General features: G+C 70.5%; 737 protein-coding genes, 5 tRNA genes, 1 other RNA gene, 5 pseudogenes and 1 riboswitch (2 of these 749 only partly in view). Of the genes and pseudogenes, 342 read left to right on the top strand and 406 right to left on the bottom strand.

The genetic code is table 11. The features are described 5' to 3' along the window. Positions 1-605, top strand: the 3' end of a protein-coding gene (locus TBR22_RS06635; RefSeq protein WP_239492175.1) for a serine hydrolase. 772 nt of this gene lie to the left of the window's left edge; 605 of the gene's 1,377 nt are visible here — the last part of the coding sequence; its start codon lies beyond the left edge, outside the window; the stop codon is at positions 603-605. A 158-nt stretch (positions 606-763) separates the two neighbouring features. Here the strand turns inward: TBR22_RS06635 and TBR22_RS06630 are convergent, their stop codons facing one another. The 5 genes from TBR22_RS06630 to TBR22_RS06610 all read right to left on the bottom strand — a co-directional run bounded on the left by TBR22_RS06630 (position 764) and on the right by TBR22_RS06610 (position 9,428). Continuing rightward, positions 764-3,505 carry a protein kinase gene (locus tag TBR22_RS06630; RefSeq protein ID WP_239492174.1) on the bottom strand — a complete coding sequence of 914 codons (2,742 nt, stop codon included), beginning with the start codon at positions 3,503-3,505 and terminating at the stop codon, positions 764-766. A 14-nt stretch (positions 3,506-3,519) separates the two neighbouring features. Further along, the gene (locus tag TBR22_RS06625; protein ID WP_239492173.1) at positions 3,520-6,177 is read right to left on the bottom strand and encodes a protein kinase; all 2,658 of its coding nucleotides are present in this window, start codon (positions 6,175-6,177) and stop codon (positions 3,520-3,522) included. A gap of 73 nt (positions 6,178-6,250) precedes the next feature. Next, entirely contained in the window at positions 6,251-7,036 is a 786-nt protein-coding gene (locus TBR22_RS06620) for an SDR family NAD(P)-dependent oxidoreductase (protein ID WP_239492172.1), read from the bottom strand. Next, a complete protein-coding gene (locus TBR22_RS06615; protein WP_239492171.1) occupies positions 7,033-8,106 on the bottom strand; it encodes a sugar phosphate isomerase/epimerase in 1,074 nt (357 codons plus the stop codon). The genes TBR22_RS06620 and TBR22_RS06615 overlap by 4 nt, the downstream gene beginning before the upstream one ends. Beyond that, positions 8,106-9,428, bottom strand: a complete 1,323-nt coding sequence (locus tag TBR22_RS06610) for a Gfo/Idh/MocA family protein (protein ID WP_239492170.1) — start codon at positions 9,426-9,428, stop codon at positions 8,106-8,108. Before TBR22_RS06610 ends, TBR22_RS06615 begins: the two co-directional genes overlap by 1 nt. 217 nt (positions 9,429-9,645) lie before the next feature. Between TBR22_RS06610 and TBR22_RS06605 the strand changes: the two genes are divergently transcribed. After that, positions 9,646-11,211: a family 43 glycosylhydrolase gene (locus tag TBR22_RS06605; protein WP_239492169.1), complete on the top strand. Its 1,566-nt coding sequence runs from the start codon at positions 9,646-9,648 to the stop codon at positions 11,209-11,211. 133 nt (positions 11,212-11,344) lie between these two features. Here the strand turns inward: TBR22_RS06605 and TBR22_RS06600 are convergent, their stop codons facing one another. The 6 genes from TBR22_RS06600 to TBR22_RS06575 all read right to left on the bottom strand — a co-directional run bounded on the left by TBR22_RS06600 (position 11,345) and on the right by TBR22_RS06575 (position 20,258). Continuing rightward, positions 11,345-13,447, bottom strand: coding sequence for a tetratricopeptide repeat protein (locus TBR22_RS06600; protein ID WP_239492168.1), 2,103 nt, complete (start codon positions 13,445-13,447; stop codon positions 11,345-11,347). 9 nt (positions 13,448-13,456) lie between these two features. Next, positions 13,457-14,119 carry a hypothetical protein gene (locus TBR22_RS06595; protein ID WP_239492167.1) on the bottom strand — a complete coding sequence of 221 codons (663 nt, stop codon included), beginning with the start codon at positions 14,117-14,119 and terminating at the stop codon, positions 13,457-13,459. 226 nt (positions 14,120-14,345) lie between these two features. Then, positions 14,346-16,463 carry a tetratricopeptide repeat protein gene (locus TBR22_RS06590; protein WP_239492166.1) on the bottom strand — a complete coding sequence of 706 codons (2,118 nt, stop codon included), beginning with the start codon at positions 16,461-16,463 and terminating at the stop codon, positions 14,346-14,348. Positions 16,464-16,498: 35 nt separating this feature from the next. Beyond that, the gene (locus TBR22_RS06585) at positions 16,499-17,188 is read right to left on the bottom strand and encodes a hypothetical protein (RefSeq protein WP_239492165.1); all 690 of its coding nucleotides are present in this window, start codon (positions 17,186-17,188) and stop codon (positions 16,499-16,501) included. Positions 17,189-17,601: 413 nt separating this feature from the next. Continuing rightward, on the bottom strand, positions 17,602-18,297 hold the full coding sequence (locus TBR22_RS06580; protein WP_239493479.1) for a response regulator transcription factor: 696 nt from the start codon (positions 18,295-18,297) through the stop codon (positions 17,602-17,604). Between the two features lie 2 nt (positions 18,298-18,299). Continuing rightward, positions 18,300-20,258, bottom strand: a complete 1,959-nt coding sequence (locus TBR22_RS06575) for a cell wall metabolism sensor histidine kinase WalK (RefSeq protein WP_239492164.1) — start codon at positions 20,256-20,258, stop codon at positions 18,300-18,302. 105 nt (positions 20,259-20,363) lie between these two features. On the opposite strand from TBR22_RS06575, the gene TBR22_RS06570 reads away from it, so the two are divergent. Next, positions 20,364-21,422: an NAD(P)-dependent alcohol dehydrogenase gene (locus tag TBR22_RS06570; RefSeq protein ID WP_239492163.1), complete on the top strand. Its 1,059-nt coding sequence runs from the start codon at positions 20,364-20,366 to the stop codon at positions 21,420-21,422. Between the two features lie 166 nt (positions 21,423-21,588). On the opposite strand, the gene TBR22_RS06565 is transcribed toward TBR22_RS06570, so the two are convergent. Together TBR22_RS06565 and TBR22_RS06560 are read right to left on the bottom strand one after the other, a co-directional pair. Then, a complete protein-coding gene (locus TBR22_RS06565; RefSeq protein WP_239492162.1) occupies positions 21,589-24,861 on the bottom strand; it encodes a TonB-dependent receptor in 3,273 nt (1,090 codons plus the stop codon). Positions 24,862-25,125: 264 nt separating this feature from the next. Further along, on the bottom strand, positions 25,126-25,962 hold the full coding sequence (locus tag TBR22_RS06560; protein WP_239492161.1) for a phosphatidylinositol 4-kinase: 837 nt from the start codon (positions 25,960-25,962) through the stop codon (positions 25,126-25,128). A 121-nt stretch (positions 25,963-26,083) separates the two neighbouring features. On the opposite strand from TBR22_RS06560, the gene TBR22_RS06555 reads away from it, so the two are divergent. Next, positions 26,084-27,592 carry an ATP-binding protein gene (locus TBR22_RS06555; protein ID WP_239492160.1) on the top strand — a complete coding sequence of 503 codons (1,509 nt, stop codon included), beginning with the start codon at positions 26,084-26,086 and terminating at the stop codon, positions 27,590-27,592. 42 nt (positions 27,593-27,634) lie between these two features. On the opposite strand, the gene TBR22_RS06550 is transcribed toward TBR22_RS06555, so the two are convergent. Continuing rightward, positions 27,635-30,199, bottom strand: a complete 2,565-nt coding sequence (locus tag TBR22_RS06550) for a glycoside hydrolase N-terminal domain-containing protein (protein WP_239492159.1) — start codon at positions 30,197-30,199, stop codon at positions 27,635-27,637. Positions 30,200-30,333: 134 nt separating this feature from the next. On the opposite strand from TBR22_RS06550, the gene TBR22_RS06545 reads away from it, so the two are divergent. From TBR22_RS06545 to TBR22_RS06520, 6 genes are all read left to right on the top strand, one after another. Further along, positions 30,334-30,750, top strand: coding sequence for a hypothetical protein (locus TBR22_RS06545; protein ID WP_239492158.1), 417 nt, complete (start codon positions 30,334-30,336; stop codon positions 30,748-30,750). Positions 30,751-30,764: 14 nt separating this feature from the next. After that, on the top strand, positions 30,765-31,157 hold the full coding sequence (locus TBR22_RS06540; RefSeq protein WP_239492157.1) for a VOC family protein: 393 nt from the start codon (positions 30,765-30,767) through the stop codon (positions 31,155-31,157). Positions 31,158-31,198: 41 nt separating this feature from the next. Beyond that, the gene (gene rhaM / locus TBR22_RS06535; protein WP_239492156.1) at positions 31,199-31,519 is read left to right on the top strand and encodes an L-rhamnose mutarotase; all 321 of its coding nucleotides are present in this window, start codon (positions 31,199-31,201) and stop codon (positions 31,517-31,519) included. Between the two features lie 103 nt (positions 31,520-31,622). Beyond that, entirely contained in the window at positions 31,623-32,375 is a 753-nt protein-coding gene (locus TBR22_RS06530; RefSeq protein WP_239492155.1) for a hypothetical protein, read from the top strand. A gap of 14 nt (positions 32,376-32,389) precedes the next feature. Further along, complete coding sequence (locus tag TBR22_RS06525) at positions 32,390-32,968, top strand: RNA polymerase sigma factor (RefSeq protein ID WP_239492154.1); 579 nt, start codon at positions 32,390-32,392, stop codon at positions 32,966-32,968. Beyond that, complete coding sequence (locus TBR22_RS06520) at positions 32,965-33,534, top strand: zf-HC2 domain-containing protein (protein WP_239492153.1); 570 nt, start codon at positions 32,965-32,967, stop codon at positions 33,532-33,534. The genes TBR22_RS06525 and TBR22_RS06520 overlap by 4 nt, the downstream gene beginning before the upstream one ends. 14 nt (positions 33,535-33,548) lie before the next feature. Here TBR22_RS06520 and TBR22_RS06515 read toward each other — a convergent pair whose 3' ends face one another. Next, positions 33,549-34,391 carry a cytochrome c gene (locus TBR22_RS06515; RefSeq protein WP_239492152.1) on the bottom strand — a complete coding sequence of 281 codons (843 nt, stop codon included), beginning with the start codon at positions 34,389-34,391 and terminating at the stop codon, positions 33,549-33,551. A gap of 60 nt (positions 34,392-34,451) precedes the next feature. Between TBR22_RS06515 and TBR22_RS06510 the strand changes: the two genes are divergently transcribed. Further along, the gene (locus TBR22_RS06510; protein WP_239492151.1) at positions 34,452-35,459 is read left to right on the top strand and encodes an SMP-30/gluconolactonase/LRE family protein; all 1,008 of its coding nucleotides are present in this window, start codon (positions 34,452-34,454) and stop codon (positions 35,457-35,459) included. Between the two features lie 61 nt (positions 35,460-35,520). Here TBR22_RS06510 and TBR22_RS06505 read toward each other — a convergent pair whose 3' ends face one another. From TBR22_RS06505 to TBR22_RS06495, 3 genes are all read right to left on the bottom strand, one after another. Next, positions 35,521-36,159 (bottom strand): DUF2911 domain-containing protein, encoded by a 639-nt coding sequence (locus TBR22_RS06505; protein WP_239492150.1) that lies wholly within the window; start codon positions 36,157-36,159, stop codon positions 35,521-35,523. A gap of 84 nt (positions 36,160-36,243) precedes the next feature. Continuing rightward, positions 36,244-38,034, bottom strand: coding sequence for an ankyrin repeat domain-containing protein (locus TBR22_RS06500; RefSeq protein WP_239492149.1), 1,791 nt, complete (start codon positions 38,032-38,034; stop codon positions 36,244-36,246). Between the two features lie 51 nt (positions 38,035-38,085). After that, a complete protein-coding gene (locus TBR22_RS06495; protein WP_239492148.1) occupies positions 38,086-39,438 on the bottom strand; it encodes a Gfo/Idh/MocA family protein in 1,353 nt (450 codons plus the stop codon). Positions 39,439-39,577: 139 nt separating this feature from the next. On the opposite strand from TBR22_RS06495, the gene TBR22_RS06490 reads away from it, so the two are divergent. Both TBR22_RS06490 and TBR22_RS06485 read left to right on the top strand, forming a co-directional pair. After that, a complete protein-coding gene (locus tag TBR22_RS06490) occupies positions 39,578-40,429 on the top strand; it encodes a DMT family transporter (protein WP_239492147.1) in 852 nt (283 codons plus the stop codon). A gap of 126 nt (positions 40,430-40,555) precedes the next feature. Continuing rightward, positions 40,556-42,829, top strand: coding sequence for an ATP-binding protein (locus TBR22_RS06485; RefSeq protein ID WP_239492146.1), 2,274 nt, complete (start codon positions 40,556-40,558; stop codon positions 42,827-42,829). 13 nt (positions 42,830-42,842) lie between these two features. On the opposite strand, the gene TBR22_RS06480 is transcribed toward TBR22_RS06485, so the two are convergent. Beyond that, positions 42,843-43,421: a cyclopropane-fatty-acyl-phospholipid synthase family protein gene (locus TBR22_RS06480; RefSeq protein WP_239492145.1), complete on the bottom strand. Its 579-nt coding sequence runs from the start codon at positions 43,419-43,421 to the stop codon at positions 42,843-42,845. A gap of 129 nt (positions 43,422-43,550) precedes the next feature. On the opposite strand from TBR22_RS06480, the gene TBR22_RS06475 reads away from it, so the two are divergent. After that, the gene (locus TBR22_RS06475; RefSeq protein ID WP_239492144.1) at positions 43,551-44,072 is read left to right on the top strand and encodes a DinB family protein; all 522 of its coding nucleotides are present in this window, start codon (positions 43,551-43,553) and stop codon (positions 44,070-44,072) included. Here the strand turns inward: TBR22_RS06475 and TBR22_RS06470 are convergent. Next, the gene (locus tag TBR22_RS06470; protein WP_255665378.1) at positions 44,069-44,938 is read right to left on the bottom strand and encodes a small ribosomal subunit Rsm22 family protein; all 870 of its coding nucleotides are present in this window, start codon (positions 44,936-44,938) and stop codon (positions 44,069-44,071) included. The two genes, TBR22_RS06475 and TBR22_RS06470, sit on opposite strands and share 4 nt — an antisense overlap. Before the next feature lie 125 nt (positions 44,939-45,063). Continuing rightward, positions 45,064-46,683, bottom strand: a complete 1,620-nt coding sequence (locus TBR22_RS06465) for an amidohydrolase family protein (protein ID WP_239492142.1) — start codon at positions 46,681-46,683, stop codon at positions 45,064-45,066. A gap of 115 nt (positions 46,684-46,798) precedes the next feature. On the opposite strand from TBR22_RS06465, the gene TBR22_RS06460 reads away from it, so the two are divergent. The 8 genes from TBR22_RS06460 to TBR22_RS06425 all read left to right on the top strand — a co-directional run bounded on the left by TBR22_RS06460 (position 46,799) and on the right by TBR22_RS06425 (position 55,363). Further along, the gene (locus TBR22_RS06460; RefSeq protein WP_239492141.1) at positions 46,799-47,191 is read left to right on the top strand and encodes a hypothetical protein; all 393 of its coding nucleotides are present in this window, start codon (positions 46,799-46,801) and stop codon (positions 47,189-47,191) included. A 160-nt stretch (positions 47,192-47,351) separates the two neighbouring features. Further along, positions 47,352-49,448 (top strand): histidine kinase dimerization/phosphoacceptor domain -containing protein, encoded by a 2,097-nt coding sequence (locus tag TBR22_RS06455; protein WP_239492140.1) that lies wholly within the window; start codon positions 47,352-47,354, stop codon positions 49,446-49,448. Next, the gene (locus TBR22_RS06450) at positions 49,449-51,443 is read left to right on the top strand and encodes a hybrid sensor histidine kinase/response regulator (protein WP_239492139.1); all 1,995 of its coding nucleotides are present in this window, start codon (positions 49,449-49,451) and stop codon (positions 51,441-51,443) included. 99 nt (positions 51,444-51,542) lie between these two features. Then, a complete protein-coding gene (locus TBR22_RS06445) occupies positions 51,543-52,163 on the top strand; it encodes an ACP phosphodiesterase (RefSeq protein ID WP_239492138.1) in 621 nt (206 codons plus the stop codon). A 33-nt stretch (positions 52,164-52,196) separates the two neighbouring features. Continuing rightward, positions 52,197-53,138 carry a VOC family protein gene (locus tag TBR22_RS06440; protein WP_239492137.1) on the top strand — a complete coding sequence of 314 codons (942 nt, stop codon included), beginning with the start codon at positions 52,197-52,199 and terminating at the stop codon, positions 53,136-53,138. After that, positions 53,135-54,325, top strand: coding sequence for a DUF2252 domain-containing protein (locus TBR22_RS06435; protein WP_239492136.1), 1,191 nt, complete (start codon positions 53,135-53,137; stop codon positions 54,323-54,325). The genes TBR22_RS06440 and TBR22_RS06435 overlap by 4 nt, the downstream gene beginning before the upstream one ends. Before the next feature lie 55 nt (positions 54,326-54,380). Next, the gene (locus TBR22_RS06430) at positions 54,381-55,163 is read left to right on the top strand and encodes an SDR family NAD(P)-dependent oxidoreductase (RefSeq protein WP_239492135.1); all 783 of its coding nucleotides are present in this window, start codon (positions 54,381-54,383) and stop codon (positions 55,161-55,163) included. A gap of 123 nt (positions 55,164-55,286) precedes the next feature. Next, positions 55,287-55,363: transfer RNA gene (locus tag TBR22_RS06425), tRNA-Arg, on the top strand. Positions 55,364-55,676: 313 nt separating this feature from the next. On the opposite strand, the gene TBR22_RS06420 is transcribed toward TBR22_RS06425, so the two are convergent. The 3 genes from TBR22_RS06420 to TBR22_RS06410 all read right to left on the bottom strand — a co-directional run bounded on the left by TBR22_RS06420 (position 55,677) and on the right by TBR22_RS06410 (position 57,164). Beyond that, a complete protein-coding gene (locus tag TBR22_RS06420) occupies positions 55,677-56,438 on the bottom strand; it encodes a hypothetical protein (RefSeq protein ID WP_239492134.1) in 762 nt (253 codons plus the stop codon). Between the two features lie 125 nt (positions 56,439-56,563). Continuing rightward, the gene (locus tag TBR22_RS06415) at positions 56,564-56,884 is read right to left on the bottom strand and encodes a HigA family addiction module antitoxin (protein ID WP_239492133.1); all 321 of its coding nucleotides are present in this window, start codon (positions 56,882-56,884) and stop codon (positions 56,564-56,566) included. Continuing rightward, positions 56,874-57,164, bottom strand: coding sequence for a type II toxin-antitoxin system RelE/ParE family toxin (locus tag TBR22_RS06410; protein WP_239492132.1), 291 nt, complete (start codon positions 57,162-57,164; stop codon positions 56,874-56,876). The genes TBR22_RS06415 and TBR22_RS06410 overlap by 11 nt, the downstream gene beginning before the upstream one ends. Before the next feature lie 1,107 nt (positions 57,165-58,271). On the opposite strand from TBR22_RS06410, the gene TBR22_RS06405 reads away from it, so the two are divergent. Then, complete coding sequence (locus TBR22_RS06405) at positions 58,272-59,318, top strand: VWA domain-containing protein (protein ID WP_239492131.1); 1,047 nt, start codon at positions 58,272-58,274, stop codon at positions 59,316-59,318. A gap of 48 nt (positions 59,319-59,366) precedes the next feature. Here TBR22_RS06405 and TBR22_RS06400 read toward each other — a convergent pair whose 3' ends face one another. Beyond that, positions 59,367-59,675, bottom strand: coding sequence for a hypothetical protein (locus TBR22_RS06400; protein ID WP_239492130.1), 309 nt, complete (start codon positions 59,673-59,675; stop codon positions 59,367-59,369). A gap of 162 nt (positions 59,676-59,837) precedes the next feature. Here TBR22_RS06400 and TBR22_RS06395 point away from each other — a divergent pair, with 162 nt between their 5' ends. The 3 genes from TBR22_RS06395 to istB all read left to right on the top strand — a co-directional run bounded on the left by TBR22_RS06395 (position 59,838) and on the right by istB (position 62,655). Beyond that, entirely contained in the window at positions 59,838-60,038 is a 201-nt protein-coding gene (locus TBR22_RS06395; RefSeq protein WP_239492129.1) for a hypothetical protein, read from the top strand. Positions 60,039-60,346: 308 nt separating this feature from the next. Further along, positions 60,347-61,897, top strand: a complete 1,551-nt coding sequence (istA, locus tag TBR22_RS06390) for an IS21 family transposase (protein ID WP_239489239.1) — start codon at positions 60,347-60,349, stop codon at positions 61,895-61,897. Continuing rightward, on the top strand, positions 61,894-62,655 hold the full coding sequence (gene istB, locus TBR22_RS06385) for an IS21-like element helper ATPase IstB (RefSeq protein WP_239489238.1): 762 nt from the start codon (positions 61,894-61,896) through the stop codon (positions 62,653-62,655). The genes istA and istB overlap by 4 nt, the downstream gene beginning before the upstream one ends. An 88-nt stretch (positions 62,656-62,743) precedes the next feature. On the opposite strand, the pseudogene TBR22_RS26900 reads toward istB, so the two are convergent. Beyond that, positions 62,744-62,860, bottom strand: a pseudogene (locus TBR22_RS26900) (type II toxin-antitoxin system HicB family antitoxin); the annotation flags it as partial. A gap of 73 nt (positions 62,861-62,933) precedes the next feature. Between TBR22_RS26900 and TBR22_RS06380 the strand changes: the two are divergent. The 3 genes from TBR22_RS06380 (at position 62,934) to brnA (TBR22_RS06370) (ending at position 63,919) form a co-directional block, all read left to right on the top strand. Further along, a complete protein-coding gene (locus TBR22_RS06380) occupies positions 62,934-63,227 on the top strand; it encodes a nucleotidyltransferase family protein (RefSeq protein ID WP_239492128.1) in 294 nt (97 codons plus the stop codon). Positions 63,228-63,423: 196 nt separating this feature from the next. Beyond that, a complete protein-coding gene (locus TBR22_RS06375) occupies positions 63,424-63,687 on the top strand; it encodes a BrnT family toxin (protein ID WP_239492127.1) in 264 nt (87 codons plus the stop codon). Then, positions 63,656-63,919, top strand: coding sequence for a type II toxin-antitoxin system BrnA family antitoxin (gene brnA / locus TBR22_RS06370; RefSeq protein ID WP_239492126.1), 264 nt, complete (start codon positions 63,656-63,658; stop codon positions 63,917-63,919). The genes TBR22_RS06375 and brnA (TBR22_RS06370) overlap by 32 nt, the downstream gene beginning before the upstream one ends. 765 nt (positions 63,920-64,684) lie before the next feature. Here the strand turns inward: brnA (TBR22_RS06370) and TBR22_RS06365 are convergent. Further along, on the bottom strand, positions 64,685-65,386 hold the full coding sequence (locus TBR22_RS06365; protein WP_239492125.1) for a hypothetical protein: 702 nt from the start codon (positions 65,384-65,386) through the stop codon (positions 64,685-64,687). A gap of 402 nt (positions 65,387-65,788) precedes the next feature. Then, positions 65,789-66,010 (bottom strand): type II toxin-antitoxin system HicB family antitoxin, encoded by a 222-nt coding sequence (locus TBR22_RS06360; RefSeq protein WP_239492124.1) that lies wholly within the window; start codon positions 66,008-66,010, stop codon positions 65,789-65,791. Positions 66,011-66,085: 75 nt separating this feature from the next. Between TBR22_RS06360 and TBR22_RS06355 the strand changes: the two genes are divergently transcribed. Next, positions 66,086-66,379 (top strand): nucleotidyltransferase family protein, encoded by a 294-nt coding sequence (locus tag TBR22_RS06355; protein ID WP_239492123.1) that lies wholly within the window; start codon positions 66,086-66,088, stop codon positions 66,377-66,379. A gap of 95 nt (positions 66,380-66,474) precedes the next feature. Next, positions 66,475-66,708 carry a DUF86 domain-containing protein gene (locus tag TBR22_RS06350; protein ID WP_239492122.1) on the top strand — a complete coding sequence of 78 codons (234 nt, stop codon included), beginning with the start codon at positions 66,475-66,477 and terminating at the stop codon, positions 66,706-66,708. Positions 66,709-67,186: 478 nt separating this feature from the next. Here TBR22_RS06350 and TBR22_RS06345 read toward each other — a convergent pair whose 3' ends face one another. The 3 genes from TBR22_RS06345 to TBR22_RS06335 form a co-directional block, all read right to left on the bottom strand. Beyond that, complete coding sequence (locus TBR22_RS06345) at positions 67,187-67,507, bottom strand: HigA family addiction module antitoxin (protein ID WP_239492121.1); 321 nt, start codon at positions 67,505-67,507, stop codon at positions 67,187-67,189. Then, a complete protein-coding gene (locus TBR22_RS06340) occupies positions 67,497-67,691 on the bottom strand; it encodes a type II toxin-antitoxin system RelE/ParE family toxin (RefSeq protein ID WP_239492120.1) in 195 nt (64 codons plus the stop codon). Before TBR22_RS06340 ends, TBR22_RS06345 begins: the two co-directional genes overlap by 11 nt. Before the next feature lie 112 nt (positions 67,692-67,803). Beyond that, entirely contained in the window at positions 67,804-68,100 is a 297-nt protein-coding gene (locus TBR22_RS06335) for a YheU family protein (RefSeq protein ID WP_239492119.1), read from the bottom strand. 64 nt (positions 68,101-68,164) lie between these two features. On the opposite strand from TBR22_RS06335, the gene TBR22_RS06330 reads away from it, so the two are divergent. The 4 genes from TBR22_RS06330 to TBR22_RS06315 all read left to right on the top strand — a co-directional run bounded on the left by TBR22_RS06330 (position 68,165) and on the right by TBR22_RS06315 (position 73,561). Continuing rightward, the gene (locus TBR22_RS06330; protein ID WP_239492118.1) at positions 68,165-68,692 is read left to right on the top strand and encodes an RNA polymerase sigma factor; all 528 of its coding nucleotides are present in this window, start codon (positions 68,165-68,167) and stop codon (positions 68,690-68,692) included. Beyond that, entirely contained in the window at positions 68,679-69,029 is a 351-nt protein-coding gene (locus TBR22_RS06325; RefSeq protein ID WP_239492117.1) for a hypothetical protein, read from the top strand. Before TBR22_RS06330 ends, TBR22_RS06325 begins: the two co-directional genes overlap by 14 nt. Before the next feature lie 10 nt (positions 69,030-69,039). Further along, positions 69,040-70,032 carry a hypothetical protein gene (locus TBR22_RS06320; protein ID WP_239492116.1) on the top strand — a complete coding sequence of 331 codons (993 nt, stop codon included), beginning with the start codon at positions 69,040-69,042 and terminating at the stop codon, positions 70,030-70,032. A 118-nt stretch (positions 70,033-70,150) separates the two neighbouring features. Next, positions 70,151-73,561, top strand: coding sequence for a TonB-dependent receptor (locus tag TBR22_RS06315; protein WP_239492115.1), 3,411 nt, complete (start codon positions 70,151-70,153; stop codon positions 73,559-73,561). A 39-nt stretch (positions 73,562-73,600) separates the two neighbouring features. On the opposite strand, the gene TBR22_RS06310 is transcribed toward TBR22_RS06315, so the two are convergent. Together TBR22_RS06310 and TBR22_RS06305 are read right to left on the bottom strand one after the other, a co-directional pair. Beyond that, a complete protein-coding gene (locus TBR22_RS06310; RefSeq protein WP_239492114.1) occupies positions 73,601-74,131 on the bottom strand; it encodes a hypothetical protein in 531 nt (176 codons plus the stop codon). A gap of 150 nt (positions 74,132-74,281) precedes the next feature. Beyond that, on the bottom strand, positions 74,282-75,088 hold the full coding sequence (locus TBR22_RS06305) for a hypothetical protein (protein ID WP_239492113.1): 807 nt from the start codon (positions 75,086-75,088) through the stop codon (positions 74,282-74,284). 160 nt (positions 75,089-75,248) lie between these two features. On the opposite strand from TBR22_RS06305, the gene TBR22_RS06300 reads away from it, so the two are divergent. Beyond that, positions 75,249-76,184: a DUF1259 domain-containing protein gene (locus TBR22_RS06300; RefSeq protein ID WP_239492112.1), complete on the top strand. Its 936-nt coding sequence runs from the start codon at positions 75,249-75,251 to the stop codon at positions 76,182-76,184. Positions 76,185-76,224: 40 nt separating this feature from the next. On the opposite strand, the gene TBR22_RS06295 is transcribed toward TBR22_RS06300, so the two are convergent. From TBR22_RS06295 to TBR22_RS06270, 6 genes are all read right to left on the bottom strand, one after another. Further along, the gene (locus TBR22_RS06295; RefSeq protein ID WP_239492111.1) at positions 76,225-76,758 is read right to left on the bottom strand and encodes a hypothetical protein; all 534 of its coding nucleotides are present in this window, start codon (positions 76,756-76,758) and stop codon (positions 76,225-76,227) included. Between the two features lie 93 nt (positions 76,759-76,851). Continuing rightward, the gene (locus TBR22_RS06290) at positions 76,852-78,327 is read right to left on the bottom strand and encodes a winged helix-turn-helix domain-containing protein (protein WP_239492110.1); all 1,476 of its coding nucleotides are present in this window, start codon (positions 78,325-78,327) and stop codon (positions 76,852-76,854) included. Positions 78,328-78,337: 10 nt separating this feature from the next. Beyond that, complete coding sequence (locus TBR22_RS06285) at positions 78,338-79,381, bottom strand: Gfo/Idh/MocA family protein (RefSeq protein ID WP_239492109.1); 1,044 nt, start codon at positions 79,379-79,381, stop codon at positions 78,338-78,340. A gap of 1 nt (position 79,382) precedes the next feature. Beyond that, entirely contained in the window at positions 79,383-81,326 is a 1,944-nt protein-coding gene (locus tag TBR22_RS06280) for a DUF5060 domain-containing protein (protein WP_239492108.1), read from the bottom strand. 149 nt (positions 81,327-81,475) lie between these two features. Then, positions 81,476-81,937, bottom strand: coding sequence for a Smr/MutS family protein (locus TBR22_RS06275; protein WP_239492107.1), 462 nt, complete (start codon positions 81,935-81,937; stop codon positions 81,476-81,478). A 59-nt stretch (positions 81,938-81,996) separates the two neighbouring features. Further along, positions 81,997-82,599: a hypothetical protein gene (locus tag TBR22_RS06270; RefSeq protein ID WP_239492106.1), complete on the bottom strand. Its 603-nt coding sequence runs from the start codon at positions 82,597-82,599 to the stop codon at positions 81,997-81,999. A gap of 110 nt (positions 82,600-82,709) precedes the next feature. Between TBR22_RS06270 and TBR22_RS06265 the strand changes: the two genes are divergently transcribed. The 14 genes from TBR22_RS06265 (at position 82,710) to TBR22_RS06200 (ending at position 99,421) form a co-directional block, all read left to right on the top strand. Continuing rightward, positions 82,710-83,651 carry a hypothetical protein gene (locus TBR22_RS06265; RefSeq protein ID WP_239492105.1) on the top strand — a complete coding sequence of 314 codons (942 nt, stop codon included), beginning with the start codon at positions 82,710-82,712 and terminating at the stop codon, positions 83,649-83,651. Then, on the top strand, positions 83,648-84,526 hold the full coding sequence (gene ligD / locus TBR22_RS06260; protein ID WP_239492104.1) for a non-homologous end-joining DNA ligase: 879 nt from the start codon (positions 83,648-83,650) through the stop codon (positions 84,524-84,526). The genes TBR22_RS06265 and ligD (TBR22_RS06260) overlap by 4 nt, the downstream gene beginning before the upstream one ends. Positions 84,527-84,833: 307 nt before the next feature. Further along, positions 84,834-85,853 carry a helix-turn-helix domain-containing protein gene (locus TBR22_RS06255; RefSeq protein ID WP_239492103.1) on the top strand — a complete coding sequence of 340 codons (1,020 nt, stop codon included), beginning with the start codon at positions 84,834-84,836 and terminating at the stop codon, positions 85,851-85,853. 284 nt (positions 85,854-86,137) lie between these two features. Continuing rightward, entirely contained in the window at positions 86,138-88,627 is a 2,490-nt protein-coding gene (locus tag TBR22_RS06250) for a pyruvate formate lyase family protein (protein WP_239492102.1), read from the top strand. Positions 88,628-88,764: 137 nt separating this feature from the next. Next, on the top strand, positions 88,765-89,199 hold the full coding sequence (locus TBR22_RS06245) for an aconitase X swivel domain-containing protein (protein ID WP_239492101.1): 435 nt from the start codon (positions 88,765-88,767) through the stop codon (positions 89,197-89,199). Positions 89,200-89,263: 64 nt separating this feature from the next. Continuing rightward, positions 89,264-90,742 carry an aconitase X gene (locus TBR22_RS06240; protein WP_239492100.1) on the top strand — a complete coding sequence of 493 codons (1,479 nt, stop codon included), beginning with the start codon at positions 89,264-89,266 and terminating at the stop codon, positions 90,740-90,742. Positions 90,743-90,827: 85 nt separating this feature from the next. Further along, positions 90,828-91,991: a hypothetical protein gene (locus tag TBR22_RS06235; protein WP_239492099.1), complete on the top strand. Its 1,164-nt coding sequence runs from the start codon at positions 90,828-90,830 to the stop codon at positions 91,989-91,991. Between the two features lie 29 nt (positions 91,992-92,020). Beyond that, on the top strand, positions 92,021-92,596 hold the full coding sequence (locus tag TBR22_RS06230; RefSeq protein WP_239492098.1) for a NifU family protein: 576 nt from the start codon (positions 92,021-92,023) through the stop codon (positions 92,594-92,596). 103 nt (positions 92,597-92,699) lie between these two features. After that, entirely contained in the window at positions 92,700-93,881 is a 1,182-nt protein-coding gene (gene metK, locus TBR22_RS06225; protein ID WP_239492097.1) for a methionine adenosyltransferase, read from the top strand. A gap of 58 nt (positions 93,882-93,939) precedes the next feature. Then, positions 93,940-94,809 (top strand): bile acid:sodium symporter family protein, encoded by an 870-nt coding sequence (locus tag TBR22_RS06220; RefSeq protein ID WP_239492096.1) that lies wholly within the window; start codon positions 93,940-93,942, stop codon positions 94,807-94,809. Between the two features lie 32 nt (positions 94,810-94,841). Continuing rightward, entirely contained in the window at positions 94,842-96,014 is a 1,173-nt protein-coding gene (locus tag TBR22_RS06215; protein WP_239492095.1) for a 6-phosphofructokinase, read from the top strand. Then, positions 96,014-96,961 (top strand): glycyl-radical enzyme activating protein, encoded by a 948-nt coding sequence (locus tag TBR22_RS06210; RefSeq protein ID WP_239492094.1) that lies wholly within the window; start codon positions 96,014-96,016, stop codon positions 96,959-96,961. The genes TBR22_RS06215 and TBR22_RS06210 overlap by 1 nt, the downstream gene beginning before the upstream one ends. Positions 96,962-97,000: 39 nt before the next feature. After that, complete coding sequence (locus tag TBR22_RS06205) at positions 97,001-97,651, top strand: carbonic anhydrase (RefSeq protein ID WP_239492093.1); 651 nt, start codon at positions 97,001-97,003, stop codon at positions 97,649-97,651. A 168-nt stretch (positions 97,652-97,819) separates the two neighbouring features. Beyond that, on the top strand, positions 97,820-99,421 hold the full coding sequence (locus TBR22_RS06200) for an aspartate:alanine exchanger family transporter (RefSeq protein WP_239492092.1): 1,602 nt from the start codon (positions 97,820-97,822) through the stop codon (positions 99,419-99,421). Positions 99,422-99,503: 82 nt separating this feature from the next. Here TBR22_RS06200 and TBR22_RS06195 read toward each other — a convergent pair whose 3' ends face one another. Then, positions 99,504-101,438 (bottom strand): hybrid sensor histidine kinase/response regulator, encoded by a 1,935-nt coding sequence (locus TBR22_RS06195; RefSeq protein WP_239492091.1) that lies wholly within the window; start codon positions 101,436-101,438, stop codon positions 99,504-99,506. A gap of 194 nt (positions 101,439-101,632) precedes the next feature. On the opposite strand from TBR22_RS06195, the gene TBR22_RS06190 reads away from it, so the two are divergent. The 4 genes from TBR22_RS06190 (at position 101,633) to TBR22_RS06175 (ending at position 108,113) form a co-directional block, all read left to right on the top strand. Then, entirely contained in the window at positions 101,633-103,756 is a 2,124-nt protein-coding gene (locus tag TBR22_RS06190) for a pyrroloquinoline quinone-dependent dehydrogenase (RefSeq protein ID WP_239492090.1), read from the top strand. A gap of 98 nt (positions 103,757-103,854) precedes the next feature. Beyond that, complete coding sequence (locus TBR22_RS06185; RefSeq protein ID WP_239492089.1) at positions 103,855-104,733, top strand: PIG-L deacetylase family protein; 879 nt, start codon at positions 103,855-103,857, stop codon at positions 104,731-104,733. A 123-nt stretch (positions 104,734-104,856) separates the two neighbouring features. After that, complete coding sequence (gene pgm, locus TBR22_RS06180; protein ID WP_239492088.1) at positions 104,857-106,488, top strand: phosphoglucomutase (alpha-D-glucose-1,6-bisphosphate-dependent); 1,632 nt, start codon at positions 104,857-104,859, stop codon at positions 106,486-106,488. 95 nt (positions 106,489-106,583) lie between these two features. Then, a complete protein-coding gene (locus TBR22_RS06175; RefSeq protein ID WP_239492087.1) occupies positions 106,584-108,113 on the top strand; it encodes an ATP-binding protein in 1,530 nt (509 codons plus the stop codon). Positions 108,114-108,150: 37 nt separating this feature from the next. Here TBR22_RS06175 and TBR22_RS06170 read toward each other — a convergent pair whose 3' ends face one another. Further along, positions 108,151-108,711: a DinB family protein gene (locus TBR22_RS06170; protein WP_239492086.1), complete on the bottom strand. Its 561-nt coding sequence runs from the start codon at positions 108,709-108,711 to the stop codon at positions 108,151-108,153. Positions 108,712-108,838: 127 nt separating this feature from the next. Next, on the bottom strand, positions 108,839-110,029 hold the full coding sequence (locus TBR22_RS06165; protein WP_239492085.1) for a P1 family peptidase: 1,191 nt from the start codon (positions 110,027-110,029) through the stop codon (positions 108,839-108,841). Positions 110,030-110,194: 165 nt separating this feature from the next. Between TBR22_RS06165 and TBR22_RS06160 the strand changes: the two genes are divergently transcribed. Together TBR22_RS06160 and TBR22_RS06155 are read left to right on the top strand one after the other, a co-directional pair. Beyond that, the gene (locus tag TBR22_RS06160) at positions 110,195-110,398 is read left to right on the top strand and encodes a hypothetical protein (protein WP_239492084.1); all 204 of its coding nucleotides are present in this window, start codon (positions 110,195-110,197) and stop codon (positions 110,396-110,398) included. Next, complete coding sequence (locus TBR22_RS06155) at positions 110,395-111,930, top strand: radical SAM protein (RefSeq protein ID WP_239492083.1); 1,536 nt, start codon at positions 110,395-110,397, stop codon at positions 111,928-111,930. Before TBR22_RS06160 ends, TBR22_RS06155 begins: the two co-directional genes overlap by 4 nt. A gap of 27 nt (positions 111,931-111,957) precedes the next feature. On the opposite strand, the gene TBR22_RS06150 is transcribed toward TBR22_RS06155, so the two are convergent. Together TBR22_RS06150 and TBR22_RS06145 are read right to left on the bottom strand one after the other, a co-directional pair. Then, positions 111,958-113,499, bottom strand: coding sequence for a hypothetical protein (locus tag TBR22_RS06150; protein ID WP_239492082.1), 1,542 nt, complete (start codon positions 113,497-113,499; stop codon positions 111,958-111,960). 140 nt (positions 113,500-113,639) lie between these two features. Next, positions 113,640-114,386: an SDR family oxidoreductase gene (locus TBR22_RS06145; protein WP_305068770.1), complete on the bottom strand. Its 747-nt coding sequence runs from the start codon at positions 114,384-114,386 to the stop codon at positions 113,640-113,642. A 65-nt stretch (positions 114,387-114,451) separates the two neighbouring features. Between TBR22_RS06145 and TBR22_RS06140 the strand changes: the two genes are divergently transcribed. The 3 genes from TBR22_RS06140 (at position 114,452) to TBR22_RS06130 (ending at position 119,747) form a co-directional block, all read left to right on the top strand. Further along, positions 114,452-115,492, top strand: a complete 1,041-nt coding sequence (locus tag TBR22_RS06140; protein WP_239492081.1) for a YCF48-related protein — start codon at positions 114,452-114,454, stop codon at positions 115,490-115,492. Between the two features lie 257 nt (positions 115,493-115,749). Then, the gene (locus TBR22_RS06135) at positions 115,750-118,233 is read left to right on the top strand and encodes a DUF1549 domain-containing protein (RefSeq protein WP_239492080.1); all 2,484 of its coding nucleotides are present in this window, start codon (positions 115,750-115,752) and stop codon (positions 118,231-118,233) included. Positions 118,234-118,241: 8 nt separating this feature from the next. Continuing rightward, complete coding sequence (locus TBR22_RS06130) at positions 118,242-119,747, top strand: DUF1501 domain-containing protein (protein ID WP_239492079.1); 1,506 nt, start codon at positions 118,242-118,244, stop codon at positions 119,745-119,747. Between the two features lie 37 nt (positions 119,748-119,784). On the opposite strand, the gene TBR22_RS06125 is transcribed toward TBR22_RS06130, so the two are convergent. Beyond that, the gene (locus tag TBR22_RS06125; RefSeq protein ID WP_239492078.1) at positions 119,785-120,594 is read right to left on the bottom strand and encodes a DUF1003 domain-containing protein; all 810 of its coding nucleotides are present in this window, start codon (positions 120,592-120,594) and stop codon (positions 119,785-119,787) included. A gap of 134 nt (positions 120,595-120,728) precedes the next feature. Here TBR22_RS06125 and TBR22_RS06120 point away from each other — a divergent pair, with 134 nt between their 5' ends. Then, a complete protein-coding gene (locus TBR22_RS06120) occupies positions 120,729-122,063 on the top strand; it encodes an aminotransferase (protein ID WP_239492077.1) in 1,335 nt (444 codons plus the stop codon). 24 nt (positions 122,064-122,087) lie between these two features. Here TBR22_RS06120 and TBR22_RS06115 read toward each other — a convergent pair whose 3' ends face one another. Both TBR22_RS06115 and TBR22_RS06110 read right to left on the bottom strand, forming a co-directional pair. Beyond that, a complete protein-coding gene (locus TBR22_RS06115) occupies positions 122,088-122,594 on the bottom strand; it encodes a hypothetical protein (protein ID WP_239492076.1) in 507 nt (168 codons plus the stop codon). Between the two features lie 146 nt (positions 122,595-122,740). After that, on the bottom strand, positions 122,741-123,520 hold the full coding sequence (locus TBR22_RS06110; RefSeq protein WP_239492075.1) for a dimethylarginine dimethylaminohydrolase family protein: 780 nt from the start codon (positions 123,518-123,520) through the stop codon (positions 122,741-122,743). Positions 123,521-123,578: 58 nt separating this feature from the next. Here TBR22_RS06110 and TBR22_RS06105 point away from each other — a divergent pair, with 58 nt between their 5' ends. The 4 genes from TBR22_RS06105 to TBR22_RS06090 all read left to right on the top strand — a co-directional run bounded on the left by TBR22_RS06105 (position 123,579) and on the right by TBR22_RS06090 (position 132,340). Further along, a complete protein-coding gene (locus tag TBR22_RS06105; protein ID WP_239492074.1) occupies positions 123,579-124,703 on the top strand; it encodes a S9 family peptidase in 1,125 nt (374 codons plus the stop codon). A 142-nt stretch (positions 124,704-124,845) separates the two neighbouring features. Further along, on the top strand, positions 124,846-126,126 hold the full coding sequence (locus tag TBR22_RS06100) for an MdtA/MuxA family multidrug efflux RND transporter periplasmic adaptor subunit (RefSeq protein ID WP_239492073.1): 1,281 nt from the start codon (positions 124,846-124,848) through the stop codon (positions 126,124-126,126). After that, the gene (locus TBR22_RS06095; RefSeq protein WP_239492072.1) at positions 126,123-129,227 is read left to right on the top strand and encodes an MdtB/MuxB family multidrug efflux RND transporter permease subunit; all 3,105 of its coding nucleotides are present in this window, start codon (positions 126,123-126,125) and stop codon (positions 129,225-129,227) included. Before TBR22_RS06100 ends, TBR22_RS06095 begins: the two co-directional genes overlap by 4 nt. Then, entirely contained in the window at positions 129,224-132,340 is a 3,117-nt protein-coding gene (locus TBR22_RS06090) for an efflux RND transporter permease subunit (protein WP_239492071.1), read from the top strand. The genes TBR22_RS06095 and TBR22_RS06090 overlap by 4 nt, the downstream gene beginning before the upstream one ends. A 36-nt stretch (positions 132,341-132,376) precedes the next feature. Here the strand turns inward: TBR22_RS06090 and TBR22_RS06085 are convergent, their stop codons facing one another. Next, entirely contained in the window at positions 132,377-134,752 is a 2,376-nt protein-coding gene (locus tag TBR22_RS06085; protein WP_239492070.1) for a DUF2235 domain-containing protein, read from the bottom strand. 399 nt (positions 134,753-135,151) lie between these two features. Between TBR22_RS06085 and TBR22_RS06080 the strand changes: the two genes are divergently transcribed. Genes TBR22_RS06080 through TBR22_RS06070 form a run of 3 tightly spaced genes read left to right on the top strand, consistent with a single transcriptional unit; the run spans position 135,152 to position 141,362 of the window. Then, the gene (locus TBR22_RS06080) at positions 135,152-136,792 is read left to right on the top strand and encodes an NAD(P)-binding protein (protein ID WP_239492069.1); all 1,641 of its coding nucleotides are present in this window, start codon (positions 135,152-135,154) and stop codon (positions 136,790-136,792) included. Positions 136,793-136,800: 8 nt separating this feature from the next. Further along, positions 136,801-140,364 (top strand): pyruvate:ferredoxin (flavodoxin) oxidoreductase, encoded by a 3,564-nt coding sequence (gene nifJ / locus TBR22_RS06075; protein ID WP_239492068.1) that lies wholly within the window; start codon positions 136,801-136,803, stop codon positions 140,362-140,364. A gap of 2 nt (positions 140,365-140,366) precedes the next feature. After that, entirely contained in the window at positions 140,367-141,362 is a 996-nt protein-coding gene (locus TBR22_RS06070; RefSeq protein ID WP_239492067.1) for a dihydroorotate dehydrogenase-like protein, read from the top strand. 18 nt (positions 141,363-141,380) lie between these two features. Here the strand turns inward: TBR22_RS06070 and TBR22_RS26895 are convergent, their stop codons facing one another. The 5 genes and pseudogenes from TBR22_RS26895 to TBR22_RS06050 all read right to left on the bottom strand — a co-directional run bounded on the left by TBR22_RS26895 (position 141,381) and on the right by TBR22_RS06050 (position 148,613). Further along, a complete protein-coding gene (locus tag TBR22_RS26895; RefSeq protein WP_370651491.1) occupies positions 141,381-141,731 on the bottom strand; it encodes a response regulator in 351 nt (116 codons plus the stop codon). A 934-nt stretch (positions 141,732-142,665) separates the two neighbouring features. Next, positions 142,666-143,085, bottom strand: a pseudogene (locus TBR22_RS26890) (carboxypeptidase regulatory-like domain-containing protein); the annotation flags it as partial. A 1,225-nt stretch (positions 143,086-144,310) separates the two neighbouring features. After that, positions 144,311-145,069 carry a hypothetical protein gene (locus TBR22_RS06060; RefSeq protein WP_239492065.1) on the bottom strand — a complete coding sequence of 253 codons (759 nt, stop codon included), beginning with the start codon at positions 145,067-145,069 and terminating at the stop codon, positions 144,311-144,313. A gap of 417 nt (positions 145,070-145,486) precedes the next feature. Beyond that, a complete protein-coding gene (locus tag TBR22_RS06055; RefSeq protein WP_239492064.1) occupies positions 145,487-146,062 on the bottom strand; it encodes an ECF-type sigma factor in 576 nt (191 codons plus the stop codon). A 1-nt stretch (position 146,063) separates the two neighbouring features. After that, positions 146,064-148,613 (bottom strand): serine/threonine-protein kinase, encoded by a 2,550-nt coding sequence (locus tag TBR22_RS06050; protein ID WP_239492063.1) that lies wholly within the window; start codon positions 148,611-148,613, stop codon positions 146,064-146,066. Between the two features lie 114 nt (positions 148,614-148,727). On the opposite strand from TBR22_RS06050, the gene TBR22_RS06045 reads away from it, so the two are divergent. Beyond that, positions 148,728-149,936, top strand: coding sequence for an amidohydrolase family protein (locus tag TBR22_RS06045; RefSeq protein WP_239492062.1), 1,209 nt, complete (start codon positions 148,728-148,730; stop codon positions 149,934-149,936). 133 nt (positions 149,937-150,069) lie between these two features. On the opposite strand, the gene TBR22_RS06040 is transcribed toward TBR22_RS06045, so the two are convergent. From TBR22_RS06040 to TBR22_RS06020, 5 genes are all read right to left on the bottom strand, one after another. After that, a complete protein-coding gene (locus tag TBR22_RS06040; protein ID WP_239492061.1) occupies positions 150,070-150,780 on the bottom strand; it encodes a PEP-CTERM sorting domain-containing protein in 711 nt (236 codons plus the stop codon). Between the two features lie 240 nt (positions 150,781-151,020). Next, entirely contained in the window at positions 151,021-152,637 is a 1,617-nt protein-coding gene (locus TBR22_RS06035; RefSeq protein WP_239492060.1) for an FAD-binding oxidoreductase, read from the bottom strand. An 8-nt stretch (positions 152,638-152,645) separates the two neighbouring features. Next, entirely contained in the window at positions 152,646-153,521 is an 876-nt protein-coding gene (locus tag TBR22_RS06030; RefSeq protein WP_239492059.1) for a hypothetical protein, read from the bottom strand. 476 nt (positions 153,522-153,997) lie between these two features. Then, the gene (arfB, locus tag TBR22_RS06025; RefSeq protein ID WP_239492058.1) at positions 153,998-154,411 is read right to left on the bottom strand and encodes an alternative ribosome rescue aminoacyl-tRNA hydrolase ArfB; all 414 of its coding nucleotides are present in this window, start codon (positions 154,409-154,411) and stop codon (positions 153,998-154,000) included. Then, a complete protein-coding gene (locus tag TBR22_RS06020; protein WP_239492057.1) occupies positions 154,408-156,096 on the bottom strand; it encodes an alkaline phosphatase family protein in 1,689 nt (562 codons plus the stop codon). Before TBR22_RS06020 ends, arfB begins: the two co-directional genes overlap by 4 nt. 75 nt (positions 156,097-156,171) lie before the next feature. On the opposite strand from TBR22_RS06020, the gene TBR22_RS06015 reads away from it, so the two are divergent. Beyond that, the gene (locus TBR22_RS06015; RefSeq protein WP_239492056.1) at positions 156,172-157,455 is read left to right on the top strand and encodes an MFS transporter; all 1,284 of its coding nucleotides are present in this window, start codon (positions 156,172-156,174) and stop codon (positions 157,453-157,455) included. A gap of 59 nt (positions 157,456-157,514) precedes the next feature. Next, positions 157,515-158,873 carry an amidohydrolase family protein gene (locus TBR22_RS06010; protein WP_239492055.1) on the top strand — a complete coding sequence of 453 codons (1,359 nt, stop codon included), beginning with the start codon at positions 157,515-157,517 and terminating at the stop codon, positions 158,871-158,873. Positions 158,874-158,879: 6 nt separating this feature from the next. Here TBR22_RS06010 and TBR22_RS06005 read toward each other — a convergent pair whose 3' ends face one another. Then, entirely contained in the window at positions 158,880-159,155 is a 276-nt protein-coding gene (locus TBR22_RS06005; RefSeq protein ID WP_239492054.1) for a DUF4242 domain-containing protein, read from the bottom strand. A 79-nt stretch (positions 159,156-159,234) separates the two neighbouring features. On the opposite strand from TBR22_RS06005, the gene TBR22_RS06000 reads away from it, so the two are divergent. After that, positions 159,235-160,392 carry a M20 family metallopeptidase gene (locus TBR22_RS06000; RefSeq protein ID WP_239492053.1) on the top strand — a complete coding sequence of 386 codons (1,158 nt, stop codon included), beginning with the start codon at positions 159,235-159,237 and terminating at the stop codon, positions 160,390-160,392. Positions 160,393-160,587: 195 nt separating this feature from the next. On the opposite strand, the gene menC is transcribed toward TBR22_RS06000, so the two are convergent. Continuing rightward, positions 160,588-161,742, bottom strand: a complete 1,155-nt coding sequence (gene menC / locus TBR22_RS05995) for an o-succinylbenzoate synthase (RefSeq protein WP_239492052.1) — start codon at positions 161,740-161,742, stop codon at positions 160,588-160,590. 114 nt (positions 161,743-161,856) lie between these two features. On the opposite strand from menC, the gene TBR22_RS05990 reads away from it, so the two are divergent. Next, complete coding sequence (locus TBR22_RS05990) at positions 161,857-162,705, top strand: GNAT family N-acetyltransferase (RefSeq protein ID WP_239492051.1); 849 nt, start codon at positions 161,857-161,859, stop codon at positions 162,703-162,705. Positions 162,706-162,724: 19 nt separating this feature from the next. Here the strand turns inward: TBR22_RS05990 and TBR22_RS05985 are convergent, their stop codons facing one another. The 6 genes from TBR22_RS05985 to TBR22_RS05960 form a co-directional block, all read right to left on the bottom strand. Then, entirely contained in the window at positions 162,725-163,645 is a 921-nt protein-coding gene (locus TBR22_RS05985) for a glycerophosphodiester phosphodiesterase family protein (RefSeq protein WP_239492050.1), read from the bottom strand. A 213-nt stretch (positions 163,646-163,858) separates the two neighbouring features. Next, positions 163,859-166,018, bottom strand: coding sequence for an MtrB/PioB family decaheme-associated outer membrane protein (locus TBR22_RS05980; protein ID WP_239492049.1), 2,160 nt, complete (start codon positions 166,016-166,018; stop codon positions 163,859-163,861). Positions 166,019-166,031: 13 nt separating this feature from the next. After that, a complete protein-coding gene (locus tag TBR22_RS05975; protein WP_239492048.1) occupies positions 166,032-167,084 on the bottom strand; it encodes a DmsE family decaheme c-type cytochrome in 1,053 nt (350 codons plus the stop codon). Between the two features lie 62 nt (positions 167,085-167,146). After that, positions 167,147-168,544, bottom strand: a complete 1,398-nt coding sequence (locus TBR22_RS05970; protein ID WP_239492047.1) for a NapC/NirT family cytochrome c — start codon at positions 168,542-168,544, stop codon at positions 167,147-167,149. Between the two features lie 9 nt (positions 168,545-168,553). Then, positions 168,554-168,880, bottom strand: coding sequence for a c-type cytochrome (locus TBR22_RS05965; RefSeq protein WP_239492046.1), 327 nt, complete (start codon positions 168,878-168,880; stop codon positions 168,554-168,556). A 558-nt stretch (positions 168,881-169,438) separates the two neighbouring features. Further along, positions 169,439-170,959 (bottom strand): DEAD/DEAH box helicase, encoded by a 1,521-nt coding sequence (locus tag TBR22_RS05960; protein WP_239492045.1) that lies wholly within the window; start codon positions 170,957-170,959, stop codon positions 169,439-169,441. A gap of 207 nt (positions 170,960-171,166) precedes the next feature. On the opposite strand from TBR22_RS05960, the gene TBR22_RS05955 reads away from it, so the two are divergent. From TBR22_RS05955 to gvpJ (TBR22_RS05910), 10 genes and pseudogenes are all read left to right on the top strand, one after another. After that, positions 171,167-171,769 (top strand): DUF2585 domain-containing protein, encoded by a 603-nt coding sequence (locus TBR22_RS05955; protein ID WP_239492044.1) that lies wholly within the window; start codon positions 171,167-171,169, stop codon positions 171,767-171,769. Between the two features lie 334 nt (positions 171,770-172,103). Continuing rightward, positions 172,104-173,567: a Gfo/Idh/MocA family protein gene (locus tag TBR22_RS05950; protein WP_239492043.1), complete on the top strand. Its 1,464-nt coding sequence runs from the start codon at positions 172,104-172,106 to the stop codon at positions 173,565-173,567. A 298-nt stretch (positions 173,568-173,865) separates the two neighbouring features. Beyond that, positions 173,866-174,285 carry a response regulator gene (locus TBR22_RS05945; RefSeq protein ID WP_370651399.1) on the top strand — a complete coding sequence of 140 codons (420 nt, stop codon included), beginning with the start codon at positions 173,866-173,868 and terminating at the stop codon, positions 174,283-174,285. A gap of 4 nt (positions 174,286-174,289) precedes the next feature. After that, positions 174,290-174,667, top strand: coding sequence for a gas vesicle protein GvpJ (locus tag TBR22_RS05940; protein WP_239492041.1), 378 nt, complete (start codon positions 174,290-174,292; stop codon positions 174,665-174,667). 6 nt (positions 174,668-174,673) lie between these two features. Continuing rightward, a pseudogene (gene gvpJ, locus TBR22_RS05935) lies at positions 174,674-174,886 on the top strand (gas vesicle protein GvpJ); the annotation flags it as partial. 163 nt (positions 174,887-175,049) lie between these two features. Next, positions 175,050-177,224: an ATP-binding protein gene (locus tag TBR22_RS05930; protein ID WP_239492039.1), complete on the top strand. Its 2,175-nt coding sequence runs from the start codon at positions 175,050-175,052 to the stop codon at positions 177,222-177,224. Continuing rightward, positions 177,221-178,105: a GvpL/GvpF family gas vesicle protein gene (locus TBR22_RS05925; protein ID WP_239492038.1), complete on the top strand. Its 885-nt coding sequence runs from the start codon at positions 177,221-177,223 to the stop codon at positions 178,103-178,105. The genes TBR22_RS05930 and TBR22_RS05925 overlap by 4 nt, the downstream gene beginning before the upstream one ends. A gap of 3 nt (positions 178,106-178,108) precedes the next feature. Beyond that, on the top strand, positions 178,109-178,411 hold the full coding sequence (locus tag TBR22_RS05920) for a gas vesicle protein GvpG (protein WP_239492037.1): 303 nt from the start codon (positions 178,109-178,111) through the stop codon (positions 178,409-178,411). Further along, positions 178,401-179,207 (top strand): GvpL/GvpF family gas vesicle protein, encoded by an 807-nt coding sequence (locus TBR22_RS05915; RefSeq protein WP_239492036.1) that lies wholly within the window; start codon positions 178,401-178,403, stop codon positions 179,205-179,207. Before TBR22_RS05920 ends, TBR22_RS05915 begins: the two co-directional genes overlap by 11 nt. Continuing rightward, positions 179,200-179,883: a gas vesicle protein GvpJ gene (gvpJ, locus tag TBR22_RS05910; RefSeq protein WP_239492035.1), complete on the top strand. Its 684-nt coding sequence runs from the start codon at positions 179,200-179,202 to the stop codon at positions 179,881-179,883. Before TBR22_RS05915 ends, gvpJ (TBR22_RS05910) begins: the two co-directional genes overlap by 8 nt. A gap of 72 nt (positions 179,884-179,955) precedes the next feature. On the opposite strand, the gene TBR22_RS05905 is transcribed toward gvpJ (TBR22_RS05910), so the two are convergent. From TBR22_RS05905 to TBR22_RS05890, 4 genes are all read right to left on the bottom strand, one after another. Beyond that, entirely contained in the window at positions 179,956-181,626 is a 1,671-nt protein-coding gene (locus tag TBR22_RS05905) for a hypothetical protein (protein ID WP_239492034.1), read from the bottom strand. Between the two features lie 162 nt (positions 181,627-181,788). Next, positions 181,789-182,547 carry a DUF4142 domain-containing protein gene (locus tag TBR22_RS05900; protein ID WP_239492033.1) on the bottom strand — a complete coding sequence of 253 codons (759 nt, stop codon included), beginning with the start codon at positions 182,545-182,547 and terminating at the stop codon, positions 181,789-181,791. A 63-nt stretch (positions 182,548-182,610) separates the two neighbouring features. Beyond that, positions 182,611-184,959 carry a TonB-dependent receptor gene (locus tag TBR22_RS05895; RefSeq protein WP_239493478.1) on the bottom strand — a complete coding sequence of 783 codons (2,349 nt, stop codon included), beginning with the start codon at positions 184,957-184,959 and terminating at the stop codon, positions 182,611-182,613. A gap of 166 nt (positions 184,960-185,125) precedes the next feature. After that, a complete protein-coding gene (locus TBR22_RS05890) occupies positions 185,126-185,617 on the bottom strand; it encodes a pyridoxamine 5'-phosphate oxidase family protein (protein ID WP_255665321.1) in 492 nt (163 codons plus the stop codon). Here TBR22_RS05890 and TBR22_RS05885 point away from each other — a divergent pair. After that, positions 185,616-186,425, top strand: a complete 810-nt coding sequence (locus tag TBR22_RS05885; protein ID WP_239492031.1) for a trans-aconitate 2-methyltransferase — start codon at positions 185,616-185,618, stop codon at positions 186,423-186,425. The genes TBR22_RS05890 and TBR22_RS05885 overlap by 2 nt on opposite strands. 45 nt (positions 186,426-186,470) lie before the next feature. Here TBR22_RS05885 and TBR22_RS05880 read toward each other — a convergent pair whose 3' ends face one another. After that, positions 186,471-187,190, bottom strand: a complete 720-nt coding sequence (locus TBR22_RS05880) for a metallophosphoesterase (protein ID WP_239492030.1) — start codon at positions 187,188-187,190, stop codon at positions 186,471-186,473. Here TBR22_RS05880 and TBR22_RS05875 point away from each other — a divergent pair. Beyond that, positions 187,177-188,016: a nucleotidyltransferase gene (locus TBR22_RS05875; RefSeq protein ID WP_239492029.1), complete on the top strand. Its 840-nt coding sequence runs from the start codon at positions 187,177-187,179 to the stop codon at positions 188,014-188,016. The genes TBR22_RS05880 and TBR22_RS05875 overlap by 14 nt on opposite strands. A 229-nt stretch (positions 188,017-188,245) precedes the next feature. On the opposite strand, the pseudogene TBR22_RS05870 reads toward TBR22_RS05875, so the two are convergent. The 8 genes and pseudogenes from TBR22_RS05870 to TBR22_RS05835 form a co-directional block, all read right to left on the bottom strand. Continuing rightward, positions 188,246-189,126 (bottom strand): annotated as a pseudogene (locus TBR22_RS05870) (DNA topoisomerase IB); the annotation flags it as partial. Between the two features lie 75 nt (positions 189,127-189,201). Further along, positions 189,202-190,722, bottom strand: coding sequence for a class I adenylate-forming enzyme family protein (locus TBR22_RS05865; RefSeq protein ID WP_239492027.1), 1,521 nt, complete (start codon positions 190,720-190,722; stop codon positions 189,202-189,204). Further along, the gene (locus TBR22_RS05860) at positions 190,719-191,654 is read right to left on the bottom strand and encodes a sulfotransferase (protein WP_239492026.1); all 936 of its coding nucleotides are present in this window, start codon (positions 191,652-191,654) and stop codon (positions 190,719-190,721) included. The genes TBR22_RS05865 and TBR22_RS05860 overlap by 4 nt, the downstream gene beginning before the upstream one ends. After that, positions 191,651-192,928, bottom strand: a complete 1,278-nt coding sequence (locus TBR22_RS05855) for a hypothetical protein (RefSeq protein ID WP_239492025.1) — start codon at positions 192,926-192,928, stop codon at positions 191,651-191,653. Before TBR22_RS05855 ends, TBR22_RS05860 begins: the two co-directional genes overlap by 4 nt. After that, on the bottom strand, positions 192,925-193,176 hold the full coding sequence (locus tag TBR22_RS05850; RefSeq protein WP_239492024.1) for an acyl carrier protein: 252 nt from the start codon (positions 193,174-193,176) through the stop codon (positions 192,925-192,927). The genes TBR22_RS05855 and TBR22_RS05850 overlap by 4 nt, the downstream gene beginning before the upstream one ends. A 19-nt stretch (positions 193,177-193,195) precedes the next feature. Then, the gene (locus TBR22_RS05845; protein WP_239492023.1) at positions 193,196-194,383 is read right to left on the bottom strand and encodes an MBOAT family O-acyltransferase; all 1,188 of its coding nucleotides are present in this window, start codon (positions 194,381-194,383) and stop codon (positions 193,196-193,198) included. A 54-nt stretch (positions 194,384-194,437) separates the two neighbouring features. Continuing rightward, positions 194,438-194,581: a hypothetical protein gene (locus TBR22_RS05840; RefSeq protein WP_239492022.1), complete on the bottom strand. Its 144-nt coding sequence runs from the start codon at positions 194,579-194,581 to the stop codon at positions 194,438-194,440. Then, on the bottom strand, positions 194,578-195,927 hold the full coding sequence (locus tag TBR22_RS05835) for a hypothetical protein (protein ID WP_239492021.1): 1,350 nt from the start codon (positions 195,925-195,927) through the stop codon (positions 194,578-194,580). The genes TBR22_RS05840 and TBR22_RS05835 overlap by 4 nt, the downstream gene beginning before the upstream one ends. Positions 195,928-196,067: 140 nt before the next feature. Here TBR22_RS05835 and TBR22_RS05830 point away from each other — a divergent pair, with 140 nt between their 5' ends. Further along, the gene (locus tag TBR22_RS05830; protein ID WP_239493477.1) at positions 196,068-196,514 is read left to right on the top strand and encodes a MarR family winged helix-turn-helix transcriptional regulator; all 447 of its coding nucleotides are present in this window, start codon (positions 196,068-196,070) and stop codon (positions 196,512-196,514) included. Between the two features lie 85 nt (positions 196,515-196,599). Next, the gene (locus TBR22_RS05825) at positions 196,600-197,733 is read left to right on the top strand and encodes an alkene reductase (protein ID WP_239492020.1); all 1,134 of its coding nucleotides are present in this window, start codon (positions 196,600-196,602) and stop codon (positions 197,731-197,733) included. 69 nt (positions 197,734-197,802) lie between these two features. Here the strand turns inward: TBR22_RS05825 and cls are convergent, their stop codons facing one another. Continuing rightward, a complete protein-coding gene (cls, locus tag TBR22_RS05820; protein WP_239492019.1) occupies positions 197,803-199,242 on the bottom strand; it encodes a cardiolipin synthase in 1,440 nt (479 codons plus the stop codon). On the opposite strand from cls, the gene TBR22_RS05815 reads away from it, so the two are divergent. Continuing rightward, on the top strand, positions 199,241-200,623 hold the full coding sequence (locus tag TBR22_RS05815) for an alkaline phosphatase D family protein (protein ID WP_239492018.1): 1,383 nt from the start codon (positions 199,241-199,243) through the stop codon (positions 200,621-200,623). The genes cls and TBR22_RS05815 overlap by 2 nt on opposite strands. An 85-nt stretch (positions 200,624-200,708) precedes the next feature. Here the strand turns inward: TBR22_RS05815 and TBR22_RS05810 are convergent, their stop codons facing one another. Beyond that, positions 200,709-203,204, bottom strand: a complete 2,496-nt coding sequence (locus TBR22_RS05810) for a serine/threonine-protein kinase (RefSeq protein WP_239492017.1) — start codon at positions 203,202-203,204, stop codon at positions 200,709-200,711. Beyond that, positions 203,179-203,766, bottom strand: a complete 588-nt coding sequence (locus tag TBR22_RS05805) for an ECF-type sigma factor (RefSeq protein WP_239492016.1) — start codon at positions 203,764-203,766, stop codon at positions 203,179-203,181. The genes TBR22_RS05810 and TBR22_RS05805 overlap by 26 nt, the downstream gene beginning before the upstream one ends. A gap of 151 nt (positions 203,767-203,917) precedes the next feature. Here TBR22_RS05805 and mddA point away from each other — a divergent pair, with 151 nt between their 5' ends. Continuing rightward, positions 203,918-204,760: a methanethiol S-methyltransferase gene (gene mddA / locus TBR22_RS05800; protein ID WP_239492015.1), complete on the top strand. Its 843-nt coding sequence runs from the start codon at positions 203,918-203,920 to the stop codon at positions 204,758-204,760. Between the two features lie 35 nt (positions 204,761-204,795). Here the strand turns inward: mddA and TBR22_RS05795 are convergent, their stop codons facing one another. Both TBR22_RS05795 and TBR22_RS05790 read right to left on the bottom strand, forming a co-directional pair. Further along, on the bottom strand, positions 204,796-206,145 hold the full coding sequence (locus TBR22_RS05795) for a TldD/PmbA family protein (RefSeq protein ID WP_239492014.1): 1,350 nt from the start codon (positions 206,143-206,145) through the stop codon (positions 204,796-204,798). Further along, positions 206,142-207,683: a TldD/PmbA family protein gene (locus TBR22_RS05790; protein ID WP_370651490.1), complete on the bottom strand. Its 1,542-nt coding sequence runs from the start codon at positions 207,681-207,683 to the stop codon at positions 206,142-206,144. The genes TBR22_RS05795 and TBR22_RS05790 overlap by 4 nt, the downstream gene beginning before the upstream one ends. 110 nt (positions 207,684-207,793) lie before the next feature. Here TBR22_RS05790 and TBR22_RS05785 point away from each other — a divergent pair, with 110 nt between their 5' ends. The 5 genes from TBR22_RS05785 (at position 207,794) to TBR22_RS05765 (ending at position 214,298) form a co-directional block, all read left to right on the top strand. Continuing rightward, positions 207,794-209,095 carry a phosphatidylserine/phosphatidylglycerophosphate/cardiolipin synthase family protein gene (locus TBR22_RS05785; protein ID WP_239492012.1) on the top strand — a complete coding sequence of 434 codons (1,302 nt, stop codon included), beginning with the start codon at positions 207,794-207,796 and terminating at the stop codon, positions 209,093-209,095. Positions 209,096-209,232: 137 nt separating this feature from the next. Further along, positions 209,233-209,877, top strand: coding sequence for a BON domain-containing protein (locus tag TBR22_RS05780; protein ID WP_239492011.1), 645 nt, complete (start codon positions 209,233-209,235; stop codon positions 209,875-209,877). A 57-nt stretch (positions 209,878-209,934) separates the two neighbouring features. Next, positions 209,935-211,338 carry an NTP/NDP exchange transporter gene (locus TBR22_RS05775; protein WP_239492010.1) on the top strand — a complete coding sequence of 468 codons (1,404 nt, stop codon included), beginning with the start codon at positions 209,935-209,937 and terminating at the stop codon, positions 211,336-211,338. 154 nt (positions 211,339-211,492) lie between these two features. Then, on the top strand, positions 211,493-214,051 hold the full coding sequence (locus tag TBR22_RS05770) for a multicopper oxidase domain-containing protein (protein ID WP_239492009.1): 2,559 nt from the start codon (positions 211,493-211,495) through the stop codon (positions 214,049-214,051). 88 nt (positions 214,052-214,139) lie between these two features. Beyond that, positions 214,140-214,298, top strand: coding sequence for a hypothetical protein (locus TBR22_RS05765; RefSeq protein ID WP_239492008.1), 159 nt, complete (start codon positions 214,140-214,142; stop codon positions 214,296-214,298). Between the two features lie 177 nt (positions 214,299-214,475). Here the strand turns inward: TBR22_RS05765 and TBR22_RS05760 are convergent, their stop codons facing one another. The 5 genes from TBR22_RS05760 to TBR22_RS05740 all read right to left on the bottom strand — a co-directional run bounded on the left by TBR22_RS05760 (position 214,476) and on the right by TBR22_RS05740 (position 220,268). Further along, a complete protein-coding gene (locus TBR22_RS05760) occupies positions 214,476-214,928 on the bottom strand; it encodes a Crp/Fnr family transcriptional regulator (RefSeq protein WP_239492007.1) in 453 nt (150 codons plus the stop codon). Next, complete coding sequence (locus tag TBR22_RS05755) at positions 214,925-217,279, bottom strand: hypothetical protein (RefSeq protein ID WP_239492006.1); 2,355 nt, start codon at positions 217,277-217,279, stop codon at positions 214,925-214,927. Before TBR22_RS05755 ends, TBR22_RS05760 begins: the two co-directional genes overlap by 4 nt. A 71-nt stretch (positions 217,280-217,350) precedes the next feature. After that, positions 217,351-217,632 (bottom strand): metal-sensitive transcriptional regulator, encoded by a 282-nt coding sequence (locus TBR22_RS05750; RefSeq protein WP_239492005.1) that lies wholly within the window; start codon positions 217,630-217,632, stop codon positions 217,351-217,353. 7 nt (positions 217,633-217,639) lie between these two features. Further along, positions 217,640-220,030, bottom strand: coding sequence for a heavy metal translocating P-type ATPase (locus tag TBR22_RS05745; protein ID WP_239492004.1), 2,391 nt, complete (start codon positions 220,028-220,030; stop codon positions 217,640-217,642). A gap of 22 nt (positions 220,031-220,052) precedes the next feature. After that, positions 220,053-220,268 (bottom strand): heavy-metal-associated domain-containing protein, encoded by a 216-nt coding sequence (locus TBR22_RS05740; RefSeq protein ID WP_239492003.1) that lies wholly within the window; start codon positions 220,266-220,268, stop codon positions 220,053-220,055. Positions 220,269-220,391: 123 nt separating this feature from the next. Between TBR22_RS05740 and TBR22_RS05735 the strand changes: the two genes are divergently transcribed. Continuing rightward, on the top strand, positions 220,392-221,405 hold the full coding sequence (locus TBR22_RS05735) for a phosphotransferase family protein (RefSeq protein WP_239492002.1): 1,014 nt from the start codon (positions 220,392-220,394) through the stop codon (positions 221,403-221,405). Continuing rightward, positions 221,402-222,364, top strand: a complete 963-nt coding sequence (locus tag TBR22_RS05730) for a nucleoside hydrolase (RefSeq protein ID WP_239492001.1) — start codon at positions 221,402-221,404, stop codon at positions 222,362-222,364. Before TBR22_RS05735 ends, TBR22_RS05730 begins: the two co-directional genes overlap by 4 nt. A 43-nt stretch (positions 222,365-222,407) precedes the next feature. Here TBR22_RS05730 and TBR22_RS05725 read toward each other — a convergent pair whose 3' ends face one another. Continuing rightward, entirely contained in the window at positions 222,408-223,709 is a 1,302-nt protein-coding gene (locus TBR22_RS05725; protein ID WP_239492000.1) for a S41 family peptidase, read from the bottom strand. Positions 223,710-223,787: 78 nt separating this feature from the next. Between TBR22_RS05725 and crcB the strand changes: the two genes are divergently transcribed. Next, entirely contained in the window at positions 223,788-224,162 is a 375-nt protein-coding gene (crcB, locus tag TBR22_RS05720; RefSeq protein WP_239491999.1) for a fluoride efflux transporter CrcB, read from the top strand. 101 nt (positions 224,163-224,263) lie between these two features. On the opposite strand, the gene TBR22_RS05715 is transcribed toward crcB, so the two are convergent. Genes TBR22_RS05715 through TBR22_RS05705 form a run of 3 tightly spaced genes read right to left on the bottom strand, consistent with a single transcriptional unit; the run spans position 224,264 to position 228,094 of the window. Continuing rightward, positions 224,264-225,529 carry a GtrA family protein gene (locus TBR22_RS05715; RefSeq protein ID WP_239491998.1) on the bottom strand — a complete coding sequence of 422 codons (1,266 nt, stop codon included), beginning with the start codon at positions 225,527-225,529 and terminating at the stop codon, positions 224,264-224,266. Then, positions 225,526-226,254: a CDP-alcohol phosphatidyltransferase family protein gene (locus TBR22_RS05710; protein WP_239491997.1), complete on the bottom strand. Its 729-nt coding sequence runs from the start codon at positions 226,252-226,254 to the stop codon at positions 225,526-225,528. The genes TBR22_RS05715 and TBR22_RS05710 overlap by 4 nt, the downstream gene beginning before the upstream one ends. A gap of 43 nt (positions 226,255-226,297) precedes the next feature. Beyond that, on the bottom strand, positions 226,298-228,094 hold the full coding sequence (locus TBR22_RS05705; protein WP_239491996.1) for a carboxypeptidase-like regulatory domain-containing protein: 1,797 nt from the start codon (positions 228,092-228,094) through the stop codon (positions 226,298-226,300). 250 nt (positions 228,095-228,344) lie between these two features. Between TBR22_RS05705 and TBR22_RS05700 the strand changes: the two genes are divergently transcribed. Beyond that, positions 228,345-230,906 carry a CHAT domain-containing tetratricopeptide repeat protein gene (locus tag TBR22_RS05700; protein WP_239491995.1) on the top strand — a complete coding sequence of 854 codons (2,562 nt, stop codon included), beginning with the start codon at positions 228,345-228,347 and terminating at the stop codon, positions 230,904-230,906. 7 nt (positions 230,907-230,913) lie between these two features. Here the strand turns inward: TBR22_RS05700 and TBR22_RS05695 are convergent, their stop codons facing one another. Both TBR22_RS05695 and TBR22_RS05690 read right to left on the bottom strand, forming a co-directional pair. Beyond that, entirely contained in the window at positions 230,914-231,726 is an 813-nt protein-coding gene (locus TBR22_RS05695; RefSeq protein WP_239491994.1) for a hypothetical protein, read from the bottom strand. Between the two features lie 19 nt (positions 231,727-231,745). After that, on the bottom strand, positions 231,746-232,363 hold the full coding sequence (locus tag TBR22_RS05690; RefSeq protein ID WP_239491993.1) for an RNA polymerase sigma factor: 618 nt from the start codon (positions 232,361-232,363) through the stop codon (positions 231,746-231,748). Positions 232,364-232,615: 252 nt separating this feature from the next. Between TBR22_RS05690 and TBR22_RS05685 the strand changes: the two genes are divergently transcribed. Further along, positions 232,616-233,827, top strand: coding sequence for a glycoside hydrolase family 172 protein (locus tag TBR22_RS05685; RefSeq protein ID WP_239491992.1), 1,212 nt, complete (start codon positions 232,616-232,618; stop codon positions 233,825-233,827). 127 nt (positions 233,828-233,954) lie between these two features. Here TBR22_RS05685 and TBR22_RS05680 read toward each other — a convergent pair whose 3' ends face one another. Beyond that, positions 233,955-235,535, bottom strand: a complete 1,581-nt coding sequence (locus TBR22_RS05680; protein ID WP_239491991.1) for an AbgT family transporter — start codon at positions 235,533-235,535, stop codon at positions 233,955-233,957. A gap of 184 nt (positions 235,536-235,719) precedes the next feature. Then, positions 235,720-236,772, bottom strand: a complete 1,053-nt coding sequence (locus TBR22_RS05675; protein WP_239491990.1) for an aldose epimerase family protein — start codon at positions 236,770-236,772, stop codon at positions 235,720-235,722. A 281-nt stretch (positions 236,773-237,053) separates the two neighbouring features. Here TBR22_RS05675 and TBR22_RS05670 point away from each other — a divergent pair, with 281 nt between their 5' ends. The 6 genes from TBR22_RS05670 (at position 237,054) to TBR22_RS05645 (ending at position 249,223) form a co-directional block, all read left to right on the top strand. Beyond that, complete coding sequence (locus TBR22_RS05670; RefSeq protein ID WP_239491989.1) at positions 237,054-240,209, top strand: PSD1 and planctomycete cytochrome C domain-containing protein; 3,156 nt, start codon at positions 237,054-237,056, stop codon at positions 240,207-240,209. Between the two features lie 101 nt (positions 240,210-240,310). Further along, complete coding sequence (locus tag TBR22_RS05665) at positions 240,311-243,463, top strand: PSD1 and planctomycete cytochrome C domain-containing protein (RefSeq protein ID WP_239491988.1); 3,153 nt, start codon at positions 240,311-240,313, stop codon at positions 243,461-243,463. Positions 243,464-243,585: 122 nt separating this feature from the next. Further along, positions 243,586-245,007, top strand: coding sequence for a DUF1501 domain-containing protein (locus tag TBR22_RS05660; protein WP_239491987.1), 1,422 nt, complete (start codon positions 243,586-243,588; stop codon positions 245,005-245,007). Between the two features lie 190 nt (positions 245,008-245,197). After that, positions 245,198-246,124 (top strand): phytanoyl-CoA dioxygenase family protein, encoded by a 927-nt coding sequence (locus tag TBR22_RS05655; RefSeq protein ID WP_370651489.1) that lies wholly within the window; start codon positions 245,198-245,200, stop codon positions 246,122-246,124. A gap of 163 nt (positions 246,125-246,287) precedes the next feature. Beyond that, on the top strand, positions 246,288-247,988 hold the full coding sequence (locus TBR22_RS05650; RefSeq protein ID WP_239491985.1) for a bifunctional UDP-sugar hydrolase/5'-nucleotidase: 1,701 nt from the start codon (positions 246,288-246,290) through the stop codon (positions 247,986-247,988). A gap of 116 nt (positions 247,989-248,104) precedes the next feature. Continuing rightward, positions 248,105-249,223 carry a PHP domain-containing protein gene (locus TBR22_RS05645; RefSeq protein WP_239491984.1) on the top strand — a complete coding sequence of 373 codons (1,119 nt, stop codon included), beginning with the start codon at positions 248,105-248,107 and terminating at the stop codon, positions 249,221-249,223. Here TBR22_RS05645 and TBR22_RS05640 read toward each other — a convergent pair. From TBR22_RS05640 to TBR22_RS05605, 8 genes are all read right to left on the bottom strand, one after another. Further along, entirely contained in the window at positions 249,215-249,397 is a 183-nt protein-coding gene (locus tag TBR22_RS05640; protein WP_239491983.1) for a DUF2256 domain-containing protein, read from the bottom strand. The two genes, TBR22_RS05645 and TBR22_RS05640, sit on opposite strands and share 9 nt — an antisense overlap. Positions 249,398-249,658: 261 nt before the next feature. Then, positions 249,659-251,566 (bottom strand): heavy metal translocating P-type ATPase, encoded by a 1,908-nt coding sequence (locus TBR22_RS05635; RefSeq protein ID WP_239491982.1) that lies wholly within the window; start codon positions 251,564-251,566, stop codon positions 249,659-249,661. A 1-nt stretch (position 251,567) separates the two neighbouring features. Next, on the bottom strand, positions 251,568-252,140 hold the full coding sequence (locus tag TBR22_RS05630) for an NADPH-dependent FMN reductase (protein ID WP_239491981.1): 573 nt from the start codon (positions 252,138-252,140) through the stop codon (positions 251,568-251,570). Positions 252,141-252,360: 220 nt separating this feature from the next. Then, positions 252,361-254,781, bottom strand: a complete 2,421-nt coding sequence (locus TBR22_RS05625) for a hypothetical protein (RefSeq protein WP_239491980.1) — start codon at positions 254,779-254,781, stop codon at positions 252,361-252,363. Positions 254,782-254,795: 14 nt separating this feature from the next. Beyond that, positions 254,796-256,331, bottom strand: a complete 1,536-nt coding sequence (locus TBR22_RS05620; RefSeq protein ID WP_239491979.1) for an ABC transporter permease/substrate-binding protein — start codon at positions 256,329-256,331, stop codon at positions 254,796-254,798. 4 nt (positions 256,332-256,335) lie between these two features. Then, on the bottom strand, positions 256,336-257,082 hold the full coding sequence (locus TBR22_RS05615) for an ATP-binding cassette domain-containing protein (RefSeq protein ID WP_239491978.1): 747 nt from the start codon (positions 257,080-257,082) through the stop codon (positions 256,336-256,338). A 16-nt stretch (positions 257,083-257,098) separates the two neighbouring features. Further along, positions 257,099-258,469 (bottom strand): DegT/DnrJ/EryC1/StrS aminotransferase family protein, encoded by a 1,371-nt coding sequence (locus TBR22_RS05610; protein ID WP_239491977.1) that lies wholly within the window; start codon positions 258,467-258,469, stop codon positions 257,099-257,101. Further along, on the bottom strand, positions 258,466-259,797 hold the full coding sequence (locus TBR22_RS05605) for a neutral/alkaline non-lysosomal ceramidase N-terminal domain-containing protein (protein ID WP_239491976.1): 1,332 nt from the start codon (positions 259,795-259,797) through the stop codon (positions 258,466-258,468). The genes TBR22_RS05610 and TBR22_RS05605 overlap by 4 nt, the downstream gene beginning before the upstream one ends. Before the next feature lie 214 nt (positions 259,798-260,011). Between TBR22_RS05605 and TBR22_RS05600 the strand changes: the two genes are divergently transcribed. Continuing rightward, positions 260,012-260,899, top strand: a complete 888-nt coding sequence (locus tag TBR22_RS05600; RefSeq protein ID WP_239491975.1) for an alpha/beta hydrolase — start codon at positions 260,012-260,014, stop codon at positions 260,897-260,899. A gap of 115 nt (positions 260,900-261,014) precedes the next feature. Here the strand turns inward: TBR22_RS05600 and TBR22_RS05595 are convergent, their stop codons facing one another. The 7 genes from TBR22_RS05595 to TBR22_RS05565 form a co-directional block, all read right to left on the bottom strand. Continuing rightward, the gene (locus TBR22_RS05595; RefSeq protein ID WP_239491974.1) at positions 261,015-261,341 is read right to left on the bottom strand and encodes a cupin domain-containing protein; all 327 of its coding nucleotides are present in this window, start codon (positions 261,339-261,341) and stop codon (positions 261,015-261,017) included. A 5-nt stretch (positions 261,342-261,346) separates the two neighbouring features. Continuing rightward, positions 261,347-261,709 carry a hypothetical protein gene (locus TBR22_RS05590; protein ID WP_239491973.1) on the bottom strand — a complete coding sequence of 121 codons (363 nt, stop codon included), beginning with the start codon at positions 261,707-261,709 and terminating at the stop codon, positions 261,347-261,349. Positions 261,710-261,855: 146 nt separating this feature from the next. Continuing rightward, entirely contained in the window at positions 261,856-262,530 is a 675-nt protein-coding gene (locus TBR22_RS05585) for a PEP-CTERM sorting domain-containing protein (protein WP_239491972.1), read from the bottom strand. 225 nt (positions 262,531-262,755) lie between these two features. Beyond that, positions 262,756-263,952 (bottom strand): family 1 glycosylhydrolase, encoded by a 1,197-nt coding sequence (locus TBR22_RS05580; RefSeq protein ID WP_239491971.1) that lies wholly within the window; start codon positions 263,950-263,952, stop codon positions 262,756-262,758. Between the two features lie 167 nt (positions 263,953-264,119). Then, complete coding sequence (locus TBR22_RS05575; protein WP_239491970.1) at positions 264,120-265,298, bottom strand: hypothetical protein; 1,179 nt, start codon at positions 265,296-265,298, stop codon at positions 264,120-264,122. Positions 265,299-265,338: 40 nt separating this feature from the next. Next, complete coding sequence (locus TBR22_RS05570) at positions 265,339-266,157, bottom strand: META domain-containing protein (RefSeq protein WP_239491969.1); 819 nt, start codon at positions 266,155-266,157, stop codon at positions 265,339-265,341. Continuing rightward, positions 266,158-267,687, bottom strand: a complete 1,530-nt coding sequence (locus TBR22_RS05565; protein WP_239491968.1) for an ADP-ribosylglycohydrolase family protein — start codon at positions 267,685-267,687, stop codon at positions 266,158-266,160. Positions 267,688-267,865: 178 nt separating this feature from the next. On the opposite strand from TBR22_RS05565, the gene TBR22_RS05560 reads away from it, so the two are divergent. After that, on the top strand, positions 267,866-268,837 hold the full coding sequence (locus tag TBR22_RS05560) for a sigma-70 family RNA polymerase sigma factor (RefSeq protein WP_255665320.1): 972 nt from the start codon (positions 267,866-267,868) through the stop codon (positions 268,835-268,837). 168 nt (positions 268,838-269,005) lie between these two features. Here the strand turns inward: TBR22_RS05560 and TBR22_RS05555 are convergent, their stop codons facing one another. Continuing rightward, the gene (locus TBR22_RS05555; protein WP_239491966.1) at positions 269,006-270,130 is read right to left on the bottom strand and encodes a hypothetical protein; all 1,125 of its coding nucleotides are present in this window, start codon (positions 270,128-270,130) and stop codon (positions 269,006-269,008) included. 243 nt (positions 270,131-270,373) lie between these two features. Here TBR22_RS05555 and TBR22_RS05550 point away from each other — a divergent pair, with 243 nt between their 5' ends. After that, on the top strand, positions 270,374-271,825 hold the full coding sequence (locus tag TBR22_RS05550; RefSeq protein WP_239491965.1) for a sulfatase: 1,452 nt from the start codon (positions 270,374-270,376) through the stop codon (positions 271,823-271,825). Positions 271,826-271,894: 69 nt separating this feature from the next. On the opposite strand, the gene TBR22_RS05545 is transcribed toward TBR22_RS05550, so the two are convergent. Both TBR22_RS05545 and TBR22_RS05540 read right to left on the bottom strand, forming a co-directional pair. Next, positions 271,895-273,010, bottom strand: coding sequence for an SGNH/GDSL hydrolase family protein (locus TBR22_RS05545; RefSeq protein ID WP_239491964.1), 1,116 nt, complete (start codon positions 273,008-273,010; stop codon positions 271,895-271,897). 110 nt (positions 273,011-273,120) lie between these two features. Then, complete coding sequence (locus tag TBR22_RS05540) at positions 273,121-273,585, bottom strand: DUF6265 family protein (RefSeq protein ID WP_239491963.1); 465 nt, start codon at positions 273,583-273,585, stop codon at positions 273,121-273,123. Positions 273,586-273,705: 120 nt separating this feature from the next. Here TBR22_RS05540 and TBR22_RS05535 point away from each other — a divergent pair, with 120 nt between their 5' ends. Next, positions 273,706-274,965: an SMP-30/gluconolactonase/LRE family protein gene (locus tag TBR22_RS05535; protein ID WP_239491962.1), complete on the top strand. Its 1,260-nt coding sequence runs from the start codon at positions 273,706-273,708 to the stop codon at positions 274,963-274,965. Between the two features lie 353 nt (positions 274,966-275,318). On the opposite strand, the gene TBR22_RS05530 is transcribed toward TBR22_RS05535, so the two are convergent. From TBR22_RS05530 to TBR22_RS05515, 4 genes are all read right to left on the bottom strand, one after another. Then, on the bottom strand, positions 275,319-277,034 hold the full coding sequence (locus TBR22_RS05530) for a PA domain-containing protein (RefSeq protein ID WP_239491961.1): 1,716 nt from the start codon (positions 277,032-277,034) through the stop codon (positions 275,319-275,321). 2 nt (positions 277,035-277,036) lie between these two features. Then, positions 277,037-277,405 carry a hypothetical protein gene (locus TBR22_RS05525; protein WP_239491960.1) on the bottom strand — a complete coding sequence of 123 codons (369 nt, stop codon included), beginning with the start codon at positions 277,403-277,405 and terminating at the stop codon, positions 277,037-277,039. A gap of 318 nt (positions 277,406-277,723) precedes the next feature. Beyond that, positions 277,724-279,016, bottom strand: a complete 1,293-nt coding sequence (locus TBR22_RS05520) for a M28 family metallopeptidase (protein ID WP_239491959.1) — start codon at positions 279,014-279,016, stop codon at positions 277,724-277,726. Positions 279,017-279,157: 141 nt separating this feature from the next. Beyond that, positions 279,158-279,871 carry a DUF4397 domain-containing protein gene (locus TBR22_RS05515; RefSeq protein ID WP_239491958.1) on the bottom strand — a complete coding sequence of 238 codons (714 nt, stop codon included), beginning with the start codon at positions 279,869-279,871 and terminating at the stop codon, positions 279,158-279,160. A 260-nt stretch (positions 279,872-280,131) separates the two neighbouring features. On the opposite strand from TBR22_RS05515, the gene TBR22_RS05510 reads away from it, so the two are divergent. After that, on the top strand, positions 280,132-280,743 hold the full coding sequence (locus TBR22_RS05510) for a hypothetical protein (protein ID WP_239491957.1): 612 nt from the start codon (positions 280,132-280,134) through the stop codon (positions 280,741-280,743). A 13-nt stretch (positions 280,744-280,756) separates the two neighbouring features. Here the strand turns inward: TBR22_RS05510 and TBR22_RS05505 are convergent, their stop codons facing one another. Together TBR22_RS05505 and TBR22_RS05500 are read right to left on the bottom strand one after the other, a co-directional pair. Further along, positions 280,757-283,210 carry an exo 1,3/1,4-beta-D-glucan glucohydrolase gene (locus tag TBR22_RS05505; RefSeq protein ID WP_370651488.1) on the bottom strand — a complete coding sequence of 818 codons (2,454 nt, stop codon included), beginning with the start codon at positions 283,208-283,210 and terminating at the stop codon, positions 280,757-280,759. Between the two features lie 204 nt (positions 283,211-283,414). After that, the gene (locus TBR22_RS05500; protein ID WP_239491955.1) at positions 283,415-286,669 is read right to left on the bottom strand and encodes a TonB-dependent receptor; all 3,255 of its coding nucleotides are present in this window, start codon (positions 286,667-286,669) and stop codon (positions 283,415-283,417) included. Positions 286,670-286,904: 235 nt separating this feature from the next. Here TBR22_RS05500 and TBR22_RS05495 point away from each other — a divergent pair, with 235 nt between their 5' ends. From TBR22_RS05495 to TBR22_RS05480, 4 genes are all read left to right on the top strand, one after another. Further along, positions 286,905-287,801: a glycerophosphodiester phosphodiesterase family protein gene (locus TBR22_RS05495; RefSeq protein WP_239491954.1), complete on the top strand. Its 897-nt coding sequence runs from the start codon at positions 286,905-286,907 to the stop codon at positions 287,799-287,801. 95 nt (positions 287,802-287,896) lie between these two features. Beyond that, on the top strand, positions 287,897-288,499 hold the full coding sequence (locus tag TBR22_RS05490; protein ID WP_239491953.1) for an HAD family hydrolase: 603 nt from the start codon (positions 287,897-287,899) through the stop codon (positions 288,497-288,499). Positions 288,500-288,628: 129 nt separating this feature from the next. Continuing rightward, positions 288,629-289,663: a sugar phosphate isomerase/epimerase gene (locus TBR22_RS05485; protein WP_239491952.1), complete on the top strand. Its 1,035-nt coding sequence runs from the start codon at positions 288,629-288,631 to the stop codon at positions 289,661-289,663. A gap of 83 nt (positions 289,664-289,746) precedes the next feature. Then, entirely contained in the window at positions 289,747-290,757 is a 1,011-nt protein-coding gene (locus tag TBR22_RS05480) for a beta-lactamase family protein (RefSeq protein ID WP_239491951.1), read from the top strand. Between the two features lie 430 nt (positions 290,758-291,187). On the opposite strand, the gene TBR22_RS05475 is transcribed toward TBR22_RS05480, so the two are convergent. The 11 genes from TBR22_RS05475 to TBR22_RS05425 form a co-directional block, all read right to left on the bottom strand. Next, a tRNA-Asn gene (locus TBR22_RS05475) sits at positions 291,188-291,262 on the bottom strand. A 112-nt stretch (positions 291,263-291,374) separates the two neighbouring features. Next, positions 291,375-292,178 (bottom strand): transporter, encoded by an 804-nt coding sequence (locus TBR22_RS05470; RefSeq protein WP_239491950.1) that lies wholly within the window; start codon positions 292,176-292,178, stop codon positions 291,375-291,377. An 8-nt stretch (positions 292,179-292,186) separates the two neighbouring features. After that, positions 292,187-292,942, bottom strand: coding sequence for a hypothetical protein (locus TBR22_RS05465; RefSeq protein WP_239491949.1), 756 nt, complete (start codon positions 292,940-292,942; stop codon positions 292,187-292,189). A 17-nt stretch (positions 292,943-292,959) separates the two neighbouring features. Then, positions 292,960-294,003 carry a chemotaxis response regulator protein-glutamate methylesterase gene (locus TBR22_RS05460; RefSeq protein WP_239491948.1) on the bottom strand — a complete coding sequence of 348 codons (1,044 nt, stop codon included), beginning with the start codon at positions 294,001-294,003 and terminating at the stop codon, positions 292,960-292,962. 18 nt (positions 294,004-294,021) lie between these two features. Beyond that, positions 294,022-295,686 carry a CheR family methyltransferase gene (locus TBR22_RS05455; protein WP_239491947.1) on the bottom strand — a complete coding sequence of 555 codons (1,665 nt, stop codon included), beginning with the start codon at positions 295,684-295,686 and terminating at the stop codon, positions 294,022-294,024. A gap of 261 nt (positions 295,687-295,947) precedes the next feature. After that, the gene (locus TBR22_RS05450; RefSeq protein ID WP_239491946.1) at positions 295,948-296,442 is read right to left on the bottom strand and encodes a chemotaxis protein CheW; all 495 of its coding nucleotides are present in this window, start codon (positions 296,440-296,442) and stop codon (positions 295,948-295,950) included. Between the two features lie 29 nt (positions 296,443-296,471). Continuing rightward, entirely contained in the window at positions 296,472-298,430 is a 1,959-nt protein-coding gene (locus TBR22_RS05445; RefSeq protein WP_239491945.1) for a methyl-accepting chemotaxis protein, read from the bottom strand. A 54-nt stretch (positions 298,431-298,484) separates the two neighbouring features. After that, positions 298,485-300,623, bottom strand: coding sequence for a chemotaxis protein CheA (locus TBR22_RS05440; protein ID WP_239491944.1), 2,139 nt, complete (start codon positions 300,621-300,623; stop codon positions 298,485-298,487). A gap of 54 nt (positions 300,624-300,677) precedes the next feature. Continuing rightward, positions 300,678-301,004, bottom strand: coding sequence for a response regulator (locus TBR22_RS05435; RefSeq protein ID WP_370651486.1), 327 nt, complete (start codon positions 301,002-301,004; stop codon positions 300,678-300,680). A 43-nt stretch (positions 301,005-301,047) separates the two neighbouring features. Continuing rightward, the gene (locus tag TBR22_RS05430; RefSeq protein ID WP_239491942.1) at positions 301,048-301,383 is read right to left on the bottom strand and encodes a lipid asymmetry maintenance protein MlaB; all 336 of its coding nucleotides are present in this window, start codon (positions 301,381-301,383) and stop codon (positions 301,048-301,050) included. A gap of 11 nt (positions 301,384-301,394) precedes the next feature. Further along, a complete protein-coding gene (locus tag TBR22_RS05425) occupies positions 301,395-302,339 on the bottom strand; it encodes a methyl-accepting chemotaxis protein (RefSeq protein ID WP_239491941.1) in 945 nt (314 codons plus the stop codon). 612 nt (positions 302,340-302,951) lie between these two features. On the opposite strand from TBR22_RS05425, the gene TBR22_RS05420 reads away from it, so the two are divergent. Further along, a complete protein-coding gene (locus tag TBR22_RS05420) occupies positions 302,952-303,248 on the top strand; it encodes a helix-turn-helix transcriptional regulator (RefSeq protein ID WP_239491940.1) in 297 nt (98 codons plus the stop codon). Positions 303,249-303,285: 37 nt separating this feature from the next. On the opposite strand, the gene TBR22_RS05415 is transcribed toward TBR22_RS05420, so the two are convergent. From TBR22_RS05415 to TBR22_RS05405, 3 genes are all read right to left on the bottom strand, one after another. Continuing rightward, the gene (locus tag TBR22_RS05415) at positions 303,286-304,272 is read right to left on the bottom strand and encodes a sugar phosphate isomerase/epimerase (RefSeq protein WP_239491939.1); all 987 of its coding nucleotides are present in this window, start codon (positions 304,270-304,272) and stop codon (positions 303,286-303,288) included. 138 nt (positions 304,273-304,410) lie between these two features. Continuing rightward, a complete protein-coding gene (locus TBR22_RS05410) occupies positions 304,411-305,718 on the bottom strand; it encodes a M24 family metallopeptidase (protein ID WP_239491938.1) in 1,308 nt (435 codons plus the stop codon). Then, positions 305,718-306,329, bottom strand: a complete 612-nt coding sequence (locus tag TBR22_RS05405) for a TMEM198/TM7SF3 family protein (protein WP_239491937.1) — start codon at positions 306,327-306,329, stop codon at positions 305,718-305,720. The genes TBR22_RS05410 and TBR22_RS05405 overlap by 1 nt, the downstream gene beginning before the upstream one ends. Before the next feature lie 46 nt (positions 306,330-306,375). On the opposite strand from TBR22_RS05405, the gene TBR22_RS05400 reads away from it, so the two are divergent. Beyond that, positions 306,376-307,413: a hypothetical protein gene (locus TBR22_RS05400; protein ID WP_239491936.1), complete on the top strand. Its 1,038-nt coding sequence runs from the start codon at positions 306,376-306,378 to the stop codon at positions 307,411-307,413. Between the two features lie 38 nt (positions 307,414-307,451). On the opposite strand, the gene TBR22_RS05395 is transcribed toward TBR22_RS05400, so the two are convergent. From TBR22_RS05395 to TBR22_RS05365, 7 genes are all read right to left on the bottom strand, one after another. Then, positions 307,452-308,192 carry a TIGR04282 family arsenosugar biosynthesis glycosyltransferase gene (locus TBR22_RS05395; protein ID WP_239491935.1) on the bottom strand — a complete coding sequence of 247 codons (741 nt, stop codon included), beginning with the start codon at positions 308,190-308,192 and terminating at the stop codon, positions 307,452-307,454. Then, positions 308,189-308,791 carry a recombination mediator RecR gene (recR, locus tag TBR22_RS05390; RefSeq protein ID WP_239491934.1) on the bottom strand — a complete coding sequence of 201 codons (603 nt, stop codon included), beginning with the start codon at positions 308,789-308,791 and terminating at the stop codon, positions 308,189-308,191. The genes TBR22_RS05395 and recR overlap by 4 nt, the downstream gene beginning before the upstream one ends. Next, positions 308,792-309,088 carry a YbaB/EbfC family nucleoid-associated protein gene (locus TBR22_RS05385; protein ID WP_239491933.1) on the bottom strand — a complete coding sequence of 99 codons (297 nt, stop codon included), beginning with the start codon at positions 309,086-309,088 and terminating at the stop codon, positions 308,792-308,794. It abuts the gene before it with no gap. Positions 309,089-309,331: 243 nt separating this feature from the next. Further along, entirely contained in the window at positions 309,332-311,107 is a 1,776-nt protein-coding gene (gene dnaX / locus TBR22_RS05380) for a DNA polymerase III subunit gamma/tau (RefSeq protein ID WP_239491932.1), read from the bottom strand. Between the two features lie 80 nt (positions 311,108-311,187). Further along, positions 311,188-311,285, bottom strand: an RNA gene (gene ffs, locus TBR22_RS05375) — signal recognition particle sRNA small type. A gap of 163 nt (positions 311,286-311,448) precedes the next feature. Beyond that, positions 311,449-312,315 carry an SDR family oxidoreductase gene (locus TBR22_RS05370; RefSeq protein WP_239491931.1) on the bottom strand — a complete coding sequence of 289 codons (867 nt, stop codon included), beginning with the start codon at positions 312,313-312,315 and terminating at the stop codon, positions 311,449-311,451. Between the two features lie 103 nt (positions 312,316-312,418). Continuing rightward, entirely contained in the window at positions 312,419-313,159 is a 741-nt protein-coding gene (locus TBR22_RS05365) for an SDR family oxidoreductase (protein WP_239491930.1), read from the bottom strand. Positions 313,160-313,320: 161 nt separating this feature from the next. On the opposite strand from TBR22_RS05365, the gene TBR22_RS26785 reads away from it, so the two are divergent. Beyond that, positions 313,321-313,968, top strand: a complete 648-nt coding sequence (locus TBR22_RS26785; protein WP_305068769.1) for a TetR/AcrR family transcriptional regulator — start codon at positions 313,321-313,323, stop codon at positions 313,966-313,968. Here TBR22_RS26785 and TBR22_RS05355 read toward each other — a convergent pair. Together TBR22_RS05355 and TBR22_RS05350 are read right to left on the bottom strand one after the other, a co-directional pair. Beyond that, positions 313,955-315,382, bottom strand: a complete 1,428-nt coding sequence (locus TBR22_RS05355; protein WP_239491929.1) for a hypothetical protein — start codon at positions 315,380-315,382, stop codon at positions 313,955-313,957. The genes TBR22_RS26785 and TBR22_RS05355 overlap by 14 nt on opposite strands. Before the next feature lie 142 nt (positions 315,383-315,524). Then, positions 315,525-316,781, bottom strand: a complete 1,257-nt coding sequence (locus TBR22_RS05350) for a mandelate racemase/muconate lactonizing enzyme family protein (RefSeq protein ID WP_239491928.1) — start codon at positions 316,779-316,781, stop codon at positions 315,525-315,527. Between the two features lie 273 nt (positions 316,782-317,054). Here TBR22_RS05350 and TBR22_RS05345 point away from each other — a divergent pair, with 273 nt between their 5' ends. Both TBR22_RS05345 and TBR22_RS05340 read left to right on the top strand, forming a co-directional pair. Continuing rightward, positions 317,055-317,561 (top strand): hypothetical protein, encoded by a 507-nt coding sequence (locus tag TBR22_RS05345; RefSeq protein WP_239491927.1) that lies wholly within the window; start codon positions 317,055-317,057, stop codon positions 317,559-317,561. A gap of 153 nt (positions 317,562-317,714) precedes the next feature. Then, the gene (locus tag TBR22_RS05340) at positions 317,715-318,413 is read left to right on the top strand and encodes a DUF1080 domain-containing protein (RefSeq protein ID WP_239491926.1); all 699 of its coding nucleotides are present in this window, start codon (positions 317,715-317,717) and stop codon (positions 318,411-318,413) included. Between the two features lie 74 nt (positions 318,414-318,487). Here the strand turns inward: TBR22_RS05340 and TBR22_RS05335 are convergent, their stop codons facing one another. After that, on the bottom strand, positions 318,488-319,453 hold the full coding sequence (locus TBR22_RS05335) for an MBL fold metallo-hydrolase (RefSeq protein ID WP_239491925.1): 966 nt from the start codon (positions 319,451-319,453) through the stop codon (positions 318,488-318,490). 188 nt (positions 319,454-319,641) lie between these two features. Here TBR22_RS05335 and TBR22_RS05330 point away from each other — a divergent pair, with 188 nt between their 5' ends. The 4 genes and pseudogenes from TBR22_RS05330 (at position 319,642) to TBR22_RS05320 (ending at position 322,092) form a co-directional block, all read left to right on the top strand. Next, entirely contained in the window at positions 319,642-321,318 is a 1,677-nt protein-coding gene (locus TBR22_RS05330; protein WP_239491924.1) for a sigma-54-dependent Fis family transcriptional regulator, read from the top strand. A gap of 21 nt (positions 321,319-321,339) precedes the next feature. Continuing rightward, positions 321,340-321,543, top strand: a pseudogene (locus TBR22_RS26885) (BrnT family toxin); the annotation flags it as partial. Continuing rightward, positions 321,461-321,775, top strand: a complete 315-nt coding sequence (gene brnA / locus TBR22_RS05325) for a type II toxin-antitoxin system BrnA family antitoxin (protein WP_239491923.1) — start codon at positions 321,461-321,463, stop codon at positions 321,773-321,775. The pseudogene TBR22_RS26885 and the gene brnA (TBR22_RS05325), both read left to right, overlap by 83 nt. Before the next feature lie 227 nt (positions 321,776-322,002). After that, positions 322,003-322,092 (top strand) — tRNA-Ser (locus TBR22_RS05320). A 761-nt stretch (positions 322,093-322,853) separates the two neighbouring features. On the opposite strand, the gene TBR22_RS05315 is transcribed toward TBR22_RS05320, so the two are convergent. Continuing rightward, positions 322,854-323,795 carry an AraC family transcriptional regulator gene (locus TBR22_RS05315; protein ID WP_239491922.1) on the bottom strand — a complete coding sequence of 314 codons (942 nt, stop codon included), beginning with the start codon at positions 323,793-323,795 and terminating at the stop codon, positions 322,854-322,856. Positions 323,796-323,887: 92 nt separating this feature from the next. Here TBR22_RS05315 and TBR22_RS05310 point away from each other — a divergent pair, with 92 nt between their 5' ends. After that, positions 323,888-324,745, top strand: a complete 858-nt coding sequence (locus TBR22_RS05310; RefSeq protein WP_239491921.1) for an NAD(P)H-binding protein — start codon at positions 323,888-323,890, stop codon at positions 324,743-324,745. A 34-nt stretch (positions 324,746-324,779) separates the two neighbouring features. Here the strand turns inward: TBR22_RS05310 and TBR22_RS05305 are convergent, their stop codons facing one another. Beyond that, positions 324,780-324,917 carry a hypothetical protein gene (locus TBR22_RS05305; RefSeq protein ID WP_239491920.1) on the bottom strand — a complete coding sequence of 46 codons (138 nt, stop codon included), beginning with the start codon at positions 324,915-324,917 and terminating at the stop codon, positions 324,780-324,782. 89 nt (positions 324,918-325,006) lie between these two features. Here TBR22_RS05305 and TBR22_RS05300 point away from each other — a divergent pair, with 89 nt between their 5' ends. From TBR22_RS05300 to TBR22_RS05290, 3 genes are all read left to right on the top strand, one after another. Then, positions 325,007-327,400 (top strand): helicase-related protein, encoded by a 2,394-nt coding sequence (locus tag TBR22_RS05300; RefSeq protein WP_239491919.1) that lies wholly within the window; start codon positions 325,007-325,009, stop codon positions 327,398-327,400. Between the two features lie 16 nt (positions 327,401-327,416). After that, a complete protein-coding gene (locus TBR22_RS05295) occupies positions 327,417-327,974 on the top strand; it encodes a DinB family protein (protein ID WP_239491918.1) in 558 nt (185 codons plus the stop codon). A 112-nt stretch (positions 327,975-328,086) separates the two neighbouring features. Next, on the top strand, positions 328,087-329,166 hold the full coding sequence (locus tag TBR22_RS05290; protein ID WP_239491917.1) for an ATP-dependent DNA ligase: 1,080 nt from the start codon (positions 328,087-328,089) through the stop codon (positions 329,164-329,166). On the opposite strand, the gene ligD (TBR22_RS05285) is transcribed toward TBR22_RS05290, so the two are convergent. The 12 genes from ligD (TBR22_RS05285) to TBR22_RS05230 form a co-directional block, all read right to left on the bottom strand. After that, entirely contained in the window at positions 329,147-330,187 is a 1,041-nt protein-coding gene (ligD, locus tag TBR22_RS05285; RefSeq protein ID WP_239491916.1) for a non-homologous end-joining DNA ligase, read from the bottom strand. The two genes, TBR22_RS05290 and ligD (TBR22_RS05285), sit on opposite strands and share 20 nt — an antisense overlap. A gap of 5 nt (positions 330,188-330,192) precedes the next feature. Further along, on the bottom strand, positions 330,193-330,411 hold the full coding sequence (locus tag TBR22_RS05280) for a hypothetical protein (RefSeq protein WP_239491915.1): 219 nt from the start codon (positions 330,409-330,411) through the stop codon (positions 330,193-330,195). Positions 330,412-330,468: 57 nt separating this feature from the next. Beyond that, positions 330,469-331,515 carry a cupin-like domain-containing protein gene (locus tag TBR22_RS05275; protein ID WP_239491914.1) on the bottom strand — a complete coding sequence of 349 codons (1,047 nt, stop codon included), beginning with the start codon at positions 331,513-331,515 and terminating at the stop codon, positions 330,469-330,471. A 136-nt stretch (positions 331,516-331,651) separates the two neighbouring features. Further along, the gene (locus TBR22_RS05270; RefSeq protein WP_239491913.1) at positions 331,652-332,023 is read right to left on the bottom strand and encodes a LysM peptidoglycan-binding domain-containing protein; all 372 of its coding nucleotides are present in this window, start codon (positions 332,021-332,023) and stop codon (positions 331,652-331,654) included. A gap of 87 nt (positions 332,024-332,110) precedes the next feature. Beyond that, the gene (locus TBR22_RS05265; protein WP_239491912.1) at positions 332,111-333,115 is read right to left on the bottom strand and encodes a YihY/virulence factor BrkB family protein; all 1,005 of its coding nucleotides are present in this window, start codon (positions 333,113-333,115) and stop codon (positions 332,111-332,113) included. A 119-nt stretch (positions 333,116-333,234) separates the two neighbouring features. After that, positions 333,235-335,412, bottom strand: a complete 2,178-nt coding sequence (locus TBR22_RS05260) for a glycoside hydrolase family 3 C-terminal domain-containing protein (RefSeq protein ID WP_239491911.1) — start codon at positions 335,410-335,412, stop codon at positions 333,235-333,237. 22 nt (positions 335,413-335,434) lie between these two features. Next, on the bottom strand, positions 335,435-336,640 hold the full coding sequence (locus TBR22_RS05255; protein WP_239491910.1) for an ATP-binding protein: 1,206 nt from the start codon (positions 336,638-336,640) through the stop codon (positions 335,435-335,437). A 4-nt stretch (positions 336,641-336,644) separates the two neighbouring features. Then, complete coding sequence (glgB, locus tag TBR22_RS05250; RefSeq protein ID WP_239491909.1) at positions 336,645-338,834, bottom strand: 1,4-alpha-glucan branching protein GlgB; 2,190 nt, start codon at positions 338,832-338,834, stop codon at positions 336,645-336,647. Continuing rightward, positions 338,831-339,394, bottom strand: coding sequence for a YgaP-like transmembrane domain (locus tag TBR22_RS05245; RefSeq protein ID WP_239491908.1), 564 nt, complete (start codon positions 339,392-339,394; stop codon positions 338,831-338,833). The genes glgB and TBR22_RS05245 overlap by 4 nt, the downstream gene beginning before the upstream one ends. Before the next feature lie 87 nt (positions 339,395-339,481). Next, a complete protein-coding gene (locus tag TBR22_RS05240) occupies positions 339,482-342,163 on the bottom strand; it encodes an ATP-binding protein (protein WP_239491907.1) in 2,682 nt (893 codons plus the stop codon). A 90-nt stretch (positions 342,164-342,253) separates the two neighbouring features. Further along, on the bottom strand, positions 342,254-342,985 hold the full coding sequence (locus TBR22_RS05235; RefSeq protein WP_239491906.1) for a hypothetical protein: 732 nt from the start codon (positions 342,983-342,985) through the stop codon (positions 342,254-342,256). Between the two features lie 4 nt (positions 342,986-342,989). Continuing rightward, complete coding sequence (locus tag TBR22_RS05230; protein ID WP_239491905.1) at positions 342,990-344,453, bottom strand: NADP-dependent isocitrate dehydrogenase; 1,464 nt, start codon at positions 344,451-344,453, stop codon at positions 342,990-342,992. Positions 344,454-344,642: 189 nt separating this feature from the next. Here TBR22_RS05230 and TBR22_RS05225 point away from each other — a divergent pair, with 189 nt between their 5' ends. Continuing rightward, a complete protein-coding gene (locus TBR22_RS05225; RefSeq protein WP_239491904.1) occupies positions 344,643-344,957 on the top strand; it encodes a winged helix-turn-helix domain-containing protein in 315 nt (104 codons plus the stop codon). 221 nt (positions 344,958-345,178) lie between these two features. On the opposite strand, the gene TBR22_RS05220 is transcribed toward TBR22_RS05225, so the two are convergent. After that, positions 345,179-346,336 carry a Gfo/Idh/MocA family protein gene (locus TBR22_RS05220; RefSeq protein ID WP_239491903.1) on the bottom strand — a complete coding sequence of 386 codons (1,158 nt, stop codon included), beginning with the start codon at positions 346,334-346,336 and terminating at the stop codon, positions 345,179-345,181. A 94-nt stretch (positions 346,337-346,430) separates the two neighbouring features. On the opposite strand from TBR22_RS05220, the gene TBR22_RS05215 reads away from it, so the two are divergent. Continuing rightward, entirely contained in the window at positions 346,431-347,879 is a 1,449-nt protein-coding gene (locus tag TBR22_RS05215) for a putative Na+/H+ antiporter (RefSeq protein WP_239491902.1), read from the top strand. 43 nt (positions 347,880-347,922) lie between these two features. Here TBR22_RS05215 and TBR22_RS05210 read toward each other — a convergent pair whose 3' ends face one another. After that, a complete protein-coding gene (locus TBR22_RS05210) occupies positions 347,923-348,558 on the bottom strand; it encodes a hypothetical protein (protein WP_239491901.1) in 636 nt (211 codons plus the stop codon). Between the two features lie 280 nt (positions 348,559-348,838). Between TBR22_RS05210 and TBR22_RS05205 the strand changes: the two genes are divergently transcribed. From TBR22_RS05205 to TBR22_RS05190, 4 genes are all read left to right on the top strand, one after another. Beyond that, on the top strand, positions 348,839-349,366 hold the full coding sequence (locus tag TBR22_RS05205; protein ID WP_239491900.1) for a DUF1440 domain-containing protein: 528 nt from the start codon (positions 348,839-348,841) through the stop codon (positions 349,364-349,366). A gap of 32 nt (positions 349,367-349,398) precedes the next feature. Beyond that, positions 349,399-350,178: an ABC transporter ATP-binding protein gene (locus tag TBR22_RS05200; protein ID WP_239491899.1), complete on the top strand. Its 780-nt coding sequence runs from the start codon at positions 349,399-349,401 to the stop codon at positions 350,176-350,178. A gap of 100 nt (positions 350,179-350,278) precedes the next feature. Next, positions 350,279-350,545 (top strand): DUF3072 domain-containing protein, encoded by a 267-nt coding sequence (locus TBR22_RS05195; RefSeq protein ID WP_239491898.1) that lies wholly within the window; start codon positions 350,279-350,281, stop codon positions 350,543-350,545. 93 nt (positions 350,546-350,638) lie between these two features. Continuing rightward, complete coding sequence (locus TBR22_RS05190) at positions 350,639-352,183, top strand: YdiU family protein (protein ID WP_370651485.1); 1,545 nt, start codon at positions 350,639-350,641, stop codon at positions 352,181-352,183. An 84-nt stretch (positions 352,184-352,267) separates the two neighbouring features. Here TBR22_RS05190 and TBR22_RS05185 read toward each other — a convergent pair whose 3' ends face one another. Next, entirely contained in the window at positions 352,268-353,998 is a 1,731-nt protein-coding gene (locus TBR22_RS05185; RefSeq protein ID WP_370651483.1) for a gamma-glutamyltransferase family protein, read from the bottom strand. A 90-nt stretch (positions 353,999-354,088) separates the two neighbouring features. Between TBR22_RS05185 and TBR22_RS05180 the strand changes: the two genes are divergently transcribed. Then, a complete protein-coding gene (locus TBR22_RS05180) occupies positions 354,089-354,523 on the top strand; it encodes a CBS domain-containing protein (protein WP_239491895.1) in 435 nt (144 codons plus the stop codon). 61 nt (positions 354,524-354,584) lie between these two features. Here the strand turns inward: TBR22_RS05180 and TBR22_RS05175 are convergent, their stop codons facing one another. The 4 genes from TBR22_RS05175 to TBR22_RS05160 form a co-directional block, all read right to left on the bottom strand. Beyond that, positions 354,585-355,703 (bottom strand): Gfo/Idh/MocA family protein, encoded by a 1,119-nt coding sequence (locus tag TBR22_RS05175; protein WP_239491894.1) that lies wholly within the window; start codon positions 355,701-355,703, stop codon positions 354,585-354,587. A 30-nt stretch (positions 355,704-355,733) separates the two neighbouring features. Further along, a complete protein-coding gene (locus TBR22_RS05170) occupies positions 355,734-356,717 on the bottom strand; it encodes a DUF2268 domain-containing putative Zn-dependent protease (RefSeq protein WP_239491893.1) in 984 nt (327 codons plus the stop codon). Positions 356,718-356,804: 87 nt separating this feature from the next. Further along, the gene (locus TBR22_RS05165) at positions 356,805-357,362 is read right to left on the bottom strand and encodes a hypothetical protein (protein ID WP_239491892.1); all 558 of its coding nucleotides are present in this window, start codon (positions 357,360-357,362) and stop codon (positions 356,805-356,807) included. A gap of 87 nt (positions 357,363-357,449) precedes the next feature. Further along, complete coding sequence (locus TBR22_RS05160; RefSeq protein WP_239491891.1) at positions 357,450-359,000, bottom strand: DUF1593 domain-containing protein; 1,551 nt, start codon at positions 358,998-359,000, stop codon at positions 357,450-357,452. Between the two features lie 133 nt (positions 359,001-359,133). Between TBR22_RS05160 and rbsK the strand changes: the two genes are divergently transcribed. Next, on the top strand, positions 359,134-360,057 hold the full coding sequence (gene rbsK / locus TBR22_RS05155; RefSeq protein ID WP_239491890.1) for a ribokinase: 924 nt from the start codon (positions 359,134-359,136) through the stop codon (positions 360,055-360,057). A gap of 42 nt (positions 360,058-360,099) precedes the next feature. Here the strand turns inward: rbsK and TBR22_RS05150 are convergent, their stop codons facing one another. Together TBR22_RS05150 and TBR22_RS05145 are read right to left on the bottom strand one after the other, a co-directional pair. After that, a complete protein-coding gene (locus tag TBR22_RS05150; RefSeq protein ID WP_239491889.1) occupies positions 360,100-361,125 on the bottom strand; it encodes an FAD:protein FMN transferase in 1,026 nt (341 codons plus the stop codon). A gap of 133 nt (positions 361,126-361,258) precedes the next feature. Continuing rightward, positions 361,259-362,182 carry an amidohydrolase family protein gene (locus TBR22_RS05145; protein WP_239491888.1) on the bottom strand — a complete coding sequence of 308 codons (924 nt, stop codon included), beginning with the start codon at positions 362,180-362,182 and terminating at the stop codon, positions 361,259-361,261. Between TBR22_RS05145 and TBR22_RS05140 the strand changes: the two genes are divergently transcribed. From TBR22_RS05140 to TBR22_RS05125, 4 genes are all read left to right on the top strand, one after another. Continuing rightward, positions 362,181-364,883 (top strand): c-type cytochrome, encoded by a 2,703-nt coding sequence (locus TBR22_RS05140; protein ID WP_239491887.1) that lies wholly within the window; start codon positions 362,181-362,183, stop codon positions 364,881-364,883. The genes TBR22_RS05145 and TBR22_RS05140 overlap by 2 nt on opposite strands. 149 nt (positions 364,884-365,032) lie before the next feature. After that, positions 365,033-367,090 carry a glycoside hydrolase family 3 N-terminal domain-containing protein gene (locus TBR22_RS05135; RefSeq protein WP_239491886.1) on the top strand — a complete coding sequence of 686 codons (2,058 nt, stop codon included), beginning with the start codon at positions 365,033-365,035 and terminating at the stop codon, positions 367,088-367,090. 58 nt (positions 367,091-367,148) lie between these two features. Continuing rightward, positions 367,149-368,426 carry a glycosyltransferase family 4 protein gene (locus TBR22_RS05130; protein ID WP_239491885.1) on the top strand — a complete coding sequence of 426 codons (1,278 nt, stop codon included), beginning with the start codon at positions 367,149-367,151 and terminating at the stop codon, positions 368,424-368,426. 6 nt (positions 368,427-368,432) lie between these two features. Continuing rightward, positions 368,433-370,763 (top strand): ATP-binding protein, encoded by a 2,331-nt coding sequence (locus tag TBR22_RS05125; protein WP_239491884.1) that lies wholly within the window; start codon positions 368,433-368,435, stop codon positions 370,761-370,763. Positions 370,764-370,931: 168 nt separating this feature from the next. Here TBR22_RS05125 and TBR22_RS05120 read toward each other — a convergent pair whose 3' ends face one another. From TBR22_RS05120 to TBR22_RS05105, 4 genes are all read right to left on the bottom strand, one after another. Further along, positions 370,932-371,528, bottom strand: a complete 597-nt coding sequence (locus tag TBR22_RS05120) for a hypothetical protein (protein ID WP_239491883.1) — start codon at positions 371,526-371,528, stop codon at positions 370,932-370,934. Between the two features lie 261 nt (positions 371,529-371,789). After that, on the bottom strand, positions 371,790-372,860 hold the full coding sequence (locus TBR22_RS05115; RefSeq protein ID WP_239491882.1) for an SUMF1/EgtB/PvdO family nonheme iron enzyme: 1,071 nt from the start codon (positions 372,858-372,860) through the stop codon (positions 371,790-371,792). 2 nt (positions 372,861-372,862) lie between these two features. Beyond that, on the bottom strand, positions 372,863-374,173 hold the full coding sequence (locus TBR22_RS05110; RefSeq protein ID WP_239491881.1) for a Gfo/Idh/MocA family protein: 1,311 nt from the start codon (positions 374,171-374,173) through the stop codon (positions 372,863-372,865). 223 nt (positions 374,174-374,396) lie between these two features. Continuing rightward, positions 374,397-375,869, bottom strand: a complete 1,473-nt coding sequence (locus TBR22_RS05105; protein WP_239491880.1) for a ThuA domain-containing protein — start codon at positions 375,867-375,869, stop codon at positions 374,397-374,399. Between the two features lie 73 nt (positions 375,870-375,942). Between TBR22_RS05105 and TBR22_RS05100 the strand changes: the two genes are divergently transcribed. Both TBR22_RS05100 and TBR22_RS05095 read left to right on the top strand, forming a co-directional pair. After that, positions 375,943-377,358 carry an APC family permease gene (locus TBR22_RS05100; RefSeq protein ID WP_239491879.1) on the top strand — a complete coding sequence of 472 codons (1,416 nt, stop codon included), beginning with the start codon at positions 375,943-375,945 and terminating at the stop codon, positions 377,356-377,358. 120 nt (positions 377,359-377,478) lie between these two features. Next, positions 377,479-377,889 (top strand): YqaA family protein, encoded by a 411-nt coding sequence (locus tag TBR22_RS05095; protein ID WP_239491878.1) that lies wholly within the window; start codon positions 377,479-377,481, stop codon positions 377,887-377,889. A gap of 115 nt (positions 377,890-378,004) precedes the next feature. Here the strand turns inward: TBR22_RS05095 and TBR22_RS05090 are convergent, their stop codons facing one another. Then, complete coding sequence (locus TBR22_RS05090; RefSeq protein ID WP_239491877.1) at positions 378,005-383,917, bottom strand: IPT/TIG domain-containing protein; 5,913 nt, start codon at positions 383,915-383,917, stop codon at positions 378,005-378,007. Further along, complete coding sequence (locus TBR22_RS05085; RefSeq protein WP_239491876.1) at positions 383,914-384,309, bottom strand: STAS domain-containing protein; 396 nt, start codon at positions 384,307-384,309, stop codon at positions 383,914-383,916. The genes TBR22_RS05090 and TBR22_RS05085 overlap by 4 nt, the downstream gene beginning before the upstream one ends. Before the next feature lie 72 nt (positions 384,310-384,381). On the opposite strand from TBR22_RS05085, the gene TBR22_RS05080 reads away from it, so the two are divergent. The 9 genes from TBR22_RS05080 (at position 384,382) to TBR22_RS05040 (ending at position 394,377) form a co-directional block, all read left to right on the top strand. Further along, entirely contained in the window at positions 384,382-384,927 is a 546-nt protein-coding gene (locus tag TBR22_RS05080) for an RNA polymerase sigma factor (protein WP_239491875.1), read from the top strand. Positions 384,928-384,932: 5 nt separating this feature from the next. Next, complete coding sequence (locus tag TBR22_RS05075; protein WP_239491874.1) at positions 384,933-385,988, top strand: hypothetical protein; 1,056 nt, start codon at positions 384,933-384,935, stop codon at positions 385,986-385,988. Positions 385,989-386,019: 31 nt separating this feature from the next. After that, the gene (locus tag TBR22_RS05070; RefSeq protein ID WP_239491873.1) at positions 386,020-388,998 is read left to right on the top strand and encodes an LpqB family beta-propeller domain-containing protein; all 2,979 of its coding nucleotides are present in this window, start codon (positions 386,020-386,022) and stop codon (positions 388,996-388,998) included. Further along, entirely contained in the window at positions 388,995-389,999 is a 1,005-nt protein-coding gene (locus TBR22_RS05065; protein WP_239491872.1) for a PrsW family glutamic-type intramembrane protease, read from the top strand. The genes TBR22_RS05070 and TBR22_RS05065 overlap by 4 nt, the downstream gene beginning before the upstream one ends. 28 nt (positions 390,000-390,027) lie before the next feature. Continuing rightward, on the top strand, positions 390,028-391,149 hold the full coding sequence (locus TBR22_RS05060) for a Gfo/Idh/MocA family protein (RefSeq protein WP_239491871.1): 1,122 nt from the start codon (positions 390,028-390,030) through the stop codon (positions 391,147-391,149). Between the two features lie 159 nt (positions 391,150-391,308). Next, entirely contained in the window at positions 391,309-391,926 is a 618-nt protein-coding gene (locus tag TBR22_RS05055) for a DUF3011 domain-containing protein (RefSeq protein ID WP_239491870.1), read from the top strand. A 2-nt stretch (positions 391,927-391,928) separates the two neighbouring features. After that, the gene (locus TBR22_RS05050) at positions 391,929-392,858 is read left to right on the top strand and encodes a transporter substrate-binding domain-containing protein (RefSeq protein WP_239491869.1); all 930 of its coding nucleotides are present in this window, start codon (positions 391,929-391,931) and stop codon (positions 392,856-392,858) included. A 145-nt stretch (positions 392,859-393,003) separates the two neighbouring features. Continuing rightward, positions 393,004-393,855, top strand: coding sequence for a DUF4214 domain-containing protein (locus TBR22_RS05045; RefSeq protein ID WP_239491868.1), 852 nt, complete (start codon positions 393,004-393,006; stop codon positions 393,853-393,855). A 63-nt stretch (positions 393,856-393,918) separates the two neighbouring features. Next, positions 393,919-394,377, top strand: coding sequence for a hypothetical protein (locus tag TBR22_RS05040; RefSeq protein WP_239491867.1), 459 nt, complete (start codon positions 393,919-393,921; stop codon positions 394,375-394,377). A gap of 16 nt (positions 394,378-394,393) precedes the next feature. On the opposite strand, the gene TBR22_RS05035 is transcribed toward TBR22_RS05040, so the two are convergent. Continuing rightward, a complete protein-coding gene (locus TBR22_RS05035; protein ID WP_239491866.1) occupies positions 394,394-395,524 on the bottom strand; it encodes a tetratricopeptide repeat protein in 1,131 nt (376 codons plus the stop codon). 844 nt (positions 395,525-396,368) lie between these two features. On the opposite strand from TBR22_RS05035, the gene TBR22_RS05030 reads away from it, so the two are divergent. Together TBR22_RS05030 and TBR22_RS05025 are read left to right on the top strand one after the other, a co-directional pair. Further along, a complete protein-coding gene (locus TBR22_RS05030; RefSeq protein WP_239491865.1) occupies positions 396,369-397,733 on the top strand; it encodes a TrpB-like pyridoxal phosphate-dependent enzyme in 1,365 nt (454 codons plus the stop codon). 129 nt (positions 397,734-397,862) lie between these two features. Continuing rightward, positions 397,863-398,570: an O-methyltransferase gene (locus tag TBR22_RS05025; protein WP_239491864.1), complete on the top strand. Its 708-nt coding sequence runs from the start codon at positions 397,863-397,865 to the stop codon at positions 398,568-398,570. A 141-nt stretch (positions 398,571-398,711) separates the two neighbouring features. Here TBR22_RS05025 and TBR22_RS05020 read toward each other — a convergent pair whose 3' ends face one another. Genes TBR22_RS05020 through TBR22_RS04995 form a run of 6 tightly spaced genes read right to left on the bottom strand, consistent with a single transcriptional unit; the run spans position 398,712 to position 408,937 of the window. Beyond that, positions 398,712-399,851, bottom strand: a complete 1,140-nt coding sequence (locus TBR22_RS05020; protein ID WP_239491863.1) for a class I SAM-dependent methyltransferase — start codon at positions 399,849-399,851, stop codon at positions 398,712-398,714. Positions 399,852-399,855: 4 nt separating this feature from the next. Continuing rightward, the gene (locus tag TBR22_RS05015; RefSeq protein ID WP_239491862.1) at positions 399,856-402,018 is read right to left on the bottom strand and encodes a cyclic nucleotide-binding domain-containing protein; all 2,163 of its coding nucleotides are present in this window, start codon (positions 402,016-402,018) and stop codon (positions 399,856-399,858) included. Between the two features lie 40 nt (positions 402,019-402,058). Continuing rightward, entirely contained in the window at positions 402,059-405,676 is a 3,618-nt protein-coding gene (locus TBR22_RS05010; protein WP_239491861.1) for an efflux RND transporter permease subunit, read from the bottom strand. A 7-nt stretch (positions 405,677-405,683) separates the two neighbouring features. After that, positions 405,684-406,796: an efflux RND transporter periplasmic adaptor subunit gene (locus TBR22_RS05005; RefSeq protein WP_239491860.1), complete on the bottom strand. Its 1,113-nt coding sequence runs from the start codon at positions 406,794-406,796 to the stop codon at positions 405,684-405,686. After that, positions 406,796-408,139: a TolC family protein gene (locus TBR22_RS05000; RefSeq protein ID WP_239491859.1), complete on the bottom strand. Its 1,344-nt coding sequence runs from the start codon at positions 408,137-408,139 to the stop codon at positions 406,796-406,798. The genes TBR22_RS05005 and TBR22_RS05000 overlap by 1 nt, the downstream gene beginning before the upstream one ends. Before the next feature lie 54 nt (positions 408,140-408,193). Continuing rightward, on the bottom strand, positions 408,194-408,937 hold the full coding sequence (locus TBR22_RS04995; protein ID WP_239491858.1) for an META domain-containing protein: 744 nt from the start codon (positions 408,935-408,937) through the stop codon (positions 408,194-408,196). A gap of 237 nt (positions 408,938-409,174) precedes the next feature. Between TBR22_RS04995 and TBR22_RS04990 the strand changes: the two genes are divergently transcribed. From TBR22_RS04990 to TBR22_RS04955, 8 genes are read left to right on the top strand one after another with little or no spacing between them, the layout of a single operon-like run. Continuing rightward, entirely contained in the window at positions 409,175-411,034 is a 1,860-nt protein-coding gene (locus tag TBR22_RS04990) for a serine/threonine-protein kinase (RefSeq protein ID WP_239491857.1), read from the top strand. Continuing rightward, positions 411,024-413,207: a caspase family protein gene (locus TBR22_RS04985; protein WP_239491856.1), complete on the top strand. Its 2,184-nt coding sequence runs from the start codon at positions 411,024-411,026 to the stop codon at positions 413,205-413,207. Before TBR22_RS04990 ends, TBR22_RS04985 begins: the two co-directional genes overlap by 11 nt. 22 nt (positions 413,208-413,229) lie before the next feature. Next, the gene (locus TBR22_RS04980; RefSeq protein ID WP_239491855.1) at positions 413,230-414,321 is read left to right on the top strand and encodes a hypothetical protein; all 1,092 of its coding nucleotides are present in this window, start codon (positions 413,230-413,232) and stop codon (positions 414,319-414,321) included. Positions 414,322-414,324: 3 nt separating this feature from the next. Beyond that, a complete protein-coding gene (locus TBR22_RS04975) occupies positions 414,325-415,842 on the top strand; it encodes a TolC family protein (protein ID WP_239491854.1) in 1,518 nt (505 codons plus the stop codon). A gap of 14 nt (positions 415,843-415,856) precedes the next feature. Further along, on the top strand, positions 415,857-417,206 hold the full coding sequence (locus TBR22_RS04970; RefSeq protein ID WP_239491853.1) for an efflux RND transporter periplasmic adaptor subunit: 1,350 nt from the start codon (positions 415,857-415,859) through the stop codon (positions 417,204-417,206). Then, a complete protein-coding gene (locus tag TBR22_RS04965) occupies positions 417,190-418,416 on the top strand; it encodes an ABC transporter permease (RefSeq protein WP_239491852.1) in 1,227 nt (408 codons plus the stop codon). The genes TBR22_RS04970 and TBR22_RS04965 overlap by 17 nt, the downstream gene beginning before the upstream one ends. Before the next feature lie 38 nt (positions 418,417-418,454). Then, complete coding sequence (gene fdhD / locus TBR22_RS04960; protein ID WP_239491851.1) at positions 418,455-419,255, top strand: formate dehydrogenase accessory sulfurtransferase FdhD; 801 nt, start codon at positions 418,455-418,457, stop codon at positions 419,253-419,255. 3 nt (positions 419,256-419,258) lie between these two features. Beyond that, entirely contained in the window at positions 419,259-421,460 is a 2,202-nt protein-coding gene (locus TBR22_RS04955) for an FdhF/YdeP family oxidoreductase (RefSeq protein ID WP_239491850.1), read from the top strand. Positions 421,461-421,531: 71 nt separating this feature from the next. On the opposite strand, the gene TBR22_RS04950 is transcribed toward TBR22_RS04955, so the two are convergent. Beyond that, the gene (locus TBR22_RS04950; protein WP_239491849.1) at positions 421,532-422,764 is read right to left on the bottom strand and encodes an MFS transporter; all 1,233 of its coding nucleotides are present in this window, start codon (positions 422,762-422,764) and stop codon (positions 421,532-421,534) included. A 77-nt stretch (positions 422,765-422,841) separates the two neighbouring features. Here TBR22_RS04950 and speD point away from each other — a divergent pair, with 77 nt between their 5' ends. The 11 genes from speD to TBR22_RS04895 all read left to right on the top strand — a co-directional run bounded on the left by speD (position 422,842) and on the right by TBR22_RS04895 (position 435,055). Next, positions 422,842-423,285: an S-adenosylmethionine decarboxylase gene (gene speD / locus TBR22_RS04945; RefSeq protein WP_239491848.1), complete on the top strand. Its 444-nt coding sequence runs from the start codon at positions 422,842-422,844 to the stop codon at positions 423,283-423,285. A gap of 62 nt (positions 423,286-423,347) precedes the next feature. Continuing rightward, positions 423,348-425,207, top strand: coding sequence for a DUF4178 domain-containing protein (locus TBR22_RS04940; RefSeq protein WP_239491847.1), 1,860 nt, complete (start codon positions 423,348-423,350; stop codon positions 425,205-425,207). Positions 425,208-425,219: 12 nt separating this feature from the next. Continuing rightward, entirely contained in the window at positions 425,220-425,405 is a 186-nt protein-coding gene (locus tag TBR22_RS04935; protein ID WP_239491846.1) for a hypothetical protein, read from the top strand. A 3-nt stretch (positions 425,406-425,408) separates the two neighbouring features. Continuing rightward, complete coding sequence (locus TBR22_RS04930) at positions 425,409-425,621, top strand: DUF350 domain-containing protein (protein ID WP_239491845.1); 213 nt, start codon at positions 425,409-425,411, stop codon at positions 425,619-425,621. Positions 425,622-425,711: 90 nt separating this feature from the next. Continuing rightward, a complete protein-coding gene (locus TBR22_RS04925) occupies positions 425,712-427,214 on the top strand; it encodes a polyamine aminopropyltransferase (RefSeq protein WP_239491844.1) in 1,503 nt (500 codons plus the stop codon). A gap of 90 nt (positions 427,215-427,304) precedes the next feature. Beyond that, positions 427,305-428,822, top strand: a complete 1,518-nt coding sequence (locus TBR22_RS04920) for an FAD-dependent oxidoreductase (RefSeq protein ID WP_239491843.1) — start codon at positions 427,305-427,307, stop codon at positions 428,820-428,822. A gap of 209 nt (positions 428,823-429,031) precedes the next feature. Further along, positions 429,032-430,102: a type II secretion system protein gene (locus tag TBR22_RS04915; RefSeq protein WP_239491842.1), complete on the top strand. Its 1,071-nt coding sequence runs from the start codon at positions 429,032-429,034 to the stop codon at positions 430,100-430,102. A gap of 94 nt (positions 430,103-430,196) precedes the next feature. Then, positions 430,197-430,655, top strand: a complete 459-nt coding sequence (locus TBR22_RS04910; protein ID WP_239491841.1) for a MarR family winged helix-turn-helix transcriptional regulator — start codon at positions 430,197-430,199, stop codon at positions 430,653-430,655. A 122-nt stretch (positions 430,656-430,777) separates the two neighbouring features. Next, positions 430,778-431,764: a cyclase family protein gene (locus TBR22_RS04905; protein ID WP_239491840.1), complete on the top strand. Its 987-nt coding sequence runs from the start codon at positions 430,778-430,780 to the stop codon at positions 431,762-431,764. A 109-nt stretch (positions 431,765-431,873) separates the two neighbouring features. Then, the gene (locus tag TBR22_RS04900) at positions 431,874-432,887 is read left to right on the top strand and encodes an acetylserotonin O-methyltransferase (RefSeq protein ID WP_239491839.1); all 1,014 of its coding nucleotides are present in this window, start codon (positions 431,874-431,876) and stop codon (positions 432,885-432,887) included. Continuing rightward, positions 432,884-435,055: a PQQ-dependent dehydrogenase, methanol/ethanol family gene (locus TBR22_RS04895; protein WP_239491838.1), complete on the top strand. Its 2,172-nt coding sequence runs from the start codon at positions 432,884-432,886 to the stop codon at positions 435,053-435,055. Before TBR22_RS04900 ends, TBR22_RS04895 begins: the two co-directional genes overlap by 4 nt. Positions 435,056-435,075: 20 nt before the next feature. On the opposite strand, the gene TBR22_RS04890 is transcribed toward TBR22_RS04895, so the two are convergent. The 3 genes from TBR22_RS04890 to TBR22_RS04880 all read right to left on the bottom strand — a co-directional run bounded on the left by TBR22_RS04890 (position 435,076) and on the right by TBR22_RS04880 (position 437,050). After that, a complete protein-coding gene (locus TBR22_RS04890) occupies positions 435,076-435,972 on the bottom strand; it encodes a hypothetical protein (protein WP_239491837.1) in 897 nt (298 codons plus the stop codon). Positions 435,973-436,044: 72 nt separating this feature from the next. Next, positions 436,045-436,539: a hypothetical protein gene (locus TBR22_RS04885; protein WP_239491836.1), complete on the bottom strand. Its 495-nt coding sequence runs from the start codon at positions 436,537-436,539 to the stop codon at positions 436,045-436,047. Positions 436,540-436,579: 40 nt separating this feature from the next. Then, positions 436,580-437,050 (bottom strand): hypothetical protein, encoded by a 471-nt coding sequence (locus tag TBR22_RS04880; RefSeq protein ID WP_239491835.1) that lies wholly within the window; start codon positions 437,048-437,050, stop codon positions 436,580-436,582. 119 nt (positions 437,051-437,169) lie between these two features. Between TBR22_RS04880 and TBR22_RS04875 the strand changes: the two genes are divergently transcribed. The 6 genes from TBR22_RS04875 to TBR22_RS04850 all read left to right on the top strand — a co-directional run bounded on the left by TBR22_RS04875 (position 437,170) and on the right by TBR22_RS04850 (position 444,754). Further along, positions 437,170-437,874: a winged helix-turn-helix domain-containing protein gene (locus TBR22_RS04875; RefSeq protein WP_239491834.1), complete on the top strand. Its 705-nt coding sequence runs from the start codon at positions 437,170-437,172 to the stop codon at positions 437,872-437,874. Between the two features lie 54 nt (positions 437,875-437,928). Then, the gene (locus tag TBR22_RS04870; protein ID WP_239491833.1) at positions 437,929-440,571 is read left to right on the top strand and encodes a protein kinase; all 2,643 of its coding nucleotides are present in this window, start codon (positions 437,929-437,931) and stop codon (positions 440,569-440,571) included. A gap of 102 nt (positions 440,572-440,673) precedes the next feature. After that, the gene (locus TBR22_RS04865; RefSeq protein ID WP_239491832.1) at positions 440,674-441,726 is read left to right on the top strand and encodes a glycoside hydrolase family 43 protein; all 1,053 of its coding nucleotides are present in this window, start codon (positions 440,674-440,676) and stop codon (positions 441,724-441,726) included. A 223-nt stretch (positions 441,727-441,949) separates the two neighbouring features. After that, positions 441,950-442,876, top strand: a complete 927-nt coding sequence (locus TBR22_RS04860; protein WP_239491831.1) for a fatty acid desaturase — start codon at positions 441,950-441,952, stop codon at positions 442,874-442,876. A gap of 217 nt (positions 442,877-443,093) precedes the next feature. After that, a complete protein-coding gene (locus tag TBR22_RS04855) occupies positions 443,094-443,990 on the top strand; it encodes a sensor histidine kinase KdpD (RefSeq protein ID WP_239491830.1) in 897 nt (298 codons plus the stop codon). Beyond that, on the top strand, positions 443,990-444,754 hold the full coding sequence (locus TBR22_RS04850; RefSeq protein ID WP_239491829.1) for a response regulator transcription factor: 765 nt from the start codon (positions 443,990-443,992) through the stop codon (positions 444,752-444,754). The genes TBR22_RS04855 and TBR22_RS04850 overlap by 1 nt, the downstream gene beginning before the upstream one ends. A gap of 25 nt (positions 444,755-444,779) precedes the next feature. On the opposite strand, the gene TBR22_RS04845 is transcribed toward TBR22_RS04850, so the two are convergent. Next, positions 444,780-446,642, bottom strand: a complete 1,863-nt coding sequence (locus TBR22_RS04845; protein ID WP_239491828.1) for a beta-L-arabinofuranosidase domain-containing protein — start codon at positions 446,640-446,642, stop codon at positions 444,780-444,782. A gap of 245 nt (positions 446,643-446,887) precedes the next feature. Between TBR22_RS04845 and TBR22_RS04840 the strand changes: the two genes are divergently transcribed. After that, entirely contained in the window at positions 446,888-450,910 is a 4,023-nt protein-coding gene (locus tag TBR22_RS04840; RefSeq protein WP_239491827.1) for an Ig-like domain-containing protein, read from the top strand. A 234-nt stretch (positions 450,911-451,144) separates the two neighbouring features. Here the strand turns inward: TBR22_RS04840 and TBR22_RS04835 are convergent, their stop codons facing one another. Continuing rightward, a complete protein-coding gene (locus tag TBR22_RS04835; protein ID WP_239491826.1) occupies positions 451,145-454,414 on the bottom strand; it encodes a protein kinase in 3,270 nt (1,089 codons plus the stop codon). A 90-nt stretch (positions 454,415-454,504) separates the two neighbouring features. Then, positions 454,505-455,350 carry a S9 family peptidase gene (locus TBR22_RS04830; protein ID WP_239491825.1) on the bottom strand — a complete coding sequence of 282 codons (846 nt, stop codon included), beginning with the start codon at positions 455,348-455,350 and terminating at the stop codon, positions 454,505-454,507. Positions 455,351-455,482: 132 nt separating this feature from the next. On the opposite strand from TBR22_RS04830, the gene TBR22_RS04825 reads away from it, so the two are divergent. Next, positions 455,483-457,102, top strand: a complete 1,620-nt coding sequence (locus tag TBR22_RS04825) for an adenylate/guanylate cyclase domain-containing protein (RefSeq protein WP_239491824.1) — start codon at positions 455,483-455,485, stop codon at positions 457,100-457,102. A 27-nt stretch (positions 457,103-457,129) separates the two neighbouring features. Here the strand turns inward: TBR22_RS04825 and TBR22_RS04820 are convergent, their stop codons facing one another. From TBR22_RS04820 to TBR22_RS04800, 5 genes are all read right to left on the bottom strand, one after another. Then, the gene (locus TBR22_RS04820; RefSeq protein WP_239491823.1) at positions 457,130-457,738 is read right to left on the bottom strand and encodes a hypothetical protein; all 609 of its coding nucleotides are present in this window, start codon (positions 457,736-457,738) and stop codon (positions 457,130-457,132) included. 170 nt (positions 457,739-457,908) lie between these two features. Then, positions 457,909-458,166: a DUF2164 domain-containing protein gene (locus TBR22_RS04815; RefSeq protein WP_239491822.1), complete on the bottom strand. Its 258-nt coding sequence runs from the start codon at positions 458,164-458,166 to the stop codon at positions 457,909-457,911. 55 nt (positions 458,167-458,221) lie between these two features. After that, entirely contained in the window at positions 458,222-459,139 is a 918-nt protein-coding gene (locus TBR22_RS04810) for a 3-hydroxyacyl-CoA dehydrogenase family protein (RefSeq protein WP_239491821.1), read from the bottom strand. A gap of 10 nt (positions 459,140-459,149) precedes the next feature. After that, positions 459,150-459,926, bottom strand: coding sequence for a DUF1080 domain-containing protein (locus TBR22_RS04805; RefSeq protein ID WP_239491820.1), 777 nt, complete (start codon positions 459,924-459,926; stop codon positions 459,150-459,152). A gap of 95 nt (positions 459,927-460,021) precedes the next feature. Further along, the gene (locus TBR22_RS04800) at positions 460,022-461,413 is read right to left on the bottom strand and encodes a sulfatase-like hydrolase/transferase (protein WP_239491819.1); all 1,392 of its coding nucleotides are present in this window, start codon (positions 461,411-461,413) and stop codon (positions 460,022-460,024) included. Between the two features lie 146 nt (positions 461,414-461,559). Here TBR22_RS04800 and TBR22_RS04795 point away from each other — a divergent pair, with 146 nt between their 5' ends. Further along, positions 461,560-463,230, top strand: coding sequence for an NAD-dependent malic enzyme (locus tag TBR22_RS04795; RefSeq protein WP_239491818.1), 1,671 nt, complete (start codon positions 461,560-461,562; stop codon positions 463,228-463,230). Positions 463,231-463,397: 167 nt separating this feature from the next. On the opposite strand, the gene TBR22_RS04790 is transcribed toward TBR22_RS04795, so the two are convergent. Then, complete coding sequence (locus tag TBR22_RS04790) at positions 463,398-465,206, bottom strand: sodium:solute symporter family protein (RefSeq protein WP_239491817.1); 1,809 nt, start codon at positions 465,204-465,206, stop codon at positions 463,398-463,400. A gap of 364 nt (positions 465,207-465,570) precedes the next feature. Between TBR22_RS04790 and TBR22_RS04785 the strand changes: the two genes are divergently transcribed. Further along, positions 465,571-466,872 carry a hypothetical protein gene (locus tag TBR22_RS04785; RefSeq protein ID WP_239491816.1) on the top strand — a complete coding sequence of 434 codons (1,302 nt, stop codon included), beginning with the start codon at positions 465,571-465,573 and terminating at the stop codon, positions 466,870-466,872. 74 nt (positions 466,873-466,946) lie between these two features. Then, entirely contained in the window at positions 466,947-468,314 is a 1,368-nt protein-coding gene (locus tag TBR22_RS04780; RefSeq protein ID WP_239491815.1) for an enolase C-terminal domain-like protein, read from the top strand. Between the two features lie 122 nt (positions 468,315-468,436). Here TBR22_RS04780 and TBR22_RS04775 read toward each other — a convergent pair whose 3' ends face one another. Then, a complete protein-coding gene (locus TBR22_RS04775) occupies positions 468,437-470,467 on the bottom strand; it encodes a PQQ-binding-like beta-propeller repeat protein (RefSeq protein ID WP_239491814.1) in 2,031 nt (676 codons plus the stop codon). A 347-nt stretch (positions 470,468-470,814) separates the two neighbouring features. Then, positions 470,815-471,348 (bottom strand): helix-hairpin-helix domain-containing protein, encoded by a 534-nt coding sequence (locus TBR22_RS04770; RefSeq protein WP_239491813.1) that lies wholly within the window; start codon positions 471,346-471,348, stop codon positions 470,815-470,817. Between the two features lie 285 nt (positions 471,349-471,633). Here TBR22_RS04770 and TBR22_RS04765 point away from each other — a divergent pair, with 285 nt between their 5' ends. Genes TBR22_RS04765 through TBR22_RS04755 form a run of 3 tightly spaced genes read left to right on the top strand, consistent with a single transcriptional unit; the run spans position 471,634 to position 475,175 of the window. Next, positions 471,634-473,220: a PQQ-binding-like beta-propeller repeat protein gene (locus TBR22_RS04765; protein ID WP_239491812.1), complete on the top strand. Its 1,587-nt coding sequence runs from the start codon at positions 471,634-471,636 to the stop codon at positions 473,218-473,220. Then, positions 473,220-474,986, top strand: a complete 1,767-nt coding sequence (locus TBR22_RS04760; protein ID WP_239491811.1) for a PQQ-like beta-propeller repeat protein — start codon at positions 473,220-473,222, stop codon at positions 474,984-474,986. Before TBR22_RS04765 ends, TBR22_RS04760 begins: the two co-directional genes overlap by 1 nt. A gap of 39 nt (positions 474,987-475,025) precedes the next feature. Then, the gene (locus tag TBR22_RS04755; protein ID WP_239491810.1) at positions 475,026-475,175 is read left to right on the top strand and encodes a twin-arginine translocation signal domain-containing protein; all 150 of its coding nucleotides are present in this window, start codon (positions 475,026-475,028) and stop codon (positions 475,173-475,175) included. A gap of 22 nt (positions 475,176-475,197) precedes the next feature. Here TBR22_RS04755 and TBR22_RS04750 read toward each other — a convergent pair whose 3' ends face one another. After that, entirely contained in the window at positions 475,198-475,854 is a 657-nt protein-coding gene (locus tag TBR22_RS04750) for a carbonic anhydrase (protein WP_239491809.1), read from the bottom strand. A 195-nt stretch (positions 475,855-476,049) separates the two neighbouring features. Between TBR22_RS04750 and yhbY the strand changes: the two genes are divergently transcribed. The 6 genes from yhbY to TBR22_RS04720 all read left to right on the top strand — a co-directional run bounded on the left by yhbY (position 476,050) and on the right by TBR22_RS04720 (position 481,567). Then, positions 476,050-476,367, top strand: coding sequence for a ribosome assembly RNA-binding protein YhbY (gene yhbY, locus TBR22_RS04745; protein WP_239491808.1), 318 nt, complete (start codon positions 476,050-476,052; stop codon positions 476,365-476,367). Positions 476,368-476,422: 55 nt separating this feature from the next. Beyond that, the gene (locus tag TBR22_RS04740; RefSeq protein WP_239491807.1) at positions 476,423-477,316 is read left to right on the top strand and encodes a DNA-3-methyladenine glycosylase; all 894 of its coding nucleotides are present in this window, start codon (positions 476,423-476,425) and stop codon (positions 477,314-477,316) included. An 82-nt stretch (positions 477,317-477,398) separates the two neighbouring features. Continuing rightward, positions 477,399-478,550, top strand: a complete 1,152-nt coding sequence (locus tag TBR22_RS04735) for a glycosyltransferase (protein WP_239491806.1) — start codon at positions 477,399-477,401, stop codon at positions 478,548-478,550. Between the two features lie 14 nt (positions 478,551-478,564). Next, positions 478,565-479,464, top strand: a complete 900-nt coding sequence (locus TBR22_RS04730; protein WP_239491805.1) for an FkbM family methyltransferase — start codon at positions 478,565-478,567, stop codon at positions 479,462-479,464. Next, complete coding sequence (locus TBR22_RS04725) at positions 479,461-480,339, top strand: FkbM family methyltransferase (protein WP_239491804.1); 879 nt, start codon at positions 479,461-479,463, stop codon at positions 480,337-480,339. The genes TBR22_RS04730 and TBR22_RS04725 overlap by 4 nt, the downstream gene beginning before the upstream one ends. 37 nt (positions 480,340-480,376) lie before the next feature. After that, entirely contained in the window at positions 480,377-481,567 is a 1,191-nt protein-coding gene (locus tag TBR22_RS04720; protein WP_239491803.1) for a nucleotidyltransferase family protein, read from the top strand. Here TBR22_RS04720 and TBR22_RS04715 read toward each other — a convergent pair. From TBR22_RS04715 to TBR22_RS04685, 7 genes are read right to left on the bottom strand one after another with little or no spacing between them, the layout of a single operon-like run. Then, the gene (locus TBR22_RS04715; RefSeq protein WP_239491802.1) at positions 481,530-483,065 is read right to left on the bottom strand and encodes a B12-binding domain-containing radical SAM protein; all 1,536 of its coding nucleotides are present in this window, start codon (positions 483,063-483,065) and stop codon (positions 481,530-481,532) included. The two genes, TBR22_RS04720 and TBR22_RS04715, sit on opposite strands and share 38 nt — an antisense overlap. Next, positions 483,062-483,754 carry a methyltransferase gene (locus TBR22_RS04710; protein ID WP_239491801.1) on the bottom strand — a complete coding sequence of 231 codons (693 nt, stop codon included), beginning with the start codon at positions 483,752-483,754 and terminating at the stop codon, positions 483,062-483,064. The genes TBR22_RS04715 and TBR22_RS04710 overlap by 4 nt, the downstream gene beginning before the upstream one ends. Beyond that, entirely contained in the window at positions 483,751-484,527 is a 777-nt protein-coding gene (locus tag TBR22_RS04705; RefSeq protein WP_239491800.1) for a class I SAM-dependent methyltransferase, read from the bottom strand. Before TBR22_RS04705 ends, TBR22_RS04710 begins: the two co-directional genes overlap by 4 nt. Further along, positions 484,524-485,921: a B12-binding domain-containing radical SAM protein gene (locus TBR22_RS04700; RefSeq protein ID WP_239491799.1), complete on the bottom strand. Its 1,398-nt coding sequence runs from the start codon at positions 485,919-485,921 to the stop codon at positions 484,524-484,526. Before TBR22_RS04700 ends, TBR22_RS04705 begins: the two co-directional genes overlap by 4 nt. A 1-nt stretch (position 485,922) precedes the next feature. Further along, positions 485,923-487,413 (bottom strand): radical SAM protein, encoded by a 1,491-nt coding sequence (locus tag TBR22_RS04695; RefSeq protein WP_239491798.1) that lies wholly within the window; start codon positions 487,411-487,413, stop codon positions 485,923-485,925. After that, complete coding sequence (locus TBR22_RS04690; protein WP_239491797.1) at positions 487,410-488,444, bottom strand: hypothetical protein; 1,035 nt, start codon at positions 488,442-488,444, stop codon at positions 487,410-487,412. Before TBR22_RS04690 ends, TBR22_RS04695 begins: the two co-directional genes overlap by 4 nt. Next, complete coding sequence (locus TBR22_RS04685; protein ID WP_239491796.1) at positions 488,441-489,178, bottom strand: hypothetical protein; 738 nt, start codon at positions 489,176-489,178, stop codon at positions 488,441-488,443. The genes TBR22_RS04690 and TBR22_RS04685 overlap by 4 nt, the downstream gene beginning before the upstream one ends. Positions 489,179-489,418: 240 nt before the next feature. Between TBR22_RS04685 and TBR22_RS04680 the strand changes: the two genes are divergently transcribed. The 4 genes from TBR22_RS04680 to TBR22_RS04665 are packed head-to-tail and all read left to right on the top strand — an operon-like array spanning position 489,419 to position 493,991. Then, positions 489,419-490,534, top strand: a complete 1,116-nt coding sequence (locus TBR22_RS04680; protein WP_239491795.1) for an STAS domain-containing protein — start codon at positions 489,419-489,421, stop codon at positions 490,532-490,534. Beyond that, entirely contained in the window at positions 490,503-491,402 is a 900-nt protein-coding gene (locus TBR22_RS04675; RefSeq protein ID WP_239491794.1) for a phospholipase D-like domain-containing protein, read from the top strand. The genes TBR22_RS04680 and TBR22_RS04675 overlap by 32 nt, the downstream gene beginning before the upstream one ends. Beyond that, the gene (locus TBR22_RS04670; RefSeq protein ID WP_239491793.1) at positions 491,399-492,691 is read left to right on the top strand and encodes an OprO/OprP family phosphate-selective porin; all 1,293 of its coding nucleotides are present in this window, start codon (positions 491,399-491,401) and stop codon (positions 492,689-492,691) included. Before TBR22_RS04675 ends, TBR22_RS04670 begins: the two co-directional genes overlap by 4 nt. Before the next feature lie 7 nt (positions 492,692-492,698). Then, positions 492,699-493,991: a CotH kinase family protein gene (locus TBR22_RS04665; RefSeq protein WP_239491792.1), complete on the top strand. Its 1,293-nt coding sequence runs from the start codon at positions 492,699-492,701 to the stop codon at positions 493,989-493,991. 2 nt (positions 493,992-493,993) lie between these two features. On the opposite strand, the gene TBR22_RS04660 is transcribed toward TBR22_RS04665, so the two are convergent. From TBR22_RS04660 to TBR22_RS04645, 4 genes are all read right to left on the bottom strand, one after another. Further along, positions 493,994-494,560, bottom strand: a complete 567-nt coding sequence (locus TBR22_RS04660) for a hypothetical protein (protein ID WP_239491791.1) — start codon at positions 494,558-494,560, stop codon at positions 493,994-493,996. A 29-nt stretch (positions 494,561-494,589) separates the two neighbouring features. After that, positions 494,590-495,348, bottom strand: coding sequence for a hypothetical protein (locus TBR22_RS04655; RefSeq protein ID WP_239491790.1), 759 nt, complete (start codon positions 495,346-495,348; stop codon positions 494,590-494,592). 237 nt (positions 495,349-495,585) lie between these two features. Then, positions 495,586-496,434 carry an OmpA family protein gene (locus TBR22_RS04650; protein ID WP_239491789.1) on the bottom strand — a complete coding sequence of 283 codons (849 nt, stop codon included), beginning with the start codon at positions 496,432-496,434 and terminating at the stop codon, positions 495,586-495,588. Positions 496,435-496,666: 232 nt separating this feature from the next. Then, positions 496,667-497,206: a cupin domain-containing protein gene (locus TBR22_RS04645; protein WP_239491788.1), complete on the bottom strand. Its 540-nt coding sequence runs from the start codon at positions 497,204-497,206 to the stop codon at positions 496,667-496,669. Positions 497,207-497,304: 98 nt separating this feature from the next. Here TBR22_RS04645 and TBR22_RS04640 point away from each other — a divergent pair, with 98 nt between their 5' ends. Together TBR22_RS04640 and msrB are read left to right on the top strand one after the other, a co-directional pair. Then, complete coding sequence (locus TBR22_RS04640) at positions 497,305-498,264, top strand: LysR family transcriptional regulator (protein WP_239491787.1); 960 nt, start codon at positions 497,305-497,307, stop codon at positions 498,262-498,264. Between the two features lie 148 nt (positions 498,265-498,412). After that, positions 498,413-498,865 (top strand): peptide-methionine (R)-S-oxide reductase MsrB, encoded by a 453-nt coding sequence (msrB, locus tag TBR22_RS04635; protein ID WP_239491786.1) that lies wholly within the window; start codon positions 498,413-498,415, stop codon positions 498,863-498,865. A gap of 172 nt (positions 498,866-499,037) precedes the next feature. Here the strand turns inward: msrB and TBR22_RS04630 are convergent, their stop codons facing one another. The 6 genes from TBR22_RS04630 to TBR22_RS04605 all read right to left on the bottom strand — a co-directional run bounded on the left by TBR22_RS04630 (position 499,038) and on the right by TBR22_RS04605 (position 504,518). After that, a complete protein-coding gene (locus tag TBR22_RS04630) occupies positions 499,038-499,409 on the bottom strand; it encodes a VOC family protein (RefSeq protein WP_239491785.1) in 372 nt (123 codons plus the stop codon). A 67-nt stretch (positions 499,410-499,476) separates the two neighbouring features. After that, complete coding sequence (locus TBR22_RS04625) at positions 499,477-500,337, bottom strand: dienelactone hydrolase family protein (protein ID WP_239491784.1); 861 nt, start codon at positions 500,335-500,337, stop codon at positions 499,477-499,479. A 132-nt stretch (positions 500,338-500,469) separates the two neighbouring features. Further along, on the bottom strand, positions 500,470-501,999 hold the full coding sequence (locus tag TBR22_RS04620) for an acyl CoA:acetate/3-ketoacid CoA transferase (protein WP_239491783.1): 1,530 nt from the start codon (positions 501,997-501,999) through the stop codon (positions 500,470-500,472). A gap of 82 nt (positions 502,000-502,081) precedes the next feature. After that, entirely contained in the window at positions 502,082-502,861 is a 780-nt protein-coding gene (locus TBR22_RS04615; RefSeq protein ID WP_239491782.1) for an enoyl-CoA hydratase/isomerase family protein, read from the bottom strand. Positions 502,862-502,884: 23 nt separating this feature from the next. Then, on the bottom strand, positions 502,885-503,736 hold the full coding sequence (locus TBR22_RS04610; RefSeq protein ID WP_239491781.1) for a sugar phosphate isomerase/epimerase: 852 nt from the start codon (positions 503,734-503,736) through the stop codon (positions 502,885-502,887). Beyond that, positions 503,736-504,518: a 3-ketoacyl-ACP reductase gene (locus TBR22_RS04605; protein ID WP_239491780.1), complete on the bottom strand. Its 783-nt coding sequence runs from the start codon at positions 504,516-504,518 to the stop codon at positions 503,736-503,738. The genes TBR22_RS04610 and TBR22_RS04605 overlap by 1 nt, the downstream gene beginning before the upstream one ends. Before the next feature lie 397 nt (positions 504,519-504,915). Between TBR22_RS04605 and TBR22_RS04600 the strand changes: the two genes are divergently transcribed. Then, positions 504,916-505,692, top strand: coding sequence for a trans-aconitate 2-methyltransferase (locus TBR22_RS04600; protein WP_239491779.1), 777 nt, complete (start codon positions 504,916-504,918; stop codon positions 505,690-505,692). On the opposite strand, the gene TBR22_RS04595 is transcribed toward TBR22_RS04600, so the two are convergent. Then, a complete protein-coding gene (locus TBR22_RS04595; RefSeq protein WP_239491778.1) occupies positions 505,670-506,584 on the bottom strand; it encodes an NAD-dependent epimerase/dehydratase family protein in 915 nt (304 codons plus the stop codon). The two genes, TBR22_RS04600 and TBR22_RS04595, sit on opposite strands and share 23 nt — an antisense overlap. 288 nt (positions 506,585-506,872) lie before the next feature. On the opposite strand from TBR22_RS04595, the gene TBR22_RS04590 reads away from it, so the two are divergent. The 3 genes from TBR22_RS04590 to TBR22_RS04580 all read left to right on the top strand — a co-directional run bounded on the left by TBR22_RS04590 (position 506,873) and on the right by TBR22_RS04580 (position 512,424). Next, entirely contained in the window at positions 506,873-508,357 is a 1,485-nt protein-coding gene (locus TBR22_RS04590) for an ATPase domain-containing protein (protein ID WP_239491777.1), read from the top strand. A gap of 5 nt (positions 508,358-508,362) precedes the next feature. Then, positions 508,363-510,741 (top strand): ATP-binding protein, encoded by a 2,379-nt coding sequence (locus TBR22_RS04585; protein WP_239491776.1) that lies wholly within the window; start codon positions 508,363-508,365, stop codon positions 510,739-510,741. A gap of 123 nt (positions 510,742-510,864) precedes the next feature. Next, positions 510,865-512,424, top strand: a complete 1,560-nt coding sequence (locus tag TBR22_RS04580) for a transporter substrate-binding domain-containing protein (protein WP_239491775.1) — start codon at positions 510,865-510,867, stop codon at positions 512,422-512,424. Positions 512,425-512,454: 30 nt separating this feature from the next. Here the strand turns inward: TBR22_RS04580 and TBR22_RS04575 are convergent, their stop codons facing one another. Together TBR22_RS04575 and TBR22_RS04570 are read right to left on the bottom strand one after the other, a co-directional pair. Beyond that, positions 512,455-513,693: an RNA polymerase sigma factor gene (locus TBR22_RS04575; RefSeq protein ID WP_239491774.1), complete on the bottom strand. Its 1,239-nt coding sequence runs from the start codon at positions 513,691-513,693 to the stop codon at positions 512,455-512,457. Further along, the gene (locus tag TBR22_RS04570; protein ID WP_239491773.1) at positions 513,690-514,049 is read right to left on the bottom strand and encodes a YciI family protein; all 360 of its coding nucleotides are present in this window, start codon (positions 514,047-514,049) and stop codon (positions 513,690-513,692) included. The genes TBR22_RS04575 and TBR22_RS04570 overlap by 4 nt, the downstream gene beginning before the upstream one ends. Positions 514,050-514,299: 250 nt before the next feature. Here TBR22_RS04570 and TBR22_RS04565 point away from each other — a divergent pair, with 250 nt between their 5' ends. Further along, positions 514,300-514,596, top strand: a complete 297-nt coding sequence (locus TBR22_RS04565; RefSeq protein ID WP_239491772.1) for an HU family DNA-binding protein — start codon at positions 514,300-514,302, stop codon at positions 514,594-514,596. A 78-nt stretch (positions 514,597-514,674) separates the two neighbouring features. Here the strand turns inward: TBR22_RS04565 and TBR22_RS04560 are convergent, their stop codons facing one another. Beyond that, positions 514,675-516,222, bottom strand: coding sequence for a Gfo/Idh/MocA family protein (locus TBR22_RS04560; protein WP_239491771.1), 1,548 nt, complete (start codon positions 516,220-516,222; stop codon positions 514,675-514,677). A gap of 119 nt (positions 516,223-516,341) precedes the next feature. Between TBR22_RS04560 and TBR22_RS04555 the strand changes: the two genes are divergently transcribed. Then, positions 516,342-517,007, top strand: a complete 666-nt coding sequence (locus TBR22_RS04555; protein ID WP_239491770.1) for a dihydrofolate reductase family protein — start codon at positions 516,342-516,344, stop codon at positions 517,005-517,007. Between the two features lie 65 nt (positions 517,008-517,072). Beyond that, positions 517,073-519,688 carry a serine/threonine-protein kinase gene (locus tag TBR22_RS26780; protein ID WP_305068768.1) on the top strand — a complete coding sequence of 872 codons (2,616 nt, stop codon included), beginning with the start codon at positions 517,073-517,075 and terminating at the stop codon, positions 519,686-519,688. Here TBR22_RS26780 and TBR22_RS04540 read toward each other — a convergent pair. The 4 genes from TBR22_RS04540 to TBR22_RS04525 all read right to left on the bottom strand — a co-directional run bounded on the left by TBR22_RS04540 (position 519,678) and on the right by TBR22_RS04525 (position 523,000). After that, positions 519,678-520,130, bottom strand: coding sequence for a hypothetical protein (locus TBR22_RS04540; protein ID WP_239491769.1), 453 nt, complete (start codon positions 520,128-520,130; stop codon positions 519,678-519,680). The two genes, TBR22_RS26780 and TBR22_RS04540, sit on opposite strands and share 11 nt — an antisense overlap. Positions 520,131-520,183: 53 nt before the next feature. Further along, on the bottom strand, positions 520,184-520,723 hold the full coding sequence (locus TBR22_RS04535) for an ECF-type sigma factor (protein ID WP_239491768.1): 540 nt from the start codon (positions 520,721-520,723) through the stop codon (positions 520,184-520,186). A 60-nt stretch (positions 520,724-520,783) separates the two neighbouring features. Next, on the bottom strand, positions 520,784-521,899 hold the full coding sequence (locus TBR22_RS04530) for a serine hydrolase (RefSeq protein ID WP_239491767.1): 1,116 nt from the start codon (positions 521,897-521,899) through the stop codon (positions 520,784-520,786). Positions 521,900-522,019: 120 nt separating this feature from the next. Then, entirely contained in the window at positions 522,020-523,000 is a 981-nt protein-coding gene (locus tag TBR22_RS04525; protein ID WP_239491766.1) for an AraC family transcriptional regulator, read from the bottom strand. A 185-nt stretch (positions 523,001-523,185) separates the two neighbouring features. Between TBR22_RS04525 and TBR22_RS04520 the strand changes: the two genes are divergently transcribed. From TBR22_RS04520 to TBR22_RS04510, 3 genes are all read left to right on the top strand, one after another. Further along, positions 523,186-524,250 carry a class I SAM-dependent methyltransferase gene (locus TBR22_RS04520; RefSeq protein WP_239491765.1) on the top strand — a complete coding sequence of 355 codons (1,065 nt, stop codon included), beginning with the start codon at positions 523,186-523,188 and terminating at the stop codon, positions 524,248-524,250. A 112-nt stretch (positions 524,251-524,362) separates the two neighbouring features. Further along, a complete protein-coding gene (locus tag TBR22_RS04515) occupies positions 524,363-525,676 on the top strand; it encodes a vanadium-dependent haloperoxidase (RefSeq protein WP_239491764.1) in 1,314 nt (437 codons plus the stop codon). Between the two features lie 114 nt (positions 525,677-525,790). Next, a complete protein-coding gene (locus TBR22_RS04510; RefSeq protein WP_239491763.1) occupies positions 525,791-527,494 on the top strand; it encodes a carboxylesterase/lipase family protein in 1,704 nt (567 codons plus the stop codon). Here TBR22_RS04510 and TBR22_RS04505 read toward each other — a convergent pair. After that, on the bottom strand, positions 527,416-528,252 hold the full coding sequence (locus TBR22_RS04505) for a GNAT family N-acetyltransferase (protein WP_239491762.1): 837 nt from the start codon (positions 528,250-528,252) through the stop codon (positions 527,416-527,418). The genes TBR22_RS04510 and TBR22_RS04505 overlap by 79 nt on opposite strands. A 174-nt stretch (positions 528,253-528,426) precedes the next feature. Here TBR22_RS04505 and TBR22_RS04500 point away from each other — a divergent pair, with 174 nt between their 5' ends. Further along, positions 528,427-529,830, top strand: coding sequence for a hypothetical protein (locus TBR22_RS04500; protein WP_239491761.1), 1,404 nt, complete (start codon positions 528,427-528,429; stop codon positions 529,828-529,830). A 12-nt stretch (positions 529,831-529,842) separates the two neighbouring features. Here TBR22_RS04500 and TBR22_RS04495 read toward each other — a convergent pair whose 3' ends face one another. Then, positions 529,843-532,689, bottom strand: coding sequence for a pitrilysin family protein (locus TBR22_RS04495; protein WP_239491760.1), 2,847 nt, complete (start codon positions 532,687-532,689; stop codon positions 529,843-529,845). 98 nt (positions 532,690-532,787) lie between these two features. On the opposite strand from TBR22_RS04495, the gene TBR22_RS04490 reads away from it, so the two are divergent. Next, a complete protein-coding gene (locus TBR22_RS04490) occupies positions 532,788-533,543 on the top strand; it encodes a sulfite exporter TauE/SafE family protein (RefSeq protein ID WP_239491759.1) in 756 nt (251 codons plus the stop codon). Positions 533,544-533,680: 137 nt separating this feature from the next. Here TBR22_RS04490 and TBR22_RS04485 read toward each other — a convergent pair whose 3' ends face one another. After that, positions 533,681-534,811: an aminotransferase gene (locus TBR22_RS04485; protein WP_239491758.1), complete on the bottom strand. Its 1,131-nt coding sequence runs from the start codon at positions 534,809-534,811 to the stop codon at positions 533,681-533,683. Between the two features lie 214 nt (positions 534,812-535,025). Here TBR22_RS04485 and TBR22_RS04480 point away from each other — a divergent pair, with 214 nt between their 5' ends. The 8 genes from TBR22_RS04480 to TBR22_RS04445 all read left to right on the top strand — a co-directional run bounded on the left by TBR22_RS04480 (position 535,026) and on the right by TBR22_RS04445 (position 543,301). Continuing rightward, entirely contained in the window at positions 535,026-536,120 is a 1,095-nt protein-coding gene (locus tag TBR22_RS04480; protein ID WP_239491757.1) for a hypothetical protein, read from the top strand. Positions 536,121-536,142: 22 nt separating this feature from the next. Beyond that, positions 536,143-539,187, top strand: a complete 3,045-nt coding sequence (locus tag TBR22_RS04475; RefSeq protein ID WP_239491756.1) for a sensor histidine kinase — start codon at positions 536,143-536,145, stop codon at positions 539,185-539,187. Further along, positions 539,184-539,813 (top strand): response regulator transcription factor, encoded by a 630-nt coding sequence (locus TBR22_RS04470; protein WP_239491755.1) that lies wholly within the window; start codon positions 539,184-539,186, stop codon positions 539,811-539,813. Before TBR22_RS04475 ends, TBR22_RS04470 begins: the two co-directional genes overlap by 4 nt. Positions 539,814-540,003: 190 nt before the next feature. Then, positions 540,004-540,357 (top strand): hypothetical protein, encoded by a 354-nt coding sequence (locus TBR22_RS04465; protein WP_239491754.1) that lies wholly within the window; start codon positions 540,004-540,006, stop codon positions 540,355-540,357. Between the two features lie 135 nt (positions 540,358-540,492). Next, positions 540,493-541,347, top strand: coding sequence for an alpha/beta hydrolase (locus TBR22_RS04460; protein ID WP_239491753.1), 855 nt, complete (start codon positions 540,493-540,495; stop codon positions 541,345-541,347). Between the two features lie 77 nt (positions 541,348-541,424). Continuing rightward, on the top strand, positions 541,425-542,294 hold the full coding sequence (locus tag TBR22_RS04455; RefSeq protein ID WP_239491752.1) for an alpha/beta fold hydrolase: 870 nt from the start codon (positions 541,425-541,427) through the stop codon (positions 542,292-542,294). Positions 542,295-542,390: 96 nt separating this feature from the next. After that, a complete protein-coding gene (locus TBR22_RS04450; protein WP_239491751.1) occupies positions 542,391-543,128 on the top strand; it encodes an alpha/beta fold hydrolase in 738 nt (245 codons plus the stop codon). Continuing rightward, positions 543,122-543,301, top strand: coding sequence for an alpha/beta fold hydrolase (locus TBR22_RS04445; protein ID WP_239491750.1), 180 nt, complete (start codon positions 543,122-543,124; stop codon positions 543,299-543,301). Before TBR22_RS04450 ends, TBR22_RS04445 begins: the two co-directional genes overlap by 7 nt. Before the next feature lie 50 nt (positions 543,302-543,351). Here TBR22_RS04445 and TBR22_RS04440 read toward each other — a convergent pair whose 3' ends face one another. From TBR22_RS04440 to TBR22_RS04430, 3 genes are read right to left on the bottom strand one after another with little or no spacing between them, the layout of a single operon-like run. After that, positions 543,352-544,080 carry a hypothetical protein gene (locus TBR22_RS04440; RefSeq protein WP_239491749.1) on the bottom strand — a complete coding sequence of 243 codons (729 nt, stop codon included), beginning with the start codon at positions 544,078-544,080 and terminating at the stop codon, positions 543,352-543,354. Beyond that, complete coding sequence (locus TBR22_RS04435) at positions 544,077-544,877, bottom strand: DUF2182 domain-containing protein (RefSeq protein WP_239491748.1); 801 nt, start codon at positions 544,875-544,877, stop codon at positions 544,077-544,079. The genes TBR22_RS04440 and TBR22_RS04435 overlap by 4 nt, the downstream gene beginning before the upstream one ends. Continuing rightward, positions 544,874-545,656 carry a DUF899 domain-containing protein gene (locus TBR22_RS04430; RefSeq protein ID WP_239491747.1) on the bottom strand — a complete coding sequence of 261 codons (783 nt, stop codon included), beginning with the start codon at positions 545,654-545,656 and terminating at the stop codon, positions 544,874-544,876. Before TBR22_RS04430 ends, TBR22_RS04435 begins: the two co-directional genes overlap by 4 nt. A 122-nt stretch (positions 545,657-545,778) precedes the next feature. Here TBR22_RS04430 and TBR22_RS04425 point away from each other — a divergent pair, with 122 nt between their 5' ends. After that, the gene (locus TBR22_RS04425; protein ID WP_239491746.1) at positions 545,779-546,999 is read left to right on the top strand and encodes a hypothetical protein; all 1,221 of its coding nucleotides are present in this window, start codon (positions 545,779-545,781) and stop codon (positions 546,997-546,999) included. Between the two features lie 10 nt (positions 547,000-547,009). Further along, positions 547,010-547,675, top strand: coding sequence for a hypothetical protein (locus TBR22_RS04420; RefSeq protein WP_239491745.1), 666 nt, complete (start codon positions 547,010-547,012; stop codon positions 547,673-547,675). Between the two features lie 200 nt (positions 547,676-547,875). Here the strand turns inward: TBR22_RS04420 and TBR22_RS04415 are convergent, their stop codons facing one another. The 4 genes from TBR22_RS04415 to tadA form a co-directional block, all read right to left on the bottom strand. Then, positions 547,876-548,556: a hypothetical protein gene (locus TBR22_RS04415; RefSeq protein WP_239491744.1), complete on the bottom strand. Its 681-nt coding sequence runs from the start codon at positions 548,554-548,556 to the stop codon at positions 547,876-547,878. Positions 548,557-549,140: 584 nt separating this feature from the next. Then, positions 549,141-549,231: transfer RNA gene (locus TBR22_RS04410), tRNA-Ser, on the bottom strand. Positions 549,232-549,305: 74 nt separating this feature from the next. Beyond that, positions 549,306-549,902, bottom strand: coding sequence for a hypothetical protein (locus TBR22_RS04405; protein ID WP_239491743.1), 597 nt, complete (start codon positions 549,900-549,902; stop codon positions 549,306-549,308). Between the two features lie 64 nt (positions 549,903-549,966). Next, a complete protein-coding gene (gene tadA / locus TBR22_RS04400) occupies positions 549,967-550,437 on the bottom strand; it encodes a tRNA adenosine(34) deaminase TadA (RefSeq protein ID WP_239491742.1) in 471 nt (156 codons plus the stop codon). A 180-nt stretch (positions 550,438-550,617) separates the two neighbouring features. Between tadA and TBR22_RS04395 the strand changes: the two genes are divergently transcribed. Further along, positions 550,618-551,109 (top strand): response regulator, encoded by a 492-nt coding sequence (locus TBR22_RS04395; RefSeq protein WP_239491741.1) that lies wholly within the window; start codon positions 550,618-550,620, stop codon positions 551,107-551,109. 46 nt (positions 551,110-551,155) lie between these two features. Here the strand turns inward: TBR22_RS04395 and TBR22_RS04390 are convergent, their stop codons facing one another. Beyond that, on the bottom strand, positions 551,156-553,450 hold the full coding sequence (locus TBR22_RS04390; RefSeq protein WP_239491740.1) for an immune inhibitor A domain-containing protein: 2,295 nt from the start codon (positions 553,448-553,450) through the stop codon (positions 551,156-551,158). Positions 553,451-553,785: 335 nt separating this feature from the next. On the opposite strand from TBR22_RS04390, the gene TBR22_RS04385 reads away from it, so the two are divergent. Together TBR22_RS04385 and TBR22_RS04380 are read left to right on the top strand one after the other, a co-directional pair. Beyond that, positions 553,786-553,862, top strand: a tRNA-Arg gene (locus TBR22_RS04385). Positions 553,863-554,228: 366 nt separating this feature from the next. Continuing rightward, the gene (locus tag TBR22_RS04380) at positions 554,229-555,188 is read left to right on the top strand and encodes an alpha/beta hydrolase (RefSeq protein WP_239491739.1); all 960 of its coding nucleotides are present in this window, start codon (positions 554,229-554,231) and stop codon (positions 555,186-555,188) included. A gap of 17 nt (positions 555,189-555,205) precedes the next feature. Here TBR22_RS04380 and mmuM read toward each other — a convergent pair whose 3' ends face one another. From mmuM to TBR22_RS04360, 4 genes are all read right to left on the bottom strand, one after another. Beyond that, positions 555,206-556,126: a homocysteine S-methyltransferase gene (gene mmuM, locus TBR22_RS04375; protein ID WP_239491738.1), complete on the bottom strand. Its 921-nt coding sequence runs from the start codon at positions 556,124-556,126 to the stop codon at positions 555,206-555,208. Between the two features lie 13 nt (positions 556,127-556,139). Continuing rightward, complete coding sequence (locus tag TBR22_RS04370) at positions 556,140-556,637, bottom strand: hypothetical protein (protein WP_239491737.1); 498 nt, start codon at positions 556,635-556,637, stop codon at positions 556,140-556,142. Between the two features lie 336 nt (positions 556,638-556,973). Further along, positions 556,974-557,387 carry a Dabb family protein gene (locus tag TBR22_RS04365; RefSeq protein WP_239491736.1) on the bottom strand — a complete coding sequence of 138 codons (414 nt, stop codon included), beginning with the start codon at positions 557,385-557,387 and terminating at the stop codon, positions 556,974-556,976. Between the two features lie 206 nt (positions 557,388-557,593). Continuing rightward, the gene (locus TBR22_RS04360) at positions 557,594-558,298 is read right to left on the bottom strand and encodes a carboxypeptidase-like regulatory domain-containing protein (protein WP_255665375.1); all 705 of its coding nucleotides are present in this window, start codon (positions 558,296-558,298) and stop codon (positions 557,594-557,596) included. Between the two features lie 237 nt (positions 558,299-558,535). Between TBR22_RS04360 and TBR22_RS04355 the strand changes: the two genes are divergently transcribed. From TBR22_RS04355 to TBR22_RS04340, 4 genes are all read left to right on the top strand, one after another. Further along, positions 558,536-559,207, top strand: coding sequence for a hypothetical protein (locus tag TBR22_RS04355; RefSeq protein ID WP_239491734.1), 672 nt, complete (start codon positions 558,536-558,538; stop codon positions 559,205-559,207). Next, positions 559,204-560,889, top strand: coding sequence for an adenylate/guanylate cyclase domain-containing protein (locus TBR22_RS04350; protein ID WP_239491733.1), 1,686 nt, complete (start codon positions 559,204-559,206; stop codon positions 560,887-560,889). The genes TBR22_RS04355 and TBR22_RS04350 overlap by 4 nt, the downstream gene beginning before the upstream one ends. Continuing rightward, positions 560,886-562,100 carry a hypothetical protein gene (locus TBR22_RS04345; protein WP_239491732.1) on the top strand — a complete coding sequence of 405 codons (1,215 nt, stop codon included), beginning with the start codon at positions 560,886-560,888 and terminating at the stop codon, positions 562,098-562,100. Before TBR22_RS04350 ends, TBR22_RS04345 begins: the two co-directional genes overlap by 4 nt. An 87-nt stretch (positions 562,101-562,187) precedes the next feature. Further along, positions 562,188-564,941: a GH116 family glycosyl-hydrolase gene (locus TBR22_RS04340; RefSeq protein WP_239491731.1), complete on the top strand. Its 2,754-nt coding sequence runs from the start codon at positions 562,188-562,190 to the stop codon at positions 564,939-564,941. Between the two features lie 83 nt (positions 564,942-565,024). On the opposite strand, the gene TBR22_RS04335 is transcribed toward TBR22_RS04340, so the two are convergent. Continuing rightward, positions 565,025-566,857, bottom strand: a complete 1,833-nt coding sequence (locus TBR22_RS04335; RefSeq protein WP_239491730.1) for a glycoside hydrolase family 3 protein — start codon at positions 566,855-566,857, stop codon at positions 565,025-565,027. 52 nt (positions 566,858-566,909) lie between these two features. Between TBR22_RS04335 and TBR22_RS04330 the strand changes: the two genes are divergently transcribed. The 7 genes from TBR22_RS04330 (at position 566,910) to glp (ending at position 576,546) form a co-directional block, all read left to right on the top strand. Further along, positions 566,910-567,413, top strand: a complete 504-nt coding sequence (locus TBR22_RS04330) for a molybdenum cofactor biosynthesis protein B (protein WP_239491729.1) — start codon at positions 566,910-566,912, stop codon at positions 567,411-567,413. Then, the gene (locus TBR22_RS04325; RefSeq protein WP_239491728.1) at positions 567,410-568,438 is read left to right on the top strand and encodes a hypothetical protein; all 1,029 of its coding nucleotides are present in this window, start codon (positions 567,410-567,412) and stop codon (positions 568,436-568,438) included. Before TBR22_RS04330 ends, TBR22_RS04325 begins: the two co-directional genes overlap by 4 nt. 124 nt (positions 568,439-568,562) lie before the next feature. Beyond that, positions 568,563-569,291: a hypothetical protein gene (locus tag TBR22_RS04320; RefSeq protein WP_239491727.1), complete on the top strand. Its 729-nt coding sequence runs from the start codon at positions 568,563-568,565 to the stop codon at positions 569,289-569,291. 184 nt (positions 569,292-569,475) lie between these two features. Continuing rightward, positions 569,476-571,014, top strand: a complete 1,539-nt coding sequence (locus TBR22_RS04315; protein WP_239491726.1) for an amidase — start codon at positions 569,476-569,478, stop codon at positions 571,012-571,014. A 58-nt stretch (positions 571,015-571,072) separates the two neighbouring features. Further along, on the top strand, positions 571,073-572,353 hold the full coding sequence (aroA, locus tag TBR22_RS04310) for a 3-phosphoshikimate 1-carboxyvinyltransferase (RefSeq protein WP_239491725.1): 1,281 nt from the start codon (positions 571,073-571,075) through the stop codon (positions 572,351-572,353). A 136-nt stretch (positions 572,354-572,489) separates the two neighbouring features. Next, positions 572,490-575,237, top strand: coding sequence for a family 16 glycosylhydrolase (locus TBR22_RS04305; RefSeq protein WP_239491724.1), 2,748 nt, complete (start codon positions 572,490-572,492; stop codon positions 575,235-575,237). Positions 575,238-575,274: 37 nt separating this feature from the next. Beyond that, positions 575,275-576,546: a gephyrin-like molybdotransferase Glp gene (glp, locus tag TBR22_RS04300; protein WP_239491723.1), complete on the top strand. Its 1,272-nt coding sequence runs from the start codon at positions 575,275-575,277 to the stop codon at positions 576,544-576,546. 128 nt (positions 576,547-576,674) lie between these two features. Here glp and TBR22_RS04295 read toward each other — a convergent pair whose 3' ends face one another. Continuing rightward, complete coding sequence (locus TBR22_RS04295) at positions 576,675-579,800, bottom strand: PVC-type heme-binding CxxCH protein (RefSeq protein ID WP_239491722.1); 3,126 nt, start codon at positions 579,798-579,800, stop codon at positions 576,675-576,677. A gap of 59 nt (positions 579,801-579,859) precedes the next feature. On the opposite strand from TBR22_RS04295, the gene TBR22_RS04290 reads away from it, so the two are divergent. After that, positions 579,860-581,548 carry an amidohydrolase gene (locus TBR22_RS04290; protein ID WP_239491721.1) on the top strand — a complete coding sequence of 563 codons (1,689 nt, stop codon included), beginning with the start codon at positions 579,860-579,862 and terminating at the stop codon, positions 581,546-581,548. Positions 581,549-581,641: 93 nt separating this feature from the next. Here TBR22_RS04290 and TBR22_RS04285 read toward each other — a convergent pair whose 3' ends face one another. Together TBR22_RS04285 and nadA are read right to left on the bottom strand one after the other, a co-directional pair. Continuing rightward, a complete protein-coding gene (locus TBR22_RS04285) occupies positions 581,642-582,238 on the bottom strand; it encodes a superoxide dismutase (protein WP_239491720.1) in 597 nt (198 codons plus the stop codon). 178 nt (positions 582,239-582,416) lie between these two features. Then, a complete protein-coding gene (gene nadA / locus TBR22_RS04280; protein ID WP_239491719.1) occupies positions 582,417-583,550 on the bottom strand; it encodes a quinolinate synthase NadA in 1,134 nt (377 codons plus the stop codon). A gap of 60 nt (positions 583,551-583,610) precedes the next feature. Between nadA and TBR22_RS04275 the strand changes: the two genes are divergently transcribed. The 6 genes from TBR22_RS04275 to TBR22_RS04250 all read left to right on the top strand — a co-directional run bounded on the left by TBR22_RS04275 (position 583,611) and on the right by TBR22_RS04250 (position 589,010). Further along, positions 583,611-584,414, top strand: a complete 804-nt coding sequence (locus TBR22_RS04275; RefSeq protein WP_239491718.1) for an inositol oxygenase — start codon at positions 583,611-583,613, stop codon at positions 584,412-584,414. Between the two features lie 291 nt (positions 584,415-584,705). Then, the gene (locus tag TBR22_RS04270) at positions 584,706-586,040 is read left to right on the top strand and encodes a DUF418 domain-containing protein (RefSeq protein ID WP_239491717.1); all 1,335 of its coding nucleotides are present in this window, start codon (positions 584,706-584,708) and stop codon (positions 586,038-586,040) included. A 67-nt stretch (positions 586,041-586,107) separates the two neighbouring features. Then, the gene (locus tag TBR22_RS04265; protein ID WP_239491716.1) at positions 586,108-586,527 is read left to right on the top strand and encodes a hypothetical protein; all 420 of its coding nucleotides are present in this window, start codon (positions 586,108-586,110) and stop codon (positions 586,525-586,527) included. A gap of 11 nt (positions 586,528-586,538) precedes the next feature. Next, positions 586,539-587,333 carry a transglutaminase family protein gene (locus tag TBR22_RS04260; protein ID WP_239491715.1) on the top strand — a complete coding sequence of 265 codons (795 nt, stop codon included), beginning with the start codon at positions 586,539-586,541 and terminating at the stop codon, positions 587,331-587,333. Between the two features lie 66 nt (positions 587,334-587,399). Further along, positions 587,400-588,416, top strand: a complete 1,017-nt coding sequence (locus TBR22_RS04255) for a dienelactone hydrolase family protein (protein ID WP_239491714.1) — start codon at positions 587,400-587,402, stop codon at positions 588,414-588,416. A gap of 18 nt (positions 588,417-588,434) precedes the next feature. Further along, the gene (locus TBR22_RS04250) at positions 588,435-589,010 is read left to right on the top strand and encodes an elongation factor P (RefSeq protein ID WP_239491713.1); all 576 of its coding nucleotides are present in this window, start codon (positions 588,435-588,437) and stop codon (positions 589,008-589,010) included. Positions 589,011-589,305: 295 nt separating this feature from the next. Here the strand turns inward: TBR22_RS04250 and TBR22_RS04245 are convergent, their stop codons facing one another. Beyond that, a complete protein-coding gene (locus TBR22_RS04245; RefSeq protein ID WP_239491712.1) occupies positions 589,306-591,045 on the bottom strand; it encodes a CocE/NonD family hydrolase in 1,740 nt (579 codons plus the stop codon). Between the two features lie 93 nt (positions 591,046-591,138). Between TBR22_RS04245 and TBR22_RS04240 the strand changes: the two genes are divergently transcribed. The 3 genes from TBR22_RS04240 to TBR22_RS04230 are packed head-to-tail and all read left to right on the top strand — an operon-like array spanning position 591,139 to position 596,871. Further along, positions 591,139-592,149: a nucleoside hydrolase gene (locus TBR22_RS04240; protein WP_239491711.1), complete on the top strand. Its 1,011-nt coding sequence runs from the start codon at positions 591,139-591,141 to the stop codon at positions 592,147-592,149. Between the two features lie 5 nt (positions 592,150-592,154). Then, entirely contained in the window at positions 592,155-595,937 is a 3,783-nt protein-coding gene (locus tag TBR22_RS04235) for a transglutaminase-like domain-containing protein (protein ID WP_239491710.1), read from the top strand. Positions 595,938-595,986: 49 nt separating this feature from the next. Beyond that, on the top strand, positions 595,987-596,871 hold the full coding sequence (locus TBR22_RS04230) for an SDR family NAD(P)-dependent oxidoreductase (RefSeq protein ID WP_239491709.1): 885 nt from the start codon (positions 595,987-595,989) through the stop codon (positions 596,869-596,871). Positions 596,872-596,883: 12 nt separating this feature from the next. On the opposite strand, the gene TBR22_RS04225 is transcribed toward TBR22_RS04230, so the two are convergent. Further along, positions 596,884-597,690, bottom strand: coding sequence for a mechanosensitive ion channel family protein (locus tag TBR22_RS04225; RefSeq protein ID WP_239491708.1), 807 nt, complete (start codon positions 597,688-597,690; stop codon positions 596,884-596,886). A gap of 157 nt (positions 597,691-597,847) precedes the next feature. Here TBR22_RS04225 and TBR22_RS04220 point away from each other — a divergent pair, with 157 nt between their 5' ends. Beyond that, a complete protein-coding gene (locus TBR22_RS04220) occupies positions 597,848-598,225 on the top strand; it encodes a hypothetical protein (protein ID WP_239491707.1) in 378 nt (125 codons plus the stop codon). Positions 598,226-598,397: 172 nt separating this feature from the next. On the opposite strand, the gene TBR22_RS04215 is transcribed toward TBR22_RS04220, so the two are convergent. After that, on the bottom strand, positions 598,398-599,576 hold the full coding sequence (locus tag TBR22_RS04215) for a tetratricopeptide repeat protein (protein WP_239491706.1): 1,179 nt from the start codon (positions 599,574-599,576) through the stop codon (positions 598,398-598,400). Between TBR22_RS04215 and TBR22_RS26880 the strand changes: the two genes are divergently transcribed. From TBR22_RS26880 to TBR22_RS04205, 3 genes are all read left to right on the top strand, one after another. Then, the gene (locus tag TBR22_RS26880; RefSeq protein WP_370651482.1) at positions 599,460-599,714 is read left to right on the top strand and encodes an SDR family NAD(P)-dependent oxidoreductase; all 255 of its coding nucleotides are present in this window, start codon (positions 599,460-599,462) and stop codon (positions 599,712-599,714) included. The two genes, TBR22_RS04215 and TBR22_RS26880, sit on opposite strands and share 117 nt — an antisense overlap. A gap of 93 nt (positions 599,715-599,807) precedes the next feature. Next, positions 599,808-603,233, top strand: coding sequence for a TonB-dependent receptor (locus TBR22_RS04210; protein WP_239491705.1), 3,426 nt, complete (start codon positions 599,808-599,810; stop codon positions 603,231-603,233). A 117-nt stretch (positions 603,234-603,350) separates the two neighbouring features. Continuing rightward, positions 603,351-604,076 (top strand): hypothetical protein, encoded by a 726-nt coding sequence (locus tag TBR22_RS04205; RefSeq protein ID WP_239491704.1) that lies wholly within the window; start codon positions 603,351-603,353, stop codon positions 604,074-604,076. Between the two features lie 145 nt (positions 604,077-604,221). Here TBR22_RS04205 and mqnE read toward each other — a convergent pair whose 3' ends face one another. Together mqnE and TBR22_RS04195 are read right to left on the bottom strand one after the other, a co-directional pair. After that, the gene (gene mqnE / locus TBR22_RS04200) at positions 604,222-605,316 is read right to left on the bottom strand and encodes an aminofutalosine synthase MqnE (RefSeq protein WP_239491703.1); all 1,095 of its coding nucleotides are present in this window, start codon (positions 605,314-605,316) and stop codon (positions 604,222-604,224) included. Positions 605,317-605,329: 13 nt separating this feature from the next. Beyond that, the gene (locus TBR22_RS04195; protein ID WP_239491702.1) at positions 605,330-605,833 is read right to left on the bottom strand and encodes a secondary thiamine-phosphate synthase enzyme YjbQ; all 504 of its coding nucleotides are present in this window, start codon (positions 605,831-605,833) and stop codon (positions 605,330-605,332) included. A 249-nt stretch (positions 605,834-606,082) separates the two neighbouring features. Continuing rightward, positions 606,083-606,298: riboswitch (cobalamin riboswitch) on the top strand. A 54-nt stretch (positions 606,299-606,352) separates the two neighbouring features. On the opposite strand from TBR22_RS04195, the gene TBR22_RS04190 reads away from it, so the two are divergent. The 7 genes from TBR22_RS04190 to TBR22_RS04160 all read left to right on the top strand — a co-directional run bounded on the left by TBR22_RS04190 (position 606,353) and on the right by TBR22_RS04160 (position 615,432). After that, on the top strand, positions 606,353-608,587 hold the full coding sequence (locus TBR22_RS04190) for a TonB-dependent receptor domain-containing protein (protein ID WP_239491701.1): 2,235 nt from the start codon (positions 606,353-606,355) through the stop codon (positions 608,585-608,587). Then, positions 608,571-609,377: an ABC transporter ATP-binding protein gene (locus TBR22_RS04185; RefSeq protein WP_239491700.1), complete on the top strand. Its 807-nt coding sequence runs from the start codon at positions 608,571-608,573 to the stop codon at positions 609,375-609,377. The genes TBR22_RS04190 and TBR22_RS04185 overlap by 17 nt, the downstream gene beginning before the upstream one ends. Then, positions 609,374-610,534, top strand: a complete 1,161-nt coding sequence (locus TBR22_RS04180) for an iron ABC transporter permease (RefSeq protein WP_239491699.1) — start codon at positions 609,374-609,376, stop codon at positions 610,532-610,534. The genes TBR22_RS04185 and TBR22_RS04180 overlap by 4 nt, the downstream gene beginning before the upstream one ends. A gap of 164 nt (positions 610,535-610,698) precedes the next feature. Beyond that, the gene (locus tag TBR22_RS04175) at positions 610,699-611,544 is read left to right on the top strand and encodes an ABC transporter substrate-binding protein (RefSeq protein ID WP_239491698.1); all 846 of its coding nucleotides are present in this window, start codon (positions 610,699-610,701) and stop codon (positions 611,542-611,544) included. A gap of 59 nt (positions 611,545-611,603) precedes the next feature. Beyond that, positions 611,604-612,926 (top strand): PDZ domain-containing protein, encoded by a 1,323-nt coding sequence (locus TBR22_RS04170; protein WP_239491697.1) that lies wholly within the window; start codon positions 611,604-611,606, stop codon positions 612,924-612,926. Beyond that, positions 612,923-614,107 carry a hypothetical protein gene (locus TBR22_RS04165; protein ID WP_239491696.1) on the top strand — a complete coding sequence of 395 codons (1,185 nt, stop codon included), beginning with the start codon at positions 612,923-612,925 and terminating at the stop codon, positions 614,105-614,107. Before TBR22_RS04170 ends, TBR22_RS04165 begins: the two co-directional genes overlap by 4 nt. After that, entirely contained in the window at positions 614,107-615,432 is a 1,326-nt protein-coding gene (locus tag TBR22_RS04160) for a cation:proton antiporter (protein ID WP_239491695.1), read from the top strand. Before TBR22_RS04165 ends, TBR22_RS04160 begins: the two co-directional genes overlap by 1 nt. Positions 615,433-615,508: 76 nt before the next feature. Here TBR22_RS04160 and TBR22_RS04155 read toward each other — a convergent pair whose 3' ends face one another. The 6 genes from TBR22_RS04155 to moeB form a co-directional block, all read right to left on the bottom strand. Then, complete coding sequence (locus TBR22_RS04155) at positions 615,509-615,835, bottom strand: iron-sulfur cluster assembly accessory protein (protein WP_239491694.1); 327 nt, start codon at positions 615,833-615,835, stop codon at positions 615,509-615,511. 90 nt (positions 615,836-615,925) lie between these two features. Then, positions 615,926-617,101: a cysteine desulfurase family protein gene (locus tag TBR22_RS04150; RefSeq protein WP_239491693.1), complete on the bottom strand. Its 1,176-nt coding sequence runs from the start codon at positions 617,099-617,101 to the stop codon at positions 615,926-615,928. An 82-nt stretch (positions 617,102-617,183) separates the two neighbouring features. Further along, positions 617,184-617,648, bottom strand: a complete 465-nt coding sequence (locus TBR22_RS04145; protein ID WP_239491692.1) for an Rrf2 family transcriptional regulator — start codon at positions 617,646-617,648, stop codon at positions 617,184-617,186. Between the two features lie 133 nt (positions 617,649-617,781). Further along, entirely contained in the window at positions 617,782-618,897 is a 1,116-nt protein-coding gene (locus TBR22_RS04140; protein ID WP_239491691.1) for a c-type cytochrome, read from the bottom strand. A gap of 55 nt (positions 618,898-618,952) precedes the next feature. Further along, a complete protein-coding gene (locus TBR22_RS04135; RefSeq protein ID WP_239491690.1) occupies positions 618,953-620,014 on the bottom strand; it encodes a hypothetical protein in 1,062 nt (353 codons plus the stop codon). A gap of 167 nt (positions 620,015-620,181) precedes the next feature. Continuing rightward, positions 620,182-621,630, bottom strand: a complete 1,449-nt coding sequence (gene moeB / locus TBR22_RS04130) for a molybdopterin-synthase adenylyltransferase MoeB (RefSeq protein WP_239491689.1) — start codon at positions 621,628-621,630, stop codon at positions 620,182-620,184. A 352-nt stretch (positions 621,631-621,982) separates the two neighbouring features. On the opposite strand from moeB, the gene TBR22_RS04125 reads away from it, so the two are divergent. The 7 genes from TBR22_RS04125 (at position 621,983) to TBR22_RS04085 (ending at position 632,163) form a co-directional block, all read left to right on the top strand. Beyond that, positions 621,983-623,239, top strand: a complete 1,257-nt coding sequence (locus TBR22_RS04125; protein ID WP_239491688.1) for an efflux RND transporter periplasmic adaptor subunit — start codon at positions 621,983-621,985, stop codon at positions 623,237-623,239. Between the two features lie 103 nt (positions 623,240-623,342). After that, entirely contained in the window at positions 623,343-624,062 is a 720-nt protein-coding gene (locus tag TBR22_RS04120; protein ID WP_239491687.1) for an ABC transporter ATP-binding protein, read from the top strand. 9 nt (positions 624,063-624,071) lie between these two features. Next, a complete protein-coding gene (locus tag TBR22_RS04115; protein ID WP_239491686.1) occupies positions 624,072-625,394 on the top strand; it encodes an ABC transporter permease in 1,323 nt (440 codons plus the stop codon). Positions 625,395-625,402: 8 nt separating this feature from the next. Next, entirely contained in the window at positions 625,403-626,665 is a 1,263-nt protein-coding gene (locus tag TBR22_RS04110) for an ABC transporter permease (protein ID WP_239491685.1), read from the top strand. A 25-nt stretch (positions 626,666-626,690) separates the two neighbouring features. Beyond that, positions 626,691-628,067, top strand: a complete 1,377-nt coding sequence (locus TBR22_RS04105) for a sigma-54 dependent transcriptional regulator (RefSeq protein WP_239491684.1) — start codon at positions 626,691-626,693, stop codon at positions 628,065-628,067. Between the two features lies 1 nt (position 628,068). Then, positions 628,069-629,385, top strand: a complete 1,317-nt coding sequence (locus TBR22_RS04100; protein WP_239491683.1) for a PAS domain-containing sensor histidine kinase — start codon at positions 628,069-628,071, stop codon at positions 629,383-629,385. A gap of 111 nt (positions 629,386-629,496) precedes the next feature. After that, positions 629,497-632,163 carry a TonB-dependent receptor gene (locus TBR22_RS04085; RefSeq protein WP_255665317.1) on the top strand — a complete coding sequence of 889 codons (2,667 nt, stop codon included), beginning with the start codon at positions 629,497-629,499 and terminating at the stop codon, positions 632,161-632,163. A gap of 188 nt (positions 632,164-632,351) precedes the next feature. Here the strand turns inward: TBR22_RS04085 and TBR22_RS04080 are convergent, their stop codons facing one another. Further along, positions 632,352-633,947: a B12-binding domain-containing radical SAM protein gene (locus TBR22_RS04080; RefSeq protein ID WP_239491682.1), complete on the bottom strand. Its 1,596-nt coding sequence runs from the start codon at positions 633,945-633,947 to the stop codon at positions 632,352-632,354. Positions 633,948-634,068: 121 nt separating this feature from the next. On the opposite strand from TBR22_RS04080, the gene TBR22_RS04075 reads away from it, so the two are divergent. Beyond that, positions 634,069-636,237 carry a hypothetical protein gene (locus TBR22_RS04075; protein ID WP_239491681.1) on the top strand — a complete coding sequence of 723 codons (2,169 nt, stop codon included), beginning with the start codon at positions 634,069-634,071 and terminating at the stop codon, positions 636,235-636,237. A 112-nt stretch (positions 636,238-636,349) separates the two neighbouring features. Here the strand turns inward: TBR22_RS04075 and rmuC (TBR22_RS04070) are convergent, their stop codons facing one another. The 4 genes from rmuC (TBR22_RS04070) to TBR22_RS04055 all read right to left on the bottom strand — a co-directional run bounded on the left by rmuC (TBR22_RS04070) (position 636,350) and on the right by TBR22_RS04055 (position 640,123). Continuing rightward, a complete protein-coding gene (gene rmuC / locus TBR22_RS04070) occupies positions 636,350-637,714 on the bottom strand; it encodes a DNA recombination protein RmuC (RefSeq protein ID WP_239491680.1) in 1,365 nt (454 codons plus the stop codon). A 73-nt stretch (positions 637,715-637,787) separates the two neighbouring features. Further along, positions 637,788-638,516: an SIMPL domain-containing protein gene (locus TBR22_RS04065; protein ID WP_239491679.1), complete on the bottom strand. Its 729-nt coding sequence runs from the start codon at positions 638,514-638,516 to the stop codon at positions 637,788-637,790. Positions 638,517-638,536: 20 nt separating this feature from the next. After that, positions 638,537-639,679 (bottom strand): glycosyltransferase family 4 protein, encoded by a 1,143-nt coding sequence (locus TBR22_RS04060; RefSeq protein WP_239491678.1) that lies wholly within the window; start codon positions 639,677-639,679, stop codon positions 638,537-638,539. 12 nt (positions 639,680-639,691) lie between these two features. Beyond that, entirely contained in the window at positions 639,692-640,123 is a 432-nt protein-coding gene (locus TBR22_RS04055) for a hypothetical protein (RefSeq protein ID WP_239491677.1), read from the bottom strand. A gap of 116 nt (positions 640,124-640,239) precedes the next feature. Here TBR22_RS04055 and TBR22_RS04050 point away from each other — a divergent pair, with 116 nt between their 5' ends. Further along, positions 640,240-641,730, top strand: coding sequence for a class I SAM-dependent methyltransferase (locus tag TBR22_RS04050; RefSeq protein ID WP_239491676.1), 1,491 nt, complete (start codon positions 640,240-640,242; stop codon positions 641,728-641,730). 40 nt (positions 641,731-641,770) lie between these two features. Here the strand turns inward: TBR22_RS04050 and TBR22_RS04045 are convergent, their stop codons facing one another. Continuing rightward, on the bottom strand, positions 641,771-642,565 hold the full coding sequence (locus TBR22_RS04045) for an FkbM family methyltransferase (RefSeq protein ID WP_239491675.1): 795 nt from the start codon (positions 642,563-642,565) through the stop codon (positions 641,771-641,773). 292 nt (positions 642,566-642,857) lie between these two features. On the opposite strand from TBR22_RS04045, the gene TBR22_RS04040 reads away from it, so the two are divergent. After that, entirely contained in the window at positions 642,858-643,517 is a 660-nt protein-coding gene (locus TBR22_RS04040) for a bifunctional 2-polyprenyl-6-hydroxyphenol methylase/3-demethylubiquinol 3-O-methyltransferase UbiG (RefSeq protein WP_239491674.1), read from the top strand. Position 643,518: 1 nt separating this feature from the next. Here TBR22_RS04040 and TBR22_RS04035 read toward each other — a convergent pair whose 3' ends face one another. Genes TBR22_RS04035 through TBR22_RS03990 form a run of 10 tightly spaced genes read right to left on the bottom strand, consistent with a single transcriptional unit; the run spans position 643,519 to position 659,323 of the window. Further along, positions 643,519-646,725: a 6-hydroxymethylpterin diphosphokinase MptE-like protein gene (locus TBR22_RS04035; RefSeq protein ID WP_239491673.1), complete on the bottom strand. Its 3,207-nt coding sequence runs from the start codon at positions 646,723-646,725 to the stop codon at positions 643,519-643,521. Next, positions 646,722-647,678, bottom strand: coding sequence for a glycosyltransferase family 4 protein (locus TBR22_RS26700; protein ID WP_255665316.1), 957 nt, complete (start codon positions 647,676-647,678; stop codon positions 646,722-646,724). Before TBR22_RS26700 ends, TBR22_RS04035 begins: the two co-directional genes overlap by 4 nt. Further along, on the bottom strand, positions 647,675-648,559 hold the full coding sequence (locus tag TBR22_RS04025; RefSeq protein WP_239491672.1) for a RimK family alpha-L-glutamate ligase: 885 nt from the start codon (positions 648,557-648,559) through the stop codon (positions 647,675-647,677). The genes TBR22_RS26700 and TBR22_RS04025 overlap by 4 nt, the downstream gene beginning before the upstream one ends. Positions 648,560-648,566: 7 nt before the next feature. Beyond that, positions 648,567-649,178 (bottom strand): acyltransferase, encoded by a 612-nt coding sequence (locus TBR22_RS04020; RefSeq protein ID WP_239491671.1) that lies wholly within the window; start codon positions 649,176-649,178, stop codon positions 648,567-648,569. After that, positions 649,171-650,154 (bottom strand): glycosyltransferase, encoded by a 984-nt coding sequence (locus tag TBR22_RS04015; protein WP_239491670.1) that lies wholly within the window; start codon positions 650,152-650,154, stop codon positions 649,171-649,173. The genes TBR22_RS04020 and TBR22_RS04015 overlap by 8 nt, the downstream gene beginning before the upstream one ends. Next, the gene (locus TBR22_RS04010) at positions 650,151-652,091 is read right to left on the bottom strand and encodes a glycosyltransferase (RefSeq protein WP_239491669.1); all 1,941 of its coding nucleotides are present in this window, start codon (positions 652,089-652,091) and stop codon (positions 650,151-650,153) included. The genes TBR22_RS04015 and TBR22_RS04010 overlap by 4 nt, the downstream gene beginning before the upstream one ends. Further along, positions 652,088-653,650, bottom strand: coding sequence for a glycosyltransferase (locus tag TBR22_RS04005; RefSeq protein WP_239491668.1), 1,563 nt, complete (start codon positions 653,648-653,650; stop codon positions 652,088-652,090). The genes TBR22_RS04010 and TBR22_RS04005 overlap by 4 nt, the downstream gene beginning before the upstream one ends. Continuing rightward, positions 653,647-656,586: a glycosyltransferase gene (locus TBR22_RS04000; protein ID WP_239491667.1), complete on the bottom strand. Its 2,940-nt coding sequence runs from the start codon at positions 656,584-656,586 to the stop codon at positions 653,647-653,649. The genes TBR22_RS04005 and TBR22_RS04000 overlap by 4 nt, the downstream gene beginning before the upstream one ends. Continuing rightward, the gene (locus tag TBR22_RS03995; protein ID WP_239491666.1) at positions 656,583-658,976 is read right to left on the bottom strand and encodes a glycosyltransferase; all 2,394 of its coding nucleotides are present in this window, start codon (positions 658,974-658,976) and stop codon (positions 656,583-656,585) included. Before TBR22_RS03995 ends, TBR22_RS04000 begins: the two co-directional genes overlap by 4 nt. Then, positions 658,976-659,323 carry a hypothetical protein gene (locus TBR22_RS03990; RefSeq protein ID WP_239491665.1) on the bottom strand — a complete coding sequence of 116 codons (348 nt, stop codon included), beginning with the start codon at positions 659,321-659,323 and terminating at the stop codon, positions 658,976-658,978. Before TBR22_RS03990 ends, TBR22_RS03995 begins: the two co-directional genes overlap by 1 nt. Positions 659,324-659,431: 108 nt before the next feature. Here TBR22_RS03990 and TBR22_RS03985 point away from each other — a divergent pair, with 108 nt between their 5' ends. After that, entirely contained in the window at positions 659,432-660,019 is a 588-nt protein-coding gene (locus TBR22_RS03985) for an O-methyltransferase (protein WP_239491664.1), read from the top strand. Positions 660,020-660,044: 25 nt separating this feature from the next. Here the strand turns inward: TBR22_RS03985 and TBR22_RS03980 are convergent, their stop codons facing one another. Beyond that, on the bottom strand, positions 660,045-660,794 hold the full coding sequence (locus tag TBR22_RS03980) for a ubiquinone/menaquinone biosynthesis methyltransferase (protein ID WP_239491663.1): 750 nt from the start codon (positions 660,792-660,794) through the stop codon (positions 660,045-660,047). A 28-nt stretch (positions 660,795-660,822) separates the two neighbouring features. Here TBR22_RS03980 and TBR22_RS03975 point away from each other — a divergent pair, with 28 nt between their 5' ends. Next, the gene (locus TBR22_RS03975) at positions 660,823-661,488 is read left to right on the top strand and encodes a metal-dependent transcriptional regulator (protein ID WP_239491662.1); all 666 of its coding nucleotides are present in this window, start codon (positions 660,823-660,825) and stop codon (positions 661,486-661,488) included. Here the strand turns inward: TBR22_RS03975 and TBR22_RS03970 are convergent. Beyond that, entirely contained in the window at positions 661,482-662,147 is a 666-nt protein-coding gene (locus TBR22_RS03970) for an HAD family hydrolase (RefSeq protein WP_239491661.1), read from the bottom strand. The genes TBR22_RS03975 and TBR22_RS03970 overlap by 7 nt on opposite strands. A 24-nt stretch (positions 662,148-662,171) precedes the next feature. Here TBR22_RS03970 and TBR22_RS03965 point away from each other — a divergent pair, with 24 nt between their 5' ends. Beyond that, positions 662,172-662,831, top strand: a complete 660-nt coding sequence (locus tag TBR22_RS03965; protein ID WP_239491660.1) for a 7-cyano-7-deazaguanine synthase — start codon at positions 662,172-662,174, stop codon at positions 662,829-662,831. A gap of 76 nt (positions 662,832-662,907) precedes the next feature. Here the strand turns inward: TBR22_RS03965 and TBR22_RS03960 are convergent, their stop codons facing one another. Genes TBR22_RS03960 through TBR22_RS03950 form a run of 3 tightly spaced genes read right to left on the bottom strand, consistent with a single transcriptional unit; the run spans position 662,908 to position 665,541 of the window. Continuing rightward, positions 662,908-663,873 (bottom strand): DUF4097 family beta strand repeat-containing protein, encoded by a 966-nt coding sequence (locus TBR22_RS03960; RefSeq protein WP_239491659.1) that lies wholly within the window; start codon positions 663,871-663,873, stop codon positions 662,908-662,910. Positions 663,874-663,928: 55 nt separating this feature from the next. Then, the gene (nagA, locus tag TBR22_RS03955; RefSeq protein ID WP_239491658.1) at positions 663,929-665,125 is read right to left on the bottom strand and encodes an N-acetylglucosamine-6-phosphate deacetylase; all 1,197 of its coding nucleotides are present in this window, start codon (positions 665,123-665,125) and stop codon (positions 663,929-663,931) included. Then, positions 665,119-665,541, bottom strand: a complete 423-nt coding sequence (locus TBR22_RS03950) for a DUF5615 family PIN-like protein (RefSeq protein ID WP_239491657.1) — start codon at positions 665,539-665,541, stop codon at positions 665,119-665,121. The genes nagA and TBR22_RS03950 overlap by 7 nt, the downstream gene beginning before the upstream one ends. 242 nt (positions 665,542-665,783) lie before the next feature. Here TBR22_RS03950 and TBR22_RS03945 point away from each other — a divergent pair, with 242 nt between their 5' ends. Both TBR22_RS03945 and TBR22_RS03940 read left to right on the top strand, forming a co-directional pair. After that, positions 665,784-666,203 carry a hypothetical protein gene (locus TBR22_RS03945; RefSeq protein WP_239491656.1) on the top strand — a complete coding sequence of 140 codons (420 nt, stop codon included), beginning with the start codon at positions 665,784-665,786 and terminating at the stop codon, positions 666,201-666,203. Between the two features lie 40 nt (positions 666,204-666,243). Further along, positions 666,244-666,966: an FAD-binding oxidoreductase gene (locus tag TBR22_RS03940; RefSeq protein WP_239491655.1), complete on the top strand. Its 723-nt coding sequence runs from the start codon at positions 666,244-666,246 to the stop codon at positions 666,964-666,966. Positions 666,967-667,094: 128 nt separating this feature from the next. Here TBR22_RS03940 and TBR22_RS03935 read toward each other — a convergent pair whose 3' ends face one another. The 5 genes from TBR22_RS03935 to argR all read right to left on the bottom strand — a co-directional run bounded on the left by TBR22_RS03935 (position 667,095) and on the right by argR (position 671,685). Beyond that, on the bottom strand, positions 667,095-667,871 hold the full coding sequence (locus tag TBR22_RS03935) for an enoyl-ACP reductase (RefSeq protein ID WP_239491654.1): 777 nt from the start codon (positions 667,869-667,871) through the stop codon (positions 667,095-667,097). Between the two features lie 72 nt (positions 667,872-667,943). Continuing rightward, the gene (locus TBR22_RS03930) at positions 667,944-668,642 is read right to left on the bottom strand and encodes a hypothetical protein (RefSeq protein WP_239491653.1); all 699 of its coding nucleotides are present in this window, start codon (positions 668,640-668,642) and stop codon (positions 667,944-667,946) included. Between the two features lie 84 nt (positions 668,643-668,726). After that, on the bottom strand, positions 668,727-670,106 hold the full coding sequence (gene argH / locus TBR22_RS03925; protein WP_239491652.1) for an argininosuccinate lyase: 1,380 nt from the start codon (positions 670,104-670,106) through the stop codon (positions 668,727-668,729). A 49-nt stretch (positions 670,107-670,155) separates the two neighbouring features. Further along, positions 670,156-671,184, bottom strand: a complete 1,029-nt coding sequence (locus tag TBR22_RS03920; protein ID WP_239491651.1) for an argininosuccinate synthase domain-containing protein — start codon at positions 671,182-671,184, stop codon at positions 670,156-670,158. 15 nt (positions 671,185-671,199) lie between these two features. Further along, complete coding sequence (gene argR, locus TBR22_RS03915) at positions 671,200-671,685, bottom strand: arginine repressor (protein ID WP_239491650.1); 486 nt, start codon at positions 671,683-671,685, stop codon at positions 671,200-671,202. Between the two features lie 118 nt (positions 671,686-671,803). Between argR and argC the strand changes: the two genes are divergently transcribed. The 7 genes from argC to TBR22_RS03880 all read left to right on the top strand — a co-directional run bounded on the left by argC (position 671,804) and on the right by TBR22_RS03880 (position 678,095). Beyond that, a complete protein-coding gene (argC, locus tag TBR22_RS03910) occupies positions 671,804-672,805 on the top strand; it encodes an N-acetyl-gamma-glutamyl-phosphate reductase (RefSeq protein WP_239491649.1) in 1,002 nt (333 codons plus the stop codon). Further along, positions 672,802-673,590 (top strand): acetylglutamate kinase, encoded by a 789-nt coding sequence (gene argB / locus TBR22_RS03905; RefSeq protein ID WP_239491648.1) that lies wholly within the window; start codon positions 672,802-672,804, stop codon positions 673,588-673,590. The genes argC and argB overlap by 4 nt, the downstream gene beginning before the upstream one ends. 100 nt (positions 673,591-673,690) lie before the next feature. Then, on the top strand, positions 673,691-674,902 hold the full coding sequence (locus tag TBR22_RS03900) for an aspartate aminotransferase family protein (RefSeq protein ID WP_239491647.1): 1,212 nt from the start codon (positions 673,691-673,693) through the stop codon (positions 674,900-674,902). Between the two features lies 1 nt (position 674,903). Next, entirely contained in the window at positions 674,904-675,509 is a 606-nt protein-coding gene (locus TBR22_RS03895; protein WP_239491646.1) for a GNAT family N-acetyltransferase, read from the top strand. Continuing rightward, entirely contained in the window at positions 675,506-676,714 is a 1,209-nt protein-coding gene (gene argJ / locus TBR22_RS03890) for a bifunctional glutamate N-acetyltransferase/amino-acid acetyltransferase ArgJ (protein WP_239491645.1), read from the top strand. The genes TBR22_RS03895 and argJ overlap by 4 nt, the downstream gene beginning before the upstream one ends. Before the next feature lie 165 nt (positions 676,715-676,879). Further along, positions 676,880-677,860 (top strand): ornithine carbamoyltransferase, encoded by a 981-nt coding sequence (gene argF / locus TBR22_RS03885; RefSeq protein ID WP_239491644.1) that lies wholly within the window; start codon positions 676,880-676,882, stop codon positions 677,858-677,860. A gap of 10 nt (positions 677,861-677,870) precedes the next feature. Continuing rightward, a complete protein-coding gene (locus TBR22_RS03880; RefSeq protein WP_239491643.1) occupies positions 677,871-678,095 on the top strand; it encodes a hypothetical protein in 225 nt (74 codons plus the stop codon). 86 nt (positions 678,096-678,181) lie between these two features. Here TBR22_RS03880 and TBR22_RS03875 read toward each other — a convergent pair whose 3' ends face one another. Genes TBR22_RS03875 through TBR22_RS03865 form a run of 3 tightly spaced genes read right to left on the bottom strand, consistent with a single transcriptional unit; the run spans position 678,182 to position 681,867 of the window. Further along, positions 678,182-680,308 (bottom strand): S9 family peptidase, encoded by a 2,127-nt coding sequence (locus TBR22_RS03875; RefSeq protein WP_239491642.1) that lies wholly within the window; start codon positions 680,306-680,308, stop codon positions 678,182-678,184. Positions 680,309-680,323: 15 nt separating this feature from the next. Then, the gene (locus tag TBR22_RS03870) at positions 680,324-681,097 is read right to left on the bottom strand and encodes a sulfite exporter TauE/SafE family protein (protein ID WP_239491641.1); all 774 of its coding nucleotides are present in this window, start codon (positions 681,095-681,097) and stop codon (positions 680,324-680,326) included. Continuing rightward, positions 681,094-681,867, bottom strand: a complete 774-nt coding sequence (locus TBR22_RS03865; RefSeq protein WP_239491640.1) for a LamB/YcsF family protein — start codon at positions 681,865-681,867, stop codon at positions 681,094-681,096. The genes TBR22_RS03870 and TBR22_RS03865 overlap by 4 nt, the downstream gene beginning before the upstream one ends. Before the next feature lie 733 nt (positions 681,868-682,600). Between TBR22_RS03865 and TBR22_RS03860 the strand changes: the two genes are divergently transcribed. Together TBR22_RS03860 and dps are read left to right on the top strand one after the other, a co-directional pair. Next, positions 682,601-685,390 (top strand): M14 family zinc carboxypeptidase, encoded by a 2,790-nt coding sequence (locus tag TBR22_RS03860; protein WP_239491639.1) that lies wholly within the window; start codon positions 682,601-682,603, stop codon positions 685,388-685,390. Positions 685,391-685,458: 68 nt separating this feature from the next. Next, positions 685,459-685,968, top strand: coding sequence for a DNA starvation/stationary phase protection protein Dps (gene dps / locus TBR22_RS03855; protein ID WP_239491638.1), 510 nt, complete (start codon positions 685,459-685,461; stop codon positions 685,966-685,968). A 34-nt stretch (positions 685,969-686,002) separates the two neighbouring features. Here the strand turns inward: dps and TBR22_RS03850 are convergent, their stop codons facing one another. From TBR22_RS03850 to TBR22_RS03840, 3 genes are read right to left on the bottom strand one after another with little or no spacing between them, the layout of a single operon-like run. Further along, positions 686,003-687,025, bottom strand: a complete 1,023-nt coding sequence (locus tag TBR22_RS03850) for a ComEC/Rec2 family competence protein (protein WP_239491637.1) — start codon at positions 687,023-687,025, stop codon at positions 686,003-686,005. A 58-nt stretch (positions 687,026-687,083) separates the two neighbouring features. Then, positions 687,084-688,196, bottom strand: a complete 1,113-nt coding sequence (locus tag TBR22_RS03845; RefSeq protein ID WP_239491636.1) for a heparan-alpha-glucosaminide N-acetyltransferase domain-containing protein — start codon at positions 688,194-688,196, stop codon at positions 687,084-687,086. Continuing rightward, entirely contained in the window at positions 688,189-688,599 is a 411-nt protein-coding gene (locus TBR22_RS03840) for an OsmC family protein (protein ID WP_239491635.1), read from the bottom strand. The genes TBR22_RS03845 and TBR22_RS03840 overlap by 8 nt, the downstream gene beginning before the upstream one ends. Positions 688,600-688,826: 227 nt before the next feature. Between TBR22_RS03840 and TBR22_RS03835 the strand changes: the two genes are divergently transcribed. Genes TBR22_RS03835 through TBR22_RS03825 form a run of 3 tightly spaced genes read left to right on the top strand, consistent with a single transcriptional unit; the run spans position 688,827 to position 691,340 of the window. Further along, on the top strand, positions 688,827-689,117 hold the full coding sequence (locus tag TBR22_RS03835; RefSeq protein WP_239491634.1) for a FeoA family protein: 291 nt from the start codon (positions 688,827-688,829) through the stop codon (positions 689,115-689,117). A gap of 1 nt (position 689,118) precedes the next feature. Further along, a complete protein-coding gene (locus tag TBR22_RS03830) occupies positions 689,119-691,131 on the top strand; it encodes a ferrous iron transporter B (RefSeq protein WP_239491633.1) in 2,013 nt (670 codons plus the stop codon). Beyond that, positions 691,131-691,340, top strand: coding sequence for a hypothetical protein (locus TBR22_RS03825; protein ID WP_239491632.1), 210 nt, complete (start codon positions 691,131-691,133; stop codon positions 691,338-691,340). The genes TBR22_RS03830 and TBR22_RS03825 overlap by 1 nt, the downstream gene beginning before the upstream one ends. Before the next feature lie 200 nt (positions 691,341-691,540). On the opposite strand, the gene TBR22_RS03820 is transcribed toward TBR22_RS03825, so the two are convergent. Beyond that, positions 691,541-692,830: a M20 family metallopeptidase gene (locus TBR22_RS03820; protein ID WP_239491631.1), complete on the bottom strand. Its 1,290-nt coding sequence runs from the start codon at positions 692,828-692,830 to the stop codon at positions 691,541-691,543. A 127-nt stretch (positions 692,831-692,957) separates the two neighbouring features. On the opposite strand from TBR22_RS03820, the gene TBR22_RS03815 reads away from it, so the two are divergent. The 3 genes from TBR22_RS03815 (at position 692,958) to TBR22_RS03805 (ending at position 696,208) form a co-directional block, all read left to right on the top strand. Continuing rightward, positions 692,958-694,244: an acetyl-CoA hydrolase/transferase family protein gene (locus TBR22_RS03815; protein WP_239491630.1), complete on the top strand. Its 1,287-nt coding sequence runs from the start codon at positions 692,958-692,960 to the stop codon at positions 694,242-694,244. A gap of 69 nt (positions 694,245-694,313) precedes the next feature. Then, the gene (locus TBR22_RS03810; protein WP_370651480.1) at positions 694,314-695,579 is read left to right on the top strand and encodes a dipeptidase; all 1,266 of its coding nucleotides are present in this window, start codon (positions 694,314-694,316) and stop codon (positions 695,577-695,579) included. Further along, a complete protein-coding gene (locus TBR22_RS03805; protein WP_239491628.1) occupies positions 695,579-696,208 on the top strand; it encodes an SGNH/GDSL hydrolase family protein in 630 nt (209 codons plus the stop codon). Before TBR22_RS03810 ends, TBR22_RS03805 begins: the two co-directional genes overlap by 1 nt. Positions 696,209-696,245: 37 nt before the next feature. On the opposite strand, the gene TBR22_RS03800 is transcribed toward TBR22_RS03805, so the two are convergent. Continuing rightward, entirely contained in the window at positions 696,246-697,088 is an 843-nt protein-coding gene (locus TBR22_RS03800) for a glutamate--tRNA ligase family protein (protein ID WP_239491627.1), read from the bottom strand. 182 nt (positions 697,089-697,270) lie between these two features. On the opposite strand from TBR22_RS03800, the gene TBR22_RS03795 reads away from it, so the two are divergent. Beyond that, positions 697,271-697,834: a cob(I)yrinic acid a,c-diamide adenosyltransferase gene (locus TBR22_RS03795; protein ID WP_239491626.1), complete on the top strand. Its 564-nt coding sequence runs from the start codon at positions 697,271-697,273 to the stop codon at positions 697,832-697,834. A 108-nt stretch (positions 697,835-697,942) separates the two neighbouring features. Here the strand turns inward: TBR22_RS03795 and TBR22_RS03790 are convergent, their stop codons facing one another. Both TBR22_RS03790 and TBR22_RS03785 read right to left on the bottom strand, forming a co-directional pair. Continuing rightward, positions 697,943-700,129, bottom strand: a complete 2,187-nt coding sequence (locus TBR22_RS03790) for a TonB-dependent receptor domain-containing protein (protein ID WP_239491625.1) — start codon at positions 700,127-700,129, stop codon at positions 697,943-697,945. Positions 700,130-700,358: 229 nt separating this feature from the next. After that, positions 700,359-700,715 carry a DUF2946 family protein gene (locus TBR22_RS03785; protein WP_239491624.1) on the bottom strand — a complete coding sequence of 119 codons (357 nt, stop codon included), beginning with the start codon at positions 700,713-700,715 and terminating at the stop codon, positions 700,359-700,361. A gap of 102 nt (positions 700,716-700,817) precedes the next feature. Here TBR22_RS03785 and TBR22_RS03780 point away from each other — a divergent pair, with 102 nt between their 5' ends. Next, positions 700,818-702,659 carry a diguanylate cyclase gene (locus TBR22_RS03780; protein ID WP_239491623.1) on the top strand — a complete coding sequence of 614 codons (1,842 nt, stop codon included), beginning with the start codon at positions 700,818-700,820 and terminating at the stop codon, positions 702,657-702,659. An 11-nt stretch (positions 702,660-702,670) separates the two neighbouring features. On the opposite strand, the gene TBR22_RS03775 is transcribed toward TBR22_RS03780, so the two are convergent. Both TBR22_RS03775 and TBR22_RS03770 read right to left on the bottom strand, forming a co-directional pair. After that, positions 702,671-703,531: a nuclear transport factor 2 family protein gene (locus TBR22_RS03775; protein ID WP_239491622.1), complete on the bottom strand. Its 861-nt coding sequence runs from the start codon at positions 703,529-703,531 to the stop codon at positions 702,671-702,673. A gap of 41 nt (positions 703,532-703,572) precedes the next feature. After that, positions 703,573-706,557 carry a M14 metallopeptidase family protein gene (locus TBR22_RS03770; protein WP_239491621.1) on the bottom strand — a complete coding sequence of 995 codons (2,985 nt, stop codon included), beginning with the start codon at positions 706,555-706,557 and terminating at the stop codon, positions 703,573-703,575. Here TBR22_RS03770 and TBR22_RS03765 point away from each other — a divergent pair. Further along, positions 706,487-707,242, top strand: a complete 756-nt coding sequence (locus TBR22_RS03765) for an SGNH/GDSL hydrolase family protein (RefSeq protein WP_239491620.1) — start codon at positions 706,487-706,489, stop codon at positions 707,240-707,242. The two genes, TBR22_RS03770 and TBR22_RS03765, sit on opposite strands and share 71 nt — an antisense overlap. Continuing rightward, positions 707,239-707,769 carry a GNAT family N-acetyltransferase gene (locus TBR22_RS03760; RefSeq protein ID WP_239491619.1) on the top strand — a complete coding sequence of 177 codons (531 nt, stop codon included), beginning with the start codon at positions 707,239-707,241 and terminating at the stop codon, positions 707,767-707,769. Before TBR22_RS03765 ends, TBR22_RS03760 begins: the two co-directional genes overlap by 4 nt. Before the next feature lie 132 nt (positions 707,770-707,901). Here the strand turns inward: TBR22_RS03760 and TBR22_RS03755 are convergent, their stop codons facing one another. Both TBR22_RS03755 and TBR22_RS03750 read right to left on the bottom strand, forming a co-directional pair. Then, positions 707,902-710,595, bottom strand: coding sequence for a M14 family metallopeptidase (locus TBR22_RS03755; protein WP_239491618.1), 2,694 nt, complete (start codon positions 710,593-710,595; stop codon positions 707,902-707,904). Further along, a complete protein-coding gene (locus TBR22_RS03750) occupies positions 710,592-711,500 on the bottom strand; it encodes a sugar phosphate isomerase/epimerase (protein WP_239491617.1) in 909 nt (302 codons plus the stop codon). The genes TBR22_RS03755 and TBR22_RS03750 overlap by 4 nt, the downstream gene beginning before the upstream one ends. A gap of 139 nt (positions 711,501-711,639) precedes the next feature. Here TBR22_RS03750 and TBR22_RS03745 point away from each other — a divergent pair, with 139 nt between their 5' ends. Further along, positions 711,640-713,493 (top strand): serine/threonine-protein kinase, encoded by a 1,854-nt coding sequence (locus TBR22_RS03745; protein WP_239491616.1) that lies wholly within the window; start codon positions 711,640-711,642, stop codon positions 713,491-713,493. Positions 713,494-713,770: 277 nt separating this feature from the next. Continuing rightward, positions 713,771-714,382, top strand: coding sequence for a PP2C family serine/threonine-protein phosphatase (locus TBR22_RS03740; RefSeq protein ID WP_239491615.1), 612 nt, complete (start codon positions 713,771-713,773; stop codon positions 714,380-714,382). Between the two features lie 33 nt (positions 714,383-714,415). Here the strand turns inward: TBR22_RS03740 and TBR22_RS03735 are convergent, their stop codons facing one another. Beyond that, positions 714,416-717,709 (bottom strand): S41 family peptidase, encoded by a 3,294-nt coding sequence (locus TBR22_RS03735; protein ID WP_239491614.1) that lies wholly within the window; start codon positions 717,707-717,709, stop codon positions 714,416-714,418. 89 nt (positions 717,710-717,798) lie between these two features. Next, complete coding sequence (locus TBR22_RS03730) at positions 717,799-718,698, bottom strand: SCO family protein (protein WP_239491613.1); 900 nt, start codon at positions 718,696-718,698, stop codon at positions 717,799-717,801. Positions 718,699-718,766: 68 nt separating this feature from the next. On the opposite strand from TBR22_RS03730, the gene TBR22_RS03725 reads away from it, so the two are divergent. Continuing rightward, the gene (locus TBR22_RS03725; protein ID WP_239491612.1) at positions 718,767-719,984 is read left to right on the top strand and encodes a hypothetical protein; all 1,218 of its coding nucleotides are present in this window, start codon (positions 718,767-718,769) and stop codon (positions 719,982-719,984) included. Between the two features lie 43 nt (positions 719,985-720,027). Here TBR22_RS03725 and TBR22_RS03720 read toward each other — a convergent pair whose 3' ends face one another. Both TBR22_RS03720 and TBR22_RS03715 read right to left on the bottom strand, forming a co-directional pair. Beyond that, positions 720,028-720,819: a class I SAM-dependent methyltransferase gene (locus tag TBR22_RS03720; RefSeq protein WP_239491611.1), complete on the bottom strand. Its 792-nt coding sequence runs from the start codon at positions 720,817-720,819 to the stop codon at positions 720,028-720,030. 78 nt (positions 720,820-720,897) lie between these two features. Further along, complete coding sequence (locus TBR22_RS03715) at positions 720,898-721,713, bottom strand: mannosyl-3-phosphoglycerate phosphatase (RefSeq protein WP_239491610.1); 816 nt, start codon at positions 721,711-721,713, stop codon at positions 720,898-720,900. Positions 721,714-721,838: 125 nt separating this feature from the next. Here TBR22_RS03715 and TBR22_RS03710 point away from each other — a divergent pair, with 125 nt between their 5' ends. Continuing rightward, positions 721,839-723,284 carry an aldehyde dehydrogenase family protein gene (locus TBR22_RS03710; RefSeq protein WP_239491609.1) on the top strand — a complete coding sequence of 482 codons (1,446 nt, stop codon included), beginning with the start codon at positions 721,839-721,841 and terminating at the stop codon, positions 723,282-723,284. Between the two features lie 207 nt (positions 723,285-723,491). On the opposite strand, the gene TBR22_RS03705 is transcribed toward TBR22_RS03710, so the two are convergent. Then, a complete protein-coding gene (locus TBR22_RS03705) occupies positions 723,492-724,538 on the bottom strand; it encodes an alcohol dehydrogenase catalytic domain-containing protein (RefSeq protein WP_239491608.1) in 1,047 nt (348 codons plus the stop codon). Positions 724,539-724,585: 47 nt separating this feature from the next. On the opposite strand from TBR22_RS03705, the gene TBR22_RS03700 reads away from it, so the two are divergent. Beyond that, positions 724,586-725,692, top strand: coding sequence for an exo-alpha-sialidase (locus TBR22_RS03700; RefSeq protein ID WP_239491607.1), 1,107 nt, complete (start codon positions 724,586-724,588; stop codon positions 725,690-725,692). 28 nt (positions 725,693-725,720) lie between these two features. Here TBR22_RS03700 and TBR22_RS03695 read toward each other — a convergent pair whose 3' ends face one another. From TBR22_RS03695 to TBR22_RS03660, 8 genes are all read right to left on the bottom strand, one after another. Beyond that, on the bottom strand, positions 725,721-726,155 hold the full coding sequence (locus tag TBR22_RS03695) for a VOC family protein (RefSeq protein ID WP_239491606.1): 435 nt from the start codon (positions 726,153-726,155) through the stop codon (positions 725,721-725,723). Positions 726,156-726,183: 28 nt separating this feature from the next. Further along, positions 726,184-726,789 (bottom strand): CatB-related O-acetyltransferase, encoded by a 606-nt coding sequence (locus tag TBR22_RS03690; protein ID WP_370651479.1) that lies wholly within the window; start codon positions 726,787-726,789, stop codon positions 726,184-726,186. A 66-nt stretch (positions 726,790-726,855) separates the two neighbouring features. Next, positions 726,856-727,263, bottom strand: coding sequence for an NAD(+)--rifampin ADP-ribosyltransferase (gene arr / locus TBR22_RS26775; protein ID WP_305068773.1), 408 nt, complete (start codon positions 727,261-727,263; stop codon positions 726,856-726,858). A gap of 538 nt (positions 727,264-727,801) precedes the next feature. Continuing rightward, a complete protein-coding gene (locus tag TBR22_RS03680; protein WP_239491603.1) occupies positions 727,802-728,179 on the bottom strand; it encodes a trans-aconitate 2-methyltransferase in 378 nt (125 codons plus the stop codon). 31 nt (positions 728,180-728,210) lie between these two features. Continuing rightward, positions 728,211-728,750 carry a DUF4256 domain-containing protein gene (locus TBR22_RS03675; RefSeq protein ID WP_239491602.1) on the bottom strand — a complete coding sequence of 180 codons (540 nt, stop codon included), beginning with the start codon at positions 728,748-728,750 and terminating at the stop codon, positions 728,211-728,213. A 98-nt stretch (positions 728,751-728,848) separates the two neighbouring features. Continuing rightward, entirely contained in the window at positions 728,849-729,454 is a 606-nt protein-coding gene (locus TBR22_RS03670; RefSeq protein WP_239491601.1) for a hypothetical protein, read from the bottom strand. Between the two features lie 63 nt (positions 729,455-729,517). Next, a complete protein-coding gene (locus tag TBR22_RS03665) occupies positions 729,518-731,044 on the bottom strand; it encodes an amidohydrolase family protein (RefSeq protein WP_239491600.1) in 1,527 nt (508 codons plus the stop codon). Positions 731,045-731,060: 16 nt separating this feature from the next. Then, positions 731,061-732,053, bottom strand: a complete 993-nt coding sequence (locus TBR22_RS03660) for a hypothetical protein (RefSeq protein ID WP_239491599.1) — start codon at positions 732,051-732,053, stop codon at positions 731,061-731,063. Positions 732,054-732,141: 88 nt separating this feature from the next. Between TBR22_RS03660 and TBR22_RS03655 the strand changes: the two genes are divergently transcribed. Next, a complete protein-coding gene (locus TBR22_RS03655; protein ID WP_239491598.1) occupies positions 732,142-733,020 on the top strand; it encodes a VWA domain-containing protein in 879 nt (292 codons plus the stop codon). A gap of 191 nt (positions 733,021-733,211) precedes the next feature. On the opposite strand, the gene TBR22_RS03650 is transcribed toward TBR22_RS03655, so the two are convergent. The 8 genes from TBR22_RS03650 to TBR22_RS03615 all read right to left on the bottom strand — a co-directional run bounded on the left by TBR22_RS03650 (position 733,212) and on the right by TBR22_RS03615 (position 742,363). Beyond that, positions 733,212-734,087 (bottom strand): hypothetical protein, encoded by an 876-nt coding sequence (locus TBR22_RS03650; protein WP_239491597.1) that lies wholly within the window; start codon positions 734,085-734,087, stop codon positions 733,212-733,214. A 51-nt stretch (positions 734,088-734,138) separates the two neighbouring features. Further along, entirely contained in the window at positions 734,139-735,464 is a 1,326-nt protein-coding gene (gene rseP / locus TBR22_RS03645; RefSeq protein ID WP_239491596.1) for an RIP metalloprotease RseP, read from the bottom strand. Beyond that, complete coding sequence (locus TBR22_RS03640) at positions 735,461-736,657, bottom strand: 1-deoxy-D-xylulose-5-phosphate reductoisomerase (protein WP_239491595.1); 1,197 nt, start codon at positions 736,655-736,657, stop codon at positions 735,461-735,463. The genes rseP and TBR22_RS03640 overlap by 4 nt, the downstream gene beginning before the upstream one ends. Then, positions 736,657-737,457 (bottom strand): phosphatidate cytidylyltransferase, encoded by an 801-nt coding sequence (locus TBR22_RS03635; RefSeq protein WP_239491594.1) that lies wholly within the window; start codon positions 737,455-737,457, stop codon positions 736,657-736,659. The genes TBR22_RS03640 and TBR22_RS03635 overlap by 1 nt, the downstream gene beginning before the upstream one ends. Further along, the gene (locus tag TBR22_RS03630) at positions 737,454-738,251 is read right to left on the bottom strand and encodes an isoprenyl transferase (RefSeq protein ID WP_239491593.1); all 798 of its coding nucleotides are present in this window, start codon (positions 738,249-738,251) and stop codon (positions 737,454-737,456) included. The genes TBR22_RS03635 and TBR22_RS03630 overlap by 4 nt, the downstream gene beginning before the upstream one ends. Positions 738,252-738,487: 236 nt before the next feature. Next, on the bottom strand, positions 738,488-739,261 hold the full coding sequence (gene truA, locus TBR22_RS03625; protein WP_239491592.1) for a tRNA pseudouridine(38-40) synthase TruA: 774 nt from the start codon (positions 739,259-739,261) through the stop codon (positions 738,488-738,490). 4 nt (positions 739,262-739,265) lie between these two features. Beyond that, positions 739,266-739,847 carry an orotate phosphoribosyltransferase gene (pyrE, locus tag TBR22_RS03620; protein ID WP_239491591.1) on the bottom strand — a complete coding sequence of 194 codons (582 nt, stop codon included), beginning with the start codon at positions 739,845-739,847 and terminating at the stop codon, positions 739,266-739,268. Positions 739,848-739,981: 134 nt separating this feature from the next. After that, the gene (locus TBR22_RS03615; RefSeq protein ID WP_239491590.1) at positions 739,982-742,363 is read right to left on the bottom strand and encodes a prolyl oligopeptidase family serine peptidase; all 2,382 of its coding nucleotides are present in this window, start codon (positions 742,361-742,363) and stop codon (positions 739,982-739,984) included. Positions 742,364-742,631: 268 nt separating this feature from the next. On the opposite strand from TBR22_RS03615, the gene TBR22_RS03610 reads away from it, so the two are divergent. From TBR22_RS03610 to TBR22_RS03595, 4 genes are all read left to right on the top strand, one after another. Next, positions 742,632-744,353 carry a TolC family protein gene (locus tag TBR22_RS03610; RefSeq protein ID WP_239491589.1) on the top strand — a complete coding sequence of 574 codons (1,722 nt, stop codon included), beginning with the start codon at positions 742,632-742,634 and terminating at the stop codon, positions 744,351-744,353. A gap of 210 nt (positions 744,354-744,563) precedes the next feature. Beyond that, positions 744,564-745,316, top strand: coding sequence for a glycosyltransferase family 2 protein (locus TBR22_RS03605; RefSeq protein ID WP_239491588.1), 753 nt, complete (start codon positions 744,564-744,566; stop codon positions 745,314-745,316). A 9-nt stretch (positions 745,317-745,325) separates the two neighbouring features. Continuing rightward, on the top strand, positions 745,326-746,429 hold the full coding sequence (locus tag TBR22_RS03600; protein ID WP_239491587.1) for a glycosyltransferase: 1,104 nt from the start codon (positions 745,326-745,328) through the stop codon (positions 746,427-746,429). Positions 746,430-746,728: 299 nt separating this feature from the next. Continuing rightward, positions 746,729-747,649: a DNA-formamidopyrimidine glycosylase family protein gene (locus tag TBR22_RS03595; RefSeq protein WP_239491586.1), complete on the top strand. Its 921-nt coding sequence runs from the start codon at positions 746,729-746,731 to the stop codon at positions 747,647-747,649. A gap of 105 nt (positions 747,650-747,754) precedes the next feature. Here the strand turns inward: TBR22_RS03595 and TBR22_RS03590 are convergent, their stop codons facing one another. The 6 genes from TBR22_RS03590 to TBR22_RS03565 form a co-directional block, all read right to left on the bottom strand. Next, on the bottom strand, positions 747,755-748,774 hold the full coding sequence (locus TBR22_RS03590; protein WP_239491585.1) for a TIGR02757 family protein: 1,020 nt from the start codon (positions 748,772-748,774) through the stop codon (positions 747,755-747,757). A 121-nt stretch (positions 748,775-748,895) separates the two neighbouring features. Further along, positions 748,896-749,516: an orotate phosphoribosyltransferase gene (locus tag TBR22_RS03585; protein WP_239491584.1), complete on the bottom strand. Its 621-nt coding sequence runs from the start codon at positions 749,514-749,516 to the stop codon at positions 748,896-748,898. A gap of 17 nt (positions 749,517-749,533) precedes the next feature. Next, positions 749,534-750,859, bottom strand: coding sequence for a dihydroorotase (locus tag TBR22_RS03580; protein WP_239491583.1), 1,326 nt, complete (start codon positions 750,857-750,859; stop codon positions 749,534-749,536). An 8-nt stretch (positions 750,860-750,867) separates the two neighbouring features. Next, a complete protein-coding gene (locus TBR22_RS03575; RefSeq protein ID WP_239491582.1) occupies positions 750,868-751,812 on the bottom strand; it encodes an aspartate carbamoyltransferase catalytic subunit in 945 nt (314 codons plus the stop codon). Next, positions 751,809-752,345, bottom strand: coding sequence for a bifunctional pyr operon transcriptional regulator/uracil phosphoribosyltransferase PyrR (gene pyrR / locus TBR22_RS03570; protein WP_239491581.1), 537 nt, complete (start codon positions 752,343-752,345; stop codon positions 751,809-751,811). The genes TBR22_RS03575 and pyrR overlap by 4 nt, the downstream gene beginning before the upstream one ends. A gap of 268 nt (positions 752,346-752,613) precedes the next feature. Further along, positions 752,614-754,170 (bottom strand): alkaline phosphatase family protein, encoded by a 1,557-nt coding sequence (locus tag TBR22_RS03565; RefSeq protein WP_239491580.1) that lies wholly within the window; start codon positions 754,168-754,170, stop codon positions 752,614-752,616. A gap of 26 nt (positions 754,171-754,196) precedes the next feature. Between TBR22_RS03565 and TBR22_RS03560 the strand changes: the two genes are divergently transcribed. Genes TBR22_RS03560 through pyrF form a run of 3 tightly spaced genes read left to right on the top strand, consistent with a single transcriptional unit; the run spans position 754,197 to position 756,665 of the window. After that, positions 754,197-755,027 carry a dihydroorotate dehydrogenase electron transfer subunit gene (locus tag TBR22_RS03560; protein ID WP_239491579.1) on the top strand — a complete coding sequence of 277 codons (831 nt, stop codon included), beginning with the start codon at positions 754,197-754,199 and terminating at the stop codon, positions 755,025-755,027. Then, the gene (locus tag TBR22_RS03555; RefSeq protein WP_239491578.1) at positions 755,020-755,973 is read left to right on the top strand and encodes a dihydroorotate dehydrogenase; all 954 of its coding nucleotides are present in this window, start codon (positions 755,020-755,022) and stop codon (positions 755,971-755,973) included. The genes TBR22_RS03560 and TBR22_RS03555 overlap by 8 nt, the downstream gene beginning before the upstream one ends. After that, positions 755,958-756,665, top strand: coding sequence for an orotidine-5'-phosphate decarboxylase (pyrF, locus tag TBR22_RS03550; protein ID WP_239491577.1), 708 nt, complete (start codon positions 755,958-755,960; stop codon positions 756,663-756,665). The genes TBR22_RS03555 and pyrF overlap by 16 nt, the downstream gene beginning before the upstream one ends. A gap of 127 nt (positions 756,666-756,792) precedes the next feature. On the opposite strand, the gene TBR22_RS03545 is transcribed toward pyrF, so the two are convergent. The 5 genes from TBR22_RS03545 to TBR22_RS03525 all read right to left on the bottom strand — a co-directional run bounded on the left by TBR22_RS03545 (position 756,793) and on the right by TBR22_RS03525 (position 762,731). Continuing rightward, positions 756,793-757,374 (bottom strand): OmpA family protein, encoded by a 582-nt coding sequence (locus TBR22_RS03545; protein ID WP_239491576.1) that lies wholly within the window; start codon positions 757,372-757,374, stop codon positions 756,793-756,795. 104 nt (positions 757,375-757,478) lie between these two features. Beyond that, positions 757,479-759,734 (bottom strand): protein O-mannosyl-transferase family, encoded by a 2,256-nt coding sequence (locus tag TBR22_RS03540; RefSeq protein WP_239491575.1) that lies wholly within the window; start codon positions 759,732-759,734, stop codon positions 757,479-757,481. A 69-nt stretch (positions 759,735-759,803) separates the two neighbouring features. Continuing rightward, positions 759,804-760,094, bottom strand: a complete 291-nt coding sequence (locus TBR22_RS03535) for a hypothetical protein (protein WP_239491574.1) — start codon at positions 760,092-760,094, stop codon at positions 759,804-759,806. Between the two features lie 112 nt (positions 760,095-760,206). Beyond that, complete coding sequence (locus tag TBR22_RS03530; RefSeq protein ID WP_239491573.1) at positions 760,207-762,279, bottom strand: cation-translocating P-type ATPase; 2,073 nt, start codon at positions 762,277-762,279, stop codon at positions 760,207-760,209. A 23-nt stretch (positions 762,280-762,302) separates the two neighbouring features. Next, on the bottom strand, positions 762,303-762,731 hold the full coding sequence (locus TBR22_RS03525; protein WP_239491572.1) for a metalloregulator ArsR/SmtB family transcription factor: 429 nt from the start codon (positions 762,729-762,731) through the stop codon (positions 762,303-762,305). 309 nt (positions 762,732-763,040) lie between these two features. Here TBR22_RS03525 and TBR22_RS03520 point away from each other — a divergent pair, with 309 nt between their 5' ends. From TBR22_RS03520 to dacB, 5 genes are read left to right on the top strand one after another with little or no spacing between them, the layout of a single operon-like run. Then, positions 763,041-764,042 (top strand): ABC transporter ATP-binding protein, encoded by a 1,002-nt coding sequence (locus tag TBR22_RS03520; protein ID WP_239491571.1) that lies wholly within the window; start codon positions 763,041-763,043, stop codon positions 764,040-764,042. Beyond that, positions 764,035-764,808 carry an ABC transporter permease gene (locus TBR22_RS03515; protein ID WP_239491570.1) on the top strand — a complete coding sequence of 258 codons (774 nt, stop codon included), beginning with the start codon at positions 764,035-764,037 and terminating at the stop codon, positions 764,806-764,808. Before TBR22_RS03520 ends, TBR22_RS03515 begins: the two co-directional genes overlap by 8 nt. 22 nt (positions 764,809-764,830) lie before the next feature. Further along, the gene (locus TBR22_RS03510) at positions 764,831-766,438 is read left to right on the top strand and encodes a GldG family protein (RefSeq protein WP_239491569.1); all 1,608 of its coding nucleotides are present in this window, start codon (positions 764,831-764,833) and stop codon (positions 766,436-766,438) included. Continuing rightward, positions 766,435-767,829, top strand: a complete 1,395-nt coding sequence (locus tag TBR22_RS03505; RefSeq protein ID WP_239491568.1) for a DUF4340 domain-containing protein — start codon at positions 766,435-766,437, stop codon at positions 767,827-767,829. The genes TBR22_RS03510 and TBR22_RS03505 overlap by 4 nt, the downstream gene beginning before the upstream one ends. Continuing rightward, positions 767,826-769,316 carry a D-alanyl-D-alanine carboxypeptidase/D-alanyl-D-alanine-endopeptidase gene (gene dacB / locus TBR22_RS03500; RefSeq protein ID WP_239491567.1) on the top strand — a complete coding sequence of 497 codons (1,491 nt, stop codon included), beginning with the start codon at positions 767,826-767,828 and terminating at the stop codon, positions 769,314-769,316. The genes TBR22_RS03505 and dacB overlap by 4 nt, the downstream gene beginning before the upstream one ends. A 106-nt stretch (positions 769,317-769,422) precedes the next feature. On the opposite strand, the gene TBR22_RS03495 is transcribed toward dacB, so the two are convergent. The 3 genes from TBR22_RS03495 to TBR22_RS03485 all read right to left on the bottom strand — a co-directional run bounded on the left by TBR22_RS03495 (position 769,423) and on the right by TBR22_RS03485 (position 772,115). Continuing rightward, on the bottom strand, positions 769,423-769,581 hold the full coding sequence (locus tag TBR22_RS03495) for a DHHA1 domain-containing protein (RefSeq protein ID WP_239491566.1): 159 nt from the start codon (positions 769,579-769,581) through the stop codon (positions 769,423-769,425). 152 nt (positions 769,582-769,733) lie between these two features. After that, on the bottom strand, positions 769,734-770,495 hold the full coding sequence (locus tag TBR22_RS03490) for a class I SAM-dependent methyltransferase (RefSeq protein WP_239491565.1): 762 nt from the start codon (positions 770,493-770,495) through the stop codon (positions 769,734-769,736). 120 nt (positions 770,496-770,615) lie between these two features. Further along, positions 770,616-772,115: a hypothetical protein gene (locus tag TBR22_RS03485; RefSeq protein ID WP_239491564.1), complete on the bottom strand. Its 1,500-nt coding sequence runs from the start codon at positions 772,113-772,115 to the stop codon at positions 770,616-770,618. Between the two features lie 797 nt (positions 772,116-772,912). Between TBR22_RS03485 and TBR22_RS03480 the strand changes: the two genes are divergently transcribed. Next, the gene (locus TBR22_RS03480) at positions 772,913-773,203 is read left to right on the top strand and encodes a type II toxin-antitoxin system RelE/ParE family toxin (RefSeq protein ID WP_239491563.1); all 291 of its coding nucleotides are present in this window, start codon (positions 772,913-772,915) and stop codon (positions 773,201-773,203) included. Between the two features lie 10 nt (positions 773,204-773,213). After that, positions 773,214-773,513: a HigA family addiction module antitoxin gene (locus tag TBR22_RS03475; protein ID WP_239491562.1), complete on the top strand. Its 300-nt coding sequence runs from the start codon at positions 773,214-773,216 to the stop codon at positions 773,511-773,513. Positions 773,514-773,753: 240 nt separating this feature from the next. Here the strand turns inward: TBR22_RS03475 and TBR22_RS03470 are convergent, their stop codons facing one another. Beyond that, positions 773,754-774,938 carry a DHHA1 domain-containing protein gene (locus tag TBR22_RS03470; protein ID WP_239491561.1) on the bottom strand — a complete coding sequence of 395 codons (1,185 nt, stop codon included), beginning with the start codon at positions 774,936-774,938 and terminating at the stop codon, positions 773,754-773,756. A gap of 146 nt (positions 774,939-775,084) precedes the next feature. On the opposite strand from TBR22_RS03470, the gene TBR22_RS03465 reads away from it, so the two are divergent. Continuing rightward, entirely contained in the window at positions 775,085-776,473 is a 1,389-nt protein-coding gene (locus TBR22_RS03465) for a cyclic nucleotide-binding domain-containing protein (RefSeq protein WP_239491560.1), read from the top strand. A 12-nt stretch (positions 776,474-776,485) separates the two neighbouring features. Here the strand turns inward: TBR22_RS03465 and TBR22_RS03460 are convergent, their stop codons facing one another. The 4 genes from TBR22_RS03460 to TBR22_RS03445 form a co-directional block, all read right to left on the bottom strand. Further along, positions 776,486-777,172 (bottom strand): class I SAM-dependent methyltransferase, encoded by a 687-nt coding sequence (locus TBR22_RS03460; RefSeq protein ID WP_239491559.1) that lies wholly within the window; start codon positions 777,170-777,172, stop codon positions 776,486-776,488. Positions 777,173-777,252: 80 nt separating this feature from the next. Next, on the bottom strand, positions 777,253-778,668 hold the full coding sequence (locus TBR22_RS03455) for a sulfatase (protein ID WP_239491558.1): 1,416 nt from the start codon (positions 778,666-778,668) through the stop codon (positions 777,253-777,255). Between the two features lie 179 nt (positions 778,669-778,847). After that, positions 778,848-780,041 carry a 7-cyano-7-deazaguanine synthase QueC gene (queC, locus tag TBR22_RS03450; protein WP_239491557.1) on the bottom strand — a complete coding sequence of 398 codons (1,194 nt, stop codon included), beginning with the start codon at positions 780,039-780,041 and terminating at the stop codon, positions 778,848-778,850. 1 nt (position 780,042) lies between these two features. Then, complete coding sequence (locus TBR22_RS03445; RefSeq protein ID WP_239491556.1) at positions 780,043-780,696, bottom strand: radical SAM protein; 654 nt, start codon at positions 780,694-780,696, stop codon at positions 780,043-780,045. 59 nt (positions 780,697-780,755) lie between these two features. Between TBR22_RS03445 and TBR22_RS03440 the strand changes: the two genes are divergently transcribed. Further along, positions 780,756-781,706, top strand: a complete 951-nt coding sequence (locus TBR22_RS03440; protein WP_239491555.1) for a DUF72 domain-containing protein — start codon at positions 780,756-780,758, stop codon at positions 781,704-781,706. A gap of 172 nt (positions 781,707-781,878) precedes the next feature. Here TBR22_RS03440 and TBR22_RS03435 read toward each other — a convergent pair whose 3' ends face one another. Together TBR22_RS03435 and TBR22_RS03430 are read right to left on the bottom strand one after the other, a co-directional pair. Further along, complete coding sequence (locus TBR22_RS03435) at positions 781,879-782,433, bottom strand: peptidylprolyl isomerase (protein ID WP_239491554.1); 555 nt, start codon at positions 782,431-782,433, stop codon at positions 781,879-781,881. A gap of 72 nt (positions 782,434-782,505) precedes the next feature. After that, positions 782,506-783,297, bottom strand: a complete 792-nt coding sequence (locus tag TBR22_RS03430; RefSeq protein WP_239491553.1) for a bifunctional 2-polyprenyl-6-hydroxyphenol methylase/3-demethylubiquinol 3-O-methyltransferase UbiG — start codon at positions 783,295-783,297, stop codon at positions 782,506-782,508. 262 nt (positions 783,298-783,559) lie between these two features. On the opposite strand from TBR22_RS03430, the gene TBR22_RS03425 reads away from it, so the two are divergent. Then, positions 783,560-785,083 (top strand): amino acid permease, encoded by a 1,524-nt coding sequence (locus TBR22_RS03425; RefSeq protein ID WP_305068767.1) that lies wholly within the window; start codon positions 783,560-783,562, stop codon positions 785,081-785,083. Positions 785,084-785,192: 109 nt separating this feature from the next. Here TBR22_RS03425 and TBR22_RS03420 read toward each other — a convergent pair whose 3' ends face one another. From TBR22_RS03420 to tilS, 23 genes are all read right to left on the bottom strand, one after another. Further along, the gene (locus TBR22_RS03420) at positions 785,193-786,311 is read right to left on the bottom strand and encodes a hypothetical protein (RefSeq protein ID WP_239491551.1); all 1,119 of its coding nucleotides are present in this window, start codon (positions 786,309-786,311) and stop codon (positions 785,193-785,195) included. A gap of 189 nt (positions 786,312-786,500) precedes the next feature. Beyond that, positions 786,501-786,770 carry a hypothetical protein gene (locus TBR22_RS03415; RefSeq protein ID WP_239491550.1) on the bottom strand — a complete coding sequence of 90 codons (270 nt, stop codon included), beginning with the start codon at positions 786,768-786,770 and terminating at the stop codon, positions 786,501-786,503. Positions 786,771-786,907: 137 nt separating this feature from the next. Continuing rightward, the gene (locus TBR22_RS03410; protein ID WP_239491549.1) at positions 786,908-788,335 is read right to left on the bottom strand and encodes a sulfatase; all 1,428 of its coding nucleotides are present in this window, start codon (positions 788,333-788,335) and stop codon (positions 786,908-786,910) included. A gap of 129 nt (positions 788,336-788,464) precedes the next feature. After that, positions 788,465-789,073 carry a bifunctional 2-polyprenyl-6-hydroxyphenol methylase/3-demethylubiquinol 3-O-methyltransferase UbiG gene (locus TBR22_RS03405; RefSeq protein ID WP_239491548.1) on the bottom strand — a complete coding sequence of 203 codons (609 nt, stop codon included), beginning with the start codon at positions 789,071-789,073 and terminating at the stop codon, positions 788,465-788,467. Between the two features lie 3 nt (positions 789,074-789,076). After that, complete coding sequence (locus tag TBR22_RS03400) at positions 789,077-789,538, bottom strand: OsmC family protein (protein ID WP_239491547.1); 462 nt, start codon at positions 789,536-789,538, stop codon at positions 789,077-789,079. Positions 789,539-789,651: 113 nt separating this feature from the next. Beyond that, positions 789,652-790,806: a sulfite oxidase gene (locus tag TBR22_RS03395; protein WP_239491546.1), complete on the bottom strand. Its 1,155-nt coding sequence runs from the start codon at positions 790,804-790,806 to the stop codon at positions 789,652-789,654. Continuing rightward, positions 790,803-791,486: an endonuclease III gene (nth, locus tag TBR22_RS03390; RefSeq protein ID WP_239491545.1), complete on the bottom strand. Its 684-nt coding sequence runs from the start codon at positions 791,484-791,486 to the stop codon at positions 790,803-790,805. Before nth ends, TBR22_RS03395 begins: the two co-directional genes overlap by 4 nt. Before the next feature lie 161 nt (positions 791,487-791,647). Next, positions 791,648-792,646: a D-glycerate dehydrogenase gene (locus TBR22_RS03385; protein ID WP_239491544.1), complete on the bottom strand. Its 999-nt coding sequence runs from the start codon at positions 792,644-792,646 to the stop codon at positions 791,648-791,650. Between the two features lie 19 nt (positions 792,647-792,665). Further along, positions 792,666-792,911, bottom strand: a complete 246-nt coding sequence (locus tag TBR22_RS03380; RefSeq protein ID WP_239491543.1) for a hypothetical protein — start codon at positions 792,909-792,911, stop codon at positions 792,666-792,668. Then, a complete protein-coding gene (locus tag TBR22_RS03375) occupies positions 792,911-793,189 on the bottom strand; it encodes a EutN/CcmL family microcompartment protein (protein WP_370651382.1) in 279 nt (92 codons plus the stop codon). Before TBR22_RS03375 ends, TBR22_RS03380 begins: the two co-directional genes overlap by 1 nt. Before the next feature lies 1 nt (position 793,190). Continuing rightward, positions 793,191-793,460, bottom strand: coding sequence for a EutN/CcmL family microcompartment protein (locus tag TBR22_RS03370; protein ID WP_239491541.1), 270 nt, complete (start codon positions 793,458-793,460; stop codon positions 793,191-793,193). Between the two features lie 16 nt (positions 793,461-793,476). Next, the gene (locus TBR22_RS03365; protein WP_239491540.1) at positions 793,477-793,743 is read right to left on the bottom strand and encodes a EutN/CcmL family microcompartment protein; all 267 of its coding nucleotides are present in this window, start codon (positions 793,741-793,743) and stop codon (positions 793,477-793,479) included. Then, positions 793,740-794,027 carry an ethanolamine utilization microcompartment protein EutM gene (eutM, locus tag TBR22_RS03360; RefSeq protein WP_239491539.1) on the bottom strand — a complete coding sequence of 96 codons (288 nt, stop codon included), beginning with the start codon at positions 794,025-794,027 and terminating at the stop codon, positions 793,740-793,742. The genes TBR22_RS03365 and eutM overlap by 4 nt, the downstream gene beginning before the upstream one ends. An 84-nt stretch (positions 794,028-794,111) precedes the next feature. Continuing rightward, the gene (locus TBR22_RS03355) at positions 794,112-794,981 is read right to left on the bottom strand and encodes a class II aldolase/adducin family protein (protein WP_239491538.1); all 870 of its coding nucleotides are present in this window, start codon (positions 794,979-794,981) and stop codon (positions 794,112-794,114) included. A 133-nt stretch (positions 794,982-795,114) separates the two neighbouring features. Next, entirely contained in the window at positions 795,115-795,426 is a 312-nt protein-coding gene (locus tag TBR22_RS03350) for a hypothetical protein (RefSeq protein ID WP_239491537.1), read from the bottom strand. A gap of 4 nt (positions 795,427-795,430) precedes the next feature. After that, positions 795,431-796,099, bottom strand: a complete 669-nt coding sequence (locus tag TBR22_RS03345; RefSeq protein ID WP_239491536.1) for a tetratricopeptide repeat protein — start codon at positions 796,097-796,099, stop codon at positions 795,431-795,433. A 180-nt stretch (positions 796,100-796,279) separates the two neighbouring features. Next, positions 796,280-797,023, bottom strand: coding sequence for a pyridoxine 5'-phosphate synthase (locus tag TBR22_RS03340; protein ID WP_239491535.1), 744 nt, complete (start codon positions 797,021-797,023; stop codon positions 796,280-796,282). Between the two features lie 145 nt (positions 797,024-797,168). Next, positions 797,169-798,506, bottom strand: a complete 1,338-nt coding sequence (glmM, locus tag TBR22_RS03335; protein WP_239491534.1) for a phosphoglucosamine mutase — start codon at positions 798,504-798,506, stop codon at positions 797,169-797,171. A gap of 245 nt (positions 798,507-798,751) precedes the next feature. Beyond that, entirely contained in the window at positions 798,752-799,663 is a 912-nt protein-coding gene (locus TBR22_RS03330; RefSeq protein WP_239491533.1) for a YbbR-like domain-containing protein, read from the bottom strand. 4 nt (positions 799,664-799,667) lie between these two features. Next, positions 799,668-800,471 carry a diadenylate cyclase CdaA gene (gene cdaA, locus TBR22_RS03325; RefSeq protein WP_239491532.1) on the bottom strand — a complete coding sequence of 268 codons (804 nt, stop codon included), beginning with the start codon at positions 800,469-800,471 and terminating at the stop codon, positions 799,668-799,670. A 20-nt stretch (positions 800,472-800,491) separates the two neighbouring features. Next, positions 800,492-801,379, bottom strand: a complete 888-nt coding sequence (gene folP / locus TBR22_RS03320; protein ID WP_239491531.1) for a dihydropteroate synthase — start codon at positions 801,377-801,379, stop codon at positions 800,492-800,494. Between the two features lie 162 nt (positions 801,380-801,541). After that, complete coding sequence (gene ftsH, locus TBR22_RS03315; RefSeq protein ID WP_305068766.1) at positions 801,542-803,458, bottom strand: ATP-dependent zinc metalloprotease FtsH; 1,917 nt, start codon at positions 803,456-803,458, stop codon at positions 801,542-801,544. Then, the gene (tilS, locus tag TBR22_RS03310; RefSeq protein ID WP_239491530.1) at positions 803,455-804,936 is read right to left on the bottom strand and encodes a tRNA lysidine(34) synthetase TilS; all 1,482 of its coding nucleotides are present in this window, start codon (positions 804,934-804,936) and stop codon (positions 803,455-803,457) included. The genes ftsH and tilS overlap by 4 nt, the downstream gene beginning before the upstream one ends. 212 nt (positions 804,937-805,148) lie before the next feature. Here tilS and TBR22_RS03305 point away from each other — a divergent pair, with 212 nt between their 5' ends. Then, positions 805,149-805,373, top strand: a complete 225-nt coding sequence (locus TBR22_RS03305) for a hypothetical protein (RefSeq protein ID WP_239491529.1) — start codon at positions 805,149-805,151, stop codon at positions 805,371-805,373. A gap of 274 nt (positions 805,374-805,647) precedes the next feature. Here TBR22_RS03305 and TBR22_RS03300 read toward each other — a convergent pair whose 3' ends face one another. Both TBR22_RS03300 and TBR22_RS03295 read right to left on the bottom strand, forming a co-directional pair. After that, positions 805,648-806,664, bottom strand: a complete 1,017-nt coding sequence (locus TBR22_RS03300; protein WP_239491528.1) for an SGNH/GDSL hydrolase family protein — start codon at positions 806,662-806,664, stop codon at positions 805,648-805,650. 211 nt (positions 806,665-806,875) lie between these two features. Continuing rightward, a complete protein-coding gene (locus TBR22_RS03295; protein WP_239491527.1) occupies positions 806,876-807,937 on the bottom strand; it encodes a PmoA family protein in 1,062 nt (353 codons plus the stop codon). Between the two features lie 170 nt (positions 807,938-808,107). Between TBR22_RS03295 and TBR22_RS03290 the strand changes: the two genes are divergently transcribed. The 13 genes from TBR22_RS03290 to TBR22_RS03230 all read left to right on the top strand — a co-directional run bounded on the left by TBR22_RS03290 (position 808,108) and on the right by TBR22_RS03230 (position 822,326). Beyond that, a complete protein-coding gene (locus tag TBR22_RS03290; protein WP_239491526.1) occupies positions 808,108-808,590 on the top strand; it encodes a hypothetical protein in 483 nt (160 codons plus the stop codon). Between the two features lie 121 nt (positions 808,591-808,711). Continuing rightward, the gene (locus tag TBR22_RS03285; RefSeq protein ID WP_239491525.1) at positions 808,712-810,676 is read left to right on the top strand and encodes a CocE/NonD family hydrolase; all 1,965 of its coding nucleotides are present in this window, start codon (positions 808,712-808,714) and stop codon (positions 810,674-810,676) included. A 113-nt stretch (positions 810,677-810,789) separates the two neighbouring features. Beyond that, positions 810,790-811,695: an aldo/keto reductase family oxidoreductase gene (locus tag TBR22_RS03280; RefSeq protein ID WP_239491524.1), complete on the top strand. Its 906-nt coding sequence runs from the start codon at positions 810,790-810,792 to the stop codon at positions 811,693-811,695. Positions 811,696-811,846: 151 nt separating this feature from the next. After that, positions 811,847-814,420, top strand: a complete 2,574-nt coding sequence (locus TBR22_RS03275) for a glycosyltransferase (protein ID WP_239491523.1) — start codon at positions 811,847-811,849, stop codon at positions 814,418-814,420. 4 nt (positions 814,421-814,424) lie between these two features. Then, entirely contained in the window at positions 814,425-815,429 is a 1,005-nt protein-coding gene (locus tag TBR22_RS03270; protein ID WP_239491522.1) for a hypothetical protein, read from the top strand. Positions 815,430-815,431: 2 nt separating this feature from the next. Beyond that, positions 815,432-816,418, top strand: a complete 987-nt coding sequence (locus TBR22_RS03265; RefSeq protein WP_239491521.1) for a hypothetical protein — start codon at positions 815,432-815,434, stop codon at positions 816,416-816,418. Then, the gene (locus TBR22_RS03260) at positions 816,411-817,652 is read left to right on the top strand and encodes a glycosyltransferase (RefSeq protein ID WP_239491520.1); all 1,242 of its coding nucleotides are present in this window, start codon (positions 816,411-816,413) and stop codon (positions 817,650-817,652) included. Before TBR22_RS03265 ends, TBR22_RS03260 begins: the two co-directional genes overlap by 8 nt. Further along, positions 817,645-817,896 carry an acyl carrier protein gene (locus TBR22_RS03255; protein ID WP_239491519.1) on the top strand — a complete coding sequence of 84 codons (252 nt, stop codon included), beginning with the start codon at positions 817,645-817,647 and terminating at the stop codon, positions 817,894-817,896. The genes TBR22_RS03260 and TBR22_RS03255 overlap by 8 nt, the downstream gene beginning before the upstream one ends. Then, positions 817,857-819,116: a beta-ketoacyl synthase gene (locus tag TBR22_RS03250; RefSeq protein WP_239491518.1), complete on the top strand. Its 1,260-nt coding sequence runs from the start codon at positions 817,857-817,859 to the stop codon at positions 819,114-819,116. The genes TBR22_RS03255 and TBR22_RS03250 overlap by 40 nt, the downstream gene beginning before the upstream one ends. Then, the gene (locus TBR22_RS26770) at positions 819,113-819,715 is read left to right on the top strand and encodes an acyltransferase (RefSeq protein ID WP_305068765.1); all 603 of its coding nucleotides are present in this window, start codon (positions 819,113-819,115) and stop codon (positions 819,713-819,715) included. The genes TBR22_RS03250 and TBR22_RS26770 overlap by 4 nt, the downstream gene beginning before the upstream one ends. After that, positions 819,712-820,341 (top strand): DapH/DapD/GlmU-related protein, encoded by a 630-nt coding sequence (locus tag TBR22_RS03240; protein ID WP_239491517.1) that lies wholly within the window; start codon positions 819,712-819,714, stop codon positions 820,339-820,341. The genes TBR22_RS26770 and TBR22_RS03240 overlap by 4 nt, the downstream gene beginning before the upstream one ends. Positions 820,342-820,374: 33 nt before the next feature. Next, positions 820,375-821,175, top strand: coding sequence for a hypothetical protein (locus TBR22_RS03235; RefSeq protein ID WP_239491516.1), 801 nt, complete (start codon positions 820,375-820,377; stop codon positions 821,173-821,175). After that, a complete protein-coding gene (locus TBR22_RS03230) occupies positions 821,172-822,326 on the top strand; it encodes a hypothetical protein (RefSeq protein ID WP_239491515.1) in 1,155 nt (384 codons plus the stop codon). Before TBR22_RS03235 ends, TBR22_RS03230 begins: the two co-directional genes overlap by 4 nt. On the opposite strand, the gene TBR22_RS03225 is transcribed toward TBR22_RS03230, so the two are convergent. After that, positions 822,272-823,378 carry a polyhydroxyalkanoic acid system family protein gene (locus tag TBR22_RS03225; protein WP_239491514.1) on the bottom strand — a complete coding sequence of 369 codons (1,107 nt, stop codon included), beginning with the start codon at positions 823,376-823,378 and terminating at the stop codon, positions 822,272-822,274. The two genes, TBR22_RS03230 and TBR22_RS03225, sit on opposite strands and share 55 nt — an antisense overlap. Before the next feature lie 22 nt (positions 823,379-823,400). After that, the gene (locus TBR22_RS03220; protein WP_239491513.1) at positions 823,401-824,378 is read right to left on the bottom strand and encodes a glycosyltransferase; all 978 of its coding nucleotides are present in this window, start codon (positions 824,376-824,378) and stop codon (positions 823,401-823,403) included. Positions 824,379-824,428: 50 nt separating this feature from the next. Between TBR22_RS03220 and TBR22_RS03215 the strand changes: the two genes are divergently transcribed. Then, complete coding sequence (locus TBR22_RS03215) at positions 824,429-825,811, top strand: glycosyltransferase family 4 protein (protein ID WP_239491512.1); 1,383 nt, start codon at positions 824,429-824,431, stop codon at positions 825,809-825,811. After that, positions 825,808-826,716 (top strand): sulfotransferase family protein, encoded by a 909-nt coding sequence (locus tag TBR22_RS03210; RefSeq protein WP_239491511.1) that lies wholly within the window; start codon positions 825,808-825,810, stop codon positions 826,714-826,716. Before TBR22_RS03215 ends, TBR22_RS03210 begins: the two co-directional genes overlap by 4 nt. Before the next feature lie 261 nt (positions 826,717-826,977). Here TBR22_RS03210 and TBR22_RS03205 read toward each other — a convergent pair whose 3' ends face one another. From TBR22_RS03205 to TBR22_RS03185, 5 genes are read right to left on the bottom strand one after another with little or no spacing between them, the layout of a single operon-like run. Next, a complete protein-coding gene (locus TBR22_RS03205; protein WP_239491510.1) occupies positions 826,978-828,099 on the bottom strand; it encodes a hypothetical protein in 1,122 nt (373 codons plus the stop codon). After that, positions 828,099-828,971 (bottom strand): serine protease, encoded by an 873-nt coding sequence (locus tag TBR22_RS03200; protein ID WP_239491509.1) that lies wholly within the window; start codon positions 828,969-828,971, stop codon positions 828,099-828,101. The genes TBR22_RS03205 and TBR22_RS03200 overlap by 1 nt, the downstream gene beginning before the upstream one ends. Before the next feature lie 27 nt (positions 828,972-828,998). After that, positions 828,999-830,411, bottom strand: a complete 1,413-nt coding sequence (locus tag TBR22_RS03195) for a hypothetical protein (RefSeq protein WP_239491508.1) — start codon at positions 830,409-830,411, stop codon at positions 828,999-829,001. Positions 830,412-830,440: 29 nt separating this feature from the next. Continuing rightward, positions 830,441-831,772 (bottom strand): hypothetical protein, encoded by a 1,332-nt coding sequence (locus TBR22_RS03190; RefSeq protein WP_239491507.1) that lies wholly within the window; start codon positions 831,770-831,772, stop codon positions 830,441-830,443. 19 nt (positions 831,773-831,791) lie between these two features. Further along, positions 831,792-832,568, bottom strand: coding sequence for a hypothetical protein (locus TBR22_RS03185; protein WP_239491506.1), 777 nt, complete (start codon positions 832,566-832,568; stop codon positions 831,792-831,794). 184 nt (positions 832,569-832,752) lie between these two features. On the opposite strand from TBR22_RS03185, the gene TBR22_RS03180 reads away from it, so the two are divergent. Both TBR22_RS03180 and TBR22_RS03175 read left to right on the top strand, forming a co-directional pair. Further along, on the top strand, positions 832,753-833,190 hold the full coding sequence (locus tag TBR22_RS03180; RefSeq protein ID WP_239491505.1) for a cupin domain-containing protein: 438 nt from the start codon (positions 832,753-832,755) through the stop codon (positions 833,188-833,190). A gap of 111 nt (positions 833,191-833,301) precedes the next feature. Beyond that, a complete protein-coding gene (locus TBR22_RS03175; RefSeq protein WP_239491504.1) occupies positions 833,302-834,111 on the top strand; it encodes a class I SAM-dependent methyltransferase in 810 nt (269 codons plus the stop codon). A gap of 51 nt (positions 834,112-834,162) precedes the next feature. Here TBR22_RS03175 and TBR22_RS03170 read toward each other — a convergent pair whose 3' ends face one another. After that, positions 834,163-835,854 (bottom strand): serine hydrolase, encoded by a 1,692-nt coding sequence (locus tag TBR22_RS03170; protein WP_239491503.1) that lies wholly within the window; start codon positions 835,852-835,854, stop codon positions 834,163-834,165. A 107-nt stretch (positions 835,855-835,961) separates the two neighbouring features. Beyond that, positions 835,962-837,386: a glycoside hydrolase family 140 protein gene (locus tag TBR22_RS03165; RefSeq protein WP_239491502.1), complete on the bottom strand. Its 1,425-nt coding sequence runs from the start codon at positions 837,384-837,386 to the stop codon at positions 835,962-835,964. 174 nt (positions 837,387-837,560) lie between these two features. On the opposite strand from TBR22_RS03165, the gene TBR22_RS03160 reads away from it, so the two are divergent. Then, positions 837,561-839,150, top strand: coding sequence for a serine hydrolase (locus TBR22_RS03160; protein ID WP_239491501.1), 1,590 nt, complete (start codon positions 837,561-837,563; stop codon positions 839,148-839,150). Positions 839,151-839,289: 139 nt separating this feature from the next. On the opposite strand, the gene TBR22_RS03155 is transcribed toward TBR22_RS03160, so the two are convergent. The 4 genes from TBR22_RS03155 to TBR22_RS03140 form a co-directional block, all read right to left on the bottom strand. Beyond that, complete coding sequence (locus TBR22_RS03155; protein ID WP_239491500.1) at positions 839,290-839,895, bottom strand: RDD family protein; 606 nt, start codon at positions 839,893-839,895, stop codon at positions 839,290-839,292. Then, positions 839,892-840,260: a PadR family transcriptional regulator gene (locus TBR22_RS03150; protein ID WP_239491499.1), complete on the bottom strand. Its 369-nt coding sequence runs from the start codon at positions 840,258-840,260 to the stop codon at positions 839,892-839,894. The genes TBR22_RS03155 and TBR22_RS03150 overlap by 4 nt, the downstream gene beginning before the upstream one ends. 130 nt (positions 840,261-840,390) lie before the next feature. Then, positions 840,391-841,245, bottom strand: a complete 855-nt coding sequence (locus tag TBR22_RS03145) for a hypothetical protein (RefSeq protein ID WP_239491498.1) — start codon at positions 841,243-841,245, stop codon at positions 840,391-840,393. 7 nt (positions 841,246-841,252) lie between these two features. After that, positions 841,253-843,910: an IPT/TIG domain-containing protein gene (locus tag TBR22_RS03140; RefSeq protein WP_239491497.1), complete on the bottom strand. Its 2,658-nt coding sequence runs from the start codon at positions 843,908-843,910 to the stop codon at positions 841,253-841,255. 514 nt (positions 843,911-844,424) lie between these two features. On the opposite strand from TBR22_RS03140, the gene TBR22_RS03135 reads away from it, so the two are divergent. Both TBR22_RS03135 and asnB read left to right on the top strand, forming a co-directional pair. Continuing rightward, positions 844,425-845,174 (top strand): peptidase inhibitor family I36 protein, encoded by a 750-nt coding sequence (locus tag TBR22_RS03135; protein ID WP_239491496.1) that lies wholly within the window; start codon positions 844,425-844,427, stop codon positions 845,172-845,174. A gap of 201 nt (positions 845,175-845,375) precedes the next feature. Continuing rightward, positions 845,376-847,307 (top strand): asparagine synthase (glutamine-hydrolyzing), encoded by a 1,932-nt coding sequence (gene asnB, locus TBR22_RS03130; RefSeq protein ID WP_239491495.1) that lies wholly within the window; start codon positions 845,376-845,378, stop codon positions 847,305-847,307. 45 nt (positions 847,308-847,352) lie between these two features. Here the strand turns inward: asnB and TBR22_RS03125 are convergent, their stop codons facing one another. From TBR22_RS03125 to TBR22_RS03110, 4 genes are all read right to left on the bottom strand, one after another. Further along, a complete protein-coding gene (locus TBR22_RS03125) occupies positions 847,353-847,775 on the bottom strand; it encodes a DUF4174 domain-containing protein (RefSeq protein WP_239491494.1) in 423 nt (140 codons plus the stop codon). A gap of 89 nt (positions 847,776-847,864) precedes the next feature. Then, positions 847,865-848,287 carry a type II toxin-antitoxin system VapC family toxin gene (locus TBR22_RS03120; protein WP_239491493.1) on the bottom strand — a complete coding sequence of 141 codons (423 nt, stop codon included), beginning with the start codon at positions 848,285-848,287 and terminating at the stop codon, positions 847,865-847,867. Further along, on the bottom strand, positions 848,287-848,532 hold the full coding sequence (locus TBR22_RS03115; RefSeq protein ID WP_239491492.1) for an antitoxin: 246 nt from the start codon (positions 848,530-848,532) through the stop codon (positions 848,287-848,289). Before TBR22_RS03115 ends, TBR22_RS03120 begins: the two co-directional genes overlap by 1 nt. A gap of 132 nt (positions 848,533-848,664) precedes the next feature. Then, complete coding sequence (locus tag TBR22_RS03110; protein WP_239491491.1) at positions 848,665-851,232, bottom strand: DEAD/DEAH box helicase; 2,568 nt, start codon at positions 851,230-851,232, stop codon at positions 848,665-848,667. Between the two features lie 1,385 nt (positions 851,233-852,617). Between TBR22_RS03110 and TBR22_RS03105 the strand changes: the two genes are divergently transcribed. The 5 genes from TBR22_RS03105 to TBR22_RS03085 all read left to right on the top strand — a co-directional run bounded on the left by TBR22_RS03105 (position 852,618) and on the right by TBR22_RS03085 (position 860,976). Further along, positions 852,618-853,376: a hypothetical protein gene (locus TBR22_RS03105; RefSeq protein ID WP_239491490.1), complete on the top strand. Its 759-nt coding sequence runs from the start codon at positions 852,618-852,620 to the stop codon at positions 853,374-853,376. A gap of 571 nt (positions 853,377-853,947) precedes the next feature. Continuing rightward, positions 853,948-854,427 carry a hypothetical protein gene (locus TBR22_RS03100; RefSeq protein ID WP_239491489.1) on the top strand — a complete coding sequence of 160 codons (480 nt, stop codon included), beginning with the start codon at positions 853,948-853,950 and terminating at the stop codon, positions 854,425-854,427. Between the two features lie 13 nt (positions 854,428-854,440). Next, positions 854,441-856,174: a hypothetical protein gene (locus tag TBR22_RS03095; RefSeq protein WP_239491488.1), complete on the top strand. Its 1,734-nt coding sequence runs from the start codon at positions 854,441-854,443 to the stop codon at positions 856,172-856,174. A 733-nt stretch (positions 856,175-856,907) separates the two neighbouring features. Beyond that, positions 856,908-858,452: an AAA family ATPase gene (locus tag TBR22_RS03090; protein WP_239491487.1), complete on the top strand. Its 1,545-nt coding sequence runs from the start codon at positions 856,908-856,910 to the stop codon at positions 858,450-858,452. Between the two features lie 382 nt (positions 858,453-858,834). Beyond that, positions 858,835-860,976 carry a DUF262 domain-containing protein gene (locus TBR22_RS03085; protein WP_239491486.1) on the top strand — a complete coding sequence of 714 codons (2,142 nt, stop codon included), beginning with the start codon at positions 858,835-858,837 and terminating at the stop codon, positions 860,974-860,976. A gap of 32 nt (positions 860,977-861,008) precedes the next feature. On the opposite strand, the gene TBR22_RS03080 is transcribed toward TBR22_RS03085, so the two are convergent. The 11 genes from TBR22_RS03080 to pglW all read right to left on the bottom strand — a co-directional run bounded on the left by TBR22_RS03080 (position 861,009) and on the right by pglW (position 885,538). Further along, on the bottom strand, positions 861,009-863,093 hold the full coding sequence (locus TBR22_RS03080) for a DEAD/DEAH box helicase (protein ID WP_239491485.1): 2,085 nt from the start codon (positions 863,091-863,093) through the stop codon (positions 861,009-861,011). Further along, positions 863,090-864,409 carry a BREX system ATP-binding protein BrxD gene (brxD, locus tag TBR22_RS03075; protein ID WP_370651478.1) on the bottom strand — a complete coding sequence of 440 codons (1,320 nt, stop codon included), beginning with the start codon at positions 864,407-864,409 and terminating at the stop codon, positions 863,090-863,092. The genes TBR22_RS03080 and brxD overlap by 4 nt, the downstream gene beginning before the upstream one ends. Before the next feature lie 7 nt (positions 864,410-864,416). Next, positions 864,417-867,128: a BREX-2 system phosphatase PglZ gene (gene pglZ / locus TBR22_RS03070; RefSeq protein ID WP_239491483.1), complete on the bottom strand. Its 2,712-nt coding sequence runs from the start codon at positions 867,126-867,128 to the stop codon at positions 864,417-864,419. Between the two features lie 70 nt (positions 867,129-867,198). Continuing rightward, entirely contained in the window at positions 867,199-870,822 is a 3,624-nt protein-coding gene (locus tag TBR22_RS03065) for a hypothetical protein (RefSeq protein WP_239491482.1), read from the bottom strand. Between the two features lie 100 nt (positions 870,823-870,922). Continuing rightward, positions 870,923-871,198 (bottom strand): type II toxin-antitoxin system RelE/ParE family toxin, encoded by a 276-nt coding sequence (locus tag TBR22_RS03060; RefSeq protein ID WP_239491481.1) that lies wholly within the window; start codon positions 871,196-871,198, stop codon positions 870,923-870,925. Next, the gene (locus tag TBR22_RS03055; RefSeq protein WP_239491480.1) at positions 871,198-871,437 is read right to left on the bottom strand and encodes a CopG family ribbon-helix-helix protein; all 240 of its coding nucleotides are present in this window, start codon (positions 871,435-871,437) and stop codon (positions 871,198-871,200) included. The genes TBR22_RS03060 and TBR22_RS03055 overlap by 1 nt, the downstream gene beginning before the upstream one ends. A 9-nt stretch (positions 871,438-871,446) precedes the next feature. Continuing rightward, the gene (locus tag TBR22_RS03050) at positions 871,447-871,644 is read right to left on the bottom strand and encodes a DUF433 domain-containing protein (protein WP_239491479.1); all 198 of its coding nucleotides are present in this window, start codon (positions 871,642-871,644) and stop codon (positions 871,447-871,449) included. Between the two features lie 134 nt (positions 871,645-871,778). Further along, positions 871,779-876,914 carry an AAA domain-containing protein gene (locus TBR22_RS03045; RefSeq protein WP_239491478.1) on the bottom strand — a complete coding sequence of 1,712 codons (5,136 nt, stop codon included), beginning with the start codon at positions 876,912-876,914 and terminating at the stop codon, positions 871,779-871,781. 11 nt (positions 876,915-876,925) lie between these two features. Beyond that, a complete protein-coding gene (gene pglX, locus TBR22_RS03040; protein ID WP_239491477.1) occupies positions 876,926-880,486 on the bottom strand; it encodes a BREX-2 system adenine-specific DNA-methyltransferase PglX in 3,561 nt (1,186 codons plus the stop codon). Further along, positions 880,483-881,295: a hypothetical protein gene (locus tag TBR22_RS03035; RefSeq protein ID WP_239491476.1), complete on the bottom strand. Its 813-nt coding sequence runs from the start codon at positions 881,293-881,295 to the stop codon at positions 880,483-880,485. Before TBR22_RS03035 ends, pglX begins: the two co-directional genes overlap by 4 nt. A 7-nt stretch (positions 881,296-881,302) precedes the next feature. Next, the gene (gene pglW, locus TBR22_RS03030; RefSeq protein WP_239491475.1) at positions 881,303-885,538 is read right to left on the bottom strand and encodes a BREX system serine/threonine kinase PglW; all 4,236 of its coding nucleotides are present in this window, start codon (positions 885,536-885,538) and stop codon (positions 881,303-881,305) included. A 237-nt stretch (positions 885,539-885,775) separates the two neighbouring features. Here pglW and TBR22_RS03025 point away from each other — a divergent pair, with 237 nt between their 5' ends. The 4 genes from TBR22_RS03025 to TBR22_RS03010 all read left to right on the top strand — a co-directional run bounded on the left by TBR22_RS03025 (position 885,776) and on the right by TBR22_RS03010 (position 890,976). Beyond that, positions 885,776-886,450: a VRR-NUC domain-containing protein gene (locus TBR22_RS03025; protein ID WP_239491474.1), complete on the top strand. Its 675-nt coding sequence runs from the start codon at positions 885,776-885,778 to the stop codon at positions 886,448-886,450. A gap of 5 nt (positions 886,451-886,455) precedes the next feature. Next, entirely contained in the window at positions 886,456-887,499 is a 1,044-nt protein-coding gene (locus TBR22_RS03020; protein WP_239491473.1) for a PD-(D/E)XK nuclease family protein, read from the top strand. 67 nt (positions 887,500-887,566) lie between these two features. Then, positions 887,567-889,771, top strand: coding sequence for an AAA family ATPase (locus TBR22_RS03015; RefSeq protein ID WP_239491472.1), 2,205 nt, complete (start codon positions 887,567-887,569; stop codon positions 889,769-889,771). Continuing rightward, positions 889,768-890,976: a hypothetical protein gene (locus TBR22_RS03010; RefSeq protein ID WP_239491471.1), complete on the top strand. Its 1,209-nt coding sequence runs from the start codon at positions 889,768-889,770 to the stop codon at positions 890,974-890,976. The genes TBR22_RS03015 and TBR22_RS03010 overlap by 4 nt, the downstream gene beginning before the upstream one ends. 18 nt (positions 890,977-890,994) lie before the next feature. Here TBR22_RS03010 and TBR22_RS03005 read toward each other — a convergent pair whose 3' ends face one another. From TBR22_RS03005 to TBR22_RS02935, 15 genes are all read right to left on the bottom strand, one after another. Beyond that, the gene (locus tag TBR22_RS03005) at positions 890,995-891,747 is read right to left on the bottom strand and encodes a DUF429 domain-containing protein (RefSeq protein WP_239491470.1); all 753 of its coding nucleotides are present in this window, start codon (positions 891,745-891,747) and stop codon (positions 890,995-890,997) included. Then, complete coding sequence (locus TBR22_RS03000; protein ID WP_239491469.1) at positions 891,747-892,817, bottom strand: hypothetical protein; 1,071 nt, start codon at positions 892,815-892,817, stop codon at positions 891,747-891,749. The genes TBR22_RS03005 and TBR22_RS03000 overlap by 1 nt, the downstream gene beginning before the upstream one ends. Positions 892,818-892,828: 11 nt before the next feature. Beyond that, positions 892,829-893,521 (bottom strand): OmpA family protein, encoded by a 693-nt coding sequence (locus tag TBR22_RS02995; RefSeq protein WP_239491468.1) that lies wholly within the window; start codon positions 893,519-893,521, stop codon positions 892,829-892,831. Beyond that, complete coding sequence (locus TBR22_RS02990) at positions 893,518-895,218, bottom strand: hypothetical protein (protein WP_239491467.1); 1,701 nt, start codon at positions 895,216-895,218, stop codon at positions 893,518-893,520. The genes TBR22_RS02995 and TBR22_RS02990 overlap by 4 nt, the downstream gene beginning before the upstream one ends. Before the next feature lie 9 nt (positions 895,219-895,227). Further along, a complete protein-coding gene (locus TBR22_RS02985) occupies positions 895,228-896,736 on the bottom strand; it encodes a hypothetical protein (RefSeq protein ID WP_239491466.1) in 1,509 nt (502 codons plus the stop codon). A gap of 1 nt (position 896,737) precedes the next feature. Further along, positions 896,738-899,479, bottom strand: coding sequence for a tubulin-like doman-containing protein (locus TBR22_RS02980; protein ID WP_239491465.1), 2,742 nt, complete (start codon positions 899,477-899,479; stop codon positions 896,738-896,740). A gap of 5 nt (positions 899,480-899,484) precedes the next feature. Next, positions 899,485-901,413: a vWA domain-containing protein gene (locus TBR22_RS02975; RefSeq protein WP_239491464.1), complete on the bottom strand. Its 1,929-nt coding sequence runs from the start codon at positions 901,411-901,413 to the stop codon at positions 899,485-899,487. A gap of 238 nt (positions 901,414-901,651) precedes the next feature. Next, positions 901,652-903,409, bottom strand: a complete 1,758-nt coding sequence (gene rmuC, locus TBR22_RS02970) for a DNA recombination protein RmuC (RefSeq protein WP_239491463.1) — start codon at positions 903,407-903,409, stop codon at positions 901,652-901,654. 49 nt (positions 903,410-903,458) lie between these two features. Further along, positions 903,459-904,061 carry a hypothetical protein gene (locus TBR22_RS02965; protein ID WP_239491462.1) on the bottom strand — a complete coding sequence of 201 codons (603 nt, stop codon included), beginning with the start codon at positions 904,059-904,061 and terminating at the stop codon, positions 903,459-903,461. Next, positions 904,058-907,585: a helicase-related protein gene (locus tag TBR22_RS02960; protein WP_239491461.1), complete on the bottom strand. Its 3,528-nt coding sequence runs from the start codon at positions 907,583-907,585 to the stop codon at positions 904,058-904,060. Before TBR22_RS02960 ends, TBR22_RS02965 begins: the two co-directional genes overlap by 4 nt. Then, entirely contained in the window at positions 907,582-909,402 is a 1,821-nt protein-coding gene (locus TBR22_RS02955; RefSeq protein ID WP_239491460.1) for a phospholipase D family protein, read from the bottom strand. Before TBR22_RS02955 ends, TBR22_RS02960 begins: the two co-directional genes overlap by 4 nt. A gap of 2 nt (positions 909,403-909,404) precedes the next feature. After that, positions 909,405-910,622 (bottom strand): DUF6361 family protein, encoded by a 1,218-nt coding sequence (locus TBR22_RS02950; RefSeq protein WP_239491459.1) that lies wholly within the window; start codon positions 910,620-910,622, stop codon positions 909,405-909,407. Between the two features lie 213 nt (positions 910,623-910,835). Beyond that, the gene (locus TBR22_RS02945; RefSeq protein WP_239491458.1) at positions 910,836-911,393 is read right to left on the bottom strand and encodes an HNH endonuclease; all 558 of its coding nucleotides are present in this window, start codon (positions 911,391-911,393) and stop codon (positions 910,836-910,838) included. Positions 911,394-911,499: 106 nt separating this feature from the next. Beyond that, positions 911,500-912,228: a hypothetical protein gene (locus TBR22_RS02940; RefSeq protein ID WP_239491457.1), complete on the bottom strand. Its 729-nt coding sequence runs from the start codon at positions 912,226-912,228 to the stop codon at positions 911,500-911,502. Between the two features lie 215 nt (positions 912,229-912,443). Then, entirely contained in the window at positions 912,444-913,043 is a 600-nt protein-coding gene (locus tag TBR22_RS02935; RefSeq protein ID WP_239491456.1) for a hypothetical protein, read from the bottom strand. Between the two features lie 147 nt (positions 913,044-913,190). On the opposite strand from TBR22_RS02935, the gene TBR22_RS02930 reads away from it, so the two are divergent. Further along, on the top strand, positions 913,191-914,615 hold the full coding sequence (locus tag TBR22_RS02930) for a M48 family metallopeptidase (protein ID WP_239491455.1): 1,425 nt from the start codon (positions 913,191-913,193) through the stop codon (positions 914,613-914,615). Between the two features lie 30 nt (positions 914,616-914,645). Here the strand turns inward: TBR22_RS02930 and TBR22_RS02925 are convergent, their stop codons facing one another. The 4 genes from TBR22_RS02925 to TBR22_RS02915 form a co-directional block, all read right to left on the bottom strand. Next, entirely contained in the window at positions 914,646-918,197 is a 3,552-nt protein-coding gene (locus TBR22_RS02925; RefSeq protein ID WP_239491454.1) for a TM0106 family RecB-like putative nuclease, read from the bottom strand. A gap of 94 nt (positions 918,198-918,291) precedes the next feature. After that, entirely contained in the window at positions 918,292-918,516 is a 225-nt protein-coding gene (locus TBR22_RS26875; RefSeq protein ID WP_370651381.1) for a DUF433 domain-containing protein, read from the bottom strand. A 431-nt stretch (positions 918,517-918,947) separates the two neighbouring features. Then, positions 918,948-919,451, bottom strand: a complete 504-nt coding sequence (locus TBR22_RS02920; RefSeq protein WP_239491453.1) for an outer membrane beta-barrel protein — start codon at positions 919,449-919,451, stop codon at positions 918,948-918,950. Positions 919,452-920,663: 1,212 nt separating this feature from the next. Further along, positions 920,664-921,896, bottom strand: a complete 1,233-nt coding sequence (locus TBR22_RS02915) for an ISL3 family transposase (RefSeq protein WP_239488874.1) — start codon at positions 921,894-921,896, stop codon at positions 920,664-920,666. A 356-nt stretch (positions 921,897-922,252) separates the two neighbouring features. Here TBR22_RS02915 and TBR22_RS02910 point away from each other — a divergent pair, with 356 nt between their 5' ends. Then, positions 922,253-922,746: the 5' portion of an IS5 family transposase gene (locus tag TBR22_RS02910; protein ID WP_239491452.1), read on the top strand. Its footprint extends 580 nt past the window's final position; only the first 494 of its 1,074 coding nucleotides appear in the window; it begins with the start codon at positions 922,253-922,255; the stop codon falls past the right edge of the window.

Here is a 922,746-nt window from a genome sequence, read left to right as displayed (position 1 = left end):
ATCTGGCGGCGTGGAACCGTGCCCTGCACGGAGGCAAACTGCTGTCGCCGGCGTCTTACACGGAGATGACCACCCCGGGCGTGCTGAACGACGGCACGACGGTGCGCTACGGCATGGGCATCGGGCTGCGCGACATCGGTGGACGCCCCGCCATCGCCCATGGCGGCGGCATCAACGGCTTCCAGGCGGAATCCCAGTACTACCCGGACGACGATCTCATCATCGTCGTGCTGCAGAACACCGCCGGTCCGGTCAACCCGCGCGACCTGGCCCGGCAGATTGCCGACGTGGTGCTGCCTCCGCCGCCCGATCGCAGCCGTCCGTTCACCGGCGACGCGTCTGCCTATGCCGGCACGTTCACGGGGCGTGGCCGCCGCGGCGCCACCACCGTGACGATTGCCGCCAGCGGACGCGGTCTGACGCTGACCAACACCGCCGACGCGGCCGGTCCGCCGGAGACCTTGATCTATCGCGGCGGCGAGACCTTCGCGTTCAAGGACACCCTGGTCGTCTTCGAGAAGCAGGACGGCAAAGCCGTGCGCCTGCGGCTCGACATCGGCTCCGGGTACAACATCCTCGCGCGGGCGCCGGCCAGCGGCCAGTGAGGGACGGCGACGACCCGATCACGCTCGACGCGCGTCAAGCGCGCGAATCGACAGGACACGAGGGGGGACAGGTCATGCGGGTGAATGCGAGGCCATCCCCCCTTCGCCAATTCACGCGGTGACTTCGTGGACGCCGAGACGAGTGCCGGGCGCCCGACTCACTTCTTCACCGGCACCTTCCGCCGCAACTCGTCGGCGAAGTTCTGGAGCATGACGATCACATGCTCTGCCCGGGGGGCCTGGGCGGTCCCTTCGGGGATCAGCACCGCGACGCGCTTGCCGTCGGGGGCAAGATCCCAATCCGTGCCGCCGAGTGCGGCGATCCACACGCGGGGCTTGTCAGCGACGAAGGCGGTGCCGTTCACGGCGTAGCTGACGGTCATCAGTTGGTTGCCGGATTCGTACACCAGTTCGCGGCCAGTGCGCGACCAGTGTGGATTGGCGCCGCCACTATTGGAGATCTGCCACTTGCCTGCGCTGAGCGAAGTCGAAGGGCCGCCCTGGCCGGACGACGGCGGCGGAAACGCGCGGACATACACCTCTCTTCGTCCCGATTCGTTCGAGCTGTACGCCAGCCAGCGGCCGTCGGGCGAGAACGACGGATCCTGGTCGCTGAACGTGCTCGTGAGAAACCGTTCCGGCGTCCCGGGTTTCAACTGGCCGCCCTGGTCGTCCAGCGGCACGGTCCAGATCTGGGCAATCCCCTCCGCACGGCGGTAGGACAACCGCTTGCCATCGGGCGTGAACGACCGCGGATACAGGTCCACCCTGCTTCCCATCAACGCTTGCGGCGTACTGGCGCCGTCGGCTCGCGCCTGGAAGATGCCTTGAGTGACTTTGCTGAAGACGATGTATTGGCCGTCCGGGCTCCACGCCGGCACCTCATTGATGCCACCGAACGTCAGCCGCGTGGTGGCATCGCGCCGTGCATCGTGGACCCAGACGTCGCGATTGGAACCGTCGTCAATGACAAGCGCGATCCGCGTGCCGTCCGGGGACAGTCGCAGGCTCTCATAGGCGCCGGGGGTGGCCCGCAGTGGTTCCTTCTTTCCGGCCGCATCAAGCCATTGCACCGTCGTCATGGCCGCCGCGACTCCGGTGGATCGGCGATAGATCAGGGTCCCCGTGCGCGAGACGGCAAATTGACCGCCACCAGTCACGGCGCTGTAGGCGACGTCGTCCAGCACGGGCACCGCCGTGCCCCGCGTCTCCAGCGTGTCCAGGTCGAAGGGGATCGCGAACAGGGTGGCCTTGTTGACATAGAGCAGGTGACCGGTGCCATCCGAGGACGGCAGAAAGTGGGGCGATGCGCCGCCGCGGACCAGGGTCTTTCGGTGGCCATCCGCCAGTGTCATGACTTCGATGGCGACGGTGTCCACGCCGGTGCCGGCAAGGCCCGCTGAAAACAGGATCGCCTTCCCACCGGGCAGAAGTTTCGGGTTGGCGAGGGTCACGTTGGCCGACTTCGCCACGACTTGTGGGGCACCTCCCGCAGCGGGAAACTGCAGCAGACCCTTCGCTCCCGAGACACCCACGAAGATGGCGCCGTCCTCTGCCCAACTCGCCCCGGCGAAGTTGCCGTCGAGCGTTCCCAGCGGGACCACGGCGCCGCCGTCCACGGAGATCTTCTTGAACGTGGCGCCGACGGCGAAGCCGACCCACTGCCCGTCTGGGGAGAAAAACGGCCGACCGGCTCCCTGCGTGCCCGGAAGCTCGGTCGCTTTCGGTTGATCCAGTCGGCGAGTGAACAGTCTGACGGGACTTCCGGCGACGTAGACCAGCCGCGTGCCATCGGGCGAGATGGCGACACTGCTGCCGTTGCCGACGGGTGGGAAAGGCGCGTCCGCGCCCAGATCGACATCCAGGCGTACCAGCGGCCGATCGGCCGGTGTCTCCGAGCGCCATGGCGCCCAGAGCAGCAGCGCCACCACGCCGAGTGCGCCCGCGACGGCCCATGGCAGCAGACGATGCCACGTCGGGGCGACCGCCGTGGAGGCTGTTGTCGGCACGACCGCATCGTCGGGCGCGCCGGCGATGATTCTGTCGAGCACGAGGCGCGCATCGCCGATGTCGCGCAGGCGTTGCTTCGGATCGCGGATGAGGCAATCGCGGATGAGCGTGCGGAGGCGCGGCGGCACGGCCTCGGGCATGGCGGTGAGACTCACGTCGCGCGTGAGCACCGCGGCCAGCGTCTCGGAGATGTCTTCGGCCTCGAACAGGCGGCGGCCCGTGAGCATCTCGTACACCACCACGCCGAAGGCCCAGATGTCCGCGCGCTTGTCCACCGCGCGGCCCTTCGCCTGCTCGGGACTCATGTAGGCGGCCGTGCCGAGGATCATGCCCATCTGCGTCATCGCGGGCGAGGTCATCGTCGGGGAGTTGGCGAGCGCGCTCGCGGAGGTGCTCGACGCGCCGGCGGGATCCATCGCCTTGGCGAGGCCAAAGTCGAGCACCTTCACCGTCCCGTCGACGCGGACCTTGATGTTCGCGGGCTTCAAATCGCGATGAACGATGCCCTGCTCGTGCGCGGCTTCGAGCGCGTCCGCGATCTGTCTGGCGATCGGCAAGGCGTCGGTGACGGGAATCGGGCCGCGCGCGATGATCGTCGACAGGTCCTCCCCCTCGACCAGTTCCATGACGAGGGCGGTGATGTCGTTGCCCTCTTCGAGTCCGTAGATGCCCGCGATGTTCGGATGATTCAGCGACGCGAGGACTTCGGCCTCGCGCTGGAAGCGCGCGAGCCGGTCATGATCGGCAGCGACCGACGGCGGGAGGATCTTGATCGCGACCTGCCGCTTCAGCTTCGTGTCGGTCGCGCGATAGACCTCGCCCATGCCGCCAGCGCCGATGGGACTGACGATCTCATAGGGGCCGAGGCGGGTGCCGGGTGTGAGAGCCAAGGGTCGCGCGATTATCACTTCTTCAAGCCCGCCTGCCAGTCGGTCACGACCGTCAGCGGCGGTCCGGCAGCGGCGGATTCACCTCCGGCGGGAACGTTCACGAGGAACCGCTGCCCATCGCGGGTGACGACGAAGCCCGAGGCTCCCGTGGCCGTGAACAATGCCTGCGGGGCGCCGGACTCGAACGACGTCCCGTCGATCTTCACAGGCACGGCCATGAGCTTCCGATCGGGATCCAGGTAGTAGAGCTCCTTCCCGTCGCGCCTCCACATCGGGCGGGCTCCACCCGCGGTCGAAATCTGGAACTTCCCTCCGCCGATGGGAATCGTCTGGACGTACACCTGAGACTGGCCGGACTCATTGGACTGGTAGGCCATCCATTTCCCGTCCGGCGAGAACCGGGCCTCGGATTCAAACGCTGGCGAACTGAGATAGGCGGACATCCGGCGATCGCCATCGGCCATCAGCAACCCGATGTCGAAGGCCGCGTTCGCAACGCTCATGGTGTGAACGACGGTCTTCCCGTCGGGCGACACATCTGTCGGGAGCGGGTTGATGGCCTGCTCCAGGAGCACGTCCTCCGCACCGCCGGTGATCGGCCTGCGGACGATGTCACTGGTGGCGCCGCTCCGGCGCGCATAGAACATCGCTCGCCCATCGGCAGACCAGACCGGGGAGTGTCCGGTCGAACCAAAGGTGAACCTGGTGAGGAGCCCGCTGGCCGTATCCACCAGCCAGACGTCGGTCTGAGGCCGTGTGCCGATCGCGGTGGCCACGGTCTTCTCATCCGGGGACAGCGCGAGCCCGCCGAACCCCTTGGGTTCGCCGAGCGTGCGCACACGCCTGCCGGATCGGTCCATCCAGACCAACTCGCGATCGTCCGCGGCACCGCCGCTCCAGTAGGCGAGCGTGCCGTTGGCGGCCAGAGAGAACGCGCCGTAGCGGTTGTTGGCCGCCATCGCCACGTTGTCCGCGACGGGAACGGCCTCACCGGTGGCCTTCCGCGCCGCCGGATCGAACGGAAGCGCCATCAGCGTCCCGGCGCGCAGGAAGAAGACATGGCCTTGCGCGAACACACCGTTGGATTCGTCCGGGAGCAGACGTGTCGGGGCACTCCCGTCCAACGCCCCCAGCAGAATCCCCGCGTGGTCCGGACTGCTCGCGGTCGCGGTGAACAAGAAGTGTCGACCGTCCGGCAGGAACTCGGGCGACCGATGGCCCAGGCCCGGATCGCCGCTGGCGAGCGTGGTGACTTGCACCGGCGTGCCGCCCGACGAAGGCACTCTGAAGATCGGTCTCCCGGGACCATCCACGAAGAGAATCGTGCCATCCGGCCCCCACGTGCCGCCGCGCGCATCCGCCACGTCGCAGATCGCCTGCACGGGGCCGCCGGTCACCGCCACCTTCTTCAACTTGCCGGCCTGGAAGAATCCGACGACGGCGCTATCGGGAGACCAGAATGGATACAAGGAGCCTTCTGATCCTGCAATCTGGCGTGATTCGAGCGATTCGAGCGCACGAATCCACAGCGTCCGCGCCCCTGAGCCTGTCTCTCCGTTTGCCATGATGTAGGCCACATGGCGCCCATCGGGCGAGAGCCGGAACGTCGAGAAGCGGGCGCCGGCAGGCGGTACGAGCTGGAAGCGATAGCTCCGCCGGTCCGGCCCCGCCTCGCGGAGGTGCCGGACCGCCGGCACGACGAGCAAGGCCGCCGAAAGGACGGCTGCGGTCGCGACCACCCACGCCACGCGTCCACCGGGTCCCCGTGACGAGGATGCGGGCGTCGCCTGGGGCGCGGCCGTGTCGAACGCGCCGTCGAGCGCGAGGCGCACGTCGTGGATGTCACCGACGCGCTGCTTCGGATCCTTCTGGAGGCAGCGCTTCAGGAACACGAGCAGCGTCGGCGACAACCCGGCCGGCAGGAGCGTCCAGTCCGGCTCGGCGCGGACGACGGCCGCCAGCGTATCGGTGATGTCGTCGCCAGCAAACGCGCGGGTGCCTGTCAGCATCTCGAACAGCACGGCGCCAAACGCCCAGATGTCCGCCCGCCTGTCGACGGCACGGCCCCTCGCTTGCTCGGGCGCCATGTAGGCGGCCGTGCCGAGGATCATGCCCATCTGCGTCATCGCCGGCGACGTGAGGGTGGGAGAGTTGGCCAACGCGCTCGCCGAGGCGCTCGATGCGCCGGCCGGGTCCATGGCCTTGGCCAGGCCGAAGTCCAGCACCTTCACCGTGCCGTCGGCGCGGACCTTGATGTTCGCGGGCTTCAGATCGCGATGAATGATGCCCTGCCCGTGCGCCGCTTCGAGCGCCTCGGCGATCTGTCTGGCGATCGGCAGGGCGTCGGCGGCGGGAATCGGACCGCGCGCGATGATCGTCGACAGGTCCTCCCCCTCGACCAGTTCCATGACGAGGGCGGTGACGTCGTTGCCCTCTTCGAGTCCGTAGATTCCCGCGATGTTGGGATGGTTCAGCGATGCGAGGACTTCGGCTTCGCGCTGGAACCGCGCCAGCCGATTGTGATCGGCCGCGACCGACGGCGGCAGGATCTTGATGGCGACCCGGCGCTTCAGCCTTGTGTCGGTGGCGAGATAGACCTGCCCCATTCCGCCTTCGCCGATTTGCGCAGTGAGGTCGTAGACGCCGATTCGGGTACCTGGAGTCAAAGTCAACGGTGGCGCGAGTATAAGGGCGGGAGGCGGAGGGGGAAGGGTGCCAGGGCCGGCGCCCCGACCAGCCCCTCGCCTACTGCGCCGTCCAGCCGCCGTCGAGCGCGAGCGACGCACCGGTCATGAACGACGAGGCGTCCGAGGCGAGGAACAGCACGCTGCCCTTGATCTCGTACAGGTGTCCCCAGCGCCCGACCGGCAGCTTCTGGATGAAGGCCTGGTACTTCTCGGGGTCGTTCATCAGCTGCCGGTTCATCTCCGTGCCGAACGGCCCGGGACAGATCGCGTTCACTGTCACGCCGGCGCTCGCCCACTCGAGGGCGAGCACGCGCGTGAGCCCGTTGATGCCGGCCTTCGACGAGGCGTAGGGCGCGCGCCCCGGCAGCGCGATCGTCGCCAGCATCGACGACAGCATGATCACGCGGCCCCAGCCGCGCTCGCACATCGCCGGCCCGAAGGCGCGGGCGACCAGGAACGGGCCCTTGAGGTTCGTGTCGAGCACCGTGTCCCAGTCGGCCTCCGACAGGTCGCCCGCGTTGCCGCGGATGTTCACGCCCGCGTTGTTCACCAGGATGTCCACGTGCCCGAACGCGTCGCGCACGGCCGTTGCCAGGCGCTGCACGCCGTCGGCGGTCGAGACCTCGCCCTCGACGCCGACCACGCGCCGTCCGGTCGCGGCAGCCATCTGCGCGGCCGCCTCGGCTGCCGACGCCGCCGAGCGGCTCGTGAGGCAGACGTCGGCGCCGGCCTCGGCCAGCGCCTCGGCCATCACGCGCCCGAGTCCGCGCGCGCCGCCGGTCACCAGCGCGGAACGGCCGTCCAGCTTGAACAAGTCGAGGGCGTGCGGCGGATGCTCGCTCATGCGTCAGGGGCCTCCAGGTGCAGCACGTCGCGTGCGTGCGCGACACAGGCTGCTACGTTGTCCACCTCCAGCGCAAGCTGCCGCTCCGGCGCGAGGCCGGTCACGCGCGGCAGGTCGCGCGTCGCCCGCGCCAGGACGCGGTCCTCGAACGCCCGCAGCCGCGCCGGCGCGCGCGATGCGGCCTCGAACGGGGCCCAGTAGCGGTCGGTGCGGAAGGGCACGACCAGCGGGTCGCGCGTCATCATCTCGAGGCAGAAGCGGGCGTCCGGCCGAGCCTTGCCAATCATCCCGACATAGCGCGCGAGCGGCAGGAGCCCCTGCCCCAGCGGGACCTCCGACAGCTCGAAGCCCTCGCGCGTCACGCGCACGGCCATGTCCTTGACGTGTGTCGTCACGGCGAAGGGCGCCAGCTGCGCGATCGTGTCATCAGGGTCCTCGAGCAGGGCGAGGTTGTTGCCGAAGTCCACGCAGGCGCCGACGTACGGGCTGTCGATCGCGCGCAGCAGCGACACCAGTTCCGGCGCCAGCCAGTCCTTGTGGTTCTCGATGCCGACATGGAAGCGGTGCCGCTCGAACTCGGGCCGCATCCGCAGCAGCATCTCCCGCCACCGGCTGGCGAACCCCTGCCAGGCCGCGGCCGTCTCGAACGTCTCGTAGCGCCGACCCGAGAGCAACGCCACCCGCGCGCACCTTGCGCCGAGCGCCCGGGCGATGGCCACCGCCTCGGCATACGCCTCGGGGGACTCGAGCGCGCGCGACGGCATGGACACTTCCAGCCCGAGCTGCCGGTCCCGGTACGCCGCCGCCGCGCGGTCAATCGCGTCACTCCCGGCCTGCAGCTGCCCGAAATCCAGTTGGGCTCCTGTCGATCCGACGCGACGGCACATCTCCGCAAGCGCCTCGGGGCCGAACGGCGGCGTGGTTCCCTTCGTGTCGCGGCCGTATCGCAGGCGGACGGCGAAGCTGGTGTAGGCCAGCCACAGCGACGAGCGCGGCGCGGCGCCGAGCGCGACATCTCGCGGCAGGGCGAGCGCGGCGCCCAGGGCGCCGAAGAACCGGCGTCTGTCCATCACGCGCCTCCGACCACGGCGCGCAGCTCGCGGTCCCACGGGGCTCGGTACGTCTTGGTGAGCAGCGCCTCGGCCTCGCGGTCGCCGGCGATGGTGTTGGCCGCCGCGTCCCAGGTGACGACGCGCCCGACGCGCAGCGCGATGTTGGCCAGGTGACACCCGACGTTGGTGGCCTGCGAGCTGCGCAGGTCCGACACCGGAGGACGACGGGTGCGGATGCTCTCGAGGAAGTCGCGCACGTGCGGCACGAACTGGTCGCGCACCTGCTGGTAGCCTTCGTCGGTCAAGGCCTCGGTCCGCAGCGGATACTCACGGGGTGTCCCGGCCGCGAACTCGGGGGTCGGAATCTGGTCGTCGGCAGGAATCTCGCGGTCGGGCACGACCTGCAGGCCTGCCCTGTTGATCGTGAGCGTGCCCTTCGTGCCGCCGATCTCGAGCCCCCGCCAGCGCCCCGCCGACACCTCGGAGCTGGTCCACGTCAGCAGGAACTCGGGGAACTCGTAAATCGCCTCGCACGCATCGGGGGTCTCGCCGAAGCCCTCGAGCGAGCGGCGGGCGAACGCCGACACCCGCCGCGGCATCGCGCCGGTCATCCACTGCACGATGTCGAGGTCGTGCGCCAGCAGGTTGGTGGTCTGGCCGCCCGAGTAGTCCCAGAACCAGCGGAAGTGGTAGAGGCCACGCCTTGCGTCGAAGGGCACCAGGGGCGCCGGGCCGAGCCACATGTCCCACGCGGCCGCGTCGAGCATCGGCTCGGCGACGGGACGCATGAAGCCTGGCGAGATGTTGCGGGTGGCACGGATGTGGACGTGCCGCACCACCCCGATGTGCCCGTTCCGCACGAGCTCGGCGGCTCGTCGGTAGTGCTTCCCCGACCGCTGCTGCGTGCCCACCTGCACGATGCGGCGGTGGCGCGTCGCGGCGTCGATCATCCAGTCGCCCTCGCGCACGACGTGCGTCAGCGGCTTCTCGACGTACACGTCCTTGCCTGCGGCGCACGCCATGATCGTCATCAACGCGTGCCAGTGGTCCGGCGTCGAGACGACGATGGCGTCGATGTCCTTGCGGTCGAGCAGGCGCCGGAAGTCGGTGACGGGTTCGGCGCGCCCGCCGGTGCGCTTCACGGCGGCGGTCAGTCGGGGCGGCGAGACGTCGGCGATGGCGACGACGTCGACGTCGGGCTGCGCGGCGAAGTCGATCAGGTGCCGCGTGCCGATGAGGCCTGCGCCGATGAAGGCGACGCGCACGCGGTCGCTGGCAGCCACCCGCGACGCGGCCGCGCCGATGGCCACGGCCTTCAGGAAGGTCCGTCGATTCGCCATGTCCTGCGTCCCCCGCAGCAAAGTCGCACGGCCGGGCTCGGCACGTGGGTCAACAGCGGTGTGATCGTGTGGGCGGAGCGTGACACACCATGCGACGCAGGACAAGGGCACGATCGGGCTCAGGGCTTCCGCCTTCGCCAAGGCTACGGCGGACAAGCAAGGCCAGCAAGCTTCGCAGGTTTGTCGTGGGCCGAGGCGGATGGCTATGATGCGCCCCATGCTGCAGGTGAAGAGTGTGACCCGCCTCGTCGCGGCGTGCGTGGCCGCGGGTGCCTGGCTGACGGTGCCGACCACCCTCGTGCCGCTGCGCGCGCAGCCAGCGGCGGGTGCGCCGTCGACCTGGTGCAATCCGCTCCCGATCCCGGACTACCCCATCGGGCGCCTGGTGCGCGGCATCGACGTCGGCTCGCCCGTCGACCCGTCGCATCTCTGGCTCGTCGATCGCGCGGCGCAGTACCGCGAACTCGCCGACCCCACCGCGCTCTGGCACGAGGGCGCGTGGTACCTGTATCCGTCGGTCGACATGGCGTGGGTCAGTCGCGACGCGGGCGCCACGTGGACGCATCACCCGTTGAACGTGCGCGACATCGGGTACGCGCCGACCGTCGTGAAGCACCGCGGGCGGTTCCTGTTGATGGCCTCCGATTCCGACCTGTACGCGTCGGCCTCGCCGCTCGGGCCCTTCGAACGACTCGGTCGAATCGGGCTGCCGGCGCGCGGCGGGTGGCCGTCGCTCATCGACCCGGCGCTGTTCTCTGACGAGGACGGGCGGCTGTACTACTACTGGGGCAACTCGCCGAGCGCGGGCCTCTGGGGTGTCGAGCTCGACGCCGAGGACCCGACGCGCATCAAGGGCACGCCGATCGAGCTGCTGCGATTCCAGTCGGAGCAGCATCGGTGGGAGCGCGTCGGCGACTACAACCAGAACCCGCACATCGGCTGGGTGGAGGGTGCGTGGGTGCTGCGGATCGGCTCGCGCTACTACCTCACGTACGGCGCGGCCGGCACCGAGAACCGCACCTACGCGATGGGCGCGTACGTCAGCGACTCGCCGCTGGGGCCGTTCACGCCGCAGCGGCGCAATCCGTTCATGCGCAACGTGCACGGCCTGCTGACCGGCACGGCGCACGGCAGTATCTCGCGCGGCCCCGGCGGCCACCTGTGGGCGTTCTACACGCTGCGTGCGACGGTCACGCACGGCTTCGAGCGTCGCCTCGGGATGGACCGCGTGGAGGTCGACGCGGACGGGGAGTTGTTCGTGCGACAGGCCACCAGCACGCCGCAGTGGCTGCCCGGCCGCGAGCCTGCGGGAGCGACGACGGCGGACACGGGCTGGCTGCCGCTGAACGTCGGCGTGCAGACGGTGGCATCGAGCACGACGCCGCAGGCTCCGGCGCGCCAGACCGTCGACGAGGACCTGCGCACGTGGTGGGAACCGGCGACTGGCGACACGCAGCCGACCGTGACCAGCCGCCTCAGCACGCGCTCGACGGTGCGGGCGGTGCGGCTCGCGTGGCGCGACGTCGGACTCGACACGCGGCGTGGCGTCGTCCCCGGCCCCTTCCGCTATCGCATCGAGGGCGAGACCGCACCGGGCAAGTGGCAGGTGCTGCTCGATCGCAGCGCGAGCACGACGGACCTGCTGATCGACTACCGGGAGCTACCGGCGACGTCGGTCACCCGCGTGCGTGTGGTCGTGGTCGGCGCGCCGAAGGGCATCACGCCGGGAATCGCCCAGTTCACCGTCTTCGGGCTGGCCGACCCGCTACCGCCCCGGCAGTAGGTGCGTGCTCGGCGCCTGTGCCGTGGCGGCCCTGGGCCTTGGGCCTTGGCCTTGGGCCTTGGGCCTTGGGCCTTGGGCCTTGGGCCTTGGGCCTTGGGCCTTCCGGCATTCCCGGAATTCCAGCATTCCGGAATTACTTGAGCCCCTCCAACGCCCAGATCTCCCACGTCGGGAAACCGGTGACGTACGCAATCCTGCGGCCATCGGGATGCACTGACACAGCGCGAAGCGACGGCGCCGACAGTCCCATGTCGCTCGGCGCACTCCCATCGATGGGCACGCGCCACAGTTCGGCCCGCGCAGGGAGCGCACCGGAACGCGCGGCAAAATGCCGCACCACGTACACCGCTTGTCCATCCGGTGCCCAGTCCATGAGCATCAGCCACTCCGGCCCGACGGACCGCAGCAACTCGCGCACCGAGCCGCCGGGTTCGCGCACACGCAGAACCGTCTCGTTGCCACGACCAGCCGAGCGTTCGACTGTTGACCAAGCCAGCGTGCGGCCGTCAGGCGCGTAGGCACACCCCCGTGGTGCCGTGATGTTGACGCCAGGCTCCAGGGGCACGAGCGTCTTCTCCGCCCCCGTCGCGAGATCGACTTCGACGAGTCCCTTGCCGTACCGGGCCAGCAGGATCGCCTCACGACCTGGCACCCATTGGTGAGGGCCCAGTTCGGTCTCGTCCATGAGTTGGCTGGCAACAACCACCGGGGTGACGGCGCCCGTACGGGCGTCGACGATGTACTCGCCCCACTTGTTCGTGGACGCGAGCCGTCCCTTCACGAGAATGCGCGTCCCGTCGGGTGACCAGCGTGGCGCATTGAAGAACAGCATGTCGGGGTACAACAGCCGCTCATGTCCAGTAGAGCGGTCACGAATCACCAGAGCCCGCGAGCCAACGCCCCCGATTGTCGCCCCCCGCGTCGACGCGTACACGAGGGACTCTCCGTCGGGTGACCAGTCGGGCGCCTGGTTGTACCCCGCGAACGTGGCAGATACGGGCCTGGCTTGCTCGGCGAGTCGTCCATCGTCGCCAAGTCGAACCGTGTGCACGTCGACCATGCCCGTCTGCAGGCCGTGCACGAAAACGCCGGCCGGGGTCATGCCCACCGCCCAGATACGGCCGATGTCTCGCCGGACCAGCGTCGACTCATTCGCCGAGTCCTCGCCCAGGGGGTGACGCCAGAGCGACAAGGGGCCGAGGCGGTCGGAGGCGAACAGGAACGACCGGCCGTCGGGCAGGAAGACCGGCATCACGTCATTGGCCGCGTGCGTGACCAGCGGCGTCAGTCGCCGCGAGGCCAGGTCGAGCAACACGATGTCGCGGGGACCAGAGCCGTTCGCGTGATCGAACAGCACCTGACGTCCGTCTGGTGACAGGGACACATGAAAGGGATCGACAAAGCCGAGGCCAGCCAGGCGGTCGAGGCGCCGGGCACGCACCGCGACTGCCTGCAGGGCCAGGCGGAACTCGAAGTCGGTCGTGATGACCAGGATCGTCGAGCCGTCGGGGGTCCAGGCTACCGGACGGATGGCCTGCCACGCCCCCGCGGGTACCAGCGTGACCGCTGCGCCACCATTGACCGCAGGGGCAAGTCGCAGTTCGCTGCGTCCATCGACCTCCCACATGAAGGCCAATTGCTGCCCGTCGCGGGACAGCAGGAGGACTTCCGCGCGAGTGCCGTCCGTTTCGCCGCCGAGCGTCAGCTTCTCGGCGCGACCGGTGAGCAGGTCGCGACGGAACGGCACCGAATCGGAGTCGTGGAAGGCCACGTATCGTCCATCGCCCGAAAGCGAACCCGAGTGCACCGCGTCGCCGACATCAAGGCGGCGCAGCGTGAGCGACGGCGCGGCGATCGCGCCCTTGGTCGGTGCGGCGAGGACCTGCGCACGCCGGCGGGCCTGGCGGGTCAGCGGGTGAGTCGGAAAGCGCGTGACGAGGCCGTCGTAGGCCGCGCGCGCGTCGGCCGGTCGCCCCAGCCGTTCGAGGCACTGGCCGCGCAGCAGGAGCGCCCGCGGCGCAACGGCGGCGTCCGTACTGCGTGCCGCAATGTCGAGCTCGGGCAGGGCACCGCGGCAGTCACCGCGCGTCTCGACCAGCGTGATGGCACGCTGCAGCGCCCCCGACGCCGGAGACGACGTCGAGGGCGCCTGAGCCCTGCTGGCCGGGCCCTCCCTCCCGGCCAGCAGCGCACACACGAGGCCGAGGGCGATGCGGCCCCGCCGGACGGATGGCATGGACAGAGCTTACTGCGGGCAGTTGGCGGTGCAGGCCACCGTGAATGCGAACGGCACGGCGTAGGTCGCCTTGAACCGCTGCCCAACCCGCTTGATGTTCTCCTCGAAGAGGCCGGCAGTGTCGCTGGTTTCGCCGACGCATCCCGACGACGCCACGACCCACTCGGCGGCGGTCGGCCGCGAGACGCACACCGGCGTGCCGTATATCTCCACGCCCCCGATGGTCGTCTGGCGGAAGCCAAGGGCGTGGTTGGGATAGGCCGAGCCCAGGCCGATCCGTCCCAGCCTCGTCACCGTACTGCCGACTGCGACGCCGCGGAGGTTCTCGATGAACAACACCGCATCGGTCCAGTAGGTGCCCGTAGGGGGCGCCTCGCCGACCGGCGCAGTGATGGGCGTTCCCAGTTCCACCTTCACCAGCCGACCCGCGGCACCGATGTCGAGACGCAGGTCGCCTTCAGCCGCCGAGAACAGCACACCTCCGGGATACGGGGTGCCGTTGTCGCTGGTGAGCGCGTCGCCGAGACGGTCGGCGAAGGTCACCGACACCGTCGAGTTCGGGACCGGCTTGCCTTTCTGAGCAAAGGCGGGCGAGGCGGGCACGAGCGCGCCGATGACCAGCGCCACGGCGCCGGCACGGAGGATGGAACGGACGACAGGGGTTCGCAGCACTTTTCGACTCCTTCGACACGACTCGACAGCCGTCGAGCGGACCAACGCCGGGAGGGGACTCGGGACGCTTCGAAGGATAGAAAGACAGTCGTCACCGATCGTCACGGTGAACGTCGAAGATTGTCATCGATTGTCACGGGAGACGGGAGACGGGAGACGGGAGTCGGGAGACGGGAGTCGGGAGTCGGGAGTCGGGGCTCGCATCAGGCATCCCGGCGTCGCGGCATCACCGCAGGCCGTCCAGCGCCCACGTCGCCCAGGCGCTCCCGCCGTACACGTAAGCCACCTCCTTCCCCTCCGGGTGCATCGTGACGTTGCGGAGCCCTGGCTGCGCGATGCCGGTGAACACCGGCGCCGTGCCATCGACCGGCACCCGCCACAACTCGGTCTTGCCCTCGGGGCCGTCGCGGCGCTCGAAGCCGCGCAGCACCAGCAGCGATCGCCCGTCGGGCATCCAGCCCATCAGACGCAGGTCGTCTCGGCCCTCCGCCCGCAGCAGTTCGCGGGTCTCGCCGCCGGCCTCGCGCAGGTACAACACGTTCGTCCAGGCCCTGGCGTTGCCCTCGAACGTCGAGTACGCGAGACGCCTCGCGTCGGCGTCCCACGCCAGTCCGCGGCCGGCCGTGATTCGAAGACCAGGCCGCAGCGGCACGACGTCGGTGGACGTCTCCGTCCGCAGGTCGAGCGTCCGGATCGCCGTGTTGTTCAGGGCGTAGGTGACGGCCTCGCGTCCCGGCACCCACTGGTAGGCGCCGAGGTCGGTCTCCCGCTCCACATCCTCCATCGCGAACACGGGTTGCACCGCACCCGTCCGGGCATCGACGAGGAAGAACCCGTACCGGTCGTTGGTGCCCTGCCCGCGCACGAGCAGGCGGGTCCCGTCGGGCGACCAGCGCGGCCCCTGGAAGTGGATCAGGTCGGGCTGCAGCGTCCGCTCGACGCCGGTCGTCCGGTCGCGCACCACGAGCAGCGTCGAGCCGGGGCCGGTGCTCATCGCACCGCGCGACGAGAGGTAGGCCATCGATGTCCCGTCTGGCGACCACTCGGGACCGGTGTTGGCTCCGGCGAACTGCGTCGTCAGCGAGAGGGCGGCTTCCTCGAAGCGTCCGGTCGCGTCGAGCCGCGCAAGGCGGATGTCCGGCAGGTCGACCTGCAGCGCATGGACGAAGCTCCCGGTGGTCGTCAGGCCGATCGGCCAGAATCGGCCGACGTCGCGCCTGACGATCTGCGGTTCACCGACCGGCCGGCCGTCCTTGATGCGCTGCAGCCACAGCGACAGCGGCCCGAGCCGGTCGCTCACGAAGAGCACGCCGCGCCCGTCGGGCATGAACTCCGGCAGCACGTCGTTGGCAGGATGCCGGACCAGCGGGACGGGCGTCCGGGTCTTCACGTCGAGCAGGAAGATGTCGCGCGCCGCGCCGGCCGTCGGCGCGTCGTAGGCCACCGACGCCCCATCCGGATGGGGCGAGACCCGGAAGGGCTCGAAGAACGCGAAGTCGGCCAGCCTCTGGACGTCGTGCGTGTCAAGGTCGACGACGATCAGCCGGACGCGGTACGCCGGGTCGGTCGCCAGGGCGAACACCTGGCGCCCGTCGGCCGACCACGCGACCGGGCGTACAGAGCGCGCGTCGCCCTGCGGCACGAGCGTCTCCTGCGGGCCTGCCGGCAGGGCCATGACCCGCAGTTCCATCGTCGGCGCCGCGGGTCCTCCGCCCGGAGCCCGGGTGGCGCGCGCGTGCCACGTGTAGGCAACGCGCTGGCCGTCGGGCGAGAGGAGGAGCGGCACGGCACGACTGCCGTCCACCGGGTCGGACCCGAACACCAGCGCTTCGGCCCGGCCCGTGGCGGTCGCCATGCGACGCGCGACGCCGTCCTCGTCGTGATAGGCGAGGAAACGACCGTCTCGCGACACCGAGCCCGACGGCACCTGGCTGGGCAGCGGCAGTCGTCGCGAGGCGAGTCCCGGGAAGGCGCCCTCGGCGGCCGCCGCGACGAGGCGGTCGAGGCGTCGTCGTGCCTCGATGACGATGTCGGAGCCCGGGAAGTCACGGAGGAGGCGCTCGTAGGAGCCGCGCGCCGCCTCGGCGCGGCCGAGACGCTCCTCGCACTGCCCGCGCAGGAGCAGGGCCCGTGCCGCGACCACGGGCTCCCTGGATCGCGCGGCCTGCGTGAACAACGGGACGGCTCCTGCGCAGTCGCCCCGCGTCTCCATCAGCGTGATGCCGCGCTGAAGGACCGCCGACGCCGACGGCCCCTGTTCCGTCGGCGCCGACGGCGCCTGCGCCTGCAGCGGCGCGGTGCGCGGACCCTCCCGCCCGAGCACCAGCGCCCCCGCAAGGGCCACGAGAAGAAACCCGTGTCGAACCAGGATGCCGGCTCCTACTGGCAGGTCGGGCAATCCACCGTGAAAGAGAACGGCATGACGTAGGTGCCAATCAAGGGGTTGGTCGACCTGCTCGAGTCGATCAGCCGGGTGGTCTCGCCGCCACTCGTGTCGCCACTCGTGCCGCACGCATCGAGGGCCTTCAGCGACGAGACAGTCCACGTCTGCTGGCTGGTGCGCGTCACGCAGACGCGAGTGCCGATGCCGGCGTTGGGCCAGAAGCGCAGGCGATACCCGCGCTTGATCTCGTCCACCGTGATGCCCATGTCGCGGACGGCAGACGCACCCACGAGCAGGGAACGAACGCCGTACACGTTCAGCTGGGTTCCGGTGATGTACGTCACGCCGGCCTGCCCGGGGCCAGTGCCCGCCGGCAGCGGGCCCGTGTAGGCCGTGCCATCCTTCAGCGTCACGCTGAACCTCCGCGGACTGCGCGACAGGTCGATGTTGAGGTTCGCCGAGTCTGCCGTGACGATCGTCGCGCCCTCGTACGTCTTGCCGTAACCGTCGTCGGTCAGCCGCACCTCGTCGACCAGTGACGAGGACGCCGGGCTGTCGGTGAACGTGATCGACGCCGGGTAGAACTTCACGGCCTTCTGCGCGGCGGCCGGCGAGGCGACGGCGAGCGTGAGCACGAGGGTGACACACGGTGACAGGGCGAGCAGCGAGCGACGGGCAGATGACATGGCGCGTTCCTCGGGGACCGCGCCACGCGCGGACCCGGCAATGGACGACAACGTCCGGATGTCGAGGAGCCTACCGATGCGCAGCGTGCCGATCGTCATCGTGGTCGTCAGGAGTCGTCAAAGTTTGTCACCGCGGAACCTGTGCGTCCTGCCCTGCCACTGACCGTCGACCTGAAGGTCGACGGCTACGTCCGGAGAAGCCGTGCTGCCCCCACACCTGCTCTCGGCGCTGACCGTCGACCTGAAGGGCGACGGCTACGTCCGGAGAAGCCGTGCTGCCCCCCACCTGCCCTCGGCGCTGACCGTCGCCCAGAAGGGCGGCGGCGACGTCCGGGAGCGAGAGTCGGGAGCCGGGAGTCGGGAGTCGGGCGTCGGCAGCCGCAGACCGGCTGCAGCCGTTCGGCGTTCGGCGTTCAGCCCACGAACTTGTAGCCGCTCCCGTACACGGTCAGGAAGTATCGCGGCTCCGACGGCACGGGCTCGAGCTTCTGCCGCAATCGAAGCACGAAGTTGTCCACCGTCCGCGTCGTCGTGCCCGCCTCGTAGCCCCACACCTCGTCGAGGATGCGGTCGCGCGTCACCACCTGGCCGCGGCACGCGATGAACAGCCTGAGCAGGTCGAATTCGCGCGCCGTGAACTCCACGGGCTCGCTGCCACGCCGCGCCACCTGCGCGTCGAAGTCGATGTCCACCTCGCCGAGCCGGTAGCGCTGCAGCGCCGCCGGCTTCGGCGAGTGGCGGCGCAGGCGGGTCCGCACCCGGGCGAGCAGCTCGCGCAGCATGAACGGCTTGACCACGTAGTCGTCGGCGCCGAGTTCGAGGCCCAGCACGCGATCGAGCTCCTCGGTACGCGCCGTGAGGAAGATGATCGGCACGTCCATGCCACGGGCGCGGACCTCGCGGCACACGTCGAAGCCGTTCATGCCGGGGAGGGTCACGTCGAGCAGGATCAGCTGCGGCTGGTGCCGGATGGCCAGGTCGAGGCCGGCCTCGCCGGTGGCGGCCACGACCACCCGATACCCTTCGCGCTTCAGGTTGATCTCGAGTCCACGCGACAGCCCGGGTTCGTCCTCGACCACCAGCACGGTGGACGCCGTCGGCACAGTCATGGTCACGCTGGCTCCTTTGCTTGCGGGGCGCCGCGACGCGGCATCACGAGGGTGAACGTGCTGCCCGCCCCTGGCGCACTCGTCACCTCGAGGCGCCCGCCATGGGCAGACATGGCATGACCGACCAGGAACAGCCCGAGGCCGTATCCGCCGATCGACGAGGAAAGGGCGGTGCGGAAGAAGCGCTCGCCGATGCGCGGCAGGTCCTCGGCCGGGATGCCGATGCCGTGGTCGCGTACGGCGATGCGCGCCTCGTCCAGGTCGGCGCTCAGGCGCAGCTCGATGCGGCGTGACGTACCCGAGTACTTGGCCGCGTTGTCGACGAGGTTGAGGACGGCGCCGGTGATGGCTTCGGTGTCGTGCCGGACGCCCGGCACGGGCGCGAGGTCGCGTTCCAGCGTGAACCCCCGCCGCGACAGCTGTGGCTCGATCAGCCGCACCGCGGCCTCGACGCTCTCGTCGAGATCGCGCACCTCGAACCGGTAGCTGCGTCGCCCCGCGTCGATGCGCGAGAAGTCGAGCACCTTGTCGAGGAGGTGCCGCAGTCGCTCGCTCTCCTGCGCGATGATCTCGTACGACCCGCGACGCTCCTCGCGATCGGCGTCGACGTCCTCGAGCAGGGTCTGCGCATAGAGCAGGATCATCGCCAGCGGGGTCCGCAGCTCGTGCGACGCCGCGCTCACGAACTGCGACCGCATCTGCGCCAGCGATCGTTCGCGCCGCACGTCGCGCACGAGCAGCAGGACGCCGAGCCCGAGCACGCCCGACACGAGCAGCGTGATCACGCCCTGCAGCACCACCGGCAGCCGCGACGCGGCGCCATCGGCAACCGGGGCGAGCCACAGCCGCCACGGCGCCAGGCCCTCGGCCGACGCGGTCACGCCCACGGCAGGCACGGCGCGGAGGTCGCCGAGCAGGCGCGCCGGTCCTGCCACGCCGGTCTCGCGCAGCACGGCCGGCAGGGCCTCGGCCTCGACCCATCGCGCGTCGGGCACCAGGACCGCGCGCAGCCCGTCAGGACCGGCCACCGGCGCGTGGTACACGCGCGTGCGGCGCCCCTCGAGCAGCACGTCGTCGCCGGCGACGTCGCCAGGACCGCCCGTGGCCTGCAGCGGCAGCGACGCCTGCACCGCGCGCGCCACCGCCAGCGCATCGAGGAAGGGCGCGGGCGCCGACGACGGAAGCGAGGAGCCGAGCCGGCCGCGCAGTTCCTCGAGGAAGTACCGGGCCTGCTCGTCACTCACGTCCCACCGACCGGCGACGAGATCGCCACGGGCCTGCCGCAGCAGGTCGGCGTGCCGGCTGCCCTCGAGATCGTGCAGTTCGAGCGCGGCCACGAGCCCGAACGGCCGCCCGAACCGATCCGTCTCGTCGCCGTGCTGCCGGGCCAGGGTCGCGTAGACCTCCACCGAGCGGGCCACGTCGCCGCTGCGTCGCTCCGCACGCGCGATCCTGGCCAGGAGCCGGGCCCGGGGTCCCGGCGCCGTCGTCCTCGCCAGGCACGAGCGATAGGCACCGAGCGCCACGTTCGGCCGGCCGGCGAACTCGGCGGCCTCGGCCTCGGCGACCGAGGGACGACAGGACGGTCCTTCGAGCGGTTGGTCGCCCTCGAGCGGCGTGTGGAGTCGGGGGTGGCGCACCTCGCGGTCATCGACGAGTACCAGTTGGCGCGCCACGGGGTGCCGTCGCGCGATGTCCCGGATCGCCGAGGCGGTCACCTGTCCACCGGCCGTGCCCGACGACCAGGCCGGATCGCGCAGCGCCACCGCGGCCGCCGAGGCGACACGAGCGGCCAGCGACGCCGCCGTGCGCTCGGCCTGCAGGCGTCGGTTGGCCTGCTCGAGCTGCGCGATGGCCTGCTGCTGCCGGCGCACCGACTGCAGACCAAGCGCCAGCAGCACCAGGGTCGGCACGGCGATCGCCAGCGCGTAGGCCACGACCTTGCGCGACGGTCGGGTCATGGAGTGGCCGCATGGTACAGGCTCCGGGAGGCCACCCCAAGAAGGGAGTTGGCCGCCAGCACGGCTAGTGGCACCGGGGACCGTCTGGCGTAGTCTGATGGGCGTATGCCTCACTCAGCCAACGCCTACGCCGCCTTCGACAAGACCACGCCCCTCGGGCCGACGACGATCACCCGCCGCGACCCGGGTCCCACCGACGTCCAGATCGACATCCAGTACTGCGGCGTCTGCCACTCCGACCTGCACACCGCGCGCAGCGAGTGGCCCGGCACCGTCTACCCCTGCGTGCCCGGGCACGAGATCCTCGGCACGGTCCGCGCGGTCGGCGACGCCGTCACGAAGTTCAAGGTCGGCGACACGGCCGCCGTCGGCTGCCTGGTCGACTCCTGCCGCACCTGCGAGAGCTGCAAGGCCGGCCTCGAGCAGTACTGCGACGTCTTCGGCTTCGTGATGACCTACAACAGCCCCGACAAGCACCTGCCGGGGCAGATGACCTACGGCGGCTATTCCACCAGCATCACGGTCACCGAGGACTTCGTGCTGAAGGTGCCGGCCAACCTCGACCCGGCGGCAGCCGCGCCGCTGCTCTGCGCCGGCATCACCACCTACTCGCCGCTGCGCCACTGGGGCGCGGGCCCCGGCAAGAAGGTCGGCATCGTCGGCCTCGGTGGCCTCGGCCACATGGGCGTGAAGTTCTCGCGCGCGTTCGGCGCCGAGACCGTCCTGTTCACGACCTCGGCCAGCAAGGTCGAGGACGGCAAGCGCCTCGGCGCCCATCAGGTCGTGATCTCGAAGGACCCCGAGGCGATGCAGCAGCACATGCGGAGCTTCGACCTGATCATCAACACGGTCGCGGCCTCGCACGACCTCGACCCGTTCGTGAACCTGCTCAAGCGCGACGGCACCATGGTGCTGGTCGGCGCGCCCGAGCACGCGCACCCGTCGCCGAGCGTGATGGGGATGATCTTCGGGCGCCGCAGCATCGCCGGCTCGCTCATCGGCGGTCTGCCCGAGACGCAGGAGATGCTCGACTTCTGCGGCAAGCACGACATCGTCTGCGACATCGAGCTGATCAAGGCGCAGCAGATCAACGAGGCCTACGAGCGCATGCTGAAGAGCGACGTGAAGTACCGCTTCGTGATCGACATCAGCAGCATGAAGTAGAAGGTAAGAAGAGTAGAAGAGTAGAAGGTAAAAAGGCAGGGCGGGAAGGAGGAAGGACCGCAAGTGCGAAGCGCCTTGAAGTCTTCAAGGAGCTTACCGCTTGCCGTCCTTGGCCCTTTCCGCCCTGCCTTCTACTCTTCTGCTCTTCTGCTCTTCTACTCTTCTGCTAGAAGCTGATGCGCGCGCCGAGTTGGATTTGTCGCGGCGTGGTCGCCAATGACCGGATCGTCCCGAAGTCGGTCGACGAGCGATTGCCGTTGGGCGCACCGAAGTTGGTCCGGTTCAGCACGTTGAAGGCCTCGATGCGGACCTCGAGGCGGGCCTGGCCGACGCCGAGGCCGAAGCCCTTGTGGAGGCCGAGGTCGAGCGTCCAGATGGCTGGCCCGGCGGCCACGTTGCGCGGCGCGTTGCCGAAGGGCTGCGACGGATCGGTCGGCACCGTGACGGCGTCTCGGTTGAACCAGTTGTCGATCGTCTGGCTGCCCTCGGCCGCGTAGATCTCGCCCGAGATGTTGGGCCGGTAGGTCGGCGCCCCGCTCACCGAGAACTGCGCCGACGGGTTGTAGGTGAGGTTCACCGGCAGGCCGCTCGTGATGGCGTTGATCGCCGTGAGGCGCCAGCCACCCGCGATGCCGTCGAGGATCGCGTTCCAGTCGTTGCCGAAGCGGCGATCACGCCCGAACGGCAGTTCCCACACCACCGAGGTCGTGTTGTTGAGCGGCTGGTTGTAGCCCGAGAGGCCGTACTCGCCCTCGAGGTTGGCCATGTTCACGCGGCTGTTGTCGCCGTTGGCCGTCTCGAGGTGCCCCGAGGCGTTGTCCTTGGCGCGCGACCACGTGAAGGAGTTGAGCAGGTACAGGCCGTCCGACCAGCGGCGCTCGACCTTCACCTGCAGCGCGCGGTACTCGGCGCGGCCGCCGTCGAAGGCCGACTGGATGAACTGGTACCCCTGGATCGGCCGGCGCGCCTGCAGCAGCGTGTTCTCGCCGGGCGCGTTCGGGCGCGCCTGGTTCAGGTCACCCAGGATCATGAGGTGGTCGCTCTTGTTGCCGATGTAGGCGATGTCGACCATCACGTTCGAGAACAGCTCGCGCTGCAGCGTCACGTGCCAGCTCTGGACGTAGCCGCTCTGCAGGTCCTTCGGGATGTAGTTCACGCGGCCGTTCAGCGGGTTGAAGTTGGCCGGCACGTTCAGCCCCTCCGGGTAGCCCTGCTGCGTGGTGCGGAAGCAGGTGGTCGGCGCCTGGGTGGCCGTGCACAGGCCCTGCGACGGCTGCTGCGTGATCGACACCGGCACGACGTGCGGGCCGTTGAACGACAGCAGGTTCTCGCCGCCGAGGCGGTTGAAGTGGATGTAGCTGAGGCCGTAGGCCGAGCGCAGCACCGTCTTCGGCGTGAGGCTCCAGGCGGCGCCGACGCGCGGCGCCCAGTTGTTGCGATCCGGGTTGACCAGCGCCCGGTCGTAGATCGAGCCGTCGCGGGCCTGGATCAGCGTGTTGGTGGCCGGGTCGAAGTTGGTGAGGTAGTTGTCCTCCTCCCACTGCGGCGTGCCGAACTCGTATCGCACGCCCAGGTTCACCGTGAGGTTGGGCGCGGCCTTCCAGTCGTCCTGCAGGTAGCCGAAGTGCATCCGCTGGCGCAGGTTGAACACGTACGGGTTGACGAGGTCGTACGAGTTGCGCGCGCCGAACATGAAGTCGGCCAGGTTGAAGATCGGCGCGTTGGCCGCCGCGCCCGTCGGGCGGCTGAACTGGCCCGAGTACGAGTCGGCCCCGTACTTCGGGTTCACGTCGTCGACTTCGGTGTTGATGGACTGGTACTCGTAGCCGGTCTTGAGCGTGTGCGCGCCCTTGATCCACGAGTAGTTGGCGCGCAGGTTGATGACCGTCGGGTTCTGGAACTGCGGGTTGCTGCTCTGCCGCCCCCAGGCCGTCCACCCGCCCACCGACTGCTGGGTGAGACCACCCGAGAAGTACGTGTCGGTGGGCAGGCCCGTGATCCCGTAGGCCTCGAGCATGTTCGGCGTCCCCGTGCCGAGCGCCGACTTGCCGGCGTCGGTCTGCGACACGCCGACACGGAGCTCGAGCAAGGAGTTGCCGGTGAGGGTGCGCGTCAGCCCGCCCGCGTACTGCTTGTTGAGGACGTCCACGAAGTTGTTGGCCGGCGACCCGATGTCGCCCGGAATCGGCCCCGGCTCGAAGTTGGTCACGTCGCGGTGGCTGTACCGGAAGAACATCGTGGTCTTGGCGTCGAGCTTCTGGTCGAACTTGATGTCGAACTTGTCGTTGAAATCCTCGCGGCGCGGCATCGAGTCGAAGTTGTTGGACAGCCCCGGCCGCGTCGGCTCGGGCAACCCGGCCAGCACCTGCTTGGCGAACGACGTGATCGCCGACTGCGGCACCACGCCATCGGCGTACACCTCGCCGGTGATCGGGTTGCGGATCGGCACGCCCAGGTTGCCCTGCCGCTGCGCCATCGTCGGGATGCTGGCGAACGTGAGCTGCCTGGAGACCTCGCGGAACCCCTCGTAGTTGAAGAAGAAGAACGCCCGGTCCCTGACGATCGGCCCGCCGAGCACGCCGCCGAACTGGTTCCGGTTCATCTCCGGCTTGACGCCTGACGAGGGCTTGAAGAAGCCGGTCGCGTTCAGCTTCGTGTTGCGGTTGTACTCCCAGGCCGCACCGCGGAACTGGTTGGTGCCGCTGCGGAACGAGGCGTTGATCACCGCGCCGCCGGCCCGGCCGAACTCGGCGCTGAAGTTGTTGGTCTGGACCTTGAATTCCTCCACTGCGTCGGGCGACACCTGCACCACCTGGTTGGAGAAGCCCTGGTTGCTGGTGCCGTAGGAGTTGTTGTCGACGCCGTCGAGGATGAAGTTGTTCAGCGCGCTGCGCAGGCCGTTGACGTTGAACGACGCGTCACGCGAGTTCGAGATCGACGACCGACGGACGCCCGGGCTGAGCAGCGCGAGGTCGGCGTAGGCCCGCCCGTTCAGCGGCAGGTTGACGATCTGCTCGCGGCCGATGACCGTGCCGCGATCGCTGGACTCGCTCTCGAGCAACCGCGCCGCCCCGGTGACCTGCACCGTCTCGCCGATGCCGCCGACCGAGAGCCCGAGATCGACGCGCTGGCGCGCGTTGACCGTGACCACCACGTTTTCGGCAATCGCCGTCGTGAAGCCCTGCAGCTCGGCCTTCACCGTGTACGTCCCCGGCCGGACGTTGAGGAGCTGGTACTGACCACGCTCGTCGGTCACCGCCGTCGTCGAGATGCCGGTGGCAGGGTTGGTCAGCGTGACGGTCACGCCGGGGATCGCGGCGCCGGATTGGTCGCTGATGAAGCCGAGGACGGTCGCGCTGTCGAATTGCGCGCGGGCCGCCGGTGCGAGCACGCACAGCAAGGCGGCGGCGTGCACGAGGGATCGGAGGAATCTGGTCATGGTGTGGAGATGGGCACGGAGACGCCGGCTGGCTGCGGCGAGCCGGGACGTGAGGACACGAACGGTACCATCGCCGTGCAACGGGCGCGTGACGAACGACACGAGCGGGGCACGCGCGCGCTGCCGGGCACGACGGAAGACCGCGACGGTAGAAGTGCGGCGAGGATACGCCAAAAACCGCCCAGCGTCATTCGGCCGCCGGTCTTCGTGCGGACGCGAAGCGTGGAGGGAACGCCACGCGGTGGGGGGAGCTGCCCCGGCCGTTCAGGAGATCGACGGGAAGAACGTGACCGACTCGCCCTTGTCGGCGACCCGACGCGCGATCTGGCGCGCCATCTGGTCGCGACGGACGAGGATGGCCTCAATGCGCGAGGCGTCGAGCACCTGTCCCAGCGCGGCCGTCAGGTCCTCGCGCGTGAGGGCGGTCATGCGCTCCCACAGTGCGCGGTCGTACTGCTGCGGCGCCTTGAGGCCGGCCAGGTCCCGCTTCGTGGTGAACGCCCGCGAGTGGTCGATCAGGTACAGGTGTCCTGCGTCGTCGTGCAGCAGGTTGCCCTGGTTGCGATCGGTGTTGGCCACCAACTGGTCGAACATCATCATCCGGCTGAGCTGCATCGCCCAGGTGGGTCCGGTGACCTTGGGCGGCTCGGCGGGGTTCCATGGGCGCACGCCATCGATCCAGTAGACCGCCGCCCCACGTACGCCCTTCTCCTGGCGCTCCACCACCGGTGGCACGACGTCGAGCCCGAGGTAGCGGCTGAGCTGATAAGCGGCGATCTCTGCTCGGTAGCTTTCCTGCTTGCCGTTCAGGAGCCACTCGGGCAACGGCTTCCACGCCATGCTGCGCACCGGCCCGCCGGGCGCGAAGTAGCCGCGGCGCGGCTTGGTGACGCCCACCGGGATGTCCGTGAAGCGCTCGACCACCGCCGTCCGCAGGAACTCCTCCACCTCGGCTTCATGCCCGCGCCAGGCATACGGCCGGGCTTCGAGCGCCGGTACCGACACGGCCATCGACGAGGACGCCGCCACCGGGACGACGGCGCCGACCGGATCCTGGGCCCGCGCGCCAGGCGCCCCCAGCACCAGCAGTCCGACGCACATACTCGCCGTCATCCATGCGCCACGCGCCCGCGTCAGGTCAGGTCGCCTCATCTGTCGCTCTCCGTCCCCATCAGATACGAGGGGCGCGCGCTGCAGTTCCGGGTACACTGCGGACCGCACCATGCACAACGGTCCACGCCACGCGGGAGAACACGCGACGGGTGCGGACGACCTCGCGCAGGGCTATCGCCGCTTCGTGGACACGGTCGAGCACCTGGCCGACAGCTTCACCGAGATCAGCGGCGACTGGACCATCACCTACATGAATCGGACCGGCCTGACCTGGGCCGGCCTGACCCTGCACGACGTCATCGGTCGCAACTTCTGGGACGTGTTCCCCTTTGCGGTGGGCTCGGCCTTCGCCACCGGGTTGCGGCGGGTGATGGCCACCCGCGAGGCCGAGTTGTTCGAGACGCCCTCGGCGCGCTCCGGCCGCTGGTTCGAGTCCAACGTGTTCCCCGCCGGCGAGGGCATCGCCGTGCTGTCGCGCGACATCGATGCCCGCAAGCGGGCCGAGGCGGCCCTGCTGGTCGCCGACCGTCGCAAGGACGAGTTCCTCGCCACCCTCGGCCACGAACTGCGCAACCCGCTCGCGCCGATCCGCACCGCCGCGCAGGTGCTGCGGCGCCTCGAACCGACCGATGGCTCGGCCAGCCGCGCCGTGGACATCATCGAGCGGCAGGTCGAGCAGTTGACCCGGCTGGTGGACGACCTCCTCGACGTCTCGCGCATCACGCGCGGACAGGTCGACCTGCGCCGGCGCACCGTGGACGTCTCGGCCATCATCGAGCAGGCGCTCGAATCGACGCTGCCCATCATCGAGGCGCGCCGTCATCGCGTGACGCGGCGCCTCGGCGACACGGCCCTGCCGGTCGACGCCGACCCGGCACGGCTCGCGCAAGTGCTCTCCAACCTGTTCCACAACGCCGCGAAGTACACGCCCGAGGGCGGCGAGATCGACGTGATGGCGACCCGCGACGGCGACACCGTCGTCATCGCCGTGCGCGACAACGGCCAGGGACTGGCTGCCGAGGATCGCGAGCGCATCTTCGACCTCTTCACGCAGATCGATCGGGCCCACGGCTACGGGGGGCTGGGCGTCGGCCTCACGGTGGCGCGCGAGCTGGTGCACCGGCACGGCGGCACCATCGAGGTCGAGAGCGAGGGGCCGGGCAGGGGTGCGGTGTTCGTGGTTCGGCTGCCGGTCGCCACGTCCCCGGTGACGCCGGTGGCCGGCATCCCGGCCCTGGCGGCCCCGCCGCCCGGGGCTCGCCGCCGCGTGCTCGTGGTCGACGACAACCTCGACGCGGCCGAGGCGCTGGCCGTGGCGCTGCGGATGGGCGGCCATGAGGTGCGCACGGCGGCCAGCGGCGGCGCCGCCCTCGACCTCGCGAAGACCTTCCTGCCCGATGCCCTGCTGCTGGACATCGGCCTGCCCGGCATGAGCGGCTACGACGTCGCCCGCGCGCTGCGCGCCGATCCCGCGCACGCCCACGTCCTGTTGGTGGCCGTGACCGGCTGGGGCCAGCCCGAAGACCACCGCAAGGCCCGCGAGGCCGGCTTCGACCACCACCACGTCAAGCCGGTCGACGTCGCGCAAATCGAGGCCCTGCTCGCGGCGACGAGCTGATCCTGGGTTCCGGGACGCGGCCCACCGGCCGGCTGTCGTCGGCTAGACGCCGACGCTGAACGCCTCGCCGGCGCGGGTCTCCACGTCGATCGTGTAGGACGTCATCGTCGGCAGCGGCGCAGGGGTCACGCCGGGAGCCACCAGGGGCGCGGCGACTGAGTGCGTGGCCAGCAGCGGGTTGGCGCACGGCCCCGATGCCTCGCGCGCCGGCGCGCCCTTGACGCGGAGGGGCGTGGCGGCCCGCAGCCGGCACACGCCGCCCAGGCGCGATCGCACCTGCCCGCTGACCAGCCGGCCTGACTCCCAGGCGAGATCGACCTCGAACCCGCCGCGCGCCCGCAGCCCGGTGACCCGACCGCGTGGCCACGCCGACGGCAGCGCCGGCAGCAGGTCCAGCGCGCCGGCATGACTCTGGAGCAGCATCTCGCAGATGCCGGCGGTCGCGCCGAAGTTGCCGTCGATCTGGAACGGCGGATGCGCGTCGAACAGGTTCGCGTACACGCCGCCGCCACCGCTCATCCGCGTGCCGAGTTCGTCCACCAGCCGCAGCAGGCGCACCAGGAGCCGGTGCGCGCGATCGCCATCGCGCAACCGCGCCCACGCGTTCACCTTCCACGCCAGCGACCACCCGGTGCCGTCGTCGCCGCGCAGCTCGAGTGCCTTGCGGGCGGCCATGAAGAGCGCCGGCGACGCGAACGGCGTGATCTGTCGCCCCGGATGCAACGCGAACAGGTGCGAGAAATGACGGTGGTGCGGATCCTCGGGCGGCAGGTCCACGCCCCACTCCTGCAGGGCCCCGTTGGCGTCGATCCGGTAGGGCCGGAGCTTCGGCAGGACCTCCCCGATGCGCGCCGTGACGGCATCGGACACGCCGAGCACCGATGCCGCCTGCAGCACGTTCGTGCAGGCGTCCCACGTGAGGCCGAGGTCCATGGCGCTCCCGGCATTCACCGCCGCCTGCCGACCGTCGGGGAGCCGGAACTTGTGCTCGGGCGAGGTCGAGGGCGAGGTCGCCAGGAACCCGTCGGCGTCGGGCACCAGCAGGTCGAGGCAGAACTCCGCGGCGCCTCGCATCAGCGGATACGCCGTGCCGCGCAGCCACGCGGCATCGCCGCCGAACGCGTAGTGCTCCCACAGGTGCTGCGACAGCCACGCGCCGCCCATCGGCCACGACGCCCACACCGGGTCGCCCTCCCCGAAGCGGCCCACCGGCGCCGTCTGCCGCCACAGGTCGGTGTTGTGGTGGGTCGTCCACCCTCGGGCGCCGTAGTTGACGCGGGCGGTCTCGGCGCCCTTGCCTGCCAGATCGCCGACCATCGCCAGCAGCGGCGCATGGCATTCGGCCAGGTTGGCCGGCTCGGCCGGCCAGTAGTTCATCTCGGTGTTGATGTTGACCGTGTAGTTGCTGCTCCACGGCGCGCGCACCTGTTCGTTCCACAGGCCCTGTAGGTTCGCCGGTTGGGTGCCGGGGCGGCTGCACGACACGAGCAGGTAGCGACCGTACTGGAACAGCAGCGTGGCCAGCGACGGATCGTCGGCCGGCCCCTCGGCGAGGCGCACGTCGAGCGGGCGGGCCGTCAGCGTCTCCGGCGCCGACCCGAGATCGAGCGTGACGCGCGACATCAGCCCGGCGTGATCCTCACGCTGCCGGACGCGCAGCGCGTCCCAGTCACGCGTCCGAGCCGCGGCGATCTGCGCCGACGTGATCGCGGCCGGGTCGCGCCCGTCGACGACCGCGGCGCGGTCGGGGCCGGCAAAGCTGGTGGCCATGGCGAGCAGGAGCGTCGCGCGCGAGGCGCCGTCGATGCGGATGCCCTCCGGCGTCACGTCGGCGCGGCCGTCGGTGCGGACCACCAGCCGCGCCTCGAAGTGCATGCCGCGATCGTCGGCGTAGCGCACCGGGTCGGTCACGTCCTCGTAGTTCGGCTCGACGTGCGAGGGGGCCCGCCCCCGAAGCACCAGCGCATCGCCGTCGACGCGGACCGACGCGTGGAGCGGGCTGGAGAGGCGCGCCACGCAGGCGAGCAGGCCCGGCGTGTCGCACGACAGGTCCATCGCGATCACCTGGTCCGGATGACTGGCGATGACGCGGCGCGTGAAGGTCGCCTTCCCCTGCCGGTACGACACGACGGCCTCGCCGGTCGCGAGGTCGAGCGTCCGCGTGTAGCGTCGCGCGAGGTCGCCGTGGTCGTGCACGACGTGCAGGTCGCCGAGCGGCAGGTAGGACTGGGTGTAGGGGCCCATCATCCGCCTGGCAGCCTGATCGGCCTCGGCGAAACGCCCGGCCGCCACCAGCGCCCGGACGTCGGTCAGCGCGGCGCGCGCTCCGGGGTTGTTCCAGTCGGAGGGCCCGCCCGACCACAGCGTGTCCTCGTTCAGCTGCAGCCGCTCGGTCTGGACGCCGCCGAACACCATCGCGCCGAGGCGCCCGTTGCCGAGCGGCAGCGCCTCGACCCACTGGCGAGCCGGACGCGCATAGGCCAATTGCAGCAGTGACGCGCCATCGCCGATTGACTGGGCGAGCAGCCCGCCGCGCAGGAGCGGCAGGGCCCCAAGCGCGAGCAACGACTCGAGGAACGTCCGGCGGCCGGACGTCCGGAGGGGCACCCCCGAGGGTGTTCGATTCCGGCGATTCACGCGTCGCATCCTACGCCAGGTGGGCTGCCCGCACCCACGCCCCACCCGCCACCCGGGATGGGGCGCCATTGCATCTCGCCCGCCGTGGCAGGAGGAATCGCGACGTGGCCGCACACTACCGCATCGACACCCCAAGCGCCTGCGCCGTGCTGACCATCTCGGGCCAGCCGCTCTCGTGGCCGGACTTCGTCTCCCTCGTCAGCGCGATGATCGACGATGCCGCGTACGCGCCGGGCATGCCGGTGCTGGAAGACGTCCGCGACCTCGAGGTGCCGCCGCCCACCGACTGCATGCGCGCGATGGTCGGCCTGTTCCAGCTCCGCGCCGACCGACTGGCGGGCGCGCGGTGGGCCATGGTCGTCGGCGGGGACCATGCGGCGATGTACGGCCTCGGGCGCATGGCCGAGATCCTCGCCCACGAGAGCCCGGTGACCTTCAGCGTGTTCAGGTCGCTCGAGGACGCGCAGGCCTGGCTGCGCGAAGACCCGACCGCGGAGGTCGTCCCGACGGCCTCGGCGTGATACAACCTGCCGTCATGGCAGGCCTGGCTTTCGAGCACCTCGCGGTCAACGTCGGCGACCCGGTGGCCGTCGCCGAGTGGTACGTCACTCACCTCGGCATGACGGTCGTCCGGCGCGGCGACGCCCCCGCGCACATGCACTTCCTCGCCGACGCGTCGCGTCGGGCGATGATCGAGATCTACAACAACCCGGTCGCGCGCGCCGACCTGTACCGCGACCTGCACCCCGTGCAGCTGCACGTGGCCTTCACGTCGGCCGATCCCGACGCCGACACCGAGCGGCTGGTCGCCGCGGGCGCCGTGCTGGTCGAACACCAGCGTCACCCCGATGGGTCGCACCTGGTCATGCTGCGCGATCCCTGGGGTCTGCCGATCCAGTTGGCCAGGCGTGCCGTGCCGATGATGTAGAGCGCCGCGATCCCCGATCCCCGATCCGCGAGGACCTCGCCATGGCCCACACCGAGACCGTCGCCTTCCGCATGCGCCTGCACGAGGGTCGAGCCGACGAGTACAAGCGTCGCCACGACGAGATCTGGCCAGAGCTGGCCGACCTGCTGCGGGCGTCGGGGGTGGTGGAGTACCGCATCTTCCTCGACGAGGAGACGCGCGCGCTGTTCGCCGTGCTGACGCGCCGCACGGACCACACGCTCGACGCCCTGCCCGATCACCCGGTGATGCGCCGCTGGTGGGCGATGATGGCCGACATCATGGACACCAACCCCGACGCATCGCCGGTGCAGGTGCCGCTGCGCGAGGTCTTCAGGATGTGAGCGATGGCGCCGGTCGGCACTCGCCGATGCGGATGTAACACCTGGCCGGCTGGCGGCACTTCCTCGACGGGACGCGCGAGTGCGCCGCGTCCGGGAGGTGTCCATGGCCCGCATCGACGAAGTTGCCCCTGACCTGTACCGCATCTCGATCCACGTGCCGCAGATCGACCTGCAGTTCAACCACTTCCTCATCCGCGACGAGGAGCCGCTGCTGTTCCACACCGGCATGCGCCGGATGTTCCCCGAGGTGCGCGACGCGCTGGCGCAGGTGATCGACCCGTCCACGCTCCGCTGGATCAGCTGGAGCCACTTCGAGGTGGACGAGTGTGGCGCCCTCAACGAGTGGCTCGCCGTCGCCCCGCGCGCGCAGCCGGTGTGCAGCGAGGTCGGGGCGATGGTCAACCTCGCCGACTTCTCGGATCGGCCGGCCCGCGGCCTGCGGCGCGACGAGGTGATCGACACCGGACGGCACCGGTATCGCTTCGTGCCGACACCGCACCTGCCGCACGGCTGGGACGCCGGCCTGCTGTTCGAGGAGACCTCGGGCGTGCTTCTCTGCTCCGATCTGTTCCACCAGCTCGGCGACGTCGAGCCCGTCACCTCCAGCGACATCCTCGGCCGCTGGGACACGGCCATCGCCGCCTACCAGGAGCACCCGGTGCTCATGGACTACGTGCCGCTGACGCCAGCGACGCGACGACGCCTCGACGAACTGGCCGACCTGCAGCCTCGCGTGCTGGCCGCGATGCACGGCTCGACGTTCGTCGGTGACGGTGGCGGCGCACTGCGCGCGGCTGCCGGCATGCTGGAACGCCGCCTCGGCGCCGTGCCGGTTGACGTCGCCCCGGTGGGGTGAGTACCGTCCGGCGCATGCCGGAGGCGGATGCCACGACGGGCGCGCTGGCCGACGACGTGCTGGCGCGCCGCATCGCAGCGGGCCCGCCCGCGGCCACCGTCGACGAGGAGGCCGAGTTGTACCGCCGCTACGCGCCGCGCGTGCGCCTGTACGGCCGGCGCCACCTCCGGGACGAGGCCGCGGCCGAGGATCTCGCGCAGGAGGTCCTGCTGCTCGTGTTCGACAAGCTCCGTGCTGGCGACGTCCGCAGCCCCGGCGAGATCGGCTCGTACATCCTCGGCGTCAGCCGCCGACTGGCGGCCGGCGAACGACGACGCCGGCAGCGGCGCGAGGACCTCGCGGCCCGCTACCTCGCGCCGTCTCCCGTCGCCGCCCACCCCACCGAGGCGACGCTCGACGCGCCCCGGCTCGCGTCGTGCCTGCGGGCGCTCGACGCGCGCGACCGGCTCGTCGTCCTGCTCACCTGGTACGCCGAGCAGGACGCGCCACGCATCGCCGCCGACCTCGGCCTGTCGGCCGGCGCCGTCCGCGTGATCCGTCATCGCGCCATGGCCCGCCTGCGCGACTGCGTGCTGGGAGGGGCGCAGGCATGACCAGCCCGGGCTGCACCCGTCTCACCTTCGCCGCCCTGCTGGACTATGCGTCCGGCGATCTGTCACCCGACGAGGGCATGGCCCTCGAGGACCACCTGTTCTCGTGCGGGGCGTGCGGCACGCGTGCGGCCGCGGCCGAGGCGCTGGTCCGCGCCATCGGGGCTGCCGTACGGACCTCGCAGGTGGGCGGCTTCGTGACCGACGCGGTCCTGAACCGGCTGGCGCGCGAGGGGCTCCGCGTGCGCTCGTACACGCTCGCGCCGGGCGCCGTCGTGCCCTGCGCGGTGTGGGACGACGACGACCTCATGGTGTTGCGGTTGCGGGCCGACGTGGGAGAGGCGACCGAGGTGACGCTGACGCGCCGCGTCGCCGGCGGTGCTGCCGTGCAGGTCACGGGTCCCGTCTCGCGCGAGACGCCAGGCGAGATCCTGTTCATGGACCCGGCCGCCTGGATCCGTGAACTCCCGGTCGTGCGCGTGGACCTCGAACTCTCCGCCCATGTCGGCGAGACGCCGCGTCCGGTCGGCCGCTACACGCTGGTCCACGCCGGTGCGCTGCGGCGCTGACGCAGGACGGCGAGCTACTGTCCGGCGCGCGACCGCAGGTAGGCGTACAGGTCCGCAATCTCCTCGTCGGTGAGATGCGCGAAGCGGGCGCGGGCGGTGTCGTCCATCAGCCAGAGATCGCGGCCGCCCGGCGTCTCGCCCGTGCGCATCAGGTGCCGGAAGGCGTCCTCGGTGTACGCGACCGCGACCGTCAGCGGCGGCACGCGTGCGCCGTCGCCCTCCAGGGTCGCGCCGTGACACTCGCCGCACGCGACGTGCGCGAGATAGCGCCCGCGCGTCGTCGCGTCGCTGGCCGAAGGCCGGATCGGCGCAGCCGGGGCCATGGTGAGCGCGTCGGGCATGCCCACCCCCGCCAGCAGTCGCAGGCGGTCGATCAGGCGCAGTCGTCGTGCGCCGACCGCGTCGGCCCGGGCGGGCAGGGTCCGCAGCCAGGCGATCAGGCGACGCACGTCCTCGTCGGTGAGGTGCCGGAAGCTGCGCGCCGGCATGCCGTAGAGCGCCCGCCCGTCCCGTCCCACGCCTGCCCGGATGGCCCGCGCGAGGGCGTCGTCGCCGTAGGCAGGCACGAGGCGCGTGAGGTTGGGCGCCACGAGGTCGACGCCGGTACGCGCGTCCTCGTGGCGGGCGCCCGACAGGCCCTCGCCGTGGCAGCTCGCGCAGCCGAGCACGCGCCCGAGGCGCGCGCCGTCGCGCCTCGCGGCCTCGTCGGCGGGCACCCGGCCCACCGGGAGCACGGGCCATGCCGAGGTCGCGTGCAGGCGACGCTCGGTCAGCAGGTACGTGCTGCCCCACGCGAGGCCGGCGAGCACGGCCCCGGCGGCCGCGGTCCTGGTCAGCCAGTGGCGGAGTGGTGTCATGCGCGGCAGCTCATGTATCGTCTGCGCACACACGCAGGATCACGCCCCAGGAGGCGACCAGTGGATCGTCGTGCATTTCTCTCGTTGTCGGCCATCGGCGCGTTGGCCCCCCTTGCCAGGGCCGAAGCCGGCCAACTGCCCCCCGTGACGCGGTACCCCGACCCCGCGGTGCGATCGCTGGACCCGCGCTTCGACAAGTATCGCGTCGGCAACGCCGTCGTGGAACGCCTGTACACCGGCTGCCGCTGGGCCGAGGGGCCGGTGTGGTTCGGCGACCTGCGCTGCCTGATCTGGAGCGACATCCCCAACGACCGGATGCTGCGCTGGACCGAGGAGACCGGCGAGGTCAGCGTGTTCCGCAGTCCGTCGAACAACTGCAACGGCAACACCCGTGATCTCCAGGGGCGCCTGATCACCTGCGAGCGGCGGCGCGTGGTCCGTACCGAGACCAACGGCGCGATCACCGTGCTGGTGGACCGCGTCGACGGCCAGCCCCTCAACTCTCCCAATGACGTGGTCGCGCATCCCGACGGATCGCTCTGGTTCACCGACCCCGGCTACGGCCTGCTCTCGCGCTACGAGGGCGTGCCCGAGGAGTTCAAGCTGCCGACACGCGTCTATCGCTGGGACCCGGCCACCCGGGTCGCGACGCCGATGACCGAGGCGATCAAGCGGCCCAACGGCCTCTGCTTCTCGCCGGACTACTCGAAGCTGTACGTGGCCGACACGGAGAACCCGTCGCCGTCGTGGCCCCGCGGCATCCACGTGTTCGACGTGGTCGGCGGCAAGGCGCTGGCCAACCGTCGCCTGTTCCACGACATGGGCAAGGGCGGCGCCGACGGCATCCGCTGCGATGCCGACGGCAACGTCTGGGCGAGCGCCGGCTGGGCCGGGGCCGGCTACGACGGCGTGCGCATCATCGCGCCCGACGGCACGCACATCGGCCAGATCGACCTGCCCGAGGTGTGCAGCAACCTGTGCTTCGGCGGCGCCAAGGGCAATCGCCTCTTCATGACCGCCAGCCAGTCGATCTACAGCATGTTCGTGGAGACGACCGGCGCCCGCTGAGGGCTGAGGGTTCAGGGCTCAGGGCTCAGCCTTGAGCCTGAAGCCTCGAGCCGTTCCCTGCCTACTTCGCGACCGTGAGCTCGGCGAGCGCCGCGGTGTTCTCCCACGCCATCGCCATGACCACCGACGTGTCGGTGGCGTTGATGAACGTGATCATGAACTGCTCGACCGAGTACTCGACCGAGTCCACCAGCATCGGCACACGGACGACGTCGAACTTCGGGTCGTAGTTGTAGGTGCCGTACAGGTTGACCTTGTCCTTCGGGTCGTACTTCGGCTGCCGCGGCTGGTTGCTGATCACCAGCGTCCAGTTCCCCGGCTTCAGGTCGACGAACACGTTGTAGACCCCCGGCTCCAGGCGCTTGTCTCCAACCATCAGCGGGAGCTGCGTGGTCAGCGTGGTGGTCGCGTTGGCGCCGGCGCGCCAGAGGGGCGCGCCAGCCATCACCGCCTTGCCGTACTCGGCGCCGCTGCCGAAGATGTTCTTCCGCCCGCGCAGCAGCGGCCGGCTGTAATCGACGACGATCCACTTGCCGCCCTGGTAGCGCTCGCCGTCGGCGGTCTTGCTCCATGAGCCGCCCAGTTGTACCGCAGCCTGCCCCATCGGGGAGGGCGGCAGCTTCACCTCCGGCACCGATTGCGCACTTGCCGTCGCGGCAAGCACCAGGCTCGCCGCGGTCATCGTCAGTCTCGTCAGCATTCGCACTGTGTCGTCCCTCCCGGGAGCACGGCCCCCGCAGGCGCCACGGGGCGCGGCGGAGCCAGCTAGGTCGACATCATCTCATCACGGACGGGCCGCGTCGCGCGCGCCTTCCGCGGTCACGAGCAGGGCGCGGATGCCCGTCGGCCCGTAGTCGATGCCCTTGTCCACGAGGTCGCGGGCGGTGTGCCCCAGGGAGTCGCGCCGCGTCGGGTCGGCGCCGGCCTCGAGCAGCACTCGCACCGTTTCTGGCGAGCCTTCCTCGGCCGCGATCATCAGTGGCGTGGCGCCCTGCACGAACTCGTCGGAGAAGTGCACGTCCAGGTTGACGCCGCGGGCGATCATCCACCGCAGCGTCTCGGCGTCCTGCTGGAAGACGGGCACGAGCACGGGTGGGAGTTCCGTGCCCGCCGGGCCGTCGATCCTCGCCCCGGCATCGAGCAGGCGCGCGGCGATGGCGAGATCGCCGCGCAGGAGGGCCCGCATCAAGGGCGTCTGGTCGGAGAACGTGCCGCGCGTCGTCCTCGCATCGGTCGCGACACCCCGCGCCAGCAGGAGTCGCACCGAGTCCATGGCACCGCTCGTGCCGGCAGCCAACAGCAATGCCGTGTGCCCCGTCTCTGTGGCCTTCGCGGGATCGGCGCCAGCGCGCAGCAGGCGCTCGACCTTCGCCGGGTCGGCCACGGCGCACATCAGCGCCGTGAGCCCGCGCGGGCTGCTCGCATCGACGTCGTCGCCCGCCGCGAGGCGCGCCTCGACGTCGGCGAGCGACCCGAGGTACGCGGCGCGCATGAGTGGCGTCAGGCCGTCGGGCTCCGTGCTCGGCCCCGTGGCCGGCCGCCCGGCACGGGGGCGACCGACGATCGCCGGCGACCGCGCGTCGCGGTCCGACAGCAGCAGGGCCAGCGTCGCCCACCCCGCACCGGCGTACGAGATGAACTGGTGCTTGCCGTGCGGGTAGCCGGTCTCGACGTGCTCCAGCCCGGGTCGCCATGTCCGGCGCGTCTCGACGAGCCACGACCCATCGTCGTGCTGCGTGGTGCGGAGGAACTCGATGCCGCGACGGAACGACGGGTGGCGCACCGACAGACCCGCCGCCTGCGAGAGCGCCACGAGCACCTGCCCGGTCGCGTAGGCGTCGCTGGCGCGCGTGGGGATCTGCGCCCAGCCGCCGTCCGGCCGTTGCTGTGCCAGCAACGCGCGGCGGTGGGCGGCCAGCGACGACGCCGGCGCCCCGGCCCAGGCCAGCCCGAGGATCTGCATGGCGCGGTCCTCGGTGTCGCGCGGGGTCGCGGCAGCCAGCCAGGCGCGCGCCCGCGCGACGCGACGCGCGACGTCGGCCTCGCGACCGGGCGGCGGATACAGGCTGAGGGCGCGGATGGTGAGGGCCGTGGCCGTGAACGCGGTGTCCTCGAGCGGCGGCCGATGCGAGTACGACCGCCACGCGCCCGACACGTGCTGCTGCCCCAGCAGCAGGTGCCCCATGGCGTCGGTGAGGGGCGTTCGGGTGGCGCCGAGCACCCCGACGGCGATCGCCCGGTAGCTCTGTCCGACCGGCTCGTTGATGCTGACTTCACCGAGGACGAAGGACTCGAGCCAGTACCGCGGCAGCGGCAGGGTCCGATCGAGCTGCCGTGACAGGAGTCGCTCGTCGATCGGCACGCCACGCTCGCGCGCCACCGCCATCGTCAGCATGCCGAGCCCCTGGTGATGGCACGACGCGCACTTGCGCTTCTCGAACCAGGTCTCGGCAGACGACTGCAGCTGCGGGATCGCCCGAAGCGCCGCGGCCCGCGCCGTGGGCGCCGGCCCACCCGACACCGTCGCCGGCATCGCGAGACACAGGAGCAGAAGGAAGCCAACACGACGGCGCATGCTGTCCAGAACGCTGAAGGCCCGTTCGGAGAACAGGCAGTCCCGGCATTCTCACACCACCACCCGCTTGCCATCCCACTTCGCGAGCGCGCCCTTCTGGTAGCTGAGGTTGACCATGTGGCCGACGGTCGCGCACCGATGGCCCATCGCCGCGTTCTCGAACGGCTCCTTGCGCGTGCGGACGCTGTCGTAGAACGCGGCCATGTGCGGCACCGTCGCGTCGCCGCCCTCCACCTTGATCTCCTCGGCAGGCGCGGCCTTGGTGGTCGCCGTCGCCTTCGGCCGCATCGACGCGCGGTCGAGATCCTGCTTCGCGGCGAACGCGTCCTTCTGCGCCGCGGAGAAGTGGTTGGTCGAGTAGGTGTAGTTCTCGAGCATCGGCTCGTCGTAGACCACGAGCCGATTCGCGTAGTACTCCAGCGCGCCTTCGGTGCCCAGGATCGTCAGCGGCGGATACGGGTGGCCGTTGTTGGCCGTCGCCGCGAGATTCAGGGTGAAGCCCTCGGGGTAGTCGATCACCGCCGCCATCTGGTCGGGTACCTCGCGGTCCTTCCAGCGGTAGATGCCGCCCATCCCGAACACCTCGCTCGGCATGCTCACGCCCATGAGCGTGTGTGTCGCGGTGATCAGGTGCACGAACAGGTCGGTGGGCAGCCCGCCCGAGTAGTCCCAGTACAGGCGCCACCGGAAGAAGCGCTCGGCATCGAAGGGTACCTTCTTCGCCGAGCCGAGGAAGCGCGGCCAGTCGATGGTCTCGGGCGACGCGTCGGGCGGGACGGGGTAGTACCAGGCGCCGGTCGCCGTGTTGCGGTTGAACGCGCCGTTGATTTGCGTGATCTTGCCGAGCCGGCCGCTCTTGATGATCTCGATCGCCTTCGGGTTGCCCGGCATGCTGGCCCACTGGCTGCCCGCCTGCACGATGCGCTTGTGCGTGCGCGCCGCCGCGACGATCGCCTCGCCTTCCTCCCAGGCGTGCGTCATCGGTTTCTCGATGTACACGTCCTTGCCGGCGGCCATCGCCTCGATCGCCATCTGCTTGTGCCAGTGGTCGGGCGTGACGATGACGACCGCCTGGACGTCCTTGTTGTCGAGCAGTCGCCGGTAGTCGCGCGTCGTGACGATGGCGTCGCCCAGAATTTCCTTGCTGCGCGCGAAGTGCCCGTCGTAGACGTCGGCGACGCCCACGATGCGCGTCCCGGGAATGGATTTCGTGGCGCGAATCAGGATCTCGCCGCGGATGCCGGCCCCGATCACGCCCACTCCCACGGCGTCGTTGGCGCCCTGGATCCCGGCGCCGCGCGCCAGGCCGGTGAGGGGCGCAAGGCCGAGGGCGCCGGTGGTGCCGAGCGTCCGCGCGACGAAGGCGCGGCGCGAGAGTCGGGACGAGGATGAGGACAGCGACATGCGCGCATTTCACCACACCCGCGTGGCCGGCGGGAGCGACCGATCATCGGCTCATGTGAATGAAGCGGGGGGATAGAGGCTGGGGGCTAGTGGCTGGGCGCGGCCGACGTTCACGTGACCCTGATACGATCCCGCCCCGATGAGTGGACGCCTGCAAGTGCTGATCGCCGCCGTGCTCTTCTCCACCGCGGGCATGGTCGTGAAGGCGACGACACTGACTTCCTGGCAGGTGGCCGGCTTCCGTTCGGCGGTCGCGGCCGTGTTCCTGCTGCTGGTGGCCCGCATCCATCTCCGCCCGACCTGGCGCACGCTGGGCGTCGGCCTGATCATCGCGGTCACCTTCATCACGTTCATCGTCGCCAACAAGCTCACGACGTCGGCACATGCCGTGTTCCTGCAGGCCGCCGCCCCCCTGTACCTCGTGTTGCTGGGACCATGGCTGCTCGGCGAGCGGATGCACGCCAGCGACCTCCCGTTCCTGGTGGTCGTCGGCATCGGGCTCGTGCTGCTGTTCGCCGGCTCGGTCGCGCCCTCGACCACGGCCCCCAATCCCGTGCTCGGCAACGTGATCGCCACGGCGAGCGGCGTCACGTGGGCCCTGGTCCTGGTCGGCGTCCGGCACATCTCCCGCGACGAAGGCCTCCGCGGCGCCATGACGGCGACCTTCTACGGCAACGTCTTGGCGTTCCTGCTCTGCGCGCCGCTGGCGTTCCCCGTGGTGGGCGCACGCCCCGTGGACTGGGCGGTCATCGGGTATCTCGGGTGCTTCCAGCTCGGGCTGTCGTACGTGCTGCTCACGCGGGGCATCGGCAAGCTCCCGGCCCTCGAGGCGTCGCTGCTGTTGCTCCTCGAGCCGGCGCTCAATCCGTTGTGGACGTTCCTGGTCCACGGCGAAACTCCCGGGCTGCTGGGCAGCCTCGGCGGCGGCCTCGTGCTGGTGGCCACCACGGCGCGTGCCTGGCGGCCCGCGCCGGTTGCTGCGCACGGCTGATCCTTCTTGCTGAGCTTGACTCCCCCGGTCGCGTCGGATGAACTCCCGGGAGCGCCTCCCGCCGCCACCCGGCCCCCGTCACGCATGGTGCGCCTCGCGTCTCCCGTCGGCCGATATGGCATCGCCGTGCTGTTCGTCGCGGGCGCGGTGCTCTGTCGCCTGGGCCTGCTCGCCCTCGGCGCCGAGCCGCGCAGCACGACGTTCGGCCCCTTCTATGGCGCGATCGTCCTCGCGGCGCTGGTCGGCGGGCTCGGCCCGGGCATCGTCGCCCTCATGCTGTCGGCCGCGGCCAGCGCCTGGCTCTGGGTGCCCGGCGCCGCCCACGCTCCGCTCGCGCTCCTGCCCTTCCTCGTCTTCCTGATCGTCGGCGGGTCGATTGTCTGGCTCACCCATCTCACCGGACAGGCGCGCCTGCGGGCCGAACGCGCCGAGCACCGCGTCCAGACGGTGCTCGACAGCATCACCGACGGCTTCGTGGCCGTCGACTTCTCGTGGCGGTACACCTACGTCAACGACGCAGCGCAGCGCTACTTCGGCCGCCGCGAGGACGAGCTGATCGGGCGCGTCTGCTGGGACGTGTTCCCCCAGGCGCTCGGGACACCGCTCGAGCACTACTACCGCGAAGTCATGGAGCAGCGCGTGCCGGTGACGGTCGAACTGCCCACCGTGTTGCGCCCGGGCGGGTGGTCGCAGCTCCATGTGTCGCCGACCGCCGAGGGCATCTCGGTGGTGTTCCGCGACGTCACCGAGGCCCGGCAACTGCGCGAACAGGCGCTGAGCCACCAGGAGCGGCTGCACCGGGCGCTGGCCTCGGCGCGCATGGCCGCATGGGAGTACGACCCGCGCGCCGATCGGGTGCGCTACGGCGCGTCGGCCAGTGACGTGCTCGGCATCCCGGCCGACCAGTTGCCCACCAATCGCGAGGAAGGCACGGCGCTGATCCACCCCGACGATCGGCCGGCCCACGTCGCCCGCATCCGCGAGGCGTCGCGCTCGGCCGACGGGCAGTACCAGTCGCAGTACCGCCTGTCGGAGGCGTTCCTGCAGGGCCGCGAGGGTCCCGTGTGGATCGAGGACCGCGGCCGTCTGCTCTTCGACGCCGTGGGCGAGCTCGTGCTGGTGCAGGGCGTGATGCAGGACGTCACGCCCCAGCGCGCCACCGAGGAGCGCATCCGGGCGCTGAACCAGGACCTGCGCGAGCGCATCGCCGAGCGGCAGCTGCTGCTCGAGGCCGCCGAGGCGTCGCGCGAGGCCGCCGAGCGGTCCAGCCGCGCCAAGGACGAGTTCCTCGCGGTGCTGTCGCACGAGCTCCGGTCGCCGATGCAGTCGGTGCTCGGCTGGGTGCAGGTGCTGCGGACCGGGCCCCTGGACGCGACCCACGTCGGGCGCGCGCTCGACACGATCGAGCGCAACCTCCGTCAGCAGACGCAGCTGATCAACGACATGCTGGACGTCTCCCGCATCGTCTCCGGCAAGCTGGTCTTCCACCTGAGCACCCTGCCGCTGGCCAGCGTCGTCCGCGAGACCGTCGACGAGTTGCGCCCGCTGGCTGCCGACAAGGGGCTCGAGGTGTCGCTGGAGGTGAGTGGGGATCCCTTCGTCGTCGCCGATCGGGAACGCGTGCGCCAGGTGATCTCCAACCTGTTCACCAATGCGGTGAAGTTCACGCCGGCGGGCGGCTCGGTGCACGTGGCGTGCGGGTTGGATCAGGGGCAGGCCAGACTCGAGGTCTGCGACACGGGCGAGGGCATCGACCCTTCACTGCTGCCGTCGATCTTCGAGCGCTTCCAGCAGGCCGACACCAGCTCCACCCGCGAGCACGAAGGGCTCGGGCTCGGCCTGTCCATCACCCGGTACATCGTGGAGCACCTCGGCGGCAGCATCTCGGCCAGCTCCGAGGGCCGGGGCAGGGGCTCCAGCTTCGTGGCGCGACTGCCGCTGGCGCACGAGCGTCGGGCCGACGCCCCGGCGCCGCGCGCCGACGTGGCCCGCCAGGCGCGCCTGCACAAGCGTTTGGCCGGCGTCGACATCCTCGTCGTCGACGATCACGCCGACACGGTGGAGCTGATCGCGTTCGTGCTCGAGCGCGAGGGCGCCCTGGTGCGCACGGCGCGCTCGGCGCGGGAAGCGGAAGCGCTGTGGGCGGAACGTCCGGCGCGCATCCTGGTGAGCGACCTCAGCATGCCGACCCGCGACGGGTTCGCGCTGCTGGCCGCGATCGGCGGCGGCGCGGTGCCGGCGATCGCGCTGAGCGGCCTGGCGCGCGCCGACGACCGGCAGCGCGCGCTCGAGGCGGGCTTCCTGGCGCACCTGGCCAAGCCGGTCGAGCCCGGCCTGCTGGTGGAGACGCTGGTGCGGTTGGCTGACGGCCAGCTCGCGGCCCCGGCCAGCCGGCCCTGACTCGCCAGCGACGCTACTTCTTCGGCACCGTCCAGAGGTAGACGGTCTTGCCGTCGACCTCGATGGTCTCCTCGGGCGCCCAGTCGCCCATGTCGAAGTCGTGCGAGACGATGCGGGTCCCCGGCTTGAGCTGTTCGAGCAGGCGCGGCCGGAGCTTCACGTTGAGGCTCGGCAGCAGGTAGAGCGTGACCACCGTCGCCTCCCGGATGTCGGCCTCGAACAGGTCTTCCTGGCGGAAGGTCGCCTTGCCCGTCACGCCATGCTTGGCGGCGTTCTCGTTGGCTTCCTTGATGCGCTGCGGGTCGATGTCGATGCCGACGGCGCGGGCCCCGAGCTTGGCTGCCGCGACGACGATGCGCCCGTCGCCGCAGCCGAGGTCGTACACCACGTCGGCCGGCGTCACCTTGGCCGCCTTCAGCATGGCGTCGATCACCACTTCGCGGGTGGGCACGAAGATCACGTCGGGACGGCGCTCGGTCTGCAGGGGCGAGCTCGGCGCCTGCATCCCGTCGAGCGCCGCGGCGCCGGTCGAGCACGACAGCGCGGTCACGATGGCCGCGCCGAGGAGGACTGCCCTGAACCCACCGGTCATGCACGAATCCTTTCGGAAGGGATTGCTCACAGGTTCGTCAATCCTAGCAGACGTCAACGGACGTGCTTGGAGGCTTCGGTACAATGCCTCCGGCTCGTCCATGTCGGGCGATCGGGAGGACGGACACACATGATGCGTACGGCGATGGCGATGGCGATCGTGCTCGGCACTGCGGCGCTCGCGGCGGCCCAGGACAACCCCATGGTGGCCGCAATCAAGGCCCAGCACGCCATGGTGAAGGGAAACCTCGTGAAGTCGGCCGCCAAGGTGGCCGAGGCCGACTACGCCTTCAAGCCCACCCCCGAGGTGCGCAGCTTCGGCGAGTTGGTGGGGCACGTGGCCAACGCCAACTACATGATCTGTTCGACGGCGATCGGCGAGAAGAGCCCGGCGCCCGGCAACATCGAGAAGACCGTCACCGGCAAGGCCGCGCTCGAGAAGGCGCTCGGCGAGTCGCTCGCCTATTGCGAGACCGCCATCGGCAAGCTGACCGCGGCCAACGTGCACGAGGAGATCAAGTTCTTCACCGGCCCGACGCCGCGCCTCGCCGTGTTCGCCTTCAACAACTCGCACAACATGGAGCACTACGGCAACATGGTGACCTACATGCGCCTCAAGGGCATCGTGCCGCCCTCGAGCGAGGGCCGCTAGTCGTCGGTATCGGCAGGGGCGGTGTCCCGGTCCCAGGCATCGCCCCACGTCGCCTTGCGCGCCGCGCGCCACCACGCGTCGCGGCGCGTCACCACCTCGCGGCGCAGGCCGTCGGCCGTGCACAGGTCGAGGCTGATCTGCCCCTTCGAGACCCGCGGGTGCCGCAGCACCCGGGCAGCTGCCGGCGCCGCCGCCGTCCGTGCCACGGCCAGGCACGCGAACTTCTCGTCCTCGTACCCCAGCGTCCCGCCCTTCAGCTGTCGATGCCGCCGCGTCCGCGGCAGCCGCACGCTGAAGTGACACCAGTCGCGGCCGGCCGCCTCGCGCACCGGGCAGGGGCCCGCATGCGGGCACGGCGCCACCATCTGCGCCCCCGCGCCCAGCAGCGTCGTCCGCGCCTCCGCCAGGTGCGCGAAGCCGACCGGGGTCCCCGGCTCCACGAGCACCAGCAGGTGGCGTGATGCTGCCCAGGCGCCGAGCACGAGGCGGGCCCGCGCCGGGCCCGCCAGTTCGCCCTGCGTGAACGCGCTGACCACGAGGTCGGCCGCCGGCCACGCGGTCGACGCCCCGATGTCGGCGACGCGCGAGGCCAGCGCAACGTCGCGGCCCTCGACCGCCGCCGGTGCGAGGCGCGTCCCGATGGCCAGCAGCGCGGCGCTGCGGTCGACCTGCGTCACGGCCTTCAGGTCCGCGCACGCGGCCAGGGCCGCCCACGTGGCGGTGCCTGGCCCCGCGCCGAGATCCAGCAGATCCCGCACGCCGGCCCGCATCTCCGGCGGCACCATGCCGAGGGTCGCCGCGACGGCCGCATACGTGGCGGGCAGGCGCACCGCAAGGTACGCGGCGTGCCACGCATCGTCGTCGATGGCCGACGGGCGCCCACCCGCGTAGTCCTCGCTGAGCGCGGCAGCGGCGGCAGCGACCCGCGCCGCCGGGCGCGCATCGACCTCCCGCTCGACGGCCTCGAGCAGGGCCGGGGGCAGGCCGCCGGTCAGGAGCGCCGCGCCTCCCGCCGCAGCGACACGCCCGCCAGCGCGCCGGTCGATCGGCCATCGGCGATGGCAGGCACGCCGTTGACCAGCACCCAGGACATGCCGGTCGCGTGACGGTGCGGCTCGGCATAGGTCGCCTCGTCGCGCAGCGCTGCCGGATCGAACACGACGACGTCGGCGTGCGCGCCCTCGACGAGGCGTCCACGCCCGGCGATCGAGCAGACCTGCGCCGGCAACCCGGTCATCGAGTGCAGCGCCTGTGTCAGCGACACGGTGCCGCGCTCGCGCACGAAGGTCGTCAGCTTGCGCGTGAAGGCGCCGTGCCCGCGCGGGTGCGGCTTGCCCTCGCCGGCGAAGTACGTCGCCCCGTCGCTGCAGGTCATCATCCAGGGCTGGCGCATCAGGTACTCGATGTCGTCCATGGACATGTTGAACGACACCGTGGACGTGTCGTGGCGGGCCACCAGCGCCAGCGCGACCTCCTCGGGCGGCACGTGCCGCGCCTCGGCCAGTTGCGCCAGCGATCGCCCTTCGACGCTGCGGTCGGGCGGATGGAACGCGATCAGCAGTGATGCGGCGCCGCCGCGGCGGCGGATGTTGTCGGCCACCTGCGGCAGCAGGGCGGCGCGCTGCGCCGGGTCGGCGAGCCGGGTGGCCAGCGCCGCGCGGCCGCCCCGTTGCGCCTCGCGCGGGATCAGCGCCGCGAACAGGCTCGTGCCGGAGGCCTCGTAGGGATACTGGTCGGCCCACACCGCGACGCCACGGCGACGCGCCGCCTCGACGTGCGCCACGCACTCGCGCGTCCGGCCCCAGGCGTCGGGGCCGAGCGCCTTCATGTGCGTCACGATGCCCGTGGTGCCTGACCCCTCGGCGATGGCGATGATCTCGTCCACCGCGGCGACGACGCCGATCGAGTAGGTGCCTTCGTCGCGGATGTGGCTGGTGTGGACCGCCGACGGCCCGAGCACCTCCGCGGCGACCCGCATGAGGTCGGTGACTTCGTCGGTGGCGGCGTACGCACCGGGGGTGTAGAACAGCCCGCTCGAGAGCCCGAACGCGCCCTCCCGCAGGGCGCTCCGCAGCAGGTCGTGCATGCGGGTGCGCTCGGCCGGCGAGGGGGCGCGGTTCTCGCCGCCGAGCACCGCCCCGCGAATCGAGCCGTGCCCCACCAGCGGCGCGACGTTGACGCCGAGCCCGAGCAGGCCCATCGCGGCGCGCTGTCTGGCAAGGTCCACCGGGCCGCCGCCATCGGGATTGATGACCAGCGTGGTGACGCCCTGCGCCAGCAGCGCCTCGGCCGAGTGCAGGCCCTTCCTGACCAGGCTCTCGCCGGCATGCGAGTGCGTGTCGACGAAGCCGGGCGCGACGATGCGTCCTCCGGCGTCGATGGTGCGGGCCGCCGACCACCCGGGCAGGTCGCCGACCGCGAGGATGCGGCCTTGTCCGACCGCGACGTCGCCGGCGCGCGGCTCCTGCAGCGCCCCGTCGAAGACGCGGCCCCCGCGGATGAGGATCTCTGCGTGGCGGGCCTGCGAGGCGCGTGGCGCCCGCGCCCAGGGACCGAGGGTCGCCACCAGCGCACTCGCGCCGGCGCCGGTGAGCAAACGCCGCCGATGCACGGCGTCGAGTGTACGCCAGCGCGTGCGGCGCCCCGCACACGACGGGCGGCGTCAGCAAACTCCCGACGAGATTCAGGCGTCTTCTTCTGTGAGACGATGCCGTGAGGACACGTCGATGACTCGAGAGACGGAGGGCCCGCGCATGTTCGACAAGAAGTTGTGGAAGCGGAGCGACCGCGGGTATCCGGTGGATGCCTTCGGCGAGGGGTTGGCCGACGACGCGCCGCACAGCGGCGCCTGGCTCGGCGACCGTCCCGGACTCGATCCGGCAGGCGAAGGCCGGCAGACGCTCACCTGGCTGGGCGTGAGCCTGGTCGGCATCGGCGTCGGCATCCTCCTGACGCGCGCCCTGCTGGGGCACGACGACGTGCAGACGGTCCGCCGGTGGCTCGGCCCCGCGGCCTCGACGCAGGACGCGGCCAACGCCCGCATCGACGAGGCGTCCGAGGAGTCCTTCCCGGCCAGCGACCCGCCGTCGTTCTCTCCGGGCACCGCCAGCATCTCCTGACGGCCGGCCGGCCGACCGCGGCATCGACGGGCCGACACCTGTCGCCCGCCGGCCGGGTCGCCTTCGCCTCCTGCGGCCACTTTTCCCGAGCAGGTGGCCCGCTCCGGCCCGCCCATGGCTGGAGTTCCTCTTGCATTGGCACGCGGCATACCATCCGCCCGTGCCCCATCCCCCCGCCCGTCAGGAGTCGCCCTACACGTCAGGTCCCGCCGCCCGCCCCCGGGTCGTCGCGGTGCCCCTGCCGCTGCAGATCCTGACCGCGACCGGGATCTACGGCGTCGCCGCTTGGGCCGGCTTCCGGCTGTTCAGCGTGCCCGGCTCCATCGCCATCCTCTGGCCGGCCGCCGGCGTGCTCGTCGGCGCACTCCTGCTGTTGCCCCGGGCGGCCTGGTGGTCGATGGCCGGGGCGGCCTGGGGCACGACCGCGCTCCTGCAGCACCTGCTCGGCGTGCCGTTGACCCTGGCGCTGCCCTTGTCGGGCCTGGGCGTGGCCGAGGCCGTACTGGCGACGTGGACGCTGATGCGGATGCGGCCGGCCCTGGTCCGGTTCGACAGCCCCCAGGACCTGTTCGCGCTGGTCACCGTCGGGACGCTGAGCTCCATGGTGGCGGCGGCGGCCGCGGCGATGTTCGTGCGCGGCGCGGGCGGGTCCATGGTGGACGCGTGGCACGTGTTCACCGTGTGGTCGTCGGGCCACGCCGTCGGCATCATGCTGTTCGCCCCGGCAGCCCTGGTCTGGAAGCGCCCCCACGTGCCCACGTCGCCCGGCGCCCAGCGGGCCGGCCGAGCGCCGGAGGCGATCCTCGCGTTCGGGGCCATGTCCCTCGTGTCGGTGCTGGTCTTCTTCGACGGCGTCGGGATCGTGCGGGCGCCGATGCTGCTCTCGCTGCCCTTCGAGGTGATCCCGTTCGCGATCCTGATCGCGGTACGCTTCGGCGTCCGCGGCGCGGTGCTCGCCATGGTGGGCCTGTCGCTGGTCGCCGTCTCGGGCACGGGGGCCGGCGGCGCGGCGTTCGCGCTCACCCACCCCGACCTCGACGCGCGCGTCGTCGTGACGCAGTGGTACCTGGCCACGATCGGCATGGCGACGCTGGTGCTGGCCCTGGCCATCGAGCAGGGACGCTGGCAGGAGTTCCAGACGCGCCTGCTCAACGAGGCCCTCGCCGAGGCCAACGGCGTGCTCGTCCACGAGATCGGCGAGCGTGAGCGGACCGCGCTGTCGCTGCGCATGCTGCTCGACGCCACCCCCGAAGGCATCGTCGTGGTCGACGACGAGGGGCTGATCGTCGAGGTCAACGGCGCGCTGGAGTGGATGTTCGGCTACTCGCGCAACCAGTTGCTGGGGCAGTCGAGCGACATGCTGGTCGCCGAGACCGACCGGCGCGCGGTGCAGGCCTATCGCGAGCGCTACGCCGCCGACCCGCAGGCGATGCTGACGCGTGGTCCCGGGCCCGACCTGACCGCGGTGCGCAGCGACGGCAAGACGTTCCCGGCGCAGGTGGGGCTGAGTCCGTACCGGCTCGGCGAGCAGTTGCGCATCATCGCGACGGTGCGCGACGTGACCGAGCAACGGGCCGTCGAGCGACGGATGGCGACCAACCTGCGCGAGAAGGAAGTGCTGCTGCGCGAGGTCCACCACCGCGTCAAGAACAACATGGCCGTCATGTCGAGCCTGTTCTACCTGCAGCAACGGTATGCGAAGGACCCGGACACGGTGCGGGTGTTCCGCGAGAGCGAGTCGCGCGTGCGCAGCATGGCGATGGTCCACGAGGTGCTGTACCGGTCCGACGACCTGTCGGCGGTGGACTTCTCGCGCTACCTCGACTCGCTGGTGGATCACCTGGCCAACGTGTACCGCGGCACGCTGCCGGGGCTGCGCATCGAGCGCGAGATCGCGCCGATCCGGCTGTCGCTGGACCAGGCGGTGCCCTGCGGCCTGCTACTCAACGAGGTGCTGACCAACGCCTTCAAGCACGCGTTCGTCGACGGCGCGCCGCCGGTGCTCCGCGTGCAGGCCCTGGCCAGGAGCGGCGAGGTGCGCATCGAGATCGTGGACAATGGCGTCGGCGTGCCCGAAGACCTCCTCCCCGATCGGACGCAGACGCTGGGCATGCGCCTCATGCAGGCCCTCACCGAGCAACTCGAGGGCCGCCTCGCGACCGTGCGCCAGGAACGCGGCACCCGCACCAGCCTGACCTTCCCTCTCGTCGTGGGGGCGGCCGCCCCTGGCGCGCTCCCGTCGCCGATACCCGCATAAATGCCCATCACCCACGCCACCGCCACCGCCACCGGGTTCGACGTCCGGATCCTCATCGTCGAGGACGAGCGGCTGCTCGGCGAGGAGCTGCGCGAGCGGCTCGAGAGCATCGGCGCCACCGTCGTGGGACTGGTCGTCAGCGGCGAGCAGGCGATCGTGGCGGCGCAGCAGGCGCGCCCCGACCTCGTGCTGATGGACATCCGGCTCAAGGGCGAGATGGACGGCATCGAGGCCGCCACGCAGATCAGCCGCACGCTCGGCACACCCATCGTGTTCCTGACCGCGCACTCCGACCAGATGACGGTGGAGCGCGCCAAGGCGGCCAGTCCCTACGGTTACATCCTCAAGCCGCTGCAGGAGCACGAGCTGCGCGTCACCCTGAGCCTGGCCCTGCACCGGTGCCGGCTCGAGCGCGATCTGCGGGCCAGCGAGCAGCGGTTCCTGACCACCCTGAGCAGCATCGGCGATGCGGTGATCGCGACCGACGCCGACGGCACCGTGACCTTCCTCAATCCCGCCGCGGAACAGATCACCGGGTGGACGCGGCAGGAGGCCGAGGGGCGGCCCATCGTCGAGGTGTTCCCGGTGGTCGGCGAGGAGGACCGCGCCGCGGTCCGTGATCCGGCGCGGCAGGCCATCGCGCAGCAGGCGGTGCAGGTGATCGCCGAGCCCCTCCAGCTCCTGCGGCGTGAAGGCGAGCCGCGCGTGGTGGAGCTGTCGGCGGCGCCGATTGCCGATGGCACCGACGCGCGCGGCGCCGTGGTGGTGTTCCGCGACGTGTCGCTGCGGCGGCGCCAGGAGGACGCGGCGCGCGAGGCCGAGACGCGCCTGCGCGAGGCCCAGAAGCTCGAGGCGGTGGGTCGCCTGGCCGGCGGGGTGGCCCACGACGTCAACAACATGATGACGGTCGTGACCGGCTACGCCGAGCTGCTGCTGTCGCAGCTGGCCGCCGACGACCCGAACCGCGGCCTGGTGGAGGAGCTCAAGCAGGCCGGCGATCGCACCGCGGGCATCACCCGGCAGCTGCTCTCGTTCAGCCGGCACCGCATCCCCCGACCGCAACTGGCCGACGTGAGCGACCTGCTCGCCGCGCTCGAGGACCTGCTCGCGCAGGTGCTACCGCCCTCGATCACGCTGCGGCGGCTGGCGCACGGGCGCGGCGCGCGCGTGCGGGTCGACGCCGGGCAGTTCGAGCAGGTGATCCTCAACCTCGCGCTGAACGCGCGCGACGCCATGCCGCGCGGCGGCACGCTGACCATCGAGAGCAGCGTGACCTCGCTCGATGCCGGATGGCGCGCCGGCGCCGACGAGCAACTGCCCGCCGGTGACTACGTGCTGGTGGCGGTGACCGACACGGGCGCGGGCATCGCGCCGGAAATCTCCTCGCGCGTCTTCGAGCCGTTCTTCTCGACCAAGGCCGATGGGCACGGGACGGGCCTCGGCCTTGCCGTGGTGCGCGACATGGTGCGCGTCGCGGGCGGGCAGGTGATCCTCTACAGCGAGCCCGGGCACGGCACGTCGTTCAAGCTCTACTTCCCGTTGGCCGCCGACCAGGACGCGGCGCCGCCGGCCAGCGCTGGCGAGGTCGACGACGAGGACCTGCGCGCCGAGACGCCTGCCGTGGTGCTGCTGGCCGAGGACGAGGAAGCGGTGCGCGGCCTCACCCGCACGTTGCTCGAGCAGCACGGCTACACGGTGATCGCCGCCACCGATGGCGAGGACGCGCTCGAGAAGGCGGCGGCCCACCGCGGCCGCATCGACATGGTGCTCACCGACGTGGTGATGCCGCGGCTGGGCGGGCGCGAGCTGACGCAACGGCTCGGCGCCGAGCGCCCGGAGATTCGCGCCCTCTTCATGTCGGGCTACACGGCCGACACGGTCCTGCGCCAGGGCATCATGCGCGACGGCCTGGCGTTTCTCCAGAAGCCGTTCAAGGGCCGTCACCTCCTGCTCGCGGTGCGCGACGTGCTCCGCAAGCCCCCGGTCCGCCCCTGACGCCCTGCCAACCCAATCGGCGTTCGGCGTTTCCGTTCGGCGTCCGGCCTTAGGCGTTCGGCGTTCGGCGTTCGGCGTTCGGCGTTTCAGCCTTCCCCCATGAACTTCCTCGCGCACTTCCTCCTGTCGGCCGGCGAGGAGGATTTGCGCCTGGGGAACCTGCTCGGCGACTTCGTGAAGGGCCGCGTCGAGCGCTACGCGCACCCGGGCGTCACCCCGCGCATGCGCACCGGCATCCGCCTGCATCGCGCCATCGACAGCTTCTCCGACGGGCACCACGTCGTGCGCCGCACCAAGCAACGCATCGCGCATCGATACGGGCGCCTGTCGGGGGTGATCGTGGACGTCTACTACGACCACGTCCTGGCCCGTGAGTGGCCCCGCCACGGGGAAGGCGACCTGCAGGCCTTCGCCCGCGACGTGTATCGCACCCTGCAGGGCAACCTGCCACGGCTGCCCGGCGAGATCCATCCGCTGGTGCAGGCGATGACCCGCGGCGACTGGCTGTCGGGCTATGCCGACATCGCGTACGTCGAGCGGGCGCTGCGGGGCATGGCGCGCCGGTCCGCGGTCGCCAGGGACATCGGCACCGCCGGCGAGGAACTGGCGGCGCATTACCCGTCGATTGCCGACGACTTCGCCGAGTTCTTCCCGGATTTGCGGGCGCACTGCGCGACGTTCCTCGCCGACCGGCTGGACGACCAAGGCGGAAGCCCGTAGGCCATCCGGAACGGCGACCGGTACGATAGCGCCATGGGTGCAGGGTCCGAGGACCTCTTCGGCGACGCCGCGGCCATCGAGCCGGCGGTGCCGGGCAGCTACGGGCAGGCGCCTGCCGGGTTCCGACTCCCCGAGGCCATGCGCCTGGGGCCGGTCCGCCTGCAGGTCGCCGACCTCGAGCGGTCGCTGACCTGCTACCGCGACGTGCTCGGGTTGCGGGTGCTCGACCACGCCGACGGCCGGGCGCGCCTCGGCTCGCACGGCGACCTCCGTCCCCTGGTGGACCTCATGGAGCGACGCGGCGCGCGGCGCGCCGCGCCGCGTCACGGCCTCTATCACTTCGCGACCCTGCTGCCGACGCGCGCCGACCTCGGGCGATTCGTGCGCCACCTCGGAGAGGCCGGCGTGCGGGCCGGCGCGGCCGACCACCTGGTGAGCGAGGCGTTCTACCTGACCGATCCCGACGGCCTCGGCATCGAGGTGTACGCCGATCGACCGCGCGAGGCGTGGACGCGCGTCGGCCGTGAGTTGAGGATGGCCACCGACCCGGTGGACGTGCGGGGCTTGATGCAGGCGGCAGGCGACGTTCGCTGGGACGGCATGCCGTCGGGCACCGTGATCGGCCACGTGCACCTGCACGTCGGCGACACGGCGCGCGCCGGCGCGTTCTACGGCGATCGCATGGGCTTCGACCGGATGGTGTGGCGGTACCCTGGCGCGCTGTTCCTCGCCGCGGGCGGGTATCACCATCACCTCGGCGCCAACACCTGGGCCGGCCCGACCGCCACGGCGCCCGCGCCCGACGAGGCGCAGCTGCTGGCCTGGACGATGGAGTTGCCTGCCGCGGCCGACGTCGCGTCGCTGGCCGCGAGCCTCGGCGCGGGTGGCGTCGCCGTGCGCCCCATCGGCGATGCGGCCTTCGAGGTGCGCGACCCCTGGGGCACGGCGGTGGTCGTCCGGCAGGTGCCCTCGTGAACGTGGCGCAGGCGATCCTCGACTACAACAGCGGCCGCGACCCGGAGATGCTGCGCCGCAAGTTCGCGATCCTGCGCGCCGATCCCTACGCGTTCTATCGCGGCACGTGCCATCTCTTCTACGACACGCTGCCCCGTCACGCGGTGCTGGCCGACGCCCCGGCGCTGCTGGTGTGCGGCGACCTCCACCTCGAGAACTTCGGCGTCTACAAGGGCGACAACCGCCTCGCGTACTTCGACCTGAGCGACTTCGACGAAGCGACGCTGGCGCCGTTCACGTTCGACGTGCTGCGCTTCATGGGCAGCATCCACGTGGCGGCGCACCTGCGGCTGTCGCCGCGGCAGGCCGAGACCCTCGGCGAGTTGTTCGTCGATCGCTACCGCGCCTGGATCCTCGACGGCAAGGCGCGCTGGCTCGAGCGCCAGACCGCCGACGGGATGGTGCGCGACCTGCTCGGCAGTGTCATCGAGCGCACGCGAGCGCAGCTGCTCAAGGCGCGCACCGTCAGGACGGCGCGTGGTCGTCGCCTGCGGATGACCGACCGCGCGTTGCCGATCGCCGAGGCGCGCCGGGCCCGGCTCAAGGCAGCGATCGAGCGGTTCGGCGCCGAGCAGGGCGATCGACGGTTCTATCGCGTGCTCGACGCGGCGTGGCGCGTCGCCGGCAAGGGCAGCCTCGGGCTCGAGCGCTACGTCGTGCTTGTCGAGGGCAAGGGCTCGCCGCGCGGCAACTACCTGCTCGACGTCAAGCAGGCCGTGCCGTCGACGCTGCCGGTGAGCGGCGGCCACACGCGCTGGGCGTCGCAGGCGGAGCGGGTGGTGACGCTGCAGCGCGTCGCGCAGGCGATCTCGCCGGCGCTGCTGCACACGCTGACGATCGGCGGGCGCTCCTTCGTCCTGAAGGAGCTGCAGCCGATGACCGACCGGCTGGACCTCGAGCGCTGGGACGGCCGGCTGGCGCGTCTCGAGTCGGCGGTGGCGAGCATGGCGGCGGTGACGGCCTGGGCGCATCTCCGCGGGTGCTACCGCCACGGGGCGAGCCGCATCGAGGATCTCCAGCGTTACGTCGCGCGCCCGGCGTGGCAGCGCGCCATGCCGGGCCTGGCGGCACGCTGCAGCGCGCTGGCCCTCGGGCAGTGGGCGGCCTACAGCGAGGCGTACGATCGCGGCGAAGTGCTGGTCCCCTGACGTCAGCCCCTCGCGGCGCAGCGGCACAGGCCCGCCTCGGGTAAGCTCGGCGTCCATGGTGACAACGTCCTCCTCCCCCTCGTTCGCCATCTACCCCAGCCTCAGGGACGTGCCCGTGCTCGTCACCGGAGGCGCGTCGGGCATCGGCATGGAGATCGTCCGCGCGTTCGTCGACCAGGGGTCGCGCGTCGCCTTCCTCGACTTCGACGTCGAGAGCGGCTCGCGGCTGGTGGCCGACCTGCAGGCCGCCGGGGCACGGGTGCACTTCGAGCCCTGCGACCTGCGCGACGTCGACGCCTTGCGGCAGGCCGTCGCCAGGGTGGCCGACGTGCACGGCGCGGCGCGGGTGCTGGTCAACAACGCCGCCCGCGACGACCGGCACCGGTGGGAAGACGTGACGCCGGAGTTCTACGACGAGCGCATCGCCACCAACCTGCGGCACATGTTCTTCGCCATCCAGGCCGTGGCGCCCGGCATGATCGCGGCGGGCGGCGGGTCGATCATCAACCTCGGATCGGACTCGTGGTGGCGGGCCGGGGGCGGCTTCCCGGTCTACACGACGGCGAAGGCGGCGGTGCACGGCCTGACGCGCGGCATGGCCCGCGATCTCGGGCCGCACCGCATCCGCGTCAACACGCTGGTCCCCGGCTGGACGATGACCGAGCGGCAGAAGACGCTGTGGGTGACGCCGGAGAAGATGGCCGCGCAGCTCGCCGCGCAGTGCCTGCCCGACCCGATCGATCCGGTCTACGTGGCGCGGATGGCGCTGTTCCTGGCCTCGGACGACTCGGCGCAGTGCACGGCGAACAACTACATGGTCGAGGCTGGGTCGATCTGACGGCCTTGGTCGTTCGGCCTTCGGCCTTCGTGGCAGGTGGGGCCGGCGGGGGCCGGGGGCTGGTACGAGGGCGCTCCCGCGCCCTGCCGCCCTGTCCGCGGGGTGCGATAATCGCGTCGGTGCGCGCCCGTAGCTCAGCTGGATAGAGCACCGGCCTTCTAAGCCGGGGGTCGCAGGTTCGAGCCCTGCCGGGCGTACCAATTAAGCATCTCTCCCTCAGACACTTACAAGGATCAGCCAGGCGGCGGGCCGCCGCCTCTGTTCTCGAGGAGGCAACTGGAGGCCGCCGGAGGCCACCTCACGTTGTCAGTCGTTTGTCAGTCAGGGCCGGTGGTCCATCCTGGCCGGGCACAAAAATGCAGCATCGACCGGCACGTGATCGCCGGTTGTTGCATTCTCGCAATGCATTCCTGGGTCTGCGACCCCCGGCCCTTTGGGCAAGTGGATCGGATGCTGCTCGACCTAGCACGAAGGCGGGGAAACGCACGCGACCGCGGCGACTCGTTGGCCCGCTCACCGGCGAGCAAGGAGCACCCGTCGTTCGATTCGCGGGTGCGTCAGCGAGACGGTGTCGGGCGTGAAGACGACCTCCCCGCCACTTCTCCACAGGTCGTTACCGGTGCGCTCGTGCTCGTCCAGGCGCCGCGGCGTGTCCACAAACTCCTCGAAGCCGATCCGCCGACGTTCGTCGAGCGTGAGAAGCTGACCGACGTTGAGGTCCCGCACGACTCGCCCCGCCTGGTCGTAGATCACGACAGCGTGTTGAAGGTCGTAGCGGCACTCGTTGCCTATCGTGGCCATCCATCCACGCGCGGGGTCAACCCAGGCCCACACCGGGTTGTTCACGAGCGGGCCGCGCCAGACGACATGATCGCTGTCGTCTGGCCTCCGGTGAAGCATGCTTGCTTCACTGGTGGCGTCACAGCGCGTAATCGCCGCCAGGCGCAACGTGTAAGGAGCCGCCAGGTAGGCAGCGCGCTTGGGACGTGAGTCGTGCCGTTGAGCACCGAGACCCAGTGAAGGTATATCAAGCCGAGCGCGACCCGCGTGCACGACGCTCGTGCCCTGGGACCACACCACACCACGCACGCCCTCCGTCACCGCAGCCAGCGACGCCGCGTCGGCGGTGGCACACGCTCCGGCGCTCGCACACCTGCCGGAACGACCGTCCCAGACGTCACTGGTACGGCGGGGCCCGGCACCGGCTCTGCCGTCAGACGTGCCAAGGTTCCAAGCGAACGCGATCGGGAGGGTGAGCAGAATCAACGAGCGCATGTGAACCTCTCCTCACGGGGATCGGCCCAGCGTAGCGCGAAGAGGACTCTTTGTGCAGGCCTTGCGCGCGGTGCTACTCGGCCCGACGCGGTTGCGGCGGCGCCGATGGCGAGGGCGGGCCGCTGCTAGGCTGACTGCGGGAGGGCGCGGACCCTTGGCCGCCGCCCCCGGGCCTGCATGGCATGCCACAGATCCCACTTCGCCTGAAGCGTCATCCAGATCTCCGCGTCCCAGTGGGTCAGCGCTTCAAGCAACAGCGCCGTATCCGCACTGACGCCGCGCCGTCCCCGGACGATCGCGTTGAGGCGCTGGAAGGGAATGTTCATCCGCTTGGCGGCCTCGACTTGAGACACGGCCAACGGCTCGAGGAACTCCTTCAAGAGCATCTCACCCGGGTGCGTCGGAGGGCGATGGGTCGGCAGCATGTCGGTGTCCTCAGTGGTCATCGGCGCAGCGCACGTCGAAAGCGTCTGAACCCTCGAACCGAAACACGAGTCGGTACTGGTCGTTGACGCGCACGGCATGATGCCCAGCCAGGTCCCCACCGAGCGCGTGCAAGCGATTGCCCGGCGGTACGCGCAGGTCGTCAAGCTTCGTCACAGCATCGATCTGGTCCAGCTTGCGGCGCACGACCGGCCACAGCTCACTCGGAATCCGGCGAGCCGCCTTGGAATTGACGCCGTTCCAGATGTCCCGCGTCGTGTCGTCGGCCAGCGTCCGGATCACCGCCTAGCACTATAGCACGCGTATCGTGCTAATCGACGCGCGCGATCCTGACGCGATACCGTCGCGGCCCCGCGTGGCCTGTCCTGTCGCGCTGGCAACGCCATACTGCCCACCCGACATGAACCGTATCCACATAGCTGAGCTCGACTGACAATTGACGGACAATCCGAGGCTGCCACCAGCGGCCTCGAGTGGCCTACAGCGGTGATCGAGCCTCAGCGAGGTGAGGCTGCAGCGGGCTGCTGCTGCCTCGGGTGGCCTCGCCCCCGAAAACTTCTAAGCCGGGGGTCGCAGGTTCGAGCCCTGCCGGGCGTGCCATCAAGCCACTCACTGACAACACGTTACAAGCATGGGCTTGCTAGCCAGGGTCCGCCCTTCGGTCTGCGGAGGCAACTGAAGACCGCTGGAGGCCACTTCGAGTTGTCCGTCGTTTGTCAGTTTCGGCCGGTGCGCCATCCCGCCGAGGCCCGGCAATGCAGCGCTGACCAACACGTTTACGCCCGTTGTGGCATGACCTCAGTGCTTCCTGGGTCTGCGACCCCCGGCTCTTTGGGCAAGTGGATCGGTCCTCGCTCGGATAGCGACGCCCGTCGCGTTGTCAGTCGATTGCCAGCCGTCAGGCTTCGCTTACGCGCTCACGCCGCGCGAATGGTCTCGACGCTGAACGCCTGGCCGGTGAGCACAGCGCTGTTTCAGCTCTCTCAGACCTCGGCGCTGCCCTCTCGGCCGCTCGTAGCCATGTCGGCCGTCGAGCGACCGGCCCATCGTTCAGCACCTGCCCTCGCAATCGGATCAAGCCCAGACGCTCGCCTCCCCGGCAGCCACAGGCCACGCCTCAGCGCCCTTGCCTCGTCGATGCCCTGCCCGCCCTCGTACCGGTGTCGTCCGGCAGGCAACCGATATGGCCGTCCAGAACCTGGTCGCCAGATTGGCTCCGGCCCAACCTGCGGCGAATCCGCGTCTCGCGCGTTTCAGGAAGGCCCGGACCAAAGCGTGACGTTCGACCTGCCAGTTACTGAAGCCTACGCAGCCCACCAACGATAGCGACGAGCTTGACGTTCCCAAGCCGCTCGTCAACTCTCTTCATCTATGCCTAGCTTGGCACTAATGACGGTCGCTGCCTTCATGGCGGTTGCGGTGCCACGTGCAGTCGTTCGCACCGACCAGCCCACGTTTCGTGCTGAGACCACGATCGTTGAGATCTCGGCCGTCGTAACACAAGATGGCGAGCCGGTGAAGGACTTGTCGAAGGCAGAGGTACAGGTCCTCGACAATGGTGTAGCTCAAGAACTCGTCGCATTCGATTTCGTCGACCTATCCGTGAACACGACAGGAGGCACTCCACCTCGACGCGACTTCGTCGCCGTTGTGGATGACCTTGGGATCAGCGTTCGGCACTCGAGCCAGGTAATTGGTGTGCTGCAGTTCTTGCTGCGATTACTTGGCCGAGAAGATCGATTAGCCATAGTCAACACGGGCCCTCACGAGCTCGTGATGCAGCTCACGACAGATCGTGGGCACGCGACCCGGCTGATCCAGCGGGTTCGCGGACAGAAAGGCACGATGCCGCAGTTTGAGCGCCAAGAGTGCCATGACTCCACTGTCCTGCTGACGGTGATCAACAGAGCTGCGCGCGTCATGAGAGGAAACCCGGCTGAGAGGCGCTCCATTCTGGTCATCAGCGAAGGTCGCAAGATCTTCATGAGCGACCCTGGTGCCGGGCGTGTGGAAGCCTGCCATGAGGTGCGCGCTGAGTACGACAAGCTCGTAGCGGTGATGGCCGACACAAATGTGTCGATCTATGGCATCGATCCGCGTGGGTTGGAAGCACCGTTTCCCGACATGTCAGGCGCGAGTCCAGGACAGGCTGCGGCGATGGCTGGGCGGGAGGCGCAAGCCCGCGTAGACCAGATGAGCTCTCGCTACTACGGTGCCCTGGGCTTGATGGCGTCCAGTACGGGCGGAACCTTGACGACGGACAGAAACGACCTTACCGCCGGCGTCGCAACCATGGTCGGGGACAGCCGCCGGTACTATCGCCTCGCATATCGACAGCCAGACGTTGCCGCTGACAAGACGCCTCGTTCCGTGCAGGTGAAGGTGACACGACCAGGCGTGGATGTGCGTTCGCGGCGATACTACGTGCCCCGCTAGCCGGCGACGGCGACTACTCGCACGCCGCCGGCATCTCTCACGCCCCTGCTATGGGCACGCCTCGGCGGCGGTCACCTTGACAAAGCTCACACCGCCATAGTTGATTGCCGTTGTCGACTGGCATACATACTCGCTGGCAATGTACTGGTGATACTTACTTGTCCCAATAGCATTGGCCTGCCACGTTGAGCCGTTGTCTCCCACGGGTGCATTCGAGCTGCCGATGCACTCGGCTGGCCGCGGATCAAGGTAGTACGCTGGGCAGGCGCTCGTGTACTGGGCATACAGATAGGCCGTCTCCAGCGTCTTTATGTTGCCACCACCACAATCGATGCGATGGCGGATCGTGTAGTCCACGTAGGTGTAGTACGACTGATCCGGTCTTGGCCGACGATGGCCTCTTTAGCAGGCCGCCTCGACTTACGCTCAACCTCGGCACTGCAGCAGCTCGTACTCTTCGCCTTGTGGTGGCAGCGACTACGGGGCGTCGGAAGTGAATCACGCAGTTACACGGCGCAGGTGGGGTATCCTCGACCACGCTGGATGGCGGCCGGGTCGGAGCCGCGCAAGGAACTCACGCGGATGCGTGTGGTGCAAATGATTGCCGGCGACCGGATGTGCTCGATGCTGCCGCCAAGCACCGACACGCCACCGGAGGAACTCCTCTGGCGCCTCGGCAAGGACAGCCACGAAGCCAAGTGCCTGTTGGCGCTCACGTAGCACCGCGGACTTCTGGACGGGTGGGGGCCCGGCGCGCGGGGTGGGAAGTGCGGGCGGCTGTTGCCCCGACGCCCGCGAAGGTGACCCTCGCGCCCACTACGCGTACAGCAGGCGCCGGCCCTTGGGTTCGGGGATGGGGCGGCCGGCGGCAGCTGCCGTATCGAGCCAGAGCTGAATGGCCCCTTGCGCCGCAGCCCTCGGTGAACACCCAAATCCGGCCATTTAGCGACACCTCAAAACCGGCCATTTCCTGAGGCCGGCGCCGAGACGTGAACCGCGCCCGGACGCCCTGTGCGTCCGTGAGCGCCATGGGGAACGTCTTGGACCCACAAAAACAGCAGCAGGTGGTGGCGCTGGGGCGCCTGGGCTGGTCGCTGCGCCGCATCGAGCAGGCGACCGGCGTGCGCCGCGAGACCATCAGCGGCTATCTCCGGGCCGCCGGTGTCGCCGTGCGGGGCCGCGGGCGGCCGCGGGCCGACGCGCCCGCGCCGCCGAGCGAAGCGGCGGCAAATCCGGCCATTTCGCCGACGGGGGTGTCCACCGACCCCACACCGTCCCGCGCCTCGAGTGCGAGCGCCTGCACGCCGTACCGCGACCTGATCACCGAGGCGGTCGGTCGCGGGCGGAACGCCCGCGCGATCTGGCAGGACCTGGTCGACGACCACGGCTTCACGGCCGGCTACGCGAGCGTCCGGCGCTTCGTCGGCCGGCTGCGTGGTGCCGCGACGCCGGAGGCGCGCGTGGTGATCGTCACCGCGCCGGGCGAGGAGGCCCAGGTCGATTACGGCGAGGGGCCGATGGTGCGGCCGCCGGGCGGGGGCAAACACCGGCGCACACGCCTGTTTGTGCTGACGCTCGGCTACTCGCGTAAGGCCGTCTACCTCCTCACGTGGCAGTCGAGCGCGGCGATCTGGGCCACGCTGCACGAGCAGGCGCTTCGTCAGCTGGGCGGCGCCCCGCGCGTGCTGGTCCTCGACAACCTGCGCGAAGGCGTGCTGACGCCGGACGTCTACGACCCGACGATCAATCCGCTCTATCGCGATGTGCTCGCGCACTACGGCGTCACGGCGCTGCCGTGTCGCGTGCGCGATCCCGATCGCAAGGGCAAGGTCGAACGCAGCGTCGGCCACGCGAAGCAGACGCCGCTCAAGGGGCAGCGCTTCGAGTCCCTCGAGGACGCGCAGGCCTACCTCGATCGCTGGACGGCCCACTGGGCGGACACCCGCATCCACGGCACGACGAAGCGGCAGGTGGCCGCGATGTTTGCCGAGGAGCAGCCCGTGCTGCAGGCGCTTCCCGTCACGCCGTTTCGCTATTACCGGTACGGCACGCGCACCGTGCATCTCGATGGCTGCGTCGAGGTCGAGGCCGCCTACTACTCGGCGCCGCCCGGCTGGATCGGCCAGCGTGTCCAGGTGCAGTGGACCGATGGGGTCGTGCGCCTGCTCACGCTCGACGGCCAACTGCTGCGCGAGCATGTGCGTGGGCCGCGGGGGCATCACCGCATCGCGGAGGCGGACCGGCCCGCCAAGACGCCGGCGACGACGCTCGCGCTCCTGGCGCGCGCCCGCCGGATCGGTCCCGCGCTGCACACGCTGTGCACGCACATCCACACGCACGACGGCGCGGCCGGCACACGCCGCATCCTCGGCGCGCTCGCCCTCGCGAAGCGCTACGGCCCGATCGCCCTCGAGGACGCGGCCAAGGCGGCGCTCGAGCTGCGCGTCCTCAATTACCGCTTCCTCCGCCGCTACCTGGAGCGACGGCCGCCGCTCACGCTGCGGCAGGTCGACCCGCTGATCCGTCAACTGACCGTCTATCGCGATCTGATCGATCGCACCACAGGAGATCCCACATGACGCTGCCCGAACTCGATGCCGCCCTGCGCAAGCTGCGCCTCTCCGGGATGGCCGATGTCCTCGAGGCCCGCCTGCGCCAGGCGCAGCAGGAACGCCAGGCCCCGATCGATCTGCTCTCGGCGCTGGTCGGCGACGAGCTGCTGCGCCGCCAGGACCGGCTCCTCGCACGCCGGCTGCAGCAGGCCGGCTTTCGTGATGCCGAGCGGACCCTCGACACCTTTGACTTTGGCTTCAACCGGAAGATGCCGCAGGCGCTGATCCACGAGCTCGCCACCGCGCGCTTCGTGGCGCAGCGAGAAGACGTGCTGCTCCTCGGCCCGCCCGGCACCGGCAAGAGCCATCTCGCGCAGGCCATCGGGCGTGCGGCCATCCTGCAGGGCTATCGCGTGCTGTATCGCGAAGCGCACATCCTGCTCGAGGAGATCACCGAGGCCAGCGTGGAAGGGACGCGCAAAGCGCTGATGCTGGAGCTGACCACCGTGCCGCTGCTGATCATCGACGACCTCGGCATGCGCAAGCTACCGCACACGGCCGCCGAGGACCTGCTCGAGGTGATCATGCGGCGCTACGAACGCGCCTCGACGCTGCTGACGTCCAATCGGCCGGTCGATGACTGGGGCAAGCTGCTCGGCGACACCGCCGCCGTCACGGCGCTGCTCGATCGCCTGCTGCACCACGCCCACGTGCTCAAGTGCGGCCCCCGCAGCTGGCGAACCAAGGTGCACACCGACTTGCGTCCGGAGGCAGCCGCGCAGTAGAACTCAGACCGTCTCGACGCCCGGCGGGAATGGCCGGTTTTGGACGTCCACGAAATGGCCGGTTTTGACCCGTCCACCGAGGCGCAGCAACCGCATCAGGCGGAGTGGCACCGTGCGCCATGCACCCGGGAAGTTCCGGCACATCCACCCCGAACGACGCGTCCTCTGCGCTCCAGAACACGATGAGTTCGTACTTGTGCGGCACCGCCACGGCTCCATGGTACTGGGGATCACGACGCCGACCAGCAGCACCTCGCTATACTCGGCGCCAGTTCTCGATGACTCTGGACGCCGTCGCCGCAGCCGTACGCCAACTGTCTCCTCGACTCACGTCCGAGTTGGCAGTCGCGGCGCTGTATGTGTTCGGGTCAGTGGCTCGGGGCGACGCCCGTCCGGACAGCGACGTCGACGTACTGGTCGAGTTCGACGGTACGGCCACGTTCGCCCGGTTCATGGACCTGAAGGCGCTGCTGGAAGACGCCCTGGACGCCCGCGTGGACCTGGTGACCCGCGCGGCGCTACGCACGCAGTTGATGCAACGTATCGAAGCCGAAGCCCGCCGTGTCGCGTGACGTTCCGCTGACGTCCTTGCCGAGGAAGTCCCTTCCTGGCTACGGCGACTGAACGCACGGCGCGCACGACTCGGACAAGCCATAGCTCGGCTGAGCTCGGTGCTCCTGACATTCAGAACCAGCACATTCGCAGCCTGACGCGCGGACGAGTCGTGAGCTTGCGGTAGGTTCGACAAAGGTATATTTTATATACCGTATGGAATTCGAGTTCGATCCGGCAAAGTCGGCCTCGAATCTGCGCAAGCACGGCATCGACTTCGTTGATGCGCAAGCGCTCTGGCAGGACCCGGACCGGCTCGAGATTCCCGCCCGGTCCACCGACGAGCCGCGCGTGCAGGTCATTGGCCGGATCGGCAACCGCGTGTGGTCGGCCTTCACCACCACCCGCGACGGTCGAGTGCGCATCATTTCCGTCAGAAGAGCACGCGATGAAGAAGAAGACGCCTATCGTCAGGACTGAGCCACTCCCCGCTGCGCGACTCGATGCCCTGCACGATGCAGGGAAGGACCTGTCAGCGCACATGGACCTCAGCACAGCGACCCGTCCGGGCCGCGAGGTCCAGCGGGTGAACGTGGACTTCCCTGTGGACCTGTTGCGGGAGATCGACCAGGAGGCGCGCCGGCTCGGCGTCACGAGGCAAGCGTTTATCAAGGTCCGCCTGGCGGACGCGCTCGTGAAGGTGGGCCAGTAGCGCGGCCGAGCTCGACTGACAATCGACGGATAATCCGAGGCTGCCTGTGGCGGCTTCGGGTGGTCTGCAGCAGCGATTCGGTTCAGCCTGGTGAGGCCGCAGCGGCCTGCTGCGGTCCCAGGCGGCCTCGCTCCCGGAAACTTCTAAGCCGGGGGTCGCAGGTTCGAGCCCTGCCGGGCGTGCCAGGTCGCCCTGGCGACCTGGTCACGCCACGCCAGACCTCAGCGCGCCGAAGCGCCGTAGGTGCGAAGGCGGGTCGAGCCCTGCCGGGCACGCTGACTCCTGACCTCGTTGTCAAGTTGCCTGCCCGCCGAAGCCTCGAAGAGGCGAAGGTGGGTCAGTCGTTTGTCAGTTTAGGCCGGTGGTCCATCCTGGGCACGCCCGGAATTGCATCGCTGGCCATCGCGCACCGCCGGCCTTGGCACTCTCGCGATGCATTCCTTGGGTGTGCGCGCCCCGGCTCTTTGGGCAAGTGGGTCGGTGCTCGCTCGGATGACGATGCCCGTCGCGTTGTCAGTCAATTGTCAGTCGTGGGTCCTCGCTTACCGGTCAGCGCCGCGGGCCAGCTGTCTCGATGCTTAGCCGGCCGACCGGACGCGACAGGCCTTGGTCCAGCGATCCACGACCTGACGACTCCTCTGCCCCTCGACCACCTTCGCGAAGCTGACACGAGATCGATCAGGCCCACCCGCGATCACCGCAGGTCTGTGGTCCACGTTGTGCGCCGCCACGACGACGGCAGTAGCGACCGGACTCCGTTCGCCGCTACTGCGAGGGGGTGACGTCTCCCTGGCGAGCCGGCGTCTGCTCGATTGGTATCCAGCGTTGCGGGGCCGTCACGACCCATTCCACGTACGTCCTCAACGACGGCGCCGGAAACCTCTCCAGAAGCTCCTTGTAGCTCCTCAGCACCGGGGTGACTCTGCGCTCCGAGCTCACGATTAGTGGCTCCCAGCCCTCGTCCGTATCGCGCATCCACCAGGTACTACCCTTCACCTGAGTTCGGATGCATTCGCCAACGAGGGCCATGATCGATTCAAGTAGTGGCGGCCGCATCACTTCTTCCCTTGGTATGCTCCGCAACCGCTTCTCAACCGCTCCGAGCAATGACGGCTCGTACGCACGACTCGCAATGCCCAAGTTCTGCAGCAGTCCCTCCGCCAGAGCAGGTGCGCATGATCCGAAATCACGCCCACTGGGGATCAAGGTGCTCAGATGTGGCGCCGCCTGCGCACGACGGAAGACGTCCGCAAGCCATGCCTCAACTTCGTCCCTCGACTCGTACACGTTTGCGTACGCGCTCCGACTGGGTAACAGAATCACCTTGCCATCAGCAGTCACGTAGGCCCGTCCTGCCAGCCGGCGAGAGAGCGCCTGGTCTAGGACGGCGCTCCATTCGGTCACGAGCTTCCTCGCATCCACCGACGCCATACGCACCTTACGCGGCATGAAAGCCCTGTTCTCCATTGCCCACTCCTGATCGTTCTGATTCGCGTCACAGCCACGTGTGCAATCGCAATGCGGCGCTGTGAACCGCCCACCTTGGCGCATGTCGTCTCGCGAGGCGAACAACGATGCACGTCAGCGGGCATGGCCTGGAAGCGTCAGGCGAAGCTGTGACAGCACTTGCGAGGGTTCGAGCGTAAGCTCGGTCCCCTTGCCTATACCGTCCTCCCGTTCGGCGACCAGCCGATAGGACACGCCGCTCACGAGGGCGAACGAGAAGCCGCCGCGTGAGTCCGTGCGGATCGTTGTCCATGGGAAGTTGCCGTCTGAGGCGGGCCTGGTGCGCACCTTCACGCCCGCTGCTGGCTGCCCTGTCGAGTTCGCGGGTGCGCGGAGTCTCTCGGACGGCGCCTTCTACGACGCCTACGCGTACAGCAGCCGCCGGCCCTTAGGTTCGGGGATGGGACGCCCGGCGGCAGCTGCCGTATCGAGCCAGAGCTGAATGGCCTCTTGCGCCGCAGCAACCGCGTCAGGCGGAGTGGCACCGTGCGCCATGCACCCGGGAAGTTCCGGCACATCCACCACGAACGACGCGTCCTCTGCGCTCCAGAATACGATGAGTTCGTACTTGTGCGGCACGGCCATGCCTCCGTCCCCGATCGTACGTCACCATCGAGGCGGGCCCCTGCGGCACCTCGGTATTCTGGGCGCGAGTTCTCGATGACACTGGACGCCGTCGCCTCCGCCATACGCCAGCTCGCCCCTCGACTGAAGTCCGAGTTGGGCGTCGCCGCGCTGTACGTGTTCGGGTCGGTGGCCCGCGGCGAGGCTCGGGCGGACAGCGACGTCGACGTGCTGGTCGAGTTCGACGGGCCGGCAACGTTCGCGCGGTTCATGGACCTCAAGGCGCTGCTGGAAGACACCCTGGGCGCACGCGTCGATCTGGTGACCCGCGCGGCGCTGCGGTCACAACTGAAGCCACGCATCGAAGCCGAAGCCCGCCGTGTCGCGTGACGTCCCCCTCTACCTCGATGACATGATCGAGGCGTGTCGCCGCATCGGGGAGTACACCAGCGGCCTGGTCCGACGCGCAGTTGGTGTCTGGCACCATGGCCCACGATGCCGTCCTGCGGAACCTCGAGGTGCTCGGCGAGGCCGCCAAGAACGTCCCCGCCGACGTGCGTAGCCTCGATGGCGAGATCCCGTGGCGTCGAATCACGGGGCTGCGTGACGTGCTGGCGCACGGCTACTTCGGCATCGACGACGACATCGTGTGGAGTGTCGTGGCTGAAGAAGTGCCGTGCCTGTTGCCGCGATTAGTGGCACTGCGCTCACGACTCTAGCCAGCTGGCCTGCCGGCTCGCGGCTGAGTTCGACTGACAATCGACGGACAATCCGGGGCTGCCTGGAGCGGCTCGGAGTGGCCTTCCGCTGTCCGCGCTCATCGAGGTGAGGCCGCAGCAGTGGCCTGCGGCCTCGAGTGGCCTCGCTCCCGAAAACTTCTAAGCCGGGGGTCGCAGGTTCGAGCCCTGACGGGCGTGCCAGGTCGCCCTGGCGACCTGGTCACGCCACGCCAGACCTCAGCGCGATGCCTCCGCCCTTCGGGCTCGGCATTCGCGTCGAGCCCTGCCGGGCGTGCCAGGTCTCGCCCTGGCGACCTGGCCACGCCACGCCAGACCTCAGCGCGATGCCTCCGCCCTCCGGGCTCGGCATTCGCGTCGAGCCCTGCCGGGCCCGCGCACGTAGCCGTCGCGCTTGCGCGACGAGCAGGGGTCGTTGCTGGCTCGGACGCCATGCCCGGCCGGAGGGCCATCGTCGCTGCTAGGCGGACTGCGGAAGGGCGCGGACACGTGGCCGCCGGCCCCGGGCCTGCATGGCATGCCACAGATCCCACTTCGCCTGAAGCGTCATCCAGATCTCCGCGTCCCAGTGGGTCAGGGCTTCAAGCAACAGCGCCGTATCCGCACTGACGCCGCGGCGTCCCCTGACGATCGCGTTGAGGCGCTGGAAGGGAATGTGCATCCGCTTGGCGGCCTCGACTTGAGACACGGCCAACGGCTCGAGGAACTCCTTCAAGAGCATCTCACCTGGGTGCGTCGGAGGGCGATGGGTCGGCAGCATGTCGGTGTCCTCAGTGGTCATCGGCGCAGCGCACGTCGAAAGCGTCTGAACCCTCGAACCGAAACACGAGTCGGTACTGGTCGTTGACGCGCACGGCATGATGCCCAGCCAGGTCCCCACCGAGCGCGTGCAAGCGATTGCCCGGCGGTACGCGCAGGTCGTCAAGCTTCGTCACAGCATCGATCTGGTCCAGCTTGCGGCGCACGACCGGCCACAGCTCACTCGGAATCCGGCGAGCCGCCTTGGAATTGACGCCGTTCCAGATGCAGCCCTGACCAGCAGGCGCCGCAGTGCCGATCCTCGGAGGTCATGCGCCGCTAGGGCCGGCGCGCGCCGTTCCTCCCCGGCGCCACCACGAGGTTGACCGACGCGGTGCCGGGATCGAACGTGATGTGGACCTCGCCCCGCTGCACCTGGCGCAGCACCTGCGCCACCTTGTCCTCGAGCGACGTCTCGTGCAGGCCGTAGTCGGTGCCTTCGCGCAACACGAACGACTCGATCACCGCCCGAAGGGTGTCCGGCTCCAGTTGGTCTGCCGCCACGTGAACTGGCGCGCCCTCCTCGTCGTCGCGCTGCTCTGCCGATTCGAGCGTGGGGTCCTGCTCGTCGTCCATGGCTCACCACCATACTCGATGGGCCACCTGCGACGAATCCGCGCCTCGCGCGTTATAGGAAGGCATGACGGGTGCGGGCGCACCGGACGGCCTGGTCGCGGGTCTCCTCGCTGAGTACGGTCGGGCCCTGCGCGGATACTTTCGACGCGCGACCGGCGGCGGTGACGTCGCGGACGACCTCGTGCAGGAAGTGTTCGTGCGGGTGGCAGCGGCCAGCTACGAACCTCAGGGACGCGCGCGTGCGTGGCTCTTCACGATTGCGCACAACGTCCTGGTCCAGCATCTTCGCCGCCAACCGCGCCAGACCGTCGCCCTGCACGAGCGGCACGAGCCGGCGTTACCAGCCCCCCAGGACCTTCGCGCCGCCCTCGACCAGGCGCTGCAGCAACTGCCAGACCTGGACCGCCACGTCTTCCTGCTCTCCGAACTCGGCGGGCTCACCTACGCCGAGATCGCCGCGTCGTGCGACCTGACCCATGCGTCGGTGCGTTCGCGGATCTTCCGCGCGCGTCTGGCGCTCCGAGAGCGTCTCTTGCCGCCGACCGCACCGCAGGTCGGCCGCCTCAGGAGTTCGACCGATGACGACCGATGACCGCGACGTGCTCTCCGCCCTGCTCGACAATGAACCCGTCGACGCCGACCTGCTGGCACGCCTGCTCGAAGTACCGGGCAACCGGGCCCTGCTGGTCGACTTCGTTCGACTCCGCGCCGCGCTGCGGGACGCGGACCCGCCCGGTCCCACGCCCGTGCCGCAGCACGTGCCGCGCCCTCCCATGACGCGAGTGTTCCTGCGCAGTGCCGCGGGCCTCGCGTTGGTCGGCCTGGGACTGGCGGGTGGCGCGTGGTATGCCCGCCATGCCGCCGATGCGTCGGCCGCGCCGACACCGTCCCGCATCGTCCAGCTCGCGCCCCTGGACGCCAGCCGTTAGGAGGCCTCCCATGCGTTCACGCGCGCGTCTCGCTGTGGCCGTGCTCGCGTTGGTCGCCCTCGGGCTTGTGTCGCCCCGCTGGTCGGCGTCCGCGCGTCAGTCCGATCGACCAACCGACATCTACCCCATGCTGACGCTGCAACTCACGGGCGCCGCTGCACGCGGCGGGGCCGGCGGGTCGATGTGGCTCACACAAGGGGAGTGGGTCGAGGCGACGCTGTTCACGGGAGACCGCAGCGCCCCGACCACGTCGTTCTGCACCGGAGGGGTGCGGATGACCGTCCCCGGTGCACGGCAGGGCATTCCCGCCGATGAACATCCGGCAGTGGCGTGGACGGTCGCGGCTCGCCTCGTGGAGTTGGCCGGGGATACGGCCACCATCGACCTGCGGTGGCGTCGAGCCCCCAGCGCGAGTGACGTCGAGCCCTCGACGTCGCGTGAGCGGCACCTCAGGTGGAAGGTCTCGGAGGGCGGGCTTACCGTGCTGGACGCGGTTCATGCGGCGGCCGACGGCGGCGAGTGCCCGAGCATGGCGGTCACTGCGGAGTTCGGGATCGGCAGCGCGTTCGAGTTCCGCGACGCCGGCATCGCCTACGACACCTGGCTCGTGCAGACCCTGCCGTCAGGGGAGACCACGACCCATCACGTGCGCACGAGCGGGCAGCAAGGCGAAGCGGTCACCATGATGTTCCCGCGAGTCCCGCTCGACGGTCTTCCGACCTCGGTTCCGCCACTCGATCTCAAGGTGAGCGGCGAAATCCGAGGGCGGCTGCGAACCGATGGATCGATCGAGGTGTCGGTCGACGCGTTCCGGTACGTCATGACGCGCGAGGCGAGCCTGGCCACTGGCACGGGCGGGCGCTCCCACCTCCGCATGGCCCTTGGCGAGACCGTCGAGTTCACGGCCGTGCCCATGCACGGGAACGTGCAGGGCCATGACCTCGCCCAACTCATGGCCCCGGCGCCGACGGCGATCCGAATCCGGGCGAGCCGGCTGTGGTGATCGTCACCCCGGCTGCATGCAGCAGGCGGCGCGTCCGCTCGGCCGTGCCGCCTGGCTGCAGCCAGGTGCGCGACGGCCGACGACCGGCGTATATTCCTCCTCGCCCCGAGGAGGTCCAATGCGATTCATCGCCATCGTGGCGGCAGCTGCGCTCGTGCTGGCTCCGTCACTCGCGTCTGCTCAATCGTTCACCGGCACGATCGTCGGCACCATCAGGGATACCAGCGGCGCTGCCCTTCCCCAGGCGACCGTCAACATCACCAGCCAACAGACCGGTCGGCAGGATTCGGTCATCGCCGACCTCGAGGGGCGCTTCACGTCGCTCCCGCTGCCGCCCGGCGAGTACCGCGTGGAGGCCACGCTCCAGGGCTTCAAGTCTGCCGTGCGCACCGATGTCGTGGTGACGATCGCGTCCACGGTGGTCACCGACTTCACGCTCGACGTCGGCGATCTCACCGAGTCGGTCGAAGTCAGCGCCAGCACGCTGTCACTCGAGACGACGTCGGGCACCATCGGCAAGCTGGTGGACAACCGGCGCATTCAGGAACTGCCGCTCAACACCCGCAACGTCTACTCGCTCATCTTCCTCACCCCAGGCGTCGCCGGCTCGATCGGCAACAACTACAACTCGATGAGCTACAGCGTGAACGGCGCGCGGCCGACGATGATGGATACCGTCATCGACGGGGTGACCGCGTCGTTCCCGACGGTCAACGGCTTCACCGGCATCTCGGTGTTCCCGTCGGTGGACGCCATCCAGGAGTTCAAGGTGATGGGCGCCAACTACCCGGCCGAGTACGGCCGCAGCCTGGGCAGCGTCCTCAACGTCGTCTACAAGTCGGGCTCGAACGACCTGCACGGCAGCGCCTACGAGTTCTTCCGCGACTCCTCCCTGGACGAGAACAACTACTTCGCGGAGAAGGCCGGCACGCCGCTGGGCGACTTCCAGCGCAGCCAGTTCGGCGGCGTCGCGGGCGGCCCGATCCGCCGCGGCAGGACCTTCTTCATGACCTCGTACGAGGGGCTGCGCCAGGACAGCGCGTCGCAGACCATCACGACGGTGCCGACGCTGGCCCAGCGCAACGGCGACTTCTCGCAGACGTATGCCCAGAACGGCCAGTTGATCCGCATCTTCGACCCGTTCACGACGCGCGCCAATCCGTCGGGCAGCGGCTTCATCCGCGATCCGTTCCCCAACAACGTCATCCCTGCCGACCGCATCGATCCCGTGGCGCGACAGGTGCTCAACTACTACCCACTGCCCAATCAGCCGGGCAACCCGGTGACCGGGGCGCAGAACTACTTCGCGACGGGAACGGCCAGGCTGAACGTCGACAACTTCGACGCGCGCGTCGACCACAACCTCTCCGACAAGGCGCGATCGTTCATCCGCTACTCGTACCGCAAGACGTTCAGCGCGCCGGCCAAGTTCTTCCCCGAGGAGATCACCGTCGCTGAGGGCCGGGTCAACGAGCAGAACCTCGCCCACAACGCGGTGATCGACTACAGCCGCACCATGTCGAACACGACGCAGTTGAGCGCCCGCCTCGGCTTCGCGCGCACGCTGTTCATCTTCGACAACCAGGGACTGGGGTTCAAGCCGTCGAGTCTCGGGCTGCCGGTGTCGATCGACCAGAACGTCGACCGCGAGATGTTCCCGCGCTTCGGCGTCAGCGGCATGGTGCCGCTCGGCGGCAACGACCATCGTTACAACGCGTTCATGAGCTACACGACGGCAGCGAGCCTCACCCACACGCGCGGGGCGCACACGCTGAAGGGCGGTTTCGAGGGGCGCATGTTCCGCGTCAACGTGTGGGAGGCGCGCAGCGCCGGCACCTTCAACTTCCGCGCCAACGAGACGCAGGGCCCCAACCCGACCACCGCGAGCAGCACGGCGGGCTACGGGCTCGCCTCGCTCCTGCTCGGCTTCGGGCAGCCCAACGACGTGCTGATCCAGAACTGGAAGAACGTCGCGGCCAACAGCTTCTACTGGGCGTTCTACGCGCAGGACGACTGGCGCGTGAACTCCCGGCTGACCCTGAACCTCGGGCTGCGCTACGACATCGACGTGCCACGCACGGAACGCTTCGACCGGATGAACTACTTCGACCCGGATGCGCCGTCGCCGCTGGCGCAGCAGGTGCCCGGCTTCTCCAACCTGCAGGGGGGCGTCGTGTTCGTCGGCGTCGACGGCAACAGCCGCTACCAGTACAACTGGGACACCAACAACATCGCGCCGCGCCTCGGCGCCTCGTATCAGCTGGACGACAGGACCGTGGTGCGGGCCGGCTACAGTCACATCTTCGGGCCGTCCAACCAGGGCGCGCAGGGCACGGTGGGGCCGTTCGGCTTCCGCACCGAGAACCTGTGGGTGACCTCGATCGACGGCATCACGCCGTACAACCTGCTGCGCAATCCGTATCCCAACGGCTTCGTGCCCTCGCCCGGATCGTCGCAGGGGCTGCTCACGCAGGCCGGCGCCAACCTGCAGGCGCCGCTGCAGGACACGCCCTCGCCGTGGACGATCCAGTACAACGTCAACGTCCAGCGCGAGCTGCCCTGGGGCCTGTTCGTCGAGGCGGCCTACGTCGGCACGCGCGGCTACGACCTGTCGGTGGTGGGCGAAGGCGGCCTCAGCCTGAACCAGCTCGATCCCCAGTACATGGCGCTCGGCTCACAGCTCAATCAGCAGGTCCCCAACCCCTTCTACGGCATCGTCAACAACGGCGTGCTGGCGTCGCCGACGGTGGCGCGCGGGCAGTTGCTGCGACCCTACCCGCAGTTCACCGACGTCGTGCCGCTGTATGCCGCGGGCGCGGAGTCTCGCTACAACGCGCTGCAGCTGACCGGGCGCAAGCGCCTGTCGCGCGGGTTCATGTTCGAGGGGTCCTACACCCTCGCGAAGGCCGAGGAGATCGGCATGAGCCACCAGGACAGCTACAACGTCGATGCGAGCTGGGCGTTGGCCTCGTACGACATCACCCACCGCTTCGTGCTGAGTTACCTGTACGAGATCCCGGTCGGGCGCGACCGCCGGTTCTTCGCCAGTGCCCCGACCTGGCTGAACGCCATCATCGGCAACTGGCAGTTCAACGGGATCACGACGTTCCAGTCGGGGACGCCGCTGTCGATTACGGCCAACAACACGGCCGGCGTGTTCGGGGCGCGCACGCAGCCGAACAACAACGGCGCGGACCCGCGGCTCGACGGCCCGCCCGAAGAGCGCCTGAACCGCTGGTTCGACACGAGCGTCTACAGCCAGCCGGCCGCGTTCACGTTCGGCAACGAGCCGATCTTCTCGCCACTCCTGCGCGCGCACGGCGTCCGCAATTTCGACCTCTCGATCTTCAAGACCTTCGAGATCACCTCGCGGGTGCGCGCGCAGTTCCGGGTCGAGGCGCTCAATGCGTTCAACCGGGTGCAGTTCTCCGCGCCCAATACCAGCGTGACGTCCGCCTCGTTCGGCATCGTCACCGGCCAGGCCAACGCGCCACGGCAGATGCAGCTGGGCGTCAAGGTGCTGTGGTAGCCGTGCCGCCCACCCTGCCGTGCTCACGTGCTCCGGCGCTCACGGCAGCACGATGGCCGACGTGATGCCGATGAGCGTCACCGTGGCGCCCGACGGGAACGCCCCCGGCACCGTGCACGTCAGGCCCACGGTGATGGTGTGGGCGCCGGCCGCGACGATGTCGGTCGTCACCCCGGTGATCTGGCCCGTCACTCCGGTCCGCGAGAAGGTGGCGCTGTTCCGGAGGGGAACGCCGTCCACCACCAGGAAGTAGATCACGCCGCTGGTCGGGGTGCAGGTCGTCGTCAGCTCCATCGACTTGGTGATCAGCAGGCGCCCCGCCCTGGTGGTCGTGATGGTCTCGTTGAGGAACGACTCCGTGCGCTGCGCCGTGAGCGGATCGGGAATGCTCTTGCCGGCGCTCTCCACGACCTCGGTGGCCGGGCGCTCGATACGCGCGGCGATGCCGGGTCGCGCCAGGCCGAGCGCCGACCCCGTCTCCTGGGCGGCGGCGCCGATCGAGGCGCCGGGAGACAGCAGGGCGATCGTGACGATGGATGACGCGAACGCGCGAATGAGGGTGCGAGACATGGGTGCCTCCTGATGACTGCGAGTGATGGCTCCCGTCCCGGCCCGCAGTGCCGGAACGGCGCGCGGCTCGTCTCGGCCGCTATCAGGAGGATCGGAAAGCCTCGCGCCGAGGCGACAGGCTGGCTCGCCCTTCGCGGCACGATCAGGGTGTCAGGGGGCCGGCATTGCCCACGGCGCCTGCACGAGCACCTCGCGCGCGGCGTCCCGGGTCCGCACGAACACCAGGCGTTGGTCGTCGAGCCAGGGGTTCAGTTCGTCGGCAGCGGTGTTGACGGGTGCGCCCAGGTTGACTGGCGGCGCCCAGGTGCCGGCCTCTCGACGCGACGCGTAGAGATCCCACCCGCCGAAGCCGCCAGGGCGATTGGACGCGAAGATCAACACGTCGCCACGCGCCGACAGCACGGGGAACGCGTCCTGCGCCGGGGAGCTGAGCGCACTCACGAGCGTGGGCGACAAGGCTAGCGACGGGCTGCAGTAGATGTCGTTGGCGCCGCGGCCGCCCTCTCGGGTCGAGTTCAGGCACACCGTGCCGTCGGTGGCCGTCGACATCGCGTGTTCGTTGGCCGGTGTGTCCCAGGGCGCGCCGATCGGGCGCGGCTGTCCCCAGCCGGCCGCCGTGTGTTCGACGACCCACGCGTCCGAGTCGTCGCGTCCCGCCACCGCGGGCGTGCGCATGTTCGCTTCGAAGTAGAGCCGGGTGCCGTCGGGCGACAGCGACGATGCCAGCGCCATCTGACCGGGTGGCGCGGCGACCACGATCTCCCACGGGCGCCACTCGCCGCCAACACGACGCCTCGCGGCGATCTGCGACGCGCCGTCGACCCGCCGCGTGACGACCTGGAGATCGCCGCGCGTCACGACGCGCCCTGTCGTCACGGCGTCGCCGAGGTCCACCGGCACGAGGGACGCCTGCTGCAGCGCGAAGCCCATCGTGAAGGCCAGGATCACTGTGCGCATGACCTGGAGCGCAGCACGCGCGGTCCGCGAAGCGCAAGGCGGATGTGCTGGAGTGGTGGTCCGAGACGACCAATGGGATCGCCCCGTCACCGGACCGCACTCGACGTGCGACTCCGGCCGCGTTGGCGTTTCCGCGGCCGTTGACGGAAGATGGCGGCAAATGACCTGGAGGGACGCGATGAGCGCGTGGCGATGCGGCGGGTTGGCCCTGGTGCTGTGCGCGGCGACGACGATGGCGTCGGCGCAGGCGGTGCCCGACGACTACCAGGGCGTGCTGAAGACGCTGGGCAGGACCGGCGACTTCAAGGACGGCGTGCTGAAGGTCAACATCCCGCGCAGCGACCTCGCTGTCACGATCCGCGGGCGCGCCGTCCCGACGCCGCTCGGCTTCGGCGGGTGGGTGGCGCTCACGAAGGGCGAGGGCGGCCACGACTTCCTCATGGGCGACCTCGTGCTCACCGAGGACGAGGTGAACCCGGTGATGTCGGCGCTGCTCGACAACGGCTTCGACGTGACCGCGCTGCACAACCACTTCTTCTGGGAGCAGCCCCGCATCTTCTACATGCACGTCCACGGGATGGGCGCCGCCGCCGACCTGGCGACGCGCCTGCGCCCGGCCATCGCGCTCGTCGACAAGTTCATGGCCGCGGCAGCCAGCCGACCGCCTGCCACCGCCGCTGCGGCGCCGCCGCTTGACGTTGCAGCACTCACGACGATCATCGGACACACCGGAGAGCAGTCAGGGGTCGTGCACAAGTTCACGATCGGCCGACCCGACATCGTCCTGCGCGAGCACGGCGCGACGATCAACGCGCGCATGGGCCTGAACACCTGGGCGGCATTCAGCGGCTCGGATGCCGACGCCATCGTCGCCGGCGACGTCGCGATGCTGGAACACGAAGTGACGCCGGTCCTGAAGGCACTCCGCAGCAACGGCATCGACATCGTCGCCATCCATCACCACATGACGGGCACGCAGCCGGTGGTGATCTTCCTGCACTACCTGGGCACCGGACCTGCCGAGCGACTCGCGCGCGGGGTGCGCGCGGCTCTCGACGTGATCGGCAAGGCCCCGGCAGCGGCACCGGCCCGGTAGCGCCGGGGTTCTCGAGCCTTCGTCAGACGGCGCAGGCTTCTCAGAAGCCGATGCCGAGGTTGATGCGCAGCGTCGGGATGAACAGCGGCCCTTCGTTGCGTTCCATGCCGATCAGGCGCTTCAGGCCGAAGCCGGTGCTGAAGGCGAAGTGCGGGTTGAGCATCCACGTCTGGTTGGCATCGACGCCAATGCCGAAGTAGCTGCCGCCGTCCCCGGGAAACTGCGTCATCCCGGCCTTGACGCCGAACGATCGCCCCTTGAACGCCTGGCCGCCGGGGTAGTAGCGCACGAAGACGTCGCCGTTGACGTAGGCGCGTCCGTTCATGGCGCCCCAGTCCCCTCGTGAACCGCCGACGCCAACCGTGACGCCAGGTCCGGCGCGGCGCTCGTATTCGGCGTTGACCAGGTTCACGAGGAACCCGAACGGATTGCCCGAGATGACCTGCGACGGCGAGGTGAAGACCGGCGGGTCGGGGGCCGGCAACGACTGGGCCCACGCCGGCGCGGCGAGCGTCGGGCTGAACACGGCAACGGTGACGAGGACCAGCAGGGACTGGCACACACTGCGGACCATGGCGACCCTCCTGTCACGCGACGGTAGCGTCCACGTGCGGGCCGAGTCGTGCGCCGCGATGTGAGAAACGGTGAGATGCCGCCGGTGCGCTGCCTACGAGGCGCGCGAGGCCAGCCGGGCGGCGACGCGGTCGTAGCCGTCGGCCGCGCGGAGCGGCGCGAACATGGCGTCGGCGGGGAGGCTCCAGCCGAGTGGGTCGGACGACGCACCGGCAAGGGCGTCGGCCACCAGCGCCAGCCCGTCGCTGGCGCGTCCGGCCCAGCCATGGGCCGCAGCCAGCACGAGCGTCCGCTCACCGAGCTTGCCGACGCGCCCCATCTCCTCGACGGCAGGCCCGACGCGGCTGACGGCGTCGGCGCGGCGCCCGTCGGCGATCGCCAACCCGAGCAGGGCGCGACCGTGGCCGGGCGATGCGGCAGCCGCGGCGTGGAAGGCCACGCGGGCGGCGTTGACATCTCCCGTCGCGAGGTGGACGAAGCCCAGTGCCTCATGCGCGATGACCGAGCACTCGCGCGCATGGACACTCGTACCCGCGGCGGAAAGGGCGGCTTCGGCGCGAAAGTCGTCGAGCGCGTCGGCCTGAGCGCCACTGGCCAGGGACGTGAGCCCGCGCATCCAGAGCAGCCCGTTGGGGGGATGCAGGCGGCCATCGCGGTGCGTGCCCGGCGCGGCGGCGCCCCGCTCGGCGGCCTGGCGCGCGAACGCAAACGACTGCCGTGCGATCAGCACCATCGCCGCGAGCGTCTGCGTCCACGGAAAGCCGGGCAGCAGCGCCTCGGCGCGCTCGACGGATCGCAGTCGGTCCTCACCCCAACTGCAGGCGGCCAGTCGGTAGTGATGCCGCCAGTTGCGCGGCTCCAGCGCCAACGCCTGCCGCAGCGCGGCACGCGCTCGCTCGGCCTGCCCGGCCCCGGCCAGCGCGTGGCCCAATGCCGCCCATCCTTCGCCCAGCGTCGGATCGAGTTCGGTGGCACGCGTCGCCGCAGCCACCGCCGCCGACAGGGCCTCCACGTCGGGCACGTTGTCGACCCGCGTCGCCTCGAAGCGGAAGACGTGGGCATTGGCCAGGCCCGCGTAGCCGGCGGCATAGTGCGGCGCGCCGGCCACCGCCCGGCTGAACGCCTCGGCGGCCGACGGCAGCGCCGCCACGCTCAACGACTCGATCGCGGCCCGCCCCCGCTCCCACGCCAGGAACGGCTCGAGGCCGGCCATCGCGTCTGGAACCGGCACGACGCCGGCGTGGGCGGCTGCGCGTGGTGCCGCCGCATCGGCAACGGGCGCCACGAAGCGGTAGCCGCGGCGAGCCAGCGTCTGGATGTAGGTGGGGGCGGCAGGGGCATCACCGAGGGCGATGCGGATGTCGGCGACGGCCCGGGTCAGCGTGTTGTCCGCAACGATCACGTCGGGCCAGAAGCGCTCGAGCAACTGCTCGCGGGTGACGAGCGCGCCGCGGGCCTCGGCCAAGCACGCGAGCACCTGGACCAGCCTCGGCGACAGCGGCACCGTGGCGCCGTCGCGGGTCAGGACGTAGGTCCGGCAGTCGATCCGGAAAGGTCCGAACTCGAGCACCCGCAGGATTCTACGCCTGCAGGGCCTCCCCCAACCGGACGACCTGGCCCGACGCCGCGGAGGCGTAGGCACCCTCGACGGCCTCGATGGTCTTCAGATAGTCGACACCACTGGACTCGAACTCGGCACCCGACAACATGCACTCGACGAAGTGCCGCTGGAGGAAGTACACGCAGTCACCGGCGAAGTTCACGTTCGCCCTGGCGTAGTCGAGCTCGCGCGCCGGCTCACCCAGCGGCTTCAGCCGGATGGTCGCGTCGGCGTCCATCGTCAGGTGTCCGCGCGTGCCGTCGATGCGCAACGTGCCGAACGTATACCGCGGGAACTCGGCCTCGCCCTCGTTGTAGCGGTTGGCGTCCCAGATCGCGGTGGCGCGGTTTGCGAACGTCAGCACCACCTGGCCGGCATCCTCGCCGGCGATCACCGGATTGAGGCGCCGCAGCTGCGCGAACACGCTGTCGATGTCCCCCAGCAGGAAGCGGAACGTGTCGATGAAGTGCACGCCCGTCTCGTGGACGAGCAGGCGCGGATAGTCGCGGAAGAACGGCTGACGCGACAGGTAGGCGTCTGGCCCCCAGCCGTCCCCCATCCGCATCATGAATGCGACGTGCGTGAACTCGCCGATCGTGCCGGCTTCCCGCACCTGCTTGATGGCGCGGTACCACGGCTGCCACCGGAAGTTCTCGTGCACCATGAACCGCACGCCAGCGGCCCGGGCGTGCTCGACGATGCGGCGGCTTGTCTCGAGGGTCGGCGCCAACGGCTTCTGGCAGATGATGTGGACGCCGCGATCGGCTGCGTAACGACACATCTCCTCATGGGTGTCGGGCGGCGTGATGATGTCGACGAAGTCCGGCGCCTCGCGATCGATCATCTCCCGCCAGTCCGCGTAGTAGCGCGACACGCCGTACCTCTGGAGGATCGGCAGGGCCCGCTCTTCACCGAGATCGGCCAGCGCGACGATCTCGACTTCCGGAATCCGCGACCAGGCCTCGTACTGGAACGGCGCGAAGTAGCCCGCGCCGATGCCCACGCCCCGCAGTGGACGTCGCACGTCAATGCCTCACGACGATGGCCCAGTCCTCGGTGGGGCTGTCGGGCGGCTCTCCGAGCGCCACCCTGGCGCCACCGCTGACCATCGCGACGCTGCCCTTCCTGAGAGGACCACCTCGACGCGGGTCGAACCACGCCACCGTAAAGCGGCCCGTGGCCTCGCGCAGATCGAGCGTCGTCGTCCCGCCCGTCGGCAGATAGACGATGTACAGCCGTCCTGCCCTGGCCAGGCACCACTTGCTGTTGTCGCCCGTCGCGTTGCCGACCAGGGCATCGGCGTTGGTCATCGTCCAGAACGGGATGCGATGGATGCGGAAGAAGTCGAGTGCGATGCGACCGAACGCCCAACTCCGCTCGCGACTGCGCAGGTTTTCCGCAACCAGGTCGTTCTCGGGCAGGAGGTAGCCGAAGTAGTACTCGACGCCCGCGCCACCCGCCATGAGGTTGCCCCAGAGCGTCATCCTGCGGATGTCGTCGACCGTCTGGACCACCCGGCCGCGGGAGTCCTTGCCGGCGAATCCCTCGAAGCCCGGATCGGGCGGCACGCCGGAGAGTGAATCGCCCTGCTCGTCGTTGGCCACCACCCAGGGGCGGCCGGCCTTGCGCGACGCGTCGAGCCACTGCCGCGTGCGGGTGTGCACGGCCTTCCAGTCGTTCTGGAGCGAGACCCCGGTGAGGACCGACTGCTCGCCCAGCAGGCCCGGATAGATCTGGTCCTGCCCGTGCGGATGCGTGTGGGCGACGATCTGGTGTCCGTAGGGATCCAGGCTCCTGATCCAGGCCGCCATCTCGCGCTGCTGTGGCGTGCTCTGCGTGTTCTCCTCGCCGAGGTTCCAGTTCAGTGCCAGGGCGTGGCCGAAGCGCGCGACGATCTCCCGCAGATACAGCCGCCGCTCGGGACCGAGTGCGCCGCCGTCGAGCGACTCGACGACGCGGTCCGGGCCCTGCGCGGCCGACGAGTCGACTCCGCCCGGTGGGCGCCCGTCGCGATAGTCACCCCGGTAGTTGTCGTCGTTCTCCGTCTCCTGCAGCTTGAAGTGCAGGTGGAGCCCGCGGCGCTGCGCGTGATCGAACACGACCTGCCATTGATCGAGCTTCGACACGTCGTAGTGCCACTTGTCGTCTCGCGACACGAACGGCCACACGTTGTCGCCGTCGCCGCCGGCGTTGTAGGTCAGGAAGGACACCGAGTTGACGCCCTTCGAGGCGAGATAATTGAGGGCTCCTATCAGGCCCTTTCCCTCTCCGCCCTTCCAGGTCGGGTCACCTGCGCGCCAGTCGGCGACGTGTGGCTCGTACCGGTGCAGGGGGACCGCTGGCTTGAGGGCCGTCGTGTCGTCGAACCCGGCGTAGGCCAGCAGCGTTTCCGGAGAGTCGGTGCCCAGCTTGAGGAAGTACTCGCCCGTCCCTGCGAAGCGCAGATGGTGAGAGCCCATGTACTGCAGGCGGCCACGGGCGCGGAAGTCCGGCGACGTCTTGTCGGTCGCTCCGACGAGGAACGAGCCGGATCGGCCGTCGACCGAGGCGACCGGTGTCGCGGCGGCTGCCGCCACGGGTTCGATGGCCGCATCCGTTCCACGCACGAAGCTGACACGCCACTCCCACCGTCCTGGCTTGTCGGGCGACAGGTGGGCGCGCCACCTGGTGCCGGCGGTGGCCGAGGTGTTCGCCGCGTTGCCGTCGGCGGCGAAGTAGCCGGGCACGTTGTACACGGGGGCGCCGGACTCGTGCGTGAAGCGCACGGTCATCCGGTAGTCGCGGAAGGGATTGGGATCGCTGTCGCGCTCGTCGGCACGAGGTCCGTCTAGCGTCAGCGTGACGGTGTGCCACTGGCGCAACTCACCGGTGATCTCAGCACCCCCGAGAGGCGCCCTCACGCGTGGTGCCTGCGGTGCACCGATCGCCAGAGCCGCCAGCAGCGTCGTCGACCAGAGCCGCCAATCCATGCATCGCTCCTTCGCGTGTCCGCGCAACGCGCGGCAGCGTATCCATCACCGCATCCGTAGTCAAACAGCACCCGGATGCACGGAGCGCAGTCGGACGACGGATGCGGAACCGCGGTGCGCGTTCGTCTCGTCCGGTGGTGCATGAACGCCTACAGGTCGATCAGCAGCACGCCCTTGTTGGTGGGATGCGGTCGCACCGACCGCACCGACGGAAGGCCCTTCACGGCAGCCATGACGGCGGCACGGACGCGGCCGGTGCCAATCCCGTGTACGACCTCGACGAGGGTGTCGCCTGACCGGAGGGCCACGTCGAGGTGCCTGAGCAGCGCCTCGCGCGCGTCGATGGTCGTGAGGCCGTGCAGATCGATGGACGAACGCGCGTCGCTCGACGTCGAACGGGGCGCGTCCGACGACGCCGGGGGTGGAGCCGCCGACGAGACACGGCCGCGGCGTGCCTTCGAGGCCGGGGCAATGGCGCGCAGGTCATCGCTTCGACAGGTGATGGTGAGGCCGCCGACCAGCACGCGCCAGGCCTGCCCTCGCGCCTCGACGATCGCCCCGCGGCGATTGAGCGAGACGACCAGCACCTGTTCCCCGACGGCGAACGCCATGGCCGGGCGCGATTGTGTCACGTACGGCCGGGATCGCACGTCGGCCTGGCGAGCGCGAGTCAGGCGCGTGGCAGCTTCGGCGGCCGCGTCCCGCGCAGCACCGCCCCCGCCACCGGGATGTACTCGAGCTCCTCGCCCGCCCGCGCCGCCCGCAGCAGGACGCCACCGCGACTCATGTCACCGCGCCCGACGAAGGTCGCCGGAAAGACCAGGCGACTGCCGAGCACGTCGATCAACGGCTGCGTGTACTTGGGCGACGCAATGCTGCCGAGGAGCACCACCTCGCCAGCCTCGTCGCGGGCCAGCCGCACCACGTCGCGACGCAGCGGCTCGAGGTAGCGCGGCTCGCCGGTGTCGATCGGCACGCGCGCCAGCGCCTCGTACTCGTCGGCGCCGACCGGCGTGGCGGGCTCGAGCAAGCCCAGGCATGGCGTGATGACGAAGCTGCGCCCGGCCGCGAAGCGATCGGCATAGGCCAGCTTGCCGCGGAAGTACAGCGCGCTGATGAACGCGTACAACTCGCCGATCGGCACGCGCTCGCCGGCCCGCAGTCGCGCCGCCAGGGGCACGTTCGGCGACGTCTGCAGGAGTCGTCCGCGTGGCCCGCCTGCATTGGCTGGCGACAGCAGGAACACGCGCGATGTCGTACTCGGTCGCGTCATGTGGTACCTCTGTCGCTGGCCCGCACACTGCAACCCGACGGTTCGGCCGGAAACACGAGGCGATTGTCCTCGATGGCCGGCACCAGTGTCGCCACCATCATGCGATGACCATGCCCACGCGCCCATCGTCGCCAGACCTCGCGATGCCCGAGTGGCTCGAGCCGATGGCCGCCACCCTCACGCAGGAGCGGTTCGGCGCCGGCGGCGACTGGCTGTTCGAACGCAAGTTCGACGGTATCCGCCTGCTGGCCTACAAGCGCGGCACCGACGTGCAGCTGTTCTCGCGCAACCGCCTGCCGCAGCACCTGCCGGCCGTGGCCGCCGCGGTCTCCCGCCTCCCCGCGCGTGAGCTGATCCTCGACGGCGAGGTCGCCTGGGACGGCCACAGCAGCTACCACGTGTTCGACGTCCTCTGGATGAACGGCGCCCTGCTCACGAGCTTCCCCCTGGAGGATCGACTCGCGCGCCTCGCCGCGCTGCCCTTCAGGGAACCGCTGCGCCGCGTCGAGGTGCTCGACGACGCCGACCCGTGGGACCGTGCGCGCCGCGAGCACTGGGAAGGCGTCATCGCCAAGCGGCGCGGCTCGCCGTACGAGCACCGCCGCTCGAAGCTGTGGCTGAAGATGAAGGTGGAGCGGTCGCAGGAGTTCGTCGTCGGCGGCTTCACCGACCCGCAGGGCTCGCGCGTCGGACTCGGCGCGCTGCTCATCGGCTTCTACGCCCCACACGAGGCTGCAACACGACGTGGCCGCGCGTCGAAGGGCGTGCCACGGGATCTGGCGAGGGATCTGGTGTTCGCCGGCAAGCTCGGCACGGGCTTCGACACGCGCCTGCTGCTCGACCTTCGCGCGCGCCTCGACGCGCTGCTGATCGACGCCAGTCCGTTCACGAGGGCCGTCGGCCTGCCCCGCCACGCCCACTGGGTGCGCCCCGAGGTCATCGTGCAGGTGGCCTTCCTCGAGTGGACCGCCAACGACAAGCTGCGGCACCCCCGCCTGATCGGCGTCCGCCACGACAAGGCCCCGCACGACGTCGTGAAGGAGGAGTCGTGATCACCCATCCGGACAAGGTGCTCTTCCCCGACGACGGGATCACCAAGGGCGACGTCGCGGCCTACTACGAAGCGGTGGCCCCGGTGATGCTGCCGCACCTGCGCGGCCGCCCGATCACGATGGAGCGCTACCCGGCCGGCATCGGCGCCAAGGGCTTCTGGCAGAAGGACGTGTCGAAGGGCTTCCCGCCCTGGCTGGAGCGCGTGGAGGTGGCCAAGAAGGACGGCGTCGTGCACCACGCCGTGGTCGACGACCTGCGAGCGCTCCTGTGGGTCGCCAACCAGAACACGATCACGCAGCACGTGTGGCCGGCGCGCCGGCCGCACCTCGATCGCCCCGACCTCTGCGTCTTCGACCTCGACCCGGCCAACGACGACGATGCGGCGGGCGTGCGAACGGCGGCGCTGGCGTTGCGCGACCTGCTCGGGGAACTCGGCTTGCGCTCCTGGATCAAGACCACCGGCTCCAAGGGCTTCCACATCGTCGTGCCGCTCGACGGCAAGAGCACGACGGGGCAGGCGGCGCGATTTGCCGATGCCGTGGGCCGGCTGGCCGTTCGCCTCGCGCCCGACACCCTGACGCAGGAGTTCGCCAAGGCCGATCGCGGCGGCCGGATCTACATGGACACGGGGCGCAACGGCTACAGCGCCACGTTTGCCGCGCCCTACACCCTCAGGGCCCGGCGGGGGGCGGCGGTGTCAGCGCCTTGCACGTGGGAGGAGATCGAGGACGGCACGGTGCATCCCGGGTCGTTCACGCTGCGGACGATGCGCGACCGGATGGATGCGGTCGGCGATCCGTGGGCCGACCTGCAGGCCGGCGGGCAGTCGCTGAAGGGGCCAGTGGCGGCCGTCAGAACCAGGCTGTCAGCCTAGCCTGGTGCGGCGCTCGCCGGCGTCAGGCTGCCGGAATCGCGGCACCCGCTTGCCACCCGAGCTTTGTCCTGAAACGATACAAATCAGGCACTGACAGCCGCCGAGCCACCCGACGCGTCCCACGAGACGCTGAGTTTCTGCCGAAACGTTTGTATTCCAAGGTGTAATGGACGTCGGCCACCTGCATTCTCGACAATGAACGCTCTATACTGCTGACCGTCCCATGCTCCCGGCCTTTTCCGGAATTCCGGCACGCACTCAGGTCTCCACGGCCGTGAACACCAGGACCCGGGGTTCGCGTGTACAGGTGCTTCCCGGCTGTCGAATCGTCGACATCGTCACCAACGAGTTCGACGAGTTGAACGAGTGTGCCGCCGGCTGGTCGCTGGTCCATCAGCCCCTGAAGGCGACCTGCCACAGCGACGCGTTCCTGGTCATGACGCCGTCGCTGCAGGTCGGGCACATCGCCCACTCGGCGGCGTATACCTCGCAGGGCCAGGCCCCCCGCGGCTCGGTCGTCATGGGAATTCCCCTCGACCAATCGCGTCCGATGCTGCAGCGGGGTCAGGTCATGGACACGCAGCATCCGGGGCTGCTCTCGAGCGGCCAGGGCTTCGAGTGCGTGTGTCGGGCGGGCGCCCGGTTCCTGACCGTGGTGCTGGCCAACGACACGCTGGAGCGGTACGCGGCGGACCTGTGGCACGAGCCGCGACTGGTCGCGCAGGCCCCGGAACGACTGGACTTCCTGAGCGAGGCGCACCGTGCGAGGTTCCTCGACACCTGTGCGCAGTTGCTCGACATCGCCCACCGCGACCCGGCCATCCTCACCGACGGCGAGGCGGCGCGGATCCTCGAGGCCGAAGTGGTCCAGGGTCTGTTCCTGAACGCGCGCCCGCCCGGCCCGCCACGCGAGGTGCCAGGGCGCCGCGAGGTGGCGCGTCGCGCCTATGCCTTGCTCCAGGAGAGCACCGACCAGGTGCCGTCGATTCGCGACCTGTGCGCCTTCACGGGCGCCAGCTACTCCACGCTGGAACGCGGCTTCCTCGAACTGTACGGGATGCGCCCGAAGGCCCTGACGACGGGGCTGCGGCTCTCGCGGGTGCGTCGCACCCTGCGCACGCCCGGCCTCTCGGCCACCGTCACCGCGGTGGCGCTCCGGTGGGGGTTCGTGGAGTTCGGGCGCTTCTCGGCGCTGTACCACCAGCGCTACGGCGAGTTGCCCAGCGAGACGCTGCGCCGGACCCACGAACAGGCATTCGGTGTCGATGCCTCCGCGCGCCAGCCCTGGCTCCCTTCGCCCCACGTCGTCCTCGCCGACCGACGCTGACCTGCCGATCCCGGGCCGGCCGCGTGTCCCCCGCCTTCCTGGCGGCAACACCTCTCTCGCACCTCTCTCCTGTCGGCGGCCGCGTGCAGGCCTTCCCGCGGCCCCGCGTGTAAGCATCGTCTGACAAAGACACCTGTCGTCCCCGCCTCTTCCCGCGCCTGACGAAAACTGCATAGTCGCCGCAACGCCGCCAGCGAGAGCATGGCGCTGCAGTCGCATGCACGGCTTCTGGGCATGCGGCATCGAGTGAGTGGCGCGAGGCATGACGCAGGGAAGGAACCATCGTGACTGAGATTTCGGCACAAGAACGGGCCATTGCCGAAGGCCGCAAGGTGCTGCACGGCAAGGCGAGCGACCGCGTCCTCAGGATGTTCGACGCCATCCGCGCCTACGGGCCACCTCGCGTCGCGCTCGAGCGGGCGGTGTACTTCACCGAATCGTTCAAGGCCACCGAGGGCCAGCCGCTGGTCCTGCGCTGGGCCAGGGCCCTGCACCACATCGCCGAGCACATCTCGGTGACGATCCTCGACGACGAGTTGATCGTCGGCCGGCCCAACACGTGGCTGGGTCGCTACTCGCTGGTGTATCCGGAACTCGATGGCACCATCATCCAGGCCGGCGCGCAGGCCTTCATCGCCGCCAAGGGTGCCCCCGACGCGGTCACCGTGACCGACGACGACAAGCGGATCATCGACGAAGTGCTGTTCCCGTACTGGAACGGCAAGGACTTCACCCCGAACTTCATCAAGGCCCTGCCGCCGGAGACCAGGCACTTCACCTGGGGCTCCGATCCGGCCAACGTCGGCACCACGCAGACCTTCGTCATCGTCTCGACGTCGACGATGCGGCATTCGCAGAACTGGGTGCCGGACTTCGCCAAGATGCTGACCCGCGGCTGCAAGGGGCTGCGCGAGGAAGCGCAGGCGCGCCTGGCGGCCCTCGACGACCCGCGCGACCTGGCCTTCCGCAAGCCGTTCTACGAGGCGGCGATCATCACCTGCGATGCCCTGAGCCTGCTCGCGCGGCGCTACTCCGAAGAGGCCGCCGCCCTGGCCGCACGCGCCACCGACCCGCAGCGCAGGAAGGAACTCGAGGAGATCGCCGCCATCTGCGCGTGGGTCCCGGAGAACCCGGCGCGGACCTTCCGCGAGGCGATGCAGGCGCAGTGGTTCACCCAGCTCTTCTCGCGCTTCGAGGAGATGGTCGGCGGGCAGGTCAACCAGGGCCGGATGGACCAGTACCTGTATCCCACCTACAGGAAGGACCTCGAGGAGGGCCGCATCACCCCGGAGGACGCCCAGGAGCTGTTCCAGTGCCTGTGGCTGAACATGATGCAGAGCATCGAGTCCCAGATGTCGCCGTCGGCGGCCAAGGGGCGCGAGGGCTTCTCGCATCACGAGACGGTGACCATCGGCGGCCAGACTCCCGACGGCCTCGACGCGACCAACGAGCTGTCCTACCTGATCCTCGAGTCGACGCGCCCGCTCCGCAGCAGCTACCCGGAACTGGGCGTGCGCATCCACGCCGGCACGCCCGACCGGTTCCTGCACGCGGTGGCCGAGACCATCAAGGACGGCAAGGGCTCGCCCAAGATGATCAACGACGAGTTCGTCGTGCCGTGGTTCCTGAGCAACGGGATCGTCAAGAAGGAAGCGCTTGATTACGCGATGTCCGGGTGCTCGGAGTCGCGTCTGCCCAACCGCGAGACCCACAAGACCGGGAACGCCGGCATCAACTACGGCGCGGTCATGGAGATGACGCTCCGTGACGGCCGGATGAAGATCTACGACGACGAGCAGTTCGGCCTGAAGACCGGCGACCCGCGGACCTTCGCGACCTACGACGATGTGTGGAATGCGTTCCGGCTGCAGCTGGAGAACGTCACCAAGCACATCATGATCCAGAACTACATCGCCGCGGGGCTCAAGCCGCGGTACATCGCGGCGCCACTGGCCTCCACCCTGCACGACCTGTGCATGGAAGCCGGTCGCGACCTGCACACACACGCCGACTACATCCCGGGGGCGCTCGACGCCTCGTGCATCGACGGCCTCGGCGGGTTCGCGACCTGCATCGACTCGCTGGCCGCCATCAAGCACCTGATCTTCGACACGAAGAAGCTCACCTGGGACCAGCTGCTCGAGGCGCTCGAGGTGAACTGGCAGGGCCGCGAGGCCGTCCGTCAGCTCTGCCTCAATGCGCCGAAGTACGGCAACGGCATCGAGTGGGTGGACGCGATCGGGTACCGCATCCAGCGGACGGTCATGGAGTACGCGCACGCGCATCCGCGGCCGCACGGCCAGAGCGCCAACGTGCGCATCATCCCGATCACCTTCCACAACCCGTGCGGCAAGGTGACCATGGCGACGCCGAACGGGCGGCCCGCCGGCGAGTACCTCTCCGACGGCATCGTCCCGTCGCACGGCTGCGACACCAAGGGCCCGACGGTCACGCTGCAGTCGATCGCCAGGGCGACCTGCCACATCTACAAGGAGCACCGCGAGGACCTGCTCAACATGAAGATCGCGCCCGCCAACGTCGCGGGCGAGGAAGGGACGCGACGGCTGATGCAGCTGATTCGCGCCTGGAGCAGCCAGAAGCACGCGCACATCCAGTTCAACGTCCTCAGCAAGCAGGCGCTGCTCGAGGCGCAGAAGGATCCCGAGAAGTATCGCGACCTGGTGGTGCGCGTGGCCGGCTACTGCGCGTACTTCACGGAGCTGTCGCCGTCGCAGCAGGCCGAGATCATCGCGCGGACCGAGCAGGTGAACTGAACTGGGCGCCGCCCGAATCGGCGGCGACCGAACAGCCGTACTCGTGGGCCCCCGGCCCTGAATGACGGCGGGCCGGAAGACAACCACAGCGCCGTGCCTCCGGCCCGGGAAGTGGCGCTACACAGTCGAGGAGACGCATGGAGACAATCGTCCTGACCGGCATTGCACGGTCAAAGGGTAAGGCGGCCGGAGAAGCGCTGGTCAATCGGCAGCGCATTGGCTGGGCCTTCAACCACGTCGGCAACGAGGACGGCATGGTGATGGCGCCAGGCGCCGACACTCAGGGCCAGATCGTCACCGGCAAGATCTTCGTCTACCCCACCACCGCCGGCTCCACCAGCGGCGCCTTCAGCCTGTACTACAAGTGCAAGGTCTCGCACCACGGCCCCGCCGGCCTCATCTGCCAGCAGGTGCACTACATCGACATCAACGGCGCCATCGCCGGTGAGATTCCCGCCGTCGACACGTTCGACAAGGACCCGGTTGCGACGATCAAGACCGGCGACTGGGTCGAGATCGACGCGCCCGAGGTCGGTGAGAAGGCCACCGTGACCATCACCCGCAAGGGCTAGCGTCCCGTCCACCCGATCGAACGTCGAGACGACCCTTTCAAGAGAGAACACCGTGAAATCAAAAATGACCCTCACGCAGTACCAGCAGGAGATGCTGGATGGCAAGCATGGCGAGGCCAAGCAGTTCTGCATGGACAAGCTGCTCGACTTCGGCAAGGCCGTGGAGGCCACCGAGATGGTGGACCTCGTGCTGACGCTGAACTGCTGCCCCATCTACGTCAAGGACCGGATGGAGCCCGAGCGCCTCAAGAAGCTGAACGAGTACGACCTCGGACACAGCCCGCTCTACGACCCGCTCTTCGCGATGAAGGACGCGCACGTCCACGACGAGTCCGGCACCGAGTGCGGCAACGACCCGTACATGATGCAGTTGGACAAGGCCCACGAGCTCGACGCGGCGCCCAATGGCAAGCCGTGGAACTTCGAACTCCCCGGCAAGGGGAGCTTCAAGCTCGACAAGGAGATGGTCGCCGGCTTCCAGGCGGGCTACGACAAGCTCACCGAGCACGGCTGGCTGCCCTGGCTCTCGTGCAACCCGTACCTCAACACGCGCATCCCCAAGATGGGCGAGTACGCGGCCAGCTCCGAGTCGAGCGCCGCGTGCTACATCAACACGATCCTCGGCGCCCGGACCAACCGCGAAGCCGCCATCAACACGATCTACTGCGCCTACACCGGCTGCCTGCCCAAGTACGGCAGCCACCTCGATGAGAATCGCGCCGCCAAGTGCATCGTCGAACTGACCGACGAGGTGCGCGACAACATCAAGGGGATGGCCGACTGGGGCGCCCTCGGCGCCTGCATCGCCGAGAAGGCCGGCAACCGGATCATGGCCGTGCTGAACCTGCCCAAGAAGATGGGCCCCGGCGCGACCAAGAACCTGATCTCGTGCGCCTCGCCGGGCATGAACGACCCGATGCTGCACCTGATGGGCTACACGCCGGAGTCGCCGACGCTGGAAGCCGCCTTCAAGGGCAACATGCCGAAGAACCCCGAGCGCTACGTCGTGACGATGGAAGACGTCGTCGAGATGTACCGCCACCTCAACGCGATCTCGCCGGCCCCCGGCCCGGAGAAGGCCAAGCCGGTGGACATCGTCGTCTTCGGCTGCCCGCACGCGACCTGGGACGAGGTCCGCGAGGTGGCGCGCCTGGTCAAGGGCAGGAAGGTGAAGGAAGGCGTGAAGCTGTGGGTGCAGACCGACACGCCCACCTACTTCATGGCACAGCACTACGGCGACACCAAGGCGATCGAGGACGCCGGTGGCCACATCTTCCACCAGACGTGCATCGCGATGTCGCCGATCCGCCACTACCCGAAGGACACGGTCATCGCCACCGACAGCTTCAAGTACGTGAAGCTGGGCGGCGGCTTCGGGCCGAAGTGGATCTACGGCAACCCCGAGGCGCTGGTCAACGCGGCCGTCACCGGCGTGTTCACGCCGACCGCGCGTTGGGAGTACTGGAGCAAGCCGCGCAAGGAGCGGCTCGACAGCGAGAAGGAGCGCCCGCTGTACCAGGGCACCCGCCCGATGGTCGACTAGCGGCGCCTCCACCCGGCAATACGGCGGGCGCCCCGTGCAAGCGGGGCGCCTCGCCGTCCGAACCACCCGCGGTCACTCACCAGCCATGACGGCGCACACGACGGTTCCCTTCGTCGACACCAACATCATTCCTGACCGGAACGTCGGTATCGGGAGCCTGCTGTGGGACCTCCAGCATCCCGGGGACGCCGGCCGCGACGAGCCGCCGCTGCTGGGCCCGGCGTTCGCATTCATCGATGTGGGCGTCTCGCGCGCGCAGGTCGCCGTCGCGCTCAAGACGCTGCTGGCCGACGACTTCGCCATGGACGTCGAGTACGTGGCCACCGAACGCCCGGAGGCGGTGCCCGCCGCCAGCGTCTGGCTGGTCGGCGAACCGGGCGAGACGGTCCGCCGATCGGTCGCCCGGATGATCTCGACGACGCAGACCGCGCGCGACGTCGACGACTGGTACTTCGTCGTCGACCGCGAGGGCACGGTCGCCTCCGTGACCTATTGCTACGAGCTGCACGGGAACGAGGTGTGGGAGGCGTACTTCATGGGCCGCCCCTTCATGCACGAGGGTGAACGCGTCGCGTTCTCGGACCCGGAGCTCGATGCGCTGCTCGCTGCTGACGTCATGCGCATCGAGGCCGGGATGGCCCGCGAGCAGCAGGCTCACGCCCTCCGCCGCCCGGCGCCGTCGTGGGAGGGATACCGCGTGCAGTGGAATCCCCTCCAGAAAGGCCTCGCGGAGTGCGGGATCGTCCTGCAGGCGACCGACGTGCCGCGGCGCGTCCCTGGGCGCCAGAACGTGCTGTTCCTGGGCAACGTGCTGAATCACTACCCCCGCGATGAGCGGGCACGCCACTTCGAGCGCATCACCGCCGACATGCACGAGGACGACCTGATCGTCGTCCAGATGGACGGCATCGAGACGCCGTCGATCGACGTCTTCCACCTCGCGCGGCACGGCGGCGGAGTCAGGCGCGAGCGCGTGCGGTGGATCAACACCAGGACGCTGGAGGTCCGGCGGCGGGCGCCCGACTCACGCGCGTGGCAGTTGCTGCACCTGGAACCCGAGGTGCGGCAACTGGTCCGACGCCTCGTCGAGGACTTCTGCAGGAGTCACGGTGTTGGCGAGGCCGATGTCCACGGCCGCATCAGCCACGTGCTCAGGACCTTCTTCAGGGCCGCGCCTGTCGACGCGACCCGTCGTATCGCCATCCAGGAAGCCGCGCGGAGGCTGTCGGCCGACGCCGCGCGTTGCTGACCGCCGCGCCCCGACCCGACCCTCGAACCATGATCACCATCACCGACATCGCCCTCGAGAAGATTGCCGAATCCAGGAAGCGCCTGCAGGCCCCGGTCAAGGGACTGCGGGTGCTGGCCGTGCCGCGCTCGCCGCTGCGCGCGGACTTCGGGCTGCGGTTCGTGCCCGCGGAAGAACCGGCCTCGCCCACCGACATCGTCCAGCGCGTCGAGGGAATCGACGTGTACATCACGCAGGAGAGCGCTCCCTACCTCGAAGACGCCACCATCGACTTCGTGTTCAGGATCGTCGGCAGCGACTTCGAGGTCGTGACCGGCCTGCGGCGGCTCGACACTCCGGAAGGCGCGATCGCCGAACGCATCCAGGAGGCGATCGAGCAGGAGGTCAACCCGTCGCTGGCCACGCATGGCGGCGAGTCGAGGCTGATCGACTTCAGGGACGGCGTCGTGTTCCTCGAGCTGTCTGGCGGTTGCCAGGGCTGCAGCATGGCAGGCGCCACGTTGAAGGACGGCATCGAGACGTCCCTGAAGCGACGCGTGCCGGAGGTGCGGGAGGTCCGCGACGTCACCAGGCACGCCAACGGCCGGACCCCGTACTACCAGTGAGGGTGGCCCCGGCGTCACCTGCGTGGCGCAGGCAGCACCCGGGCGCTGGCCGACCCGCCGTGGGCGTCTCCCTTGTAACTCGAGCGATGGCAGGAGTTGATCGATGACGCCCTACCCGGACCACATGTTCTTCACCTCGGAGTCGGTCGCCGAGGGGCACCCGGACAAGTTCTGCGACCAGGTGTCGGACGCCGTGCTCGACGAGTGCCTGCGGCAGGACCCGGACGCCCGCGTCGCGTGCGAGTGCTACGTGACCATGGGCGCCCTGATCATCGGCGGCGAGATCACGAGCACTGCGCTCTTCGACCCGGCCGACGTCGCACGACAGGTCGGCAACGCCATCGGGTACTCGTCGCCGGAGTACGGCTTCGACGTCAACACGGCCGCCATCCTGCGCACCATCCACGCCCAGTCGCCGGACATCGCGCGCGGCGTGATGCAGGCAGGCGGGCAGATCGGCGCCGGCGATCAGGGCCTGATGTTCGGGTACGCCTGCTCGCAGACGCCCGAGCTGATGCCGTTGCCGATCCAGTTGGCCCACCGCCTGGCGACGCGGCTGGCCGACGTGCGCAAGCGCAAGGAGTTGCCGTACCTCGGCCCCGACGGCAAGACGCAGGTGACCGTGGAGTACCAGGGCGGCAAGCCGCTGCGTGTCGACCACGTGGTGATCGCTGCCTCGCACACGGCGGCCGTGGTCACCCGGGACGGCACCCACACCACCGACGAGGCCAAGCAGGAGATCGTCGACCAGGTCGTCCGGCCCGTGATCGGCGGTCTGCTCGACGAGCGGACGACGATCGTCGTCAACGGGACGGGCAAGTTCCTGGTGAGCGGCCCGCAGGGCGATACCGGGCTGACCGGCCGCAAGATCATCGTCGACACCTACGGCGGTTGGTCGGTGCACGGCGGCGGCGCCTTCAGCGGCAAGGACGCGACCAAGGTCGATCGGTCCGCCGGTTACATGACCCGCTACATCGCCAAGAACATCGTCGCGGCCGGCCTGGCCGATCAGTGCCTCGTGCAGGTCGGCTACTGCATCGGCGTGGTCGACCCGGTCTCGGTGATGGTCCACACCTACGGCACCGGCACGATCGGCGACGACGCGCTGGCCGCGGTGGTGCGGCAGGTGTTTCCCCTGTCGCCGCGGGGAATCATCGACCACCTGCACCTCAGGGAACCCGTGTACGCGAAGACCGCAGCCTACGGCCACTTCGGGCGGAACGGGTTCACGTGGGAACACATCGACGCGACCGACGAACTGCTGGCCAAGGCACGGTCGGCATGACCGATCGCGGGCGCGGGTACGACACCGGCGCGGGGCACACGAACGGAAAGGGCAGACCATGAACTCATACCTCGAACACGCGCTGCACCCGGTGATCCTGATCTACGTGGTCAGCGGCATGCTGGCGCTCGGCCTGGGACAGACCGTCGGCCAGATCCTCGGTCCGTTGCGGAACCTGCGACTGACGCTTTCAGCCGTCGTCGCCAGCTACGTGATCATGCCGGCCCTGGCCGCCGTGCTGGCGCGCCAGTTCGGGCTCGACACGGACCTGCGGTACGGGCTGGTGCTGATGATGATGGCGGCCGGCGCCGAGGTCGGCCCGCTGCTCACCGGCATCTCCAGGGCCAACGTCAGGCTCGCGGGCGGGCTGCTGGTGCTGTCGATCGGCATCACGATCGTCTACCTGCCGCTGATGCTCGGGGTGTTCCTCCCCGATGCCCACGTGCCGGTCGGACACCTGCTCGTCAAGCTGGGCCTGACCATCGTGGCGCCGCTGACCCTCGGCCTCGTGATCAGGGCCTACTGGGAGAAGGTCGCGCACGCGTGCGAGGGATACCTGCACCAGATCTCGCGCATCTTCGTCCTGCTGCTGACCGGCATCGTGCTGCTGCTGTACTACGAGCGCATCATCGGCCTGATCGGCACCTACGCCAACCTGGCGGCGATCATCTGCATCCTCGGCGGCTTCGCCATCGGCTACCTGCTCGGCGGGCCCGATCCCGGCAGCCGCCTGGCGATGGGCTACATGCACGGCGCGCGCAGCGCCAGCATCGCCGTCATGGTCGCCGCCGACGTGTTCGGCGACCGGCCCGGCGTGATGCTGATGATCGCGGTCATGACGCTGTTCATCCTCGTGATCCTCATCCCACTCTCCTCGCTGCTGAAGCTCGCGCCAGGCGCGACGAGCCAGCCTGCGACCCAGCACTGAGGTCCACTGTCCCTGAACGGAGACACGCGGCCATGACGACACAACGCAAGCGCATCGCACTGAACTGCGGCGGCAACTACGTGCCAGGGCTCAATGCCGTGGTCACCGGCACGGTCCTGGCCGCAGACGAGCTCGGCTGGGAGGTGGTCGGCATCCGCGACGGGTTCGACGGCCTGCTGGCCCCCGAACGCTACCCGGATGGCGGTCTCTTCACGCTCACGCCGGCGATGGCCGAACGCCTGTCGCCGGGCGGCGACGCGGTGCTCGGCAACGCCACCCGCACCGACCCGTTCCACGTCCGCCAGATCGATGCCGACAGCCAGATCGCGGAGGTGGACCGTTCGGGCGACCTCATCGCGGCGATCGAGGCGCAGCACGTCGACGCGGTGATCTCCGTGGTCGGACCACGGGCGCTGAGCATCCTGTTCCGGCTGCATCGGCAGGGGCTCCGCACCGTGTGCGTGCCGACGTCGGTCGAGAACGACGTCGCCGCCACGCAGCTCTCGTTCGGGTTCAACAGCGCCCTGAGCTTCACCGTCGACATGCTCGAGCGCGTGCGGCAGGCGGCGCAGGGCGCGCGGCGGATCGGCGTCGTCGAGGTACTCGGCGAGCACGCCGGATGGCTCGCGCTGCAGGCGGGCATCGCGGTGTGCGCCGATGCCATCCTGATCCCCGAGATCCCGTACGACCTGGCGCCGGTCGCGGCGCGCTTGCGGAAGAAGGCGGAGGCAGGGCGCGCGGCCGGCCTCGTGGTCGTCGCGCAGGGCGCGAGACCGCGTCCCGGTACTGAGGCGAACGCCGACGCCACGGTGACAGACCCGTTGCGGGCCGCGCTGTCCCCCGGATCGACCGACCAGGCCGGCGCCTACGTCATCGAGGCGGCGGGGCGTGCGTCCGACGCGGTGGCGCGCCAGCTTCAGCGGGCCACCGACCAGACGGCCGAGCCCCTGGTGCTCGGCCAGTTGGTGCGCGGCGGGGCTCCCACCGCCGTCGACCGGCAGTTGGGCCTGGCGTACGGCGCCGCCGCCGTGCGGGCGCTGCAGGCCGACCGCACCGGCGTGCTGGTCACCTTCCAGCCACCCGAGCTGCAGTTCGTACCCCTCGCCGACGCCATCAACCGGGTGCGCACCGTGCCGGCAGGCAGCGTGTTCGTGAAGGTCGCCCGCTCGCTCGGCATCTCCCTCGGTGAAAGCGAGGTGGCGTGATGCTCCCCCCAGCCGCGAACCCGGCCGACCGCAAGGGCACGATCCTCAACATCCAGCACTTCTCGACGCACGACGGTCCGGGCATCCGGACCACCGTGTTCCTCAAGGGCTGCTCGCTGCGGTGCAAGTGGTGCAGCAATCCCGAGAGCATCCACCCGCGGCCGGAGCTGGCCTACAACGCCCGCAAGTGCATCGGCAAGGTGGAGTGCGGCTTCTGCCTGCAGGAATGCCCGGAGTCGGCGATCTTCACAATCGACTCCGACCTCGCCGTGCGCATCAACTGGGACCTCTGCACCAACTGCGGCAAGTGCGTGCCCGCCTGCCCGCCGCAGGCGCTGTACCTCTTCGGCAAGGAGATGACGGTCACGGAGGTGCTCGACGAGGTCGAGCAGGACAGCAGCTTCTACCACGAGTCCGGTGGGGGCCTGACGCTGAGCGGTGGCGAGTGCCAGCTCCAGGCCGACTTCGCCTCGGCCCTGCTGGCCGGGGCCCACGAGCGCGGCATCAACACGGCGATCGAGACGGCGTTCAACGTGCCGTGGTCGCACGTGGAGAAGGTGCTGCCCCACGTCGACGTGGTCCTGCACGACCACAAGCTGACCGACCCGGCGCGGCACAAGACGTGGACCGGCGTCGACAACCGCCGCATCCTCGACAACATCAGGCGCGCCTACGAGACCTGGCCCGACAAGACCTTCATCGCCCGCACCCCGCTCATCCCGGGCGTCAACGACGACGAGGCGCACATCCGCGCGGTGCTCGACTTCATCAGGCCTCACAAGAACGTCGTGGACTACGAGCTGCTGCCCTACATGCGCTTCGGGGAGAGCAAGTACGGGTTCCTCGGCAGGGTGTACGAGATGGAGGACTTCGAGCCGCCGTCGCCGCAACTGCTGGCCCACCTGCGGGGCATCATAGACGAGGCGTTCGGGCGCAGTGGCAAGTAGCACGCGCCGGCGCTCGGACGCCGACCACCTGGAGAGCCGATGACCCAGTCACCCGACCCGCACGCCGGCGGCCACGACGCGCCGCAGATCTCGCCCGCCGAGGCCCTGCAGCGCCTCAAGGACGGCAACGAGCGCTTCCTGCGCGGCACCTCGCGCTTCACCGGCATGGACACGACCACGCTCGACGCTCTCGCCGGCGGGCAACAGCCGTTCGCGACGCTGCTCGGCTGCGCCGACTCGCGCGTGCCGCCCGAGCTGATCTTCGACGCCGTCCTCGGCGAGTTGTTCGTCGTCAGGGTCGCCGGCAACGTGCTGTCGCCCGAGGTCGCCGGCAGCCTGCAGTACGCGGGCGCGCACCTGCGCACGCCGATCTTCGTGGTGCTCGGGCACGAGGGCTGCGGCGCGGTGTCGGCCGCCCTCCAGAGCCACAGGAAGGGCGTGCAGCACCTGTCGCGCATCCAGTTGCTGGTCGACAGCATCCTGCCGGCCATCGCGGACGTGAGCGACAAGCTGCCGCCACAGCAGCAGCTGGCCGCGGCCGTCGAGGCCAACGTCCGTCACCAGATCGCCGCCATCCGCGACTCCCCGGAGGCGCGCGCACGTGAGGCTTCCGGCGGCTTCCTGCTGATCGGCGCCATCTACGACCTCGCCACCGGGCGGGTGCGATGGCTGGATGAACGTAACGTTTAACGTTTAACGTTTAACGTTTAACGCTTGACGATTGACGCTTGACGATTGACGCCTGAACGCTTGATGCCTGGTGGCTGGTGCCGCAGGCGTGGGGCGTGACGCTCGATGGATGTGACGGTTGGCGCGGCCTGCCGTCGGTGACGGTCCGACCGTCACGGAGAACGCCTCATGGAATTCCTGGCCACACTGCTGGTCCAACAGCCGCTGCTCGCGGTGTTCCTGGTCATCGCGCTCGGCTATGCGATCGGCGCCATCGACCTCAAGGGGTTCTCGCTCGGCGTGGGCGCGGTGCTGTTCTCGGGGCTGGCGGTCGGCGCGCTGGCGCCGAAGGCCCAGCCGCCCGCGCTGGTCGGGACGCTCGGCCTGGTGATGTTCCTCTACGGGCTCGGGGTGCAGTTCGGCCGGCAGTTCTTCGCCGGCCTGGCCAGTCGTGAGGGGCGGCGTTACAACCTGCTGGCCGGCCTGGCGCTGCTGGCCGCTGCCGTGACGACCCTGGCGCTGCAGGCGCTGCTGGACACGCCGCACGACCTGATGGCGGGCATCTTCGCCGGATCGGGTACCAATGCGGCCACGATGCAGGCCGCCATGGAAGCGGCCGGCACCAACCAACCGGCGATCGGCTACAGCGTGGCGTTCCCGTTCGGCCTGGCCGGCGCCATCCTCTGCATGTACGTGGCGCAGTTGGTGGTCAAGCCGGACACCGAGCGCGGACTCGGGTCCGGACTCCACACCCTCGAGATCGTGCTCCGTTCGCCCCAGGTCGTCGGTCGGACGCTCGGCGACATCGCCTCGCACCTGCCCGCGGGGGTCAGCCTGCTGGTGGTCCGCGTGGCGGGCGAGAACCGCCATCCCGATCCGGCCTACGTCCTCGGCGACGAGGATGTGCTGTTGCTCGGCGGCGAGGACCGGGAGGTGCTCGAGACGGCCGGCGCGACGCTGGGCGAGCGCGCGGCCGGGCAGGTGGTCTTCGACCGCAGCGCCATGGACCTCGTGCGCGTCTTCGTGTCGCGCCCGGCGGTGGCCGGCACCCGCGTCGCCGACCTGCAGCTGCCTGCAGGGGTCGCGGCCACGGTGACGCACGTGCAGCGTGGCGACACGGAGATGCTGATCACCCCGGGCCTCACCTTCGAGCTCGGCGACCGCGTCGGCCTGCTCGCCGATCGCGGCGCGTTCGCCAGCCTGCGCAAGCATTTCGGCGACTCGATCCGCGGCACCACCGAGTTCAGCTACGTGTCGCTCGGCGTCGGCATGGTCCTCGGCGTGCTGCTCGGCACCGTCGCCTTCCCCGTCCCCGGCCTCGGCACGCTGAAGGTCGGCGTCGCCGGCGGGTCGCTCATCGCGGCGCTGATCCTCGGCAAGCTCGGTCGCACCGGCCCGCTCACCTGGACGATGCCGCTGTCGGCCAACCTCACGCTGCGCAACTTCGGGCTGTCGCTGTTCCTGGCGCAGGTCGGCATGGCGTCGGGTGCGCCGTTCGTCGACGTGGTCGCCAACGGCGGGCTCGTCTACCTGGCGGCAGGCGCGGGGATCCTCTTCGCGCTCGCGCTGACGCCGCTGCTGGTCGGCCACTACGTCATGCACATCCCGTTCGACGACCTGCTCGGCGTCACCGCGGGCATCACCGGCACGCCAGCCATCCTCGCGTACGCCTACCGCCGCTATCCGTCGGAGCGCGTCGAGGTGTGCTACGCGATGATCTACCCGGCGACGACCATCGTGAAGATCGTGCTGGCGCAGATCCTGATCGCGCTGGGCCGGGCCGGCTCCTGAGGCGCCGGCGGCAGGGCGTCCCGCCATGGTGGACCGCGGGAGGCCTCCCTCGTGCCTGCAGCCTGCGGCGTCACCGCGAGGCTCAGTGCCGCAGCACCCGCGCCAGTTCAACGCTCATCTGCACCACGTCGATCGGTTTCGGCAGCCGGCCGTTGAAGCCGTGCCGTTCGTAGTGCGCCAGGATGTCGTCGTGGGCGTATCCGCTGGTCACCAGGGCGACGACCTGCGGGTCGAGGTGCCGCAACTCCGGCAGGACGTGCGCACCACCGCGTCCGCCGGGCGCCGTGAGGTCGAGGATCACGGCGTCGTAGCGCCGGCCCTCGCGCAGCGCCGCCTCGTACAGGCGGCACGCCGAGTCGCCATCGGCGCACACGTCGGAGTCGTAGCCGATCCGCGCCAGGAGCCGCTGGAAGACGCGCCGGAGCGCCTCGTCGTCGTCCATCACGAGGATGCGCCCGCCGCCACCCACCACCAGTGCCGCGGGCGCGACGCGGGGCACCGCGCCCGAGGACGGGAGGAGAATCTCGAAGCGGGCGCCGCTGCCCGGCCTCGACGCGACCGTGATGCGGCCGCCATGCCGGGTGACGATCGACTGCGACGTCGCCAGTCCGAGGCCGCTGCCGGTCGGCTTGGTGGTGAAGAAGGGGTCGAAGATCTTCGGCAGGTCGCCCGGCGCGATCCCCGGGCCCTCGTCCTGCACGGCGATGCGTACGTACCGGCCAGGCGGCAGCCCCGGCTCCGCGTCGGCGCCCAGGACGACGTTGTCGGCTGCGACCTCGATCGAGCCGCCCTCCGGCATGGCCTGCATGGCATTGATCACCAGGTTGTTCAGCACCTGGTTGAGCTGCCCGAGGTCGGCATCGACCGCGTCGAGTTCCTCGGCCACGGCGAAGACACACCGGCAGTTGGACCCGCGCGTCACGAACCGCGCCGACTCGATGACGAGTTCCCGGATCGACGTCACGTCCCGGACCGGCGACCCTCCCTTGGCGAAGGTGAGGAGTTGCGAGGTGAGGGCGGCGGCGCGCCTGGTGGCGTCCTCGAGATCGCGGTGCAGCGTCGCGGCCTCCTGGTCCCGCGGCAGCAGGTCGCGCAGCAGGGTCAGGTTGCCGGCGATGGCGCCGAGCAGGTTGTTGAAGTCGTGGGCGATGCCCGCTGCCAGGGTGCCGATGGCTTCGACCTTCTCGGCCTGGCTGATGCGCGCCTCGAGGCGCCGGCGTTCGGTGATGTCGATGTGGGAGCCGAGCATCCGGATCGGCCGGCCCTCGTCATCGGTGATGACCGCGGACTGGGCGAGGATCCACCGGTAGGAGCCGTCCTTGTGGCGGAGCCGGAACGTCACGTCGTGCGGCCGCGTCGGGTCGACGATGGTCGCGTGCATCTCCGCGAGGGCCGACTCGAGATCGTCGGGATGCAGGCGGGACTGCCAGGACTCGAAGCGGTCGGGGAGTTCGTCGGGCTGGTAGCCGATCTGGCGCTTCCACTCGTCGGAGTAGCGCACCGTGTTGGTGCCGAAGTCCCAGTCCCAGAGACCGACGCCACCGGCCTGCGTGGCCTGGTTCAGGCTCCTGAGGGCGTCGCCGAGCTTCCGCTCCCGCACCCGGTCCGCGGTCACGTCGAAGCCGGTGCTGACGAAGTACTCGCCGATCGGGATGCTCACCATGTGGAGCACCTGCGACGTGCCGTCGAAGGGGGTCTCCCACTCCTTCGGCTGTCCCGTGGCGATGATCTCCTCCACCAGCGGCAGGAACGTCCTGACGGGATCGGCGCCGGGGAAGATCTCCTCGGTGGTCTTGCCGAGGATGTCCTCGAGCCGCCGACGCCATGACCTCAGGGCCGCGCCGTTGGCATCGACGAGCCGCCACGTGACGATCTCCCCGCGCTCGTCGCGGACGACCCGCCAGATGTGCACCTCCATGAGCGCGTGCTCGAAGAGGCTCCGGTAGAGGACGTCGCGACCGATGTCGTCGTTGCGTTCGGACGGACCTCCCTGTCCACCACTGGTCACAGGGTCCACGGGACGGCCCTCCTCGTCGCGCCGTGCGCGGTACCGGCTACCGCCGCGCACGTTCGACGGCGGCCATAGCATGGCAGAGTTTCCGGCCGCGTGTCTCGCTCGCTCCGGGCGGTGTGGTCGCGCCTCGCAGTCCGGCCGGCCGCTTCCGCTATAGTGGGCCGCCGGAGGCGTCCTTCGTGCATGCGGCCTGCGGTGTGATCCTCGTCCTGCTCCTGACGCTGAGCGCCTGCGCGCGCCCCGACGGCGGGACGTCGGCGAGCGGCGCCGGTCGCGACTGGCGCGCGTACCTCGGCGACGCGGGCAGCACCCACTACTCCACCCTGGACCAGATCACCACGGCCAACGTCGGCCAGTTGCAGGTGGCGTGGACCTTCGATGCGGCGGGCACGCCCGTCGAGGGCGACGCGAGCAGCACCGCGAAGGGCGACTACCAGACCAACAACCTGATCGTCGACGGCGTGCTGTACACCGCCTCGCCGGCCCGGCAGGTGATCGCCCTCGACGCCGCGACGGGCAAGGAGCGCTGGCGGTTCGACCCGCGCAGCGAGCGCGAGGATGCCGTCGGCAATCGACAGCGTGGGCTGGCGTACTGGGAGGACGGCGAGGACCGCCGCATCTTCACCTCCGCCGGCACGTGGCTCTACGCGCTCGACGCCCGCACGGGCGCGCCGATCCGCACCTTCGGCGACAACGGGTCGATCCACCTCGGGCGCGGCCTGGGCGTGCGCGGACTGCCGTCGGTTCGCCTCAACACGCCGGGGGTCGTCTACAAGGACCTGCTGATCCTCGGCGGGCTGATTCCCGAGAACGTCAGCGGCGGCATCCGCGCCTTCGACGTGCGCACCGGACAGTTGCGCTGGACGTTCCGGACGATCCCGCGTCCGGGCGAACACGGCTACGACACGTGGCCGAAGGACGCGTGGAAGACGGCCGGCGGCGCCTCCGACTGGTCCGGGCACTCGGTGGACGTGGCGCGCGGCATCGTGTACGTGTCCACCGAGACGGCCGGCCCCGACTTCTGGGGCGGCGACCGCTACGGCGAGAACCTCTTCGCCAACTCGGTGATCGCGCTCGACGCCAACACCGGCAGGCGCCTCTGGCACTTCCAGGTCGTGCATCACGACCTCTGGGACCTCGACCTGCCGGCGCCGCCGACGCTGCTCACCGTGACGCACGGCGGCCGACGCATCGACGCGGTCGCCCAGGGCACCAAGCACGGCCTGCTCTTCGCCTTCGATCGCGTGACCGGAGCGCCGCTGTGGCCCGTCCACGAGCGGCCCACCGAGCCGTCGCGGCTGCCCGGCGTGAAGGTGTGGCCGACGCAGCCGGTCCCCGAGAAGCCCGCGCCGCTGATCCGGCAGCGGTACACGATCGACGACGTGTCGACGATCTCGCCGCTGGCCCGCTTCGACACGACGGAGCGCTTCAAGCGCAGCGGCAACTTCGGCGCGATGCCGCCGCCGAGCACCGACGAGACGATCCTCTTCCCCGGTCCCGACGGCGGCTTCGAGTGGGGCGGCGCCGCCGCGGACCCCGACGGCATCCTCTACGCCAACGTCAACGAGATCCCGTGGTTCTACCGGATGATCCCGACGCGCGGGCCTGACGGCGCGCCGCTGACGCCGGGGCATCGGCAGTACCTGGTGCACTGTGCGGCCTGTCACGGCGCGGATCGACGCGGCGACGTGAAGGGCGGGATGCCCAACCTCACGGCCCTCGCGCCGCCGAAGGACGAGGCCTTCGTCCTGAAGGTGATGCAGACCGGCGGCGGCCGCATGCCGCCGTTCGATCGGCTGCCCGAGGGACAGCGACGCGCCATCGCCGGGTACCTGTTCGGCACCGAGAAGCCGGCGGCGCCCACCGCGACGAACGACAAGCAGCCGCCCGAGCCCCCGTATGCCTTCGGCGGCTTCCGCCGCTGGAGCGATCGCGAGGGCTACCCGGCCATCAAGCCGCCGTGGGGCACGCTCAATGCCGTCGACATGAACACCGGCGAGATCAAGTGGAAGGTGCCCCTCGGCGAGTACCCGGAGCTGACGGCGCGCGGCATCCCGCCGACCGGCACGGAGAACTACGGCGGCCCGGTGGTCACCGCCGGCGGCCTCGTCTTCATCGCCGCGACGGCCGACGAGACCATCCGCGCCTTCGACAAGCAGACGGGCCGCGTGCTCTGGCAGGCCAAGCTGCCGTTCAGCGGCAATGCGACGCCGAGCACGTACATGGTCGACGGCCGGCAGTACGTGGTGATCTCGGCCGGCGGCGGCAAGTCGGGCCGCCCGGCGGGCAGCGCCCTGGTCGCCTTCGCGCTACCGAGGTAGGGCGCGGTGTCCCACCGCGCCGGAGGCCGGGCACCGGGCACCGGGCAGCGGGGCAGCCGGCGCGCGGCGCGCGTTCGCGCTCTGCTAGTGTGTGGCGCATGAAGGCCCTCTTCATCCACGCCCACTTCGACGACTACGAGTTCACGGCCGGCGGCACCTTCGAGCTGTGGCGGCGGGCGCTCGGCGCCGCCTTCGAGGCGAAGGTCCTGGTCTGCACCGACGGCAAGGCGGGGCACCACGCGCGGACGCGCGAGGAGACGGGACGGATCAGGCTCGAGGAACAGGCCGCGTCGGCCCGCATCGGGCAATACGCCGTCGACGTGCTGCGCCTGCCGAACGGCCACGTGCCGCGCGAGGCGTGCCTGCAGGTGACGCCCGACCTGCTCGCCGCGCTGTGGAAGGCGATCCGCGACTTCGAACCGGATTACCTGTTCTGTCCGCCGCTCGGCGCCGACCCGCTGGCCGGCATCCACAACGACCACGAGACCATCGCCGAGGCGGTGCGCCGCGTCGCCTACATGATCAACGTGCCACACGCGTTCACGCCCGAGTACCCCGCCGACGAGACACAGTCACGGCCGTGCACGGTGCCGGTCATCGTCAACGTCTACGACGGCTACATGTTCGGCGCCAACGCCTTCGACATCGCCATCGACGTCGAGGACGCGTTCGAGACGATCGCCGACATGACGTGGTGCCACCAGTCGCAGATTGCCGAGTGGCTGCCGTGGGTGGGCCGGCACGCGATGGCGCCCCCGGCCTCGCGCGAACACTGGGCCAGCCTGCTGCGCGCCCGCTTCGAGCGGACCGGCCGCGAGCTCGGCATCACCTCCGGCCGGGCCACGGAGGTCTTCCGCATCACCGCCTGGGGCGCCGTGCCGACGCTGGCGCAACTGCAGGCCGACTTCCCGCCCTTCGCGCCCGCGTCCAACCTCGACGCGCTCGAACGACGGTTGCGCCTCTGGAACCACGCCTGATCGGTCGGTGTTGAACGCCGCGGTTCCTCCCCTGACGTGCCCCTGACCGTCGACCAGGGTCGACGGCCACGTCCGGGGACGCGCCCTTGTCCGGTGCGCGCCGCCTGCCGTATGGTGAGGCCCATGCCTCACCCCCTCGCTGGTTCGCCCGTGCCCGCCGACATGCTGATGGACGTGCCCGCCCTGCTCGAGGCGTACGCCGCCGTCCCCGATCCGGCGGTGGCCACGCAGCGCGTCGCCTTCGGCACCAGCGGCCACCGCGGCAGTTCGCTGTCGCGCAGCTTCAACGACGCGCACATCGCCGCCATCACCCAGGCGGTGTGCGAGTACCGGGCGAGCCAGGGGATCACCGGCCCCCTCTTCATCGGCAAGGACACGCACGCGTTGTCGGCTCCGGCCGAGCGCACCGCCGTCGAGGTGCTCGCCGCCAACGGCGTGACCACGGTGCGCCAGGTCGACGACGGCTTCGCGCCCACGCCGGTGATCTCGCACGCCATCCTCGCCTACAACGCCGGCCGGACCGACGGGCTCGCCGACGGGTTGATCATCACGCCCTCGCACAATCCGCCGCCCGACGGCGGCTTCAAGTACAACCCGCCCCACGGCGGGCCGGCCGACACCGACGTGACCGGCGGGATCGAGCGGCGTGCCAACGCGCTGCTCGCCGAAGGGAACGCCGGCGTGCAACGCCTCCCGTACGCGCAGGCCTCGGCAGCGGCATGCGTCAGCGCGCAGGACTTCGCCACCGACTACATCGACGACCTCGGCGCCGTGATCGACATGGAGGCCATCCGCGCGGCCGGCCTGCGCATCGGCGTCGACCCGATGGGCGGCGCGGCGGTCGCCTACTGGGACCGCATCGCCAGCCGGTACGGGCTGCAGATCGAGGTCGTGAACCCGCGCGTCGACCCGACGTTCGGCTTCATGACCCTCGACCACGACGGCAAGATCCGCATGGATTGCTCGAGCCCGTACGCGATGGCGAGCCTGGTGGGTCTCAAGGATCGCTTCGACATCGCGTGGGGCAACGACGCCGACGTCGACCGCCACGGCATCGTCACGCCCTCGGTGGGGCTGATGAACCCGAACCACTACCTGGCTGTCGCGATCCGGTACCTGCTGGGCCATCGTCGGCAGTGGGCTTCGGCGGCCGTCGGCAAGACGCTGGTGTCGAGCAGCATGATCGACCGCGTGGTGAACGGCCTGGGCCGCACGCTGCTCGAAGTGCCGGTCGGCTTCAAGTGGTTCTCCCCGGGGCTCGCCGACGGCAGCCTGTGCTTCGGTGGCGAGGAGAGCGCGGGCGCGAGCTTCCTGCGCCGCGACGGCACCGCGTGGACCACCGACAAGGACGGCATCATCCTCGGCCTGCTGGCCGCGGAGATCACGGCGGTCACAGGCAAGGACCCCGGCGTGCACTACCAGGAGCTCACCGCGCAGTACGGCACCCCGTACTACGTGCGCCTCGACGCCGCCGCGACGCCCGAGCAGAAGCAGGCGTTCAAGCACCTCACGGGCGACAGGGTCACGGCCTCGACGCTGGCCGGCGACGCGATCACCGCGCGCCTCACCACGGCGCCCGGCAACGGCGCCAACATCGGCGGCCTCAAGGTGACCACCGCGGAGGGCTGGTTCGCGGCGCGCCCGTCGGGCACCGAGGACATCTACAAGATCTACGCCGAGAGCTTCAGAAGCGAAGCGCACCTCGCGCAGATCGTCGACGAGGCCCGCCAGATCGTGACGGCGGCGCTGGCCTGAGCCACTGAAGCTCATCAGCGCAACTCGTCCGCGCTCCTTCCAACTCGGCCCTGGATTCAAGGTCGAGTTGCATACCTGCTAAGCTGGCGCCTCCCGTGCGCCTGCTGCTGATCTGCGCGACCGTGCTGCAGGTGGCGGCCGTGGTGTACTGCGTGGCCCTGCTGCGCATCCACCGAACGGCGGCCACGGCGTGGCTGTGCCTGCTGGGCACGCTGCTCTCCATGCTGGCCTGGCGGGTCGTCGTGTCGACGGGCATCGTGCCCGGCCCGGCCTTCACCGTGCTCATCGCCATCTGGGGCTCGGTGACCGCGCTGCTGGCCATGTTCTTCTTCGGCCGCGAGGTCGCCCGCGGGCGCCGCGCCGAGGCGCAACGCGATGCCCTGCTCGAGAGCGAACGTGCCGCCCGCACCGAGGCCGAGCGCGCCAGCCGCATCAAGGACCAGTTCCTGGCCACCCTGTCGCATGAGCTCCGGACGCCGCTGGCCGCCATTCTCGGCTGGTGCGCCATCCTGCGGTCGCCGAACCGCCCCGCCGACGATGGCAAGGCTGTCGATACGATCGAGCGCAATGCCCGGCTGCAGGCCGCCCTGGTGGAGGAACTGCTCGACCTCAGTCGCCTCCATGCCGGATCGCTCCACCTCGAGCTCGCCCCGGTGCGCCTCGACGTGCCCGTGTCGAACGCCCTCGACGGCGTGCGTCCCATGGCGGCCGCGAAGAACATCACCATCGAGCTGGCGTGCGACGACCCGCCACCGGTGGTGACCGGTGATGCCGGGCGCCTGCAGCAGGTCGCGGCCAACCTGCTCGTGAACGGGGTGAAGTTCTCCACGCCGGGTGGCACGATCCGCGTGCGGGTGGGCAGCGAGGGGAACGACGCCGTGCTGCGCGTGGAGGACGACGGGATGGGCATCGAGCCGGCCTTCATCGCGCGCCTGTTCGAGCCGTTCTGGCAGGGCGACAGCACGCAGACGCGACGACACGGCGGCCTGGGGCTTGGCCTGTCGATCGTGTCGCGGCTGCTGCAGTTGCACGGCGGCAGCGTGTCGGCGTCGAGCGACGGGCCGGGCACGGGCGCCAGCTTCGTCGTGCGGCTGCCACGTCGGATGGCGTTCGAGGCCCTGCCGCCGGCCGCGCCCGCCGGGGCGACCGATCCATCCGGCGCCTCCACCAGGCTCGATGGCATCACGGCCGTCCTGGTCGACGACGAGGCGGACATGCGCGACGTCCTGGTCCGGCTGCTGGAGCAGGCCGGGGCAGGCGTCGAGGCGTTGGCGTCGGGCGAGACGATCGGCGAGGTGCTGAGGCGCCGGCGGCCCGACGTGCTGCTCCTCGACATCGGCATGCCCGACGAGGACGGCTACGCGCTGCTGCAGCGCATCCGGCGCTCTGGCCTGCCCGGCGCCGAAGCGCCGGCCATCTCGGTGACCGCGCACGCCCGCGAGGTGGACCGCCAGCGTGCCCTCGCCAGCGGCTTCCACGCGCACCTGGCCAAGCCCGTGGACGTGGAGATGTTGCTGGCCACGGTCCGCACGGTCGTCGACGGCGACCGATCGCGGCGGGCCGCGGCGCCGCAGAAAGGCCCGGAGGCGGGCGGGCGGCGGCGCGTCGATTCGGGCGCGAACTAGCGCCGACTCACCGATCCGCCGTTGCCGGCGCCCGGCGTCAGCGAGGCGGGGCGGCCTCGCTCGACGGCGGCACCACGCCCTTCAGGCGCATGTGCACGGCCAGGTAGCCGTACTCCTCGTTGTCGTGCGCGACCATGCCGTAGATCGCCGCCAGGCGCGAGCGCGGCCCGCCGCGGCCGCCCGTCACGACGCCGACGATCGTCGCGTCGGTCAGGGTCGCGAACGCCTTCTCGCACTCGGCAATCGAGGCCTTCATCGCCGCGACCAGGTCGGCCTTCGCCTTGAGCGCCGAGGCGCCGGGTTGCGCGCCTGATCCACTGAGGCTCGCGCAGGTCCGCGTCCGCGAATCGATGGTGTGGCCGAGCGTTGCGGCAAACGTCCGGATCTCGGGCACGGCCTGGAAGCCGTAGTGCTCCTCCGGCATCTTCTCCGCCATCCGCAGCAGGTTGCCCGAGATGCGCTCCACGGCGCGCCGCGCCTCCGCGGTGAGGGGATTGGGATCGGGGGCGGCGGCGGGCGGCGCCGCCGGTGCTTGAGCTGACGCGACGGGTGCGAGCCCGAGGACACCCATCAACAGGAACGACGCCACTGCACGCATCACGCACCTCCGGAGGACCGACGCAGGCCGCCGCCGCGGGCGTCGCGGCACGACGGGTCAGGATCGGGACGTGCCGGATGGTAGCGGATCGCCGCCCGGCCGGCGTAGCAGCCGCCCCTGCGGGCCTTCACCGATAGGCGCGCGTCGCCAGCGCCCGGCGGACGTCGTCGATCGGCAGGGCCCGCACCGTCCGACCACGCGCCGTCGTGTCCACGGCCTTCAGCATCGAGTCGTAGACGGCTTCCTCGGTGGCATCCATGGCCGCTTCGAACAGGGCAGAAACGCCGTCGGTGGGCAGCACCGTCCGAGCCACGGGTGACTCCGCGCCGTGCACGACGCGCAGCGACGTGTGCGTCGAGAAGGCGATCGCGAAGTCGCCGCTGCCGTTGGCGTAGGTGGACCCGGTGCGCGCGAGCGCGAACAGCGCCCTGGCGGCGAGTCGCTCGAGGCCACGGGCGTCGAGCGGCGCATCGGTGGCGACGACGATCATGCAGGAGCCGTCGGCATCCTGTCCGGCAGCGGCGGGGGCGCGCGACAGAGCCTTCCACAACGGCACGCCGTCCATCGTCAGCCGGCCGCCGTAGTTGCTCTGCACCAGCACGCCGACCGTCCACCTGTGCTCGCCTTGTGGCACCCGCCGCGAGGACGTGCCGATGCCGCCCTTCCAGCCGAAGGCCATGGTCCCGGTGCCCGCCCCGACCGCCCCTTCGTCGACCGGCCCCGCGGACGCCTCGTCGATGGCCCGGCGCACGTCGGCGGCCGACACGTGCAGGCCGCGGATGTCGTTGAGCCCGCCGTCGTTGGTCTCGCCGACCACCGCATTGACCGAGCGCACGTCCTCGTTGCCGGGCTGGGCCAACGTCCAGCCGACGACGCCCTCGATGGCGGGGCCGACGGCGAGCGTGTTGGTGAGCACGATCGGCGTCTCGATGGTGCCGAGCTCGCGCACCTGCGTGGAGCCGGCGAGCTTGCCGAACGCGTTGCCGACGAAGACCGCGCCGGTCACCTTCTCCCGAAAGAGATTGCCGCCATGCGGCAGGATCGCCGTCACCCCGGTGCGCACGTCGTCGCCGCGGCTGAGCGTCACATGCCCGACCCGCACGCCGCCGACGTCGGTGATGGCGTTGAGCGGACCAGGGGCGAGGACGCCTGGCGCCACCCCGAGGTCGCGCGCCGACGGCCGCGGCCGGGGCGGCCCGGAGGACGCGGGCGGACCGGGCTGGGCGACCGACACGCCTGCGCCGAGCCCCAGCAGCAGCATCGCGGTCGCCAGGCCTCTCGCGTGCGCGCGCGAGGCTGGCTCGGGATCAGGCGCCATGCCGGCGATTCTGCCATGCGGCCGGCCGCATCGATCCTGCGTGCTAGACTCGAACTTCATCGAGCCAGCAGTCGCGGCCAGCGAGCCGTGTCATGAGCCTGGGACTCCCGTGCTGTCCACGCGGCGCGCCCGTGCGTCTTCCCCGCGCGCCTGGAGACTGTCCCCATGGTCAAGCGCCCCGACGATCTCGGCGCGTTCGCGTTCGTCACCCTTGCGCGCCTGCGCGTGCTGCAACTTGCCCAGGGGTGCACCCCGCGCGTACCCGGCGCGCACACGATCGCCGTCATGGCGCAGATGGAGGTCGCCGCCGGGGCGGTGAAGGCCGACGATCCCATCGTCGACGCCACCCTCGGAGCACTCGCGCCATGAGCGTCTACCTCGTCAACCCCAGCCACGTGTCGTTCGGCATCGGCGTGATCACGCCGCGATGGATGTACGTGCTGGCCTCGGCCACGCCCGATGCCTATGGCACGCCCATCCTCGTGGACGAGACCCTCGACCCCCTCGACCCCACCATCCTGAAGCGCGGCGACACGGTGGGGATCGGGATCCATACCGGTAACGCCCTGCGCGGGTACGAGATCGGCAAGGCCGCCCGAGAAGCCGGCGCCACCGTCGTGTACGGGGGCATCCACGCGACGTTGTTCCCTGATGAAGCCCGCGATCTGGGCGGCGCGCATGCCGTGGTGACCGGTGACGGCGAGGTCGCCTGGCCGGCCGTGCTGGCCGACATCGCGTCGGGCGCGCCCAAGCCGCTGTACGACGGCGGCCGCATCGCCGCCGAGCAGTTCAAGCCGGGGCGCTGGGACATGCTGCCGACGGGCAAGTACATGTGGGCGTCGGTGCAGACCGTGCGCGGCTGCCCGAAGCACTGCTCGTTCTGCTCCGTGTGGCGCACCGACGGCCAGGCACCACGGCATCGGCACGTCGAGGTCGTGATCAACGAGATCCTCGACCTGCGTCGCCGCGGCTTCCGCTTCATCGCGCTGGCCGACGACAACTTCTACCCGGTGACGCTCGAGGACCTGCGCATGGCGGCGCGGCGCGAGAACAAGGACCGGCTCGAGGAGCTGAAGGCGATCCGCGCCGAGCGCTTCGCCCTGATGGAGCAACTGGCGCGCCTGCCCGACGACACCGTGATGTTCACGCAGATCACGATGGAGGCCGCCGACGATCCGGAGTTCCTCGACGCGATGCGGCGCGCCCACATCAAGGGCGCGCTGGTCGGTGTCGAGTCGGTGACGCCCGAGGGCCTCAAGGACGTCTACAAGGGCTTCAACGTCGCCGGCGAGGCACTCGTCACGCGCCTGCAGCAGTTCCGGAAGCATGGCGTGCACGTGCTCGGGTCGTTCATCTTCGGCCTGCCGAGCGACAAGCCGGAGACGTTCGACACGTGCCTTTCGGTGGCCGAACGTGCCGACGTGACGTTCGCGCAGTTCGTGATGCTGACGCCGTTCCCGGGCACGCTGGACTTCGCGGCCTGGGAGAAGACGCAGGGCGAGCAGCCGGAGTCGGTCAACGGCATCCCGGTGACGCGCCACTGGCTGATTCCGCAGGCGGTGCGTCCCAAGGTGTACATCGAGCACCCGGTGATGAGCGCGCAGGAGATCCGCGAACGCACGCAGGGCGTGTGGGATCGGTTCTACTCGACCAAGAGCATCTGGAAGCGCGCGCAGGTCGTCAAGTCGCTGAAGTCGCGGCTGGCGTTCCTGCTGATCTCGAAGATCTACCGACAGATGTACGCCAACACCGGCATCGCGACCGACAGCGCCCGCGTCAGCCGGTCGGTACGCTGGGCGCGGCTCATGGCCATCCCCTGCCAGAAGCTGTTTGCCGGCACGCCGATGCCGGGCCTCCAACTGCGTCCGATCGAGCAGCAGAGCAAGGCCGAAGCCGCATAAGCGTTTCGCCGACGGGCCGGGTTGGAACTACCGTTTCGACCCGGCCGCTCGCGCCGCCTCCGCCGCGCCCCGCGTCGCCCGCCGTCGCCCCGGCTCCTGCCTCAACGTCGCCTCGTACGCGGCCAGGGCCTCCGCCGGCCGGTCCAGTGCCATCAGCATGTCGCCCAGGAGCTCGCGCGCCGGCGCGATCGGCCCGGGCGTGACGGCCGCCTTCTCCGTCGCGTCCTCGCGATCGGCAGCATCCTGCATCAAGGCGCGCGCCTCGACCCGCCGTCCCTCCCCCAACAACACCCACGCCTGCGCCGCGCGCCGCTGGATGTCCACCTGCCCGGCCCAGTACGCCTCGCCCGCCGCCGCGAGGCGCTGCGCGATCGCCCCGAGCGCGGCGGTGTCGTCGCGCGCCTGCGCCAGGGCGCCGCTGCGGGCCGCGCCAATCGCCCGGGCGAACCGGGTGACGGCATCGGCCCAGGCGAACGGCGACGAGGTCGGCGCGAGGGCCGCGGCCTCGGCCCAGGCCTCGCGCTCGAGGGCGAAGCGCGCGGGGATCGCCGCCAGCGCGTAGTAGCCCGCCATCGGCGGCGCGGCGTTGCCGGCGCCCACCGTGCTCATGCGCGGTGCGAGATCCGGCAGCGCCTCGACGGTGCGACGGGCCGCGGCGTCGTTGCCCATCTGCAGGTACGCATACGCCTGGTAGTCGAGCGCGTGGAGTTGCTCGGCGACGGCCCCGTCCTTGCGCGCCGCCTCGGCCGACGCCAGGTTGGTGTCGATGGAGTCCTGCCAGGCGCCGACGCGCGTGAACGTGTGCGACGGCATGTGCAGGGCATGCGCGGCGTCGGGCGCGATCGCCGCGTAGCGCCTGGCCGCCCCGAGGGCCTTCGGGGCGAGCGCCGGCACGTCGTACGTGTGGATGATGTAGTGCGCGAGCCCGGGATGATCCGGCTGCCGCGCGTACTCGGCCTCGAGGATGGCGGCCGCCTGCAACTGGACCGCGTAGGTCTTGTCGGTGGGCAGCGCGCTCTGCGTGAGCGCCAGCGCGTGGAAGATCCGCGCCTCGACGTCATCCGGGTTCCGGGCCGCCACCTCGCCCATCGCGCGCGCATAGCCCTCGAGACGCGCGTGCGGCGTCAGCGCCGGGTCCTCGCGGAACAACTGCCCGGCCGCCTCGACGTACGCCCGCTCGCGCGGCGTGGCCGTGCGTGAGCGGCGGCCAGCCTCGACCGCGGCTCTCCCGGACGCCACCGCGGCCGGGGCGCGCGATCCCGCGAAGGGATTGCCCCACCAGCTCATCGCGATGCCCCAGTGCGCCATCGCACAGTCGGGATCGGCGGCCAACACCGCGTCGAACGACTTGATGGCCTCCGAGAACCAGAAGGAGTGCAGCAGCGCGAGGCCGCGGTCGAACGTCGCGCTGGTGCTGGTGGCACACGACGTCGCCATGTGCACCGTGCCGAGCCGCGATGGGCTCGCCGCATGCGCGTGCGCAGGCTGGACCTGCGCGAGGCCGGTTGCCGGCAGCAGGGCGAGCAGGCCCGCGCAGCACAGCAGCGAGTCGAGACCAATCGCGCCCATGATGTCCTCCTCGCGAGTGCCCCCGGGATGATTCGAGGGTGGCATCCCTACAAACGCGAGGCGGACCACCGACGCACACGGTCGAGTTGCCGACCGCGAACTCCCGACTCCCCCGACTCCCGACTCCCGACTCCCGACGCCTACGTCGTCCAGCCGCCGTCGATCACGTGAATCGCGCCGGTGGTGAAGGCCGATTCGTCAGAGGCCAGGTACACGGCGAGCTGAGCGATCTCCTCCGGCTTGCCGAGCCGGCCCATCGGCTGTCGCTTCTCGAAGGCGGCCAGCACCTCCGCCTCGTCCTGTCCGTTGGCCGCGGCCTGCGCCCGGATGCGATCGCGCAACGACGGCGACTCCACCGTGCCCGGGCAGATCGCGTTGCATCGCACGCCTTTGGCCACGAAGTCGGCCGCCACCGACTTGGTGAGCCCGACCACCGCCGCCTTGCTCGCGCCGTAGGCGAAGCGGTTGGGCACGCCCGTCACGCTCGAGGCCACCGACGACATGTTGATGATGGACCCGCGCCCCTGCGCCACCATGCCGGGCAGGAAGGCGCGTACCAGGCGGAACTGCGCCTTCGCGTTCAGCGCGAACGCCAGGTCCCAGTCGGCATCGGTGCACTCGAGGATGGACCCGGCGTGGACGATGCCGGCGCAGTTGAACAGCACGTCGATGGTCCCGAGGTCGGCGGCCAGCGCGTCGATCTGCGCGCCGTCGGTGACGTCGAGCACACGGGTCACGCACCCGGCGAGCGTGGCCAGTCCTGCCGCGTTGACGTCGGTGGCGACGACCTGCGCGCCTTCCCTGATGAATGCCTCGGCGCTGGCGCGGCCGATTCCCTGGGCTGCTGCGGTGATCAGCGCCCGCTTCCCTGCAAGTCGTCCGGACACGATGGCTCTCCCGTACGCCCGCTTCGGGGGCGCGGCCGCCATTATCCCGCGGCCGTGGCACCATCGTGCCCGTGCGTGCCCTGCTCCGCTCCCTGATCCTCGTGGCCATCGGCAGCCTGATGGCGGCCCAGTCGCCCACGGTCCGCTGGGAACCACTCGCGTCCGGCGTGTCCGTGCGGCTCCGCGGGATACACGCGGTGTCGTCGCGCGTGGCGTGGGCGAGCGGCGAGCGCGGCACGGTGCTCCGCACCACCGACGGCGGGCAGTCGTGGCACGCACGTCAGGTGGCCGGGGCCGAGGCCCTCGATCTGCGCGACATCCATGCCTGGAGCGACACGACCGCCGTGGCCATGAGCGCAGGGCCGGGCGAGGCGTCGCGCATCTACCGCACCGAGGATGGCGGGACGACGTGGTCGCTGCGTTACACGGCCACCGACGCCGGCATGTTCCTCGACGCGCTGGCCTTCGCCGACCAGGCGCGCGGCGTCGCCGTGAGCGATGCCGTCGCCGGTCGCCTCGTCGTCCTCACCACGGCCGACGGCGGCCGCACGTGGACGCGTGTCCCGGCCGACCGACTGCCACCGGCGGTCGACGGCGAGGGGGCCTTCGCCGCCAGCGGCACCAACGTCGTCGTGCGCGGTCGTCGCGTGTGGATCGCCACAAACGCGTCGCGCGTGCTGCGCTCGGCAGACGGCGGGCGCACGTGGGCGGTCGCCCCGACGCCCGTCCCCACCGGGCAGGCGGCCGGCATCTTCTCGATCGCGATGCGCGACGATCGCCATGGCCTCGTCGTGGGCGGCGTGTACACCAGGGAGCGCGAGGCCGTGGACAACGCGGCGGTGACCACCGACGGCGGCGCCTCGTGGCGCCTCGCTCCGGGCCTCTCGGGCTACCGGTCCGTCGTCGCGCCGTGGTCCCGCCTCGGCCCGCGGGCGTGGCTGGCGATCGGCCCCTCGGGCGCCGACGTGTCGCTCGACGACGGCGCCACGTGGGCGCCGGCCGGTGGAGACGGCTACGACGCCTTCAGCCTGGCGCCAGACGGCTCGGTCGGCTTCGCCACCGGCGCAGCCGGCCGCATCGCGCGCGTGACGGCCCCCGGAATGTAGCCGTCGGCCCTGGCCCGTCGAGGTGTAGCCGTCGGCCTTGGCTCCTGGGGTGTAGCCGTCGGCCTTGGCTCCTGGGTGTAGCCGTCGGCCTTGGCCGACGGTCAGTGATCCCGGCGAGCCTTGCGACCGTCGCCCGAGGGCGACGGCTACACACATGTCGGCGCTTCGGCGTTCGGCGTTCGGCGTTCGGCGTTCGGCGTTCGGCGTTCGGCGTTAAGCGTCAAGCGTCAAGCGTCAAGCGTTATAAGCTCTCCCCCATGACCCGGGTGTGCCTCGTCGGCGTGAGCCTGGCATGGCTCGCGACGACCGTGATTCGCGCGCAAGCGCCCGCGCCGGCCGCCGCGCCCAGCGCGCCGCTCGGCACGGCTCAGTCCGTCGGCCGCATCGACTACGCCACGCAGATCCAGCCCATCCTCGACGAGTTCTGCTCGGACTGCCACGACGGCAACACGCGCAAGGGTGGGCTCTCGCTGGCCACCTATGCCGACGTCCTCGAAGGCGGCCGCAGCGGCGCGATCGTCCGTCCTGGATCGAGCAGCACGAGCCTGCTCATCGCGCGCATCGACGGCAGCACCGATCCGGTGATGCCCAAGGACGAGGATCCGCTCACGCCGGATCGGCAAGCGCTCCTGCGCGCCTGGATCGACGAGGGCGCCCGGCAGACCCCGACCTCGCCGCCCGCGCCGCAGCCCTGGGAACTGCCGATCACGCTGGTAGCGCCGTCCGTGCCGGCGAGCCCGTGGCCAGCGTGGGCGCGCCCGGTGGACAGGTTGGTCGCCGATTACCTCGCCCGGGTCGCCCACCGCACGACGCCGCCCGAGGTGGTGTCCGATGCCGTGTTCGCGCGGCGCGCCTTCCTCGACGCGTGGGGCCTGCTGCCGGACCAGGCGGAACTGCACGCCTTCGTCGCCGATCGCCGCCCGGACAAGCGCGATCGCCTCGTGGCGCGACTGCTGGCCGACGACGAGCGGTACGCCGAGCACTGGATGACCTTCTGGAACGACCTCCTCCGCAACGAGGACGGCGTCACCTACTTCTCCGAGCAGAACGGCCGGCGCTCCATCACGCCATGGCTCTTCGACGCCCTGCGCCGCAACATGCCGTACGACCGGTTCGTCTCGGCGCTGCTCGCCCCGACCGGCGACGAGGACCCGCGCGGCTTCCTCATCGGCGTGAACTGGCGCGGCGAGACGAGTGCGGCGGTGACGCCCTGGATGCAGGCCTCGCAGAACACCGCCCAGGTGTTCCTCGGCGTGAACATGAAGTGCAACGCGTGCCACGACAGCTTCGTGAACAAGTGGAAGCTGAAGGACGCCTACGGGCTGGCCGCCTTCTTCTCTCCCGAGCCGAAGCTGCGCCTGTACCGCTGCGACGTGGCGCGCGACGAGTACACCGGACCGCAGTTCCTGTTCCCCGGCCTGCAGCGCGCCCCACGCAGCGACAGCCTCGAGGATCGACGCGAGGCCGCGGCACGCATCTTCACCGACCCGCGCAACGGCCGGCTGCCGCGCACCGTCGTCAACCGCCTGTGGGAACGCCTCCTCGGCCACGGCATCGTCGCCAGTTCCGACGAGATGGACACCAGGCCGTGGAGCCCGGAGCTGCTCGACTGGCTCGCCAGCGATTTCGTCGCGCACGGCCACGACCTGCGGCACCTGATTGCGACGATCATGACGTCGCGCGCCTACCAGTTGCCCGCCGTGCCGCGCGCCGCCGAGCCCGTGGCCAAGGGCTACGTGTTCGAGGGACCGGAGGTGCGACGCCTGACCGCCGAGCAGTTCGCCGACGCGATCGGCACGCTGACCGGTGAGTGGAACACCTGGCCGGGGCCGCCCGCGCCGGGTCGTCCCGGGCCCGCCAGTGTCGCGCTGCGGCTCGACTCCGACTCGCCCTCGTCGGGCGTGTTCGGCCGCGAGTGGCGGGCGGCGTCGAACACGCTCACCCGGGCACTCGGCCGCCCGATTCGCGACCAGGTGATCTCCACACGCCCCGACGACGCGACGACGCCGCAGGCGCTGGAACTGGTCAACGGCGAGCGGCTCACCGCGTGGCTGTCACGTGGTGCGCGGCGACTCACCGGGGCTCTCGACCGACCGCTCTACAGCCGCTACAACGCCACCATCGCCGGACGGGCGCCTAAGCCACGTGGCTTCGATCTCGACGTCACGGGCCTGAGCGCCGTGTGGCTGGTGGTACAGGACACGGGGTCGAACGAGCCGGAACTGGTCGCGCCCGTCTGGCGCGAGGTGTTCCTGGAGCAGGCCAGCGGCGCCTCGACGCGGCTCACCGAACTGGTGACCGCCGACGGCACCCGGGTGCAGCACCGCGGCGACGCCCTGCTCGGCGTGCGGGCGCCGTCGGTCGTGCGGCTCGACCTGACCGGACGCGGCTTCGTGCGGATGCGGGGCCTTGTGGACATCGCCAACGCCCGCAGCGAGGTCGGATCGACGCTGAACCCGTCGGTGCGGTTCTTCATCTTCGACAGCGAGCCCGAGCTCGGTGACCTGCTGCCGCCGAGCGGCACGGCGCCGATCCCGCCGCCCGCGCCGCCGACCTCGGCGCGCGATCTGGTGGACCGGGTCTTCTGGCAGGCGCTGGGCCGGGCGCCCTCCGATCGCGAGCGCGCCCTTGCCGAGCAGGCCGTCGCCGACCCCGCACGCCCGGGACGCCTGTCGCCGACCGGCGTGGCCGACTTCCTCTGGGCCGTGCTGATGAAGCCCGAGTTCCAGTTGCTGTTCTGAGGCACGAGATGGCTCGCGAGTTCCACCCCCGCCCCGCTGCCCCGCACGACGAGGATCCGACGCTGTCGTCGCTCTCGCGCGAGGAGCGCCGCGTGTACGCCGAGGTGAGCCGGCGGCAGTTCCTCGGCGCCACGGCCGCAGGCACGCTGGCCGCGCTGGCCGGCGGCGCGCCGCGCCTGCAGGCCTCGACGACGTCCGCGCCGAAGGCCACCGCCGACGCCGTGATCGTGCTGTGGATGGCTGGCGGCATGGCGCAGACCGAGACCTTCGACCCGAAGCGGTACACGCCCTACGCCCCCGGCGTGCCGATCAGCGACGTGCTGAGCACGTTCCCGACGATCGACACCGCCGTCGATCACATCAAGTTCACCAGGGGCCTCGAGCGCATCGGCAGCGTCATGGATCGGGGCACGGTCATCCGCACCTTCCAGGCCGCCGACCTCGGCTTCATCCTGCACTCGCGGCACCAGTACCACTGGCACACCGGTTACGTGCCGCCGCAGCCGATGGCGATGCCGCACATCGGGTCGATCATCTCGCGCACGCTGGGACCGCGCGAGCCCGACATGCCGGCGTTCATCGCGGTGGGCCAGACCGTCGAGGGCGCGGGCGAGATCGGCACGCTGAAGGCGTTCCACACCGCCGGCTTCCTCGGCACCGAGCACGGGCCGTTCCTGATCGTGGATCCGCAGGACGCGGCCTCGGCCGTGCGTCCACCGAAGGAACTCGGCGCGACGCGCTTCCAGAGTCGGCGGCAGCTGTTCGAGCAGTTGCTGGCGCAGGAACCGGTGGGTCGCTACGGCAGCGACTTCCAGCGCGAGTCGCTGGTGCGGGCGCTCGACGGCGCCGATCGGCTGCTGCGGTCCTCGTCGGCGAAGGCCTTCGACCTGGCCCTCGAGCCTCGGGCCTCGTACGACGCCTACGACACCGGCCGCTTCGGGCAGGGCTGCCTGCTCGCCCGTCGCCTGGTCGAGGCCGGCGCACGCTACGTCGAGGTCACCTCCGAGTACATCCCGTTCCTGAACTGGGACAGCCACGAGCACGGGCACGAGCGCGCCGACGCCATGAAGAAGCTGATCGACGCGCCGGTCGCGCAGTTGATCCGCGATCTCGAGGCGCGCGGCCTGCTCGACCGCACGTTGGTGGTCCTGGCCAGCGAGTTCGGGCGCGACGCCGTCACCGAGGGCAAGGTCGGCAAGGAAGTGAAGGACCAGGCCATCAACATCCCCAACGTGATGTCCGACATCCGCCATTACGGGATGCACCGTCACTTCACGGCGGCGGGCTCGATCCTCATGTTCGGCGGCGGCATCAAGAAGGGGTTCGTGTACGGGAAGACGGCCGACGAGCGGCCCTGCACCACGCTCGAGCACCCGGTGCCCGTCGAGCACCTGCACGCGACGATCTTCCACGCGCTCGGCATCCCGGCCGACACGGCCTACACCGTGGAGAAACGGCCGGTGTACGTCACGCGCGACGGCCTCGGCAAGCCGATCACCGACCTGTTCGCGTAGGAACGGCAGTCGGCAGTCGGCAGTCGGCAGTCCGCGGTCACTCTGCTGCCTCGCCCAGGCGCCGCTCGAGCGCCTCGATGACGCGGGCCTGCCGCTCGAGGATGTCGATCACGCGCGACCAGTCGCGCTCGCGCAACTGGTCGACCTTGGCGTGCAAGGCCATCACTTCGAGCTCGGCCCGCACGTTCACTTCGTAGTCGGCGCGCGCGTCCAGGCGGTCCTTCGCCCCCTGCCGGTTCTGGCTCATCATGATGACCGGCGCCTGCAGCGCCGCCAGGCAGGACAGCACCAGGTTCAGGAGGATGAACGGGTAGGGATCGAAGGGCCTGGCCTGCTCCTCGTTGACCGCCATCCAGCCGAGGATGATCACGGCGAACAGGCCGATGAACGTCCAGCTGCCGCCGAAGCGCGCCACGCGATCGGCGACCCGCTCGCCCAGCGTGGACTGGGCGTCGAAGGCGGCATTCGGATCGCGAGCGGACGGCGTGCGCGCCAGGACGCCCTGCCACAGGCGGCGCTCGAGATCGCCGAGCCGTCGCAGGCCATCCTCGAGGTCACGGAGATGCGGCCCAGCCGCGCCCGATCCCCGGGCATCGACCGAGGCGCGCTCGGCGGCACGCAGCACTGCCAGGACCAGCAGCGCGCCCGCCAGTCCGAGCCCCAGGTGGCCGGCCAGCGCTGACGGCCCCAGCAGGCCGGCGCGGTGCGCCGCCCAGCCACAGGCAAAGGCCCCGAGCAGGCCGCCCACCACGTCGCTGGCGGTCGTCGCCTCGCCACGGCCGCGCCACGCCCGCCCCAGCAGGCCGCCCACCACGCCCGCCGCCACCCACATCCACACGTGCGTCATGTGTCCTCCGCCTGCGGCCTCGATGGCCCGCGCCCCAGCGTACGTCGTGGCGCGCGCGCCTGTCCTGCCGGCTCTGCGGTTGACGGGGCACGCGCACGCATGCGCCTTGGTAATGCACCTCCACCACAACACGCATGCCGCGCATGGCTGCGGTATGGTGGTTGGCCGTGCCCCCGCTGACCTCGCTCCCGACCGCCGACCTCGCTGCCTTCCACGCCGACGTCACCCGTCGCTACGACGCGTTCACGCAACGCGGCCTCGCGCTCGACCTCACGCGCGGGAAGCCGTCGAGCGAGCAGCTCGATCTCTCCAACGGCCTGCTCGGCCTGCCCGGCGAGGGCGACTACCTCGCCGCGGACCGGACCGACACGCGCAATTACGGCCTGCTGCAGGGCCTGCCCGAACTCCGGGCGATCTTCGCGCCGCTGTTCGGCGCGCCGGCCTCGCAGATCGTCATCGGCGACAACTCGAGCCTCGCGCTGATGCACGACGCGGTGGCCTACAGCCTGCTCAAGGGGACGGTGGGCAGCCCGCGCCCGTGGGTGCAGGAGGAGCGCGTGACGTTCCTGTGCCCGGTGCCCGGCTACGACCGGCACTTCGCGATCTGCCAGGACTTCGGCATCCGGATGATCCCGGTGCCGCTGCTGGCCGACGGCCCCGACATGGACGTGGTCGAGAAGTTGGTGCTGGCCGACGCGTCGATCAAGGGCATGTGGTGCGTGCCCAAGTACGCCAACCCCTCGGGCGCGGTGTATGCGGGCGCGGTGGTCGAGCGCCTCGCATCGATGAAGACCGCGGCGCCGGACTTCCGCCTCTTCTGGGACAACGCCTACGCGGTGCACCACCTGACCGAGGAGCGCGTCGAGATCCCCAGCCTCATCGAGCGGTGCGCGGCGCACGGCAACGCCGACCGCGCGTTCGTGTTCGGCTCGACGTCGAAGATCACGCTGGCCGGCGCCGGCGTGTCGCTCTTCGCCGGGTCGCCCGACAACGTCAAGTGGTTCCTCGGGCGCATGGGCAAGCGCACGATCGGCAGCGACAAGGTGAACCAGTTGCGCCACGTCCGGTTCCTGAAGGACGCCGACGGCCTGCTGGCGCTGATGGACCGCCATCGCGCGATCATGGCGCCGAAGTTCGAGGCGGTGTCGGCGACGTTCGCCGAGCACCTCGCTGGTACCGGCGTCGCCTCGTGGCTGGTGCCCAAGGGCGGCTACTTCATCTCGCTCGACGTGATGGACGGCTGCGCGAAGGCACTGGTGCAGGCCGCCAAGGCGGCAGGCGTCGAGCTGACGCCCGCCGGCGCGACGCACCCGCTCGGCCAGGATCCCGACGACCGCACCGTGCGCATCGCACCCTCCTTCCCCGACCTCGCGACGGTGAAGGTGGCCGCCGAGGGCGTGGCGCTCAGCGTGCTGCTGGTCACCTCCCGCGCGCTGCTCGCGCAGCGCGGCGAGAAGGTCGGGGCCTAGGCGGGAGCCTCGGGTTCCCGAGCGTCAGCCCTGCGCGGGCGGCGGGTCGATCCCGGCCCACAGGTTCATCGTGTTCAGCTCCTCGCGGCCGCAGGCCTTGAGGTAGCAGAACAGCTGCGTGCGATACGCCGCATAGCCGCTCAACACCGAGTTGACCAGAAACGACCCGACGGTCGTCTTGCGCCCGAACATGTCCAGTTCCTTGCGGAACGCCTCGTCGGGCAGGTCGCCCAGCAACGCCTGGAACTGGTCGGCCTGCGTGGCGATCACCGCGCTGGTCTGCGCGAGATCGCGCGTCGCGGCAGCCGCCGCCTCCGCTCCCCACTTCTCGCGATCGAAGGTGCCCGTGAGGGCCGCCTGCACGAGCCCGGGCCCCATCACGCTCAGGTAGCGCAGCAACTCGATGGTGCTTCGTTGCTTGGGCGTCGGGCGGTACTCGAGCGAGCGCTCGTCGACCTTGCCGGCCAGGTGGAGGAGGATGCGGACTTCGTGCTGCAACGAGGCAATCAGTTCGGCTTTGGTGAGGACCATGCGGACTCCAGTGATGAGATAGCGGCACCGTACCACAAGGCATCGCGGACCGTCGCCCGAGGGCGACGGCTACGCCCGGGAAGCGGCCCCCTCCCCCTGAATGGCGACATGGTCGGACGTAGGCGTCGGCCTTGGCCGACGCACCCCTACCAGCGCAGCGACATGCACGACAAGCCGGCGTCGAGCTTCATCACCTCGTCGAGGGCGAGCGCGCGGACGTCGTGGCCGCGGCGGGCCAGCATCTCGGCGGTCCGCGGGAAGCCGGCGGCCACCATGACGACGTCGTTGACGCGCAGCAGGTTGGCGGCGGGTTCCTCGCCGTCGGGGATCACGATGACGTCGAGGCCTGGGAACAGGTGCGCGTCGGCCATGGCCCGCGTCGCGAGCAGGGTCCCGTCGTCGACCAGCGAGCAGGCCGTCTTGAGGTGCAGCACGCCCGCAGGCGGACGCACGATCGAGGCGCGGTACCCCAGTGCCGCGAGCAGGCCGGCGAGCGCGGTCGCGCCGGTCTCGTCGGTGCGCGCCGAGAGGCCGACGTGGACCACGTCGGGCGTGCGCAACACGTCGCCCCCGTCGGCAAAGCCGTCGGTCAACTCCAGGATGCGGTCGAAGCGCGACGCCAGTGCCGGCCGCAGGTGCTCCGCTTCGCCGAGGCGCGACGCGGCACCCGGACGCAACACGATCGCCCCCTCGGGGAACACGAGCGCCGGATCCTCCACGAACAGGCTGTCGGGGAACGCGTCGAGCGGCGGCAACACGTCGACCGTGAGCCCGAGTCGCGTCAGCATGTCGACGTAGGCAGCGTGCTCGCGACAAAGGCCGTCGATGTCTGGCGCCCCGCGATCCACGGAGCGCAGGTTGTGAATCGCAGAAGCCGCAGGCCGACGGACGATGGCGTGGGTGAAGCGGGTGGCCGAGGCAGGCATCCGGGGCACGGTACCACGCGCTTGACGCCGCCCCCCGGCTCGGGGAACGCTGCGCGGCATGCCCGGCTCGCGACGCGCACTCCTTGCCACACTTCTCGCCACAGGTCTCGCCGCCAGGGTCTCGGGCCGGACGATCGGCAAGGCCGCGCGGCAGGCGCCCGCGTCCTCGCCCCGGCGTCTCGATCGCCTCGACCTCCTGCAGTACCGGGACGACGCAGACGCGGTCCGGCCGGTGACCACGCCGGCGCACTGGGCCCGTCGGCGTGCGGAGATCGTGCGCGCGATGCAGGAGGTGATGGGGCCGCTCCCCGGACCCGAGAAGCGGGTCCCGGTCGAGATGCAGGTGCTCGACGAAGCCGATGCCGGCACGTACGTGCGTCGGGCCATCACCTACCAGTCCGAGCCTGGCTCACGCACCCCGGCCTGGTTGCTCGTGCCCAAGGCAGCGCTGCGCGCGGGCGCCACCGCGCGTGCCGTGCTCTGCCTGCACCCCACCGACGCCGCCATCGGCCACGACGTCGTGGTCGGCCTCGGTGGCCGGCCCAACCGCGCCTATGCCGCGGAGCTGGCCGAGCGCGGCGTCGTGACCATCGCGCCCTCGTATCCCCTGCTCGCGCGCTACCAGCCGGACGTGCGTGGCCTCGGCTACCAGAGCGGGACGATGAAGGCCATCTGGGACAACGTGCGGGCTATCGACGTGCTGGAGTCGCTGCCTTTCGTGGCGCCGGGCGGTGTCGGCGCGATCGGGCACTCGCTGGGTGGCCACAACGCGGTCTACACGGCGGTGTTCGATACGCGCGTCGATGCGGTCGTCTCGAGCTGCGGCCTCGACCTGTACGTCGACTACTACGGCGGCGACCCGAAGGTGTGGCAGCCAGAGAAGGGGTGGTGCCAGTTGCGCTACATGCCGCGCCTGCTCGACTACGCGGGGCGGCTGCAGGACATCCCGTTCGACTTCGCGGAGATGATCGGCGCGCTCGCTCCGCGGCCCTGCTTCATCAGCGCGCCGCTCCGCGACGCGAACTTCCGCTGGCAGAGCGTCGACCGCATCGTCGCTGCCGCGCGGCCCGTGTACGCGCTGCTCGGCGCCCGCGACGCCTTGCGCGTCGAGCACCCCGACAGCGACCACGACTTCCCCGACGCGATGCGCCAGCAGGGGTACGCGGTGCTGGGCCGGCCGTAGGGACCGTGGGCCCGTGGCCCACCTGCCGTCGCACGGGGCACGTGGATGGGCCCGGCGGCGTCTCATCATCTTTGGGACCGACACGTGTCGCGGCGCGCCGTCGTATTCGACTCAGGGTCCGGGAAGCGAGCACACTGCCATCATGAACACGTCGGTCGAAGCACCGTCCAGGCGATCGCGCCTGGGCCAGTGGGTCATCGGTCTGGTGCTGTTGCTGGGTGGCGGCGGCCTGGTCTGGTACTACGGCATCGGCCAGCCGGCGCCGATGCCGCAGGGGGGCGGACGCTTCGGCGCGGGCCGCGGCGAGAAGCCGCCAGTGCGTGTTGTAGAGGCCGAACGACGCAACATCGCCGTCGCGCTGAAGGCGCTGGGCACGGTGACGCCCCTCAACACCGTCGTCGTCCGTAGCCGGCTCGACGGGGAGCTGGTCCGGGTGCACTTCACCGAAGGCCAGCGGGTCACGGCCGGGCAGCTGCTGGCCGAGATCGACTCGCGTCCCTACGAGGTCGCTCTGGCGCAGGTGCTGGGCCAGCGCGCCGAGAACGAGGCGCGGCTGAACAACGCGCGTGCGGACCTGGCGAGTTTCAAGTCGCTCTTCGAGCGCGAGCTCATTCCGAGACAGCAGCTCACGGCGCAGGAGTCGCTGGTCAAGCAGGTCGAGGGCACCGTGCAGTCCAACGACGCCCAGGTCAGCAACGCCCGGTTGCAGCTCTCGTTCACCAAGGTGGTGGCGCCCATCGCCGGCAAGCTGGGACTGCGGCAGGTGGACGTCGGCAACCTGGTGCGCAGCGGCGATGCCAACGGCATCGTCGTCATCACGCAGATGCAGCCGATCTCGGTCCTGTTCACCGTGCCGGAGACCGACCTGCCGGCCGTGCTCGAGGCGATGCGCCGCGGCGGCACACCGGCCGTCGAGGCCTGGGATCGCGCCGAAACCACCCGCCTGGCCACCGGCACTCTGCGCACCGTCGACAACCAGATCGACACGACGACGGGCACGATCCGGCTGCGCGCGGTGTTCCAGAACGAGGACGACACCCTTTTCCCGAACCAGTTCGTGAACGTCAACCTGAACCTGTCGACGTTGCGGGCGGCCACCGTCGTGCCGTCGGCGACGATCCAGCGCGCCTCGTTCGGGACGTTCGTCTACGTGATCAAGCCCGATGGCAAGGCGACGATTCGCAAGGTGGTGCTCGGCGCGGCCGAGGGCGAGCGGATCGCCGTCACCGAGGGGCTCCAGCCCGGGGAACGCGTGGTGCTCGAGGGCGTGGATGCCCTGCAGGAGGGGACGACCGTCGAGATCGTCGGCACCGGAAGTGGCCGGCCCGCGGCCGGGGACTCGCCGGCGGCGCGTCAGCCGGCGGCGGGAACACCACAGGCGCCCGGCACCACCGCACCGCAGCCCAAGGCGGCCCGGCCATGAACATCTCGCGCCCGTTCATCCTGCGGCCCGTCGCCACCGCGCTCCTGATGGCGGCGTTGCTGTTGTCGGGCGCGCTTGCCTACCGCCTGCTGCCGGTGTCGGCCCTGCCGCAGGTGGACTACCCCACAATCCGAATCCTCACTTTCTACCCGGGCGCGAGCCCCGACGTGATGACCAGCGCGGTCACCGCGCCGCTCGAGCGCCAGTTCGGCCAGATGCCCGGCCTCGACCAGATGTCGTCGACGAGTTCCGGCGGCGCCTCGGTCATCACGCTGCGGTTCTCGCTCGACAAGGCCATCGAGGTGGCCGAGCAGGAAGTGCAGGCGGCGATCAACGCGGCGAGCAACCTGCTGCCCAACGACCTGCCGCAGCCCCCGGTCTACAACAAGGTGAACCCGGCCGACACGCCGGTGCTGACGCTGGCGATCACGTCGCCGACGATGCCGCTGCCCGACGTGTACGACCTGGTCGACACGCGCGTCGCGCAGAAGCTGTCGCAGTTGCCGGGCGTGGGACTGGTGAGCCTGGCCGGCGGCCAGCGACCTGCGGTGCGCATCCAGGCCAATCCGCAGGCGTTGGCCGCGCACAACCTGAACCTCCAGAGCCTGCGCGCGGTGATCGCGGCCGCCAACGTCAACCAGCCCAAGGGCAACTTCGACGGTCCCGAGCGCTCGTTCATGCTCGACGCCAACGACCAGCTCCGCTCGGCCGACGCCTATCGCGACCTCATCGTCGCCTACGAAGGCGGCGCACCGCTGCGACTGCGCGACGTGGCCGAGGTTGTGGACGGCGCGGAGAACGTGCGCCTCGGCGCCTGGGCCAACGACCTGCCGGCCGTGCTGGTCAACGTCCAGCGGCAGCCCGGCGCCAACGTCATCGACGTCGTCGATCGCATCACGGCGCTGATGCCGCAGCTCACGGCGAGCCTGCCGTCGACGCTCACGGTCGCCGTCCTGAGCGACCGCACCGACACCATCCGCGCTTCGGTGAGCGACGTGCAGCACGAGCTGATGTTCGCCGTCGGCCTGGTCGTGCTGGTCACCTTCGTCTTCCTGCGCAACATCCCGGCGACGATCATCCCGAGCGTCGTGGTGCCGCTCTCGCTCATCGGCACCTTCGGCGTCATGTACCTGGCCGGCTTCTCGATCAACAACCTGACCCTCATGGCGCTGACCATCGCGACCGGCTTCGTCGTCGACGACGCCATCGTGATGGTGGAGAACATCGCGCGCTACCTCGAGGAGGGCGCCACGCCGATGGAGGCGGCGCTCGAGGGCGCCCGCCAGATCGGGTTCACGCTGATCTCGCTCACGGTGTCGCTCATCGCGGTGCTCATCCCGCTGCTGTTCATGGCCGACGTCGTCGGCCGGTTGTTCCGCGAGTTCGCGATCACGCTGGCGGTGTCGATCATGATCTCGCTCGTCGTGTCGCTGACGCTGACGCCGATGATGTGCGCGCGGCTGCTGAAGGCCGAGGCGTCCGAGCACCACGGGCGGCTTTTCACGGCGACCGGCAAGGTCTTCGACGGCATGATCGCGCTCTACGATCGCCTGCTCACCACGGCGCTGCGCTACCAGACGCTGACGCTGTTCGTGGCGGTGGCGACCCTGGCGCTGACGGCCTGGCTGTACGTCGTCGTGCCCAAGGGCTTCTTCCCGGTGCAGGACACGGGCGCGATCCAGGTGATCAGCGAGGCGCCCCAGTCGGTGTCGTTCGCGGCGATGGCCGAGCGCCAGCGGGCCGCGGCACGCGCCATCCTCGAGGAGCCGGACGTGAAGGGCCTGTCGTCGTTCATCGGCGTGGACGGGGGCAATGCGACGCTGAACAGCGGCCGCATGCTCGTCACGCTCACGCCCCGCGTCGAGCGACAGCGGTCGGCCACCGAGATCATCGCGGCCCTGCGCGAGCGCGTCGCGCGGGTGCCGGGCATCACGCTGTACATGCAGCCGGTGCAGGACCTGACCATCGAGGATCGCGTCAGCCGCACGCAGTTCCAGTTCACGCTCGAGGATCCCGACGCGGACCGTCTGGCCCTGTGGGTGCCCAGGCTGGTGGCGCGCCTCCAGCAGTCGCCATACCTGGCCGACGTCGCCAGCGACTTGCAGGACCGCGGGCTCCAGGCCTTCCTCGACATCGACCGCGATGCCGCCAGCCGTCTCGGCATCCGCGTCTCGGCCATCGACGACGCGCTCTACGACGCGTTCGGGCAGCGGCTGATCTCGACGATCTACACGCAGGCCAACCAGTACCGGGTGGTCCTCGAGGTCGCGCCCCGCTTCCAGGTCGGCCCGGAGGCCCTCGGCCAGGTCTTCGTGTCGACGGCCGACGGCCGGCAGATCCCCCTGTCCAACATCGCGACCATCGAGGACCGCAACACGTCGCTGGTGATCAACCACGCGGGCCAGTTTCCCGCCGTCACGATGTCGTTCAACCTGGCCAGGGGCGCCTCGCTCGGCCGCGCCGTCGAGGCCATCGAGCAGGCGCAGCGTGAGCTGGGCATGCCGGCCAGCATCCAGACGACGTTCCAGGGCGCGGCGGCGGCCTTCCGGTCCTCGCTCGACAGCACGCTGCTGCTCGTCCTGGCTGCCATCGTCACGATGTACCTCGTGCTCGGCGTGCTCTACGAGAGCTACATCCACCCGATCACGATTCTCTCGACGCTGCCGTCGGCCGGCGTCGGTGCGCTGCTCGCGCTGCTGCTCACCGGCACGGACCTGAGCCTGATTGCCGTCATCGGCATCATCCTGCTGATCGGCATCGTGAAGAAGAACGCGATCATGATGATCGACTTCGCCCTCGACGCCGAGCGCACCGAGGGCCTGAGCCCGCGCGACGCCATCCACAAGGCGGCGCTGCTCCGCTTCCGGCCGATCCTCATGACGACGCTCGCCGCGCTGTTCGGCGCGCTGCCGCTGATGCTGTCGTCGGGGTCCGGGGCCGAGATGCGCCAGCCGCTCGGCCTCGTGATGGTCGGCGGGCTGCTCGTGAGCCAGGTGCTCACCCTGTTCACCACGCCGGCGATCTACCTGTTCTTCGATCGCCTCGGACACGCCTGGCGCCCGCAGCCGACGCCCCGGGTGGCGGAGGACGTGCCGGCATGAGCCTCTCCTCCCCCTTCATCAGCCGTCCGGTCGCCACCACGCTGCTGAGCATCTCGGTCGTGCTCGTCGGGGTGCTCGGCTACATGCTGCTGCCCGTCTCCCCGCTGCCGCAGGTCGACTTCCCGGCCATCTCGGTCGGCGCGTCGCTGCCCGGCGCCAGTCCGGAGACGATGGCCTCCACGGTGGCGACGCCGCTCGAGCGGGCGCTCGGGACGATCGCCGGCGTCAACGAGCTCAGTTCGCAGAGCTCGCAGGGCTCGACGCGCATCAACATCCAGTTCGACCTGGGCAAGAACATCGACACGGCGGCGCGCGAGGTGCAGGCCGCCATCAACGCCTCGCGGTCGCTGCTGCCCAGCGCCCTGCCGGGCATGCCGTCGTACCGGAAGATCAACCCGTCGCAGGCGCCGATCATGCTCCTGGCGCTGACCTCGGACACGGCCAGCACGAGCCAGTTGTACGACCTGGCCTCGACGGTGCTGGCGCAGAAGGTGGCGCAGGTGACCGGCGTCGGCGACGTGACGGTGGGGGGCGGCTCGCTGCCGGCGGTCCGCGTCGAGTTGCAGCCGCAAGCGCTCACGCAGTACGGCATCTCGCTCGACCAGGTCCGGCAGGCCATCGCCAGCGCCAACCTGCTGCGTCCCAAGGGGATGGTCGAGGACCGCGACCGCCACTGGCAGATCCAGGCCAGCGACCAGCTGTCGACGGCGGCCGACTACCGGCCGCTGATCATCACCTACCGCAACAACGCGCCGGTGCGTCTCGCCGACGTCGCGACGGTCTCCGATGGCATCGAGGACCGCTACAACGCCGGCTTCTTCAACGACAAGCAGGCCGTGCTCCTCGTGGTCAGCCGCCAGGCGCAGGCCAACATCATCGCGACCGTCGACGGCGTGACGGCGCAGTTGCCGGCGCTGCGCGCCTTCCTGCCGGCCGGCGTCACGCTCGACGTGGCCAGCGATCGGTCGCCGACCATCCGGGCGACCTTGCACGAGGCCCGCAAGACGCTGCTCATGGCCGTCGGGCTCGTGATCCTCGTGGTGCTGCTGTTCCTGGCCAACGTCCGGGCGGCGATGATCCCGGTCACCGCCGTCCCGGTCGCCCTCATCGGCAGCTGCGCGGTGATGTACCTGTGGGGCTTCTCGCTCAACAACCTGTCGCTGATGGCGCTCATCGTCGCCACCGGGCTGGTCGTCGACGACGCGATCGTCGTGCTGGAGAACATCTCGCGGCACGTCGAGGAGGGCATGACGCCACTGCAGGCCGCCTACACGGGCGCCAGGGAGGTCGGCTTCACGCTGCTCTCCATGAACCTGTCGATCGTGGCGGTGTTCGTCTCGATCCTCTTCATGGGCGGCATCGTCGAGCGCCTGTTCCGCGAGTTCTCGATCACGCTGGTGACCGCGATCCTGATCTCGCTGATGGTGTCGCTGACGCTGACGCCGATGCTGTGCGCCCGCTGGCTGGTGGCGCGGTCGGCGGCGCGGCCCGGCCGCCTGCAGGCGATCAGCGACGGGGCGTTCGCGCGGCTGCGGCGTGGCTACGGCCGATCGCTCGGGTGGGCCCTGGACCACTCGCCGATCGTGCTGATGATCTTCATCGGTGTCGCGGCCTTCACCGTTCACCTCTACACGAGCGCCCCCAAGAGCTTCCTGCCGCAACAGGACACCGGGCAGCTCGGCGGCTTCATCCGGGGCGACGACGGGATGTCGTTCCAGATCATGCAGCCCAAGATCGAGGCGTTCCGCAAGGCCGTGCTGCGCGATCCGGCCGTCGAGAGCGTCGCCGGCTTCATCGGCGGGGGCCGCGGCATCAACAACGCCCAGATCTTCGTGCGGCTCAAGCCGCTCGAGCAGCGCAAGGTCTCGGGGCAGGTCGTGGCCGAACGGATCCGCCGCACGCTCCCGAAGGTGCCGGGCGCGCGCCTGTGGCTCAACGTCGACCAGGACATCCGTTTCGGTGGCGGCTTCGGCGGCGGGTCGTACCAGTACACGTTGCGTTCCGACAACCTCGCGGAGCTGCGGCTCTGGGCCCAGCGGGTGCGCGACGCCCTCAAGCCGCTGCCCGAACTCACGGGCATCGAGGACGAGCTCGTGTCGAGCCAGCAGATCACGCTGGAGGTCGATCGCGAGGCGGCGCGTCAGCTCGGGATCGAGATGGCGACCGTGACCCAGGCGCTCAACAACGCGTTCGGGCAGCGACAGGTGTCCACCATCTACAACGCCATGAACCAGTACCGGGTGGTGATGGAGGTCGCGCCGCAGTTCGCGCAGGGGCCCGAGTCGCTCGACCAGGTGTACGTCGTGACGGCGACCGGCAACCGCGTGCCGCTGTCGGCCTTCAGCCACTACACCCGCACGTCGGCCGACGACCGCATCAGCCGCAACGACCAGTTCGCGTCGGCCAACGTGTCGTTCGAGCTCGCGCCAGGCGTCAGCCTGAGCCAGGCCGAGACGGCGATCAACCGCGCCGTGTCGCTGCTCACCCTGCCGACCAACATCCAGGGCCGTCTGCAGGGCAACGCCAGCCTGTTCAACCGTCTGCAGGGCAACCAGCCGATCGCCATCCTCGGCACGCTGCTCATCGTGTACATCGTGCTCGGCGTGCTGTACGAGAGCTACCTGCACCCGCTGACGATCCTCTCGACGATCCCCTCGGCCGGTGCCGGCGCGCTGCTGGCGCTGCTGCTGCTGAAGACGGAGTTCAGCCTCGTCGCCCTGCTGGGGCTGTTCCTGCTCATCGGCGTGGTGATGAAGAACGCCATCCTGATGATCGACGTCGCCCTGCAGCGGGAACGCGAGCACGGCGTCACGCCGGAAGAGGCCATCCGCGAGGCCTGCATGCTGCGGCTGCGGCCGATCCTGATGACGACGATGTCGGCCCTGCTGGGCGCGCTGCCGCTGATGCTGGGCACCGGAGAAGGCGCCGAGATGCGCCAGCCGCTCGGCATCGCCATCGTCGGCGGCCTGGTCGTGAGCCAGGTGCTCACGCTCTACACGACGCCCGTCGTGTATCTCTACCTGGAGAACATCCGCCTGCGGGTCAACCGGCGGCGCGGGCACAGCGTCGCCGACGAAGTGGTCCGCGACGCCCCGCCGATGCGCCACGCCTGAGGCACGTGGGCAGGGCCAGGAGCCACGGCGACGATCCTACCCGCAGGGCTGTCGCGCACGTAGCGGCGGCAGGGGCGGCGCATCAGCCCGGCGGATGCGGGCCACGGCGCTCGCACCGCTGTTGTTCCGGTACAGGCAATCCCACCGCGGGCACGGCAGCACCGCGTCGTTGACGTACATCGACACCGGCCCGTCCTGCGGCGCAACGAAGGTGCCGTCGGGCACCGCGATGCGCGACGGATTGGTGGTGCCGATCTCGACGACCGGCACGAACCAGTTGGCGGTGATCTCGCGACGCAACGGCACGGCGAGCGTCAGCAGCGCCTTCTCGATCACCGAGGCGCCCGGCGCGTGCAGCGACGAGAAGCCCTCGGTGGTCGTCACCGGGATGTCGCGATCGCGCCACGCGCCGGCGCGGCCAGGGTCTCCGTCGCCCGCCACCTCGCACTCGGCCGGCAACGCCATCTCGACGCGGTAGGCCCGTCCCTTCTCCGCCATCACGCCGGTGGCATTGCAGAGCAGGCGCGGAGAGAGCAGGAACGTGCCCGCCGGTTCACCCGGCAGCGGCGGCACCGGCCGTCCGCACGTCGAGGCGGGCAGCAACCCGGCGCGGCTGCGCACCTCGAACAGTCCCCGGAGTGGCAACAGGCCGGCAAGCGCGATCAGCATCGCGATGCCGAACACGTTGGGCAACAGGTGGTACGACAGCAGGTGGAAGCCCTGCCTGTACCAGTGACTCGTGCGCAGGCGGTAGACCCAGTCGTCGGGTGAGCTCACGGCCGGCACCGGCTGGGCCCGCACCTCGTGCTCGCGCCACACCCGCCGCATCCGGTCGGTGATGGCGAGCTTCAGTCGCTGACTCCAGGCGATCAGCCCGAACACGACGATCGCGCCCGCGAGCAACTGGAACGGCCGCTGCTGGTAGTACTGCAGCCATGGCGCCAGCATCGCCGGCAACACCGAGTCGAGCAGGCCCACGAGAGAGGCCAACGTCGCCTGCGGGGCGCCGAGCCAGGTCAGGTGCTCACGGGCAGGACACAGCGGGATCAGCACCAGCAGCAGCGTCGCGGCGACCGTGAGGAAGTAGGACACGCGCCGCCACCACACGGCGTTGAGCGCCGACTCCTGCCGCAGCCGTCGCGCGTGGCGCTGGGTCGGGTGCTCGTACGGGTTGGGCGCCGTCGCCTCGTCGGCGAGGATACGGCCGTCGCGGGTCACGACGGCGTAGTGCTCGGGCAGGGTCGCCGGCGCGTAGCCGTCGACGTCCTGGCGGATCCGCTCGAGCACGCTCTCGTGGATCTTCGGCCGCGACACGCGGACGTCCACGTGGTCGTCGTGACAGAGGCGCTCGAGCGGGCGGGGATGGTAGCGATAGTAGACGCCGAGGCCGCGCCGCGAGTCGTGCATCGGCGCGGTGACCACCGCCCGGTCGCTCCACTCGTCGGGCAGGCGCCCGTCGCGGGTGCACAGCGCCGGCCTGAAGCGCAGGCCGCGCTTGCAGGCTTCGCCCGCCATCCACGCCAGCGGGGTCATCGAGAGACTGTCGTCCGGGTAGCCGCCACCGACGTTGGAGTGCATGCCCGCGAACCACACCTGCGTGACGCGCTCCTCGTCCACGTGGGTCGACGACGCGTTCTGCGCCTCCTCGTGCTCGGTCCACAGCAGCGGGAAGAACGTCTGCCGCTCGTCGTCGAGCGCCAGGGCGTGGCAGGCGCGCCGGATGCGCCGCGACGCGCGGCGGTCCTTCGGGAGCATCGGCCAGATCCAGCGTTCCCAGCCACGTGTCAGCTCGTCGACCGGCAGTCCGTAGGCCGCTACCGTGTCCCACACCCCCAGGAACTCGATGTCGGGCTTCAGGGTGCGTGCGGGATCGAAGGCCGGCTTGCCGCGCAGTCCGTCCCAGGCCTTCAGGACGACGTCGCGGACGCGACGGCCGAGGCGCACCGGCCAGGAGTGCGGGAAGCGGTCGGCGCGGTAGGTGCGATACGCCCACAGCGACAGCCGCCGCAGTTCGGCCTCGCTGTCGGCCTGCACGAGGCCGACGTTGGCCACCAGCGCCGCAAGGACGCGCGCCGTGTAGGCGCCGCGGCTGAAGCCCAACGCGTAGATGCGGTCGCCGCTCCAGGGATCGGCCGGGTCGCACCGGTAGGCGCGACACAGGAACATGTACAGATCGAGCACGTTGCGCTTGAGGCCGTACCCGAACGCACCGCCAAGGATGGCCAGCGGCTTGAACGACGCCGTCCCCACGCCATCGTCGTACAGCGCCACCTGATCACCGGTGGACAAATCGAGGGCCTCGTAGAGACGCCACACGTTGGTCTTCTGCAGCTTGGCGGCGCTGTTGCCGGTGCCGTCCGACAACGCGACCAGGTTGCGCGGCGTGAAGGGAGACTCCGGGTGTGCTGCCATGCCTCCAGCGATGAACGTTCGTGCGGCCGCTTCCGTACATCGGCCTCGAGCGTCGGCCGGGGCCGACGCCTACACCGGAGACGACCGTCGGCCAAGGCCGACGTCTACACCCCTCGTTGTGTGCGCTCGCCGACTCCCGATTCCCGACTCCCGACTCCCGACTCCCGACTCCCGTTTCCCTATTCCCGACTCCCGACTCCCGATGCCCGGTGCCCGCTCCTGTGAGACGACTTCCCTTCAGTGCGTCAGTGGATTCTGACGTACGCGTCCGCCGCATGTCCGTTGCCCTGACGGAATGTCGGCGCTGACGACATGTCGGGAACTGCGACCTTACCGGTCTCCATCATCTAGTGTGTTGAAGGCATGGAAACGCGAGGCCAGCGGGTCTATAGTGCGCCCATGGCTGCTGGCGATCGCGATCACGATCTGACCCACCTTCCGGATCTCCGACACAAGCCGCAACATGGCCCCGTCCGCAGCAGGCGACCGATCTACAAGGACCTGATGCCGCCGTGCAACCATGCCTGCCCCGCCGGCGAGCCGATCCAGGGGTGGCTCGATCATGCGCAGGCCGGTCGCTACCACGAGGCCTGGTCGCTGCTGGTCACCGCCAATCCGTTCCCGGCCATCCACGGGCGCGTGTGCTACCACCCGTGCGAGTCGGCGTGCAATCGCGGCAAGCTCGATGGCACGGTCAGCATCCACTCGGTCGAGCGCTTCCTCGGTGACCTCGCGCTCGAGCAGGGCTGGACGCTGCCGGCTGGCGCGCCTGCCTCCGGCAAGCGCGTGCTCGTCGTCGGCGCCGGTCCGAGCGGTCTGTCGGCGGCCTATCACCTGAAGCGCCTCGGTCACGACGTGCTGGTGCGCGACGCCGGCCCGGTGGCCGGCGGCATGATGCACTTCGGCATCCCGGCCTATCGCCTGCCGCGCGCCGTGCTGGACGCGGAGGTCGCGCGCCTGGCCGACATGGGCGTCGTCTTCGAGTTCGCCCACAAGGTCTCCGACCTCGAAGCCGAGTGGACCGCCGGTGGCTTCGCCGCGGTGTTCCTCGCCGTCGGCGCCCACATCGGCAAGCGCGCCGGCATCCCGGCACGCGACGCCGGCCGCATGCTCGACGCGCTGGCCTTCCTGAAGGACGTCGAAGCCGGCACGCCGCCGAGGCTCGGTCGGCGCGTCGCGGTGTACGGCGGCGGCAACACCGCGATGGACGCGGCGCGCACCGCCGCGCGCCTCGGTCACGAACCGCTGATCATCTACCGCCGCGATCGCGACCACATGCCGGCGCACCCGTCGGAAGCCGACGATGCCCTGGAAGAGGGCGTGAAGATCCACTGGCTGCGCTCGATTGCCGGAATGGAAGCGGGCGAGCTGAAGGTCGAGGTGATGGCGCTCGACGACAAGGGACGGCCGAAGGGCACCGGCGTCTTCGAGACCATCGAGGCCGACGCGCTGATCCTCGCGCTGGGCCAGGACGTCGACACCGGCTTCCTCAAGGGCGTCGCGGGCGTCGTGATGACCGACGACGGCAGCGTCGTCGTCGACGCCGCGATGATGACCGGCCGCGCCGGCCTGTTCGCCGGTGGCGACATGGTGCCGGCCGAGCGCACCGTCACCTACGCGGTGGGCCACGGCCGCCGCGCCGCGACGCACATCGACGCGTACCTGCGCCAGCAGGCCGTCGAGGCGGCCGCGCCGCTCGAGATCGCCACTTACGAGAAGCTGCACCTCTGGTTCTACACCGACGTGGCGCACCGCCCGCAGGGCCGGCTGGCGATCGAGGAGCGACGCGCCGGCTTCGGCGAGGTCGTCGCCGGACTCACCGAGACCGAAGCGCAGCACGAGGCCAAACGGTGCCTGTCGTGCGGCACCTGCTTCGAGTGCGACGGCTGCTACGCGGCCTGCCCGGAAGACGCCGTCATCAAGCTCGGCAAGGGCAACCGCTACGAATACGACTACGGCAAGTGCACGGGCTGCGCGGTGTGCTTCGAGCAATGTCCCTGCCACGCCATCTCGATGGTGCCCGAGCCCGAGGCGCACTGAGGCCATCCATGTCCACGCCCTCGTCCTCCGACCGCCCCGTCCTGGCCACCGTCGACGGCAACGAAGCCGCCGCGAGCGTCGCCTACCGACTCAACGAAGTCTGCGCCATCTACCCGATCACGCCCTCGTCCACGATGGCGGAGCTGGCCGATCAGTGGTCGGGTGAGCGCAAGCCGAACATCTGGGGCGACGTCCCCACCGTCATCGAGATGCAGAGCGAGGGCGGCGCCGCGGGCGCCGTGCACGGCTCGCTGCAGGGCGGCGCGCTCACCACGACGTTCACCGCGTCGCAGGGCCTGCTGCTGATGATCCCCAACATGTACAAGATCGCCGGCGAGCTCACGCCGGCGGTCTTCCATGTCGCGGCCCGCGCCCTGGCCTCGCACGCCCTCTCCATCTTCGGCGACCACCAGGACGTGATGGCGGTGCGCGCCACCGGCTTCGCGCAACTCGCCTCGGCCTCCGTGCAGGAGGCGCACGACATGGCGGCCATCGCGCAGATGGCGACGCTCGAGTCGCGCATTCCCTTCGTGCACTTCTTCGACGGCTTCCGGACGTCGCACGAGATCGCCCGCATCACGATGCTCTCCGACGACGACCTGCGGGCCCTCATCGACCCGTCGCTCGTCGTGGCCCACCGATCGCGCGCGCTGAGCCCCGACCGCCCGTTCATCCGCGGCACGGCCCAGAACCCCGACGCGTACTTCCAGATGCGCGAGGCGGCCAATGCCATGCACTGGCGGGTGCCGTCGGTGGTCGAGGCGGCCATGGCCCGCTTCGCCGCCCGCACGGGCCGGCACTATGGCCTGGTGCAGTACCACGGCGCGCCCGACGCCGAGCGCGTGATCGTGCTCATGGGCTCGGGCGCCGGGGCCGCCGCCGAGGCCGTCGAGGCGCTCACGGCATCCGGCGAGAAGGTGGGCCTGCTGCAGATCCGCCTGTTCCGGCCGTTCCCCGCCGAGGCCATCCTCGCGGCGCTGCCGGCCACGGTGCGCGCCATCGCCGTGCTCGACCGCACGAAGGAGCCGGGCGCCAACGGCGAGCCGCTCTACCAGGACGTCGTGACGGTGCTGGCCGAGGCGACGGCCGCCGGCACCCGCGATCGCATGCCGCGCGTCGTCGGCGGTCGCTACGGGCTGTCGTCCAAGGAGTTCACGCCGGCGATGGTCAAGGCGGTCTTCGACGAGATCGCCCGACCGAAGCCGCGTTCCGGCTTCACGGTGGGCATCACCGACGACGTCAACCACACCAGCCTCGCGGTCGACGACACGTTCACCACCGAGCACGACGACGTGTTCCGGGCGGTGTTCTACGGACTCGGCGCCGACGGCACGGTGGGCGCCAACAAGAACACGATCAAGATCATCGGCGAGGATCCCGACGTCCACGTGCAGGCGTACTTCGTCTACGACTCGAAGAAGTCGGGCTCGCAGACGGTGTCGCACCTGCGCTTCGGGCCGCAGCCGATCCGATCGACATACCTGGTGCGCGAGGCGCAGTTCATCGGCTGCCACCAGTGGGGCTTCATCGAGAAGGTGGACGTGCTGTCGCTCGCCGCGAAGGGCGCGACGCTCCTGCTCAACAGCCCGCACGACGCCTCAGCCGTGTGGGACTACCTCCCCCGCAACGTGCAGGAGCGCATCGTCGAGCGTGGCATGGCCGTGTGGGTGATCGACGCCAACAAGGTGGCGCGCGCCGTCGGGCTGGGCTCGCACACCAACAGCGTGCTGCAGACGTGCTTCTTCGCCGTCTCCGGCGTGCTGCCGCGCGACAAGGCCATCGAGAAGATCAAGAAGGCGATCGAGAAGACCTACCGCGCCAAGGGCCCGGAGGTGGTGCGCAAGAACTTCGAGGCCGTCGACCGCACCATCGAGGCGCTGGCCCGCGTCGATGTGCCGACGCAGGCGACCGGATCCCGGAAGATGCTGCCCATCGTCGCCGCCGGCGCGCCGGCGTTCGTGCGCGACGTGGTGGCCGAGATGCTCGCCGGTCGTGGCGACCGGCTGCCGGTGAGCGCGTTCCCGATCGACGGCACGTTCCCGAGCGCGACCTCGCGCTGGGAGAAGCGCGGCATCTCCGACACGGCGCCGGTGTGGGAGCCGTCGCTGTGCATCCAGTGCGGCAACTGCTCGTTCGTGTGCCCGCACGCGGTGATCCGCACGCGCGTCTACACGGCCGACCGGCTGGCTGGCGCGCCGGCGCACTTCAAGGCGGCGCCGATCGAGGCCCGTGGCTTCCCCGACAGCCGCTACACCCTGCAGATCCACGAGGAGGACTGCACCGGCTGCTCGCTGTGCGTCGACGTGTGCCCGGTGAAGGACCCGTCGACGAGCGGGCGCCGCGCCATCAACATGGCGCCGCGCGATCTCGACACGGCGGCGGCACGCGAGCACGCGGCCTTCTTCGAGACCCTGCCGGTGACCGAGCGCGGTCACGTGGACTTCTCCACGGTGCGCGGCACGCAGCTGCTCGAGCCGCTGTTCGAGTTCTCGGGCGCGTGCGCCGGCTGCGGCGAGACGCCGTACCTGAAGCTGGTGTCGCAGCTGTTCGGCGACCGCATGGTCGTGGCCAACGCCACCGGGTGCTCGTCGATCTACGGCGGCAACCTGCCGACCACGCCGTGGTCGGTCAACCACGAGGGCCGGGGGCCCGCGTGGGCCAACTCGCTGTTCGAGGACAACGCGGAGTTCGGCCTCGGGATGCGCCTGGCGGCCGATCACCAGCTGGCCGCCGCCCGCAAGCTGCTCGACCAGTTGCGCCCGCAGGTCGGCGACGAGCTGGTGGACGACATCGTCCACGCCCCTCAGCGCACCGAGTACGACATCCGCCAGCAGCGCCAGCGCGTCGCGCAGCTGCTCGAGAGGCTGTCGACCCTGTCGCACCCGCTCGTACCGCTGCTGTCGGCGGTGGCCGGGCAGCTGGTGCGGCGCAGCGTGTGGATCATCGGCGGCGACGGCTGGGCCTACGACATCGGCTCTGGCGGTCTCGATCACGTGCTGGCCAGCGGCCGCGACGTCAACGTGCTCGTGCTCGACACCGAGGTCTACTCCAACACGGGCGGCCAGGCGTCCAAGTCGACGCCGCTCGGCGCGGCGGCCAAGTTCGCCAGCGCCGGCAAGCAGACCGAGAAGAAGGACATCGCGCTGCAGGCGATCTCGTACGGCAACGTGTACGTGGCGCGCATCGCGATGGGCGCCAACCCGCAGCAGACGCTCGACGCGCTGCGCGAGGCCGAGGCGTACGAGGGGCCGTCGCTGGTGCTCGCCTACTCGCACTGCATCGCGCACGGCATCGACATGACGCAGGGGCTCCACCAGCAGGACCGGGCCGTGCACTCGGGCTACTGGCCGCTGGTCCGGTACAACCCCGAGCTGCGGGCGGCCGGCGAGAAGCCGTTCACGCTCGACTCGGTGCGGCCGACCGTGTCCTTCCGTTCGTACGCCGAGCAGGAGCTGCGCTACCGCATGCTGCTCCTCAGCGATCCGGCGCGCGGCGAGGCCCTGCTGAAGTCGGCGCAGGAGGCGGTGACCAGGAAGTGGAAGCAGTACGAAGACCTCGCGGAGTTGAGGTAGCCATGCCGGATCTGTCCACCACGTACCTCGGCCTCCCGCTGCAGCACCCGATCGTCGCGTCGGCAGGCCCGATCTCCCAGTCGCTCGACGGCATCAGGCGCCTCGAGGACGGCGGCGCCGCCGCCATCGTCATGTACTCGCTCTTCGAGGAGCAGATCCGGCGCGAGAACGACGCGCTCGGCCGGCTCCTCGCCGCGGGGTCGGACCTGTCGGGCGAGGCGAGCAGCTACTTTCCGACGATGGAGGATTTCGTCGCCGGCCCCGACGCCTACCTGGCGCTCGTGCGGCAGGCGCGCGAGGCCGTGAAGGTGCCGATCATCGCCAGCCTGAACGGCTCGACGCCGGACGGCTGGGTGGACTACGCGCGGCAGTTGCACGAAGCGGGCGCGCACGCCATCGAGCTGAACCTGTTCCACATCCCGGCCGACACGACGGCCAGCGGCCGGGCCGTCGAGCAGCAGTACGAGGACGTGGTGCGTCGCGTGTGCGCGGCGGTGCCGATCCCGGTCGCCGTCAAGCTGTCGCCGTACTTCAGCGCGATGGGCGAGATGGCCAGGCGCCTGGTCGAGGCCGGCGCGAAGGGCCTGGTCCTCTTCAATCGCTTCTACCAGCCCGACTTCGACATCGATCGCATGGACGTCGCGCCGACCCTGGAGCTGAGTTCGCCAAGCGAGATCCGACTGCCCTTGCTGTGGATTGCGGTGCTGCGTGGCCGCATCCGGGCCTCGCTGGCCGCCACCACGGGCGTGCACTCGCACGTCGAGGCGGCCAAGTACATCCTGGCCGGCGCCGACGTGGCGATGTCGACCTCGGCGGTGCTCAAGCACGGCCCGTCGGCGCTCGGCATCATCCGCGACGACCTGGCGCGCTGGATGGACCGCAAGGGCTTCGACTCGCTGGCGCAGATCCGTGGTTCCATGAGCCAGGAGCGCGTCGCATCGCCCTCGGCCTTCGAGCGCGCGAACTACATCAAGATCCTGCAGGGATGGCGGGACTGAGGCGCGAGCCGGGCCTGGTCACGGCGCGCCTTCGAGCCACGACAGGTTGCACTCGGTCCAGAAGGCGACCGTGGTGCGGAACGTCCGGATGAACTGGTAGTATGCCAGGGGCTTGACCACGTAGGCATTCGCGCCGAGCTGGTGACAGCGCGAGACGTCGCCCGGCTCCCGCGACGACGTCGTGACGACGATCGGGATGTGCCGCAGCCGATCGACGCTGCGCACCTCGCGCAGCACCTCGAAGCCGTCGACCTTCGGCATCTTCAGGTCGAGCAGGATCACGCAGGGTTCCCCGTGGGGCCGATCGGCAAATGGCCCTCGCCTGTGCAGGTAGTCGAGGGCCTCGGCGCCGTCGCGCAGGACCTGCATTGTCGCACAGGCCGGCCCCTTTCTGGGCCGCCGCCCACCCGGTCTGCGGGAGGCTCTTCTCCATCAAGGTCGACCACATGATCGTGGCCGAGGAATCCAGCTTGTCCTTGGCGGGTTGTTCCCCAGGCAGCAACAGCTGGCGCTCGAACGCCGGGCCGAGTCCGCGGCGCAGCGCCGACGGGCGCCACGCAGTGGACGGCAGGTCGAGCTCGGGAACGGGCGGTGGCCGGTAGGCCAGCGTCGGGCGGCCGGCTGGCCACGGCACGATCGCGCCGTCATTCAGGGCCACGGGCTGCGTGCCCGGCAGCGTCGTCGCCATGAACGCGAAGAAGCTGGACACGAGCAGATCACGCTGCAGCGCGTTGAAGCGCGTGTCGAAACTGACCCGAGGCGGAGCCACCGAGGCGACGCGCCCCTGGTTGAACAGCACCATCACCAGCGCCGACTCCGCTCGCCCGGGGTTGGCCCACGCTTCGTCCACCACCTGCTGCAGCGCCTTGATCAACTGCAACAAGGTGGGCTTGGCCACGCCCTGCGGGAAGGTGAGGCTGCCCATCGTGATCTTCAGGAACTCCGCGAGCCCGATCGTGTCGCCCCCGATCAGGTCCTCGGCGACGCTCGCGACGGCCTCCGGGGTGAAGCTCATGAGCCCGGCTCCCACCATGCGCGGGTTCAGTTGACGCCCCTCAGCGTCGAGGACGCCGATCTCGCTCCCGCCGACCGCGATGATCGTGTCCCGCACCAGTTTCTCGAGCGCGGCCGGCGAGCCGCCGGTGCTCACCTCGGCCGCGCCGCGGCCGAGCGCGACGGCCAGTTGCGGCGATACCGGCGGCGCGTCCGGGATGGGCGGTGGCGGCGGCAGGTTCGAGACCGCCATCGCCACCTCGCCGAGGCGCGACGTGTCGCCCGTCGCGAGCCGCAGGCGCAGCGTCGATGATTCGTAGCCTTCCGCTGACGCGACCACGGAGGTGATGTCGCTGGGCGCGTCGGCGATCGTGAACCGCCCCTGCGCATCGGCCACCACGCATGCGGTTCCACCCGGCAGGCACACACGAGCCCCTGCCAGCGGCTGCCCGTTGGTGCCAAGGAGGCGACCGGTGATCGTGCCGAGCCCTGGCAACACCGAGAAGGCGGCGCCGAGCAGGGCCTCCTGCTGTCCCGATTGCACGGCGACCAGCCTGGGCCCGAGGCCGGCGTCCGGGGCGATCGCCAGCCGCACCACGAGGCGCGTGCCGCTCACGGGTGTGACCGACTGCACGATCACGCCCGGCCCGATGGTCACCAGGCTTGCCGGTGAGAACGCCGTGTTGATACCGGTGATGGTGACGTCGACCGTCTGCCCCTGCCGGCCCATCGCCGGCGTGAGGCCGGCGATGATCGGCGGCGCAGCGGGAGGGGCCTGTCCGGCCGCACGGCCGATGGTGCCGCTGACGATGGCCGTGCCTTGAAACGTCGGCGACACCGGCGGGTTCACGCTGATACGGAGCGCCTGCGTCTGCACCGACGTCACGACCGTCACGGTGGCGGCCGCTGTGGACGTGTTCCCCGAGGCGTCGGAGGCAAGCGCCGAGAACGTGATCACCGTGCCATCGGTGGCGTCGGCGGGCACCTCCGCCACGTGCTGGAACTCGAACGGCCCGCTGGTGCGCTCCAGGAGCGGCGTGCCGTTGGCCCCGTCCGTCCGCGTGAGCAGGACGCGGGCCACCCCGCGGTCGTCCGAGGCCGACACGCCGAGCGGCACCGACGCGCCGGGCGGCGCGGTGGGGGGCACCGTGAGACGCACGTCGGGTGAGACCGCATCCGGAGCCTGGATCGGCACGACGCGCCGCACCGCTGCCGCGTTGCCGGCGATGTCCTCGACGTACACGTCGAGCACGTCGGGCGTCCCGACCTGGGCGTTCTGCGGGACGACGCGTGTCAGCGAATAGGGCCGAGTGGTGGACTCGTCGATGCGCGTGACGCCCTGGTACAGACTCGTGCGCATCACCCCGTTGGCATCGGTGGCCTCCACGGGTACCTCGAACGACTGGCCGGGTAGCACCGAGGCGGGCCAACTCGCCGCGAGGCGCGGGGGCGTCCGGTCGATGTTCAGCGTGACGCTGGTGCTGGCCGACCCGCCCGGGCCGATGGCGGTGCGCTCGATCACCTGGTTTGCGCCTTCGGTCGTCACCGTGACCGAGGCAGGGCACGTCGTGGCGTTGGTGCAGACGAAGCTGACCACCACCGGGTCGCGGTGCCAGCCGGCAGCGTTCGGCGTCGGCGCGACCGACGCCGTGATCGTCGGCTGCGGCTCGGTCGGCGAGCAGACCTGGCGACCCACGGTGCGCACCACGAACGTGAGATCCGCGTTGTCGATGCGGCAGTCCAGCGTGATGTCGGCGCTCGGGTTGAAGCCGGTCTGGCCGCAGCTGCGCCCGAGCGCGGCCTGTACCAGCGCGGCGTCGGCCATCGTGACCGCGCAATCGCGGTTCACGTCAGCCCGGGATGCGGGAATCTGGGCGACGGCCGGTGCGCTCGCGAGTGCGAGCAGCGCCAGCGTTGGCGCGAGATGTCGCGTCGACGTGAACATGGCAGCTGCCTCAGCGAACACGGGCATGGCGGTGGGCCGCCCACCCGGCCAGCGCGATGACGGTCAGCCAGACGAGAGAGGGTTCGGGCACGGGCGGCGGCGGGGGCGTGGTCACGCGCACAGCGACGGTGACCCGCGCAGTCCCGGATGGCGGCGGCGGGTCGGTGTCGCGGACGATCAGGAAAGGCACGGCCGCCGGCTGCGGACCGCAGTCAAGGTCGGCGGGGTCGCATGTGAACGGCGGCTCCCAGAAGAGGGCCGCGCCGGGGTCGCCGAAGACGTCGAACGACCAGGCGGTGGTGCCGCTCGGACGCAGGCGCAGCGAGAACAGCGAGCCGGGCCCGTGGGTGATGCCGGGGGGCAACAGGGCAAGGGCCGACTGCCACTCGCGCGCATACCCCCGCGCCTCGATGTCGGCTGAGCAGGTGCCTGGCGTGGCGCAGGCATGGTCGCCGCTCGAGTCGATCAGGTCACCGGTCGTGCCATCGAAGACCGTCAAGCCGTCGTAGATCGACCCGTTCACCGCAGCGCCGGCGCGCGTCAGGCCGGTGTAACCCAGCGACACGAAGTGGCTCACGAGGTTGGCGGCAGACGTGCCGTTGGGGTCCAATCCCACGACGACATCGATGACCTGCCCCTGGCTGGCCGTGCCCGTGACCGGGCCGGTGGCAAGGCTGATCATCGACGCTGACGCGCCAGACGGCCCTGCGTACATGCCGACCAAGACCCCGGCCGTCACCCACCGACGCACCACACCGAATCGATCCATCACACTCCGCCCTCGATAGCGCACCAGTCCTGCTGGCGCGATGGCGCTCGCACCAGCCGCCCTCCAGCCATTGCGTGGAAGCAACCCACAGGAGCGACTTTCACGCGCCGGAAGGAGGCCTTTAGACGCCCGCCAGAGAGACAAACGACGGCACACACCCCAGCCCATGCAGATCGGTCCAATTGACTAGTGCGGATTCGGGTGGAAAGTGGGGCCACGCCGCGTCGGGTCACCTGCGAGTCGCGCTTCGCGGTGCGGAAGCGCACGGCGGCTCCCTCGCCAATCACGCTCCCAGCGGCCGAGAGGGTCTCGCGGAGGCCGCGTGCCCGGGCGGCGCGCGCGCACGAGGGACGCGGCGCGGCGCGTTCGGCCGAGAGAGAGCGAATCCTCGGGGGCGCGCGCTGGGCGCGCGGGCACTCAGCGGGGTTCGAGACGCGCGAGCTCGCGACGCAGCCAGGCACGAGCCATGTGCCAGTCACGCTTCACGGTGCGGGGGGACGATCCCATGAGGACGGCAGTCTCTTCGACCGTGAGGCCACCGAAGAACCGCAGTTCGACGATGCGGGCCTGGCGCTCATCGACCGAGGCAAGCCGCGCAAGGGCCTCGTCGAGCGCCACGAGATCGACGTCGCCGGCCGGCCCGGAGGGCACGTCCACGTCGTCGAGGGGCACGCGGACCTCGGCGCTGCGGCGCTTGAGCGCGCTGCGGCCGCGCGCGTGGTCCACGAGTACCCGTCGCATCGCGCGCGCTGCAATGGCGACGAAGTGGCCCCGGTTACTCCACCGCGCTTCGGGGATGTCGACGAGCCGCAGGAAGGCCTCGTGGACGAGCGCGGTCGGCTGCAGCGTGTGGTCGGCGCGCTCGCGACGCAGCGCCGCAGCGGCGAGGCGGCGCAGTTGGTCGTACACGATCGGGAAGAGGCGCGCGGCCGCATCTTCGTGACCCGCAGCGCTCTCGTCGAGCAGGCGCGCCACCTCCTCACGATCCGTCACGTCAGCGCGCCCCGCCGGCCGCCCCGCCGCACCTGGCCAGACGTCCGGCGATGGATGTGGCGGCATCCCCGGAGGCACCGCACCCGCCGGCGGCGGGGCTGCGACGCAACCGCTCGGCGTCACGCCACGCGGCGCACGCGCCAGGCGTCGGCAGGCCGTTGCCGAGAAGGTCACCGACCCGATCACCCACGCGTGCCGCGTCGCACGGCGCCTGGGCGTTGGCTGCATCGCTCGCGGCCAGCTGCCGGTGCGTGGAGAGCGCCGCCCGGAGTTCGACCGCTGCGTCCTGCGGCCGGCCGAGGTCCAGCAGGAAGTCGGCGAGGTGCTCGTGGCTGATTGCCACGCTGCGCGCCGCGTTGGCATTTGCGGCATCGAGCGTCGCCAACCGCTGGAAGCGCCCGAGCGCGCCCCGTGCGTAGGTCACCGCCGCCTCGGGATGCCCCATGCGCTGCTCGACGTTGGCGAGCTTCTCGTAGGCGATCGCGAGGTCGCGCTGGATCTCCACATGCACCGGAGCAGCCGTGGCCAGCGACTCCCGGATCGCGAACGACTCCCGGTAGGCGACGGCCGCGTCGGGCCAACGCGACGCCAGTTGGTGGATCGAGCCAATCCGTTCGTACGTCAGCCCGACGTAGCGCCGCACACGAGGGTCCGCCGGGGTCGCGGCAAGGAGCGCGCGCAGGGCGACCAGGGACCTGTCGTACTGCGCCATGGCTGCATCCGGACGCCCGAGGTTGGGCAGGTTCGGGTTGCCGAGCAGGTCGCCCATCTTGATCTGCCCGATCACGGCCTGCAGGCGATCCTCGGCCGTCACGCCGGGCAGGGCGGCGATGCGCGTGAACCGCGCCGCCGACGCCTCGGCATGGGTGAGCGCGGCGCCCTTGTCGCCCATCCACGCCAGCACGTCGGCCAATCGGCGATGAGCCAACGCCAGGGTGCGCGCCGCGTCGAGATCGTGGCCATCGGCCTCGACCAGCGCGCCCGCGATGTCGATGGCCCGCGCATAACTGACACGAGCTCCCGCGGAATCACCGAGGTTGGGCCCCGATGGATTCCCCTGCGCGTCGCCGACCTTCACGAACCCGGCCGCCAACTCCCTGCGCAACGACGGATCGGGGGCAGCCTCGGCCGCCAGCCGCTCGAGGTACTGCATGGCCGTCCGAACCATCAGTGCGCGTGCCTCGGTCGTCCCGGGGACCGTGAGGATCGCGTCGTGCACGTCGAACATGAACACCCGAGTCATGGCCCGCAGGTCGCTGAAACGGGCCTCGGCCCTCGCCTGCGCCTCGCGTGCAATCGCCGACTGCCGGACGATCGCGCCGACTCCGACCGCACCGAGCACGAGCGCCGCGACACTCGCGGCCACGCCGGCACGGTGGCGCCGGACAAAGCGGCGCGCGACGTAGATCGGCGTCCGCGGACGCGCGTGGACGGGCCGCTTCTGACAGTGACGCTGCAGGTCGTCTATCAGCTGGTCGACCGTCTGGTAGCGCTGGACCGGATCGGCGGCCAGCGCGCGCAACGTGATCGCGTCGAGGTCACCCGCCAGTCGCCGCGCGAGGGCCCGTGGCCTCAGCTGACGACGCGCGGCGCGGGCGTCCGCGTCGCCATCACCCGTGCGGCTGCTCGGCACCGCGAGGCGGATGCCCGCGAGGGTGGCCGCCAGCGCCGGCCGCGTGTCGGTGCCAAGGCGATACGGCGGCAGACCCGTGAGCAGCAGGTGCAGGATCACGCCGAGCGCGTAGACATCGGACGCGGTCGTGACCAGGCCGCCATTGACCTGCTCCGGACTCGCGAAGTCGGGAGTCAGCGCCCAGGTCGACGCTGCCACCGCGTCGTCGCCGGTGAGCGGCCGCGCACCGGCGAGCAGCTTGGCGACGCCGAAATCGAGCAGCTTCGGCGAACCGTCGGCGAGCACCAGGATGTTGTCCGGCTTGAGGTCGCGATGGACCACGAGGTTCCGGTGCGCGTACTGCACGCCGCGACAGATCCGGAGGAAGACGTCGAGCCGTTGCTCGATCGTCTGCCGCTGCTCGTCGCAGTAGCGGTCGACGGGCACGCCGTCGACCAGTTCCATCACGAAGTACGGCGAGCCGCCAGGCGTGGTGCCGCCATCGAGTAGCCGCGCAATCGCCGGATGGTCCAGGCGGGCCAGGGTCTCGCGCTCCAGGAGGAACCGCTCGATCCCGGCCGGCGAGTGGCCCAGCGCCCCGACGACCTTGAGCGCGACCTCCCGCTCGAATGCGGCGTCGGCGCGCACGGCGCGATAGACCACGCCCATGCCGCCGGCGCCAATCTGGCCGACGATGCGCCAGGGGCCGATGGCGCTGCCGACCAGCGACTCCGGCGCGGGGGCCTGCGCCGATGGCCACGAGGTGATGGCGGGCGTTTCGAGGAAACCGGTGTCGGGCGCGTGCCAAGCGAGCAACGACCTGACCTCGTGCAGGACCGGCCCGTCGGGGACAGTCGACAGGAACGCGTCCCGTTGCGCGCCTTCGCGTTCGGATGCCTCCTGGAAGAGGCGACGGACCTCAGGCCACCTGTCGTCCATGCCCATGTCGCGGCAGCCAAGGATACGCACAGATGCGGGACGGGCGCCATCACGGCGGTCAACGGGACGGACCTGCTCGTCGTTCTAGGGGAGCGAGGAGTACAGTTGCAGCCCATGCCCAAGGCCCGTCCTCCCCTCGTCGGCTTCATCGCCCTCACCCTGGTTGCCGTGACCCTCGGCGTCGTGGCGCAGCCACGCGGCGGCGGGCCGCCGTCGGTGCCGCCCGATGCCAACGGCGAGTGCCCGCCAGGCACCACCGAGGTCCGGCCCGGCCGGTGCCAGAAGCCGGAGTTCCCGCCCCCGAGCATCCTCGACTACCGCCCGCGGTCGACGCTGGTGACCAGGCAGCATCAGGTCCCGAAGGCGAAGTTCCCGGTCGTGGACATCCACTCGCACACCGGCCCCACACCGGAGACGATGGCGCGGCTGGTGGGCGAACTCGATGCGCTGAACATCCGCGTGCTCGTCAACCTGAGCGGGGGCACCAGCCCCGACGCGATCGCGCAGAAGGTGGCCGTCTACCGCGGCACGCCGCACGCCGATCGCTTCCGCGTGTTCGCCAACGTCGCCTGGGATGGCGCCGGTGCGCCAGGCTGGGCCGACAAGGCCGTCGCCGACCTCGAGGCGTCAGTGAAGGCGGGCGCGATCGGACTGAAGATCTTCAAGAACCTCGGGCTCACGGCCAAGGCCGCCGACGGCAGCCGTCTGAAGATCGACGACCCGGCGTTGAACCCCGTCTGGCAGGCCTGTGCGCGGCTGAACATCCCGGTGATCATCCATACGGCCGAGCCGATGGAGTTCTTCTCGCCGATGGATTACAAGAACGAGCGCTGGCTCGAGCTGGCGCTCTTCCCGAGCCGCCGCAACAACGCCCCCGGCCAGCCCACCTTCGAGGAACTGCTCGCCGAGCGCGACCGGATGTTCGCGGCCAATCCGAAGACCCGCTACATCGCGGCGCATTTCGGCTACTGGGGTCACGACCTCGAGCGCGCGGCTGCCGCGCTGGACAGGATGCCCAACGTGTACCCCGAGGTGTCGGCGGTGCTGTACGAGTTCGGGCGGGCGCCTCGCGCGGCGCGCGAGTTCTTCGTGAAGTACCAGGACCGCATCCTCTTCGGCAAGGACGCGTACGAGACCAGCGAGTACCCGTACTACTGGCGCGTCTTCGAGACCGGCGACGAGTACTTCGACTACTACCGCGGGTATCACGCCTTCTGGAAGCTGTACGGCATGCAGCTGCCCGACCCGGTGCTGCGGAAGATCTACTACGCCAATGCCCTGAAGGTGGCCCCCGGCCTGCCGCAGTCGGGCTGGCCGAAGTAGCCGGGGCCCGGACACTCGACGCCTCGGCGGAAACGCCGAACGGCCGCCGCTCGACCGGTCACATGCGGACCGGCCCAGCCGCGGCCGTTGACGGTGTCGCCGTCGATCGACACGGCGATCGACGCGCGAGGGGCTAGCGGCGGCGCCGCAGGACCACGGCCATCGCCGACATCGCGAGGCCCGTGAGGATCATGCTGGCCGGCTCGGGCACCGGCGTGTCATCAGGGGTGACCGTGAACTCGGCCGACCACGACGACTGCACGTAGCCGAACTCGTCGTCGAGGATGCGGCCGAGGGCCTGTCCGGACGAGAGCTGGTCGAGCTGCGACGTGAACTTGCCGCTCCAGAGGCTGACTTCACCCAGCTCGTTGGTCACGTACCCGCCGACCGACAGCGACACGGACGACCCGTTCGGGTTGAGGTTCAGCAGCGTGAACGGTGAGGGCTCGAAGGTGGGCGGCAGGAGCGGCGTGCACAGCGAGCCAGGCGTGTTGTTGCAGCCGGCCGGCGTGCCCACACCCGGGTAGATGTCGGTCAACGTGAAGTTCCAGGCTTCCTTGCCGTCGAACTCCACGAAGTCGTCCAGCATCACCGACCCGACGCCGAGCGCGATCAGGTCCTTGATCGTCCCCTCGTCGAGGCCAGCGAAGTCGAGCGTCGCCGTGGTCACCTCGAAGCGCCCCGTGGTGATCGGCAGGAACGGCCCGAAGTCGATGTAGTCGAGTCCCACCCTGACGTCGTAGTCACTGCCGTCAATCCGGAACTGCCCCTGCAACGGCGCCGCCTGGGCCACGCCACTGCTGATCAGTGCGCCGAGCACTGCTGCTGCCAACACGTGTTTCATGTCGATCCCTTTCAGTGCCCCTCATCAGCCTCATGCGGAGGGGCCAGAACCGGCCTGACCTTTTGCACGTTGCGGGCCGACCACATCGCTCCTTCGAGCGTCACCACACCCGCAGCACTTCCGGAGCAATCTCGCTCGTCGCATCCACGCTCGAGTCGGAAAGCACGGCAGCTCCCGTGTACAAGCTCGCTACGCCATGTCCGACAATGCTCACTGCGGGCACGACACGGCCGGCCTCGATCAGCGGCGTCCCAGCCCGTATCGACCAGGCGCAATCACGTCGTGCGGATCGCAGGCGCGCTTGAGCGTGTCGAGCAGGTGGCGGGCGCTGTCGTGCGCCGCCTCGCGTGGCATCGCCGGGAGCCCGAGTCGGTACGCGTGATAGCCGGCGTCGTGCAACGCGTCGAAGAGCGCGTGGTAGCAGGAGAGCGCACGCGCGTCCTCGCCGGGCACGTCGCGGTCGAAGCTGATCGACACCACGCACGTGATCGCCCGCTCGGTGACCAGGGTGATGGAAATCAACGGCTCGAAGCCGTAGGACAGGAGCACGTCCGAGGCGATCGCCACGAGTCGCTCGGCGTGCCCGCCTTCCATGGGGGCGACGGGTGCGCACCACAGCAGGCCGCACCGGTCGCGATCAGGGTCCATCTGCGCCGGCGGCGGCGTGCGCTTGCGCCAGTAGGCACTCGCCAGCGGGTGGTCGGTCGGGACGCCGCGCATCAGCCCATACACCGGGCCGAGCATCGTGAGGGTCGCCGACAGATCCCAGCCCGTCACGCGGCCCCAGAGGCCGGCGAAGCGCCGCGCGAGGGCGAGCCGCCGATCGTCGAGGAACTCGAGGCGATCGGCGATGCCCGACAGGTGCCTGCGCACCAGGCGGCGGGCCTCGCGCACCTGGGCACGCGTGCCGTAGAGGCCTCCGGAGCCATTCCACAGCCCGATGCGCAGGCGCTGGCGGAATGCCTCCATGTCGCGCGGCATGATCGGGGTGCGTCCCTGCATCTCGGACCACGGATACTGGCCAAGCCCGTTCAGCACCTTGTAGTCGTTGCCGATGTGCACGGCACTGCGCAGCGTGCCCGAGAGCTTCAGCGGCCGGAGCGCATCGATCGCGCGGCCGAGGTCACCCGGCCTGGGCAGCCGGAAGAAATACGCCTCGAAGCATTCGGGCGCTGGCATCAGCCAGATGGTCATGCGCGTCACGATGCCGAGGTTGGACTGCGTGAACAGCCCGTCGAGGACCGGCCCCTGTCCCCAGCGATAGATGGGCGCGTTCGGCGTGGCTCCGAAACGAGCGAATCCCGTGTCGACCACCGACCCGTCCCCGAGCACCGCCTCGATCGCGCAGACGTGCGCGAAGTGATCACCGTACGGGGTGTGGCCGAACCCCCGCTCCATGACGTTGCCGATGAGGCTGGCCGAAGGACTGGTGCCCGTCGCGTCCATCCAGAGTCGCGACCCGCTGTCCTGCAGGAACCGGAAGAGCTGCTGCTGCGTGACCCCCGGCTCGAGCGTCACGTATCCGAGCGTCTCACTGAAGTCGACGATGCGCTGCATGCGCCGCAGGTCCAACAGCACGTTGCCGTCGGAGGCCGGCACGCGGGACCCATACCCCCAGTTGAGGCCGCTGCTGATGGGGTACAGGGCGAGGCCGTGGGCCATGGCCGCGCGCACACACGCCTGGACCTCGTCACGCGACCCGGGACGCACGATGAGCGGCACGCGCGCCGTCGTCGCGAAGGTGGCGGTCGAGGCGGCCCGTGTCTCGTCTCCCTCGGCGACAACGTTGTCCGGGCCGACGATGGCGCGGAAGTCGTCGCAGACGACGTCAGAGACGTCGGCAGAGGGCGTGGACATGCACAGGCTCAGGCGGTGGCAAGACCTCCCTGCACGAAGCAAGGAACGTGCCCATCGGCGAGGGCCGCAAGGGTCTCGAGCCTGCGCGACGCCCCCGCGGCCACACGGACGCCCGGCGTGGCGCAGACGACGGGCAGGGTGCGAAGGGTCCGCGCCAGTCTCGCCACGTGCAGATCGTACTTGCGACCCGGTGTGCGCGAGTCGAAACGCAGGATCTCCATCTCGCAGCCGTACTGCGGGTCGAAGTACGACGGCAGCGACGTGCCATCGGCCTCGAGGGCACGCCCGCCGAGCTTCCTCAGGATGCGGGCCGAGCAGTGTCGCACGGTGGCCGTGGTGATGCCGATGCAGCCGCCGAGGGCCTCGGCGAGCGCATACGTGGAGAGCGCCGTGGTCGCCGCTTGCGTGCTGCAGCGCCACTCCTCGGCCACCGCCCATCCCCCGACCTCGGCGTACACGAGACCTCGCAGCCGGGCCAGGGTCATGTCGCTCTCGATGGCGACGCGCAGGCGGCCCGACCACGCCGCGCTGCGCGCCAGGGCCGACGACCAGACGCCGAGGGACTCCGGCGCGGAGTCGGCGGCATGGACCCGGAATCGAGCGCATGCCATCACCCGCCCGTCGGCATGCACCGACACCACGTGCCAGCTCGCGTCGTCGGCACCCTGGACGTGGCACCCGTCTGTGAGTTGCTGCTCGCTGATGGCGCCGTCGCGGAGATAGGTGGCCCCCCGCAGGCGCTGGACGCCGGTGAGCAACGCGGCGTGGCGCGCCGCGTCGACGTCGACCTCCTCGAAGGCAGCGGGCACCAGCGTCGCGGCAGGCGCAAGCAGCACCAGGGTGTCGGGGCGGGCGAGGGTCGGATCGGTGGCAGGCAGCCGCATCAGGCACGAACTCCCGGTCCGCCGCGTCTCCCTCCCCGGGCTGGCGCCCCTCCTGTCACACAGATCCCCACACATGCCGCCAGTCGCGGTCGCGGGGGGAGGGATGGGAGAGCTTGCCGTTCAGGAAGGGTTCAGCACGAGGCGAACCCTGCACCTTGATTTAGCAAGCATCAGGCCAAGACACATGTCTCGAGGGATTACGCGGCTCGACCACACGGACCGGTGCAATTTCGTGTGTGGCGGGTGCCTGAGGACCGTTCCCTGGCGCCTCTGGAGCGACCGAGTGTTGCGTAGTGAAACAACAGCGGACGGAAGTACCGACCATCAACCCGACGCGGCGCCCAGCTGATGAGCAAAGACTGTCAGCTCGAAGGCGCCCGTCGAGGGCCGCCAACGCGCCGTCGATCACGAAATCGTCGGCGGCGTGACGCGAGCTGTCGCTCCGGCGTCAACACGTAAGCGGGAACTTCAGCGAATCAGTCGTCGACGTCGCGGCGCGCCCGCTTGATCTCGCCGCGCTTCTGCTTGGCGTCGAGGCGGCGCTGCTTCGAGGCGCGCGTCGGCCGGGTGGCCGTCCGCGGCCGGGGCGGGGTGGCTGCCATCTCGAGCAGCACGCGGAGGCGCTCCCGCGCCGCCGCACGGTTCTGTGCCTGGGTGCGGTACTCCCGGGCCTCGATGACGAGCACGCCCTCGGTGGTCACCCGACTGCCGCCGAGTCGGAGCAGCCGCGCCTTCACGCCAGCCGGCAGCCCCGTCGCGCCGACGTCGACGCGCAGCTGGACGGCCGTCGCGACCTTGTTGACGTTCTGGCCGCCGGGCCCCGACGCGCGGACGAACCGCTCCTCGAGGTCGGCCTCGTGGAGGACGATGCCGTCGGCGACGGCGATCACGGCTCGCCTGCCGTCGCTGCAGCGGGCGAGGGTCGCCCGCTGGTGGTGTGCACCTGGGAGCCTCGTCCGGGGACCGGCCTGACGAGCGCCTCGGTCAGGACCCGGCCCACCGAGGCGGCCGGTGGCTCGACGTCGACGAGGGCGGCGAGGGTGGGCGCCAGGTCGAGGAGGGTGGCGTGGTCGCGGTACGTCCCTGCCTGCACGCCCGGCCCCATGAGGATCAGCGGGATGTGCGCGTCGTAGCCGTAGGGCGTGCCGTGCGTCGTGCCTGCCGCGGCGGTGATCCAGTGGGGTTCGAGCAGCACATGGAGGTCGCCGGAGCGATCCCGGTGGTAGCCACGGGTGATGCGTTCAGACGCCAGATCCCTCGGAACGGCGCCGGTCAGGATCGCGTCACGCGTGTAGACGCGGGCGACGTGCGGGACGGCAGAGGCCGCGTCCGCCGCCACCCGCCGCACCTCGGTGGCGTCGGCCCCGCGCTGCGCGATCACCGCGGCATCGAGGTACACGTTGGGCAGGGAGGCCTTCTCGATCCACTGCGCGGCGCCGTACTTGCCGTCGAGGGCCGCCTCGATGGCCTCGGTGACTGTCGCAACGGGAAAACGGCCGCCCGGGATGCGCCGGGCGGCGAGCGCCTCGGGCAAGGGGGCGACACCGTGGTCGGCCGTGAAGGCCACGAGGGTGCGCGAGAGGCCGACCCGGCGCTCGACCTCGTCGAGCAGGCGCTGGACCTGCTTGTCGGTCTGCCGCGTGATGTCGCGGACCTCCGGCGACTCAGGACCGTAGGTGTGGCCCACCGAGTCGTTGGACGAGAAACTGACCGTCAGCACGTCGGTAACCCCGCGCTGGCCGAGTTGCTCGTGCTCGAGCGCGGCGGTGGCCATCGCCAGCACGAGTTCGTTGCCCGCCGGGCTGGCGGCCACGGCGGCGTCGAGCCTCGGCCCAGGCTCGGTCGGGTAGTTACGCGCCCCGCCCTCGAAGGTCCAGACCTTGCGGGCGTAGCTGTCCTGGATGCGCCTGGCATTGACGGCCTGAACCCAGGCCGGCAGGTCGGCGCGGTAGTAGGCACTGGTGACGAACCGCCCGCCGCGGAAGAAGTACGCCGCATCGGCGGCGTGTCCGGCGGTCAGGATCGCGCTGCGGTCCTTCAGCGAGACGCCGATGACGCGCGGCGCGCCGGGCGCGCCGACCGGCTGATCGGAGGCCATCTTCATCTGGTCGCCGAGCGTCGGCACGAGCAGGCGCCGTGGTGACGCCCCGACGCCGGCCGCCGCGTCCCCGCCGACGATGGGCGCGTTCCGGTCGGTGATGCTCTCGACCGTCGTTTTGGTCGAGCGCTCGTACCAGGCGTTCTCGATGATGCCGCTCACCGACGGCGTGGCGCCGGTCAGCATCGTCGAGTGCCCGACGGCCGTCACCGTGATGCCGTGCTCGAGGTAGGCGGCGGTGAAGACGGCCCCGCGGGTCATCAGGGTGCGGAAGCCGGCCGACGGCGGCCCGAACCGCGTCAGGTAGTCGGGCCGGAACTGGTCGACGGCGATGAGCAGCACCAGCCGGACCGGGGGACCGTCCTGGCGACGCGCCTGCGGGGCGGTGGGCGCCTGCGCGCGGGGCGCAGCGACCGACAGGAGGACGAGCGCCGCGGCTGCGGCGCGTGACAGCAGGGAGGGCACCCGGGCGGACATCCCTCCAAGCATATGCCCGCGTGCGGTAAGCTTCACGCGCTTTCCCTGACGGAGACCCTTTCGCGGAGGAACCGGGTGGCGCGTCGCGTGCGTGGACTACGGTGGTACATCGGCGGGCTGCTGTTCCTCTCGACCGTCATCAACTACATCGACCGGCAGACCCTCAGCGTGCTCGCCCCGACGCTGAAGGAGACCTACGGCTGGGACAACTGGCACTTCTCCTGGATCCTCATCGCCTTCCGGGTCGCCTACTCGGTCGGCCAGACGGTCGCCGGACGGGTGATCGACCGACTGGGCACGCGCACCGGCCTGGCCCTGGGCGTCGCCTGGTACTCGGTGGCCGCCATGGCGACGTCGCTGGCCACGGGCCTGGGCTCGTTCATGGCCGCCCGGTTCGCCCTGGGCCTCGGCGAGGCGGGCAACTGGCCGGGGGCCACCAAGGCGGTGTCCGAGTGGTTCCCGCGGCGCGAATCGGGCTGGGCCGTCGCGCTCTTCGACAGCGGCTCCTCGGTCGGTGCGGCGCTCGCCCCCTTCATCGTGCTGAGCCTGTATGCGAGCTTCGGCAGTTGGCGACCCGCGTTCCTGGTGACCGGCGCGCTCGGCTTCCTCTGGCTGGCGATCTTCCTCACGGTCTACCGCTCGCCGGCCGAGCATCCACGCATCACCGACGAGGAGCGGGAGATGTTGCGACAGGATCAGGAGACCGACGCGGCCGAGCACGCCACTGGTGCCGCGCTCCCCTACGCGACGCTGCTGCGCCTGCCGCAGACATGGGGCTACGTCGTCTCCAAGACCTTCACCGACCCGGTGTGGTTCTTCATCACCGACTGGTTCGCGATCTACCTGGTGAGCCGGGGCTTCAGCATGGAGGAAGGCCTGCTGGCCTTCTGGGTGCCGTTCCTGGCGGCCGACGCGGGCAACTTCTTCGGCGGCGGGGTCTCGAGCCGGCTGATCGCGCGCGGGTGGTCGGTGGGGGCGGCACGCAAGGCGATTGGCGTCTTCGGCGGCCTCGGCATGACGCTCCTGGTGCCCACCATCTGGGTCGACTCGCTGCCGGCGATCATCGCCTGCTTCGCGGTGTCGACCTTTGCGTATGCGGCGTTCTCGACCGTCATCCTGAACCTGCCCGCCGACCTGTTCGCGCCCGCCTCGGTGGCCTCGGTGAGCGGCCTCGGCGGCACCGGCGCCGGCCTCGGCACGATCACCGCGATCGCGATCACCGGGTGGGTGTCGGATCGCCACTCGTTCGCGCCGATCCTGGTCGGCGCGAGCATCCTGCCGCTGGTGGCCGTCGCGGCGATGCTGCTGCTGGTGCGCAACACGGCGGCGACCCGCGCCGGCGTGGTGCGGGAGGTCTGACGTTTGACGTTTGACGTTTGACGTTTGACGTTTGACGAATCGCACGTGACGGCATCGCCATGAAGACATCATCGAGACCACAACCCGCCGGGGCCCTGCGCGTGTCACGGCGACACCTGCTCGTGGGGTGCGCGGCCACGCTCACCGCAGGCGCGTGGCGCACCGTGGTGGCGCAGGCCCAGCCATCGTCAGGCACGACGACCGTGCTCGAGGCGCCCCGGCTCTTCGACGGGACCCGCCTGGCCGTCACCGGCGGCGCCCGCGTCCTGCTGCGCGGCGGGCGGGTCGTCGCCGCGGGGCCCGCGGCGAGCGTGCCCGTTCCGGCTGGCGCCGCGGTCACGCGGGTCGACGATGGGACGATCCTTCCTGGGCTGGTGGACTGCCACTACCACATCGAGTCCGATCCCGCGCTCGCGCTGAGGCAGTTGGCACACGGCGTCACCGCCTTCCGCGACCCGGGCGAGTGGATGGAGATGCACGCGCCGCTGCGCGCCCTCATCGCGTCCGAAGGCCTCCCCGGCCCCCGTCTCTTCCTCACCGGCCCGCACCTCGACGGCGAGCGTCCCGCCTACCCCGAGGATTCGGTCGTCGTGCGCGACGGCGAGGAAGCGCGGCGGCAGGTGGCCCGCGCGGTCCGCGAGGGCGCGACGGCCATCAAGCTCTACTTCCGCCTGCCCATGGGCGCGGCAGTCGCCGCGATCGAGGCCTGTCGGCTGCACGGGGTGCCGAGCACGGCCCACCTCGAGATCCTCGACGCCCGGCTGCTGCTCGAGGCAGGGCTCACCGGCGTGGAGCACGTGACCTCCTTCGGCACGAGCGTGGCGGCCCCGATGGCCGCTGAGCGCTACCGCCAGGCAGTGCTGGCCGACAACGACGCGCGGCGCGACGGACGGTACGCCCTGTTCGCCGAAGCCGATCTCGATGGGCCGCAGGCCAGGCGCCTGTACGAGGTCGTCGAGCGCACGCGGCCGTTCGTCGACGCGACGCTCGCGGTGTTCGAGGCACGGCCCGACGACGCCGCACCACGCGGCAGCGCGCTCACGCCGGCCAGGCGCGCCGAGGGCTTTGCGAAGATGCAGGCGCTGGTGCGGCGGCTGCACATGCACGGGGCGCGCCTGGTGATGGGCGGGCACACGGAGGTGCCGCACGCCGGACGAGGCGAGGCGCCGTGGCGTGAACTGGAACTGCTCGTGGACTCGGGCCTGACGCCCGCGCAGGCCCTCCGCGCCGCGACGCGCGAGGGCGCCGCGTTCCTCGGACGCGGAGCCGCCGACCTGGGCGCGATCCGGCCGGGCGCGGCTGCCGACGTCGTGGTGGTGGAGGGCGATCCGACGCGCGAGATCGCAGCCATCCGCCGGGTTCACACCGTGGTGGCTGCGGGCCGGCCCGTCGACCTGGGCCGGCTCCGCACGCGGTGATGGCGGCTACTTGCCGGCGAGGGCCGGACTGAGCACGCTGGCGATCTCGCTGATGCGCGTGACGGGGAAGCCGCCCTTGGCGCCGTGCTCGCGAATCAGGTCCTCGCTGGCCGCCTCGTAGATGCAGGTGATCTTGTTCTCGGTGGCGTAGCTCTGGAGCCACTTGATCTGTGGCCCCATGCCGTCGAGGACGGCGCAGGACGCCCCCGAGATGCCGGCCTGCTGCTCTGCGGTCAATGTATGGGCGCCGGGAACGTCCCGTTCGATCATGTACATGGGCATGTGGTCAGGTTTCTCCTCGGGTGACAATAACGTCTGCGGCTCATCCTTGTGAACACGGAGAGAGCCGGACGCGTCCGCCATGTCCATTTCACCTACTGACATACGGGATGCGTGCCACGCACGCGCGGCGTGGCTCGTGGAGACCATCGCCGCCCTCGCGCGACTCGAGTCGCCGAGCGGCGACGCCGACGCCCTGCACCGATGCGGTGTCGCCATCACGACCCTGCTCGAGGACGCCGGCGCGCTCGTCGAGGCCCTCGACGGTGGCACCGCGGGCGCGCACCTGCGCGCCACGTTCGGGACGGGCGAGCGCCAGGTGCTGCTGCTCGGGCACTTCGACACGGTGTGGCCCATCGGCACGATCGAACAGATGCCCGTCGAGGTCCGCGACGGGCGGCTGTACGGCCCGGGCACCTTCGACATGAAGGCAGGCCTCGTGCTGGCGATCTGCGCCGCCCGGGTGGTCGCCCCCGCGCTCCGGCGCCTGCGGCTGCGATGCCTCTTCACCGTCGACGAGGAAGTCGGCAGCGAGACGTCGCGCGGCCTCATCGAGGCCGAGGCGCGGTCGAGCGACGCGGTGCTCGTGTTCGAGCCGGCGCTGCCGGGCGGCGTGCTCAAGACGGCGCGCAAGGGCGTGGGCACGTGGCGCCTCGACGTCCATGGCGTGTCGGCGCATGCCGGCATCTCGCCCGAGGCCGGCGCCTCGGCCATCACCGAACTGGCGCGGCAGATCCTCGCCATGCACGAACTGCAGGCGCCCGCGCTGGGCACCACCATCAACGCCGGCGTGGTCGCGGGCGGGTCGCGCTCGAACGTCGTCGCCGAGCACGCGCATGCCGAAATCGACGTGCGCGTGAGCGCCGCCGCCGAGCAGGCGCGGATCGAGCGCGCCTTCGCGGCGCTCGACGCGGCAGACCCGCGCGTCCGCCTCGCCTGGCGCGGCGGCTTCGATCGCCCGCCGATGGAGCGGGGCCCGCACGTGCAGCGGCTGTTCGCCGTGGCGCGCGAGGCGGGTGCCGCGCTCGGCCTCGAGGTCGGCGAAGGCGCGACCGGCGGGGCCTCCGACGGCAACTTCACGGCGGCCCTCGGGGTGCCCACCCTCGACGGCCTCGGCGCGATCGGCGACGGCGCCCACGCCCGCCACGAGCACGTCGAGATCGCCAGCCTCGCCGATCGCGCGGCGCTGGCCGCCGCGATCATCCTCAGGCTCGACGAGACGGCGGTCGCCGCAGATTAGGCGCTGGGCCTTCGTCCTTCCGCCTTCGCTCCTCCGCCTCCGCCCTTCCGCCTTCGTCCTTCCGCCTTCGCTCCTCCGCCTCCGCCCTTCCGCCTCCGCCCTTCCGCCTTCGCCCTTCCCCCTTTCGCCCTTCCCGCCTTCGCCCTTCCCGCCCTGCCTTCTACCCTTCTTCCCTTCTACTCTTCTTCCTTCTCTTCATCTGTACTCGTGCCGCGCCGTCGTGATGTCGTCGATGAAGTCCATGTCGATGGCGACGCCGATGCCGGGTCCGGTGGGCACGCCGACGGTGCCATCGGCGGCGACCTCGAAGGGCGTCGTCACATCGCGCGTCCAGTAGCGCTTGCTCGCAGAGATGTCGCCCGGCAGGCTGAAGTTCGGCAGGCTGGCGAGCGCGAGGTTGTGGGCGCGCCCGATGCCGCATTCGAGCATCCCTCCGCACCAGACCGGGGCGCCGTGCGCCTGGCAGGTGTCGTGGATGCCCAGCGCCTCGGTGTAGCCGCCGACCCGGCCGATCTTGATGTTGACGAGGCGACAGCTGCCGAGCGCCAACGCGTGCGCGGCGGCGCGCGCATGGACGATCGACTCGTCGAGGCAGATGTCGGTGCGCAGCAGCTTCTGCAGCGCGGCGTGATCCACCAGGTCGTCGTGCTGCAGCGGCTGCTCGATCATCAACAGGTCGAAGGCGTCGAGCGCGCGCAGGTGATCGGCGTCGGCCAGCGTGTACGCGGTGTTGGCGTCCACCGACAGCAGTCCGGTCGGATAGGCCTCGCGCACGGTGCGTACCACGTCGACGTCCCAGCCCGGCTTGATCTTCAGCTTGATGCGCTGGTAGCCCTGCGCCACGTGCCGCAGCACCTGCTCGACCAGCGTCGGCACGTCCTTCTCGATGCCGAGGCTCACGCCGACGGGCACGCGGGCCCGGGTGCCGCCGATCGCCTCGCTGATCGACACGCCGCGGGTCCGCGCCGCGAGGTCCATGAAGGCGAGTTCGAGCCCGGCCTTGGCCATCGCATGTCCCTTGAACCGCCGCAGCGCCGCCGCCACGTCCTGCACCGACGAGAGCGGTCGGCCGAGCAGCGCCGGGATGAAGGCCTCGGCGAGCACGTGCTGCGCGCCCGCGATGGTGTCGGCGCTGAACAACGGCAGGTCGTCGGCCACGATCTCGCCCCAGCCCTCGACACCGTCGGCCACCATCCGCACCAGCGGGATCACGCGCGCATCCATGCGCCCGAAGCTGGTCTCGAAGGGGCGCACGAGCGTGAGCGCGATGTAGCGCACCTCGACGGACTCGAGGCGCACGGGGGCCGCGGCGGCGAGCGCGCGAACGGGGACGGAGGCGTCGGTGGACATCGGGGGATCGTACACAACGGTCGGGCACCGGGCACCGGGGACCGCGCACCGGGGACCGCGCACCGGGCGCGGGCTGCCGCCAGGCGTCAGGCGTCAGGCGTTATCCTGCCTGCGATGATCGATCTGGCGCGTGTGGACGGCCCGACACGGTTGCTTCCCGGGGACGTGGAGTTTCGCGAACTGACCCGGGTCGACGACCTCCGCCTGGCGCAGGAGATGGAGCGCCGCATCTGGGCCTGCGAGGACATCGACGTCAGCCCCGTCCTCTTGCTGGTGGCCCTGGTCAAGTCGGGCGCCCTAATGCTGGGGGCGTTCATCGACGGCCGGATGCGCGGCTTTGCCTTCTCGGTGCCGGGCGACCGCCACGGGCATCGCCTGCACTGGTCGCACATGACGGGCATCGACGATGACCTGAGGAGTTCGGGACTGGGCACGCAGCTCAAGCTCGAGCAGGCGCGACGGGTCGCGGCGCGCGGCTACACGCGGATCCAGTGGACGTACGACCCGCTGCAGAGCCTGAACGCTCACCTGAACCTCGTCAAGCTCGGCGCCGTCGCCGACGAGTACGCCGAACACGTCTACGGCGACTCCAGCAGCGATCTGCACCGAGGCGCGCCCACCGATCGGTTCATCGCCACGTGGCACCTGTCAGCCGACGGCACGCCGATCCGATCGCCGCGGCTGGGCGGCATCGTGCCGGGTGCCGGCGCGCCTGCCGGCCGTGTGTCGACCGAGGCGGGCTGGGACGTCTACCACCCCGCGCCCACGCTGCCCGATGCCGACGTCGTGCGCGTGCCCGTCCCGGCGCGCTTCTCGGCGATGCTCCAGGATGCCCCCGACCTGGCCACCGCGTGGCGCCTGCAGACACGCGCCCAGTTCCATGCGCTCTTCGCGTCCGGATACGAGGCGGTGGCCTTCGAACGACAGGGCGACCGGGGAGACTACCTGCTCGCCAGGGGCTGACAGGCGGGGGTTCGGCGCGTCAGCGCGGCACGCGGTCGGGGTTGTCGGTGATCACGCCGTCGATGCCTCGGTCGATCGCCGCGCGCATCTCGTCGCGGACGTCCGGCGCGCCGGGCGCCGACGAGGCGCGGAAGGTGTAGGGCGTCACGGGCATGCCGTGGGCGTGGGCCCTGGCCACCAGGCCGGGATCGGCCGCGACGACCTGCTTGTCGGGGCTGAGGCCGGTCACGAACGTGCGTGCGTCCGCGAGCCCGGCCCCCGTCGTCCACGTGGCCGCATCCGCGGGACCGAACAACAGGTGGATGGGCAGCGGCGTCTTCAGCGCCGCCAGGATCCGCAGACTCCCGACCGTGAACGACTGCAGGACCACCGGCGTCTTCGGATTGGCCCAGGGCTGGTCCAGTCCGGCGGCCCGGAGCGCGGACAGCACCTCGGCTTCGATGCCCGGGTAGCGCTCGGGTGACTTGAGCTCGATGAACAGCCCCGTGCGTCCCTTCACGGCGGCGACCGTCTCGGCGAACGTGGGGACGCGCGTGCCCGCGAAGTGCGGGCCGAACCAGGTGCCGGCGTCGAGCCTCCGCACCTCGGCCAGCGTGAAGTCGGCGAGCGGCCACTGCGTGCGCCACTCTCCCTTCACCTGCACGCGCCGTCCCCGATCAGGGAACACCTGCTCGACGTCGGTCGTGCGCTCCAGCGTCGTGTCGTGCAGGAGCACGAGCGCGCCGTCCTTGGTGCGCTGGATGTCGAACTCGACGAACGTCGCGCCCTGCTCGATGGCGACGGAGAACGCGGGAACGGTGTTCTCGGGCGCGTAGGCCGAGGCCCCGCGATGGGCGACGACCCACGGTCGTGGTGGCGGCGTACCCTGGGCCAGCATGGCGACGAGTCCGGGACCGGCGAGGAGGCTGGCAAGGAAGAGGGCGCGGCGAGGGAGCGTCATGCGCGAAGAGCATCCCACAGGTGACCGGGCACCGGGTCGATGACCAACGGCGGGGTGGGACACCCCGCCCTACCTTCGTGGCCAACGGCATTCCCGGCATCGCGCCATTTACGCGGCATTGTCCCAGAGACACGAAAGGCGCCTCGTTGGAGGCGCCCTTCGCATGTCATCCGAGCCCCGGAGCCCGGAACCCGGATCCCGGTGCCCGGTTCCCTACCAGAGGTACGTCGCCTTGAGCCACACCGTGTGGGCCGTGTAGTTCTCCCAGGTGTAGTTCATCAGCATGAAGGTGTTCGAGTACGCCAGGCGGTCGAGCGTCGTCGGGCTCAGGGCCCAGTCCGACACGTCGAACTTGTCGAACATGTAGGTCACGCCGAGCGCGAGGTTGCGGCGCAGCCAGTACTTGGTGTCGAGGCGCAGCTGCGTCCAGGCGTTGCTCACCGGGTTGAGCTGGATCGGCGTGGGCAGGACCGTGTTCGGCACGAGCGTGTAGTTCCACGACGTGTCGGCCTTCGTGTAGTCGTAGTTGGCGGCGAAGTCGAGCTTGCTGAACATCTTCGGCACCTCGAGGTACGCGCTCACGGTCTCGACGTTCTCCTCGATGTCGTCGTTCCAGTCGCGCCGCGGGTCGAAGAAGCCCGGGTCTGGCGCCGGGTTGGCGGTGCGGCTGGTCGTCAGCGAGGTCATGTCCTCGCTCACGTAGTTGGCGCCGAGGTTGAACGCGTCGCTGGGGGCGAAGTCGAAGCCGAAGCCCCACGAGGAGAAGTCGTTCGCCCTGAGGCCGTACGACGTGTCGACGTAGTCGTTGGTGCCGGCCGAGGCCGTGAAGTTGAGCGACAGCGAATCGGTCGGCATGGCCGTCAGGATCACGCGGCCCTGGTCCCTGTCGCGGTTGGCGACGTCGGGGTGACGCATGCCGGGCTGCTCGCCCACCTCTTCGAGGATCTCCGGATTGAAGCCCTCGCCGCGGCGCTCGGCCGTCGACCAGTCGGCACGGACCGTGAACCACTTGTTGGAGGTCCAGTCGTAGCCGACCCGGAACGTGTCCTCGACGGTCGTGTCGAAGATGCGGAACGTCCGCTGGACGTCTTCCCGGACGAAGCCGACGCGGAAAGCGCCGTTGCGGAAGGGCGTCAGCGACGCGTCGAGCTCGAGCAGGTCACGGTCCATCGAGACGGGCTCGCTCTCGCCGACCGACGCACCGAGCGTCGTGTCGTACGCGACGCGCTGCGTGTACTCGAACACCGGCGTCTTGTTGTTCAGGTCGTAGCTGCGGTAGTTGGCGTTGAGCCACATCCAGCGCGTCGGGCGCGAGTTGAACCGCAGCATCAGCGACGTCACGTCGACCTCGCCCTCGAGCGCGGTGCGCTCCTGCGGGGGCGGCGTGATCGCCGGGTTGATGGTCCACGGCAGGATGTTGGCGTCGCTGGTCATCGTCGACTGCCCCACGTAGGCGATGACGCGGCTCCGGGCCGGGAGGGCGATCGAGCCCGTGGCCGAGAGGGTGTGCATCGAGCTGCCTGCCCAGCGCGAGAGGCGGCCGATCGAGGTCGCGGTGCTCGTGTTGGTGATGCGCAGCGGGTTGTCGAAGGTCAGCGTGTCGGTGCTGGTGTTGAACAGCGAGCCGTCGTAGCCGGCGCGGAACATCGCCGTCTTGTTGGCCCACTCCAGGTTGGCCGCGATCTGGGTGTCGCGCTGCTCGATCGGCGCCGGGATCTCCTGCGTCGACGCCATGCCGAAGCTCGCGCCCCACGGCTGGTTGCCGCTGCGGCCGGTCGAGATCAACGAGAAGTTGATGTCGGTCGCACGGTTCAGCTGATACTGCCCGCCGAGGCTGGTGATGTCGCGCTTGACGCGCAGCTCGAACGGGTTGGCGAACTGGTCGACGATGCCGGGCAGGGTCGCCACGCCGGTACCGATCGCGGTCTGCATCGAGTCGGGCACGGTCACCACCGTGGAGCTCTCCACGGTGTAGGGCGTGCGCGTCACGTTCGACTGGAAGTACGGGATCTGGTTGTACTGGAACCAGCCCTTGAAGCGACCGAACTGCTCGAACTCACCCGAATAGCGCTGGTCGCGGTAGCCGACGTTGTCGGCCTCGAGCCGCCACAGGCGGTCCTGGTTCTCGCTGGTCCAGCGGAAGCCCTGCACCACCGGGCCGGTGCGCAGGTCGCGGTACCGCTGCAGGCGCGCCTCGTCGCCGTCGACGTCGGTGAAGCGGACGCCGAAGTCGATCGAGCGGAAGTTCGGGTCGAGCACCGGCCCCGCCTGTGCGTCGTCGGCTGGCGGCTGCCCGAACGGGGTCTGGGCCGATGTCGGCGTGGCGCACAGGAGGGCGCCGAACAGGCCGACGGCAAGCATGCGTGTCGTCATGATCGTCTCCTCTCTAGCGCAGGAAGGTCTTGCCCGCGGGGTGGTTCGACCCGTGGACGTTCGAGTGGCAGTTGACGCAGCCGCGCGACAGCATGCGGTTGCTCTTGTTGTTCAACTGCGCCTGGTCGTAGATGGTGGGGGGATGCCGCGAGTGGTTGTGGCACCGCTGGCAGAGCATCGGCACCTTCGCCACGAGCATGCGCTCGTGCGGCGACCCGTGCGGATCGTGGCAGCTCACACAGTTCTCGCGACCGCCCGCGTGCTCGTACAGGAACGGGCCGCGCTTCTCGGCGTGGCAGCTCACGCACGACTCGTTGATCCAGTTGCCGACCTTGAGCAGCTTGACGTTGGTCGCCCCGTGCGGGTTGTGGCACGAGGAGCACTCCATCTTGCCCTCGGTCACCGGCATGTGCGAGGCGCGGCGCATCTTGGCCGACTGCTGGCGATGGCAGGTGGCGCACAGCGTGCCCTGATCCTCGGCCTTCAGCTGGTTCTCGGCCGACTTGGGCGAGTGGACGCTGTGGCACGAGGCGCACGCGAGGTTGCGCGCGTCGTGCGCGCTGCCGTCCCACAGGGCATGCGGCCCCTTGGTGTGGCAGGACAGGCAGGTCTCGTTGCCGGTGCGGGCGTCGACCTTGGTGTCGCCGAACTTGAGGATCTTGCCCTTGTCGTCGTCGTCGACGTGCGCCTGGCCCGGGCCGTGGCAGCTCTCGCAGCCGTTGTTGGCCATCGGGGTGCGCGGGTTCTTGGCACGGCCGTGCGGGGTCTTGTTGATGCTGCCCTGCGCCTCGTGGCACTGCAGGCAGACGTCATCGCCCGTGTAGCCGGGCGCCGGCTGGCCGTTGGCCAGGGTGGCCTTGAACTTGCCGGTGCCGGTCGCCAGCGCCGCGTGCGGCGGGGTGGCCGGCGGCAGTGGGGCCACCGGGGTCGCGGCGGCGCGCGGCTGCGGCCGCACGACGCCTTCCTGGTCGGCGGTCGCCTTCACGCCAATCGACGTGACGGTGACGGCCACCCATACCGTGAACACGGCGATGATGCCGGTCCACGCCTTCGCTGCTCGCCTCATTTCATCCTCTCCAGCACCTGGGCGCGATCAGGTGCGTCGTCGTGCTTCCGCCCTCGCCGCGCTCACTCCGTCGCGGGGGCGATCTCCTCTTCCCGGTGACACGTCTCGCAGTCCTGCTTGATGACCGAGCCGTCCTTGGCCTTGTGCTCGTCGTCGTGGCACCGGAAGCAGCCGTCGGCGTCGGTGTGCCCACCGTTGCTGATGTAGGTGCCGAACGTGACCTTCATGGCCGGGAAGACGTAGGCGCCGTGCAACTCCGCGAGCACGCGGGACGCGGCCGTGACTGCACCACGGTCCACGGGGCCGGCGGCGGCGCCCTCGCCCCCGGCGTAGAACTTCTCGAGCGCTGATGCAATTGCCGTGCGCGCCTGCTCGTGCGTGGCGTACTCGGCCTTCAGCAGCTTCACCGCCTCGCGTCGCAGGAACGGCAGGCGGGCGTCGAGACGGCCATCGACGATCGCGCGATCGACCGCGCGCTCGGCACTGGCCGCAAACGGGTGCGCCACCTTGTTGTGGCAGTCGATGCAGTCCATCCGGCGGCGCTCACCGCCCTTGGCCGGATCGAACCCCTCGACGACGAACTCCTTGACCTCGCCCTTCGCGTTTTTCACGCGGACCCAGGGAATTTTTCCGCGGTGCTCGTCGGTCGCGATGTACTCGATCTCGTTGCCCGGGTTGGCGTGCCAGTGGAAGCCGGTGGCCGATCCATCCGGCCTGGTGCCGCCGACCAGCAGCGTCAGCAGCGTCTGCGTCGGGGTATTGGCCTGGTCCTCGCCGATGTCGGTGAACAGGCGACGACGCTCGCCGATCCAGCGGGTCGCCTCGTGGCACTTGCCGCAGGTCTGCTCGGCCGGCGGACGGTACTCGAGCGGCGTCGGGACCGGCGTCGGGTACTTGCCCGTGATCACGTGCAGCAGCTGCGCCGTGCCACGGGTCTTGGCCATCACGAAGCCCTTCGCCCCGGTGCCGATGTGACAGCTCGCGCACGCCACCTTGGTGTGGGCCGGCCCGCGCTGCCACTGCACGTAGTGCGGATTCATCTGCGTGTGGCAGACCTGCCCGCAGAACGCCGGCGAATCCATGTAGTGCACGGCCTCGGTGGCCGCCATCGTCACCAGCAGGGTGTTGAGGATGGTGGCGATGCCGATGAGGAAGACCCAGCCGCGGACGCGCGCGTCGGTGAGATCGAGCGAGGGCCAGCGGAATGGTCCCTTGCCGGCGCGCTCACGGCGACGGGCGAGCCAGAGGCCCGCAGGGATCAGCACCAGCCCGAACACGAACAGGGCCGGGAGCAGGACGAAGGTCAGGAGCCCGAGGTACGGATTCTCCAGCCAACCCGCGCTCTCGATGATCCAGAAGAGCAGGAAGAGCACCGCGCTCAACGTCGTGAGCGCGGCCCCCAGGGCGGCCAGCGGGTGCGCGGTGAACGCGCGCGGAAGGATGGGCCGGCCGTCAGTCACAGCACACCCCTACTTCAGGCTCGCCATGTAGCCCACGAGGGCCTTCAGGTCCTCGTCAGCCAGCTTGTAGGCCTTCATGTGAATCTTGGGCTTCTCGGCCAGCTTGGCTTCCATCTCGGCGGGCGCCGTGATCCACTTGGTGATGTCGGCGGTCGACAGCTTGCCGCCCACCCCGTCGAGGGGGAACTTCTTGTTGCCCTTGCCCTCGATGGCATGGCAGGTCTGGCACTTGTTGGCCGCGTACACGGCCTTGCCCTTCTCGATGTCCTGTGCGCTCAGCACGGACGGGAGGGCGACGATGGCGGCAAGGACGGCACCCGTGGCAATACGCTTCATCTCACGTCTCCTTCTCGCAGCGAGCGGCGCGTGAAGTGGAGGCAGGCACGTCGACATGCCGGCGTCCTCCGCTCGCGAGTGCGACACACCGGACGCGCTGCCGGAAAGTCGGCAACCGCGGACGATGCAGGCGGAGAATAGCGCAGCAGCGGAGGCCATCCAAGCGGTAAGTGCGCGCGAAAATGGCGACTTTCGGAGTCGCCATCGCGGCTTTGCGACGCCAGCGCGATACCCCTGACGGAATCACGGCATGCCGCAGCCGGGCCGCGCCGCACGACCGTTCGAAAACGCGCCTGATTTCGAGGGATTCCGTGCGTGGGTGCGCAGCGGCGTCGTCGACGTGCGGCGGCCGCTGGCGGGAACGCGCCAGCGGTGTAGGAGGAGACCTACGCGAGAATCATCCCGCCGCGTATCCGGCAGTGCCGCGACGCCGACACGCGATCGTCCGGCATGAGAGGCGTTGGTCGTCCCGGTGCGGCGAGCGCGCGGGTCCGCGACGCCGACGCGGATCACCCGTCGCGATCGGCACCGGCCCGCGCGCGCATCGGGCGCGGGTGATCAGCGGCCGCGTCGGGGACCGCCGCCAGGGCCACGGCGGGGACCGCCGGGACGCCCGCCGCCCGCCGGTCGCGAGGGCCCGCCCGGCCGCCCACCGCCATGTGGCCGGGCGTGGATCGCCGGCGCCGGACGCGTCGAGCCCGGCTGGCCCTGCCCGCGCGTCGCATCGCCGCCTTGTGCGTGCCCCTGGCCGGCGCCGTCACCGCGTGGCGCCTGGCCGCCTCGGCCGCCGCCCGGGCGCGAGATCGGGCCGGTGCTGCTGCCCCGCACGCTGCCGGGCAGGCGCGCGGCGCGGGCCGCGGCCTTGGCCTGGGCTCGCGCCCGTTCCTCCGCCTTGCGCTTGCGGATGGCCGCGATGCGCTCGGCCAGCGGGATCTCGAGTCGCACCTCGGGCCTGGCGCTGTAGTCGAAGTCCGGCAGTTGCACGCGGGGCAGCCGCTTGCCCACCACCTTCTCGATGGCCGCCCACTCGCCTTCCTCCTCCTTGGACACGAAGGTGAAGGCCTCGCCGGTGGCCTCCGCGCGACCGGTGCGGCCGACGCGATGGATGTAGTCCTCGGCCGCCACCGGCACGTCGAAGTTCACCACGTGCCCGAGTTCGGTGACGTCGATGCCACGGGCGGCGATGTCGGTGGCGACCAGCACGGGGAACTCGCCGCTCTTGAAGCCGGCCAGCGCCAGGGTGCGCTGCGCCTGCGATCGGTTGCCGTGGATGCGCGCCGCCTTGACGCCCTGCTTCTCCAGGTAGGCGGTCAGGCGATCGGCCCGGTGCTTGGTGCGAGTGAAGACCAGCGCCTGCGTCATCACTCCGCGCTGCAACAGCGCCGTCAGCAGCGCGCCCTTGAGGTCCTGCGAGACGGGGTACACGGCCTGGGTGATCCCGGTGGCCGGGGCGGCCTGGCGCGCCAGGTTGATCGTCGCGGGATCGCGCAGCAGCTCGCGCGTCAGCGCGACGATCGGCGCCGGCATCGTCGCGCTGAAGAACAGGGTCTGGCGCGCATGCGGGATGTGCTTGAGCACCCGCTTGATGTCGGGCAGGAAGCCCATGTCGAGCATCCGATCGGCCTCGTCGAGCACGAGGAACTCGAGACCGGCCAGCTTCGCGTACGGCATCCGGAAGTGATCGAGGAGGCGGCCGGGCGTGGCGATGATGACGTCGACGCCGCGCCTGAACGCCTGCTCCTGCGGGCCCATGCCGACGCCACCGAAGACGGCGGCGGCGCTGATCGGCGTGTGCACGGCGAAGGTGTTGAGATCCTCGAGGATCTGCGCCGCCAACTCACGGGTCGGCGTCAGCACCAGCGCCCGGGTGGTCCCCCGCGGCAGCGCGAGCAGCTTCTGCAGGATCGGCAGGAGGAACGCCGCCGTCTTGCCACTGCCGGTGGCCGCGCAGGCCAGGACGTCGCGCCCGGCGAGCGCCGGCGGGATCGCATCCGACTGGATGGGCGTGGGCCGGGTGAATCCGAGTTCCTTGAGGGCGCGCGTGAGGCTGGGATGCAGCCCGAGGTGTGAGAACGGCACGCATCAGTGTACCGGACCACGGGCACCGGGCTCCGGGCGCCGGGCTGCGGACTCCGGGCACCGGCCGGCGGGCACCGGCCGCCGGGCTGGGGAGACCGAACGGCCCCGTCCTTCGGCGTTCTTCGTTCGGCGTTCGGCGACTCGCCGATGTGCGCCTCCGGCGCGCGGCGAGTTCGGCGTTGCCCGGCTTTCCCCTACACTCGGCGCATGCCGTCTCCTGCCCCACCGACATGGGCGCGGTCCTTCGACACGCTGGCGAGCACGCGGACCATCGCCGCGGTCGGGGCCCTGATGACCGCGACCGGCCTGCTGCTCCTGCTGATGGGGCGCGTGCCCATCTGTCGGTGCGGCCACGTCCTGCTGTGGGTCGCCGCGGTGAACAGTTCCGACAACTCGCAGCACCTCTCCGACTGGTACACGTTCTCGCACGTCATCCATGGCTTCCTCTTCTACGGGCTGCTCTGGCTGGTGGCGCGGCGCGTGCCGGTCGGTCTGCGGCTCGTCCTGGCGGTGCTGCTCGAGGGCGGGTGGGAGCTGCTCGAGAACACCGACATGGTGATCAACCGGTACCGCGAAGCGACGATCGCGCTCGACTACTACGGCGACAGCGTCCTCAACTCGCTGAGCGACGTGACCGCGATGATCCTGGGCTTCGTGCTGGCGGCGCGGCTGCCGGTGTGGCTGGTCGTGGTCGCGGCCGTGACCATGGAACTGGTCGTCGGCTACCTGATTCGCGACAACCTGACGCTGAACATCCTGATGCTGCTCTACCCGATCGAGGCCGTGCGGCAATGGCAGGCGGGCGGCTAGCCCGCCTGCCATTGCCGCGACGCCTCGACCGGAATGCCGCGATGCCGCGAATGCTGCGAATGTCGGAAGCCCCGACCCACGCCGACATTGTCGGCATTCCCTGCATCGCGGCATTCACAGGACAGGGCGGCCGGCCCGGCCCCTGCTGTTGACTGCCGACTGCCAACTGCCGACCGCCGCCTGACGCCACGAAGGCCGACGGCCGGATGACGAAGGCCGTCCGGGTGGCCAGCCACCGCTGCCCCGTGGTGGTCCGACCAGTGGTAGACTCCGGGGTTCAGACCAGAGACTCTCGGGCGCCGTCGGTCGAGACGTGCCCCGTATGGAGGCCACAGTGGCAGATCAACAGGGCAATGGCATGTCGCGGCGCGAGTTCGCGTCCCGACTCGGCGTGACCGCTGCGGTGGTGGCCGCCGGCGGCCACTTCCTTCCGTCGACGGCGCTCGGCGCCACGCGCATCCAGGGCGCCAACGACAAGCTGGTGCTGGCCAGCATCGGCGTGCGCGGCCAGGGCAACGCACTCAAGCGCGGCTTCGCCAAGCTGAAGAACGTCGAGATCAAGACGCTGGCCGACGTCGACCTCAACCTCGAGGCCGAGCGCGTCAACGACAAGGCACTCGCCGACGTGCCGACCTTCAAGCCCGCCTTCGTGCAGGACTTCCGCCGCGTGCTCGACGACAAGGACGTCGACGGCGTGATCATCGCGACGCCGAACCACTGGCACGCGCTGATGACGATCATGGCGCTGCAGGCCGGCAAGCACGTGTACGTGGAGAAGCCCTCCAACTACACGATCTGGGAAGGCCGCCAGGAAGTCGAGGCGCAGAAGAAGTACGGCAAGATCGTGCAGGTCGGCACGATGAACCGCAGCCGCCCGGCCGTCCGCCAGGCGATGCAGTTCATCAAGGACGGCGGCATCGGCAAGGTCTACATGGCCCGCGGCCTGTGCTTCAAGCCGCGTCCCCCCATCGGCAAGTACCCCGACGGCCCGCTCGCCGCCGGGCAGACCTTCAGGCTCAACTCCGAGGCCCGTCCCGAACCGGCCTGGGACGCCGCGTACCTCTCCAAGGTCGACTACGACCTGTGGCTCGGCCCGGCCGCCAAGACCCCGTTCAACGTCAACCGCTTCCACTACAACTGGCACTGGAACTGGTCGTACGGCAACGGCGACACCGGCAACCAGGGCCCGCACCAGTTCGACATCGCGCGCTGGGGCCTCGGCAAGCAGGAACACCCGGTCAAGGTGAGCTCGTATGGCGGCTACTTCGGGCCCGAGTCGGCCCAGCAGACGCCCAACGTGCAGACCTCGCTGTTCGAGTACGCCGACGGCACCATCCTCGAGTTCGCGACCCGCGGCGAGGCCACCAACGAGGAAGGCAGCGTCAAGATCGGCAACCTGTTCTACGGCAGCGAAGGCTGGCTGTGGGTCGATGGCGACGGCCGCAAGTGGCAGTCGTACAAGGGCCGCAGCAAGGACGAGAAGGGCCCCGGTTCGGACGCGCCGCCGCCCAACAGCGGCAGCGACCCGCTCGTGCTCTTCAGCATCGAGACACCGCACTACCAGAACTTCGTCGACGCCATCCGCGCCAACGACCCGAAGAAGCTGACCTGCGACATCATGGAGGGCCACCTCTCCTCCGCGCTGCCGCACCTGGCCAACATCTCGTATCGCGTCGGTCGCCAGTTGCAGTTCGACGGCAAGACCGAGACGTTCGTCAACGACAAGGACGCCGACAAGCTCCTCACCCGCGAGTACCGCAAGGGCTGGGAGATCAAGCCGATCGCCCGCACCGAGTAGCCCGCGCGGCCCGCACGCTCCACCCACGACGCCCCCGGTGCCCTCGAGGCGCCGGGGGCGTCGTGCTTTGCACTCGCCTCGACTGACGACTCATGAGGTAAGCGTACGGGCACGCATCTCTGGGCCCTCCTCCCCAGACGTTCCGTCTCTCGCGTTCGTCGTTGCTCGTTCGGGCGGCCGGCGTCCGCGTTGGCTCATCCGTAAGACTCTACGGACGAGTATTCTTCCGCTACAGCATTGCCAGCGCCTCTGACCCTGCACTATGCTGCGACCTCTGTCGCGCGTTCCCGTGCATTCCATGGCCGACCTTCCGTCCGTCCAAGTAGCGCCGCTCGTGCTGCTCGTGGACGACTATCCAGACGCTCGCGAGATGTACGGCTTCTTCCTCGCCCGGCGCGGCTACCGCGTCGAGGAGGCCGCCGACGGACACGAGGCGCTCGACAAGGCGCTCGCGCTGCGACCCCAGGTGATCCTCATGGACTTGTCGCTGCCAGGCATCGACGGCTGGGAACTCGCGCGCATGCTCAAGCGAGACCCGCGCACGCTCGACATCCCGATCATCGCGCTCACGGCCCACGCCCTCAACGGCGAAGAACAACGGGCCCGTGGCGCGGGCTGCGACGCCTTCGTCACCAAGCCGTGCCTGCCCCATGCGCTCGAGGCCGAGATCGCGCGCATCCTCCGCGCCGCCAGCGGCGCCATCCCGGGCGGGGCCTGACGCCATGGACCTGACGCCCCGGAGCACGGGCCTGGTCGAGGTGCTCGACCGGGTGCTGGACAAGGGCCTCTTCGTCGGCGGCGACGTCAAGATCTCGCTCGCCGAAGTCGAGTTGCTCACCATCCGCGTGCGGCTCATCGTGTGCTCGCTCGACAAGGCACAGGCGATGGGCCTCGATTGGTGGACGTACGACCGGCACCTCGCGCCCGGCCGCGTCACGGCGCGCGAGACCGAGGAGTTGCGCGAGGAGGTCCGCAGGCTCGAGACGCGCCTGCAGGAACTGGCCGCGACCGCCACGCCCCCGACGACGGCCCGCACGCCCGCGCGTCGCGCCGCCGCCTCCAAGCCCTCGTCTTCGCGCCGCCGGCGCCAACAGGAGTAGTGCCCCATGCCCGTGGAACGTGCTGCCGGCGGGTCGAGCCTCGTGGACGTGCTCGACCGCGTGCTCGACAAGGGGATTGTCATCGACGCCTGGCTCCGGGTGTCCCTCGTCGGCATCGACCTCATCACCGTCGAGGCACGTGTCGTCGTGGCATCGATCGACACCTACCTGAAGTACGCCGAGGCCGTCGGCCAGGTCCCGATGGTGTCGCGGCCGGCGCTCGAGCCGACAGTCGTGCCCGACATGCCGGTGGCGGCGCCGGTCGTGCCCGGCACGACGGTCACCGAACGCGACCGCGTCACGGTGCGCCGCAGCCGCACGGCGCGCTGACCGGCCGGCACGCGCGGGCGAGGGACGCGTGGCGAAGCAGCGACGATCAGGCGTGGCCCGGGCCACGGGCACGCACCAGCACGATCCGCGGATCGGGCTGCTCGAGTTCTTCATCTCCTGCGAGGACGCCGCGTCGTGCGCCCGGGAGGCGCTCGAGTGGCTGGCCGCCCATGCCGGCGTGACCCACGCACTCGTGGCCGCCTCGGCGGCCGACCTGACGCGCCTGTGGGGCATCGCCGCCATCGGCCTCTCGTCGGGCCGCGCTGGCGAGTTCTCGCTCGACCTGGCCGATCACGCCCACCCCGTCGTGCAGGCCCTCGCCGTCGACCAGCCGACGCTGTTCGCAGCGGGGGCGCTGCCGCCCGACGTCGTCTTCGGGCCCTGGCCGGTGCACGTGGTGCCGATGTGGAGCGCGCAGCGACGCATGCCGGTCGGCCTGCTGATGCTGCGGGCCATGCGCGAGGTGGTCGACCCCGTGGTGCCCTGGGTCGCTGCCGTGCTCGGCGACAAGCTGTCGGCCCTCGGCTCCCACACCGCGAGCACCCGCAGCGCCTTCGAGCACGAGCGCCGGCTGCTGTACACGATCTTCAACGCCGTCACCGACCCGCTGCTGCTGACCGATGGCCAGGGCAAGCTGATCATGGGCAACGCGCACGCCGAGCGGTTGCTCGCCGCCGGTGACGAAGCGAGCGAGGGCCGCCGCCACGCCGTGGCGCTGAACAACCTGTTCTTCTCGGCCGCCCTCTCGAGCGCCTTCGCCGGCGGCTCCGACCCGCCGGCGCGCGAGGTCGTGCTCGTCGACCCCGACGACGGCTCCGACCTGCTGTTCGAGTTGCTGACCGCGCCGGTCAGGGATGCCGACCAGGGCACGGCGATGGTCTCGGTGCTCCGCGACGTCACCGACCTCGGTCGCGCGCGCATGGAGCTCGACGAAAACTACCGCAAGCTGCGCCTCGCCGACGCCGACGTGCGCGCCGAGCGCCATCGGCTCGACCTCATCATGGACTCGGTGGCCGATCCCATCGTCGTCACCGGCCCGTCGGGCGAGACGCTGATGATGAACGCGCCGGCCGAGCGGCTGTTCGACGTGCCACCGGGAGGTGGAGTGGCCGAGCAGCGCCGCGTGCGCGCCAACGACGCGCACTTCTCCTCGTTCGTGTCTTCGTTGCTGGTGAGCGGTCGCGACCAGCGGTGGCGGTCGCACATCGGGCTGACCGATCCGCTGTCGGGACGCGCGCTGCCCGTGGAGGCGGTGGCCGGCAAGATCCTCTCGGAGCACAACGAGCTGGTCGCCGTCGTGACGATCCTGCACGACCGCACCGAGGCGCTCGAGAACGCGCGGCTGTTCGGCGAGCTGAAGCGGGCCTCGAGCGAGCTCGAGGCCAAGGTGCAGGCGGCGACCGCGGAGCTCGCCTCGCAGAACGAGCTGCTGCGACGGCAGGCGCTCGAGCTGGAGCAGGCCTCGACACTGAAGTCGCAGTTCCTGGCCAACATGTCGCACGAGTTCCGCACGCCGCTGAATGCGATCCTCGGCTACACGAGCATGCTGCTCGAGGAGGCCTACGGCGCAGTGTCGGTGGCGCAGCGCCGGACGCTGTCGCGGGTCGACGCCAACGGGCGCCACCTGCTCTCGCTGATCAACGACATCCTCGACATCTCGCGCATCGAGGCCGGGCGGATGCCGCTGACCCGCGAGCGCTTCCCGCTGCAGGCGCTCGTGTCGGAGGTGACGCAGGAGCTCGAGCCGGTGATCGCGCGTTCGCCGGTGGCGCTCGAGACGCGCGTGCCGGCCGACCTGCCGATCCTGCACACCGACCGGCAGAAGGTGAAGCAGATCCTGGTGAACCTGCTCAGCAACGCGTTGAAGTTCACGCCCGACGGCTCGATCTGCATCCGCGCCGACCACGATCCATCGACGCGGCTGCTGCACGTGCACGTGTCCGACACCGGCATCGGCATCGACCCGGCGCACCAGCAGCGCGTCTTCGAGGACTTCCAGCAGGTGGACAACTCGCCCACCCGTGCCTATCCCGGCACGGGACTCGGCCTGGCCATCTGCCGCCGCCTGGCGACGATGCTCGAGGGGCGCCTGTCGCTCACGAGCGCACTCGGCATCGGCTCGACCTTCACGCTCACCCTGCCGGTCGGACGCACGCGCGCGTCGGCAGGCTTGCTCGAACAGGCCACCGGCGAGGCCACGCTGGCGGCCATGCCCCTCGAACCATGACCAAGCGCGCTCCCACATCCCGTCCCACGACCGCCCGCACGAGCCGGCGTCCGGCCACGGCCACCCGTGAACTCGCCCCCGCCCCGGCGCCACGGCCACGGCGGCGCACCACGGCCGCGGCGGCGGCCGAGCCCTCGCTCGGCAAGTACGCGTACTGCATCGTCAGGGCGGAGCGTCCGCTCTCCTTCGGGCGCCTCGGGATCGGGCCGACCCCCACCGAGGTGACCACGGTGCAATGGGGCGACCTGGCCGCCGTGGTGTCCGACGTGCCGATGGGGACGCAGGACCCGACGCGCGACAACGTCCTGGCGCACCAGCGCGTGAACGAGACGGTGATGCAGGAGCACACGGTGCTGCCGATGTCGTTCGGCACCGTCTTCAAGACCCGCGACGACATCATCGAGTTCCTCCGCTCGGCCTACGACGCCTTCGTCGACGTGCTCGACAAGATGGAGCACAAGCTCGAGTTCGGCCTCAAGGTGCTCTGGGACCGCGACGCCGTCGTGCGGCAGATCGAGGAGGAGGACGAGGACATCCGCCGGGTGCGTGCCCAGCTGGCAGCCCAGCGTGGCTCCACGTACTTCGCGCGCATGCAGTACGGGCGACTCGTCGACGCGGCCCTGCAGGCGCGCGCCGAGCGGTACATCGCCGACATCTTCGGCGGCCTGCGCGACGTCGCGGTCGCGTCGCGCTCGAACAAGCCGATCGGCGACCGCATGATCATGAACGCGGCGTTCCTGGTGTCGCGCCAGCAGGAAGCGGCCTTCGACGCCCGCGTCAAGGAACTCGGCGCGCGGTTCGACAAGCTGACCTTCAAGTACACGGGCCCCTGGCCGCCCTACAACTTCGTCAACATCCGGCTGAAGCTGGAGCGCGCCTGACACATGTTCCTGATCGACTCGCTGCTCGTCGGCGGCCTGCGGTTCGTGCTCGACAAGGTGGCCCTGGCGGTCGACCAGGAGCGCGACGAGGTGCGCCTGCTGCAGGAGGAACTGGTCGCCGCGCAGATGGCCGTGGAACTCGGCGAGATCGGCGACGAGGAGTTCCTGGCGCGCGAGCAGGACATCATCGCGGCCCTTCGCGAGGCGCGGGCCCGCCGGGAGGACCCGCTGCAGGCTGGTGACGGTCAGGGGGCACTCCGTGTCGGCGAGGTCGCGGTGACGTTCGGTGGCGACGATGACGCGTAAGGATTCGACGTCACACGAGCCGGACCGACTCCTGCACGTGCACGGGGTACTGCGTTCCGACACCGTGCCCCGCCTCGGGCGGGTGACGGGCATGCCCGGCGCGGTCGGCAGCGCTCGCGCGATCGCGGTGACCGAACGCCACTGGATGATCGTGTCCGACGTGCCGGCGGCGGGCTTCACCGAGGAGGCCATCCGCAGCCGGCTCGAGGACCTCGAGTGGCTCGGGCGCTGCGCGGCGAGCCATCACGACCTGCTCGGCCGCGCCATGCGGTCCGGTCCGGTGGTGCCCTTGCGCCTGTTCACGATCTTCGCCACCGAGGCCCGGGCGCTCGCGCACGTGCGTGACGCCTTGCCAGGCCTCGCCGTGCTGTTCGAGCGGCTCGACGGGCGGGTCGAGTACGGGGTGCGCGCCTCACGCGCCCAGCTGGCACCGGCCGGCGTCCCTCCCGCCACCGTCCGCCGGCTCACCCCCGCGCCGGCCAGCGGCCGCGACTTCCTCGAGCGCAAGCGGGCCCTGCTGCGCGAGCGACAGCCCATCGCCGTCGACGAGCGCTGGCCGGCGCTGGTGGAAGCGCGCGTCCGGGCCCACGCCGAGGACGTACGACACCGCCCGCTGCCAGCCGAGGGCGGACGCGTGTGGCTGGACCTGGCCGCGCTGGTGCCGGTGACCGGCGGCAGCGCGTTCGCACGCGACATCCGGGCCCTGGCGCGGGAGATGCGCGGCCACGGGCACGAAGTCACCCTCACCGGCCCCTGGCCGCCCTTCACGTTCATCGACGAGCCGCTCGATGGATGAACGCCAGCCGACGCAGAGCCTGGCGGCCTCGTTGACCGGCGGCCAGGCCAGCCTCGTCGACGTGATCGACAGCCTCGTGGACAAGGGCGTGGTCCTGCAGGGCGACGTCGCCCTCGGCATCGCCGGCATCGACCTGATCACGCTGAAGCTCGCCGCCCTGCTGGTGAGCGCCGAGCGGCTCGCGGCCTCCTCGCCACCGGGCGACTCGCCATCAGGAGGTCACTCGAGCCCCGCGTCGGACGCCAGGGAGCAGGCGCAGGCGGAGGTGGTCGCCACCGACGTGACGGCAGAGGCCCCGGCCCCCCCCTGGCGCATCGAGGACATCGACGCGGCGCCGTCGCCGCGCCCCGCGGCCGATTCGCTCCCGGCCGCCGGCATCGCCGCCCGGGAACCAGCGCCCGTCCACGTCCCGTCAGGACGCTGGGACGTCGACCCGGACAACGTCCGCCGCAGCGTGATGAAGCTGGTGCTGACGCTCGTCGAGGTGATCAGGCAACTGCTCGAACGGCGCGCCATCAGGCAGATGGAGGCGGAGCGACTGACCGACGCCGAAGTCGAGCGACTGGGTCGCAGCCTGCACGAGCTCGAGCAGACGATCGTCGACCTGGCCGCCCAGGCGGGACTCGATCCCGCCGACCTCAACCTCGACCTGGGACCATTGGGACGATTGCTCTGACCCATCGTCGCGGACGGCGACCGCCGCCGCAGGGACGGCCGGGGGCCAGGCGGGTGCGCCGCGACTCGGCAGCTAGCTCGTGATAGTGAGGGCTTCCGACAGGCGATGTGCGTAGCGATTGCGCAGGCGCCCGAAGCGCAGTCCGTCGGGCGTGTCGCCAAGGGTCTCGGCCGCCAGCGTGCTGTAGCCGAGCCGGGCGGCGAGGTAGCACGGCTGCATGTACCGCAGTCGTGTCGCCAGCCCCGGGTCGCGCATCGCCCTCGTCAGGCGCTCGACGAGCGAGGTGCGCTCGGGCGTCGTCCACGTGAACTCCTCGAGCGCCGCCGCGACGTCCCACGCGATGTCGTGAGGCCCGGGCTGGAAGTGATCGTCGCCGTGTTCGGCCGTGTCCACCTTGACGACGCCCTGCGGCGTCTGGAGCCACTCCCACGGGGCGAGGTGTCCGTCGAGCACGACGGCCGGCTGCGCGCCGGCGCGATGGGCCAGGCCTTCGAGCGGCAGCAGGCCGGCGTCGAGCCGCGAGCCGAAGTGTTCCCGCGTGTTGCCCTCGAGCAGTGCGAGGGCGGCGTCAACGTCGGCCCGTGCGCCGGTCTGCATCGCGGAGGCACGCCACGGCAGGTAGGTCGTGAGCGCGCCGGCCAGCGCTTCGCTGCCGCGGCGATCGAGCGGCAGGGTGGGCGACACGCGACGCATCTGGAGGTAGCCATCGTGATGGCCCAGGATGGGCACCCCGAAGCCGGCCTCCGCTGCCCGCTCGGCGCGCCGCCGGACCGCCAGGCCATAGGGGCCGAGGCCGACGAACTTGTGCAACTGGTCGGGATGCGTGCCAGGCACGCCCTTGTGACGCTCGTGCTGCGGGTGCACCGCCGGCCAGGCCGACGGCGGCAGGCCGATATGCTCGCGCCAGTGTCCCGCCGACCAGTCCTGGGCGAAGTCGGGTGACCGGATGAGGGCCACTTCCCTGCCGTACCGACGCCATCGTTCGCGCGCATCCGCGGCCTTGAGCACCGACGGGTCGGGGTCGTGGCTGCAGACGAACACGATCCGCGACGGCAGGTGCCCGTGCCGCTCCAGCAGCGCCGCCGCACTCACCAACGACGATCCGCTCAGGCCCGGCCCCTCGTCGACGATCAGGCACAGGGCGCCGCGCTGCGCCTCGACCTGCGCGGACCACGCCTGCTCGACTTCGTATTCGCGCGCGAAGGGATGCCCGCGGGGTCGCAGCGTGGTGCTCCAGACCGGCACCCCCTCGGCCTCGCAGCGGGCGGCCGCCACGGCGGCGAGCGTCGCGCCGATGGTCCGCAGGCCCACGACGACGACGCGCGGGGGACGCTCGCGAGCCAGGCATCGCGCGACCGCGGCGGCGTACGCCAGCGGATGCACGGCATAGTAGGCGAATCCCTCGGGCACCCGCAGGTGCGCATGAGCCGGCAGCGTCAACCGGAGACACGCCGATGTCGCGGATCGGAAGTGCCGTTCGGCCGCGGCCGCGGCGGGCTCATCGCCGGCATCCAACGCCAGCAGCACCCGTGCGGCCCAGCGCGAGGCGACGCTGAAGGTCGTGGCGCGCGGATCCATGCCGTCGCGGGTACGGCACCAGCCATCAACGAGCGACGCCTCCAGGCTGCCGAGCCCGAGGAGCCTCGTGGTGGCCTCGTCGACGTCGTCGGCGGCCATCGTGAGGCATCGCGAGATCTCCAGTCCGGGATCGACGTCTCGGCCCGCACTTCGGTACACGAGCATCGGCATCCACCCTGCAAGGACAGGGCCGGTGTGTGAGGGCTCGCACGCTGGTCGGGCGAGCGATGCGGAAGTGAGGCCTGATTCGCGACCGATGCGCGGGGTTGCGCAGGGCCGGCCGGAGCCGGCCCTGCCGAGCCGGCTACGGGCCTGGTCGGTGCGCTGTTACTGCGTCTTCGGCTGGCTGCCCGTCTGCTGCTGCGCCGCCCGCGCCTGATCGAGATGCTGTTCGAGCGTCGGCAGCGTCTCGGTGGCGTAGGTCTTGAGGGCGGGATGCTGGAGTTGGCGGGTCGCCTTCTGATAGGCCTGGATGTCCTTCTGGTGATCCTTGACCATCTCGTCCGCGTACGCCTTGTCGAACGTGGCGCCTTCGAGTCGCGAGAGCCGCTCCTGCAGTTGCTTGTGCGTCGGCTTGAGGTCCATCGCGCTGTCGCTGGCCCCGACGGACGCGGCAATCGACTGCAACTTCCGGCCGGCCTGCTCGTGATGCGTCTCGATCATCTTCGCGAGATCACGCACGGCCTGGCTGTCGGCCTTCTGTTGGGCCAGCCGGGCGAGTTCGACCTCGGCACGGTTGCCCTCCATCGCCTCCAGCATGAACGCCCGATCCGGCCCCTTCAGCGCACCGGAGGCGTCCGAGGCGCCCTTGGCGGCGGTGCGGCCGCGCTGGTCGGTCTGCGTGCCGGCGGCCGGCACGTCCTCGCCGACCTTCTCGCCGTAACTGGTCACCTTGTCGCGCTCGCGATCCTGCGGCCGAGCACTGCTGCCGCTCCCGGTCGTCTGGCCGCTGGAGCCGGCTCCGGTGGACTGGCGGCTTCCGGAAGGGGCGCCCGACTGGCCCTGGGTGGATTGCGCCTCGGCCGGCACGACGGCCAGTGCGGAAACGATGACGATGGTCCCGGTAAGACTGTAGATCTGCTTCATGAATGCATTCCCTTTCGGGTGCATTCGGGTGCAAGTGGCGGGCCACGAGCCGCCGGCTGGCGATCAGAAGGGCCAGTCGAAGCCGATCAGCGGGAAGATGCCGTTCTGCGTGTTGATCTCGGCCATGTTGTTGGTGCGGTTCCAGCCGAGGGTCGCGAAGTTCTTGCGGTTGGTCAGGTTCTGCGCGCCTGCAAAGAAGGTGACCCGCTGGCCGCCGATGATGAACGAGCGGTCGACGCGGGCGTCGAGCCTGAAGTAGTCGTCGGCACGCAGGCCGTTGACCTGCGCCAGGTCGTACACCCCGCGGTTCTGTTGCGTGGACGTGACGACGTCGAACGGCGTGTACGGCCGGCCCGAGAGGTAGACCGCGCGAGCCGAGGCCTGCCAGCGATCGGCGAACAGCCACGAACCGGTGAGGTTGACGACCACCGGGTAATCGAACGAGCCCGGCCGCAGCACCTGGTCGAGCCCGGCGTGTCGGGCGCGTGAGATGGCCACGCTGGCCTGCCCGTACCAGCGCCCGCCGGGCTTGCGCTCCGCGAGGAACTCGACGCCGGTCACCTCGCCCTTGCCGTCGCTCAGGAGCGGAAAGAGGATGTCGCGCGTCGCGAACGTATCGCCGATGTTGGCCAGCGACAGCTGCGGGATGTCTGCCGCTACCGGGTAGTTGCGGTACTGCTTGTGGTAGACCTCGGCGGTGGCGCGCATGCGGCCGGCGCCCGTGTATGACACACCGGTCACGAAGTGGTCGGCCTCGAAGGGCACCAGCAGCCGGTTCTGCTCGAACGCGGCGAGGAACAGGAAGAACGGCTGCTGGTAGTAGCGGCCGTAGCTGCCGCGCCAGGACCACGCCTCGTTGAAGGCATAGCTGGCGCCGGCGCGCGGGCTGATCTTCGTGGACGACAGGTAGTCGTAGTAGTCGACGCGCGCGCCGTAGGTGACGTTGAGTCGGCGCGACAGGTCCTGGGTCGCCTGCACGTAGGCGCCAGCTTGCGTGGAGGTGAACTTTCGCGTCAGGTTGAACGGGGCGAAGCCGGGCTCCTGCACGTACGGGCTGTCGTTGCCGTAGGGGGACGCCGTGTCGTAGTCGATGCGGAAGGCCTTGAAGCTGCCGCCCACCTGCAGCTTGAAGGCGCGCCCGAGTTCCGTCGTCAGGTCGTACTTCAGGGTGGTCTCGTCCTCGCCGGAGTTCTCGCTGAAGACGACCGGGCTCGTGGCGATGAGTTCCTCGGCCGGCACGTCGGGTGGCGCGACGACGCCGCCGAAGGCCAGGTCCTTGACCTGCTGGTCGACACGCGCCGCCGAGAAGGTCACGCCGAGCAGCCCCACCGTGCGATCGCCGAGCAGCCGCTGCCAGTTGACGCCCGTCGACGAACGCTGCCCTTCATAGCGGATGTCGAACGTGTTGATCTCGTCGGCGATGTCCTCTGCATCGTCGGTGCGACCGAGCCGGATGTTGTCGAAGCCGGTCACGTTGATCAGCCAGATGCGGTCCTTCGGGCTCAGGTCGTAGGTCGCCTTGGCGTTGATCGTGTACAGCGTCGGCACGCCGCCGAACCCCACGTCGTCGGAGAACAGGTCGAGGATGCTGCGGCGCGCCGAGACGATCCACGAACCCTTCTTCTCGCGACCGATCGGGCCTTCGACGATGCCGCCGGCGCCCGCGAAGCCGAACGTCGCGCGGCCGCCGATGTCGTCGCGGCTTCCCTCGCGTTGCGTGACCTGCAGCACGCTTGACGCGCGATTGATGTACGGCGCCGGGTAGCCGCCGGTGAGGAACGTGACGTCCTGGATCAGGTTGGCGTCCAGAATGCTGACCGTGCCCCCGGCCGAGGCGAAGTTGGCGAACGTGTTGATGTTCGGGATCTCGATGTTGTCGACGACGAACAGGTTCTCGAGCGGGCTGCCACCACGCACGATGATGTCGTTGCGGAAGTCGTTGGTGCCGGGCACCACGCCAGGAAGCGTCTGCACGTAGCGCGACACGTCCTGCAAGGCTGCCGCATTGGTGAGGATCTCCTCCTGCCGGATCAGGTACGAGGAGTTCTTGATCTCTTCGGACGGGACGAAGGCGGGCGCGGTGACCGTGACGGTCTGCGTGAGCCCCTCGAGGGTGGGCAGCGTCACCTCGACCCGGCCCTCGAGTCCGGCCCGCACCGTCACCGGATCGCTCTGGATGGGCGTGCCACCAGCCGGCGTGATCTCGAGCCGATAGGCCCCGGCCCGCACGTCGCCGATGCGGAACGTGCCGTCGGCGGCGCTCACCGCGCACTGCGAGGTCTCGACGACGCACACGGCGATGTCGGCGGCCGGCGCGCCGTCCTGACGGCTGATTTTTCCCGTGATGGCGCCGACGCCGGTGGTGTCCTGCGCCCCGACCGACCCGGGCGCCAAGGCGGCGGCCCCGAGCATCCACAACACGACACACGCAGTACGAACGGAGTTCACCTGCTTACGACGCGGGCCGTCCGGCCGAGGTCTCCACCGTGGCGCGTTGCCCCATCGACGGCGGCTACCGGGCGTGGAGCGTGGCGACCGCCGCGTCCCCACGCCCACGCACGGAGCGCTGCTGCCCGAGTCAAAGGCTCAGGTACTCCACCTTGCCGGGGCCAGGGGTGTCCCAGTACTCGGCGGTCAACGGTTCGACGACGAGCAGGCGCAGGTTCGGGTCATCGGGTCCGTCAGGGAACCACACGCGGAACGACTCGCGCCACACCTCCCGCACGCGCGCCGGCTCGTGCACCACCATGCCGACTCCCGAGACCGACAGGTAGGCGTTCCGCTCGTCCTGGCACACCAGGGCCACCTGCGCATGGCCGGCCACCTCGTGCACCTTGCGAGAGTCGCGACCGGTCAGGAACCAGATGTTCCCCGTGCGGTCGTCGATCTCGACCACCTGCATCGGGCGCCCTTCGAGACGTCCTTCCGCACTGCTGGTGACGAGCATCACGGTCCCGCAGGTCCGCAACATCCCGAAAATCCTGTCGCGCTGCTCCACTGGCCCTCCTGTCCGGAGGCTGGCGATTGCAAGGTCGGTTCCCGGCACCTCGCTTGCTACGACGTCAACCATGGCCACCATCTACTCGCGCCCCGGGGAGTACGACCTCGAGCACGGCACCGACGAAGAGGACATCGCTTTCTATCAACGCCTCGTCGTACGCCTCGAGGCGCGGCGTGTCGTCGAACTCGGCTGCGGCAGTGGGCGCATCACAGTGCCACTGGCCGAGATGGCCGACGAGCACGACCTCACGCTCCTGGGCATCGACATGTCCGACGAGATGCTGGGACAGGCCGAGGCCAAGCTGGCGCAGATCCCTGCGACCTGCCGCAGTCGCGTACACCTGCGGCGCGAGGACATCCGGGACTGGTCCATCACGCCCCCGGTGGATCTGGTCATCGTGCCCTGCTCGACCCTCGCGCACCTGCTGGAACTCGAGGATCAGCTCCGCGCATGGCGCGCCGCCTTCGAGAACCTGTCGCCGGGTGGCCGCTTCGTGGTCGACCTGACCATGCCCAACCTCACCGCCTATGGCGACTCGATGGCGTCGCCGCCTCGGGCGCTCGTCGAGATGGACATCGACCAGGAGAGCGACGACGGGAAGCATCGGCTGATCCGGTACAAGACGACGCGCTACGAGGCACACCGGCAGCGCGCCCACGTGCACTTCCTGTACGACCGCTTCGAGATGCGTCCCGACGACGAGCAGGCGCGGCGCTACATCAGCGACTTCGAGAGCCACGTCTACTTCCCGCGCGAGTTGCAGTTGCTGTTCCTGCATACCGGCTTCGAGATCGAGCAGGTGTGGGGCGGCTACCGCGGCGAGCGCCTCCGCAGCCACTCGCGCGCCATCGTGATGGTGGGGCGCAAGCCTGCGTAGGACTCGAGAGGCAGGCGTCCCAGGGGACCGCCCCCTCTCCGGCGTTCACTCGAAGGTCACCACGTGCAGGGGCGGCGCGTCGGGACTGCGGCGGATCAGCAATGGCGCGGCGACGTTGAAGACCGGCACGCCGGCGGCCGTGCGCCCCTCGAACCGTCCGCCGTGGGCGTGCCCATGGAACACGACGTCCACCGGGTAGCGTGACAGGGGCTCCTCGAGACGGCTCGAGCCCAGGTACGGGAAGATCTCGGGTGGCTCGTCCTCGACGGTCTCCCTGATCGGCGCGTAGTGCAGCACCGCCACCTTCCGCGGCGTGCGCAGGCGCGCCAGCGCCGTCTCGAGCTTCATGGCTTCGTCGACGGCCTCCTGCACGAACGCCTTGATGGCCGGCTCGCCCCAGGGCCCGAGCGCGCCGCGGCCGAAGCCACCGCCGAAGCCCTTGATGCCCGCAAACCCGACGCCGAGCACCTCGATGGCCTCGCCATCGAGCATGTGGACCCCGGCATCCGACAGGATGCGCGACACCAGGGCCGGGGCGCCCGCCTCGAAGTCGTGGTTGCCGAGCACCGCGACGACGGGCACGCCCACGCCCTTGAGGTCACGCGCGAGCTGCGCGGCTTCCTCCTCGGTGCCGCGGTCGGTGAGGTCGCCGCACAGCACCAGCACGTCGGCGAGTTCGCGCACGCGCCCGAAGGCCTGCGAGATCGAAGGTGACGCGGTACGGCCGACATGCATGTCGCCCATCGCCGCGATGCGCACTGGCATCGTCCTTGCCTTTCCGACCCTCGCCATGATCGCGTCAGGGTCCTCGACGGCGGGGCAGGCTCACGAGGCCGCATGCGCCGATGCGCTGCGCGTGCTCCATGAGCGCGGCATCCAGTTCCTGGTGGGCGGCACCTTCGCCTTCACCCAGTACACCGGAGTGGTGCGGGCCACCAAGGACCTCGACCTCTTCGTGGCGCCCGACGACCTCGCGCGCACGCTCCGCTCCCTCACCGACGCAGGGTTCGCCACGCACGTTCCGTTCCCGCACTGGCTGGCCAAGGCCAGGCGGGAGGATCTCGCGATGGACCTGATCTTCTCGAGCGGCAACGGCGTGGCGCGCGTCGACGGCGACTGGTTCCGCTACGCGGCTGACGTGACGCTGTACGGCATCCCGGTGAAGCTGTCACCGATCGAGGAGCTGATCTGGTCGAAGTCGTTCGTGATGGAGCGGGAGCGCTTCGACGGCGCCGACGTGCTGCACCTGTTGCGGGCCCGCGGACACGTCATCGACTGGCCGCGCCTCATCGCTCGCTACGGCGAGTATCGACTGGTGCTCGCCGCGCACCTCCTGCTCTTCAGGTTCGCGTACTCGGATGCCGAGGCGCTGCTGCCGCCCTGGGTGGTGGCCGAGGTGCTCTCCGACCTGTCGCGTCCCGGCAGCGGCGGGGAACGGACCTGCTTCGGCACGCTTCTCTCCCGGGAGCAGTACCTCGCCGACGTCTCGCAACTGGGCTATCTCGACGCGCGGCTCGCCCGCGGGCACATGCAGGCAGATGCCCTCGAGATCTGGACCCGCGCCATCGACGAGGACCACCACGAGCAGTGAGGTCGGGCGCTCAGGAGGCCTTGCGGCGAGGCGTGGCGCGCGCGGCGCGGGTCATCCGGCGGTGCAGCAGCGCCAGCACCGCCGTCTCCTCACGCGACAGGTGTCGGCCCTGCTTCACCATCAGGTCGGCGGCCTTCTCCCGCAGCACCTCCAGCGTCGCCCCGTCGAGGTAGTGGTCGAGGACGGCCGGATGCACGTAACAGCGACGGCACACGGCCTTCGTGTTGCCCAGTTGCCTGGCGACGCGCTCGATGGCCCGCGTGACATTGCGCTTGCGACCGGCCGCGGTGTCGACGTGCTCGAGTTCCTGCAGGGCAGAGGCGGCCAGGACGGTGCCGGCCCACGTGCGGAAGTCCTTGCCGTGAACGGCTGTCCGGTCACCTCGCCGAGGTAGGCGTTGACGTCCTCTGACGTCACACGCTGACGCGTGCCGTCGGCATCCACGTACTGGAAGAGCACCTGCCCGGGCAGGTCCTGGCAGCGCTTGACGGTGCGGGCCAGCCGCGCGTCCCGCAGCTCGACTTCCTGCCAGACGCCACTCTTGGCCCGGAAGCGGAACCGCAGCCGATCGTTGGTGACGGTCGCGTGCCGGTCGCGCAGCGTGGTCAGCCCGAACGACTGGTTCGTGCGCGCGTACTCCTCGTTGCCGACCCGGATCAGCGTGGTCTCGAGCAGGCGCACGACGGTGGCCAGCACGCGGGTGTGCGAGAGCGGTGGCGCCTGCAGGTCGCGCATCACCCGCGCACGGAGCAGTGGCAGGGCGCGCCCGAAGGCCAGCAGTCGGCCGTACTTGGCGGCGTCGCGCACCTGCTGCCAACGCGGGTGGTAGCGGTACTGCTTCCGGCCCCGGGCGTCTCGTCCCGTCGCCTGGATGTGGCCGTCGGCGCGCGGGCAGATCCACACGCGCGTCCAGGCCGGCGGAATCGCCAGGCTGCGGATCCGCGCCAGCGTGGCGGCGTCGCGCACCACGCGGCCCTCGGGCGACCGGTACGTGGCGCGGGTGCGCGACAGCACGCGGGTGATGCCGGGGCCGGTGTCGTCGACGTACCGGAGTTCGGCGAGGTCCGCGGCGTCCTCGCCCGTCGGTTGCTCGAGCGCCGCGCGGGTCATGACGGGCGCCGGAAGGTCGGTCGCGAGAATCGGGGCGGCCATGCCCCCGGTGGTGCAAGAAGGACGCCTGTCCTTCTACCCGGCGGCGAGGGCGTCGGCTTCCGCGCGCAATGCCGGGTAGTCGATCTTCCCGGTGGTCGTGCGAGGCATGGCGTCCTTGTAGAGATAACGACGCGGGAGCATCGCCGGCGTCATCACGTCGCGGGCGTAGCGCGTGAGGCGCGCCCGGCCATCGGTCACGCCGGCCTTGAAGGTCACCGCGGCCCAGACCTCATGTCCCAGGAGTTCGTGCGGCCGTCCGAACACCGCGGCGAGTTCGACCAGGCCTGACTCGTACAGCAGGTGCTCGATTTCGCCCGGCGACACCCGGATCCCCATCGACTTCAGCAGGTGATCGCGCCGGCCGCGGTACACGACGAAGCCGTCGGCGTCGCGGTACCCGTAGTCACCCGTGTACACGGCGCGGCCCGGGAACGGCGTCCCCGCCGGCAGCAGAGGATCGGGGCGCACGCTGCGAGCGGTGGCCTCCGGGTCGTTCCAGTACCCGAGGCATACGTAGTCGCCGCGATGGACGATCTCGCCCTCCTCGCCCTCGTCGGCGAGGCTGCCGTCCTCGCGCACGATGACGACGTCGGCGCCAGGGATGGGCCGGCCGATGAGCCCTGGCCGATCGGGCACCCCCTGCGGGACGTAGCAGCTGCGATAGGTCTCGGTGAGGCCGTAGTTGAGCACCACCGTCGCCTGCGGGAATGCGTCGCGAAGACTCCGCAACACGGGTGCGGGTACCTGCCCGCCCGTGTTGGTGATGAGGCGCACCGGTGAACGGTCGGTGCCCAGGATCGGCGACATGCCGCCCATCAGGTACGTGAACAGCGCAGGCAGGCCGGCCAGGACGGTCGGTCGATGCCGTTCGAGCGCCTCGCAGATGCCGAAGGGCGTGAACGCCGGGGGGATCACCTGCGTGACGCCGAGGATGGCCGTCGACAGCAGTTGCCCGTACCCGTAATCGAAGCTCCACGGGACGGGGCACAGCAGCACGTCGTCCTCGCGCACGCCGAGGTAGGACGCCACGGCGCCACACGCGCGGATCAGGTTTCCGTGCGACTGCACCACGCCCTTCGGCTGGCCCGTGGACCCGGAGGTGAAGACGATCGATGCCGGGTCGGTCGGGAGCGAGAGGCTCCTCGTCTGCGAATCGAGCGATGCCGGCGGCACGTCCTCGGCCACGAGGAGGGCGCCGACGGCGGCGCCCGGCGGCAGGGCCGTCGAGGCGGCGCGCACCACCAGGCGCGGCGCGGCGGTCCGGACGGCGTTCTCGAGCTGGGGCGCGCGGCAGGCCGCATCCATCAGGGCCGGAATGGCATCCTCGGCCCAGGCGCCGACGATGGCCGCGGCGATCTGGACGCTGTTGCTCATCCAGATGAGGACGCGATCGCCACGCACGACGCCAGCACGGCGATACGCCATCCGGAAGTCGTCGGCGCGGCGCTGCCACGTCGAGTACGTCCAGGAGTCGTCACCACAGCGGAAGGCGTCGCGATCGGGGTGCCTGGCCACCGTGGCCGAGAACGCGTCGAACAGGTTGGTCGCGGTCACGATGACGTGGCAGGTGATGAGGAGGACAGCTTCATGCCCGTGACCAGGCGCGCGAGTTCCTGCCGCCGCTGGTCGTCTCCGGGCGAGCCCTTCCGGCGGATCGGCTCGTATCCGAGGCGTTCCATGACGTCGTCGACAAGCGGGGACAACCGCTCGATGGTCCACGGGCTCAGCGTCCGGTGTCGGCCGACGCTGCCGGCCGAGACTTCGTGGCTCGCGTACGTCTTCCAGTCGCCGAGGCCCACCGACTCGCCATCCGAGAAGGCGCGCGAGAGCACCGCATCGACATCGGTGGACTCGCCCAGGAAGTCGAAGATGGTGGCGAGCGTCGTGCGTGGGTCGGCCGTGAGGTCCTCGTAGCGGACGCGAACGACCCATCCGGGATGCGCATCGGCGAATGCCAGGAGCCGCCGGTTCCCGGCCGCCCAGGCCTCGGCGAACGCCTCGTACGTCTCGGGACGACGACGGACGAACTCGAACAGCTCGGGCAGGTGGCTCTCCATCTTGTCGCCCAGTTCCTTGAGCGAGCACACCACGTCGAGTGGGTGCCTGACGATCGCCACGTACCGGCACCGATCCCCACAGAGGCGCTCGATCGCGTCGAGGTGGAAGATGTCGACGGCGGTCTTCTCCGCCCAGCGACGCTTGCCCTCGCGCGCGGCGATGTCGCGCCAGAACTCGAACACGAACTCGCGGAGCCGGTCGAGGACCACCGCTTCCGCGAAGCCCGCAAAGTGCAGCCCCGGCACGACGCCGACGCTCAGCCCACCCGCGAAGCGCTGCTCCTCGAGGAAGCGGCTCGCGGCGCTCAGCAGGTTGGTCTCCGGCGGGCAGGCGATGTCCGGGTGGGCGCGCAGCAGTCGGCGCAGCAGCGTGGTGCCGCTGCGCGGCACCCCGAGCACCACGATGCCCTCGTAGCCGGTGGCACTCATCGTCCACCTGCGCTGACCGGTTCAGGACTGCCAGCCGTCCACTCGGTGACGTCGTCCTCGGTACCTGCCGCTTCGTCCACCAGGATCTCGCGTGGCGCCGGATGGCTGATGAAGCGCGTCGGACTCGCCGTCGGACCGTACGCGCCCGAAGAGCCGACGACGATCACGTCACCGGGCTCGGTGACCGGCAGGTGGACACCGGTGCCGAGCACGTCGAAGCTCGCGCACAGCGGGCCGGCGAGCAGGACTGGTCCGGCCGGCGGCGCATCCGGGCGCGACAGGTTCCAGAACCGCCAGTTCCGGCGCATGACGGTGCCCATCATCCCGCACGCGCTCAGGTGGTTGTTGAAGCCGGCGTCGCACAACCTGATCTCGGTGCCGCGACTCGACTTGGCGTCGACGACCGAGGTCAGCATGTAGCCATCCACGCCGACCAGCCAGCGCCCCATCTCGAGCACGAGACGTGCGTCGGCGACCGCGGGCACGGCCTTGAGGCGATCGACGGTCGGCACGATGCGCGCGGCCAGGCGCTGCAGGTCGAGTTCGCGATCCTCGTCGAAGTACGGAATGCCGAAACCGGATCCGAACACGAGGCGTGACGGGCGCAGAGCGTGGCGATCGACGACCCGCGCGAAGAGGTCCGCGATGATCGCGACGTTGTCGGCAATCGCGTCCTCGTCGAGCGAGTTCCCTGCCGAGTAGACGTGCAGGCCCTCGAGCCGGACACCCGGCATCCGCGTCGCCGCCGCGACGACGTCGTCCACCTGTTCCTCGTCGATGCCGAACTGGCTCGGACGCCCGCCCATGTGCAGCCCGAACCTGCGGGGCACCTCTGTCGGGTTGATGCGGAGCAGAATCGCCTGGGATCGCCCGCGCTCCCGAGCGAGTCGATCCACGAGCTCGACCTGGCGCAGCGACTCGCACACGATGTCGCCACAACCGACGTCGAGCGCATAGGCGACCTCGACCTCACGCTTGGCGGGACCGCTGAAGGCGATGCGACCCGGCGCGTAGCCGGCTTCGATTCCGCGGGCGATCTCGCCGGCCGAACTGGCGTCGAGCCATGCCAGCGGCCCCCGCAGGGCGCGCAGCAGCGCGACGTTGGGGTTGCTCTTGATCGCGTAACTGACGTCGAACCGCCCGGCGAAGGCCTCCCCGAGCGCCCGGACACGCGCACGCATCGGGTCGACGAAGTAGACGAACGCGGGCGTGCCTGCCCGGGCCGCCACGCGCCTCAGGATGCCGACCGGGAGCGGCAGCGTCTGGGCGTTCACCGGGTCGGTCCCGCCATCGACGCGATGTAGGCACGGATGCGCTCGATCGAGTCGAAGTTGTCGAGGTTGACGTCGGTCGGCCCGACGCGGAAACCGCAGGTCTGCTCGATGTGGCCGAGCAGAGTGACCAGCGAGAAGGAGTCGATGAGGCCGCTGCTGAACAGCGGCGTCTGCGGCGTCACGCCGGTCGTGTCGACGCCGAGGTCCTCGCGGAGGAACTCGATCAGGGCATCGTCGGTCAGGGACATGGGACCTCGCTCACAGGGGTTACACGGGAAGATCGATGAACAACAACTTGGCCAGCACCCGCAGGCGCGCGTAGAGCCCGCCGTGACCGTCCAGGGCGGTGAGCGACGCGCCGGCGACGACGAAGGCCATCGTCGCGGGCGTGCCGAGCCAGCGCCACCCCGGCCGGTCGAGGCCACGCCACTTGCGGCGGCGGCGCTCCCGGCTCCATGTGCCGTAGAGGGAGAGCCCGGTCGCATGGTACAGGCCCCACAGGATCCATCCGAGGGACGGGGCATGCCACAGGCCGATGGCCCCGAACGTCGCGTAGGTGGCGACGTACGGGTTTCGGGTGAGGCCGATGGTCGGCATGTAGACGTAGGCCTGACACCAGCCGGCCAGCGTCATGTGCCAGCGCTTCCAGAAGTCGCCGATGCTGGTGGCGAGGATCGGCCAGTTGAAGTTCTCGAGGATGCGCAGGCCGAACAGGCGGCTGGTCCCGATGGCGATGTCGGAGTAGGCGCTGAAGTCGACGTAGAGGTACAGGAACGTCCGCGCGCAGAAGGCCCACACCTTCCAGGTCGGTAGCCCCGGCAGCAGGGTGAGGAGGTCGCCGCCGTCGCGCACGCTGCCGAGGAGAGGGAGGAGGAGCAGCTCGCCGACGAGGAACTTCTTGATGAGTCCCTGCGCGATCCGCATGGTGCCTTCGGCCGCCGACTGGGCGCTCCAGGACGATTCGCGCTGCCCGAGATAGTGCTCGAAGCGCTCGATGGGTCCAGCCGTGAAGATGGGCACGAGGAAGATGTAGGAGACGAAGTCGGCTACGCCGTGGCCTCGCATGCTCCCTCGGGACGTCTCGATGACGTAGTGCACCAGCTTGAAGCTGAAGTAGCTGATGCCCAGCGGCAGCGCCAGGGAGGCCACCGTCGGTGCGTGGCTGATGCTGGCCCGGATGACCGGCACGTACTTGTAGAACGCGAGGTAGGCCAGAATCGCGCACACGAGCACGGGCACCCACCCGCGCGACAGTTGCCCCGCGTGGACGCGACGCGCCACGACGAACGTGACGGCGGTCCAGGCGCCGAGGGCGAGCACGGTCGCCGGCGCGAGGTGCAGCAGGTAGATCACCGACATGGCGGCCAGCGCCGAAAGCCGGTGACGATCGGGCAGGGCCCAGAAGAGCGGCACGCCGAGGCCCAGCCAGGCCCAGAACCAGGGGTCGGCGATCATCGGGGCGCGTTCCCGGGCAGCGTCCGCAGCGTTGGGGTCACGGCAGGGGCGGGCTCAGAAGCCCTGGTACCGGAACACGTGTCCACCGAGGCGGGACGACAGGAGTTCGGTCAACGCCAGCAGCACGAGGGCGCCGACCACCAGGCCCTGCACCACTGCACCGATGCGGAACGCCCAGACCGACGGTTCGCGCGTCATGCCTCGTGCCTTTCCCCGAGCAGGGCGCGGACCCGCGCAGCCAGTTCGTCCGCGCAGCGCCGAGCGGCATGGCGCGCACGAAGGTGCGCCCAGTCGTGGAAATCGTCCGGCTCGAGCCTTGCCGCGCTGACCAGGTGGAGGTACGGCACCCCGAGGTCACCGGCAAGCGCTTCGACACGACCACGGTGCCGCGCCGCGGTCGCGGTCGTGGCGAACTCGTCCTCGAACCTGGGATTGACGGGCGTCTCGACCAGGAGGACGCGCAGCCCGCGCGCCTCCAGCGTCCGGACGATGCGCGTGAGGACGACGGCATTCCCGGCCCAGTTGGCATCCATGACGTCGTAGCGCCGGGCGACGCGCGCGCCGATCTTGCGCCAGGCCGCCGGGGTCAGCGGCTTTGTCTCGCCCGTGTATCGACTGTCGACGTACGGCACCGGCGACAGGCCGAGCAGGCGCGACGCGAGAGCCTGGCGGCGCGCGACGAGGAATGCCGCATTGTCGATCGCGTACACGCCCGTGCGAGGCCCCACTCGATGCCCCCTGGACTCCAGCGCTTGATCGAGCACCGCCGATCGGAGGCCCAGCCGCGGGACGGCGGCCAACTCCCCGAACAACTCAGGTCCCTTCGAGAACAGCGATGGCCCGACCCCGACGGCGGCGACACCCCGCATCCGGGCCGGCAGGTGCTCGGCCAGCGCCAGCGTCTCCCAGAGACTTTGCGTGCTGGTGCACAGCTTCAGCAGGCGCGCCGATCGGCCCTGTTGGTGGAGTGCATGCACGACGTCAGCTTCGAGGAAACTGGCCCGCATCGTCGAGCCGCCGAACAGGACGAGGGTCAACTCCGAACCCGGCGCGGCGAGGTAGGCGTGCAGGTCAGCCGTGACGATCGCGTCGTAGTCGCCCGAGTGCGCTGCCAGTCCCGTGCGACCCAGCCGCCCGAGAACCCTGGGTGTCGCGAGCGTGAGGAATGCCACCACCCCGAGGAGGACGACCGTGACACAGACGAACGCGCCCAACGGCGTGACCTGAGTCAACCCGCCGAGGAGTGCGCGGGTGCTCGTCCGCTCACTGTTCTCGCCGCTGTCGGCGGCCTCCCATAGCGCCGGCTGCGACTTGATGATGCTACCCACGTTGGCTCTGCCCCCCTGCCTGCTCGGCAGTTGCTGTGGCGTGCAATTTTTTCCCCGCGCGATGTTTTTTGTACGAATCGGTCCGAGACGCCGCGCGTATGAGTGCTGCCGAACTCGCAGGGAGTCGCCTGCATCGACATCACACGCGAACGGTGCGTGGCGGTCATTTGCAAGAAGCTGTCCACGGTCGTTGGACGGCCAACACCCGGTGCGCACACAGGGGGAGCGGTTCGCGATGCCCGGCAGCGGGTGCTCGGTCTCGGGCGGAAGAGCATCGACGCCGACGCAGGAAAGGACCTGCGATTTTGGGGCTTGACCACGCCCGGTCGGTCATGGATAATTCACCCGTGAACAATATGCCGTGTGGCAGCGATCATCCGTGCCCGGTCTCGACCGCCCTCATCGACGCGGCACGGACGCTCGAGTCCAGGCTCGAGCAGGCACTCGCGCCACTGCAGTTGTCGCTGGCCAAGTTCGGGGTCCTGCGCGTGCTGGTGCGCGAACAGCGCCCGATGCCGCTCAGTGCGATTGCGCAGCGGCAGAAATGCGTCCGCTCCAACATGACGCAGCTCACCGATCGGCTCGAAGCCGACGGGCTGGTGCGGCGGGTGGATGACCCGCAGGACCGCCGGGCGGTGCTCGCCGAATGCACGGCGGCCGGGAGGGTGGCCGTGGCCCGCGCCGAGGACGTCCTCCGGGCCGAGGAGGAGCGTTTCCTCCGTGGGCTGGGCGACCAGGAACGCTCGCTGATGATGCAGTTGGTCCAGCGCTTCGTCACCTGCGAGGCGCACCAGGAGGCGTGACGCCTCTTTTTTTTCTCAAATAGTTCATTACTGCACGATCCAACAATAGACCGTTTACCACAGTCGATTCAGAAGGAAGGCTCCAATGTCCACGCACAGCACCCTGTTCTCGCCCGCCACCGTCGGCCGTCTCGCTCTCCCGCAGCGTTTCGTGATGGCGCCGATGACACGCAATCGCGCCCTCCCCTCGCTTGCCCCCGGGCCGCAGGCCGCCCTTTACTACGCGCAGCGCGCCTCGGCCGGTCTCGTGATCACCGAGGCGACCCAGGTGTCCGACTCGGCCGCCGGCTACGTGTTCACGCCCGGCATCTACAGCGACGAGCAGATTGCGGGCTGGCGCCACGTGACCGACGCCGTCCACGCGGCCGGCGGGGCCATCGTCGTGCAGCTCTGGCACACGGGACGGATCTCGCATCCGACCATGCGGCCCGACGGGTCGACGCCGGTGAGCGCCTCGGCCATTGCCGCCGAGGGCGAGGTGATCACCTACGAGGGGCCGAAGCCGTTCCCCGTGCCGCGCGCGCTCGAGACCGGAGAGATTGCCGACATCGTCGCCGACTTCGCCACGGCGGCGCGCAACGCCATCGCCGCCGGCTTCGACGGCGTCGAGATCCACGCGGCCAACGGCTACCTGGTGGATCAGTTCCTGCGCGACGGCAGCAACCGCCGCACCGATGCGTACGGCGGGTCGCTCGAGAACCGCGCCCGCTTCCTGCTGGAGATCGTCGACGCCACGTCGGCGGCGATCGGCGCCGAGCGCGTCGGCGTGCGCATCTCGCCGGCCAACCCGTTCAACAGCATGAGCGACAGCGACCCCGAGGGCCTGACCCGGTACGTGGCCTCGCAACTGGCAGGACGCGGCGTCATGTACCTGCACGTGGTCGAAGGGCCTGCCAGCGACGACCCCGCCGCACCGCGGCCGCTGACCGCGATTGCACGCGCGGCGTTTCCCGGTGTGCTGATCGCCAACTCGGGCTACACCGTCGACGACGCCGAGCGGGTGCTCGCGCGCGGCGATGCGAACCTGGTCGCCTTTGGCGTGCCGTTCCTGGCCACGCCCGACTTCGTGGAACGGACGCGGGTCGGCGCGCCCCTCAACACGCCTGATCGCGGCACCTTCTATGGCGGCGACGCGCGCGGATACGTCGACTATCCCTTCCGCGACGGCAGCGTGCGCCTGTCGCTCGACGAGGTGATTGGCGTCGGCGCGGGCGCGTGACAGCACGGCAGGAGAGTCGAACCGCTCTGCCTTCGGCTCTTCTGCCCTTCTGCTCCTGGTCTTCCTTTTCTACAACAGCGGCGAGAACAGCCGCATCACCGAGTCCCCGAGGCGCCGGTAGGGCGGCAGCCGCTGGTACGCCTCGGCCGAGAAGGGTTCGCTCTGCCGGATGTCGGCCAGGAACGCGGTCTCGAGCCTCCGGGTGACCTCCCGGTCGTAGATGACCAGGTTGGTCTCGTAGTTGATGGTGAAGCTGCGGATGTCCATGTTGGCCGATCCGATCGAGCACGCCACCGAGTCCACCGCAATGGTCTTGCAGTGGAAGTAGGCGCCCTGGTACAGCAACACGCGCACGCCCGCCTTGGCCAGGTCCCGCGCGTAGGTCATGCCGGCCCGGTAGGCCAGCGGCCCCTCGCCGCCGCGCGGCGCGATCATCACCCACACGCGCACGCCGGACATGGCCGTGGCACACAGCACCTGCAGCACGCTCTCGTCGAGCACGCAGAAGGGTGACTGCAGGTAGACGTGATCGCGGGCCATCGAGATCATCGCCAGATACTGCTGGCGAATCACCGAGTACTGCGAGTCCGGCCCTGAATTGACCACCTGGATCGGCACGGCGCCCGGGCGGCGGCCGCGCGGATACAGTGCCGGGTCGCCCAGCAACTCGCCCGTCGTGTTGAACCACTGCAGCGCGAAGGTGTACTGCAGCGTCGCGACCGCGTCGCCGCACACACGCACGTGAGTGTCGCGCCAGCCGGAGAATCCCTTCGGCCCCGTCAGGTGCTTGTCGGTGAGGTTGAGGCCACCGGTGTAGCCGATCTCGCTGTCGATGATCACCAGCTTGCGGTGGTTGCGGTAGCTGATGGTGTGCAGGCGCCAGATCGGGGAATACGGGTAGACCTGCACGCCAGCCGCGCGCAGGTCGCGCACGTAGCCGCGCGTGAGCATGGAGAAGCTGCCGACCGGGTCGTACAGGGCCCGCACGGTGACGCCCGCCCGGACACGCTCGCGCAGGATCTCCAGGACTTCCCGCGTCAGCGGGTCGTCGGCCCACTCGTAGTACTCCATGTGGACGAGGTGGCGCGCGCGTCGCAGATCGTCGAGGAGTCTGGGATACTTCTCGCTGGCGTTCTGGAGGATCTCGACCTCGTTGCCCATCGTGACGGGCGCCTCGGTCGAGTTCCAGAGCAGTTGCGGCAGCCGGTTGTAGATCTCGATCTCGCTCTCGGACAGCGCGTCGCGCACTTCCGCCTGGGCGTCCCGCACGGCGGCGAGTTCCTTGGACAGCCCGCTGCGCCCGAGTTGACGACGCAGCGCCTTCCGGTGGCTGAACGCGTTCGAACCCCGGCCGAACATGAAGTAGACGACGGGCCCCACGCCCGGCGCGAGGACCATGAGGAACAGCCACGCAAACGTCGATTGCGGTGACCGATTCTCGAGCACCAGGAACACGGTTGCCGCGGCGAGGTACAGCACGTACAGCGCCCACGAGAGTTCTGCCGGCATGGCTGCCCTGCAGCCTGTCCCAAGTGCCCGTGCCGCGCAAGCGCGCGCCCACGGGCTGGCCGCGGCCTGGGTGATGCTGTTGAGCCTGGTGCTGGGGTGGCTCGCCGTCGCCAGGCCGGCGCCGCTCTCGGCGCAATCGATGGGCATCGCGTGGGCCTGGAGTGGCGCCATCACGCCCGAGTCGGCCGTCATCGTCGCCCGGCTCGCGAACGGCGTCGCCGATGCGCGCCTCGTGATCGCCCCGGACCGCGCCGGCGGCGAGTCCGACGCGTTGACGGTGCCGGCGACGGGTTATCAGAAGGCCGACGCCAACGGCCTCGTCCGGTTCGAGGCCGGACGGCTGTCACCCGCGACGCGCTACCGCTACCGCGTGGAGACGCGCGCCGGGCAGCGGCTCGACGGGCGGCTGCGCACGTGGTTCGACGGCCCGTTCTCCTTCCGCATCGCCTTCGCCTCGTGCGCCACCACCGGTTCCAACAGTCGCGTGTTCGACGCTATCCGTGAGCTGACGCCGGATCTCTTCGTGCACATGGGCGACTTCCACTACCTGAACATCGCCCGCAACGATGCCCGGGCGTTCCGGCGGGCCTACGATCGCGTGCTCGACTCGCCGCGCCAGTCGGCGCTCTACCGGGCGGTGCCGATCGTCTACCAGTACGACGACCACGACTTCGGCGCCAACAATGCCGACGGCACGTCGCCGAGCCGACCGGCAGCCACGTCGGTGTACCGCGATCACGTCCCTCACTATCCGCTGCAGCCAGGCGCGGAGACCATCCAGCAGGCGTTCGGCATCGGACGCGCGCGCGTCATCGTCACCGACACGCGCACGGCGCGCGCCCCGGTCGACAGCCCGCAGCCGCGCACGATGCTCGGCGACGCGCAGCGTCGCTGGCTCGAAGCCGAGCTGACGCGCGCCAAGGACGCGCCGCTGGTCATCTGGGTCAACACCGTGCCCTGGATCACCAAGGCCAACGAATCGACGTCGGAGGGCTGGGCGCCCTACGCCGAGGAACGCGAACGCCTCGCCACGCTCATCGAGTCGCTCGGCCTGACGCGCCGCCTCATCATGCTCAGTGGCGATGGCCACATGGCGGCGCTCGACGACGGGCGCAACAGCGCCTACATGGAAGGCCGCACGAAGGACAGCCGCGGCTTCGTCGTCGTGCACGGCGCGCCGCTGGATCGGTGGACGCGGGTCAAGGGCGGCCCCTACAGTCACGGCGTCTCGAGGCGCAACCACCAGTTCGGCCTGCTCGACGTGGCCGACACCGGTACGGCGCTCGAGGTCACCGCCAGCGCCCGCGACGCGTACGGCCAACTGGTGCCCGGCCTGGAGTTGAAGCTGCGCTGCGACAAGGACGGCTGCCAGCCGCGGTGATGTCGCGGCGACGTCGGCAGTCCGCTGCAGGGCGCCGGGCCGGCGAGCTGCCTGGCGCGACGGGCGCGTCGCCCGGGTCCCCCTGTCAGGAGACCGCGCGTGACAGCGCGGCGGCTTCCCTGGCGCGGCCGAGCGCGCGGAGGATCTCGGCGAGCATCGCACGCGCCTCGGCCACGTCCCAGTCGTCGGCGGCGAGGGTCCTTCGACGGGCCGGCACCATGTCCGGCGACAGCGCGCGCACGCGCAAGCCCTCTCGCACGAGGGGCTCGGCCTCGGCGGCGTGGCCTGCGGCGACAAGGAGCGCGGCCTCGTTCAGCGAGTAGATCGCGACGAGCTGATGGTCGCGCCCGAACGCGCGCTCGACGATCTCCCTGGCCTGCCGGACGGCGGCCACGGCCTGGCGCTGGTGGCCGAGCGCCGCCTCGAGCTTCGACAGCGTATTGAGGGTTGCGGCGATGGTCGGGTGGCTCGCCCCGACCGTTCGTTGCTGGATGGCCAGTGCCTCGCGGAGCAGGGGTTCGGCTGCCCGCCAGTCCTGGCGCGACATCGCCACGAGGGCCCGGTCGTGCATGGTGACCGCGGTGTTCGGATGCTGCGGACCGCGCGTCCGGACGTTGATGGCCAACGCCTGTTGCAGCGCGGCATCGGCGCCGACGAGGTCACCCTCGAGGCGGAGCACCGAGCCGAGATCGTTGAGGCTCACGGCCGTCTCGCGGTGCCCCTCGCCGAGCGCCGAGCGGCGAATCGCCAGCGCCTCACGATGCAGGGAGGCCGCACGGGCGCCGAGTCCGTGGTCCTGGTAGACCCGCCCGAGCTCGACCAGCGTGATCGCCAGGTCGGGATGCATCCCGCCGAGGAGCGCCCGACGCATCGCCAGCGCCTCCTCGAGCCGCCTCAGTCCCTCGACGTGCCTGCCCTGATCCACGAGCAGCACCCCGAGGTCGTTCAGCGCCGTGGCGACGGGCACACTGGTGGGGCCGAACGCCTTTCGCGCATCGCCGAGCGCTTCCTCGAGCAGCCGCTGCCCCTTGCCGTACATCGCCAGCCGGCGGTAGGTGCGCCCCATCAGCGTCAGCATCTCGGCGCGCAGGGCCGGGTCACCCGCCAGCTCCTTCTCGATGCGGGCCGCGCTGACGTCGAGCACGGACACGGCCGTGGGCTCGCCCGGCGTCTCCCGGATGGCGTAGGGATCGGCGCTGGTGAGCAAGGACATCAGCACCTCGCTCACCTTGACGGCCTTCTCGGAGGCACGCTGCGCCCGGTCGCGTTCCGTCGCGAGACGGACCGCGTGGAACGCCGTGAAGCTCGCGGCCATCGCCACCACGGTCGTGGCGGCCAGCAGACCGGTGACGTGGCGGCGGGCGAAGCGCGCCAGTCGGTACCCCGCGCGGTCCCGGCGCGCAGCGACCGGCTCGTGGCGAAGCACGCGGCGGATGTCGTCGGCCAACGCGGTCACCGAGGCATACCGATCGCCAGGCTGCCGGGCCAGCGCTCGCGCGACGATGGCGTCGAGGTCCCCCCGGAGCGTGCGACGGAGCCGGGCCGGCGTGGCGCCGAGCCGCGCGGCATGCACCTCGAGCACGTCTGGCGCGACCGTGCCATCCACCACGGCCTCGGACAGCAGTGGGGGCGTGTCCTCGAGGACGGCGCGGATCAGCGCCTGCGGCGAACGCCCGGCGGCGTGAGCCACCGGGTGCCGGCCCGCGAGCAACACGTAGAGGAGGCCGCCGAGGGCGTACACGTCGGTGGCCGTCGTCACCTGCCCGCCGGCGATCTGCTCGGGGGCGGCATACACCGGCGTGAGAGCCCGCCGGATCTCGCGGGTGAGCACGCCGACGTCGGTGTCGGCCGATGCGTCGAGTTGCGTGCCCGCCGTGACCAGTTGGGCGATCCCGAAGTCGAGGAGCTTGACCTCGCCGCCGCCGCTCACCAGGACGTTGGCGGGCTTGATGTCACGGTGGACGACCAGCTTGGCGTGCGCGTGGGCGACGGCATCGAGCACGTCGAGGAACAGCGTGAGGCGCTGCTCGACCGACAGCGCGCGCGCATCGGCGTAGCTGTCGATCGGCTCGCCCTCGACAAGTTCCAGCACCAGATAGGGCTGCCCGCCGTCGGTCACGCCCGCATCGATGAGGTGCGCGATGCCGGGATGACGGAGCCGCGCGAGGATCGTGGCTTCCCGGCGGAAGCGTTCCTCGCCGGATCGACCGACCAGCGAGAGGTTCAGCAGCTTGACGGCCGCCTCGCCCTCGAAGCGCCCATCGCAGCGTTCGGCTCGCCACACCATCCCGCTGCCGCCCTCGCCGATCGGCGAGACGAGGCGGTAGGCGCCGACGACCTGGCCGGGCGTCGCCGCCGACGGCGAGAGCCGTGATCCGTCGATGGCCACGCCGCCGAGGAAGCCGCCTGCCTCGGCGGCCTGGTGCTCCTCAAGGAGACTGCGCAGGTCCTGCGCCATGCGGGTGTCGAGGGCCATCGACGAGAGCCAGGCCTCGCGGGCGCCCGGCTCGACGTCGAGCGCCTCATCCAGGTAGGGGCTGAGCGCGCGCCAGCGATCAGGCGTCAGCGGCGGCCTGCGCATCGCCTGCTCCCGGCTCCCCGCTGACGAGGGCGCTGTGGAGGAAGAGCCGCCCCTTCTCCCAGGCGCGCTGGATGGTCCGCTCCGACACGCCCCGCATCGCGGCGATCTCGACGAAGGAGAAGCCGCAGAAGAACTTCAGTTCCACCACCTCGGCGAGCAGCGGGTCGATCGACGCGAGCTCGTCGAGCGCATCGCCGAGGCGCACGATGTCGGCCGGGCCGGCCAGGCTCGCGCCATACGAGGTGTCGAGCGCGGTGATGTGGACGTCGCCGCCGTGCTTGAGCGCGCGTCGACGGCGGATGTCGTCGACGATCAGGCCACGCATCACCCGTGCGGCATAGCCCATGAAGCGTGCGTGATCGACGAAGGTCGCCCCCTCGCGCGACGACATGGCGAGGTAAGCCTCGTGCAGCAGGGTGGTCACCCCGAGGCCACCGAGCGCGCCCCGACGATGCACCTCCCGCCGCGCGAGCCGGTGCAGCTCCTGGTACAGCGAGCTGAACAGGTCGTCGGCGACACGCCCGTCGTGTCCGCTGGCTGGGGTGGCGACTGCGACATCCATCACAAGCCGCAACGAACCCGCGCAGGCAAACCGAACGCTGGCGAGTCGGCGCCAGCCAGGCAGCGGGGATGAAATGCACCGGTCGCGACCTGCCCGGGCGCGTTGTCGCCTTCGAGCTGCGGTTCGCGATCAGTCCATGTGGAGGGTTCACATGGTCAAGCGTTCCGCAGTCCTCGTGTACGGTGTGCTGGCATACCTGTTGTTCTTCGTCACGTTCCTCCACGCCATCGCCTTCGTCGGCGGCTTCGTGGTCCCCAGGCAGATCGACGGCGAGCCCGGCCAGCCGCTCGGGCTGGCGCTGGCGATCGACCTGTGCCTGCTGTCGGTGTTCGCCGTGCAGCACAGCGTCATGGCGCGCCCCTGGTTCAAGGCGTGGTTGACCCGGTTCATCCCCAGGGAGATCGAGCGGTCCACGTACGTGGCCTGCGCCAGCCTGGCCCTGCAGTTGCTCTTCTGGCAGTGGCAGCCGCTCGGCGGACGCGTGTGGGAGGTGGAAGATCCCGCAGGAAGAGCCGCGCTGTGGACGGGCTTCGCCTCGGGGTGGGGCCTCGTGCTCGTGGTGACCTTCCTGATCAATCACTTCGACCTGTTCGGCCTGCGGCAGGTCTGGCTGGCGTTCCGGGGTACGCCCTACACGCGCGTCCCCTTCACCATGCCCGGCCCCTACCGGATGGTGCGTCACCCGCTGTACCTCGGCTTCCTGCTGGCGTTCTGGATGACGCCGACCATGACGGCCACGCACCTGTTCTTCGCGGCCGTGACGACGGCATACATCCTGGTGGCGATCCAGTTCGAGGAGCGGGACCTGATCGCCGAGCACGGCGAGACCTACCAGGCGTATCGATCCCGCGTGCCGATGATCGTGCCAGGGCGCACGTCACGCGCCACCATGCCGACAGCCGGCGGAGCGGCGACGCCCGGACCCTCGGCGACCGAGGCGGCCATCCGGGAACGCCGGAAGGCGCACGCCAACGACGCCACTGCCGCCTTCTGACACGCCTGCGCCTGTGGCGACCTGCGCCGCAGGCACTACACGGCGTCCGACGCGCTCGTGAACCTGAACTCCTTGATGCGGGCGGCCGGGCACACCAGTGCCAGGCCCGCCCCGCCGATGCCTTCGCCGCTCACGGCGCGCTCGGCCGGCGTCATCGCCTCGACGTTGTTCAGCGCGACGATGGGGCTCTCGTTCCACCGCATGTTCCGCACCGGACGGGTGACCTCTCCCTTCTCGATCAGGAACAGGCCGTCGCGCGTCAGGCCCGTGAGCAGCAGCGACTGTGGGTCCAGGGGCCTGACGTACCAGAACCGCGTGACGAGCAACCCGCGGTCGGTGCCGGCGATGAGGTCGGCCATGGTGGACGAGCCGCCGTCCATGATCACGTTGGCCGGGCCGGCCGTCGGCTTCTTGCCCATCTTCTGGGCCCAGAACCGCGAGTACGACAGGTCCTGCAACACGCCCTTCTCGACCCACGACTGCCGCGCGATCGGCAGCCCCTCGTTGTCGAAGCAGAGCGAGGGCGCGAGCGGATGCGAGGGGTCCGAGTAGATGCGGATGCTGTCGCCGAGGATCTGTTCGCCGACCCGGTTGCCGCCGCCCTTCTTCGAGAAGACGCTGCGGCCCTCGTCGGCCTGCCGCGCGTCGGCCGAGAAGAGCATGAAGGCCAGCAGATCGGCAACGGCCGCCGGCTCGAGCACCACCGTGTAGGTGCCGGGCTCGATGCCCGTGGGGTTGGCGGCCATCGCCGCCTTGCCGATGGCAGCCTCGGCGAGTGCGGCCGGGTCGAGCAGGCGCAACTGGTTGAAGGACTTCGAGGCCCATCCCGATCCCGACCCGTCGGTCGTGCGCGACGTGAGGTTGTAGTCGGCAGCGGTGAACCGGTCGTAGGCGAACAGCCCCTGCGAGCTCGCGACCGCCTGCATGGCCATCTGCGTCTCGACGAAGCCCGCCGACACGACGCCCTTCTGCTTGCTCCGCGCGATCGCCGTCTCGACCGTCGAGGCGCGCCACTCGGGGGTCGCCGCCGCGACGTCGTCGAAGTAGGCGTTCACGGGCGAGTAGGTCTGCGCGCCGAGGAACGGCATCGCCTCGGGATTCTCCGGCGACACCTTGGCGATCTCCTCCGCGGCTCGCAGTGCCCGCTGCAGGCTCGCATCGTCGAACTGGGCGGTGGTGACCGTGCCCGACCGCTTGCCGAAGCGCGACGTGATCGCCAGGCTCACGCCCGACGTCGCGCCAGCGGTAGTGGCGGTGTTGCGCGCGAAGCGCACGTTGGCGCGATCGCTGCCGCTCACTGCCACGAAGGTCTGCTCGGCCTTGCTCAGCGACAGCACGCGGTCGGTGAGGGCCTTGGCCTGTTCCCTGGTCCAGATCATGCTCATCGCCCCGTGTTGAGGATGGTGACGCCGGCGAACCGTGCGATCGGGCACCCGTGGCTGACCGAGTTGATCTGCATCGGCTGGCCCTTGCCGTCGGTGAAGGCGCCGCCGAGCTGATAGGTCGACCTGCCGCCCAGCAGGTCGCAGGCCTTCCAGAACTCCGGCGTGTTCGACTGATAGGCGAGGTCGCGCAACTGCGTCGTGATTTTCCCCTTCTTCACTTCCCAGAACGTCTGACCGCTGAACTGGAAGTTGTACCGCTGGTGGTCGATGCTGTAGCTGCCGTCGCCCTTCACGTAGACGCCGTCCTCGGTGGCGCCGATGATGTCGGCTTCACTCAGGTCCCTGGTGCCGGGCTCGAGCGAGACATTGGGCATGCGCTGGAAAGGCACCGAGCCCCAGCTGTCGGCGTAGCTGCAGCCGTGCGAGGCCGACTGACCGATGAGCGCCGCCTGGTCGCGCGTGGTCTGGTAGTCGACGAACGTGCCGTCCTTCACCAGGTGCCAGCGCGTCGTCTTGACCCCATCGTCGTCGTAGCCACAGGTGGCCATGCCGTGTTCCTGCGTCTTGTCGGCCACGAGGTTGACGATCGGCGATCCGAACGTGAAGGTGCCCAGCTTGTCGGTGGTGAGGAAACTGGTGCCCGCGAGGTTGGCCTCGTAGCCCAGGGCGCGATCGAGCTCGGTGGAGTGACCGACCGACTCGTGAATCGTGAGCCACAGGTTCGACGGGTGCAGGATCAACGCCTTCGAGCCCGCCGGCGCCGGCTTGGCCTTGTGGGTCGCCACGGCCTCCTCGGCCGCCACCCGCGCCTCCTGCAGCAGCGGATACGACTCCACGTACTCGTAACCCATGCCCATCGGCGAGGTCAGGGCGCGACGCGAGTAGAACCTGCCGGTCGTCTTGTCGACCGACGTCACGTTGAACGACGGATAGGTCCGGATCAGCGACTGCTCGATGTGCGAGCCCTCGGTCGAGGCAAAGTACTTCTGCTCGTTGACGAACTGCATCGACGCCGACACGAAGCTCGCGCCCGGCACCTTGAGCGCCTCCTCGTGCACCTGCAGCAGCAGGTCGAGCTTGGCCTGCAGCGGCACGTCGAACGGGTTCCGCTTCACGGGTGTGTTCCACGTCGCGTCGTAGGCCGGCACCGGTGCCAGGCGCACCTGCTCGGCGTTGATGGCGCGATTGGCCCTCGCGATCGCCACCGCCTGTGAGGCGATGCGCGCGATCTCCTCCTTGGACACCAGGCTGCTGCTGGCAAAGCCCCACGTGCCGTCGACGATGACCCGCACGCCGAACCCGTAGTCCTCGGTGTCGACGATGTTGTCGACGCGCCGGTCCCTGGTGAACAGGAACTGGTTGCGATAGCGGTTGATGCGGATGTCGGCGTAGGTGGCGCCGGCCTTGCGCGCGGTCGCCAGTGCCGCATCGGCCAGGTCACGGAGCGCGTCGGCGCCCTGTCCCCAGAGCAGCGGCGGTCGCACCGCGGAGGCCGCACCGACGGCCATGACGGACTGCACGAATCGTCGACGATCGATCATGTGGAGCACCTCGAGGAGACTGGTCGGGGCACGGCGGCGATGTCGCCGATCCTACCCCAGCCGATGGCCGACGGATTGCGGGCACGCGCCGTGCATGAGTTGCGGCCGTGCATTTCCTTTCCCGTGATCGCACCCGCTTCGGGCCCGCCCGGACCCGTCGCCGCCGATGGCCCTGGCTGGTGGCGCTCGGCGTGGCGGCGTTCCTCTGGCTGCTGCAGGATCCCCGCACGCTCGACGTGCGCAGTCCGGTGGCGGCAAGCGACCCCGACTTCCCCGACTACGTGGCATCCCTGATTGGCGCGCCGGTGACCACCGGGGAGTCCTTCGACGTCCTCGAGAACGGCGACGCCATCTTCCCGGCGATGCTCGACGCCATCGCGAGCGCCAAGCGACGGATCAGCTTCGAGAGCTTCATCTACGCCGACGGACAGGTCAGCTCGAGGTTCACGCAGGCGTTCGTCGCGGCGGCGCTGCGCGGCGTCGAGGTGCGTATCGTGCTCGACGGCTACGGCTCGAGCGACCTGCCCGCCGAGTCGGTCCGCATGCTCGAGGCGGCCGGCGCCCGCGTCGTGTGGTTCAACAAACTGCGCGCCTGGTCGCTCGACCGCGTGAACTACCGCACGCATCGCAAGGTGCTCGTCGTCGACGGCAGCGTCGCGTTCACGGGCGGCGTGGGCCTGGCCGACCACTGGCAGGGCGATTCGCAGGACCCGGATCACTGGCGTGACATGCAGATCCGGGTGCGCGGCCCGGCCGTGCGGGCCCTCGAGGCCTCGTTCTACGAGAACTGGATCGAGTCGGGCGGCGCCGAAGCACCACGACTCGATCCCGAACCTGCCGAGCGGCCAGATCCCACGCCGGCCCGCACCCTGGTGGCCTGGAGCAACTTCTCCGGCGGCGCCAGCAACGTGAAGCTGCTGTACCTGCTGTCGATCGCAGGGGCGCGCCGGACGATCGACATCCAGTCGCCGTACGTGGTGCTCGACAGCACGCTGCAGCAGGCGCTGGCCCGGGCCAGGAGCCGGGGCGTACGCGTGCGCGTGCTCACCGACGGCGAGCACACCGACGCGGGCCCGGTGAAGGCGGCAAGCCGCGCCGACTACGACACGCTGCTGGCGCAGGGCGTCCGTATCGCCGAGTTCGCCCCGACGATGATGCACGTCAAGGCGATGACCATCGACGACGTGTGGTCGGTGGTCGGCACGGCCAACCTCGACAACCGATCACTCGAGCTCAACGACGAACTCGTGGTCGCCGTGCAGGATGCCGGACTCGCCGGGCGCCTCCACGCCTCGTTCGAACGGGACCTCGGCCGCAGCACGATGCTCGACCTCGCCACCTGGCGACGGCGCGGGCTCTGGCGCCGCGCGCAGGAACAGTTCTGGAGCCTGTTCGCCGAGCTCTTCTGAAAGGGTGGTCGGCCCTTTGCAATCACCAGCATCGACAGCCGGCAGGCTTCCACCGTTGGGGGCGCTGCTGGGAGGACCTGAGCACACCCGGTAGGCACAAACGCTCCGGGATGTTTGGAAATGCTACGGAGGACGTGATGCGGCGCAACACATGGATGGGCACGGCGGTGGTGCTGGGACTGGTGCTGGTCGCGGGCGCGGGCTGCCGCAACACTCGCGAAGGCATGGAGCGCGACGCGGAGCACGCGGCAGAGAAGGCGGATCAGGCCGCAGACCGATCGGCAGCAGCCGCGCGCGAGGCAGGACGTGACGTGTCGCAGGCTGCCGACCAGGCTGCCGACGCGACGCGCGAGGCCGCCCGCGAGACCGCCGATGCGACGCGCGAGGCCGCGCGGGAGACGGCACGCGCGACCCGGGAGGGGATGCAGGAAGCCGGCGAGGCGACGCGCGAAGGGGCGGCGCGGGCGGGCGAGATGGCGCGCGAGGGAGCGGCAGCCACGGCCGGCGCGGCACGCGAGGCCGGCCGTGAGGCGCGCGAGAGCGCCGCGTCGGCGGCGCGCACCGGCGACGCCGCACAGCAGACCGCGCAGATCAAGAGCGCGCTGATGGCCGACACGACGATCGACGCCAGCGACATCGACGTCGACACCGAGGCCAGCACGCGGACGGTCATCCTCCGCGGCCGCGTGCGCACGGCAGCCGAGAAGGCGCGCGCCGCACGCATCGCCGCCGATAAGGCACCCAGCTACCGGGTGACCAACAACCTGCAGGTCGGCCGGTAACAGCCGCCATCGGACGGGGCGCGTTCCAGCCGCCCCGTCCTCCGGCGGCACACTCGCATGCGACGCGCGACCACGGCGCTGCGCCACGCCACGCGTTGGCCCGAGCCCCCGGACACCCCGGCTCCGGCGATTCCCGATCGCCTCCTCCGCCCCTTCGGCGACGTGCGGAAGGGCGAGGGCGCGGCGACCGGGCTGCTGCTGTGCACGCTGTTCCTCATCCTCTGCGGGTACTACGTGTGCAAGACCGTGCGCGAACCGCTGATCCTCGCCACCGGCGGCGCGGAAGTGAAGGCCTACGCATCGGCGCTGCAGGCGGTGGTGCTGATGGCTGCCGTGCCCGCCTACAGCCGGCTCGCGGCCCGCGTCTCGCGGCGGACGCTCGTGGTCGCGCTCACCCTCTTCTTCGTCGTCAACCTCGAGATCTTCTGGCTGCTCGGCACGATGGGCACGCCGATGCTCGGCGTCGCCTTCTTCGTGTGGGTCGGCGTGTTCAACAACGCCGTCGTGGCGCAGTTCTGGTCGTTCGCCAACGACCTGCACACGCCCGAGCGCGGCGCCCGGCTGTTCCCGGTGATCGCGGCCGGCGCGACGCTCGGCAGCCCGATCGGCGCGTGGACCGCCGGGCGCCTGTTCGAGGCCGGCGTGCCGGCCCTGTCGCTGCTGCACCTGGCGGCGGCGCTGCTCCTGCTCTCGCTCGGCGGCTACCTGGCCGTGGATGCCGGCCGCGGCGGCACGACGCGCCCGGCCAGCGACGCGCCCGACGGGACGCCCCGCGACGGGTTCGCACGCCTGGCCCGTGACCCGTACCTGCGGCTGGTCTGCCTCCTCCTGCTGCTGCTGAACGTCGTCAACACGACGGGCGAGTACATCCTCGGGCGCGCGGTGCTCGCTGCCGTGGAGGTCGATCCCGCGTGCGCCGCTGGCGCGTCGCGCGAGGCCTGCATCGGGCGGTTCTTCGGCGACTACTACTTCTGGGTCAACGTGGTGACGGTCGCCATCCAGAGCCTGCTCGTCTCGCGTGTCGTGCGCGTCGCCGGCATCGCGGGCGTGCTGCTCGCCCTGCCGATGATGTCGCTGTTGACTTACGGACTCGTGTTCGCTGGCGCCGGCTTCCCGGTGTTCCGCTGGATGAAGACGCTGGAGAACGCCACCGACTACTCGGCGATGAACACGGGACGGCAGATGCTGTGGCTGCCGACCACCCGCGCCGACAAGTACGCCGCCAAGCAGGGCGCCGACACGTTCGTGGTGCGCGCCGGCGACGTGCTCGCCGCCGGCCTCGTGCTCGCGGGCACGACCTGGATGTCGTTGGACCGCCAGGGCTTCGCTGGCGCCCTGCTGGTGGTGGTGGCGGCCTGGTCCGGCGTCGCCTGGCTGCTGGTCAGGGAATATCGTCGCCGGACACGAGCGGCCGAAACGGCCAACTCCCGCTCGCACGCCGCCGACGCGCCAGCCCTCTGAAAGTCCTGAGGATCCTAAGGGTTGCCAGGATCAGTCGCGTCAGAATCACACGACGCGCGCCTAAACTCTGCCATAATCGCCGCCTCCCACATCCGGGCGGCGCGCCGACGTCGGCGTGACCGTCGCGACGTGCACTCCCCCACCGGAGCGGCTCATGCCTTTTCCCGGCGCCTCCTTCCCCGGGCGCATCGAAGTACTCTGCGTGCTGCTGCTGGCAGTCGCGACGCCTGCCACCGCACAACTGCCGCGCGCCAGCGCCAACGACCATCGCACCATCGCCGGACGCATGGTCGACGGCGAACTCCGCGTCTCGCTCGAGGCAGTGAAGGCCGAATGGCGGCCACGCGGCGAGGACGGCCCGGTCCTGACCGCGGCGGCCTTTGCCGAGCCGGGCGGCGTGCCCATGGCGCCTGGCCCGATGATCCGCGTCCCTGCCGGCACGCCCGTGCACGTCACGCTCCGCAACACCCTCGACCATCCGATCACCATTCGCGGGCTCGGCGATCGCTCCGGCCCCCCCGTCGACGGGGCGCCCCCGGGGCCGGCCTTCCTGCGCGGCACCTTCATCCGCCTCGCGCCCGGCGAGAGCCGTGAGGTCCAGTTCACGCCCACCGAGGCGCTGACGTCGTTCTACACGGCGAGCGTCCAGGGCCCGCCCGCCGGGCGGCCGAACGGCGCCGTGCTCGACGGCGTCTTCATCGTCGATCCTGCTGGCACGCCTCCCCCGAGCGATGAGCGCGTGTTCGTGATCTCGTCCTCCGGAAGCGAGGGCGGCCCCTCCGGCAAGATCGTGGTGAACGGCCTGTCCTGGCCCTTCACCGAGCGACTCACCTACACGGTCGGTGACACGGTCCGCTGGCGCGTCGTCAACCTGTCGGGCATCTACCACCCGATGCACCTGCACGGCTTCTACTTCAACGTCGACGCCCGCGGCGACGGTGGCAGCGAGACGGTCTACGCCCAGGCCGACAGACCGTTGGTCGTGACCGATCTCATGCCGGCGTCGTTCTCCACGATGCGCATGACGTGGTCGCCGTCCGAACAGGGCAACTGGCTGTTCCATTGCCACCTGATCCGGCACATGGGCGAGCCGCAGCTGTTCGAGAAGGATCGCGCGGCCAAGGCGGCGGCCGGGCACGCCCACGCCAGCCATGACATGGCCGGACTGGTCCTGGGGATCACGGTCCGCCCGCGGCCGGGCGACGTGGTGGCCGAGCCCGCGCCGGCGCGCCGCCTGGACGTCTGGACCAGCACGCGCGCAGGCGTGTTCCGCGAAGGCCCCGAGCATGCGTTCCAGCTCCAGGATGGCGCGGTGCCGGCGGCAGACGCGCCGCGCGGCAGCGGCACCACGCTGGTGCTGCGCCAGGGCGAGCCCACGCAGATCGTCGTGCACAACCGGCTGCCGTTCCCGCTCTCGATGCACTGGCACGGGCTCGAATTGCGCAGCGTGTACGACGGCGTCGGCGACTGGAGCGGCACGCCGGAGTCCCCACGCGCGCCGATCGCGCCGGGAGACTCGCGGGCGGTGCTGATCACGCCGCCCCGTGCGGGCACGTTCATGTACCACACGCACGGCGAACCCGGGCACGAGCTGTCGCAAGGCCTGTACGGCGGGTTCCTCGTGCTCGGCCCGAACGAGACGTTCGACCCGGTGCGCGATCGCCTGTTCCTGCTGGCGTCGCGTGGCGCGGTGAGGAACGCCCCGCCCGCCATCAACGGCCAGGAGCACCTGCCGCCGCAACGCTTCGCTCCGGGACAGAGCGTGCGCCTGCGGTTCGCCCACATCAGCGAAGACGAGGTCAAGACCGTGCGGCTGCTGCAGGCCGGCAAGGAAGTGCAGTGGCGCGCCCGCGCCAAGGACGGCGCCGACCTGCCCGCCCACCAGCGCGTGGACGAGACGGCGAAGTTCGACCTGGGCGTCGGCGAAACGCGCGACGTGGAGTGGACGCCCACGCAATCCGGCGTGTACGTCCTCGAGGTGCGCACGGAGTTCTACCCCGAGTGGGGCGGCGCACAGGTCCAGCGCGTCGCCTTCGCCGTGGGCGACGTGACCGACGCCGCGATGACAACCGCCGTCCGCGGCACCGAGCTGCCCGTGGTGGACCTCGATGCCGCCGCGCGCGAGCGCTACCTGGGCCTGTTCCGGGGAGCCGCCCGGGCAGGAGCCTCCGCGCCGGACCAGGCACGGGTCTTCCTCAATGACGGCCAGTTGTTCGTGGACGAGTCGCCGGATGGGACGCCGAAACCCGACATCCGCTACCTCGTGCCGCTCGGGGCCCACACGTTCGCGTACGGGCGCTTCGAGGACGGCGTGATCGTCGAGGCAGACCAGGCGCGTCGCGCGCGATTCGTCGAGACCGCCGGGGCCATCACGGCGATGGAGATCTCGGAAGGCAACACCGTCGTCGGCCGCCTCGACCATGTGCCGGACGTCGTGGTGCCTGCAGACGACCTCGACCGCCTGGCCGGCGCATGGGCGCCACCGGGTGGGACCTTCGCCCTCGTCAGCACGGAACGGCAGGGTGAGGCCCTGACACTCGTCTTCCCCAATGGTCGACGCCGCCCCCTGATCCCCGCCGGGGCGACACGGTTCCTCGCACCCTCGTTCCAACCCGGCGCGGTCGTGGAGTTCGAGGTCGATGCCACGGGAGCGGTGGCCATCTCGTTCCGGTCGCCGGGAGCGCCCCCGTTCAAGATGGTGCGCAAACCATAGACGCGCCCCCCGGGGCTGCGGGCCGCCAGCGCATCACGCACGATTGCGCGGGGCGGCCGACCCTTTTCCCCTCGCCAACTGGAGCTCCATGGCTGTGCCTGACGTTTCCTTCAACGGTCGCTTCGCAGTGCTCGGCCTGCTCCTCCTGCTGTGGGCGGCGCCGGCCGGCGCGCAGCTGCCGCGCGCCAGCGCCAACGACCATCGCACTGTCGCCGGACGCATGGTCGACGCCGGCGCCACACCCTGATTCCGCGACTGCCACCCGCTTCCTCGCGCCCTCCGTTGATCCGCAAACCGTAGGGGTGCCCGGCGGCGCGGTGGAGTTCGAGGTCGACGGCACCGGCGCGGTGGGCCTCTCGCTACGCTGGCCGGGGATCCCGCCGATACGGATGGTGCGCAGGCCGTAGACGGGCGCTGGCCCGGCTCACGTGGGCGGTCGAGTGGGCCGCCCCTCGCTCGCGCGCAAGCGCCGCCCCAGTGCCCTGAGATTGGCCAGCGCGAACGCCGGGTTGTCGGCCAGGGCATCGAGGTAGTCCTCGGGCGTGACCGACAGCGTGCGGCATGGCTCGTCGACGATGACCGACTCGTCGTCGACGACGCCGAGCAGGGCGAGGAGGCCGACCGCCGCGCCGGGGCCATGCTCGGTCGCACCATCCGCCTCGCGGCCGACGCGGACACGCCCGGAGAGCACCACCCACAGGCGCACGTCGGGCGCCCCGGGCTCGAGCAGGACATCACCGGGCGCGTGCGAGCCCTCTTCCATCCGCGCGGCCAGTTCGGCGAGCGCGTCGCTCGGGACGTCGTGGAACAGGTCGACCTCCAGCAGCAGCGCCGCCTTCTCCACGGTGGTGAGCGACGGGCGGGCGTCGGTGGTCACAGGCGCCCCATCGCCCAGGCGAGCGCCTCGGCGTGGACGGGGTCACGGGCGTCGACGGCTTGCAGGGCCGGCGCAAGCGCGCGGTCGCGCCGTGCGCCGCAGGCGTGGGCGGCGATGGCGGCAATCCACGGATCCTCGTCACGCAGCAGTTCGAGCAGCAGCGCGTCGAGCGCCATCGGGTCGTCGTCGGGCGGGGTGACCAGCACCGGAAGCACCTGCTCGCGGTGCTCGGGCGTCAGGGTGGCCTCGAGGTACTCGACCGCGAAGGCAGCGATGCGCGGGTCGTCGCTGGCCAGGCCGCGGTGCGCGCGCAGCATCTCGCGCGCTGGATAGAGGAGCGCCAGGCGGCGGAACACGCGCTCGCGCGCCTGGTGCGCTGCCTCGCCGACGGCCCGCGCGAGCAACTGCCACTCCGGACCGGATCCGCTCGCCGCCGTCGCGCGATGCCGGCGGCGGCGCTCGAAGTCCCGCACGTCGACAGACAACGCCTCGCGCGCCGCGGCCGGGTCGACAGGCACGTCGAGCCCTCGCTTGCGCGCCGCATCCAGCCCCCGCAGCGCCAGCCCGCGCAGGGCGCGCGGAGCGTCCTCGGGGACGCGCGTGAGCTGCGCCAACGCGGCAGGCGAGGCGATGCGCGCGAGCACCTGCGCGAGGTCGCGCCTGACGCGGGCCGGCACGCGGTCGTCGACCAGCGCGTCGCCGAGGCTACCGGCAACGGCATCGCCGAGGGTCACGAGCGTGTCGCGCACCAGCATCCGCGTGGCGCCCGAGAGGTGGCCGAGCAGTACCGGGACCGCCGCGCGATCGACCGCCGCGGTCACCTCGGCGCAGGCGGCCGCGGCGCGCGCCGGGTCGCCGGTCGTCAGCGCCGCCGAGAGCGCGGCCTGGGCGCCGGTCCACGAGGTGCCGTTGGTCCGCGCCGGCCGGGCAGGCATCAGCACCCGACGCGCCCGCAACCGCACGTGCCGCGAGCCGTGCGTGACCAGCGGCCGTGCCACGTGCCTGGCGCGCTCCGGATCGATCGCCGCGAGCTCGTCGAGGGCGAAGGTGACGTGGCGGGAGTCGGGGCTCCTGAGCAGCGCGACGAGTTCCGACACCGTGACGCCGCGATCGACGTGCGCCGGCGTGTCGGCGCGGCCCGGCCTGAGCAGTTGATCCAGCGACAGCGACAGCGCCGGACCGTAGGCGCGGCCGAGCCAGCCGACGTGCACGAGCCACGCCCCGGCCGAGATCCCCACGGCCAGCGCGAGATGCCAGCCATCGGCGCGCCCGCTGGCCGCCAGGCCGACGAGCACGAGCGAGGCGAGCACTTCACCACCACGGGTCAGGAAGCCTTCGGCGGCGTGCTTCATCACGACGCGTGCCTGTCCCTGGAACGGCAGGAAGAAGAACTCGTGCGCGGTACGCCCCAGCGAGATGCGCGCCGCGTGCTCCCACAGGCGCGTCCCCGCCGCCGGCCAGGGCGCGGCCGGCCAGGCAGCGCCCGCCACGGCGCCCGCCAGCACACCCGACGGAAGGACGAAGGCGACCAACCGTGCCCCCGAGCGCGCCAGCAACAGCGGCGTGGCCAGCTGCGCCACCAGCGCCAGCGCGCCGACGGCGACGTTGTACACGCCGAGCCAGGTGCCGAGCGCCGACGCATCGGTGGACTGTTGCTGGAGCGCCCGCTTGAACTGGTAGTCGACGAGCCCGCCCGTCAGGGCCCCGAGGACCACGACGAACGCGAGCAGCCGCGCATAGCCGGCTTCACGCAGCAGCGTGCGCGCGCGCAGCGCCGTGGCATCGACGCGGGCCGCCGCGGCAGGCGTGGCGCCCTGCCAGCCCATCGCGATGGTGCCGGCACCGAGGTGCGCGAGCACGGTCAGCCCGACGAGGTCGCCAAGGCCGGCGCGGCTGGCCATGACGCTCGCAAGGAGGCCGGCGACGATGCCGCCGACGATCCCCGCTGCGCCGATCCAGCCGATGTGTTGACGCGCCTGCCGAGGATCGAGTCGGGCCTGCACCAGCACCCAGAACTGCGCGACCAGGACCGGACCGTAGGCGCCGACCCACACGTAGAGGACGAGCGCGCTCCATGCCTCGCTCCGCCGCAGCAGCCACTCCCACGCCACCAGCGACAGCCCTGTCGCCACCGCCAGTCGGACGAAGGCCCGCGCCGGATCCTGACGAGCCATCCAGGCGACCAACGGCGACGCGAGGACGGTGACGGCCAGGATGAGCACGGTGAGCCACGGCACCCACTCCACCGCCACCCGACTGAGCAGGGCTCCGTCGCGCGCGATGCGCGCCCAGGTGAAAGCGGCGATCACGAGGCCGTGCAGGACGGCGAGCGACACGCTCGATGCGTGCATCAAACGATGATAGGGGCGCGCCGCGCAAACGAAGCTCGACAGGCGTCGGCGCCCGTCGCTTGCCTCGCCGCTTACCGGATGTGCCGGTACATGAGGTCGACGAGTTCGTCGTAGGCGCGGGCGTCGGCGCCCTGCGCGCTGCGCTCCGCGCACCGGCGGAGGTGCTGGCGCAGCACTTCGCGGCCGACGGCCCGCAGCGCCTCCTGAGCCGATGCCACCTGCGTGAGCACCTCGGCGCAGGGCCGCTCCTCCTCGATCATCCGCTGCAGCCCGCGGACCTGCCCCTCGATACGCCGCAGCCGGGCGAGCATGCGCGCACGGGCGTCGGGCGAGGACGATGAAGACGACTCCATGGACACCTCAGCGGATGCGCGCCTGCCGCAGGCGCAGGCTGTTGCTGACGACGCTGACGGAACTGAACGCCATGGCGGCGCTCGCGATGACCGGGCTCAACAGCAGTCCCGTGGCCGGGTAGAGCACGCCGGCCGCGACCGGGATGCCGATGACGTTGTAGACGAAGGCCCAGAACAGGTTCTGGCGCATCGTCTGCAACGTGCGCCGCGAGAGGGTGATGACTTGCGCGACGCCCGCCACGTCGCCACGCACGAGCGTCACGTCGCTGGCCGCCATCGCCACGTCCGTCCCCGTGCCCATCGCGATGCCGACGTCGGCCCGGGCCAGCGCCGGACCGTCGTTGATGCCGTCGCCCACCATCGCCACGACCTCGCCGGCCTGCTGACGACGGCCGATCTCGGCGACCTTGCCCTCGGGCAGGACGCCCGCGACGACCTCGGTGATCCCTGCGGCCGCCCCGATGGCCGTGGCAGTGGCCGGCGTGTCGCCGCTGAGCAGCACCACGCGGATGCCGAGTTCGCGCAGCCGGCGCACCGCCTCGGGCGCACCAGGCTTGAGGGGATCGGCCACGCCCAGCGCGCCGGCAGCCGTGCCGTCGATTGCCACCAGCACGATGGAGGCGCCCTGCGCGGCCCACTCGCCCGCGGCCTGCCGGAGGTCGCCGACGTCGATGCCGAGTTCATCGAGCAGGCGCGCGCTGCCCACGACGACGTCCCGGCCGTTCACGGTCGCCTGCGCGCCACGCCCCGCATGGGCGCGGAACGCCGTGGCCGCGGCCGGCGACTCGACGCCGCGCGTCGCCGCGTGCGCGACGATCGCGCTGGCGAGCGGATGCTCCGATGCGCGTTCGACCGACGCGACGAGGCCGAGGGCCTGCGTCGCGTCGATGCCCGCCAGCCAGCGCTCGTGGGCCACCACCGGCCGCCCCTCGGTGAGCGTGCCCGTCTTGTCGAAGACGACGGTGGTGATCTCGCCGGTGCGCTGCAAGGCATCGCCACCCTTGACGAGGATGCCGAGTTCGGCGCCCTTGCCGGTGGCGACCATCACTGCGGTCGGCACGGCGAGGCCCATCGCGCAGGGGCACGCGATGATCAGCACGGTCACGGCCGCTGCGAAGCCACGGACCACCGCGCCCTCGCCGCCGAGCAGACCCCACGCGAGCAGCGTCAGGGCCGCCAGGCCCATCACCACCGGCACGAACACGGCGCTGATGCGATCGGCCAGGTCCTGGATCGGCGCGCGCGTCGCCTGCGCGTCGCGCATCAGCCTGACGATCTGCGCCAGCACGCTCGAGGCCCCCAGCGTGGTCGCCCGGAACACGAGGCTCCCGGTGCCGTTGACCGTTCCGCCGATCACGACGTCCCCCGCCTGCTTGTAGACGGGCACCGACTCGCCGGTCAGCATCGATTCGTCGACGCTGCTCGTGCCGTCCTCGACGCGCCCGTCGACCGGCAGTCGCTCGCCGGGACGCACGCGCACCAGGTCGCCGCTCGCGACCGCCTCCACCGGCACGTCCTGCTCCACGCCGTCACGCACCACCCGGGCAGTGCGGGGCTGCAGGCCGACGAGCGCCCGCAGCGCGCCCGAGGTGCGCCGCTTGGCGCGGGCTTCGAAGGCCCGCCCCGTCAGGATCAGCGCGATGATCAGGATCACCGCCTCGAAGTACACGTCGGGCATCAACCCACGTCGCACGAAGAGGCCCGGCGCCATCGTCGCGACCAGCGAGTAGAGGAACGCCGCGCCCGTGCCCACGGCGACCAGCGTGTTCATGTCGGCGCCGCCGTGCCGGCCCGTGCGCCAGGCCCGGACGTAGAAGTGGCGGCCGGCCCAGCCCATCACCCCGGCCGTCATCAGGAGCAGGGCCCACGCCAGCGCACGCCTGTCGATCGCATACAGCCACGGAGCGATCGACTCCAACGCGGGGTGCAAGGTGGTCATGACCCAGCGCATGAGCGGGTCGGTGATCGTCGAGGGGGAGTGCCCCGGCGCGGCGCCAGCCGCCGGCGCCATGAGCGGCATCGACGCGGTCATCGCCACGACGCCGGCGGCAGCGCTGACGAGGGCCTTGAGGCGGAGGTCACGGTACTCGGCCTCGTCGGCGGCGTCGCGCGCCTCCTGCTCGGCGACGAGGTCGACCACGGGCGCCTCGAGCCGCGCCTCGTAGCCGGTTCGCTGGATGGCCGCGACGAGCGCCTCGGGCGCGACCTTCGTGCTGTCGAAGCGCACCGACGCCCGGTGCGCGAGCAGGTTCACGCTGGCCTCGGCCACGCCCGGCACGCGCGTCAGCGCGCGCTGCACGCGCGCCTGGCACGCCGCGCACGTCATCCCCTCGACGGGAATCTGCACGGACGAGAGCGCCGCGAGCGGCGTCGGGGCCCCGGAAGGTGTGGTGGTCATCGCAGGCCGCTGGCGCGGCGGTTCAGGCGGGGTCGGCCGCCGCGAGCGTGAAGCCGGCCTCGTCGATCGCCTGCGCGATCTGCTCCTGGGTGACGACGTGGTCGTCGGCGTCGATGACCGCCCGGCCCACGGTCACGTCGCGGACCTGCACGCCCGGCAGGTCCTGGAGCGCCATCGTGACGGCCTTGACGCAGTGGCCACAGGACATGCCGTCGATCTTCAGAGCCGTGGTCGCCATCGTTCGCTCTCCCGGGAAGTGGGCCGGGGGTTCAGGGCCGCTGCTCGACGAGGTGGCGCGATACCCCCGGTGGGTATCACCTGGCCAGTATAGCGCGTCGTTCCCTGCCATACTGGCCGTCCGGTGCTCGTCGCGACGGCCTCCCTCGAAGAACTGACCTGTTTCCTGCGCGTCCGCGGGTGGATTCCAGCCACGGCCACGGTGGTCGACCGCACCCGCCTCGGCGGCGGCCGGACCGCAACCACGGTCCGCATCACCACGAGCGAGGGGACGACCCGCATCCTGCGGCAGCCCGGCGCCGGGACGCGAGACGAGGGCAGGCACTCGGCCTCGCCTGCGGACCGGCTGGCCGTCGAGGGCGAGTTCTACCGCCTCGTGCAGCCGTGGCCCGCCGTGGCCGAGCGCATGCCCACCTGCCTCGGCGTCGATCGCAGCGACCATGTCATCGCCCTCGAGGACCTCGGCGGGTCTGCGCCCCTGATGGGCCTGTACGACGGCGAGCCCCTGTCGGCGACCGACGCCGACGACCTGGCCGGGTACCTGGTGGCGCTGCACGGCGTGCCCGGCAGCGAGGACGAACTGGGGGCGCTGCGCTCCGACGGCGTGCGCCTGGCACGCCACGCCGAGCGGTTCGAGGAGCCCTTCGCCGCGGCGCGCGTCGACGCGCTGGCGACCCGCGTACCGCGGCTGGTTCGGCTGGTCGACGCGCTGCGAACCGACGTACACGTGCGGGCGACGATGCGCGACCTCGGCGGGCGGTTCCTCGAGGGCACCGGCACCCTGCTGCACGGCGACTTCCGTCCGGCGCGCTGGATGCCGGCCCCCGGCGGCATCCGGGTGCTCGCGCCCGGCCTGGCCACCGCCGGCCCCGCGTCGCTGGACGTCGGGTTCTTCGTGGCGCACCTGCTGCTGGCTGGCCAGTCGCACGCGACCGTGTCGGGTGCGCTTCACCGCTACCGGCGGGGCGCGACGCTCGACCTGGTGGAGGTGAGCGCGTGCGCCGGCCTCGAGATCATCCGTGGCAGGCTGGGCGCCGACCCCGTGCCTGGCGAGCCGGCGCCGCACCGCGTGGAAGCCGAAGTGGAGTACGCGAGGCAGTTGCTGCGGGGGAGCACGACCGTGGAGGCGCCGCTGTGACCGCCACCCGCAGGGGAGTCGTCGCGCTGGCGCTGTGCGCCCTCGCGGCTGCCGCGGGCTGCCGACGCGGTCCCGCACCGCTGACCGACGGCCGGATCGCCGCCTGGCTCGACGTCAGCCCGGCGCTCGGTGACCCGGCCCGCGATCCCGGCGACGCACTGGCGATGCTGCAGGCGTACGGGTCGGGGCGTCTCGCGATCCGCGGCGTGTCGGTGACGTTCGGCAACGCGCCCCTCGTGCGCGGCTACCCGGCGGCCCAGGAACTGTTGCCGCGCCTCGACCAAACGCTGCTGCGTGCCTGGCGCGGCCCCTCGCGGCCGGAGGAACGCCAGGCCCCGACGGAGGCGACCGAACTGCTCGAGGAGGCGCTCGATCGTGAGCCGATGACGGTGATCGCCGTCGGACCGGTGACGACGCTCGCCTCGGTGCTGATCCGCTCGCCGCTGCTGGCCCGTCGGCTCGAGCGCGTGATCATCGTCGCGGGTCAGGCGGCTCCCGACGATCCTTCGATGCCCTTGCCGGCCGATCCCAACGTGCTCGCCGACGATGGCAGCCTGCGGGTGCTGCTCGATGCCGAGGTGCCGGTCACGCTGGTGCCGGCCGATTCGCGGACGGGGCTCGGGTTCGGCGCGGCCGACATCGACGCGCTCGACGCGGCGCCGGGCCCGGTCCGGATGGTGACGTCCTCGGCGCGGGCGTGGCTCACGGCCGTGACCGCGCGCGCCGGTGGCACGACGTTCCCCGTGCCCGCGCTGCTGGCGGTGGACATCGCCGCGCATCCCGGGGAAGTGCGCTGCGAAGCCGCGGTGGCCACACTCGCGCGCGACGAGCGCGGCGTGTCGCACCTGTGGGTGTCGACGGGCACCGAGGGCCGCAAGGTCACCTGGTGCCACACCGCCGACGCCGGCGCGAAAGCGCGCATCCTGGCCGACATCGGCAAGCTGAAGCCCGTGAAATAGCGTGCAGGTGCACCGTCGCGCAAGCGCGACGGCGACACCGGGCTCAGTGCGCGTTGATGAGCACGTCGAGCGGCGTGCGCTTCAGCCCCTGATCGATCTTCGTCGTCTCGCGCCGCGCTTCCGGCGCGGCCGCCACGGGTGGCGCCGAGCAGCGGCCGGTGCGCATCACCGTGAGCGCCTCGGCCAGCGAGGCCTCGGCCGGATCCCCGAGCTGGTGGTCCGCGTCGTCGGGCGCCTGGCAATCGGCCGGGATGCCGCCGAAGTAGTCGCCCTCGCCGCGCGCGTTCTTCACCGAGAACGACACCGGGAACAGCGCCTTGTCGCAGAACTCGACGGTGTACTGCCCCACCGGCTTGCCGTAGGTCGCCGTCCCCACCGTCACGACCGGGATGAAGGGGCGCAGCGAGTTGATGATCGACTCGCTGGCCGATGCCGTCGCGTCGCTGGTGATCACCACGAGCCGCTGCAGGTTCAGGGCGTTGGGCCTGGCCTCGAAGTCCAGGTTCCGGTTGTAGGAGGTGTTGCGCGCGTTGTGCACGTACTGCACGAAGATCTGTCCCTCGGTGCGCGAGCCGCCGATCAGGCTGCCGAGGTGCTGCGCAATCGTCACGAGCCCGCCGCCGTTGTAGCGCAGGTCGAGCACCAGTTCGGTGGCGCCGACGTCGCGGAGCGCGTTGAACGCCGAGTCGAGGGCGTCGCGCGACGGCGTCACGAAATTGCGGAACAGCATGTAGCCGATGCGCTTGCCGTCGACGTCGACCACCGAGAGTTCGGACACCGTGGGGATGGTGACGGGCCGCTTGGTCATCTCGCTGTCCACGACGCTGCCGTCCGGGCGCTCGTAGCGGAACGTGATGCGGTAGCCCTCGGTGGACGGGCCGAGCGCCTGTCCGAGCTGGTTGGTCGCCGCGAGGGCGGCGACGCTCTGGCCGCTGATGGTGGTGATGCGGTCGCCTCGACGCATGCCGGTCTCGGCCGCCGGGCTGTCCGGGAACACCTGGAGGATCCGCAGCCCGAGGCCGTCGTACGCATTGCCGAAGCCGAAGCCGACGAACTGGCTCTCCGAGTAGAACGCGTTGCTGGCGGCGCGCGAGGTGACGTAGCTGAAATACGAATCGAGCGGCCTGTAGCGGACGGCCTCGAGCAGGGCCTCGGGTGAGCCGAACGAGGCTGGGTTGACCGTGGGCAGTTCGGTGTCCCACAGGTAGATGTCGCGCATCACGTCGTAGACGTAGCGGTTCTGGCTCGACGTGCTGCAGTTGGCCAGGTTCTGCGCGACGACCGACGAGGCCGGCAGCAAGACGGCGACCAGGGCCGCGGCTGCAGCACGAGCGAAGCGACGCATGCGGACTTCCTCCAGCAGGGCGCCGTAACGTCGGAGCGCCAGCCGTTCGAAGGTAGCACGCCGCGTATCATGCGGCCCATGACTTCCCTGTGGCTCGTGGCGCTCGGCGGCGCGCTCGGCGCCGTGGCGCGCGCGGTGCTTTCGACGACGATCGCGGCGCGCTGGCCGGGCCCCTTGCCGATGGGCACCATCGTCGTGAACGTCGCGGGCTGCTTCGTGCTGGGCCTGCTGACCGGGTACGTGGCCTCGCGCCCGCACCTCGCGCCCGGCCTGCGCACGTTCGGCGCAGTGGGCGTGCTCGGCGCCTTCACGACGTTCTCCACGTTCGAGAACGAGACGCTGGCGCTGCTGCAGGGCGGACACGTGCCGGCGGCCCTCGGCAACGTCGGAATCAGCCTCGTCGCGGGCCTGCTGGCCGTGTGGGTCGGCCAGGCGCTCGGGCGCCTGTTCTGAACACGGCCTTCGTCAATCGGCCGTCGGACGGGTCGCCCAAGGGCGACGCCTACCCCTGGCTTTGGCCTTGGCCCTGAGCCCTGAGCCGTAAGCGGTCAGCCCTACCGCTTCAGCCACGCGCGGACCGCCGTCGTCATCGACTCACGGGCGACCCGCGTGATGATCGGCCGCGACACCAGGCCGAGGCCGAACGGCACGGGGCGGCTCAGGGTGATCGACTCGCAGGTCACGATCACGCCGTCGCCGGTCGCCGTGAACCGCCAGATCGACTGCATGCGCCACAGGAAGCCGCGGCTTTCGCTCAACGGGACGCGCCGTTCCTTCGGCGTGCCGGCGTCGTGGAGTTCCTCGATGCGCGTCGACACGCTCACGCTCTCGACCCGGTCCGGATCGACCTCTCGATGACGCACCCGGTGCCACGTGTCGTACGTGGCGGTCACCAGCATCGAGCGCGTCAGCCGCAGGTACACGTCGTGGCCCTGCTCCGACCAGTTGGACACCTTGAGTGCCAGCACGTCGCGCGGGGTCGGGTGGCGCTCGGGATGACGCAGGCGCTCGGCGATCGCCGCGATCGTCGCACCGCGCAGCAACACGCTGCCCTGCCAGTGTTCCAGCGTCGCGTCGTCGACGTCGATGCCGCGCAGGGTGCGGCCCGTGACGTGCACCTCGCCACGGCGCAGTGCCGCCAGCACCGCCGTGCCCCGCGGGTCGTCGTCGGTCGCCCAGGCCGGGACGCCGCGCGACAGGTCGGCCTCGCGGGCCCTCGACAGGGCGGCAGCGTAGCGCTCCCACGATTGCAGCGCCGCTGGTGAGGGGGCATCGGCGCGCGCGGCGACGGGCAGGGCGAGCAGCATGGCCAGTGCGAAGAACGTCACCGGCATCCGCCTCGCGCCGGCAACGGACGCCGCGGCGACGCGGCGGCCTGCGCCGGCGCGGAACACGAAGCGGTCAGCCAGCCAGTAGTTCAGCACCGCGCAGAGCCCCACGGCGACGACTTGCGCAGCAATCGGTGACAGCACGTTCGAGAGCGCCGCCACCGTGCCCACGCCCACCACCAGCGACGTGCCGCCGGCGCCGAGGTGGGCGCGCGTGAAGGAGGTGATCCACGCCACGCTGGACGCCCGGTCCTTCCAGGCCCACCGCCGATGCCATGCGTGGTTGTGGATGATCGCGGCCTCGATCGCCAGCAGCGTGGCCAGCAGCGGGGCAACGCCGGAGGCCAGCAACAGCGTCGCCGCCGTCATCTGCACCGCGAAGCCGAGCCCGCCGACGGCGACGAATCGCGACAGGCGGGTGGTCGAGTCCGACCGTCGCTGCCGGCCTCGGCCGGGAGTCGGCGATGGACCGGGGACAGCATGGAGGATCACCGGCGCACCTGCTCCTCTCGTGCGAGCTGGCGCGCGATCCTGATCGCCGATGCGACGAAGGCGGTGGCGATGCCGAGCGCCGCGATGAGGCCGCCAACGTCGAACAGCGGCACCCGGCCGACGAGCGGCACCGCCACCGTCGGACGCCCGACGAGCGCGATCGCGCCGGCAGCGAGGACGATGCGCAGTTCCGTCGGGCCGAAGCCGAAGGAGGCCAGGCGGAACACGTGCGTGACGTGCGTGGCGAGGAACACCTCGGCCATCGCCGCGACGTAGGCCACCAGCAGCGAGAGCGCGATCACCGGCTGCATCGCGCCCGACAGGGCCAGCCCCGAGAACAGCGCCACGGCCCCGAAGATGTCCACCACGTGATCCACGTAGTAACCGTAGCGCGGGCGCTGCTCGTCGCGGACGCGGGCGACGGTGCCGTCGAGGCTGTCGCCGAACCAGTTGAGGGCGAGCAGGACGGGCACGAGGTACAGGAGGCGAGGCTCGACCGACGAGGCCGCGAAGGCGGCGCCGACGCCGAGCATCGAGAGCAGGCCGAGGCCGGTGAGGTGGTCGGGGCCGATCGCCCGCGGGAGCCGCCGGGCGATCGCCACCAGGATGCGCTTCTCGAGCGAGGCGAGCGCGCTGTCGTTCTGGCGCGCATGCGCGGCGGTCGGCGCGGGAGCGGCCTGCGGTGCGACGGGGGCGACGGGGACGGCAGTGGCGGTGACGGACATGATCCCTCCTGCCCCCGAATGTGCAGGCGCGCGGCAAACAGGCTCAGCGCTCCACCAGCGTCAGCGTGACCGGCGTGAGTTGCCCCTCCTTCACCTCGACGGTGCGCGCCCGTCCCGCCAGCGTGCGCAGGTGATCGGGGTCGCCCATGACGCTCCAGTCGGCCTGCGTGGCCGGCACGGCCAGCACGTAGTAGCTGCCCGGCCTGAGCACCGGCACCTTGAACGCGCCGTCGAGCCCAGGACGCACCACCTGCGCCTGGCCCCTCATCATGCCGACCTGCTCCCACCGCTGCTCGTCTTCGGGGAAGACGACCACGGCGTAGTCGTCGGCCTTGCCGCCGGTGGGCAGCGTGACCGTGCCCGTCAGCCCCGATGGCGATCCGCTCACGACGATCTCCACGCCGCCGATCGACCGCCCGTTCCCGAAGTCGAAGCCGGCGAGCGCCGGCTGGCCGCCGATGCGCACGTCCTTCACCCACCACCCGTCCGGCAGCCCGTTGAGGGCAAGGGTGAGGGAACCGCGGAGGCCCGTCGCCGTGAACGACAGGTCCGGCGCGACCCGTCCCCGCACCATCGATCCGAACATGACGATCGGCTGCGTCGGCACGCCGGAGATCCGCAGCGTGCGGTCGGCGAGCGCCGACGGATCGCCGCCCTCGACGATCACGCGCCCGCGCGCCGTGGATCCGGGGCTCGTGGTCAGGGGCACGACGAGATCCTCGCCCTCGACGGTGACCGTCTGCATCGCGCCCTCGGGCGGTGGGCCGTCCTCATCCGGGCCGTCCGGTCCGCCGCGCATCATCTGTTCGACCATCAGGGTGTAGGTCCCCGGCGGCACGCCGGCGACTTCGTACTGCCCGCCCTGACGGATGGGACCACCCTGGCCCATGCCGCCGACGAAGACGGCGCCCTGCGGCTGCATCCGCACGAACCCGCCTTCGAGGGGCTGCCCTTTCGAGGTGAGCACCTGGCCCCGGATGGTCGCGACCTTGGCGGTCACCAACTGGATGTCCATGGCCGCCTCGACGCCGGCCTGCACCTGTACCTTCATGGCCTCGGCGGGGTTGACGGTGCCAGGCCCGTAGGTCGGGATGGCGTCCGTCTCGGCCCCCTGGACGGCGGGCGTCGCCATGAAGAAGGGGCGTCGGTCGCCGGGCTCGGCCATCACGAGGTACTCGCCCGGTGCGAGGCCGAAGATGCGGTACTGCCCGAGGTCGTCGGTGCTGTCGCCAGCCCCCGCGGGCACGTAGCGCACCTGACCGGCCAGCCGCTGGGCCCGCAGGACGCGCACCTGCGCGCGTTCGGCCGGTTCGCCGCCCTCGTCGATGACGCGCCCGGTGATGACGCCGCCGCGCTGCAGGCGGAAGTCGAGCGGCCCCACGGTCGCGCCGTCGGTCACGCTCACCATGCGCCCGGGCGCGTTGGACGTCGCCTGTCCGTACTGCTGGTCGACGTAGCCTGAACGCCGCGCCGTGACGCTGTACTCACCGGCAGGAACGGCCGTGATCGTGAACCGCCCCTCCTCGTCGGTGCGCGCCGAGTAGACGCGGGGCGGCCCCGGAAACCCGCCCCGACGGTTCGCCTCGGGCTGGCGCGTGGGCAGGGCCGACACGGTGGCCCTCCGCAGGGGCTGGCCGGAGTCGGCCGCGGTCACCCGGCCACTGAGGCGCGCGGTGCCGACCTCTTCTTGCGCCGTCGGCCGCGCGCTCGTGTCGCGCGGCGGCATCGGCGTCCCCGGCCGGGGCATCTGGATACGCGGCGACTGCGGACCGCCCTGCGCGAACGCCGATGTCGCGACGGCCAGCGCGACGAACACCCGAACGATCGTGCCGATCTGCATGCCCTCGTCCCTCACTTACGGCTCCAGGTCCCCGACTCCCGACTCCCGATTCCCGACTCCCGACTCCCGACTCCCGATTCCCGACTCCCGACTCCCGACTCCCGACTCCCGACTCCCGATTCCCGACTCCCGACTCCCGACTCCCGACTCCCGACTCCCGATTCCCGACTGCGAGCGTATGGTACGCCCGCCTTTCCTCCCACCGGCGGGCCGGCGAGCTCGTACAGCCCAGACGCTATAGTCGTGGTCGATGCGTCTCGCGCTGCTCATCCTCTGCTGGGTCGCCACGGTCACTGTGGCCGCCGCGCAGGGGACACCCTCCGACCCGCGGCTGGCCACGCTCCGCACACGGATCCAGCAGCGCGCCACCGACGACGCCATCGCCCTTGCCGACACCATCGCGGCCGATGCGCTGCACGCCGGTGCGCCGGAGACCGCGGCGCTCGCGCTCAGGCTGGTCGGCGACTTCCACCTCGACCGTGAACGGCTCGCCCCGGCCCGCGCGGTGCTGACGCGGGCCCGCGACATCGCCCGCGATCACGGCCTGGTGACCGACGAACAACTGGCGACGCTGCTGCTGGCCCGCGTCGCCGCCCTCGACGGTCGCACCGCCGACGTCACCGCCTCGGTACCGGCCGCCCTCGACATCCTCGAGCGGCAGGCGCCGAGCCGGGAGACCCTGGCCTGGGCCTTCTCGCAAGGCATCACCGCCCTGCGTGGCACGCCCGCGTACGACCCGACCCTGGCGCGCGCCGTCGCCCTGCTGGAGCCAACCGACCGCTTCGCGTCGGCGTGCAGCCTGTGGCAGTCGCAAGGCGACGCCCGGTTCAACGTGGCGCAGTACGGCGAGGCGCACGAGGCGCTCACCATCGCCCGGGCCTGCTACGAGGCCCTCGGGCTACGCTCCGACGTCGGGCGGGTGCTGGTCAGTCTGGGCCGGGTCCAACGGGCTCACGGGCAGTTGAACGCCGCCCTGACGCTTTACGGACAGGCCGCTCGTCTCCAGGAGGCGGACGGCGACCTGCCCGCGCTCCTGCAGAGCCTGAACGCGCAGGCGGTGACCTACGACAGGCTGGGCCAGCACGAGCGGGCGGTCAGGATCTACAGGCGCGCGCTCGCCCGGGCGCGCGCCGCGTCGCTCACCCGGTACGAGGTGTTCCTTCGCGGCAACCTCGCCGGCTCGCTGCTCGGCGCGGGCCAGAGCGAGGCAGCGCTGACCGAACTGCGCCTCGTCCTGCGCGAGGAGAAGTCCTCGTACCTGCGCGCGACGCGGCTGCGCCAGACCGCCGAGGCCCTGCGCATGCTCGGCCGGACCGACGAGGGCCTCGCCGCTCTCGACGAGGCGAAGGCGGCCCTGCCGGCGCCCGGCTTCGACGAGTCGGTGACCTGGCTCGGCGCACACGCGATGCTGCTGGCCAGCTCGGGCCGCCTCGACGAGGCGCAGCGCGATCTGGACCAGGCCCTGCGGCAGGTCGAGGACGCGCGCGCCCGGGCACTGGCCGGCGACACCGCCCGGCGGGGCTTCGGCGACCTGCACCAGGGCCTCTTCGCGGTCGCAATCGACATCGCCACCCGCCGCGGCGCCACCACGACCGCCCTCCAGCTGGCCGAGCAGGCACGGGCCCGCGCGCTGCTCGACCTGATGCAGCGTCGCCCCGACGCGCCCGACACCCGGCCGGCCGACGTCGGGGCGATGCAGGCGCTGGCGCGCCGGCTGGACACGACGCTGCTCGTGTACTGGGTCGGCGCCGATGACACCATCGCCTGGGTCGTGTCGGCCGATCGCCTGACCGCCCATCGCCTGCCGGCCGGCGAACGCGTCCTGCGCCAACTGGTGAGGACCGCCGCCGGCTCCGGCAACGTGCCGGCCGCGATCAACGCCTCGTTGCTCGGCGGGCCCGACCTGGGCCCGTGGCGGACGCTGCACCGCACCCTGATCGCGCCGCTGGCTGCCGACCTCCCCACGGCGCCCGGCAGCCGGCTGACCATCGTGCCGCACGGCCCCCTGCTGCACCTTCCCTTCGCGGGCCTGCTCGATGCGCGTGGCCGCTACCTGATCGAGCGACACGCGTTGCACTACGCGCCATCGGTGGCCGTCCTCGCGGCAGCCGTCGCCCGCGACGCGAGCGACGCGCCGGCCCCGGCCGGCACGGCCGTCGTGATCGGCAACCCGTCGCCCCTGCCGCGCCTGCCGGGCGTCGCGCTCCCGCCGCCGCTGCCCTACGCGGGCGAGGAGGCTCGTCGCGTCGCTCGTCGCCTGGGGCCGCGCGCTCGGCTCTCCACCGGAGGCGCGGCGACCGAACGCGCGCTGCGGGCCAGCGTCGACGGCGCGACCTGGCTGCACGTGGCCACCCACGCGCAAGTGTCGGAGGAAGCCACGGCGCCGTCGTACCTGCTGCTGGCCCGCGGGGCGGGCGGCGCTGCCGACGATGGGATGCTGACCGCCGATGAGGTGCACACGCTGTCGTTGGCCGGCGCGACAGTGGTGCTCAGCGCGTGCCGCACGGCGCTCGGGCGCGTGACCGGCGAGGGCACGCTCGGCTTCACGCGCAGTTTCCTGGCCGCCGGCGCCCGCGCGATCGTCGCGACGACGTGGGAACTGCCCGACGAGGCAGGGCTGCGGGTGATGGAGGCCTTCTATGCGGCGCACGCCCGCGGCGCGACCGTGGCCGAGGCGCTGCGCACCGCGCAACTGCGGCAGCTGCGGGCCTTGCGCGCCGGCACGCTGACCCGCAAGGTCGGGGCGCAGGTGGTGCGCCTGCCGTCGACGCCGTTGCTGTGGGCCGGCTACGTGTCGGTCGGCGTGCCCTGAGCGGCGCTCACCTGAGCTCGTCGAGCGCCGAGACGAGGCGACGAGCCTGCGCGGCCGTCGTCGCCCGGCTTGCCCCGGCGGCGACAAACTGCTGCCGCGCCGCCGCCAGATCCCCCCGCAACAGCGCCGCCTTGCCCAGGTAGAAGGCGCTTTCCCGCGCATAGGGCTGCACGCCGCTGTCGCGCGTGCCCTCGAACGCCCGGATTGCGTCGGCGGCTTCCCCGCGCATCAGGTCGGCGATTCCCTTGTAGAACTGCGCCTCGGGCGTGGCGATGGCGGCCAGCCCGCGGGAGGCGGCCGTCCAGTCCTGGCGGGTGTAGGCGTCCATGGCGGTGGCGAAGGCCGCCACGTCGCTGCCGCCGCGCGTCGTGACCGGCAGGTACGGCGGCGGTGTGACCATGGCGAGGGCCGCGATGCCCAACCTGTCGATGCCGCGGGCGACCGGCGGGGGCGCCAGGGCGTCGGTGCCCCCGGGGACGTCGGGGGTGGCCATGACGCGGGCCGGGGCCGGCGTCGCAGGCCGCCACACGACGGCGCCCAGGGCCAGCACGAACAGCGCCGCAACGGCCCCCAGCCACCAGAGCCGTCGTCGGCCGGGCGTCGGCGCGTCGTCGAAGGGCACCATCACGCCCACCGGCCCCTGCGGCAGGTCGCGGCTGGCCAGTGCCGCCTGCGCGGCCTGGTACCGCTCGACCCGCTGGAGGCAGGCGTCGCAGGCGAAGAGGTGATCCTCGAATGCGGACAGCTCTGGCTCGGCCAGGTCGCTGGTCACGTATCGGAGGACCTGCGCATCGTCCGGGAAGCGAGTGCAGGCGCTCATCGGTGGTGAGTGGTCGATGCTACATGGAACGTGACATCCCCGGCGCGGAACCGGTCGCGCGCCCGGGCGGCCGGGGTTGGAACGCGGTGTCGAACGCCTCCATCAGTCGGCGTTGGGCCCGCAGCTTGCGCGTCCGCGCCGCCTCCGGAGAGATGCCGAGGCGTGCCGCCACGTCGGCGGGCTTGCAGCCCTCGACGAGGATGAGGCGGAGCACCTGCTGGTCGGCCACCGGCAGCCCGTCGAGGGCGCGCTCGACGTCGAGGCGACGCACCGCGGCGTCCTCGCCCTCCTCCCGGGCCACGTCGACGTCGACCTCGAGACTCCCGACGTCGTGCCGTCTCGAGGCGCGATGCTCCGACCGCACGATGTTCCGGGCGATGCCGGCGGCAAAGGCCGGCAGGGCCGCTGGATCGCGAAGGCCGCCGCGGCGGAGTTCCAGCAGGAGCGCGATCATTGCATCCTGCGCCAGGTCGTTGGCCAGGTCGGGCCGCCGGGTGCGCGCCAGGCACAGGACGCGCATGCGCGGCGCGAACCGCCGTGCCAACTCGGCCTCGGCGTCCGGATCACCGGCCCGCACCCGCGCCACGAGCGCGGCGTCATCGGTCGGCGAACTGGACAGGGCGAGGGCGTTGGTCATCGGCGCGGGACTGGGCGACTCTCCTTCCACAAACGCCGTGACGCGGGGGACTGAACAGCCGCTGCCGCATCGTACCCGCGTCGCACCGGTCGAACGTAGTGGAAACCCGCACTGGGCCGTCTCCGCGGGCGATGGACTACAGGCGGACGGGGCGGCGTCCGACGTCCGGAGTCGCTGGCACCTGACCATCGGCAGGGCGAGCGCATCTCGCGGGTGTTTGCGCTCCAGCGGCGTCCGGCAGTAGATCACCGCATGCGCACACGGCTCCTCGCCTCACGGCTCCTCGCCATGACCGGCCTCGTCGCCCTGGCGACGACCGCCGTCGACTCCCAATCGACAGGCTCCCTGCTCCAGGGCTGGCTGACGCTGCAGCCGGGCGTCAGGAGCCTCCGGATCAGCAGCTTCGATCGCAGCGGCGGCAACAACGACCGCCTGGAGAAGATCGCGCAGGGCGAGCGACGGGTGCTCGCCGATATCAAGGGCCCCGGGCAGATCACGCACATCTGGGTGACCATCGCGCCGCCCCCGCCCACCGTCTCACGCCACGACATCATCCTGCGCATGTACTGGGACGACGAGACGACACCGAGCGTGGAGGCGCCGATCGGCGAGTTCTTCGGGCAGGGGTGGAACGAGAGCTACCCGATGGCGGCGCTGCCTCTGGCCGCCGGCCCACGCGAAGGGCGCGCCATGGTCAGCTACTTCCCGATGCCGTTCAGGTCGCGGGCCCGAATCGAGGTGGAGAACGACACAGGCCGCACCATCGACGCCTTCTACTACTACGTCGATTACGAGCAATTGCCGTCCCTGCCGGCCGACACGCCCTACTTTCACGCCTGGTACCACCACGAGCTGACCGAGGCGCAGGCGTACGGCGAGAACGAGTGGAACACGCTCGGGCCGGAGCAGAAGAACACCACGGGCGCCGGCAACTTCCTGGTGGCCGACATCACCGGCCGCGGGCACTACGTGGGGATGAACTACTACGTCCACTCGCCGTCGCCGATGTGGTACGGCGAGGGCGACGATCTCTTCCAGGTGGATGGCGAGGCGTGGCCCGGTTCCCTGCACGGGACGGGGACTGAGGACTACTTCAACACGTCCTGGTCACCCGACAGCCTGTACCAGCACCCGTTCTTCGGCTACGCACGCGTCGACGGCGAGACCGGCTGGCTCGGGCGCACGCACGTGTACCGCTTCCACGTGACCGACCCGGTGCGCTTCCAGAAGTCGCTGCGGGTGTCGATCGAGCACGGCCACGACAACAACCTGACGCTCGACATGGCGACGGTGGCCTACTGGTACCAGACCGAGCCACACAAGGCGTTCCCGGCCTTCCCTGACCGCGAGTCCCGCAAGCTGATGCCAGCCATCGGCCCCAGCGACATCCACCGCTGGCGCGACGCCTGGCGCAAGTCGATGGGCAACGGGCCGAAGCTGTGGGGGAACGAGCGGCCCAGGTAATTCGAAATTGGACAATCTGAAATTCTCGTGGGGCGCGGCTTCGCCTTGCCCCTCGGGATGTGTCGAGCGGCAAGGCCGATAGGCCGGCCGCCGATCAATTTCAAATTTCCAATTTCAAATTGCCACCTCAGGGCACGGCATAGCCCGCGCCGACACCGAGCGGCAGCCCCAGCGCCCACCACGCCATCAGCATCGCGACCTGCAGCCCGAGGTACATCACCCCGAGCGGCAGCACGAGCGCCATGATCGTGCCGAGGCCGCACGTCGTGACGTAGCGGCGACAGAACGCCAGCACCAGCGGGAAGTACGGGAACAACGGCGACATCAGGTTCATGGGGCCGTCGCCGATCCGGAAGGCCGCCTGCGTGAGGTGCGGCGACAGGCCCGCGCTCATCAGCATCGGCACCAGGATGGGCGCCAGCAGTGCCCACTTGGCCGAGGCCGACGGCACGATCACGTCCAGCGCAAACGTCAGGCCGACCACCCCGAGGATCGTGATCGCACCCGGCAGGCCGGAGGCACGCAGCGCGTCCGCGCCAGTCACCGCCACGAGGGCGCCGATGTTGGACTCGGCGAACGTCCTGGTGAACAGCGCCGCGAAGAAGACCATCACCAGGTAGTAGTTCATCGAGGCCATGGTGGCGCTCATGCCCTCGATGGCGTCGCGGTGCGTACGCATCGTCCCGGCGACGCGCCCGTAGACCAGCGCCGGCACGGCCGCCAGCACCAGCAGGATCGGCGTCATGCCGCGCATCAGCGGCGCTCCCGCGCCGGTGAGCGACCCGTCTGCGCCGCGCAACGGCGAGCCCGCCGGCCAGGCGGCCCACGCCACGGCACCGAGGACGGCCAGGCACGCCAGTGCGGCGCCCCACAGCCCACGACGCTCGGGCGCGGTCAGCGGCGGTGCCGAGGGCATCAGCGCCGGGTCGCCGTCCACGACGATGTCGGCGACGCGTGGCGCGATCGTGCGGTCCACCATCCACCACGTGGCCGGCACGGCGGCCAGCGCGATGGCGGCGGCGAGCCAGTAGTTGTTCAGCGGCGTGACCCTGAACGCGGGGTCGATGAGGCGCGCCCCGCCTTCGGTGAATCCGGCGAGAATCGCGTCGAGGCTCTGCGGCAGCAGGCTGCCGAACAGCAGCCCGGACAGGGGCGCGAAGCTGGCGACGATGCCGAGGAGCGGGTGGCGACCGGCGACGTAGAACAGGGCCGCGGCCAGCGGCAACACGATCACGAGCGCCGAGTCGGAGAGGACGTGCGCGACGATCGCGGCCAGGACGACCAGCGGCGTGAGCAGTCGGACCGGCGCCACCGCCAGCACCCCGCGCAACGCGGCCGCGAGCAGGCCGGACCGCTCGGCCAGGCCCACCCCCAGCACCATCACCAGCACCATGCCGAGCGGCGGGAAGGTGACGTAGGTGACCGTCATGTTGGCCAGGAAGGCCGACATCGCCACGAGCGTCAGTTGGTCGTTGATCCGCAGGGGCTGCCCGTTGCGCGGGTCCAGCACCCCGAAGTCGATGCCGGCCAGCAGGGCGGACAGGCCCCAGGTCGCCGCGAGGGCCACGAGGAACAGCAGGATGGGGTCGGGGCACCGGTTCCCGACGCGCTCGACAAGATCGAGCCACCGCCCCGCCAGGGTGGGTCTTGGCGACGGACGCGTGCGCGGCGTGACCGGCGCCACATCGAGCAGCTCGTGCAGGGGCATCTGGACAGGTCCTCGCGCCTGGATGAGCTACCGATGGTACGGCCTGATGCTGCCAATTTGAAATTGGACAATCTGAAATTCTCGAGGGGCGCGGCTGCGCCGCCGCCCCTCGAGATGTGTCGAGCGGCAAGGCCGACAGGCCGGCCGCCGATCAATTTCAGATGTGCAATTTCAAATTGCCACCTCAGCGCACGCCGAAGGTGTACGCGGTGCTCTGCCGGTACGTCTCGCCCGGCTTCAGGATCGTCGTCGGGAACTCGGGCTTGTTGGGCGAGTCCGGGAAGTGCTGCGTCTCGAGGCAGAACCCGGCTCGCTTGGGGTAGACCTTGCCGCCCTTGCCGGTGATCGTGCCGTCGAGGAAGTTGCCCGTGTAGAACTGCACGCCGGGCTGCGTCGTCGCCACGGTCATGGTGCGGCCGGTCGTCGGCTCGTACACGGTGATCAGCGGCTCGAGGTCCGTGCCGGTGCGGGTGAACACCATGTTGTGGTCGTAGCCGCCGCCGGCCTTGATCTGCGGGTGGTCGGCGTCGATGCGGGCGCCGATCGGCGTGGCCTTGCGGAAGTCGAACGGCGTGCCCTCGACGGGCGCGAGCTGGCCGGTCGGGATGAGGCCCTTGTCCACCGGCGTGTAGCGGTCGGCCTTCATCTCGATCTCGTGGCCGAGGATGTCGCCCGAGCCGGCGCCGGCGAGGTTGAAGTAGGTGTGCTGCGTCAGGTTGACGGGCGTGGCCTTGTCGGTGGTCGCCTCGTAGTCGAAGCGCAGGGTGTTGTCGTCGGTGAGCGTGTAGGTGACCTTCACCGCGAGCGTGCCCGGGTAGCCCATGTCGCCGTCGGGGCTGGTGTGCGTGAAGACCACGCCCACCGCGCCAGGGTGCTCGAACGGCTCGGCCTTCCAGACCTTCTTGTCGAAGCCCTGCGGGCCGCCGTGCAGGTGGTTCTCGCCGTTGTTGATCGGCAACGAGTAGGTCTTGCCGTCGAGGGTGAACTTGCCCTTGGCGATGCGGTTGCCGTAGCGGCCGACGATGGTGCCGAAGAACGGCGACTTGTCGAGGTAACCCTGGAGCGAGTCGTAGCCGAGCACGACGTCGGCCAGCTGGCCCGCCTTGTCGGGCACCTTGAGCGACGTGATGATGCCGCCGTAGGTGATGGCCGTGACGGACATGCCCTTGGCGTTGGTGAAGGTGAAGGCCTCGACGGCCTGGCCGTCGGGCAGCTGTCCGAAGGGAGTTCTGGTCATTGCAGGTGTGCGCGCCGGCGCAGCGGCCGGGGCGGAGGTCGGCGCGGGCGCCTCGGGCGTCGAGGAACCGCAGGCGCTCCCCAGTGTGACCGCCAGCAACAGCGGCAGCAAGGACAACGGTAGACGACGGACGGGTGCGTGCATCGGCGGCCTCCTGGGAACCGGCCGGAACGTTACCACGCCTCAGACCTGGGCCTTGGGCCTTGGGCCTTGGGCCTTCGGCCTGAGCCTTGAGCCCAGAGCCGTACGCCCTGAGCCTGTGTATGATCCGCCTCATCTCCATGTCCTTCGCGCGATCGCTGCAGCGGCTGGCCGGGCCGGCCTTCATCGTGGCGGCGGCGTGTGCCCCGGCAGGACTGGCGTCGAGCGCGCTCCTGTCGGCCCAGGCACCGGCGCCCGTCGACTTCGCGACCCAGATCCAGCCCATTCTGGAGTCGCGCTGCTACGAGTGTCATGGCGAGAAGAAGGCGCGCGGCAAGTTGCGCCTGCACGTCCGTGACCTCGCCCTGAAGGGCGGCGCCACTGGACCGCTCCTCGTGCCCGGCGACAGCGCGAAGAGCTACCTGCTGCAGCGCATCCTCGGCGAGGGCGGCGAGGACCGCATGCCGCTCGACGAGGACCCGCTCACCCCCGAGCAGACCGCGCTCATCCGCGCCTGGATCGATCAGGGCGCGACGTGGCCGGGTGGGCCGGCTACCACGGCCGCCCACACGGTCGAGGAGCATTGGGCGTACGTCGCGCCGAAGAAGGCCGCGCCCCCCGCCGTCTCGAAGGAGGCCTGGGTCCGGACGCCGGTCGACCGCTTCGTGCTCGCCCGACTCGACGCCGAGAAGCTGGTGCCCTCGCACGAGGCGCCGAAGGAGGTCCTGCTGCGACGCGTGTCGCTGGACCTGACCGGCCTGCCGCCGACCATCGCGGAACTCGATGCCTTCGTCGCCGACACCCGGCCCGACGCCTACGAGCGCGTCGTCGATCGCCTGCTGGCCTCGCCGCATTTCGGGGAGCGCTGGGCGCGCCAGTGGCTCGACCTGGCCCGCTACGCCGACAGCAACGGCTTCGAGGCCGATCGGCTGCGCTCGATGTGGCCGTATCGCGACTGGGTGATCGAGGCGTTCAACGCCGACATGCCCTTCGATCGCTTCACCGTCGAGCAGATCGCCGGCGACATGCTGCCTGGCGCGACGCGCGCCCAGCGCATCGCGAGCGGGTTCCACCGCAATGCGATGACCAACGAGGAAGGCGGCGTCGATCCCGAGGAAGCGCTGTACGAGGTGCTCGTCGACCGCGTCAACACGACGAGCACGGTGTGGCTCGGCAGCACCCTGGCGTGCGCGCAGTGCCACAACCACAAGTACGACCCCTTCAGCCAGAAGGACTACTTCCGGTTGATGGCGTTCTTCGCCAATCCCGCCTACACGGTCGACAAGCACGGCGCCGGGTTCAAGTACACCGAAGCGCAGGTCGATCTCGCGACGCCCGAGCAGGACGCGCAGCGGACGACCATCAAGGCGCAGCTCAAGGTCGCCGAGGACGCGCTCGCCGCCGAGACGCCGGCGCGCGCCGCCGCCCAGGCGCGGTGGGAGTCGTCGCTTGCCGAGACCGGCCGCGGCTGGACGACGCTCGTGCCGAGCCACGCGGCCGCCACCAACGGCGCGCAGCTGTCGGTGCGCGACGACGGGAGCGTCCTGGCGAGTGGCCCGAACCCGAAGGTCACGGTGTACACGCTGCAGGCCACGACCACGACGACGGGCCTCACCGGCCTGCGCCTCGAGGCCCTGCTGGACCCGTCGCTGCCCAAGCAGGGACCCGGGCGGGATCCGTACGGACACTTCCGCCTGACGGGGATCCGCGTGTTCGCGGCCCCCGCCGCGGCCCCGGCCAACCGGCGACGCGTCGAGTTCACCGCCGTGAAGGGCGACGGCAACGTGTCGCGCGGCGACCTGCTACCCCTCACCACTGATGCCCCCGCGACGTACGCACGGCAGGGCCGCTCCTGGGTGGTCGATGCCGTGCGGGACGGCTGGCGCGTGCCGTTCCAGTTGGTGCTCGTTCCGAAGACGCCCCTCGGGGAACCAGGCGGCACCGTCATCACCGTCGAACTCGCCCACGAAGACGGGACGATCGGGCAGGGCCTCGGGCGCTTCCGGCTGTCGGCGACGACGGGGGCGAAGCCTCTGGACGCGGTGTCCATCACGGCGCGGACGCGCGCCGCGCTGGGCAAGCCGCTGGCGGCCCGCAGCGAGGACGAGGCGAAGCTGCTCGCCAGCCAGTTCCGCGAGCAGGATCCGCTCTTCGAGACGGAGCGCAAGGAGATCGCGCGCCTGAAGAAGGCGCTCGACGACCTCAAGCTGCCGACCACGCTGGTCATGGAGGAGAAGCCATCGTTCGAGCGCCCCTCCACCGTCGTCCGCGAGCGCGGCGCGTTCACGGCGCCCGGCGAGAAGGTGTACGCCAACACGCCGTCATCGCTGCCGCCGATGGGCGACGACCTGCCGCCCAACCGTCTGGGGCTCGCGCGCTGGCTGGTGCGGCGCGACAACCCGCTGACGGCGCGCGTCGCGGTGAATCGGTACTGGGAAGCGCTGTTCGGCCGCGGGCTGGTGGAAACGAGCGAGGACTTCGGCACGATGGGCGCGCCGCCGTCGCACCCCGAGTTGCTGGACTGGCTGGCCGTCGACTTCATGGAGCAGGGCTGGAGCGTCAAGCGCCTGCTGCGCACCCTGGTGCTGTCGTCGACCTACCGGCAGGACTCGGGCGTCTCGCCGGCGCTGCAGGCGCGCGATCCGTACAACCGCCTCTTCGCGCGCGGCCCGCGCTTCCGCATGGAAGCCGAGATGGTCCGCGACGTCGCCCTGGCGGCGAGCGGACAACTGAGTCGGAAGATCGGCGGCCCGAGCGTCTTCCCGTCGCAGCCGCCCAACATCTGGGACAACCCGTACGACAACTCACGCTGGGTCGAGAGCACCGGCGAGGATCGCGTGCGCCGGAGCCTGTACACGTTCCATCGCCGCACCGCGCCGTACCCGATGTTCACGACCTTCGACGGCACCAGCCGCGAGTTCTGCACGGTGCGGCGCGTGCGCACCAACACGCCGCTGCAGGCGCTCGCGACGCTGAACGACACCGGGTTCTTCGAGTTCGCCCGCGCCCTGGCCACACGCATCCGCACCGAGGCGCCAGGCGCCAGTGTCGACGCCCGCCTCACCCTGGGATTCCGGCTCGTCACCAGTCGCCTGCCGACCGCCCAGGAGCTGGCGCGCCTGCGCACCTTCCACGCCCAGGCCCGCACGCGTTACGCGAAGGTGCCCGAGGAAGCCGTCAAGGCGCTGGGCCTGAAGGCCGGCACCACGCTCACGCCCGATCAACTGGACCTGGCCGCCTGGACGATGGTCGGCAACGTGCTGCTGAACCTGGACGAGACGGTGACCAAGGGATAGAACGGGCTCAGGGCTCAGGGTCTTTCGGGAGCTTTCTGAGCCTCGAGCCATGAGCCGTGAGCCAGCGTGAGCGGGGTATCATGGCCCTGCTCCCGATGCCGATGTCCACTGGCCTCCGCTGGCTGCCCGGCGCAGCCCTCGTCTTCGCCACCACCACGCTGGCCGCACTCTGGGTCGGCGGCGACGTGGTGCAGTCAGCGCAACCGGCCGCCACGATCGACTTCGCCACCCAGATCGAACCCCTGCTCCGCGAGCACTGCTACGAGTGCCACGGCGAGAAGAAGGCGCGCGGCAAGCTGCGGCTCCACGTCCGTGACCTGGCGCTGAAGGGAGGCGCGACCGGACCGCTGCTGGTGCCGGGCGACAGCGCGAAGAGTTACCTGCTGCAGCGCATCCTCGGCGAGGGCGGCGAAGACCGCATGCCCCTCGACAAGGATCCGCTCACCGCCGAGCAGACGGGCCTCATCCGCGCCTGGATCGATCAGGGCGCGACCTGGCCGGGCGGGCCGGCCACCACGGCCACACACACGGTCGAGGAGCACTGGGCGTACGTCGCCCCCAAGAAGGCCGCGCCGCCCGCCGTGTCGCAGGAGGCGTGGGTCCGCACGCCGGTGGACCGCTTCGTGCTCGCCCGACTGGACGCCGAGAAGTTGATGCCGTCGCACGAGGCCTCGAAGGAGACCCTGCTGCGACGGGTGTCGCTCGATCTCACGGGCCTGCCGCCGACGATCGCCGAGCTCGACGCCTTCCTCGCCGACGCACGGCCCGACGCCTACGAACGCGTCGTCGATCGCCTCCTCGCCTCGCCGCATTTCGGGGAGCGCTGGGCGCGGCCCTGGCTCGACCTGGCGCGCTACGCCGACAGCAACGGCCACGAGAAGGACCGGCTGCGCTCGATGTGGCCGTATCGCGACTGGGTGATCGAGGCCTTCAACGCCGACATGCCGTTCGACCGCTTCACCGTCGAACAGGTCGCCGGCGACATGCTGCCCGGCGCGACCCGCGCCCAGCGCATCGCCACGGGCTTCCACCGCAACGCGATGACCAACGAGGAAGGCGGCGTCGATCCGGACGAGGCGCTGTACGAAGTGCAGGTGGACCGCGTCAACACGACGGCGACCGTGTGGCTGGGCAGCACCCTGGCGTGCGCGCAGTGCCACAACCACAAGTACGACCCGTTCAGCCAGAAGGACTACTTCCGGCTGATGGCCTTCTTCGCCAACCCCGCGTACCGCTCCGAGACGTTCGGCGACGGCACGCGCTACTTCGAAGGGGTCCTGGACCTCGCCACGCCGGAACAGGACGCGACGCGCAGCGCCCTGCGCGCGCAGCTGAAGGCCGCCGAGGAGGCGCTCGCGACCAACACCGCCGAACGCGCCAGCGCGCAGGCCCGCTGGGAGGCGGAGGTGCGCGATGCCGGCAAGGCCTGGGCGGCGCTGATGCCGAGCCACGCGGCGGCGACCAACGGCACCGTGCTGACCGTGAAGGACGACGGCAGCGTGCTCGCCAGCGGTCCCAATCCCCCGAACACCACCTACACAATCCAGGCGACGACCGACGCCACCGGCGTCACGGGCGTCCGCGTCGAGGCGCTGCTCGACCCGTCGCTGCCCAAGCAGGGCCCGGGACGGGATCCCTACGGCCACTTCCGGCTGACCAACGTGCAGGTGTTGGCCGCCCCCGCGTCCGACCCCACGAAGCGGACGCCTGTCGCGTTCACGGCGGTCAAGGCCGACGGCAACGTGTCGCGCGGCGACCTGCTGGGGCTCACGGTCGCCACGCCCAAGGCCTACGCGCGCCTCGGCAATGCGTGGGTGGTCGACGCGGTGCGCGAGGGATGGCGCGTGCCCTTCCAGTTGGTGCTGGTTCCCAGGGCGCCGATCGGCCATCCCGGCGGCACCGTGCTGACCGTCGTCCTCGGCCACGAGGACGGTACGCTGGGCCAGGGGCTGGGGCGCTTCCGGGTGTCGACGACGACGGCCAAAGACCCGTTGCTGGCGGTAGGCGTCAGCGCCCGCACGCGCGCGGTGCTCGACGTGCCGCTGTCGGCCCGCACGGCAGCGCAGGCCAGGGACCTGGCGACGCAGTTCAGGGAGCAGTCGGACCTGTTCGAGGCGGAGCGCAAGGAGGTCGCGCGCCTGAAGAAGGCGCTCGACGACCTGAAGCTTCCCACTGCGCTCGTGATGGAGGAGAAGCCGACGTTCGAGCGGCCCGCCATCGACTTTCGTGAACGCGGGGCGTTCACGGCGCGGGGCGAGCGCGTCCATGCCAACACGCCCTCTTCGCTGCCGCCGCTCGGCGACGACCTGCCGCCCAATCGGCTCGGCCTGGCCCGCTGGCTGGTGCGGCGCGACAACCCGCTCACCGCGCGCGTCGCGGTGAACCGGTACTGGGAAGCGCTGTTCGGGCGCGGCCTCGTCGATACCAGCGAGGACTTCGGCACGATGGGCGCGCCGCCCTCACATCCCGAGTTGCTGGACTGGCTGGGCGTCGACTTCATGGATCAGGGCTGGAGCGTCAAGCGACTGCTGCGGACGCTGGTGCTCTCCTCGACGTACAGGCAGGACTCGACGGTGGCGCCGGCGCTGCAGGCCCGCGACCCGTACAACCGGCTGCTCGCGCGTGGGCCCCGCTTCCGCATGGAGGCAGAGATGGTGCGCGACGTGGCCCTGGCCGCGAGCGGGCAGCTCAGCACGAAGATCGGGGGGCCGAGCGTGTTCCCGCCGCAGCCGCCCAACATCTGGGACAACCCGTACGACAACTCGCGCTGGATCGAGAGCACCGGGGAGAATCGGGTCCGCCGCAGCCTCTACACGTTCCATCGCCGCACCGCGCCGTTCCCGATGTTCACGACCTTCGACGGCACCAGCCGGGAGTTCTGCACCGTGCGCCGCGTGCGCACCAACACGCCGCTGCAGGCGCTCGCGACGCTCAACGACACCGGCTTTTTCGAGTACGCCCGCGCCCTGGCCACCCGCATGCGCGCCGAGGCCTCACCGGCCACCGTCGACGCCCGACTGACGCTCGGCTTCCGCCTGGTCACGAGTCGGCTGCCGACCGCGCAGGAACTGGCGCGGCTGCGGACCTTCCATGCCCAGGCACGCACGCGCTACGCGAAGGTCCCCGGGGAAGCGATCGAGGCGCTCGGCCTGAAGGCCGGCACCGCGCTCACGCCCGATCAACTGGACCTGGCCGCCTGGACGATGGTCGGCAACGTGCTGCTGAACCTGGACGAGACGATGACCAAGGGATAGGGGCAGGCTCAGGGCTCAAGGCTCAGGGCTCACAAGGACAGGCTCAGGGCTTACGGCTTACGGACGGCAGGGGCGGCTTGAGCGCAGTCGAAAGGCCGAGCCGGCCGTGATCGAGAACGACGATGAACGAACTGAAGGCAGTCACACGACGCCACTTCTTCCGCCAGGCAACCGGGTTCGGCATCGGCGGGGCGGCGCTCGCCTCGCTCATGCAGGAGCAGTTGTTCGCGCAGGCGGCGCGGCAGGTGGCTCCGGCCGTCGCCCCGAAGGCCAAGCAGGTGATCTTCCTGTTCATGGCCGGCGCGCCGTCGCAGCTCGACCTGTTCGACAACAAGCCGGCCCTGCGCAAGTACGACGGGCAGGAGATTCCGGCCGAGATCGTCAAGGGCGAGCGGTTCGCGTTCATCAAGGGCACGCCCCGCCTCCTCGGCTCGCCGTACGAATTCAGGCGCCACGGCCAGTCGGGCCAGGAGATCTCGGACCTGCTGCCGCACCTCGGCACCATCGCGGACGACATCGCCATCGTCAAGTCGATGTCGACGACGCAGTTCAACCACGCACCGGCGCAGATCTTCATGAACACGGGCCACCAGGTGATCGGGCGCCCGAGCATGGGGTCGTGGCTGTCGTACGGGCTGGGCTCGGACTCGAAGGACCTGCCCGCCTTCGTCGTGCTGATCTCCGGCGAGAACAACCCGGACGGGGGCAAGTCGTGCTGGGGGTCGGGCTTCCTCCCGACCACGCACCAGGGCGTGGAGTTCCGCAGCGGGGCCGATCCCGTGCTGTTCGTCTCCAATCCCGCGGGCGTCGACGCGCAGTTGCGTCGTGCGTCGCTCGACGCACTCAAGGACCTGAACGGCATGCGGCAGGCCAGCGTCGGCGATCCGGAGATCGAGACGCGCATCAACGCGTACGAGCTCGCCTACCGGATGCAGACCAGCGTCCCCGAGCTGACCGACATCAGCGACGAGCCGCAGGCGGTGCACGACCTCTACGGCACGCAGCCGGGGCAGACCTCGTTTGCCAACAACTGCCTGCTGGCCCGCCGGCTGGTGGAGCGCGGCGTCCGCTTCGTGCAGCTGTATCACCGCGGCTGGGATACCCACGGCGCCAGCTTCGGCGACGACGTGATCGAGAAGCTGCCGCACATGTGCCGCCAGACCGACCAGGCGGCCGCGGCGCTCGTAAAGGACCTGAAGCAGCGCGGACTGCTCGACACGACGCTCGTGGTGTGGGGCGGCGAGTTCGGCCGCACGCCGATGAACGAGGCCCGCAACGGCTCGAAGTTCCTCGGCCGCGACCACCACCCGCGCGCCTTCACGATGTGGATGGCCGGCGGCGGCATCAAGCCAGGCATCACCTACGGCGAGACCGACGAGCTCGGGTACAACATCACGAAGGATCCCGTCGAGGTACACGACCTGCACGCGACGATGCTGCATCTGCTCGGCATCGACCACGAGAAGCTGACGTACAAGTTCCAGGGCCGCGACTTCCGCCTGACCGACGTCCACGGCAAGGTGGTCAAGGGGTTGTTGGCGTAGGAACACAAGGTAGGGCGCGGTCTCCGACCGCGCCGCTATCCACAGCGGCGGCGTGGGACACGCCGCACTACCTCGACTGCCGACTGCCGACTGCCGACTGCCGACTTGCCGACTGCCGACTGCCGACTGCCGACTGCCGACTGCCGACTGCCGACTGCCGACTGCCGAGAGGATCATCGTGCACATCTCGATGAACGAGCACAGCCACCCGACGTCGCATGTCTCGGACGTGCAGCTGAAGGACATCCGCAAGCGGCTGCCGCTGCGCGTGCTGTCGGAGGACGACTGGCAGCACTGGATCACGCAGGGCTACGTCATCGTCAAGCAGGCCGTGCCACGCGAGAAGGTCGACCGGCTGGTGGATCTGCTCTGGCGGTTCGACGAGAAGGACCCGCACGACCCGGCCACTTGGGAAGCCCCGCAGCGGCGCGAGCACGCCATGCGCGAGCTGAATCACACGGGGATGCTGGAGATCTACAACCACCAGTACCTGTGGGACACGCGCACCGACCCACGCGTGTACGACGCGTTCGTCGACATCTGGGACCGCGAGGACCTGTGGGTGACGATCGACCGCGCGAACCTGAACCTGCCGAAGAAGGTGAAGGGCAACCCGAACGGCTTCATCCACTGGGACGTCGACACGTCGAAGCGGCCCTTGCCGATCGGCGTGCAGGGCGTGCTGAGCCTGGCCGCGCAGGACGAGGAAACCGGCGGCTTCCAGTGCGTGCCCGAGTTGTTCTCCGACTTCGATGCGTGGGTGAAGACCCAACCGGCCGACCGCGACCCGATGCACCCCGACACGACCGGCCTGCGCATCGTCAACGTGTCGATGGAGGCCGGCGACCTGCTGATCTTCAACTCGCTGCTCGCGCACGGCGTGCGACCGAACCACTCGATCGACCGGCCGCGCATCGCGCAGTACGTGGCGATGCACCCGGCCGAGTGGCACAACGAGGCCGAGCGCCTCGAGCGCATCCGCCTGTGGCGCGAGCTCGATCACCCGCAGCGCCCCGCGTTCCCCGGCGACCCGCGCGACTGGGAGCGCCAGCACGCGCAGACCGCCACGCTCACGCCGCTCGGCGAGAAGCTGCTGGGACTGGTGCCCTGGGCGTGACGATCGCGGCCCGACCGCCGACCTGAAGGTCGGCGGCTACGCGCTGGAGCGCCATTGGGCGGTCCTCGGGTCAATTACCGCCGTAGGCGTCGACCTTCAGGTCGACGCTCGATTGAGCCCTCAGCCGTGAGCCCTTAGCCCCGAGCCTGCTAGAGTGCTTCCCGTGCGCCGCTGGCCCTTCCTGATCCTGCTGCTGGCCGCGGCCTGTGCTCGCCCAGTGCCGGCCCCGGCCCCTGCGACGGCGGCCGGGCCGCGGACGATCACCCTGGTCACCACGACCGACATCCACGGACGGCTCGAGTCCCTGCCGTGGATCTCGGGCTACGTGCAGAACCTGCGCGCCGCGCGGCGTGCCGAGGGCGGCGACGTGCTGCTCGTCGATGCCGGCGACATGTGGCAGGGCACGCTCGAGTCCAACCTGGGCGAGGGGGCGGCCAGCGTCCGTGCCTACAACGCCCTCGGCTATCACGCGGTCACCATCGGCAACCACGAGTTCGACTTCGGTCCCGTCGGCCCGCGGACGGTCCCGCGCGACGCCTCGGACAACCCGACGGGCAACATCGAGGCGCGGGCCAGGCAGGCCCGCTTCCCGTTCCTGGCGGCCAATCTCCTCACGCGCGAAGGCGGACCGTGGACGCCGCCCAACGTGCGGCCGTCGGTGATGGTCACCGTCGCGGGCGTGCGCGTCGGCCTGGTGGGCGTCACCACCACGGCGACGCCGTCGGCCACCGATCCCCGCAACCTCGTGCGCCTCACCGTCGCGCCGCTGCGCGACATCGTCGTGCGTGAGGCGACGCGGCTGCGCAGTGAAGGCGCGGCCGTGGTCGTGCTGCTGGCGCACGCCGGCGGGCGCTGCGAGGCCTTCGGCGATCCCGACGACGTGTCGAGCTGCCGGGAGCAGGGCGAGATCTTCAGGCTGGCGCGGGCGCTGCCGGCGGGCCTGGTGGACGCGATCGCGGCGGGCCATGCCCACGACGGCATCGCCCACCGGGTGAGCGGCATCGCGATCGTCGAGCCGTTCAACGTCGGTCGCGCGTTCGGCCGCGTCGATCTCGTGGTCGATCCCGCCGCCGGTCGCGTCACCTCGTCGCGGATCCATCCGCCGCAGTACGTGTGCGACGGCAGGACGCCGCGCGAGATCGACACGTGGGCCGCCGATGCCTGCCAGCCGCCCGCCTACGAAGGACGGCCGGTGCGCCGCGACGCCGCCCTCATCGCGGTGCTGCGCGACGACATCGAGCGGGCGCGTCGCCGGCGCGAGCAGCCGCTGGGCGTCACGGCGGCACAGGCCTACCCGCACTCGACGCGCGACGAGTCGCCGGCCAGCAACCTGGTGGTGGACCTGTTGCGGGCAGCGCACCCGGAGGCCGACGTCGCCATCTACAACGCGACAGGCACGCGCACGTCGCTGCCGGCCGGCCCGATCACCTACGGGAAGCTGTACGCCCTGCTGCCGTTCGACAGCGTGGTGGCGACGGCGACGCTGCCGGTGGCGACGGTCTCCGAGGCCATCCTCCGAGGCGTGACACGCGGGCCGATCCCGATCGTGTCCGGCATCGAGGTGACGATCACCTGCGACGGCACCACGCCACGGGTGGCGGTGTCACGGAACGGACAAGTACTCCCGGCGGACGCGCCCCTCAAGGTGGTGACGAGCGAGTTCCTGTCCTCGGGCGGCGGCGGGTACTTCCCCGACATGGCGGAGCGCTTCACGCTGCAGCTCGACACGCCGATGCGCGAGTCGATCGTCTCCGTGATTGGCAGCCAGGCCAGGGGCATCGTCGCGGGCACCGTGGGCCACCACGATCCCGACCGCAAGCGCGTGCGCGTGCCGGGGAACACGTATCCGGTGCGCTGCCAGTAGGGCGACATCGAAGGAAGGGGCCGGCCCGGCTGCGGCGTGCGACCGGGCCATGCCCGAGCTCGATTCCCGGAGTCCGGCGACCGTGCGATGGCCCGCCTCCTGCATCGCTCTCGCGCATGGGCCCCCACGGACCGGACGCCATCGAGGACATCAACAGCCGGGTCGCCGCAGCGCTTCGTGATCTCGCGGCGGTGCAATCCTCCACCCAGAAGGCGTGGGGCTACAAGCGCGCGGCCGCGGCCATCCTCGATCTCGATGTGCCGCTCACGCAACTGCGCGGGCCCGAGGGAGCGCTCCCACGCGTCAAGCACGTCGGCCCCTCTTCACTGCGCGTCGTGCTCGAGATCCTCGACACCGGCCGTTCCCCCACCGTCGAGCAAGCGGTGCGAGACGCAGGGGCGGTGGCCGCGGTCGAGACGCGCGCCACGTACCGCGAGCACTTCCTCAGCCGTGCGCAGGTCATGCAGGCCCTGCGACGTGAGGGGCTCGCAGGTCCGACGCTCGCCGACATCCGCGGTGACCTGCACATGCACACCACGTACAGCGACGGCGCACACGGCGTCGAGGAGATGGCCGACGCGTGCGCGGCTCGCGGCCTCGCCTACTGCGCGATCTCGGACCACTCGTACGGCCTGCCCATCGCCGGCGGCGTGCCGATGGACAGGCTCGCGCGGCAGCATGCCGAGATCGACGCGCTCAACGCCCGCTGGGCCGGACGGTTTCACGTGCTGAAAGGGATCGAGGCGAACCTGCGCGCCGACGGCAGCGTGGACATGACGCCGGAGGAACTCGCCACGCTCGACATCGTCATCGCGTCGCCTCATTCGGCGCTGCGCCGGGCCGAGGACCAGACCGCGCGCATGCTCGCGGCAGTGAGTCAGCCGGGCGTGCACGTGATCGGCCACCCGCGCGGGCGGATGTACGGGTCGCGACCCGGCGTGTCGGCGCACTGGCCGGCCATCTTCGAGGCGGCGGCCAGGACCGGCGTCGCGCTCGAAATCGACGGCGACCCGTCGCGCCAGGATCTCGATCACACCATGGCCGCAGAGGCGGCCGACGCCGGTTGCCTGATTGCGGTCGACAGCGATGCCCACGGCATCGATCAGCTCGCCTATGCGGAGACGGCAGTGGCCCACGCGCGCCTTGCGCAGGTGCCACCGGATCAGGTCATCAACACGTGGCCGATCGGGCGACTGCTCGAGTGGTGCGCCGCGCGACGAGCCGGGTCACGGTGAGCGGACCGGACGTGTGGCGGAGACGTCGACACGGCGCGTCGAGTCACGGCGGCAGGCATCACTGCAGTACTTGACCTGCTCCCAGTCGCGCGCCCACTTCTTGCGCCAGGTGAACGGGCGCCCGCAGGTCGCGCAGATCTTCGTGGGCAGGTGCTGCTTCTTCACGCCGTTCATCGCAGGTGGTAGGACGCGGGAAGGCCAGGGTTCGATCGATCTTCCGGGAAGATCACTGACCGTCGACATGAATGTCGACGGCTACGAACGGAACGGCCCCTGACCGTCGCCCAAGGGCGACGGCTACACGGGGCCGGCGAACCCCACGTCCGCATGTAGGTGTCGGCCCTGGCCGACGCACGGGCGACGGATCGATCATCGGGGAAGATCACTGACCGTCGACATGAATGTCGACGGCTACGAACGTCCGTCGTTCGGCGTTCATCGATAGGCGAGCAATCGCAGCGCGTTGGCGATGACCACCAGCGTGCTGCCTTCGTGCAGCACGACGGCGGGGCCGATGCCGATCGTGCCGGTCGTCGTCACCACGATGAGCAGCGCGATCACGCCGAGCGCGATGACCAGGTTCTGCACGATGATGCGGCGTGTCTGGCGGGCCAGGCCGATGGCGAACGGCACCTGGGCGATGTCGTCGCTCATGAGCGCGACGTCGGCGGCCTCGAGCGCCGCCGCGGTGCCCGCCGCGCCCATCGCGATCCCGACGGTCGCGCTCGCCAGCGCCGGCGCGTCGTTGACCCCGTCGCCGATCATCGCGACGCCACCGTGTCGGCGGCGGAGCTGCGCGATCGCCTCGGCCTTGTCGGCCGGCAGCAGGTGCGCGCGGACCTCGTCGATGCCGACTTCCTGCGCAATCGCCTCGGCGACCTGCTCGTTGTCGCCGGTGAGCATGACGATGGGCGACACGCCGAGGCGGCGCAGGGCGCCGAGCGCCGCCCGCGCCGTCGGGCGCGGCCTGTCGGCCACGCCGATCACGCCGAGCCAGCACGAGCCGTGCCTGACGACCATCGTGCTGCGCGCCCGGGCCTGCAGCTCCTGCACGGCTTCAGAGACCCGTGCCGGCACGCCGCCGGGCAGGTCGGCCCACATCCGCAGGCTGCCGATCTCGACGGTCGCGCCGTCCACGAGCGCCCGGACGCCGCGCGCCGTCACGCTCTCGAGCGGGCCGGCGGCCGGCGTGGACACGCCCTCGGCGTCGGCCCGGCGGACGATCGCCTCGGCCAGTGGATGCTGCGACTGCCGCTCCACGGCGGCTGCGATGGCGAGCACCCGATCGGGCTCGGCATCCACGGCAAGCACGTCGGTGACCTCCGGCCGTCCCATCGTGAGGGTGCCGGTCTTGTCGACGGCCAGCGCCCGGACCATCCCGAGGGCCTCGAGTTGCGCGCCGCCCTTGACCAGCACGCCGTGACGCGCCGCCTGGGCGATGCCGGACAGGATCGCGGCCGGCGTGCCGAGGGCGAGCGCGCAGGGCGAGGCGGCCACGAGCAGCGCCATGCCGCGGTAGATGCTGGTGGCCCAGGGCCAGGCGCCGAGCAGGGGCGGCGCCACGATCAGCGCCGCGGCGCCGACCAGCACCACGGGCACGAAGACGCGCTCGAAGCGCGCGGTGAGCTGCTCGGTGTGCGCCTTCTGGGCCTGCGCCTCGGCGACCAACGTGATGATCCGGTCGAGGGTGCGTTCGCCGGCCGCGCCGGTCGTCTCGACCTGTAGCGCGCCGTCGCCGTTCACCGTCCCGGCGAACACCTGATCGCCGGGGGCCTTGTCGACCGGCACCGACTCACCTGTGATCGGGGCTTGATCGACCGCCGATCGGCCGCTGCGCACGATGCCATCGACGGGCATCCGCTCGGCCGGGCGCACCAGCACCAGGGCGCCGCGCGTCACCTGCTCGATCGGCACCACCTCGTCGTGTCCGTCAGGGAAGAGCAGTCGCGCCGTGGGTGGCGTCAACTCGCCCAGCGCGCGGATGGCGCCGGTCGCGCGCCCCATCGCGTAGTGCTCGGCGGCATTGGCGAGCGAGAACAGGAACAGCAGGAACGTGCCCTCGACCCACTCGCCGAGGCCGGCGGCGCCAACGGCGGCCAGCAGCATCAGCAGGTCGATGTCGGCGCGGTAGTGTCCGCCCCGGATCACCGCGATGTTGGTGCGGACCAGGTCCCAGGCGCCGCAGGCGCCCGACGCGACGTACAGGCCGATCGCGACCGGGTGGGGCACACCAAGCCACGTCTCCCCCACCCAGGCGACCAGCAGCAGCGCGCCACAGGCGAGGCTCAGCGCGAGCCGCGCATCGATCCGGGGCGTGGCACCTTCCCCAGGCGCAAGGCCCACGTCAGCCCCGGGACGCGCGCATCGACGCCAGGGCGCCGGCCCAGCGAGCCAGATCGGTGAGCAGGGCAGCCGCCGACCCGTCGAGCTTCTCGTCGGACGCGAAGGCGCCGTCGGGACCGAGGCGCGTGGCGAAGAAGGGAATCGCCACCCCGGCCACGATCGGCATCACGCCGAGGGAGGTCAGCACCTGCTTGGCCATCTGCACCCCGCGCAACCCGCCGGACACGCCGCCATAGCTGACAAAGCCGGCGGGCTTCTCGGCCCATTCGGTGTACAGGAAGTCGAGCGCATTGAGCAGGCTCGGCGGCGCGCTGAAGTTGTACTCCGGGGTCACGAACACGTAGGCGTCGCCGCGCTCGACGATCGCGCTCCACCGCTTCGTGTGTTCGTGCTGGTACTTGCGGAGGCGCGGGTGCTCGGGTTCGTCGAACACGGGGAGGGCGACCTCCGCGAGGTCCACGACCTCGACCTCGAAGGCCCCGTGGGCGCGGGCGCGCTGTTCGAACCAGGTGGCAACGGCAGGCCCCTTCCGTCCGGGCCGCGTACTGACGACGATGATCTGGAGGCGCAACATCCCTCCAAGTATCCCTCACCCGGGGTGAGAGACCCGTGAGGCCCGGTCGCGAGCAGGGCGAGGTGCCCCACAGGTAGGGCGGGGTGTCCCACCCCGCCGTTGGCTTGAAGGGCCTGACGACCGACTAACGGCGCGGTCGCTTGCCCTGAGCGAAGTCGAGGGGGAGACCGCGCCCTACCCTGAACCTCGGCAGACCGCGCCCGACCCCGGTCTCCTGCCGCTACCCGCCGACGCGTCCCGGCGGGACCTTGATGAGCCACGCTTCGTGCACGCGCGAGTGCTGGCGCCAGTTCCTGTCGCTCTCGTCGATGTCGTCGAAGGTGACGACGATGCGGCGCGAGCGGATGGCGTCGAGCGGCACGTCGAACAGCTTCGGCTCGCCGAGCGTGGTCGACGGCACGGCGGGCTGCACGGGGACGCCGTTGATGCGCAGGCGCACGTCGCCGTTGCCGTTCAGGCGCACCATGTAGCGCGCCGACGGGTCGATCTGCTCGTACACCAGCGCGATGGGCCAGCGCAGGCTCACCTGCCAGGCCAGGCGCTTGCGGCTGCGGCCTTCCTGCTCCCACGTGAAGTGCGGCGTCGGCCCATCCTCGAGTTCCGGCGGGTTGGCCTGGCTGATCCGGGCCTTGCGCACGTGCGGCGACTTCCCCACGTGCCCGAGGTCGTCGTAGAAGCCTCCCGGCCCGGGGTCTTCCCATCGCGCCAGCAGTTCGAGCCGGGAGCGTCGCTCCGTCTCGCTGGGTAGTGCGAGTACCTTCGTGAACTCGTCCTCGAGCCACCAGCGGTTGTTCAGCGGGTAGTGGAGGAAGTCGAGCACGGCGCCCCGCTCGGTGCCGCTCGCCTTGTAGTTCGGGGTATCCATCTGCATGCCGATGGACGAGAACAACGCCGCGCCCAGCGCGACGATGCGGGCACGCCAGGCGTCGTGAGAGCCAGTCGTGTCGGCCTCGGCGAGGATGGCCGTCGCGCGGGCCACGGCGTCAGCGGCGGTCCCGGCATACGGGGGCAGCAGCGCGGCGTTCGCGCGCTGCTCGATCGCGCTCTCGCGCAGGAGCCGGTGGCGCGTGTAGGCGTCGTAGTAGGCGCGAAACAGTGCCTGTTGCCAGCGCCAGTTGCCCTCCAGGGCGGGCACCTCGGCCTCGAGCCGCTGCCAGGACGACAGCGTGCCGTCCACCGCGCCGTTGGTGGCGAGCGGGCCCTCCCAGTTCTTCTCGAGGGCCAGCAGGCCATCGGCGGCGCGCTCGGCCACCGGCTCGCCGAAGAACAGCCGCGCGTACTCGATCAGGATCTCGCGCGGCGTTGCCGAGGGTGACCACGCCTTCCGACTCCAGATCGCCTTGTTCACATCGTCGTTGACGCCATCGGAGTAGCTGATGAAGCCGTCGGTGTGCGAGGCGATACGGTCGTGCAGCGACGCATAGAACACGGGTCGCGGATTGATCGGCTCACGCCCGAGCGTGAAGTTGTAGGCCGGATCCCAGTCGGGCACCACGTACTGGGCGCGGACGACATGGGTCACGTCCGGGTAGTCGCGCAGGCGGTAGCGTTGGTGCAGGCGGGCCCGTGTCTCGGCCAGCGGCGGGCTGCTGGGCCCCGCCACGAGACCACCGAACCAGGGCAGCGGCTCCTTGTTGATCTGGTCGTAGATCCAGGCGATCTGCGGCGCGTCGAACCACTGGAGCGACAGCCACACCTGCGAGCGCGGGTGATGGCGACGCAGACGCTCGGCAAGGTCCTTCAGCCACGGCAGCACGAGCTCGGCGCGGTTGTGGCCCGGATCGCCACCGGGCACGAAGACGTGATCGATGCGTGGCAGCTTCACGAAGAGCGTCTCGAGCGAGTCGAGCGTCCTGGCGCGCAGCGCCGCGTCGTTCAGGTCGAAGTCGGCGGGCGCCCAGATCCAGTAGTCCATGCCGTAGCGCGCGCAGACACGGCTGATCGCGACGTTCATCTCGTCGCGCGGCAGCGGGAAGTGCGGGCTGACACGGGTGTCCTGGAACGGGATGTTCTCGATGCTGTTGACGCCGAGGAGCGCGAGCTCGCGCACGTACCGGTCGTAGCGCGCCTCGTCCCACGCGTCGTACGTGTTGGAGTGGTGGCGGTAGCCGAGCTGGTGGCCGCGAATCGGGTACGCCGGCGCGCTTGCCACGTCCATGGTCGCGGGGATGCCGCGTGGCCCGGCCGTCGCGCCCGGCACCCATCGCAGGGCTCGCAGCAGCTCGCCGACGCCGAACAGTACGCCACGACCGTCGGCGCCCAGCACCCACACCGTCGTGCCGCGCGCGTCACGCGTGACCGACACCTGGAAGCCCTCGGCAGCGCGGCCAGCGTCGCGGCGCTCGGGCAGCGCGGGTGCGCCGGCCCACGGCGCGGCCGCCGTTCCCGACAGCAGCGCGATCGTGACCGGCGCCCCTGTCGGCCAGTCCGTCGCGACCGGCAGCCTCGCGCCGAGACGACGCTCGACCTCCTCGACCAGCACGTCGGCGGCGGCACGCTCGGCGGGCGGGCGCGGATCGCGGCGCACGACCACGGTGGCCCGCGACAGATCGACGAGGTCGTCAACGGCGGCGCGCGCGGGCGCGGTGGCCCCGGCCGCCAGGAACAGGCACACGATCACGACACGAACGAAACGAGGCACGCGACGGGCTCCGGTCAGGGGACGGCGATGCGGCCGGCGAGGAAGTCGCGGGCCACGTCGGCCGGGGGTTGGCGCAGGGCTTCCGCGCGGTAGTTCATCTCCCGCATGTGCGCGGCGGTGATGCGGCCGGCCAGGCGATCGAGCGCGGCGCGCATCCGGGGCTCGCGCAACAGCGTGTCGGCGCGGGCGACGGGCACCGCATCGTAGGGCGGAAAGTAGTGACGCGTGTCCTCGAGGGCCACGAGGTCGAGCGCGCGGATCAGGCCCGACGTCGCGTCGCCGGCGATCAGGTCGGCCTGGCCAGCGGCAAGTGCACGGTACGTGAGCGACAGGTCCATGGCGCGCGGCGGCTCGGCGAGCGTGATCCCGTAGGCCCGCGCCAGGCCCGTGAACCCGTCCGGGCGATCGAGGAACTCGTAGCCGAAGGCCGCGCGCCATCGCGGCGACTCGCGCGCCGCGTCCTCGATCGTCCGCAAGCCCCTCGCGCGCGCGTCGGCCCCACGGACGAGCATTGCGAAGGTGTTGTCGAACCCGAGCGGCGCGAGCAGCGTGCGACCGGTGCGCGCGTAGGCCTCACGCACCGTCGCGGTCACCGCATCGCGCGACGCGCCGATCGGCTTGTTGAAGACGGCCGTCAGCGCGGTACCGGTGTACTCCACATACACGTCGATGTCGCCGGCCAGCAGCGCGCGGTCGCAGATGAGCGTGCCGCCGAGGTTGAGCTGCCGACGCACGCGCAGCCCCTCGCGCTCCAACGCCTGCGCGACGATCTCGCCGAGCACCAGCTGCTCGCCGAAGTTCTTCGAGCCGACGACGATCTCGGCACCAGCGCGCGAGGCGACGATGGCCCACGCCGCCAGGCCGAGGACCAGCAGCACGCCGCCGACGATGAGCGTGCGTCGCCGCATGCGACGACGCTCCCGGCGCTGCAGGCGCCACTGCGCGAGCCACAGCGCGCCGTCCACGACGAGTGCCAGCAGGGCCGCCGGGATGGCGCCTGCCAGGATCACCGTGGTGTCGACCATCGCGAGGCCACGGTAGATGTACTCGCCGAGCCCACCGGCGCCGACGGCCGCCGCAATCGTCGCGGCGCCCACCGCGACGACCGCCGCGATCCGCACGCCGGACACGATGGCTGGCACCGCGAGCGGCAACTCCACCTGCCACAGCAGCTGGCGCGGCGTCATGCCGAGCGCGATGCCGGCATCGCGCACCGTGCGATCGATCCCCGTGATGCCGGTGATGGTCGTGCGGACGATCGGCAACAGCGCGTACAGCGTGAGGGCGACGATGGCCGTGCGCGGTCCGATGCCGCCCAGCACGGGCAACGGCAGCAGGAACCCGAACATGGCGAGGCTCGGGATCGTCTGCACCACGTTGGCCAGGCCCACGAGCGGCGCGCCGAGGCGCGGACGATGGGCGGCGGCGATGCCGAGCGGCACGCCGATCGCCGTGGCCACGAGGGTCGCCACGCCCGCGAGCAGCAGGTGTTGCCCGAGCAGCGCGAGCACTTCCGCGCGATGGGCGAGCCAGAACTGGATCACCGCCATCGCGTCACCGATTCCTCCGTAGCCTGGCATCGCGCAGCGCGGCAATCACCGGGTCGTCGGCGTGATCGAAGGCCGCGACATCGACGCAGGCCTGCACGCGCCCATCCTCCAGGATGCAGACGCGGTCGCTGAGGAGGAGCGCCTCCTCGACGTCGTGCGTGACCAGCAGCACGGTCTTGTGCAGCGCCTGCTGCAGGCGGGCCGTCTCCTGCTGGAGTTCCGCCCGGGTGATCGGGTCGAGCGCCCCGAAGGGCTCGTCCATCAGGAGGACCGGTGGATCGACGGCAAGCGCCCGCGCGACCCCGACCCGCTGTCGCTGTCCCCCTGACAACTCGGACGGCCATCGTGTGGCGAACCGCTCGGGCGGCAGCCCGACCATCGCGAGCAGCGTGCGGACGCGCGCCTCGGTCTCGTGCGGCGCCCAACCCTCGAGGCGTGGCACCACGCCCACGTTGTCGGCGACGGTCATGTGCGGGAAGAGTCCGCCGTCCTGCAGGACGTACCCGATGCGACGGCGCAGCCGGATCGGATCCCACTCGCGCGTGTCGGCGCCCTCGACGATGACGCTGCCGCGGGTCGGCAGCAGCATGCGGTTGACCAGCCGCAGCACCGTCGACTTGCCGGCGCCACTGCGGCCGAGCAGCGACACGACCTCGCCGGGCGCGACCGACAGCGTCAGGCCGTCGAGCACGGGCGTGCCGTCCTCGTGGCTGAACGAGACGCCCTGGAAGTCGACGGCCGCGGCTTTCACGGTCGGCGCGCCGATCCTAGTCGTTGGACTGGCGCGCGATGTCGCCTGCGTGCTTCTGGATGCGCGTCACGGCCTCGATGATGTGGTCCATGTCCTGGCGCGGCCCGATCAGCATGGTCTGCGTGAGCCACACGGCCTGCTCGCAGAGGCGCGCGTTCTGCGGCGTGCGGTTGCGCTCCGGCCACGCCTTCATCGCCGCGGCACCGTAGATGCGCTGGTAGGCGGTGCCGGCAAGCGTGTTGGCGAGGAACGGCTCGTCGTTCAGGGGCGAGTAGCCGCTGCTGGCCGGGATGCCCTCGGCCTTGAGCGCCTTGAGGAAGCCGGCGCGCGACAGGCCGCCGAAGGCCGACGGATCGTAGCGGAACATGTACAGGTGGTACGCGTTGCGCGTCACGCCCGGGTACATCTTCGCGGGCGTGATGCCGGGAATCTGCGCGAGCGCCTTCGTCAGGTACGCGGCGTTGGTCTCGCGCTGGCTGGCCTGCGATTCGAGGCGGGTCATCTGCGCCAGCAGCAGCGCCGCCTGGAACTCGGTGAGGCGCAGGTTGAGCCCGGTGTGCCGGTAGGCGAAGTCGCTGCCCGAACCGGGGCGGCCGTTGTTGTGGAACGCGTAGGCGCGCTCGGCGAGCGTCGCGTCGCTGGTGATGATCGCGCCCCCCTCGCCGCTGTTCAGGTTCTTGCTGGCCTGGAACGAGAAGCACCCGGCCCGCCCGAGCGAGCCGACGTGCCGGCCCTTCCACTGCGCGAGGTGCGACTGGCAGGCATCCTCGATCACGGCGATGTTGCGGGCGTTGGCCGTCGCGAGGATGGTGTCCATGTCGGCGACCGCGCCACCGAGGTGCACCGGCAGGATGAGGCGCGTCTGCGGCGTGATCGCCGCGGCGATCTTCGTCGCGTCGATCTGGAACGTCTCGATGTCGGTGTCGACGAACACCGGGAGCGCGTTGAGCGCGAGCACCGCGTTGACGGTCGCCACGAAGGTGTACGGCGGCACGATGACCTCGTCGCCGGCCCCGATGCCCATCGCCGCAAGCGCCGTCAGCAACGCCGACGTGCCGTTGGCCGTCGCCAGGCAGTGCTGCGTCCCCGTGACCTCGGCGTACTTCGTCTCGAACGCCTTGACCTGCGAACCACCCCCGCGTCCCCAGCGCCCGCTCTTGAGCACCGACACGAGCGCCTGCTCCTCGCGGCTGTCCTGTACCGGCCACGACGGGAAGGCCGCCGTGCGCACCGGCGTGCCGCCGAGCACGGCCGGCTTGCCGCCGGCGACGGCAGCGCGGGGCGCGGCAGCTTGCGACGCGGATCGTGCCGGACGCGCAGCCACGAGCGAGGCGCCGCCGGCGGCGACGGTGCCGAGGAACTTGCGACGTGCGCGGTCGATGGTCATCGTGTCTCCTTCAACAGGCGCTCGAGCGTCGTGAAGATGCGGTCCTCGACGGTGGCGTCGAACGGGCCCGGGCGACCGTAGTACAGCAACGCGCCGCCGCCCTCGTAGCCGCCCTCGGTCAGCACGCGCTTCGAGGGCACGTACCCGAACACGTCGTTGGCGTACCCGACGGGCCAGACGTGGTCGTCGGGATGCTCGCGACGCAGGCGCAGCGCATAGTCCACCACCACTTCGCCACCGAGGGCGACGAGCGTGACGGCCTTGCCGAATCGCCAGACCTGCAGCGGAATGGGCTGGCTCGTCGGCAGCTTGCCGTCCCGGGCCTTCACGGTTTCCATGAGGCGCGCGTGCCGGGCGACATAGGGGTCGGCCAGGCCGAAGCGCGTCTTCCACTCGTCGGGCGTCAGCGCCTTCTCGAAGGGGAGGTCCACGAACTCGATCGCGGCGCGCGTGTCTCCGGCAATGGGCGCCAGCCCCGTCATCGCGTCGGTCACGGCCCTGGCCAACGCACGGCCGTGCTGCTCGACGTCGGCGAACGTGCCACGCGGCTTCGGGTTCGCGTCGGCGCCGCAGCCGGTCATGAACAGCGCGGTGAGCCCCGGCTGCGCCGCCTCGATGGCGGCCTGCGCGACGCCGGCGTAGTCGCCATGCCACTCCACGTTGCTCGCCTGCAGTGTCGTGTTGTGACAGGCGTAGCTGAAGAGGATGGCCTTCGGCGCGCCGCCGATGTCGACGCGCAGCAGCGGCACGCGATGATCGACGGGCCCGTCGGGCGTGTACTGCACGCGACGGTTGGCGGCAAAGCCGGCCGTCGTCTCGCCCGCGTGCAGCGTCGCAGGCGCCAGCCCCTTCAGCGCGGCGCCGACCACGTCGACGATCTGCCCCTCGAGCCAACCGGTGTACGCCTCGATGTCGGCAATCTGCTGCGGCGTGACGTCGTAGGCCACCAGCAACTGCGTGTCGACCACCGGCCCGCTGTGCGTATGGCTCGACGCGAGCAACAGGCGCTCGCGCGGCACCTTGTAGCGAGCCCGGACCGCCGTGCTGATGCGGTCGGCCATCGGGCCGGTGACGCCGAGCAGGTCGAGCGTGACGACGACGAGCCGTCGGCCGCGAACGTCCTCGATCGCCAGCGCCTTGGCATGCAGGGGCTGCGACGTCCCCTGGGCGGGCTGCGTGCGCGCCGCGAAGCCGGCCATCCAGAGCGAGGTCTTCGGGGTGATGTCGACGGTGGCCACGCCGGCGCGCCAGCCTGCGGCGTCCAGGCGCCACGGGCGAAGCGCTGCCACCGCCGCGGCAGTCAGGAAGGCTCGACGATGGAGAGGCACGGGTTGGGGCGGATTGTACAAGAGACGAGGGACAAGGGGACGAGTCACAAGGGAGTCGAGGGACGAGGGACAAGGACGTCGAGGGAGCAGCGACAAGGGGGACGGGACCAGGGCGCTCGCTCCTCGTCCCTTGCCCGCTGGCCACCGGTCCCTTGACGTCCTGGTGACGTGAGTCCGGGTCCCCGGTCCCTTGTGTTCGGCGGTATGGTGAATCATGCCCGAGCTGCCCCCGATCCATCGCTGGGAGATCGCCAGCCCCCGCGGATTGGTCCACATCGTCCACGGGATGGCCGAGTACGGGGCGCGATACGGGCGCCTGGCGGCGGCGCTGAACGACGCCGGGTATGCCGTGTGGGCGCACGACCATCGTGGGCACGGCGCGCACCAGGAGACGGGTGGGCAGGGCCATTTCGGTGACGAGGGCGGCTGGGAGGCGCTGGTCACCGAGGCGCACGCGACGACGCTGGCGTTGCGCGCTGCCCACCCGGGCGTGCCGTTGGTGCTGTTTGCGCACTCCATGGGCTCGTTCGTCGGGCAGACGCTGATCGGCAGGTACGGGCGCGACTACGATGCGGCGGTCCTGTGCGGCAGCAACGGCCCTCCCGGCGCCCTCGAGGACGTCGGGCGCCTGCTCGCGCGAGCCGAGCGCCGGCTACGCGGGCCGCGCACGCCGAGCCGCTGGGTCCAGCAGGCCGTCTTCGGCACCTACAACCGTGGCATCTCGCCGGTTCGCACCGACATGGACTGGCTGTCGCGTGATCCGGCCGAGGTCGACGCCTACATCGCCGACCCGCTGTGCGGCTTCCCGCTCACGACGCAGGCATGGGTGGATTTCCTGGAGGGCAAGGCGGTGCTCGGCCAGGATGCGCTGCTGCGCGGGATTCCCGTCGGCCTGCCGGTGCACCTGATCGCCGGCGATCGCGATCCGGTCGGCGAACGCGGCCGCGGCGTGCGACGGCTGTACGACGCGTACGTCGGCGCCGGCCTCACCCGCGTCAGCCTGCGCCTCTACCCCGGCGCGCGGCACGAGCTGGTGAACGAGACCAACCGCGACGAGGTCACCGCCGACCTCATCGCGTGGCTGGACGGCGTGACGAAGTGACGAAGTGACGCGCCAGATGCGGTGACTGCCGGCCAAGGCCGGCAGCTCCACGTGGCACGAGGCGAGGCCCCGCTCCGCCATCGGCGACTCCCGACTCCCGACTGCCGACTCCCGGCTACTTCACCATCACCAACAGCATCCTCGCAGCCTCCGGGGCGTCGAGGGCGTGCGGCACGTCGGCCGGGAGGCGCACGATCGTGCCCGGCGTGGCGGTCACTGCTTGACCACCGATGGTGAGGTCGAGGCGCCCCTCGAGCACCAGCACCAGCGCGTCGAAGGCCGACGTGTGCTCGGTCAGCCCCTGCCCCTCGTCGAACGAGAACAGCGTGACGTTGCCACCCGCCGCCTTGGCGAGCACGCGGCTCGCGATGCCGTGGGCCGTCGGGGTGACGAGATCACTCAAGGCGAGGGCTTGAGCGGCGGGGAGACTGGAGGTGGCCATGGTGCCTACCGTTTCTTGCTGGCCCGCCGGCGGGCACGCGGAGGCGGCGGCTCGGACGGGCGGTTGGTCGGGCCGAAGACGACGAAGCCGCGGTCGCGCAGTTCGTCGGCCAGCGTCGGTTCGCACTGCGCGGCGTCCTCGTAGGTCATGGGCGGAATGTCGTCGAACCACTCGTACGCCAGTTCGAGGCCGTAGCGGCGGACCACCGCCGCGGCCTTGATGCCCGCCTTGTGGTTCTCGAGGCGCTCCTCGGGTCGCAGCCCGGTCATCCCCACGTAGTAGCAGTCGCGTACGCCCGGGTGCCGCGGGTGCGCCAGGCGCACCACGTACACCCGATGGTGGAGCCGGTCCTCGGCCTCCTCACGCATCGCGCGCGAGGGCTGAGGTGATGCACGACGCCGGCGCACCCGATCATCATGCACCCGTCGGCAACGGTCGCAGCCACGCGGGCATGCCGCAGAAAGGAAAAGGCCCTGCCGAGGCAGGGCCTTGCTTCCACACGCCGACCAGGTGGCTAGGGGCGAGTGCGACGACGCAGCGCGACGCCGGCCAGACCCGCGCCGAGGATGGCAAGGGTGGCCGGCTCGGGCGCCGGGTCGGGATCGGGATCCGGATCGCGGATCGGGTCGGCCGTGCCGTTCATCTGGACGCGCAGCGCCGTCGGGCCGCCGCCGTTGTTCACGTGGAACTCGATCGTGTTCAGCCCGGGCAGGAACCCGCTGTTGAGCACGAACGGCGAGAAGAAGCCATAGGAAGCCGACTGGAAGTTGCGCGCCTGGCCGTTGAGGTAGATGTTCAGGCCCTCGTTGTCGGTCGCCCACAGGCCGCTGATGGACGCGGTGGCGTGATTCAGCCCGGCGAGGCTGAACGTGGTGCGGTACACGTAAGTTCCGGCGGGCCCGTCCACGTCGGGGGTGTTGTTGGGCCCGATCCAACGGGACTGCAGGTTGTCGCCCATGTAGGGGCCGATGGGGTAACCGCTGGCCTCCGTGATCACGCGGATCGTGCTGGTACTGGTCAGGGGAACGGTCGTGAGCGTGTAGTGGGGATCGCCGAGCGTTCCGTCGGCCAGAAGGGAGCGGTCGGCCGCCATGCCCGTGTTGAACAGCGTCGTGATGGGCGCCGCGTAAGCGGCCTGCCCGGCCAGCATGAGCACGCCTGCCAGCGCGCCTGCCAAGGTGATTCTCATGTGCTCTCCCGAACGAGATGGCGGTGCCGCGCACCACCGGATCGTGCCGGTCCCGTGCGACCTCCGCGATGGACTCGGTTCGGACGGGGCTATGCGAAGCTCATACCAAAGCTCTGCCATTCATCGGTCGCGCAGGCAGGAGGGGAGAGGCCCAGGAAGTCTTGCGTTCAGCAGACAATTCTCTCGCTTCAGGTGCTCCCGTCGGACCTGAGCCGATGCCGGCGCTCACGCGGTGACCGAGGAGGGTTCCACGGTGCCGCAGCCCATCGCCGCCAGCCGGAGTTGGCAGCGCCGCAACTCCTGCGCGTACGGCTCGTTCAGCACCCGGGTGTACGCGCCATCGGCTTGGTGCACGAAATCCCAGAGGCCGCTGTTGTGCCAGTGCGTCGGGTCGTCCCATTCGAACCGGTCGATGATCGGGTACAGGCAGATGCCCTCGATCGGCACGCCTGCGGTCAGCGCCCGCACGACCTCGTCGGTGATCTCGGCGATCCACTCGGCGCGGCCGACGCCGACGTGGCTGGTCTCGCCGATGATCAGCGGCCGGCCGAAGCGGGCGTGCACCTCCTGCAGGAGCCGGTGCAGCGGTTGCCAGCGGGCATCTCGCGGATGGACGTGCCAGTGCAGCCGGCGCCCCCCCGGTTCCTCCCACTGGTTGTCGTGGTAGAAGTTCACCCCGATCACGTCGAGGTAGTGCGCCGCGCCGCCCAGGGCGGGCTCTCGCACGCCCGCGATGAGGTCCCAGGCCTCGAACTGCCCTTCCCGCATCGCGGCCGCGCGTCCGCCCTCGTCGGGCTGGCCGAGCGGCGGCACCACGTGGATCAGCGGCTCCACCGACACCAATCGCGCCCGCGGGTCGACGTCGCGGATGGCGTCGACGGCCGCGATCCAGGCACGCACGAGCTGACGCTTGAACTCCGCGCCACGGCCATGGGCGTGGGGGTGGAACCAGCCCACGTCGGCCGCGGCCCAGGCGTAGAACGACAGTTCGTTGATCGGGGTGTAGAAAGGCACCTCGTCGCCGTGCTCGCGGATGAAGCGGGCCGAAGCGCGCGCGAACCCGGCGAAGCGGTCCACGAACGATGGCGCGAAGACGTCGACGTCGTCGGGCACGCCGTAGTGCAGCAGGTCCCACACGACCTGCAGGTCGTTGGCACGCGCGGCCTGCAGGTAGGGGGCGACGGAGGCGAAGTCGAAGCGGCCGGGTGACGGCTCGACGCGATGCCAGCGGATGGTGTCGCGCACGGTGCCGATGCGCACCTGTTCGAGGCGTGCGTAGTCCTCGTCGACGAACCGGTCGTGCTGCGTCGCGGCGAGCATGTCGAGGCGCCGGCCCGCGCGGGTGACGTGGCAGGCCGACTCGAAGCCGGCGAGCCAGAACGAGTCGAACAGCGAGGGGAGGAACGTGAGCGGCGTGGACATGGATCGTGCGTGAGGAGGCCGTCGGGACCTTCCCTGCACGTCGCAAGGCGCGTTCCCCGTCGCCGGCCGGTGCGGCCGCGCGAATTCCACCGGAAATCCTGCTCTCCTCAGACGATGGGGCAGGCGCGGCGGACGGTGGGGCGTCACCAGCACCGGTGCGCCGTCGCTCAGCCGCGCAGCGGCGACGCCAACGGGTGACGCGCCTGCGCGATGCGCGCCTGACAGCGTTGCAGTTCGGCGGCGTAGGGCTCGCAGACGATGCGCCGCAGCGTCCCGTCGGCGTCGCGCTGATAGTCCCAGAGGCCGCTGTTGTGCCAGTGGCCAGGGTCGTCCCACTCGTAGCGGTCGATGATCGGATACAGACAGAGGCCCTCGAGCGGCACGCCGTCCTCGATGGCCCGCACGCACTCGTCGGTCATCTCGCGGATCCACTCGGCGCGGCCGGCGCCGACGTGGCTGGTCTCGCCGACGAAGATCGGGCGGCGGTAGCGGTCCCAGGCCTCGCGCAGGAGGCGGTGGAACGGCACCCACCGCGGGTCGCGCGGGCGCACGTGCCACGCGATCTTCTCCCCGCCGGGAACCTCCCACTGGTTGTCGTGGTAGAAGTTCACGCCGACCACGTCGAGCAGGTCGGCGCGACCGCCGAGCTCGGGTTGACGCAGCCCGGCGATCATGTCCCACGCCTCCCATTGCGACGCGCGCTGCGCCGCGGCTCGCCCCTCGACGTCGTCGTGCCCGAGCGGCGGCACGTTGTGGATGAGCGGCTCGACCGAGATCACGCGTGCCGCCGGGGTCACCTCCCGCACGGCATCGACACCGGCCACCCACGCACGCACGAGCTGCTGCTTCAGCTCGTAGCCCCGCCCCCGACCGTGCGGATAGAACCAGCCGACCTCACCGGCGGCCCAGGCGAAGAACGACAGCTCGTTGATCGGCGTCAGCAGCGGCGCCATCTCGCCCTGTGCCTTCAACCAGGTGGCCGCCGCGCGCGCGAACTCGGCGAACCGACGCGGAAACTCCGGGCTGAAGAGCTCGACGCCGCACGGCGTGCCGTAGTGCAGCAGGTCCCAGATCACCTGCACGCCATGGGCGCGGGCCGCATCGACGAACGGCGCCACGCTCGAGAAGTCGAAGCGGCCGGGACGCTGCTCGATGAGGTGCCACCGCATGGCGTCGCGCGCCGTCCGCATGCCGTGCGCCACCAGGCGGGCGTAGTCGCCGTCAACCTGCCGGTCGTGCTGCGTCGCCGCGATCATGTCGAGGCGCTCGCTGCAGTCGGTGATGTGCGTGGCGGACTCGAAACCGCCGATCCAGAATGAACGGAAGAGCGAGGAGGGGACGGTCACGGCTCCTGCGGGAGCAACATCCGTTCCGACCGCGCCACGATCACTGCTTCTTGTTCTTCTTCTTCTGCTTCGCCGCCTCCTGCTCGAGCGCGGCCTGCACGGGATCCTCGGCGCGGGCGGTGAGCCGGCCGCCATCGGCGGCGTGGAGCACCAGCGCGCCGTCGCGGGTCATCTCGAAGCGCTGCACGCCGCGGAGCACCTCGAGGAACACCCCTTCCTGCGCCGTCTGTGCGGGCGGGCAATCGCGCATGCCCGAGATCGGCATCGTGATGCCGAGCCCCTCGCCCGACAGCACGTAGGTGGCGCGGAACTGGTTGCACGGGGCCGTTCCCGACACTCGACCGCCCTGGCCGAACACGAGCGTCACCCGTGCACGGTCGACCACGGCCCGGCCGCTGATGTCCTCGACCACCCAGGTCTTGCCGCGCAGCAATGACCCGGGGTCGCCGCCGCAGCCCTTCAACGTCCGCCCGTCGAGTACGACCTCCACGGTCACCGGCCGCGGCATCCCGGTCATCGTGTCGGCACACACGACGTCGACCAGCGTCACCTCGAGCGCACGACCATCAGTGGTCCGCGCCACCAGGCGCTTCCCCGCCTCCAGCGTCGTCGCTGCCGGCAGTGGCGCGTCGGCCCTGGTCGCGCCGTAGTCGGCCACCAGCGAGATCCGCCCCCCGCCGATGTCCAGCGTCCAGCCGGGCTCGTTCCCTACCGCGCGGAAGGTCGTCGTGGCCGAGCCCGTGGTGGACTGTGCGTACGTCGCGCTCGCGAGGGCCAGCAGGGCCGTCAGTGCCAGGCCGGTGCGCCGCGCCCGGGCGCGCACGACGGGGTCGCAGGTCGAAAGGATGAGCGTGGTCATTCAGATCTCCGGTCGCCGCGGCGCGCTGCCATAGATGATGGCCCGCTGCAGGCGCAGCGACGCGCCCGGCACGGCGCGCTGCAGGCGCAGCCGCACGGTGTGATGGCCGTCGGGCAGCTCGTACTTCCAGAACGGGATGAAGCGACGACGATTGACGTTGGTCGGCAGTTCCACGGTCTCCGCCGGCCGGCCGTCGATCAGGACGTCGACGAGCAGGACGTGGTCCTTGCCGTCCTCGCTGTGCACGCTGCCCTGGATGGCGTAGCCGATGCCGTCGAACTCGAAGCGGGTCTCGAGGCCGTCGGTCGCCCGCGCCAGCCGGATCTCGGCCACCGGATGGTGTCCCTCGAAGTTCTGCTCGAGCGCGACCGGCGCCGGCGCCTGGACGGGGATGAGGACCGCGTCGCCGTCCTCGCGACCGCCGGCACGACGCACCACCTCGAGCGCGTGCTCGTACGAGAGCGCGTAGGCGTCGTTGAGCGAGATGGTCGTGTACTTGAACGGCAGGGCCTCGACCTCGGCGAGCCCCTGCTTCCAGTAGGCGGGGATGCGCTCGTAGCCGAGGATCGTGCCGAGCACCCCGGCCGCGGTGGCCGGATTGCAGTCGGAGTCCTGGCCAGCGCGCGTCGCGACCGAGATCGTGCGGCTCATGTCGCCGTTGCCGTACAGCAGCCCGAGCACGACGTACGCCGCGTTGATGCGCGCGTCGATGTCGAAGGCGACGAACACGCCCTCGGGACAGCCGACGTCCTCCGAGTGCTCGCGCTGCAGTTCGAACCACGCGCGCTTCCAGTCGTCGGGGTAGGCATCGTGGTACCGGATCGCGGCGCTGATGGTCTTGTGGAAGCGACTGGCCGCCGGGATCGTGTCGAGCGCCCGCGTCACCACCGTGCGCACGTCGTCGTGCACGAACGCGAGGGAGTACATGGCGGCGACGAACACGCCGCCGTAGTAGCCGTCGCCCGAGTTCATGATGTGGCCCACCTTGTCGGCATACGCGGTGGCAGCGTTGGGCAGGCCCGGCGACATCAGGCCGATGAAGTCGGCCTCGATCTGGAAGTCGATGTCGTCGGCTTCCGGGTTGTTGCGCCAGTGCCCGCTGGCCGGGGGCGCCAGGCCGCGCAGCACGTTGTGGCGGGCCATCTGGTTGGCGTGCCACAGCATGTACTCCGCGCCCGCGAGCGCCTGCGCGAATGTCGCCGCAGGCGCGTCGAGGCCGTGCTTGCGGATGACGTCCACGAACGTCAGGTCGACGTACACGTCGTCGTACAGGCCCGGCGACCGTTCGTAGGTCTCCTTGAGGTAGCCCGCGTACCACGGGATCGGCTCGTAGTCCTGGATGAACGTGCCGTTGTAGTTGAACTCCGTGGGGCCGCCGAAGGTGACGCCGATGGTCTGCGCCGCCCATCCGCCGCGAATCTTGTCGCGGAGCACGGCCTTGGAGATCCGCACGGATGCGGCAGCCGTCGAGGGTTGGGCCGCGACCTCGGCGGGCACACCGAGTCCCAGGCAGAGCAGGGCTCCGGACATCAACGCACGCAATCGCATATGGACGGGATGGTAGCTGATTCCTCTGGCTTACGGCTTACGGCTCAGGGCTCAGGGCTCAGGGAAGGATCCAAGGCCCAGGGCCCAAGGCCCAGGTGCGAAGTCTTTCCGCGGGCTCCTGATGTCAGACTTGTGTGTCCGCACCCGTCGGACGCACACGATGCTTCAGGAGAGCCCAGCCGTGACAACGCCGACGATCGAGGACCTCGAACGCCACCGCTCCGCCATCCGCGGCCACTGCTATCGCATGCTCGGTTCAGTAACCGACGCCGACGATGCAGTGCAGGAGACGATGGTCCGGGGCTGGCGCCACCTCGACCGGTTCGAAGGCCGGTCATCACTGCGGACGTGGCTCTACCGGATCGCGACGCGGGTGTGTCTCGACATGCTGGCTTCGCGGTCGCGGCGCCTCCGGTCGACCGAAGCCGGCCCGGTCGGCACGATCGACGATCCGCTCACCCCGTTGCCGGCCTCGGCGTGGATCGAGCCCATCGCCGACGTCACCGCCATCCCTGCCGACAGCGACCCGCACGAGCACGCCGTGCTGCGCCAGAGCCTCCGGCTGGCCTTCGTGGCGGCGCTGCAGCACCTGCCGCCGCGCCAGCGCGCGGTGCTGCTCCTCGTGGAAGTGCTGGGCTGGACGGCCGCCGAGGTAGCGCAGGGCCTCGGCATGAGCGTCGCCGCCGTCAACAGCGCCCTGCAGCGAGCGCGCGCGACGCTGGCCACGCGCGACGTCGCGCCGACCGACTCGACGCTCTCCTCGGACGAACAGGCGCTGGTCGACCGCTACGTGCACGCGTTCGAGCGCTACGACGTCGATGCCCTCGCCGCGCTGATGCACGAGGACGCCACGATGGCGATGCCGCCGTTCAGCCTCTGGCTGCGTGGCCGTGAACCGTACAAGGGCTGGCTGCTCGGGCGGGGCGCCGCGTGCCGCGGCTCGCGGACGATCCGCGTCGAGGCCAACGGCCTGCCGGCGTTCGCGCAGTACAAGCCGGCCGACGACGGCACCTGGCGACCGTGGGCGATCTGCGTGCTGGAAGTGGACCGCGGCGCGGTGGCTGCGCAGACGTTCTTCCTCGACACGCCCACGCTGTTCCCGCGCTTCGGGTTACCGGAACTGCTGGCGTAGGCGCCGGCCCTGGCCGGCGCGCGAGAGATCTCCGGGACGATCGCTGACCGTCGACATGAATGTCGACGGCTACGAACCAGCGGGCGGCCTGCAGCCCGCAGCCTGCAGCCTGCAGCCCGGCACAGCATGCTCCTGAGCCTTGAGCCCTGAGCCGCAAGGAAGCCCGTCCTACCTCCCTGTCGCGGCCTTGATCGCCGCGATGTCCTTCGGGTCGTACGGCGTGCCGTCGCGACGGAACACCTCGTGGAACCAGACGGTCGGCTCGCGATCGACGTACGGGCGCCGCCACGAGTCCCACGGCAGGTGCGTCTGTGCCTTGCCCTGCACCAGGCCCCAGTTGATCGCGCCCACGCCGTGCCGCTTCAGGATCGGCAGCGATCCCTCGAAGGTGCTGCCGTTGCCGCGCGCCATGTACTCGGTGCAGATGATCGGGCGGTTGTAGCCCTTCAACTGCATGATGCGCGACTCGAGCTGCGCGGGCGGGTCGTAGCTGTGGAAGGTGATCACGTCGGAGAGCGCCAGTTGCACGCGGTCGATCGGCGCCAGTTCCGACAGCTTCGACCAGTCGCCGCCTCGCCACAGGCCGCTCGTCAGCGGCTGCGATGCGCCCGCCTCGCGCGCCCACGCGTACACCTGCGGCAGTAGCCCCAGCACCAGTTCGCCCTTGTTCTTCGGCTCCAGGCTCAGGTACGCGGGGTCGTTCATGTTGTCGACCTCGTTCCACAGGTCCCACGCCAGCACGCGCCCATCGTCCTTGAAACGGCCGACGACGCCTTTCACATACTGCTCGAGACGGGGCCAGTGGGTCGGGTCCTCGATGGCGACCTTGCCCGGGCTCTGCACCCATCCCGAGTTGTGCACGCCGGGGCGCGGCGGACGCTGCGGGCCGACCGCCGGGAACGGATCCCACACCGAGTCGAGCAGCACGAGCATCGGCCTGATGCGGTGCTTCGCTGCGATGGCGAGGAACTGGTCGACCCGCCTCAGGAAGCCTTCGGGATCCTGCTGGTACGCGAGGTCGTGCAGGAACACGCGCATCGTGTTCATGCCGATCCCGGCCGCCCATCCGAGCTCGAGGTCGATGCGGGCCGGGTCGAAGGTCTCGGCCTGCCACATCTCCAGCTCGTTGATGGCGGTGGCCGGCACGAAGTTGGCGCCGACGAGGAAGCCCTGGCGGGCGTACCAGTCGCGCGCCTGCTGCTCGGTCCAGCGGGGCCCAGCGAACGTGAGCGCGCCCTGTCCCAGGAGCAGGAGGGTGACGACGAGCCGCAGCGCGGCGTGCCTGATCGACATGGGTGAGGACTGTACACCGGGCACCGGGCACGGTGCACCGGGTACGGTGCACCGGGTACCGGGTACGGGGAGTCGGGAGTCGGGAGTCGGGAGTCGGGCAGCGGGCACCGGGCACCGGGGGCAGACGCGGATCGGGGGGCGGGAATCGCGGTGCCGGGTGCTGCGGCCGGTGGAGGCCCGCCAGCGAGCCGGCCGTGGCCCTGCGTTCGCAGGAGGGTGATATCGTCGGCGCGGGTTCCAGCCATGACGACACCCCTCCGGCACGCCACGCGCGTGCGCACGGCCCTGTGGCCCGTCCTGTTGCTGTGTGTCGGCCTGAGCGCCATCGTCACGCTGGTCGCGCAGCCCGCGCCAGCGCCGGGGCCAAAGCGGCTGAACGTGCTGCTGATCATGGCCGACGACCTCAACACCGACCTGGCGACGTACGGCGGGCCGGCACGGTCGCCGAACATCGACACACTGGCGCGCCGCGGGCTCCGGTTCGATCGGGCGTATACGCAGTACCCCGTGTGCAACCAGAGTCGGTCGTCGATGCTGACGGGTCGTCGGCCCGACGTGACCGGCGTGCTGAGCAACCCGGGGCGCAACCCGATGTCGCCGCATTTCCGCGAGCGGCTCCCGAATGCGGTGACCCTGCCCCAGCTGTTCAGGAACAACGGCTATGTGTCGGCCCGCGTCGGCAAGCTGTTCCACTACGGCGTGCCGCTCGACATCGGCACCGGCGGCCTCGACGACTACAAGTCCTGGGACATCGCGGTCAACCCACGCGGCCGCGACCGCGAGATGCTCGACAAGGTGTTCTCGCTCGTGCCCGGCCAGTTCGGCGGCACCGTCAGCTGGCTGGCCGACGATGAGGGCGACGATGCGCAGCACACCGACGGCATCGGTGCGGCGGAGGCCGTGCGCCTGCTCGAGCGGTTCCAGCGGGAGCGGAAGCCGTTCTTCCTGGGCGTCGGCTTCTACCGCCCGCACACGCCGTACGTCGCGCCGCGGCGCTACTTCGACATGTACCCGACGACCGGCATCATGCTGCCCACGCTATCTGCCGACGACACGGCACGCGAGCCGAAGGCGGCCTACCGTCGCGCCACCAGGGAACAGGATGCGATGACCGACGCGCAGCGGCGCGAGGCCATCCAGGCCTATTACGCGGCGACCACGTTCATGGACGCGCAGGTCGGCGTGGTGCTGGCCGCGCTCGACCGGCTCGGCCTGGCCAACGACACGGTGGTGGTGTTCACGAGCGACCATGGCTACCATCTGGCCGACCACGGCCTGTGGCAGAAGCCGAGCCTGTTCGAGCATTGCGCCCGCGTGCCGCTGGTGATTGCCGCGCCTGGACGCGCGCGCGGCACGTCGACACGGTCCCTCGCGGAACTCGTGGACCTCTACCCCACGCTCGCGGAGATGGCGGGACTGACATCCAGTGACCCGCTCGACGGGCGAAGCCTGGTGCCCGTCCTCGACGCACCGGACCGCTCGGTGCGCGACGCCGCGTTCACGCAGGCCTACAACGGCTACGCGGTGAGGACCGATCGCTGGCGCTACGTCGAGTGGGCCGAGGGCGCCGAAGGCCGCCAGTTGTACGACCTCGCAGCCGATCCCGGGGAGACGCGGAACCTCGCCGGGGCCGCGGAACACGCGTCAGTGGTCGCCGACCTGTCGGCGCGGCTTGCCGCGTACCGGCAGCGGTAGGCGACTCCACCTTCACTCGAACGGCGCTCGCTCCACGCCGATGGGCCAGAGCGGGTGCCTCCCGGGCGTTCATCGAGCGGTCGTGGACCCCGGCCACAACGCGCGTCGCAGGTACGGCTCGAGGCCATCGACCATGCGCTGGAAGCCGAGTTCGGTCGGATGGCTGTCGTCCACCGTGCCATCGCCGTCGGAGCCGAGCAGCGTCGCACTCGGCACGATCGTGATCCGCCTGTCGCCGCCCTTGCGCCGCGCCTCGTGGATCTGGCGCAGCGACGCATTGGCCGCGGCGACATCCGACGCTTTCTCCTTACGGAAACGCAGGTTGGGATACAGCAGGTGCTCGACCAGCACAATCGGCGTGTGCGGACGGGCGGCCCGGATGATGTCGATCAGTGCGGGCATGCGCTCGACGACCTGCTGGGGCGTCATGTTCGGCAGCGCGTCGAGGACGTAGGCCGCCGGGTCGAGCTCGGCCAGCAGGCGCGCGACTTCAGGTTCGGCCCTGGCGCTCCCCGAGAAGCCCAGGTTGATGACCGGGACGCCGAGCCTGCGCCCGAGGATCGCGGTGTAACTCATGCCCGGGCGGGACGCGCAGCAGCCCTGCGTGATCGACGTGCCATAGACCACCACGGGTTTGGCCCGCGACGGTTCGTCGAAGCGGAAGGATGCCTCTTCCGGCACGCCCACCTCCAGACGGTCGACGCCGTTGTAGAGCGGCAGGTAGAGGCGGAACTCACGGGGCTCCGGCGTGAGTCCGACGATCACGCTCGCGTCATTGGTGGGCGAGTCGATGGGCCGGGCGCCGCCAACGAAGCGCCACGCACCGGCGTCCCTGGCATAGAGGTCGAGCCCGCTGACCCCGGTCGCGGGCATGTGGGGCAACGCCAGACGGTCGCGGGTCACGGTCCAGCGGACGCGCACGCGGGTGGCGTTGCTGGTGAACCGCACGCTCAATCCTGCCGACTGTCGCGACAGCTCCCACACCGCCTCGGGCACATCGTCCTTGGCCCGCTTCGGGAAGCGATCGAAGTCGCCGGCGGTGTCGGTCCACCCCTTGCCCTCGACCACCGCGGGCGTCACGCGGTGCCACGTCAGGGCCGCCGGCGGCGCGGGGTCGGCTGGTTGGGCGACGGCGAGGGCCGGTATCAGGGCGGTCAACAGGACGGCGAGATGGGCTGTCGTCATGGCTGACACATGATCACCCACGCCACTCGCCTCCCACCTGCGTCCTTGGGACGGCTCGCAGGGGCTCGTGCCGCGGACGCGTACGCCCCCGGCGCGCTCGTCCCCGAGCGCTACTTCGGCGGCGCGCTCTCACACGGGACACGCCGGAACGCGAGGTCGAACCCGCGCGGCCCGTTCGGCCCCGGACCCTCGACGCGGGCGGTGAACGAGGCGTCGCCCGTGCGCGTGTAGACGATGCGCTGGGGAAAGTCGTGGGCGAGGTTCTCGACGGTGAAGCCGGTCGCTCTGGTGGCCGTGGAACGGAAGTCCGTCTCGCGCTGGCCGGACGGGACCGCGGTGTAGACCAGGGCCTCGCCGTCGGCCCGGATGCGCAGGTGCTCGAAGGCACGAGCCTGGCCCGCCACGACCGTGCGGCCCCCGCCGATCATGACTCCCCCGTCGGCCGGCATCCACATCTCGGTGACGACCCGCGTGCCCGCCGTGCTCTGCCAGCACCCACCCAACCAGGCCAGGCCCTCGAGCTGCGGTTGTTCGGCCATGACGCTCGTGAGGCCCGCCAGCAGCAGTGTCAGCATGGGCCCCACTGTAGGCACTGGCCGGGCACGAATCAACCGACACTGGGCGCAAGTCCCGACCTGGGGCCGGCCATGGGTCGGCAGCGCGCGCCCGGCGACAGGTCGTCACACAAGCAGGCCGTGTCGTCCCATCACTCCAGGCCAGCCGAGGATCGGGGCTACGCTTTGCTCACGACGACGTCGATGCGCCTGCTGCTGCCGACCCTGCTCGCCAGTGCCCTCGTGGTGTCCCCCCATGCTGCCCGAGGCCCCCAGTCCGACCAGGTCGCACGCCTGGAGGCGATGCAGGCTCGCGACCCGCAGGATGCAGTGGTGCTGTTCCATCTTGCCGCCCACGCCATCGCCGCCGACCGCACCGCTGAAGGCCTGCGGTGGCTCGATGCGGTCAGTCGCGCACCCGGCGGCCTGGACCCGTCCTTCTCACGAGCGTTCCGGGGGCTGCACGGCGATGCGACCTTCGAGGACATCGTGGCGCGCATCCGCACGCGTCATCGGCCTCTCGTGCGCAGCACCATCGCCTTCAGGATCGCCGAGCGTGACCTGCAACCCGAGGGCATCGCCTTCGATCCGCGGACCCGCGCGCTGTTCGTTGGCAGCTTCAAGGGCAAGATCGTCCGGGTCGATCGCCGCGGAGGCGTGTCCGACTTCGCTTACGTGTCTCGCCCGGAAGCGCCCCGCGTCGTCGTCGGCGTCCGCGTCGACAGCGCCCGCCGGCACCTCTGGGCCGTCGTCGACGACCCGCGCGCCTTCGCCGATGTCGCCATCGAGGGCGCGGCGCTGGTGCAGTACGACATCGACACCGGCACGTCTCTGGCGACCTACCGCGGTGCGCCTGGCGCCTTCAACGACGTGGTCGTCGCGCCGAACGGTGATGCCTACGTGACCAACACGACCGAGGGCTCTGTCTGGCGCGCCAGCCGGGGTGAGCTGACGAGGCTGCTGCCCGCCGGATCCATCTCCGAGGCCAACGGCATCACCATCGCTCCCGAGGGGCGCGTGTTGTACGTGGCGGGCTGGCACGACATCCACCGGGTGGACCTCGTGACGCGTCATGTCCAGCCGCTCGAGGCGCCGCGCGGAGTCGTGACCGGCAGCTTCGACGGCCTCTACTGGCATCAGGGCGGGCTGGTCGGCATCCAGAACGGCATCCACCCCGGACGCGTCGTGCGCCTGGCCCTCGACGCGTCACGGCCACGCGTCATGCGTGCCGAGATCCTCGAGCGCTACCACCCGCAATTCGGCGGCATGACCACGGCCGCCCTGGACGGCCAGTCATTGCTGTACATGCTCAACACGCAGTCCCGATCCTTCGATGCGACCGGGGCCGTGAGGCCGGGCGAGACCCTGCGCGACATCCTCATCGTCCGGCTGCCGCTCTGATTGAGTCTTGCGCAAGCTGCTCTCAGTTCACGTGTCTTGCTGGCCCCGGCACCTGGGGAGCGGTGCGTTTCTCGTTCTCCTGCACTGGACCTCGGGTGCGGTCGGGCAATGCTGATGCGGGAGGACTCAGGGGGGCGTGGGTCGCGTCATGTTCACTGGCGGTCGCACCGCGTGCCAGCCGGACAACGGTACGCAACGCCCGTGCGTCTTGCACGGACGACTCCCGCGCCCGAAACGTCGAGGGCGCGGGAGTGGAATACATGCGTGACCGAGACTCCATGCGCCTCGGGACGGCGCGTCAATGCGCCCTCACCACGCCGTTCGTCGCACGTGGTGAGGGTCGCGAGGACCTGTCAGGGCGCCGTGCGCGTGCGCGCGACGGCGCTGGTCAATGCGCCGTACTCGCGCCCGGTGATCACACCGGTGCTCTTGAGCCGCAGCGACAGGTCGCCGACGCAGGTGACCACGCCGCCGTGGTTGCCGCCCGACTTCTCGCAGTACTCGACGAAGTCACTGATGCGGCAGCCGCTCGCGAAGACCGTGTTGGCCACGCCGCTGTCGATCCCCCCCACGACCACGGTCGCCGAGCGGTTGGAGCCGAGGCACGCGTCGACGCCGTCGGGGACGCCGTCGCCGTCGGAGAACCAGCCGATGTCCTGGAACAGCGACAGGGTCAGGTCGACCGGCGGCTTGACCACGTGCGTCAGGTCGGCGTTGATCGCCGGCTCCATCAGCAGGTTGCGGGTGGCGCTGGTGTCGAAGTGCGATCCGGACGAACCGGACTGCACCGGGTTGGGCATGTAGAGCATCGCGCGGTTGGACGTGTCGGCGCCTGCCCGCACCGTCGGATCGACGCCGAGCGTGCCGGTCACCACGCCCTGCGCGAGCGCGGCCTTCAGGGCATTGCCGTCGCCGAGCGAGATCCGCACGGAGGGGATGGTGATGGTCGGGTCGGTGCCGCCGAGTCCGGCCGGCGGTTCGCCAGCGACGTTGTCGGCGACCAGGACCGCGATCGCTCCGGCATCCTGGGCGTTCTTGACCTTCACGGGGAACAGGCACGAGCCGCGATCCACCAGGGCGATCCGGCCGAACACGGCGTTGCTGTTGGTGATGGGCGAGCAGGCATCAGACGTGCTCGGCCCGGCGCCATCAGCCGCGTCGAGCGCCAGGACCACATCGCCGGACACGCCCGGGCTCGACAGCGCCGGCCCGAAGGCCGCCGCGCCGATCTGGAAGACCCCGAGGGTCGAGGGCGACGTCACGCGGAACAGCGGCGTGCCCAGCGACAGCACCGAGGGCACCGCATTGGTGACGTTGAGGCCGCTCCACACCACGCGACGGCCGCGCACCGCCGACGCCGCCCGTTCGGCCGCCGTCATCTGGTTCCACGTCTTGTTGACCGTGGTGTCCAGCGTGTACTGCGAGTAGACGTCGCCGAGGTTGAGCGGCGACGTACCGTTGGTCTCGGTCACGAAGTTGGCGAACCCGAGGCCGTGCCCGAACTCGTGCAGCAGCACGGTGACGAGGTTGATGGCAGTGCCGTGGTTGGTGTCGAGCCCGAGGTAGAACGGCCGGCCGCCCAGGCAGCTCGGGGCGCCCAGGTTGGAGTTGAAGATCGCGACAATGTCGTCAGCGGAGGTGCCTTCGGGCCCCGGTGCGAGGTCGGAGCCCGCCAGCTTGTTGGCGAGCGCCACGGGATACCAGATGTTCTGGATCTCGACCCCAGGCGAATTGCCGAAGATCTGGATCGCACCCGCCGCGCCGAGCACCGCCGACGTGGCAGTGCAGGTCAGCGGGTTGAACGACGCCTGCACGCGGATGGGCACCGGGCTCTGCAACTCGGCAGCCCACAGGTTCGCGGCGTGCTGGAATGCGATCAGTCGCTGCTGGCCGAGGGTCGTCCCGGTGTTGCCGCCGACCGGCGCCACCGGCGTCGGATCGTTGAACCCCTCGTTCGGCCCGTCGGTGTTGACGATGAGGATCTGGGCCGGCTGCGCCCACGACTGCGCAGGGACGGTCAGTGCGGTGGCGAGCGCGAGCGCGCCCGTGATGACGCTGGTGCGACGCATGGCTACTTCAGCTCCAGCGGCTTGACGGCCTTGGGGGCGGTGGCGGTGCGCGCGCCGTGGTCGTGACCCGGGATGGAGCACGCGAAGGCGAGCGCCCCGTCGGCCCCGACGCTGGCGGTGGCGATGTTCATGAACGTGCCCTGCAGGTCGACGCTGATCGCTCCATCGGGGTGAACGACGGGCCGGAGAGCGCTGGTGTCGGTCGAAATCATGCGCGCGACGGCGGCGATGGCGGCGAGTTCCTCGGCGGTCGGAGGCTGCGGCTGGGCGGGCGCCGGGGCAATCGTGGCGACCTGGGCCGCGGCGGCCGCGGCGGCCTGGCGCTCTCCGGCGGTGGAGTGCGCGACCTGCGCCTGCGCGGCGGCGGCCACGCCGAGACACGCAGCAAAGAGTGCGAATGTGAACAGTCGGTGCAAAGTCATCTCCTCGAGAGGGTTGACACCGCGTGTCGGCGGCACGGCCCACTGCCGCACCACCTCCACGTGGAGTACGAGCCGGACGGCGCCGATCGCATCGCGCGGCAGCGCAGTATCGGACAGGTCCTTGATCTGGCTTGAGGTTGAGCTAAGCAAGGCGCGGGCCGTTCAGCACCCTCCCCCGTTAGCGGACAAGACGCAGCGCGAAGCCAGGAAGTCAGCGCCAGGATAACCATTAGGGCTCAAAAGAGCAGCCTTGGTCGGCCATGGACTTCACCTCCAGCCGCCGAAGAGATCCTCCCAGCACGCCGCGACTTCAGCGCGCTGCTCCTCCGGAATCGAGGGTGTGAAGGGCAGCACTTCCGCCGTCGCCATGGCGTCGAGCCAGCTGGCGACCGCCCCGACGTCGCGCCCGATCACCGACGGCGACACGCGCGTCAGGTCATCGTCCGGACGGTGATGGAAGAACCGCCCGCCATCGCAGTTGACGCGGTAGTGGAACACACCGGGGATCCCCGCTGCGACGAACGGGAAGTGATCCGCGTAGGGGACGACGGCCGTGATCGTCTGGTAGCGGATGTCGGCGGCGTGCAGGTACGGACGAAACGACGCCTCGAAGTCCGGGTGCCCGTTCACGTACAGCTGCAGCCATCCCAGGTGAGAGCCGAAGCTGTCGAGGTTGTACATGCACCGGCCACGCGCCGCGATCTCCTCCCGGTGCGCGCGCACGTACGCCGCCGACCCGACCGACAGCTGCTCCTCCGCGCCGAACGAGACCAGCCGGATCGTGCGTCGGCGCGGCAATGACTGCAGCAGCCGCGCCAGTTCGAGCACGCCGACCACCCCGGATCCGTTGTCGTCGGCGCCCGGCGAGTCCGCCTGCGTGTCGTGATGCGCGCTCGCGTAGAGGATCTCCTCGGCCAGGTCCGTGCCCGGCAGGTCGATCACGACGTTCTGCGAGATGGCCGGCTGCATGCCCCCGACGACGCGACAGCGTGCCTCGGTGGCGCCCTGCACCACCCAGTGCCAGGCATCCTGATGCGCGACGTTCAGCGTCGGGACGGCGCCGATCGCCGCCGTGTACGAGGGAAACATCCCGTCGGCGCGCGGCGTGTCCCCCGCGTAGCGCGTGTCCACCATCAGCAGCACCGCGGGCTGCGCGGCGATGAGCCGCTGGTAGGCGGCGCGCGACTCGATGTGGCACCCGAGGTGGATGACGGCCTTGCCGCGCAGGTGCGAGAAGTCGTCGCGCTGGTAGTCGGTCGGCGTGAGCGTGGCGATGGCGCCGCCGACCCACGCCCCCTCGGTGCCGGGTGTGCTGCTGAACAGCGAGCACGGGAACGCGTGCCACGCGTCGCCGATGCGGACCTCGAGCTGCTCCTCGGTGACCACCCGCGAGCGCACCGGGAACTCCTCGACGGCGACCACCGCCCCGAGGCGGCGTCCGACGTCGGCGACGTAGGCGGCGGCCGCGCGCTCGCCGTCGGTGCCGGCGAGGCGGACGCCGATGTCACCGGCGAGCAGCTGAAGGTCGTGGGCGATGCGGTCGGGAGAGGCGTCCAGCATGGCGGGCACTATACCCGCGGCGCCGCCGAAATGGGCGAGGGCCTCACCTGCGCCGGCCGGCAGCCACGGAGTGCCCACGGCGCGGCCGCCGCCGACACCCCGCGTGGGCGGCGATGTCGACGGCGCGCGCGAGGGCTCCGGTCAGCGACGACTGTCGATCGCGTTGACGATGAACGTGAGGCTGCCGGTCGAGGCCGACCCGACGGCATAGACGAAGTACGCGGTGAACGGCCGCAGGCGCACCGTCGCCGGACCGAGCGCAACGGTGTCGGTGCCCGCGAGCTTGAGCGCCGCCTGCCAGTTGCCAGGCTGCAGCGGCGCGCCTGCCTGGTCGCCGTTGACCACGCCGGGAACGATCAACGCCGGAGCGGTGGGATCGCTGAGCTTGCGGCCCACGTAGACGTCCACGGCGGGCGCGGCGGCCGTGTGATGCGCGACGATGCGCGCGCGGCCCGCCCTGGTGTTGCTGACGTCGTTGACGAACTTGGACGCGGTCGGAGCGCCACCAGCGGTCAGGTGGGCGATCACGGTGGCGTTCTCTCCCGCGGCCAGAGGAATCACGGCCGGGCCGATCGCGGTGGGGCCGGTGCAGGGCTCGCCGCCCAGATTCAGCTTGATCTCGAACGTGTAGTTGCCCGGAGGCAACGACAGCGGGCCACGCACTTGCCCGAAGCGGAAGTCGGTCAACGCACACGCCCCGTTGACCGACACGTCCACGGGCAGGGCCGCCGAGAGACCGAGGTCGCCGCCGGGGATGCCGTGAACGGCGTACAGGTGAGCATTCTGCGCGGCAGCCGTGCCGGCCGAGGCGAGAACGAGGCCGGCCGTGACCAGGTTCAGGACGAAGCGATGCATGACGGAACCTCCAGTTCCGGAAGAAGGAGTCATCGACGAGTCGTGGTGACGGAACCGGCAGCGCGCGCGGCGCTCCGGATGACAGGCACACCAGCCGAACGCGCGCCGTGAGCCGGCAGGGGCTGCCCGTTCTTTCGAAGGACGCCAGTCGGCGAAACGGGGATCCGCGAGCAGGATCAGCTCATCGGCTCGCCTGATGCAGATCGAGCCCCACGGGCGCGAGCCCCTGGAGGGTGACGCCTTGTGGCAAGCTGTCGCCGATGAACCCGGCCCTGCTGATCGTGATCCTGGTCGTCCTGGTCATCGGGACGTTCGTGGTGGTGGTCCTGCGCTCGTCCCTGCGCATGCAGCGGGAAAGCCACGCCTTCCTGCACGAACTCGCGCCGCGCCTCGGTGCCAGCCTCGAGCGCGAGGATCCCGCCCGGTTGACCGGAGAACGCAACGGCCGGCGGTTCATCGTGACGCTGCGGCGCCGCAGCAGTAGCCGGTACGGGACCACCGTGGAGACGTGGATCGAGATTCCCGTCGCCACCGACATCCACCTGCAGGTGGAGCCGCAGGTATCGGACCTCGGTGCACGCATCGCCGGCGACGTGGTGCTGCACGACCCGGCCTTCGATGCCGCCTGCCTGCTGCGCACGACGGCGCCGGGCGTCGCCGAGCGTGCCCTCGACGCCGACATGCGGGCCGCGATGGCCGACGGGTGCCGGACCGGCGACCTCACGCTGCTGGTGGTCAAGGGGCAGTGGCTGCGCCTCGAACTGCGGGGCGCCCCCGATGACCCCGAGAACGAGCCGATGGTGACCCGCTACCTCGACGCGGCGCTCGCGCTCGCCGGACGCCTCGACGCGGCGGCAGCGGAGCAGGCCTAGACGGTTCGCCGCTTCACCGGCCCGGGCAGATGGCGTCGCCCTCGTTGGTGACGAGCCTGACCTCGCGCAGCACGACGCGCAGCCGCCCGGTCGTCTCGAGGACGACGGGGCGGTCGATGCGCCGCATGACGGCGCCCTGCGCGGCGAGGCACGACAGCTTCACCTTCAGCGAGCGCAGTTGCCCCGGCGCCGATGCCCGCAACTGCGACGTGACGTCGACGCGCCCGAGGCAGCCGTCGCCACACCCCATGCCGAGCGTGACCGCGGCCGTCGGCGCCTCCTCGACCGCCCAGGTGAACGCGATCGCCATGTCGCCGTTGGCCTGACGCGAGAGGTCGCGGGTGATCCCCGTGAACTCCAGCGTGCCTGCCGCTGCGCCCGACCACGTCACCTCGCGCGCGTTCTCCTGTGCGCCGACGTCCCGGGGGGACATCACGACCACACGCGCCGGACTCTCGGCGGCGCCCTCCACCGGCACGTGGCGCTCACCGGCGCTGTCGCGCAGAATCGCCCGCGCCCCACCCTGCATGCGGCCCGCGCCGAAGAACACGTCGCCCGCCGTGCTCTCGCTGACGGCGCCGTCCTCCGGCAACCTGCCGACGGCGGCGGGTCGCGCGTACGACAAGCCATAGCCGTACGCGAACAACGGGTCGGCGCCGGCATCGCCGCGGTTGAGCGTGGCCTGATCGGGCCGCTTCGGCCAGGTGCGCGCGAGCGTGCCCGTGAAGTCGAATCGCGGCCGCCCCGCCGCGTCGCCGACGAGCACGTCGGCGATGCCCCCGCCTTCCGTGCCCGGCAGCCAGGCGGCGACGAACGCGTCGCTGGCGTTGATCTCGCGGTTCACCCAGAGGGGACGCCCCGACAGGAACACCGCGACCGTCGGGATCCCCTGCGCCTTCAACGTGCGCAGCACCGACAGGTCGCGATCGTCACCGGGCTTGTAGTGCATCGTCGCGAGGTCGCCCTGGAACTCGGCGTAGGGCTCCTCGCCGAACACGACCACCGCCACGTCCGGCCGGGTCGTGACGCGGCCGTCGGCGCTGTAGGTGACCGAGCCGCCCTGCGCGCCGAGCGCGTCGCGCAGGCCCGCGAGGATCGACTGGGCACCGGGGAAGTCCTTGTTGGTGTTGCCGGTGCCCTGCCACGACAGCGTCCAGCCGCCGCAGGCCTTGCCGATGTCGTCGGCATCGCCGGCGACGAGCACGCGCGCGTTGCCGCGGATCGGCAGGACGCCGTCGTTCTTGAGCAGGACGAGCGACTTGCGGACCGCCTCGCGCGCGATGGCGCGGTGCTCGGGAGCGCCGAGCAGCTCGAGGCGACCCTCGAGTGGCCGGTCACTGCGGAACAGCCCGGCCTTGATCTTCACTCGCAGGATCCGCCGCACCGCGTCGTCGAGCCGCGCCATCGGCACCGTGCCGTCCTTCACCTGCCGTACGAGGTTGGCGTAGAGCCCCTTCCAGTCGCTCGGCACCATGTACATGTCGACGCCGGCGTTGATCGCCTGCGGGCAGTTGTCGTTGGTGCAGCCGGGCACCTGGCCGTGCGAGTTCCAGTCGTTGATGACCAACCCGGTGAACCCCATGCGGCCCTTCAGCACGTCGGTGATCAGCGACCGGTTGCCGGTGTGCTTCACGCCGTTCCAGCTCGAGAACGACATCATGACGGTGAGGATGCCGGCGTCGATGGCGGGCTTGTAGCCGGCAGCGTGGACGCGGACCAGTTCCTCCTCGGAGATGCGCGCGTCGCCCTGATCCTTGCCGCCGTCGGTGCCGCCATCGGCCAGGAAGTGCTTCGCGGTGCCGGCGATGTGCCCGGGCGCAATCGGGTCGACGCCGAGTTCCCCCTGCAGGCCGAGGGTGATCGCGCGGGCGTACGCCGCGACGATCTCGGGGTCTTCCGACCAGCCTTCGTAGCCGCGCCCCCAACGGTCGTCGCGCGGCACGGTGACGGTGGGCGCGTACGTCCAGTCGGCCCCGGTGGCGGCCATCTCGCGCGCCGTCATCTCGCCGATGCGCCGCACCAGCGCCGGATCGCGCATCGCGCCGAGGCCGACGTTGTGCGGCACGATCGTCGCGCCGACCATGTTGGCGTGCCCGTGCACGGCGTCGATCCCGAACATGATGGGGATGACGGGCCGCGAGCCCCAATACGCCTTGTTGGCGGCGCGGAACTGGCGCATCGCCTCGACCCACACGCTGGCGGGCGCCCGCTCGTCGCCGTTGGGCGACGAGTTGCCGCCGGCCTGGACCGATCCGAGCGGGTACGTCTTCAGGTCCTCGGGCTTGATCGCGGAGAGGTCGGCCTGGATCACCTGCCCGACCTTCTCCTCGACCGAAAGGCCGGCCAGCAGCGCCGACACGCGCGCCTCGGTCGCGGCGTCGGTCAGCACCCCCGGGGACTTCGCGACCGGCCAGCGTTCAGGGTTGGCGACGCCGCCCTGCTGGCGAGCCGACACCGTGGCCAGCATGGCGAGGACGAAGAGGACGAGGACGCCGGTGGCGACCCCGTGGTGGCGATTTGCGAACGATGGACGCACGCGTGCCTGCCTGTGTGAGGGGAGGACCCGGCCAGAGCATACGCCAGCCCTCCCCCGCTCGGCAGATTCCGCCTGTCCAACGCTCCCGACTCCCGACTCCCGACTCCCGACTCCCGATTCCCGATTCCCGATTCCCTAGAACGTCAGCCTCACCCCCAACTGCACCTGCCGCGGGTCGGCGGTGCTGGTGATCGTCCCGAAGCCGTTGGCGCTCAGGTTGCCGTTCGGCGCGTTGAAGTTCGTGCGGTTCAGGAGGTTGAACGCCTCTGCCCGCACCTCGAGGTTGGTGGCCGACCCGATCGGCAGGCGGAAGCGCTTCTGCAGCGCGAAGTCGACGGTCCACTGGTTCGGACCGCGCACGCTGTTGCGGGCGGCATTGCCGAAGGGGCTCCAGGTGTCCGGGATCGACAGCGCCGTGCGATCGAAATAGCCGGTGATCGAGTCGCGATCGCCGTAGGGGTCGCCGTTGACGTTCGGCCGGTAGTTGTTGGCGCCGCGGAAGTCCTGGGTGATGCCCGACACCTGCGCGATGGCCGCCGGCGTGTACGTGAAGGTGACCGGATCGCCCGACACGAGGAAGCTGATGAAGGCCACCTGCCAGCCGCCGAGCACCGCGTCGACGAACGCCGAGGCATTGCTCATGTAGCGGCGATCGCGGCCCACCGGCACGTCCCACACCAGGCTGCTCGTCCAGTTGAACGGCTGGTTGTAGCCGGAGATCCCCCAGTCGGCGTCCGGATTGTTGAAGTCCTGGATGCCGGGCGAGTTGCCGTTGGCGTTCTCGAGCGATCCGGCGCCGTTGTCGCGGGCCCGCGACAGCGTGAGCGCGTTGACGAAGAAGAAGCCGCGGCGACGCGTCTCGGTCTTCAGCTGGAAACCCTGGTAGTCGGAGCGCCCGCCGTTCCAGGCATAGGTGATGTCGCCGAAGCCGGTGATCGGGCGACGCGCCTGCAGCGGCGTGTTCTCGCCCTGCGCGTTGGGGCGCGCCTGGTTGTAGTTGGCCAGCTGCAGCAGGCCATCGGCCCGGTTGCCGACGTAGGCGACGTCGACGATGGTGCCCGGCAGGACCTCGCGCTGCACGGACACGAACCAGCTGTCGACGCGGCTGGATCCGTAGTCGCGGGGCATGTAGGTGACGTTGGCCGCCGCCGGGTTGAACGTGCTCGGGTCGGTCCAGCCGGCGGGGAAGCCGTCCTGGTACAGGCGGAACGCGGCCGCGGTCGGGTCGTTCTGCACGGCCACGGCGTTGATCACCTGCGGCCCGTTGATCGGCAGGATGTTGGCGCCGCCGGCCCGCTGGAAGTGGACGTACGAGGTGCCGAAGCCACCGCGCGCGACGGTGGTCGGCGTGATCGACCAGGCGAAGCCGAGGCGCGGGCCGACGTTGTTGCGGTCGGGGCGGATCGTCGCGCGGTCCTCGAGTGAGCCGTCCCTGGCGGCGATCATCGACACGGTCGTCGGGTCGAAGTTCGACAGGACGTTGTCCTTCTCCCAGTGCGGCGTCGCGTACTCGTAGCGCAGGCCGAGGTTGAGCGTCAGCCGGTCGTTGACGCGGATGTCGTCCTGGACGTAGGCGAACTGCATGTTCTGCCGGATGTTGGCCACCAGGATGTTGCTGAGCGTGTACTGCGACTGGTAACCCAGCATGAAGTCCGAGAGGTTGTAGACGTTGTTGGCCGCGACGCCGGTCGGTCGGGTGAACTGGCCCGAGAAGATGTTGGTGCCGTAGAGCGGGTTGACGTCCTGCACCTGCGTGTCGATGCGCTGGAACTCGTAGCCGAACTTCAGCGACTGCCGGCCGCGGACCAGCGAGTAGTTCACCTTCGGATTCCACACCTCGGGGTACTGCCATTGCGGATTGGTCGCCTGGCGCCCGAGCGCGGTGAAGCCCGTGATGGTGAGCGTCGGCAGGCCGCCGGCGACGCGCGGGTCGGTGGGCAGGCCCGTGATGCCGTACGCGTCGAGTGCCGAGGCCGAGCCGAGCGCCGGCGGGTACTTGCCGCCCTGCGTGCTCGACCAGCCGAAGCGGAACTCCAGCAGTTGCGTGCCGCCGGGCATGTACGTGGCGCCGAGCGCGAGGGCCTTGTTGGTCACGTAGGTGTAGCCGTTGCCGGCGCCGCCCGACGGCAGGGGCAGGCCCGGCTCCTCGTAGATGTCGGTGTCGCGCCAGCCGTACCGCCCGAACAGCGACAGCGTGTCGGAGATCTTCTGATCGAGCTTGATGTTGGCCTTGTCGGTGTCGTTGGTGGCCAGCACGGTCGCGCGGTAGTTGTTGGCCGTCCCGGCGCTGGTCGGCTCCGGTAGGTCGGCGAGGATCTTGCGCGCCGCGGCGGTCATCGGCAGCGCCGTGCCGGCGGGATACACCGTGCCGGTGCGCGGGTCGCGCACCGCGACACCCAGCACCCCCTGGCGTTGCGCCAGGTCGGGAATCGAGGAGATCGCCACCGTGTAGCGGTCCTGCCGGAGTCCCTCGTAGTCGGTGAAGAAGAAGGCGCGGTTGCGCAGCACCGGACCGCCGAAGACGAAGCCGAACTGGTCGCGCGTCAGCTTCGGCTCGGTGCCGGCAGCCGGCTTGAAGAAGCCGGTGGCGTTGAGCGCCGGGTCGCGCCGGAACTCCCAGCCGGCGCCGTGGAAGCGGTTGGTGCCGCTCTTGTACGCGACGTTGATCGTGCCGCCGCCGCTGCGGCCGTACTCGGCGCTCATGTTGTTGGTCACCACGCGCATCTCGACGAGCGCGTCGGGGGGCGGCTGGATGACCTGGTTGGAGTAGCCCTGGTTGCTGGTGCCGTAGGCGTTGTTGTCGATGCCGTCGAGCAGGTAGTTGTTGTAGGTGCTGCGCAGGCCGTTGATCGTGAACGAGCCCTCTCGGCCGGTGCCCTGCGTGTTGTTGATCGAGGAGCGACGCACGCCCGGCGCCAGCTGGACGAGCGCCGAGTACTCGCGGCCGGGCAGCGGCAGGGCCACGGCCTGCTCGGCGGTCACCACCGAACTGCGTTGGCTGGAGTCCTTCTCGAGAGCGAGGCCCTGGGCTCGCACGTCGACGGCTTCGCTGACCGTGCCGACGCCGAGCGTCACGTCGACACGCTGCCGGTTGCCGATGGCCAGCGGGACGTCCTCGATCGTCGCCGGCGCGAATCCCTCGAGGGTCGCCTTCACTTCGTAGCGCCCGACCCGGAGCGTGAAGAACTCGTAGGCGCCGCTCTCGTTGGTGACGGTCACCTGCGACACGTTCGTGTCGAGGTTGCGGACGGTGACGGTCACGCCGGGCAGGACGCCGCCGCTCCTGTCCTGCACCGTGCCGGTGATGGATCCGGTCTCGAACTGCGCGAACGCAGGTGACGCCAGGCTGCACAGCAGGGCACAGCAGGCAAGCAGTCGTCTGATGGACAAGGCGAGCTCCTCGGCGAACGTGGCAGTGGTGTGGGCGGTCGCGCCGCCGTGTACGCGACGCGTGATGCTAGCGAGCGGATGTCTCGAGGGTGCGACGCGCGATGCCGGCACGTCGCACGGTCGTCATGGTGTCGATGCGGCACCGAGTGTACGCTGCGTCATGCCCTGTCGATCCTCATCAGTACGGCGAACCGTCGCGTGCCTCGCCCTGGTCGGCGCGCAGCTCATCCACGCCATGTCGGCCACCACCTCGGCAGTGCAGCCCGCATCGTCGCCTGGTGCATTCGTGATCGCGCACCGTGGGGCGTCGGCGTACGCCCCCGAGCACACGGCCGCGGCTTACGAACTCGCCATCGCGCAGGGCGCCGATTACGTCGAGCCGGACCTCGGCATCACGAAGGACGGCGTGCTCGTCTGCACGCACGACGGCGCCCTCGAGCGCACGACCGACGTGCGCGACCGGTATCCGGATCGATTCACCGTGGTGAAGACGCCGAAGGGTGAGGAGCGACACTGGCTCGTCGAGGACTTCACGCTGGCCGAGATCAAGTCGCTCGATGCCGGGTCGTGGTTCGGCCCGCGGTTCAAGGGCGAGCGCATGCTGACCTTCCAGGAGGCCATCGACCTGGTGAAGGGCAAGGCCGGGCTGTTCCCCGAGCTGAAGTTCCCCGCGCGGTTCCGGTCGAAGGGCTTCGACCCGGAGCAGCTGGTGGCCGACGCGCTCCGCAAGAACGGCCTGGTCGGCGCCACGTTCAAGGGGCGCCCTGCCGTGCACCTGCAGGTCTTCGAGGAGGACAGTGTCCGCCGACTGGCCAGGCTGCTCCCGGAAGTGCCGCGCAGTTTCCTGATCGGGACGCCGGAAGGGGTCGCGCGCTGGCTCACGCCGGCCGGACTCGCCGAGATGCGCACGTTCGCCACCGGCGTCGCGCCGGCCATCCCCATCGTCGATCGCACGCCCGAGCTCGTCGCGCAGGCTCACGCCGCTGGCCTGACGGTCGTGCCGTGGACGTTCGCGCTGCGCCCGCCCGACCTTGCCACGCCGGAGGCGCTGACGACGAAGATGCGGCGGTACGTGCAGGAACTGAAGGTGGACGGCCTGTTCACGAACAACCCGGATCTCTTCCCGCGCTGACAGACGTCGTTCGCCCTTTGCCGTTTGCCCTTTGTCCTTTGTCCTTCTGCGTGAGCCCTGAGCCCTGAGCCGTAAGCCACGCGTATCATGCCCCCGTGACCCCGTCCGTCCTGCTCTTCGACCTGGGTGGCGTGCTCGTGGACTTCGCGGGCGTCGCGGAGCTGCGGCGCCTGCTGCCCACCGAGCTGTCGGAAGCCGAGGTCGAGGCGCGCTGGAACGCCTGCGCGCCGTCGCTGGCGTTCGGCGGCGGACGCCTCGACACCGACACCTTCGTGGCCCGCTTCCGTGAGGACTGGGGCATCTCGCTCCCGCCGGAGGACTTCGTCGCCGCATACCGATCGTGGGCGCGCGGCTGGCTGCCGGGCGCCCTCGACCTGCTCGGTGACCTGCGCGGACGGTTCGTGCTGGCCGCCCTCAGCAACAACAATCCCCTGCACTGGGATCGGCTGACCCGCGAGCTCGGCCTCCTCGACGCGTTCGACCATGCCTGGGCGTCGCACGAACTCGGTGTTCGCAAGCCCGACCCGGAGATCTTCCGCCTCGCGCTGGCGCGGCTCGGTCAGCCTGCCGAGCGGGTGCTGTTCTTCGACGATGCCCCCGGCAACGTGGCGGTGGCACGGTCGCTCGGACTGCAGGCCGAGGTGGTCGACGGCCCTGCGGCGGTTCGGGCGGCGCTGGTGGCGCGCGGCCTCCTGTAGCACCGGGGTTGGCGCGCGGCACGGCCCGCCGGTATCCTCGGCGGTGCGCCGCCCCGCCCGACGTCATGCATGCCGGTACCCGGGGCCTGGCGCCGACATCCCTTTCGCACCCGCGGCCGGAGCAGACCCATGGCACAGAGCCTCTATCACGCCAGCATCGAAGGCGCGCAGCACGGCGCCAAGTCCCTCGAGCAGTTCCTCGACTACGCCAAGGCGTCGGGCGCAGCCGGGGCCCAACCCTCGAACTACATGCTGCAGGCTGCCGACGGCAGCTTCCGGAAGGCCAGCGAGATCCTCGACGCATTCGCGTCGCGCAGCCTGTCGCTCGACGGCATCTCGACACACTGCCCCGTGTGGGTGCACACGACGGCGTGGACCGGCAGCCCCACGGTGCGCCCCTTCGTGCCCGCGGACGTGGCCAGGAAGTCGCCGGCCGAGATCGAAGCCTGGGCCGAGACGTACCTGCTGCAGCTGTTCGATCTCGCCGCGGAGTTGAAGATCCGGGTGCTCCCGATGTTCTGGGGTGTCGCGTTCGGCTGGGAAGCGGCCACGGGCTATCCCTGGGGCTTCTGGCAGGGCGGCGACTACGACCTGATCAAGGAAGGCCAGGAGCGCTTCGTCAGCAAGACGGCCTCCCTGCGGAAGGCCGCCAACGAGCGCGGCATCATCCTGTGCCACGAGATCCACCCGGGCACGGCGGCGATGTGCGCCGACGACTTCAACATGCTGGTCGACATCTGCGACGGCGACGCGTGCCTCGGCGTCAACGCCGATCCGTCGCACTGCTGGGAGGGCGAGAGCTGGGAGTCGCGCTTCCTGAAGGTCGGCAAGCGCGTGTACGCCGCCCACATCAAGAACTTCGTCATCCGGCCGGGCCTGCCGCTGCGCATGATGGACGGCGACTGGCAGAAGCGCGCGATGCAGTTCGTGGACCTGCCCTCGGGCGACATCAACATGCAGCGCTACGCCGAGCTCCTGAACCACATCGGCTACCCGGCCCGCTACAAGCAGGTGATGGGTCGCGCGTCGGCGCCGCTCGTCGTCGAAGCCGAGAGCGCCCACAAGGACCTCGACTGGACCAGCGCCAACGGCATTGCCTACGTGCGCGATCACCTCACGTGGCCGGCCGCGCAGGGCTCGTTCGAGGACGGGATGGGCAGCTAGGCAAGGGACGAGGGGCACCTCGCCGTCACGTGCCTGCGAGGTGCCATCGTCCAGCCACGATCGTCAGCGACGATGAGGCCGTGATGCACATGATCAAGGCCTTCACCCTCGTCACCCTCGGCCTCGCCATCGGGGCCATGGGCTTCTACGTCGCGCAAGCCGACGACGCGCCCGGTGCCGCGGCCATGGGCCTGGTGCTCATGATCGCGGGCCTCGTGCTCGGCCTGAAGGCGGCCCGCCAACGCCTGCCGCGATGGGGCTTCCGAACCGCGCTCCTCGTCGGTGTCGGCGTCGCGGGCTTCGCCGCCGTCCTCACGCACGCCGTCTCCGTCTCGGCGGCCCTGTTCCCCCAGGCCCGGGACATCCCGTCGGCCGCAACCGCCGCACCGGCGGCCCAGCACGCCGCGGCTGTCGAGCGCGCCCGCGCCCTGGTGCGCACGGCCATGCTGGAGCAGAACCTGCCGGGCGTGTCCGTGGCGGTCGGCGCCGGCGGCGCCCTCCTGTGGGCCGAGGGGTTCGGGTGGCGCGACGTTTCGACCGAGGCGGCCGTGACGCCAGCCACGCGCTTCCACGTCGGCACGGCGGCATCGGTGCTCGCGCCAGCCGCGTCGACACTGGCCTTGCCGCACACCGGCGTCGATACGGCAGCCGACTGGAGCCCCGAGCACGTCGGCGAGGAGGAAGAGGACTTCCCGCCGCTGGCGTTGCTGCGCCACGTGGTCTGGCAGCCGCTCGGTCTCATGCGCCCGGAGTACCCGATCGCCGGCGACCGGGCGACGTTCTACGTGCCGCAATCGGGCAGCAATCCGCGGACCGGTCGTCGCCTGATGGCGATGCGCGACCTGGCGTGCTGCGCCGCCAACGGGCAGGCGTTCTCGTCGACGCCGACCGATCTGGTGCGCGTCGGGCTGTCGGCTCACCCGGGCAGGGTCGATGGGCAGCTCGCGGGCGGCACGGTGATGTCGCTGGCCTCGAGTGGGGACGGCGGCGTGGTCGTCGCGGTCACGTCCAACATCGCGCACGCCAACACACGCGCGCTGGCGCAGCGAATCGTCGAGACGTTCGCGCCGTCCGGTACGCCCCCACAGCGGTAGGGCGCGGTGTCCTCGCCGCGCCATTCGTCCGGCCCAACGTCGGGCCGGGGCGAGCAACGAGAGAGACACGGATGCCCGTCGATCGACCGTCGCCCAAGGGCGACGGCTACACCGTGAACCCGGATGTTCGAGCCGGTCGGGTCGACTACGCTCAGGGCAAGCGATGGCAGACACCGAGGCGCACGCTCCTCGTAGCGCAGAGAGTGGACCCGAGTCGGCGGCGGTGAGCCGACGTGTGTGGCGATGCGCGGGAGGATCCGGCCGAGGCGACGCCCCTTCGACTGCGCTCAGGGTAAGCGACGGCCGCACGCCGAGGCGCAAGCGTCCCGCCACGGAGAGAGCGGATTCGAGCTCGCGGGTGCGAGCCGAAGGCGAGCAGACGCGAGCCTGAAGCCTACCTGCGGGAGCCATTCTGGCCGCAGGCCAGAAATGGCTCCTCAGGTAGGATTCGAACCTACAACCCTCCGGTTAACAGCCGGATGCTCTGCCATTGAGCTACTGAGGAACTCGGGTGGGACCTCGCACGGTGGCGAGGGTGCTGCCTGCCGCGGCCGGAACCGGTCGCGACGAAGCGACAGTGTACTGCGGCCCGTCCTCGCAGGTCAACGGGCTGCGGGTCAACGGGGACGGTGCCGCAGCACGATGCCCGCCGACAGCGACCACATCGCCTCGGCGGCATTGAGTCCGCGCGTCGCTGACACGTCCAGTTGCACGTCGCGGGCGAGCCGGTAGGCCAGGCCCGCCTCGGCCAGCACCGGCGCACGCCCATCGACGTGGACCGGCCGCCAGCCGAAGTTCACGAACGGCGCCCACCGGCCAATCGACGTCCCGACGTTCAGCCCGTGCCCGCTCCGCGTGGCGGCCACCTCGCCGTCCTCGTCGTGGATGCGCGTGGCGATGTAGTTGTACGACACGCCGATCGGCCCGAAGGCCCGGTCCACGTGGACGATGCCCAGGGGATCGAGGTGCTCCGACGTGAACGCCTGCGACCCGGTCGGCACCGAGAGCAGCCCGGTCATCGCCAGCGAGATCCCGAGCGGGGTCACCGGCAACACGTAGCGCGCGCCGGCCGCGATGTCGGTGCCGTGCCAGTCGCACTTGATGACGCAGGCGGCGGCGAGTCCGGCGCTCGTGAACTCGAACTCCAGGTGGTCGGTGGCGCCGATGCGCAGCAACGGCTGCGGGCCCACACTGCCGTTCAGGCCGTCGCGGCCGTGCACCGTGGACCACCCCATCTCGATCTGCACCACGCCGCGGCCGACGACGGTGGCGGGCGCGTTGAAGCCGGGGCGATCGGTGGGCAACTCGGCGCCGGGTTCCGGCGCCTCCGGGGCAGGCGCGGCCGGCTGCGCTTGCGCGCCACTCCCCAGCGCCGCAACGAGCAGCATGGCCGGCACGAAGCAACGAAACATCGCTTGCATGGAACGCCTCAGTAGAGTGGCCGGAAGTCGTGGCTGATGGCCACCGCGGCCGCCACGCCCCAGCCAGGCTCGGCCGCGTTGAGGCCGCGTGTCACCGCGAACTCGTACTCGAACGCCCCGCCCATGCGCAGGCCGGTGCCCATCTCGAGGTACCACGGCTCCGGCCCCTCGACCGCCGCGGCCCGGTGCCCGAACCGCACCAGCGGCAACCAGCGCCCGCCGCGATCCCACACCAGGCCGAAGCCTTCCCCATGGCGCAGGACCGCGGTCTCCGCGTCGTGCAGCCGGGCGATCTCGGCGTTGAACGTCAGGAGCAGCGCCTCGCCGATCGCGCGATCGACGTGCAGCATGAAGCTGCTCTCGATGACCCGCGGCTGGGCATGGTCGGTGCGCGTCGGGTAGTAGAACAGGCCCGACACCGCCGTGTTGAAGCCCGCCATCTGCCCGGGGATCAGCGCACGCCAGCCGGCGAACGCCGTCGTCGGCGACCAGGCGCAGCGGCCGAAGCATGCCGAGGTCCACCCGCCCGATCCCCCGAGCAGCTCGATGCCCGGCGCGATGCCGAACCGGATCAGCGGCTGCGCACCGGCGCCGGACGTGCCGTCCTCGGCGTCGAAGGTCATCCCCGCACCGGCCTCGACCATCACCTGGCCGAGGCTCAGGACGTCTCCGGGTTCGGCGCCCGGCGTCATCTGCGCCATCGCGGGAACGGCGACCAGCAGCGTGGCCGTACACAGCAGCAGCGAACGTGCCTGGCGGAACATGGCATCCTCCCCGCTCCTCAGGCCGCCTCGGCGACGGCCCGCAGCATGCCCGGGGCGACGCGAGAGAGAGGCAGGATCTCGTCTACCCCACCGGCCGCGATGGCCTCCTTGGGCATGCCGAACACGACGCAGGACGCCTCGTCCTGCGCGATGGTGAACGCGCCGGCGTCGTGCATGGCGCGCATGCCGCGCGCGCCGTCGTTGCCCATGCCGGTGAGAATCACGCCCACCGCGTTGGCGCCGAGGTACCGCGCGCAACTGTCGAACAGCACGTCCACCGACGGGCGATGCCGGTTGACGGGCGGGCTGTCGACCAGCCGCACCGAGTAGATCGCGCCGCTCCGGCGGACTTCCATGTGGATGTTGCCGCGGGCGATGAGCGCATGGCCCGGCAGGATGCGGTCGCCGTCGGCCGCCTCCTTCACCTTGATCTGGCACAACGTGTCGAGGCGCTCGGCGAACGACCGCGTGAACGTCTCCGGCATGTGCTGCACCACGACGATGCCGGGGCTGTCGGCCGGCAGCACCTGCAGCACCTCGCGCAGCGCCTCGGTGCCGCCCGTCGACGCGCCGATCGCGATCACCTTGTGGGTGCTGTTGATCAGGGCCTGCGTGTTGGGCAGCACCTTGACCGGCGCCGCGGCGCCGCTCTCGCGGCGACGCACCTTCGCGCGGGCGGCGTCGTGCACCTTCGCGAGGATCTGCTGGCCGAGTTCCTCGATGCCGGCCCGCACGTCGATCTTCGGCTTGGTCACGAAGTCGACCGCCCCGAGCTCCAGCGCGCGCAGGGTGGTGGCGCAGCCGCGCTCGGTCAGCGACGACACCATGAGGACCGGAATCGGCCACGCCCGCATCAGCTTCTCGAGGAACGTCAGGCCGTCCATGCGCGGCATCTCGACGTCGAGCGTGATCACGTCGACCCGCTCGTGCTTGAGGCGCTCGACGGCGGCCACCGGGTCGGGCACCGCGGCCACCACCTCGATGTCGGGGTCGCTCTGGAGGATCTGGGTCAGCAACTGGCGGATGAGCGCCGAGTCGTCGACGATGAGCACGCGAGTCATGGGGGCGTCTCCACGGCATCAGAACAGCGTGATGTCGTCGTCCTCTGCCGGCTGCGCCGGATGGATGAGGGTCTGGCTGTAGCGGTCCTCCTCGTGTGCCAGGCGTTCCACCGAGGGCAGCGCCAACTCGCGCACGAACGCCTTGCCCGTGTCGGTGGCAAACAGCACCTCGAGGGGGCGAGGCCCGCCGAGCAGGCTCCGATCGAGGGGGATGCCCTCCACCTCGAGGAACCGCGTGATGAACTGTGCGTTGCGCTCCTGCACCTCGCGGCTCAGCACGACGTGCTTGATGGCCTCGCTGGCGCCGAAGGCCTTGGCGCGCAGGCGGCGACGGTCGGCGCCGCGGTGCATCATCTCGTTGATCAGCACTTCCATCGCGTGCACGCCGTAGCGCGTGCTCGCCCGCGCGTCCTGCTGCTTGTCGTGGCCTTCGGGCAGCAGGAAGTGGTTCATGCCGCCGATGCGGGTCTCGGGGTCGTAGAGGCACGCGGCCACGCAGGAGCCCAGGATGGTGCGCACCACCGCCGCCTCGGCCGACGCGAACACGCCGCCGACGTGGATGATGTGGGTGTGCGGCATGTGCGCCGCCGACTCGATCGCGCCGTGATGCAGGCGCCGATCGGCCCCGACCTTCGAAGCCGTGGCGGGGCGCGGCCCGAGGCGCGACTCCAGGCGCGAGGCGAGCCGCCCGCCCGCTCGGAGGGCGGGGCGAGCCGACCCGACCGCGAGGGGCCGCGGCGCCGGCTCGACGGCGTCCGGCCGCGACGCTGGCGCAGCGGCGGCGGCCTGTGCGGCCACCACCGAGGGCGGCCGCAGGTCGCCGTCGGCGGCCGTGGCCAGGCGGTACACGGTGGGCACGCCGCGCACCTGCGCGAACGTCCCGGTGAGCCAGCTGAGGGTCTCGGAGTGGCCGATGATCAGGTGCCCGTCCTTCTTCAGCAGCTGCGCGAACCGATCGAAGAGCACGGCCTGCGTGTCGCGGTCGAAGTAGATGATGACGTTGCGGCAGAAGATGACGTCGAACTGCGTGTTGATCGGCCAGCGCGGGTCGGCGAAGTTGATCCGGCGGAAGGTGATCATCCGGCGGATCGCGTCGTCGATGTCGTAGGCGCCAGGCGTCCGGGAGCGGGTGAAGTACCGCTCGCGCAGGTGGTCGGGCACGACGTCGACACGATCGGCCGGGTAGGTGCCGGCCGCGGCGGTCTCCAGCACCCTGGTGTCGATGTCGGAGGCCAGGATCTTCACGTCCCACGAGTTCAGGCGCGGCCCGAGCGCATCGGCGATGGCGAGCGCGATGGTGTACGGCTCCTCGCCGGTGGAACAGCCGGCGCTCCAGATGCGGAGGCGGCGCCCGCCCACCGTGCGCGACTGCACCGCCGGGATGACCTGCTGCTGCAGGAACCGGAAGTGGTGCGGCTCGCGGTAGAAGTCCGTCTTGTTGGTCGTGACGCAGTTGATCATCTCGACCAGCTCCGGCGTGCCGGGCTGGGCGAGGCAGTCGATGTAGTCGCTGAACGTGCGGAGGTTCAGGGCGCGCAGCCGGCGCTGCAGGCGCGACTCCAGCAGCGTCCGCTTGGCGGGCGCGAGGGCGATGCCGGCAATCTCGTGGATGAGGGTCCGGAGGCTGTCGAACTCGCGGGTGGTGAGTTCGACGGTTCCCGGCACGGAACCCAGCAGGGACATGGAGTTGTTCTCGCGGACCGATCCGCCCGACGCCGGCCCATCCGGTTGTCCGGGCGGCCCCGACGCTGCTCGTGTCATCGGCATCGGCGGAAGGCCCCTTGAAGGAGAATTCCTTCGCATCGCCTCGGGAATTTCCCGATGGCTCGCCCCGGAGGATGGCCTGCCCCGGCACACGAAAAGGCGCGCGGCACGTGGCGAGGCCACGTGCACGCGCGCCTAGTCGGGATCACCGTGGGGCGCGCCTGGCGCCCCGTCGGCCGCCTAGGCGGCCACCTCCTGCGGCGGTGGTGCGACCTCGTCGACCATGCCGACGACGCGATCGATGTCGAGCAGGCTGATGAGGCCGTCGCCGGCCTTGGCCAGCCCGGTCATGAACGACGTGTCCACCGACGCGTCGAAGATGGGCGGTGCGGCGACGTCGGTGGCGCCGAGCGTCAGCACGTCGGACACCGCGTCGACCACCAGGCCGACCACCTTGCCGTTCACCGTCACCAGGATGATGACCGTGAACTTGGTGTACTCCACTTCCGGCATCCCGAACTTGAGGCGGAGATCCACCACCGGGACCACCGCGCCCCGCAGGTTCATCACGCCCTTCACGTGCGAGGGGGCATTGGGGATCGGCGTGATCGCCGAGTACCCCTTGATCTCCTGGACCCTGAGGATCTCGAGCCCGAACTGCTCGTTGCCCAATCGGAAGGTCAGGAACTGCCCGCCGTCCGTGCGGGCCTGGTCCACTGCCTGCTGTGTCGTCATGGCTCAGCCCTCCACTCGATGACGAGCGTTCAAAACTCCTGGAACTCGTTGTCGAGCGCGAGCGCGGCCGTGCCGGAGGTCGGCGCCTGCGGACGGCGGCCGGCGGCTGGCTTGCGGCTCATCATCGCCACGGGCTTGCGCGCCGCGGGGCGCTGCTGTTCGGCCATCGCCTCCTCGCCGAGCTTGAAGCGGCGCACCAGCCCCTGCAGCTTGCCGGCCTCGCCCGAGAGCGACTCGGACGTGCCCGACATCTCCTCGGTCTGCGAGGCGTTGGCCTGCGTCACCTGATCCATCTGCGTGACGGCCTTGTTGACCTGCTCGATGCCCGAGGACTGCTCGCGGCTCGCCGCGGCGATCTCGGCGACGATGTCGGTGACGCGCTTGACGGCGGCGACGATCTCGTTGAGCGTCTTGCCCGAGGCGTTGACCAGCGCCGATCCGGCCTCGACCTTGCGCGTCGAGTCGGAGATCAGGTCCTTGATCTCCTTGGCGGCCGTCGCGCTGCGCTGCGCCAGGTTGCGGACTTCGGCCGCGACCACCGCGAAGCCGCGGCCCTGCTCGCCGGCCCGCGCCGCTTCCACTGCCGCGTTCAGGGCGAGGAGGTTGGTCTGGAAGGCGATCTCGTCGATCGTCGTGATGATGTCGGCGATCTTCTTGGACGAGTCGTTGATGGCGCTCATCGCCTGCACCGCCTCGCTCACCACCTGGCCGCCGTCCTCGGCCGTGCTGCGCGCCCCGCCGGCCAGCTGGCTGGCCTGCTGTGCGTTGTCGGCATTCTGCTTGATCGTCGCCGTCATCTCCTCGAGGCTGGCTGCCGTCTCCTCGAGGCTGCTGGCCTGCTCCTGCGCGCCGCTCGAGATCTCCTGCGAGGCCGCCGCGAGCTGGTCGGCCGACGAGGCCACCGCATTGGCGGTCTCGCGCACGTCGCTCATCGCCTGGCGCAGCTTGGTCACCGCCTCGTTCAGGGCCGCGGCCATCACGCCGAGCTCGCCCGGCAGGTCGCTGCGGACCGCGATCGTCAGGTCGCCGTTGGCCAGGCCCTGCGAGGCCTCGCGCACGTTGGCGACGGCGCCGCGCAGCGACGTCAGGCCGGTGCCCAGCGCATTGGCCATCACGCCGAGCTCGCCGGGCAGGTCCTTGCGCACCTCGACGCTGAAGTCGCCCTTGGCCATCGCCTCGGCCGCCGACCGCACGTTGCCCAGCGCGTCCTTGATCTGGGTGATGGCGGCGTTGGTGGCGCGCGCCAGGTCGCCGATCTCGTCGTGGGTGTCGAGCTTGATGGTCTCGCTGAAGTCGGCCTTGGCGACGTGCTGCAGCACGCTGACCGTCTCACCGAGCGGCCTGGTGATGAGGCGCGCGATCGTCCAGATCAGCAGGACGGTGAGGCCCATGCACGTCGCGATGATGCCGATCAGCGTCGAGCGCGTGCTGGTGTAGGTGCTGTCGATCTCGTCGGCGGCCGCCTCGAGGCGCTTCATCTTGTCGGCCTCGATCGTGTCGACGATCTTGTCGATCTCGTCGGCCTGCGCACGCAGGCTCTTGAGCATCTCCTTGGCCTCGTCGGCCTTGCCCGAAATCGTCAACTCGAAGGCGACGTCCTGGCCGTCGGACACTTCCTTGAACTTCTCCTGCGCCTCGCGGCTCTGCTTGCGGACCTCCTCGGACACGATCGTCTTGTCGAACTTCTCCATCGCCGCCGCGAACTCGACGCGGTACTTCCTGGCGTCGTCCCAGCGCTTCTGCTTGTCGGCGACCGCGTCGTCGATGATCGCGTTGCGGAGGGCGCGCGAGGCGCGGACCACCGAGATGTTGGCTTCCTTGATGTGCGCGATGCCCAACGCGTGATTCTGGTACATCACGTTGTTGAGATCCTTGACCGTCGACAGGCTGCGGAGCGCCATGACGCCCACGACCAGCGTGAGGATGAAGCTGACGCCGAAACCGAGCGTCAGCTTGACGGCCATCTTCTGGTTCTTGAACCACTGCATGATGTGCTCCTTCCGGACCGTCGCCCTCGGCTGGGGGCAGGCGGACGAGCGGCCCTAGGCCGCGCTCTCGGCGACGCGGCGTCCCTGACCGGCCAGCCGCAACAAGCCGGGCACGTCGAGGATCAGGGCCACGGAGCCATCACCCATGATGGTCGCGCCCATCACCCCGTCGGTCCGACGGTAGTGGGTATCGAGACTCTTGATGACGACCTGCTGCTGGCCGAGGAGTTCCTCGCCGAGCAGGGCCGCACGCTGTCCGTCGTGCTCCACGAGCACGACAATCCCGGTGCAGGGATCGGTGCGGTCGGTCGGTACGCCAAAGAGTCGGTGCAGCCGCACCAGCGGCACCGCCTCGCCTCGGACCAGCACCACCTCGCCACGTCCCACGACGACCTGGACGTCCTGCGGGCGGGGCCGGAGGGATTCGACGATCGAGGTGATCGGCAACACGTACTGGCCGCCCCCGACCGTCAATGACTGGCCGTCGAGGATGGCCAGCGTGAGTGGCAGCGTGATGCGGCACAGCGAGCCCTTGCCCGGCTTGCTCTCGACGGCGACCGTGCCGTTGAGGGCCTGCACGTTGCGGCGGACCACGTCCATGCCGACGCCGCGGCCCGACAGGCTGCTCACCTGGTCGGCCGTCGAGAAGCCGGGCGCGAAGATCAGCGCGTTGACCTGCTCGTCGCTCAGCGTCTCGTGCTCGCTGATGAGCCCCTGCGACAGCGCCTTGGCGCGGATGCGCTCGGTGTCGAGGCCCTTGCCGTCGTCGGCCACCTCGATCACGACGTTGCCGCCGCGCGTGAACGCGCTGAGGCGGATGGTGCCCTGCGCAGGCTTTCCGGCGGCGGCGCGGTCGGCGGGCAGCTCGATGCCGTGGTCGGCCGCGTTGCGGACCATGTGCGTCAGCGGATCGCCGATCTGCTCGATGACCCCCTTGTCGAGCTCGGTCTCCTCGCCCTCGAAGACGACCTGGATGTCCTTGCCCAGCGCGCCGGCGATGTCGTGGACGACGCGCGGGAAGCGCGCGAACACGCCGCCCACGGGCATCATGCGGATGCCCATGATCCGCTCCTGCAGTTCGCGGGTGTTGCGGGCGAGCACGCCGACCGCGTCGCGCAGCGTGAGGAGCTTCTCCTCGGAGAACGTGTCGATGATGTTGGCCACCATCGACTGCGAGATCACCACCTCGCCCACCAGGTCGATCAGCCGATCCACCTTCTCGGTCGCGACGCGGATCGAGGCATTCTCGGCGGCCGGACGACGATCGGCCAGCACGCGGCGCTGGCCGAGGCGACGTTCCTCCGGCGCCGGCGTGGCAGGCGCCGGGGTGACGAGCGCGCCCGGGGCTGCCGCAGTGCCGTCGACGGCAGGCGCGGCAGGAGCGGCCTGCGGTACTGGCGCATCGACGACGGGCGTGATCTCGAGCACCGCGTCGTCCTCGGCAAACAGGAACACGTCGCGGAGCGGGCCTTCGCCGCCCGCCGTCTCGACCTCGAACGTCCAGCCCAGATAGCAGCTTTCGGCGTCGAAGGTGTCGTGGTCGGGCAGCGCGTCCTCGTGCAGCGTGACGCGCAGGATGCGGGACACCTCGGCCAGGTCGCGGAACAGGACGAGGGGATCGAGCCCCTGCCGGAACAGGTCCTTGTTGGGAATGAAGTGGACGCGCCAGCGCGGCACGGTCACGGCGCCACCCGCAGCGCCTCTGGTCACGGCGTCGCTGGCGGGCGAGACCTCGACGGCCTCGGTCGCCGCGGCAGCAACCGCGACCACCGCGGCCGTGGCGTCGGCAGCGGCCTCGGCGGCGGTCGCGCCCTTGAGCACCTCGCCCAGCGACACCAGGACGGCCTCGCGCTCGCCGGGTTCGGCCACCCCGGTGCGCGCCGAGGCCAACAGGCCGCGCAGCACGTCGTTGGCCTGCAGGAGCAGGTCGATGAGATCGCGCGTGCAGGCGATCTCTCCCTCGCGGAGGCGATCGAGCACGCTCTCGAGCGCGTGGGTGAACTCGCCGATGGCCGTCAGGCCGAAGACGCCGCTGCCGCCCTTCACCGAGTGCGCCGCCCGGAAGATCGCGTCGAGCACTTCACGGTCGCCGCCGCGTTCCTCCAGGTTGAGCAGCGAGGACTCGATCGTGGCCACGTGGTCGGTGGCCTCCTCGAAGTAGGTGTCCTTGAAGCGCGAGAGATCAATCTGCATGGCGGGTCACCGGGTCACGGGGAGCGGTTCCGGGTACCGGGTCACAAGTGGGGGTCACGGCACGAGCTTGCCGACGACGGCCAGGAGCTTCTCGGGATTGAAGGGCTTGACGATCCAGCCCGTGGCGCCGGCGGCCTTGCCCTCGGCCTTCTTGCTCTCCTGCGACTCGGTGGTGAGCATGAGGACCGGCGTGAACTTGGCGTTCGGGCGCGTGCGCAGTTCCTTGATGAACGTGATGCCGTCCATCTCGGGCATGTTCAGGTCGGTGATGACGATGTCGACCTTGTTGGCGCCGAGCGTGGCGAGGGCTTCCTTGCCGTTGCCGCCCTCGAGGACGGCGAAGCCGCTCTGCTGGAGGGTGAACGACACCATCTGGCGCATCGACACCGAGTCGTCCACGATGAGTGCGGTCTTGGCCACGGTCCTACCCTTCCTGCCCGGCGACCGTCGCCGGGGATGCCGCGTTGGCGGCCTCGTTCGTGATGCCCAGCAACTCGCAGGTCTCGGCCGGCACCGCCAGCCCGCTGACCCGGAAGTCCTGTCCGACGCCTGCCGCCGTGCGGCGCGCCTCGAGCAGCAACTGGATGCCGGCCGTGTCGACGCGGCTGATGGCGGCCAGGTCGGCGTGCACGGCCTGGCCCTGCCCGATGCAGGCGCGCAGTGCCGTCCAGTGCTCGCTCACCGTGTCGATGGTGAGCGTGCCTGCCGGTGCCCAGGAGGCGGGCCTGGCGGGAGCGTCTGGCGCGGTGGTGGCTTCCATGGTCGTGATCCTCAGAACAGCTCGACGTCGCCGGAGCTGGGCGCCTCGTCCTGGCGCTCCTCCCACATCGTGTAGGTCTCGTGGAGGCGCCGCTCGACGAGCGCCTGCCGCTCGGCGCGCGCCTCGGCGGTGTCGTCGTCGATCGCCGGCAGCGCGTGACCGAGCGCGTCGCGCATGTGCGTCAGCGCCTCGGTGACGTGGCCGATCCGCTGGTTGACGCGATCCTGGAACTGCAGGCCGACCACCGACGCCGAGATCTCCTCGGCCAGCGACCGACTCAGCTCCGCGCCCTCCCGGATGCGCTGCTGCAGCATCTGGTGGTTCTTGGCCAGCGCCTCGGACGTGTCGGCCACCTGCGTGCGCGAGGCCTCGATGCTCGTCAGGTCGGACTGCGCGCCCTCGCGCAGCAGCGCGGCGAGCTCGGACGTCTCGGTGGTCATGTGCGCGACGCCATCGCGAATCTGCTCGGCGATCGCCCGCGACTCCTTGCCGGCGCGCTGCATCTCGTCGGCGACGACGGCGAACCCGGCGCCCCGGTCCCCGGAACGGACGGCCTCGATCTTGGCGTTGATGGCCAGCAGGCGGAGCGCCGTGGCGAGTTCCTCGATCTGATCGAGGTTGTTGAACACGCCGCTCAGCGACGCCTCGAGCTCCTCGAGCCGCTTGATGGCCTGCAGGGCGCGGTCGGACGTCCGCGTCAGGCGGCGGTCCATCGCGCGCATCGTGTCCTGCATGCGATCGAGCAGCGTGCCGAAGCTGTCGCCGTGGCCGCCCTCGACGAGGGCCGTCGTCGCCTGCACACCCCGCCGCGCTTGGTCGGCGATGGTCTGGAAGTGCTGGCAGATGTCGACGACGGCGGTCTCGACCTGTCGAGACGTCTCCGCGAGCTGCTCGTTCAGCTTTGGGATGACCGACAGGTGGGCTGCGACTTCGACTACCAGCGGTGAAGTGGCCACGACCGTTCCGACCTCGGGAAGGGCACCGTGCGGTGCCGCCCTGCCCTGGGCGCCCGTTGCGCCCGAGTCAGCAGGACATAGCAGTCATCGGCCTCGGGCTGCGTTCCTCTAGAGAGAAAGATCACCCACGGCCAGCGGAAAATCGCCTACCCCGGGGTCCTGGTCCTCCGCGCTGGTGATGAGGACGCGACCGGCCCGACGGGGTCATCGGGCCGGCGGGTGTCGGCCGCCCGTGCAATCGGCCCCAGGGACGGTCCAGCCGGCCGACATACACCAAGCGCGGTAGCGGGACCACCACGAACAGGTGAGGCCAGGGCCTCACTGCCGCGTGGCACATACCAAGGACAGGGTCGAACCGTGGGAACGGCATTCTCGAGAGCGCCCACCTGCACGTGACCGCCTCCGCGGTGGCAGCCTTCCCGACAGTCCGGGCCGGCTCCGGAGGGTGGTGATGCGCGAGGCGTACCAGGCGGGCCAGGGCGAGGCCACCGAGAGGCCGGGTCGGGCGGTGCGGGCCGCCGCTGCCGGGCCAGCCGCGGCGCGCGGCTCTGGCGGCGCCGAATAGGAAGGCGCGCGTTGACATTTCCTCGCCGGCTTCCGTACTGTGTGGAGGTGACCGCGCAAGCCCAGACCGACGTCTTCCGCGCGATTGCTGATCCGACGCGTCGGGCCCTGCTCGACCTGCTTCGCACCGGCGATCGCACCGTCAACGAACTGGCAGAGCCGTTCGACATGAGCCGGCCCGCCATCTCCCAGCATCTCCGCCTGCTCCTCGAGGCGCGGCTCGTCGCCGTGCGCAAGGAAGGCCGCCAGCGCCGCTACCGCCTGAACGGCACGGCCATCGCGCGCGTCGCGCGCTGGGCCGGCAAGTTCGAGGACACGCCGGCCAGCAAGAAGAAGAAGCGCTAGCCCCCAGAGGCCGGCGCCCTCCCAGCTCCGGCCATCCTCACCCCAGCAGCGCCGCCAGCCGCGCCCGGTCCCGCGCCGCCGCCTCCCGCATCCGATCGGTCTTCTCCGCAGGTGTCCGCCCCCCGGGCTCGTACTCGACGTGCAGCGAGATGGGGCCGGTGAAGCCGGCGCGGCGAATCTCCGCCGCGAACGTCTTCCAGTCCACCATCCCCTCGCCGATCGGACAGTCGACCACCCGCCACCGCCCGTCGCGCCCCTTGTCCCAGTAGAAGTCCTTGGCCGCGAGCATGCGCAGGTACGGCGCCGCCATCTGCGTCGCGACGCGCCAGCCGGCCTCGCCGCCCTCGACGGTCGCGTGCCGCACGTCGAAATAGAGGCCGGTCGCCGACGGCGGCAGCCCCTCGATCAGGCGGAGCGCATCCCACACCGGCGCCCCGATGTACCCGGAGTGATTGTGGTAGGCCAGCACCACGCCTGCCGCCGACGCCATCTGCACCAGCGCCCTGAACTGCGTCGTCGCCTCGGCCAGTTCCTTGCGCACGTCGGCGAACGCGTACCGGTAGTACCCCGCCTTCAGCAGGCCGACGTCCACGGCACGCGCCGCGGCCATCGTCGGCCGCGCCGCCGGGTCGTCGGGCGAGGTGAGGCCCGTCGTGATCATCGTCACGCGGCTGCCGCCGTCGCGAATCGCCGCCACGGCCCTCGGCAGGTCCTCGGTCACGCGCGCGGGAAGCACGTGCCCGCCGGGACGCACGGTGAGGTCCACGCCGTCGAATCCCATCTCGCGGACCGCTCGCCCGAGGTCGGGCCAGGCCAGCTCACCGAGGTGCTTGGAGAAGAACAAGAACGGCGACGAGGGTCCGGCGACGGTGATGGCGCCGGTGGCGACCTGACCAGCACTGGCCTCGGGGCGGTGCGTCCCCTCACCGGCACGGGGACCGGGCGCGGCCGACGACAGTGGTGCCAATCCTGCTGCTGCAAGCGCGCCTTGCACGAACGCGCGACGATCGACGGGCGTAGTCATCGGGAGTCTCTTGGGGAACGGGAGTCGGGAGTCGGGAGTCGGGAGTCGGGCGTCGGGAGTCGAGAGTCGGGAGTCGGGAGTCGGGCGTCGGGCGTCGCGAGTCGGGACTGGTGGCCGACGGCCGTCGGCGGTGCGCCGTCAGCGCACCAGCAGCAGGTCGTCCTGGCGCGCCAGGGCCCAGCGCCAGCCGGTGGACGTGAGCACGGCGTCCTCCTCGAGCGCGAACCTGACGACCTGTCCGTCCCACTCGGGCACCGGTCGGGAGGCGCTCAGCTCGATCGAATGCCACGACTCGGGTTCGAAGGCGTAGTCGCCCGCCCCCGGCAGGCCGTCCTGGTAGTCGGTCATGCCGATGTGCGGACCGGCGCCATGGCCATGGATGCCTATCGGATGGCAGTAGATGACGGGCGACAACTGCTCGCCGCGGCCGCGCGCCAGCGACGCCGCGAGCGCCGCGTTGCCCGTGACGCCGGCGCGGGCCTCCTCGAGCACGATGTCCTGCAGCCGCGTGCCGGCCCGCTGTCCGGCCTGCAGGCCGGCAGGCGCGGCGAGCTCGCCCTGATGCGGAACGTAGGCGTTGTGCTGCGTGTCGGTGGCGTATCCGAGGTACACGATCCCGAAGTCGCAGTGCAGCAGGTCGCCACGCTCGATCACGCGGCTGCCACCCTGGACGCCGCCCTTGCGCTGGATGTCCACCGTCGGCTGGAACCACTGCCCGAGCCCGAGCTCGGCGACGCGCTGCCGCATCCACCACGCGACATCGTCGGTCGTGGTCACGCCCGGCGTGATGACAGCGGCCGAGAAGGCCTCGCGGATGATCGCGTGCGCGATCGCCTGCGCCTCGCGATAGACGGCGGTCTCCTCGGGCAGCCGCCGCCCCAGCCAGTCGACGGCGAGCCGCTCGGCCGAGCGGAGGCGCGCCGCGTGCACCGGACCGATCGCGGCGACGAGCGCCTCGTGCTCGGTGTGCGAGATGCCGTCGGCGTGCGCGAAGGTGCGCGACGTGTCGATGCCGATGGCCCGCGGCTGGCGCTGGTCGAGCAACGCCCGCAGGCCCGCCCACTGCCCGTCGTTGTGGGTGGGCACCACCGTGTACAGGCGGTCGTAGTCGAAACGGCCGATGGACAGCCGCTCGACGCCCTGGCCCGGCCCGCGGTCGTGGAAGACGAGGATGGTGCGTCGGCGCGAGGCGTAGGTGGTGAGCGGGGCGAGCGCCCGGAACACCGGATCGTCGTCGTACTCGCGCGTCACGACGATCCACATGTCGAGGCCGTGCCGCCGCATCAGCTCGGGCAGCAGGCGCTCGAATCGCCGTTCGAGGAAGGTGCGGTGCAGCGCTGCCTGTTCCCGGTGCGTCTTGACGGGTGGGAGCGGGCTCGACGGCGCGGGCGCCGCGGACGGAGCCGACGCGACGGCAAGGGCCAGCAGGACGGACCCGAATCGCATCAGCGGGCGCGGACCATGCGGGGCGTCGACAGACGGAACTGCGCGACGAGCCCGGCGATCGCGAGGGCGACCCAGAGGACGAGCACCCAGTGTTCGCCCGGGGCCGGGCGCAACGGGTACGCCTGCCAGCCCGTGGCCGCCGACCCGAGGCCGGTCACCGACTCGCGATGCCAGAGGCCGAGCGCGCCCATCACCAGCAGCCACGCGCCACCGAAGGCCGTGCCGAAGACGATCACGTAGCGCTGCAACGAGAGCGCCGCGAGCGCCCCGACGATCGTGCACGCGATGACCACGACCGCGGGCGGCTCCATGCCGAGCTGTGCCGCGATGGCGTGCACGACCAGCGCCGCCATGGCGGCGCCGACCAGCGCGACGCCGATGAAATACGCGAGCACGAGCGCCAGCGCGCCGCCCACCCCGCCGGCCAGCAGGATCAGGATGTCGCGGGTGGTGTCGGCTGGCCCGACAATGGATCCGGCGGCCAGCACGCCGATGACGAACCCGTACAGGCCGAGGACGATGCGGAAGGTGCGCTGACCGAGGAAGCACGACAGGACACCGCCCACGAGGAACAGGACGGCGGCTGGGACGTGCAGCGTCTCCGGCAGCATCGCGGCATTATAGTGGACCCGGCCGGCTCCTGGCGGCCCCCCTCCCATGCCCCCCTCCGCCACGCGTCCGTCCGCTTCCCGGCGCCTCGGCGGTGTCGTGGCCGCGCTCGGCGGCGTGCTGCTGTTCGGGTACACGCTGCGACAGACCGGCCTGGACACGATTGCGAGTGGCTTCGCACGGGTCGGCTGGGCCTTCGTCGGCATCGTGGCCCTCGGCGGGCTGCGTTTCGCGGTCCGTGCCTGGGCCTGGGTCCTCTGCACCGACCCGCCCCATCGGCTCAGGCTCCGCGACACGTTCCCGGCCCTCGTCGGCGGCGATGCGCTCGGCAACCTGACGCCGCTCGGCCTGGTGGTGAGCGAGCCGACCAAGGCCGCCTACGTGCGCGACCGCGTCTCGCTGATGAACGCGCTGTCGGGCATCGCGGTCGAGAACCTCTTCTACATCCTCACGGTGGCCGCGATGATCGGCGGCGGCACGCTCGCGCTGCTGTTCGAGTTCGTCGTCCCGCCGGCTCTGCGGGTGATGAGCCTCATCGCGCTGGTCGGCATGGCCGCCTTCCTGCTCGTCACGCTGGCGCTGGCGAGCGGGCGATGGCGTCCCCTCTCGTGGGCGTTGGACGTCATGGCCCGCCATCACCTGGGGCCGGCCGCCCTGCTGGCCCGCACGGCGAAACTGCGCACGCTCGAAGAGCAGGTCTACACGTTCGCGCGCCGGCACCCGTCGCGGCCCGTCCCCGTGCTGCTGCTCGAGGCGAGCTATCACGTGCTCGGTGTCGCCGAGACGTGGCTGACGATTGCGATGCTGTTGCCGGCCGGCACGCCGGCGACCGTGCTCGGCGCCTTCCTGCTCGAGTCGATCAACAGGTTCGTGAACGTGGCGTTCAAGTTCGTGCCGATGCGGCTCGGCGTCGACGAGGCGGGGTCGGGCCTGCTCACGCAGGTGCTGTACGGCTCGTCGGCGCTCGGGGTCACGCTGGCCGTCGTCCGCAAGGCGCGGATGCTGGTGTGGACCGGCGTCGGGGTGCTGTTCCTCGGCCTGCGCGGCCTCAATCCCGTCGACGCCTACGAAGCCGACGAGGCCTAGCGTCAGGGCGCGACGCGCGTCGACCTGAAGGTCGACGCCTACGAACCCTCCTGTGCGTGGCCGCCGACCTTCAGGTCGGCGGCTTCCATCCACGCCGCGGTCGCCGGGGCGCGCGACGGGTCGTCTCGCAACACCTCGCGCAGGCGCTCGAGGTCCTCGGGTTGGTCCACGTCGTCGAGGACGTCGAGCAGCACCACGCGTCGCTCCGCGAACTCGCAGCGACGCAGCGTGTCCATCAGCGCGTACCTCGTGCTCCAGCGCACGCCCGTGAACAGGTCGGGCACGTCCGGCCCCGACAGCCCCAGCAGGTAGTAGCCGCCGTCGGTCGCCGGGCCGAGCACGACCGGCGACGGCGTCGCGTCGAGCGCCGCGAAGGCCTCCTCGAGCACGCGCGCCTCGAGCAGCGGGATGTCGGAGCCGACGATGATGACCTGGCGCGCGCCGCGCCGGAACAGCTCGGCGAAGAGCGCGCGTTCGCGATCGCCGAGGGTGTCGCCCTTCTGGGTGATGACCTGCCCCGCCGGCACGCCGAGGTCGGCAAAGGCGCCTGGATTGCCGCCGGGCGCGATGGCGACGCGCACGACCGCGCCGGCCACCGACCGCGCCGTGGCCAGCACGTCGCGCAGGAAAGCGCGCTGCAACGCTTCGCGCGCCGACGGGTCGGGCAGGGCGGGCGCAAGGCGCGTCTTGGGTCCGCGCACCACGGCCGCCTCCCCGACGGTGATCACGGCCGCCGGGGCCAGCTCCGGCGCGCGCGTCATCACCACGACGACCTTCACATCTCCCTCCGGCCCTCGAGCGCCCGGGTCATGGTCACTTCGTCGGCGTACTCGAGGTCGCTCCCGACCGGCACGCCCATGCCGATGCGCGTGACGCGCACGCCGAGCGGCTTGAGCAGCTTGGCCAGGTAGAGCGCCGTGGCCTCGCCTTCCACCGTGGGGTTGGTGGCGAGGATCACTTCCTCGACGTCACCGGCGGCGACGCGCGCCAGCAGCGGCTTGATCCTCAGCGCATCGGGGCCGATGCCCTGCAGCGGCGACAGCGTGCCCATCAGCACGTGGTACCGGCCGCGGAAGTCCCGCGTCTTCTCGACCGCCACGACGTTGGCCGGCTCCTCGACGACGCAGATGACGCGCGGGTTGCGGTCGGGACTCGTGCAGTAGGCGCACGGGTCGACGTCGGTGATGTTGCTGCAGATCGAGCAGTGCTGCACCTGCGCCTTGACGTCGCGCAGCGCCTCGGCGAGACGCTCGGCGTCCTCGCGCGGCGCCTTCAGCACGTGGAAGGCCAGTCGCTGCGCCGTCTTGGCGCCGACGCCCGGGAACTTCTGCAGCTGCTCGATGAGCCTGACGAGCGGCTCTGGGTAGGGCGAAGACAATTACATGCCCGGCAGCTTGAGTCCACCCAGCATGCCGCTCATCGTGCTGTTCATCTTCTCGTCGGCCTTGCGCTGCGCGTCCTGCACGGCGGCGAGGATGGCGTCCTGCAGCATCTCCACGTCGTCCTTGTTCACGGCCTCGGGGTCGAGCGTGATCGCGAGGAGTTGCTTGGCGCCGTTGACCTTGACGCTCACGAGGCCGCCACCGGCGGTCGCCTCGATCACGGTCTCGGCCATCTGGCGCTGCATCTTCTCCTGCATCTGCTGCGCCTGCTGCATCATCTTCTGGATGTTCATCTGAACCTCGTCGGCCTTCGTCATTCGGCCTTCGGCCTTGGGTATACCCGTCTGGTCGGCCTTCGTCATGCGACTACGAAATCTTCCTCCCCTGACGTGCCCTGACCGTCGCCCAAGGGCGACGGCTACGTCCGGCGAGAGTGCATCCGGCGTTCGGCGTTCGGCGTTCGGCGTTCGGCGTTCGGCGTTCGGCGTTCGGCGTTGAACGTGAGACGTCAAACGTCAGACGTCAAACGTCAAACGTCATTGAATCTCTTCCACGTCCCTGACGTCGGCGGCAAACACGTCGAGCGTCGCCTGCACGGCCTCGCTCTTCAGGGCCTGATCCCTCAGGCGCGCCTTGTCCAGCTCGGTCGGGTCGGGCGCGGCCTCGGCGGCCTGTGCCACCACGCGAATCTCGAGCACGTGACGACGCCCGAGCACCTGCTGCGCCGTCTCCTCGATCCACGACCGTCGGCCCTCGCAGCGGGCCTGCTCGAAGTTGCCGGTCACCGTCAGCACCAGCTTGTTGCCGTCGATGGCGAACGTGGCCCTCGCGAGCGCCGTGCCGAAGAACGTGCGATTGCTCTTGCGCAGGGCCTCGACGAGTTGCTCGATGGTCCCGCCGCCGACCGGGGTGCCCGCATCGCCCGGCTCTGGAGCGGGCGGGGCGGGGGCGGCTGGGGGCGCTGCCGCCGGCGGGCGGGGCGCCACCGCGGCCGGAGGCGTGGCCGCGGCCACCGGTGAGGCGACCGACACCGGGCTGGCCGCCCGTGCACTCTCCGACAGGCGTCGCAACGCGCTGCCCGTGCCGGCCCCGGCGGGCGTGGCTGGCGTGACGGGCGCAGGGCGGGCCACCGGCGGCGCCGCGGGGCGAGCCCCGGCGCCGGCCGGCAGCGGACGTCCGCTGCCGAGCGCCTCGAGCACCTCGGAAATCGGGGCCAGGTGGCCGAGGTGGATCCAGCGCAGCAGCGCCATCTCGAGGTGGTAGCGCGGCTGCGCGGCGTAGCGCACGTCCTGCTCGGCGCGCGCGAGCACGTCGAAGGCGCGCAACAGGTCCTCGCGCGAGAAGCGCGCCGCGAGCGCCCGGAGACGCTCGGCATCGCCGGAGAGCTCGGGGTCGTCGAGGCGCGACGGATCGACGCTGACGACCATCAGGTCGCGCACCAGGCCGGTCAGCTCGCGCACGACCAGCTTGAGATCCTGCCCCGACTCGACAAGCCGGCCGACGGCGTCGAACACGTCGGCGGCGCGGCCGTCGGCGACGATGTCGGCCATGTCCATCAGCACGTCGCGGCCGATGAGCCCGAGCACGCTCGCCACGTCGGCCGCCGTGATCCGCTCGCCCGCGAACGCGATGACCTGGTCGAACGCGCTCAGCGCGTCGCGCATCGACCCCTCGCCGGCACGCGCGAGCAGCAGCAGCGCGTCGGGATCGACCTGCAACTGCTCGGCCTCGGCGATTCGCCCGAGCTGTTCGGCGACGCTGCGTGCGCCGATCGTGCGCAGCTCGAACTCCTGCGACCGCGACCTGATGGTCTCCGGGATCTTGTGCAGCTCCGTCGTCGCCATCATGAAGACGACGTGCGGCGGCGGTTCCTCGATCGACTTGAGCAATGCGTTGAACGAGCTGTTCGACAGCATGTGCACTTCGTCGATGATGAAGATCTTGTAGCGGTCGCGGGCCGGCGAGATGCCGAGGCTCTCGATGATCACCTCGCGCACGTTGTCGACGCCCGTGTGGGTGGCCGCGTCGAGCTCGATGACGTCGATGTCGCGCCCTTCCGCGATCTCGACGCAGGCGTCACACGTGCCGCACGGATCGGGCGTCGGCCCCTGCTCGCAGTTCAGCGCGCGGGCCAGGATGCGCGCGGTCGTCGTCTTGCCGACGCCACGGGCTCCCGAGAAGATGAAGGACTGGGCGATGCGCTTGCGGTCGATCGCATTGCGCAGCGTCTGCGTGACCCCCACCTGCCCGACGACGTCGTCGAAGCGCTGGGGACGCCACTTGCGGGCGAGCACCTGATAGGGGCGTGACACGGTGTGTGGGCTGGCTCGGGTGCTGGGCGGTGTCGCGGCCGAGTCTCACGTCGGCGGATGTCGGCCGGGTCGATCCCACCGCGACCCGGAGTACCCATGCACACGGCAGGATCCCCTTAGCGCTGCTACCTTCCGGTCCTGACGCGGTTCGAGGTCTGGCGTTGCACGGGCTCCGGGCCGCGGTGCGAGCGACCACGGCCGGCGGCCACCCGAGGGCGACCGAACTCCCAGTGTAGTCCGCGGGGGCTCGGGGCTCAAGGACTGGGCTCAGGGCTCAGAAAGCATACTGACCGAGTGAAGGCTCTGTGAGCCGTGAGCCTGCAGCCTCAGCTGTCGCCTGTTCAGCCCGTGACGCCCCAGGCGGCGGCCGTCTCTTCGGCAAACGCCCGGAACGCGCGCGGCGGATGGCCGAGCAGCGTCGTCAGGCGCGCGATGGCCTCGGGGGTGGCGCGCAGGCCCTTGGCCTGGAAGTGGCCGTACATGTGCCGGAAGTCGAAGGCCATCCAGTCGGGCATCATCGTGGCCGCCTGCCCTTCCCACGCGTCGAGGTCGTCGCCACCGTAGGCCACGGGACGCTTCAGCACGTCGGCCCAGACGGCCGCGGTGGAAGGTCCGGTCACGACCTCGGGGCCGACGAGGTCGTAGATCTGCCCTTCGTGGCCCGGCGTGGTGAACGCGATCGCGGCGGCCTCGCCGATGTCGCGGACGTCGACCCGCGAGGTGCCGACGCTGCCGAGCGGCTGCGGGTAGACGCCGTACTGCAGCATGGCGTCCTTGAACCAGTAGTCGTTCTGGAAAAAGTTGTCGGGCCGGAGGATCGTGTAAGCGAGACCCGACGCCTTGAGGCCGGCCTCGATGCCGACCTTGGCGCCGAAATGCGGCAGGTACGCGCCGCCGTCGACCTGGTGCACCGACAGATACACGACGTGCCTGACGCCGGCGGTGCGCATGCCGGTGATCGCCAGCAGGGCCTCCTGCGACTCGGTGGGGCTCACGGCGTTCAGGAGGAACACGCCGTCCACGCCAGCGAACACCGACCGCACGGTGGCGATCTGCGTCAGGTCGCCCGCCACGGCCGTGACGCCCTGCGGCACGCGCGCCCTGCCCGGATCACGCGTCAGCACCTGCACCTCGGCGCCGCGCGCCACCAGTTGCTGCACCACCTGTGAACCGACCGTTCCCGTCCCGCCCGTCACCAGAATGCGCATCGTCTCTCCTCGAAGATGGAACCGGCGCGCGCCCCGGGGACGTGCGCCGTGTGAGCCTACCGCAGTTGCGCGACGCGAGCGGCCGCGGCGTGGTCCGCACCGGTCAGGCCGGCACCGCCTGCTGCTCGAGCTGCTTGGGACCCGAGAAGTAGGCCGCACCCATCTGGCGCGCCACCGGATCGGGCAGGATGTCCTCGACGCCGGCTTCGAGGCCGTCGAGGATCGCGTGCGCGACCGCCGTTGGCGGCGTCTTCTCGAAGGGCAGGCGCGTCGCCATGTCGGTGTCGGTGGGACCGGGGTACACGCCGGCGACGAAGGTGCCCTGATCGCGCAGCATCGCCCGGGTCGCCTGCGTGAGCGAGTGGGTGCCAGCCTTGGCGGCCGCATAGGTCAGCGCCACCGGGAACCCGACGAACGAGCCGACCGACGCGATGTTGACGACCGCGCCGCCGCCCTGCGCCGCCAGCACCGGCCGGAACGCCTGCGTCACCGCCAGGGTGCCGAGCACGTTGACCTCGAACTCCTCGCGCCCGGCGGTGATCCAGCGCGGGTCGTCGAAGGCGCCGAACATGTGCGAGGCGACGCCGGCGTTGTTGACCAGCAGCGTGACGTCGCCGGCCCGGTCGGCGACCGCCGCGACCTGCTCGGGACGCGTGACGTCGAGGGCGATGGCGACGACGCGGCCCGCGCCGGCCGCGACGAGCGGCTCGAGCGACTCGGGGCGGCGGGCCGTCGCGTAGACGCGGACGGCGCCGCGGGCGAGCAACGCCTCGACGAGCGCCTTGCCGATGCCGCGATTGGCGCCCGTGACGAGCGCGGTGGTGCCGGAGATGTGCACGGCCATGGGAACGGACTCCTGCGAGTGACCCGGATGAACGACACGCGCCTGGCCGGACCGTGGCCGGGCGCGTGGAGGCGACGGCGACGCGCCGCGCCAGGACCAGACCGATCGGTCTGGTGCAGCGGGCTTGAGACTAGACCGAACGGTCTGTATAGTCAAGGCGTATGACGCGCGCTCCCGACGACCCGTCCCCACCAGCCGACACGTCGGTCCGCGAGCGACTGCTCGCCACCGCGAGCACGCTGTTCTATCGGGAAGGGATCCGCGCCGTCGGGATCCAGCGGGTCATCGAGGAGGCGGGAGTCGCCAAGGCGTCGCTCTACGCGCACTTCGCCTCGAAGGACGAGCTGGTTGCGGCCTACCTCGCGCGCCGCAGCGAGGCGGTGCAGGCGCAGTTTGCCGCCGTGCTCGACGGCGAGGGGGCGCCGGTGGACCGCCTGCTCGGGCTGTTCGACACCTGCCTGGCATGGATGGCGTCGGCCGAGTTCCGCGGCTGCCCGTTCCAGCACGCCGACAGCGAACTGGGGTGCGCCGAACATCCGGCGCGCAAGGTGCTCGCGGCGCACCGAGCCTGGCTGCAGGCACGAGTCGCTGCCGTGGTACGAGAAGCCGGGGTGCGGTCGCCCGACCAGGTCGCCGGGGCGCTCCTGGCGCTGTTCGAGGGCGCCGTGGCGCGGGCGCTCGCGGAGGGCACGCCCGCCGCCGGGCACGACGCGCGATGGGCCGCGACGGTGCTCCTTGGCCGAACGGGGGGGCCACGGACGCGAGTGGCGCGCGCGTGGCCCCGGAGTGGCCCGACTACTTCTTCTTGAGGTTCGCGCAGCGAGGGTCGCTCGGTGGCGGCGTCTCCTTCTTGCGACCGAAGCGTCCCAGCAGGCGGCCGCCGGGAATGGCGTCGGCCACCGACGGCTTCTCGGCTTCCTGCTTGGCCAGCGCCGCGCAGTACTCCTCGTCGGACAACGACGGATCGGGCTTGCCCTTGCCCGCCTCGCTGCCGCCCGACATCGCCGTCATGTCCATGACGCCCTCGGGCGAGATCATGTCCATGCGCGCGGCCTTGAAGCTGACGCGCGCGAACCACTCCTGATCCCACGTCACCTTCGGGTCGGCGGGGCGCGCGGGATGGATGAAGGTCGCCTCGTCGCCGTAGGCGGTGAACATCAGCATCGACCCGTTCCTGGTCGCCTTGACCACCTCCGCCGGCACGGCGCAGTCCGTCGTGGTCGGCGGCAGCACGGCCTTCAGGTCGATCAGGCGCTTCACTTCGGCGGGCGTGAGGTGCTCCATCTGCACGAACGTCGCGGGCCGTTCTGCCGACGACCACATCACGATGTTGGCCGACTCGTCGTCGACCTTCTCGGGCGCCATCACGCCGAGCGAGTAGCCGGTGGCGCGCGCCTGGCCGTTCCAGCTCAGGGCGACGGCGCCGGACGGCAGCACGGCGGTCTTGCTGTACCGAACCGGTTCCATGTAGGTCTTGTCGTCGGGCAGCGCGAAGTCGATCTTCGGCGTGTAGGTGCCCTCGATGACGTGCTGGCCGGCCAGCGTGGACCCGACCGGGAAGGTGGCCTCGAGGTCCTTGTTGCGCTTCCGGCGGTCGGCGTTCGGCCAGTCACCGTAGGTCTTCGAGTTGGTCACCGTCGGCGTGCGAACGCCACGCGCCGACACCGAGGCGGCCAGCGCCTGCAGCTCAGGATCGTTCTCGCCTCGCATCAGCTTGTCGAAGGTCAGGATGACCGGCTGGCCCGGACCCGCCTTCTCACCACATCCCCAGTAGAAGGTGATCTGCCCTTTCGGGGCCTTGTAGGCAGCCGTCCCGGACTCGCTCTTGCCGGGCTGCGGGGTTTCCAGGTAGATGGGCTTGTTGACCTGCGCGCCCGCCGGGAAGGTGTGGAACGCCTCGGGCTCGCCGGTCGGCGCCAGAGTGGTGCCGAGCCGCAGCTCGATCATGTGGCCCGCCGACGGCAGTCCCGAGGTGGCCATCTTCATCAGGCTGCCCATCGAGGGACGGCCACCGCCGGCCATGCCGCTCATCGCCAGCATGCCGCTCCCGGTGGTGGCGCCCATCCAGTAGCGCGACTCGGGCGGGGTCACCTGCTGCTCCTGCGTGGCGGCGGCCGGGGCCGGTTTGGCGCCAGCCTTGGGCGCCTGCGCGAGCCCGGACAGGCTGGCGGTCACCGCGAGGACTGGGACGGCTGCCGCGAACACGGCCAGCGACGTGCGCATGATTCTGGTCCTTTCTGACTCGAATGGGGCGCGATCCGCGCGGCGTGCGCACACAGCGGCCCCCGGGCAGCATAACGCCCGTGACTCGACCGACGAACGGAAGTGGTCGGCCGGCCGCCGATCGTGACAGCGCCGGCGAGATTCAGGCGACGGGCACGGCCCTGGCCAGGAACGCCGGATCGAGGGAGACACCGAGTCCGGGGCCGGTGGGCACGGTGAGCACGCCGTTCACGCACCGCAGCGAGGACGTCTCGGACGAAACGGGCAGGTCGTCCTCGCGGCCCTTGTACTCCTGGAAGGGCCCGGCGTTGGGGACACACGACGCGAAGTGCGCGACGTAGAGATAGCCCAGGCCGCCGCCCGACATGTGCGGCGTGCAGGGCATGCCGGCGACCGCGGCCATGCGGGCGACGCGGATCGATCGGATCAGGCCCCCGAAGTAGAAGAGATCGGGCTGCACGACGTCGACGCCGCGGTGCTCGATCATCCAGCGGAAGCGGCGGAGGCTGCTCTCCTGTTCGCCGCCGGCGACCGGCAGGGGCAAGGCGTCGGCGATCGCCCTGGTCTCGTCGTAGCTGTCGAAGGGCACGGGTTCCTCGAGGAACGCCAGGCCGTGGTCGCGCATCAGCGCACCGATGCGCAGGGCGGTCGGCACGTCGTAGGACCCGTTGGCGTCGGCGTGGATCGCCATCGCGTCGCCGAACGCCTTGCGGGTCAGCGGGATGAGCGCGAGGTCGCGGCGCGTCGACGCCTCGTCGTACCGCATCCGCGCGCCGAGGCGGAACTTGATCGCCCTGGCCCCGATCTCCTCGACGAGTCGCTGCAGGTAGGCCAGCTCCGCCTCCGGCGAGTTGCCGCGATTGCCGCTCGCGCGATAGACGGCGATGTCGCGCCGCCGCACGCCGCCGAGCAGCTCGCCGATCGGTTGCCGCGCCACCTGGCCGAGCAGGTCGAGTACCGCGAACTCGACGCTCGCCACCGGGACCCAGAACGACAGGCCCTGCCACTTGTAGTTGGAGTCGGCCAGGTACACCCCGTCGATCAGCGCCTCGAGGTCGCGCGCGTCCTTGCCGACGAAGAACGGCGCGACCCGGCGCGTGAGGATGGGCCACGTCGTCTCCAGCACCTCCGGATGCGCGACGGCGAGTCCCGTGGCACCCTCGCGCGACCGGACCCGCACGAGGTACTGGTCGCCTGCCTTCAGCAGTTCGACGGAGGCGATCGTCACCGGACTCGTGAACAACTCGCGCCGGAGGATGGGCCCCGCCGCCGCGGCAGCGATGCGTGCCGGATCGACAGGCGGCGACGCGTCCTGCGCCGCCGTGGACGCAGCCACCGCGCCACGCCCCGGGGCGCCGAGCCCGGCCGTCGCCGCAACCGCCGCCGCTCCCCACCGCATCACGTCTCGACGCCCTGCGCGCACGTCCTCACCCCCCACTTGGCCGAAGATGGCGGCGATGATAGCCGACGCGCTTCCCCGACGCGGCGAGGAACCGGGCAGCACGTGTGTGTCGGAGATGGTCCTCGGCTGTTGGACGAGCGACAGTTTGTGTGTCACCAGTGGCAGCCTGCACGGCCAGGGCCGGCCGATGTCGCGTAACTTCGTCTGGAAATCGCCACGCGACCGCGGTACGGCACTTGCATTGGCACGCGCCACAGGCGTGGAGGGTCCATGGAGCCGCTACGGGAACTGCTCGGGAGCAATCATCAGCAGACGCTGGAGTTCTTCCTGGTTGGTCTGCGCGAGGTGTCGGCGCCAGACGTCGACCGCGACGAACTGCTCTACAACGCCAGCGTGCTGGCGCACTTCGCGCAATCCTCGACGCAATCGACCGACGACCTGCCGACGCCGGCACACCTCGGCGCCGTCTTCGACGCCTATGTCCTCGACACGTCCATGCGCGAGGACAGCGGGATGATGGAGACTGCGGGCGCCCAGTGCCTGCTGCTCGCGGGGTACTTCGAGGATCAGATGCGTCGTCGTCACACGATCCGCTGGTATGCCGACCTCGGCGCCGGCTTCTATCGCCGGGCCGCGGCCACCGAAAGCCAGGCACGGAAGGCACGGCTGCTCAGGGCCATGGGCTCGCACTTCGAGTCGTGGCGCCAGCGCCACGCGCAGCTCAGTCGTGAGTTGAGGGACCGTCCGTACCTGCTCGGCCCGCCGCCAATCATGTAGGGACGGGCTGGAGTCGAGGCCGCGCGCGCCGGCGCAGTTGCCGACGCCGCGGCGCTGCTGGTGATCGGACTGCCGACCGCCGACTGCCGACTGCCGACTGCGGACTGCCTTCGCATACACGCGTCGGCCGCACGAGTGAGTATGCTTCGTGCCATGCCGTCCCCCCGCCTCGCGATCCTCGTCCTCACGCTGGCCTGCCAGGCCATCGTCGTCCCGGTCTCTGCTCAGTCGCCCACGCCGGTCGACGGCACTGGATGGCAGCCGCTGTTCGACGGCCACTCGCTCGACGCGTGGCGTGGTTATCGTCGCGAGACGCTGCCGGAGCACGGCTGGGCGGTCAGCGACGGCCTGCTGAAGACGGTGCCCAAGGTCAAGGGCAGCGAGCTCATCACGCGCAAGGCGTACCGCGACTTCGAGCTGGCGTGGGACTGGCGCGTCGCGCCGGGCGGCAACAACGGCGTGAAGTACTTCGTGACCGAGGCACGCCCGTCGGCGCCCGGGCACGAGTACCAGATGATCGACGACACGGGCTACCCGGCCGCGTTGACGCCGCTGCAGCACACGGCGGGCTTCTACGACGTCCTCGCCGCCCGGACCGACACGGCCCTGCGGCCGGCCGGCGAGTGGAACACCTCCCGCATCATCGTCCGCGGCACGCGCGTCGAGCACTGGCTGAACGGCCAGCACGTCCTCACCTACGAGTTGGGCAGCCCCGAAGTGAAGGCCGGCATCGCGGCGAGCAAGTTCAGGAACGCGCCGGGGTTCGGCGACAAGATCGACGGGCACATCATGCTGACGTACCACCAGGACGAGTGCTGGTATCGCAACATCCGGATCCGCGAGCTGCAGTAGCCCTGCGGCGCGCCGTTCGCCCACGCTCGTGCTCGCCCACCCGCATCCGCCCGGGCGCAACGTGCGCGACCATCTCAGCGCTTCAATTCCTTGTAGGCCGCGGGGACGTTGATCTGTTTGTGGACCCATCCGTAGATCGCATAGCGTTCCGCGCCGCTGACGTCGACCCGCGCCACGGCCTGTTCGAGCGTGGCGCCGTTGGCAATGGCGACACGCGTCTGGTCGCGAAGGGCCGTCAGGTACTGGACATGCCAGTCGAGGTTGGCCTTCTTCATCGGCGCGCCGTGGCCGGGCACGATCGTCGCGTCGGCGGGGAGGAAGTCCCGGACGCGCGTCAACGTGTCCAGCGTGTCTTGCAGGTGGCCATCGAGCAGCCAGGGGATGGCGGGGCTCGCCGCGATGACCGGATTGCCGGCAAAGAGAACCTTCTCCTGCGGTAGCCAGACCCAGAGGTCGCCACCCGTTTGCGCGAAGCCAAAGTCGCGAATCTCGACCAGCTTGCCGCCGAGGTCCAGGCGCACGAGTCCGCTCTTGGGAACCAGGACGTCACCGGTGCGGGCTCGAGCGGTCTCGATACCGCGTCCCGGGCCGAACGCGCCAAGCATGAACTTCACGTCAGCATCGAAGTTGGCGTCCACGTAGGCCTTGGTCGCCTCGTGTTGAATCACGACCGTCGACTGCGGCACGAGCGCGTTTCCGTAGGAGTGATCGCCGTGGTAGCTCGTGTTCACGGCATAGGTGGGGACACCTCGCGTCAGCGCGCCCACCTCCTTGAGCACGATATCGGTGAGCCGCTGATTGAGCATCGTGTCGATCACCAGCGAAGCACGCGAGCCGACCACAATGCCACCGGTGGTCGCGAGCGGCACTCCCTTCGCCTCCAACTCCTTGGCGCCGGCTGCGACGAGGGCATACACGCCTGGTGCGACAGGCAGACGCTGAAGCTCGACCGTGTTCGGGTCCCACACAGGTTCCTGGGCGGCGGCCGGCCCTCCGACGCCGAGGGCGACGAGGACGACGGTGACGATGACGTTCTTCATGGGCTGTCACTCCTTTGCAGCGGAGACCCTCAGGACCGAGTCGCTCGAGGGGGCTGCCCATCAGAGGAAGCGCAAAGGTCTGGCCAACGCTCGTGCCCTGTCTTTTCAACAGCTTGCGAGCCGTCATGACAACAGGCGTCAATCATAATGATACGATTCGTTATCAAAATGATTGGTGGTGATTGGCCATGCGAGCATCCGATCTGGATCTACGGGAGCTGCTGTCGTTCGAGCCCACGGGCGGGATCATCCGGTTCGCAGACGAGCGGGTCCTCATCTTCGACGCCGTCGCGCTCGGGCTCCTGCGTCGCGAACTGATTCGCACGCTTGGGGCCACGGGGGCACGCGCGCTCCTGACACGCTTCGGGTACGCACACGGATGGCGGACCGCGGACACCATCCGGGAGGGATTTCCGTGGGACAGCGAGCACGACTGGCGGCGGGCGGGCGGCTGGCTCCACATGCTCAAGGGCTTTGTTCGGGCGGCGCCGTCTGAGCGGGTGCCAGACGCGGGCCCGAAGCCGCTCGCCGAGGCCGTGTGGCAGGACTCGTACGAGGCCGAGCAGCACCTGCTGCACCTCGGCCATGCCGAGGAACCCGTGTGTTGGACGCTGACGGGGTTTGCGAGTGGCTACCTCAGTCGCGCCTACGGCCAGGACGTGTACTGCCTGGAGGAACGCTGCCGCGGCAAGGGCGACGCCGTGTGTCAGCTCGTAGGACGCCCACTCGCCGAGTGGGGCGACAGCATCACGTCACACCTGCCGTTCTACCAGTTGGACAGCCTCGATGCCGTGCTCACGCGTGTCACCGAGGAACTCAAGGACACCGAGCGCCGGTTGTACGCTCGCCGCCACGCCATGGGGCCGCTGGCGCGCGACTCGGACCGGACGTCCGGGCTCGTAGCGCAGAGCGCCGAGATGCGCCGCGTGATCGACGTGGCGCGTCGCGTGGCCCAGGTCGATTCCACGGTGTTGATCACGGGTGAGAGCGGCGTCGGCAAGGAGCGCGTGGCCCGACTCCTCCATCACGAATCGGCCCGGGCCAGTGGGCCGTTCGTGGCCGTCAACTGTGCCGCCGTCCCGGAGGCGCTCCTCGAGTCGGAGCTCTTCGGGCACCGACGCGGCGCGTTCACCGGTGCCACCCAGGATCGCGTGGGGCTCTTCGAGGCCGCCGGTGGCGGCACGCTCCTGCTCGACGAGATTGGTGAGATACCTGCGGGCATGCAGGTGAAGCTGCTGCGTGCGCTGCAGGAGCGCGAGGTGCGGCGCGTCGGGGAGAACCGTGGCCGCCCCGTCGACCTGAGGATTCTGGCGGCCACCAACCGCGACCTGGCCGAGGACATCCAGGCCGGGCGGTTTCGACAGGATTTGTACTACCGGCTCCGAGTGGTCGAGATTCGCGTCCCGCCCTTGAGGGAACGGCGGGACGACATTCTGCCGCTCGCACGTGCCTTCCTGGTGACCCGCGCCGGGGGCGAGAGTCGGAAGGCCTTGTCGTTGACGCCGGCGGCCGCCCAGCGACTGACGCGATACCACTGGCCGGGCAACGTGCGCGAACTCGAGAACGCCGTCGAGCGAGCCTCGGTGTTTGCCACCAGGAGCCGCATTGACGTGGACGACCTACCCACGGAGATCAGCGTGGCGCGGCCCAGCGCGTTCGTGGCGGGCGACGCGCGTTCGCTGGCAGACGTCGAACGCGAGTACATCACCGGGGTGCTGCGCGCCGCCAACGGCAACCGTGCCCAGGCGGCCGCCACGCTCGGCATCGGTACGGCCACCCTGTACCGCAAGCTCAGGGCCTATGACGCAGCCGGGCCACGGATCCGGCCGTCCTCCACGAGCCGCGCGAACACCGAGGGGCGCTGACCGAAGCCAACGGCGACAGACGCGCAGGCGCTCTGGCAGGACCCGGACCGGCTCGAGATCCCGGCCCGGTCCATCGACGAACCGCGACTGCAGGTGATTGGCCGCATCGGCACCCGGATGTGGTCGGCCTTCACCACGACGCGTGCGGGTCGAGCGCGCATCATCTCCGTCAGAAGAGCACGCGAAGAAGAAGAAGAAGAAGAAGAAGCCTACCGCCAGGACTGAACCGCTGTCTGCTGCCCGGCTCGATGCCGTGCACGACGCAGGGGAGGACATGTCGGCGCACATGGACCTCAGCAAGGGCACTCGCCCCGGACGCGCGGTGCAGCGCGTGAACGTGGACATTCCAGTCGACCTGCTGCGCGAGATCGATCAGGAAGCGCGGCGATTGGGCGTCACGCGGCAGACCTTCATCAAGATCCGCCTCGCAGACGCGCTCGAGAAGGTGGGCCGGTGATTGGCTGAGCGTGGTCGCCTCGCGTGTCGGTCCGCTCCCGAGCTCCGATACCCCCCGTGGCCGACGAGACCCACCTCCGGGCCGGAAGCGGTTGAGCGGGCGGCCGCCCTCCGCGTACACTGTCGTGTCCGCCGATGCGCGGCTTGCCCCGAGTGAGCGCCAGTCCGGGCTTGCCCGGAGTGAGGGGAGGCGAAGGGCTTGCCCTGAGTGAGCCAAGCGAGTCGAAGGGAGAGATGGCCGAGTGGCTGAAGGCGCACGCTTGGAAAGCGTGTGTAGGGGAAACTCTACCGTGGGTTCGAATCCCACTCTCTCCGCCACTCCTCGCTACGCTCGTCGTGGCGGAGGAGTGGGATTCAGGCTGCGGGCCCTCGCCTTTGGCTCGGGCCCTTCAGCTCGAATCCCGGTGAGTCCTGCGGCGCGGGTCCTTCAGCTCCAATCCCGGTGAGTCCTGCGGCGCGGGCCCTTCAGCTCGAATCCCGGTGCCTCCTGCGGCTCGTGCCCGCGAGCTCGAATCCCCCACACACTCTCTCTGCGTTGTTGATTCGCTTGTCGCTCGGCGTCGGGGCGTCGCGTCGCTCGCCCCCAGCGTCGCGCACACCGCCTCGACCTCACCACTGCGCTGATCCTGACGCGCTCGTTCGAATCCCACACTCTCTCTGCGCTGGTGATTCGCTGGCCGGTCGGCTTCGGGGCGTCGCTTCGCTCGCCCTCAGCGGCTCGCGCACCGCCACGACTTCACCACTGCGCTGAACGGCCCCGAGCTGCGTCGCCGTCCGCCTGCGGCTCGTGCCCGCGAGCTCGACTCCCACCCTCTCTGCGCTGTTGCTCGATGGCATCGCCGCCTCGGGCTTCGCTTCGCTCGGCCCCAGCGTCCGGCACACCACGACAGCCATTCCCGGTTCGTGGCCGTCGACCCGGAGGTCGACGGTCAGTGATCCTCGCGACACCGACGTGGACGCCTCGCCGAGGCGCCCCTCTGGACCCGCGTGGCGAGCGGCCGAAGGCCCTAGCCCGAGAATCTCAGATTTCGAATTTCGAATTGCCATCGCGACCGCACGCCGCCACTCGGCGCACGGCACTACTCCGACCGGAGGCGACGCGGCTCGAGCCGCTCCCGCGCGTCCTGCTGGCGGAACGTGCGCGGGGCCATGCCGGTCGTCCGCTTGAACACCTTCGAGAAGCCGAACGCGTCCTGATACCCCACGGCCCGGGCCACCTGCTCCAGGTTCGTGTCGGTCTCCGACAGCAACTGCATGGCCTTCTGCATGCGCAAGGTGCGCAGGTGGCTGAGCGGGGTGTCGCCCAGCGCCGCACGAAAGCGCTCCGCCAGGGCGGTGCGCGACAGGCCGGCTCGCCGCGCCATGTCGTCAAGCGTCCAGGGGTGCGCGATGTCCTCGTGCAGGGCGGCCAGCACGGTGCGGATCTGCGGGTCGGCCACCGCCTGGCTCCAGCCGGGGTGCTCGGCCGCCTGCCGCTGCGTCAGGTCACGCAGGGCGTAGGTGAACACCGCGTCGAGCAGGCCGTGCACGATGGTGGACGTTCCCAGGTCACCACGACGGACCTCGGCGTCCAGCAGGCCGAGCGTCAGGGCCAACGGCCCCAGCCTGGGCACGGACTCCGCTGGCAACACGAACCACGGCGGCATCTCGCGCAAGAAGGGATGCAGCGGGTCGTTCCACAGCTGGTAGGCGCCGCTGATCACCTGGGCATCGTGGACCGCCGCGGGGTCGCGGCCGTCACGCGCGAAGATGCCCGGCGTGACCACCTCGGTTGGCGGTTCCGCGTGCAGGCTCAAGACGTGATGGCATCCGCGCGCCATCACCGCCACGTCGCCCGCCTGCAGCAGCAGCGGCTCGTGCAGGGTCGGCGCATGAATGAACAGCCGACCTGCCGTCACCGCATGGAGCCCGATGCTCTTGTCGCACGGAAAACGCAGCGACGCCGCTGGCGTGAGGGTGCGCAGGTCGAGGAGGCGACGGCGCACCCCCGCCTGCTGCAGCAGATCCGTGAGCAGATCCATGCGTCAATTCAACAACAATTCTGAACTCATGGACATGAAATTGTGTACGAGTTGCCATTCCACAGCAGTCATGACGGGCTGACACTGTCGCCATGGCAACTCACACGAACTCATCCTCTCCCATCGCACTCATCGTCGGCGCCCACGGCACCGTGGGTTCGGCCTTGAGCCCGCTGCTGACGGCCCGGGGCTACCGCGTTCGTCGCGCCACCAGTCGGGCACCGCACGCCGCTGACGAGGTGCACCTGAACCTGCTGACCGGCGAGGGCCTGTCCGACGCCCTGGCCGGCGTGGACCAGGCCTTCCTGATGGCGCCGCCGGGACACGTCAACCAGGACGTGCTGCTGGGACCCGCCATCGACGCCGCCCGCGCGCACGGGCTGCGGCGCGTCGTGCTGATGTCGGCCATGGGCGCCAATGCCGACGAACGGTCACCGTTGCGGCTGGCCGAGAAGCACCTGCAGGCCAGCGGGCTGGCGTGGAACGTGATTCGCCCCAACTGGTTCATGCAGAACTTCAACTCCTACTGGATCCAGGGCATCCGGGAGCAGGGGCAGATCTTCCTGCCGGTGGGCCAGGCAAGGGGCAGCTTCATCGATGCGCGCGACATCGCTGCAGTCGCGGCCGCGCTGCTGACCACCGACACGCACACCAATGCCGAGTTCGACCTGACCGGCGCCGAGGCGCTCGATCACGATCAGGTGGCCGCGATCCTGTCGCAGGCGACGGGGCGGACCATCGGCTACACCGAGGTGACACCCGAGGCCATGCGTCCGGGACTGCTGGCCGCAGGGCTGTCGCCCGAATACGCCGACCTACTGCTGCTGCTCCTGAGCTACTTCAAGGCCGGCTACGCGGAGCGGACCACCGATGCGGTGCAGCGCATCACCGGTCGCGCCCCCATCAGCTTCGACAAGTACGCGCACGACTACCGCGAGGCGTGGGCCTGACGCCCTGGGCCCGCCCGCACGCGACCGCAGCGCGTCACATGCCGTCGAGACGACCGCCGTCGTTCCAGTTGCCGAACATCTGCCCCTGCGCGGTCCGCGGCACGAGGTTGGCCAGGCGCGTCACGAACTCCTCGGGGCGACTGCGCGCCTCCTGCACGTAGCCGGCACGCACGCGCTGATACAACGGCGGAAAGCTCGTGAAGGTGGCCCACGTGGCCGCGTCCTGAAGGCTGAACCGTTCGTTCGCCTAGAATCGAGCGAATGCACGCCTGGTCCGTCGGGGACCACCTGACCCATCGCTTCAATGCCGAACTCGGCACCGGACACGTCACCGCCATCGAGGGACGCGTGCTGGTCGTCCATTTTCCGGAGGGCAGGACGACGCTCCGACTGGCCGCACACAGCGACGCGCTGGTGCCCGAGGCGGCGCCGGTCGCCGTGCGCGATCGCACGCCGCTCGAGCGACTCCTGGCCGGCGACGTCGACGAGACCGAGGACGTGCTGACGCGGCTCGACGTGCTGCACCTGCTCGCGACGCGCGAGGCCGGCGGCCTCGGGTCGTTCCTCGGCGGTCGCGTGCGCCTGTTCCCGCACCAGTTGCACGTCGCCGAGCGCGCCACGGCGCGGCTGCCGGTGCGCTGGCTGCTGGCCGACGAGGTCGGGCTCGGCAAGACCATCGAGGCGGCGCTGATCATGAACCGCCTGTTGCACACGCAGCGGATCGAGCGCTGCCTGGTCGTGGCGCCCGAGGCGCTCACCGTGCAATGGCTCGGCGAGTTGTGGCGCAAGTACCACCAGGTGTTCACGCTGCTCGATGCGGCGCGCCTGGCCGACGTCGCCCGCGACTTCGGCGCCAGCTTCAACCCCTTCGACGTCCATCGCCGCGCGGTGATCGCCCTCGAGCTGCTGGCCGACCGCCCCGACCTGGCCCGGCAGGCGGCCAGCGCCGGCATCGACCTGCTGGTGGTCGACGAGGCCCAGCGCCTGCGACGACCACCCGGCCATCCCGGCGAGCCGGCGTATCGGGCGGTGGCGCCCATCGCCGCCCTCGGCCGCCATGTGCTCCTGCTCAGCGCCACGCCGCTCGAAGACGACGCGCACGGGTTCTTCCGGCTGCTGCAGTTGCTGCGCCCCGACGAGTTCCCCGAGCCGCTCGACGTGGACGCGCGCCTGGCGTCGGGCACGCCGCTGCCGCCCTGCACCAGCGCGACGCGACGCGTCGATATCGGCGGCCTGCCGCCCCGCGCCCCACGCCCGATCGACGTGCCGGCCTGGTGGCTCCCGACCGCCACCCTCACCGCCGACGCCGGGCGCGATGCCCTGGCCCGCAAGCGCGCCCTCGACCGCGTCCGACGCTCGCTGGCCTCCGGCGCCGCCCTGAAGGCCGCACTCGCCCCGACCGACTCGGCCCTCCGCGAACAGGCCGATGCCGGCGACCGCGTGGATCCGCGACTCGCCTGGCTGGTGTCGCAGGCCACCGCCTGGCGCGACGCACGCCAGAAGACGCTCGTGTTCGTCGCCCACCGCGAGTCGCTCGACATGCTGCGCGACGCGTGCAGCGCCCGCGCCGCCCTGGCCACCGGCCTGTTCCACGAAGACCTCTCCGCGGCCCGCCGCGATCTCGAGGTCGCCCGCTTCCGGGCAGAGGATGGCCCGAGCCTGTTGATCTCGACCGAGGCCGGCGGCGAGGGCCGCAACTTCGAGTTCTGCGATCGTCTCGTCCTCTACGACCTGCCCTGGAAGCCGTCGACCGTCGAGCAGCGCATCGGCAGGCTCGATCGCATCGGCAGGCGGATCCCCGTGGAGATCGTCTACTTCCGGCCCGATGCCGGCATCGGCGCCAGCGTCGTGCGTCTCTACGAACGCCTCGGCCTGTTCCGCGAGCCGATTGCCGGCGTCGAGCCGCAACTGGCGCACGTGGAAGCCGCGCTCGACGCCCTGGCGCTCGCGCCTGACGCGATGCTGACCGATGTCGACGTCGACAGGCTGCTGGCCGAGGCGCAGGCGGCACGCACGCGCGTGCACGACGCCGTGTACCGGCAGATGCATCGCGATCCGTTCCGCGCCGAGCTGGCGCCGGCGCTGCTCGCCCGTGTGCCTCACGATCTCGACGCGCTGATGGAGCAGGTGGTCGTCAACGCGGCGTCGCGGCTCGGCTTCCGCGTCGAACACGCCCGCGGCCGGCGCGCGTACGTGATCGAGTTCGGCAACGAGGCGCTCGTCGACAGCCTGCCGGGCGTGCCCGGCGGCTCGACCTTCATCGGCACCTTCGATCGCGAATCCGCCGTGCAGGACGAGACGCGCGACTTCTTCGCCTCCGGCCATGCCCTCGTGGAAGGCGTGCTCGCCCACTTCGAGGAGGACCCGAAGGGTCGCGTCGGTCGCCTCGAGGTGCAGGTGCCGGGGCCGCACGGCCCCGGGCTGGTGGCAATCTACAAGGACGGCCCGCACTTCGAGGTCGTCGCCCTCGACGCCGACGGGCGACCGCGCCCCGAATGGGCCGACGCGTTCGCGCGCCGGCCGCTCGCCGCGCGCCGCATGTCGGCTGGCGAGGTGGCCGCGCACGACTGGCCGCGGCTGCTCGCGCGCCTCGCCCCGCGCCTCGGCGACCGACGCCCCCACATGCTCGCGGCCATCATCAACACGCCCGCCTGATCCCGAGGAGCCCGACATGCCTCCATCGCCCGACACGTTCGCGTTCGATCGTCGCATCACCCTCGACGATGCCCGGCGCCTGCTCGCACGGACGCCATGGGTGCTCGATGCGCTCCTGCGCGACCTGCCGGACGACCTGGTCCACGCCACCGAAGGCGCGGGCACGTGGTCACCGCACGACGTGGTGGCGCACCTGTCGCACGGCGAGCGCACCGACTGGATGCCGCGCGTGCACCACCTGCTCACGCACGGGGCGGCGCTGCCGTTCAGGCCCTTCGACATGCGGGGCCACGAGGAGGCTCGTGGACGATCGATGACCGACCTGCTCGACGAGTTCGCCTCGCTGCGCACGGGCAGCCTCGACGACCTGGCCGCGCTCGGCGTGTCGGACGCCGACCTGGACAAGCCCGGCCTGCACCCCGCGCTCGGACCCGTGACGCTCGGCCAGCTCATCGCGACGTGGGTGACGCACGACCTCGACCACGTGATGCAGATCAGCCGCGTGCTCGGCCGCCAGTACTCGGCCGCCGTCGGCCCATGGCAGCAGTACCTCCGCATCGCCAGGGCACCGTGACGCCTCGGCCTTCGTGCTTCGGCCTTGGTCCTTTCCGACGTGGTCCTTCCTTGCCCCTGAGCCTTGAGCCCTGAGCCCTCGACCAGGCCCGGCCCTTTCCGTGCATGTCCCCATGCCCGCTCAGGTGACGCCGCCCGTCGAACCGATGCTCGCCAAGGTCGCCGCCGCCATTCCCGACGGAGACGGCTGGGCCTACGAGCCGAAGTGGGACGGCTTCCGCGCCATCGCCTTCCGCGACGAGGGCACGGTCTTCCTGCAGAGCCGCGACCTGAAGCCGCTGGACCGCTACTTCCCCGAGGTGCACGACGCACTCGTGCGCGGGCTGCCTGACGGCTGCGTCGTCGACGGCGAGATCGTGATCGCGACACCGTCGGGCCTGGACTTCGACGCGCTCCAGATGCGACTGCACCCGGCGGCCTCGCGTGTCGAGCGCCTGGCGCGCGAGACGCCCGCCTCGTTCGTGGCCTTCGACCTGCTCGCCGAGGCCGGCGACGACCTGCGCAGCGCGCCGACCTCCACCCGGCGTGCGCGCCTCGAGCGGCTCGCGGCGACCTTCGTGCCGCCGCTGCACCTCACGCCCCACACGCACGAGCACGCGACGGCGGTGGACTGGCTGGCCCGCTTCGAAGGCGCAGGCCTGGACGGCGTGATCGCCCGCCGCCTCGACGCCCCTTACAGCGCCGGCGCGCGCACCATGATCAAGATCAAGCATGTGCGGACTGCCGACTGCGTGGTCGCGGGCTTCCGCTGGCACAAGGCCGGGCCCGGCGAGCTCGTGGGCTCGCTGCTGCTCGGCCTGTTCGACGAGGCAGGCACGCTGCAGCACGTCGGCGTGACGTCGGCCTTCACGATGGCCGTGCGCCGGCAACTGGCCGCCGACCTCGCCCCGCTGCGCGTGGGCGCCCTCGACGACCATCCGTGGCGCCACTGGGCCACCGCCGCTTCCGGCTCGTCGCGCATGCCCGGCGCGAGCAGCCGGTGGAGCGCCGGCAAGGACCTGTCGTGGGAGCCGCTCCGCCCGGAGCGCGTGTGCGAGGTGGCGTACGACCACCTGCAGGGCGACCGCTTCCGGCATGCCGCCACCTTCCGTCGCTGGCGGCCCGACAAGCCGCCCGCGGCGTGCCGTTACGACCAGCTCGAGGTCACGACGCCGTACGAGCTGGCGCGCGTCTTCACTGCCCGCGGCCGCTGACGTCCTTGCGCCGGCGCGACGGCGCGACGCGCGGCGGCTCGCTGCGCTGCTTCTTGTAGTGCGGCGGCCAGGGCGCGTCGCCCAGGCCCTCGCGCTCGTCGCGGTCGGCCAGGGCGAGCGCCGCATCGAGCGCGCACGGCGCCTCGTCCATCGCCGCGTGCGGGTCGCCGACGGCGGCCAGGCGCGCCGGCGCGGTCAGGATGGTGAAGGCCGCCGGGTCGCAGTCGGGCACCTCGCTCCAGTCGAGCGGCATCGAGACCCGCGCATCGGCCGTCGGTCGCACCGACCAGGCGGCGGCGATGGTGCGGTCCTTGGCGTTCTGGTTGTAGTCCAGGAACACGCCGTGACGTTCTTCCTTCCACCACTTGCTCGTCGCCAGTGCAGGCACCCGACGCTCGACATCCCGGGCGATGGCCAGGGCCGCGCGGCGCACCTGGTCGAACGTCCACCGCCGATGGAGGCGCACGTAGACGTGGAGGCCACGGGATCCCGAGGTCTTCGGCCAGCCGATCAAGCCGAGATCACCGAGTGAGGCGCGTACCACCTCTGCCACGTCGCGCACCTGCGCCCACGACACGCCCGGCACCGGGTCGAGGTCCACGCGCAGTTCGTCGGGATGGTCGAGATCGTCGGCGCGCACCGGGTGCGGATGCAGTTCGAGACACCCGAGGTTGGCCATCCACGCCAGCGTCGCCGGCTCGCGCGGCACGACCTCCTCGGCCGTGCGGCCGGACGGAAAGGCGAGGGTGACCGTGTCCACCCAGGCCGGTCGCCCCGCCGGCGCGCGCTTCTGGAAGAAGGCCTCGCCGCCGACACCGTCCGGATGTCGCTTGAGCACGACGGGCCGGCCGCGGACCCCACGGAGTGCGGCGTCGGCCACGGTGACGTAGTAGCGCACGAGATCCAGCTTGGTGACGCCTGAGTCCGGGAAGAACACCTTGTCCGGATGGGTCACGGTGACCTCGCGCCCACCGACGGCCATCGTGACGTCGTGAGCCTGCGCGTCGTCGCTGCCGGGCATGGCGTTCAGGCGGCCAGGGTCCGCGTTCGCGCCACCGATGGCGGCGGCGGAGGCCCGACGTCCGACTGTGGACGCACGCCGGGACCGCGCTCCCCCACCTCGTCGTCATTGCGCGCCGACGGCAACGCGAACACGACCAGCAGCGTGAGCAGGATGATGAGGCCGAGCGTGAGCCAGACCCAGCGCGGGGTGCTGGAGGCCGGGAACGAGTGGGTGGAGGACATGGGCACGGCTCCTCGCGCGGTGTGCGCTTCCAGGAGCCGTGCAAGCCCGAGACCAGCCTACTTGTTCAGGTGGACGCTGAAGGCCGAGCGCTTCTCGGTCGGCTCCTTCTCGAGACCGAGCTGCAGCAGGACGGGGTTGGGCCGCCCGAAGAACGCCAGCGGCGTGAGCACGGGGTTGTTCGACATCGTCCGGGTCACGTTGGCCCACCACATGCTCACCGCGATGGACTCGGTGAGGTTCTGCACGCCGTGCCAGACCCAGGGCGGATTCCACAGGACGTCGCCGGGCTCGAGCACAGTCTCGTAGCGATCGACGTAGCGATAGAGCGGCGCCTCGTCGTAGTTCGGATTGCGGAAGTCGATGCGCGACTGCCAGTTCAGGCCCTTGGACAGGCTCGGGTACATGAACGGCGTGAACTTCGGCGCGACCAGCACCCAGCGCTTGCGGCCGTACGCCTGCAGGTACAGGTTCATCACCGGCGCGCAGTGGAACGACGTCGAGGTGAGCGGCCCGCCGACGTACATCTTCGCGAGGATGTTGCGCTGCCACGGCAGCCGCATCGTGGTGTTGCCGTAGTCGCGGACGAAGTTCCAGTCGATGTCGTCGCGCATGTCGGCGTACTTGTCGAGCAGCTCCATGAAGGAGCCGTACCAGCCGCTGCCGCTCCGCGCCCCGGCGAGCAGGTCCTTGACCTTCATGCCGCGTTCGGCGGCCTCGACCACGTCGGTGCCGGGCCTGGCCTGCACCTTCCAGTTGTGGCCGTCGAGGACGTCGATGTCGTCCTGGCCACACCGCTCGAGCAGGTACTCGAACGACCACTTCTTTACGGCCGGCCACTCGCTCGCGATGCCCTCGAGCACGACGGGCTTGCCCGTGAGGAAGTACTCGCGGCGGAACTGTTCCGGTGAGAGGCCTCGCCGGCGCTCCACCTGAAGCTCACGCCCGAGCGGCCGCCCCTGCATCCTGGCGACCATCTTGTCCTGCCACGACTTGCGCTCACCGGTGCGATTGAGTCCGAGCTTGCGACCCAGCACCCAGTCGGTGGCAAAGGTGGTGTTGAAGGCGTAGCGGTCGAGCGTGTCGACCCCCGCGTCCATGTCCATGGGCCCTCCTGTACGGTTGGGCCGGGATCATGCCACACCTGACGCCAACCCTGCTGTAGGGCGTGTGGACGGGCGGACGAGGGGCGGGAACGTGAGGAAGAGACCGGGGCGCGTCACGCGCCCCGGTCACGCGGCGCTAGGCCGTGGGGATGGTGAGCACCTGGCCGACCTGGATCTTGTCGGGGTCGGAGAGCTTGTCCTTGTTGGCCTCGAAGATCTTCATGTACGCATTCGCGTCGCCAAGATGCGCCTTCGCGATCTTGCTGAGCGAGTCGCCCGGTTGCACCGTGTACTGCACGGACGGCGGGGCGACGACGTCGATCACGGCGTGCAGGTCGTTCTGCCAGGAAGGCACCGACTTGAGTGCGGTCCAGATCTGGTTCTTCGCGTCCTCGGACGTCACCGTGCCGTGGAAGACCAGCTTGCCGTCCTTCTCCTCCGCCGATCCTTGCATCCCGACGGTCTTGGCCACGTGAATGGCGGCCGCGTACGTATCGCGCAAGCTCATCTGATCTACTCCCTCGAACTGTCTCGGAACAGGACGCCACCCTCGCGGGGGGCAGGGGCCGTACGCATCGCGTGACGGCAGCACTCCCTAGGATGCAAACGCACCGCCGGCGGTCCCGTCAATCTGGTCCTTGGGCGATCCGTTGCCGGCCACGCCTCCCCGACGAGCTTCCATGCGCGCCCGCCACGCGCGGGCGGCCCGTGCGCCGATCATCCGCCGCTCCCCTGGAACCTTCTCGCCCGGGTTCTTCCCGTGCGGCGACGCGTGCTCGATCTCGGCGTTCATCTCCGCACCGACGAGGATGGCCAGGCTCGACACGTAGAACCACAACAGCAGGACCATGACCCCGCCGATGGCCCCGTAGGTCGCGTTGTAATCGGAGAAGTTGGTGACGTACAGGCGGAAGGCGTACGACGCGGTGAGCCACAGCACGGTGGCGAGCACCGCGCCGGGCGAGATCCACACCCAGTCCTGCTCGGCATCCGGGGCGAAGTAGTACACCAGGCCAATCGCCGTCGACACCAGCAGGAACGCGACCGGCCACTGCACGACAAGCCATGCCGTGCTGACAGTCGAACCGAGGTGCAGCGTCTGCTCGAGGTACGACGCGATCGCCGGACCGGCCAGGACGATGGTGAACGACAGCAGGAAGAAGACCGCCAGGGCCAGGGTCAAGCCCACGGCGACGAGCCGCACCTTCCACCAGGGGCGGCCTTCCTCGATGTCGTACGCCGCGTTCAGCGCGCTCGTCACGGCCACCATCGCGGCCGAGCTGCTCCACAGGGCGGTGAGCACGCCGAAGGTCAGCAGGCCGCCGTCCTCCGAGTTGGCGATGCGCTGGATCTGCTCCGAGATGATGGCGATCACGTCGGGTGACGCGATCGGACGCAGCACGCGCACGATCTGCCCCGACAGGTCCTGCAGGGGGAAGTAGCTCCCGAGGGCGAGCAGGAACAGGATCGCCGGGAACAGCGCGAGGAACACGTAATAGGAGAGCTGGGCCGCCAGCCCGAGGCAGTCGTCGGCGATGGTCTCCTTCATCGTCCGCTTGCCGACCTCGCCCCAACTGATCGGGATGTCGAAAATCGCCATGCCCTGACTGTCTGCAAGGGCGCCGCCAAGGGAATGCTGCGATGCCGCGATGCCGGATGAGGCAGGGCGTGGTCTCCGACCGCGCCGCTGTGGATTGCGGCCGGGTCGGAGACGCGGCCCTACCTCAGTAGCGTGGTCGTCAGCGTTCCCACGTGCACCGTCACGGTGCCGGTCGCCGGCTGGCGCACGCCGCGCTCGTCGACGATCGACAGCGCGTCGGCGTCGAGCGGCAGGTCGACGCGCGTCGAGGCGCCCGGGGCCAACGTGACCCGGCGGAACGCCGCCAGCGTGCGCCGTGGGGCGCCGGCGTCGACCTGCGCATGCGTGACGAAGGCGAGCACCACCTCGTCGCCCTCGCGCGTGCCGGTGTTCTTCACGACGACCGAGGCCACCGGCCCCGACGCGCCGCGCGACACGCCGAGGTGCTCGTAGGCGAAGGTCGTGTAGCTCCGGCCGTGCCCGAAGGGCCAGAGGGGCGTGCCCTCGAAGTAGCGGTACGTGCGTCCGCGCATCGCGTAGTCGTCGAAGCGCGGCAGGTCGGTCGTCGAGGCGTAGAACGTGATCGGCAGTCGGCCCCCGGGATTGGCGTCGCCGAACAGCACGTCGGCGACCGCGCCGCCGCCCTCCCCGCCCGGGTACCACGCCGCAAGGATGGCCCTCGCCCTGGCCTTCACCGTCGGGATCGCCTGCGCGCTGCCGCCCGTGAGCACCACGACGACCGGCGTGCCGGTGGCGACGACCTCGTCGAACAGCGCGAGTTGCGCGGCCGGCAACTCGATGGCGCTGCGGTCGCCACCCGGGTTGCTCTTGTCCTCGCCTTCCTCGCCCTCCTGCTTGGGGGTCAGGCCGAGCACGAGCACCACGAGGTCGCTGCCCTTCGCGGCGTCCAGGGCGAGCCGACGCGCCTCCGGCGTGCCGCGCGTGACGGCGCTGCCCGGCGTGGTCGTCACCGTGATGCCGCGGGCAGTCGCGGCCGTGCGCAGCCCCTGCAGGATCGTGATGGGCGCCGACGGCGTCCCGTTGTAGTTGCCGACGAGCGCGTCGAGGTCGTCGGCCGTGGGCCCGATCACCGCCAGGCGCCTGACGCTGGCGGCGATCGGCAGCACGCCGTCGTTCTCCAGCAGGACGAGCGACTTGCGCGCCACCTCGCGATTGAAGGCCCGGTGCGCCGCCGAGTCGTTGACCTCGTACGGGATGCGCGCGTAGGCGACGCGCGACGGCGGATCGAACATCCCGAGCCGCATGCGCGCGGTGAACAGCCGCGTCACCGCCCGGTCGATGTCGGCCTCGGCGAGCAGGCCGGCCTTCACGGCGCCGACGAGCTTCCGGAAGTCGGAGCCGCACTCGAGATCCGTGCCGGCCTTCACGGCCTGCGCCGACGCCTCGGCGCCGTCCTTCGAGTAGTGGTGCGTCTTCCACATGTCGTAGATGGCGCCGCAGTCGGTGACGACGTAGCCGTCGAAGCCCCACCTGGTGCGCAGCGTGTCGCCGATCAGCGTGCGATTGGCGCTCACCGGCACGCCGTCGACGGCGTTGTAGGCGCTCATCACCGAGGCGACGCGGCCCTCGCGGACAGCGCGCTCGAAGTGCGGCAGGTACGTGTCGGCGAGGTCGCGGGCGGTCGGCCTCGCGTCGAACTCGTGTCGCGAGATCTCGGGTCCGCTGTGCACGGCGTAGTGCTTGGCGGTGGCGATGGTCTTCAGGTAGGTGGGATCGTCGCCCTGCATGCCGCGGATGAACGCCACGCCCATGCGGCCGGTCAGCAACGGGTCCTCGCCGTACGTCTCGTGGCCGCGGCCCCAGCGCGGGTCGCGGAAGATGTTGATGTTGGGCGAGAAGAACGTGAGTCCCTGGTAACGGCCGTGCTGCCCCTGCCTGATGGCCTCGTGGTGCTTGGCGCGGGCCTCGTCGCTGATCACCGTGGCGACCCGGTGCATCAGCGTGTCGTCGAACGTCGCGGCCAGGCCGATGGCCTGCGGGAACACGGTGGCGACGCCGGCCCGCGCCACGCCGTGCAGCGCCTCGTTCCACCAGCCGTAGGCCGGCACCCCGAGCCTGGGAATGGCGGGCGCCTGGTCGACCATCTGGCCCACCTTCTCCTCGAGCGTCATCGCCGCGACCAGGGCGCGCACGCGCTCGGTCAGGGGCCGGTCCGGGTCGAACCACGGGCGCGAGGGGTCCGGCGTTGCCGCCTCCGTGCGGGCCTGCTGGGCGCCGACTGGCAGGGGCAGGACCATGCACACGACGGCGGTGGCGCACAGGAGGCGCAGGGCGAACGAGCGTGAGGGGGCATACATCAGCGGCGCTCCATGATCGGGACTACCGGCGGGCGGGCCGATCCAGTTGCTCGCGCAGCACCTGCGCGAGCGTCGGGAAGTCGATCGGCTTGTCGACGAAGGGGAAGACGGGTCCGGAGCCGGACGCGCGGGCGAGCATCTCGCTGGGATAGCCCGACATCAGCACCACGCGCAGGCCGGGCCATCGCGCCGTGAGCTCCTGGGCGAGCGAGTAGCCGTCCATGCCGCCGAGGACCACGTCCGACAGCAGCAGGTCGATGGCGGCGCCGTGGACCGCGGCAACCTCGAGCGCGTGCTCCGCGCTCTCGGCCTCGATCACGCGATAGCCACGCCTGGCGAGGAAGCGCTCGGCGACACGCCGGACCGCCTCGCGATCTTCGACGAGGAGGATCGTCTCGTGGCCGCCAGGGAGGTGGCCGCGCTCGGGCATCGGCGCGGGCGGCCGATCGGCGGCCGGCAACGCCGGCAGGTACACGCGCACGTCGCAGCCGTGTCCGGGCGCCGACTCGATGGCCATCGCCCCGCCCGCCTGCGCGACGATCGCCTGCACCGTGGGCAGGCCCAGGCCGGTGCCATGGTCGTCGGCCTTGGTGGTGAAGAACGGCTCGAAGGCGCGGCGCCGCACTTCCTCGGTCATGCCGGCGCCACTGTCGTAGATGGACAGGCACACGTACGGGCGGCCCTTGGGGACCGCGACGCCCGTATCGGCGGCCACCGCCGAGGCGCCGGCGAGCGACGAGGTGATCCGCACGCGGCCGGCGTCGGCAATCGCGTCGCGCGCGTTGACGACCAGGTTGGTGAGGACCTGCTCCACCTGACCGGGATCGGCGAGCACGCTCGGCAGGCCCGGCCGGCTGACGACGTCGAAGGCGACGCGTGGCCCGAGCAGCCGACGGAACAGCGGCGTCATGCGGGCGATCACGTCGTCGAGCAGCAGCGGCTGGGGCTGGACGACCTGCCTGCGGCTGAAGGTCAGGAGTTGCCGCGACAGGTTGGTGGCCTGCTGGGCGGCTTCGCGGATGCCCTGCAGTTCCTCGAGCACCGGGGAGTTGCGCGGCAGGGCCTGCCGCGCGGCGTCGCAGTGGCCCAGGACGACCGTCAACAGGTTGCTGAAGTCGTGGGCGATGCCGCCGGCAAGGCGGCCGAGCGCCTCCTGCTTCTGCAGTTGGAGCAGGCGCTCATCGTCGATCCTGTCGACGGGACGACGGTCGCCAGGAGGTTCGTCCACGGGTTCAGGCCGGCTTGAGCACCAGGCAGCACAAGGGCGGCAGCGTGACCGAGAGCGACTGGGCGTGCCCGTGCGCCGCCGTGTCCACCGCGGTGACGAAGCCGCCGTTGCCCATGTTGCTGCCGCCATACGCCAGGGCGTCGGAGTTGAGGACCTCGACGTAGCCGCCGGCGCGGGGCACGCCGACCACGTACCCCTCGCGCGGCACCGGCGTGAAGTTCATGACCACGACGACGAAGTCCTCGGGATCGGTGGCGCGCCGGATGAACGAGATGACGCTGTTCTCGTTGTCGTTGCAGTCGATCCACTGGAAGCCGGAGGGATCGTAGTCGCGCTGGTGGAGGGCCGGCTGTGCCCGGTACAGGTGCGCCAGGTCGCAGAGGAACCGGAAGATGCCGTCGTGCGGCGCGTGCTCGAGGAGGAACCAGGGCAGCGACTCGGCGTGGTTCCACTCGCGCCATTGCCCGAACTCGCTGCCCTGGAACAGCAGCTTCTTGCCCGGGTGCGTGAACATGTAGCCGTACAGCGCGCGCAGGTTCGCCGACTTCTGCCAGGTGTCGCCTGGCATCTTGTCGAGCAGGTGGCGCTTGCCGTGCACGACCTCGTCGTGGGAGAAGGGCAGGATGAAGTTCTCGTTGTAGGCGTACAGCATCGAGAACGTCAGGTGCGTGTGCTCCCAGCGGCGGTAGATGGCGTCCTTGGACGTGTAGGCCAGGATGTCGTGCATCCAGCCCATGTTCCACTTGTACGTGAAGCCGAGCCCACCGAGGTGGACGGGACGGCTCACGCCGGGCCAGGCGGTGGACTCCTCGGCGATGGTGACCACGCCGGGGTGCTTCTCGTGGACGATCGTGTTGAGCTGCTGCAGGAACGAGACGGCGTCGAGGTTCTCGCGCCCGCCGTACTGGTTGGGCACCCACTCGCCTTCCTTGCGCGAGTAGTCGAGGTACAGCATCGAGGCGACCGCGTCGACGCGCAGGCCGTCGATGTGGAAGTCCTCGATCCAGGCCAGCGCGCTGGCGAGCAGGAAGTTGCGGACCTCGTTGCGCCCGTAGTTGAAGATGAGGGTGCCCCAGTCCATGTGCTCGCCCTGCCGCGGGTCGGCGTGCTCGTAGAGCGCCGTGCCGTCGAAGCGGGCCAGGCCGTGGGCATCCTTGGGGAAGTGACCGGGCACCCAGTCCAGGATGACGCCGATGCCGGCCTGGTGCAGGGCGTCGATGAACGCGCGGAAGTCGTCGGGCGTGCCGAAGCGGCTGGTCGGCGCGAAGAACCCGGTCACCTGGTAGCCCCACGAGCCGTCGTAGGGGAATTCCAGGACCGGGAGCAACTCGACGTGCGTGAAGCCCATGCGCTTGACGTGCGCGATGAGGCCGTCGGCCAGTTGCTGGTAGGTGAGGAACTCGCCGGCGGGGCCGCGAGCCCATGACCCGAGGTGCACCTCGTAGATGGCCATCGGCTGGTCGAGCGCCTCGCGCCGCAGGGCGCGCGACGCAATCCACTCGCCATCGCGCCATGAGTATTCGCTCTCGGCGCACACGACCGAGGCGGTCGCCGGCGGCAGTTCGCAGGCGGCAGCGCAGGGATCGGCCTTGAGGAACGGCGGACCGCCAGCCGACGGCGCCACCTCGAACTTGTAGCGGGCCCCTGCCCCGACCCCGGGCACGAACAGTTCCCAGATGCCCTGCGGGAGGCGTTGCCGCATCGGGTGCACGCGGCCATCCCACGCGTTCCAATCGCCGACGACGCTGACGCGGCGCGCGTTGGGGGCCCACACCGCGAACCGCGTGCCGGCCACCTGGCCGACCATCGCCGGATGGGCGCCGAGGGCGCGGTGCAGTTGCTGGTGGCGTCCCTCGCCGAGCAGGTAGAGATCGAGGTCGCCGAGCAGCAGCCCGAAGCGGTACGGATCCTCGACGCGCGTCACCTCGCCCCCCTCGCGCCCGGTGACCTCCAGCACGTACGGCACGAGCGTCGACTGGCCGGCGATCGCGACCTCGAAGAGGCCGTCGGGGTGCCGGACGTCCATCGGGTGCGCGTCGGTCTCGTCGGCGAGGCGCACGGCCACCGCGGAGGCCCGCGGCTGGAACGTGCGGATCACCAGCCGCCCGCCCTCGACGTGTGGACCGAGCACGGCGAACGGATCGCCGTGGGTCGCATTGAGGATCGCGCGAAGGGACGGGTCGAGAAGGCTCACGGTCGGGACTCCAGGGTCGTGGCGGGCGCACGCAGGGCCGCGTACCACGGCTCGCGCTCCGCCTCGTCGGGGTGATCGCCGGGGCCACCCACCGACGTCACGCCCTGCGCATCGTAGACCGGACACCACCCGAGCGCCCCGGTCAGGGCCAGGCCGATCGCCGCCACCCGCACGGGCAGGCGCGCCGGCCACGGCAGGCCGCGGCTGGCCGCCAGGGCGAGCCCTGCCCCGGCCACGCGCACGAGGCGCTCGAGGTCGCCGACGTTCTGCCCGTGCTCGAAGGCATGCACGGTGGAGGGCGCCAGCAGCCCCGCGCCTTCGAGGGCCGCCACGAGGTCGGCGTTGGACGGCTCCACCAGGACACGGTGGGCCAGGCGCACCACGGGCGTGCGGCGCGCACCGCCGGCGAGCCGGACCACCTCCTGCAGAGCCTCGAGGTGCACGTCGACGTCGACGTACCGGTGCGGCACGCGAAGGCGACGCAGGCAGCGCAGCGTGCGCGTGGTGTCGACACACCACACGGCTCCCAGCACCTCGACGGCAGGCGTGACGTCGATCATGACGGGGCCACGCTATCGGACTGCAGCAACCCCGTCAATCGCGAGCATTGCGGCAGGTGCCCCGCCGGCGAGACGGCCGGCGCGAGATCAGCCGCGCGGCATGGGGCTGGTCTCGGTGAGCCGGCGGGCAATCTGCGGCACCACGCCGAGGAACAGCGCGCTCTCGTGCCGCACGTCGGCCAGCAACTCGGACAGCGGGCCGCCGTCGCCGTACTTGAGGAAGAGCTCCACGCCGGTGATCGCCCCGGCCAGGCGGACCGCCGCGAGCGTGGCGGCCGCCCCACGCATCTTGTGCGCGATCCGTCCCATCGCCGCGGTGTCGTTGGCCGCGGCGGCCATCTCGAGTGCCTCGAGCTCGTTGGGCAGGGACTCGGCGAACAACTGGAGCATGCGCGCGCCCAGATCGCCGTTGTGGTTGCATCGCAGCAGCACCTCCGCAGGATCGAGGATGTCCTCCGCGTCGGGTGCCTCGCCGAGCGGCGACTCGACGACGGGGTCGGCCGAGGCACCGACGTGCGCCGGCGCGGGCGGCGCGTCGACCTCGTCGGCGGCCACATGCTCCCCGCCCGTCAACCGCTGCAGGGTGCGCTGCAGGACGGTGCCGCGCACGGGCTTGGTGAGGTAGGCGTCCATGCCGGCCTCGAGGCAGGCCTGCCGATCCCCGGCCGTCGCGTTGGCCGTGAGCGCGATGATGAGGGGCGCCGGAACGACGCGTCCCTCGGCCTGCGCCTGCCGAATCCGCCGCGTCGCCTCGAGCCCGTCGAGCACCGGCATCTGGCAATCCATGAGGATGACCTCGTGCGGCCGGGCCGTTGCGGCGTCGAGCGCCGCCTGGCCGTCGGCCACCAGTTCGACCTCGCAGCCCATCCCGACCAGCAGCTCCCGGACGACCATCTGGTTGATGTCGTGGTCCTCGGCGACGAGCACCCGCAATCGGCGACCCGACACCGGTGGGTCGAGGCTTTCGGGCGGCGAGCCGGCGCCGACCACCGCCTGCATGATCGCGTCGAACAGGGCTGCCCCCTTCACCGGGCGCACGATCTGCTCGCGCACGCCGGTCACGCCGGTGGGCACGCGACCGTCCTCGGGGGTGATCCACACCAGGCCGGGCTCGGGCGCCATCTCGCGCAGCCGGGCGGCAAGGCTGGTGGCGCCGGGCGCCTCGGCATCGAGCAGCACCACGCCGAAACGCCACCGGCTCGGCGTCGTCGCCTGCAGGTGACCGAGGGCGGTCTCGCAGTCGGCGACCACGGCGGCATCGAACCGCCAGCCGTCGAGCAGCCGCTCGATCGCGGCCCGTTCGACCTCGTCCTGCACGATGGCGAGGACGCGCAGGGGGACGTCGCCCTGCCGCTGCGTCTCGACCATCGCGGCATCGGCCACCTCGATCGGCAGCGTGACCGTGAAGGTGGCGCCGGCGCGCTCGACGCTGCGGACGGCGATGGTGCCGTCCATCGCATCGACGAGGCGCTTGCAGATCGTGAGGCCCAGGCCGGTGCCGCTGTGACGACGCGTGTTCGACGCATCCCCGGGCGTGAAGGGCAGGAACAGGCGCTCGACCAGCTCGGGGGTCATGCCGATGCCGGTGTCGTGCACCTCGAGGCGGACCATCGCCCGGCGCGTGTGCAGGTCGACCTGCGCGGAGGCCTGCACGTGCACCCCGCCCTGCTCGGTGAACTTGACGGCGTTGGCCAGCAGGTTGACGAGCACCTGCCGCAGGCGCCCCGGGTCGCCGATGACCCACGTCGGGACGTCCTGGGTGACCGTGCACGAGAGCCGGAGCTTCTTGGTGTTCGCCTCGGAGGCGACCGCATCCAGCGAGCTCTCGACGAGATCGGGCAGGTCGAACAGGACGCGCTCCAGCGTCAGCGACCCGGCCTCGATGCGCGAGAGATCGAGGATGTCGTTGATCAGCGTGGCCAGGTGCGTCGCCGAGGCGCGCGCGACGGCGACGTAGCGCGCCTGCTGCGCGTCGAGCGGCGTGCCCGACAGCAGTTCCATCAGCCCGAGGACGCCGTTGAGCGGCGTGCGCATCTCGTGGCTCATCGACTTGAGGAACTCGCTCTTGGCGGCACTGGCCCGCTCGGCGGCGAGGCGCGCCCGCTCGAGTTCCTGCTGCACGTGGCGGCGCGCGGTGATGTCGGTCATCGTGCCGGCGACGCCGATGAGCACGCCGCCCTCGGTGACCGGACGCGCATGCACCGCCACCCAGCACGCCGCCCCGCGCTGGGTGACCAGCCGCATGTCCTGGTGGCACTCGTCCTTCTCGCAGGTCAGCAGGGCGGTGCACATCTGCTGCACCGTGAGGCGATCGTCGGGATGCAGGAACTCGATCAGCGGACGGCCCAGGGTCCGGTCGATGTCGTAGCCGGTGAGCTCGCGCCACGCACGATTGAGGAAGGTCCACTGCCCCTCCCCATCGAGCTGGAAGATGACCTGCTCGACCTGCTCGACCACCCGGCGGTACTGCAGCTCGCTCGTGCGGAGGGCCTCCCGGTCACGCCGCTCCGCCTCGAGCTCGCGCGCCAGCTCCCGGGCCCCGGCCTCCTCGCGACGCCGCGAGGCGTCGGCATCGGCCGCCCGCCGGGCGAGCCGCTCGCGCGCTTCGGCCAGCGTGTATACCAGCCAGGCCAGGCTGACGGCCTGCAGCATCCCCAGCGCGACGACGATGCCGACAGCGGCTTCCCGTGCGAGCCGCACCATGAGCGCCGCGGCGAGTGCCGACGCGACGAACACGACAGCGCTGAGGCCCAGGGCCCGCTTCTGCACGTGTCAAGGATATATGGGCAGCCCGCCGTGGCGCGTTGCCACGGCGGGGACCCGGCACTGCATGGACGGTTGCGCGAGGGCGACGACCGGTCAGTCGGCGCGGGCCGGAATCGCTGCCGCGAAGGGGCGCAGGTCGAAGGCGGTGAGGGGCGCAAAGGCGCGGCGAGTGGGATCGAAGGCCCGCACGTGACCGGTGGCTTCGTCCACCCACAGGCCGCTCACGAGCACCTCGGGGTGACGCCCGCGGCGCCGCAGGTACGTGCGCACGCGGTGGACCTGCAGGAACACGTGGTGCTCCACGGCCCGCGCCGCCCGCTCGGGCGCCTCTCCATGCCCGCCGGTCGCGGCGTACCGCGCCGACGCGCGGATGGCGTGACAGCCGAGGTGCCCGACGCAGACCACGTGCAGGGGATGTCCCCCGTGCAGGGCGGACTCGAGCGCCTCCTCGAGCACGCCCGGCGCCAGGCGCGGGTGCGGTGACCGCGGGCTGATGCCGCCGAGGTTCCTCAGCACGGATGTGGCGCCGAGGCCCGCCGCCAGACGGTCCAGCGCCGGTGATTCCGCGCACCCGATGAGGACCACCGGACGGGCGGGGGCGGCGGCCGGAGCGCCTGCCGTCCGCACCGGGACGTGGCGCACCGGCGTGATCGGCGCCGGGGTGACCGTGGGGGGCCGATCGGCCGCCCCCCGGGCCCACAGCGCGCGCGGCGCGCCCACCTTGCGCACCGTCGGCCGGGCTGCCCAGGCCCGGATGTCGTACACCCGGGGCGCCTCGCGCCCGACCCCGTCGACGCGCGGGGCGTCATCGCGCTCGTCGGCCATGGTCCTAGTCCTCGCCCTGTGCCCGCGTGTAGCCCAGCGCGCCGTCGAACTCGCTCAGCTTCTCGATGTGCATCCAGCGATGGCGGGACTTGACGCGGTGCAGGAGGTCGAACAGCACCTCGTCGGACAGGTCGGCGTTCGCATCGCGCATGACGAAGCGGCAGCGCCAGTGATCCACGCAGTCGGTGATCGCTCCCGAGGGCGGATACACCTTGGTGCCGCGGTTGGAGATCATCTTCAGGCGCAGTTGCGAGGTCTCGGCGAGGGCCTCGAGGCTGCGGCCGAGCGACTCGGGCGTCTCGGCGGCCTCGACGAAGATGTCGGCGCCGATCGCCCGCCGGCGGCCGGCGGCCACGAAGTCCGGGCGCGACTCGACCTGCGGCAACCGCAGCGGCTTGTGCTCGCGGGCCGGCGCGGCGGCGCGCGGCTGCCGGCCGAGCCGGGCGATCACCGCGTCGGTGAAGGCCGTGGTCGACACCGCGCCGTCGGCCTGCACGTCGCGCGTGAAGACGCCGTCCTCGAGGGTGCAGGTCACCGCATCCTCGACCTGCTGTGCGGCGGCGAACTCGCCGATGTGGCGGAGCAGCATCGCCGACGTGAGCAGCACCGCGGTGGGATTGGCCGTGTCGGTGCCCGCGATGGTCGGCGCGCTGCCGTGCACCGCCTCGAAGATGGCGACGTCGTTGCCGATGTTGGCGCCCGGCGCGAAGCCGAGGCCGCCGATCAGCCCTGAGGTGAGGTCCGACAGGATGTCGCCGTTCATGTTGCTGGTGACGATCACCTCGAACTGCTCGGGCACGCGCACGAGCTGGTGCGCGCAGTTGTCGACGATGATGTGGCGCGCCTCGATGCCGGGATACTCGGGCGCGATCTCCTCGAAGGTCCGCTTCAGCAGGCCCTCGGTGTGCTTCATGATGTTGGCCTTGGTGGCGCAGTGCACCGAGCGGCGGCCCTGGGCGACGGCGACCTCGAAGGCGAGGCGGACGATCTTCTCGCAGCCCTTCCGGGACATGATCTTCAGGCACTGCGCGACGCCCGGCGTCTGCATGTGCTCGATGCCGGCGTAGAGGTCCTCGACGTTCTCGCGCACGATCACCAGGTCGATGCCGCGGCCGCTGAAGGGCGTCGGCACCCCCGGGAGCTCGCGCACCGGCCGGATGTTGCCGTACGTCTCGAACAGCTTGCGGAGGGTGACGTTGGCGCTCTTCTCGCCGTGGCCGACCGGGGTCTCGAGCGGCCCCTTGAGGACGACGCGGGTGTCGGCAATCGAGGTGATCGTCTCGGTGGGCACGCCGCTCGGCAAGCCGCGGCGGAACACCGCCGCGCCCGCCTCGCGCTCCTCCCAGGCGATGCGCACGCCGGTGGCCGCGATGACGCGGCGCGCGGCGCCGACGACTTCGGGACCGATGCCATCGCCGGGAATCACGGTGACGCGCGTGGCGCCGTCCGGGGTGGTCTTGCAGGACACGGGAAACCTCCGAGAGCTGGGTGGATGCCGGCCCGGGCCGCCAGGCGCCGGACGCATCGTGGTCCGCCGTGCCTGCCCGGCCACGGGGGCAGCCGGGTGTCCCGGACACGGAGGAACCACGATACGCGAATCACGATACACGAAATACGTTTCATGTATCAAGCATCATCTTTCTGCTACAGTGCCGGCATGATCCGGCCTGCGGCGCCCGGCAAGGCTCCCTGGACGTTCCTGACCAACCACGCCCACGTGCTGCTGTGCCTGGCGCGCGACCCGGAGGCGCGCCTCCGCGAGGTGGCCGAGCAGGTCGGCGTCACCGAGCGCGCCGTGCAGCGCATCGTCACGGAACTGGAAGAGGCAGGTTACCTGTCGCGGGCCCGCGAGGGGCGGCGCAACCACTACGTCGTGCGGCCGGAGCTGCCGCTGCGGCACCCCATCGAGCAGCACCGGACCGTGGCGTCGCTCATCGAGCTGGTGCAGGAACCGAAGCGCGGGAAGAAGTAGCCGTCGCCCGGGGCCCGTAGTCGTCGCCCCAGGCCCGTAGCCGTCGCCCCGAAGACCGTAGCCGTCGCCCTCGGGCGACGGTCACGATCGGCGAGACACCACTGACCGTCGGGCAAGCCCGACGGCTACTGTCCGAGGCCCGACGGCTACTTTCCGAGCCCGGCGGCTACTGCCACAAGCCCGACGGCTACTCCCCAAGCCCGACGGCTGCTTCGCGACGTCTACTTGAGGGCGACCGCCTTGCCCGTCTTCGCGCTCTCACGCGCCGCGTCGAGAATCTCCGAGACGATGACGTTGTTCTCCAGCGAGGTCGGCCCGGACGGCACCAGGCGGCCGCGCACGACCGCCGAGAGGTAGTTCAGCGCGTTCTGCTCGTCGACGGGCCAGTCCTCCACGGCCGCGTCGGCGATGGGCTGCCCGCGCACCTTGGTGCGCAGCGCGTTGCCGCCGGTCGCCCACGCCGCAGCACTCTCGGTGTACACCTCGAGATCCTTGCGGTGGTCCGGCCAGTTCCACGAGGCCTCGATGACCGCCTGCGCGCCGTCGTACTCGAGCACGATGGTCGCCTCGTCGTCGACCCTGGCGTAGATCGCCGGCTTGTTGGTCTGTGTCACCGCCACCACGCGCCGGGGGCGCTGGTTGTCGAGCAGCCACGTGGCGATGTTGGCGCCGTAGCAGCCGAAGTCGTACAGCGCGCCGGCGCCGTTGCGGACCGGATCGGACAGCCAGTCGAAGAACTCCGGCTGCGTCCCGATCTCCTTCGGCCCGTGGTGACCGTCCATCGCGACGATCTTGCGGATGCGCCCGCCGGTCTTCTGCTCGTGCATCAGGCGCCAGATGGCGCGGTGGCTCCGGTACCAGGTGGTCTCGTAGTTCACCAGCACGTGAATCCTGCCGCGCTGCGCCGCGGCAGCGATGGCTCGCGCGTGGGCCGTCGACACCGCCAGCGGCTTCTCCACCATCACGTGCACGCCGTGGCGGGCCGCGGTCTCGATCACGGCGAGGTGGTCGAACGTGTTGGTGTAGACGACGAGCGCCTCGGGCCTGGTGGTGGTGATCAGGCGATCGAGATCGGCGAAGAGCTTCGGGGCGGCGATGCCGTGGGTCTCGCCGAACTTTGCGCGCAGCGCCGCGTCGGGCTCGTACACGCCCACCAGTTCGACGTCGGTTCGCTTGGCCATCGCGTTCATGTGCCCGCGCACGTGCCCGTGCACGAGGCCGACGATGGCGATCCGGAGCGGCGCACCGGCGGGCGGCGCCTGCGCACCGGCCGGCACGGCGGCCAAGATGATGCACAGCACGGCGAGGACGAGACCGGTCAGCCGCGCGGTGCGCGGACGCACCGCAGGGCTTGGGGCGGGGGCAGTGAGCGAGGCCATCGGAGACTCCCTGTGCAGGACCGCGCGGAGCGTATCACGCAGGCTGGACCATCCGTGCTTGTGAGGCGGACGCCGCGTCCACTATGGTTGGCGGATGGCCGGACCGCAGATGCCCGCGCACTTCCCCACCCCGCTCCCCGACTACCCGCCGGCGGCTGCGGGGGGGCTGCTGCAGACCCTGTCGGACCGGGTCGCGCACGACCCGTTCAACCTCGTGGCCACCGTGATCTTCGTGCTGGCCATCCTCCACACGTTCATCGCGCCCCGCGTGCTCGCGCTGGCCCATCACCTGCAGCATCGCGCCGACCAGCAGGCCGACGCCGCGGGGCGGGCGCGCCAGCCCTCGTTCCCCTCGGAGATCCTCCACTTCATCGGCGAGGTGGAGGTGGTGTTCGGCCTGTGGGCCGTCGTCCTGCTGGCCGCCATCACGTGGGGGCGGGGGTGGGACACCGCCAAGCATTACCTGAACGACACCGTCAACTACACCGAGCCGCTGTTCGTCGTCGTGATCATGGCGCTGGCCTCGACGCGACCGATCATCGTGTTCGCGGAGCGCGCGATGAGCAAGGTGGCCGGGTTGGGTGGTGGCACGCCCGCGGCCTGGTGGTTCGCCACGCTCACGGTCGGCCCGATGCTCGGGTCGCTGGTCACCGAGCCGGCCGCGATGACCATCTGCGCACTCCTGCTGGCCCGCCAGTTCTACGACCTGCAGCCGAGCCCGCGCCTGAAGTACGCGACGCTGGGACTGCTGTTCGTCAACGTCTCGATCGGCGGCACGCTGACGCATTTCGCGGCGCCGCCCATCCTCATGGTCGCGCGCCCCTGGGGCTGGGACCTGATGTACGTGCTCACGCACTTCGGGTGGCGCACGCTGATCGCGGTGTTCACGTCGGCCACGCTCTACCTGCTGATCTTCCGCAAGGAACTCGCCGCCCTCGCGGCGCGGCCGCCGGTCCGCGACGTGGAGGTCCCGGATGCCGATGCGGTGGCGTCGGGCCAGGGCGCGCTGCTGCCCGTGCCAGCCTGGATCGTCGTGGCGCACGCGCTGTTCATGGCCTGGACCGTCGTCAACTCCCACTACCCGGCGCTGTTCCTCGGCGGCTTCCTGTTCTTCCTCGGGTTCGTCAAGGCGACCAGCCCCTACCAGGCGGAGATTTCCCTCAAGTCGCCGCTGCTGGTGGGCTTCTTCCTCGCCGGCCTGGTCATCCACGGCGGCCTGCAGGGCTGGTGGATTGCGCCCGTGCTGGCCAGCTTGAGCGAGACGCCGCTCTTCTTCGGCGCGGCGTTGCTGACCGCGTTCAACGACAACGCGCTCATCACCTACCTGGCGACGCTGGTGCCCAACATGTCGGAGGCGGCCAAGGCGGCGGTCGTCGAAGGGGCGGTCACCGGCGGCGGGCTGACGGTGATCGCCAACGCGCCCAACCCGGCCGGCCAGGCGCTGCTCGGGCGCTTCTTCGGGGGCGTGATCGTGCCGCTCTACCTGCTGCTCGGCGCCTTGCTGCCGACGGCCGTGGCGGTGGTCTGCTACCGGTTGATCTGACGGGAACCCGAACGGCAACGGGGGCTGTCGCAGCCCGGATCGTTCAGTCCTGTGGGGCGCGCGAGGCGACACGCGCGGACCCCGTCGGCTCGCCGGTCAGGATTTCCTGCACCGGCCGGCCATTGATCTGCACGTACTGGTAGGTGACCGTCAACCGCGACGGTCCCACGAGCCGCACCTGCGCCGTCATGTCGAGCCGCACCGGGACGTGCTCGCCGGCGACGCGGCCGTACTGGCGCACGATGTGGACCGAGCGTGTCCAGAACGACGGCCGCTTGACCAGCTCGCCTTCGACGCGGAGCAACTCGCCGTCCGACGACGTGAACATCGCCCCCTTCAGGAGCATGTCCTCCCGACGCTTCGGCTGCAGGGCGATGCGGAGGCCGCCATCGGCCTGCGTCGGCGTCGAGAACTCGTAGTTGTCAAGCGTCAGGCCGCCACGCCGGGCGCGCCCGTCGCGGTGAACCTGCACTTCCTTCTCGAGAGCCTCACGCAGCACGCGCGACCTGATGAGCTCAGACCCGCCTTCGTCGATGATCTGGTAGCTGAACGTGCCGTTGTCGTGCAGTTCCGTGCGCGCGACGAGCCAGGCGTCCTTGTGGTGGCGCTCGTTGGACGATTCCAGCCGACGGATGGCCACGTAGCTCCGCAGGGGCGGCGCCGGGCGGTAGGGGACCACGGCGGCCGTCGGCGGCGCCGATTGCGCCCGCGCGGAACCGACTGGTCCGACAAACCCGAGCAGGCATGCGCACAGGGACATCGCAATGCCCCCCAGGCTGCGCAAGTTCCCGCTGTGCCCTGTCGCCATGCCGCCTCCCTGAAGCAGGTGACGTGCCGTCGTTGTTCGTGCTCGCACTTATGGTGCGCCCTCGGCCGCACCATGGCAACCCGCCTCATGCTGTACCAAGGTCCAGACGGGCAGGCCAGCACCTTGCACACCCAGGTTCCGGGAGGCTTCGATGCGGAGACAAACGACAACATGGACAGGCGCGGCCCTGACCGGTGCGCTCGGCGGCATCGTCGGGGCGTGGGTGATGACCCGGTTCCACGTCGCCCTCTACGGCCGCGGGGTCACCGGCACGCGGGAGCCACAGTCGCACCGCCCTGTCGACGGCGGGCGCCACGATCCCGCGACAAAGGCGGCCGACGAGGTGGTGACGGCGCTCACGAGTGCACCACTCGATGAACGGGAGAAGCGCGCTGCAGGACCGATCGTGCATTACGCCTTCGGCGCGTCGGCCGGCGCCCTCTACGGAGTCCTCGCGCACCGCTGGCCCACCGTCGCCGGTGGATGGGGCGTGCCCTACGGCCTGGCGGTGTGGCTGGTGGCCGACGAGACGGCCCTGCCATTGCTGGGCCTGGCAGACGGGCCACGCGCCTATCCCTGGACCACCCACGCCGAGATGCTTGCCGCGCACGCGGTGTTCGGCAGCGCGACACATGTCGCGATGACCGCGCTGCAGCAGCGAGCCAGCCAGCCCGCCTGATCGTCGAACCGGCGCTACCATGCACGGGCGCCATGTCCGACGCCCTGATTGCCTTCTCCCACGTGTCCGTCATCCGCGATGGCGCGCGCGTGCTCGACGACTTCTCCCTCACCATCCCGGCCGGCCAGCACGTCGCCATCGTCGGACCCAACGGCTCGGGCAAGAGCACGCTGCTCAAGGTCATCACTCGGGAGTTGCACCCGCTCGACCTGCCGCAGACCAGCGTCACCGTGCTCGGCCAGTCGCGCTGGACATTGTGGGACCTGCGCGCCGCCCTCGGGATCGTGTCCAACGACCTGCTGGCGACGGTCACCCGGAAGATCACCGGCCGGGAGCTGCTGCTCTCGGGGTTCTTCGGCGCCATCGGCCTGTGGCCGCACCATGTGCCGACCGACGAGATGCGGGCTCGCGTCGACGAGGTCCTGGCGTGGCTCGGCCTTCCCTACCTCGCCGATCGGCTGCTCACGCGCATGTCGTCGGGGGAGGCACGGCGTCTCCTGATCGGACGCGCCCTGATCCACCGGCCACGCGCGCTCGTGCTCGACGAGCCGATGACCAGCCTGGACCTCGGCGCGGCGCACGAGGTCCGCGCGACGATGCGGGCGCTGGCCCAGGCAGGCACCAGCCTGGTCCTCGTCACGCACGACCTGGCCGACATCGTCCCCGAGATCGGGCGGGTGGTCCTGTTGAAGCAGGGTCGCGTGGTCGGCGACGGGCCGACACCGCGCCTGCTGACGACGCAGACGCTGTCGGGCCTGTACGACCGCCCGGTCGAGGTGTCGTTCCGCGACGGTCACTATCACGCCTGGTAGGACGGAGGCATCGGGCAGCGGGCACCGGGCACCGGAGCGGTGGACGAGGGCCAGAAGACCGGGGGCCGGGTGTGGAACCCGTCGTGCAATCACCGCCCGCATGAACGACCCACGCGATCAGGCTGGCGACATCCATGAGAACCACGAGGCGACGGGCGGCACCGGGGTGGAACGGCCGTCCAACCTGCTGAAGGATCCCGACGACTGGACGACCGGCGACGAGCCCATGACCGACGCGCAGCGGTCGTACCTGGGCACGCTGTCGCAGGAGGCTGGCGAGGACCCACCGGCCGACCTGACCAAGGCGGAGGCGTCGCGTCGCATCGACCAACTGCAGCAGCGCACCGGCCGGGGCGCCCAGCGCTGACGAGTGTTCGACGACCGTCCCTTGACGTCCCTGCGACGATGGGATGTGCGAGATCTGTCGTCTGCCACGCTCGAGGCCCGGTTCGTCGAGACGATGCCCGGGGACCCGAGCGCGAGGAACATGCCCCGCCGGGTGCCCGGCGCCAGCTACTCTTGCGTCGAGCCGACGCGCGTCGCGTCGCCGTCGCTGCTGGCGTGGTCGGACGCGCTGGGGCGCGACATCGGCGTGGCGCGGCCTCCCCTCGGCCCCGGCCCCGTCGCCGACGTGCTCGCAGGCAACCGGCTGTTGCCGGGATCGGTGCCGTATGCCGCCCGCTATGGCGGTCATCAGTTCGGTCATTGGGCCGATCAGCTCGGTGACGGGCGGGCGATCACGCTCGGCGAACTGCGCGGTGCCGACGGTCGCGTGCACGAGCTCCAGCTGAAGGGGGCCGGACCGACGCCGTACTCCCGGCAGGCGGACGGACGCGCGGTGCTGCGATCGTCGGTGCGCGAGTTCCTCTGCTCCGAAGCGATGCACGCGCTCGGCGTGCCGACGACACGCGCGTTGAGCCTGGTGACCACGGGCGAGTCGGTGGTCCGCGACATGTTCTACGACGGTCGTCCCGAGGCGGAACCGGGGGCGATCGTGTGTCGCGTGGCTCCCTCGTTCGTGCGCTTCGGGTCGTTCGAGATCCACGCTGCCCACGGCGAGGTGGACCTCCTGCGACGACTGGCCGATCACGTGATCGGCACGCACTTCCCGGATCTCGGTCCGACCGGCGCCCGCGACACCTACCTGGCGTGGTTCGAGGAGGTGTGCCGGCGCACCGCCGTGCTGGCCGCGCACTGGACCCGCGTCGGCTTCGTGCACGGCGTGTTGAACACCGACAACATGTCGATCCTGGGACTGACGATCGACTACGGCCCGTATGGCTGGCTCGAAGGCTACGACCCGGCGTGGACGCCCAACACCACCGACGCCGGGGGCAGGCGGTACCGTTTCGGCCAGCAGCCGAACATCGCCCTCTGGAACCTCGCGCGCCTCGGGGAGGCGTTGATCCCGCTGGTCGAGTCGGTGGACGACCTGCACCGCGGCCTCGAGGCCTACCGCGACGAGTTCGACCGCGCTTACTCGTCCATGCTGCGCGACAAGCTCGGGCTCGACGCGCTGACGTTCAGCGGCGACGACCCGTTGCTGCAGGAACTGTTCGCGATGCTGGAAGCGGCCGAGACGGACATGACGATCTTCTTCCGCGGCCTGACCCGGGTGCCCGTCGGCGCCGAGGTGCCGGACGAGGCGCGGCTCGCGCCGGTGCGTGACGCCTTCTACGACGAGGACGACCTGGCAGGTCCGCACGGCGCCCGCGTGCTGGCGTGGCTGCGCGCGTGGGCGACGCGGGTTCGTGACGAAGGCCAGCCCGACGCGACGCGCGTGGCGCGCATGCGTGCCGCCAACCCGAAGTACGTGCTGCGCAACTACCTCGCGCAGCAGGCCATCGACGCCGCCGCGGCCGGCGACACGTCGGTCGTCGAGCGGCTGCTCCGGGTCCTGTCGCGCCCCTACGACGACCAGCCCGGCGAGGACGACCTCGCGGCGCGCCGCCCCGAGTGGGCCCGCCATCGCGCCGGCTGCAGCATGCTCAGTTGCAGTTCGTAGAGGTTCAGGGCTGACGGCTCAGGGGTGCCAACAGGCTGCCCGCCCGTCAGACGTCAGACGTCAAGCGTCAGACGTCATCAGCCGTCACTTCCCCCGCGCGATCCCCTCGCGGCGCGGGTCGGCGCCGCCGAACCAGCCGGTCGCGGTCCGCTCGATCGCCTGCAGGCCGGAGGTCTGGTCGAGCAGGCGCACCTCGTGCCCGCGGGCCTCGAGCGCCGGGCCGAGTGCCGGGTCGACCCGGCCGGCCTCGAGTTCGGTGGGACCATTGCGGCTGCCCACGTTGGGTAGCGCAATCGCCTGCTGCACGTCGAGCCCCCAGTCGAGCGTCGCGAGCAGGACCTTGCCGACGTAGTTGATGATCGCGCTCCCGCCCGGCGACCCCAGGGTCATGCGCAACGCGCCGCTCCGACGATCGAAGACGAGCAGCGGCGTCATCGACGACCGCGGCCGCTTGCCCGCCTCGACACGGTTGGCAACCGGCGCGCCTGCGGCGTCGGTCGGCGCGAGCGAGAAGTCGGTCAGCTGGTTGTTGAGGATGAAGCCGCGCACGAACTGGCGGGAGCCGAAGCCGTCCTCGACGGTGGTGGTCATGGCCAGCGCGTGCCCGAAGCCGTCCACGATCGAGATGTGCGAGGTGGACGGGCGTTCGAGCGGCACCCCGGCGGTGGCCGCCCTCGTCAGGCCGGGCGGTACGCCGGCGGTGGCGCGCCCCATCGACCGCGCGCCGATCGCCGCGCGACGGCCCTCGAGGTACTGCGGGTCGAGCAGGGCCGACACCGGTACGGGCACGAACGCCGGATCACCGACGTACGCCTCGCGATCGGCGAACGCCAACCGTGCAGCTTCCGTGTACAGGTGGACGGCTTCTGCCGACATCGTCCAGCGGCCGTCGGCGCCTCGGCTGGGAGCGAGCGCCCGCATGTCGTGCGACTCGAGGATGCCGAAGATCTGGCCGAGCGCGAGGGTGCCGGAGCCCGGCGGCGGGAAGCCGCAGATGCGCGACGTCCGGTACGTGAAACAGAGCGGCTCCCGCTCGACCGGCTGGTACGCGGCCAGGTCGGCGGCGCTCAGCACGCCGGGGTTGGTGGGATGCGAGCGTACCTTCGTGACGATGTCCGCCGCGATGTCGCCCGTGTAGAACGCATCCGGGCCGTTGGCGGCAATCGACCGGAGCACGGCGGCCAGGGCCGGGTTGCGCAGACGGGTGCCGGCCGCCTTCGGTCGGCCGTCGGGCTCGTAGAAATACGCGCGCGCCTCGGGGTCCTTCGACAGGTGCGCCTCCCGCGACAGGAGGCCGGCCAGGCGCGGGCTGATCGCGAAGCCCTCGTCACAGAGCCGGATCGCGGGCCCGAAGAGCCGTGCCCATGGCAGTCGCCCGTGTCGCGCGTGCGCGAGCGCCAGCATGCGCACGACGCCTGGGGCGCCCACGGAACGTCCGCCGACGATCGCGTCGATGGTGCGCATCGGCACGCCGTCGCGCACGAAGAGCTCGGGCGATGCGGCGGCCGGTGCGGTCTCGCGGCCGTCGAGGGCGGTCACCCTGGCGCCGTCCCAGTACACGAGGAACGCCCCACCGCCGATGCCACTCGACTGCGGCTCGACGAGGGTGAGCACCATCTGCACGGCAATCGCCGCGTCGAGCGCCGACCCGCCGGCCTCGAGCATCTCGGTCCCCGCATCGACCGCGAGCGGGTTGGCGGCGGCCACCATCCACGACGACGCCGACCAGCCCGGCTTGTCGGTCCAACCACTGGCCGCCTCGGGGGCCTGCGGGACTGCGGTCGGGCGATGATCGCGCCCGCAGGCCAGCAGCATCACGCTCCCCGTCAGGAGCAGGCAGCCGAGCAGTCGAGTCATGCAGGGGAGGGTAATCCATTCGGGAACGCGACATGCATCGAACAGGGCATGCAGCTCGCCACCCTGATGACGCCAGACCCTGCCACCTGCACGCCCGACACCCCCATCGAGGAGATCGCCCGGCTCATGCGCACGCACGACTGCGGTGAGATTCCCGTGGTCGAGCACGCCTCGACGCGGACGCTCCTCGGCGTGGTCACCGACCGCGACATGGTGCTGCGCGTGCTGGCCGAGGGCCGCGACGCACGCGCGGCCACCGCCGCCGACTGCATGACCAGCCCGGCCCTGTCGCTTACCGCCGAGGCACGCGTCAGCGATGCGGTCGAGATGATGCAGGCGCACCAGGTGCGCCGCCTCCCCATCGTCGACGAGGGCGGGCGCGTGTGCGGCATCGTGTCGCAAGCCGACCTGGCCCGCGCGACCACGGCGGAGTTGACCGGCGATCTCGTGCGCGACGTCTCTGAGCCGACGCGCTCCGAGTGATGCCGGGGTGCCCGCGTCCGCGAGGGCCCGGGCACCGACGCCCGATCCGCCCGCACCATGGCTAGATCGAGTCGATGCGCATCGTCCGATCCAGCGTCTCGGGCGTCACGGCCCGTCCCGTGACGCCGGCCTGCACGATGGCGATGCCGAGCGCCAGGGCATCGACGGCCGCTCGCACCGACAGCTCCGGTTCCCGGCCGTCGGCCATCGCCAGCAGCAGCGCGTCGAGGACCGCTGCCGGCCCTGGCGGCGCCGGCGGCAGGTCGATGGTCGGATCGATCGGCGCGAGCTCGCGGTACCCGCTGTAGCGCGGGCTCTCGGCCGGCGCGAGGACCTCCCACACGTCGTTGCCGATGCGGATGCGGCCTCGCGAGCAGATCACGTCGCACTGGAACACGAAGTAGCCCTTGGCGCCTCCCGTGACGAACGCCTCGACGCCATTGGCGAAGACGATGCGCGCCCGCCCACCGCGGTCGACGATGCCGCCGCGCAGGGCCGCTGCGTACCGGGCGATGTCGGCCTCGTCGCGGTCGTGCGCGTCGCCAGCCGCGACCGCCTCCTGGGCCGGGGTGTCGAGCGTGGCGTCGACACGTGCCCACGGGCCGCACCACGCCAGCAGGAGATCCCAGGCGTGGGTGCCGGTGTGCACGACGTGGCCGCTGAACAGCACGTGCACCGTCTCGAGCCGCCCGAGCGCCCCGGAGGCCAGCCAGGCGCCGACCGCGCGGTAGCGCGACTCGAGGCGACGCGGATGGTCGACGACCGCGGCGACGCCTGCTGCGGCAACAAGGTCGGCCAGCGCCTCGGCGTCCTCCACCGAGCAGGCGGCAGCCTTCTCGATCCACAGCCCGCGTGCGCCAGCCGCGACCGCCTCCCGGCACATCGTCACGCGATCGGCCGCGTACGCGCAGATCGACACGATGTCGGGCCGCTCGCGCCGGAGCAGCTCGCGGTAGTCGTGATGCAGGTGCGCGGCGTCGATGGCCCAGTCGTCGCCGAACGCGGCCAGGCGCTCGGGATCGATGTCCGCGCCGGCGACCAGCGTCGTCCGTGCATCGGCGCGGTACCACCCCGCGTGCGTGTGCGGCCGGGGCCTGAGCGGGTCGCGCTCGAGCAGTGACGCGATGCGGCCGGTGCCGATGATGGCGGCGCGCCAGCGCGCCGCGGTGTCATGACTCATGGCTGGTGAATCATGACGCATGCCGGCGGGTCAGGGCTCCGGGCTCGGGGCGGGCGTCGTGGCGCCGAACCGTTCGCCATAACGCGAGTCGCGGAGGATGGCCGACGGGTCCTCCATGCGCACGAGCGTGGCGAACGCGGCATCGCGATCGGCCGCACGCTGGAAGTACGCCTGGGCAATCTTGTAGCCCATGTAGTACCCGAGGTCGGGCAGTCCCACCCGGTTCGGGTCACGCCCGTTGTACAGCCACGGCCGGTGCCCGTCCGGTCGTGACAGGTCGGCGAGGAATCGCGGCCACAGATCGTGCTCGTGCGAGTCGCCGTAGCCCTTCACGCGGGTGTTGATGTGGCGACCGGCGATCTGCTCGGCGATGAAGTCGGCGCCGCCTTCACGCAGCGACGCGCCGAGCAGGCCCCCGCCCCGCTCGGCCGACGTGCGCTGCTGGAAGTGCACGAGTTCGTGCGCGACCATCGGCAGCACGTCCTCCTCGTCGAGGCGCGCGCCCTGCCCTGCGAACATCTCCGCGCCGAGAATCAGCGCCCGCGGCGAGCTCATGCCGCCGGAATTGCGCCTGCCGATCACCACGTAGAGCGTCGGGAAGACCGCGTCGGGATACCGCTGCTCGAACGCGCGGTAGACGCCCTGCAGGTCTGGCAGGCGCGAGGCGATGCGCTCGGTGATCGGCCGCACGCGCTCGTAGTACGCCCGGTCCTCCAGGATGCGCGTCGCCAGGGCGTCGGCGCTGATGATGCGGTCGGGCGTGAAGTCGCGCACGCCGGCCGACCCCTTGTCCAGGTACTCGGCCTGCAGGATCGGCGCGAGGCGCTCCGGGCGCTGCCCGTCGGCCACCCACGCGTCCCAGGCGCGCCAGAAGAGACCGACGTCGGCCGTCGACACCGTCGCCTGCGCGGGATCGGAGGGCAACGAGGGCGCCACCGGGTCCTGCGCCGACACGGGTGAGGCAAGGACGGCGACCAACAGCAAGGACGAGCGCAAGGACGCGAACACGGGCATGGGGCGGCACCTCCGATCCCGCAGACGCACCGTGCGTCGGCGGCTTACGGTAGACGGGGCCTCCCCCTGCCGGGTTGGAAAATCGGCTCACCGGGAGGGAACGGGATGATCCTTCATCGCCTCGGCACGACCGTTGGCGATGAATGCGGTCACGACCTCCGCGTGCGCCTGGATGAGCTTGACGACGTATGGGTCGGTCGACGTCTCGACCGCCCTGACGCCCTTCGGTGTCATCTCGTGGCGCAGCACGATCCGGTCGGCGTTGGCGAACACCTCCCGGAAGAGCGGGTCGCGCTGGTGAATCGGCCGCTGCTCCTTCACGCGCGCCGACATCGCGTCCAGATGCGTCTGGATGGCTTTGGCGATGACCGGGTCGTCCGACTCGGTGACCGACTCGACGCCGTCGGGCCGCGGCGTGACCGTGCGCGTCACCTTGTTGCCGTTGTCGAGGAGTTGGTGGAACACCTCCATGTCGGCCTGGTGACCCGCGTCGTGCGTCATCCCGGGCCCCATGCCCCGGCCGCCGCCGGGCGGCATCCCCTGCCCATGTGGCCCATGCGGGCCCTGGGCCCGGGCCACACCGGTGGTCACGGCGAGGACGAGCGCGGCCGCCTGCAGGACGCGCGACAGGGTGCGACGAGACATGGGGACCTCCGGGCGGAGCCGCGCGCCACGCGCGGCCCACGCACGAAGGATGCAGCGCTCACCCCGGAGGTGACGGTCGCGGCCCGCTCAGCGCACGTCCAGGATGATCCGCCGATACCGCGTGAGCGACGGGCGCCCCTCGTCGACGACCTCGAGGATCACGTGGGCCACGCCGGCGACGACCGGCGTGATCGTGACCACCGGGGTGGTGTCGCCCTGCAGGGTCACGCGCGGCCCCGGGCGGTCGCCGCGGGCGGCCGGCGGGCTGCCGCCGGTCGGCGCCATCACCGGTGGCCGCCGGCGCTCGCGTACGACCGGCATGCCCGGGAGTCCCGTGGCGGCCTCGGCGTAGTACCACCAGCGGTAGCGGAGCGCGTCGCCGTCCGGATCGCTCCCCCTGGCCTCGAGCCGCACGGGCGTGCCGACCGTCGCGCTCACCATCACCGGCCCGCGGCCGTCATGCCCCTGCACGACGACCTCCGGTGCGTGGTTGGCCTCGGCACGCGGGAGCACCGTCCACGCCATGCGCGCCGCGAAGTCGTGCTGGAAGGCCTCGCGCCAGCGCCAGACGGTCGCCTGGTCGGAGGTGACCACGAGCCCGCCAGCGCCGGTGACGGTGTCGCGCGAGTCGTCGTTGCCCGGGTAGGCGTCGCCGCCCTGCGTCCAGAAGGGGCGGGACTCGCCGCGCGGCTGCCGCCACACGTAGCGCCCGCCCCATCCGCCGAACGTCGGCGACATCGCGCTGGCCAGGCCGTTGTCGATGAGGCCGAGGAAAGAGGGCGTGTCACCTTCGTGGATGCAGCACGGGTACGGGTAGAGCCGCCCGAGCGGCCCGCGCGCGCGGATGTTGGCGTCGACCCACGCGTCGGCGAACGTGGTGAAGTCGGCGCCGGGCGCGTTGCGGTAGAAGCGGTCGCCGCTGATGCCGGTCCACGTCGCGCCTGCGTACTCCTGCCCGTCCTGCGTCGACGGCGACGCGATGTACCGCAGCGTGGGGAACTCCCGACGCAGCCACGGCCCTGCGTCGTCCTGGTCGGAGATGGCGTAGACGCGCAGCCGATCGACGACGGAGGCGAGTTCAGCGGTCGACAGCGTCGCCCGTGCGTCGCCAAGTGCCTGCGCAAGGGTGTTGGTGCCGCCCCAGGCGAGCACCCACAGCGGCCGCGGGTCGTCGCGGCGCGCCGCAGCGAGCAGGCGCGCCGAACCCTCGGTCGCGCGGCCGTCGCCGACCGCGGCCATCCCGTAGCCGCCCTGCCCCGCCGCGACCACGGCCCGCAGCGCGTCGGCGGTCGGATAGCCGGACGCGTGGGTCGCCAGCCGTGGCTGCACCTCGGCGTAGGCGTCGAGCACGGCTCGGATCACGTCGACGCGCGTGCCGGTGCGCATCCACGTGGAGGTCGTGGCCACCAGGCCCTCGATGTCGAAGCCCTCGGCGTACACGAGCAGCCGGACGAGCGACATCTGGTCGTCGGGCTCGTTGGCGATGTCGGTGAGCACGAACACCCGCGGCCGCCCGACGTACGGATCGGGCCTCGCCTGCAGCGGCGTGGTGGCCGGCTGCGTGCGCACCCCGACAATCCCCACGCCCGCCACGAGCACCCCCGTCAGGCACACGAACCGCAGAGTCCTGCCAACCACCACAGCCTCCCTGAAGAAGCGCAGCATACCCCTTCACCCCTTCCTCCTTCGCCCTTCCCCCCTTCGCCCTTCCCGCTCTGCCTTCTCCCCTTCTGCTCTTCTACCCTTCCTTCCTTTCCCATACTCTCCCCCCATGCCCCGCATCGCCGTCGTCGGCAGCCTGAACATGGACCTCGTGGTCCGCGCGCCACGGTTCGCACGGCCCGGCGAGACGATCACCGGCGATCTCTTCCTCACCATCCCCGGCGGCAAGGGCGCCAACCAGGCGGTCGCGGCGCAGCGGCTCGGTGGGCAGGTGGCCATGATCGGGTGCGTCGGCGAGGACGCGTTCGGCGCGGCGCTGAGGCAGGGGCTGGCCGAGGAGGGCATCGACGTCACGGCGGTCGACGTCCGCGGCGGCCTGGCGTCGGGCGTGGCGCTGATCACGGTTGACGGCAGCGGCGAGAACTCGATCGTGGTGGTCCCCGGGGCCAACGGGACACTTGCCGATGCCGACATCATGCTCGCCGCGCCGCAGCTCACGGCCGCGCGGGTGCTGTTGCTGCAGTTGGAGGTGCCAGTGACGGCCGTGACGCTGGCCGCGCAGGTGGCCAGCGAGTCCGGCGCCATCGTCGTCCTGAACGCCGCTCCGGCATCGCCGGTGCCCGACGCGCTGCTGGCGCTGGTCGACTACCTCGTCGTCAACGAGACCGAGCTCTTCTCGCTGGCGGGGCCAGAGGCGAGCGATCTCGCGCAGGCGACCGCCCACCTGCGCCAGCGCGGGGCGCGTTCGATCGTCGTGACGCTGGGCGCAGCCGGCGCCCGCCTCCTGCGTGCGTCTGGCGCGGAGTCGATGGTGCGCGCTTACCCGGTGGACGTCGTCGACTCGACGGCGGCTGGCGACGCGTTCGTCGGCGCGTTGGCCGTCGCCCTGGCCGAGGGCGCCTCCGACGAGGTGGCGCTGCGGCGCGGCAACGCCGCTGGTGCGATTGCCGTCACCCGCTCGGGCGCGCAGCCGTCGCTGCCCACGCGGGGGGAACTCGACGCGTGGCTGCGCGAGGGAGCACCACCGAGGTAGGGCGGCTGTCGTGACCGGAGCGGCGCGATCGAAGACCGCTCGCTACTCCTGCGCAGCGGCGAGCGTGCGCATGCGGCTCGAGGCCCTCGCGGTGACCACACCGTCCTTGCGCACGACGACGAGCGCCGCGGCGTCGGGGTCGCGTTCCACCAGCGCCAGGCCGCGCTCGACGCCGAGGATGCCCATGGCCGTGTCGAGCCCGTCGGCGTCCACGCCGTGCCGGGCCACCACGGTCACGGTGATGTCGTCGAGCAACCCCGTGCGCGACGCGGGATCGATCACGTGCGAGTAGCGACGCCCGTCGACGTCGAGGTGCTGCTCGACGTTGCCCGACGTCGACACGGCCGCCTGCGTGAGCCGCAGGACGGCGGGGACGCCGACCTCGCCGATGTCGCCGTCGTGCACGCGGATGCGCCAGCCCGGCTGCCCGGGCGGCGCGTCGCTGAAGGCGAGGTCGCCGCTCACCGCGACCAGCGCGCTGCGGACGCCGGTGGCGGTGACGGCCGCGAGCGCCTCGCTCGCCGCGTAGCCCTTGCCGATCGCTCCGACGTCGAGTTGCATGCCGGCGATGTCGAACGACACCACGCAGCGCCTGGCGTCGAGCCGCATGTGGCGGAACCCGCTGCGCTGCGCGGCCTCCTCGAGCGCCGCGGCATCAGGTAGCCGCTTGAGCCGGCGCGCCTCGCGCCACAGCCGGATCACCGGGCCTTGCGTCACGTCGAAGGCGCCGTCGGTGGCCTCGGCGAGGGCCTGCGCCCGCGATAGCACGCGGCAGAGGTCACGGCTCATCTCGACCTCGCGGCCGACCGCCTCGCGCGTGATGCGGCTCAGCTCGCTGTCGGGCAGGTAGTCCGACAGCGTGGCGTTCAAGGCGGCGATGCGGTCGAAGCCGGCGCGCAAGGCCACTCGCGCAGCCGCCTCGTCGGGCGCGAAGACGGTGATTCGCGCGAGCGTGCCCATGTGCGGCTCGACTCCTTCGAACCGCGCGAGCACCGGCGCCGGCTGCGCCCCCGCCGCCGCAGCCGCCAGCCACGCGAGCAGGAGCAACCACATGGGAAACCGGCGCACGTCCTGATTATGACGGACCGGCAGTCGTAGGCGTCGAGCTTCAGCTCGACGCGAAGGCGAACCCGTGCCGCCCGTCGACCTGAAGGTCGACGGCTACGAACAACATCCCCGATCCCCGAACCGCGATCCGCGACTAGATCCTGAACAGCCGCTTCGCGTTGTCGTGGAGCAGCTTCCGCTCCACGGCCTTGCTGCCCGCGAGCCGGCGCACCGCGGCGATGGTCTGCGCGCCCTGGCACTTCTCGCCGCTGCCGACGTGATCGTTGCAGTCGCTGCCGTACAGCAGCTTGTCCTGGTGGCGCACGAGGAAGTCGCGCGTGAACGCCTCGTCGCGGGTGAGGGCGTTGAGTCCCGAGCCGGCCGACAGGTCGCCGTACATGTTCGGGTAGTCGCGCAGGTAGCGATCGGTGATCCCGCCCGGTGTCACCGGACCCTTCGGATAGAGCACCGTCTGGTCGGCGTGACGCGCGTCGATGTTGGCCCACCACGTCTGCGCGTGACCGATGAAGTTCACGCGCGGGTACTTCTCGAGCATCGTGTGGAACCGCTCGAAGCCGTGGTTGTACATCCCGAACTGCCAGTGCATGAGCACGGGCACGCGGTACTGCTCGGCCAGGCGGTAGATCGCCTGCATCTCCGGCGCGTCGCAGGCGACGCCGAACTTCTGCTCGGCGATGACCACCGCGCCGCGCTTCAACTGCCGCTCGATCTCGACGAGAGCGCCCTCGAGATCGGGTACGTCGTTGGCGCCGACCAGGAACTCGCCGGGATGCGCCAGCGCGAACGCGAAGCACGCGTCCTGCCCGAGCGCCTGGGCCTGCAGCCCGTTGGAGCCGCCCTGGTGCGTCGAGGGGCGCGTCGCCGGCCGACCGGCGGGGAGCAGGATCGTGGTCGTGATCCCCATCGCCCGCTGGTGCGCCAGCAGCACCTCGTCGGGACGCCCGCTGTAGCCCACGTGCTGGTGGATGTCTATGATGGGCTCACCCTGCGCCCGCGCCAGACCCCGAAGCGCGAGCACCGCGCCAGTGGCGGCAAGGAACTCCCGACGATCGATCATGCGCGCCATTGTGTCCCGGATCCTGCCCGTCCTTGCGCTCGCCGCCATCGCCTGCCTCTCGGGCGTCGATGGCCAGCCGCTCGTCGCGACGCCGACGCGCGCCGCCGCGCAGGCCGGCGCGCTGCCGGGCTCGGCGCGTCCGTGGCCCCCCGGGGTCCAGGCCGTCGCCCCCGACTCGCCGCCGCGCAGTCCCGACGAGGAACGCGACACCTTCTTCCTGGCTCCCGGCTATCGGGTGGAGCTGGTGGCGGCCGAACCGCTCGTGCAGGATCCCATCGCCATCGACTGGGATCCGCAAGGACGCGTGTGGGTCGTCGAGATGCCCGGGTACATGGCCGACGTCGCGTCGACCGAGCACGAGCCACTCGGGCGCGTCGTGGTGCTCGAGGATCGCGACGGTGACGGCCGCATGGACCGCCGCACCGTGTTTGCCGAGGGCCTCGTGCTCGCCCGCAGCGTGAAGGTGCTGGCCGGCGGGGTGCTCGTCGCCGAGCCCCCGGACGTCTGGTTGATGAAGGACACCAACGGCGACCTGCGCATGGACACGAAGGAGCGCGTCACCGATCGCTTCGGCCGGCGCGACATCGACGTCCAGAACAACGCCAACAGCTTCGACTGGTCGCTCGACAACCGGCTCCGTTCGGCCGGCCAGTCCGGCCTTCACCTGCAGTGGAAGGCGGGCACGCTGCTGGCCGCGCCCTCGCCGACCCGAGGCCAGTGGGGCGTCTCGCACGACGATGCGGGACGCACGTACCGGAACTCGAACGAGTCGGCGCTGCACGTCGACATGGTCGCCGGCGAGTACTTCGCACGCCACCCGGCGCTGCTGCGCACGCGCGGCAGCTACGAGCGCCTGTCGATGCCCGACAACGATCTCAATGCCGTGTGGCCGGTGCGGCCCACTCCCGGACTGAATCGTGGGTACCAGGCCGGCGTCCGTCGCGCCGACGGGACCCTCGCACGCTACACCGCCGCCTGCAGTCCCCTGGTGTATCGAGGCGACCGACTGCCCGCCGAGGTGTACGGCAACGTCTTCATCGCCGACCCGGCCGGCAACGTCGTCAGCCGCATCACCCTGCGCGACGACGGGGCCGGCGTGCGCGCGTCGAAGGCGTACCCCGATGCCGAGTTCCTCGCGTCCACCGACGAGCGCTTCCGACCCGTGTTCCTCGCCAATGCTCCCGACGGCACGCTCACGGTGGTCGACATGTACCGGGGCCTCATCGAGCATCGGCTCTCGCTCACCGTGTACCTGAAGGCCTATGCGGAGCAGCACGGGCTGCTCGCCCCGCGTGGCCTCGGGCGCATCTGGCGCGTGGTGCACGACACGACCGTTCGCGACACCGCGCCGGTGCCGGCCGATGAAGCCGGCCTGCTGGCGATGCTGGCGCACCCCAACGGCTGGCGCCGCGACACCGCGCAGCGGCTGCTCGTGCAACGTGGCGAGTCCACGGCCGCGCCCGCACTCGAGCGCCTGGCGCGCACGGCGCCCGACGCACGCACCCGCGTCCACGCGCTGTGGACGCTCGACGGGCTCGACGCCATCACGACCGGCCACGTCCAGCTCGCCCTCGACGACCCGTCGCCGGACGTGCGGGCGGCCGCGCTCCGCATCGCCGAGCGCTGGATCGACGTGCCCAGCCACGTGCTGCACGCCCTGGTGATCGCGCGCACGGCCGACCCCGATGCTCGCGTCCGCCTGCAGGCCGCCGCCACGCTCGGCACGCTCGCCGACGGCGACCGCAAGTGGGACGCCGCCGCCGCGCTGCTGCAGGCCCGCGGCGACGATCCGGTCCTCGTGGACGTCGTGTTGAGCGGCCTGCGTGGCGCCGAACGGCCGGTCTTCGATCGCCTCGTGAGCGCCGCGGCGGCCGGCGCCTCCCCTGCCTCGACCCATCCGGCCCTGACGATGCTGACGGCGACCCTGCTGCGGACGGCGCGCGAACAGGACGCGCAACGGGTGCTTGGCGCGATCGCCACCGAAGTGGACCGCACGCCCGCCCTTGCCGCCGCGCTCATGCACGGGGCCGAGATCGGGATCCTCGGGGCGCCAGTCCCGGGCCAACTGCCGGCCCTGCCACCGCCTCCTGGCGCGACCTGTCCGACCTGCCCTGGTGGACGCCTGAGTGAGGGCGGTGCCTACGCGTACGCGTGGCCCGCCTCCCGCCCCGCACCTGCGGCACCGCCACTGCGGCTGGCGCGTGCGCCGGAGCCCTTCATCGCGCTGGCCACCCGCGATTCCGTGATCGGCAAGCAGGCCGCCACGGTGCTCACCCGCGTCTCGTGGCCCGGCAAGCCTGGCGACGTCGCTGCGCCGCCGCCGCTCACCACCGAGGAGCAGGCGCGGTTCGACGCCGGGCGGGTGCTGTTCCAGGCGCTGTGCCAGGCCTGCCACCAGGCCGACGGCCGCGGTCAGCCCGGCCGGGCGGCCAGCCTGGTCGGCTCACCGATCGCGCAGCATGCCGACGCGGCGGTGCCGGCTCGCGTGCTGCTGCACGGCAAGGAAGGGCAGACCGGCCTGATGCCGGCGCTCGGCGCCGCGATGACCGATGCGCAGATCGCGCAGGTGCTGACCTACGTGCGGCGCGAGTGGGGACAGGAGGGGTCGCCGGTCACTCCGACCCTCATCGGCAGGGTGCGTGCCACGACGAAGGCACGCAGGACGCCGTGGACCGACGCGGAACTGGCGAAAGTGCGGTAGGCGCGCCTCGCGTCGACCTGAAGGTCGACGCCCACGCTCAAGAGAAGCCGCGGGGGCAGCCCGAAATGTGTGGCTGCCGACCTTCAGGTCGGCAGGCGGCTTCGCCTGCCCTACAATCGAGCGGTTCCCTTCCAGCCGGAGTCCTGTCGATGTCCTATCGCCTCGCCACGCTCGCGTGCGTCACCCTCGTCATGACGGGTCTCGCCATCGTCACCCACACGCAACCTGCGCGCCCGACGATGCCGGTGCTCGGCACGCGATCGGTCAAGGTGATCGAGGCCGACGGCTTCCGGTTCAAGGACCTGAACAAGAACGGCCGCGTGGACGTGTACGAAGACTGGCGGCAACCGATCGACGCGCGGGTCGACGACCTCGTGGCGCAGATGACCCTCGAGGAGAAGGCGGGCCTGATGGTGAGCCCGACGCTGCCGATGGGGCCGGACGGCACGGTGAACGAGGAGTCGCGGCCGATGCCGAATCCGTTCGGCGGTCCGTCGTGGAACCTGCCGGGCACCTCGGAGGCCATCCTGAAGCTGCACATGCGGCAGTTCATCAACCGCGTCAACACCAGCCCACGGACGATGGTCACCTGGCTCAACGCCGTGCAGGCGATCGCCGAGTCGTCGCGACTGGGCATCCCGGCGTTCTTCGTGACCAACCCGCGCAACCACCTCGGTGGCACCGCGGTGGTGGGGATCGCCGAGGCTGGCGAGAGCTTCTCGCAGTGGCCGGGCACGCTGGGGCTCGCCGCGACGCGCGACATGGCGCTGATCACCGAGTTCTCGCGCATCTCCGCCGAGGAGCACGTCGCCGTCGGCATCCGCGGCGCGTATCACCCGCAGATCGATCTGGCCACCGAGCCACGCTGGGCGCGCATCTCGGGCACGTTCGGCGAGGACGCCGACCTGACCAGCGACATCGCGCGGGCGATGGTCCGAGGCTACCAGGGGGCCTCGCTCGGTCCGAAGAGCGTGGCGCTGATCTTCAAGCACTTCCCCGGCGGCGGCCCCGCCATCCAGGGGCAGGACTCGCACTTCGACTACGGCAAGTACGACGTGTACCCGGGCGACAACTTCGAGTACCACGTCAAGCCGTTCAAGGCCGCGATCGATGCCGGGGCGGTCGCCATCATGCCGTACTACTCCATTCCGAAGGGCATCACGGCGGAGCAGGTCGGGATGAGCTACAACAAGGCGATCGTCACCGACCTGCTGCGCAACCGCCTCGGCTTCCGCGGCATCGTCAACTCCGACTCCGGCATCACGACGTCGATGGTGTGGGGCGTCGAGGACCTGACGATCGAGCAGCGCTACAGGAAGGGCATCGACGCGGGCGTCGACATCTACAGCAACGACGCGACGCCGCACTACGTGGTCGACCTGGTGCGCAAGGGCGAGCTCACCGAGGCGCGCGTCGACGAGTCGGCGAGGCGGATCCTGAAGGTGCGCATGGCGCTCGGCATCTTCGAGAACCCGTACGCCGACCCCGACGCGGCGGAGCGGACCATCCGCAATGCCGCCTTCCAGAAGCAGGCGCTCGAGGCGCAGCGCAAGTCGGTGGTGTTGCTGCACGACGACAAGGGCGTGCTGCCGCTGAAGGCCGGCCGCAAGGTGTATCTCGAGGGCGTCGATCCGAAGGTGGTGTCGTTGCGCGGCTTCACGGTGGTGGCGACGCCGCAGGAGGCCGACGTCGCGCTCGTCCGCGTGACCTTCAACGAGGTGTCCAGCGAGGTGCCGGGCGCCAGGCCGATGGGTCCGCGTCCAGGCGGTGGTGGCGCTGGCGCAGGCGGCGGTCGCCCCGGGGGGCCCGGCGGCGCTCCGGGTGCGCCGGGCGGCCGCAATCCACGCGGCGCGGGCCTCGGCGGGATGAACACGGGCGGCGCGCCCATCGACCTGACGCTGCCGGCCGAGCGCCTGGCGAAGCTTCGCGCCGTGATGGGCGCCAGGCCGACCATCGTCGCCATGTACTTCGACCGGCCGTACGTCGTCCCCGAACTCGCGAGGGAATCGGCGGCGATGCTCGCGCACTTCGGCGTGAGCGACGAGGCGCTCCTCGACGTGGTCACCGGCACGTACCCGCCGGTGGGCAAGCTGCCCTTCGAGTTGCCCTCGTCGATGGAGGCCGTGCGCGCGCAGAAGGAAGACCTGCCGCACGACTCGGCGAACCCGCTCTACCCGTTCGGCCACGGCCGCACGTACGGCAGGTAGGGGGCGCGGCATCGCCGCGGCCCCGTCGATTCCGGATCCGAGTGTCGAATTGCCGGCGATGCGGCTCGCGCTGATTCTCACGGAGTTCCCGCCCGGCATCGGCGGCATGCAGACGCATGCCGAGAGCCTGGCCCGGGCGCTGCGCGAGGGCGGTCACGACATCAGCGTGTACACCTACCGCTGTGACGACCCGCGCCTCGCCGAGGAGGCCCGCGCGTTCGACCGCGATGCCGGCTACCCGGTGCACCGCGTGCTCAGTCGCCTCGGGTTCTGGGCGAACCATCAGTGGCTCGTCGCCCGCCTGCGCGCCTCTCGGGTGGCGCTCGTGTACGCCTCGAACGTCTATTACGGCCTGCTCGGCCCGGCGCTGGGCGTGCCGGTCGTGTGTCGTTCGGCGGGCAACGACGTGCAGCGCCCGTGGATCGCCTACCCTTACCGCGCCGGCAGCCGGATCGTGAGCCATCCGGCGCTGGAGCAGCGGCTGCACCGCTGGTACCGCCGGTGGAACGCACCCGAGTGGCTCGAAGCGGCGTTCCGCCGACGACGGCAGGCGCTGGTGCGGCGCAGCGTCGCGGCCAATCGACTGATTCTCGCCAACAGCGCCTACACGCGTGACCTGCTCGCGCGCGTCGGCGCCGACGCGCGCCAGGTGCGCGTGCTGCCGGGTGGCGTGGACACCCTCCGCTTCGCGCCGACCCGTGACCGGGCCCGGGCCCGTCGCGCCTGCGGGCTGGACCCCGACGCCTGGGTGCTGCTCACGGCCTGCCGCCTGGTAGCCAAGAAGGGACTCGACTTCCTCGTGGCGCAGGTACCCGCCCTCCGGCAGGTCGAGCCGCGGCTGCAGCTGGTGGTCGTCGGCGACGGCACCCAGCGGGCCAGGTGCGAGGCGATGGTCGAGGCCGCGCGAGCGGGCGAGGCGGTGCGCCTGGTCGGCCGGGTACCGCAGCGGGAGATCCAGCGGTACTACGCGGCCGCCGATGCGTTCGTGCTCGCCAGCCGCATCACTCGACATCGCGTCAGCGGGCTGCACGACGCCGAGACGATGGGGCGAGTGCTCTGCGAGGCGAACGCGGCAGGCCTCCCGGTGCTGGCGAGCCGTTCGGGCGGCATCCCGAGTGTCGTGACGCACCAGGACAACGGCCTGCTCTTCGAGAGCGACGACGCAGGCGACTTCCTCAGGCAGTTCACGCGCCTGCATGGCGACGAGGGGCTGCGTTGCCGACTCGTGGCGCGCGGCCGCGAGCGTGCCGAGCGGGAGTTCGCATGGCCACACCTGGTGGCCGAGCATCTCCGGGCCTTCGAGGACACGCTGCTCGCCCGGCCGTCGGGAGCATAATCGGACATGCCCTCGAGCCTGGTCGGCATCATGAAGGGCGTCGGCCCGCGCATCACCGACGTGGACGACGTGTTCCTGGCGATCGTGGGCTACACGCGCGAGGACTTCGAGCGGGGCCAGATGGACTGGACCGCCATGACGCCGCCCGAGTTCCTCCACCTGGACGAGGCGGGCATCCAGCAGGCGATGGCCGCTGGCAGCGGCGGCTTCACGGTGCCCTACTGCAAGGAGTTCTTCCGGAAGGACGGCTCCCGCGTGGCCGTCATGCTGTGCTGCGCCTTCATTCCCGACGCCCCGCCCGACACGTGGATGGGGTACGTGGTGGACCTGTCGCGGCCGGTCGTCGCTCGTGCCGAGCCGAAGGACGCCGCGGCCAGCTTCGGGCGGATCGAGCCGACGGCCTTCTACCAGCGACTGATCGCGGAGTTGGTGCGGGAACGCACCCGCCTGCTGTCGGTGTTCGACAGCACGACGTCGCTGGTCTGGTCGGTGGACCCCGACCTCCGGTTGCAGGTGGCCAACCAGACCTACCAGGCACGGATTCGTGCCCTGCGTGGGCGCCCGCTCGAGGTCGGCGAATCGGTCCTCCTGCCGCAGTTGCCCGACGCGTTACGGGCGAAGTGGACCGATTGGTACCACCGGGCCCTGGCCGGGGAGACATTCGTCTGTCACACCTCCGCTGACCTGACCCCGCCCCACAGCGCCTGGGATCACGCGCTGGCGCCGATCCGTGACCCCTCCGGCCGGATCGTCGGGGCCAGCGTGGTGAGCCAGAACGTCGACGCCCGCGTGCGTGCCGAGCGGCGCGCCGAGCAACGCGAGCGCGAACTCCTCGAGGCGCAGCGCATCGCGCGCATCGGCAGTTGGGACTGGAACCTGCGCACGGGCAAGGTGACGTTATCGTCGAGTCAGCAGGAACTGCTCGGCCTGCCGCCCGACTCGGTGGTGCCTCCCTTCGAGGAGCACGCGCGCTTCTACACGTCCGAGAGCTGGCAGCGGCTCCGTGAAGCCGTGGCGCTCGCGCTCGCCGAGGGCCGACCGTACACCCTGGATATGGAACTGGTGGGTGTACCGGGCGTGCGGTGGGTGGTGGCGCGGGGTGAGCCCGTGTACGGCGAGGACGGCGAGGTCACGGGTTTGCACGGCATCACGCAGGACGTGACCGATCGACGCCAGGCCGAGGACGAGCGCCACCGGCTGGAAGGGCTGCTGATCCAGGCCCAGAAGATGGAGGCGATCGGCCAACTCGCCGGGGGCATCGCCCACGACTTCAACAACCTGCTCACGTCGGTGCTGCTCCAGCTCGGCGAACTGCACGCGACGCCCGACCTGTCGGACGCCGTGCGGGCGGGACTGCTCGAGATCGAGGCGGCCTCGCAGCGCGCGGCGGGTCTGACCCGGCAACTCCTCGCGTTCAGCCGCAGGCAGCACCTGCAGTTGCGGGACGTGGAGCTGAACGCGCTGGTCACCGGGTTCCTCGGGATGTTGCGTCGCGTCATCGGCGAGCACGTCTCGCTGACCTTCGACGGCGCGCCGGAAGCCCTGCACCTGCACGCCGATCCCGGCATGCTCGAGCAGGTCGTGATGAACCTCGTGGTCAACGCACGGGATGCCATGCCACGTGGCGGCACCATCCACGTCCGCACGCGTCCGCTCGTCCTCGGCCCGCACGACGTCCAGGGTCGGCCAGGGGCGCGGGCCGGCTCGTTCCTCGCGCTCGAGGTGACCGACACCGGCACCGGCATCGCCGATCACGATGCGCCGCACCTGTTCGAGCCGTTCTTCACGACCAAGGAGGCCGGCAAGGGCACCGGCCTCGGGCTGGCGACCGCCTATGGGATCGTCACGCAGCACGGCGGCTGGATCGAGGTCGAGTCGACGATGGGTGTCGGGGCCACCTTCCGCGTCGTCCTGCCCCGCGCCGACGCCGAGGGCCGGCCCGCCGAACCGGCCAAGGCGCCGGCAGCCGTGCCGACGGCGCGCCGTGCCCGCATCCTGCTCGTGGAGGACGAGACGGCGCTGCGCCGCCTGTTGGTGCAGGTGCTCGAGCGGCAAGGCTTCACGGTGCAGCCCGCGGCCGATGGCGCCGAGGCGCTCCATCTGTGGAAGGCCCGTCCCGAGCCCTTCGACCTCGTGGTGAGCGACATGATCATGCCCGGCGGGCTGTCGGGAGCCGAGTTGCTCGCGCTCATCGGACGCGACGACCCGACGATGCGGATGCTGCTCATCAGTGGCTATGGCGCGTCGGTGGAGGGGACCGGGCCGATGCTGTTGCAGAAGCCGTTCACCGTCGAAGCGTTCACCGACGCCGTGGATCAGGTGCTGCGCCAGCGGTGACGCGCGGCAGCGGGGCGGCGGGCCCGTTCCGGGTGCCGCCCCTCACATGCAAGGCGACTGTCAGCGACGCGAGCGACGGCGCCGTTGGCGTTGTCTGACCTTCGCTCGCCTTCATCGCCCCAGACACGACTGCCCCGGAGATGGGGATCTCCGAGGCAGTACGCGGCCTCAGGGCGCCGGCTCGTAGTAGCCGCTCACCAGGACGCGGAAGAACCCTCCGGAGTTGGCGAAGGTCTCGGCCGAGAAGCGAAGCGTCTCGCCGGCGTTGACGTACTGCCTGGTGAGCGCCCCGCATGCATACACGAAGTTGAGAGCGTTCTGCCCCTGCGGCGTGCATGGCAGATCGTTGACGGCCTGGGACCCCGTATAGATGGCGACCGATAGCAATCCACCGGCGCCGCCTGCGTTGATCCAGGCCGAGGCGTACTCGACGACCAGGCGCTTGCCCGCAGGGACCGTGGCCAGGTCTCGGGTGGCGGACGAGCCCGAGAAACTCGTCGGAACGACGCCAACCTGGAACGCTTCCCTGGCAACGCGATCGACGTCGCGGGTCGGCACCGGAGCGGTGGCCGCGTTGTTGACGGTGACCGACGTGTCCCCGCCGACCGTCACCGTGCCGCTGATGGGCAGCGGCACCGATTCCACGATCCTGACCGGGGCGGCCGGTTTCTGCGCCTGGGCGGTGACGCGCTGGGCCTGCGCGACCAGGAGTCCCATTGCCGCGGCCGCGATCAGGACGCGACCCGAGCCATTCATGTTCGCCATCTCGGTCCTCCCCGCACCCGCCGGAGGCAGGTGTCCCTGGCGGTCATGCGTCTGTTGTGTGCGTACAGAGGGGAGAAACGTCGGCAGAACTGAAACTGAACGATTTCGCGATTGTCGCCGAGGAACGAAAGGCGTGGGGCCGCCGGACACGGGAGACGGCTGGCCCCTGACTCACTCGGAAACGACAGACGCCCCGGAGATTGCGGATCTCCGGGGCGCTATGGTGTTCCCAAGGCCGAAGGCCGAATGACGACGGCCGTCTCAGTACGGATCGACCTCGACGCCGTTGTTCCAGGCCTTGTACATCTCCTCGGCGCTCGGCACCTTGGCCGGGCGCACCAGGCGGAACCCGAGCCACTCGGCGTCGGTCATGTACCAGAGGCTGGTTGGCAGCTGCGGGTCGCGTTCCTTCCACACCGGGTCCGACTTGTAGCGGATGGTGCAGTTGACGCGATCGGCCGGGTCGTTCCACGAGCCACCGCGGACGGCCATCGGGTACGAGGTCGTCGGGCGCACCCACGGGTTGACCTGCGGACCCGCGACGTACGGCGCGTACTGATCGGCGGTCCACTCCATCACGTTGCCGAGCATGTCGTGGAGTCCCCACGCGTTCGGCTTCTTCGAGCCGAGCTTGTGGTACGTGCCGTCGGTGAACTCCTGCGTGCCGGAGTTCTTCTGGTACCACGCCACCTCGGCCAGCTGCGCCTCCGGCAACGCCGGCGCGCCACCGGCCCGGCAGGCGTACTCCCACTCGGCCTCGGTCGGCAGGCGGTAGTACTCGCCGGTCTTGGCGCTGAGCCACTGCGCGTACTTGTTGGCGGCGTGCGGCGTCATGCTGATCGCCGGGAAGCCGCCATTGCCGCGTCCGAAGCTCATCTCGAGGTGCGGCGCGGTCGGCCGGCTCAACGCATCGACGATGGCGTCCGGCTTGGCCTTCTCGTTGGCCTGGTCGGCGAACATGAACATCAGGTACGCGTCCCAGTTGACCTCGGTGGTCATCATCCAGAACGCGTCGAGCTTCACCTTCCGGACCGGCTTCTGGTCGGCTGGCGCCGCCGCATCGGCCGACCCCATGTCGAACTCACCGGCGGGGATCGGCGCCATGCCGAAGGTGGCCGTGGTGTCGGGGACGGTGACCGTGTAGGCCTTGGCCGCGGGCGTCGCCTTCGCCTTGGCGAGGATGCGCGCGCGGATCTCCTCGACGGCCTTCATCTCCTTCGGGTCGATCGCCGGCGCGGCGGGGGCCGCGGCCGGTTGGAAGCTGGAGAGCGGCACGGTCGCCGCCCCGGCCACGAGGGCGAGGGCGACGACGGCCGCGAGTCGTGCGGTCATGACTAGGAGACCCTGGTACGTCCCGGGATGGCGAGGCCGGGCGCCTCGAACGCGGCGTTCATCTGCAGGGTCGGCGGCAGGAGGTTCACCGTCGAGTTGAGCGCCTGCTCCCAGGTGAGCTCCAGGCCCGAGTACGCCGCGTCGCGGCCCATGATGGCCAGCAGCGTGCTCGTGGCGAGGTTCAGGTCGTCGTTCTTGGGCTTGCCGTCGCGGATCGACTTGAACAGCACGTCGTGCTCGCGCTGGTACATGTCGTACTCCTCGCCCTCCCACTGCCACTTGATCTTGCCGTCGGGCGTCTCGATGCGCGGCTTGCCCTTGCCGAGGAACAGCGTGCCGTCGGTGCCCATCACGTAGTCGAGCGTGCCGTTGAAGCAGCCGGTCGACTGCCGGTTGGCGAGGAACACGCGGTACCCGTTCGGGTACACGAAGTTGGCCTCGAAGTGGTCGTAGATGTTGCCGCCGTTGGCCGGCACGGCTCGACCGCCCACCGCCACGCAGCTGGCCGGCGGCTGGTCCTTCATCACCCACATGATCTTGTCGGCGTTGTGGACGGCCTGCTCGACGAGGCTGTCGCCCGACAGCCACACGAAGTTGTACCAGTTGCGCACCTGCCACTCGATGTCGCCCATGCCCGCCGGCCGCGTGTTCTCGGGCGGCATCGGCTTGACCGGGTTGGTGTAGTAGGTCGAGTAGTGGGCCACGAGCCGGCCGAGGGCGCCGTTGTGCACCTGCTCGATCGCGGCCGAGATCATGTTGTTGTAGCGCCAGCAGAAGCCCGCCACGAGCGCCTTGCCCTTGGCCTGCTGGGCCTTGTGCGACTCCATCACCGAGCGGATGCCCGGCGCGTCGGTCGCAGCCGGCTTCTCGCAGAAGATGTGCTTGCCGGCGTCCACCGCGGCCTTGAGGTGCGCGGGACGGAACCCCGGCGGCGCCGCGAGCAACACCACGTCGACGTCGCTGTTGATCACCTGCTCGTAGGCGTCGAGGCCCCAGGCCGCCTTGGTGACCTTCACCTGGGCGCCGAACTTCTGGCTGCCCTGCAGGCGCGTGAGCGACCGGAGAACGATGGCTTCGTCGATGTCGCAGATCTGGGTGAGCACCGCGTTCTTGTCGGCGGTGAGGGCCTGGGCGGCGGCGCCGCTGCCACGCCCGCCGGCGCCGACCAAACCGACCTTGAGGGCGTTGGTCACCGACTGGCCGGAGATGATGGCCGGGAACCCGGCCGCGGCGACGCCTGCGGCGGCTCCCGACTTCCTGAGGAAGTCGCGGCGGTCGGTCCTGCTGGGCACGTTCTTCGATGTGTTGGTCATGGCAGTCACTGGAGGGTCGGAGTGAGCGCACGTCCTCGCGGCGCCCGGATCGCGCAAATCATATCCCTTCCTGCATGACGCCGCCGGAGCCGCGAGCGCTACACCCCGGCCGACGAACTCGTCCCGGAATGGGACAAAGTCGGCGGCAAAACACTCGGGGCGGCGGGGGTGGACGGGGCCGGACGCGCGACGCGACCAGCCTCCTTGTTGTGACGCCAGCCGCCTACTTCTGGCTCGGCGAGTCGTCGGCCTTCAGGTCGCCGAGCGCGTACTGGATGCCGGCCAGCAGGTGCTGCAGGAGCACCGGGTTGGCGTACACCTTCTCGTTGTGGCCGTGCGACATGTAGAACACGCGGCCCTTCTGCTCGGCGCGGATCCAGCTGAGCGCGTGATCGCCGTCGGGCCGCGGGAACTGCTCCTTGGCCTTGTCCTCGGGCGTCATCTTCGCCATGTCCACGCTGGTCAGCACCCGCAGGTTGCGGCGCGAGTACACCTCGCGGCCGAACGTGTAGGTCTCGTCGGCGACGACGAACGGCGCGTGTCCCTTGAAGGGCGCCGTGAGCGGGCTGGCCGGGTCGTCGACCTTGTAGGTGATCTCCTGGCCGTCGTTCCAGTGGAACTTGAACATGCCGCCGATGAGCATGTTGAACTCGGGCCACGTGCCGACCTGATCGTCGGGGCCGAGTTCGGTGGCCGCGGCCTGGCCGTTGCCCGGCCGCGTGGGGCGCGCGGGAGGCGGCGGCATCAGCAGGTCGTACCGGGCCACGAAGTCGGCCTGGCTCACCCGGCCCGTCCTGCCGGTGTCCACCTTGTCGAACCAGGCCCCGCCCACCGCCTTCACCTCGTCGCGGCTGAGCGCGCCGCTCTTGTCGGCGTCGCCCTCGGCGAGGATGCGACCGGCCATCGGGAAGGCCGACATGATGCCGGGGCCGAGTGCCGCGAGCCGCGCGGCCGTCGGGTCGGCGCCCTGCCCTGCGCGCTTCAGAGCCGCCGCGCTGGCGTGGTAGGCGTCGGAGGCGGCGTGGATGGCGGCGATGCCCTTGCCGCCGCGCACGAAGTCGAGGAAGGCCTTGCGGCGCGCCGCGGTCGCGGCGGCGTCCTTCGGATCGTCGAGGAAGTGGCCGGTGGTGCTGGCGAGGAAGATTGCGTCGTACTGCTTCAGGTTGGCCTCGGTGATGTCGGCCGCGTCGTAGCTGACCGTCGTCGTCCACGCCCCGGTCTTCTTGCCGAGTTCCTCCACCGTACGGGCGGCGAGCGGGATCGAGGAGTGCACGAAGCCGGCGGCACGCGCCAGCACGAGCACCTTGCGCGGGCGGGCTGCCTTCGCCGGTGCCGCGGCAGGCAGCTGCGCCGTCATCGCGTCGACGTCGGGCTGGCACGGCGTGCGCGGATTGGGGCTGCGGCCACCGCACTGCGGACCCGTGTCGGGGAGCACCTGCGAGAGGCCCATCATCAGCGACTCGTTGGTCAGCCCCGCCGCGTCGGCGGCCTTCCACTTCGTGAACCAGCCGTCGAAGCCGGCCTGGGTCTCCTCGCGCGTCAGGCTGCCGTCGCCGTTGGCGTCGAGCGCCCTGAACAGGCCGGCCGCCACCTGCGCCCGCCCGCCGCCCTGCGCGCCGACGCCTTGCACCGCCACCAGCAGCCCCGCCGTCGTCCCGGCGATCACGGCCATCGTCGCCGCATGTCTCGTAGTCATCGATCCTCCGCCCCGATCCGCGATCCCCCGATCCGCGCTGTCCTGATGGCGCGAGGATACACTGCGTCGCACCGTGCCTTCCCCCGCGCCGCCTTCCACCCCGCTGACGCTGGTCCGCGGACTCGGCCTGTTTGCCGCCTACTCCATGGTCGTCGGCAACGTCATCGGCACGGGTGTGTTCCTGAAGGCGCGGGTGATGACCTGCAACGTCGAGTCGCCCGGCATGGTGATCGCGGTGTGGGTGGTGGCCGGCCTCATGAGCCTGCTGGGCGCGCTCACCTACGCCGAACTGGCGACGCTCTTCCCCGACGCCGGCGGCGAGTACGTCTTCCTCCGGCAGGCCTACGGTCGGCTCTGGGGGTTCCTGTACGGCTGGACGCGGTTCTTCGTCGCGACCGCAGGCGCGCTGGCGGCGCTGGCGACCGGCGGCGCCATCTTCCTGAACGCGCTGGCGGGCAACCAGCTGGCGGCCTGGCAGGTCACGGTGCCGGGGTTCGGCGCCATCGGCGGCATCGCCATGGCGGCCGTCGTCGCCGTGTGGGTGGTGACGCTGATCAACTGCCTCGACGTGTCGACGAGCGGGACGGTCGCCTCGGGGCTCACCGCCATGAAGCTGCTGCTGGTCAGCGGCGTCGGCCTCGGCGCCTTCCTGCTGGCCGACGGCTCGTGGAGTCACTACGCGCTGTCGGGCGCCGGTGGCGCCTGCGAAGGCGTGGATGCGGCGGCGCGCGGCGGCCTGGCCGGGATCGGCGCCGCGATGATGGCCGCCCTGTGGGGCTACAACGGCTGGAACGAGGTGACCTACGTCGCCGGCGAGGTGCGCGACCCGGGCCGGGCGCTGCCGCTGGCGATCATCGGCGGCATCCTGACGGTGGCGGCGCTCTACGTCACCGTGAATGCCGGCTACTTCTACGTGCTCACGCCAGAGGCGGTGGCCAGCGTGCCGGCGGCCTCGCCGGTGGCCACGGTGGCTGCGACGCAGTTCCTCGGGCCGGCGGCCACGAGCCTGATGGCCGGGATGCTGTCGGTGTCGGTCTTCACGGCACTGCTGATCGTCGCGCTGGTCGGCGCGCGCATCCCGTACGCGATGGCGCAGGACGGCGTGTTCTTCCGCAGCCTCGCGACGCTGAGTCCGCGGACGAGGGTGCCGATTCGGGCGCTCGTCGCGCAGGCGGTCTGGGCCTCGCTGCTGGTGGTGACCGGCTCGTTCGACACGCTGACCGACTACGTGATCTTCGCGGTCCTCATCTTCCTGGGCCTCGGCACGGCGTCGGTGTTCGTGTTCCGGCGCCGGATGCCCGACGCCCCGCGCCCGTACCGCACCTGGGGCTACCCCGTGGTGCCGGCGCTCTTCCTGCTCACCGCCGGCTGGCTGATCGTCAACACACTGATCACCAGCCCGCGCCAGTCGCTGGCCGGCCTCGCGCTGGTGGCGCTGGGCGTGCCCTTCTACCTGTACTGGACCCGCAATTCGAAATCTGGAATTTGAAATTCCCGCGGGGCGCGGCTCTCGCCGGCGCCCCTCGGGATTGCTTCGAGCGGCAAGGCCGACAGGCCGGCCGCCGATCAATTTCAAATTTCCAATTTCAAATTGCCACCACAGCCACCGATGACGCTGATCGTCCTCTTCCTCTGGGCCTTTGCCGCCGCGACGATCCTGCCGCTGTCGTCCGAGGTGCCACTGGCCGTCGAGGTCGCGCGCACCGGTCACTGGCACGTGCCCGTGGCCGTGGCCACGGTGGGCAACGTGCTGGGGGCGGCGACCACCTACGGGCTCGCGCGGCTGGCGGTGACCCGCGCGCCCGAGCCCTCGCCGCGCGTCGCGCGTGCCGCGGCGCTGCTCGCCCGCTACGGGTCGCCCGTCCTGCTGCTCTCGTGGGTGCCGCTCATCGGCGACGTGTTGGTGGCGCTCGCCGGCGCGGCGCGCATGCCGCTGGCGCCGTTCCTGCTCTGGACGACCATCGGCAAGGCGGCGCGCTACGTCGCTGTGGCCTACGTGAGCTGGCAATTGGAAATTTGAAATTCGAAATTCTCGTGGGCGCGGCTCTCGCCGGCGCCCCTCGGGATCCCTCGAGCGGCAAGGCCGACAGGCCGGCCGCCGATGAATTTCAAATGTCAAATTTCAAATTGCCGTATCAGCGCAGGCGCGTCGCCAGGTGGTTGCTCCCGGCCGCCCACGTCACGCCCTGCGCGTCGCTGTAGATCGCGCACTCGACGACGATCGCCTCGCCCCCGGCGCCGACGCTCTCCACGCGCGCGCCGAAGGTCCTGCCCATCGCCTCCGGGAACTCCGCCGCGACATCGAAGGTGCGACGACTGGTCGGCGCCACCGTGAACGTCCTGCTGACCGGCGCCGCGCCCTCGAACATCAGCGTGAGCGTCACGGTGGCGTCGGTGGCCGCGGTGTTGGCCACCAGCAGGTAGGTGGACACCCGGGGTGACGCCTGTGCCTGCCCCTCGGCCACCGCCCAGGCCGTCCCCGTCACGACCGCGCCCGGCGAGTTGTGCGCTTCCACCCAGTTGGGCGACTCCCGCGGCCACCACATCGCCCGCTCGACGACGATCGGCACGCCGTTGGTCACGGTGACGCGCGTGGAGTGCGCGACGTTGGCCATCGGGTAGCCGGGCGTGCCGTCGAACTGCTCGACGTTGACCCACACGTTCTGCCTGGTGTTGGCCGGAACCGTCATCGCGCGCTGACGCGTCGAGCCGTCCTCCAGCAGGTACGTAATCGTCGCCTGCGCGTCGGCCGCATTCGGGTTGGCCAGCAGCAGGAACTCGTCGAAGTAGTTCAGGGTCGCGCCCTCGGCCAGGAACCACTCGGTGGCGGGCGCCCGGATGCCGGCGCTTTCGTGCCCAGCCGCGAACGTCTGGCCGTTCCGGTTCAGGTACATGGCGCGCTCGGCGATGATCGGCACGCCGTTGATCACCTCGATGGCGGCCGACACGTCGGTGCTGGCCAGCGTCTCGGTCACCCCGCCCGTCGTGAACGTCTCGAGGTCCACCCAGATGTTGAAGCGCGATCGAGGCGCCACCGGATACGTGCGCTCGAGGGGCGGTCCCGACGGGCGCAGGTAGCGCACCCGCACCTGCGCTTCGGTCGCCGACGGGTTCTGGAGCAGGTAGAACAGCTCGAAGCCGGAGTGCGTGGCCCCTTCGGCCAGGTACCACGTGGTGGATGTCGCCGGCAGCGACGCCTCCGCATGCGATCCGTAGCCGGTGCCCCTGTCCCACGACAGGAGGCGGTCGACGACGACGGGGCCGTCGCTCTCGACGAGCGTGGCGAACTCCGCCTCCGCCATGCCTGGCACCGACTCGACCACGATCTTCCGACTCTCCCGGGCGGGCACGACCACGGTGAGCGGCACGCTGCTGCCGTCGCCCTTCTGGAAGTGCAGCAGCGCCGTCACCGGAGTCGTCGACGACGGGTTTGCCAGCGCGATCCGCGTCGAGAAGAAGCTGCTCGTGGCGCCCTCGGCCAGGTAGCGTGTGAACACGCCGGCCGGGTGCGTGCCCTGGGCGAATTCGGCAGCATTGGACAGGCCGTCGCCGTCGGCGTCGCCACCCGCCCCGTCGCGGCCCGACGCCGACACCGCGCTCAGGCCGAACGCCTGCTCCCACGTGTCGGGCAGGCCGTCGGCGTCCGCGTCTTCCGTGCCCGCCGTCGTCACCGTGAACGCGCCGGGCAGCGTCGCCGACGATCCGTCGGGATCGGTGACCACGACGTCGAGGACACCGGAGCCGCTGACCGGCAGCGTCACGGTCAGTGCGCTGCCGCTCACTGCCTGCGCCACCACCGGCGTGCCCTGCCCCAGGCGCACGGTCGTGCCGGGCACCAGGCCGCCGCCACGCAGTGTCAGGGTGACGCTCGTGCCTGCCTGGCCGTGCGCCGGCGTGACCGATGACACCCAGGTCGATGGCAGCCGCACGTAGAGCCAGGAGCCCGACTGTCCGACGCTCTCGGGAGTGAGCCCGGCCCCCGAGACGAACCCGACGACGCCGCCATCGAAGGAGACGACGGGCGACCGGCTCGGGCTCTCGATCTGTCGTCCTGCCGCGTCGAGGCTGACGCGCTCTGGCGCGCCGGGTGCACCGGACTCGTCGATGCGCACGAGGAACACGTCGCTGACGCCGTTGGTGTCGTCGGGCACCAGATCGGAGGCCGCGGACTCGAACACCACGGTCCGCCCGTCGCCGCTGATCTGGGCGTTGGTGCTCGGGCCGTTGCCGAGCCCGCCCGACACGCTCGTCGCGAGCCAGTGGCGCCCGTTGTCGGGCACCGTCACCGCGGCGCCGGCGAACGCGCGCCAGGCGGGCGCGAGGCCAACGTCGCTCACCGTCGCGCGCCCTGCGGCGAACGGGTCGGTCGTCGTGGCGACAGCGGCGTCGCCCGAGAGTGGCGGCGCGAGGTCGACGACGACCACTTGCCAGTCCGGCAGCAGCCCGGGCTGCGTCCCGACGATGTCGGCGGCCTTCGTCCAGAAGGTGACGCGCGTGCCGTCGGCGCTGATCGTCGGCAGATCGCTCTCGCCCGAGGCATCGCCGAGTCCGCCCGTGTTGCGCGCCGTGGACAGGCGTGTGATTGCCCCTGTGGCCTGCTCCCAGAGGAAGACGTCGAGCAGGCCGTTGCCGTCGCCGGGCACGAGGTCGCTGGCGCGCGAGGCGAACACGACGCGCTTGCCATCGCGGCTGATCTTGGGCACGCGACTGGCCAGGTTGGCCGGGCCGCCGTCGCTGCGCTGGCTGACGCGCGTCGTCGTGCCGGAGGGCCAGTGGTGCAGGAAGATGTCCGGCATGTCGTTGACGTCGCCCGCCACGAGATTGGTCGCCGCCGATGCGAACGCCACCCAGTACCCGTCGGGGCTGATCTCGGCCTGACCGCTGTTGCCGTTGCCCTGGAGGCCAGTGGTGTCGACGCTGACGCGGCGGAGCGACCATGTGCCGGGCTCGTCGAACGTCCCGTTGCCGTCGCTGTCGCGATCGAGCAGGAACACGTCGTCGGCGAAGTTGGTGTCGCCGGGCACGAGGTCCGAGGCCGCCGAGACGAACGTCAGGAACCGGCCCGTCGCACTGAGGCGGGGCAACGTGCTGCGTCCATTGCCGGCAGCGCCGGCCGGGTTCGCGCTCACGAGACGCCGCGGGCCGCCGGCGTTGTCGGAGAGATACACGTCCTCGACGCCGTTGAGATCCTGCGGCACGATCGCGTTCGGCGACGTCCCGGCCACGTAGCCGGCCACGACGGACATGGTGCCATCCCCGAGCGGCCCGGACGAGAGGAGTGGTCCGGGCGTGACGTACGAGAAGGCGGCCGAGCGCGTCGTGCTTCCGCCTGGTGCCAGCACCGTGATGTCGACCGCACCGGCCGTGTCGTTGAACGGCGTGTACGCGCGGAGGCACCCCTCGCCGCGCGTCTGCACGGGGCCGGGCCGGCCGCCGAACAGCACCGCGGTCTGGGTGTCCAGGTTCTGGCCGCAGATCGTCACGAGGGTCCCACCTGACAGTGGGCCAGACACCGGGGCGACGCTCGCGATCGTCGGCGCGCCCGGTGTCACGGGCAGGTAGGTGAACGCGCCGGCCCGCGTGGCGGTCGCACCTCCCACCTCCACGCTCAGGTCGCCAACGCCCGTCCCCGGGGGCGTGACGGCCGTGAGGTATCCCGGGTTGATCACCGTCACCGACGTCGCAAGCGCGCCACCGATCCGGACAATCGGTGCACCGACGAACCCGTCACCTGCAATCAGCACCGTGGTGCCGCCGGCCTGGCTCCCCCGCGAGGGCGTGATCGCTCCGAACGTCCCGAGTTGCGGCACCGGCAGGTACGAGAAGCCGGCCGCCCGCGTCGCCTTGCCGGCGGCGGTCAGGATGGTCACGTCGACAGGCCCGAGGGCGACGCCGGCCGGTGTCCTCACGGCCACACAATCGCCGAACAAGGGCTGCACGTTGGTACCGGCGCGGGCGCCGAACAGGATGGTGACGGCGGCGTCGAGCCGATAGCCGCACACGGTGACCACCGTACCGCCGTTGACGGTCCCGGCCACCGGCGTGACGACGTCGATGCGCGCCGGTCCGGTGAGGCTCGCCGGATCGATGTAGGTGAAGGCGCCGGCCGCCGTGGCCGATCCCCCGGCGGCCGTCACGGTCACGTCGCTGGGCCCGACAGCCGCGGCCGGCGTGACCGCGGTCAGCAGGGTCGGACCGAGCCGCGTGACGTCGGTCGCCGGGATGCCACGCAGCGTCACGGTGGGCGTGCCTTCGAACCCGGTGCCGGTGATGGCGATGGTCGTCTGGCCGGTCGTCGGACCGCTGTTGGGGCTGACCGACAGTACCGTGGGGCTCGCCGCGAAGGTGAAGGGCGTGGGCGACGTCGCCGAGCCGTATGGCGTCGTGACCACGACGCTGCGCGCGCCGGCCGAGCGCTGCGGCGTGACGGCGGTGAGCGTGGTGCTGTTGACGACGGCAACCGCGGTCGCGGCGACTCCCCCCAACGTGACGGTGGTGCTGCCGACGAAGTCCGTGCCGGTGATGGTGACCGTGGTCCCGCCGGCCGTCGGCCCGGACGAGGGCGTGAGGCCACTCACGGTCGGTGGGGCGACGTACGTGAAGCCACCGACCAACGTGGCGTCGCCGCCGAGCGTCGTGACCACCACGTCCCGGGGGCCGGCGGCACCGGGCGGCGTCACCGCCGTCAGCGACCCGCCGGCCTGCACGACCGAGGTCGCGTCTGCGCCGCCGATGGTGACCCGGGTCACGTCGGCCGACCACTGCCCGGTCAGCGTCACCGGGGTGCCACCCGCCACGGGGCCGCTGGCCGGCGCGATGCCGCTCAAGGTCGGGGGTGGGGGCCGATAGGTGAAGCCGCCCGGCAGGGTGATGTCGCCGCCCGGTGTCGTCACGCGCACATCCGCAGCGCCCGCCGCGCCGCCGGGGGTCACCGCGGTCAGGGTCGTCGCGCTCGAGACCGTGACCGACTGGGCGATGACCCCGCTGAACCGCACCTGCGTATCCGCAGTGAAGTTGCTCCCCGTGATGGTGACCGTGGTCCCGCCGGCCGTCGGCCCGGACGAGGGCGTGAGGCCACTCACGGTCGGTGGGGCGACGTACGTGAAGCCACCGACCAACGTGGCGTCGCCGCCGAGCGTCGTGACCACCACGTCCCTGGCCCCGGCCGTACCGGTGGGCGTGACTGCAGTGATCGTGGTGCTGTTGATGACGGTCACGCCGGTAGCCGCCACACCACCGACGGTGACGGTGGGAGACCCACTGAAGTTGGTGCCCGTGAGCGTGATGGGCGTCCCGCCCGTCGTGACGCCCGAGGCCGGCGACACGGCCGTCAGCGTCGGCGCCGGTTGCGGCCCCGTGTAGGTGAAGCCGCCGACGAGCGTGACCTTGCTGCTGGTGGTGATGCTGACGTTGGCCGGCCCGACCGGATTGGAAGGCGTCTTTGCCGTGATCGTGCCGGGGCCCGTCACGGTCATGTCGTTGAAGTCCCGACCGGCAATCTCCACCGCCGGCAGGCCGTAGAAATTGCTGCCCGTGATGAGCACGGACGTGCCGCCGTCCTTGGTCCCGGAGTTCGGCGTGATGCTGCTGATGGACGGCGCGGGCAGCCTCTCGAGCGCGAAGTCGAGGCCCGTGACCGTGCACGGGCCCGGATTGCAGGAGGCGTCGTCTCCCGGGCTGATGATCGTGCCCGCGTTCATCGCCGTGTCGCACTGGCCGCCCCCCCAATACGCGCAATCGAGGCCGTCGTACACCTGCTGGCGGTAGGCGCGGTCGAAGGCACGCAGCCGGTACACCTTCGTGTCGCTACCAAGATGGGTGAACTCCCCATTGGCGTTGGTGAAGGTGGCGCCCCACGAGACGTTGTTGACCCCGAGGAAGACCTCGTAGAGGGTCACCAGCGCGTTGGCGATCGGCTGCCCGGTGGCCTTGTCGGTCACGCGCCCCTTCAGGACGGCGGTGCCGGCACGAGCGGTCGCGGCAGTCAGCGTGACCAGCAGGAGGACGGTCGAGAGGCAGGTCAGCGCACGCCGGACACGGGTACTCATTGGACAGAGGGTGGGCTCCCGGAGGCAGAACGTGACGCCGCCTCGATCGCCGCCTCTCGCGACATCGCGAGCGTGAACTCCGGCAGCGTGCCCGCAAGGTCAAGGGAAATACGGACCGCCTCCGTGAGGTCGCACCAGACGCACGGGATACCCCGCTCGGCCTGGGTCCGGGCGAAAGCCGCCAGGTGCGCCACGCCCGGACTGGAGACGTAGTCGAGCCGCGACAGGTCGACGACCACGGCCTGGTGGGGCTCGGCGCCGGCCAGCGCCGCCAGGAGCGGCTCGCTGCGGGCGCCCGCCTCGCCGAGGCGTCCGGAGAGGCTGACCACCAGGACGTTGCCGGCCAGGCGCGTGCTGACCTCGGGTCGCCAGATCTGCCGGCGCGCTGCCATCGACCGGCATCTTATCCGTGCTATCAATAGGCCGCGCACCCCCGCACCAACTTTTTTCAGGTAGCCGCGTCATTGCTGCAGGATCGAGATGAACAGGCCGTCATCGCCCGGGTGGCGGCCGGCGATGTCAACGCCTTCGAGGCGTTGGTCGGACGTTACGAACGCGTGCTCTTCAGCGTGGCCTACCGGATGCTCCACGACCGGGACGCTGCGCAGGACGCGACCCAGACGGCCTTCATCCGCGCCTACGAGAAGCTGGCGACGTACGACCGCCAGCACCGGTTCTTCAGCTGGATCTACCGGATTCTCGTGAACGAGTGCCTGACGCAGAAACGCCGGCCGCGGCCCGATGCCCTCGACGCCGTCCCGCCGGTGTCACGCGATCCGGGGTCGGCCCTCGACGAGGCCCGGCGCCGGGACGCCCTGCGGAAGGCGATCGCCGAGCTGACGCCTGAGCACCGCGACGTCGTGCTGCTCCGGCACTTCGGCGAGCTGTCGTACGACGAGGTGGCCGCCACCCTGGGCATCCCGGTGGTGACGGTCAAGTCCAGGCTGTACGCGGCGCGGCAACGCCTCGCCGACAAGCTCGCGGCCCTGAAGGTCGCGCAGGCAGGTTGACCGAGATGCTGGACCCACGCACGGAAGCGATGTTGCACGCGGCGGCGTTCGGCGACCTGGTCGACCGGACCGCCCTGGACCGCGCCCTCGCGGAAGCCCCCGAGGCGCGCGCCCGATTCGAGCACCTGCAGCAACTGGCTGGCGACCTGCGCGCGATGGGGACCGTCGACGCGCCGGCCGACCTGAAGCCCACCGTGATGCAGCACGTCGCGGCTCGGGCCCTGACCCCGGAGGGTGGCCAGCTGGCCGCCCCGGAGATGAGGACGGAAGAGACGATGAGCAAGAAGCTGATGCTGGGAATTGCCGCCACCGTGGCCGCCGGACTGGGGTTGTACGTCGCCATGGGTGGCAGCATCCCGCCGCGCGGGACCGAGGGCACCATCGGCGCGGCCAAGCGCTATCAGGGCCAGCAGTTGACGGCCAGCGACGTGAAGCTCGGCGATCAGGCGCTGCAGTCGTTCCTCCAGAGCCCGGCGTTCGACACGCTGCGCCGCAGCCCGGAGGCGCGCAAGGCCTTCCAGAAGGCGGTCACCAGCGGCAACCTCGCCGCGATGCTGCGCGGGGCCGAGTTCCGTCAGCTGGCCAGTGAACCGGCCCTGATGGCGCGCGCCATGGACGCCGACATGCGCGCCCTCGCCATGGACGCCGACGTCCAGGCGCTGGCCAGGGACGCCCAGTTGAAGCACGCCGCCATCGACACCGAGGCGCTGCGGATGGCCATCGCCGACGTGGAGCTGAGGCGCGCCATCAGCGACGTCGAGCTCCGGCAGCTGGCCAGCGACGCGACCTTCGCCAGGCTGGCCACCGAGGTGGACTTCAAGGCCCTGGCGTACGACAGCGCCCTGAAGACGGCCTTTGCCGACGTCGAGCTCGCCGCGCTGCTGCGCGATGCCGACTTCGCGGTGCTCTTCAGCGACGTCGAGTTCGCCAGGCTGCTCAACGACGCCACGTTCCGCAACGTCGTCAACGACACCAACTTCCTCAACATGAACGCCGACACGCTGTTCTCGGCCTTCGACACCGCTGCCCGCAAGTCGGGCGAGGGCCAGAAGGAGTTCTGATCCGGCTGGGACTCCCGGGTACGATCCGCGCGTGACCCCGCTCGGCGTCCGCGACATCAGGGCGTGCGTGCAGCGCTGGCTGCCGCGCGCCCTCCTGCTGTTGGTCTGCCTGGTCGCGACAACCGGGCCTGCCGCGGCGCAGCTGTCGGTCTTCGAGACGCCAGGCCTGCGCCTCGTCTACCTCGATCCGAGCGGTCGCTTCATCGTGCCGTACGCGGCACGCACCTTCCTCGCCTCGCTCGACTTCCAGAAGCGGGTCCTCGGCTTCGACCCCGCCGAGGACACCGTCGTCCTCGTGGTCGACCTGCAGGACACGGGCAATGCGGGCGCGTCGGCCGTGCCCCACAACCTGCTGATGGTGCAGCTCGCGCCGTTGAGCCATGCCTTCGAGACCGTGCATGCCAACGAGCGGATGTTCATGATCATGAACCACGAGCTGGTCCACGTGACGATGATGGACCAGCCCTCGCGGCGCGACCGGCTGTTCCGGACGCTGTTCGCGGGCAAGGTGCGGCCCGTCGCCGAGCACCCGGAGACGGCCCTGTGGTCGTGGCTCACCGCGCCGCGCAACTTCTCGCCCCGCTGGTACCTCGAGGGCGCCGCGGTGTTCTTCGACACGTGGATGGCGGCCGGCCTCGGGCGGGCGCAGGGCGGCTACGACGAGATGGTGTTCCGCGCCAAGGTGCGCGACGGCGCGACCATCTACGACCGCCTCGGGCTGGTGTCGGAGGGCACCAAGATCGACTTCCAGGACGAGGCCAATTCGTACCTCTACGGGACGCGCTTCATGACGTGGGTGGCGCGTCGGCACTCGCCGGAGAAGCTGGTGCAGTGGGTGTCGCGGCCCGAAGGCAGCCGGGCCTCCTACGCCCGGGACTTCCACCGCGTGTTCGGCGAGACGCTCGATCAGGCCTGGGCCACCTGGCAGCGCGACGAGAAGACCTTCCAGCAGGCCAACCTCGACGCCATCGGCAGGTACCCGCTCACGCCCTTCGAGGATCTCGTGCCACGCGCGCTCGGCGCCGTGTCGCGTGCGTACCTCGACGAGCGCACGCGGACGCTCTACGCCGGCGTGAGCTACCCGGGCACGGTGTCGCACATCGCGGCGCTGTCGCTCGACTCCGGCCGCGTCGAGCGTCTCGTCGACATCAAGGGCCCGAGCATGTTCACCGTCGCCTCGCTGGCGCGCGACCCGGAGAGCGGCACGCTCTTCTACACCGCCGACAACGGCCAGCAGCGCGACCTGATGCGCCTCGACCCGGCGACGCGGCGCACCGAGCTGCTGATCAAGGACGCGCGCATCGGCGACCTCGCCTTCAACCGCGCCGACCGCTCCATCTGGGGCATCCGTCACCTCAACGGCATCTGCACGATCGTGCGCCTGCCCGCGCCGTATCGTCAGTGGGAGCAGGTCGTGTCGTGGCCGTACGGCACGGTGGTGTACGACCTCGACGTGTCGCCCGACGGGACCCGCATCGTCGCCTCCTTCGGCGAGATCAGCGGCACGCAGGACGTGCGCGTGTTCGACGCCGCGACCCTGCGGGCGCGCGGCACGGCGCCGGTCGCCAGGTTCGACTTCGGGCAGAGCGTGCCCAACCACTTCGTGTTCTCGCCCGACGGGCGCTACGTCTACGGCAGCGCGTACTACACCGGGGTGTCCAACATCTTCAGGTACGACCTCGAGGCGAAGAAGGTCGAGGCGGTGACCAACACCGACACCGGCTTCTTCCGGCCGCTGCCGCTCGACGACGGGACGATGATCGCGTTCCGGTACTCGGGCGAGGGCTTCGTGCCGACGCGGGTGCGCATCGCGCCGATCGAGGACATCGCGCCGATCACCTTCCTCGGCGAGCGCCTTGCCGAGGAGCACCCGATCGTGCGCGAGTGGGCGGTCGGCTCGCCGCAGAAGATCCCGCTCGAGACCCTGCCGCAGTCCACCTCGCCCTACTCGCCGCTGCGGCGGATGCGGCTCGACGCGCTGCACCCGATCGTCCAGTCGTACAAGGGCACCGGTGCCCCCGGCGTCCGCCTCGCCTTCTCCGATCCGCTCCAGTTCAGCCGCGGCAGCGTCGTCGCCACGTATTCGGCCATCACCGGACTGCCGGAGGCCGAACGCATCCACGTGCAGGCCGAGGTCGAGCGCGGTGACTGGCGGGGCGGGTTCACGCTGAACGGGGCCGACTTCTACGACTTCTTCGGGCCGACCAAGGCGAGCCGCAAGGGCTACGTGCTCGAGGGCGGGTGGAAGCACCTGCTCGTGTACGACAGCCCGAAGCGTCTCGAGCTGGACCTGAGCGGCACCTACTCGGGCAACCTCGATCGACTGCCCGACTACCAGAACGTCGCCGTCGACGTCGACCGGTTGGGCACGCTGCAGGCGAAGCTGTCGTGGTCCGACGTGCGCAACTCGCTCGGGCACGTCGACGACGAGAAGGGGTCGAAGTGGTCGGTGGCCGCGCAGGGACAACAGGTGGCCGGCCGCTTCGTGACGCGTGTGGCCGGCACCTACGACCACCACGTCGCCGCCTTCGGCAATCACTCGACGCTGTGGCTCCGTAACGCGGCCGGCCTGTCGCCCGACGACCGCGACGACCCGTTCGCGAACTTCTACTTCGGTGCGTTCGGCAACAACTGGGTGGACCACCTCGAGGAGAAGCGCTACCGGACGCTCCACAGCTTCCCTGGCGCGGCGCTCAACGGCATCGGCGGGCGCAACTTCCTCAAGTCGGCGCTCGAGTGGAACCTCCCGCCGTGGCGCTTCCGGCGCCTCGGCTGGCCGGGCTTCCACGCCACGTGGGCACGGCCGGCCGTCTTCGTGGGCGGCCTGGGCACCGACCTCGATCACGACGCGACGCGCACCGTCGCGACCAACGTCGGCGGACAGGTGGACGTGCGGCTCGGCGTGGCGGCCACCCAGCAGCTGACGCTGTCGTTCGGCGGCGCGGTGGCCTTCGAGCGGGGACGCGGCCCGCGGCGCGAGGCGATGATCTCGCTCAAGATCCTCCGGTGAACATCGCCATCGCCCTCCTGCCCGTGCTCGCCTTCCTGGTGGGGCTGTCGCTGATGGACAGCTTCAAGCTGGTCGCGTTGCGGCACGTGCTGCGATCGCTGGCCGGCGGCGCCGTGGCCGCTCTCGTGTCGGCATGGCTCATCGAAGGCACTCCGCTGGCCACGATGCCCGACGCGTTGATCGTCGGGTGGATCGGCCCCATCGTCGAGGAATGCGGCAAGGCACTGCTGGTGGCCTGGCTGGTGTGGACCCGACGCGTCGGGTTCCTCGTGGACGCCGCGGTGCTCGGCTTCGCGGTCGGCGCCGGCTTCGCGCTCGTCGAGAACGTCGTCTACCTCCGGGCGCTCGCCGACGCGCCGCTCGGCCTGTGGCTGGTGCGCGGCCTCGGGACGGCGGTCATGCACGGCGGCACGACGGCGGTCTTCGCGATGCTGGCGCGCACGCTCGTGGACCGCTACCCGCGCCACAAGCCGCTGGCGATGCTGCCCGGCCTCGGCGCGGCGATGGCGGTGCACGTGGCCTTCAATCACCTGCTGTTGCCGCCGCTGGCGCAGACGGCCCTCGTCCTCGTGGCGCTGCCGCTGCTGATGACGACGGTCTTCGAGCGCAGCGAGCGCGTGACCCGCGAGTGGGTCGGCGCCGGCCTCGACCTGGACATCGAGTTGCTGCAGCTGGTGACGTCGGAGTTCTTCGGGGTCACGCGGATCGCGTCGTACCTGCAGGAGCTGCGCGCACGATTTCCCGGACCGGTCGTCGCCGACATGTTCTGCCTGCTGCGGCTCGAGCTGGAGCTGTCGGTGCAGGCCAAGGCACTCGTCCTGGCCCGCGGCGCGGGCCTGCACCTGCCGGCCGACGAAGACCTCGCGATCGCACTGGGGGAGTACGACTTCCTCCGCAGGTCGATCGGCCGCACCGGCATGCTGGCGCTCGGCCCGGTCCAGGTGGTGAGCGACCACGACGACTGGCACAGGCACCTGCTGGCACAAGCTCGAGGTGGCTGATTCATGACACCATCGCGGCGAGGTGACCGTGACCGACCCGACTTCGACCCGCCGCGACTTCCTCCGCGCCACTGGCGCGTCCCTGGCCGCCGGCCCCATCGCCGCCGCGACCGCCAGCGCGCAGGCGCCGGCCACCGCGCCGGCCAAACCCTTCGGCTACGCCATCGTCGGACTCGGCAGTCTGGCGCAGGGCGAGATCCTGCCCGCGTTCGTGCACGCGAAGAGGTGCCGCGTCACCGCGCTCGTCAGCAGTGACCCGTCCAAGGCCAGGGGGCTGGCGACGCAGTACGGCGTGCCCGAGCGGGGTCTCTACTCGTACGAGACCTTCGATCGGATTGCTGACAACCCCGATGTCGACGGCGTCTACATCGTGCTGCCCAACGGCCTGCACGCCGAGTACAGCGTGCGCGCGTCGAAGGCCGGCAAGCACGTGCTCGTCGAGAAGCCGATGGCCAACACCGTGGCCGAGTGCGACGCGATGCTCGCCGCCGCGAAGGCGGCCGGCAAGCATCTCGCGGTGGCCTACCGCCTGCGGTTCGAGCCGTACACGCAGGCGATGATCAAGATGGCCCGCGACAAGGAGTACGGCAGGACGAAGATCGTCCTGTGCGACTCCGGCTTCAATATCGGCAATCCCGAGCAGTGGCGACTCACGAAGAAGATGGGCGGCGGCGGGTCGATGATGGACATCGGCATCTACTCGGTCAACGCCGCGCGGTACCTCGCCGGTGAGGAGCCCACCGAGGTCTTCGCGATGGAGACCACCGACAGGAACGACCCGCGGTTCAAGGAGGTCGAGGACACGCTCACCTTCCAGTTGCGTTTTCCGTCGGGCACGCTGGCCAACTGCGTCTCGAGCTACGGCGCCTACCTCAATCGCTTCCGGGTGTACGCCGAGAAGGGGTCGTTCGAACTCGAGCCGGCCTGGAGCCGGCGGGGCCTGGGCCTGCGCGTGTTCCGGGGCAACACGATCGAGTCGCGCACGCTGCGCGAGCCCGATCACTTTGCCGCGATGATGGATCACCTGGCCGAGTGCGCGGCGACGGGCACGCGCCCGCTCACTGACGGCGAGGACGGCCGCAACGACATGCGCGTCATCGAAGCCTGCTACGAGTCGGTGAGGACGGGGCGGCCGGTGAAGCTGGGCTGAACGGCTCACGGCCCTGAGCCCTCGGCCCGTAGCCGAATTGGCGGCGCTGGCACGATCCGGATAGCCGCCACCCCGGCCGTTGATGCCACAATGGCGGTGGCATCCAGCCTGCGGGAAAGGTGTGCCCGCGGCCCTCCGGATGCCTCACCTGGAGGACCCGTGCGCAAGACCCACGCCGCTGCCGGCTGCCTGCTGGCCGCCGCGCTGTTCGCAGTGCCCGTGCCGGCCGTCGCCGATACCACCGTCACCTGCGAAAGCCGGAACTACCGTTACAGCTATTGCCGTGTCGACACCGACAGGCAGGTCACCCTCGTGCGCCAGCGTTCGAGCACGCGGTGCCGCCTCTGGGACAACTGGGGCTACGACAACCGCGGCGTGTGGGTCGATCGCGGCTGCGCCGGCGAGTTCCGCGTCGGCCGTGACAACTCGGGCCGCGACGCCGCCATCGCGGGTGCCGCCATCGCCGGCATCGCCATCGCCGCCGCCATCGCCGCCAACAAGGACCACCACGAGGATGGCGTGCCGTCGTGGGCCGTCGGCGAGTTCCAGGGGTTCGACGGGCGCGACAACGCCGACGTCCGGGTCACCATCTTCCCGGGCGGCAACGCCGAGGGCCGGGCCAATGACTCGCGCTTCAGCGGCCGCTGGGACGACAAGCGCCTGACCCTGGGCAACTACCGGTTCAGGGTCGAGAAGTCCGGCAACGGCTTCCGCGCCACCGACGAGAACGACAGGAACCACGAGGTCTTCTTCCGCCGCGTGGGTGGGGGGTACTAGCCATGACGCACGCCCACACCCTCAAGCCAGCCGCCCGCCTCGGCGCCCTTGCCCTTGCCTGCCTCGCCCTCGGCGGCGCAGCCGCGTTCGCGCAGGCGCCGGCCACCACCCCTGCCGCCCCAGCCGCCTCCGGCCGTGGCTACGACGATCCGGGCGCGCTGCCCCTGCGTACGCCGAACGCCGAGGAGCCGGTGTGGGCACGCCCGGCGGTGGACATGCTCGCCACCATCCGCACCCGCGGCACCCTGAGGATCGGCGTGGTCGCCAACGAGCCGTTCGTGATGCACGACGCGAAGGGCGAGCTCGTGGGCTTCAGTATCGACCTCGGCCGACAGCTCGCCGCCGACATGGGCGTCGAGGCGGAGTTCGTGCCGACCTCCTGGTCGCAGATCGTCCCCGACCTCATCGCCAGGCACTTCGACGTCGCCGCGACCGGCCTGTGGATCACGCCCGCGCGCGCCCTCGTGGTGAACTTCACCGAGGCGACCTCGGTCGGCGCCATGCACCTGGTGGCGAGCAAGGCGCTCTCGGGCAGCGCGAAGTCGATCGACGACTTCAACACGCCCGAGGTGAAGCTGGTGGTCATGGCCGGCACCAGTCAGGAAGCGGTGGCCAGCCGCACGTTCCCGCGCGCCACCCTCGTGAAGGTGCAGGGCGACGCCGATCCGCTGGCGCCCGTCCTCGAAGGAAAGGCCAACGCGCTGATCGTCACCACGCCAACGCCGTACCTGGTGGTGCGCCAGGCTCCCGACAAGCTGTTCCAGCCCCTGGAACAGCCGCTGCAGGTGACGCGCGCCGCCATGGCGATCCGCAAGGGCGACGCGGACTTCCTGAACTTCCTCAACAGCTGGCTGACCTTCCACCGCGAAGGGGGTTGGCTGGACGAGCGCGAGCGCTACTGGCTCGGCACCGACTGGCTGACGGGGATGTAGGAAGGGCCGGGTACCGGGTACCGGTAAGGGGTAGGGCCGGTTCTCCGAACCGGCCGTTGGTTCGAGGCCATGGCTGACGGCGCGGTCGGCGACCGCGCCTACCCGGCCCAGCGCTACCATTGACTGACCCGGAAGGAGGTCACGCATGCACACCAGACATCTCCCCCTGGCCTTCGTCCTCGCGGCGGGCGTCGTCGCCACCCCGACCTCCCCCCTGATCGCGGAGGCGGCGGCGCAGTACCAGAGCGCCAGCAGCGTCGACCGGATGATCGAGCGCGCCTTCGACGACGTGCTGGGGCGCCGCCCCGACTCGCGCGAGATGCGCCTGTACCGTTCCCGCGTGTACGACGATGACTGGAGCGAGCGCGACATCCGCAACGAGCTGCGCCGGCAGCGCGACGAGCGCGACCGCTACGGCAACGGGAACAACGGCGGCTACGGCAGCGGGTACGGGGGCAACTACAACGACAACGGCCGCCCCTCGTCACAGGACGTGGACCGCGTCATCACCCGCGCGTACCAGGACATCCTCGGGCGCGACCCCGACACGCAGGGCCTGCGCGAGTACCGTCGCCGCATGATCGACGACGGCTGGAGCGAGCGGCAGGTGCGCGACGCGCTGCGCCGGAGCAACGAGAAGGCGGAGCTCAACGACGCCGACATCGACCGGATGATCACGCGCGCCTATCGCGACGTGCTCGAGCGGGCGCCGGACCCGGCCGGCTTGTCCGACTTCCGCAACCAGGTCAAGCGCAAGGGCTGGACCGAGAGCGACGTCCGCCAGGCGTTGCGCGAGAGCCCCGAGTATCGCGAGAAGAACACGATGACCGAGGCCAAGGCCCGCGACATCGTCAGGAACGCCTACCGCAGCGTGCTCGGCCGCGATCCCGACCCGGGCGCCGACGTCTACGTGCAGAAGGTGCTTCGCGAGAAGTGGACAGAGCGCGACGTCGCCAACGAGCTTCGCAAGAGCGACGAGTACCGCAATCGACGCTGACGTCGCGTCGCGCGAGTGCCCGAAGGATTGCGAAAAGCGCTCCTGTTGAGCTAAGAACGGGGGATGACCAAGCTCATCCTCCGTGCCTCCCTCGTCGCCTGCGGCCTCCTGGCCCTGGCCCCACTGGCCGCCCAGGCCCAGGAACAGGTGACCGTGGTCCGTCGCGGCAGCCAGAAGATCTCCGGCCGCTTCGAGGACTGGAACCGCGCGACCGACACGGTCTACGTGCGCGTCACCCAGAACGACCAGCAGAAGTTCCCGATGGCCGACGTGCAGTTGATCGACGTCGGCGGCAACGCCGAGAACCTGCCCGCCGCCGAAGTGCAGCAGGCCCGCGGCAGCGACCACATCCTCGTGACCCGCAGCGGCGAGGTGCTGCGCGGCCGCCTGATCAACATCGAAGGCGGCCAGGGATCGGCCAAGGAGAACGAGCCGCGCGTGGTGAGCTTCCAGGCCGGCGGCCAGCGGCGCTTCCGCCTGTCGGAGGTCGCCCGCATCTACCTGGGCGCGTACAACAGGTGACGGCCACCGCGGGCTGTCAGGACGACCGGCGGGCCATCCACGCCCGCGCGTCGCGCTCGGCAGCGTCGCGGTCCTGCTTCGACAGACGCCGGCCGGCCTCGCGCTGCGCCGGCTCGCATTTCCTGTTGCCGGCGGTCACCGCGGTCATGTACCAGCGATACGCGTCGCGGTCGCTCCGCGCCACGCCCTTGCCCGAGGCGTACATGTCGCCGAGCGCGCACATCCCGATGCCGTCGCCAGCCTCGGCCGCCTGCAGGAAGTAGCTCGCCGCCCTGGCGTTGTCGGCGGTCACGCCGCGGCCCTCCAGGAACCGCTGGCCGAGGGCCCGGAGGGCCTCGCCACTGCCCTGCGCGGCCGCCAGTTCCTCCCACTGCTGCGCCATGGCCTCGCTCTTCGGCACACCGTGGCCGGTCGCGTAGCGGACGCCCATCTCGACCTGCGCGACGACATCGCCGCCGTCGGCCGCCTTCATGTACCACGCGACGGCCTCGCGGTCGTCCCTCGGCACGCCGTCACCATTGGCGTAGAGGGCCGCCAGCGACCGCTGCGCCGCCGCATGCCCCTGCTGGCCGGCGCGCGACAACCACTGGGCTGCATCCGCCGCGTCACGACGCGTGCCGCGCCCCGCGAGGTACATCTCCCCGACGATGGCCTGGGCCGTCACGCTGCGGTGCTCGGCCGCCTTCAGGTACCAGCGGAACGCCTCGGCCTCGTCCCGTGCGACGAGGCCACCCGCGGCGTAGCGATCGCCGAGCGCCATCTCGGCGGCCCTGAATCCCTGCGCCGCCGAGCGGCGCAGGAGGACCAGCCCCCGATTGACGTCCCGGTCGACCAGTCGTCCCTCGAGCAGGGCATGCCCCAGCAGGAACTGCGCCTCGGGCTGGTCGGCGGTGACGCACTCTTCGAGCGCCGGAAGGTCGCCGGGCGTCAGGCGCTGGTAGATCGCCAGCATCCGGAACTCGTCGTCGGCCTCGGGCTGCGGGGCAGGCGCCTGCGCGCCGGCCGTGCACGGTGAGAGCGTGGTGAGCGACGAGAGCGGCGGCGTGGCGGCGTCGGGCGTCGGCTTCTGGGGCGTCGTGCTCTGTGCGAAGGACATCCCGCCGAGCAGCACGCACGCGAGACCGACTTCGATGAGGCGGGTCGACATGGTTCCCCCTTCGCGTGACGAGGACTCACGGTCCGGCCCCGCCAGACTGCAGGGTCCACTCGCAAACACCGCCAGACCTGCGCCCCCGTCTCGATATTGCACAACGACTGCCAATCAGGTCCGGCGGCGCCGACCTCGCAGGTGGTGGGGTCCTGCGAGCGGCAGCGGGAATTTCCCCGGCAGTGCGCACGCCTGCATCACGATCGGACTGCCTGCGCCGCACGCCGGGGGCCGTGATGCAGCCGGGCGCATGCCGGGCCCCGAAGTGGCTTACGCAGGGCGCGCGGAAATCCCCGCAGGTGCACGCAGAATTCCTCGAACGGCGTGGCGTGACAGTACTCACGCTGGCACGACGGGCGACCCACCGCGCCGCGGCGCATCCGTGGTCCGTACCTTGCAGTTGCTCGTGGGGACACCTTCCACGGCGTGAGCCCCTTTCGGAGCGTGCCTGGCGCGTCGCGCCATGCACGGTGTCACGCGGTCGGACGCCTGACGGGTAAGGGTGTCGCCAACGATTGCCGCGCGCAGGACGCGGCGCATCGCCCCAGCGCTTCTGGGGAGAGATGCGGCGTCGTGTCGAGATGCTGCGGCAGTGCGAACCGTGGAAATTCACGCGGGTCGTCCCTGAGCTCGCCATGCATGGAGGCAACCCCGGTCAGGTGGAGACGATACCTGCAGGGGCATCGACCAGCGCACGCAGGCGTCCGGCGCCGACCGGTTCGATCATCTGCAGCGCGACCACCGCAACAGACCGAGCTGACCGAGCGGCGTCAGAGGACAGAAGCGCATGATCCGGGCTCGAACGCATCGTATAGGATCTCGAAGCGTTGCTCCGGAGGCTGTCTTGACCGACCGTGTGAAGTTCCTGCTCGACGAATCGAAGCTCCCCACCACCTGGTACAACCTGGCCGCCGACCTGCCAGCGCCCTGCCCGCCGCCGCTGCATCCCGGCACGCTGCAGCCGCTCGGCCCCGACGACCTCGCGCCGCTCTTCCCGATGGCGCTCATCGAGCAGGAGGTCTCCACCGAGCGCGAGATCGAGATCCCCGGCCCGGTGCGCGACGTGTACCGCCAGTGGCGGCCGACGCCGCTGTTCCGCGCGCGGCGCCTCGAGCAGGCGCTGCAGACGCCGGCGCGCATCTACTACAAGTACGAGGGCGTGAGCCCGGCCGGGAGTCACAAGCCGAACACGTCGGTGGCGCAGGCCTTCTACAACCGCGAGGCGGGCATCCGGAAGATTGCCACCGAGACCGGCGCGGGCCAGTGGGGGTCGTCGCTGGCCTTCGCCGGCGCGCTCTTCGGCATCGAGGTGCAGGTCTTCATGGTGCGCGTGTCGTACGACCAGAAGCCGTACCGCCGCGCCCTGATGGAGACCTACGGCGCCTCGTGCGTGGCCAGCCCGTCGCCGCTCACCAACTACGGTCGTGCGGTGCTCGAGAAGGATCCCGACTGCAAGGGCAGCCTCGGCATGGCGATCTCGGAAGCCGTGGAGGTCGCCGCCACCAACGGCGACACCAACTACGCCCTCGGCTCGGTGCTCAATCACGTGCTGTTGCACCAGACCGTGATCGGCAAGGAGGCGATGGCGCAGCTCGAGATGGCCGACGACTACCCGGACGTCATCGTCGGAGCGACGGGCGGCGGCTCCAATTTCGCCGGCATCGTGTTCCCGTTCATCGGCGCGAAGCTGCGCGGCGGCAAGGACGTGCGCATCGTGGCCGTGGAGCCGGCCGCGTGCCCGAGCCTGACGCGCGGGACGTATGCGTACGACTTCGGCGACACGGCGCACATGACGCCGCTCACCAAGATGCACACGCTCGGGTCGACCTTCATGCCGCCCGGGTTCCACGCCGGCGGCCTTCGCTACCACGGCATGGCGCCGATGGTGTCGCACCTGAAGGAGCTCGGCCTGATCGAGGCCCGCGCGCTGATGCAGCGCGACTGCTTCGACGCCGGCGTGCAGTTCGCCCGCGCGGAAGGCATCCTGCCGGCGCCCGAGGCCAATCACGCAGTGCGCGGCGCGATCGACGAGGCGATCCGCTGCCGCGAGGAGGGCGTGTCGCGCGCCATCCTGTTCAACCTGTGCGGCCATGGACACTTCGACATGCAGGCGTACATGGACTACTTCGCCGGCAAGCTGGTCAACCAGACCTACGACGAGTCGGAACTCGCGATGGCCCTGGCCGGCCTGCCGTCCGTGAACGGATAGCTCGGAACCACGTCAAGGCTGGTGTCCGCCGGATACGACTCTCCCTTCATCAGGGCGTCACGGTTGTTTCACAGTGCGGCGGCGTGAGCAGCGCGACAATCGTCGGAGTCTTCAGATGGAGTGCCGCTCATGCCTACCCCAGTCCTCGCCCTTGCCACGCTGCTGACCAGTGCCCTCGTCGTCGCCACGCCTCTGACGTGGCAGGCAGGCCGCACGGGCCGGTCAGTTCTGCCGGCACTGGGGCGCGCTGTCCAGTCACCAACCCACGACCAGGCTGCGCTGGACGCGCGCGTCAAGGCGTTCCTGGCCGAGCGGGCCGGCACCTGGCGCGACCTCAACGTCCCCGACGTCGATGGCCAGACGCTCCACGACCTCATCGTCAAGAACAGGTACACACGCGCCCTGGAGATCGGCACCTCCACGGGGCACTCGGGCATCTGGATCGCGTGGGCACTGAGCAAGACCGGCGGCAAGCTTGTCACCGTCGAACTCGACGAGGGCCGGCACAAGGAGGCGAAGGCGAACTTCGACAAGGCGGGCCTGGCCCGCTACGTCGACGCGCGGCTCGGTGATGCGCACGCCATCGTGCCCGCGCTCGAGGGGCCGTTCGACTTCGTGTTCAGCGACGCCGACAAGGACTGGTATCCGAACTACTTCCGCGCGGTGTTCCCGAAACTGGTGAAGGGCGGCGTGTTCACCACGCACAACGTGAGTGAATCGGGCCGCCGAGGCGCCATGGGATCGCGCGAGTACCTGGCGGTGCTGCGCGCGACGCCAGGGGCTGACACCACGGTGGACGAGCGCGGCGGCGGGCTGGCGATCACGTACAAACGCTAGCCGCGGCGGCAATCGGAAATTCGAGATTTGAAATTCTCGGCGGCGCGACCTCCGGTCGCTGCCGCTCGACGCGCCTCGAGGGCGACAGGCCGAAGGCCGTCGCCCGCGGGAATATCAAATGTCAAATTTCAAATTGCCACCTCAGCGCGGCAGTTGCAGGACCCAGCGGTAGGCCTGGATCATGTCGCGCTCGAAGCCGTCGACGCACCCCCACAGGTACAGCCGGAACGTGCGCCACGTCTCGGGGCCGTACCGCTCGCAGATGAAGTCCTTCTGGGCGTCGAGGTTGCGGGCCCAGTGCAGGGTGGTGAGCCGGTAGTTCTCGCGGTCGTTGTGCACGCGCAGCACCTCGAACGGCGAATCCGCCACGGCCGCGAGGTACTTGTGCAGGCACAGCGTGGTGCCGTTGCCCGGGAACAGGTGCCGCAGCAGGAACGCCGAGTAGTCGTGGCTCACGCGGGCGGCGCTGGCGTCCAGGTAGATGAACCCGCCCGGCTTGAGCAGTTGCTGGTACTTCTTCAGCGTTGCCGGGTAGTCGGGCAGGTGCTCGGTCACCCCGAGGTTCACGATGCCGTCGTAGGGCTCGGCCGACTCGTGCTCCATCAGGTGCTCGCGCACCACGCGACAGGGCAGGCCCTGCGCGTCGATGATGCCCTGGATGAATCGCTCCGAGGCGCGCGAGATCGTCAGTGACGTCACGTGGAGGCCGTGCCTGCCGCCGTGCTCGGTGAAGGCCCCCCAGCCGCCTCCGACGTCGAGCACGCGCGCCCCGGCGCCAAGGCCCAGGGCCTCGACCGCGGCGTCGAGCTTGCGGGTCTGTGCGTCCTCGAGCGGCTCGTCCGGCGACGCGAACAGCCCCTGCGAGTAGCAGCGGTGCCGACGGTCGAGGAACGACGTGTAGAAGTCGCCGTCGCGCTCGTAGTGATCGGCAATCCACTTCTTGTCGCTGTTGACCTGCCCGAAGAACAGCGGCCTGATGAACCGCCAGGTGTCGGTGATCGGGTGGCGATCGGCGAAGGCCTCGCGCAGCGCCAGGATGCGCTGCAGCGATCCCTCGACGTCGATGGCCCCGGCGCGGTACGCCTCGGCAATCCTGGTCGCGTCCATGCTGGCCAGCGCCGCGAGCCCGCGCCGCGAGTGGATGACGATGGTCGCCAGCGGATCGCCTTGCCCGATCGCCCGCAGGTCGCCGTCGGCGAGGCGCAGCCCCAGCGCAGGCACCTCGGGGTTCAGCCTCGAGGCCAGCACGGACTCGATCCGTCGGGCCAACCACTGACTCACGCGATCATTCACCGGTACGTTCCCTCGGAATGCGGGCCAGCCGGCCCTCGGCCTGCCACTCGGCGACCTGTCGGCGGGCGTCGGCCTCGCCCACCGCGGCAATCTGCTTCAATGCCGTGAACTCCATCAGCCCGAACTGCTCGAGGGCGGGCGCGAAGAGCAGGTCGGCGCTGAGCGACTCCTTGTTCTCCTGGTCGACGGCCGCCAGCATCGAGCTCCGGAGCAGCACGCTCATGATGCTCGGGTAGCGGAGCGGGCGCCGTCGCAGCTTCGCCCCGAGCACCTCGCGCAGCGAGGGGATCTGCTCGTAGACGAAGTCCTTGTCCTGCGGCACCGACACACGCGAGGCGATCACCGTGCCGCAGCCGGAGGCGCGCGCCAGGTTCACCGGCAGCGTGTTGAAGAGCGACCCGTCGCAGAGCAGGTGGTCGCCGGCCTGGGTCGGCACGATCACGGCCGGCAGCGACGAGCTCGCCGTCACGGCGAGCAGCAGCGACCCGTCGCGGTGCACGTACATCGAGGCGTCGGTGAGGTCGGCCGACACGCAGAAGTACGGGAGCCACAGGTCCTCGATGCAGGTGGTGCCGTACATCATCTCGCCGCACTTCTGCGCGCTCTGGCCGCGCACGAGCGACAGCAGCGGCAGCGTGTACTCGGTGTGCGGGCGGATGCGGTTCCAGACGTCGTCGGCCGTCTCCATGATCCGGTCGGGCGACCACCCCATCGCGTGCTGGGCGGCCATCGCCGAGCCCATGCTGGTGCCTGCGACGAGGTCGATGGGGATGCCTGCCTCCTGCAACACGCGCAGCACGCCGATGTGGGCGAACCCCCGTGCGCCGCCGGCGCCGAGGACGAGGCCGACCGCGCGGTCGGCGAGGAAGCGCGCGACGCGCGCGATGTCGCCCGGCCTCGACAGGCGCACGTGGTGATGCCGCGACACCGCCCGCGCCGCCGTCCACCTCGACGTGCCCGAGGGCAGCGCCTCGTCGTCGTGCAGGAGCACCAGCAGTCGCTGAGCGGCCCCGTGCTCGCCCTCCTCGCGCGCGACGATGCGCTCGATCTCGGTCGGCGCGGGATCGCCGGAACCGCGGCCCACCAGGACCACGCAATCGGCGCGGCTGATGCTGCGGGCCACCCAGCCGGGGTGCCGCGCCGACGTCTCGTACACGACGAAGCGGGCGGCGCGCTCGAGTTCCTCCAGCCATGCGGCCAGGCGCGTCGACTCGGGGCCGTCTTCCGGCGAGTCGGCGAGCCCCGGCTGCTGCAGGCGCTGGTCGAGCCGTTCGGCATCGACGTGCACGACGGCGCCGAACGGCTCCAGGGCACTTGCGAGGTCCCGGCAGAACTGGCCGGTCGGCACCAGGTCGTCGAGCGGAACGACCGCGATGTTGGTGAGCGGAGCGCGTAGCGGCACACCGGAGTTGGCGCGGCGCACGCGGTCGATCTGGACCTTGATGATGTGCCGCATCGCGGAGGGGCGCGTCGCGATCAGCCGATCGACGATGGCGCGATCCAGCCCGATGAGCAGGCTGTCGCGCACGGCCCGCACCGTCGCGCTGCGAGGCTCGCCGGTGAAGAACGACATCTCCCCGACGGTCTCGCCGGCGGCGATGTCGCCCACCACGCGACTGGCGCCGTTGGCGCCCTCGTGCACGGCCTGCAGGCGGCCCGACAGGAGCACGAACACGCGGTCACCCGTGTCGCCCTGCCGCATCAGGATGCCGCCCCGCTTGAGATCGACCCAATCGGAGGCGTCATCGATGTCGGCGAGCGCCTGTCCGTCGAGGTCGCCGAAGATCGCCGAGGCGTTGGCGACGAGTTCGCGGCGCAGCAGGCGATCGAGCAACACCTCGGTGAGCGCTGCCGCCTGCCCTGGTGCCGCGGCCTCGAGGCGATCCACGGGCACGCGCGCCACCCGCACCTCGGTCCGGGCGCGCAGCCCCCTCACGAACACCGGCGGCTCGCCCGTCCCGGCAATCAACTGGCGCGTGTAGACCTCGGGCCCGTCCACCGCTTCGACGATCCCGTTGACGAGGAGGATGGCCTCGGTGGCGGGGCTGCCGCCCTCGCAGAGGAGCGTGCCGGTGGCAGCGGTGCGGACGGCGATGCCGCGCAGGAGCCCGCGGGCGGCAACGTCGATGGCGCTGATGGACGGGTCGGAGGTCATCGGGGTCGAGCCGGAATCGTACGGCAGGGTCGGGCCATGCTCAAGCGGGCTCCACGGGTGCGGCCTCGATGGCCGGCGGGGACGAGGCCTCCTCCCACGCCAGCCACTTCAGGTCCTGCACGAAGATCGCGTAGAGCACGGGCACCAGCACCAGCGTCACCCCGGTGGCAATCGTCAGCCCGGCGATCTGGGTGTAACAGAGCCCCTCCCACAGGGGCCCGCCGTGCATCGCGAGTGGCACGAGGCCGAACACCGTGGCACCGACGGTGACCATCACCGGACGGAGGCGGACGATGCCGGCGTCGAGCAGCGCCTCGCGGAACGGCGCCCCGTGCTCGTGCCGCTCCTCGATGAAGTCGAACAGGACGATCACGTGGCTGACGATGACGCCGACCAGGCTCGCGATCCCGAGGAAGGCCATGAAGCCGAACGGCGCGCCCATCACGTCGAGCCCGAGGAGCGCCCCGGCGACCCCGAACGGGATGGCCGAGTACACGATCAGCGGCTTGATGACGTTGCGGAACTGGAACACGAGGGCCATGAAGATCGCGCTGACCGACACCAGCATGACGATCGCCAGCTGCCGGAAGCCCTTGACCTGCTCCTCGTACTCGCCGCCGATCACGAAGCGATAGCCCGGCGGCATGGTGCGGGCGAAGGCGTCGAGCTTCGGACGCGCCGCGCGGAGCACCTCCGACGGCAGTGCGCCCGGCACCGGGAACGCCGACACGCTGATGGTCCGGAACTGGTTTCGACGCCGGATCTTCTCGGTCTGCATCGCATAGGTCACCTCGGACACCTGCCGCAGCGGCACGCGCTGTGACGAGACCTGCGAGTACACGTACAGGTTCTGCACGTCGGTGATACGGGCCCGCTCCTCGGGCCGCAGGCGCGCGACGACCGGGATCTGCTGGTCGCCCTCGCGCAACACGGTGAGCGGGTAGCCGTTCATGCCGGTCACCGACGAGAGCGCCACGTCGAGGTTCGACACGCCGGCGAGGTTGGCCTTGTCCGAGTCGACCTGCAGCTTGACGCTGAAGCTGTCGGCGCCCCAGTCGTCGCGCACCCGATCGGCCTTCGGCACGCTGCGGAAGATCGCCTTCACCCCCTCGGCCATGCGGCGCAGTTCGGCGGGGTTGTCTCCCGACAGCCGCACCGCCACCGGGATGCCCACTGGCTTGCCGTTCTCGAGCTCGCGCACGTCGATGCGCGCGCCGGCCACTTCCGCGGCCAGGGCGCGCTGCAGCAGGGGCACGAGGAGGCGGGTGTCGTGTTTGTCGCCGACCTTGATGATGATCTGCGCGTAGTTGGGCTGGAACAGCTCCGGCGCGACCGAGAACCAGAAGCGCGGTCCGCCGCCGCCCACGAACGTGGTCAGCGACTCGAGCACCGCGCGGGCCTTGCCGTCCTCACCGGTATGCGTGCGCCCGAACTCCGCGGCGACGCGACGGATCACCGCCTCGGCCGCCCCGGCGCGCTCGCGCGTCGCCGACAGCGTGGCGTCCTCGGGCAGCCACACGTCCACGTAGGACAGGTACGCGAGGTCCTTCGGGAAGAACTGGATCCTGATCCCGCGCGAGGCGGCCAGCGTCGCCACCAGCAACAGCATCGCGACCGCGAGCGTCGCCCACCGGTGGTCGAGCGCCCAACCGGCGAGCCGGTAGTACGCCCCGGTGACGCCGTGGGCGCGGCGATGCTCGATCGGCGGCTCCGGCGTGCGACTCGGGCGCAGCAGGTAGTACCCGAGCAGCGGGATGAACGTCATCGACACGATGCGGGAGGCGACCAGCGAGCATGCGAGGACGACCGGCAGCGAGTAGATGAACTTGCCGATGTTGCCGCTGATCAGCAGGAACGGCAGGTACGCGACGATGTTGGTGATGGTGGCGAAGAGGATGGCGGTGGCCAGGCGCGTCGGCCCGAGCCAGGCCGCCAGGATCGGTGGCCGCCCGGCCTGCAGCTCGCGCTTGATGGCGTCGCCGGCCACCACCGGGTCGTCGACGAGCAGCCCGAGCGCGATGATCAGCGAGGCGATCGACACCTGCTGCACGTCCACGTGCAGCACGTGCATCATCCCGAACGTCATCGCGAGCGTCAGCGGGATGGCCAGCGCCATCAGCAGCGCGGCGCGCCATTCCCAGAAGCCGACCAGCGCCACGAGGATGACCAGGATGATCGCCTCGTAGAGGCTCCGCATGAACAGGTCGACGCTCTCGCGCACCTGGAGTGGCTGGTCGGACGGGCGGTCGACGATCAGGTCGTGCGGCAGGCCCGAGGCTCGCAGGTCGGCCAGCGCGGCATCGACGGCCTCGCCGAACGCGGCGATCTGCTCGCCAGGCCGCATCTGCACGGCGAGGGTGACGGCGCGGGACCGGTGGAAGGTGCCGTCGGCACCACGCGCCTGGTAGTAGTTCAGGTAGCGCGCCGGCGTCTGGTAGGCCCGCACCACCTGCACGCCGTCGCGCAGGTAGATGGGCCGCCCCTCCGCCGTGGTGCCGACGAGCACGTCGCCGATCTGCGACTCGGACGTGAACTCGCCCGACGGATCGATGGCGACGCGCTTGCCACGCACGTCGAGGATGCCGCCGGGCACGGTGATGTTGCGGGCCCGCAGGATGTCGGCCAGCTTGGTGAGCTGCAGCCCGTACGAGGCCAGGCGCTCCTGCGAGTACTCGAGGTAGATCTGCTCGGGCAGCAGGCCGGCGCGGGTGATCTTGGAGACCTGCGGCACGGTCTGCAGCACCCGCTTGATCTGGTCGGTGAACCGATCGAGATCGCGGTACGTGTACTTGTCGCCGGCCACTGCCGCCATGCGGGCCTGCGTGTCCTTCGGGTCGCGCACGAGGACCGGCGGCCAGACGTCGGGCGGCAGTTCGGCCGGGAGCAGGTTCTCGTCGATCAGGGTGCGCACCCCGCTCGCTAGGGCCTCGTCGTCGAGCGTCGTCTCGATGTCGGCGCCGACGAACCCGGGCCCGTCGAAGGTGCGAATGTCGCGGCCGAGGTCCCGTGCGGTGAGCGCGGTGACGATGATGTCGCGCTGCCGGGCGGCGATCGACGGCGCGATCGACACCGGGAAGGGCACGACCACGGTGGCCCGCGTGCCGGTGGCGCCCTGGCGCGTCGACTCGATGGCTTCGCGGATGCCGCGCGCCCGCAGCTCGAGCTCGATCCCGTTGACCGGCGGGCTGGCGACCGTGAGCATCAGCGCGGCCGTGTCGCCGAAGTCCTTCTGGAACTCGATCGGCCCGGCGCCGGCCGGCAGGTCGCGGATCGCGGCCAGCCGCAGGGCGATGTCGTCGAGTTCCTTGCGCGCGTCCTCCGTGCGCTCGTCGAGGGCAATCAGGATGATCGCGACGCTGCCGCGCGAGGTCGACTCGATCCGCTCGACGCGCGCGTTCTCGGCGATCCGCTCCTCGATGCGCCGCGTGACCAGCTGCTCGATCTTCTCGGCGCTCGCGCCCGGCCAGGGACAGATCGCCGCAGCGTACAGGACCGGCACCACCGGATCCTTGCGCTTGGCCATGCCCATGTAGCCGTACACGCCCCACAGCAGCGTGGCGACGAGCAACACCCAGGCGATCTGGCGGTTCTCGGTGAAGAAACGCGCCGTGTTGTGGACGTGCAGGAGAGGGTCGGGTCCCGGCGGATGGCCGCTCATGCCCGCCTCAGAGCACCACGCGCACGGGCGCGCCGTCGGTGACCATCGTGGTGCCGCTCACGACGACGCGATCGCCGCGCGCCAGACCGCGCCTGACGGTCACCTCGTTGCCGCGCAACTCGCCGATCTCGATGGTCCGCTGGGCCACGCGGGTCGCGTCGCCCTGCCCCTGCACCACGTACACGGCATACCCCGAGGACGCACCGGGCGGGCGCGTGATGGCGGCGAGGGGAATCACGATCTCGGGCGGGCCGGCGTCGGCCTCGCGAAGGCCGACCGAGGCGACCATCCCGGGACGCAGGCGGCCGTCGCCGTTGGCGATCGCGAGCTCGACGTCGAAGACACGGCCGCGTGGGTCGGCAACCGGCGACACGTGGGTCAGCCGCGCGGGGAACGTCACGCCCGGGAACGCGTCGGCCTCGACCTCGACGACCGACTGCCGCACCGTGGCGAGCGCGACGTCCGGGACGCCGAACACCACCTTGACCGTCGTGATGTCGGCCAGGGTGAAGGCCGGCTGCCCGGGCATCGCGAGGGCGCCGACCGAGACCTGCTTGCGGAGCAGGATGCCGTCGAAGGGCGCGACGAGCGTCGCGTCGCCGGCCACCGCCTCCACCTGCCGCACCGCCGCTTCGGCCGCCGTGACCCGCGCCCGTGCCGCCTCCGCGGCCGTCTGTGCCGCCTCGAACTCCGGCCTGGTCAGCGCGTCCTTCTCGAACAGGCCACGGGCCCGCGCCAGGGACCGCTCGGCCTGTGCCGCGGCGGCGGTGGCCTCGGCCAGCTGCGCGCGGCCCTGCTTGACGCGCTCGCCCCCGTCGGTCTGGTCGATCGTCGCGAGCGCCTGCCCCTTGCGCACGGGGTCGCCGTCGCGCAGCGGTCGGCGCACTCCGCCCTCGTCGACCACGCCAAGGGCGCGCACGTAGCCCCCGACGCGGAACGAGAGGTCGACGCGGGTGGCCGCATCGATGGTCGCCGAATAGCGCGTGGTGCCGGAGGCGTGCACCTCGCGCGCCACCGCAACACCCACCGGCGTGATCGGCTTCTCGTAAGGGGTCTCCGCATGACAGCCCCCGATCGTGAGGAGGAAGGCCGTCAGGGCCCACGCGCGCGCGGTGTGCATCATCGGACTCCGGTGACCCGCTCGAACTCGGCGAATGCGGTCCAGAAGGACGTGAGGGCCGCGTCGTGCTGGGCGTCGGCCTCGGCGAGCGCCGCCTGCGCCTGCAGCGCCTCGCGCACGAGGCTGGCTTCGGCGCGGACGCGCTCGTTGGCGACGCGCACCTGCTCGCGCGCCGCTTGCTGGGCGAGCGCAGTGACGTCGATGAACCGCCGCGCCTCGCCGAGCGTGCGCCACGCGGCGCGCACCTCGCGGCGGATGCCCTCGCCCGCCTCGGTGGCCGCCAGGGCGGCCCGATCGACGGCCCGGCGGCTGGCCGCGACCTCGTGGCCGACCCGGCCCCACGTCCACGGCTCCCATTCCAGCAGGACGCCGGCGGTGAACGTCTGCCGAGGGAGCACCTCGACGTTGGCCAGCGCGGCGTAAGTGACGGCCACGCTGATGTCGGGGATGTACGCCTCGCGCGCCAGGTGCACGGCGTTCTCGGCCTGCTGTCGACGCAGCTCCGCCTGCCGGATCTCGCTGCGCGCTTCGAGGGCCCGCGCCTCGGCCTCGGGCAGGCTGGCTTCCGTCGCCCCGGGAGCCGGCAGCGGCGGCACGTCGAAGCCCAGCGCGAGGTCACGTCCCATCAGCGCGTTGAGCTGCTCGCGCAGCGTCACGGCCGCGTCCTCCAGCCGGCGGGCCTCGTGCTCGGCCCGCGCCAGGCGGCTCTGCGCGGTGAGCAGGTCGGCGCCGAGCACGACACGGGCGTCACGGTGCGCCGTCGCCAACCGTACCAGCTCGCGCGCCAGCGCCACCGTCTCCTCGGTGGCCTGCAGCCCTGCCTGCGTGCGCTGCAGCTGGTAGTAGGCCTTGCGGACGCCACTGGCAACCTCGCGCGACTGCGCGTCGATGCGCTCGCGGGCCAGGTCCTGTTCGAGCTGCAAGCCGCGGATGCCGCGCGACACCTTGCGCAGTTGCGTGAGCGGCTGCGCGGCGGTGAGCACGGCCGCCGACAGGAAGCGCGTGTCGCTGCGCACGGTGGTGTCGGTGGGCGGGAAGGGACCGATCGCGCCGAAGCTGCCGAAGGCGCCGGCGGGAAACGTCGCCTCGAGGGGCAGCAGGAACGCGCCTTCGAGCAGGCGCGCCGACAGCACCGGGTACTTGCGCGTCCTGACGGCCGCGATCCGGTCGCTGAGCCCCTCGACCTCGGATCGTGCGATCTGCAGGCCGCGGTTGGCCTCGAGCGCGCGGCTCACGGCGACCTCGATCGACAGGATCTCGCCGGTGCCGCCCGGCTGCGCCGCGGCCGGCGTGACACACGCCGCCACCAGGAGCCATCCGGCCCACGCCCGCGCTGGGATCATTGGCGCGGAATTATATGCACCGCGACGGCTTTTCGACCTGACGAAGTTTGCGGGTCAGAAGCGCCGCGCCGAGACGGCCAGGGCGCCGTCGGTCGTGCGCAACTCGAGGCGGTCGCCGTCCATGCGTGCACGGGTCCCCGACGCCAACGCGGCAAGGAACGCGGCCTCCTGTGCCATGACGCCCTCGCCGGGGCAGGTGCGGCGCGTGGTGGACAGCGTGCCGATCGCCACCGACTCGCCCTCGGCCGTGTAGGTGGCCGCGAAGCGGTTGCACCCCGCCTCCCCCGTCACGCGTCCCTCGGCGCCGAAGGCAAGGGTGACTCGCGTGTCGGCCAGCACGGACACCACCGCCTGCCGCCGGTTGTTGTAGGCGGTCACCTCCCATGTCGTGCCCGCCAGCGACGCCGACTGGCGCGTGAAGGTCGCCAGCACCGCGCCCGCCTCGTCGACGAGCACCAGGCGTCCCTCGTCGAACCGCGTGACGCGCGCCTTGCCGAGCGCCTCGGTGAAGGCGGCCGCCTGTCGCATGCGGGGCTCCCGGCACGCCATGTACGTCGAGGTCAGCGGCCCGACGCGGAACGTCACGCCCTCGCCCGTGTAGTGGCCGCGATAGCTGTTGCAACCGTCGTTGCCGGAGACGTGGTCGGCCTCGAATCGAAGCGTGACCGTGCCCTGCACTGACGGATACCCGGCAAGGGTGGCAAGCGTCCACGCGGAGCCGTCGAGGGTCGGCGACTGCGCCAACGGGATTGCGCCGAGCAGGAGAGCGAAGGCGAGGGTCGACGGCAGCAGGCGCATGACAAGGCTACAGACGCCTGGAGCGCTCTGTCGGTCGGGCTGGCCGTGCTCCGATCCGCACCTCAGCCGTTCGGCGTGTCGTCAGCGACCGTTGGATCGGGTAACGCGGCTTCGGGAGGACCACCCGTTGGTACAAGTTCGCCACGGCTGAGCTGTAGTATCCTCGCCCTCCACTCGAACAGGACGCGTTCGGCGGGACCCGCGGCAGGTCGGCGCGGGCGGAACGGGATGGGCATCGTGAACGTGCGCAATGAAGGCCTGCCAGTGCGAGTCGGCCGTTTTCGCGTCGACTCGATGCTCGGGCGCGGTGGTATGGGCGAGGTCTATCGCGCCTTCGATCCGACGCTGCAGCGCACGGTGGCCATCAAGACGGTGCGCCCAGACCTGCTGACGCCGGAGTCTCGCGCGCGCCTGCTCCGCGAGGCCCAGGCCTGCGCACGCCTGCAGCACCCCAACATCGTCACCGTCCACGACGCGGGCGAGGTCGACGGCCTCGTCTACATCGCCATGGAGTACCTGCAGGGCCGGTCGCTGGCCGATGCCCTGCACGAGCCGGGGTTTGGCTACGCCAGGCGGCTGCGGGTGCTGATCGACATCCTGGGCGCGCTGCAGCACGCACACGCGCAAGGGGTCATCCACCGCGACGTGAAGCCGCGCAACGTGCACTGCCTGCCGGACGGCACCGTCAAACTGGTGGACTTCGGTCTCGCGCGCGCGCCGCAATCGGCATCGCTGACCTCCGACGGGGTGGTGCTCGGCACGCTCCACTACGCGTCGCCGGAGCAGTTGCGCGGCGAGGAACTCGACGCCAGGACCGACATCTTCTCGACCGGGGTCCTGGCCTACGAGCTGTTCACCGGACGCCTGCCGTTCGGGGAGCGCGACGACACGGCGTCGGCCGTGATGCTGCGCGTCATCGGCCAGCCCCCGCGCCCGATGGACACGCTGATCGCCCGCGAACTGCCGGAGCTGGTGGCCATCGTCGAGCGGGCGATGGCCAAGGCGCCCGCCGACAGGTTCGCTTCGGCCGAAGCGATGCGCGTCGCGCTCGAGGGCCTGCTCGAACGATCCACGGCGACGCTGGCCCGCCTCGAATCGGCGAGCGGCGCGACCACCGCGGTGGCGGCGCAGGTGCCGGGGTGGGCCCAGGGCACGACGGTGACCGCCCCCGCCGGCGCGGGCCCTGAGGCCGCACCCGCAAGGGCGTTCCGGCGCTGGTGGCTGGCCGCGCCGGTCGTCCTCGCGCTGGCGGTCGGCCTCGGCTGGTGGACCCGGGCGCGCCACCAGGAGCCAGCTCCCCGCGACGTCGGGGCGCCCCGCGCAACCGCCTCGGCGACCACCGACGCCCCGATCGTCGAGCCAGCCCCTTCGACGTCCACGCCACCGGCAGTCGGCCGCGGCCCGACCGCCACACCTGCCGCGAACGACCCGGTCCGGTCGGAACACGCGGACGAACCTGCGCCGAGCGCCGACGTACCCGCCAGGGCGGCGGAACCGCCCGCGGCGGAGCCGGGGGCGCGCGCGCTGTTCGCGGCGCCCGCCCCGGCGAGCAGCGCGGCGAACGCCGGCGTGCGCTACCGCGTGATCCGTCGCACGGCCGACGGCGCGGAAGCCGACGTCGACACAGCCACCACGTTCCACAGCGGCGACCGCGTGCGCTTCGCCTTCGAGTCCAGCATCGACGGCTACCTGTACGTGGTGCAGCAGGGATCGTCGGGCCGGTGGACGGTGCTCTTCCCCAGCCCGGAGATCAACGGCGGCCGCAATGCGGTGCGGCGCCAGGAACGCTACGTGATTCCCGGCGAGGACTGGTTCCTGTTCGACGAGACGCCGGGCTCCGAGCAGGTGTTCGTGTTCCTGAGCCGCGAGGCGATACCGCAGTTGCCCGGCTTCGACCGGCCCGTGCGCCAGGTCGAGTCGCTCGCCGCCCCGGTCGTCGACGGGCTGCGGCAGCAGGTGCAGTCACGCGACCTCGTCTTCGAGAAACAGCGGTCGCCCGCCGGGTCCGCCCAGGCGGTCAACGCCACGTACGTCGTCAACCGCAGCCAGTTCGGCAAGGCGGTCGCGGCCAGCTTCACGCTGACGCATGTGCCGTAGCCTGCGCCTCCTCCTCGTCGGCACGCTCGCGGTCGCGGCCGCCTGGTTGCCGGCACGCGCCGCGGCACAGGCCACCGAACGGGATCTCGTGCTGTCGAAGTCGCGGCCCCCGGAGCGGCGCGACGTGCCGCGCGGCTACGCGGTGATCGTCGGCGTGGCCTCGTACGCGCACCTCGACGCGTCGAAGCAACTGCGCTTCCCGGAGAGCGACGCCGAGGCGATGTACCGGGTGCTCATCGACCACGCGGGCGGCGCGTTCCCGGCCGAGAACGTCCACCTGCTCGTGGGACGCGACGCGACGCTGGCCAACGTCACGCGCGAGATCGAGGAGTGGCTGCCGTCGGTGGCCCAGCCCAGCGATCGCGTGGTGGTCTACTTCGCCGGCCACGGCTTCCTGCAGGACGGCAAGGGCTACCTGGCGCCCTGGGACGTGCAGCCCGACAGGCTGGCCGAGACCGCGTACCCGATGGCGCGCCTCGGCGAGGTGCTGGCCACGCGGGTCAAGGCGGAGTGGAAGGTGCTGCTCGCCGATGCCTGCCATTCCGGCGCGATCACCGGCGAGACGACGACACCGGCACTCGAGGCGCAGTTCGGCGCGCTGCCGCGCAGCTTCCTCACGCTCACCGCCACGTCGGATCGCGAGCAGAGCTTCGAGGATCAGGGGCTGTCGACCGGCTTCGGCCTGTTCACCTACTTCCTCGTGCAGGCCTTCCGCGGCAACGCCGACAGCGATCCGTGCGACGGGCGCATCACCGCCGACGAACTGGTGACCTTCGTCCGCTCCGGGGTGCGCCGGTACGCGCGCCAGCGCCAGTTGACGCAGACGCCGACGGCCCGCGGCGACTTCGAGCCGGACATGGTGCTCGGGGTCGGCACCGGATGCCTGCCGGGCGCCGACGCGCAAGCGCCGTCGCTGCTCGGCACCGCCATCATCGAGGTCAACACCGACGACGTGGACCTCTACATCGACGGCAGGCTGGTGGGCCGCCTGTCGCGCGAGACCCCGCTGGTCGTGCCGAGCCTCTCGAGCGGGTTGCACGAGTTCCGCGGCGTGAAGGCGGGCTACGAGCCCGACCGCAAGGACGTGATGATTGCGCCCGGCCAGGAGGTGGCCGTGAGCATCCGGATCCGTTACCCGAGGCAGGTCTCCACGCCCGGCCTCGAGGCCGACGCGGAGGGCCAGCGCCTGCTGTACGCGCGGCGGTCGTCCCTCAGCCTCCTGAATCTCGCGCCGGTGGAGCGCAAGCAGAGCGAGGCGGACCTGCGCCGGGCGGCGGCCCTGTTCGAGCGCGCGCTGGTGGCCGACCCCTCGTTCGCCCTCGCGGCATACCACCTGGGACAGGCGCGACACTTGCTGCGCGAGGGCGACGCCGCTGCCCGGGCCTTCCGCACCTCGATTGCGCTCGACCCGTCGGCGCTCGACCCGCGCCTGCAGTACGCGGGAGTGCTGATCGAGCAGGGCGACGCCGACGAGGCCATCCGCCAGCTGACCGAGGCACGACGGCTGAAGGACGCCGACTCCAGTGACGATCTGCACGCGATGCTGGCGCGCGCCTTCTGGGAGAAGGGCGCGTGGGAGCCCGCCGTCGCGTCCGCAGACCTGGCCCTGCTGTGGCGCCCGTCCAACGCGCAGGCGCACCTGTGGAAGGCCGACGCGCTGCGTCACCTCGCGGCCGCCGACAGCGATCCCGGGCGCCAGCGCGCGCGATACGCGGTCGCCCGCGACGAGTACCGCGCGTTCGTCGAGCTGACCAACTTCTCGTCCGGCCTCGGCGCGCGGCTCGCCTTCCACTTCGTCGGACTGGGAGTCGGCCGGCGCGCCCATGCCGACCGGCAAGCGGCCTACGACAGCCTGCGCAGCGCAGGCTTCCTCGGCCTGTGCCTCACCGAGCAGAAGGTGGGCAACCCGCTGCGCGCACGTCAGTACTGTCAACGCGCCCTGCGCCACACGCCGGACGACCCGATCGCGCTGTTCCTGCTCGGCAACGTCAACCGCGACCTGTTCAACGCGCGTCAGTGCTGCGATTGCCTCACCGCGGCGCGCGCCAGCTACGTACGCATGGTTGCGGTGAACCCGCGGCTCGACGAGGCGTCTCACGCGCGCGACTACATCGCGCAGATCGACGACATCGCTCCCCGTGCCGGCTGTGGCACGGCGAGGACCGGACGCTGACGTGCGCGTCGCGGAGGATCACATGAGGAGTGCGCTCGGCATGCTGCTCGTGCTGGCGATGGCGCTGCCGGGGCCCGCCGCGGCTGCGCAGGCCCCGAAGGCCACGGCGGCCGGCCTGAAGATCGTGGTGCTGGCCGGGGAAGACGGCGTCAACATCATCCGGCAGCGCACCGCCGTCGCCCCCCTCGTCGAGGTCCGCGATCGGAACGACCTGCCGGTCGCCGGGGCGCTGGTCACGTTCGCCATCGACACGGGCAAGACGGCCGCCTTCTCGGCCGGCGCGAGGACCCTCACCGTGACCACCAACGCCGCCGGCCAGGCGACGGCCGACGGCCTGGTGCCGCTGGCCAGGGGCGTCGTCAGGATCAACGTCAAGGCGGCGTTCCAGGGCCAGACCGCCAGCACCACCATCGTCCAGACCAACGCTGTCGCGGCGGCAAGCGGCGGCAGCGCTGCGGCGGGCGCCGGCACCGCGGCCGGCGGCACGGCCGCGGCGGGCGCCACGGTGGCGGCCAGCAGCGGCGGCATCTCGGCGACCACCCTGGCGATCGTCGGCGGGGCGGTCGGCGCCGGGGCGCTCGTCGCCACCCAGGTGGCCGGCAAGGACGACAGCGGCACCACGACGACCGGCAACAGCAGCGTCTTCGCCGGGCCGTTCACCGGCGAGTACACCTTCGTGTTCGGCCCCGACGCCCAGGGCCGCACGTGCGCACGCCTCGAGCGCGACACGGGCACGCTGCGCATGGACGTCGCCATCGTCGACAACGCCGTGCAGTCCGGGAGCTTCGCACGGGTCGACAACGCGCAGAACGTCGTCGTCAACAGCGCATGCCCGAACGGTCCACAGACGGGCCAGACCTACCAATGGGGCATGCCGGATGTCGCCGTCACCGGGTCGCCGTCGAGCCTCGCCTTCCGGCAGCAGATCCGCGGCACAGCCGTCGAGAACGGCGTCACGACCATCGTGACGACGACCTTCACCTTCTCCGGGGCCCAGAACGGCGAGATCATCGTCGGTACGTTCACCAAGCAGGTGCGCCTCGAGAACCCGCTCGTCGCGCCCGTGGACAGCACGACGATGACGATGCCGGTGACCCTGACGCGCTCGCGCTAGACGATGGCCACCGTCGGCAGGGGCTCGACTCTCGTCCGCGCGATCGTCATCGCGGGCGGCCTGGTCATGGCGACGGGCACGCTGACCGGCGTGGCCGCCGCGCAGGGGTCGCCGACGCTCACGCTCGAGCAGGCCATCGACGAGGCCCTGGTGCGCAACGACCGCCTGGTGAACCAGCGCGACGTCGCCGAGCAGGCGGCGCTGTCGCTCCGCCTTGCCCGCAGCGGCTTCCGCCCGCGCATCACGCCGCAGGTCTACGGGTCGCTCCTGCGCAGCGACTTCAGCAGCCAGACCTATCGCGTCGACGTGTCGCAGAAGCTGGAAACCGGCACTGAGTTGCGGCTGCGCATGGGCACGCAGTCGTCGCTCATTCCCTCCGACCCGCAGGGCCTCGGCAACGACGTCCTCTTCTACAACGCCGACACGACCGTGAGCGTGAGCCAGCCCTTGCTGCGTGGCTTCGGGCGCAGCGTGGCGCGGCGTGCCATCACCTGGGCCGAGCTGCAGGGCGCCGACGCGGCCAGGCAGCAGCGTCTGCTCGAGCAGCAGGTCGCCGTGGAGGTCGCCACGGCGTACTACACGATCGTCGCGCAGCGCGCCATGGTCGACGCCGCGACGCAGAGCCTGGCGCGCGCCCGCACGCTGGCCGAGGCCTCCGCCGCCAAGCTGCAGGCCGGGCTGGTGTCACAACTCGACGTGCTGCGGGCCCAGCAACTGGTCGCGCAGGCCGACCTGCAGGTGCTCGACGCCAGGGCAGCCGTCGACGACGCGCGCGAGCGGCTGGCGCTGCTGATGGGTCGCTCCGATGCGACGGGCATCGACGTCACCCCGATCATCCCGCCTCCCGCCGCCGAACCCGTGGATCAGGACGCGGCCACTGCGATCGCCCTCGCCAACCGCGCCGACCTGCAGATGCGCCGCGCCGCGAGCGCCGACGCCGGCGAACGCGTGCGCTTTGCGCGCAACCAGCTGCTGCCCCAGGTCGACGTCAACATGTCGCTGACGCGCCAGACCACGTCGCCGACCCTGGCCGGCAGCTTCGGCCTCGACGGATATCGCTTCGTCACGTTCTTCGCGATCGGCATGCCGGTCGATCGCACCGCCGACCAGGTGGAGCACGCGCTGGCGCGCCTCGATGAGGAGAGGCGGATCCGTGAGGTCGCGCTCCTCGAGCGCCAGATCGCCGACGACGTGCGTCGCGCCATCCGTGAGCGCGAGCGCCTCGCGCGCGTCGTCACCTCCACCGAGACGAGTGTCGAGTTGAGCCGCAAGGAACTCGAGGTGGCGCAGCTGCGGTTTCGCACCGGCCTGTCCAACAACCTCGACGTGATCACGGCCGAGGGCGGCCTCCTCCTGGCCGAGAGCCGACGCATCCAGGCGCTCGCAGACGCCGCGGTCGGGCAACTCCGCCTGCAGGCCCTGCTTGGCGTCCTCGATAACCGCGCCGACGGCCGCGCCGGGGTCACGCCGGTGGCCACCGGACTCGCGCGCTGCGCTGCCCCACTGTGCGGGGGCCGATGATGTGGAGCACGGAGATGCCGTCGAGCGTCGCGACGCTGGCCGTCGCGATCATGGCCACGGCCACCGCGGCGTGCGGCACGGGGACCGCGGCCTCAGACGCGCTGGTCGCCACGGTGAGCCGCGCCGACGTCGTCGCCACGCTGACGACGAGCGGCACGCTTCGACCGCGGCAGGCCCTCACCTATCGCTCGCCGGTGCCCGGGCGTGAGCTGGAGATCAGGGAACTGGCAGCTGAAGGCAGCCGCGTCGAGGCCGGCGCCCTGCTGATTCGGTTCGGGACGACGGACCTGGAGGCCGACCTGGAACGGGCGCGGCAGGAAGCACGGCAAGCCGAGCTCGATGCCCAGGTCGCCGACGGCGAGCTGGCCGACGCACGCGCCGCCGTGACGGGCGTCGTCGAGGGCGAAGGTGCCCTGGCGGTGGAGGAGGCCCGCAGCGCCCTGCAGGGCGCCGAGCGGCGGGTGGCGCGCCTGCGCGAGGAGTTCGCTCAACTCAGGCCGCTGCTCGAGCGGGGCTTCATCACGCGCGAGGAACTCGCAAGGACGGGCGACCAGCTGGAACAGGCCGAGCAGGAACTCGCGTTGGCCACCAGGCGTGCCGGCGTGGTGAAGGACGTCACGCATCCGCGCGAACGCCAGCGGGCGTCGCTGCAGCTGTCGCAGGCGGCGGCGCGGCAGGCACAGCTGCGGGCGAAGGCCACCGAGGCGCAGGTCCGGGTGACGCAACTGGCCACGCTCGTCGAGGCTTGCGCGGTGCGTGCGCAGGGCCCGGGCCTGGTGGTGCTCGAGGAGTTCCTCGGCGCCAACCCGCGGCGCAAGGTGCGCGTCGGCGATCGGGTGACCCCGAGCCAGGGCGTCGTGACGATTCCCGAGGTCGCGCGCATGCAGGTGGAGACCTCGATTGCCGAGGCCGACCTGCATCGCGTGACGCCGGGGCAGCGCGTCGCGGTGCGCGTCGAGGCGTATCCCGACGTGCTGCTGCAGGGCACGGTGGCCCGGGTCGGTACGCTGGCCAGCACGGCGATCTCGCGGCCGTTCGAGGAGAAGCGCTTCGACGTGGTGGTGGTCCTCGATGCGGCGGCGGGCGTGGACCTGCGCCCCGAGATGACGGCGCGCGTGGACATCACCGTGAGCACGCGTGCGGGCGCGCTCGTGGTGCCGGTGACGGCCGTGTTCCGGCGACCCACCGGCCTGGTGGCGTACGTCGTCGATGGCCGTGACGTCAGGCCGCAGGCGGTGACACTCGGCGCATCGGACACCCGCGTCGTCGAGATCACCTCCGGCCTGGTGGAAGGCCAGCGCGTCTCGCTCGTCGATCCCGACGGAGCCGCCGAGCGGGCGAGGACGAATGACGGGACGCGCTGACGCCTTCGGCGCGTTGGCCGTGGCGCTGGAGGCGCTGGGACGCTATCCCCTGCGCACCGCGCTCAACGTGCTGGGCGTGGTCCTGGGCGTGGCCGCGGTCATCGCCATGCTGTCGGTGGGCGAGGGCGGGGCTCGTGACGCGCTGGCGCAGGTCGAGGCGCTCGGGATCGACAACCTCGTCGTCCGGCCGGTGGGCGGCCTCGACGCGGCTGGGCGTGTCCGGCGTGGGCTGACGGTTGGCGACGCGGACAGGATGGCGATGCTGGTGCCGGGCGTCGACGCGGTGTCGCCGCTGATCGCCCGACACGGGCTCGCGACCCACGGGGGGCGCGGCACCTCGGCCATCGTGCTCGGGGTGACGTCGGCGTATGCACGCATGCGCCACGGGACGCTGGAGCGCGGACGGTTCCTCGCCCCGAGCGACGAGCAGTCGCGCGCCCACGCGTGCGTGCTCGGCGCCACGGTCGCTGCGGCGCTGTTCGGCTCGGCCGACCCGGTCGGCGCACGGGTCAGGGTGCTCGACGACTACTACCTGGTGGTCGGCGTGCTGGGCGATCGGGCGGCCAGCCAGGCAGCGGGCACGCTGGCCTGGCGCGACGTCCACGCGTCGGTGCTGGTGCCGCTCGCGACGCTGACCGGGCGTTCCCGGGAGGCGGCGCCGCTGCAGGAGGTCCAGGAAATCTGGCTGCACCTGCACGACGGTGCACAGGCCGCGACGGCGGCGCGGGTGGCCGAGCAGGCGCTCCAGTCCCAGCCCGGCCCGGGCACGGCGACCATCGTCGTCCCTCGCGAGTTGCTGGCACGGCGACAGCGGACGCAGCGCACGTTCGCGATCGTACTCGGGTGCGTGGCGGCGATCGGCTTGCTCGTCGGCGGAATCGGCATCATGAACACCATGCTCACGACGGTGGCGGAGCGCACGCCCGAGATCGGCCTGCGCCGTGTGGCGGGCGCCCGCCGCCGCGACGTGCTGCTGCAGTTCCTCGTCGAAGCCGTGGTCATGACGACGGGCGGCGGCGTGATTGGCGTGGGGCTGGGCGTGGCCGCCTCGGCCCTGATCACCAGCCGGGCCGGGTGGCCGACGCACGTCTCCATCCCGGCCGTGCTGATGGGCCTCGGCGTGGCGCTTCTTGTCGGCATCGTGTTCGGCCTCTACCCGGCCCTGCGCGCGGCGGCCCTGCAGCCGGTGGACGCCGTCCGGTACGAGTGAGGGCGTCCCCGATCCCCGATCCCCGATAAGATCCCCCCGTGCCGGCTCCGTGGCGAACCATCGAACTGATCCGCGTCCACGACGGTGGGCGCCGCGAGGACACCGACCGAGCCGCCACCGAGGCGCCGCTCGCGATCCGGGTGCAGGGCGAACCGTTCGTGATCACGATGCGGACGCCCGGCGACGACGCGTCGCTGGCCGCGGGCTTCCTGCTGTCGGAGCAGGTCGTGAAGCACGCCGACGAAATCGCAGGCATCGAGGTCGACCCCGGCGGTGACACCGTGGACGTCCGGCTCGCCGGCGACGCGCCGGCGCGGCTCGCGGCCCGCGCGGCGGAGCGACGGCAGGTCACCGCGACCTCGGCGTGCGGCGTGTGCGGGCGGCCGACGCTCGACGCGCTGCGTACCGACGCGGCGCCGCTCACCGACGGGTGGACCGTGCCAGCCTCGCTGGTGGCGAGCCTGCCCGATCGTCTCCGGGCCGCGCAGGCGGTCTTCGATCACACCGGCGGGCTGCACGCGGCGGGACTGTTTGCGCTCGACGGCACCCTGGTGCACTCGGCCGAGGACGTCGGCCGCCACAACGCCGTCGACAAGGTGGTGGGTCGGCAGGTCCTGGCCGGCGCCGTGCCGCTCGGCACCCACATCCTCTGCGTGAGCGGCCGCGCGTCGTTCGAGCTCGTGCAGAAGGCCGTGCTCGCCGGCATCCCGGTGCTCGTGGCCGTGTCGGCGCCCTCCACGCTTGCGATCGACCTGGCCGAGGAGCGCGGGCTCACGCTCGCGGGGTTCACGCGCGGCGACGGCTTCAACCTCTACACGCACCCGCACCGGATCGCCTGACCCATGCCCCTGTTCGGCCTCACGCGGCAGAAGCCGCGCCACTTCCGCGACATGTTCCGCATCGCGTGGGAGAACCGCGACGAGTTGCCCTTCGCCTGGCGCATCCTGCGCCACGGGGTGTGCGACGGCTGCGCGCTCGGCACGTCGGGCCTGAGGGACTGGACGCTGAAGGGCACGCACCTGTGCATGGTGCGGCTCGAGCTGCTGCGACTGAACACGGCTCCAGCGCTCGACCCGGCCGTGCTGCGCGACGTGTCGGCGCTGACATCGGCCTCGTCGGCCGACCTGCGATCGCTCGGACGCCTGCCCGAACCCCTGCTCCGCCGCGCCGGCGAGCCGGGCTTCCGTGTCGTGTCGTGGGACGAGGCGCTCGACCGGATTGCGGCGGAGATGCGCGGCATCGATCCGCACCGCGCGGCGTTCTTCATGACCTCGCGCGGCATCACCAACGAGACGTACTACGCAGCGCAGAAGGCGGCGCGCGTGCTCGGCACCGCGCACGTCGACAACGCGGCGCGCCTCTGCCATGCGGCGTCGACCATCGCGATGAAGGCGGCCCTCGGCCACGGCGCGTCCACCTGCAGCTACACCGACTGGATCGGCGCCGACCTCATCGTGTTCTTCGGCTCCAACGCCGCCAACAACCAGCCGGTCACGACCAAGTACCTCCACTACGCCAAGGCACGCGGCGCGCAGGTGGCCGTGGTCAACACGTACCGCGAGCCCGGCCTCGATCGGTACTGGGTGCCGTCCATCCCCTCGTCGGCGGTCTTCGGCACGCGCATCGCCGATCACTGGTTCGACGTCCACACCGGCGGGGATCTCGCCTTCCTCGTCGGCGTCCTGCGCGCGCTGGTCGAGATGGGCGGCGTCGACGAGGCCTTCGTCCGCGAGCACACCACCGGCTTCGACGAGGCGCGCAGCCGTGCCCTGGCAGCCGACTGGGACACCCTGGCCCGCGAGAGCGGGAGCACGGCCGAGCGCATGCGCGACTTCGCGCGCCTGCTGATGGACCGTCCTAACGCGGTGCTCATCTGGTCGATGGGCCTGACGCAGCACGCGCATGGCGTGCAGACGGTGGCGGCACTGCTCAACGTGGGTCTCGCGCGGGGCCTGCCCGGGCGGCCCAACCGTGGCCTCGTGCCGATCCGCGGCCACTCGGGCGTGCAGGGCGGCGCCGAGATGGGCTGCGTGCCGACCGTCGAGGCCGCGACGCGCGCGCGATGGCAGCAGGTGTGGGGAGTTCAGGTGCCCGACACGCCTGGCTGGACCACGGCAGAGATGATCGAGCACGCGGCCGACGGTGACGTCGACCTGTTCTGGATCGTCGGCGGCAACTTCCTCGAGACGCTGCCCGACCAGGCGCGCACGCGCGCCGCCTTGCGTCGGCCGCGGCTGCGCGTGCACCAGGACATCGTGCTGTCGTCGGGCATGCTCGCTGACGGCGAAGGCGACGTGCTGATCCTGCCGGCGACCACCCGGTACGAGTCACCGGGTGGCGGCACCGAGACCTCCACCGAGCGCCGCGTCATCTTCTCGCCGGAGATCGAGGGGCGGCGCATCGGATCGGCGCGGCCCGAGTGGCAGGTCATCGGCGAGGCCGTGGCACGCGCGTTCCCGGACCGGGCGCCGCACGTGCGGTTCGCGAGCGCGGCGGCCATCCGCGAGGAGATCGCCCGCGCGATTCCCCTCTACGCCGGGATCGAACACCTCGCGCGCCAGGGCGACCAGTTCCAGTGGGGCGGGCCGACGCTATATGCCGACGGCCGCTTCGCCACCGCCGACGGAAAGGCGCGGTTCGCGCCGGTCGACGTCGCGCGTCCGGCCCACGCCGCCGTCATGGAGATCGAGGGACTGCCCGACACGTCGCGGGCCTTCCGTGTCTCGACGCGGCGCGGCAAGCAGTTCAACTCGATGATCCAGCGCGAGGTGGACCCGCTGACCGGCGCGAGCCGCGACGAGATCCTGATCAGCGAGGACGACCTGGCCCGGCTCGGGCTGCGCGACGGCGACGCGGTGCGCCTGCGCGCGAGGGCCGGGAGTTATCAGGGGCGGCTCAAGGCGGCGGCCATCCTGCCCGGCAACCTCGAGGTGCACTGGCCCGAGGGCAACGTGCTGCTGTCCTCGTCGGCCATCGACCACGCGTCGATGGAGCCTGACTACAACGCCGTCGTCGTCCTGGAGCCGGGGGATGCGTCGACCTGAAGGTCGACGCCCACGGACTGACGAGTTCGTGGCGGTCGAACTTCAGTTCGACCGACCGCCGTGGTGAGCGGTCATGCTGCCTTTCGCGCCGGATCGCGGAAGAAGAGCAGGAACAGCACGAGCACCGCGACGGCGCCCCATGCGGGCAGGCGCCAGATCGCCGCCCAGTCGTACCCGCCGTGGCTGCCGCCGACGCCAGGGAGCGCATGCGCGGCCAGCACCCGGCCGGCCAGCAGGGTGCCGACGAACGCCCCCGCGCCCCACAGGATGAAGGCGATCAACCCCTGCGCCGCGCCGCGGATCCGCGCGTTGGCTTCCTCGTCGACGTACAACTGCCCGGCGATGAACAGGAAGTCGTAGCACACCCCGTGCACGCCGATCGCGAGGAACACGAGCAGCGTCTGGGCCGCCGGCGCGTGCACGCTCGCCGACAGGGCGAAGTACCGTGCCACCCACGCGAGGATGCCGACGACGATCGTCCGCTTGTACCCCAGCGTCTTCAGGAACACCGGCAGCAGGAACAGGAACACCACGTCGGACACCTGCGCCAGCGTCATCTTGGCGGCGATGCCCTGCCACTGCAGGTCCGTGAGGTAGATGCTGAGCATCACGAAGTAGAAGTAGAGCGGGATGCAGATCAGGAACATGCAGGCGATGAAGATCGCGAAGGCCGGCTTGCCGAGCAGCGCCAGGGCATCCAGCCCCAGCACCTCGCCGAGCGACACGTCGGCGCCCGTCTTCTTCGGCGGCGTGTGCGGCAGCGTGAGGGCGAAGAGCCCGAAGGCGATCGAACTCGCGCCGGCCAGGTAGAACTGCAGCGCGCGCTGCTCGGCGGCCAGCAGGCTGAGCACGACGCCGGCGACGAACCACCCCACCGCCGAGAAGACCTTGACGCGCGGGAAGTCGCGGGCCGCGTCGGCCAGGTGGTGCATCGAGAGCGAGTTGCCGAGCGCCAGCGTCGGCACGAAGATGGCGCAGTACAGGATCAGCGCCGGGTAGAAGGTGGCAAACGTGCGCATCCGCGGCAGCAGGCAGAGCACCACCCCGCCGGCCAACCCGAGCACCGCCAGGATCCGCTCGGTGGCGAAGTACCGGTCGGCCACCAGGCCGACGAAGAACGGCGAGATCATCGCGCCGATGGCGAACGCGCCGTACGCCAGGCCCACCTGCCCGCCGTCGAAGCCGAGCGTGTGCGCGAGGTAGGTCCCCATGCTGGCGTACCAGCACCCCCAGATGAAGTACTGCAGGAACATGAACGTCGACAGCGTCACCTTCAGCCTTGACTGGCCCGTCTCCAACGACACACCTCGCTCTCCGGATGGCGAAGCATAGCCTGCGCAGCCGTCGCACCGCTGCCGTATAATCCGGGGCCACGCGCGCCATGGCCGTCCTCCCCCCGGACCGCGACTCCTCCCGTGCCCCTGCGCCCGACGGCGCCGGCCACGCCCCCCAGCTTGCACATGGGGGCGCGGAGTGGATCATCGACGCCCGCGGCTGCGACGCCGACGTGCTGCGCGATGGCGCCCGTCTCGCCGCGCTGTTCGACCGCCTGATCGCCGACCTCCGCCTGACGCCGGTGGCGCCGGCGGTGTGGCACCGCTTCCCGGGTCCGGGCGGCCTCACGGGGTTCGTCGTCCTGGCCGAATCGCACCTGGCCTGTCACACGTTTCCGGAGCACGGCTCCATCTGCGTGAACGTGTTCTGCTGCCGCGCCCGCGCCGACTTCGATGCCGCGGCGGTGATGGCCGAGGAGCTCGGCGCCACCGACACGCTGGTGCGCCGGGTGGACCGCGCCTATGCGCCGGCCGGGACGGTCCTGGCATGAGGGGCCCGGCGGGACGCTGTCCCAACTGCGGCGCGCCGGTGCGGTACCGCTGGTCGAGCGCCGTGCAGACCACCTGCGAGAGCTGCCGCTCGGTCATCGTCCGCCACGACGTCGACATCGAGACGATTGGCGAGATCGCCGACCTGCCGCCGGACGCCTCGCCCATCCAGCTCGGCACCCAGGGCTCACTCGACGGGCAGGCCTTCACCGTCGTCGGCCGCATCGTCTACGAGTACGAGCAGGGCAGGTGGAACGAGTGGCACCTCGTGTACGACAACGGCACGAGCGGATGGCTGTCGGACGCCCAGCTCGAGTTCGCCGTGTCCAGCGTGGTGACGCCGGACCAGCCGCTCCCGCCGCTCGACCGTGTCACGGTCGGCGTCGATTACACGTGGAACGGCCGCCCCCTGAAGGTCACGACGATGACCGTCGCCCACTACAAGGGCGTCGAGGGCGAGCTGCCGTTCGAGTACTGGGGCAAGGACGACGTGTCGTTCGTGGACCTGCGGGGACACGACGCGACGTTCGGCACCATCGACTACAGCGACGACGCGCCGTTGCTGTTCATCGGTCGGCTGGTGGCCTTCGAGGAACTGAACCTCCGCAACCTGCGGACCTTCGACGCCAGCGACGCGTCGAAGGGGCTCGCCGGCTTCAACTGCGCCAACTGCGGCGCGGCGGTGGAGCTGCGCGCGCTGTCGCATACCCTCTCGGTCGCGTGCACCAGTTGCGGCGCGGTGATCGACGCCAGGGACCGCAACGTCGTGGCCCTGCAGGATGCGGCGGCGCGCGAGTGGATCCGGCCCGTGATCCCGCTCGGCAGCCGCGGGCAGTGGGCCGGCCAGCCCTACGACGTGATCGGCTTCCAGCAGCGGTCGGTCACCGTGGACGGCACGCGCTACCCGTGGGACGAGTACGTGCTGTTCAACCCGTACCACGGCTTCCGGTACCTCACGGCCTACAACGGCCACTGGAACGACGTCACCCCGGTGCGCGAGCTGCCCGCCCAGGCGATGACCTCGCGCGGCATCGGCCAGTCGCAGGGCGGCAACACGTTCAAGCACTTCCAGCGCGCGACGGCGCGCACCGACTACGTGCTCGGCGAGTTCCCGTGGCGCGCGCAGGCCGGCGAATCGGTCGAGACCGACGACTACGTCGATCCGCCCTTCATGCTCTCGGCCGAGGGGACGGCGCAGGAGCGCACGTGGTCGCGCGGCGTCTACACGGACCCGAAGCAGATCTGGCAGGCGTTCCAGGTGCCCGGGGATCCCCCCGTGCCCGAGGGCGTCTTCGCCAACCAGCCCAATCCGTACGTCGAGAAGTCGCGGGCGCTCTGGCGGGCCTTCCGCTGGCTCGCCGGCCTGCTGCTGGTGCTGATGCTGTGGCGGCTGATCAGCGGCGGCAGCGAGCAGGTGTTCTCGGGAGGCTACACGTACGTCCCGGGCCAGCCCGAGTCGTCGTTCGTCACGCCCACCTTCACGCTGAAGAGCGCCGGCACGGTGGACGTGAAGATCCTCACCAGCATCACGAACTCCTGGATCGGCTTCGACGTCGCGCTGGTCAACCTCGACACGGGCGAGGCTCAGAACGTCGACGCCGAGATCGGCTACTACGCCGGCGTCGAGGGCGGCGAGTCGTGGACCGAGGGCAGCAGGTCGGCGCTGATGACCCTGCCGCGCATGCCCGCCGGCCAGTACTACCTGCGCGTCGAGCCGGAAGGGCCGGCCGGGGTCACGGTGCCCTACACGATCAGCGTCCGTCGCGACGTGCCCGACCCGACCCCGTACCTGCTCGGGATCGTGCTGCTGTTGATCCGGCCCCTGTGGATCTGGTTCCGCAAGAACATCTTCGAGCACAAGCGCGACCAGGAGAGCGACTACGCCTCCTCGGGCTCCGACGACGACGATGACGATGACGAGTAGGCGGGAGGCCGCATGCGCCGCGCAGTGATCTACCTCGTGTTCGGCCTGCTCACCACGGGCTGGGCCGTCAACGCCGACCGATCGGGCTGGCTGACCGGCGCCACGGTGGTGCGCAACGTGCCGCGCTCGATCCGTGACAACCCCGGCGCCTACCGCTCGCTCTACAACGGCGCGCCCCGCTACTTCGGAGGGAAGTGATCGATGGAAGCCACGCTGCTCACCAACCTGATCGCCGCCGTCGTCTTCGCGGCACTCGGCATCTTCACCCTCTTCGCCACGTTCGTCGTCGCCGACCTGCTGACGCCCTACGAGCTGTGGAAGGAGATCGTCGAGAAGCACAACGTCGCGCTGGCGATCCTCGTCGGCGCGTTCGCGCTCGGCATGTCGATCATCATCGCCGCCGCGATCCACTGACCCGCCGTCGCGCGTGCGGCGCTCCGGCGGGCATGCGGCCGAGAGCCGGGCCCCCGCGGCATTCCGGCATCGCGGCAATCCGGCATCCTCGTGACCGCTGCCCTCCTCGCCTCCGTCCTGCTGATCGCCGCCTGCGGGCTCATCTACGAGCTCGTGGCCGGCGCGCTCGCCAGTTACCTGCTCGGCGACAGCGTCACGCAGTTCTCCACCGTCATCGGCACGTACCTGTTCGCGATGGGCGTCGGCTCCTGGCTCTCGCGCTTCGTCGGTCGCGGCCTCGCCGCCCGCTTCGTCCTCGTGGAGATCATGGTGGGCGTGGTCGGCGGCTTCTCGTCGGCCATCCTCTTCCTCGCCTTCGCCTACACCGACGCGTTCCGGCTGCTGCTCTACGTGCTGGTGCTCGTGGTCGGCACGCTGGTCGGCCTCGAGATCCCGCTCCTGATGCGGCTGCTGCGCGACCGCTTCGAGTTCAAGGACGTGGTCGCCAACGTCCTCACCTTCGACTACCTCGGGGCGCTCGGTGCCTCGCTGCTCTTCCCCATCGTCCTGGTGCCCAGGCTGGGGCTCGTACGCGCGCCGATGCTGTTCGGCGCGCTCAACGTGCTCGTCGCCCTGTGGACCACGTCGGTCCTGCGCGACTCGATCGGGGCAGCGACGCGCCGCGTCCTGCAGGCGACCTGCGCCATCGCCCTGGCCGCCCTGGGCATCGGCCTGTGGCGCGCCAACGACATCCTGGACCTGGCCGAGGCCAACCTGTACGCCGACGAGGTGGTGCTCGCCCGCACGACGCCGTACCAGCGCATCGTGCTCACCGCCTGGAAGGGCGACCTGCGGCTGTTCCTCAACGCCAACCTGCAGTTCAGCTCACGCGACGAGTACCGCTACCACGAGGCGCTGGTGCACCCGGGCCTGGCGGCGCTGCCCTCGGCGCGGCGGGTGCTGATCCTGGGCGGCGGCGACGGCCTGGCCCTGCGCGAGGTGCTGCGCCACCCCGGGGTGCAGCAGGTGACGCTGGTCGACCTCGATCCCGAGATGACCCGCCTGTTCTCGACGCACAACGAGCTGCGCCGGCTCAATGGCGGCGCCTTGCGCGATCCCCGCGTGCGGATCGTCAACGCCGACGCGTTCTCGTGGCTCGACACGCCAGGCGAGTCGTTCGACTTCGCCATCGTCGACTTTCCCGACCCGTCGAACTTCTCGCTCGGCAAGCTGTACACCACGACGTTCTACCGGATGCTCGCGGCGCGGCTGTCGCCCGGCGCCACGTTCGTGGTGCAGGCGACCTCGCCGCTCTTCGCGCGACAGGCGTACTGGTGCATCGTCGCGACCATCGAGCAGGCGGGACTGGTGACGGCGCCCTACCACGTGTACGTGCCGTCGTTCGGGGAATGGGGCTACGTGCTGGCGGGCGCGCAGCGGCCGGCGGTGCCGACGTCGCTGCCGCCGGGCCTGCGATTCCTCGACGTCCGCTCGCTGCCGGAGCTGTTCGACTTCCCGCTCGACATGGCGCGCGTGCCGGTCGAGCCCAACCGGCTGCACACGCAGGCGCTCGTGCGCTACTACGAGCGCGAGTGGAATGCGATCAACAAGTAGGTCCGCGGATCGGGGATCGCGGAGCGGGGATCGGGCTCACCTCCGGCCGTCGCTGCGGCAGAGCGGCATTCGCGGCATCGCGGCACCCTCGTGATCACAGATCGCCGTACCTTCCTGTCGGCAGCCCTCGTCGGGCTCACGCGCAAGGCGGGGCGCGCCATCGCGGGCGGCTTCGTCAACGAGTCGCAGGTGCGCGGTCACCGACTGCGCGACGGCGTCGGGCTGCCGGCGGGGCGCGACTCCCGCCGCGCCGGCGTCGTCATCGTCGGCGGCGGGATGGCGGGACTGTGCGCCGGCTGGCGCCTGCTGAAGCGGGGATTCACGGACTTCGTGATCCTCGAGATGGAGCCCGAGGCCGGCGGCAACGCACGGTTCGGCGAGAACGAGGTGTCGGCCTACCCCTGGGGTGCCCACTACGTGCCCGTCCCCGGCGCCGCGGCCGGTCTCGTGCGCGAGATCTTCAGCGACCTGGGCGTCTACGACGGCACGAACTGGGACGAGCGTCACCTGGTCCACGCCCCCGACGAGCGCCTCTTCATCCACGGCCGGTGGCAGGAAGGGCTCGAGCCGCAGGTCGGGCCGACGCGGCGCGACCGCGACCAGTTCGCGCGCTTCGCAGCCCGCATGGAAGCGCTGCGCGGTACCGGGCGCTTCACGATCCCGATGGCCGCGTCGTTCGACCCGGCGCATCCGCCACCCGAGGATGCGCTGTCGATGGCCGCCTGGCTCGATCGCGAGGGGTTCGACTCGCCGTGGCTCCGCTGGCAGGTCGACTACGCGTGCCGCGACGACTACGGCGGCCTGGCCCGCGACGTCTCGGCATGGGCCGGCCTGCTGTACTTCGCCGCCCGCGACGCCGACGACACCGGGCCGCTCACCTGGCCCGAAGGCAACGGCTGGATTGCACGCCGGCTGCTGCAGCGATTGGGCGCTCGCGTCCGCACGGACGAGGCGACGTATCGCGTCACGCGGTCCGGTCGCGGCTGGCTGGTGCAGTCGACGGCCGCGACCTGGTCTGCCGAGGCGGTGATCGTCGCCGCGCCGCTGCACGTCGCGACGCGCGTCGTCGAGGGCGCGCCGCCCGCCAGGGTGACCTCGTCGCCGTGGGTGACCGCCAACCTGACCCTCGATCGCTGGCCCGCCGAGCGCTGGTTCCCTGTGGCCTGGGACAACGTGCTCTACGACTCGCCGGCCCTCGGGTACGTCGTCGCCACGCACCAGGCCCTGCGGCGGCACGTTCCGCGTACCGTCTGGACGTACTACTGGGCGCTCGCGCACCAGCCGGCGATCGACGCGCGACGGTGGCTCCTGGCGCAGGAGTACGGGACGCTTCGCGACAGGATCCTCGGCGACCTCTCCCGGGCCCATCCCGACATTCGTGAGTGCGTGTCGCGCGTCGACATCATGCGGTTCGGGCACGCGATGGTCCGCCCGACGCCGGGATTGCTGTCCGACCCGGCGTGGCAGGCGGCCCGACGCGGCCTGGATCGGCTGTTCTTCGCGCACTCGGATCTAAGCGCCCTGCCGCTCTTCGAGGAAGCGCAGGCCCGTGGCGTCGAGGCTGCAGACCGTGCGCTGGCCGCCCTCTCGGGCCAGCATCGTCGGTAGCGCGGGACGGGACGGCCCCGCGCGGGAGCTTCGGACCGGCAGCGGCCGCACCGCCCCGACGACGGAGACGCGCATCGCGTCTCCCCGGCCTCCCCGGCTCGTCCTTGTGCGCCCGTCCGCCGTCCGTCGTTCTTGAATCTGTTCGCCCGTTCCAGTCGCCCTGAAGGCCGAGTCGCCACCTCCCAGCGCCTCGCCGTGGAGGTACGTTCATGTCCATCGGTCACCCCCGCATACTCGGCGCGCGCGCCCGCAGCGCGCGCGGCTTCACCCTCATCGAACTGCTCGTCGTCATCGCGATCATCGCGATTCTCATCGGGTTGCTGCTGCCTGCCGTGCAGAAGGTGCGCGAGGCGGCCAATCGATCCCAGGCGAGCAACAACCTCAAGCAACTCGGACTCGCGGTGCACAACTACCACGCGCGCCAGGGGCGCCTGCCGGACAGCCTCGAGGACATCCTCGTCGCCGACGGCGCCGCCCCGTTTGGGGACGCCCGCGACGGGTACAAGTTCGTGGCGCTTCGGCTGTCGCGCACAGGCGTGTCGCTGCTGGCCGAGCCGGTGCCCGGGATCACCGGGAGCGACAGCCTGGTACTCGACATCGACATGGTCGAGGGCCGCCTGGTGGCGTCCGACATCCGGTCGTTCCCGACACCCGGCGCGGGCGCCGCGCGGCAACGCATGTTCGCGCTGATCGATCGGGCGCAGATCGAGGCGATCGGCGCGTTGTTCGGGCTCCTGCCGTACGTCGAGCAGACCGACTTCGGGTTGCTGCTCCCGGCCATCCTCGCGCATCCGGGCGCGGACGTCGACGCGGCGCTGCGTTCCCTCTCCGACAACGGGAAGACGCTCGCGATCAGCGACCTGCAGTACGTGGGGAATCCGGCGTTCTGCGACGGATCGGTGCGCGTGTTCTGCGACGGGTCGGTCCGGCCGATCTTCGCGCGGTTCGTCGCCGAGGTGCTTCGGGCCATGCAGATCGGGGCCAACGGCGAGAACGGCCTGCTGCTGCCGGCCGTCCAGTTGCCCCAGGGAATCGGGCACCCGGGCGCGTTCACGTTCACGGAACTGCGCCAGGGGATCAGCGCGATGGTGATCGACGCGCCGCTGCGCAGGGAACTGCTGGCGCTGGTAAAGGACGCGGCGGCGGCCGCCAAGGCCGGGCAGACGCCGTTGAAGGAGAGCCTGCTGGCGACGGTCATCGCGCGGCTCCAGCAGGGACGCGGCACGGCCCTGCCCGCGGTGCAGGCCGACGGCCTGATCGCAATCGCCGGGAGTCTCTGATCGGACCTGGGGCCGGCCGCCGATGCGTCCGTCGGCGGCCAGGCCCGAGTCGCCCGGCTTGACGCGCGTGTTGGCGACACATATCGTCGGCACCATGCCACAGCGCCTCGAGGCCCGGGTTCGGCAGCGCCGGTTCCGCAGTCGGCGCGAGGCGGCCTTCGTCGGACTGCTGGTGGTGGGTGAGCACCTCCGCGTCAGGCTGGAGGCGGTCTGCGAGCGCCACGGCATCACCCACACGCAGTACAACCTGCTGCGGATCCTGCGCGGCGCGCCCCCCGAAGGCCATCCGCGTTACGAGATCGCCAACCGGCTGGTGAGCCGCGCCCCTGACGTCACCCGGCTGCTGGATCGGCTCGACCGGCTCGGCTTCATCGAGCGGGGCTGGGCGCCCGACAACCGACGGCTGTCGGTCGCCCGCATCACCGACGAGGGCCGCGCGCTGCTGGCGGCCGTCGACCCCGAGATCGCCGCGCTCCAGGACGAGACCCTGGGGGCGCTCACGGGTCCGCAGGTGGAGTCGCTCGTCGGCATCCTCGACGTGCTCACGCCCTGACCCACGCGGCCGCAGGGAACCTCGCGGTGTGGCGCACGTATCATGTGTTGCCAACACGTTTTGTTTGGCACACACATGAACGTCGGTCGCCTGCCCGACGACCGTCCCCACAGGAGCGTCCCGTGCTGTTCCGGTCCCTCGCCCTCACCCTCGCCATCGTCTCGGTGGCCGTGCACGCCGCCACCACCCTTCCGCAACCGGCCCGCAGTCCGTGGGGCCCCGACGACCAGATCGGGACGCTGAACATGATGACGCCAGCGTCGCGGCAGGCCGTCATGGCCCGCGCCGATGCCGGTCGGCTGTACGACCTCTCGGTGGAGTACTTCGTCGGCATGCCGAGCTGGCACCTGCTGGGCGACCCCCGCTACCAGTACTGGCTGACCCACACCCCGCGTGGCACGGCCGTCGACGATCCGGCGGGTGTCGGCGCCGCGAAGAACGCCCTGGTCGCCTACACCGGCGATGCGGTGTCGATGTACACGCACACCGGCACGCACATCGACGCGCTGAACCACTTCGGCTTGCGCGGCGCGATCTGGAACGGGTTCACCGCCGACCAGCACCTCGGCGACCGCGGCTGGCGCAAGGCCGGCGTCGAGCAGTTCCCGCCAATCGTCGCGCGCGGCGTGCTGATCGACGTGGCCGGCCTGAAGGGCCTGCCGGTGCTGCCCGACGGCTATCGCATCTCCGCGGCCGACCTGCAGGCAGCCCTGCGACGGCAGCGGGTCGACGTCGAGCCCGGCGACGTCGTGCTGATCCGGGGCGGACGCATGACGACGTGGCCAGACGTGGACAGGTACGTCCTGAACCAGCCCGGGTTGTCGCTGGAGGCGGCGCGCTGGCTCGCCGAAGAGCGGCAGGCCATGGTCATCGGGGGTGACAACCTGAGTCTCGAGCACTTCCCCGTCGAGCCCGGCCCATCGTGGGTGCCTGTCCACACATACCTGCTGGCGCAGCGTGGGATCCCGATCGTGGAGGTGGTCGATCTCGAGGCGCTTGCCCGCGACGGCGTCCACGAGTTCGCATTCGTCGCCGCCTCGCTGAAGTTCCGTGGCGCATCGGCGGCGCCCTTCCGGCCCATCGCCATGCCCTTGCGGGTCCGCGAATGAGGTCCTGGCCGCGCCCCACGAAAGGCAGAGCTTGTGAGATAACCTTGGGGCGTTCCATCCACTGCCTTGCCGTGCGGCGCGGTCTCGCCGCCCTCACGAGAGCGTCGCCGTGACCGCACCCCTGACCCCTGAACACATCCTGCAGACCGGCCTCGCGTTCTGGGCGTCCAAGACCCTGCTGAGCGCCGTGGAGATGGGCGTCTTCACGGAGCTCGCACGGGGCCCCGAGCCGTTCGCGGTCCTCTCCGGGCGCCTCGGGCTCCATCCCCGCTCGGCACGCGACTTCCTCGACGCGCTCGTCGCGCTCGGGTTCCTCACCCGCTCGGGCGACCAGTACGCGAACACCCCGCAGACCGACCTGTTCCTGGATCGGCACAAGCCCTCGTATATCGGCGGGATGCTGGAGATGGCCAACCATCGCCTGTACCCGTTCTGGGGACACCTGACGGAGGCCCTGCGCACCGGGCTGCCGCAGAACGAGATCAAGTCCGGCGGCCCGGGCCTGTTCGAGTCGCTGTACGCCGATCCTGCTCGCCTCAGGGAGTTCCTGGCGGCGATGAGCGGCATCAGCCGCGGCGCGAACCTGGCGATCGCGCACGACTTCCCGTGGTCGGAGTACCGCACCTACGTCGACGTCGGCACGGCGCAGGGTGATCTCGCCAGTCAGATCGCGCTCGCCAACCCGCACCTGCAGGGCCAGGGGTTCGACCTGCCGGAAGTGGCGCCCGTCTTCGAGGAGTACGTCGCCGGGCTCGGCCTGGCCGATCGGCTGACGTTCGCGCCGGGCAACTTCTTCGAGTCCGACCTGCCGAAGGCCGACGTCATCCTGATGGGCCACATCCTGCACGACTGGGATCTGCCCACCAAGCAGATGCTGATCGGCAAGGCGTTCGCGTCGCTGCCGGCCGGCGGCGCCCTCGTGATCTACGAGTCGATCATCGACGACGACCGCTCGACGAACGCGTTCGGGCTGATGATGAGCCTGAACATGCTGATTGAGACGCCCGGAGGCTTCGACTACACGGGTGCCGACTGCGCCGGCTGGATGCGCGAGGCCGGCTTCTCGTTGACGCGGGTCGAGCACCTCGTCGGCCCTGACTCGATGGTCATCGGGATCAAGTGAGCATCTGCGCCATCACCGCCCTGCAACGCGTCGGACTGGCGCTCGGCGTCAGCGCCCTTGCCGCATGCGGTCCCGCACCGTCCCGGCACGATGCCGCCACCGCGCGCGTGGTTGCGGCCGACACCGAGCCCGGCAGCTGGCTGTCGCACGGCCGCACGTACAGCGAGCAGCGCTACAGCCCGCTCGCGCGGATCACCACGGCCAACGTCGGCAGGCTGGGGCTCGCGTGGTCGTACGACCTCGGCATGAACCGCGGGGCCGAGGCCACGCCGATCGTCCGCGACGGCGTGATGTACGTCACCTCGGCGTGGAGCATCGTCCACGCCATCGACGCGAGGACCGGCGCGAAGCGGTGGGTGTACGACCCGAAGGTGAGTCGCGAGGTCGGACCGAAGGCCTGCTGCGACGTGGTGAACCGCGGCGTCGCGGTGCACGGCGACCGCGTGTACGTGGGCGTGATCGACGGCCGGCTCGTGGCCCTCGATGCCGCATCGGGCCGCGTCGCGTGGGAGACGGTCACCGTCGACCAGTCGCAGCCCTACACGATCACCGGTGCGCCGCGCGTCGCCGACGGGCTGGTGTTCATCGGCAACGGCGGCGCCGAGTACGGCGTGCGCGGCTACGTGTCGGCCTACGACGCCCAGACGGGCGCGCTCCGCTGGCGCTTCTATACCGTGCCCGGCGACCCGGCGAAGGGGCCTGACGGCGCGGCGTCCGACGCGGTGCTCGAGCGGATGCGCGCAACGTGGACCGGCGCGTGGTGGAAGGACGGGGGTGGCGGCACGGTCTGGGACGCCATCGTCTACGACCCGGAGTTCGAGCAGGTGCTGGTCGGCGTCGGCAATGGCTCGCCGTGGAACCAGCAGGTGCGATCCCCGGGCGGCGGCGACAACCTGTTCCTCGCCTCGATCGTCGCCCTGGACGCGAAGACGGGCGCCTACAAGTGGCACTACCAGACCACGCCCGGCGAGACGTGGGACTACACCGCCACGCAGCCGATCATGCTGGCCGACCTCACCATCGGCGGCGTGCCGCGCAAGGTCGCGATGCAGGCGCCCAAGAACGGGTTCTTCTACGTCATCGACCGCGCCAACGGCCAGCTGATCTCCGCCGACCCGTACCTGGACCTCAAGCCAGCCACGGACACGCCGGCCGGCGCGCCGATTGCCTGGGCGCACGCCGTGGACATGAAGACCGGCCGGCCGATCGAGAACCCCGAGGCGCGCTTCAAGGCGGGGACCGCGCTCATCCACCCCAACCCTGACGGCGGGCACAACTGGCACCCGATGGCGTACAGCCCCCGGACCGGGCTGGTCTACATCCCGATCCAGGACGGCGCCATCGACTACACCCACGACACGGCCTACAGGCGCCTCGAGGGCTTCCAGAACCTCGGGGTCCTCATCGGCACGCTGCCCGACGACCTGCAAGTGCGCAAGGCGATCCGCAACAGCTATCGCGGCGCCCTGCTCGCATGGGATCCCGTGGCGCGCAAGGTGGCATGGCGCGCGGCGCGGCGCGGGCCGTACAACGGCGGCACGCTGGCCGTGGCCGGCGACGTCGTGTTCCAGGGCACCGTCGACGGGCACTTCCTCGCCATGGACGCCAAGACGGGCAAGGAGCTCTGGTCGTTCGACAACCAGGCCGCGACGCTCGCCGGCCCGGTGAGCTACGAGATCGATGGCGAGCAGTACGTGTCGGTGCCGGCCGGCTACGGCGGCGTGTTCTTCCTGATCAACGGCCTGTTCCTGCCCCGGGAAGGCTCGCCGACCAATGCGCACGTGTACACGTTCAAGCTCGGAGGTTCGGCGCCGGCGCCGGTGTTCCGCTTCACGCGTGTCCCGACGCCGAAGCCGCCATCCCTCCCGGTGAGCGAGGCGGAGTACCGCCGCGGCGGTCTCCTGTACGACACGTACTGCCTGCAGTGCCACGGCATCGCCGCGATCACCGGCGGCGTGCTGCCGGACCTGCGCAAGTCCGGGCGCCTGCAGGACGCCGCGCTGTGGAAGGCCGCGGTCGTCGAGGAAGCCCTGTCGACGCGCGGCATGCCGCGGTTCGGCAAGCAGATCTCCCCGGCCGACGCGGAGTTGATCCGCGCCTACGTGGCCAGGCAGGCCGCGCTGCTGTACCAGGACGAGCAGGCGTCGCCGACGACAGCCACGCACTGAGGAGGCCGCACCGTTGGTCACTACGGCGTGCAGTGGTCGGCGATGGCTCCCTGCAGTGCCGTCACGTCGTCGTAGCCCAGCGCGGCGGCGGCCTTGGCGATGCCCTTGTACTGGCTGGCCAGCGCCGACACCGACTGCCCCGTGCAATTGGCAGCGCCGGGACTCCCGGCAAACGCGACACGAGGCGTCACCTCCGCAAAGCTCGCCCCGACCCTGATTTCGTCGACCGAATAGGCACCCGACGAGTAGATGCCCAACCGGGTCACGGCACCGACGTTGATGTCGGACTTGACGGTGCCGGTCGACGGTTCGCCACCACCCGGGGTCGGGTTGACGTACAGCGTGAAGACGTCGTTGCCAGGCAGGAAGTCCGCACGCACGACCAGCAGGGCCGTCTGCCCGACCACGACAGGTACGCCAGAACTGACCTGTCCGCTTCCTCCGCGGGTTTCGAGGACATAGCTCCCGGTGTCGCCGCCGCCGCCCTTGCCGATGAACAGTTCGTTGGCAGGCCCACCGGCGACGGTCACGCCGAAATAGCCACTGTAGATGCCCGCGTTCAGTGTCCCGAGCGGGCGCACGAGGAAACTGATGTACATGGTCGAGTAGTCCGCGCCACCCGCCTGCAGGAGGTTGCGGACGGCGCCGTTCAAGGTCGTGAAGGCTCCGCCGGACACCCGGCCACCACTGGTCTGCAGCCCCTGGAAGGCCAGCGAGTCGACCTGCACGGTGTATCCAGCCGCCAGGACGTTGAAGCCGCCCTGCGTCCAGGCGCCGGCCAGTCCCTGTCCGGTCGCAAACTGCGGAAACGTCGGCTGAAAGCCCTCGTAGACCCCTTGTGCGTGGATCGGTGGCGCGGCCACCGACAATACGAGGCAGGACAGGACGGCTGGAATGATGGTGTGCCTGACGGACATGGCGGATTCCCTCCGGGTCGTCGGTGAGTCAATCTCCGTGATCTTCACGATGCAGCCCGCGGCCGGCTGCGTTCAGTCCTGCACGCACCAGACGGCGGCCAGGGATGTGCACCACTGGCCGCCCACGAACAGCCGCGGCGTCCTCGGTCCTGGTTCCTGGTCGAACGACGCCACCAGTCCCCCTCCTTCCTCGCTCGTCCAGCCGCCGCAGTGATTGGGACCGTATTCGAACAGGCCGCTTCGCACCCACGCCCGGCCTGAGGTGGAGCCCGACGGGGGACCGGCGCCCGAGTCCACGTTGGTCACGCCCAGTGTGCGTTCGTAGCGCAGCATCGCTGGCACGGAGATCTCGAAGACCGATGCCATGTGATACCCGGCGGCGCACGCGGTCAGGGCCTGGCTACCCGTGTGTGTCGTCCTGGTCATGTAGTAGGCGCGACGCGGGTCTGCGTTCTTCGGGGGAGCCGCCTCCACGGCGAACTGATGATGGAGTGCCGCTGCGACGACGAGGCAGGCGAAGGCAACGCCCGGGATCGTCATGGTCTTCGTATCGGGCCTGGCGTGCATGGCTCCTCCGACGGGCGGCGTCCCCGCCCACTGCGCTCGTTCAGTCCTGGATGCACCAGACAGAGGCCGGGGCCGCGCAGTCGTGAGTGCCCATCTGTAGAAGGGCTCTGGATTCGTAGTCGGGATTCAAGGTCGCCGCCGCCCCCAATCCCACCTCGCTCGTCCATGCATCGCAGTGCGGCCCGAGGGAATCACCCGTGCGCACCCACGCGACGCCGGCCTCTCCGGACGGCGGACCGACGCCCGAGTCGAAGGTCGCCGCGCCCAGTGCGGTGTCGTACCGCAGCACCGAGGGGACGAAGATCTCGAAGACCGACGCCGTGTGGAACCCGGCGGCGCACGCGGTCAGCACCTGGCTTCCGGTGTGGGTCGTCCCGGTCATGTAGTAGGCGCGTCGCGGGTCCGCGTTCCTGGGAGGGGCGGCCTCGACGGTGAACTGATGATGGAGCGCAGCGAGAACGAGCAGGGCGACGGCGGCGCCCGGGAGACTGAGGGTCTTCGTGGTGTGCATCGTGCGCATGGCTCTTCCCACGGTGGGCTCGCGCCCGAATGCGCCCGCGAGGCCATCGGGCCTCGAGACGCCGGTTCCAGCTCTGGCCGACTTGCCCGATTGATGGAGCGGAGCGTAGGATGGCCGCATCGCCGATGTCTGGGGCAACTCGGGGGAATTCCGAGGGAGAAACGGGGGATCGCGCTCATGCGCGTTTCGGCCCCGTGACGCTGGACGTAGTCGCGCGCCGGGTCTCGTGCGACGGCACCCCCCTGCACCTGACACCCAAGGCATTCGACCTGCTCGCCTTCCTCGTGCGGGAAGCACCACGAGTGGTACCCAAGGCGGAGCTGCACCGGGCACTCTGGCCAGACACGTTCGTCTCGGACGCCGCGCTCGCGAGCCTCGTGAAGGAGGTGCGGCGAGAGCTGCGAGAGAAGGACCACGCCGTGGACCTGATCCGGACGGTGCACGGCATCGGCTACGCCGTCGGGACGGTTGTCGAAGCGGCGCCTGTCACCGAGCCCGATGCCCTGCACTGGGTCGAGATCGACGGTCGGCGCATCCGCCTGGCGACCGGCGACAACGCGATCGGTCGGGACCCGGCGTCGCGGGTCTGGCTGGACTTCGCGAGTGTCTCGCGGCGCCACGCGTCCATCCTCGTCGACGCGACGGGCGCCATGCTCGAGGATCTCGGCAGCAAGAACGGCACGCGTGTCGGGACGACGACGGTCCTCGGCCAGGTGCGCTTGCAAGAGGGTGACGTGGTTCATGTCGGCGCGATCCGAATGGTCTATCGGACCTCCGTGACCGGAATGCCGACCGAGACGCACCGTGGCGCCTGAGCCCCCACGCGCCCTTCCTGTCCCGCCCCCTCGCCGGCCGGACGCCGATGTCGGATGACCATCGGCCACGGGGACCGCATCGGTCCGTACGAAGTGACGGCGCTGGTGGACAGCGGCGGACAGGGCGACGTGTTCCTGGCGCGTGACGTCCGCCTGTCGCGCGACGTCGCGCTCAAGGTCGTGTCGGGCGAGCGCTTCGACCAACGGCGGCGCGCCCGGCTCGAGCGTGAGGCTCACGCCCTCGGGCTGATCAATCACCCCAACATCGCCACCCTCTTTGGGATCGAGTTCGCCGATGGCCTGGCGGCGCTGGCCATGGAGTTCGTCGAGGGCGAATCGCTGGCGGCGCGTCTCGCGAACGGCGCGCTGCCCGTGCCCGACGCGCTGCGGATCGCGCGCCAGATCGCCGACGCACTCCAGACGGCGCACGACCACGGCATCGTCCATCGCGACCTCAAGCCCGCCAACGTCATGATCCGCCGCGATGGCGTGATCAAGGTGGTCGACTTCGGCCTGGCCAGGCCCCTCGCCGAGGCCGGCGCAGGCGCGACCTCGCCCACGGTCACCGCCAGCGATGGCCGCGCGGCCGTCGTCGGCACCCCGGCCTACCTGAGCCCGGAGCAGGCGCGCGGCGCCGAGGTCGATCGGCAGGCGGACGTGTGGGCATTCGGGTGCGTGCTATACGAGATGCTCGTGGGCCGACGCGCGTTCGACGGCGCCACCGCCTCGGACGCGATCGCCAGCGTGCTGACCCGCGAACCCGACCTCGACATCCTGCCCGTTGCCGCCGGGGCCAGCATCCGTCGGCTCGTTCGCCGCTGCCTGCAGAAGGACCCGAGGGAACGCCTGCGCGACCTCGGTGACGCGCGACTGGAGATCGATGATGCCCTCGAGGCTCGTGAACCGATCGCCGAAGACCGGCGCGTCACGAGGCCAATGCTCTGGAGCCTTGGCGCGGTCCTGGCGCTGGCTGCAGCGGCGACGGCCCTGGCGCTGACGATTGCGGGGCCTCGGCGGGCTCCCCCGGCGCCGATCAGCCGACTGTCGGTCGTCCTCCCGGCTTCTGCGCAGCACGACCGACGGTCCTGGCAAAGCGTGGCGATTGCCAGGGACGGCGCCCGGATCGCCTACGCCACGCCCCGTGGCCTGGCGGTCCGATCGCGTGACCGGCTGGCCGTCGACGTCCTGCAGGACATCGGGACGTTTGCCACCGCACCGTTCTTCTCTCGCGACGGCTCCTGGCTCGGCTTCCTCGACGGATCAGAACTGAAGCGCGTCCCCGTGACGGGAGGTGCGGCGACGGTCGTCGCCGCGGTCGGCCACGGCGCGACGGCAGCCTGGGGCGACGACGCGATCGTCGTGGCCGACGCGCGGGGGCTGTTCCTGGTGTCGCCCGACGGAGGCGATCCGCGGCAGGTGACGACGGCCTCCTTCCGGGCCGGCGAGCACCCGGCCTACCCCCAGTTGCTTCCCGGCGGGGAGCGCGTCGTGTTCACCGTGCTTCCGGCCCACGCCCTCGTGTGGCGCGGATCGAGTGAGCCTGCTGGCGCACGCATCGACGCCGTCGACCTTCGCACCGGCGCGCGGAAGACGCTGCTGCACGGCGGGATCCGCGCCAGGGTGCTCACCACGGGACACCTCGTGTACCAGACGGGTCAGCGGCTCTTCGCGGTGAGGTTCGACGAGCGGCGGCTCGAAGTCACCGGGACACCAGTCGAGATCGAGTCCACCGGCGTCGACGAGTACGCGGTGTCCGAGGAAGGCACCCTGGTCTTCCCATCCGGCTCGCGAGGTCCGGCGACGCTCGTCTGGGCGGACCGCGCCGGCCACGAGGAGCCACTGGGCGCACCACCGCGCGACTACGTCTACGTCAGGCTGTCCCCGGACGGCACTCGAGTCGCCACGGTCGTCTACAACGCCCAGACCCGCGACGTCGAAGTGTGGGACGCGCGTCGTCGGACGCTCGTCAGGTTCACCGCCGACCCTGCCGACAACGGACTCGTCGCCTGGAGCCCGGATGGGACACGCCTCGCGTTCTCGAGCGATCGGTTCGGTACGGCGAATCTCTTCTGGCAGCACGCCGACGGCAGCGGTGAACCGGAGCGTCTCCGCGTGAGCGACCGCCTGAACCAGCCACTGGCGTTCACGCCCGATGGTCGCCTGCTCTTCTCGGCCGACGTCCCTGAACGTGTTCGCGACATCCACGCGCTGACGCTCGCGACTCGCGAGGTCTCGCCGGTGATCGCCTCGCCCGCGGCCGAACTCAACGCGCAAGTGTCGCCTGACGGACGCTGGATTGCGTACGACTCGAACGCGTCAGGGCAGTTCGAGGTCTACGTACGCCCGTATCCGGACACGACGTCAGGACGACAGTGGCAGGTCTCCGCAGGTGGTGGGCGGCAGCCAGCCTGGGGGAGGGACGGCCGTGATCTCTACTACCGGAGCTTCGCCGGCGACGTGATGGGCTGCCGGATTCCGGCAGGGCCGGCCTTCACGCCGGGCACGCCGAGCAGACTCCTCGACGGGGCCGCGTACGCCGGGGGCGGGTCGGTTGGCGGGGGCATGACGTACGACGTCGGCCGCGACGGCCGCTTCCTGATGATCAAGGCACGGGCGCCCGGCGACGGCACGGCCCCATCGCTCGTCGTCGTGCAGAACTGGTTCGAGGAACTGAAGCGCCTGGTGCCGCGCGACTGAGCGCGGACACGCAGGGCGAACGGCCACTGCGGGCTGCACCCGCGACCGCAGTACTCTCATCTCGAGGGGCGCAGCCGCGCCCCTCACAGTCGGAGACGTGCCATGACCTACCGCACGATTGCTTTCGCCCTCGCCACGACCGCCGTCGCGACGATGGGGCTGACCGCCCAGTCGCCGTGGTTCAAGGACCAACCGCTGCTGCCGGGCATCCATACTGCCGACCCGTCGGCGCACGTGTTCGGCGGCCGCCTGTACGTGTATCCCTCGCACGACATCGACGCCGGCGTGCCGCAGGACGACCTGGGCAGCCACTTCGCGATGCGCGACTACCACGTGTACTCGATGGATCGGGTGGGCGCCCCGGTGAAGGATCACGGCGTGGCGCTGGCCATCGAGCAGGTCAAGTGGGCCAGGCGCCAGATGTGGGCGCCTGACGCCGCCGAGCGCGACGGACGGTACTACCTGTACTTCCCCGCCAAGGACGCCGACGACGTGTTCCGCATCGGCGTCGCGGCGGGCACGAGCCCCAGCGGCCCGTTCACCGCCGACCCCGCGCCGGTCGCCGGCACGTACAGCATCGATCCGGCGGTGTTCCGCGACACCGACGGCGCGCACTACATGTACTTCGGCGGCATCTGGGGCGGGCAGTTGCAGCGCTGGGCGACCGGTACCTACAAGCGCGAGGACACGTACCCGGCGGCGGGCGCGCCGGCCCTCATGCCGAAGGTGGCGCGGCTGGGCGCCGACATGAAGACGCTCGCCGAGGCGCCGCGCGACGTGCGCATCCTCGACGCCGACGGCACGCCGTTGAAGGCTGGCGACACCGCGCGCCGCTTCTTCGAGGGCTCCTGGGTGCACCGGTACGGCGGCAAGTACTACCTGTCCTACTCGACCGGCGACACGCACTACCTCGTGTACGCGACGGCAGACTCGCCGTACGGCCCCTTCACCTATCGCGGGCGCCTGATGGAGCCGGTGCTCGGCTGGACGACCCATCACTCGATCGTCGAGCACCAGGGACAGTGGTACCTCTTCTACCACGACGCGCAGGCCTCGGGCGGGCAGACCCACCTGCGCAACATGAAGGTGACGCGCCTCACCCACCGCCCCGACGGCGCCATCGAGACCATCGTCCCGTACCGCACGACGGGCTGAATCTGCCCGTCGCTGTCGGCCGTCGAGGGCAGGGTGCGGTCTCCGACCGCGAGAGGTAGGGCGCGGTCTCCGACCGCGCCGTTAGTCAGCCAACGGCGGGGTAGGGACACCCCGCCCTACCGTTTCGCCCAACGGCGAGGTGGGACATCCCCCCTATCCCCTGGGCAGTCTTACAGAACTATTACAGAAGGCCGACGGGGTCCCGTGGCATCGTGAATGCTCAATGAGCGCACCCGTCAAGATCGCTTCCATCTACGGCCGAAAGGCCGCCCAGGGCCATGGCGTCAACTGGATCACGGTCATCGCGATGACCGCGTTCCACATCGGGGCCGTGGCTGCGTTCTTCTACATCGACCTCGGCGCGATGCTCGCCGCCGCGGTGATGTGGTTCGTCGCCGGCAGCCTCGGCATCGGCATGGCGTATCACCGCCTGCTGACCCACCGCGGCTACAAGACCTACAAGTGGGTCGAGTACTTCCTGACGATCTGCGGCACGCTCGCGCTCGAGGGTGGTCCGATTTTCTGGGTCGCCACGCACCGCATCCACCACCAGCATTCCGACCACGAGGGCGACCCGCACACGCCGCGTGAGGGCACCTTCTGGGCGCACATGGGCTGGATCTTCATGGGCAAGGCGATGCACCACGACACCGCCGTGCTGCGCCGCTACGTGCCGGACCTGAGCCGCGATCCCGTGCACGTCTGGCTGACGACCTGGCACTGGGTGCCGCAGGTGGTCGTCGGCCTGGCGTTCCTCGCCTTCGGTGGCATTCCGTACGTGCTGTGGGCCGTGTTCTTCCGCACCACCTACGGGCTGCACGCGACCTGGCTCGTGAACTCGGCGACCCACCTCTGGGGCTCGCGCCGCTTCAAGACCAAGGACGACTCGACGAACCTGTGGTGGGTGGCCCTGCTCACGTTCGGCGAGGGCTGGCACAACAACCACCACGCTCACCCGGTGTCGGCGCGCCACGGCCTGGCCTGGTACGAAGTGGACATCAACTACATCAACATCAGCATCCTGCGCGCCCTCGGCCTGGTCTGGGACGTCAAGGTCGCGCGCCTCGAGCACGTGCACCGCATGCCGCAGCAGACCGACGACGCCATCGACATCTCGTCGGCGGAACCCCTGGCGCTCGAGAAGTCGTAGCGCCGGACATCGCGACGCCGCGGTGGCACACCGCCCACCCACGAACGGCCCCGGCAACGGGGCCGTTCGTGTTTCTGGCGCGCCCACCGGCGGCCTTCGTCATTCGGCCCTGGGCCGTCGGGTGCGTCGCCCAAGGGCGACGCCTGCACCTTCCACCTTCCCCTTCCGCAGCCCTGAGCCATGAGCCTCGAGCCCTGAGCCGTTCTAGAATCGCCGTGTGACCCGCCGCAACACCGCGACGATCGTCTTCGTCTCGCTCTGCGTCGTCCTCGTTGCCGCCGCGGTCACCCTCAACGTCGGCTGGATCTACCTCCACGGCCGGCGGGTGCTGCCGCTGGTGCTCGGCGTGCTGGCCTTCGCGCTGATCATCGCCGGCATCATCGTGTACACCGTGTTCCTCGTGCGGGAACTGCACCGCAACGACCAGCAGGACGCCTTCCTCAACGCCGTCACGCACGAGCTGAAGACGCCCATCGCCTCGATTCGCCTGTACCTGCAGACGCTGCAGGCGCGCGAGGTGAGCGAGGCGCAGCGCGCCGACTTCTACCGGATCATGCTCGCCGACGCCGATCGCCTGCAGCAGACCGTGGAGCTGGTGCTGAAGGCCGGCGCCGCCGGCCAGCGACTCGCGCTGCACGAGCGGCACCCCGTCGACCTCGCCGCGCTCGCTGCCGAGGTGCTCGACGTGGCCCGCCTGCGGCACCACCTCGGCCCCGACGCCATGACGCTGGACACCAGGGCCGCCGAGGGCGCGTGGGTCGAGGGCGACGCCGAGGACCTCCGCAGCGTGCTGTCCAACCTGCTCGACAACGCCGTCAAGTACTCGCGCGGCCTGGTGCGCGTGACGCTCGACGTCGACGTGCCCGAATCCGACCGCGTGCGCATCCGCGTCTCCGACCAGGGTGTGGGCATTCCCCAGTCGCAGCTCAAGCGGATCTTCCGCCGCTTCCACCGGTTCCAGTGGCGCGGCTCGAAGGTCAAGGGCACCGGGCTCGGCCTGTACATCGTGCGATCCATCGTCAGGCGCCATGGCGGGCGGGTGTTCGCCGCCAGCGAGGGCGAGGGCCGCGGCTCGACGTTCACGATCGAGCTGCCGCGGATGGGACGTCCCTGATGGCGCGCCTGCTGGTGATCGAGGACGAGCCGCACCTCGCGATGGGCCTGCGCTTCAACCTCGAGGCGGACGGCCACGAGGTGACCGTCGCGACCGACGGCGAGAGCGGCCTGGCACAGGTGCGTGAGGATGGGGCCGCCTTCGACGCCGTGGTGCTCGACGTGATGCTGCCGGGCATCGACGGCTTCCAGGTCGCGCGGACGCTGCGCGAGCGGGGCGACTACGTCCCCATCCTGATGCTGACCGCGCGCGGCCGCCCGGAGGACGTCCTCGAGGGCTTCGACGCCGGCGTGGACGACTACCTGCCCAAGCCGTTCGAGCTGCCGATCCTGCTGGCGCGGGTGCGCAGCCTGCTGCGCCGCAACAGTTGGGCACGCGCGACGACGCCGGCGCCGCCAGCCGAGAAGCGCGCCGAGGTCCTCCGCTTCGGCGGCAACTCGTTCGATCCCGCCACGTTGGAACTGCGCGTCGGGTCGCTGCCCTACCACCTGACGGCGATGGAGGCCGACCTGCTGCAGTACCTGCTGCGCAATGCCGGCACGGTCGTGTCGCGCAAGGCGATCCTCGAGGACGTGTGGGACCTGCACGAGGAGACCGATACGCGCGCGATCGACAACTTCATCGTGCGCCTGCGGCGATTCCTCAACGAGGACCCCTCGCGGCCGCGCCACGTGCTGACGGTGCGCGGGATCGGCTACAAGTTCATCGCCGATCCCGTCGATCCGCCGCGCGAGGAAGGGCCGGCCGCGCCCAGGCGCCGCTGAGGCACCGCGCGGGCGATGCTGTCGCTCAGAGCTTCGGGAACTCGGTCACCCGCAGGTTGGTGCAGCCGTACGGCAGGAGCGTCACCTCCTCGACGGGCTCGGTGGTGATGGGGCGCGCCGGGTCGGACAGCCGCCGCTCCGCCACCGAGAACTCACCGGCCCAGCCCCGCACCAGCTTCCAGTCCGGGATGCGCCTGCCCGTGGTCCTCGCGATCATCCCCGCGCCGTCGGGCGAGAACGGCTGCGCCCCCACGGGCCGCTCCTCGAACCGGAGGGAGGAAGCCGGACTCGCCTCGTCGAGCACCAGGCCGTAGTTCCACGGCGTCGTCGGGCGCACCTCGTGGTCGGCGTGCGGCGGCTCGCGGTGCGGCTTGTCGGCGTTGACGCGCGTCCACTGCTCGCCGATGCCGAGCGCATACACCAGCGGCCCGCGCTCGATGGCCACGGCCTGCTGGTAGCGCTCGGTGACCCGGGCGGCCATCGGCAACCGCAGCGTCATCGTCACCGCGCCCTCCCACGCGCGCTCGACCCGGTGCAGCGCGCCAGGCGTCATCGCGACGGCGGCGGCTCCGGCGACGCGGCACGTCGCCCCGCGCGCCCAGCCCGGGACGCGCAGCGCCAGCGGGAAGCGCACGGGCCGCGAGGCGGTCACCGTGACGTCGATCGTCTCGCGGAACGGGTAGTCGGTGGCGACCTCGATGCGCACGGGCACGCCGCGGACCTCGGTCCGCACGTCGCACGGCGCCCATGCCGCCGCCACGAGCCCCTCGTCGCTGGTGCGCATCCACAGGTGCGCCACGAACTTCGGCCAGCCCTGGTGCATGTTGGCCGTGCAGCAGCCGAAGTTGGGTTCGAGGCCGAACAGGTTGGACTCGGGGCCGTTGGTCGACCAGCCGTGTTCGTGGTTGATCGTGCACTGCACCTGGTTGACCTGCTGGTCGTACTGGTGCGTCCAGCCGTCGGGGGCGACGGCGGCCGGCAACGCGTTGAACGCGAGGCGCTCCAGCCGATCGGCGAAGGCGACCTCGCCGAACGTCGCGAACAGGTGCTCCAGCGAGTACATGTACTCGACGACCGCACACAGCTCGGTGCCCTGCAGCGGGTTGCGTCCCGACAGGCACTCGTCGCCGGAGAACATCCCCGTCACCTGGCCGTGATGGCGATCGAGGCGCTCGATGAACGCCGTGGCGAACGCCCGGTCCTCGGGCCGTCCGTCGAGGCGCCAGGAGAGTGCCGCCGCCTTGGTCGCCATGGCGAGGTTGACGACGTGTCGGGACCAGGTCCAGAGGCCCCGACGAGGCGTGGGGACGTCGAGGGCGCCTGATTGGGCCAGGGCGCGGAAGTCGATGCCCTGCGCCCGCAGCTTGCGGGCGAGCGCGAGCAGCCACGGCTCGGGCGCGTGCGCGTGGACGTGGAAGATCGGCACCAGCCCCTCGAACCAGCGGAAGCGCCCCCAGTCGTAGAGCGGGGTGCGGTCGAGGCCACCGTCGAGCGCACGGAGGCTGCGCGTCACGGCCTCGAGCACGCGCCGATCGCCGGTGGCGTCGTGGTACTGCGCGAGGACCTTGTTGGCGAGGAGGATGGCCCGCTCCCACCCTTCCGCGTCGCCGCCGAACCAGCGACTGCGCCCGACGTCGGGCCAGAACTCGTCGAGGTGCCCGGTGAGGCCGTCGGCCTGGATGCGCAACTGGCGGGCCAGCCACCCCGCCGGCCGGATGGCGCCGACCGGCAGGGGGCGGAACAGGGGCGCGCCGACGGGGGCCGGCCGCGACCTGCCCTGCCGGTCGGCGTCAACGCTCTCGACCTCCGTCGAGGACGAGGCCGGGGCGGCCAGGGCGGAACCCGCCATGCCCGCCGTCACTCCCGCAAGAAAGGCGCGACGATGCATGGGCGCGATTATTGCTCTGCTTCCATGGTCTGAACGCTCCTGCCGTCAATCAGAGTGACTTACAAGCGAGGTCGGGCCACTCGGGCGGCTGTAAAGCGGACTATAGTCTTCCTATCTTGGCAATTGCAGGACAACGATCAAGCGGCTCGTCGCGCACGTTCGACGCGCCGGACGCGAGCGTTGGTTAGGTCTGAGCATCGAAGTTTTCGTGTCCCTGACGGCTCGTGTCGGGACTGGAGCGACGAATGAAGCGTGCCCTGTTGGCGGCCCTGGCGCTGTGCGCAGCCCTGGGCCAGGCGTCCTCGCAGCTCGAGGCGCAGTCCCCCGCCCCCCTCAATTTCTTCAAGAACTTCTTCATCACCGGCGACTACGCGGTCCAGGGCATCGGCCTGCGTGGCACCGGCGTCAACGGCGTCGCGACCGGTGACATCGTCATCGCGCCCTGCGCCGACGGCGACACCGAGCGCACCGGCTGCGTGCCCAGGGGCGTCGACGTCGTCGCGGCCTTCCTGTACTGGCAGGAGATCGCCGACAGCAGCGACCCGCTCTCGGGCGGTCGCGGGGTGACGTTCCGGGGCCAGCCCCTCAGCCTCCCGCAGTCGGCCGACAGCGTCGAGGTCCTGTTCGGGAAGAACCTCGGGCTCGGCAGCCCGCCCTGCTGGTCGGGTGGCGGCGGCACCGGCAGCGGCAGCGGCCAGAACAACCTGACGTTCACCTACCGCGCCGACGTGCTGCGCTTCCTGGACGTCGATCCGCAGACCGGCAAGACCGCCGGCTACGGCACGCACCGCGTCTCGCTGCCCGACACGCGCCGTGCGTCGGCCCTCGGCGCCAGCCTCGTGGTGATCTACCGCGACTCGTCGCTGCCCTACAGCGCCATCGTGCTCTACGACGGCACGTACTCGATGGCCAACGACACGCCGTCGATGACGCTGCCCGTCGTCGGCTTCTACGACGCCGACGACGTGAACCTGGCGGGCAAGCTCACCCACATCGTCGGCAGCGGCCAGGCCAACAAGGGCGAGACGCTGTTCTACAACGACACCACCTGGCTGAACCCGCTGACCGGCAGCGCCGGCCCGAACTGGGACAACCCGACGTTCAACGTCACCGTCGATCCCTCGCGCCGCAGCATCGTGACGGGCGGGCGACCGGGCGGCACCGGCAGCTTCGACTGCCTCACCTGGGCCGCCGTCGTCTACAAGACCCCGGTCAACGACGACGACAAGGACGGCCTGCTCAACCTGTGGGAGACCTCGACGACGCCGGTGGTCGACCCGTACGGGCGCGAGCTGCCACTGCTGTCGAAGATGGGCGCCAGCGCCACCACGCCCGACATCTTCCTCGAGGTCAACTACTTCAAGACCGACACCGAGCGCACCTACGGCACCGAGCCGCTGCCGGCCCATTCGCACCTGCCCTCACCGCAGGCGGTGCGCCTGTTCGGCGACATGTTCAAGGCCAGGGGCATCAACGTCCACATCGACCTGGGCCAGGACTACAACGTCGGCACGGAGACCTTGGCCGAGCAGTACCTCGTGCGCGACACCGTGGCGGGTGAAGGCCTGGCGCGAGGCGGCGAGTGGCTCGACGAAGGCGTCACCGCGTGCACGCCGCCGGCCGGATCGCCCCCCTGGACGTGCCAGTTCGGCGCCTACCCCGGCACGATCGGCTGGAAGACCGGCCTGCGGCGCGTCCGCGACTCCGTCCTCGTCGACCCGCCCGCCGAGACTCCGAACGCTTGCGACCTGCCCGGCAACAGCTGTGAGCGTCGCTTCGACGACGTGCGTCGCGACATCTTCCGGTACGCGCTCTTCGCACACCACATCGGCATCCCGAAGTCGACGCGCCCCTGCGTGAACCCGACCACCGGCGCACTGCTCGAGGACGTCGGCGGCGCCTGCCCGGCGGGCAGCCAGCGCAATCCCGATTTCAACGTGCCGCGCACCTACAGCGGCATCGCCGACTTCCCCGGCGGCGACCTCATCGTCGCTCTCGGCGGCTTCAAGGACGCCCAGGGGCTGCCGATCGGCACGCCGTTCATGCAGGCGGCGACCCTGGCCCACGAGTTCGGCCACACCGCGGAGCGTCGTCACGGCGGCGAGCCGTTCGAGCCCAACTGCAAGCCGGGCTACCTGAGCGTGATGAACTACCTGTACCAGCTGCGCGGGCTGGTGGACGACAACGGTACGCCGCACATGGACTTCTCCGATGGCACGCCGTTTGTGACCATCGACGAGTCGGCCGTGCAGGACGGCGTGTACAACACCACCCCGTATCGCCTCGGCTGGTATGCGCCGCTCGACTTCAGCTACCTCGCAGGACAGCGCCACCCGGCGCGGTCGCGCTGCGACGGGTCGCCGCTGCAGAACGGCGAGCGCATGATTCGCATCGACGCGCGCGCCTCCGCTGACCCGATCGACTGGAATGCCAACGGCACGCTCGAGACGGCGACCTTCGCGCAGGACGTCAACTTCAACGGCTTCGTCAACGGCTCCGACTCGCCGACCGGGTCCGCTCCGCTCAAGGCGGCCTCCGACGACTGGTCGAACCTGAAGTTGAACCAGGTGGGCTCGCGCCGCAACGTCGGCGGTCAGTACCGCAAGGCCAACGGGACGCTCGCCGTCGGCGCGCTGTCGCTGTCGATGGGCAAGCTCGATCTGGGCCTGACCGACCTCGGCAAGCTCGATCTCGACGCGGGCAAGCTCGATCTGGATGCCGGCAAGCTGGATCTGGACGCGGGCAAGCTCGATCTCGGCAAGCTCGACCTGAGCCTGGGCAAGCTGGATCTCGGCAAGCTCGATCTCGGCAAGCTCGATCTCGACCTCGGCGCGGCACAGGAGGGCAGCGGCGACATCGGCCGTGGCGACTTCGGCGGCGGCGACCTGTTCGTCAACGACCCCGAGAACCCGCTCGGCGAGATTGATGCCTCGATGGCCGCCGACCTCGCGCGCACGCCGCCCAACGAGTTCCGGGTGTGTGTCGTGGGCGTGGACGCCGGCTGCGCAGCACCAGGGGCGGGCCCGAGCGACGTGGTGGCGCGCTTCAACGCCCCCAACATCGGCGGCGTGGCAGCGTTCAAGTTGTTCCGTGTCGATGGCGCCACGCTGACGCCGCAGGCCAGGTGGACGCAGGTGAACGTCGTGCCCGCCGACCCGGACAAGCCGCAGGACGAGGACTACGTCGTCATCGACGCCAGCGAACTGGTGGACGGCGCCAGGTACACCTACTTCGCGGTGGCCAACTACCAGGCCGACGCGTTCCAGGGCGGCATCGACAGCGACCCGTCGAACCTGCGCACGATCACCGGCCGCAACCTGCCGCTCGTCGCCGGTGCCGACACCTACGGCACCGACGAGGACACCGCCCTCGTGGTGGCGGCGCCCGGCGTGCTCGGCAACGACAAGGACGAGGACAGCCCGGTGACGCTGTCGGCCTCGCTGATGTCCGGGCCGGCCAACGGCACGCTCGTGCTCAACGCCAACGGCGCGTTCACGTACACGCCGAACCCGAACTTCAGCGGCGTCGATGGCTTCACGTACCGCCCGGCGGCGGGCAGCAGCGTGACCGGCACGGTGTCCATCACCGTGCGGTCGGTCAACGACACGCCGACCATCAGCGGCCTGCCGCCCCAGGTGACCATCGAGCAGGGCGCGGTGGCCGGCCCGATCGCGTTCACGGTGGCCGACGCCGAGGGCGCGGGCGCGCTGTCGCTCACCGGATCGTCGAGCAACACGGCGCTGGTGCCCAACGGCAACATCGTGTTCGGCGGCGCAGGCGCGTCGCGCACCATCACGGTGACGCCGGCGGCAGGCCAGGCGGGCACGGCGACGATCACCGTGCGGGCCACCGACCCGGACGGCCTGTGGGCGACGGCGGCCTTCGCGCTGACGGTGAACGCCAACGGCGCGTACACCTTCGTCGGGCTGAAGAACGCGCCGCCGCCGACCGGCGCCACGTTCAAGGCCGGCAGCGCCATCCCGATGTCGTGGCGATACCAGCGCGGCTCGACCGTCGTCGACAGCGCCAACCTGACGTACACGATCCGGTTCGCGGGTCCGCTGCCGCTCAAGACACAGGTGAACACCGACACCGGCAACAGCAACTTCCGGTACTCGAACTCCAGCAAGAGCTGGCAGTTCAACCTGCAGACCAAGGACCTGAGCACGGGCCGCGGCCTCGCGCCGGGGACGTACGAGGTGACCATCACCCCGAACGACCCGCGCTACGCGCCGAGCCCGACGTTCACGGTGACGTTGGTGAAGTAGGCAAAGGGCCGCAAGGCTCATGGCCTGCGGCCTGCGGGCCACGGCCTACGGAATGGACACGACCCCGCTCCTCGGACTCGAGGGGCGGGGTCGTGTTGTCTCGGGGATCGGGGATCGCGGATCGCGGATCGGGGATCGCGGGTCGGGATCGGCGTCGGGGATCGCGGAACGCGGTTGGCGTCCGGCACGTCGCGGTCGGGTCCCAGCTGAGGGGCAGTGATCGGGTGCGGCGCCTCACTGAGCGTCGACGGCCGAGGGCGACTTCTTCAGGCGCGCCCGGATGTCGTCGGCCAGGGGGTCCTGCTCGGCCTGGTTGCGGAGCGCGAGGTAACGGCGGTACGCATCGCCGTAGGCCGCGGTGCCCATCGCCTCGCGGGCGCGGCCGAGGTAGTAGTACACGGGAGGGAAATAGCCGGAGGTCGGCTCCTCGTCGAGGAACAGCGACAGGGCCTCGCCACTGCGCTTGAGGCACTTGTCGAACTCGGAATCGGCCTGCGGATAGGCCTCGGCGGCCAGGTAGGCGCGTCCCAGGTCGAAGTGGCCGATCCAGGTGTCGAGCATCTCGTTGGCTTCCTTCAGCGTGCGCACGGCGGCGCGCGCGGCGCCGCGATCCAGCAGCACGATGCCCTCGAGCAGCTTGCCGTAGGCCACCGACTCGTCCTGCAACGAGTCCACCAGGCCGGTGGCCAGCGCCGAGGCCTTGGACTGCGCGCCGGCCTCCGCGTACACGCGCCCGGCCACGAACCGCACCTGCACGCTCGCCCCGTGCTCGACGGCCTTGTCGGCCGCGGCAATGGCTTCCTTGCGGTTCCCGCGCGAGAGCTCCGCGTAGGCCAGACCGAGGAACTTCGTGGCGGCGCGCTCGGGCTCCTCGGCCTTCAGGTCGGCCGTCGCGCCCTCGGCGAACATCCGCACCGCGTCGTCGAAGCGCCCCTCGAAGAGCGCGATGTCGGCCAGGCCCGACACGGTGTAGGACGGACCGGCGGACTTGCCGAGCGACTCGTAGGCGGCGGTGGCGGCGCCGAAGTCGCGCTGGCCGAGCTTGCTGAGCGCGAGCGCCTGCAACGCCCATCGGTCGCCGAGCTGCTGCGCCACGAGGGCGTCGCGCTCGCCCGTCTGGAAGTCGCCCGCGTAGGTCGAGTACAGCGAGGCGTTGAGGCGATACAACGAGCGCTTCGGCAGGATCTCGACGACGCGCTTCATCTCGTCGCGGGCGCGGGCCATCTGGCGCAGCTTGGTCGAGCAGAGGGCGAGGTTGTTGCGGGCGGCGACGTCGGCCTCGTACTGCGCGAGCAGGTCGCCGTATTCCTTGACGCAGGCGGCGTAGTCGTTGGTGAGGTAGTACAGCAGGCCGCGGGTGCGGAAGCGCTCGCGCTCGGTCATGCGGTCGACGTGGCGGAGCGCTTCGCGGATGTGCCGCTCGGCTTCCTGCGGCTGCCCCATGTTGGCCGTGGTGGTCGCCAGGCCCGCGTGCGCGAGGCCGAAGTTCGGGTCCACCTTGATCGCGCGCTCGAAGGCGGCGCGCGCCTCGGTGAACTGGCTGTTGGAGAGGGCCTGCATCGCCTGCGCGTACTCGCGCACCACCTCGAGCGAGGTGGCCGAGATCTTCTCGGTGCCGAAGCGGCGGGCCGAGTCGGACGTGTTGTCGCCGAGGGCGGTGCGGAGCCGGTTGCCCAGGTCGGTCGCCACGCCCAGCACCCCGTCCTTGTTGGACGCGTCGTCGGTCTCGTTGGCGATCTCGTTGCCGGTGACGCTCTCGGCGGCCTTCAGCGTGACGCGATAGCCGCTGCCGTCGCGGGCGATGGCGCCGGTGAGGACCACGCCGACGCCCTGCTGCACGGCGAGGGCACGCCCGGCCTTCTCGTCGAGGACCTCGGGAGGCACCACGCCGAGGTTGCGACGGATGCCGTTGCGGTCGTGCGCGCTGATGAAACCCGCGCCTTCGAGCGCGAGGCGGAGCATGGGTTCGAGCGCGCCGTCGAAGGTCCTGTCGCCCGTCTCGTTCTTCAGGTCGGTGATGAGGATCGAGACGGGCTCGTGCTTCTCGGGCACCGCCGGGCCGCGGGCGGCCCAGTACGTGGCGCCGAGCAGCATCGCCACGCCGAGGGAGGCCGCGGTGGCCTGCTTCCAGGTGATGCGCTGGGCGAGCGGGAGCGGGACGCCGTGATCGTCGAGCTTGGCGAGTTCGGACTCGAGCTGCCGCGAGGTGGCGAAGCGATCGGCCGCCTCGGGCTGTACGCACTTCATGACGAGCGACTCGACGGCAGCGGGGATCGTCGCGTCGATGGTGCGCAACGACGGCGGCGCCTCGCGCATCCGCTTCTGGAGCTCGGCAATCGCACTCTTCTGCCGTTCGGCGCGGACGCGCCCGAGCAGCAGGTCGTAGAGGATCAGGCCGAAGGCGTAGATGTCGGCGCGCTGGTCAACGGCCTCGCCGCGCGACTGCTCGGGGGCCATGTACTCGATCGTGCCGACGATCATCCCGCTCTGGGTCTGCTCGGCCATCCGGGTGGCGCCGGGGTCGGTCCCGCTCTCGGTGGCGAAGTTGGCGGCCACGACGGCGTCGGCCGCGATGCCGCTCTCGGTCGAGCGCGCCACGCCGAAGTCCATCACGAGGCCCTCGCCATCGGGCGCCACCATGATGTTGGCCGGCTTGAGGTCGCGATGGACGACGCCCGCGTCGTGGGCGGCGGCCAGGCCGGAGATCACCGTGCGCGCGAGCTTGAGGACCCGCTCGACGGGCAGCTTGCCTTCCCGCTTGAGGACCGTTGCGAGATCCTCCCCCTGCAGGTACGGCATGGTGATGTACTTCACGCCGTCGAGCTCGCCGATGTCGTGGACGCGCACGATGTTCCGGTGCGTGACCTTGCGTGCCAGCAGGAGTTCCTGCTTGAACCGGCGCTCGAGCAGTTGCGCCGTCTCGGGGTCGGCCGCCAGCTCCTTGCGCACCGTCTTGATGGCGACGGCCACGCCCAGCTCGTTGTCGAGCGCCTGGTACACCGCGCCCATGCCGCCGGCGCCCAGCAGCTTGATGATGTGGTAACGCTCGCCGAGCTGCTTGCCCACGAGATCGCCGGCCTGCCCGCCGGCGGCCGTCGCCGGGCGGCCTGGAGCCGTCGCCCGCACCGTGCGGGTCGGGGCGGTCCGCGTCTGCAGGCGCGTGGCCTGCCGCGTCGGCGGTGCGATCACGCCAATCTGCGTCTGCTCGAGGCCGTCGGTGGACGGCTGCGCCTCCGGCGACACGTTCCCGGGCCCCACGGCCGGCATCGGCGCGACCGGCGTCACCGGAGCGTCGGCCAGCGACGTGGCAGGACGAGGCACCGCGGGCGTGGCGGTGGTACGCAGCAGCGGGGTGTCGGGGGCCCGACCGATGCCCAGGCGCGAGATCGGGATGCCGATGTCGGTTGCCGCGAGGTCCGGCGCGGGCGTGGTCAGGGGGGCCTGACACGCCGGGCAGAACTCCGCAGACTGGTCGGCTGGACTGCCGCACCGGGGACAAGTCATGTTCGGTGGATGGTCGGCCACGAGGACGCAACCGGCCACACGGGATCTTATGTCAGGTCCAACGCGAGCGGGACCGGGTACGAACACCGTTCACTGCCGCAGACGCTCCCCGAACCAGTCCGCCATGACGGCGACTTCCTCCGGCAGGGTCGGCCACGGGTGGCCGCCCCCGGGTTTCACGATCAGGCGGGCCTCTCCCCCGGCGTCCTTGAGCACGCGGACCATCTTCTCGGACTGTTGCAACGGCACCGTGGCGTCGGCGTCGCCGTGAATCAACAGCACGGGCGGCAGCGCCCGCGTGACGCGTCGGGCCGGCGAGATCTCGCCGGCCTTGCGCGTCACCTCCTCGGCGGTCCGCCCCGCCACGCCTCCGGCAAACAGCAGGCCCCCGAGCCGGTCGAGGGGCGGCGCGCCGGTGCCGAACTCGAGGAAGTCGGTGGGTGGGAAGAAGAGGGCCGCGGCGCGGATACCTAGGTCGGGCTGGGTGGCAAGGGCAAGCAGGGCCAGGTGCGCGCCGGCCGAGGCCCCCGTCATCCCGAGGCGATCCGGGTCGACGCGGTACTCGGTCGCGTGCGCGCGGATGTAGGCCACCGCCCGCCCGACGTGCGCGGCCATCGCGTCGGCGGTGAACGCCGTGCGTGACCCGGGCCGCACCATGAACACGGTGTAGCCGCGCGCGCAATGGATGTCGAAGATCTTCGCGCGCAGGTGGTCGCGCACCTGCGCCTCCTCGGAGTACCACGCGCCCGAGAGCACGTCGATGATGCCGAGGCCGTTGGGCGTGCCCGTGGGCGTGAACACGTCCATCACGAGCCCGACGCCCGAGGCCAACCCGAAGACCACGTTCTCCTGCCGCCGCCAGGCCGCCCCGTCCTGCGCGCCCGCCGCGGCCACGCCCGCCATCCACGCCAACAGTGCCACCAGGGCCACTCGCATGGGGCACATGGTAACGGCTTCCCTCGACACGTTGGCGACGGCACCGCACGCCAGTGATCGCCGTCCGACGTCTGGCCTTCGTCGCTCGTGGTTCGGCGTTCGGCGTTCGGCGTCACGCGTTACCCTGTCCCCGTGGCGACCGACGATCAGGTGCGCACCGTGTTGACGCTCGCCTGGCAGGTGCGCGACGAGGCCGAGCAGCTGCGCGACCTCCCGGATGCCGGCCAGGTCGTGACGTTGGGGCGCGCCACCGCCAACGACGTGGCCGTCGACCATCCCACGGTGTCGCGTCGGCATGCCGACCTGGTCGTCGGCCTCGGCTCGTGCACGCTCCGCGATCTCGACAGCACCTATGGCACCCGGCTCAACGGCGCCCGCGTCGTCGGCGAGGCACGCGTGGCCCCGGGCGACGCGTTCATGCTGGGCGGCGTGCGCTTCACGCTGGGCCAGCGCACCGAGGTCATGACGGCCGCCGACGGGCTGACCGATGACGGGCACGAGATCGACATGGCCACGACCATCGTGCGTCCGATCGCGCCGCCGACCGCGCCAACGCCGGCCGTCGCTGGCGTGACCACGGAGGCTCAGGCCGCCGAGGCGACGCAGGCCTCGCGCCTGGTCAGGCTGCTCTCGCAGATCAGCACGACGCTCGTCCAGCAGCGCGACCTGCCCAAGGTGCTCGAGACGGTGGTCGACCTGGTCTTCCAGGCGGTGTCGGCAGAGCGCGCCATCCTGCTGCTCCGCGAGTCCTCGTTCGACCCGCTCACGGTGCGGGTGGCGCGCGGCGCCGACGGCCAGACGCTGCACGACGCCCGCCTGAGCCGCACGGTCGTCAACATCGTGATCCGCGATCGGGTGGCGATGCTGGCCGACGATGCCCTGGTGGACAGCCGGCTCGACCTGGCCCACAGCGTCCGCGCGCTGAGCATCAGGTCGTTCATGTGCGCGCCCCTGTGGAACCGCAACGAGGTGATCGGCGTGCTGTACGCCGACACGCCGCGTTCGCGGAAGTTCTCCGAGGATGACCTCGCCGTGTTCGTCGCGCTGGCCAACTACGCGGCCGTGGCCATCGAGCATGCCCGACTCACGGCGCGCCTGTTCGAGGAGTCGCGCCAGCGCGAGCGCCTGCAGCGCTACCACTCGCCCGGCGTCGTCGAGCGCATCCTGCGCAGCGACACCGAGGCGGGCGCGTTCGACACCCAGGTCCGCGAGGTGACGGTCATGTTCGTCGACCTCGTGGGCTTCACGACGCTCTCCGAGGGACTCGAGCCCGACGCGGTCGCGGCCTTGCTGAACGAGTTCTTCCACGAGATGGCCGACGTGCTGTTCGACCACCAGGGCACCCTCGACAAGTTCATCGGCGACGCGATCCTCGCGGTCTTCGGCGCGCCGCTGCCGCAGGAGGATCACGCGGCCAAGGCCGTCGATGCGGCGCTGGCGATGCGTCGGGAGCTGGCCGCGCTGAATGCGCGCCATCCCGACCGGCTGCCGCTGCGGATGCGCATCGCGATCCACACGGGCCGGGCGCTGACCGGCGACATCGGCTCGCCGATGCGGCGGGAGTTCACGGTGCTGGGCGACGCGGTGAACACCGCCTCGCGCCTCGAGAGCACGGTCGCGGCGCCAGGGCAGATCGTCGTGTCGCTGGCGACCCTGGAGCGGGCCGGCGGACGGTTCCGGACGACGCCGCTCGGGCCGGTCACGCTCCGCGGCCGCCAGTCGGTGATCGAGGTGTATGCGGTGGAAGACTGATCCCCGGTCGTCAGGTCGCCGGGGGCGTCATGGCGCGCTGGTCGGCTGCAGCGTGACCTTCAGCGCGTACTGCATCGTGCCGGTCACCCGGAGCGCCGGGTGTGACGGCGGCGCCATGCCGTAGTCGTCGAGGCGCAGGTCGAGCGACAGCTGCAGGTCGAGCGCCCGGCCGCGGTGACGCAGCGCGTACGTCCCGGTCACCGCGCGGGCCTGGCCGTGCACGGTGAGCTGCCCACGAAAGGCGCCCTGCCGGTTGGCGGCCTGCACCGGCACGTCGAGCACGAGATCACCCAGCGTGATCGACGCGTACCCATCGCCCCGATAGACCTCGAGGAGGTTCTCCCGCACTTGCGAGGTCGCCATGGCGCTGCCCGCCTCGAGGTCGCGTACATCGGCCACCAGTGTGCCGGCCACTTCCCGCGCCCCGGGGAGCAGTGCCACGAGCCCGCGCACCGTCTGCGTGCGGCCCTCGAGACGCCCGCCCGACCTTAGCGGACAGATGACAACGGCGCGACCGCCAGTCACGGCGTACGACTGGGCCTCGGTGAGCGGCGCCAGTCCGGCAGCCCCGGGCCAGAGCGCCGCGGTGACCAGCAGGGCGCGCAACGGCAGGTCGTGCCAGGGGAGGGAGATCATGCCCGGGACCGATGCAATGGACGCGCCGTCGACCTGCCATCGCAACGACGCGTGAGTCGGACGGCGATGGCCGTGCCACCGTTACCGGCGACGTAACGGGCTTACACGCGTCGTAAGGGTCTTCGCCGCGACACGGCCCGAGCGAGCCGGGCTGCCGGCCCAGCCCGCCCTCACCGCCCCTCGTCGTGCTCGTGGATCTCGCCCTCGATGTCGGCGAGCCGCTCCTGCATGAACCCCGCGGCGTCGTGCACGCCCTGGTTGTAGACCGGAGGGCCGAGGCGCTGCAGGAAGAAGTCGATGAGCTGGTTGCCTCGGAACTCGCTGAGGGGCTCGTCGAACTCCGCGTCGAAGTGCCGTTGCAGCGCCGCGAGCAGCGACGCGCGCCGGTCGGCGGCAAGGTGGATGCGGGTAGGAACACGTGGAGGCATGGTTTGGAAATCCGGTCGGACAGCGAGCGCGCACCACTTCCAGTCGAGCGGCCGTTCAGCGTTCGGCGTTCAGCCTTCGCAGGTGCGCGTCGAGCCGCCGACGCACCGCCTCGGCCTCCGCGCCCGTCCAGCGACGCAGGCCGGCGCCGGCCTTCATGCCGGTGGCGCCGCGGGCAATCGCGGCATCGAGCACGGGCGACGGCGCGGTGGACCTGTCGAGGTCGGGGAACAGCAGCGCGTGCAGCGACCGCGTGAGGTCGAGGCCGATGAGGTCGGCGTTCTCCATCGGCCCGAGCACCGGCAGTCGCAGCCCGAACGATGACTTCACCACCGTGTCGATGGTCGCGGCATCGCAGACGCCGGCGTCGATCAGCGCCAGCGCCTCACGCCACATGGCCTGGTTGAGGCGGTTGCCGATGAAGCCCGTCACGTCCTTGTGCACGACCACGGGCTCCTTCCCGACGTCGCGCAGCAGCGCCACCACCGCTTCGACCACGTCCTGCCGCGTGTCGGCCGTGCGCACGACCTCCACCAGTGGCATCAGGTGCGGCGGGTTCCACCAGTGCGTCCCCAGCAACCGGCCCCGGTCCTCCTCGACGAGGCGCTCCCCGAGCCGCGAGATCGGGATGACGGAGGTGTTGCTGGCGAGGATGGCGCCCGCCGGGGCCAGACCGGCCAGTTCAACGAGGAGCGACTGCTTCAGACCGACGTCCTCGAACACCGACTCGATCACGAGGTCGGCGTCGCCGACCGTGTCGGCGAGCGTCGCGGCGACGTCCACGCGCGCGAGCACGTCAGGCGGCGACCCGCCCGCCTCCTCGAGGTTGCGCGCGATGCGCGCGTGGACCGTGTCGCGCACGGCCGGATCGGCATCGGTGACGCGAACCACCCACCCGGCCTCCGCGAAGGCCTGCGCGATGCCGTGCCCCATCAGGCCGGCGCCGACCACGGCAATGACGCGCGGCGCGTGCACCGTCGGGCGCCTACTTCGCCACCGTGGCGAGCAACTTCTCGCCCTCGGCCTTGCCGATCTCGCGCACGTAGACGTTGCGGAAGCGCACCTCGGAGCCGTGCGTCTGCAACTCGATGGATCCGGTCGGCAACACCGGCTGCGCGCGGTCGAAGAAGTTGTCGAGCACCTGCCCGACGACGACGGGCGTGCCGTTGAGGGTGACCCACACACGGGTGCCGACCATCTTCACGGCCATGGTGTTCCACTCGCCGATCGGCTTGTCGGCCAACGCCAGCGGCCAGCGGCCGGGATTGTCGGGGTTGTTGTTCCAGAGCCCGCCCGAGCCCTTCTCCGCGCCGTTCTTCTTGTCCCTGCCGCTGTTCGGGTCCCAGATCTGCACCTGCGGGAAGTCGCGCAGGTAGATGCCGGAGTCGCCGCCCGGCTGCGTCAGCTTCCAGTCCACCAGGAACTCGAAGTCGCCATAGGCCTTCTCGGTGGCCAGATGCACGCCATGGCCGTCGGACACGAGCTCACCTGTCGCCGCATCGACCTTCCAGTGGGCGTCACGGTCGGCGTTCCACTCGGCCTGCCGCGCGGCTCGCTCCTCGGGAGTGAACTTCGCCTCGACGTAGGGGCTGTACACGCCGCCGCCGCCCGGCCGCCCGCGCCAGCCGCTCAGATCCTTGCCGTTGAAGGCGACGGTGAATCCCCTGGGAGCCCTGGGCAACGTCTGCGCCCCCACCTCGCCAGCCCACCCGGCCACCAGCAGTGCCGCCAGCGCGGCGGTCATCGTCGTGCGCAGTTGCATGTCGTGTCGATCCTCCGGACGGTTACTCGTACCACAGATAGGGCGGGGGCATCCCGCCGTTCGCCGATCGGCGGCGGCACGGTCGGAGCCCCTTGCTACCTGGCCCGAGCGCGCCAGGCTTCGAGTTCCGCGGCCATCGACGCGACGCGGCCGGCGTGCGCGGGATCGCGTGCCAGGTCGTGCAGTTCGTCGGGGTCGTCGCGCAGCGAGAACAGCTGCCGATGGCCGTGCTCGGGGTACTCCACGTACTTCCACGCAGACCCGATCACGCCGACCGACGAGGGAATGCGGTCGCGACTGGTAATCGTCGGGTGCTCGTAGAAGAACGCGTCCCGCCAGGCCGGCGGTCGCGCCTGCAGGTAGAGGGGCGCCATGTCGCGCCCCTGCATCCGGGCAGGCACGGGGAGCCCCGCCGCCGCGACCAGGGTCGGGGCGACGTCGAGGTTGAGCACGCGCGCGCCAGGGGCACCGCCGCGGCGCGCCCGCGGCAGTCGCGGATCGCGCACCAGCAGCGGCACGCGAAGGGCCTCCTCGTACGGGTACCACTTGTCGGCCAGGCCGCGATCGCCGTGAAAGTAGCCGTTGTCGCCGATCACGACGATCATCGTCCGCTCGAGCTCGCCCTGAGCGCGCAGCAGGTCGACGATGGCGCCGATGGCCGCGTCGACCTCGGTGATCAGGCGGTAGTAGCGGCGCATGTATGCCTGGTAGTCGGCTGGAGTGTCGAAGCGCCAGTGGTACCGCACCCGTCCCTCGTTGGCCTCGGCCGACAGGAACGGTGGGAGCGCGCGGAGGTACGCCGGATCGCCGTGGCGGGGCGCGGGGATCGTCACGCCCTCGTAGGCCGCTGCGCTCCATGGCTGCGGCAGGTATTGATCCTTGGCGTTGTCCTCGGCGTGCGGGGCGAAGAAGCCGACGGTGAGCGCAAAGCGCCGGTCACGCGGCCGATCGCGCAGGAAGGCGAGCGCGTCCTCGCGGTTCCGCTCGGTGACGTGCGTCCGCGTGCCGTCGGGGCCCTCGATCCAGTGGCGGCCGTGATAGGCATGCAGCACGTCGAAGTCGGAGGCGCGGGCTGGGCCGACGTCGTACTTGCCGACCAGACCGGTCCAGTAGCCGGCGCGACGGAGCACGCCGGGCCATGTCTCGGCGAATGCCTCCGGCGACAGGGGGCGACCGAACGCGGTGACGCCGTGGCGCGACATGTACTGGCCGGTCAGCAGGGTCGCGCGGCTCACCATGCAGATCGCGGTCGTGACGCGCGCCTGCTCGAAGCGCACGCCCTCGGCGGCTATCCGGTCGAGGCGGGGCGTCCGCACCACCCGGTTCCCTGCCGCACCAATCGAGTCCCAGCGGATGTCGTCGACGACCAGCAGCACCACGTTCAGCCCGGGCGCGGCCGCCTCCACCGGCGCCTCACGGGCCGGCCACGCCAGCACCGCGAGCAGGCACGCCAGGGCCAACGCCACGATCCGGCGGCCGCGGCGCACGTGACATGGCCGGGGGAGCCGGCTCTCCGGGACCGGGCAACGTATGGCAGGCACGGGCGCAAGCATAGCGCCCATGTGCAGCCGCTGATGCGGGCATGCGTCGCGGCACGACACTGCGGTGTATCGGGGCATATGCTTGGGCTGCCATGACGTCACCCGCCTCGCCGGCCGACCTGTCCGCGTGGGGCGCCCCGCAGCAACCCCGCGGCGCCGCGCTCCTCACCGATCCTCTCTTGAACAAGGGCACTGCCTTCACCGAGCGTGAGCGCGACGTCCTCGGGCTCCGCGGCCTGCTGCCGCCCCGGGTGTTCACGCTCGACGAGCAGGTGCAGCGCAGCCTGGCGGCCGTGCACCGCAAGCCGGACAGCCTCGAGAAGTACATCTACCTGACCAACCTCCAGAACCGGAACGAGGTGCTGTTCTACCGGCTGGTGATGGACAACATCGAGGAGATGGTGCCGCTCATCTACACGCCGACCGTCGGCCAGGCGTGCCTCGAGTACGGCGCCATCTACCGCCGTCCGCGCGGCCTGTTCCTGTCGCTGCGCGACCGCGGCCACCTGGCCGACATCCTGTCGCAGTGGCCGCACCAGGTGCGCCTCATCGTCGTGACCGACGGCGAGCGCATCCTCGGCCTCGGTGACCTCGGCGCGCTCGGCATGGGCATCCCGGTGGGCAAGCTGTCGCTCTACACGGCGTGTGCCGGCGTGCACCCGTCGTACACGCTGCCCATCACCCTGGACGTGGGCACCGACAACCAGGAGTTGCTCGAGGGGCCGGCCTACATCGGCTTGCGCCGCAAGCGCGCCCGCGGGGAGGAGTACGACTCGTTCATCGAGGAACTGGTGCAGGCGGTGTCGATGGTCTTCCCCAAGGCGCTGCTGCAGTGGGAGGACTTCGGCAACACCAACGCGTTCCGCCTGCTCACGCAGTACCGCAGCCGCCTCCTGAGCTTCAACGACGACATCCAGGGCACGGCGGCGGTCGCGCTCGCGGGCGTCATCGCGGGCCTGCGGCTGACCGGTGGCACGCTGCGCGACCAGCGCCTCCTGTTCCTGGGCGCGGGCGAAGCGGGCACGGGCATCGCCGACCTCTACGTCGAGGCGGCGCGGTCCGAGGGGCTGAACGAGGCCGAGGCGCGGGCACGCTGCTGGTTCGTCGACTCGAAGGGCCTGGTGGTGAAGGCCCGCGAGGCCGACCTCGCGCACCACAAGCTCCCCTACGCGCACGACCACCCGTTCATCGCGACGCTCGACGAGGCGGTGCGGACGCTGAAGCCGACCGCGCTGATCGGCGTCTCGGGCATGCCGCAGACGTTCACGCAGCCCATCGTCGAGCAGATGGCGGCATTCAACCCGCGGCCGATGGTGTTTGCGCTGTCCAACCCGACGTCGAAGGCCGAGTGCACCGCGGAGCAGGCGTACCAGTGGTCCGACGGCCGCGCGATCTTCGCCTCCGGCAGCCCGTTCGCCGAGGTCGAGTTCAAGGGCCGACGGCACGTGCCCGGGCAGGGCAACAACATCTACATCTTCCCCGGCGTCGGGCTCGGCGCGCTGGCGGCCGAGTCGCGCGAGGTGACCGACGCGATGTTCCTCGCGGCGGCGCGGACCCTGGCCGGGATGGTGGCCCAGGGCGACCTCGAGCTCGGGCGCGTGTACCCGGCGCTCACGCAGATCCGCGAGGTGTCGCTCCGCATCGCGACCGCCGTCGCCGAGGAGGCGCACGCGAAGGGCCTGGCGCAGGCGGCGCGGCCCGACGACCTGATGGCCGACATCCGCGCGCGGATGTTCCGGCCCGTTTACCGGGAATACGCGTGAACGAAGGAAAGAAGGGTAGAAGAGTAGAAGGAAAGAAGGCAGGGCGGGAAGGAGGAAGGCAGAAGGAAAGGAAGAAGGTCAAGGAAGGCTTCAAGGCTTGAAGGCTTGAAGGCTTGAAGACTTCCAGCTTCGCCACTTCCCGCTCTGCCTTCTGTTCTTCTGCTCTTCTACTCTTGCTCTTGCTCCGGCCACTGCACGCGCATCACCCAGATCACGAGGGCGGTGCTCACCAGGCAGGTGGCGATGAGGATGGCCGCATACGCGCGGCGCCCGTACAGGACGTTGCCGACGGCGAACAGCGCCGACCAGATCAGGCTGCAGCCGGCGGCCCACCCGAGCAGGCCCAACGGGATGTTGTCGCCCGGGGCGGCGACGCGCTCGTGGGCGCCCGCGATGGCGGCGACCGGCTTCCAGCCCGGGCCCACCGGGCGCACGCGCTTGTAGAAGTCGACCAGCACGGCCATGTCGGTGGGCGTGGTCACGTAGGCCGTGACCACCCAGCACAGCGTGGTGAAGGCCGCCGTCAACACCAGCGCGACGTGGGTGCTCACCGGCGATCCGCTGCGCGCCAGCACCAGGAACACCATCGAGATGGCGAAGGAACTGACCATCGCGACGACCTCGCACCAGGCGTTGACCCGCCACCAGAACCACCGGACCAGGTACAGCAGGCCGGTGCCGGCGCCCACCTGCAGGATGATGTCGAAGGCATCCTTGGCCGTGTCGAGCAGGTACACCGTGGCCGACGAGCAGATGAACAGGAGGACCGTCGCGTATCGGCCCATCAGCACGTAGTGATCCTCGGTCTGCGTGCGGTTGATGAAGCGGCGGTAGAAGTCGTGCACCAGGTACGACGCGCCCCAGTTCAGGTGCGTGAGGATCGTCGAGGAATTGGCGGCGATCAGGCCGCCGACCATCAGGCCGACGAAGCCGGCCGGCAGGAACTTGAGCATCGCCGGGTACGCGATGTCGTGCCCGAGCAGCTTGGGGTCCAGGTTCGGGAACGCCGCCTGGATGTCCGACAGCTGGGGATAGACGATGAGCGAGGCCAGGCCGACCAGGATCCAGGGCCACGGACGCAGCACGTAGTGCGCGACGTTGAAGAACAGCACGGCGCCGAGCGCGTCCTTCTCCGACCGTGAGGCGAGCATCCGCTGGGCGATGTAGCTGCCGCCGCCGGGCTCGGCGCCCGGGTACCACACGGCCCACCACTGCACCGCCACCGGCATGATGAACACGGCGACGGCGAGTTCCCAGTTGTTGGAGAAGTCGGGAAGGATGGCGAGGTAGTCGAGGCCGCCCGGGCCGGGCCGCGCCGACAGCTGCGTCACCAGGCCGTCCAGCCCGCCGACGCCCGGCGCGTGCAGCGCGTAGTACGCCGCCGCGATGACCGCCGTCATCTTGATGAAGAACTGGATCATGTCGATGACGAGCACGCCCCACAACCCGCTGTGGGCCGCGAAGGCGACGTTGAGCAGCCCGACGAAGGTGAGCGTCTGCCAGCGCTCGAGGCCGAACAGGATCGCGGCGATCTTGCAGGCGGCCAGGTTGACCGTCGCCATGATCATGCAGTTGAAGAAGAACCCGAGGTACACGGCGCGGAAGCCGCGCACCACGCCCGCCGCCTGCCCGGAGTAGCGCATCTCGTAGAACTCGAGGTCGGTCATCACCCCCGAGCGTCGCCACAGCCGCGCGTAGAAGAACACCGTCGACACGCCGGTGAGCACGAACGCCCACCACACCCAGTTGCCGGCCACGCCGTTGCGGCGGACGATGTCGGTCACCAGGTTGGGGGTGTCGCTGCTGAAGGTGGTGGCGACCATCGAGAGCCCGGCCAGCCACCAGGGCACCGACCGTCCGGAGGCGAAGAACTCCGACGTGCTCTGGCTGGCGCGTCGCCCGAAGAACAGCGCGGGCGCGAAACAGATGGCGAGGGTGACGACCAGAATCACCCAGTCGATCAAGGCGAGCTGCATGAGGGGCGCGTCTCCGTGGGTGCCGGGAAACCGGCGATCCCCGCGTGAGGATACTCATTTTCCGGTGGGATCGCGCTCACCCGGCACGAGCGCCCCACCGACGTCGCGTGTCGCGCGCGCCGACCAACGGCGCACGCCCGGTAGTTTCGACATGGCGCGCGTGTCTTCGAATGCGACGCAGCGCGACCTCGCCGCTGCATTCCGCCGATTCCGCGCGCCCCGCCCGCGGACCATCGCTTGCACTGTCGAGGTGCGGATCGCGGCGGGCGTCCCGCGTGCCCGGGTGGCCCGGGAGGGACTCCGCCTTCGTCTGGCGCCGACAATCCGTCGATGCGATCCGCGCCACAACGAACAAGGACGTGCCATGTCAGGAGCAGCAACAGGACGAAAGGCACCACCACCCCTCGGCCGCGCCGGCGCGGCCTGGATCGCCGCGGGCCTCGTGATCGCCGCCGCCGCGACCACGATCGGCACCAGGGCCGCCACCGCGCCACCGCCCTACCGCTTCAACGTGCTCGCCGTGAGGAGCCTCACCACCGGGTCGGCCACGGTGGCGCCGGGCGAGTACCCGGTCATCACCTTCTCGGTGACCAACCCGCTGACCGGCGCGGCGTACGACCTCAAGACCGATCCCGCCTGGACGACAGGCGGCGGCGTGAGCCGGTTGTTCCTGCAGGTCGGGTGGAGCACGCGTGACTTCACCAACACCGACAGCCACGCCAACACCGCGGGCGCGCGCGGCGCCGCGATGCCCATCCCGATCAATGCGCTGGCGCCGAGCGTGGTGCCCAATGGCGACGGCACCTACACCGCCACCTCACCGCTGCCGATCCCGGTGACGGCGACCGGCACGGGCCAGGTCGCGCTCGAGGGGCACCCGGCCGGCCAGGACGCCACCGGCGCGTGGACCGTGCGCGTGCCGGTGCGCAGTGCGTACCGGACGTTCCTGATCACGGGCCCGGCCGTGGTGCCGCGCCGCACCGTGGTGACCGTCACCAAGTGCCTGGGCTGCCATCGCTCCGACGGCACCGGCGCCGCGCCGCAACTGACGCTGCACGGCAACAACCGCACCGAGGAGACGCAGGTGTGCGTGATGTGCCACAACCCGAACAACACCGACATCGTGTACCGGCTGCCCACCGACCCGCAGGTGCGCCTCGGGCGCTACACGCTGCCCGAGCAGAGCCTCGACTTCAAGAGCCTGGTCCACGGCATCCACGCGAGCACCACGGGGTTCCGCACGCGGCCGCTCGTGGCGATCGGCTTCAACCACACGGTCTTCGACGCAGGCACGCTCACCAAGTATCCCGGCGAGCTGCGCAACTGCGTCGCCTGCCACGTCGACGACGGCAAGCGCGGCACGTTCGAGCTGCCGCTGAAGCCGGGCGTGCTGGGCACCACCTTCGACACCCGCAGCATCAGCCCGACCGGCACGGTGACGATCGACATGAACCCGGCCGACGACCGCAAGGTCAGCCCGACGGCCGCCGTCTGCTCGTCGTGCCATGACGAGGGCGAGGAGATCGACCACATGGTGCGCGACGGCGGCGCCTCCTTCGACACCACCCAGTTGGCACTCGACCAGGGCCTCGTCGTCGAGCGCTGCGTCCGGTGCCACGGGCCAGGCCGCGACAAGTCGGTGCGCAGGATGCACGAGATCCGTTAGCCCGTCGGCAGGGGTCGGCCGGCGACTTGACACGCGGCGGCCGGCCCCACAGGATGCGGCGCACAGGAGGCCGCATGCATCGACGTGACGTGCTGCGCCGGCTCGCGCAGGGCTCGGCGCTGGTAGGGACAGGTGTGCTGACGGAGGCCGCGGCGCTGGCGCAGGCGCCGACGGTGCCCGCGGCGCCGCGGGGACTGCCGGCCATCCGGATTCGCGACGTGCAGGTGATCCTCACGGCACCCGACAACATCCGCCTGGTGGTCGTGAAGGTGCTCACCGACCAGCCGGGACTGCACGGCTGGGGCTGCGCGACGTTCACGCAGCGCGCGCTCGTCGTCAAGACCGCCGTCGACGAGTACCTGCGGCCGTTCCTCATCGGACGGCGCGTCGACGAGATCGAGGACATCTGGCAGTCGATGTACATGTCCTCGTACTGGCGCAACGGCCCGGTGCTGTTCAACGCCATGAGCGGCGTCGACATCGCGCTGTGGGACATCCTCGGCAAGCGCGCCGGCCTGCCGCTCTACCAGTTGCTCGGCGGCAAGGTGCGCCACGGTGCCGACTGCTACTACCACGCCAGCGGCCGCGACTTCGCCGAGGTCACCGAGAACGCGCGCAAGGGCATCGCCGCCGGCTTCCGTCACGTGCGCGTGCAGGGCGGCGTCCCGGGCCTGGCCACCTACGGCGCGCGCAGCGACGCGGCGACGGCCGGCGACACCGCCGAGCCCATCGGTCCCACCAACCCGCGCGCCATCTGGGAGTCGGCGCCGTACGTGCGGATGCTGCCGAAGCTGTTCGCGCACCTGCGGACCGCCCTCGGCGACGAGGTGCAGTTGCTGCACGACGTGCACGAGCGCGTCCAGCTCAACGAGGCGATCAACCTCTGCAAGGCGCTCGAACCGTACAACCTGTTCTTCCTCGAGGATCCGTTCCCGCCCGAGGACAACGGGTGGTTCCGGCAGTTGCGGCAGCAGACCAGTGTGCCCATCGCGATGGGCGAGCTGTTCAACACCGTGCAGGAGTACCTGCCGTTGATCTCCGAGCGGCTGATCGACTTCATCCGCATCCACATCTCGCAGATCGGCGGCCTCTCGCCGGCCCGCAAGGTGGCGGCGCTGTCGGAGTTCTTCGGGGTGCGCACGGCGTGGCACGGACCGGGCGACGCGTCACCGGTGGCGCACGCGGCGCAGCTGGCGCTGGAGCTGTCGACCTACAACTTCGGGATCCACGAAGGCGGCGCGTTCCCGGCCCGGACGCGCGAGGTGTTCAAGGGCGCGCCCGAGCAGGTCAACGGCTACATGGTCGCCAACGACGCCCCCGGGCACGGCGTGGAGGTCGACGAGGCGCTCGCGGCGAAGTTCCCCTTCAAGCCGGGGCCGCCGAACTTCGACTACTCATGGGGCCAGACGCGGCGGCGGGACGGAACGGTGATCCGCCCCTGAGGTGGCAATTCGAAATTGGAAATTTGAAATTCTCGTGGGGCGCGGCTCCGCCGCCGCCCCTCGGGACGTGTCGAGCGGCAAGGCCGACAGGCCGGCCGCCGGTCAATTTCAAATTTCCAATTTCAAATTGCGGGCAGGGCGAACACCACGATCGTGGGTGCGCCGCCGTTCCTGTCCACCCAGAAGGCCGACGGCGTGCCTGAGGCGACCGCGATGTACTGCCGCCCGCCCGTCTCGTACGTCACGATGCCCCCGCCCATCGAGCCGCCCGTGTTGAACCGGTAGAGCACGTCGCCGGTGCGCCCGTCGAGGGCGAGGAAGTCGCCGGTCAGTTCGCCCGCCAGCACGAGGCCACCGGCGGTGGACGTCACCGCCGCGACCATCGGACGCGGCGACCGGTGCTTCCAGCGCACCACGCCCGTCGTCGCGTCCAGCGCCGTGAGCCACCCCTGCGACTTCTCCGCAGGGTCACGGGCGGCCGTCCCACCCAGGTAGCTCTTCCCCGGGATGTACCGTGGCTCGGGATCGGCGATGAAGGTGCTGCACCAGTCCACCGCGGGAACGTACAGCATCCCGGTGGTGGCGCTGTACGAGGGGCCGTTCCACTCCACGCCACCGAGCACGCCGGGACAGGCGTGCGTCGGCGTGGTCGTGACCGGCAGGTCGGCGTTCTTGATGGTGGTGACCGGCGTTGCGTACACGATGTCGTGCGTCTCGCGATCGAGCGTCCGCAGGATGCCGTCCTTGCCGACCGTCGCGACGAGGCGCCGGGATGCGCCGCCGATGGTGGCGCTGAACAGGGGCATGGCGTGCGACAGGTCCCAGTCGTGCGAGTCGGCGGGCACCATCGACCGGTGCCACCGGTGCTTGCCGGTGCGCACGTCGAGCACGAGGATCGAGTTGGTGTAGAGGTTCGAGCCTGGTCGCAGGTGCGCGGGCAGGTCCGGTGCAGGATTGGTGACGGCGACGTGCAGGTCGCCGGTCGCGGTGTCGAGCGAGAACGACGTCCAGACCGCGCCCCCGGCCATCGGGATGTTCGTCGGGTTCTGCCAGGTGTCGTAGCCGGGCTCGCCAGGCCGCGGCACGGTGTTGAACCGCCACACGGGCGTGCCGTCGGCCAACCGGAAGGCCCCCACCCAGCCCTTGATGTTGTTCTCGCTGCCCGCCGGGCCGATCAGGATCAGATCGTCGTAGATGACGGGCGCCATCGTGAACGTCTCGCCGGCCGCGGAGTCGGCCACACGCCGCGCCCACAGCATCGCGCCGGTCTCGCTGCTGAGGGCGACCAGGTAGCCGTCGGGCGTGCCCCGCACGACCCGCCCGTCCTTGAGCGCGACCCCGCGGTTGCGATTCCAGGACGCGTCGCCACGCAACCGCCACGAGTGACGCCACTTGACCCGGCAGGTCGCCGCGTCGATGGCGATCGTGCTCTTCGCCGTCGCCAGGTACATCGTGCCGGCGTGCACGATCGGCCCGGTCTGGAAGCTGTCCGCCTCCCCGACCTGGAGCATGCAGGTCGGCACGAGACGGGCGGCGTTGCTGGTGTCGATCTGCGAGAGCGGTGAGTAGCGCGTCCCGGCGTAATCGTGGGTGTGCACCAGCCAGTCGGTGGACCGCCCGGCACCGTCGAGCGCGGCCTGGTCGGGCCCCGTCGTGCCCGGCGTGGCCCCGGCGTCGCCGGGCAGGACGTCGGGCCCCGCAATCGCCGAGTCCCCCGTCGGACTGGCGTACTTGCCGGCCCACGCGAGGGGTTGCTTCAGTCCTGCCGCGCCGACGGCCAGCGGCGTCGGCCCGGGGCGGTACCCGTTGGCCTGGAGCAGGTAGGCGACCGCGTCCGAGAGATCGTCGACCGGCACCGTGCCGGCGGCCTGCGGCGGCATGGTCTTGCGCACGATGTAGAACAGGTCGTCGACGGTCAGCGCAGGGAACCGCCAGCGTGCCTGGAAGCTGCTGCCGACCAGCGGGATCGAGGCCGCGCCCTGCAGGTCGGGGCCATGGCAGGCGGCACACGTGCGCGCATAGACCTCCTTGCCGCGCGTCGCCTGGGCCTCGGTGAACGGCCCATCGGCGCTTGACGGGGACGACTGGAGCCAACCGGCCGCGAGCGTGGCCGAACATGCGACAACGGTGATCGACACGAGGACCAGCTTCACAGCAGCCTCCACGGACGAGAGGGCACGACCTGTGACGCGTGGGAGGCTGCGCGCCGCGGCGGATCGCTGGCGCGACTCGTCGAGGCGCGCCGCGAGACGACGCGCGAGGGACTTCGAGCTGAAGGGCTCAGCCCCTTATAGATGAGTTCCGCGCGCCGAGGCAAGCGCGAACTTACGCGTCAGCACGGGCGCGAGTGGCCGCCGGGTGATCCGCCCCTGAGGTGGCAATTCGAGATTCGAAATTTGAAATTCTCGTGAGGCGCGGCTCCGCCGCCGCCCCTCGGGATGTGTCGAGCGGCAAGGCCGACAGGCCGGCCGCCGGTGAATTTCAAATCTCCAGTTTCAAATTACTGGAGCACCACGAGCACCGACTTGCGGGCCTCGATCTTGCGCGGATCGACGCCGGGCACCTTCTTCAGATCGTCGACGCTGGCAAAGCGTCCGTGCGTGTTGCGGTACGCCACGATGGCCGCGGCCTCGCGCCGCAGCAGGCCGACTGCCGCCTCGAAGTCGATCTGTGGCGCGATGTTGATGTTGATCGGCTGCGCCGCCTCGCCGAGGAAGTTCGCCGTCAGGTAGTCGAGCACCACCGGCACGTCGGCCTCGGCGATCTTCGCGCCCCGCCCGATCATGCTGTCGATCACCGCCGCCCAGCCCGCCTTCGTGAGCCGGGCCGACGCCGCGCGCCGCGCCTCGTGGCACGCCCCGCACGATTGCACCATCACGTCCTTGCCCGGCCCGTCGGGCAACCCGACGCCGGAGGGCACGAGCATCGGCGGCTGCCCGGCCGCCGGCTCCTGCGCAGGCCGCGCCGACACCACGACCAACGACGCCACCCACGCCGCGACCAACACGCCCGACCAGAGCCCCTTCACCGTCATGCGGCGATTGTACCCAAGGGAGGAGGGACGAGCGACAAGTCACAAGGGGAGGCAAGGGACGGGGGCAAGCAAGACCAGCGACGAGGTGACAAGAAGGAAGACCTGAGCGCGGACCGCGAGTACGACAGCCTCCGTGCGCGCCCAGGCTTGTCCCTCACGGCCCGTCCCTCTTCCCTTGCCGTCGTTGTCTCGCGTCCCTCGGTCCTTGTCCCTCGTCCCTCGCAGCCCTTGGGACTGTTCCCTCGTCCCCTGTCCCTTGTCCCTTGCACTATGATTCCGCCCCATATGCACGTGGCGAAGCTGATGGCGGTGCTGGTGGTGGCCGGGGGCATGACGGGGCTGGCCTCCGACTTCCTCACCGAGGGCGTCGATTCCGCGCGGACGGGCTGGGTGCGCGACGAACGCGTCTTCACGCCGGCCAACGTCGGCACGACGACGCTGCTCTGGACGCTGAAGCTGCCGAGCAAGCCGCGCGCGATGCACAACCTCTTCGCGCCGCTCGTCGCCGAGAAGGTCTCCACCGCCGACGGCGAGCGTGAACTGGCCGTCGTCACCGGCGTGTCCGACGATCTCTGGGGCATCGACGTCGCGACCGGCCGCGAGATCTGGCACCGCAAGTTCGACAGCACGCTCACCAGCGAGGGCCGTACCGACGACACGCTCTGCCCGGGGGGCCTGACGGCCGTGCCGGTGATGGCGCGCACCGCGCCGGGCCGGTACACCATCTACGTGGTGTCGTGGGACGGGCGTCTCCGCCAGATCAACCTCGCCGACGGCGAGGACGCCGCGCCCCCCGAGCTGTTCATCCCCGGCGGCGGCAAGCCGTACGCCCTCAACCTCCACGATGGCGTGGTCTACACCGCCACCGCGCAGGGGTGTGGCGGCCTCACCAATGCCTTCTACTCCTTCAACCTGGGCACGAAGGTCGTGAGCGCGTTCATCCCGGCGGGCGGCGGCCTGTGGGGACGACGAGGCGCCTCGATCGACGCGCAGGGCCGGGTGTTCCTGGGCACCGGCGACGCGATGTTCGATCCGCTGAACCGTCGGCTCGGCAACGGCATCGTCGGCGTCAAGCTCGACATGGTCGGCAACCTGCAGCTGGCCGACTACTTCGGCGCGCCCAATGCCAACTGGCTGTGGCGCCGCGACCTCGACGTCAACACGACACCGATGGCCATCGACCACGGCGGGCGCCGGTTCCTCGTCGGCACCAGCAAGGAGTGCCGGCTGTGGCTGCTCGATCGTGACGCGCTCGGCGGCGAGGACCACCGCACCACGCTGCACACCACGCCGCTGATCTGCAACGACCAGCAGGCCTTCGATGCGCAGGGCATCTGGGGCGCGCTCGGCGGCTGGAAGGACAGCGCGGGCACGCAATGGGTGCTCGCGCCGTTCTGGGGTCCGGTGAGCAAGGGCTTCAAGGCGCCGATCGAGCATGCTCGTCCCAAGGGCGGCGGCGTGGCGGCGTTCACGCTGCGGCAGCGACCCGAGGGATGGCGGCTGGTGCCGGCGTGGATCTCCCGCGACATGGACCTGGCCGAGGAGGTCGTCATCGCCAACGGCATCGTGTTCGCCTACGCAGGTGGCGAGGACGCCTCGCAGGTGATGCCCGAGAAAGGCTGGGATGAACCCGGCGGCCCGGTGTACGGCGGCGGCCTGAGCTCTGGACCGGTCCGACGCATTGCCGGTTCGCGACGCGCCGCCCTGTACGCCCTCGACGGCCGCACCGGCAAGGAACTCTGGTCGAGCGGCGACACCATCACGTCGTGGAACCACTTCAGTGGGCTCACCGTGGCCAACGGCAAGGCCTACGTCGCGACCTTCGACGGCACGCTGTACTGCTTCGGCATCCCGCGCAAGGAGGCGAAGTGATGCGCCCGGCTCGCTGGACGTTCACCGCACTGGCCTGCCTGGCGGCGGGCAGCGTCGGCCTCGCGCAGGTCGGCCGCGGCGGCACGCGCTGGTTCGCGCCGCTGGCCGATGCGCAGCGCACGTCGTGGATCCGCGTCGACCAGAAGATCACGCCGGAGACGATGTCGGCGCCCGGCTTCCGCCTGCAGTGGACCAAGGCGCCGGGGGCCGAGCACGGCGCCCGCGGTCCGCTCCTGCAGGGTGTGACGGCCAGCGGTGTGACGCTCTTCGTGCCGATGTCGGTGGTGACCGGCGCGGGCGATCGCGTGTACGCGCTCGACAACGACATCGCCCATGTCGTCTGGCAGCGTGCGCTCGACGTGGAGGACAGGGCCAGCCTGCCGTCGTGCGCCGGCGCCATCACCTCCGCCGCCACCCGCATCGTCCCCCTCGACGGCTCGGCGACCGCCGACCCTCTCGCACGACCGCCGGCCCCGCCGGGGGTCGGCTACCGCAGCCTGATCGGCAGGCCGGGCGAGGGCAACCCGATGGACAGCGTGCGTCGGCAGTCGCAGGCAGCGCGTCCGGCGACGCCGGCCCCGACGCCCGCGCCGGCAGCAGGGGCACCCGCCGCGCCCGGCGCCGCGAGCGCAGCAGCCACGACCGCTGCCGCACCGGCCCGGTCGCCGGGCGACATCCCCGGGGCGCCCCGCAGCGCGACGCCAGTACGCGGCCTCGCCGTCCCTTCAGGAGTCGTCTACGTGGTCGGGCGCGACGGCCGACTGCGCGTGCTCGGCCTGGCGTCGGGCAAGGACCTGCAGAAGCCGGCGACGTTCCTGCCGCGTGGCGCACGGTTTACCGCGCCGGTCGGCGTCGACACCCGACTCTACGTGGCCACCACCGGCGGATGCGGCGGCACCGCCGACGGCGTGTGGTCGATCGACCTCGACAGCGAGGCCAAGCCTGTCGTGTCGTGGAAGACCAACGGCGGCCCGGTGGTCGGCGCCGTCGCCTTCACGGCCGACGGCACGTTGCTGGCCGCCGTCGGCTCCGGAACCGCGATTGGCGACGGCAAGGCCAACGCGATCGTCGCGCTCGACCCGCAGACCCTCGCCGTGAAGGACTGGTTCACGCGCCCCGACGCCGACTTCGTGACCGGCCCGACCGTGATTCGCGTCGGCACGCGCGACGTCGTCGCCGCGGCGACCCGCGATGGCCGCGTGGTCGTCCTGGATGCCGGCGCCCTCGGCGGCGCGGATCACGCAACGCCGTTGGCGACGTCGGCACCCGTGGCGGGAGCCGGCGGCATGGTGCGCCGGGATGCGATCGCCGCGTGGCGGCAGGCCGATGGCGGCGACGCGTTCGTGCTGGTGCCGGTGGATGGGCCGATCGCCGCCGGGTTGGCGTCGCCCAACAGTCCTGCCGGGCCGGGCGCGCTGGTCTCGCTGCGCCTGCGCGCGGCCGCCGACACGGTCGCCGTCGAGCCGGCCTGGGCGTCGAGGTCACTGCCCGCGCCCGCGACACCACTGGTCGTCAACGGCGTCGTCTTCGCGCTCGGCGCAGGGAGGCCCGCTGCCGGCGCCCGCCCGGCGTCAGGAGCCGTGCTTCAGGCCTACGACGGCGTCACGGGTAAGCGGTTGTTCACGAGCGGCGCGGCGATGACCTCGCCCGCCTCGCCCGGCAGCCTGTGGAGCGGTCTGGGGCAGGTCTTCGTCGGCACCGCCGACGGCACCATCCACGCGTTCGGCTTCGACGACGAGCGCTGGGCTCTTCCACGCAGGAGGTAGCACCGCCCCTGAGTGCCACATCCGGCGCAGGGATTCCGCATGGCTTGCAGTCGTCGCCGCTTCTTCAGGACGGTGGGTGCCGGCGCTGCCGGCATGACGCTCGGATCGGCACGCAAGGGCCTGCCGGCGTGGCCGCGCTACACCACCGCGAAAGGCGAGACGCTCGCCCCCAGCGCAAGCCGGGCGTAGCGGCGCGGTGGGCCACCGCGCCCTACCTGGGCGCTGCGAGTTCGTCGGTCAGCGTGTCGATGGCGACGCGCTTGACGCCCAGCGTCCCCTTGGCCACGGCGCTGGCGATGGCGGGGCGCGCCAGGAACTCGTCGACGCGCGTCGTGCGCTCGTCCACCGCGGCGGCGAGCGCCGGGAACTTCGCGCGCAGGTCGGGGGTCCTGGCCACCCGCTCGGCCGCGCAGTCGGAATGCGTCGTGAGCAGCACGAGCTTGACGCCGTTGGCGACCGCGAGTTCCAGCATCTCCTGCTCACGTTCGCTCATCACGGAGCCGGCGGTGCGGATGATGTAGTAGTAGTGCCGCGTGTCGCCCACCAGCTCGTTGGTGTCGATCCGGGCGTCCATGCAGACCACGAGCGCCACCAGCGGGTGCCGCGCCGTGCGCGGGAAGCGGCGGCGCTGGTCGGCGGCCAGCTTGTTCTGCTTCTGCACCTCGTCCCAGATCTGATCCGGGGTGATGTCGTGCTCGTGCTCGAAGTCGTAGCTCGCGAGCCCGTCCTGCAACCCGTAGCCGACGTCGACGAGCGCGCCGCCCACCACGAATTGTGCCTGCCGACCGCCGGCCGTGAACTTCGCGCCGACGAACGCGAGCGCTCCGAGCACGACCAGCGACAACCCCAGCACCAACGCCTTCCTCACGCGCACCTCCAACGGACGACCGCCGCGATTATGGCGCGCGGCGCCACGTGGGCCAAACGGCTGTAGGCGTCGTCCGACAGCGCGCGTGGCGCTGCCGTCGCTCACGTGGTGCGGCCGTGACCCTTCGCCCTTCGGCGTCGTGCTGCAGTGCCGGCATCGCCGCATCACGCCATTCCCCTGTCGTAGGATGCTGCGATGAGTGATGCTGCCGACCACCCCGCGCCCACCCGCCGCGCCCCGGCGCTCGACGCTCGTGCGCGCGCCGCGCTGAAGGCGCGCGCCCATGCCCTCGAGCCGGTCGTGCGTATCGGCCACGCCGGCCTCACCGACGGCGTCGTCGCCGACATCGTCCGCGCCCTCGAGACCCACGAGCTGATCAAGGTGAAGGTCGGCGAGGGCGAGCGCGAGGAGCGCGCGGCGGTGAGCACGGCGATCTGCGAGCGGACCGGCGCGGCGCTCGTGCAGAAGGTCGGGCGCGTCCTCGTGCTCTGGCTGCCCAGGCCCGAGGAGTGACGCAGCGATCCCGCGGTCCCCGATCCGCCTTCCCCGATCCCCGATCCGCGCCCTCATGACGCCGGACGCACGCGCCGAGTGGCCCCTGCCTCCGGCCTACGACTTCTTCACCACCACCGCGCTGCTGCGCACGGGCCCTCACGACCCGACGTTGCGACGCGAGCCGGACGGCCTCTGGAAGGCGACGCACACGCCAGACGGGCCCGCGGCGGTGCGCCTGGCGATTGGCGAGTCGCTGCAGGCCGAGGCGTGGGGACCCGGTGCCGCCACGGCGCTCGGCGACGTCCCGCGCTGGGTGGGGCTCGCCGAGCCGGCCTGGCGCCTGCCCGCGCATCCGGCGGTCGACCGACTGCTCGAGCAGCATCGCGGGCTCCGCCTCGCCGACACGCGCGACGTGTTCGAGGCGCTCGTCACATTCGTCCTCCAGCAGCGGGTGACGTGGGAAGAGGCGACGGGCATGTGGCGGCGGCTCTGCGATCGCCTGGGCGATGTCGCTCCCGGACCGATGCCCTTGCGGCTGCCACCGACGGCCCGCAAGCTTCGCGCGGTGGGGCCGGAGACGATCGCCGATCTCGGCATCGGCTGGCAGCAGGCGCGCACGCTGGTGGCCGTCGCGCGCGTCGCGCGGACGCTGCAACGCGCGGCGGACCTGCCCACCGCTGATGCGGACGCGCTGCTGCAGTCGGTGCCGGGCGTCGGGCCGTGGACGTCGGCGATGGCGCTGGGGGTGCGCCTGGGCCGACCGGAGCCGGTTCCCGTCGGGGACTTCCACCTGCCCAGCACCGTGGCCTGGGCGCTGGCCAACGAGCCACGCGCCACCGACGAGCGCATGGTGGCCCTGCTCGCGCCGTTCGCGCCGCAGGCGTTCCGGGTCATCCGCCTGTTGTGGGCCGCTGGCGTGCGCGCGCCGAGGTACGGGCCGAAGGCACCGTTCCGACGGCCACGATGAGTCCCGTGGCTATACTCGGCAACGTGCCGCCTCCCTCACCGTCCGCATGCGGGGCGTATCGCTCGTGACGCCCGCGCGGTGGATGGCTCGTGCCCGACAGATCCCACGGTGGCTGTCGGTGCGCGCCGCCTGGCGCGCCGGGCAGCGACGACCTGCGCTGCCCGCCGAGCCGCCTGATGCCGGGCTGATCGCCGAGGCGGACGCACTACGGGCTGCAGCCATCGCCGACGCGCGCGACCGCCACGCAGGCACGGGGCTCCGGGCGTTCCTGGTGCGGCCGCCCACCATCAGTGGCCTGATCTGGTTCGACACCCTCGGCACGGCCCTCAGGCACATGGGCGTCCCCACCGCCGTGGTCAGCGAGGACGCCCCCGACTGGGAGAGCCAGTGGCGCGCCGTCTGCCCCACCTTGCTGGTGGCGCCGGACCGCGCGTCCGTGCATGCGCGGCTCGACGCAGGCGCGCGCGACGACCTGGCGACGCGCCGCGGACTCCGCCTGCTCGTGCACATGGCGCCGGCAGGTTTCCCGCACGCGGCGCGCATGGATGCCGACGACGAGGCGCGCACGCGGCTCGCGCTGGCAGGCCGCACGGCCGACGCCTTCCTTTCGCTGTACGAGCCGGAGTACTTCCAGCGGTACGCCGCGCCCCTGTCGGCGGCCGGCTTCCGCTACCTCGCCTTGCCGCAGGCCTGCGATCCGTTCAGCGATGGCCCCCGGCCGGTGGCGCGTGCGCACGCCTGGTTCATGGCCTCGACGCTCACCGCCGACCGCCTGGCCGTCGCCTACGACGTCCTGCGGCCGGTGCTCTCGGCTTCCCCCGGGCTCTGGGTCGGCAGCGGCTGGCGCTTCGGGTCGCCACGCGTTGCGCCCGCCGACCTCCCGGCGCTCTTCTCCGCGAGCCGGATCGCCCTGGCGCCCCTGGTCCCGTTCCTGCGCGACCAACCGCTCGAGATCACCTACCGCGTCTTCGCTGCGGCCGCCTGCGGCGCATTCCAGGTGACGCACCGCACGCCGGTGACCGCCAGGTTCTTCGCCGACGACGAACTGGTGCAGGCCGATGACGACGCGGGGTTCGCCAGGGCGTGCGCCTGGTACCTGCCGCGCCCCGACGAACGCCAGGCCGTGGCCCGCCGCGCCCTGCGGCGCGCCTGGCGCGATCACACGACGTTCTCCCGCGCCGATCGGCTCGTCGCCTTCGCGCGGTCACTGCACTCGCAGGCAGGCTCGGCGTGACTGGCGCGGCCGTCGTGACGGAACGTCCGCGCCTGGTGGTCGTCGACGGCGGCGCGCGCGGCGGATGGCACCTGCTGCCCGGCGTGCAGGCTCACCTCGAGGTGCACGCGTTCGAGCCCGACCCGGTCGCCTGCGCCGCGCTGGTGTCGACCCGCGACGACATGACGCTGCGTGCCTGGCCGTGGGCCCTCGACGCGGCGGACGGCCGGCGCACGCTGCACCTGGCGCGACACCCGAGCATGAGTTCCCTGCTGGCGCCGGACCTCGAGGCATACGCTCGGCACTTCGGCCGCATGCTCGACTACCCCGCCTGGGCACGCGCCATCGAGACGGTGGCCACGTGCGAGGTCGAGACGATCGCACTCGACACGTGGGCGCGGCAGGCCGGCGTCCGACGCGTTCACCTGCTCAAGCTCGACACGCAGGGAACCGAACTCGACATCCTCCGCGGCGCGCACGGGCTGCTCGGGTCAGGGGACGTGGCCGTCGTGTACTGCGAGGTGAGCTTCCTGCCGGTGTATCGCGGGCAGGCGCTGTTTCCCGAGGTGCACCGCTTCATGCGCGACACCGGCTTCAGCCTCGTGGACTGCCATTTCCATCCCCACCGGCGCATGGGACACCACCTGGGCGCGCGCTATGCCGAGCCGCCGCGGTGGACGGCCGTGGGCGACGCCGTCTTCGCATGGCGTCCCGAATGCTGGGACGCGTCCGATCGCGTCGACCTGGCTGCTGCCGGCGCACGGGTCCTGGCGCACCTCGGTCAACCGCGGACGGCCGCGACCTGGCTGGCCCGTCATGCGGGCCTGTCGCGTCGCGACGTGGATTTCGCGCTGGCGGCGTGGACGGCGAGCGCGCGACGCCATGCCGCGCTGCCACGTCGAGCCCTGCGCTGGCTGCGGCGCCGGTCGGCATGAGCCGCGCGGCGCGGGACCTCCTGGCGGCGAGCGGGCCGTGGACGTGCGTGCACGGCGGCGCGGCGCGCACGATACCGCCGCTGCCCGCGCTCGCGGACCTGCTCGCCTGGCACGTGTGCCATCCGTCCAACCACGGCGACGCCCGGGGCGCGACGCTCCTGGCCTCGCACGTCGGGACGGTGCCGTGGAAGCGCACCCAGGATCCGGCACTGGGCACGCGACTGTCGCTCGACCTCGACGCCTGCGACGAGATCTACGGCCACATGGCCGACCACGCCGCCTGGCTCGACGCACGGCGGGTCGTCGAGGCCATCGACGTGCAGGCCACCACGCTCGACGCGTGGGCCGAGCAGGCAGGCGTGCGCGACGTGCTGCTGCTGTCGCTGTCGCTCGAGGGCGGCGAGCTCGACGCGCTGCGGGGCGCCGACGGCCTGCTTCGCACCGGCCGCATCACGGTCGTGCGGACAGCCGTCGCGCTGCGCCCCGTCTATCACGACCAGCCGGTGTACGCCGATGTCGACGCGTGGCTCGCCTCGCGCGGCTACGGGCTCGTCGATTGCCGGTTCCCGTGGGACCATCCCCGGCGGGTCGATCCTGCCGTGGCCGGCGGGCAGCCCGCGCGGTGGTCGATCGAGGGCGTCGCCACGTACGCGCATGGCAGCCTGCTGGCCGGCGAGGCGGGCCAACTGCCCCGGGCTGTCGCAGCCGCGGCCGTGCTCGCGCAGGCCGGCTACGGCAGCACCGCGGCCACGGTGCTCGATCGTCAGGCGGGATGGGATCGGCGCCAGACAGACGCGTGGCTGGTGGACTGGGCGCGCCCCGGCCGTCGGGAGCGATGGCGCGCATGGTGGCGCAGTCGGCTCGCGCGGCGCTGAGGGGCGGCCTCACGCCGTGCGTGCGAGAATGCGCCGCATGCACTTCGACTGGCGGGCGCGCGCGGCCCTCGAGCGCCGCATGGCCCGACCCGCCTTCCGCGCGTTGTCTCGTGCGCTCGGACGCGCGGTGCTGCACGCGACCATCGCGCCGGTCGCGACGGCCCTGGCCGAGTCGCGCGCCACCGAGGACGACCTGCTGTTCGCCGTGCGCTGCCAGGGCGTCGCCGGCCACCTGCAGCCCCTGCTCGGCCAGGCCACCGGCGTGTGGACCGCCGCGACGCTCGACGCGCTCGAGCTCGAGGCCACGCGCATCGCGCAGCGCAGCACGCGCCTGCGGTCCGACCTCGGCGCCATCGCGCACGCGGCCGCCGCGGAGGACCTGTCGTGGTCGCCGCTCAAGGGCACGTGGCTGCGGCTCGCGGCGGACGCCCATCCCGAGCGGCGCCCCTCGGCCGACATCGACCTGCTCGTCGATCCCGACGACGCCGCGCGATGGGACGCGCTGCTCCGCAGCCTCGGGTACGCGTGCATCGACGTCGATCGGCACGCCATGTACATGCCCGCCGGGGCCGGACCCGCCGACGCCGCCGGCGATCATCCGGATCACCCTCGCCCCGTCGAGGTCCACACGCGCATCAGCGAGGTCGTCTTCGGTGTGGCGCGGGACGTGACGACCGCGTACCGCCAGGGCCTGCAGCCGTCGCGGGTGGACGGCCTCTCGCTGCGCGCCCCGTCGGCCGGTGCGCTGGCGCTGCATCTCGTGCTCCACGGCGCGGCCGCGATGGTCAGCCGGGGCCTGCGCGTGTCGCAGCTGCTCGACCTGCGCCACCTCGGCGCCGACGACTCGACGCGCGCGTCGCTGCGCGCGCACCTGCCGGTCGAGGCATGGGCGGTCGCCACCCTGGCCGAGCGCGACGTGCCCGGACTCGTCTCGCCGTCGTTACTCGTGGCGTTGGCAGACGTGGCGCCGCCGGCTCGCCTGCAGCGCGCCATCCGCTCCCGTCCCGGGGTCATGGAAGGCGACGCCTTGCGTTGGCGAACCGCCGTCGGCGAGTGGCGCCTGGCCGGGACGCGTCACGTGGTGCGGCGCCTGCGCGAGGCGGTGGCGGGCCGCGTGGCCCTCGGGTCCGGCGCCGAGGCGACGGCTGTCGGCGCGGTGGGCACGCACGTGCGCAGCGCGCTCGACCGGCTCACAGGCCCTCGACCTCCGGCCGCTTCAGGGGAATGAGCCGGCGCGCCAGCTCGAGCTCGACCGGGCGGCCGTAGATCCGACCCGCGTAGCGCCACGACGCCAACGCCGCGAGCACCGCGCGGCCCCAGGCCGGCGTGCGGTGGTCCTGCACGGTCGGGAACCGGCACCCCAGGACCTGCGCGAAGTCCCTGACGCGTCGCCGCATCCGGGGCGTGAGCCACGGCGCGTCCTGGTGGCACACGTAGCGGATCCACTCGGGTTGCGTCCACTCCTCGGGCGTCGTCGGCAGCGGCGGGCCGTCGGGTCCGTAGCTGGCCAGGCTGGGGAGCAGCGCGACGTCACGATCGGCCCAGGCGCGGTCGCGCTGCGGCGTCGGACTGTAGAAGTAGAGGATCACCTCGCAGCGCGGATGGAGCGCCTTGACCTGCCTGATGAAGGTGAAGGTGCGCTCGATCTCGGCTTCCGGGTCGTCGGGGCCGCCGAGCACGAACGAGAACTCGGGCACCACGCCGGCCTCGCGGCAGCGCGCCGCAACCTCCAGCGTGTGCTCGACCCGCGTGCCCTTCTTCATCGACCGGAGGACGGCGTCGCTCCCCGCCTCGGCGCCGATGTAGGCCATGCGGAGGCCGCTGCGCTGCACCAGCCCCCAGGTGGCCGCCGAGAACTTCGCCATGGTGTCGGCCCGCGCGTAGCACCACCAGGGCAGGCGGGCGCGCGCCAGCACCTCGAGCAGCGCAATCGAGGCGTCCTCGCTGTCGAAGAAGTTGTTGTCGTAGAACTGCACCGCGTCGGCGCCGAGGCCGTCGCGAAGGGTGTCGAGGGCCGACTCGAGCCGCGCCGCGCCGCCGAGCCGCGTCAACCCGTTGTAGACCGACACGACGCCGCAGAAACTGCAGCGGTAACGACAGCCGATGGCGGCCTGGTGCACCGCCGTCCTCGCCCCCATGTACGTGGGCCGCAGGTACTCGCGGACGCCCTCGAGCCGGTGGTACGGGAGCGGAGGGCGCGCATCGGGGTCGACGAAGGCGCGCGCCGCGTTGTGCACCACGCGGCCGTCGCCCTTCCACGTGAGCCCCGCGATGCCGGCCAGGCCGGACGCCACGGCTGGCGACGGCGTGCCGCCGCCGGCCTCGGGCAACACCGCCAGCAGGTCGAGGAGCGTGTCCTCGCCGGCGCCACGCACCACGTGATCCACGTACGGCGCGTTGATGGCAGCGTCGGCGTAGAGGCTCGGGAAGTACCCGCCCCAGACGATCGGCACGTCGGGCCGCCGGGCGCGGATGGCCACGCTCGCGGCGATCGCCGGCGCCACCTGCGGCCCGGGCATCACGCTGACGGCGGCCACGGCACGCGGCGACCGCTGCAGCGCGGCCGCGATGGCCGCGTCGAGATCGCCGATGCGGTTGCCGTCGAGGATCTCGTACTCGTACCGCCCGTCGAGCACGGCGGCGAGCGACAGCAACGACAACGGCAGGCGCATGCTCCGGCGGGAGCACATCCGGGGGTTGACCAGGAGCACGCGTGGCCTGCTCATGCGGCGCTCCCCTCGGCTCGCGCCGCGAGCACGGTGACGACCTCGTAGCCGAGATCCTCCACCAGAAACGCGTCGACGTGCAGGCCCGCCTGCCGCAACGCGCCTTCGGTCCGCTCGCGGCCGCCATGGCTCGAGACGATGACGAGGCCCACCCCGCCCGGGGCCAGGGCGCCCGGCAATCCGGCGCCGAACCGTTCGGGCACGTCGACGCTCCGCCACGCGCGATCGAGGGTCGAGCGCGGCGCTCCGTCGAAGAAGGGCGGATTGAAGAGCACCACGTCGAACCGCTCCCCGTCGAGCGGCGCGAACAGGTCGCCTTCGACGGCACGCACCCGGTCCTCCACGCGGTGCTGCAGCGCGTTGATTCGCGCACATCGCACGGCGTCGGGGTTCACGTCCACGGCGACCACCTCGTACCCGAGTTGCGCCGCGGCGACGGCACCGATCCCGGTGCCCGTGCCCATGTCGAGCAGGCGCCCGCGAGGACCGCCGCTGACGCGGGCGTGGGCGCGCAACGCCCGCACCAGCACGTCGCTGCTGCCGAACACCGCCGCGTTGAAGACCGTCGGCAGCACGACCAGGCTGATGCCTTCGACCTCCTCGCACACCAACCGGCCGAGCCGCTTACGAAGGAAATGGCGGCGGACGGGCAGCGCCGCGCGCACGGCGAGCCGGCGCCAGGCGTTCACGCGGGCCTCCGTTCGAGCTCGACGACCACGTGATCGGCGAGCGAGGGCAGCGGCCAGGCCGTCTCGAGACGACGCTCCAGGCGCGCCAGTCCTGCCGACAGCCGCGGGTGCGTCACCGCCCACGCCTCGGCGAAGGGCGGCGGCATCACGGCGCCCAGCGCCCAGGTGCGCGTCACGCGGAAGCCCGGCGCAAAGGCGGCGCGCACGTCTGCCGCGGCGTAGTAGTGGATGGTCATGCCTCGCCACGTCACGCCACCGCGGCGACGCCGGCGGGCGCGCGCCAGGTCGCCCCGGATCGCGAACCACGCGAACTCCCAGGGCACACGCGGCCCCATCACGCACAGGAGCGCCCGACCTCCCGGGCGCAGCACGCCGGCCAGCCGGGTCGCCACCGCCGCAAGGTCGCCGACGCAGTTGAGGCCGCCGAAGTTGGACAACACGCCGTCGAAGGCGCCGAGGTCGTCGCCGATGGCCTCGATGGGCCGTAGCGCCACCTCGACGACCGACTCCAGTCCCGCGTCCTCGACCTTCCGCCTGGCCACCGTCACCATCGCGGGCGAGGCGTCGGTGGCGACGACGCGGACGCCGCGCCGTCCGAGGTGGACGGCATCCTCGCCGGTGCCGCAGTTGATCTCGAGGACCCGCGCGCCCGCCGGGAACAGCGCGTCGCAGCGCCGCCAGGTCGCCTCGCGCATCCACCGCCCGATGCGGGTCTGCGTGAAGGCGCGGTCGTAGTCGGCCGCCAGTCCGTCGAACGCGTCCGTCGTCGTCACGGCCTCGCCGCGTCCGCGTGGTGCGCCGCCAGCAGCGCACGACGCGCCTCGTCGGCCTCGGCGGCGAGCATGGAGGCGCGGCCGGGATCGGCCTCGCGGAGGTGGTGCGCCTCGACGTCGCGCCGCAGCCAGCGGTCGGCGTGGGCGTAGTAGGCGCGGTCGCGGCGCCCGGCGATCACGTGGTCACGATCGGTGGCGTCTTCCCAGGGCACGGGCAGCGACACGCGGTCGGCGACCTTGCGGTAGTAGCCGGTTCCGGCGATCGGATAGGCGAGCGTCGTGAAGAACACGTGCGGGTGCGCCCGCTTGACCAGGTCGACGGTCTCGGCGATGTCGTCGGGGGTCTCGCCTTCGTAGCCCCACATCAGGAACATGCCGACCTCGATGCCGTGCCGGCGGGCGGCGTGCGCCGCCCACTGCACCTGCTCGCGCGTCACGCCGCGCTGCATCGCGTTGAGGATCCGCTGGCTGCCGCTCTCGGCGCCGATCCAGATGCGGGAGCACCCGAGCGCGGCCAGCGCCTCGAACACGTCCTCCTTCAGCATGCGATCGGCCCTGGAGATCGTCTCGAACGGCAGCGCGAGGCCGCGCCTGGTGATCTCCTCCGCGTAGGCCTTCAGCCAGCGATGGTCGATGGTGAACACGTCGTCGGCGTACCAGAGCTGGTCCGGCGCGTACGCCTCGCGGATGTGCGCGACCTCGTCGGCACACGCCTCAGGTCGCCGACGGCGATGCGTGTGGCCGTACACCGCGTGGCTGCACCAGTTGCAGCGATAGGCGCAGCCGCGGGCCGTGATCAGGTTGACGCTGCCCCGGCCGTGGTGCGTGCGCCAGATGTCGACGTACGCGGGCAGGTCGATGGCTGCGCGGTCGGGCCACGGCAGCGAGTCGAGATCCTCGACCTGCGGCCGTGGCGCGGTGACGACCATCTCGCCGGCCTCGTCGAGGAAGGCCAGGCCCGGCACCTCGTGCAGCCGGTGCGGGCCGCGGGTCGGCAGCGCCTCGAGCAGCGCCGCCATCGTCACCTCGCCCTCGCCGAGCACCACGACGTGCGCGCCGCGCGACAGGTACTCGCGGGGATAGTTGGCCGACTCGGGACCGCCGAGCACCACCGTCCAGCCGTGCGAGCGCGCGACGGCCGCGACGTCGAGCACCGACCGGCGCGTGATCAGGTTCGTGTAGAGGCCGAGCACCGGCGCGCCGCGCGAGGCCAGCGTCGCCGACTGCTCGGCGCGAGTCCGCAGCGTGCTGTCGAAGATCTCGACGCCGAATCCGGCGCGCTTGAGGTACGCCGAGAGGTACAGCAGCCCGAGCGGCGGGTACGGCCGCATGATCTGCTGTTCCTTCGGGTCCTCGGCGAGGAAGTAGCCGTGCGAGAGCAGGACGTCGGGCACGTCAGTTGGCGTCCAGGGCGAGGACCGGTCGCGGCGATGGCGTGCGCGCGCCCAGTGACACGACATCGGCGCGGCGATGGTTCGCCTCGTCGCATTCGAGGGCGTCCCACGCCGTACGCACCGCGGCCGCCTCTGCCGCCACGTCCTGCCCGGCCGCGCCGGCACGACGCACGTCGAGATCGCGGTGCAGCAGGGCGTGCAGGCGCCGGTAGAACTCGCTCGTGTACGTGCCCTGGAACATCATCGCCAGGTCGTCGCTGTCCACCCACTGGGTCTTGGCGCCGAGTTCCTGGCGGACCCGCTCGTACAAGCCGGTCCCCGGCAGCGGGTAGGTCACGCTCACGCCGATGTCGTCGGGGAGCAGGCGGCGCACCATGTCCACCGTCTCCTGGATCTGCGGCCATTCCTCGCCGGGATACCCGAACTGGATGAAGAACGCGGCGCGGATGCCCGCCGCCCCGAGGCGACGACGCGCCACCGCGATCTCCTCGATCGTCGTGCCCTTGTCCATGGCATCGAGCACCTGCTGGCTGCCGCTCTCGGCGCCGAGCCAGGCCTCGACGCAGCCGGCCTGCGCGAGCCCGTGCACCGCCTCCGGCGTCATCAGGTCGGCCCGCGTCTGGATCGTGAAGGGCACGCGGGCGTCGCGCGCCGCGACCTCCCTGGCAAACTCGGTGACCCACGCCGGGCGGAGCCCGAAGATGTCGTCGGCGAACCACACGTGATCGGGCCGGCACCGCGCCTTCAGGCTGGCGAGATCGGCCGCCACGCGGGCCGGTGAGTGCATCGCGTAGCGCTGCCCCCAGATCGGCTTCGCGCACCAGTTGCAGTGGAACGGGCACCCGCGGGTGGTCACCAGGTTCAGGCTGAAGTAGCCGTGCGCCGCCGTCCAGACGCGCCGGTAGGCCTCGACGTCGACGAGATCCCACGCGGCCTCCGGGAACGCGTCGAGCTGCCGCTCTGGTGCGCGGCCCGGTGCGAAGTGCAGCCTCCCAGGCGTGGTCGGGTCGGCCACGACGACACCGGGGACGTCTTCCGGACGCCCCGACGCGCGGCCCAGCAGGATGGCCGCGAGTTCGGCGGTGGTGCGGTCAGGTTCGCGCACCAGTGCGTACTGCACGTCACGCTCCAGGTACCGTCCCGGATGATCGGTCACGTGCGGCCCTGCTGCCGCCACCGTCGCGCCCGCCGCGCGCGCCATCGCCGCCATCGTCAACGCGGCGTCGGCCATGCGGTCGAGGCACATCTTCGACAGGAAGTTGAAGTTGTCCTCGTAGAGCACCACCAGGCGCGGACGATGCGATTCGAGGCAGGCGGCGAACGCCCCTTCGTCGGGTTGCAGGGTGGCGTCGAAGAGACCGACCTGCAGCCCGCCTTGCCGCAGCAGGCTGGCGGCGTACAGCGCCGCGAGGGGCGGATACGGGCGCGACTTGCGGCGCTGCTTGGGATCGAGCGCCATGAAGTTGGCGGTGGCGAGCAGGACGTCTGTCACGGGATCGAAGTGACCAGTGGGAGGAGGGTGGATGCCGGGGTGACCGCGGGCGCCTCGTCCGCGAGGGCCGAGAGCAGGGCGGCGGTCGCCCGTGGATCGGCGCCCCGCGTGCACCGGTACGCCGGCTGGCGGCGCAGCCATGCAATCACCGCCGGGCGCGCCTCGGGATACTGGTCGAACCCCTCGGTGCGATCGGCAGCGACGATGTCGGCCAGGGTGTCGCCGGCGAGACGCTCGAGGACGGGCTCGTCACCGCCCGGGACGATCAGGACGGCGGTGACCGGCGCGACGCTGGTGAGGACCGGAGCCCCGGCCACGGGCACGCGGATGCGGGACTTGCCGTTGGCGCGGACGACGACCGGATGGTCGGCCAGTTCCGGGAAGACGGCTGCGGTGTCGGGCGACAGCCAGTGGCACGGGAGTGCGCCCCACAGGCGGGGCGTCCCGCCCTCCGCGTCCACGAACACGGTGTCCTCGGTCAGCACGCGCAGGCCGGCGCGGCCGCACGCGTACGCGAGGGTGGACTTGCCCACGCCGCTGTCGGCCAGCAGCAGCAGGGCTCGCGAGGCGCCCTCCACCACGGCCGCGTGCAGCGGCACGCGGCGCCGGCGGCTGGCCAGCATCCACGCGAGCCCGAGCACGTTGACCGTGAACCATTCGCGCTGGTCGAGCGCCTGCGCAGGAACGAACGCCACCGCGTGGTCGGCCTCGAGCAGAACCGACACCATCACGGCGCCGGCGGCGGCCATGAAGACCGGCCCGTGCCTGCGATACGCGAGCGGAGCCAGCATGTCGTCGGTGCGCGGATGGACGACGATGTCGAAGCACGCCGCGGCCCGAGGCTCGACGAGGTGGGCCGGCAGGCCGTGCCACGCGCCGTAGGTCAGCTCCGCGTGGGCGATGGCCTGTGCGGCGTTGCTCCTGATCCGCATCGGCACGCCGAGGACCGGCACCTCGAGCTCGTACGCGAGTGGCGCCGTGCGCCCGAAGGGGTCGTGCGGCGGCAGGAACCCCGGCGATGCCATCGTCATGGGCGCGACACCCGAGCCGCGGGCCACGCCGGCGTCGGCGCCTGGCCGGTCCGCAGGCAGGCGAGCAGGCTCGCAGGGATGTCGATGCGGAGGTGCAGTCGCCAGGCGGCGAGCAGCGCCGGCGTCACCCAGGCGACGAGCCACACGACGGTGGCTGGAACGAAGTGCACCGTGACGTCGGCGGCGAACTCGCTCCACGCGGCCGTGACCGCGATCGTCGTGAGCGTCGCGTGACGGGACCGCCGCGGCAGGCGATCCAGTCGTCCGGCGCGCGCCAGTCCGCCGACGCCTGCCAGCACGCCACCCCACGCGAAGGCGACGCCGAGGCCGAGCCCGTACGGCGTGATCGGCCACGTGCGCTGCACGAGCATCGCCACGGCCGACGCCATCAGGGCCACGCCGAGGATCACGGCGAGATCGTGCTGCACGCGCGTCGCGAGTGGGCCGGCCAGGTACGGCCGGTCCTCCCGCCCCGCCACGCCCAGCCACGCCTGGTGCGACGCGTACCACGCCGCGTAGCCGATGACGAACAGGAAGAACGTGTAGCGGATCGACGCCATCAGGGCCGTGGTGACGAACAGGCCGGCCATCGCCTGCACGAACCACCAACCCGCACGGCGGTGGGCGGCGCTGCCGCGGCGGGCGCGCGCGGCGGCGATCGACGCGCCGAGCACGGCCGCGCCGAACGCGGTGTGCACGTAGATCAGGAACCAGAAGAAGGGCGTACGGGTCATGAGCTCGCTGGGCGCACGCGGCCCGTACCCGGTGGGGCGAGGGTGCGATCACCCACGGCGCTGCCAACTCCCCGTGCTGGTCGAGCCGTGATGGCATCACTTGTATCGGCAAATTTCTCGCGAGTCAACCGGCGCGCCGTGCCCCGGCCACACCGGCAGCCAGGCGTTGCACGGCGGCGCCCGGCGGCGCTGGCTGCGCACCGCCGAAAACGTGTTACCGTTCGTGCACCCATCCAGGCCATGGCCACCAGCCAGTCCCACGCACCAGGCTCGCGCCTGGTGCTCTCGCCCCAGGAAGCGCTCGTTGCCGGCGGTCCCGCCGAGGAACTCGAGCGCCGCATCCAGGGCCTCTTCCGCGAGGGCTACCGCCACGTCGTCGTCGACCTGCGGGCCGTGCCGACCGCCGACAGCGCCGGCGTCCGGGCGCTGGTTCGTGGCCACACCTCCGCGCAGCGCCTCAATCGCCGCTTCACGCTGATCAGTCCCAACCCGCACGTCCGGGAGGTGCTGACCCTGTCGCTGCTCGACGGCGTCCTCGAGGTCAAGGACTCGGTCGCCGACGCCAAGGCGCAGGACGTTCGCTGGGATCGGATCCTGACCCTCACCGGCGTGCTCGTGGTCGGCGTCGGGCTGGTGGGGACCGGCATGGTGTGGCCGACGCTGGGCCTGCCGACGGCGACGGCGCCCGCCGCCGGCTCCCCCTTCGTGGCGTCCCCGCCGGGCGGCTTCGACCACCCGCTCTTCGAGCTCGCGAAGCTGGTGGCCTCGGCGCTGATCGGCATGCTGGTGACCGTGGTCCACCGCCAGAACCGCAGCGACCGCTCGCCCAACCCGACGATGGATCAGGCGCAGGTGCTGCTCTGCGTGTCGGGCGCGCTGATGATGGTGTTGATCGGCAACAACCTGGCACGCGCCTTCGGCATCGCCGGCGCCGCCAGCGTCATCCGCTTCCGCACGCCCGTCGAGGACGCGCGCGACATCACCATCCTGTTCATCCTGATGGGCCTGGGCATGGCGGCCGGCCTGGGCGCCTTCGCGGTCGCCGGGCTGGGCACGCTGTTCCTGTGTGCGCTGCTGCCGATGCTGAACCTGCTGAGCGCCGACCGGCCGAGGAGCATGCTCGTCGAGATCGTGGCCGAGGGCCGCGAGCTGCCGATGTCGCACATCCACCAGGTGTTTGCCATCAACGGCATCGTGTTCGAGCCCCGTGAGGTCTCGCAGGGCGACGAGGCCACGGCGCGCTACCTGACCAACCTGGGCCCGGGCGACTCCATCGAGGACCTCAGCGCCCAGCTGATGGCCGATGGCCGGGCGAGCATCAAGCATGTCTCCTGGTCGCCGCCCAAGCGCGGCTGACGCCTCGTCGATCACCGAGTCGGTCGCGCTGGCGCCTGCCGCGCGCCGCGAGGCGCTGCTGCGCGCGATCGCAGGCGCCCGCCGCCGGCTGGTCCTGTCGCTGTTCCGTTGCGACGACGAGGGCGTCGTGGAGGCACTGGCGGCGGCGGTTCGGCGGGGCGTGAAGGTCGAGGCCCTCCTGACACGCCGGGCCCGGCGCGGGCGCAAGGCCCTCTCGAGGCTGCACGCCTCGCTGGCCGGGATGGGGGCGACCGTCGCCTGGTTCGCCGATCCCGTCGTCAAGTACCACGCCAAGTACCTGGTCGCCGACGACAGCACGTCGCTCGTGATGACCCTGAACCCGACCCGCAAGTGCTTCACGCGCACGTGGGACGCGGTGGTCACCACCAATGACGCCTCGGTCGCGCGCAGCCTGCTGGGCCTCTTCGACGCGGATGCGGCCGGGCTCCCGCCGGTGTTCGACCGCGACTTCAGCCGACGCGTCGTGGTCGGCCCCGAAGGCAGCCGGCGCGACGTCCACGGCCTGATTCGCGGCGCACGCCGCTCGATTGCCATCCTGGACCACAAGCTGGCCGACCCGGACGTCGTGACGCTGTTGCGCGAGCGCCGCGCCGCGGGCGTGGAGGTGACCGTCGTGGGCAAGGATCTCCCCCCGCCGCTGGTCGCTCATGGCAAGCTGATGGTGGTCGACGAGGCGCGGGCACTCGTCGGGAGCCTCGCGCTCTCCACGCTCAGCCTCGACTTCCGCCGCGAGGTGGCGTTGATCGTCGACGACCCCGCGCTCGTGCAGCCCCTCGCCGCGGGCGTCCGCACCCTGGCCGGGCAGGCCGGGGCGCGGTGTCGCCGCCTTCCGGGAGACCCGTCGTGACGCCCACGCCCGCCCTCGTCCTCACGCTCGCCGCCCTGCTGATCGCCGGGGCGCCCGCCGCGCTCGCGCAGTCGACCGCCGCGCCGGCGCCGGACCGGCGCGGCTTCGGCTGGAAGGACGACCGTCCGGCCGTCATCTTCGGCGACGACATCTACGTGGGGCTCCGCACGCGCCTGGTGATGGACTGGCGCGGCTTCGACCCGGACGTCGACGAGGACCTCTACGACCTCGACGTGGCCCGCCTCGGCGTCAAGGGCAAGCTGACGCGGCACCTCGACTTCGAGGTCGAGCGGGAGTTCGACGAGGACGGCGAGTGGAAGGACTGGAAGGACGTGTACCTGAACTGGGGCACCTTCGATGCGCTCCAGGTGCGCGGCGGCCGCTTCAAGATCCCGTTCGGGCTCGAGCAGAACTTCGGGCGCACCGAGATCGACTTCGTCTACCGCGCCCGCGCCTCCACGCAGCTCACCCCGGCGCGCGATCGGGGCGCGATGGCGCACGGGCGGTTCTTCGGCCGCGGACTCACCTACGAGGCCGGCCTGTTCGACACCGACGGCGACATCGGCAAGCTGTCGGAGCCGCAGTTCGTCGAGGGTGCCGAGGATGACCTCGGCCCGACCTTCGGCGGCCGCGTCACCGCTGCCGTGCTCCGGCCGCTGGTCGGCAAGGAGGCCGCCCTGCGGTCGCTGCGCGTCGGCGTCGCCTACACGACCGGCAACCTGCCGGAGGGCCTCAACAGCCTGCGTGGCGAGACGCCCTACGGGTTCGACTACTTCGGCCCGGTGTACGTGAAGGGGCGCCGGCAGCGCCTCGGGCTCGAGCTGGACTGGACGCCCGGCCCCTTCGGCCTGCGCGCCGAGTGGATGCAGACGCGGGAAGATCGCCTGCGCCAGGGCCTGGGCGACGTCGACCTGTCGGACTTCCTCGGCACCGGCTGGTATGCCTACGGCACGTGGATCGTCACCGGGCAGGACAAGGACGACAGCATCAGCATGAAGCGGTCGGTGCTGCACGGCGGCCCGGGCGCCATCGAGCTGGCGCTGCGGTACGAGGAGCTGGGGTTCGGCAGCGCGAGCAAGGACGGCACGCCGCTGCGCAACCCCCGCGCCGAGCACCTGCTGGAGAACCGCGACCGGATCTGGACGGGGGGCGTGAACTGGTACGTCATGCCGCACGTCAAGGTGGTCGCCAACGCGATCCATGAGGACTTCACCGACGCCGAGCGCACGCCGAAGGAGGGCGAGACCGCATTCTGGTCGGGCGTCCTGCGGCTGCAAGTCGTATTCTGAGGACACCATGGCGAACGGGCACCCCACGCGCGTCGCGTCCATCGGTCGTCGTTGGCTCCTGGTCCTCTGCGCGCTGGTGGCGCTGCTCGCCGGGACCTCGCACGCCCAGACCACCGACGACTTCTTCAACCCGGCAGCCGTCCAGCGCATCGATCTGCTGGTGAACTCGCAGGACTGGGCGAAGCTGCAGGAGAACTTCCAGGAGAACACCTACTACCCGGCCGACATGCGCTGGAACGGCCTCACCGTGCGCAACGTCGGCATCCGTTCGCGCGGCCTGGGGTCGCGCAGCGCCGCCAAGCCCGGCCTGCGCGTCGACTTCGACCGCTATGCGTCCGATCAGACCTTCCTCGGCCTGAAGTCCTTCGTGCTCGACAACCTCACGCAGGACCCATCGGGTGTGAAGGAGTCGGTGACGATGCGGTTCTACGCGCGGATGGGCGTCCCGGCGCCACGCGAGTCCTTCACGCGGCTCTACGTGAACAACCAGCTGGTGGGGCTCTACGGCGTGGTGGAGGCGGTCGACAAGGACCTGCTGGCGCGCGTGTTCGGCGAGATCGACGGCAACGTCCAGAACGACGGCTACCTGTTCGAGTACAACTACATCGTCGGATCGCCGTGGCGGTTCGAGTATCTCGGCAGCGATCTCGCGGCCTACGCCGAGCGCTTCGACGCCAAGACGAAGGAGAGCAGGAGCGACGCCGAGAAGTGGGGGCCGATCGAGGAACTGGTGCGCGTCACCAACGACACGCCGGCGGCGGCGCTGCCCGCCGCGCTCGAGGCGCGCCTGGACCTGCCGGCGTTGGTGCGCTACCTCGCGGCGCAGAACTTCGTGGCCGAGCCCGACGGATTCACCGGGTACGACGGCATGAACAATTTCTACTTCTACCGGGTCGAGGACGGCACCAGGCACGTGTGCATCGCCTGGGACGAGGACAACGCGTTCGAGACGCCGGACTTCCCGCTCACCCTGCGGCACGACGAGAACGTGCTCGTGCGCAAGCTCCTCGCCTCGTCGGCGTGGCGATCGCAGTACTTCGCCACGCTGAACGAAGCCGCCGTCTCGGCCGCGCAGGTCGACGAAGGCCAGGCCGAGGGCTGGCTGCTCGCCGAGATGCGTCGTCAGCTCGACCTGATTGCCGCGCCGATGCGCGAGGACACGTCCAAGCCGTACAGCAACGAGGAGCATGCCGCCGCCCGCGAGGCACTCCTGGCCTTCCCCACGGCACGCATCACGTACGTGACGTGCGAGGCCGCGCGAGCCACGGGCGCGCCGTTACCGGAGGGGTGTCCGCAGTAGGCTCACGGCCTGCGAGCGTCTTGGCCGTCACCGTCGATGACCAGGCGCAGCAGGCGGCGGCGCGACAGCGCGCCCCCCTCGGCAGCGAGCGCCTCCATCCAGGCCATCGCGGTGCGGCGGGCCCGACGCCGGCACACCCCTGACGGCGCGTGCGACAGCAGGGTCGTGCAGCACTCCGCATAGCCCCGATCGGGCCTGCGTCGCCAGCCCTTGCGAGGCCGGCGTTCCCGGGCGGCACGCCTGGCATCGGGCGTCGGAGCGAAACGCAGCACCTCGCGCAACCACGTGTCCGGCAGGCCGAAGCCCACGCCGACCGCTACCGCCGTGTCGACGTAGGGCGCCGCGATGACCACCCGGCCCTCGGCCAGCGCGGGCGCGATCTCCCAGCGCAACCTGAACACGAGATCGGCGGCATAGAGCAGCGCGAGCATCCTCGGCGACACCGGGTGCGCCGCTGCCGGCCCGCCGAGCAGGTCCTCGAAGACGCCCGAGGCATCCCATCGACTGATGGCGCAGTCCACGCCGCGAGCCCGCAGGTCGTCGGCAAGGCGCGCCGCCTCGGTACGCACGTCGCCGCCGCGTGTCGCGTCGACCGCGATCAGTCGAGCAGGTCGGGGTGCCGCTGCAGCCATTCGGTGAGCGCCTCGGCGCTGTGCGTGGACCAGGGACGACGGTCGGCGCCCTCGACCAGTTCGCGCACCTGCTGGTGCAACCGGTACACGGGCTGCGCCGCATCGACCTTGACGAAGCGGAAGATCACCGCGAGGTTCTCGTAGTCGGTGATCACGCGCTCGATGAACCGCGAGTAGCTCGCCACGGGATCGGCCAGGCCCGTGACGTCCTGCCCGGCCTGGTAGAAGCGTGGCGCGCGCGTCGCCGCCACGCGCCGGCGCGAGTCGCCGGCGTCGAGCGCGAAGTAGATCACGAGGTCGGGCCACACCAGCGGCGCGTACGCCTGCAGCAGCCAGTCGAGCTCGAGGCCGCGCGCGGCGTCGCGCGCCAGCGCCGTGAAGAGGTACCGGTCGGCGAGCACGGTCTGGCCCGCCCACGACGCGGGCAGGATGACGGTCTCGAGCCGATGCCGGAAGTCGACGGCGTGCAGCAGCGAGTACTCCTCTGCCGACAGCACGCGGAGCCGCGCGCGAGCCGTGATCAGCGGCTTCACGAGCGGCGACGAGGCCCATCGCGTCGTGACCACCTGGTGCCCGCGGCTCTGCAGCCAGGTGCGCAGCAGGCGCTGCTGCGTCGTCTTGCCGGCGCCGTCGGGCCCCTCGAACGCGATCAGCAGCCCGCGCCGCTCGTCGCGCGCCGCGATGGCGGCGGCAAGCGTCGCGAGGTCGGAGGGCAGAGGCGACATGCGACGCACTATATGCCGGGCACCGGGCACCGGGCACCGGGCACCGGGCACCGGGCACTGGGCACCGGGCACCGGGCACCGGGCACCGGGCACTGGGCACCGGGCACCGGGCACCGGGCACCGAGCAGCGGGCACCGGGCAGCCGGCACCGGGCACCGAGCACCGGGCACCGGGTAGCGGGCGCCGGCCAGCGGGCACCGGGCACCGGGCAGGCAGAACGCCCGTGGCGTCGACGATCTACTGCTTCACGAGCTCGACGCGCCGGTTCTTCGCGCGGCCGTCCTCGGCGTCGTTGCTGGCCACCGGGGCGAGTGGCCCCACGCCGCGGGCCACGAGGCGGGAGGCCGCGATGCCGTGCGTCGACACCAGAGCCTGCACCACCGCATCGGCGCGCGCCTGCGAGAGCTTCGTGTTGAGGTCGAGGGAGGCGACGTTGTCGGTGTGGCCCACCACGAACACCTTGAGGGCCGGGCTCGCCTTGAGCAACGAGGCGACCTCGGCCACGGCGGCCGTCGACTCCGGCTTCAACACGGCCTGCCCCGTGTCGAAGAAGATGCCCGGCACCTCCACGTGACCGCTGGTGGCCAGGCCGGCCTTGAACGCTTCCGCGCTGGCGACCACCTGCTGCGTCATCGCCTGCTTCTCGATGATGGTGAGCATGTACCCGCCGCCCCACGCGGTGTCGACCTGCGTCCAGACCTCCTGCCCCTGGGCCGTCACCTGCAGCGTCGTGTACCGCGCATCCTCGTACTTCGTGGTGCCGCCGATCCGCGCGATCGCCTGCTGGTGGTTGCGGATGATCGCCAGCGGCCCGGGCGAGGCCTTGCCGGTCGCGATCTTGTACCGGACCTCGAACTTGCGCCCCTCGACGGGGGTCTCGACGCCCTTCCCCGTGCGGAACGCGAACCTGTCGAACTCCACCGCCCTGCAGGAGACGATGTGCGTGTCGGCCATGCGCGTGAAGAGCGGATGGTCCTTGCAGTCCTTCACGTCGGCGTCGGGCGGGGCCTGCGCCGCGGCAAGGACTGGAAGGCCGCACAGCAGGCCGATGGCCAGCAACGGCGAACGCAACGATGAGGACGTCATGGGAGACCCTCCTCACGTCTCGGGCCGCAAGATCGGTGCCGCGCGGCGCGCACTCGCCACCTGCGTGCGCTCGCTCGGCCGCAGCGGCGACTGAGGACGATTCCGCAACCGTTCCGGAAGATCCCTCGGATGCCCGGGACTCACCCGCGCGACGCTGGCACGGCGTCGTCGGCCGCCGACATGCGCCGCGCCTTCCGTGCGGCCGCGGCGACCGACGGGGCAGTCGCCGCGATCACTGGCGTGGAGGATGGCCGCCGCCGTCCTCGGCCGCGATCACCACCGGCAGGGGCGGCCCGACGAACGTCACGCCGTGCGCGCCGAACACCGCCGCCATCCGTTCGAGCACGGCGGCGTCGGGCACGCCAGGCGCCTCCGGAAGCCCCGGCCATTCAGCCGGCGTGCTCACCGCCCGGAACGCCTCGTCGAGGCCGCCCGGCGTGTAGGCGTGCAGCAGGCGCGCCGTCGGCGTGAGCACGGCGAAGCCGTGTGCGATGCCACGTGGCATCAGCACCGCATCGCCGGCCGAGGCGAGGAGTCGCTCGGCCCCGCGCTGGAAGAGCACGGCTCCGTCGAGCACGAACCAGGTCTCGTCCTCGTGCGCGTGGACATGCAGGGGCGGCTCGCCGCCCTGCCGCACGAGCACCTCCCCGAGTGACAGGGCGCCGGCGCTGTCGGCCGCAGTGACGTGCCAGGTCATGAGCGCCCCCATGTGCCAGTCGACGGCGGCGGGGCTGGGCGTGAGCGGGGCGGCAGGCGTGATCAGGGTCGTCATGTCGGAACCTCCTCGTGCGACAAGCACGACCCGACGGTACGCGGCACGCCTGCGGCCAGGGAAACAGATTGTCGTGGTTGCACCTACAATCCTCCGTGGTGAGTGTCGAACTCCGGCACCTGCAGGCATTCGTCGTCCTGGCCGAGGAGCTGAACTTCACGCGCGCGGCGGCGCGGCTGCATGTCGTGCAGCAGGCGCTCAGCACCCGCATCCGTCAACTCGAGGACGACCTCGGCGTGACGCTGTTCACGCGCACCACCCGGCACGTCGCCCTGACACCGGCTGGGGAGACGTTGCTGACCCACGTGCCCGCCGCCCTGCAGGGCGTCGCCTCGGCGCTGGATCAGGCACGGCAGGCGACCGGGGCCGAGCGTGGTTCGTTGGTCCTGGGCCTGCTGGCCACGGCGCCACTCGACTTCACCCCGCGGCTGCTGCGTGCCCTGGCCGCCGAGTACCCGCACATCGACGTGACGATGCGGAACGTCGCCTTCGACGATCCGACCGGCGGCGTGCGCGCCGGTGAGACCGACGTCGCCCTCGTGTGGCGGCCGTTCGACGAGCGTGACGTCGCCTGCGCGCCGCTGTTTGCCGACGCGCGGGTCGCCGTGTTGCCGGCCGACCATCCGCTCACCGCGTCGGGGCTGGTCGAAGCCGAGGCCCTGGCGGCCGAACCGTTCGTCTGGGTTGACGACATGGATTCGGTCGCGCGGGACTTCTGGACCCTCGCCGAGGTGCGCCAGGGACGCCCGCCGAGGATCGGCGCGCACGTCACGGGCTTCGAGGATCTGTTCGCCGCCGTGCGGGCGGGCCGCGCCGTGGCGGCCTGTCCGGCGTCGGTGACCGACGCGCTGCCGTGGCGCGACGTCGTGACGCGGCCGGTGCGCGGCCTCGGTCCGGCCATCGTCGCCGCGTGCTGGCGGCGGACCGACGCCAACCCGCTCGTACAGGCGGTCGTGGCCTGCGCGCAGCGGCTGGCGCAGGGCGCTCCGGACGCCGACGCGCCCGTGCCTGCCCCGGCGGCGGCGCCCCGCCGCGCCGCTCGCCGCCGGCGCAACTGAGGCTCGCCCGGGCTGGCTCGGCCGGCGCGGGCGCCGCGCTGTGCTATCAAGGACAGGTGACGTCGATGGTCCCGCTGCCGGCGCCTGGTCGCACGCGGGGTGGGTCGAGTCGTCGGCCAGCCACGAGGCTGGCATGGGAGCCTGACACGTGCTGACCTGGAGAGACGTACTCGCCCGCGCCCGCGACGGCAACCCCGCGCCGGCGCGACGCGTCGAGCGCACCGACGAGGAGTGGCGGGCGCAGTTGAGCCCGGAGCAGTTCCATGTGACGCGCCAGCACGGCACCGAGCGCGCGTTCAGCTCCGAGATGTGCAGCCGGTTCGAGCCCGGTCGCTATGCCTGCGTGTGCTGCGGGACGCTGTTGTTCGACGCCGCGACCAAGTTCGAGTCGGGCACCGGCTGGCCGTCGTTCACGCAGCCGGTCGAGCCGGACGTGATCGCCTACACCGCCGATCACTCCTATGGCATGGTGCGCGTCGAGACCACCTGCGCGACCTGTGATGCCCATCTCGGGCACGTGTTCCCGGACGGCCCGGCGCCGAGCGGCCTTCGCTACTGCATGAACGCGGTGGCGCTCGACAAGCTCACCGACCTCCCCTGACGTCCCCACCGTCGACCTGAAGGTCGACGGCTACGTGCGGGGAGATGCCGACCGGCGGTGGGCGGCCGACGGTCGGCGTTCGGCGTTCGGCGTTCGGCGTTCGGCGTTCGGCGTTCGGCGTTCGGCGGTCGGCGGTCGGCGTTCAGCGTTCGGCGTTATCGACCGTCAGGCCTCACTTGCCCGAGTGCAGCCCGATCATGTTGCCTTCGGTGTCGATCGCCAGCGCGATGAATCCGAACTGGCCGATCGACATCTTCGGGCGATGCACGGTGCCGCCGGCGGCGGCGACGCGCTCGGCAGTCTCGCCGCAGTCCTCGCAGACGAAGTACACCAGCGTGCTGCCGCCCGACGGGACGCCAGCCATCCTGACCAGCGCCCCCGATGCGCCGGGGCCCTGCGAGTCCATGGGGAAGGCGAGCATCTCCACGCCCTCGCCCGACGGATCGGGCATCGGCTGCAGCGACACCTGCATCACCTGCTCGTAGAAGCGCCGCGCCCGATCGAGGTCCTGCACGTAGATCTCGAACCATCCGACTGGATTCATCTCGGCCATCGATGTCGTCCTTCGGGACAACGGCCGCGCGGGACGCGCGGCCGTGCGGTTGTCTGCCTTACACCAGGGCCTTGGCGTACAGCGCGAGCAGGCGGGCCCACGCCTTCTCGGCCAGTGGCTCGTTGTACACGCGGGAATCAGGCGGGCACCAGCCGTGCGCCGCGGCGTATACCTCGATCTCGGCGGGCAGGTTCGCCTTCGTGAACGTCTCGCGCAGCGCGTCCTTCTCGGTGGGCGCGCGCTTGTCGTCGTTCTCGGCGATCGCGACCAGGAACTGCGCGCGGGTCGCCGCCGCCTGCAGGTGCGGGCTGTTGGGCGCCTGCGTCACCAGGCCGCCACCGTGGAACGAGGCCACGGCGCCGACCCGATCGGGCACGGCCGCCGCGGTGCGGAACGCCATGGGGCCGCCCATGCAGTAGCCCTGCGTGCCGACCTTGCGACCGCGCGCGACCGGCTTCTGCTGGTCGAGCCAGGCGATGAAGGCCTTCGCGTCGGTCATGTGCGTGGCCTCGTTGAGGCCCTGCGCGAGCGGCCGCACCTGGTCGATCGGCGTCGCGCCGCCCTGCTCGGCGGTCGGGGCTTTCTTGACGCGATAGAACGGGTTGACGACCAGGACGGCGTAGCCCGACTCGGCCAGCCGCGTGCCCATCTGCCGGAACGCCGGACGCAGCCCGAAGATGTCGGGCCACACCAGCACGGCGGGCGACTGCCCGGTGGCCGGGTGCACGAAGAAGGCATCGCACGTGCCGTCGGGCGTCGTGATGCTCACGTCGCTCTGGGTCACGGTCACCGCACCGGCGACGCGCGGCAGCATCATCGACACGCCGGCGCCGAGCAGCACCCCGAACTGGCGCCGCGTCACCAGGCCGCGCGCTTCGTACTCGAGCCGATCGTGCTCGAACTGGTCCTGATCACACATCGCAGATCTCCCGACTGACGGCCGGGCGCCACGCGCGGCCAGTGTCGCATCCTACCCTGAGATAGCACCGATCGGAGCCGACGGGCGCCACCACTCGTGGCGAGCGCCGACGCCGGCGCGCGGCGGATCAGGCTACCTGAACACGTCCTGGGGCATCCGGCCGACGTCCGAGGTGTCTGGACGGAAGTCCATGTGCGCGAGCACGTCGCGGTCGAGGTCGAGCCCTGGCGCGATCTCGATCAGCGCCAGGCCGGCGGCCGTCAGACGGAACACCGCGCGCTCGGTGACGTACAGCACCTCCTGCCCGTTGCGCCGCGCGTACTCGCCGCTGAACGTGATCCGGTCGACGCGCTCCACGAACTTGCGGACCTTGCCGGGCGCGACGATCGACAGTCGCCCGTCGGCGAACGCGATGCGCGATCCCTGCGCGTCGAAGGCGCCGCAGAACACGACCTTCTTGGCGTTCTGCGCGATCTCGATGAAGCCGCCCGGGCCGATCAGCGTGCCGCCGAGGTGCGACACGTTGACGTTGCCGGCCGCGTCGGCCTCGCCCATGCCGAGGAAGGCGATGTCGATGCCACCGCCGCTGTAGTAGTCGAACTGCTCCACCGACGGCACGATGGCGTCGGCGTTGCGCGCGGCGCCGAACAACCGATCGTCGAGCATCGCGCCGTTGTGGGTGCCCTGCTCGACGCTCATCCACAGCGTCGGGCCGAGGCCCTGCTCCGCAATCACGCCGAAGATGCCACCCGGCATGCCGAACCCGAAGTTGAGCGACGCCCCTTCGCGCAGTTCCATCGCGGCACGTCGCGCCACGATCCGGCGTTCGAGCCTGTCGGGCAGCGCCACGTCACCCTGGCGCAGCAACGCACGCCGCGCGCCACTCACCGTGTCGTCGTAGCCGAGGCCGTAGAACTGCTCCTGCCCTGCATCGACGACCACCGCGTCGACCATGATGCCGGGGATGCGTACGTGCCGCGCGTGCAGGGCGCCAGGCTCGACCACCTGCCGCACCTGCGCGAGCACGATGCCGCCGCTGTTGTGCGCGGCGAGCGCCATCGAGTGCACGTCCATGTCGATGGCCTCGCCCTCGGGGCTGACGTTGCCACGCGCGTCGGCGAAGGTGCCGCGGACGATCGCGACGTCGACCCTGAACGGCTTGTAATGCAGCACCTCGCGGCCGTCGATGGTCAGCAGCTCGACGAGCGTGTCACGGCTGCGCGCGTTGCAGCGTCCGCCGTCGTGCCGCGGGTCGACGAACGTGCCGAGTCCGGAGTGGGTGAACAGGCCTGGCCGGCCGGCGCCGATTTCGCGCAGCAGGTGCTGGATGACGCCGCCCGGCAGGCAGTAGGCCTCGATCTTCTCGTCGCGCACCAGCTGCTGGATGCGTGGCGACCACGTGAAGTGCCCCGCGATCACCCGCCGCAACATGCCTTCGTGCGCCAGCCGGTTGGTGCCCCGCGATTCGCGGTCGCCCAGCCCGAGCGAGTGCACCAGCGTGAGGTCGCGTGGGTGTCCGGTGGCGAGGAAGCGGCGCTCGAGCGCCGCGAGGATGGCCTCGGCCGAGATCATGCCGGCGCCGTTGCCGCTGACGGCGACGGTGGCGCCGTCGTTCACGAGCGAGGCGGCCTCATCGGCAGACAGGAATCGCGTGGCGGACATGGGACTGTGTGGGAGTCGGGAGTCGGGAGTCGGGAGTCGGGAGTCGGGAGTCGGGAGTCGGGAGTCGGGAGCCGGGAGTCGGTCACGTGTTCGTGAACGCGGGGCGGCGCTTCTCGGCGAAGGCGCGGACCCCCTCGCGGCAGTCGTCGGTGGCAGCGGCCTGCGCGGCTGCCGACGCATGCTGGTGCCGCATGTCGCGGCGGGATGCGGCGAGCAGGCCCTTCACCAGGGCCACGGCCACCGGCGCTCGGCCACAGAGCGTCTCCACCCAGGCTGCACGCTGCGCGACGAGGGCGGCGTGGTCGGGCGCGACCGCCGTCACCAGGCCCCAGGAAAGAGCCTCCTCGGCGCTGATGGGCGTGCCCAGGAGGGTGAGGTGCGCGGCACGACCGGGCCCGACGACCTCCGCCAGCCGTCCCACGCCGCCCCACCCCGGGATCATGCCCAACCCGACCTCCGGCGTCCCGAACGTCGCGCCGGCCACGGCGACGCGCAGGTCGGCGGCGAGCGCCAGTTCGAGCCCGCCCCCAATCGTGTGGCCGTTGATCTCCGCGAGGACGGGCATCGGCAGGGCGGCGATGCGCGCCAGGACGTCGGCGCCACGCTCGATCCATTCGCGCGCCATGTCGAGCGGCGACAGGCTGCCCCACGCCGCGATGTCGCCGCCGGTGCAGAAGTGCCGCTCGCCGGCCGCACACAGCACCACGGCCCGCAGGTCACGGTCGCGCGCGGCGTCGTCGACCGCCGTGCCGATCGCCGCGAGCATCGGCATCGTCAGCGCGTTGCCCTTCTCGGGACGATTGAGCACGATCTCGAGCCATCGCTCGTGCCGCGTGACGAGAACCGTCGTGTCGTGAGTCATGGTGGCCACTCCGTGTGCACCGCTCAGCAGACGTCGAGCAGGCGCGACATGCAGGTCTGGAGCACCTCGCGCTCGGGACGCACCCACCAGTCGGTCGCCGAGAAGATCTCGACTTCCACCGGCCCGGTGTACCCGGCGTCCTCGAGCAGCCCGCGGATCCGCCGCAGCTCGATCACGCCGTCGCCCATCATGCCGCGATCGGTGACGAGATCTCGCGTCTCGCGCAACCAGTCCGACACGTGGTAGCCGAGCACGCGCCCGTCACGGCACGCCCGCGTGATGCCCGTCTCGAGCGCGGGATCCCACCATACGTGGTACGCATCGACCATCACGCCGAGCCCGCCGGCACGCTCGGGGTCGAGCACGTCGCACCAGTCGAGCGCCTGCGCGAGCGTGTTGACCACGGCGCGCGCCGCCGCGCCCATCGGGTGGATCGGCTCGATCGCCAGCGACACGCCCGCTGCGCGAGCGCGCTCGAGCAGCGCGCCCACGCCGTCGATGGCCTGCTGCCGCGCCGCAGTGATGTCCCGCAGGCCCTCCGGCACGCCGCCGACCACGAGCACGAAGCTCACGGCGCCGAGCTCGGCGGCCTCGTCGAGGGCCCGGGCGTTGTCGTCGATGGCCGCGCGACGCTCGGACTCCGAGGCGTGCGTGAAGTACGTGGAGCGACAGTACCCGGTCACCACGAGTCCCCGGTCGCGCAGGCGGGCCGCCACGTCGGCCGGGCGGCGCCCATCGAGATCGCGTCGCCACGGCGCGATCGCCCCGAAGCCGGCCTCGGCGCACCGGTCGATGACCTCCTCGATCGGGCTGCGATGGCCGAGCGTCGCGGTGTTGAGCGCGAGGGCCTCCCGGTGCTGTCGGAGGTCGCGCATCAGAATCTCGGCACCGTGAGCCCACCGTCGACGGTGACGGCCTGTCCGACCGTGTAGATCAGTCGTCCCTCGGCCATCGCCCGCACCGTGGATGCGACGTCCTCCGGCTGGCCCCAACGGCGTGCCGGCACCAGGCCGCCTGCGATCGCCTCGTCGTACTGGGCTCGGACCGGCTGCGTCATGGCGGTGGCGATGATGCCGGGGCGCACCTCGTACACGCCGATGCCGGCGTCCGCGAGCCGCAGCGCGAACAACTGCGTCGTCATGCTCGATGCGGCCTTCGACACGCAGTACTCGCCGCGCGCGATGGACACGGCCACGGCGTTGCTCGAGGTGACGTTGACGATGCTGCGGTGCTGGCCGGCGATCTCGCCCTGCGCCAGCATGTGGCGTGCGGCGACCTGCGAAAGGAAGAAGACCGCGCGCGTGTTGACCGCCAGGCAGCGGTCGAAGCTCTCGGGCGTGACGTCGAGCAGGTCGCCGCGCGACCGCACGCCGACGCCGGCGTTGTTCACGAGGCAATCGAGACGGCCCCAGCGCGACACGGCCGCACCGACCAGCGCCTCGTGCTGCTCGATCCGCGCGACATCGATGGCGATCGCCGCCGCCTCGACGCCGAGCCCCTCGACCTCGCGGCACGTCTCGCGCAGTGGATCGTCGAGCACGAGATCCGCCAACACGATGTCGAAGCCACCGGCGGCGAGCGCCAGCGCGCACGCCCGCCCGATGCCGCGCGCGGCGCCGGTGACGATCGCGACAGGTCGGTGGGACGTGGCAGGCACGGTGGCGTCGATTCTTGCCCACAGCCCGACCGTGCGCCAAGCCCATGCCGACCACCGTGCCAATCAGCAGGTGTAGGCGTCGGCCTTGGCCGACGCATGGGGCGAGTCGCCCGACCACCCCGGCCGCGGCTGGCGTCGTCCTAGAATCGTCTCTCGATGGCGACACGTCGTCGGTGGCTCCCTGGCTGATGTCAGCCGGGCGCGACGGCCGGCCGGTTCGCCCTTGAACGTGCCGCCGACGCCTGCGTCCGACTTCCTCCTCGGGACCAGCGCGCCTGTTCGCGCGACGATGGGACGCCGGGCTGGGAGGCCCTTTGGACCATCGTCGGCGGACTGGAAGGCGGGCGTGCGGTGGCGTTCACGTCGGGCGTGGCGGCGGTAGCCGGCGGAGGTGCGCATGAGCCTGTTCTACGACGAGCTCTCGGAGTGGTGGCCGCTGATCTCCCCGTTGACCGAGTACGCGGAGGAGGCCGGCGAGATCGCGCGACTCATCGGCGAGCGGCGGCCAGAGGCTCGCACCCTGCTAGAGCTCGGCAGCGGCGGCGGCCATGTCGCGCACCACCTGAAGGGCCGCTTCGACTGCGTGCTGACCGACGCCAGCGAGCCAATGCTCGCCATGTCGGGCCGCGTCAACCCCGAGTGCGTGCACGTGGTGGGCGACATGCGGACCCTGCGCCTCGACAGGACGTTCGACGTCGTCCTCGCGCACGACGCCATCGACTACATGACCACGGAGGAGGACCTGCGCGCGGCGATCCGCACGGCGTGGACGCACCTGGCGCCAGGCGGCCTGGTGCTGCTCATTCCCGACGACGTCGCCGAGACGTTCGAGTCCGGCACTGACGTCTCCGGCAGTGATGGCGACGATGGGCGCGGGGCCAGGCTGTTCGAGTGGTCGGATGCGCCATCGGCCCCGGGCGGTCCCGCGCGCGTGCACTACGCGTTCCTGTTGCGCCGCGGGGACGGCAGCGTGCAGTCGTTCTACGAACGCCACGAGGTGGGGCTCTTCCCACGCGCCACGTGGGAACGGCTCCTCGGCGATCAGGGATTCGTTGTCGAGGTGGTCGAGGAGCAGACAACGGAGGACCGCGCGCCGCGCCTCTTCTTCGTCGGCCACAAGCCCGGGGCCGGCCGTCAGCCCTCGACGAGCATCAGGCGCGCAGCGTCGCCGTGATGCCGTCGCGATAGCTCGTCGCGGTCATGCCCAACGCCTGTTCTGCCTTCGTGCTGTCGAAGCGGTAGTCGTGCTCGAACTGGTACATCATCTCCATGTTCTCGCGCAGCACCGGCACGAAGAGCCCCATCAGCCGGAGCATCCAGCGCGGCGCGACCTGCAGGCCGTAGGGGCGCGCCGCGATCTCGCACGCCAGGCGCACGTACTGCTCCCCGGTGATCGGCTCCTTGCTCGTCAGGGCGTGCCACACCTGCCCGTACGCCTCGGGGCGGTTGGCCAGGCGCGCCACCGTTTCCGCGGCGTCGGGCGTGTAGGTGAAGGTGTGCACGGCCTGCGCATTGCCGATCCACTGCGGCGTCCGGCCGGCCTTCAGGCGTTCGGTCACGGTCGCGTGGGTGAGACTGAGCGTGGCGCCGGGGCCGTAGAAGTCGGCGGCCCTGACGATCATGCCGCGCAGGTCGCCGCGCGCCACTTCCTCCATCAGCGTCGTCGCGATGCGGGCCCGGACCTCGCCCTTGCGGCTGCACGGGTTGTACGGGGTCGCCTCGGTCATCGGGCCGTCGACCCGCCCGTAGGCGTAGACGTTGTCGAAGAAGACGAGCGCGGCGCCGTGACGCTTGCACGCGTCGATGGCGTTGCGCATCACGCGCGGCCACTGGTCGGCCCAGACGCGCGCGTCGTACTTCAGGCCGGCGAGCAGGTAGGCGACGTCGGCGCCCGCGACGGCGTCCGCGGTAGCGCGTGCGTCGAGGAGATCGGCGGCGACCAGCTCGTCGGTCTCGTTGACGCGGGCCGGCGTGCGCGCCACCTGCCGCACTCGATCGGTATGACCCGGCAAGCGCCGGGCGAGTTCGCGGCCGACCACGCCGTTGGCGCCAAGGATGACCTGCATGGCGAAATTCTAGCTGGAGCGCTGCCGCGTGCAAGCGCGCGCCATCGCGCTCGCCTCGGAGCCCCTGCCGATGCCCTCGAGCTCTTGCGTAGGCTCACTGGAAACCTCTTCCTTTCATTTTTTCAAGCGCACGCTCGCGCTTCGCCCTCTCGATCGTGCGCTATGCTGCCTGCGGTCACATCAGTCTGCGTGACAGGCGGGGCACGGCTCCGCGATCGTTTCCTGCCGATCACCGGACGTGCGTCACGTGCGGCGACTGGGTCCCCTGACGCGCAAGGACCGCACTGCATGCCGACCATCGACGAGTGGTGCCCGACCGGTGTCGAGGGCCTCGACCACATCCTCGGCGGCGGACTCCCCTGCGGCTGCGTCTACCTGGTCCAGGGCGACCCGGGCTCCGGCAAGACGACGCTGGCGCTGCAGTTCCTGTTCGAGGGCCTGCGGCGCGGCGAGTCGGCCCTCTACGTGACGCTGTCGGAGACGCGCGCGGAGCTCGATCGGGTCGCGCGCTCGCACGGCTGGACGCTCGACGACATCGCGCTGCTCGAGCTCGCCGCCATCGAGGCACTGCTCACGCCGGACGCCCAGACCACGGTCTTCCATCCGTCGGAGATGGAGCTGAACAGCGTGGCGCAACTGGTGCTCGACGAGGCGCGCCGCATCAGGCCCGCGCGCGTCGTCTTCGACTCCCTCTCGGAGTTCCGGCTGATGGCGGACACGCAACTGCGCTATCGCCGTCAGCTCCTGCACCTCAAGCAGGCGTTCTCGGCGCTCGGCAGCACCGTGCTGCTGCTCGACGACAAGATGGACGGGGCGCGCTGGGGCGCCGACCCGCACATCCTGAGCCTCACGCACGGCGTCATCGAGATGGAACAGCTCGCCCCCGACTATGGACGGGCACGGCGGCGCGTGCGCGTGCAGAAGATGCGCGGCGTCGCCTTCCGCGAGGGCTACCACGACTACAGCATCGAGACCGGCGGGTTGCGCACCTATCCGCGGCTCGCGGCGACCTCGCATCCGGTGCCCTTCACGCGCGAGGGCGTGTCGAGCGGCCTGCCTGAGCTCGATGCCCTGCTCGGCGGCGGGCTCGACCGCGGCACCACCACGCTGATCCTCGGCCAGGCGGGCACGGGAAAGTCGACGATTGCGCTGCAGTTCCTGACGCGCCTGGCAGCACGGGGCGAGGCAGGACACCTGTTCGCCTTCGACGAGACCCGCAGCATCGTACTGGCCCGCGCCGACGCGCTGGGCATGCAGCTGTCCAGGCACGTGGACGCGGGCACGATCCACCTCCAGCAGGTCGATCCAGCGGAGCTGTCGCCCGGCGAGTTCGCGCGGCGCATCGTCGGCGCCGTGGAGGCCGGCTGCAAGGTCGTCGTGATCGACTCGCTGAACGGCTACCTCAACGCGATGCCAGGCGAGACGTACCTGAGCAACCAGCTCCACGAGCTCTCGACGTACCTGAACCAGCAGGGGGTCGTGACGATCTTCATCCTCGCGCAGCACGGGCTCGTGGCGGCCGCGGAGGCGCCCGTCGACCTGAGCTACCTGGCCGACACCGTCGTCAGCACGCGCTTCTTCGAGGCCTCGGGACGCGTGCGGAAGGCCCTGTCGGTCATCAAGCGCCGCAGCGGCCCGCACGAGACCACCATCAGGGAGCTCGCCCTGGTGGGCGACGAGGGCCTGCGGATCGGCGCGCCGCTGACCGAGTTCCAGGGCGTGCTGACCGGCATGCCGGCCTTCCGCGGCGACGTCACGCAGATGCTGGACTGACGCCGATGACCGTGGGCCATCCCGACGAGCGCGTGGTCATCCTCGCCCCCGTGGGTCGCGATGCGTCGGTGATCGGCGCCGTGCTCACGGCCAACGGCGTGGCCTCGAGTGTGTGCGTGGCCATCGAGGAGGCCTGCCGCCGGATGCTTGAGGGCGCCGCGGCGGTTGTCCTCACCGATGAAGCCCTCGAGGGCCCCGACCTCTCGCTGCTGCTGCAGCAGCTCCGGCAGCAACCCCCGTGGTCGGAACTGCCGCTCGTCATCCTGACGCGCGGGGGCGAGCCACGGGTCGCGCGACTGCTCGAGCTCGTCGCGTCGGCGGCAGGCGGGGTCACCCTGCTGGAGCGGCCGATCGGCGCGTCGACGCTCCTGCGGGCCGTCGACGTCGCGCTGCGCTCGCGCCGCCGCCAGTACCAGGTGCGCGACCTCCTGCAGGCCAAGGCGCACCTGTCGGCCATCGTCGAGTCATCGGACGAGGCGATGCGCATCGCCGGCCACAGCTTCCGCCAGCTCGTCGAGCAGTCGCCGTTCGGCGTGTATGCCGTCGATGCCGACTTCCGGCTCGTGCTCGTGAGCGCGGGCGCCCAGGCGGTGTTCGCCAACGTGAAGCCACTGCTCGGTCGCGACTTCGAGGACGTGTTCCGCTGCCTGTGGCCCGATCCCTTCGCGAGCGAGGCCCTGCAGCGCTTCCGCGACACGCTGGCGACCGGCCAGCCCTATCACTCGCGGCGCACCGTCGAGCGGCGCGCCGACAGCGGCGCGACCGAGGCCTACGACTGGAAGATCGAACGCATGGTGCTGCCCGACGGGCGGCTCGGCGTCGTCTGCCACTTCTACGATCTCTCCGAGCGGCAGCGGTACGAGGCCGAGCTGCGCGCCAGCGAGCACCGGTACCGCGCGTTGCTGGACGCGACCAGCGCGGTCACCTGGACGTGTCCGCCCTCGGGCCTGCACGTGACACCGCAGCCGACCTGGATGGCGTTCACCGGCCAGACCGCGGAGGAGATGCTGGGCGACGGCTGGATCGGGGCGGTGCACCCCGACGATGCGGAGGGCGCGGGCGCGCGTTGGGCCGACGCCGTGGCGCGCGGCGTGCCGTACCAGAGCGAACACCGCCTCCGCCGGCGCGACGGCCAGTGGCGATGGATGCGGGTCACGGCCGCGCCGGTCCGCGACGGCGCGGGCGAGGTCGTCGAGTGGTTCGGCGCGGCGGTCGACGTGCACGATCAGAAGTCGGCCGAGGAGCAGTTGCGTCAGGCCGACCGACAGAAGGACGAGTTCCTGGCCGTGCTCGCCCACGAACTGCGCAACCCGCTGGCGCCGATCCGGACGTCGGCGGCCCTGCTCAAGTCGCTGCCGTCGCCGGATCCGCTGCTGGCGCGGAGCCGCGGCATCATCGAGCGACAGGTGACGCACATGGCGCGCCTGCTCGACGACCTGCTCGACGTGTCGCGGCTGTCGCGCGGCACCCTCGTGCTGCGCCGGACACGCGTCCGGCTCGAGGAAGTGGTCGCAGCGGCGATCGAGATCGCCGCGCCGCTGATCGAGCAGCGCGCCCAGGTGCTCGAGGTCGACGGACTGGAGGCGGCGATCGAGCTCGAGGCCGATGCGGCCCGCCTGATCCAGGTGTTCGGCAACCTGCTCACCAACGCCTCCAAGTTCAGCCCCGCACAGGCGACGATTGCCATCACGGTCCGCCTCGATCAGGGGACGGCGATCGTGGTGGTGCGCGATACGGGCGCGGGCATCCCCGCTGAACACCTCGAGTCGGTCTTCGAGCTGTTCACGCAGGTCGATGCGACGCGCCAGGCCAGCTCGGGAGGGCTCGGCATCGGTCTGGCCCTGACGCGGCGGCTCGTCGAGTTGCACGGCGGCACGATCACCGCCGCCAGCGCCGGCCCGGGACTCGGCAGCACGCTGACCGTCCGCCTGCCCGCCGTACGCGCCGCGCGCGAGGCCCCGCCCCGCCAGCGCACGCTGGTGGCGGAGGTCTCCCCGCCTCGCCGCGTGCTCGTCGTCGACGACAACGCCGACGCCGCCGACACCATCGCGTTGCTGCTCGAGGGCCTCGGCTGCGAGGTCCACACCGCGTACCGGGGCGAGGCCGCGGTGCTCGACGCCGAGGCCTTCCGGCCCGACATCGCCATCGTCGACCTCGGGCTGCCCGACGTCGATGGACGCGAGGTCTGCGGACGGATCCGTTCCCAACCCTGGAGCCGCGACGTGGTGATGGTGGCCCTGACCGGGTGGGGGCGCGACGCCGACCGGCGCAGCACGCAACTGGCCGGCTTCGACCGCCACCTCACCAAGCCCGCCGATCCCGACGCGTTGCTTCACCTCATCAGACACCTCCCGCAGCCGCGAGCGCACACCCAGGGGCGCTGAGATCGGCAGGGAGCCGGGCCCTCGGTGGTCACCGGCCGCAGCGACCGGGAATGGCGCCCGCAGCAGGCCCGCCTGTCAGGGCTGACAGGTGCCGGGCACGGCGCGGGGTGCTAGCCTACCGGCATGTCCTCGATTTCCCCGTTGCGCGTCGCACTGTTCGTGTCCTGTCTCGCCGCGTCTGCGTGTGGCGGCAGCCAGGCTCCGACGTCGACGGCCGCGACCTCGCCCGCCCCTGCATCGACGACCGCCGCCGGGTCGGCGCCCGCGACGACGGCCGACACCGACGCCGGCGAGCTGCCTCCGGTCCCCTCGCCCTACGACGCCCTGCCGCCCGGGGCACGGGCGTGGCTCGATCAGCCCGCCACCGACGACCTCGACGCGATGGTCAAGCGGCGCGTCATCCGCGCCGGCGTCACCTTCAACCGGACCCACTACTTCATCGATCGTGGCGAGCAGCGTGGCATCGCCTACGAGTCCCTGATGAACTTCGAGCAGGCGCTCAACGAACGCCTGAAGACGGGCAACCTGCGCGTCCAGGTCGCCATCGTGCCGCTCGGCCGCGAGGCGTTGCAGTCGGCATTGCTCGAAGGTCGCGTCGACATGCTGATCGCCCAGCTCACGGTGACACCCGAACGCGAGAAACTCGTGGATTTCTCGACGCCGACGCGCACCAACGTCAGCGAGATCGTGGTCACCGGGCCCGGCGCGCCGCGGATCACGTCACTCGACGACCTGTCGGGCAAGCAGGTGGCGGTGCGCGGTGGCGGCACCTACGAGGAGAGCCTGCGTCGGCTGAACGACCGGTTGCAGGCCGAGGGCAAGGCGCCCGTGGTCATCAAGCCGCTGCCCCCGAGCCTCGAGGACGACGACATCCTCGAGATGGTCAACGCCGGGCTGCTGCCCATCACCGTCGTCGACGACTACCTGGCCGGCTTCTGGAAGCAGGTGTTGACGGGGATCGAGCCGCACCCGTCGCTGGCCGTCCGTACCGGCGGGGTCCTCGCGGTGGCCATGCGCAAGGGCAACCCGAAGCTGAAGGCGGCGGTGAACGAGTGGCTGGCCACCTATGGGGAGCGCACCTCGTTCGCCAACGTGCTGCAGAAACGCTACCTGCAGGACGCGTCGTACGTGCGCAACGCCACGTCGCAGGCCGAGCGCCGCAAGTTCGAGGCGCTGGTCAAGTACTTCCGCACCTACGGCGCGCAGTACCACGTCGATCCCCTGATCATGGCGGCGCAGGGCTTCCAGGAATCGCGGCTGGACCAGAACGCGAAGAGCCGCGTCGGCGCCGTCGGCGTGATGCAGTTGATGCCCGCCACGGGCAAGGAACAGGGCGTCGGCGACATCACCATGACCGAGAACAACATCCACGCCGGCGTCAAGTACATGCGGTACATGCTCGACCGGTACTACAAGGACGAGCCGATGACCGAGATGGACAAGGTCCTGATGACCTTTGCGTCCTACAACGCCGGTCCGGCCCGCGTGCGGCAACTGCGGCGCGAGGCGGCGACCCGCGGCCTCGATCCGAACGTGTGGTTCGGCAACGTCGAGCGGATCGCGTCGGAGAAGATCGGGCGCGAGACGGTGCAGTACGTCAGCAACATCTACAAGTACTACGTCGCGTACACGCTGGCGCTCGAACAGCGTGACACGCGCGCGGCCATCAAGAAGGGGTCGTGATCGCAGCCCCCGGAAGCCGGGCGCGTCCAGTCAGCCGCGCAGCGCCGCCCGGCGTTCCTGCAGGTGACGGCGCACCGCATCGTCTGTCGACAACCCGATGGCCACGGTGAACGCGGCAGCCGCCTCGTCGGCGCGGGCCGCGCGGGCGAGCAGGTGCGCGCGCGTCGCCCAGTACGGCTGGTAGGTCCGCATGCGGGGATCCTCGGCGAGCGCCGCGATCGGTCCCGCCAACGCCGCCTCGACGCCCTGCACCTCCGCGAGCGCCACGGCACGGTTGAGGACGACGACCGGCGAGTCGGTGAACTGCCTCAGGTGATCGTAGAGGGCCAGGACCGCGGGCCAGGTCGGCGCGCCGGTGATCCGCCGCGCCACGTGTGCGGACTGGATCGCCGCCTCGAGCTGGAAGCGCCCGCTCGGGCCGCCACGGCTTGCATCGCGCAGCACGTGCTCGGCCTGCGCCAGCCGGGCCTGGTCCCAGCGCGCCGTGTCCTGCTGCTCGAGCGGCACGTAGGCGCCGGCCTCGTCACGTCGAGCCTCCCGGCGCGCCTCGGCATACAGCATCAGCGCCAGCAGCCCCTTGGCCTCCGGCTCGTCGGGCAGCAGCGACACCACCAGTTGCCCGAGCCACACGGCCTCGCCGGCCAGCCCGGTGACGGCGTCCTCGCCCGGATCGCCCCAGCCCTTCGCGTACCCGGCATAGATGGCATCGAGCACGCCCTCGAGCCGAACTGGCAGGTCCTCCCTGGACGGCACCTCGAACGGGATGCCGGCATCGCGGATCCGGGCCTTGCCGCGCACGAGCCGCTGCCCCATCGTCGCCGGCGGCACCAGGAAGGCGGCGGCGATCTCATGGGCGGTGAGGCCGAGGATCGTCTGCAGGATCAGCGGCGCGCGCACGCTGCGGTCGACGGCCGGGTGCGCGCACGCGAACATCAGCGCGAGGCGCCGGTCGGGGATCGGCTCGGGTGACACGGGCACGGTGGCCTCCGGCGTGGCGGCGCGCAGGTCGGCGCTCCTGCCCTCGTGCGTGCGTCGACGACGCATCGCGTCGACCTGCCGACGCCGGGCAGTCGTGAGGAGCCAGGCATCGGGGTTGTCGGGTACGCCCTGCCCTGGCCACGTGCGCAGCGCGGCAGCAAAGGCTTCGCCGAGGGCGTCCTCGGCGTCGGCGATGTCGCGCGATCGCGCCGCCAGGAACGCGACGAGGCGGCCGTAGCTGTCGCGCGCCACGCGCTCGGCAGCCCTGGCCGCCGCGTCGCCGCCACTCACCCGCGCTGGCCCTGCGAGTCCGCCGACACGGGACGGATCTCGATGGCACCGTAGCGACTCGACGGACAGCGGCTGGCCCAGGCGATGGCCTCGTCGAGGTTCTCCACGGTGATGAAGAAGTAGCCGGCCAACTGCTCCTTCGTGTCGGCGTACGGTCCGTCGAGCACGTCGGTCCTGCCGTCCTGTTGACGAACGGTGGTCGCCGCGCCTGCCGGCTGCAGTCGCACGCCGGACGCGAAACCCTCGCCCGCCTTGGCCAGTGCCTCGTTGAAGGCGGCGTAGTCGGCCCAGAGCTGGGGCTTGGGTGCAGCCGCCAGCGCCTGGTCGTCGTGGTGGATGAGCATCATGTAGCGCATGGACGATTCTCCTCGTGATGGTCCCATGCCCTCATGACGTGGCAGCCGGTCCGATTTCGACACGCGCCAGCTCGAGGATCGGCGGGTCGTGGCGGGGCATTTCGGCGGGTGTCCTGAAACGCAGGTGTTTCAGCGCGGCCGTGACACCCGTATGATGGTGTCCGGCCGAGCCGCGACGCTCATCGCACGGGTGCGATCCGGGGCGGGCCGCGTTGGTCACCATTCGGCCGGAGAGGCCAGAAGGAGTTACATGCTCACGAAGACGCAACTGATCGAGAAGCTCGTCGCCGGTTCCGACGGCCTGACCAAGAAGCAGGTCAAGAACCTCCTCGAGGGCCTTGCCGGGCTCGCGCACAAGGAACTGAAGAAGACCGGCACGTTCGTCATGCCCGGCCTGGCGAAGTTCGTGGTGGTGAAGAAGCCGGCGACCAAGGCGCGCAAGGGCATCAACCCCTTCACCAAGGAGCCGACGGTGTTCAAGGCCAAGCCGGCCCGCAAGACGCTCAAGATCCGCCCGGTGAAGGCGGCCAAGGACGCGCTGGCCTAGCCTGCGTCCCTTCGGCACCCCACGGTGCCGCGTGGTGGTCGCGCCCGGTCGGTCGCGACCACCACACCACCTCCCGCGCTACAACTTCAGGTCCCAGCCCTTCCGGAACAGCGGCTTCACGTACTTGTTGGCCTCCGCGCTGTTGGTGAAGCGCAGGTTCTTGCTGTCCCATTGCAGCTTGCCGGGCACGCGCCAGGCGATCACCACGAGCGTCAGCCACTCGGCGTAGGGCGCGGTGATCGCGAAGTCGGAGCAGGACCGATCGCCGCCCTTGCAGGCGCGCACCCAGTCGGCCATGTGCCCCGGTGACCGCGTGAGGACCTGCGGCGGCAGCGAGTAGTCCTTCCAGCGCGCCGCCGGCAACAGCCACACGCCCTCGCCGCGATCGCGCGTCGCCAGCATCCCCTTCGAGCCGATCATCACCGAGCCGTTGCCGGTGAGCACGCCGGGCGTCGGCGTGTCGTTGCGGCCGCCAGGCTGCGTGTAGACCTTGACGTCGGGGCCGCCCGGGCTCATCACGCGACGCTCGCCGGGAGGCGGCGCCTGCGGGCGCGCCCCGGCCGGCGTCTCGCCGAGCGCCGGCGCGCGGTTGCTGGTCTCGCGGCCCTTGTCGCGCAGGTTGTTCGACGGCGGCAGGATGGTCTCGTTCTCCATTCCCGGCACGACGAACGCCTCCGGATCGCCGGGGCGCGCGGCCTCGTGGTAGTACACCGACACGGGCGGCATCCCCTCGCGCGCCGGGAAGTCGAGCCGGACGACGGCGCGATGCGGCATCGAGATGGTGCTCTTGCCCTCGATGCGGAGGCACTCGACGCTGACCGGGGCGCCCAGCTTCAAGGCCGTGTGCACCGGGCCAGCCGTGTGGGTCGCCCAGTTGCCGATCTGGCCGGTGCCGAAGTCGAGGAACCCGCGCCAGTTGTACGGCACGTATGCGTCACTGAACGGCCGCGGCGCGGCGCCGCCGAGCCAGAGGTCCCAGTCGAGTCCGGCCGGCACGGCCGCTTCGGGCGGCGGCTCGGTGAGCCCCGTCGGGAACATGCCGGGCGACGTCGAGACGTGCGCCTCGGTGACCTCGCCGATCTCTCCGGACCACACGATCTCGGCCGCCACGCGATGAGCCTCGTGCGAGAAGCCCTGGTTGCCCATCTGGGTCGCGACCTTGTACTTCACGGCCGCGTCCTGCAGCAGGCGCGCCTCCCACGGCGTCCGCGTGAGCGGCTTCTCGACGTACACGTGCTTGCCTCGTTGCATGCACGCCAGCGCCACCGTGGCGTGCATGAAGTCGGGCACGCCGATCGTGCAGGCGTCGATGTTCTTCCCTTCCTTGTCGAGCATCACGCGGAAGTCCTTGTACTTCGGCGTGCTCTCGTACTTCTTGAAGGTGCTGGCGGCCCGCTTCTCGTCCACGTCGCAGAGCGCCACGAGGTTCTCGGTCAGTGCCGCCTGCCCGAGGATCAGCCCGCCCTGCCCGCCGCAGCCGATCGCTGCGACGTTGAGCTTGCTCGAGATGGGCTTGTAGCCGAGGGCCTTCAGGGACGGGACGCTTCCGTATCCTCCGGTCGGCACGGCGCCTGCCAGCAGCGTGCCCAGGAAGAAGAACCGTCGTCGCGTGATGTCGTTGCTCATCGAGCCTCCTGGCCGGGCGTCGCCCGGCTGTCGGGGGGAGCGTACCACCAGAGGAGGCCGTGCGGGCCCGGGTGTGCCACGATGGCGGAGCACGCCCGCCCCGAGTCGAGCACTCCGCCATGTCCAAGCTCCGCGTGAACGCCTTCACCGTGTCGATCGATGGCTACGGCGCCGGCCCCGATCAGTCCCTGGATCACCCGCTCGGCCGCGGCGGAGGGCTGTTGCACCAGTGGTTCGTCCCGACGGCGACCTTCCGGCGGCACGTGCTGCAGACCGAGGGCGGAACCACCGGTCGTGACGACGACTTCGCGAGGCACTCGTTCGAGAACGTCGGGGCGTGGATCATGGGCCGCAACATGTTCACGCCAAGCCGCGGCGCCTGGCTGGACGACGGGTGGAAAGGCTGGTGGGGAGACGAACCGCCCTATCACGTGCCGGTCTTCGTCCTGACGCACCACGCGCGTCCCTCGATCGAGATGGCCGGCGGCACCACCTTCCACTTCGTCACCGAGGGCATCGAGGCGGCACTGGTACGCGCCCGTGAGTCCGCGCAGGGCAAGGACGTGCGCATCGGCGGCGGCGCCGACACGATCCGGCAGTACCTGCAGGCGCGGCTCATCGACGAGTTGCACCTCGCCGTGTCGCCGGTCGTGCTCGGACAGGGCGCATCGCTCTTCGCCGGCCTCGACCTGCAGGCCCTCGGCTACGCGGTGACGTCGCACGAGTCGACGCCGGCAGCCATGCACCTGGTGGTGACGCGGAGCGACCGCCCTGTTCAGGCCTGAAGAGGACCGTCAGCGGGACGCAGCGGGCAGCGACTGCCTCGGCCGCGCGCATGTATCATGCCGTCGTGCGTGGTGCAGATCTGCACGCGCGGGCCAAGGCCATCTTCCTGGAGGCGCAGCAGCGCGAGCCGCTGGAGCGGCACGCGTTCGTCAGGGACGCGTGCGCAGCCGATGACCGGTTGCGAGACGAGGTCGAGTCCCTGCTCCAGTACGCGGCCGAGCCGACCGACATCGGCGGCGCATCGGCGCCAACCTCGGCTGCTCCCCTCCGTGCCGGCGAACTGTTCGCCGGTCGCTTTCGCATCATCGAGCTGCTCGGCCGCGGCGGCATGGGCGAGGTCTATCGCGTCACGGACGAGCTGATGCGGGTGGACGTGGCTCTCAAGCGCCTCCGCCCCGACGTCCACGGCGAACACGGGGGGCTGCTCGGGGAGGTGCGCCTCGCCCGGCAGGTCACGCATCCCGCGGTGTGCCGCGTCCACGACATCGGGCGGGCTGACGGTCAGTTCTACCTGACGATGGAGTACGTGGACGGCGAGGACCTCGCCACGCTGCTCCACCGGATCGGCCGCCTCCCGATCGCCAAGGCGATCGACATCGCGCGCCAGGCCTGCGCCGGCCTCGCCGCCGCGCACGCCGCCGGCATCGTCCATCGTGACCTCAAGCCGGCCAACCTGATGCTCGACCGGCAGGGCAACGTGCGGATCACCGACTTCGGGATCGCCGTCGAGGCCGCCGAGGACGATGGGCTGCTCGCCGGGACGCCGGCCTACATGGCGCCGGAGCAGCTGGCGGGGCGGCCGGCCACGCCTCGCAGCGACCTGTTCGCGCTCGCCGTGGTCCTGTACGAAGCGATCGCCGGCGTGCACCCGTTCGGCCTGGCGTCGCGGACGGGGCCGCCACCGCCGATGCGGGCGCACGTGCCGCACGTCGCCCCGGCCCTCGACCGGGCGCTGCTCGCCGCGCTGGCCGAGGATCCGGAGGCGCGCCCGGCGTCGGCGCTGGCGTTCGCGGCAAGCCTGCCCGGCGTGGATGCGCTGCAGGTTGCGCTGGCGGCCGGACAGGTCCCGTCGGTACACCTGGTGGCGTCGGCGGGCACCGAGGGCCGGATGGGGTCGCGCGCGAGCGTCGGGCTCGTCGCCATCGGGGTCGCCGGGATCGTGACGATCCTCGCGACGTCGCAGGCCCGCGTCGTGGACCGTGTGCAGATGCCCGAGCAGCCGGCGGTGCTGGCCGCGAGCGCGCGCCAGTTGCTGCGCGAGGTCGCCGGCAACGCCCTCCCGCCGCACGGGGCTCATCGCGTGATGGCCGACGAGCAGTACATCTCCAGCGTGCCGGCACGCGCCCTGCCCCACGCGGACGGCACGCGCCTGGCGTCAGTGGTGTACCGCGAAAGTCGCGCGCCCCTGGCCCCGTCGTACGAACTCGATGCCGTGGAGCCGTTCGCCCTCACCCCGACCAACCCGCCGTTGCGAGAGCCGGGCGACGCGGCCGTCGTGATGGACGGCCTCGGTCGGCTCGTCTCCCTGCAGGTCGCGCCGCGTCGGGCCGGCGTCGCGCCGGTGGACTGGACACCCGTCCTGCGCGCGGCGGGCATCGACCTGGCATCGGTGCGCGGCGACGCGCCCGTGCGCACCTCGGCGGCGACGTGGTCGGCCCGGCTGGTGACCGGCGGCGCTCCCGTGCGCGTGGACGCGCGCGCGACCGGCGGGCAGGTGGCCTCGTTCGTGGTCACCCGCCAGGGCTTCGTGCCCGGCGCCGTTGCCGGCGGGTCGATCGCCGCGGACGTGCTCGCGATGATCTTCTGCCTCGTGGTCCTGCCCCTCGTGTGCCTGCGAGCCTGGACCAACCTGCAGTCGGGTCGATCCGACTGGCGCAGTGCGGGGCGCATCACGGTCGTCCTGTTCGTGTGCACGCTGACCGCCGTGCTGCTCGGGGCCACGTACATGGCGCCGCGACTCGAGCTGCAGCGCATGGCGCTGATGGCCAGCTGGCAGCTGCTCCTCTCGCTGCTGACCGCGGCGTTCTACGCGGCCTTCGAGCCGTTCGTGCGGCGTCGCTGGCCATGGAGCCTGATCGCGTGGTCGCGGCTGCTCGCCGGGCGCGTTCGTGATCCCCTCGTCGGCCGCGACGCGCTGATCGGCCTGGTCGCGGCACTCGCGAGCACCGCCGTCTACCAGGTCCTGATCGCCGCCGACGTCGGGCTCACCGGCGCCCGGCCGGCGGCCTTCGCCTACGCGGTGCTGGCGGGACCGCGTCACATGCTCGCCGCGCTGATCGCGGCCGTGCCGCAGGCGCTGACCGCCGGGATGTTGCTGGTGCTCTCGTTCAGCGCGGTGGTCGGCGCCCTCAGGCGTCCCGGGCTCGCGTCGCTGGTGCTCGTGGCGACGTTCGTGGGCGTCAACGCGCTGCTCGCCGACACGTCGATCCCCGAATTCATCGCGCAGGCCATCGCGTTCGCGCTGCTGGTGTGGCTGTTCGTGCGGTTCGGGCTCGTCACGGTCGTGACCTACATGTTCGGGTACGTGTGCACCAACGCGTACCCGTTGTCGCTGGCCACCTCGTGGCGCGGCGAGCTCGCGATGGTGACGATCGCGGCCCTCGCCTTCCTGCTGATCGTCACCGCCGCCAGCGCCACGAGGCACCAGGTTGGCGCCGCCGCCCTCCGGCCTACGGCCTGAACTCCATGTACACGAGACGCGGCGCATAGGTCTTGCCGTCGGGCCGCGTTATCACCAGCGTGCGGCCGTCCACGCAGGCCGGCACGTCGCCGCCGGGACCGAGCTTGCGCGGGTCGTAGTGCCAGAACGCATCCCCCGGAGACTCGGCTACGTAGGTCCGCCCGTGCAGCGCCAGCGTCACGCGGTAGGTGACCCGCTCGCGCATCGAGGGCGATACGTACACGTAGGTGCCGGTGCGACCCTCGCGGCCCTGCCAACGCGTGACGTGCACGGTCGAGGCGCTCGGGACCAGGTCGCGCACGACCTGCACGTCCTGCAGGACGCCCTGCCCACAGGTCGGTGGGTCGGCCGCAGCCACGGTCGGCGCCGTGAACAGCTGGGTCATGATGATCGCGGCCCCGAGGCGGCCGCGGCGGACAGCAGCGGTAACGATGATGGTCATGCCGGATACGTCCTCCTGATGGAAGACGCGACATCCGCACACCAACCCCGCAATCACCCAAGCGACACGAGTTCCCGTCGCAGCCAGGCGCACCCGTGTCGCCAGTCGTCCTCGACGGTGCGGGTCGAGACGCCGAGCGCCCGCGCCACCTCCGGGACGGTGAACCCGGCGGCGCGCAACCGGACGACCTCGGCCTGCCGCGGATCGAGCGACTGGAGCGTCTCGAGAGCCCTCGCCAGCGCCAGCCGGTCGGCGGCAGGCAGCCCGGCGGGCGCGGCGAGATCCACCGCCGTCAGCGAAACCGCCACCGCGTCGCCGCCGCGCTTCTGCCGATGGTGATGACGGCCGCGGTCGATCAACAGGCGGCGCATCGCCTGGACGCCGACCGCGAGGACGTGGGTCGGCCCCTGCCAGCCACCGCGGTGCGGACGCAGGGCGCGCAGCCACGCGTCGTGCACGAGGGCGGTGGGCTGCAGCGTCGCTCCTGGTCGCTCGCGCGCGAGGAGTCGACGGGCCCGGTCGCGCAGGCGGTCGTAGACCTGCGTCCAGTAGCGATCGAGACCGGGCGTGGCGTCTGGGGCGCGGCCGGACATGGGCTCCGACGGCATCTTAAGCCGAGGACGTGCTCGAGCCGTGGTCGAGGTCAACAGTCGTCAGGCCTGCGAAAGGACCAGATCGGCAATCGCGGCCTCGATGCCGTCCTCCCGCGCACCCGACAGGTTGAAGAGGACGACGATGCCGAGGCGCTGCTCGGGCCACCAGCCCACGTAGCAGCACCCGCCACCCTCGTGGCCGACCCAGCGACGGCCGTTGCTTGTCGTCACCGAGAAGCCGAGGGCGTACCGCGCCTCGGTGCCATCGGCGAGCCGCGCCGGTTGCCACAGGCGCGTCAGCGTGTCGGCCCGCAACAGGCGCCCGGGCTCGAAGGCGGCGAGCAGGCGGAGCGCGTCGGCCGCGCTCATGTTGAGGCCGGCGGCCGGCCAGTAGCCGGGGGTGTAGCGCAGGGCGAAGTGCTGCAGCGGGCCGAACTGGCGCGTGTAGTTGGTGGACGGGCGCCCGGGCACCACGGTGCGATGGTCCCCGTACACCGCACGCGTGATGCCGAGTGGCGCGAACACCTCGCGGGCGACGGCCTCGGCGAACGTCGCCCCGCAGAGGCGTCCGACGATCAGCCCGACCAGGAAGTACGGGAACTGGCTGTAGCGCCACTGCGTGCCGGGCGGTTCGGCGAGGCCGGCGGCGGCTCCGTAGGCAAGCACTTCCTCGTCGGTGAAGACGTCGAGCTTCAGCGGCCCGACCCACGCATCGCGTCGCTCGCGATCGGCACGCTCGGCCACGAAGCGGGGATTGGCGCCCGGCCCTGCGAGCCCCGAGGTGTGCGAGAGCAGGTGGTGCACCCTCACGGCCGCCAGCGAGTCGGGCAGTTCGGGCAGGTACTGCCGCGCCGGCGCATCGAGGTCCAGTCGCCCGGCGTCGACGAGCCGGCCGGCCACCAGGCTCGCCACGACCTTCGAGGCCGACGCCATCGGGAACAGCGTGTCGGCAGTCGCCGGCACGTCGAGTTCGAGGCTCGCGGCACCGTACCCGCGCTGCAGCAGCGGCCGCCCCTCGCGCACGATCGCCGCGCCACCGCCGGGAATCCCCTTCGCCGCCATGCGGCTGCCGATGAGGCGATCGACCGCCGCCTCCGATGTCTCCTGCTGGCCAGGCCACGCCATCAGCGGGATCGTCGCGAACCCGGCAAGCACGGTGCGTCGATGGGCCTGCATGATCGCGCTCCTCCCGCCAGCAGCGATGTCGAGGCGCTGTCGCTCCCCCGTGGCTGGTGTGCCTGTTGGACGGCGGGCGCGGCCGCGGCGTTGCCCGTCGCCCACGACTGCCGGGACGCGTCAGGTCCGGAGGCGCCGCGCGTCGCCAGCTCGCCACTCTCGCCGATACCGGGCGGGCGGTGCCTCGAAGCGTCGCTTGAACGCGCGATTGAACGCCGCTTCCGACTCGTAGCCGACCTCACCCGCGATCTGCAGCACGCTGCGGTTGGTCGTGCGTAACGACTCGGCGGCCAGTTCGAGCCGCCAGTTGGCGAGATACCCCATCGGGCCCTGGCCCAGGCACCGCGAGAAGCGTTCGGTGAGGGCGGAACTGGAGAGGCCCACCTCGCGCGCAAGCCTGTCGATCGTCCACGGCTCACCCGGGCGCTGGTGCAGGACAACGAGGGCACGACCGACCACCGGGTCGGCGGCGCCGGCCAGCCATCCCGTGCGACTGGGCGACAGGTGCAGCAGGTACCGCCTCAGTACCTCCGCGAACAGCACCTCCGCCAGGTGCGCGACGATGGCCCGGCTGCCCGGCGCGGCGCCCGACGCCTGATCCACGGCGTGGCGGATCATCGACTCCAGCATCGCACCCTGGGCATCGGCGCGGATGTTCACCCGCACGACGCGCGGCAAGCCGTCGAGCAGGGGCTGGATCAGGCCCTTCTCGCTCGCGAGGTAGCCGCAGATGAGCCGCGCGCCCTCGCCGTCCCCGCCGAGGCGCGACTCGGTGAGCTGGCCGGTGAGCAGCGCCCGCATGTCCTCCTCATCCACTTCATGCTCGTAGCCGGGACCGCTTCCCAGGTAGTGGGGGTCGCCGTGCGGCATGAGGATGACATCGCCCGCCGACAGCGGCATCGACTCCTCGCCCACCCGGACGTAGCCGCGCCCCTCGCTCAGCAGGTGGAACTCGATGATGTGGCTGCTCGGCGAGCCGACGTGGCGGCCGAACACCTCCGACGGCGGCGAGGAGACGCCCCAGGGCACGCCGCACCGCGCGTGGAAGAACATCGCGCCGGTGAGCTTGACGACACGGAGCAGTTCGGACAGGGCATCCACGGGCGGCGTCCTGGTGTCGCGGCATCGTAGCGTCCGGTCGCGCCGGTCTCCAAATCAAGCTGGGCGGGCGTCCGGTCAAGCAACCGTCGTCGGCCGGGCGGGCGAGCAAGAACGGCGGCGGCGCGGCAAAGCCCGCGGCGGTCGCACTGGTGAGGATGGACCTCGAACCCGTTCCGGAGGCTTCCATGACCACCACCATCGATCAACAGCACCTCGACACACTCCTCGGACGCATCGTCATCGACTTCGGCGCGGTGTCGACCGCACCACTCGTCCTGATCGGCGATCGGCTCGGCCTCTACCGGGCGCTGGCCGCACTCGGTCCGCTGACGTCAGCGGAACTGGCGCAGCAGACCCAGACCCACGAGCGCTACGTGCGCGAGTGGCTCAACGCGCAGGCCGCGTCCGGCTACGTCACCTACGAGGCGGACAGCGGCCGGTACCTGCTCACCCCGGAACAGGCGCTGGCGTTCGCCCACGAGGGGAGCCCGGCGTTCATGGTCGGCGCCTTCCAGTTGGCCCTGGCCGCGGGCCGCCGCCTCGACACGCTGACGACGGCATTCCGGACCGGCGACGGCATCGGGTGGCACGAGCACGATCACGAGCTGTTCCACGGCATCGAGCGGTTCTTCAGGCCCAACTACGACGCGCACCTGGTGCGTGAGTGGCTGCCGACCCTCGACGGCGTCGAGGATCGACTACGTGCCGGCGGGCGCGTCGCCGACGTCGGATGTGGCCACGGCGCGTCGACCATCCTGCTGGCACAGGCGTTCCCGGCGTCGACGTTCGTCGGCTTCGACACACACGTGGACTCGGTGGCCGCTGCGACGGCCCGGGCGGCAGACGCAGGCGTGAGCGAACGCTGCCGGTTCGAGGTCGCGCCGGCCGACGGCTTCCCGGGCACGGGCTACGACCTGGTGACCGTGTTCGATGCCCTGCACGACATGGGCGACCCGGTCGGCGCCTCGCGCCACGTTCGCCGCGCCCTGGCGCCGGCCGGCAGCTGGATGATCGTCGAACCGTACGCCGGAGACCGCGTCGAGGAGAACCTCAACCCGATCGGCCGCGCGTACTACGCCGGGTCGACGCTGATCTGCACGCCCTGCGCGTTGGCGCAGGCAGGCCGCGTCGCCCTGGGCGCGCAGGCCGGCGAGGCACGCATCCGCGCCGTGGTCACGTCGGCAGGTTTCACGCGCTTCAGGCGCGCCACGCAGACCCCTTTCACGCTCGTGTACGAGGCGCGGCCCTGACCGCCGCATCCACCGCGCCACGGTCGGTTGCCCGCGCGAGCGGGTAGCCGGCGCTGGCACGGGCGCACCGTCCGTCACGTCAACCCCGCGTTCTCACAGGAGTGTCGTCATCATGTCCCAATCCCGTGACTCCTTGCCGGTGGCCCATGCCGCCGTGTTCTTCCGCTCGATGGCCGTCGCCGGCCTGCTGGTCTTGACGAGCGCGGTCACCGCCGCGCGCGCCGAGGACGCACGCACGGCAGGGCACCTCGGGGCGTCGTCGTGGCGTGCCGTGCTGACCTGGAATCGCGTCGCCACCGACGCGCTGAGCCCATCGCAGGGCACCGACCCGATGACGCAGTCGCGCACCCTGGCGATCGTGCAGGCCGCGGTCCACGACGCGATCAACGCGGTGGACCGCCGGTTCCGGTCGTACACACCCGGCATCGCCGACGCGCCGGGCGCCTCACTGGACGCCGCAGTTGCGACGGCCGCCCACGACGCACTCGCGGCGCTGTTGCCGGAGCCGTCGGCGCTCGTCGAGGCGGCGTACGCCAACGCGCTGGCCGCCGTGCCCGAGGGCCCGGCCAGGGCCGCGGGGATCGTCGTCGGCCAGTCGGCGGCAGCCGCGAACCTGGCGCGGCGGGCCGACGATGGCGCGGCGCAGGCGGGTGAGCCGAGGTACGTCCCGCGCGCCGGCGTCGGCGAGTACCAGTTCACGCCGCCCTTCGACTTCGCCGCGGCGCCGGGCTGGGGGAAGGTGACACCGTTCGTGATCGACCTGGCCGATCACGTTCTCGACGGCCCGCAGCGGGTCACCAGCGGCGCGTATGCGCAGGACTTCGCGCTGGTGAAGGCGATTGGCGAGAAGGACAGCCGGGTCCGCACGCCGGAACAGTCGGAAATCGCGGTCTTCTGGTACGAGGACTCGCCGCTCGGATGGAACCGGATTGCGCGGACGATCGTCGAGCAACGCGGCCTCGACGAGTGGGAGGCGGCGCGGGTGCTCGCCCTGGTCAACTTCGCGATGGCCGACGGCTTCATCGCCGGCTTCGAGGCCAAGTACCGCTTCCGGTTCTGGCGGCCGGAAACGGCCATCCGCGCGGCGGCCAGCGACGGCAACCGGCTGACCGCGGCCGACCCGGCGTGGCAGCCCTTCCAGGTGACGCCGCCGGTGCCCGACTACCCCTCCACGCACACGGTGCTCGGATGGGCCGCCGCCGAGGTCCTGATCGAACTGCTCGGCGATCGGCACACGTTCCGCGCCGACAGTCTCACCCTGCCGGGTGTGGTGCGCGAGTACCGGAGCCTCTCGGATGCGGCGCAGGAGAACGGCCTGTCGCGCCTCTATGCCGGCATCCACTTCCGGCAGGCGATCCGCGATGGGCGACAGCAGGGGCGCAGCATCGGCCGAGCCGTGGCCGACGCACTGGCCCCGATGCGGTGACCAGGCCAGCGGGTGCGCGTGCCGGAACCCGGCACGCGCGGCCGCGGCGCGCGCTCGGCGAGATCCGTCCGTATACTGCCTGCACACATCGATCACCGACCTCGGAGGGCTGACGTGTCCGACACGACCGGCAGGGACCGCTCGACGCTGAACCGCCGCCAGATGCTGCGGCTCTCGACCGCCGCAGGCATGGGTGCCGCGGTGCCGCACTCGTCTGCCGACGCCGCGCAGACGGCCACCGCCCGCCGGCGCGCCGCCGCAGCGACGGGCGTGTGCAGCACACCGCGCAGTGCCGTGGCGTCCACGCAGTACGGCAAGGTGCGGGGCTACGTCGAGGATGGCGTCCTCACGTTCAAGGGCGTGCCCTACGGGGCCACCACGGCCGGCGAGAATCGCTGGTTGCCCGCCAGGCCGCCGACGCCGTGGGAGGGCGAGCTCCCGACGCTGATCTACGGCGCCAACTGCCCGCAGCGCCTGCACGACTGGGTGCAGGAGCAGTCGTTCCTCTACCAGTGGACCGACGGCTGGCAGAGCGAGGACATGCTGAAGCTGAACGTCTGGACCTCGGGCCTCACGGGCTCGCGGCCGGTGATGGTGTACTTCCACGGCGGCGGCTTCGCGTTCGGATCGGCCTACGAGTTGGCCTCGCAGGACGGCGCGCAGCAGGCGCGGCACCACGATGTGGTGTCGGTCACCGTCAACCATCGCCTGAACATCCTCGGCTTCCTCGACCTGTCCGAGTTCGGCGGGCCGGCCTACGCCGAGTCGGCCAACGTCGGCATGACCGACCTGGTCGCGGCGTTGCGCTGGGTGCGCGACAACATCGCCAGCTTCGGCGGCGATCCGAACCGCGTGATGATCTACGGGCAGTCGGGCGGCGGCTCGAAGGTGACGACGCTGCTCGGGATGCCGTCGGCGCAAGGCCTGATCCACCGCGCGTCCGTGCAGTCGGGTGGCGGCGGCAACCCGCCGTCGGCCGAGCAGTCGCGCGAGCTCACGCGGCGGCTGGTCGCCGAGCTCGGCGTCAAGGACATGGCTGCGCTGCAGAAGATGGACTGGGCGCGCCTGAACGCGGCGGGCAACGCGGTGGTCGCGGCGATGAACCCGCCGCCCGGCGCAGCCGCGGGCCCGATCCCTCCCGCCGGTTCGGCGCCGCGCGTCGGCTTCGGCCCCACCGTCGACGGCCGCGTCGTCACGATGCGATCATTCTTCGAGGGAGCGCCAGCCATCTCGCGCGACATCCCGTTGCTGATCGGCTCGGTCACCGAGGAAGGCAACCGCATGTCGTCGCGGCCGACCGAGGCCGAGTGGATGGCCACGCTCGCCCGCAGCTATGGCGAGGGGAAGGCCACGGCAATTGCGGCGGCCCTCAAGCGGGCCTATCCGAACAAGAGCATCCGCACGTTGTCGTACATGTGCAGCGGCGGCGGGCTCAATGGCCTCGCGATCCGCAACAACGTCGTGCGCATGGCGACGATGAAGCACGCGCAGGGCGGTGCACCGGTGTACGCGTGGTACTTCGGCTGGCAGTCGCCGATGCTCGAGGACGCCGGCGCCTGGCACACGGCCGAACTCGCCTTCTGCTTCGACAACACGGCGCGCTGCGCGCAGGGCACTGGCAACGGCCCGGAGGCACAGGCGCTGGCCCGCAGGATGGCGACCGCATGGGCCAACTTCGCGCGGACCGGCAACCCGAGCCAGCCCGGGCTGCCGTGGCAGGCCTTCACACCCGAGCGCGGTCAGACGATGGTGTTCGACGACCCCTGCCGGATGGTCGACGACCCCGACGGCGAGGCGCGCAAGTTGTTGCTGACCTGACGCGGCACGCCCTCGCGGCGCGGCCCCTCGGCCAGCCCCTCGAAGAACTCGCAATGTCGCGCGAAGCCGAGTGACTCGTAGAGGTGAATCGCGGCGACGTTGTCGGCGCGGACGTTGAGGCCGATGGTCTCGATCCCGACGAGGTCGCCGAGCACGCCCGCGACCACGAGGCGTCCGAGGCCCCGTCCACGTCGGTCGCGTCGCGTGTAGACGTTGCCGATACTCGCCACGCCCTCCTCCCACGACACCAGGTGCGTCCCGGCCACGGCCACGATCTCGTGGCCCTCGCGGATGCCGTGGAAGACCCCGTCGGTCACCATCGACGGGAAGAAGAAGTCCGGCGACTCCCCTGATGCCTGCCCGTCGGCATAGAGGCGCTGCAGCGCCTCGACGTCGTGCGCGCCCAACCGCGCGGGGGCGTCGCTGCGCGCGGGCGCCGGATCTCCAGACCACACCATGCGCCACATCCGCTGAGCCGACGAGACGGAAGACCATCGTCGAATCTCGTCGAGCGCGTCCTGCCGCACCTGCAGGTGCACCGGGCCGTCCAGGGTGGCGAGCGCTTCGCGCACGCTGCCCGCCCCCATCGCGAACAGGATCGCCGTCCCGTAGTCGCGCAGCACGAGCGTCAGATCCGGCGTGAACCAGGTGGTCTTGGGAAACATCGCCGGCCCGAGGTCGCCGAGTGCGTAGACCGACCAGCCGGGATCGCGTCGCAGCAGGCGGCGAATCTCGTCCGCGTCGTTCAGGCGAGGCATGGTCCACCGGCAGCGCTCGCCTGGGTGCTCGTCACGCCCCGGGCCGACTCATGGATCATCGACGTCAGGATACGACCGCCCTGCAACGCGCGCGACGACGGCCGCGCGATCGGGACTGAACCTTCGGGGCATGCCGACCGTCCTCACACCCGTGGGCCATTACCGGGTGATGGATTGCTGACGCCCGACCTGGTCCTGCTGGCCGTGGTGCTGGTCCTGGCCGCCTGGCGGCTCCTCGCCCCGGCCTGGCGCCCCGGGCTGCGGGTCGCCGCCGTCCTCGTCGGCGTCGCGCTGGCGGGTGCGCAGTGGCTGCGCTGCGGCTTCACCTGGCAGTTCCTCCCGGCGTACCCGCTGCTGGCGCTCTCCGCGCTGCCGGCGCTGCACGCGACGCCCACACGTCGCCGGCTCGGCCGCCTGGGCCTGATCGGCCTCACCGCCACCGCTGCCGGCGTGTGGATCCTGCCCGCGGTGCCGACGCTGCCGCAGCCCGACGGCCGTTACGCCGTCGCGACGCAGGTCTACCGCTGGACCGACGACGCGCGCGACGAGCCGCACACACCGGAGTCGACCGACCGGCGGAGCGTGATCGCCCAGGCCTGGTATCCGACGACGCGCGCGCATCGCGGGCGTGTCGCGCGACTGCCCTACGTCGACGGGATCGATCGGCTGCCGGCGCAGGTCAGCGTGATGCCCGGCTTCCTGCTGCGCCGCTACGGCCAGATCGACACGCATGCCGAACACCTGGCGCCGTTGTCTCCCGCCGAGCGGCCGTGGCCGGTGGTCATCTTCTCGCCAGGCTACGGGGCGCCTCGCGCCGTCTACACCGGACTCGCGACCCGGCTGGCAGGCCGCGGCTTCGTCGTCTTCGTGCTGGACCATCCCTACGAGTCGGCCGTGGTGCAGCTTCCTGATAGCCGGGTCGTCGGTACCCGCGAGACCCTGCTGCCCGGGGAGCGGGACCGCTCTCGCTACATGGCTCGCCAGCAGGCCCTGCGGGCCGCCGACGTCCGCTTCGTGATCGACCAGCTCGCGCGGCCGGATGCATTGTCGCCGCCGCTGCGAGGCGGCCTGATCGACGGCTCGAAGGTTGCGGTGGTGGGCCACTCCTTCGGCGGCGCCGCCGCGATCGCGGCGATGAGTGAAGACACGCGCGTCGTGGCCGCGGCCAACATCGATGGCACACCCTATGGCGATCTTCCCGATCGCCAACTGACCCGGCCGTTCCTGCTGCTCCAGAGCGACCGTACCGAGACCCGCCACAGCGCGTTCTTCATCAACGGCAACGGCCGGCTGCTCGCCCGGATGACGGCGCCGGGCTTCCGCTACGAGATCAGGCGCAGCAACCACTACAGCTTCACCGACGTGCCGTTCTTCTTCGCGCCTCCGGGGCGGTGGCTGCTGGCGCAGGTCATGGGCGGGAGTCGTGGCCCAGCGGCTACCCAGCAGGTGGCAGCCGACATCCTGGCGGCCTTCCTCACCGGCCCGCTGACCGGCGCGGCCGCCGATCTGCCCGCGACGGTCGCGCGCTACCCGGAAGTGCTCGGTGGCGCGGTCACGCCCACCGGCGCGATGCCGTGATGGCCAGGCGGATCACGGCGTGGTCCCTTCCGGCATCAGCACGACCTTGACGTAGCGGTTCGTGTTCAGGTACGTGCTCGCGGCGTCGCGCAGCAGCGACGCGCCCAGTTGGTCGTACAGCCCACGCCACGTGGTGACGTCGGGCACCGGTTCGCCGTACTGATAGGCAAACACCAGCTGGTTCAGGATCGAGCCGTTCTGGCGGCTGTCGATCTCGAGATCGCGCCGCAGCGCCGCCTGCGCGTCGGCCACCTGGCCGTCGCTCGGCCCGCGTGTCTTGAAGTCGTCGACGACGGCAAACAGCGCCTTGACGAGATCGGACGCACGCGCCGGGTCGCAGGCGAACAGGATCGAGATGCGGTACTCCCCGACCGGCTGCTTGGTGAACGTCGGCACGACGCTGACGCCGTACGTGCCGCCGAGGTCCTCGCGCAGCACGCGCTGCAGGTTCCCCGCCAGCGTATCGGCCATCGTCCGGACGATCAGGCGGTTCTTCGGGTTGTTCTCGAACGGCCCGGTGAAGACGACGCCGACCTGGCTCTTGGGCGTCGTGCCTTTGGTCACCAGCTTCTCGACGACGTCGGCTGGCGGACGGATGCCGACGTCCCGACCGGCTTCCTTGCGGCGGAGCGACGGCAGGCTGCCCAGGTAACGCTCGACGAGCGGCTTGATGGTCGCCAGGTCGAAGCTGCCGACGAAGACGAACGTGAAGTCGCTGGCGTCAGCGAAGCGGTCCCGATAGAAGGCCATCGACTTGTCGAGGCTCATTCGAGCCACTGCCTCGCGGGTCAACGGCAGGGCGCGCACGTGGTTCTGGCTGACCGCGGCCGTGAGCGCGTCCTCGAAGGCCGCTTCCGGAAGCGCCTGGCGGTTGGCCAGCGCCGCGTTCAGCTGTTCGGTCGCGGTACGGAAGGCCTCGGCGTCTGCCCGTGGCTGGGTGAACGTCAGGTAGATCAACTGGAACATCGTCTCGAGGTCGCGATTCAACGCGCGGCCGTTCAGTCCCTCGAACATCTCGTCGATGTCCGGGCGCACGAACGCCGCCTTGCCGGCGAGCTTCTTGCTCACGTCGATGGCGTTGAAGGCGCCGAGCCCGCCCTGCGCGACGATCCGATCGGCCGTCTCGGCGGCGATGAAGTCACCATCGGACGCCAGCGAGGTCCCGCCGGGACTGAAGGCGCGAAACAGCACCTCGTCCTGCTTGAAGGTGGTCGGCCGGAGCACCACGCGCACGCCGTTGGACAGCGTCCACTCGGTGATGCCTGACGGCTTCGATTCCGTCCTGGCCACTGCGCCCGGCCGGGGCAGCGGGTCGAGGAGGGGCTTCGTGCTGACGGTGTCGACGTAGGCCGTCAACGCGGCCGCGCCCGCGTCCTTGATCACGGCCGCCAGGGACGCCTCGGTCGCGACGGTGACGCCGTCCTTGCGTGGCGCGGTCACCGACACCACGCGGTTCCGCTCGGGGATCCAACCGCGAGCCAGGCCGTTGATGTCGGCCAGGGTGATCTCCGGCAGGAACCGGCGGGCGAGCGCGTACTCGTAGGTGATGCCCGGGATCGGCTCCCCCTGGGTGAAGTTGCGGATGAACTCGTCGGCGAGCGACTCGGAGGTGTGTTCGTCGTTGGACGAGGCGAGCTGCTCGAAGATGCGCAGGATGCTCAGCCTGTAGCGGTCGAGCTCCGACTGTGTGAAGCCGAACCTGGCAACGCGATCGGCCTCGGCGAGGAGCGCGGCCAGTCCCTTCTCGGCGCCGCCGTCGGGCACGAGGGCACTCATCGTGGTGGCCTCGGTCGACTGCACGAAGAGGCCTCGATTGGTCTGTGCGTCCAGGAACGGCGCGCCGGGCTTCTGCGCCATCTCCGAGAGCCGCGCCGACAGGAGCGCCGCGAACGTCCGCTCGATCGTCAGCTGCCGGTAGGCGCCAAGCGTCGACTGGTCGCGCGCCGGCATGGTGCTGGAGACGCCGACGGTGGTCCGCGTCGCCTCGGGGTCGGTGGCGATCGTGTAGCGCGTGCCAGGCTGTTCCGGGACGTCGTACACGGGTCGGGGCCGTGGGTTGACCGCTGCCGGAATCGAGGCGAAGTGCGCCTTGATGAGGGTCTCCATGGCCGCCGGATCGAAGTCGCCGACGACGATCACCGCCATCAGGTCGGGTCGGTACCAGTCGGTGTAGAACTTCTTCAGGCGGTCGTGGGAGAACGTGCGGAGGGTCTCCGGCTTGCCGATGGGCAATCGCTCGGCGTAGCGGGAGTCCTTCAGCAGCACCGGCAGCTGCGCGTCGAGGATCCGCGCGTTGGCGCCCAGGCCCGTGCGCCATTCCTCGAGGATGACGCCGCGTTCCTTGTCGATCTCGGCCGGCTCGAACGAGACGGCGCTCGCCCAGTCCTCGAGGATCAGCAGCGCCTTGTCGATGACGGCAGGACTGTCGGTCGGAATCCGCAGCTCGTAGACCGTCTGGTCGAAGCCGGTGTTGGCGTTGATGTGGGCGCCGAAGCGCATGCCGGTCGACTGCAGGAACGCGATCACCTCCTGCTTGGGGAAGTGGCGCGTGCCGTTGAACGCCATGTGCTCGACAAAGTGCGCCAGCCCGCGCTGGTCGTCGTCCTCGAGGACCGATCCGGCGTTGACCACGAGCCGGATCTCGGCACGGTTCTGCGGCTGCTTGTTGGCCCGGATGTAGTAGCGCATCCCGTTGGCCAGGGTGCCCACCGTGATCCGGGGATCGACGGGGACGGTGTCGGTCAGGGGCGCGTCGTGCGCCCCGGACACGACGGCCCGCTGGCCCGCGAAGGCCATGCCGGTGCCGAGGGTCAGGGCCGACAGCATCACGATCAACGAAGTGCGGGCGCACGTGGTCATGGCTCCATGGTTCCACAATCGGCATCCGGGCGTCGCGCCCGGCCGTGGAGCGGCTGGCAGTCATCGGGACGCTGTCACAATGGCGCGCGGACGCGCCCATGAAGACCCTCGTGATGCTGGCCTCGGCAGGACTGATCGGTGGAGCCATGAACGCCCTCGCGGGGGGCGGCAGCTTCGTGACCCTGCCAGCGCTGATCGCGGCCGGGCTCCCGTCGGTTGCCGCGAACGCCTCGAGCACGGCGGCGCTCTTCCCTGGCGGTGTCACCAGCGCGTGGGTCTACCGGGGCGGGTTGACGACGGTGGACGGCCTGCCGTTCGCGCCGTCGCTCGTCGTGACGCTCCTCGGCGGCTTGTGTGGCGCGCTGCTCCTCGTCTGGACGCCGACCACGCTCTTCGATCGCGTGCTGCCTTTCCTGCTGCTGGCTGCGACCATCACGCTGATGCTCGGACCCAGGCTCGGAAGCCGCGTGCGGTCGCGCGTCGCGGTGGGACGCACGACGGTGCTCGGCGTCCAGTTCGTCCTCGGCACGTACGGCGGCTATTTCGGCGGCGGCGTCGGCCTGATGATGCTCGCCGCCTGGAGCCTGTTCACCGCGGCCGACATCAAGGCGCTCAACCCCGCGCGGATGGTGATGGTGACGGCCGCCAACATGGTGGCCGTCGTCTGCTTCGCGCTGCTCGGCATGGTGTGGTGGAGGCAGAGCGTCGCGCTCGGGCTGGGCGCGATGGCGGGCGGCTACCTCGGCGCGCACCTGGGCAAGCGGCTCCCGGCCAGACTCGTGCGTGCGGTGATGCTGGTGATCGCGATCACGATGACCGTCTTGTTCTTCCGCCGCGCATTCCTCACCACCTGACGCGATCGTCGTCGCGACGCGCTGCCTCGATGCCTACCTCCGCGCCTTGCCACATCCGCCTGGTGACCGGGCCTGCCGCATCTTCCGGGATCTGATACGAGCGCGCCCCCTACGGCGACGATCGGCGCCGACGGCCGCTACGCGGGCGGCTCGAGCCGACGCAGGAAGCCCGACACCTCGCGCAGGCCGTCGGCGAGCACGGTGGGGTTGTTGGCGTAGCCGATGCGAACCGTGCCCTCGACGCCAAACGCGCTGCCCGGCGTGAACAGCACGCCGGTCTCCTCGAGCAGGCGGAGGCAGAAGGCCTCCGACGACATGTCGAGGTCGTACGCCAGCAGCGCGATGGTGCCGGCGCGCGGCTTCACCCAGGAGATCAGCGGCTCTGCCGCCACCCATGCCTCGAGCACGGCGAGGTTGGTGCGCACGATGTGCCGGTTGCGCGCGAGGATCGCGTCTCTCGACTCGAGCGCGATCGCCGCCAGCAGGTCGTCGATGCGTCCGACGCTGATGGTGTTGTAGTCGCGGTGCACTTCGGCGGCGCGCAATACCGCGGGTGGACCGCAGATCCACCCCAGTCGCACGCCCGCGAGCGAGTAGGCCTTGGACATGCTGCCCGTGCTGATGCCCCTGGCGTAGAGGTCGGCGATCGACGGCACCGGCGCCTCGTCGTCGTGGGTGGCGTCGCGGTAGACCTCGTCACACAGGACGTACGCGCCGACCGCGTCGGCCATTGCCACGATCGTCGTCAGTGCCTCGGCATCGAGCAGCGCGCCGGTCGGGTTGTTGGGATTGGTGAGTGCGATCAGCCGCGTGCCTGGCGTGACCAGCGCGCGCAGGGCATCGAGGTCCAGCCGGTACCCGTCGTCGGCGCGCAGGCGCAGGCGTTGCACGTCGGCGCCGAGGCTCTCGGGAATCGCCTCGTGCTGCTGGTACGTCGGCACGACGGTGACGACGCGATCGCCAGCCCCGACCAGCGCCTGGTACACGAGCGCATTCGCGCCCGAGGCGCCATGCGTGATCAGCACGTCGCGCCAGGACTGCCGCGCGTAGAGCGCCGCGATCGCCGTGCGGAGCCGCTCGCTGCCTTCGATCTCGCCGTACGTCAGCTTGATCGGCCGCAGGTCGGCCAACAGGGCGTCGCGCACGCCGGCCAGGTCGAGCAGTTCCCCCAGGGTGAGCGATTCGATGCAGGTCTCGGCGAGGTTGAGCGCGCAGCGGGTCTCATGGGCGTTCATCCACTGCTCGACGGCAAACGGGGCGATGTGCATGGTCGTGATGGTGGTGGCCCCCGAGGCGAGGGGCCCGGCTATTCAAGCACATGCAACTCGGCAGCAGGTGGCTGGCTCCGAAGTTCGTCGCGTCGACAGCTCGACAGTTCGAGATGCCTGCCGTGACGCACCCGTTCGGGCCGATGTCGCGACCCGACGGTGGCCGACGTTGGCTGTAGAATGGCCGCGTACCGTTTGGTAAGGCGACCTTGAAATGACCGTGCATGCGACGGGTGGCGCACCCGCCATGATCGTGCGCGCCGCCCGACAGGCACTCGCGTTCCTGTTCCTGGTCGCGGTCGGCTGCGGCGGTGGGCGATCGGCGACGCCGGCGGTTCCGGTGATCGGTTTCACGACCGTGCCGCCCGTGGCTGCCGGCGGACCCGATCGGACCAGCCGTATCGCCGGTCGGGTGATCGGCGCGCGGCCCACGCAGCGCGTCGTGCTCTACGCCAAGGCGGGGCCGTGGTGGATCCAGCCGCTGACCGCCGAGCCGTTCACCGACATCCGCCCGGATGGCTCGTGGGAGAACACCACCCATCTCGGCACCGAGTACGCGGCCCTGCTCGTCGACGCGACGTTCCAGCCGGTCGACACCATCGAAGCCTTGCCGACGCCCGGCGGCAAGGTGGTGGCGGTCGCCACGGTGGCGGGCAGCGGCCACGATGCCGACCCGCCGAAGGTGCTGACATTCAGCGGTTACGAATGGCAGGTCCGGCAGAACGCCAGCGACCGCGGGGGGCGGAACGCCTATCACCAGGACAACGCCTGGGTGGACACCGACGGCGCGTTGCACCTGCGCCTGGCGCAGCGCGACCGACAGTGGACCAGCGCCGAGGTGATCCTCACGCGATCGCTCGGCTACGGCACGTACGCCTTCACGGTTCGCGACACCTCGACGCTCGATGCCGCCGCGACCCTGGGCATGCTGGTGTGGGACGACGAGGCGGCCGACCAGAACCACCGGGAACTCGACATCGAGATCAGCCGGTGGGGCGATCCGGACCTGCCGAACGCGCAGTACGTGGTGCAGCCGTATTACGTCCCGGCCAACGTCGCCCGCTTCTCGGCACCGGCCGGGCTCCTGACCCACGCCTTCCGCTGGGAGCCGGGGCGCGTGTCCTTCCAGACGACGCGCGGTCGCCAGGCGCTTGGCAACCCCGTCGTGCATCGCAAGGCATTCGTGTCGGGCGTGCCGTCGCCGGGCGCCGAACGGGTCCGGATGAACCTGTACTACTTCCGCTACGCGCCGAAGCCGCCGGAGGCTGACGTCGAGGTCGTCATTGAACGCTTTCACTACCTGCCGTAGGCACGTCGCTGGCGCGGCCTCGGTGACCGGCGTCCTGCTCGCGGCGACGACGTGGCTGGCACCGCCGCTTGCGGCGCTCGATGCCGAGCGAACGCTCGGGCAGTACCTGCGTACCCGCTGGAGCAGCGAGTCGGGGTTCCCCGGCGGCCCCGTCCACGCCATCGCGCAGACGGCCGACGGATACCTCTGGATCGGTGCCGAGAAGGGCCTGGTGCGCTTCGATGGCCTGACCTTCCAGTTGGTCGATCCCCGCGCCGGCACCGGCGCCGGCGCCGCGGTCCTCGGAGTCACCGCGCCGGCAGACGGCAGCCTGTGGGCGCGCCTGCGGGGCGTGGGGCTGGTGCGCTCCCACGACGGACGACTGGACCATCTCGGCGCCGCGCCGGGGGCACCGCGGTCGGTCGTGACGGCCATGGGCCTCACCCGCGAGGGCGCCGCGCTCTTTGCGACGATCGCACACGGCACGCAGACACATCGGGACGGCCGCTTCGCCTCGGTCATCGCGGCCGGCGTCCTGCCGAGTTCCTCGTTCGTCGTGGCGCTGGCCGACACCGGCGACGGCAGCCTCTGGCTCGGCACGCGCGACGCCGGCCTGCTGCGCGTCAGCGGCACGCGCGCGGTGCGCTACACCGAGGGCCTGCCGGACTCGAAGATCAACTGCCTGCTCGCCTCGCCTGACGGCAGCGTGTGGATCGGCACCGACCGGGGGATGGCTCGATGGAGTGGCGCCGCCATCACCCAGGACGGCGTACCGATGGCCCTGCGACGCGTCGCGGTGTTGAGCCTGACCCGCGACCGCGATGGGAACCTCTGGGTGGCCGCGGGCACGCAGGGCCTGCTGCGCCTCGCTGCCGATGGCTCCGTACAGTCGGCCACCGACGCAGGCTGGTCGGGCGGACATGTCGCGGCCACCTTCGAGGACCGCGACGGCAACCTGTGGATCGGCACCGACCGCGGCCTCGAGCGATGGCGGGCTCCGATGTTCACGACGTATACGCCGGCACACGGCCTGCCGGCCGACCCGAGCGGCCCCATTCACGCCGACAGCGATGGGCGGGTGTGGTTCGGCCCTGCCACGGGGGGCCTGTACTGGCTCCGCGATGGGCGGGTGTCGGCCGTGACGGCACCCGGGTTGCGCGGCGACGTCGTGTACTCGATCCACGGCGAAGGAACCGAGATCTGGGTCGGCTGGCAGCGCGGCGGACTCATGAGGCTGCGCGTCGGCAGCGACGAGGCGATCGCGATCGACCGTATCACGCAACGCGACGGGCTTGCCCAGGACAGCGTCTTCGCCGTCCACCGGACGCGTAGCGGCGCCACCTGGGCCGGCACGCTCAGTGCCGGAGCCACCCTGGTGACGCAGGGGCGGCTCGTCACGTACGACACGCGCAGTGGACTGCCCTCCAACACCGTCGCCTCGTTGCTCGAGGCCCGTGACGGCACGATGTGGTTCGGGACGCCGAACGGCGTGGCGGCACGTTCCCCGGGCGGGTGGCGCACCTTCACCACCGCCGACGGCCTGCCCTCGAACGACATCATCACGCTGTTCGAGGATCGCCGCGGCACGCTCTGGGTGGGCACCACGAAGGGGCTCGCCGTGATCAGGGCCGGCAAGGCCCTGGTCGTCGATGGCAACGACCGCGCCTTGCGCGGGCCGATTCTCGGCCTCGCGGAGGATGGACGCGGCTGGCTGTGGATGCATGCCGCCGACGAGATCCTGCGCGTCAGGCGACAGGCGTTGCTCGACAACGCGGTGCTGCCAGGCGACGTGCGTCGCCTCGGCATCGCCGACGGGCTACCGGGCCTGGACGCCATCAAGCGCCACCGCGTGCTTACGCAGGACGACAAGGGACGCATCTGGATGGCGCTGACGGGCGGCCTGTCGATGACCGATCCTGCCCGCGCCGATGGCCGCACCCTGCCGTCCGCCACGCAGATCGCGCAACTGACCGCCGATGGCGTGTCCGTGCCGACCGATGGTCCGATTCGGCTCGCGCCGAGCCGCCGCATTGCACTCGGGTATGCGGGCCTCAGCCTCTCGGTGCCCGAACGGGTGCGATTCCGCTATCGGTTGGACGGGTTCGACCGCGACTGGAACGAGCCGACCGCAGAACGCCAGGTGGTGTTCACGAACCTGCCGCCGGGTTCGTACCGGTTTCGACTCGTTGCCTCGAACAGCGACGGGGCCTGGAACGGTGCCGAGTCGACGTTGTCCTTCGAGATCGAGCCCTGGTTCTGGCAGACGGTGTGGTTCCAGTTGACCTCGATGACGGCCGCCGGACTGGCCGGGTGGGGGCTGTACCGCCTGCGTGTCCGCCAGGTGGCGCGCCGCCTGACGGCGCGCTTCGAGGAGCGGCTGGCCGAGCGGACGCGCATCGCGCAGGAACTGCACGACACGCTGCTGCAAGGCTTCCTGAGCGCCTCGATGCAACTCCATGTCGCCGTGGAGGCCCTGCCACGGGACGTACCGGCGAGACAGTCACTCGAACGGGTGCATCACCTGATGCGGCGCGTCATCGACGAGGGCCGACACGCGGTGATCGGGCTGCGCGCGCCGGGCACCACGTCGCCCGACCTGGCCCTGGCCTTCGCGGGCGTTCAGCAGGAGTTCGGCAGCGCAGGTCCGGCATACCGCGTCGTCGTGGAGGGCCGGCCGCGCGCACTCGAGCCGATGGTGCGCGACGAGGTCTATCGCATCGGTCGAGAGGCCCTGGTGAACGCCTTCCGACACGCCGATGCGACGCAGGTCGAGCTCGAGATCGAGTACGGCCCGAGAAACCTCTCCCTGCTGGTTCGGGACGATGGCCGGGGCATCGACCCGGGGTCCTTGCGCGACGGGACCGACGGGCACTTCGGCATCGTCGGCATGCGTGAACGTGCAGGGCGCATCGGCGGGACCTTCAGGATTCGCAGCCGCCCGGGTGCCGGTACCGAGGTGGAGCTTCGCGTCCCCGGGCCACTGGCGTTCGAGCGTCGATCGTCACGCTGGTTCCCCTGGAAGGTCACCGGTCGTCGGCCGTCGGGCATACCCGCCCCGCGACGTGGGGAGACGGAGGAGCAGTCATGACCGCGAGCACCCGGATCCGGATTCTCAGTGTCGACGACCATCCCCTGATCAGGGAAGGCATCGCGGCGGTGATCGACAGCCAGCCGGACATGCAGGTCGTGGCGCAGGCGTCCACCGGTCGCCAGGCCCTGCAGTGCCACCGCGACCACCAACCCGACGTGACGCTGCTGGACCTGCGCCTCCCGGACGGCAGCGGCATCGACGTGCTCAGCGCCATCGTGGCCGAGAGTCCGCAGGCGCGCATCGTGGTGCTGACGACATTCGAGGGTGATGTCGAGATCCAGCGCGCCTTTGCCGCAGGTGCCCGAGGTTACCTCCTGAAGGGCATGCCGCCGAGCGAACTCGTCGACGCCATTCGCCACGTCCACGCCGGGCGCAAGCGCATCCCGCCGGCCGTCGCAGTCCAGCTCGCCGAGCACGTGGGCGACGAGTCGCTCACCGAACGGGAACTGGAAGTCCTGCAGTGGCTGGCCGAGGGCAATCGCAACAAGGACATCGCAGTGGCGCTGTCGATCTCGGAGGAGACGGTGAAGGTCCACGTGAAGCACATCATGGAGAAGCTCGGCGCCCGCGACCGCACCGGCGCGGTGAGCATAGGCGTACGCCGCGGCATCATCCAGTTGTGAGCGGCGCGCATCCCTCGAAAGCGGTATGCCGCCTCCGCACCATCCGGGGACTCGCATGAGGCATGCGTTTGCGTAGGCTCCGTGCGGGGCCCAGGGCGTCCGACGGCCCTCTCGAAGGAGCCTCGGCCTGCAACGATTCTTCTCGACCTTCCCCGGCGGCTGGCCCGGAACCGGCCTGCTGGTGCTCCGCGTGGCGACCGGCGCCGCGGTGCTCGCTGATGCCATTCCCCTCCTGAGGAGCGGCGCCGAAGCCTCACTCGCATCGTGGCTCGTCGCCGGCCTTGCCGCGCTCAGCGGCGCCGGCCTCGTCATCGGTGCGCTCACGCCGGCCATGGCCGCTGGCGTCGTCCTGTCGGCGCTCGCGATGGCTTTCACCGATGTGCCGCACGTGCGTTCCCAGAACTGGCCCAGCCTGCTGCTGGATGGCGCCAATGCGATCGCCCTGGCAATGCTGGGGCCGGGAGCCCTGTCGATCGACGCCTGCCTGTTCGGTCGCCGCGAGATCGTCGTGCGCGACGCGGCACGTCGGCGGGCGCGGCACTAACGCGATCGAGGTAGCGGCCGCCGACGCCACCGCTGTAGTCATCGCTGCCCCCAATGCGTGATTCGCCGGGCGGATACGAAGGCTATCGTCTGGATGTCCGCTGAAGCAGCCGTCGGCCAAGTCAAAGGAGTTGCCATGGGTCTCGCCACTGCCATCGCCCCACGCGAGGAACGCGTGAAGGTCAGGGATGGATTGCACCTCTTCATCCGCTCGTGGGTGCCCGACACCGCCCCGCGTGCCGTCGTCGGGATCGTGCACGGCGTGAAGTCGCACAGCGGCTACTACCACTGGGCCGCGCAGCAGTTGCTCGCGAAGGGCTTTGCCGTGTACGCCGTCGACCTGCACGGCCGCGGTCGCTCAGAGGGCGAACGCTTCTACCTGGCACAGATGGCCGACTACGTCGACGACGCGCACACGCTCGTCAGGCTGGCCAAGGGCCGGCACCCGGCGCTCCCGTTCTTCCTGCTCGGTCACAGCGCCGGAGGGGTGGTCTCCTCGGTCTACACGCTCGAGCATCAGGACGAGCTGGCGGGCTTCATCTGCGAGAGCTTCGCGTTCCAGGTGTTCGCCCCGGACATCGCGCTGTCGGTGGTCAAGGGCCTGAGCCATCTGGTCCCGCACGTCCACGTGTTGAACCTCAAGACCGAGGACTTCTCCCGCGACCCTGCCGCGATCCAGGCGATGCTCGACGACCCGCTGATCAAGGACGAGTCGCAGCCGACCAACACGGTCGCCGAGCTCACGCGCGCCGACGATCGACTGAAGCGGGAGTTCCCGCAGATCACGCTGCCCTTGCTGATCCTGCACGGGACGGCCGACAAGGTGACCCGGCCGTCCGGCAGCCAGTTCTTCTACGACACCGCCGGCTCGAGCGACAAGACGTTGAAGTTCTACGACGACCACGCGCACGACCTGCTCAACGACCTCGGGCGCGAGGGGGTGATGCAGGACATCGTCACCTGGCTCGAGGCACGCCTGCCCGCCGCCTGACCAGCACACCGCCACGCATCCGCGACCTCGCCCCCGACACTCACACTGTAATTCGCACACTCCAGGGAGAACGGACCATGCCCACCTTCACGACCCGCGACGACGTCACCATCCACTACAAGGACTGGGGCCCCGCCAACGGCCCAGTCGTCGTGCTGAGCCACGGCTGGCCGCTCTCCGCCGACAGCTGGGAGAGCCAGGCGTTCCACCTCGCCGACAACGGATTCCGTGTCGTGTGCGCCGATCGCCGGGGCCACGGACGCTCGTCGCAGCCGTGGCATGGCAACGACATGGATCACTACGCCGACGACCTCGCCCAGCTCCTCGAGCACCTCGACCTGAAGGACGTCTCGCTGTTCGGGTTCTCGACCGGCGGTGGCGAGGTGGCCCGGTACGTCGGACGCCATGGCACGCGACGCATCGCGGCACTCGGCCTGATCTCGGCGGTGCCGCCGCTGATGATGCGCACCGAGGCCAATCCCGGTGGCCTGCCGATCGACGTGTTCGACGGGTTGCGTCGCGCCAGCCTCGCCGACCGGTCGACGCTCTACCGCGAACTGGCGAGTGGCCCCTTCTTCGGCTACAACCGCCCCGGCGCCACGCCGTCTCAGGGCGCCATCGACAGCTTCTGGCTGCAGGGGATGATGTCGGGCCACAAGAACGCCTACGACTGCATCGCCGCCTTCTCGGCGACCGACTTCAGCCAGGACCTGCGCCGCTTCGACAAGCCGACCCTGATCCTGCACGGCGAGGACGACCAGATCGTGCCCATCGACGCCGCCGCCCGCGCCTCGGCGCGGCTCATCCCGCACGCGACGCTCATCGTCTATCCGGGTGCGCCGCACGGCATCACCGAAACGCACAAGGACCAGCTGAATGCCGACCTGGTGGCGTTCCTGCGCGGTGTCCCGGCAGCGACTGCCGCACTCGCGACGGCCGCACGCTAGTCGTCACGCACGGCCGGGCGCCGACCCTGGCGTTGGCGACGGCGGGCGGAACACCAGGTCTCGGCGGTTCACACCGATCACGGAGCGAGGCACACCATGAGACGACTTGCATCGATGGCCTGTGGCCTGCTGCTGGCCACCGCAATCCGGGCGTCGGCAGCGGTCGAGGGCGGCCTCGACGCGACGCAGACCAGGTACGCGGAGATCGATGGGACACGCATGGCGTACCGGATGATGGGCACCGGATCGCCGATCGTCTTGCTGACGCGGTTCCGAGGCACCCTCGACACGTGGGATCCGCTCTTCCTGGAGCAGTTGGCCCGCGATCACCGCGTGGTCACGCTGGACTACCCCGGGGTCGGCTACTCGAGCGGCGTGCTGCCCACCGACATCGCACAGGTGGCGGCTTCGGTGCACGCCCTCGCGTCAACCCTGGGCCTGACTCGCTACGCCGTGCTCGGCTGGTCGTGGGGCGGCATCGTCGCACAGGCGCTCCTGCTCCAGCACCCCGAGGCGGTGTCACACGCCGTGCTCGTCGGCACCGCGCCTCCGGGGCCGGGCCAGGCGGAGGTCCAGGCGGCCTGGTTGGAGCGCGCGCTGAGACCTGTCAACGACCTGGCCGACGAGGAGATCCTCTTCTTCGAGCCGAGGTCGGCTCGAGCAGGCGCGCGGCAGCGAGTTCACGCGATCGCATCTACGCACGACCAGGCGTCGCCGAACGCATCCCCGCCCGCGAGGGGCAGTTCACGCCGTTCTTCGCGATGGCCGCGGAGTTCAAGCAGGACGCGGCCGGTCGACGCGCGAGCCTGGAGAAGAGTGAGGTGCCGATGCTGATCCTCTGCGGCGACAACGACCCCAGCGTGCCGGCGACCAACTGGTACCCCTTGATCGGCCGCATTCCCCACGCACAGATCGTCGTCCTGCCGCAGTCCGGCCATGGCCCTCAGCACCAGTATCCGCACCTGTCAGCGCGCTACATCGCTGCCTTCCTGCAGACGACCCGCTGAGGTCGCGGTCGCGACACATCGGCCCGAGGTCTGCCCCGAACAGTCGCGGTTCACCGGGACAGCCTCAGGCCGATGGCGACCAGCACGAGCACGCCACCGACCGTCTGGAAGCCGACGCCGAGCCACCACGCGACGCCGGCCTGGCCGGCGACCGTCTCGAGGTAGGCCGCTCGTGTGCCGGAGCCGACGGCGATCGCGTCGATGCCGCCCGCGGCGACCCTTCCGTGTACGAAGACCGGTTCGTCGCTGACCAACCCCCCGTAGCTGGTGTCGATGATCTTCGACCTGTCCTGCCAACGCGTCGACGGCGAGATGATCGCGTAGCTGTCATCGACGATGCGCAGCGTGCCGCCGTCGGCAGTCACCAGGTCCAGCGATGGCGTCACCGACTCGACGACCTTCCAACGAATGCCACGCTGGCGCTGTGTGGTGTCCCGCTCCTCTTCCTCCTTCACGTAGGCCACGAAGTCGCGGAACCGCCGCGGCTGACTGGCAAGGATGCGCCCCTCGACGAGGACCTCGGTACCGACCGGTGTGGCACCGATCGCGTGCGCGCCCGGCGACGGCAGCGCCGCCAGCCTGGCATGCTCGGCGACGGCGAGACGCGGAACGAAGTGGGCAACCGCGGCGCCGGCCAGGCCGAGCACCAGGCCGACACCACCGACGATCACCGCCGCCACGCGTCGTCCGGATCGAGGAGTCACACTCATCGGCGCCGATTGTAGTCGGTCGGCGACAGGCGCACGACGCGCGCGCCGGCGGCCGGAGAGAGACGTCAAGTACGGCTGACGACCTGCCCCAACAGGACGAGACCGGTCGCTATCAACGCCGCGCCCGAGACCCGCGCGACCCTCCCGCCGCCGGGCAACACGCGCTCGGCCGTGATCGCGATCGTCACCAGCACCATGGCCTGAAGGTCCATCATGCCGACGGCCAGCCATGCGGCCATCAGTGCGCCACTGCACAGGCTGCAGTGGAGACCGTGGCGCAGGCCGTGCACCCACGCCGAATGCACGCCGGGCACCGCGTGGGCATGCCTCTGCGGCGCCGCCCGGCAGAGGGCCAGGCAGCGAGCCTTCCAGTCGGTGAGCTGGATCACCCCGGCCGCGAGCACCACGCCCGCCACCAACGGCGACGGCAGGAGGTCGGGCGCATGGTGATGCGTTCCCGACGCCATCGCCGCGGCGCCGAGCACGAACACCGCGATGCCCACCGCCGTCCAGTAGGCCAGGTATCCCAGGCCAGCCACCGCCGCCAGTCGGTTCGGGTTCGGTGCATGCCCGATCCGCAGCGCCCGGTGGTACTTCCACAGCTCCGGGTACGCGGCGGGCAGCATCATCGCCACCATCATCGGACTCCACATCGCCAGGAAGGCCACCGCAGCGTCGAGCCGTCTGCCCCCGGGCGCGGGCATCCACGGCGTCGCGACGCCGGCCGCGTCGTGCACCGACAGCTCATGGCCCTGCATCGGAGCCGATGCCATCGTGGCCGTGAGCCATGCGCTGGCCGCGAACAGGCCGATCGCGACACCGTGCATGGCCCACGTCTGGTGATGCCTTCCCGCGGCGGTGGTCATCGCCTGCCGTACTCGTCGTGCCGGCGCCACCACACACCCGACTCGTTGCGCCCCTTCGGCGCACGGTCGAGCCACTGATACATGCCCCAGAGGGCGTCGAGCCCGCGCGCATACGTGGAGTACGTGTGGTAGACGACCGCGCCGTCACGCACGAAAGCGCTCATGCCCGGCCGCTCGCGCGTGTAGGTGGCCGGGTCTGTGCCGGTCATCGCGGCGATCTCGGCGACCGGTCCGACCGCGCCCTTCAGCCGCCATGCCGCTTCGCGCCGGTAGTTGTACTCGACAAGTCCGTCGCGCTGCTGGGCCTCGGTGAACCACACGTTGAAGTCCGCGTTGAAGTCGGTCCTGGCCGCGGAAGCCCAGGGGAACGTCCACCCCATCCGCTGCTTGTACGCACGCAGCCGTGGCAGCGGCGCGCGCGACACGGCCGCCAGCGTCACGTCGTGGTTGGCCAGGTGCACGGCGATGCCATTGAAGCCGTCGGCGATCGTCGAGCACGACGGGCATCCGGCCTCGTAGTCGGGACCGAACATGAAGTGATAGAGCAGCAGCTGCGAACGCCCGCGGAAGAGGTCGGCCAGCGTTGCCGCCCCCTCGTCCGTGTCGAAGTCATAGACCTTCTCCACCCGCACCCACGGCAGCGCCTGGCGCTGCCGGGACAGTTCGTCGCTCTGCTGCGTGAACGCCTTCTCGGCGCGGAGCAGTTCCAGTCGCGCGGCCAGCCACTCCTCCCGCGTGCCGACTCGAGCCATGCTCGCCGTTGTCGTCTCCGTCGTCATGATGTCTCCTCCATGAGCGCCCCGTGACCCGACCACTCCCGGTCGGCCCTCACGACTGGCGTGGAGACAGATGTAGCCTTCGTGGCAGGAGTGCGGAGAGTGACAAGTGTGACGGGATTGCGATGGACTCGCTGATCCGTGCGGCAGCGCACGCGCTCGCCACGGGGGATCCCCTCGGCGCGCTCAAGCGCGTGGCGCTCCGCGAGGATGCGCCGGCCCTGGCCCTGCGCGGCCTCGCGATGGCGCAGCTCGGCGAACTGGCAAAGGCGCGAGGGCTCCTCCGTCGCGCGATCCGTGCCTTCGGCCCGGTGGACGTGGTGTCGCAGGCGCGCTGTGTCGTCGCCGACGTCGAGATCGCGCTGGTGTTGCGCGACATGTCGTGGTCGCCGCGCACGCTCAGTGCCGCGCGGGACACCCTGCACACTCATCACGACGACGCGAATGCTGCCCACGCGCGCCACCTCGAAGTCCGTCGTCTGGCGCTGATCGGGCAACTCGACGAAGCGGAGCGCGTCGCCACGCAACTCGATTCATCCGAGCTGGCGCCGACTTCGCGCGCCGCCCACGAGCTGGTGGTCGCTGGCCTGGCCTTGCGCCGACTGGACGTCACTCGCGCCCGCGCGGCGTTCGGTCGCGCTGCCCTGGCGGCACGCACCGCGGCGATTCCGGCGCTCAGTGCCGAGGTCGCGCACGCGTCGACGGTGCTGCGGGAGCCTGCCGCACGCCTCATCAGGGGCAGCGACTCGCGCATCGTCACGCTTGATGACGTCGAGGCCCTGTTCCGCTCGGATGCGGTCGTCGTCGACGCGTGTCGATGCGTGGTCCGGCACCGGCAGGTCGCGGTCTCGTTCCGGCGACGACCGGTACTGCTGGCGCTGGTGCGTGTGCTGGCGGAAGCCTGGCCAGGCGACGCCTCACGCGAGCGCCTGGTCGCGCGGGTCTTCGGCGCGACGTCAGCGGACGAGTCGCATCGCGCGCGGCTGCGGGTGGAGGTCGGGCGCCTCCGTCGGCTCCTCCACGGGATCGTCGGCGTGACGGCGACGCGGGAGGGCTTCGTCCTGACTCGCCCCTCTGGCGACGACATCGTCGTGTTGGCACCGCCGAGCGACGCTCCGCATGCATCGGTGCTGGCGCTGCTCGCCGACGGTGAGTCGTGGTCGAGCTCGGCGCTGGCGCTGGCGCTGGGCGCCAGCCAGCGCACGGTGCAACGGGCGCTCGAGTCGTTGCAGCAGGAAGGACGCGTCCACCCCAGCGGAAGAGGACGCGCTCGCAGGTGGGTGAGCCTTGACGCTCCCGGACTCGCGACGCCGTTGTTGCTCCCCGGTCCGTGGCCGACAGGCTAGGATGCTCGCGATGCCTCGCACCAAGGCGGAGATCGTTGGCGAGTACGGCCCCCTCGAGGGCGTCACGAAGATCAACGGCGTGAGCTACGACGGCCAGCGCGTGTGGCTCGCGACCGGCGACGCGCTGCACACGCTGGACCCGGCGACCGGCGCCTCGCAGCGCGCCATCGACGTGGCCGCGCATGCCGGCACGGCGTACGACGGCACGCACCTCTTCCAGATCGCCGACGCGCGAATCCAGAAGATCGACCCGGCGACCGGCGTCGTGCTTGGGTCGATCCCGGCGCCCGGCCACGGAGAGGACTCCGGCCTGGCCTGGGCCGAGGGCACGCTCTGGGTCGGGCACCATCGTGGCCGGCGGATCTACCAGGTCGATCCCGAGACCGGCGTCGTCCTGCGGACGATCGAGTCGAATCGATTCGTCACCGGCGTGACCTGGGTGGACGGCCAGTTGTGGCACGCGACCTGGGAAGGCGACGAGAGCGAGCTCCGACGACTCGATCCACAGACCGGCGCGGTCGTCGAATCACTCGAGATGCCAGCCGGGGTCGGCGTCTCCGGACTGGAGTCCGACGGCGGCGACCGCTTCTTCTGCGGAGGCGGAGGTAGCGGCCGCCTCAGAACCGTGCTCCGTCCGGGCCGGCGGGTCGACCGCGACGAGCCGCGCCACCCCTGACCGACCGCAGAACGCAGGCTGCCGAGAAGGACGGCCTACCGGTGCGCGTGCTGGAAGACTGGTGCCCGCCGTTCCCCGGGTTCTTTCTCTACTACCCGAGCCGGAAGCAGCACCCTGCGGCGCTCACGGCGCTGATCGAGACGCTTCGCTTGTAGGGCTCGTCCGCGCGTCTGGCGGTGCTACCGGCGCTGAGAATCTCGTCATGGCGGCGGCACTGCCGCTGCGCGCGCGAGCGCGCGCAGCTCCCGATTCTCCAGCGTGCGCGTGCCCGTCCAGTCGCGCGTCACAGCCAGGCGCAGCATGGCGCGACCCAGATCGCGCGACGGGATGCCCAGCGCCGGGATCGCCCGCACCAGTGGCGCCAGCAGCAGCCGCTCGAGACCTGTCGGATGCATCGGGAGGATGGCGGCTGGTCGAACGTTGGCGTGTCGCCCCGGTCCAACGTCGGCGAGGCGGTCTTCCGCCTCGGCCTTCACACGGGCCCACATCATGCGCGACGTCCGGTGTGCGCCCGCGCCGGAGAGATAGATGAAGGCCGCGTCGTTGCTCGTGGCACGGAGGGCACGCGCCGCGGCCAGCGCATAGATCACATGGATATGGCGGTACTCGTCCTCGTCCCTGACGTTTCTCACCGACGTGCCGAGACAGAAGAGGCAGCCCAGGACGCCGGCAAAGTGCGATGCGATGTCGTCGAGGCGGGCGAAGTCGGCACACCGCACTTCGCGCAGCCTGGGGTGGGACACGCCCAGTGGTCGACGCGTGACCGCCCGCACTTCCGTGATCGTCGGGTCCGAAAGGCAGGCATCGACCGCACCGGCACCCGCGGTACCAGTCGGGCCGAACACGATGACGGCCTGCGCATCGTCGGGTGTGGGGATCATCGGCGCACCAGGGCGGCGAGCACCGCCGTCGTTGAGGCGATCAGGCGCCGCTCGTGTTCGGCGCACATGTTGCCGAACCGCGTCGATGGCGGCGTTCGCAGTCCTGGTCGGCTTGGGGAGCCAGCCACGTCGAGAGACGATACAGCATCGCCCCTGCCGTCAGCAGCAGAAGACCCTCGACGCAAGCCGCGGCTCGGCGTTCCCCGCGTGATGGTGAGGGAAAGGGTGGGAGCCGAGGCGCGAAGCGGCAATGGCGACGCAGCACCGACCCTCACGAACCCAGCGGCAGAGGAACGGCGTCTTGCCGCGGATCGGTGAGGGAAAGGGTGGGAGCCGAGGCGCGAAGCGCCAATGGCGACAAGCCCGAGCCACTCACGAACCAGAGGGGTGGGATTCGAGCCCGCTCGCGGCGTCGCGCAGCGATGCCGCGGCTGGCCTGAACACAGCCTCGACGACAACGACTGACCGAAGGGAAGGAGTTGGCGGAGAGGGTGGGATTCGAGCCCGCTCGCGGCGTCGCGCAGCGATGCCGCGGCTGGCCTGAACACAGCCTCGACGACAACGACTGACCGAAGGGAAGGAGTTGGCGGAGAGGGTGGGATTCGAACCCACGTGACGGTTTCCCGTCTAGACGCTTTCGAGGCGCCCCCGTTATGACCGCTTCGGTACCTCTCCGCGCGGCAAGACCCTGAAGTCTACCACGACCAGCACGGCCAGGACCACCGCGTCTCCGCCGACATCTCGCCGGCCTACCGCCCCGTTCCGCCCATCGACGGGCACGTGTTGCCGGTTGCGACGACTGTCGTCACGTGCAACCGCCGCACGTTGACGTCCACCTCCTCCTTGGTCTCGACCGTGGGCGTGTCCTTCATGCCCGCCGCCGGACGCTGTTCGGTCTCGTCCTCCCGCTCCACCTCGGCGTCGCGCCGCACCGACGCGTCCTCACGACCCCGCGCCGTGACCACCGTGTTGGCGTGCGGCCGGAACAGCTCGGCGTCGCCGACCAGCTCGTACGTCAGCGTGTCGCGCCCGGGCACCTGCATGGCGCGCTCGGCCGGCGTCGTGCGCGTGTCAGTGGGCGTCAGCGCATAACTGCGGCCCTCGAGGCTCGACGTCAGGCACCCCGTGATACTGACTTCCGGGCCGTTGGCCGCTCCATGCGCCTCGTCGGCGCCGGCGGCTTGCCCAATCGACGGACCCGACCCGTCGCGGGCCTGGCTGGCACCGGCAGCGGTGGATGGACTGTCCTTGCTCTGGTCGACGTGGTCACGACAGCCGGCTGCGAGCAGCAGCCCGGCCATGGCGAGGGTGAGTGGCGAAACGTGGGGGCGGAGGATGCGCGTCATGCCCTGGACAGAGCAAGGCGCGTGCCCCGCACGCCGGTCCTCGGGTGAGTCGGCGCCATGGCATCTATCGCCGGGCGCGGAAGAACGCCTGCATGACCTGCTGTGCCTGCTCGGCCAGCACGCCCTCGGCCACCTCGACGCGATGGTTCACGTGCGGCGAAGCGAGCACCTGCGCAGTGGACACGACGGCCCCGGCACGCGGCTCGCGCGTGCCGAAGACGAGCCGTGCAATCCGCGCATGGACCAGCGCTCCCGCGCACATGGTGCACGGCTCGACGGTCACGTAGAGTTGCGCGCCCGTCAGGCGATAGTTGCCCAGGTAGGCCGCCGCCTGGCGCAGGGCGACGATCTCGGCGTGCGCGGTGGGATCGACGCCGCTGATCGGCCGGTTGTACCCGCGCCCGATCACCAGGCCGTCGAGCACCACGACCGCGCCCACCGGGACCTCGCCAAGGGACGCGGCATGGCCGGCCAGGCGCAGGGCCTCGCGCATGTGCGACTCGTCGGCAAGTGCGACTCCGTGTGGCTCGGCCATCGGCTGTTCATTGTGCCGCAGGGCCACGCCGTAGCTCACCCGTAAGTGGCCGGGAACCTCTTTCCAAGCGCATGTACCTATTTGCGCCGACGCGCAGGTGTGCTAGAACGGCGTGACCTCCCCCATGATTGCCCTTGCTGGCGCGCGCCGGGAAGGCCCGTCCGCGATCCGGAGGATCCATTGCTCGTTGCAGGTCGCTCGACCTCCGCCGTCAGCGGCGCATCCCATGGTGATCATCCCGCAGCGTCCGAAGCCGGGCGTGGACAGGCGCCTGTCGTCGGCGCTCCCGGGCGTCACACCATCCTGCTGGCGGAGGACCAGGAACCGGTCCGCGTCCTGGCGCGGATGATCCTCGAGCAACACGGCTACCGCGTGTACCCGGCAACCGACGGCGCCGACGGCCTCGCTGTCGCGGAGCGACTGGATACCCTGGATCTGTTGCTCACCGACGTGGTGATGCCGGGGCTCACGGGGCCGCAACTGGCCAGCGAACTCGCCGCGCGGCGGCCAGGCCTGCGCGTGCTGTTCATGTCGGGATACCTGGGCGACACGATGGGGCCGGGCTTGGTGGTGCCGCCGGGGGCGCCGCTGCTGCGGAAGCCTTTCACGCCGACGACGCTGCTCGAGGCCGTCCACAGGGTGCTCGACGGCGAGTCGCCCGGGCGCGACTGAGATCAGGGCCGACTGCCCGCATCGGGGCAGCCGGCCGTACGTCATCTCACCGCTGGTTGACGATCACCTGCATCAGGTTGCCGAGCGCCGAGACGCTCGTCACGCGGATTGTCGTGCCCGTGTTGGGCACCGCCACGCTCGCCCACCCGAAGTTGCCGATGGCCGGATTGGGCGCCACCCAGTAGCTCTGGCTGTCGTCGAACACGGGGTTGGCCGGCAGCCCGCCGTAGCACTGCTCGACGCCGCTGGCGTGCAGGCAGACCTTGTCGGTAGGCTCGACGCCGAACGTCGAGTCGAAGGCCTGGAACCGTGGCCGCCAGACGCGCCCGTTATCGGGACGGACCATGAGCTCCGGATGAGCATCGACCGGCAGCACGAGTCCGCCACAGCGCCCCGCCAGGCAGTAATCGCCGACGTTGTTGTCGGCAAACGACGTGTCGTAGTACCAGACGAGCAGGCCGTCCTGGTACGGGTAGTGCTCCACCCAGTTGGGCGTCGTCGGGAAGCCGAAGTTGTACGGGCCGGTCCGCAGCCCATCGTCGTAGCCGCGGTAGGTGCGGTACTCGGCGAAGTAGGCGTTGAAGAAGCTCTGCGACGTCACGCCGCCGGTCGTGCTGAAGCCATTGAACGTCCAGCCGGCATCGGTCTCGGCGCCATCGGGGGCCTGGCCGGTGATGTTGAGATCGTCGACGCTGAAGCCAGTCTCGACGACTGCGCCGTCGGTCCAGTAGCGGAACCCGATCGTCACGGACTGGCCGCTGAAGGCCGAGAGGTCGGCAACCAGGTCGACCCAGGCGCCACCAGACGAGCCGGTGATGCCATTGCCGAAGTTCTGGCCGTTGGGGTTGGTGTTCACCGAGCGGCTGGTGGCCACCGCGTTGCCGTTCACGGTCACGTAGGCGTAGTCCCAGTCCTGTTCGATCTCGTAGCGCACCTTCGCGGTGAGCAACGGGGCGCCGGTCGGCAGGGTGACCTGCCGCGTCATGCTGTTGTCGAGGCCGTTGCCGTTGCCCGAGGTGTAGAACGCGCTGCCGGCGTACGGCGGATAGAGCGCGGTCTCGATCTTCTTCTCCGGCAGGAGCACGATGAGTTGCTGCGCCTGCTTGGTGTTCGCCATGGCCGGGCCGAGCTTCACGCTCTTGCTCTGCCCCGGGCCGAGCAGTTCGTAGTTGGACCAGTTCAGGAAGATCTTCTCGTACGCGCTCATCGGAATCGGCTTCGAGCCGATCCCCTCCGCGGCCTGGCCCGTGCTGCCGTATGAGCCGCTCGAGTACAGCGTCCAGAATCCCGTCGAGTTCTCGGCGCCGCCCGTGTTGCCGCTGGTGTCGTAGAGGTCGGGCAGGCCGAGGTCGTGGCCGAACTCGTGCGCGAACACGCCGACGCCGCCGTTCTCGGGCTCGACCGTGTAGTCGCCGATCCAGAGGTTGGTGCCGCCCACCTTGACTCCCCCCAGCTTGTTGAACGCCGGGCCGGTGAAGCCGATGTTGTTGTAAAAGGCGTACCAGCGATGGCTCCAGATGGCGTCGGTGCCCTGGGCACCGCCACCGGTTTCCTCGCCTTCACCCGCGTGCACCGCCTGGAAGTGGTCGATGTACCCGTCGGGCTCGTTGAAGTTGCCGTCGCCGTCGTAGTCGTAGCGGTCCCAGACGTCGTACCTGGCCAGCGACGCCTCGATGTCCGCCGGCGACTTGCCGGCGGCGATCTGCGCGTTGTACCAGGCGTTCACCGTGTCGCGCACGAAGAGCCAGGTGCGGGCGCAGACGATCCCGCCGCAGTAGTTCGACCCGTAGTTGGCCTCGTTGAACGGCACGGTGACCCAGTCCTCGACCCCGCCGTTGACCGTGTACCGGTTCGACGACTGCTCGATGTAGAAGTTGCGCATCGAGATTGCGCCGGGCGCCCCGGAGAACAGCAGGTTCGTGTAGTAGGCCTGCGAGAAGTCGGCCGCCCAGATGCTGGTGTTGTCCACCGTGCGGTCGGGCTGGGGGATCTGGTTGCGCACGGGCCCCGGCGTGCCGCCATAGGAGGGGTTGATCGACGTGCCGAACTGGCCGAGGACGGTCCAAATCGTGTCCTCCCCCTGGCGGGCGAGTTCCACGAACTGGCCCTTGGCCACCTTGTATATCTTGCCGCGGGCCTTGCCGGCGAGGCGGGCCTGCAAGCCGCGGGTGCGGAGCTGACGCTGCACGGTGCCGAGCGGATGGGCGGGGCTATCGGACTTGCCTGCCGGGATGGCGGCCAGGTCGGCGCCATCCTGCGCGGGGGCCTGCGCCAGCGCCAGCGGCGGCGAGGCGAGGAGGAGGGCGAACGCCAGCGTGGCGATCGTCGTGGTGGGCTTCATGAGGCACTCCCGAACGCGCGAGGGGAGCATCGGGCGTGGCGGCCGGGAGAGGAAACGGTCGGAACGCCGGGGCTCGGCGTCGCGCACCTGCCGCCGAGCTCCTGGCGCATGCGCACCGGCACCGGCCGGGGCGGATGGAGTCCCGGCGGGCGCGGGGCCGCCTGCGTCGGTGGTCGATGCTTGGTCAACGACGGCCGCGGCCGGATCGAACGGGCGTGGCGGGCATGCATCAGCGCGGCCCCGGTGGGTTCCGTCGCCGAGGAAGGTTGTGGTAGACTCCGAATTCTGTGCTCGGCGCGTCGGCCTCACCGACAGGCCCGAGCATCAGCCCGGAAGCGCCCTTAGCTCAGCTGGATAGAGCGTCTGGCTACGAACCAGGAGGTCGCACGTTCGAATCGTGCAGGGCGCACCACTCCTCACTCCGTTCGTCGTAGTGCCCCCTGTAGCCGTCGCCCTTGGGCGACGGTCAGTGATGCTTCGCTCGCCGCAGGGCCGTTGTCGCCATCGGCGCTGCGCGCCTCGGCTCCCCTCAGCTCCGCCACCACCACGCAGCCACCGCCGGTTCGTGGCCGTCGACGTTCACGTCGACGGACACGGAGGAGTCGCTAGTCGCCGCGCGCCACAGCTTCCACGTCTGGCAAGACCGCCTGGGCCTCGACAAGCAAGGACGGCGGGGTGATTCCTCTCGGAAGTCGCCCCATCTCGGCGGGAGGTATCCGGGTCGGACGGCGGCCCGTCGTCTTGACGTCCCCTGGGGGAGCGGCTAGGCTCCGGCCCCATGTCCCGAAGCACCCGCGAGGCCGTGACGCGTGCGTTCCTGTTGGTCGCCATCGGGTGCTTGGCCGGAACGAGCCAGCAGGCGCAGGCACAGGAACATGTGCTCCCGCTCTACGACCGCACGATGCCGAACGCCAGGCCCACCACGGCGACAGAGCGGGTCGAGGCTCGCGACATCACGTGGATCACCAACGTGCGCGATCCGCAGATCGCCGTGTTCCTGCCGACCAGGAAGTTCGCCACCGGCCAGGCCGTGATCATCTGCCCGGGCGGCGGCTATGGCGGGCTGGCCTATGACCTCGAGGGGACCGACATCGCCCGGTCTCTCAACGCCATCGGGGTGGCGGGTGTCGTCCTGAAGTACAGGCTACCGTCCACGGACGGCAGCGTGGAGCCGCACAAGACGCCGCTGCTCGATGCGACGCGCGCCATGCGCCTGGTTCGATCCCGCGCGGCCCAGTGGAACATCGACCCCGCCCGCATCGGCATCATGGGGTTCTCGGCGGGCGGCCATCTGGCGTCGACGCTGGGCACCCACTTCGACAACGGAGACGCCACAGCGGCGGACCCGGTCGACCGGCTCAGCTCCCGGCCGGACTTCATGATCCTGATGTATCCCGTCATCTCGTTCGTGGATGCCGCGGCGCACACGGGCTCGCGGAAGAACCTGCTCGGCGACGCTCCCCCACCCGACCGGGTCGCCTACTACTCGAACGAGCTGCAGGTGACGAGCGAGACGCCACCGACGTTCCTGGTACACGCCAGCGACGACACGGCCGTGCCAGTGGACAACTCCCTGCTGATGTACAAGGCACTCCGGCGGGCGCGCGTCCCTGCCGAACTGCATGTGCTCTCGGAAGGGGGGCACGGCTTTGGCCTGGCTCTCGACAACGCGCACGTGGCGTCGTGGACCACCAGCCTGAAGCTATGGCTCCAGGCGCTCGCGACACCGGCACGCTAGCGTCCGGCGCGCGGGCGTCAGGCGTTGGTGCGCGCGTCGACGACCTCGCGGACCCTCCGGATATCCGCGGGTGTGGTGCGGCAGCACCCGCCGAGCCACGATGCCCCGGCGTCGATCCACTCGTCCAGATCCGTGGTGAAGCGGGTGGCAGTGCCCTCCCACCGGTGGGCACGAGCGTTCCACACCTCCCCGGAGTTCGGGTAGACGACGATCGGCTTGGCGGTGGCCATGGCGATGGTGCGCACGAGGGCGGTCACCAGAGCCGGGTCCACGCAGTTGACCCCGATCGCGACCACCTGTGGTTCTGCGTCGAGAAACCGCGCGCAGTCCGCGATCGCGTCACCGGCGGACGTGTGCGCGCCGTCGCGACAGGTGAAGGTGACCCATGCCCGGGCAGACGCGTGCTCGTGCAACACGCCGACGATGGCCCGCGCCTCGAGCAGGGATGGAATGGTCTCGCAGGCGAGCAGGTCCGGTGCGGCCCCGAGGAGCGTGGCCAGCCGCGGACGGTGAAACGCCGCGAGCGCGTCTTCGTCCAGCCCGTAGTCACCGCGATACTCCGATCCGTCGTGGAGGGTGGCTCCATACGGCCCGATGGAGGCGGCGACACGCAGCGTCCGTCCGGACTCGCGGTGGCGGGCGTGGAATCGGTCGCGCGCCGAGCGTGCCAACGCGACCGAGCGTTGCAGGAGGGCTCTGGTGTCCTCGCGCGAGTACCCGCATGCGGCGAACCCGTCGTCACTCGCCTGGTAACTGGCGGTGATGGCGATGTCGGCGCCGGCCTCGAAGTAGTCGAGGTGGACGGCCTCGATGGCGTCTGGGGCGTCGGCGAGAAGCCGGGCCGACCAGAGCGCATCGGCGAGGTCGAAGCCGCGGGCTTCGAGCTCGGTCGCGAGGCCGCCGTCGAGGACCGTCAGACGCGTTCCCGGGTGCAACATCGGCAATTGCTCACTATCGCCGCTTGGGGGCCGGTGAGAAGCTCCAGACATCGTCGTCCACCAGGGCCGGATCGGGCGCGGCGAACGACGCCTCGCGATCGCCCCCGAACGTGAAGATCGACGGGCGCATCCCACCCTGCCCGCCGCGGACCACCAGCGAATCGAAGTCGTACTTCACGTCCTCGGGCCCATCGGCGTTCCACGGTGACTCGCTGACCAGCGTCCACGTGGCGCCGTCGCGGCTCTCCCACAAATCGCGTGGGTGCGCGGGCACGAACGGATTGGTCGGGAAGCCGAAGCCGCCGAAGCAGAGGAACGTGTCGAAGAGCACCTGGCACTGGTGGCCCGGGCGTGGGCTCCAGCCCGCCGCGGGCGTCACCAATTCCCAGGTGGCGCCATCCGCCGATCGCCAGACGTTGAAGCAGGGGCACACCGGTCCCTGCGGCCCGAAGGTGCACAGGAAGCCGTCCTCGCCGCCGAGCAGATAGAGATAGCCGTTCTTCTCCGCCACCGCTGCCCCGGCTCGAGGCCTGGTGTCGGCCCCAGGCTGCCGCAGGCCCCGACAGGCGCGACGCGTGTCATGGGCAGGCAGTCACTACCGCTGGTCGTGGCCGTCGACGTTCACGTCGACGGTCACCGAGGCCGGGACGTCGCGCACAAACCGCAGCACGCGCTCCGGCGCGAGGGCATCAGGCACGAGGAGTTCGAGGACGATTCTGGCACCTTGGGTGTCCGTCCCAGGTTGCCGGGAGCCGCGGGTGACGCGACTCCACCCGGATGCTGACATCACGCTACGCAACGGCAACGCAGACGACATGCGCGGCCCTGTGTCATGGCCGCCACGCTCTCACCGCGTGACGTGCGGCGAGTAGTCCACGACGAACGCGCTCACGAAGATGCCGCTCGCGCCGAGCAGTTGTCCGAACTTCTTGTGCTCGGGATGCGGCAGGTAGGCGTCGCGTGCCGCGGCATCCTTGAAGGTCAGCTGATAGACGTGCGTGAAGCCCTGGTTCAGTCCCTCCGGGCTGTTGTTCACGCCATCCTCGAACCCGGTGATGCCGGGGATGCTCTTCGACAGCGCGCGGAATGCGTCGGTGATCTGCTGGATCTGCGCCGGCGTGGCCTCGGGCTTGTACTTGAAGACGACGACGTGGCGGACGGCCTGGGCGGGCGCCTGGGCCGCGGTGGGGCAGGTGAGGGGACCGAGGGTCACGGCACCAAGCGCGCACACGGTGAGGATGACGGCAGAGAGTCTGGGCATCGGCGCATTCTATGCGGATGCGGCCGCGGGAGCGTGCCGCCGGCTCCGACCTGATGGCATCGGCGCACTGCTCGGAATGAGCCTGCTTCCGCGACGGCACCAGGTCCGACCCGATTCGCGGCCAGTGCCAGCGTGTCGAGTTTCCGCAAGGCGGGACGGCTTCGCGACCGCGGCCATCGACCTGAAGTGCGATCGCCATGTCTTCTCTACTCGACGGTCAGCGAGAACGTGGTCGGCTGGGCGAGTGTGTTCCGGAATGGCACGCCGACGTAGAGGAGACGACTGTCTCCGGCACCGACCGTCCACACGGAGAGGTGGCGTGGACCGACGACCTCTGCGGCAATTCCAGCGAAGCCGTCCGAGGCCCACATCCCGAGGGCGACCTCCCCGTCCCAGCGCACGTGCACCCGTCTGGGCGACTGCGCACTGCCGGCCTCGCCGCCGACGCGAATCAGCTTGCACGGACGGCAGTAGTCGCTTTCGTAGACCTCGCCGACGTAATAGGGCAGGTCATCGGTCGTCAGCGAGACGGCGAGCGTCTCACCGGGCGTGATGACCACCCGCCGCGCAATCGGGAGCCGCAGGTCCGCGTCGGGTGACGCACCCAGACCCCATCGGCGTGATTCGAAGCCGGAGGCGTCGACGGTCACGAACACCGACGCGCCGACCGGCAGCACCAGCGAGAATCGTCCATCAGGGTCCGACTCGGCACTGTTCAGCCCGTGAGACACGCGAGCCCCGCCAACCGGCCGGTTGTCCGTGTCGACGACCGTTCCGACGACCTGCCGTGTCGCCACCGGCGCCGCCGGCGTCGGCGCCAGGGGCGCGCGCCCATCGGAGCCACCACACGCCGTTGCAGCCACCCCGGCCAGGACAACGACGACTCGAACGACGGAGAACGCCTGCCACATCACCATGGTGAGAGAGGCGAAAAGCGAGCGCGTGATCTGCAACTCGGCTGGGCCGTTGTCGCCGCGGCCGAGTCAGCCTCGGCGCGTTGCCATCGCCCGACAGTCCTGTGGAGGTCCGGCCGCCACCGCGCCGTGTCGCCATCGGCGCACGGCGCCTCGTCTCGCCTCATCTCCAGCACCGCCACCGGGGTGGGCACGCCTCGCGGACGACCTGATAGCATCACCGCACGTCGCGTGATGCCTCCCGTCATGGTCCTGTTCCGGCTCCACCTGTTGCTGGCCCTGGCGTGCACGCTGGCGGCTCCTGCCCCCTCGCTCGCGCAACAGGATCGCGGCGCAGGCGCCATCGACGTCGACGTCACCCTGCCCTCACACCCCCCGGCGCGGCAGGCCGACCGCTACGTCTCCTCGACCGGCGAGGCCCGCAGCACACAGGACGTGCCCGCCGTGGTCTACATCGCCGGACCGGTCGCGGGCGCGCCCGAGGCGCGCCCGTCGGGCCTCGAGCTCGCGCAGCGTGGCGAGGCCTTCCGTCCGCCACTTCTGGTGGTCCCCGTCGGGGCGCGCGTCGGCTTCCCGAACGGCGACAACCTGTTCCACAACGTCTTCTCGTACTCGCGCCCCAAACGCTTCGACCTCGGGCGCTATCCGCGAGGCGAATCCAAGACGGTCACCTTCGACAAGCCCGGGTACGTGAAGGTGCTGTGCGAGGTCCACAAGTGGATGCGCGCCGGCGTCCTCGTCGTCGACAACCCGTACTACGCGGTGGTCGAGGCCAGCGGCCGTGTCAGGCTCGACGGCGTGCCGGCGGGACGCTACACCCTGGTGCTCGAGACCTTCGATCGGCGCGCGCAGGCCGTCGTGGATGTACCCCAGGGCGGGGCGGCGCGCGTCGCCCTCGCGCCGTGACCATCAGTTTCCGCGGCCGGCTGCTCGCCGCGCTCGTCGGCAGCGTCGGCCTCCTCGGCCTCGCCAGCTTCCTCGTCGTCGGCCACCAGACCCAGCGGCAGGTGGACCGCGTGGCCGCCCACACGGCCGACCGGACGCGACGGGCCCTGGCCGAAGTCGAACGGCTGCGCCGTGCGGAGCTCACGCGCGTGGCGCGCCGCCTGACGAGTTCGATCCGCATCGCCGCGGCGCTCGACGCGGTCGTGTCCGGCGGCGATCGACGCGAATTCGTCGAGCAGGTCCAGTACGAGCTGGCGCTCGCCGAGCTGCGCGAAGGGCTGGTGCAGTTCAGCGACGCGCAGGGCACGCCCGTGCTCACGCTGCTCGACTCGGCGCCTGTCGACGCGGATCGGTCACGCCCGGCCCCCGTCTCCGGGGATGCCGCCGGCGCCTACCGTATCGTCGCCGGCCGCCTCTTCATGGTCATCACCGAAGCGCTGACGCTGTTTGACAGCCAGGTCGGGAGCCTCACGCTCGGCTTCGCCGTGGACGACGAGGTCGCGACGCGGCTCGCGGCGATCGTGGAGGCCGACGTCTGCTTTGCGGCCGGGCGGTGCCTGGCCGCGAGCCCGGGCGCCAAGGACGCCGCGCTCGCCATGGCGCTGGTGAGCGCGGCGAAGGTGGAGGTGCCGACGTTTCTGACCCACGGCGGCCGACGGCTCGCGATCGTGGCGACGCCGCTGGCTGGCAGCGGCCCGGCCGTCGCCGTGAGCGCCGTGCCGCTCGACGAAGTGATCGGGCCATTCGATCGCATCAGGCGCGTCGGGCTCGTGGCCGCCGCAGGCGCGCTGCTGCTCGCGGTGCTGCTCGGCGCGGTGTTGTCGGCACAACTGACCCAGCCGATTCGCACGCTCGTGGCGGCGACGACGCGGGTGCGCCGTGGCGAGTACGATTTCCAGGTGACCGTGCCACACGCTGACGAGTTCGGGACGCTGGCCGGCGCGTTCAACCAGATGACCGAAGGGCTGCTGCTGAAGGAGCGCTACCGCAGCGTGCTCGACAAGGTGGTGTCGCCCGACGTCGCGGCGGAGCTGCTCAAGGGCGACCTGCAGCTCGGCGGCGAGACGCGGGAGGTGTCGACGCTCTTTGCAGACGTGCGCGGCTTCAGCTCGCTCACCGAGCACCTGCCGCCGCAGGACGTGATCGCGATGCTCAACGAGTGGCTCGAGCTCGCGGCGCGGACGATCACCGACGAGGGCGGTGTGGTCGACAAGTACGTCGGCGACATGGTGATGGGCGTGTTCGGTGCGCCGGTGGCCGACGCGCAGCACGCACTGCACGCGGTCCGCGCGGCGCTACGGCTGCGCGACGTGACCCGTACGTTCGACCAGGCCAGGCGTGCCCGTGGCGATACCCCCTTCGCGATCGGCGTCGGCGTCAATAGCGGCCCGGCGGTGGCCGGCAACATGGGGTCGTCGACGCGACTGAACTACACGGTGCTTGGCGCCTCGGTGAATGCTGCCAATCGCCTGTGCTCGGAGGCCGGCGCCGGCGAAGTGCTGATCGGCGACCGGACGCACGCCCTCGTCGCACCGCACGTCGTGGCGCGGGCCCTCGAGCCGCGCCCCATCAAGGGCTTCTCGACGCCGGTCACGCCCTACCTGGTGCACGGACTCGCGGGCGACGCGGAGGTACGGGCGTGATCGCGCGAGCCGCCAGCGCCGTGGCGATCGCGGTGGCCCTGCTCGCACCCGCGCCGACGGCGGCACAGGTGTTCGACCTGCCGACCCTCGAGCAGGCAGGCGTGCGCTACGACTCGCCAGGCGGACTCGTGCAGATCGTGCCGAGCGCCCGCATCGACGTCGACCTGTTGGTGCCGCAGGACGAACCCGCCTGGCACCTCGACGCCACGAGTCCCTTCGTCGCGGGGCGCGTGAGCCTGTTCACCGACCTGTTCATCGGGCGCAGGCTCTTCTTCTCCACCGAGGTGCGCGTCGACCGCGGACAGCCCGCCACGGCAGGGCCGCTGCGCCTGCACCTGCAGCAAGCGTTCGTCCGCTACACGCCGGTGCCCGGCAAGAACGTCCACCTGCAGGCCGGCAAGTTCGTGTCGCCGTTCGGCGGCTATCCCGGGCGCGCGCACACGAAGGCCGACCCGTTCGTGCGGCCGCCGCTGGCCTACGACTACCGCACGGTGATGTCGGCGACCGAGTTCCCCGCGGCCAACGACGGTGTCTTCACGTGGAAGGACCGGCCGCCGTTCCGCGCCGCCGGCCTCCCCATCGTGTGGGCGGTGCCTTACCCGATTGGAGCCACGCTCTCGGTCGGCCGTGGTCCGGTGTCTGCCGTCGGCGGGGTGACGACCAGCGCGGTATCTGCCGATCCGCGTGACTGGGATCGCTGGCGGGTCGACGCGCCGGGCGGCTTCTCGGGCGTCGGCAACGTGCGCTGGCGGGTGCGGCCTGAACTGCAGGTGGCCGTTTCGTATGCGCGAGGCGCCTACATGCGTCCGACCGTCGATGCGCCGCGGCAGGACCAGGAGACGTGGGGCCTCGACGCCACCTTCGAACGAGGACGCCATGCGATCCGCGGTGAGTTGCTGGTGAACCGCTGGGAAGTCTTCCGCGTGGCCGAGGCGCCTCGCGACGTCTCGGGCTATGTGGAAGCCCAGGCGACGCTGGCCGCCGGCTGGTTCGTCGCAGCACGCGCCAATGCGATCGTGTTCCGCGATCTGGCGCGGTCATCGGGCGTGCGCGACCGGTGGGACTACGACATGAGCCGCTACCAGTTCGGCACCGGCTACCGCCTGGGCCGCAGCAGCGAGATCCGCGGCGAGTACATGATCAACCGCACGGTGGGCCGCGACGATCCGCGGGACGACCTGCTGTCGTTGCAGTGGAGCTGGACGTTCTAGGGACGGCATTCGGCCGTCGGCAGTCACGGAGTCGGGAGTCGGGAGTCGGGAGTCGGGAGTCGGGAGTCGGGAGTCGAGGAAACCACGATGGCTGACGAGTGTTGCCCTGGCGGGACCTGCACGCCGCAGGTGGATCGACGCGACTTCGTGCGCCTGGTCGGCCTCGGGCTGACGTCGGCGGCCGCGCCAGCGGGTGTGCAGGCGGCATCGGCGCCGACGACCGAGCAGGCCGGGCCGCCTCCTGGGGATGTGCCGGGCGCCGCGGCGCTGCTCGCAGACGACGCGTGGCCGTCGCTGCGCGTGTACGACCGCCACCACCTGGCGCGCATCGCGCTGCCGCTCGGCGGCATCGGCACGGGCACCGTGTCACTCGGCGGCCGTGGCGACCTGCGCGACTGGGAGGTGATGAACCGCCCGGGCAAGGGCTTCGTGCCCGCCTTCGCGGGCGCCGCGCCCTTCCTCGCGCTCTACACCCGGCGTGGCACGTCGCCGGCCGTCTGCCGGCTGCTCGAGGGCCCGGTGGACGATCATGCGTGGGAGGGCAGCCACGGCGCGCCGGGCGCGAACCTGAACCTGCCCCGCTTCCGCGATGCGGCGTTCGCCACCGCCTACCCGTTCGGCCGCGTCGTGCTGCGCGACGACGACGTGCCGCTCGAGGTGCACGTCAAGGCCTTCAATCCACTCGTGCCCGGCGATGCCGACGCCAGCGGACTCCCGCTCGCCTCGATCACCGTCGAACTGCACAACACGAGCGGCGAGCAGGTATCGGCGGCGGTGTGCGCGACGCTGCCCAACTTCATCGGCGTCGACGGCTCGCAGACGACGAAGGACTGGAAGGGCGATCGTCAGTACGTCGGGGCGAAGGGCAACCGCATCGCGAGCCGCGACGCCGACGGGCTGCACGGACTCGTCTACACGTCGGCCGGCGTCGACCCGCTCGCCGAGACCTGGGGAACGCTGGCGCTCGCGACGACGGCGACCGCGGGCGTGACGCGACGGACATCCTGGGTGGCCCCCCGCTGGGGCGTGCCGCTGCTCGACTTCTGGGACGACTTCTCGGCCGACGGCCGCCTCGACGAGCGCGCGGGTGATCCCGACGTCAACACGCCGGTGGGTTCGCTCGCGGTGTCGATCGAGGTGCCTGCCGGCGCGACGCGCGCGGTGACCTTCCTCCTCGCGTGGCACTTCCCCAACCGCTACACGTGGACGCCGGCGCACACGCCGCCGTCGGGCGACGACCGCATCGGCAACCACTACACGACGCGCTGGAGCGACGCGTGGGAGGTACTGGCGCGCGAGGCGCCGCGCCTCGACGCGCTCCGGATGCGCACCGCGCGGTTCGTCGACGGCGTGTGCCGCAGCGACCTGCCGCCCGAGGTGAAGGAAGCCGCGCTGTTCAACGTCAGCACGCTGCGCACGCAGACGTGCTTCCGCACGCCTGACGGCACCTTGTTCGGCTGGGAGGGCATCGCCGACACGCAGGGCTGCTGCCACGGCTCGTGCACGCACGTCTGGAACTACGAGCAGGCGACGGCGTACCTGTTCGGCGACCTTGCGTGGTCGATGCGCGAGGTCGAGTTCGGGCCGGCGATCGACGCGCAGGGCATGATGAGCTTCCGGGTGCACCTGCCGCTGTCGCGCGGCGCGGCATTCGGCAAGGCTGCCGCCGACGGGCAGATGGGCTGCGTGATGAAGGCCTATCGCGACTGGCAGCTCTCGGGCCGCGACGACGACCTGCGGCGCCTGTGGCCGGCCATCAAGCGCAGCGTGGAGTTCTGCTGGATCCCGGGTGGCTGGGACGCCGACCGCGACGGCGTGATGGAAGGCTGCCAGCACAACACGATGGACGTCGAGTACTACGGGCCGAACCCGCAGATGGGCCTGTGGTACCTCGGCGCCCTGCGCGCCGCGACCGAGATGGCCACCTACGTCGGCGACGCGCCGTTCGCGGAGACCTGCCGCACCCTCTACGCGCGCGGCCGCGCGTGGATCGACACGCAGCTGTTCAACGGCGAGTACTACGAACACGAGGTGCGTCCGCCGTCGAGCGCGTCGGCGGTGGCGCCGAGCCTGCAGGTCGGCATGGGCGCCAAGGACGTCACGAAGCCGGAGTTCCAGCTCGCGAAGGGCTGCCTCGTCGACCAGCTCGTGGGGCAGTTCATGGCGCGCGTCTGCGACCTCGGTTCGCTGGTCGACGTCGATCACGCGCGCACGACCCTGCGCAGCATCCTCAAGTACAACGCGCGGTCGGACATGCATGCGCACTTCAACAACATGCGCGTGTTCGCGATGGGCGAGGACGCCGCGCTGCTGATGGCCAGCTATCCGAAGGGCCGTCCCGAGAACCCGTTCCCGTACTTCACCGAGGTGATGACCGGGTTCGAGTACGCGGCCGCCGTCGGGATGCTGTACGAGGGCCTCGAAGCCGAGGGCCTCCAGTGCATCCGCATGATCCGGGCGCGTTACGACGGACGCCGACGCAACCCGTTCGACGAGGCCGAGTGCGGCCATCACTACGCTCGCGCGATGGCGAGCTGGGCGGCGATCCTCGCGCTGACCGGCTTCCACTACTCGGCGGTGACCAGGCTGCTGCGCGTGGCGGAGCGGCCGGGCCGCTATCCGTGGTCCACCGGCTACGCGTCGGGGGTGATGCACATCGGCGAGCGGGCACCGGGCACCGCGGACCGGGCACCGGGGACCGCACGCCGGCGCTTCACGCTCGAGGTACACGAGGGGCGCCTGGCCCTGGAGTTCGTGCGCGTCGGCGAGGGTGCGGTGGTGCCGTCCGGGCGCACGCAGCCGCTGGTCGGCGGCGACCGCGTGGAGATCGCGTACAGGTAGGGCCCGGGCTCCGACCGCGCCGTTCGCACCAACGGCGGGGTGGGACACCCCGCCCTACCTCTGAGCTGGCGCGGCACCGCGCTCTACCGTGCCCGTCTGGTCAGGCCGTCGCCGATCTTCGCCACGCCGGGAATCATCACCGGCACCTTGCCGCCGATGGCGCGCTCGCCGAACAACGCGCCTGCCGCCGATCGTTCCGCGCGATCGTAGAGGTCGTACGTCAGCAGCACCGACGGCAGCGTCGGCAGCCCGATCACCGCGTAGGGGCTGCCGAAGATCACCCCGACCACGGGCACCTTCGCCGCCGCACCGGTGCGCGCCAGCGCGGTGATCGTCGACACCACGCCCGGCGCGAGATCGACACGGCCCGTGCCTGACGCGACACGCACGAATGCGCCGACGACGATCGCGTCGTAGCGGGGCGCGGCGGCCCTGAGCAGCTCGAGCTCGCCGGGCGTGGTGCGGTCCGAGAGTTCCACCGCCGTGACGCGCAGGTCCCGCGCCCGCAGGTCGGCGAGCAGCGCACGCCCCGGCGCGGCGACACCCCAGTTGCCCGCCGTGTCGACGGCCGACACGTAGAGCACCTGCGCCTGCGCCGGGAGGGTCAGCGGCACCGACGCCGGCTCGTCGCGCAGCAGCGTGATGGCGCGCTGGCTCACCTCGTCGGCGACGGCGGCATGGGCCCGCGTGCCGACGATGGTCGCGATGGCATCGAGATCGACGCGGCGGTTCAGGTGCAGCCCCAGGCGCGCCTTGGCTTCGAGCACGCGTCGCACGGAGGCCTCGAGCTGCGTGGCCGGGATCCGGCCCGACGCCACGGCGTCGCGGAGGGCTGCATGCGCGGCGCGGTCGTCGGGCGAGTGCAGCACGATGTCGTTGCCGGCAGCGAAGGCCCGGACTGCGGCCTCCCCGGGCGGCAACGCACGAGCCACCGCGTCCATCTGCATCGAATCGGTGACGGCCAGTCCCTCGAAGCCGAGTTCCTTGCGCAGCAGGCCGGTGACGATCGGCGCGCTGAGCGTGCTCGGCGTGTCGGGCGCCGGATCGATCGCCGGCAGCACCAGGTGACCGACCATCACCGCGCCGACGCCCGCGGCGATGCCGCGCCTGAACGGCAGCAGCTCGATGGCGTCGAGGCGGGGGCGGTCGTGCGGCACCCGCGGCAGCCCGAGGTGCGAGTCGACATCGGTGTCGCCGTGGCCCGGGAAGTGCTTGAGCGTGGCGATCGCGCCTCCCGCCTGCAGGCCGCGGGCGAACGCCGCGGCGAGCCGCGCCACCTGCTCCGGATCCTCGCCGAACGACCGCGTGTTGATGACCGGATTGTTGGCGTTGTTGTTGACGTCGGCAACCGGCCCGAACACCAGGTGCACGCCGAGCGCGCGTGACTCCACCGCGTTGATGCGGCCGGCCTCGAAGGCCAGGCGCTCGTCGCCCGCCGCGCCGAAGGCCATCGCTCGGGGAAAGGCCGTGGCCCCGGCCAGCCTGAACGCGACGCTCGTCTCGAAATCGCCGGAGTTGAGCAGGGGCACCTTCGACAGGGCCTGCAACCGGTTGAACATCGACGCCGACGCGTACGGGTCGCCGAGCGTGACCACCGGGTACGTGGGGTTCAGCAGCACGCCCGGCGACGGCAGCCGCCCGCCGAACACGAGGAAGCCGCCGAGCCGCTGCTCCTCAACCAGGCCCTTCAGCGCGTCGAACGTCGTCGAGTCGCTGCTGGTGTACGTGCCGAAGAACGACGAGGCCAGCACCTGGCCGACGCGCTCGTCGAGGGAGAGCCCCGCCAGCGTGCGGTCCACCCAACGGCGGGCCTCCTTGTCGAGCGGCGGGATCGCCTCCCGCGCGCTCCCCGCCATCGCGAGGGCGGCAGCAAGCAGCGAGGCGAGCAGCAGGGGTCGGCAGGCGCGGGCAGCCATGCGGCGATCCTACGCCGGCGGTCGCGCGAGCGGTCGCTGCGATAATGGGGCGATGTCTCACACCGAACACCGCGCCGCTGCCCCCGCCTCCGTCAGGTGCGCGGTCCTCACCATCAGCGACACGCGCACGGTGGAGACCGACACGGGCGGCGCCCGCCTGGTCGCCCTGCTCGAGGGCGCCGGGCACCAGGTGGTCGGGCGCGGCCTGGTCCGCGACGACGAGAGCGCCGTGCAGCGCTGGATTCAGGCGCAGCGGGCGCGCGACGAGGTGGACGCGATCTTCACGACGGGCGGCACCGGGATCGCCCGGCGCGACACGACGATGGAGGCCATCGCGGCGATGTTCGACAAGCCCCTCCCCGGCTTCGGCGAACTGTTCCGCATGCTCAGCTACCAGGAGATCGGCGCGGCGGCGATGCTGAGCCGGGCCTGCGCGGGCGTCACCCAGTGCCGCATCCTCGTGGCACTCCCCGGGTCGGAGAATGCGATCAGCCTGGCCATGGAGAGGCTGGTGCTTCCGGAACTGGGCCACCTCGTGCGCGAAGCGAGGCGATGACCCCGGCCCTCGTGCTGGTCGGCTACGGCCACGTCGGCCGGAGGTTCGTGCGGCTGCTCGACGAGTCACGTGAAGCGCTGGATCGTCTCGGCATCCACCCTCGCATCGTTGCGGTCAGCACGCGCAGGCACGGGGCCGTGGTCGACCTCGCGGGACTCGACGCCGCCCGCATCGACGCGGCGCTCGCCGACGTTGCGCCCGCGTCGCCATCGTCGGTGGCGTTCCTCGACGAGGTGCTCGGGCGACTGCGGGCGCACCGTGACGTGACGCCGGTGGTCGTCGAGGTCACGACGCTCGACATCGAGTCGGGCGAACCGGCGATTGCGCACGTGCGGACGGCGCTGGCCAATGGCGCCGACGTGATCAGCGCCAACAAGGGGCCCGTCGCATTCGCCTATCGCGCGCTGCTCGCCGCCGCGCAGGCGGCCGGCCGCTCGTTCCTGTTCGAGGGCGCCGTGATGGACGGCATCCCGGTGTTCAACCTCGTACGCGAGACGATGCCGGCCGTCGTGATCCGGGGCTTTCGTGGCGTGGTCAACAGCACGACCAACGAGATCCTCACGGCACTCGAGCGCGGCGAACCGTTCGCCGCGGCGCTGGCGCGGATGCAGGAGGCCGGCATCGCCGAGGCCGACCCGAGCCATGACGTCGAGGGCTGGGATGCGGCCGCCAAGGCCGCCGCGCTGGCCAACGTGCTGCTCGACGCCGACGTGACCCCGCACGATGTCGTCCGCGAGGGCGTGGGATCCGATGCAGGCGAGCGGGCGCGCGCCGCCCGTGCGCAGGGCCGCAGGCTGAAGCTCGTGGCGACGGGCCGCGGACACGGGGCCGAGGTGTCCGTGCGCGTGCAGCTCGAGGAACTGGCGGCAGACGATCCGCTGGCGATCCTCGACGGTCCCGCCAATGCCATCGAGTTCGACACGTGGCCGCTCGGGCGCGTGGTGATGACGCAGCGCGACGGCGGGCTCGAGATCACCGCGTACGCGCTGCTCGCGGACCTCGTCAGCGTCTGTCGGTACGACTGACGGCTGACGGCTGACGGCTCAGGGCTCAAGGACCGCATTCACACAGGTAGGGCGCGGTGTCACCACCGCGCCGTTAGCGGTTCGTGGATCGACAGTACGAGTAGAATCCGGGCGAGGTCCACAGATGAGCAATATGGACGGGCACGACTGGGTCACCCTGCATCGGCTCCGGTTCCCGGACCGGGTGTCGTCGCGCGAGCGCGTCTTCCCCACCGTGGCTGGTCCCGACTGCTGGATGTTCGGGCCGCACTACGACGTCGGTCCCGACGGCATGCTGACCGGGGTGAGCGACGTGTGGGGCGGCGTCGGCATCTGGCACAGCCGCGCGGCGGCCGAAGCGATGGTCGAGGCGCCGGGTGAGGCGCTGCCCTGGCTCGGCGAGGCCGTCGCCTCGTGGCACTGCCTGGCCGTGCCGTTCGCGCATCGCGGCGCCGTCAACTGGCGTGGGCAGGTGCAGAAGGACGAGGCCATCCGCGCGGCCCCGGCCGACCCGGGCGGACCGCTGATCGTGCTCACCTCGGCGGGCTTCGCCTCGCGCGACGCCGAGACGATGCCGCGCATCCTGCGGTTCGTCGCCGGCGTGGTGGCGGTGCTCGAGGACTACGGCGCCCAGCCCTCGAACCTGCGCCGGGCGGCGTTTCGCGGCGGCTTCGACGGACGCGACGGCTTCACGTGGTCGCTGTGGCACTCCGACGATGGCATGAAGCAGGCAGCGTACAAGCCCGGCACCCACCGCGGACGGCTCGATGAGGACAACGCCGGGCTGCTCTCGGATCGCTCGTCGTTCACGCGGCTGCGCGTCGTCCGCAGTCGGGGCGACTGGGACGGCGAGGTGAGCTGGGCGCATTCCTGACGCGTGACGCGCAGGTGAGCGTGAGTGAGTCGAGCGACGCCGCAGCCAGGTCGTACCGAGGCTTCGGCTCGCGAACACCGCGGCCGGCACGGTCTGGCGGATCGTGGGCGCGCGGCCCGGCCAACCAGGGGTCGCCCCCAGGCCACATCGGCCGGTCGCCCTGGCATCTGGTGTAACGTCTGGCATGCCTACGCTCACGCGGCGTGCCTTTGCCGCCTCCCTGGTGACCGTTGCCGCAGCGCCACGCCTCGTGGCCCGGCAGGCCATCGTGCGTCCAGCAGCCGCCACCGAGCTCGCGTGGCTCTCACTCGCGGACGCGGCGGCCCTCGTACGAAGCCGGAAGGTCTCGCCCGTGGAACTCACCGCGGCGTGCCTCGATCGCATCGCCACGTACGACCCGAAGCTGAACGCCTTCATCACGGTCACGCGCGAGGCGGCGCTGGCGCAGGCGAAGGTGCTCGAGACCGAGGCGGTCGCGGGCAGGTTCCGCGGTCCGCTGCATGGCGTCCCCGTGGCGCTCAAGGACAACATCGATACGGCTGGCGTGCGCACGACGGCGGCCAGCGCCGTGTTCGACGATCGCGTGCCGAAGGAGGATGCCGAGGTCGTGAGGCGCCTCACTGCCGCCGGCGCCGTCATGTTGGGCAAGCTCAATCTGCACGAGTTCGCCAACGGCGGGACGTCGGCGACCAGCTACTACGGACCCGTGCGGAACCCCTGGGCGCTCGATCGCAATCCGGGCGGGTCGTCGGGAGGGTCGGCGGCGGCAGTGGCTGCGGCACTGTGCTACGGGGCACTCGGCACCGACACCGGCGGTTCGATCCGCACGCCGAGTTCCTACTGCGGCATCGTGGGGCTCAAGCCGACCTACGGGCTCGTGTCGATCCGCGGCATCGTCCCGCTGGTGCTCTCGCTGGACCACTGCGGCCCGATGACGCGCACCGTGGGTGATGCGGCGCTGATGCTCCAGGCGCTGGCCGGGTACGACCGCCTCGACATCGCGTCGGTGGAGCACGCCGCCGAGGACTACGTGTCTGCCGCGCGCCAGTCGGTGAAGGGACTTCGCGTCGGCGTTGCGCGCGTGCCGTTCTTCGATCACCTCGACACCGACGTCGCCAGGGCCGTCGACGCGGCGCTGACGACCATCGCGACGCTCACCGGGACCAGCCCCCGCGAGGTGGTCCTGCCGTCTGCGGCGCCTGGAAGCCTCGGCGCCGAGATGTACGCGTATCACGAGCCGCTCTTCACGAGGATGGCCCAGCGCTACCAGATTCCGACGCGCCGGAACCTCAACGGCGACAGGGACGCCAGGGCTGCCGACTACATTCGTGGCCACTGGACCGTCGAGCTCATACGCCGCACGATCGACGACAGCTTCGCCGACGTGGACCTGGTAGTGCTGCCGACCCGACGACGCACACCCCGAACGGTGGACGCGGCGCTCCAGCGCGAGGAGAAGGACGTGCCTCGCAACCCCGAGCTCGAGAACACCGGACACTTCAACGTGTACGGCATCCCGGCCATCTCCGTGCCGTGCGGGTTCACGACCGCGGGACTGCCGGTGGGCCTGATGATCGCGGGGCCGCGCTTCTCGGAAGGCCGCGTTCTCGCCCTGGCGCGGGCCTACGAGGCGGCCACCGACTGGCACACGCGCCGCCCGGCGCTCTCGCCCGACACGCCCGTGCCGCCGCTCAAGCGCACCGAGAGCGACGACCGCGACTGACCCACGCCGCTCGGCCGGAGCAGCACCCGGCCGCCGCGGTGAGCGATACTGACCGGGCATGGATTCGGTAGCGATCGCCCCATGCGGCCCGCTCGATGCCCGCGTGCGGCCGCCAGGTTCCAAGAGCCTCACCAACCGGGCGCTGGTCTGCGCCGCCCTCGCTGACGGCCCCTCCCGACTGACCGGCGTGCTCGACAGCGAGGACACGCGGGTGATGATCGCCGCGCTCGAGCAGCTCGGGCTGGCGCTCGTCGTCGACCGCGATGCCGCCACCATCGACATCACGGGCTGTGGGGGTCAGCTCGCCGTTGACCGCGGCGAGGTGTGGGTCGCCAACAGCGGGACCACGATCCGCTTCCTGACGGCCATGCTCGCGGCCATTGGCGGGCACTACCGGCTCGACGGCGTGCCGCGCATGCGGCAGCGGCCGATGGGCGACCTGCTCGCGGCGCTCGACGCGCTCGGCGCCAGTTGCCGCGCGGAATCGCCGGGCGACTGCCCTCCCGTGGTGATCGACACCCGCGGCCTGCACGGCGGCACGGCGGTGGTCGGCGGCGACATCTCGAGCCAGTTCCTCAGCGGCCTGCTGATGGCCGCGCCGTACGCCGCGGCCCCCGTGGACCTGCGCGTGGACGGCCCGCTGGTCTCGCAGCCGTACGTGCACATGACCCTCGGGGTGATGCGCGCCTTCGGGATCGACGTGGATGGCAGCGACCTCCGACGCCTGACGGTGCCAGCCCCGGGCCGCTACCGCGGCACGGCCTACGACATCGAGCCCGATGCGAGCGCGGCCAGCTACTTCTGGGGCGCCGCTGCGATCGCCGGCGGGACGGTGACCGTCGAGGGGCTCGGGTCGCAGGCGCTGCAGGGCGACGTCGGATTCGTCGAGTGCCTGCGCGCGATGGGCTGCGGTGTTGCCGAGACGACGACGGGACTGGCGGTGACCGGTGCGCCGCTGCGCGGCATCGACGTCGACATGAACGCCATCAGCGACACGGTGCAGACGCTCGCCGTGGTGGCGCTGTTTGCCGAAGGACCGACGCGGATCACCGGCGTGGCGCACATCCGGCACAAGGAGACGGACCGGATCGGCGACCTCGCGCGCGAGCTGCGCAAGCTGGGCGGCCTCGTGGAAGAACACGGGGACGGCCTCACCATCACGCCGGCGCCGCTGCACGGCGCGACCATCGAGACCTATGACGACCATCGCATGGCGATGAGCCTGTCGCTGGCCGGACTGCGCGTGCCGGGTGTCGTGATCACCAACCCGGCGTGCACCGGGAAGACCTACCCGCGGTACTTCGAGGACCTGGCGCGCGTGTGCGCGACCGCCGTCTGAGACGCGGGCTACGGCGTCTTGCGCCTGGCGCAAGCCACTGGATACACTCGGGCATCGCATCACGGTCGCAGGTCCTCCCTTCCGCCGGCTCGTTCGGTCGTCCCTGAACGCACGTCCATCGGTCAGAGGTCTCCCCATGAAGAACATGTCCCGCGCGTGTGTCGTGCCGTTGGTGCTGGCCACCACCGCCGCCGCACTCGCCATCCCGTTCGACGGCGTGTTGCTCGACGACTTCACGCAGTTCCCCTATCTCTGGCGGTCATCGCCGAACGTGACCCTGGACCGACTGGTGATTCCCGCCGACGGTCCGCTGGCGCTGCCGGGACAGACGACCGACGAAGCGGTGCTGTCGGTGACGCCGCCCCTCCGCATCGCGGTGCAGGTGCAGGGGAACCGCTGCAAGGGCGGCAACGGCGTCGTGGCGGTGGTGGTGCCGACGACGCCGTCGTTCGACGCCGCGACGCTCGATGAACGGACCGTCACCTTTGCCGGCGCGCGCGAGGCCCACGTGGACGCGGCTGGCGTGCCTCGTCGGCACCTGCAGGATGCCGACGGCGACGGCGACCTCGACCTCGTGTTCCACTTCCGCGCCTCGCAGATCGGCCAGGCCTGTGGTGCGGCCACCACGCCGCTGAACGGCTGGACGTTCGACGGCCAGGCGGTGACCGCGGGTGGGGCCGACGCCTGGTTCGGCCGGGAGTTCGTCACGCCCCAGGACTGGAGCGCCGCCGATGGCCTGCGCTTCTGGTACTACGGCCGCAACAGCGGCGACACCATCGCCGTGGACGTGCTCGACAACCGCGCCGCGGATCCCGGACCGGCCGGCTGGACGCTGGTGTGGTCCGACGAGTTCGACGGCGCGGCTGGCGCTTCGCCTGACGCCAGACACTGGACGCCCGAGGTCGGGGACGGCACCGCGCAGGGCATCCCCGGCTGGGGCAACGAGGAACTCGAGTACTACACGGGCGACCCTGCCAATGCGGCGACCGACGGCGCCGGTCACCTGGCCATCACGGTGCGCGAAGCCGACGGCGCCCTCACCTGCTACTACGGCCCGTGCCGCTATACCTCGGCGCGCCTGATCTCGCAGCACAAGGTCGAGTTCGGGTACGGACGCGTCGAGGCGCGCGTCAAGGTGCCGGCGGGCGCGGGGCTCTGGCCGGCCTTCTGGAGCCTCGGCTCCAACATCGGCCAGGTCGGCTGGCCGCAGGCCGGCGAGATCGACATCATGGAGTTCGTCGGACGGGTGCCCAACGAGATCTTCGGGACCATCCACGGGCCGGGCTACTCGGGCGGGAGCTCCTTCTTCGGCACGTACGACTTCGGCACGCCCGCGCACCAGGCGTACCACACGGTGGCGGTCGAGTGGCAACCCGGCCGGATCGACTGGTTCGTGGACGGCGTGAAGTACCACACGGCCACGCCGGCCGACGTGGCGCCGCGCCAGTGGGTCTTCGATCACCCGTTCTTCCTGCTCCTCAACGTCGCGGTCGGTGGCAACTTTGGCGGCCCGGTCGGCGCCGACACGGTCTTCCCCGCCACGATGCTCGTCGACTACGTGCGCGTGTACCGCGGACCTGACTCGTCGGAACGCTTCGGCGCGTCGTTCGTGGACGACTTCAGCGGGTGGCGCGAGGTGGTCCTGCCCTTCAGCGACTTCGCGCGCGGCGCCGCGCAGCCGGCCGGCGCCCCGAACGACGGCTTCACGCGCACGAGCGTGTGGGGCTATCGCTTCCGCCTGCCCGACACCGGCATGGGCACCGGCCCCGTCCTCATCGACGGCGTCGGCCTCACGCAACCGTCGTCGGTCGTCGTCACCACGTCGGCCAACGCCGGCCCGGGCTCGCTGCGCGCGGCAGTCGCCACGGTGGCCAACAACGGCACCATCACCTTCGCGCCGTCGCTGGCTGGCGCCACCATCCCGCTGGCCGGGCCGATCGTGGTGGGCGGCAAGACGGTGACGGTGGACGCGGCGGCCGCGCCGGGGATCGTCCTGAGCGGGGGCGGAGCCGACCGGATCTTCATCGTCGACGCCGGCGCCGGGTTGTTGCTGCGCGATCTGACCATCGCGAACGGCTTCGGGTGGGATCTGGCCGGCGGCGTGCTCAACAACGGCACCCTCGACATGGACCGGTGCATCGTCACCAACAACGTGATGAAGAGCGGTGCCCTGGACTTCTGGAAGGGCGGCGGCGGCATCTACAACGGGGGTGGCAGCACCTTGCGGCTGCGGAACAGCACGGTGAGCGGCAACAGCGCCACCAACGGGGCGGGCGGAGGCGTGTACGCGTTCTTCGGCGCCAGCGTGCAGATCGAGAACAGCACCCTGAGCGGCAACACTTCCACCGACGTCGGCGGGGGGATTCGCAGCCTGAGCAACGCGACGCTCCTCAACAGCACGTTGAGCGGCAACCGGTCGACGGGCTGGCACGGCGGCGCCATCTTCCAGACCGACGGCGCCATGACCCTGACCAACACCACCCTCACGGGCAACGCCGGGCCGGACTGGGCACCGTCGGCCATCTTCGTCGGGACGTTCACCGCCGCCAACGCGTCGATGACGCTCCTCAACAGCATCGTCTCGGGCAACCAGTGGTACGCCTGCGAACTGGGCCCCTTCGGATCCGGGGTCGTGACGATCACCTCGTGGGGGCACAACGTCACGCAGGACGCATCGTGCAGCGCCGTGGCCAGCGACGTCATCGCCGCCGATCCACTCCTGGGGCCGCTTGCCGCCAACGGGGGGCCGACACTGACGCACATGCCGCAGGTCGGGAGCCCGGCGCTCGGCATCGCGGCGACGTGCCCCGCGACGGACCAGCGCGGCGTGGCGCGCCCGCAGGGGGCCTGCGACGCCGGGTCGGTCGAGCGCGAGGAACCGTGAACACGAGCCGACCGCACGACCACGGAGGGCGGGTTTCATGAGCGATGCCTCCCGCGCCGGACGCGACGGCGCGTTCGGTGGCATGCGGCCCTTCGGCGACGTGCTGCCGCTCGAGGAGGCGCGTCGCCTCATCGACGAGGCAGCACGCGTGGTCGATGGCGCCGAGTGGGTGGCCGTCGGCGAGGCCGCGGGCCGGGTGCTCGCGGCCGACGTGCCGGCGCCGTTCGACGTCCCCGGCTTCGACCGGTCGGCGATGGACGGCTACGCCGTCCGGGCGTCGGATGTGGCCGAGGCCACCGACGCGGCGCCTGTCTGGCTGCGCCTTGCCGGCCGCGCGCGTCCCGGTGCCGCGTTTGCCGGGACCGTCGCACCGGGCACCTGCGTGGACACGGCCACCGGCGCGCCCATCCCCGACGGCGCGGACGCGATGGTGATGGTCGAGCGCACGTCGCGCGACGCCGACCGCGTGAAGTTCACGCGCCCGGCGGTCCCGGGTGACCACGTGTCGCCCCGCGCCAACGACGTCCGGACCGGCGCGGTGGTGCTGCGCGGCGGCGACGTGCTCACCCCAGCGCGGGTCGGCGTGGCGGCATCCTTCGGCCTGCGAACGCTGCTCGTGCGGCGGCGCCCCGTGGTGGCGCTGATCTCGAGCGGCGACGAACTCCTCGATGCCGGGGACGCGGAAGGTCCGCCGCCCGCCGGACACATCTACGACGCGAACCGCGCGATGCTCGCCGCCCTGTGCAGGGCGTCGGGCGCCGACGTGCTCCCGCTGCCGCTGGTGCGAGACACGCTGCAGGCCTGGCGTGACGCCTTCGACGCGGCTGCCGGCGCCGACCTCATCGTGTGCTCGGGCGGCAGCTCCGTGGGCGAGCAGGACTACGGCGCCGACATCCTCGCCGAGCGGGGCGAGGTGCGGTTCCACGGCATCGCCGTGAAGCCGGGCAAGCCGACGGCATTCGCCCGGATCGACCGGGACGGCGGCGCGCAGTTCGTACTGGCGATGCCGGGCAACCCGACCTCGTGCCTGTCCAACGCGTACGTACTGCTGCGGCCGCTGGTGCGGCGACTGGCCGGCCTGCCCGCGCTCGTGCCGGTGACGCGTGAGGCGACGCTCACGCGTGCGTTGTCGTCGCCGGTGGATCGGCTGCAGTTCTACCCGGTGCGGCTCGACGGCGATCGGGCCGTGCCGGTGTTCAAGGGCTCCGGGGACGTGACGAGCCTGTCGGACGCCGACGGGTACGTCGAGGTGCCGATTGGCGTCGCGCGCGTCGAGGCCGGCACGCGCGTCCTGGTCACGTTGTACTGATCGCGGATCGCGATGACGGCCGACCTGAAGGTCGGCCGCTACGCGTGGGGCTCGGACATCCTCCCCTCAATCCGTGGGCGTCGACCTTCAGTACCCCCCGGCGTAGGCGTCGACATTCATGTCGACGCTCAGCGCTTCGCCTTGCGATCCAGCGGGTCGGGCAGCGCCTCGAGGTACGCGATCAGGTTCGACAGCTCCGCAGGCGTGAGCAGTTGCTCGAGGCCCGGCGGCATCATCGAGAACTCGACGGGCTCGACCGATGCGACGGTCGCGCGCGGCAGGCGCAGCGAGGCGCCGGGGCCCGTTTCGAGCAACAGCGCATCCGGCAATTGCTCCTTCACGATGCCGGTGTTCTCGCCGGTCTTCGTCCGCACGCGCCAGGTCTCGTACTCGCGCGCGAAGCTGGCGCTCGGATAGAGGATCGCCTCGAGGATGTCGTGGCGCGAGCGGATCTCGCCGATGTTGCTCAGGTCGGGCCCGAACGCCGCCCCCTGCGAGCCCACGGCATGGCACGTCGAGCAGGTCGCCTTGCCGAAGAACAGGCGCCGCCCGGCGTCGATGTCGCCGCGCCCGAGGCCGGCGTCGATCTGCTCGAGCCGCTTCAGGCGGGCATTCTGCCGCTGCTGCAAGGCGAGCATCAACGGCGCCGCCTGCGTCGGCACGGGCTCTGGGAACCGCGCCAGGCGGGTCGAGAGATCGCGCTCCGACAGCACGTCGAGCCTGTCGGTCGATCGCTCGAGGGCCCTCACCAATGCGGTGCCGACGCTGGCGCTCGTGCTGCGATCGAAGGCCGTGACGATGCGCGGCAGGAGGAAGGCGTCGGTGGTGGCGACGTGAGTCTCGGCCAGGGCGACGAGCTGGGCATCGGTCAGCGCCGCCTGCGAGAGGATGCCGGCGGCCTGCTGGCGGACCGGCGCCGGCTGTGCCTTGTCGAGCTGGGAGGACAGCCACGCGAAGGTGGGCTCGTCGAGCGCTGGCTTCACGAGCACGAGCGCGTCGAGCGCCTCGAAGCGCTGCGGCACGGGCGCCGCCGCATCACCGGCGAGGCGCGCGAGGTCGGGCGCGAGCGGCTCGATGCGGCGCGCCGCCACCAGCCGCATCACGCGAGCCCGCGTCGCCGCGTCGCCCGACGCGAGCCGCGTCCGCAGCGCCTCCACCCACGCCTCGGGCACCTTGCTCACGGGACACGCCTGCATCACGTCGAGCAGCAGCGGCGCCCGCTGTCCGGCCAGGCCGGCGGCGATGAAGCGCTGCACGTCGCCGTCCTTGCACACGCCGACCATCACATCGCGCAAGGCGGCGGCGTCCGCCTCGGCCAGCGCCGGCGCGTCGAGGCGCGCGCGCACACCCGTGATCACCAGGTCCGACCAGCCGGGATGATGCGAGGCGGCCCAGATCCCCGTGCGCCACAGCGCATCGTCTTTCGAAGTGAGGAAGGGACGCACGTGGTCCTGGGTCAGCCGATCGCCGTCCATCTGGTCGAGGGCGATGAGCGCGGCGCGGCGCACCGCGGTGGCCGGCGAGCCCAGGGCCGTGACGAGCGGCTCGGGCTGCTTCAGCGCGATGAGCGCGTGGATGATCGCGTGCTCGAGGAAGCGGTCGCCTGGCGCCTGCGCGGCCTTGAGCAGAGCGGGCACCGCCTCGGACCGGCCGAGCTGCTCGAGCGCCGTCGCCGATTGCCGCCGTACCGCCGGCGCGTCGGTCACCACGAGTCGCAGCAGGGTGGGCAGCGCGGCCTCGTCGCGCGCCAGGCCCGCGCTGCGCGCTGCCGCGACGCGCACCGCGACGTCGCGATCGGCAAGCGCCGCGCGGACCGCCTCACGCGCCGCCGGCGTGCCGATGCGATGCAACGCGAAGACGACGGCCGCCCGCGTCTCGGGATCCGAGCCGAGCCGACGCGCGTTCGCCAGCGTCGGCACCCCGCCCTCGCCGGCGCGCACGAGAGCCTCGAGGGCGCGATCGCGGACGACCGGCCGCGGGTCGGCCAGCAGCCCGCCGAGCCGCGCCGGGGTGAGCGACGCCCACGGAATCGACCCGCCGCGCGGGTCGGTGACGGCCGGGGCACCGGCCCTGCGGATGCGGTAGATGCCGCCGGCGACTTCCGGCTTGGCCACCCGCGACAGCGGGCAGCCCTTGATGAACCAGCCGCCGGTCTCGATCACGATGAGGCTGCCGTCGGCGTCCTGCAGCACGTCGGTCGGGTGCGAGTCGCCGCTGGTGGACGTCATGAACGGGAAGTCCTCGGTGCGGTAGGTCGATCCGCTGGCCGACACGACATGCCGCATCACGCGCCCGGTGTTGAACTGCGCGCTGAACAGGTTGCCGTGCATGTCGGGCCCGAGCGCCGTGCCGCGGTAGCGCGCCAGCCCCGACGGCGCGACGCGCGCCAGCATCGTCATCGGCGGCATCAGGTCGCCGGTCAGCTTCAGCTTGTCGGCGGCAATCACGTCGAGCGGCTTCGGGTAGACGCCGCCCTCCACCCAGTGCATCAGCGCGTCGCGCAGGCCGTCGCGCGGCTCGATGAAGTACGTCATCGTGCCGACCACGTCGCCCGACGGCATGAAGACGAGTTCGATCGAGTTGTCGAACCCGCCGCCAGACACCCACTCGAGACCGGTGCCGTCCGGCCGGACGCGCCAGATGCGCGCGCCCTTCCCCTCCAGCGTGTCGCCTTCCTTGCGCGTGATGCGGAAGCCCCGACGCGCGTCCGTGAGGTACAGGTATCCATCGGGGCCGAGGAACGGCCCACCGAGCGCGGCGCCGTTGACGTTGAGCGTCCAGCCCGTGACGACGACCTCCCGCTCGTCGGCGACCAGGTCACCGTTGGTGTCCTTCAGGCGCAGCAGGTGCGGGGCCGCAGACACGTACAGGCTGCCGTCCACCCACGCGCCGCCCTTCGGGAAGGGCAGCTTGTCGGCGTAGATGGTGCTGCGGTCGTACGTGCCGTCGCCGTTGGCGTCCTCGAGCACCCGGATGTGGTACGACGGCTTTGCCAGCATCTCCTCGGTGGTCATCGTGTTCGGCTCGGTGGACTCGAACACGAAGAGCCGACCCGCGTCGTCGGGCACGCCGAACATCGGGTACGACAGGAGTTCCGGCCCGGCGATGCGCTCGATGGTGTAGCCGTCGGGCACCTGCAGGTGCATCGACAACGGGGCGGGAACCTGCCGGATGGCGTGGCTGGACACCGACAGGACGGACACGACGAGCGCCGCCACGAGGGCGACGTGGGGGACTGTTGGGCGCGATGGCATGGGCGAAGACGTACAGCCTATCGCGACTCGCCGCCGTTGTGAGGCATGTAGACTCGGTCATGACCTCGCGCGTCGGCTTCCTCCTGCTGCTGGCCCTGGTGAGCGGCCCGGGGTGCCGCCGCGACGCCTCGCAGGCCCCTGACCTGATCGTCGTCGACGCCCGGGTCTGGACCGGCGATCCGGCCCGCCAGGAAGCGGAGGCGATTGCCGTCCGCGACGGTCGCATCCTCACCGTCGGCAACAGCGACGTGGTCCGATCCATGGCGTCCCCCGCCACGCGCGTCATCGACGCGCAGGGGCGACGCGTGGTCCCCGGGTTCAACGACGCGCACTGGCACCTGCCGCTGCGGCCGCAGGTGGACCTTGCGGGCGCGGGCCGGGTTGCCGAGATCGTCCGCCGACTGGGGGAAGGGCAGGCGTCGTTGGGCACGGAGGCGTGGCTCCTCGGGCGCGGGTGGGGTCCCTCGGACTTCCCCGGCCTGAAGCCGCATCGACAGTACCTGGACGCCGTCTTCGCCGGTCGCCCGGTGATGCTCACCGATCGCGACGGCCACCAGGTGTTGGTCAACGGCGTCGCGCTGGCAAGGGCCGGGATCACGCGCGACACGCCCGATCCACCCAACGGTCGGATTGGCCGCGACCCGAACGGTGAACCCACGGGCCTGTTGCAGGAGGCGGCCATGGCGCTCGTGCAGCGGCTCGTGCCACCGGTCTCGGAGGACGAGGCCTACCGCATGGTGCTCGGCGAGTTGTCCAAGGCAGCCTCGTACGGCCTGACGTCGGTGCAGGATGCGAGTGCCAGCGCCCCCGACAGCGTCCGCGTCAAGGCCTACAAGCGCGCCCTCGCGGCGCGCACGCTGCCCATCCGTGTCCGGGTCGCCGTCCCGCTCGAGAAGAACGTCACGCCGGAGCGACTGGCCGAACTCGTGCGCCTGCGCGACTCACACCCCGACGGCTGGCTCACGTTCGGGATCGCCAAGGGCATGCTCGACGGCACCGTGGACGGCCACACGGCGGCGCTGCTCGCGCCGTACGCCGACCGCCCGACCGACACCGGCCTGCCGATGTGGGATCAGGAGACGCTGAACGCCAGCGTCGCGGCCTACGACAAGGCCGGCCTGCAGGTGGAACTGCACGCCGTGGGCGATCGCGCGATCCGCATGGCCCTCGATGCGTTCGCGCACGCGGCGCGGGTGAACGGCACCACCGAACGCCGCCATCGCGTCGAGCACGTGGAACTGCCCTCGCCGGAGGACCTGCCGCGCTTCCGCGCACTCGGCGTGATCGCCTCGACGCAGGCGATGTTCGCGAGTCCCGATGCCGTCACGCTCGGCAGCTTCGCGCCGGCGCTCGGCCCCGAGCGCGCGTCACGCGCCGACGCCTTCGCGCTGTTCGACGAGGCGGGCGCCGTGCAGGCGTTCGGGAGCGACTACCCGGTGTTCACGATGGAGGTGATGCGCGGCATCCACGCCGCCGTCACGCGGCAGCTCCCGGACGGCACGCCGGCGGGCGGCTGGTATCCGCGCAACCGGATCGGCGTCGCGGCGGCGCTGCGGCACTACACGGTGGACGCGGCCTACGCGAGCCGCGAGGAGCGGGAGAAGGGCACGCTGTCGCCGGGACGCCTGGCCGACTTCGTGGTGCTGTCGGAGGACGTGTTCAGCATCCCGCCCGAGCGGTTGTGGGCGGTGAAGGCCATGGTGACCGTGGTGGGCGGGCAGGTGCGCTGGGGCGGGGGACAGAAGTAGGGCGCGGTCTCGCCTTCGGCGTTGCTCAGGGAAAGCGACCGCGCCGTGACGCACAGCGGCGCGGTGGGGACACCGCGCCCTACCTCCGTGAAGCTAGAAGCGCGCGTTGACGGCGTCCCAGTTGACGACGTTCCACCACGCCGCGATGTAGTCGGGGCGCTTGTTCTGGTACTTCAGGTAGTACGCGTGCTCCCACACGTCGAGGCCGAGCAGCGGCGTCTTGCCTTCCATCAGCGGGCTGTCCTGGTTCGGCGTGCTCGTGATCTCCACGCCGTCGCCGTTCTTGATCAGCCACGCCCAGCCCGAGCCGAAGCGGCCGACGGCCGCCTTCGCGAAGGCCTCCTTGAAGGCGTCGAACGAGCCGAACTTCGCGTTGATCGCCTCGGCCACCTTGCCGGTGGGCGCGCCGCCGGCGTTGGGGCCCATCACCTGCCAGAACAGCGTGTGGTTGGCGTGGCCGCCGCCGTTGTTGCGGACCGCGGTGCGGATGTCCTCGGGGATCGCGTTCAGGTCGGCGATCAACTGCTCGATCGGCTTGCCCTGCAGCTCCGGGTACTTCTCGAGCGCGGCGTTGACGTTGTTGACGTACGTCTGGTGATGCCGACCGTGGTGGATCTGCATCGTCTGCTCGTCGATGAACGGCTCGAGCGCGTTGTGGGCGTAGGGAAGCGGGGCGAGTTCGTAGGGCATATTCGTATTGTCTCCTTGAAGGCTCAGGGCTCAAGGCTCAGGGCTCAGAGAGCGTCGCTCATGGACGTCGCGGAGCGGTGAACCAAGGGCCTCGAGTCTGATGGTGTCTGAGCCGTGCGTCTCCGGCACTGGGCCTGTGGCTGTCTGAGCCCTGAGCCCTGAGCCCTGAGCCTGTCCATCACTGAATACTGAGCATCCTGTCGAGCGCCACCCGGGCCCAGTGCTTGGTGGGCTCGGGCACGACGATGTGGTTGTGGACCACGCCGTCGATCATTCCCTCGAGCACCCACAGCAGATGGTTGGGCGACACCCGGAACATCGTCGAGCACAGGCACCCGAACTGGTCGAGCGTGACGACGGTCTTGCCGGGCGCCACCTCGTTGGCCAGGCGGTTCACCAGGTGGATCTCGGTGCCGACCGCCCACACCGACCCGGGCGCCGACTCGCGCACGCGCTTGAGGATGTGCTCGGTCGACCCCGACTCGTCGGCGGCCTGGACCACCTCCAGCGGCACCTCGGGGTGCACGATCACGCGGATGCCCGGGTGCTGCTTCCGGATGTTGGCAATCTGCGAGACCGTGAACCGCGTGTGGACGGAGCAGTGGCCCTTCCACAGGAGCAGTCGCGAGGCGCGGAGCGCTTCGGCGGTATGACCGCCGGCGACCTCCTCCGGATCCCACACCAGCATCTGGTCCAGCGGCACGCCCATCTTCCAGGCGGTGTTCCGGCCGAGGTGCTGGTCGGGCATGAAGAGGATGCGCTGGCCGCGCGCCCAGGCCCATTCCAGGGTGGCCCTGGCGTTGCCCGACGTGCAGATGGTGCCGCCGTGCTCGCCGACGAACGCCTTGATGGCCGCCGAGGAGTTGATGTAGGTGACCGGGACGAGGCCCTCGGTGAGACCCATCGCCTCCAGTTCCCGCCAGCAGGTCGTCAGCTGGTCGAGGTCGGCCATGTCGGCCATCGAGCACCCCGCGGCCAGGTCGGGCAGCGAGACCTTCTGGTGGTCGGCGCCGAGGATGTCGGCGCTCTCGGCCATGAAGTGGACGCCGCAGAACACCACGAACTCGGCCTGGCTGCGGGCCTTGCACTCCCGCGACAGCTTCCAGGAGTCGCCGACCACGTCGGCGTGGACGAGCACCTCGTCGCGCTGGTAGTGGTGGCCGAGAATCAGGAGGCGGTCCCCGAGGGTGGCCTTGGCCGCCCTGATGCGGCGCTCCATCTCCTCGAGGCCCAACCCGAGGTAGCGCTCCGGCAGCGGTTGCCGCTGCGACAGGCTGGATTGCTCGTACTCGGTCAGGACCTTGACATCCATGGCTGGTCTCGATCCTAGCACCGCGGGCTATACTGGCCGTCTGTTCGATCAGGAGGGGTCATGGCACACGCTACGCATCCGGGCGAAGGAAAGAAGCCGGAAGAGTTCCGCAATTACGCCGCCGAGGCGCGCAGCACCGTCAAGGAGTTCTACCGTCTGAACCATCAGCACCAGACGCTGGACTTCGTGCTGGCCAAGAAGAAGGAGTACCTGTCGCTCGACCGCATGGAGATGACCGTGTGGGAGGCGCTCGAGTACCTCGAGCAGCTCGTTGACGACAGCGACCCCGACGCCGACTTCACCCAGATCGAGCACGCCATGCAGACGGCCGAGGCGGTGCGCGCCGCCGGACAGCCGCGCTGGTTCCAGCTGACCGGCCTGGTGCACGACCTGGGCAAGATCCTCTGCCTCTGGGGCGAGCCGCAGTGGGCCGTCGTCGGCGACACCTTCGTCGTCGGCTGCAAGTTCTCCGACAAGTGCGTGTACCCCGAGTTCTTCGAGGCCAACCCGGACTCGAAGAATCCCGCACTGATGACCGAGAACGGCATCTACGAACCGCACTGCGGGCTCGACAACGTGCACCTCTCGTGGGGGCACGACGAGTACATCTACCACGTGTTCAAGAACCACATCCCGCAGGGCGGCCTGTACGCGCTGCGCTATCACTCGTTCTACCCGTGGCACCGTGAGGGCGCCTACCAGCACCTCACCAACGAGAACGACCGCGAGTGCATGAAGTGGGTGAAGGCCTTCAACCGCTTCGACCTGTATTCGAAGGGCGACGCGCGGCCGAACGTCAAGGAACTCACGCCGTACTACAAGGACCTCATCGACGAGTTCGTGCCCGGCAAGCTGAAGTGGTAATTTGACATTGGAAATCTGAAATGCTCGTGCGCCGGCTGCGCCGAGCGCGGCGAAGGCCGACGGCCGAGCCGCCAGAGAATTTCAGATTCTCGAATTTCCCATTGCCAGCGAACACGAAGGGCGCGCCCACCGGCGCGCCCTTGCTGTATCCCCCGCCTCTTGCGGTCCTGCGCCAGCACGACCATACTGCTCATCCATCCAAGGTTGCCTGTGTCGCCCCGGAGTCCTCCTGGGCCGCACGGTCCGGCTCCTCCCGCCGGGCAGGGGCGACGTGTCTCGGGAGGAGGCGCCGTGAGCGCTGCCCTGCAGGTCCCCGTCTCGCAGCAGGAACGGTTCGTCTCGCTCGACGTCATGCGGGGGGTGGCCCTCTTCGGCATCCTGCTCATGAACATCGCCAGCTTCGGCCTGCCGTTCGCCTACGACGACCCCACCAACTACGGCGGGGCCACCGGCCCTGACCTCTGGGCGTGGATCGTCACGACGGTGGGCTTCGAGGGGACGCAGCGAGGGTTGTTCTCCATCCTGTTCGGGGCCGGCAGCCTGCTGCTGATCTCGCGCATCGAGCGACGCGGGGGCGACGCCTCCGACGTCTTCTTCCGCCGCAATCTCTGGCTCATCCTCTTCGGGATCGTCCACGGCTTCCTGCTGCTGTGGACCGGCGAGATCCTGTTCTTCTATGGCGCCACGGCGCCGTTCATCTTCCCGTTCCGGAAGGCCCTGCCGAAGACGCTCCTGGCCTTCGCGCTCGGCGGGCTCCTGGTGGGGGCCGCGTGGAATCTCGGCGACGCCATGGGCGCGCTGCGGACGCACCGGACCTTCCAGGAAGCGACGCGCGCCAGGGCCGCAGGCGCCACGTTGACCAGGGTGCAGAACAAGGCCCTGAAGGACTGGCCCGGCCTGGTCGAGAGCGCCAAGCCGCCCCGCGAGAAGATCGAGGAGCGCCTCGAGGTGAAGCAGCAGGGGTCGTACGCCCGCATCGTCGCGTATCAGGCGCCGCTGATGACCCACGCGGAGAGCTGGTACCAGTACCGGTACTTCTTCGACGTGTGGTCGATGATGCTGATCGGCATGGCGCTGCTGAAACTGCGATGGCTCGAAGTGGGGCGCGATCGGCGGCCGTACCTGTGGATGGTGCTGGTCGGCTACGGCGTCGGCTTCACCACGAACCTCCTGGAACTGCGCCACGTGCTCGCCTACGACTTCCACGTGCTGGCGATGCTGCAGGCCGCGGTGACCTACGACCTCGGTCGCCTGGCGATGACGATGGGCCACCTGGGCGCGTTGATGCTGTGGTGCAACAGCGGCCTGCTCGCCTGGCTGCAGCTGCGCCTCGCGGCCGTGGGCCAGCTGGCCCTCAGCAACTACCTCACGCACTCGATCGTGTGCGGCCTCCTGTTCAACGGGTTCGGCTTCGGCCTGTACGGGCGCCTGCCGCGCCACCAGCTGTACTACGTCGTGTTCGCCATCTGGGTGGTGCAGCTGGTGATCAGCCCGATCTGGCTGCGGCACTTCCGATTCGGCCCGGCCGAATGGCTGTGGCGGACCCTGACGTATGGCGAACGCCAGCCGATGCGCCGCGGCGCCCCGGCAGGGGACCAGGACCCGCTACCCGCCCCGGCGGCGTAGGGGCGGCACACCCTTGGCGCTAGACGTTAAACGTTAGACGTTAGACGTTACGCGTTACGATCCCCCCATGTCTCTCGACGAGCGCGCGTTCTTCAACGAGAAGCCCGAGACCCGGCCGGCGCGGCACCAGTGCCCGCGCTGCAAGCGGACCAACGAGTACCAGGTCCGCTGGGTGCGGCGCACGAAGAAGGACCGCCTGCCCGGCGGCGCCGACGAGCGCGACCGTGCGAAGTTCGCCAAGCTGCGCGATTACCTGCTCCGCGTCGAGGACGAGGTGACGTGCAAGGACTGCGGCAAGCGGTTCGAGATCCCGTCGCAGCAGTCGCTGGTGTTCGTCGACCAGATGGCCGGCCTGCCGAACGAGGAGGACCTCGAGCGGGAGATCGCCGCGGCTGCGGGGGAACCCTACACGCCACCGGCCCCGGCTGCCGAGGCCAAGCCGGCCATCCCCGCCCGCTTCCTGAGGAAGAGTACCGGGTGGAAGTAGACGGCGGCGCCATGCGCCGCACGGTGTCGGCCCGGCTCGAACTGGACGTGGGCGCGGATGCCGACCTGCTTCTCGCCATCGCCGTGGCATCCGGCTCGTACGCGGTGACCGAGCAACTGGTGATCACCCAGGGGGGCCGCCTCATCGACACCGACCCGGCGCCGATGAGGCACGGCACGCGCGTGCATCGCTGTCGCGCCCGCGCCGGGCGGGTCGACATCCGCTACGACGCCACGGTGACGGGACGAGCCGCGCCCCGACCGGCCTCCCCGGCCGACCTCGTGGAGTACCTCCGTCCGAGCCGCTATGCGGAGTCGGACAAGCTGCTCGCCTTTGCGACCGACCTGTTCGGTGGCCTCCGGGGTGCCGAGTGCCTGCAGGCCGTGGAGGCGTGGGTGCACTCCCGCATCCTCTACGTGTCGGGCTCGAGCGACCACACCGATGGCGCGGTGGACACCCTGCTGACGCGCTGCGGCGTCTGCCGCGACTACGCCCACCTGGTGGTGGGCCTGCTGCGGGCACTGGCCGTCCCGGCTCGCCTGGTGGCCTGCTACGCCCCCGGCCTGTCTCCCATGGACTTCCACGCCGTCGTCGAAGCGCACGTCGACGGGCGGTGGCTCGTGCTCGACGCGACCCGACTGGCCCCGCGATCCACGCTGCTCCGGATCGCGACGGGACGGGACGCGGCCGACACGGCCTTCCTCTCCTCATACGGGGGCGCCGTGACCGTCGGGGCACTGGAGGTCACCGCCACGAGCGACGGCGACCTGCCGCGCGACGACGGGTCGCCCATCGAGCTCGGGTGATCGGCGCGCGAGCGCGCGCCCCCGACGCCGGGTGTGGGTCCGACCGGCGTGCCGTAGAATTCCCCGATGAGCGAGTCGCCCCTCACACGTCGGGAGGTGCTCGGGTCGCTGGGCAGCCTCGGCGTCCTGGCCTCGACCGGGCTCGGATCCCCCATGCAGCCAGCGTCTCCCCGCGCCGCCGACGCCGCGTCTCGCCGCGCCGAACTCTACGCGCTCCTCGGCAGGCTTCCCGACCGGAAGCGTCCTGTCTCGGGCGAGAAACTGAAGGAAGAGGAACGCGACGGCTACGTGCTCGAGACGTGGCGCTACGACCTGAACGGCCTCGAGCCCGTGCCGGGCTACGTGGCCCGCCCGAAGGGGCTGACGGGCAAGGCGCCGGGAGTCGTGTTCTGCCACTCGCACGGCGGCGGCTACAAGATCGGCAAGCAGGAGTTCATCGAGGGCCGCAGTTACCTGCAGCCGACGCCCTACGCCAAGGCGCTCACCGACCTCGGCTACGTCGCCATCTGCATCGACACCTGGATCTTCGGCGAGCGCAGCCACACGAGCGAGCTCGACATGTTCAAGGCGATGCTCCTCAAGGGCCAGGTCCTCTGGGGAATGATGGTCTACGACAGCCTGCGCGCCGTGGACGTCTTCGTGCAGCGGCCCGACGTCGACGCCTCGCGCCTGGCGACGCTCGGCATGTCGATGGGCTCGACGGCGGCGTGGTACCTGGCGGCGCTCGACGAGCGCATGAAGGTGTGCGTCGACATCAACTGCCTCACCGACCTCGACGCGCTCATCGAGGACAAGGGCCTGTCGCGGCACGGCATCTACTACTACGTGCCCGACCTGATGAACCACTTCACGACGGCGCAGATCAACGCGCTGATCGCGCCGCGCGCGCACCTGGCCCTCGCGGGCCTGCGCGACAAGCTCACGCCGGTGGCCGGCCTCGACCGCATCGACGCGCACCTGAAGCAGGTCTACGCGTCGATGGGCGTGCCCGAACGCTGGCAGATGAACCGTTACGACGTCGAGCACCAGGAGACGCCGGAAGGCCGCCAGGCCGTCCTCGCGTTCCTTCGACGTTTTCTCTGAGAGGACCTTTCGCACGCCATGGCCGGACTGATCGCCGCAATCGACCTCAAGCGCAAGATGTACGTCGAGTTCGAGGACGCCCCCTACCACATGCTCGAGGTCGAGATCTCGCGCCCGACGGCACGTGGTGGCCAGACCCTCGTGCGCGTGAAGATGCGCAACCTGATCAACCGCGCCGTCTTCGACAAGACCTTCAAGGCCCAGGACAAGCTGAAGGAGCCCGACCTGGTGATGGTGCCGGCCTCCTACCAGTTCACCGACGGCACGGGCGTGCACTTCATGGACCTCGAGAACTTCGAGACCCTGACGCTCAACGAGGACATCGTCGGCGACGACCGCTACCTGCTCACCGACAACCTCGAGGTGCAGATCCAGAAGTTCAACGGCAACCCGATCGGCCTGCAGTTGCCGGTGATCGTCGAGCTGACGGTGGCCGAGACCGAGATGGGCAGCCGCGGCGACACGGCGAGCGGCAGCGTGACCAAGGCCGCCAAGCTGGACACCGGCCTCGAGCTGCGCGTGCCGCTGTTCGTGAACGAGGGCGAGAAGGTGCGCGTCCACACCGAGACGCGCGAGTTCGCGGGCCGCGCGTAGGCAGACGGGGCGTAGGCGTCGGCCTTGGCCGACGCGCATGTCGCCGGCGCTGGCCGCGCGGGCCGTGACGGTCGACCTGAAGGTCGACCGCTACGGCATCCGTCAGGCGTAGGCGCCGACCTTCAGGTCGGCGCGCAGCCCCCGGCCCGCACGGCCCTCGCCGGCTCCCCGAGCAGCCCTGTCCCTCGTCCCTTGCCCGCCCCGTCCCTCGTCCCGTGCCGCCCTCGTGACTTCTCCCTCTTCCCTCGTCCCTTGATCCCGACGGCCGAAGGCCGAATGCCGAAGCCCGTCCGCGTCAGAACCCCCTGACCACCGGCAACACGATCGCGCTCGGCCGCGCCGCCGAGTGGTGGATCGTCTGTTGCGCGACGCGCGGCCTCGTGCCCGTGGCCAGCGGATCGCCGGTGTTCAGGTTGCGGTCGAACTGCGGGAAGTTGCTCGACGTGATGTCCACCCGGATGCGGTGGCCGGGCTGGAACACCACCGCCGTGCCGATCAGGTCGATCGTGTAGCGGTACGGCTGGCCGGGCGTGAGCAGTTGCGGCTTGTCGAGGCCCTCGCGGAAGCGCGCGCGGAGGATGCCCTCGGCCATCGGGTACGCCTTGCCGTCCGGGTACACGTCGATCAGCTTGATCATCCAGTCGGTGTCCTTGCCGTCGGTCGTCGCGTGGAGGTCCATGGTGACCTTGCCCGCGATCGTCACGGGCGCGGTGAGCACGTCGCTGGTGAAGCGGACGATGTCGGCGCGGCCGTCGAGCGGCTTCTGGTCGACGGGCCCGGCGATGGTCGGCGACCCGCAGCAGTTGTTGCCGCCCGTCGTCGGCACCGGATCGCTGGGATCGTAGCGGTAGCTGGTCGCCCCCTCGCCCGCCGGCGCGGTCGTCGACAGCTTCCCGCCGGGCTGCAGGTACCACTTCGACGGCTGCGTGCCCGGGATCGGCCAGTCCTGCTCGCCGCGCCAGCGGTTGATCCCCATGTAGAAGATCTGCACCGGCGGATCGGTGTCGACGCCGTTCTTCACGCCCTTCATGTGGAAGTCGTGCCACCGGCGCTCGTAGTCGAACAGCGCGCGGTCGGCGTCTGCGCCGAAGTCGAGGTCGCCGTACTTGCGCGACGGCCCGTGGCCCCACGGGCCGATCACCATGCGCGTCAACGACCGTGCGCGCTCGGTGGCGCCCTTCGTCCGCACGCCGACGAACCCGTCGATCGTGCCGGGCAGGAAGATGTCGAACCAGCCGCCCTGCGTCATCACCGGCACCTGCACCCGGTCGAACCGCTCCTCGTCGCTGATCGCCTTCCAGTACGCGTCGTAGCTGTCGTGCGCCAGCCAGTCACGCCAGTGCTTCACGGGATGGTTGAACGCGCGCTCGTCCATCGTCTGCAGCGGCAGGTGCTCGAGGAGCTTTTCGTAGCGGAGCTCCGGCGCCGCGTCGGGTCCCGTGAAGTACCACTGCGGCTGCATGATGCGGTACGGCATCCGGACGACGCCCCAGCCGAAATTGAAGGCGAGGTGGAATGCCCCACCCTGCGTGATCCAGTTGGCGTACAGGTTGGTCGACGCGACGGCGGGGAACGCGGCCACGAGGCTGGGCGGCTGCTCGCCGAGCGTCGCCCACTGTACATGGCCGAGGTAGCTGCCCCCCTGCATTGCGACCTTGCCGGTGGACCAGGGCTGCCTCGCCGCCCACTCGACGACGTCGTAGCCGTCCCTGGCTTCGGCGCGGAAGGGATCCCACTGCCCCTCGCTCTCGTAGCGGCCGCGGACGTCCGTGTTGACGACGGCGTACCCCAGCTTCGCGAGCTGGATCATCCGGTCGTGCACGCCGACGTTCTCCCGCTGCACGCCGTACGGCGTGCGCACGACGATCGTCGGGAAGCGACCCGACCGCGACGGACGGTAGACGTCGGCATACACGGTGACACCATCACGCAGCGGGATGCCGCGGTGGTGGTCGACGAGGATTGGTTCGGGAGCGACCGGGGAAGCGCCTTGCGCGAGCAGCATCGCGGTGACCAGGACCAGCGTGGTGAACACGGGGAGACCTCCGGGCGGCGGGGCGCAGCCGTGGACGGGGTGGTGCCCTGCTGTTGACGGCGACATCCTATCGTCGGCACGATCATGTCGTCCATGTCCGCCCGCGCACTCTCGCTCGCTCTGATCGTGGCCGGACTGCTCTCCCCGGTCCTGACCGCGCCCGCACGGGGGCAGTCGGCGCGCCTGCCGGTGATCGTCGACACCGACGCCAACAACGAGCTCGACGACCAGCACGCGCTGGCGTACGTCCTGCTCAACGGCGACGCGTTCCGCGTGGTGGGCGTGACGGTCAATGCCACCAGCGGCGGAGGCGGGATCGCCAGCCACGTCGAGGAAGCCCGCCGCGTCATGGCGCTGTGCCAGGTCGAAGCGCACGTGCCGCTGCGGGCCGGGGCGAACGGCTCGTTTGCCGACATCCGGGCCCACCTGGCCGAGGCCGCCTACGACGGCAAGGCGGCGGTCGACTTCATCGTGGCGGCCGCCAGGGCCGCCACCGAGGGCGAGCCGCTCGTCCTGCTGCCGATCGGCAAGCTGACCAACGTCGCCCTCGCCCTCGCGGCCGATCCGACGATTGCCGGGAAGGTGCGCATCGTGTGGCTCGGGTCCAATTACCCGGACCCCGGCGAGTACAACCAGGACAACGACCCGGAGGCCCTGCGCTACGTGCTGTCGGTGAACGTGCCGTTCGAGATGGTGGTGGTGCGGTATGGCAAGCCCGATGGCACCGATGCCCTCCGGGTGACGCCGGCAGACGTGCGGGCGCGCTTCGCCGGCCAGGGCCCTCGCATCGCCACGCCGGTCACGGGGCGCCACGGCGGGACGTTCAGCACGATCGGCGACTACTCCGCCGACCTGTTCGCCCACATCCGGCTCGATGGCACGCCGCCGTCCCGGGCGCTGTACGACCTCGGGGCCGTGGCCATCGCCAAGGACGGCCGGTGGGCCCGGGCTCGCACGCATCCGGCTCCCGCCCTCGTCGGCACGCGCTGGGAGGAGCGTCCGGACAACCCGCGCCGGATCACCATCTGGGAGCGTCCCGACCGCGAGGCGATTATCGCGGACTTCGCTCGCACGCTCGAACATCCGGTCGCAGGCCGCCCCTGACCGGCATGCCACACCACACATCATCGTCCCCGGACTCGAGGTCGACGCACGGGGTGCGGGCGGACGCGCGGGCATCGCGGCGACGTCTCAGGCTGGCCGGCCTGGCGGCCGCGATCCTGCTCGGCGCGGGAAGCGCCGGCGCCCAGCCGCCGGCGCCCACGGCCACCGGGCGCCTGGTCGACGCGAGCGTCGACATTCCCCTGACGGTGCCGGCAGGCTCGCTGGCCAGCAACCCGGTGGTGGTGCTCACCAACGAAGGCGGCACTGCCGTGCAGGGCGTCACCATCTCGACGCCGGCGCGCGATTGGGCGACGGCCGCACGCATCGTCGCGCGCGTGGTGCCCCCGGGGGCCAGCGAGGAGGCGACGGCGCGCGCGCTCTGGCAGTTCGTGCGGCGCGAGACCTTCTCCTGGGACATGCCGAGCCTCTGGACATCGGAGGGTACCGATCCGGTCAAGCTGCTGGGCGTGTACGGCTACGGGCTGTGCACGCAGCGTGCCCTCGCCCTGTCCGCCCTGTGGCGCGCCGCGGGCCTGCAGGTGCGCTTCTGGCAGGGACTCGGCGACTCCGAGCACGACGTGCCCGAGGTGTGGTTCGACGGGCGGTGGCACCTGCTCGACGCCGACAGGGATGCCCTGTTCCTGCTGCCCGACAACCGGACGATCGCGGGCATCGACGACCTGCGGGCCGATCCGTCGCTGGTGCTGCGCGCGGGGCCCGGCTTCGAGTGGCTGCACGACATCCTGCTGCGCACGCGGACCGACCTGCGGGTGTTGCCCGTCGATCCGTACCTCGAGCAGCCGTACGCGCTGCGCTTCCCGCTCTGGCCGGGTGAACGCCTGGAACTCCACGCGACGCCGCAGGCTCCGCCCTTCAGCGACGAGGCCGCCAGCCAGGTGCCGCCCGCCTACGGCACCTCGATCGACACCGTGCCGCTGGTGACCGCCGGACGGGCCGTCGACGCCGCGATCACGACGAACCTGGCGGGCAACGGTCACCTTTCGGTCGTCGACACGCTGAACCCGGGGGAACTCTCGGTGGCGATCGGGCGCGCGTTCCCGCTCGTCGGACTCGCCGCCGACGTGACCGCCTCGCTCGGGCCCGGCGAGCGACTGCGCCTCCTGGGCCAGCGGCACGCCGACGGCTTCACGCTCGCCGCAACCGACTTCCGCGCCGACGCGTTCCGCCTGCCTGGCGTGTGGGTGTCGGACGCCAACGTCGCGGCGGGCATGCTGCCCCTGCAGGTGACCGACCCCAGCCGGCCCGGCACGCTGGTGTATGCGCTGCGCCGCCGCGGCTCCGCGCCAGTGCGCCTCCTCCTCGTGGTGTACGAGGTCGAGCAGGCCGAGGTCGCCGTGGAGGTCTCGGGCGACGCGGGAGCCTCGTGGACGCGCATCTGGACGCCAGCGCCGGACGAGCGCGACTACGTCCAGACGTCGCTCGACCTGACACCCTACCTCGCGGAGGACCGCCTGCAGGTGCGGTTCGTCCTCGACGCAGGCGGCCGCAAGGACATGGGGTGGACCGCGGCCCTGCAGCGTGTGGAGTTCACCGGCGTCGAGGGACCGACGCCGACCGAACTCGGCACCGTGGACGGCCCCTTCGACGGCACCGCCCACCTGTCGTTCACCGGCGCGCTGCTGCCTGCCGGCGCGAGCGCGACGTACGGCGTGCGCCTCGCCGCAGTGCTCGAAAGCCCCGACGGCACCGGCCGTCTCACCGACCTCACAGCCAGGCTCGAGGGGCAGGTGCGCCCCGAGCGCCTCCTGGCACTCGACGAGGGCTCGACGACGCTGCGCGTGCAGCGCGCGTCGTCGGACGGGGACGCCGACGTCCGCGTGGAGGTCCGCTGGAGCGAGCAGGCCGACAAGCCCGCGCCGACCGCCCCCGCCGGTCCGGTGTCCCCGGCGCGCGACGCCGTGATGGAGATTCCGTCGTCGGTCGCCTTCTCGTGGTCGCCGGCGGCCATCCCGGCGCCCGGAGGCATCCTGCGCTATCACCTGCAGGTCTGTCCCGACCCGCAGTGCCTGTCGCCGGTGACCGCGGAGTTCGAGACCTACACCACGCCCGCAGCCTCTGGCGACGCGCCGGCCGCCGCCTCGCTCGCCATCGGGATCCTGCTCGAGCGCGACCGCACGTACTACTGGCGCGTCAGGGCCCAGGCCCGCGGCAGCGAGCGATGGGGACCGTTCAGCGAGGTGTGGCGGTTCACCACCGGACTACTGCCCACCGTCCGTATCGCGGCACCTGCCGAGATGACGGCGACCTCGCCGTTCGTGACGATGAGCGGCGCGGTGGTCCATGCCGGCAATCTCAGCGCAATGCGCTGGCGGACCAGCGATGGCCAGCAGGGCGACATCGCCCCCGACGGGTCCTGGCGCGCGCCGGGCATTCCGGTGAAGGCCGGTGCCACGGTGGTCACGATCACGGCCACGACCAGCGATGGCCGCGAGGTCTCGCAGGAGGTCCGCGTCAGGCTCGATCAGTTCAAGTACTACCTCGCCGAGGGGACGGTCGATCCGGGCTTCACGACCCGGTTGATCGTGGCCAATCCCAATCCCGTCGATGCACCGGTCAGCCTGCGGCTGCTGACCGGCAACGGCGAGGGCGCGACCCTGTCGCGGACCCTGAAGGCATGGAGCCGACAGGTGTTCGACGAGCGGGACCTGCTCGGCGAGGACGCGTCCGGTGGAGTCTCGGCCGAGATCGTCTCGCAGGCAGCGGTGCCGCTGGTGGCCGAGCGGGTGATGACCTGGGCCGGCGGCGCTGGCGTTCACGCCACCCAGTCCACCGACGCGCCGCAGGAGCGGTGGTACTTCGCCGAGGGCGCGCAGGGCTTCTTCGAAACCTTCTTCCTGATCGTCAACCCCTCTTCGGAGTGGCTGCCGGTGACCGCGACCTTCCTGCTCGACGGCGGCGGCACCGTCACGCGACGATTCGACGTCGCCCCGAGTTCCCGCTTCAACATCTGGACCCGGATCATCCCCGAGCTCGAGGGCAGGGCATTCGCCACGATCCTCGAGGGCAACCGCCCGTTCTCGACGGAGCGGTCGATGTACATGAACCGCGCCGGCACGTGGCTGGACGGCCACGGTGCCGCCGGAACCCCGTGGCCGTCGCGGCGGTGGTACTTCGCCGAGGGCGCCACCGGCGCGTACTTCGACACGTTCCTGCTCCTGGCCAACCCGGAGTTCTCGCCCGCCACCGTGCGCGTAACCTGGTTGCTCCCCGATGGCCGCACGGAGGTCGGCACCTACACGGTGCCCGCGCGCAGTCGCCTGACCCTGCACGTCGACGGCGAAGCCGAGTCGCTGCACGACACGGCCGTGGGTTTCGAGGTCACCTCCGATCTGCCGGTGGTGGCTGAACGCGCGATGTACTGGCCGGGCAGCGCGCTGACGTGGTCGGGAACCCACGCGTCCGGAGGACAGGCGAGCCCGGGGCTGCGCTGGGGCGTGGCCACGGGAGCCGGAAGCCTGACCGGGGCCGCCGAGCACTTCGTCCTCGTGGCCAATCCCGACCCGGCGCGCGAGGCCGTCGTGCGCGTCCGCTATTTCGGCAGCGGCCAGGTCGTGCAGCAGGAGTACACGGTCCCTCCCGGCTCGCGCTTCACTTTGTGGCTGCCGACCATGGTGCCCGAGCTCGGGAGCATGCCATATGGCACGGAGCTGACCTCGACCAACGGCGTGCCCGTGCTCGTGGAGAGCGCCCTGTACTGGAACACCGCCGAGACGCGTTGGCGGGCCGGTGCCAACCTCCCGGCCACCAGGCTGCCCGACGTCCCCTGACCGCCGCCTCGGTCCATGGCCGGCCAGGACGCCGGCATATCATGGCGCCATGCTGCCCATGCTGTTGGTCGTCCTGCTGGCCCTCGGCCAGGCTCCGTCCCGTCCTGCCGCTGCGCCCGCGGCCTCACCACGCCCCGACCAGCGGATCGTGCTCGTCACGGGGTCGACCGACGGCCTCGGTCGCGAGGTCGCCCGTCGCCTGGCCGCGCAGGGCGCCCACGTCATCGTCCACGGTCGCAACGCGGAACGCGGCAAGGCCGTGGTCGACGAGGTCGCGGCCGCCGGCACCGGTTCGGCCCGCTTCTACCAGGCCGACTTCGCCTCGCTGGCCGAGGTGCGGCGCCTGGCCGACGACATCACGCGCGATTACCCGCGCCTCGACCTGCTGGTGAACAACGCCGGCATCTTCAACCGCGAAGGCGAGCGACAGCTCAGCAAGGACGGTCACGAAGCGACCTTCGCGGTGAATTACCTGGCCGGCTATCTCCTCACCTACCGACTGCTGCCGGTCATCGAGAAGGGCCGCTCGCCGCGCATCGTCAACGTCTCTTCACTGAGCGCCGCGCCGATCGACTTCGCCGACGTGATGATCGAGAAGAACTACTCCGGCAACCGCGCGTACGGCCAGAGCAAGCTCGCGCAGGTGATGTTCACCATCGACCTCGCGTCGGAGCTGAAGCCGAAGGGCATCGTGGTGCAGTCGCTCCACCCGGCCACCTACATGGACACGACGATGGTCCGGTCGGGCGGGATGACGCCGCGCAGTACCGTGGCAGAAGGCGCCGACGCCGTGATGAACGCCATCGTCACGGACGCGCCGAGCGGCAGCTACTTCGTCGGACAGAAGGTCGGCACGCCGCATGCGCAGGCCGCCGACGCCGAGGCGCGCCGCCAGTTGCGCGAGGTGAGCCGCAAGCTCACGGGACTGCCGTGAGTCCGCGGCCAGCTACACCTGCCTGATGTTCTGGCTCGGCGTCGGCGCCGGCCATCCGGCGTCGCGCGCCACACGAATGATGGTCTCGTTGGTGTCGAAGTACACCTGCCAGTAGTGATTGGTGTGCGTGTAGGGACGCACGGAGATCACCGGGCCCACCAGGTTGATGTCCAGCACGTTGACCTCTGGTGCCGGGATGGTGGCCACGTTCGGGATCGCCGCGACGGCCGCCCGCAGGCGCGCGACCGCATCGAGCGGGTCGACACTGCCAGCCAGCTGCGCGGTTCGCTCGACGCGCCGCGCCGGCAACGCCGAGAAGTTGAAGATCGTGTCGGCGAAGATCTTGCCGTTGCCGACGATGGTCATCACGTTGTCGGGCGTGACGACCGTCGTGCCGAACAGGCCGAGTTCCTTGACCGTCCCGGTGACGCCGCCGACGGTGACGAAGTCGCCCACCTTGAAGGGGTGGAGGACGAGCATGAACGCGCCGGCGGCGAAGTTGCCGAGCATCCCGCTCCAGGCCGCGCCGATCGCGAGGCCGGCGCCAGCCAGCAATGCGGCAAACGACGTGGTCTCGATCCCGAAGTACCCGAGGATGCCGAGGACCAGCGTGACGTTGAGGATGACCGCGACCATCGAGCCGAGATAAGTGGTCAGCGTCGGGTCGACGGCGTTGCGGCCCATGACCGCGCGGATCACCGCCACCACCCGGCCGATCAGCCAGCGGCCGACGAACCAGAAGACGAGCGCGGTGAGGATCTTGAGGCCGGCATCGGCCGCGTTCCTGGCAACGAATTCCTGAATGGCCTGGGTGTTCATCCTGGGGTGTCCCTTTCTGTATGGCCCCCGCCGCGGAGCGCGACCGATGACCGCCGTGAGCTCGAGCCCACGACTCACGTGAGTTGCGCACGTCGTGGGCGACCGGCTCGGGACTCAGGACTCAGGACGGTTCCGGAGCGATCTCTAGCCTCGAGCCATGAGCCGTGAGCCGGCCGTCACATATGCGAGCCAGAGGTTAGCGTGGCCGCAACGGCCCAATCTGCAGTGCTTTGGTCGTATCTATCCCTTTGGACAGTTCGACCGCAGCGGAACAGGCGTGCAGGCCAGGCGCATCAGGGGCGCCTCGGCGCTCGTGCGCGGCAGCGCCGCGCAGACGTTCACCGTCGCCGGTCACAGCCAGTTCAATGTCGATGTCCGCGCGGCGTTCCCTGACGCGGCGGACCGGCGGTTCGGCGCCATCATCGAAAGCCTGGGGGACACGCCGGCCCAGGTCGTCGAGCGCGCGATGTACTGGGATGCCGCGGGGCAGCGCTGGGCCGCGGGCACCAACGCGCTCGCCACCAGGCTGCCGTAGGGTTGCCGGGCCGCATGGGCCGACGTGCGCCCGTCAGCGCCGCGGCGGGTTCGGCTGTCGCCCTTCGGCCCGCATCCTCAGCTTCGATGCGGGTCTCGACCGCGTCGACTGGATGGAGCGGCTCGGCCGGGCACGTCATCCGCGTGGAGCGGGGCGCCCCTCTTCGAGTGGTTCACCGCCCCATGCGCACCAGGTCGGCCTCGGCGGCGATGTAGCCGAAGGCGTTCCACCCCGTGCCCGCCACCACCCGCTCGAACACCGCTACGGCCCGCTGCGTGTCGCCCGTGACCAGGTAGTAGTTGCCGACACCGTAGCCCTGCGTCGCCAGCGTGGTGGCGTCGGCGGTCGAGGCGTCGAGCAGCGCCTCGGGACGCTCGCGGCCCGCGTACATCAGCAGGCGGCGGTGGTACGCGCCGTTCTCGAGGATCTCCATGGTCGGCGTGATGCGCTCGAGCACCTGCGCGGCTTCACCGCGCCGGCCCAACCGCATCAGGGAGATCCACAGCCAGTCGCTCGCGGCGACCACCGAGTCGTCGTTCCTCGACACGCGCAGGCACTGGGCCCACGCGTCGGCCGCCCGCTCGTACTGCGCCTGCAGGTAGTAGGCGAGCGCGAGGTGGTACCAGACGTTGAAGTGCAGGGTGCTGCGCGGCACCCCTGCGGCGTTGGGGGCGCCATCCGGCTCGACCTCGTCGGGGCGCCCCGCGATCAGCGCGGCGGCTCGCTCGAGGTCCTCCTGGGCAAGCGCGAACTGGCGTGTCGTGATGTAGCGATGACCCCGATGGCGGTAGATCCGCGCGTCGTCGGGATGGAGGCGCGCGCCACGGGTGAAGGTGGCGATGGCGTCCTCGTAGCGCCACAGGTACGCCTGCCGACGGCCGATCCAGATGATCGCCTCGGGCGTGCTCGTGTTGGCCACCGACTGCGCTTGCTGGAGGTCCCGCTCGAGCGCGGCGCGATTGGGCAGCGGATCGGGCGGGTGAAGCGACTGCCCGCGCAACGACCGTACCGCGGACGGGCGTGCCGGACCGGGGGTGGCCCCGGGCTGCATCAGCAGGAGGGCACCGACGACGACCGTGACCAGCGTGGCGACGTGCATGCGCGGATGGTACGACGGGCGCACCCGTGCCTGCGCGAAGTGGGTGGTGACGTGGATTCGCGGATGCGCTCCACACCGATGGTCCTGGCCGCTGCCGCGTGTGTCCTCGCCGCTTCGACAGTTGCCCGGGCGCAAGTGCCCGCACCACCACGCCCCGACCACCGGATCGTGCTCGTCACGGGGTCGACCGACCGCCTCGGTCACGAGGTCGCCCGTCGCCTGGCCGCGCAGGGCGCCCACGTCATCGTCCACGGTCGCAACACGGAACGCGGCAAGGCCGTGGTCGACGAGAGCGCGGGATTGTTCTCCCTGGCAGTTCGTCACCGCATTCCGCTCAGCCGTGAGCGGCCGATGACGTGCGGAGTTGCATATGGCCTTCATCGGGCATAGGATGCGCCTCACGGTAAGTATCCGCTTACTCAGCAGTAGTCCGTGAGTGGCGGGTTGCGGAGTGCGCAGCGGTTCCTCCCGAGGAGACCGGTGATGGCCCCACTGTCCCTGCCTGTCGCCCGGCCGCGGCGACGGCCGATCTGGCTCGTCGTGCTGGCCGTGCTCGCCTGTGTCGCGTGGTCGTCGGGTGTGCTCGCGCAATCCACGCTGGGCACCATCCGCGGGTCGGTCACCGACGCGCAGGGCAGCGTCGTGCCTGGCGCGACCGTGACCGTCACCGACGAGGCGACGGGCGTGAGGCGCGAGGTGGTCAGCACGGCCGAGGGCCTGTTCGAGGTGCCGAACCTCCGCTCGGGCTCCTACACCGTCGAGGCGAGCCTGTCGGGCTTCAAGGCCGCCAGGCGCACCGGCATCGTGCTGCGTGCCGCGTCAGTGGCGCGCGCCGACATGCAACTGGAGGTCGGCGACCTGCAGGACGTCGTCACGGTCGTGGCCGAGGGGCAGAACATCACCGTCGAGAGCCCGTCGATCGCGCGCGGCCTCGACGCGCAGCAACTGCGCGACCTGCCGCGCAACAGCCGTGACATCCAGGACTTCCTCACCTTGAACCCCAACGTCGTGGGCGGGTTCGACGCGATCCAGTTCCTGGGGGGGCGGACCTACGGCGCCTCGTACGTGCAGGACGGGCAACCCTCGTCGGCGGGCATCTTCGGTGAGCTGTCCAACGCTGCGCCCGGGCTCGACGCGGTGGCCGAGGTGCAGGTCCTGTCCAACTCGTACAGCGCCGAGTTCGGCGGCCTGGCCGGCGTGGTGGTGTCCACCAAGCGGGGCTCGAACCAGTTCCACGGCACCTCGTTCTACGACTTCAACAGCAACGAACTCAACGCGCGGACTTACGCGCAGGCGCTCAACGGCGTCTCGCGCGACAACCCGAACGCCGACACGCACGATCACCGCTTCGGCGCGAGCCTGGGCGGGCCGATCATCGGCAACCGCACGTTCTTCTTCGGCAACTACGAGGGTGGGCGCCTGAAGGCGCTGGGCGGCGGCGCGCAGGCCATCGTGCCGACCGACGCGATGCGCGGCGGCGACTTCTCCGGCACCAGCTTCGTCATCCGCGACCCGCAGACCGGGCTGCCGTTCCTGGGCAACCGCATCCCGGCCGACCGCCTCGATCCAGCGGCGCTGCAGATCATGCGCACGTTCTACCCGGCGCCCAACCAGTCGACCCTGGGCAACGGCTATGGCACCTACAGGCAGATCGTGCCCCTCGAACGGACGCGCGATCGCGCGGATTTCCGGCTCGACCACGAGCTCACCAGCAACGACTCGCTCTTTGGTCGTTTCAGCTGGCAGCGGCGCGACCCCGACGCCTTCACGTTCGAGAGCACCGGCGGCAACGGCGGCGGCGGCCTGACCAACCTCGGCACCCTGGACAGGCAGTCCCGGGCGATCACCGTGGCCACCGGTTGGACCCGCACGTTCTCGAGCAGCATCGTCAACGAGTTCCGCACCGGCTACAGCGGCGACATCCGCAACCGGCGCAGCCGCTACGTCGCGGGCGAGGTCGGCGCGTCGCTCGGCATCGAGGTGCCGACGCTGGCGCAGGCCGTCCCCGGCTTCCCGCAGTTCATCTTCGCTGGCGCCAACCGGCCCTCCGACATCCGGGACCAGCGACAGAACACGTTCCGCGACGTCGAGCAGGCCGCCTTCTCGATCAGCAACGCGACCACGTGGCTCACCGGACGGCACTCCCTCCGGTTCGGCGGCAACTACGCGCGCAACTTCGCCACCGACGGCTATTCCACGGGCGCCAACGAGTCGAAGGGCCAGTACAACTTCTCGGGATGGGCGACCGGCAACGCGTTCGCCGACTTCCTGCTCGGGCTCCCCAACACGGTCCGCGAGCAGCGCAACACGCGCGGCGACAAGCCGATGGACACCGTCTCGAACGACTGGGCGCTGTTCGTGCAGGACGACTGGAAGCTGACCCCGCAGCTCACGCTCTTCCTCGGGCTGCGCTACGAGGTGGTCGGCGTGTTCGTCGACCGCAACGACATCTTCGCCAACTTCGTGCTCGACGACGGCGGGCACCACGTGGTGCCGAACGCCGCGGTCGCAGCGCTGCTGCCGCCCGGCGCTCAGGCGCTCGGGCGCACGCTCCTGGCCGACTCGGTGGGCGTCGGCTCCGGCCTGGTCAACACGGATCGCAACAACGTCAGCCCACGGGTCGGCTTCGCCTACCGCATCGGCCGTGATGCCAGGACGGTGGTCCGCGGCGGCTTCGGCATCTTCTACCCGACCGGCGCAGCGCAGGGCGCGCGCGACATCATGTCGCGCAACCCGTTCCGCTACTCGATCACCCGCAACCGCGCCACGCTGCAGCACGGCTTCACCACCGGCACCGTCAGCACGTCGCAGGGGTTCGGCAACCAGGGCCTGGACATCAACCTGGAGAGCCCGGACATCTACCAGTACAACCTGACCCTCGAGCGCGAGCTGCCCGGCGATCTCGGCCTGCGCGTGAGCTATCTCGGATCGACCATGCGCAAGCTCCTGGTGACGCGTGAGGCCAACAGCGTGCAGGCCAGTCCGGTGCCCCTCGGCGACATCTACGAGGACCCCGTCGCGCAGGCCCGGCTGCCCTATCCGCTCTACGGCACGTTCCTCAACATGACCACCAATGCCGGCGAGGGCCAGTTCAACGCGCTGCAGGTCGAGGTGAACCGGCGCTGGCGCCGTGGCTTCGCGCTCAATGCCGCCTACACCCTGGCCGGGTCCGACAGCAACGCGCCCGACAGCGGCAACAGCACCATCGGCGTCATCCAGTACGACCCGTACGACATCGAGAAGGACCGCGGGCCCGACCCGAACGTGGTCCGCCACCGCTTCGTGCTCAACAGCACGTGGGACATCCCGGTGGGGCACGAGCGGCGGTTCGGATCGTCGATGCCCGCGTGGCTGGACGCGGTGGTGGGCGGCTGGACGGTGTCGTCGATCATGCAGGCGCGCTCGGGCCCGAACCTCACCCCGTTCTTCGTCTGGGGGACCGACCCGATCTATCCGGCAAACACCGGCGTGGGCCTCGACGGCGTCGGCCAGTTCGGCGAGTCGTGGCGCCCGGACGTCGTCGGCAACCCGAACGTCGGGGGCAGCCGCGAGCGGTTCTTCGACGTGACCGCCTATCGCCTCCCCGCACCGGGCTCACTCGGCAACGCGAAGAAGGGCAGCCTGCGCGGCCCGGGCACCTGGATCGCGAACTTCGCGCTCTACAAGGACGTGTTCCGGTCGTCGGGCATGCAGGTCGAGTTCACGGCGATGCTGGACAACGCCTTCAACCACCCGCAGTTCTTCGTGCCGGGCCTCGGGACGGGCGGGTTCGTGGACCTGACCGACTACCTGCTGAACGGCCTCGAGGACAACGGAACGACGGCGGTGCTCGGCGCCGACACCGTGGGCAATGCCGAAGGCTTCTCGGCGGGTCGGGTGATCAGGCTGGGACTGCGTTTCCGGTTCTGACGACCGGCGGCTGACGGCTGAAGAGTGAAGAGAGAAGGCTGACGGCGTCGTGAGGGACGCATTGCGACGACGTATCATGCCGCCATGCTTCAGCGGAGCGGGCTCGGGTAGGCCGGCATGGACGTCGCAGTCGCAACCTTCGTCGTCCTGCCGGTGGGACTGGTCGCTGCCCTCGTTACAAGCACGTGGCTGGCGAGCCGCCGCGCTGCGGCGTCGCCCCACGAGGCCAAACGAGCCACGCTGTTGACTGCGGCGCTCGCCGTGGCGTGGATGGGGGCCACGTGGATACTGGCATCGCGTGGCGTTCTCGCGCGCTGGACGATGCCGCCGCCGTTCATGCTCGTGGCACTCACCGGACTCGCGGCTACGGTGGTCCTCGCTCTGGGGCGAACCGGCCGCCGCCTGGCGCAGTTGCCCTTGTGGCTCCTCGTCGGCGTCCAGGGCTTCCGCCTGCCACTCGAACTCGCCATGCACGCCATGGCCGAGCGCGGCGTCATGCCGCCGCAGATGTCGTACAGCGGCCGCAACTTCGACATCGTGAGCGGAGCCACTGCGCTGCTGGTGGCGGGGTTGCTGCTGGCAGGGAGGGGCGGACGCCGACTGGTCGCCGCCTGGAACCTCCTGGGGTTCCTCCTGCTGGCCAACATCGTCGGCACCGCGGTGGTGTCGACGCCGACGTTCGGGTGGTTCGGCCAGGAACGCCTCAACACGTGGGTCACCGGCACCCCGTTCGTGTGGCTGCCGACCGTCATGGTGCCCGCGGCCTTGGGAGGGCACCTGCTGGTGTGGCGGGCGCTGACGCTGCGGCGCGACGCGCCCTCCGGGGGCGCCCCGCCCGCCTGACTCGCCTGCCGGTCGCGCCGTTCCCTGACGTGTCCCTGAGCGTCGACCAAGGTCGACGCCTACGTCCGGAGCGTCCGGCGTCCGGAGCGTTCGGCGTTCGGCGTTCGGCGTTCGACGTCAAACGTCAAACGTCAAACGTTAAACGTTAAACGCCAACCAGGTTGTACAGGGTGTCGCGCTCGAGTGGCGTCCGGCCGGCGGCCTCCACGAGGCGGCGCAGTTGCGCGGTGGTGAGGATGTCGGGCGTATCCGACCCCGCCATGTGGTAGATGCGCTCTTCCTGCACGGTGCCGTCGAGGTCGTCGGCGCCGAACCAGAGCGCGGCCTGCGCCACCGACACGCCCGTCGCAATCCAGAACGCCTTCACGTGATCGACGTTGTCGAGCAGCAGGCGCGAGACCGCGATGGTGCGCAGCGTGTCGGCCGCGGTCGGCGGCGGCAGCTTGCGCATCTGGTTGTTGTCCGGGTGGAACGTCAGCGGGATGAAGGCCTGGAAGCCGCCGCTCGCGTCCTGCTGGGCGCGCACGCGCAGCAGGTGGTCGACGCGCTCGTCGAGCCGCTCGATGTGCCCGAACAGCATCGTCACGTTCGTCTTCATGCCGAGGCGATGCGCCGTGGCGTGGATCGAGAGGTAGCGATCGGCGTCGGCCTTGTCGTGGGCGATCTTGCGGCGCACGCGCTCGGCGAAGATCTCTGCCCCACCGCCGGGGATGGACTCGAGGCCCACCGCCATCAGCTCGCGCAGCACCTGCTCGTCGGTCATCCCGTAGAGGTCGGCGAAGAACGCGATCTCCACGGCAGTGAACGCCTTCAGCGTGATGTCGGGCCGGAGGCGCTTGAAGCCGGCGAGCAGGTCCGTGTAGTAGGAGAACGGCAGGTGCGGGTGCAGGCCGTTGACGATGTGGACCTCGGTGAGGGCCTGGCCCTCGCGCGAGCGGACCTTGTCCCAGGCCTGCTCGAGCGACATGGTGTAGGCGCCCGGCTTGCCTTCCTCGAGGCGCGCGAACGAGCAGAACAGGCACGACGCCTGGCAGACGTTGGTGACCTCGAGGCGGAGGTTGTAGTTGTAGTACGTCCGGTCGCCGTGACGACGCTCGCGCTCGCGGTTGGCGAGCCAGCCGACGAGTCGGAGGTCGGGGTGCTCGAACAGGCACAGCCCGTCCTCGGCAGTCAGTCGCTGCCGGGCCTCGAGCTTGTCTGCGATGTCGAGCAACCCGGCTGCACGCAGGCGGGTGCGCATGGGCCTGTCCGGTCTAGGCGATGCCCCAGACCTGCACGCGCAGGGTGCGCGAACGCGGGCCGTCGAGCTCGCCCATCAGGATGCGCTGCCACTGGCCGAGCACGACGTCGCCGCCGCTGATCTGCAGCGTCAGGCTGTGCCCGAGGAGCAGGGCGCGCAGGTGGCTGTCCGCGTTCATGCGGTCGCAGTCGCTGTGGTCCGGATCGTTGTGGGTCCAGGCGTCGTCACGGGCGACCATCTTCTCGAGGAACCGGCGGATGTCCGAGAGGAGCGCCGTCTGGAACTCGTTGATGAACACCGTGCAGGTGGTGTGGAGGGACCACAGGCTGACGATGCCTTCGCGGACGTTCAGCCCCCGCACGAGCTCCATGATCCGCTCGGTCAGGTCGACCACGTCGATGCGCTCGTCGGTTTCGATGACGAAGGTCTCGCCGTGAATCTTCAACCCCCCGGCGGAAACGGTCGTCACCTCCGCGACTGGCGTCTCGCGGACGGTCACCGTGGAACTCTTGCTCATTCGGTCCTCGTTGACGGCTGTAGGGTCCGGCCCGCCACAGTGGCAGCCGGACGCACGAAACGGGAATGTTATGCGAAACGACCAACCGGCCGCAACTGATGGGTTCGCGGGCGGCCGTCCGCCCCGCTCCCCGTCGCCACTCCCGCGGCGCTGTTCGTTATGACGCACCTGAGCGGGCCGCGGTGCGCCCGCTCGGGCCAGGGTCCTTCAAGCACACCATCCGAATGCGGCGGAAGAATGGCAACCACCGCGTGCTATTCTCACGCCCGACAACCGACGTTGTCGAAGGGAAGCTGGGTGCAAGCCCCACACGGTCCCGCCACTGTGACGCGGTGAGCCGGTTCGCTCGAGGCCAGGCCATCAGGTCCGGCCCGCCACTGCAGCAGCAGTTCTGCTGCGGGAAGGCGCTCGAACCGCTCGCAATCCCGCCAAGTCAGGAAACCTTCCGTCGGGTACGTCCTCCGTCGCCGCGCAATCAGGCGCATCGACGTCGGCGCGTGGAAACGCCGGGAGGTCACCATGATTCGCTCGCACGCCCTGCCCCTGGCCGGGTTGCTGCTGGCCCTGCTTTCGGCCCCCGCGTCTGCGGCCCGGCTGACCGGCACGGTGACCAGCGGCGACGGCCACCCCGTTTCAGACGCCCGCGTCGTCCTCGAGAGTCCCACCGGACCCGTGGCCTCGACGCGCACCGACCGCACCGGCGCGTACCTGCTCGACGCGCCAGACGGCGACTACGTGCTCCGGGTGGTGGCCGAGGGCTTCTCCGGGCCCAGCCAGCGCGTCCAGCTGACTGGAGCGGCCGCGACCCTCGACATCCGGGTCGACGTGGCCGCCCTGGCCGAGTCGGTGGTGGTGACCGCCGGCCTGGCCCCTGTGACCCGCTCGGGGACCGGGGCAAGCCTGACCGTCCTCGATCAGACGGAATTGCGGGCCCGGCAGCTGGAGAGCAGCGTCGACGCGCTGCGCTCGGTGCCTGGCCTCGCGGTCCTGCGCAGCGGCGGCCGCGGCGCCGTGACCTCGCTGTTCCCACGTGGCGGGGAGAGCGACTTCACGCTGGTGCTGGTGGACGGCATCCGCCTCAACGACATGGGCGGCAGCTTCGACGCCGCCCACCTGCCGCTGTTCGACCTCGACCGTATCGAGGTGGTGCGTGGTCCCCAGAGTGCGCTGTACGGCACCGATGCGGTCGGCGGCGTGGTGCAACTGGTGACCCGGCGCGGTGGCCCCTTCAGCGCCGGCGGGCTGTTCGAGGCAGGCTCGTTCGGCACGTGGCGCGCCAACGGGACGGCCAATGGCACGACCGGCCGGTTCCGCTGGGGCGGCGGCGTCGAGCGGCTGGCCAGCGACGGGTTCACCGGCACCGCCCCCGGCACGGGCGAGGTGGTCAGCAACGACGACTACACCCGCACCGATGCCACCGTGAGCCTCGGCTACCAGGGCGACCGCCTGCTCCTCAGCGGCCTGCTGCGGGCCGGCGACAACACCAGGGGGGTGCCCGGGCCGTACGGCAGCGACCCCAACGACACGTACGCCGGCGTCGATCGCGTGTCGCGCAACGACAACCGGACGCTGGCCGCTGGCGCGTCGGCCACCTGGCGGCTCCGCCCGGCGGCGCAGGTCCGCGGCGCCTTCTCGCTGGCCGATCGCGACAGCACCTACCTCAGCATCTACACGCCCGACACCCCGACGGCATCCGGCAACCGCCTCTACTCCGGCCGGGGATCCTTCGATCTGGCCTGGCTGGGCGTGGCCTGGACGGCCGGCGGCGAGTACATGCGCGAGCGCGCGCAGTCGGCGTACTTCACCGGGCTCGAGAATCAGGAAATCCCCGTCGACCGGACACAGGTCGGGGCGTTCGGCGAGGGGCGATTCGAGCGCGGCCGACTCGCCCTGCAGGGCGGCCTGCGCTACGAGCGCGTCGTGCGCGACGCCCTCGAGGGCAACCGCTCGGTGTTCAGCCCGCGGCCGCCCTTCGCCGCGTCCACGACCTCGGTGGTCAACCCGCGCCTGTCGGTGAGCTACCGCCTCCTCGGCGGCGACACGACCTGGCTGCGCCTGCGCGGCAACTTCGGCACGGGCATGCGGGCGCCCGGCGCCTTCGAGATCGCGTTCACCGACAACCCGGGACTGAAGCCGGAACGCACGCGCAGTATCGATGGCGGCGTCGAGACCGGCTGGTTCGGCGGGCGCCTGATCGTCGATGCCGTCTACTTCCGCAACGAGTACGACGACCTCATCGTCACGGTGGCGCGCGTGCCGGGCACCACGTCCTACCGCAGCGACAACATCTCCAACGCGCTGGCCGAAGGTGTGGAGGGCACCGTCTCGTTCCGCCCCACCGCCTTCATGACGGTGCGCGGCGGAGTGGTCGGGCAACGGACCGAGATCCTCGCCAACGACGGTCGCCCGGTCGCGCCCTCGCCCTTCACGGTCGGCGACCCGCTGCTGCGTCGGCCCGAGCTGGCCGGCTTTGCCGACGTGATCCTGACGGCCGGTCGGACCAGCGGCTTCGTGCGAGTCGACAGCCGCGGCGACACGCAGGACATCGACCCGTCGTTCGGGGCCAACGCGGGCATCTTCACCAACCCGGGCTACCTGACGGTCGATGCCGGCGCGTCGTGGCGCGTGCTCGAACGCGTGGAGGTGTTCGGGCGGGCCCTGAACCTGCTCGACACCGACTACGAGGAGATCTTCGGCTTCCCGGCGCTGGGTCGCAGCGTGATGGTCGGGGTGCGGGTTGCTGCGAGCCGCTGACCTCACGTGCCGGTTCGGTCGCGCCGAGGTCCTGCGGGGCGTGTCGCTGCAGGTCCCGCGGGGCGGCATCACCGGCATCCTGGGCCCCAACGGCTCGGGCAAGACGACGCTGCTGCGCCTGCTGGCCGGCGCGCTGCCGCCGACCAGCGGTGAGGTGCGCCTCGACGACGTCCCGGTGGCGAGCATCCCGAAGCGGCAGCTCGCACGGCGGCTGGCCGTGGTGCCCCAGGAGATCCACCCGGTGTTCGACTACACCGTGCTGGACCTCGCCCTGATGGGGCGCTACGCCCACCTCGGCCCGTTCGGCTTCGAGACGGCCGGCGACCTGCTGGCCGTGCGCCGCGCGCTGGCGGCCACCGGCACCGCCGATCTCGAGTGCCGGCACTTCGACACGCTCAGCGGGGGCGAGAAGCAGCGCGTGGTGATTGCCAGCGCCCTCGCGCAGTTCGACGAAGACACCAACGACGAGGGCCGGCTGCTGATCCTCGACGAGCCGACCGCGGCGCTCGACCTGCACTACCAGTTCGAGGTCGCGCACCTGTTGCGGCACCTGGCCGAGGCTCGCCACCTGACGCTGCTGGTCACCACGCACGACCTGCAGTTCGCCTGGCAGGTGTGCGACCGCGTCGTGCTGCTGCAGGACGGGCGGGTCCTTGCCGACGGCCCCACCGTCGACACCCTGACGCCGGAGCACCTTCGTGCGTTGTACGGCGTGCAGGTCGACCGCATGACGCACCCGGACGGCACCGTCTCGCTGGTGCCGGTCTCGCTGGTGGGGGCGCGGCGGTGAGCGAGGGGCGCGGCCAGACCGTCGGCCAGGGCCGACGGCTACAGGCGGAGAGCGGACGGTTGCAGGGGGAGAGCCGACGGCTCGAAGACAGCGAGCCGGCGCCTGGTGTCGCGCCCTGGGATCCGCTGGACCCGAGGCGTGCCGCGCAGGCCGCCTCGGCGCTGCGTCGCCGCGCCTGGCGCACGCACGCCAGCTTCGCGGCGCTGCTGCTGGCGGCCGTCGTCGTGGCTCCGCTGGTGGGTTCCACGTCGCTCGACCTTGCCGAGGTGCTCGACAGGTCGCGCCCGTTCGCCGACAACACCGCGGCGCAGATCTTCTTCATCGCGCGACTGCCGCGGGTGCTGGCCGCCGGACTGGTGGGCGCAACGCTCGCCCTGGCCGGCGTCGTGATGCAGGCCCTGCTGCGCAATCCGCTCGCGACACCGTTCACGCTGGGTGTGTCGTCGGGATCGGCGCTGGGCGCGATGCTGGCCATCACGTTCCTGCCCGCCTGGACCGGCAACGCCTTGACCTCCGTGCCGCTGGCCAGCCTGGCGGGCGCGGCGGGCGCGGTGCTGATCGTCTACGCGCTGGCGCAGGTCCGCCACCGCGGCTTCTCCACCGACGTGCTGCTGCTGGCCGGCGTCACGCTCAACGCCTTCTTCTCGGCGTTGATCCTGCTCGTCCAGTACCTCTCGGACTTCACCGAGACCGTCCGGACCCTGCGTTGGCTGATGGGCGACCTCGACGTGGCAGGCTACGCGCCCCTCGGCATCGCCACCGTGCTGCTGCTGCCGGCCCTGGTGGCGTTCGCCTGGCTGCCCCGCAGCCTCAACGCGCTCGCGCTGGGCGCGGAACAGGCGGGGACGCGCGGCGTGCCGGTGCTCGGCGTCCAGCGGCTGGCGTTCTTCGCCTCGTCGCTCGCCACCGGCGTGGCCGTGTCGCTGGCCGGGCCCATCGGCTTTGTCGGCATCATCGTCCCGCACCTGGTGCGCCTGCTCGTCGGCGCCGATCACCGCGTCGTGCTGCCGGCGTCGGCGCTGTTCGGCGGCGCATTCCTCATCGCCTGTGACGCCGTCGCCCGCATCGTCATCGCCCCGGTCGAACTGCCCGTCGGCGTCGTGACCGCGGTGATCGGCGCACCGTTCTTTCTGTGGCTGTTGATCAGGAAACCATGACGGGAATCGGGAGTCGGGAGTCGGGAATCGGGAGTCGGGAGTCGGGAGTCGGGAATCGGGAGTCGGGAATCGGGGACCTCGGAACGCGGGGCGCGGATCGGGAACAGCCTTGCGGCGGGCGGGACGCGGCAGTCGGCAGGCGGCGGTCGGCGGTCATCGCCGTGATGGCCTGCGCCCTCGCGCTGTTGGTCGCGTGTTCGCCGCGCGAGCAGGCGCCGGCGCCGACGGAGGTAAAGGGGCCACGGGTCGTCTCGCTCGTGCCCTCGGTCACCGAGATGCTGTTCGCGGTCGGGGCCGGGCCGCAGGTCGTCGGGGTCAGCAGCTTCGACAAGTTCCCGGCCGACGTGGCCTCGCGCCCACGCGTCGGCGCGCTGCTCGATCCCGACGTCGAGCGGATCCTCGCCCTGAAGCCCGACCTGGTCGTCACCTACGGCTCACAGTCGGCGCTGCGGGCGCAACTCGAACGCGCCGGCATCGCCATCTTCGAGTACCGGCACGGTGGCATCGGCGAGACGCTCGAGACGCTCGAGGCGATCGGCGTGCGCACCGGGCACACCGAGGAGGGGCGCGCCGCGGCCGGCGTGCTGCGCGCGCAGTTGGTAGGCATCCGTCAACGCGTCGAGGGCGCGCCTCGGCCGCGTACGGTGTTGGTGTTCGGACGCGAGCCGGGCGCCGTGCGCAACGTGTGGGCCAGCGGTGGCAAGGGCTTCCTGCACGAACTGCTCGACGTGGCCGGCGCCGACAACGTCTTCGCCGACGTGGACCGGGAGAACGTGCAGGCCTCGAGCGAACTGCTCCTGGCCCGTGCGCCCGAGGTCATCGTCGAGCTCCGCGCCGAGGCGCGGGCCCCGGAAGCGACGTCGCCGTGGGCCGTGCTGCCCTCGATCCCCGCCGTCCGCGGCAACCGCATCCACGTCCTGCAGGGCGATCAGTTCGTCGTGCCGGGTCCACGGCTCGGACAGGCTGCCGAGGCCCTGGCCCGGGTCCTGCACCCCGAGGCGTTCCGGTAGCACCCGGCGGCCCGCGCGCGGTTCGGCGAGGGCCTCCGACGGGTGATACGCTCCGCGACATGGGTGCTCCAGGAGGCTCCGCCCTCTCGCGGGAAACGCGCCTCCTCGCGGCGACCATCGGCGTGTCGCTGGTGGTGCTGCTGGTGCTGGCGCGCTTCCGCTTCCCCGACACGTCGAGCGAGGTGCGCGACGGCACGTCGGCGCAGCCGCTGGCGCGCCTCGCCGCGCGCGCCGCCTTCGACGACCTGTCGCTGGCGGTGCGCGAGCTCACGGGACGGGTCGAGGGCGCGCTGACGTCGCTGCGTGTCTCGCGGCCAGGCGTCGACGACGGCTGGCGCCTCGTGCCGGCGCTGCGCGTCCGCGACGACGTGGCCATGGCGCTGCTGCCCGAGCGCGCCCTCGTCGAGGCCGTCTTCGGCATGCCCGGTCCCGTGACCGTGCTCGGCCGCGATCCGGTGCGGGGTGTGACGCTGGTGCGGGTGCCGTCCAGCCCGGCGCCGGTGCTGACGATCCGCGATTCCCAGCCTCTGACGGCACCTGGCTATGTGGCCGTAGCGGAGGCGAGCGACGCCGGCACGTCGCTGCGCCCGGTATTCGTCGGCCGCAGCGATGGCCTCGGCGATCCCCGGTGGGATGGTCCGCTCTACAGCGTCGGGCGGGGCGCGGCCGACGACGAGGGGGCACCGGTGTTCACGCTCGACGGGCGCCTGGTGGGCCTGGTGACCCGTGTGAACCACGAACCGGCCGTGGTGCCTGCGTCCGTGCTGCTGGCGATGGTCGACCCGCTCCTGCGGGGCACCACCACGCCGCCCGGCGATCTCGGCATCACCACGCAGGCACTCGACACCCGACTCAGCGCCGCGACCGGCGCGCAGGCAGGCGCCGCGGTGGTCACCGTCCGCGACGACGGGCCATCGGCCGGGCGACTGGTGCCCGGCGACGTCGTGACGGCGGTGAACGGCCAGCCCATGCGCAACGGCGCCGCGCTGGCCCAGCGGGTCGCCCGCAGCGCCCCGGGGACGACCCTGTCGCTCACGGTGCGCCGAGACGGCGCCATCCTGACCGTCCCGGTCATCGTCGGAGCACGGCCGGCCCTCCCGCAGTCGCCCGTGCGCGCTGCGGCCGACACGTCGAGTCGGCCGCTCGGGTTGACGCTGCGCGCCATCGAGGGACGCGGCAGCGAGATCGTGCGAGTTCAGGAAGGGTCGGCAGGCGCGGCCGCCCTGCTGAGCAGTGGCGCGATCGTCGTGGCGATGGGTCCGACGCGGGCGCCCACACCGGCCGCGATCGTGCGGGCCTTCGAGGCCCTGCCCGCCGGCGGCAGCCTGCTGCTGAGCGTCGAGGCCGACGGCCGTCCACGGCTCGTCGCCGTGCCGCGATGAGCCGCCAGGAAGACTGGCGCGAGGTCGGGGGCGCCGACGCCCTCGACACCGCCCTGCCGCCGGTGCAGCCCGACGGGCCGTCGTGGCTGCAGCCGCTGCGCACGCGCGCCGCGCTGGGCCTGGCCCCCGCCGTCGCGCCCGCTGTCGTCTTCGTGCCGATCGGCGCCGCCCTCGGCCCGGCGTTCTCCAACGTGTTGAACCCGACCGCCCTCGGATACCTCGACGCCGTCGTCGCCGTGGCGCTCGCCGTACTCGGCGTGTTCGCCGGCCTCGCGCTCGCGCTCGAAGGACCGCGCGACCGCCGCGTCTTCGCCGCAGCGAGCCTCGAGGCAGGCATCACGCTGTTGATCGTCGCGGCCGCCTTCCTCGTCCTGCTCGGCGCATGGGGCATGCCGCTCGGGCTGCCCGTCGGGTTGGTGGGCGTCACGCTCGGGTTGTGCGCGTCGGTCTCCTCCGCGTCGAGCACCAGCGACGTCTCGGCGACGCACGCCTTCGCCGTGAAGATCGCCGATCTCGACGACGTGCTGCCGATCGTGGTGAGCGGCCTCGTGGTCGCGTCGATCGGCCGCAGCCTCGCCGCGCCCGCTGCCGACATCGCCACCTGGGCGGCCTGGACGGTGTTGCTGGGCAGCGCCATGGGCCTGGCGGGCTGGATGCTCTTCGAGCGCGCCCACTCGCGGGCCGAGCGCAACGTCTTCATCGCCGGCATCCTCGCGCTGATCGGCGGCACGTCGTCGTACCTGGGGCTGTCGCCCTTGCTGGCCGGGTTGGTGGCGGGCGTGCTGTGGGTGTGGCTGCCCGGGCACGCCGACCGGGTGGTGCGCGAGGACCTGCAGCGCGTGCAGCACCCGCTGCTGGTCGTGCTGCTGCTGGTGGCCGGTGCCTCCTGTGCCTACTCGCGCGAGGCCGTCTGGCTGAGCGCCCCGCTCGTGCTGTTCCGGCTGACGGGCAAGCTGACCGGTGGCTGGCTGGCGACCCGCCTGCAGGGCCGCCTGACGGCCGGCGAACTGGGGCTGCACCTGGTGGCGCCGGGCCTGCTCGGAATCGCGCTCGCGCTGCACCTGTTGCAGGTCGTCCGCACTCCGGGCATGACGGCCATCCTCACGGCGGTCGTCATGGCGACGCTCGCGTCCGAGGCGCTCGCGCTCGTGCTCCGCCCCTCCGACGAGGCGCGGGCCTGATGCGCCTGCTGGCGCTGGTGCTGATCGTCGCCACGACGGCGCTGGTCACCGGCCGGGCGCCGGCGCCCGGGCAGAGTGGCGGTCCGGGCACTGCGCTCGCGATCGGCTTCGCGCTGATTGCCGCCTCGCTCACCGGCGAGCTGTTCGAGCGCTTCCGGCTGCCGCGGATCTCCGGCTACCTGTGCTTCGGCGTGGTGTGTGGCCCGTACGCGGGCGCCATCCTGTCGCCGGCGATGGCCCGCGAGATGCAGGTCGTCAACGGCCTGGCCATCGCCCTGATCGCCTTCATCGCCGGCCTCGAGATCAACATCGTGCGCCTCCGGCCGCAGTTGCGCGCCATGCTCACGATGGGCGGCGTGATGCTGGCGTTGATGTGGGTGACGCTCGGCGCGTTGTTCTTCGTGGCCTGGCCATGGCTGCCGATTGCCCCCGAGGTCGAGGGTCTGCCGCGCATCGCGATGGCCGCCCTCGTCGCCACCGTGACGGTGAGCTTCTCGCCGACGGTCAGCATCGCCGTCATCACCGAGAGCCGCGCCAGGGGGCCGCTGGCCGAGTTGGTCCTGGCCCTCGTGGTGCTCGCCGACCTGATGCTGATCCTGCTGTTCACGCTGTCGATGGAGAGCGTGCGCTTCGCGCTCGGCAGCGGACAGGCCGGCCACGGACTGCTCTCGGGCCTGGCGTGGGAGATCTTCGGGTCGTTCGCCTTCGGGGGCATCGTCGGCGCGTGCTTCGCGTTCTACCTGCGGCATGTCGGGCGCGAGGTGACCGTGGTGCTGCTGGGCGTGGCGGTCGTGCTCAGCCAGGTCGGAAGCGCGCTGCACTTCGAGCCGCTGCTCGCCGCCCTCGGGGCTGGGCTGGTCGTCGAGAACATCGCGCCGCCGGAAGGCGATGCGCTACGCCTCGCCGTGGAGCGCGGCGCGCTGCCGGTGCTGGTGCTGTTCTTCGCGGCGGCCGGCGCCAACCTCCACCTGGGCGCGCTGGCGACCGTGGGCCTGCTGGCGGTGGCGATCGCGGCGGTGCGGATGGCGCTCATCCGCGGCAGCGCCACGATCGGCGCCAAGGTGGCCGGGTTGACGGGCCAACCGCCGGCGCTGGCGTGGATGGGACTGGTGTCGCAGGCCGGCGTGACGCTCGGCCTGGCGATCCTGATCAACGCGGAGTTCCCCGACTGGGGCGGCCGGCTCTACGCCCTCATCGTCTCGATGATCACGCTGCACGAGACCATCGGCCCCATCCTCTTCCGCAATGCCCTGGCGCGGGCCGGCGAGGTCGGAAAGATGGACGTGGCCGAGCCGACGCATGGGACGACGGCGCCGGCACAGTGATGCCGCGATGCTGCGATGCCGGGAACGGCCGCTGCACCACCAGGGCCGAAGGCCGAATGACCAAGGCCGGGGATGCTCAGCTCAGCGAAAACGACGTACCGCAGCCGCAGGTCGCCTTGGCCTTCGGGTTGACCACCACGAAGCCCTTGCTGATCAGGCTCGTGTCGTAGTCGAGCTGCGTGCCTTCGAGGAACTTCAGGCTCTTCGGGTCGACGTAGATGCGGGAGTCGTCGGGGCCGTCGAACACCTGGTCCTGGGCCTGCGGCTCGCCTTCCCAGGCGAACACATAGCTCAGGCCGCTGCAGCCGCCGGCCTTCACGCCGACGCGCAGGCCGCCCTGGGGCATGCCCTGCTTCTCGAGGAGCTTGCGGATCTGACGTCCAGCGTCGAGGGTGATGTACATCATTTGATCCTTGTGATGCTGCGATGCCGGGAATGCTGGGAATGTCGGGGCATTGTCGGCATGGCGAACATGGGTACCTCTCGTTCCAGTCTACCGTTTCGGGCCGCGGGAGGCGCGCAGGGACGGAACCAGCTCGATCAGGCGATCGGCCAGGCTCTCGACGTCGGCCTCGGTGACGGTCCGCAGGAGGCCGAACCGCAGGGAGCTCTTCGCCGCGGCTTCGTCCAGCCCGAGGGCCAGCAGGACGTGCGAGGCGTCGGCCGAGGTCGAGGCACATGCGGCGCCCGGCGACACCGCCACGTCGGTGAGGGCCAGGATCAGGTCGCGGCCCGTCACCCCATCGAAGCCGACGTTGAGGTTGTGCGGCAGGCGCGGCGTGGCCGCCCCGCGGAGGTGCACACCGGGCAGCGAGGCACGGAGCCGCGCCCACAGCCTGTCGCGCAGCGCGCCGACCCGGGCACCGTCGTCGGCCCGCCGTGCGACCGCCAGGCGTGCCGCCTCGCCGAAGCCGACGATGCCGGGGACGTTCAGGGTGCCGGATCGCAGGCCGCGTTCGTGGCCGCCGCCGAGGTGCTGGGCGGCGAGCGTCACCTTCGACGACCTCCGCACGACCAGCGCGCCGACCCCCTTCGGGCCGTAGATCTTGTGCGCCGTGCACGACAGCAGGTCGATGTCCTGCGCGGCCATGTCGATGGCGAGGTAGCCGGTGGCCTGCGACGCGTCGCAGTGGAACCACGCGCCGGCACCGTGGGCGATCGCGGCGATCGCGGCCAGCGGCTGCAGCACGCCGATCTCGTTGTTGCCGGCCATGACCGAGACGAGCGTCGTGCCCGGCGTGACGAGGGTCCGCAGGCGCTCGGGATCGACAAGGCCATCGGGCTGCACGGGCACACGTGTGACGCTCACGCCGACGTGCTCGAGCCGAGCGCACGGGTCGAGCACCGCGGGGTGCTCGGTGATCAGCGTCACCACGTGCAGGTCGGCAGGCGCCCGCCCGCTGTCGAGCTGCGCCTCGATCACCCCGCGAATCGCGAGGTTGTTGGCCTCGGTGGCGCCGCTGGTGAACACCACGTCGCGCAACTTCGCGCCGACCAGTCCGGCGACGCGCTGCCGTGCCTGCTCGACCGCCTCCTGCGCTTCCCAGCCGTAGGGATGCTGCAGGCTCGCGGCGTTGCCGAAACGCTCGGTGAAGAACGGCAGCATCGCCGCGACCACCTGCGGGTCGCAGGGCGTGGTGGCGTGGGCGTCGAAGTACAGGCGGGACACGGGGGACGAGACTGCCGCGATGCCGGGAATGCCGGATGTCGAACGGTCGGCGAGGAGCGCGGGGTAACGCGCGTCGGGCCGCCTATTCGGCAGCCGGGACGGGTGTGCGTCGCGACAGGCTGACCGGCATCGTCGGCACGCTGGTCTCGTCGACGATCTCGGCCAGGGTGCAGCCGGCCAGGGCCATCAGGATCCGGTCCTTGATGCGCCAGAGCGGGTCACGCACGTTGCACTTGGTGTACTGGTCGCAGGCGTGGTCGTCGGTCGAGCAGGCCGTGACGGTCAGCGGCCCGTCGACGGCCTGGATCACGTCGGCGACCGACATCATGGTCGCCGGGCGCGCGAGCTGATAGCCGCCGCGGGTGCCCTGATGCGACACGAGCAAGCCGCGCCGCACCAGTCGCTGCAGGACCTTGGCCATCAGCTCGGCCGGGATGTCGTACTGCTCCGCGATCTCGCGCGCACTGGCCGACCCACGGTCGCCGTGCAGCGCCAGGTGCTTCATGGCCATCAGGGCGTAGTCGGTCTTCTTGGACAGGCGGAGCATGTGTCGATTCTAGCGGAAATCGGCCTTCTTCGGTCGCCCTTCGCCAATCGGGGAGCGGCAAAGGCAGGGCCGGCAGACGCAGGAGGGAGGGCCGGGCGTCCGACCCGGCACCTTCCGCGTCCTGCGCCCGTTGCTATCTCGCCGTTCGCGCGGCCACCGGCGCCACCGGATCCGGCACGCGGTTCTTCACGGCAGGCACGGTCCGCAGGTACGCAAAGATGGCCTTGAGGTCGGCATCGTCCATCTGGCCGAACGCCTGCCACGGCATCGGCGGCATGAGCTGGCGGCCGCGGCCCTGGTGCCGGCCGTTGCGGAGCGTGTCGAGGAACTGCTGCTCGGTCCACGTCCCCAAGCCGGTCTCGGCGTCCGGCGTGAGGTTGGCCGCGAAGCTCAGCCCCCAGCCGCCGGCAAACACCGGCTGCAGGGCAAACGCATAGCCGATGCCCTCGACCGACGGCATGGCCGGCACGGCTTCCCGGGCGTCGTAGCCCGACAGCATGCGCGACGTGTCGTACTCCGGCCCCTTCTCGCCCATGCGCATCGGCGTGTGGCAGTCGCCGCAGCCCTTGCTGGTCACCAGGTACTTGCCGCGCGCCACGGGATCGGCGTGGCTCGGCGCGACCTTCAGCGCGGTGAGCGCCGGGGGCGGCGGCGGGGGCGGCATCGCCGGCCCGCCCGGAGCCACGGGCCCCGGCACCTTGTTGGCAATGGCCGGCACCGTCTGCAGGTACGCGTAGATCGCCCCCAGGTCCTCGTCCGACATGAGCCGGAACGGCTCCCAGGGCATCGGCGGCAGCAGCGGACGCCCGTCGCCGAGGTGCTTCCCGTTGCGGATGGTGTCGATGAACTGCCGCTCCGTCCAGGCGCCGATGCCGGTCTCGCGGTCCGAGGTGATGTTGGCGCTGTGGCTGCGCCCCCACGGCCCGAACCAGGCCGTCAGCGTCGGACTGGCGGCGCCGAGGAACGGCGGGCGCAGGCCGACCGGCTCGGTCACGGCGAGGGTCGCGGGATGTCCCGAGAGGAAGCGGGACGCATCGGGCTCGGGGCCGTTGTCGCCCATCTTCCAGGGCGTGTGGCACGCCGTGCAGTCGCCGGTCCGCACCAGGTACTCGCCGCGCGCGATGCGTTGCGGGTCTGGCCTCGACGCGGCCCGCTGCCCTGCCTGCAGCGTGGCCGTGGTCACTGCGGCCGTGATCAGCGCCGCGATGACCACGGCACCCGCCTGCCTGTACGACTGGAGATGCGTCATGATGTCCTTCCCTGTTGGAGACGGGAGCCGTGCCGGCCCACCGGATGGCCCTGGTTCACCGCGCGCGCGTGTGGCGGAGCGGACTGGTCTCTTCGGCGACCCACCGGCGCAACAGCGTCACCGCCTCCTCGTCAACCAGGCGGCTGCCGAGCGGCGGCATCTGCAGCACCGGATGCCGGGAGGACATCCGGGCGATCAGCATGCTGGCGTCAGGCTGGCCGGGTGCGATGCGCACGTCGACGTCGGGGTGGGCGGCGGAGCGGAAGTGGCTCGGCTGGTCCAGCGTCGTCGCCATCGCCGGCGGCAGGACGCCTGCCTGGCCGGCCAAGGCGTGATGCAGCACGAAGCCCAGCGACGCCATCTCGCCGGCGCCGGTGTGGCACATGCCGCAGTTGCCATGGAGGTAGCCGAGCGCGGCACGCGCGAGCGGCGACGGCGCGTCGATGCGCGGCGCGCGCTGCCGCAGCGACGCCGGCAGGTTGCGCACCAGCCCGCGCGCCAGCAGGTCGTCGAGCGTCACGCCGCCGTCGGGCACGCGCTCGGCGTGGGGCGCGAGCGGATCGCGATCGCTCGAGAGCTGCAGCGCCGACACGCCGAGCAGCCGTGACGGCCCGGCCTCGTGGCAGGCGGCGCAGTCGGTGCGCGAAGGAATGGCGTGCCGCACGCCGTCGCGGATCTCGACGCTGTTGAGGATGCCGCGCGCCGGCACGAGCGTGGCGGTGCCGTCGGGGCGCCACGCGTAGCTGGCGTAGCGCCAGCCCTCGGCGGTGCGCTCGATCATGCGGGTTTCCGCCGGCTGGCCGTGGAAGCGGAATTCCTTCCACACGCGCGTGCCGACCGGGAACTCCCACGCGTCGGGATCGGAGGCGTCGATCCACGTGCCCGGCGGCAGCGACAGCCACCGCGACTTCTCCGCGCCGTCGGTCCACAGTGGGTACTGCGGCGAGAACGCGAGATGACGCCCGTCGACGCGTCGTGCGTCCCAATCGGCATACAGGCCGGTCTCGCGCAGCGTCTCCGGCAGCGCCGCCGACGCCGGCGGCTGCACGCCTGCACGCGGGGCGACCGCGAAGACGGCGGTCAGCAGGGCGAGGCAGGCGAGCGGGACGCGTGGCACGTCCTCTCAAACGTCAGGACTGCACCGCGACGAACGAACGCGCGAAAGGAATCACGGGGCCACACGAAAAACGCGTCGCCCGGGAACATGCTCCCGATGCGACGCGTATATGGGTGCCCGCGTAAGCCGCAAGCCCTGAGATCCTGCCCCTGAGCCCGGCGTCAGTCTCAGTACTTCGGCTTGTGCGGCTCGATGCGCTCGACCCAGGCCAGGATGCCGCCCGCAACGTTCACGGCACGATCGAAGCCCTGCTCGCGCAGCAGCGCCACCGCCTTCGCGCTGCGGCCGCCGACCTTGCAGTGCACCAGCAGATCCTTCGTACGGTCGAGTTCATCGAGCCGACGCGGCAGTTCACCGAGCGGGATCACCGTCGTGCCTTCGATTCGCACGATGTCCACTTCGTGCGGCTCGCGCACGTCGAGCACGAGGATGTCGTCACCAGCGTCGATGCGGCGCTTGAGTTCCTCGACCTCGATGGCCGGCACGGCCGCCGGTGCCGCCGACGCGGGGGCGCCCGCCGCCGGCTTCAGCCCGCAGAACTGCTCGTAGTCGATCAGCGCCTTCACGGTGGGGTTGTCGCCGCACACCGGGCACTCCGGGTCGCGCCGCAGCTTCAGCTCACGGAACTTCATCTTGAGCGCGTCGTAGATGAGGAACCGGCCGATCAGCGGCTCGCCCGCGCCGAGGATCACCTTGATGGCCTCGGTGGCCTGGATGACGCCGATGATGCCGGGCAGCACGCCGAGCACGCCACCTTCCGCGCAGCTGGGGACGAGCCCCGGGGGCGGCGGTTCCGGGTACAGGCAGCGATAGCACGGCCCGCCCTTGGTGGCGAACACCGACGCCTGCCCCTCGAAGCGGAAGATGCTCCCGTAGGCGTTCGGCTTGCCCAGCAGCACGCACGCATCGTTGACCAGGTAGCGCGTCGGGAAGTTGTCGGTGCCGTCGATGATGATGTCGTACGGCTTGAACAGCTCCAGCGCGTTCTGCGACGACAGCGCCACCTCGTGGAGGTCCACCTGCACGTGCGGGTTGATGGCCTTCACCGCGTCGCGGGCCGAGTCCAGCTTCTTGCGGCCGATGTCGGCCGTGCCGTGCAGCACCTGCCGCTGCAGGTTGCTCAGGTCCACCACGTCGAAGTCGACGATGCCGATGCGGCCGATGCCGGCCGCGGCCAGGTACAGCAGGACGGGTGATCCCAGGCCGCCCGCGCCGACGCACAGCACACTGGCCGCCTTCAGCTTGCGCTGCCCCTCCATGCCGACCTCGGGCAGGATCAGGTGCCGCGAGTAGCGCGCCACTTCCTCCTGCTCCAGCGCCGGCAACTCGTCCACCGCCGGGCTCCCGCCAGCCACCGACGGGATGATGCTGATCGTGTCGGCCGCCCCGAGCGGCGTCTGCTCCTTCTGCAGGTACCGGATGTCCTCGTCGTTGACGTAGATGTTCACGAAGTGCCGGAGCTTGCCCTGCTCGTTGTACAGGTGCTTCTTCAACTCCGGGTACGTCGTCGTCAACTGCGCGAGCGCCTCGGCGACGGTCGCGCCGCTCACCTGCACCGCATCGAGCTTGTCGGTGTATTGGCGAAGGGGCGTCGGGATGTGGACGGTCTGGGACACGTGAACTCCTCAATCGGCGGGCCGCAGTGGCCTGCCTTTCCGGCTGGAACCGATCGGATCGATGATAGCGAACGCTTTCCGGGCCTCCCGCCCGCTTGTGTCATATGTCAGGCAGGCGGCAGTTGGTGTAGGCGTCGCCGTCGGCATGCTGGGCCTTGGGCCTTGGGCCTTGCGCCCTGAGCCTTGAGCCCTGAGCCCTGAGCCGGACACCTGTCCGGGTCCACCGGACGTCTGTCACCCGGACACGGGGCCCCGACGACCAGTGACCGCGTGATTTCGCGCCTGTTCGCGCCTCCCGCCGATGGCACCGCGCTTGCCCTCGTGAGGCAGCGTGATATCGGGAACCTCATCGATGGACCGCACCGTGGTCCGCGGCGGCCTCGGCCGACGGCGGTCGATCGCAGCCGTGTGTCTGGTGCTGCTGGTCGGAGGCCTCGCCATCGCCTGGCCGGCGTTCCGGCGTCTCTCGTCAGTGGACCGGGCCATCGACGCCTCGCGCCTCCAGATCGCGGCGGTGACCGTCGGGACCCTGGTGCGTGATGCCGCGGCCGACGGCCGCATCGTGTCGGCCAACGCGCCCACCCTCTTTGCCGCCAGCGCCGGCATCGTCACGCTGCACGTCAAGGCCGGTGATCCCGTGACGCGCGGGCAGGTGCTGGCCACCATCGACAGCCCAGAGCTCCGGAGCCGCTTCACCCAGGAGCAGGCACAGTTGCAGTCGCTCGACGTCGCGCTCGGACGCGCCCGCATCGCCGCTCGCCAGAGCGACACCCGCAACGCGAGCAGCATCGAGCTGGCGCAGGTGCGGCTGCAGTCGGCGCGCCGGAACCTCGAGCGGGCGCGCCAGACCTACGAGGAAGGCCTCCTCAACAAGGTGGACTACGAGCGGGCCCAGGACGACGTGCAGCTCGCCGAAGTGGAACTCAAGACGGCGCAGGCGGCGCGCGGCCTCGAGCAGGAGACCGCGCAGTACGAGATCCAGACGCAGCAACTGGCCCGGACGCGGCAGGCCTCGATGTCCGACGAGGTCGCCCGGCAGGTCGAGCGACTGTCGATCGTCGCGCCGTTCGACGGGCTGATCGGCGCCATCAGCGTCCAGGACCGCGACGCGCTCAACGCCAACCAGGCGGTGCTCACGGTGGTCAACCTCGACGCCTACGAGATCGAGTTCAGCCTGCCCGAGAACGAGGCGGCCGAGGCGGGGCCGGGCACGCCGGTGCGCGTGCTGTACGAGGGCCGCGAATACGACGGCAAGGTGACGGCCATCTCGCCGTCGGTGTCCGACAGCCTCGTGAAGGGGCGCGCCGTGTTCGCCGGCGCGACGCCGTCGACGCTGCGCCAGAACCAGCGGGTGTCGCTGCGGCTGCTGTTCGAGACCCGGCCGCGCGTGCTGACGCTGCCCCGCGGCGCCTTCTTGCAGAGTGGCGGCGGTCGCCTGGCGTATGTGGTGCGCGACGACGTGGCGACACGCGTCGCGATCGGGACCGGCGCGCGCAGCCTGTCGCTGGTGGAGATCACGAGTGGCCTGCGCGAGGGCGACCAGGTCATCGTGTCCGACACCAGCGAGTTCAGCGGCGCCGAACGACTGCTGTTGCGAAACCGTAATTGAAGTTTGACGTTTGACGTTTGACGTTTGACGTTTGACGCCCGGAACCACGAAGGCCGCCGGCCGAATGACGAAGGCCGATGACCGACGGCCGACAGGAGTTGCCATGCTTTCCATGTCCGCAATCCGCAAGGTCTACCGCACCCAGCTGGTGGAGACCTATGCCCTCGACGACATCACCCTCGAAGTGGAGGCCGGCGAGTTCGTGGCCGTCATGGGCCGCTCCGGATCCGGCAAGACGACGTTCCTCAACGTCGCGGGCCTGCTCGACACGTTCGAGGCCGGCACCTACCGGCTCGACGGGCAGGACGTCAGCCGGCTGACCGATCGCGAGATGTCGCGCATCCGCAACGAGAAGATCGGCTTCGTCTTCCAGTCGTTCAACCTGATTCCCGACCTCGACGTGTTCGACAACGTCGACGTCCCGCTGCGCTACCGGCGCCTGCCGGCACGCGAGCGGCGCGAGCGCGTCGAGCGCGCCGTGGAGATGGTGGGGCTGTCGTCGCGGCTGCGCCACCTGCCCTCGCAGCTCTCCGGCGGCCAGCAGCAGCGCGTCGCGATCGCGCGGGTGCTGGCCGGCGATCCGAAGCTGATCCTCGCCGACGAGCCCACCGGCAATCTCGACACGCTGATGTCGCGCGAGGTCATGGACCTGCTCGAGCGGATCCACGAACAGGGGACGACGATCATCATGGTCACGCACTCGCCCGAGTGCGCGGCCCGCGCCCCGCGCCACATCCACCTGCTCGACGGCCGGGTCGTCGACACCAACGCGCAACTGTTCGAGGAACGGACCCTGCCGAGCCTCGCGGTCGCGATCCAGTAGGTGCCCGCCATGCTGCTGCACAACATCTGGATCGCCTGGAAGAGCCTCAAGCGCAGCCCGATGCTGTCGGTGCTCATCGTGGCCTGCATCGCGCTCGGCATCGCCTTCGCCACCACGTTCGCGACCGTGCGGCACGCCTTCACCAGGCACCCGCTGCCGGCCAAGGAAGCGACGCTGCGCTACGTTCGGCTCGACAACTGGGATCCCCGCGAGCCGTATCCCGGCGACGGCCCCAATCGGCTGCCGCCGCAGATCAGCCATCGCGACGCCATGGCGCTGCGCCGCTCCACCATCCCGATCCGGCAGACGGCGACCTTCCGGGCCCGTCTCACCGTGTTTCCCGAGGGCACGACCGTGCGGCCGTCGCGCGAGGACGTGCGGATGGCGACGGCCGACTTCTTCCAGATGTTCGAGGTGCCGTTCCGGTACGGGGCGCCCTGGTCGCGGGAGAGCGACGCCAGGCCGGAGCAGGTCGTCGTGCTGTCGGAGGCGTTGAACGAGCGGCTGTTCGGTGGCCGCAACAGCGTCGGCCAGCGGCTCCGGATCGAGACCCGCGAGTTCCGCGTGGTCGGCGTGCTCGCCGGCTGGCAGCCCACGGTGCGCATGTACGACATGACCGGCAGCGCCCTGGCCGAGCCCGAGGCGCTCTACATGCCGTTCGACCTCGTCGTGCCGATGGAGATCCGCACCGCCGGCAACAGCGACGGCTGGGGGCAGACCACCCGGTCCGGCTTCGCAGCGCTGCTCAACTCCGAGCAGACCTGGATCCAGTACTGGGTGGAACTGGCCAGCCCTGCCGACGAGCAGGCGTACCGCTCGTTCATCGAGAGCTACATCGGCGAGCAGCGGCGCGTCGGTCGGTTCGCCAGGCCGCTGAACTACCGGGTGTCGAGCATCAGGGCGCTGATGGACGACTTCAACGTCGCCCCGGACGAGACGTTCGCGCTGCTGATGGTCGGCCTGCTCTTCCTGGTCGTCGCGGCGGTCAACCTGATCGGCCTGCTGCTCGGGAAGTTCCTGGCGCGGGCCAACGAGGTCGGCGTGCGGCGGGCGCTCGGGGCCTCGCGCCGCGACGTGTTCCTGCAGCACGTGGTCGAGTGCCAGGTGGTCGCGCTGGTCGGTGGCCTGATCGGCGTCGCGCTTGCCGCGGGCAGCCTGCGCCTGCTCAACACCTTCATGCTGGACATGACCAACCGGCGCGACCTCTTCTCGCTGGACGTCTCGATGCTCCTGCTCGCCCTCGCCCTGTCGGTCGCCGCAGGGCTCATCTCCGGCGTCTACCCGGCCTGGCGCATCTGCCGCCTCGCTCCGGCCAACCACCTGAAGATCTGAGGCACGCCATGCATCCGGGTCCCATCATCCGCGCCATGCTGCGCAACAAGGTGCGCTTCGGCCTCCTCGCGCTGGAGGTCGCCCTGACGCTCGCGATCGTCGCCAACTGCGTCAGCCTCATCCTCGAGGCGCGCCGGGAACTCACCCGGCCCTCCGGCTTCGTCGACGCCGAGTTGATGCGCGTCTCGGCCACGCCGTTCAACGAGGCCTTCCGCGAGGCCGCCTACCGCGACACGGTCCTGGACCAGGACCTCCAGGCGCTGCGGGCCCATCCCGGCGTGGTGACGGCCACCAACAGCGCCTTCCTGCCCTGGCAGGGCGGCGGGTCGTCGACGCAGTTCCGGCGCAACCGCTCCGGCGAACCGATCCGGACGCAGATCTACGCGGCCGACGAGAAGTTCCTGGACACCCTCGGCGTGCGCCTCGTGGAAGGGCGGGCGTTCACCCGCGACGACGTGCTGCGGAGCACCGAGCAGTTGCGGGCCCTCAACGCGAGCGAACGCGAGCGGGACGCCTCCGGGATCGCGCGCACCACCGTGACGGTGCCGGCCATCATCACCCGCGCCTACGCGACCCTGATGTTCCCCGAGGGCAGTCCCCTCGGCAAGACGTTCCAGGACGACGACGGCGACCAGTGGCAGGTGATTGGCGTGATCGACCGGTTCTACAACCCGTATGCGTGGAACATCGGCGAGCGCGCCACCTTCTATCCGCAGCGGCAGGGCAGCTACGAGGGCGGCACGGCCTACCTGGTGCGCGTCAAGCCCGGACAGCTCGAGGCCGTGGAGAAGTCGATCGAGGCGACGCTCGGCGCGGTGAACGCCAACCGCACGTACCAGGTGCGCAACGTGGTGGACGTGAAACGACGGTTCCTGGGCAGCCAGACGCTGATGGTACGGCTGCTGTCGCTGGTCATCGTCGTGCTCCTGTTCGTGACCGCGCTGGGGATCATGGGGCTGACGTCGTTCTCGGTCGCCGAGCGCACTCGCCAGATCGGGACGCGACGCGCACTCGGCGCCGGCCGTGGCGACATCCTCACGCACTTCCTGTTCGAGAACTGGATCACCACCACGGTCGGCATCGTCCTCGGCGTCGCGCTCGCCGTGACGCTGAACGTCGCGCTGCTGCGCGAGATCGACGGCCCGCGGATCACCGCAGGCCTGCTCGCGACCGGAGCGGTGCTGCTGTGGCTGGCCGGCCTGCTCGCGACGCTGTGGCCGGCCCTGCGCGGCGCGCGGGTGGCGCCGGCCGAAGCGACGCGGAACATCTGAGTCGGCGTCCGCGTACCCTAGCGCCGTGGCAGCTTCCCCGCTGGCCTGCCTGATCGTGGAGGACCAGGCGCCGGTCGCCCAGGCGCTCGACCTCCTGTTTTCGCTGCACGACGTGCCGACGCGCATCGCGCCCGACGCCGCCTCGGCCCTCCAGCAGGTGCGGGCCGGCGGCATCGGCGTCGTGCTGCAGGACATGAACTTCGCGCCCGGCGAGACGTCGGGCGACGAGGGCGCGGCGCTCTTCCACGCCATCCGCGCAGTGGATCCGGCGATGCCGGTCCTGCTCATGACGGCGTTCACGTCGCTCGAGCGCGCCGTGTCGCTCGTGAAGGCGGGGGCGGCCGACTACTTCGGCAAGCCGTGGGACGACGCGCGCCTCGTCGCGAGCGTGCGCGACCTGCTCGCCATGCGCGACAGGCCGTCGCCGCTGCCGGCGACGACGCCGGCGGCACGGGCTGCGGGCAGCCCCGACCTGCAGGGGATCGTGTTCGAGAGCGGCGCGATGGCCCGCGTCGTCGACCTCGCGGTCCACGTCGCGGCGGCTGACGTGCCCGTGCTCATCACGGGCCCGAACGGCGTCGGCAAGGAGAAGCTGGCCGAGATCATCCAGGCCAACTCGGGCCGCGCCGGCAGGCCGTTCGTGACGGTCAACGTCGGGGCGCTGCCCGACACGCTGCTCGAGGCCGAGCTGTTCGGCGCGGAGGCCGGCGCCTACACGGGAGCCCAACGGCGCCGCATCGGACGCTTCGAGGCCGCGCACGGCGGGACGCTGTTCCTGGACGAGATCGGGACGCTGTCGCTGGCCGGACAGGCCAAGCTGCTTCGCGTGCTGCAGACCGGAGAGTTCGAGCGCCTCGGATCGAGCACGTCGTTGCGCAGCGACGTGCGGCTGCTGTGCGCCACCAACGTCCGGCTTCCCGAAGCCATCGCCAGCGGTTCGTTCAGGGAGGATCTCTACTTCCGGCTGAACGTGATCGAGATCGCGGTGCCGGCGTTGCGCGATCGCCCCGAGGACATCCTCCCCATCGCGCGCCACCTGCTCGCGCGCGCCCCCACCGATCCGGCGCCGGCGCTGTCGGCCGACGCAGAGGCTGCCCTGCTGGCGCATGCCTGGCCGGGCAACGTGCGCGAGTTGCAGAACCGGCTGCAGCGCGCGCGGCTGGTCGCGACAGGCCCGGCGATCACGCCGGCCGACCTCGGACTCGACGAGCGGACGCCGGGCAGCCGCGGGACCGCGCAGGCGACCGTACAGGGCAGCGAACGCGCCGCCCTCGAGGCGCTCCTGCGCACGCACGGCGGCAGCGTCTCGCGGGTCGCCGAGGTGCTGGGGCTGTCGCGTCAGGCGCTGTATCGACGCATGGAACGGCTCGGGGTCTCGCTCGAGCGGCGACCACGGAGCTGACGTGTTCCGCCTGCAGACGCGCGTGCTGATCGCCAACGTGGTCTGCGGCGCGGTGACGCTGGCGAGTGGCGCGCTCATGCTCGAAGCCGGCATGAGCGGCGTTGCCGCCATCGCGGTGGCGCTGGTCCTCGGCTTGGTGGTGGCGCTGGTCGGCGCGCGCGTCGCTCCCGCACCGGCACGGCGGGCCCTGCGCGCCCTGCACGACGGCGTGATGGGCTTTGCCGAGAGCGACTTCGCCACCCGGATCGCCGCCCCGTCGCCGGACGAGGTCGGCGACCTGGTCGCGGTGTTCAATCGGATGGGCGCGGTGCTGCGCGCTGAGCGCGCCGAGCTGATCCAGCGCGAGTTGCTGCTGGACACCCTGCTGCAGGGCGCGCCGATGGCCATCCTGCTGGTGGATCAGCGGCAACGCATCGTCTTTGCCAACGCCGCGTGCCGGCGCGTCTTCCATGGCGCCGCGCGACTCCACGGCCGCGCCCTGCCCGAGATCGTGCCCCTGGCGCCAGAAGCCTTGCGCGGCCCCCTGCGGCGCGGCGAGGACAGCCTCGTGTCATGGGAACACGACGGGCAGGAGGAGAGTTTCCGTGTGCTGGTGCGCGCCTTCCACCTCAACACCGTGCCGCATCGCTTGCTGGTCATCGAGCGCATCACGCACGAGCTGGCGCGACAGGAGACCGCCACCTGGAAGAAGGCCATTCGCGTGATGAGCCACGAGCTGAACAACTCGCTGGCCCCGGTGAGCTCGCTGGCACATTCGGCACGGGTCGCCGCGGAGCGACCCGACGCAGCCACCCGACTTCCCGCCGTGCTCGACGCCATCTCGGAGCGGGTGGCACACGTCACCGCTTTCCTCGAGGGCTACGCCCGATTCGCCCGGCTGCCAGCCCCACGCCGCGAGGCCGTGCCCCTGGCGCCGTTCCTCGCCACCGTCGGCCAGTTGTTCCCCTTCACGCTCGACGCGCCGGTCGGCGACGCGCACGGATGGTTCGATCCAGGCCAGATCCAGCAGGTGCTCATCAACCTGTTGAAGAACGCCGAGGAGTCGGGCAGCGCCCCGGACGAGATCCGGATGGCGGTGGACCAGGTCGAGGCTGGCATCCGGTTCACCGTCCGCGACCGCGGCCACGGCATGGACGAGGAGACGATGCGCAAGGCCCTGCTTCCCTTCCATTCATCAAAGAAGGCCGGGGCCGGCCTCGGGCTCTCGCTCTGCTCGGAGATCGTGGACGCGCACGGCGGCCGGCTCCACCTCGCCCGCCTTGACGAGGGCGGGATGGCCATCAGCGTGTGGTTGCCCGGCCGCACGGGTCCCGCTTGACGTCTGACGGTTTGCGTTTACCGTTGGGGTGACGACCGGGCGTCGAGCACCTCGCGTCCTCTCGGGCGTCACCCGTCGAAGGTCATCCGTCACACGTCATTCGTCACCCCGATGCCCACCCCTTCCCACCTGGTCCTCATCGGTCTGAGTCTCCTCTCGCTCTCGACCGCTGGGGCGCATGCGCAGCAGGGGCCCTCGCCCGCCCGTCCCTCCGATGGGCTGGTCACGGGCATCGTCGAGGATGCGCTGGGAGGCGCCCTCGATGCCGCCACCGTACGGGTCATTTGCGGGGCCGTGGCGCGCGAGACGCGCACCGACGCCACCGGGCGATTCCTCGTCGAGGCCTTGCCACGCACCCGGTGCGTGGTGCAGGCCAGCGCCGACCTCTTCCGTCCGGTCATCCACCAGGTCGATCTCTCGGGGCGGCGCGACGCGCAGGTCCGCTTCGTGGTGGAGATGGCCGGCATCGCCAGCGAAGTGACCGTCACGCCGGCCCGAGGCGAACAGGAGCGCACCTTCGACGTGCCCGAGCCGGTCGGCATCGTCACCCGGGAGGAACTCGAATCGCGTCCCGTGCAGGTGCTGCCGCAGGCGTTGCGCGAGGAGACCGGCGTCCTCGTGCAGCAGACCACCACCGCGCAGGCCTCGGTGTTCATCCGCGGCTTCAGCGCGCAGCGCGTGCTCTACCTGCTCGATGGCATCCGCTTCAACACCTCGACGTACCGCGCCGGCGCGACGCAGTACCTCGGCTGGGTCGACCCGTCCGCCGTGCAGCGGATGGAGGTGGTGCGCGGGCCTTCGTCGGTGCAGTACGGCAGCGACGCGCTGGGCGGTGCCGTCAACGTGATCTCGCGGAGCGCGCAGGTCGTGTCGAGCGGCACACGGGGCAGCGGCGTGGTGGAACTGGCGGCCGCGACGGCAGACGCCAGCGGCGGCGTGCAGGCCTTCGGCGAGCTCAGGACGGCGGCGCTGGCGCTGCGCGGCGGCGTGTCGACGCGGTCGGTCGGCGACCTTCGGACCGGCGGTGGCCTCGACAGTCACAGCGCGCTCACGCGGTTCCTGGGCCTGCCCTCGACGCTGCTGTACGACCGGCTGCCCTCGACCGGCTACCGGCAGTCCGGGTGGTCGGCGGCGGCGACCGTGCCGCTCGGCCCGGGGTCGGCGCTCACCGGCCTGGCGATGCAGGAGTCGCAGGCCGACGTGAACCGGTACGACCGCGAGATCGGCGGTGACGGCCTGTTCCGCAGCACCTTCGAGCCGCAGCGCCTCGGCTTCGGCTACGTACGCTACCAGCGGGCAGCGGCGACGGGGCCCTTCGCCGCGCTGCAGGCCACCCTGTCGTTCAATCAGCAGCAGGACGACCGGCTCGAGCAGGCGCGGCCGAGCACGTTCTTCGAGACCGAGACGGCGCGGACGCGCGTCCTGGGCTATGCGGCACAGGGGACGCTGACGCCGTGGCATGGGCACGTGGTGACCACCGGCGCCGAGTTGTACGACGAGTCGATCGCCACCTCGCGGGATCGATGGACGTCGGGAGCCCCAGTGACGCTGCGCCCGGAGATTCCCGATGGCGCCCGATACCGCTCGGTCGCCGTCTTCGTGCAGGACAGCGCCTCGCTCTTCCACGACCGTCTCGGGCTGCGTGCCGGGCTGCGCGCCGGCCGCTACACCTACGACGCGCCTGCCGACCCGGCGCTCGGCGTCGGCGACGAGCGCGTCGGCACGAGCGCGGTCACCTTCAACGTCGGCACGGTGTGGAGCCTCACCGACGCGGTCAACCTGACGGCATCGATCAGCCGCGGCTTCCGCGCCGCCAACGCCTTCGACCTCGGCGCGATCGGCGTGTCCGGCGGCGGCTTCGAGGTGGCGCCGACCGAAGCCACGGCGCTCGGCGCGGTCGTCGGCAGCAACGACGGCGCGAGCGCGGTGACCACGGGCGTGCCGGTGGCGCAGCTCGGGCCGGAGTCGCTGTACGCCTACGACGCCGGCGTGAAGGTGCGCACGCGACGGGTCGCGGGCTCGCTGGTCGCCTTCGACCTCGAACTTCGCGACGCCATCGCGCGGCGCACCGCCATCTTCCCGCCGGGCATCGTCGGCACGTCGGTGGCCGGGTACGAGATCGTGGCGCAGGATGCGGCGGGCCGCGCCTACGTGGCAGTCGATCCGCGCCCGATCGTCACGCGCGTCAACGTGGAGCGCGGGCGGGTCCGCGGGTTCGAGGGCGACGTGCAGGTGCGCCTGGCCGCGGCATGGATCGCGGGCGCGAACGTCTCGATGGCCCGGGGACGCGACGGCGATGACGTGTACCTGCGGCGGATGCCGCCGCTGATGGGGACCGCCCGCCTGAAGTGGGAGCCCAGCGTGCGGCCGTTCTGGATCGAGGCCGTGGTCACCGCCGCCGCGACGCAGGATCGCCTGAGCCCGGGCGACCTGTCGGACGCGCGGATCGGCGCGCGCCGGCGGCGCGCCGACATCGCCGCCTTCTTCAACGGCACCGCCACCGACCTGGGGCTCGTGCAGGGGGGACGACTGGTCGCGACCGGCGAGACCCTCGCGGAGGTGCAGGCACGAGTGCTGGGCGGCGCGGACGTGTCGTACCTGTTCACGAGCACGCCCGGCTTCGTCGTCGCGAGTCTGCGCGGCGGCTGGCGGATCACCTCCCGCCTGGACGCGACGGTGATCGTGGACAACGTCACCGACCGGAACTACCGCTGGCACGGCTCCGGCACCGACGCGCCCGGCGTCTCCCTCGCGGCCAGGCTCGCCGTGCGGTTCTGAGCGACGGGGATCGCGGCAATCACAGGGATAGGGCGCGCGGTCTCCGACGCCACAAGGGTAGGGCGCGGTTTCGACGTAACTAGGGTAGGGCGCGGTTTCGACGTAACTAGGGTAGGGCGCGGTCTCCGACCGCGCCGTTAGTCAGCCAACGACGGGGTGGCGACACCCGGCCCTACCTTGGTGAGGCCTCACTCCGTCACGTACTCCCGCTCGCGCTGGCGGATCGCCTTGTAACGCCGGAACGTGTCGCGTGACGACTCCAGGCCGACCAGCGACCGCCACGTGGTGCCGCGGAACGTGTGCGCGAGCAACCGCGGCGCGTTGCGCAGCACGAACCCGGGACGACGCCGCAGCACGGCCGGCATGTGCCGCACCTTCATCCACCGCTCGGCCCGCCAGCGCAGGAACTCGATGTCCTCGGCATGCAGGTGCGCGCTGCGCACCACGGCGGTCGTGCCGTCGTACTCCTCGAGCCGCTCGTTGACGATCAGGTCGCGTTGCCGGAACGTCTCGTTCATCGGCGTGCGCGGGTACGGCGTCGGGTGCTGGATGTAGGGCCAGTCGACGTGGCGGCGCGCGAACGCGAGGTTGGCCTCGATGGCCGCCGTCGTGTCGTCGGGGTTGCCGACGATCAGCCCGCCGACGACGAAGAGGCCGTGCCCGTGCAGGACGTCGATGGCCGCCTGCGTGGCGTTGCCGACGCGGCGGCCGGCCTCCCGCTGCGCGTTCTTGGCCGACGCCTTGAGGAAGGCGAGGTCGTCGTCGAGCACGTTCTCGATGCCGAGGAACACGTACTCGAAGCCGGCCCGCTTCATCAGGGGGGCGAGGCGGTCGCCATGTGCCGCGAAGGCCGACGTCATGCCCTGCACGATGTAGCGGAGATCGTGCAGGCCGGCGTCGATGATCGCCTCGCACAGCGCCTCGAAGCGGCGGACGTCGAGCGTCAGGTTGTCGTCCACCAGGAAGATCACCCGGGCGCCGCGCGCCCGCGCATCGCGCAGGTCCTCGACCACGCGATCGAGCCCGCGCGTGTGGAAGTTGCGCCCACGCATCTCGATGATCGAGCAGAAGCTGCAGTCGAACGTGCAGCCGCGCGAGGTCTCGACGACGTCCACGGGGTCGCCGAGGAAGGTGTAGCCGCCCAGCACCCGCGCGTCACGCCGGGGCAGCGCCAGCATGCCGTCCAGATGCTCGGACGGCGGCCGATCGGCGTTGCGCACGACGGCGCCATCGCTCGCGCGCCAGGTGATGCCGGCGACCCGGCCGAGGTCGGCATCAGGGTGACCGCTGCCCGGTGACCGGTGCCCGCCGTCATCGGCCCGGTGCCTGCCGAGATCCTCTCCGCCGCCGGTGCCAGGTGCCCGGCCCCCGGCCCGTTCCAGTGCCCGCAACAACTCGCGAAACGTCACCTCGCCCTCGCCGCGCACCACCACGTCGACGCCGTCGGCGCCCATCCATGCCTCGGTGGCCAGACTGGGGTCGTAGCCCCCTGCGACGATGACGGCCTGCGGGCACCATGCGCGGAGCCGTCGCACGAGCCGCAACGCGGTGCGACGCTGGAAGGTCATCGCCGAGAGGCCGACGACGTCGGGGCGTCGCTCGCGCACGAGTCGCTCCACGGTGCCGGCCACGTCGTCGGGCACGAGCACGAGATCGGCAATGGCGACGGTGTGGTGCGCGTCGATGTTGCCGGCCAGCGACGCGAGCGCCCCATTGGGCATGCACATGCCGATCGTCGGCGTGTGCTCGAAGGCGTCGGGCATCGAGAGGAGCAGCACGTGCATGGCACGTCCTCCAGCGGTGGACCGAGGTGACCGGGTGGTGACGGCCAGCATACACTCGCCGGCGATGTCGGACACCTCATCAGGCATCGCCACCTGCGCAGGTCGTTGCCACCCTCGAGGCGTGCGACGCGCCGCGCTGCTCGCCTGCCTCGCGCTGACCGCGTCCCTGGTCGACGCACAGTCGGCCACCGACAGCCGTTCGGGCGCACCCGGAGGGCGCATCGATCGCCGGGCGGTCGTGGAGCGTCATCGCGTCGAGCTGCGGACGGTCGATCCCCGGTCGCCGCTCACGGTGGGCAATGGCTCGATCGGCTTCACGGTGGACATCACCGGACTGCAGAGCTTTCCGGACGCGTACGCTGGCGGTACGCCACTCGCGACGCTCAGCACATGGGGCTGGCACTCCACCCCGGTGACGCCCGTACCGAGGCTCGAGGACGCGCTGGTGCCCTACAGAGCGGGCGACCGCGACGTGCCGTACGCCGACGCGAACGACCGCGACGGCCGCCCGGTTCGCGGGGGCGAGTGGCTACGCGCCAATCCGCACCGGCTGGACCTCGGTCGGCTCGGCCTCGAGATCCTGCGGGCCGACGGCACGCCCGTGCACCTGGCCGATCTGGCCGACACCAGCCAGGGACTCGACCTCTGGACCGGAACGCTCACCAGTTCGTTCCGCGTCGACGGGCACGAGGTGCTCGTCATGACGGCGGTGCATCCCGATCACGACCGCATCGCGGTGCGCGTCGTGTCGCCGCTGGTCGGCCTCGGCCGCATCAGGCTCCTGGTGGCCTTCCCGTACCCGGCGGGGACATGGTCCGGGACGCAGGACTGGTCGCGTCCGAATGCACACGTCACCACGATGCACGCGTCGCGGTGGGAGGCCACCTTCGCGCGGCGCGTCGACGACACGCGCTACCAGGCGGTGCTGGAGTGGGCGGCGCCGGCGGACCTGCGGCGGTCCGGCGCGCATGCCTGGACGCTCACGCCTCGAGCCAACAGGAGGGGCGACGCGACGGGCGACACACTGGACGCCACGCTGGTCTTCGCACCAGATGGTCCCGGCGTCGCCAGGGCCGACGTCGAGGCGACGCTCCGCGCCTCGGCGCGCGCCTGGGAGTCGTTCTGGCAGTCCGGCGCGGCCATCGACCTGTCGGGCAGTCGCGATCCCCGCTGGCGCGAGCTGGAACGCCGCATCGTGCTGTCGCAGTACCTCACGAGGCTGCACGCGAGCGGCCCGCGCCCGCCACAGGAGACGGGGCTGGTCGGCAACAGCTGGTTCGGCAAGGCGCATCTCGAGATGTTCTGGTGGCACGCCGCGCACTTCGCGCTGTGGGGACGGCCGTCGCACCTCGCGTCGGCGCTCGACTGGTACGCCACGATCCTGCCCAACGCACGGGCCACCGCCGCGTCGCAGGGCTACGCCGGCGCCCGCTGGCCGAAGATGGTCGGACCAGAGGGGCGGGAGTCGCCGAGTGGCGTCGGTCCGTTCCTGGTGTGGCAGCAGCCGCACCCGATCCACCTCGCCGAGCTGCTGTGGCGGGAGTCGCGCGATCCCGGCGTCCTGAAGCGCTACGCGTCCATCGTGTTCGAGAGCGCGGCCTTCATGGCGTCGTTCCCGCGCGAGGGCGACGACGGCCGCCTGCACCTCTCGCCGCCGCTCATCCCGGCGCAGGAGACGTACGGGTCGATCAGGACGCGCGTGCTCGACCCGACGTTCGAGCTCGCGTACTGGCGCTGGGCGCTCGAGGTGGCGCAGCAGTGGCGCGTCCGCCTCGGCATGGCCCGCGAGCCCTCGTGGGACCGCGTGCGCGAACGCCTGGCGCTGCCGACGATCCGCGACGGCCGCTACGCCGCGATCGCCGTCGAGCCGTTCACGACGCCGACCGACCACCCGTCGATGCTGATGGCGTACGGATTGCTGCCGTCCACCGACGGCATCGATGCCTCCACGATGGGGCGCACGTTCGACTGGGTGCGGGCCAACTGGGACTGGGCGACGACGTGGGGCTGGGACTACCCGGTGCTGGCGATGACGGCGGCGCGACTCGGGCGCCCCGCGGACGCCGTGGACGCCCTGCTGATGGACGTGCCGAAGAACCAGTGGGTGGCCAGCGGCCACACGCCGCAGCGCACGAACCTGCCGGTGTACCTGCCGTCGAACGGCGGCCTGCTGGCCGCGATCGCGATGATGGCCGGCGGCTGGGACGGCGCACCGGCGCGACCGGCGCCGGGGTTCCCTGACGATGGCTCGTGGGTGGTGTGGTCCGAGGGACTCCAGCGGATGCCGTAAGGGTTAGCGCGGGGTGTCCCGCGGTACAGAGGTAGGGCGGGGTGTCCTCACCCCGCCGTTGGTTGACGGCGCGGTCGCTTGCCCTGAGCGAAGTCGAAGGGGAGACCGCGCCCTACCCCTCCGTTCGCACCTGTAGATCGATGGTCTGTGGGTCGATCCGCGTCTTCCCGCTCGGGACGCCGAGTTCGTCGAAGCGGCGCACGGCGGGCAGCACGCGGGCCTCGAGGGTGGCGACGGTGTCGTTGTAGGCGCGCACCGCCTTCCCCAGCTGTTGGCCGGTCTGGGCGAGCCGCGTCACCAGCGTCGCCAGCCGGTCGTGCAGGTCGCGCCCAAGCTCGCTGATCTTCTGCGCGTTCTCGGCCAGCTTCTCCTGCCGCCAGCCGTACGCCACCGCGCGCAGCAGCGCGATCAGGGTCGACGGCGTCGCGATCACCACGTGCCGCTCGAGCGCCTGTTCGATGAGCGACGGGTCGGCCTCGGCTGCCGCGGCCAGGAACGTGTCGCCCGGGATGAACAGCACCACGAACTCCGCGCTGTCGCGCAGCTGGCCGGCGTAGCGCCGGTCGGCCAGTTGCTGCACGTGCGTGCGCAGCTGCATGGCGTGGCGCTGCACGTGGGCGCGACGCTCGTCCTCGCTGGTCGCCTCGAGCGAGTCGAGGTAGGCCGTCAGCGCCACCTTCGCGTCGACGATGATCGTGCGGCCGGCGGGAAGCTTGACGACGACGTCGGGGCGAAGCCGGCCCTCGTCGCCCTCGTGGGTCCCCTGCTCCAGGAAGTCGCAGTGCGGACTCATGCCGGAGAGCTCGGCGACGCGGCGCAACGCGACCTCGCCCCACCGTCCCCGGACGTGCGGCGTGCGCAGCGCGGTCACCAGGCGGGCGGTCTCCTGCTGCAGCGTGCCCGTCGCGCTCACGACGTCGCGCAGGTGCTGCCCCACCTCGCCGAGCCCGCGCTGGCTGCTCTCGGCGAACGCCTGCGTCTGGCGCTGCACCTCCACCAGCTTCTCCGACAGCGGCGCGACCAGCGACCTGATCGCGTCCGTGCGGGCCCGCAGTTCACCGGCGGCCTGTTCCTGGAGCGTGCGGAAGCGCTCCTCGGCGAGCGCCAGCAGGCGCGCGGTGCTGGCATCGAGGGCGTCGGCGGCCAGCGCCTTGAAGGCATCCTGCACCTGCTTCTGCGCGGCGGCGAAGTCGCGGACCTGTTCGCGGACGCGTGCCTCGAGGTCGTCGACGCGCGTCTCGGCGACGGCGCGTCCGCGCTGCGCGATGGCCAGTTCGCGCCGCAGGTCGTCGGTGTCGCGCTGCGCCTGCTCGAGCGCCTCACCAAGCGTCGCGGCGCGGGCGTTGGCCGCGGCCGCCTCGGCGTCGAGGCGCCGCGCTTCGGTCGCCGACAGGCGCGAGCCCCGCAGCAGCAGCCACGTGACCAGCGCGCCGGCCAGCGCGGCGAGTGTCAGCAGGAGGGCGAGGTCAGGGCTCATGGAGGTCCGGGCGATCAACCGGGTCCACACATGTGCGAGGCCGGCGTCGGTGCCCGCATCACGGTGCCCGGCGCTACTTCAACGACGCGTGCAGCGTGACCGACACACGCACTTCCACTTCGCCGGCCGTGACGGGCGTCGTGGGCATGTCGGCAGCAGCCGGCGCGGCCATCGCGCGCATCATGACCGGCTGCGGGCCAATCGCGTCGCGGCCGGTCTCGTCGAGGCGCACCACGCGATCGACGCTGCGCCCGACACCCTCCGCCATGGCCCTGGCGCGGGCGAGCGCCGCAGCCGAGGCGCGCTTCAGGGCCTCCTGCTCTGCCCCGGCCATGTCCTTCAGCGTGAAGCGCACGTTGGTCACGCGTGTCGCGCCGGCACCGATGACCGCGTCCACGACCTCGCCGACCCGCGCCACGTCGTCGAGGCGCACCTCGATCACGTTGCTGGCCAGGTAGCCGCGGAGCGTCTGCTTGCCGTTGGCCCAGTCGAACTCGGGCTGCATGTCGACGCTCAGGGTGCGCAGCGCGTCGGCTGGCAGGTTGAACACCGACAGCCGCTCGCGGATCGCGCTGGCCACCTTGGCGTTCTGTGCCTGCGCTTCGCGCGGCTGGCGCGAGCGCGCCTCGGCGGCGACGGTGACGAACGCCTGGTCGGGCGCGCGCTTGACGAGGCCTTCACCGGCGGCGATCACGAGGTCCTGGGTCTGCGCATGCGACATGGCGGCCTGGGCGGCTGCCGTGGACGGGACGGCCACGGTCAGCGCGGAAAGGACGAACAGGGTGGCGAGGGTCTGACGCACGGATTCCTCCAGTCGGGCATTCACCGGGGCCGACGACGTTCAGACGTCGCGGCGGCGGAACGGGCCGCTTCGTACGCGGCGGCGATGGCGGCAACGGTGCCGGACCAGCGGTAATGGCGCGTCACGTGCGCCCTGGCGCGCCGCGCCAGCGCCGCGAGCTCGGCGGGGCGATCCAGCGCACGTGCCAGGCACGCGCCCTGGGCGGCGGGCGTGCCCGCCGGGATGACGACGCCCGTCCGGCCATCGCGCACCACGTCCTCGACGCCGGGCACGCGACGGGCGAGCACGGGCACGCCGGCCGCCATGGCCTCGATCACGGCCAGCCCCTGGCCTTCGTCACGCGACAGCGAGACGAAGGCACTCCAGCGCGCGAGGTGTGGCCGCACGTCGCCGACGTGCCCGACGAGGCGCACGTGATCGGTCAGCCCGGCCGCGGTGATCGCCTCGGCCACCGCGGCGGCGTAGTCGGCGTCGGCGACCGGTCCCACCAGCTCGAGCCGCGTTCCGGTCCGTTGGCGTTGCACGCGAGCGAACGCACGCACGAGCTCCAGTTGTCCCTTGCGCGGTTCGATCCGGCCGACGAACCCGATGGTGGGCACGCCCGGCGCCCCCGGTGCCCGCCGCTCCACGAACCACTCGTCGTCGAGCCCCCACGGCACCAGTCGCACGCGGCGACGCGACACGCCGAGTTCGTGCAGACGCGTGCGGTAGTGGGTGGCCGAGCACACCACGAGGTCGGCGGCGCGGAGCGCCGTGGTGTCCATGGCGTCCATCCACGACGGACGACCGGGCCCCCAGTTGTAGAACTGCGAGACGACGGGAATGCGTCGCGACGTGGCGGTGGCGGCCAGCACGGCCGCGCCGGTCGGCGCTCCCGCATGCGCATGCATCACGTCGGGGCGCCACTGCCCTGCCAGGGCGACGAGTCGGTCGACCGCGGGCCAGAATGCCTCCGGCTGCCTGTCGAAGAATTCGAGGCGTTGCCAGCCGACGCCGGCCTGACGAAGACGACGTCGGTACGCCGGCCAGTCGCGCTGGCCGCGGGAGACACCGCTGGTCACCACCAGCACCTCATGCCCGGCCCCGCGCTGGCTGGCGGCGAGCCGGCTGACCACGTCGCCGGCGCCGCTCCAGAGGAACGGGATCAGGTGGAGGATGCGCACGGGGGCGGCAGGCTAGCGCTCGACGAACGGCTCGATCACGTCGAGCAGCACGGCGAGCACGCGCTCGCCGTCGATGCGGCCGATGGCCTCGCCCTGCGCGAGGGTCCGTTCGTCCTCGAGCTGCCGGCGGCCGCGGCTGTAGGCGCTCCTGACGATGACGGCCGGCTGGGCGCCGCCGACCTCCAGGAAGACGTCGATGGCGTTGTCGCTGGAGCGGTCCGAGACCAGCCGCGCGGCGCCGGCCGGGGTCTGCACCGAGAACGCGAAGCCCTCGGCCTTGAGCGCCTGGGCGAACTGCCGCATCGTCGGCGCGATCTCGCGCTCGAGGATCGCATCGAACGCCGTGCGGGCCGCATCGGCCGAGGCGCGACGCTGCGCCTGAGCCTTCTTCAACTCGGCGAGCCGGTGGGTGAGTTGCCGTCGGACTTCGGCCGTCTCGAGCATGTTCCTAGAGTAGCGTACGGGCGCCCGCCCACGCGCATGCCCGAGTGACCGATCGGCGCCGCGCGGCGCACGCGCGCAGTGGAGGCCGGTGCAGCCTACCTGATACATTGAGCCGCATGCCCGCCATGCCCGCGCTGATCGCGCACCTGCGCCAGGTGGCCCGCGATCGACCGATCGTCCTCTGGGGCGCGGGGCGGGCCGGGGTGCTCGCGATTCGGGCGCTGCGCGACCACGGCATCGAGGCCGTCGGCTTCGTCGATTCGGCCGCCACCGGTGCGACAGCCGCGGTCGAGGGGCTTGCCGTGCGGCATCCGGAGAGCCTCGCCGATGCCGCAACGCGTCCGTTCGTCGTGGTGGCGTCGGCACATGCGGTGGCCATCGTGGAGCAGGCGGGGCGCCTCGGGTACCGGGCGCCCGCCGACGTCTGCGTGTTCCAGGCGACGCCCGACACCTTCACGGCGGCGCCGGACCCGCTGGTGCCCGACTTCTACGTGTTGCTCCACGAACTGCGTGGTCACGCACTCGCCGACATGCCGCCCGGCGCCGAGACGCTGCTCAGCGCCGGTTGCTCGGGGCGGTGGTACTTCGATTGGGTCGAGGAGCGCTACGGCCGCGTCGCGCGCCATGTCGGCGCGGAGGCATTCCTGCCGCGGCCAGCCGACCTGCCAGCCAACGTCGAGTGGCTCGCCCAGGACGTCGCCGACATGCCGAGCGTCGCCGGAGACTCGGTGGATCTGGTGTTCTCCGGCCAGAACATCGAGCACCTGTGGCCAGACCAGGTGGCGGCCTTCCTGGCCGAGGCGTCCCGCGTCCTGCGCCCCGGGGGCTGGCTGGTCCTCGACAGCCCGAACCGGGCCGTCACGGCGCCGCTGGTGTGGAGTCACCCCGAGCACACCGTCGAGTACACCGTGCCCGAGATCGGCATGCTCCTGAACCTCGCCGGCTTCGACGACGTGCGGGTGCGAGGCATCTGGCTGGCGCACGACGGCGCCTCGCTGCTCCCGCTGTCTCCGTTCGAGGGACCCCAGTCCGACTCGATGGCGGTACTGCGTCGTGCCGCACTGGCGCGGGAGCGGCCGGAACGGTCCTTCGTCTGGTGGGCCGAGGCGCGCAAGCGCCGCACGCCGGACGGCACGCGCGTCCGCGCGTACCTGGACGCGATTTTCGACGCGGCCTGGCCGGAGCGACTGGATCGGTTCATCGTGCCGGGTCCGTCGGTCACCGACGCGCGCGGCCGCTGGGCCCTGCTGCCCGCGGGCACCGCCGTGCTGGTCGCCGAGGGCCCGCTCTTTCCACTGCGCGCCGGGAGCTATCTGCTGCACGTGCGCTTCCGTCCCGTGGTGACCGGCGTGCCCACCGGCCTGCGGGTCGTGGTCACGCAGGGGACAGGCCCGCAAGAGCGCATCGTGTCCGAGGCGCAGGTCGATGCCGTGCTTCACGAGGAGGCCATTGACCTCGGCTGGTCGGTGGATGCCACCACCTTCGGTTTTCGCGTGCGCTACTGGAGCACGGGCGGGGGCGCCGGCGAGGTCCTGGTCCGGGGCGACCTGACGGGTCCCGCACGTTCCGGGGCCGATTCCTGGTCGACAGCGCCTCTCGTGAAGTGAGAGGTCGCGACGCGTCGCGAGCGACTGCCGGCGACGACACCTACAGGGCGACGGTTTCCCTCGGCAGGCACAGCAGGTTGCACGAGACATCCATCCGGTGGATCGTCTCCTGCAGGGCCTCTGCCGAGGGAAACGCGGCGTCCCGGTCGCCGTCCATCACGTCGTAACCGCGTTCCTGCAACCAGGTCACGACGTCGGTGACGCGTTCGCCCGCCTGTTCGTAGTTGGGGCGGGAGACCTCGAGCAGGAGCAGCGGCCGGTCCGCACGTATCGTCTGCTCGGCCCCCCGGAGCACGGCGGGCTCATGGCCGTCGACGTCGATCTTCATCACGTCGACGCGGGCAGAGCCGAGCAAGGGCTTCTGCGCGCCCCACCACAGGTCGAACGGCACGAGGCGAACGCGCTCGCGTGCCGTCGGCAGGGCCGCCGAGGCCCAATGCAGGGTGGCCGAACAGACGCCGATGGCAATCTCGGCGTCCGCCGCGGTATCGCCCAGGCCCATCGGCACGATGGTCACGTTGTCCAGGGCGTTCAGGGCCACGTGCTTCCGCAAGCGCTCGCCATACCCCGCGGTCGGCTCGAAGGCGACGACCCGGCCGGTCGGGCCGACCCACTTCGAGAAGAGCAACGTGTAGTAGCCGAAGTTCGCGCCGACATCCACGGCGACCATCCCGGGCCGGATCCGGCGCCGCAGCGCCCCGACGGTCCCGACCTCCAATCCGGTGCCGTCGATCAGGCTGCGGTCGATGTACCGCGACGGATCCAGCTGGAAGCGCAGGCCCTCGATGCAGACCTCGATGGCGGCCGCGCCCGTCATCGTCTCCTTCTGGGCCATCGGTGCCGCATCCTGCGCCATGGCCGTGAACGATACCTCGAAGTGGTGCGAGGCGCGTCACTCCCCGCGGCACACCGAGTCGCACCCGGCGGCCGTGCAACACGTGTGGCCCGCCACATCGTCGATCACCCTGATGCACCGCCGTTGGCATAGGATCACGGCTGGCCACCGGGCGGTGGCACGACGACGCACGGCGTGAAGGTCGGTCGCAAGCCGGAGGACCAACGGTTGGTCCGGGACACGGCGGGACCCGCGCGTTCCGGGCGAGATTGGTCAACAGGAGGCAGGACGCGTGGATCGGGCAACGCTCGTGGAGCAGGTACAAGGACGGCCATGGTTCCACCGCATCGACCTCGGCGGTGGCCTGGTGACGCCTGGCGTCGACGACTCACCGGGAAAGCTCGTGCACATGCGCTTGCCCGAGGACCTGACGGGATGGAGCGTGATCGACGTCGGGGCGTTCGACGGCTTCTTCTCGTTCGAGGCCGAACGCCGCGGTGCCTCCCGCGTGGTGGCTGCCGACGAGTACTACTGGACCAGGACGGGGATGGGATCCAAGGCCGGCTTCGACATCGCGCATGCCGCGCTCGACTCGAAGGTGGAGGCGAGGATCATCTCGGTCGAGGACCTGTCGCCGGAGACCGTGGGCACCTTCGATCTGGTGCTCTTCCTCGGCGTGCTCTATCACGCCCCCGATCCACTCAGGTACCTGCGCAACGTGCGGGCGATCTGCAAACGTCAGTTGATTCTCGAGACGCACGTGGATGCGCTCGACTATCCGCGTCCCGCGATGGTCTTCTATCCGGGGCGTACCCTCAACAACGACCCGTCCAACTTCTGGGGCCCCAACCCGGCGGCCGTCGTCGCCATGCTCGAGGAAGTGGGCTTCTCGCGGGTCGAGACGTTTCCCTTCTGGCGCCCGGACCGGCTGGTCGTGCACGCGTTCGTGTAGCTCACTCCCGCATCAGCGCGTCGGCGAGCCCCGGAAGCCAGAGGACCTCGCCGTCGATGTTGGCCACTACCAGCGTCGTGCCCGCCCAGGCCAACGAGCGCGGCGCGTAGACGGCCAGCCACGCCCGCCCGCCTGGTCCGTCAAGCGCGACGACATCGCCATGGGGATGGGCCAGGGCCGTCACGGTCGCGCCCACGCAGGCCGAGCAGGCCGCTGCGTCCCACACCGGCCCTTCGGGACCGTGAGGAACCGCCGTCCACGCTCCGTCTCGTCGTGTCCATGACACGCCCTCGCTGCGGCGATCGAGCCGTCCGTCGGCTCCGATGCGAAGGCTGCCCACGTGCAGGTCTCCACCCGGCAACCGCGTCGGCAGACCCGCGCCGACAGGCTCGTCGGCCAGGACAGTGCCGGTGGCGGCATCGACCGTCGTGACGACGCCGACGCTGCTGCCGCAGCAGAGCCGTCGCCCGTCACGCGTCACTGCGACGCGCGTGCACGGATGCGGAAGGGACACCTGACGTCCATGGCTGCCTCGCCACCACGCCAGGCGCCACTGGCCGGCATCGTCGCGCCCCCAGCCCACCCGGGTGCCATCATCGAGCACCACGACACCATTGATGTCGAGTGGCCACTCGACCTCGTCGGGCTCCACCACACCGTCCGCGCTCAGGCGAAACCCTCGTCGCGACATGTATGGTGTGGCGAGGACGCTGGAGCCGTCGAGGGCGCACAGGTTCAGCGACGGCGGCAGTCCGGCCGATCGGTGCAGGTCGACGGCCGGCACACGTCGCACCGCTCCGTCGAGGAACGGCGCGAGCGGATGATCCGCGTGCGCCGGGTGCGTCCAGCCGATGCGAATGCCCGGAAGTGCGTCCGCCCGGGGTGGAGTTTCCTCACGACGCAGCAGGCCGGTCAGGGCACGCGCGAGTTGCCAGGGCGCGATCGCGGCCGACACGCCGTGGACGACCTGGCCGTCGGCGCCGCGCACACCGATGCGGGCCGGACGGTCGTCGTCAGAGGACGCGACGCAGTGATAGAGGACGAACAGCAGGTCGGCGCGCAGGCAACTGCCCGGGTCGCCGTCCCGCGCCAGGCCGAGCGCTTCGGCTCGGGCGTAGGCGAGCAGCAACAGCCAGCGGGCCACCGTTTCGAGGTCGCCGTCACGCCGCAGTTCGCGCAGCATCGTCGGGCGCCCCCAGGGCAGTGGACGCGCACGGGCCTCAGCGTCCGGGGCGAGCAGCGGAAGGAAGGCCCAGTCCGGCCAGAACGCGGGATCGCCCGGAAGCGGGAGCGTCGTCGCCAGGTGCGCGACCGATTGCTCCAGCACACGTAGCGCCTCGACACCATCACGATGCACGTCGATGAGCGTGGAAGGCGTGGCCGTGCCACCGAAGCGCTTGAGCACCAGCGCTGCCGCGGGACGCGGTCGTGCCGAGGTCGGCACGCGCGCGAGGAGCAGACCCAGCGCGCGCCGCGCTTCCGCGAGCAGAGCATCAGGTGGGACCGGCGCCGCGTTTGCAGGCGTCAGGACGACCTTCGCCCAGTCGGGTGGTGGACGCCGCTGGATGGCAGCGTGCACGGCCGCGATCACCGCGGGCGACTCGACGACGGGGCCGCAGTCGGGCGGCATCGCAACAGCCACCGCGGTACCAAGCTCGATCACGGCAGGCAGCGTGGCCGCGTCAAGGTCGGCGATGTCGCACTGCCAGGTGTCACGTGTCGGCTCGTCGACCACCAGGCGCGCCGGCGCAGCCCTGCGTCCGGCCTCGTGGCAACGGCGCAGCACACCGGTCGCGTCAAGGGGCGGTGCGTCCGCGATCCGCGCGAGCAGGGCGGGGTCGGCAGCCGGGAGGTCGAGGATTCCGCCGTCGGTGGCGTTGACCACCACGGCATGTCCAGGCAGCCGCGCGAGCACGCCCTTCGAGAACTCGATCAGGTGGCGCGAGCTCTGCACGGGCTCGCCGCGCCGATCGGCCACCGTCACGACTCCGTCCCCCGCCAGCGTCGCGGCCCACGCATCCTCCGGCGCGAGACCCTGCAGGGCCCAGAGCTCTTCGTGCGGCACGTGGCGGCAGTAGGTCTGGCCGCGGGAATAGGCGAGGTCTGCGCCCCAGAGCACCACCGGGCTCCCGCCAATGCGCAGGGCAAGGTCGATCGCGGTGACGAGCACCGAGCCCCAGGCGTCGAGGAGCCCGCAGTCGATGCCCCGTGCGCGCAACCATGGCCAGGGGTGGTGGTCTGCGACCCGGAAGTAGAAGACGCGTCCTGCGAAGGCGGCGAGCGCGCCCGGGTCGACGCTGCCCTCGGCCACGAGCCAACTGCGCTCGTCGGCCCAGGTCGCGCGGAGGTTCCTGGCGTTGAGCGCAGCCGGATCGACCGACACGACGAGGTCTGGTACCAGGCCGTGACGCCGCAGCGGCGCAACCGCCGTGTCCACGCAGATCAGGAGCGCCCGTGAGCGCAAGGCCGCCAGCGCGGCGACGTCGGCATCCAGCGACGGCCCCGCCGCCGCCACGAACACCGGCCGTCCCGCCGCGCAGCCAGCGAGCGCGGCGACATCGGCTCCTGCCGCCAGGGCCGGCAGGTTGGCAAGGGTGTTCCGCAGGTACGGACCCGCGAACCGGGCGCGCGCCTCTGCATTGGCTCGCCAGCCAAAGCGGAGGCGCTCCACCTTCGCATGTGCGTCCACCAGTGCTTCGGCATGACGCCGGCGGATGACCGGCTGCACGATGACCGGTACGGGACCAGCGCAGGTCTCGAGGACCCGCTGCGCCTGTCCCGTGGCCGCGTAGTCCGGGCCAACGAACAGACACAGGCGCCCGGCGGCGATCCGGGCGGTCCAGTCGCGCCGCGACATGAAGCCGACGGCCAGGGTCGCCGACGGCTCGGCGACGAGGATGATCGTGTCTGGCGCGATGAGCTCGATCGCGTCGGCCGCGAATCCGAGCCCGGCCCCCAGCAGCAGCACGGCATGGCGGCTGCCGACGTCAGGCACTGCGGCTTCGACGAGGTCGCGTGCTTCCTTCAGCGGATCCCGCGCACTGTGCAGCCGCACCCAGCCGCCGGCACCGTTGGCCATCCAGGCGGCCGTGACCGCGTCGCCCTCGACGTCGATCCGCCATTCGGCGGGCGCCGTTTCGCGCAGCGCCTGCGGGGACAGGCCCAGCGCCGCGAGGTTCCTCGCAAGGTGGGTGGACGCGGTGCTCACGAGGCGAGGGCCTCGGCGAACATCGCGGCGTACGCCGGGGCCTGCACGCGCCAGTCCCAGGCCAGGCTCGTCTCCCGCGCGGCCTGCCCCATGCGCCGGCGCAGCGCCTCGTCGTCGCGCAAGCGGACGAGCGCCGCCGCGAACGCTTCCGGTGATCGGTCCACCAGCCAGCCGTTCACGCCATCGACCACGAACTCCGGCATGTTGCCGACGCGCGTCGTGACGAGGGGCAGCCCGCAGGCCGCCGCCTCGAGGCAGGGATTGGGCGTCCCCTCCGACCTGCTGGCGCACACGTACACGTGCAAGCCGCGATAGAAGGCCGGCATGTCGGCATGCTGGCGCACGGCTGCCTTCTTGTCGGCGATCACCAGGGTCACGCCCTCGAGTCCGCGTACGGCAGGCTCGAGCACCGAATCGACGCCGCGATGCTCGGCGTCGGGGATGTGGCGATTGCCCGTCCACCCGGCGCGCAGCGGTGGCGGAGGCTCGCCTTCGCTGCCAGGCGTGAAGCGCCCGGTATCGACGCCGTTCGGGGTGTAGTGCACCGGGAGATCCGCGATGGGCGCGAACTCGCGCTCGAGCAGGCGGCTGTTGGCAAACAGGCGCCCGGCACACTCCCGGATCAGCCGAAGTCCCTCGTCGCGCTGGTCAGGCGCGAGCTCGTAGTGCGAGCACACGCCGACCATCACGGTCTTGCGGCGACGCCGGCAGGCGTCGGCGACCGCAGGCTGGTACTTCAACTGCTGCCAGTAGTACACGAGCACGAGGTCGGCGGCGGCGATGTCGTCGGGCGTCACGGCGAAGTCGTGCCGGATGACGATGTCGAATGCCGGCGCGAGCACGTGCGCGAGCGCCCGCGACTTGTGATCGTGTGCCCAGCCCGGTACGTCGGCAACCATCAGCACGCGCGGCCTGCCACGTCGCGACCCGGCGGCTGCTGCGTCCACGGTCATGCCTGCGCGCCCCGATCCAGGCGCGCCAGGAAGTCCTCCACGATGAAGTCCTGTGGATAGACGCCCACCTTGTCGCGCCTGGCCCCCGAGGGCATGTGCACGTACCAGGCACAGTCCCGCACGGCGCGGTCGACGTACGTGTACGACATCTCGAGCACCACCCATCGCCCGTCGAGCCGTACGAAGTCGTAGGCCATGGAATCGAAGCCATTCTCCCGCGAGATCCGCCATGCCGTCGCGAGCAGGTCCGGATCGAGCGACTCGGGGTAGGTGAGGCGCCCGGACCCGGACGCCCTGAAGTCGCCCTCGCGGTTGGCCCGGCAGAAGCCCATCGCGCGATCGCCAATCACGTTGATGCGCACGTCGCCGTCGTTGCCAGGACAGAACTGCTGCGCGATGCAGGGGAACTCGGCATCAGCCGGTCCGTGCGCCAGCCTGACGCCCGACGATCCGGCCCCGTGCGACTGTTTGACCACAACGGGCCACTGGAGTCCCTCGCGCCGCACGAACGCGTCGAGGTCGTCAGGACCGGACACCACCGCCGTCGCCGGGGTCGGGTAGCCGCGATGCAGCAGCAGCGACGCCTGCCTGGCCTTGTCGTCGTAGTAAAGGTAGCTCTGCGGCGCCGGGAAGATGCGACCGCCGACCATCGTCGCCAGCCGGTCGAACATGGCGCGCGTGGCGGCCAGGTCTGCGTTGTGATGACCGAAGCGCGCGATCAGGCCGTCCCCTGCCGCCACGAGCCCGGCCAGGCCGTCGGCGCCGATCACGTGCAGGTCCACCAGGCGGCTGCTCCTCCCGTGCGCCGTCAACTGCGCCGTGAAGCGCGGATGCCATTGGTCGGGAGCGTACAAGGAGTCGTCGTGGACGAAGATGGTCACGGCAGCCTCAGTAGTCGAGGCGCGTCACGTCTGCGCGCAGGAGGAGATCGTCGAGTCCGTCTTCCGGCAGCACGGCGGAGGCCTCCACCGTCCTCACCACGCGCGCCGGCACGCCGGCCACGAGACTGAACGGCGGGTACTCGCCCGGCATCACGACCGCACCGGCGCCGACGATGCAGCCTTCGCCCAGGTGGACGCCCTTCAGGACGAGGGCGCCGAGCCCGATCCAGCAGTAGTCGCCGATCACGATCTCCGCGGGTCGATCCTGGACACGCGTCCGCAGTCGCGCGTGTTCCAGCGCTGCGGAGTGCCCGTGCGCGTCGAGGATCTGCGCGCCTGCCGCGACCAGGCAGGCCTGCCCCAGGGTCACCGACGACCACGCATGGATGCAGCACCCGTGAAGCCGGCTGCGTGCGCCGATGGTGATCTGCGCGCCCGGCCGGTCGGCAATCAGCGTCACCGGGAACGGCATCGCACTGTGGTAGCCCTCCCACGAGGAGTTCAGCACGACGTCGTCGCCGCAGACGATACGGGCGCCAGGCACGCGACGGACTCGCGGCGTACCGCTGATGCGCACGCGTGCGCCCTGCTCGATGTCGGGAACCGGGTGGTCAGTCACGCACGTCGCTCCGGTGACCATCGCCAGGGCGATGCGCTCTGGCGTGCAGGGCCTGATCCATGTGGGCCGCGAGATCGGCAAGTCGCCGCGACAGCGAGTGGCGCTCGCGCACCAGCCGGCGACCGGCGTCCCGGATGGCCAGCCAGCGCGGGTGCGAGGGATCGTCGAGATAGGGCCGCGTCACGGCCGCAAAGGTATCGCGGGTGAAGGTCAGGCAGTGCACGCCATCGACGAAGCCGAGGCGCTCCAGGTCGTCGGTCTGCTGGGCGAAGACCAGGCAACCCGCCGCCGCGGCCTCGAAGTACTTGGGCGTGGTGAGCCGGTACGCGGGCGCCTCCGACCCGGCGACGATCACCGCATCGAACTCCTGCAGCCAGGCGAAGTAGTCCTCGTTCTCGTACACTGGGTTCTCCACCCCGCTCACCCGCGACGATGCCACGCCCGGCTGCGTGCGGCACCAGTTGCGCAGTTCATATGCCGGGTCATCCGCGGCTCCGAACACCGTCAGCGTGGAACTGCCTCGCCAGCGCAAGGGCGCGTCGGAGAACCAGCGGTCGGGCACGGTCCAGGGAAAGTGGATCAGCCGCGGGTGCAGGTCTGCGGCGAAGTGCCGAAGGGTGGGCGCCCAGTAGAGCGCCAGCACGTGGTCGATGCCCTGGTCGCGCACGTACTCCTGGCGCCACGCGCCCTGGTGAGGATCGCTCATCATCACGTACGCAGGCGGTGCACCGTGGCGACGCTGGCCGCGCCGCCAATCGAGCACCGGCGCCGCCCATCCCGGCTCCAGTGACACCAGCACGTCGACCTCGGGCGACCGCGCATCGAAGGTCGCCTGGTCGTGGATGATGCGCGTGTCGAACGCCCTGCAGAGTCCGCGGATCAGCGCCGGGGTCGTCGCCGCGACGCTGCGCTCCAGCAGAACGAACTCCGGATCGAGAATGAGCCCGAGCCTGAGGCGGGGGACGTCTGGCGTCATGCGGTGACCTCGTGGAGCAAGCGTCGCGCCGCGCCATGGTCGGGATACCAGGCCAGGCACTCGCGGGCGAGTTCAGCGGCCGCAGGCGCGTCGCCGCGCGCCTGCGCGAGCACTCCGAGATGGAAGCAGGCGCCGGCCCGGATCTCGCGAGGCACGTCGAGGGTGCGAGGCGTGTCCCTGACCGACTCGTACCGGGACCGCGCGGTCGCGTCGTCGCCACGTGCACGCGCGGCCCGCCCGAGGTGATAGTCCAGTTCGGCCAGCAACGTCGGCACCGTCGCCAGTCGGGCGCGTGCCCGCACCCCCAACGCCTCTGCATTGGCGGCGTCTCCCTGGCGCAGGCAGTGCCGCACCACGGGAAGGACGGTCGCCCCCAAAGCGCCCGCGACGCGCGTGTCGTCGCGGGGCCGATCGACATCCGGCTCCAGCCAGCGCACGAGGAAGGCGGCGGCGAGCGTCCACGGGTTCCAGTCGGTTCCGGGCCGGGGAGTCACGGTGCGCGCCACAGCCTTCAAGGCCGACGCCAGGGCCGCGGGTGTTTCGGGACGGGCCTGCACTGCAGTTGCCCACCAGGGCGGCCCGTCGGCAAGCCACGGCTCGTCGTCCTCGCCGTCGACGCGTGCCCCGGCAACGGCGCCGGCGGCCACGACAGGCCACCCGGTCGCCAGTTGCACGAGCGAGGCCTCCACATCGTCCCCGGGCCAGGCCACGACCTGCCACACGGCGTCCATCGCCATCAGGTGCTGTGCCCACTGCAGCGCCCGCTCGGCTCGGAGGGCGAGCCGCGGCTCACCGGCCGCCAGGGGAGCCGGCGGCGCAAGTGGCGCGTCGGGCCGAGTGGTCACCCCCGGGCGCCACAGCCAATTGGCGCCGGATACCAGCGTCACCGCACAGCCGTACGAGGAAAGCTGCTCCAGCCACGCCAGCCCGTCGTGAGGTGGCGGGCACACATCGGGAACGACGACCTGGACGCGCGGTGGCCGGGCATCGACGGGAGGGGTCTCGCGCGCGGTGATGCGTGGGATGTCGGCGCGCGAGGTCAGGCCGGCCCGGATACCGTCGACGAGCCCACGCCAGGCGTCGAGACGGAAGCGCAGCAACCCCATGGCGTCGAGCTCGCCACGACGACGGAGGTGCGGGCCCTCGGTGATGAAGTGCTTCCTGTGCTGCTGGGTCACTGCGCACCAGACACGTGCAGCGCGTGAGCCCGGCACGTGCCTCAGCACGAAGTACGCGTCACTGCGGGCGATGGGATAGCGATCGCGATGCCCTGCCGCGCCGTGTGCCGACGCGACCGGGTCGTGCCGCACCATCGCGTCGGTGGCGTGGGCCACCGAGTACCCGGCCGCGATCATGCGGAGGCAGATGTCCGCCTCGTCGAGGTAGTAGGCGTAGGCCTCATCGAAGCCGCCGACCCGTTCGAGGGCCTCTCGCGCGATGGCGCAGTTGCCCCCGGGCACCCGGCCGATCCACGGGCGGCCGTCGGGCGCCGGCACGGCACGATCGGCGCTCGTGAAGCACTGGAACCCGGAGACCGTGGTGGCGCCGCCGTCGAACTCCGCCCTGGTGGTGTCGCGATGCAACACTGCGCCGCCCACGGCACCGACGCCTGGCGCCGCCAACGGCGCGGTCAAGCGACACAGCCAGTCGTGCCGTACGGGCGCGGCGTCGTCGTCGATGAAGACGACGCAATGCCCGGCGCTGGCAGCGATGCCGACATTCCTCGCCGCGCTGACGTTGGCGCGCGTGCAGGGGACGACAAGCGCTCGCAGGTCCTGCTCGGCGAGCAGCGGCGCGACATCCGGGGCGCCGGGGCCGCAGACCACGACCAGCTCGAAGGGCATCGACTGGTACGCCAGCGTCGACAGGAGTCGATGCAGCGGCCCGCGGCGGTCGCCGTGCGTGAGAACAACGACCGAGATCTCCGGGCGGATCACCGGGCGTGCCCCAATCGTGCTGCGGACACGCGCGCCGCCCACGCCTGCTCTGCCGCGACACCAAGTTCGATTGCGCGCGGCAGCAAGCCGGGATCGACGCCCGCGCCATCGACGACGCACGCCGCGCAGAGCAGCCAGGTGGCCAGCGGCAGGTCGAGGCGCCATGCCCGCCCCGCCGCGGAGAAGAGGAAGTCGCCGGGCGGTTCTCCGGCGACGGCTGCGCGCCACGGTGAGCCAGGGGCGCGTGCCGCGTGGTCGTAGGCATCCACGCGGAGCTGCTCGAACGTGTCGAGCCCCAGCCAGGCCTGGTCGCGTGCGCGATCGAGAAGCGACCGTACGTCGGCGTCGGTGGCCATCCGTGCCTCGACCAGTCGCGACAGGCACGCGGCGTCGGGTCGTGCGTCCATGGCCGCCTCCAGCATCGGGATCGCGCCACCGAGGTCACCAGCCGCGATCAGGCGGCGGGCGAGCACATCGGCGGCGGCCCGCGGCCCCGCCACGTCCACCAGCGCCTCGATGCCCTCGGTGACTGCGGTCTCGTCGCTCGCCTCCACGGCGGCGGTCACCCATTCCCCGGCCATCAGGTGCTGGTCGTCGGGACTGGCGGCCTCGCGCCAGTCCTGCTCCCGGAGGACGGCGAGTGCTCGCTGTGAATCGCCGGCCTGTCTCCACAAGCGCGCCTCGAACGCCGCGGCCCTCGCGCGGAATGCCGCCCACCCGGGCTCCGCGTCACGGCCGTCCTCGGGAAGCGGATCGTCCACGAGTCCCCATCCGACCGGGTTGCGCACCAACGGCGCTGGCTCGCTCGCCCGCGCCTGCTGCCAGGCCATCGCTCGATAGGTCGCGGCGCGCGCCTGCGGATGATCGTCGCGCAATGTCGGGTGCCACTGATGCACCACGCCAGCGCCCTCGGCGTAGACGCGCTCCAGCCCGAGTCGGCGCAGTCGACCCAGCAGGTCCGAGTCCTCCCAGCCCCAGTGCGTGAAGCGCTCGTCATAGCCGCGCAGATGGCGCAGCACCGCGGTCTCACAGAGGAAGGCACCGTGCAGGCCGTGCACCCCATCGGGACTGTGGACCATGTTCTGCCGTGCGTGGGCCGCGGCGCGATAGTCGGCCACCGTTGCCTCGGCGGTGCGGCCCCGCAGCTCGTACCACGCCGATCGCGTCAGCGGCTGGTACCGCGACACCGAGCAGAACACGCCAGGGCGCCAGGCGGCCACGCACGCGCTGATGACGTCGGTGACGAAGACGATGTCGGGATCGGACTGCAGCAGCAACGGCCAACGAGCCAGGCGGATTCCTGCGTTACGGGCGACGGCGTTGTTGCGTGGCGCCCCTGGCGGGCGTACCCGCAGGTAGCGCACGTCCAGGCCTCGGGCGCGCCACCAGTCGCACACCGCCTCGCAATGGTCGGCGCCGCCGTCGTCGGTCACGAGCACCTCGACGGGAAACGCGAACGGCCGCCAGGAGGCCACCGCGCGCATCCACACGTCGAGGTACGAACCGCGGTTGTACGACGGCACGACGATGGAGACGCCGAGATCGGCGTGCCCGGTCACGACACTCCCCCTGCGCTCCGCTGGGCCTCCGCCTGCAGCAGGGCCGTGGCACGAGCATGCGCCGGGTTGAGGTCCAGACAGCGCCTGAGCGCCGTTCTCGCCTCGCGATCGTCCTGGCGGGCGAGCGCCAGATCGCCGAGGTGGAACCACGCCGCTGCCTGCACGTCGCTGGGCAATCGTTCGAAGCCGCGGGTCGCCACCAGTCGCCGCAGGTCCCGCTCCGCCTGGACGGACAGGCCGGCGCGCTTGCAGGCCGAGGCCAGGTGGTACCGAGCGAGGAGCCGCTCGCTCTCCGGGGCCGTCGGTCGTTCACTGGCGGTCAACAAGGCCGCCATCGCCGCGCCGGTTCGCCCCTCGCGCAAAGAACTGAGCGCCTCATCCAGCGTGGAGTGAGCCTGCGAGGACTCGCCCTCGGCGGCCCGGTTGACGTCCTCACCGAGGTGCGCGAGGAGCCGGCGCCGGGCGGCCAACTGCGCGAGGTCCTCGTCGCGCACGTGGGGAGCATGCTCGAGCGCATCGGTCAGGAGGCGAGACGCGCGATCAACGATGCCCCTTTCCACGCAGCGGTCGATCGCCATCAGGTACAGCGCTGCCGACGGCAGCTGCCCCAACGCGGCACGTACCAATTGTTCGCGCTCCTCCACTCCCCCGTCGAAGCTCGCGCCCCCTCGGAGGGTAGCCACGAGCTCGGCAGGCGCACCCGCGCCCTCGATCATGTCGATCACCGCGCGGACGCGCCCCTGGGGCGGATCGCCGTCCACGCTCGGCGCGCGGAGGACGGTCTCGTAGACGGCAACGAGCCGCGCCGCCATGTGGACGTGCGTGCCGCCTTGCCTGACGTGCTCGCGGGCGCGCTCGGCGAGCCCGGCGCGCCGTCGCCCGTCCTGCATCAATGCGGCGAGGGTCTCTCGCAGCGCATCGCGGTCGCCCGGGGGCACGAGTTCACCGGTCTCCCCGTGGGCCACCACCTCGGGAATTCCGCCCGCGGTCGTGGCCACCACCGGGACGCCGAACTGCATCGCCTCGAGGTACGTCAACCCGAACGACTCGAAGTGGCTGGGCACGACGTAGATCGCGGCGGCCCGATACAGATCCCACAGTCGCGGGTCGTCGACACGCCCGTGAAAGGTCACGCGGTCGAACCAGGGCGCCGTCGCATGAGCCGAGACGAATGCCTCCCGCAAGGTACGCCCGTCCTCCATGCGGCGCGTATCGTCGCCGGCGATGTCGCAGGACCAGTCGCCGAACCTGGCGAGCAGGTCGGGCAGGACGGCCAGCAGATCGTCGAGGCCCTTGCGGCGCACGTGTGTACCGACGAAGAGCAGTCGATGACCCGTCACGTGGCCGCGCGCGCCACCCAGGCGGGGCACGATACCGAGGCCGCACACGCGCACGGTAGTCGCCGATGCCGCATCGAGCAGATCGGTGGCGAGGTAGCGAGACACCAGGCCGCGGGTCGGCGCGCACAGCGCCGCCGCCGCGCGCATCTGCGCCCGGTCGAGCCACACGCCTGCCTCCAGGTCGGCGTTCATCGTCCACCGCTCGTTGACGATCACCTCGGCGAGCGAGGTCACCAGCATCATCACCACCGGCACGCGTCCGTCGATCAGCGCACCGATCCCTTCGAAGTTCCAGTTGGTGGCGTGCACGACGTCGAGCCGTCGACCTCCCTGCTCCAGTGCCCGCAGCCGATCGGCGACCGCCGAGGCGTAGACCAGGTTGGCATCCAGGATCGGCTGCGCCGGCAGCAGGTGCGACGGCATGTCGCTCCGGGCGATGCCATGGACCGTGAAGCCGAGTCGATGGTAGCGACGCGGCGTGGGGCTCTCGCCGATCACGTGCACGTCGTGGCCGAGGGCGTGCAGGCCCTCGGCCAGATCGAAGGTGTACCGAGCGGGGCCCTCGCACGGCCCGTCGCACGCCAACTGGCGCGCGAGCAACGCCACCGACAGCCGGCGCGCCGGCGCAGGCCGAGCCAATTCCTCGAGGGGCGGTGGGTCGCCCGCGGAAGCGGCCGTCAGCCGCGAACGCAGGGACGCGTCGGCCAGGCCCGCGACGACGCCCGCCGCCAGCAACCACATGAAGCGCCGGTACTCGGCCGCCGTGACTCGACCGGCGCGGCGGGCCTCCCGGACTTCGAGGACGTAGTGCCGTCTCGCCAGCAACCGGATCAGGCGCCACGCGCGCACGATCCACGGCGCCGCCGCATTCCGCATCACAGCGTACGCGTCGTCGTGCGCGACGATGCGGGTTCGCTCGATCAGGTGACGATGAACCGTTGGCGCTGGATAGTGCCGGACCACGGCCTGGTCGACCGACACGAACTCCCAGCCAGCGCGAGCCAGCCGCACGCACACGTCGCACTCGTCGCCGTAATACGTGATGCGTGCGTCGAATCCCCCGATGGCCGACAGGGGCGCGCGCCTGAAGGCCATGTTGGTGCCCATCGCGCGCCTGAACCACCGCGCCGACGTCGGCAGGGGATCGGTCGGCGCCGCCACGAAGACGTGCTCGCCCCACTCGGACACGCAGCCGTTGCGGAACTGCCACACGTCACCGTCCTGCAGCAACACGGGGCCACCGGCTGCGGCAACCCGCGCATTGCGGGCGAAGGGCGCCACGAGGTGATCGAGCCACTCGGTCGTCGCCGGAATGGCATCGTCGTCGATGAACACGACAACGTCGCCACTGGCCTGGGCAAGACCCAGGTTGCGCGAGGCGCACATGTTGGCGACCGGCGAGTGCACCACCTTCACCCGGTCGGCCCACGCCCGTACCAGCTCGGGCGTGTCGTCGGTGCTGGGGCCGGCCACGACGATGACCTCGAACCTCGGGTACGTGAGGTGGGTCAGGGACGGAAGCAGCCGGGCCAGGTGGACCGCACGATTCCGCGTAGCCACGATGATCGAAGCCGAGAGGTTGGCCGGCGTCGTCACCGGACCGCTTCTCCTTTCGGGCCCTGCTCGCCGGTCATGGCGGGCAGTCGGTCGCTCATCACCATGCCGTCGCCGAGGATGCCCTCCTCGAGGAACAGCACCAGCGCGCGGAGGCGGGCGACCAGCGCCGCCTCAGAGAACCGTGCGACGTTCTCGTATTGAGCGGCGACGACCGCCTCCCGCCGTGCGGCGTCGTCGGTCAGCGACGCGATCGCCGCGGCCGCCGCGGCGGCAGACCATGACTCCAGCAGGATCCCCGACCGCCCGAGCGTCTCCGGGACGGCGGCCCGCGCGGCCGCGATCACCGGCACACCGAAGGCCATGGCCTCTGCCAAAGGAATCCCGAACCCTTCGTGCTCGGACGCCGAGACGTAAGCGTCGGACAACCGGTAGCACGCCCGCAGGGTCGCGTCCGACACGCTGCCGAGCAGGTCGACCTCGAGGTGCCGGGTCGCGCGGGCTGTCGCGTGGATGGCCCTGACCATCGGGCTCGCCTCGCCGCTGCCGGCCAGCAACAGTCGGACCGGGCGGTCGCCCTCCCGTGCGAGAACGGCTGCTGCCTCGCAGACGAGGTCCTGCCGCTTGTTGGGCGCGAGGCGGCCCGTGAAGCACAGCACGAGTTCGCCGCGCCGCGCCTTGCGGGCACGCTGCTCGGCCAGCCAGGGTTCGTCCACCGGCGCCGACAAAAGCTGCGCGCGATCGACGAGTGGGTACAGGCAGGTCGTCGGGCGCGGCGTCGCCAGTCGTGAGGCGAGTGCCTCGACGTCGAACCACGAGTCGCCACTGAGGACGTCGGCGCGCCGGGCAAGCCGCGCCAACTGCGCCAGGCCGCGGGTCGTCATCTCGAAGGCAGGCGAGGACGGCGGGAAGTACTCCGGCGGCGTGATGTTGTGGTAGTGCACGACGACGCGCGCCGTGGTGCGCTCGATCAGCCCCATCAGCCGCGTGTAGCCGTAGACGTGCAGCATGAGGGTGTCGGAGGGCTCGAACCTGGTGGCACTGACGCGGCCGGTCAGGGCGGCAAGCTCGGGCTGGACGAACACCGTCTGGATGGCCGACACGCCACCGAGGGGCGCCAGCAGCCTTGCCTGGGACCGGATGATGTGTCCGACGCCATCCGGCTCCTGCAGGGCCTCGGTCACCTGGAAGATGCGACCCGTGCGACGCGGGGCCCGAGTCGGCGAACGCGGCGCGACGCGCGACGCGCGTTCGTAGGCCTCCAGGGTGCGGACCGCCATCGCGCGGGCCGTGAACATGCCGGCAAATCGTTGCCGGGCGCGCTCGCCCATCTCCGCCCGTGCGGCGGAGTCCGACGCCAGAGCGGCCACCTCGCCGATCAGGCCGTCCCAGTCGCCCGGCGCGGCGAGCCGCGCCACGTCAGGGGACAGCACCTCCATGGCGCTGCCACCGCCAAAGGCAACGGTGGCAAGCCCAGCGCGCATCGCCTCGACCAGCACCAGTCCGAACGACTCGTAGTGGGCCGCGTGCAGCAGCAGGTCGGCCCCCGCATAGGCCTGCCATAGCGCTGCGTCGGGCAGGACCCCGGCGAACGTGACGCGGTCCAGCAGCTGCGGATGCGCGTGCGCGAACGCCTCGGCGTAGGTGTGGCCGGTGGCCTTCTGGAAGCCGTCACTGCGGCTGTTGTCGGCGCCGACGAAGGTCACGTGGAGGCGCGCGTCGAGGGCGAGCAGGCGTGGGAGATGCTCGAGGAGCTCACGCGTGCCTTTGCGTTGCTCGAGCCTGCCCACGACGAGCACCCGCACGCGCCCAGGGTCTCCACCACGTGTCGGCGTGGATGCGCAGGCCTGGTCGGGCAGTTCCGGAAGGCCCGGCCAGGCGACGTGCACGCGCGCGGGGTCACGCCATTGGTAGAGCCGCGCCAGGTCGTCGACGATCGCGCGTGAATCGCCGAGCACGACTGTCGCGCGGTCGAGGACGAGTCGGTCGAGCTCGGCCAGCACGTCTTCGTGGGCGCGAGCCGGTCGCGCCTGGAGGTCGACCAGGTGACGCACGGTGGTCTGCAGCCAGGCGACGACGGGCGCGGGACTCCGCGCCGCGATGGCCGCCCCCTGTGCCATCCAGAGCGGGACGTCGACGACGTCGAATGGACGTCGGGAGTGCTCGCGTTCCACGAGTTCCCAGAGAAGTTGCGCGTCGGTCAGTGGCCGGTCGAGGACGGGAAGATCGGGATACCACGGGTTGGCGTAGCGGCTCCGGTGTCCGACGTGATGCGGCACCCGCGTCGCCGTCGCCGAGGGCGCCTCGGCGATGCAGAACGCGTGCACGTCATGACCGAGTGCAAGGAGGGCGTCACCGAGCGCCTGTCGCTGGCGCGCGATGCCGTCAGCCGCCAGCAGCGGCGGGCTGGCGGACACGAGGGCGATCCGCATCAGTCCGGCCCTTTGTCCACGCCGGCCGAGGCCTCGAGCCTGGCGGCCAGGGCGTCGAGCACGTCCGACGCCGCTGTCCACTCCGCCACGTGAAGAGACTGGCTGGACGCCAGTGTGCGAACCAGTTCCCCAAGGGTTCCGTCGACCAGGGCGGCGATGTCCGGAGGCAGGAGTCCATCGGCGTCGACCAGCCGGGCGGCTGCGGCCGCGATCCGTGAGCGAGCCGGCAACTGCGCCAGCGTCGCGGGCTCGGGTTCGAGGCCCGGGTCGGGGCGGTCGAGCAAGCGCCGGCCATCGAGGTGCTCCTCGAGGCGGGCCACGAACGCTCCAGCGACGCTCGGCGTCATGCGAGTTGCCCGGTAGCGGAGGCGGGCCGCGGTCCCATGCCCCGATTATCGGCCCACGGCGTTGTGCCCGTTACCCGGGGCACTGCGGAGGCGTATCCTGCGCCTGGCATGCCCGACTTCGCAGCCCTCGACACCCCAGCCCAGATGACCTTCCGGGAGCGGCTGCTCCTGTACGCCTTCGCGGTCGCGCGGCGACCCGCGCGCGTACTCGAGATCGGCACGTGCGAAGGCGGGTCGGCGCTCATCCTCCGGCGCGCGCTCGGCGCGGAGCCCTTGATCGTCTGCATCGACCCCGCACCGCGCTGGTCCGAGGAGACGCGGCGCGAGTTGGGCGCCCGCACGCAACTGCTGACCACCAGATCTCCCGGGGCGATCGCGGCCGCAGCAACAATCGCCGGCGGGCCATTCGACCTCGTGCTCGTCGATGGGGACCACACCACCGAGGGCGTGGCCGCCGACCTGCACGGAGTCGTGCCGCACCTGGCGGCCGGCGCTCACCTGCTCCTGCACGACGCCCACTACTGGCGGGTGCGGGACGGGATCGACCGCGTGCTCGGCGAGGTGCCATCGCTTCGCGACGCCGGGCTCTTGTCGACCGAGCAGACGATCGCGGACCGACACGAAGAGGGGCACCCGGTGATCTGGGGCGGGCTGCGACTCCTCTATCACCACGACACCAGCCCGGGACTGCCGTGAGCCCCACACCCGCGGCGTCTGCGTCCTACCGCGCCACCTGCCCGCCGTTGATGGCCATCAAGCCCCCCATCAACGGCCACCAGCCGACGCGCGAGAACCCCTCCTCGCGCATCAGCACGGCGACGCCCGCCGCGCCCGGATAGCGCTCGAGGCTCTCCGGAATGTAGCGGTACGTGTCCGGGTCGTCGTGCAGCCACTGCCCCACCGCCCCGCCGACCACGCGCAGGTAGGCCAGGTACGCCGTGCGCACGACCGGCTGCGGCGGCAGCGTGAAGTCCAGCGAGAGGAACCGGCCGCCCGGCGCGAGCACGCGGCGAATCTCGCGCAGTGACGCGCGCAGATCGGGCACGTTGCGCAGGCCGTAGCCCGCCGTGACGATGCGCTGCGAGGCGTCGGGGACCGGCAGCGCCAGCATGTCGCCACACACCCAGTGGATGCCGCGCAGCGCCGGCTTGCCCGCCGCCAGCGTGAGCATGCGGTGCGTGAGGTCGAGGCCGGTCACCGAGGCGCCGGCGTCGCGCAACCGCGCCGCGATGTCACCCGTACCGCAGGCGAGGTCGAGCGCCGGCTCGCCCGCCTGCACCGCGGCCATGTGCACCAGCACGTCCTTCCAGGCCGCATCGCGACCGTACGACAGCCACACGGTGATGTCGTCGTAGCGCGGGGCGATCTCGTGGAACAGCTCGCGCACGTACCGCGCCTTGCCCTCGGGCGTGGACAGGGCCTCGCTGAGCGGCCCGCGTGGCCTTTGCGGCACTCCCGGCATTTCCGGCATCGCGGCATTACCATAATGCAGACCGCCCATGCTGCCCTCGAGCACCGTCGAGAACTACCTCAAGGCCATCTACTCCGCGCAACGCGCCATCGGCCAGGGCGCGCTCGTCCCGATGGGACAGCTCGCCGCCGCGCTCGACGTCGTGCCGGGCACCGCCACGACGATGGTCAAGGCGCTGGCCGAGTCGGGCCTGGTCCGCTACGAACCGTACGCGGGCGTCCGGCTGACGCCGGCCGGCGACAAGCTGGCGGCGCTCGTGCTGCGGCGACACCGGCTGGTCGAGTTGTTCCTCGTGCAGGTGATGGGCATGAGCTGGGCCGAGGTCCATGACGAGGCCGAGCACCTCGAGCACGCCGTGTCGGATCGGCTGATCCAGCGCATGGACGAGATGCTGGGGTTCCCCACCGCCGACCCGCACGGCGACCCGATCCCCAACGCCGACGGCGGCGTGCACGAGCGTGCGTATCACACGTTGCTCGAGTGCCCGCTCGGCCAACCGGTGCGCGTCGCGCGCGTCGCCGACCAGGACGCCGATTTCCTCCGGTTCATCGAGCAGAGTGCCCTGATGCCGGGCGAGGCCATCGTCGTCGTCGCCCGCGATGCCGCCGCCGACAGTGTCGCCATCGAGGGCCGCGACGCCCGCCGCATCGTCATCGGCGCGCGCGCCGCGTCGAAGGTCCTCGTCGATCAGTAACGAGCCACGGGCACGCGGTCGAGGAGTTCCGTGACGGCGTCGATCGTGAAGCGCGCCCGCGCGCGGTGCTCCGGGCCGACCGCCGGGTACCCGAAGCCGAAGGCCGCCAGGCACGCGTCGACGCCGGCAGCGATGGCCGTCTCGACGTCGACCCACGAATCGCCGATCATCAGCGTCTCGGACGCCGGGACGCCGGCCCGGGCAATCAGCGCCTGCAGGGCGCCCGGTGCGGGTTTCCGGCCGTAGGGCGAGTCACCGCCGATGGCCGCGTCGACATGCGCGGCGAGCCCGAGCGCGGCGAGGATGGCCTCGGTCGGGCGTTGCGGCTTGTTGGTGAGCACCGACACCCGCGCGTGGGCGTGCAGTCGCGCCAGCACCTCCGGCACGTCCGGGTACGGCACGGTGTTCGCGGTGAGGCGCGCGTCGTAGGCGTCGAGGAAGCGCGGCAGCGCCTGGTCGGGATCGGCGTCGACGGCCGCGCGCGCCAGGGCGCGGGCGACCAACGTGCGGGCGCCCTCGCCGACCATCGCGACGACGTCGGCAACGGGCAGGGCGGCGGCGCCGTAACTGGCCAGCATCGCGTTGGCCGCATCGGCGAGGTCCTGGCGGGAATCGATCAGCGTCCCATCGAGGTCAAAGACGACGTGTCTGTAGATCACGAATTCACCCTGCATGCCGAGCGCGTGGCGGTCCTGTGCTCGGGCGGCCTCGACAGCGTGGTGCTGGCAGCCGACCTGGCGACGACGGCCTTCGTCCACCCCATTTACGTGACCTCGGGCCTGGCGTGGGAACGCGAGGAACAGGCCATGCTCGAGCGGGCGTTGGCCGCCTTCCCCGACCGCTCCCATCTGGCGCCGCTGCACGTGCTGAAGGCTTCCGTGCGCGACGTGTACGCCTCGACGCACTGGGCACTGACCGGCACGCCACCGGCCTACGATACCCCTGACGAGGACGTGTACCTCGTGGGCCGCAACGTGGTGCTGCTCGGCAAGGCGGCCGTGTACTGCGCGATCCAGAAGATCTCGCGCATCGCGCTCGGACCGCTGGCCGGCAACCCGTTCCCCGACGCCACGCCCGAATTCTACGCGGCGATGGCCCACGCGCTCTCCCTCGGCCTCGCACACCGGATCGCCATCGAGACGCCCTATCGCCACCTGCACAAGGCCGACGTGATCCGCCGCGGCCAGCAGGTCGGCGCGCCGATGAACCTCACGATGTCGTGCATGAACCCGGTGGGCGGCGTGCACTGCGGGGCCTGCAGCAAGTGCCGCGAGCGCCACGACGCCTTCGTGGAGGCCATCGGGAAGGACCCGACGATTTACGCGCTGTCCAGGAAGGCGTAGTCCATGGCTCAGGGCTCAGGGCTCAGGGCTCATGAAAGGCGAAGGCCGAAGGCCCAAGGCCCAAGGCCGAGCCGTCCTAGCGTGGCGATTCTGGGGCGACGGGCGGGGCCGGCGGGGCCGGGGGCGCCGGAGGCGGTGGGACGAACGAACGCTTCAGGGTGATCGAGCCATCGCCGGTGCGGATGCGGAGCCGCCCCTGACCGTTGCCGAGCACGGCCTGCAGCCGGCGGCCCTCGCCCTCCTGCTCGATCGGCAGGTCCGGGAAGCCGTTCAGGGAGATGCGGCCGTCGCTCGTGCGGGCATCGAGGCTGGCATCGAGCACGTCGGGCAGCGCGAGCACGACACCGCCGTCGCCGGTCTCGATCTGCCAGTCGCCATTGACGACGCTGCCGTCGGCCGCGCGGACGGTGATGGTGCCGTCGCCGCTGCTGGCCCGCAGCCCGCCGCGGAGGCGGCCGCTCACGAGCACGCTGCCGTCGCGCGTGCTGACCGTGCAGCGCCCGTCGACGTCCTCCATCTGCACCGCGCCGTCGCCGCTGTCGGCCACGATCTCGCCGCCGACCTCGCGCATCACGATACGGCCGTCCCTGGTGCGCGCGTCGATGACTCCACGGACGCGCTCCACGTGCACCGCCCCATCGCCGCTGCGGATCCGCACCTCGCTGTCCACGGGCACGCTGGCGACCACGCGCGCCGTGCGACTGATGCCGCCGCCGCGCAGTTGCCATCCGTCCTGCTCGGGCGCGGTCGCCTCCACCGCGATGCGCCGGCCCTGCTGGCTCATCTTGACGTCGATGCCCTCGAGCAGCGCCCGCGACGAGGCGCGGGAATCGACCTGCACCAGCACTTCGTCGCGGTCCCAGGCCTGCACCTCGATGGTGCCGTCGAAGGTCGCGAGATCGATGGTGGGCCGCCCCTCGACGCGGAACCGCTGCTCCTTGCGCGCCGAGAAGCCCCCCGAATCGACGTGCACCACACAGCCGGCCAGCAAGGGCAGGAGGCCGCCGAGGGCGAAGAAGGGGAGAGCGCGGGAGCGTCGCATCGTTGTCACATGTAGACGGAATGCCCGAAAGCCGGGTTCAACGGCGCGTTCCACGCTATCGATTGGCAGGATCATCGGCGAACACCACGGCGCCGCCGACCAGCGTCTGGCGCACCCGCCACCCGGCGTCGAGCACCACCAGGTCGGCGAGCAACCCCTCCGCGATCCGGCCGCGATCGCTCAGTCCGTGCGCCCTGGCGGGCACCGTCGCGGTCATCAGTGCCGCCTCGACGGGGGTGAGGCCAATCATCCCGACCAGGTTGGCAAAGACGCGGTCCATCGTCAGCCGACTGCCCGCCAGCGTCCCATCGTCGAGGAAGCAGGCCTGCTCACGTACCGTCACGCCACGCCCGCCGAGTTCGAAGCGCTCACCGACTGCCAGCCCTGCACCGGCCAACCCGTCGGTGATGGCCATCACCCGCTCGGGTCGCTTCGCCCGGATGGCGGCACGCATCGTCACGGGATGGACATGGAAGCCGTCGCTCACCAGTTCCACGTCGACGCGGTCGTCGTCGAGCACCGCGCCGACCAGGCCGGGCGCCCGGTGGGTGAAGGCCGGCATCCTGTTGAACAGGTGCGTCGCCTGCCGTGCACCCGCGTCGATGCCTGCCTGCGCCTCCTCGAGCGTGGCGCCGGAGTGTCCGAGCGACACGCGGTGTCCCTGGCCCACCAGGCTGCGAATCAGGGCGAGCGCCGCGGGCAGTTCGGGGGCCAGCGTCAGCTTGCCGATGGCACGACGATGCCGCTCGATGACCCCGAGGATGTCCTGCGCCGTGAAGTCGGTGGCGGTGCCCGGCGTCGCCGCGTCGGCGGGTGCCCCCGGCGGCAGGCACAGTTGCGCCAGTGGTTGCGCCCCGCGATAGTCGGGCGCCATGAAGTTGCTCTCGAGATGCGCCGGCAGGACCCGGGCCGACTCGGCGGCGGGCGCGTCCATCGCGGCCTCGATGGCCATGGCGAGCATCTCGAGGCGATCGGGCGGACAGGCGAACGTCGTCGGCGTGAACGACGTGCAGCCGAACCGCGGCAGGTGTGCCGCAATCGCCGCGACGCTCCCCGGCGCGGCGAGCGTGTCGTGGCCGAGGACGCCATGGACGTGCACGTCGATGAAGCCGGGGACGATCCACTGCCCGGCGAAGGCACCGGCCTCCGCGCCGGGGCCGACGTCGACGACACGGTCGCCGTCGATGACGACGCGCCCGGGCGAGAGGATGCGGTCGGGAAGGACTACGTGGGCGCCGTCGAGGATCAGCATGAGGAACGGGCGGTCCAGCCCGGGTGCAGGCTCAGTGTGCGGCCGACCAGGGGGCGATCGGCAGGCCGCTCACGCAGAAATGTATCGACCTGGGCGAGGAGCGTCCGCAGGCCTCGTTCGTCCGGCGCGCTCAACACGATGGTGCCCGGGCCGTCGGAGGGCGGGAATCGCCGGTGATCCAGAAAGTCGTGGTCGAGCGTGACCAGGGTGCGGTGCAGGTCCCGGGCCCGCAGGAAGTGCGCCAGGTCGGTGGCGCGCCGCCACTCGGGTTCCTCTATCACGTGCAGCACGTCCCAGCCGAGCCTGTCGCGCATGAAGCCGACCAGGGGCGCCGGCACGTTGGCGTCGGCGTAGATGAGCGGGCCACGCGCCTTCGCGGCGCGGAGCGGGCCGAGTTCGGAGAACAAGGTGCCCATCGAGGGTCACTGTAACGCACCGGGCACCGGGCACCGGGCACCGGGCACCGGGCGCTGGATGCCGGGCACGGGGTTCCGGGCACCGGGCACCCGACAACGAGCACCGGGCGCTGGGCTTCGTGTTCCGGGCGCCGGCTTCCAGCCACCGGGCTCCAGGTCCTGGCCCGAACGCCTGGCCGACGTCGGCATTGCCGGCGTTCCCGACATCGCGGCATAACGGCATTCTGCGATACGCTGCGGCTGTGCTGACGGCAACGGGGATTGCGGGCCTCCTGCTGGCGGGCGTGGCGGTGCTCGTGCTCGCCGCGGCGATCCTGATCTGGTTCAAGGGGCGGCCCTTCGCGGCCGGTCACGTGTTCCGCGCCAGCCGGCTGAGTCGAGGCAACCGCCTGCTGCCGGTGCAGGTGCTCATCACCCCGACCAGCGTGGTGCGCTACACCCCGGAGTGGTTCGGCAAGCTCGAACACTCGGTGCACATGGCCCACGTGGCGTCGGTGCGCATCGACACCAACATGTTCTTCTCCGACGTCTTCATCGAGACGACCGGCGGCGTGAACCCGATTCACTGCGCCGGGCATCGGAAGAGGGACGCGGTGCGCATGAAGGCGCTCATCGAGGAGTACCAGACAGGGTACTACCGGCAACAGGAACGGACCTCCTGACCGCGCGTCACACGCACACGCCCCCGGATTCGCGACTCCCGTGCCCGACGCCCTGACCCTCGTCGTCCGCAGCCTGACGGCGCCCACGCCGACCACCCGGCGACTCGTGCTCGCCCTCGACGGCGTGCCCTTCACCTACCAGGCGGGACAGGCGGCGTCGATCGGGCTGCACGGCCAGCGTGAACGACGCCCGTATTCCATCGCCTCGGCCCCCGCCGACACCGCGACCGACGACCGGATCGAGTTCCTGCTGCGCGCCGGCCCGTCGGGCAGCCTGGGGCGGCACCTCGATGCCGTGCGCGACGGCGCGCGTGTGGACTTCGAGGGCCCGTACGGCTCGTTCCTCCTGCCGGACGACCTGCCGCCGACGGCACCGCTGCTGTTCATCGCGGGCGGCACGGGACTGGCCCCTCTGCGATCGCTGGCGCGCGAGGCTCGGGCGCGGGGCCACCAGGGCCCGCGTCACCTGCTGTACTCGGTGCGGGATGCCGACGATGTCGCGTACCGCGAGGAACTGGCGTCGTGGGAGGCCGACCACGGCGGGGACGCCGTGGTCACCGTGACGCGGCGCCCCGGCGAGGGCTGGGCGGGCCACCGGGGACGGATCGGCCTGTCGTTGTTGCGCCGATTCGCGGGGCCGCCAGCGCCGCTCTGCTTCCTGTGCGGGCCGCCGGGGATGGTCGACGACCTCACGCACCAACTGTCACAGCTGGGCGTGCCCGCCGATCACGTGCGCACGGAGCAATGGACTCCGAGTGCCTGAGGTGCCAATTTCGAAATTCGAAAGTTGAAATTCTCGCGGGGCACGGCTTCGCCGTCGCCCCTCGGGATGTGTCGAGCGGCAAGGCCGACAGGCCCGCCGCCGATCAATTTCAAATCTCGAATTTCGAATTACATCCCCATCGGCCGGTAGCCGCCGTCGACGTAGATCACCTCGCCGCTCACGCCCTTGCCCCAGTCCGAGAGCAGGAACATGGCGGCGCCGGCGACGTCCGATCCGTCGATGTTGCGCTTCAGCGCGGCGCGCTCGCGATAGACCTGCAGGATGCCCGAGAAGCCGGAGACGCCCGAGGCGGCCAGGGTCTTCACGGGGCCGGCCGAGATGGTGTTGACGCGGATGTCCTGCGCGCCGAGCTCGCTGGCCAGGTACCGCACCGACGACTCGAGCGCCGCCTTGGCCACGCCCATCACGTTGTAGTTCGGGAACGCCCGATCGGCGCCCAGGTACGACAGGGTGATGATGCTGCCGCCGCCCTTCCTGGCCAGCAGCGGCGCGGCGCCACGCGCCATGGCGATGAGCGAGTAGGCGCTGATGTCGAGGGCGATCCGGAAGGCCTCGCGCGAGGTCTCGAGGAACGGCGCGGAGAGCGCCTCGCGCGGGGCGAAGGCGGCGCCGTGCACCACGAAGTCGAGCCCGTGCACCTGCCCGTCGAGGGCGGAGAAGAGCGCCGCGATGTCCTCGTCACGGCTCACGTCGCACGGGAGCAGGATGGGCGCCGTCTTGAGCAGCGGCACCAGTTCCTCGACGTTCTCCTTCAGTCGCTCGTTCTGGTACGTGAGCACGAGCCTGGCACCGGCCGCATCGGCCTGCTGCGCGATGGCCCAGGCGAGCGAACGCTTGTTGGCGACACCGACGATGAGGCCGGTTCGTCCCGACAGATCGGACATGCGTAGCGTCCCCGCGCGACGAACGGTCACATCGCGCTTACGGAATGGCCGGCCAGGCGGCCGGCGGCGGCCTCAACGGCCGCGGCGATGGTTCGGTCGGCCCTTGCCGGGCTGCCCGCCCTGCCCCTGCGGGCCCTTGCCCGAGGGATGACCGTTGGCGTAGGGCGAGTAGCCGCCCCAGCTGACGTTGCCGTTGCCGGCCGCCGCAGGACGCGGACGGCCGCGTCGCCCCTGCGGGCCGCGCGCGACGTTCCACAGCGTGAAGTCGGTCGGCTTGCGCTCGGGCACCTGCCCCTCGATCTTCGGCAGGGTGGCGCGAATCAGCGTGTGCCGGTGCACCGGCTCCTCGCGCCGAGGCTCGCCCGGCGCGGGCGCGTCCTCGGGGTCGGGGTCGGGCGGCGCGGCCGACAGGGCCGGCGCTGGCGCGATCGCGACGGGCGCGGGCACCACGACCGGCGGCGCCACCCGAGGCGGCGGCGCGATCGGCGCCAGCTCGGCGTCTGGCCCGGGCACCGGTGCGACACCGGCCTCCCCGTCGCGACCCGTGATGTTGTCGAGCACCGTCTTGTACAGGGCCGCCTGCGGTTCCGCCTTCTTGCGGCGGGCTGGCACCTTGCCCTGCTTGTAGACGTGTTCGGTATCGCAGGTCGAGCACCGGGTGGTGCGGACCTCGTCGCCGACCAGCGCGACGATCACATGATTGGTAAGGCGTTTCTCGCGCGGACAGTAGTCGTCCAGCGTCTCACCCAGCCGAAGCCGGCGCTCTTGCATCAACAGCTCCCGGAAGTACGTCCCAGGCGGGTCGGGATCTCCGCGACAGACCCAACGGAAAGGAGGTCACCGGATACTAGCACATCATCCGCGCGACTCAAGCCATTCCCGCATCTGGTCCAGTCGCGCCGCCACCGCGCCTGGCGCGGTGCTCTGCGGCGTCCGCCGTGCCCCGATCGAGGCCAGGGGCGTGATCGCCGCCACCACATCGTCGGCAAACAGCGGCGAGAAGCGCCGCCACTCGTCAGGAGTGAGTGACTCGATCGTTCGTCCTTCTTCCAGCAAGGTCCGCACCATGCCGCCGACAAGCTCGTGGGCATCGCGGAATGGCAGGCCCTTGCGCACCAGGTAGTCGGCCACGTCGGTGGCGAGCATGAAGCCTCCTGCTGCACGCTGCGTCACGTCGCGACGCACCCGCAGCGTCCGCACGACCGCCTCGCACGACATGAGGCTCCCCGCGACGGTGTCCTCGGTGTCGAACACCGCCTCCTTGTCTTCCTGCAGGTCCTTGTTGTACCCGCTGGGCAGGCCCTTCATCGAGACCAGCCAGCCCGTGTGGCGACCGATGACCCGCCCCGTCTTTCCACGTACGAGTTCCATGGGGTCGGGGTTCTTCTTCTGGGGCATCAGGCTGCTGCCGGTGGTCACCGAATCGTCGAGCTCGAAGAAACCGAACTCCTCGGAGCCGTAGATGATCACATCCTCGGCCAGACGGCTGATGTGAACCATCACCAGCGAGCAGGCGTGCAGGAAGCTCGACACGAAGTCACGGTCGGCCACCGCGTCCATGCTGTTGAGCACCACGCGCGAGAACCCGAGGCGCTCGCGCAGGAACTCCACGTCGATCGGGAAGGAGTTGCCGGCGATTGCGCCGGAACCCAGCGGGAGCGCGTCGGTTTCGGCGTACACGGCATCGAGGCGCTCGCAGGCGCGGCGGAAGGCCGAGGCGTGCGCCAGCCAGTAGTGCGCCTCGAGCACGGGCTGGGCCCGGCGCAGGTGGGTGTAGGCCGGCAGCGGCGCGTCGCCGGCCGCCGCTGCCCGGGCACACAGGGCATCGACCAGCGAGCACAGCCGCGCCTGCTGCGCGCGAATCGCGCGGCGAAGGTAGAGGCGCAGGTCGAGCGCGACCTGCTCGTTGCGCGAGCGCCCGGTGTGCAGCCGCTTGCCCGTGGCGCCGACCCGGGCCACCAGCTGTCGCTCGACGAACGAGTGGACGTCCTCGTCCTCACCCGACACGAACGCCGGGTCGGCGGCCGCCGCCTCCCGCAGATCGGTGAGCGCGCGGTCGAGCGCCTGCTGCTCGTCGGCCGACAGCACGCCGGCCTTCAGCAGCGCCTCCGACCAGGCGCGACTGCCCTCCACGTCGTCCTCGAACAGGCGGCGATCGAAGGCAAACGAGGCACCGAACGCGAACACGCCCTGATCAGGGGCACTCGCGAAACGACCAGACCAAAGGGTGGACATGTGTAATTTGAAACTCGAAATTTGAAATTACAGGGGGGACGCGAGCGCGCTAGCCGCGCTCGCGCCCCACGACCTGCACCCCGCCCTTGTACAACCGCAGCAGGATGGTGGCGGTGGCGTCCTTCAGCGCTCGGTCGGCCAGCGCGTCGATCGAGGCGCGCGTCAGGCCGTGCCAGTCGCCGGTTCTCAGCAGGTCCACGTAACTCTCGGCGAGCCTGCGACGCAGCGTCCGCAGCGACCACGGGAGCGTGAGGGCCTCGAGCTCCCGGAAGGCGACCTGGAGCACGGTCGCCGCCGGGGCTTCGGCCACCTCGCGCCGCACGCCATCGCCCTCGGGCACCAGCACGTCGACGCGGCCCACGCCGTGCGCGGCGGCGATGGTATCAAGGCTGCTGAGCAGTTCCACGAGCGGCATGGCGACCCCGTTGACGCGACGCGGTGTGCCGCCCTCGAAGTGGAGGTCGAGCGTGGCAGGCGCCTCCGGACCACGCGTCGCGGCGCGGGTCTGGCTGAAGAGCGCCTCGGCGACGGGCGCCGCCAGGTCGCCCGCGGTGGCGAGCGAGCGGCCCCAGAGCGTGGCGCGCGCCGCTGGAACGCCCTCGACGTCGGCCTGCAGCTGCGCCATCGCGGCAGCCCTGGCCTCGGCCGGCATCGTCTCGACGCTCGGATACACCGGGATGCGCGAGGTGGCGCCCAGCAGCCGTGCCATGCGCGCCGCCGCCTGACCCGACCCGCCGTGCGCGAGCGCATCGGCCTGCTCCATCGCCGCCACGGTGGCCACCTGCGCCGCGACGCACGGCAACGCCAGGACGGCCGCATGCGGATCGCCGTCGAAGCCGACCGCGCCGGCCCGCAGCGCCGGCAACACCATGTCGTGTGCGAAGGTCTCGCGGGCGTCGAGCACGTGGGCACGGACCGCACCGGCCTCGAGCGCGCGCTCACGCACCGCCAGCAGGCTGTCGCCCTGCCCCACGTCCACCGTCACGGTGACCACCTCGGCCTCGCGGGCCAGCCAGGGAATCGCGCAGAGCGTCCCGGCATCGCCGGCATGGGCGAGCACCACCCGTGGTTGCGTCATCGTGTCGTCGTGTCCTTACCGGGCAAGGGCCGGCATGCGAGCCGTGGCGCCGGTCCGCCACGCGTCGAGGCGCGCCACGAGTGCCTCGGCGGCGCGGGCATCGCGGCAGATGACCAGGATGGTGTCGTCGCCGGCCACCGTGCCGAGCACCTCGGGGACCGGGGCACGGTCGATGGCGATGGCCAGCAGGGCGGCCTGCCCCGAGTCGGTGCGCAGCACGACGAGCTGCTCGGAGCGATCCGAGCGCTTGAGGAACTCGGTCGTGGTGCGCTGCAGGTTCGCCAGGGCATCGGCCGGCCACGACACGACCCCGGCGGCGAGACGCTGGTAGGCGCCGTCACTGGCCCGCTTGACGACCCCGAGTTCCTTGAGGTCGCGCGACAGCGTCGCCTGCGTCACGTCGACCCCGCGGTCGTGCAGGCGCTGCCGCAGCATCTCCTGGCTCGAGATGCTCTCCCGTTCGATGACGTCCAGAATGACGCCGTGTCTCGTGCCTTTCATCTTTATGCAGGCGTATGCATCCTAGCAGGAGACCGCAGGCACGCAAAGCACCAAAGATTTCCCTTGCGCTCGGGAGGGGCTGTCTGCATACTTGGCGTTCTTTCGCATAAGTATTCAGATGACAGACGGACAGCAACGCATCGGGGTCGGGGTCGTGGGCGCCACGGGTTATGGCGGCCAGGAACTGGTCCGGCTCCTCGCCCGGCATCCCCGGGCCCTCCTCAAGGCCGCGCTCGGCTCGAGCCAGACCGAGCAGCCGCGCCGCCTGCCGGCGCTGGCGCGCATCTGGGACGGTGAGATCACCGGCTACTCCCCCGAGGCTCTCGCGGGCTGCGACGTCGTGTTCCTGAGCACGCCCGAAGCGTTTGCTGCCACCAGTGCCGCAGAGTTGCTGGCGCGCGGCCACCGGGTCATCGACCTGTCGGGGGCGTTCCGCCTCAAGGACCCAGCCCTGCGTGGGAAGTTCTACCCTGCCACGCCCGACCCGCTGCCCGACGGCACCCTCTACAGCCTGCCCGAGTTCGATGGCCCCGCCGTGCCAGCGGCCCGTCTGGTGTCGTGCCCGGGGTGTTACCCGACCGCTGCCCTGCTGTCGCTGCTGCCCCTGACCAGGGCCGGGCTGCTGCAGGGCGACGTCATCGTCGATGCCAAGTCCGGCATCTCGGGCGCCGGCAAGGGCGCCAGCGAACGCACGCACTTCTCGGAGAACCACGGCAGCGTCGCCGCGTACAGCCTCTTCGGGCACCGCCACACGCCCGAGATGGAGCAGGCGCTCGGGCTGCCGGTGACGTTCACACCGCACCTGGTGCCGCTCGACCGCGGCATCCTGTCGACGACCTACGCGCGGCTGAAGCCCGGCGTCACCGCCGCGCAGGTCGCCGACACGATGCGCGCCGCCTACGCGCACGCCTTCTTCGTGCGGCTCACCGGGGATCGCCTGCCCGAGATCAAGCACGTCGCGCACACGAACTTCTGCGACATCGGCTGGAAGGTCGACGAGGCCACCGGACGCCTGATCGTGGTCGCGGTGCTCGACAACCTGCTCAAGGGCGCCGCGGGACAGGCGCTCCAGCAGTTCAACCTGCTCCACGGCTTCCCGGAGGCGGAGGGCCTGCTGTGACGCCGCGGCCGGTGCTGGTGAAGTTCGGCGGCGAACTCGTCGAGAGCGAGGAGCGGCTCGCGGCCGTCGGCGAGGCGCTCGTGGCGCAGGCCGCCGCGGGTCCGCTCGTCGTCGTGCATGGGGGTGGCCGCGAGATCGACGCAGAACTGGCGCGGCGCGGGGTCGCCAAGCAGGCCGTCGACGGGTTGCGCATCACCGACGCGCCGACGCTCGAGGCCGTCGTCGCGGTGCTCGGCGGGACGATCAACACGCGCCTGGTGGCGCACCTCGTGTCGGTCGGCGTGAAGGCCGTCGGCCTCTCCGGCGTGGATGCGGGACTGGCGCGGTCGACGCGCGCCGCCGCGCACGTGACGGCGGCCGGGACCTCGGTCGACCTCGGGCTGGTGGGCGAGCCCGAGGCAGGCGCCGATCTCGGGCTCGTGCGGCACCTGCTCGACGGCGGCTACGTGCCGGTGATCGCCAGCCTCGGCATCTCCGAGAGCGACGGCGTGCTGAACGTCAACGCCGACACGCTGGCCGCGCACGTGGCGGCCGGTATCGGCGCCCGGGAACTGCTGCTGACGGGCGGCACCGCCGGCGTCCTCGACGGTCACGGTCAGACGATCCCCACGCTCACGCCCGCGGAAGCCGAGGCGCTGATGCAGGACGGCACGGCGTCGGCCGGCATGATCGCGAAGCTGCGGGCGGCCCTGGCTGCAAAGGCGCGCGGCGTCGCCGCAGTCGCGATCGTCGAAGGCAGGACGGCCGCCGCAATCGCGGAACGCCGCGGCACACGGATCGCGTAACGCAATTGCAGAATTGCAAGATTGCAGAATTTCGTTCGGGTCGCCACGCGCGGTCGAGGAATTCTGAAATTCTGAAATCGTGAAATCGAAGGAGCCCCCGATGTCCACCGCCACCGAACCGACCGCCACGACCATCCAGGCCGTCGAGGCCGCGCACGTGCTGCAGACCTACAAGCGTCAGCCGGTCGTGTTCGTGCGTGGGGAGGGCGTCTGGCTCGTCGCCGACGATGGAAAGCGGTACCTGGACCTGCTGTCGGGCATCGGCGTCAACGTGCTCGGACACGCGCACCCGGCGATGGTGGAGGCGGTGCGCGATCAGGTGGGCACGCTGGTCCACACGTCGAACCTGTTCTTCCACCCGTTCCAGGGTCCGCTCGCCGAGAAGCTCACGAAGGCGTCCGGCCTCGAGCGCGCCTTCTTCTGCAACAGCGGCGCGGAAGCGGTCGAGGGTTGCCTGAAGTTCGCCCGCCGCTTCTGGTACACGGCCGGCAAGCCGCGCAAGCAGTTCATCGCCTTCGAGCGCGGGTTCTCCGGACGCACGATGGGTGCGCTGTCGACGACCTGGGACGCGCACTACCGCGACCCCTTCGGTCCGCTGGTGCCCGAGGTGCGGTTCGTGTCCAACGAGGATCCGGACGACCTGCTCTCGGCCGTCAGTGACGACACGGCCGCCATCATCGCCGAGCCGATCCAGGGCGAGGGCGGCGTCCGGCCGCTGCCGCCGCAGATCGTCGCGGCGATCAACAAGGCCTGCGGCGCCACTGGCGCGCTCTACATCGCCGACGAGGTGCAGTCGGGCCTCGGGCGCACGGGCCACATGTTCCACTTCGAGGCCATCGGGCTCTGCCCCGACCTGATCTCGGTGGGCAAGGCGCTCGGTGGCGGGTTCCCGATCGGGGCCGTGCTGGTGTCGTCGCGCGTGGCGGCGTCGATCAGCGCGGGCGATCACGGCACGACCTACGGCGGCAACCCGCTCGGCTGCCGCACGGCGCTCGCGGTGCTCGAGACGCTGGAGGGCGGGCTGCTCGATCACGTGCGCCGCGTCGGACCGGTCTTCGCCAGCGGGCTCGAGGCCCTGAAGGCGAGGCACCCGATGGTCGTCGAGGTGCGCGGCGCCGGCCTGATGCAGGGCCTCGTCCTCGACCGCGACGCGGCGCCGGTGGTGCCCGCGGCGCTCGAGCGTGGCCTGATCGTGAACCGGACTGCCGAGCGCGTGGTGCGCATGCTGCCGCCCTACGTGATCACCGAGGCCGAGATTGCGGAGGCCCTGGCGCGGCTCGATGCTGCGCTCACGGCCGTGGAAGGAGCCTGAGGTGACGTCGAGCCTCTCCCCGATCGAGGTCGTGCAGTCGCGCGACCTGCCCGAGGGTTACACCATCGCCCGTGGCCGGTCCGATCAGGCCGAGGCCATGCACGGCCTCATCATGGGCGCGCTCGACGAGGGCCACCTGCTCCCGCGGACGCTCGAGGACCTCCGGCGCCACGCGGAGCGCTTCCTCGTCATCATGGCCGGCGAGGCGCTGGTCGGCTGCGCGGAGCTCGCGCCGCTGAGCGGCACGGTCGCCGAGGTGCGATCGCTGGTGATCGACCGCGCGCACCGCGGCAAGCGGCTCGGCCCGGCGCTGATCGAGTCGCTCGGGGCCACGGCGCGCCGCGAGCAGTTCGGCACGCTGTGCGCCTTCACGCACGAGGCGACGCACTTCGTCCGCCTCGGCTTCACGATCGTTCCCCACACCTGGCTGCCCGAGAAGATCGCGACCGATTGCGTCGGCTGCCCGAAGTTCCGCACCTGCGGGCAGTACGCGGTGGCGCTGCCGCTGCGCGGCACGCAGATCGGCAGCATGACGGCCGTGCGGCACGGTCGCCGCGCCGCCCAACCCCGGACCGCCGACTCGTCCGTCCTCGTCCTGCATCGATGATCACGACCATTGAAGGTGGCATCACCGCGCCGGCCGGCTTTCTCGCCGCCGGCGTGCACTGCGGCATCAAGGCCAATCCCGAGAAGCTCGACCTCGCGCTGGTGGTCTCCGACAGGCCGGCGACCGCGGCTGCGGTGTTCACGACCAACCTGGCCGTCGCGCCGCCGATCGTCGTCTCGCGCGACCACCTGCAGTCGACGCGCGGCCACGCCCGCGCCGTGGTGGTGAACTCGGGCTGCGCCAACGCGTGCACGGGTGACCAGGGGCGGCAGGTCGCCCACCTGATGGCCGCCGAGACCGCCCGCGCCATCGACTGCGACCTCGAGGAGGTCCTGGTCATGTCGACCGGCGTCATCGGCGTGCAGCTCGATCCGCGCACGGTGACCGGCGGCATCATCGCCGCCGCCGACGTGCTGTCGGTCGACGGGCACATGCGCGCCGCGCGCGGCATCATGACCACCGACCCCTTCCCCAAGGAGCGTGCCGTCGAGGTCACGACGCCGGCCGGCACCTTCCGCATCGGCGGCATCTGCAAGGGCTCCGGCATGATCGAGCCCCGCATGGCAACGATGCTCGGCATCCTGACGTGCGACGCGGCGGTGCCCGCGCCCCTGCTGCAGCGCGTGCTCGGCGAGGTGACCGAGCACACCTTCAACGCGATCACCGTCGACGGCGAGTGCTCGACCAACGACTGCGTCGCGCTGCTGGCCAACGGCGCGAGCGGCGTGACGATCGGCGAGGCCGACGTGCCGGTGCTGTCCGACGCCCTGTACGAGGTGTGCCGCTTCCTGGCCACCGAGATCGTGCGCGGCGGTGAGGGCGCCACCAAGCTGGTGACGGTGCAGGTGACCGGCGCCCGCACCTACGACGAGGCCAAGCAGGCGGCGCGCGCCATCGCCAACTCGCTGCTCGTGAAGACCGCGATTCATGGCGGCGACCCCAACTGGGGCCGGCTGGTGGCGGTGGCCGGGCGCGCCGGGGTGGGCTTCGTGCTGCAGGACGCCGCGGTACGCATCGGCGACATCGTGCTGTTCGAGGGCGGACGCCCGTTCGACGAGCGCGCGCCGCAGGCCGCCGAGTACCTGCAGGGCAAGGACATCAGCGTGAGCGTCGACCTCGGCACCGGCGGTGGCGAGGAAGCCACGATGTGGACGTGCGACCTGAGCAAGGAGTACGTGCAGATCAACGCGGAGTACCGGACGTAGGCCGAACGCCGGCCTTGGTCATTCGGCCGTCGGCCTTCGAGCCCTGGCCGTGCGCCTTGGGCCTTGGGCCTTGGGCCTTGGGCCTTGGACCTTGGGCCTTGGGCCTTGGGCCTTTGATCTTCCCCTGAGCCTTGGGCCCTGAGCCCTGAGCCCTGAGCCTGTTCCATGCCTACACGCGCCACTCGCACGCCCAGGTCCCCCAGGGCCGTCCGCTCGCTCCGTACGCAGCACTTCCTGTCGCTGCCCGACCTGTCGCCGGCCGAGCTCGCCGACGTGTTGCAGGCCGGCCTGCAGCTGAAGAAGGAGCGGGCCAGGGGCGTGCGTCGCTACGGGGCGACGGCGCTGGCCAACCAGCACGTCGCGCTGCTCTTCGAGAAGCCGTCGCTGCGCACGCGCTGCACGTTCGAGATCGCCGTGCGCGAGCTCGGCGGCGACGTGATCGCCCCCCCGCAGGACGTCGCCATGGGCGAGCGCGAGCCGATCGCCGACGTCGCCCGCAACCTCGAACGCTGGGTGTCGGCGGTGGTGATCAGGACCTTCGCGCAGGACCGTCTCGTGGAGTTCGCGACCGCGGCGCCGCGCCTGCATGTGGTCAACGCCCTCACCGACGAGGAACACCCCTGCCAGGCGCTGGCCGACCTGCTCACCCTCGCGGAGCTGTTCGGCGAGCTGCGCGGCAGGACGATCGCCTTCGTGGGCGATGGCAACAACGTTGCGGCCTCGCTGGCGCAGGGCGCGATGATGCTCGGCATGCACGTCAGGCTCGCGGCGCCGGCCGACTACGAGTTCACGCCGCAGACCGTCGCCCAACTCGAGGGCCTGGCGCGCAAGGGCGCCACCTACACCCTGATCCGCGATCCGCGCAAGGCGGTGCAGGGCGCCGACGCCGTCTACACCGACGCCTGGACGTCGATGGGGCAGGAAGCCGAGGCGCAGCACCGCCGGAAGGTCTTCGCCCCCTATCAGGTGAACGAGGCCCTGATGCGCACGGCCGGCGACGCCGTCTTCATGCACTGCCTGCCCGCCCACCGTGGCGAGGAGGCGACCGACGAGGTCATGGACGGACCGGCCTCCATCATCTTCGACCAGGCCGAGAACCGCCTGCACGCGCAAAAGGCCTTGCTCATGCTCCTCATGGGCAGGTGACAATAGGCGCATGCTTCGCGGCATCCAGATCGGCGTCCTCACGAAGCTGCAGCCCGTCAGCATCCACGGGCAGGTCTCCTACGACGTCCACTACGTCAAGGCCGACGACGAAGACCTCGTGCCGCAGGTGGCGAGGGTCGGGGGAGAGGACGTGGACACCGGGCTCCACCCCGGCGACCGCGTCAAGCTGCACATCCTCCTCAACCAGGTGACGAAGGTCGAGCGCGACGGGTAGAGGAATGACGCCGAACGGGCGTCGGCCAAGGCCGACGCCTACACGTTTCCTGGGCGTAGCCGTCGCCCTTGGGCGACGGTCAGGCCTCACTTCGACGCAGGCGGCTGCTTGTTCAGCCAGTGGTCGAACCAGCTGCGGATCCGCTCGAGGCGATCGACGAGCAGCCAGGGCTCGCCGGTGCGCGAGAGGTCGTGCGTCGACCGCGGATAGGCCACCAGTTCCACCGGCACGCCACGCTTCTTGAGGGCCATGAACCACTGCTCGCCGTCGCCGGGCGGCGTCCGCCAGTCCTGGTCGCCGTTGATGATCAGCGTCGGGATGCGCACCTTCTCCACGTAGGAGATGGGCGACAGCCGTCGATAGAGCTCGCGCTGCTCCCACGGCGGGCCGAAGAACTCGTGCTCGGTCAGCCGCTGGGCATCCGACGTGCCGTACCAGCTCTCCCAGTTGGTGATCGACCGGCTCGTCACCGCCGCCGCGAAACGCGTGGTGTTGGCGCTGAGCCAGTTGGTCATGAAGCCGCCGTAGCTGCCCCCCGACACGCCGAGCCGTTTCGGGTCGATGTCCTTGTAGCGCGCCAGCGCCGCATCCACGCCCTTCAGGTAGTCCTCGGTGTCCAGCTCGCCCCACTTGCCGCGCGTTGCGTAGGTGAACGCGTGGCCGTACCCCGACGACCCGCGCGGGTTGGGGTACAGCACGAAGAAGCCCGACGCCGACAGGATGTGGAACGTCGAGAACCAGGTGTTGCCGTACTGGGTGTGCGGGCCGCCGTGGATCTTCAGCACCATCGGGTACGATCGCCCCGGCTCGTAGGCCACTGGCTTCACCAGCCAGCCCTCGACGGTCGTGCCGTCGGCCACTCTCCACGTGAGACGCTCCGGCGGCACCAGCGTCACGCGCGACAGCCAGGCCTCGTTGAACCGCGTCGCCTGCTGCGCGCGGCTGCCGTCGCCGGCGGCGACGAACAGCTCAGGCGGTGAGAGCGGCGAGTCGAGCCGGTAGGCCATCACCGCGCCGTCGCGGCTCTCGGACGCGCCCTTGATCGTGACCTCGCCGCGGGTCACCGCCGCGACTGCCCCCGAGCCGTCGGCTGGCACCTCGAAGACGTGCGCATTGCCGTTCATCTCGGCGTCGAACCTGACGCGCTGCCCGTCCGCCGTCCACCGCGGCACGCCGGGCACGCGGTCCCACGCGCGGGTCAGGTTGCGCGGCGAGCCGCGCAGGCTGCCGTCGGAGGCCAGCTCCGCGACGAGGATGTCGGTCTCCTCGCCGACCGCCGCCTGGAACAGGAAAGCCATCCGGTCACCGCGCGGCGACACGGACGCCGACCGCTCGGCGCCAGGATTGCGCGTGAGCCGGCGCGGTTCCCCGCCGGTGCGGGCCACGGCATAGATGTCGGCGGTCAGGTCGCGATTGAGCTCGTTGTCCTGCTGGTCGTCGCCCGTGAAGAGGATGGTCGTGCTGTCGGGCAGCCACTCCAGTTGCGACGGGGCGAAGGCCAGGCGCGTCACCTGCACCGGCGTGCCGCCGGCGGCGGGCACCACGAAGATCTGGGCCACGTCGCGCGTCGCATAGTGCGGCATCCACGTGAGCGTGCCGTTGGACTTGTAGCGCGTCGAGGTGACGACGCGCCCATCGAACCGCTTCGCGTCGAGCGTGCGCGAGACCGCATCGGGCGCCACCCAGCCTTCGCGTTCGTCCTTCTTGTCGGGCGTCCCGTCACCGTCCCTGTCGCGCATCGGCGCCTTCACGTAGGCGATCCACTTGCCGTCGGGCGACCAGGTCGGCTCGCCCTCGACGCCGGCGACGTGGAAGGCCTCGCCGCCCTGGGCGCCGACCCGCGCGAACCACGTGCCGTTCTCGTCCTTGTCGCGCTTCGAGGTGAACGCGAGCAGCGTGCCGTCCGGGCTCCAGCGTGGCTGCCCCGAGTTCTCGGTCGGCGACGTGAAGCGGTACGCCGCGCCCGACGGCGCGCCACCGGCGATCGGCTGCAGCCAGATCTCGCGATGCCGCGTGTTCTCCTTCTCGACGATGGTCATCACCGTGAAGGCGACCAGGTCGCCCTGCGGCCGCATCGCGACCTCCTCGACAGTGACCTCGCTGTAGAAGTCGGCCGGCGTGAGCCCGCGGGTCTGCGCCGCGCCGGGACGGCCCGCGCCGACCACCAGCATCGCCATGCACCACACCAGATGTCCGCGCGTCGCTCGCCCCATGAGTCTCCCTCGTCCTCAGATCAGCCCGATCGCCATCGCCACGGCCACCAGCAACAGCAGCACCGCAATCACGTGCCGCACCGCCTCCATCGTCAGGCGCTCCAGGTAGCGCCGCCCGACCAGCGCGCCCGCGAACGCCGCCGCGATGGCCACCAGCAGCAGCGTCTCGTCGATGGCTTGGCGATGCGCGCGGAAGCCCCGAGCATAGACGCCGAGGCGCGACACGTCGATCAGGCAGGCGATCGCCACGCCTGTCGCGATGAAGGCGTCCCGCGACAGGCCGGCTCGCGCGAGGAACGCCGAGCGCAGCGCGCCCTGCATGCCCGACACGCCGCCCGCGAGGCCGCTGAGCACGCCACCGAGCGGGATCAGGCTCGGCGGGAACGTGAGGGCCTTCCACCGCGGCACCCACTCCACGAGCACGAACACCAGCAGCAGCGCGCCGATGAGCACACGCGCCGTCGTCACCTGCAGGACCCGCGTGCCGAGCGACCACGAGAACAGCGGCGGCTGCGCGGAGACGTGCACCAACCACCACGCGCCGAGCAGCGAGGCGACCAGCGCGGGGAGGCCGAAGCGCGCCACGATCGGCCAGTCGGCCCGGCGGCCGACGAGCGCGAACTTGAACAGGCTGTTGAGGAAATGCACCACCCCCGTCGCGGCTATCGCCCGCTCCAGCGGCATGAACAGCGCGAACACGGGCATGAGCAGCGTGCCCAGCCCGAAGCCCGAGATGAAGGTGAGGGCCGAGGCGAGGAACGCGACGGTACCGACCAGCAGCAGCGTCACGCGCGATCCTCCGAGGGCGCGAGAGCCGGCACGATTCTGACGCCGGCCGCCCTCAGCGCCGCACGGACGCGGGCCGCCATCGCCGCGGCGCCGGGGGTGTCGCCGTGCACGCAGAGTGTCTCGAGCGGCAACCGGATCAGCTGCCCCGACCGCGCCGTGACCAGGCCCGTGCGCACCCACGCGAGCGCCCGCACGCTGGCCGCGTCGGCGTCGTGCAGCACTGCGCCCTCCACCGCCCTGGACGTGAGCGACCCGTCATCTTCGTAAGCCCGGTCGAGGAAGCCCTCCGCGACGACGCGAAGGCCCGCGGCGTGGCCGGCGTCGGCAAGCGCAGTGCCGTGGGGCGCGTACAAGGCCAGGGCCGCATCGACGGCGACGATGCCCGCCACGATCGCCTCGGCGACGCGCCGGTCGTGCCCCGCGAGGTTGTACAGGGCGCCGTGGGGCTTCACGTGGCGCACCGGCACGCCTTCCAGGGCAGCGAGTCCGGCCAGGCGCTGCACCTGGCGCGCGACCTCGTCACGGACCTGCGCCGGCGACAGCGGCAGCACCCGTCGCCCGAAGCCCTCGCGATCGGGGAACGACGGATGCGCGCCGACCTGCACGCCGCCAGCCGCCGCGGCACGCGCCGTGAGTCTCATGCTCTCGTCGTCGCCGGCGTGCGCTCCGCAGGCGATGTTGGCGGAGGTGACCAGGCGCAGCAGGGCCAGGGCGTCCTCGAGCGGCGGTCCGTCGTGCTCGCCCACGTCCGCGTTCATGTCGAGACGCACGGAGGACACGATACCGGAAGGAGAAGGGGCGGGCGCGGATCCGGGATCGACGATCGGGGATCGAGGATCGCGGATCGGGAGGGGGAGACGGGAGAAGGGGGAAGAAGGGAAGGGCGAAGGGAAGAACGGGCAGAGGCCGCGCAGAATTGCGTGGCCTCTGCTGCCGACGATATGGCTCCCCAGCACTGTGGCATCGTGCCACAAACATACCGCCGACAGCCTTCACTGGAGCAACGGGCATGCCAGAAGGCGCTCCGATGCGATCAGGCTTGTTTTGTCGAAGGAAATCGCCAATCGCCGACCGCGAGGCGACCGCGGCGATCACGAATGTGGGGCTCGACTGACAACTTTGGTCGTGGCCCGGCGATCACGTCGTGCCGACGGTACGGCCCAGGGCCGAGGACGTTCCTGCAAACGCGAGAAGGCCCGTCGCACCTTGACGGCACGACGGGCCAGAGAAGTACGCAGAGGCCGCGCGATGCCGCGTGACCCCTGCTGCCGACGACCTGGCTCCCCAGCAATGTGGCCTCGTGCCACAAACAAGCCGCCGACGCCTGGAACAAGAGCAACCGGCATGCCACACCAGCAAATGGCGTGATACGTCGGGATCTCGCGCGGTGGTCGGGGCGGCACGGGCGCGGCGCGACTCGGCGATCACGAAAAGGGACGTGTCGATCACGAATCTGGTGGGCGGCATTTCCCTCGGTGCCGGGCTGCGGCCATAATCCGCGGCATGTCCGCGCGCCTTCCTCGATGGGTCCTCGTCCTGCTCCTGGCACTGCCCCTCGGCGCGGTGCCGCATGCGCAACCGGCCGCGCGTGACGCGACGCGCACGCGCACCTCGTCGGCCTCGGCAGCCACCGATCCCGACTTCGCGGCGCGCGTCCGCGAGTGGACGACCGGGCCGGAGTTCCTGAGCCCCCTGGTCGACCACCTGCCGCTGGTGAAGGGCATCCCCACGCCGAAGGACGTGCTCGGCTATCACGTCGGCACGCCGAAGCGGCTCACCAAGACCGCCGACGCGCTCGCGTACTACCGCGCGCTCGAGAAGGCGTCGCCGCGCATCCGCGTGACGACCATCGGCAGGACCGATGAAGGCCGCGAGGTCAACGTCGTCTACGTCGCGAGCGAGTCGACCATGAAGCAGCTCGACACGCACATCGCGAGCCTGGGCCGGCTCGCCGATCCTCGCGGCCTGTCGGAGGACGAGGCGCGCCGGCTGGTCGCGAGCACGCCGCCCATCTATCACCTGATGGCCGGCCTGCACAGCGCGGAGACGGGGCCGCCGGAGATGCTGATGGAACTCGCCTACCGGCTGGTCGCGGAGGACACCCCGCTGATCCGGCAGATCCGCGACCGCATCATCGTCAGCTTCACGCCGGCCAGCGATCCCGACGGGCGCGATCGCTACGTCGACTGGTACCGCAAGTACATGGTGGACATCACCGAGGAGAAGGACCGCATCACCGGGCCTCCCTACTGGGGGAAGTACATCTTCCACGACAACAACCGCGACATCAATTACTCGCAGGTCACGTTGCGCGCCCACCTCGAGTGGTACCTGAAGACGCACCCGCCGGTGATGCACGACCTGCACGAGTCGGTGCCCTTCCTCTACACCTTCTCGGGCCAGGCGCCGCAGAACCCGAACCTCGACCCGATCGTGTACGGCGAGCTGCCGATGTTTGCCAACTTCGAGATGATGCAGCTCACCAGGTACGGCATGCCCGGCGTGTGGACGCACGGGTTCGTCGACATGTGGTCGCCCGGCTATCTCGCCTTCATGTCGTCGAACCACAACGGCCTGGTCCGCATGTACGAGACGTTCGGCAACGGCGGCGCGACGACGATGAAGCGGCGGGTGGCGCCACCGGACGGCGGCGCCGGGCAGACCAGTCGGGAGTGGTACCGGCCGTTGCCACCGTACAAGGAGGTCACGTGGTCGATGCGCAACAACACCAACTACATGCAGACCGCCGTGCTGTCGGCGCTGCAGTACGCATCGGCCTTCCCCGAGGTGCTGGTCGAGAACTTCTACAGGAAGAGCCGCAACAGCCTCGAGGCCGGCAGGACGGAGGCGCCGTACGCCTACATCGTGCCGGCAGGCCAGCCCGACCAGACGCGCGTCGACACCCTGCTGTTCCTGCTGATGCGTCAGGGCATCGAGATCTCGCGGGCGACGGCTGACGTGAAGGTGGCCGACACGGTCTACCCGGCGGGTTCGTACGTGATCCGTCGCGACCAGCCCTATGGACGGCTCGTCAAGACGCTGCTCGAGAAGCAGACCTTTCCCGACCCCTCGCTGCGCACCTACGACGACACCGGCTGGACGATGGGGTTGATGTTGCAGGTGGACGTCAAGCCGATTGCCGACAAGGCCGTCCTCGAGGCACCGGCCTCACCCGTGACCGATCTGGCCCGCAAGGGCACGGTGTCGGGCCCGGCGGCGCCGGCAGCATGGGTGGTGCCGCACCACGGGTCGAACGACATGGTGCGCCTGCGCCTGGCGCTCGGCCGCACCGTGGACGTGCGCGCCACGTCGGCCGGCTTCAGCGTCGGCGACGTGAGGTACCCGGCGGGGTCGTTCATCGTGCCTGCCTCGGCCGGCGCCGCATTGACCGACGCCGTCACGTCGCTCGGACTCGCCGCAACCGGCCTGGCCACGATGCCGGACGTCGCGACCGTGGCCGTCGACCTGCCACGGCTGGCGATGTTCTCGACCTGGGGCCGGACGCAGGAGGTCGGCTGGGTGCGGCACGCCTTCGACACGTTCGGGATCCCTTACGACCTGATCTACAAGGAGCGCGTCCGCCAGGGCTCGCTCCGCCAGGCGTACGACGTGATCCTTGTGCCCAACCAGGCGACGACGGGCAAGTCACTCGTGTACGACGTGGAGCGCAAGGGCGGTCCCCTGGCCTACCGGAAGGATCCGCAGTTCCCGACGCTGGGCCAGTACGGTGAGTCCGACGACATCACGGGCGGGATGGGCCTCGAGGGTGTCGTCCAACTGCAGAAGTTCGTCGAGGACGGCGGCGTCCTCGTCACCCTCGGCGCGTCGTCGTACATGCCGGCCGAGTTCGGGCTCCAACGCACCGTCACGGCCACGCGGCCCACCGCCGCCTTCTATGCCCCCGGCCCGATCGTCGAGGTGGAGGTGCTGCGACCGGAGCACCCGATCTTCTTCGGCTACGCGAAGACCCGTCTGCCCGTGCGGTACGCCAATGGACCGCTGTTGCAGGTACCGACCGAGGACGTGGCCGAGCAGGTCCTGATGCGATTCACCGGTGGCGACGAAGGCGTGCTGAGCGGGCTCATGCGCGGGTCGGCGGAGATCCGTCGCCGTCCGGCCCTCGTGGACACGCCGATGGGGCAGGGACGGGTCGTCGCTTTTGCCACCAATCCCTGCTACCGCTGGCAGAACCACGGCGAGTTCGGGATGCTCTTCAATGCGGCGGTCCTGTTCTGGAACGACGTCCCCGCGAAGAAGGCCAAGGAGGCATCGACGGTCACGGCCGCGCAGTGACCAGGCGGCCAGTGGTGGATCCCATGGTCGTGGTTGCCATGCCGTGGCGGTGGCGCGTCTAATCGAACATGACCACCCGAACCACTGCAGAGGTGCCGCTCACCGCCACCAAGCACGGCCTCGACGTCGAGACACGCACGCAGGCGATTGCGTTGCTGAACGCGCGGCTGGCCGACGTCATCGACCTCGAGCTGCAGGCCAAGCAGGCCCACTGGAACGTCAAGGGGCCCAATTTCATCGGCCTGCACGAGCTGTTCGACCAGGTGGCGGAGGCTGCCGCGAAGTTCAAGGACGAGATCGCGGAGCGCGCCGTCATGCTCGGCGGCATCGCGGTCGGCACGGCGCAGGCCGTCGTGGAACGCACGACACTGCCGCCCTACCCGGCAGAGGCACAGGACTGGCACGCGCACGTGGACTGCGTCTCATCGGCGCTGGCCAGGTTCGGGACCGCGCTCCGACAGGCGATCGAGGACGCGACGGAGCTCGAGGACGCCGTGACCGCCGACCTGTTCACGGAAATCGCCCACGAGATCGACAAGTACATGTGGTTCGTCGAGGCACACGCGTCGCGCCCGTAGGGGGAGGCGCAGCAACGCGGCCCGGGACCGGGCCCTACCTGTTCGACGCGTACGCCCGCTTGTCGCCGGTGCGGTGGTTCACCACCTCGTACCGGCCATCGGCGCGGACGTGGATGCTCACCATGTGTCCGGCGTCGGGGGCCTCGTCGAGATTGGCGATGAGTTCCGGCGTCGTGTTGTCGCCGGGCCCCGTCGCCACGTTGCGGTGCAACTGAAAGAGCGCCTGCAGCGACGGCAGCGCCTTGAGGGCCTGCACCGTCGTCGGCGAGCCGCCCTTCTTCGCGCCGTTGTTCATCACCGCCACGGTCGGGGCGAGCGCCTGCAGCACCAGCGGGTGGTTGCTCTGGTCGAGCCCGTGGTGCGTGACCTGGTAGACGTCGACCTTCGGGAGCGTGTTGGCCGGACACACGAGCTTTGCCTCGACGTTCCAGGTCAGGTCGCCGGCGTCGAAGAAGTCGAACGCCCCGTAGGCGAGCGTGAAGCCCAGGCTGCGAGCGTTGTCCGACGGGTCCTCCGGCTTGGGCGCGACAGTGGCGCACGCGGCGTTGGCAGGCGCGCCGGCCCTGGTGTGGACCACGCCGTGCCCGGCGACGAACGACAGCACCACGGGCGGCCCACCAGCGGCGCCCTTCAGCGACAGCGTGTCTCCCGGCTTCAGCGTGTGGCGGTCGCTGACCACGGCGACGTACGCCTCGTAGTTGCTCGCGTAGTCCTGCGCGTACGGCGGGCTCATGGGGCCGTGGTCATGGAACTGCCCGATCGGCACGGCGGCCTTCAGGGCCGGGACGCCGCCGACGTGATCGGTGTGGTAGTGCGTGGTGATCATGTGGTCGATCCGCGAGATCCCGGCGGCCTGCATCGCGGCACGGATGCGCGCGACGTCGCGCCCACCGTTGCCCGGCCACCCCGCGTCGACGAGCACCGACTCGCGCCCCGGCGACACGATGAGCGTCGCCGCGCCGCCCTCCACGTCCACGTGATAGATGTCGAGCGTCGGCTGCGCCGACGCGGTGGCGGCGACGAGCAGGGAGGAGAACAGGGAGATGGCAACTCGCATGGGGTTCCTCGCCGTCAGGCGTCAGGCGTTAGTCGTTAGTCGTTAGTCGTTAAAAGCGTCAAGCGTCAAGCGTTATCCAAGGCGCGTCCTTGTCCCAGTAGCGGGACTTGGCCATGGCCAGCACCAGCATGAGGAGCGTGAAGAGCGCGAAGGCGACGAGCGCGCCGTTGAACGACAGGGCCTTGTGGAGGCGGATCGACGGCACGCCGTAGACCAGCTCGACGTGCACCCAGTAGATGAACAGCGAGGTGCGCCCCAGCAGCTCCATCGGGCTCCAGTGGCGCGGCGGCGTCAGCCGCGCCCAGACACCCCCTGGTGCGAGCCCGAAGTACAGCATGCCGAACACGGCGGTCATCGCGCCGAGCCGGATCGCGAAGAACGCCGGTGATGTCGTCCAGAAGTTCGAGCCGGGCAACAGCGTCGGGCGGAACGAGAGCTGGTAGGCGATCACCGCCACCACGAGCCCGCCCGCGACGCACCAGCCGTGGAACCTGTCGCGCGCCTCGGCGGTCGTGGTGGCGAGCCACTCGCCGAGCGCCAGGCCCGCCAGGGCGAAGGCCGCCCACGGGAACAGCGTGAAGGTGCTGCGGGCCGGCGGCGGCCGGAGGTAGGCCTCGATGGGGTCGGGGATGAGGGCAGGCCAGGTCCAGACGCGCAGCAGCGGCGTGAGCACCAGCACCGCCAGGGTCGCGGCCGTGGCCAGCGACACCCGACCTCGCCGAGTCGACGCGCGGCCCCACAGCCACCCGGCCGCGACCAGCGACAGGCCCATCACGTTGAGGATGTCGACCTTGAGGATGCCGTACAGCGTCGCGCCGGCGCTGAACAGCCAGGCCTGCAGGCGGAACAGCAGGGCGAGCCCGAAGATCGCCCACCCGCGCTTCTGCAGCATCCAGCTCGCCTCGGCCACCGAGGCGCCGCGCCTGACCCGTGCATGCGCCGCGAGCGGCACGGCGAGGCCGGCCAGCCAGAGGAAGAGGGGCGCGCCCATGCCCGCGAGCACGAGAAACCAGAAATACGGGCGCGACTGACGCGTCGGGCCGACCACCGTCCAGGCGTCGACCACGTGCGCGAGGATCATGATGACGACCGCCAGGCCGCGGAGCCAGTCGATGTAGCCGGCTCGGTGCCGTGACGGCCGCGGGGTCCCTGGCGGGGCCGGTTCAGCCATCCACGCGAGTGTACGTGACCTCGAGCGGCGCGTCCCGCCGCAGGCTGTGCCACACCGAGCAGTAGGTGTCCCTCGACAGCGCGATGGCGCGCTCGATGGCCGCATCGGGTACCGGGCCGGTGATCTCGTAATGCAGGATCCAGCCGGTGAAGTAGGACGGCGGCCCGTCGGCCCGCGTACCTGTGACCTTCACGCGGAGTGCCCGCAGGTCGTGCCGTCCCTTCTTGAGGATGCTCACGACGTCGATGCCCATGCAGGCGCCGAGGGCGAGCGCGACGGCCTGCGTCGGCGATGCCCCCTCGGCGCCATCGCCATCGAGCACGGGGCCGGAGCCGGTCGCGAGATGTGTGTCGAACACCTGGTCGTGGTTCCAGGTGAGGCTGACTTCGAGTGTCTTGGCCATGGGCGGTAGCGGAAAGGAGGCACCGGGGGAGGGCGCGGTCTCCAACCGCGCCGTTGGTATGAGTCAGGAGCCGGCCGGGCGCCTGTGAGTTGGATGCGCCCGACCCGCCGGTGGTGACACCACATCGTGCGACTTGAGAAACAGTCTCAGTTCCGTGCTAGGATCGACGCAGAAATCGGACCGGGCAGGTCGCCATCTTCCGATGGGCCACGCTCGGACGCCTCCCAATGGCCAAGCACGCCGTCTCCCCCGCGCCTTCGGGCGTGGCGCAACCCGCAGGGTCTCCCATCCCGCTGAGTTCGCTGCGTGATGGTGCGATCGCCCGCTTCAAGGCGACCGCCGAACTCGACCCGGCGTCGTGCGACCTCCTCCGCGCGCTCGGCCTGACCCGCGAGTGCCAGTTGACCCTCTGCAAGGCTGGCGAGCCCTGCATCGTCCAGGTGCGCTCCACGCGCATCGGCCTGTCGCAGGCCGTGGCCAACGGCATCATGGTGGTCCCCGAGTCGCACGAGGGCTGAGATGGCGGTCGACGCGCCGGAAACGGCAAGCCCGCGTCGCGTCGTCGCGCGTGAACCGGCCCGGATCGCACTCGTCGGCAATCCCAACACCGGCAAGACCACGCTGTTCAACCGCCTGTGCGGGGCACGGGCCAAGACCTCCAACTTCCCCGGCACCACCACCACGTCGCGGGTCGGCCGCGCCGCCCTGCCCGGCGAGTGGCTGGCCGACATCATCGACCTGCCCGGCCTGTACGAGCTCGCGCTCGACATGCCGGAGACGCGCATCGCCCGCGACGTGCTCAGCGGCTCGGGGCTCTACCGCCAGCCCGACGCCGTCCTGGTCGTGATCGACGCGTGCAACCTGACGCGCAACCTCGTGCTCGTCGGCGAGCTCCTCGCCTACCGCCTGCCGGTCGTGGTCGCCCTGAACATGATCGACCTCGCGCAGGGCCGGGGCCTGACGATCGACGCCCGCAAGCTCTCGGAGCGACTCGGCTGTCCGGTGATCCCGATGATTGCCCGGCGCGGCGACGGCGTCGACGAGGTCCGCACGGAGCTGGCGCGCGCGCTTGCGCAGCCACACGCCTATCATCCGGCCGAGGCGGGCGTGCCGGCCGGAGGGGCCACGATCGAGGCCCTGACGCTGTGGGCCGACGACGTGATGTCCTACAGCGCGGGCCGGCCCTCGTCGCCACACGCGCGGGACGCCTTCACGGAAGGGCTCGACAGGGTCTTCACGCATCCCGTGTTCGGACTCGTGGTGTTCGTGGTCGTGATGGGCGGCCTGTTCTACACGCTCTTCGCGCTCGCCACCATCCCGATGGACCTGATCGAGGCGACGTTCGCGCGTCTCGGCGACTTCGCCTCCGGCCTGCTGCCCGACGGTCCCGTGCGTGATCTCGTGTCGCAGGGCATCATCGGCGGCGTGGCGGGCACGGTGGTCTTCCTGCCGCAGATCTGCCTGCTGTTCTTCCTGATCAGCCTGCTGGAGGACACCGGCTACCTGGCGCGGGCCGCCTTCGTGATGGACCGCGTGCTGCGCCGGTTCGGGCTGCCCGGCCACGCGTTCGTGCCGCTGCTGACCTCGTCGGCGTGCGCGCTGCCCGGGATCATGTCCACCCGCCTGATCCCGGATCGCCGCGATCGCCTGGCCACGATCCTCGTCGCGCCCCTCATGAGCTGCTCGGCTCGCCTTCCGGTGTACGTGCTGCTCACGAGCCTGTTGTTCCCACGTCATCCCCTGTACGCGGCCGCGGCATTCACGGCGTGTTACCTGCTGGGGGCGCTCGCAGCCCTGGGCACGGCCATGGTGTTCGGCCGCACGTGGCTGCGCGGCAAGGCTCGGCCGATGGTGCTGGAACTGCCGACCTACAAGTGGCCGTCGCTGGCCAACGCCGTGATCACGGCCAAGGATCAGGGGCTGTCGTTCCTGCAGACGGCCGGCACGGTGATCATGGCCATCTGCATCCTCATGTGGTGGCTCAGCGCCTACCCACACACGCCCGCGCCGGAACGCGCGACTGCCTTGCGGGCGCAGGCCGAGCGCACGACGGATGCGACCCGGCAGCAGGCGCTGGTCGAAGAGGCCACCCAGCTCGAGGCCCGCGCCCAGCAGCGGGGCTCGATCGCCGGCCGGATGGGTCGGCTGGCGCAGCCCGTGTTCGCGCCGCTCGGCTTCGACGCCCAACTGACCGTCGGGATCCTCACGAGCTTCCTCGCGCGCGAGGTGTTCGTGTCGACGATGTCGGTGCTGGTCGGTGGGTCGGGCGAGGCCGACGTGGATGCCGGCGTGATCGAGCGGATCCGCGGCGCGGCGCGCGACGACGGCACGCCGCTGTTCACGACGGCGACCTCGGCGAGCGCGCTGGTGTTCTTCGTGCTCGCCATGCAGTGCCTGCCGACGCTCACCGTGACCCGTCGCGAGACAGGGTCGGGGCGGTATGCGGTCCTGCAGTTCGCGTACATGTCGACGCTGGCGTACGTCACCTCGCTGATCGTCTACCAGGCGCTCCGGGCCGGGGGGATCGCGTGATGTTCGGCGGCGCGAGCGCCGGCGACCTGATGCAGCACGCCACGGTGTCGCTCGTGGCGCTGGGGGCGCTGGGGGTGGTCCTGCGACGCGTGCTCGGCGTGTTCGAGCCGCGCCCGCCGGCCGGTCAGGCCGGCGCCGCGGGCGGGCCGCACGCGGCGGGTCCTGCCTGCAGCCACTGCGCCGCGAACAAGCCGCCGCAGCGGCCGTAAGGGCCGCTTCACGGGCAGGCGTCGCCGCCCGTTCAGGTGCAGGCGTCGGGGCCGTTCAGCCGTAGGCGTCGGGCTTGCCCGACGCTCAGCGAGGCATCACTGACCGTCGCCCCAGGCGACGGCTATCGACTGAAGGGTAGGGCCGTGTGTCCCACGCGGCCGCTGTCGACCAACGGCGCGGTCGGAGACCCGCCCTACCGCTACTTCCTGAACAGGTAATCGAGCGTCACCCCGGCGAGCGCGCGGACGCCGATTGGCATGGCGGTCTCGTCCATGTCGAAGTATTCGGTGTGGATCATCGCGGTGATCTTCTTCTCGGTGTTGCCGACGCCGAGGAAGAAGAACAGCCCCGGCATGCGCTGCTGGTAGAGCGCGAAGTCCTCGGCGCCCATCTGGGGCGGCGGCGCGAGGATGCGCGCCCTGTCCCCCACGGCCTCGGCGAGCACCGGCACGCTGGCCGCGGCCAGCGACTCCTCGTTGAAGGTGACGGGATTGCCGACGGGCCAGTCGAGCGTGTAGGTCGTGCCCGAGGCTTCGGTGAGGCCCTTCAGCATCCGCTCCATCAGCCCGCGCACGCGCTCGGGACCGTCCTTGGCGAGGGTGCGCAGCGTGCCGGTGAGGGTGACGCTGTCGGCGATGATGTTGTAGCGGTTGCCGCCCTGGATGGTGCCCACCGACAGCACGATGGGCTCGGCCGCGTTGTTCATGCGGCTCGGGATGGTCTGCAGCGCCGACACCACCTGCGCCGCCACGGGGATCGGATCGACGCCGGTGTGCGGGTACGCGGCATGCGTCTTCTTGCCCGTGATCGTGATGGTGAACCTGTTGCTGCTCGCCATCGCCGGGCCGAGGTTCACGCCGATGGTGCCGGCCTGCAAGGTGGGCATCACGTGCAGCCCGAAGATCGCCGACGGCGCCGGGGTCGCGAGTCCGCTGTCGTCGAGCACGCGTTGGGCGCCCGTGAGGCCGCCGTCCGGATCGCCCTCCTCGGCCGGCTGGAAGAGGAACACCACGGTGCCGGGGATGTCGGCCCGCATGCGGCTGAAGATCTCGGCGACGCCGAGGGCGATGGACACGTGCCCGTCGTGGCCGCACGCGTGCTTCACGCCGGGCACGGTGGACTTGTAGGGCACGTCGATCAGCTCGGGGATGGGCAGCGCGTCCATGTCGGACCGCACCGCCACGACCTTCCCGGGCTTGCCGCCCTTCAGCACGGCGACGACGCCGGTGACGCCGACGCCCTCGCGCACGGAGTCGAACTTCAGGGACCGGAGCCGGTCGGCGACGAGCTTCGCGGTGCGGGTCTCGCGGAACCCGAGTTCGGGATGCGCGTGGATGTCGCGCCGGGTCGCCACGAGGGCCGGCGCCATCGCGGCCGCCTCCGCTGCCACCCGCTGTCGGAGTTGGGCGGGCAAGCTGACGTCCTGGGCGGCCGTCGTCAGGGGCAGGCCGAGCACCAATCCCGATGCGAGGAGGGTCGCAAGTCGCATCCGGCGATGGTACCTGTTCCCGGGGCGGGTCCGGGCGTCGGCCGTTCCGTGCGCAGCCCTGCGTGCCACCCTGCCCGATCCCCGATCCTCGATCCGCGATCCCGATCCCCGATCCACAATACCCACCATGAATTCCGACTGGACCTCCCGCGCGGTATCGGCCGACGAGGCGGTCGCCGGCATCCGCAGCGGCATGAAGATCTTCGTGCACGGTGCGGCGGCCACGCCGACCACCCTGCTCGAGGCGCTCGCGCGTCGCACCGATCTCGAAGGCGTCACCATCTACCACCTCCACACCGCTGGCCCGGCGCCGTTTGCCGAGCCCGACAAGGAGGGCCAGTTCCGCTCGGTGTCGCTGTTCACCGGCGCCCCGCTGCGTGGCCCGATCAACGAGGGGCGCGCCGACTTCGTGCCGATCTTCCTGTCGGACATCCCCGGACTCTTCCTCTCCGGGCAGGTCAGGCTCGATGCCGCGCTGCTGACACTGTCGCCGCCGGATCGCCACGGGTTCTGCACCCTGGGCACGTCGGTCGACGCGGCCCGTGCCGCGGCCGACACCGCGACGCTGGTGATCGCGGAGGTGAACAGCCGGATGCCGCGGACGCGCGGCAACGTGGTGGTGCCGGTGAAGCGCCTCGACGCCTTCGTGGCCAACGACCGGCCGCTCCACGAGCACGAGCCGGCGCCGGAGACCGAGATCGAGGCCGCCATCGGCGAGCTGATCGCGGAGCTCGTCGAGGACGGCTCCACGCTGCAGATGGGCATCGGTGGGATTCCCGACGCGGTGCTGCGGCGCCTTGGCAACAAGCTGGAGCTCGGCGTGCACACCGAGATGTTCTCGGACGGGCTGATCGACCTGCAGCTGAACGGCGTGATCACCAACCGGCACAAGGTGGTGCACCCCAACCGCACGGTCACGTCGTTCGTCAACGGCACGCGACGCCTGTTCGATTTCGTGGACGACAACCCGCAGGTCGAGTTCCACCCCTGCGACCGTACGAACGACACGGCGCAGATCCGGCGCAACCCGCGGGTCGTCGCCATCAACTCGGCGCTCGAGATCGACCTGACCGGCCAGGTGTGCGCCGATTCGATCGGTTACCGCATCTTCTCCGGCATCGGCGGGCAGATGGACTTCATCCGCGGCGCGGCCCTGTCGCCCGGCGGCAAGCCGATCATCGCGCTGCCGTCCACTGCGGCGAAGGGGACGCTGTCGCGCATCGTGCCATCGCTCAAGCCCGGGGCCGGCGTGGTCACCACCCGCGGCCACGTGCACTGGATCGTCACCGAGTACGGAGCGGTCAACCTGCACGGCGCCTCCATCAGGGAACGCGGGGAGATGCTGATCAGCATCGCGCATCCCGACTTCCGCGGCGAGCTCCGCAAGCAGCTCGCCGAGATCCGTCACGTCTAGGGATCGAGGGCACGCATGCGCGCAGGAATGATGGGAAGGCTGACCGCCGGGCAAGCCCGGCGGCTACACGTGGTGAGCGTGGCGCTGTGCGTCGGCCTGGCCACGATCAGTGCCCAGGCGCAGGCCCCCGCGGTGGTCGAGCGGGCGCTCGCCAGGGCGCCGGTCTTCGACGGCCACAACGACCTGCCGTGGGAGATGCGGGTACGCGCCGACTACGACTTCGACCGGATCGACGTGTCGAAGCCGCAGCCGCAGTTGATGACCGACGTGCCGCGCCTCCGCGCCGGCCATGTCGGCGGCCAGTTCTGGTCGGTGTACGTGCCGGTGGACCTGCAGGGCGACGCCGCCGTCAGCGCGACGCTCGAGCAGATGGATGCCGTGCACCAGATGGTGCGGCGGTACCCGTCGGTCTTCGCACTCGTGCGCACCGCCGACGAGGCGGAGCGGGCGATGAAGGCCGGCAAGGTGGCCTCGCTGATGGGCGTGGAGGGCGGCCACTCGATCGACAGCTCGCTCGCGACGCTGCGGGCGCTCCATCGGGTGGGCGCCGGCTACATGACACTCACTCACAGCAAGAACGTGCCGTGGGCCGACTCCACCACCGACACCCCGAGGTCCAACGGCCTGTCGGCCTTCGGCGAGGAGGTGGTGCGGGAGATGAACCGGCTGGGGATGCTCGTGGACCTCAGTCACACGTCGGCCGACACCATGGCCGACGCCATCCGCGTGTCGAAGGCGCCGGTGATCTTCTCGCACTCGAACGCGCGCGCCGTGTGCGACGTGCCGCGCAACGTCCCCGACGACATCCTGCGTGAGGTCGCCCGCACCGGCGGGATCGTGATGGCGACGTTCGTGCCTGGCTTCGTGTCGCCAGAGGTGGCCGCGTACAACCGGCGGCTCACCGCCGAGACCACGCGGTTGCAGGCGCAGTTCGGCGCCGACGCAGCCGGTCTCAAGGCGGCCGTGGACGCCTGGAAGGCGGCCAACCCCGAGCCACGCGCCACGATTGCACAGGTCGCCGACCACATCGACCACGTGCGCAAGGTGGCCGGCATCGACAACATCGGCCTCGGCGGCGACTTCGACGGCATCACGTCGGTCGTCCAGGGCCTCGAGCACGTCGGCACCTACCCGGCCCTGCTGGCGGAACTCGCGCGTCGCGGCTACACCGAGGACGACCTGACGAAGATCACCAGCCGGAACATCCTGCGCGTGATGCGCGCCGCAGAGGCCGTCGCTGCCTCGATGAAGGCCGAGGCGCCCTCCATCAGGACGATCGAGGGCGTGGACCACGTCACCAAGCGCGGCCAGCCGGTCGCCCCCGCCGCACGGTGATGGACGACGGCCGGGCCGCCGCCCACGGCCCGGCGCGGACGATCGTGGCGCTGGGCGACTCGACGACGGCGGGGACGCCTGGCTTCCTGTCGCCGGTCGAGGCACCGCCTGACGGCGCGGGGGACGCCACGAGCCAGTACGCGTGGTGGCTGATGCAGGCCGAGCCGACGTGGCGCGTCCTCAATCGCGGCGTCAACCGCGAGCGCACCGAGCACATCGCCGCCCGCATGGAGCGCGACGTGTTCGCGCATGCACCCGACCTGCTGATCCTGCTCGCCGGCGTCAACGACGTGTACGACGGCGACGAGGCCTCGGCCATCGCGACGCGCCTCGAGGCGATGTACGCGCGCGCCCTGGACGCCCGCATCCCCGTCGTCGCCTGCAGCATCATCCCGTTCGACTCGGCCACGCCGGCGCACATCGCGTGCATGCACGCCGTGAACGCCTGGATCGCCGACCTCGCCGTGCGCACCCCGCACATGGCGTTCTGCGACACGCGCGCGGCAACGGCGCACCCCGACGCACCGGACCGCCTGCGCGAGTCACCGGACGGGCTGCACCCCTCGCCGGCGGTGTACCGGCGCATGGCGGATGCGCTGCGTCCGGTGGTCCGCGCCGTGCTCGGGTAGCGGCGCGAACAGCCGGCCGCGCCTGTTCCTTCCGCGTTCAGCGGGGCAGCGTGATGGGGCCGCGCGGGCCGGCGGCGGGATCCCACCGCGGCAGCGCCTCGGCCAGCGACGAGGCCCCGGGGATGCCGAGCCACGGCAGCACCACGCGCCACACGTCGGCCGGCGTCGCCCCGGCGTCGCGCATCGCGCCGACGTGCGCCGAGCCGTGCGACTTGGACAGCTTCTTCCCGTCGGCGCCGAGGACGAGCGGCGCGTGGAGCCACCGTGGCGGCGGCGCGCCAAGCGCCTGCCAGAGCTGGATCTGCACCGCCGTGTACTCGAGCAGGTCGCTGCCCCGCACCACATCGGTGACGCCGTCGGCGACGTCGTCGGCCACGACGGCCAGGTTGTACGACACCAGGCCGTCGCGGCGGACGAGGATCGGGTCGCCGAACGTGCGCGGGTCGGTGCGCTGCGGACCCCAGCGACGGTCGACGAACGTCATCGGACCCGCGTCGAGCCTGAACCGGATCGCCCCGTCAGTGTGGCCGCGATCCACGCAGTGGCCCTGGCACCCGGCGCCGGCGGGCAACGGCTGCTCGCGCATGGCGCGCGTGCACTGGCACCGATACAGGCGCGGCGCCAGCCGCGCGAGCGCCGGCGCGTAGTCGCGCGACGACTGCCGCGCCACTTCCTCGTCGGCCGTGAGCCCCAACCACGCCAGGTCGTCGCGCAGCGACTGCTCCACCTCCGGCCGCGCGCGCGTCACGTCGACGTCCTCGATGCGCAGCAACAGCCGGCCGCCGTCGGCCCGCGCCGACAGCCACGCCGCCGCGAACGCGCACACGTTGCCCAGATGCAGCCGTCCGGAGGGCGTGGGGGCAAGACGACCGACGATCACGGGCTCAAGGATGCCTCAAACCGGCGGAGCTACAGGCGTCGTGCGACAGGCCACCCGTGGAGCGGCCGCCTCCCCTGCCCTGCGAACCCGATGCCCGGTGCCCGGGTGCCCGGTGCCCGCTGCCCGGTGCCCGGTGCCCGGTGCCCGGTGCCCGGTGCCCGGTGCCCGCTTATGATGGTGAGATGCCTCGCCTGACCCGCATCTACACACGCAAGGGAGACGATGGGACGACCGGGCTCGGGGGTGGGCAACGCGTCCCGAAGGACGCGCTGCGCGTCGCGACCTACGGGACGGTCGACGAGCTGAACTCCGCGATCGGCGTTGCGTTGGCGCACGGCCTGGTGCCGCGGCTGGCCGAGACGCTGCCGGTGGTGCAGAACGAGCTGTTCCACCTCGGGTCCGACCTGTGTTTCCTGGAGGAAGACAAGGCCACCTACCGGATCCCGCAGATCGAGGCCCGGCACGTCGAGGCCCTCGAGCGCCTGATGGACGAGCTGAACGAGGTGGTCGGGCCGATCGAGAACTTCATCCTGCCCGGCGGCGCGCCAGGCGCCGCGCACCTCCACGTCGCCCGTACGGTGTGCCGCCGCGCCGAACGGGAGGCGATCGCGCTGGCGCACGCCGAGCAGGTCGGCGCGTTCGTGATTCCTTACCTGAACAGGCTCTCGGACGCGTTGTTCGTCATGGCGCGCTACGAGAACCACCAGCGCGGCGTGCCGGAACCGCTCTGGAACAGCACGCTGTAAGGACTCGCCGGGACCGCCCCGACACGCGTCAGCGCTCACGCGAGCGTCGCGATGACGCTCGCGTGAGAACGTTGGCGCCCGAGGCCGCGTCAGCAGCCGGAGGGGCGCCTAGAACTTGATGCTCCAGGTGATGCGCGCGTTGCGGCCCATCTCCGGCACGATGTCCTTCACCAGGCTGAGGTGATTGCGGTACAGCTCGTTGGTGACGTTGTCGAAGCGGCCGGAGATCGTGTGCACCACGCGGCCGGCCTGCAGCGAGTACGCGCCGAACAGGCGCAGCGTCGTGTAGCCGTCGGTCGGCGTCTCCACGCCGTAGACGCGCTCCTGGCTGGCCGCGCTCACCACCTGGGCACCGGCCTGCAGCGCGTTCCGGTGGTAGCGCACGCCCCCGGTGAAGCGCACCGGAGGGATGCGCGGCAGCGGGTCACCGCTGTCGCGCTGCGAGCCGTGGACCGTGTCGATGCCGGCCTCGAGGTGGAAGCCTGCCGCGACGTCGATGTCGGCGTGCGCCTCGATGCCCTGCAGGCGCGCGTCGCGGCCGATGAACTCCACGTACGGGTACTCCTCGACCTCGCCCTCGTGCTCGTGGTCCTCGCCGTGCCCGGCCTCCGGGAAGCGCTCCTCGAATTCCTCCTCGGAGATCTCGTTGCGGAAGATGTAGTTGTCGATGGTGTTGTTGAAGTACGTCACCTCGGCCGACACCCTCGGCAAGCGCACGCGATAGGACACGTCGAGGCCGTAGGCGACCTCGGACTCGAGGTCCTGGTTGCCGATCTCGAAGGCGATGTTGCCGGCATGCTCGCCGAAGAAGTACAGCTCCTCGAGCGCCGGGTTGCGGGCCGCTCGCGCGAAGCTCACCGCGAGCGTCGATTGCTCCGAGGGCCGGAAGAGCGAGCCGACCGAGAACGAGACGTTGTCGAACGTCCGGGGGCGCAGGCCGCCCTCGGGAGAGTAGCCGGTGTGGTCGTAGCGGCCGCCGAACTGCAGCGTCAGGTGCGACCACGCGACTTCCTGGTACGAGAAGGCCGAGAACACCGTCTGTTCGACGCGCGGCGAGAGCGCCTCCTCGCCGATGGCCTCGAAGGCGCGCGCGTATCCCGACACGCCGACCGTCCCCGTCATCCGCCCGATCGGCGCGTGCGTCGCCCGCAGGTCCAGATCGAGCAGGTCGTTGTGGAAGGCCGTGCCGATGGCGTCACCCTCGATCTCGTCGTGCCGATAGCGGTGGTAGGCCACCGACCCGCGCACCGAGCTGAAGGGGCCCTGCAGGTTCCGGAACTCGCCGCGCGTGTTGTACACCTGCCGACGCGGGGTCAGTTCGATCTCGCCCCCGTGCACGACGGGCACGCCATACCGCGTGTCGTCGAGTTGCACGCCTGCGCCGAGGTAGCTGTCGGCCGTTGTCCTGGCGACGCCCACGCTGCCGAACGAACCCCGCGACTGCGAATTGTCCACCGGCCCCTCAGGCGTGTCGTACTCGCCGGACCGACGGGTCGAGGCCCCGAGGTTGAGCGCCCACCGTCCGTTGCCCAGGGTCAGGTCTCCGGCCACGCTCGCCTGCCCGGCGTTGGTGGCCAGGTCGACCTGCGTGTTGCCCATCGGCCGGGTCACCGGCTGCTTCGGAATCTGGTTGTCGATGACGTTGACCAGGCCGCCGATGGCGTTGGCCCCGTACAGGAGCGTGGCAGGGCCGCGCACGACCTCGACCTGCGTCGCCGCCGCCGGGTTGATCGTCACGCCGTGGTCACCGGACTGGCTCGAGAGGTCGCCCGTCCGCTGGCTGTTCTGCATGATCAGCACGCGGTCGCCATCCTGCCCGCGGATGATCGGGCGCGACGGCCCGGGGCCGAGCGACCGCTCCGCCACGCCCGGCTCGTTGCGCAGCAGGCCGCCGAGCGAGGCCTCGGTCTTCAGGTCGAGTTCCTGGCCCGACAGGACCGAGGTCGGCTGGTACGACTCGAACGGATCACGCGGCGCCGGGCCGACGGTGACCGCCTCGGCGTAGTGCAGGTCGTCCTGCAGGACGATCTCGATCGGGCCGGTGGCGGCGCTGGCCGACACCTCCCGACGGCTCGGAAGGAAGCCCGGCGCGCTGGCCCGCACGTGCACGACGCCCGTCGCCGGGATCGCGATGGCGAAGGCACCGGCGTCGTCGGTCACGGCCATCGTGCCGCGTTCCTCGACGGTGATGGTCACGCCCGGAAGGGCGGTCTTGGTCTCGCCGGCGACGACGCGGCCGCGGACCTGGGCTTCCCCAGCGGGCTGGGCGAGAGACGGGACGGCGGCCAGCGCCACCAGGACGCAAGCGGCCGCACACCGCCGGAGGACACGGCGGAGGTCCGCCGAAGGGAACATACCGATACGCACCATTGAACCAGGCTCCACACGCAGCGTGGCGACGCGGCGATGGGCGCGCGTCATGACGGCAGTGCATGCGCATGCCGTCGGCGCGGTCCCGCTGCGGACCCGCGCCTCGTTCACTGTCGACAAATGGGGGACGGAAACCGGTCGGCCGGACGGCCGATCAGGCGCGGGCGGGCGGGGCGCGCGCGGGAAGCGCGGCGCGGGAGTCGGAGCGGGGCGCCCCCTCCTGCAACTCCACCCACACGATGGGCGTGCTGGAAGGCGCCTGCGGGTGCGTGGCGGCGTCGACCCGGCCGAACCGGTGCGACGACGCCGTCTGGCAATAGAGGCAGTGTCGATCGGGGGCAGCCTCGGCGAGGGCCCCCGCGGAGATGCCGTGGTCGGTGGCATCGTGCGCCACGGCGGAGAGGTGCGTGTCCTCACCGGTCGGATGACCGGAAAGGATCAGGCCCGCAGGTCCCGCTGGGGCGAACACCAGCAGGCACACGAGCCACAGCGCCCGCAGGCGGGTCGCCAACGCCACTCCCATCCCCTCAGACTGACATCCCGCCGGAGCACGCGTCAAGGCAGGCCGTTGCCGCGAAGTCGCGCGCCGGGGGATACTGTGGCGGTAGTGTCCGTGACCTCGCCTCCTTCCCGGTTGCTGGCCCTGGCCGCGACCTGTGCCGTCGTCGGCACGCTGCTGCTCGCCGCCGGACAGGCTGTCGCCGGTGCGCTGGTGGTCGGCGCAGGGATAGGCATCGCGGTGGTGGCGGTCCTCGGCCTGCGCGTCGACCGGAATGCCGGGCGAGCGCCAGCGGTGGGGTACGTCCATGCGTCGCTGGTCGAGGCCCTCGCGGGCGCCATCGACGCCAAGCACGACCCGTCGGGCACCCGGTTGACCCGCCGCCGGACCTGGGCCACCCAGCTCGCCCAGGCCGTCGGCCTGCCGGCTTCCGACATCGAGGCCGTCCGCACGGCGGCCCTGCTGCTCGACATCGGGCAGCTCGCCGTCCCGGATCACATCCTGGCCAAGCCGGGGCCGCTGTCGGTCGAGGAGTTCCACAAGATCCGCATCCACCCGCAGGTCAGCGCCGACCTGATCAGCGGCGTGCCCCTGCCGCCAAACGTCGCCGGGTTCGTGCGGTCCCACCACGAGCGCTGGGACGGCAAGGGGTACCCCGAAGGCCTGGCCAAGGAAGCCATTCCCGTCGGGGCACGCGTGCTCGCCGTGGTCGACTGCTACGACGCCCTGGTGAGCGAGCGGCCGTACCGCGATCGCCTCACCCGGGAAGCCGCCGTCGCCGTGCTGCGCGAAGAGGAAGGCAAGTCGCTCGACCCGGCCATCGTCGAGCGGTTCATCACGCTGCTGCCGACCATCGACGCAGGTGCTGGTCCCGCCGTGGTCACGACCGACGCGTCGCTGGGATCGATCGTCTCGGCACGGCGCGAGGACGTCGCGCTGTTCGAGATCTCCCAGGCAATCAGCGCCGGGCTCGGCGTGGAGGGCACGGCGCAGTTGCTCGCCCAGAAGCTCCGGCGCGTGATTCCGTATTCGAGCGCGGCGCTCTACCTGCACGACCCCGAGGCGCGGCTGTTCAAGGCGGCATTCACCGAGGGCATCGAGGCCGAGATGCTGGCGACCGTGCAGGTGGCCACCGACGCCGGCATGTTCGGCCAGTCGCTCCGGGAACAGCGGGCGGTGGCCAACGGCGACCCGCAGGCCTGCATGGACGCCCGCGCCGCCGCCGCCACGCGCTTGCGGTCGTCCATCGTGTGTCCCCTGTACGGCGAGCAGAACGAGCTGGTGGGCGCGCTGGCGATCTATCACGTGACGCCCGGCTGCTACACGCAGGACGAGTGCCGCCTGCTCGAGATGGTGGCCCGACAGGCCGGTCCGGTCGTGAGCCACGCCCTGCAGTTGGCGCGCGCGCAGGAAGAGGCGCTCACCGACCCGCTCACGGGCCTGCCCAACACGCGCTTCCTGTGGATGCACCTGACGCAGGAGCTCGCCCGAGCCGCGCGGCAGGCCTCGCGGCTCGCGCTGCTGCTGATCGACGTCGACGACTTCAAGGTCGTCAACGACTCCGAAGGCCACCCCGTCGGCGACCTGGCGCTGCGCGAACTCGCCTCGGTGCTCCGGCAGTCGGTGCGGCCCTACGACGTGTGCGCGCGCTATGGCGGCGACGAGTTCGTGATCATGATGCCCGAGTGCGGCCGCGAGGAGGCCGAGGATCGGCTGCGCCACCTGCAGCAGCAGATCACCCGGCACCAGATGCGGCTGCCGGATGGGCGCTCGTTCACGATGAGCGTGAGCATCGGCGCCGCGGTGTTCCCGCGTGACGGCGACTCGTCGGAGGCGCTGCTGGCCGCCGCCGATGCGCGGATGTACCAGGACAAGCACCGCTGGCGCGAACAGGGCGAGCGACGCCCGGCCGAGCCGATGCCCGCGCTCCCGCGCCCGCCCCTCCACAAGATGTAGGCAGTCTCGAACTACGGGGCGGTCCAGGTGTCCACGTCGAGGACCACCCGCCAGCCCTCCGCCTGGTGCCGCCACACTCGCACGTAGTGGACGGGCGGCGCGTCGGCGCGGGCGCCGGCAAGCGCCAGCCGCCCGTGCGCATAGGCCAGGTCCCCGGACGAGGCGATCTCGAAGGCCTCGGGCGCCGCACTCGTGACGGCGCCTCGTCGGGACAGCAGGGCCACGGCCGCCTCCACGCCTTCGGCCGGCGGGTTGCCGTCGCGATAGACGCGCGCGTGCGGGGCCAGCGCGGCGCGATAGGCCTGCACCTGGTCGACGGCCAGCGCCGCCGTCAGTCGCTTCTCCGCTGCCTCGAGCGAGGCGCGTGCCTGCGCCGCGCTGCCCGCCGACACGGCGGGAGCTGCCGCGGGTCGCCGCGGGGTGACGTCGAGCGACAGCGGCTGCGGCTGCGAGATGCCCAGGTCGACCAGCACCTTCCAGGCCTGCTGTCCGTCGCGTCCCCACACGCTGCAGAAGTAGCCCTGGCGCATCACGGGGCCATCGGCGGCGCGCCGGAACTGATGCGGCCCGGTCGAGTAGCCGAAGTCGCCCGACGCGGCGATGTCGACGACCTCGGGTGCCCAGCTCAACTGCCCTGGCCGTGCCGGGGCGTTGGCGTACAAGGCGTGCCCGTTGACCGGCCCCGGGCTGAACAGGACCGCGCGTTCCGACAGGTGCGCAAGGAAGGCCTCGCGCATCGTCGTCCGCACCGAATGGGCCGCGAAGGCGCGCTCGGCCTCGACGAGCGAGGTCCACGCCTCGGGGGACTGCGCCGGGAGCGTGACCGTTGCCAGCGCCACGGCGCCGGCAGTGATCGACAGGAGGAGCCGCATGACCGGACGGTACGCGGCCCAGGCGCCCCCGGTTCCGGCGGTCAGCGGCTGGCGCCGCGGATGATGCCGTTGAACAGGAACTTGAACGTCCCGTGCGGCTGCGCGCGGAACGTGATCTCCGGCCCGAACAGCACGAGCGAGCCCTTCCCCACCCGCGCCTCGGCGACCGCGACGCCGCCCTGGAGCCGGTCCTGGCCCCACGCCCAGCCACTGCGCAACGGCGTGGCCGAGTCGAACCAGGCGATGGGCCTGAGGCCTGCGGCCGACGCGTCGGGTGGCAGGGTGAACACCGGACTGTTGTCGAAGTAGACGTCGACCTCACTCGACAGCCCGTGCGCGATGGGGTGCGTGGCGTCCACCTTCACGCGCAGGATGGACCCGGGGACGTAGTAGGCCTCCTCGGGCAACGGCGCGCCCCTGGCGTCCACCAGCTTGTTGCCGACCGGGACACCGAGGTGGGCGGCCAGCGAGGTCGACCCGCCGATCGCCAGCACCGCACCACCACCTTCGAGAAACGCCCTCAGCCGCGGCAACGTCGACGCGCCGGAATACGCGCCGATGCGCGCTCGGTACTCCTCGGGCACCGACTCCGGCCGGGGCATCCGCGGCACGCCCCCGTTCCCCTCGGGGATCGCCCCGTCGGGGAGCACGAGCACGTCGTAACGCCCCGCCAGCAGGCCGGCATCGATCTGCGGCGTGTACACCACCTCGTAAGGGAACTCGAACTGCTCGAGCACGAGGCGCAGCCACCCTGACGGCATCGAGCCGCCGTAGCGGTCCCAGAGCGCCAGGCGGACCGGCGTCACCGGGCGACTGCCCGCGATCGCTTCGCGCGAGGTGCCCTCGAAGGAAACGCCCGTCGCACGCGCCACCTCCTCGAGGCGCGCCCGGGTGAGCGGCGTGGCGGCGACGCGGAAGCGCCCGTCGGGCAGCCAGTCGATCGCCTCGCCCTGCTCGAGCAGCCTGTTGATCGCCCGGAACGCCTGGTTGCTCGCGTGGGGGAACACGTAGGCTGCCGACGTCGCCGCGCCGGTGACCTGCCCGGCCGGGATCGGCAACTGGTCGGCGACCTTCTCGAACGGCCCGTCGAACCCGTCGAGGATCCGATCGGCGCGGACCCCCATCTGGAACGCGAGCGTCCAGCCCGCGCTGTCGTATGGCGGGATCGGCGGTCCGCCCGGGTACTGGAAGTCGTCCGGATGATCCTGTGGCTCGAACATGTCGAGCACGTGAGGCCGGAAGGCCTGCGCGGTCTTCACCACGAGTGAGCCGGCCGGGTACGTCGTGCCGCCCACCGTGAAGGGCGCGGCAGCGCGATGCACGGTCACGCCGGCACGGATGAGGGCGTTGGCGAAGGCGATCGCCGTCGGGAAGTCGGGCTGGTCGGCAGGCAGCACGTAGCCGCGCGGGTCACGCAGCGCCGGGTCGCGCAGCACCGAGTCGAACAACGCCCGTGGCGCGCCGCCCGTCCGTCGCCCGGCAAGCGCCCCGCCTGCGGCCTGCTGCACCTTCTGCACGCGTCGCGGATACATCGTCCAGGTGTCGCGCTGCCCGCGCTCGATGGCGTTGCGGCCCATGCGCCAGATGTTGAACAGGAACTGCTCGCGGTAGCGCGAGGCGAGGTCGAGCACGGCGCGGTTGGCCGTGAGCGAGTACTCGACGCTCTGGCGCATGTGCCAGGGCTGCGGGTCGATCGGGAACGGCAGGTCGCCGCCCGGCAGGGTCTTCTCCGGCCGGAACGGGATCTCGATGGGCGTCGGGTTGCCGATCGTCTCGGTGAGCAGCCCGATCATGTTGTGGAAGTACACGGTGGTGCGCAGGCCGCCGTTCCACCAGGTCGAGTAGTTGGACCCGCGCCGCATCGTCACGCCGGGCTTGCCTTCGGCGGCAAAGCGCGTGTGCATCGCCGCACCGACGAGGTCGAGGCTGGTCGGCACCAGCGGGTCGTACACGTAGTTGAAGGGATCGCGGAACGGCGGGGCGAACATCACCGTGCCGATCGGTCCGGTCTGGTGGTGGTTGTAGACGATCTGCGGGAACCACTCGCGGTACAGGACGCGATTCATGTTGGCCGTCTCGGCCAACGCGCTCATGTAGGAGTCGCGGTTGTTGTCGTGCCCGGCGTACTTCTGGTAGAGCCGCGGAAGGTCGTCGAGCGATCGCTTCAGCGGGTCGCGTTCGCGGAGGTACCAGTTGGCGACGAGGTCGTGCCCGTCGGGATTGGCGTGCACGGCCAGCACCACCACGTCGTCGAGGATCCGCCGCGTCTCGGCGTCATCGCCGCTCACGAGCTGGTACACCGTCTCGATCAACTGCTGGGCGCCGAGCGTCTCGTTGGCGTGCAGCCCGCCGTCGATCCACACCACGGCCTTGCCCTCGGCCGCGAGCGCGCGCGCCTCCGCATCGGTGGCCACGTCCTCGGCCAGCGCCAGCCGCCGCGCGATCTCCTTCAACCGCCCGAGCTTGCGATGGTTCTCCGGGGAGGTGATGATGGCCATCCACTGCGTGCGGCCTTCGGCGGTCCGGCCGATGTCCACCAGCGACATCCGATCGGACTCGGCGTCGAGCCGCGACCAGTAGGCCGACAACTGCTCGTATGTCGCGAGCTGGTAGTCGTCGCCGATGGCGAAGCCGAACTGTTCCTTCGGCGACGTCACGCGAACGCCCTGCGCCACGGCTTGCGCCTGGGCCAACGCGGGAACGGCCACGGCCGGACAGGCCAGGGCACCGGCGACGACGAGGGCACGCAGCACGTGCCGTGGACGGAGACGGGACGGGTTCATGGGCATGCGAGGAACGCGGCGCGCGTGCAGCGCGCATGATAGCAGCCGGGGTGGTGGCGCCTGCGCGGCGGCGCTCACCGCGTCGCTGGCGCTCCTGGCCGCCTGTTCCAGCGGTGGCGGCTCGTCGACCACGCCGACCTCTCCGTCGCCGCCGGCCCAGAACGCGCCGGTCGTGTACACCGCGATTGGCGCCAGCGACGCGGCGGGCGTCGGCGCCAGCGTGCCGTGCCTGCCGCTGGCCACCAGTTGCCGCGAGAGCACCGCCTACGTCGGCCTGATCCAGCGTCGGCTGGCCGAGACACGGACGGTCGCGCTGCTGAACCTGGCGCTCCCCGGCGGTGTCCTCGGTCCGGACATCGAGGCCATCGGCGACGAACTCGGGCGCAACATCCCCGGCAACTTCCTCACGCAGCTGGCGCCGTTCGTCCCACCCACGACCACGCTGGTGACGATCTTCGCGGGCGGCAACGACACGAACACCCTGGCGCTGGCCGTGGCGGCCGGTCGCGGAGGCGCCGACCCATCGTCATTCGTCGCCCAGCAGGTGCAGGGCTTTGCGCGCGACTACGGACGCCTCATCGACAGCATCCGCGCCAGGGCACCGGGCGCTTTCATCGTCGTCGCGAACCTGCCGAACTTCGGGGCGCTGCCGTACCTGGAAGGGCGCCCCGTCGCCGAACGGCGCATCGTGCAGGACATAGCGGTGCGCTTGACGCGCGAGGCAATCAATCCGCTCAGCAGCCGGGTGCCCGTCGTCGACCTGATGTGCGAGCCGCGCAGCTATCAGCCGGGCACGTACTCCCCTGACGGCTTCCACCCGAGCGACCAGGGATACGCCCTGGTCGCCGAGACCTTCCTGCAGGCCATCACCTCGGGCACCGCCCCGGCGCCGCCTTCGAGCTGCGCGGCCATGACCCTCGTCGGGTGACCTCCAGCGCCTTCCTCCGCCCGGCGACCACCGACGACGCGGCCGCGATCGCCGACGTGTGCGGGCGCGCGGCGCGGCAGGCCTACGCCCCGTTGGTCTCGCCCGACTACCTCGAGCGCGTGCTCGGTCACTTCTACGGCGTCGAGCGCCTGCGCCGCGAGACGACGCCGACCTCGACGTGGTCAGGGTTCACCGTGGCGCAGGAGGACCGGAGGGTGGTCGGCGTCGCCGGCAGCGGACGCAGCAGCGGGCACGAGGCCACGTGGGAGCTGTTCGTGCTGTACGTGGCGCCCGACGCGCAACGCCGCGGCATCGGGCGGCAGTTGCTCGAGCACGTCGTCGCCGACGCGCAGCGTGCCTCGGCACTGTGCCTGCAGGCTGCGGTGATGCCGGGCAACCTGCAGGCGATGCGCTTCTACGAGTCGTGCGGCTTCGCGGCCGCTGGCACGCGCCCCATCTACGCTCCGCACGGAGAACAGGGGGGACCGCCAGAAGCGCTCATCTACGAACGCATGCTGGCAATCTGAAATTCGGAATTCGAAATTGGTCGGCGGCTCGGCCATCAGGCCTTCGCTCGCTCGCGGCATCCCGAGGCGCGTGGCCGAAGGCCCGCGCCAGGAGAATTTCGAATTTCAAATTTCAAATTGCCAGGTTCGTCCTCAGTGCGCGGGGCCGAGCAGCACCGCGTTGATGAACAGCAGCTCCGTGCCCTCGGTGAAGGCGCGGAAGTTCGGGTCCTCGGCAAACGCGATCACGTGACCGCGGCCACGCGGCTGCGCGATCACCGCGGCCTTGTTGGCCAGTTGCGCCTTCGCCTCGGGCCACACCAGACCCGCGGCGACCGCGTCGTCGCCGGCCGCCCAGGTCGCGACGTTGCGGCCCTTGTCGAGCGTGATGGGCGTGAAGATCCGCGAACCCTCGACCATGCCGTGGATGTCGCCGTCGGTGCCCGCGGCGAGCCAGTGCTCGCGATCGAGGTTGGCCTTGACCAGCGCTCCCGACGTGGCAAACGGCGGCTCGTCCTTCGGCAGCGTCGCCTTCTCGAGATCCAGCGGCTTGCTGCTGTCGCCGGACGTGCTGCCCTGGCCGCTCGAGGGGCGGTTGCCGCCCGGGCCACCCGTGCCGCCCGTGGCTCCACCTTCCGGCCGGCCATCACGCAACTCCGTGGTCGTGTCGAGCAGGTTCACGCCGTCGCGCGTCGCCCACCGGCTCGCCTCGGCGATGGTGATCAGCGTGCCGCCAGCCGACACCCAGTCCTTCAGCCGCTGCAGCGCGGGACCGTTGAGGCCCTGCTGGTAGTTCCCCGACGGCAGCACCACGACGTCGAAGCGCGTGAGATCGGCCATGCCGAACGCGTTCACCCGCACCGCCGAGACGCGCTGGCCGAAGCGTCGTTCGAGCACGTATCGCGCCCAGCCGGCGCTCTGCGACGAGGTGGGCGTGTCCCAGGCCAGCAGCACGCGCGGCGCCTTGAGGGCGACGACGCGGTTGCTGCCCAGCGAGATGCCGCCCTCGGTGAAGGCCGAGTCGACCGGCACGACCTCGGCGTGGTGCTCGGCGGCCAGGCGCCCCAGCACGGCCGCGAGGTCCTCGCCATTCTCCGACGTCCGCACGATGGCGGTGCCGGCAGGATAGGCGCGGCCAGCGAGCGTGAAGCCCTGGTCGGCGAAGCGCACGCGGACGCCTGCCTTCTGCGCGGCGACGACGAGGCTCGCGGTGCCCAGCCCCCACGGCATCAGGTAGCCGACCTTCGCGACCGGCACCGTCATGGCGGCCGGCGCGGCGGCGGGCCTGGTGCGCAGGGTGGCGACCGGGCGATCGAACGCCACGACCTCGACGTCATAGGCCGACGGCAGGTGCCAGCCGGTGACGTCGTACATCTGGTCGGGCAGCCGCTTCTTGCGCAGGCGATCCTGCTCCTTCACGAAGGCCTCGGGCTGCGCGATGGCCGGATCGAGGAGGTTCACCAGCAGCCGTCCCGCAGGCTGTGCGGCGGGCACCACGTAGGTGCCGGCCGCCAGCGTCCGCGTGCCCATGGCGATCGCCTCGGTGGCCTGCTGCACGTCGAAGCCCTGGTCACGCAGCAGCTGCGCGAAACGATGCGCCCGCGCCGGGTCGGCGCCGACCGGGATCAGCCAGGCCCGCGTGCGCCCCTTGTCGCCCTCGGCGATCGCGCTGCGGCGGTAGTCGACGAAGTCCTTCAGGATCTGCCGGCGATTGGCCGCCGACGTCGCCAGCGTGGTGATCGCCGACGTGAAGTGGCGCAGCACCCCGTCGCGGTAGGTCAGCAGGTCGTCGTCGGTGCGGCGCCACACGAGGCCGCGCGCCGACGCCATCTCGTACGTCATGCCGATCGACCCGTGGAAGATGGGCCACGACTCGCCGTACCCCGGGTAGAACGAGTCGTACACCTCGCGGTTGAAGTACGCGAAGCCGCGCTCGTCGAACTTCGCCGCGTTGGCCTTGCCGATGGTGTTGAACCAGCCCACCTGCTGCGGCGTGATGTACGGATTGAGCGGATCGGCCGGCGGCGCGAAGTAGTAGGACGAGTCGCCGCCCATCTCGTGCAGGTCGACGACGACCTGCGGGAACCACTGCAGGTAGAACTTCGTGCGCCCGCGGGTCTCGGCCTGCGACTGCGCGAACCAGTCGCGGTTCATGTCGAACAGGTAGTGGTTCGACCGGCCGCCGGGCCACGGCTCGTTGTGCTCGGCCGAGAAGGGCTCCGGATCGGGATCGGGCCCCATCGCCTGCGTGTTCGAGGCGACGAACCGTGCCCGGCCGTCGGGATTCTCGAGCGGGTCGATGAGCACCAGCGTCTCGCGGAGGATGGCGTCCACCTGCGCGTCCCCCTGGGCGGCGAGCAGGTGGTAGGCCTCGAGCAACGCGGCGTCGACCGACGAGATCTCGTTGCCGTGCACGGCATGCATCAGCCACACGCCGACCGGCAGCGACCCGACCAGCCGTTCCTCCTCACCGGCCGCGAGGCCGCGCGGGTCGGCGAGCTTCTTCAGGCCCGCCTGCACGCTGTCGAGTTGCGCGATGCGATCCGCCGAGGCGATCGCCAGCACCACGAGCGGACGGCCTTCCCACGTCCGACCGTACTCGATGAACCGCGTGCGCGTCGGCGCGGCCTGCGCCAGCGCCTTCAGGTAGGTGATCACGCCGTCGGGGGGCGTGATGCGCGCGCCCGGCTCGTGTCCGAGCACCTGTTGCAGGGTGGGAATCGCCGCGTCGTAGCGGGTGCCCGGGGCGAAGGCCAATGGCGCCTTCGCGGGCTGGGCGGAAGACGGCGAGGCCGCCATGCCCGAGAGCATGACGGCCAGGGAGGTCGCAAGAACGGGTCTGATCACAGATAGCCCTGGAGGTGCCGCTCGAGGAGCGCCTTGGTCGCCTTGATGCCGTCGGGCTCACTCAGCACCGAGCCCTCGTACTCGATGCCGATGAAGCCGCGGTACTTCGAGGCAATCACGATGTCGAGCATCTTCTTGTAGTCGGTGTGGGTCTCGTTGCCCTGCGCGTCGAAGTCGTGCGTCTTGGCGCTCACGCCCTTCGCATAGGGAATGAGTTCCGACACGCCCTTGTAGCGGTCGTACTCCTCGTCCTTGCTGACGCGGAAGTTGCCGAAGTCTGGCAACGTCCCCACGCCGGGCAGGCCCACCAGCTTCATCACGCCCGACAGCCACTGCCCGTTGCTCGACAACCCGCCGTGGTTCTCGACGATGACGCTGATGCCCTGCGTGGCGCCGTACTCGCCGACGCGACGCAGCCCGTCGGCGGCCAGCTTCTGTTGCTCGGCATACTCGCCACGGCTCGCGGCGTTGACCCGGATGGCATGGCAGCCCAGGAACTTCGCGGCATCGATCCAGGGCTTGTGGTTCTCCACCGCCCTGGTCCGCTCGGCCTGGTCCGGAGCGCCGAGCATGCCCTCGCCGTCGATCATGATGAGGACGTTCTTCAGCCCGTAGCCCTCCGCGCGCTTCTTCAGGTCCGACAGGTAGGCCGTGTCCTTGGCCTTGTCCTTGAAGAACTGGTTCACGTACTCGAGGCCCGTGACGCCGTACTCCTCCTTGGCCAGGCGCGGGAAGTCGAGGTTGGTGATCTGCTTGGCGAACAGCGCCTTGTGCAGCGACCACTCGGCCAGTGAGATGGCGAAACGGCCCTTTTCGGGGGCGGCCATCGCGAACGACAGGTCGGATGCCGCGATCGCGGCACCCGCAACCGAGGCGGTCCTGAGGAAATCACGTCGCGTGAACATGGGAAGACTCCGGATTCGGCGTTATTTCGCCACGACGCGTCGTGGCCTGTCAAAGCTATACTGCGCGCCGGGACCACGCGTTTCGCCGCCTGCAGCAGACGCGACGAGGGCCGTGCGCGCGGCGCGCACAGGAGCGGGGATGATCGGCACACGACTCGGGCAGTACCGGATCGACGCCCTCCTCGGGCAGGGCGGCATGGGTGCCGTCTACCTGGCCACCGACGAGATGCTCGGCCGGCAGGTGGCCATCAAGGTCCTGCGCGAGGACGCCGACGCGCAGGGGACCGCCACGGAGCGGTTCCGCAGCGAGGCGCAGATCCTCGCCCGACTCGACCACCCCCACATCCTCCGCCTCTACGGCTTCTCGCAGCACGAGGGCGTGCTGTACATGGTGACCGAGTTCGTCAGGGGCGAGGCGCTCCAGAAGCGGCTCGAGCGCGGCGAGCCCCTCGACGTGCCCCAGGTGGTGACGTGGGCCGGCCACGTCCTCGATGCCCTCGAGTATGCGCACGAGCTCGGCGTCGTCCACCGTGACATCAAGCCCGCCAACATCCTGATCGACGAGCGCAACCGGGCCCGACTGCTCGACTTCGGCATTGCCCGCATCGTCGGCACCGAGGGGCCGACGCAGACCGGGCACGCCGTCGGGACGCTGACCTACATGGCGCCCGAGCAGGTCCTCGACGAGGACATCGACGGACGCGCCGACATCTACGCGTTCGCGGTGGTCCTCTGCCAGATGCTGGCCGGAAGGCGGCCGTACCGGGCAACCACGACGGCTGGACTCATCCGCGAGATCGTCGATGGTCCGGCTCCAGACGTCGCAAGCCTGTTGCCGCCGCAGGCGGCCGCGTTCGTGCCGGTGCTCCTGCGTGCCCTGGCTCGCCATCCGATCGATCGCACGCCGACCGCCGCCCGGATGCGGCAGGAACTGCAGGCGGCAGCGACGACGCCGGTCCTCGCCCCGCCGCCGCTGCCGCCGCTCGTGGAGGTCGCCATCCCGACCGCGACCGGCCATGTCGCTCCCGGTACGGGGAGCCACGTGACCGGCAGCGCCGCCTCGCTGCCGGTGGACCGTTCGCGGACCGTGACGGCGCCCGTCGCTCCAACGACCGGAGAAGCGCCCGTCGTGCCGCCGATGGCCGCACCGCCGCCGGTCGTGCCTCCGCCGGCCGGTGTGCCCGTGGCACGCACGCGGAAGGTCGGCGCCCTCGCGTACGCCATTCCCGTGGTGCTCCTGGTCGGCGCAGCAGGCGCCGGCTGGGCGATGTTCGGACGCACCCGCCTGGTCACGCCGAGGATCGTCTCGGCGCCCGTCGCGAGCAGCGGCGCGTCGGCCGAGACCCCGGCGCAATCGCCCGCGGCGGTCCGCGAAACGCCACCGATGCCGCAGGGCGAGGCGACGACGCCAGCCGTGGAAGGCGAGAGTCCGGCGGCCGACGCGTCACCTGCCGCTCCCACTGCGCGCGCCTCCGCAAGCCGCCCGTCGGCGGGCGTTGCCGTCAAGGGCACCGCCGCCCCGCGCGTCGGCACGGGCGTCACGGCGGCGCCAGAGGCCGCTGCGACTGCGGCCCCGGCGACGGCGGCACCGGGGCCCGCGCCGGAACCCGCCCCCGAGCCGCCGCCCACGCCCGCGGCCGCGCCGGCGCCAACGGCCGTCCCTGCGACCATCGAGTTCAAGGATCTGATCCTGATGGACCGTGTGGACGACGAGGACGAGGAGATCGACGTCTCGGTGCGCCTCGACCAGAAGCGGGTGGTGGTGCTCGATGAGGACGGCGTCGCCAAGCGCTCCATCGCCTACGACGCAATCGCCCGCGCCACGTACAACACCCGCAAGCCCGGACGGTTCTCGCTGCGTCGTGGGCCCAGCCACTGGCTCACGCTGGAGGTCGGCACCACGCCCATCGTGCTGCGCCTCAACGGCAGGTCCTACGAACAGGTGCTCACGACCCTCGCCGGCCACGGCGTGCACGTCGAGCGGCAGCCGTAGGGATACGAGTGACAAGGGACAGGGACGCCAGTCACAAGGAATGCAAGGGACAGGCGGCAAGCCCTCAGGGACAAGGGAGGAGCCGCCTCTCGAGCCTTCCCCTGTCCCTCGGACTCCGTTGTCTCTGGCGTCCTTGCCCCCGGTCCCTCGGACTCCCTCGTCCCTCGCGTCCTTGCCCCTCGTCCCTTGTACTCCTTGTCCCTCGCGTACTTCTCCCTCGTCCCCTGGTCCCGCCGGCCCATTGCAGCCGCCGCCCTTCCCTGCCGATATCCGCGACGTGAAGGTCGAGTGTTACGGCGCCAGCCGGCCACGCGACGGCGGGACGGTGAACGAGGACGCCTACTGGATCTGGCGCCCCTCCTCCATCGTCGCGGCCCTGTGCGACGGTGCGGGCGCCGCGCAGCACTGCGCCGCCCACGTGCTGCGCCTGTTCGCGCGGCAGATCGAAGGCGGGCTGTTGCAGGTGCAGAGCTTTCCGGCGTGGGCCCACTGGGTCCGCAGCACGGATGGCGCGCTGGCGGGCGGCAGCGAGACGACCTTCGTCGGCATCGCGGTCGTGGGAGACCGGGTGCTCGGGGCCTACACCGGCGACTCCCGGGCGTACCTGGTCAACGAAACGGGATGCCGGATCCTCTCGGAGCAGCCGGGACGACGCATCGGTTCCGGCGAGGCCGAGGCCTCACCGATCCACGAACCGCTCGATCCGCACGACACGCTGCTCCTCATGAGCGACGGCGCGTGGACCCCCCTGCCGCTCACCATCGTCCATCGCACGGTGATGGCGGCGCGGATGCAGGACTTCGCCGACCTGCCGTCGATGCTGATCGACGTCGCCGGCAAGCACGGCCGCGCCGACGACATGACCGTCGTCGCCCTCCGCCGCCGTTGATGACGTTTGACGTTTGACGTCTAACGTCAGACGTTACCTGACCGGATCCTTCGGGCGCGCCGGCACCTTCACCGGATTCTTCGCCAGCAGGTCGAGCGCCTCCTTGATGGCGCGCTCGAGCTGCGGATCCCGACCGGCGATGACGTCGGCGGGCGTCTGGTCCACCTCGATGTCGGCGGGCACACCCTCGTTCTCCACCACCCAGCCCTCGTCGGTGAAGATCGCGAGGTTGGGGGCCGTCACCGTGCCGCCGTCCATCAGCACGGGGTAGCCGAGGATCCCGACCAGGCCACCCCACGTCCGCTTGCCGACGATCGGACCGAGCGAGAACTTGCGGAACATCCAGGGCAGCAGATCGCCACCCGAGCCCGCCGTCTCGTCGGTGATCATCACCTTGGGCCCGAGGATTGCCGCGGCCGGCGTGCGGATCGGGTCGCCGTGGCGCGTCGCCCAGTAGCTGACGAGCGGCCGGCGCAGCAGGTCGATGTAGTAGTCGGCCACCTGACCGCCGCCGTTGAAGCGCTCGTCGACGATGACCGCCTCGCGATTGGTCTGCGGGTAGAAGTAGCGCTTGAAGTACTCGTGCCCCGCGCCGGCGGTGTTGGGCACGTACACGTACGCGACGCGTCCCTGCGTGGCCTCGGTCACCTTGCGCAGGTTGCCCTCCACCCAGTCGCGGTTGCGGAGCGCCGCCTCGCTCTCGATGGGCACCACCGAGACCGTGCGCGAGCCGCTGCCGTCGGCGTTCGGTCCCACGGTGATCTCGACGAGCTTGCCGGCGGTGTTCTCGAACGGCGCGTACACGTTGGTCGTCGTGGCGCGCAGGTCGACGCCGTTGACCGCGAGCAGGTACTCGCCGGCCTTGACGTCCACGCCCGGCTCGGTGAGCGGCGATCGGAGCGCCGGCGTCCAGTTCAGCCCCCCGTACACCTTGCGGATCCGGTAGCGGTCGTCGACCACCTCGAAGTCGGCGCCGAGAAGGCCGCCCGGCACGATGCCCGGCTTGCGACGTACGTCGCCGCCGCCGCCGTACGAGTGGCCGACGGCCAGTTCGCTGAGCATCCACTGGATCACGCGCGCCAGGTCGGCGCGGTGCGCGAGGTGCGGCAGGAACTGGGCATACTTCTTCCGCATCGCGGGCCAGTCGCGCCCGTGGTAGTTGGTCGCGTAGAAGTAGTCGCGATTGATGCGCCAGGCCTCGTCGAAGATCTGGGGCCACTCGGCCTGCGGGTCGATGCGCACCTGCACCGCCTCGACGTTCACCTTGCCCTCGCTGCCGTCGGTCTTCTTGGACGCCGGGACGACGTGGAACGACGAACCGTTGCGGTACAGCAGCTTCTTGCCGTCGGCGGTCACGGTGTAGCCCTCGGCCGCGGGTACCAACGTCTCGACCTTGCGGGTCTTCAGGGCGAACTGCTGCAGCGACGACTTGCCGTCGGCACTCCGCAGGAACAGCACGGTGCCGGGCTCTCCGGGCTGCAGCGCCGAGTACTCGCCGGCCGGCACCGGCAGCGCGACGATGCGCGAGGCCAGTCCGTCGACGTCGATTACCGTCGCCACCGTCTTTCCGCCGTTCGCACTGGCCCCGTCGTTCCCTTCGGACTTCGATTCCGCCTTCCTGCCCTCGTCGCCAGCCTCGTCCTTCTTGCCCTTCTCCTCGTCGCTCTCCTTGGCCAGCGGCGACGGCTCGCCCTTCTTCAGCACCACGAGGTAGATCGCGCTGGTCGAGCGCATGTCGGCGCTGGCCTGCGAGAACCAGTCACGCACCGGGCCGGCGTCGGTCGAGGCCCGCAGGTACAGGTACTTGCCGTTGCGATCGAACACCGGCTCGCCGACGTCGCTGAGGCCGTCGCTCACCGGGTGCGACTTCTGGGTCTCGGTCGACCACACGTGCGCCGTCTGGATCTGGGTGCGGGTGGTGGTCGTGTAGGCGAGCCACCTGCCGTCGGGCGACCAGCTGTACGACGTGTCGGAGAACGCGCCGGGGCGATAGATCGGCTCGGTGGCGACCCTGGCGATGGCCCCGGTCGCGACGGTGAGCACGTACAGGGTGCGGCCGTTGTCGCGGAACGCGAGACGCGCGCCATCGGGCGACCACAGCAGGCCATCGTAGAAGCCGCTGCCGGCGAGCTTGACGACCATCGGCGCGCCCTTGCCGTCCTGCGGGCGGACGTGCAGGGCGTACTCGCCACCGGCATCGGAGAAGTAGGCGATCTTCTGCCCGTCGGGCGACCAGTCGGGCGATCGCTCGTGCACGTCGACGGTGTTGGTCAGGTTGCGCGGATCGCCCTTCTCGGCCGGCACCGTGACGATCTCCCCGCGATACTCGAGCGCCACCCGGGCCCCCGAAGGCGACACGGCCATGCTGCGGATCCACTCGGGTCCCTTGACGAAGCGCGGACGCAGTTCCACCAGGTCGGCGCCGATGCCGATCGCCAGTCGCCTGGACTGCTTCGACTGCACGTCGTACATGTGCAGCCAGCCCGCCTGCTCGTACAGCACCTTGCCGGCGGCGGCCGCGATGCCGAGCACCGGGAAGTCGGCATGCGAGGTGAGCCGGCTCACCTGCTTGGAGCCCGGCTCGTAGCGATACAGGTTGAACTCGCCGTCGCGGTCCGACCGGAAGTACACCGCGTTGCCCATCCACACGGGGTCGGCGTCGTTGGCCCGCGAGGCCGGCTGCGCGACCTTCTCGGTGGCGTGCGTGCGGGGGTCGTACAGCACGATCGTCGCGACCGACCCGCCTCGGTAGCGCTTCCACTGCAGGAATGCCGGCGCCAGCGGGTTGTACGCGATGCGGCTGCCGTCGGCGGCGTAGCTGGCGCGCGAGGCGTTGGGGATCGGCAAGGCCGACTCCACGCCGCCCTGCACGGGCACGGTGAACAGCTGCGTGTACCGGCCGGTGAACACCGCGCGCGGCGAGGTGAAGAGCACCCGGGCACCGTCTGGCGTGAAGCCCTGTACCACGTCGGGCCCGGGGTGCCACGTGAGGCGGCGCGGGAGGCCGCCGCTGACCGGGACGACGAACACGTCGACGTTGCCGTCGTACTCGGCGCTGAAAGCCAGGTGCGTGCCGTCGGGCGAGAACGCCGGGGCGCGTTCCACGCCCTCGTCGCTGGTCAGCCGGCGGGCATTGCGGCCGTCGTGGTCGGCGACGTACAGGTCGCCGGCGTACGTGAACGCGATGTGCCGCGCGCTGATCGCCGGTTGCGACAGCATCCGGGTGTCGGTGGTGTCGATCGCGGCTGCCGGCAGGCCGGCAGCCAGGACGAGGAACGAGGCGAGGCCGCCGAGGCGGCGCAGGCGCGCAGGCACGGAATGGGGCATGGTGATGGGGCCCGCGGGACGGGCAACCCATTCTCGTACGAGACGACGCGGCGACAAGTTCGCGGTGCCGGCCGGCCCCGGCCCGTCGCTCACCTGGCCGGCAGCAGCGCCATCAGCTCGTTGGTGGTCCACTGGTTGCCACGCAGTACGCCCACCACCCGGCCCTCGCGATCGACGACGGCGGTGCGAAGGCCGTGGGCGATCTCGTTGCGTTCCTTCTCGTAGGTGAGCGTGAAGAACTGCGCCCACGTCCGCACCTGGTCGGGCGTGCCGGTCAGCAGCGACCAGCGTCGGAACGGGTCGCCCTCCTCGCCGGTGATGTGCTGACGGCCGTATTCGGCCAGCACCTCCGGGGTGTCGCGCGTCGGGTCGATCGAGATGGCCACCATCTGGACGTCGTCGCGCCGGCCGGCCTTGCGCAGCCGGGCGGCGGCCTCGTTGAGCCGCGTCATCATCAGCGGGCAGAAGTCCGGCAGCGGGCACCGCGTGTAGATGAAGGTGACGATCACGTCCCGCCCCGCGAAGTCGCGGGCCGTCACCACGCGGCCGGCCTGGTCCCGGAGGGGCGTGGCGGGAAGCGGCGTCCCCGGCGCGGGGCCGATGCCCGCATCGGTGGCGCTCGATGCCCCGCCAGTGGCCTGCTCGCCGGCCGGCGGCTTGCTCAGCGACACCCCCTCGATCCACGACCGGCCCGCGTCCACGACCAGGGTGCCGGTCAGCCGGTCACCGACCCTGGCGACGTCCACGGCCCACGCCTCCTTCACCGGGAAGCTCATCGTCATGGCGTCCATCAGCCCAGGGATGGCCTCGTGCGACACGCTCAGCTGGCGCGCACCGGCATCCACGCCCTTGACGACGCCAGTGAGCGGATAGCGGCGGGCCGTGGCCGACGCTTCGTACGCGGGAGCCCCGGCCCCACCGCTGCAGCCAGGGGCCGCGAGACCGAGCGCGCAGAGGAACGACCACGAGAGGATGTGCTTACGTATCACAGATGGGATCTCCGCGCGGCCGACCTGCTCAGCTTGCGCCGCGCGAGACGGGCGCCAATGATGGCGCGGTGAGCGACTTCTATCAGGTCGGCGTCTTCACCACGATCCACAACCTCGGCACCGCCGAGGCACTCGAGCGTCTCGAGGCCGAACTCGTCGTTCACGGGCGGGCACGACCGACGGCGCTCCTGTTGCCGGCGCTCGTGACCGAGTTCGACGGGCCCGCCATGCCGCGCATCATCGAGGAGTTGGCGCGCGTGCCCTACCTCCGTCGCATCGTCGTCTCGCTGGATCGGGCCGATCGCCAGGGTTTCGACGCCGCTCGCCGCGCCTTCGACGGCGTCACCACGCCCGTCACCATCGTGTGGCACGACGGCCCCCGCCTCCAGAAACTCTACAGCGAAATCCGCGCCGCCGCGCTGCCGATCGGCGAGCAGGGCAAGGGCCGCTCGTGCTGGATGACCTACGGCTACATCCTCGGCGAGGCCGACTGCGACGTCGTCGCCCTGCACGACAGCGACATCGTGACGTACGAGCGCTCGATGCTGGCGCGCCTGTGCTACCCGGTGACCAATCCCACGCTCGGGTATGCCTTCGCCAAGGGCTTCTATCCGCGAGTCGGCAGCAACCGCATGCACGGGCGCGTGACGCGACTGCTGATGACGCCGCTGATCCGCAGCCTCACGCGCATCGTCGGGCCGAGCCCGCTGCTGGCGTACATGGACAGCTTCCGCTACGTGCTCGCCGGCGAGTTCGCGATGGACATCGACCTGGTCCGCGCCGTGCGGATCCCCGGCGACTGGGGACTCGAGGTGGGCATGCTCGGCGAGGTCTACCGGAACACCTCGCTGCGCCGCATCTGCCAGGTGGGCATCGCCGACCGCTACGACCACAAGCACCAGATCGTGTCGCCCACCGATGCGTCCACGGGTCTACTGAAGATGACCGTCGACATCTGCAAGTCGTTGTTCCGACAGCTCGCATCCGAGGGGCTCGTGATGTCGAGCGGGACCTTCCGCACGCTGGAGGCCGCCTACGTGCGCACGGCGGAGGACACGTTGCTGCGGTTCCACCACGACGCGATGCTGAACGGCCTCGAGTTCGACAGGCACGAGGAGGAGAGCGCCGTGGAGGCCTTCGCGCGCGGCGTCCAGATCGCCAGTCGGCAGTTCCTCGAGGACCCGCTCGGCACGCCGCTCATCCCCAACTGGAACCGCGTGATCGCCGCCCTGCCGACGATGCTCGACGACCTGCGCGACGCGGTGCGCGCCGACAACGCGGCGTGAGGTCCGCGGGCTGAACGCCGAGGGCCGGGCGTGAGCCGCGACGCTACTGCGCCGTGAAGACGTACGCCTTCATCGGCAGGCGCATGGGCGCGAACCCGCCCTCGCGCGCCAGGCGCGCCGCCACGAGCTCCACCAGGCGCCGCACGTCGGCGCCCCGCTCCTGCAGCTGCGCGAACATCGGCGAACCGCACATGAGCCCCATGGCCGCGGCGTGCGCCGACGGGCTCTCGGCCACGACCTCGACGGTGTCGGAACGGACGTAGCTGAAGCCCGCCCCGTGCAGCAGCGTGGTCACGAAGTCCACGTCGTGCAGGCCGAACGGCACATGCAGGAACGGCGGTGGGTCGGGCAACGCCTCGGCGACTTCCTCGTGTGCGAACCGGGCGATCGGGTTGTCGTCGAGCGAGCCCCAGGTGCTGAGCACCAGCGTCCCGTCCGGCGTGAGCACCCGACGAGCCTCGCGCAGGCCCGCGGCCTTGTCGGCGAAGAACATCAGCCCGAACTGGCAGAACGCCGCGTGGAAGCTGTGATCGGGGAACGGCAGGGCGAGCGCGTCGGCCTGCCGGCATTCGACCCTGGGGTCGTCGAGCTTGCCCCGGGCAATCTGCAGCATGGCCTCCTGCAGGTCGGTCACCGTCAACGTCGCATCAGGCGCGAGGGCGGCCAGCAGGTGGCGCGAGGCAACGCCCGTGCCTGCGGCGATCTCGAGGACCCGGCTCGCCCGCGCCGGGAGGCGCGCGGCGATGTCGCGTCCGTACGGCTCGAAGAACATCGGCCCGAGCTTGCTGTCGTAGTGCTCCGCGACGGAGCCCGTGAACGCAACCGAATCAGCCACCACGCTCTCCCCTGGAGGTGACGGCCCGCCCGGCCGCCCGTGTCCCTTGAAACGCCGATGCTGGCACGAAACGCACGGTCATGCCGAGGGCCCCGTGCGGGCGAGCCAGTCGAGGACGACGGCCGACCACCCGGCCGGACCCGCGCAGGGGGCATGGACGGACGACGTCAGGGCCTGCACCAGTGCCGGGTGCAGGCCTGAGTCCGGTTGCGGCACGACGGCCGGATCGTCGACGGCCTGCAGCAGCGGGAGGTCGTTGGGCGCGTCGCCGAGGCCGAGCGCGCGGTGGCCGGCCGGGCACGTCGCGCGGACCACCGCGACGGCTGCGCCCTTGTCGGTGGGCCCGAGCAGGTGGAAGAAGCGCCCGCCCCGCGTGACACGCGCGCCGTGCACGCGCGCCGCCGCATCGAGCACCGAGAGCGGCGGGTCGTCGCCGTCGACGAGGAACGGCTGCGAGAACTCGCGTGCCATGGCCAGGGCGGCCGTCGCCGGCGACAGCCCGGTGCGCGAGACGACCTCCTCGACTGGCATGTCGGCGATGGGCCGCAGCCGACCACCCACCGTGGCGGCCACGCGCTCGAGCACGTCGCGGAGCAGGTCGGCGCGCGTGCCGAGGACGACCTGCCACCCATCGTCGGTGGGCAGCGCCGCCGTGGGCACCGCCGGCCAATCCCGCGGGAACCACACCATGCTGCCGTTCTCGACCAGCAGCGGCGCCGGCGCCAGGGCGAGCGCACGCGCGAGTGCCCGCATCTCGGCGAAGGTCTTGCTGCTGCACGGCACCACCGGCACGCCCGCCACGCGGCACGCCTCGAGTGCCTCACGCGCCGGCTCGGCCGAGTACGTGTGGTGATCGAGCAGCGTGCCGTCGAGGTCGGTGAAGATCAGTCGCACGAGTCCAGGCTCCCGGTTTCGGGCACCGTCCCCCCGGCGGGCGGGCCCTTGCGGCTGGCCCTCCGGCGTTCCCGTGACGGCCGGCAGTCCCTGCATCGCAGCATTTCAGTATTACCCTGTCCCCCATGTCCGCTCACCTCAACCTCATCGCCGGCCAGTGGCAGGCGTCTGCGACGGGACGCACCTTCGACAACCGCAACCCCGCCGACGTCGATGACCTCGTCGGCACGTTCCCGGAGTCGTCGGCCGACGACGTGGCGGCCGCGGTGGCGGCGGCACGGGCGGCGCAGCCGGCCTGGGCCGCGATGCCGGCGCCCAAGCGCGGCGACGTGCTCTATCGCGCCGCCAACCTGCTCGAGGCGCGGGCCGACGACATCGCGCGGGAGATGACCCGGGAGGAAGGCAAGACGCTCCCGGAGGCGCGCGGCGAAGTCGGCCGGACGATCAACATCCTCCGTTACTACGGCGGCGAGGGCGCGAGGCTCTTCGGCCGTGTCATCCCCTCGGAGCGCGATCGCGTGTTCATGCACACGTTGCGGGCGCCGCTCGGCGTGGTGGGGGCGATCACGCCGTGGAACTTCCCGATCGCGATTCCCGCGTGGAAGTCGTGCCCGGCGCTGATCAGTGGCAACGCGGTGGTGCTCAAGCCCTCGGAGCTCGCGCCCTTGTGCGCGACCCGCCTGGCCGAGATCCTCGTCGAGGCCGGGCTGCCGGCCGGCGTGCTGAACGTGGTGCACGGCCGTGGCGAGGCCGGCGCAGCGCTCGTGGCGCACGAGCAGGTGCGGGCGATCTCGTTCACGGGCTCGGAGGCGACCGGCGCGAAGGTCGCCGAGGTGTGCGGCAAGCGGAAGGCGCGCGTGCAGCTCGAGATGGGCGGCAAGAACCCGACGATCGTGCTCGCCGATGCCGACCTGGACGAGGCGGCCGGCATCGTGCTCAATGCCGCGTTCGGCTCCACGGGTCAGCGCTGCACGGCGACCTCGCGCGCGATCGTCGAGCGGTCGGTGGTCGAGGCCTTCAGCGAGAAGCTCGTGGCCAGGGCAAAGGCCATGAAGGTGGGACCCGGGCTCGAGGCCGGCATGGAGGTGGGGCCGAGCATCAACGCCGCGCATGCCGATCGCGTGGTGTCCGAAGTGGCCGCCGCCGCGCAGGCCGGCGCCCGCGTGCTGGCCGGAGGCACGCGCCTCACGGAGGGGGCGCTTGGCAAGGGACACTTCGTGGCCCCCACCGTGCTCGGCGACGTCACGCCGCAGATGGCCATCGCGCAGGAGGAGGTGTTCGGCCCGGTCGCCGCGGTGCTGCCCGCCGACGACTTCGAGCACGCCCTCGCGCTGGCCAACGACGTGCGCTTCGGGCTCTCGGCGACGATCTGCACGCGCTCGCTGTCGCGCGCCCTCGAGTTCGCGCAGCGGATCGAGGCCGGCCTGGTGATGGTGAACCTGCCGTCGGCAGGCGTCGAATACCAGGTGGCATTCGGCGGCTCGAAGGCCAGCTCGCTCGGCCCCCGTGAGCAGGGGCCGGAAGCCATCGACTTCTACACGACGCTGAAGACGGTGTACATGAAGTACTAAAACGGGAGTCGGGAGTCGGGAGTCGGGAGTCGGGAGTCGGGAGTCGGGAGTCGGGAGTCGGGAGTCGGGAGTCGGGAAACGAAACGGCTGACGCGAGCCGGCTCCTCGGACGTCAGCGGCGATGCGAGAGGCGGTTGTTCGATTGGCAACCCCTGCTCGCGGCCCCTCGGCGACTCCCGACTCCCCATTCCCGATTCCCGTCCCCGCTCAGAACTCGAACACCGCCTTCACGCAGCCGTCGCGCTGGTGGGCGAAGACGTCGTAGGCGCGCACGCAGTCCTGCGGCGCGAAGCGGTGCGTGATCACCTGCGTCACCTGCGGGAGGTCGCGCATCACGCGGTCGGTGAGCCGCTCCATCTGCCGGCGGGCCGGGCAGCGGCCGGTCCTGTACGTCAGGTTCTTGTCGTAGGCTTCCGACGGCGAGAAGGCGAACGGCGCCGAGTGGCAGCCGATCACCGCCATCACGCCGCCCGGCCGCAGCACCTCCCACGCCAGGCGCTGCGCCGACGGCAGCCCGACGAACTCCATCACGCTGTCGGCGCCCCGCGATCCGCCGAGGGACGCAACCACGCGCGCCACGTCCGGGCCGGGCTCGCATACCTCGGCGCCGAGGGCGGCCGCACGCGCCCGGCGCTCCGGCACCGGATCGACGGCGACGACACGCGTCACGCCCTCTGCCCGCGCCGCGAGGATGCCCAGCAGGCCCACCGATCCGCAGCCGATCACCACGACGATGCCGTCGGGGTGCAGCTCGGCGAGTTCGGCGCAGTACCAGGCGGTGCCGAGGTTGTCGCCGAGCAGCAACGCCGCTTCGTCCGACAGGCCATCCGGCACGACCTTCAGCGTCCCGTCGGCCAGCGGCACCCGCACCCGCTCCGCCTGGCCGCCGTGCAGCCCGACCCCGCCGCTGATCCACCCGAACAACTGCCCGCGCTCGCACCGGCTGGTGAGCCCGGTGCGGCAGGTCGCACACTCGCCACAACTGGTCGAGAACGGCGCGAACACGCGATCGCCTTGACGCACGCCGCGTACGTCGTCGCCGACGTCGATCACGCGCCCCACGAACTCGTGCCCCATCACCGTCCCCGGGTCGAGCCCGACCTCACGACCGAAGTAGGGATGCAGGTCCGACCCGCACAGCCCCGCGAGGTCCACCTGCACGATCGCGTCGGTCGCCATCTCGAGGCGTGGCTCGGCCACCTCCTGCCACGCCACCTCGCCGGGAGCCCTGAAGCACACACCGTGCATCGCCATGCGACCTCCAGCCTACCGCCTCGGGCGGCTGCGCGTATCATGCGCGCGTGCGACTCCTGCCGATCTCCCTGCTGGCGCTGCTGCTCGGCGTCCAGTCGCCAGCGATGCGACAACAGGATCTGGCCGTGGCCGGTGTCGGCTCGCCGTTCTATCGCATCCCGGCGCTCACGGTGACCACGCGCGGCACGCTGCTGGCCGCGTGGGACGCACGGCCGACGCTGAAGGACCTGCCCGACCCGATCAGCGTCGTGATCAGGCGCAGCACCGACGGCGGCGCCACGTGGGGTCCACAGTCGGTGGTGCGCGGTGCCGACGGCCCGGCCGGCTTCGGCGATCCCAGCTTCGTCGTCGACAGGACGACGCGACGCATCTTCCTCTTCTACGCCGCGAGCGTGCGGCAGGGATTCTTCGGCTCGGCCACCGGCAACCGTCACGACGACCCGGACGTCCAGCAGGCCGACTACTCCTGTTCGGACGACGACGGCCTCACCTGGACGCATCGCCGCATCACCGGCGCGATCAAGGATCCGGCGTGGGGCGGCATCTTCGCCGCATCGGGCCAGGGCATCCAGTTGCGCTACGGCAGGTACGCGGGGCGCCTCGTGCAGCAGTACGTGGTGCGCCGCGGCAAGGAGGTCTTCGCCGCCAGCGCGTACAGCGACGACCACGGCGACACGTGGCGCATGGGCGCACTGGTCGGGCCCGGCGCCGACGAGAACAAGACCGTCGAACTCTCCGACGGACGCCTGATGCTGAACAGCCGCGCCAAGCCATACCGCAAGGTGGCGTTCTCTTCCGACGGGGGCGCCACGTGGACCGGGTGGCGCGACGAGCCGCAGCTCATCGACCCGGCCAACAACGGCGCCATCGTGCGCCTGCATCCCGAGGCCCCGTCCGGTTCGGCCGGCGCGCGCGTGCTCCTCTTCAGCAACACCGAGAGCCGCGACAGGCGCGAGAACATCGTCGTCAAGCAGTCGTGCGATGACGGGGCGACCTGGACGTCGCGCCTGGTCGTCGAGCCGGGGGCCGCGTCGTACTCCACGCTGGCGACGCTGCCCGACGGCCGCGTCGGGATCCTGTACGAGCGCGGCACGGTGAGCGCGATCGTGTTCGCCGCGTTCGACCCGGCGTCGCTCGGCCCCTGCGGCGCTTGACCGGCAGCACCCGACTCCAGCCGTACTCCTAGGACGGGTCGGCGGGCTCGCCAATCGGCGCGCACAGGCCGATGAACGTGCCCTCCAGGCTGCGCACGTAGGCGACCTCCTGCCCCCAGGGCATCGTTTCCGGCGCGCGCAGCGGCGTGGCGCCCGCCGCAACCGCACGCGCGAACGCGCCCGGGACGTCGTCGGTGTAGAAGGCGATCTCCACGCCCGACGGTCCGCCGCCTGACGGACGCTCGAAGCCAGGCATCAACAGGGCCCCGAGGGCATGGGTGCCGAACTGCAGGGTCGCGCCTGCCACGTCGAGTTCGGCGAACTGGTAGACCTGTCCGTCGATGCGCCCGGGCATCCGGACATCCGCGTCCAGGAACTTCACGCCGCAGCCGAACGCCGCCTCGTAGAACCCGATGGTCCTCACGACGTCGTCCACGTAGATCACGGTGCTGACCAGTCGCATGGGGCCTCCCGTCCCGGATGTCCGATGGTCACGACCTGGCGCATGCTTCGAGGGCATCCACGTCGCCGGACACGATCACCTGCAGGTGCTGCGTCACCTTGTCGATCGGCCAGTCCCACCACGCGATGGACTCGAGCCTCGCGGCGACGTCACGCGGGAAGCGCTCCCTGATCACCCGCGCCGGATTGCCGCCGACGATGGCGTACGCCGGCACGTCGCTGACCACCACCGAACGCGCCGCGACGATGGCCCCGTTGCCGATGTGGACGCCCGGCATCACCAGGGACTCGTAGCCAATCCACACGTCGTTGCCGATCACGGTGTCGCCCTTGTGCAGCAGCTCGCCGTCAGCCGGCGCGACGGCCTCCCACCCGTTGCCGAAGATCTCGAACGGGTAGGTGGAGATGCCCGACATCCGGTGGTTGGCGCCGTTCATGATGAACTGCACGCCGCGCGCGATGGCGCAGAACTTCCCGATCACCAGGCGGTCGCCGACGAACGGAAAGTGGTAGAGGACGTTCCGCTCGAAGCCCTCGGAGTCCTCCGGATCGTCGTAGTACGTGTAGTCGCCGACGATGATGTTCGGGTTGCTGACGGTGTTCCTGATGAAGCACACCTGCGGAAAGCCCGCCATCGGGTGCGGGTTGCGCGGGTCCGGTCCGTTCACGTCACTCCTCCGCTGCTCCTGGCATGGGCGAGCTCAATCGTCGATCGGCTCGAGGCCGGCGATGGCGTCCTTCATCGCCTGGACGACCTCCGCGCCATGCCCGGTCCACCCCGTATGCTCGCCGATGATCCGGAGTGGTTCGCGGGAACGATACGACCTGGTCGGGTTGCCAGGGAACTTCTTGTCGGTGAGGTTGGGGTCGTCTTCGAACGGTCCGGTCGGCTCGACGACGTAGATGCGCTCTCGCCCTTCCCCGCGCGCCAGTTCCGCGCCCCATGTGGCGGCGTCGAGCGTTGCGCTGAAGTAGACCCAGGGCGACCGCCGGTCCGTGTAGTTCGACGCCGAGCCAGGTTGGATGACGTCCCCGGGCTTCAGGTCGGCGCGCGTGCCGTGGTAGTAGGTGAGGCCTTCGACCCCAAGCGGCTCCGGCGCCGGTGGCAGGGGCGGCTGATCGGGCGTCCACCACGGGTCCGGCGCTGCCGGCAGCGGCTGCTCGCCGCTCACGTTCGCGGCGGTGACGGCTGCGTGGATGAAGTTCTCCGACGGCACCGGCGACCCCGCCAGGCGCCGCAACATCGCGAGCTGGCCGGCGTGCGTCATCGCGTCGGCGAGCGGCCCCTGCAGGAACTGCTCGTCGCTGATCTGCGCCTCGAGTCCGGCGTCGGCCAGGTCGTCACGCAAGCGCGCGAGCACCTCGTGGAAGCGCGTCACCTCGTCGGCGAGGGTCGCCAGACGGGGCGGCGCGAACACGCCGCCGTGGAGCATCGTGCGGGCGTACCCGATGACGCCGGTCATGTGCCACACGAGCTCGTGCGGCGTTCGCACGTGGACCCCGGCGCGGAACTCGCCGAAGTCGTCCGGCGCGCCCCGCAGGGCCTTCTGCGTCCGGTAGGCAATCGCTGCCAGGAAGTGCTGCAGCAGTCGGCGGGTCTCGTTCATCGGTCCTGCACCATCCTGTCTCCGTGTCGCGCGCGCCGGTTCACGGTTCGTCGTACACCACGACGATCCGCCCTCTGGGCGCCAGCCAACGATCGAGCAGCGCGTGCACCAGATGAGGCTCGCGATGAAAGAGCCCGACCCGCGCCGCGAAGATCCTGTCGAAGCGCCGCGCCCCCGGGGCGTACTCGCGCACGTCGGCGACGAGGAACTCCACCGTACCGGCCGCGACATGCGGTCGATTGCGCCTGGTGGCAGCCGCGATCATCGCGGGCGACCTGTCGATTGCCACGAGATGGCCGGTGCGAAGTCGCTCGCAGACCAGGCCGGCCGCCACGCCGTGGCCGCAGCCGACTTCGAGCACCTGATCCCCCGGGCGGATCTCCAGTGCCTCGACGAGTCGCACCAGGCGCTCACTCACGCGCGGCTGCCCTGGCGACACGCGGCTCCAGCTACAGGAGCAGCGCGCCGCGGAAGCCGCGCGCCGCGTAATACGAATCCGCGCCGTTGTGGTACGTGAACACGCGGCCGAAGCGGCGGTCGCAGAAGAGCGCTCCCCCCAGTGATCGGACGTCCTCGGGCGTGCCGATCCAGCTCGAGGTCTTCCTGTCGAACTCGCCGAGCCCCTGCAGCGCCCGGTACTGGTCCTCGGTGAGCAGCGCGAGGCCCATGGCTTCAGCCATTTCGACGGCGCTCCCGGACGGGGCGTTGTTCTTGCGCCCCACGCGTGCCTGCCTGTCGTAGCAGAGACTCCGCCGGCCCGCCGGGCTCTCAGGCGCGCAGTCGACGAAGCGCAACGCGCCGTCGCCCAGGTCGACGAGGTCGGGCTCACCACCGGTGGCCTCCATCTCGGCGAGAACCTTCAGGGCAGTGGGATGCTTCTGCAGCCTCGCCTGCACGTCGTCCCACTCGGTGCCGGCGTGCCGTTGGCCGTGCGCGGCGAAGCGGGCCCGCAGCACCTCCAGGAGGGCGTGTGGTTGCGACCTGGCCATGTGGCGTGGACCTCCGTCTCTCGGCGCGCGCAGGACCCACACGACGTGAGCAGGACGCCGGCCACTATGCGACCACACCAGGGTGTCGCGCGCAAAGCTCAGCGGCGTGCGGCAAGCGCCGCCGCGGCGGCCCGACGATGCGCCTCCTGCCACGGCGGCCCGAGTCCACGGCCCATCTCGCGAAGGGCGACCTCCACGTCGTCGCGGCCCAGCACGGCCGCGACCTCGAGGTGCACGCGGTCGACGTCGTACCAGTGCACGGACCAGCCGCGCTCGCTCGCTGCGCCGGCCAACGCTCGTCGGTACATGACGGAGTCGGCCATCGCCTGCGCCCGGTGGTCCCGGATGCGCGCCTCGACGGTCGGCGGAAGCGGCGGGCACGCGCGGAGGGCCAGGCGCGTGATCGGTGCAGGGACGTCGGCGGCCAGCGAGTCGAGCGCCGAGCCTGCAAGGCGCTCGGCCGATGCGCGCACCTGCTCCACGAGCGCCACCGCGTCGGCCAGCGGCATCGGCCTGGCCCCGGGTGTCCCCAGATAGCGTCCCACCGCCCACGAGCCCTCGTGATGATGCGGGTGCGTCGGCAGGCCAGGCGCGATGAGGTCGACGCGACGCCTGTCGAGCACTCGCATGTCGGGCCCGATGGTCACCAGCACGGCCGTGCTGCCACGCTCCACCACACCGACCACGGCACCGACCCCGCTCATGTCAGGCTGCCCGTGCCGCCCCATCCTCCCGGCATTCCCGCGTCGCAGCATCGCGGCCGTCACTCACGGCGCGGTCGGCCGCGCCTCGGGCTTCTTCCTGTCGGCCTCGACCATGGCCTTGACTTCCTTCATCAGCGTCGGCACGTGGTACGGGATGCCGTTCTTGATCGTCCACTCGATGCCGCCGCCGCGGGTCATGCGGCCATCCTTCATCACCTCGACGCCATACGGGTTCAGCACGCGCAGGTTCTCGAGCGGATTGCCGTTCACCACCAGCAGGTCGGCGAGGAAGCCCTGGCGCACGCGTCCCAGCTTGTCGCCCATGCCCAGCAGCGTCGCGCCGTTGACGGTGCCGTGCTTGATGACGTCGAGCGGGTGGAAGCCGGCCTCCTCGTGCAGCTCGAGCTCGCGCACGAGGCCGAAACCGTACAGCGAGTGGATGAACCCGGCGTCGTCACCGGTGGTGATGACGCCGCCCTTGTTGCCGAACGACTTCAGGGCGTCCATCCAGATGCGGTACTGCTGCTTCCAGCGCACCTCCATCGTGTTGGTCCAGCCCACGAAGTAGGACCCGTGGTTGGCCAGGTTCGGCTCGAAGAAGGCCTGCAGCGCCGGGTGGAGGTATTCCTTGTACCAGGGCAGGTTCTGCGCCTTGATGACGTCGCGGCTGGCCTCGTAGATCGAGAGCGTCGGGCTCCAGGCCACCTTCTTTGCCACCATCAGGTCGAGCACCTCGTCGAGCTTCTTCGGGTCGGCCTGCGCGTACAGCTCGCCGGCCCGCGAGAACCGCATCAGCTCGTTGCTGTAGTTCATGTCGGCCGGGAAGTGCTGTACGCCGTCGAGCGCCGCGTCGGCGATGCCGTAGAAGTGCTCGATGGAATCGACGCCGAGCTCCGCGAAGTCCTTCGCCGTGACCTCCTCGACGGCGATGTGCGTGGTGGTCTTCAGGCCCTGCGCCCTGGCCTCCGCCATGGTCGCCTCGAGCTGATCGCGATCCATGCCGAAGATCTTCAGGCCGTCGGCGCCGCGCGCCTTCGCCTCGCGGACGTTGGCGCGGATGGCCTCGGCCGTCCCGTTGCCGCGCGACACGACCCAATAGACCTGCATGCGCGGCGCGACGATCTGGTCGGCGGCCGACTCGGCCTGCCACTGCTTGCTCTTGGTGAAGTTGCCGCCGTTCTCGCGGGTGAGCGTGACGCCGTTGGCCAGGTACAGGTTGCGCTCGTACTGGATCGGCATCGGGATGCCGGCGCGCTCGTCGTGCCAGTGCATGTGGGTGTCGACAAGCCCCGGCATCACGTACTTGCCGGTTGCGTCGATCACCGCGTCGGCCTCGACGGGCAGCGACGGCGCGACGTTGGCGATCGTCCCGTCCTGCACGAGGATGTCCATCGGCCCGTAGGGCGGCTTGCCGTTGCCGTAGATCACCATCGCGTGCCGGATCAGCAGACGCGCCGGCTTGCGCGCATGGACGGCGGTGTCGCGGCCCGCCGGACGCACCTGCGCCGACGGCGCCATCACGGCCGCGCCCACCATCGTGACCAGTGCCGCCAGCGGCCACGTCCGCCGCGAGAGCCATCCTCGTGCCATCTCGTCCAAGCCTCTCTCAGAAAAGTCGGATGCCGAGGCGCTGCAGCGGCGCCTGCGGCACGCGAGTGCGGAAATGGAGCCAGACGCGCGACGGGTCGCCGTCGCGCGTGATCCGATCGATGCGCCAGGCCTCGCGGACGGGCGGCAGGTCGACGTCCTCGATGACGCGGGAACGTTCGAGCGGCACGGTGTGGACGCGCGCCGGGGCGTCCTCGCGGACGGTCGCCAGCACCAGCGTGGCCTCCTCGCGCGTGAGATCGACGTCGACCCAGGCGACCTCGGACGGCGACAACCACGAGAAGGGCGACCGGCGGGCATGCCGCGGGAGGCGGCCCGGCACGAGGCAGGAGCCCCCACGCTCGCGCGCGATGCCGTGGCACAGCGCCAGTCGGTCCGGCAGGAAGACCACCTCGCCGCGGCAGCGATCGTCGGCCGTCGGACAGGCCCGCGCGAGGGCCTCCGCGCCGGTGGCCGCGTCGTAGATCGCGTAGACCGTCTCGGTGTTGGGCCAGGCGGCGGCGTGCCTGGGGGCGTCCTCCTCGAAGGCCCAGTGGCGTCCCGTGGGCGAGGGCGTGAGGTCGCGGCCGATCACCGCATCGATCACCCGGTCGGTCGCCGCGTCGACGATCAGCAGGCCGGCCGCATCGTGGGCGGGATCGACGTGGAGGATCGCCCGACGGGCGTCGGGCAGCCACCACACCCGCCCGATGCCGCGGGCGAGGCGCGCGGTCAACGAGCCCTCGAGCGAGATGTCGCGGGTGCGCCCGCGCTCGGTGAGCCGCAGGGCGGCGCCTTCCAGGCCGTCAGCGGGCGAGGGCTGCACGTAGGCCAGCAGGACGTCGCCGGCATGCAGCAGTTCGCGGTAGGTCGGGGCGCCGGCCATCTCGCGGACGCCCAGTTGCGCCGACGCGTCCGGGCCGGCCACCGCGAGGAGGCAGGCCAGGACGAGCGCGGCGGCGTCCCATCGAGGGAGGCCGCGTCCCGTGGTGGAGACGACGGGCGTCGGCATGGAATCGGCGCCCAGTGTCGCCGCCGCCGGTGGTGGCGTCAAGACGCGCCGTCCCGTCCGCATGCTCGACCTTTGCTAGGCTAGAACCATGATCACCCGGCGTGACCTGTTCCTCTCGGTTCCTGCGACGCTGGCCGCGACCCGCCTGCTGCGGGCCCAGCAGCCCACCTTCCGTGTGGGCGCGCAGAACGTGCCCGTGTACGTCACGGTGACCGACGCCAACAAGCGCCTGGTGCCCGGCCTCGAGCAGGGCGACTTCGAGATCTACGACGAGAAGACCAAGGTCCCGATCGTCCTCTTCGACAACCAGATCCAGCCGGTCACCGTCGCCGTGATGCTCGACTCGAGCGGCAGCATGACGATGAACCTCGAGCTGCTCAAGCAGGCCGCCGAGCAGTTCGTGATCCGCCTGTTGCCCGAGGACAAGGGCCGCATCGGGTACTTCAACGACAAGATCGCCTTCCTCAGCGACTTCAGCAGCGACCGCGACCTGCTCATCGCCTCCATCAAGGACATGCAGTTCGGCAACCCGACGCGCCTGTTCGACTCGGTGCTGTTCAGCCTCGACGAGCTGAAGAACATCGAGGGCCGCAAGGTGATCCTCGAGTTCACCGACGGCGCCGACACGGCGAGCCGCGGCGGCCTCGGCGAGGTGCTGCGCCGCGCCCGCGAAGAGGAAGTGATGATTTACGGGATCGGGCTGCAGTCGGTGATGATGGGCATGCGCACCAGGCCCGACGGGGCGCTGCGGAAGATGGCCGAGGAGACCGGCGGCGGCTACTTCGAGCTGAAGGACACCGACGAACTCGGCCCGACCTTCACGCGCGTCGCGCAGGAGCTCCACAGCCAGTACCTGCTCGGCTTCGAGCCCAAGACCGACGGCAAGGTGCACAAGATCGAGGTCCGCGTGAACCGGCCCGGCCTGGTGGCGCGCGGCAGACGCACCTACCAGGCGCCGAAGGGGTAGCACGGGGAATGCCGCGATGCCGGAATGTCGAAGGCTCGAGGCATCCCGCACACCGCCACAGCTGGGTAGGGCGCGGTCTCCGACCGCGCCGTTGGTCAATCTTGGCGGCGATGCGCGAGGCGATCAAAGTCTGCGACGTTCCCGCTTGCCCTGAGCGAAGCCGAAGGGGCGTCGCGGCATCGCAGCATGTTCTAGCGCGGCTCGGGTAGCGGTGCCGCGCCGAGCGCCACCGGGGCGTCGAAGCGGACCCGCAGCACGGTGCCGGCGTCGACCTTGACGTTGGTGCCCGGCAGCGCGAGCAGCGACCCGCCGCCACCGACGGCGATGCCGACCATCGCGCCCTGGAACCCGCCCAGGATCCCGCCGATGATCGCCCCGGCGGCCGCCCCGGCCGTCATCTTCCCGACCTCGCCCTTGATGCCGGGCCCTTCGAGGGCCTGGGTCACCGAGCCGCGGATGCGATAGGTGCGGCCGTCGACCGTCATCTGGTCGAACGCCAGCGTGAGGCTGCCCCGCCGGTCGATGCGGGAGGCGCGCTCGACGCCGCTCACCACGCCGCGCAGCACCGAGCCGGCCGGTACGAGCAGCGTGCTGCCCTGGTAGAGATCGACGAGCGTCGTGGCCTCGAAGCGATCCTCGACCTCGGCCGTCTGCGAGCTCAGGGGTGTCTGCAGCCGCGCGTCGAGTTCCTGCCCGACGGCAATCTCCCCCGCCCGGGCCGATGGCGCCGCCACCGTGAGTGTCGTCCCTGACGCCTCGCGATCGATGGCGCCGAGGCGATCGCGGACCGCGGCGACCTCGGCCGCCGGCAGGGCGTTCTCGCGACGCAACTTCACGCGCAGGTACGTCAGGTCCTCGCGCAGCAGCTGGAGATCGCGCCCGAGCGTGGCCGCCTTGGTGGCATCGGTGTCCTTCAGCCGATCCACTCGCTGCTCGACCGTGGTCAGCTGGGTCTGCAGGGCGTCGAGGTCGGCCTGGGTGGCGCCCGCCGTCTGGGCGAGCGCCGCCGTGGGCAGCCACAGCGTCAGCATCAGCGCGCGCAGGGCACGCCTGGTGAGGATCGTCATGGGCAGTTTGACGAGCGGCCGGCTACGGTGGACGAGCCTCCGCCGCGAAAATCAGCTACGCCTGAGCAAACGACTCAGCCATTCGACGCGACTGAGGTCGTTGTAGATGACGGTCACCATCAGCAGCATCAGGACGGCGAACCCGGCCATCAGCATCCGCTCCTTCACGCGCATGCTGAAATCGCGGCGCGCCAGGCCCTCGATGGCCAGGATGGTGATGTGCCCACCGTCGAGGATCGGGATGGGCAGGAGGTTCAGCAGGCCGAGGTTCAGGCTGACCATCGCCATCGTCCCGAAGAGCGCGGCCCAGCTGATCGCCGCCGCGCCGCCGGCGACCTCGGCGATGCCCAGCGGCCCCATCAGCTGCTTGGGCGAGGTCTCGGCCGTGAACAGGCCGGCCAGCATCTCGCCGATCATCGCCGTCCATTCCCAGTTCTGCTTGACGCTCAGGCCGATGGCCTGCACGAAGCCGGGCTGGATGGTGACCGTCTCGAAGGGACTCAGGTTGATGCCGAGCCGTCCGATCCCGCCCTGGTCACGCGGCGTGGCCGGCACCTCGAGCCTCTGGCCACCGCGCAGGATGCCGAGGGTGACCGGCTGGCCGGCGCGCTTGCTGATCTCCCCGATCATCTGCTGCAGCGTGAAGCCGGTCGTGTCGGTGCCGTTGAACGACAGGATCACGTCCTTCGGCTTGAGCCCGGCCGCCTCGGCGGCGCTCCCCGGCTGCACCTGCACCACTTCCGGGTGCACCGACGGCGAGATGCCCAGGTCGCCGATCTCGTACTTGGTCTGCGCCTCGGGCACCACGGTGAGCTGCTGCCGCTGACCGCCGCGGCTGATGACGATCGGCACTTCGCGGTTGGCGCGGGGCACGACCCGCATCTGCAGGCCCTGCCACGTCGAGACGTCCTTGTCGGCAAACGACAGGATCACGTCGCCGGCGCGGATGCCCGCCTTCTCGGCCGGCGAGCCCGGCAGCACGCGGCCGACGACGGGCGTCCGCTGCTCGTAGGCCGGCTCGGTGGCGCCGTTCCAGATGACGAACGTCATCAGCCCGACGGCGAGCAGCAGGTTCATCAGCGGCCCGGCAATCAGGATCTGGAACCGCTGCCACTTGGTCTTGGACAGGAACTCGTCGGGCGCCCCCTGGCGGGGGTCGTCCGGGGTCTCGCCGGCCATCTTCACGTAGCCGCCGAGCGGAATCGCGCTGATGCAGTACTCCGTGCCCCCGCGCACCACCTTCAGGAGCTTCGGTCCGAAGCCCAGCGAGAACGTCAGCACGCGCACGCCGTTCCAGCGCGCGAGCAGGAAATGTCCCAGTTCGTGCACGAACACGAGCACGCCCAGGACGAAGAGAAACGCCCACAGATTGGTCACGCGATGAGGCCTCGTCCGGATTCTATCGTGCCGAGCCTGGCGGCAGCCCGCTGCCGCGCCCAGGCATCGACGTCGCGGATCGCGGCGAGGGAAGCGGCGTCGAGCGTCCGTCCGGACGCCTCCTCGAGCACCTCCCCCACGGTCGCGGCGATCCCCGTGAAGGGCACCAGGCCCTCCAGGAATGACGCTACGGCAATCTCGTTGGCCGCGTTCAACACGACCGGCGCCGCCCCGCCGGCGCGCAGGGCCTCGTAGGCGAGGCGCAGGCACGGGAAGCGGTCGAGATCCGGGACCTCGAAGCGGAGGTCGAGTCCCTGCCGCCAGTCCAGCCGTGGCACCGGGCTCTCCCAGCGGTCGGGCCAGGTGAACGCGTACTGGATGGGCAGCTTCATGTCGGTGACGCCGAGCTGCGCCAGCAGGGAACCGTCCTCGAACTCGACCATCGAGTGCACCACCGATTGCGGGTGGATCACGACGTCGATCCGATCGGCGGGCATGTCGAAGAGCCAGCGGGCTTCGATGACCTCGAGGCCCTTGTTCATCATCGTCGCCGAGTCCACCGTGATCTTGCGCCCCATCTTCCACGTCGGGTGGCTCAGGGCGTCGGCCGCCGTCACCGTGGCGAGCGCCTCGACCGGCGTGGTGCGGAACGGGCCCCCTGACGCGGTCAGCACGAGGCGTCGCACGTGTTGGCGCGGGTGCCCGGCCAGGCATTGGTGGATCGCGTTGTGCTCGCTGTCGACCGGCAGCACGTCGACGCCACGGGCACGCGCGGCCGCCATCACCAGCGCGCCGGCCATCACGAGTACTTCCTTGTTGGCGAGCGCAATCCGCTTGCCGGCCTCGATCGCCGCAAGCACCGCCTCGAGCGCCTCGGTGCCCGAACAGGCACAGAGCACGACGTCCACGTCGGGGTGGGTGGCCACCGCCGCGAGTCCCTCGCGGCCGACCTCCCACTGCTCCACCGCCGACCCGACGTCGGCCGGGAGCGCCTCGCGCACGCGTCGCAGCGAGTCATCGCTCGCCATCCCGATGGCGCGGGGCCGCACGACTGCAGCCTGCGCGCACATCGCGGCGACGTTGCCGCCGGCCGCGAGGCCCACGACCTCCAGCTTGTCGGGGTGCGCCGCGACGACGTCGAGGGCGCTCACGCCGATCGACCCGGTGCTGCCGAGGATTGCGAGCCGGATCATCAGCGGGCGACGGCCGGCCAGAGCCACTGCAACGCCACGTAGTACAGCGGCATCGTGAACAGCAGCGCGTCGATGCGATCGAGCATGCCGCCGTGGCCAGGAATGAGGTTCGAGGAGTCCTTCACGTCGGCGCTGCGCTTCAGCATGGACTCGAACAGGTCGCCGGCGATGCCGACGATGGCCACCGCGACGCCGAGCAGCGCGAGCTGCCACGCCGGCAGGCCCGGCAGCCACAGCCGCCCGAAGCCGACCATCACCACCGCGCCGGTCACCAGGCCGCCAATCGCCCCCTCACGCGTCTTCTTGGGACTCAACGCCTTGGCGAGCGGGGCGCGGCCGAACGTCCGGCCGGCGTAGTACTGCCCCGTGTCGCTGCCGATCTGGGTGAGGAACAGCGTCATCAGGGCGGGGGCGCCATACGCCTCGCGCACCAGCGGCACCGTGGCGACGCCCATCCCGAGGTACACGACCGGAAACAGCATCGCCGCCGCGACCGCGACCGCCTGGTCCGGGACCCGGCCGCGGAGCACCAGCGCGCCGCCGACGACCACCGCCCCGACCAGCAGGACGTGCGTCGCGGCAACCGGCAGGAACAACAGGGCGACGTACATCACCACCGACAGGACGGCGCCGACGCCAGGCACGACGTCGAGTCCGCCGAGGCGCACCAGGTTGTCGTACTCGCGCAGCGACAGCACCAGGGCGAGGCCCGCAAAGATCTGCGTGCCCCACGGCGGGAGGTACCAGAAGACACCGACGATGAGGGCCAGCAGCACCAGGCCGCTGATGACGCGCGTCACCGGCCTGCTGCCACCGGGTGGGCCGGCGTCGCGGCGATCCCCCCGTAACGCCGCTCACGGCGCTGGTAGTCGAGCAGCGCCTCGAAGAGGTGGGTGCGGCGGAAGTCAGGCCAGAACGTGTCGGTGACGTAGATCTCGCTGTAGGCGATCTGCCACAGGAGGAAGTTGCTCACCCGCATCTCGCCCGACGTCCGGATCAGCAGGTCGGGATCGGGTTGCCCCGCCGTGTAGAGCAGCCGGGCGAACCGCGCCTCGTCGATGTCCTCGGGCCGCAGGCCGTCGGCAATTGCCGTGCGGACGGCGTCGACGATCTCGGCGCGCCCGCCGTAGTTGAGCGCGATCGTCAGCACCGTGCCGGTGTTGCGGCGGGTCCGCTCCATCGCCACGTGCAGCTCGTGCTGGACGTCGGGCGCGAGCTCGTGTGTCCGCCCGATGACCTCGAGCCTGATGTCGTTGGCCAGCAGCGTCTCCAGTTCCGACCGGAGATAGCGCTTGAGCAACGCCATCAGCGTCGCGACCTCGGACGCCGGGCGCTTCCAGTTCTCGACCGAGAACGCGTAGAGGGTGATGTACTTCAGGCCGAGGCGGGCCGAGGTCTCGATCACCTCGCGGACGGCGCGGGTGCCGGCGCGGTGGCCCTCGACGCGCGGCAGGTGCCGGCGCCCGGCCCAGCGGCCGTTGCCGTCCATGATCACGGCGACGTGCGTCGGCAGCCGGTCGAAGTCCAGTCGCCGGGCCAGTGCTTCGTCCGGGGAGCCTGGAGTCAGCCAGCTCAGGAGTTCGTCGAGCGCCATGGACCGGGCAACATTCTACTCCCCTGAATGGGGCAGGACGATGGCAGGGGAATGCGGCGATCTCCGACCCCGTGCAGGCAGGGCGCGGTCTTCGACCGCGCCGTCAGCCACTAACGGCGGGGTGGGACACCCCGCCCTACCTGTACGGTGGACACGCTTCCCTACCCGTACGGTGGACACGCTTCCCTACCTGTACGGTGGACACGCTTCCCTACCTGTACGGTGGACACGCCGCCCTACCTGTATTCCACCGACACGAGCGTGAGGCCATGCGGTGGGGCATTGGGCCCCGCTTCAGAGCGCGGCAGGCCTTCGAGCAGGCGCCCCACCTCCTCGGGACGCCGACGGCCGTAGCCCACGTCCACCAGCGTGCCGGCGATGGCCCGGACCATGTGGCGCAGGAACCCGTCGCCACGGAGATCGAGTTCCACGATGTGCTCCCCGGGCTCCAGTTGCAGGCCGATGTCGCCCCGCGCGCGCACCCTGAGGTCCACCCCCAGGATCGTCCGGATCGTGCTGGAGACCGGGGTGCCGACCGACTGGAAGGCGGCGAAATCATGCGTGCCTGCCAGCCGCGTCGCGGCCGACGCCATCGCCGCGAGGTCGACCGGCGGGGTGAGCACCCAGTGAGTCGGGGCCAGGGCGGGGTGCCCCGCGCGGCTGACGAACCAGCGGTACCGATAGATCTTGGCGGTGGCCGAGAATCGCGCGTGGAAGTCGTCGGGGACGCGGACGGCCGCCCGCACCCGGATGTCCTCGGGCAGGCGGGCGTTGGCCGCCCGCAGCACCACGTCGGGGTCGACGTCGCCGGGCAGGTCCACATGGACCGCCTGGCCGTCGGCGTGCACCCCGGCATCGGTCCGGCCGGCGCCGGTGGCCACCACGGGGCCACCCGCCATCGGCGCGAGCGCCGCCTCGAGCGTGGCCTGCACCGACGGAGCGTTGGCCTGACGTTGCCAGCCCGCGTAGGCGCGCCCGTCGTACGCGACCCGCAGGAGGACCCGAGGCACCGCGCTACTTCAGGCCGGGACGGGAGCCGGGCTTGACCGCCGGTACGTCTCGCAGGTCCGCGGGGATGGCGTCGGCGGCAAAGGTCGGGAACTTCGCCTCGGCCAGCGACACATAGGGGATCGCCATGCCGTCGCCACCACCGCGGTTGATGATCGAGGCCGCCGCGACGACGACCGCGCCGGCCTGTTCGGCCACCGCCACCGTCTCCAGGGTGCTCTTGCCCGTCGTCACCACGTCCTCGACCACGAGCACGCGCTCGCCGGCCTGGAGCTGGAAGCCTCGGCGCAGCGTCAGGCGGCCGTCGACGCGCTCGGCAAAGATCGCCCGCACGCCGAGCGCCCGCCCGACCTCGTGGCCGATGATCAAGCCGCCCATCGCCGGCGACAGCACCACATCCACATGGTGACCGGCCGCCTTCACCTTCTCGGCGAGCGCGCGTCCGAGGGCTTCGGCATCGGCAGGATGCTGGAGGATCAGCGCGCACTGCAGGTAGCCGGTGCTGTGCAGGCCGGAGGACAGGACGAAGTGGCCCTCGAGCAGGGCACCACGCTGGCGGAAGAGGGCGAGGACGGAATCAGGAGTCATCAGAGTCGGGGCCTTGGGCCTTGGGCCGTCGGCCTTCGTACCAGGATTCGGCGCACCGTGCCCGCTGAGGGTCAGGTAGCGCTGAGGAGTTTTGCCAAGGCCCAAGGCCCAGGGCCGAAGGCCGCTCGTGTGTGCTACCGGCCCGTCAAGTTCCGTTCGAACAGCTTCAGGATCCGCTTGTACTCGTCGGCCCAGCTGGTGGCTTCCTCGAAGCCGTGGTCCTCGACAGGGTACAGCGCCAGTTCCCAGTTCTCCTTGCGGAGCTCGATCAGTTTCTGCGCCAGGCGGATCGAGTCCTGCGCGTGCACGTTGACGTCGACCAGCCCGTGGCAGATGAGGAGCGCGCCCTTCAGGCCGTCGGCGAAGTGGATCGGCGAGCTGCGGCGATAGGCTTCGGCATCCGACTGCGGCAGGTTGAGGATGTTGGCCGTGTACGGGTGGTTGTAGTGCGCCCAGTCGGTCACCGGGCGGAGCGCGGCGCCGGCCGCGAACACGTCGGGCGTGGTGAACATCGCCATCAGCGTGATGAAGCCGCCGTAGCTGCCACCGTAGACGCCGATCCGCCTCGGGTCCACCTTCTCCTTCGCGACCAGGTACTTCGCGCCGTCGACGATGTCGTCGAGGTCCTTGCCGCCCATGTGACGGTAGATGCCGGTGCGGAAGTCGCGGCCGTACCCCGCGCTGGCGCGATAGTCGACGTCGAGCACCACGTACCCGCGCGAGGCGAGCAGGTGGTGGAACATGTACTCCCGGAAGTATGTCGACCAGTACCGGTGGGCGTTCTGCAGGTAGCCGGCGCCGTGCACGAACATCACGGCGGGCCGCGACGCGTGCCGCTTGGCGCCGACCATCTCCGGCGTGTAGAGGCGCGCGTGGAGCACCTGGCCGTCGCGGGCCGGAAAGGTGATCACGGGCGGGTCGATCCAGCGGTAGGTCGTCCACTCCGGCGAGGGACTCGTGGTCACGCGCACCGGCGCGGCGCTGCTGCCGTATGGCCCGACGTACACCTCGGGCGGCGTGTTGCCCGTGGAGAACACGAACCCGATCGTGCGGCCGTCGGGCGAGACCTCGCCGAGGTGGCCTCCCGTGCGCGCCGTCAGCCTGGTGCGCGGGCCGCCGTCGATCGGGAGCGCGTACAGGTGCCGCTCGCCGGGGTGTACCTCGGTGGTCGTCAGGAAGAACGTGCGGCGGTCGGTCGAGAGCGCCACGTCGGTGACCTCCCACGGCCCGGAGGTGAGCGCGGTAGGCGTCCCGGGGCCGTCGGCGTCGAGGGTGTAGAGGTGCTGCCACCCGGTCTTCTCGGAGGTGAACCAGAGACGATGCCCTCCCGGAAGCCATCCGAAGCTCGCCGACCCCGGCCCGAACCCTTCCCGGACCCAGGCCTCGTCGTGCAGGTGGTCCAGGACGGTCGCGGCGCCGGTGGCCGGCTCGACCTTCACCAGCCACCGGTCCTTGTTGTCGGCCGCCCGGACCGACGCGACGGCCACCGCGCCGTCGTCGGAGACCTGCGGCATGCCCCAACGCAGTTCACGCGGGGCCTTCTCCGTGCCGCCGGCCGCGGGAAGGGTGACCCAGGTCGACCTCCGCGCCTCGAGGTCGAGGACGACCAGCATCGCCTTCGACTGCAGGTCGCCGACCTTGGCGCGGCCCGACAGCGACTCGACGTAGCCCGACTCGGTGACGTAGTCGGGCACGTCGGCGGTCCTGGCGCCGTCGGGGCGTTCGGTGACGATGGCCCACACGTAGCGGCCCGACGGATCGAGCTGCATGTCGGTGACCGACTGGCGGGCCTTGAGCTCCAGTTTCGGGAGGGCCTCCTTCTCGCGCCTGGCCTCGTCGCGCTCGCGCCGGCGCTTGCTCTCGCGGACGTGCGCGAGCAGGTCGGCCTCCTCGGTAGCCAGCGTCTGCTGGCTGTCGGTCTTCTTCCGGTCGGGGGCCTTCGGGCCGGATTCGACCAACTGGCGGAGCCCGCCGCCAGTGAGCGGCAGGAGGAACAGGCCGCCGTCGCGCACGAAGGTCACCTGCGACTCGTCACGGCTCCAGCGCGGCGACGACTCGGCGCCGGCCGTTCGGGTCAGCTCGGTGCGGGTGCCGGCCACCGTGTCGATGAGGACGATGTCGCCCCGGCTGGCCGCCAGCACGCGACGCCGGGCGCGATCCCACTGGCCGTTGACGGGCGGGGCGGCCTTGCGTTCCTCGTCGGTCAGGCGGCGCAGGCCGGCCCCGTCGGCGCCGACCACCCAGGTGGCGGTTTCGTCCTCGCCACGGTCCTGCCATTCGAAGAACAGGCGCGCGCCGTCACCCGACCAGCGCAGGCCCGAGGGCGGGTAGCCCACCAGCGCCGGACCGCGCATGATGCTGTCGACCGTCAGCGGGAACGTCGCCTTCGTGGCCGTTCCGGCCGCCGTGGGCCCCGCCGGGGCCTGGGCCGCGAGCGGCACCAGGAGGGTGGACACGACCAGGGCGGTGCCGAGCAGGCCGGCGGCAATCGGCAGGGGCGGGCGCGACGACGTCATCGGGATGGAAGACGGCCGGGACCCGGCGGGGACGCGATGCGGGCCCGGAGCGTCGAGGCATTGTGCATTTCCGGACAGCAATTGCCAATCAGGCCGGAAAGTGCGCGTCAGGCCGGACGCGGGGTCGGGGGCGGCGCCGACGATATACTCCGCGCCGAACCGGGATCCCGGTGAATCCGTCTATTGGTTCGGCCGCATCCCCGGACATCACCATATCGTCCCGGACGGCCGGTTCGAGCTGTTCTCCCTGGAGATGGAGTTGACGTCCGTGATCCCATCGGTTCCCCACCCCTTCCGGCGCGGCCTCGTGGCGCTGTCATTGACCTTCGTCGCGGCGACGGCCTCGGCGCAGGGTCCGTTGCTGCAGGCGCCGGCGGTGTCGACCCAGCCCATGGCGGCGACCGGCCCGGTCCGTCGCGTGAAGCTCGACGAGGCCGTGACCATGGCGCTGGAGCAGAACGTGGCGCTCCAGGTGCAGAAGATGAACCCTGGCATCTCCGAGCTGGATGTCGCGCAGGCCTACGGCACGTGGCTGCCGGCGCTCACGAGCCAGCTGTTCTTCCAGAGCCTCGAGCAGCCCGTCAACACGCTCCTGCAGGGCAACGCGCAGTCGTTCCAGCAGGATCAGGTGTTCGGCAACTTCGGGGTGGAGCAGTTCCTGCCGACCGGCGGCAACTACTCGCTCGGCTACCAGGCGACGCGCAACAAGAACAACAACCTGTTTGCGACCCTGAACCCGAGCACGCAGGGGAACTTCACGTTCTCGTTCTCGCAGCCCCTGCTGGCCAACCGGGCCATCGACAGCACGCGGCAGCAGATCCTGATCAGCAAGAACAACCAGGCGATCAGCGAGATGCAGTTCCGCAACACCGTGGTGAGCACGGTGCGCGCGGTGAAGAACGCCTACTGGGACCTGGTGGTCGCACAGTCGGCGCTCGAGGTGCAGCGCCAGACGCTGGAGCTCTCGCGGCAGACGCTCAGCGACAACCGCAAGCGCGTCGAGGTCGGCACGATGGCGCCGATCGACATCGTGCAGGCCGAGGCCGAGGTGGCCGCCAACGAGGAGACGGTCATCATCGCCGAGCAGACGCTCGCGCAGGCGCAGGACCAGTTGCGCGCCCTGATCCTCGATCCCCGCACCGCGGACTTCTGGAACACCACGTTCGAGACCGCCGACGGGCCGTCGCTGGCCACCTCGCCGGTCGACATCGACGCGGCCGTGCAGAAGGCCATCGCCAACCGCCTCGACCTGCAGCAGGCCCGCAAGCAGATCGAGAGCAACGACATCCGTGCCCGCTTCTTCAAGAACCAGGTGCTGCCCAGCCTCTCGGCCGACGTGAACTACGGACTCGCCGGCCTCGGCGGCACGGTGATCACGCGTGGCCCCGGCAACGGCCTGCAGCCCGGACCGATCGTCAGCGAGGACACCCGCCCGTACAGCGACGTGCTCGGCGACGTGCTGCAGTTCGAGTACCCGACCTGGTCGGTCAGCCTGAACTTCCGCTACCCGATCGGGCGCAACGGCAACCGCGTGAACCTCGAGCGCCAGGTGCTGCAGAACGAGCAGACGCTGCTGCAGCTCCGCGACCTCGAGCGCCAGGTCGTCCAGCAGGTCCGCGACCTCGGTCGGCAGGTCAACACCAACCTGAAGCGCGTCGGCAGCACCCAGGCCGCGCGCACCCTGGCCGAGCGACGGCTCGAGGCCGAGCAGAAGAAGTTCGGCGTCGGCCTCTCGACGACCTTCAACGTGCTGCAGGCGCAGCGTGACCTCGCGCAGGCCCGCAACAACGAGCAGCGCGCCATCCTCGACTTCGAGAAGTCGCGCGTCGACTTCGAGGCCGCGCAGGAAGCCTCGATCGCCGGCGCCGGCGCCGGCAACGTCACGCTCGGCTCGGCCACCGGCACCGGCAACGTGGCGGCCGGCACCACCACCAGCGTCGCCGGCACCAACCGCACCACCAACACCACCGGCGGCGCGCAGCGCTTCTAGCTGATTCTCGCGGCTCAGGGCTGAGGACTCAGGGCTCGAGAACAGACCCGGACGAATCGCCGTTCACCGCTCGACGACTCGAGGCCCAGGGGCATCACCCCCTGGGCCTTTTCTCTTGGGCGCTACTCCGGAATTCCCACGTCGTCTTCGGCCTTCCGCATCGCGTGAGCCCTGAACCGTGAGCCCTGAGCCGTGAGTTAAGCTGTCCCCGTGCCGCCGCCGGTCAGCGTCATCGTCATCACCAGGGATGCCGCGGCCCACATCGAGCGGGCCCTCAGGTCTGCCGCCTGGGCCGCCGAGTGCGTCGTCGTCGACTGCGGCAGCACCGACGACACGGTGGCCAGGGCACGGGCGATGGGTGCCCGGGTCGAGGTCCGGGAGTGGGTCGGCTACGGCGCGCAGAAGAACCACGCGGCCTCGCTGGCGCGGCACGATTGGGTGTTCTCCCTCGATGCCGACGAGGCAATCACCGACGCCCTGCGCGAGGCCATCGCGGCCCTGCCCGACTCGCCGGAACCGGCCGCGTACCGCATGCCCCGGGTCACGTGGTACCTCGGGCGCTGGATCCGCTCCACCGACTGGTATCCCGACCGGGCCGTCCGCCTGTACGACCGTCGACGCGCGCAGTGGGACGACCGCCCCGTGCACGAGGCGCTGCAGGTGCAGGGCGCCATCGCCGACCTCGCCGCCGAGTTCGAGCATCGTCCCTACGCGGATGTCGCCGAGCACCTGACGCGGATGAACCATTACACGACGCTCGCCGCTCGACAGATGCAGGCGCAGGGTCGGCGGGCGCGGGCCTGGCACTTCCTCGTGCACCCGCCAGCGGCCTTCCTGCGCAACTACGTCGCGCGCGCCGGGTTCCGCGACGGCGTGCCCGGACTCGTCGTGTCGCTGCTCGGCGCCGTGTACGTCCTGCAGAAGTACGTGAAGCTGTGGGAGCGCCAACGCCAGGCGACCTGACCCGCACCCATGGCCATCCGCACGATCCACATCGACACCGCGCGCACCTGGCGCGGGGGCCAGAACCAGGCCCTCCTCACCGTCAAGGGCCTGCGCGCCCTCGGGCACCCCACGATGCTGGTGGCGCATCCGGATGGCGAGTTGCGCCGGCGCGCGCCGCAGGACCCCGACCTGGTGCCGCTGGCGCCACGCTTCGAGGTCGACTTCCACGCGGCGTGGAAGCTGGCGCGCATCATCCGCGCCTTCGACCCGGCAGTCCTGCACGCCCACGACCCGCACGGCGTCGCGCTCGCGGCACTCGCCCTCGGCTTCCGCATGCCGTGGCCGCCGCCCATGCTGGTGGCCTCACGGCGCGTCGACTTCAGGCTGGCCGGCAACTCGCTGTCGCGGGCCAAGTATCGGCAGGTGGATCGCTTCATCTGCGCCTCCGCCGCGATCGGCCGCATCCTCGTCGCCGACGGCATCCCCGCCGATCGGGTCGTCACGGTGCACGAGGGCGTCGACCTGCAGCACGTCGCCGACGCGCCGCCGGTGTCCATCCACGAGACGTTCTGGCTGCCACACGGCGCGCCGGTGGTGCTCAACGTGGCGGCGCTGGTGCCGCACAAGGGACAGCGCTATCTGATCGACGCCTTTGCCTCCGTGGTGCGCTCGGTGCCCGACGCACGACTGGTGATCCTCGGACAGGGCGAACTGCACCAGTCGCTGGAGAAGCAGGTGCACCATCGCGGCCTCGAGAAGCACGTGCTGCTGCCTGGCTTCCGCACCGACGTGCTGGGGCTGATGAAGACGGCGGACGTCTTCGTGATGAGTTCGGTGATGGAGGGGCTCGGCACGTCGCTGCTCGACGCCATGGCCTGCGCGCGCCCCATCGTCGCCACCGACACCGGCGGGATCCCCGAGGTCGTGGTGCACGACGAGACCGGGCTGCTCGTGCCGCCCCGCGATGCCGACGCGCTGGCCGACGCCCTGACGACGATGCTGCTCGACGAGGACGCCGCCCGTCGCTATGCCGCCGCCGGCTACGAACGCGTGCACCACAGGTTCAGCGTCGAGCACATGGTCCGCAACACGGTCGCGGAGTACGAGCAGTTGCTCGCAGCACGGAGCTGAACAAGGGACAAGGGACACGCACACGAGTCACCAGGACGGCCAGCAACAAGGGACGAGCCGCCAAGGGACCAGCGGCAAGGCCGCGAGTCCGATGCGGTCGCGGCGAGGTCGCTGTTACCGAGGCCGTAGCCGTCGACCTTGGCCGACGGTCTGCCCTGCCCTTGTCCCAGGTTCCGTTCTACCTCGCCCCTTGTCCCCCGCCTCCCTGGTCACTTGCGTACTCGTCCCTTGTCCCTTGTGCCCCGCCTCCCTTGTGACTGGCGTACTCTTCCCTCGTCCCTTGTTCTGGCGTCTGCCCCGTGCCTGAGCTTCCAGACCTGACGATCTACGTCGACGCCATTCGCGCCCGGGCCGTCGGGCAGGCGCTCGAAGGGGTGCGCGTCCGGAGTCCGTTCCTGCTGCGCACCGTCGACCCGCCCCTGGAAGCGTTCACGGGACGGGTGCTTGGCGACGTGCGGCTCCTCGGCAAGCGGCTCGTCTTCGTGTTCCCGGACGAGCACTACCTCGTGCTCCACCTGATGATCGCCGGACGCCTGCAGTGGAAGAAGCCGGGCGCGCCGGTGCCGGGCAAGGTCGGACTGTGCGCGTTCGACTTCACGCCGGGCACGCTGATGCTCACCGAAGCCGGCTCGAAGCGCCGCGCGTCGCTGCATGCCGTGCAGGGTGCCGTGGCGCTCGCGGCGATGGATCCCGGAGGCATCGACGTGATGACCGCCTCGCCGGAGGCGTTCGCCGAGGCGCTGACGCGCGAGCGGCACACGCTCAAGCGCGCGCTCACCGACCCGCGCCTGTTCAGCGGCATCGGCAACGCCTACTCCGACGAGATCCTGCACGCCGCGCAGCTCTCACCGATGCGCCAGACGCACCAATTGTCGGCCGAGGAGATCGCGACACTCCGTGCGGCGACGCGCGACACGCTGCAGGTATGGATCGATCGGTTCCGCGAGCGGGTCGGGGATGGCTTCCCCGAGAAGGTCACGGCCTTCGTCGAGGGCATGGTCGCGCACGGCCGCTACGGGCAGCCCTGCCCGCGCTGCGGCACGCCGATCCAGCGGCTGGTGTACGCGCAGAACGAGGCCAACTACTGCCCGAGGTGCCAGACCGGCGGCAAGCTGCTCGCCGATCGCGCCCTGTCACGCCTGCTGCGCGAGGACTGGCCGAAGAGCCTGGAGGAACTGGAGGAGCGCATGAGCAAGGGACGAGGGACGAGCGACCAGTGACAAGGGAGGCGAGGGACAAGGGAACGGGACGACCAGTAGCGAGGGACGAGACGGGCCGTTCGCGAGGTCCGGCAGCTATGACGAGCGCCGGGCCTTTCCTGGTCCCTACCCGTCCTGGTCCCCTGTCCCTTGGCGTCCTCGTGACTTTCGTACCTGTCCCTTGTCACTCGTTCTGCCCGGCCGGCAGAACCCGCGCAGCGGACAGTGCGTGCTGCCGACCTTCTTGCCGTGGCCACACGCGCCCATCATGCTCATGTGGCACAGCGAGAAGTCGTAGCGCACCGGGTCGTCCGGATCGATCCGTCGTAGCGTCGCCGTGATGTCGGCGGCCATCTTCCAGCCCGGACTGGTGTAGCGCGTCAGGCGCAGGCAGCGGCCGACGCGGATCGTGTGGGTGTCGAGCGGGATCACGAGGCGCGAGCGTGAGACGCCGCTCCACCCGCCGGGATCGACCGCGTCCTGCCGCACCATCCACCGCACGAACAGGTTGAGGCGCTTGCAGGCGCTGCCGAGCGACGGCCGCGGGAAGAAGTAGTGCACGCCGAGGCGTCCCAGCCTTCGCCGACCGCTGGCTTCGCTGGCGGCTTCGGCGGGCAGGCCGCGGGTCGCGCCGCCGTAGGCCTCACGCACGTCCACGGCGCAGGCTTCGGCACAGAACGCCTCGAGGCCCGGCGCCACGTCCTCGCTCGTCGGATCGTCGCCGGCGAGGAACGCGCCCTCGAGTGACCCGTGGCGCGCCCGCAGCGTCCGGAGCACGACCAGCAACGCGACGAGGTCGTCGCCGCGCGTCCAGCGGTGCACCACGTCGGCGAGTGCCGAGCGGGCCAGCGGCACGTCGAGCGCATCGACGTAGGCGGCCGGATGCGGGCCGAGCAGCGCGAGGACGCGCTCGATGCTCGCCAGCACGCTGGCGAGCCGCCCGAAGGCGAGTCCCGACGCAATGGCCGCCACCACCTCCCGATCACGCGGGTCCCCGTAGCGCCACACGAACTGCACCGGGTCGGCCGCCGAGTCGGGCACGTTGTACGCGTCGTGCAGGCGATCGAGCTCGACGCGGAACCGCGCAAGGTCGGCAGGCTTCAGGCCAAGCAGGGGCGCCGGGCGAGCGGATCGGGCGGGAGGCATCGGTGAGTGATCCGGGAAGGCTCACGGCTCAGGGCTCAGGGCTCAGAGAGCGCTCTGACTGCCGACTGCCGACTCCCGGCTGCCGGCCGTGAAGCCAGGGCCGGCTCTCCGAGCCGGCCCGTCAGAAACTCGTGAGCGGCACGCCCGCGGCGCACAGCGGGCACGTCGTCGACGTATTGATGTCGCGCGCGTCGTACTCGAGCAGCGCCACGTTCGGCACGTCCAGCGACACTACCGAGGCCATGCGGTCGTAGATCTGCGCCGTGGCGATCACCTCGCCGCCGGCCTTGCGCACCAGTTCGGCGCAGTGCGCCAACGTCTTCCCGGTGTTGCGCACGTCGTCGACCAGCAGCACCTTCTTGCCGGCGAGCACGCGACGGTAGGTGGAGCGGAGGCGCAGCCCCTCCTCGGCATCGTGCTGCACCGGGGCGAACACGGTGGGCGGGTGCGCGAGGTCACGCCGGCCGTCGAGCAGGCCGGCGATGGTGTGCGCCAGCAGCGCACCGCCGGTCGACGGCCCGACCACGGCCTGCACGTTGGTGGCGATCTCGTACGGCAGCACGTCGAGCAGGTCCTGCGCCAGCTGCCAGATGGTCGCCGGGTGGCAGAACAGCATGTGCGGGTTCAGGTACGTGCGCCCGTGGTAGCCGTTGCCGAAGTCGAAGTGGCCCTCGAGCAGCACGTTGGCGTCCTGGAGGATGCGCTGCGCGCGCCTGCGGACGTCGTCGATCCGATGGGTCATGGGAGGGAAGGACTCCGTTACTGGACCGGCGCCGTCGGCCAGCCCTCGAGGCCGTCGACGGCCGGGTTGCGATAGACGAGGCGGCCGCCGACGATGGTCGCGGCCACGCCCCCCTTCAGGGTCCAGCCCTCGAAGGGCATGTTCTTCGAGAGCGACTTCTGCGAGGCCGCCCTGATGGTGACCGCCAGGTCGGGCGCGAGCACCGTGATGTCGGCCGGCGCCCCCTCGGTGAGCGATCCGCCCGGCACCTTCAGGATGCGCGCCGGGTTGACCGACAGCAGTTCCACCATGCGCGCGAGGTCGATCCGCCCCGTGTGCACGAGACGATCGAAGGTGAGCGGCACCGCCGTCTCGAGGCCCGTGATGCCGAACGGCGCCTGGTCGTACGACAGCGCCTTCTCGTCGGCATGGTGCGGGGCATGGTCGGTGGCGATCACGTCGACGCTGCCGTCGGCCAGTCCTTCGACGAGCGCGTCGACGTCGGCCTGCGGCCGCAGCGGCGGGTTCATCTTCGTGTTGGTGTCGTAGCCGCGCAGCGCCTCGTCGGTCATCACGAAGTGGTGCGGCGTCACCTCGCAGGTCACCGCGATGCCGCGCGCCTTGCCGGCCCTCACCGCGCGCAGCGAGCCCGCCGTGCTGAGGTGCGCGACGTGCACGGGGGTCTTCGTCAGGCCGGCCAGCGTGATGTCGCGCTCGATCCAGAGTTCCTCGGCCTCGCCCGGGATGCCGCGCAACCCGAGCTCGGAGGCCACCGCCCCTTCGTGGACGACACCGTCGCCCTTGAGCGTCGGGTCCTCGCAGTGGTCGATGACCAGCACGTCGAGCATGCCGGCGTACTCGAGCACGCGCCGCATCAGCAACGCCGTCCGGATCGGGTGTCCATCGTCGGACACGGCGACGCAGCCGGCCGCCTTGAGCTCGCCGATCTCGGCCATCTGCTCGCCCTTCGACCCCACCGAGGCCGCGCCGATCGGGTACACGCGCGCCAGGCCGGCCGCAGCCGCCTTGTCGACGATGTAGCGGGTGACCGCGGCGCTGTCGTTGACCGGACTCGTGTTGGGCATGCAGGCGACGGCGGTGAAGCCCCCGGCGACCGCGGCGGCGACACCGCTGGCCACCGTCTCCTTGTGTTCCTGCCCGGGCTCGCGCAGGTGCACGTGCATGTCGATGAGGCCGGGCGTCACGATGCAGCCGGCTGGCACGTCGAGCACCGTGGCGCCGGCGGGCGCCTCGAGGTTGGCGCCGATGCGCGCAATCACGCCGTCGCGGACCTCGACGTCGAGGACCGCGTCGCGGCCGTTGGCGGGATCGACCACGCGGCCGTTCCTGAGGATGTACGTCATGGGTTCACTCATTCGTCGCTCCCGCCGAGCAGGTACAGCACCGCCATGCGCACGGCGACGCCATTGGCCACCTGCTCGAGGATGACGGCACGGGGACCATCGGCGACGTCGGAGGCAATCTCGACGCCGCGGTTCATCGGCCCGGGGTGCATCACGATGGCGTCCGGCTTCGCGAGCGCGAGGCGCTCGGACGTCAGCCCGAACAACGTGAAGTACTCGCGCAGGGACGGGAAGAAGTTGTTCTGCATCCGCTCGAGCTGGATGCGCAGCATCATCACGACGTCGGCGCCCTCGAGCGCCTCCTCGATGGTGCGGCAGGGGATGGCGCCCATCGCCTCGATGCCCACCGGCACGAGCGGCCGCGGCGCGGCGACCCGCACCGTGGCGCCCATCTTGCGCAGGAGCAGCAGGTTGGACCGCAGCACGCGGCTGTGCAGCAGGTCGCCCACGATCGCCACCTGCAGCCCGTCGAGCCGGCCCTTGTGCTGGCGGATCGTGTAGGCGTCGAGCAGCGCCTGCGTCGGGTGCTCGTGCAGGCCGTCGCCGGCGTTGACGATGCGCGATCGGCAGTGCCGCGCCAGCTGCTCGCAGGCCCCCGACGAGGCGTGCCGCACGACGAGCATGTCGGGCTGCATCGCCTCGATGTTGCTCACCGTGTCGAGCAGCGTCTCGCCCTTGACGACGCTCGACGTCGACACGGCGAGGTTGAGCGTGTCGGCGCTCAGGCGCTTCTCGGCGATCTCGAACGAGGTGCGGGTGCGCGTGCTCGGCTCGAAGAACAGGTTGACGATGGTGCGACCGCGCAGCGCCGGCACCTTCTTGATCTGCCGCTCGCCCACCTCGCGCATCGCGTCGGCGGTGTCGAGCACGAGGGTGATCTCGCGCGGCGTGAGGTCGCTGATGCCGAGCAGGTGGCGACCGCTCAGGGCGGTGACCGGCGTCGGCCCGCTCATGCGCCCTCCTCGAGCTGGACCTCGTCGAGGCCGTCGATCTCGGTGAGCCGCACCTGCACGCTCTGCTCCTGCGAGGTCGGCAGGTTCTTGCCCACGTAGTCGGCCTTGATCGGCAGCTCGCGGTGCCCGCGATCGACCAGCACGATCAGCTGGATGCTGCGTGGCCGGCCGTAGTCGATGATCGCGTCCAGCGCGGCGCGGATCGTCCGCCCGGTGTAGAGCACGTCGTCGACAAGCAGCAGTCGGCGCCCCTCGACCGAGAAGCGGATGTCGGTGCTGCGCACCACCGGCTGCGGCCCGACGGGCGTCCGCATGTAGTCGTCGCGGTACAGCGTGATGTCGAGCGAGCCGACCGGCATCGTGACGCTGCCGGCCTCCTTCAGGACCGCCGCGAGCCGCTCGGCGATCACCACGCCACGCGTCCGGATGCCGACCAGGGCCATGTCCGAGAGGTCGCGGTTGCGCTCGAGGATCTCGTGGGCGATGCGGCGGAGCGTGCGCTCGATGCGCGAGCCGTCCATCACCACGGGCATGACACCCTCCGGCAGGCATGGCCAGGCGACGCCGGGAACTCGGCGCGCACGGGGACTCGACGTTGTGGAGGAACCGCGCGGGCGCGCGGCACTTCGGAAGTTGGCATGACGACCTCTTTGCGGACTCACCGGACCGCGATTAAAGAGCCGGCGACAGTGTAGCAGAAGGCCCAGAGGTAGGGCGCGGTGTCCCTACCGCGCCGTTAGCGGCTGGGTGGTACTGACGGCGCGGTCGGAGACCGCGCCCTACCCCTGTGGAGCCTTGAGCCTACTGATAGCTCCTGATGAAGCTCACCGGTCGCCCGTTGGTGAGCGACCCCACGAAGATGTCGGTGCGCGCGTAGCCGTCCATGTCGCGCCCGACCGGCAGGCCGAGGTAGTAGAGGATGGTCGGCAGCACGTCGACGATGGCGCCGAGGGTCTTGCGGCCGGGCGCCACCTGCCGACCGTAGGCGAGCATGAAGCCGTCGGACCGACTGGCCTCCGCCGCCAGCCCCGCGTCGTCGACCAGGCGATCGCGCACGCGCACCAGCGGGCTCGGCGACTCGAGACGATAGCCCGATACGACGAGCAGGAGATCGTCGGGTGCCAGCCGTTGCAGGACACGGCCGATCTCGGCGTCGATGAAGTCGTACACGGCGTCCAGTGGCCGACGCCCGGCCGGCCCCGACAGCGGCAGCAGGGCGTCGCGCGCACCGGCAGACAGCGCCGCGTACCGGATGGCGGCCACCTGCACGTCGCCCTCGAGCAGGGCGGCCTCGAAGCGCTCACGCAATGCGCGGTCGGCCTCGATGGGCGGCAGGTCGGCCCGGCGGGCATCGTCGGCGATGATGCGTCCCCGGCCCGACGCGCCCTGCACGGCGAAGGGCCACCCGGCCGTCACCGCCGGGAAGCCGGAGGCATCGAGCACCCGCCACAAGGGCGCCCCACGCAGGTCCTCCACCCGGTGCGGCGTCGCCGTCAGCACGCCCGACAGCACCAGCAGGTCGGCAAAGACGTACCGCGGCAGCAGGTCGAGCGTCGCCCACCCACCCCGGTAGCGGTCGTGGGCCCGCACCGCCGTGCCCGGTGGGTAGCGCCCCGTGGCCACCGAGGCCCAGATCGGCGAGGGCTGTCGGGGCTCGATCGAGAACAACGTCAGGTAGGCGCCGCCGTCGAGCAGGCGGCCGAAGTTGGGCAACCGCCCCTGCGCTGCCGCCGGCGACACGTAATCGAGCGAGGCGCCGTCGAGCAGGATGATCCACACGCGCCCGGCGGGCTGCTCACGCAGGGTCGCATCGACGGGACGCACGCCCCTGGCCGGCCCCGCGCCGCGCTCGCCAGGCCCGCGCGCGACCAGCGGCAACACCATCGCCGAGACGACGGCGATGCCGAGCAGGGTGCCACCCACGCGGCTACCGCGGCGCCCGAAGCCGTAGTGCACAAGCGCGATGAGCAGCAGCACGCCGGCCGAGATCGCCAGGGTGAGCGCGACGACCGCGCCACGACGGCCCGCGCCTGGCGTCAACGACGCCTGGTACGCCGACAGGTTCAACCACGAGAGCAGCGCGCCGAGGCCGACCACCAGGGTCGTCATCCAGGCGAGGAGGCGCAGGCTCAGCCACCCGGGTCCGCGCCGGGTCGACAGGTACCGGACGAGGCTGGCGAAGAAGAAGGCCGCGGCCAGCAGCACGCCGGCCGTCAGCCCGAGCCGCCAGCCGAGCGAGAACAGCACGCCGGGGTGCAGCGGCACCTGCGGATTGAGCAGCAGCACCAGGTGCAGCAGCATCACGGCGCCGAGGGCGCCGGCCGCGAGGGCGTTGGTCAGCAGTCGCAGGTACGGCATGAGGCGGATGCGCTATGCTGCCCTCGATGATCGTGGACGAGCCGGCCGAGGTGCTCGCGAATCGAGCGCTGTCGGCAGAGTACAACGTCGTGACACTGGCGGCGCCGAGGGTGGCCGCGGCGGCACGGCCGGGTCAGTTCGTCATGGTCAAGACGAAGCCGGGCCTCGAGCCGCTGTTGCGGCGACCGTTCTCCATCTTCGAGATCGTGCGGGGCGCCGATGGCACCCCGACCGGCATCTCCATCCTCAACAAGCGGATCGGCACGGGTACGGGCCAGCTGTTCGAGGCGCGCGTCGGCGACCGCCTCGGGTGCCTCGGCCCGCTCGGCCAGCCGTGGCCGCTGGTGGAGGCGACGACACGCGCGTGGATGGTCGCCGGCGGCGTCGGGCTCGCGCCCTTCGCAACGCTCACCGAGGCGCTCTCGGCGCGCGGCGTGCCGCTCACGCTGTTCTACGGCGCGCGTCGCGGCGAGGATCTCTACTACGCCGAGTGGTTCGCCGAGCGCGGCGTCGAGCTCGTGCTCGCCACCGAGGACGGCAGCCGCGGCGTCCATGGGCGCATCACCGCGCCGCTCGGCGCGGCGCTGCAGGCCACGCCAGCCGACACCCCCGTCGCGATCTACTGCTGCGGCCCGACGCCGATGATGCGCGCGGTCGCCGACCTGGCTGACGCCGCCGGGCGCGATGCCTGGGTCTCGCTCGAGCAGGTGATGGGCTGCGGCATGGGTGGCTGCTACAGCTGCGTGGTGCCGGTGAAGACGGCCGACGGCGGGTCGCACTTCGTCCGCTCGTGCACCAGCGGACCGGTGTTCGCCGCCAGCACCCTGCAGTGGGAAGGGCTGGCCCACCATGGTTGATTTCACGACCCCGCTCGGCCCGCTCACCCTCGTCAACCCGCTGATGGCCGCGAGCGGCTGCTTCGGTTACGGCGTCGAGTACAAGGAAGCGCTCGACCTCTCGACGCTCGGCGCGGTCGTGGTCAAGGGCCTGTTCATGACCGAGCGCGAGGGCCACGCGCCGCCGCGCATCGTCGAGACGCCGGCGGGCATGCTCAACGCCATCGGCCTGCAGGGCATCGGCGTGCACCGCTTCGTGAAGGAGCGCCTGCCGGAACTCCGCGCGCTCGGCGCGACGACCATCGTCAACGTGTGCGGGGTGACGCTCGACGAGTACGTCGAGGTGTGCCGGGTGCTCTCCGATCACGAGGGCGTCGCGGCCATCGAGCTGAACATCTCCTGCCCGAACATCAAGGAAGGCGGCATCCAGTTCGGCTGCAGCCTGCCCGGCACGCACGACGTGGTGTCGGCCGTGCGCAAGGCGACGCGCCTGCCGATCATGCCCAAGCTCACCCCGAACGTCACCGACGTCGCATCGTTCGCGCGCGCCGCCGAAGACGCCGGGGCCGACGCGATCTCGCTCGTCAACACGTTCCTCGCCATGGCCATCGACGTCGAGACGCGACAGCCGAGGCTGACCAACGTGATGGGCGGCCTCAGCGGCCCCGCCATCCGCCCGATCGCCGTGCGCATGGTGTACGAGTGCCGCCAGGCGGTGAAGATCCCGATCGTCGGCATGGGCGGCATCGCGACGGCGACCGACGTGATCGAGTTCATGCTCGCTGGCGCCAACGCCGTGCAGATCGGCACGGCCAACTTCGCCGACCCGTTCATCTGGACGACGGTGATGCGCGACCTCGAGGCGTACTGCGTGCGCCACGGCGTGGCGCGGCTGGCCGACCTGGTCGGCGGCGTGGACATCCCGAAGAAGAAGGCAGCCCCGGCCCCCGCATGTCGCCCATCCTGATCGCCCTCGACGTCGACCGCATCGCGCAGGCCGACACGCTCGTCTCCACGCTGGCCCCGCACGTCGGCGGCTTCAAGGTGGGCAAGCAGCTCTTCGTGAGCGAAGGACCGGCGGCCGTCGCGCCGATCGTCGACCGCGGGCTCCGCCTGTTCCTGGACCTGAAGTTCCACGACATCCCGAACACGGTCGCCGGCGCGGTGCGAGCGGGCACGCGACTCGGGGCGTGGATGATGACCGTGCACGCCAGCGGCGGGTTCGACATGCTGAGGGCGGCGCGCGACGCCGCGCACGAGGAAGCCGCCAGGACCGGCGGCCCGCGCCCACTCATCGTCGGCGTCACGGTGCTCACCAGCCTCGACGACGAGCGGCTCGCGGCGGTGGGAACGACCGACGGCGTGCGCGCGCAGGTGCAGCGGCTCGCCGCGCTGGCCCGCGAGGCGGGCATCGACGGCGTCGTCGCCTCGCCGCAGGAGATCACCCTCATCCGCGACACCTGCGGCAGCGACTTCGCGATCGTCACGCCCGGCATCCGTCCCGCGAGCGCGAGCAAGGACGACCAGGCGCGCACCATGACGCCGCGCGAGGCCGTCGCCGCCGGTGCGAGCTACCTCGTCATCGGGCGACCGATCACCGGTGCCGCCGACCCCGCCGGAGCAGCGGCCGCCATCAACGCCGAGATCGCCGGGCCGTAGGCGTCGAGCTTCAGCTCGACGCGCAACATCTCTGACCGTCGACCTGAAGGTCGACGGCTACACGGAACAGAAAAAGGCCGACGAGCATCGCTGCCCGTCGGCCTTTCGTGTTCCCGCCTGACCGCGCCTACTTCGCCGTGATCAGGAAGTGCCCGCGGCGGTTCTGCGAGTAGCAGCTCTCCGCCTCCTCGGTGCAGAAGGGCTGCTCCTCGCCCTTGCTGACGATCGTGACCCGTTCGGCCGGCAGGCCGAGGCTCACGAGATAGTCACGCACGGCCGCCGCGCGCTGCTCGCCGAGCGCCAGGTTGTACTCCGGCGTGCCGCGGTTGTCGCAGTGGCCCTCGACCAGCACGCGCGTGCCGGTCCACTTCTTCAGCCACTCCATGTTCTTCTGGACGGCGACGCGGCCCTCCTCGCTGAGCTGCGAGCTGTCGTACCCGAAGAACACGTCGGTGAGCGGCTTCTCCGCGTTCAGTTCCTCGAGGCTCTTCTTGGCGAAGAGTTCCTCCTCGGTGAGCGCCCTGGGCGACTCGGCCGCGGGGGCCGGAGCCGGCGGCGGAGGGGGCGGCGGCGGAGGGGGTGCCGGCGTGGTGGCTGGTGCCGGTGGGGGCGGTGCCGGCGCGGGCGCGGGCGCCTTCTTGGCACAGCCTGCGACACCGAGGGCCAGGCACAGGCCGACAGCAGGCAGCACGACCTTCAGTCGAGACATCGATCCGAGACTCCCGGGAGAGAGAAAGATGGGGACACGGTGCCAGGGGCCGACACCGTCACGCGTTGCATCGTGCCACAGCCTATCGGCGCGCCTGAGACGTGTCAACGAACGGCATCGACCCGTATCGTGCCAATCTCCAGCGCCAGCCGTCGCGCGTCGGCGGTGCCGGTCCGCTCGCCCGCCACGAACGAGGGCGACACGCGCCACGTGACGCGCGTGCGCCCGTCCAACGGACGAGCGTCCAGCACGTCCTCGAAGCGGAACGGCCTCGGCAGTTCATGGCGGGCCACCCGCCGGCCGTCGACGAACATCTCGAGCACCGGCTGGCGATCGTAGTGCCGCGGGTAGGTCCCTGCGACCACCAGCCTGGCCTTCCCCTCGAGACCGGCCAGGTCGAAGTGACTCTCGTCACCCACCCAGCGCCATTGTCGGCCAGTGGCGACGTCACGCTCGGGCTCGTACCAACCCGTCCCGAGTGCGATGACGGGCGTGCCCACCGGCTGTGCGTCGAACTGTTCGAGGAAGATGCGCTCGTCGCCAGTGATCCCGAGCGCCCGCACCTCGAGCGGGACGTAGCGCTCCGCCCCGGTCACGTCGGGCAGCGTCCGGACGATCGCGAACGGTCCAGGCGGCACCTCGACGCGCGTCGCATGGCGGCTTCCGACACGGATCTCGAGCACCGCGGGTGACGCACCGGCCGGCGCCAGGTGTCGGCCTCCCACGACGATCGTCACCGGCCCCGGTTGCGTGCGCACCCACGCCGAACTGCCCGTGGTCGAGGGCCCCTGCCCGGCCGCCGCCGACAGGCCGGCGAGTTCGGGCGACAGCCCCCATCCGTCGCCGAGCATCCACTGCGGGTCGACGACGCGATAGACGTCGAAGGCATGAGGTCGCATGCCGCCGAGCATCGCCGCGACGGGCATCGGCCAGCGCACCGCCGAGTCGAGCCGGAAGGCGCGCGGATCGATTGCCCCGCGGTCGCCCCGCCGCGGGTCGACGAGCCAGCGAATCTCGCGCACGCCGCGTTGTAATGCCGCGGTGGCGCCCTGCCACTCGTGCGAGCGCGGTGCCGGCAGCAGCGTGTAGGTCGCGGTCGGCGTGAGGGTGGCACGGGCCCGCCGCGTCTCGGCCCACACGCGGCGATGCATGAGCACGGTCGCCCCGGCACCCTGCGCGTCGGTGGCCAGGCGCGTCATCGCCTCGCCCGAGGTCACGCCGGCGCCGACGTACTGCTGGTGCGCCTGCCCGGCGACGGCCAGCACCACGCCGGCGGCCACGACGGCCGCGGGCGCCGCATACCTCGGCACCCAGCGCACGAGCGCGAGGACGACAAGGGTCGCGACCGCCGGCACGAGCGGGAGCGCGTACCGGGTCGTCTCGGTCTCCTGGAACAGCAGGTGGTACACCAGGTACGGCAGGAAGCCGAGCGTGAGCCAGGTGGCGAGGGCAGGTCGCGCCCGCAGCGCCAGCAGGCCGACCAGTGCCAGGGCGATCGCGACGGCGGCCACGGGCCACCAACCCCAGGGCGAGACGAAGGTGTCGCCGAGCGCCACCAGCAGGCGCCGCACGCCGGGCTGCAGGAACAGCATCGGCACGCCGTCGAAGTCCTCGCCCGCCTGCGAGGCGAGCGCGGCGCGATAGGCCGCCGCGCCGCCGGTGAGCCACACCATCGGCACGGCCCAGGCGATCACGCCGGCCAACGACGCTGCCGCCACGCCGAGCGCGGCGCGCAGGTCGAAGCGCCGCCAGACACCCACGCACACCCACGCGAGCAGCGGCACGACCAGCCACGCCACCTGCGATCGGACGCCGGTGGCCAACCCGCATGCCAGGCCGGCGAGCAGCGCGGTGCGCAGCGGCTCGAGCCGCCAACGCGCGCGCAACAGCAGCCACTGGCAACCGAGCGCCGCGGCCAGGCCGGCCATGTCGCTCAGGGGCCGCGCCGCCGTGATCCAGAACAACGGCGCCGCCGCCACCAGCAGCACGACCAGTCCCGGCAGCGACGAGTCAGCAGGTGATGACGCATCTCGCACGACGATGCGCAGGATGCGGTGCAGGGCGATCAGCGCCAGTGCCGCCGCGAGCCCGGACAACAGCGCCATGGCCATCGCGGCGCGCGCCTGCGGATCGGGCGCCAGCGGCTCCAGCACCGACGCCACGCCCCGGGCCACGAGCGTGAACACCGGGTAGCCGGGCGGATGCGGCTGGTGCGCGGCCACGTCGTAGTGCTGCAGGCCGAGCGCGAAGTTGATCGAGTCGATGTCCTCGAGGTGGCGTGGCAGCCACGCGAGGTGCGCACACAAGAAGAGCGCGGCGACTGCCGGCACGAGCCGGTCGAAGGGTGCAGTGCCGCGCATCGTGGCAGCGGCCTGCCGGAAGGGCAGGCCGCAGGGGGTCAGTCGAGCAGCGGACGCCCGGAGGCGCGGCTACTCGTCTTCCTCGTCGAGGTCGTCCTCGTCATCGTCCCAACCGAGGTCGTCTTCGTCCTCGTCCTCGTCGTCTTCCTCGCCCTCGTCCTCGTCGTCCCAGTCCTCGTCCTCGTCGTCGTCCCAGTCCTCGTCGTCCTCGTCATCGTCCTCGTCTTCCTCGTCCTCGTCGTCGAACGCATGGAAGATCGGCGACTCGAACGAGCTCGCGGGAAAGGACTGGCCGGGCACGGCTTCCAGCTCGAGGTCACGCACGTCGGTACTCTCGCGGCTCGGGGCACTCATGGACATGACGGTCTCCGCAGCCGGTGGGTGTTCCATGCCGGCATGTGCCGGCGCCCCCGACTGCAACGGGCGGATTATAGCGACAAGGCAAGAAGGGTCGCAATCGCGCGCGACCGCGTCAAGCCCCCCGGAACGAGAGTAACCGGAGACCGAGTGCCACCACCAGCAGCGACGCCCCGACGTCGGCCAGCACCGCGAGCCACAGCGACGCCAGGCCCGCGGCGGCGAGCGCGATCACCGCGACCTTGATCGCGAGCGCGAGCGCGACGTTGCCCCGCACCGTGCGCAGCGTCGCGCGCCCGAGCGCGATCGCGTACGGCACGAGCGTCAGGTCGCGGTGCATCATCGCGCCGTCGGCCGCCTCGATCGCCACGGCGGTGCCGCCGTCGGCCATCGCAAGGCCGACGCTCGCGACCGCGAGCGCCGGTCCGTCGTTGATGCCGTCGCCCACCATCAGCACGGCGCCGGCGGCGCCGAGTTCCCGAACGGCGACCGCCTTGTCCTCGGGGAGCAGGCGCGCGCGCCACGTGCCGATGCCGAGGTCGCCGGCCAGGCGCGCGACGGCGCGATCGTGATCGCCCGAGAGCAGCGCGACGTCCATGCCGAGGCGGCGCAGTTGGGCCAGCGCGCTCGCCGCCGTGCCACACGCGTGATCGAGCGCGTCGATCGCCAGCGCCGGCACGTCGTCGACGACCAGCACGGCGGTCACGTCGGGCAACGCAGGGGCGCCAGCGTTCCCCGCGGCCACCCAGTCGGGCCGGCCGATGCGGACCCGCGCGCCGTCGACGACGCCGCTGGCGCCGCGACCGGGCACGTGCTGCGCGGCCTGCACCGGCAGCGGCGCGAGCCCACGCGAGGCTGCCTCGGCGACGATCGCCTCAGCCACCGGGTGGTGCACGCCCGCCTCGAGCGACGCGGCCAGTTGCAGCGCGCGCGCCTCGTCGAAGTCGCCGAGGACCGAGATCGCCTCGAGTCGCAGTCGTCCCTCGGTGGCGGTCCCCGTCTTGTCAAGCGCGACGACGCGGATCGCCGCGAGCCGCTCGAGCACCGCGCCGCCCTTGATCAGGAGGCCTCGTCGGGCAGCCGCAGACAGCGCCGACACCATCGCCACCGGTGTCGCGATGACCAGCGCACACGGGCACGCCACCACCAGCAGCACCAGCGCCCGCTCGATCCAGGCCAGCCACGACGCGCCGGTGACCAGCGGCGGCAGCACGGCGATGAGCACGGCGAGCCCGAGCACGATCGGCGTGTACACCGCGGCGAACCGATCGACGGTCGACTGCACCTGCGCACGGGCCGCATGGGCGCGCTCGACCTGATGGACGATGCGCGCGACCGTGCTGTCGGAGGAGACCCGCGACACCTCGACGGCGAGCGCACCCTCGCCGTTCACCGACCCGGCGTACACGACGTCGCCCTGCAGCTTCAGCACCGGCTCGGCCTCGCCCGTGACGGGCGCCTGGTTCACCGTGCTCTCGCCTGCCGAGACGACGCCGTCGAGCGGAACGCGGGCACCGGGCTTGACCGACACGGTCTGGCCGACGGCGACCTGCTCGACCGGCACGGTGCGCGTCGCGCCGCCGCGGACGACGTCGGCCGTAGGTGGCGTGACCGTGAGCACGTCGGCAATCGCCCGACGCGCCCGCGCCAGGCTGCGGGCCTCGAGCGCCTGCGCGATGCCGAACAGCACGAGCACCGTCGCGGCCTCGAACCACTCGTCGATGGCAAGGGCACCGGTCACCGCCACGGTCATCAGCACGTGGATGTCGAGGCGGCGGCCACGCAGCGCCTGCCACGCCCGGCGCAGGGTCGACGGCGCGGTGAGTGCGACGGCGGCCAGCAGGCTGCCGCGGATCAGCCAGTCGTGCAGGCCGAGCGCCCACAGCACCATGGCGAGCAGGCAGGCGAGCCCGGCGACGACGAGCCGCCAGGTCGCGCCGGCGTCGGCCGGGGGCGGTGCGGCGCCCGCGGTGACGGGCCAGGCGCGCATGCCCGTCTGCGCCACGGCTTCGGCGATCCCGCCGGCGGTCAGCGTGGCGCCGTCGAAGTGCACGCGCAGTTGTCGCGACAGCACGTCGGCGTCGATGGCGACGATGCCGTCGAGGGTGCCGAGCCGCTTCTCGAGGATCGCGACCTCGTGCGCGCAGTCCATCTCCGCGACGTGGAAGGTCGCCGTCCGGTGATCCACGCACCGAGGACAGGCCGGGGCGTTCATCGCGTGCCCCCCGGGGCGCCACGCCGGGTCGATGCCGGCGCGGTCACCTCCTCGTGGACGTGGCTCAGCCCCTGCTGGAACAGCGCCAGGATGTGGCCGTCGTCCAGGGTGTAGAAGATCTGCCGCCCGGCGCGACGGGTGCGGACGATGCGGGCGGCGCGCAGCATGCGCAACTGGTGGGACACGGCCGACTCGCTCATGCCGACCAGGCTCGCCAGGTCACCGACACAGCGCTCGGCGACCGCCATGGCGGCGATCAGCCGGATGCGCGTCGGATCACCGAGGACCCGGAAGGTCTCGGCCAGCGCGCCCGCGGTCTCACTGGAGAGCGGCGGCACCGGCGCCCGGGCCGGGCGACGGCGGCCGGGGGCGGCGCTGCCGGGGACGCGGCCGGGGGTGGAGGCGGCGGGAGTCGGGTGTGACATATGAACAAGTGTTCATATATCACAGGAACGGGGACCGCGAATCGCGGGTCGGGGATCGGCGTCGGGGTGCCGGGCGTCGGGCACCGGGCACCGGGCACCGGGGCGGCGAGCCATGGGTGCCGGGTGCCGGGTGCCAGACGATGGCGGCTGGCGATTGGCGTACCGGAAATTGACCCGCCCCATCGCGCTCATTACGATGTGGGATCGGCAGTCGACCGACGGGAACGACAGCCCGTCACGACGAGCATCCGGCCTGCGTGCGCCCGTCCCCCGACGGCGCCTCGGCGGGCCGCGTCCTGGAGACATACGGTGATCGAGGTGCAGCAGCTCACCAAGCGCTACGGCCCCTTCACGGCGGTCGATGGCGTGAGCTTCAACGTCGGGAAGGGCGAGATCCTGGGGTTCCTGGGGCCCAACGGCGCCGGCAAGACCACCACGATGCGCATCCTGACCGGCTACATGCCGCCCACCGAGGGCCGCGCGCGCGTCGCGGGATTCGACCTGCAGGAGCAGCCGGTGGAGGCCAAGCGCCGCATCGGCTACCTGCCGGAGACACCCCCGCTCTACCCAGACATGACGGTGCGGGAGTACCTCCGCTTCGTCGCCCGCATCAAGGGCGTGCCGGCCGGCGAGCAGGCCAGCCGCGTGGCGACCGTGATGCAGCGCGCGCACGTGGCCGACATGGCCCACCGCCACTGCGGCAAGCTCTCCAAGGGCTACAAGCAGCGGGTCGGGCTGGCGCAGGCGCTCATCCACAACCCCGACGTGCTCGTGCTCGACGAACCCACGGCCGGGCTCGACCCCAAGCAGATCATCGAGACGCGCGACCTGATCCGCAGCCTCGGTGGCGACCACACCATCGTCCTGAGCACGCACATCCTGCCCGAGGTGGCGCAGACCTGTTCGCGCGTCGTGATCATCAACAAGGGTCGCGTCGTGGCCGAGGACACGCCCGAGAACCTCACGGCGCGCCTGCAGGGCGCCGCCTCGGTGTACGTCGAGCTCGACACGCAGGGCGCCGACGCGCAGCCGGTGCTGGCCGGCATCCCGGGGGTCACCGCGGTGAGCGTCGCCAACCGCCACGGCGCCTTCACCGGCTTCGAGGTCCAGAGCGAGAAGGGCCTCGACGTGCGCCGGGCAGTCGCGCAGGCGGCCGTCGGGGCCGGCTTCGGCCTGGTGGAACTCCGGCCGATGCGCATGAGCCTCGAGGAGATCTTCCTGCAGCTCACGACGAGCGATACGCCAGCCGACGGCCAGGGCGTCGCCCCGGTGGCCACGCCGCAGGCAGACGGGGAGGTGGCCGGTGCGTAACACCCTCGCCATCGCCCGACGCGAACTCCACAGCTACTTCGCCTCGCCCATCGCCTACATGCTCGTCGGCCTGTTCGCGCTGCTCTTCGGCTGGATGTTCTACAGCTTCCTGAGCTTCTTCAGCGAGCAGAGCCTCCGCATGTCGCAGTTCGGCATGGGCGGTCCGCAGGCGCTCAACGTCAACGAGATGCTGATCCGGCCGCTGCTCCTGCAGGCCGGGATCATCATCCTCATCTTCATCCCGACGCTCACCATGCGGACCTTCGCCGAGGAGAAGCGCAGCGGCACCATCGAGCTGCTGCTCACCTCGCCGCTCACCGACTGGGAGATCGTCCTCGGCAAGTTCCTGGGCGCGTACACGCTGTACGCCCTGATGCTGCTGCTCAGCGCCCTCAACCTGATCTGGCTCTTCGCCTATGGGGACCCCGAGATCGCCCCGGTGCTCACCGGCTACCTCGGCCTGCTGCTGCTCGGCGGCGGCTTCATCGCCATCGGGCTGTTCCTGTCCAACCTGACGCGCAACCAGATCGTGGCGGGCCTGCTCACCTACGCCGTCCTGCTGATGCTGCTGCTGGTGGCCTGGGTCGGCGAGGGTGCCGGCCCGATCGGCCGCGGCATCGTCTCGGCGCTGTCGGTGTTCCAGCACTTCGAGGACTTCTCGAAGGGCGTCATCGACACGCAGCACGTCGTCTACTACCTGAGCGTGATCGCGTTCGGGCTCTTCCTCACCGCCCGGTCGGTCGATGCCGACCGGTGGCGCGGGTAACCCGGTCCGGAGACGCACAGCCATGAACCGCTTCGTCAACGTCCTCGGCTGGATCGGCACCGCGCTCGTCGTCGCGGCCGTCGCCATCCGCTTCATCAAGCCCGAGCAGCAGCAGATCTGGCAGCGCCTCGCGCTGGCCGGTCTGGTGGTGGTGCTCGCCTACCTCGCGACTCAGTGGCGCGAGTTCGCTGCCATGTGGTCGCGCCGCGGCACCCGCGCCGGCGCGCTGACCTCGGCCAGCGTCCTGCTCCTGCTGGCCATCCTGGTCGGCGTCAACTGGGTGGCGACGCGCCAGCACAAGCGCTGGGACCTCACCGAGGGCGGCCAGTTCACGCTCTCGGACCAGAGTCGCAAGGTGCTGGCCAGCCTGAAGGCGCCGGTGCAGGTGAAGGTGTTCGCCAAGGACACCGAGTTCCAGCGCTTCCGCGATCGCCTCGACGGCTACACGTACGCCAGCAAGCAGCTGCAGGTGGAGTACATCGACCCCGACAAGCAGCCGGCGGTCGCCCGTCAGTGGCAGGTGCAGCAGTACGGCACCATCGCCGTGGACTACAACGGCCGCGTCGAGCGCATCACCACCGACACCGAGCAGGACATCACCAACGCCATCGTCAAGGCGGTGGAAGGCGGCGAGAAGAAGGTGTACTTCTCGTCGGGCCACGGCGAGCGCGACACGACGAGCGCCGACCAGCGCACCGGCTACAACGCGATTGCCGGCGCGCTGCAGCGCGACAACTTCTCGGTCGAGAAGGTCGTCCTCGCGCAGCAGCAGGAGGTGCCCGCCGACGCGGCCGTCCTCGTGATTGCCGGGCCGAAGACCGACTTCCTGCAGCCGGAACTGGACATGGTGTCGCGGTACCTCGACAAGGGCGGCAAGCTGCTGCTGCTGATCGACCCGCCTGACGGCGCCGATGCGCCGCCGCTCACCGGCCTCATCGGCCTGGCGAAGGCCTGGGGCATCGAGGTCGGCACCAACGTCGTCGTCGACGTGAGCAGCGTCGGGCAGTTGCTCGGCGCCGGTCCCTCGGTGCCGGTGGTGGCGACCTATCCCGATCACCCGATCACGCAGAACTTCGGCCTGATCACGGCGTTCCCGCTCGCACGCTCGGTGGCCCCGGTGGAGGGCGGCGTCAACGGGCGCTCCGCGCAGCCGATCGCCTCGACCAGCGCGCAGTCCTGGGCGGAGACCGACCTGAAGGCGGTGTTTGCCGGCACGCCCGTCGAGCGCGATGCCGCCGCGGGCGACAAGGAAGGCCCGATCACGCTGGCCGCCGCGGTCGCCGTCGACGCGCCGGGCGCGCCGAAGACCCCGACGCCGCCACCCGTGCCCGGACAGCCGGCCCCCGAGGCGCCCCGCACGCCGCAGACGCGCGTCGTGGTGATCGGCGACTCCGACTTCGCCAGCAACGCCGTGCTCGGCACGCAGGGCAACCGCGACCTGTTCCTGAACGCGGTCAACTGGGTGGCGCAGCAGGAAGCGCTCATCGCGATCCGGCCCAAGCAGGCCGGTGACCGGCGCGTCACGATGACCGAGGACCAGCAGCGCCGCGTGCTGTACCTGTCGGTGCTGGGCCTGCCGCTCGCAGTGGCCGCGCTCGGCGTGTGGACGTGGAGCCGGAGGCGCGGATGAACCGCGGACGCTCCACCCTCATCCTGCTCGCCCTCGCCGCCGCCCTCGGCGCCTACATCTGGTTCGTCGAGATGAAGCGCGAGGTGACCGACGAGGACGCGCCGAAGACCGAGAAGGTGTTCACGGACCTGAAGGCCGAGGCGATCGCGGCCCTCGAGCTGCACGGATCCAATGGCGATCGCACACGCCTGAAGAAGCAGGGCGTCGGCTGGACGATCGAGTCGCCGGTGCAGGTGCCCGCCGACGCCACCGAAGTGTCGGGCGTGACCAGCAACCTGGCCTCGCTCGACCTGACGCGCGTCATCGACGAGAAGCCGGCCAACCTCGAGACGTTCGGGCTGCACGCGCCACGCGTCTCGGTGACGTTCACGGCCGGCACCACCACGCGCACGCTGCTGCTCGGATCGAAGACCGCCACTGGCGGCGACACCTACGCGAAGCTGGCCGACGCGCCGCGGGTCTTCACCGTGCCGTCGTGGCTCGAGCAGAGCCTCGACCGCACGACGTTCCAGTTGCGCAACAAGGCCATCGTGACGATGGATCGCGAGGCCGTGGATCACCTGGCGATCATCGGCGCGCCCGGCACGATCGAGTTGAAGAAGCAGGGCGACGACTGGCGCCTCGTCCAGCCTCTCCAGGCGCGGGCCGATGCCGCGGAGGTGAGTTCGCTGCTGACCCGCCTGTCGTCGGGGCAGATGCAGGCGATCGTCGCCGAGCAGCCGGCCACGCTCGACACGTACGGCCTGCAGCCCGCCAGGACCACCGTCACGGCGATGGCGGGTGGCAAGACGCTGGCGCAGGTGTTCGTGGGCAGCCCGAGTGGCGACACCGCGGTGCACATGAAGGACGCCGCGCGGCCGATCGTGTTCACCGTGGAGAAGGGCCTGGCCGACGACCTGCAGCGGGCGGCCGCCGCGTATCGGGCCAAGGACGTCTTCGCCTATCGCATGTTCAACCTGTCGCGCCTCGTGTTGATGTGGGGCGACGACAGCCGGACCTTCGAGAAGAAGAAGGCCGGCACCGGCGCGACCGCCACCGAGACGTGGGTGCAGGTCGCGCCCGCCGACACCTCCGTGAAGGCGGCGACGATCGACGACATCGCCAGCCGCCTCGGCACGCTGCGCGCAGAAGGATGGGTGGAGGCGGTCCCCGCCGGCGCGACGCCGGTGCTCAGCGCGGTGGCCACCTTCGGCAGCGGCACGCAGGAACGGGTCGCCATCGTGCAGGCCAACAACCGCATGTACGCCACGCGCGACGGCGAGCCCGGCGCCGCCACCCTCGGCTCGCCGGCGGTGAACGACGTCCTGTCGCTCCTCGCGCCCGCTGCCTCGACCCCGACGACTGCAGCCCCGTCGCCGGCCTCGTCGCCCGCCCCAGGGACCAGGCCGTGATCCCGATTGGCGGCCGCCTCGGCGCGGCCGCGATCGGCCTGCTCGCCCTCGGCGCCTGCGCCACCCGCCAGGCACCGCCTCCGTCGACCAGCACCCTCCCCGCCTCGACGACGGCCGCGCCTTCGCCCGACGCGAGTCTCGGCGCGGCATTCGATGCGAGGTTCGCGGCCACCGAGGGGGCAGTGCTGTGGGCCGTCCGCCTCGAGCGCGCCGACACGCGCGCCGTGCTCGCGACCCGCAATGCCGACCGGCTCGTGGTGCCCGCCTCGAACATGAAGATCGTGACGCTGGCCGCGGCAGCGACCCGCCTGGGGTGGAACCACCGCTTCCACACCCGCCTGCATGCCACGGGACCGATCGAGGGTCGCAGCCTGCGAGGGGATCTCGTGGTGATCGGCAGCGCGGACCCGTCGATCGGGCGCGGCGAGGACCCGCTGGCGAGCTTCAGGGACTGGGCGCGCCGGTTGCGCGCGCACGGCATCAGCCGCATCGAGGGCGATCTGGTCGGCGACCCGACACGCCTCGGCAGCGAGTGGCTCGGCGACTCCTGGAGCTGGGACGATCTTGCGTTCGGCTACGCGGCACCCTACTCCGGCCTGACCTTCCACGAGAACGTCGTGCGCGTGCGCGTCACCCCGGGGGTGGCCGGGCGCCCCGCCACCGTCGCTCTGTGGCCGTCGTCGGCCGGCCTGGCGCTGCAGGCCGACGTGCGCACGACGACCGACGCCACGCCCGCCGTCGAGGTGTCGCGCGCCCTCGGCAGCCCGGTCATCGTCGTGTCGGGAACGGTGCCGCAGGGCGGCAGCCCGGTCGAGCGGACGGTGGCCGTCCCGGATCCGGCGACGTACTTCCTGGGCGCGTTGCGGATGGCACTTGCCGACGAGGGGATCGAGGTGCGCGGCCGCACGCGGGTCGAGGCCATGCCGGACGTCGATGGCGCCACGCCGCTGCTCGTGCACGACTCGCCGCCGCTGTCGGACCTGGCGGTGCGATTCATGAAGGTCAGCCAGAACCTGTACGGCGAGATCCTCCTGCGGGCGCTCGCCGCCGACGCGACTGGCGGGCCCACGATGGTTGCGGCGCGCACCGCGGTGCAGCAGGCACTGGCCGGGGTGGGCGTGCCCGCAGGCACCGTGCAGGAGCTCGACGGGTCCGGCCTCTCGCGGCGCGACTTCGTGACCGCGCGTGCGATCACGACGCTGCTGCACGCCATGCGGGAACCGCCGCACCGAGAGCTGTTCAGGGCGACGCTGCCGATTGCCGGGACCGACGGCACGATCGGCACGCGGTTCAAGGGATCGCCCTGCGCCGGTCGATTGCTGGCCAAGACGGGAACCCTCGCGCACGCGCGAGCGCTCTCGGGCTACATCACGTCGGCGTCGGGCGCCGAGTACGTCTTCTCGGTGATCGCCAACAACTTCCTGCTGCCCAACCGCGAGGTGGACGCGGTGGTCGAGAACGCGCTCGCCCTCGTCTGCGCGTCGTAGGAAGAATTGCAGAACTGCAGACGTTCACAATCTCACTGTCAGCCCTGGCCCCGGTGTGCCGAGGCCGCCATGAAATTCTGAACGTCTGAGATTCTCCTATTTCACGTCACGTTGCGATGATCTCCCGCAACTGATCGACGGTGACGACGACGCCGCCGGCCTGCGCGAGGTCGGGGCGACCACCGCCCTTGCCGCCGTGCGCGGCACACACCTGTCGCACCAGCGCGCCGGCGTCGGCATCACGATCGGCGCTCCTCGCGATCACGAGCGCATGCGGTGCCGCCCCTCGGAGCATTCGATTCGCTTCGGTGGCTGCGCGAGCAACTGCATGACGGTCGCTTCGTCGCGTACACGTACCCCCCCTGGTATCAGCTCGGATGCAGCAAGTCACGAAGCCCTTGGAGTACGAGCTCGGTGCTATACCTTCCTCGCGACCAAAGCGACCCACGCGTCATCGAACTGCTCGATCATGACTGTGGAGAACCCGGCCTTGGTGCCGAAGACACGCAGTTCGTCCGCGCTCGAGAGCATCGGGAGGTACGACGGCCGCTCCTTGGGTGGATACGACGCGGCGTCCGAAAACATCGTCCATCCCAAGGTCGACGTGATGTCGATGTTGTCGCAGTACAACCGACCGCCCGGCTTCAGCACCCGGTGCGCTTCGGTGACGTACTTGTAGCGGTCCCACTCGTACAGGTGCATGAAGACGACCGTGCAGTACACGACATCTACAGACGCGTCCGGGATCTCGGCCAGCCCGACGTCCGCCAACTCGACCAGTCGTACATTCGGCAGTGTCGCCAAGCGTCGTTTGGCGTGACCGAGCATATTCGCTGAAATGTCGGTGCCGATCCACGTCTTGACGAGCGGCGCAACCTCCGGAGCGATGCGCCCCACGCCACAGCCGATCTCCAGGACGACGTCGCTGGCATGCAGTCCGACGAAGCGTTCCAGCAAGCCCCGTGTGTAGGCCGCAGATCGTTCGAACGTTTGCTCGTCTGTTGTGGATGCCACAAACATCTTGGCGTCGCTCTCAGACTCGGACAGGTGCTGCCACGTCCGCTTGTAGTCGGACCGCGGCATCTGGATGGCGTCCGCCTCTAGACGACGCGTCCAGAGCCAGTACGCACCTCGAACGACGCGTTTGATGATCTGCCGGAAACGGAAGGACTCGGCCATGCGTGGGATTGGTGACGCGCCTCGGCCTGTCCGGGGCGGCGGGCGCAGTATACCTGTCCACGGCCTGAAGCCAGCCCGAGTTGAGGGGGCGGCGTGGCCGCCGCTCCCTCAAGATGCAACTCACTGCACGCAGAACAGCGCGGGGCCGATGGGGTACGACGACCACTGCCACAACGGGATGAACGTCATGCTTGAGTTGTTGGCAGTCACCGCCGCCAGACAACTCACCGGCCAGAGCCGCCCATCGTTCAGGTAGAAGGCGCCTGGCGTGCCAGTTGAGTAGTAGACCGGGTCACCTGAGAACATCGACGCGCCTCCAGGAATCGCCGAGTAGATCGTGTTCGTGACCGGGTAGAAGTTCTTGGTCAGCTGCTGCATCGGCCCTAGCAGCTGGAAGTGCAACCGCTGTCCATCCTTCACGATTGCCCACGGGAAGCCCGTCGGCGCGAGTCCCTGATCCTCGAACACCTTGGGCAATCGGGCGCAGGAGCACGATAGCCCGGTGTTGATGTCCACCCCGACGTGCGCGAGACCATCGAACACCGAGGCGCCGACGGACCGGATGATGTCGATCGGGATTCGGTCGCAGTTGGTAGCGGAGGGAACCGAGTGTTTGTCGGGCCGCGAGACAATGCCGGGACCTTCGGACCAGTCGCCGGCGATGTAGATCTCGGACAGCGGCGATGTGACGAGATGACTTGTCATGGCACGATTGAAGAAGCTCACGCGCATGTGCTTGATGCCGCCAGGAGATGTTACGTCCACGATTGCAAAGCCATCGACCATATCGCTGAACTGGATGTCGACCGAGAATGCCTCAATGATCGAATGCCTGGTCCATGTCAGCGCTGTCCTCGTCTCAAATCCCGCCGAGGTGAGCTCTTCTACGCCCGACTGGAAGGTCGGATCGGTCGATCGCAGGACATAGATGCCGGCGCCATTGACCGGGTTGCTGTCGAAGCCGGTGGTATCGGTGTATGCGAGATAGAAGTACCCATCCAGAAACACAACGCTTGGCTGGCCCGCGCCGTACTTGTTCGGCTCGGCGGCGTACCCAGGATTGTTCTCATCAAGGAACGCCGTGATGATCGGAGCGCCGCCATTCATCCGGGTCCAGGAGGTACCGTTCGTGCTCGTCGCGACGCCAATCGCCGTAGTCCGATGACCGGGCTGACCATAGGGAATGTTGTTGTGCCCGCCGTAGTACATGTAGTACACGCCGTTGACGCGCACGACCGAGGGATCGCAGACGTGGAAGTAGTCGAAGTTCGACGCACTGCCGCCTGACGGTAGGAACACCGCCGTGGCCGCGCTCCAAGGCCCGGATAAGGAAGTGGCGGTGCTTAGCGAAATGCGGTCGCCGTAGTACTGGCCAGCTGGTCCGTAGTTGCCTTGGCAGAACCACATCCGATATACGCCGTCCTGCATGATTGACGGCACATACTCATAGTTGGGATTACCGTTCGGCTGCGGCTGGTTCAAGACCACGGTGTTACCACCGCGACTGCCTGACAAGCTGGAGAACAGCGGCGTCGTGCATGTCTGCGCTATTGCTGGCATCCAAACGTGCACCACGGAAAGCATCACGGCGAGCGGACCAAGGCATCGACGAGAGATCATCTTTCGCTCCCCTCTGTGAGGACATAGCGCAGCCCGTGCTGAACGCACACCTGAGGCGCCCAAGCCGACATGTTGTTACTTACATGCTTTGGCGAGCAACGATGTGGTTGGGGCGGATGATACCGAAGGAGAGTCGTGTCGTCCAGTAACAACTAAGCAACGACAGCGTGGCGAATCTGATGAGGTGGAAGCCTTTCTGCTGCTCGTGCCGGGCGCGCGGATAGCTCCTGTGATTTGCCCGCGTCTCCCTGTGTGCAGCTCAGTTAGTGCGCGCCCGATCGATCCAGCTGTGTGCTGAAGCCGGCCGCGCTTGTCGAAGCTGGTTCACCCGTCCTACGAACCGCGCCCGCCGGCCGTGACATTTCAGACCAAGAGTCCATCCGAACGATGGCGTAGGCGGGGAGGCAATCCAGTTCTCCGATAGCGCCGTGGTCAACCAGCAGCAGCGAGTGTTACGGGAGGGTGAAGCCGAAGACCGAGCCACGTACTGTCAGCACGGGGCCCGTCTCGCTCGCCGAGCGGGATGGATCGCCAACACCCTGCGCGCGTTCAAGAACGCGGACGCGCCAGCACAGCATCGCGCCGCATTCACGAGGTCGTGTCGAACATCGCCGCTGACGCCCAGCAACCTGTGCGGTCGCGTCGACGCCGCACAGCAATCCGAACGCAAGGTCCTGGCGAAATCGTTCGGAAGCGCATCGGCAGGCCGCGCGGGTCTTCCGATATCGGCCGCTCGAGCGCACGTGCACGCTCGAGCGCGGCACAATAGCACACTAACCGTGCTATAGTGCTACGCGGTGATTTGGACGCTGGCCGACGACGCGACCCGGGACATCTGGAACGGTGTCAACTCGAGAGCCGCCCGACGGATCCCGAAGGAACTGTGGCCGATCGTCCGACGAAAGATGGATCAGATCGACGCGGTCACGAGGCTCGACGACTTGCGGGTGCCGCCCGGAAACCGCCTGCACGCGCTCACTGGCGATCTGGCAGGCCAGCACGCCGTGCGCGTGAACGATCAGTATCGAATCGTCTTTCGGTTCGAAGGCTCCGACGCGTTCGACGTGCGCTGCACCGATTACCACTGAGGGCATCGACATGCTTCCGACCCACCGTCCGCCGACCCACCCCGGTGAGATGCTCCTGAAGGAATTCCTGGAGCCGCTGGGCGTGTCGCAGGTCGAGGCCGCCCGGCGGATGAACATTCCGTTCCAGCGCCTCAACGCCATCGTCCGGGGACGTCGAGGCGTGAGCGCGGACACGGCGTTGCTCTTCGAGGCGCTGACGCAGTGGGACGCCGAGATCTGGCTGACGCTCCAGGCCAAGTGGGACCTCTGGCATGCGCTGAAGGCCCGCGGGGCTCGGCCCAGGGTGCGCCCCCTGGCGCAGCGCGCATGACGCGGTGATGGAGCGTCACGACATCCTCACGCCGCATGCGCGAGGTCGTGGCGACCATCGACGCTGACACCCATCGCCTTGGCCGCTAACCGGCCAGGGCCGCTGTGGAGCCCGGCCGGCCGGGCCGGCCGGGCTCCACAGCGGCGCGGTCGGAGACCGCGCCCTACCTCGAGGCGTCACCCAGGTAGGGCGGGATGTCCTCATCCCGCCGTCCCCAACGGCGCGGTGGGACACCGCGCCCTACCCCAGGAACGACCGCAACTGATCGACGGTGACGACGACGCCGCCGGCCTGCGCGAGGTCGGGGCGCCCACCGCCCTTGCCGCCATGCGCGGCGCACACCTGCCGCACCAGCGCGCCGGCGTCGGCCTCGCGATCGGCGCTGCGGGCAATCACCAGCGCGTGCGGCGACGGTCCACCGAGGAGCGCCACCAGGCGGCCGGGCGTCGACACCAGCTGCGATGCGGCCTGCCGCACGCCCTGTGCGTCGGCATCGGGCAGGTGTGCGACGAGCACCCCGGCAGGATCGACGCGCGCCTCGAGCGACGCCGCCTCGAGCGTCACGAGGCGATCGGCGAGTTCCCGCGCGCGCCGCTGTTCCTGCTTCAGGTCGTCGCGGAGCTTCGCGATGGCGTCGGGCACGTCGGTGGCCGCCACCGACAACGCGCGCGCCGAGGCGTCGACGGCGTCGCGGAGGTCCCGGTAGCTCTCGAGCGCCCGGCGGCCGCACAGGAAGGTCACGCGGGTGCCGCCACGGAATCGCTCGGTGGCGCGCACGACGATCATCCCGACTTCGCCGGTGCTGTGCACGTGCGTGCCGCCGCACGCCGAGAGGTCGTGATCCTCGATGTCGATGAGCCGAACCATGCCGGTGCGCCCGGTCTGCTTGCGCAGTCGAGGTTCGTCCACCAGCGTGTCGGCGTCGGCGAAGCGGATGCTCACGCGCCGGTTGCCGAACACGACGAAGTTGGCGTAGTCCTCGGCCCGACGGCACTCCTCGGCCGAGACTTCCCGGTGCAGGTCGAGCGTGCAGGCCTCGAGCCCGAGGTGCACGCTCTCGGTCCGCGCCTCGAGCAGGTAGTCGAAGGCCGCCGACAGGATGTGCTGGCCGGTGTGCTGCTGGCGGAAGTCGTGGCGCCGGCCGCGGTCGATCTCGCCGACCACCTGCCGGCCGACCTCGATCGGCTCGGCGACGACGTGCCACACCTCGTCGCGCTCGTCGGCGACCACGTCCGACACCGGCAGCACATGCCCGTCCACGCGCAGGTGCCCGAGATCGTGGGGTTGTCCGCCGGACGTCGGGTAGAACGCGGACCGGTCGAGGGCGACGCGATGGCCGCGCCCGTCCGGATCGGGCTCGCACGCAGTGACGATGCCGTCGAAGGCGAGCAACGCAGGGTCGTCGTAATAGAGTCGGACGGACACGCCCACAGCGTACAGGCAGCGGGCCTCGCGTGCACCTGTCCGTCGGGGCGCCGGCTTGACCGATGCCGACGCCCGGATCATCATGCCCGTTCGCTCGCGCGCCCAGTCGGTGCCTCGCGGTCACGACGCGCGCCTGCACCCTGGCCATGACACACGCAGACATCGTGACGGCACTCGGCTCGTCGGCGTTGTTCGCCGACCTGCCGCCGGAGACGCTGGCCTCGGTGGCCGCTCGGGCGACGGTCCGGCGGTTCGAACCGGGCGACGTCATCGTCTGCCAGGGCGCCCCGTCGGATGCGGTCTACCTGCTCGTCAACGGGATCGTCGCCGTCAAGCGGGTGATCGGGCGACACGAGGCACTCACGCTCGGCTACCTGATGACCGGGGCGACGTTCGGCGAAGTCGGCATCCTCGAGGATCGGCCGCGGTCGGCCAACGTCGAGGCCGTGAGCACCGTCGACGCCCTGGCCTTCCATCGCGCCGATTTCCTCGAGTTGCTCCTGGCCTGGCCGGCGGCGGCGATTGCGCTCGCCCGATTGCTGGGTGGGTATCTGGTGGATGCCAACAGGCGCCTCACGCGCGAAGGCCGGCAGGCCCGGTGCGTGCTGGTGTGCCATGCGCCCGACGAGGGCGGCGCCATGGCGCTGGCCCTGGCGCTGGCGCGTCGGCTGCGCCTGGCCACCGGCACGCGCACCGCGTACACGGCGTTCAACGACCGCACGGGCATGGCCGCGGCACTGCAGCTCCCGGCTACGGAGGGAAACCACGCGCATCCGGACGGCTTCGAGGTGCTCGCGGCGACGCCCGACACCACTTCGCTCCAGACCGCGTCGTTGGCGATCGAGCAGCTCGTCTCGATCTACGACAACCTGGTCATCACCAACGCAATGGACCTGGCTCGTCCGCCCGATCCGCAGGCGGTGCTCCTGCTGGACGAGGCGACCGATGTGCTCCTGCTGGTCCCGCGCGACGCCGACGCGATGCGGGCCGCGCGCGCCGCGGCGGGCACGCTCCGTCGGTACCTGCGACCTGACGCCACGGTCCTCACCGTGGTCAGCGGTGGGGCCGCGTCTGGCGAGACGCTGGCCGACGGCAATGACGTGGAGATCCCCAGCGTGGACGACGAGGCCGCCCTCGGCGAGTGGCTGCGGAGCGGCGGCGACGTCCCCGCAGCCTTGCACGACGCGGTCGATCGCATCTCCAACCGGCTCGAGCGCAACAACCGCATCGCCCTGTTCATTCCGACCACCGTCGACGTCGATGCGCGGGCCGACACCACGGCCCACGTGCAGCGAGCGCTCGACTTCCTCGCCAAGCGATTCGGCGGCGCCACCAGCCGCGAAGCCACCGGCGTCTGGAACAGTCACGTAGCTGGCCTCGTGGCCGAGCAGGTCTTCATCGTCAACACGTTCGTGAGCCGGGCGGCGCTGCACCGGCACCTCGACGAGGTGGTGGCGTTCGTGAAGGTCCTGAAGGGCGAGCTCCGGCAGGAAGCCATGGCGCTCGAGGTCAACGACACGCTGACCCTGATCTGAGGCTGGGCGCGTCTACCGTGCCCGGAACAACAACAGGTGCTGCCAGGGCAGGGAGTCCACGCGCCGGTCGAGGACGAGGCCCTCGGCGCCGAACTCCTGGGTGGCCTGCGCCACGCTCATCTTGTGCTCGGCCCGGATCGGCACCTCCGGGTCTTCCTTGCGGAACTCGAGGATCGCGATGCGGCCGGTGGGTGACAGGGCGGCCTTCATGGCGCGCAGCACGCGCTGGGGGGAGGCGAGCTCGTGGTACACGTCCACCATGAGGATCAGGTCGACGCCGCCGGCCGGCAGGCGCGGGTCCTCGGGAGTGCTGCGCACCAGCTCGATGTTGGTCAGGCCCGCCTTCTTCGCGCGGCGCCCGACCATCTCCAGCATCTCCGGCTGCAGGTCGACGGCGAGCACCTTGCCGGTCGGGCCGACGGCCCGGGCGAGCCGCTCCGTGTAATAGCCGGAGCCCGCGCCGAAGTCGGCCACCACCATGCCTGGCCGCAGTTGCAGGGCCTTGATGGCCAGGCTGGGACGTTCCTCCGCCTCGCGCTCGGGTCGATCGAGCCACGGCGCCCCTTCGTGGCCCATCACGCCGGCGATGATCCGTCCGGACACGGGATGAGGCGTCCCCGCTTGTCCAGCCAGCAGGACACCCGCCGCGAGGAACGCCACCATCGCGGACCCCAGGGAACGGACACGCGCACGCGTCATGTCGGGTAGGACGCGCGACGGCGCCGATCAGGCTCCAGCCGGCAGGGCGCGCGGCGAGTGCCGCGTGTCGCCGTGGGGCCCTACCTGACGGGCAGCAGCGGCGGCGGCATGTCGATCGAGGCGCGATACTGCTGCATCTCCGCGGTCAGTCTCGCCACGACGTCTGCGTGGCTGGCGGCCACGTCGAACTGCTCACCGGGGTCGATGTCCAGGTGATAGAGCTTCGGCGGATCGTGCTCCACCCTCGCCTCGCCCCGACCATACGCCCCGCGCGTCACCCAGTGCGCCTTCCAGGGGCCACTGCGGAAGGCCATGAGTTCGTCGTTGCGCCAGAAACCGAAGGTCGTCCGCGCGCTCGGCTCGCCACGCTGCAGGGTCGGCAGGAGGTCGACGCCATCGAGGGGCCGATCGGTCGGGCGGGTGGCGCCGGTGAGGGCGGCGATGGTCGGCAGCAGGTCGAGGTGCGCGCCGATCTGCCGGATCGTGCCCGGCGCCACGCGCCCGGGAGCCCAGAAGATACCGGGCACGCGATAGCCGCCCTCCCACGTACTCGCCTTCCCGTCGCGCAGGGGACCTGCCGATCCGCCCTGCTGGTCGTACACCCGCCACGGGCCGTTGTCGCTGGTGAAGACGACCAGGGTGCGCCTGTCGAGCCCATCACGGCGCAGCGCCGCGATCAGGCGACCGACGTTGGCGTCCAGCTCCTCGATCACGTCGCCGTACACGCCCGCCGCGCTACGACCCGCGAAGGCCTTCGATCGGAACAGCGGCACGTGCGGCATCGGGTGGGCCAGGAGCATGAAGAACGGCCGACGCCGGTTGGCGTCCACGAAGCGGATCGCCTCGTCGGTGAGGCGTTCGGTGAGCGTCTCCTGCTGGATCGGGCGCTCGACGACCTCGCCGTTGCGCAGCAGCCGTCCGGCCCAGTACTCGGAGCGCGGCTCGAGCATCATGTCGCGCGTCACCCGCAGGCCAGGGGCCGGGTCCATGTCGTTGGAGTAGGGCAACCCGAAGTGCAGGTCGAATCCCTGGGTCGACGGGAGCATCTCGGGACGATCGCCGAGATGCCACTTGCCGATCAGCGCGGTGGCGTACCCGCGTGCCTTCAGCATCTCCGCGATGGTCACTTCGGACGAGGGCAACCCCGTCGGGAGCGAAGGGCCGAACACCCCGGGGCCGCTGTTGGCGCCGGTCGTCGGGTTCTCGCGGCCGTAGACACCGCTGCGGACAGGCAGGCGGCCCGTGAGCAGTGCGGCGCGGCTCGGGGAACATACGGGGCCTCCCGCGTAGAAGCTCGTCCACCGCTGGCCCTCCGCCGCGAGTCGATCGAGGTGGGGCGTGCGGATGGTGGGATTCCCGTACGACCCGAGATCGCCGTACCCCATGTCGTCGGCGAGGATGACGATGACGTTGGGGCGTTCGGCCCGCCCCTGGGCCGCGGGCCGGGGTGCGGTGGCAATCAGGGCGATGACGCAGGCCAGCAGGGCAACGCGCAATCACGGCAGGCTCTCCGGGAAATGGAGAACGTAGCCTACACGGAGAGGGGATTGCCGGGAACGCCGGAAGGGAGGTCGTCGCCTTCGCGCAGGCATCGCCATCGTCGCCCGAGGGCGACGGCTTCACGCCGGGACGAGACACCGGCGGCGGCCTCCCGATCCGCGATCCGCGATCCGCGTTACAGGTCGATGACGAAATGGTACGCGCTGATGCGCATCCGGTGGCGCAGGTAGAAGCGATGGGCCCCGTGGCGCTGCACGCCGGAGTCGAGCTCGAAGGCCACGCAACCCTGCTCGCGCGCGTAGGCCACCAGCCAGTGCAGCAGGGCGTCGCCGTGCCCCTTCGATCGCTCGCCCTCGTCGGTGACCAGATCGTCGACGTAGAGCACGAGCCCGTTCTTCAACTGCTCCAGCAGCCGGAATCCGGCGACGGCGACGACGCGGCCCCGGTCGGCGTGCAGCACGAGCCGCAGGCCGAGGCGCTCCGCGGCGCGCACCCGCTCGACGAACGCGGCCTCGTCGAGGTGCGGGCGCAGCTGTCGCATCACGGGGTAAGCCGAGGCGATCTCGGCGTCGGTCACGGCGAAGGTGGTCGTCGGGGGCATCACTGAACGGCAGTCGGCAGTCGGGAGTCGGGAGTCTGGAGTCGGGAGACGGGAGTCGGGAGACGGGAATCGGGAGTCGGGCGCGGCGGGGCGGAGGGCCGGATCGGGGACGCCGGCGTCGGCGAAACCGCGCGCGCGTAACTGACAGCTGTCGCAACGCCCGCACGGCCGACCATCCGGTGTCGGGGCGTAGCACGAGTGCGTGAGGCCGTAATCGAGCCCGAGCGCCAGGCCGCGGCGGATGATGTCGGCCTTGGTGAGGTGCTGCAGCGGCGCGTGGATGCGCAGCGGCCGCCCGCCCACGCCAGCCGCCGTCGCCAGCCGCGCCATCACCTCGTAGGCGGCGACGTACTCGGGCCGGCAATCCGGGTAGCCCGAGTAGTCGAGCGCGTTGACGCCGATGACGATGTCGGAGGCGCCGACGGTCTCCGCCCAGGCGAGCGCCAGCGACAGGAAGATCGTGTTGCGGGCCGGCACGTAGGTGCTCGGGATGTCGTGCGCGGTCGCGACGTCGCGATCGAGCGGCACGGCGCCGGCGCCGGTCAGTGCCGACCGGGCGATGTCGCGCAGGTCCAGGTCGAGCTCGACGTGACGCTCCACGCCGAGCGCGCGGGCGGCGCGCCGCGACGCCTCGATCTCCTGGACGTGGGTCTGGCCGTAGCGCACCGTCAGGGCGAACAGCCGGAAGCCTTCGGCCTTCGCAATCGCGCCGGCCGTGTACGAGTCGAGTCCCCCGCTGAGGAGGAGGATGGCAGGTGCGGCGTCCACGTCAGACTCGGCGTGCGGAGGGCTCCCACACGTACTTGTGCTGCTGCAGTTGCAGCCGGACGGGCAGGCGGCTCTCCAGAATCCAGGCCGCGAGATCGGCCGGCGGCACGAGCCCCCAGGCCGGCGAGAGGTGCACGGCGCGGCACCGGGCCGCGAGGTCGTAGGTGGTGACGACGTCCCTGGCGTAGTCGAAGTCGAGCCGGTCGGCGATGACGAACTTCACCTCGTCGCGCTGCGTCAGCATGTCGAGGTTGGGCCAGTGCATGCGCTCGGCCTCGCCGCTGCCCGGGCACTTCACGTCGACGATGCGGTGCACGCCGGCCGGGACGTCACCGATGGGCACGTGCCCGCCGGTCTCGAGGAGCACGGTGTAGCCCTCGTCGATCAGCGCCTGCATCAACGGGATCGCCTGCTTCTGCAGCAGCGGCTCACCGCCGGTCAGCTCGACGAGCGGCAGGCCGATCGCCCGCACCTCGGCAAGGACGTCCTCCACCGACTGCTTGCGGCCTTCGGTGAAGGCATAGACGGTGTCGCACCAGCGGCAGCGCAGGTCGCAGGCCGTCAGCCGGACGAAGGTGCAGGGTTGCCCGGCAAACGTCGACTCGCCCTGGATGGACGGGTAGATCTCGGTGATCGTCAGGGCCGGGGCAGACATGGGAGGATCGGGAGGACGGTCGGGCGCGGCGTGCCCGGGCCTCACCTGGAATTGTAGCAATGGCCGAGCACGTCCCGTTGATCCAGATCGGCACCTCCGGGTGGCACTACCCGCGCGGCCGCGGTGCGTGGACGGGGATCGTGTACCCGCCGCCGAAGGCCCGGGGCGGCGCCGATGAACTCGAGTGGTACGCGCAGCGGTTCCGCACGGTGGAGGTCAATGCCTCGTTCTATCGCGACCTCGACACATCGATGACGCGCCGCTGGGTGGAGCGGACGCCGCCGGGCTTCGAGTTCGCCGTCAAGCTCCATCAGCAGTTCACCCATCCGCGCATGCACGCGCCCTCGGCGCGCGACAAGGACGTCGTGCCGAAGCCGGCGCCGGCGGCGCTCGACGCGGCGCTCGACGCGCTCACCCCGCTGCTCGACGCCGGGCGTCTCGGCCCGGTGCTGGCGCAGTTTCCTGCGAGCTTCCAGGCGACGGAGCAGGCGATGGCCTACCTGGCGTGGCTGACCGAGGCGCTGCGCGATGTCCCCCTTGCCGTCGAGTTGCGGCATCGATCGTGGAGCGACGCGCGACCCGAGACGCTCGCCCTGCTCGACGCGGCCGGCGCGGCGTGGGTGCTGATCGACGAGCCGAAGTTCCGGACCTCGGTGTACCAGTCGCCAGAGGTGTTCGTCGAGGAGTTGCGACAGCGTCCGTGGGCCTACGCGCGCCTGCACGGGCGCAACGCAGCGCAATGGTGGGACCACGACGCGTCCGAGGACCGCTACAACTACCTGTACTCGAAGGACGAACTCGAGCCGTTCGTCGACGTCGCCGCCGCGGCCGCGGCGCTGGGTAAGAAGCTGTACCTCTACACGAACAACCACTTCGCCGGTAACGCCGTGGCCAACGCCGCACAACTGCGGGCGCGGGTCGGCGACCCGGTCGAGGCGCCGTTCCCGCGCACCTTCGTCGAGCGCTTCCCGCACCTGGCCGACGTGATCAGGACGGAAGGGCTCTTCTGATTCCTGTCATTCCGGGATGCCGGGAATGCCGCGAATGTCGAAGGTCACTCAGCATCTCGTGGCGTTGTCGGCAGTCGAAGGACGGGGCGGCCTGGCCCTCGGCTAGTCGACAGGGTTTCTGCGCCCTGGCCCGGACTCGTGCTTTCTGAGCCGTGAGCCTCGAGCCCTGAGCCTATTTCACCGTCACCCGCTTCAGGCGATCGGCGACGGCCAGCTTGTTGGCGACGTCGAGGCCCTGCGTGACCTCGCCGAAGATCACGTGCTTGCCATCGAGGTTGGGCATCGCCGAGAGGCAGATGAAGATCTGGCTGTCGGCGGCGGCGGGGTTGCCCGAGTGCGCCATCGAGACGCTGCCGGGGCGGTGCTTGAGGCCCTTGGTGAACTCTGCGACGCCGATCGGCTGGCCGCTGCTGCCGCCCGGGCTGCGCCCCCACCACTCGCGGTAGGTCATGTCGCGCGACATCTTGTCGCCCCACTGCACCAGTTGTCCCTTCACGACGCGGTGGATGCGCTGCGCGTTGTAGAAGTTCTTCTTCACGAGATCGACGATGTGCGCCACCGTCTTGGGCGCCTTGTCGGGCCACGTCTGGATGACGATCGTGCCCTTGTCGGTCTCCATCACGATCTGCGGGCCCTTGGCAGGGGCCCCCGCCTGCGCTCGCATCGCGGGTTGGCCGACCAGGACCAGCGCCACGAGGAGCACTCCGAGCGACAGCATGCGCGACATGGAGCGATTCTACATGGCGCCTCGGCTGACGTTCAGCGTCAGGCGTTACACGTCAGACGTGAGGCGTTACCCCTACCGCTTCTCGGCCACCAGGCGCACCACGTCCATCTGGCTGCGGTCGAAGAAGTCGGACGTGTCGCGCCGATCCTCGTAGTGGACGACCCGCAGCCCCTCGAACTGCCGCAGCAGGCCGTTGGGCGGAAACCACGCGCTGCCGGCCTCCACGACGATGATGCCGCCCGGCTTGAGCCCGGCAATCGCCTGGGTCACCGAACCCGTCGGAGGCACCCAGCTGTAGACGATCAGGTCCCATTGCTCGCGCCCGAAGTCGAAGGTCGAGTCCATCGCGACCCTGGCGTCGAGCCTGAGCTTCATCGTCGCCGCCCGCTCTCGGGCGAGCGCCACGGCGCGGTCGGCGGGGTCGAACCCGGTCACGTCCCATCCGAGCTTGGCCAGGAACAGGGCGTTCCGCCCCTCGCCCATGCCGACGTCGAGGGCCCGCCCCGGGCGCCGCCCCTCGACGACGGAAGCCAGGAAGGCGTTGGGGCTGGTGTTGAACCGCGGCGCGTCGACGGTGAAGAACCGGTTCCAGAAGTCGTTCTCGAGGTCCTGCCGGCGGGTCTGCAGCAGCGCGACACGACGCGCGGCTTCCTCTGCCGACACGCCCTCCTTGGCGAGGCGGGCGCGGTACCGCTCCGCCACCGCGTCGGGGCTGCGCTGGTCGCGTGGCACCTCGGCCTGCAGCCAGCGCCGGAACTCCGGGTACCAGTCGAATTCCCGCACCTGCGCCCGCACCCCGTCAACCGCGGGCAGGACGCCGAGCAGGCCGATGAGCAGGACGGCACGGGTCAGGAACTGGCGCATGTCCATCAACAACGCGCCACGCTGCGCGGATGAACAGGTGCCTGACGTGGCACGGCGCGGCCAGCTGTGCCATGCCTTTCGCCCGTCGTCCTTGGTCCTTCGGCCTTGGGCCTTGGGCCTTGGGCCTTGGGCCTTGGTTCGGCGTTCGGCGTTCGGCATTCCCGGCGTTCGGGTTCCCCCGTTCCCCGCATTCCCGGCATCGCAGCATTCCCTGGTGTACCTTGTTGCGGAGTTTCCTCCAGACCAGATCAGGGAGTTCCGCGTGTCCCAGCTTTTCGCGGTCAAGCCGCTGTCCCAGCTCACGAGCGACGCCGATCATCACGGGGGGCCGCGCCTGGCGCGGTCGCTCGGGCCGGTCCAGCTCATCTCGCTGGGCATCGGCGCCATCATCGGCGCCGGCATCTTCTCCACCGTGGGCAGTGCCGCGGCCGGTGGCGCGCACCACCTGGGCGCCGGCCCGGCGCTGGTGATCTCGTTCGTCCTGACGGCCCTGGCCTGCGGCTTCGCGGCGCTCTGCTACGCCGAGTTCGCGGCAATGGTGCCGATCGCGGGCTCTGCCTACACCTATTCGTACGCCACGCTCGGCGAGTTGGTCGCGTGGATCATCGGCTGGGACCTGATCATCGAGTACGCGATCGGCAACGTCGCGGTCGCGATCTCGTGGTCGGGCTACTTCCAGGAACTGCTGCGCGGCTTCGGGATCACGTGGCCGCTGTGGCTGGGCACCGACTACCGCACCGCCTATCGGGCGCTGGCCGAGTACCAGGCCGCCAACGGCAACCTCGCCGACCTCGGGCCGGCCGTGATCCGCAACGCCCAGGCGGTGATGCAGGCGCCACACATCGCCGGCGTGCCGATCCTCTTCAACCTGCCGGCGTTCCTGTCGGTGATGGCGATCACGTGGGTGCTGGTACGCGGCGTACGCGAGAGCGCCGGCTTCAACACCGCGATGGTGGTGCTCAAGCTGGTGATCATCGCGTTCTTCCTCGCGGTGGGCGTGTTCTACGTCAAGCCCGACAACTGGACGCCGTTCGCGCCGAACGGGTTCGCCGGCATCAGCAGCGCGGCCGCGATCATCTTCTTCGCCTACATCGGCTTCGACGCGGTGTCCACGGCGGCCGAGGAGACCAAGGATCCGCAGCGCAACATGCCCATCGGCATGATCGGCAGCCTCGTGATCTGCACGGTCATCTACATGGCCGTGGCGCTGGTGCTCACCGGGCTGACGCCGTGGGACCAGCTCGGCACCGCCGAGCCACTCGCGACGGCCTTCTCCGCGCTCGGCATGCACTGGGCCGCCGGGATCATCTCGGCCGGCGCCGTGTTCGCCACCACGTCGGTGCTCATCGTGTTCCAGATGGGCCAGCCGCGCATCTTCTTCTCGATGGCGCGCGACGGGCTGCTCCCGCAGTGGGCCGCCAAGGTGCACCCGAAGTACCAGACCCCGTACATCACCACGATCCTCACGGGCCTCTTCGTCGGCACCCTCGCCGGGCTGGCCAACATCGATGAAGTGGTCGAACTGACCAACATCGGCACCCTGTTCGCCTTCGTGCTCGTCGCGGTGGGGATCCTGGTGCTGCGGCGATCGAACCCCGACGCCCCCCGCCCGTTCCGCACGCCCTTCGTACCGGCAGTGCCGATTCTGGCCATCCTGTCGTGTGGCTACCTGATGGCGCAGCTGCCCTGGCCGACGTGGGAGCGCTTCTTCATCTGGCTCGCGATCGGCCTCGTGGTGTACTTCGCCTACGGCTACCGCCACAGCAAGCTGAGACGCGCAATTTGAAATTGGAAATTTGAAAATGGTCGGCGGCCGGCCTGTCGGCCTTGCCGCGCGAGCCATCACGAAGGGCGACGGCGAAGCCGCGCCCCGCGAGAATTTCAAAGTTCAAATTTCAAATTGCCGTCCACGCGAGGGCGTAGATCGGCGGGAGGTCGGCGCTGACGCGCGTCCACGTGTCGCCCTCGTCGGCGCTCGTCCAGAGTGACCCGGTCGTGCTGCCCATCGCCAGCCGTGGCGCCGACGCGTCGTCGTTCACCACGAGGCAGTGTCGATAGATCAGGTGATACGCGTGCGCGTCCGGCAGACCCTGGCCGAGCACGTCGAACGACTGCCCGCCGTCGCGCGTCCGCGACACCACCACCCGACCGTCGACGGGGATGCGGCGCTCGTCCTTGATCGCCGGCGCGAACCACGCCGTGTCGGGCCGGCCGGGATGCACCGCCACCGCGAAGCCGAACGCGGACGGCCTGGCCGCCGTGACCTCCGTCCATGCGACGCCACCGTCCACGGACCGGAAGATGCCGTTGTGATGCTGCACCCAGAGCGACTCCGGCTGCGAGGGGCACGCCACCATCAGGTGCGCGTCCTGCGCGATCGGGTCGTACTCCTGCCCGGGCGGCATGTACTCGGCGCGCATCCCGTGGCTCGACACCCGCCAGCTCCGTCCCGCATCGTCACTCCGCCAGACGCCGCCGGTCGAGATCGCGATCGTGACGCGCTCGGGATGATCGGGATGCGTGACCACGCTGTGGATGCCCGGCCAGTCGTAGCCCCCGCCGCCCCACTTCTCACGCTCGGGCAGCATCCAGAGCGGCATGTTCAGCTGCCACGTCTGGCCGCGATCGGTCGAATGGAACAGCCCGCCCGGGATGGTGCCGCACCAGAGCGCGCCGGACTGCGAGTAATCGGGCGCCAGCGCCCACAGCTGCTGCACCTTCCAGGGCACTTCCTCGCCACGCATCGGATCGCGCACCACCGGCGCATCATCGGGCTTTGGCGGGAAGGCCGGCGCGGCCACCTCCTGCCAGGCGCCTCCGGCGTCGCGACGATGCAGCTTGCAGCCGAAGTGACCGAGGTTGAGCGCAGCGTACGTCGTGCCGTCGCGCGGATCGTGCAGGGCGAAGGTGACGGGGTCGCCCAGGAACGCGGCCTCGGCGATCGACAGGCCATTGGCGTCGCTGGCGTACGTGAACAGGCCCTTGCGGGTGGAAACGAGCAGGGTCGAGGGCATCGGACAGTCCTTCGCGGTCGGCAGTCGGCAGACGGCAGTCACGGGCCGGCAGTCGGCAGTCGGCAGTTACCGTTCGCTCGTCACGCCGGCAGCAGTCACGGGGCGGCCTGATCTGCCGCCACCGAGAGAGACGGCGGTCGCGACGCCGAATCATCGGTCGCCGGTGACGCGGGAGGGACGCCGGCGGCCTCAGCCTCCTGACAGCGCCTGCATGACGTCGATGTCGCTGTCGGGCTCGAGCGCATCGCTCAGCCGCGATCGGTCGCGCACCGGCGCGCCGTCCACGAACACCGTCACGTGCTTGCGCAACGCGCCCTGCTCGTCCACCAGATAGGAGCGCAACGCGGGCGTCGTCGTGAAGACGGCGTCGAGGGCATCGCGCACGGTCGAGGCAGGGACGCGCACGTCACCGCACGCGACATGCCGCTGCAACGTCGGAGTGAATCGTACGAGAGCCATGCTGTGAAGTCGCGACGGTAGCACACCGAGGCTCCCGAGTCAGGGTCAGCCGTTGCGACCGGCTCGACCCGGCGTGAGCCCGCGACAGCCGTCACGTCGCTCACGATGCGGCAGGTCACCGCCCGCGTCAGCGTCCCTCAGCGCACGGCGAGCAGCGGCGTTGCCATCGGCAGCGACGCCCGCTGGCGACTCGCGGCGGCGGTGAGCCGAGCGACGATGTCGGGATGTTGCGCAGCCACGTCGAACTGTTCACCGGGATCGATGTCGAGGTGATACAGCTTCGGGGTGGCGTGCTCGACGCGTGGCTCGCCCCGGCCGTAGGCGCCTCGTGTCACGAAGTGGGCCTTCCACGGCCCCTCGCGATAGGCCATCAGCTCGTCGTCACGCCAGTACATGAAGGACTGCCGGGCGCTGGGATTGCCCCGGAACAGCGATGGGCCGAGGTCGACGCCGTCGAGCACCCGATCCCCCGGCACCGACGCGCCGGTCATGGCGGCAATCGTCGGCAGCAGGTCGAGGTGGGCACCCATGCCCGACACGATCCCCGGGGCGATGCGGCCCGGGGCCCAGAAGATGCCAGGGACGCGCACGCCGCCCTCCCAGGTGCTCGCCTTTCCGTCGCGCAGCGGCCCGGCCGAACCACCGTGCTGGTCATACAGGCGCCACGGACCGTTGTCGCTCGTGAACACCAACAGCGTCCGTCGGTCGAGGCCGTTGCGTCGCAGCGCGTCGATCAGCCGGCCGACGTTGGCATCGAGCTCCTCGATGACATCTCCGTAGACGCCCGCCACGCTGTGTCCCTCGAACTCGCGGGAACGGAACAGGGGCATGTGCGGCATGGGGTGGGCCAGGTAGAGGAAGAAGGGGCGCTCGCGGTTGGCCTCGACGTAGCGGACGGCCTCGTCGGTCAGGCGCCGGGTCAGTGTCTCCTGCTGGATCGGCTGCTCGACGATCTGGCCGTCGCGCAGCAGCGGCACGCGCCAGTACTCGGATCGCGGGTTGAACATGATCTCGCGGCCACCCTTCACCCCGGGCGCGAGATCCATGTCGTTCGAGTACGGCAGGCCGAAGTGCAGATCGAAGCCCTGTCGCTGCGGCACGAACTCCGGCTGGTGTCCGAGGTGCCACTTTCCGATCACGGCGGTCGCGTAGCCACGCGACTTCAGGATCTCGGCGATCGTCACCTCCGACGAGGGCAGGCCCGTCGTGGATGTAGGGAAGAAGACGCCAGGGCCGCTCTGGTTGCCGGACTCGCGGTTCTCTCTCCCGTAGACGCCGGTGCGCACCGGCAGCCGCCCCGTGAGCAGCGCGGCGCGGCTCGGCGAACAGACGGGCGCGCCGGCGTAGAAGCTCGTCCACCGCTGCCCCTCGGCGGCCAGGCGGTCGAGATGCGGGGTCCTGATGGTCGGGTGACCGTAGGACGACAGGTCGCCGTAGCCGAGATCGTCGGCAAGGATCACGACGATGTTGGGGCGGTCCGGCGACGGGACGACGGGCTGGGCCGATGCCTGCCCCGCCGCAACGAGCATGAGGCAGGCCATCCACAAGGCGATGCGCGACATCATGGGGTCTCGAATCCTGCCGCCCACGCTACCACGGCAGCCAGACGCCGGCCCTGATGTGCCCCTGACCGTCGCGCAAGCGCGACGGCTACGTCCGGCGACCGTTCGGCGTTCGGCGTTCGGCGCCAAACGTCAAACGTCACGTCGCACTACCCACGTCGTCATGCAGCGCATGCCCTGCACCACCGTCGTCTTGAGCGGGTCGAGCAGGGTGCCGCCGAGGGCGCTGGTGCTCTCCATCAGACGGTCCTCGTCGACCACGTAGCGCTCGGAGCCGTCGGGCAAGCGGTAGCGTCCATCGCCGAGGGGTTCGAGCGCTTGCGACATGCCGATGCTCGACGCGAGGCGCGCGAAGAGCATGCCGCCAGGCGCGAGCACGCGCCACATGTCCCGCACCATCGCATCGAAGTGCGCGTCGTCGCGGGCAAAGTGCAGGACGGCGTTGCTGATGACCACGTCGAACCAGGCGTCTGGCCAGGGCAGCGCCTCGACGTGCCCGAGCCGGATCTGCTCGCGCAGCAGGCGCGGCGCGAGTGCCTCGGCCATCTCACCCACGTACGCGACCGCCTGCGGGTCCATGTCCACGGCATGCACGTCGACGCCCTCGCGCAGCAGGTACACGAGGTTGCGGCCACCGCCGCAGCCGGCGTCGAGTACCCGCATGCCAGGCGCGATGCGTCCACGCAGCAGTTGGTCGAACAGGTAGATGTCGATGTGGCCGAACTGCGACTGCAGGTCCATCCGTCAGGGTTCGTGCACGACCACCGGGAAGCGCACCGAGTTGGCGAGGAAGCACGACGCGTGGGCTTCGTGGTGCAGCGCCCGCAGATCCTCGGGCGACGGTTGCGCCTCGCCCGCCCACACGACCACGGGGCGCAGGACCACCCGCGTCATCGCGAGCACGCCCGCCTCGTCCTTGCCCATCGTGCCGACCGCATGGTCCTCGTAGCGGTCCACCACGAAGCCGCGCCTGGCGGCATACGAGAGGAAGAAGAGCATGTGGCAGCTCGACAGCGCAGCCACGAAGGCTTCCTCCGGATCGACGCCGAGCGGGTCCGACATCGGGATCGGCACCACGTGCGGCGACGACGACGCGGGGATCGTGGCGCCGCCATCGAACGTCCACCGGTGCGCCCGGCTGTAGCGGCCGTCGGTGAACGTCGCGGTGTACCGATCCCAGGAGACGACGGCGCTGTGTTCGGACATGGGAAGGAATGGGTTCTGCCGGGAATCACGGACCGTCGACCTGAAGGTCGACGGGCACGCATGGATCGCCGCGCCTCTCGAAGTCCGTGGCGGTCGACCTTCAAGGTCGACCGTCAGGCGATCGTGACCGGGACGGGGACCACGTGGTGGATGACGTACGTGCCCCAGTCGTTGTTCCGCGTCATCGGCTGGGTCCGCCCCTGCGCGTCGGTGGCGCGCGACATGAGTACGGCCTGACCGGCCGTGGCCGGCACCTGCCAGCGGAAGCGCCAACGCCGCCACGTGTAGGCACTCTCCGGGTCCATGAACTCGGCATCACGCCAGGTCGCGCCGCCGTCGGTGCTCACCTCGACCCGGGTCACGTTGCCGTCGCTCCACGCTGCGCCCACCACGTCCGTGGTGCTGCCGCGGACCACCTTCCCGGCGGCAGACGGCCGCGCGATCAGCGACTTCACCTGCATGCCCAGCAGTGGACGACGCAGCGGGCGACCGCTCGACCGGTCCCAGTACGCGTAGTCGGTCGTCTCCCAGTAGCTGCCGAACTCGCCCTTGATCACCTCGATCGACGAGAGCCACTTGACCGACGCCATGCCGTAGCAGCCGGGCACGATGAGCCGCGCCGGGGCGCCGTGCGCGGCCGGCAGCGGCGTCCCGTTGATGGCATACGCGACGATGACGTCACGTGCCTTCGTCTCGGCCAGCGACAGGCTCCTGTTGAAGTTGATGGGGCCGGCAGGCAGTGGCGTGTTCTTCACCTCGCCCCGGTCCAGGCCGTCGAAGACGACGCGCGTGGCGTCGGTGGCGACGCCAGCCCTGGCCAGCAGGTCGGCGAGGCGCACGCCCGTCCACTCGGCGGTGCTGACGGCGCCGCGCTCCCATTGCACGCCGCCCACGGCCGGCACCAGGAACGATCGTCCGTTGCCCGCGCACTCCAGCGTGACCACACGGGACACCTTGGGCAGGGCGCGCAACTGCGCGAGCGTCAGCGTGTACGGTTGCCCGACGGCGCCCTTCACCGACAGTGTCCACGACGCGGCGTCGACCGGCGGCACCGCGAAGTGGCTGCGCACGTAGTGCTCGTCGGTCGGCGTGATGAAGTCGGCGAGCCCGCCGAAGTCCTGCTCGAGATTCTCCGGCGACGCCTGTCGCACGAACCGCTTGCCCTGCATGGTTGCCTGCGCCCACGCCCCGCCGGCCCGCAGCCGCGTACCGGAGGCGGCGAGCGCCGCTGCCCCGGAAGCCAGGAAGGTCCGTCTCGGATGACTCACGCCACACGCCCCTCTCGAACGACGCCGATCTTCGGGCAGGCCTCGTTCAGGATGCACCGGCCGCATTGCGGAAACACCGGCTTGCACACGTGCTGCCCCCACGTGACGAGATGCAGATTGATGGTCGACCACCACTTGCGCGGCGACACGTCGTAGAGCGCACGCTCGGTCTGCTCCGGCGTCCGCGTCCGCACCCAGCCGAACCGGTTGGCGATGCGGTGCACGTGCGTGTCGACGCAGATGTTGTCGGCGCTCCGGCAGGCGACGATGAGCGTGAGGTTCGCCGTCTTGCGTCCGACACCAGGCAAGGTCAGCAACTCGTCCATCGTCGTCGGCACCCGGCCGCCGAAGTCACGCAGGAGGATACGCGCCGTCTCCTTCAGGTGCACGGCCTTGTTCCGGTAGAAGCTCACCGGGTAGATCAGCTTCTCGATGCGGGCCGTGGAGAGGCGCGCGAGCGCGGCGGGGTCTGGCGCCACCGCGAACAACCGCAGCGACGCCGCGAGCGTGACCGCATCCTTGGTCTGCGCCGACAGCATCGTCGAGATCAGCACCTGGAAGGCGTCGCCCTTCAACTCCTCGGCGATCTTCTCGATGGCCGGCAGTTCGAGCGACCTGATGGCGCGACCGAGCTTCGTCAGCGTCGGCGCGATGGGAAGCGGCGGACGAAGCGTCGGCACGGCGACGGCGCGTGTGATCGTTGGCGGCATCCGAGGCGGCAGTGTAGCCGTTGCCCTTGGGCAACGGTCAGTGGTATCGCGAGCGAGCGCAGACCGTCGGGCAAGCCCGACGGCTACATCCGGTGACGGTGCGCCATGCGTTCGGCGTTCAGCGTCAAACGTTAAACGTCAATGAAGCTCCCCGGGATGGGTGTGACCGGCGCGCGGCCTTCCAGCACCTCGATCAGGTTGCGCGCGGCGAGGTTGCACATCGCGGTGCGTGTCTCGCGCGTCGCGCTGCCCAGGTGCGGGATGAGGAACGCGTTCTCGAACTTGAGCAGCCCGGGATGCACCACCGGCTCGAGTTCATAGACGTCGAGGGCCGCGCCGGCGATCCAGCCGTTCTCGAGCGCCGCGACGACCGACGCCTCCTCGACGACCGGCCCACGCGCCATGTTCACGAGGTACGCGCTGGGCTTCATCAGCCGGATCGACTCGCGGTTGATCAGATGGTGCGTCTCGGGCGACAGCGGACAGTGCAGTGTGACGACGTCGGACCGCCGCAGCACCTCCTCGAGGGTCGTGCCCTCGTAGGGCGCGCCATCGGGGCCGGTGATCACCTCGTCGGGCCGACGGGGCGAGCGCATGTAGATGGCGCGCATCCCGAAGGCCGCCGCCTTGGCGGCCACGGCCTGGCCGATGCGCCCCATGCCGATGATGCCCAGCGTCTTGCCCACCAGGTCCATGCCGAGCAGGAAATCGAGCTGGAACCCCTTCCACTGCCCGGCGCGCAGAGTGCGCTCGCCCTCGCCGAGGCGCCGCGTGACCCCGAGGATGAGCCCCCACGTGAGCGCCGCGCACGCCTCGTTGAGGACGTCGGGCGTGTTGGTCACCACCACCTTGCGCTCGCGCGCTGCGGCGACGTCGATGTTGTTGTAGCCGACCGCCACGTTGCACACGACGCGCAGGTCCGGGCACTGGTCGAGGAACGCCGCGTCGATGCGATCGGTGCCCTGCGCCACCAGGCCATGGCATTTCTTCGTGCGCGCGACGAGCTCCTCCGGCGTCGGGCTGCCGCTGCAATCGAACACGTCCATCTCGGCGTGCTGCGCGATCAGGTCGAGGGTTTCCTGGAAGAGGCGACGCGACACGAAGACGCGCGGGCGCGATGGGCTCGACATGGGCACTCGGGAGAAACGGTCAATGACCGTAGGACTGACAGAACCCGCAGTGGTGACACGTGACCTGCGGCTCGACGACGCACGGGGCGTCGGGCTCGGTCGGCGCGAGCGAGACGAAGCGACCGAACGCCAGGTGTGATTTCAAGGAGGTTGCGGCCGGAACGCAGGCCCTCGCCGCGGCAGGGCCGGTCGTCCCGGCCCGGGCCGAGTCGAGATGCCGCGCAAGCGCGTCGCGGACGAGGGCGCGGACCTGTTCTTCGGTCATCACCAGGCTCCGTTGGTCTCGAGGGCGTCGACGATGCCGATGATCGCGGCATCCACCGGCGCGGCCTTGCGGCCGAGCGCATCACCGGCGGCCTTGCCTTCGATCACCAACAGCACCCGCTCGCCGACCCCGGCGCCGACGCTGTCGACGGCGAGCACGGCGTTGCCCTTCGCGGTGCCGTCGGGCAGCTCCGGTTGCACGAGCAGCAGCTTGGCGCCGTGCAGCTTGGCGTGCTTCTGCGTGGACACGACGGTGCCGACGACGGTGCCGATCTGCACGTCAGGCGACCACGTCGGTGGAGTCGACGATGCCGACGATGCTGGCATCGGTCGGCACGTCGACGGGATGGAACGGGAACGCGGCCTCGCGGCCGCGCACGAAGAAGACGCGCTCGCCGACGCCGGCGCCTGCCGCATCGGTGGCGACGAGCGGACGACCGGTGTCGGCGCCGTCGCGCGCGACGGGCTGGATCACGAGCAGCTTCACGCCGGACAACCGCGCGTCCTTGTGCGTGCAGACGACGGTGCCGACGACGCGGGCGAGGTGCATGGGCGGGAGTGCGCGTTCAGGCCATCGACACGGTGTCGACGATGCCGACGATGGCCGCGTCGACGGGCGACTGCGACAGGCCGTCGGCCATGCGCGCCGAGCTGCCCGAGACCACCAGCACGGTCTCGCCGGTGCCGGCGTCCACGGTGTCCACGGCCACCAGGGGCGTGCCTTCGAGCTGCCCCTCGGGCGACACGGGACGAACGAGCATGAGCTTGGCGCTCAGGAGCCGTTCGTCCTTGCGGGTCGCCACCACGGTGCCGACGACCCTGCCGAGGATCATTTTCCGGCGGCCTTGCCGATGGGCAGCACGTCCTCGAGGTTGCTGTGCGGCCGCGGGATGACGTGCACCGACACGAGCTCGCCGACGCGGCGGGCCGCCGCGGCCCCGGCATCGGTGGCGGCCTTCACGGCGGCGACGTCGCCGCGCACGATCGCGGTCACGTAACCGGCGCCAATCTTCTCCCAGCCGACGAGGTTGACCTTGGCGGCCTTCACCATCGCGTCGGCAGCCTCGATCATTGCCACGAGGCCCTTGGTCTCGATCATCCCGAGTGCTTCACCCATAGTCGAATTCCCTGGCGCCTCGCGCCGGCTTGCGCGGCCATTCCGCGCGGTCCTGGACATGGTGCCCGCCTGCGCGGCGCGCGACTACGCGTCGCGCGTCACCTGGCGTACCGCGTCGGCGATGAGGGCCGAAAGCTCGCGGTATGTTAGCCGAATTTCCCCGCCCCCGCCGCCCGGCAGCCCACCGCCCGGGGGCACGACCGGCGACGGCACGATGCGCGGCCCGTCGGAGGACGGCGCCTCCACGAACTGGCACGTCACCGGGCCGTCGGTGGCCTGCGCCGGATCGGTGCAGATCGGAGCCGGCGATCGGATGCCGTAGAAGTCGCGCAGCCCCTGCAGGCGGTCCACTTCCTCGCGCGAGATCAGGTTCTCCCGCCCGAGCTGTCGCGCCACCAGCGTGATCTGCGCGAAGTGCTCCATCGTCTCCATCTTGAAGTACGCGTTCAGGAGATCCTGGCCGCACGTCAGCGCGCCGTGGTTGGCCAGCAGCAGGCCGTCGTGCGCGGTGATGTACTTCTTCACCGCGTCGGGCAGTTCCTGCGTGGACGGCGTGGCGTACTCGGCGATGGGGACGCTGCCCAGCGAGAAGATGATCTCGGCGAGCGAGGACTTGTTCAGCGGGATGCCCGCGACGGCGAAGCCGGTCGACAGCGGCGGGTGCGCGTGGACGACGGCCGTCACGTCGGGCCGCATCTCGTACACCGCCAGGTGCATCTTCAGCTCGGTCGACGCGTCGCGGTGACCGGCCACCTTGTTCCCCTGCATGTCGGTCACGACCATCATGTCCGGGGTCATGAAGCCCTTGGATACGCTCTTGGGCGTGGCGAGCAGGTGCCGGTCGTCGAGCCTGACGCTGATGTTGCCGTCGTTGGAGGCCACGTAGCCCCGCGCGTACACACGTCGCCCGACTTCACAGATCAGGGCGCGGAGCTCTTCTTCGCGGGGAAGCATTCAGTCGTTCGACAGAAAATCACTGACCGTCGGACTTGTCCGACGGCTACGAGCCGGGTGCCAGAAGCCGGGCTCCGTCTCGTTCACCGTCAGCCGTCAGGCGTTAAAACGTCAAACGTCAAACGTCAAACGTTCAGTTCGGCCGGGCCGCCTGCGCATCATAGGCGGAACGGCAGCGCTCTGAACAGAAGTAGGCCGTGCCGCCCCCGGCGGCGCGCGCCGAGAGCGCACGCTCCTGCAGGACGTAGGTCCCGCAAACCGGATCCTGCACGAGGGTGCCCTGCGACCGGGCGACCGGGCCGCCGCTCGCGCCGCCACCCGGCGCGCGGTCGTCGGTCGGCACGCGCGCCGACTCGATCAGCCCCCGGAACAGCCCGCCGACCACGAGCATCACCGCCCTGACGAGCAGGAACAGGAGCAGCAGTCGGAGGAGCCAGCCGAGCACGGGGTCAGGCGCCTTGCTTGGGAGCCGCGGTCGTGGCGGCCGGGCCGCCGCCCGTCGCGGGAGCGCCGGTTTCGGGGTGCGCGGCCTTCAGGCCGTCGAGCGCCTGCTTGGCCGCGCGCGCTTCCGGCGAGTCGGCGGGCGCCAGTTCCAGCACCTTCTGCCACGCCTCGCCGGCGCCGGCCAGATCCTGCTTGCCGAAGGCGCGCACGATCCCGAGGTTCAGCCAGGTCTTGGTGTGCTTCGGGTCGACTTCCAGGGACTTCTGGAACTGCGCGAGCGCCTGATCGACCTGATTGGAGTAGTAGTAGCTCACCGCCAGATCGGTGCTCACGTCCGGGTTGCGCGGCGCAATCGTCAGCGACGCCTGGTACCACTTGACCGCCTCGGCGTACTTCTCGGAGTCGAAATAGAGGTTGCCGAGCTGGGTCCGGACGTCGGCGTCCCGTGGCTGGTCGGCGGCCTGCTTCTCCAGGGCCTGCACCCGCGCGAGGTCCAGGGCCGGGGCCGTGGCCCCCTGCGCTCCCGCTCCACCGGGCGCCGCTGCCGGGGCCGCCTGCGCCACCGGCGCCGCCGCCGGGGTCCCGATCCCGGCCTGCTGGGCGCCCAGCATCCACCCGCAGAGCAGCCCGAAAAGGGCCCCCGCGATTCCGACGATGATCGATTCTGGTTTCATTACTCGGCTTCGCTGCTCGGCCTTGGGCCGGGGGCCGGCGGCCTTCGAAAGTCAATGCCCGGAGTCGCCCGGTTCCGGGCGCCCACAGGCCGTCCCGGATCGTCGCGGGCTGCAGAGACGGCGCCACACGCGCCGCGGAACGCGAAGGCCCACGGCCGAAGGCCGAAGGCCGGAAGTTCCTCAGATTGTATCTCCCGCGGCTTCCCGGTACTCGAGCACCGCCTGGCGCAGGCCGACGTACAGGGCGTAGCTGATGAGGGCGTGACCGATGGACACCTCGTCGAGCCGTGGCAGGGCGCCCACCAAGTCGGGCAGGTTCTCCAGATCGAGGTCGTGGCCGGCGTTGACGCCCATCCCCAGGTCGGCGGCCAGCCCCGCCGCCCGCACGTACGGCGCCAGCGCGTCGTCCAGCGAGACGCCTTTCGTGTTGAACCCGCGGGCGTACGGCTCTGTGTAGAGCTCGACACGGTCCGCCCCGACGCGCTCGGCCAGGCGAACGGCGGCCTCGGTCGCGTCGATGAACAGCGACACGCGGATGCCGAATCCCCGCAGGCGCGCAATCACGTCGCGGAGGTCCTTCTCGTCGGTGTCGGGCGGCCAGCCCGCCTCGCTGGTGATCTCCCCCGGACGCACCGGCACCAGCGTGCACTGGTGGGGCCGCACCGTCTCGACGAGGTTCAGCAGGTCGGGCCGCGGGTCGCCCTCGATGTTGAACTCGACGTTCTTCCAGGGCTCGAGCAGGTCCTTCAGCTCGTGCACGTCCTTGAACGTGATGTGCCGTGCGTCCGAGCGCGGGTGCACCGTGATGCCCGGCGCACCGGCCTCGATGCACACACGGGCCGCATCGACCACTGACGGGATCGCGCCGCCACGGCTGTTGCGGATGGTGGCGACCTTGTTGACGTTGACGGAGAGTTTGGCCATCGTGCTTCGACGTGCTGGTAATTTGAGATTCGAGATTTGAAATTGCCGGCGGCTCGGCCTGCGGCCTTCGCTCGCTCGAGATATCCCGAGGCGCCTGGCCGAAGGCCGGCGCCGCGAGAATTTCAAATGTCAAATTTCGAACTATCTACCCCGCGCCGAGCGCACCCTTCGCGGCGTCGGCGATCTCGTGTGCCCAGGCCTCGATCTCGGCCTGATCGCGGCCCTCGAGCATGATGCGCAGCAGCGGCTCGGTCCCCGAGTACCGCACGAGCAGGCGCCCCTCCTGGCCCAGTCGCCGTTCCACGGCGTCGATGGCGGCGGCAATCGCCGGCACCTCGGCGACCGGCACCCGCCGGCCCACCCGCACGTTGACCAGCACCTGCGGGTAGGTGACCAGCGCCGACGCGAGGTCGCGCACCGATCGGCCGGTCTCGGCCATCACGCGCAACACGCTCAGGGCGGTGACGATGCCATCGCCGGTGAACAGGTGCTCGGCGACGATCACGTGCCCGGACTGCTCGCCCCCGAGCGCGTAGCCGTGCTCGCGGATCTCTTCCATCACGTACTTGTCGCCGACGGCAGTGCGCAGCAACCGGATGCCGTTCGACTCGAGGGCACGCTCGAGCCCGAGGTTGCTCATCACGGTGGCGACGACGGTGTCCTTGGCCAGGCCGCCGGTCCGCTGCAGGTGGAGGGCGAGGATCAGCATGATCGCGTCGCCGTCGATCACCTGCCCCTGGTCGTCGATCATCAGGCAGCGGTCGCCGTCGCCGTCGAAGGCGATGCCGAGGTCGAGGCCGTGCTCGCGCACGTAGGCCTGCAGCGCCTCGAGGTGCGTCGACCCGCAGTGCAGGTTGATGTTGCGGCCGTCGGGATCGTTGCCGATCACGTGCACGTCGAGGCCGAGCGCCCTGAACAGGCGCGGCGCGACGGTGGTCGTGGCGCCATTGGCGCAGTCGAGGGCGATGCGCAGGTTGGACAAGGCGCCCGACAGCGGCAGCGCCTGCTCGCAGTGCTGCATGTACGGCTCCACGACCTCGTGGTACTCGATGTCGGCCGAGGCGTCGGCCGACACGACGAAGTGCGGGTCGGCCACCAGCGCCTCGATCTGGCGCTCGAGCCCCTCGTCGAACTTCTGGCCGTGCCCGGAGAAGACCTTGATGCCGTTGTCCTGGTAGGGGTTGTGCGACGCCGAGATGACGATGCCGGCGTCGAAGTCCTGGGCGCGCGTGATCACCGCCACGGCCGGCGTCGGCACCACGCCGGCCGACAGCAGGTCGCCGCCCATGGCGCGAATGCCCCGGGCCAGCGTGCGCTCGATCCAGAACCCGGACTCGCGCGTGTCACGCCCGGTCAGCAGGCGTGCCGGCCCCTGGTGCGGCAGCACCCGCACGAGGGCCGCCCCCAGTCGCAGGATGGTGGTTTCATCGAGCGGCCACTCACCTGCCACGCCGCGCACGCCATCGGTTCCGAACAGTTTCATAAAGGCTCAGGGCTCAAGGCTCAAGGCTCAGAAAGCAGGCTTACGGCTTACGGACGAGGACGGTCGCAGGCTACAGGCTACCTGATGAGGCTTGGTCATTGTGCTTGGGCCTTGGTGCTTGGGCCTTGGGCCTTGGTGCTGGGGCCTTGGGCCTTGGGCCTTGGGCCTTGGTGCTGGGGCCTTCGGCCTTGGGTCCTCCCTGAGCCCCGAGCCCTGAGCCTTGAGCCTCGAGCTCTGGGCCTGCATCACCTGATCACCACCGTGACCGTCGCCGGTTCCACCTTCTCAACGGCGACGCCTTCACGGCTCGGCACGCGGACCGGCACCACGTGGCGGCCGCGCGACAGGCCGGCGAGATCGACGTCGGCCTGCAGGTCGCCGGCGCCGATGCCGGCGATGCGCTCCCGCGTCCCCCGCACCACGACCGAGACGGTGCCCGGCGTGATCCGCGCCGAGAGTCCGTTGCCGACGCTCGACGCGCGCACCGCCACGCCGACCAGCGTCTGCTGCGCCGGCGCCGGCACGATCTCCACCGTGACGATGGCGACCACCGGCTCGCGCAGGCGCACCGCGGCGTCCTCGACACCCACCGTCACGCGGTCCTGCACGACCCTGCGAGCCCCGTCCACGTTGACCGGCTCGGTGGTCGCCGCGCTCAGCGCCTCGAGGGTGCGCAACGGCCCGAGCACCTGCACGGTCGACGGCGACGTGGTGATCCGGCCCACCACGAACCCCGGCTCGGGATCACCCTCGACGACCGGCGACACGGGCACCACCTTCTGGCCGGCGCGCTCGAACTCGAGCGAGACGGTCGGCGGCGCAACCTGCACCGCCTCGACACCGAAGGGCACCCGCACCTCGCTCGCCTGCAGGTTGAAGATCCGCGTTCCGGGACGGGCGCCCACCAGGTCCAGTGCCGCGACCACGTCGCCCTGCACGACGCGCGCGAGGTTGCCCGACGATCCGCGCAGGCGCACGTCCACCGCGCCCGGCGGGTCACCGACGATCTCCAGCCCGGGCGGCACGTTCTGGTACTCGAGCGGCACGCGGATGTTCCGCTCGACGACGCTCTGACCGGCGACGGCGAGCCACAGCACGACCGCCACGGCGAGCGACACGACCTTCAGAGGCAGGTTCGCCAACGGTTGCAGGGCCATGGCGTCAGGGGCGCGGGAACTGCCGGCGCCCGGTCTTCTTGTTCAGCACCAGCTGGGTGAGCCGCGACCGGAGGGTCTCCGGCGTGAAGCCGCGCGAGATGTGGCCCTCGGTGGCCAGTGAGATCCGTCCGGTCTCCTCCGAAACCACCACCGCCACGGCGTCGTTCTCCTCGGTGAGGCCGATCGCGGCGCGATGCCGGGTTCCGAGGTCGGAGCCGACGCCCGGGTTCACCGTGAGCGGCAGGAAGCACGACGCGGCGGCGATCCGGTTCTCCTGGATGATCACCGCGCCGTCGTGCAACGGACCACTGGTCTGGAAGATCGTGACCAGCAGGTCGTGGGTGACCATCGCGTCGAGCGGGATGCCGCTCTCGATGTAGTTGCGCAGGCCGATCTGCCGCTCGATCACGATCAGCGCGCCGGTGCGCCGGTCGGCCATCTGGGTCGCCGCCGTCACCACCTCCTCGATCGTCTCCTCATCGGTCTCGGAGCGCGAGAACGCCCGCACGAACGGCGTCCGCCCGAAATGCGCGAGCGCCCGGCGGATGTCGTTCTGGAACAGCACGATCGCCGCGAAGACGACGTAGCCGATCATGTTGCGGATCAGCCAGTTGACCGTCTGCAGCGGCGCGGCCAGCGAGAAGAAGTACAGCGCCACCAGCAGCGCCGACCCGAACGCCATCTGCATGGCGCGGGTCCCCCGGATCAGCTTCAGCGACTCGTAGATGATCAGCGCCACCACGAGGACGTCGATGACGTCCCACCAGGTCGCTGGCGTGCGGCTGATCCACGAGAAGATGGCGTCCATGAGCGGGGCGGCAGGCCCGCTCAGTGCGGGCGTGCCTCGGCTGCGGCGCTGATCATATCTGCCACCCGCACGGCCTGCACACTGCCGGCGACGTCGTGCACCCTCAGGACGTGGGCGCCGGACAGGGCCGCGACGGTCGCTGCCGCCAGGCTGGCCGGGTCCCGCTCCGCCGCCGGACACTCGCCGATGGCCGCCTGCAGGAAGGACTTGCGCGAGGCGCCCACGAGGATCGGGCGGTCGAGGTCGCGCAGGCGCGGGTGGGCGAGCCCGGCCAGGACTGCCCAACTGTGCTCGGCCTGCTTGGCGAAGCCGAGGCCCGGGTCGACGATCAAGGCGCCCCGCGAGACGCCCGCCTCCTCAGCCTGCGCGATGCTCCACGCCAGCTCCGCGGCCACGTCGGTCACGACGTCGTCGTACTGCGCATACCGGTACATGTCGGCAGGCATCCCGCGCATGTGCATCAGCACGAGCGCCGCGCCGGTCTCGGCCGCCACCCGCGCCAGGCCGGGGTCGTGCCGTAGCCCGCTGATGTCGTTGAGGATGGACGCTCCGGCGTCGATGGCGACCCGGGCCACCGCGGCCTTGGTCGTGTCCACCGACAGCGGCACCGGCACCTGCGCCGCGAGCGCCTTCAGCACCGGCTCGACCCGGGCGCGCTCGGTGGCCACATCAACCGCCGGCGCCCCCGGTCGGGTCGACTCGCCGCCGACGTCGATCAGGTCGGCCCCCGCCGCCACCATCGCCAGCGCCGCATCGACCGCCCGCGGCACGTCGTCGAAACGCCCGCCGTCGGAGAAGCTGTCGGGCGTGACGTTGAGGATGCCCATCACGAGTGTCCGTCGGCCCAGTTCGAGGGTGCGGCCACCGGGCAGCGCGAGGGTGTAGTGGCGACGGAATGTGGGGGTCATGGGAATTGCAGAACTTCAGAATTGCAGAATTTCATCACCACCGGAACGCCTCGAAGGTTGGCAATGCCAATGAAATTCCTGCAATTCTGAACTTCTGCAATTGAAAAGGCGCCTCGAGCGAGGCGCCTTTTCAGCGAGCACGGTGGGCGCCGAACGCGGCGCCTACTCCTGTGCGAGCGGCTTGCCCGGGATGGGCATCGGCGGCACGATCGACGGCCGCGGACGACGTTCCTCGGTGGCCGTCTCGGCCGGCGTGCCCGGCGTGGCCGGCACCGGTTCCGGTGCATCGAGGGGCTGCCCCGCGATGATGCGGCGCACCTGATCGGCGTCGAGCACCTCGCGCACCAGCAGCTCGTCGGCGATGCGCTGCATCGCTTCCTTGTGCTGCTCGATGATGCCGCGCGCCGTGTCGTAGCCGGTCATCACGATCGACTGCACGGCCTCGTCGATGCGGATGGCCGTCGACTCGGAGTAGTCGCGGTGCTGCGCGATCTCGCGGCCGAGGAAGATCTGCTCTTCCTTCTTGCCGAAGCTGAGGGGCCCGAGCTCGCTCATGCCCCACTCGCACACCATGCGGCGCGCCAGGCCAGTGGCCTGCTCGATGTCGTTGCGCGCGCCAGCCGTCTTGGTGTGGCAGAAGATCTCGTCGGCGATGCGGCCCGCCATCGCGACGGCAATCTGCGAGTCGGCCTCTTCCTTCGAGAAGTCGACCTGCTCACCCTCCGGCAGGAACGAGGTCAGCCCGAGGGCCATGCCGCGCGGGATGATCGTCACCTTGTGCAGCGGCACCGCGTGCGGCAGCAGGGCGGCGACCAGCGCGTGACCGGCCTCGTGGTACGCCGTGTGGCGCTTCTCGTCGTCGCTGATGATCCGCGACTTGCGCTCGACGCCCATGATGACCTTGTCCTTGGCCATCTCGAAGTCGTTCATCGTGACCACCTTGCGGTTCTGGCGGGCAGCGATGAGGGCCGACTCGTTGACCAGGTTGGCCAGGTCCGCGCCGGCGAAGCGCGGCGTGCCGCGAGCGATGACGTTCAGCTTCACGTCGTCGCCCATCGGGATCTTCTTGGTGTGCACCGCGAGGATCTGCTCGCGGCCGCGCACGTCGGGCAGGTCGACCACCACGCGGCGGTCGAAGCGGCCCGGACGAAGGAGCGCCGGGTCGAGCACGTCGGGGCGGTTGGTGGCCGCCACGAGGATCACGCCCTCGTTGCTCTCGAAGCCGTCCATCTCGACGAGCAGCTGGTTCAGCGTCTGCTCGCGCTCATCGTGCCCGCCGCCGAGCCCGGCGCCACGGTGACGACCGACCGCGTCGATCTCGTCGATGAAGATGATGCAGGGCGCGTTCTTCTTGCCCTGCTCGAAGAGGTCGCGCACGCGGCTCGCGCCGACGCCCACGAACATCTCCACGAAGTCGGACCCCGAGATCGAGAAGAACGGCACGTTGGCCTCACCGGCCACCGCGCGCGCCAGCAGGGTCTTGCCGGTGCCCGGCTGCCCGATGAGCAGCACGCCCTTCGGGATGCGGCCGCCGAGCTTCTGGAACTTCTGGGGCTCCTTCAGGAAATCGATGATCTCCTGCAGCTCTTCCTTGGCCTCGTCGACGCCGGCGACGTCCTTGAACGTCACCTTCTTCTGCGAGCCCGACGACAGCTTCGCGCGGCTCTTGCCGAACGACAGGGCTTTGTTGCCCCCGCTCTGCATCTGCCGCATGAAGAAGACCCAGAAGCCAATCATCAGGAGGATGGGCGCCCACGTGTAGAGGAACATCCCCCACGGGCTGCCGGTCGGCTCCTTGGCGTTGACCTCGACCTTGTTGGCCACCAGCTTGTTGCCGAGACCCTCGTACTGGGTCGGGGCATACGTACGGACGCGCTCGCCGCCGGACTTGTAGGTCGCGACGATCTCCTGGCCCGTGATGGTGACCTTGTCGATCTTGTTCGTGTCGAGCTGCTGGACGAATTCGCTGAATGGGATGACTTCTTCGCGGGCCTGGAACGTGGTCGAAAAGTTCCAGATCAAGACCCCGACGATGACGAGCACCATCCAGAAGAGCAGGCTCCTGAGCGTCGAGTTCAAGCCTTTCCTCCTGACCGCGTGGCTTGCAAGAGTAGCACGGCGGTCGTGTGTGGCTGGACTGCAAATTCCTCGCCGACTGCGAGGCCAACCACCCACGCAATCTGCCCGAGCTCCGTCGTCACGACTGGCACCCGGTCACGTTCGCGCCGGGGCACCTTCCTGTTCACCATCAAGTCCTGGATCTTCTGACTGCCCGGGGCGCCAACCGGCCGCATCCGGTCTCCCGGACGCCGCCCTCGGACCCGAATGATCGTGCCGACGCGGTCAGCATCGAGGGCCACGGCCCAGGTGCCTGGCGCCAACGGTCCAGCGTCGGCCTCCCACGCCTCGCGTCGGAGGACTGACGCCACCATGCAGATTCCGGCGTCCTCCACCTCGAGCGTCCCTGGCACCGCCACGACCCGCTCGACCAGTTCGCCCCGGCCGCTCCCACTCGACGCCGACCTCTCCCGGTGGGTGCGACCCTTTCGGGAAGGCCGGGGTATGTCACCCGACCCTGCCGCGACGATCCGGAGTCGTCGCCCCTGCCGACGGACGTCCAGGCCGCCCAGCCGGGCCGTTCGTCCCTCGGCGCTTCGCTCCACTCGCTCGAGCGCGTTGACCAGCGCCAGCGTGACCCGTCCTCGCGGCAGCACCTGCTCCAGGGCCGCCAGGCGGACCCGGCGCCGGAGCATCGGCGGCACGTCGGCCAGCCGTGCGATGTCGAGCCACCAGCCGCCGTCGGCGTCGGGCGTCAGGACCGACGGCACTTCCACCGCCGCGCACGCCGCCAGCCACTGTTCATCGTCGCGCCACGCGTCGGCCTGCCGCGCCAGCCGTTCGGGCAGGGACGCGCCGGCGACGCTCGTCAAGGCCGGCAGCAACTCGTGACGCACCCGGTTGCGCGCAATCGCGGTATCGCGGTTGGACGCGTCGTCCCTCCATGTGAGACCCCGTGTGGCGACGTAATGTTCCACGTCTGCCCGGCGCACCTCGAGGAGGGGACGCACCACGAGGCCATGGACGGGCCACATGCCGGACAAGCCGCGGGTCCCGGCGCCTCGCAGGAAGCGGAGGACCACCGTCTCCGCCTGGTCGTCGAGGGTGTGCCCCAGGGCGATGCGGGTCGCCATGCGCGTGCGCGCTGCCTGCCGGTAGGCGGCGTGACGAAGGAGGTGGGCGGTCCGCTCGATGGACCAGCGCCGTCGTCGGGCTTCCCCGCTGACGTCGACCGGGACGAGATCGAACGGGACGCCAAGGTCGGCCGCCAGCCGCTCGCAGAACGCCGCGTCGGCGTCCGCCTCGGGCCCCCTCAGGCCGTGGTGGACGTGGACCACGCCAGCCAGACGGGCGCCGGCCCGCGGCACGAGCGTAGCCAGGACGTGCAGCAACGCCACGGAATCGGCGCCGCCGGACACCGCGACGAGCACGCGGTCGCCCTCGGCAAGCATGGCGTGGCGCGTGATGGTCGCCCAGACACGGGTCGGAAACCTGGTCATGACACGACCATCGGACTGGACGAAGGGCGAGTGGGGCAAAAAGGCACGACCGGCTGGGAACCGCGAGGCTTCGAATGCAGTCTTATGCACCCTGTGCGGGATCGGCCACGTCGCAGGCACGCGATGAGCGGCGTGACCAGTCCCTCGTCATCATTTTTCTTTTCACATCTTGCGACGGGAACGTGGCACGCCTCGTGCTCGTCGATCCTCACATGTCACGACCATTGAACTTCGCCGATGTGGCGGTTCGAGCCGAGGGCGACCACTGGGTGGTGGTCGACCACGCCGACAGGCCGGTGCTCGACCAGCGCTTCAACGACCGATTCTCCGCGATCTCGCTCGGCTTGCTCGTCGCCCACCAGCAGGGTGGGGCCGTGTGGATCGACGAAGTGGACGAGGCGCCGCGCGTCCCCGCCCACATGCAGATTTTCCACTAGGCGTCGGCGCACCGGTCACTTTCGTCGCCGGTCCGTCCGCCGCCTGTGGCGCCGGCTCGCCCTTCCGGGCTTGCCGCCAGATTCCCTGCGCACCGCCGCACATCTCCTCGCGGCGTGCCGTCCCGAGGCCCCAGGCCTCCCCAACGCCCCAACATGTCCTCCCGTCCTCCGCGCCCCGCGGTGGCCGAGGTGTGTCTCGAGGTCGGCAGTCGACGTCAGACGTCACGCGTCAGCCGTTAAGCGCCAAGCGTTAAACGTCAAACGTCAAACGTCACTACCGCAGCTGCTCGTACATGTAGTCGGCGAGGGCGCGATGCGCGTCGGTGGTCGGATGCACGACGTCCCAGAAGAGGAACAATCCGCCGACGTCGAACACCCCGTCAGGGACGTCGCGGCAGGCAGTGACGTCGACGAACAGGCACGCCGACATCGGCGTCGTCGCATCGATGGGCAGCAGCAGCGTGTCGAGTGCCGGCACGTCGGCGTTCATGCGGCCGCGCAGATCCGTGAACACGACGTTGGCATCGACGAGGCGGAGCGTCGCCTTGGACAACTGCGTCCGGAGGCCGGCCACCGCCTGCGCCAGCAGCGCGTTGTGCCCCGCGGTCACGGCGCTGCCCTGCGCCCGCTGCTCGGGGGACAGGTACGGCAGGGCGCCGAGGTCGGGCAACGTGAGGATCACGAACTCGCGCGCGCCCAGTCGATACAGCCGGGTGATCGACTCGGCGATGTTGGCCACCACCGCCTGCGGCGCCATGGGCACGTTGTAGGCGTCGGCCCGATAGTCGTTGGCGCCCGTGCTGATCACGTACAGCGCCCGACGACTGGGCGTGCGGCCGGCCATCGCCACCCGGAACAGCTCGACCTGCCCCTTCAGGCCTGGCGCGTAGAGCCCGCCCGGCGTCTGGTCCATGTCGGGCGTGCCGGTTCCGCCGAATGCGAAGTCGAGCGCCGCCGTCGTCGCGATGGGGTTGGTGATCCACGGGCGAAGGCCCCCGGCGCTGCCAGGGGCGTGGCCGCTCAGGCGCTGCCACAGGTACTCGACAGCCACCGGCCCGTTGCTGAAGCGCCCCCGGAAGTAGGTCAGGTTGGGCGAGGTCGAGGGCGGCGGCGCCGGCGTGATGCCCAGCAGTTGCGCGGTGCGCCACACGTTGCCGACGTCGGCGAGGCTGTCGCCGAACACGTAGAGGGCGTCGTGACGCGGCGCCGGCTGCGCCTGGGTCGGGTGGGCCAGTGACACCACGAGAAGGAACGCCGCGGCCAGTGGCCGGACGATCGGGGCGAGGGACATCGGGACCTTCCTTTGGATCGAACGTGCGCGAGCGGGAGGGCAAAAAAGGAGAGCGGCCGTGATCCTAGTGGATCGACGACCGCTGGCGCACGCTTTTTGTGCAGATGTGCTTACGAATTGACGAGCTGAGAGGGCGCCACGCCCGGGGTGGAACCGCCCCGGTGAAAGCGGTGGACTGCGCCAAGCCGGGCGGCCAGGCGGCACGCGCCCATCACCGCGTCGCGGCCCAGTCCTTGTACAGCGCCGCCAGCTTCTCGGGCGCAAGGCCGGGATGGATCACCATGCGGTAGCGGAAGCGCGCGTGCTGCCCCGGCTCGAGCGTCATCGAGCCGTCGGCCTTCGGATCGTTCAGGAAGTCGTGCAGGCCGAACGGGTTGATGGCGTGCAGCCCGTAGCCGCGCGAGTGCCAGTAGGTCGGGTGGCGCGGGTTGGACGGGTGGTCCATCAGCACGATGCCCACCGGTTCCTCGCCGATGCGCCCGGCGTAGTCCACCCACGCCGACCGCTTGCCCCACACCTGGGCCTCGCCCTCCCCGCCCTCGGCATTGCGGAGCCGTCCCGTGCGGACCGGGGCCCCCGCCTTGGCCACCTTCGGCGGCTCCTCGAGCGCCGTGGCGACGCGCAGCGCGAACGTGCCTTCCTTCGTGTCGCGGAACTGCGCGCGCTCGATCGCCTGCAGATCGATGTCGACGTCGACGATGCGGAGCGTCGGATGGGCATGGAAGGTCATGCGCCGCGTTTCGGTGAGCAGCGGCGCCCCGTCGGGCTTGTTCCACGACAGCACGACGTCGATCGTGCCCACCTGCTTGCCGCTGGACACCTTGACCGGCCCCTTGGGCACGATGCGCCCCAGCGTGGCATCGGTCGGCGCCGGCCCAGCGCTGCCGGGCAGCGGGCGGGTGGGGTCGGCCGCTGGCTCGCCGACGCGCGTCGCGACGTTCTGGATCGCCCAGAAATTGAACCCGTTCACGTCGCCGTGGCCGTAGAACAGCCCGGCGTGGTGCGGGTGGTCGGTGGTCTCGCCGGGGAGCTGGCCGGCCGGGAACGACCGGTTCACCACCGTGCCGGTCGCCGCCCGCAGCGGGTGCAGGTACACGCGGTTGAGCGTCGGCCCGCCGGTGTGGAAGACGGTGAACGGCTTGCCGTCGATGTCGACGGTCACCTGGTCGGCCGTCGCGGTGATGGCGACCTGGGCGTGAGTGGGCGTGGGTGTCATGCCGAGCACCATGACCGTGAGGACCAGCGACGTGAAGGACGCGCGAAGTTGGGACATGAATTCCTCGATGCCCGGCACTGTAGCATCGCTGGCTCACAGGGTAGGGCCGGGTGTCCCACCCCGCCGTGAGCCTTCGGGCGAGGGCAGGCGCCTCAGGCGGCAGACGCGACGCGTCCAACGTTGGTCGTCACACGTCACACGTTAAACGTTAAACGTTACTCTTCCCCATGCCCATGACGCCGGTCCAGCTCGATGCCGTTCGCCACCTGCTCACCGGGTCGCGCGTGCTGTCGCTCGCGCTGATCGTCGAGGACGCTCCGGTCATCGGGCTGCTGCCCTTCGTGGTGACGCCCGACTATCGGGCCCTGGTGGTGCACGCCTCGAGCCTGGCGCGCCACACGAAGGGCCTGCACGACGGCGCCCAGTTCGACGCGCTGCTGCACGAACCCGTGGTCGGCGACGTCGACCCGCTCCGCGTCAGGCGGCTGACGCTCCGCGGCCCCGTGCACGTGCCCGAGCCCGGCACGCCCGCCCACGACGCCTTGCGACGGCTGTACCTGCAGAAGTATCCGGAAGCGGAACTCATGACCACCCTCGGGGACTTCGCGTTCTACGTGCTCCCGATTGCCGGGGGGCGCCTGGTGACCGACTTCGGCGCCGCCGCCAACGTCACGCAGGACACGCTCGCCGCACTGCGCGGGGAGGACTGAGGCTCGGAACCACGGCGTACGGCTCAGGGCTCAGGGCTCAGGGCTCAGAAGGCCTCGTGAGTTCTTGAGTCCTGAGTCTTGAGCCCATAATGCCGTCGCCGCTCGAAGGGGGCGGCCCCGCATGCGCCTGTTCCGACCCGGACTCCGTCGCTTTTCGTTCGCCCTTGCCGCCGGCTGCATCGCGGCCACCGCCCTGCTGCCCGCCCAACAGGGCACGCTCTCGCCCGCCGAACAGCAGCGACGCCGCGACCTCGAGAAGGAGCTGCAGTCGATCGCGGTCGTCGAGCGCAAGGTGATGATGCCGATGCGCGACGGCGTCCGCCTGGCCACCGACATCTACCGGCCCAAGGACGCGACCGGCCCGGTGCCCGTCGTCTTCTCCAAGACGCCCTACAACTTCAACCACTGGGACGTGCGCAACCGCGTGCCGGCCGACATGTCCACGCCAATCGCGGCCGTCAAGCGGGGCTACGCGTACGTCGTGCAGAACGAGCGCGGGCACTTCTTCTCCGAGGGCAACTACGACATCCTGGGCGCGCCGGTCACCGACGGGTACGACGCGATGGAGTGGCTCACGAAGCAGCCCTGGTCCAACGGCAAGGTCGGCACCACCGGCTGCTCCTCGACGGCAGAGTGGCAGCCCGCGGTCGCCGCGCTCGGGCATCCCGGGTTCGCCGCCATGAACGTGCAGGGCTTCGGCGCCGGCGTCGGCCGTGTGGGGCCGTACTTCGAGCAGGGCAACTGGTACCGCGGCGGCGCGATACAGATGCTCTTCATCACCTGGCTCTACGGCGAGCAGAACCAGGTGCGGCCGCAGTTCCCGAAGGACACGCCGCGCGAGGACCTGGTGGAGGCGGCGCGCCTGTTCGACCTGGCGCCGCAGATGCCGCCGGTCGACTGGGACAAGGTGCTGTGGACGTTGCCGTCGCAGGACATCATGAAGGCCGCCAACGGCCCGCGCGGCATCTTTGCAGACGCGATGCCCGTGCCCACCGGCGGCGCCATGGTGCGCCGCACGCCCAACGATCCGGCCTGGTACAAGGGCGGCCTCTGGCACGACGACAAGCCGCTGAACCTGCCCGGCCTCTGGTTCATGTCCTGGTACGACGTCTCTGTGGGGCCCAACCTCGCGATGTACAACCACGTGCGCGCGACCGCGAAGCCGGAGATTGCCGATCAGCAGTGGGCCATCATCGCGCCGGTCGGGCACTGCTCCTACACCCGCGCCTCGGCCGACACGGTGGTCGGTGAGCGCAGCATGGGCGACGCCCGCCTCGACTACAACGACATCGTGTACGGCTTCTTCGATCGGTTCGTGAAGGGCGTCCCCTCGCCGCGTCTCGAGAAGTTGCCCCGCGTGACCTATTTCCGCATGGGCGACAACACCTGGCAGACGTCGGACACGTGGCCGCCGAAGGGCGCGCGCCCGACGACGTTCTTCCTGTCCAGCGGCGGCAAGGCCAACTCGCTGTACGGCGATGGCGTGCTCGCGGCGGCCGCGCCTGCCACCGACGCGCCGGACGCCTTCACCTACGATCCGATGAACCCCGTGCGCTCGTACGGCGGGAACGTGTGCTGCACGGGCACCGCCATCACGGCCGGCTCGTTCGACCAGCGTCGGATGGAGGCCCGTCACGACATCCTCGTGTACACGAGCGAGCCCTTCGCCGAAGGCACCGAGATCAGCGGCCCGATCACGCCGACCCTGTACGTGTCGTCGGACGCGAAGGACACCGACTTCACGGTGAAGGTGCTCGACGTCTACCCGGACGGCCGCGCCTACAACCTCGACGAGTCGATCCAGCGCATGCGCTGGCGCGAGGGCTACACGGGCGCGCCGGTGTGGATGGAGAAGGGCAAGGTCTACAAGGTCACGCTGCAGCCACTGACGACGAGCAACTGGTTCGCGGCGGGACACCGGCTGCGCATCGAGGTGTCGAGCAGCAACTTCCCGCGTTTCGATCGCAACATGAACACGGGTGGCAACAACTACGACGAGGCCACTGGCGTGGTCGCCCGCAACGTCGTACACCACTCGACACAGTACCCGTCGAGCGTGACGGTGACGGTGGTGCCTCGGAGGTAGGGCGGCGTGTCCCACGCCGCCGTTGGTGGAACTGATGGACCAACGGCGCGGTGAGACACCGCGCCCTACCTGGGGTACGACACCGCGCCCTACCTGGCTAGACTGGCTCTCTCATGACTCGAACACGACTCAGCGGCGCGGGTCCCGAGTGCTCGCGCATCATCTACGGCACCTGGCGACTGCTCGACACGAAGCCTTCCGCGCAGGAGATCAACAGACGGCTGCACGCGTGCGTCGAGCACGGGATCACCACGATCGACACCGCCGAGATCTACGGCGGGTACGAGGTGGAGAAGGCCCTCGGCGAAGCGCTCGCGCTCTCGCCAGGCCTGCGCGACCGGCTCGAGATCGTCACCAAGGCGGGCATCTACGTGCCCAACGCCTACCACCCGGAGCGGCGGACCGCGCACTACAACGCCACCGGCCCGCGGCTCGTCAAGAGCCTCGAGAAGTCGCTGCGCTGGCTCGGCACCGACCACGTGGACCTGTTCCTGGTGCACCGGCCCGACTGGCTCACGCGCGCCGACGACACGGCAGCCGGCCTCAACGCCCTGCTGCGCGACGGCAGGATCCGCGCAGCCGGCGTGTCCAACTACACGGCCCCGCAGTTCGACCTGCTCGACAGCCTGATGGACCAGCCGCTGGCGACCAACCAGATCGAGTTCCACCTGCTGCACATGGCTCCGATCCTCGACGGCACGCTGCACCAGTGCGAGAAGCGCGGCATCCTGCCGATGGCGTGGAGCCCACTCGCCGGCGGACGGCTGTTCGACGCCACCCACCCGGCGGCCGCACGACTGGCAGCGACCGCGACGGCCATGTCCTCGCGCTACGGCGGCGCAACCCTCGAGCAGCTCGCCTACGCGTGGATCCTCGCGCACCCGAGCCGGCCGGTCGTCGTCATCGGCACCAACAAGCTCGAACGCATCGCCGCGGCGGCGCAGGCCGACGCCATCGTCCTCGAGCGCGAGGACTGGTATGCCCTCTGGGAGGCCGCGCAAGGCCAGCAGATTCCTTGATCAGCGGCGATACGGGAGCGGCATCGGCGGGTCCGGCCGACGGCCGAAGGCTGACCTCGAAGTTCCTGCTTGACTGATCCGTAAGGTCACAGGTATCTCAAGTCAGCCATTGTTGCTCCGACGATTCGGGCGCGACCGGCGATCCGCGCCCATGTCGACCTCGCACCCCGAACTGTCGGGCGCCCGCGCACCCGCCGCCGAACGGCGGCTTCACGCGCGTGTCGTGCCGCCCGACTTCAGGGACGGCGCCGATCGACACGACCGCCTCGAAGTACGGGGCAAGTACCTCTACGCCGGTCCTCGCAAGTGTTTCCTGCGCGGCGTCACCTACGGGACGTTCCGCCCCGACCCCGACGGCCACGAGTTCGCCGATCGGGCTCGCGTCGCGGACGACTTCGCCCGCATGGCGACCCACGGGTTCAACGCGGTCCGCACGTACACGGTGCCACCACGCTGGATGCTCGACATGGCGTTCGAGGCGGGCGTGAGGCTGATGGTCGGCATCCCGTGGGAACAGCACATCACCTTCCTCGACGATGCCAGGCGCGTGCGCGTCATCGAGGATCGCGTGCGGACGGCCGTGGCCTGCTGCGCGGGCCATCCGGCGGTGGCCTGCTTCGCCGTCGGCAACGAGATCCCATCGTCGATCGTGCGGTTCCACGGCGCCAGGCGCGTCGAGAAGTTCCTCGACCGCCTCTACCGCGCCGCCAAGACCGAGGACTCGGGCGCTCTGGTCACCTACGTCAACTTCCCGTCCACCGAGTACCTCGAGCTGTCGGCCGATCTGCTGGCGTGCAACGTGTACCTGGAGTCACAGGATCGACTCGAGGCGTACCTGGCACGCATCCAGAACCTCGCCGGCGAACGCCCGGTGGTGATGGCCGAGATCGGCCTCGACAGCCAGCGCCATGGCGAGGCGCGCCAGGCCGAGGTGCTCGACTGGCAGGTCCGCACGGCCCGACTCGCGGGCTGCGCTGGCGCCTTCGTGTTCGCCTGGACCGACGAGTGGCACCGGGGTGGCCACGACATCACGGACTGGGACTTCGGCCTGACCGATCGGGAACGCAGGCCGAAAGCGGCGCTGGCTGCCGTCCAGGCGGCCTTCGACGATCCCCTCGTGGCCTCGAGCGACGAGTGCCCCCGGGTGTCGGTGGTGGTCTGCAGTTTCAATGGCGCACGCACCATCGAGGACACATGTCGCGGCCTGTTGGCGCTGGACTACCCGCACTTCGAGGTGATCGTCGTCGATGACGGGTCCACCGACCGCACGGCGAGCATCGCGGAGCGGTACGGGCTGCGGGTGATCCGCACGGTGAACCAGGGCCTCAGTGCCGCCCGCAACGTCGGCTGGCAGGCCGCCAACGGCAGCATCGTGGCCTACATCGACGATGACGCGTATCCCGATCGTGACTGGTTGATGCACCTGGCCGCGACCTTCGCACGGACCACGCACGCCGCCCTCGGCGGTCCCAACATCGCGCCGCGCCATGACCCCCTCCTGGCACAGTGCGTGGCCAACGCGCCCGGCGGGCCCGTACACGTCCTGCTCGACGACCGCGTGGCCGAGCACGTGCCCGGGTGCAACCTCGCCGTCCGACGCAGCGTGCTCGAGGCCATCGGAGGCTTCGACACGCAGTTCCGCGTGGCCGGCGACGACGTGGACCTGTGCTGGCGCATCCAGGAGCGTGGTTGGACGGTGGGGTTCGTGCCCGGCGCGATGGTGTGGCACCACCGCCGCGCCTCGTTGCGGGCCTACTGGCGGCAGCAGAAGGGGTATGGCAAGGCCGAGGCGCTCCTCGAACGCAAGTGGCCGGAGAAATACAACACGCTCGGCCACGTGACCTGGCATGGCCGGCTGTACGGCCGTGGCCTGCTACACGTGTTCGGCAGCCAGCGTCAGCGGATCTACTACGGCATCTGGGGCAGCGCCCCGTTCCAGCGCGTGTACGACAGCGGCAGGTCCGGAGGGCTCGAGATCACGGCCACGCCCGAGTGGCACCTGCTGACCATCGCCATGCTGGTGATGATGCTGTGGGGATCGCAGTGGCTGCCGCTGTGGGTGTGCGCCGCGCTCGGGCTCGCAGTGCTCGTGCCGCCGGTCCTGCATGCCGGGTTGAGCGCGCGACGCGCGCAGTTCAGCGTCCCGATCGGCGCCGCCCGGCGGTGGGCCCTGCATGCGGTGGTGGCGTGGCTGTACCTGATCCAGCCGGTGGCGCGGCTGCGCGGTCGCGTGCAGCACGGCCTCACGCCATGGCGGTGGACGAAGGAACTGCGCGGGCTCGCGCTGCCGCTGCCGCGGCGATTCTCCCTGTGGTCGGAGACCTGGCGCGGGCCCGACCGCTGGCTCGACGAGATCGAGTGGTGGCTGTGGGAGGGCGGCGCGATCGTGCATCGCGGCGACGAGTTCCAGCGGGTCGATCTCGAGGTGCGCGGCGGCATGTTCGGCCGCGTGCGCTTCCTCCTCGCCATCGAGGAGCACGGCGCCGGCCGGCAGTACCTTCGCCTGGCGGTGACACCAGCCCTCTCGCACGCCCTGTCGCGCGTAATGGGCCTGCTCGGCGTGCTGCTGGCCGCAGCGCACTGGCTGGCCGCACCGCTGCCCGTGTCCCTCGCGCTCTGGGCCCTCGTGCTGCTGACGATGCTCCGGGCCGTCCAGGAGACGGCGATGTCGATGGGCTCTGCGGTCCGCATCCTCCGCAAGCTGCAGTTCGAGGCGCAGGAGTGACGCCGTGAGCGAGTCGCTGACGCCTCCCTCGTCCTTGCGCTACCGGGTGGCTGGCCCAGCCGACGTGCCGCGCCTGCTCGATCTGTGGACGCAGCACTCCGGCTGGGGCGCCATCACGATGACGCAGTGGCGCTCGTGGTACGAAGAGGCCCCGTACGGCCCGGCCATCGTCTCGGTGGCGGAGGACGAGGATGGGCAGGTCGTCGGCATGAACGTCATGCTGCCGTCGCGCGTGTGCGTCGATGGCCACGTCGTCAAGGCCGTGAGGCCATCGGCGCCCATCCTCCACCCGTCGCTCCGGGTCGGAGGGGCGTCGGCGGCACGTTCGCCCGCGCTGGCGCTGTACCTCGCCGGTCTGGCGACTGCGGCCGCCACGGGGCACGCCGTGACGTACATGCTGCCCGACAGCGGCTGGGTCCCGTTCATCAGCCGCGCCGCCCGAGCCCTGGCGGGCCTGCCGCGCCACCGGATCACCACCGGATGTCTCTCGCTGGAACTCGCGACAGCCGACGGTTCGTCGCATCCCGACCGCCTGCTCACGGAGGTCTCGACGACGTTCGACGATGAGCTTGCTGGCCTCTGGCGCGCAGCCGTCCGGCAGTTCCCCATCCGGTGCGCCGTGGAGCGCTCACCCGAATGGCTCGCCTACAAGCACCGAGGCGACCTGCGGCTGAAGGTCCGGGGGCCGGGCGGCGCGCTCGCTGGATTCCTTGCGATCGGTACGCGGCGCGCGGCGCTCACCAATGCCTTCAGTGCCACGCCGGGCGACCTTCCGGACGTCCTGCGGTCTGCCGTGGCCTGGTTGCGGCGAGCCAGCCACGGCGCGCACCCGGCTGTGCCTGCAGCGCTCACGGCGCTCGACCACGGCGCCTGTGGCGAGGCGTGCCGCGCCGCCGGCTTCCGCGAGATCGACTATCGATTCGGCTTCATGGCCGACACGCTCGACCAGGACGCGGTGCCGCTCGAGGCGCTGGCCCCATCGGCGTGGTACCTGGCGTCAGGAGACTGAAGTTGGCCATTGCGCTCGAGTATCGGCCGTTCGAGGCCGCCGACCTGCAGAAGCTCGAGACCCTCTGGCTCCGCGACACGACGTGGGGCGTGATCACGCCGAGGATGTGGCAGGACTACGTCGTCGACGCACCGCTCGGCCCGCCTGCCGGCGTGGTCGCCATCGACAGCGCGACCGGCGACATCGTGGGCCAGTTCCCGTTCATCCGCGCGCTGGTTCAGGTGGACGGCCAGGTGCATCGCGGCTTCAGGCCGGCCGCGCCGATCCTGAGCAAGCGGGTGAGCAGCCTCCTCCAGTTGGCCAACCCCTTCGGCCACCCGGTCGCAGAGATGTATACCCGCACCATGGCGGCCATCGAGGCCGAGGGTCCGGGCGTGGTGTACATGCTGCCCGACCCGCGATGGGTGCGATTCCTGAAGATGTTCACGGGCCTGCAATCGGGCAAGGTGCCGCTCCACAGCCTGGCCCTGCCACTCGCGGAGCCGCTCGCACTGCCCGCGGGATTCACGGTCGAGCCGATCACGACCTTCGGCGCCGAGGTGGATGCGCTCTGGCAGACGGCGTCGACTCAGCACGGCGCCGCCATCGTCCGCGACGCTGCGGCCCTGCGGTGGAAGGTAGGTCGAGGCGACTGGGAAGTCCTGGGCGTGCGAGCCCGGGGCACGCTCGTCGGGTTGGCGGCGTCCCGCCAGAAGGGCGATCGGCAGTGGCTCGTCGGCGACGTGTTCGCGGCCGATCTGGATGAGGCGCTGCGCGCCACCCTCGTGGCGGTGTGCCTGTTGGCCGATCGGCGCAGCCGCGAGGCGCCGGCGACCAAACCAGTCCACAAGGTGGCGCTCGCGGTGACGCCGGCGATGGCACCGGCGGTGGCCGCCGTCGGCTTCGTACGAGACGCGTACGACTTCCCTCTCGTGGTGCAGGCCTTCGGCGACGGCTGCCGGCACGACGCCGTGGCGCCCGCTCGCTGGTACGTCAGCGCCAATGACTAGCGCCGCTTCGCGCCTGCGGGTCGTCGTGTCGGGCTACATCGGCCTGCTGCCCGCCGGCGGCGTGGCCTGGGACTATGCGCAGTACGTGCTGGCCCTGCGTGCGCTCGGGCACGACGCCCGGTACATCGAGGACACGCGCCTGTGGCCCGTCTACGGGGCCAGGGGGACCACGGCGCCGGACTGCTCGGCGACCGTGCGCTCCCTGGCCGAGGTGATGCGAGGCTTCGGGCTCGAGGACGAGTGGGCCTATCGCGACGAGATCACCGGCGCGTGGTTCGGCGCAGACGCGAGTGCCGTGTCCGGCTGGATCGCTGGCGCCGACGTCCTGCTCAACGTCTCGTGCGCCACGCCCGTGCGCGACGCGTACCTCGACATCCCGGTTCGGGTGATGATCGACTCCGACCCGATGTTCACGCAGATCCAGTGCCATCAGGCGGAGGGTTTCACGCCGGGCGACAACGGCATGCGCGCAGCCATGGCCGTGCACACGCATCACTTCACGTTCGGCGAGCGGGTCGGCGCCGCCGACTGCCGGATGCCGGAGACCGGCGTCGACTGGCGCCCCACGCGCCAGCCGATCTGCCTCGATCGCTGGACGGCCCCACCACCAGATGCCGTCGACGGCAGGTCCCTGACGACCGTCATGAACTGGAGTGCGGGCCGGCCGCTCAACTTCGACGGAGAAACATGGGGGCAGAAGGACGTCGAGTTCCTGAAGGTGCTCGACCTGCCGCGCCGCTGCCCGGAGGTCTCGTTCTCCGTCGCGATCGGACAGACCGGCGGCGCCGACTTCCCTGCGGAGCGACTCCGGGCCGCCGGGTGGCGCGTCCTGGATCCTTCGCGCGTCGCCTCCAGCGTCGGAGACTACCGCGACTTCATCATGCGGTCGCTGGGCGAGTGTTCAGTGGCCAAGCAGACCTACGTGAAGGCCCGCACGGGCTGGTTCTCGTGCCGATCCGCGTGCTACCTCGCGGCCGGCCGTCCGGTCATCACGCAGGATACCGGGTGGAGTCACGTCCTTCCCTCGGGTGAGGGACTGCTGGCATTCGACGACATCGCCGGCGCCGCCGATGCCGTCGACCGCCTGTTGTCCGATCCGGTGCGGCACGGCCGTCGCGCCCGCGAGATCGCAGACGCCTGCTTCGACGGCCGCAAGGTGATCGGCCGGTTGCTCGCCGACGTGGACGGCACACGGCCGACGGTTGCCGGCGTCCCGAGGAGATCCCATGACTGATGCACAGATCGAACGCGTGCTGCTCCGAGTGGCGGAAGCAGCCCGGCGCGAGCCGGGTTCAGTGAACGTCGAACACACGTTCGAGGACATCGCCCTCGACTCGCTGTCGGCCGTCAGCCTGGCCGGTGACCTCGAGGAGGAGTTCGACGTGACACTCCCCAATGAGGAGATCCTGCGCTTGCGAACCGTCGCAGACGCCATCGCGTGCCTCGACCGCGCGCTCGCGCCGCGCGACGACGCATGAAGCGCGTGGTGGTCACCGGCGTGGGCGCCATCTGCGCGCTCGGCCACACGGCGAGCGATACCTGGCAGGCGCTGGCGGCGGGACGGTCGGGCGCCGGGCCGCTCGACGTGCCGGAGCGGGAGACGGTGCGGATCGCCAACGCGGCCCAGGTGCGGGGGTTCGACACCGCTGCGCACTTCGACGGCAAGGCCGTCGAGCTCCTCGACCGCTTCGCGCAGTTCGGACTGGTGGCCGGCCGGGAGGCGGTGCGGGATGCGCGGGTCACCTGGGATGCGGCGCTACGGTCGCGGACCGCGATCGTGACGGGCTCGGCTGCGGGGGGACAGGCATCCATCGAACGCGTCTTCGAGGACCTCTGGCGCCAGGGCAGGAGCCGCGTTCCCGTGCTGACGATCCCGCGCTTCATGCCGAGCGCGGTCGCAAGTCACCTGGCGATGGCCTTCGGGGTCACGGGGCCGACGTTCACCTGTTCCACCGCGTGCGCATCGGCCAATCACGCGATCGGGCAGGCCTTCTGGATGGTCCGCACCGGCCAGGTGGACATGGCGATCGCCGGCGGGAGCGAGGCGCCGTTCTCGTTGGGGCACCTCAAGGCCTGGGAGGCGATGCGGGTGGTGGCCAGGGACACCTGCCGGCCGTTCTCGCTGGGACGCGACGGCATGATCCTCGGCGAGGGAGGCGCGATGCTCGTGCTGGAGCCCGCCGACGCTGCGCTGGCGCGCGGCGCCCCCATCCATGCCGAGCTCGCCGGGTTCGGCATGTCGGCCGACGCGCACCACATCACGCAGCCGCATCCCGAGGGCGCCGCACGCGCGATCACCGCAGCGCTCCAGGATGCCGGCGTCGCGCCGGCAGCGGTGGGGTACGTCAACGCCCACGGCACCGGCACGACGGCCAACGACGCCATGGAGGCCGCCGCGATCCGGCTGGCATTCGGCCCGCATGCGGACCGACTGGCGGTGAGCTCGACCAAGTCGATGCACGGGCACGCGCTTGGGGCGGCCGGCGCGCTGGAGGCCGTGGCCACCGTCCTGGCGTTGCGCCATGGCCTGCTGCCGCCGACCGCCAACTACGTCGGGCGCGATCCGGAGTGCGATCTCGACGTCATCCCCAACGAGCCGCGGCACACACAGGCGGAGGTCGCGCTGTCGAACTCGTTCGCGTTCGGCGGGCTGAACGCGGTGCTGGCATTCCGGCGTTGGGACGGTAGCGCCGCATGAACACGCCGGGCGACGTGCCGCGGTTCCAGGCGATCGTGCCCGGGCAGGCGCTCGCGTGCGACTGGTTCGCGGGTCGCATTCCCGCCAATGTCGTCTGCGGTGACAACTGCGTCGTGGATTCTTCGTTCTGCTTCAAGCACTTCTACTCGGTCGAGCCAGCCGGACTGACGCTCGGGCGCGACGTGACGCTGTGGCGGACGTCACTGGCCACCGAGGAGCACGGGCGGATCTCGATCGGTGACGGCACCTACGTCGCCAACGCCTCGATCGTGTGCGCCTCGCAGATCACCATCGGCGCACGCGTGCTGATCGCCGGCGGCGTCACCGTCGTCGACGCCGACTTCCACCCGCTCGCACCGGCGGCGCGGCTCGCCGACACGATCGCGCTCAGCCCGCGTGGGGACCGGGCGCGTCGGCCGTCCCTCGAGGCTCGCCCCGTGCGCATCGGCGACGACGTTTGGATCGGCTGGAATGCGACGGTGCTGAAGGGCGTGACGATCGGCGAGGGCGCCGTGATCGAGCCGGGCGCCGTGGTCACGCGCGATGTGCCACCCGGGGCGGCCGTGGCCGGAAACCCGGCGACGGTGGTCGGACCATGACTGCGGGCCGCACGCTGATGCCTGGCGACTGGTTCGGGCGTGGACTGCCAGCCGGGCTGCGCCTCGGCCGAGACGTGTACATCGACAGCGCGTACGGCTTCGACGGCGTGGTGTCGGACGTCGAAGGATGCGTGTCGCTGGGGGAGGCCACCGGCGCCTACGACAGGGCGGCCCTGCTTGTCGGGCCGGCTGGCGCGATCGAGGTTGGCGCCTACACCGTGCTCAACGGGTGCACGCTCGTCGCCGAGTCGAGGATCACCATCGGGAACCACTGCCTGATCGCGTGGGGCGCGGTGATCACCGATGCCTGGTCCGGCGCCGCTCCCGTCGAGTTCCGGCGGGAACTGCTGCGCGACGCACACCGTCACCCCGACCGCTGGCTCGCGCACGGCGCATCGCCGACGCCCGTCGTGCTCGGCGACAACGTGTGGGTCGGCTTCGATGCGGTCATCATGCCGGGCGTGACGATCGGTCGTGGCGCGGTCGTCAGCAGCCGCAGCGTGGTGCGCGGCGACGTCCCTCCGTATGCCGTCGTGGCCGGCGATCCGGTGCGCATCGTCCGCATGCTCGATCCCGACGACGACGAGGACGCGCGGCGACGGGCCCTCGCCGAATGCACGCGGTGACCGACGCCGCCCCGGCACACCGGATGTGACGCCGTGATCATCACCGACCGACTGGTGTACGTCCACGAGCCCAAGACCGGGGGCACCTTCGTGACCTCGGCGCTCATGCGCGTGCACGGCGTGGCCTGGACGCCCTGGTTCAGGGTCATGACCACGCTGCGGGCCGAGAACGTCCGCACCGGCCCGCTGGGCAGGTTCGTCTACAACAATCACAAGCACGGCACGTGCAACGACACGCCGATCCGCTACCGCGATCGGCCGTTCGTCGCGACCGTGCGCCATCCACTCGAGCTGCTGGTCTCCGAGTTCGAGTTCGGCTGGTGGAAGCGCCGCGACATGCGGGGCCACTACGCGCGCGTCCCCGAGTTCGGCAGGCGCTTTCCCGGTTTCCCCGACCTCGGGTTCGCGGAGTACGTGTCGCTCTCGCACGCGGCGTTCCGCGCCGACCTCGGTGGACTGCCGCCGGAAGAGGGACCCGGTCCACTCACCGAGCGGTTCGTGCGCTACTACTGTCGACACCCACACGAGGTGATCGCGCGCCTCAGGGCGGCGCCCGACGACGTCGAGGCGGTGCGTCGCGACCTGCATCCGGTCACGTTCCTGCTGACGCACGACCTGAACGCGCAGTTACACGCGTGCCTGCGCAACCTTGGCTATCCAGCCGAGGCGATTGCCTTCATCGCGGCCATGCCGCGCGTGCTGCCAGGCGGCCGGGGCCGCGGTCCGGGCGACGCCTGGACGCGTCACTACACGCCGGAACTCGCCCGCGTCGTACGCGCCCGGGAGGCCGTGCTGTTCGACCTGTTTCCGGCCTTCGATCGAGCAGAGCCGTGAAGCGCCTCCGCATCGTCGTCCTCGGCTACATGGTCCGCGGTCCCCTGGGTGGACTGGCGTGGCACCACCTGCAGTACGTGCTCGGGCTGGTGGCGCTCGGTCATGACGCGTGGTTCGTTGAGGACAGCGACGACTACCCGGGCTGCTACGACCCGTCGACCGGGCAGGTGGACGTCGACCCCACGTACGGCCTGCGCTTCATCGAGGCAGTGTTTCGGCGCGCCGGGCTCGCGGACCGATGGGCCTATCACGACGCGCACCGGTCCCGATGGCACGGTCCGGCCGCAGGGCGGTTCGCGGCAGGACGAGAGGGTGCCGACGTGCTGCTGAATGTGTCCGGCGTCAACCCGCTGCGCGACTGGATGCAACACGTCCCCTGTCGCGTGCTGATCGACACCGACCCTGCGTTCACCCAGATCCGGCACCTCGACGACCCGGCGGCGATGGCGCGCGCGAGGAATCACACGCACTTCCTGTCGTTCGGCGAGAACGTCGGGCAACCGGGGTGTGCGATCCCCGACGACAGCCTGCCCTGGCGCGCCACGCGCCAGCCGATCGTGCTCGAGCAGTGGCCCGTCGCCTCGCCGGCACCGCACGGGCCCCTCACTACGGTCATGCAATGGGACAGCTACGCGCCGCGCCACCATGCCGGTCGTGTCTACGGCATGAAGTCGGCGTCGTTCCAGCCGTATGCCGACCTGCCGACGCGCTCGGGCCGCCCCTTCCTGGTCGCCATGGGGAGCGCCACGGCACCGCGAGAGGCGCTGGCCGCCCACCGGTGGAGCCTCGTGGATCCGCTTGCCGTCACTCGCGACCCGTGGAGCTACCAGGACTTCATCGCGGCGTCGCGGGCGGAGTTCTCGGTGGCCAAGGCCGGCTACGTCGACAGCCGCAGTGGATGGTTCAGCGAGCGCAGCGCGGCCTACCTGGCCAGCGGCAAGCCGGTCATCGTGCAGGACTCGGCGTTCACCCGCTGGCTCCGCGTCCCCGCTGGGGTCCTGCCGTTCTCGTCGCCCGAGGAAGCGCTGGACCAGCTGGCGCGCCTCGACCGCGAGTACGACGCGCAGTGCGCAGCCGCCCGGCGTGTCGCACAGGACTACTTCGACGCGGGCGCGGTGCTGTCGCGGCTGCTCGACGACGTGCTCGCCTGATCGGGCCGGCCAGCCGCCGGCGACGACGCGGCCGCGCGGTCGAGCCACGCGTTGGCCCACGCGTGCAGGCGCACGTCGAGGGCGTTTCGCCGGCGGATCACGTCGCGCTGCGCCTCGGACACGACGACGGCCGGCGCCTCCGCCGTCGTCACGTTCCGGCGGGGCGGCGTGTAGTCGCCGCCCCAGTCGAATGTCCGGCGCGCCACCGCCATCGTTTCCTCGAGGCGCTCGGTCACGCCGACCACCGAAAAGTGCTGCTCGAGGTGAGCGCAGGCCGCGTCGAGCATCTGCTCGGTGCACTCGCCGTAGCGAGGCTCCACGCCGGCCAGGCGTCGCACCTGGTCGTTGTCGACCTCCCGGTACGCCGGCGACGCGGCGAACGCGTCCAGCGACATCTCCCCGTCGATCCGCAGGAAGTTGTAGAGCGACACGACGCGATCCACCGGATCGCGGATGACGGTGACGTACGTCGAAGGCCGGCTGACGTGCTCGTGCAGCCCGAACCAGAAGTGGCCGCACACGGCGCGGAGGTCGGGGCGGGCGAGCAACGACCTGGCGTACGAGGGCACGACGAGATCCTCGGGCTTCCGGAACCCGTAGGGAAGGAACAGGACACCGTCGCGGAGCAGCTCGTCGGCGCCCAGGCTGGTATCACCGCAGTGCGCGTGGATGAACTCGGCGAAGGTGGTACCCGCGGCCTTGGGGATGTGCATGAACAGCACGACGGGCGTGTCGCGCATGCCCTCAGGACGAGGCGCCGCGGGACCACCCGGCGCCGGCGCCAGCGCCTTGCCGATGATGCCGGGGATCCATGACCGGAACGCCATGGCCAGGAGGGGCAGTTGGCAGTCCACCCTGATGGCGCGGTCCCGGACATCCGCCGTGCCCTGGACGGCGATGCCCTGCATCGTCACCGTGAACGTGAGGACGGAGCCGCTCCAGGAGGCGACGATATCCGAGATGGCCCGCGCGCGGTCCACCGCCGCGGTGAGCCTGTCGACGGCCTCTGATTGCGACAGCGCGTGGGTGACGGTGGTCGAGTACCTGGGCATGACGTGTGATGCGGGTGGCGCATCATCCCACAGGCCTGGCTGCCCCGATCAGCGCCCGGCGCTCGGACTCGGGGAGTCGCCACAGGTGCCGCATCGCATGGACCCAACCGGTCAGGGGCGCAAAGGCGACGCGTGGTCCGGCCCGGGGCGCGGGCCGACCGACGTCGAGTACCGTGTCGAGCAGCCCACGCGCGGCGAATCCGACCGCCACGGCGATCGAGAAGCCGGCAAAGGCCGGTGCCGACCGCGCCCAGGTGAGCGCCGCGACCTGGTGCCGGCTCGCACCCAGCCCGGCGAGCAGCCTCGCCAGGTAGTCACGCGAGGTGCGGCGTTCCGGGATGCAGTGGGTGATGCGGCACTCCGGCGCATACCACACCTCGTGGGACCTCGAGGCGATGCGCAGGCCGATCTCCATGTCGCCGCCGGACACCAACCGGCTGCCGATGCGATCGGCGAGCAGCGGCCGCTCGACCCACCCGGTGGACTCGAGCGCGGCGCGGCGGACCGTCATCCCGAGGCCGGCCAGCCAGGTGCGGCGATGCGGGGTATCGCCGTGGTTCTTGCCCGCAAATGCGTAAGGGACCCTGAGCGCATACGCGGGCGGCGAGCCTTCCCAGGCCAGCGTGATCCGTCCGCCGAAGGCTCCGCAGTCCGGGTGCGCCCCGATGAAGGCGGCGGTCTGGGCCAGCCATGCCGGGTCCAGCACGCAGTCGTCGTCCACGAACGCGAGCCAGGTGCGGGTGGTGCTGCGCACGCCGCGCAGGCGCGCTGGCGTCAGCCCCTGCTCCGGCTCGTGCTCGACACGGAGGGGCAGGCCCCTGGAGAGTGCCGCCTGCAGCACCAGGGACGTGTCGTCCGTACAATTGTTGTCGACCACCAGCAGGCTCCAGTCGAGACCGGGCACGGGGTGCTGCGCTTCCAGCGACCGCAGCGTGCGGTCGAGGAGCGCGGCGTTGTTCCATGTACAGACGATGACGTCGAGGCTGACGGTGGGCGTCATGCGTGAAGGGAAGGCAACGGAACCATGGACAGCGCGGCGTGGCGACGGACGTGAGTGCCGCCGAGCATAGCGCGACCGGCGCTGGCGGCGCCCGGCCCCGCATTGCGCTCGTCGACTGGACGCATCTCGTCGAGGACTTCCTCGACCCCCTCGGCGTCTCGCTCGACGCGTTCTGCAACGAGATGACGGGCGGCTGGATGTTCGGGTACGTGGCGGCGCTCGCCGCCGTGGGCGTGGAGACGACCCTCCTCTGCTACTCGCGCGACGTTGCGTCACCCACGGTCCGGGTACACCGGCCCACTGGCGCGCGGATCCGCGTGCTGCCAGCGCCGGCCGCCTACCGCGCGACCCGGCGGGTGATCCTGGACCCGTACGCCCCGACGCTCGTCACCGCCCGGCCACCGACCGGCATGCGCCGCACCTGGTACCGTGCGCTGCACGCCGCCGCGCCGTACCTTGCGACGCCACTGCGTGCGACGGCTCGCGCGCTGCGCGAGGATCGCTGCCTCGCCATCCTGTGCCAGGAACACGAGCATGCGAGATTCGACCAGATGGTCGCCCTGGGTGGCTTGCTTGGGCGCCCCGTCTACTCGACCTTCCAGGGCGGCGATACGCCCTTCGACGCGCTCCAGCGGCGGGTGCGCGGCCACACGATGCGGCGCTGCGCCGGAGTGATCGCCGGGTCGGCGGCGGAACGAGCACGGGTGCAGGCCACCTACGGCCTGCCGCCGTCGCGGCTGCACGCCATCTTCAATCCTGTGGACCTGACCTTGTGGCCCGCGCGCGACAAGCGCGAATCGCGGCGCGCGATTGGGCTGGGCGACGAGGGGCGGGTCGTGGCCTGGCACGGCCGCGTGGACTGGCACCGAAAGGGGCTCGATGTCCTCGTCGAGGCATGGCGGCGGATCGTGGCGCGGGATCCCACCGGCAGGGACGTGCTCCTGCTGCTTGGCAACGGGGTCGATGTCGCTCGACTGCGCGAGGCCGTGGCCGCCCTGCCCGCCGGTCGCGTCCATTGGATCGATCGGTACGTCAACGACCGCAGCCTGATCGGGCACTGCCTGGCCGCCGCCGACGCCTACGCGTTCACGTCGAGGCACGAAGGCCTGCCGGTGGCGCCACTCGAGGCGATGGCGTGCGGCGTGCCGGTGGTCGCCTGTCGCGCCCCTGGCATCGAGGACATCCTTGGGGCGCCGAGGGCGACAGACCAAGGCGGGATGCTCGTCGAGCCCGGCGACCCGCCGGCACTGGCGACGGCGCTCGTCGAACTGCTCCGCGACGACCCTCGGCGCGAGCGCATGGCCCTCCGGGCGAGGGAACGGATCGAGCGCGCCTTCGCGCTGCCCGTGGTGGGCGCGCAGTTGGCGCAGGCGCTGCTCGGCGCGACGCCCGCGCCGATCGGGCGGGCGAACGCTTCGGGAGCCGCGTCGTGAATCGCAAGGTGTTCGGCCTCGGCCTGAGCAAGACCGGCACCTCTAGCCTCGCCGAGGCGCTCACCCTGCTCGGCATCCGTACGATCCACTACCCGTCCGATGCGACGACGCTGCGCGAACTGCGCGCGGGTTGCACCTCGTTGACGGTGATGGCGTCCTACGACGCCGCCGTCGACATCCCCGTGGCGCCGTACTACGCGCAGCTGGACGCGGCCTACCCGGGCAGCAAGTTCATCCTCACGGTGCGGGAAGAGGGCGCCTGGCTGCGCTCGGTGGAGTTGCACTGGCAGCTGATGATGGACTGGTGGCAGCGCGCCGAAGACTTCCGCCGCTTCCAGGAGTTCATCAGCGGGGTGGTGTACGGCGCGGTGGAGTTCGATCGCGATCGCTTCGCGCGCGCGTATGCGCAGCATCGCGCCGGCGTGCTCGCCTACTTCGCCGGCCGGCCCGATGACCTCCTCGTGATGGACGTGGCGGCAGGCGACGGTTGGGACGCGCTGTGCCCGTTCCTCGGCGTACCGACGCCGAATCCGCCCGTGCCTTTCCCTCACGCCAACGAATGGATGCACCGCTGGCTCGCGGCGCAAAGGACCATCCTCGGTTGCATCCCCGAGGGTGCCCGGTTCGTGCTCGCCGACCTCGATGCCTTCGGTCGGGACTTCGCGCCCGACCGCACACCGGTGCCCTTCACGCAGCGCGACGGGACGTACTGGGGTCCGCCGGCAGACGACGCACACGCCTGCGAGGAACTGGCACGAGCGCGCGCGGAAGGCCTCGAGTACTTCGTGCTGGGATGGCCGGCCTTCTGGTTCACCGGGACGTACCCGGCGCTGATGGACGCCCTTGAGCGCCAGTGCGCGTGCGTCGCACGCACCGGCGACGTCGTCGTCTGGCGCATCGTGTGACCGGACACGGCATGGTCCCGTTCCCGGCAGAACCAGGGACAAGGGACAGGGACGCAAGTCACCAGGACGGCAAGGGACTGGGACAAGGACGCGTCGGGACCAGGGAACAGTCTGGCGCTCGTCGGAACCGCCGGACGTCGCGAACGGCCCGTCTCTTCCCTCGTCTCTGGTCGTCCCGTTCCCTTGTCCCTCGCCTCCCTTGTGACTGGTCGCTCGTCCCTCGTCCCTTGGTTCCGTCAGGGACGGCGAAGGCATCTCCCCTCACGGGTTGGCGGCGTCCACCAGCGCGTCGATGTTCCGCCCGAGTTCCTTGAGATCGAGGTTCGGCGGCCGCTTGGTGAGCATGGCCAGGGCATACGAGAGCGTGCGCCCCCCGGAAGCACGGCGGATGACGTGGCAGCCCTCGTGGTAGAAGGGCTTCAACAACCCGCACTTGTTGGCAACGGGGTTCACGGCGCCGCCGAGCCCGCGGATGCCGTCGAGCGGGCCGTTGCCCATGCACAGCCGCATCCCGAGCACCTTGCGGATCTCTGCCGAGGTGGCCTCGTTCACCAGGCGGCCCTGGGCGAGCAGCGTGAAGTACGTGGCGGTCGCCAGCGCCGTCGCGTTGTGCCGGTGCTGCTTCGGGAACGGACTCGTCGTCCACGTGAGCGCGGGCTCGTTGTACGCCGCGTTGAGCCACAGTCCACCGTGCGCGGGGTCGAAGAGTCCGGACTGCAGCGCCACCGACCCGATGTACGGGAAGCCGAGCATCACGATGAGGTTCCGGGCGACGTGATTGTGGTGCACGTCGTGCACCTGCCGGAGTCTGGCGACCACGGGGTCGCCGGAACGCCCGGCGAACGTGAACAGCGCCGGCACGTCGGGGGCATCGACGAGCCCCTGGCGCTTCCACTCAGCTTTCATGAACGCGAGCAGCGCCTTGCCGGTCGTGATGCCCTGCTGCGCGGCGGTCGTGTCGAGGTCGAAGCGCAGTTGGTACAGCGCGTAGAGCGGCAGGATCTTGGCAAGACTGCCCGCCTCCAGCGCCGCACTCCCGCCCCATGCCCAGTGCCCGGCGAACACCGGCGCGTGGTAGCGCACGCCCGTGAGATCGACCAGGCCCACCCGCAGGTGCACCGGCGGGGCCAGGCCGTCGGCGTACGACGCGCGCAGCAACGCGTCGAGGGCATCCTGCAACTGGCGGCGCCGCGCATCCGACGGCAGCACGTATCCGGGCGCCATGCGGGCCGGCGTCATCGCACCGGGTGACGGGTCGGGCATCAACGCGCGAATGCTCGGGTCGATCGCCTTGCGCACATGGAAGTGGGTCACCGTGATGGGCGCACGGCTCGGCACCTCGAGATCGGCCAGCTCCTGCTCGAACCTGCCGCGCGTGCGCATCAGGGCCTCGCGGACGTGCCCATCCACAGGCGCAGTTGCTGGACCACGGCAGGCGACAACAGGGCCGCGCCGTTGTGCGAGAGTACCTGCCGGTGGTTCGCGTCGGTGGTCCAACGCCCGTTCGCACCGGAATGCACACCGATCAACTGGCAGCGATCGCCTTGCATCGCCCAGACGGGTGCCCCGCTCTGACCGGGGCAGGTGTCGATCGTGTGCAGGAGCGTGCCGAGCCGGGGTTCCAGGCTGATCGGCCCGCCCGCCGTCCACAACGCGGTGCCCCCCTTGTCGCCGGGATACCCGGTGACGACTGCCTGCTGGCCTTGAACGTCGGCAGGCGCCATGCCGATGAAGGCGCCGTTGGCGCAGGGACCCGCCGCGCCCCAATGACCCAGCGTGCAGGGCCCGATGGGCCACGACGACACGTCCCGGTCGAGCGTCACCAGCCCGTAGTCGTGCTGGGGCTGCAGGATCCATCGCGTCCGCGCCGGGCGGCCGTTCGCCGCCGGCTGCTGGATTGCCCGCACCCAGCGCGGGTTCACCCGCCAGCCGCGGATGCCCACTGGCGCAAACGGCGCCGTCTCACCGTTGCGAGCGATCTGCACGCGCAGGCGATCGCCCACCGTCCGCCTCTGGTCCTGCACCGAGACCAGGACGTGCGCCGCGGTCAGGACGTGGCGTGGGCCGATCAACACGCCCGTGCCCATGCCGTACGACCCGGCGGTCGCGTCGATGTCCGGCGCGGTCAGCCGGCAGATCCACCGGTTGGGAATCGCCAGTGTCTGCGCAGGGGGTACCCGCGCACGCCTGTCTGGTGGGAAGACCTCGAGGTCGGCCAGTTCCGCTTCGAACCTGCGTCGCTCCGCGATGACCACGACGTCGCCTCGCTTCCTGTGCCCGGTTCAGGCCTGCTGCTCGATTGCCGGCGTGGCGCTCGCGCCGATGTCCACGCCCGTCATGTTCCGGTAGGCGGTGCGGTACGCCTCGACGCGCGATTCGATCTGCGTGATCCACCGTTCGAGCTCGCCTCCGGCGCTGCGCGACGTGTGGTCGACGACCTCCATGTCGAGCAGGATGTCGCGACCGCTCCGGGCGCACTCCCGGTGAATCAGGTAGCGGTTGGCGTCCCCGTGGGTGACCGCGCGCTTCAACACCAGGATGTCGTAGGCCGCGGGGATGTACTCGTGCGGCTGGTTGAACGCCTCCGGGATGCCGATCGTGGTGCGCAGCGCCCGGATGATCGTCATCGCGCTGATCGCCCACACCAGGCCGCCGAGTGCGTTGACGGCATTGCGGCCGTAGTCGAAGGCCTCGAAGCGGTTCTTGAGCACCTCGATGGTGTCGCTCAGCGTGATGAGGGTGGCCGCCGACGGTGGCGTGGAGCCCGCAGCCGTGCCCTGGATCGCGACGGCGAGACGACGGTCCTTGTAGAACTCGAGCGCGTGGTAGATGAACTTGTGGAAGAGCGTCGTGAACGCGCCGTTCACCTGCGTGTCGAGATCCAGCTTCCGACCGCCCTCCGTCGTCCACGCCAGGCACGTCCTGTAGGCCGCCAGGCGATCCCGGACGGTCGACGACTGCCCCGACCGCGTCTCCCGCACCATCACCTCCAGGATCAGCGCCGTGACGTCGTCGGCAACCCCGTCGGCGTCGAGCGCGCCATTGGAGATCGGCAGGCGTCCGCTGTAGGCGAACGCGTCGAGGATGGCGCCGAGGATCTGGAACAGGCCGAGCCGTTCCATGTAGAAGAGCCACACAAGGTCGCCGATGAACAGGCGGCGGATACCCGGGCGCGTGCCGTCGGTGTTGCGGATGCCGTCGAGCGTCACGCAGGGCGTGCACACGCAACAGTCGCTCGGCCACGACGCGCCGCCGTGCGACTGCGTCGAGAACGGCCCGGCCTGCCCGCAGGAGGCAAGCGTCGGGTCGAGCGTCGTGCCGAGCTGCGTCGTGAGGTCCTCGGGCGCGCCAGCGGCATTGGTGAACTGCCCGAACGTGACATGGCGGGCGAACGTGAAGTAGTCCTTGAAGTCGGCCGTCACTTCGTCGGTATCGGCGGTGCGCACCAGGCCCAGCAACGTGTCGGCGCAGGGCGGGAACACGATGCTGCGCCGCAGTCGCTGCCGGAGCCGCGCGCCCGTATCCACGGGCGGCAGGCGCGTCGCCGACAGCGCCACCGGGAAACCTCCCTGTTGCGCGAGCTCGCGGATCAACCGCGCCAGGTCGCCATACGGCAGCGCCTGTTCGGGTGACGATGCGCCAGCCTGTGCGGGGTTCGCCGTGCCGGGCGTTTCTCGTGACTCCTTGTTGGCCATGGGGATCTCGCTCTCCTGTGTGGCGCGGCTCAGTGCAGGCCAGCGCCTCGTCGGTCCTGGGCCTGGACGACCAGCGGCGGGGGCTGCCGTCGTCGAGGCGTGGTGAGGGACGCCGTCGGGAGCGCGTCGGCAGGTCGGCCGAGCGCCACCAGCCATGCCGTCATCTCCGCGTCGAGTCGCGTGTCGGGCAGGCCCTGCTCGCTCGCCAGGCGGAACACGGCCAGCTGCGCCGCGGCAGGAAGCGCCCGGAACGCGTCGCCCTCGCGCCGCTCGACGAGCGGGGCCAGCCGCGCCGGCGCGAGCGCGTCGAGGGCGAAGAGGTCGGGCAGCCTGCGCCCCTCGAGCACGCGGAAACGAGTGGTGAAGAACGTGCGCGCCACGACGGGCAGGTACGGCAGCGCTGCGTGCAACAGCAGCCGGGCCGACGGCGTGGCGTCGGCGGGGTCGTAGAGTTCGCGCCAGCGGGCCTCCCACGCGTCCCACGGCCCGCGGCCCCAGGCCTGCCGACACCACTCGAACACGAGCAGGACGCGCAGGTACGGAGGCGGATGCGGGTCGGTGCCCGACACGCGCAACACGTCGTCGGGGCGAAGCGCGAGGATGTCCTGGATCGCGGCCGCCGACGCCAGGCCGGCGTCGCAGAAGGTCCAGAAGTCCGGGCCGATCTCGGACGTCCACAGCGGGAAGTAGTCGCACACCTGGCGCGGGGCGCGGGCGTGAGTGAGGGCGGCGCGCACGGCGACCGGCAGCACGGCCACCAGGCCCAGCCTCACCAGCACCTCGTGCCCCACCTCATGGAGGATCGACGTCAGCGTGCACTTCTCCACGAGGCGCGAGTACGGGATCTGCACGAGCGGCAACGGGTTGGGGATGCCGTGACGCAGGCGCACCCCTTCGCGCAACGTCGACGCGCCGAACCCGCGGTCGCAGTACACGAGCGGCGGCTCGACGATGCGGAGGGCGGCGTGGGGCTTGTGAAGGGACTCGCGCGCGAGCGCGTCGCATCCGGCCAGCAGCGGCCCGAGGTTCGGGGCGTGCCGCTGCGTCAACACGTCCATGCACGCGTCGAAGAAGCCGAACGTCTCGGCGAGATCGAGCTCGAGTTCCCCGAGCATCGCGTTCATGCGTCGCGCCGAGGCAGGCTCGTGCGCGGTGGGCAGGTAGGCACGCCCCGCGGCCTTCACGCGTGCCGACAGTCGCTCGGCTGCCGTGGCCAGCTGGGCGTCGATCACTTCCCATTGCCGCGGCGTGATGTCGCGGTCCGCAGGCAGGCCGACGAGCCGTCGGAGGTTCGTCAGGCTGCCGATCCGCCGCAGCGCGGACGCGTAGCGCCGGGTCAGGTCCTGTGCGTGACCGGTCATGCACGACCTCGTCAGTCACTCACTCGACGGTGACCACCAGGCGCTCGCCGCGCCGCAGCCGGATGACGCGCGTGCCGCCACCTGTCGCACCCGCGCCGGACCGACGACGACGGTGCCGCCGGGTGCGGGCCTGCGCGTTGGCGAGCCCGGCCTGCAGCGCCGCCGCGGCCAGGCGGCTGGCCTCCGCCGGTGTATCGGCCTGCTCGTGCAGGTGTTCGGCGAGGTGCTCGAAGGCCTCCCGGGAGACTTCGCCGTAGGTGCGCCACGCCTCACGATCATCGGCGCCCGTTTCGGCTTCGAACCCGAGTGCCTGCAGCGCCGGGAGTGCGACAGCGCCGCCCGGGATGGCGCTCGCGAGGCCAGCCTTGGCGAGCGAGGCGAGCATGCCCTTGAGGTTGCCCCGCGCAAGCTGCGTCACCGATTGCAGCGCCTTGAGCGCCGGAATGCGCCCCGCGGCAGCCTTCAACCCCTTGCGCAACAGCCCCTTGCCGGCGCGCCGCAAGCGCGCGCCGATGTTCTTGAAGAAGAACTCCTGCTCCATCTCTGCCACGAGGCGGTTCACGTCCTGGTCGAGCTCGTGCTCGGACTCGTAAGACCCCTGCGACAGCTCGTGGAACCGCTCCGCGAAGCCCTCCGTCGCGTCGTCACCGGCTTCGTAGGACGTCGGCGCCGCGCCATCGTCGAGCTCGCCATCGTCGGCCTCGAGTTCCATCTCGAGCCCGCCTGTCGGGTCGTCGTCCATCTCGAGCTCGAACTCGCGCTCCAGCTGGGACAGGTCGGCTGTGTCTCGGATCATGTCAGTGACTCCTGACGAGTTGTGACGTGGAGGACGCGTGCGCGTGGCCTCGCTCTTTCATGAACGACGAAAGGCGCGAACGCGTACCGACACGTGGACGCGGAGGGCTGGCCGCCGCTGCCGCGCCGGTCCTGTCCGGTGGACTGATAGGATTGGTGGTCCCGAACCAGCTCAGGAGCTGCCCATGCGCGTGCGTGTCCTTGCCCTCGCCCTCGTCCTCTCTGCCGCCGCGGCGGCCGGCCTGCTCGCCCACCGTCGCGCCGACGACGGGCTGCTCATGAAGTCGGCGCTGTTCACCTGGGAGTCGGTGCCTGAAGTGGCGACCAAGGTGGGCGGGCGCCGCACGGTGTTCGCCGCGCCGACGGCAACCCTCGACGAGCTCGAGTACCACTCGACCACCTTGAACCCCGGGCAGTCGCCGCACCCGCCGCACACCCACCCGAACGAGGAGATCCTCATCATCAAGTCGGGCGAGGTCGAGGCGTACGTCAACGGCACGTGGCAGCGCGCCCCGGTCGGATCGCTGATCTTCTACGCGACGATGGTGCCGCACACGGTGCGCAACGTCGGCAAGGTGCCGGCGACCTACCACGTGGTGAACTGGAAGGCGAAGAGCAAGTGACGTAGCCGTCGGCCTTCAGGCCCGACGGTCCGCTGTCGCCTTCCGCCGACGGTTCTCGATGACTCCAATGCGGGCCCAGTGACGGGTCCGCCGTTTCACCTGGAGTCATCCATGGGCACCACCATCCAGCCCCACAACCTTCGCGCCGCCGCCGTCTGGAGCCGCGGCGGCAAGGCCTACGACGAGATCAGCCGCGGCATCTCGGATGCCATCGCGCACTGCGTGTTGCGGCTCGACCCGCAGGCGCCCGACCGGATTCTCGACCTGGCGACCGGCACCGGGTGGACCTCGCGGCAGGTCGCCCGTCACGGCGCCGCCGTGATCGGGGCCGACATCGCCGAGGAGCTGATCGAGTCGGCGCGCCTGCGCGCGGCCGCCGAGCGACTCGACATCGAGTACCGCGTCGCCGACGCCGAGCAGCTGCCGTTCGGGCATGGCGAGTTCGACGCGGTGATCTCGACGTTCGGCGTGATGTTCGCCTCGCGCCCCGAGGCGGTGGCCACCGAGCTGGCACGTGTCGTGCGGCCGGGCGGCCGCATCGCGCTGGCGACCTGGGCACCACAGGGCGCGGTGTACGGCATGTTCATGACGATGAAGCCGTACATGCCGGCGGCGCCGACGCCCGCGCCGCCGTCGCCTTTCGCGTGGGGCGACACCGCGCGCGTTCGCGAACTCCTCGGTCAGGCGTTCGACCTGCGGTTCGAGCCCGGCACGTCGTTCTATCGCGAGCCGTCGGCCGAAGCCGCGTGGGAGACCTTCTCGACCGGCTACGGCCCGACGCGAACGCTGGCCGAGAGCCTCGACCCCGAACGCCGGCGGGCACTGCGCGAGGACTTCATCGCGTTCCACGAGGGCTTCGCCACCGAGCTCGGCATCTGCGTGCCGCGTGACTACCTGATCACGATCGGCACGCGCCGGTGACGGTGACGGGAGCGTCCGGCCTGCGCCGGGCGCTCCCCGTGCCGAGAGGCGCTACTTGCGGCGAGCCACCATGTCGCGGCCGTTCTGCTTCAGCACGAGTTGCGTGACCTTCCCGTCGGGCCCCTTCACGAACGTGATGCGGGCCTCGACGACCTTCGGCGCGAACTCGGTCTCCGACAGCGGGAAGATCTCGATCTGCTGCTGGCCGGTGGCCTGCGTCATCAGGCGATCGCCCGAGCGGCTCACAGTGAGGATGAAGTTCGGGGCGAGCTCGTAGTCGCCGACGTACGTGTCGTAGATGGCCGGATCGACGCGGACGTTCCCGCCCGCAGCCGCCGGTGGGGCCGACGGCGCATCGGCGGTCCGCTCGGCGCGCTCCGGCGTGTCGCTGCCGCTGACGTACCGCAACAGCGTCGTGGCCCGTCCATCGGCCCCGACCTCGAACTTCAGCGTCGTGAGGTCGTCGTCGAAGAAGAACTCGGTGGGCGAGAACGGCCGCGCCTCGACGCGCTCGCCGCCGCGCAGCGTGTAGAGCTTGCCGCCCTCCGCGATCACCGTGCGGCGCCCCTGCTTCGCCTCGTACACCCCCGCGTACCGCGCCAGCACCTCGGGAGCCACCGTGATCGCCGTGCGCTCGGGGAACGGGTCGCCCAGGGCCAGGGCGGCCATGCGGCGGGCCATCGTCTCGGGTGAGGCCGTCGGCCTGTCGCTGTTGGCCAGCACGGCGACGTACACCCGATCCTTCGGCACCCGGATCGCATACGTGGAGAACCCGGGGATGCCGCCGGCGTGCTCCAGCGTCGCGCGCCCGCGCAGCGTGTCGACCTGCAGCCCATAGCCGTACCCCGTGCTCGTGCCGTCCTTCAGGGTGTACGGTGTGGCCATCTTCTCCAGCGATGCGGGCTTCAGGACCTTCCCGGCCGTCAGCGCCGCGTCCCACTTCGCCAGATCGTCCACCGACGACACGAGCGAGCCCGCCGCGTGCGGCTGCGTCATGCTCAGGAAGTCGGCATTCCTCACCACGTCCTTGTCGCGCGTGTAGCCCTGCACGCGCCCCTTGATGAGCGGTTCGTTGCTGCCGAACGTCGTCCGCGTCATGCCGAGCGGGCCGAAGATGCGCGCCTGCAGGAAGTCCTCGTAGCGCTGGCCAGAAGCCTTCTCGATTACTGCGCCGAGCATCACGTAGGCCGAGTTGTTGTACTCGTAGCGCTGGCCGGGCGCGAACTGCATCGGCTCCTGCTTGAAGCCGTCGATCAGCTCGGTGAGCGACAGGTCGGCGCGGATGCGCTTGGGGAAGTACCCGGGGATCGAGGTGTAGCTCTTGATCCCCGACGTGTGCGTGAGCAGGTGCTCCACGGTGATCACGTGGCCTTGCGTCGGGTAACCGGGCAGGTACTTCTCCACGGGATCGCTGAGCGCGACCTTGCCGTCCTCCACCAGCAGCATCACCGCCGCGGCCGTGAACTGCTTGGTGATCGAGCCGAGGCGGAACACGCTGTCTGGCTGCAGCGGCACGCCGAGCTCCATGTGCGCCATGCCCACGGCCTTGCGGTAGACCACCGCGCCGTCCTTGACGACGATGACGGCGGCGCCGGGCTGATCAGCGGTGAAGCCCTTGGTAAGGACGGCGTCGAAGCGGGCCGCCGCGGGCGCGGGCTGGGCACGCGCGGCGGGGGGCGCCGCCAGGGACAGCAGGGCGGCAACGCAGGCGAGGCGCGACAGGCGCAGGCAGGCTCGGGTCATCATGGCTCCGGGAAGGCTACCTCAATCGGCAGGGCCGGCTCCTCGAGCGTCCGTGGTGGGGCATCGAGCTCGGTCTCCCCGAGCGCAGTCGAAGGCGAGAGCGGCCCCTACCGCAGCGGCGCGCCCGGCGGCCCGTACTTCTTCGCCGCGTCGTCGAGCACCAGCACCCAATCGAGCATTTCGCCCGCGTCGGGTGGCGTGAACGCCCGCTCGCCCGTGTTCGCAAACGTTCCGATGCGCGTCGCCTGCCCGGTGCGCGGGTTGAACCACCAGGCCACCACCTTCGGTCCAGTGATCGCTGCCATCCGCACGCGGAACGTGCGGCCGACAGGCGCGTAGACCATCGCGTACGTGCCGGCCTCGTCGCGCGTTGCGGTGAAGTGATAGCGCCCCGAGCCGGGCATCGCCGTCGGGATGCTCGTCTCGGCGATCACCGAAGGATCGGGAACGCGCGTGAGGAACGGGCGCGACTCCAGCAGGGCGCGCGCGTGCTGCATCTGCGCCGCTCCCGGCTGGTCGATCGCCTCGTGCCACGGCATCAGCGGGTTGTTGATGGGCTGCCGCTCCGGCGTCCACATCTGCCACACGGAGTGGTGACCGTACGTGTGACCGAAGGCGCCCGTGAACAGGTTCCAGTACAGCGGACGACGTACGTCGCCGGCGATGGTGTGGCCCGACTGCTTCGCGTTGAAGGCAACGGGGTGGTCTTCGTACGCCGGCTCGCCGTCGAGCACCGGCTTGATGGGGGTGCGGTCGTAGTCCACGCGCGTCTGGTCGTACCGCCCGGTGAACTCGACCGCGTGCCCGTTCTGTCGCATGTTGACGTCGAGCCAGTCGGCGTCGTGGAACCACTCGGCCGAACCGTGGCCGCCGTTGGGGTGGAACGTGATCAGGTGCGCCCCGCCGTCGCCGGCGCGGAGGCCGCGCGCGGTGGCCGCGACGATGGCGCGGTGGGCGTCGGACTCGATCGGGCGGTCGCCGCCGACAATCCAGATGACGCCCGCGTTCCTGTAGCGCTGCCCCAGCCAGCGGCCGTAGGCCTCGGCGTTCTCCGGCGTGAAGATCTCGGGGCCGACACCCCACTTCTTGTTCCACTTGTCGCCCCACGTGGGCAGCAGGCCCACGTACATCCCGAGGCTGTTGGCCCTGGCGACGATCCAGTCGACGTGCGCGAAGTACGCCTCGTTCGGCCTGGTCGGGTCGTTGTCGACCAGCGGCGTGTGCCCGTAGGGGTTCGGCACGCCGAGCCCGTCGAGTTCGGCCAGGGCGACGGCCTGGATCACGGTGAAGCGGCGCTCCGCGCGGTTGCGCAGGTAGCGCTCGGCCTCCTCGCGGTTGAGCCGATGGAACAGTTCCCACGCGGTGTCGCCGAGCCAGAAGAAGGGGGCGCCATCAGCCGTCACGAGGAAGCGCCGGTTCTCGGACACCTTCAGCCGCGGCAGCGATTGCGCCACGGCCGGGTGACCCGTCATCAGCAGGGTGCAGGCGGCGATCCCCAGCGCGGTGAGTCGACGGATCAGGGTGAGGGACATGGCCAGTAGCCTACGCAAGACGCCGCGGCTCTGCCAGATGGGCGGAAGCGGGCACCGCGACGGTGTGCCGCTGCTGCTGGATCAGAGATAGGGCGAACGGCGCGGTGAGACACCGCGCCCTGCCCCTGTGCGGAGCTCCGGATGTTCAGCGCCCTGCTGCTAGAGTTGGCTCCCATGAGCTGCTTCGAACGAGCCCAGCGTCGCCATCTGCTCACCCTTCTGCTCGCGCTCTGCGTCTTCCCCGCCGGCGCGTTCGCCCAGGCGCCGCCCGCCGATCTCGACGCCTGGGTCACCCGGGCGATGACCACCTTCGACGTCCCCGGCATCGCCGTCGCCATCGTCAAGGACGGCACGGTGGTGCACGCGAAGGGGTATGGCGTGCGTCGCCTCGGCGATCCCGCGCCGGTGGACGACAGGACGCTGTTCGGCATCGCGTCGAATACCAAGGCCTTCACGGCTGCCGCGATCGGCATGCTTGTCGACGAGGGCAAGGTCGCGTGGGACGATCCGGTCGGCAAGCACCTGCCCGGGTTCTCGATGGCCGACCCGTACGCGTCGCGCGAGATCACCGTCCGCGACACGCTCAGTCATCGCAGCGGGCTCGGGCTCGGCGCCGGCGACCTGCTCTTCTGGCCAGACACCGACGTGTCACGTGACCAGGTCGTGGCCGCGGCACGGTCCATTCCGCCGGCCTCGAGCTTCCGCAGCCGGTACGCCTACAACAACCTGATGTTCGTGGTCGCCGGCCAGGTGATCGCCTCTGCGACGGGCAAGTCGTGGGACGACGTCATCCGCGAACGGATCTTCGTACCGCTCGGGATGAACGACAGCCGCATCAGCAACGTCGGCCTCACGCCGGCCGACAACGTCGCCTCGCCCCACTCCCGCGGCTGGCGCCTCGAGGGCAGGCTGAAGCCGATCCAGGCGACGCGCGACGACACTTGGGCCGCGGCGGCGGGTATCAAGTCGAACCTGCAGGACATGACCAGGTGGATGCGGGTGCAGCTCGCGCGCGGTCGGATCGACGAGACACGGCAGCTGTTCTCGCCGCGGGTATCCGACGACATGTGGCAGGTGACCACGCCGCTCCGGGTGAGCGACCCGCCGGGGCCGCTGGCGGCCACGAAGGCGAACTTCGCCGGCTACGGCCTCGGCTGGAACCTGCGCGACTATCGCGGCCGCAAGATCGTGTCGCACACCGGCGGCCTCACCGGCATGGTCACGCTGGTCATGCTCGTGCCGTCCGAGGGCCTCGGCATTGTCGTACTCACCAACCAGGAGGAGGGCGGCGCCTTCAGCGCGATCGGATATCACATTCTCGACGCGTACCTGGGCGCCCCGACGACCGACTGGATCGCGGCGTACCGCCAGGTGCGCGACGACCAGTTGAAGAAGGCGCGCGACGAGGAGCAGAAGCAGGCGGCCGCCCGCAACCGCGCGTCGCGGCCATCCCTGTCGCTCGACGGCTATGCCGGCAACTACGCCGACGCGTGGTACGGCGGCGCGTCGCTTGCCACCGAGAGTGGTCGCCTCGTGCTGCGCCTCTCCCGCACGCCGGCCGCCGTGGCCGATCTGGAGCACTGGCAGTACGACACGTTCAAGGCCGTCTTTCGCGACGACACCATCCCCGACGCGCTGGTGACCTTCGCGCTCGACGAGACGGGCAAGGTCGACACGATGAAGCTGGTGCCGACCTCGGACCTGGCCGACTTCAGCTTCGACTACCAGGACCTGCTGTTCGGGCCGGTGCGTCCGCGCAAGTGAGGCGCAGGCGGTGCCGGTCCTGGCGTGGCCGCGCCTCGACGAAGTACGGCAGCATCATGTCGAGCAGGGCGACGCCGGGATTGGAGTCCCGGCGTGCCAGCGACGTGCGTGATGCGCGGACCATGGCGAGGCGTGGCGCTCACACGGAGCCAGGCGTGGCCTTGACGACGCGCGTCTTCGACAGCAGCTCGAAGGCGCGCTGCCGACGCTCGGTGAACAACACGAACATCGCGTCGATCCAGAACACCTGCAGCATCGTCGAGAGCTGCCGGACGACGGCCTGTCCCAGCGTGATCGGCGCGCCGCTCTCCTGGACGACGGAGAGGCCGAACCAGCGCTTGCCGAACGTCTGCCCGGTGCGCCACTCGGCGATGATCGTGTAGGTGACGTAGCCGAAGGCGGCGATGGCAATCGCCAGCAGCATCAGCACCTGCGCCACGCCCTCGCGCGGGTACAGCCATGCCGACCCGCCCACCACGACGGCGGCGAGGATGAAGGCGCCGGCATCGAACACCTTCGCGACCAGGCGCGGGCCGAAGTCGGCCGGCGTGAGCGGCAATCCCGCCAGGTACGACCGGGCCAGCACGTCGGGCGCACCGAGTTGCCGCACCACCTCGTCGAGCGGCGTGCCCGCGGCCAGTCGCTCCTCGATGTGGCCACGCAGCTCGAGGGCAATCTGCTGGCGCTGTGGCGTGGTCGGCGGCAGGTGCGCAAGCACCTGATCGAGATACGTGTCGGTGGTCATCGGTCCCTGCCTTGCCCGAGCAGTCGGGCCATCGCGTCGGCGAATGCGAACCACTCGGTGGTGAGAGTGGCGAGCTCCTGGCGCCCGAGGTCCGTGAGTTGGTAGTACTTGCGAGGGACGCCACGCCCGGCCGTGTCCCAGCGGACGGTGACGAAGCCGGCCCGCTCGAGCCGGTAGAGGACGGGGTACAACGTGCCGTCGGTGACCTCGAGCGCGCCGCCCGACTCGCGGGTCAGCTTCGTGACGATCTCGTAGCCATAGGCCTCGCCGGGCGCGAGCAGGTGCAACACGATCAGCTCGAGCGAACCCCGCTTTAGCTCGCGAACGATGCTGTCCTTGCGGCCGTCGGCTGGTGGCGGTGTCATGGTTTCACGGTACCGCAAGATGTCTTGCGTCACAAGACACTAGACGAAGCAAGGGCTCTCACGGTTCCGCCCAGGGCAGCCACACCAGAGGCTGCCCTGCCGGTCCGCGGCGAGATCGTGCCCGTCGGAGCTACGCGACCTGCACGGTCACGCTCGACTCACCCACTCGCTCCTGGCCGCCAGCCCGGAGGGTGAGGCGATGCATGCCTCTCTCGAGATGGGCGGCCAGCGACCGCCCCCGTCCGAGTTCGCCCTGGACGTCCGAGAACCAGGTGAGGGCTTCCAGCTCCGGCCGTCCCTCCTCACGCCACCAGCCGTTGCCGACGAGCAGCACGTCCGACGCGACCGTGTCGCCATCGACGGGCCGCAGGATGACTGCCGCGCACGGCTTGATGGGCACGCGAAACGGCGGGCTCTCGACACGCGTGGCGCGCATTCCGTTCGACGCCGTCACGGCAAGGCGGCAGCCCTCACCACCGGCGAGCGCCGCAAGGTCGATCGTGACACTCGACTCGGAGAGGCCCAGCGACAGCGGCCGCCAGGCGCCGCCGCCAGCGCTGTAGTCGACGTGGAACCGGACGGGCGCCGGTTCGCCGGTCGCCTCCCATGCCAGCCTGAACTCCCCCTCGGCCTGGCCATCGGGTGTCTCGAGCAACCGGACTTCCGGTGCGCGCGCTGGAACTGCCACCGAACCGAGCACGATCGGCTCGCGCCCCGATCCGTCCACGTGCAGGACGTCGAGGCGAGTCGCGCCGTCGGGCAGGTCCACCGATCCACGCAGCGAGATGCTCTGGCCCTCGCAGGTGCCTGACGAGGAAAGCGGGACGCGCGAAAGGGCGCGGCCCTCTGCGTCGAAGACCTCGGCGACGTACACGAGCGTGTCGCTGGTCCAGCGGGCAGGCGGGATGGCCGTGAGGAAGGCCGGGCGGACGGTGAGGCGACCCTCGCGGTCGATCCTCGCCGAGAAACGGATGCGGTCGCTCATGATGCGCTCAATTCAGCTGGTCGATCAGGATGTGCCAGAGGGCGATCGACGGCCACCGGTCGTCGTAGATGCCGTTGGCCGGGGTGCAGTACGACATGAGCTCGGCCCACATGGGCGGCATCAGCGCGCCGTCCGACGTCCTCCACCCGACCACGCCGGCGCCGATGTTCGGCCCGAGGTTCGGGTCGATGCCTTCGGGGAAGTCCGTCCCCGGGTCGGCACACGGCGCGTGCCCGACGCCGAGGGTGTGCGCCATCTCGTGGGCGAACGTCGCGCGCCGACGCGACTGCGAGAGGAAGCAGCGGCGATCGTTCTCGAGCGGCCAGGGCCGATCGTTGGCGGCGTGCGAGATGCCGTTGAGCGCGAACGCCCCCGACGGCACCGTGCACGCGAAGATGAACGTGAACTCGTTGTAGCGATCGGCGTAGTCGTCGAGGTCGTCGAGCGCGTCCTCCCATCCGCCCTTCTTGCCCAGGAAGTGATCGGTGGACAGCAGGTCGCCGGTCGCCGGCACCGCCACCCACAGGTCGGTGTCGCCCAGTGGATAGCGGTCCTGCGTGCCGACGGCGGAGAACTTCCAGTCGGCGTCGCTGGGGGCCGGGGTCGGATGCGCGGGGTTGGTGAGGCCCATCCGCAACTGGATCACGGTCAGCGTGCCGGCGGGCCGGGCACGCACGACGCGCGACCCGCTCGCCGACGGCGTGTCGGCGCCGAATCCCGGCAGCCCGGGCGCGCGAGCCGTGACCCGCATCGTGACGTCGCCGCTCATCAGCGCGCCGGGCACGACGAACAGCAGCGCGTGCGCCGTGCCGGATCGATCCACGTCGGCGAAACCGGCGTTGATCGTCACGGGACCGGCCGGAGCAATCGAGGCCACCACCACGCCGCCACGCTCGACCTGCAGCGTGCCCGTGACGCCGGCCACCTCGCCCGGCACACCGGTATAAGTGAACGCGCCGAGACCACTGGTCAGGTAGGCGCGCACGCCGGTCGTACGGCCCTCCACGAGTTGCACCGTGTGCGCGGCGTCCTGCACGCCCTGCGTCACCTCGAGGTGCGCGACGCCAAGGCGCGGCCTGGCCGCCACGGTGATCGTCTGCAGGTGGTCGACCTCTCCGCACGGCCCGCCGACGAGCAGGTGGACGATGCAGGTGGCCGGCTGGGTCACGACAGGCGCGGTGAAGTCGTGCTGACGGTGACCACCGCCGACCAGCGTCCCGAAGTCGGCGAGCGTGGTGCCGTCCCGCGTCACGAACACGCGCGTCCTCGTGGTCGGATGCACGGTGACGTCGCAGGAGATCGACACGACGGCGCCCGGTTCGACGCGCTGCGGATCCTTCGAGCCGTCGAGCCGGAAGGCGGTGACCGCGGCAGTGCCTCCCGCGAACGCATCGTCACTGGCGCCCCGGCGGAAGACGGTGAACACCTGCCCGCAGCGCATGAACGACGCCTCGAGGATGCTCAGCGTGATCAGGCCGGGAGCCGCTCCGCTCGGGATGGTGACGCGGATGCGCGTGTCGGTCCATTCGATCGCGGCGGCGCTGGTGATGGGCGCGGCCGTGCCCGGGAACACCACCGAGCCATGAGTGCCGAAGTGCACGCCGGTGATCGTGAGTTCCTGCCCCGGGCACGCGTCGGCTGGCGACAGGGCGGTGATGCGGTAATCGGGAAACGAGGCCTGCAGTCGGGCGACCTCGGTGACGGCGAAGATCAGGCAGCGCTGCTTGTCCGACGGCGGGAACATATCGGCGGACCGGAAGCGTTCCACGACGTCGGCGACCGTCGGATGCACCCGCACGATCGACGGCCCCTTCGGCCTGCCGCCGAGCCCGCCCGGCGCGCCGGGGAAGCCACCACCCGGGAAGCCGCCACCCGGGAGCCCGCCACCGGGGAGCCCGCCGCCGGGAAGGCCGAGACCGGGCATGCCGAGCGGCATGGGTCCGGGCGCGCCCATCATCACCGACATCACGGGGACGTCGCCCAGCGAGGCCGCACGTGCGAGGGCCTCCAGCGTCGTGCGCACGGAGAGCGCGGCGCCGAGACCTTCGGCAAGCTCCACCTGTTCATCGAGGGAGCGGCCGACGGAAAGAATCGACGCCATGAGGGTGCCCACCGCGTCTGCCGAGATCAGCGTCTCCGCGACCACCGACACGTCGTCTCGACGCGGTTCCTCCTGCTCGCCTGGCACCTCGTCAGCGGATGCATCGGTACATGGCGTCTCGCGCGCCCAGGCGCCGAGCGCCTCGCGCACGACAACGGCGGCGGACTGATCGCCGAGCATCGCGCGACGCGCCGGCTCGACGAGCGCGCCGAGCCACGACAGCCGTCCCACCGCGGCGGCCAGCCATTGCTGCGCACCGGTGGGCAGTTCTCCTGCCTGCTCCAGCTGAGCCACCTGCGTGGCGAGGGCGGTCACGGCGTCGGTGAGCAACGGTGGGGTGTCTTCCTCGTTCGGTGGCCTGCGCTCGAGCGGGAGCACGACGGCCCGGTCGCCGCGCGTCTCGAGTCGCGCCAGGACCTCGCCGGATCGATCGACCGCCTCGAGCTGCACCACCGCAGGTCGCTCGGCCGCCGGCGGGACGACGAGCGCGAACTGCCCGTCGGGAAGCGACAGGCCCTCGGCGAGCGTCGTGCCCTCGCCGGGGACCGTCACGCGAAGTCGCACCGGCCTGCCAGGGGCACGTTGCCCTTGAATCAGTACCCAACCGTTGACGCGCCCTGCTTCGACACCCATGGCAACAATCCTCTGGAAGGCTGTACGCGCGGTGGTGGGCAGACGAGGGCCGCTCTCCGAGCGGTCCCTGCCGAATCGCGGTCGATGGCGATCCGGCCCGTCCTTGTCGGGGCGACCGGCCTGGAGCAGGCCGGCTGACGTGCGCGTGGAAGTGAGGTGGCGGGCCTGCGTCACCGCGCAGGGCCGAATGGCAGCGGTGGCTCTTGCACCGTCACTATCAACAACGCTGGCGTGCGAGCGATCGCACATTGCAGCGTGCAGCGGAAGCCCGAGCACGAAGGCGAGCGGCAGAGCGGTGCGTCTCCGTCACCCGCGCTTTCTCGGTGTTGGGTTGGTCGACGCACCTGTCGCTGGGACATGACACGGACGCTGGCATGGTGTTCGCAATTGCAGGCGCCAGGTGGACGCGGCAGGCCTGACGCCGCACCACGGAGGGGACGAACCCATGCGACTGCTTTCCACGTCTCTCGTTGCCGGACTGATGATGTATGGAGCCGCCTCGACTGCGTCCGCGCAGTCCTGGGGGCGTGGCGCGTACCCCGAAGCCGGCGCCTGCTTCTACGAGGACATCAACTTCGGTGGCCGCTACTTCTGCACGCGGATGGGCGCCGCCGCCGAACGGGTGCCCTCGCAGCTGAACGACGAGATCTCGTCCGTGCGCGTGTTCGGGGGCGCGGAAGTGCTCGTCTTCCGCGACGGCTCGATGCGCGGCGAGGCGCGACGCTTCACAAATAGCGTCAGGGACCTGCGCAACAGCGGCTTCAACGATCGCCTGACCTCGTTCGTGGTGCAGCCGCGCGGCTATGCCGACCGCGGCTACTCCAACGGCGGCTATGGCTATGGCAACCAGGGCTATGGCAACCAGGGCTACGGCAACCCTGGCTACGGTTATGGTGGCTACGACAACAACGGCCGGTACGGCAACGGGCAATACGGCAACGGCCGTTATGGGAACGGACGCTACGACGACCCGGCGTATGGCTATGGACGCGATCAGGGTCGCTACCAGGGCGGCGTCAACCGCGGGTCGTATCAGGAGGCCGCGCGCATGGTGCAGCAGGCGTACCGTCGGGTGTTCGGGCGCGAACCGGATCGCGACGCGCAGCCGTGGGTCGACGAAGTCCTGAAGAACGGCTGGAGCCAGCGTCAGCTCGAGCAGGCGTTGCGCAACACGCCTGAAGGCCGCGGGTACTGACGCTCACATATTTCAAGGAAAAGACCCGAACGGCACCGCTTCATCTCGCAAAACCTGTACACTCCACCACACCTACAGTCGAGTTTAACCAGGAGTGGTACCGCGCCGCCGGCGGCCGCACAGGCTGCGACGACGTGGCCCTGAACGATCACGACGCGGCGGCCCCGCCGCGTCGTGGGAGTCGAAGGGAGGAGCCAGGTCATGTGCGGAATCACGGGCATCCTGTCGCGCCGATCAGCCATCGCCCCCGATACGGTGCAGGCAGGCATGGCGGCGCTCCACCATCGAGGGCCCGACGGCCGGCAGCACTGGCTCGCCTCCGACCGGCAGGTGGCGCTCGGGCACACCCGCCTGTCGATCATCGACCTCACCACCGGCGAGCAGCCCATCTCGAACGAGGACCGCTCCATCCACATCGTCGTGAACGGCGAGTTCTACGACTTCGAGCGGACGCGAGGCGAACTCGAGGCGCGGGGCCACCGGTTCCGCACGAAGTCGGACAGCGAGATCGCGCTGCACCTGTACGAGGACTACGGGCCGGAGTGCCTGCACCAGCTGCGCGGCGAATACGCGTTCCTCATCTGGGACGAGCGCAACCAGCGCCTCATCGCGGGACGCGATCGGTTCGGGGTCAAGCCGCTGTTCTTCGCCGAACACGGCGACGCGCTGTACTTCGCGTCGGAGGTCAAGGCCCTGTTCGCCATGGGCGTCCCGGCGCGGTGGAGCGACGAGGCGATCTACGCCGGCGGGTTCATCATCCCGAGCGAACGCACCCTCTTCAAGGGGGTGCAGGCCGTTCCGCCCGGCCACTTCCTGCGCGCCACGCGTGAAGGCCATCGCCTGCAGCAGTACTGGGACGTGGACTATCCGCGCGACGACGCGCCGCCGCCTCCGCGCAGCGAGGCCGAGTGGGTCGACGACTTCAGGGAGGTGCTGGAGCAATCGGTCAAGACGCGGTTACGCGCCGACGTGCCCGTCGGCTGCTACCTGAGCGGCGGCATCGATTCGTGCGCGGTGCTGGGACTCGCGTCGCTCCATCACGCCGGGCCGGTGCGCGCGTACACGCTGACCTTCGACGGCGCGCAGTACGACGAGAGCGTAATCGCCGAGGAGATGGCCAGGCACGCGGGCGCCACGTACCAGCCGATCGCGATGAAGCAGGCCGACCTGGCCGACAACTTCCGCGCCGCGGTGATCCAGTCGGAGCTGCCGTTCGTCAACGGGCACACCGTGGCGAAGTTCATGTTGAGCCGGGCGGTGCGCGACAGCGGCTACAAGGTGGTGCTGACCGGCGAGGGATCGGACGAGATCCTGGCCGGGTATCCGCACTTCCGCCGCGACATGCTGCTGTACCACACGTCCGGGCAGGACGCGAGCGAGGTGGCGCGCCTCCTCCAGCAGCTCGTGGACAACAACCAGGTGTCGCGCGGCCTGCTGATGCCGGAGGGCCAGGGCGACGTCGGCGCCACGTGCCAGTCGCTGCTCGGCTTCGTGCCGTCGTGGCTGGAGGGCATGGGCGGGAGCGCCGTCCGGCAACACGCGATGATGAAGGACGAGTTCGTGCGCGCGCACGAGGGCGCCGACATCATCGGCACGCTGCTGGCGTCCATCGACGTGGAGCGTCGGCTCAAGGGGCGCAACGCCGTGCACGCCGCGCTCTACCTCTGGGCCAAGACCATCCTCCCGCACTACATCCTGTCCAACCTAGGCGATCGGATGGAGATGGGCCACTCCATCGAGGGGCGGGTGCCCTTCATGGATCACAACGTCGCGGAGTACCTGCACCAGACGCCGGTCTCCATGAAGATCCGCGGGATGACCGAGAAGTACATCCTGCGCGAGGCCGTCAAGGACGTCATCACGCCGACCGTGTACCACCGGCAGAAGCATCCGTTCCTGAGCCCGCCGGCGACGCTGCATCCCGAGGAGCCGCTGCACGCGCTGATGCAGGACACCCTGCGCGGCAAGGCCGGGGGCGAGGTGCCGTTCCTCGACCAGAAGAAGATCGTCGCCGCCCTGGACTCATTGAACGATCCCGCCCTGGATGCGGGTCAGCGGACGGTGATGGACCAGCCGCTCACCCTGGCGCTGAGCTTCGTCTTCATGCACGAGGGGTTGGGGATCGCGAACTAGGGCGGGCTTCCAATCCGCGTCTGACCGACGTGTAGAGGGACCACACTACGGCTGCTTGCGTTCGGCGCGCCGCATCGGCATGGCGTCGATCTCGGTGAAGACTCGCGGCAGATCGAACGTGCCGGCCTGACGCGCCTTGGCGCCGCCGTCCTTGCCGACGAGCACGAGTTCGGCGCCGCTGCCCTGCATCCCGAGCTGACGTCGCACGGCCTGTCGAGCGTCGGCCGGGAGATCGACCCAGGGTCGCCGCGTCTCTCGCGGGCGCGGCAGGTCGCCTACCGGCACGATCAGCAGGTCGCGATCGAGGAGTGCGTCCACCTCCGCGTCGACGGCCTTGCGGAAGGCCGCGAGCGTCTGCCGGCCTGATGCGGTGTCGGGCACGTCGATGACCAGCAGCCGGTGGGTCCAGCGCCAGGTGGCGAGCGGGTCTGCCTGCATGCGGCTGGGTTCGACGATGAGCGGGGACATGACGCACAGGGCGAGCGCCGCGACGAACACGGATCGTCGGCGGACGCCAGCACGGGGGATGGCATGTCGTGACGCTGGATGAGCGTTGGTCATGCCCGGCCACGGCGCTGTCGAGTGACAGCCTTCCAGTCCTCTACGATCAACCCGGGCACTCGCTGGAACTCGCTCGTGTTGTGGGTGACGAGCGTCAGCCCGCGTGCCCTGGCCTGGCCAGCGATCAACACGTCGAAGGGGCCGATCGGCGTTCCTTTCGACGCGAGGTGGGCCCTGATCTGGCCCGCCTGACGGGCGTCCTCGTCGTCGAACTCCAACACCGAGAACCGGAGCGCGTCCACGCGGGCGACGTTCTGCTCCACCCGCTGACTCTTGTACGCCCCGTAGTACAACTCGTGGATGACAATCGCCGACACCCCGAACTCGCGAGGCGCATGGCGACGGACACGCCTGGCGATCGGCGAGGTCGTGTCGTTCAACAACGCGATGACGGCGTTCGCGTCGAGGAGATACCGCATCAGCGGAACACCTGGCTCAACCCGCGACGCTCCGGCGCATCCGGCTCCTCCCGCACCGCTGACGCAAAGTCATCGTCGACGTTGCCGACGAGCGCATCGAGCCACTCCCATGACTCGGGAACCGGTTCCAGCACGATCGCGCGCCCGCGGCGCCGGATACGAACCTCACCGGCATCGACGCGAAAGGCACGCGGCAACCGCACCGCCTGCGAGCGACCGGACCAGAAGACCTTGGCGGTGTCCACCCTGCACCTCCATGATGAGATATACCAAACGAATATACCACGCTCGCATCGAGCGCCGGATGCACGCGGGGCTCGACGGTCAGAACAGTTGTGGGGCCGGCGTCGCGCCACCGAGGCACCACGCAGGGATTGTCAGGCCGCTGAATCGATGGAGGTCGACGTCTCCTCCTCACCCGTCACCAGGTTCACGCGCATCAGCCGCGTCTGACCATTGATGGCCTGGACGCTGCCGGCCGGCACCAGCCACTTGCCCTTCGGCACCTCGACGAGCTCGCCGTCCTGGTCGCGCCGGACGGTCGCCCGGAGCGGCTCGAGCTCGTAGAGGAGCCCCTGCGGCGTGTAGCGGTAGTCCTTCACGGTGACCTCGATGAGGCCGCTCTTCGCGTGGGCGTGCATCGCGGTCGTGCCGCGCGCAATGAGCACCGTCCACTCGTCGGACGACGCCGGCGTGCCTGCCGTGGCGAGTGACCGCGGCGCCAGGTCGGTCACCGCTCGCAGCAGTGTCGTGAGGTCCTGACGCACCGCGGGGTCCTGTGCCGCCTCGGCCGCCACGCTGACCACCTCGGCGAACCGCTCGGCCAGTCGCTCCGTGAGACGAAGGCTACCGTTGGTGGCGTCGAAGATCACCGTGCCGACCGACGGCCCCGACATGAACGGCGTTGTCTCCGCCTTGAAGTAGGCGTAGCCGAGGTCACGGTCGTGCACGCCGCACACCACGCAGAAGGCCTGCAGGATGGCCTCCGCGATGGCCTCGCTGCGCGCCACGCCCTGGAACGTCCACGCCACGCCGGTCGTCCGGAAGAACCTGTTGAGCGGACGCTGCGCGTGCGGCGAGAGCGGCCCGTACTCGAAGGTGTGCTTCTGGCTGCCCCGCTGTTCCGTGAACCCCTTCACGCGCTGGCTCACCTGCAGTTCCGTCTCGCACACGTACCCCGCATCCATCGTCCAGGCCTGCAGCACCCCGTTCAGCATGTCGGGGAACGCCATCGTCTCGGTGATCGGACGCGTCGTGACGTACCTGGAAGACTTGGTGCGGATCTCGCGCGTGCGCAGGTCCACGGACGTGACACGGTACGGACGCGCCATGTAGTAGTACACAGCGCCCGGATACGCTTCGCGCAGCATCTGCGAGTACGACACGGAGCCGAGCGGCTTGTCGAACGGGCCGACGATGTTCAGGCTCTGCTCGCCGGCGGACCGGATCGGGAACTCGTAGTGCGGGCAGTCCTGCGCCTGCTGCTTGAGCGGATACAGGTCGGGCGCGATGCCTTCCGTCGGCTGCAGTTCGTTGATCACCAGGCGACGGAACGCCCGCGGCAGCGAGTCCATGCCGTCGGCGTCGACGATGGCGCGGCCGGTCGCCTGAGTTTCGGACGCCGCGCACAGCGCGTGCGCGTACTGGATGAAGCGGTTCTCGAGATACAGCCAGCTCGGCTCGGGCTCCCGCGCGACGTACGTCGCGAGGGGCGCCATCACCTCACGGTCGTCGAGCAGGATGCACACGGCCTCGCGACGACGGCCGGCGCGCCCGATGCGCTGGCGGAAGGCCTTCACCGAGGGAGGCGTGTTCATGAGCACGACGATGTCGAGGTCGCCGATGTCGATGCCGAGCTCGAGGGCGCTCGTGGAGACGACGCCGGAGAGCTCACCGGTCGATAGGGCCTGCTGGATCCTGGCGCGGTCCTCGGCCTCGTAGCCGGCGCGATACGGCAGCACGTGCTGCAGGGCCGACGCCACCTCCGGCTCGATGTCGTCATCGTCTTCGTCGTCTGCCGCGATGGCCGGCTTGCCCTTCCGCTGGCGCAGCACCGCGGCCACGATGCGCTCGACGGCCTTGCGGGAGTCGCCGAACGCGAGGAAGCGGCCGGCACCCGTCTCGGCAAGCTTCGCCAGCAGCGTGACCGTGCGGTCGAAGGCGTCCTTGCCGACGCTCGGCGCGAGGAGCAGCGTCTTCGCCGACGCGCCGCTGCCGTCCACGGTGCCGTCGACCACGCGCATCTCGCGGCCGGTCAGCTGCTGCATGAAGGCGGCGGGCTCGCCGATGGTGGCGGTGCTGCTGATCACGCGGTGGGCGCGGCTCGACGCGTCGAGACGGCGGAGGAAGTAGGCCATGTTCGTGCCGAACACGCCGTCGTACACGTGCGCCTCGTCGAGGATGGCGAGTTGCAGGCGCGACAGGAAGGCGCTCACGGGCGTGGTAGTGAGGTGGCTCATGAGCCACGCGTGCGCCACGTCGGGCGTCATGGCGACGACGCGCGACGCGATCAGGATGGCGTCGCGCTGCTTGACCGGCACGCTGCCGTCGATGAAGCCGACCGAGATGCCGAGCGGCCCGAGGAAGGCCTTCCACTTCTCGAGCTGATCCTGGATGAGGGCCTTCGCGGGGTACAGCGCCAGGACGCGCGCGGACTTGTCCTCGAGGCAGGCATCCGCGGCCGCGGCCATGAAGACGAGGGACTTTCCGGAGGCCGTCGGCGTGGCCAGGCACACGTCCTCGCCTCCGGCGGACGCGGCGAGCGCCTCGGACTGGTGCCGGTAGAGGCCCTTCGGGTAGTCAGCGGCGAGGCGGGTCGCCAGTGGCGCGGCCAGTCCCGCGGGGACGGGTGCGTACGTCGCGGCGCGCGCGGGGAGGGTCACCCGATCGGTGACGGCGAATCCGGCGTCTTCCAGCGTGCGCGCGATCTCGTTGACGATGACCATCCCTGTCCCCTTCCCGGGCTACCCGGCGCGTGTGTGGTGCGTCCGGGGGCATGACGGCGGGAGGTGGGAGGGTCTGACACCTGAGATGAGAGCCTATTGAATCGAGCTGTCCATGGTTGAGGCACGTCCCGCCTGTGCCCGGCGGCTCGTCGTCAGAAATGGCACGAACAGAACGGCGGCTGGAACGCCCTGAGGTGCAGGACACCCCGACCGGCCGCAAGACGCCATTGCAGCCCTCCGTGCATACGCCACCTAGAGCTCTCGGATGGTCAGCGCGTCCGATGCGTGCCCACAACACTCACGCACATCCCTAATGCTCGCGAGCGCAGAGCAGTTCTACCCCTCTTGTTCCGTAGCGCGCGGGCCGATTGAGCTGTCGAGCCGACCGTCGCGAATGCGACGCGGTGCGCGCAGGTGTTCATCTCAGGGATGACGACGTGGCCGAGCTGTGTTGTCCGCAATGCGGGAAGTCCCAAAGTGTCTACCGTTGCACGAAGTGTGGTTTGACTTACTGTGCAGTCTGCCGTGGCTCCCTGTGGGGCCGGGCCGTCTCCTCCTCATTGAGTGGGAACCCGGTCGCCAGTCTCGGGTTCCGCATGCTCATTGACGCGTTCAGTGGACACACGCGCAGGTGCCCTTCGTGCGATCCGTAAGCGGCGATGTTACGACGGACGTATCCTACGCCTAGGACAGCGGAAGGATGGGTAGGATTGCTCCATGCCGGCTTTGGTCGCGCGACGCTCATGCGACTTCCGAAGAGGGGCTATCACGACGGGCCACGCGATGTCGATTGAACCGGCGTGGCCATGTTGCAGTCCATCACGCGGAACTCCGGGCAGTGAGTAATTCTTACTACATAAGTCACGACAGCTATCGCGGCTCCAAGTGGTTGTTCGGTTCACGCTCGAATCTCGTTGTAAGGTACGGGCCTTGCGGCACTCATCTCCAAGCCGCGTCCTTCAGCGAAGTACCGCTCCGGTCGCTACGCGGCTCTCTGCGCATCGCACCACAAGGTGCCGGTACCCGCCCAGGGAGACGTTGTGGGACTCTTCAGAATCATCTGCAGTACCGCACTCGACGGATTCCGCCGCCGCGGCCGGTCTCGTAGCAGCGCCTTTCGCTTCATGGACTCGGTCGCTCAGCGCGCGGCGGACGAGCGCGGTCGCGTTGAGTCGATCAGCATCGCCACTGTAGCGCCAATCGCGGGGACTCAGGGCTGCCCTTACTGTGGTTCGCCGGCCGCTCGGACCGGGGCGCAATTCTGTAGTGCCTGCGGGAGTGCCCTCTCGCAGAGCTCACCGGACGCACCGTCGACGGTGTCCGTAGCCGGCCCGCACGACGCGGCCCAGGGTCCGAGCGCCGGCACCGGCGTCCTGCTGATCCTGGTGTTCCTCGCTCTCGCCGGGTGGTGGGCGTATGACTACTACGCTGCACACATCGCCACCATTGAGCCGTCGTCGATCTCGGCCTCGCTCGAAACGACGAGCGCTGAGAGTCACGTCGCCCCAACGGCATCAGCACCCGCGGACGCTGCGCCCGTTGATCAGAAGCCTGCGGAGCCGACAACCTTCTCCACCGGCAACATGGAAGAAGCCCTTCGTGTCCTGGGTAGCGATCCGACTCCAGAGTCCCTACAGGCCGTCACCGGAGCCCTCGGCCAGCTGACCCTGCCACTGCAGGGCGACTCGGGCGCCGCGCGGGCCTTGAACACGCGCGCATTGGCATTGTCGAATGCGGAGATGTATGCGTCGGCGGTCCCGTTGCTTGCCGAGGCCGCAGCCGTTGACCCACGCGATGCGGAAATTCGCGAGAACTACGCGTATGTCTTGTGGCGGTCCGGGGACCCTGTCCGCGCTCGTGGGTTCGCGATGGACTCGGTCATGCTGGCACCATCTCGCGCGTCCGCTTGGGCCAACCTCGGGCACGTTCTGGCGCTCGACGGAGAGGGCGACGCGGCTTTGGGCTGCTACAAGGCGGCCTTCATCTTGTCGGCCAATCCGGACAATACAATCGAGTTCTTTCGCAAGCGCCTCGAAGTAGAAACAGCCCCGCAACTGCTACAGGCCATCACACGGTTCCTGGAGCGCCACGATGCCACGTTGGCCGCCACGCCGGTACCGGCGTCGGATCCGGCGGTGCCCTGAGGCAGGCAGCCGTGCGATTCACTCCCTTCATGATCGGCGTCGCGTATGTCCTGGCGCTGGGGTGGCCTGCTCAGGGACAGCAGGCTCGCAGCGCACCGGCGCACGTGGCTCTGTTCGGTCGGGATCCCGTTCTGACTCGGAACTGGAGCCAGGGCATAGGCAGCTCACTTACGGCGAGACCCGCATCGGAACTGCCGTCACAGACCTCGCGAGCGGGTACGGGGCGACCCGCTGACGCCGCGCCCTTCCCATTGCGCGAATGGGTCACATTCGGAGCTGTGGTCGCCGCGTTGGCATGGGCGGTCTCCCGCTGGAGAGCCGTCAAGTGCCCTCGGTGCGGGTCTCGACGCTTCAGAGCGATCAGACAGATCAAGGCTGATTCGTGGATCGGAACACGAATGGTAGACGACGAGGCGCGCGACTCCGACGGCCGATTGCTGGTCCGCGCGACGCGTTTCGTACCTGCCACGAAGGAACGGTGGGAAGCCACCTACTCGTGCTTGGCCTGCGGAACAGTCTGGAACGAGGTTCGCGAGTTCACCCGGCATTGAGCCGGCCCTGGGAGATGCCAATGCCACGCCCGCTCCTCACCCCCACGCAAGCGTCGACAACGATTGACTCCAGAGCGGCCGTGTCCGCTCCGTCGCGCATCATGCTCACCGGGGCTCGACTGCAGCAGCGACTGCGTCAGCAGCGAACGGGACCATACCTCGAGGCCCTGAGAAAGCTCGATGCTGGCACCCATGTCTCGGACCGGGCCGCACTCACCCAGTTGATCGCTGAGATATCCGCCGAGTTCCCGGAACTGACGATCGAACAGCGCCCGGTAGGCATCCTTGGGCGGTGCTACCTCGGCGATCCGTACGACGTCCACACGCTCGACGTCTCGTTGGCGATCATCGAGCACTTCGAACGCGCCAAGGCCTTGCCAGCGCTCTTCGAACGTGCCCGGGCTCTGGCACGGCATCCAAGCTATGCCTTCATCGAGGTCTACGCTGAACGCCTGTGCGCGGTAGCGGCCGACGGCACGGTTGCCGTGATCGAGTCCTGAAAGGATCCCTCAGATGCCAGATGTATCAGTCGACCTTGGGCCGGTTGTAAGGAGCATCAACAACCTGTCGGCCGAAGTACAGCGCGATCTGCACGTCATCAACAGCCGGCTGGAGATCGTCAACGACAAGGTCGAGGCGGTCGCCACCCTCCAGAGTGAGACGCAGGATCGCCTAGAGGCTCTGTACGAGGAGTTCTCGGAGTTCGTCGCTGCGGATCGCAAGCACAAGGAACGACAGTTCGCGCAGACCCGGCTGATTGAGGTCAACCAGGACATCGAGACGCGGTTCGGGCACTACGACGAGGTCCGCCGCACAACCACCGGAATCCTGCAGGCGTCCGACGTCGCCCTCGTTCGCCAGGAAACGATGCGCAGTGCCACGGAGGCGCTGATGCTCTCGGCGCCCGGCTATTGGCTGGCGCCTGCACTTGTCGCACTGACCGCCTGGTTTGCCGACAATCGGCCACTGGCCGAAAAGGCCGCCACGGAGGCGCTTCGACGTGATGACTGCAAGGCATCGCTGTTCTTTGCGCTGGTCTGTCGCCGCGCACGGCGGCTCGACGCGGGGAATCAGTGGCTCAAGCGGTACTTCCAGATTCAGAACCCTCAGGCGATGGATCGGGAAGTGGTGCTCATGCTCGACGCGATGGCCAATGGGGTCTTCGGTGGCGCCGCGCTCACCGAGTGCTCCCAGGTCATAGAGACGTGGCTCACTGAACTGGAGCTCCAGGCGGGCTTCCTTGACGAGCAGCGAGCGAGATGGATGGAGCGCCTGGACGTCATGACGCCGTCGGTGGCCCCAGGGGAGTACCCCAGCCTGCGACGGTTCAGTCCATCGTGGAATCACTTCGAGCGATCTCTGGCGCTGTCGCGCCGGCATGCCGTCGTACTGGCCTTCTTCACTGCCATCTTCGAAGGTGCGATCGTCGTCCCTCCCAGTCTGGAGGCGGCTGTTGACTCATTGCTCGAGAGCCTGGTCACCAACTATGACGACGAGGAGCTGCCTTTACGGCGTGAATTGCGATTGTTGCAGCTGATCGTGCAGGAGCGAGGGGATGTGAATGCCGCCAAGGCAATCATGGCTGCGGAGGCGGACAGTTTCGCCCCTCAAACCAACTTCGCGGCGATGTTAACCAACTCGGCCATGAACCCCGAGCAGTTCGGCGCGACGAAAGCCACGCAGCGATACGCACTGTCGCGATCGCGGAACTGGATTCTGACGGCCCACAAGGATCTTCTTGCGCGAGACCGCGCCCAGGTGCCGGCGGCGGCCGAGATCGTGTGTGCCTCCTGGTCAGGCATCTCCGCAGACGGGTCGAACGAACGAGGACTGCTCGACAGTCTCTCCACCTACTACGCGGAGAAGATCGAGGAAGCCGTCAGCGCCGTCGGCATGAGTCCGGTCACGTGGATTGTGCTGGCAATTGGCGTCGCGGTCGGCCTTCTGTTCGTGTCCAGCGGCAGCATCCCGCTTGGCCTCATCCTGATGCTCGGATCGATCGCGTACACGTGGACGCAGTACTCGGGCCTTTCTCGGAGGCGTGAGGACGCACGCAAGCACCTTGAGCGTGAGCACGAGCAGGCGACGCAGGTCCTGAAGGCATCGCTCGCCGAACTGGTTGACCTGAGGCGAGAGATGCAGCGGGAGGAGGCGAAGGCCGAAGAAGTCACGGCGTTCCTAGAGTCCCTGAGCTCGCCACAGTTCGTGCTGCAGCGTCCCGAGCACCCGCGCGCCACCGTCGCCTGAGAGGAGTCCGCCATGCCCAATAGGCCACTTATCGATTCCAGCGACACCCCCACGCCGGTGCCGCCTCCGGCATTGCCCGACACCACCGGACCAGCCATGGAGCCGGTGCCGAAGGACTCACCCCTCGCGAGCCAGTTGCCGGCATGGGATCTCGTCCCGAGTGATGTGTTGCTAATACGCCGGCGCGCCGCCCGCCCATGACGGCGCAAGCTCCTCATACCTACGCAGACTGGGCCGATAGGCTCGAGCGCTTCTCCGCGGGGGACGACTCCATGCTCGAGTGCATGCAGGCAGGAACGCTCGAGTGGAGCTCCGTCGTCGCGGAGCGCTGGACGCGCCTCGTCGACAACGCTTTAGCGACAAGGCTACAGGCATTGTCCCAGCGACTGCAGCGTGCCCTAGACCAAGCGAACGGCGATGCCTTCGGCGTTTCCCGGGCGCTACTGGATGCGAGGCGAACACTCTCGACGCTGCACGGCCTCACCACCCTCGCCTGTCTTGATGGCCAGGTGAAGACCCACCTGGCGAACCAGCTCAGTCGGTGGGCCACTCGAACGCACGAGAGCCTGCAGGGCGCCTCCAGCGACCCGCGCAACGCCGCGCTGCGAAAGATACTGAGGGACCAGCCGCTGACGGCTGCTGCCACCGCGGTCCCGTATCCTGGGCCATTCCCCGCTGCGACCGACACCCCTGCTGGGGTACGTCCTCGGCGGCAGATTCTCTGAGGCTCGACGTGCCAGACTTCGCCACTTGTAGACAGACACTGCTGCTTTACCTCAAGGCCAGGATCCCCTTCATCTCGCTGCGCACTGACGAACGGGACCGGGCGTTGCAGCTGCTGCGACAGTTGGCGACCGACCTCAACATCACCATCTACTTCCACACGCTGTCGCAGGGCACGCGCGACATCGGCACCAACAGGGTCACCAATGATGACCGCTCCGTCGCTGGCGCGCTCGACTATGCGAGCCAGATGATGGGGCAACGGCAGCACCTGACCTTCATCCTCACCGAAGTGCAGGACATCGATGGTGACACGGCTACCAGCCGCCAGCTGCTCGACGTGGCTTCGTCTGCGACCGAGCGCGGAGGGTCGGTGGTCGTGGTCACCACGTCGGCGGTCTGGCCGAGGCTCCAACGGCAAGGCATGACGCTGACGCTCGATCCACCAAGCGAGGACGAGATGCAGACGATCATCTCGGAGTGTCTCGAGCCGTATCGCGGCGGCATGCCAATCGAGTGGCAGGGTCCAGAGTTGGTGGAGGCCTCGACGATCCTTGCGGGCGTCACCCAGATCGAGGCCGAGAACGCCATTGCCACCTTGCTCGCCAAGGGCAGCATCCTGAGGAGCGACCTCGAGGCGCTCAAGCAGGTCAAGGACCGCATCTTCTCGGACATCTCTGGTCTCGAACGTGTGAGTGTCAGTCGTGGCGACGCCGGAGTTGGCGGCCTGAGTGGGCTCAGGGTGTGGCTCGAGAAGCAGCGTCCGCTCCTCACGATGGACCTCAGGGAGCGTGGTTTGCGGCCGCCCAGGGGCGTACTCCTCGTGGGTGTGCCTGGCTGCGGGAAATCGCTCTCCGCCAAGGCCATTGCCAGCGATTGGGGCCTGCCCCTTTATCGATTGGACCTGGCGAACATCCATGGAAAGTTCCTCGGGCAGTCGGAGGGCCAGTTGAAGGAGGCACTCGCGACTGCGGATCGCGTTGCACCCTGCGTCTTGTGGATCGACGAGATCGAGAAAGGGCTTGGGGGCAGCGGCGACTCCGACGGAGGCACCTCGAGTCGGGTGCTGGGTCACTTCCTCTATTGGCTCCAGGAAGGTCGCGCCAGAGTCTTTGTAGTGAGCACGGCGAACGACATCTCCCGGCTGCCACCCGAGCTGTTCAGACGCGGCCGCTTCGACGAGCTCTTCTTCGTCGATCTCCCCACCGATGAGGAGCGTGGCGAGATCATCGCGTTGTATGCGAAGCGCTATCGACTGCCCCTGCAGTCCGGCTTGCTGGACGACCTGGTCCAGCTATCGGACGGCTTCGCGGGGAGTGACCTGCAGGCCGCCGTCGCCGATGTGGCCAAGGAGGCGGTCATCAAGGGCGACGCCGCGGTGGACGAGGCACTGTGGCGGCGAGTCTTTGCCAATGTGGTGCCACTGTCGCGGACGAACCCTGAGGCCATCGACAGCATTCGGGCATGGGGACGGGAGCGGGCCGTCCCAGCGTCGGGGCAGGCACCTGCAGCTGCACCAGACCAACCGAAGGCACGACGCTCAGTGCTGGCGTAGCGTGTTGTGCCCATCTGAACGTGTGAGCCAACTAGCCGGGTCGGCATGACCACCACCGCGGTATCGCGCGCGGTTCCACGACTCCTCGTTTCACTACCGCATCCAGCCACCCATGACCACGCCCTACGCGAAGTACCCATTGCTCGTGCTGAGGCACATGCTGCATCCGTTTCCGGGCCTCCTCAGAGGAACTGCGCGGCTCGTTGGGTGGACCGGTCTGGCGGCCGTATCGCTCCTGGCTGCCATGCTCAGGGCGCCCACGGGTAACCGGAGGCGGAGGCGTTCCGGCCTCGGCATCATGGCTCGAGATCACAACGGACGCCCCATCAAGGGGCGCAAGTACTGAGCACTGCCACCGTTCTTTCGGCGCACGGCATCACGCATGAAGATCTACGACGACAACTCTGAGCCGCTCCACGAGCTTCTCAAGACCGCCTCCTCGCAGACAGGTGCAACACTGCTGGTCCCCGACCTCCAGCGGCCCTATGTGTGGAGCCCTGAGCAGGTCACTCTGCTGGTCGATTCCCTCCTGCGTGGGTGGCCGTTCGGGACGCTGCTCCTGTGGAAGGTGCACAAGGAGGAACTCGCCGGTATTCCGTCGAGGCCGTTCTGGTCTATTGCGGACAGGACCGGCGAGTTCGACGACGCCCGGGTAAAGCCAGGCAACCCGCCGGCAGAGTTCCGGATGGTGCTCGACGGCCAACAGCGCCTCCAGAGTCTGCTGCTCGCGTTCGCGGGTGACAACTGGGGATTCCGACTGACGGACTACGATTGGGCCCTGCTCCTCGACGAGGAGCGGCCACGTGGAAAACACGCCAGGAAGCATTGGTCCATGGGTGAACTGTGCCTGGACTTGCACCGGTTCCGCGAACAGGTGCAGACCGCTCGCGGCCTCACGGGCGTCGACTTCCGGGGCGCGCTCCGATGGGTGGTACTCAGTCCGAGCCACGGGCGGTCGTCGCTGCCACGGCCAGCGACGTACAAGTATCCGATTCCTAACGCACTCGTTGCGGAGAACCGAGGACGTTTCGTGCGCTTGAGTCGGCTGTGGGACATCGCTTCCACGCAAGCCGGGTTGTTCGAGCAGCATTTCCGCAACAAGCTTCAACCCCTGCTCGAGGGCTACGGGGTCGCGAAGGACATCCAGTCAGACGTCGTCGATCCGCTGGCGCAGTTGGTGGTCACGCTCGTCGGCATCAAGCAGTCCAAGGTGTCGTACCTCCAACTCCAGCCATTCGACCCGGATGTCCTGAGCCTCGACGTGTACAACGACGCCATTGTCAACATCTTCACTCGCCTGAACACCGCCGGTCGGGCGTTGACCCGTCAGGAGATCACCTTCGCCTGGATCAAGACAGGTTGGGACTCCTCTCTGACCGAGAACACGACGGCAGGCCGCTGTTTCGAGAATCTCCAGGAGGCGCTGCGTGAAGAAAAGCTGAACCTGGACATCGACTCGCTCGTTGGCGCCGTGTCGGCCATGTGGTCTGTGATCTACGGCAGAGGTGCGCTGCTCACCGCCAGCGACCTGCTGCGTGGCGACAAGGTGGGCCCGATGGCGAGAGACCTCGTCAATGAATGGGAAGTGCTCATGAGGAACTTTGTCGATGGTGCGGGTCTTGTGGAGAGCCGTGGCCTTCATTACGGACTGCACTACCGCTCTTTGAACGTCCTGACGCTGTTGCTCACGTGGCGCCTGCTGGGACGCAAGTGGCTGCTCATGCATCCGCAGTCCGTCACGACGGCCGACAGCTTCGAGAGGACTCTCGATGCCCGCTTCAATGAGTATGCGGATCGGTGGCTCCTGATGTCGCAGTGGTCGGGCCGATGGGGCAAGTCCACGGACAAGGTCTTCGGCGACTACGTGAAGGACCTAGCCGACTACTGCGAGCAATTGTCACCGGTAGCATCGCCCGAAGCGGCCATGAAGCTCCTGAAGACGTGCATAACTCGCTGGCTCGACGCTTTGCAGCCCGACGCGTCGAAGTACATCGACGATCTCGAAGTCCAGGATCGCAAGCGCGTACACGACTACTACGTGCCCCTGTGGCTGTGGCACCGCCTTGATGAGAGGAGATGGAAGGCCTCGAAGGGTCCTCTGCGTATCTCGAAGACTGGCGTGAGTTCTGACGTGGATCACCTTGTCGCAGTCAAGGTGTGGGAATCGCTGCCGTTTCCCGAGAGTGAGCCCTTGTCCCTCGCGGAGGCTCCCGAGCAACGGGAGACCTACAGCGTAATGATGAATGCGCTGGGAAACTGCTGCCTGCTGGAGAAGTCATTCAACATCGCCAAGGGAGCCTCTTCCTTGACGAGCTTCTTGGCGAAGGTTGACGAATTCGCCAGCGGAGCATTGGCTATCGACCAATGGACCACGGATCTTCTCGGGTCTCGAGCGGCGCTCGCAGATACATCGGACTCCAACCTGAAGGCGGTCGCCGAGGTCATCACGCTCCGCACCAGCGAGATGAAGGCGGAACTCAAGAAATACATCTCGGGTGAACTGCAGCGGGTGGACGTGGACTAGGTGGAGCGGGCCAACCGTCCGATCTGGTCGCGTCAGGCGCTCGTCACCGTCGCCCTCAATAGCGTGGTGTCAACAGCTCGTGGATTGGTCATCCGCGTCGACAGCTCCTTCACCGCGAGCGCCTCGGGGAGGCACTGATTGAACTTCAGCCCCTCGAGCGCCTTCTCGCTGACGGGGCTGCGCATCGACTCCACCGGCCGCTGGCGCAATGCCTCGAGGGCGTCCGCCGGCAACGGGCTGTCCAGCGTGATTCGGTAGTTGTCCGGCTGCCCCACGGCGGCACCGGCCTCGCGGAGCGCCTGCGCGAGTGGGGCGTTCGAGTTGAGGCCGGCGAAGGTCCACCAGGCCCACTGGCCGCGGGCATCCTGCACGACTGCGGTCTTCTCCGGGTCGAGCCAGGCGAAGGCCTCGCGGTGCGCCGCGAGTTGCTCCGAGGCACGCTTCGAGCAGAACGCGCTGACGTCCTCGCCAGCGAGCACACGCGCCACCGATTGGCACAACTCGTGGCGGAGTGGCGCCCCGGCGCCGAGCCAGCGGGAACGGCCGGGATCGTCCGTCGGCTTCACGAAGGCGGTTCTGGCATCCCAGTCGACGTGCACGACCACCCACGGGCGACCGGCGAGCAGGAGCACGGCGGGGCGGTCGTCGCGGCTGGCGAACGTGAGCTGGTGCACGCGTCCAAGTTCGAGCTGGCCGTGCTTGACCGTGAACAGCGGCTCGGTGGTGAACGCCGAGAGCAGGTCCATGAAGTGGCGGCGTCCGAATGCCGCTTCACCCTCGGCGCCGATCGACCACAGGCCCTCGTCATCGTGCAGGATGCCGGCGGTCAGCATGTGCTGCACGGTCTCCTGCACGTCGGCTCTATCCAGCGCGCGGAAGCCAGGCATGCCGCCCACCCAGCCCTGCCAGTCCGCTGCGCCGATACCGCCCTCCTGCAGCGCAAGCGCGAGGATCTGCTGCGCGAGCAGGTGCAGCGGCATGGCCGGCGGTGTCACGTGCTCCACGTGCCCGTCTCGCCACAACGCACACAGCGCCAGCGCCCGCACGAGCGCGTCGTCTTCGGTCGCGAGAAACAGGCAGTTGCGCGTCGTGCCCGCACGCCGGCCCGTGCGACCGAGGCGCTGGAGGAAGGACGCCACCTGCGTGGGGGCGTCTATCTGAATGACGCGGTCGAGGTCGCCGACGTCGATGCCGAGTTCGAGGGTGCCCGTGGCGACGATTACGCAGTTGCTGCCGGAGGCGAAGGCCGCCTCCGCCTGACGACGCTCGTCGGGACTCAGCGACGAGTGCGAGACGTACGTGTCCACGTCGCGCTTGCGGAGGTACGCGGCGAGTTCCTCGACGCGCGCCCGGCTGTCGCAGAACACCAGGCGCTTCTCGCCCTGATGCAATCGCGAGATCACGGTGGCGGCGTTCTCGAGCCCGCCCACGAAGTCCACGGTGACGTCGGTCGCCACGCTTCCCGACGCGCCCACTTGCACGATCCGCCGTTCCGCCGGGGATGAACCCGCCAGCCACGCCAGCACCTCGTCGGGATTGCCGACCGTGGCCGACAACCCCACGCGCTGGATCGGCTGCTCGGCCAGGCGTTGGATGCGCTCCAGCACCGACAGCAGGTGCCAGCCGCGGTCGTCGGCTGCGAACGCGTGCACTTCGTCGACGACCACCGCCCGCACGCGTCGGAACAATGCCTCGTGCTCCACGCGCCGGCTGACCAGCATCACCTCCAGCGACTCCGGCGTGGTCAGCAGGAGGTCCGGTGGGTCAGCAAGGATGCGTCGCCGTTCGCTCTCGCCGACGTCGCCGTGCCACATGGCGACGCGGCGCCCCACCAGTCGGCCGTAACCCTCGAGGCGAGGCTGAAGGTTGTTGAGGAGCGCGCGCAACGGGCAGAGATACAGGACCGAGAGACCGGACCATTGCTCCGCCAGCATGCGCGACAGCACTGGAAAGGTGGCCGCCTCGGTCTTGCCGCCTGCCGTCGGCGCCACGAGCATGGCGTGCGCGCCGTCGAGAATCGGACCGATCGCTTGCTCCTGCAGGGGCCGCAGCGACCGCCACCCCAGCGAGTTGACGATGTGGTGCTGGACGACGGGGTGAAGCCGGTCGAAGCTCACAGGTCGAGGGCGATGTCGTCGACGGAGGCAGCACCGGACGCCGCGCGCTCCACGGCAGTCATCTCCGTCTCGGCGACGGTGAGCGCGTAGTCGCGGCGCGGGTCGAAGTCGGGGAACTGGTCGACGCGATCAAGGACGTCGGCGACCAGCTTCTTCAGGAAGATGCGCGGGGCAATACCAACCTTGCCTCCGAGCCGACCTGCCACGCCCTGCGCCAGATCGCGTACGTACGCGTCATCAGCGACGCCCAGTAGTCGCTCGCGCGACGGCGCGTGCGAGGCATACACGTCTCGGATGCGCCGCCCCACTTCCTCCAGTCGTGACTGATCGAAGGCCGCCAGGCGAATCTGCACCGCGCGCGGGTTGTCGAAGCGAGCGTCGGTGGTGAAATCCACGTGCAGGCGTTGCGCCAGCGGAGGCAGGCGCTGCACACCCTGCGGGCCGTCGAAGAACGCCGGCGTCCCGGTGATCAGCAAGTAGAGCCCAGGGAAACGGCCGGAGTCGACCTCGTCGATCAGCTGCCGGAGCGCGTTGAGCGCGCGCTCACGGACGTCGCCGCGCATCCGCTGCAGCGTCTCCACCTCGTCGAGCACGACCACGAGACCGCTGAAGCCGGCATCGCGCAGCACCGCGAGCAGTCCCTGCAGGAACCCGAGCGCGCCAAAGTGATCGAGGTCGCCCTTGATGCCTGCCTCGCGCTTCGCGCTGGCTGCGACGTTCGGCTGCCCGCCCAGCCATGCCAGCAGCGATTCGGCGCGCGCCGCGTCGCCCCGTGCCGCCGCCTCGCGATAGCCGCGCAGGGCCGTGGCGAACATCGGCGCATGCCGCGTGATCTCGGCAAGCCGCTCCTCGAGGAGCTTCGACGTACGGGCCAGCAGCGCCGCCGTATCGTGCTCGCTGACGTCGCCGGCCGCGAGCGCGTCCTCCTCGAGCACGTAGAACCAGCGCTCGATCACCGAGCGGAAAGCCCCCTCAGGCACGTCGGTCGTGGCCAGGCGTTCGATCAGCCGCCGGTACACGGTCTCGAGCTTGTGCAGCGGCGTCTCGGTCTCCGAGATCTGCACTTCGGCCGTGGCGAACCCCTGCCGGCGGGCGCGCTCCTCGATCCAGCGCGCCACGAACGTCTTGCCGCTGCCGTACTGGCCACGCACCGCCTTGAACACGCCCGCGCCTGACCGCACGCGCTGCAGTTCCTCGTCGAGCGCGGCCTGCCAGCGGTCCACGCCAACGGCGAACGTGTCGAGCCCCGCGCGCGGCACGGTACCGCGGCGGAGCGCATCGATGATGTCGAGCCGTCGCTGCGGGCTGATCTCCAGGCTCATCTCAGTGCAGGTCGAACTGCGACATCAGGTAGTCGCGATTGAGGGTCACGGTGTCGCCTGCCTCGTCGATGGAGAGGACGGCGTAGCCCTCGACGTTGAGCACGCCGCGCAGTGCACCGAGCTGAAGGTCGAGCCGGGGCTTCGGAATGCCAAGCGCACTCGCAACAGCGGCGCGCGTCGAACGGCCGCCCCGCGCCAGCAGGAACCCCAGGATGGCCTTCACGCGCTCGTCGGGCACGGCCGCACGCGCCTGCTGCGCCTTCTGGGCCGCATACACCTCGGACTGCAACAGCCGTGCGGCCAGCGAGGTGTCCGCGGCCGGCCCGGCCGGCGCAGCCGGTTCGTCGTCCACGAGCGACAGCAGCGGCTTCGAGGGCGAAGGAGGGGTAGGGCCGGCTCTCCGAGCCGGCCGATCCTGCGACGTCTGCACCGGTGCCGAGTACACGCGAAGATCCTCGTACTCGAGCATCCACCAGTCAGGCGCAGGCAGGGCCGTTTCCTCCCACCCGGGCACCGTCGTTGCCCCACTCGCGAGCACGACCAGCGGCGCGACGACCTCCTGGGGCGTGCCACCGCCGTGGTACCCGTTCTTCTTGCTGCGATATCGCAGTTGCTCCGACACGGCGAGGACGCACGCGTGCCCAGGAGCGATCACACGCGGGCCGCTCACCAGGACCTCGCCGTCACCCGCCGGAGTATCCGCGGGACGCCAGCGATCGGAGGTGCCGGCCCCGCCGGACCGCTGCGTGCTGCGATCGTCGAGGATGTGGCCGTGATCCGAGGTGAGCACGACGATGCGGCCAGCTGCCCTGGCATCGCTGAGGATGGCAGAAAGCATGGGCACGTCCGAGATGGTCCACCGGTTGCGCACCTGGTCGGCCTTCAGCAGGTGGTCGTCGATGGCATTGACCACCACGCCAACCACGCGCTGCTTCGGGTTGCCCAGCGCCTTGCGCAGCGGCTCCTGCAGCGCGCCGTGGTCCTCCGCAAGACCTGCCTTGTGGAACAGCACCGGCGGAAGCGCTGGCGTGCTTCGGGCGACGAGCCCGGCATGCGCCGCGAAGTTGCGGCTCTCGTCCGCCGCGGCTCCCTCCACGACCCTTCCGCTCAGCAGGCTGGTGCGGCAGACGGCCGTCAGCGATGGCAGCAGCGCGAGCACGGGCTCCGGCGACGACCTGCCCTCAGTCGCCAGGGGCGTCCAGCCATCCTCCACGAGACTGTGCGCCAGCTCCAGGCACGTGCCGGCACTCATGCCGTCCATGACGAGCAGCAGAACCGGTGCATGCGCGGCGAGTGGGGCGACGCGCGCCTCGAGGACGCGCTCCACGAGCAGCACACCCGGATCGGTGCCGAGCTCGAGCCAGTGCGCCAGCTTCGTGGCAAACGCGTCCTGTCGGCGACGAACGGCCTGCCGGACGGCCTCGAGCACGGCGCGGCAGGCATCGGCCACGGCGGCAGACGGGTCCACGGACCTCGCGACGGCACGTGCCCAGTCGGCAAGGCCATCCTGTTGCACCTGCGCCCAGGCTGCCTCGCCAATCGAGCCGGGGACGTCTGACGCGCGCTCGTTCAGCCATCGTGCGAGGCGCAGCGACATCTCGAGGCGCTCCAGGCGTTCCTTGTTCGACGGCAGCGTGCACGACCGATGCGCCCGCAGGTGCCCCCTCGCATCGTGCACATCGTCGCGACGGCCTTCAGGGTCACGAAGGTACTCGAGCAGTGCCTCCCCGAACACCTCGCAGCGCCGATCGAAGCCAGACGGCAGGACGTCGCTGTGCACGGCCAGGGCGTCGGCCTGCAAGTGCTTCAGCGCGCGCTCGGCATTGTCCAGCGCCACTCGCAGCACGCCTGCCTGCCTGGGATCGCGCGGACGCGAGGCAATCGCCACGGCAGCACGCGACCAGGCCAGCCCCGCGCCCTCGGGCAGCGGACGCCCGCCGATGAACGATTCGAAGCGAATGGCGGCATCGCGCGCTTCCGACCTCAGCCCTGGCGCCCCGCTCGGCATGTTCCACTCGTGAAACAGGACGTCGCACACGAGACCGAGTGCCAGCGCGTCATGTCCCAGCGCCGCAGCATCCACGATGAGGGACGCCACGTCACCGAGATGCTGGACGAGCCACGCACGCACGCCGTCGCGTACGTCAGCAGGCAGTTGCCTCCAGCGCTCCACGTGGGATGGGTCTGCCGCCCACTCGAGCAAGGCCACCACGTCCGGCTGAGCCACAGCCAGGCCGAGACGCTGCTGCAGCAGGGACGACCACGCGGTCTCGCTGTCCAGCACGCCGGCAGGCACGGGCGGATAGCCGGTCGCGGGCATGCCCTCCAGCAGCGCCAGCGCCATCCAGCGATGCGCGAGCAACCGCGCATCGAGGTCGCGCGCGCGGAAGGCCTCGAGCACCAGCGTCCATGGCTCCAGCGAGACCACGCGCCGGCCTGCAAGGCGCGCCATCACGTCGGCGCCGAGTTCCGCCTCGGCCAGCGGCGTGATGACCACGAGGTCCGGCATGCCGGCCACGCGGGCCGCCAGCAGCTCACGGACGTGGAGCGCCGAGACCGCAGCGACGACGTCCACGGGCTGCCCTTCCACGTCGAGCGACGCCGGCCCCGTCCAGGCGGCGGCACTGCGCAGCGCGAACACATGCGGTGCGCCAGCAGGCTGCCCGCCGGAGTGTCCCTCCAGCTTGCTCCGGATGGCGCGCACGTGTTGCACCAGGAGCGCGGGAGTCAGGGGAACGGCGCGCGGTGCAGGGGGGGCCAAGGCTCCAGGCATCGCAGTCAGCCTACTCCGGCTCGGTCCACTCGACCGTGACCAGCACGTCGCACTTGTCAGTGAGCTTGTCCAGCAGCTCCCGCGCGGCCTTTGGAGCAAGGCCGTCGCGCCGGATGCGCTTGGGGCCCGGCTCCGGCTTCGGGTCCGGGTCGGGCCGCGGGGGAGGCGGCACCCGAGCCAGGAGCGCGGCAGCCGCGGTCTGCGCCCCCTCGAGCGCAGGCTTGAGGCTGGTCACGTACTCGTCGGCGCAGATGGCCTGCTCCACATCGGCCCGCAACCGCGCGGCGTCGTCTCGCCGCGCCTCGTCCGTCAGGTGCATGGCCGGGTCGATGATCGTCCACGAGGCCTGGCGCAGCGCGCCGGCCACGACGTCCCCCGTCTTCAGGCTCGTCCCGAGCGCCACCGGGTCGCCGTCGATGGGCGTGCCGGCGAGCTTCCCGATGACCTGTTCGGGCATGGCCTGGTCGACCGCCGCAACCAGGGCGAGCGCGGCGCGAGCCGTCCGCAGGCGCGTCGCCCGCTCCTCGCCAATGCCCAACTGCGACACGCGAGCCTTGAGCGCGTCCACGAGCTGCGTCGCCGGCACACGCAGACCCTTCGTCGACTCCTGGATCGCCCTGACGGCTTCAGCGACGTTGGATGCGGTCCGCTGCTCGAGCAACGCCAGGCCCAGGATCTTGCTGGCGCGCGCCCGTGCTTCCGTCCACTCGGTAGGCGACGGCAGGTCGATCTCGCGCAGTTCGAGGTCGTCGTGCAGCGAGTCGATCGTCGGCGTGGCCGGCCCACCGTGCAGCAGGAACCGCAGGTTCTTCTGCTCGGCGTAGGTAAGGATGACCAGGTTGGCCAAATCAGTGGGCAGGCCGCGCGGCGTGGGCTCGTCGATCCAGCCCCGGAGGCGCCGCACGGTGAGGCTGCCGCCGTGCTCCGCGACCTTCCTGTCGAAATGCTGGGTCCACGCGTTCTTCAGGACGAAGTGCTGCTCGCCCATCTCGCCGAGCGAGAGTGGCACGGCGATCTGGCGCATCAGGCGACGCGTGTCTGGCGCCTCCACGAACAGCCGCGGCTCGGGGATGGCCCGCTGCACCTCGGCGTACACGCGCTTGAGCATCGCCGGGCGGATGTCGCCCTCGAGGTCGAAGCGCGGGTGCGCCGGGAACTGGTGATGCAGCGCCTGGTCCAGCAACTGCCGCACCGCCTCCGCCATCGTCGGTCCCACCGGCGGCTGCAGCTTGAGGGTGGGGTCGAGCGACTGGAAGCGATCGGCAGGCGGGTGTTCGAGTGCCGTGTCGATGCTGCCGTCCACCTCTCTCGCGATGCCGTACGCGCCCTCCAGCACCATCCGCAGCTTGGCGTTGAGCTGCGACCGCTGGTTCTCGAGCAGCACGCGCGCCGACTCGCGCTCGGTCTGCGTGAGGTGCGCGGTGTAGGCCACCAGCCGATCGCCGGCGAGCACGTGGTCGATGAGGATCAGCTGCTTCAGCTCGTTGAGCGAGGCGCGGCTGAGGAACGCCGGGATCCACACGATGGTGTTCGACGGGGCCTCGGTCTCGCGGAACGCCTCGACCCGCGCGCGGTCGTCGGCAGGGGTGCGGCCCTGCTCATCGAACGGGAAGTCCACCACCAGCAGCCAGTCAGTGCCGCGGGCGCGCAGCGAGTCCATCGGCAGGTCGCGCACGTTGCTGAAGCGCACCTCGACGCGCCGCTTCGTGCCGCGCCACACCACCTCGTGCGACAGGAACAGCTCGTCGCGGTCCTGGATGCCGCACAAGCCGAACACCAGGCTGCGGATCTTTCGGAGGCGGTTGCCAGGATTGTCCTCGGCGCTTGCCTGCGCGAGGATGCCGTCCACGTCCACCCCGGTGATCTGCAGCGACACCGTGGGGTTGGTACGGTCGTCGCTGATGTGGATCTCGCCGACGTTGGCGGCCCAGTTCCGCAGGCGCCCGATGATGAGCGAGTCTTCCTGCCCGGGAATGGGCGCCTTGAGGCTGCCGTGGTTGAGGGCGCCGAGCCGCCGGGCGTCGAGTGAGCGGACCGCGTCCACGTTCGGCACCAGCGCGGCGATGAGCAACGTCTTGAGCAGCCGTGCGTCGGCGCGGAACGCGGTGGCGACCGGATCCGCCCAGGGCCGCTTCGCGAGTTCCTCCTCGGTGACGCCGTGCTGCGCCTCGAGCATCGGCCGCAGCTTGGTGGCCCACAGGCGGCGCGCGCCGTCGAAGTACTGGCGCATCTGCTCGTTGAAGGCCTCGTCGCCCTCGGCGATCACGTCGAACAGGTCGCCCACGGCCACGAGCTGCCCGAGCTCCAGCGTGTCGCGCTGGTTCACGAGCAACTGGAGCATCACCTTAAGTGCCGTGCGTTCGCGCTGCAGCATCGACGACACGGCGACCAGCACCTGCACCAGCGCCGGCGAGAACGGGTACACCTGCCTGAACTCATCGTCTGACGACCGGCTCACGAGGGCCTGGCGCACATCCGGGCGCAGGCGCGTCGTCGCCTGCGTGAACGCCGCATCCATCTGCGCCCGCGCGGCCGGAGAGACGGGGGCGAGCACGCGTTTCTCGACGATGGCCGACAGGTTGCGATCTTCGAGCGTGATCACGTGGAAGCGCGCTTCCCACCAGCGGAACACGTCGTTGAAGGCGAGCGCGTGCGCACCCACCGAGTGCTCCCCTACCAGGTCGCGGATGTCGCGCTGGCGGGCGACGAAACTGACGATGGGGATGGGGCGGCTGGGATCCTGGGCCTCGACAAGCTTGGCGAGCTTCTGGCCTTCCTCGCTCAGGAAGCGGCTGTCGGCGGCGCGGCTCGCGAGCCACAGAATCAGTTCGTCCAGGAACAGGATGACAGCGTCGTAGCCGAGCGACCGCGCGTGGTGACTGATGACAGACAGCCCCCGGTCGAGGCTCACGAAGCCGCGGCCCTGACCGGAGGCGATGCCAGCGTAGGCCGTGAACAGGGTATCGGTGAGGTCGCCGACGAGGCGCACGCGGTCCTCGGCGTCCTCTGGCGCGACCGTAGCTGCGTCGAAGCGCGCGGCGTCCCAGGCGGCGCCGATGTTGCCCCAGCCGCCCCCGCCGCCCTTGCCCCGGTTGAGCGCGTCGAAGAACGCCTGATCGCCCATCGTCTGGCGCAGATTGCGCGCGTCGTCGAACAGCGGGCCCGACAGGTAGACGCCAGGGGTCGGCGCCTCGGGGTGCAGGCGGCGCACGAACTCGACGTACTGGCCGAGGATGGCCGACTCCATCGAGTGGGCGCCGATCATGTGGTAGGGCACGAGCAGGAACTTGCGGCCCTCGGCCCACGTGTCCTGCGCCTGCACGACCTCGGCGAGTTCCGGCAGCGCGCGCGCCTTCGGGTTGCCGCGCAGCAGCAGGTACAGCACGGCCATGAAGTGGCTCTTGCCGCTGCCGAAGCTGCCGTGGAGGTAGGCGCCTTTGCTGCTGCCCGACTCGAGAGCGCTTCGGATGAAGGCGAGCGCGTCCCTGAAGTTGGCCGCGAGCTGCGGCGTGACCACGTAGTCGCGCAGCGTGCCGTCGGCATGCGCGTCCGTGATGCCCTCGGAGAGGCGCAGCACGAAGTCGCCGCGGTTGACGCTGCGGGGCAGGTTGAGGACGTCGCTGATCAGGGGCATGTCAGGCAGGGCTCGGGTGCGGAGGATTCTACAACCGCCATTCCAGCCGGCACGTGCCCCTCAGACGGGGTGAGTCAGAGGCGTCTGACACCCCATCCTTTCAGGGCCAGCGTTGCGCTCCGTGCAGGATGCGGACGACGTGGACCACGTCATCCCGAACCGTGTAGACCACAATCCACGGCAACGGCGAGAGCACCAGTTCGCGTGTGTCGGTCTTCTTCCCGGGGCGTCCGCGACGCGGGAACTCCAACAGCGCCTCCGGGGCGTGGTAGAGCGACTTCACGAGATCGGGCGCGCGGTCCGGCGATTGGGCCAGGAGGTAGTCGGCGATGCGCTCCAGATCTGCGGCCGCCGCCTCCGTCCAGCGCAGTTGCATCAGCGACCGGCGTCGTGGTCGGCGAGCTTCTTCGCCAGTCGGGTCCCGACGTCATCGTGGGACAGCGTCTGGCCGGCACCGATCTGGGCCATGCCCGACTCGACCTCGCGGACAAACCAGTCGTCGTAGTCAACCGCACGCTCGAGTGCCTCGCGAGCCAGGACCTCGATCGACACGCCCCGGCGGACCGCCGCCGCTGCCAGCTTGCCTTCGAGCTCACGCGACAGATGCAGTTCCATGGCGCCAGTTTACAGTCGCGACCGCGATGCAAGGCACGCCCGGATGTCGTCGCGCTCGAGCTGCGGGAAGTCCTGCAGGATCTCGTCCTCGCTCATGCCCCCGGCGAGGTAGCCCAGCACGTCGCCGACGGTGATCCGGGTGCCGCGCACGCACGGCTTCCCGAAGCGCACGTCGGGCACCACCACGATGCGGTCCAGGAGATTCATGGCTCAGTGTACCCCTCGGTCAGGCCCAGGTGCGCGTCCGTGATGCCCTCGGGGTGCAACAAGAAGTCGGCGAGGTTGACGCTGCGGGGCAGATTGAAGATTTCCCTGATCAAGGGCATGTGTCTGGCACCTGTCTACTCCAGCGGGAGCGTCTGCGTGAGAGGACCGGGCCCGCCTGGCGCTGACCACCTGTCCGGTTCGAATGCGAGGCGGGCAGCAAACTCGAACCTCGGCAGGCAGCTGTCCACCCGGTGCGGCAGGCCGAGATCCCTGAGTACCTGCTGGAACAGTTCCACGCGGTCGCCTCGAGGGGGCACCTTGCCACCGGCAAGCACGCGCAGGCGCGCCGCAATCTCGGAGATCGGCACATCGGCGAACGTTCTCGCCCCGAGGGGGCGCACGCGCACGGCGTCAGTGTCCGCGCTGCGCAGGGTGACTTCCGCGGCGAGGCGTCTGCCCGAACCCTCGTCAGTGGCGATCACGCGTCGGGAGCGCTGCAGGTTGCTGATGACCCGGTTGATTGCCTGTTTCAAAGTCTTGGAGGCGCGAGACACCTCTGGGCATCCATCCCTGTAGAGCTTGTAGATGGACGCCTTGGGCATGGGGCCGTCTTGCCTCAGGATCTCGAGGACCGCGTCCGCGACGTTGCGTGCAGGTGCCGTCCTAGGGTTCGGATAGCGCTTGCCCACATGGCCGGTGAACGGGCCAGTCGTGACGGCAGGGCTCGGGGCGAAGTCGAGTTCCGCCTCGATCGCCTCCCCACCGGGCTCGTTCACGTCATCCTCGTCCTCTTCGTCGGACTGCTCCGCCGATGACGGTAGAGGCCAAGCGGCGTCTTCGGTGACTTGCTCGCAAGCGTCGTCTGGCGCTGCCGGGGGCGCCTGATGAACGACTGAGTCGACCGGACCTGCATCAGTCGCCGCCTCGGCCTCCTCCTGCTCCTCCGTCAACTCCTCGCACAGCTCCAGCACCTCTTCGAGTGCAGCGCTCGGGTCGGCGTAGAACTGGCTCTCGAGAATCCTGACGAACTGCCACCCTGCCCGCTCGAGCTGACGCTGACGCGCGAGGTCCTCCTGGAACCTGTCCGCACCGTGAAACGCATCGCCATCACACTCGACGGCGAGCCTCCAGTTCCGCCCTTCCACCACCAGGTCGATGCGGCGCGAAGCAACCGACACCTGCGCCGACACCTTCAGTCCTCGGCTCGCGAGCGCCAGAGCCACGTCCAGCTCGAACCAACTGTCGAATGGCCGGGGCTGCTCCCCGCGAACGCGCGGTCGACGAGCGGCGAGTCGCTGAAGCTCCGGGAGAGACAGCTCGGTGCCCTGAATGCTGACATCGACAGGAGTCTCGAAGAACTGGAGGACTCGGGCGCGGAGGCACTCCCTCGCGAGATGTTCCTGGCGGACGCTGTGAAACAGCCAGACTTGATCCTGCGCACGACTCATCGCGACGTTGAATCGCTGTTCGAACGTGGGACCCGTCAGTGCTCGGCTGTCGATGTTCGGCGCCGTGACCATGCTCAGGAAGATGACGTTCCGTTCGTCGCCCTGAAAGGCGTAGGGATTGCCGCACCGCAGGCTGCGCTCACTGAAGAGCTGTGGCGCTTGCTTCATGACGAGCCGTTCGATGAGGCTCGCCTGTTCATCGCCTTGAAGGCTGATGACTCCGAACGTCATGCCCTCGTACCTGGCATCGCGATGGCACTGCAACAGGGTTTCGACAATGGCCTTGGCTTCGGGCAGGTTGCTGTCGCTCTTCCTGAGGCCATCCGCTACGTGCCGAGACTCAAGCGGCGGCAGGCGATCTCTTCCGGCCTGCTTGAGCGGTACGAGCTTCCCGTCGTAGCACAGTTCGTTGCTGAACCTGATGATCTCGGGAACACACCTGAAGTGCTCCCGGAGGGAAATACCGTGCAGCAGGTTCACCCTGCTGTGGTCGAACAGACTCGACTGCAGGGTGAGGTTCGCCCGTCTCGCGAAATCGGGCAACAGGGTGTTGGCGAGCGAGGGCACTGCCGTCGCATCGACGCCCACGGCAGACGGAGAGATCTGCTTGTCGTCGCCCACGACGATCACCTGCTTGGCGAGGTAGAAGAGCGGTAGGGCTTCGAGGCCGCACTGCGATGCCTCGTCGACGATCGCGATGTCGAACTCCCCCGGTCTCGTGCTCACCGTCTCGTACAGGCGGTTCAGCGACACGACCCATGCTGGAATGCGATCCAGTGCGGAGCCGAGCAACTCCCTCGCTGCGGCTCTTCTCGCGAAGACCGTTCTCCCTGTCTGCGGGATATTGCGTACCGCGTTGCTCCAGGACTCGAGCAGGGCCTTTCCCCGGATGTCGAGCCGCTCCGCGGCATGGTGCCGGGCACGCGCGGCCACGGCGTCCCTGCGCAGCTCTTCCAATCGCTCCCGCGTCGCCGCCAGTTGGGCCTGCAGGCTGCGTTGCCGAACCGGATCCAGCTGCGCGTCGAGCCATGCGCGGGTGCAGGCGTGGTCCCATGCCTCCTCGAAGCGCTCGAGACGCGGCACCAGGTCTGGCGAGCCCTCTGCGCTCCTGATAGTCGCAGCCGCGCGAGGCGCGTGAGTCTCGACCGTGGCCAGCCAATCCGTGTAGCGCTCGAAGTCTTGCCGACGAGCGCGCTCGGACTCCAGATCCGCCAACACACGGCCGAGAGCCTTGGCATCTTCGGCCACGAGCGCTGTCGCCACCGCCGCGATAGTCGGGAGGTCGTCGGGACCAGGCTCCGGCAACAGCGCGACGAGCGCGTCCCGCCGCTCACGCGCCCGGGCGAGGGCAAGGACCGACCTGCGAGCGCATACGGCCTGGAGCAGGCTGGCTGTGTCAGCACCGTCGGCGACGGTCCGCTGGAGCCACGCTTGAACATTCGCAGAGACCGAGTCCCACGGGGCCGGAAGCTCCAGCCACTGTCCAAGGACCTCGAGCCGTGCCTTCAGTACGGCGACCTGCTGCGTCGCGTCGAGGCCTTCTTCGCCGTGCTCCTTCCAGGGCTTCCAGGCACCTGCCACAACCGCCGCCGCGTCGATGGCCTTCTTCGCCACCTCGACGTCTTCGGGAATCCTGAATGGCTGTCCGTCGAGGGTCACGTGCTCGGCAAGCCAGCTCGTCTCCGTAATGACCGCGGGAGTGAAGAAGACGAACTCACGCATCTTCCCGCCTGCCGCGAAGTGCGCGTGGAGTCGACCGATGTCCCGCACGGTGTCCGCAATCGAGCGGTCGCCGGAGACTTCGATGTCGCGCACAGCGTCCGTCACATTCTGCGTAACCTTGCGGAGCGCGGCCTTGGCCTGCCGATGCAGGGCCTCGAACCGGGAGGTGTCACGCGCAAAGACGTCTCGCCTCACGTCTTTCGTCCACGCATCACCGCGCGTGAGCTCGAGTTGCTGGACCCGACGGAGGTAAGCCTCGAGGTGCGCAAGATCGGCATCGGCCGCGTCTTCAGCCACGGAGAGGTTCAGGGTGCGAAGCGCGAGCGTCGCCTGAGCAACGCCCTCGAGCACGTCGAAGGCGTCCTGGGCCGCAAACGGCAGCGGAATCCAGCGACGCTGCAGGGCGGCGCGGGCTTCAGGTGTGAGCGAGGCGTGGTAGTCGGCGAGGGCAGCCCACCCAGGCGCAAACGGCGGGCAAGGCGTCTCCCATGAAAGGGCGTCCGCAATCCATCCGCGCTCGTCTGCATGCTCCTGCAGCAGGCGCGCGATGTGGGCTCTCGTCCCGGAGTAGCCGGGTCGGGGCGAGACGATCTCCCCTTCAGCCTGCCTGATCTCGAGCACACTGCGCTCGTGCCGCTCGAGAGTGCGTTGACAGGCCTCGATCTCATCACCGAGCCGATCGGCCTCCCTGATGTAGCACCCCGGAGAAAGCAGGGAGCGCTGGTATCGCTCCAGGAGGGCGCGCACGTTTCTCTCGAGGTCCTTGTCGGCCTCGGCACCTGAGCCAAGCAGCGTCACGCAGAGCTCGCGAAGGGGCTCAGGCAGCTTGTCGCGGAGCACCTTCAACGCCTGCGCCTTTTCGGCCGTCACCAGGACACGCTGGCCAGATGCGAGGTAGTGCGAGATCAGGTTGGCAATCGTGTGGCTCTTGCCCGTGCCAGGCGGCCCCTGCACCACCACCCCCGCCTTGTTGTTGGCCAGACGCACGATCTGCAGTTGCTCGTCATTGGCCGGCAGGGGGAAGTAGGTCTCGACCGGAGCGCCATGCCCGCCAGGCTCGACCGGATCAGGAGCAGGCGCATCGGGATCCTCGATGAGCTGTCGCCATGCATAGGGCAGCCGGCCGGGCTCGACAGAGCCGGATGACATCTGCTGCTCGATGTCCCTGAGCACCTTCTCCAGTGCGCGAGCCGATCGAGGGCGAAAGACGATCGCGGGAGCGAAGCGAGCACGCGCGTGTGGTGGCACGTCTGTGGTGGCCACCATGTCGTCGATGTACTCCGCATCTCCGGCGACCTCGAACACCAGCTGCCTCAGTGCGGATGTCAGGCCGGCGCGGTTGTGCAGCGCAGGCCCGATCTCCTCCATCTGCGCTCCCATCCGCTGCCACTGCTTCTGCAGGCTGGCGCGGGTGACCGCGTCGAGGTACTCCGATTCCATCACGGCCTGCACGAACGACGCCGATGGCCGAACCGTGAGCGTGCCGGTCTTGTCGTCGATGTCGATCTCTGCCGGGAATGCGAGGAGGTGCCGCCTCGCGGCACGGCCGTCCTCGAGGCGCATCTGCAGGAGCCCGCAGCCGATGAACAGGTCGTAACCATCTTCCTGCCCTTGAAGCTGGTTGCGAATCGCGAACAGCTCCTCGTAGATGGCGCGAACACGGCGCAGCACCCGGGTGGCAGACGCCCACGGCATCCATGATTGCTGGAGATACGCACTCCATGCCTCGACGGCTTCCAACGAAGGAGGAACCTCGATCTCGGTCCCGTCCGGCTGGAGCCGGACCAGGGGCACCATCCCCGGCTCCTTTGCCGGGTCGTCGAGCACCACGGTCTCGAGCCAAGGGCGGCAGGTCTTCGGAGGCTCGGGAGCGCTCTTCTCCCGCACGCGGTTCACCACGAGCCAGCGAAAGTCGTCGTCTCGCCAGCTGGAGGCGAGCAAAGGCGACCGCAGATCCTTGGTCTCCTGCTGGCCCGGCATGTTCGAGAACCAGAGCACATTCGGATACTTCGAAACCTCGACCACCGGCTTCGAGCGGATGCCGACGGCTTCACGAAGGAACTGAGCGAGGCGAGCAGAACGCTCGAGCGCGGAGGACATGCTGGTGTACGTCAGGACTTGCGCGGCTTGCGGCCGCGGGTGGGTTCAGGGGGTGTCCAGGCGCGCAGGGCGTCGAGGGTGAGGCCGAGCGCGCGGGCCTGTTGGTCGGCGTAATCGGCAAAGTAGTCGCCGAGGCGCATGTTGAACTGCGGGTCGACGTCGTTGTGCCACTGCTGGAGCCACGGCACGACGTCGAGGAGGCCGGCGAGGAGCGGTGTCAGACGTTCGGGGCTCCAGCCCTCGTTCTGCCGGTCCACGTAGTACGCGGCGAGCGCCTGGGCCTGCTGCAGGTGGTCCCAGCCGGCCCAGCCCACCACGGGCGTGGGGTCGTCGGCGCGCTCGGCGCCCGGGTAAAGGATGAAGCGCTCCTTGGGCACGTCCAGCTTGCCGCGCAGGCGCCAGTAGTCGCCCTTGCGGAAGTCGGCGGAGGCGTACTTCGGTGGCACGGGGATATCGCCCACCTGCGCGCGCTTGAGGCGATCGGCCTCCTCGCGCGTGAGGCGCTGCGGGTCGCCCTCGGGCAGGTCCACACGCGCGTCGATGGCGTCTTCCTGCCGCTGCAGCGCCCAAGTGGCCTCCCACTGCGCGCGCTTCCGTAGGCCGCTCTCCTTGTACCGGTACGCCGGCAGGTACGGCACGCCCTCCGCGGTCACCAGCTCGGTGACCAGCGTCGTCACGTCGAAGTCCGCACGTCCGCGATACGCCTCGGCCATCGCCATCCACTCGACGTCGCGCCGCGCGAGATCTGACAGCGCGGCCGTTGTCAGCAGGATCGGCGATGACCACCAGTCGGCGTTCTCGAGCCGATCGAGCAACCGGTTCCGGCGGACGCGCTCCTGCTGTTCCTCGAACGCCTCAAGGTTCCAGCGACGCTTGTATTCAGGACGCTCGATGAGGGCGATGTCTCGATCGGATTCGATCAGTGCGATGCGCCGCTCGACTAGTGCCTTGTAGTCGTCTGGCCAGTGCGCGGGCAACTCGGTGATCGGCGTCGAGCCATGCCGCTCGAACCAGGTGGTGTCCTCGTCACCAGCAGCAAATCGACGCGCGAGCACGATCTCGAAAGCTCGCTCGCCTAGCGCGATCGGTACCAGGTCTCCGCGGTGAATGACCTGCTCCGCCAAGAGGCCGTATCGAGAATAGACATTCCAGTCCAGTTCTTCCTGCAGAGAGATCATCCTTCGAAGTCTCAGCAGCCAGTCGCTTGCAGTGGACGGGGCACCCTCGGCTAGCAACGATAGTTCCCTCGCTTGGTCTGGTGACGAGGGCACAACCGGGTACTCCGCTAGCGCGGTCCCCGCGAATTCGTACCGGTCTTCCCAGGGGCTCTTGCTCACGCGCGCTCCTTCGTTACCGACCTGATCGCCGCCTTTTGGATAGAACACTTGCTTCATCCAGTAGCAGGCCGATGAGGAATTCAGAAGGCCGAGAAGAGCGAAGTGGTCATCCTCGGTAGCGTCGGCGGGAAGCTTGATGACGGGAGCAGAGCGGTTGAAGACGCTGCCGCCGCGGTCGAGTGCGAACTGGTTATGCGTCGCTACAAAGGCGAAGCAGATCGATGCCGAGCTCAGGTGCGCACTGGGTGTGTACTGCTGATACTCCCACCAGCACCGCCCGGCATCCGCCATGTCGCCCTGAAACGTCGACCTTTTCGCGAGGGTTGTGCGTAACGACCAGAGCTCACGAAGCAGACCAGATTCTCGCGCTGTGCTGTCAGAGAAGCGCCGAAACGCGCTGCTGCTGTCGTAAGGAAAGAGCGCGTAGTCAGTCGGTGCAGCGGACCAATCTCTGACCTCCTCGCCTATGAGGACGGTGCGCCACCACTGGCCCGGCAAGCTCGATCTGCGACGGACGTGATAAGGCCGCATGAATGCATCGTCTTCGCCTGTCCTAGCAGCTCGACCTATGGGTCCGTCCATGACGGCGGAAAGCCGGCTCCTAGCTGCTCCTTCAAGCCTGCCCTTCAGTTCAGCCGCACCGCCTCCACCGACGCTCCAAGGGTGTGTGTGTAGCTTTACTTGCTCAAGGTCCCGAACACTGACGAACACGCTCTCGGAGCCCGCGTGGTCGATCTGGCGCTCGATCGCTGTCCACACCTGGCCCCGCGCCGGGTCCTCCGGTGCGCTTGGCTCGCCACAGATGCCCATCACCGTGCGTGTTGGTGCTGACGGAGCGCGGTTACGACCGAACAGGATCACCGTCGGCGTGCCGTGGCCGGGGATGTATGCGCCCGACGTGTCGACGACGTGCGTGAGGTCCACGCGCGGAAGGAACTGCTCGATCACCTTGCTGCCGAACTCGCGCTTCATGAACGAGTTCCCGCCGATGAGTCCCATGTATCCGGCGGGTTCCACTGTCGCCAGGTCGAAGAAGCGTTCGATGAACGGCACGACGAGCGAGTACTGCATATGGCACGACGCGTAGCGCGTGCGATAGAGCTGGTTCAGCGCGCGATCGCGCACGACGATGTACGGCGGGTTGCCGACGACGACGTGGTGGCGGCGGTTGAGGATGGCGTCGGCGCGCGGGTCCTCCGCGAAGAAGTGGTGGCGGCTCGGGTCGTCGGGGTCGAGCGAGGGCTGCACCTCGCCGCCCCCGGAGTGCTTGCGGCCGTGCAGCAGCGCGTCGCCCGTGCCCACCTGGATATCGAACGCCGGCGCGTCGGCAAGGCGCGTCACTCCAGACGCACGGAGTGCCGCGATGAGCAGGCGGAAGCGCGCGATGGCCGCGGCAAACGGGTTGAGGTCGATGCCCGACACCTGCCGCAACACGGCCTGCACGTGCGCGCGAACGCTCGTGCCCGGCTGGTGCCGCTCGTACTCCGCCAGCAACCGCTCGAAGGCGCCGAGCAGGAAGTGCCCAGAACCGCAGGTGGGGTCGATCAGCGTGACCGTCTGGTAGCCGAACGCCTCGATGGCCGGCGTGAGCGTGCGGTCGAGGATGAAGCGCTCCACGAAGTCGGGCGTCTGCAGCAGCGCGTACTTCTTGCGCGCGGCCTCCGAGAGGTCCTGGTAGAGGTCGCCCAGCAGGCGGGTGCCCCACGCCGGGTCGGTGAAGTCGTGCGCGATGGCGCCGGTGGCCGGGTCGATGCGCTGCCAGAACTCGAGGAGCGCCTGCGCCGCGTCGCCCGACGGCGTGATGCGCCAGAGCGGGTTGTGCGCAGCGTCGAACACGTCGCCGCCGGCGGGAAGCTTGCCGACCGTGCCGAACACGTGCAGCAGGTACTCGCGGTCGGTCTCGAGGGGGTGCTGCTCGAAGTAGGCAGCGTGCCTGTCGAGCGCGAACTTCCGCCGGTCGCCAGGACCGGAGATCCACGCGTCGATGAGGCCGTTGTCCTCGAGGAACCGCACGAACACGGTGCCGAGCACCCAGGCCACGGCGGCCTGCGTGACCGGGTCCTCGCGCCAGCTCTCGAAGGTGTCGGCCGTGCGCTGCGCCTGCCGCGCGGCGGCGTATTCCTCGCGGAATGAGCGGTCGACGGCGGGCTCGGAGGCGGCGCGGGCGCGGAGGTCGTCCTGCAGGGCGACGACGCGAGCCTGGAGGTGCTTGAGAAGGAGCGAAGAGTCGATCATTCGTTGGTGCTGCGGGGCTTGAAGTGCTCGGCCTCGCGGAGATAGGCCTCTGCGAGTTCGTCCTCGCCGAGCAGGCTGACAACGGTGGCCAGGTTGCCCACGCAGGTCGCGTAGAAGCTGTCGGCCCGGAGCAGCCAGTAGAGAGCCGACGGCGCACGCGCGAGCCACATCCGCTGCCGCTTGCCCTGCCCGTCCACACCGTCAACCCAGAACAAGCCGGCCTCGGGCGGGTCGACACCGCCCTCGGCCACACCGATGGCGTCGAATCCGTCCTCCACGGTCATCTTCAGGACACAATCCATGTAGACGCGCATCCAGAGCGGCTCCCGGTCGTGGGGTGGATGGGGATTGGGCCGCAGGTACCACGCCTGCTTGTCGCGAATCAGGTGGTAGGCGTGCCAGTAGATGGCCGCGGAGTATTCCTTGCGGGCGTCGGCGTACCGCCCCATCTTGCGGTACGTGAGACCAAGCGAGTTGTGCAGCAGGGGATGGCGATCCCAGCGCTCCGTCCCCTGCTCGAGGATGTCGGCAGCGGCCTCCAGTTGCCCGTCGAGTTGCAGCGCGATGCCATAGGCCAAGGCGTACCCGGGATTGGCCTCTAGGGCACAGGCCCGTCGCAACGCCGTCGCGGCCGTCTCGTAGTTGTCCTCGTAGCGATGAGCCTGCCCGAGCAGGTACCACGACGCGGCATCCTGCTCGTTGATGGCCAGCCTCTGCTCGCAGGCCTGCACGACGGCCCGGGTGTCGCCCTGCTCGAGCAACGACTTGAGACGGGCCAGCTCGTCTATCGGGGTGTCGTGATGAGGCATTCGGTGCTCACGCGGCGCGGTGTTCGTTGCGGAGCCACGGCTCCGGGATGCGCGCCCACTGGCCGCGACCGATGACGGGCACGGCGACGCCGTCGAGCAGCGGCTGCACGGCCTGGCCGTCGGCGGGCACGAGCACCCACAGGCCCTGCAGGCCGCCGGGCTTGCCGAGCTGCTGGTGCACGTCGTGCAAGAGGCCGAGCCGGTCGTAGCGCGCGAGCAGGCCCGGGTTGGTGAGCAGCACCGTGCCCGGCCGAGCGAGGAGCGACGCCGTGACCGATGCCATCGCGCGCGTGACCAGCAGTTGCAGGTTCCGCCAGTCGGCGCCGTCGCGGGGCGCCGCGTCGGCGCGCAGCACGATGTCCCAGCTCGCGCCAGCCTTCAGCGCCTCCTGCTTCATCGCCGACACGAGCAGCGCATCGGTGTCCACCACCTCGACGTCGAAGCGCGCGAGCTCCTGCCGGGCCCGTGCGAGGTCACGGGGGCCCGTTGAGAGGACCAGGAACTGTCCCGCGTCGGCAGCCGTGCGCAGGCGATCCTCGAACGCGCGCGCCTCGAGCACAGCCTCGTCGGGCACCGCCACCGGCGGGCCGACCCGCGTGCCGAAGCGGGTGAGCGTGCTCGTGACCGACGGCACGGGAATGCGATACGCCTCGCGTGGGCGGTACGCACCGGCCCCGCGCGCCGCGTCCGGCACCCACTCGAGGTCGAACCCCGCATCGCGCAGCAGGTCGTCGAGCGCCGGGCGTTCGGGAAGCGGTGCCGCTTCCGGGTACCGACTCGACACGCGTTCGCGGAGTTGCTCGATGGTGAGGTCGCCGCGCGACGCGAGCAGCCCCGGCGTGAGGCGCAGCGCGCGCGACGCGTCCATGCCGCGCGGATACAGTTCCTGACGGCTCGACACCGCCGCCACGCCGGAGACCGCAGCCGCGAGGCGCAGCAAGCGGGCCGGCGGTGGAACGAGGGCTGCCTCTGGCGGCGGCACGTCGAGCAGCGCGCCCATCGCCGATTCCGGCGAGGCGAGCGGCTCCCGACGCGCCACCTCGGCGGCCTGCGCGCCAAGCCTGTCGGCCCAGTCAGCGGTCGCCTGGTCGAGAGCCACGAGCAGCACGGCGCCGATGCGGCGCGTGACGAGCCGAGGCGACTCGAGCGACTCCTCCACGTCGAGAGCGGCACGCACCACGGCCCGTGCATAGGTCGAGCGCAGCGGCTCCTCCTGCTGTGAGCCGCGCACGGCCAGAAGCAGCGTCGCGAGTTCGTCTGCCGTGACGGCACCCGACTGCTTCGTCACGATCTCGGCGAGGTCCGCGCGCAGGGCAGTGAGGCACGGGTCGCGGCGCCAGCGATCGCGCGCCTTGAGTACGGCCTGCGACACCCGGGCACGCGTCACCCCGGCAGCCTTGCCCGCTTCGGTCTGGTTCGGCCATGGCGGCAAATTGGCTACGCCCCAGGCCGTCTGCTGGTCCAGCCCCAGCCAGACGGGCAAGGCGCGCGAGTCCTGCTTCGCGCCCGGCTTCTTCGCGGGCAGCAACAGTGCCGCGAGGGCATCGACGGTCGCGGGGCCTTCAGGGCTGCGGCCAGGAGGAACAACGGGCTCACGGCCCGGTGGGACACCGGGCCCTACCGGTGTAATCGAGAACCGCTCCCGCAACGCGGCGGCGAGGGTGCCGAGTTCGCGGCGAGTCTTGTGCCCCACGCCGGGAAGCGCCCACACGCGCGTGAGCGCGAGGCGCGCGAGTTGCCCCGCCGTCGTGCACCCCACACGCTCGAGCGCGTTCAAGCCTCTGGTGCTCACGTGCATCGTCGCCAGGGGCGTGTCCGGCGTGGCGGCGCGGACAGCCTCCTCGAACAGGGCGCGCACGTCGGCGGTTCCCGGCCCCTCTGGCCGGACCGGCTCCACGACGGGTGGACGGTCGACTGCGGCGAACACCGCGCGCCACGCCGCCAGCATGTCGCGCACGTTGTCGAAGCGTGCCGCCGGGTCGCGCGCGAGCGCCCGGCGCAGGAACCCCGTGAGCTGGTCGCGGATGCCGGCGTCGATCAGGTCGCCAGCTACCGTGACTTCGTCTTTCAGCAGAGCCGGATCACTGAGGCCGTCGCCCCACTTCGGCAACTGCCCCGTCGCCATCTCATGCAGCGTGACTGCCGCGGCGAAGCGCTCGGCGGCCAAGTCCCATCGTTGGGGCCGGCGGAGCTTGAGGAAAGGCTCGAGGTACGGCGTCGTGCCGGAGCGGATGTTCTCGACAGGCTCACGCGACAACGAGAAGTCGAACAGCACCAGGTGCTGTCGATTGCCGCGGCCCAGCGGCGTCACGCCGAGGTTGTCGGGCTTGATGTCGCGATGCGACACGCCCATCTCGTCGAGGTGATCGAGCGTGGCCAGCAGGTCCTCGCCGAACCGCTGCAGGAAGTCGAGCTGCAGCGGGCCGTCCTCGCGCAGGCGCTGCGCGAGCGTGCTGTCGCCGGCCTTGTCGATGAGCAGGCATGTGCGCCCGGCGATCTCGATCGGCTCACCGTGGATGGCGATGATGTTGGCGTGGCGAAGGGAGGCGAGCACCTCGCCTTCGGCACGGAGGCGGGTATTGTGCTCGGTGGCCAGGGCCACCTTCAGCACGTACTCGCGGTCGTCCCGCTCCACGAGAAGCGCCACGGCGGTGGAGCCCTTGCCGAGGCGCTTCTTCACCGTGAGTCCGCCCGGCAGCTCGTCGCCCTTGTTGGCGTCAACGGGGTCGATGCCCTGCGCCGGCTCGACCGGGCGCGAATCGTTCGCCTCCGCCTCGGCGACCTCCAGGCACTCGAGGAACTCGTCCATCGAGGCGATCCGCTTCGACACGACCGCGCGGGTGGCGTCGTGAATCAGCGACGTGAGGTTCGGCGGGGCGCCGTTGAGGCGATCGGTGATCAGCAGGCCGCCGTGCTGCTGCAGCTTCTCGTCGAGGGCGAGCAGGGAGTCGGCCGGCGGTGCACCGGTGAACAGGTGGTACGCGACGGCGCCCAGCGAGAACACGTCCATCGCCTCCTCGTTCGGCGAGTCGAGTCGGAGCTCCGGGGCCACGTACAACTGGCCGAGGTCCTCGAGCAGCGCGTCGATGTGCATCGTGCCAGCGACAGCGGAGCCGAGCGTGGTGCCAGCCTGGCGCTCGCCGGAGAACCAGTTGGCGATGGCGATGCCCGGGGTGGGTGACGCCGGTCGCGTGACGAGGATGGCCTGCGGATTCAAGGCCCGGTGGTACAGCCGGCGCTCATGGGCGTACTCCAGCACCTCCGCGATGGCGCGCAGCAGATGGAGGCGCAAGTGGACGTCGAGGCGCCCCTCGGTCTCGGCCGTGACCAGGAAGCGATCCAGGCGCACCGACTCGGTGTCGAGCGGGAACACGAGCGCGGGGCCCGCCTCGGTCTCGTGGTACGCCTGCGGCGACACGATGCCCTCGTGGCGGATGCCTTCGAGGATCTCGAACTCGCGCCGGGCAGCGGCCAGCACGCGCTGCCGCTGGTCGGCGGCCACGCCCTTGGGCACCGGGTACCGGCGGATGCGACGCTTGACCTTCAGCGCGACGTGGTTGGCCTCGTAGTCCTGCCAGGTGGGGCCGTCCTCGAGGAGGTCGCCCAGCTTGTAGTCGCCCACCTGGTCGGCGCGGACCGAGGGTCGGAGGCCAATCTCTTCCATGGCCTTCGCCAGCATCTTCACCGTGGCGGTGTCGAGGGTCTCGCGGGCCGCCACGCCGACGGCGGGATTGGTGAGCGCGTCGATGATGCCGGGCTCGCCGGGGCGGCCGCCCTTGTCGGGGTCGCGACCGAACACGCGGAACTTCAGCGGCCCGGGCAGGTTGATACGGTTGCCCGCCGCAGACAGGAAGACGAGCGGCTCGATGAACGGGACGCGGCCGCGGTGTGCCTGCAGGGTCTGCGTGTTCTTCAACAGCGCCGACAGCCGCTTGGCCTTTGTGTTTGTCAGGGTGATCGGGTTGCGGTCGCGGAACTCGTGCGGCCCGTCGCGCCACACCCAGTCCTGCAGGTCGCCGGAGATCTCGCCCGGGCGGCTCTTGATCTCGACGAGGAACATCCCGCGGGCGCTGATGACGATGACGTCGGCTTCGTTGAGGTGGCCGTCGAGGCTCACGAACTCGCCGTTGGCCCAGGCGCGGGTGGTCTCGACGTCGGGCAGGTGCTGGCGGAGGTACTCCAGGGCCTCGCGTTCCCAGGGGAACCGCGATTCGGCTATGGCCTGCCAACGGTGCGACAACATGGGAGGGGCAGTCTAATCAGGCGCGACGCGCCTGTGAAGTACAACGAATTGCAGAGGTGAACCGAACGGACTTCGGTACCAGAAATGGAGCTATGCGTGAGTACTTCTCCCTGTCAAGGAGGCGAAGTGGACAGTTCGGCAGTGGGACGCCCCCCAAGAGGGGATCTGACAGCGCCTCCTCGTTGCGCGTGCTCCCGACTGATGCAACACTCCCGCGGCAGCACGACAGTTGCCCCCATGCCCCTGACTCCGGCCCAGACTCGTCCCCTCGAAATCCGTATCGGCATCTCTCGGCGTCCGGCACAAGCAGGCGCCAATGGCACCGCGCCCATTCCCGAGAATGTAGTTCTTTGCCGCTGGCGTGCTCTCAAAGCTACTGATGGATCGACCCACCATGGGTGCAGGCTCCCGCCGTCGCTGTGGCGTCTCGTTCGGGCGACGCTCGGGATCGAGCCCGACCTTGCAAGAGCAACCGTCGAGCGGGTCGACGACGTGATGGCGGAGGCGCGTGCCACGGCGAAGAGGCATGGGCAGTACCTCGGGTCGGTGCCGGCTGAAGCCCTGCGCGAGTTGCTGAAGTTCCTGGGGCGAAGCAAGCGCCTCAACGGCATCCTCGCCGCCCATGCCGGTGACATTCGCTACGGCGTGACGGACCTGTTGCTGTATCGCGTCAGGAACGGCAGGGCGCTCGACTTCCGGTTCGTCGAGGTGAAGCGACACGACGAGACGGTCAGGCCCGACCAGGTGGCGGAGCTGGAAATGCTGCGCGCCCTGAAACTGACCGCCGGCATCGTCAGGCTCGAAACACCACGCAAGCCCGCGCCGGTCACCGCAAGGCAGCGCGGAGCGAACCACACGACAGTACAGCCAGCAGCAGCGGGCGCCGCAGGCTCCCGGCGCGGTACTACATAGAACACATGAACTTCGATCACTTCTTCACAGGCAAGATGTCGAGGGAGGAGGCCGCGTCAGCGTTCCTCGCCATGGCCCTCGAGGGTTCCACCGGATTCAGGACGCATTTCCTCGACCAGATCGAGGCTCCCGATGACAGCGCGTCGCGTGAATGGGCGATCAGCGTGGAGGATGCCCGCGTGGATCTGACCTTGCGCGCAGCGGGGCACGTGATCCTCATCGAGAACAAGGTCGACTCGGGCGCGGTCAGGACTGGCCAACTGCTGGGGTATTACAACGGCGAGGTCAAGCGCTCACCGGACAGCCGCATCACCGTCGTGATGCTGGCGCCTGGCGGCGTCGGCAGCCGAGAGGTAGACGGTGTGAAGTCCTGCGCGGATATGCGGGCGCGGAGCCTCACGGACCGGGTCATCGGGGCCTCGTGGGCCGACCTGATCGAGTATCCCGCCGACGACGGCGAGAAGTGGGTGCGCGATGGACTCGATGCTATCAGGCGCGCGATCGAGAAGGCCGCGTCGGCGGCGTATCCGGCCGTTGGCTCGCGGCTCGAACTGCGGAAGATTACCGATGCCGCCGCCGTCGGCCTGCGTACGCGCGGCACGACGGGCGTGATGCGGTGGAGTGCGAAGGACAAGGAAGCGCTCGTCTTGACCGGCATGAACGTGACGGCCAATGTCTGGCTGCAGTTCACGTGCAGCGAGGCCCCTGGCGCTCCAGTGATCGATGCGCCTGATGCGTCCGGTCGTTGGACCACGTTGCGACTGCACACGAAGGTCAAGCCGCTCGGCGCACTGAAGGCACGGTCGGCCCTCAAGCAGTGGTGGAAGGAACCGCTGGCCAAGGGCAGCTTGTCGCTCGGCCCCGGTATGGAGCTGACGCCGGTCGGCGGCGGATGGCTTGGCACTTCAAGGTCGGTCGAAGGGGATGCTGCCGCCCTGTCGAATCTGCTGGTCACGGAGACCGAGCGCCTGGTGGCCGCGCTGGGGGATCATCTCGCTTCCGTCGGCCTGCCGGTACGGGAGAAGCGGCCAGTGTCAGACACCGAGTAGTGCCGGTCGTCTGGTTCGCGAACGCGCTTACCGGGCGCTCGGGAAGGTTCCGTCGGAGACTTACGCGTTGAATTTCGATTACGGCAAGCTGATCGAGGCCTACGACAACAACGCTGCCTCTCGTGAGGCCGTGGCGCACAACGTTGGCGTCCTGCGATGTATTCGCGGAGGCCTCAGGATGGCCGAGCGGTACCGAGTGCCGTTCGACCCTCGCTTCGACTACTGGCGCCGACCCGAACGCCGGTTCGTCGTGGCCTACCTTGCGCAGAACTGGACGGGACGCTTCGCCCCGGCGGTCCAACTGCGCCGCCTCGCGATCGACCTGCTGCAGCACGCGGACCGCGCGCGCCGCGACGGCCTCGTGACCTTCCGGGGTATCCGCTACGAACTCGCGGGAGGCCTGGGCTCGCTGTGCGAGACGCTGGCGCAGCACGTCGAGACGTTGCCCGCCTCTCCTGCCTGGGAGGCGCTCAGGGACACATGGCCCAAGCTGGCGCCGACAGCTGCCGAGGATGTGGCGGCATTCCTCAGGTCGCTGCCGGAGAACGAAGGATGGGAGCCTGGCTTCGCCCGCAGGTTGCCCTGGCTCGGGTATCTGGACGCAGCCGACGAGGCTGCGCTGCGGGCACGTCAGGCCTACTTCTTTGCGTTCGCCAACCTGTGGACGATGAGCAACGCATACAGGAGGGCGGGTGCCCAGGCGTTTGCTCCGGTACTGCAGAACACCAAGAGCGATCTCCTCCTGGACAAGGCGCTTCAGTGGGCCAAGGGGCAGACGCCCGTCGAGACCGGATTCGAGACGATCGCGCGCGACGACGCCGACGAGGCGCCGCAGGACAGGGCGACGTACGCGGCTGTCGTGGAAGTGTATGGTTTCCTGAACCTGCATCGCGCCCCCTTCTACAACAATCTGGCCGAGGTCTATCGAACCTGGTTCGCGATTCCTGCGAACGTCGACGCCTACGAACTCACCGCACGGGTGGGCACGAGCACCGCCACATGGTTGGCGGAACATCCCGGCGCCGTGCCGGACCTTGCAGCCCGCCTCCGGCACTGGCTCGATGCGCCCCTGCACACGCGTGTGCAACTGGAGTCGGTCGAATCTCCACGCGTCCGGAAGACGCATGCTGCTCAGACCTCGGCACTGCTGGACGTGTCGTTGACAGAGGAGCTGGCACGGTACGCACATGAGGCCCTGACTTCCATACCGGACGTCGACGCCGCGGCGAGTGCGCTGCACTTGCTGCTCGATGCCAAGCTCTACACGGGCAAGGACGTCGTCGTGGTTGTGAACGGGAGGGAGAACGGGACCAAGGGCGGCGGCTCTGTCACGCCGCCAGCGCCGACGGCCGAGGGTCGAGTGCTCTCGTTGCCAGACACCCTTCGGCCCATGGGGGAGCGCGCCCTGGCCTATCTTCGCGCGGGGCTGCACGTGCTGCTCGCGGGAGCACCAGGAACGGGCAAGACGACGCTTGCGCAGTTCGTCGGATACGCCTGGGACAGGAACCTGTCCGAATTGCCGGCGTCCATTCCGATCTCCGAGGCGCCACTCACCACCGTGGGCAACTCGGCCTGGTCACCGTTCCACACAGTGGGTGGACTCGTCCCCGACGGCAAGGATGCCTTCAAGGTTCACGGCGGCGTGTTCATCGATCCGAACAGCACGGACGGAGACACGTGGAGACTCAGGAGCGGCGCAATCGTCCTCGATGAAATGAACCGCGCCGATCTGGATCGGTGTATCGGCGACCTCTACCCCCTTCTGAGTGGCAGCGTCACGCAGGTCGTACCGGCCGGCCTTCCGGGCGTGAGTCGCATCGTCGGCAACCCGCGTTTCCGCGTAATCGCCACGGTGAACGACAGCAATCTCGACGACATCGTCTTCCCGATCAGCGAAGGCCTTGCGCGCCGCTTCCAGCGCATCGAGATGCAGGGGGGCACCCGCGAAGACGTGCTGTCATTCCTTGGAATCACGGAGCCCGGTGCAGTGAACGGTCCCAGGCAGCAAGCTGCGGTCGAGGCCGTCGACGCGTTCCTCGAGGTCGCGCGTGAGCACCACCTCCTCACGTCCGACGATCTGGGCGATCGCTTGCACTTCGGCGTCGCCTATTTCGAGCTGTTGCGCTCCTGGGTGGATGGGCGCCTGCAGGCGCCCGTGCTCGATGCGCCCTATTCGGAGCAGGCGCGGGATTTCCTGGCCTCGTCGCTGACTACGCTTGGTCGCGCACCACGGTGGCGAGAGGCGCTCAAGGCATTCACGGCCAAGGCATGACAGTCGGCGGACCGCTCGCGTGGGCCGACGAGATCCGCGCATACCTGCTCGGGCGCCCCTCGAAGAGCGCAGGCGTGCATGCCGTGCGCCAGGCCAGGCTCGAGGGTGCCATGACGGATGCCATCCGCCGGTGGTGGGTGCTCGAAGGCAAGCACTACGCGGCGCTGGGCGGTCCCCTTGCTCCGCACTTCGGCCGAGTGCGCCGGCTGGTGGAGCAGCTCGAGGCCACCTTCAATCCTCGCCGTCGCCTGAGTGAACGGCCAGACGGCGAGGTCGATTGGCCGATGACGCTCCTGCGGCGCGGGGGCGGCAGGGATGCAGACTATGTGGTTCGTGGGTCCGCCGCGGGGCTCGACGAGGCGGAGCGGGCCGCGCTCGCCGGGTGGTTCGCGTGGATCCAGTCCGAGTGTGCGCAGCACGCGCAGGCATTCGGCCTGTCCTTCGACGGCATGGACACCCGGGTGGGACTCGCAGCCCCGCGGCCGGTGGAGCGGCTGCGCAAGTGGGCGCTCATCACGCGTCGATCGCGGTGGCCCTTGCTGCGAGGCGTCGTCGCCGAGTCGCTCAGGCCGTACTTCGAGGACGAAGAACTTGACCGGATCCCCTTGCCATCGGATCCCGCGAAGCTGTTCGAACTCCTTTGCCTGGTCCGGATCGCGCGCCACTTCGTGCCGCGTCCCACGGCCATCCGCTGGCTCGACGTCTCGTCATCGTCGAACACCGCGAGATTCGACCATCTCACCTGCCGATACCAGGAACCACTGGAGCGCGATCGTGTTCTGGGCACCGCTGACTATGCCGGAGGACTGTCGGAGGCAGTCCGGGCCTTCGGCGTGCGCGTGCCACGGTTCATCGACCTGGTCGTGGACTTCGACTCACCGATCGGCGGCTTCAATGGCGTCATCGTGGAAGCCAAGAGCGGCACGCAGGAGTACGACGCCACGGTTGCTCAGTTGCGTACGTACCGGAACGCGCGCCCGCGGGGCTCCGGAGAGCGGTACCTGCTGTGGGGCATCGTCAGGGAGTCCGAGGGTCCCGCCTCGCCTGCAGACGCCGTCAGGCACGTGCTCGATGCGACGCCGCCGAACGAGGACATGTGGGTGTTCTCATCCGCTGACGATATCCCGCAGGTGCTGGACACGATTCTCGGGGCCGAGCGAGTGCGGCGGCAAGCCGCGCGGGCTCACGCAGCAGCCGGGCTGTAGACGAGAAGGCGCTTTCGCTCACTGACTCGAGGTGCGGGCACTGAAGGGCATGGTGGCCGGGAACTCGGCCCGGACCCTCTGAATGTCCGGAAACCAGATCCATCCCTCCTGTCTGACGACATCCCGGTCCTCGGCAGGTGGTCTGCATACGCGCGCCTCGAGAAAGTCAGACGCCGCGATGGCGCAGAGTACCGCGTCGCGCCTGTGCAAGTTGTCTGTGGGCAGCTCCTGGTTGACTCTGCCTGTCACGGCCCAGCTGCGCTCGGCCACCTGATAGGCCCGCTCGGTTGCGCCTGGATACACCTCGATGGCGACCACTGCCGTCACCGGTCCAGGCTGCCAGGCGAGCGGCACAGGCAGCCCAAGCGCTTCCCTGATGGCATTGAGGTCGGCCAACGCGGCCAGCGCGGTCCTTGCAATGAGGTTGGCCCCGACCTCGAGCGGCGTCTTGTCAAGCACACACTTGACGTATCTGTCGGTCGCGCGGCTGAACATGATGCCGGCGGGAGAGCCAACCGACTCTCCCGCCTGGTGCTGAGGGAGCTCGCGACTCAAGGCCACTGGCCAGCCCAGTGGCGCATCGAGCGCAATGACCGCTGGACCGCCATCGCTGAGGAAGGCTGCGATTCTCTCGAGCATCACCTTGCGCGAGGTGCAGGTGAACACCTGCTCGACCGACAATATCGGCGAGGCGTAGGCAGCCAGGCACACGCCGATGTTGTTTGGCTGGGTCGCGCAGTCGATACCGACGATTCGTGTAGGCCCGCCCATCACCGTTCCTCGGCGCAGTTGCCATCTGCATCGTCGCCGCTTGAGCGCGTGCGGGGCTCGCTGTGATCCGGAGATTCCTGCTCCTCAGGCTTCTCATGCTTTGGTTCCTGTGGCGTGTCTGCCATCGGCTCGGCACCCAGCGCGAGAAGTCGCCTCGCGGTCAGTTTCCAGAACGCCTCGATATCCGACGTGTCCTGGCGACGCATCAGACCCTCCGCCTTGCCTCCCAGCTCTCTGAACTGCTTCAGCCCCTTCGCGGCCTGCCGCGTTCTGGCTCTACTGACTCCGTAACTGGCAGGATCGCCCAAGCGGCTCGCCTCCCTGCCGAAGGCGTCGTGGGTCACTTCCCAACTGAGATTCAGGGTGAGTGCGCCGGCAATCCTGAGCGTACGGCCCATCAGGGTATCCATCTCCGCATGCCGTGCAACCGCGGTACTCATCGTCCATTCCGATGTGAGCTCGACCAGCTCTCGCTCGAAGGCGAGAGCCTGCTCCCGGAACCGCGGTGTCTCCTGATGCTCGCTGAGAGTACCGTCACACCATCCCTGTAGCGTTCGCACTCTCGATGCCAAGGCGCTCTTGAGTAGCGCTGTGGCTTTGTCACGCAGCTGAGCGTTGCCTCGCACCACGCTGAGCAGTTTCAGTGCGGTGTCAGGAACACTGAGCGCAAGCTCAAGCAGCCGGTGGTTCCACCCGTCGTCCAGCTCACCACTGCCTCTCTCGATCTGTTGCAGTGCCTGAGTCGCACCATCCAGTGCATTGGTCAGCGCAGCCCCGGTTTCGATGTCTCGTGTGCACTGCACCGTAACGGCGTTGACAAGGGCGTTGAGGAGTCCTGAGGACCTGCTGTGATCCCGGCATACGGCAAGCAAGCTGTCGACCTTGCGAGAGTCACTTAGGAGCCGCGCATTGCCTTCGAGCACTCGCAGCATGAACTCGCCGTGCTCCAGCAAACTCCCGGTGCGGTCCCCCGCAAGATGCTTCAGCCGGTGGAAGGAAGCGCGAAGCTCCGCGAGCGCTGCGTTCCGTACTTCGATGCTCTGCCGACACTGCGCAGCAGCCTCTCGCATGGATCGTTCAATCAACGGCAGTCCCCGTAGCGGCCCCCGGCGTCCTTGGGGATAGCCCGCAACGTAAGATACACGCGGCGTAGGCGACGCAGATCCTGGGCTGTCATGCCCTCGGCGCTCACTTCCTTCGAGCCAAGACCTACGACCTGCAGACGACAGGGCTCGATACCAGACGCGAGGAGCAGTTCGGAAACACCCGCAGCTCGCAATGCGGATAGCTCCACGTTGTTGCGGGGCGGAAGTTCACGCGCAAGGGGCACGGGATCGGCCGTGCCGTTCACAAGGACCACAAAGCCCTGGTACTCCTTGAGCTTCTCTGCGACCTTCGCACCGAGCGCCGCAATGACTGAGCGATCGGATTGGGGCAAGGTGTAGGCAGCTGGCTCGAAATACACCTCGTCGCCATCGAAGCCGCTGACCTCGAATGACAGTTGGTCTCCACCGTCCCTGATCACGGCGTTTTGCCCAGTCAAGGCGCGACGAAGCTCCTGTACCCGCTTCACCTCGCGTTGCAGCTGCGCGTCCTGTTCAGAGGCGGCCTGCCTGGCGGCAGCGGCCTCTGCCTGGTGCCGGACCGACTTCTTGCTTGCGGCCACCCACAGGACGAGCATGATGACCATGCCGAATGCAAAGAGGTCCACAAGTCCCGGCCAGCCAGGGTTCTCGTGATCTTCCTCGTCCCTACGGCGAATGCGCACCGTCATGACACCACCGGCGCTATAGGCTCTGGCCGCGTATCCACATCCGCCTGCGGAGCCTCACCCGTAGGAAGCGGCTCATTCATCGTCGCACCACGTCCAAGCGCTTCGTGGAAGGCGCCCAGTAGGCGATTCATGGCGACCGTGAGCTCGTCTGCCCGGGGCGCCAGCGCGCCAGGTATCTGTCGCACGTGCTCGTCCAGTTGGCGGAGCGTCGCGCTCACGTCTGCGAGCTCTCGCGCGACCGCGCCAGTTGACCGCTGCACTTCGCCGGCAACAGCGGTCGGCAACGCGGACAAGTCCTTTCCCACGTTGCCAATTCCCCCGGCGAGCCCGGCAAGGTGTTGCTCGATACGCTGGGCGCCAGCGTCCATCTGGTGTCTGACGGCACCGGGCAACAGACGGGCGCTTTCGTTGAGCGTCTCGAGGACGGATGCCACGTTCGCCATGTCTGTGCGAAGAGCCCCGGATATCTTAGACAAGGACTGAGTCATCTGCTCGTCACCAGCGAGACGGGCCCTTCTTTGCTCGTCCATGAACTTCGCCCAGGACGTGAGCAACCCGCGGAGATGTGTCGTGAGCTGATTACCAGACTCCTCTATCCGGCCAGATAGAGGCGTGATGGCGTTCTCCAGCGCCGCCTGGACGGCATTGACCGTGGACTCGCGAACGGCGGCATTCGCTTCGCTCGTAGCCTGCGCAACCTGCTGAGGAAGGCCCTCCAGAATGCGATTCAGCCCCTGCGTCGCCACCTTGAGCTGCGCCACCGCCTGCGCCACGTTCGCCTTCATGACATCGTCAGAGGACTTCTGCAGGGCCTGTGCTGCTTGCGTCAAGCCGTGCATCGCTGGGATGCCCTCAAGGAAAGGTGTGGCCAGGAGCTGGAAGCCCTGATCGAGCCGCTGGGTCAATGCCTCAATTGCCACAACGTGCTGGCGTGAGGTGGCCTCGAACGCCGTTCGTTCGTCGGCGGCCTTCACCACCACCTGATCGACCAATGCATGCAGGCTCGTGCCGACTCCCTGAACGCTCCCAAGGAGCGTCTGAATCTTGGCGAACTGATCGTTGAATAACTGCTGCGAAAACTGCTGGAACTGTGAGGCCGACACCTCGAGAGCCTTGACCAACTCCGGTGCGAGGTTCGAAGAGCCGCTGTCCTGCAGGAGGTGTAGTGCCTTGCCAGCAATCCGTACGGCATGCTCTCCAGCGGCGCGAGCGCGCATGGACGCAAGCAGAAGAAGGACAGACACAAAGAGTCCAACGGCATTGACCCAGTAGATGAACTTGAGGTGCGTGAGCAGTGCAGCTGGGTCGCTGACGTCTGCGCTCTGGAACGTGATCGCGAAGATGAGGACGGTTCCGAGAAGCCCGATCATCACGACCTGGCTCGAAGCGGTCCGAAGGAGTCGCGCGGCTGCTTCCACGGGTTCGATCAGCAGCTCCATCGCTTGAGGGATGGCAGCCAACCTCCCGTAGCCGGGCTCGTTCGTCAGCACGAGGTCCAACGCACGCCGCGCGTTCTCGGAGTAGTCTGAAACGTCGACGACGTCCTTGCTTAGGCTGGTGATCCGCTCAGAGATCCCGGCCCACTCCGTGGCTGTCGGGACATGCAAACTCAGGGCCGTGCGGACGTGCCACACGACCACACTGATTAGCAGGACGCCGACGAAGATGAAGATGCTTATGATTGAGAGCGATGGCATTGCGAAGACTTACCAGCCCAGTTCCTCGGGCCTGCAGGGGCGTGAGCCGGCGAACATGATCGCGCCGACGGTCGCGGGATAGGCGTACACCTTCACCCTGTCGCTCAGGGGCGCACGCAAGGACGTCGCAACTGCCGCGGGTTCGGGGTGTTCACCGGAGGCAAGCGCCGCGGTGAACAAGAAGTGGCCACCAGTGCGCAGGTTGGAAACCGAACGCTGCAAGGGGCCGTCGTGGATGTCGATCGGTGTGGGTTCGTCGAAGAGCTTCTGGAGCACGACGGCCCGAATCGAACGTAACAGGTCCGCCTTGATGTCGTTGCCCAGTCGCCGAGCTCCGGTCTGTTCATCCCCGATCCGTGCAAGCTGCGCCCTCACGGCCGAGACCAGTTCCTCCGACCATCGTTCCAGGAGCTCACGGGACGCGCTGACGCGAATCTCTCCCCCGGTCACCTGCTTGGCGAAGAACTCGAGGAGCGCGTGTGCGTCACCGATCCTGGCCCGAACGAATGCCAATTCCTCGTCGGAGGCCGCCGGCCTCTCGACTTCCGGCTCATTCCGAGCCCGGTGGTAGCCGAACCACGCAAGGATCCTGTCGATCAGCGTCTCCGGCTCCGGTGCTCGGATCACCGGCGCCTGCCTGGCGGGCCTGGCCAGAGCAGACATTACCGCGGCTGTCGTGCCTGCACCTTCTGCCAGGAGGGCGGGAAGGGACCACGCGCCCAGGCCATCCCTGCCGACCACACGGGATACGACCGCGGCCGCTGACAGTGCCCCGCCGGCGAACCTGGAGGCCATGGCCACGAACCCATCGCGCGCGTTGGCCGGTGGGCGGATAGTGCCCAAATGCCCCGCCGACAGCTCACGAATTAGGAATTGCCAGAGCGCTTCCTCGAGGGCCGACATCACGCGCTCTGGGTCATCGGTCGGTACGCCGAGCAACCGCACGCTCCCTGAAGGGATGGCATCCCATACGGAGAAGCCAGTGCCAGGCGTCACCTGAGCGAAGAGCAATCCATTCAACGCAAGGGCGACATTCTGCTGGAAGTTGTCCGCAGAGAGCATTTGACGACTATCCAGGCGGCCAGATGTCAGCCACGCGCCTGCACGCATCCCGTCGAGGGTCACCCGGCGTTGCGCCTCAGGTATATGCGTCCACTGGGGCACTAAGAGCAGCCGAATGCGCTCCAGCTCCAGAACCTCTGGTTCCAGGGCCAGCACCTGATCTTCGAGCCCGGCCCACTCCCTGAATGCATCGTCACCCATCGCGGACGCGACAAGCATCGTCCGGACGCGCACGCCGTGAGTCGTGTCGAACTGGAAGCCATGCTGCGGCAAGCAGCTCGCGAACGCCACATCGGCGAACTCACGCAGGGCCGCTCTGGCCTGTGCCTCGTCTCGGACGACGCGCACCAGTGCCCGTCGCCCAGAATCGAGGCCGGACAACCAGCGCTGGATGGAGCCATCGGCGGCCGAATCCAGCGTCCAGACCAGCGCCGGCCTGAGACTCAAGAGCGGCATGCTAGTCGGCCAGCTGCTGGAGGTCGCGTTCCACGAGCACAATGGCCTGGTCGGCGGCACTCCTCAGGTCGGCGGGGAACCCCTCGAGACGCAAGCGCAAGGCTTCGATACGCTGCCGCGCATCGGCCTTGAAAGCCGCGCCGTCCCGCTCCCGTTCTCGCAGGATCGTCTCGACAGTGCGATTCATCCCCCGTCGCTTGAATTCCCGCGCCGCTCGATCGACGCTCGACTCCTCCATCTCGATTCCGCACAGTTCATGCGAAAGGATGATTCGGTCGCTGCGCACGAGCTTCGCAAGGCCCAGGACTACCGCATAGGCGAAGGCCCGCTGTGCGCGCTCCGCTGGCATCGGCGTGACGGTGTGCCGGCGAGCGTCCTTGAACTCGCCCAGCAGCCGCGAACTCTCCACGTCTACCCGCTCACTGATGGACGTGATGCGCTCGCACTCGAGCACTTCCTGGAACAGACAGAGCGGCCAGCCGAGTGACAGGTTCAACGCATCATCCCTCAGCGCATCGCCAGAGGGCACGACCTGGAAGGCTGCATCACCTCCTGCCAGCTGCCGCTCGCGTTCAGCCCACCGCTCGATCTCCTGGCGTTCCTCGCCCTGCATCTCGGTGAGGACCATCTTCAGTGGCGTGGCCACCATGTCGCGCGACATCACGTCGAGGAGACGGTTACCGTCGCCCAGCACTTGCGCCATCGGCTCACAAGCCTCGAGGCGCTTGACAATCCGTTGGACGGTGTCTTTGGGACGACGCGTCCGCTGGACGGCCTCGCGCTCGAGTGCATTGAGAGCGGCCGTGGAAAAGACCTCCGCGATCTGCTGCTGTGACACTTGGGAGTCCCCCACAGCTCCGGGCTGTGCGAGGCGATCAGCGACCGCATCAGTCGCTGCCTGCGCCACGGCCGACGCCACCTCATCCCGGTGCGTTTCGATGGCCGTCAGAATGTCCTGCTCGCTCAGAAGCCATGCATCTGCAGCCGGCGTCACCGCCGTGCGCTCGCCCAGCTCCTGGGCTGCCCGCCGCAGCAGTGGCTGCAGCGCCTCGAGGAGGTCCGCCTGCTTGCGGAGGCGGCCAGCCAGGTCGAGCGCCTTGGCGCCGAACTCGGCTCGTGCGGTGGCACGGGCCTGCTGCAAGAGCTTGTCATGCGCCCAGGCGAGAGCCGGCGAGGGATCGAGCTTGCCAAACAGCCAGCCACCACCACAGCGCTTCAGGACCTCGTCAAGGGATTCCAGACTGGCGGCAGGCTCGTTGAGTTCAGTGAGCCGCTCCGCCAGACGCAGCAGGACTCGCTTGGCGCCCCCGAGCCGAAACGCCTTGTCGCGCACGAGACGGGCTGCCGTGGCCTGGACCCATCGCTGCGCGTCGTCACCTGCCGGCAGTTGCCGAGCGGCGCTACGCAGTCCAGCGAACAACGATGGCACCTGCGTCTCGAAAGACTGCATCGCGCGCTGCAGGTCGTCCTTGTTCGCGGCCCCCTGGATGCCTGCAAGCAGGGGAACCATATCTGTCATTCCGGGGAGCGACAGGACGTCCTGCGGTGTGGCATCGAGAAGATCCAGCGCCCGAAGATAGCCGCTGAAGCCTTCGGTGAGTGCCTCCCTGGCGACGTTGTTCAGGTTCTGCCGGCGTTCATCGCCGAAGGAAAAATCGGCGACCTGCTTGCCGAGCTCTGCGGCAACGTCCGTGCACCAGCGCGCGATCAACTGCTCGTGCGGCACCTCGAGCCACTCGACACCGAACGAGCCGTACACCGCCGGGAGTCCGTCGACGACGGCACGACCAGCAGGGTCGAAGTACCGCTTGTAGTTGTCGAGCAACTCCAGCGTCTTTTGCCCCATACCCAACGCGACCTGCCCGTACACGAAGTGGGCGACACGACGCAGGACGTCCTCCTGGCGCGAGAAGGAGACGCCATCCATCTTGCGGTCCGACACCAGGTACACCTGATTCAGCACCGGCTGCAGCATCTCGATCCGGCCGACGGGATCCGGATACTGCAGCTCCCCCCCCTCCGGGCGTCCGCCTTGCATCAGGAAGTCGAGCTCGGTGAGCGCGGAGAACGCGTTGACCTGCCGCTGGCGGGCCTGGAGCGACGTGGCATCGCCGGACGCAAGGTGCACCACTGACGGCAGGGCGAAGATGCCGGTGACTGTCGCCCCCTGCGCTTCATAGCCTCGCTCCCTCAGTAGGTGCCTGACCAACATGGCCATGTCGAGGAACGTGCCAGAGCAGGTTCCTCCGGCGACCGACCCGATGATGAACACACGCGGCGTGTTCCTCACGGCGCCAAGGTCGCGGTCGAGCATCGCTTGCTGCACGGCGGTGCTCTTGGGCCCGTCGAAGTCTTCTCGGAGCGCATCGACGATCTTTCTGAACTGCTGGAAGAAGATCAGCCGCCCTACAGGGCGACGCGCCCCGGCCCCGTTATCGATGAAGCCTGGCGCGAACGCGTTCGGCGGGTAGGTCCACCAGCGCTTCACCGGCTCATACAGATCGAGTCGCTGGATGACCTGATTGGCCTGGAAGTCGCCGAGCCGTGTGAACATCGACTCCGGCAGTTCGGGTGCAAGGCCACTCGGCTGAGGCGCCGTGTCGATGGACCGAATTCTTACTGTTTCTGGCACCCGCGTGTTGGTCGAGGCGTACCGCTGATAGATAAGCCGAGCAACAGTGTTCCCGATACCACCAAGGCCAATGATGAACGTGGGTGTCGTGATCAGACTTGCGGGCGCCATCGTATCTATTTCCGGTTGAAGGTGTAAGTGACCGAGAAGCCGTCCGCGCTGATACGCCAGGAGGCATTTCGTCCGAGACGGAACATGCCAGCCCTCCCGCGGATGGACGCCGTAAACATCGGCACCTGTCCGGCTCTGGGCACGAAGTCGGTCTTCTGCTGCCTTGCGCCTGGCACGGCTCGGAAGGTGCCAGGAGTGTCGAAGGGTGGAGGTGGTGCCTGGGCCGAGAACCTCGGTACGCCTCCTTCGTCGATGGTAGCCACCGCGCTGAAGGAACGTTCAGGTCCATCGCGATGCGTCCCGGTAACGAGCAACGTGCTTCCCGCAATGCTCTGCGGCCAACGGAGGAGCACGCCCACCATGGCGCCGACCAGCGCAAGCACGGCCGGTACCAACCACGACGGACGCACCCGCACACCGCCAAGCGGTACGGTACGCCCCTCCTGCACGAGAACGACAGGCTCCCGCCGCGTCGCGAACGCCGCCCCAGTGAAGGGCAAGCGCGCTTCCAGCGAGGACCGCGGCGCCATGGCTACATCCAGATGCCAGGTACCGGCTTCTAGCCGGCCGTCGACCTGCACGTCGGTGGGGTTGTCAAACCACACCCGCGGAGTCCGATGAAGCGAGGCGTCGAGCCATCCCGAGAAGATTCCGGGGTCGCGGACGTTGAGGGGCGACGCCAGCACCTCGATGCTTCCGGAGGCGGATGGTGGGTCGAGCACAGGGGCGGCCAGGGTAGCGGACCAGAACAGCGCTCCGGTCCCCGCAGATCTGCACCGTCCGCCAAAGGCGCCATCACTCACGCCGCCATCATCATGTTTGCCATCGTCGTACAGGGCGAACGTATCGGCGCCCAGCCGGAGCGACACGGTGGCTCCCCCGAGAAAGGCAGGGGTCCCAAGTCCACCGGCTCGTGTCGGCTCAAGGCGGACCGCGCATGGGAAGAACACGTCCCGCGGCGCGACGGCAGGCATCCTGGCGTTCAGCACCAGGTCACCAGGCGCCTGGACCAGTAGACGCCCTGCCCCCCCGACCTGCATCTCCACGGGGCCGGCATGGCCAGGTCCGATTAGATACGCATAGTTGGCGGCCCGGCGCGCTGCCTCGGCCCCTGGGGCTGACAGCGTGGCCTCTCCCGATTGGGGAATGAAGACGGCCTGATACTCGGTCGCCCACGCTGGAAGGGGTACCGAGACGCGGCCAGGCGACACCAGCCGGTCGAAGAGCAGCCACTGCCGCCCCAACAGCCTCGCCACGCTCAGGAAGCCCACCACCAGGTCGCGCGCTTCACGGGCATAGGCGATCTGGCCACCGGTCGCGCGTGCAATTCGTGTCAGCAGTGCACGATCCACGCCGTTGCCAAGCGCCAGGACGTGCACCTGAACGGACTCCCGCTGCAGCTGCCCGACTACATCGTCGACGCTACGCTGGGCTCGTGGCGCTGGAGGGTCATGCCGTCCGTCCGTGAGCAGGAGCACGTGGACGGGAAAAGTACGCCGCTGCTCTTGAGGCACCTGCTGCGCGGTCTCGAGCGCGTACTCCAGCGCAGCCGCTATGTCGGTTCGCGCATCCGTGGCAGCGCAGGTCCGAAAGGCCGATAGCAGAGAGCGCCGAGTCGATGGGTCGACTGTGACGAAACCTGGCGTGAGCGGCTGGATCGCGTCGCCGAAGGCGGCAACGGACAGCCGGTCTCCATCTACCGCCTGCTCCAGTAGCAGCTGGCCTGCATCAGCACGGACGCAAGCGCCGTCGGCCTGGCGCATGCTTCCGGAGCGATCGAGCAGTACGACAAGGCTCGAGTGTCTCGGGGACGCGGCCTCGGCCTGCATCGACATGGCGACGAGGCTCAGGGAGAGAGCACAGAGCTGGACGGTCAGCCGCCTTCCCTTCATGGCAGTACCACTTTTCCTGTCGCCAGTAGTCACGTGGTTCATGGTCAGAAAGACCCGACAGGCAACACGCCCTCGCCCGGCCGGAGGTGTCGGCCCTGTGAGCCTCCGTTACGCTGTCGCATGGACTCAGCTCATCCCGGGGGGAGGCATTGTGGCGCCAAACTCGTCAGCGAGCAAGACAGGAGTACGCGGCCGCACCTTCGATCTTCCATCGACAGCGACGAAGACTCCATTGATGAGCCAGGACCTAAGGCTCCGCATGGGAGAAGTATGTCCGGGGTCACACGGGCGTCAGGTCCTCCTCGGCTGCTTCACCTGCGTCGATGTCGGATGGGAGATTCAGCAGAGCTTCGGCTTCGTGCTCCGGTAAGGCCTCCAGCGCTTCCAGCTTGTTGGTCAACGCGCGGGTGCGGGTTCCCGTCTTCTCGAGCGTCCGGCTCGCGGTCTCCAGCTGCCGCTTGACCTTGGACAAGACGCTACCGAACTTCCCGAACTCCGTCTTGACGGCGCCGAGCACACTCCAGACCTCCGACGCCCTGCGCTGCACGGCAAGCGTGCGGAACCCCATCCGAAGACTATTGAGGAGCGCGGTCAGAGTCGTGGGTCCAGCAACCACGATGCGGTACTCGCGCATCAGCTCATCCACGAGTGCGGGTTGTCGGATCACCTCTGCGTAGAGACCCTCCGTGGCGAGAAACATGATGGCGAAATCGGTCGTGTGCGGCGGCGACACATACTTCGTCCCGATCTCACGCGCCGCCACCTTGACGCCACGTCCAAGGGCCTCCAGGGCGGCTTGCGTCGCCGCGGCATCAGCCCGATCGGCGGCATCCTGCAGACGCAGGTAGTCCTCCTGCGGGAACTTCGAGTCGATTGGCAGCCATACCGGGCTCCCACCGTTCTCCTCGCGCCCAGGTAACCGGATCGCAAACTCGACGTGCTCAGTGCGTCCCGGGACCACCACAACATTGCGTGAGAACTGTTCGGGCGAGAGCACCTGCTCTAGCAGCCCACCAAGCTGCACCTCGGCCCACGTGCCGCGAGCCTTGACATTCGTGAGTACGCGCTTCAGGTCTCCCACGCCGGACGCCAAGGTCTGCATCTCGCCAAGGCCCTTGTGCACGGCCTCGAGGCGCTCACTGACGATCTTGAAGGACTCTCCAAGCCGACGCTCCAGCGTCTCCTGCAACTTGCCGTCGACGGTGTTGCGCATCTCCTCCAGCTTGCGGTCGTTTGACTCTTGCAGCGCCTGCACGCGTGCGTCGAGGCGTGCGTGCAACCGATCCAGAGCCTGCTGGCTGGACTCCGACAGCGCGCGCACCTGCGTCGTCATGGCCTCGAGCTGTTGCTGCTGCTGCAACCCCACGGCCTTCATCGCCTCGATGAGGGCGGCTCCGGACTTGGCGAGTCCGTCTGCGATCTCGCTGCGGCTCGCCGCAAGAGATCGTTCGGTCGACTCCTGCACCTTGCCAACCCGCTCGTCCAGCGTGCCCCGGATGCCGTGGAGCGCCCCCTGGCTGGCTTCGGTCAGCTCCTTGACGCGCGCGGCCACCAGTTCGAGCTGCTCCCGCTGCGCGGCGCGAAGTCGGTCCACGGTCGTTGTGAGCGCCTCCGCGTTGACGTTCAGCGCCTGGCCGATCTCCTTGCGCATCTCCAGAATCTTCTGGTCGTTCCCATCCCGAAGCTCGCGCAGCCGACCATCGAATATGCTGGCTACTCGGTCCAGGGCCACTTGGGTCGCTTGCGTCAGCTCCCTGGCCTGTGTAGCCATGGTTTCGAGCTGGGCCTTCTGTCCGGCGCCCAGCCTGTCGACACTGGTAGCCAGCTGCTCCGTGCCTCCTCGGATCGCTTCGTTGACCTCCTCACGCAACTCCCTACCGGCGGCACGTGCCTCGTCCCGAGAGATGCGGAACTCCTCCCGCACATCGGCAGATGCCCCCGGTGATGTGCGGCCGACTCGCAGGAGATGAACGAGCGAGAGAACGAGCGAGAGTGCGCTGACGAGCAAGAGCACCCACAAGAGAGCAGTCGAGGACATGGTCTGGAACTTCGCGTGCGGAGTCGAGTATGGAAGGGCGGTCGATTCTCTAGCGGCCTAGAAGTACAAACAACTGACGCTCCACGACATCGGCGATCTGGAAAGCGTGATCGAACTCCTTCATGGCGAAGTCATGCAGCTTCTCCGGACTCGACACCAGTTCGCATCGCGCGCGATCGTCGTAGTCGGTCAAGACGCGGCCGAGGGGCTCATCTGCGTCATTGCAGTGGTGGTGCTCCCATGTCCTAGCGACATCAGCTCCGAGGGCCTTGCGCAGGGAACGGCTGAACTCGATCCGTTGGTCCACCTTCTGTCGAAACGCCTCAAGGTCACTGGTGGTCAACCACAGATACGGGTGTGCTTCACTGTGCTTCCTGTAGCCAAGAGGCGCAAAGCCACCTAGCGTGAAATAGACTGGCGTCCCCTTCTTGCGGTCCGCCCAAGCGGATCGGTGCAGATAGATGGCTACGTCCTTCGGGCTCGCCTCCACGGCATAGCCGCGAGGCTCGAGGGAGCGCGCCAACAATTGACCAGCGACCTCGACGACGTCATCAATTCGATCGATCAGCTCCTCGCGTGCTTCGATGAGCTCATTGACCTCCTGCCAGCGCTCGAGGAGGAGCTTGTCGGTGTCCGTGTAGTACGTCGTCATGCCTGAACCACTCCCTGTGTGTTGGCCGCGGTGCCGGCTCGCACCGCCTGGAACCTGTCGAGAAGCTCACGGAACGTCTCGACACTGTCGCGAAGCCTGGCCGCTTCCCTGACGATTGCGAACGCATCGAGAAGCCCAGACAAGCGGTCGACATCATCGCCGAGGGCCTTGAGTGCCTGCCCGGCACGAGGTACCACGCCTGTTGACACGAGCACGCCGTCATCGACGGGCAGCGGCTCGGCCATCGCCGCGATGGGAGGCGCGAGGTCGAGCCGCAGTCGCGATGTCACGTCAGCGATGGCTTGTTCATCGAGGCGCTGCGCAAGGTACTGAACAAGATCCTCCTGCCGGCTCTGCCCGAATGCGAGACGGTAGAGCGCCAGCGACTTCTGCAGGCGCGTGCGCCGCTCCGCATCCCCACTCAGCGGCAGCACTGGTACGTGCCGTTCGATGGCCACGCCGCCCGGTGGCGCGTACACCCAGTACGGCACCAGATCGGGTTTGCTTTCCTCGCGCTCGGACTCCGCTGCCTTGAACGCCTGTCGCCAGGGATCAGGATGCCCGTCGGCAGTCAGCGCGTGACCGTGCTGCTTCGCGAGGTTCCTGCGCACTGCGTGGTTCTTGTAGCGGTGGACACGGCCCTCGCGCTGCTCGAGGTCGACCGGGTTCGAAGGCAGGTTCCAGTGCACGACGGCGTGGCAGTACTGGTGGAAATCCAGCCCTTCCTGACCCACGGACGTCGAGCAAAGCACGAACGGCCAGAACGGCGAGTTGAAGGCGCGCCTTACCGCGTCGTCCCTGTCTGTACCCTCGTCGGTGCCCTCGGCGGGGCCGGCGCCAAAACGCACGGCAAACCGCGACCTGAACGCGAGCGCACCCCTCTCGAGCACTGGACGACCATCATCGGCGACCCACAAGGCATCCGCGCTGAGAGTAGCCGTCCGCACTCGGAGGGCCTTTCCCATTTCGTCAGCGATCGCGTGGGCGGCCGACTCCATGGAGTGGCCCTGCTGCCCGAGTGCATCGACGAGGATGTGGGCGTACTCGTCGAGAACGGCCTGCAACCCGCCCGCCGCGCAGAAGCCCAGCACCTCACGCCAGTAAGGGCCAGGTTCCTGACCGGTACGTACCCGGTGCGCCTCGCTCGCCCGGTCGACGAAGGCCTCGACGTCCGGAAGATTGAACAGGCCGACAATGGCATCGGCGATGCGTCCTGCAGCGTTCCTCAGCGCGACAGAATCGGCTCGCGACAACTGCCCGGTCACCCTCGCAAGGCTCCGAAGCGCCATCGTGCCTGGGCCGGCGATGGCCAGCCGTGCCACGACATCTGGGAGATCAGCAGGCTGGCGACCGAGATCCTGCGACTGGAGCAACTGTCGCGCGTGGTCCACGTGCCGACGCCAGCCCTCCTGGGCCTCGCTATCGGCCTCGTTGCTGCTGGCTGCCGCCCGCGTAGGCTCGCGCCACTCGCCGTGAAGGTCACGCTGCCCGAACCAGGCCTGCGTGGTTTCGGAATGCTGGATCAGGTCAAGCAGCATAGGCGCAGCCCAGTACCACCGCTCGTCTTCGGCACCGCCGCTGTCTGGCCGCGCCAAGGCCGCCAGCCGGGGCTCGAGCACACTGCGAACCTGTCCCAGAACATCTGACAGCACGGGGAGCTCAGGCCCTCCCTGACGGCTGTCCCGGGCAGCCTGTAGCGGGTCGCACTCGATGGCCAAGGTGGGCGACGGATACATCAGGCCGAGCACGGACATGCCAGCGAAGCGCGACGCTCCTGACGCGCCGTCGTCCCGCACCGTGAACCGGAGACGCCCGCGATGCTTGTCGCGCGCACTCCTGTACGTCACCTCGCCACCCGCGGCGGGCCGCACGAGACGACGCTCAGCCTCGTAACTGGCGAGGCACGCGACGACCTTCGGGACGACGTGCCAGGCCGAGAACACGAGCCGCTTCGTGAAGCCGGACTTCACTGCGTCGAATGGACCTTCGAGGGCGTAGTAGCCCATCGATGGAGGCACCCAGGGCACCTCGAACGCACCCGCCGCGTCGAGATCCTCGAAGAGGTTCCGCACACGTGCGTTGGCCGGGTCGAGCTCAGCGTATCGCTCGATGTCCTCCCTGGAGAGCAGGGTGGAGCGCGCCTCCGACACTGCCGACACGAGGCGCTCATCGGCTGCGTCGATGCGTTCGGCCAGTCTCTTCTTCAGGACGTACGACTCCATGAAGTTGAGGAGGTAAGGCGCAGCGCTCCAGTAGTGCAACGCATCGCCAGCGTCGAGCGCCTGCGACACGCGGTCGATTGCCACGTACTCCTTCACATCCGCTGCCTTCAAGTGCATCGCCAGCGGCGGTACCTCCCGAAGCATGCCGTCGCGCAATGGCGTGACGGCAAGCCGCTCCGTTCGCACCATCACCGCGCGGAGTTGCTGCTGGATGGCCTCGCTGCGTCTGGTCAGCTCCGAAAGGTCGCCGCCTGCGTGCTGAAGGAGCGCACGACGATAGTCGGCCAGTTGCTCCTTGAAGGTGCCGGTCGAACTGTCGGCGCCCTGCAGGAACTCGACGGTCTTCAGGAAGTCCGCGAAGTGGTCGTCGCCGGAGCCGTCGTCCTGCAGCGTGTACATCTTGTACGGCGTGGCCGACAGCAAGAGAACCCGGGCCTTTTCGTAGTCGAACAGGTGGCGAGCAAGCCGGCTCGCTTCGTCCTGCCCGTCAAGCAGATCCTTGAATCGCTGGAACTCGTCGAGGATGACGAGGTCGGGCTCGAGTGCGGTGATGCACGTGGATGCCAGCGACGCCCTGAACTCACCGACCAGCTCGCTGCGGGCCGACCGCTGGTCATCCGAAAGGTTCGTCGCGCGACCGATTTCCTCGCACAGCCTCTGGAATCTCGGCAGAAGCGCCTGAGGATCGGCCGCGCCCCCTTCAAGCTTCTTCTGGAAAGCGATGCGCAGCGTGTCATCGATCGTTGACTGATCGAACCCCTTTACTCGTTCAGCGAACCGGTCGCGTCCGGCGTTTCCCGCGAGCAGGGTCACCGCAGCACGGTCCTCGCGGCGCCACTCGGGCGGCAGCAACCAGTACAGAAGGGCGCGCTCCTCGGCGGTCCCGAGCGACGACGCGGGGCTGAATGAGGTGCCCGGTGTGAAGGAGACGAAGTTGAGGCGCTGCCGCTGCAGGCTCTTGATCCTCGCGGGCAGCAACGTGACACGAGTCGGCAGGACGGCGTCATCGGTGCCCGTGACGTTGAGCCTGCTGACGTTCTGCCGCGCGATGCTCGCGTTCGAGCAGATGTACACGACATCAATGCGGTCTTCCCGCTTCCACAGGTGATCGATGGCCCTGGCGACGACGCCCTTGGCGACCATGGTCTTGCCGAGGCCGACCTCGTCGGCCACCAGAAAGCGCTTCGCGCCAGGCGACTCCAGGTACAACCGCGAGAACACGTACTCGACCGTGTTCCGCTGGAAGTCGCGCAGGGAGCGCAGTACTTTCGGTCCGTAGGGAGGGGCGAGGACAGACGTCATGACCGCAGTGCCTCACGCGCTTCACGCACCGGTTCCCACACGAGATCGAAATGCGGGGGAATGACCGAGGAAGCGGCCGGTGCCTTGCGAAGGTCGCGCACCGTGCGCTCGACCTCATCGAGCCTCGCCGGATCGCGAGCGAGGGCCTTGAGCAGTTGCTCGAGGAGGGGCGGTAGCGCGACAGTTGCGGCGCCGACACCAAGGCCCCAGGATTGGTCGCCGGGCTCGATTCCCGTACCCGACGGACCGAGCGTCAGGAGCAGGTGCAGGTATCGGAGGAACTGCCCCATGTCGCCCAATGCGGCCTGTAGCGCGAGTTGCTCGCGGTCCTCCGGTGCGCCCTCGAGCGTGACTTTCCGTGCGAACCTGCGGGTGCAGGTCTCGGTGCCGACGGTCGCCGAGACCTCGAACGCCAGAAAGCGCGAGACGCCAAGGACGGTCACACCCGTGAACGTGGGCAGGGTGCCGGCGCCCACAGCCAATGCTCGCTCCGGAGGCAATGTGACCGGCCAGCAGCACGCGCTTACCTCCTGCAGTCGGAGCTCGCCGCCGCAGGCCACGCGCAGGTCGAAGGTGCCGGGATGGTCCTGGCTCGGGGCGCAGGCCAGACAGAGCTCGGTGGCAGCGATCACCCGCTGTGCCTTGTCCACGCATTCCTCGGCCTCTCGACGGTCCTTGTCGTGAGGGTCAGCCGGCCCTGGCTTCATGTGGAAGGGCTGCAGGATGTCGATGAGCCGAGTGGCGCCCTGCTCTGGTGCCAAGAGGGCATCGATGCCGAGGCGCGACTTCGTTCCACTCAGCTGGACGAGGAACTCCACGTTCCTGTGGAGCCCGCTGTGCGTCGCGTTGGCTGACCCCGTGAAGACATGCGCCCCGTCGGAGTCCTCGAAGACGAAGCACTTGGCGTGAAGTCCTGCCGGATCGTCATACTCGGGCGCGACGTCGCCTGGCTCTTCTGGCTCGGGGATGACGCCTTCACGGAGCGTATACAGCTGCTCGACTCCCTCAGGCACCTCGGCACATTCGGCAAGGGCCGACACCGTACTCACCAGCACCGAGCGGGAGCAACCGTCGAACACCTTGTCCAGGGCGGACCGGGTGAGGAATGGAGAGATCACCGCCGCGCGGCGAGGACGGGGCGGGAACGGCCACTTCCTCGCCCTCTCGATGCCCATCGGCCAGAAATGCAGGTCGTCGACTCCCGGGGGACACTCGAACTCGACACGTCGCACCTCGTCGGCAATCTGCGCAACGCGTGCTCGTGCGGCCTCATCGAGCGACTCCACACAGAGACCAGGAAGAGCTGCGACGAAATCACCAATGGGGCGATTGCGACCGATGCCGTTCACCCGGTTCATCAACGATCCCTCGAGCGTCAGCACCGTGTCCCAGCTGTGATCGAAGGTCATGTTGCGCGTGAGGCACGCGAATCGGTAGATCACGTCGTCGCCCTGCGCAAATCGCAGCACCCACACCTTGGGGTGAAAGCTGCCTTCGTTCGCGCGGCACTCTGCCACCACCCTCTCCAGGTGGACGAACTGCGCGAATTCCTTCCTCGGCGGAATCAACTGCCCCGACTGGCAGAAGACCGTGAGCCGGCCCGCATAGCGCCGCAGTGACTGGAGGACCTCCAGTGAACTGACTGCCGACACACTCTTCAGGTTCTCCAGTTCCAGTGCGCTGAAGGCCACTGGCGCCAGCAGCAAGGCGAGGAGATCGAGCGAGTAGGTGGTACCCACCCCCATCTGAAGCTCCATGCCGTGGGGAGGTCTGAGAACGTCGAACAGCTTCGAGCGGTTGTAGGGATCGGTCAGCATGGTCAGCTGAGGGCGGCCTGAATGTCCTGGCCAATCACGACCGCGGAGCTCCAGCGGAAGTCCATGGCACGGAGTCCAGTCGAGCCACCCCAGACTTCGAGTGCGCGCGTGTTCTGAAACCGGGAGAGCTTCTTCTTGAGCGCCTGTTCCCTGGACTCGATAAGGCTGCGTGCCTCGCGCGAGGCCAGCAAGGTCTCGGGGCGCGGAGAGGACAGTACCAGTCGTGTCCATGCCTCGACGAAGTCCCTGGTCTGGCGACCGATCACCGCATGCTGATCAGCAAGACAGGACCAGAAGTCGCTGAAGCTCCACGCCCGGAGGTCCTCGAGTTCTCTCGTCACGCTGACGTGCCACTCTGCCATGCGTGTTTCATGCGCCGGCAACTTCTCCGCGTCCTTCGCGCCCCCGGCCTGCTGGTGCCGTAGCTTGGTCAGGAGGAAGGTGTACAGGATCGTGGCGCCATGGACCACGAGGGAGAAGCGGCGTGCGTGCTCGACCTGACGGCGAAGCTTGTCCGGGAGTTCGATGGATGACATGGCGCTCCAGGCGAAGGGCTCGTCCCTACCAGGGCACTGGTGCACCAGCCACCATGCAAAGAGGGACTCTGGCGCCGATTCCACCACTCGTGCGTAGAGGAAGTCCGCTTCATCGGCGGTGAGCTCGAGGTCCGCATCCCCGGGGAACGTTGCGGGAGCTGTCGGCATCTGTGGATGCCAGGCAGCGACGTCGGTCGATACGGGCTCCCCGTCGTCGGAACGCACGCGGCTGGCTGCACCGTGCACCGCGTCGAAGCGCCGGTGGTACTGGTCCTGCGAGAGCGGAAGGCGAAAGAAGCCCAGTCGCCTCAAACCATTCCAGTAGATATTGCTCGGGGTTCGCTGGAGGTTACGGCGCGAGTTCTTCCCGATGACGCCGTTCTCGCCTGTCTCCAGAAGGGGCGTGATCAGGTCGAGTTCGTACCGCCTGACGCGCGTCGCGATGGACGCCGCCGGCACCCGTTTGGCGGCCAGTTCGCGGTACATCCACGGGATGAAGAAGAAGTAGCGGGCTCGCGTCTGAAGCGTGCCGGTGCCGGGAAAGAACAGGTCGGCAAAGGCGTCCCGTATGGTCGCCAGCCCCAGTTCGTCTCGCGTGTCCTGCTCCCTGAACTGCGCCAGCAGGTCCTTCATCTGCCGCCGCTGCTGCTCCGAGCCATCAAGCCAGCCGAATGTCGATGCCATCGCGTCTCGCGGCGCGCCGGGCGCGACCGCTCTCTTCTACTCCACGGCGGAGAACGTGCTCAACAGAGCTGGTCTGACAGCCAATCCGGCAACAGCCGTCGTTGTAAGACAACGATGCAGAGGGGAGAACCGAACGCTGGCGATGCTTCATGTAGGCATACTCCTACAGGCGACTCAGGTCTCCACCCAGTGCAATGCTTTGGCAAGAGGCCGTCACGACTCGGCCACCCGCGCCTTGTTCGCGAGCCGAGTCCGAACCGCCTTGCGAGCGGCCGACTTCCTGCTGCGTGTCCGCCCAGCCTTCTCCGCAGCCTTCTTCGACAGCTTCTTCCAGTCCGCAGGTCTATCCCGGTTGTCGAATCGAACAGCGAGCTCGGCTTCGGAGATGTACCCTCGAGCAGCACGCTCGCGGCACGAGGGACACAGGATGATGGTCGGAGTCGCCTCACTGGCAGCTCCGGACAGCGCCATGCCCGGCTCGATTCCGAAGCCGCACCAGCCGCAGGGCGTCACCTCAACGGCCTCGGGAGATTCAGGAGAGGACAACCGTTCCCTGCGAGCCCGAACTTCCTCTGTCGACAGCAGGTCGATGTCGTGCATGCGATGGCACGTCGGGCACAGCACGACCAGGTTGTCGGTGCCGCAGTTCTCGTGGTCGCAATCGAGGTGCGCGACTTCGAGCACCTCCTTCCTTGCGAACCCACACCAGGCACACCTGTGGTCCTTGTAGTGCGCAAGGGCGCGCTGCCTGTAGGCCAGTTTGTCGTTCATGTCGTCTCCGTGGTGCGCCTGGAGGTTCCCGCCCCCCAGCACGGGCAAGGCGCCTGACGGGCGCGGCCAGGCCCACGCCGCAACGAGCTGCGGTGCGCGTCGGGCGTCAGCAGGTGGTCGCGAACCACGATGCCTCTTCGAACGCGTAGACCGGCATGCCTCGAAGCCCGTCGCGCAGCGCGTTGCCATTGAGGGACCGTGGAGTCTCGGGCATGAGCCTCGCCGGCACAAGCAGCACACCGAGCGACAGCGTCGACGATGGCGTCAGGCATCCGGCGAAGGTGCGGAGACTCTCCTGGTAGTGCTGCAAGTGCTTGTCGTCGAAGACCTGGTACACGACAGCACGCCGTGCCGAGGCCACCGAGCAGGCGGAAGCCGCTCGGTGAATCAGCTGATACGGGAGCGCGGCGACGCCGGGCCGGGCGACCGCGGTGCCCGTTGCCTCGCCGATGCGGGCGAGCCAGCCATCCAGGACGAGGGCGCGGTTTGCCTGGTTGCCCTGCGCGAGCCACTCGGCAACCGTCTCGTACGGCGGCTCGGTGTACTTGGCCTCGATCGCAATGGCCCCCTGGTCACCGAGGATCATCAAGTCGGTGAACGACGCCTTCCCCTTGCCGTTCGCCACGGGCACTTGCCGCTCGAATGACAGCTCCGCCTCGCTGAACGGGGGCCACCCGAGCTGCGCGGTCAAGGAATCCAACCGTGCGGCCGGTTCCCGCCAGTAATCGAGAAGCGGGATCGTCGAGCGGGTCACCTTGTCGAAGGAGTCGGGCGCGAGACCGCCGACCACGTCGGTGTGCGTGTCAAGCAGTCGTGTGTGGATGCTCCAGGTCACTTTCATTCAGCCGCGTCTCCCGCGTCCCAACAAGAACGCCGGCGGGCTTGCCGCCAGGAAGTACATCGGCAAACGACGCGTGAACGACAGTTGGCTACGGGCAACCATCCTATTGCTCAGCTATTCAAGCGGAAGGTTAGTAGGCATACCTACTCACTCACCAGCCATCGTCCCGGAGGCAGCAGTGCTCGCAGTGCTACCGAGTCCCCGCCGGGTCACGACGGGCCTGAATCATCTCCGCGGAACCCCCGGAAGCCGAGGTGGTACCACAGCCAGCCGGACGCCCAGCGGAAGGGAACGTGGCAGCAGACCGGCAGTGTCACGTCGGTCGCGCCGCGCTCCTCCCTGCAGGCATAGCAGCACGCGATCGCGCGGTAGGGGCCCTGACGATGCGCCCACTCGCGCCAGAGGTCGTCGGACACCGGCATGGAGTGATGCCTGGATAGATCGTCGATGGGCACGGTGAAGTCGTGCGCCGCCATGTGCGCGACGAACGCCTCGGGCAGGCTCACGCCGTGCCAGCGCACGTAATGCGAGAGTCCCTCCGGCCACACCCACGTGCCATCGGTGAAGTCCCTCGTGCCCTTGAGCCCTCCGCAACCGAATCGACAGTACGAGAAACCGCGATACTGCAGAGCCGTGACACCACTCCCCAGATAGCGGAGGATGCGCCGCCGACGACGCCACTGCCAGCGCGGGTGCACGAGTTGCTGCGGATGCGGCAGGCCGTCTCCCTCCGCCGCGTGCCAGTACCCGACGAGTTGCAGGACGGCGTCGGACTGCTCTCGTCCGCGACTCGGGTGCGTGAGGGCCATGCGCTGAAAGGTGGGCGGAGCATCGCGCATCGGCTTGGCACGGGTCAAGACCATGGCCGCCCTGGCGTGCCACAGCCGCGTCCACCACGGGCGCACTGCTGCACGGCGCACCTCTCGGGTTGCGCGAGCACGCGTGTTGAGGCTGAAATGGCAGGGATGCCCTTCTCGACGATCGCGACCCGCACGGCCGGGCTGGCACTCGTGCTGGCCCTGTGGGTGCCCGGCCTGTCGGCCCAGACCACCTTCAAGCTCGCGAAGAACAAGTACACGCCCCAGCAGGACGTCGAGCTGGGACGCGAGGCGGCCGCAGAGGCGCGCCAGCAGTACCCGGTGATCACCGACGAGCGCATCACACGCTACCTCACGGCGATCGGCGATCGCCTGGTGGAGGCGGCACCCGCGTCGCTGAAGGACCCGGTGTACGAGTACTCGTTCACGCCCGTCAACCTGAAGGAGATCAACGCCTTCGCGCTGCCGGGCGGGCCGATGTTCGTCAATCGCGGCATGTTCGACGCCGCGGCCTCGGAGGGCGAGGTCGCCGGCGTGATGGCCCACGAACTGGCCCACGTGCTGCTGCGGCACGGCACGGCCAACGCCACGCGCGCGCAGAACCCGTGGCTGCAACTGGGCCAGATGGCCGGGGCGATCGGCGGCGCGGTGGTCGGCGGCGCGGCGGGCTCGGCCATCGCCACGAGCAGCCAGTTCGGCCTCGGCACGCTGCTGCTCAAGTACAGCCGCGATTTCGAGAAGCAGGCCGACCTGCTCGGCGCGCAGATCATGGCGCGCGCCGGCTACGACCCGCGGGCGCTGGCCCGCATGTTCGAGACGATCGCCAGGGAAGCGGGCGCCAGCGGCGGGCCACAGTGGCTGAGCAGCCATCCCGACCCGGGCAACCGCACTCAGTACATCACGCGCGAAGCGGAGTTGCTGACCGTGGCCACGCCGGCCGACGAGCGCGGCTTCCCCACCGCCAAGGCCGCATTCGCGTCGCTGCCGGCGCCGCGGTCCATGGCCGAAACCGCGAAGGCCCGCTCCACCGAGGGACGGGGCACGCGCACCTCGGTGGGCACGCCCGGCCTGCCGGTGCCGCCGCCCTCGTCGCAGTACCGGACCATCGCCGGCGGTGGCGTGTTCGAGGTGGACGTCCCGACCAATTGGACCGTGCTGACCTCGAGCACCAGCGTCAAGGTGGTGCCAGAGAACGGCTACGGCGAACTGCGCGGCGAGTCGGTGTTCAGCCACGGCGTGGAGTTCGGCATCGCGCGCGCGACGACGCGCGACCTGCAGCGGGCGACCGACGAGTGGCTGAACGCCGTCGCCCGGCAGAACCCGGAACTGCGCGCGGCCGGCCCGCAACGGGTAGTGCGACTCTCCAATCGCACGGCCATCAGCACGCCGCTCGTCAACCCGTCGCCACTCGGTGGGCAGGAACGCGTGTCGGTGTTCACCACGTTCCTCTCCGACGGCACGCTGTTCTACTACCTCACCATCGCGCCCGACCGCGATGCGGACGCCCTCGACGAGGCCTTCCGTCGCATCGGCGCCTCGATTCACCTGACCGAAGCGCGCTGACGCGAGTGGAGGGCGCGTCGTGCCCTCCCCTCACAGTGACGTCAGGCCAACAGCCAGCTCCCTGAACCTGCACAGCGCGTTCGCCAGTTGCATCTGTCGCGGCGTTCGGCATTCCGGCTCGAACAGCGCCGGCGAGGCGACGATGATGGCGGCGCACCGGGCACGCGAGGTGGCGACGTTCAGGCGGTTCAGGCTGTAGAGGAACTCCATGCCGCGCGGCGCATCCTCGGGACGCGACGTGGCCATCGAGTAGATGACGACGGGCGCCTCCTGCCCCTGGAACTTGTCGACGGTTCCGACGGGGACACCGAGGTCGGCCAGGCGCTCGGCAAGGCGGCTCACCTGCACGTTGTACGGCGAGACGACGCGCAGGTCGGCCGACCGCAGGCGGTGGACGTCGCCATGCTTGTCGACCCACTGCGAACGCGGCGTCAGCAGGCGCGCCACGAGGCCGGCGACGATCTCGACTTCCTCGAGCGACGCATTGTGGTTGCCCGCGTGCTCGACAGGCACGAACCACAGGCCGGCGCCCTCGAAGGGCGCGGCGCCCGCGAGGCGCTGGCGCGACAGGTCCGGCCGCTCGGTGAGCTTGCCCTCGTAGAAGACCTCGGACGTGAACCGACAGATCGGGGGCGCAAGCCGCCACGTCTCCGGCAGGAAGATCCCGCGCTCCGGCGGCATCGTCTGCGCGCCGCCGATCACATGCTGCAGCGCCGAGACGTCCACGCCGTCGGGGTGACTGCCCTTCTGCGGCTGCTCGAGTTGCTGCGGATCGCCGAGCAGCACGAGGCTGTCGGTGGCCTGTGAAACGGCGAGGACGTTGGCGAGCGACATCTGCCCCGCTTCGTCGACGAACAGCACGTCGACACTCGCGGTCGCCTCGTTCGACGCCCAGAGCCACGCGGTGCCACCGAGCACGTCGATGTCGCCCGATTGCAGCGCCTCGATCGCCTTGCCGTTCGCCCCGTACCCCGTGATCCCCTCACCAGGCGCCTCATCGTCCTTGCACTTGCGCCCGAGCGTGACGTGGACGCCGTCCTCGACGGCCTGCTTACGCACCGCCTCGAGGAGATTGACGATGACCTTGTGGCTACCGGCGGTGACCCCGACCCTCTTGCCAGCCTTGACGAGCGCCAGGATCATCCTGGCGCCGGCGTACGTCTTGCCGGAGCCGGGCGGCCCCTGGATGGCGAGGTACGAGCGATCGAGCTGCCCGACCAGGCGTATCGCGCCATCGACGGCGGATTCACCGGGCCGGACGAGCGCTGCGGGGCCTTGAACAGCCGCCGGGGCAGACGCGCGAGCAGCGCCACGCACTCGGGGCTCGCGGCGGTACAACAGCTCCAGCCCGCACGTCGACGCATCCGGCTCCGCGGCGAGCCGCATGACGGCGGCCTGCAGCACGTCGGTGCGCACGATCTCGGTGGCGTACAGCGAGTCGGGGCGCGGCAGCTCCGCGGCGGTCTTGCCCACCTTCAGATCGATCGTCCGCCTGATCCGATCGTGCTCGACGACCTCGCCGTACGTGCGCCCCTCCAGCACGGTGAGAGTGTCCCCGGCACTGACCTCGATGTCCTGCGGCGGGTAGCTGTACTGCTCGATGACAGACGATGTGGGCTTGCCCGTCTTCGGGCTGATGAAGCTCCCGAGGCGACGGACGTGCGCGAGCCCGGAGACGACGCAGGGCTCCTCCAACGCGGCCTCCCCCACCAGTTCGCGCACCCGGAAGTAGTCCCACCACGCCGCCTTCTGCTCGCGACGATGCCAGTCGATCAGGTAGGCGAGCATCCAGCGCGTGTGCCGGGGGTGGGCGGGGTCACTCGGGTCGCCATCGATGCCGGCGAGCAGCCGCGCGCGCAATGCCTCGACCGCCGCATCGACGTCACGCGTGTCGTCGTTCGGCGCGCCGTCGGACGGCTCCGGGCGCGTCAGCACGTCGCCTCGCGCCAGCGCCTGCGCGCGAACCGGCCCCTCGAGCCAGTCACGAAGTGCCTCGGTCGAACGGCAGTCGTCGGCGTTGTATGTCTCGACGGCCTGGCGCAGCCCGGGCGTGATGGCTTCGGCGCCCCCGGACTCCAGCGCGAGTTCCACCAGGTGCAGCGACCTCGCAACGCCGCGCAGGTCGGCCTCGCGTCGATAGCCGTAGTACTGCTCCAGCTGCTTGATCGAGTAGCTCTCGACGCCCGCGCGGATACTCTGGCGAACGACGGCGTGCAGGTCGATGAAGCGTCCGGCACGCAGGAGGCGGTCGAGCGCGTCGGCGCGGGTGGCATGGCGTCCGGCCAGGCGACGGAACGCCGAGGCCTCGTAGTGGCCGAAGTGGTAGACGTGGACGCCCGGATCGGCCTCCCACGCCGCCATCACCAGATCGACGACGGCCTCGAAGGCAGCGCGCTCTTCCGCGTCCGTAGTCGCCCACCAGCAGCGGTACGAACCACGGGTCCACACGCCGAACAGGTACTCGCGTCCGCCCTCGCGGGCAAAACGGGCGGCCTCCAGATCCAGGAAGACGTCACCGGGCGACGGGACGGGCATGCGCTCGAGCCCCTGACGCGGCTGCGCGAGGGCGTCGGGCGTGTGCTCCGAGCCGCGGGTCGGTTCTGCAGGTTCCGATGCTGGGGCCGGTGCGTCCAGCAGCTCCCACACCGGCCTGCCGGTCTCCCGTTGCGCCAGCTGCACCCTGGCCTGCTCGCGCAGGCGGACGTAGGTGCCCTTCGAGCCACGCGTCGGCCTGAACGCAATCGGCAGGGCCATCGTCGCGGCCTTCGCGAGCGTGTCGACGTCGCGTGCGACGAGTTCCGCCCGCTGCACGCGGCTCGCTCCAGCGATGTAGGACAGGTGATCGTCGGCTCGTCGGCGCGCCTCGCATCGATCGGCCCACCGACAGTAGTCGCACTGGTCGGTCGGCTCGGGGTAATGGGCGTCTGCGAGCGACTGATGGAGTGGCGAAGGCTGGCTCGATGCGCCGTGGCTCGCGACGTCGGGGAGACACTGCGCGAGCCGGTGCTTCGCCAGGCGGTAGTACGCCGAGTAGTCGTCGACCCGGAAGGCGTGCACGCCGTTGTCGGGGTCGGGCGTCACCACATGGAACGCCGTCGGCATGCGGCCCTGCACGCGCCCGAGCAGCTCGGAGTACACCGTGAGCTGCAGGATGGTGCTGCCGCGGGTGTCGCGCGCGAGCTTCGTGTCGTACACCTCGTACGACCACGGGCCGAGGTCGCTGGGACGCTCCACGCGCCGGAGGATGTCGGGGCGCCCGAACCAGCCGTCGGCGAGGAGCTCGCCCTGCACGACGACATCGACGCCCTGCCGGAGGGCCTCGACGGTCGCGCCCACCCGGTTGCCTTCGTTCTGCAGGTCGACGACCCGCAGGCCGCGTGCCTCGAGAGAAGCGACGTACCCGCGTTCGTGTTCAGCGCCCCGGTCGCGCAGGTCCTGTGCGTGGAGCGAGAGGACGGTCGGTTTGGCGAGTTCGCCGAGCGCGACGCCGAGGTCCAGCGCAGTGCGATGGCGGCAACCAACGAACGACGAGAGGTCGGAGGCGGAGAGGACGAGCGCTGGCGGGGTGCCCTTCAGGTGCATTCGGACTTGGCTAATCGTCGTCCTTTGTCAGAATTTCGCTCAGGGCAGCGACGAGCCTCGGGCTCAGGTTCTCGTCGACGAGGAAACGCATGCCCTACGCGGCTGGCGTGGCAAGCCGCCGCTCCCGAGCCGCGGCAAATGAGAGTACGGCCCTGATGCTCTCGGGCGTGAGGCTCGGAAAGTCGGCGAGGATTTCGGCCTCGCTCATGCCGGCGGCGAGGTACTCGAGTACGTCCTGTACCGTGATCCGTGTGCCAGCGACGCACGGCTTGCCGCCCCGAACTCCGGGTGTGACAGCGATGAGGTCTTCCCACGGCATGGGGGCAGGATAGACGCTCGGTGAGGCGACGACAAGTGAGTGTCGCGGACTGCTCGCCACCCGTGACCAGAAGGGGCGGCGAAGGCAGCGTCTGGATGCCGTCCATCCGCGTCACAACCCGACGCTCGAGACGCTCGACAGGCTGCTCGGTCCGTTCGAGCTTCGGCGCGTGCTGGCGACACAGCCCAGCGCCCAAGGGGCGCCGCGTGACCGGAAGGGCCCGCCCGCGACGCCCAGCCGTGAGTCGACGACGCGCTGCAGAACGCCTGGAGCCAGCGAAGAGCTCGAGCAGGCGCTTCGCAACACGCCGGGAGGCCGCGGCCGCTGAGGGCTCGTTGATGGTGCTGACGGCATGACCGAGGCGAGCCTCACGGTGGTCCCGTGATGGTTCGACCTCGGTCCCCGCGGGAGTTCGGCTGCCCAACGCGGCCCTACGGCAACCGGATGCCGACGGTCACCGACGCGCGGATGTGGGGCTCCCACCCGACCGTGAACTCGGGCGCCACGTAGACACGCGGCGACACCGTGATCCGCGCGCCGCCGCCCGCAATGAAGGCCCCCTCGGTCGAGCGGTACGACTGGCTGCCGAACCGGTCGCTGTGCGTCATCGTGCCGGCGCCGAGGGTCACGAACGGCGCTACGCGGGACCGAAGCGGCAGAATCCCCAGTCGCGCGACTCCGAGGACGAAGAGGTCACGGTCGTCTTCGGGTCCGACCATGTACAGGACCTCGGGACCGATGGCCAACCGGGGCGTGAGCACCCACTCGAGGCCGCCACCGAACGCGCCGTGGTCCACCCGGCCGTCGTCCACGAAGCCGGCCCAGCCGGCGTTCAGCGTGACGGTGGGAACGGCCGACGACTGCGCCGCTGCGGTGGTGGGGCTCAGGCACGCGAACGCCGCGGCGAGGGTGGCGAGAAGAATACGAGCACACATGAAAACGTCCTCCACCCCTGAAGGTGAAGAACGCGTCCGGATCGGCTCACGGCACAGCGATGGATTCCGGATGAGCAGGTAGCCCCGGGCCGTCGTCTCACCCGGCCTCGACAGACCGCGGGTGGCCCTCGAACATCTCCGCGAGATCGTACGCCTCGGTGGCGCCCTTCCGCGACAGCTCGAGCCGCGTCGTCAGCTGATTCAATCACCAGTTGTTCCCATGCCCGATCGCGTCGGGTAGCAACTGCGCACGCCGGCTCCAATCGGAGGTCCAGGCCTGGGTCGGTTGAAGGCGTCGCAGCGGCGAGTTCACGGCCAACGCCTGGACGGCCGTGCAGGACGTGCCCGAAGCAGTAGCGGATGCAGTACACCCGAGGGCGCGACCATGACTGGCTCCAGCTCTGAACTAGATTCCGATCCAGTACGGTTCCTGCGCTCGGCCGGGTTGTGACGGCTCATGTAGCCGTTGCTGGCGCGCGTGACCAGTCCGCGTGAGACCGCAAATGCCTGCAAGTGCTCTACTGGGGGCGACAGGAGACCGGATCGCACGCACCGGAATGCCCCGCGCCTTTGAGGGTTGCGGCGCTGGAGGGTGCGGCCATCCAGCGGCGCCCGCGCTCTCCAGCCCCTGAGCGATGGCGGGCTGAGTACCGCCTGGGCCAGCCTTGGGAAGGACCGCAACGTGTCGGCCCTAAGGGCAGCCGCACTCCGTGTACCATGGAATGCCGGACGATATCGCCGCTTCCATTCGGCTATGGCGTCTCTTGTTCGAGGGGTATGAATTCGTCGCGGAAGACCGATCCGTAGCTGCTTAGGAGCGCCGCACTCAACAAGCGACAAGACGTGGCGTTTGCGGCGAAGGGGGGACGTGCGATAGTCGCCGTCATCATGGCAACGCTGGCGGTGGACGGCTACATTCTGAACGTACCGGAGACACGCCGCATGGTGCTGAGCAGCGCCGGCGACTTTGATGGTAGCGTCTCAGAGCCCGTTCCGGATTTCAGGCATAGCAGGTCGCACGCTCTCATCTGTTTTGCAAGCTTCGCGGATGGGGCGCTCACGCATGTCGCAAGAGGCCGCGCGGGGCTTCGTGCAGGGACGAACCTACGCCGTTTGCACCTGGAAGACTTGGCGCCCCTTAGCGCCCCCGTGCGGTATGACTCCATCCTCGCTCGAATCCCCTCGCGCTTTCAAAATCAGCCTCTTCCGGGATCAGCGTGGGTAGAGGTCCAGGCCGCCGCAGTGAAAGTAGATGGCGGTGGTGAAGTGGTGGGCATTGCGGAAGCCGCCGGCCTTGCGCTTGATGCTCATGATCTTGCTGTTGAGGCCTTCGGCCACGCCGTTGGTGATGGGGTGCCTGACGTAGCGCAGCACGCCGTCGAGGTGCCGGTGGAGCATGCGGGCCACCTGCTTGACGGGTTCCAGGCGCGAGCGGATCGCCCACCCGTACCAGCGGGCGAAGAAGCGGCGGACCGCGGCGCCCTGCCGGTAGGTCCAGAGGTCGCGTAACAGCTCCTTGATCGCCCAGGCGCGGCCGACTTTCAGGTGCTGCCCCTGCAGCGCCGCGAACGCGTCCGTGCGATCGGCGGGCAGACGGTCCTCGCCGTAGAGCCAGAGGTATTTCGTGCCGGTGAGGGGCGAGGTGCCCTGCTCGCGCAGGAAGGTCCGATGCTCCTGCTTGCGCACGGTGTCCACCGCGCGCGTCATCTCGCGCATGATGTGAAAGCGATCGAACACGATCTTGGTGTCGCCCTGCGGCAGGCCGTCGACGGTGGCCCGGATGTAGGCCGGCCACATGTCCATCGCGACGGCCTGCAGCGCCTCGCGCTGCTCGGTGGTCAGCTGCGCGTAGTAGCCCTGCAGGCTCGCTGCCGTCCGGTCCTCGGCGACGTGCTGCACGGTCGCGGTCTCGAGGTCACACACGATCGTGTGATACCGCTGCCCCTTGCGAAACGCCTTCTCGTCGACGCCCAGGTAGCGCCGCGGCGCCGCGGTGCGCCGCTGGAGCCCCCGCGCCACCGCGCGGTCCATCACCCCCCACGCCTCGTCCCACGTGACGCGCGCGATCCGGCACGCGCCCGTGACCGTGCTGCACTGCGTGATGAGGTCGATAATGAGCCGCTCGAGCAGCAGCGTGAATCGGCTCCGCGGCGCCGCCCAAGGCACCCCGACCTGCCGAACGCCGTGCGTGGGACAGTCGACGCGCGGCACCCGCGCATGCAGGAAGGTCTGGTACTGGCAGGTGTCGAGATGCCGCCAGACCCGCTCCTCGGCATGGTCATGGCCCGGCGCCGCCGTCCCGCAGTCCGGGCACGTCCAGCGCGTGTCCGCGGCATGCTCCACCCACAGATCGACGCGCTCGCCCGAGGTGTCCAACGCCACCCGTGCGATGTGCCAGGGCGCCTGCAAGCCGAGGATCGTTTCGAAGAGCTTCGTGTCCTGCATCCGGTGGATCTACGCCACCGCTCGGCTCGGCGCAAGGCCGGCGAGCAGGCCGCTCACCCGCCGAGTGGCCCGCGCAGCCGGCCCGAGCTGCCCACGCTATTCCCGGAAGGACCCCAAATCATGTCGCCGAACGCCTCACCCAAGGCGGTTTGCTCCCACCGAGATCGTTTGGCGCGTTCATCGAGGCCCTCCGCGGACTGCTGCCAGAATCTAACGCGCTTCTTGAGCGCTACAGTGAACAGCGACGGCGCGCTATCGCTCGGCTCGGAGACAATGTTCAGCGCTCTCTAGGAGCTTGCTGAAAAACGTCGCGCGGGGGATCGACAGCGTGGATCCCTCGCACTACGATGACGGGCATGCGCGGAGACGACCGTCAGCCCACGTCGATGTTCAGCTATGTGTCGGCCGAGGACCGCGTCCCGAAGGACCATCCGCTGCGTCCGATCCGGACGCTGGTCGACGAGATCCTTCGCGACATGTCGCGTGACTTCGATGGCCTCTACGCCCGCGTCGGCCGGCCCTCGATTCCGCCCGAGCGACTGCTGCGCGCGCAGCTGCTGCAGCTGTTCTACTCGATCCGCAGCGAGCGCCTGCTCATGGAGCAGCTCGATTACAACATCCTGTTCCGGTGGTTCGTGGGCCTCGAGATGGACGAACCGATCTGGGTGCCGACCGTGTTCACCAAGAACCGGGATCGCCTGCTGAATCAGGAGGTCGCCCGCCAGTTCCTGGCGCGGGTCGTCGATCGCGCAGCCGCGTGGATGTCCGACGAGCACTTCACCGTCGACGGTACGCTGATCGAGGCGTGGGCCAGTCACAAGCGCTTTCAGCCGAAAGACGGGCCGCCGGA

This window comes from Luteitalea sp. TBR-22 (assembly GCF_016865485.1).
Classification (GTDB): Bacteria; Acidobacteriota; Vicinamibacteria; order Vicinamibacterales; family Vicinamibacteraceae; genus Luteitalea.
Note: the sequence above shows the minus strand (reverse complement) of the source record. Positions and strands in the feature narration are given on the sequence as shown.

Bases quoted from the DNA above. Each gene is read 5' to 3' on its own strand.
- TBR22_RS05135 (WP_239491886.1), top strand. From the start codon at position 365,033: ATGTCCTATCGCCTCGCCACGCTCGCGTGCGTCACCCTCGTCATGACG.
- TBR22_RS04405 (WP_239491743.1), bottom strand. From the start codon at position 549,902: ATGACGCGCATCCTCCGCCCCCACGTTTCGCCACTCACCCTCGCCATG.
- TBR22_RS04140 (WP_239491691.1), bottom strand. From the start codon at position 618,897: ATGACGCATCTCCAGTCGTACAGGCAGGCGGGTGCCGTGGTCATCGCG.
- TBR22_RS05590 (WP_239491973.1), bottom strand. From the start codon at position 261,709: ATGCGTGAGGAGGCCGAGGACCGGCTCCACCATCGGGTGTACGTGGTG.
- TBR22_RS06375 (WP_239492127.1), top strand. From the start codon at position 63,424: ATGGAATTCGAGTTCGATCCGGCAAAGTCGGCCTCGAATCTGCGCAAG.
- TBR22_RS03260 (WP_239491520.1), top strand. From the start codon at position 816,411: ATGACTAGCGCCGCTTCGCGCCTGCGGGTCGTCGTGTCGGGCTACATC.
- TBR22_RS04590 (WP_239491777.1), top strand. From the start codon at position 506,873: ATGCCGACCATCGACGAGTGGTGCCCGACCGGTGTCGAGGGCCTCGAC.
- TBR22_RS05700 (WP_239491995.1), top strand. From the start codon at position 228,345: ATGCGTCTCGCGCTGCTCATCCTCTGCTGGGTCGCCACGGTCACTGTG.
- TBR22_RS05805 (WP_239492016.1), bottom strand. From the start codon at position 203,766: ATGGATGTCGCAGTCGCCACCCCAGCCAGCGGACACGACGGGCGTGTC.
- TBR22_RS05280 (WP_239491915.1), bottom strand. From the start codon at position 330,411: ATGTCCTCCACCCACTCGTTCCCGGCCTCCAGCACCCCGCGCTGGGTC.
- TBR22_RS05370 (WP_239491931.1), bottom strand. From the start codon at position 312,315: ATGCGCATTCTGGTGACGGGCGGGACGGGAACGGTCGGTTCACAGGTG.
- TBR22_RS06135 (WP_239492080.1), top strand. From the start codon at position 115,750: ATGACCCGGGTGTGCCTCGTCGGCGTGAGCCTGGCATGGCTCGCGACG.
- pgm (WP_239492088.1), top strand. From the start codon at position 104,857: ATGCCTCACCCCCTCGCTGGTTCGCCCGTGCCCGCCGACATGCTGATG.
- TBR22_RS04630 (WP_239491785.1), bottom strand. From the start codon at position 499,409: ATGAATCCAGTCGGATGGTTCGAGATCTACGTGCAGGACCTCGATCGG.
- TBR22_RS05260 (WP_239491911.1), bottom strand. From the start codon at position 335,412: ATGTATGCCCCCTCACGCTCGTTCGCCCTGCGCCTCCTGTGCGCCACC.
- TBR22_RS03435 (WP_239491554.1), bottom strand. From the start codon at position 782,433: ATGTCGCGCATGCTGTCGCTCGGAGTGCTCCTCGTGGCGCTGGTCCTG.
- TBR22_RS26785 (WP_305068769.1), top strand. From the start codon at position 313,321: ATGACGCGCGCTCCCGACGACCCGTCCCCACCAGCCGACACGTCGGTC.
- TBR22_RS06100 (WP_239492073.1), top strand. From the start codon at position 124,846: ATGAACACGTCGGTCGAAGCACCGTCCAGGCGATCGCGCCTGGGCCAG.
- TBR22_RS05965 (WP_239492046.1), bottom strand. From the start codon at position 168,880: ATGAAGCGTATTGCCACGGGTGCCGTCCTTGCCGCCATCGTCGCCCTC.
- TBR22_RS04460 (WP_239491753.1), top strand. From the start codon at position 540,493: ATGGGTCTCGCCACTGCCATCGCCCCACGCGAGGAACGCGTGAAGGTC.
- TBR22_RS06330 (WP_239492118.1), top strand. From the start codon at position 68,165: ATGACGGGTGCGGGCGCACCGGACGGCCTGGTCGCGGGTCTCCTCGCT.
- TBR22_RS06360 (WP_239492124.1), bottom strand. From the start codon at position 66,010: ATGGCCGTGCCGCACAAGTACGAACTCATCGTATTCTGGAGCGCAGAG.
- ligD (WP_239491916.1), bottom strand. From the start codon at position 330,187: ATGCCCGGCAGCGACGACGCGCAGGCTCACGACGTCACGATGGCCGTC.
- TBR22_RS03475 (WP_239491562.1), top strand. From the start codon at position 773,214: ATGCTTCCGACCCACCGTCCGCCGACCCACCCCGGTGAGATGCTCCTG.
- TBR22_RS03420 (WP_239491551.1), bottom strand. From the start codon at position 786,311: ATGCCCTCGACCCTGCTCGTTTCCACCCGCAAGGGCCTGTTCACGTAC.
- menC (WP_239492052.1), bottom strand. From the start codon at position 161,742: ATGTCCACCGACGCCTCCGTCCCCGTTCGCGCGCTCGCCGCCGCGGCC.
- TBR22_RS04485 (WP_239491758.1), bottom strand. From the start codon at position 534,811: ATGCACATCGCCCCGTTTGCCGTCGAGCAGTGGATGAACGCCCATGAG.
- TBR22_RS03110 (WP_239491491.1), bottom strand. From the start codon at position 851,232: ATGGTCATCGTCAACGAGATCGCGCGCACGCTGGAAGACGCCGGATTC.
- TBR22_RS05755 (WP_239492006.1), bottom strand. From the start codon at position 217,279: ATGCACGCATCGAGCGTGTCGCTCGCCGTCCTGCACGGCCTCGTGATC.
- TBR22_RS06220 (WP_239492096.1), top strand. From the start codon at position 93,940: ATGAACTCATACCTCGAACACGCGCTGCACCCGGTGATCCTGATCTAC.
- TBR22_RS04655 (WP_239491790.1), bottom strand. From the start codon at position 495,348: ATGTCGCCTCTGCCCTCCGACCTCGCGACGCTTGCCGCCGCCATCGCG.
- TBR22_RS03690 (WP_370651479.1), bottom strand. From the start codon at position 726,789: ATGGCGGGCTTTCCGCAGGTGTGCTTCATCAGGAACACCGTCAGCAAC.
- TBR22_RS03345 (WP_239491536.1), bottom strand. From the start codon at position 796,099: ATGAAACCAGAATCGATCATCGTCGGAATCGCGGGGGCCCTTTTCGGG.
- TBR22_RS03820 (WP_239491631.1), bottom strand. From the start codon at position 692,830: ATGCGACTTGCGACCCTCCTCGCATCGGGATTGGTGCTCGGCCTGCCC.
- TBR22_RS02975 (WP_239491464.1), bottom strand. From the start codon at position 901,413: ATGAACCACGTGACTACTGGCGACAGGAAAAGTGGTACTGCCATGAAG.
- argC (WP_239491649.1), top strand. From the start codon at position 671,804: ATGACAGACGGACAGCAACGCATCGGGGTCGGGGTCGTGGGCGCCACG.
- TBR22_RS05440 (WP_239491944.1), bottom strand. From the start codon at position 300,623: ATGCAGATTGATCTCTCGCGCTTCAAGGACACCTACTTCGAGGAGGCC.
- TBR22_RS04585 (WP_239491776.1), top strand. From the start codon at position 508,363: ATGACCGTGGGCCATCCCGACGAGCGCGTGGTCATCCTCGCCCCCGTG.
- TBR22_RS05495 (WP_239491954.1), top strand. From the start codon at position 286,905: ATGTCGGCCACCACCTCGGCAGTGCAGCCCGCATCGTCGCCTGGTGCA.
- TBR22_RS04795 (WP_239491818.1), top strand. From the start codon at position 461,560: ATGACGTCACCCGCCTCGCCGGCCGACCTGTCCGCGTGGGGCGCCCCG.
- TBR22_RS06405 (WP_239492131.1), top strand. From the start codon at position 58,272: ATGACGGTCGCTGCCTTCATGGCGGTTGCGGTGCCACGTGCAGTCGTT.
- TBR22_RS06490 (WP_239492147.1), top strand. From the start codon at position 39,578: ATGAGTGGACGCCTGCAAGTGCTGATCGCCGCCGTGCTCTTCTCCACC.
- TBR22_RS03990 (WP_239491665.1), bottom strand. From the start codon at position 659,323: ATGACGCCGAGCGTCGCTGGAGCGTTCGTGGCCCGCCTCGAGGAGCAC.
- TBR22_RS04875 (WP_239491834.1), top strand. From the start codon at position 437,170: ATGGCCGCATCGCCGATGTCTGGGGCAACTCGGGGGAATTCCGAGGGA.
- TBR22_RS02980 (WP_239491465.1), bottom strand. From the start codon at position 899,479: ATGGCGCCCGCAAGTCTGATCACGACACCCACGTTCATCATTGGCCTT.
- TBR22_RS03055 (WP_239491480.1), bottom strand. From the start codon at position 871,437: ATGGAACTGCATCTGTCGCGTGAGCTCGAAGGCAAGCTGGCAGCGGCG.
- nadA (WP_239491719.1), bottom strand. From the start codon at position 583,550: ATGGATGTCAAGGTCCTGACCGAGTACGAGCAATCCAGCCTGTCGCAG.
- TBR22_RS03145 (WP_239491498.1), bottom strand. From the start codon at position 841,245: ATGAGCGACCGCATCCGTTTCTCGGCGAGGATCGACCGCGAGGGTCGC.
- TBR22_RS04725 (WP_239491804.1), top strand. From the start codon at position 479,461: ATGAGCCGCGCGGCGCGGGACCTCCTGGCGGCGAGCGGGCCGTGGACG.
- TBR22_RS03355 (WP_239491538.1), bottom strand. From the start codon at position 794,981: ATGCTTCCCCGCGAAGAAGAGCTCCGCGCCCTGATCTGTGAAGTCGGG.
- TBR22_RS05860 (WP_239492026.1), bottom strand. From the start codon at position 191,654: ATGAGTGCCACCGGCTACGAGGGCATCGTGGTGCTCGGGGTGCCGCGC.
- TBR22_RS05345 (WP_239491927.1), top strand. From the start codon at position 317,055: ATGGAGCCGCTACGGGAACTGCTCGGGAGCAATCATCAGCAGACGCTG.
- TBR22_RS05580 (WP_239491971.1), bottom strand. From the start codon at position 263,952: ATGTCCACGCCGCTCACGTTCCTCCCCTCGCTGTTCGACTCGTTCTGG.
- TBR22_RS04155 (WP_239491694.1), bottom strand. From the start codon at position 615,835: ATGTACATCACCCTCGACGCTGGACGTCAGATCCGCAAGCTCCTCGAG.
- TBR22_RS06215 (WP_239492095.1), top strand. From the start codon at position 94,842: ATGACGACACAACGCAAGCGCATCGCACTGAACTGCGGCGGCAACTAC.
- TBR22_RS05005 (WP_239491860.1), bottom strand. From the start codon at position 406,796: ATGCACACCGCGCGCGCGTGGGCCCTGACGGCCTTCCTCCTCACGATC.
- TBR22_RS04885 (WP_239491836.1), bottom strand. From the start codon at position 436,539: ATGCACGCCAGGCCCGATACGAAGACCATGACGATCCCGGGCGTTGCC.
- TBR22_RS03175 (WP_239491504.1), top strand. From the start codon at position 833,302: ATGGGCACCACCATCCAGCCCCACAACCTTCGCGCCGCCGCCGTCTGG.
- TBR22_RS03445 (WP_239491556.1), bottom strand. From the start codon at position 780,696: ATGTCTGCCCCGGCCCTGACGATCACCGAGATCTACCCGTCCATCCAG.
- TBR22_RS06030 (WP_239492059.1), bottom strand. From the start codon at position 153,521: ATGCGGCTGCCTGCCACCGATCCGACCCTCGCCCGCCCCGACACCCTG.
- TBR22_RS04470 (WP_239491755.1), top strand. From the start codon at position 539,184: ATGACCGCGAGCACCCGGATCCGGATTCTCAGTGTCGACGACCATCCC.
- TBR22_RS05105 (WP_239491880.1), bottom strand. From the start codon at position 375,869: ATGACTACGAGACATGCGGCGACGATGGCCGTGATCGCCGGGACGACG.
- TBR22_RS05825 (WP_239492020.1), top strand. From the start codon at position 196,600: ATGTCCACGCACAGCACCCTGTTCTCGCCCGCCACCGTCGGCCGTCTC.
- TBR22_RS03565 (WP_239491580.1), bottom strand. From the start codon at position 754,170: ATGCCGTACCTGCGACTGCTGACCAACGCCCTCGCGGCCGGCGCCCTC.
- TBR22_RS03995 (WP_239491666.1), bottom strand. From the start codon at position 658,976: ATGCGGATCGCCCTCGTGTCCGCCAGCCCGCCGCTGCTGGCGGCTGAC.
- pyrE (WP_239491591.1), bottom strand. From the start codon at position 739,847: ATGACTCCTGATTCCGTCCTCGCCCTCTTCCGCCAGCGTGGTGCCCTG.
- TBR22_RS06420 (WP_239492134.1), bottom strand. From the start codon at position 56,438: ATGCGCTCGTTGATTCTGCTCACCCTCCCGATCGCGTTCGCTTGGAAC.
- TBR22_RS05310 (WP_239491921.1), top strand. From the start codon at position 323,888: ATGGCAACTCACACGAACTCATCCTCTCCCATCGCACTCATCGTCGGC.
- TBR22_RS05485 (WP_239491952.1), top strand. From the start codon at position 288,629: ATGGCACAGAGCCTCTATCACGCCAGCATCGAAGGCGCGCAGCACGGC.
- TBR22_RS05275 (WP_239491914.1), bottom strand. From the start codon at position 331,515: ATGGACATGGACGCGGGGGTCGACACGCTCGACCGCTACGCCTTCAAC.
- TBR22_RS04325 (WP_239491728.1), top strand. From the start codon at position 567,410: ATGACCCCGGCCCTCGTGCTGGTCGGCTACGGCCACGTCGGCCGGAGG.
- TBR22_RS04530 (WP_239491767.1), bottom strand. From the start codon at position 521,899: ATGCAGGCCCATCGACGCACCGTGCTTGCCGGGTTCGCGACGATCCCG.
- TBR22_RS06505 (WP_239492150.1), bottom strand. From the start codon at position 36,159: ATGCTGACGAGACTGACGATGACCGCGGCGAGCCTGGTGCTTGCCGCG.
- TBR22_RS03195 (WP_239491508.1), bottom strand. From the start codon at position 830,411: ATGGCCAACAAGGAGTCACGAGAAACGCCCGGCACGGCGAACCCCGCA.
- TBR22_RS05455 (WP_239491947.1), bottom strand. From the start codon at position 295,686: ATGTCCCTGCTGGGTTCCGTGCCGGGAACCGTCGAACTCACCACCCGC.
- TBR22_RS04935 (WP_239491846.1), top strand. From the start codon at position 425,220: ATGCGCCGCGCAGTGATCTACCTCGTGTTCGGCCTGCTCACCACGGGC.
- TBR22_RS05220 (WP_239491903.1), bottom strand. From the start codon at position 346,336: ATGGCCTCGCTCACTGCCCCCGCCCCAAGCCCTGCGGTGCGTCCGCGC.
- TBR22_RS05300 (WP_239491919.1), top strand. From the start codon at position 325,007: ATGCACGCCTGGTCCGTCGGGGACCACCTGACCCATCGCTTCAATGCC.
- TBR22_RS03405 (WP_239491548.1), bottom strand. From the start codon at position 789,073: ATGGACCTGCAGTCGCAGTTCGGCCACATCGACATCTACCTGTTCGAC.
- TBR22_RS06565 (WP_239492162.1), bottom strand. From the start codon at position 24,861: ATGACCAGATTCCTCCGATCCCTCGTGCACGCCGCCGCCTTGCTGTGC.
- TBR22_RS04840 (WP_239491827.1), top strand. From the start codon at position 446,888: ATGAAGCGTGCCCTGTTGGCGGCCCTGGCGCTGTGCGCAGCCCTGGGC.
- TBR22_RS05905 (WP_239492034.1), bottom strand. From the start codon at position 181,626: ATGCTCGTGTACCGAAGTGCGGGCCGAGACGTCGATCCCGGACTGGAG.
- TBR22_RS04570 (WP_239491773.1), bottom strand. From the start codon at position 514,049: ATGCGCTACATGATGCTCATCCACCACGACGACCAGGCGCTGGCGGCT.
- pglW (WP_239491475.1), bottom strand. From the start codon at position 885,538: ATGTTGTCGCACCGTTGGCAGGCCATAGCCGAATCGCGGTTCCCCTGG.
- TBR22_RS05415 (WP_239491939.1), bottom strand. From the start codon at position 304,272: ATGACTACGCCCGTCGATCGTCGCGCGTTCGTGCAAGGCGCGCTTGCA.
- TBR22_RS05330 (WP_239491924.1), top strand. From the start codon at position 319,642: ATGCGAGCATCCGATCTGGATCTACGGGAGCTGCTGTCGTTCGAGCCC.
- TBR22_RS05725 (WP_239492000.1), bottom strand. From the start codon at position 223,709: ATGCGTCGCTTCGCTCGTGCTGCAGCCGCGGCCCTGGTCGCCGTCTTG.
- TBR22_RS04330 (WP_239491729.1), top strand. From the start codon at position 566,910: ATGTCTCACACCGAACACCGCGCCGCTGCCCCCGCCTCCGTCAGGTGC.
- TBR22_RS04975 (WP_239491854.1), top strand. From the start codon at position 414,325: ATGGCCACCGTCGGCAGGGGCTCGACTCTCGTCCGCGCGATCGTCATC.
- TBR22_RS05010 (WP_239491861.1), bottom strand. From the start codon at position 405,676: ATGAGCGGCCATCCGCCGGGACCCGACCCTCTCCTGCACGTCCACAAC.
- TBR22_RS06060 (WP_239492065.1), bottom strand. From the start codon at position 145,069: ATGGATCGATTCGGTGTGGTGCGTCGGTGGGTGACGGCCGGGGTCTTG.
- TBR22_RS04650 (WP_239491789.1), bottom strand. From the start codon at position 496,434: ATGACGTCCTCATCGTTGCGTTCGCCGTTGCTGGCCATCGGCCTGCTG.
- TBR22_RS03640 (WP_239491595.1), bottom strand. From the start codon at position 736,657: ATGATCCGGCTCGCAATCCTCGGCAGCACCGGGTCGATCGGCGTGAGC.
- TBR22_RS06010 (WP_239492055.1), top strand. From the start codon at position 157,515: ATGAAGACATCATCGAGACCACAACCCGCCGGGGCCCTGCGCGTGTCA.
- TBR22_RS03615 (WP_239491590.1), bottom strand. From the start codon at position 742,363: ATGACGTCGTCGCGCCCGCCCCTGCCGATTGCCGCCGGCCTGCTCGGC.
- TBR22_RS04195 (WP_239491702.1), bottom strand. From the start codon at position 605,833: ATGAGCAAGAGTTCCACGGTGACCGTCCGCGAGACGCCAGTCGCGGAG.
- TBR22_RS03285 (WP_239491525.1), top strand. From the start codon at position 808,712: ATGCGCCTGTTCCGACCCGGACTCCGTCGCTTTTCGTTCGCCCTTGCC.
- TBR22_RS03835 (WP_239491634.1), top strand. From the start codon at position 688,827: ATGGCCAAGCACGCCGTCTCCCCCGCGCCTTCGGGCGTGGCGCAACCC.
- TBR22_RS04445 (WP_239491750.1), top strand. From the start codon at position 543,122: ATGCTGATCCTCTGCGGCGACAACGACCCCAGCGTGCCGGCGACCAAC.
- TBR22_RS06500 (WP_239492149.1), bottom strand. From the start codon at position 38,034: ATGCGCCGTCGTGTTGGCTTCCTTCTGCTCCTGTGTCTCGCGATGCCG.
- TBR22_RS05955 (WP_239492044.1), top strand. From the start codon at position 171,167: ATGCCGTCTCCTGCCCCACCGACATGGGCGCGGTCCTTCGACACGCTG.
- dps (WP_239491638.1), top strand. From the start codon at position 685,459: ATGACCACCCGAACCACTGCAGAGGTGCCGCTCACCGCCACCAAGCAC.
- TBR22_RS05170 (WP_239491893.1), bottom strand. From the start codon at position 356,717: ATGCCCGTGTTCGCGTCCTTGCGCTCGTCCTTGCTGTTGGTCGCCGTC.
- eutM (WP_239491539.1), bottom strand. From the start codon at position 794,027: ATGGGTGAAGCACTCGGGATGATCGAGACCAAGGGCCTCGTGGCAATG.
- TBR22_RS04165 (WP_239491696.1), top strand. From the start codon at position 612,923: ATGAGCCGCCAGGAAGACTGGCGCGAGGTCGGGGGCGCCGACGCCCTC.
- TBR22_RS04430 (WP_239491747.1), bottom strand. From the start codon at position 545,656: ATGACGACGGAGACGACAACGGCGAGCATGGCTCGAGTCGGCACGCGG.
- TBR22_RS03590 (WP_239491585.1), bottom strand. From the start codon at position 748,774: ATGCCTCCCGCCCGATCCGCTCGCCCGGCGCCCCTGCTTGGCCTGAAG.
- TBR22_RS05480 (WP_239491951.1), top strand. From the start codon at position 289,747: ATGCACATGATCAAGGCCTTCACCCTCGTCACCCTCGGCCTCGCCATC.
- TBR22_RS04995 (WP_239491858.1), bottom strand. From the start codon at position 408,937: ATGCGCCTGCTGCCGTCGACCCTCGCCTTCGCTCTCCTGCTCGGCGCA.
- TBR22_RS05610 (WP_239491977.1), bottom strand. From the start codon at position 258,469: ATGACCATCGACCGCGCACGTCGCAAGTTCCTCGGCACCGTCGCCGCC.
- TBR22_RS04880 (WP_239491835.1), bottom strand. From the start codon at position 437,050: ATGCACACCACGAAGACCCTCAGTCTCCCGGGCGCCGCCGTCGCCCTG.
- TBR22_RS03775 (WP_239491622.1), bottom strand. From the start codon at position 703,531: ATGCGGCTCCTCCTGTCGATCACTGCCGGCGCCGTGGCGCTGGCAACG.
- TBR22_RS06270 (WP_239492106.1), bottom strand. From the start codon at position 82,599: ATGACGCGACCGAGTACGACATCGCGCGTGTTCCTGCTGTCGCCAGCC.
- TBR22_RS04490 (WP_239491759.1), top strand. From the start codon at position 532,788: ATGAAGACCCTCGTGATGCTGGCCTCGGCAGGACTGATCGGTGGAGCC.
- TBR22_RS06320 (WP_239492116.1), top strand. From the start codon at position 69,040: ATGCGTTCACGCGCGCGTCTCGCTGTGGCCGTGCTCGCGTTGGTCGCC.
- TBR22_RS05640 (WP_239491983.1), bottom strand. From the start codon at position 249,397: ATGAACGGCGTGAAGAAGCAGCACCTGCCCACGAAGATCTGCGCGACC.
- TBR22_RS06150 (WP_239492082.1), bottom strand. From the start codon at position 113,499: ATGGGCGCGATTGGTCTCGACTCGCTGCTGTGCTGCGCGGGCCTGCTC.
- TBR22_RS03205 (WP_239491510.1), bottom strand. From the start codon at position 828,099: ATGCGCACGCGCGGCAGGTTCGAGCAGGAGCTGGCCGATCTCGAGGTG.
- TBR22_RS04420 (WP_239491745.1), top strand. From the start codon at position 547,010: ATGCCTCGCACCAAGGCGGAGATCGTTGGCGAGTACGGCCCCCTCGAG.
- TBR22_RS06245 (WP_239492101.1), top strand. From the start codon at position 88,765: ATGGAGACAATCGTCCTGACCGGCATTGCACGGTCAAAGGGTAAGGCG.
- TBR22_RS03380 (WP_239491543.1), bottom strand. From the start codon at position 792,911: ATGACCGAAGAACAGGTCCGCGCCCTCGTCCGCGACGCGCTTGCGCGG.
- pyrF (WP_239491577.1), top strand. From the start codon at position 755,958: ATGTCGCCCATCCTGATCGCCCTCGACGTCGACCGCATCGCGCAGGCC.
- TBR22_RS03935 (WP_239491654.1), bottom strand. From the start codon at position 667,871: ATGTCCGATCTGTCGGGACGAACCGGCCTCATCGTCGGTGTCGCCAAC.
- TBR22_RS04690 (WP_239491797.1), bottom strand. From the start codon at position 488,444: ATGACGATGGCATCGCCGGGGTTCCTGCCGCCGCACGACCCCTTCGGG.
- TBR22_RS03280 (WP_239491524.1), top strand. From the start codon at position 810,790: ATGACTCGAACACGACTCAGCGGCGCGGGTCCCGAGTGCTCGCGCATC.
- TBR22_RS03170 (WP_239491503.1), bottom strand. From the start codon at position 835,854: ATGACCCGAGCCTGCCTGCGCCTGTCGCGCCTCGCCTGCGTTGCCGCC.
- TBR22_RS03400 (WP_239491547.1), bottom strand. From the start codon at position 789,538: ATGTCCGAACACAGCGCCGTCGTCTCCTGGGATCGGTACACCGCGACG.
- TBR22_RS06600 (WP_239492168.1), bottom strand. From the start codon at position 13,447: ATGCCATCCGTCCGGCGGGGCCGCATCGCCCTCGGCCTCGTGTGTGCG.
- TBR22_RS04285 (WP_239491720.1), bottom strand. From the start codon at position 582,238: ATGCCCTACGAACTCGCCCCGCTTCCCTACGCCCACAACGCGCTCGAG.
- TBR22_RS05665 (WP_239491988.1), top strand. From the start codon at position 240,311: ATGTCCACTGGCCTCCGCTGGCTGCCCGGCGCAGCCCTCGTCTTCGCC.
- TBR22_RS04930 (WP_239491845.1), top strand. From the start codon at position 425,409: ATGGAAGCCACGCTGCTCACCAACCTGATCGCCGCCGTCGTCTTCGCG.
- TBR22_RS04955 (WP_239491850.1), top strand. From the start codon at position 419,259: ATGCCCCTGTTCGGCCTCACGCGGCAGAAGCCGCGCCACTTCCGCGAC.
- TBR22_RS05270 (WP_239491913.1), bottom strand. From the start codon at position 332,023: ATGAGCTTGCGCGATACGTACGCGGCCGCCATTCACGTGGCCAAGACC.
- TBR22_RS03045 (WP_239491478.1), bottom strand. From the start codon at position 876,914: ATGTCCTCCGCGCTCGAGCGTTCTGCTCGCCTCGCTCAGTTCCTTCGT.
- TBR22_RS04160 (WP_239491695.1), top strand. From the start codon at position 614,107: ATGCGCCTGCTGGCGCTGGTGCTGATCGTCGCCACGACGGCGCTGGTC.
- TBR22_RS02990 (WP_239491467.1), bottom strand. From the start codon at position 895,218: ATGCCATCGCTCTCAATCATAAGCATCTTCATCTTCGTCGGCGTCCTG.
- pyrR (WP_239491581.1), bottom strand. From the start codon at position 752,345: ATGCCCGTGGTGATGGACGGCTCGCGCATCGAGCGCACGCTCCGCCGC.
- TBR22_RS05685 (WP_239491992.1), top strand. From the start codon at position 232,616: ATGCGCACACGGCTCCTCGCCTCACGGCTCCTCGCCATGACCGGCCTC.
- TBR22_RS03900 (WP_239491647.1), top strand. From the start codon at position 673,691: ATGTCCACCGCCACCGAACCGACCGCCACGACCATCCAGGCCGTCGAG.
- TBR22_RS06530 (WP_239492155.1), top strand. From the start codon at position 31,623: ATGGCCCGCATCGACGAAGTTGCCCCTGACCTGTACCGCATCTCGATC.
- TBR22_RS06165 (WP_239492085.1), bottom strand. From the start codon at position 110,029: ATGGCGCCTGATCCCGAGCCAGCCTCGCGCGCGCACGCGAGAGGCCTG.
- TBR22_RS05775 (WP_239492010.1), top strand. From the start codon at position 209,935: ATGCGACGCGCGACCACGGCGCTGCGCCACGCCACGCGTTGGCCCGAG.
- TBR22_RS04480 (WP_239491757.1), top strand. From the start codon at position 535,026: ATGACCGTGCATGCGACGGGTGGCGCACCCGCCATGATCGTGCGCGCC.
- TBR22_RS06045 (WP_239492062.1), top strand. From the start codon at position 148,728: ATGCCCAAGGCCCGTCCTCCCCTCGTCGGCTTCATCGCCCTCACCCTG.
- TBR22_RS04495 (WP_239491760.1), bottom strand. From the start codon at position 532,689: ATGACCACGTGCGCCCGCACTTCGTTGATCGTGATGCTGTCGGCCCTG.
- TBR22_RS06460 (WP_239492141.1), top strand. From the start codon at position 46,799: ATGACTCGAGAGACGGAGGGCCCGCGCATGTTCGACAAGAAGTTGTGG.
- rmuC (WP_239491680.1), bottom strand. From the start codon at position 637,714: ATGAGCCCTGACCTCGCCCTCCTGCTGACACTCGCCGCGCTGGCCGGC.
- istA (WP_239489239.1), top strand. From the start codon at position 60,347: ATGGGGAACGTCTTGGACCCACAAAAACAGCAGCAGGTGGTGGCGCTG.
- TBR22_RS02965 (WP_239491462.1), bottom strand. From the start codon at position 904,061: ATGACGACGTACTACACGGACACCGACAAGCTCCTCCTCGAGCGCTGG.
- TBR22_RS05840 (WP_239492022.1), bottom strand. From the start codon at position 194,581: ATGACGCGCGAACCGTCGGTCTGGGCGTTCCGCATCGGTGCAGTGGTG.
- TBR22_RS03300 (WP_239491528.1), bottom strand. From the start codon at position 806,664: ATGTCCCTCGCCCCGATCGTCCGGCCACTGGCCGCGGCGTTCCTTCTC.
- TBR22_RS06415 (WP_239492133.1), bottom strand. From the start codon at position 56,884: ATGACCACTGAGGACACCGACATGCTGCCGACCCATCGCCCTCCGACG.
- TBR22_RS06335 (WP_239492119.1), bottom strand. From the start codon at position 68,100: ATGGACGACGAGCAGGACCCCACGCTCGAATCGGCAGAGCAGCGCGAC.
- TBR22_RS04520 (WP_239491765.1), top strand. From the start codon at position 523,186: ATGACCACCACCATCGATCAACAGCACCTCGACACACTCCTCGGACGC.
- TBR22_RS06440 (WP_239492137.1), top strand. From the start codon at position 52,197: ATGGGTGCAGGGTCCGAGGACCTCTTCGGCGACGCCGCGGCCATCGAG.
- TBR22_RS03065 (WP_239491482.1), bottom strand. From the start codon at position 870,822: ATGCCCCTGATCAGCGACGTCCTCAACCTGCCCCGCAGCGTCAACCGC.
- TBR22_RS04225 (WP_239491708.1), bottom strand. From the start codon at position 597,690: ATGAACACCCAGGCCATTCAGGAATTCGTTGCCAGGAACGCGGCCGAT.
- TBR22_RS05205 (WP_239491900.1), top strand. From the start codon at position 348,839: ATGCGGAGACAAACGACAACATGGACAGGCGCGGCCCTGACCGGTGCG.
- TBR22_RS04845 (WP_239491828.1), bottom strand. From the start codon at position 446,642: ATGCATCGTCGCGCCTTTCTTGCGGGAGTGACGGCGGGCATGGCGGGT.
- TBR22_RS06475 (WP_239492144.1), top strand. From the start codon at position 43,551: ATGATGCGTACGGCGATGGCGATGGCGATCGTGCTCGGCACTGCGGCG.
- TBR22_RS05090 (WP_239491877.1), bottom strand. From the start codon at position 383,917: ATGAGTACCCGTGTCCGGCGTGCGCTGACCTGCCTCTCGACCGTCCTC.
- TBR22_RS04765 (WP_239491812.1), top strand. From the start codon at position 471,634: ATGCACGTGGCGAAGCTGATGGCGGTGCTGGTGGTGGCCGGGGGCATG.
- TBR22_RS04665 (WP_239491792.1), top strand. From the start codon at position 492,699: ATGGCGAACGGGCACCCCACGCGCGTCGCGTCCATCGGTCGTCGTTGG.
- TBR22_RS04210 (WP_239491705.1), top strand. From the start codon at position 599,808: ATGGCCCCACTGTCCCTGCCTGTCGCCCGGCCGCGGCGACGGCCGATC.
- TBR22_RS03190 (WP_239491507.1), bottom strand. From the start codon at position 831,772: ATGACCGGTCACGCACAGGACCTGACCCGGCGCTACGCGTCCGCGCTG.
- TBR22_RS03750 (WP_239491617.1), bottom strand. From the start codon at position 711,500: ATGTTCACGCGACGTGATTTCCTCAGGACCGCCTCGGTTGCGGGTGCC.
- TBR22_RS03665 (WP_239491600.1), bottom strand. From the start codon at position 731,044: ATGGCACGAGGATGGCTCTCGCGGCGGACGTGGCCGCTGGCGGCACTG.
- TBR22_RS06005 (WP_239492054.1), bottom strand. From the start codon at position 159,155: ATGCCCATGTACATGATCGAACGGGACGTTCCCGGCGCCCATACATTG.
- TBR22_RS04320 (WP_239491727.1), top strand. From the start codon at position 568,563: ATGAGCAATATGGACGGGCACGACTGGGTCACCCTGCATCGGCTCCGG.
- TBR22_RS06575 (WP_239492164.1), bottom strand. From the start codon at position 20,258: ATGACCCGACCGTCGCGCAAGGTCGTGGCCTACGCGCTGGCGATCGCC.
- TBR22_RS04115 (WP_239491686.1), top strand. From the start codon at position 624,072: ATGCTGCTGCACAACATCTGGATCGCCTGGAAGAGCCTCAAGCGCAGC.
- TBR22_RS04595 (WP_239491778.1), bottom strand. From the start codon at position 506,584: ATGCAGGTCATCCTTGGCGCCAACGGCGTGGTCGGCCGCGAACTCGCC.
- TBR22_RS04985 (WP_239491856.1), top strand. From the start codon at position 411,024: ATGTGCCGTAGCCTGCGCCTCCTCCTCGTCGGCACGCTCGCGGTCGCG.
- TBR22_RS04425 (WP_239491746.1), top strand. From the start codon at position 545,779: ATGGACTCGCTGATCCGTGCGGCAGCGCACGCGCTCGCCACGGGGGAT.
- TBR22_RS02935 (WP_239491456.1), bottom strand. From the start codon at position 913,043: ATGGCCCTCACGCACCCGAGTCGCGGACGAGAGCAGTCCGACGCCGTC.
- TBR22_RS03100 (WP_239491489.1), top strand. From the start codon at position 853,948: ATGCCACGCCCGCTCCTCACCCCCACGCAAGCGTCGACAACGATTGAC.
- TBR22_RS05765 (WP_239492008.1), top strand. From the start codon at position 214,140: ATGGCTGTGCCTGACGTTTCCTTCAACGGTCGCTTCGCAGTGCTCGGC.
- TBR22_RS05050 (WP_239491869.1), top strand. From the start codon at position 391,929: ATGACGCACGCCCACACCCTCAAGCCAGCCGCCCGCCTCGGCGCCCTT.
- argR (WP_239491650.1), bottom strand. From the start codon at position 671,685: ATGAAAGGCACGAGACACGGCGTCATTCTGGACGTCATCGAACGGGAG.
- TBR22_RS06450 (WP_239492139.1), top strand. From the start codon at position 49,449: ATGCCCATCACCCACGCCACCGCCACCGCCACCGGGTTCGACGTCCGG.
- TBR22_RS05560 (WP_255665320.1), top strand. From the start codon at position 267,866: ATGCTTCAGGAGAGCCCAGCCGTGACAACGCCGACGATCGAGGACCTC.
- TBR22_RS06345 (WP_239492121.1), bottom strand. From the start codon at position 67,507: ATGACCACTGAGGACACCGACATGCTGCCGACCCATCGCCCTCCGACG.
- TBR22_RS05815 (WP_239492018.1), top strand. From the start codon at position 199,241: ATGGCTGCCCTGCAGCCTGTCCCAAGTGCCCGTGCCGCGCAAGCGCGC.
- TBR22_RS02985 (WP_239491466.1), bottom strand. From the start codon at position 896,736: ATGCCGCTCTTGAGTCTCAGGCCGGCGCTGGTCTGGACGCTGGATTCG.
- TBR22_RS06525 (WP_239492154.1), top strand. From the start codon at position 32,390: ATGCCGGAGGCGGATGCCACGACGGGCGCGCTGGCCGACGACGTGCTG.
- rmuC (WP_239491463.1), bottom strand. From the start codon at position 903,409: ATGTCCTCGACTGCTCTCTTGTGGGTGCTCTTGCTCGTCAGCGCACTC.
- TBR22_RS03675 (WP_239491602.1), bottom strand. From the start codon at position 728,750: ATGGCCAGGTCGCAACCACACGCCCTCCTGGAGGTGCTGCGGGCCCGC.
- TBR22_RS04275 (WP_239491718.1), top strand. From the start codon at position 583,611: ATGGCACACGCTACGCATCCGGGCGAAGGAAAGAAGCCGGAAGAGTTC.
- TBR22_RS04735 (WP_239491806.1), top strand. From the start codon at position 477,399: ATGGCTCGTGCCCGACAGATCCCACGGTGGCTGTCGGTGCGCGCCGCC.
- TBR22_RS03580 (WP_239491583.1), bottom strand. From the start codon at position 750,859: ATGACGTACATCCTCAGGAACGGCCGCGTGGTCGATCCCGCCAACGGC.
- yhbY (WP_239491808.1), top strand. From the start codon at position 476,050: ATGAGTGATGCTGCCGACCACCCCGCGCCCACCCGCCGCGCCCCGGCG.
- TBR22_RS06515 (WP_239492152.1), bottom strand. From the start codon at position 34,391: ATGACACCACTCCGCCACTGGCTGACCAGGACCGCGGCCGCCGGGGCC.
- TBR22_RS06310 (WP_239492114.1), bottom strand. From the start codon at position 74,131: ATGTCTCGCACCCTCATTCGCGCGTTCGCGTCATCCATCGTCACGATC.
- TBR22_RS26700 (WP_255665316.1), bottom strand. From the start codon at position 647,678: ATGACCGTGGACGCAGCAGCCGCCGGGTCGCGACGTGGCAGGCCGCGC.
- TBR22_RS06155 (WP_239492083.1), top strand. From the start codon at position 110,395: ATGAGCGTCTACCTCGTCAACCCCAGCCACGTGTCGTTCGGCATCGGC.
- TBR22_RS03830 (WP_239491633.1), top strand. From the start codon at position 689,119: ATGGCGGTCGACGCGCCGGAAACGGCAAGCCCGCGTCGCGTCGTCGCG.
- TBR22_RS05780 (WP_239492011.1), top strand. From the start codon at position 209,233: ATGCGGCGCAACACATGGATGGGCACGGCGGTGGTGCTGGGACTGGTG.
- TBR22_RS05045 (WP_239491868.1), top strand. From the start codon at position 393,004: ATGCACACCAGACATCTCCCCCTGGCCTTCGTCCTCGCGGCGGGCGTC.
- TBR22_RS03660 (WP_239491599.1), bottom strand. From the start codon at position 732,053: ATGCCGACGCCCGTCGTCTCCACCACGGGACGCGGCCTCCCTCGATGG.
- TBR22_RS03960 (WP_239491659.1), bottom strand. From the start codon at position 663,873: ATGCGACGCTCCCGCGCTCTCCCCTTCTTCGCCCTCGGCGGCCTCCTG.
- TBR22_RS05845 (WP_239492023.1), bottom strand. From the start codon at position 194,383: ATGATCGCCGACCCCTGGTTCTGGGCCTGGCTGGGCCTCGGCGTGCCG.
- TBR22_RS04205 (WP_239491704.1), top strand. From the start codon at position 603,351: ATGGACGTCGCAGTCGCAACCTTCGTCGTCCTGCCGGTGGGACTGGTC.
- argH (WP_239491652.1), bottom strand. From the start codon at position 670,106: ATGTCCACCCTTTGGTCTGGTCGTTTCGCGAGTGCCCCTGATCAGGGC.
- TBR22_RS06185 (WP_239492089.1), top strand. From the start codon at position 103,855: ATGAAGGCCCTCTTCATCCACGCCCACTTCGACGACTACGAGTTCACG.
- TBR22_RS05290 (WP_239491917.1), top strand. From the start codon at position 328,087: ATGCCCGCTCAGGTGACGCCGCCCGTCGAACCGATGCTCGCCAAGGTC.
- TBR22_RS05945 (WP_370651399.1), top strand. From the start codon at position 173,866: ATGGCCGACCTTCCGTCCGTCCAAGTAGCGCCGCTCGTGCTGCTCGTG.
- TBR22_RS04830 (WP_239491825.1), bottom strand. From the start codon at position 455,350: ATGCGAGTGGCCCTGGTGGCACTGTTGGCGTGGATGGCGGGCGTGGCC.
- TBR22_RS03365 (WP_239491540.1), bottom strand. From the start codon at position 793,743: ATGATCCTCGGCAGGGTCGTCGGCACCGTGGTGGCGACCCGCAAGGAC.
- TBR22_RS05630 (WP_239491981.1), bottom strand. From the start codon at position 252,140: ATGTTGCGCCTCCAGATCATCGTCGTCAGTACGCGGCCCGGACGGAAG.
- TBR22_RS03255 (WP_239491519.1), top strand. From the start codon at position 817,645: ATGACTGATGCACAGATCGAACGCGTGCTGCTCCGAGTGGCGGAAGCA.
- TBR22_RS06305 (WP_239492113.1), bottom strand. From the start codon at position 75,088: ATGCGCACAGTGATCCTGGCCTTCACGATGGGCTTCGCGCTGCAGCAG.
- TBR22_RS04980 (WP_239491855.1), top strand. From the start codon at position 413,230: ATGAGGAGTGCGCTCGGCATGCTGCTCGTGCTGGCGATGGCGCTGCCG.
- TBR22_RS03560 (WP_239491579.1), top strand. From the start codon at position 754,197: ATGATCGTGGACGAGCCGGCCGAGGTGCTCGCGAATCGAGCGCTGTCG.
- TBR22_RS03490 (WP_239491565.1), bottom strand. From the start codon at position 770,495: ATGGCCGAGTCCTTCCGTTTCCGGCAGATCATCAAACGCGTCGTTCGA.
- cdaA (WP_239491532.1), bottom strand. From the start codon at position 800,471: ATGGACGCCATCTTCTCGTGGATCAGCCGCACGCCAGCGACCTGGTGG.
- TBR22_RS04965 (WP_239491852.1), top strand. From the start codon at position 417,190: ATGACGGGACGCGCTGACGCCTTCGGCGCGTTGGCCGTGGCGCTGGAG.
- TBR22_RS04340 (WP_239491731.1), top strand. From the start codon at position 562,188: ATGGCTGACGAGTGTTGCCCTGGCGGGACCTGCACGCCGCAGGTGGAT.
- TBR22_RS06355 (WP_239492123.1), top strand. From the start codon at position 66,086: ATGACACTGGACGCCGTCGCCTCCGCCATACGCCAGCTCGCCCCTCGA.
- TBR22_RS03985 (WP_239491664.1), top strand. From the start codon at position 659,432: ATGCCCGACTTCGCAGCCCTCGACACCCCAGCCCAGATGACCTTCCGG.
- TBR22_RS04755 (WP_239491810.1), top strand. From the start codon at position 475,026: ATGGCTTGCAGTCGTCGCCGCTTCTTCAGGACGGTGGGTGCCGGCGCT.
- TBR22_RS03840 (WP_239491635.1), bottom strand. From the start codon at position 688,599: ATGGCCAAGACACTCGAAGTCAGCCTCACCTGGAACCACGACCAGGTG.
- TBR22_RS05980 (WP_239492049.1), bottom strand. From the start codon at position 166,018: ATGACGACACGCATGCTTGCCGTCGGCCTGTTCGGCGCCCTCCTGTGC.
- TBR22_RS05000 (WP_239491859.1), bottom strand. From the start codon at position 408,139: ATGATCCCAGCGCGGGCGTGGGCCGGATGGCTCCTGGTGGCGGCGTGT.
- TBR22_RS06080 (WP_239492069.1), top strand. From the start codon at position 135,152: ATGGCTGCTGGCGATCGCGATCACGATCTGACCCACCTTCCGGATCTC.
- aroA (WP_239491725.1), top strand. From the start codon at position 571,073: ATGGATTCGGTAGCGATCGCCCCATGCGGCCCGCTCGATGCCCGCGTG.
- TBR22_RS04390 (WP_239491740.1), bottom strand. From the start codon at position 553,450: ATGAAGCCCACCACGACGATCGCCACGCTGGCGTTCGCCCTCCTCCTC.
- gvpJ (WP_239492035.1), top strand. From the start codon at position 179,200: ATGGATGAACGCCAGCCGACGCAGAGCCTGGCGGCCTCGTTGACCGGC.
- TBR22_RS06265 (WP_239492105.1), top strand. From the start codon at position 82,710: ATGCCCACGCGCCCATCGTCGCCAGACCTCGCGATGCCCGAGTGGCTC.
- TBR22_RS05120 (WP_239491883.1), bottom strand. From the start codon at position 371,528: ATGGCGAACATGAATGGCTCGGGTCGCGTCCTGATCGCGGCCGCGGCA.
- TBR22_RS05185 (WP_370651483.1), bottom strand. From the start codon at position 353,998: ATGCTGCTGGCCTGCGGGCGCGATCATCGCCCGACCGCAGTCCCGCAG.
- TBR22_RS05745 (WP_239492004.1), bottom strand. From the start codon at position 220,030: ATGACCACCACACCTTCCGGGGCCCCGACGCCGCTCGCGGCGCTCTCG.
- TBR22_RS04785 (WP_239491816.1), top strand. From the start codon at position 465,571: ATGTCAGGAGCAGCAACAGGACGAAAGGCACCACCACCCCTCGGCCGC.
- TBR22_RS04815 (WP_239491822.1), bottom strand. From the start codon at position 458,166: ATGCCTCCACGTGTTCCTACCCGCATCCACCTTGCCGCCGACCGGCGC.
- TBR22_RS06570 (WP_239492163.1), top strand. From the start codon at position 20,364: ATGCCTCACTCAGCCAACGCCTACGCCGCCTTCGACAAGACCACGCCC.
- TBR22_RS02925 (WP_239491454.1), bottom strand. From the start codon at position 918,197: ATGCACCTGAAGGGCACCCCGCCAGCGCTCGTCCTCTCCGCCTCCGAC.
- TBR22_RS03465 (WP_239491560.1), top strand. From the start codon at position 775,085: ATGACACACGCAGACATCGTGACGGCACTCGGCTCGTCGGCGTTGTTC.
- TBR22_RS05195 (WP_239491898.1), top strand. From the start codon at position 350,279: ATGAACGACCCACGCGATCAGGCTGGCGACATCCATGAGAACCACGAG.
- TBR22_RS05680 (WP_239491991.1), bottom strand. From the start codon at position 235,535: ATGCCCCTGCACGAGCTGCTCGATGTGGCGCCGGTCACGCCGCGCACG.
- TBR22_RS05850 (WP_239492024.1), bottom strand. From the start codon at position 193,176: ATGTCCCTGACCGACGATGCCCTGATCGAGTTCCTCCGCGAGGACCTC.
- TBR22_RS05915 (WP_239492036.1), top strand. From the start codon at position 178,401: ATGACGCGTAAGGATTCGACGTCACACGAGCCGGACCGACTCCTGCAC.
- nifJ (WP_239492068.1), top strand. From the start codon at position 136,801: ATGTCCACGCCCTCGTCCTCCGACCGCCCCGTCCTGGCCACCGTCGAC.
- TBR22_RS04250 (WP_239491713.1), top strand. From the start codon at position 588,435: ATGGCCGGACTGATCGCCGCAATCGACCTCAAGCGCAAGATGTACGTC.
- TBR22_RS03485 (WP_239491564.1), bottom strand. From the start codon at position 772,115: ATGATCTCTCGTCGATGCCTTGGTCCGCTCGCCGTGATGCTTTCCGTG.
- TBR22_RS03220 (WP_239491513.1), bottom strand. From the start codon at position 824,378: ATGACGCCCACCGTCAGCCTCGACGTCATCGTCTGTACATGGAACAAC.
- TBR22_RS06615 (WP_239492171.1), bottom strand. From the start codon at position 8,106: ATGGACAGACGCCGGTTCTTCGGCGCCCTGGGCGCCGCGCTCGCCCTG.
- metK (WP_239492097.1), top strand. From the start codon at position 92,700: ATGACGCCCTACCCGGACCACATGTTCTTCACCTCGGAGTCGGTCGCC.
- TBR22_RS05085 (WP_239491876.1), bottom strand. From the start codon at position 384,309: ATGGCAGCGCGCCGGCAGATCTGGCGACCCGAGGTCAGCACGCGCCTG.
- TBR22_RS04580 (WP_239491775.1), top strand. From the start codon at position 510,865: ATGTCCTCGATTTCCCCGTTGCGCGTCGCACTGTTCGTGTCCTGTCTC.
- TBR22_RS04450 (WP_239491751.1), top strand. From the start codon at position 542,391: ATGAGACGACTTGCATCGATGGCCTGTGGCCTGCTGCTGGCCACCGCA.
- TBR22_RS04315 (WP_239491726.1), top strand. From the start codon at position 569,476: ATGCCTACGCTCACGCGGCGTGCCTTTGCCGCCTCCCTGGTGACCGTT.
- TBR22_RS06200 (WP_239492092.1), top strand. From the start codon at position 97,820: ATGGAATTCCTGGCCACACTGCTGGTCCAACAGCCGCTGCTCGCGGTG.
- TBR22_RS05645 (WP_239491984.1), top strand. From the start codon at position 248,105: ATGGGCCCCCACGGACCGGACGCCATCGAGGACATCAACAGCCGGGTC.
- TBR22_RS05740 (WP_239492003.1), bottom strand. From the start codon at position 220,268: ATGGCGACCACGGCTCTGAAGATCGACGGCATGTCCTGTGGCCACTGC.
- TBR22_RS05795 (WP_239492014.1), bottom strand. From the start codon at position 206,145: ATGAGCATGATCTGGACCAGGGAACAGGCCAAGGCCCTCACCGACCGC.
- pglX (WP_239491477.1), bottom strand. From the start codon at position 880,486: ATGATCGACTCTTCGCTCCTTCTCAAGCACCTCCAGGCTCGCGTCGTC.
- TBR22_RS03980 (WP_239491663.1), bottom strand. From the start codon at position 660,794: ATGCCGGAAATGCCGGGAGTGCCGCAAAGGCCACGCGGGCCGCTCAGC.
- TBR22_RS03815 (WP_239491630.1), top strand. From the start codon at position 692,958: ATGAATTCCGACTGGACCTCCCGCGCGGTATCGGCCGACGAGGCGGTC.
- TBR22_RS03845 (WP_239491636.1), bottom strand. From the start codon at position 688,196: ATGGCTGAACCGGCCCCGCCAGGGACCCCGCGGCCGTCACGGCACCGA.
- TBR22_RS05340 (WP_239491926.1), top strand. From the start codon at position 317,715: ATGCCGTCCCCCCGCCTCGCGATCCTCGTCCTCACGCTGGCCTGCCAG.
- TBR22_RS05470 (WP_239491950.1), bottom strand. From the start codon at position 292,178: ATGCAAGCGATGTTTCGTTGCTTCGTGCCGGCCATGCTGCTCGTTGCG.
- glmM (WP_239491534.1), bottom strand. From the start codon at position 798,506: ATGAAACTGTTCGGAACCGATGGCGTGCGCGGCGTGGCAGGTGAGTGG.
- TBR22_RS06000 (WP_239492053.1), top strand. From the start codon at position 159,235: ATGTCCATTTCACCTACTGACATACGGGATGCGTGCCACGCACGCGCG.
- TBR22_RS05670 (WP_239491989.1), top strand. From the start codon at position 237,054: ATGTCCTTCGCGCGATCGCTGCAGCGGCTGGCCGGGCCGGCCTTCATC.
- TBR22_RS05875 (WP_239492029.1), top strand. From the start codon at position 187,177: ATGCGCACTGGCATCGTCCTTGCCTTTCCGACCCTCGCCATGATCGCG.
- TBR22_RS04680 (WP_239491795.1), top strand. From the start codon at position 489,419: ATGGCCACCAGCCAGTCCCACGCACCAGGCTCGCGCCTGGTGCTCTCG.
- TBR22_RS05075 (WP_239491874.1), top strand. From the start codon at position 384,933: ATGCTGGACCCACGCACGGAAGCGATGTTGCACGCGGCGGCGTTCGGC.
- TBR22_RS26875 (WP_370651381.1), bottom strand. From the start codon at position 918,516: ATGCCGTGGGAAGACCTCATCGCTGTCACACCCGGAGTTCGGGGCGGC.
- TBR22_RS05405 (WP_239491937.1), bottom strand. From the start codon at position 306,329: ATGCTGCCGGAGACGCTGCACGTCCCAGCCGCCGTCCTGTTCCTCGTG.
- TBR22_RS05620 (WP_239491979.1), bottom strand. From the start codon at position 256,331: ATGGCGGTGATCCAGTTCTGGCTCGCCCATCGCGCGGAAGTGCTCGCG.
- TBR22_RS03850 (WP_239491637.1), bottom strand. From the start codon at position 687,025: ATGCGAGTTGCCATCTCCCTGTTCTCCTCCCTGCTCGTCGCCGCCACC.
- TBR22_RS03745 (WP_239491616.1), top strand. From the start codon at position 711,640: ATGATCGGCACACGACTCGGGCAGTACCGGATCGACGCCCTCCTCGGG.
- TBR22_RS06090 (WP_239492071.1), top strand. From the start codon at position 129,224: ATGAGCCTCTCCTCCCCCTTCATCAGCCGTCCGGTCGCCACCACGCTG.
- TBR22_RS05450 (WP_239491946.1), bottom strand. From the start codon at position 296,442: ATGACGACACAGCAGGCAGTGGACCAGGCCCGCACGGACGGCGGGCAG.
- TBR22_RS04145 (WP_239491692.1), bottom strand. From the start codon at position 617,648: ATGCTCCGCCTGTCCAAGAAGACCGACTACGCCCTGATGGCCATGAAG.
- TBR22_RS06085 (WP_239492070.1), bottom strand. From the start codon at position 134,752: ATGGCAGCACACCCGGAGTCTCCCTTCACGCCGCGCAACCTGGTCGCG.
- TBR22_RS04240 (WP_239491711.1), top strand. From the start codon at position 591,139: ATGTCCGCCCGCGCACTCTCGCTCGCTCTGATCGTGGCCGGACTGCTC.
- TBR22_RS05430 (WP_239491942.1), bottom strand. From the start codon at position 301,383: ATGGAAGCCACCACCGCGCCAGACGCTCCCGCCAGGCCCGCCTCCTGG.
- TBR22_RS04360 (WP_255665375.1), bottom strand. From the start codon at position 558,298: ATGTGGCAGGCGTTCTCCGTCGTTCGAGTCGTCGTTGTCCTGGCCGGG.
- TBR22_RS05830 (WP_239493477.1), top strand. From the start codon at position 196,068: ATGCCGTGTGGCAGCGATCATCCGTGCCCGGTCTCGACCGCCCTCATC.
- TBR22_RS05770 (WP_239492009.1), top strand. From the start codon at position 211,493: ATGCCTTTTCCCGGCGCCTCCTTCCCCGGGCGCATCGAAGTACTCTGC.
- TBR22_RS06365 (WP_239492125.1), bottom strand. From the start codon at position 65,386: ATGGAGAACAGGGCTTTCATGCCGCGTAAGGTGCGTATGGCGTCGGTG.
- cls (WP_239492019.1), bottom strand. From the start codon at position 199,242: ATGCCGGCAGAACTCTCGTGGGCGCTGTACGTGCTGTACCTCGCCGCG.
- TBR22_RS03290 (WP_239491526.1), top strand. From the start codon at position 808,108: ATGCCCATGACGCCGGTCCAGCTCGATGCCGTTCGCCACCTGCTCACC.
- TBR22_RS05315 (WP_239491922.1), bottom strand. From the start codon at position 323,795: ATGGATCTGCTCACGGATCTGCTGCAGCAGGCGGGGGTGCGCCGTCGC.
- TBR22_RS05920 (WP_239492037.1), top strand. From the start codon at position 178,109: ATGTTCCTGATCGACTCGCTGCTCGTCGGCGGCCTGCGGTTCGTGCTC.
- TBR22_RS04515 (WP_239491764.1), top strand. From the start codon at position 524,363: ATGTCCCAATCCCGTGACTCCTTGCCGGTGGCCCATGCCGCCGTGTTC.
- TBR22_RS05295 (WP_239491918.1), top strand. From the start codon at position 327,417: ATGCCTCCATCGCCCGACACGTTCGCGTTCGATCGTCGCATCACCCTC.
- TBR22_RS05600 (WP_239491975.1), top strand. From the start codon at position 260,012: ATGCCCGAGCTGCCCCCGATCCATCGCTGGGAGATCGCCAGCCCCCGC.
- TBR22_RS03000 (WP_239491469.1), bottom strand. From the start codon at position 892,817: ATGCGAGAGGCTGCTGCGCAGTGTCGGCAGAGCATCGAAGTACGGAAC.
- TBR22_RS06495 (WP_239492148.1), bottom strand. From the start codon at position 39,438: ATGTCGCTGTCCTCATCCTCGTCCCGACTCTCGCGCCGCGCCTTCGTC.
- TBR22_RS03650 (WP_239491597.1), bottom strand. From the start codon at position 734,087: ATGACGATCCTCACCAGGCGTGCCCTGCGCGCGCTGATGCTGACGCTG.
- TBR22_RS04615 (WP_239491782.1), bottom strand. From the start codon at position 502,861: ATGACTCACGACACGACGGTTCTCGTCACGCGGCACGAGCGATGGCTC.
- TBR22_RS03225 (WP_239491514.1), bottom strand. From the start codon at position 823,378: ATGCCCAGGTACTCGACCACCGTCACCCACGCGCTGTCGCAATCAGAG.
- TBR22_RS05675 (WP_239491990.1), bottom strand. From the start codon at position 236,772: ATGACCAGAACTCCCTTCGGACAGCTGCCCGACGGCCAGGCCGTCGAG.
- TBR22_RS05025 (WP_239491864.1), top strand. From the start codon at position 397,863: ATGCCTACCCCAGTCCTCGCCCTTGCCACGCTGCTGACCAGTGCCCTC.
- TBR22_RS04230 (WP_239491709.1), top strand. From the start codon at position 595,987: ATGCTGCCCATGCTGTTGGTCGTCCTGCTGGCCCTCGGCCAGGCTCCG.
- argF (WP_239491644.1), top strand. From the start codon at position 676,880: ATGCCTACACGCGCCACTCGCACGCCCAGGTCCCCCAGGGCCGTCCGC.
- TBR22_RS03275 (WP_239491523.1), top strand. From the start codon at position 811,847: ATGTCGACCTCGCACCCCGAACTGTCGGGCGCCCGCGCACCCGCCGCC.
- TBR22_RS04850 (WP_239491829.1), top strand. From the start codon at position 443,990: ATGGCGCGCCTGCTGGTGATCGAGGACGAGCCGCACCTCGCGATGGGC.
- TBR22_RS04560 (WP_239491771.1), bottom strand. From the start codon at position 516,222: ATGAGCAACGACATCACGCGACGACGGTTCTTCTTCCTGGGCACGCTG.
- TBR22_RS04335 (WP_239491730.1), bottom strand. From the start codon at position 566,857: ATGGCTGCCCGCGCCTGCCGACCCCTGCTGCTCGCCTCGCTGCTTGCT.
- TBR22_RS04505 (WP_239491762.1), bottom strand. From the start codon at position 528,252: ATGCCTCGCCTGAACGACGCGGACGAGATTCGCCGCCTGCTGCGACGC.
- TBR22_RS05515 (WP_239491958.1), bottom strand. From the start codon at position 279,871: ATGCATCGCTTCGTCCTGAACCTGGTCACGGCCGGCCTCGTTCTCGCC.
- TBR22_RS05410 (WP_239491938.1), bottom strand. From the start codon at position 305,718: ATGCGATTCGGGTCCGTCCTGCTGGCCCTTGCCGTCGCGTCGGCTCCG.
- TBR22_RS03525 (WP_239491572.1), bottom strand. From the start codon at position 762,731: ATGTCACACCCGACTCCCGCCGCCTCCACCCCCGGCCGCGTCCCCGGC.
- TBR22_RS05555 (WP_239491966.1), bottom strand. From the start codon at position 270,130: ATGTCGATCAGGCACGCCGCGCTGCGGCTCGTCGTCACCCTCCTGCTC.
- TBR22_RS05335 (WP_239491925.1), bottom strand. From the start codon at position 319,453: ATGAAGAACGTCATCGTCACCGTCGTCCTCGTCGCCCTCGGCGTCGGA.
- TBR22_RS06480 (WP_239492145.1), bottom strand. From the start codon at position 43,421: ATGACCGGTGGGTTCAGGGCAGTCCTCCTCGGCGCGGCCATCGTGACC.
- TBR22_RS05015 (WP_239491862.1), bottom strand. From the start codon at position 402,018: ATGACCTCCGACCCGTCCATCAGCGCCATCGACGTTGCCGCCCGCGGG.
- TBR22_RS05540 (WP_239491963.1), bottom strand. From the start codon at position 273,585: ATGCTGACACTGCTGCTGGCGGGCCTCACGAGCGTCATGGCCGAACAA.
- TBR22_RS04620 (WP_239491783.1), bottom strand. From the start codon at position 501,999: ATGTCCGCCACGCGATTCCTGTCTGCCGATGAGGCCGCCTCGCTCGTG.
- TBR22_RS05245 (WP_239491908.1), bottom strand. From the start codon at position 339,394: ATGATCGACGTCACGCCTGCCGTCGAGGTGCTGGGAGCCGTGTGGTGT.
- TBR22_RS06160 (WP_239492084.1), top strand. From the start codon at position 110,195: ATGGTCAAGCGCCCCGACGATCTCGGCGCGTTCGCGTTCGTCACCCTT.
- TBR22_RS02915 (WP_239488874.1), bottom strand. From the start codon at position 921,896: ATGCAGGACACGAAGCTCTTCGAAACGATCCTCGGCTTGCAGGCGCCC.
- TBR22_RS03180 (WP_239491505.1), top strand. From the start codon at position 832,753: ATGCGCGTGCGTGTCCTTGCCCTCGCCCTCGTCCTCTCTGCCGCCGCG.
- TBR22_RS06095 (WP_239492072.1), top strand. From the start codon at position 126,123: ATGAACATCTCGCGCCCGTTCATCCTGCGGCCCGTCGCCACCGCGCTC.
- TBR22_RS04625 (WP_239491784.1), bottom strand. From the start codon at position 500,337: ATGTGTGATCAGGACCAGTTCGAGCACGATCGGCTCGAGTACGAAGCG.
- TBR22_RS03930 (WP_239491653.1), bottom strand. From the start codon at position 668,642: ATGCAAGAGCGCCGGCTTCGGCTGGGTGAGACGCTGGACGACTACTGT.
- TBR22_RS04780 (WP_239491815.1), top strand. From the start codon at position 466,947: ATGCATCGACGTGACGTGCTGCGCCGGCTCGCGCAGGGCTCGGCGCTG.
- TBR22_RS05530 (WP_239491961.1), bottom strand. From the start codon at position 277,034: ATGCGTCGCACCAGCGTCATCACGGGCGCGCTCGCGCTCGCCACCGCA.
- TBR22_RS05710 (WP_239491997.1), bottom strand. From the start codon at position 226,254: ATGTCCGTCACCGCCACTGCCGTCCCCGTCGCCCCCGTCGCACCGCAG.
- TBR22_RS03600 (WP_239491587.1), top strand. From the start codon at position 745,326: ATGGCCATCCGCACGATCCACATCGACACCGCGCGCACCTGGCGCGGG.
- TBR22_RS05890 (WP_255665321.1), bottom strand. From the start codon at position 185,617: ATGGTTGACGTCGTAGCAAGCGAGGTGCCGGGAACCGACCTTGCAATC.
- TBR22_RS04910 (WP_239491841.1), top strand. From the start codon at position 430,197: ATGCCACAGCGCCTCGAGGCCCGGGTTCGGCAGCGCCGGTTCCGCAGT.
- TBR22_RS05235 (WP_239491906.1), bottom strand. From the start codon at position 342,985: ATGGCCGACGAGCGCGATGACGCCCCGCGCGTCGACGGGGTCGGGCGC.
- TBR22_RS06380 (WP_239492128.1), top strand. From the start codon at position 62,934: ATGACTCTGGACGCCGTCGCCGCAGCCGTACGCCAACTGTCTCCTCGA.
- TBR22_RS04050 (WP_239491676.1), top strand. From the start codon at position 640,240: ATGCCCGCCATGCCCGCGCTGATCGCGCACCTGCGCCAGGTGGCCCGC.
- TBR22_RS03305 (WP_239491529.1), top strand. From the start codon at position 805,149: ATGTCACGACCATTGAACTTCGCCGATGTGGCGGTTCGAGCCGAGGGC.
- TBR22_RS03035 (WP_239491476.1), bottom strand. From the start codon at position 881,295: ATGCCTCATCACGACACCCCGATAGACGAGCTGGCCCGTCTCAAGTCG.
- TBR22_RS03795 (WP_239491626.1), top strand. From the start codon at position 697,271: ATGCCTCGCCTGACCCGCATCTACACACGCAAGGGAGACGATGGGACG.
- TBR22_RS03125 (WP_239491494.1), bottom strand. From the start codon at position 847,775: ATGTCCCCGCTCATCGTCGAACCCAGCCGCATGCAGGCAGACCCGCTC.
- TBR22_RS06130 (WP_239492079.1), top strand. From the start codon at position 118,242: ATGGCTCGCGAGTTCCACCCCCGCCCCGCTGCCCCGCACGACGAGGAT.
- TBR22_RS03875 (WP_239491642.1), bottom strand. From the start codon at position 680,308: ATGGGGCGAGCGACGCGCGGACATCTGGTGTGGTGCATGGCGATGCTG.
- TBR22_RS04220 (WP_239491707.1), top strand. From the start codon at position 597,848: ATGAGCCGTGAGCCGGCCGTCACATATGCGAGCCAGAGGTTAGCGTGG.
- TBR22_RS05565 (WP_239491968.1), bottom strand. From the start codon at position 267,687: ATGTCCGGAGCCCTGCTCTGCCTGGGACTCGGTGTGCCCGCCGAGGTC.
- argJ (WP_239491645.1), top strand. From the start codon at position 675,506: ATGATCACGACCATTGAAGGTGGCATCACCGCGCCGGCCGGCTTTCTC.
- TBR22_RS04610 (WP_239491781.1), bottom strand. From the start codon at position 503,736: ATGCGCGACCTCCGACAGCACCGGGAGGCCCTCGCGCTCAACACCGCG.
- TBR22_RS03950 (WP_239491657.1), bottom strand. From the start codon at position 665,541: ATGGGCACCTTGTTCTCCGAACTCGGCCCGCTCCGCGCCGCGAAGGCG.
- TBR22_RS03120 (WP_239491493.1), bottom strand. From the start codon at position 848,287: ATGCGGTATCTCCTCGACGCGAACGCCGTCATCGCGTTGTTGAACGAC.
- TBR22_RS06035 (WP_239492060.1), bottom strand. From the start codon at position 152,637: ATGTCCACGCCCTCTGCCGACGTCTCTGACGTCGTCTGCGACGACTTC.
- TBR22_RS04415 (WP_239491744.1), bottom strand. From the start codon at position 548,556: ATGATCCCCACACCCGACGATGCGCAGGCCGTCATCGTGTTCGGCCCG.
- TBR22_RS26770 (WP_305068765.1), top strand. From the start codon at position 819,113: ATGAACACGCCGGGCGACGTGCCGCGGTTCCAGGCGATCGTGCCCGGG.
- TBR22_RS05145 (WP_239491888.1), bottom strand. From the start codon at position 362,182: ATGATCGATCGTCGGGAGTTCCTTGCCGCCACTGGCGCGGTGCTCGCG.
- TBR22_RS05460 (WP_239491948.1), bottom strand. From the start codon at position 294,003: ATGACTCGCGTGCTCATCGTCGACGACTCGGCGCTCATCCGCCAGTTG.
- TBR22_RS06240 (WP_239492100.1), top strand. From the start codon at position 89,264: ATGACCCTCACGCAGTACCAGCAGGAGATGCTGGATGGCAAGCATGGC.
- TBR22_RS05140 (WP_239491887.1), top strand. From the start codon at position 362,181: ATGCGCGCCATTGTGTCCCGGATCCTGCCCGTCCTTGCGCTCGCCGCC.
- TBR22_RS04365 (WP_239491736.1), bottom strand. From the start codon at position 557,387: ATGCCCAGACTCTCTGCCGTCATCCTCACCGTGTGCGCGCTTGGTGCC.
- TBR22_RS04555 (WP_239491770.1), top strand. From the start codon at position 516,342: ATGTCCAAGCTCCGCGTGAACGCCTTCACCGTGTCGATCGATGGCTAC.
- TBR22_RS06445 (WP_239492138.1), top strand. From the start codon at position 51,543: ATGAACTTCCTCGCGCACTTCCTCCTGTCGGCCGGCGAGGAGGATTTG.
- TBR22_RS04685 (WP_239491796.1), bottom strand. From the start codon at position 489,178: ATGACCCGTACGCCCTTCTTCTGGTTCCTGATCTACGTGCACACCGCG.
- TBR22_RS06125 (WP_239492078.1), bottom strand. From the start codon at position 120,594: ATGACGCACGTGTGGATGTGGGTGGCGGCGGGCGTGGTGGGCGGCCTG.
- TBR22_RS04645 (WP_239491788.1), bottom strand. From the start codon at position 497,206: ATGACGACCCTGATCACGCCTGCCGCCCCGCTCACGCCCAGCCCCGCC.
- TBR22_RS03825 (WP_239491632.1), top strand. From the start codon at position 691,131: ATGTTCGGCGGCGCGAGCGCCGGCGACCTGATGCAGCACGCCACGGTG.
- TBR22_RS05190 (WP_370651485.1), top strand. From the start codon at position 350,639: ATGCCCGGGGACCCGAGCGCGAGGAACATGCCCCGCCGGGTGCCCGGC.
- TBR22_RS06275 (WP_239492107.1), bottom strand. From the start codon at position 81,937: ATGGCGTTCGCCGTCGGGGAACAGGTGCTGGTCGTCTCGCTCAATCGC.
- TBR22_RS03095 (WP_239491488.1), top strand. From the start codon at position 854,441: ATGCCAGATGTATCAGTCGACCTTGGGCCGGTTGTAAGGAGCATCAAC.
- TBR22_RS04255 (WP_239491714.1), top strand. From the start codon at position 587,400: ATGAGCGAGTCGCCCCTCACACGTCGGGAGGTGCTCGGGTCGCTGGGC.
- TBR22_RS04915 (WP_239491842.1), top strand. From the start codon at position 429,032: ATGTCCATCGGTCACCCCCGCATACTCGGCGCGCGCGCCCGCAGCGCG.
- TBR22_RS05510 (WP_239491957.1), top strand. From the start codon at position 280,132: ATGAACCCGGCCCTGCTGATCGTGATCCTGGTCGTCCTGGTCATCGGG.
- TBR22_RS05115 (WP_239491882.1), bottom strand. From the start codon at position 372,860: ATGACCGCACGACTCGCGGCCGTCGTCGCCCTCGCCCTCGTGGCCGGG.
- TBR22_RS03240 (WP_239491517.1), top strand. From the start codon at position 819,712: ATGACTGCGGGCCGCACGCTGATGCCTGGCGACTGGTTCGGGCGTGGA.
- TBR22_RS05350 (WP_239491928.1), bottom strand. From the start codon at position 316,781: ATGCGGTGGGGAGCGGCGGCGGTTGCGGCGACGGCCGGGCTCGGCGCC.
- TBR22_RS04295 (WP_239491722.1), bottom strand. From the start codon at position 579,800: ATGCCATCGCGCCCAACAGTCCCCCACGTCGCCCTCGTGGCGGCGCTC.
- mddA (WP_239492015.1), top strand. From the start codon at position 203,918: ATGGTCAAGCGTTCCGCAGTCCTCGTGTACGGTGTGCTGGCATACCTG.
- TBR22_RS02955 (WP_239491460.1), bottom strand. From the start codon at position 909,402: ATGCTGACCGATCCCTACAACCGCTCGAAGCTGTTCGACGTTCTCAGA.
- TBR22_RS04790 (WP_239491817.1), bottom strand. From the start codon at position 465,206: ATGCAGCTCGCCTTGATCGACTGGGTGATTCTGGTCGTCACCCTCGCC.
- TBR22_RS04805 (WP_239491820.1), bottom strand. From the start codon at position 459,926: ATGCAACTGCGCACGACGATGACCGCCGCGCTGGCGGCACTGCTGGTG.
- TBR22_RS06235 (WP_239492099.1), top strand. From the start codon at position 90,828: ATGACGGCGCACACGACGGTTCCCTTCGTCGACACCAACATCATTCCT.
- TBR22_RS06610 (WP_239492170.1), bottom strand. From the start codon at position 9,428: ATGGCGAATCGACGGACCTTCCTGAAGGCCGTGGCCATCGGCGCGGCC.
- TBR22_RS03135 (WP_239491496.1), top strand. From the start codon at position 844,425: ATGCGACTGCTTTCCACGTCTCTCGTTGCCGGACTGATGATGTATGGA.
- TBR22_RS03330 (WP_239491533.1), bottom strand. From the start codon at position 799,663: ATGGCCCTGCAACCGTTGGCGAACCTGCCTCTGAAGGTCGTGTCGCTC.
- nagA (WP_239491658.1), bottom strand. From the start codon at position 665,125: ATGCTGATCCTCGACGGCGCCCACGTAGTCCTTCCCGACCGCATCCTC.
- TBR22_RS06300 (WP_239492112.1), top strand. From the start codon at position 75,249: ATGACCTGGAGGGACGCGATGAGCGCGTGGCGATGCGGCGGGTTGGCC.
- TBR22_RS05570 (WP_239491969.1), bottom strand. From the start codon at position 266,157: ATGACCACGCTCATCCTTTCGACCTGCGACCCCGTCGTGCGCGCCCGG.
- TBR22_RS06560 (WP_239492161.1), bottom strand. From the start codon at position 25,962: ATGTGCGTCGGACTGCTGGTGCTGGGGGCGCCTGGCGCGCGGGCCCAG.
- TBR22_RS03155 (WP_239491500.1), bottom strand. From the start codon at position 839,895: ATGACCACCGACACGTATCTCGATCAGGTGCTTGCGCACCTGCCGCCG.
- TBR22_RS05445 (WP_239491945.1), bottom strand. From the start codon at position 298,430: ATGCAGTGGTTCAAGAACCAGAAGATGGCCGTCAAGCTGACGCTCGGT.
- TBR22_RS04535 (WP_239491768.1), bottom strand. From the start codon at position 520,723: ATGTCCGGCCGCGCCCCAGACGCCACGCCCGGTCTCGATCGCTACTGG.
- glp (WP_239491723.1), top strand. From the start codon at position 575,275: ATGAGCGATGCCTCCCGCGCCGGACGCGACGGCGCGTTCGGTGGCATG.
- TBR22_RS05035 (WP_239491866.1), bottom strand. From the start codon at position 395,524: ATGTCGACCCGCCTCATCGAAGTCGGTCTCGCGTGCGTGCTGCTCGGC.
- TBR22_RS05435 (WP_370651486.1), bottom strand. From the start codon at position 301,004: ATGCGCCAGATGGTGTCGTTCACCCTCCAGCAGAGCGGCTTCGCCGTC.
- TBR22_RS06585 (WP_239492165.1), bottom strand. From the start codon at position 17,188: ATGTCATCTGCCCGTCGCTCGCTGCTCGCCCTGTCACCGTGTGTCACC.
- TBR22_RS04740 (WP_239491807.1), top strand. From the start codon at position 476,423: ATGACGCCGGACGCACGCGCCGAGTGGCCCCTGCCTCCGGCCTACGAC.
- TBR22_RS05810 (WP_239492017.1), bottom strand. From the start codon at position 203,204: ATGCGCAGGCCGCCGCTGACGCCTGATCGCTGGCGCGCGCTCAGCCCC.
- TBR22_RS05990 (WP_239492051.1), top strand. From the start codon at position 161,857: ATGATCGATCTGGCGCGTGTGGACGGCCCGACACGGTTGCTTCCCGGG.
- TBR22_RS03185 (WP_239491506.1), bottom strand. From the start codon at position 832,568: ATGATCCGAGACACAGCCGACCTGTCCCAGCTGGAGCGCGAGTTCGAG.
- TBR22_RS05215 (WP_239491902.1), top strand. From the start codon at position 346,431: ATGGCCGGACCGCAGATGCCCGCGCACTTCCCCACCCCGCTCCCCGAC.
- TBR22_RS06325 (WP_239492117.1), top strand. From the start codon at position 68,679: ATGACGACCGATGACCGCGACGTGCTCTCCGCCCTGCTCGACAATGAA.
- TBR22_RS06620 (WP_239492172.1), bottom strand. From the start codon at position 7,036: ATGAGCGAGCATCCGCCGCACGCCCTCGACTTGTTCAAGCTGGACGGC.
- brnA (WP_239492126.1), top strand. From the start codon at position 63,656: ATGAAGAAGAAGACGCCTATCGTCAGGACTGAGCCACTCCCCGCTGCG.
- TBR22_RS04720 (WP_239491803.1), top strand. From the start codon at position 480,377: ATGCACTTCGACTGGCGGGCGCGCGCGGCCCTCGAGCGCCGCATGGCC.
- TBR22_RS06605 (WP_239492169.1), top strand. From the start codon at position 9,646: ATGCTGCAGGTGAAGAGTGTGACCCGCCTCGTCGCGGCGTGCGTGGCC.
- TBR22_RS02930 (WP_239491455.1), top strand. From the start codon at position 913,191: ATGGCAGGGATGCCCTTCTCGACGATCGCGACCCGCACGGCCGGGCTG.
- TBR22_RS03545 (WP_239491576.1), bottom strand. From the start codon at position 757,374: ATGTCTCGACTGAAGGTCGTGCTGCCTGCTGTCGGCCTGTGCCTGGCC.
- TBR22_RS04355 (WP_239491734.1), top strand. From the start codon at position 558,536: ATGCCTCCCGTCATGGTCCTGTTCCGGCTCCACCTGTTGCTGGCCCTG.
- TBR22_RS06580 (WP_239493479.1), bottom strand. From the start codon at position 18,297: ATGACTGTGCCGACGGCGTCCACCGTGCTGGTGGTCGAGGACGAACCC.
- TBR22_RS26895 (WP_370651491.1), bottom strand. From the start codon at position 141,731: ATGCAGGTCCTGCGCGACGGCGCCGAGGCCCTCGACTACCTGCACAGG.
- tilS (WP_239491530.1), bottom strand. From the start codon at position 804,936: ATGACCAGGTTTCCGACCCGTGTCTGGGCGACCATCACGCGCCACGCC.
- TBR22_RS06040 (WP_239492061.1), bottom strand. From the start codon at position 150,780: ATGAAACACGTGTTGGCAGCAGCAGTGCTCGGCGCACTGATCAGCAGT.
- TBR22_RS05110 (WP_239491881.1), bottom strand. From the start codon at position 374,173: ATGACCAACACATCGAAGAACGTGCCCAGCAGGACCGACCGCCGCGAC.
- TBR22_RS03505 (WP_239491568.1), top strand. From the start codon at position 766,435: ATGAACCGCGGACGCTCCACCCTCATCCTGCTCGCCCTCGCCGCCGCC.
- TBR22_RS04770 (WP_239491813.1), bottom strand. From the start codon at position 471,348: ATGACGGTGAAGGGGCTCTGGTCGGGCGTGTTGGTCGCGGCGTGGGTG.
- TBR22_RS03630 (WP_239491593.1), bottom strand. From the start codon at position 738,251: ATGGCGCTCGACGAACTCCTGAGCTGGCTGACTCCAGGCTCCCCGGAC.
- TBR22_RS03555 (WP_239491578.1), top strand. From the start codon at position 755,020: ATGGTTGATTTCACGACCCCGCTCGGCCCGCTCACCCTCGTCAACCCG.
- TBR22_RS05040 (WP_239491867.1), top strand. From the start codon at position 393,919: ATGACCAAGCTCATCCTCCGTGCCTCCCTCGTCGCCTGCGGCCTCCTG.
- TBR22_RS05175 (WP_239491894.1), bottom strand. From the start codon at position 355,703: ATGAGTCATGACACCGCGGCGCGCTGGCGCGCCGCCATCATCGGCACC.
- TBR22_RS05225 (WP_239491904.1), top strand. From the start codon at position 344,643: ATGATCCGGCCTGCGGCGCCCGGCAAGGCTCCCTGGACGTTCCTGACC.
- TBR22_RS03535 (WP_239491574.1), bottom strand. From the start codon at position 760,094: ATGTCCATGAGTGCCCCGAGCCGCGAGAGTACCGACGTGCGTGACCTC.
- TBR22_RS03410 (WP_239491549.1), bottom strand. From the start codon at position 788,335: ATGATGTCGCGCATCGCCTTGTGGATGGCCTGCCTCATGCTCGTTGCG.
- TBR22_RS04820 (WP_239491823.1), bottom strand. From the start codon at position 457,738: ATGATCTCCCTCCCCTGGCACGACCTGCCGTTGCGCGCCCTGCTGGTC.
- TBR22_RS06070 (WP_239492067.1), top strand. From the start codon at position 140,367: ATGCCGGATCTGTCCACCACGTACCTCGGCCTCCCGCTGCAGCACCCG.
- mmuM (WP_239491738.1), bottom strand. From the start codon at position 556,126: ATGTTGCACCCGGGAACGCGTCTGACGGTCCTCGACGGCGGCCTCGCG.
- TBR22_RS05900 (WP_239492033.1), bottom strand. From the start codon at position 182,547: ATGAAGCAGATCTACAGTCTTACCGGGACCATCGTCATCGTTTCCGCA.
- rhaM (WP_239492156.1), top strand. From the start codon at position 31,199: ATGGCCCACACCGAGACCGTCGCCTTCCGCATGCGCCTGCACGAGGGT.
- TBR22_RS03430 (WP_239491553.1), bottom strand. From the start codon at position 783,297: ATGCGCCAGTTCCTGACCCGTGCCGTCCTGCTCATCGGCCTGCTCGGC.
- TBR22_RS05365 (WP_239491930.1), bottom strand. From the start codon at position 313,159: ATGGCCGTGCACATCTCCGGCACCACCGCGCTCGTCACGGGCGCCAAT.
- TBR22_RS05095 (WP_239491878.1), top strand. From the start codon at position 377,479: ATGACGCTGATCGTCCTCTTCCTCTGGGCCTTTGCCGCCGCGACGATC.
- TBR22_RS04125 (WP_239491688.1), top strand. From the start codon at position 621,983: ATGGACCGCACCGTGGTCCGCGGCGGCCTCGGCCGACGGCGGTCGATC.
- TBR22_RS05585 (WP_239491972.1), bottom strand. From the start codon at position 262,530: ATGAGAATCACCTTGGCAGGCGCGCTGGCAGGCGTGCTCATGCTGGCC.
- TBR22_RS03440 (WP_239491555.1), top strand. From the start codon at position 780,756: ATGGCCGAGCACGTCCCGTTGATCCAGATCGGCACCTCCGGGTGGCAC.
- TBR22_RS03735 (WP_239491614.1), bottom strand. From the start codon at position 717,709: ATGCCCCATTCCGTGCCTGCGCGCCTGCGCCGCCTCGGCGGCCTCGCC.
- TBR22_RS06350 (WP_239492122.1), top strand. From the start codon at position 66,475: ATGGCCCACGATGCCGTCCTGCGGAACCTCGAGGTGCTCGGCGAGGCC.
- TBR22_RS04055 (WP_239491677.1), bottom strand. From the start codon at position 640,123: ATGCTCGAGACGGCCGAAGTCCGACGGCAACTCACCCACCGGCTCGCC.
- TBR22_RS05165 (WP_239491892.1), bottom strand. From the start codon at position 357,362: ATGTCTCGTCGCACCCTGTCGCGCGTCCTGCAGGCGGCCGCGCTCGTC.
- crcB (WP_239491999.1), top strand. From the start codon at position 223,788: ATGACTTCCCTGTGGCTCGTGGCGCTCGGCGGCGCGCTCGGCGCCGTG.
- TBR22_RS05265 (WP_239491912.1), bottom strand. From the start codon at position 333,115: ATGGCGATTTTCGACATCCCGATCAGTTGGGGCGAGGTCGGCAAGCGG.
- TBR22_RS03085 (WP_239491486.1), top strand. From the start codon at position 858,835: ATGAAGATCTACGACGACAACTCTGAGCCGCTCCACGAGCTTCTCAAG.
- TBR22_RS05660 (WP_239491987.1), top strand. From the start codon at position 243,586: ATGAACGAACTGAAGGCAGTCACACGACGCCACTTCTTCCGCCAGGCA.
- TBR22_RS05595 (WP_239491974.1), bottom strand. From the start codon at position 261,341: ATGGCCACCTCCAGTCTCCCCGCCGCTCAAGCCCTCGCCTTGAGTGAT.
- TBR22_RS04540 (WP_239491769.1), bottom strand. From the start codon at position 520,130: ATGACCATCATCGTTACCGCTGCTGTCCGCCGCGGCCGCCTCGGGGCC.
- TBR22_RS04190 (WP_239491701.1), top strand. From the start codon at position 606,353: ATGATTCGCTCGCACGCCCTGCCCCTGGCCGGGTTGCTGCTGGCCCTG.
- TBR22_RS02920 (WP_239491453.1), bottom strand. From the start codon at position 919,451: ATGTGTGCTCGTATTCTTCTCGCCACCCTCGCCGCGGCGTTCGCGTGC.
- TBR22_RS03540 (WP_239491575.1), bottom strand. From the start codon at position 759,734: ATGCGCGGCACTGCACCCTTCGACCGGCTCGTGCCGGCAGTCGCCGCG.
- TBR22_RS04235 (WP_239491710.1), top strand. From the start codon at position 592,155: ATGCCACACCACACATCATCGTCCCCGGACTCGAGGTCGACGCACGGG.
- TBR22_RS06230 (WP_239492098.1), top strand. From the start codon at position 92,021: ATGATCACCATCACCGACATCGCCCTCGAGAAGATTGCCGAATCCAGG.
- TBR22_RS04870 (WP_239491833.1), top strand. From the start codon at position 437,929: ATGACCATCGGCCACGGGGACCGCATCGGTCCGTACGAAGTGACGGCG.
- TBR22_RS02960 (WP_239491461.1), bottom strand. From the start codon at position 907,585: ATGACGTCTGTCCTCGCCCCTCCCTACGGACCGAAAGTACTGCGCTCC.
- TBR22_RS06110 (WP_239492075.1), bottom strand. From the start codon at position 123,520: ATGCCTGCCTCGGCCACCCGCTTCACCCACGCCATCGTCCGTCGGCCT.
- TBR22_RS06120 (WP_239492077.1), top strand. From the start codon at position 120,729: ATGCCGCGCATGGCTGCGGTATGGTGGTTGGCCGTGCCCCCGCTGACC.
- TBR22_RS04085 (WP_255665317.1), top strand. From the start codon at position 629,497: ATGCCCACCCCTTCCCACCTGGTCCTCATCGGTCTGAGTCTCCTCTCG.
- TBR22_RS04835 (WP_239491826.1), bottom strand. From the start codon at position 454,414: ATGACTTGTCCCCGGTGCGGCAGTCCAGCCGACCAGTCTGCGGAGTTC.
- TBR22_RS05520 (WP_239491959.1), bottom strand. From the start codon at position 279,016: ATGCTGGACGCCTCTCCCGACCGCATCGCCCACGACCTTCAGCTGCTC.
- TBR22_RS04305 (WP_239491724.1), top strand. From the start codon at position 572,490: ATGAAGAACATGTCCCGCGCGTGTGTCGTGCCGTTGGTGCTGGCCACC.
- mqnE (WP_239491703.1), bottom strand. From the start codon at position 605,316: ATGCGCACCCGCCTGCGTGCAGCCGGGTTGCTCGACATCGCAGACAAG.
- TBR22_RS06555 (WP_239492160.1), top strand. From the start codon at position 26,084: ATGCACAACGGTCCACGCCACGCGGGAGAACACGCGACGGGTGCGGAC.
- TBR22_RS04120 (WP_239491687.1), top strand. From the start codon at position 623,343: ATGCTTTCCATGTCCGCAATCCGCAAGGTCTACCGCACCCAGCTGGTG.
- TBR22_RS05505 (WP_370651488.1), bottom strand. From the start codon at position 283,210: ATGCTGGCCACGGTGTCGGCTCGCCAGCAGGGCGGCGTCGCCAACCCT.
- TBR22_RS05940 (WP_239492041.1), top strand. From the start codon at position 174,290: ATGGACCTGACGCCCCGGAGCACGGGCCTGGTCGAGGTGCTCGACCGG.
- TBR22_RS06205 (WP_239492093.1), top strand. From the start codon at position 97,001: ATGACCCAGTCACCCGACCCGCACGCCGGCGGCCACGACGCGCCGCAG.
- TBR22_RS04565 (WP_239491772.1), top strand. From the start codon at position 514,300: ATGCTCACGAAGACGCAACTGATCGAGAAGCTCGTCGCCGGTTCCGAC.
- TBR22_RS06295 (WP_239492111.1), bottom strand. From the start codon at position 76,758: ATGGTCCGCAGTGTGTGCCAGTCCCTGCTGGTCCTCGTCACCGTTGCC.
- TBR22_RS05655 (WP_370651489.1), top strand. From the start codon at position 245,198: ATGAACGAGCACAGCCACCCGACGTCGCATGTCTCGGACGTGCAGCTG.
- TBR22_RS06105 (WP_239492074.1), top strand. From the start codon at position 123,579: ATGCCCGGCTCGCGACGCGCACTCCTTGCCACACTTCTCGCCACAGGT.
- TBR22_RS03025 (WP_239491474.1), top strand. From the start codon at position 885,776: ATGCCCCTGACTCCGGCCCAGACTCGTCCCCTCGAAATCCGTATCGGC.
- tadA (WP_239491742.1), bottom strand. From the start codon at position 550,437: ATGGCCGAGCCACACGGAGTCGCACTTGCCGACGAGTCGCACATGCGC.
- TBR22_RS03705 (WP_239491608.1), bottom strand. From the start codon at position 724,538: ATGGCGATGCACGGTGTGTGCTTCAGGGCTCCCGGCGAGGTGGCGTGG.
- TBR22_RS05125 (WP_239491884.1), top strand. From the start codon at position 368,433: ATGCCCTCGAGCCTGGTCGGCATCATGAAGGGCGTCGGCCCGCGCATC.
- TBR22_RS04015 (WP_239491670.1), bottom strand. From the start codon at position 650,154: ATGACGCCAGACGTCCCCCGCCTCAGGCTCGGGCTCATTCTCGATCCG.
- TBR22_RS03060 (WP_239491481.1), bottom strand. From the start codon at position 871,198: ATGCAACTGCGCTGGACGGAGGCGGCGGCCGCAGATCTGGAGCGCATC.
- TBR22_RS03920 (WP_239491651.1), bottom strand. From the start codon at position 671,184: ATGACGCAACCACGGGTGGTGCTCGCCCATGCCGGCGATGCCGGGACG.
- TBR22_RS03695 (WP_239491606.1), bottom strand. From the start codon at position 726,155: ATGCGACTGGTCAGCACCGTGATCTACGTGGACGACGTCGTGAGGACC.
- TBR22_RS03710 (WP_239491609.1), top strand. From the start codon at position 721,839: ATGTCCGCTCACCTCAACCTCATCGCCGGCCAGTGGCAGGCGTCTGCG.
- TBR22_RS03880 (WP_239491643.1), top strand. From the start codon at position 677,871: ATGCTTCGCGGCATCCAGATCGGCGTCCTCACGAAGCTGCAGCCCGTC.
- TBR22_RS04715 (WP_239491802.1), bottom strand. From the start codon at position 483,065: ATGAGCAGGCCACGCGTGCTCCTGGTCAACCCCCGGATGTGCTCCCGC.
- TBR22_RS05880 (WP_239492030.1), bottom strand. From the start codon at position 187,190: ATGCCAGTGCGCATCGCGGCGATGGGCGACATGCATGTCGGCCGTACC.
- TBR22_RS04760 (WP_239491811.1), top strand. From the start codon at position 473,220: ATGCGCCCGGCTCGCTGGACGTTCACCGCACTGGCCTGCCTGGCGGCG.
- asnB (WP_239491495.1), top strand. From the start codon at position 845,376: ATGTGCGGAATCACGGGCATCCTGTCGCGCCGATCAGCCATCGCCCCC.
- TBR22_RS05925 (WP_239492038.1), top strand. From the start codon at position 177,221: ATGACCAAGCGCGCTCCCACATCCCGTCCCACGACCGCCCGCACGAGC.
- TBR22_RS05200 (WP_239491899.1), top strand. From the start codon at position 349,399: ATGTCCGACGCCCTGATTGCCTTCTCCCACGTGTCCGTCATCCGCGAT.
- TBR22_RS05180 (WP_239491895.1), top strand. From the start codon at position 354,089: ATGCAGCTCGCCACCCTGATGACGCCAGACCCTGCCACCTGCACGCCC.
- TBR22_RS03460 (WP_239491559.1), bottom strand. From the start codon at position 777,172: ATGACGCGTGCGCGTGTCCGTTCCCTGGGGTCCGCGATGGTGGCGTTC.
- TBR22_RS03670 (WP_239491601.1), bottom strand. From the start codon at position 729,454: ATGAGCGGGGTCGGTGCCGTGGTCGGTGTGGTGGAGCGTGGCAGCACG.
- TBR22_RS06170 (WP_239492086.1), bottom strand. From the start codon at position 108,711: ATGCGTGCAGTGGCGTCGTTCCTGTTGATGGGTGTCCTCGGGCTCGCA.
- TBR22_RS05545 (WP_239491964.1), bottom strand. From the start codon at position 273,010: ATGACGACAGCCCATCTCGCCGTCCTGTTGACCGCCCTGATACCGGCC.
- TBR22_RS06430 (WP_239492135.1), top strand. From the start codon at position 54,381: ATGGTGACAACGTCCTCCTCCCCCTCGTTCGCCATCTACCCCAGCCTC.
- TBR22_RS05400 (WP_239491936.1), top strand. From the start codon at position 306,376: ATGCCCCCCTCCGCCACGCGTCCGTCCGCTTCCCGGCGCCTCGGCGGT.
- TBR22_RS04435 (WP_239491748.1), bottom strand. From the start codon at position 544,877: ATGACCACCGCCGCGGGAAGGCATCACCAGACGTGGGCCATGCACGGT.
- TBR22_RS05355 (WP_239491929.1), bottom strand. From the start codon at position 315,382: ATGCGCACGTCGCTGGCCGTGTTCGCGGCAGCCGTCCCAGTCCTCGCG.
- TBR22_RS04600 (WP_239491779.1), top strand. From the start codon at position 504,916: ATGAGCCTGTTCTACGACGAGCTCTCGGAGTGGTGGCCGCTGATCTCC.
- TBR22_RS06520 (WP_239492153.1), top strand. From the start codon at position 32,965: ATGACCAGCCCGGGCTGCACCCGTCTCACCTTCGCCGCCCTGCTGGAC.
- TBR22_RS04970 (WP_239491853.1), top strand. From the start codon at position 415,857: ATGCCGTCGAGCGTCGCGACGCTGGCCGTCGCGATCATGGCCACGGCC.
- TBR22_RS04110 (WP_239491685.1), top strand. From the start codon at position 625,403: ATGCATCCGGGTCCCATCATCCGCGCCATGCTGCGCAACAAGGTGCGC.
- istB (WP_239489238.1), top strand. From the start codon at position 61,894: ATGACGCTGCCCGAACTCGATGCCGCCCTGCGCAAGCTGCGCCTCTCC.
- TBR22_RS03150 (WP_239491499.1), bottom strand. From the start codon at position 840,260: ATGACACCGCCACCAGCCGACGGCCGCAAGGACAGCATCGTTCGCGAG.
- TBR22_RS03295 (WP_239491527.1), bottom strand. From the start codon at position 807,937: ATGTCCCAACTTCGCGCGTCCTTCACGTCGCTGGTCCTCACGGTCATG.
- TBR22_RS04675 (WP_239491794.1), top strand. From the start codon at position 490,503: ATGTCTCCTGGTCGCCGCCCAAGCGCGGCTGACGCCTCGTCGATCACC.
- TBR22_RS02950 (WP_239491459.1), bottom strand. From the start codon at position 910,622: ATGGCATCGACATTCGGCTGGCTTGATGGCTCGGAGCAGCAGCGGCGG.
- TBR22_RS05975 (WP_239492048.1), bottom strand. From the start codon at position 167,084: ATGAGGCGAGCAGCGAAGGCGTGGACCGGCATCATCGCCGTGTTCACG.
- TBR22_RS04380 (WP_239491739.1), top strand. From the start codon at position 554,229: ATGTCCCGAAGCACCCGCGAGGCCGTGACGCGTGCGTTCCTGTTGGTC.
- TBR22_RS04290 (WP_239491721.1), top strand. From the start codon at position 579,860: ATGACCTCGCGCGTCGGCTTCCTCCTGCTGCTGGCCCTGGTGAGCGGC.
- TBR22_RS03975 (WP_239491662.1), top strand. From the start codon at position 660,823: ATGCTGCCCTCGAGCACCGTCGAGAACTACCTCAAGGCCATCTACTCC.
- TBR22_RS06115 (WP_239492076.1), bottom strand. From the start codon at position 122,594: ATGGTCCTCACCAAAGCCGAACTGATTGCCTCGTTGCAGCACGAAGTC.
- TBR22_RS03860 (WP_239491639.1), top strand. From the start codon at position 682,601: ATGTCCGCGCGCCTTCCTCGATGGGTCCTCGTCCTGCTCCTGGCACTG.
- TBR22_RS03340 (WP_239491535.1), bottom strand. From the start codon at position 797,023: ATGGCCAAACTCTCCGTCAACGTCAACAAGGTCGCCACCATCCGCAAC.
- TBR22_RS04045 (WP_239491675.1), bottom strand. From the start codon at position 642,565: ATGGCCCAGAAGGAGACGATGACGGGCGCGGCCGCCATCGAGGTCTGC.
- TBR22_RS03005 (WP_239491470.1), bottom strand. From the start codon at position 891,747: ATGGGCGGGCCTACACGAATCGTCGGTATCGACTGCGCGACCCAGCCA.
- TBR22_RS03385 (WP_239491544.1), bottom strand. From the start codon at position 792,646: ATGTCGAGCCCATCGCGCCCGCGCGTCTTCGTGTCGCGTCGCCTCTTC.
- TBR22_RS04260 (WP_239491715.1), top strand. From the start codon at position 586,539: ATGCGCCGCACGGTGTCGGCCCGGCTCGAACTGGACGTGGGCGCGGAT.
- TBR22_RS04175 (WP_239491698.1), top strand. From the start codon at position 610,699: ATGGCCTGCGCCCTCGCGCTGTTGGTCGCGTGTTCGCCGCGCGAGCAG.
- TBR22_RS04170 (WP_239491697.1), top strand. From the start codon at position 611,604: ATGGGTGCTCCAGGAGGCTCCGCCCTCTCGCGGGAAACGCGCCTCCTC.
- TBR22_RS05550 (WP_239491965.1), top strand. From the start codon at position 270,374: ATGACGACACCCCTCCGGCACGCCACGCGCGTGCGCACGGCCCTGTGG.
- TBR22_RS05985 (WP_239492050.1), bottom strand. From the start codon at position 163,645: ATGACGCTCCCTCGCCGCGCCCTCTTCCTTGCCAGCCTCCTCGCCGGT.
- TBR22_RS05750 (WP_239492005.1), bottom strand. From the start codon at position 217,632: ATGGAGTCGTCTTCATCGTCCTCGCCCGACGCCCGTGCGCGCATGCTC.
- TBR22_RS05885 (WP_239492031.1), top strand. From the start codon at position 185,616: ATGGCCACCATCTACTCGCGCCCCGGGGAGTACGACCTCGAGCACGGC.
- TBR22_RS06210 (WP_239492094.1), top strand. From the start codon at position 96,014: ATGCTCCCCCCAGCCGCGAACCCGGCCGACCGCAAGGGCACGATCCTC.
- TBR22_RS06280 (WP_239492108.1), bottom strand. From the start codon at position 81,326: ATGGATTGGCGGCTCTGGTCGACGACGCTGCTGGCGGCTCTGGCGATC.
- TBR22_RS03510 (WP_239491569.1), top strand. From the start codon at position 764,831: ATGAACCGCTTCGTCAACGTCCTCGGCTGGATCGGCACCGCGCTCGTC.
- TBR22_RS04860 (WP_239491831.1), top strand. From the start codon at position 441,950: ATGAGCGCACCCGTCAAGATCGCTTCCATCTACGGCCGAAAGGCCGCC.
- TBR22_RS05385 (WP_239491933.1), bottom strand. From the start codon at position 309,088: ATGAACATCCAGAAGATGATGCAGCAGGCGCAGCAGATGCAGGAGAAG.
- speD (WP_239491848.1), top strand. From the start codon at position 422,842: ATGGCCGTCCTCCCCCCGGACCGCGACTCCTCCCGTGCCCCTGCGCCC.
- TBR22_RS03050 (WP_239491479.1), bottom strand. From the start codon at position 871,644: ATGAATCTCCTGGACCGCATCGTGGTGGTGCCCGACGTGCGCTTCGGG.
- TBR22_RS04265 (WP_239491716.1), top strand. From the start codon at position 586,108: ATGTCTCTCGACGAGCGCGCGTTCTTCAACGAGAAGCCCGAGACCCGG.
- TBR22_RS05695 (WP_239491994.1), bottom strand. From the start codon at position 231,726: ATGAGCGCCTGCACTCGCTTCCCGGACGATGCGCAGGTCCTCCGATAC.
- TBR22_RS04455 (WP_239491752.1), top strand. From the start codon at position 541,425: ATGCCCACCTTCACGACCCGCGACGACGTCACCATCCACTACAAGGAC.
- TBR22_RS03805 (WP_239491628.1), top strand. From the start codon at position 695,579: ATGGACGACGGCCGGGCCGCCGCCCACGGCCCGGCGCGGACGATCGTG.
- TBR22_RS03370 (WP_239491541.1), bottom strand. From the start codon at position 793,460: ATGCACCTCGCCCGCGTCGTCGGCACCGTCGTCTGCACGCACAAGGAC.
- TBR22_RS05895 (WP_239493478.1), bottom strand. From the start codon at position 184,959: ATGCTCGGGGCCGCCGCCTTGGCGCCCGGGTCGGTCGGGGCGCAGGAC.
- folP (WP_239491531.1), bottom strand. From the start codon at position 801,379: ATGACCCCCACATTCCGTCGCCACTACACCCTCGCGCTGCCCGGTGGC.
- TBR22_RS03165 (WP_239491502.1), bottom strand. From the start codon at position 837,386: ATGTCCCTCACCCTGATCCGTCGACTCACCGCGCTGGGGATCGCCGCC.
- TBR22_RS03160 (WP_239491501.1), top strand. From the start codon at position 837,561: ATGAGCTGCTTCGAACGAGCCCAGCGTCGCCATCTGCTCACCCTTCTG.
- TBR22_RS02995 (WP_239491468.1), bottom strand. From the start codon at position 893,521: ATGACGGTGCGCATTCGCCGTAGGGACGAGGAAGATCACGAGAACCCT.
- TBR22_RS03655 (WP_239491598.1), top strand. From the start codon at position 732,142: ATGATCACCCGGCGTGACCTGTTCCTCTCGGTTCCTGCGACGCTGGCC.
- TBR22_RS04890 (WP_239491837.1), bottom strand. From the start codon at position 435,972: ATGTCCGTCAGGCACACCATCATTCCAGCCGTCCTGTCCTGCCTCGTA.
- TBR22_RS06540 (WP_239492157.1), top strand. From the start codon at position 30,765: ATGGCAGGCCTGGCTTTCGAGCACCTCGCGGTCAACGTCGGCGACCCG.
- rbsK (WP_239491890.1), top strand. From the start codon at position 359,134: ATGCCCCGCATCGCCGTCGTCGGCAGCCTGAACATGGACCTCGTGGTC.
- TBR22_RS05130 (WP_239491885.1), top strand. From the start codon at position 367,149: ATGCGGCTCGCGCTGATTCTCACGGAGTTCCCGCCCGGCATCGGCGGC.
- TBR22_RS05465 (WP_239491949.1), bottom strand. From the start codon at position 292,942: ATGTTCCGCCAGGCACGTTCGCTGCTGCTGTGTACGGCCACGCTGCTG.
- TBR22_RS06020 (WP_239492057.1), bottom strand. From the start codon at position 156,096: ATGTCCGCCCGGGTGCCCTCCCTGCTGTCACGCGCCGCAGCCGCGGCG.
- TBR22_RS03585 (WP_239491584.1), bottom strand. From the start codon at position 749,516: ATGACCCATCGGATCGACGACGTCCGCAGGCGCGCGCAGCGCATCCTC.
- TBR22_RS04080 (WP_239491682.1), bottom strand. From the start codon at position 633,947: ATGCACGTGCTGCTCCTCTCGATGCCCGACGCCTTCGAGCACACGCCG.
- TBR22_RS06050 (WP_239492063.1), bottom strand. From the start codon at position 148,613: ATGGACGACAGGTGGCCTGAGGTCCGTCGCCTCTTCCAGGAGGCATCC.
- TBR22_RS05705 (WP_239491996.1), bottom strand. From the start codon at position 228,094: ATGCAGATCGGCACGATCGTTCGGGTGTTCGTCGCGCTGGCCGTCGCG.
- TBR22_RS06315 (WP_239492115.1), top strand. From the start codon at position 70,151: ATGCGATTCATCGCCATCGTGGCGGCAGCTGCGCTCGTGCTGGCTCCG.
- TBR22_RS02945 (WP_239491458.1), bottom strand. From the start codon at position 911,393: ATGAACGACAAACTGGCCTACAGGCAGCGCGCCCTTGCGCACTACAAG.
- TBR22_RS03020 (WP_239491473.1), top strand. From the start codon at position 886,456: ATGAACTTCGATCACTTCTTCACAGGCAAGATGTCGAGGGAGGAGGCC.
- TBR22_RS03010 (WP_239491471.1), top strand. From the start codon at position 889,768: ATGACAGTCGGCGGACCGCTCGCGTGGGCCGACGAGATCCGCGCATAC.
- TBR22_RS04865 (WP_239491832.1), top strand. From the start codon at position 440,674: ATGACCTACCGCACGATTGCTTTCGCCCTCGCCACGACCGCCGTCGCG.
- TBR22_RS03415 (WP_239491550.1), bottom strand. From the start codon at position 786,770: ATGGCTCTCGTACGATTCACTCCGACGTTGCAGCGGCATGTCGCGTGC.
- TBR22_RS05690 (WP_239491993.1), bottom strand. From the start codon at position 232,363: ATGACCAACGCCCTCGCCCTGTCCAGTTCGCCGACCGATGACGCCGCG.
- TBR22_RS03575 (WP_239491582.1), bottom strand. From the start codon at position 751,812: ATGAGCGGGCCGACGCCGGTCACCGCCCTGAGCGGTCGCCACCTGCTC.